779 protein-coding genes, 13 tRNA genes, 2 other RNA genes, 2 pseudogenes and 1 riboswitch (2 of these 797 running past the window's edge) are annotated in these 912,178 nt (G+C 69.1%); of the genes and pseudogenes, 464 read left to right on the top strand and 332 right to left on the bottom strand.

Annotated elements, in window-relative coordinates:
* The 3 genes from Q7W82_RS16220 to Q7W82_RS16210 all read right to left on the bottom strand — a co-directional run.
* Positions 1 to 897 carry the 5' portion of a GGDEF domain-containing protein gene (locus Q7W82_RS16220; protein WP_242159342.1) on the bottom strand. It extends 183 nt beyond the left edge of the window, so only the first 897 of its 1,080 coding nucleotides appear in the window; the start codon lies at positions 895 to 897; the stop codon falls past the left edge of the window.
* A gap of 322 nt (positions 898 to 1,219) precedes the next feature.
* Positions 1,220 to 2,266: a right-handed parallel beta-helix repeat-containing protein gene (locus tag Q7W82_RS16215; protein ID WP_242159341.1), complete on the bottom strand. Its 1,047-nt coding sequence runs from the start codon at positions 2,264 to 2,266 to the stop codon at positions 1,220 to 1,222.
* A gap of 82 nt (positions 2,267 to 2,348) precedes the next feature.
* Positions 2,349 to 4,727, bottom strand: a complete 2,379-nt coding sequence (locus tag Q7W82_RS16210) for a penicillin acylase family protein (RefSeq protein ID WP_242159340.1) — start codon at positions 4,725 to 4,727, stop codon at positions 2,349 to 2,351.
* 191 nt (positions 4,728 to 4,918) lie between these two features.
* Here Q7W82_RS16210 and bfr point away from each other — a divergent pair, with 191 nt between their 5' ends.
* The 11 genes from bfr to Q7W82_RS16155 all read left to right on the top strand — a co-directional run bounded on the left by bfr (position 4,919) and on the right by Q7W82_RS16155 (position 15,475).
* Positions 4,919 to 5,410 (top strand): bacterioferritin, encoded by a 492-nt coding sequence (gene bfr, locus Q7W82_RS16205; protein ID WP_026143459.1) that lies wholly within the window; start codon positions 4,919 to 4,921, stop codon positions 5,408 to 5,410.
* A gap of 219 nt (positions 5,411 to 5,629) precedes the next feature.
* Entirely contained in the window at positions 5,630 to 5,872 is a 243-nt protein-coding gene (locus tag Q7W82_RS16200; RefSeq protein ID WP_242159339.1) for a hypothetical protein, read from the top strand.
* A 143-nt stretch (positions 5,873 to 6,015) separates the two neighbouring features.
* Positions 6,016 to 6,441: a DUF2147 domain-containing protein gene (locus Q7W82_RS16195; protein ID WP_242159338.1), complete on the top strand. Its 426-nt coding sequence runs from the start codon at positions 6,016 to 6,018 to the stop codon at positions 6,439 to 6,441.
* Positions 6,442 to 6,545: 104 nt separating this feature from the next.
* Positions 6,546 to 7,445, top strand: a complete 900-nt coding sequence (locus Q7W82_RS16190; RefSeq protein WP_242159337.1) for a TorF family putative porin — start codon at positions 6,546 to 6,548, stop codon at positions 7,443 to 7,445.
* A 3-nt stretch (positions 7,446 to 7,448) separates the two neighbouring features.
* Positions 7,449 to 9,092, top strand: a complete 1,644-nt coding sequence (locus tag Q7W82_RS16185; protein ID WP_242159336.1) for an FGGY-family carbohydrate kinase — start codon at positions 7,449 to 7,451, stop codon at positions 9,090 to 9,092.
* The gene (locus tag Q7W82_RS16180) at positions 9,079 to 9,720 is read left to right on the top strand and encodes a class II aldolase/adducin family protein (RefSeq protein WP_242159335.1); all 642 of its coding nucleotides are present in this window, start codon (positions 9,079 to 9,081) and stop codon (positions 9,718 to 9,720) included. The genes Q7W82_RS16185 and Q7W82_RS16180 overlap by 14 nt, the downstream gene beginning before the upstream one ends.
* 49 nt (positions 9,721 to 9,769) lie before the next feature.
* Positions 9,770 to 11,218 (top strand): aminotransferase class III-fold pyridoxal phosphate-dependent enzyme, encoded by a 1,449-nt coding sequence (locus tag Q7W82_RS16175; protein WP_242159334.1) that lies wholly within the window; start codon positions 9,770 to 9,772, stop codon positions 11,216 to 11,218.
* 3 nt (positions 11,219 to 11,221) lie between these two features.
* Entirely contained in the window at positions 11,222 to 11,860 is a 639-nt protein-coding gene (locus Q7W82_RS16170) for a hypothetical protein (protein WP_242159333.1), read from the top strand.
* A gap of 84 nt (positions 11,861 to 11,944) precedes the next feature.
* Positions 11,945 to 13,096: an MFS transporter gene (locus Q7W82_RS16165; RefSeq protein WP_242159488.1), complete on the top strand. Its 1,152-nt coding sequence runs from the start codon at positions 11,945 to 11,947 to the stop codon at positions 13,094 to 13,096.
* A 99-nt stretch (positions 13,097 to 13,195) separates the two neighbouring features.
* Complete coding sequence (locus Q7W82_RS16160) at positions 13,196 to 14,638, top strand: aldehyde dehydrogenase family protein (protein WP_242159332.1); 1,443 nt, start codon at positions 13,196 to 13,198, stop codon at positions 14,636 to 14,638.
* A 165-nt stretch (positions 14,639 to 14,803) separates the two neighbouring features.
* Positions 14,804 to 15,475 (top strand): TetR/AcrR family transcriptional regulator, encoded by a 672-nt coding sequence (locus Q7W82_RS16155; RefSeq protein ID WP_242159331.1) that lies wholly within the window; start codon positions 14,804 to 14,806, stop codon positions 15,473 to 15,475.
* A 190-nt stretch (positions 15,476 to 15,665) separates the two neighbouring features.
* Here Q7W82_RS16155 and Q7W82_RS16150 read toward each other — a convergent pair whose 3' ends face one another.
* The gene (locus Q7W82_RS16150; RefSeq protein ID WP_242159330.1) at positions 15,666 to 16,562 is read right to left on the bottom strand and encodes an SDR family oxidoreductase; all 897 of its coding nucleotides are present in this window, start codon (positions 16,560 to 16,562) and stop codon (positions 15,666 to 15,668) included.
* A gap of 97 nt (positions 16,563 to 16,659) precedes the next feature.
* On the opposite strand from Q7W82_RS16150, the gene Q7W82_RS16145 reads away from it, so the two are divergent.
* A complete protein-coding gene (locus tag Q7W82_RS16145) occupies positions 16,660 to 17,532 on the top strand; it encodes a helix-turn-helix transcriptional regulator (protein WP_242159329.1) in 873 nt (290 codons plus the stop codon).
* 396 nt (positions 17,533 to 17,928) lie between these two features.
* Here the strand turns inward: Q7W82_RS16145 and Q7W82_RS16140 are convergent, their stop codons facing one another.
* From Q7W82_RS16140 to Q7W82_RS16130, 3 genes are all read right to left on the bottom strand, one after another.
* Positions 17,929 to 18,822 (bottom strand): hypothetical protein, encoded by an 894-nt coding sequence (locus tag Q7W82_RS16140; RefSeq protein WP_242159328.1) that lies wholly within the window; start codon positions 18,820 to 18,822, stop codon positions 17,929 to 17,931.
* A gap of 64 nt (positions 18,823 to 18,886) precedes the next feature.
* Positions 18,887 to 21,130, bottom strand: coding sequence for a DNA topoisomerase IV subunit A (gene parC / locus Q7W82_RS16135; protein ID WP_160945825.1), 2,244 nt, complete (start codon positions 21,128 to 21,130; stop codon positions 18,887 to 18,889).
* A 57-nt stretch (positions 21,131 to 21,187) separates the two neighbouring features.
* Positions 21,188 to 22,072 (bottom strand): helix-turn-helix transcriptional regulator, encoded by an 885-nt coding sequence (locus tag Q7W82_RS16130; RefSeq protein ID WP_242159327.1) that lies wholly within the window; start codon positions 22,070 to 22,072, stop codon positions 21,188 to 21,190.
* 142 nt (positions 22,073 to 22,214) lie between these two features.
* On the opposite strand from Q7W82_RS16130, the gene Q7W82_RS16125 reads away from it, so the two are divergent.
* The 5 genes from Q7W82_RS16125 (at position 22,215) to Q7W82_RS16105 (ending at position 28,685) form a co-directional block, all read left to right on the top strand.
* A complete protein-coding gene (locus Q7W82_RS16125; protein WP_242159326.1) occupies positions 22,215 to 22,664 on the top strand; it encodes a MarR family transcriptional regulator in 450 nt (149 codons plus the stop codon).
* 10 nt (positions 22,665 to 22,674) lie between these two features.
* Positions 22,675 to 24,159 carry an efflux transporter outer membrane subunit gene (locus tag Q7W82_RS16120; RefSeq protein ID WP_242159325.1) on the top strand — a complete coding sequence of 495 codons (1,485 nt, stop codon included), beginning with the start codon at positions 22,675 to 22,677 and terminating at the stop codon, positions 24,157 to 24,159.
* A 10-nt stretch (positions 24,160 to 24,169) separates the two neighbouring features.
* Positions 24,170 to 25,351 carry an efflux RND transporter periplasmic adaptor subunit gene (locus Q7W82_RS16115; protein ID WP_242159324.1) on the top strand — a complete coding sequence of 394 codons (1,182 nt, stop codon included), beginning with the start codon at positions 24,170 to 24,172 and terminating at the stop codon, positions 25,349 to 25,351.
* An 8-nt stretch (positions 25,352 to 25,359) separates the two neighbouring features.
* Positions 25,360 to 26,937: a DHA2 family efflux MFS transporter permease subunit gene (locus Q7W82_RS16110; RefSeq protein WP_242159323.1), complete on the top strand. Its 1,578-nt coding sequence runs from the start codon at positions 25,360 to 25,362 to the stop codon at positions 26,935 to 26,937.
* A 215-nt stretch (positions 26,938 to 27,152) separates the two neighbouring features.
* Complete coding sequence (locus tag Q7W82_RS16105; protein ID WP_242159322.1) at positions 27,153 to 28,685, top strand: GDSL-type esterase/lipase family protein; 1,533 nt, start codon at positions 27,153 to 27,155, stop codon at positions 28,683 to 28,685.
* A 176-nt stretch (positions 28,686 to 28,861) separates the two neighbouring features.
* Here the strand turns inward: Q7W82_RS16105 and Q7W82_RS16100 are convergent, their stop codons facing one another.
* Complete coding sequence (locus tag Q7W82_RS16100; protein ID WP_019798064.1) at positions 28,862 to 29,209, bottom strand: helix-turn-helix transcriptional regulator; 348 nt, start codon at positions 29,207 to 29,209, stop codon at positions 28,862 to 28,864.
* A 251-nt stretch (positions 29,210 to 29,460) separates the two neighbouring features.
* Between Q7W82_RS16100 and Q7W82_RS16095 the strand changes: the two genes are divergently transcribed.
* The gene (locus Q7W82_RS16095; RefSeq protein ID WP_242159321.1) at positions 29,461 to 29,652 is read left to right on the top strand and encodes a hypothetical protein; all 192 of its coding nucleotides are present in this window, start codon (positions 29,461 to 29,463) and stop codon (positions 29,650 to 29,652) included.
* 80 nt (positions 29,653 to 29,732) lie between these two features.
* On the opposite strand, the gene Q7W82_RS16090 is transcribed toward Q7W82_RS16095, so the two are convergent.
* Both Q7W82_RS16090 and Q7W82_RS16085 read right to left on the bottom strand, forming a co-directional pair.
* Positions 29,733 to 29,817: transfer RNA gene (locus Q7W82_RS16090), tRNA-Leu, on the bottom strand.
* A gap of 96 nt (positions 29,818 to 29,913) precedes the next feature.
* On the bottom strand, positions 29,914 to 30,369 hold the full coding sequence (locus tag Q7W82_RS16085) for a VirK family protein (RefSeq protein WP_242159320.1): 456 nt from the start codon (positions 30,367 to 30,369) through the stop codon (positions 29,914 to 29,916).
* 352 nt (positions 30,370 to 30,721) lie between these two features.
* On the opposite strand from Q7W82_RS16085, the gene Q7W82_RS16080 reads away from it, so the two are divergent.
* The 5 genes from Q7W82_RS16080 to Q7W82_RS16060 all read left to right on the top strand — a co-directional run bounded on the left by Q7W82_RS16080 (position 30,722) and on the right by Q7W82_RS16060 (position 38,758).
* Positions 30,722 to 30,806: transfer RNA gene (locus Q7W82_RS16080), tRNA-Leu, on the top strand.
* A 140-nt stretch (positions 30,807 to 30,946) separates the two neighbouring features.
* A complete protein-coding gene (rnr, locus tag Q7W82_RS16075) occupies positions 30,947 to 33,394 on the top strand; it encodes a ribonuclease R (RefSeq protein WP_242159319.1) in 2,448 nt (815 codons plus the stop codon).
* Positions 33,395 to 33,497: 103 nt separating this feature from the next.
* Positions 33,498 to 33,971, top strand: coding sequence for a GFA family protein (locus Q7W82_RS16070; protein ID WP_242159318.1), 474 nt, complete (start codon positions 33,498 to 33,500; stop codon positions 33,969 to 33,971).
* 337 nt (positions 33,972 to 34,308) lie between these two features.
* Complete coding sequence (gene rlmB, locus Q7W82_RS16065) at positions 34,309 to 35,055, top strand: 23S rRNA (guanosine(2251)-2'-O)-methyltransferase RlmB (RefSeq protein ID WP_160945835.1); 747 nt, start codon at positions 34,309 to 34,311, stop codon at positions 35,053 to 35,055.
* A gap of 784 nt (positions 35,056 to 35,839) precedes the next feature.
* Entirely contained in the window at positions 35,840 to 38,758 is a 2,919-nt protein-coding gene (locus Q7W82_RS16060; RefSeq protein ID WP_242159487.1) for a ligand-binding sensor domain-containing diguanylate cyclase, read from the top strand.
* Positions 38,759 to 38,831: 73 nt separating this feature from the next.
* Here the strand turns inward: Q7W82_RS16060 and Q7W82_RS16055 are convergent, their stop codons facing one another.
* From Q7W82_RS16055 to pstS (Q7W82_RS15995), 13 genes are all read right to left on the bottom strand, one after another.
* The gene (locus Q7W82_RS16055) at positions 38,832 to 39,260 is read right to left on the bottom strand and encodes a hypothetical protein (protein WP_242159317.1); all 429 of its coding nucleotides are present in this window, start codon (positions 39,258 to 39,260) and stop codon (positions 38,832 to 38,834) included.
* 16 nt (positions 39,261 to 39,276) lie between these two features.
* Positions 39,277 to 39,786 carry a hypothetical protein gene (locus tag Q7W82_RS16050; protein WP_242159316.1) on the bottom strand — a complete coding sequence of 170 codons (510 nt, stop codon included), beginning with the start codon at positions 39,784 to 39,786 and terminating at the stop codon, positions 39,277 to 39,279.
* A gap of 128 nt (positions 39,787 to 39,914) precedes the next feature.
* Positions 39,915 to 40,247 carry a low molecular weight protein tyrosine phosphatase family protein gene (locus Q7W82_RS16045; RefSeq protein ID WP_242159315.1) on the bottom strand — a complete coding sequence of 111 codons (333 nt, stop codon included), beginning with the start codon at positions 40,245 to 40,247 and terminating at the stop codon, positions 39,915 to 39,917.
* 107 nt (positions 40,248 to 40,354) lie between these two features.
* A complete protein-coding gene (gene rnt, locus Q7W82_RS16040; protein ID WP_017911007.1) occupies positions 40,355 to 41,008 on the bottom strand; it encodes a ribonuclease T in 654 nt (217 codons plus the stop codon).
* A 41-nt stretch (positions 41,009 to 41,049) separates the two neighbouring features.
* Entirely contained in the window at positions 41,050 to 41,796 is a 747-nt protein-coding gene (locus tag Q7W82_RS16035; protein ID WP_242159314.1) for a putative DNA-binding domain-containing protein, read from the bottom strand.
* The gene (locus Q7W82_RS16030) at positions 41,793 to 42,638 is read right to left on the bottom strand and encodes a DUF692 domain-containing protein (protein ID WP_242159313.1); all 846 of its coding nucleotides are present in this window, start codon (positions 42,636 to 42,638) and stop codon (positions 41,793 to 41,795) included. Before Q7W82_RS16030 ends, Q7W82_RS16035 begins: the two co-directional genes overlap by 4 nt.
* On the bottom strand, positions 42,625 to 43,026 hold the full coding sequence (locus tag Q7W82_RS16025; RefSeq protein WP_242159312.1) for a hypothetical protein: 402 nt from the start codon (positions 43,024 to 43,026) through the stop codon (positions 42,625 to 42,627). Before Q7W82_RS16025 ends, Q7W82_RS16030 begins: the two co-directional genes overlap by 14 nt.
* 177 nt (positions 43,027 to 43,203) lie before the next feature.
* Entirely contained in the window at positions 43,204 to 43,914 is a 711-nt protein-coding gene (gene phoU, locus Q7W82_RS16020) for a phosphate signaling complex protein PhoU (protein ID WP_160945842.1), read from the bottom strand.
* Between the two features lie 130 nt (positions 43,915 to 44,044).
* Positions 44,045 to 44,872 (bottom strand): phosphate ABC transporter ATP-binding protein PstB, encoded by an 828-nt coding sequence (gene pstB, locus Q7W82_RS16015; protein ID WP_242159311.1) that lies wholly within the window; start codon positions 44,870 to 44,872, stop codon positions 44,045 to 44,047.
* 19 nt (positions 44,873 to 44,891) lie between these two features.
* Positions 44,892 to 45,758, bottom strand: a complete 867-nt coding sequence (pstA, locus tag Q7W82_RS16010; protein WP_160945844.1) for a phosphate ABC transporter permease PstA — start codon at positions 45,756 to 45,758, stop codon at positions 44,892 to 44,894.
* 1 nt (position 45,759) lies between these two features.
* Positions 45,760 to 46,734: a phosphate ABC transporter permease subunit PstC gene (gene pstC / locus Q7W82_RS16005; RefSeq protein WP_160945845.1), complete on the bottom strand. Its 975-nt coding sequence runs from the start codon at positions 46,732 to 46,734 to the stop codon at positions 45,760 to 45,762.
* A 213-nt stretch (positions 46,735 to 46,947) separates the two neighbouring features.
* Positions 46,948 to 48,045, bottom strand: coding sequence for a phosphate ABC transporter substrate-binding protein PstS (gene pstS, locus Q7W82_RS16000; protein WP_242080877.1), 1,098 nt, complete (start codon positions 48,043 to 48,045; stop codon positions 46,948 to 46,950).
* Between the two features lie 279 nt (positions 48,046 to 48,324).
* Positions 48,325 to 49,338 carry a phosphate ABC transporter substrate-binding protein PstS gene (pstS, locus tag Q7W82_RS15995; protein WP_019796907.1) on the bottom strand — a complete coding sequence of 338 codons (1,014 nt, stop codon included), beginning with the start codon at positions 49,336 to 49,338 and terminating at the stop codon, positions 48,325 to 48,327.
* A 257-nt stretch (positions 49,339 to 49,595) separates the two neighbouring features.
* Here pstS (Q7W82_RS15995) and Q7W82_RS15990 point away from each other — a divergent pair, with 257 nt between their 5' ends.
* The 4 genes from Q7W82_RS15990 to Q7W82_RS15975 all read left to right on the top strand — a co-directional run bounded on the left by Q7W82_RS15990 (position 49,596) and on the right by Q7W82_RS15975 (position 53,735).
* Positions 49,596 to 50,846 carry a porin gene (locus tag Q7W82_RS15990; protein ID WP_242159310.1) on the top strand — a complete coding sequence of 417 codons (1,251 nt, stop codon included), beginning with the start codon at positions 49,596 to 49,598 and terminating at the stop codon, positions 50,844 to 50,846.
* A gap of 194 nt (positions 50,847 to 51,040) precedes the next feature.
* Positions 51,041 to 51,358: a hypothetical protein gene (locus Q7W82_RS15985; protein ID WP_242159309.1), complete on the top strand. Its 318-nt coding sequence runs from the start codon at positions 51,041 to 51,043 to the stop codon at positions 51,356 to 51,358.
* A gap of 102 nt (positions 51,359 to 51,460) precedes the next feature.
* A complete protein-coding gene (locus Q7W82_RS15980; RefSeq protein WP_160945850.1) occupies positions 51,461 to 52,150 on the top strand; it encodes a carbonic anhydrase in 690 nt (229 codons plus the stop codon).
* A 19-nt stretch (positions 52,151 to 52,169) separates the two neighbouring features.
* Positions 52,170 to 53,735 (top strand): SulP family inorganic anion transporter, encoded by a 1,566-nt coding sequence (locus Q7W82_RS15975; protein ID WP_242159486.1) that lies wholly within the window; start codon positions 52,170 to 52,172, stop codon positions 53,733 to 53,735.
* Between the two features lie 413 nt (positions 53,736 to 54,148).
* Here Q7W82_RS15975 and nth read toward each other — a convergent pair whose 3' ends face one another.
* Genes nth through Q7W82_RS15960 form a run of 3 tightly spaced genes read right to left on the bottom strand, consistent with a single transcriptional unit; the run spans position 54,149 to position 56,009 of the window.
* A complete protein-coding gene (gene nth / locus Q7W82_RS15970) occupies positions 54,149 to 54,826 on the bottom strand; it encodes an endonuclease III (protein WP_242159308.1) in 678 nt (225 codons plus the stop codon).
* Positions 54,823 to 55,215, bottom strand: a complete 393-nt coding sequence (locus tag Q7W82_RS15965; RefSeq protein ID WP_242159307.1) for a hypothetical protein — start codon at positions 55,213 to 55,215, stop codon at positions 54,823 to 54,825. Before Q7W82_RS15965 ends, nth begins: the two co-directional genes overlap by 4 nt.
* 11 nt (positions 55,216 to 55,226) lie before the next feature.
* Positions 55,227 to 56,009: an enoyl-CoA hydratase-related protein gene (locus tag Q7W82_RS15960; protein ID WP_242159306.1), complete on the bottom strand. Its 783-nt coding sequence runs from the start codon at positions 56,007 to 56,009 to the stop codon at positions 55,227 to 55,229.
* A gap of 160 nt (positions 56,010 to 56,169) precedes the next feature.
* Between Q7W82_RS15960 and Q7W82_RS15955 the strand changes: the two genes are divergently transcribed.
* The 4 genes from Q7W82_RS15955 to Q7W82_RS15940 all read left to right on the top strand — a co-directional run bounded on the left by Q7W82_RS15955 (position 56,170) and on the right by Q7W82_RS15940 (position 59,657).
* Positions 56,170 to 56,871: an FKBP-type peptidyl-prolyl cis-trans isomerase gene (locus Q7W82_RS15955; RefSeq protein ID WP_242159305.1), complete on the top strand. Its 702-nt coding sequence runs from the start codon at positions 56,170 to 56,172 to the stop codon at positions 56,869 to 56,871.
* Positions 56,872 to 56,984: 113 nt separating this feature from the next.
* On the top strand, positions 56,985 to 57,785 hold the full coding sequence (locus Q7W82_RS15950; RefSeq protein WP_242159304.1) for a DUF1289 domain-containing protein: 801 nt from the start codon (positions 56,985 to 56,987) through the stop codon (positions 57,783 to 57,785).
* Positions 57,782 to 58,663, top strand: a complete 882-nt coding sequence (locus Q7W82_RS15945) for a sulfurtransferase (protein WP_242159303.1) — start codon at positions 57,782 to 57,784, stop codon at positions 58,661 to 58,663. Before Q7W82_RS15950 ends, Q7W82_RS15945 begins: the two co-directional genes overlap by 4 nt.
* Positions 58,664 to 58,721: 58 nt before the next feature.
* Positions 58,722 to 59,657 (top strand): DUF1684 domain-containing protein, encoded by a 936-nt coding sequence (locus tag Q7W82_RS15940; RefSeq protein WP_242159302.1) that lies wholly within the window; start codon positions 58,722 to 58,724, stop codon positions 59,655 to 59,657.
* A gap of 161 nt (positions 59,658 to 59,818) precedes the next feature.
* Here the strand turns inward: Q7W82_RS15940 and Q7W82_RS15935 are convergent, their stop codons facing one another.
* Entirely contained in the window at positions 59,819 to 60,394 is a 576-nt protein-coding gene (locus tag Q7W82_RS15935) for an N-acetylmuramoyl-L-alanine amidase (RefSeq protein ID WP_242159301.1), read from the bottom strand.
* A 22-nt stretch (positions 60,395 to 60,416) separates the two neighbouring features.
* On the opposite strand from Q7W82_RS15935, the gene Q7W82_RS15930 reads away from it, so the two are divergent.
* The 4 genes from Q7W82_RS15930 (at position 60,417) to Q7W82_RS15915 (ending at position 63,731) form a co-directional block, all read left to right on the top strand.
* Positions 60,417 to 60,908 (top strand): MOSC domain-containing protein, encoded by a 492-nt coding sequence (locus tag Q7W82_RS15930; RefSeq protein WP_242159300.1) that lies wholly within the window; start codon positions 60,417 to 60,419, stop codon positions 60,906 to 60,908.
* Positions 60,905 to 61,432: an alpha/beta fold hydrolase gene (locus Q7W82_RS15925; RefSeq protein ID WP_152181774.1), complete on the top strand. Its 528-nt coding sequence runs from the start codon at positions 60,905 to 60,907 to the stop codon at positions 61,430 to 61,432. Before Q7W82_RS15930 ends, Q7W82_RS15925 begins: the two co-directional genes overlap by 4 nt.
* Positions 61,433 to 61,446: 14 nt before the next feature.
* Entirely contained in the window at positions 61,447 to 61,950 is a 504-nt protein-coding gene (locus Q7W82_RS15920) for an N-acetyltransferase (protein ID WP_242159299.1), read from the top strand.
* Between the two features lie 167 nt (positions 61,951 to 62,117).
* Positions 62,118 to 63,731 (top strand): ABC-F family ATP-binding cassette domain-containing protein, encoded by a 1,614-nt coding sequence (locus tag Q7W82_RS15915; protein ID WP_242159298.1) that lies wholly within the window; start codon positions 62,118 to 62,120, stop codon positions 63,729 to 63,731.
* A 165-nt stretch (positions 63,732 to 63,896) separates the two neighbouring features.
* Here the strand turns inward: Q7W82_RS15915 and Q7W82_RS15910 are convergent, their stop codons facing one another.
* The gene (locus tag Q7W82_RS15910; protein ID WP_242159297.1) at positions 63,897 to 64,727 is read right to left on the bottom strand and encodes an oxidoreductase; all 831 of its coding nucleotides are present in this window, start codon (positions 64,725 to 64,727) and stop codon (positions 63,897 to 63,899) included.
* A gap of 89 nt (positions 64,728 to 64,816) precedes the next feature.
* Between Q7W82_RS15910 and Q7W82_RS15905 the strand changes: the two genes are divergently transcribed.
* Together Q7W82_RS15905 and rlmKL are read left to right on the top strand one after the other, a co-directional pair.
* Positions 64,817 to 65,746, top strand: a complete 930-nt coding sequence (locus Q7W82_RS15905; protein WP_242159296.1) for an AraC family transcriptional regulator — start codon at positions 64,817 to 64,819, stop codon at positions 65,744 to 65,746.
* A 338-nt stretch (positions 65,747 to 66,084) separates the two neighbouring features.
* Complete coding sequence (gene rlmKL, locus Q7W82_RS15900; RefSeq protein ID WP_242159295.1) at positions 66,085 to 68,259, top strand: bifunctional 23S rRNA (guanine(2069)-N(7))-methyltransferase RlmK/23S rRNA (guanine(2445)-N(2))-methyltransferase RlmL; 2,175 nt, start codon at positions 66,085 to 66,087, stop codon at positions 68,257 to 68,259.
* Positions 68,260 to 68,487: 228 nt separating this feature from the next.
* On the opposite strand, the gene Q7W82_RS15895 is transcribed toward rlmKL, so the two are convergent.
* The 7 genes from Q7W82_RS15895 to Q7W82_RS15865 all read right to left on the bottom strand — a co-directional run bounded on the left by Q7W82_RS15895 (position 68,488) and on the right by Q7W82_RS15865 (position 79,490).
* On the bottom strand, positions 68,488 to 69,531 hold the full coding sequence (locus Q7W82_RS15895) for an HD domain-containing phosphohydrolase (protein WP_242159294.1): 1,044 nt from the start codon (positions 69,529 to 69,531) through the stop codon (positions 68,488 to 68,490).
* Positions 69,532 to 69,553: 22 nt separating this feature from the next.
* Entirely contained in the window at positions 69,554 to 73,630 is a 4,077-nt protein-coding gene (locus tag Q7W82_RS15890) for a CHASE domain-containing protein (protein ID WP_242159293.1), read from the bottom strand.
* Between the two features lie 299 nt (positions 73,631 to 73,929).
* Positions 73,930 to 75,171 carry a DUF445 family protein gene (locus Q7W82_RS15885; RefSeq protein ID WP_242159485.1) on the bottom strand — a complete coding sequence of 414 codons (1,242 nt, stop codon included), beginning with the start codon at positions 75,169 to 75,171 and terminating at the stop codon, positions 73,930 to 73,932.
* Positions 75,172 to 75,321: 150 nt separating this feature from the next.
* On the bottom strand, positions 75,322 to 76,164 hold the full coding sequence (locus Q7W82_RS15880) for a plasmid replication/partition related protein (protein WP_242159292.1): 843 nt from the start codon (positions 76,162 to 76,164) through the stop codon (positions 75,322 to 75,324).
* A 161-nt stretch (positions 76,165 to 76,325) separates the two neighbouring features.
* Positions 76,326 to 76,640, bottom strand: a complete 315-nt coding sequence (locus Q7W82_RS15875; RefSeq protein ID WP_242159291.1) for an EthD family reductase — start codon at positions 76,638 to 76,640, stop codon at positions 76,326 to 76,328.
* Between the two features lie 296 nt (positions 76,641 to 76,936).
* Positions 76,937 to 78,049 (bottom strand): alanine dehydrogenase, encoded by a 1,113-nt coding sequence (ald, locus tag Q7W82_RS15870; RefSeq protein WP_242159290.1) that lies wholly within the window; start codon positions 78,047 to 78,049, stop codon positions 76,937 to 76,939.
* Between the two features lie 64 nt (positions 78,050 to 78,113).
* Positions 78,114 to 79,490, bottom strand: a complete 1,377-nt coding sequence (locus tag Q7W82_RS15865; RefSeq protein WP_242159289.1) for an aspartate aminotransferase family protein — start codon at positions 79,488 to 79,490, stop codon at positions 78,114 to 78,116.
* 196 nt (positions 79,491 to 79,686) lie between these two features.
* On the opposite strand from Q7W82_RS15865, the gene Q7W82_RS15860 reads away from it, so the two are divergent.
* Positions 79,687 to 80,235 carry a cupin domain-containing protein gene (locus tag Q7W82_RS15860; RefSeq protein WP_242159288.1) on the top strand — a complete coding sequence of 183 codons (549 nt, stop codon included), beginning with the start codon at positions 79,687 to 79,689 and terminating at the stop codon, positions 80,233 to 80,235.
* A 79-nt stretch (positions 80,236 to 80,314) separates the two neighbouring features.
* The gene (locus Q7W82_RS15855) at positions 80,315 to 81,817 is read left to right on the top strand and encodes an aldehyde dehydrogenase (RefSeq protein WP_160945870.1); all 1,503 of its coding nucleotides are present in this window, start codon (positions 80,315 to 80,317) and stop codon (positions 81,815 to 81,817) included.
* Positions 81,818 to 81,889: 72 nt separating this feature from the next.
* Here the strand turns inward: Q7W82_RS15855 and Q7W82_RS15850 are convergent, their stop codons facing one another.
* Both Q7W82_RS15850 and Q7W82_RS15845 read right to left on the bottom strand, forming a co-directional pair.
* Positions 81,890 to 82,462, bottom strand: a complete 573-nt coding sequence (locus tag Q7W82_RS15850) for a DUF1203 domain-containing protein (RefSeq protein WP_242159287.1) — start codon at positions 82,460 to 82,462, stop codon at positions 81,890 to 81,892.
* Between the two features lie 152 nt (positions 82,463 to 82,614).
* Entirely contained in the window at positions 82,615 to 83,205 is a 591-nt protein-coding gene (locus Q7W82_RS15845; RefSeq protein ID WP_242159286.1) for a hypothetical protein, read from the bottom strand.
* Positions 83,206 to 83,503: 298 nt separating this feature from the next.
* Here Q7W82_RS15845 and Q7W82_RS15840 point away from each other — a divergent pair, with 298 nt between their 5' ends.
* From Q7W82_RS15840 to Q7W82_RS15810, 7 genes are all read left to right on the top strand, one after another.
* A complete protein-coding gene (locus tag Q7W82_RS15840) occupies positions 83,504 to 85,186 on the top strand; it encodes an OFA family MFS transporter (RefSeq protein ID WP_242159285.1) in 1,683 nt (560 codons plus the stop codon).
* A 15-nt stretch (positions 85,187 to 85,201) separates the two neighbouring features.
* Positions 85,202 to 86,041, top strand: a complete 840-nt coding sequence (fdhD, locus tag Q7W82_RS15835) for a formate dehydrogenase accessory sulfurtransferase FdhD (protein WP_242159284.1) — start codon at positions 85,202 to 85,204, stop codon at positions 86,039 to 86,041.
* Entirely contained in the window at positions 86,038 to 88,386 is a 2,349-nt protein-coding gene (locus Q7W82_RS15830) for an FdhF/YdeP family oxidoreductase (RefSeq protein ID WP_242159283.1), read from the top strand. The genes fdhD and Q7W82_RS15830 overlap by 4 nt, the downstream gene beginning before the upstream one ends.
* The gene (locus tag Q7W82_RS15825; RefSeq protein WP_242159282.1) at positions 88,376 to 88,624 is read left to right on the top strand and encodes a hypothetical protein; all 249 of its coding nucleotides are present in this window, start codon (positions 88,376 to 88,378) and stop codon (positions 88,622 to 88,624) included. The genes Q7W82_RS15830 and Q7W82_RS15825 overlap by 11 nt, the downstream gene beginning before the upstream one ends.
* 35 nt (positions 88,625 to 88,659) lie before the next feature.
* Positions 88,660 to 88,956 (top strand): hypothetical protein, encoded by a 297-nt coding sequence (locus tag Q7W82_RS15820; RefSeq protein WP_242159281.1) that lies wholly within the window; start codon positions 88,660 to 88,662, stop codon positions 88,954 to 88,956.
* A gap of 388 nt (positions 88,957 to 89,344) precedes the next feature.
* Positions 89,345 to 93,544: an Ice nucleation protein gene (locus Q7W82_RS15815; protein WP_353949492.1), complete on the top strand. Its 4,200-nt coding sequence runs from the start codon at positions 89,345 to 89,347 to the stop codon at positions 93,542 to 93,544.
* A gap of 368 nt (positions 93,545 to 93,912) precedes the next feature.
* Positions 93,913 to 95,193: an MFS transporter gene (locus Q7W82_RS15810; protein ID WP_242160850.1), complete on the top strand. Its 1,281-nt coding sequence runs from the start codon at positions 93,913 to 93,915 to the stop codon at positions 95,191 to 95,193.
* On the opposite strand, the gene Q7W82_RS15805 is transcribed toward Q7W82_RS15810, so the two are convergent.
* The 3 genes from Q7W82_RS15805 to Q7W82_RS15795 all read right to left on the bottom strand — a co-directional run bounded on the left by Q7W82_RS15805 (position 95,132) and on the right by Q7W82_RS15795 (position 99,384).
* Entirely contained in the window at positions 95,132 to 96,511 is a 1,380-nt protein-coding gene (locus tag Q7W82_RS15805; protein WP_242160849.1) for a diguanylate cyclase, read from the bottom strand. The two genes, Q7W82_RS15810 and Q7W82_RS15805, sit on opposite strands and share 62 nt — an antisense overlap.
* Before the next feature lie 89 nt (positions 96,512 to 96,600).
* Positions 96,601 to 97,908 carry an FAD-binding oxidoreductase gene (locus tag Q7W82_RS15800; RefSeq protein WP_242160848.1) on the bottom strand — a complete coding sequence of 436 codons (1,308 nt, stop codon included), beginning with the start codon at positions 97,906 to 97,908 and terminating at the stop codon, positions 96,601 to 96,603.
* A gap of 105 nt (positions 97,909 to 98,013) precedes the next feature.
* Complete coding sequence (locus Q7W82_RS15795; protein WP_242160847.1) at positions 98,014 to 99,384, bottom strand: glutamine synthetase family protein; 1,371 nt, start codon at positions 99,382 to 99,384, stop codon at positions 98,014 to 98,016.
* A gap of 276 nt (positions 99,385 to 99,660) precedes the next feature.
* Here Q7W82_RS15795 and Q7W82_RS15790 point away from each other — a divergent pair, with 276 nt between their 5' ends.
* From Q7W82_RS15790 to Q7W82_RS15740, 11 genes are all read left to right on the top strand, one after another.
* Positions 99,661 to 100,416, top strand: coding sequence for a gamma-glutamyl-gamma-aminobutyrate hydrolase family protein (locus tag Q7W82_RS15790; RefSeq protein ID WP_160945882.1), 756 nt, complete (start codon positions 99,661 to 99,663; stop codon positions 100,414 to 100,416).
* Positions 100,417 to 100,421: 5 nt separating this feature from the next.
* Positions 100,422 to 101,804, top strand: coding sequence for a glutamine synthetase family protein (locus tag Q7W82_RS15785; protein ID WP_160945883.1), 1,383 nt, complete (start codon positions 100,422 to 100,424; stop codon positions 101,802 to 101,804).
* Positions 101,805 to 102,719: 915 nt separating this feature from the next.
* A complete protein-coding gene (locus Q7W82_RS15780; protein WP_242160846.1) occupies positions 102,720 to 104,099 on the top strand; it encodes an aspartate aminotransferase family protein in 1,380 nt (459 codons plus the stop codon).
* A gap of 77 nt (positions 104,100 to 104,176) precedes the next feature.
* Positions 104,177 to 105,298, top strand: coding sequence for a polyamine ABC transporter substrate-binding protein (locus Q7W82_RS15775; RefSeq protein ID WP_242160845.1), 1,122 nt, complete (start codon positions 104,177 to 104,179; stop codon positions 105,296 to 105,298).
* Between the two features lie 555 nt (positions 105,299 to 105,853).
* On the top strand, positions 105,854 to 107,122 hold the full coding sequence (locus Q7W82_RS15770) for an HlyD family secretion protein (protein ID WP_242160844.1): 1,269 nt from the start codon (positions 105,854 to 105,856) through the stop codon (positions 107,120 to 107,122).
* Positions 107,123 to 107,214: 92 nt separating this feature from the next.
* A complete protein-coding gene (locus Q7W82_RS15765) occupies positions 107,215 to 108,696 on the top strand; it encodes a DHA2 family efflux MFS transporter permease subunit (RefSeq protein WP_242160856.1) in 1,482 nt (493 codons plus the stop codon).
* A 7-nt stretch (positions 108,697 to 108,703) separates the two neighbouring features.
* Positions 108,704 to 110,200 (top strand): efflux transporter outer membrane subunit, encoded by a 1,497-nt coding sequence (locus tag Q7W82_RS15760; RefSeq protein ID WP_242160843.1) that lies wholly within the window; start codon positions 108,704 to 108,706, stop codon positions 110,198 to 110,200.
* A gap of 135 nt (positions 110,201 to 110,335) precedes the next feature.
* Positions 110,336 to 111,478 carry a polyamine ABC transporter ATP-binding protein gene (gene potA / locus Q7W82_RS15755; protein WP_242160842.1) on the top strand — a complete coding sequence of 381 codons (1,143 nt, stop codon included), beginning with the start codon at positions 110,336 to 110,338 and terminating at the stop codon, positions 111,476 to 111,478.
* Complete coding sequence (locus Q7W82_RS15750) at positions 111,475 to 112,437, top strand: ABC transporter permease subunit (protein WP_242160841.1); 963 nt, start codon at positions 111,475 to 111,477, stop codon at positions 112,435 to 112,437. The genes potA and Q7W82_RS15750 overlap by 4 nt, the downstream gene beginning before the upstream one ends.
* A complete protein-coding gene (locus Q7W82_RS15745) occupies positions 112,434 to 113,285 on the top strand; it encodes an ABC transporter permease subunit (protein ID WP_242160840.1) in 852 nt (283 codons plus the stop codon). The genes Q7W82_RS15750 and Q7W82_RS15745 overlap by 4 nt, the downstream gene beginning before the upstream one ends.
* A gap of 123 nt (positions 113,286 to 113,408) precedes the next feature.
* Entirely contained in the window at positions 113,409 to 114,773 is a 1,365-nt protein-coding gene (locus Q7W82_RS15740) for an NAD-dependent succinate-semialdehyde dehydrogenase (protein ID WP_242160839.1), read from the top strand.
* A gap of 170 nt (positions 114,774 to 114,943) precedes the next feature.
* Here Q7W82_RS15740 and Q7W82_RS15735 read toward each other — a convergent pair whose 3' ends face one another.
* From Q7W82_RS15735 to Q7W82_RS15695, 9 genes are all read right to left on the bottom strand, one after another.
* Entirely contained in the window at positions 114,944 to 115,939 is a 996-nt protein-coding gene (locus tag Q7W82_RS15735) for a magnesium and cobalt transport protein CorA (RefSeq protein WP_242160838.1), read from the bottom strand.
* Positions 115,940 to 115,989: 50 nt separating this feature from the next.
* Complete coding sequence (locus tag Q7W82_RS15730) at positions 115,990 to 117,288, bottom strand: DUF4105 domain-containing protein (protein ID WP_242160837.1); 1,299 nt, start codon at positions 117,286 to 117,288, stop codon at positions 115,990 to 115,992.
* Positions 117,285 to 118,166 carry a transporter associated domain-containing protein gene (locus tag Q7W82_RS15725; RefSeq protein WP_242160836.1) on the bottom strand — a complete coding sequence of 294 codons (882 nt, stop codon included), beginning with the start codon at positions 118,164 to 118,166 and terminating at the stop codon, positions 117,285 to 117,287. The genes Q7W82_RS15730 and Q7W82_RS15725 overlap by 4 nt, the downstream gene beginning before the upstream one ends.
* A 111-nt stretch (positions 118,167 to 118,277) precedes the next feature.
* Positions 118,278 to 118,898 (bottom strand): hypothetical protein, encoded by a 621-nt coding sequence (locus Q7W82_RS15720; protein WP_242160835.1) that lies wholly within the window; start codon positions 118,896 to 118,898, stop codon positions 118,278 to 118,280.
* A 172-nt stretch (positions 118,899 to 119,070) separates the two neighbouring features.
* Positions 119,071 to 119,556: an rRNA maturation RNase YbeY gene (gene ybeY / locus Q7W82_RS15715; protein ID WP_010342139.1), complete on the bottom strand. Its 486-nt coding sequence runs from the start codon at positions 119,554 to 119,556 to the stop codon at positions 119,071 to 119,073.
* Between the two features lie 159 nt (positions 119,557 to 119,715).
* Complete coding sequence (locus tag Q7W82_RS15710) at positions 119,716 to 120,282, bottom strand: hypothetical protein (protein ID WP_242160834.1); 567 nt, start codon at positions 120,280 to 120,282, stop codon at positions 119,716 to 119,718.
* The gene (locus Q7W82_RS15705; protein WP_242084398.1) at positions 120,279 to 121,265 is read right to left on the bottom strand and encodes a PhoH family protein; all 987 of its coding nucleotides are present in this window, start codon (positions 121,263 to 121,265) and stop codon (positions 120,279 to 120,281) included. The genes Q7W82_RS15710 and Q7W82_RS15705 overlap by 4 nt, the downstream gene beginning before the upstream one ends.
* 350 nt (positions 121,266 to 121,615) lie before the next feature.
* Positions 121,616 to 122,032, bottom strand: coding sequence for an ACT domain-containing protein (locus Q7W82_RS15700; RefSeq protein WP_242160833.1), 417 nt, complete (start codon positions 122,030 to 122,032; stop codon positions 121,616 to 121,618).
* Positions 122,029 to 122,526 carry an OsmC family protein gene (locus Q7W82_RS15695; RefSeq protein WP_242160832.1) on the bottom strand — a complete coding sequence of 166 codons (498 nt, stop codon included), beginning with the start codon at positions 122,524 to 122,526 and terminating at the stop codon, positions 122,029 to 122,031. The genes Q7W82_RS15700 and Q7W82_RS15695 overlap by 4 nt, the downstream gene beginning before the upstream one ends.
* 71 nt (positions 122,527 to 122,597) lie before the next feature.
* On the opposite strand from Q7W82_RS15695, the gene Q7W82_RS15690 reads away from it, so the two are divergent.
* Positions 122,598 to 123,260, top strand: coding sequence for a winged helix-turn-helix domain-containing protein (locus tag Q7W82_RS15690; protein ID WP_242160831.1), 663 nt, complete (start codon positions 122,598 to 122,600; stop codon positions 123,258 to 123,260).
* Positions 123,261 to 123,277: 17 nt separating this feature from the next.
* On the opposite strand, the gene miaB is transcribed toward Q7W82_RS15690, so the two are convergent.
* Positions 123,278 to 124,702: a tRNA (N6-isopentenyl adenosine(37)-C2)-methylthiotransferase MiaB gene (miaB, locus tag Q7W82_RS15685; RefSeq protein ID WP_242160830.1), complete on the bottom strand. Its 1,425-nt coding sequence runs from the start codon at positions 124,700 to 124,702 to the stop codon at positions 123,278 to 123,280.
* A 133-nt stretch (positions 124,703 to 124,835) separates the two neighbouring features.
* Here miaB and Q7W82_RS15680 point away from each other — a divergent pair.
* Positions 124,836 to 124,911, top strand: a non-coding RNA gene (locus Q7W82_RS15680) — sX9 sRNA.
* Positions 124,912 to 124,915: 4 nt separating this feature from the next.
* Here the strand turns inward: Q7W82_RS15680 and Q7W82_RS15675 are convergent.
* The gene (locus tag Q7W82_RS15675) at positions 124,916 to 125,533 is read right to left on the bottom strand and encodes a glutathione S-transferase family protein (protein WP_242160829.1); all 618 of its coding nucleotides are present in this window, start codon (positions 125,531 to 125,533) and stop codon (positions 124,916 to 124,918) included.
* A 76-nt stretch (positions 125,534 to 125,609) separates the two neighbouring features.
* Between Q7W82_RS15675 and Q7W82_RS15670 the strand changes: the two genes are divergently transcribed.
* The 7 genes from Q7W82_RS15670 to Q7W82_RS15640 all read left to right on the top strand — a co-directional run bounded on the left by Q7W82_RS15670 (position 125,610) and on the right by Q7W82_RS15640 (position 131,723).
* The gene (locus Q7W82_RS15670; RefSeq protein ID WP_242160828.1) at positions 125,610 to 126,608 is read left to right on the top strand and encodes a WYL domain-containing protein; all 999 of its coding nucleotides are present in this window, start codon (positions 125,610 to 125,612) and stop codon (positions 126,606 to 126,608) included.
* A 66-nt stretch (positions 126,609 to 126,674) separates the two neighbouring features.
* On the top strand, positions 126,675 to 127,631 hold the full coding sequence (locus Q7W82_RS15665) for a lytic transglycosylase domain-containing protein (RefSeq protein WP_242160827.1): 957 nt from the start codon (positions 126,675 to 126,677) through the stop codon (positions 127,629 to 127,631).
* Between the two features lie 146 nt (positions 127,632 to 127,777).
* On the top strand, positions 127,778 to 128,407 hold the full coding sequence (petA, locus tag Q7W82_RS15660; RefSeq protein ID WP_160945904.1) for a ubiquinol-cytochrome c reductase iron-sulfur subunit: 630 nt from the start codon (positions 127,778 to 127,780) through the stop codon (positions 128,405 to 128,407).
* Positions 128,408 to 128,410: 3 nt separating this feature from the next.
* Complete coding sequence (locus Q7W82_RS15655; RefSeq protein ID WP_019796224.1) at positions 128,411 to 129,673, top strand: cytochrome bc complex cytochrome b subunit; 1,263 nt, start codon at positions 128,411 to 128,413, stop codon at positions 129,671 to 129,673.
* A complete protein-coding gene (locus Q7W82_RS15650; protein WP_160945905.1) occupies positions 129,666 to 130,412 on the top strand; it encodes a cytochrome c1 in 747 nt (248 codons plus the stop codon). The genes Q7W82_RS15655 and Q7W82_RS15650 overlap by 8 nt, the downstream gene beginning before the upstream one ends.
* Before the next feature lie 170 nt (positions 130,413 to 130,582).
* A complete protein-coding gene (locus Q7W82_RS15645; protein WP_010342124.1) occupies positions 130,583 to 131,218 on the top strand; it encodes a glutathione S-transferase N-terminal domain-containing protein in 636 nt (211 codons plus the stop codon).
* Between the two features lie 73 nt (positions 131,219 to 131,291).
* Positions 131,292 to 131,723 (top strand): ClpXP protease specificity-enhancing factor, encoded by a 432-nt coding sequence (locus tag Q7W82_RS15640; RefSeq protein ID WP_160945906.1) that lies wholly within the window; start codon positions 131,292 to 131,294, stop codon positions 131,721 to 131,723.
* A 285-nt stretch (positions 131,724 to 132,008) separates the two neighbouring features.
* Here Q7W82_RS15640 and Q7W82_RS15635 read toward each other — a convergent pair whose 3' ends face one another.
* The 4 genes from Q7W82_RS15635 to Q7W82_RS15620 all read right to left on the bottom strand — a co-directional run bounded on the left by Q7W82_RS15635 (position 132,009) and on the right by Q7W82_RS15620 (position 135,208).
* Positions 132,009 to 132,353 carry a DUF3301 domain-containing protein gene (locus Q7W82_RS15635; protein ID WP_019797482.1) on the bottom strand — a complete coding sequence of 115 codons (345 nt, stop codon included), beginning with the start codon at positions 132,351 to 132,353 and terminating at the stop codon, positions 132,009 to 132,011.
* Positions 132,354 to 132,636: 283 nt separating this feature from the next.
* Positions 132,637 to 133,740: a DUF2272 domain-containing protein gene (locus Q7W82_RS15630; RefSeq protein WP_242160826.1), complete on the bottom strand. Its 1,104-nt coding sequence runs from the start codon at positions 133,738 to 133,740 to the stop codon at positions 132,637 to 132,639.
* A gap of 320 nt (positions 133,741 to 134,060) precedes the next feature.
* The gene (gene nadC, locus Q7W82_RS15625; protein WP_242160825.1) at positions 134,061 to 134,942 is read right to left on the bottom strand and encodes a carboxylating nicotinate-nucleotide diphosphorylase; all 882 of its coding nucleotides are present in this window, start codon (positions 134,940 to 134,942) and stop codon (positions 134,061 to 134,063) included.
* Positions 134,939 to 135,208 (bottom strand): Trm112 family protein, encoded by a 270-nt coding sequence (locus Q7W82_RS15620; RefSeq protein ID WP_010342118.1) that lies wholly within the window; start codon positions 135,206 to 135,208, stop codon positions 134,939 to 134,941. The genes nadC and Q7W82_RS15620 overlap by 4 nt, the downstream gene beginning before the upstream one ends.
* A gap of 58 nt (positions 135,209 to 135,266) precedes the next feature.
* Between Q7W82_RS15620 and purE the strand changes: the two genes are divergently transcribed.
* Together purE and Q7W82_RS15610 are read left to right on the top strand one after the other, a co-directional pair.
* Complete coding sequence (purE, locus tag Q7W82_RS15615) at positions 135,267 to 135,770, top strand: 5-(carboxyamino)imidazole ribonucleotide mutase (RefSeq protein ID WP_242160824.1); 504 nt, start codon at positions 135,267 to 135,269, stop codon at positions 135,768 to 135,770.
* On the top strand, positions 135,767 to 136,915 hold the full coding sequence (locus Q7W82_RS15610; RefSeq protein WP_242160823.1) for a 5-(carboxyamino)imidazole ribonucleotide synthase: 1,149 nt from the start codon (positions 135,767 to 135,769) through the stop codon (positions 136,913 to 136,915). The genes purE and Q7W82_RS15610 overlap by 4 nt, the downstream gene beginning before the upstream one ends.
* Before the next feature lie 95 nt (positions 136,916 to 137,010).
* On the opposite strand, the gene Q7W82_RS15605 is transcribed toward Q7W82_RS15610, so the two are convergent.
* Positions 137,011 to 137,586: a Fe-Mn family superoxide dismutase gene (locus tag Q7W82_RS15605; protein WP_242160822.1), complete on the bottom strand. Its 576-nt coding sequence runs from the start codon at positions 137,584 to 137,586 to the stop codon at positions 137,011 to 137,013.
* Between the two features lie 125 nt (positions 137,587 to 137,711).
* On the opposite strand from Q7W82_RS15605, the gene grxD reads away from it, so the two are divergent.
* From grxD to ppnN, 5 genes are all read left to right on the top strand, one after another.
* A complete protein-coding gene (gene grxD / locus Q7W82_RS15600; RefSeq protein WP_010342114.1) occupies positions 137,712 to 138,032 on the top strand; it encodes a Grx4 family monothiol glutaredoxin in 321 nt (106 codons plus the stop codon).
* Positions 138,029 to 138,769: an SDR family NAD(P)-dependent oxidoreductase gene (locus Q7W82_RS15595; protein ID WP_242160821.1), complete on the top strand. Its 741-nt coding sequence runs from the start codon at positions 138,029 to 138,031 to the stop codon at positions 138,767 to 138,769. The genes grxD and Q7W82_RS15595 overlap by 4 nt, the downstream gene beginning before the upstream one ends.
* Positions 138,766 to 139,365: a MarC family protein gene (locus Q7W82_RS15590; protein ID WP_048489899.1), complete on the top strand. Its 600-nt coding sequence runs from the start codon at positions 138,766 to 138,768 to the stop codon at positions 139,363 to 139,365. Before Q7W82_RS15595 ends, Q7W82_RS15590 begins: the two co-directional genes overlap by 4 nt.
* A gap of 403 nt (positions 139,366 to 139,768) precedes the next feature.
* Positions 139,769 to 142,990 carry a TonB-dependent receptor gene (locus Q7W82_RS15585; protein ID WP_242160855.1) on the top strand — a complete coding sequence of 1,074 codons (3,222 nt, stop codon included), beginning with the start codon at positions 139,769 to 139,771 and terminating at the stop codon, positions 142,988 to 142,990.
* 114 nt (positions 142,991 to 143,104) lie between these two features.
* Positions 143,105 to 144,493: a nucleotide 5'-monophosphate nucleosidase PpnN gene (gene ppnN, locus Q7W82_RS15580; RefSeq protein ID WP_242160820.1), complete on the top strand. Its 1,389-nt coding sequence runs from the start codon at positions 143,105 to 143,107 to the stop codon at positions 144,491 to 144,493.
* On the opposite strand, the gene Q7W82_RS15575 is transcribed toward ppnN, so the two are convergent.
* Positions 144,483 to 145,520, bottom strand: coding sequence for a histidine kinase (locus Q7W82_RS15575; protein WP_242160819.1), 1,038 nt, complete (start codon positions 145,518 to 145,520; stop codon positions 144,483 to 144,485). The genes ppnN and Q7W82_RS15575 overlap by 11 nt on opposite strands.
* A 228-nt stretch (positions 145,521 to 145,748) precedes the next feature.
* Between Q7W82_RS15575 and Q7W82_RS15570 the strand changes: the two genes are divergently transcribed.
* From Q7W82_RS15570 to Q7W82_RS15540, 7 genes are all read left to right on the top strand, one after another.
* Positions 145,749 to 146,243 (top strand): GspH/FimT family pseudopilin, encoded by a 495-nt coding sequence (locus tag Q7W82_RS15570; RefSeq protein WP_242160854.1) that lies wholly within the window; start codon positions 145,749 to 145,751, stop codon positions 146,241 to 146,243.
* A gap of 25 nt (positions 146,244 to 146,268) precedes the next feature.
* Complete coding sequence (gene pilV, locus Q7W82_RS15565) at positions 146,269 to 146,745, top strand: type IV pilus modification protein PilV (protein ID WP_242160818.1); 477 nt, start codon at positions 146,269 to 146,271, stop codon at positions 146,743 to 146,745.
* Positions 146,746 to 146,804: 59 nt separating this feature from the next.
* A complete protein-coding gene (locus Q7W82_RS15560; RefSeq protein WP_242160853.1) occupies positions 146,805 to 147,710 on the top strand; it encodes a PilW family protein in 906 nt (301 codons plus the stop codon).
* A complete protein-coding gene (locus Q7W82_RS15555) occupies positions 147,707 to 148,282 on the top strand; it encodes a PilX N-terminal domain-containing pilus assembly protein (RefSeq protein ID WP_242160817.1) in 576 nt (191 codons plus the stop codon). The genes Q7W82_RS15560 and Q7W82_RS15555 overlap by 4 nt, the downstream gene beginning before the upstream one ends.
* A gap of 10 nt (positions 148,283 to 148,292) precedes the next feature.
* Positions 148,293 to 152,051, top strand: a complete 3,759-nt coding sequence (locus Q7W82_RS15550) for a pilus assembly protein (RefSeq protein WP_242160816.1) — start codon at positions 148,293 to 148,295, stop codon at positions 152,049 to 152,051.
* Positions 152,051 to 152,470 (top strand): type IV pilin protein, encoded by a 420-nt coding sequence (locus Q7W82_RS15545; protein WP_242160815.1) that lies wholly within the window; start codon positions 152,051 to 152,053, stop codon positions 152,468 to 152,470. Before Q7W82_RS15550 ends, Q7W82_RS15545 begins: the two co-directional genes overlap by 1 nt.
* A gap of 90 nt (positions 152,471 to 152,560) precedes the next feature.
* A tRNA-Asn gene (locus Q7W82_RS15540) sits at positions 152,561 to 152,637 on the top strand.
* Positions 152,638 to 152,681: 44 nt separating this feature from the next.
* On the opposite strand, the gene Q7W82_RS15535 is transcribed toward Q7W82_RS15540, so the two are convergent.
* Positions 152,682 to 153,218 (bottom strand): Tfp pilus assembly protein FimT/FimU, encoded by a 537-nt coding sequence (locus Q7W82_RS15535; RefSeq protein ID WP_242160814.1) that lies wholly within the window; start codon positions 153,216 to 153,218, stop codon positions 152,682 to 152,684.
* 147 nt (positions 153,219 to 153,365) lie between these two features.
* Here Q7W82_RS15535 and uvrB point away from each other — a divergent pair, with 147 nt between their 5' ends.
* From uvrB to Q7W82_RS15445, 18 genes are all read left to right on the top strand, one after another.
* Positions 153,366 to 155,396: an excinuclease ABC subunit UvrB gene (uvrB, locus tag Q7W82_RS15530; RefSeq protein ID WP_242160813.1), complete on the top strand. Its 2,031-nt coding sequence runs from the start codon at positions 153,366 to 153,368 to the stop codon at positions 155,394 to 155,396.
* 98 nt (positions 155,397 to 155,494) lie between these two features.
* Positions 155,495 to 155,569, top strand: a tRNA-Val gene (locus tag Q7W82_RS15525).
* 159 nt (positions 155,570 to 155,728) lie between these two features.
* Entirely contained in the window at positions 155,729 to 155,986 is a 258-nt protein-coding gene (locus tag Q7W82_RS15520; RefSeq protein WP_260115048.1) for a hypothetical protein, read from the top strand.
* Between the two features lie 242 nt (positions 155,987 to 156,228).
* Complete coding sequence (locus Q7W82_RS15515; protein ID WP_242160811.1) at positions 156,229 to 157,902, top strand: type IV secretory system conjugative DNA transfer family protein; 1,674 nt, start codon at positions 156,229 to 156,231, stop codon at positions 157,900 to 157,902.
* A 170-nt stretch (positions 157,903 to 158,072) separates the two neighbouring features.
* On the top strand, positions 158,073 to 158,291 hold the full coding sequence (locus Q7W82_RS15510) for a hypothetical protein (protein ID WP_242160810.1): 219 nt from the start codon (positions 158,073 to 158,075) through the stop codon (positions 158,289 to 158,291).
* 11 nt (positions 158,292 to 158,302) lie between these two features.
* The gene (locus Q7W82_RS15505; RefSeq protein WP_242160809.1) at positions 158,303 to 158,725 is read left to right on the top strand and encodes a toxin co-regulated pilus biosynthesis Q family protein; all 423 of its coding nucleotides are present in this window, start codon (positions 158,303 to 158,305) and stop codon (positions 158,723 to 158,725) included.
* 61 nt (positions 158,726 to 158,786) lie between these two features.
* Entirely contained in the window at positions 158,787 to 159,797 is a 1,011-nt protein-coding gene (locus Q7W82_RS15500) for a type IV secretion system protein (protein WP_242160808.1), read from the top strand.
* Positions 159,794 to 160,555 carry a TrbG/VirB9 family P-type conjugative transfer protein gene (locus Q7W82_RS15495; RefSeq protein ID WP_242160807.1) on the top strand — a complete coding sequence of 254 codons (762 nt, stop codon included), beginning with the start codon at positions 159,794 to 159,796 and terminating at the stop codon, positions 160,553 to 160,555. Before Q7W82_RS15500 ends, Q7W82_RS15495 begins: the two co-directional genes overlap by 4 nt.
* Positions 160,552 to 161,733, top strand: a complete 1,182-nt coding sequence (locus Q7W82_RS15490; RefSeq protein WP_242160806.1) for a TrbI/VirB10 family protein — start codon at positions 160,552 to 160,554, stop codon at positions 161,731 to 161,733. Before Q7W82_RS15495 ends, Q7W82_RS15490 begins: the two co-directional genes overlap by 4 nt.
* A 19-nt stretch (positions 161,734 to 161,752) precedes the next feature.
* Positions 161,753 to 162,796: a P-type DNA transfer ATPase VirB11 gene (virB11, locus tag Q7W82_RS15485; protein WP_160945925.1), complete on the top strand. Its 1,044-nt coding sequence runs from the start codon at positions 161,753 to 161,755 to the stop codon at positions 162,794 to 162,796.
* Positions 162,797 to 162,942: 146 nt separating this feature from the next.
* Complete coding sequence (locus Q7W82_RS15480; RefSeq protein WP_311195512.1) at positions 162,943 to 163,815, top strand: lytic transglycosylase domain-containing protein; 873 nt, start codon at positions 162,943 to 162,945, stop codon at positions 163,813 to 163,815.
* A gap of 73 nt (positions 163,816 to 163,888) precedes the next feature.
* Entirely contained in the window at positions 163,889 to 164,284 is a 396-nt protein-coding gene (locus tag Q7W82_RS15475; RefSeq protein ID WP_242160805.1) for a TrbC/VirB2 family protein, read from the top strand.
* The gene (locus Q7W82_RS15470; protein WP_242160804.1) at positions 164,277 to 164,588 is read left to right on the top strand and encodes a VirB3 family type IV secretion system protein; all 312 of its coding nucleotides are present in this window, start codon (positions 164,277 to 164,279) and stop codon (positions 164,586 to 164,588) included. Before Q7W82_RS15475 ends, Q7W82_RS15470 begins: the two co-directional genes overlap by 8 nt.
* 166 nt (positions 164,589 to 164,754) lie before the next feature.
* Positions 164,755 to 167,226, top strand: coding sequence for a VirB4 family type IV secretion/conjugal transfer ATPase (locus tag Q7W82_RS15465; protein WP_242160803.1), 2,472 nt, complete (start codon positions 164,755 to 164,757; stop codon positions 167,224 to 167,226).
* A 56-nt stretch (positions 167,227 to 167,282) separates the two neighbouring features.
* Positions 167,283 to 168,074, top strand: coding sequence for a hypothetical protein (locus Q7W82_RS15460; RefSeq protein ID WP_242160802.1), 792 nt, complete (start codon positions 167,283 to 167,285; stop codon positions 168,072 to 168,074).
* A 78-nt stretch (positions 168,075 to 168,152) separates the two neighbouring features.
* Positions 168,153 to 169,244: a type IV secretion system protein gene (locus Q7W82_RS15455; RefSeq protein WP_242160801.1), complete on the top strand. Its 1,092-nt coding sequence runs from the start codon at positions 168,153 to 168,155 to the stop codon at positions 169,242 to 169,244.
* Positions 169,245 to 169,252: 8 nt separating this feature from the next.
* Entirely contained in the window at positions 169,253 to 169,729 is a 477-nt protein-coding gene (locus Q7W82_RS15450) for a DUF4189 domain-containing protein (protein ID WP_353949491.1), read from the top strand.
* A gap of 422 nt (positions 169,730 to 170,151) precedes the next feature.
* Positions 170,152 to 171,762, top strand: coding sequence for an alpha-glucosidase family protein (locus Q7W82_RS15445; RefSeq protein ID WP_242160800.1), 1,611 nt, complete (start codon positions 170,152 to 170,154; stop codon positions 171,760 to 171,762).
* An 836-nt stretch (positions 171,763 to 172,598) separates the two neighbouring features.
* On the opposite strand, the gene Q7W82_RS15440 is transcribed toward Q7W82_RS15445, so the two are convergent.
* Both Q7W82_RS15440 and Q7W82_RS15435 read right to left on the bottom strand, forming a co-directional pair.
* Complete coding sequence (locus Q7W82_RS15440) at positions 172,599 to 175,349, bottom strand: TonB-dependent receptor (RefSeq protein WP_242160799.1); 2,751 nt, start codon at positions 175,347 to 175,349, stop codon at positions 172,599 to 172,601.
* Positions 175,350 to 175,840: 491 nt separating this feature from the next.
* Positions 175,841 to 177,861 (bottom strand): annotated as a pseudogene (locus Q7W82_RS15435) (glycoside hydrolase family 97 protein); the annotation flags it as partial.
* 327 nt (positions 177,862 to 178,188) lie between these two features.
* Between Q7W82_RS15435 and Q7W82_RS15430 the strand changes: the two are divergent.
* From Q7W82_RS15430 to Q7W82_RS15420, 3 genes are read left to right on the top strand one after another with little or no spacing between them, the layout of a single operon-like run.
* Positions 178,189 to 180,390 (top strand): Six-hairpin glycosidase-like protein, encoded by a 2,202-nt coding sequence (locus Q7W82_RS15430; RefSeq protein ID WP_242160798.1) that lies wholly within the window; start codon positions 178,189 to 178,191, stop codon positions 180,388 to 180,390.
* On the top strand, positions 180,387 to 181,859 hold the full coding sequence (locus Q7W82_RS15425) for an MFS transporter (protein ID WP_242160797.1): 1,473 nt from the start codon (positions 180,387 to 180,389) through the stop codon (positions 181,857 to 181,859). The genes Q7W82_RS15430 and Q7W82_RS15425 overlap by 4 nt, the downstream gene beginning before the upstream one ends.
* A gap of 8 nt (positions 181,860 to 181,867) precedes the next feature.
* Complete coding sequence (locus Q7W82_RS15420) at positions 181,868 to 183,541, top strand: alpha-amylase family glycosyl hydrolase (RefSeq protein WP_242160852.1); 1,674 nt, start codon at positions 181,868 to 181,870, stop codon at positions 183,539 to 183,541.
* Between the two features lie 101 nt (positions 183,542 to 183,642).
* Here Q7W82_RS15420 and Q7W82_RS15415 read toward each other — a convergent pair whose 3' ends face one another.
* Positions 183,643 to 184,707 (bottom strand): LacI family DNA-binding transcriptional regulator, encoded by a 1,065-nt coding sequence (locus Q7W82_RS15415; protein ID WP_242160796.1) that lies wholly within the window; start codon positions 184,705 to 184,707, stop codon positions 183,643 to 183,645.
* 349 nt (positions 184,708 to 185,056) lie between these two features.
* Between Q7W82_RS15415 and thrS the strand changes: the two genes are divergently transcribed.
* The 22 genes from thrS to Q7W82_RS15305 all read left to right on the top strand — a co-directional run bounded on the left by thrS (position 185,057) and on the right by Q7W82_RS15305 (position 208,247).
* Positions 185,057 to 186,961, top strand: coding sequence for a threonine--tRNA ligase (thrS, locus tag Q7W82_RS15410; RefSeq protein ID WP_242160795.1), 1,905 nt, complete (start codon positions 185,057 to 185,059; stop codon positions 186,959 to 186,961).
* A gap of 63 nt (positions 186,962 to 187,024) precedes the next feature.
* Positions 187,025 to 187,549 carry a translation initiation factor IF-3 gene (gene infC, locus Q7W82_RS15405; RefSeq protein WP_230596011.1) on the top strand — a complete coding sequence of 175 codons (525 nt, stop codon included), beginning with the start codon at positions 187,025 to 187,027 and terminating at the stop codon, positions 187,547 to 187,549.
* Positions 187,550 to 187,924: 375 nt separating this feature from the next.
* Positions 187,925 to 188,122, top strand: a complete 198-nt coding sequence (gene rpmI, locus Q7W82_RS15400) for a 50S ribosomal protein L35 (protein WP_010342861.1) — start codon at positions 187,925 to 187,927, stop codon at positions 188,120 to 188,122.
* Between the two features lie 10 nt (positions 188,123 to 188,132).
* On the top strand, positions 188,133 to 188,492 hold the full coding sequence (gene rplT / locus Q7W82_RS15395) for a 50S ribosomal protein L20 (RefSeq protein WP_010342859.1): 360 nt from the start codon (positions 188,133 to 188,135) through the stop codon (positions 188,490 to 188,492).
* Between the two features lie 204 nt (positions 188,493 to 188,696).
* Positions 188,697 to 189,692 (top strand): phenylalanine--tRNA ligase subunit alpha, encoded by a 996-nt coding sequence (pheS, locus tag Q7W82_RS15390; protein ID WP_242160794.1) that lies wholly within the window; start codon positions 188,697 to 188,699, stop codon positions 189,690 to 189,692.
* A gap of 119 nt (positions 189,693 to 189,811) precedes the next feature.
* Positions 189,812 to 192,190, top strand: a complete 2,379-nt coding sequence (gene pheT / locus Q7W82_RS15385; RefSeq protein WP_242160793.1) for a phenylalanine--tRNA ligase subunit beta — start codon at positions 189,812 to 189,814, stop codon at positions 192,188 to 192,190.
* A gap of 23 nt (positions 192,191 to 192,213) precedes the next feature.
* Complete coding sequence (locus tag Q7W82_RS15380) at positions 192,214 to 192,513, top strand: integration host factor subunit alpha (RefSeq protein WP_003466661.1); 300 nt, start codon at positions 192,214 to 192,216, stop codon at positions 192,511 to 192,513.
* Positions 192,494 to 192,850, top strand: coding sequence for a MerR family transcriptional regulator (locus Q7W82_RS15375; protein ID WP_009597860.1), 357 nt, complete (start codon positions 192,494 to 192,496; stop codon positions 192,848 to 192,850). The genes Q7W82_RS15380 and Q7W82_RS15375 overlap by 20 nt, the downstream gene beginning before the upstream one ends.
* A gap of 100 nt (positions 192,851 to 192,950) precedes the next feature.
* Positions 192,951 to 193,027: transfer RNA gene (locus tag Q7W82_RS15370), tRNA-Pro, on the top strand.
* Positions 193,028 to 193,605: 578 nt separating this feature from the next.
* Entirely contained in the window at positions 193,606 to 194,298 is a 693-nt protein-coding gene (locus Q7W82_RS15365) for a polysaccharide biosynthesis/export family protein (protein WP_160945938.1), read from the top strand.
* Entirely contained in the window at positions 194,295 to 195,731 is a 1,437-nt protein-coding gene (locus Q7W82_RS15360; protein WP_242160792.1) for a GumC family protein, read from the top strand. The genes Q7W82_RS15365 and Q7W82_RS15360 overlap by 4 nt, the downstream gene beginning before the upstream one ends.
* A gap of 311 nt (positions 195,732 to 196,042) precedes the next feature.
* On the top strand, positions 196,043 to 197,503 hold the full coding sequence (locus Q7W82_RS15355; RefSeq protein ID WP_242160791.1) for an undecaprenyl-phosphate glucose phosphotransferase: 1,461 nt from the start codon (positions 196,043 to 196,045) through the stop codon (positions 197,501 to 197,503).
* Between the two features lie 178 nt (positions 197,504 to 197,681).
* Positions 197,682 to 198,962 (top strand): polysaccharide biosynthesis protein GumE, encoded by a 1,281-nt coding sequence (locus tag Q7W82_RS15350; RefSeq protein ID WP_242160790.1) that lies wholly within the window; start codon positions 197,682 to 197,684, stop codon positions 198,960 to 198,962.
* A complete protein-coding gene (locus Q7W82_RS15345; RefSeq protein ID WP_242160789.1) occupies positions 198,959 to 200,056 on the top strand; it encodes an acyltransferase family protein in 1,098 nt (365 codons plus the stop codon). Before Q7W82_RS15350 ends, Q7W82_RS15345 begins: the two co-directional genes overlap by 4 nt.
* A complete protein-coding gene (locus Q7W82_RS15340) occupies positions 200,053 to 201,186 on the top strand; it encodes a glycosyltransferase family 4 protein (protein ID WP_242160788.1) in 1,134 nt (377 codons plus the stop codon). Before Q7W82_RS15345 ends, Q7W82_RS15340 begins: the two co-directional genes overlap by 4 nt.
* Positions 201,183 to 202,232 carry a GDP-mannose--glycolipid 4-beta-D-mannosyltransferase gene (locus tag Q7W82_RS15335; protein ID WP_242160787.1) on the top strand — a complete coding sequence of 350 codons (1,050 nt, stop codon included), beginning with the start codon at positions 201,183 to 201,185 and terminating at the stop codon, positions 202,230 to 202,232. Before Q7W82_RS15340 ends, Q7W82_RS15335 begins: the two co-directional genes overlap by 4 nt.
* Positions 202,229 to 203,731 (top strand): lipopolysaccharide biosynthesis protein, encoded by a 1,503-nt coding sequence (locus Q7W82_RS15330; protein WP_242160786.1) that lies wholly within the window; start codon positions 202,229 to 202,231, stop codon positions 203,729 to 203,731. Before Q7W82_RS15335 ends, Q7W82_RS15330 begins: the two co-directional genes overlap by 4 nt.
* A 52-nt stretch (positions 203,732 to 203,783) precedes the next feature.
* A complete protein-coding gene (locus tag Q7W82_RS15325) occupies positions 203,784 to 204,971 on the top strand; it encodes a glycosyltransferase family 1 protein (RefSeq protein ID WP_242160785.1) in 1,188 nt (395 codons plus the stop codon).
* A gap of 51 nt (positions 204,972 to 205,022) precedes the next feature.
* Entirely contained in the window at positions 205,023 to 205,814 is a 792-nt protein-coding gene (locus Q7W82_RS15320) for a polysaccharide pyruvyl transferase family protein (RefSeq protein WP_242160784.1), read from the top strand.
* Entirely contained in the window at positions 205,801 to 206,592 is a 792-nt protein-coding gene (locus tag Q7W82_RS15315; RefSeq protein WP_242160783.1) for a WecB/TagA/CpsF family glycosyltransferase, read from the top strand. The genes Q7W82_RS15320 and Q7W82_RS15315 overlap by 14 nt, the downstream gene beginning before the upstream one ends.
* 75 nt (positions 206,593 to 206,667) lie before the next feature.
* The gene (locus Q7W82_RS15310) at positions 206,668 to 207,138 is read left to right on the top strand and encodes a cupin domain-containing protein (RefSeq protein ID WP_242160782.1); all 471 of its coding nucleotides are present in this window, start codon (positions 206,668 to 206,670) and stop codon (positions 207,136 to 207,138) included.
* A gap of 74 nt (positions 207,139 to 207,212) precedes the next feature.
* Entirely contained in the window at positions 207,213 to 208,247 is a 1,035-nt protein-coding gene (locus Q7W82_RS15305) for a TraB/GumN family protein (protein ID WP_242160781.1), read from the top strand.
* 125 nt (positions 208,248 to 208,372) lie between these two features.
* Here Q7W82_RS15305 and dxs read toward each other — a convergent pair whose 3' ends face one another.
* The 8 genes from dxs to Q7W82_RS15265 form a co-directional block, all read right to left on the bottom strand.
* The gene (gene dxs / locus Q7W82_RS15300; RefSeq protein WP_242160780.1) at positions 208,373 to 210,286 is read right to left on the bottom strand and encodes a 1-deoxy-D-xylulose-5-phosphate synthase; all 1,914 of its coding nucleotides are present in this window, start codon (positions 210,284 to 210,286) and stop codon (positions 208,373 to 208,375) included.
* A gap of 149 nt (positions 210,287 to 210,435) precedes the next feature.
* On the bottom strand, positions 210,436 to 211,095 hold the full coding sequence (locus tag Q7W82_RS15295) for an HNH endonuclease (protein WP_026143548.1): 660 nt from the start codon (positions 211,093 to 211,095) through the stop codon (positions 210,436 to 210,438).
* A gap of 115 nt (positions 211,096 to 211,210) precedes the next feature.
* Positions 211,211 to 212,995, bottom strand: a complete 1,785-nt coding sequence (locus Q7W82_RS15290) for an acyl-CoA dehydrogenase C-terminal domain-containing protein (RefSeq protein WP_242160779.1) — start codon at positions 212,993 to 212,995, stop codon at positions 211,211 to 211,213.
* A 103-nt stretch (positions 212,996 to 213,098) separates the two neighbouring features.
* Positions 213,099 to 213,746 carry a response regulator transcription factor gene (locus tag Q7W82_RS15285; RefSeq protein WP_242160778.1) on the bottom strand — a complete coding sequence of 216 codons (648 nt, stop codon included), beginning with the start codon at positions 213,744 to 213,746 and terminating at the stop codon, positions 213,099 to 213,101.
* A gap of 109 nt (positions 213,747 to 213,855) precedes the next feature.
* The gene (locus tag Q7W82_RS15280; protein WP_242160777.1) at positions 213,856 to 214,569 is read right to left on the bottom strand and encodes a sensor histidine kinase; all 714 of its coding nucleotides are present in this window, start codon (positions 214,567 to 214,569) and stop codon (positions 213,856 to 213,858) included.
* On the bottom strand, positions 214,566 to 217,802 hold the full coding sequence (locus Q7W82_RS15275) for a serine/threonine-protein kinase (RefSeq protein WP_242160776.1): 3,237 nt from the start codon (positions 217,800 to 217,802) through the stop codon (positions 214,566 to 214,568). The genes Q7W82_RS15280 and Q7W82_RS15275 overlap by 4 nt, the downstream gene beginning before the upstream one ends.
* Complete coding sequence (locus Q7W82_RS15270) at positions 217,799 to 218,644, bottom strand: FHA domain-containing protein (RefSeq protein WP_242160775.1); 846 nt, start codon at positions 218,642 to 218,644, stop codon at positions 217,799 to 217,801. The genes Q7W82_RS15275 and Q7W82_RS15270 overlap by 4 nt, the downstream gene beginning before the upstream one ends.
* Positions 218,645 to 218,690: 46 nt before the next feature.
* Positions 218,691 to 219,533: a DUF6689 family protein gene (locus tag Q7W82_RS15265; RefSeq protein ID WP_353949490.1), complete on the bottom strand. Its 843-nt coding sequence runs from the start codon at positions 219,531 to 219,533 to the stop codon at positions 218,691 to 218,693.
* Between the two features lie 231 nt (positions 219,534 to 219,764).
* On the opposite strand from Q7W82_RS15265, the gene Q7W82_RS15260 reads away from it, so the two are divergent.
* Entirely contained in the window at positions 219,765 to 221,168 is a 1,404-nt protein-coding gene (locus Q7W82_RS15260) for a S8 family serine peptidase (protein WP_242160773.1), read from the top strand.
* A gap of 632 nt (positions 221,169 to 221,800) precedes the next feature.
* Complete coding sequence (locus tag Q7W82_RS15255) at positions 221,801 to 224,281, top strand: S8 family serine peptidase (RefSeq protein ID WP_242160772.1); 2,481 nt, start codon at positions 221,801 to 221,803, stop codon at positions 224,279 to 224,281.
* Between the two features lie 214 nt (positions 224,282 to 224,495).
* Here Q7W82_RS15255 and Q7W82_RS15250 read toward each other — a convergent pair whose 3' ends face one another.
* The 5 genes from Q7W82_RS15250 to Q7W82_RS15230 form a co-directional block, all read right to left on the bottom strand.
* Entirely contained in the window at positions 224,496 to 225,494 is a 999-nt protein-coding gene (locus tag Q7W82_RS15250) for an HlyD family secretion protein (RefSeq protein WP_242160771.1), read from the bottom strand.
* Positions 225,495 to 225,502: 8 nt separating this feature from the next.
* Positions 225,503 to 225,709, bottom strand: a complete 207-nt coding sequence (locus Q7W82_RS15245; protein WP_017916033.1) for a DUF1656 domain-containing protein — start codon at positions 225,707 to 225,709, stop codon at positions 225,503 to 225,505.
* Positions 225,693 to 227,867 (bottom strand): FUSC family protein, encoded by a 2,175-nt coding sequence (locus Q7W82_RS15240; RefSeq protein ID WP_242160770.1) that lies wholly within the window; start codon positions 227,865 to 227,867, stop codon positions 225,693 to 225,695. Before Q7W82_RS15240 ends, Q7W82_RS15245 begins: the two co-directional genes overlap by 17 nt.
* Positions 227,864 to 228,361, bottom strand: coding sequence for a MarR family transcriptional regulator (locus Q7W82_RS15235; protein ID WP_242160769.1), 498 nt, complete (start codon positions 228,359 to 228,361; stop codon positions 227,864 to 227,866). The genes Q7W82_RS15240 and Q7W82_RS15235 overlap by 4 nt, the downstream gene beginning before the upstream one ends.
* A 272-nt stretch (positions 228,362 to 228,633) precedes the next feature.
* The gene (locus tag Q7W82_RS15230) at positions 228,634 to 229,110 is read right to left on the bottom strand and encodes an LEA type 2 family protein (RefSeq protein WP_242160768.1); all 477 of its coding nucleotides are present in this window, start codon (positions 229,108 to 229,110) and stop codon (positions 228,634 to 228,636) included.
* An 847-nt stretch (positions 229,111 to 229,957) separates the two neighbouring features.
* Between Q7W82_RS15230 and Q7W82_RS15225 the strand changes: the two genes are divergently transcribed.
* The 3 genes from Q7W82_RS15225 to Q7W82_RS15215 all read left to right on the top strand — a co-directional run bounded on the left by Q7W82_RS15225 (position 229,958) and on the right by Q7W82_RS15215 (position 231,266).
* Positions 229,958 to 230,033: transfer RNA gene (locus Q7W82_RS15225), tRNA-Phe, on the top strand.
* Positions 230,034 to 230,380: 347 nt separating this feature from the next.
* Positions 230,381 to 230,626 (top strand): hypothetical protein, encoded by a 246-nt coding sequence (locus tag Q7W82_RS15220; RefSeq protein ID WP_242160767.1) that lies wholly within the window; start codon positions 230,381 to 230,383, stop codon positions 230,624 to 230,626.
* A gap of 94 nt (positions 230,627 to 230,720) precedes the next feature.
* Positions 230,721 to 231,266, top strand: a complete 546-nt coding sequence (locus tag Q7W82_RS15215) for a lipocalin family protein (RefSeq protein WP_242160766.1) — start codon at positions 230,721 to 230,723, stop codon at positions 231,264 to 231,266.
* A 254-nt stretch (positions 231,267 to 231,520) separates the two neighbouring features.
* Here Q7W82_RS15215 and Q7W82_RS15210 read toward each other — a convergent pair whose 3' ends face one another.
* Genes Q7W82_RS15210 through queG form a run of 3 tightly spaced genes read right to left on the bottom strand, consistent with a single transcriptional unit; the run spans position 231,521 to position 234,430 of the window.
* Positions 231,521 to 231,907: a hypothetical protein gene (locus tag Q7W82_RS15210; protein WP_242160765.1), complete on the bottom strand. Its 387-nt coding sequence runs from the start codon at positions 231,905 to 231,907 to the stop codon at positions 231,521 to 231,523.
* Between the two features lie 28 nt (positions 231,908 to 231,935).
* Positions 231,936 to 233,276, bottom strand: coding sequence for an exodeoxyribonuclease VII large subunit (xseA, locus tag Q7W82_RS15205; RefSeq protein WP_242160764.1), 1,341 nt, complete (start codon positions 233,274 to 233,276; stop codon positions 231,936 to 231,938).
* A gap of 26 nt (positions 233,277 to 233,302) precedes the next feature.
* Entirely contained in the window at positions 233,303 to 234,430 is a 1,128-nt protein-coding gene (gene queG, locus Q7W82_RS15200) for a tRNA epoxyqueuosine(34) reductase QueG (protein WP_242160763.1), read from the bottom strand.
* 23 nt (positions 234,431 to 234,453) lie between these two features.
* Between queG and Q7W82_RS15195 the strand changes: the two genes are divergently transcribed.
* The 6 genes from Q7W82_RS15195 (at position 234,454) to Q7W82_RS15170 (ending at position 242,019) form a co-directional block, all read left to right on the top strand.
* Positions 234,454 to 235,941 (top strand): NAD(P)H-hydrate dehydratase, encoded by a 1,488-nt coding sequence (locus tag Q7W82_RS15195; protein ID WP_242160762.1) that lies wholly within the window; start codon positions 234,454 to 234,456, stop codon positions 235,939 to 235,941.
* Complete coding sequence (gene tsaE / locus Q7W82_RS15190; RefSeq protein ID WP_242160761.1) at positions 235,938 to 236,420, top strand: tRNA (adenosine(37)-N6)-threonylcarbamoyltransferase complex ATPase subunit type 1 TsaE; 483 nt, start codon at positions 235,938 to 235,940, stop codon at positions 236,418 to 236,420. Before Q7W82_RS15195 ends, tsaE begins: the two co-directional genes overlap by 4 nt.
* 80 nt (positions 236,421 to 236,500) lie before the next feature.
* Positions 236,501 to 238,081, top strand: coding sequence for an N-acetylmuramoyl-L-alanine amidase (locus Q7W82_RS15185; RefSeq protein ID WP_242160760.1), 1,581 nt, complete (start codon positions 236,501 to 236,503; stop codon positions 238,079 to 238,081).
* Positions 238,082 to 238,215: 134 nt separating this feature from the next.
* A complete protein-coding gene (gene mutL / locus Q7W82_RS15180; RefSeq protein WP_160945971.1) occupies positions 238,216 to 240,096 on the top strand; it encodes a DNA mismatch repair endonuclease MutL in 1,881 nt (626 codons plus the stop codon).
* Complete coding sequence (locus Q7W82_RS15175) at positions 240,096 to 241,025, top strand: DUF1684 domain-containing protein (RefSeq protein ID WP_242160851.1); 930 nt, start codon at positions 240,096 to 240,098, stop codon at positions 241,023 to 241,025. Before mutL ends, Q7W82_RS15175 begins: the two co-directional genes overlap by 1 nt.
* Positions 241,026 to 241,038: 13 nt before the next feature.
* Positions 241,039 to 242,019: a TraB/GumN family protein gene (locus tag Q7W82_RS15170; RefSeq protein ID WP_242084584.1), complete on the top strand. Its 981-nt coding sequence runs from the start codon at positions 241,039 to 241,041 to the stop codon at positions 242,017 to 242,019.
* 580 nt (positions 242,020 to 242,599) lie between these two features.
* On the opposite strand, the gene phaR is transcribed toward Q7W82_RS15170, so the two are convergent.
* The 3 genes from phaR to gluQRS form a co-directional block, all read right to left on the bottom strand.
* Entirely contained in the window at positions 242,600 to 243,112 is a 513-nt protein-coding gene (gene phaR / locus Q7W82_RS15165; RefSeq protein WP_019797456.1) for a polyhydroxyalkanoate synthesis repressor PhaR, read from the bottom strand.
* Between the two features lie 207 nt (positions 243,113 to 243,319).
* Complete coding sequence (locus Q7W82_RS15160; RefSeq protein ID WP_160945973.1) at positions 243,320 to 244,060, bottom strand: beta-ketoacyl-ACP reductase; 741 nt, start codon at positions 244,058 to 244,060, stop codon at positions 243,320 to 243,322.
* Positions 244,061 to 244,121: 61 nt separating this feature from the next.
* The gene (gene gluQRS / locus Q7W82_RS15155; RefSeq protein ID WP_242160759.1) at positions 244,122 to 245,048 is read right to left on the bottom strand and encodes a tRNA glutamyl-Q(34) synthetase GluQRS; all 927 of its coding nucleotides are present in this window, start codon (positions 245,046 to 245,048) and stop codon (positions 244,122 to 244,124) included.
* Positions 245,049 to 245,152: 104 nt separating this feature from the next.
* Here gluQRS and htpX point away from each other — a divergent pair, with 104 nt between their 5' ends.
* A complete protein-coding gene (gene htpX / locus Q7W82_RS15150) occupies positions 245,153 to 246,037 on the top strand; it encodes a protease HtpX (RefSeq protein WP_242160758.1) in 885 nt (294 codons plus the stop codon).
* 82 nt (positions 246,038 to 246,119) lie between these two features.
* Here htpX and Q7W82_RS15145 read toward each other — a convergent pair whose 3' ends face one another.
* The 3 genes from Q7W82_RS15145 to Q7W82_RS15135 form a co-directional block, all read right to left on the bottom strand.
* Entirely contained in the window at positions 246,120 to 248,192 is a 2,073-nt protein-coding gene (locus tag Q7W82_RS15145) for an EAL domain-containing protein (protein WP_242160757.1), read from the bottom strand.
* Positions 248,193 to 248,395: 203 nt separating this feature from the next.
* Positions 248,396 to 249,592, bottom strand: a complete 1,197-nt coding sequence (locus tag Q7W82_RS15140) for an NAD(P)/FAD-dependent oxidoreductase (RefSeq protein ID WP_242160756.1) — start codon at positions 249,590 to 249,592, stop codon at positions 248,396 to 248,398.
* On the bottom strand, positions 249,589 to 250,134 hold the full coding sequence (locus Q7W82_RS15135) for a YaeQ family protein (RefSeq protein ID WP_242160755.1): 546 nt from the start codon (positions 250,132 to 250,134) through the stop codon (positions 249,589 to 249,591). Before Q7W82_RS15135 ends, Q7W82_RS15140 begins: the two co-directional genes overlap by 4 nt.
* 502 nt (positions 250,135 to 250,636) lie before the next feature.
* Here Q7W82_RS15135 and Q7W82_RS15130 point away from each other — a divergent pair.
* Entirely contained in the window at positions 250,637 to 250,846 is a 210-nt protein-coding gene (locus tag Q7W82_RS15130) for a cold-shock protein (RefSeq protein ID WP_242160754.1), read from the top strand.
* 207 nt (positions 250,847 to 251,053) lie between these two features.
* Positions 251,054 to 251,743: a glutathione S-transferase gene (locus tag Q7W82_RS15125; protein WP_160945979.1), complete on the top strand. Its 690-nt coding sequence runs from the start codon at positions 251,054 to 251,056 to the stop codon at positions 251,741 to 251,743.
* Between the two features lie 38 nt (positions 251,744 to 251,781).
* Here Q7W82_RS15125 and Q7W82_RS15120 read toward each other — a convergent pair whose 3' ends face one another.
* Positions 251,782 to 252,675 carry an alpha/beta hydrolase gene (locus tag Q7W82_RS15120; protein WP_242160753.1) on the bottom strand — a complete coding sequence of 298 codons (894 nt, stop codon included), beginning with the start codon at positions 252,673 to 252,675 and terminating at the stop codon, positions 251,782 to 251,784.
* 289 nt (positions 252,676 to 252,964) lie between these two features.
* Between Q7W82_RS15120 and Q7W82_RS15115 the strand changes: the two genes are divergently transcribed.
* Complete coding sequence (locus Q7W82_RS15115; RefSeq protein ID WP_242160752.1) at positions 252,965 to 254,536, top strand: protein adenylyltransferase SelO; 1,572 nt, start codon at positions 252,965 to 252,967, stop codon at positions 254,534 to 254,536.
* A 19-nt stretch (positions 254,537 to 254,555) separates the two neighbouring features.
* Here Q7W82_RS15115 and Q7W82_RS15110 read toward each other — a convergent pair whose 3' ends face one another.
* Complete coding sequence (locus Q7W82_RS15110) at positions 254,556 to 255,260, bottom strand: TetR/AcrR family transcriptional regulator (RefSeq protein ID WP_242160751.1); 705 nt, start codon at positions 255,258 to 255,260, stop codon at positions 254,556 to 254,558.
* A 62-nt stretch (positions 255,261 to 255,322) separates the two neighbouring features.
* On the opposite strand from Q7W82_RS15110, the gene Q7W82_RS15105 reads away from it, so the two are divergent.
* The 3 genes from Q7W82_RS15105 (at position 255,323) to Q7W82_RS15095 (ending at position 260,253) form a co-directional block, all read left to right on the top strand.
* On the top strand, positions 255,323 to 256,483 hold the full coding sequence (locus Q7W82_RS15105; protein WP_242160750.1) for an efflux RND transporter periplasmic adaptor subunit: 1,161 nt from the start codon (positions 255,323 to 255,325) through the stop codon (positions 256,481 to 256,483).
* Positions 256,484 to 256,489: 6 nt separating this feature from the next.
* On the top strand, positions 256,490 to 259,612 hold the full coding sequence (locus Q7W82_RS15100; protein ID WP_242160749.1) for an efflux RND transporter permease subunit: 3,123 nt from the start codon (positions 256,490 to 256,492) through the stop codon (positions 259,610 to 259,612).
* Positions 259,613 to 259,695: 83 nt separating this feature from the next.
* Positions 259,696 to 260,253 (top strand): adenine phosphoribosyltransferase, encoded by a 558-nt coding sequence (locus Q7W82_RS15095; protein WP_010340234.1) that lies wholly within the window; start codon positions 259,696 to 259,698, stop codon positions 260,251 to 260,253.
* A gap of 64 nt (positions 260,254 to 260,317) precedes the next feature.
* On the opposite strand, the gene Q7W82_RS15090 is transcribed toward Q7W82_RS15095, so the two are convergent.
* Together Q7W82_RS15090 and dbpA are read right to left on the bottom strand one after the other, a co-directional pair.
* Positions 260,318 to 260,836 carry a hypothetical protein gene (locus tag Q7W82_RS15090; RefSeq protein ID WP_242160748.1) on the bottom strand — a complete coding sequence of 173 codons (519 nt, stop codon included), beginning with the start codon at positions 260,834 to 260,836 and terminating at the stop codon, positions 260,318 to 260,320.
* Positions 260,833 to 262,209 (bottom strand): ATP-dependent RNA helicase DbpA, encoded by a 1,377-nt coding sequence (gene dbpA / locus Q7W82_RS15085; RefSeq protein WP_242160747.1) that lies wholly within the window; start codon positions 262,207 to 262,209, stop codon positions 260,833 to 260,835. Before dbpA ends, Q7W82_RS15090 begins: the two co-directional genes overlap by 4 nt.
* 327 nt (positions 262,210 to 262,536) lie before the next feature.
* Here dbpA and Q7W82_RS15080 point away from each other — a divergent pair, with 327 nt between their 5' ends.
* Positions 262,537 to 264,426, top strand: a complete 1,890-nt coding sequence (locus tag Q7W82_RS15080; RefSeq protein WP_242160746.1) for an ATP-binding cassette domain-containing protein — start codon at positions 262,537 to 262,539, stop codon at positions 264,424 to 264,426.
* 185 nt (positions 264,427 to 264,611) lie between these two features.
* Here the strand turns inward: Q7W82_RS15080 and Q7W82_RS15075 are convergent, their stop codons facing one another.
* Both Q7W82_RS15075 and Q7W82_RS15070 read right to left on the bottom strand, forming a co-directional pair.
* Positions 264,612 to 265,055, bottom strand: a complete 444-nt coding sequence (locus Q7W82_RS15075) for a barstar family protein (RefSeq protein WP_242160745.1) — start codon at positions 265,053 to 265,055, stop codon at positions 264,612 to 264,614.
* Positions 265,052 to 265,522 (bottom strand): ribonuclease domain-containing protein, encoded by a 471-nt coding sequence (locus Q7W82_RS15070; protein WP_242160744.1) that lies wholly within the window; start codon positions 265,520 to 265,522, stop codon positions 265,052 to 265,054. Before Q7W82_RS15070 ends, Q7W82_RS15075 begins: the two co-directional genes overlap by 4 nt.
* Before the next feature lie 295 nt (positions 265,523 to 265,817).
* On the opposite strand from Q7W82_RS15070, the gene Q7W82_RS15065 reads away from it, so the two are divergent.
* Positions 265,818 to 266,429: a superoxide dismutase gene (locus Q7W82_RS15065; RefSeq protein WP_242160743.1), complete on the top strand. Its 612-nt coding sequence runs from the start codon at positions 265,818 to 265,820 to the stop codon at positions 266,427 to 266,429.
* A 454-nt stretch (positions 266,430 to 266,883) separates the two neighbouring features.
* On the opposite strand, the gene Q7W82_RS15060 is transcribed toward Q7W82_RS15065, so the two are convergent.
* The 3 genes from Q7W82_RS15060 to Q7W82_RS15050 all read right to left on the bottom strand — a co-directional run bounded on the left by Q7W82_RS15060 (position 266,884) and on the right by Q7W82_RS15050 (position 272,049).
* A complete protein-coding gene (locus tag Q7W82_RS15060; RefSeq protein WP_242160500.1) occupies positions 266,884 to 267,771 on the bottom strand; it encodes an endonuclease/exonuclease/phosphatase family protein in 888 nt (295 codons plus the stop codon).
* Between the two features lie 176 nt (positions 267,772 to 267,947).
* On the bottom strand, positions 267,948 to 270,200 hold the full coding sequence (locus Q7W82_RS15055) for a glycoside hydrolase family 3 C-terminal domain-containing protein (protein ID WP_242160499.1): 2,253 nt from the start codon (positions 270,198 to 270,200) through the stop codon (positions 267,948 to 267,950).
* 76 nt (positions 270,201 to 270,276) lie between these two features.
* Positions 270,277 to 272,049 carry a M14 family metallopeptidase gene (locus Q7W82_RS15050; RefSeq protein WP_242160498.1) on the bottom strand — a complete coding sequence of 591 codons (1,773 nt, stop codon included), beginning with the start codon at positions 272,047 to 272,049 and terminating at the stop codon, positions 270,277 to 270,279.
* A gap of 422 nt (positions 272,050 to 272,471) precedes the next feature.
* On the opposite strand from Q7W82_RS15050, the gene Q7W82_RS15045 reads away from it, so the two are divergent.
* Complete coding sequence (locus Q7W82_RS15045) at positions 272,472 to 274,028, top strand: oligopeptide:H+ symporter (RefSeq protein ID WP_160945994.1); 1,557 nt, start codon at positions 272,472 to 272,474, stop codon at positions 274,026 to 274,028.
* 8 nt (positions 274,029 to 274,036) lie between these two features.
* Complete coding sequence (locus tag Q7W82_RS15040; RefSeq protein WP_017909504.1) at positions 274,037 to 274,672, top strand: rhomboid family intramembrane serine protease; 636 nt, start codon at positions 274,037 to 274,039, stop codon at positions 274,670 to 274,672.
* A gap of 144 nt (positions 274,673 to 274,816) precedes the next feature.
* Here Q7W82_RS15040 and Q7W82_RS15035 read toward each other — a convergent pair whose 3' ends face one another.
* Positions 274,817 to 275,023 carry a hypothetical protein gene (locus tag Q7W82_RS15035; RefSeq protein ID WP_242160497.1) on the bottom strand — a complete coding sequence of 69 codons (207 nt, stop codon included), beginning with the start codon at positions 275,021 to 275,023 and terminating at the stop codon, positions 274,817 to 274,819.
* A 218-nt stretch (positions 275,024 to 275,241) separates the two neighbouring features.
* Between Q7W82_RS15035 and Q7W82_RS15030 the strand changes: the two genes are divergently transcribed.
* The 3 genes from Q7W82_RS15030 to Q7W82_RS15020 all read left to right on the top strand — a co-directional run bounded on the left by Q7W82_RS15030 (position 275,242) and on the right by Q7W82_RS15020 (position 277,139).
* A complete protein-coding gene (locus tag Q7W82_RS15030) occupies positions 275,242 to 275,526 on the top strand; it encodes a GNAT family N-acetyltransferase (RefSeq protein ID WP_242160496.1) in 285 nt (94 codons plus the stop codon).
* A 103-nt stretch (positions 275,527 to 275,629) separates the two neighbouring features.
* The gene (locus tag Q7W82_RS15025; protein ID WP_242160495.1) at positions 275,630 to 276,463 is read left to right on the top strand and encodes a DUF3298 and DUF4163 domain-containing protein; all 834 of its coding nucleotides are present in this window, start codon (positions 275,630 to 275,632) and stop codon (positions 276,461 to 276,463) included.
* A gap of 142 nt (positions 276,464 to 276,605) precedes the next feature.
* On the top strand, positions 276,606 to 277,139 hold the full coding sequence (locus Q7W82_RS15020; RefSeq protein WP_242160494.1) for a MarR family transcriptional regulator: 534 nt from the start codon (positions 276,606 to 276,608) through the stop codon (positions 277,137 to 277,139).
* Between the two features lie 193 nt (positions 277,140 to 277,332).
* Here Q7W82_RS15020 and Q7W82_RS15015 read toward each other — a convergent pair whose 3' ends face one another.
* Both Q7W82_RS15015 and Q7W82_RS15010 read right to left on the bottom strand, forming a co-directional pair.
* The gene (locus Q7W82_RS15015; protein ID WP_242160493.1) at positions 277,333 to 278,115 is read right to left on the bottom strand and encodes a hypothetical protein; all 783 of its coding nucleotides are present in this window, start codon (positions 278,113 to 278,115) and stop codon (positions 277,333 to 277,335) included.
* Complete coding sequence (locus Q7W82_RS15010; RefSeq protein ID WP_242160492.1) at positions 278,112 to 278,645, bottom strand: RNA polymerase sigma factor; 534 nt, start codon at positions 278,643 to 278,645, stop codon at positions 278,112 to 278,114. Before Q7W82_RS15010 ends, Q7W82_RS15015 begins: the two co-directional genes overlap by 4 nt.
* Positions 278,646 to 278,753: 108 nt before the next feature.
* On the opposite strand from Q7W82_RS15010, the gene Q7W82_RS15005 reads away from it, so the two are divergent.
* Complete coding sequence (locus Q7W82_RS15005) at positions 278,754 to 280,028, top strand: S8 family serine peptidase (protein WP_242160491.1); 1,275 nt, start codon at positions 278,754 to 278,756, stop codon at positions 280,026 to 280,028.
* Between the two features lie 104 nt (positions 280,029 to 280,132).
* Complete coding sequence (locus Q7W82_RS15000) at positions 280,133 to 280,918, top strand: hypothetical protein (protein WP_242160504.1); 786 nt, start codon at positions 280,133 to 280,135, stop codon at positions 280,916 to 280,918.
* A gap of 180 nt (positions 280,919 to 281,098) precedes the next feature.
* On the opposite strand, the gene Q7W82_RS14995 is transcribed toward Q7W82_RS15000, so the two are convergent.
* Positions 281,099 to 283,285: a M3 family metallopeptidase gene (locus Q7W82_RS14995; RefSeq protein ID WP_242160490.1), complete on the bottom strand. Its 2,187-nt coding sequence runs from the start codon at positions 283,283 to 283,285 to the stop codon at positions 281,099 to 281,101.
* Positions 283,286 to 283,611: 326 nt separating this feature from the next.
* Here Q7W82_RS14995 and Q7W82_RS14990 point away from each other — a divergent pair, with 326 nt between their 5' ends.
* Positions 283,612 to 284,103 carry a glutathione peroxidase gene (locus Q7W82_RS14990; RefSeq protein ID WP_242160489.1) on the top strand — a complete coding sequence of 164 codons (492 nt, stop codon included), beginning with the start codon at positions 283,612 to 283,614 and terminating at the stop codon, positions 284,101 to 284,103.
* Between the two features lie 192 nt (positions 284,104 to 284,295).
* Here the strand turns inward: Q7W82_RS14990 and Q7W82_RS14985 are convergent, their stop codons facing one another.
* The 3 genes from Q7W82_RS14985 to Q7W82_RS14975 all read right to left on the bottom strand — a co-directional run bounded on the left by Q7W82_RS14985 (position 284,296) and on the right by Q7W82_RS14975 (position 287,490).
* Positions 284,296 to 285,075 (bottom strand): ferredoxin--NADP reductase, encoded by a 780-nt coding sequence (locus Q7W82_RS14985; protein ID WP_026143480.1) that lies wholly within the window; start codon positions 285,073 to 285,075, stop codon positions 284,296 to 284,298.
* Between the two features lie 104 nt (positions 285,076 to 285,179).
* Positions 285,180 to 285,578, bottom strand: a complete 399-nt coding sequence (locus tag Q7W82_RS14980) for a hypothetical protein (protein ID WP_242160488.1) — start codon at positions 285,576 to 285,578, stop codon at positions 285,180 to 285,182.
* Positions 285,579 to 285,606: 28 nt separating this feature from the next.
* Complete coding sequence (locus Q7W82_RS14975; protein WP_242160487.1) at positions 285,607 to 287,490, bottom strand: ABC transporter ATP-binding protein; 1,884 nt, start codon at positions 287,488 to 287,490, stop codon at positions 285,607 to 285,609.
* Between the two features lie 149 nt (positions 287,491 to 287,639).
* Here Q7W82_RS14975 and Q7W82_RS14970 point away from each other — a divergent pair, with 149 nt between their 5' ends.
* Positions 287,640 to 287,900, top strand: a complete 261-nt coding sequence (locus Q7W82_RS14970; RefSeq protein WP_242160486.1) for a hypothetical protein — start codon at positions 287,640 to 287,642, stop codon at positions 287,898 to 287,900.
* A 114-nt stretch (positions 287,901 to 288,014) separates the two neighbouring features.
* On the opposite strand, the gene Q7W82_RS14965 is transcribed toward Q7W82_RS14970, so the two are convergent.
* The 3 genes from Q7W82_RS14965 to Q7W82_RS14955 all read right to left on the bottom strand — a co-directional run bounded on the left by Q7W82_RS14965 (position 288,015) and on the right by Q7W82_RS14955 (position 290,673).
* The gene (locus tag Q7W82_RS14965) at positions 288,015 to 288,917 is read right to left on the bottom strand and encodes an arginine deiminase-related protein (RefSeq protein WP_242160485.1); all 903 of its coding nucleotides are present in this window, start codon (positions 288,915 to 288,917) and stop codon (positions 288,015 to 288,017) included.
* A 351-nt stretch (positions 288,918 to 289,268) separates the two neighbouring features.
* The gene (locus tag Q7W82_RS14960; RefSeq protein ID WP_242160484.1) at positions 289,269 to 289,709 is read right to left on the bottom strand and encodes a carboxymuconolactone decarboxylase family protein; all 441 of its coding nucleotides are present in this window, start codon (positions 289,707 to 289,709) and stop codon (positions 289,269 to 289,271) included.
* Between the two features lie 85 nt (positions 289,710 to 289,794).
* Positions 289,795 to 290,673, bottom strand: a complete 879-nt coding sequence (locus Q7W82_RS14955; RefSeq protein ID WP_242160483.1) for an RNA polymerase sigma-70 factor — start codon at positions 290,671 to 290,673, stop codon at positions 289,795 to 289,797.
* Positions 290,674 to 290,774: 101 nt separating this feature from the next.
* Here Q7W82_RS14955 and Q7W82_RS14950 point away from each other — a divergent pair, with 101 nt between their 5' ends.
* The 4 genes from Q7W82_RS14950 to Q7W82_RS14935 all read left to right on the top strand — a co-directional run bounded on the left by Q7W82_RS14950 (position 290,775) and on the right by Q7W82_RS14935 (position 295,903).
* Positions 290,775 to 292,295 (top strand): fumarate hydratase, encoded by a 1,521-nt coding sequence (locus tag Q7W82_RS14950; RefSeq protein WP_017912810.1) that lies wholly within the window; start codon positions 290,775 to 290,777, stop codon positions 292,293 to 292,295.
* A gap of 109 nt (positions 292,296 to 292,404) precedes the next feature.
* Entirely contained in the window at positions 292,405 to 293,040 is a 636-nt protein-coding gene (locus Q7W82_RS14945) for a glutathione S-transferase family protein (RefSeq protein ID WP_242160482.1), read from the top strand.
* Between the two features lie 368 nt (positions 293,041 to 293,408).
* Entirely contained in the window at positions 293,409 to 293,813 is a 405-nt protein-coding gene (locus tag Q7W82_RS14940) for a DUF2946 family protein (protein ID WP_242160481.1), read from the top strand.
* 35 nt (positions 293,814 to 293,848) lie between these two features.
* A complete protein-coding gene (locus tag Q7W82_RS14935) occupies positions 293,849 to 295,903 on the top strand; it encodes a TonB-dependent copper receptor (protein ID WP_242160480.1) in 2,055 nt (684 codons plus the stop codon).
* Positions 295,904 to 296,151: 248 nt separating this feature from the next.
* On the opposite strand, the gene Q7W82_RS14930 is transcribed toward Q7W82_RS14935, so the two are convergent.
* Together Q7W82_RS14930 and Q7W82_RS14925 are read right to left on the bottom strand one after the other, a co-directional pair.
* Positions 296,152 to 297,303: a phospholipase A gene (locus Q7W82_RS14930; protein WP_242160479.1), complete on the bottom strand. Its 1,152-nt coding sequence runs from the start codon at positions 297,301 to 297,303 to the stop codon at positions 296,152 to 296,154.
* A gap of 142 nt (positions 297,304 to 297,445) precedes the next feature.
* A complete protein-coding gene (locus tag Q7W82_RS14925; RefSeq protein WP_242160478.1) occupies positions 297,446 to 297,931 on the bottom strand; it encodes a DUF456 domain-containing protein in 486 nt (161 codons plus the stop codon).
* 238 nt (positions 297,932 to 298,169) lie between these two features.
* Between Q7W82_RS14925 and Q7W82_RS14920 the strand changes: the two genes are divergently transcribed.
* Positions 298,170 to 298,388 (top strand): cold-shock protein, encoded by a 219-nt coding sequence (locus Q7W82_RS14920; RefSeq protein ID WP_242160477.1) that lies wholly within the window; start codon positions 298,170 to 298,172, stop codon positions 298,386 to 298,388.
* Positions 298,389 to 298,478: 90 nt separating this feature from the next.
* Here the strand turns inward: Q7W82_RS14920 and Q7W82_RS14915 are convergent, their stop codons facing one another.
* On the bottom strand, positions 298,479 to 298,961 hold the full coding sequence (locus Q7W82_RS14915) for a glycine zipper 2TM domain-containing protein (protein ID WP_242160476.1): 483 nt from the start codon (positions 298,959 to 298,961) through the stop codon (positions 298,479 to 298,481).
* Between the two features lie 300 nt (positions 298,962 to 299,261).
* The gene (locus Q7W82_RS14910; protein WP_242160475.1) at positions 299,262 to 299,690 is read right to left on the bottom strand and encodes a hypothetical protein; all 429 of its coding nucleotides are present in this window, start codon (positions 299,688 to 299,690) and stop codon (positions 299,262 to 299,264) included.
* Between the two features lie 145 nt (positions 299,691 to 299,835).
* Between Q7W82_RS14910 and Q7W82_RS14905 the strand changes: the two genes are divergently transcribed.
* On the top strand, positions 299,836 to 300,648 hold the full coding sequence (locus tag Q7W82_RS14905) for a tRNA threonylcarbamoyladenosine dehydratase (protein WP_242160474.1): 813 nt from the start codon (positions 299,836 to 299,838) through the stop codon (positions 300,646 to 300,648).
* Here Q7W82_RS14905 and Q7W82_RS14900 read toward each other — a convergent pair.
* The 3 genes from Q7W82_RS14900 to Q7W82_RS14890 form a co-directional block, all read right to left on the bottom strand.
* A complete protein-coding gene (locus Q7W82_RS14900) occupies positions 300,645 to 302,060 on the bottom strand; it encodes an EAL domain-containing protein (protein WP_242160473.1) in 1,416 nt (471 codons plus the stop codon). The two genes, Q7W82_RS14905 and Q7W82_RS14900, sit on opposite strands and share 4 nt — an antisense overlap.
* 473 nt (positions 302,061 to 302,533) lie before the next feature.
* A complete protein-coding gene (locus Q7W82_RS14895; RefSeq protein WP_242160472.1) occupies positions 302,534 to 303,328 on the bottom strand; it encodes a TatD family hydrolase in 795 nt (264 codons plus the stop codon).
* A 6-nt stretch (positions 303,329 to 303,334) separates the two neighbouring features.
* Positions 303,335 to 303,571, bottom strand: coding sequence for a DUF6116 family protein (locus tag Q7W82_RS14890; RefSeq protein ID WP_242083017.1), 237 nt, complete (start codon positions 303,569 to 303,571; stop codon positions 303,335 to 303,337).
* Between the two features lie 173 nt (positions 303,572 to 303,744).
* Here Q7W82_RS14890 and Q7W82_RS14885 point away from each other — a divergent pair, with 173 nt between their 5' ends.
* The 6 genes from Q7W82_RS14885 (at position 303,745) to Q7W82_RS14860 (ending at position 309,480) form a co-directional block, all read left to right on the top strand.
* Positions 303,745 to 304,560: a glycine zipper 2TM domain-containing protein gene (locus tag Q7W82_RS14885; RefSeq protein WP_311195508.1), complete on the top strand. Its 816-nt coding sequence runs from the start codon at positions 303,745 to 303,747 to the stop codon at positions 304,558 to 304,560.
* A gap of 100 nt (positions 304,561 to 304,660) precedes the next feature.
* The gene (locus tag Q7W82_RS14880; protein WP_242160471.1) at positions 304,661 to 305,836 is read left to right on the top strand and encodes an acyl-CoA dehydrogenase family protein; all 1,176 of its coding nucleotides are present in this window, start codon (positions 304,661 to 304,663) and stop codon (positions 305,834 to 305,836) included.
* Between the two features lie 48 nt (positions 305,837 to 305,884).
* Positions 305,885 to 306,424, top strand: coding sequence for a GNAT family N-acetyltransferase (locus Q7W82_RS14875; RefSeq protein ID WP_242160470.1), 540 nt, complete (start codon positions 305,885 to 305,887; stop codon positions 306,422 to 306,424).
* Positions 306,425 to 306,534: 110 nt separating this feature from the next.
* Positions 306,535 to 307,212, top strand: a complete 678-nt coding sequence (locus tag Q7W82_RS14870) for a glutathione S-transferase family protein (RefSeq protein ID WP_242160469.1) — start codon at positions 306,535 to 306,537, stop codon at positions 307,210 to 307,212.
* Between the two features lie 52 nt (positions 307,213 to 307,264).
* The gene (locus tag Q7W82_RS14865; RefSeq protein WP_242160468.1) at positions 307,265 to 307,819 is read left to right on the top strand and encodes an NADPH-dependent FMN reductase; all 555 of its coding nucleotides are present in this window, start codon (positions 307,265 to 307,267) and stop codon (positions 307,817 to 307,819) included.
* A gap of 242 nt (positions 307,820 to 308,061) precedes the next feature.
* Complete coding sequence (locus Q7W82_RS14860) at positions 308,062 to 309,480, top strand: replicative DNA helicase (RefSeq protein WP_019798147.1); 1,419 nt, start codon at positions 308,062 to 308,064, stop codon at positions 309,478 to 309,480.
* A gap of 82 nt (positions 309,481 to 309,562) precedes the next feature.
* Here Q7W82_RS14860 and Q7W82_RS14855 read toward each other — a convergent pair whose 3' ends face one another.
* A complete protein-coding gene (locus tag Q7W82_RS14855; RefSeq protein ID WP_242160467.1) occupies positions 309,563 to 310,075 on the bottom strand; it encodes a hypothetical protein in 513 nt (170 codons plus the stop codon).
* A 497-nt stretch (positions 310,076 to 310,572) separates the two neighbouring features.
* Between Q7W82_RS14855 and Q7W82_RS14850 the strand changes: the two genes are divergently transcribed.
* The 3 genes from Q7W82_RS14850 (at position 310,573) to Q7W82_RS14840 (ending at position 314,346) form a co-directional block, all read left to right on the top strand.
* On the top strand, positions 310,573 to 311,994 hold the full coding sequence (locus Q7W82_RS14850) for a deoxyribodipyrimidine photo-lyase (RefSeq protein ID WP_242160466.1): 1,422 nt from the start codon (positions 310,573 to 310,575) through the stop codon (positions 311,992 to 311,994).
* A 98-nt stretch (positions 311,995 to 312,092) separates the two neighbouring features.
* Entirely contained in the window at positions 312,093 to 313,547 is a 1,455-nt protein-coding gene (locus tag Q7W82_RS14845) for a wax ester/triacylglycerol synthase family O-acyltransferase (protein ID WP_242160465.1), read from the top strand.
* Positions 313,548 to 313,638: 91 nt separating this feature from the next.
* Complete coding sequence (locus tag Q7W82_RS14840) at positions 313,639 to 314,346, top strand: OmpA family protein (protein WP_242160464.1); 708 nt, start codon at positions 313,639 to 313,641, stop codon at positions 314,344 to 314,346.
* A 90-nt stretch (positions 314,347 to 314,436) separates the two neighbouring features.
* Here Q7W82_RS14840 and Q7W82_RS14835 read toward each other — a convergent pair whose 3' ends face one another.
* Positions 314,437 to 315,540 carry a LysR family transcriptional regulator gene (locus Q7W82_RS14835; RefSeq protein ID WP_160946023.1) on the bottom strand — a complete coding sequence of 368 codons (1,104 nt, stop codon included), beginning with the start codon at positions 315,538 to 315,540 and terminating at the stop codon, positions 314,437 to 314,439.
* Between the two features lie 126 nt (positions 315,541 to 315,666).
* Between Q7W82_RS14835 and Q7W82_RS14830 the strand changes: the two genes are divergently transcribed.
* From Q7W82_RS14830 to Q7W82_RS14805, 6 genes are all read left to right on the top strand, one after another.
* Entirely contained in the window at positions 315,667 to 315,891 is a 225-nt protein-coding gene (locus Q7W82_RS14830) for a hypothetical protein (protein WP_242160463.1), read from the top strand.
* Positions 315,888 to 316,661, top strand: a complete 774-nt coding sequence (locus Q7W82_RS14825; protein ID WP_242083033.1) for an SDR family oxidoreductase — start codon at positions 315,888 to 315,890, stop codon at positions 316,659 to 316,661. Before Q7W82_RS14830 ends, Q7W82_RS14825 begins: the two co-directional genes overlap by 4 nt.
* Positions 316,658 to 317,863, top strand: coding sequence for an efflux RND transporter periplasmic adaptor subunit (locus Q7W82_RS14820; RefSeq protein WP_242160462.1), 1,206 nt, complete (start codon positions 316,658 to 316,660; stop codon positions 317,861 to 317,863). The genes Q7W82_RS14825 and Q7W82_RS14820 overlap by 4 nt, the downstream gene beginning before the upstream one ends.
* Before the next feature lie 135 nt (positions 317,864 to 317,998).
* Positions 317,999 to 321,169 (top strand): multidrug efflux RND transporter permease subunit, encoded by a 3,171-nt coding sequence (locus Q7W82_RS14815; RefSeq protein WP_242160461.1) that lies wholly within the window; start codon positions 317,999 to 318,001, stop codon positions 321,167 to 321,169.
* A gap of 31 nt (positions 321,170 to 321,200) precedes the next feature.
* The gene (locus Q7W82_RS14810) at positions 321,201 to 321,935 is read left to right on the top strand and encodes an SDR family oxidoreductase (protein ID WP_242160460.1); all 735 of its coding nucleotides are present in this window, start codon (positions 321,201 to 321,203) and stop codon (positions 321,933 to 321,935) included.
* A complete protein-coding gene (locus tag Q7W82_RS14805; RefSeq protein ID WP_242160459.1) occupies positions 321,929 to 323,386 on the top strand; it encodes an efflux transporter outer membrane subunit in 1,458 nt (485 codons plus the stop codon). The genes Q7W82_RS14810 and Q7W82_RS14805 overlap by 7 nt, the downstream gene beginning before the upstream one ends.
* Positions 323,387 to 323,620: 234 nt before the next feature.
* Here the strand turns inward: Q7W82_RS14805 and Q7W82_RS14800 are convergent, their stop codons facing one another.
* The 5 genes from Q7W82_RS14800 to Q7W82_RS14780 all read right to left on the bottom strand — a co-directional run bounded on the left by Q7W82_RS14800 (position 323,621) and on the right by Q7W82_RS14780 (position 329,379).
* Positions 323,621 to 324,613 carry a GGDEF domain-containing protein gene (locus tag Q7W82_RS14800; protein WP_242160458.1) on the bottom strand — a complete coding sequence of 331 codons (993 nt, stop codon included), beginning with the start codon at positions 324,611 to 324,613 and terminating at the stop codon, positions 323,621 to 323,623.
* A gap of 506 nt (positions 324,614 to 325,119) precedes the next feature.
* A complete protein-coding gene (locus Q7W82_RS14795) occupies positions 325,120 to 325,293 on the bottom strand; it encodes a hypothetical protein (RefSeq protein WP_242160457.1) in 174 nt (57 codons plus the stop codon).
* A 523-nt stretch (positions 325,294 to 325,816) separates the two neighbouring features.
* On the bottom strand, positions 325,817 to 326,200 hold the full coding sequence (locus tag Q7W82_RS14790) for a VOC family protein (protein WP_242160502.1): 384 nt from the start codon (positions 326,198 to 326,200) through the stop codon (positions 325,817 to 325,819).
* A 435-nt stretch (positions 326,201 to 326,635) separates the two neighbouring features.
* Positions 326,636 to 327,529: an SDR family oxidoreductase gene (locus Q7W82_RS14785; RefSeq protein ID WP_242160456.1), complete on the bottom strand. Its 894-nt coding sequence runs from the start codon at positions 327,527 to 327,529 to the stop codon at positions 326,636 to 326,638.
* Positions 327,526 to 329,379 (bottom strand): glycoside hydrolase family 15 protein, encoded by a 1,854-nt coding sequence (locus tag Q7W82_RS14780; protein WP_242160455.1) that lies wholly within the window; start codon positions 329,377 to 329,379, stop codon positions 327,526 to 327,528. The genes Q7W82_RS14785 and Q7W82_RS14780 overlap by 4 nt, the downstream gene beginning before the upstream one ends.
* Before the next feature lie 221 nt (positions 329,380 to 329,600).
* Between Q7W82_RS14780 and Q7W82_RS14775 the strand changes: the two genes are divergently transcribed.
* Genes Q7W82_RS14775 through Q7W82_RS14765 form a run of 3 tightly spaced genes read left to right on the top strand, consistent with a single transcriptional unit; the run spans position 329,601 to position 333,319 of the window.
* A complete protein-coding gene (locus tag Q7W82_RS14775; RefSeq protein WP_242160454.1) occupies positions 329,601 to 330,959 on the top strand; it encodes an alpha/beta hydrolase in 1,359 nt (452 codons plus the stop codon).
* Positions 330,956 to 332,479, top strand: a complete 1,524-nt coding sequence (locus Q7W82_RS14770; protein WP_242160453.1) for a GMC family oxidoreductase — start codon at positions 330,956 to 330,958, stop codon at positions 332,477 to 332,479. Before Q7W82_RS14775 ends, Q7W82_RS14770 begins: the two co-directional genes overlap by 4 nt.
* Before the next feature lie 36 nt (positions 332,480 to 332,515).
* Positions 332,516 to 333,319, top strand: a complete 804-nt coding sequence (locus Q7W82_RS14765; RefSeq protein WP_242160452.1) for an SDR family oxidoreductase — start codon at positions 332,516 to 332,518, stop codon at positions 333,317 to 333,319.
* A gap of 207 nt (positions 333,320 to 333,526) precedes the next feature.
* Here the strand turns inward: Q7W82_RS14765 and Q7W82_RS14760 are convergent, their stop codons facing one another.
* Together Q7W82_RS14760 and ssrA are read right to left on the bottom strand one after the other, a co-directional pair.
* Positions 333,527 to 334,036: an SHOCT domain-containing protein gene (locus tag Q7W82_RS14760; RefSeq protein WP_242160451.1), complete on the bottom strand. Its 510-nt coding sequence runs from the start codon at positions 334,034 to 334,036 to the stop codon at positions 333,527 to 333,529.
* A gap of 226 nt (positions 334,037 to 334,262) precedes the next feature.
* Positions 334,263 to 334,614: a transfer-messenger RNA gene (gene ssrA / locus Q7W82_RS14755) on the bottom strand.
* 579 nt (positions 334,615 to 335,193) lie between these two features.
* On the opposite strand from ssrA, the gene Q7W82_RS14750 reads away from it, so the two are divergent.
* Complete coding sequence (locus tag Q7W82_RS14750) at positions 335,194 to 337,443, top strand: S8 family peptidase (RefSeq protein ID WP_242160501.1); 2,250 nt, start codon at positions 335,194 to 335,196, stop codon at positions 337,441 to 337,443.
* Between the two features lie 606 nt (positions 337,444 to 338,049).
* On the opposite strand, the gene smpB is transcribed toward Q7W82_RS14750, so the two are convergent.
* Positions 338,050 to 338,553 (bottom strand): SsrA-binding protein SmpB, encoded by a 504-nt coding sequence (smpB, locus tag Q7W82_RS14745; protein ID WP_017908548.1) that lies wholly within the window; start codon positions 338,551 to 338,553, stop codon positions 338,050 to 338,052.
* Positions 338,554 to 338,611: 58 nt separating this feature from the next.
* Here smpB and Q7W82_RS14740 point away from each other — a divergent pair, with 58 nt between their 5' ends.
* Positions 338,612 to 339,043, top strand: coding sequence for a ubiquinone-binding protein (locus tag Q7W82_RS14740; protein WP_026144297.1), 432 nt, complete (start codon positions 338,612 to 338,614; stop codon positions 339,041 to 339,043).
* Positions 339,044 to 339,048: 5 nt separating this feature from the next.
* Positions 339,049 to 339,303 (top strand): RnfH family protein, encoded by a 255-nt coding sequence (locus Q7W82_RS14735; protein ID WP_242160450.1) that lies wholly within the window; start codon positions 339,049 to 339,051, stop codon positions 339,301 to 339,303.
* Between the two features lie 33 nt (positions 339,304 to 339,336).
* On the opposite strand, the gene bamE is transcribed toward Q7W82_RS14735, so the two are convergent.
* Positions 339,337 to 339,735 (bottom strand): outer membrane protein assembly factor BamE, encoded by a 399-nt coding sequence (gene bamE, locus Q7W82_RS14730; RefSeq protein WP_019796584.1) that lies wholly within the window; start codon positions 339,733 to 339,735, stop codon positions 339,337 to 339,339.
* 103 nt (positions 339,736 to 339,838) lie between these two features.
* On the opposite strand from bamE, the gene fur reads away from it, so the two are divergent.
* Positions 339,839 to 340,261 (top strand): ferric iron uptake transcriptional regulator, encoded by a 423-nt coding sequence (fur, locus tag Q7W82_RS14725; RefSeq protein WP_026143876.1) that lies wholly within the window; start codon positions 339,839 to 339,841, stop codon positions 340,259 to 340,261.
* 514 nt (positions 340,262 to 340,775) lie between these two features.
* Here fur and recN read toward each other — a convergent pair.
* Positions 340,776 to 342,437 carry a DNA repair protein RecN gene (gene recN, locus Q7W82_RS14720; RefSeq protein ID WP_242160449.1) on the bottom strand — a complete coding sequence of 554 codons (1,662 nt, stop codon included), beginning with the start codon at positions 342,435 to 342,437 and terminating at the stop codon, positions 340,776 to 340,778.
* 111 nt (positions 342,438 to 342,548) lie between these two features.
* Between recN and hrcA the strand changes: the two genes are divergently transcribed.
* The 6 genes from hrcA (at position 342,549) to Q7W82_RS14690 (ending at position 350,086) form a co-directional block, all read left to right on the top strand.
* Positions 342,549 to 343,607, top strand: a complete 1,059-nt coding sequence (hrcA, locus tag Q7W82_RS14715; RefSeq protein ID WP_160946031.1) for a heat-inducible transcriptional repressor HrcA — start codon at positions 342,549 to 342,551, stop codon at positions 343,605 to 343,607.
* 165 nt (positions 343,608 to 343,772) lie between these two features.
* Positions 343,773 to 344,294, top strand: coding sequence for a nucleotide exchange factor GrpE (gene grpE, locus Q7W82_RS14710; protein WP_242160448.1), 522 nt, complete (start codon positions 343,773 to 343,775; stop codon positions 344,292 to 344,294).
* 146 nt (positions 344,295 to 344,440) lie between these two features.
* Positions 344,441 to 346,366 carry a molecular chaperone DnaK gene (dnaK, locus tag Q7W82_RS14705; RefSeq protein ID WP_242160447.1) on the top strand — a complete coding sequence of 642 codons (1,926 nt, stop codon included), beginning with the start codon at positions 344,441 to 344,443 and terminating at the stop codon, positions 346,364 to 346,366.
* Between the two features lie 157 nt (positions 346,367 to 346,523).
* Positions 346,524 to 347,654 (top strand): molecular chaperone DnaJ, encoded by a 1,131-nt coding sequence (gene dnaJ / locus Q7W82_RS14700; RefSeq protein WP_242160446.1) that lies wholly within the window; start codon positions 346,524 to 346,526, stop codon positions 347,652 to 347,654.
* Positions 347,655 to 348,050: 396 nt separating this feature from the next.
* The gene (pdxY, locus tag Q7W82_RS14695; protein ID WP_242160445.1) at positions 348,051 to 348,977 is read left to right on the top strand and encodes a pyridoxal kinase; all 927 of its coding nucleotides are present in this window, start codon (positions 348,051 to 348,053) and stop codon (positions 348,975 to 348,977) included.
* Positions 348,974 to 350,086: a prephenate dehydrogenase gene (locus tag Q7W82_RS14690; RefSeq protein WP_242160444.1), complete on the top strand. Its 1,113-nt coding sequence runs from the start codon at positions 348,974 to 348,976 to the stop codon at positions 350,084 to 350,086. Before pdxY ends, Q7W82_RS14690 begins: the two co-directional genes overlap by 4 nt.
* A gap of 322 nt (positions 350,087 to 350,408) precedes the next feature.
* Here the strand turns inward: Q7W82_RS14690 and Q7W82_RS14685 are convergent, their stop codons facing one another.
* From Q7W82_RS14685 to Q7W82_RS14665, 5 genes are all read right to left on the bottom strand, one after another.
* Positions 350,409 to 350,621, bottom strand: coding sequence for a hypothetical protein (locus Q7W82_RS14685; RefSeq protein ID WP_010344257.1), 213 nt, complete (start codon positions 350,619 to 350,621; stop codon positions 350,409 to 350,411).
* A 118-nt stretch (positions 350,622 to 350,739) separates the two neighbouring features.
* On the bottom strand, positions 350,740 to 352,506 hold the full coding sequence (locus Q7W82_RS14680) for an ABC transporter transmembrane domain-containing protein (RefSeq protein WP_242160443.1): 1,767 nt from the start codon (positions 352,504 to 352,506) through the stop codon (positions 350,740 to 350,742).
* Complete coding sequence (locus Q7W82_RS14675; RefSeq protein WP_242160442.1) at positions 352,503 to 353,096, bottom strand: YigZ family protein; 594 nt, start codon at positions 353,094 to 353,096, stop codon at positions 352,503 to 352,505. Before Q7W82_RS14675 ends, Q7W82_RS14680 begins: the two co-directional genes overlap by 4 nt.
* A gap of 63 nt (positions 353,097 to 353,159) precedes the next feature.
* Complete coding sequence (locus Q7W82_RS14670; RefSeq protein ID WP_242160441.1) at positions 353,160 to 354,200, bottom strand: hypothetical protein; 1,041 nt, start codon at positions 354,198 to 354,200, stop codon at positions 353,160 to 353,162.
* Positions 354,197 to 354,751, bottom strand: a complete 555-nt coding sequence (locus Q7W82_RS14665; RefSeq protein ID WP_160946038.1) for an RNA polymerase sigma factor — start codon at positions 354,749 to 354,751, stop codon at positions 354,197 to 354,199. The genes Q7W82_RS14670 and Q7W82_RS14665 overlap by 4 nt, the downstream gene beginning before the upstream one ends.
* A 216-nt stretch (positions 354,752 to 354,967) precedes the next feature.
* Here Q7W82_RS14665 and Q7W82_RS14660 point away from each other — a divergent pair, with 216 nt between their 5' ends.
* Positions 354,968 to 357,853: an EAL domain-containing protein gene (locus Q7W82_RS14660; protein WP_242160440.1), complete on the top strand. Its 2,886-nt coding sequence runs from the start codon at positions 354,968 to 354,970 to the stop codon at positions 357,851 to 357,853.
* A 433-nt stretch (positions 357,854 to 358,286) separates the two neighbouring features.
* On the opposite strand, the gene Q7W82_RS14655 is transcribed toward Q7W82_RS14660, so the two are convergent.
* From Q7W82_RS14655 to Q7W82_RS14615, 9 genes are all read right to left on the bottom strand, one after another.
* On the bottom strand, positions 358,287 to 358,880 hold the full coding sequence (locus tag Q7W82_RS14655) for a TIGR00730 family Rossman fold protein (RefSeq protein WP_160946040.1): 594 nt from the start codon (positions 358,878 to 358,880) through the stop codon (positions 358,287 to 358,289).
* A 141-nt stretch (positions 358,881 to 359,021) separates the two neighbouring features.
* The gene (gene lpdA, locus Q7W82_RS14650; protein ID WP_242160439.1) at positions 359,022 to 360,458 is read right to left on the bottom strand and encodes a dihydrolipoyl dehydrogenase; all 1,437 of its coding nucleotides are present in this window, start codon (positions 360,456 to 360,458) and stop codon (positions 359,022 to 359,024) included.
* Between the two features lie 148 nt (positions 360,459 to 360,606).
* Positions 360,607 to 361,821, bottom strand: coding sequence for a dihydrolipoyllysine-residue succinyltransferase (sucB, locus tag Q7W82_RS14645; RefSeq protein ID WP_242160438.1), 1,215 nt, complete (start codon positions 361,819 to 361,821; stop codon positions 360,607 to 360,609).
* Between the two features lie 47 nt (positions 361,822 to 361,868).
* Positions 361,869 to 364,694 carry a 2-oxoglutarate dehydrogenase E1 component gene (locus Q7W82_RS14640; RefSeq protein WP_242160437.1) on the bottom strand — a complete coding sequence of 942 codons (2,826 nt, stop codon included), beginning with the start codon at positions 364,692 to 364,694 and terminating at the stop codon, positions 361,869 to 361,871.
* Between the two features lie 185 nt (positions 364,695 to 364,879).
* Positions 364,880 to 365,779, bottom strand: coding sequence for a GNAT family N-acetyltransferase (locus Q7W82_RS14635; RefSeq protein WP_242160436.1), 900 nt, complete (start codon positions 365,777 to 365,779; stop codon positions 364,880 to 364,882).
* 7 nt (positions 365,780 to 365,786) lie between these two features.
* A complete protein-coding gene (locus Q7W82_RS14630) occupies positions 365,787 to 367,028 on the bottom strand; it encodes a cupin domain-containing protein (protein WP_242160435.1) in 1,242 nt (413 codons plus the stop codon).
* A gap of 261 nt (positions 367,029 to 367,289) precedes the next feature.
* Entirely contained in the window at positions 367,290 to 367,889 is a 600-nt protein-coding gene (locus tag Q7W82_RS14625; RefSeq protein ID WP_242160434.1) for a DUF3060 domain-containing protein, read from the bottom strand.
* A 67-nt stretch (positions 367,890 to 367,956) separates the two neighbouring features.
* The gene (gene purB / locus Q7W82_RS14620) at positions 367,957 to 369,324 is read right to left on the bottom strand and encodes an adenylosuccinate lyase (protein WP_242160433.1); all 1,368 of its coding nucleotides are present in this window, start codon (positions 369,322 to 369,324) and stop codon (positions 367,957 to 367,959) included.
* A 152-nt stretch (positions 369,325 to 369,476) separates the two neighbouring features.
* A complete protein-coding gene (locus Q7W82_RS14615; protein WP_242160432.1) occupies positions 369,477 to 370,790 on the bottom strand; it encodes a hemolysin family protein in 1,314 nt (437 codons plus the stop codon).
* Between the two features lie 371 nt (positions 370,791 to 371,161).
* On the opposite strand from Q7W82_RS14615, the gene Q7W82_RS14610 reads away from it, so the two are divergent.
* Positions 371,162 to 372,166 carry a YiiG family protein gene (locus Q7W82_RS14610; RefSeq protein WP_242160431.1) on the top strand — a complete coding sequence of 335 codons (1,005 nt, stop codon included), beginning with the start codon at positions 371,162 to 371,164 and terminating at the stop codon, positions 372,164 to 372,166.
* Between the two features lie 370 nt (positions 372,167 to 372,536).
* Positions 372,537 to 373,970 carry a class II fumarate hydratase gene (locus Q7W82_RS14605; RefSeq protein ID WP_242160430.1) on the top strand — a complete coding sequence of 478 codons (1,434 nt, stop codon included), beginning with the start codon at positions 372,537 to 372,539 and terminating at the stop codon, positions 373,968 to 373,970.
* Positions 373,971 to 374,381: 411 nt separating this feature from the next.
* Here Q7W82_RS14605 and Q7W82_RS14600 read toward each other — a convergent pair whose 3' ends face one another.
* The 7 genes from Q7W82_RS14600 to Q7W82_RS14570 form a co-directional block, all read right to left on the bottom strand.
* Complete coding sequence (locus Q7W82_RS14600) at positions 374,382 to 374,822, bottom strand: hypothetical protein (protein WP_242160429.1); 441 nt, start codon at positions 374,820 to 374,822, stop codon at positions 374,382 to 374,384.
* 154 nt (positions 374,823 to 374,976) lie between these two features.
* Entirely contained in the window at positions 374,977 to 375,531 is a 555-nt protein-coding gene (locus tag Q7W82_RS14595) for a DUF2884 family protein (RefSeq protein WP_242160428.1), read from the bottom strand.
* 41 nt (positions 375,532 to 375,572) lie between these two features.
* Positions 375,573 to 376,397, bottom strand: coding sequence for a DUF4097 domain-containing protein (locus Q7W82_RS14590; protein WP_242160427.1), 825 nt, complete (start codon positions 376,395 to 376,397; stop codon positions 375,573 to 375,575).
* Positions 376,398 to 376,443: 46 nt separating this feature from the next.
* The gene (locus tag Q7W82_RS14585) at positions 376,444 to 377,436 is read right to left on the bottom strand and encodes an ABC transporter permease (protein ID WP_242160426.1); all 993 of its coding nucleotides are present in this window, start codon (positions 377,434 to 377,436) and stop codon (positions 376,444 to 376,446) included.
* On the bottom strand, positions 377,433 to 378,311 hold the full coding sequence (locus tag Q7W82_RS14580; RefSeq protein WP_242160425.1) for an ABC transporter ATP-binding protein: 879 nt from the start codon (positions 378,309 to 378,311) through the stop codon (positions 377,433 to 377,435). The genes Q7W82_RS14585 and Q7W82_RS14580 overlap by 4 nt, the downstream gene beginning before the upstream one ends.
* A complete protein-coding gene (locus Q7W82_RS14575) occupies positions 378,308 to 378,670 on the bottom strand; it encodes a GntR family transcriptional regulator (protein ID WP_017908106.1) in 363 nt (120 codons plus the stop codon). Before Q7W82_RS14575 ends, Q7W82_RS14580 begins: the two co-directional genes overlap by 4 nt.
* Before the next feature lie 2 nt (positions 378,671 to 378,672).
* Positions 378,673 to 378,915: a hypothetical protein gene (locus tag Q7W82_RS14570; RefSeq protein ID WP_242160424.1), complete on the bottom strand. Its 243-nt coding sequence runs from the start codon at positions 378,913 to 378,915 to the stop codon at positions 378,673 to 378,675.
* Between the two features lie 128 nt (positions 378,916 to 379,043).
* Here Q7W82_RS14570 and Q7W82_RS14565 point away from each other — a divergent pair, with 128 nt between their 5' ends.
* The 7 genes from Q7W82_RS14565 to Q7W82_RS14535 all read left to right on the top strand — a co-directional run bounded on the left by Q7W82_RS14565 (position 379,044) and on the right by Q7W82_RS14535 (position 386,012).
* Positions 379,044 to 379,610, top strand: coding sequence for a glutathione peroxidase (locus tag Q7W82_RS14565; RefSeq protein WP_242160423.1), 567 nt, complete (start codon positions 379,044 to 379,046; stop codon positions 379,608 to 379,610).
* Between the two features lie 100 nt (positions 379,611 to 379,710).
* Positions 379,711 to 380,661, top strand: a complete 951-nt coding sequence (locus Q7W82_RS14560; RefSeq protein WP_242160422.1) for an FKBP-type peptidyl-prolyl cis-trans isomerase — start codon at positions 379,711 to 379,713, stop codon at positions 380,659 to 380,661.
* Between the two features lie 15 nt (positions 380,662 to 380,676).
* Positions 380,677 to 382,023, top strand: coding sequence for a UDP-glucose/GDP-mannose dehydrogenase family protein (locus Q7W82_RS14555; protein WP_242160421.1), 1,347 nt, complete (start codon positions 380,677 to 380,679; stop codon positions 382,021 to 382,023).
* Positions 382,013 to 382,249: a SlyX family protein gene (locus tag Q7W82_RS14550; protein WP_010344225.1), complete on the top strand. Its 237-nt coding sequence runs from the start codon at positions 382,013 to 382,015 to the stop codon at positions 382,247 to 382,249. The genes Q7W82_RS14555 and Q7W82_RS14550 overlap by 11 nt, the downstream gene beginning before the upstream one ends.
* A gap of 27 nt (positions 382,250 to 382,276) precedes the next feature.
* Positions 382,277 to 382,969 carry a DUF2058 family protein gene (locus Q7W82_RS14545; protein ID WP_242160420.1) on the top strand — a complete coding sequence of 231 codons (693 nt, stop codon included), beginning with the start codon at positions 382,277 to 382,279 and terminating at the stop codon, positions 382,967 to 382,969.
* A gap of 2 nt (positions 382,970 to 382,971) precedes the next feature.
* On the top strand, positions 382,972 to 385,116 hold the full coding sequence (locus Q7W82_RS14540) for an acyltransferase family protein (RefSeq protein ID WP_242160419.1): 2,145 nt from the start codon (positions 382,972 to 382,974) through the stop codon (positions 385,114 to 385,116).
* Between the two features lie 41 nt (positions 385,117 to 385,157).
* On the top strand, positions 385,158 to 386,012 hold the full coding sequence (locus Q7W82_RS14535) for a transporter (protein WP_242160418.1): 855 nt from the start codon (positions 385,158 to 385,160) through the stop codon (positions 386,010 to 386,012).
* A 249-nt stretch (positions 386,013 to 386,261) separates the two neighbouring features.
* Here the strand turns inward: Q7W82_RS14535 and Q7W82_RS14530 are convergent, their stop codons facing one another.
* The 4 genes from Q7W82_RS14530 to Q7W82_RS14515 all read right to left on the bottom strand — a co-directional run bounded on the left by Q7W82_RS14530 (position 386,262) and on the right by Q7W82_RS14515 (position 392,261).
* Positions 386,262 to 387,173 (bottom strand): NAD(P)-dependent oxidoreductase, encoded by a 912-nt coding sequence (locus Q7W82_RS14530; protein WP_242160417.1) that lies wholly within the window; start codon positions 387,171 to 387,173, stop codon positions 386,262 to 386,264.
* Positions 387,174 to 387,251: 78 nt separating this feature from the next.
* Positions 387,252 to 390,014: a methionine synthase gene (gene metH / locus Q7W82_RS14525; protein ID WP_242160416.1), complete on the bottom strand. Its 2,763-nt coding sequence runs from the start codon at positions 390,012 to 390,014 to the stop codon at positions 387,252 to 387,254.
* Between the two features lie 103 nt (positions 390,015 to 390,117).
* Positions 390,118 to 391,263, bottom strand: coding sequence for a homocysteine S-methyltransferase family protein (locus Q7W82_RS14520; protein ID WP_242160415.1), 1,146 nt, complete (start codon positions 391,261 to 391,263; stop codon positions 390,118 to 390,120).
* The gene (locus Q7W82_RS14515) at positions 391,260 to 392,261 is read right to left on the bottom strand and encodes a metalloregulator ArsR/SmtB family transcription factor (protein ID WP_242160414.1); all 1,002 of its coding nucleotides are present in this window, start codon (positions 392,259 to 392,261) and stop codon (positions 391,260 to 391,262) included. Before Q7W82_RS14515 ends, Q7W82_RS14520 begins: the two co-directional genes overlap by 4 nt.
* A 126-nt stretch (positions 392,262 to 392,387) precedes the next feature.
* On the opposite strand from Q7W82_RS14515, the gene Q7W82_RS14510 reads away from it, so the two are divergent.
* Positions 392,388 to 393,536, top strand: a complete 1,149-nt coding sequence (locus Q7W82_RS14510) for an acyl-CoA dehydrogenase family protein (RefSeq protein WP_242160413.1) — start codon at positions 392,388 to 392,390, stop codon at positions 393,534 to 393,536.
* Between the two features lie 336 nt (positions 393,537 to 393,872).
* Here Q7W82_RS14510 and Q7W82_RS14505 read toward each other — a convergent pair whose 3' ends face one another.
* From Q7W82_RS14505 to Q7W82_RS14495, 3 genes are read right to left on the bottom strand one after another with little or no spacing between them, the layout of a single operon-like run.
* Positions 393,873 to 397,046 (bottom strand): multidrug efflux RND transporter permease subunit, encoded by a 3,174-nt coding sequence (locus Q7W82_RS14505; RefSeq protein ID WP_242160412.1) that lies wholly within the window; start codon positions 397,044 to 397,046, stop codon positions 393,873 to 393,875.
* Positions 397,047 to 397,058: 12 nt separating this feature from the next.
* Positions 397,059 to 398,342 carry an efflux RND transporter periplasmic adaptor subunit gene (locus Q7W82_RS14500; protein ID WP_242160411.1) on the bottom strand — a complete coding sequence of 428 codons (1,284 nt, stop codon included), beginning with the start codon at positions 398,340 to 398,342 and terminating at the stop codon, positions 397,059 to 397,061.
* Positions 398,339 to 398,992, bottom strand: a complete 654-nt coding sequence (locus Q7W82_RS14495) for a TetR/AcrR family transcriptional regulator (RefSeq protein WP_242160410.1) — start codon at positions 398,990 to 398,992, stop codon at positions 398,339 to 398,341. The genes Q7W82_RS14500 and Q7W82_RS14495 overlap by 4 nt, the downstream gene beginning before the upstream one ends.
* Before the next feature lie 242 nt (positions 398,993 to 399,234).
* Here Q7W82_RS14495 and Q7W82_RS14490 point away from each other — a divergent pair, with 242 nt between their 5' ends.
* From Q7W82_RS14490 to Q7W82_RS14470, 5 genes are all read left to right on the top strand, one after another.
* Positions 399,235 to 404,352, top strand: coding sequence for an NAD-glutamate dehydrogenase domain-containing protein (locus Q7W82_RS14490; RefSeq protein ID WP_242160409.1), 5,118 nt, complete (start codon positions 399,235 to 399,237; stop codon positions 404,350 to 404,352).
* Positions 404,353 to 404,779: 427 nt separating this feature from the next.
* Positions 404,780 to 405,550 (top strand): NAD kinase, encoded by a 771-nt coding sequence (locus Q7W82_RS14485; RefSeq protein WP_184502413.1) that lies wholly within the window; start codon positions 404,780 to 404,782, stop codon positions 405,548 to 405,550.
* Between the two features lie 135 nt (positions 405,551 to 405,685).
* Positions 405,686 to 406,651 carry a 5'-nucleotidase gene (locus Q7W82_RS14480; RefSeq protein WP_017907609.1) on the top strand — a complete coding sequence of 322 codons (966 nt, stop codon included), beginning with the start codon at positions 405,686 to 405,688 and terminating at the stop codon, positions 406,649 to 406,651.
* Entirely contained in the window at positions 406,648 to 407,457 is an 810-nt protein-coding gene (locus Q7W82_RS14475) for a fused MFS/spermidine synthase (protein WP_242160408.1), read from the top strand. The genes Q7W82_RS14480 and Q7W82_RS14475 overlap by 4 nt, the downstream gene beginning before the upstream one ends.
* Positions 407,458 to 407,827: 370 nt before the next feature.
* Positions 407,828 to 408,856 (top strand): hypothetical protein, encoded by a 1,029-nt coding sequence (locus Q7W82_RS14470; RefSeq protein ID WP_242160407.1) that lies wholly within the window; start codon positions 407,828 to 407,830, stop codon positions 408,854 to 408,856.
* A gap of 371 nt (positions 408,857 to 409,227) precedes the next feature.
* Here Q7W82_RS14470 and Q7W82_RS14465 read toward each other — a convergent pair whose 3' ends face one another.
* From Q7W82_RS14465 to can, 8 genes are all read right to left on the bottom strand, one after another.
* Complete coding sequence (locus Q7W82_RS14465; RefSeq protein WP_160948258.1) at positions 409,228 to 409,764, bottom strand: DUF2939 domain-containing protein; 537 nt, start codon at positions 409,762 to 409,764, stop codon at positions 409,228 to 409,230.
* Positions 409,765 to 409,865: 101 nt separating this feature from the next.
* Positions 409,866 to 410,552, bottom strand: coding sequence for a DUF2461 domain-containing protein (locus tag Q7W82_RS14460; protein ID WP_242160406.1), 687 nt, complete (start codon positions 410,550 to 410,552; stop codon positions 409,866 to 409,868).
* Entirely contained in the window at positions 410,549 to 411,988 is a 1,440-nt protein-coding gene (sbcB, locus tag Q7W82_RS14455; RefSeq protein WP_242160405.1) for an exodeoxyribonuclease I, read from the bottom strand. Before sbcB ends, Q7W82_RS14460 begins: the two co-directional genes overlap by 4 nt.
* A 166-nt stretch (positions 411,989 to 412,154) precedes the next feature.
* A complete protein-coding gene (locus Q7W82_RS14450) occupies positions 412,155 to 413,519 on the bottom strand; it encodes an NAD(P)/FAD-dependent oxidoreductase (RefSeq protein WP_242160404.1) in 1,365 nt (454 codons plus the stop codon).
* 46 nt (positions 413,520 to 413,565) lie between these two features.
* Positions 413,566 to 414,837 carry a kynureninase gene (gene kynU / locus Q7W82_RS14445; protein ID WP_242160403.1) on the bottom strand — a complete coding sequence of 424 codons (1,272 nt, stop codon included), beginning with the start codon at positions 414,835 to 414,837 and terminating at the stop codon, positions 413,566 to 413,568.
* Positions 414,838 to 414,966: 129 nt separating this feature from the next.
* Positions 414,967 to 417,111: an FUSC family protein gene (locus Q7W82_RS14440; RefSeq protein ID WP_242160402.1), complete on the bottom strand. Its 2,145-nt coding sequence runs from the start codon at positions 417,109 to 417,111 to the stop codon at positions 414,967 to 414,969.
* A gap of 31 nt (positions 417,112 to 417,142) precedes the next feature.
* Positions 417,143 to 417,667, bottom strand: coding sequence for a 3-hydroxyanthranilate 3,4-dioxygenase (locus Q7W82_RS14435; protein ID WP_242160401.1), 525 nt, complete (start codon positions 417,665 to 417,667; stop codon positions 417,143 to 417,145).
* A gap of 39 nt (positions 417,668 to 417,706) precedes the next feature.
* Entirely contained in the window at positions 417,707 to 418,369 is a 663-nt protein-coding gene (gene can / locus Q7W82_RS14430) for a carbonate dehydratase (RefSeq protein WP_160948265.1), read from the bottom strand.
* Positions 418,370 to 418,564: 195 nt separating this feature from the next.
* Here can and Q7W82_RS14425 point away from each other — a divergent pair, with 195 nt between their 5' ends.
* The 9 genes from Q7W82_RS14425 to Q7W82_RS14385 all read left to right on the top strand — a co-directional run bounded on the left by Q7W82_RS14425 (position 418,565) and on the right by Q7W82_RS14385 (position 424,284).
* On the top strand, positions 418,565 to 419,104 hold the full coding sequence (locus Q7W82_RS14425) for a glycosyl hydrolase 108 family protein (protein ID WP_242160400.1): 540 nt from the start codon (positions 418,565 to 418,567) through the stop codon (positions 419,102 to 419,104).
* A gap of 70 nt (positions 419,105 to 419,174) precedes the next feature.
* Positions 419,175 to 419,753 carry a DUF2589 domain-containing protein gene (locus tag Q7W82_RS14420; RefSeq protein WP_184502415.1) on the top strand — a complete coding sequence of 193 codons (579 nt, stop codon included), beginning with the start codon at positions 419,175 to 419,177 and terminating at the stop codon, positions 419,751 to 419,753.
* Positions 419,754 to 419,765: 12 nt separating this feature from the next.
* The gene (locus tag Q7W82_RS14415; protein ID WP_242160399.1) at positions 419,766 to 420,392 is read left to right on the top strand and encodes a DUF2589 domain-containing protein; all 627 of its coding nucleotides are present in this window, start codon (positions 419,766 to 419,768) and stop codon (positions 420,390 to 420,392) included.
* A gap of 46 nt (positions 420,393 to 420,438) precedes the next feature.
* Positions 420,439 to 420,699, top strand: a complete 261-nt coding sequence (locus Q7W82_RS14410) for a hypothetical protein (RefSeq protein ID WP_242160398.1) — start codon at positions 420,439 to 420,441, stop codon at positions 420,697 to 420,699.
* On the top strand, positions 420,699 to 421,157 hold the full coding sequence (locus Q7W82_RS14405; protein WP_242160397.1) for a hypothetical protein: 459 nt from the start codon (positions 420,699 to 420,701) through the stop codon (positions 421,155 to 421,157). Before Q7W82_RS14410 ends, Q7W82_RS14405 begins: the two co-directional genes overlap by 1 nt.
* A complete protein-coding gene (locus Q7W82_RS14400) occupies positions 421,150 to 421,338 on the top strand; it encodes a hypothetical protein (protein ID WP_242160396.1) in 189 nt (62 codons plus the stop codon). Before Q7W82_RS14405 ends, Q7W82_RS14400 begins: the two co-directional genes overlap by 8 nt.
* A gap of 41 nt (positions 421,339 to 421,379) precedes the next feature.
* Positions 421,380 to 422,153 (top strand): hypothetical protein, encoded by a 774-nt coding sequence (locus Q7W82_RS14395; protein ID WP_242160395.1) that lies wholly within the window; start codon positions 421,380 to 421,382, stop codon positions 422,151 to 422,153.
* 48 nt (positions 422,154 to 422,201) lie between these two features.
* The gene (locus Q7W82_RS14390) at positions 422,202 to 423,242 is read left to right on the top strand and encodes a hypothetical protein (RefSeq protein ID WP_242160394.1); all 1,041 of its coding nucleotides are present in this window, start codon (positions 422,202 to 422,204) and stop codon (positions 423,240 to 423,242) included.
* Between the two features lie 331 nt (positions 423,243 to 423,573).
* Positions 423,574 to 424,284 carry a response regulator transcription factor gene (locus Q7W82_RS14385; RefSeq protein WP_160948272.1) on the top strand — a complete coding sequence of 237 codons (711 nt, stop codon included), beginning with the start codon at positions 423,574 to 423,576 and terminating at the stop codon, positions 424,282 to 424,284.
* A 77-nt stretch (positions 424,285 to 424,361) separates the two neighbouring features.
* Here Q7W82_RS14385 and Q7W82_RS14380 read toward each other — a convergent pair whose 3' ends face one another.
* From Q7W82_RS14380 to asnS, 4 genes are read right to left on the bottom strand one after another with little or no spacing between them, the layout of a single operon-like run.
* Positions 424,362 to 424,982: an FMN-binding negative transcriptional regulator gene (locus Q7W82_RS14380; RefSeq protein WP_242160393.1), complete on the bottom strand. Its 621-nt coding sequence runs from the start codon at positions 424,980 to 424,982 to the stop codon at positions 424,362 to 424,364.
* Between the two features lie 7 nt (positions 424,983 to 424,989).
* Positions 424,990 to 425,304 carry a hypothetical protein gene (locus tag Q7W82_RS14375; RefSeq protein ID WP_242160392.1) on the bottom strand — a complete coding sequence of 105 codons (315 nt, stop codon included), beginning with the start codon at positions 425,302 to 425,304 and terminating at the stop codon, positions 424,990 to 424,992.
* Entirely contained in the window at positions 425,301 to 425,606 is a 306-nt protein-coding gene (locus Q7W82_RS14370; RefSeq protein ID WP_160948275.1) for a hypothetical protein, read from the bottom strand. Before Q7W82_RS14370 ends, Q7W82_RS14375 begins: the two co-directional genes overlap by 4 nt.
* 22 nt (positions 425,607 to 425,628) lie before the next feature.
* A complete protein-coding gene (gene asnS, locus Q7W82_RS14365) occupies positions 425,629 to 427,023 on the bottom strand; it encodes an asparagine--tRNA ligase (RefSeq protein ID WP_242160391.1) in 1,395 nt (464 codons plus the stop codon).
* A 136-nt stretch (positions 427,024 to 427,159) separates the two neighbouring features.
* Here asnS and Q7W82_RS14360 point away from each other — a divergent pair, with 136 nt between their 5' ends.
* From Q7W82_RS14360 to zipA, 6 genes are all read left to right on the top strand, one after another.
* A complete protein-coding gene (locus Q7W82_RS14360; protein ID WP_242160390.1) occupies positions 427,160 to 427,507 on the top strand; it encodes an iron-sulfur cluster assembly accessory protein in 348 nt (115 codons plus the stop codon).
* Positions 427,508 to 427,686: 179 nt separating this feature from the next.
* Positions 427,687 to 428,121 (top strand): 30S ribosomal protein S6, encoded by a 435-nt coding sequence (gene rpsF / locus Q7W82_RS14355; protein WP_010342529.1) that lies wholly within the window; start codon positions 427,687 to 427,689, stop codon positions 428,119 to 428,121.
* 11 nt (positions 428,122 to 428,132) lie between these two features.
* The gene (gene rpsR, locus Q7W82_RS14350) at positions 428,133 to 428,363 is read left to right on the top strand and encodes a 30S ribosomal protein S18 (RefSeq protein WP_002804494.1); all 231 of its coding nucleotides are present in this window, start codon (positions 428,133 to 428,135) and stop codon (positions 428,361 to 428,363) included.
* Between the two features lie 191 nt (positions 428,364 to 428,554).
* Positions 428,555 to 429,004: a 50S ribosomal protein L9 gene (rplI, locus tag Q7W82_RS14345; protein ID WP_010342531.1), complete on the top strand. Its 450-nt coding sequence runs from the start codon at positions 428,555 to 428,557 to the stop codon at positions 429,002 to 429,004.
* Between the two features lie 328 nt (positions 429,005 to 429,332).
* The gene (gene smc / locus Q7W82_RS14340; RefSeq protein ID WP_242160389.1) at positions 429,333 to 432,836 is read left to right on the top strand and encodes a chromosome segregation protein SMC; all 3,504 of its coding nucleotides are present in this window, start codon (positions 429,333 to 429,335) and stop codon (positions 432,834 to 432,836) included.
* 114 nt (positions 432,837 to 432,950) lie between these two features.
* Entirely contained in the window at positions 432,951 to 433,685 is a 735-nt protein-coding gene (zipA, locus tag Q7W82_RS14335) for a cell division protein ZipA (protein WP_242160388.1), read from the top strand.
* Positions 433,686 to 434,038: 353 nt separating this feature from the next.
* Here zipA and Q7W82_RS14330 read toward each other — a convergent pair whose 3' ends face one another.
* Positions 434,039 to 435,169, bottom strand: coding sequence for a pyridoxal phosphate-dependent aminotransferase (locus Q7W82_RS14330; protein WP_242160387.1), 1,131 nt, complete (start codon positions 435,167 to 435,169; stop codon positions 434,039 to 434,041).
* An 890-nt stretch (positions 435,170 to 436,059) separates the two neighbouring features.
* On the opposite strand from Q7W82_RS14330, the gene ligA reads away from it, so the two are divergent.
* From ligA to Q7W82_RS14295, 7 genes are all read left to right on the top strand, one after another.
* Positions 436,060 to 438,576: an NAD-dependent DNA ligase LigA gene (gene ligA, locus Q7W82_RS14325; protein WP_242160386.1), complete on the top strand. Its 2,517-nt coding sequence runs from the start codon at positions 436,060 to 436,062 to the stop codon at positions 438,574 to 438,576.
* Positions 438,573 to 439,058: a GNAT family N-acetyltransferase gene (locus Q7W82_RS14320; protein WP_242160385.1), complete on the top strand. Its 486-nt coding sequence runs from the start codon at positions 438,573 to 438,575 to the stop codon at positions 439,056 to 439,058. Before ligA ends, Q7W82_RS14320 begins: the two co-directional genes overlap by 4 nt.
* Positions 439,058 to 440,008, top strand: a complete 951-nt coding sequence (epmA, locus tag Q7W82_RS14315; protein WP_242160384.1) for an EF-P lysine aminoacylase EpmA — start codon at positions 439,058 to 439,060, stop codon at positions 440,006 to 440,008. The genes Q7W82_RS14320 and epmA overlap by 1 nt, the downstream gene beginning before the upstream one ends.
* A gap of 199 nt (positions 440,009 to 440,207) precedes the next feature.
* Positions 440,208 to 440,852, top strand: a complete 645-nt coding sequence (locus Q7W82_RS14310) for a DUF3011 domain-containing protein (protein WP_160947880.1) — start codon at positions 440,208 to 440,210, stop codon at positions 440,850 to 440,852.
* A 61-nt stretch (positions 440,853 to 440,913) separates the two neighbouring features.
* Complete coding sequence (gene mtnA, locus Q7W82_RS14305; protein WP_242160383.1) at positions 440,914 to 441,978, top strand: S-methyl-5-thioribose-1-phosphate isomerase; 1,065 nt, start codon at positions 440,914 to 440,916, stop codon at positions 441,976 to 441,978.
* Between the two features lie 211 nt (positions 441,979 to 442,189).
* Positions 442,190 to 445,006 carry a DNA gyrase subunit A gene (gene gyrA, locus Q7W82_RS14300; protein ID WP_242160382.1) on the top strand — a complete coding sequence of 939 codons (2,817 nt, stop codon included), beginning with the start codon at positions 442,190 to 442,192 and terminating at the stop codon, positions 445,004 to 445,006.
* A gap of 339 nt (positions 445,007 to 445,345) precedes the next feature.
* On the top strand, positions 445,346 to 447,775 hold the full coding sequence (locus tag Q7W82_RS14295; protein WP_242160381.1) for a membrane-bound PQQ-dependent dehydrogenase, glucose/quinate/shikimate family: 2,430 nt from the start codon (positions 445,346 to 445,348) through the stop codon (positions 447,773 to 447,775).
* 320 nt (positions 447,776 to 448,095) lie between these two features.
* Here Q7W82_RS14295 and Q7W82_RS14290 read toward each other — a convergent pair whose 3' ends face one another.
* Positions 448,096 to 448,950 carry a hypothetical protein gene (locus Q7W82_RS14290; RefSeq protein ID WP_242160380.1) on the bottom strand — a complete coding sequence of 285 codons (855 nt, stop codon included), beginning with the start codon at positions 448,948 to 448,950 and terminating at the stop codon, positions 448,096 to 448,098.
* A 159-nt stretch (positions 448,951 to 449,109) separates the two neighbouring features.
* Between Q7W82_RS14290 and Q7W82_RS14285 the strand changes: the two genes are divergently transcribed.
* Positions 449,110 to 449,523, top strand: a complete 414-nt coding sequence (locus tag Q7W82_RS14285) for a hypothetical protein (RefSeq protein WP_242160379.1) — start codon at positions 449,110 to 449,112, stop codon at positions 449,521 to 449,523.
* Between the two features lie 86 nt (positions 449,524 to 449,609).
* Positions 449,610 to 450,089: a GNAT family N-acetyltransferase gene (locus Q7W82_RS14280; protein ID WP_242160378.1), complete on the top strand. Its 480-nt coding sequence runs from the start codon at positions 449,610 to 449,612 to the stop codon at positions 450,087 to 450,089.
* 44 nt (positions 450,090 to 450,133) lie between these two features.
* Here the strand turns inward: Q7W82_RS14280 and Q7W82_RS14275 are convergent, their stop codons facing one another.
* The 7 genes from Q7W82_RS14275 to hutI all read right to left on the bottom strand — a co-directional run bounded on the left by Q7W82_RS14275 (position 450,134) and on the right by hutI (position 457,508).
* On the bottom strand, positions 450,134 to 450,760 hold the full coding sequence (locus tag Q7W82_RS14275) for a TetR/AcrR family transcriptional regulator (protein ID WP_242160377.1): 627 nt from the start codon (positions 450,758 to 450,760) through the stop codon (positions 450,134 to 450,136).
* Positions 450,760 to 451,017, bottom strand: a complete 258-nt coding sequence (locus tag Q7W82_RS14270; protein WP_010342548.1) for an acyl-CoA-binding protein — start codon at positions 451,015 to 451,017, stop codon at positions 450,760 to 450,762. The genes Q7W82_RS14275 and Q7W82_RS14270 overlap by 1 nt, the downstream gene beginning before the upstream one ends.
* 105 nt (positions 451,018 to 451,122) lie before the next feature.
* Positions 451,123 to 451,941 (bottom strand): hypothetical protein, encoded by an 819-nt coding sequence (locus Q7W82_RS14265; protein ID WP_242160376.1) that lies wholly within the window; start codon positions 451,939 to 451,941, stop codon positions 451,123 to 451,125.
* 140 nt (positions 451,942 to 452,081) lie between these two features.
* Positions 452,082 to 453,749, bottom strand: coding sequence for a urocanate hydratase (hutU, locus tag Q7W82_RS14260; protein ID WP_242160375.1), 1,668 nt, complete (start codon positions 453,747 to 453,749; stop codon positions 452,082 to 452,084).
* A 50-nt stretch (positions 453,750 to 453,799) separates the two neighbouring features.
* A complete protein-coding gene (gene hutG, locus Q7W82_RS14255; protein WP_242160374.1) occupies positions 453,800 to 454,663 on the bottom strand; it encodes an N-formylglutamate deformylase in 864 nt (287 codons plus the stop codon).
* 107 nt (positions 454,664 to 454,770) lie between these two features.
* Complete coding sequence (gene hutH, locus Q7W82_RS14250; protein ID WP_242159053.1) at positions 454,771 to 456,309, bottom strand: histidine ammonia-lyase; 1,539 nt, start codon at positions 456,307 to 456,309, stop codon at positions 454,771 to 454,773.
* On the bottom strand, positions 456,306 to 457,508 hold the full coding sequence (gene hutI / locus Q7W82_RS14245) for an imidazolonepropionase (RefSeq protein ID WP_242159065.1): 1,203 nt from the start codon (positions 457,506 to 457,508) through the stop codon (positions 456,306 to 456,308). Before hutI ends, hutH begins: the two co-directional genes overlap by 4 nt.
* 63 nt (positions 457,509 to 457,571) lie before the next feature.
* Here hutI and Q7W82_RS14240 point away from each other — a divergent pair, with 63 nt between their 5' ends.
* The 3 genes from Q7W82_RS14240 (at position 457,572) to Q7W82_RS14230 (ending at position 462,046) form a co-directional block, all read left to right on the top strand.
* Positions 457,572 to 458,969: a formimidoylglutamate deiminase gene (locus tag Q7W82_RS14240; RefSeq protein ID WP_242159052.1), complete on the top strand. Its 1,398-nt coding sequence runs from the start codon at positions 457,572 to 457,574 to the stop codon at positions 458,967 to 458,969.
* A 52-nt stretch (positions 458,970 to 459,021) separates the two neighbouring features.
* On the top strand, positions 459,022 to 459,753 hold the full coding sequence (gene hutC, locus Q7W82_RS14235) for a histidine utilization repressor (RefSeq protein ID WP_242159051.1): 732 nt from the start codon (positions 459,022 to 459,024) through the stop codon (positions 459,751 to 459,753).
* Between the two features lie 304 nt (positions 459,754 to 460,057).
* Positions 460,058 to 462,046: an SDR family oxidoreductase gene (locus Q7W82_RS14230; RefSeq protein ID WP_242159050.1), complete on the top strand. Its 1,989-nt coding sequence runs from the start codon at positions 460,058 to 460,060 to the stop codon at positions 462,044 to 462,046.
* A gap of 157 nt (positions 462,047 to 462,203) precedes the next feature.
* Here the strand turns inward: Q7W82_RS14230 and Q7W82_RS14225 are convergent, their stop codons facing one another.
* The 3 genes from Q7W82_RS14225 to Q7W82_RS14215 all read right to left on the bottom strand — a co-directional run bounded on the left by Q7W82_RS14225 (position 462,204) and on the right by Q7W82_RS14215 (position 465,443).
* On the bottom strand, positions 462,204 to 463,211 hold the full coding sequence (locus Q7W82_RS14225) for a restriction endonuclease (RefSeq protein WP_242159049.1): 1,008 nt from the start codon (positions 463,209 to 463,211) through the stop codon (positions 462,204 to 462,206).
* Positions 463,212 to 463,411: 200 nt separating this feature from the next.
* Positions 463,412 to 464,056 (bottom strand): phasin family protein, encoded by a 645-nt coding sequence (locus tag Q7W82_RS14220; protein WP_242159048.1) that lies wholly within the window; start codon positions 464,054 to 464,056, stop codon positions 463,412 to 463,414.
* 121 nt (positions 464,057 to 464,177) lie between these two features.
* Complete coding sequence (locus Q7W82_RS14215) at positions 464,178 to 465,443, bottom strand: patatin-like phospholipase family protein (protein WP_242159047.1); 1,266 nt, start codon at positions 465,441 to 465,443, stop codon at positions 464,178 to 464,180.
* A gap of 87 nt (positions 465,444 to 465,530) precedes the next feature.
* On the opposite strand from Q7W82_RS14215, the gene Q7W82_RS14210 reads away from it, so the two are divergent.
* Positions 465,531 to 466,250, top strand: coding sequence for an exocyst complex component Sec6 family protein (locus Q7W82_RS14210; RefSeq protein ID WP_242159046.1), 720 nt, complete (start codon positions 465,531 to 465,533; stop codon positions 466,248 to 466,250).
* 331 nt (positions 466,251 to 466,581) lie between these two features.
* Here Q7W82_RS14210 and Q7W82_RS14205 read toward each other — a convergent pair whose 3' ends face one another.
* Complete coding sequence (locus tag Q7W82_RS14205) at positions 466,582 to 466,857, bottom strand: polyhydroxyalkanoic acid system family protein (RefSeq protein WP_242159045.1); 276 nt, start codon at positions 466,855 to 466,857, stop codon at positions 466,582 to 466,584.
* 116 nt (positions 466,858 to 466,973) lie between these two features.
* Here Q7W82_RS14205 and Q7W82_RS14200 point away from each other — a divergent pair, with 116 nt between their 5' ends.
* A complete protein-coding gene (locus tag Q7W82_RS14200; protein WP_242159044.1) occupies positions 466,974 to 467,774 on the top strand; it encodes an FHA domain-containing protein in 801 nt (266 codons plus the stop codon).
* Here the strand turns inward: Q7W82_RS14200 and msrQ are convergent.
* Together msrQ and msrP are read right to left on the bottom strand one after the other, a co-directional pair.
* Complete coding sequence (gene msrQ, locus Q7W82_RS14195; RefSeq protein WP_242159043.1) at positions 467,743 to 468,372, bottom strand: protein-methionine-sulfoxide reductase heme-binding subunit MsrQ; 630 nt, start codon at positions 468,370 to 468,372, stop codon at positions 467,743 to 467,745. The genes Q7W82_RS14200 and msrQ overlap by 32 nt on opposite strands.
* A gap of 133 nt (positions 468,373 to 468,505) precedes the next feature.
* Entirely contained in the window at positions 468,506 to 469,474 is a 969-nt protein-coding gene (msrP, locus tag Q7W82_RS14190; RefSeq protein WP_242159042.1) for a protein-methionine-sulfoxide reductase catalytic subunit MsrP, read from the bottom strand.
* A 154-nt stretch (positions 469,475 to 469,628) separates the two neighbouring features.
* On the opposite strand from msrP, the gene serC reads away from it, so the two are divergent.
* The 3 genes from serC to aroA all read left to right on the top strand — a co-directional run bounded on the left by serC (position 469,629) and on the right by aroA (position 473,841).
* The gene (gene serC / locus Q7W82_RS14185; RefSeq protein ID WP_242159041.1) at positions 469,629 to 470,714 is read left to right on the top strand and encodes a 3-phosphoserine/phosphohydroxythreonine transaminase; all 1,086 of its coding nucleotides are present in this window, start codon (positions 469,629 to 469,631) and stop codon (positions 470,712 to 470,714) included.
* Between the two features lie 79 nt (positions 470,715 to 470,793).
* Positions 470,794 to 471,939, top strand: a complete 1,146-nt coding sequence (gene pheA, locus Q7W82_RS14180; protein ID WP_242159040.1) for a prephenate dehydratase — start codon at positions 470,794 to 470,796, stop codon at positions 471,937 to 471,939.
* Between the two features lie 585 nt (positions 471,940 to 472,524).
* Entirely contained in the window at positions 472,525 to 473,841 is a 1,317-nt protein-coding gene (gene aroA, locus Q7W82_RS14175; RefSeq protein ID WP_242159039.1) for a 3-phosphoshikimate 1-carboxyvinyltransferase, read from the top strand.
* A 342-nt stretch (positions 473,842 to 474,183) separates the two neighbouring features.
* On the opposite strand, the gene Q7W82_RS14170 is transcribed toward aroA, so the two are convergent.
* The 4 genes from Q7W82_RS14170 to Q7W82_RS14155 form a co-directional block, all read right to left on the bottom strand.
* Complete coding sequence (locus Q7W82_RS14170) at positions 474,184 to 476,706, bottom strand: S9 family peptidase (protein WP_242159038.1); 2,523 nt, start codon at positions 476,704 to 476,706, stop codon at positions 474,184 to 474,186.
* Between the two features lie 286 nt (positions 476,707 to 476,992).
* Positions 476,993 to 477,325, bottom strand: a complete 333-nt coding sequence (trxA, locus tag Q7W82_RS14165; protein WP_242159037.1) for a thioredoxin — start codon at positions 477,323 to 477,325, stop codon at positions 476,993 to 476,995.
* A 53-nt stretch (positions 477,326 to 477,378) separates the two neighbouring features.
* Positions 477,379 to 479,127 (bottom strand): ABC transporter ATP-binding protein/permease, encoded by a 1,749-nt coding sequence (locus Q7W82_RS14160; protein ID WP_242159036.1) that lies wholly within the window; start codon positions 479,125 to 479,127, stop codon positions 477,379 to 477,381.
* Between the two features lie 2 nt (positions 479,128 to 479,129).
* The gene (locus Q7W82_RS14155) at positions 479,130 to 481,511 is read right to left on the bottom strand and encodes a TonB-dependent receptor (protein WP_242159035.1); all 2,382 of its coding nucleotides are present in this window, start codon (positions 481,509 to 481,511) and stop codon (positions 479,130 to 479,132) included.
* Positions 481,512 to 481,984: 473 nt separating this feature from the next.
* Here Q7W82_RS14155 and Q7W82_RS14150 point away from each other — a divergent pair, with 473 nt between their 5' ends.
* On the top strand, positions 481,985 to 483,460 hold the full coding sequence (locus Q7W82_RS14150) for a PLP-dependent aminotransferase family protein (RefSeq protein WP_242159034.1): 1,476 nt from the start codon (positions 481,985 to 481,987) through the stop codon (positions 483,458 to 483,460).
* A gap of 197 nt (positions 483,461 to 483,657) precedes the next feature.
* Here the strand turns inward: Q7W82_RS14150 and Q7W82_RS14145 are convergent, their stop codons facing one another.
* Together Q7W82_RS14145 and Q7W82_RS14140 are read right to left on the bottom strand one after the other, a co-directional pair.
* Positions 483,658 to 483,912: a hypothetical protein gene (locus tag Q7W82_RS14145; RefSeq protein WP_242159033.1), complete on the bottom strand. Its 255-nt coding sequence runs from the start codon at positions 483,910 to 483,912 to the stop codon at positions 483,658 to 483,660.
* Between the two features lie 106 nt (positions 483,913 to 484,018).
* Positions 484,019 to 484,672, bottom strand: a complete 654-nt coding sequence (locus Q7W82_RS14140; RefSeq protein ID WP_242159032.1) for an energy transducer TonB — start codon at positions 484,670 to 484,672, stop codon at positions 484,019 to 484,021.
* Between the two features lie 131 nt (positions 484,673 to 484,803).
* Between Q7W82_RS14140 and serS the strand changes: the two genes are divergently transcribed.
* The 4 genes from serS to Q7W82_RS14120 all read left to right on the top strand — a co-directional run bounded on the left by serS (position 484,804) and on the right by Q7W82_RS14120 (position 488,852).
* Positions 484,804 to 486,084 carry a serine--tRNA ligase gene (gene serS / locus Q7W82_RS14135; protein ID WP_242159031.1) on the top strand — a complete coding sequence of 427 codons (1,281 nt, stop codon included), beginning with the start codon at positions 484,804 to 484,806 and terminating at the stop codon, positions 486,082 to 486,084.
* Positions 486,085 to 486,468: 384 nt separating this feature from the next.
* Entirely contained in the window at positions 486,469 to 487,458 is a 990-nt protein-coding gene (locus Q7W82_RS14130; RefSeq protein WP_160947841.1) for a LysR family transcriptional regulator, read from the top strand.
* A 213-nt stretch (positions 487,459 to 487,671) separates the two neighbouring features.
* Positions 487,672 to 487,761: transfer RNA gene (locus Q7W82_RS14125), tRNA-Ser, on the top strand.
* A gap of 557 nt (positions 487,762 to 488,318) precedes the next feature.
* Positions 488,319 to 488,852, top strand: coding sequence for a hypothetical protein (locus tag Q7W82_RS14120; protein WP_242159030.1), 534 nt, complete (start codon positions 488,319 to 488,321; stop codon positions 488,850 to 488,852).
* A 391-nt stretch (positions 488,853 to 489,243) separates the two neighbouring features.
* Here Q7W82_RS14120 and Q7W82_RS14115 read toward each other — a convergent pair whose 3' ends face one another.
* The 5 genes from Q7W82_RS14115 to Q7W82_RS14095 form a co-directional block, all read right to left on the bottom strand.
* Positions 489,244 to 489,867: a nucleotidyltransferase domain-containing protein gene (locus Q7W82_RS14115; RefSeq protein ID WP_242159029.1), complete on the bottom strand. Its 624-nt coding sequence runs from the start codon at positions 489,865 to 489,867 to the stop codon at positions 489,244 to 489,246.
* Between the two features lie 2 nt (positions 489,868 to 489,869).
* Positions 489,870 to 490,688 carry a pentapeptide repeat-containing protein gene (locus Q7W82_RS14110; RefSeq protein ID WP_242159028.1) on the bottom strand — a complete coding sequence of 273 codons (819 nt, stop codon included), beginning with the start codon at positions 490,686 to 490,688 and terminating at the stop codon, positions 489,870 to 489,872.
* Positions 490,689 to 490,711: 23 nt separating this feature from the next.
* A complete protein-coding gene (locus Q7W82_RS14105) occupies positions 490,712 to 491,401 on the bottom strand; it encodes a hypothetical protein (RefSeq protein WP_242159027.1) in 690 nt (229 codons plus the stop codon).
* Positions 491,398 to 492,378: a hypothetical protein gene (locus tag Q7W82_RS14100; protein WP_353949489.1), complete on the bottom strand. Its 981-nt coding sequence runs from the start codon at positions 492,376 to 492,378 to the stop codon at positions 491,398 to 491,400. Before Q7W82_RS14100 ends, Q7W82_RS14105 begins: the two co-directional genes overlap by 4 nt.
* Positions 492,379 to 492,511: 133 nt before the next feature.
* On the bottom strand, positions 492,512 to 493,513 hold the full coding sequence (locus Q7W82_RS14095; protein ID WP_242159025.1) for a hypothetical protein: 1,002 nt from the start codon (positions 493,511 to 493,513) through the stop codon (positions 492,512 to 492,514).
* A gap of 172 nt (positions 493,514 to 493,685) precedes the next feature.
* Here Q7W82_RS14095 and Q7W82_RS14090 point away from each other — a divergent pair, with 172 nt between their 5' ends.
* On the top strand, positions 493,686 to 494,255 hold the full coding sequence (locus Q7W82_RS14090) for a recombinase family protein (protein WP_242159024.1): 570 nt from the start codon (positions 493,686 to 493,688) through the stop codon (positions 494,253 to 494,255).
* Here Q7W82_RS14090 and Q7W82_RS14085 read toward each other — a convergent pair.
* On the bottom strand, positions 494,245 to 494,556 hold the full coding sequence (locus Q7W82_RS14085; protein WP_242159023.1) for a helix-turn-helix transcriptional regulator: 312 nt from the start codon (positions 494,554 to 494,556) through the stop codon (positions 494,245 to 494,247). The genes Q7W82_RS14090 and Q7W82_RS14085 overlap by 11 nt on opposite strands.
* A gap of 272 nt (positions 494,557 to 494,828) precedes the next feature.
* Between Q7W82_RS14085 and Q7W82_RS14080 the strand changes: the two genes are divergently transcribed.
* The 3 genes from Q7W82_RS14080 (at position 494,829) to Q7W82_RS14070 (ending at position 496,706) form a co-directional block, all read left to right on the top strand.
* Positions 494,829 to 495,176 (top strand): hypothetical protein, encoded by a 348-nt coding sequence (locus tag Q7W82_RS14080; RefSeq protein ID WP_242159022.1) that lies wholly within the window; start codon positions 494,829 to 494,831, stop codon positions 495,174 to 495,176.
* Positions 495,173 to 495,661 carry a hypothetical protein gene (locus Q7W82_RS14075; protein WP_242159021.1) on the top strand — a complete coding sequence of 163 codons (489 nt, stop codon included), beginning with the start codon at positions 495,173 to 495,175 and terminating at the stop codon, positions 495,659 to 495,661. Before Q7W82_RS14080 ends, Q7W82_RS14075 begins: the two co-directional genes overlap by 4 nt.
* Before the next feature lie 211 nt (positions 495,662 to 495,872).
* Positions 495,873 to 496,706 carry a hypothetical protein gene (locus Q7W82_RS14070; RefSeq protein WP_242159020.1) on the top strand — a complete coding sequence of 278 codons (834 nt, stop codon included), beginning with the start codon at positions 495,873 to 495,875 and terminating at the stop codon, positions 496,704 to 496,706.
* A 74-nt stretch (positions 496,707 to 496,780) separates the two neighbouring features.
* On the opposite strand, the gene Q7W82_RS14065 is transcribed toward Q7W82_RS14070, so the two are convergent.
* Both Q7W82_RS14065 and Q7W82_RS14060 read right to left on the bottom strand, forming a co-directional pair.
* On the bottom strand, positions 496,781 to 497,968 hold the full coding sequence (locus Q7W82_RS14065; RefSeq protein WP_242159019.1) for a site-specific integrase: 1,188 nt from the start codon (positions 497,966 to 497,968) through the stop codon (positions 496,781 to 496,783).
* Positions 497,969 to 498,244: 276 nt separating this feature from the next.
* The gene (locus tag Q7W82_RS14060; RefSeq protein ID WP_242159018.1) at positions 498,245 to 499,261 is read right to left on the bottom strand and encodes an AraC family transcriptional regulator; all 1,017 of its coding nucleotides are present in this window, start codon (positions 499,259 to 499,261) and stop codon (positions 498,245 to 498,247) included.
* Between the two features lie 50 nt (positions 499,262 to 499,311).
* Here Q7W82_RS14060 and Q7W82_RS14055 point away from each other — a divergent pair, with 50 nt between their 5' ends.
* The 5 genes from Q7W82_RS14055 (at position 499,312) to Q7W82_RS14035 (ending at position 503,394) form a co-directional block, all read left to right on the top strand.
* Positions 499,312 to 499,992, top strand: a complete 681-nt coding sequence (locus Q7W82_RS14055; protein ID WP_242159017.1) for a DUF2306 domain-containing protein — start codon at positions 499,312 to 499,314, stop codon at positions 499,990 to 499,992.
* A gap of 346 nt (positions 499,993 to 500,338) precedes the next feature.
* Entirely contained in the window at positions 500,339 to 500,941 is a 603-nt protein-coding gene (locus Q7W82_RS14050) for a hypothetical protein (protein WP_353949488.1), read from the top strand.
* Complete coding sequence (locus tag Q7W82_RS14045; RefSeq protein ID WP_242159015.1) at positions 500,938 to 501,516, top strand: hypothetical protein; 579 nt, start codon at positions 500,938 to 500,940, stop codon at positions 501,514 to 501,516. Before Q7W82_RS14050 ends, Q7W82_RS14045 begins: the two co-directional genes overlap by 4 nt.
* Entirely contained in the window at positions 501,503 to 502,093 is a 591-nt protein-coding gene (locus tag Q7W82_RS14040; RefSeq protein WP_242159014.1) for a hypothetical protein, read from the top strand. The genes Q7W82_RS14045 and Q7W82_RS14040 overlap by 14 nt, the downstream gene beginning before the upstream one ends.
* The gene (locus tag Q7W82_RS14035; protein ID WP_242159013.1) at positions 502,090 to 503,394 is read left to right on the top strand and encodes a hypothetical protein; all 1,305 of its coding nucleotides are present in this window, start codon (positions 502,090 to 502,092) and stop codon (positions 503,392 to 503,394) included. Before Q7W82_RS14040 ends, Q7W82_RS14035 begins: the two co-directional genes overlap by 4 nt.
* 66 nt (positions 503,395 to 503,460) lie before the next feature.
* On the opposite strand, the gene Q7W82_RS14030 is transcribed toward Q7W82_RS14035, so the two are convergent.
* From Q7W82_RS14030 to Q7W82_RS14020, 3 genes are all read right to left on the bottom strand, one after another.
* Positions 503,461 to 504,210, bottom strand: a complete 750-nt coding sequence (locus tag Q7W82_RS14030; RefSeq protein ID WP_242159012.1) for a BPL-N domain-containing protein — start codon at positions 504,208 to 504,210, stop codon at positions 503,461 to 503,463.
* A gap of 29 nt (positions 504,211 to 504,239) precedes the next feature.
* Positions 504,240 to 504,569 (bottom strand): hypothetical protein, encoded by a 330-nt coding sequence (locus tag Q7W82_RS14025; RefSeq protein ID WP_242159011.1) that lies wholly within the window; start codon positions 504,567 to 504,569, stop codon positions 504,240 to 504,242.
* A 287-nt stretch (positions 504,570 to 504,856) separates the two neighbouring features.
* Positions 504,857 to 505,435 (bottom strand): DUF3617 domain-containing protein, encoded by a 579-nt coding sequence (locus tag Q7W82_RS14020; protein WP_242159010.1) that lies wholly within the window; start codon positions 505,433 to 505,435, stop codon positions 504,857 to 504,859.
* A 317-nt stretch (positions 505,436 to 505,752) separates the two neighbouring features.
* Between Q7W82_RS14020 and Q7W82_RS14015 the strand changes: the two genes are divergently transcribed.
* Positions 505,753 to 506,940, top strand: a complete 1,188-nt coding sequence (locus Q7W82_RS14015) for a DUF2252 family protein (protein WP_242159009.1) — start codon at positions 505,753 to 505,755, stop codon at positions 506,938 to 506,940.
* Between the two features lie 25 nt (positions 506,941 to 506,965).
* Here Q7W82_RS14015 and Q7W82_RS14010 read toward each other — a convergent pair whose 3' ends face one another.
* From Q7W82_RS14010 to Q7W82_RS14000, 3 genes are all read right to left on the bottom strand, one after another.
* Positions 506,966 to 507,604 (bottom strand): LysE family translocator, encoded by a 639-nt coding sequence (locus tag Q7W82_RS14010; protein ID WP_242159008.1) that lies wholly within the window; start codon positions 507,602 to 507,604, stop codon positions 506,966 to 506,968.
* A gap of 76 nt (positions 507,605 to 507,680) precedes the next feature.
* Positions 507,681 to 508,766, bottom strand: a complete 1,086-nt coding sequence (locus Q7W82_RS14005) for an AraC family transcriptional regulator (RefSeq protein WP_242159007.1) — start codon at positions 508,764 to 508,766, stop codon at positions 507,681 to 507,683.
* 4 nt (positions 508,767 to 508,770) lie between these two features.
* On the bottom strand, positions 508,771 to 509,238 hold the full coding sequence (locus tag Q7W82_RS14000) for a GNAT family N-acetyltransferase (RefSeq protein ID WP_242159064.1): 468 nt from the start codon (positions 509,236 to 509,238) through the stop codon (positions 508,771 to 508,773).
* 459 nt (positions 509,239 to 509,697) lie between these two features.
* On the opposite strand from Q7W82_RS14000, the gene Q7W82_RS13995 reads away from it, so the two are divergent.
* Entirely contained in the window at positions 509,698 to 510,345 is a 648-nt protein-coding gene (locus Q7W82_RS13995) for a response regulator (RefSeq protein WP_160947835.1), read from the top strand.
* A gap of 694 nt (positions 510,346 to 511,039) precedes the next feature.
* Here the strand turns inward: Q7W82_RS13995 and Q7W82_RS13990 are convergent.
* Positions 511,040 to 514,597, bottom strand: a complete 3,558-nt coding sequence (locus tag Q7W82_RS13990; protein WP_242159063.1) for an Rne/Rng family ribonuclease — start codon at positions 514,595 to 514,597, stop codon at positions 511,040 to 511,042.
* Positions 514,598 to 515,000: 403 nt separating this feature from the next.
* Between Q7W82_RS13990 and Q7W82_RS13985 the strand changes: the two genes are divergently transcribed.
* Positions 515,001 to 515,990 (top strand): RluA family pseudouridine synthase, encoded by a 990-nt coding sequence (locus Q7W82_RS13985; RefSeq protein WP_242083189.1) that lies wholly within the window; start codon positions 515,001 to 515,003, stop codon positions 515,988 to 515,990.
* Positions 515,991 to 516,034: 44 nt separating this feature from the next.
* On the opposite strand, the gene Q7W82_RS13980 is transcribed toward Q7W82_RS13985, so the two are convergent.
* The 4 genes from Q7W82_RS13980 to Q7W82_RS13965 all read right to left on the bottom strand — a co-directional run bounded on the left by Q7W82_RS13980 (position 516,035) and on the right by Q7W82_RS13965 (position 519,670).
* Positions 516,035 to 517,852 carry a DUF3300 domain-containing protein gene (locus Q7W82_RS13980; protein WP_242159006.1) on the bottom strand — a complete coding sequence of 606 codons (1,818 nt, stop codon included), beginning with the start codon at positions 517,850 to 517,852 and terminating at the stop codon, positions 516,035 to 516,037.
* A gap of 126 nt (positions 517,853 to 517,978) precedes the next feature.
* Positions 517,979 to 518,800 (bottom strand): zinc transporter ZupT, encoded by an 822-nt coding sequence (zupT, locus tag Q7W82_RS13975; protein WP_242159005.1) that lies wholly within the window; start codon positions 518,798 to 518,800, stop codon positions 517,979 to 517,981.
* 85 nt (positions 518,801 to 518,885) lie between these two features.
* Positions 518,886 to 519,323 (bottom strand): energy transducer TonB, encoded by a 438-nt coding sequence (locus tag Q7W82_RS13970; RefSeq protein WP_242159004.1) that lies wholly within the window; start codon positions 519,321 to 519,323, stop codon positions 518,886 to 518,888.
* Between the two features lie 5 nt (positions 519,324 to 519,328).
* Positions 519,329 to 519,670 (bottom strand): 4a-hydroxytetrahydrobiopterin dehydratase, encoded by a 342-nt coding sequence (locus Q7W82_RS13965; protein ID WP_242159003.1) that lies wholly within the window; start codon positions 519,668 to 519,670, stop codon positions 519,329 to 519,331.
* An 86-nt stretch (positions 519,671 to 519,756) separates the two neighbouring features.
* Between Q7W82_RS13965 and Q7W82_RS13960 the strand changes: the two genes are divergently transcribed.
* Both Q7W82_RS13960 and Q7W82_RS13955 read left to right on the top strand, forming a co-directional pair.
* Complete coding sequence (locus Q7W82_RS13960; RefSeq protein ID WP_242159002.1) at positions 519,757 to 520,353, top strand: NfuA family Fe-S biogenesis protein; 597 nt, start codon at positions 519,757 to 519,759, stop codon at positions 520,351 to 520,353.
* Positions 520,354 to 520,366: 13 nt separating this feature from the next.
* The gene (locus Q7W82_RS13955; RefSeq protein ID WP_242159001.1) at positions 520,367 to 522,076 is read left to right on the top strand and encodes a transmembrane repetitive protein; all 1,710 of its coding nucleotides are present in this window, start codon (positions 520,367 to 520,369) and stop codon (positions 522,074 to 522,076) included.
* A 411-nt stretch (positions 522,077 to 522,487) separates the two neighbouring features.
* On the opposite strand, the gene Q7W82_RS13950 is transcribed toward Q7W82_RS13955, so the two are convergent.
* Both Q7W82_RS13950 and Q7W82_RS13945 read right to left on the bottom strand, forming a co-directional pair.
* Complete coding sequence (locus Q7W82_RS13950) at positions 522,488 to 522,949, bottom strand: cytochrome c (RefSeq protein WP_019800789.1); 462 nt, start codon at positions 522,947 to 522,949, stop codon at positions 522,488 to 522,490.
* 7 nt (positions 522,950 to 522,956) lie between these two features.
* Positions 522,957 to 523,340 carry a cytochrome c gene (locus tag Q7W82_RS13945; protein ID WP_242159000.1) on the bottom strand — a complete coding sequence of 128 codons (384 nt, stop codon included), beginning with the start codon at positions 523,338 to 523,340 and terminating at the stop codon, positions 522,957 to 522,959.
* A 194-nt stretch (positions 523,341 to 523,534) separates the two neighbouring features.
* Here Q7W82_RS13945 and Q7W82_RS13940 point away from each other — a divergent pair, with 194 nt between their 5' ends.
* From Q7W82_RS13940 to Q7W82_RS13930, 3 genes are read left to right on the top strand one after another with little or no spacing between them, the layout of a single operon-like run.
* Positions 523,535 to 524,653 carry an efflux RND transporter periplasmic adaptor subunit gene (locus Q7W82_RS13940; protein ID WP_242158999.1) on the top strand — a complete coding sequence of 373 codons (1,119 nt, stop codon included), beginning with the start codon at positions 523,535 to 523,537 and terminating at the stop codon, positions 524,651 to 524,653.
* Positions 524,653 to 528,159 carry an efflux RND transporter permease subunit gene (locus Q7W82_RS13935; protein ID WP_242158998.1) on the top strand — a complete coding sequence of 1,169 codons (3,507 nt, stop codon included), beginning with the start codon at positions 524,653 to 524,655 and terminating at the stop codon, positions 528,157 to 528,159. Before Q7W82_RS13940 ends, Q7W82_RS13935 begins: the two co-directional genes overlap by 1 nt.
* Positions 528,156 to 531,242, top strand: coding sequence for an efflux RND transporter permease subunit (locus Q7W82_RS13930; RefSeq protein ID WP_242158997.1), 3,087 nt, complete (start codon positions 528,156 to 528,158; stop codon positions 531,240 to 531,242). The genes Q7W82_RS13935 and Q7W82_RS13930 overlap by 4 nt, the downstream gene beginning before the upstream one ends.
* Positions 531,243 to 531,381: 139 nt before the next feature.
* Here the strand turns inward: Q7W82_RS13930 and Q7W82_RS13925 are convergent, their stop codons facing one another.
* From Q7W82_RS13925 to ykgO, 6 genes are all read right to left on the bottom strand, one after another.
* A complete protein-coding gene (locus Q7W82_RS13925) occupies positions 531,382 to 532,662 on the bottom strand; it encodes a TraB/GumN family protein (protein WP_242158996.1) in 1,281 nt (426 codons plus the stop codon).
* Positions 532,663 to 532,666: 4 nt separating this feature from the next.
* Positions 532,667 to 533,203: a GNAT family N-acetyltransferase gene (locus Q7W82_RS13920; RefSeq protein ID WP_242158995.1), complete on the bottom strand. Its 537-nt coding sequence runs from the start codon at positions 533,201 to 533,203 to the stop codon at positions 532,667 to 532,669.
* Between the two features lie 11 nt (positions 533,204 to 533,214).
* Positions 533,215 to 534,099 (bottom strand): carbon-nitrogen hydrolase, encoded by an 885-nt coding sequence (locus tag Q7W82_RS13915; RefSeq protein WP_242158994.1) that lies wholly within the window; start codon positions 534,097 to 534,099, stop codon positions 533,215 to 533,217.
* 143 nt (positions 534,100 to 534,242) lie between these two features.
* On the bottom strand, positions 534,243 to 535,280 hold the full coding sequence (locus Q7W82_RS13910; protein ID WP_242158993.1) for an agmatine deiminase family protein: 1,038 nt from the start codon (positions 535,278 to 535,280) through the stop codon (positions 534,243 to 534,245).
* Positions 535,281 to 535,398: 118 nt separating this feature from the next.
* Positions 535,399 to 535,728, bottom strand: a complete 330-nt coding sequence (locus Q7W82_RS13905; RefSeq protein ID WP_017913727.1) for a hypothetical protein — start codon at positions 535,726 to 535,728, stop codon at positions 535,399 to 535,401.
* A 127-nt stretch (positions 535,729 to 535,855) separates the two neighbouring features.
* Entirely contained in the window at positions 535,856 to 535,981 is a 126-nt protein-coding gene (gene ykgO, locus Q7W82_RS13900; RefSeq protein WP_010342887.1) for a type B 50S ribosomal protein L36, read from the bottom strand.
* Positions 535,982 to 536,153: 172 nt separating this feature from the next.
* Between ykgO and cmk the strand changes: the two genes are divergently transcribed.
* The 8 genes from cmk to galU all read left to right on the top strand — a co-directional run bounded on the left by cmk (position 536,154) and on the right by galU (position 544,459).
* Entirely contained in the window at positions 536,154 to 536,825 is a 672-nt protein-coding gene (gene cmk, locus Q7W82_RS13895) for a (d)CMP kinase (RefSeq protein ID WP_160947821.1), read from the top strand.
* 230 nt (positions 536,826 to 537,055) lie between these two features.
* On the top strand, positions 537,056 to 538,735 hold the full coding sequence (gene rpsA, locus Q7W82_RS13890) for a 30S ribosomal protein S1 (protein WP_010342889.1): 1,680 nt from the start codon (positions 537,056 to 537,058) through the stop codon (positions 538,733 to 538,735).
* An 80-nt stretch (positions 538,736 to 538,815) separates the two neighbouring features.
* The gene (locus Q7W82_RS13885; protein WP_010342890.1) at positions 538,816 to 539,121 is read left to right on the top strand and encodes an integration host factor subunit beta; all 306 of its coding nucleotides are present in this window, start codon (positions 538,816 to 538,818) and stop codon (positions 539,119 to 539,121) included.
* A 73-nt stretch (positions 539,122 to 539,194) separates the two neighbouring features.
* Entirely contained in the window at positions 539,195 to 539,494 is a 300-nt protein-coding gene (locus Q7W82_RS13880) for a LapA family protein (RefSeq protein ID WP_010342891.1), read from the top strand.
* A 6-nt stretch (positions 539,495 to 539,500) separates the two neighbouring features.
* Positions 539,501 to 540,679, top strand: a complete 1,179-nt coding sequence (gene lapB / locus Q7W82_RS13875; protein ID WP_160947820.1) for a lipopolysaccharide assembly protein LapB — start codon at positions 539,501 to 539,503, stop codon at positions 540,677 to 540,679.
* Positions 540,679 to 541,668, top strand: coding sequence for a glycosyltransferase family 4 protein (locus Q7W82_RS13870; RefSeq protein ID WP_242158992.1), 990 nt, complete (start codon positions 540,679 to 540,681; stop codon positions 541,666 to 541,668). The genes lapB and Q7W82_RS13870 overlap by 1 nt, the downstream gene beginning before the upstream one ends.
* Positions 541,668 to 543,578, top strand: coding sequence for a nucleoside-diphosphate sugar epimerase/dehydratase (locus tag Q7W82_RS13865; RefSeq protein WP_242158991.1), 1,911 nt, complete (start codon positions 541,668 to 541,670; stop codon positions 543,576 to 543,578). The genes Q7W82_RS13870 and Q7W82_RS13865 overlap by 1 nt, the downstream gene beginning before the upstream one ends.
* Complete coding sequence (gene galU, locus Q7W82_RS13860; RefSeq protein ID WP_242158990.1) at positions 543,578 to 544,459, top strand: UTP--glucose-1-phosphate uridylyltransferase GalU; 882 nt, start codon at positions 543,578 to 543,580, stop codon at positions 544,457 to 544,459. The genes Q7W82_RS13865 and galU overlap by 1 nt, the downstream gene beginning before the upstream one ends.
* Before the next feature lie 274 nt (positions 544,460 to 544,733).
* On the opposite strand, the gene Q7W82_RS13855 is transcribed toward galU, so the two are convergent.
* From Q7W82_RS13855 to Q7W82_RS13845, 3 genes are all read right to left on the bottom strand, one after another.
* Positions 544,734 to 545,939, bottom strand: a complete 1,206-nt coding sequence (locus Q7W82_RS13855) for an acetyl-CoA C-acyltransferase (protein ID WP_010342896.1) — start codon at positions 545,937 to 545,939, stop codon at positions 544,734 to 544,736.
* A 152-nt stretch (positions 545,940 to 546,091) separates the two neighbouring features.
* Positions 546,092 to 548,464, bottom strand: coding sequence for a 3-hydroxyacyl-CoA dehydrogenase/enoyl-CoA hydratase family protein (locus Q7W82_RS13850; protein WP_242158989.1), 2,373 nt, complete (start codon positions 548,462 to 548,464; stop codon positions 546,092 to 546,094).
* A gap of 34 nt (positions 548,465 to 548,498) precedes the next feature.
* A complete protein-coding gene (locus Q7W82_RS13845) occupies positions 548,499 to 549,131 on the bottom strand; it encodes a TetR family transcriptional regulator (protein WP_242158988.1) in 633 nt (210 codons plus the stop codon).
* Between the two features lie 214 nt (positions 549,132 to 549,345).
* Between Q7W82_RS13845 and ndk the strand changes: the two genes are divergently transcribed.
* From ndk to Q7W82_RS13790, 11 genes are all read left to right on the top strand, one after another.
* Positions 549,346 to 549,771, top strand: coding sequence for a nucleoside-diphosphate kinase (gene ndk, locus Q7W82_RS13840; protein ID WP_002812972.1), 426 nt, complete (start codon positions 549,346 to 549,348; stop codon positions 549,769 to 549,771).
* 35 nt (positions 549,772 to 549,806) lie between these two features.
* A complete protein-coding gene (gene rlmN / locus Q7W82_RS13835) occupies positions 549,807 to 550,988 on the top strand; it encodes a 23S rRNA (adenine(2503)-C(2))-methyltransferase RlmN (protein WP_160947870.1) in 1,182 nt (393 codons plus the stop codon).
* Complete coding sequence (gene pilW, locus Q7W82_RS13830; protein WP_242158987.1) at positions 550,975 to 551,793, top strand: type IV pilus biogenesis/stability protein PilW; 819 nt, start codon at positions 550,975 to 550,977, stop codon at positions 551,791 to 551,793. Before rlmN ends, pilW begins: the two co-directional genes overlap by 14 nt.
* Positions 551,790 to 552,662 (top strand): RodZ domain-containing protein, encoded by an 873-nt coding sequence (locus tag Q7W82_RS13825; protein ID WP_242158986.1) that lies wholly within the window; start codon positions 551,790 to 551,792, stop codon positions 552,660 to 552,662. The genes pilW and Q7W82_RS13825 overlap by 4 nt, the downstream gene beginning before the upstream one ends.
* A gap of 64 nt (positions 552,663 to 552,726) precedes the next feature.
* Positions 552,727 to 553,365, top strand: a complete 639-nt coding sequence (locus tag Q7W82_RS13820; RefSeq protein ID WP_242158985.1) for a tetratricopeptide repeat protein — start codon at positions 552,727 to 552,729, stop codon at positions 553,363 to 553,365.
* Positions 553,365 to 554,720, top strand: coding sequence for an outer membrane protein assembly factor BamB (bamB, locus tag Q7W82_RS13815; RefSeq protein WP_242158984.1), 1,356 nt, complete (start codon positions 553,365 to 553,367; stop codon positions 554,718 to 554,720). The genes Q7W82_RS13820 and bamB overlap by 1 nt, the downstream gene beginning before the upstream one ends.
* An 18-nt stretch (positions 554,721 to 554,738) precedes the next feature.
* Complete coding sequence (der, locus tag Q7W82_RS13810; RefSeq protein ID WP_242158983.1) at positions 554,739 to 556,136, top strand: ribosome biogenesis GTPase Der; 1,398 nt, start codon at positions 554,739 to 554,741, stop codon at positions 556,134 to 556,136.
* Positions 556,137 to 556,143: 7 nt separating this feature from the next.
* Positions 556,144 to 556,749 carry an NTP transferase domain-containing protein gene (locus tag Q7W82_RS13805; protein ID WP_242158982.1) on the top strand — a complete coding sequence of 202 codons (606 nt, stop codon included), beginning with the start codon at positions 556,144 to 556,146 and terminating at the stop codon, positions 556,747 to 556,749.
* The gene (gene glp, locus Q7W82_RS13800; protein ID WP_242158981.1) at positions 556,746 to 557,963 is read left to right on the top strand and encodes a gephyrin-like molybdotransferase Glp; all 1,218 of its coding nucleotides are present in this window, start codon (positions 556,746 to 556,748) and stop codon (positions 557,961 to 557,963) included. The genes Q7W82_RS13805 and glp overlap by 4 nt, the downstream gene beginning before the upstream one ends.
* A 51-nt stretch (positions 557,964 to 558,014) precedes the next feature.
* Positions 558,015 to 559,151, top strand: a complete 1,137-nt coding sequence (gene moeB / locus Q7W82_RS13795; protein ID WP_242158980.1) for a molybdopterin-synthase adenylyltransferase MoeB — start codon at positions 558,015 to 558,017, stop codon at positions 559,149 to 559,151.
* A gap of 240 nt (positions 559,152 to 559,391) precedes the next feature.
* On the top strand, positions 559,392 to 561,242 hold the full coding sequence (locus tag Q7W82_RS13790) for a monovalent cation:proton antiporter-2 (CPA2) family protein (RefSeq protein ID WP_242158979.1): 1,851 nt from the start codon (positions 559,392 to 559,394) through the stop codon (positions 561,240 to 561,242).
* Positions 561,243 to 561,346: 104 nt separating this feature from the next.
* Here the strand turns inward: Q7W82_RS13790 and Q7W82_RS13785 are convergent, their stop codons facing one another.
* Together Q7W82_RS13785 and Q7W82_RS13780 are read right to left on the bottom strand one after the other, a co-directional pair.
* On the bottom strand, positions 561,347 to 562,120 hold the full coding sequence (locus tag Q7W82_RS13785; RefSeq protein ID WP_242158978.1) for an alpha/beta fold hydrolase: 774 nt from the start codon (positions 562,118 to 562,120) through the stop codon (positions 561,347 to 561,349).
* 2 nt (positions 562,121 to 562,122) lie between these two features.
* A complete protein-coding gene (locus Q7W82_RS13780) occupies positions 562,123 to 562,419 on the bottom strand; it encodes a DUF1244 domain-containing protein (RefSeq protein WP_242158977.1) in 297 nt (98 codons plus the stop codon).
* Positions 562,420 to 562,470: 51 nt separating this feature from the next.
* Here Q7W82_RS13780 and folD point away from each other — a divergent pair, with 51 nt between their 5' ends.
* The 3 genes from folD to guaA all read left to right on the top strand — a co-directional run bounded on the left by folD (position 562,471) and on the right by guaA (position 566,780).
* On the top strand, positions 562,471 to 563,355 hold the full coding sequence (gene folD / locus Q7W82_RS13775) for a bifunctional methylenetetrahydrofolate dehydrogenase/methenyltetrahydrofolate cyclohydrolase FolD (RefSeq protein ID WP_242158976.1): 885 nt from the start codon (positions 562,471 to 562,473) through the stop codon (positions 563,353 to 563,355).
* Positions 563,356 to 563,629: 274 nt separating this feature from the next.
* Positions 563,630 to 565,087: an IMP dehydrogenase gene (gene guaB, locus Q7W82_RS13770; RefSeq protein WP_160963519.1), complete on the top strand. Its 1,458-nt coding sequence runs from the start codon at positions 563,630 to 563,632 to the stop codon at positions 565,085 to 565,087.
* Between the two features lie 127 nt (positions 565,088 to 565,214).
* Complete coding sequence (gene guaA / locus Q7W82_RS13765; RefSeq protein WP_148828990.1) at positions 565,215 to 566,780, top strand: glutamine-hydrolyzing GMP synthase; 1,566 nt, start codon at positions 565,215 to 565,217, stop codon at positions 566,778 to 566,780.
* Positions 566,781 to 567,069: 289 nt separating this feature from the next.
* On the opposite strand, the gene Q7W82_RS13760 is transcribed toward guaA, so the two are convergent.
* Positions 567,070 to 567,996 (bottom strand): LysR family transcriptional regulator, encoded by a 927-nt coding sequence (locus Q7W82_RS13760; protein ID WP_242158975.1) that lies wholly within the window; start codon positions 567,994 to 567,996, stop codon positions 567,070 to 567,072.
* 98 nt (positions 567,997 to 568,094) lie between these two features.
* Here Q7W82_RS13760 and Q7W82_RS13755 point away from each other — a divergent pair, with 98 nt between their 5' ends.
* Together Q7W82_RS13755 and Q7W82_RS13750 are read left to right on the top strand one after the other, a co-directional pair.
* Complete coding sequence (locus Q7W82_RS13755; RefSeq protein ID WP_242158974.1) at positions 568,095 to 568,421, top strand: nuclear transport factor 2 family protein; 327 nt, start codon at positions 568,095 to 568,097, stop codon at positions 568,419 to 568,421.
* Positions 568,418 to 569,200, top strand: a complete 783-nt coding sequence (locus tag Q7W82_RS13750) for an SDR family oxidoreductase (protein ID WP_242158973.1) — start codon at positions 568,418 to 568,420, stop codon at positions 569,198 to 569,200. The genes Q7W82_RS13755 and Q7W82_RS13750 overlap by 4 nt, the downstream gene beginning before the upstream one ends.
* A gap of 131 nt (positions 569,201 to 569,331) precedes the next feature.
* On the opposite strand, the gene Q7W82_RS13745 is transcribed toward Q7W82_RS13750, so the two are convergent.
* Both Q7W82_RS13745 and Q7W82_RS13740 read right to left on the bottom strand, forming a co-directional pair.
* Entirely contained in the window at positions 569,332 to 571,767 is a 2,436-nt protein-coding gene (locus tag Q7W82_RS13745) for a DUF2309 domain-containing protein (protein ID WP_242158972.1), read from the bottom strand.
* A gap of 23 nt (positions 571,768 to 571,790) precedes the next feature.
* A complete protein-coding gene (locus tag Q7W82_RS13740; protein ID WP_242158971.1) occupies positions 571,791 to 573,362 on the bottom strand; it encodes a proton-conducting transporter membrane subunit in 1,572 nt (523 codons plus the stop codon).
* A 104-nt stretch (positions 573,363 to 573,466) separates the two neighbouring features.
* On the opposite strand from Q7W82_RS13740, the gene Q7W82_RS13735 reads away from it, so the two are divergent.
* The 3 genes from Q7W82_RS13735 (at position 573,467) to Q7W82_RS13725 (ending at position 576,740) form a co-directional block, all read left to right on the top strand.
* A complete protein-coding gene (locus tag Q7W82_RS13735; protein WP_242158970.1) occupies positions 573,467 to 574,357 on the top strand; it encodes a LysR family transcriptional regulator in 891 nt (296 codons plus the stop codon).
* A 198-nt stretch (positions 574,358 to 574,555) separates the two neighbouring features.
* Positions 574,556 to 575,011, top strand: coding sequence for a helix-turn-helix domain-containing protein (locus Q7W82_RS13730; RefSeq protein WP_242158969.1), 456 nt, complete (start codon positions 574,556 to 574,558; stop codon positions 575,009 to 575,011).
* Positions 575,012 to 575,054: 43 nt separating this feature from the next.
* Positions 575,055 to 576,740 carry an FAD-dependent monooxygenase gene (locus tag Q7W82_RS13725; RefSeq protein ID WP_242158968.1) on the top strand — a complete coding sequence of 562 codons (1,686 nt, stop codon included), beginning with the start codon at positions 575,055 to 575,057 and terminating at the stop codon, positions 576,738 to 576,740.
* 69 nt (positions 576,741 to 576,809) lie between these two features.
* On the opposite strand, the gene Q7W82_RS13720 is transcribed toward Q7W82_RS13725, so the two are convergent.
* The 5 genes from Q7W82_RS13720 to Q7W82_RS13700 all read right to left on the bottom strand — a co-directional run bounded on the left by Q7W82_RS13720 (position 576,810) and on the right by Q7W82_RS13700 (position 580,684).
* Entirely contained in the window at positions 576,810 to 577,265 is a 456-nt protein-coding gene (locus tag Q7W82_RS13720; RefSeq protein WP_242158967.1) for an acetyltransferase, read from the bottom strand.
* Positions 577,266 to 577,469: 204 nt separating this feature from the next.
* Positions 577,470 to 577,865: a hypothetical protein gene (locus Q7W82_RS13715; protein WP_242158958.1), complete on the bottom strand. Its 396-nt coding sequence runs from the start codon at positions 577,863 to 577,865 to the stop codon at positions 577,470 to 577,472.
* A complete protein-coding gene (locus Q7W82_RS13710) occupies positions 577,858 to 578,238 on the bottom strand; it encodes a hypothetical protein (protein WP_353949487.1) in 381 nt (126 codons plus the stop codon). Before Q7W82_RS13710 ends, Q7W82_RS13715 begins: the two co-directional genes overlap by 8 nt.
* A gap of 155 nt (positions 578,239 to 578,393) precedes the next feature.
* Positions 578,394 to 580,004 carry a TonB-dependent siderophore receptor gene (locus tag Q7W82_RS13705; RefSeq protein WP_242159062.1) on the bottom strand — a complete coding sequence of 537 codons (1,611 nt, stop codon included), beginning with the start codon at positions 580,002 to 580,004 and terminating at the stop codon, positions 578,394 to 578,396.
* Positions 579,947 to 580,684, bottom strand: coding sequence for a TonB-dependent receptor plug domain-containing protein (locus Q7W82_RS13700; protein ID WP_242158947.1), 738 nt, complete (start codon positions 580,682 to 580,684; stop codon positions 579,947 to 579,949). Before Q7W82_RS13700 ends, Q7W82_RS13705 begins: the two co-directional genes overlap by 58 nt.
* 230 nt (positions 580,685 to 580,914) lie before the next feature.
* Here Q7W82_RS13700 and Q7W82_RS13695 point away from each other — a divergent pair, with 230 nt between their 5' ends.
* Positions 580,915 to 581,613: a transcriptional repressor gene (locus Q7W82_RS13695; RefSeq protein ID WP_242158945.1), complete on the top strand. Its 699-nt coding sequence runs from the start codon at positions 580,915 to 580,917 to the stop codon at positions 581,611 to 581,613.
* A gap of 5 nt (positions 581,614 to 581,618) precedes the next feature.
* On the opposite strand, the gene Q7W82_RS13690 is transcribed toward Q7W82_RS13695, so the two are convergent.
* The 4 genes from Q7W82_RS13690 to Q7W82_RS13675 all read right to left on the bottom strand — a co-directional run bounded on the left by Q7W82_RS13690 (position 581,619) and on the right by Q7W82_RS13675 (position 585,933).
* Positions 581,619 to 582,470 (bottom strand): helix-turn-helix transcriptional regulator, encoded by an 852-nt coding sequence (locus tag Q7W82_RS13690; protein WP_242158944.1) that lies wholly within the window; start codon positions 582,468 to 582,470, stop codon positions 581,619 to 581,621.
* Between the two features lie 490 nt (positions 582,471 to 582,960).
* Positions 582,961 to 583,758 (bottom strand): DJ-1/PfpI family protein, encoded by a 798-nt coding sequence (locus Q7W82_RS13685; protein ID WP_242158943.1) that lies wholly within the window; start codon positions 583,756 to 583,758, stop codon positions 582,961 to 582,963.
* 107 nt (positions 583,759 to 583,865) lie between these two features.
* On the bottom strand, positions 583,866 to 584,879 hold the full coding sequence (locus Q7W82_RS13680) for a zinc-binding alcohol dehydrogenase family protein (protein WP_242158940.1): 1,014 nt from the start codon (positions 584,877 to 584,879) through the stop codon (positions 583,866 to 583,868).
* Positions 584,880 to 585,063: 184 nt separating this feature from the next.
* On the bottom strand, positions 585,064 to 585,933 hold the full coding sequence (locus Q7W82_RS13675; protein WP_353949486.1) for a LysR substrate-binding domain-containing protein: 870 nt from the start codon (positions 585,931 to 585,933) through the stop codon (positions 585,064 to 585,066).
* A gap of 200 nt (positions 585,934 to 586,133) precedes the next feature.
* Between Q7W82_RS13675 and Q7W82_RS13670 the strand changes: the two genes are divergently transcribed.
* The 3 genes from Q7W82_RS13670 to Q7W82_RS13660 all read left to right on the top strand — a co-directional run bounded on the left by Q7W82_RS13670 (position 586,134) and on the right by Q7W82_RS13660 (position 590,840).
* Positions 586,134 to 587,267, top strand: a complete 1,134-nt coding sequence (locus Q7W82_RS13670; protein ID WP_242158936.1) for a major royal jelly family protein — start codon at positions 586,134 to 586,136, stop codon at positions 587,265 to 587,267.
* A gap of 106 nt (positions 587,268 to 587,373) precedes the next feature.
* Positions 587,374 to 588,153 carry a glycine betaine ABC transporter substrate-binding protein gene (locus tag Q7W82_RS13665; RefSeq protein ID WP_242158924.1) on the top strand — a complete coding sequence of 260 codons (780 nt, stop codon included), beginning with the start codon at positions 587,374 to 587,376 and terminating at the stop codon, positions 588,151 to 588,153.
* 521 nt (positions 588,154 to 588,674) lie between these two features.
* The gene (locus Q7W82_RS13660; RefSeq protein WP_242158922.1) at positions 588,675 to 590,840 is read left to right on the top strand and encodes an ATP-binding protein; all 2,166 of its coding nucleotides are present in this window, start codon (positions 588,675 to 588,677) and stop codon (positions 590,838 to 590,840) included.
* Between the two features lie 167 nt (positions 590,841 to 591,007).
* Here Q7W82_RS13660 and Q7W82_RS13655 read toward each other — a convergent pair whose 3' ends face one another.
* Both Q7W82_RS13655 and Q7W82_RS13650 read right to left on the bottom strand, forming a co-directional pair.
* A complete protein-coding gene (locus Q7W82_RS13655) occupies positions 591,008 to 591,916 on the bottom strand; it encodes an NAD(P)/FAD-dependent oxidoreductase (RefSeq protein ID WP_242158919.1) in 909 nt (302 codons plus the stop codon).
* A gap of 2 nt (positions 591,917 to 591,918) precedes the next feature.
* Positions 591,919 to 592,362: an Rrf2 family transcriptional regulator gene (locus Q7W82_RS13650; RefSeq protein WP_242158918.1), complete on the bottom strand. Its 444-nt coding sequence runs from the start codon at positions 592,360 to 592,362 to the stop codon at positions 591,919 to 591,921.
* A gap of 238 nt (positions 592,363 to 592,600) precedes the next feature.
* Here Q7W82_RS13650 and Q7W82_RS13645 point away from each other — a divergent pair, with 238 nt between their 5' ends.
* The gene (locus Q7W82_RS13645) at positions 592,601 to 593,020 is read left to right on the top strand and encodes a hypothetical protein (RefSeq protein WP_242159061.1); all 420 of its coding nucleotides are present in this window, start codon (positions 592,601 to 592,603) and stop codon (positions 593,018 to 593,020) included.
* Here the strand turns inward: Q7W82_RS13645 and Q7W82_RS13640 are convergent.
* A complete protein-coding gene (locus Q7W82_RS13640; RefSeq protein ID WP_242158916.1) occupies positions 593,004 to 594,518 on the bottom strand; it encodes an MASE1 domain-containing protein in 1,515 nt (504 codons plus the stop codon). The two genes, Q7W82_RS13645 and Q7W82_RS13640, sit on opposite strands and share 17 nt — an antisense overlap.
* A gap of 419 nt (positions 594,519 to 594,937) precedes the next feature.
* Here Q7W82_RS13640 and Q7W82_RS13635 point away from each other — a divergent pair, with 419 nt between their 5' ends.
* Positions 594,938 to 595,303 carry a nuclear transport factor 2 family protein gene (locus Q7W82_RS13635; protein WP_242158914.1) on the top strand — a complete coding sequence of 122 codons (366 nt, stop codon included), beginning with the start codon at positions 594,938 to 594,940 and terminating at the stop codon, positions 595,301 to 595,303.
* A 92-nt stretch (positions 595,304 to 595,395) separates the two neighbouring features.
* Here Q7W82_RS13635 and Q7W82_RS13630 read toward each other — a convergent pair whose 3' ends face one another.
* The gene (locus tag Q7W82_RS13630) at positions 595,396 to 596,667 is read right to left on the bottom strand and encodes an Nramp family divalent metal transporter (protein ID WP_242159060.1); all 1,272 of its coding nucleotides are present in this window, start codon (positions 596,665 to 596,667) and stop codon (positions 595,396 to 595,398) included.
* A 230-nt stretch (positions 596,668 to 596,897) separates the two neighbouring features.
* On the opposite strand from Q7W82_RS13630, the gene mntR reads away from it, so the two are divergent.
* The 3 genes from mntR (at position 596,898) to orn (ending at position 598,532) form a co-directional block, all read left to right on the top strand.
* The gene (mntR, locus tag Q7W82_RS13625) at positions 596,898 to 597,362 is read left to right on the top strand and encodes a manganese-binding transcriptional regulator MntR (protein ID WP_242158913.1); all 465 of its coding nucleotides are present in this window, start codon (positions 596,898 to 596,900) and stop codon (positions 597,360 to 597,362) included.
* Positions 597,359 to 597,859 (top strand): tRNA adenosine(34) deaminase TadA, encoded by a 501-nt coding sequence (tadA, locus tag Q7W82_RS13620; RefSeq protein WP_242158903.1) that lies wholly within the window; start codon positions 597,359 to 597,361, stop codon positions 597,857 to 597,859. Before mntR ends, tadA begins: the two co-directional genes overlap by 4 nt.
* A gap of 100 nt (positions 597,860 to 597,959) precedes the next feature.
* Positions 597,960 to 598,532: an oligoribonuclease gene (gene orn, locus Q7W82_RS13615; RefSeq protein ID WP_043092079.1), complete on the top strand. Its 573-nt coding sequence runs from the start codon at positions 597,960 to 597,962 to the stop codon at positions 598,530 to 598,532.
* 80 nt (positions 598,533 to 598,612) lie between these two features.
* Here orn and Q7W82_RS13610 read toward each other — a convergent pair whose 3' ends face one another.
* Positions 598,613 to 599,575 carry a mechanosensitive ion channel family protein gene (locus tag Q7W82_RS13610; RefSeq protein WP_242158901.1) on the bottom strand — a complete coding sequence of 321 codons (963 nt, stop codon included), beginning with the start codon at positions 599,573 to 599,575 and terminating at the stop codon, positions 598,613 to 598,615.
* Positions 599,575 to 601,950, bottom strand: coding sequence for a phosphoenolpyruvate synthase (gene ppsA / locus Q7W82_RS13605; protein ID WP_242158900.1), 2,376 nt, complete (start codon positions 601,948 to 601,950; stop codon positions 599,575 to 599,577). Before ppsA ends, Q7W82_RS13610 begins: the two co-directional genes overlap by 1 nt.
* A 145-nt stretch (positions 601,951 to 602,095) precedes the next feature.
* On the opposite strand from ppsA, the gene Q7W82_RS13600 reads away from it, so the two are divergent.
* The 3 genes from Q7W82_RS13600 (at position 602,096) to Q7W82_RS13590 (ending at position 604,118) form a co-directional block, all read left to right on the top strand.
* Positions 602,096 to 602,917 carry a pyruvate, water dikinase regulatory protein gene (locus Q7W82_RS13600; RefSeq protein WP_160947275.1) on the top strand — a complete coding sequence of 274 codons (822 nt, stop codon included), beginning with the start codon at positions 602,096 to 602,098 and terminating at the stop codon, positions 602,915 to 602,917.
* A 136-nt stretch (positions 602,918 to 603,053) separates the two neighbouring features.
* Entirely contained in the window at positions 603,054 to 603,560 is a 507-nt protein-coding gene (locus tag Q7W82_RS13595) for a DUF1249 domain-containing protein (protein WP_160947274.1), read from the top strand.
* 69 nt (positions 603,561 to 603,629) lie between these two features.
* Positions 603,630 to 604,118 carry an 8-oxo-dGTP diphosphatase gene (locus Q7W82_RS13590; RefSeq protein ID WP_242158898.1) on the top strand — a complete coding sequence of 163 codons (489 nt, stop codon included), beginning with the start codon at positions 603,630 to 603,632 and terminating at the stop codon, positions 604,116 to 604,118.
* A gap of 511 nt (positions 604,119 to 604,629) precedes the next feature.
* On the opposite strand, the gene Q7W82_RS13585 is transcribed toward Q7W82_RS13590, so the two are convergent.
* Entirely contained in the window at positions 604,630 to 605,388 is a 759-nt protein-coding gene (locus tag Q7W82_RS13585) for a 3-hydroxybutyrate dehydrogenase (protein WP_242158889.1), read from the bottom strand.
* Positions 605,389 to 605,532: 144 nt separating this feature from the next.
* Between Q7W82_RS13585 and Q7W82_RS13580 the strand changes: the two genes are divergently transcribed.
* The 5 genes from Q7W82_RS13580 (at position 605,533) to Q7W82_RS13560 (ending at position 609,112) form a co-directional block, all read left to right on the top strand.
* Positions 605,533 to 606,147, top strand: a complete 615-nt coding sequence (locus Q7W82_RS13580; protein WP_017909499.1) for a CDP-alcohol phosphatidyltransferase family protein — start codon at positions 605,533 to 605,535, stop codon at positions 606,145 to 606,147.
* Between the two features lie 45 nt (positions 606,148 to 606,192).
* Positions 606,193 to 607,305: a class III poly(R)-hydroxyalkanoic acid synthase subunit PhaE gene (phaE, locus tag Q7W82_RS13575; protein ID WP_242158887.1), complete on the top strand. Its 1,113-nt coding sequence runs from the start codon at positions 606,193 to 606,195 to the stop codon at positions 607,303 to 607,305.
* Positions 607,302 to 608,378, top strand: coding sequence for a class III poly(R)-hydroxyalkanoic acid synthase subunit PhaC (locus Q7W82_RS13570; protein WP_242158884.1), 1,077 nt, complete (start codon positions 607,302 to 607,304; stop codon positions 608,376 to 608,378). The genes phaE and Q7W82_RS13570 overlap by 4 nt, the downstream gene beginning before the upstream one ends.
* An 81-nt stretch (positions 608,379 to 608,459) precedes the next feature.
* Entirely contained in the window at positions 608,460 to 608,660 is a 201-nt protein-coding gene (locus Q7W82_RS13565; RefSeq protein WP_242158876.1) for a PspC domain-containing protein, read from the top strand.
* A complete protein-coding gene (locus tag Q7W82_RS13560) occupies positions 608,657 to 609,112 on the top strand; it encodes a hypothetical protein (RefSeq protein ID WP_242159059.1) in 456 nt (151 codons plus the stop codon). Before Q7W82_RS13565 ends, Q7W82_RS13560 begins: the two co-directional genes overlap by 4 nt.
* 140 nt (positions 609,113 to 609,252) lie before the next feature.
* Here the strand turns inward: Q7W82_RS13560 and Q7W82_RS13555 are convergent, their stop codons facing one another.
* Positions 609,253 to 610,464 (bottom strand): FAD-dependent oxidoreductase, encoded by a 1,212-nt coding sequence (locus tag Q7W82_RS13555; protein WP_242158874.1) that lies wholly within the window; start codon positions 610,462 to 610,464, stop codon positions 609,253 to 609,255.
* Between the two features lie 177 nt (positions 610,465 to 610,641).
* On the opposite strand from Q7W82_RS13555, the gene Q7W82_RS13550 reads away from it, so the two are divergent.
* The 3 genes from Q7W82_RS13550 (at position 610,642) to Q7W82_RS13540 (ending at position 615,029) form a co-directional block, all read left to right on the top strand.
* Positions 610,642 to 610,857, top strand: coding sequence for a hypothetical protein (locus Q7W82_RS13550; RefSeq protein WP_160947268.1), 216 nt, complete (start codon positions 610,642 to 610,644; stop codon positions 610,855 to 610,857).
* A gap of 144 nt (positions 610,858 to 611,001) precedes the next feature.
* Entirely contained in the window at positions 611,002 to 612,567 is a 1,566-nt protein-coding gene (locus Q7W82_RS13545; protein ID WP_242159058.1) for a hybrid sensor histidine kinase/response regulator, read from the top strand.
* 95 nt (positions 612,568 to 612,662) lie between these two features.
* Positions 612,663 to 615,029: a Tex family protein gene (locus tag Q7W82_RS13540; RefSeq protein ID WP_242158872.1), complete on the top strand. Its 2,367-nt coding sequence runs from the start codon at positions 612,663 to 612,665 to the stop codon at positions 615,027 to 615,029.
* A 79-nt stretch (positions 615,030 to 615,108) separates the two neighbouring features.
* On the opposite strand, the gene Q7W82_RS13535 is transcribed toward Q7W82_RS13540, so the two are convergent.
* From Q7W82_RS13535 to Q7W82_RS13525, 3 genes are all read right to left on the bottom strand, one after another.
* The gene (locus Q7W82_RS13535) at positions 615,109 to 618,912 is read right to left on the bottom strand and encodes a PAS domain-containing protein (protein WP_242158870.1); all 3,804 of its coding nucleotides are present in this window, start codon (positions 618,910 to 618,912) and stop codon (positions 615,109 to 615,111) included.
* Positions 618,913 to 619,072: 160 nt separating this feature from the next.
* Entirely contained in the window at positions 619,073 to 619,453 is a 381-nt protein-coding gene (locus Q7W82_RS13530) for a response regulator (protein ID WP_242158868.1), read from the bottom strand.
* A 160-nt stretch (positions 619,454 to 619,613) separates the two neighbouring features.
* Positions 619,614 to 619,700: transfer RNA gene (locus Q7W82_RS13525), tRNA-Leu, on the bottom strand.
* A gap of 422 nt (positions 619,701 to 620,122) precedes the next feature.
* On the opposite strand from Q7W82_RS13525, the gene Q7W82_RS13520 reads away from it, so the two are divergent.
* The 4 genes from Q7W82_RS13520 (at position 620,123) to Q7W82_RS13505 (ending at position 620,628) form a co-directional block, all read left to right on the top strand.
* Positions 620,123 to 620,198 (top strand) — tRNA-Ala (locus tag Q7W82_RS13520).
* 45 nt (positions 620,199 to 620,243) lie between these two features.
* A tRNA-Glu gene (locus Q7W82_RS13515) sits at positions 620,244 to 620,319 on the top strand.
* Positions 620,320 to 620,431: 112 nt separating this feature from the next.
* A tRNA-Ala gene (locus Q7W82_RS13510) sits at positions 620,432 to 620,507 on the top strand.
* A 45-nt stretch (positions 620,508 to 620,552) separates the two neighbouring features.
* A tRNA-Glu gene (locus tag Q7W82_RS13505) sits at positions 620,553 to 620,628 on the top strand.
* 326 nt (positions 620,629 to 620,954) lie between these two features.
* Here the strand turns inward: Q7W82_RS13505 and Q7W82_RS13500 are convergent.
* Genes Q7W82_RS13500 through Q7W82_RS13480 form a run of 5 tightly spaced genes read right to left on the bottom strand, consistent with a single transcriptional unit; the run spans position 620,955 to position 629,341 of the window.
* Complete coding sequence (locus Q7W82_RS13500) at positions 620,955 to 622,859, bottom strand: alpha/beta hydrolase (protein WP_242158867.1); 1,905 nt, start codon at positions 622,857 to 622,859, stop codon at positions 620,955 to 620,957.
* A complete protein-coding gene (locus Q7W82_RS13495; protein WP_242158865.1) occupies positions 622,823 to 625,897 on the bottom strand; it encodes an efflux RND transporter permease subunit in 3,075 nt (1,024 codons plus the stop codon). Before Q7W82_RS13495 ends, Q7W82_RS13500 begins: the two co-directional genes overlap by 37 nt.
* Positions 625,894 to 627,012: an efflux RND transporter periplasmic adaptor subunit gene (locus tag Q7W82_RS13490; RefSeq protein ID WP_242158856.1), complete on the bottom strand. Its 1,119-nt coding sequence runs from the start codon at positions 627,010 to 627,012 to the stop codon at positions 625,894 to 625,896. Before Q7W82_RS13490 ends, Q7W82_RS13495 begins: the two co-directional genes overlap by 4 nt.
* Positions 627,013 to 627,035: 23 nt before the next feature.
* A complete protein-coding gene (locus Q7W82_RS13485; RefSeq protein ID WP_242158853.1) occupies positions 627,036 to 627,854 on the bottom strand; it encodes a MipA/OmpV family protein in 819 nt (272 codons plus the stop codon).
* Between the two features lie 26 nt (positions 627,855 to 627,880).
* Positions 627,881 to 629,341 carry an efflux transporter outer membrane subunit gene (locus Q7W82_RS13480; RefSeq protein ID WP_242158851.1) on the bottom strand — a complete coding sequence of 487 codons (1,461 nt, stop codon included), beginning with the start codon at positions 629,339 to 629,341 and terminating at the stop codon, positions 627,881 to 627,883.
* Between the two features lie 109 nt (positions 629,342 to 629,450).
* Here Q7W82_RS13480 and Q7W82_RS13475 point away from each other — a divergent pair, with 109 nt between their 5' ends.
* The 3 genes from Q7W82_RS13475 (at position 629,451) to Q7W82_RS13465 (ending at position 631,659) form a co-directional block, all read left to right on the top strand.
* Entirely contained in the window at positions 629,451 to 630,140 is a 690-nt protein-coding gene (locus Q7W82_RS13475) for a response regulator (RefSeq protein WP_242158849.1), read from the top strand.
* Positions 630,137 to 631,387: an ATP-binding protein gene (locus tag Q7W82_RS13470; RefSeq protein ID WP_242158847.1), complete on the top strand. Its 1,251-nt coding sequence runs from the start codon at positions 630,137 to 630,139 to the stop codon at positions 631,385 to 631,387. The genes Q7W82_RS13475 and Q7W82_RS13470 overlap by 4 nt, the downstream gene beginning before the upstream one ends.
* A 68-nt stretch (positions 631,388 to 631,455) precedes the next feature.
* On the top strand, positions 631,456 to 631,659 hold the full coding sequence (locus Q7W82_RS13465) for a hypothetical protein (protein WP_019795979.1): 204 nt from the start codon (positions 631,456 to 631,458) through the stop codon (positions 631,657 to 631,659).
* A gap of 248 nt (positions 631,660 to 631,907) precedes the next feature.
* On the opposite strand, the gene Q7W82_RS13460 is transcribed toward Q7W82_RS13465, so the two are convergent.
* Both Q7W82_RS13460 and Q7W82_RS13455 read right to left on the bottom strand, forming a co-directional pair.
* The gene (locus Q7W82_RS13460; RefSeq protein WP_242158846.1) at positions 631,908 to 632,624 is read right to left on the bottom strand and encodes a hypothetical protein; all 717 of its coding nucleotides are present in this window, start codon (positions 632,622 to 632,624) and stop codon (positions 631,908 to 631,910) included.
* A gap of 89 nt (positions 632,625 to 632,713) precedes the next feature.
* Positions 632,714 to 634,240, bottom strand: coding sequence for an LA2681 family HEPN domain-containing protein (locus Q7W82_RS13455; protein WP_242158844.1), 1,527 nt, complete (start codon positions 634,238 to 634,240; stop codon positions 632,714 to 632,716).
* Between the two features lie 461 nt (positions 634,241 to 634,701).
* Here Q7W82_RS13455 and Q7W82_RS13450 point away from each other — a divergent pair, with 461 nt between their 5' ends.
* From Q7W82_RS13450 to Q7W82_RS13440, 3 genes and pseudogenes are all read left to right on the top strand, one after another.
* Positions 634,702 to 636,282 (top strand): AAA family ATPase, encoded by a 1,581-nt coding sequence (locus Q7W82_RS13450; protein WP_242158842.1) that lies wholly within the window; start codon positions 634,702 to 634,704, stop codon positions 636,280 to 636,282.
* Positions 636,260 to 637,357, top strand: coding sequence for a UvrD-helicase domain-containing protein (locus Q7W82_RS13445; RefSeq protein WP_242158839.1), 1,098 nt, complete (start codon positions 636,260 to 636,262; stop codon positions 637,355 to 637,357). The genes Q7W82_RS13450 and Q7W82_RS13445 overlap by 23 nt, the downstream gene beginning before the upstream one ends.
* A gap of 4 nt (positions 637,358 to 637,361) precedes the next feature.
* Positions 637,362 to 637,600, top strand: a pseudogene (locus tag Q7W82_RS13440) (DUF4158 domain-containing protein); the annotation flags it as partial.
* A gap of 296 nt (positions 637,601 to 637,896) precedes the next feature.
* Here Q7W82_RS13440 and Q7W82_RS13435 read toward each other — a convergent pair.
* Positions 637,897 to 639,114, bottom strand: a complete 1,218-nt coding sequence (locus tag Q7W82_RS13435) for an FAD-dependent oxidoreductase (protein ID WP_242158837.1) — start codon at positions 639,112 to 639,114, stop codon at positions 637,897 to 637,899.
* A gap of 137 nt (positions 639,115 to 639,251) precedes the next feature.
* On the opposite strand from Q7W82_RS13435, the gene Q7W82_RS13430 reads away from it, so the two are divergent.
* On the top strand, positions 639,252 to 640,163 hold the full coding sequence (locus Q7W82_RS13430) for a LysR family transcriptional regulator (protein WP_242158829.1): 912 nt from the start codon (positions 639,252 to 639,254) through the stop codon (positions 640,161 to 640,163).
* Between the two features lie 215 nt (positions 640,164 to 640,378).
* On the opposite strand, the gene Q7W82_RS13425 is transcribed toward Q7W82_RS13430, so the two are convergent.
* The 7 genes from Q7W82_RS13425 to Q7W82_RS13395 all read right to left on the bottom strand — a co-directional run bounded on the left by Q7W82_RS13425 (position 640,379) and on the right by Q7W82_RS13395 (position 645,470).
* Positions 640,379 to 640,765, bottom strand: coding sequence for a hypothetical protein (locus Q7W82_RS13425; protein WP_242158822.1), 387 nt, complete (start codon positions 640,763 to 640,765; stop codon positions 640,379 to 640,381).
* Positions 640,766 to 640,906: 141 nt separating this feature from the next.
* Positions 640,907 to 641,695 (bottom strand): hypothetical protein, encoded by a 789-nt coding sequence (locus tag Q7W82_RS13420; RefSeq protein ID WP_353949485.1) that lies wholly within the window; start codon positions 641,693 to 641,695, stop codon positions 640,907 to 640,909.
* A 30-nt stretch (positions 641,696 to 641,725) separates the two neighbouring features.
* On the bottom strand, positions 641,726 to 642,385 hold the full coding sequence (locus Q7W82_RS13415) for a DUF3299 domain-containing protein (RefSeq protein ID WP_242158818.1): 660 nt from the start codon (positions 642,383 to 642,385) through the stop codon (positions 641,726 to 641,728).
* Entirely contained in the window at positions 642,372 to 642,965 is a 594-nt protein-coding gene (locus tag Q7W82_RS13410) for a DUF3299 domain-containing protein (RefSeq protein WP_242158816.1), read from the bottom strand. Before Q7W82_RS13410 ends, Q7W82_RS13415 begins: the two co-directional genes overlap by 14 nt.
* Before the next feature lie 2 nt (positions 642,966 to 642,967).
* Positions 642,968 to 644,221 (bottom strand): ABC transporter permease, encoded by a 1,254-nt coding sequence (locus tag Q7W82_RS13405; RefSeq protein ID WP_311195491.1) that lies wholly within the window; start codon positions 644,219 to 644,221, stop codon positions 642,968 to 642,970.
* 2 nt (positions 644,222 to 644,223) lie between these two features.
* Entirely contained in the window at positions 644,224 to 644,937 is a 714-nt protein-coding gene (locus Q7W82_RS13400; protein ID WP_242158811.1) for an ABC transporter ATP-binding protein, read from the bottom strand.
* Complete coding sequence (locus Q7W82_RS13395) at positions 644,934 to 645,470, bottom strand: DUF2796 domain-containing protein (protein WP_242158809.1); 537 nt, start codon at positions 645,468 to 645,470, stop codon at positions 644,934 to 644,936. The genes Q7W82_RS13400 and Q7W82_RS13395 overlap by 4 nt, the downstream gene beginning before the upstream one ends.
* Positions 645,471 to 645,632: 162 nt before the next feature.
* Here Q7W82_RS13395 and Q7W82_RS13390 point away from each other — a divergent pair, with 162 nt between their 5' ends.
* The 3 genes from Q7W82_RS13390 (at position 645,633) to Q7W82_RS13380 (ending at position 648,084) form a co-directional block, all read left to right on the top strand.
* Positions 645,633 to 645,863 (top strand): hypothetical protein, encoded by a 231-nt coding sequence (locus Q7W82_RS13390; RefSeq protein WP_242158807.1) that lies wholly within the window; start codon positions 645,633 to 645,635, stop codon positions 645,861 to 645,863.
* 379 nt (positions 645,864 to 646,242) lie between these two features.
* On the top strand, positions 646,243 to 647,523 hold the full coding sequence (locus Q7W82_RS13385; RefSeq protein WP_242158805.1) for a phospholipase D-like domain-containing protein: 1,281 nt from the start codon (positions 646,243 to 646,245) through the stop codon (positions 647,521 to 647,523).
* A gap of 279 nt (positions 647,524 to 647,802) precedes the next feature.
* On the top strand, positions 647,803 to 648,084 hold the full coding sequence (locus Q7W82_RS13380) for a hypothetical protein (RefSeq protein WP_242158803.1): 282 nt from the start codon (positions 647,803 to 647,805) through the stop codon (positions 648,082 to 648,084).
* 101 nt (positions 648,085 to 648,185) lie between these two features.
* Here Q7W82_RS13380 and Q7W82_RS13375 read toward each other — a convergent pair whose 3' ends face one another.
* From Q7W82_RS13375 to Q7W82_RS13365, 3 genes are all read right to left on the bottom strand, one after another.
* Complete coding sequence (locus tag Q7W82_RS13375; RefSeq protein ID WP_242158800.1) at positions 648,186 to 648,626, bottom strand: hypothetical protein; 441 nt, start codon at positions 648,624 to 648,626, stop codon at positions 648,186 to 648,188.
* 134 nt (positions 648,627 to 648,760) lie between these two features.
* On the bottom strand, positions 648,761 to 650,482 hold the full coding sequence (locus Q7W82_RS13370) for an ABC transporter ATP-binding protein (RefSeq protein WP_242158797.1): 1,722 nt from the start codon (positions 650,480 to 650,482) through the stop codon (positions 648,761 to 648,763).
* A 99-nt stretch (positions 650,483 to 650,581) separates the two neighbouring features.
* Positions 650,582 to 651,643: a serine kinase gene (locus tag Q7W82_RS13365; RefSeq protein WP_242158790.1), complete on the bottom strand. Its 1,062-nt coding sequence runs from the start codon at positions 651,641 to 651,643 to the stop codon at positions 650,582 to 650,584.
* Positions 651,644 to 651,827: 184 nt separating this feature from the next.
* On the opposite strand from Q7W82_RS13365, the gene Q7W82_RS13360 reads away from it, so the two are divergent.
* Positions 651,828 to 653,330 (top strand): radical SAM protein, encoded by a 1,503-nt coding sequence (locus Q7W82_RS13360; protein ID WP_242158788.1) that lies wholly within the window; start codon positions 651,828 to 651,830, stop codon positions 653,328 to 653,330.
* Complete coding sequence (locus Q7W82_RS13355) at positions 653,327 to 654,610, top strand: nucleotidyltransferase family protein (RefSeq protein WP_242158786.1); 1,284 nt, start codon at positions 653,327 to 653,329, stop codon at positions 654,608 to 654,610. The genes Q7W82_RS13360 and Q7W82_RS13355 overlap by 4 nt, the downstream gene beginning before the upstream one ends.
* A gap of 165 nt (positions 654,611 to 654,775) precedes the next feature.
* Here the strand turns inward: Q7W82_RS13355 and Q7W82_RS13350 are convergent, their stop codons facing one another.
* The 15 genes from Q7W82_RS13350 to Q7W82_RS13280 all read right to left on the bottom strand — a co-directional run bounded on the left by Q7W82_RS13350 (position 654,776) and on the right by Q7W82_RS13280 (position 669,787).
* Complete coding sequence (locus tag Q7W82_RS13350) at positions 654,776 to 655,912, bottom strand: glycosyltransferase family 4 protein (protein ID WP_242158784.1); 1,137 nt, start codon at positions 655,910 to 655,912, stop codon at positions 654,776 to 654,778.
* On the bottom strand, positions 655,909 to 657,057 hold the full coding sequence (locus tag Q7W82_RS13345; RefSeq protein WP_242158782.1) for a glycosyltransferase family 4 protein: 1,149 nt from the start codon (positions 657,055 to 657,057) through the stop codon (positions 655,909 to 655,911). The genes Q7W82_RS13350 and Q7W82_RS13345 overlap by 4 nt, the downstream gene beginning before the upstream one ends.
* A 2-nt stretch (positions 657,058 to 657,059) precedes the next feature.
* On the bottom strand, positions 657,060 to 658,571 hold the full coding sequence (locus Q7W82_RS13340) for a radical SAM protein (RefSeq protein ID WP_242158772.1): 1,512 nt from the start codon (positions 658,569 to 658,571) through the stop codon (positions 657,060 to 657,062).
* A gap of 21 nt (positions 658,572 to 658,592) precedes the next feature.
* The gene (locus Q7W82_RS13335) at positions 658,593 to 659,288 is read right to left on the bottom strand and encodes a class I SAM-dependent methyltransferase (RefSeq protein WP_242158770.1); all 696 of its coding nucleotides are present in this window, start codon (positions 659,286 to 659,288) and stop codon (positions 658,593 to 658,595) included.
* Positions 659,285 to 660,517, bottom strand: coding sequence for an amidohydrolase family protein (locus Q7W82_RS13330; RefSeq protein WP_242158768.1), 1,233 nt, complete (start codon positions 660,515 to 660,517; stop codon positions 659,285 to 659,287). Before Q7W82_RS13330 ends, Q7W82_RS13335 begins: the two co-directional genes overlap by 4 nt.
* Before the next feature lie 2 nt (positions 660,518 to 660,519).
* Positions 660,520 to 661,368 carry a class I SAM-dependent methyltransferase gene (locus Q7W82_RS13325; RefSeq protein ID WP_242158766.1) on the bottom strand — a complete coding sequence of 283 codons (849 nt, stop codon included), beginning with the start codon at positions 661,366 to 661,368 and terminating at the stop codon, positions 660,520 to 660,522.
* Between the two features lie 108 nt (positions 661,369 to 661,476).
* Complete coding sequence (locus tag Q7W82_RS13320; RefSeq protein WP_242158764.1) at positions 661,477 to 662,322, bottom strand: Wzz/FepE/Etk N-terminal domain-containing protein; 846 nt, start codon at positions 662,320 to 662,322, stop codon at positions 661,477 to 661,479.
* 11 nt (positions 662,323 to 662,333) lie between these two features.
* On the bottom strand, positions 662,334 to 663,500 hold the full coding sequence (locus Q7W82_RS13315) for a hypothetical protein (RefSeq protein ID WP_242158761.1): 1,167 nt from the start codon (positions 663,498 to 663,500) through the stop codon (positions 662,334 to 662,336).
* Complete coding sequence (locus Q7W82_RS13310) at positions 663,497 to 664,438, bottom strand: glycosyltransferase (RefSeq protein ID WP_242158759.1); 942 nt, start codon at positions 664,436 to 664,438, stop codon at positions 663,497 to 663,499. Before Q7W82_RS13310 ends, Q7W82_RS13315 begins: the two co-directional genes overlap by 4 nt.
* Entirely contained in the window at positions 664,438 to 665,691 is a 1,254-nt protein-coding gene (locus Q7W82_RS13305) for an O-antigen translocase (protein ID WP_242158749.1), read from the bottom strand. Before Q7W82_RS13305 ends, Q7W82_RS13310 begins: the two co-directional genes overlap by 1 nt.
* Positions 665,688 to 666,818, bottom strand: a complete 1,131-nt coding sequence (locus tag Q7W82_RS13300) for a DegT/DnrJ/EryC1/StrS family aminotransferase (RefSeq protein WP_242158747.1) — start codon at positions 666,816 to 666,818, stop codon at positions 665,688 to 665,690. Before Q7W82_RS13300 ends, Q7W82_RS13305 begins: the two co-directional genes overlap by 4 nt.
* Positions 666,815 to 667,750 (bottom strand): GNAT family N-acetyltransferase, encoded by a 936-nt coding sequence (locus Q7W82_RS13295; protein WP_242158744.1) that lies wholly within the window; start codon positions 667,748 to 667,750, stop codon positions 666,815 to 666,817. Before Q7W82_RS13295 ends, Q7W82_RS13300 begins: the two co-directional genes overlap by 4 nt.
* Positions 667,737 to 668,696 (bottom strand): hypothetical protein, encoded by a 960-nt coding sequence (locus Q7W82_RS13290; protein ID WP_242158742.1) that lies wholly within the window; start codon positions 668,694 to 668,696, stop codon positions 667,737 to 667,739. Before Q7W82_RS13290 ends, Q7W82_RS13295 begins: the two co-directional genes overlap by 14 nt.
* A 5-nt stretch (positions 668,697 to 668,701) precedes the next feature.
* Positions 668,702 to 669,367, bottom strand: a complete 666-nt coding sequence (locus Q7W82_RS13285; protein WP_242158739.1) for an acetyltransferase — start codon at positions 669,365 to 669,367, stop codon at positions 668,702 to 668,704.
* A 3-nt stretch (positions 669,368 to 669,370) separates the two neighbouring features.
* Positions 669,371 to 669,787, bottom strand: a complete 417-nt coding sequence (locus Q7W82_RS13280; protein ID WP_242158737.1) for an FdtA/QdtA family cupin domain-containing protein — start codon at positions 669,785 to 669,787, stop codon at positions 669,371 to 669,373.
* A 277-nt stretch (positions 669,788 to 670,064) separates the two neighbouring features.
* Here Q7W82_RS13280 and Q7W82_RS13275 point away from each other — a divergent pair, with 277 nt between their 5' ends.
* From Q7W82_RS13275 to Q7W82_RS13195, 17 genes are all read left to right on the top strand, one after another.
* On the top strand, positions 670,065 to 670,577 hold the full coding sequence (locus Q7W82_RS13275; RefSeq protein WP_311195490.1) for a cytochrome b/b6 domain-containing protein: 513 nt from the start codon (positions 670,065 to 670,067) through the stop codon (positions 670,575 to 670,577).
* 61 nt (positions 670,578 to 670,638) lie between these two features.
* Entirely contained in the window at positions 670,639 to 672,003 is a 1,365-nt protein-coding gene (locus Q7W82_RS13270) for a cytochrome C (protein WP_242158733.1), read from the top strand.
* A 23-nt stretch (positions 672,004 to 672,026) separates the two neighbouring features.
* Positions 672,027 to 672,419, top strand: a complete 393-nt coding sequence (locus Q7W82_RS13265) for a c-type cytochrome (RefSeq protein ID WP_242158731.1) — start codon at positions 672,027 to 672,029, stop codon at positions 672,417 to 672,419.
* A 171-nt stretch (positions 672,420 to 672,590) separates the two neighbouring features.
* Complete coding sequence (locus tag Q7W82_RS13260; RefSeq protein ID WP_242158721.1) at positions 672,591 to 673,346, top strand: hypothetical protein; 756 nt, start codon at positions 672,591 to 672,593, stop codon at positions 673,344 to 673,346.
* A 63-nt stretch (positions 673,347 to 673,409) separates the two neighbouring features.
* On the top strand, positions 673,410 to 673,991 hold the full coding sequence (locus Q7W82_RS13255) for a sigma-70 family RNA polymerase sigma factor (protein WP_242083424.1): 582 nt from the start codon (positions 673,410 to 673,412) through the stop codon (positions 673,989 to 673,991).
* Positions 673,991 to 674,632, top strand: coding sequence for a zf-HC2 domain-containing protein (locus tag Q7W82_RS13250; RefSeq protein ID WP_242158719.1), 642 nt, complete (start codon positions 673,991 to 673,993; stop codon positions 674,630 to 674,632). The genes Q7W82_RS13255 and Q7W82_RS13250 overlap by 1 nt, the downstream gene beginning before the upstream one ends.
* Positions 674,629 to 675,948, top strand: a complete 1,320-nt coding sequence (locus tag Q7W82_RS13245; protein ID WP_242158717.1) for a S8 family serine peptidase — start codon at positions 674,629 to 674,631, stop codon at positions 675,946 to 675,948. Before Q7W82_RS13250 ends, Q7W82_RS13245 begins: the two co-directional genes overlap by 4 nt.
* Before the next feature lie 9 nt (positions 675,949 to 675,957).
* Positions 675,958 to 676,761, top strand: a complete 804-nt coding sequence (locus Q7W82_RS13240; RefSeq protein ID WP_242158715.1) for a heme ABC transporter permease — start codon at positions 675,958 to 675,960, stop codon at positions 676,759 to 676,761.
* Entirely contained in the window at positions 676,758 to 676,970 is a 213-nt protein-coding gene (gene ccmD / locus Q7W82_RS13235; RefSeq protein ID WP_242158713.1) for a heme exporter protein CcmD, read from the top strand. The genes Q7W82_RS13240 and ccmD overlap by 4 nt, the downstream gene beginning before the upstream one ends.
* On the top strand, positions 676,954 to 677,436 hold the full coding sequence (gene ccmE, locus Q7W82_RS13230) for a cytochrome c maturation protein CcmE (protein ID WP_242158696.1): 483 nt from the start codon (positions 676,954 to 676,956) through the stop codon (positions 677,434 to 677,436). Before ccmD ends, ccmE begins: the two co-directional genes overlap by 17 nt.
* Before the next feature lie 37 nt (positions 677,437 to 677,473).
* Positions 677,474 to 679,444, top strand: coding sequence for a heme lyase CcmF/NrfE family subunit (locus tag Q7W82_RS13225; protein WP_242158695.1), 1,971 nt, complete (start codon positions 677,474 to 677,476; stop codon positions 679,442 to 679,444).
* Entirely contained in the window at positions 679,441 to 679,983 is a 543-nt protein-coding gene (locus Q7W82_RS13220; RefSeq protein ID WP_242158686.1) for a DsbE family thiol:disulfide interchange protein, read from the top strand. Before Q7W82_RS13225 ends, Q7W82_RS13220 begins: the two co-directional genes overlap by 4 nt.
* A gap of 29 nt (positions 679,984 to 680,012) precedes the next feature.
* Entirely contained in the window at positions 680,013 to 680,456 is a 444-nt protein-coding gene (locus tag Q7W82_RS13215; RefSeq protein WP_242159057.1) for a cytochrome c-type biogenesis protein, read from the top strand.
* Complete coding sequence (locus Q7W82_RS13210) at positions 680,453 to 681,103, top strand: tetratricopeptide repeat protein (protein WP_242158684.1); 651 nt, start codon at positions 680,453 to 680,455, stop codon at positions 681,101 to 681,103. The genes Q7W82_RS13215 and Q7W82_RS13210 overlap by 4 nt, the downstream gene beginning before the upstream one ends.
* A gap of 274 nt (positions 681,104 to 681,377) precedes the next feature.
* Positions 681,378 to 681,716: a DUF3649 domain-containing protein gene (locus tag Q7W82_RS13205; RefSeq protein WP_242158682.1), complete on the top strand. Its 339-nt coding sequence runs from the start codon at positions 681,378 to 681,380 to the stop codon at positions 681,714 to 681,716.
* Positions 681,713 to 683,329, top strand: coding sequence for a PepSY-associated TM helix domain-containing protein (locus Q7W82_RS13200; RefSeq protein ID WP_242158680.1), 1,617 nt, complete (start codon positions 681,713 to 681,715; stop codon positions 683,327 to 683,329). Before Q7W82_RS13205 ends, Q7W82_RS13200 begins: the two co-directional genes overlap by 4 nt.
* Entirely contained in the window at positions 683,326 to 683,658 is a 333-nt protein-coding gene (locus tag Q7W82_RS13195) for a DUF3325 domain-containing protein (protein WP_148828700.1), read from the top strand. Before Q7W82_RS13200 ends, Q7W82_RS13195 begins: the two co-directional genes overlap by 4 nt.
* Before the next feature lie 16 nt (positions 683,659 to 683,674).
* Here the strand turns inward: Q7W82_RS13195 and crcB are convergent, their stop codons facing one another.
* A complete protein-coding gene (gene crcB, locus Q7W82_RS13190) occupies positions 683,675 to 684,094 on the bottom strand; it encodes a fluoride efflux transporter CrcB (protein ID WP_017909551.1) in 420 nt (139 codons plus the stop codon).
* Positions 684,095 to 684,204: 110 nt separating this feature from the next.
* A riboswitch (Fluoride riboswitch) is annotated at positions 684,205 to 684,274 on the bottom strand.
* Between the two features lies 1 nt (position 684,275).
* Positions 684,276 to 685,649, bottom strand: coding sequence for a replication-associated recombination protein A (locus Q7W82_RS13185; RefSeq protein ID WP_242158678.1), 1,374 nt, complete (start codon positions 685,647 to 685,649; stop codon positions 684,276 to 684,278).
* 145 nt (positions 685,650 to 685,794) lie between these two features.
* Here Q7W82_RS13185 and Q7W82_RS13180 point away from each other — a divergent pair, with 145 nt between their 5' ends.
* Positions 685,795 to 686,922, top strand: a complete 1,128-nt coding sequence (locus Q7W82_RS13180) for a cation diffusion facilitator family transporter (protein ID WP_242158676.1) — start codon at positions 685,795 to 685,797, stop codon at positions 686,920 to 686,922.
* Between the two features lie 46 nt (positions 686,923 to 686,968).
* On the opposite strand, the gene lolA is transcribed toward Q7W82_RS13180, so the two are convergent.
* The 3 genes from lolA to Q7W82_RS13165 form a co-directional block, all read right to left on the bottom strand.
* The gene (gene lolA, locus Q7W82_RS13175; protein ID WP_010341718.1) at positions 686,969 to 687,595 is read right to left on the bottom strand and encodes an outer membrane lipoprotein chaperone LolA; all 627 of its coding nucleotides are present in this window, start codon (positions 687,593 to 687,595) and stop codon (positions 686,969 to 686,971) included.
* Between the two features lie 86 nt (positions 687,596 to 687,681).
* Positions 687,682 to 689,625, bottom strand: coding sequence for a DUF3857 domain-containing protein (locus Q7W82_RS13170; RefSeq protein WP_242159056.1), 1,944 nt, complete (start codon positions 689,623 to 689,625; stop codon positions 687,682 to 687,684).
* A 53-nt stretch (positions 689,626 to 689,678) separates the two neighbouring features.
* Positions 689,679 to 692,036 (bottom strand): DNA translocase FtsK, encoded by a 2,358-nt coding sequence (locus Q7W82_RS13165; protein WP_017909556.1) that lies wholly within the window; start codon positions 692,034 to 692,036, stop codon positions 689,679 to 689,681.
* A 287-nt stretch (positions 692,037 to 692,323) separates the two neighbouring features.
* Between Q7W82_RS13165 and trxB the strand changes: the two genes are divergently transcribed.
* The 4 genes from trxB to infA all read left to right on the top strand — a co-directional run bounded on the left by trxB (position 692,324) and on the right by infA (position 695,601).
* Positions 692,324 to 693,292, top strand: coding sequence for a thioredoxin-disulfide reductase (gene trxB, locus Q7W82_RS13160; protein WP_010341722.1), 969 nt, complete (start codon positions 692,324 to 692,326; stop codon positions 693,290 to 693,292).
* A gap of 114 nt (positions 693,293 to 693,406) precedes the next feature.
* Entirely contained in the window at positions 693,407 to 694,531 is a 1,125-nt protein-coding gene (locus Q7W82_RS13155) for a GNAT family N-acetyltransferase (RefSeq protein WP_242158674.1), read from the top strand.
* Positions 694,532 to 694,552: 21 nt separating this feature from the next.
* Positions 694,553 to 695,290, top strand: a complete 738-nt coding sequence (aat, locus tag Q7W82_RS13150) for a leucyl/phenylalanyl-tRNA--protein transferase (protein ID WP_242158664.1) — start codon at positions 694,553 to 694,555, stop codon at positions 695,288 to 695,290.
* Between the two features lie 92 nt (positions 695,291 to 695,382).
* The gene (gene infA, locus Q7W82_RS13145; protein ID WP_004425677.1) at positions 695,383 to 695,601 is read left to right on the top strand and encodes a translation initiation factor IF-1; all 219 of its coding nucleotides are present in this window, start codon (positions 695,383 to 695,385) and stop codon (positions 695,599 to 695,601) included.
* 126 nt (positions 695,602 to 695,727) lie between these two features.
* On the opposite strand, the gene clpA is transcribed toward infA, so the two are convergent.
* Entirely contained in the window at positions 695,728 to 698,010 is a 2,283-nt protein-coding gene (gene clpA / locus Q7W82_RS13140; RefSeq protein WP_242158662.1) for an ATP-dependent Clp protease ATP-binding subunit ClpA, read from the bottom strand.
* Positions 698,011 to 698,134: 124 nt separating this feature from the next.
* On the bottom strand, positions 698,135 to 698,455 hold the full coding sequence (gene clpS / locus Q7W82_RS13135; protein WP_242158654.1) for an ATP-dependent Clp protease adapter ClpS: 321 nt from the start codon (positions 698,453 to 698,455) through the stop codon (positions 698,135 to 698,137).
* Positions 698,456 to 698,531: 76 nt separating this feature from the next.
* Between clpS and Q7W82_RS13130 the strand changes: the two genes are divergently transcribed.
* The 6 genes from Q7W82_RS13130 to Q7W82_RS13105 all read left to right on the top strand — a co-directional run bounded on the left by Q7W82_RS13130 (position 698,532) and on the right by Q7W82_RS13105 (position 703,026).
* Entirely contained in the window at positions 698,532 to 699,035 is a 504-nt protein-coding gene (locus tag Q7W82_RS13130) for a hypothetical protein (protein WP_242083468.1), read from the top strand.
* Complete coding sequence (locus tag Q7W82_RS13125) at positions 699,035 to 699,493, top strand: NUDIX hydrolase (protein ID WP_242158652.1); 459 nt, start codon at positions 699,035 to 699,037, stop codon at positions 699,491 to 699,493. Before Q7W82_RS13130 ends, Q7W82_RS13125 begins: the two co-directional genes overlap by 1 nt.
* Positions 699,490 to 700,632: a tRNA 2-thiouridine(34) synthase MnmA gene (gene mnmA, locus Q7W82_RS13120; RefSeq protein WP_242158650.1), complete on the top strand. Its 1,143-nt coding sequence runs from the start codon at positions 699,490 to 699,492 to the stop codon at positions 700,630 to 700,632. The genes Q7W82_RS13125 and mnmA overlap by 4 nt, the downstream gene beginning before the upstream one ends.
* Positions 700,629 to 701,243, top strand: coding sequence for a high frequency lysogenization protein HflD (gene hflD, locus Q7W82_RS13115; RefSeq protein WP_242158647.1), 615 nt, complete (start codon positions 700,629 to 700,631; stop codon positions 701,241 to 701,243). Before mnmA ends, hflD begins: the two co-directional genes overlap by 4 nt.
* 162 nt (positions 701,244 to 701,405) lie before the next feature.
* Positions 701,406 to 702,596 (top strand): methyl-accepting chemotaxis protein, encoded by a 1,191-nt coding sequence (locus tag Q7W82_RS13110; protein ID WP_160947203.1) that lies wholly within the window; start codon positions 701,406 to 701,408, stop codon positions 702,594 to 702,596.
* Between the two features lie 130 nt (positions 702,597 to 702,726).
* Positions 702,727 to 703,026 carry a hypothetical protein gene (locus Q7W82_RS13105; protein ID WP_242158646.1) on the top strand — a complete coding sequence of 100 codons (300 nt, stop codon included), beginning with the start codon at positions 702,727 to 702,729 and terminating at the stop codon, positions 703,024 to 703,026.
* A 723-nt stretch (positions 703,027 to 703,749) separates the two neighbouring features.
* Here Q7W82_RS13105 and Q7W82_RS13100 read toward each other — a convergent pair.
* The 3 genes from Q7W82_RS13100 to Q7W82_RS13090 all read right to left on the bottom strand — a co-directional run bounded on the left by Q7W82_RS13100 (position 703,750) and on the right by Q7W82_RS13090 (position 710,150).
* The gene (locus tag Q7W82_RS13100) at positions 703,750 to 705,069 is read right to left on the bottom strand and encodes a nitrate/sulfonate/bicarbonate ABC transporter ATP-binding protein (protein WP_242158645.1); all 1,320 of its coding nucleotides are present in this window, start codon (positions 705,067 to 705,069) and stop codon (positions 703,750 to 703,752) included.
* Between the two features lie 16 nt (positions 705,070 to 705,085).
* Positions 705,086 to 706,843 carry an ABC transporter permease subunit gene (locus Q7W82_RS13095; protein ID WP_242158644.1) on the bottom strand — a complete coding sequence of 586 codons (1,758 nt, stop codon included), beginning with the start codon at positions 706,841 to 706,843 and terminating at the stop codon, positions 705,086 to 705,088.
* 517 nt (positions 706,844 to 707,360) lie between these two features.
* A complete protein-coding gene (locus tag Q7W82_RS13090) occupies positions 707,361 to 710,150 on the bottom strand; it encodes a bifunctional diguanylate cyclase/phosphodiesterase (RefSeq protein ID WP_242158643.1) in 2,790 nt (929 codons plus the stop codon).
* 163 nt (positions 710,151 to 710,313) lie between these two features.
* Here Q7W82_RS13090 and Q7W82_RS13085 point away from each other — a divergent pair, with 163 nt between their 5' ends.
* Both Q7W82_RS13085 and Q7W82_RS13080 read left to right on the top strand, forming a co-directional pair.
* Positions 710,314 to 712,416 (top strand): PAS domain S-box protein, encoded by a 2,103-nt coding sequence (locus Q7W82_RS13085; protein WP_242158642.1) that lies wholly within the window; start codon positions 710,314 to 710,316, stop codon positions 712,414 to 712,416.
* Positions 712,417 to 712,420: 4 nt separating this feature from the next.
* Positions 712,421 to 714,145 carry an EAL domain-containing protein gene (locus tag Q7W82_RS13080; protein WP_160947198.1) on the top strand — a complete coding sequence of 575 codons (1,725 nt, stop codon included), beginning with the start codon at positions 712,421 to 712,423 and terminating at the stop codon, positions 714,143 to 714,145.
* A 162-nt stretch (positions 714,146 to 714,307) separates the two neighbouring features.
* Here the strand turns inward: Q7W82_RS13080 and Q7W82_RS13075 are convergent, their stop codons facing one another.
* From Q7W82_RS13075 to flgA, 4 genes are all read right to left on the bottom strand, one after another.
* Positions 714,308 to 715,528 (bottom strand): ATP-binding protein, encoded by a 1,221-nt coding sequence (locus Q7W82_RS13075; RefSeq protein ID WP_242158641.1) that lies wholly within the window; start codon positions 715,526 to 715,528, stop codon positions 714,308 to 714,310.
* An 84-nt stretch (positions 715,529 to 715,612) separates the two neighbouring features.
* On the bottom strand, positions 715,613 to 715,957 hold the full coding sequence (locus Q7W82_RS13070; RefSeq protein WP_242158640.1) for a flagellar protein FlgN: 345 nt from the start codon (positions 715,955 to 715,957) through the stop codon (positions 715,613 to 715,615).
* Positions 715,954 to 716,271 carry a flagellar biosynthesis anti-sigma factor FlgM gene (gene flgM, locus Q7W82_RS13065; RefSeq protein WP_242158638.1) on the bottom strand — a complete coding sequence of 106 codons (318 nt, stop codon included), beginning with the start codon at positions 716,269 to 716,271 and terminating at the stop codon, positions 715,954 to 715,956. The genes Q7W82_RS13070 and flgM overlap by 4 nt, the downstream gene beginning before the upstream one ends.
* 66 nt (positions 716,272 to 716,337) lie before the next feature.
* Complete coding sequence (gene flgA, locus Q7W82_RS13060; RefSeq protein ID WP_160947195.1) at positions 716,338 to 716,982, bottom strand: flagellar basal body P-ring formation chaperone FlgA; 645 nt, start codon at positions 716,980 to 716,982, stop codon at positions 716,338 to 716,340.
* Positions 716,983 to 717,095: 113 nt separating this feature from the next.
* On the opposite strand from flgA, the gene Q7W82_RS13055 reads away from it, so the two are divergent.
* The 64 genes from Q7W82_RS13055 to Q7W82_RS12740 all read left to right on the top strand — a co-directional run bounded on the left by Q7W82_RS13055 (position 717,096) and on the right by Q7W82_RS12740 (position 788,612).
* Positions 717,096 to 718,046, top strand: coding sequence for a chemotaxis protein (locus Q7W82_RS13055; RefSeq protein ID WP_242158635.1), 951 nt, complete (start codon positions 717,096 to 717,098; stop codon positions 718,044 to 718,046).
* Positions 718,047 to 718,201: 155 nt separating this feature from the next.
* Positions 718,202 to 718,600, top strand: coding sequence for a flagellar basal body rod protein FlgB (gene flgB / locus Q7W82_RS13050; protein WP_242083481.1), 399 nt, complete (start codon positions 718,202 to 718,204; stop codon positions 718,598 to 718,600).
* A gap of 3 nt (positions 718,601 to 718,603) precedes the next feature.
* Positions 718,604 to 719,011: a flagellar basal body rod protein FlgC gene (gene flgC, locus Q7W82_RS13045; protein ID WP_160947193.1), complete on the top strand. Its 408-nt coding sequence runs from the start codon at positions 718,604 to 718,606 to the stop codon at positions 719,009 to 719,011.
* A gap of 41 nt (positions 719,012 to 719,052) precedes the next feature.
* Positions 719,053 to 719,730 (top strand): flagellar hook capping FlgD N-terminal domain-containing protein, encoded by a 678-nt coding sequence (locus Q7W82_RS13040; protein ID WP_242158632.1) that lies wholly within the window; start codon positions 719,053 to 719,055, stop codon positions 719,728 to 719,730.
* A gap of 30 nt (positions 719,731 to 719,760) precedes the next feature.
* Entirely contained in the window at positions 719,761 to 720,984 is a 1,224-nt protein-coding gene (gene flgE, locus Q7W82_RS13035; RefSeq protein WP_242158630.1) for a flagellar hook protein FlgE, read from the top strand.
* Positions 720,985 to 721,090: 106 nt separating this feature from the next.
* On the top strand, positions 721,091 to 721,846 hold the full coding sequence (locus Q7W82_RS13030; protein ID WP_242158628.1) for a flagellar basal body rod protein FlgF: 756 nt from the start codon (positions 721,091 to 721,093) through the stop codon (positions 721,844 to 721,846).
* Between the two features lie 102 nt (positions 721,847 to 721,948).
* Positions 721,949 to 722,734, top strand: a complete 786-nt coding sequence (gene flgG / locus Q7W82_RS13025) for a flagellar basal-body rod protein FlgG (RefSeq protein ID WP_242158619.1) — start codon at positions 721,949 to 721,951, stop codon at positions 722,732 to 722,734.
* Positions 722,735 to 722,757: 23 nt separating this feature from the next.
* Positions 722,758 to 723,459, top strand: a complete 702-nt coding sequence (gene flgH / locus Q7W82_RS13020) for a flagellar basal body L-ring protein FlgH (RefSeq protein WP_010341760.1) — start codon at positions 722,758 to 722,760, stop codon at positions 723,457 to 723,459.
* Between the two features lie 8 nt (positions 723,460 to 723,467).
* Positions 723,468 to 724,586, top strand: coding sequence for a flagellar basal body P-ring protein FlgI (locus Q7W82_RS13015; protein ID WP_242158610.1), 1,119 nt, complete (start codon positions 723,468 to 723,470; stop codon positions 724,584 to 724,586).
* Between the two features lies 1 nt (position 724,587).
* The gene (gene flgJ / locus Q7W82_RS13010; RefSeq protein ID WP_242158608.1) at positions 724,588 to 725,796 is read left to right on the top strand and encodes a flagellar assembly peptidoglycan hydrolase FlgJ; all 1,209 of its coding nucleotides are present in this window, start codon (positions 724,588 to 724,590) and stop codon (positions 725,794 to 725,796) included.
* 11 nt (positions 725,797 to 725,807) lie between these two features.
* A complete protein-coding gene (gene flgK / locus Q7W82_RS13005) occupies positions 725,808 to 727,682 on the top strand; it encodes a flagellar hook-associated protein FlgK (RefSeq protein WP_242158598.1) in 1,875 nt (624 codons plus the stop codon).
* The gene (gene flgL, locus Q7W82_RS13000) at positions 727,679 to 728,881 is read left to right on the top strand and encodes a flagellar hook-associated protein FlgL (RefSeq protein ID WP_242158596.1); all 1,203 of its coding nucleotides are present in this window, start codon (positions 727,679 to 727,681) and stop codon (positions 728,879 to 728,881) included. The genes flgK and flgL overlap by 4 nt, the downstream gene beginning before the upstream one ends.
* 335 nt (positions 728,882 to 729,216) lie before the next feature.
* Entirely contained in the window at positions 729,217 to 730,404 is a 1,188-nt protein-coding gene (locus tag Q7W82_RS12995; protein ID WP_242158595.1) for a flagellin, read from the top strand.
* A 691-nt stretch (positions 730,405 to 731,095) separates the two neighbouring features.
* Entirely contained in the window at positions 731,096 to 732,283 is a 1,188-nt protein-coding gene (locus Q7W82_RS12990; protein WP_242158592.1) for a flagellin, read from the top strand.
* A 201-nt stretch (positions 732,284 to 732,484) separates the two neighbouring features.
* Positions 732,485 to 733,807, top strand: a complete 1,323-nt coding sequence (gene fliD / locus Q7W82_RS12985; RefSeq protein ID WP_242158577.1) for a flagellar filament capping protein FliD — start codon at positions 732,485 to 732,487, stop codon at positions 733,805 to 733,807.
* 149 nt (positions 733,808 to 733,956) lie between these two features.
* Positions 733,957 to 734,376 (top strand): flagellar export chaperone FliS, encoded by a 420-nt coding sequence (gene fliS / locus Q7W82_RS12980; RefSeq protein ID WP_010341674.1) that lies wholly within the window; start codon positions 733,957 to 733,959, stop codon positions 734,374 to 734,376.
* Positions 734,373 to 734,672, top strand: a complete 300-nt coding sequence (locus tag Q7W82_RS12975) for a hypothetical protein (RefSeq protein ID WP_160947182.1) — start codon at positions 734,373 to 734,375, stop codon at positions 734,670 to 734,672. The genes fliS and Q7W82_RS12975 overlap by 4 nt, the downstream gene beginning before the upstream one ends.
* Complete coding sequence (locus tag Q7W82_RS12970) at positions 734,669 to 735,247, top strand: PilZ domain-containing protein (RefSeq protein ID WP_242158574.1); 579 nt, start codon at positions 734,669 to 734,671, stop codon at positions 735,245 to 735,247. Before Q7W82_RS12975 ends, Q7W82_RS12970 begins: the two co-directional genes overlap by 4 nt.
* Before the next feature lie 90 nt (positions 735,248 to 735,337).
* Positions 735,338 to 735,970 (top strand): response regulator transcription factor, encoded by a 633-nt coding sequence (locus Q7W82_RS12965; protein WP_017908534.1) that lies wholly within the window; start codon positions 735,338 to 735,340, stop codon positions 735,968 to 735,970.
* A gap of 267 nt (positions 735,971 to 736,237) precedes the next feature.
* Entirely contained in the window at positions 736,238 to 737,641 is a 1,404-nt protein-coding gene (rpoN, locus tag Q7W82_RS12960; RefSeq protein WP_242158573.1) for an RNA polymerase factor sigma-54, read from the top strand.
* A gap of 15 nt (positions 737,642 to 737,656) precedes the next feature.
* Positions 737,657 to 738,040, top strand: a complete 384-nt coding sequence (locus Q7W82_RS12955; protein WP_010341669.1) for a response regulator transcription factor — start codon at positions 737,657 to 737,659, stop codon at positions 738,038 to 738,040.
* Positions 738,037 to 739,524 (top strand): sigma-54 dependent transcriptional regulator, encoded by a 1,488-nt coding sequence (locus tag Q7W82_RS12950; protein ID WP_242158551.1) that lies wholly within the window; start codon positions 738,037 to 738,039, stop codon positions 739,522 to 739,524. The genes Q7W82_RS12955 and Q7W82_RS12950 overlap by 4 nt, the downstream gene beginning before the upstream one ends.
* 273 nt (positions 739,525 to 739,797) lie before the next feature.
* Positions 739,798 to 740,976 (top strand): DegT/DnrJ/EryC1/StrS family aminotransferase, encoded by a 1,179-nt coding sequence (locus tag Q7W82_RS12945; RefSeq protein ID WP_242158549.1) that lies wholly within the window; start codon positions 739,798 to 739,800, stop codon positions 740,974 to 740,976.
* Positions 740,973 to 741,197: an acyl carrier protein gene (locus Q7W82_RS12940; RefSeq protein WP_242158539.1), complete on the top strand. Its 225-nt coding sequence runs from the start codon at positions 740,973 to 740,975 to the stop codon at positions 741,195 to 741,197. Before Q7W82_RS12945 ends, Q7W82_RS12940 begins: the two co-directional genes overlap by 4 nt.
* A 1-nt stretch (position 741,198) precedes the next feature.
* Positions 741,199 to 742,239, top strand: coding sequence for a ketoacyl-ACP synthase III (locus Q7W82_RS12935; RefSeq protein WP_242158537.1), 1,041 nt, complete (start codon positions 741,199 to 741,201; stop codon positions 742,237 to 742,239).
* Between the two features lie 2 nt (positions 742,240 to 742,241).
* Positions 742,242 to 743,003 carry an SDR family oxidoreductase gene (locus Q7W82_RS12930; RefSeq protein ID WP_242158535.1) on the top strand — a complete coding sequence of 254 codons (762 nt, stop codon included), beginning with the start codon at positions 742,242 to 742,244 and terminating at the stop codon, positions 743,001 to 743,003.
* A 14-nt stretch (positions 743,004 to 743,017) separates the two neighbouring features.
* Positions 743,018 to 743,779, top strand: coding sequence for an SDR family oxidoreductase (locus tag Q7W82_RS12925; RefSeq protein ID WP_242158533.1), 762 nt, complete (start codon positions 743,018 to 743,020; stop codon positions 743,777 to 743,779).
* Positions 743,776 to 744,417 carry a NeuD/PglB/VioB family sugar acetyltransferase gene (locus Q7W82_RS12920; RefSeq protein ID WP_242158525.1) on the top strand — a complete coding sequence of 214 codons (642 nt, stop codon included), beginning with the start codon at positions 743,776 to 743,778 and terminating at the stop codon, positions 744,415 to 744,417. Before Q7W82_RS12925 ends, Q7W82_RS12920 begins: the two co-directional genes overlap by 4 nt.
* A gap of 26 nt (positions 744,418 to 744,443) precedes the next feature.
* A complete protein-coding gene (locus Q7W82_RS12915; protein WP_242158507.1) occupies positions 744,444 to 745,583 on the top strand; it encodes an aromatic ring-hydroxylating dioxygenase subunit alpha in 1,140 nt (379 codons plus the stop codon).
* A complete protein-coding gene (locus Q7W82_RS12910) occupies positions 745,580 to 746,197 on the top strand; it encodes an acetyltransferase (RefSeq protein WP_242158497.1) in 618 nt (205 codons plus the stop codon). The genes Q7W82_RS12915 and Q7W82_RS12910 overlap by 4 nt, the downstream gene beginning before the upstream one ends.
* 181 nt (positions 746,198 to 746,378) lie before the next feature.
* Positions 746,379 to 747,623 carry an FkbM family methyltransferase gene (locus Q7W82_RS12905; RefSeq protein ID WP_242158495.1) on the top strand — a complete coding sequence of 415 codons (1,245 nt, stop codon included), beginning with the start codon at positions 746,379 to 746,381 and terminating at the stop codon, positions 747,621 to 747,623.
* A gap of 303 nt (positions 747,624 to 747,926) precedes the next feature.
* Positions 747,927 to 751,421: a glycosyltransferase gene (locus Q7W82_RS12900; RefSeq protein WP_242159055.1), complete on the top strand. Its 3,495-nt coding sequence runs from the start codon at positions 747,927 to 747,929 to the stop codon at positions 751,419 to 751,421.
* 254 nt (positions 751,422 to 751,675) lie between these two features.
* Positions 751,676 to 752,038 (top strand): flagellar hook-basal body complex protein FliE, encoded by a 363-nt coding sequence (gene fliE, locus Q7W82_RS12895; RefSeq protein WP_242158493.1) that lies wholly within the window; start codon positions 751,676 to 751,678, stop codon positions 752,036 to 752,038.
* A gap of 12 nt (positions 752,039 to 752,050) precedes the next feature.
* Positions 752,051 to 753,772, top strand: coding sequence for a flagellar basal-body MS-ring/collar protein FliF (gene fliF / locus Q7W82_RS12890; RefSeq protein ID WP_242158485.1), 1,722 nt, complete (start codon positions 752,051 to 752,053; stop codon positions 753,770 to 753,772).
* A gap of 10 nt (positions 753,773 to 753,782) precedes the next feature.
* Positions 753,783 to 754,772 (top strand): flagellar motor switch protein FliG, encoded by a 990-nt coding sequence (gene fliG / locus Q7W82_RS12885; RefSeq protein ID WP_242158483.1) that lies wholly within the window; start codon positions 753,783 to 753,785, stop codon positions 754,770 to 754,772.
* A complete protein-coding gene (locus Q7W82_RS12880; RefSeq protein ID WP_242158473.1) occupies positions 754,769 to 755,392 on the top strand; it encodes a FliH/SctL family protein in 624 nt (207 codons plus the stop codon). The genes fliG and Q7W82_RS12880 overlap by 4 nt, the downstream gene beginning before the upstream one ends.
* The gene (locus tag Q7W82_RS12875) at positions 755,389 to 756,765 is read left to right on the top strand and encodes a FliI/YscN family ATPase (RefSeq protein WP_184502432.1); all 1,377 of its coding nucleotides are present in this window, start codon (positions 755,389 to 755,391) and stop codon (positions 756,763 to 756,765) included. The genes Q7W82_RS12880 and Q7W82_RS12875 overlap by 4 nt, the downstream gene beginning before the upstream one ends.
* A 3-nt stretch (positions 756,766 to 756,768) precedes the next feature.
* Complete coding sequence (gene fliJ, locus Q7W82_RS12870; RefSeq protein ID WP_160947166.1) at positions 756,769 to 757,230, top strand: flagellar export protein FliJ; 462 nt, start codon at positions 756,769 to 756,771, stop codon at positions 757,228 to 757,230.
* A complete protein-coding gene (locus Q7W82_RS12865; RefSeq protein ID WP_242158471.1) occupies positions 757,227 to 758,531 on the top strand; it encodes a flagellar hook-length control protein FliK in 1,305 nt (434 codons plus the stop codon). Before fliJ ends, Q7W82_RS12865 begins: the two co-directional genes overlap by 4 nt.
* 249 nt (positions 758,532 to 758,780) lie before the next feature.
* Positions 758,781 to 759,299, top strand: coding sequence for a flagellar basal body-associated FliL family protein (locus Q7W82_RS12860; RefSeq protein ID WP_242158469.1), 519 nt, complete (start codon positions 758,781 to 758,783; stop codon positions 759,297 to 759,299).
* Between the two features lie 12 nt (positions 759,300 to 759,311).
* Entirely contained in the window at positions 759,312 to 760,319 is a 1,008-nt protein-coding gene (gene fliM / locus Q7W82_RS12855) for a flagellar motor switch protein FliM (protein ID WP_019796142.1), read from the top strand.
* Between the two features lie 59 nt (positions 760,320 to 760,378).
* The gene (fliN, locus tag Q7W82_RS12850; protein WP_223875781.1) at positions 760,379 to 760,654 is read left to right on the top strand and encodes a flagellar motor switch protein FliN; all 276 of its coding nucleotides are present in this window, start codon (positions 760,379 to 760,381) and stop codon (positions 760,652 to 760,654) included.
* Positions 760,655 to 760,662: 8 nt separating this feature from the next.
* Positions 760,663 to 761,079 (top strand): flagellar biosynthetic protein FliO, encoded by a 417-nt coding sequence (gene fliO, locus Q7W82_RS12845; RefSeq protein ID WP_184502590.1) that lies wholly within the window; start codon positions 760,663 to 760,665, stop codon positions 761,077 to 761,079.
* Between the two features lie 2 nt (positions 761,080 to 761,081).
* Entirely contained in the window at positions 761,082 to 761,912 is an 831-nt protein-coding gene (gene fliP / locus Q7W82_RS12840; protein ID WP_160947163.1) for a flagellar type III secretion system pore protein FliP, read from the top strand.
* 4 nt (positions 761,913 to 761,916) lie between these two features.
* Positions 761,917 to 762,186: a flagellar biosynthetic protein FliQ gene (locus tag Q7W82_RS12835; RefSeq protein WP_010343869.1), complete on the top strand. Its 270-nt coding sequence runs from the start codon at positions 761,917 to 761,919 to the stop codon at positions 762,184 to 762,186.
* 646 nt (positions 762,187 to 762,832) lie between these two features.
* A complete protein-coding gene (fliR, locus tag Q7W82_RS12830; RefSeq protein WP_242158467.1) occupies positions 762,833 to 763,624 on the top strand; it encodes a flagellar biosynthetic protein FliR in 792 nt (263 codons plus the stop codon).
* Between the two features lie 269 nt (positions 763,625 to 763,893).
* Positions 763,894 to 766,800: a diguanylate cyclase gene (locus tag Q7W82_RS12825; protein ID WP_242158459.1), complete on the top strand. Its 2,907-nt coding sequence runs from the start codon at positions 763,894 to 763,896 to the stop codon at positions 766,798 to 766,800.
* 100 nt (positions 766,801 to 766,900) lie between these two features.
* Positions 766,901 to 768,031 carry a flagellar biosynthesis protein FlhB gene (flhB, locus tag Q7W82_RS12820; protein WP_242158446.1) on the top strand — a complete coding sequence of 377 codons (1,131 nt, stop codon included), beginning with the start codon at positions 766,901 to 766,903 and terminating at the stop codon, positions 768,029 to 768,031.
* A 17-nt stretch (positions 768,032 to 768,048) separates the two neighbouring features.
* On the top strand, positions 768,049 to 770,109 hold the full coding sequence (gene flhA / locus Q7W82_RS12815; protein WP_242159054.1) for a flagellar biosynthesis protein FlhA: 2,061 nt from the start codon (positions 768,049 to 768,051) through the stop codon (positions 770,107 to 770,109).
* A gap of 170 nt (positions 770,110 to 770,279) precedes the next feature.
* A complete protein-coding gene (gene flhF / locus Q7W82_RS12810) occupies positions 770,280 to 771,896 on the top strand; it encodes a flagellar biosynthesis protein FlhF (RefSeq protein WP_242158443.1) in 1,617 nt (538 codons plus the stop codon).
* Entirely contained in the window at positions 771,883 to 772,767 is an 885-nt protein-coding gene (locus Q7W82_RS12805) for a P-loop NTPase (RefSeq protein WP_010341540.1), read from the top strand. Before flhF ends, Q7W82_RS12805 begins: the two co-directional genes overlap by 14 nt.
* Entirely contained in the window at positions 772,764 to 773,513 is a 750-nt protein-coding gene (locus Q7W82_RS12800) for an RNA polymerase sigma factor FliA (protein ID WP_242158434.1), read from the top strand. The genes Q7W82_RS12805 and Q7W82_RS12800 overlap by 4 nt, the downstream gene beginning before the upstream one ends.
* Before the next feature lie 19 nt (positions 773,514 to 773,532).
* Positions 773,533 to 773,925 (top strand): chemotaxis response regulator CheY, encoded by a 393-nt coding sequence (gene cheY / locus Q7W82_RS12795; protein ID WP_010341542.1) that lies wholly within the window; start codon positions 773,533 to 773,535, stop codon positions 773,923 to 773,925.
* Positions 773,926 to 774,534: a protein phosphatase CheZ gene (locus tag Q7W82_RS12790; protein ID WP_242083539.1), complete on the top strand. Its 609-nt coding sequence runs from the start codon at positions 773,926 to 773,928 to the stop codon at positions 774,532 to 774,534.
* A gap of 4 nt (positions 774,535 to 774,538) precedes the next feature.
* Positions 774,539 to 776,287: a chemotaxis protein CheA gene (locus tag Q7W82_RS12785; RefSeq protein ID WP_242158432.1), complete on the top strand. Its 1,749-nt coding sequence runs from the start codon at positions 774,539 to 774,541 to the stop codon at positions 776,285 to 776,287.
* Positions 776,288 to 776,789: 502 nt separating this feature from the next.
* Positions 776,790 to 777,530, top strand: coding sequence for a flagellar motor protein (locus Q7W82_RS12780; RefSeq protein ID WP_010341770.1), 741 nt, complete (start codon positions 776,790 to 776,792; stop codon positions 777,528 to 777,530).
* A 7-nt stretch (positions 777,531 to 777,537) separates the two neighbouring features.
* Positions 777,538 to 778,485: a flagellar motor protein MotD gene (gene motD, locus Q7W82_RS12775; RefSeq protein ID WP_242158395.1), complete on the top strand. Its 948-nt coding sequence runs from the start codon at positions 777,538 to 777,540 to the stop codon at positions 778,483 to 778,485.
* Positions 778,485 to 779,267, top strand: coding sequence for a ParA family protein (locus Q7W82_RS12770; RefSeq protein WP_160946684.1), 783 nt, complete (start codon positions 778,485 to 778,487; stop codon positions 779,265 to 779,267). The genes motD and Q7W82_RS12770 overlap by 1 nt, the downstream gene beginning before the upstream one ends.
* Positions 779,268 to 779,371: 104 nt before the next feature.
* The gene (locus tag Q7W82_RS12765; protein WP_353949521.1) at positions 779,372 to 780,643 is read left to right on the top strand and encodes a chemotaxis protein CheW; all 1,272 of its coding nucleotides are present in this window, start codon (positions 779,372 to 779,374) and stop codon (positions 780,641 to 780,643) included.
* A gap of 108 nt (positions 780,644 to 780,751) precedes the next feature.
* On the top strand, positions 780,752 to 781,060 hold the full coding sequence (locus Q7W82_RS12760; protein WP_010341777.1) for an STAS domain-containing protein: 309 nt from the start codon (positions 780,752 to 780,754) through the stop codon (positions 781,058 to 781,060).
* Positions 781,057 to 781,422: a response regulator gene (locus Q7W82_RS12755; protein WP_010341778.1), complete on the top strand. Its 366-nt coding sequence runs from the start codon at positions 781,057 to 781,059 to the stop codon at positions 781,420 to 781,422. The genes Q7W82_RS12760 and Q7W82_RS12755 overlap by 4 nt, the downstream gene beginning before the upstream one ends.
* A 31-nt stretch (positions 781,423 to 781,453) precedes the next feature.
* On the top strand, positions 781,454 to 783,454 hold the full coding sequence (locus Q7W82_RS12750) for a chemotaxis protein CheA (protein WP_242161308.1): 2,001 nt from the start codon (positions 781,454 to 781,456) through the stop codon (positions 783,452 to 783,454).
* Positions 783,455 to 783,948: 494 nt separating this feature from the next.
* Positions 783,949 to 786,207, top strand: a complete 2,259-nt coding sequence (locus Q7W82_RS12745) for a methyl-accepting chemotaxis protein (RefSeq protein WP_242161307.1) — start codon at positions 783,949 to 783,951, stop codon at positions 786,205 to 786,207.
* Between the two features lie 143 nt (positions 786,208 to 786,350).
* A complete protein-coding gene (locus Q7W82_RS12740; RefSeq protein WP_311195523.1) occupies positions 786,351 to 788,612 on the top strand; it encodes a methyl-accepting chemotaxis protein in 2,262 nt (753 codons plus the stop codon).
* 306 nt (positions 788,613 to 788,918) lie between these two features.
* On the opposite strand, the gene Q7W82_RS12735 is transcribed toward Q7W82_RS12740, so the two are convergent.
* Positions 788,919 to 789,149: a hypothetical protein gene (locus Q7W82_RS12735; protein ID WP_242161311.1), complete on the bottom strand. Its 231-nt coding sequence runs from the start codon at positions 789,147 to 789,149 to the stop codon at positions 788,919 to 788,921.
* Between Q7W82_RS12735 and Q7W82_RS12730 the strand changes: the two genes are divergently transcribed.
* The 19 genes from Q7W82_RS12730 (at position 789,073) to Q7W82_RS12640 (ending at position 823,716) form a co-directional block, all read left to right on the top strand.
* On the top strand, positions 789,073 to 791,316 hold the full coding sequence (locus Q7W82_RS12730; protein WP_242161306.1) for a methyl-accepting chemotaxis protein: 2,244 nt from the start codon (positions 789,073 to 789,075) through the stop codon (positions 791,314 to 791,316). The genes Q7W82_RS12735 and Q7W82_RS12730 overlap by 77 nt on opposite strands.
* Before the next feature lie 354 nt (positions 791,317 to 791,670).
* Positions 791,671 to 794,319: a methyl-accepting chemotaxis protein gene (locus Q7W82_RS12725; protein ID WP_242161305.1), complete on the top strand. Its 2,649-nt coding sequence runs from the start codon at positions 791,671 to 791,673 to the stop codon at positions 794,317 to 794,319.
* A 229-nt stretch (positions 794,320 to 794,548) separates the two neighbouring features.
* On the top strand, positions 794,549 to 795,310 hold the full coding sequence (locus Q7W82_RS12720; protein ID WP_242161304.1) for a transporter: 762 nt from the start codon (positions 794,549 to 794,551) through the stop codon (positions 795,308 to 795,310).
* Positions 795,311 to 795,323: 13 nt separating this feature from the next.
* Positions 795,324 to 797,693, top strand: a complete 2,370-nt coding sequence (locus Q7W82_RS12715) for a methyl-accepting chemotaxis protein (RefSeq protein ID WP_242161303.1) — start codon at positions 795,324 to 795,326, stop codon at positions 797,691 to 797,693.
* Between the two features lie 245 nt (positions 797,694 to 797,938).
* Positions 797,939 to 800,188, top strand: coding sequence for a methyl-accepting chemotaxis protein (locus Q7W82_RS12710; protein ID WP_242161302.1), 2,250 nt, complete (start codon positions 797,939 to 797,941; stop codon positions 800,186 to 800,188).
* A gap of 346 nt (positions 800,189 to 800,534) precedes the next feature.
* A complete protein-coding gene (locus tag Q7W82_RS12705) occupies positions 800,535 to 802,778 on the top strand; it encodes a methyl-accepting chemotaxis protein (RefSeq protein ID WP_242161301.1) in 2,244 nt (747 codons plus the stop codon).
* A 681-nt stretch (positions 802,779 to 803,459) separates the two neighbouring features.
* Complete coding sequence (locus tag Q7W82_RS12700) at positions 803,460 to 805,961, top strand: methyl-accepting chemotaxis protein (protein WP_242161300.1); 2,502 nt, start codon at positions 803,460 to 803,462, stop codon at positions 805,959 to 805,961.
* A gap of 347 nt (positions 805,962 to 806,308) precedes the next feature.
* Positions 806,309 to 806,740, top strand: a complete 432-nt coding sequence (locus Q7W82_RS12695) for a hypothetical protein (protein WP_353949520.1) — start codon at positions 806,309 to 806,311, stop codon at positions 806,738 to 806,740.
* Complete coding sequence (locus tag Q7W82_RS12690; protein ID WP_242161298.1) at positions 806,737 to 808,944, top strand: methyl-accepting chemotaxis protein; 2,208 nt, start codon at positions 806,737 to 806,739, stop codon at positions 808,942 to 808,944. Before Q7W82_RS12695 ends, Q7W82_RS12690 begins: the two co-directional genes overlap by 4 nt.
* Positions 808,945 to 809,004: 60 nt before the next feature.
* Positions 809,005 to 809,787, top strand: coding sequence for a flagellar brake protein (locus Q7W82_RS12685; protein ID WP_242161297.1), 783 nt, complete (start codon positions 809,005 to 809,007; stop codon positions 809,785 to 809,787).
* A gap of 122 nt (positions 809,788 to 809,909) precedes the next feature.
* A complete protein-coding gene (locus Q7W82_RS12680; RefSeq protein WP_019796102.1) occupies positions 809,910 to 810,404 on the top strand; it encodes a chemotaxis protein CheW in 495 nt (164 codons plus the stop codon).
* Between the two features lie 194 nt (positions 810,405 to 810,598).
* Positions 810,599 to 810,961 (top strand): hypothetical protein, encoded by a 363-nt coding sequence (locus Q7W82_RS12675; protein ID WP_010343305.1) that lies wholly within the window; start codon positions 810,599 to 810,601, stop codon positions 810,959 to 810,961.
* Between the two features lie 101 nt (positions 810,962 to 811,062).
* A complete protein-coding gene (locus tag Q7W82_RS12670; RefSeq protein ID WP_242161296.1) occupies positions 811,063 to 813,453 on the top strand; it encodes a methyl-accepting chemotaxis protein in 2,391 nt (796 codons plus the stop codon).
* A 166-nt stretch (positions 813,454 to 813,619) separates the two neighbouring features.
* The gene (locus tag Q7W82_RS12665) at positions 813,620 to 815,845 is read left to right on the top strand and encodes a methyl-accepting chemotaxis protein (RefSeq protein ID WP_242161295.1); all 2,226 of its coding nucleotides are present in this window, start codon (positions 813,620 to 813,622) and stop codon (positions 815,843 to 815,845) included.
* Between the two features lie 402 nt (positions 815,846 to 816,247).
* Positions 816,248 to 818,482, top strand: a complete 2,235-nt coding sequence (locus Q7W82_RS12660) for a methyl-accepting chemotaxis protein (RefSeq protein ID WP_242161294.1) — start codon at positions 816,248 to 816,250, stop codon at positions 818,480 to 818,482.
* 97 nt (positions 818,483 to 818,579) lie between these two features.
* A complete protein-coding gene (locus Q7W82_RS12655; RefSeq protein ID WP_017917563.1) occupies positions 818,580 to 819,446 on the top strand; it encodes a CheR family methyltransferase in 867 nt (288 codons plus the stop codon).
* The gene (gene cheD / locus Q7W82_RS12650) at positions 819,443 to 820,045 is read left to right on the top strand and encodes a chemoreceptor glutamine deamidase CheD (protein WP_048489105.1); all 603 of its coding nucleotides are present in this window, start codon (positions 819,443 to 819,445) and stop codon (positions 820,043 to 820,045) included. The genes Q7W82_RS12655 and cheD overlap by 4 nt, the downstream gene beginning before the upstream one ends.
* Positions 820,042 to 821,115, top strand: a complete 1,074-nt coding sequence (locus tag Q7W82_RS12645) for a chemotaxis response regulator protein-glutamate methylesterase (RefSeq protein ID WP_242161293.1) — start codon at positions 820,042 to 820,044, stop codon at positions 821,113 to 821,115. The genes cheD and Q7W82_RS12645 overlap by 4 nt, the downstream gene beginning before the upstream one ends.
* A 3-nt stretch (positions 821,116 to 821,118) precedes the next feature.
* Positions 821,119 to 823,716: an EAL domain-containing protein gene (locus tag Q7W82_RS12640; protein ID WP_242161292.1), complete on the top strand. Its 2,598-nt coding sequence runs from the start codon at positions 821,119 to 821,121 to the stop codon at positions 823,714 to 823,716.
* A gap of 135 nt (positions 823,717 to 823,851) precedes the next feature.
* Here the strand turns inward: Q7W82_RS12640 and acnB are convergent, their stop codons facing one another.
* The 8 genes from acnB to Q7W82_RS12600 form a co-directional block, all read right to left on the bottom strand.
* Entirely contained in the window at positions 823,852 to 826,443 is a 2,592-nt protein-coding gene (gene acnB, locus Q7W82_RS12635; RefSeq protein ID WP_242161291.1) for a bifunctional aconitate hydratase 2/2-methylisocitrate dehydratase, read from the bottom strand.
* Positions 826,444 to 826,495: 52 nt separating this feature from the next.
* Positions 826,496 to 826,903 (bottom strand): type II toxin-antitoxin system VapC family toxin, encoded by a 408-nt coding sequence (locus Q7W82_RS12630; protein WP_019798091.1) that lies wholly within the window; start codon positions 826,901 to 826,903, stop codon positions 826,496 to 826,498.
* Positions 826,900 to 827,163 carry an AbrB/MazE/SpoVT family DNA-binding domain-containing protein gene (locus Q7W82_RS12625; protein WP_010343322.1) on the bottom strand — a complete coding sequence of 88 codons (264 nt, stop codon included), beginning with the start codon at positions 827,161 to 827,163 and terminating at the stop codon, positions 826,900 to 826,902. The genes Q7W82_RS12630 and Q7W82_RS12625 overlap by 4 nt, the downstream gene beginning before the upstream one ends.
* Positions 827,164 to 827,384: 221 nt before the next feature.
* A complete protein-coding gene (locus Q7W82_RS12620) occupies positions 827,385 to 828,833 on the bottom strand; it encodes a porin (RefSeq protein ID WP_242161290.1) in 1,449 nt (482 codons plus the stop codon).
* A 120-nt stretch (positions 828,834 to 828,953) separates the two neighbouring features.
* Entirely contained in the window at positions 828,954 to 829,730 is a 777-nt protein-coding gene (locus Q7W82_RS12615) for an ABC transporter permease (protein WP_160946665.1), read from the bottom strand.
* Complete coding sequence (locus Q7W82_RS12610; RefSeq protein ID WP_160946664.1) at positions 829,714 to 830,547, bottom strand: ABC transporter ATP-binding protein; 834 nt, start codon at positions 830,545 to 830,547, stop codon at positions 829,714 to 829,716. The genes Q7W82_RS12615 and Q7W82_RS12610 overlap by 17 nt, the downstream gene beginning before the upstream one ends.
* A gap of 11 nt (positions 830,548 to 830,558) precedes the next feature.
* On the bottom strand, positions 830,559 to 831,611 hold the full coding sequence (locus Q7W82_RS12605; protein WP_242161289.1) for an ABC transporter substrate-binding protein: 1,053 nt from the start codon (positions 831,609 to 831,611) through the stop codon (positions 830,559 to 830,561).
* An 81-nt stretch (positions 831,612 to 831,692) separates the two neighbouring features.
* Positions 831,693 to 832,799 (bottom strand): 4-oxalomesaconate tautomerase, encoded by a 1,107-nt coding sequence (locus tag Q7W82_RS12600; RefSeq protein ID WP_242161288.1) that lies wholly within the window; start codon positions 832,797 to 832,799, stop codon positions 831,693 to 831,695.
* Between the two features lie 104 nt (positions 832,800 to 832,903).
* Between Q7W82_RS12600 and Q7W82_RS12595 the strand changes: the two genes are divergently transcribed.
* The 5 genes from Q7W82_RS12595 (at position 832,904) to Q7W82_RS12575 (ending at position 840,416) form a co-directional block, all read left to right on the top strand.
* On the top strand, positions 832,904 to 833,806 hold the full coding sequence (locus Q7W82_RS12595) for a LysR family transcriptional regulator (RefSeq protein WP_010343328.1): 903 nt from the start codon (positions 832,904 to 832,906) through the stop codon (positions 833,804 to 833,806).
* A 169-nt stretch (positions 833,807 to 833,975) separates the two neighbouring features.
* On the top strand, positions 833,976 to 836,735 hold the full coding sequence (gene acnA, locus Q7W82_RS12590) for an aconitate hydratase AcnA (RefSeq protein WP_242161287.1): 2,760 nt from the start codon (positions 833,976 to 833,978) through the stop codon (positions 836,733 to 836,735).
* Between the two features lie 421 nt (positions 836,736 to 837,156).
* Positions 837,157 to 837,678: a hypothetical protein gene (locus tag Q7W82_RS12585; protein WP_242161286.1), complete on the top strand. Its 522-nt coding sequence runs from the start codon at positions 837,157 to 837,159 to the stop codon at positions 837,676 to 837,678.
* 30 nt (positions 837,679 to 837,708) lie between these two features.
* Positions 837,709 to 839,394 (top strand): long-chain fatty acid--CoA ligase, encoded by a 1,686-nt coding sequence (locus Q7W82_RS12580; RefSeq protein WP_160946660.1) that lies wholly within the window; start codon positions 837,709 to 837,711, stop codon positions 839,392 to 839,394.
* Positions 839,395 to 839,543: 149 nt separating this feature from the next.
* The gene (locus Q7W82_RS12575) at positions 839,544 to 840,416 is read left to right on the top strand and encodes a crotonase/enoyl-CoA hydratase family protein (RefSeq protein WP_242161285.1); all 873 of its coding nucleotides are present in this window, start codon (positions 839,544 to 839,546) and stop codon (positions 840,414 to 840,416) included.
* 56 nt (positions 840,417 to 840,472) lie between these two features.
* Here the strand turns inward: Q7W82_RS12575 and Q7W82_RS12570 are convergent, their stop codons facing one another.
* The 17 genes from Q7W82_RS12570 to Q7W82_RS12490 form a co-directional block, all read right to left on the bottom strand.
* On the bottom strand, positions 840,473 to 842,653 hold the full coding sequence (locus Q7W82_RS12570; RefSeq protein ID WP_242161284.1) for an ATP-binding protein: 2,181 nt from the start codon (positions 842,651 to 842,653) through the stop codon (positions 840,473 to 840,475).
* Between the two features lies 1 nt (position 842,654).
* Positions 842,655 to 843,791: a two-component system response regulator gene (locus tag Q7W82_RS12565; protein WP_242161283.1), complete on the bottom strand. Its 1,137-nt coding sequence runs from the start codon at positions 843,789 to 843,791 to the stop codon at positions 842,655 to 842,657.
* A gap of 145 nt (positions 843,792 to 843,936) precedes the next feature.
* On the bottom strand, positions 843,937 to 845,454 hold the full coding sequence (lysS, locus tag Q7W82_RS12560; protein ID WP_242161282.1) for a lysine--tRNA ligase: 1,518 nt from the start codon (positions 845,452 to 845,454) through the stop codon (positions 843,937 to 843,939).
* Positions 845,455 to 845,549: 95 nt separating this feature from the next.
* A protein-coding gene (gene prfB, locus Q7W82_RS12555) for a peptide chain release factor 2 (RefSeq protein WP_100224025.1) occupies positions 845,550 to 846,675 on the bottom strand; the annotation gives its coding sequence in 2 pieces (ribosomal slippage) (positions 845,550 to 846,599 and positions 846,601 to 846,675; 1,125 coding nt in all).
* Between the two features lie 61 nt (positions 846,676 to 846,736).
* Positions 846,737 to 847,633 (bottom strand): LytTR family DNA-binding domain-containing protein, encoded by an 897-nt coding sequence (locus tag Q7W82_RS12550; RefSeq protein ID WP_242161281.1) that lies wholly within the window; start codon positions 847,631 to 847,633, stop codon positions 846,737 to 846,739.
* Between the two features lie 283 nt (positions 847,634 to 847,916).
* Positions 847,917 to 849,650, bottom strand: coding sequence for a single-stranded-DNA-specific exonuclease RecJ (recJ, locus tag Q7W82_RS12545; protein WP_242161280.1), 1,734 nt, complete (start codon positions 849,648 to 849,650; stop codon positions 847,917 to 847,919).
* Positions 849,647 to 850,573 carry a phosphoglycerate mutase gene (locus Q7W82_RS12540; protein ID WP_242161279.1) on the bottom strand — a complete coding sequence of 309 codons (927 nt, stop codon included), beginning with the start codon at positions 850,571 to 850,573 and terminating at the stop codon, positions 849,647 to 849,649. Before Q7W82_RS12540 ends, recJ begins: the two co-directional genes overlap by 4 nt.
* 4 nt (positions 850,574 to 850,577) lie before the next feature.
* Positions 850,578 to 851,042: a transcription elongation factor GreA gene (gene greA / locus Q7W82_RS12535; protein WP_184502593.1), complete on the bottom strand. Its 465-nt coding sequence runs from the start codon at positions 851,040 to 851,042 to the stop codon at positions 850,578 to 850,580.
* Positions 851,043 to 851,050: 8 nt separating this feature from the next.
* Positions 851,051 to 854,293, bottom strand: a complete 3,243-nt coding sequence (gene carB, locus Q7W82_RS12530; protein WP_017909455.1) for a carbamoyl-phosphate synthase large subunit — start codon at positions 854,291 to 854,293, stop codon at positions 851,051 to 851,053.
* Between the two features lie 62 nt (positions 854,294 to 854,355).
* Complete coding sequence (locus Q7W82_RS12525; protein ID WP_242161278.1) at positions 854,356 to 854,925, bottom strand: hypothetical protein; 570 nt, start codon at positions 854,923 to 854,925, stop codon at positions 854,356 to 854,358.
* Positions 854,922 to 856,049 carry a glutamine-hydrolyzing carbamoyl-phosphate synthase small subunit gene (gene carA / locus Q7W82_RS12520; protein WP_242161277.1) on the bottom strand — a complete coding sequence of 376 codons (1,128 nt, stop codon included), beginning with the start codon at positions 856,047 to 856,049 and terminating at the stop codon, positions 854,922 to 854,924. Before carA ends, Q7W82_RS12525 begins: the two co-directional genes overlap by 4 nt.
* Before the next feature lie 162 nt (positions 856,050 to 856,211).
* On the bottom strand, positions 856,212 to 856,928 hold the full coding sequence (gene dapB / locus Q7W82_RS12515) for a 4-hydroxy-tetrahydrodipicolinate reductase (RefSeq protein WP_242161276.1): 717 nt from the start codon (positions 856,926 to 856,928) through the stop codon (positions 856,212 to 856,214).
* 297 nt (positions 856,929 to 857,225) lie between these two features.
* On the bottom strand, positions 857,226 to 857,939 hold the full coding sequence (locus Q7W82_RS12510; protein WP_242161275.1) for an MOSC domain-containing protein: 714 nt from the start codon (positions 857,937 to 857,939) through the stop codon (positions 857,226 to 857,228).
* A 19-nt stretch (positions 857,940 to 857,958) separates the two neighbouring features.
* A complete protein-coding gene (locus Q7W82_RS12505) occupies positions 857,959 to 859,167 on the bottom strand; it encodes a PLP-dependent aminotransferase family protein (protein WP_242161274.1) in 1,209 nt (402 codons plus the stop codon).
* 73 nt (positions 859,168 to 859,240) lie between these two features.
* Positions 859,241 to 859,495, bottom strand: coding sequence for a DUF6587 family protein (locus Q7W82_RS12500; RefSeq protein ID WP_242161273.1), 255 nt, complete (start codon positions 859,493 to 859,495; stop codon positions 859,241 to 859,243).
* A gap of 1 nt (position 859,496) precedes the next feature.
* Positions 859,497 to 861,356, bottom strand: coding sequence for a ferrous iron transporter B (locus Q7W82_RS12495; protein ID WP_242161272.1), 1,860 nt, complete (start codon positions 861,354 to 861,356; stop codon positions 859,497 to 859,499).
* Positions 861,353 to 861,604: a FeoA family protein gene (locus tag Q7W82_RS12490; RefSeq protein WP_010343348.1), complete on the bottom strand. Its 252-nt coding sequence runs from the start codon at positions 861,602 to 861,604 to the stop codon at positions 861,353 to 861,355. Before Q7W82_RS12490 ends, Q7W82_RS12495 begins: the two co-directional genes overlap by 4 nt.
* A gap of 123 nt (positions 861,605 to 861,727) precedes the next feature.
* Between Q7W82_RS12490 and Q7W82_RS12485 the strand changes: the two genes are divergently transcribed.
* The 6 genes from Q7W82_RS12485 (at position 861,728) to Q7W82_RS12460 (ending at position 865,961) form a co-directional block, all read left to right on the top strand.
* Positions 861,728 to 862,516: an enoyl-CoA hydratase-related protein gene (locus Q7W82_RS12485; RefSeq protein WP_242161271.1), complete on the top strand. Its 789-nt coding sequence runs from the start codon at positions 861,728 to 861,730 to the stop codon at positions 862,514 to 862,516.
* Positions 862,513 to 862,917, top strand: coding sequence for a VOC family protein (locus Q7W82_RS12480; protein WP_242161270.1), 405 nt, complete (start codon positions 862,513 to 862,515; stop codon positions 862,915 to 862,917). The genes Q7W82_RS12485 and Q7W82_RS12480 overlap by 4 nt, the downstream gene beginning before the upstream one ends.
* Positions 862,918 to 863,062: 145 nt before the next feature.
* A complete protein-coding gene (locus Q7W82_RS12475) occupies positions 863,063 to 863,959 on the top strand; it encodes a hydroxymethylglutaryl-CoA lyase (protein WP_242161269.1) in 897 nt (298 codons plus the stop codon).
* Positions 863,960 to 864,072: 113 nt separating this feature from the next.
* Entirely contained in the window at positions 864,073 to 864,843 is a 771-nt protein-coding gene (locus tag Q7W82_RS12470; protein ID WP_242161268.1) for an SDR family oxidoreductase, read from the top strand.
* A 115-nt stretch (positions 864,844 to 864,958) separates the two neighbouring features.
* Positions 864,959 to 865,525: an elongation factor P-like protein YeiP gene (gene yeiP, locus Q7W82_RS12465; protein WP_010343353.1), complete on the top strand. Its 567-nt coding sequence runs from the start codon at positions 864,959 to 864,961 to the stop codon at positions 865,523 to 865,525.
* Positions 865,526 to 865,529: 4 nt separating this feature from the next.
* Positions 865,530 to 865,961, top strand: coding sequence for a hypothetical protein (locus tag Q7W82_RS12460; RefSeq protein ID WP_242161267.1), 432 nt, complete (start codon positions 865,530 to 865,532; stop codon positions 865,959 to 865,961).
* Between the two features lie 449 nt (positions 865,962 to 866,410).
* Here Q7W82_RS12460 and Q7W82_RS12455 read toward each other — a convergent pair whose 3' ends face one another.
* The 3 genes from Q7W82_RS12455 to Q7W82_RS12445 all read right to left on the bottom strand — a co-directional run bounded on the left by Q7W82_RS12455 (position 866,411) and on the right by Q7W82_RS12445 (position 870,150).
* Positions 866,411 to 868,330 carry a DUF4105 domain-containing protein gene (locus Q7W82_RS12455; RefSeq protein ID WP_242161266.1) on the bottom strand — a complete coding sequence of 640 codons (1,920 nt, stop codon included), beginning with the start codon at positions 868,328 to 868,330 and terminating at the stop codon, positions 866,411 to 866,413.
* Entirely contained in the window at positions 868,327 to 868,644 is a 318-nt protein-coding gene (locus tag Q7W82_RS12450; protein WP_242161265.1) for a DUF2388 domain-containing protein, read from the bottom strand. Before Q7W82_RS12450 ends, Q7W82_RS12455 begins: the two co-directional genes overlap by 4 nt.
* Positions 868,645 to 868,761: 117 nt before the next feature.
* The gene (locus tag Q7W82_RS12445; RefSeq protein ID WP_242161264.1) at positions 868,762 to 870,150 is read right to left on the bottom strand and encodes an FAD-binding oxidoreductase; all 1,389 of its coding nucleotides are present in this window, start codon (positions 870,148 to 870,150) and stop codon (positions 868,762 to 868,764) included.
* Positions 870,151 to 870,410: 260 nt separating this feature from the next.
* Between Q7W82_RS12445 and serA the strand changes: the two genes are divergently transcribed.
* On the top strand, positions 870,411 to 871,652 hold the full coding sequence (gene serA / locus Q7W82_RS12440) for a phosphoglycerate dehydrogenase (protein WP_184502437.1): 1,242 nt from the start codon (positions 870,411 to 870,413) through the stop codon (positions 871,650 to 871,652).
* Between the two features lie 397 nt (positions 871,653 to 872,049).
* On the opposite strand, the gene Q7W82_RS12435 is transcribed toward serA, so the two are convergent.
* Entirely contained in the window at positions 872,050 to 872,592 is a 543-nt protein-coding gene (locus Q7W82_RS12435) for an NUDIX hydrolase (protein ID WP_242161263.1), read from the bottom strand.
* A 169-nt stretch (positions 872,593 to 872,761) separates the two neighbouring features.
* On the opposite strand from Q7W82_RS12435, the gene Q7W82_RS12430 reads away from it, so the two are divergent.
* The 6 genes from Q7W82_RS12430 to Q7W82_RS12405 all read left to right on the top strand — a co-directional run bounded on the left by Q7W82_RS12430 (position 872,762) and on the right by Q7W82_RS12405 (position 879,031).
* Positions 872,762 to 874,234: an amino acid permease gene (locus tag Q7W82_RS12430; RefSeq protein ID WP_242161262.1), complete on the top strand. Its 1,473-nt coding sequence runs from the start codon at positions 872,762 to 872,764 to the stop codon at positions 874,232 to 874,234.
* Positions 874,235 to 874,319: 85 nt separating this feature from the next.
* Positions 874,320 to 875,753, top strand: coding sequence for an amino acid permease (locus tag Q7W82_RS12425; protein WP_242161261.1), 1,434 nt, complete (start codon positions 874,320 to 874,322; stop codon positions 875,751 to 875,753).
* Positions 875,754 to 875,915: 162 nt separating this feature from the next.
* On the top strand, positions 875,916 to 876,557 hold the full coding sequence (locus Q7W82_RS12420; protein ID WP_242161260.1) for a methylthioribulose 1-phosphate dehydratase: 642 nt from the start codon (positions 875,916 to 875,918) through the stop codon (positions 876,555 to 876,557).
* A 93-nt stretch (positions 876,558 to 876,650) separates the two neighbouring features.
* Positions 876,651 to 877,217 (top strand): acireductone dioxygenase, encoded by a 567-nt coding sequence (locus tag Q7W82_RS12415; protein WP_160946631.1) that lies wholly within the window; start codon positions 876,651 to 876,653, stop codon positions 877,215 to 877,217.
* A gap of 3 nt (positions 877,218 to 877,220) precedes the next feature.
* On the top strand, positions 877,221 to 877,919 hold the full coding sequence (gene mtnC / locus Q7W82_RS12410; protein ID WP_242161259.1) for an acireductone synthase: 699 nt from the start codon (positions 877,221 to 877,223) through the stop codon (positions 877,917 to 877,919).
* An 8-nt stretch (positions 877,920 to 877,927) separates the two neighbouring features.
* Complete coding sequence (locus tag Q7W82_RS12405; protein WP_242161258.1) at positions 877,928 to 879,031, top strand: C13 family peptidase; 1,104 nt, start codon at positions 877,928 to 877,930, stop codon at positions 879,029 to 879,031.
* Positions 879,032 to 879,718: 687 nt separating this feature from the next.
* On the opposite strand, the gene Q7W82_RS12400 is transcribed toward Q7W82_RS12405, so the two are convergent.
* The 10 genes from Q7W82_RS12400 to Q7W82_RS12355 all read right to left on the bottom strand — a co-directional run bounded on the left by Q7W82_RS12400 (position 879,719) and on the right by Q7W82_RS12355 (position 888,834).
* Positions 879,719 to 881,311 (bottom strand): calcineurin-like phosphoesterase family protein, encoded by a 1,593-nt coding sequence (locus Q7W82_RS12400; protein WP_242161257.1) that lies wholly within the window; start codon positions 881,309 to 881,311, stop codon positions 879,719 to 879,721.
* Between the two features lie 68 nt (positions 881,312 to 881,379).
* The gene (gene hisIE / locus Q7W82_RS12395) at positions 881,380 to 882,003 is read right to left on the bottom strand and encodes a bifunctional phosphoribosyl-AMP cyclohydrolase/phosphoribosyl-ATP diphosphatase HisIE (RefSeq protein ID WP_242161256.1); all 624 of its coding nucleotides are present in this window, start codon (positions 882,001 to 882,003) and stop codon (positions 881,380 to 881,382) included.
* A complete protein-coding gene (hisF, locus tag Q7W82_RS12390; protein ID WP_209029142.1) occupies positions 881,993 to 882,769 on the bottom strand; it encodes an imidazole glycerol phosphate synthase subunit HisF in 777 nt (258 codons plus the stop codon). Before hisF ends, hisIE begins: the two co-directional genes overlap by 11 nt.
* Positions 882,763 to 883,497 (bottom strand): 1-(5-phosphoribosyl)-5-[(5-phosphoribosylamino)methylideneamino]imidazole-4-carboxamide isomerase, encoded by a 735-nt coding sequence (gene hisA, locus Q7W82_RS12385; RefSeq protein WP_242161255.1) that lies wholly within the window; start codon positions 883,495 to 883,497, stop codon positions 882,763 to 882,765. The genes hisF and hisA overlap by 7 nt, the downstream gene beginning before the upstream one ends.
* Complete coding sequence (gene hisH, locus Q7W82_RS12380) at positions 883,494 to 884,096, bottom strand: imidazole glycerol phosphate synthase subunit HisH (protein WP_209029140.1); 603 nt, start codon at positions 884,094 to 884,096, stop codon at positions 883,494 to 883,496. Before hisH ends, hisA begins: the two co-directional genes overlap by 4 nt.
* Positions 884,097 to 884,124: 28 nt before the next feature.
* Positions 884,125 to 885,198 carry a bifunctional histidinol-phosphatase/imidazoleglycerol-phosphate dehydratase HisB gene (hisB, locus tag Q7W82_RS12375; RefSeq protein WP_242161254.1) on the bottom strand — a complete coding sequence of 358 codons (1,074 nt, stop codon included), beginning with the start codon at positions 885,196 to 885,198 and terminating at the stop codon, positions 884,125 to 884,127.
* Complete coding sequence (gene hisC / locus Q7W82_RS12370) at positions 885,195 to 886,295, bottom strand: histidinol-phosphate transaminase (protein WP_242161253.1); 1,101 nt, start codon at positions 886,293 to 886,295, stop codon at positions 885,195 to 885,197. Before hisC ends, hisB begins: the two co-directional genes overlap by 4 nt.
* Complete coding sequence (gene hisD, locus Q7W82_RS12365; protein ID WP_242161252.1) at positions 886,292 to 887,587, bottom strand: histidinol dehydrogenase; 1,296 nt, start codon at positions 887,585 to 887,587, stop codon at positions 886,292 to 886,294. The genes hisC and hisD overlap by 4 nt, the downstream gene beginning before the upstream one ends.
* Positions 887,584 to 888,498, bottom strand: a complete 915-nt coding sequence (gene hisG, locus Q7W82_RS12360) for an ATP phosphoribosyltransferase (protein ID WP_242161251.1) — start codon at positions 888,496 to 888,498, stop codon at positions 887,584 to 887,586. The genes hisD and hisG overlap by 4 nt, the downstream gene beginning before the upstream one ends.
* A gap of 9 nt (positions 888,499 to 888,507) precedes the next feature.
* Entirely contained in the window at positions 888,508 to 888,834 is a 327-nt protein-coding gene (locus Q7W82_RS12355; protein WP_048489062.1) for a YerC/YecD family TrpR-related protein, read from the bottom strand.
* A 195-nt stretch (positions 888,835 to 889,029) separates the two neighbouring features.
* Here Q7W82_RS12355 and Q7W82_RS12350 point away from each other — a divergent pair, with 195 nt between their 5' ends.
* Entirely contained in the window at positions 889,030 to 890,310 is a 1,281-nt protein-coding gene (locus tag Q7W82_RS12350) for a hypothetical protein (protein WP_242161250.1), read from the top strand.
* Between the two features lie 60 nt (positions 890,311 to 890,370).
* On the opposite strand, the gene hisS is transcribed toward Q7W82_RS12350, so the two are convergent.
* Positions 890,371 to 891,771, bottom strand: a complete 1,401-nt coding sequence (gene hisS / locus Q7W82_RS12345; RefSeq protein WP_242161249.1) for a histidine--tRNA ligase — start codon at positions 891,769 to 891,771, stop codon at positions 890,371 to 890,373.
* 111 nt (positions 891,772 to 891,882) lie between these two features.
* Here hisS and Q7W82_RS12340 point away from each other — a divergent pair, with 111 nt between their 5' ends.
* Positions 891,883 to 892,638 carry a helix-turn-helix domain-containing protein gene (locus tag Q7W82_RS12340; protein ID WP_242161248.1) on the top strand — a complete coding sequence of 252 codons (756 nt, stop codon included), beginning with the start codon at positions 891,883 to 891,885 and terminating at the stop codon, positions 892,636 to 892,638.
* Positions 892,639 to 892,927: 289 nt separating this feature from the next.
* A complete protein-coding gene (locus Q7W82_RS12335) occupies positions 892,928 to 893,242 on the top strand; it encodes a hypothetical protein (RefSeq protein WP_160946619.1) in 315 nt (104 codons plus the stop codon).
* Between the two features lie 37 nt (positions 893,243 to 893,279).
* On the opposite strand, the gene thrC is transcribed toward Q7W82_RS12335, so the two are convergent.
* The 4 genes from thrC to Q7W82_RS12315 all read right to left on the bottom strand — a co-directional run bounded on the left by thrC (position 893,280) and on the right by Q7W82_RS12315 (position 899,658).
* The gene (gene thrC, locus Q7W82_RS12330) at positions 893,280 to 894,581 is read right to left on the bottom strand and encodes a threonine synthase (RefSeq protein ID WP_242161247.1); all 1,302 of its coding nucleotides are present in this window, start codon (positions 894,579 to 894,581) and stop codon (positions 893,280 to 893,282) included.
* A gap of 775 nt (positions 894,582 to 895,356) precedes the next feature.
* Complete coding sequence (locus Q7W82_RS12325) at positions 895,357 to 896,316, bottom strand: homoserine kinase (RefSeq protein ID WP_242161362.1); 960 nt, start codon at positions 896,314 to 896,316, stop codon at positions 895,357 to 895,359.
* A 5-nt stretch (positions 896,317 to 896,321) separates the two neighbouring features.
* The gene (thrA, locus tag Q7W82_RS12320; protein WP_242161361.1) at positions 896,322 to 898,847 is read right to left on the bottom strand and encodes a bifunctional aspartate kinase/homoserine dehydrogenase I; all 2,526 of its coding nucleotides are present in this window, start codon (positions 898,845 to 898,847) and stop codon (positions 896,322 to 896,324) included.
* 463 nt (positions 898,848 to 899,310) lie between these two features.
* A complete protein-coding gene (locus Q7W82_RS12315) occupies positions 899,311 to 899,658 on the bottom strand; it encodes a hypothetical protein (RefSeq protein WP_242161360.1) in 348 nt (115 codons plus the stop codon).
* Between the two features lie 346 nt (positions 899,659 to 900,004).
* Between Q7W82_RS12315 and Q7W82_RS12310 the strand changes: the two genes are divergently transcribed.
* The 10 genes from Q7W82_RS12310 to Q7W82_RS12265 all read left to right on the top strand — a co-directional run bounded on the left by Q7W82_RS12310 (position 900,005) and on the right by Q7W82_RS12265 (position 908,720).
* Positions 900,005 to 900,081, top strand: a tRNA-Arg gene (locus Q7W82_RS12310).
* A gap of 226 nt (positions 900,082 to 900,307) precedes the next feature.
* Positions 900,308 to 901,840: an aldehyde dehydrogenase family protein gene (locus tag Q7W82_RS12305; protein ID WP_160946616.1), complete on the top strand. Its 1,533-nt coding sequence runs from the start codon at positions 900,308 to 900,310 to the stop codon at positions 901,838 to 901,840.
* A gap of 1 nt (position 901,841) precedes the next feature.
* Positions 901,842 to 902,582: a metallophosphoesterase family protein gene (locus tag Q7W82_RS12300; RefSeq protein WP_242161359.1), complete on the top strand. Its 741-nt coding sequence runs from the start codon at positions 901,842 to 901,844 to the stop codon at positions 902,580 to 902,582.
* Between the two features lie 97 nt (positions 902,583 to 902,679).
* Positions 902,680 to 902,961, top strand: coding sequence for a DUF4190 domain-containing protein (locus tag Q7W82_RS12295; protein ID WP_242161358.1), 282 nt, complete (start codon positions 902,680 to 902,682; stop codon positions 902,959 to 902,961).
* Positions 902,958 to 903,731 (top strand): class I SAM-dependent methyltransferase, encoded by a 774-nt coding sequence (locus Q7W82_RS12290; RefSeq protein WP_242161357.1) that lies wholly within the window; start codon positions 902,958 to 902,960, stop codon positions 903,729 to 903,731. Before Q7W82_RS12295 ends, Q7W82_RS12290 begins: the two co-directional genes overlap by 4 nt.
* A gap of 10 nt (positions 903,732 to 903,741) precedes the next feature.
* Positions 903,742 to 904,797: a quinone-dependent dihydroorotate dehydrogenase gene (locus tag Q7W82_RS12285; RefSeq protein WP_242161356.1), complete on the top strand. Its 1,056-nt coding sequence runs from the start codon at positions 903,742 to 903,744 to the stop codon at positions 904,795 to 904,797.
* Positions 904,794 to 905,837 carry a UDP-N-acetylmuramate dehydrogenase gene (gene murB / locus Q7W82_RS12280; protein ID WP_242161355.1) on the top strand — a complete coding sequence of 348 codons (1,044 nt, stop codon included), beginning with the start codon at positions 904,794 to 904,796 and terminating at the stop codon, positions 905,835 to 905,837. The genes Q7W82_RS12285 and murB overlap by 4 nt, the downstream gene beginning before the upstream one ends.
* A 32-nt stretch (positions 905,838 to 905,869) precedes the next feature.
* Positions 905,870 to 906,739 carry a DMT family transporter gene (locus tag Q7W82_RS12275; protein WP_242161369.1) on the top strand — a complete coding sequence of 290 codons (870 nt, stop codon included), beginning with the start codon at positions 905,870 to 905,872 and terminating at the stop codon, positions 906,737 to 906,739.
* Between the two features lie 119 nt (positions 906,740 to 906,858).
* Entirely contained in the window at positions 906,859 to 907,548 is a 690-nt protein-coding gene (locus Q7W82_RS12270; RefSeq protein ID WP_242161354.1) for an aspartate/glutamate racemase family protein, read from the top strand.
* A gap of 2 nt (positions 907,549 to 907,550) precedes the next feature.
* Positions 907,551 to 908,720, top strand: a complete 1,170-nt coding sequence (locus tag Q7W82_RS12265) for a TPM domain-containing protein (protein WP_242161353.1) — start codon at positions 907,551 to 907,553, stop codon at positions 908,718 to 908,720.
* Between the two features lie 65 nt (positions 908,721 to 908,785).
* Here the strand turns inward: Q7W82_RS12265 and Q7W82_RS12260 are convergent, their stop codons facing one another.
* A complete protein-coding gene (locus tag Q7W82_RS12260; RefSeq protein ID WP_242161352.1) occupies positions 908,786 to 909,235 on the bottom strand; it encodes a MarR family transcriptional regulator in 450 nt (149 codons plus the stop codon).
* Between the two features lie 35 nt (positions 909,236 to 909,270).
* Between Q7W82_RS12260 and Q7W82_RS12255 the strand changes: the two genes are divergently transcribed.
* On the top strand, positions 909,271 to 910,401 hold the full coding sequence (locus tag Q7W82_RS12255; RefSeq protein ID WP_242161351.1) for an NAD(P)/FAD-dependent oxidoreductase: 1,131 nt from the start codon (positions 909,271 to 909,273) through the stop codon (positions 910,399 to 910,401).
* 107 nt (positions 910,402 to 910,508) lie between these two features.
* Here the strand turns inward: Q7W82_RS12255 and Q7W82_RS12250 are convergent, their stop codons facing one another.
* Positions 910,509 to 911,219 (bottom strand): phosphatase PAP2 family protein, encoded by a 711-nt coding sequence (locus Q7W82_RS12250; protein ID WP_242161350.1) that lies wholly within the window; start codon positions 911,217 to 911,219, stop codon positions 910,509 to 910,511.
* Positions 911,200 to 912,178, bottom strand: partial view of a flavodoxin-dependent (E)-4-hydroxy-3-methylbut-2-enyl-diphosphate synthase gene (gene ispG, locus Q7W82_RS12245; RefSeq protein WP_017913396.1) — the 3' portion only. The gene runs 287 nt beyond the window's last position; 979 of the gene's 1,266 nt are visible here — the last part of the coding sequence; its start codon lies off the right edge, out of view; the stop codon is at positions 911,200 to 911,202. Before ispG ends, Q7W82_RS12250 begins: the two co-directional genes overlap by 20 nt.

The following is a 912,178-nucleotide window of genomic DNA, read 5'->3' as shown; positions in this document are numbered from 1 at the left end:
CAGGCCGGCACTGAACGCGAAGCGCACGCCGTCCACCTGCAGGCCGCGGACGCGTTGCAGCAGCCGCTGCAGCAGGTCGTTGGCCTTCGCCTGCGACAGACCTTCGAACAGCAGGCCGAACTCCTCGCCGCCGAGGCGGCCGACACGGCAGCGCGGGTCCAGCCGCAGCAGTTCCGTCGCCAGCGCCTGCAGCACCGCATCGCCGACATGATGGCCATGCTGGTCGTTGATCTGCTTGAAGTCGTCGATGTCCAGCATGGCGAACTGCAGCAGCTGCGGCGCGCTCGCCGCGGTCTGCAGGTCGGCCATCAGCGCACGCCGGTTGGGAATGCCGGTCAACGCGTCGGTCTCGGCAAGGCGCCGGTAGCCTTCCTTGAGCGCATGCGTGGTGCGCATCGCGGTGACGAAGGTGCGGTTGAGGGTGACGCCGATCAGGGTCACCGCCGCCACCAGGATGATCAACAGCGGCAGGTCGGCGGACGAGGTCACCAGCGTGTCCTGCCAGCCGAGCAGGATTGCCCAGGTGGCGACCATCGCCAGCAGATAGTCGCGGGAGTAAGAGAACAGGATGCTCTGTCCAAGGCACAGGGTCACCGCGACCGGCAGCATCCAGTCCACGCTGGCGGCGCCCATGTCGTGCAACTCGAGCCGGAGCGCGGCGCCGGCCGCGAGCACGGACAGGAAGCCGAACAGCCGCCACTGCCAGAATCGCTTGGTCAGGCACATGATCGCGCTGGTGCCGAGCAGCGCGGCGAAGGCCAGCGCGTAGCGCAGGTCCAAGGGCTGCTGCAGATACGGATTGCACAGCAGCGACACCGGCCAGGCAAGCAGGATCAGGCATTGCAGGGCCAGGATCGGCCGGCCAAGCACGCGGCGGATGTGGTTGGGGTAGGTCATCTGCGTTCCCTGAGGGGCGCTGCAGTGCTCCAGCGTCTGCGCGGCACGGCCGGTGCGGTGGTCCAGCGCGGTCCATCGGTCGCTGGGGCGTCGTCACCGGTTAGCGGCCGCTGCAGGCGGAGCTTTAGCATCTTCGCCGACTGCTTGCGCCGCCGGGGTCATGGCGGGCCGTCATGCGGTACCAGGGGGAGGGCCGCGGGCTGCCCGCGCCGGACGCGTGCCGCGCGTCAGCGCCGCGTCCGGCGCGACGACCGCGCCACGCGCCACGCCGCCCTGCCCGAGACAGGCGAGGCGGCAGGGGCGGCGAGGCGGCAGCGCGCGCTTACTCGAAGCGCACGCAGTGGCCGAAGCGTTCGGGCTGGATGTCGATGCCCGAGGCATCGGCCTGGTTGTTCTTGCGCCACAGGTTGGGGCGGAAGTCCTTGCCGGTGCAGTTGGCCGCGCTGTCCACGCCGATGGTGTAGGTGTAGGGATTGCCGCGAAAGGTGTTGTTCTCGAAGGTGTTGTCCTGGCTCATGCTGTTGTCCCAGCACAGGATCTGCGGCGTGCGCTGGCGGATCGAGCAGGTCAGGTAGAGCCCGGCGCCCTTGTTGTCGATGAACTGGTTGCCCGCGAACAGGTTGCGGCGTGCGTCGGCCAGGTACACGCCCTGGCTGCCGTTGCGCTCCAGGCGGTTGTCGCGGATCTCGCTGTCTTCCAGGTGCTCGGTGGTGATGCCGGCGGCGACGTTGTCGTGGATCACGTTGTCGATCAGCTTGACCTTGGCGGTGCGGTTGAACGACACCCCGTCCCAGATCGCCCCGGACACGTCGTTGTGCGCGATCAGCAGGTCGCGGCTGTCGAACTCGCTGAGCAGGCAGGCGCTGCGGCACTTGCTCACCCGCAGGTGGGTCAGCTGGATGTTCTGGCCGTTGCGCACCACCACCAGGCTGTTGCTCAGGTACGGGCGCTCGGGCATGAACTCCTTGTCGATGGTGCCGCCGATGATCTGCAACTGCTCCACGCGCACGTCGCGGATCGGCCGGATCGGGCGCTCGTTCTGATAGTCGCCGATGACGATGGTGGGTTGCTGCACGTGATCGCGCATGCGCAGCACGGTGCTGTCGCCCTGGCCGCGCAGGCGCAGGCCGTCGCGCTGGATCGACAGCAGCTTGCCGACCGGGAACTCGCCGGCGCTCAGGCACACCGTGGCGGGTTTGCCGTCGTTGGGGACGCGGTCGATGGCGGCCTGCAGATCGTCGCCGGGTTCGGCGTGCACGCTGCAGTCGGACGCGGCAGCCGGCGCGTCGGCGGCCGGCGTGGCACAGGCGGAGAACGACACGGCCGCGGCAAGTGGCAGCAACAGGGCGAGCAGGGGAGGGCGCTTCATCGGTAGGCAGACTCGGCAGTGGGGGGAGGGAAGACGGTAGGCCGGCGCATGAGACAGACGCGTGCGCGGAACCGAGATCGGGTCATTGTGGAGCGGGCGGCCTTAATGTCAGCGTGTGCCGGGTCGGGCCGGGCAGGAACTTTGTGGCGCGACCCTGCACCCAGTCGGCATGGCCGGCACCCCAGAACGGCGACAGCGGATGGCCGCTCTGGCCGCCCGGCATGTGCACGATGCCGTCGGCCTCGTGGCCCGGCGCCACCACCATGCGCTCGGAAGCGCCGAAGGCCGGGCGCTGCACGCGCGGCATGTCGTCGTCGCCGGGCAGCGGCGTGTCCGGCATGCACAGCCAGCGACGCAGCGGCGCCGGCAGGCCCTGCGCCAGCGGATGGCAGATCGCCGCGCGGTTCTCCAGGCCCCAGCGGCGCGTGTCCAGCGGGCCATCGGCCTGCAGCGTCGTGCGTACCTCGGCGGCGGCGTCTTCCAGCAGCGCCTGCCAACTGCCGTAGCGGCGCGGCAACAGGTGCAGCGGCTGTTGCTGCAGCAGTGGCCAGGCCACGCCTTCCAGCTGCGGCAGCGGCGGTGGCGCGGCAGCGCCGCCGGAGCCGGCACGGGCCGGCGCGATGAGGCCGTCGCGGATCCGCGTCAACACCGCCAGGCGCCACGCGCGGACCACGGTGTAGCTCACCGAGCCGGTGCTGGCGCGGCCCTCCCAGTGCTTGGCCGCCTGCGACACGGCATGCAGCGCCGGTGTGGCCGCGTCGGCGTCGCGTTGCTGCAGCAGCGCCCACCAGCGCTGCAGGAACAGCGCGCGGTCGTCGAGCTGGATCGCCAGCAACTGCTGTTCGTTGAGGTGCGGGTGCAGGCGCAGGTCGTCGCGGATCTGCTGCGCGCGCGCGCCCAGCGCGTAGCCGCCATCGCCGATCGGTGCCAGGTCGGCACCGCCGACCACGCGGGCATTGGCGGTCCACAGTTGCCCGTCGGCGGGGTCGATGCGCTGCGGCGACTGCGTGGTGGACAGCGGCCACGGCGCGCAGCGGGCGTCCGCGGGCACCGTCGCGCGCACGTCGTGCATCACCGCGTCGGCCACGCAGTGCGGGCCGCGCAGCGGCAGCGGGCCGAGCACGCGCCAGCCGATGTGGCCGTCGCGGTCGGCCAGCACCAGGTTCTGCGCCGGCGTGGCGATGCCTTGCGCGCGCGCGAAGGCGCTGCCCAGCGTATCGGTGCGGGCGAAGTCGGCCAGCCCCAGGTTCAGCGCGCCCGGCAATTGCGCCGCCCAGCGCAGCGCCAGTGCGCTGCCATCGGGCTCGTGCTGCAGGATCGGGCCGTAGGCGGTGTCCTCCACCTGCAGCGTGGTGGCGGGCGCGCCGGAGACGCGGATCTGCTCGCGGTGCACGGTGACCGGTGTGCAGCCGGGCTGCGCGACCGCCGCGCATGGGGTGAGCCGGTACCAGTCGGCGGTATCGGCATAGCTGTTGGTGAAGCCCCAGGCGATGTGGCCGTTGCTGCCGACGATCACCGCCGGCAGCCCCGGCAGCGAGAACCCCGACACGTCCACGCGGCCTCCCGGCGCCTGCGCATCGGCATAGCGCAGGCGTACCCGGAACCACAGGCTGGGCGCGCGCAGGCCCAGGTGCATGTCGTTGGCGACGATGGCGCGGCCGTCGGCGGTGCGGCTGCCGGCGATGGCCCAGTTGTTGCTGCCGGGCGCGCTGCTGGCCACGGCGCCGGTGGCGGCGGGCGCGTCCGCGAGGCGCCGCAGATCGACCTGATCGGCGGCGGGCAGCAGCGCATCGCCGCGTACGCTGCCATCCAGGGCGGCGTCCCAACTGCTGCCCTCGTGGCGCAGCAGGGCGTACAGCGGCGCCGGCAAGCGCTGCTGCAGGCGGTACAGGTCCAGCTTGCGCTCGAGCTGCTTGCCCTGCAGATCGAAGTACATCGCCTGGCCGGCCAGCGCCGAATCCACCGGCTGCCAGTCACGCGGCGCAGCGAATAGCACCAGGTACGGCCACGGCCGCACCCGCAGCGCGTGCAGGCCCTGGTTGACGCCGGCGCTGTAGGCCTGCAGCGCCGCTGCATGCGTGCCGGCGAACGCGGCCAGCTGCGCGCTGCTGCGGGCACGCAGGCGATGCGCGCGCCGCGCCTTGTCCACGTCCAGTGCGTGCGGGCCGACCAGCTCGGACAGTTCGCCGGCGGCGGCGCGGCGCAGCAGGTCCATCTCGAAGAAGCGTTCCTGGGCGTGCACGTAGCCGAGCGCGCGCATCGCATCGGCTTCGTCGGCGGCCTCGATGGTGACCACGCCCAGCGCGTCGCGTTGGATGCTCACCGGCGCCTGCAGGCCTTGCAGCGGGGCATCGCCGTCGAGCGTGGCCAGGCTGCCGCGCAGCAGCAGCCAGACGCACAGCACCAGGGCTGCCGCCAGCAGCAGCATGCCCAGCAGCAGGCGTTTCCATCGACCGCGCATCGTCTCTCTCCGGTGGCAAGTCTCCGATTCTAGACACGAGTGCGTGTCGTTCCCGCGTAGGCGCGGCACGCTGTGCGCGGGGTCACGCATCGTGGGTGGTGCGACTCGGGATGTGAATGATTCCGATTGGAACGCGGCGCGGCGGCATCGGGCACTATGGCGCCCTCAGTCGACCCCACGGAGCCCGCCCCATGAAGGGACACCCCGACGTTGTGCAATGCCTCAAGGAGCTGCTGCGCGGCGAGCTGGCCGCGCGCGACCAGTATTTCATCCACTCGCGGCGTTACGAGGACCAGGGCCTGCTGGCGCTGTACGAACGCATCAACCACGAGATGGAAGAGGAGACCGAGCACGCCGATGCGCTGCTGCGGCGCATCCTGTTCCTGGAGGGCGACCCGGACATGCGCCCGCATGCCTTCGAACCCGGACGCACGGTCGAGGAGATGCTGGAGAAGGACCTCAAGGTCGAGTACGAAGTGCGCGCCAATCTGGCCGCGGGCATGAAGCTGTGCGAGCAGCACGGCGACTACGTCAGCCGCGACGTGCTGCTGGCGCAGTTGCGCGACACCGAGGAAGACCATGCCTGGTGGCTGGAGCAGCAGCTCGGCCTGATCAAGCGCATCGGCATGGCGCTGTACCAGACCTCGAAGATCGACGGGCACGTGTCCGGCAAGGACGCCTGATCCGTCCGCGCGCCTCCCGCGTGCGGGAGGCGCCGATGCACTGAGCGCGGGGTTTTCCCGCCACTGCGGCCGCGCCATCACCGGCCGCTTGCGGCCGGTCGCGCGTACCGGTCGCCCTCTCTCTCTCTTGCTGGCCCGCAGCGGCACTGCCGCTCTTCACGGGTGACAGAGTGCATTGTCGATGTAGTGAAGGTTGCCGCTGCAGCCAGGTGGCAGCCCATGCCGACCGATCTCGCTGCATTGGCCGTTGTCTTTAGCCGTTGCGTGACGTTGCCGACCGCGTTCGGCGGCGCGCAGGTGCCTGCGTTCGTGGAGTGCACGCGACCGACGCATGCGTTCGGCGCGCGGCGGCTGACATGGCGCGAAATCGGGCCGATCCGCGTCGCCATCTTCGCCGGTGGCTGTTGCGGCGCCGCAAAAGTGGCCGGTGCATGCCTGGCGCTACGCAAAAAAACCCTTTGAATCCAATGGCCTGTGCACTTTGCTGCGTCCGCGGCCAGCAGGGTGCGTGCAACGCTTGCAAAACGGTAGTGATCGCTATACGGTAGTTTTCACTACTGAATTGCGCGATGGCGAGGGGGCGTTCGATGCAGGCGAGTCCGGGAATGAAGTGGTGCGGCGCGGTCGGTACGGCCGTCGCCGGATGGTTGCTGGCGAGCGCCACCGCGTGCGCCGCCCCGGCCACGGCGCAGGGGCTGTGGTTGACCGCGGCCAAGGACGCGGTGGTGGAGTTCGCGCCCTGCGCGGATGCGGCCGCCGCCTTGTGCGGGCGCATCGTCTGGGACAAGGACGCCGGCACCGCCACCGATACCTGCGGCGTGCAGATCGCGCGCCTCGGGCGCGAGGACGGCGATACCTGGCGCGATGGCTGGGCCTTCGACCCGCGCAGCGGCAAGCGCTACAAGGCCACGCTGCGCGCCAGCGGCAAGGCGCTGGACCTGCGGGCCTTTGTCGGCGTGGAAGTGCTTGGCGAGACCGAGCGCTTCACCCGCGTGCAGGCGCTGCCCAGCACGCCGGTCTGCGCCAAGTAGCCCACCCGCCGCGCGCAACGCGCCGGCGCCATCGACGTGCGGGCCGCCGCGCGTCCCACTTCCTCAGCGAACCAGGGGAGATTGAGATGACTGCAGTCCGCTTCATGGCGACCCTCGCGGGCGCACTGGCCCTGCACGGCGCGTGCTGCGTCCAGGCCCAGGCCCAGGCCCAGCAGGCCGACCCCGATGGCATGGTCAACTACGAGTTCCAGAACCAGATCAAGCTGATGAGCGAGCAGCGTACGCGCGGCGTGTCCGACTCGCTGATGCGCCCGTCGCTGAAGTGGACCACCCAGTTCGTGCACGCCAGCGGCTTCGTCGCGCTGCTGGAGGTAGCCAAGGTCAGCAAGAAGCAGTTCCTCGACGGCGACGGCCTGGGTATGACTGCGGCGGCCGGCTACCGCTTCGGCAACCCCGATGCCTGGCATGCCGGCGTCGGCCTGGCGACCGAGCGCTTCCCCGGTGCCAGCTTCCTGGCCCCGCACCGGATCGACTTGGAGACCGGAACGCCCGAGGACATCCGCCGCACCGACTACGACAGCAATTTCGGCGTGCTCGAACTCGGCTACGGCGCGGTCGAGGGCCGCCTGCTGTACGTGTTCTCCAAAACCTACCGCGGCGCCGACACCGGCGGCGTGTGCGCGCAGATCCTGCAGTTCGCCGCCGACCCGACCGTGGCGCTGCGCTGCTTCGCCCGCGGCGACCACGATTCGCGCGGCACCTTGCTGGGCGATCTCAATTACCAGACCCCCCTGTTGCCGTCGCTGTTGCCGTCCACCACGCTGCGCCTGCACGCCGGCTACCAGAAGCTGCGCAACTTCAGCGAGGGCAGCTTCGCCGACTACCAGATCGGCGTCACCCACAAGCGCTGGGGCCTGGACTGGAACCTGGATTGGGTCAGCACCCGGGTCAATGCGCACGAACTGTACTGGGTGCAGGACGGCGCGCGCATCCGCAAGACCGACGGCGACACCCTGGTGGCCTCGATCGGCTACACGTTCTGACCCATGCGCAGCGAACTGCTCGATGCCGACCGTGGCGGCGACCAGCCGCTGGTGCTGGCGGTGGACCTGGGGACCTCCGGCTGCAAGTGCGCGCTGGTCACCCTGGACGGCCAGGTGATCGCCTGGGCGTTCGAACCGGTGCCGCTGCACGTGCACGGGGTGTGCGCCGAGCAGGATCCGCGCGACTGGTGGAACGCGCTGCTGGTCACCGCCGCAGCGGTGCTGCAAGGGGGCGAGGCGCTGCGCCGGCGGGTGACCGCGGTATGTTGCTCCACCCAGGGCGAGTGCACCGTGTGCGTGGACCGCGACGGCCGTGCGCTGGGCAATGCCATGCTGTGGCTGGACATGCGCGGGCAGGCGGCGATCGCGCGGCGCCTGCGCGGGCGCTGGCTCAACGTGCGCGGCTACGCGCCGCTGAAGCTGCTGCGCTGGCTGCGCCTAAGCGGCGGGGCGCCGGCCGGCAGCGGCAAGGATTGCGCCGGCCACATCGCCTACCTGCGCGACCACGAACCGCAGCGCTACCAGCGCACGCACAAGTTCCTCAACGCGCTGGACTATCTCAACCTGCGCCTGACCGGGCGCTTCTGCGCCACCGCCGATTCGGTGCTCACCACCTGGGTCACCGACAACCGCGACCCGATGCGGATCCGCTACGACGACGGCCTGCTGCGCCTGCTCGGCATCGAGCGCGACAAGCTGCCGGACCTGGTGGCCTCCACCGAGGTGCTGGGACCGCTGCTGCCGGGCGTGGCCGCGCAGCTGGGCCTGTCGCCGCAGACCCGGGTGATCGCCGGCGCCATCGACAACTCGGCGGTGGCGGTGGCCGCGGCCGTCGAGGACTACGCCTCGCATCTGTACCTCGGCACCTCGTCGTGGCTGGGCGCGCACGTGCCGCGGATGAAGACCGACGTGTTCAGCAATATCGCCGCCGTGCCGTGTGCGGTGAGCGGGCGCTACCTGGCCACCGCGCTGCAGTCCACCGCCGGCGCCAACCTGTCGTTCCTGCGCGACCGCATCCTGTTCCATCCGGACGAACTGCTCCGCGACGAGGAGCGCCCGGACGTGTACGAAGTGCTCAACGTGATCGCCGCGCGGGTGCCGGCGGGCGCCAACGGCCTGGTGTACATGCCGTGGCTGTTCGGCGAGCGCACCCCGGTGGAGGACCACAGCCTGCGCGCCGGCCTGGTCAACCTGTCGCTGATGCACACCCGCGAGGACATCATCCGCGCCTTCATGGAAGGCGTGGCGTTGAACACGCGCTGGATGATGGAGCCGTTCGCGCGCCTGCTCGGCCGCGATCCCGGGGTGGTCGCCGCGGTCGGCGGCGGCGCGCAGTCGGACCTGTGGTGCCAGATCATCGCCGACGTCAGCGGCCAGCCGATCCGGCAACTGCACAACCCGATCCAGGCCAATGCGATCGGCGCCACCTTCATCGCCGGCGTGGGCCTGGGCCGGCTGCGCTTCGCCGACCTGCCGGCGCTGCAACGTGCGCGCCGGGTGTACGAACCGTCTGCGGCCACGCGCGCGCTGTACGACGACCGCTATGCGACGTTCCGCGAGTTGCAGCGCACCCTGGCGCCGATCTACCGGCGCATGAATCCCCTTCCCGAGTGCGTGCCGGAGGTGCCCCAGCATGTTTGCCCATGAACAACGCGCGCGCGTGGTCGCGCTGTGCGTGGAACTGTCGCGGCGCGGCTACCTGGCCGGGACCGGCGGCAACGTCGCCTTGCGCCTGGACGCCGAGCGCTTCGCGGTGACGCCGTCGGCCATCGATTACCTGGCGATGCGCGCCGAAGACATCTGCGTGGTGCGCCTGGCCGACCTGCGGCAACTGGATGGCGCCGCCACGCCGTCGGTGGAGACCGGGCTGCATGCGCAGGTGCTGCGCCGCCGGCCTGACGTGGCCTGCAGCATCCACACCCATCAGCCGGTGGCCAGCGCCTGCGCGCTGCTCGGTGCGGCGCTGCCGGTGGAGGACCCGGCGTTGCAGGTGGCGATCGGCCACAGCGTGCCGATGGTCGGTTACTTCCCGTCCGGCACCGGGCTGTTGGCCTGGCTGCTGGCGCGGCAACTGCGCCCATCGCGCAACGCCTATCTGATGCGCAACCACGGCGTGCTGTGCTGCGGCCGCAGCCTGGAGCAGGCGGTGGCGGCGGTCGATGCGCTGGAGCAGGTGGCGCGCGAACACCTGACACGCCGCATCCGACGCCGTGCCCTGCACGACACCGGACTGGCCGCGCCGTTGCGCGCCGTCCTCAACGCACTGGAGTCCTGACCCCATGCACGCTCTTTCCGTTTCCGCTCCCCCGAACCCGGCACCGACCATGAGCCAGACCCCCGCCATTTCGCAATGGCCCGATGTGGACCAGTTGTACGCGCGCTTCCATGCGCTGGTGAACCAGCCGATGCGGCCGATCGGCGCCGCCGGCATGGCCAAGGTGATGCGCTACTTCGACGAGCGTTGCCAGGGCTCCAGGCGCCTGGGCGAGGCGGCCAAGCAGGTGATCCCCGGCGGCGTGCAGCACAACCTGGCGTTCAACCATCCGTTCCCGCTGGCCATGCACAGCGCCGAGGGCGCGTACCTGACCGACGTCGACGGCAACCGCTACATCGACTTCCTGCAGGCCGGCGGCCCGACCCTGCTCGGGTCCAATCCGCCGGAACTGCGCGAACACGTGCAGGCGGTGCTGGACCAGTGCGGCCCGGTGACCGGCCTGCTGCACGAATACGAGGTCAAGCTGGCCGAACTGGTCTGCGCCAGCATGCCGGCGGTGGAGATGCTGCGCTTGCTCGGTTCCGGCACCGAGGCGGTGATGGGTGCGGTGCGCCTGGCCCGCACCCACACCCGCAAGAAATGGATCATCAAGATCGGCGGCGCCTACCACGGCTGGAGCGACCAGTTGGTGTACGGCATGCGCCTGCCGGGCACCGGGCGCATGGAAGCGATCGGCATCCCGCGTGGCGCCACCGCCTACACCCAGGAATGCCATCCCAACGATCTGGAGGCATTGCGCCGCAAGCTGCAGCTCAACCGCCTGCGCGGCGGCACCGCGGCGGTGCTGCTGGAACCGCTGGGGCCGGAGAGCGGCACGCGGCCAGTGCATCACGACTACAACCGGCAGGTGCGCACGCTCTGCGACGAGTTCGGCGCGCTGCTGATCTTCGACGAGGTGGTCACCGGCTTTCGGCTCGGCCCGGGCGGCGCGCAGGGCTACTTCGGGGTCCTGCCGGACATCACCGTGCTCGGCAAATGCCTGGCCGGCGGCTATCCGATGGCCGGGGCGATCGGTGGGCGCCGCGAGGTGATGATGAGCCTGGTCGGCGGCATCGGCACCACGGCGCGGCGGGCCTTCGTCGGCGGCACGCTGTCGGCCAATCCGCTGTCCTGCGTGGCCGGCTACCACGCCTTGCTGGAGGCGCAGCGCAGCGATGCCGCCGGCCAGGCCGGCCGCGCCGGCGATCGCCTGCGGCAGGGTCTGGAGGCGATCATCCGCCGTCTCGGCCTGCCGTACGTGGTCTACAACATGGGCTCGATCGTGCACCTGCAGACCTCCGGCGTGCTGCTGCTGGACACCGGCAACCTGTACAAGCTGTGGCGCGTGCGCAACGAAGCCAAGCAGCGCAAGCACATGATGGAGGAGATGGGCGCGGCGTACTCCGCGCACGGGCTGATCACCCTGGCCGGCAGCCGCATCTACACCAGCCGCGCCGATACCGATGCGGTGGTGGACGAAGCGCTGAACCGCTTCGACGACGTGTTCAAGCTGGTGTAGCGCATGCCCACCCTCTCGCACATCGAATCGCTGTGGCTGCACACCCGCGAGCGGCTCGTGGCCAAGCGCCTGCTCGGCGACGATGCGGCAGCGCTGGCGCTGCGCTGTCCGGGCAGCACGGCGATGTGCTGCGGCGCGCTCGATGCGGAGCGGCCGCAGTGGCTGGACTGGCGCGACCCGGCGCTGCCGGCGTCGGCGCAGGTGCACGCGCAGGTGTACCTGCGGCGTCCCGACGTCGGTGCCAGCGCCTGGTCGGCGGGCGCGTTCGGCCATCGCCTGGCCGATGTCGGCGGCGTGCTGCCGCAGGTGTTCGACGAGCAGGCCCGGCACATCGGGCCGATGCCGGCACCGCTGGCGGCTGCGGACCGGTTGACCAGCGGTCCGCCGCAGATCGGCAACGCCCTGCTGCTGGGCGGGCGCCCGCTGTGCCTGGGGACCAGTGCGCAGCGGCTGGCGCTGAACGTGGAACTGTTCGAAAAATGCGCCAAGGCCTATGTGCTTGCCGCGGCCACCGGCGGGCAGGTGCGGGAACTGCCATGGTGGGTGCGGCGCATCGCCAACGGGCGCTTGCGCAAGGACCAGAGGCGGGCCGCCGCGGCGTTTGCCGCGGGCGAACTGCCGGCCGAAAGTACCGGGTATTGAGGAATCGCTGCGATGACCGACAAGCCCTCCGCATCGTCCATCCCGCCATCGGCTGCGCAGGCGGCGCGTCCGCTCGCCGCGGCCTTGTCGATCGGCGCCATCGCCCTGCTGATCCTCGGCGTGCAGCCGATCGTGCTCGGCGCGCTGGTCGAGCAGCGCCTGATCACGCTGCCCGGGGTGGGCGTGGTGGCGATGGGCGAGATCATCGCGCTGGGCATCGGCGTGGCGCTGGGCGATGCGCTGCTGCCGGTGTCCTGGCAGCGCGCCACCGCGATCGTGGCGGCGCTATTGGCGGCGCTGCTGAATCTGGCCACGGTGCAGGCGCAGGGTGACGCGGCCTTCGTCGCGCTGCGCGCGGCCGCCGGCCTGGCCGAGGGCCTGCTGGTCTGGGTCGCCACGGTCAGCATCGTGCGTGCGGCGACGCCGGACCGGACCACCGCGGTGTTCATGGTGCTGCAGGCCTTGGCGCAGATCGCGCTGGCGGCGGCGCTGGCGCTGTGGGTGTTGCCGGCGGCCGGCTGGAAGGGCGGCTTCGTCGCCATGGCCGCGACCTGCCTGCTGGTGCTGCCGCTGGCGGCGGCACTGACCGCGCCAGCGTCCCTGGCGTCCGCAGCCATTGCGCCGTGCGCGACGACCGCCACCGCCAGGCTGCGCTGGTCGCCGGCGACGCTGGCGCCGCTGCTGGTGGCGTTCCTGCAGATGTCGGCGATCGGCGCGCTGTGGGCCTACCTGGAACCGCTGGCGCTGCGTGCGGGGCTGGACGCGCATGCGGCGCAACTGCAGACCTCGTGGGTGCTGGGCATGCAGATCGCCGGCGGACTGGCGGCGATCTACTGGGTGCGGCGGCTGTCGGTGACGGCGACCCTGACCCTGGGCAGCCTGGTGCTGTGCCTGGTGGCCGCGTCCATGTATCGGGTTCCCGGCAATCCGGCACTCGGGTTCGCGGCGGTGTGCGTGGCCTTCGGCTTCGCCTGGATGTTCCTGATGCCGTTCCATGTCGGCCTGGCGCTGCGCGCCGATGCGCAGGGGCGGGTGGCGGTGCTGGTACCGGCCGCGCAATTGATCGGCTCGGCCTGCGGGCCGTTGCTGGCCTCGCTGTTGCTGCACGCCGACGATCCGGCGCCGGTGCCGCTGGTCGGCCTGGGCTTCGCGCTGGCGGCGGCGCTGCTGGCGCTGTGGATCGGCCGGCGGCAACGCGGTCCGGTCGCCGTGCAGGCCGGTTCGCATGCGCGGTGATCGCGGCCGCGACGCATGCCCGTCGGGCACGCGTGGCGCGGGGCAGGGCGCTGCCCTGCGCAATGTGGCTGTCGACGTCCGGCAGGCAGGAGAACGGTGATGTCGCCTGAGCCCGTGCAGGACACCGCGCCGGAGACGATCGCGGCGCTGTTCGCCGCGCAGCAGGCCACCGCGCTGGCTTGGCGCGGCTCGTCGGCGAACGCGCGGCGCGCGCATCTGCGGGCGCTGCGCGATGCGTTGCTGGCGCGGCGGCAGGCCTTGATCGCCGCCTTCGCCGCCGATTTCGCCAAGCCTGCGCTGGAAGTGGAATTGACCGAGCTGCTGCCGGTGGTCGACGAGATCGCCACCGCCATCGCGCAGCTGCCGCGCTGGATGCGGCCGCGCAAGGTCGCGCCGACCCTGCTGGCCCTGGGCACGCGCGCGCGCATCGCCTACCAGCCCAAGGGCCGCTGCCTGATCATCGGGCCCTGGAACTATCCGGTGGCCACCGTGCTGGGGCCGCTGGTGTCGGCGCTGGCCGCCGGCAACACCGCGCTGATCAAGCCGTCCGAATTCACGCCGCAGGTCAACGCGGTGCTGCAGGCAGTGCTGGAGGAGGCGTTCGCGCCGGAGGAAGTGGCGCTGGTGCAGGGCGGTGCGGCGACCGCGCAGGCCTTGCTGGCGTGTCCGTTCGACCATGTGTTCTTCACCGGCTCGGCGTCGGTGGGCCGGCAGGTGATGGCCGCGGCGGCGCGGCAGTTGACCCCGGTGACGCTGGAGCTGGGCGGCAAGTCGCCGGTGATCGTCGACCGTAGCGCCGACCTGCGCCGCGCCGCCGAGGTGATCGTCTGGGCCAAGCTGGTCAACGCCGGACAGACCTGCATCGCACCGGATACCTTGTTCGTGCATCGCGATGTCGGCGCGCGCCTGCTCGACCACTGCCGCGCGCTGCTGGCGCAGCGCTACGGTACCGATGCGCAGGCGGTCGCCGCCAGCCCGCACCTGGCGCGCATGATCCACCCGGCGCATGCCGCGCGCGTGGCCGACCTGATCGACGAGGCGCGCGCCGGCGGCGCGCAGCTGCTGGCCGGTGGCGAGCACGACGCGGCACGGCGCTACGTGGCGCCGACGCTGCTGGCGCAGGTGCCGGCGCAGGCGCGGATCGCGCAGGAAGAGATCTTCGGTCCGGTGCTGCCGGTGGTGGAGTTCGCGCACCTCGACGAGGTGCTCGACCGGCTCGACGCTGCGCCCAAGCCGCTGGCGCTGTATCTGTGGAGCCGCGACCGCGCCGGCATCGCGCGGGTGCTGGCGCGCACCAGTTCCGGCAGCGCGGTGGTCAACCACTGCCTGCAGCAGTTCGTGCACAGCGGCCTGCCGTTCGGCGGGGTGGGCGCCTCGGGCTTCGGCAGCGGCCACGGCGTGCACGGCTTCCGCGCCTTCTCGCACGAGCGCGCGCTGCTGCAGGGCGGCCGCCTGCCGATCGTCAAAGCGTTCTTTCCTCCCTACACGTCCTTGCAGCAGCGCCTGGCGGCCGGCCTCAGCGCTTGGCTGGCGCGGCGCTGAGCAGCGCAGCCGGTGTGCCAGGGGCGGGCGCGGTAAGATGCGATGCCGGCGCGTGCAGCGATGCTGCGGCGCCGTCCGCGCATGCATTGCCGTGGCGATGCATGCCGCCAGATCGACGCAGCGCCGCCAGCGTGGCGTCTGCCGCTTCACCACCATCGAGATCCCATGCCCGCCGACACACCGCGTTCCCCCGCACCGCACCGCCCGCGCCTGACCGGGAACAAGGTGCCGGCCCAGCATCGCGCCACCGAGACCTACGAACAGATCCTCTCGGTCACCGCGCAACTGCTCGGCGATGTCGGCGTGGAGCGGCTGTCCACCAACCTGGTGTGCGCGCGTGCGGGGCTGACGCCGCCGGCGCTGTACCGCTATTTCCCCAACAAGTACGCGCTGCTGTCGGAACTGGGCCGGCGGCTGATGGAGCGGCAGAACCAGCTCATTCCCAAGTGGATCACCCAACAGGCGATGAGCGGCACACGCGAGGAACTGCAGCGTGCGCTGGCCGGGCTGGTGCTGGATACCTACCGCGTCACCAAGGCGACCGAGGGCGGGGTGTGGGTGCTGCGCGCGCTGCGCGCGGTGCCCGCGCTGCAGCAGGTGCGCCTGGATTCGCACGCGCAGGTGACCAAGGGCCAGGTGCGCTTCCTCAGCGAGGCCTTCCCCGATGCCGATCCGCGCCAGTTGCGGCTGGTCAGCCGCATCGTGGTCGATCTGATCTACGCGACCGTGGAACTGCTGTTCGACACCCGCCTGAGCGCCCGCGCGGTGGCCGATACCGTGGCGGCGATGATCGCCAGCCATATCGAGCAACTGCGCGACGGGGCCGCGGCTGGGTGAGGCGGGGCTGCGGCGTCGGTTCCGGATGTGCGGCACCTGCGTGGCCCACGCAACGCAATCGCAAGGCGCAGCGGCCGATGCCAGCGCGAACCGCGCGTCACCAAACGGCGGCTTGAGGCCAACTGCAAGCGAGGCGTCCGCAGACACGGCGCGACGCCCGCAAGGCGCTGCAGGTGCCGCCCCGGCGGGATCAGGGCGCGGCGGCGAACCTGCCTTCGTCCAGGTCCGCGATCAGCGTCGGGCCGGTCGGCGTCCAGCCGAGCCTGGCCTGGGTCAGTGCGCTCGAGGCCGGCATGTCGAGTTGCACGAACATCGCCATCCAGCCGAAATGCGCGGCCGCCTCGCCTGGCGCAATCGATACCACCGGCAGCGTCAGGCCGCGTCCGAGCGCCTCGGCGATCTCGCGGGTGCGCACGCCTTCCTCGCCGACTGCGTGATAGCGCGCGCCGGGCTGCGCCTTCTCGATCGCAAGACGATACAGCCTCACCGTGTCGGACAGATGCCCGGCCGGCCAGCGGTTGCTGCCGTCGCCGACATAGGCGACCACGCCCTTGTCGCGCGCGATCGCCACCAGCGGGGTGACCAGTCCTTGCCGCAACGGGGTGTGCACCTGTGGCAGCCGCATCACCGAGACATTGACGCCGGCCTCGCGCAACGCATTGCCGGCCTGCTCGGAGGCGATGCGCGGATTCGGATGCGCGGCGTTGAAGACGTCCTCGCTGGCCGGCTCGCCGTGTTCGCCGCTGCCCACGCCCGTGCCCGAGGTGATCAGCAGCGGGCGATCGGAGCCCTGCAGCGCCGCGCCCAGGGCCGCGATCGCGCGCCTGTCCTTCTCGCAATTGGCGGCGAAGTTGCTGAAATCATGGTCGAACGCCGCATGGATCACCGCATCGGCCTGCGCGGCACCACGACCCAGGCTGTCCGGATCCTCGATCGTGCCGTGGTGGACCTCGGCGCCGGCCGCGCGCAGCGCCTGCGCGCCAGCCTCCGATCGGGTCATGCCGAGTACGCGATGGCCGGCCTGGAGCAGTTCGGGAACCAGGGCCGAGCCGATGAAACCGGTCGCGCCCGTCAGAAAGATACGCATCGTGAACTCCCTTGGGTGAGTGCGAGCGACTCTCCGGCATCCGCTTATCCCGTTAAAGTAGTGACCTCATCGTAGTAAAGCGACTAACAGGCTCGCCATGACGTCCGATCCGGCCCGTTCCCTGGGCGAGTTTCTGCGCAGCCGGCGGACCCGGCTCGACCCCAGCAGCTTCGGCTTCTCCGGCCGTCGGCGCACGCCGGGACTGCGCCGCGAGGAAGTCGCGCAGCGCGCCAACATCAGCCCGACCTGGTACACCTGGCTGGAACAGGGGCGCGGCGGCGCGCCCTCGGCGCAGGTGCTGGAGCGGATCGCCGGCGCGCTGCTGCTGACCGACGCCGAACGCGAACATCTGTTCATGGTCGCACTGGGGCGACGGCCGGAAGTGCGCTATCGCGCGGTGGCGGGCGTCAACCCGCGGCTGCAGCGCGTGCTCGATGCGCTGGAAACGAGTCCGGCCATCGTCAAGACGCCGACCTGGGACGTGGTGGCCTGGAATCGCGCGGCCGCCGTGGTGCTGACCGATTACGGCCAACTGCCCGTCGGCGAGCGCAACATCCTGCGTTTCCTGTTCTGTCATCCCGCCACGCGTGCCAAGCAGCACGATTGGGACAGGGTGGCACGCTTCGTGGTGGGCGCGTTTCGTGCCGACGTGGTGCGTGCAGGACTCGCCTCGGAAGCGGGAGACCTGGTGACCGAGTTGTGCGCGCTCAGCGCCGAGTTCGAGGCCTTGTGGCACGACCACGAGGTGCTGAGCCACGGCGAGGGCGACGGCGAGAAGCGTCTCAAGCATCCGGTGCTCGGCGAGATCGCGCTCGAGTACTCGGCCTTCGCCGTCGACGGCAGGCCGGATCTGGGCATGATCGTCTACACCCCCGTCGACGCCGCCGTGGCCGCAGGCATTCGCGCACTGGCGACCACGCAGGGTGCGGTGCAGGCGGCGCGGACGGACGCGCCGCCGACATCGGTGTGAATCAGTGAAACGAAGCGGGAGAAGCGGCGCGCATCCGGTCGTCCCGTCTTCTCGGGCCGTCACGGCTTGCGCGGGCGCCGGGGATTGGCATGCAGATCATCAGCGGCAGGAGCGCTTGCTCAGCGAGGTCGTCCCCGACGCCGATCCACGTCAACTGCAACCGGTTCGCGGCCTCGTGGCCGACCTGATCTACGCCTCCGATCGCGAGGCAGCGAGCAAATGCGGGTAGGGCGTCGCGTACCCGTCGAGCGCTCGAGCACAACGGCGACGATTCGGGGGCTGCTTGACGTAGGAGCGGCTTCAGCCGCGACACGCTGCGCCGTCTCGGCTGAAGCCGCTCCTACGATAAAACGGGCCTACTGGCCGAAGCGGACAGTTGGCGATCCGCTCAAGGCCTCACCAGGAAGCGACGACGCTGCCCTTCTTGACCACTTCCACCTTGTCGCTCGTACTGTTGTAGCGCAGATACACGCTGCCGTACTTCTCGAGAATGATGCGTTGATTGGCATTCATTCTGAGGCTGTTGTCGCCGAGGTCGATGCCCATGTTGTAGTTGGACTGGTCGAAGTTGATGCCGATGTTGCCGAGCGCGCCGCTGTCGAAGTGGATGCCGTTCTGCCAGCCGCGCGTGCCCGGCTGGATCTGGATGGCGTGCGTGCCGGCGGTGCTGGAACCCGGGGTGTTGAGCAGGTTGAGGCCGATGGTCGAACCGCCGTTGGTGTAGGAGGTCAGTTCGCCGTTGAACAGGATGCTGGTGCCGTGCGTTGCGACGTTTTGCCCCGCGATCCCGTCGTAGCCGTGGAACAGTTCGCTGTGGAAACCCGCCAGCCACGGCGAACCGGTGCTGCGCTGGAACGCGCGGACCGTGGCGCCTACGCTCTGCGAACTGTCCTGGGTCGCGTTGGGATGTTTGGTCGCGTTGAGCTGGATGTACAGCGGCCAACTGAAGGAGTTCTGCTGGTCGGACTCGGAGATCAGCGACAGGATCTCGTTGGTGTAGCCCGGGCCGACATTGGACGCATCGCGCCGGCCCCAGCGCACCGAGGTGTCCAGCGCCGGCGAGGACACCGGCGTGCTGGAGAACTCCATGAACTGGCTCAGTTGTTCGCCGACGCTGGTGATGGCGCCGGCGCTGGCGACCACCAGGGCGGCGACGCCGAACAGCAGCACCCGGTTGACCGTCACGGCACGGCGCAGGCGTTGGTCCTTGGCCTGGAGTTGTTGCTCCAGCCTCTCCACCCTGGCCGTCAAGGAAGCGTCGTTGCCGGCGTTGATCACGTTCTCGTGCATGGTTGCGGTCCTTCGTTGGGATGACTGCGATGCCGGCGCTGGACGCTCGTCCAGCGAAGCTGGCTTATTCCACCGCCAGATCGTCGACCTTCTGCCAGCCGCGCGGCAGCAGCCCGCCGCGGCTGGCGCGGGCGCCGAGGTAGGCGTCCAGGTCCTTGAACGACAGCGACATGGTGCGCTGGCCGCTCTTCACCAGCAGCGTGTTGCCCGGTGCCACCGCGGCGATCGCCACCACCCGTTCGGTGCTGAGCTTGGCCTTGGGGATGTCGATGATCTTGTTGCCCTTGCCCTTGTCCAGCTCGGGCAGGTCGGCGACCGGGAAGGCCAGCAGGTGGCCGGCGCTGGTGACCGCGACGATGCGGTCGGTGCCGGCGCCGCTCACCGGGGCCGGCGGCAGCACCTTGGCGTTCGGGGTCAGGTTGAGCATGGCCTTGCCGGCCTTGTTGCGGCTGGTCAGGTTCTCGAAACGGGTGACGAAGCCGTAGCCGTGCGAGGACGCCAGCACCAGGCGCGCGTCGTTGTCGCCGCTGGCCAGGGCCTGGAAGGCGGCGCCGGCGGCGGGCGAGAAGCGCCCGGTCAGCGGCTCGCCGTTGCCACGTGCCGAGGGCAGGGTATGCACCAGGGTCGAGTAGGCGCGGCCTTCCGAATCCAGGAACGCCACCTGCTGCGTGCTGCGCGCGCGCACCGCCGCCAGCAGGCTGTCGCCGTCGCGGTAGGACAGTGCCGCCGGATCCACGTCGTGGCCCTTGGCCGCGCGGATCCAGCCCTTCTCCGACATCACCACGGTCATCGGCTCGCTCGGCACCAGTTCGGTCTCGTCGATGGCCTGGGCCGCGTCGCGCTGGACCAGCGGCGACCGCCGCGCATCGCCGAACTTCTTGGCATCGGCCATCAGCTCGTCCTTGATCAGCTTCTTCAGCTTGGTCTTGCTGGCCAGCACCGCCTGCAGCTGCTCGCGTTCCTTGGCCAGCGCATCCTGCTCGCCGCGGATCTTCATCTCCTCCAGCCGCGCCAGTTGGCGCAGGCGCGTTTCCAGGATGTAGTCGGCCTGTTCCTCGCTGAGCGCGAAGCGCGCGATCAGCGCCGGCTTCGGCTCGTCCTCGGTGCGGATGATGCGGATCACTTCATCCAGGTTGAGGAACGCGGTCAGCAGGCCTTCCAACAGGTGCAGGCGGCGCTCGACCTTGTCCAGGCGATGGTTGAGGCGGCGCACCACGGTGTCGCTGCGGAAGCGCAGCCATTCCTCCAGCAGGGTCTTGAGGTTCTTGACCTGCGGGCGGCCGTCCAGGCCGATCACGTTGAGGTTGACCCGGTAGCTGCGCTCCAGGTCGGTGGTGGCGAACAGGTGGCCCATCAGCTGCTCGGCATCGACCCGGTTGGAGCGCGGCACCAGCACCACCCGCACCGGGTTGGCGTGGTCGGACTCGTCGCGGATGTCTTCCAGCCACGGCAGCTTCTTGGCGCGCATCTGCTGCGCGATCTGCTCGATCACCTTGGACGGCGACACCTGGTAAGGCAGCGCCGTGACCACGATGTTGGCGTTTTCCTTCTGGTAGGTGGCGCGGGCGCGCACGCTACCGTGTCCGGTTTCGTAGAGGGTGCGCAGGTCGGCGGCCGGGGTGATGATCTCGGCGGTGCTCGGGTAGTCCGGGCCGCGCACGTGCTCGCACAGGTCGGCGACGCTGGCATCGGGGTCGTCGAGCAGGCGGATCAGCGCGCTGACGATCTCGTTGAGGTTGTGCGGCGGCACGTCGGTGGCCATGCCCACGGCGATGCCGGTAGTGCCGTTGAGCAGCAGGTGCGGCAGCCGCGCCGGCATCCAGGTCGGCTCGTCCAGGGTGCCGTCGAAGTTCGGCGACCAGTCCACCGTGCCCTGGCCCAGTTCGCCCAGCAGCACTTCGGCGATCGGGGTCAGCTTGGACTCGGTGTAGCGCATCGCCGCGAACGACTTCGGGTCGTCGGTGGAGCCGAAGTTGCCCTGGCCCTCGATCAGCGGGTAGCGGTAGGAGAACGGCTGCGCCATCAGCACCAGCGCTTCGTAGCAGGCGCTGTCGCCGTGCGGGTGGTACTTGCCGATCACGTCGCCGACGGTGCGCGCGGACTTCTTCGGCTTGGCCGCCGCGTTCAGGCCCAGCTCGCTCATCGCATAGATGATGCGCCGCTGCACCGGCTTGAGCCCGTCGCCGAGGAACGGCAGGGCGCGGTCCAGCACCACGTACATGGAGTAGTCGAGGTAGGCGCGTTCGGCGTATTCGCGCAGCGGCAGCTGTTCGAAGCCATGGAAGGCGGGGCGGGCGAGATCGGTCATGCGCAGGGAATACCTATAGGGGAACGCGGCGCCAGGCGCCGCAGGTCAGCCGGTCGATTATCCGGATGCGGCCGGCGATGCCAAGCCGCGCGTGCCGCCGGCGCTGGCCAGGTAGCGGGCCGGAGGATGGCCGAAGCGGCCGCGGAAGGCGGTGACGAAGGCGCTGGGGCTGCTGTAGCCCAGGCGAAAGGCGGTGTCGGCGACGCTGGCGCCGTCGCTGAGCCGGCGCAGCGCCTCGGCCAGCCGCGCCTGCTGGCGCCAGCCGGCGAAGCCGAAGCCGGTCTCGTCGCGGAAGTGCCGGCTCAGGCTGCGCGGCGATAGCCCGGCCCAGTGCGCCCACTGCGCCAGTGAGCGGTCGTCGGCAGGGGTTTCCAGCAACTGGGCGGCGATGCGCAGCAGGCGCCGGTCGCGCGGCATCGGCAGGTGCAGGTGCTCGATCGGCGCGTTGCGCACCTCGTCCAGCAGCACCGCGCACAGGCGCTGTTGATCGGCGTCCAGCGCCGTAGGCACGCCCCATTGGGTCATCCGCCGCAGCACCTCCCGGAACAGGCCGTTCATGCCGATCACGCAGGTCCGCGGCGGCAGGTCGGCGCAGACGTCGGGGCGGAGCAGCGCCAGGTAGCTGCGCACCCGCCCGGACACCTGCACGGTGTGCAGTTCCTGCGGCGGCATCCAGCCGGCGCAGCCCGGCGGCAGCGACCACTGGCCATGCGCGGTGGAGGTGCTCAGCACGCCCTCCTCGACATAGATCAGCTGGCCGCGCACGTGGCGGTGCCAGTCCACCTCGCGCCGCAGCGACACCGGCGAGTGCGCCATGAAGGCCAGCGCGGGCGGGCCGTCGGCGCGCTCGAACCAGTCGAGGGCGCGCGGGTCCAGGGCGCTGCCGGATGCGACGGCGGGGGAGGGAGGGGCGGACCCGATTGGCGCGATTTCGATATCCATTGTCCAGATTGTAATACCGGGCCACGCCTCGCCGCCGCTAGAGTGCGCACCGCTGCCAGTGTTCTTTCGCTGCAACGCAGCATCTACTTTCCGCGGGGATATTTTCTTGACATATATTTCTAAATGAAAATAATTGGCGCCCATGAACTGCGCTCCCTCCCTGTCCGGTCCGCCCTCGTTCGGCCTGCTGCTGCGCCAGGTGCGTGACGGCCTGATGCGGCGCCTGGACGAGGCCATGGCCGGGCTGGAACTCGACCTGTGCTTCAGCCACTACCTCGGCATGAAGGCCTTGGCCTACATGTCGCCGTGCACCGCCAACGAACTGGCCCAGGCGCTTGACCAGAACCCCAGCGCGGTGACCCGCCTGCTGGACAAGCTGGAAGACCTGGGGTGGGTACGCCGCGAAGCGCATGCGCAGGACCGCCGCGCGCTGCAGATCGTGCTCACCGACGACGGCCGCGCGCTGTGGCAGCAACTCAAGCAGCGCGGCGAAGACGCCATCGCCGATGCGTTGCGCGATCTGTCCGCCGAGGAGCGCGAGCACCTGTTTTCGCTGTTGGCCCGCGTCCGCGACTCCCTCAATTCGCCCTGAATCCGCTCACATGACCCTGTCTCCTTCGCTTTCCCGCCTGCGTCCGTTCGCGATCGCGGCCCTCACCCTGGCGCTGGCGGCCTGTGCCAGCAGCCGTGGCCTGGAACCGCAGGGGCGCCGGCTCGATGCCGACCGCCAGCTGCACATCGGCAAGACCCTGGCCGCCGACGCCCTGGCGCCGGCGCCCTGGCCGCAGCAGGACTGGTGGAAGGCGCTGGGCGACCCGCAGCTCGACGCGCTGATCGCCGAGGCCCTGCAGGGCACGCCCAGCCTGGAGGCCGCCGATGCGCGGCTGCGCCTGGCGCAGGCCCAGGCCGGTGCCGCCGATGCCGACCGCGACCCCAAGCTGTCGCTGTCGGCCGGCTACACCGGCCTGCAGCTGCCCAAGGGCTTGGCCGGCGACGAGATCGGCGGCAAGTACATCCACAACGAACAGGCGCTGCTGAACTTCAGCTACGGCTTCGACCTGTGGGGCGGCAAGCGCGCGTCCTGGGAAGCGGCGGTGGACCAGGCGCATGCGGCCGAGGTCGACGCGCAGGCCGCGCGCCTGGACCTGTCGGCCGGCGTCGCCCGCGCCTACGCGCAACTGGGCTATGCGTGGCATCTGTACGACCTGGCCGGCGCCGAACTGGCGCGTTCGGAGAATAGCCTGAAGCTGGTGCGGCAGCGCCGCGATGCCGGCATCGACAGCAACCTGCAACTGCGCCAGGCCGAGGCGCGGGTGCCGGCGGCACGCCAGCAGCAAGCCGCCGCGCAACAGCAGATCGACGAGGCGCGCACCGCGCTGGCGGCGCTGCTCGGCCGCGGCCCGGACCGCGGGCTGCAGATCGCGCGGCCGCGCCTGCTCGATCCGCAGGCTGCGCGGGTGCCGTCGGTGCTGCCCAGCGACCTGCTCGGCCGCCGGCCCGACGTGGTCGCCGCGCGCTGGCGGGTGGAAGCCGCCTCGCAGGGCATCCATGCGGCCAAGGCGCAGTTCTACCCCAGCATCAACCTGACCCTGCTGGGCGGCGTCGCCGCGACCAACCCGGGCGACCTGTTCAAGAGCTCGTCGGTGCTGGGCCTGCTCAGCCCGGGCGTGAGCCTGCCGCTGTTCGACAGCGGGCGGCTGCGCAGCCAGCTGGCCGAGCGCGACGCGCAGTACGACCTGGCGGTGGCCAACTACAACCAGACCCTGGTGGCGGCGCTGCGCGAAGTGGCCGACCAGGTCAACGCGGCGCGTTCGCTGGCCGAGCAGGCGCAGCAACAGGCGCAGGCGCTGGAGACCGCGCAGGCGGCCTTCGACCTGTCGCAGCAGCGCTACCGCGCCGGCATCGGCAACTACCTGGACGTGCTCAGCGCGCAGCAGCAGTTGCTGGACGCGCAGCAGCGCCTGGCGGCCCTGCAATCCAATCAGATCCTGGTCTCGGTGCGCCTGAATCAGGCGCTGGGCGGCGGCTACGACGCCACCTCCGCCGCCGACGCGCCGAGCTCTTCTTCCGCACCTTCGCATTCCTGAGATCGCTGCAATGAATCAGACAACGACCCCCGCTTCCCCCGCTCCCGCCGCCAGCCGGCGCGGCAAGCTGCTGCGCGGCCTGGCCGTGGTAGTGGTGCTGGTGCTGATCGCGCTGGCGATCTGGTACTTCCTGGTCGGCCGCTGGCACGAGGACACCGACGACGCCTACGTGCAGGGCAACCTGGTGCAGATCACCCCGATGGTGGCCGGCACCGTGGTGCGCATCGACGCCGACGACGGCATGCGCGTGGAGCGCGGCCAGCCGCTGGTCAAGCTCGACCCGGCCGACACCGAGGTCGCGCTGCAGCAGGCCGAGGCCAATCTGGCGCGCACCGTGCGCCAGGTGCGCGGTCTGTACCGCTCGGTCGAGGGGGCCCAGGCCGAACTGTCCGCGCAGCAGGTGACCCTGCAGCGCGCCCGCGCCGACGTCGCCCGCCGCGCCAGCCTGGTCGCCACCGGTGCGATCTCCGCCGAAGAGCTGGCGCATGCCCGCGACCAGCTGGCCGCCGCCGAGGCCGCGGTCAGTGGCTCGCGCGAGACCCTGGCGCGCAACCGCGCCTTGATCGACGAGAACGGCGTGGCCGACCAGCCCGACGTGCAGGCGGCCGCCGCGCAGGTGCGCCAGGCCTTCCTCAACAACGCCCGCAGCGCCATCGTCGCGCCGGTGGCCGGCTACGTGGCGCGGCGCTCGGTGCAGGTCGGCCAGCGCGTGCAGCCCGGCACCGCGCTGATGGCGGTGGTGCCGCTGAATCAGGTGTGGGTGGACGCCAACTTCAAGGAAACCCAGCTCAAGCACATGCGCCTGGGCCAGCCGGTGGAACTGGAGTCGGATCTGTACGGCGGCGCGGTGACCTACCGCGGCACCGTGCAGAGCCTGGGCATCGGCACCGGCAGCGCGTTCTCGCTGCTGCCGGCGCAGAACGCCAGCGGCAACTGGATCAAGATCGTGCAGCGCGTGCCGGTGCGCATCGCCATCGACGCCAAGCAGCTGGAGCAGCACCCGCTGCGCATCGGCCTGTCGATGAAGGTCGACGTCAACCTGCATGACCAGAACGGCTCGGTGCTGCCGAGCAAGCCGGCCAGCGGCACGCTGCTGGATACCGATGTCTATGCGCAGCAACTGCAGCAGGCCGATGCGGCAGTGAAGCAGATCATCCACGCCAACCTGCCCGACGCCGCCAAGGCGAACTGAGCCCGGTCATGTCCAACCAAGCTGCCGCTCCCGCCGCGCCCGGGGTTCCGGGCGCACCGGCCGCCGGGTTCCGCCCGGCCAGTGTGGCGTTGTGCACGGTGGGCCTGGCGCTGGCCTCGTTCATGCAGGTGCTCGACACCACCATCGCCAACGTCTCGCTGCCCACCATCGCCGGCAACCTCGGCGCCAGTTCGCAGCAGGCCACCTGGGTCATCACCTCGTTCGCGGTCAGCAACGCCATCGCGCTGCCGCTGACCGGCTTCCTCAGCCGCCGCTTCGGCGAGACCAAGCTGTTCGTGTGGGCCACGCTGGCCTTCACCGCGGCCTCGCTGCTGTGCGGCCTGGCCCAGAGCATGGGCATGCTGGTGGTGTCGCGCGCGCTGCAGGGCTTCGTCTGCGGCCCGATGTACCCGATCACCCAGAGTCTGCTGGTGTCGATCTATCCGCGCGAGAAACGCGGCCAGGCGCTGGCCTTGCTGGCGATGATCACCGTGGTCGCGCCCATCGCCGGGCCGATCCTCGGCGGCTGGATCACCGACAACTACAGTTGGGAATGGATCTTCCTGATCAACGTGCCGCTGGGCATCATCGCCGCGACCGTGGTCGGCTCGCAGCTGCGGGACCGTCCCGAGCCGACCGAGCGCCCGCGCATGGACTACGTCGGCCTGATTACCCTGATCATCGGCGTCGGCTGCCTGCAGGTGGTGCTGGATCTGGGCAACGACGAGGACTGGTTCAATTCGACCAAGATCATCGTGCTGGCCGCGATCTCGGCGGTGGCGCTGGCGGTGTTCCTGATCTGGGAACTGACCGACAAGGATCCGATCGTCGACCTGCGCCTGTTCCGCCATCGCAACTTCCGCGCCGGCACCATGGCGCTGATCGTCGCGTATGCCGCGTTCTTCAGCGTGTCGCTGCTGATCCCGCAGTGGCTGCAGCGCGACATGGGCTACACCGCGATCTGGGCCGGCCTGGCTACCGCGCCGATCGGCATCCTGCCGGTGATCATGACCCCGTTCGTCGGCAAGTACGCCTCGCGCTTCGACCTGCGGCTGCTGGCCAGCATCGCCTTCATCTTCATGGCCGCCACCAGCTTCATGCGCTCGGACTTCAACCTGCAGGTGGATTTCCCGCACGTGGCCGGGGTGCAGTTGCTGATGGGCGTGGGCGTGGCGCTGTTCTTCATGCCGGTGCTGCAGATCCTGCTCTCTGACCTGGACGGGCGCGAGATCGCCGCCGGTTCCGGCCTGGCCACGTTCCTGCGCACGCTGGGCGGCAGCTTCGCCGCCTCGCTGACCACCTACCTGTGGGCCAAGCGCACGCAGCTGCACCATGCGCACCTGACCGAGCACATCTCCACCTACACGCCGGGCATGCAGGAACAGGTGCAGATGATGGGCAACGGTAGCCTGCAGAACGGCGCGGCCTTCCTCAACAACACCATCAACCACCAGGCCTCGCAGATGGGCTTCAACGACATCTTCTACCTGCTGGGCTGGACCTTCCTCGGGATCATCTTCTTCCTGTGGCTGGCCAAGCCGCCGTTCGGCGGCGGCGGTGGCGCGGCGGCTGCCGGCGGTCACTGAGGCCGGTGTTCGCACGGCGCGGACTGTAGACAGTCCGCGCCGGTGATGGGATAGCGTCGCGTGCGTTCCATTGCACGATGGCGTGCTGTCCGGCATGCCGTGCATCGCTGCCGGCACGGCACGCGTGCCCGGCGCCGCGCTCCGGCACGGCACTTGCCGCTGCCGCGGCCCGCGCACCAGAATGCGGCTCTTCGCAGGCTTCGGCAGCCCCGCACATGCAGCGCTTTCTCCGCGCCCTCGGCGCCCGCTTCGCCGCATCGCTCCCGCGTGCGACCGTCCTCGCACTGCTGTGCCTCGGTGCGCATCCAGGCGACGTCCAGGCCGCGCCGCCGCCTGCGTCCTCATCTGTTCCGGTGACCCCGGCCGATCGCCTGTACGAAGCCTGGTGGGCCGAGCGCCATCAGCAGGTGCTGGCGCAGGTGCGCGCGCAGCCGGAGGCGCCGCTGCTGTTGATCGGCGATTCGATCACCCAGAACTACGAGAAGGCGCAGGCGCCGGACCAGGACTTCCAGTCGACCTGGCAGACCTTCTACGGCAGCCGCGGCGCACTCAATCTCGGTTTCAGCGGCGACGCCACCGAACACGTGCTGTGGCGGCTGCAGCATGGCGAAGTCGACGGCCTGCGGCCCAAGGTCGCGATCCTGTTGATCGGCACCAACAACACCGGCCACGAAGGGCAGAGCGCGGCGGATACGGTGCGCGGCATCGATGCGGTGGTGGCCACGCTGGAGCAGCGCCTGCCGCGCACGCGCATCCTGTTGCTGGGCCTGCTGCCCAGCGCGCTGTCGGCGCAGAAGCGCGCGCGCGACGCCGAGGTCAACCGTGCGCTGGCGGTGCGCTACGGCGACAATCCGCGCGTGGCCTACCTGGACATCGGTACGGTGTTTCAGCGCCCCGACGGCACGCTGGAGCAAAGCCTGTTCTACGATCCGCGGGAGAAACCCGGCAGCGGCGCGCTGCACCCGGACACGCGTGGGCAGCGGCGCATGGCCGAGGCGATCGAGCCGACCCTGGCGCGGCTGCTCGAGGAAGCGCCGCGGGTGCCGCTGGACGCGATGACCGAGGTCGATACCGCGCGCATCGCGGTGCCCTGGCTGGAGCAGGATTCCTACGACTGGTACGGTCGCCACCATGCCGCGCTGGACGCCGCGCGGCAATTGCAGCCGCAGGTGGTGCTGCTCGGCGATTCGATCACCCACTTCTGGGCGGGGTCGCCGCAGGCGATCCGGGTGAACGGCGCGCAGGCCTGGCAGCGCACCTTCGGCGCCACGCGCGTGCTGAACCTGGGCTTCGGCTGGGACCGCACGCAGAACGTGCTGTGGCGGCTGCGCCAGGGCGAGGTCGATGGCCTGGCGCCACGCTGGGTGGTGATCAACCTCGGCACCAACAATCTTGCCGGCACCGAGCATGCGCGCACCAACACGCCGCAGGAGACCGCCGATGGCGTGGCGGCGGTGGTCGCCGAGATCCGGCGGCGCCTGCCGCGCAGCCGGATCGTGCTGATGGGCATCTTCCCGCGCGGCTTCGCCGCCGATGCGCCGCAGCGCGCGCCGATCCTGGAAACCAACCGCCTGCTGGCCGCGCGCTTCGGCCACGACCCGCAGGTCCGCTGGCTCGACATCGGCGCGCGCTTCCTGCAGCCGGACGGCACGCTGCCGGCGGCGCTGATGCCCGACGGCACCCATCCCAGCGAAGCTGGCTACGCGATCTGGGGCGAGGCCTTGCGCGAGATCGGCGTCGGCGGCTGAACCGCGGCGTCCAGCGATGCGCTTTGCCGCGGCTCCGGGCTCGGCAGCACACGCCATGGTCCTTTCATGGTCCTCGTAGGAGCGGCTTCAGCCGCGACCGAGCGCTACCGACAATCCCTCGTCGCGGCTGAAGCCGCTCCTACGATGGACGTTCGTCGTTCGCTACCGGCGCGGCCTCAGCCGTTGCTGGGCTTGAGCAGTTCCAGCACGGCGTCGCGGTGGCCCGGCGGCGCGTTGCGATAGCGCGCCAACAGCGCGCGCTCCTGGGCGTCCTGTGCCAGCAGCGGATAGTCGGAAGGCAGGTCCTGCACGCGCTTGCCCGGACCCACGCCGCACACCAGTTCGTCGAGCGAGCGGTTCAGCACATTGCGCAGGGTTGGCAGCAGGCGGAAGCTCGGCGTTTCGCGGTCGTTCTCCCAGGCCGACACCGACGACTTGGTCACGTCCAGCGCGAAGCCCAGCTGTTCCTGGGTCAGCCCGGCGGCTTTTCTGGCTTCGCGCAACCGGTCGCCGAAGCTATTCATCGCGGTGGGCCTTGGGGGACGGCGGGCCTACCAAGATATGGAGCATCCGCCGGCTTGTCGTACAGCCACGCTTGACTCCAATTGTTCGGAAATTCAATACTCGGGCGGTGCGGAATGCACGGACGCGCGAGGGTGCGCATGCAGGACATGGAGGTTGTTGACACGAGGGTGTCGGCGCCGCGGTGCGCCGCCGCCAGGCGCTGGCCGACAGCGGCACGACGCGGCGCCTGCCGGTGCGTGGGGGAGGGCGCATGGCCACCTACGAAGTGAGACTCCGGCGCGTCGCGCAACTGGAGCCGTCCTTGCAGGTGCTGGTGCATGCCGCCAATGCCTACCTGGCCGCGCGTGCGGCCGAGCGCCACAACCCAGGCTACCGTGCCTACAAGGTGGCGGTGTGGGTGAAGGGCGTGCGCGTGGACATCGGTCCGTTGCGTCCGCCGTAGCGCTGAGCGCCGCGGCCTGCACGCAGCCAACAAAAAACCCGCCGAAGCGGGTTTTGAGATTTTTCTCGACCTGTCGGTCGTGGTGCCCAGGAGAGGACTCGAACCTCCACGGTTTTACCCGCTAGTACCTGAAACTAGTGCGTCTACCAATTCCGCCACCTGGGCAACTCAGAACGAGAATTCTGCGCGCCGCGGTGTGTGCTGTCAAGCGTTTTACGACAGCGGCGTTGCACCGCTGTCGCGTGCGCATCGGTCGTGCCCTCAGTAGCCGACGTTGAAGCGCAGACCCTGGTTGATCGCACAGCGATAGCCGAGGGTGCTGCCGGTCTGCTGGTAGCTGGGCAGGGCGAACACGAACATGGTGAAGTCCACCGTGTTGTCCGGATGCACCTGGTAGCGCAGGAACTGCTGGATCGGCTTGCCGTCGCGGCCGACGGTCACGTGCTCGTCGGCGAAGGACAGGGTGCCGTCGGCGGTGACGCGGTAGGCGCCGATGCGCAGGCCGCCGCGGGTCTGGCTGGGCGTGGCGCCGCCGGAGGTGGGCGTGCACTGGCTCAGGTCGATCGCCACGGCGACCGAGGCGCCGCTGTCCAGGGCGCGTTGGATCTCGGTGAGCGAGCCGAGGGTGGCGTCGTCGGCGCCAGCCGTGGCGGCGGAGGCGCTGGTGGCGCTGGCGAACAGGGCAGCGGCGAGCAGGGAAGCGGACAGGCTGTGCATGGTGGATGCTCCGGAGCGTGGGGGAGGGCGACGGTTGCCGGATGCAAACTAACGGGGCGCCGAGTTGGGTCAACCGACAAAATCGCGAACTTCCGCGGCCGTCACGGCGCATCTTCGAAGCAGGTCCGCTTGTGACAGCGCGGTGTCGGAATCGGCATCGCGCCTGCGGTTTTCCAACGACTCCGCGCGCCGTCGAAGCGTGCGCGCGTGCGCAGCTGCGCGGCGGCCGGTGCACGTGGGGCACCGCTGGGTGCCGTGGTCGCAACCTGTCATCGACGCAGGCGATCGCGGCCGCACGCAAAATAGGCGTTGACAAGGTCGCGCGGGCACCGCAGAATTCGCGGCCTTCAGCGCCCAGGTGGCGGAATTGGTAGACGCACTAGTTTCAGGTACTAGCGGGTAAAACCGTGGAGGTTCGAGTCCTCTCCTGGGCACCACAGGCAACATCGCGAGAGCGCTGAACTCTCGCACCGACCGGCCCGCTGACGCGGGCTTCGTCGTTTCTGGGGCGCGCGTTCGCAGCGCTGGCACGGCCCGGTTCCGGTGGCGGCCACCTGCATGGGAGTACCATGCCCGGATGACAACTCGCAAAAGCAAGCCCGGCAAGCCCGGCAAGTCCGCGTCCAGCGACGCGCCCACCAGCAAGCGCCCCCCCGCCGCCGAGACGCCGAAGAAATCGCGTCTGCCCGCCTGGATGCCCAGTTTCCTGCGCCGCGGCCCCAAGCCGCCGCTGCAGCCCCTGCACCCGCCGTCGCCGCCTCCTTCCACGGCGCCCGCCGACGCGCCGGCGCCGATCCAAGACCCGTATGCCGCGCGCGAGGCCGAGCGCTATGCGCAGCCGATCGCCAGCCGTGAGGCGATCCTGCAGTTGCTCGAGCGTTGCGATGGCCCGCAGACCCTGGACGAACTGGCCGAACAGCTCGGCCTGACCGAGCCGACCCGCAAGGAAGCGTTGAGCAAGCGCCTGGGTGCGATGCTGCGCGAGGCGCAACTGGTGCAGAACCGCCGCGGCGGCTACGCGCCGCTGCAGCAGACCAACCTGATCCCCGGCGTGGTGATCGCCAATCCGGACGGCTTCGGCTTCCTGCGCCCGGACGAGGGCGGCGACGACCTGTTCCTGCCGCCGTACGAGATGCGCAAGGTGCTGCACGGCGACCGCGCGCTGGCCAACGTCACCGGCATCGACCGCCGCGGCCGCCGCGAAGGCAGCATCGCGCGCGTGCTCGAGCGCGGCCTGACCCGGATGATCGGCCGCTTCAGCATGGAAGCCGGCATCGCCTTCGTGGTGCCCGACGACAAGCGCATCCAGCGCAACGTGCAGATCCCCGCCGACGCCGTCGGCGAGGCCCGCGACGGGCAACTGGTGGTGTGCGAGCTCACCTCCGCGCCGGACGCGCGGCGCCCGCCGATCGGCAAGATCATCGCCGTGCTCGGCGACAAGCTGACCCCGTCGCTGCTGGTGGAAGCGGCGATCCACGGCCACGAACTGCCCTACGAATTCCCGCAGGCGGTGCTGGACGAAGCCGCGGCGGTGCCGCTGACGGTGGAGCCGGCGGCGATCAAGGGCCGCGTGGACCTGCGGCAGACGCCGCTGGTGACCATCGACGGCGCCGACGCCAAGGACTTCGACGACGCGGTGTTCTGCGAGTCCAATGCCGAGGGGTTCCGCCTGGTGGTGGCGATCGCCGACGTGTCGCACTACGTGCGTCCGGGCACGCCGCTGGATACCGAGGCGGTCAAGCGCGCGACCTCGGTGTACTTCCCCGGTTTCGTGGTGCCGATGCTGCCGGAAACGCTGTCCAACGGCATCTGCTCGCTCAACCCCAAGGTCGACCGCATGTGCTTCGTCTGCGACATGCAGATCGACCGCCAGGGCGAGGTGGCCGGCGCGCGCTTCTACGAGGCGGTGATGAACTCGCATGCGCGGCTCACCTATGAGCAGGTGTGGCAGGCGGTGGGCGAGAAGGACGAGCAGGTGCGCAAGGACGTGGCCGCGGTGCTGCCGCAGTTGGAGCGCCTGCACCAGCTCTACCACGTGCTGGCCAAGGCGCGCGCGCGCCGCGGCGCGATCGAGTTCGAGTCCTCGGAAGTGCGCTTCGTGCTGGACAACACCGGCGAGGTGACCCAGGCCGGCATGCTGGTGCGCAACGACGCGCACAAGCTGATCGAGGAGTGCATGATCGCCGCCAACGTGGCCGCGGCGCGCTACCTGCTGGAGACGCACATTCCGGCGCCGTTCCGCGTGCACGAGCGGCCGCCGGAATCCAAGTACGCCGACCTGCTGGAGTTCCTCAAGGAGTTCAAGCTGAGCCTGCCGGCGTGGAGCAAGGTGGTGCCGGGCGACTACACCAAGCTGCTGAAGAAGGTGCGCGAGCGCCCCGATGCGGCGTTGCTGGAATCGGTGCTGCTGCGCAGCCAGAGCATGGCGGTGTACTCGCCCGACAACGCCGGCCACTTCGGCCTGGCACTGGAGGCCTACGCGCACTTCACCTCGCCGATCCGCCGCTATCCGGATCTGCTGGTGCACCGCGCGATCAAGTACGCCCTGACCCGCGGCGCGCCCGACAAGTACCTGTATGCGCCGCGCGAGATGGCGGCGCTGGCGCTGCAGTGCTCCGAGCGCGAGCGCCGCGCCGACGAGGCCGAGCGCGAAGTCGACGAGCGCTACCGCGCCGCGTGGATGGAGAAGCACGTCGGCGGGCAGTTCGACGGCGTGGTCAGTGGCGTGACCAGCTTCGGCCTGTTCGTCGAGCTGGACCAGTCCAAGGTCAACGGCCTGATCCACGTGACCCAGTTGCCGCAGGACTATTACCAGTTCGACGCCACCCGCAAGACCCTGACCGGCGAGCGCCGCGGGCGCGAGTTCCGCCTGGGCGACCGTGTGCGCATCCTGGTGCTGAAGGCGAGCATGGAGGAGCGCAAGATCGACTTCCGGCTGGTCGAGGAAGGCGCACCGGCGCACGACGAGTTGCCGCCGCCGCCACCGCGCGGGCAGCCGGCCAAGCGCAAGAAAAAGAAGTACTGACGGCGCAGCGTCGCGGCGGACCGCCTGGCCGCCGCGATCGCGTCTCCCTTGCATCGTGCGGAAGGCGTCACCTGCGCGATGCGGTTCGCAGCGGAGAGCAGACATGGAGCAGGAACAGGAGTACAGCGGCGGTTGCCAATGCGGCGCGGTGCGCTTCCGGGTGCGCGGGCGGCTGCACGATGCCTCGATCTGCCATTGCCGGATGTGCCAGAAGGCGTTCGGCGCGTACTACGCGCCACTGGTCTCCACCCGCGGCGCAGAGCTGACCTGGACCCGCGGCACGCCCAGGCGCTTCGCCTCGTCCAACCTGGTGCAGCGCGGTTTCTGCGCCGATTGCGGCACGCCGCTGACCTACGAAGCGCCGGACGGCATCGCCATCGCGGCCGGCGCCTTCGATCATCCGGAGGCCTTGCCGCCGACCATCCAGTACGGCATCGAAGCGAAGCTGCCGTTCGTGGACGCGCTGCATCGCCTGCCGGCGACCCGCACCGAAGGCGACCTGGCCGCCGCGTCGTTCCTAGCCGATCTCGTCTCGCGCCAGCATCCGGACCACGACACCGCGCGCTGGCCGGCCTGAGCCGCTACGGCAGTGCCGACCTCGCGCGGCGCGTGGTTGGGACCAGTGACAACCTGGGGCAATCGGTCGCGCTAGGCAGGAGGCAGGGATTCTCCAGGTCACTGCAGTCGGGACTGAAGTCCCTCCCACAAAACCGCGTTGCGATCTGTCCGCCGTCCCTGCGCCGCTGGTCTTGCCGCCGCCGCACGCATGCCTCCGACATCGCGGGAAGCACGATGTCGCGGGCAAGCGGCTTTTGCCAATCCCGAATCCCCAATCCCCAATCCCGGCCCCCAGGCATGACGCCAGCGGCCACAACCCCTACCATGCCCGCTTTCCTTTCGCGTAGTCCCGTCTCATGAGCAAGCAGAACCAGTGGATCGTCGGCGTCAACGCCGTGGCCTCGTCGATCGAGAACGACGCGGACAACGTGCGCGAGGTGCTGGTGGAGGCGGGCAGCAAGAATCCGCGCCTGCAGGAGATCGAGGAGAACGCGCGGCGCAAGGGCATCGAGGTGCGGCGGGTGAACACCCAGGCGCTGGACGGCGTCGGCGGCTCGGTCCGGCACCAGGGCGTGGCCGCGCGCTACGCCGCGGCACGGACCTGGGCCGAGAGCGAACTGGAAGGCCTGGTCAGCGCCGCCGAGGGCCGCGCCCTGCTGCTGGTGCTCGATGGCGTGCAGGATCCGCACAACCTCGGCGCCTGCCTGCGCAGCGCCGCCGCGGCCGGGGTAACCGCGGTGGTGATTCCCAAGGACAAGTCGGCGCCGGTCAACGCCACCGTACGCAAGACCTCGGCCGGCGCCGCCGACCGCCTGCCGATCGTGGCGGTGACCAACCTGGCGCGCTGCCTGCGCGACCTGCAGAAGCAGGGCGTGTGGATCTATGGCCTGGCCGGCGAGGCCGAGACCTCGCTGTACGCGCAGGACCTGCGCGGCAACGTGGCGCTGGTGCTGGGCGGCGAGTCCGACGGCCTGCGCCGGCTGACCCGCGAACACTGCGACGGCCTGGTCCGCATCCCGATGCCGGGCGAGATCGAGAGCCTCAATGTTTCGGTCGCCGCCGGCGTGACCCTGTTCGAGGCGGTGCGGCAGCGCATGGGCTGAGCACGGCGGCGCATTGCTGCCGGCCTGCGAAGCCTGCAGCGCCTCCTCATGCCCGCAGCAAGCAAAGCCCCTCTCCCCCGGAGAGGGGTTGGGGTGAGGGTACGGGGGCGAAGGCCCTCGCAGCATCGACGGCAACCATGCCTGGCCGGTACCTTCCCAGCTCCTGCAATCGACTTTTCCCCAGGCTTCGCCCGTACCCTCATCCGCCCCTTCGGGGCACCTTCTCCCGGTGGGAGAAGGGGAGCGAGTGGCGCCTGGAAAGCCCCTCTCCCCCCGGGAGAGGGGTTGGGGTGAGGGTACGGGGGGCGAAGCCCCTCGCGTGATGGACGGCAACACCAGGCCTGGCCGGTACCATCCCAGCTCCTGCAATCGACTTTTCCCCACCAGGCTTCGCCCGGACCCTCATCCGCCCCTCGGGGCACCTTCTCCCGGTGGGAGAAGGGGGCGCGCGATCGAGCCTTGTCGGCGCTATCCCCGCGCAAGTCCCTTACCGGCTTAACCGCCTCGCAATCTTCACACGTCTTTTTCCGGTGACCTGCTAGGGCCTGCGCCCGCTGCGGCGCTTTTTTGCCCTACCATGGGCGCTCGTCCCGTGTTCCGCTCCGGTAATGAGTCTGCGTCGCCCCCGTCCCTTCGACTCTGGCCCCCCACGCCAGGGTCCTGTCGCGCCCCGCCTGCGTCGGATCGGGTCGGGACAGTGAACGTTGCCAGGGGGAGGGGGGGCGCGGTGCTCGCATGCGGCCGCGGGCGCGCGTGTCTGGTGCTGCTGGTCCTGCTGCTGGCGCTGGGCGCGGCCTGGCGCGCCGTTGCCGCCGACGCCGCTGCGAACGGGGTGCCGCCGCTGCGCGACTACGCGATCGATTCCTGGACCTCGCGCAACGGCCTGCCGCACAACTCCTTGCGCGATCTGGCGCAGACCCCGGACGGCCGCCTGTGGTTCGCCACCTGGGAAGGACTGGTGCGCTACAACGGCCTGGACTTCACCGTCATCGACCGCAGCACCCGCCCGGGCCTGCCCGACAATGGCGTCGGTTCGCTGTACGTGGATCGCGCCGGCGCGCTGTGGCTCAGCGATTCGCGTGGCAATCTCGGCCGCCACGATGCGGCCGGCCACTGGCGCTTCTGGCGGCAGCCGCCGGGCTGGCCGCATGCGCTGATCCACGCCATGACCCAGGACCGCGACGGCCGCATGTGGCTGCTGTTCGAGGGCAACGGCCTGGGTTGCCTGTGGCCCGACGGCCGTTTCGATTACCAGCCGGCACCGCGCGACCTGCCGTTGGCGGCGAGCTTCCCGCACCTGGCCGCCGACGACCAGGGGCGGATCTGGATCGGCAGTCTCGACGGCCTGCTGTATCGCGACGCGCAGGGGGTGCTGCGGCGCGCGCCGGCGGCGTTCGGCCTGCCGCCGGGGCTGGCCTGGCCGTACCGGGCGCCGGACGGCTCGCTGTGGCTGGTGGCCGGCGAAAACCTGTACCGGGTGCAGGGCGAGCGCGCGGTGCTGGTGCAGCACCTGCCGGGCTATGGCCATTTCACGTCGATGCTGCGCGACCGCGACGGCGCGATCTGGCTGGGGACCGAGAACCAGGGGCTGCTGCGGATCAGTGCGCACGGCATCGAGCGCATGCTGCCGGGCGACGTGCTGCCCAACGGGCGCATCGTCAGCCTGCTGCAGGATGCCGAAGGCAGCATCTGGATCGGCGCCAACGGCGGTCTGTTCCGCCTGCGCGAGACGCTGTTCGCCGGCTACACCCGCCGCGACGGGCTCAGCGGCGACTACGTGCGCGCGCTGCTGGAGACGCCCGACGGGGCGCTGTGGATCGGCAGCGCCGCCGGCCTGGACCGGATGGCGCCGGACGGACGGATCGCCCCGGTCGCGATGCGCGACGCGCCCTCGGTGCTGAGCCTGGCGCGGGGCCGCGACGGCGACCTGTGGATGGGCACCTATGCCGACGGCGTGTTCCGCCTGCGCAATGGCCGCGTCGTGCGCCACTACGGAACGCGCGAGGGATTGCCGAGTGGGCAGGTGCGTGCGCTCAGCGTCGATGCCGCCGGCACGGTCTGGATCGGCACGCGCAGCGGGGTGATGCGCATCGATGGCGAGCGGCTGTCGGTGCCGGACGTGCCCGGCCTGCCGCATGGCCTGATCACCGCCCTGGCCAGCGTCGACGGGGCGCTGTGGATCGGCTCGGTCGAAGGCGCGGCGGTGCTGCGCGATGGCCGGGTGCGGAAGCTGGCGCTGGAGCCGCTGGGCGGCGCACGCACCGTGTTCGGGTTCCAGGCACTGGGCCGCGACATGTGGATCTCCACCGACCGCGGCCTGCACCGCGACCGCGACGGCCACCTGGCGCGGGTCGGACTGGAGCAGGGCCTGCCGGTGGATGCGGTGTTCCAACTGGTCCGCGACCGCCTCGGCAATGTCTGGATCAGCAGCAACCGCGGCGTGCTGCGGACCACTGCGGCGGCACTGGACGCGGTCGCCGACGGCCGCCAGGCCCGGCTGCAGGTGAGCCGCTACGACGAGATCGACGGCATGTCGAATGCGCAGGGCAACGGCAGCTCCGGGCCGTCGATGATCCTGCGCCACGACGGCACGGTGTGGCTGGTCACCGCTGGCGGTGTCAGCACGGTCGATCCGCGCCGCCTGGCCCGTTTCCGCGATCGCCTGCCGCCGCCGGCAGCGATCGAGAGCGTGCTGCTGGACGGTCAGCCGTTCCCCTGGCGGAGCCAATCGCAGTTGCCCGGCGCCAAGCGCATCAGCGTGTCCTATGTCGGCCTGAGCTATTTGCTGCCCGAGCGCATCCGTTACCGCACCAAGCTCGACGGCCTGGACAGCGGATGGGTCGACCGCGGCAACCAGCGCAGCGTGGAGTTCATCGGCCTGCCGCCGGGCGACTACACCCTGCACGTGGCCGCAGCGCATCCGGATGGCGCCTGGAGCACCCGTGAGGCCGTGTGGCGCTTCAGCGTGGCGCCGCTGTGGTGGCAGCGGCACAGCGTGCATGCCGCGGCCGTGGCGCTGCTGGTGCTGGGACTGGTGCTGCTGTATCGCTACCTGATCGCGCGCTACAAGCGTCGCGCCCTGCGCCTGGAACGGCTGGTGGAGCGGCGCACCAGCGCGCTGCGCCTGCAGACCGAGCGCCTGTTGCAGGCCGATGCCGAAAAGAGCCAGTTGCTGGCGGAACTGCAGCGCCAGGCCACCGCCTTCGAACGCCTGGCGCACGAGGATGCGCTGACCGCGTTGCCGAACCGGCGCCACTTCGACGAGGTGCTGGTGCACAGCATGCAGCGCGCCCAGCGCAGCGGCGCGCCGCTGTGCCTGCTGGTGATGGACATCGACCGCTTCAAGCAGATCAACGACGGCTATTCGCATGCCACCGGCGATGCGGTGCTGCGCGAAGTCGGGCAGTTGTTGCTGGGTGCCTGCCGCGCCGCCGACCTGCCGGCGCGCCTGGGCGGCGAAGAGTTCGCGGTGCTGCTCGGCGACACGCCGCTGGCCGATGCCGAGCGCTTCGCCACGCGCCTGCGCGACCTGTTCCACGCGCGCCTGCAGTGGGCGCCGGATGCACCGGCGCTGCGCGTCACCTTCAGCGGCGGCCTGGTCGCGCTGCGCGCGGACGAAACCGCGAGCCAGTGGCTGGAGCGCGCCGACGGGGCGCTGTACCGCGCCAAGGGGCTGGGGCGCGATCGGGTGTGCGTGGGCTGAGTGCCCGCGTCAGGGCATGCGGATCGGGCGCTGCTGTTCTTGCCCGGTAGCGTGAAGCGCAAACGCTAGCGTTTCAGCGTGCGGTGCCGCCGTCCAGCATTTCCAATGCCATCTGTGCCGCCGCGCGGGTGTCCGGATGTTCCGACCGCAACGACAGGGCCAGGCCTTCGCGCAAGGTCGGGTCCGCAAAGGCGGCCGACACCTGCGTGACCCAGTAGCGGCTACCCTCGGGCAGCGTGGGATCTTCCAGGGCCTCCCGGATCGCGGCGACGGTGTCGCTGCGGTCGCAGGCATGGAACACGTCCTCGACCAACGGATAGACGCCCCAGCCGTCGCCGGTGCCGAAGGAGCGCAGGAACAGCGGGAGCGCGGCGCGATCGGGATCGGCGACAAACAGCCGTCTCGCCGCGTCATAGGCGTCGATCAGGCCCTGAGTGAGCTTGTCGTCGTTGGGCAGCGGTTGATGCGCGCGCAGCAAGGCCAGGGCGTTGGTTTTGTTCACCGGTGCGCGGTCGGTGTCATGGCGCGCCGTGATGCGCGTTCTCGTGCGCTGGCGCAGCGCCTGCTTCAGTCGTTAGGTCGGCGCCGCGGCGCAGCTGTTGCGCAAGGGCGAAGACGACCGCCAGTGCGAACAGATTCAGGCCGAAGAACGTCGCTGTCTCCGACGGAAACAGGAGGAACGTGTAGCGGCTGCCGAGCAGGAAGTTTGCGCCGAACTTGAACGGCGCGAACTGCACGCCAGCGGTGAGGTGAAAGCCGCAATTGAACACGTAGCTGACCAGGGGAGTGCCGAAGGTCGGCACCTGCGCCAGCCAGAACGCCAGATTGGCACGCACTGCGTTGTGGCGACCTTCCAGCAATCGCGTGCCGCAGTAGATACCCCAGCTATAGAGCGCGGCGAACGTGGCGCAGACGATCCAGTCGGCTGGCTGCCGCAGATTCGGCACCTGGCTGAGGATGGCGAGAATGCCGATGCCGGATCCGCCGATGTCGAGAATGCCGATGCTGCGGCGCCTCCATGCTTGCATGAGACGGTCGTCCTGGGACAGGCGCCTTAGTCGGCGCGGCGGCGAGCGTAGCACGCGTGTCGGCGGTCTCGGGATGGCGGTCGTGCGTGTGCGAATGCACGCCTCGGCGCGGCGGTCGAGGGCCGGTGTCAGCGCGCAGGCAGGTGCCGCGCTACCTTCGTGGTCAGCATCTGCACCAACGCCGGATCCATGTAGCCGTAGTCGTCGGGGATGTCCAGGCAGACGATGCGTGCGCGGCCGAGGTGGCGCTTGAACCGGCGCGACAGCTTGGCGCGATGCGCCGGTTCCATGACGAAGACGATGTCCGCCCACTCCAGCAATTCCGGGGTGACCGGGGTGTCCGCGTCGTGGTCGACGCCGGCCGAGGCGGTTTCCACGCCGGGCCAGGTGGCGAACACCTGTTCCGCGGTGGGGCTGCGCAGCCGGTTGCGGCTGCAGACGAATAGCAGGTGGCGGGTCACGCGAGCCGCTGCCGGCGAGTGCGCGGCGTTACCACGGGGCGTTCGGCCGCGATGCCGCCGGGCCAACCCGACGGCGGCGCGCGCGTGTCGTGCAATACATGCCGCGGCTATGGCGCCGCGCCGACCGGCGGCGCCGGCCAGGCGTTGGCGATCTTGCAGAACAGGCGCGCGGTCTGCTCGGTGTCGTACACAGCGCTGTGCGCGTCGGCGGCGTTCCAGTCGAAGCCCGCGGCCTGCACCGCGCGCGCCAGCACGGTCTGGCCGTAGGCGATGCCGGCCAGGGTGACGGTGTCGAACACGCTGAAGGGGTGGAACGGGTTGCGCTTGTGGCCGCAGCGGGCGACCGTGGCATTGAGGAAGTTGAGGTCGAAATGGGCGTTGTGGCCCACCAGGATAGCGCGCTGGCACCCGTACTTCTTCACTGCCGCGCGCACCGGCGCGAACACGTGGTCCAGCGCCTCGCGCTCGGGCTTGGCGAAGCGGAACGGGTGATCCAGGACGATGCCGGTGACCTCCAGCGACTTCGGATCGATCAGGGTGCCGGGCGCCGGCACCACGTGCGCGCTGGCCGTGACGCCCGGATACAGCTGACCGAAATCGTCCATCTCGATCGGCACCACCGCGATCTCCAGCAGCGCATGCTTGTTCCAGTCGAAACCGCCGGTCTCCACGTCCACCACCACCGGCAGGTAGCCGCGGAAACGCCGCGACATCGGGGTGATGACCAGGGGCTGCGAGGGGCTGTCGACCGAATCGTTCATTCGCCAAGGTTAGCAGAGCGCGGCCGTCGGCCACCGCGGCGTCACGCCGGCAGACGCGTGCCGAGCACGCTGCCCTGCGCGCGCAGCCGCTGCAGCAGGGCCGCACCCTCGTGCAGCAGGGCGTCCGGCGCAAGGCCGTGCGCGGCGGCCAGGTCCAGCAGCAGCTCTCGTCCGCTGCGCGCGCCGGGCTGCAGCGCCGCCAGCACGGCATAGGCCAGCGGCGCCAGTTCGGCGAAGCGCACCTGGCCGTCGGCCTCGCGTCGCGCCAACAGGCAGGTTGGCTGCGCCGGTGCCGTGTCCGGCTGCCAGGCCGGGCCGATGCGCTGCACCGGCCAGCGGTAGCGCAGCAGGCGCAGCCAGGGCGACAGCAGCGGGATGCCGTCGAGCAGGTCGCCGTGCGGATCGTGCGGCGGCAGCGCGGCGTCGTCGATCTGCACCTGCAGTTCCACGGTTTCGTAGTGCGCCAGGTCGGCCAGCCAGGGACGCTGCGGATCGGGCGCGCGCTGCTGCAGGAATGCCACCAGTTCCTCGCCCAGGCGCGGGAACAGCGGCGTGCGGGCGCGGTGCTCGGCGCAGAACGCGCGCAGCAGCGCCGCCCAGTCCGCGTCGCCGAGGGTGGCGCGCAGCACCGGGAACTGGCCGCCCAGCAACTGCGCCAGGTTGTCGAAGAACAGGGCGCGGTACACCGCCAGGCGCTGCGGCGGGATGCCGGCCGGCGGCGGGTACCGCCGCGGATCGCGCAGGTGCTGGGTGAGCGCGAACTGCTGCGCGCGCAGGGTTTCGTTCATGCGCCGCGCGACTGCGCCTGCGCGGCGCGGATGCGCTGCACTTCGTCCAGCAGCTCGCCCAGCGGCGGGAACTGGCCGTCGCGCTCGAGCACGGTGGGGCGCACGCCGTGCAGGCGGTAGGCGGCGCCGAGCAGCTCCCAGACCGGGTCGGCCACCGGCGCGGCGTGAGTGTCGATCTTCAGCCCGCTGGCGGCGTCGTCGCGGTGACCGGCGACGTGGTACGAGGCGATGCGCGCGCTGGGCATGGCGGCCAGGAAGGCCAGCGCGTCGTCGCCGTGGTTGCTGGCGTTGACGTGCACGTTGTTGACGTCCAGCAGCAGGTCGCAATCGGCCTCGTCCAGCACCGCGGCCACGAACGCGGCTTCGCTCATGGCCTGGCCGGGCACGGCATAGTAGGAGACGTTCTCCACCGCGATGCGTCGGCCCAGCACGTCCTGCACCCGGGCGATGCGTGCGCCGACATGGCGCACCGCCTCGTCGGTGAACGGCAGCGGCAGCAGTTCGTAGAGTTGGCCGTCGTCGGCGCTGTAGCTGAGGTGCTCGCTGTACAGCGCGACCCGGTGCCGGTCGAGGAAGTGCCGGGTCTGCTGCAGCAAGGTGGTGTCCAGCGCGGCCACGCCGCCGAGCGACAGCGACAGGCCGTGGCAGCTGAGCGGATGGCGCGCGCTCAGCGTCTGCAGCTGCTCCCCGGGACGGCCGCCGACGCCGATCCAGTTGTCCGGCGCGCATTCGAGGAAATCGAACGCATCCGCTGGCGCCTGCAGCAAGTCCTGGAGCAAGCCGCGACGCAGCCCGAGGCCGGCACTGGCCGCGGCCAGCGGCCTCGGTTCAGAGGCTGCCACCGCACTTGCCCTCGCCGCACTTGCCTTCGGCCATGGCCTTGTCGTCGTGCTTGGCCTGCGGCGTGGCGGTGGCGCCGGCTGCCTCTGGCTTGGCCGGGGCCGCCGCCGGGGCGTGCGCGCCGCAACTGCCGTCGCCGGCCTTGCCGCCGCAGCCGCCTTCGCTGGCCTTGGCCGGGTCGGCGGCCTGCCCGGTGTGCGCCGGCGGCGTGGGCGTCGGCGTTGCCGGCGTGGTCGTCTCGGTGCGTTGCGGCGGAGTGACGGCGGCCTGTGCGCCCAGCGCATAGCCCTGGGCGAGGTCGGTCATGGCCAGGGCGGAGGCGGACAGGCCGATGCCGCCGAGCAGGACCGCGCCGGCGAGGGCAGGGGACGGACGGGACGAAGTGGACATGCGCAGGCTCCTGGCGATGGATGGGCGCCGGCCGTGGTGGCCGGAGTGCGCCAAGCCTACTCGTTGCCGCGCGGCGCTGCATGCGGCGGTGCGTGGCGACAAAAAAGGCTCCGTTGCGCACGGAGCCCAGGGAGACCACGAGGGCGGAACGGCGTATCGCCGTCCGCTCGGCAGGGGTCAGATGCCGCTGGTGGAACTGGTCTCGTCGCGCTTGTCGCGCGGCGGCAGCGGCTGGTCGCCGTGCACCAGGAACCACACGTTCTCGGCGATGTTGGTGGCGTGGTCGCCGATCCGCTCCAGGTTCTTGGCCATGAACAGCAGATGCGTGCACGGGGTGATGTTGCGCGGGTCTTCCATCATGTAGGTCAGCAGCTCGCGGAACAGCGCGGTGTACTGCGCATCCAGCTGCGCGTCGCCCTGGCGCACCAGCAGGGCGGCGTCGGCGTCGTTGTGCTGGTAGGCGGCCAGCGCCGCGCGCACCTGTTCGGCGGCGAGCTTGCCGAGCTGACGCAGGCCCAGGGTCTGCGGCATCGGCGGCGACATGTTCAGCGCGATCGAGCGCTTGGCCACGTTGGCGGCGTAATCGCCGATGCGTTCGACGTCGGCGGGGATGCGCAGGCCGGCGAGGATCTCGCGCAGGTCGCGCGCCATCGGCCCGCGCAGCGCCAGGCGCATCACGTCATGGCTGATGGAGTGCTCGAGCGCGTCGATCGCTTCGTCGTTGACGACGATGCGCAGCGCGGCGTTGTCGTCGCGGCGTTCGACCACGTCCAGCGCCGCTTCCAACTGCGCCACCGCGGTTTCGCCCATGCGCACGATCTCGGCGGCGAGGCGATGCTGTTCTTCGTCGTAGCTCTTCACGATGTGCTCGTTGGGCTGAGTGTTCATGTCGTAGGTCCAATAAGTGCGTTGGTGTCGCCGCGGCCATGCCTGGCGTTGCGGTGCTGGCGTCGCCGGGCGCCCGCCCGGAGGGCGGCGGGCGCGGCCGCTGCGACCAGGCAGCGGCGGCCGCAACGGCTCAGCCGAAACGGCCGGTGATGTAGTCTTCGGTCTGCTGCTTGTTCGGCTGCGAGAAGATGATTTCGGTGCGGTCGTGCTCGATCAGGTCGCCCAGGTACATGAAGGCGGTGTAGTCGGACACGCGCGCGGCCTGCTGCATATTGTGGGTGACGATGACGATGGTGTAGTCGGTCTTCAGCTCTTCCACCAGTTGCTCGATGCGGCTGGTGGAGATCGGGTCCAGCGCCGAGGTCGGCTCGTCGAGCAGCAGCACGTCCGGGCGCAGCGCCACGGCGCGGGCGATGCACAGGCGCTGCTGCTGGCCGCCGGACAGGCCCAGCGCGCTCTGCCCGAGCTTGTCCTTGACCTCGTCCCACAGCGCGCCCTGGCGCAGCGCGTGCTCGACGCGGTCGGCCATGTCGGCCTTGGACAGCTTCTCGTGGTGGCGGATGCCGTAGGCGACGTTCTCGAAGATGGTCATCGGGAACGGCACCGGCTTCTGGAACACCATGCCGACCTTGCTGCGCAGGCGGTTCATCGGGTACTTCGGCGAGAGGATGTTCTCGCCGTCCAGCAGCACCTCGCCGCGCGCTTCCAGCTTCGGATACAGCGCGTAGATGCGGTTGAAGATGCGCAGCAGGGTGGACTTGCCGCAGCCGGAGGGGCCGATCAGCGCGGTGACGCGCTTCTCCGGCACTTCCAGGTTGATGCCCTTCAGCGCGTGGTACTTGTCGTAGTAGAAGTCCAGGCCGCGCGCGGCGATCTTGACCGGCGACGGCGCCAGCGCGGTGTGCCCGATGGGCATGGCGATGCGGTGCATCGGGGCGGCGTTGTGGTGATCGTTCATGGCCGGGTCCATAGGGGTATCAATCGTTGGAGATCTTGTTGCGCACCAGCAGGGCGCGCGCGCCGAGGCTGACCAGCAGGACGAACACGGTGAGCACCAGGGCGCCGGACCAGGCCAGCAGCTGCCAGCTCGGGTAGGGGCTGCCGGCGAAGGAGTTCATCACCACCGGCACGCTGGCCATCGGCTGGAAGATGTTGTTGTTCCAGTACTGGTTGCCGAAGGCGGTGAACAGCAGCGGCGCGGTCTCGCCACTGATGCGCGCCAGCGCCAGCATCACGCCGGTGACGATGCCGGCCGAGGCGCTGCGGTACAGCACCTGCATGGTCACCTTCCACTGCGGGATGCCCAGCGACAGCGCCGCCTCGCGCATTTGCGCCGGTACCAGCCGCAGCATTTCGTCGGTGGTGCGCACCACCACCGGCAGCACGATGAAGGCCAGCGACAGCGCGCCGGCCAACGCCGAGAAGCGGCCGCCGGTCTGCATCACGTACAGGGTGTAGACGAACAGGCCGAGCACGATCGACGGCGCCGACAGCAGGATGTCGTTGACGAAGCGCACCACCTGGCCGGTCTTGCGCGCGTTGCCGTATTCGGCCAGCCAGGTGCCGGCGGCCACGCCCAGCGGGGTGCCGATCAACAGCGCCAGGCCGCACATCACCGCGCTGCCGAAGAACGCGTTGGCCAGGCCGCCTTCCTCGCCGGGCGGCGGGGTCATGCGGGTGAACAGGTCCACGTTGATGCCGGAGATGCCCTTGGCCACCAGGGTCCACAGGATCCAGGCCAGGAACACCAGCCCGAACAGCGCGGTCAGGCAGGACAGGGTGAGCGCCACGGCGTTGACCACGCGGCGGCGGTTGTACAGGCGGTGGGCGACGTCGGCGGCCATCTCAGTTGCCCTCCTTGCGCGACAGTTGCGCCAGCATCAGGCGGGCGATCGCCAGCACGATGAAGGTCACGATGAACAGCACGAAGCCCAGCAGCAGCAGCGCCGAGCGGTAGGTCTCGGTGGCTTCGCCGAAGTCGTTGGCGATCAGCGCGGCGATGGTGGTGCCCGGTTCCAGCAGCGAGGGCGACAGCCGCACCGTGTTGCCGACCACGAAGGCCACCGCCATGGTTTCGCCGAGCGCGCGGCCCAGGCCCAGGAAGATGCCGCCGATCACCGCCGAGCGGGTGTAGGGCAGCACGATGTCCCAGCTCACTTCCCAGCGCGTGGAGCCCAGCGCGTAGGCCGACTCCTTGAGCCGGGTCGGCACGGTCAGGAACACCTCGCGCATCACCGAAGAGATGAACGGGATCACCATGATCGCCAGCACGAAGCCGGCGGTGAGCAGGCCGATGCCCAGCGGCGGGCCCTGGAATATCGGGCCGATCAGCGGCAGCGTGCCGAGGTGGTCGTTGAGCCAGGGGGTGACGTACTCGGTCATCATCGGCACCAGCACGAACAGGCCCCACATGCCGTAGATGATCGAGGGGATGCCGGCCAGCAGTTCGATCGCGGTGCCGACCGGGCCGCGCAGCCAGCGCGGCGCCACCTCGGTCAGGAAGAAGGCGATGCCGAAGCTCACCGGCACCGCGATCAGCATCGCGATCAGCGCGGTCACCAGGGTGCCGTAGATCGGCGCCAGCGCGCCGTACTTGTTCTCGACCGGGTTCCACTCGCTGGAGTAGAAGAAGCTCAGTCCCTGCAGCTGCAGGGCATGGCGGCCGCCCCACAGCATCGACAGCGCCGCGCTGCCCAGGGCGACGAGCACGAACACGACGGTGGCGGTGAGGATCCAGCGGAACACGCGGTCGGCGCGGGCGTCACGCAGGTCGCGTCCGCGGGGCGCCGACATCGCTTCGGGAAGGACAGTGCTGTTCATGGGCTCGGTCGTCGCCGGAGCGCGCGCCTGCGCGCTCCGATCGTGGCCGCGGCGGCAGTGACCGCGCGCGGTGGGTGGTTGCATCGCTCCCGCACAGGCGGGAACCCGAAAGTCCGGATCACAAGATGCCGAGACGGCGACCGGCGGCGCCTGGAGCGCACCACCGGTCGCCGCTTGCCGCAGCGGCGCGCGTAGCGCGCGCCGGCGCGGCGCTTACTTGAACTCCTTGCTCCAGTAGGCCTCGATCTGCTGCACCAGCTCCGGCGGCAGCGGCACGTAGTGCAGCGCGTCGGCCTGCGGCTGGCCCTTCTCGAAGGCCCACTTGAAGAAGTCCAGGGTCGCCTTGCTGCGCGCCGGGTCCTTGGCCTGCTTGTGCATCAGCATGAAGTTGGTGGCGGTGATCGGCCACGCCTGCGCGCCCGCGGCGTTGGTGATGACCAGGTTGAAGTCCTTGGCGTTGGCCCAGTCGGCCGACGCGGCCGCGGCGGCGAAGCTCTCGGCGTTGGGCTGCACCCAGTTGCCGGCGGCGTTCTGCATCGACGCGTACGGCATCTTGTTCTGCAGCGCGTAGGCCAGTTCCACGTAGCCGATCGAGCCCTTGATCTGCTGCACGTACGAGGCCACGCCTTCGTTGCCCTTGCCGCCGACGCCGCCCGGCCACTGCACCGAGGTGCCTTCGCCGACCTTGCCCTTCCACTCCGGGCTGACCTTGGACAGGTAGTTGGTGAAATTGAAGCTGGTGCCCGAGCCGTCGGAGCGGTGCACCAGGTTGATCTTGGTGTCGGGCAGGGTCACGCCCGGGTTCAGCGCGGTCAGCGCCGGGTCGTTCCACTTGCTGATCTTGCCCAGGAAGATGTCGGCCAGCACCGGGCCGGTCAGCTTCAGCTTGCCCGCTTCCATGCCGTCCAGGTTGACCACCGGCACCACCCCCCCAATCGCCGAGGGGAACTGGCCGAGGCCGGCCGCGGCCAGTTCGGCGCTGTCCAGCGGCTTGTCGGAGGAACCGAAATCGACCGTGCCGGCCTTGATCTGGGCGATGCCGCCGCCGGAACCGATCGACTGGTAGTTGATCTTGTTGCCCGTGGCCGCGTTGTAGTCGGCCGACCACTTGGAGATCAGCGGATAGATGAAGGAGGCACCGGCGCCGGAAATCTCCGCGGCGGTCTTGGCGCCGGCGGCCGGCGCGGCAGCGGGCGTCCCGCCTGCCGCATCGGCGGCGCCCTGCTTGTCGCCGTTGCCGGGCTGGCAGGCGGTGACGGCGAAGGCCAGGGCGAGGGACAGGACGGCAATGCGCGCCGGCTGCAGTTTCATGGGGGTCACTCCGTAGCGAAGAGCGCCGGGACATCCGGCGGATGCTCGCTATGAAATGATATTTTTGTTACAGCCAGATGACTTGCGGATGGGTTGGCGGACGCCATCACGGGATGCGGCGGTCGCGCCGTCCCGCAGGAGCCTGTCCTGCGGCGGGCAGGTGCCGATCGCAGGCAGGCGGCGCCCGCCATCGGGCGACAAAAAAAGCGCGGACCCTGCGGTCCGCGCCCTCGGGTGTCGCCGTGCCGACGCGCGCGCCGGCACGGGCGAGACGCCGGCTCACTTCATGTTCTGCGCCCAGTAGGCTTCGATCTGCTTGACCAGCGGCTCCGGCAGCGGCACGTAGTCCAGCGCCTTGGCCTGCGGCTGACCCTGCTCGAACGACCACTTGAAGAAGTCCAGCGCGGCCTTGGACGACGCCGGCTTCTTGGCCTTCTTGTACATGATGGCCCAGGTGGTGGCGGTGATCGGCCACGCGTCCTGGCCCGGCGCGTTGGTCATGATCAGGTTGAAGTCCTTGGCCGACTTCCAGTCCGCGGTGGCGGCGGCAGCGGAGAAGGTCTTGTCGTCCGGCATCACGAAACGGCCGGCGGCGTTCTTCATGCCGGCGTAGCTGAGCTTGTTCTGCAGCGCGTAGGCGTACTCGACATAGCCGATGCCGCCGCGGATCTGCTTGACGTAGGCGGCCACGCCTTCGTTGCCCTTGCCGCCGATGCCGGCCGGCCACTGCACGGCGGTGCCTTCACCGACCTTGCTCTTCCACTCCGGGCTGACCTTGGACAGGTAGTTGGTGAAGTTGAAGCTGGTGCCCGAACCGTCGGAGCGGTGCACGATGGTGATCTTCAGGTCGGGCAGGGCCAGGCCCGGGTTCAGCGCGGCGATCGCCGGGTCGTTCCACTTGCTGATCTTGCCCAGGAAGATGTTGGCCAGCGTGGTGCCGTCGAGCTTCATCGCGCCCGGGGCCACGCCCGCCACGTTGAACACCGGCACGATGCCGCCGATCACGACCGGGAACTGGCCCAGGCCGAACTTGTCCAGCTCCGCGCCGCTGAGCGGCTTGTCGGAAGCGCCGAAATCGACCGTGGCCGCCTGGATCTGCGCGATGCCGCCGCCGGAACCGATCGACTGGTAGTTGACGCGGTTGCCGCTTTTCTCGGCATAGGCAGCCGACCACTTCGACAGCACCGGATAGACGAAGCTGGAGCCTGCGCCGGTGACATCGGTGGCTTGCGCCGCGAGCGAAAACGTAGCGACCGCGGCGGCTGCCAGCAGTCGAAGCTTGAGGGAACGCATCGGGAGAACTCCTGGAATAGGTGGGAAGCCGGCACCCCTGCCGGCATCGGCTGCATTCCAAGACTTTTTCATGAACGTCTGAAGAAAATCAGATGTCAGTCCGGTGACAGCCTTCCCGGCCGGGATGCCTTCGTTCCGACACGAAGCTGACTCAAAACCGTCATGTCTTTGACGGAATCTTTACAAATGGTCGGGCCGTCGCACTGGGGCCGCACCGCACCCATCCCACCCTGCCACCACCCATCGGAGACATCCTAATGCGTTCTCATGTTCTCGCCACGGCGATCCTCGCCAGCCTCGGCCTCGCGTCGGCGCCGCAGGCGTTCGCGGCGAAGGCCAAGGCCAGCAGCAATCCGCCCGCCGTCAGCGCTGCCCAGCTGCAGCAACTGCAGGCCCAGATCGAAGCGCTGCAGACCCAGGTCCAGCAGCTGCAGGCGCAGTCGGAAGCCCTGCAGGCGCAGTCCGACGCGCAGTCGGAAGTGAATGTCGTGCAGGCCCAGGCGACCGAATCGGCGCAGGCCAGCGCCGCCAAGGTCGACAAGCTCGCCAAGCTGGTCAACGACAACAAGATCGGCGGCCGCATGTTCTTCGACCTGACCAACATCGACCGCACCAGCGGCGGTGCCAAGACCGCCGCCAGCGGCACCGGTCTGGACGTCAAGCGCTTCTATCTGACCGTCGACCACAGCTTCAACGAGATCTGGTCGGCCAACCTGACCACCGACTTCCAGTACAGCTCGGCGCTGTCCAACACCCAGCTGTTCGTCAAGAAGGCCTACGTGCAGGGCAAGTTCGACGACGCCTTCGCGCTGCGCATCGGTGCCGCCGACATGCCGTGGGTGCCGTTCGTCGAGAAGTTCTACGGCTACCGCTACGTCGAGAACACCCTGACCGACCGCCTGAAGTACGCCAACTCCTCCGACTGGGGCCTGCACGCCTTCGGCGACCTGGGCTCGCAGGTCAACTACGCGATGTCGGTGGTCAACGGTGCCGGCTACAAGAACCCGACCCGCGGCAAGGGCATGGACGTGGAAGGCCGCGTCGCCTACATGCCGATGCAGAACCTGGCCATCGCCGTCGGCGCCTACTCGGGCAAGCTCGGCAAGGAAACCGACATCCTCGACGCGCAGCACGACTACACCCGCGCCGATGCGATGGTCGCCTATGCCGATTCCAACTTCCGTCTGGGCGGCGAGTACTTCCAGGCCAAGAACCTCAACAACGTGCTGACCGCGGCGAGCGACAAGTCCAGCGGCTGGTCGGTATGGGGCAGCGTGGCGCTGACCGACGGCGGCATCAACGCCTTCGCCCGCTACGACAAGACCGACCTGAGCAAGACCCTCGACCCGACCCTGGCCGACAAGTACTGGAACGTCGGCGTCGAGTTCCCGGTGCTGAAGAACCTGAAGCTGGCCACGGTGTACAAGTACACGCACCAGGACAACGCCAGCAAGAAGACCGACGTGGAAACCAAGGAATTCGGCGTCTGGGGCGACCTGTCGTTCTGATGCGCGGAGATTCCCGCATGCTGTACGAAAGGCGGCGCACTGCGCCGCCTTTCTTTTTTGCGGCGTGACCCCGGCCCGCGTCATTGGCGCGGGCCGGGGTGTCTTTCACGGTTCGCGTCGACGGCCGTGGACGATGCAGTGAATTGTGCGGCGCAGCACTTGTCAGCGACGACGCGCCTTCCTACTGTCGAAGCATGCTCGCCCGTCTGTCCATGTTGATGTTGACCGCGTTGCTGGCGCTGTCCGCGATCCGTGCAGGATCGGCCGCAGCGGCGGCACCGGCGGCGCTGTGCGCGAGTGCCTGCGCCAGCGATGTCGACGCTGACCTCGATGGGGTGCCGCCCGAGCTGGACGCGCCAGCCGCCGACACCGATCCGCACGACGCACCGCTCGCGGTCGCGCCCGCGTTGTTTCCGCCGACCCTCCTGATCCGGCCGGTCCTGCCGGTGCCACCGGCAGCGCCTTGCCGCAGCTATCGCCGCCCCGCGCTGCGTCCTCCATCCCGGGCCTGACGCCTGCGTCGCCGCACTGGCGATGCCGATCCCTCTGTTGTTTGCGTCTGCGTCGTGCCGCGTGCGGTACGGCCTCGCTCCCCCCATGCCTGGAGATATCCCATGCAACGCTTGCTCGACGGTTTCCGCCACTTCCGCAACGAGGTCTATCCCCGCCAGCGCGGGCTGTTCCGGCAACTCGCCGCCGGCCAGACCCCGCACACGCTGTTCATCACCTGTGCCGATTCGCGGGTGATGCCGGAACTGATGTTCGCCGCGCAGCCCGGCGAGCTGTTCGTCTACCGCAACATCGGCAACGTGGTGCCGCCGTACTCGCAGCACGTCAGCGGCGTGGTCGCGGCGATCGAGTACGCGGTGGCGGTGCTGCAGGTCGAGCACATCGTGATCTGCGGCCATACCGATTGCGGCGCGATGAAGGCGGTGCTCAATCCCGCGTCGCTGCAGGAGGTGCCGACCGTGGCGGCCTGGCTCAAGCACACCGACAGCGCGCGCCAGGTCGCCGCGCAGCACGGGCATGCCGCGCATGCCGAGGACGCGCTCCACTGCCTGACCGAGGAAAACGTGGTGGCGCAGCTGGATCACCTGCGCACGCAACCGGTGGTGGCGGCGCGGCTGGCGCGCGGCGCACTGCGCATCCACGGCTGGATCTACGACATCGGCCATGGCGAGATCCGCGCCTTCGACGCCGAGCAGGGGCGGTTCCTGCCACTGCTGCCGGAAGCCGGTCGACGCCCGCCCGATGCCACGCCGCCGCCGCGCCTGGCGCCGGTCCTGCGCAACGTCGCCGTCTGAGGAGCCGCCCATGCACACCATGACAGAGCACGCTCCGACCGGCGCCTCGGCGCTGGCCCGTTACCTGCGCGGCGGCGCCTTCGGCCGCGACCTGCTGGCTTCGGTGGTGGTCTTCCTGGTCGCCTTGCCGTTGTGCATGGGCATCGCGATCGCGTCGGGCATGCCGCCGGCCGCCGGCCTGATCACCGGCATCGTCGGCGGCCTGGTGGTCGGGCTGATCGCCGGCTCGCCGCTGCAGGTCAGCGGGCCGGCGGCGGGATTGGCGGTGCTGGTGTTCGAACTGGTCCGCGCGCACGGCGTGGCGGCGCTGGGGCCGGTGATCCTGCTGGCCGGCGCGATCCAGTTGCTGGCCGGGTTGTGCCGCGCCGGCGTGTGGTTCCGCATGACCTCGCCGGCGGTGGTGGCCGGCATGCTGTCGGGCATCGGCATCCTGATCGTCGCCTCGCAATCGCACGTGCTGCTGGACGCGGCGCCGAAGGCGCGTGGACTGGAGAACTTCGCCGCCTTGCCGGCGGTGCTGTGGCGCGCGCTGGACGCCGGCGTGGGCCGCGCCGCCTTGCTGGTCGGCCTGGGCACCATCGCGATCATGCTGGCGTGGGAGCGGCTGCGCCCGCAGCGCTTGCGCTTCGTGCCCGGCGCCTTGCTGGCGGTGGTGGCGATGACCGCGCTGGTGCAGCTGCAGGCGCTGGACGTGCGCAAGGTCGACGTGCCGGCCAACCTGCTCTCGGCGATCCGGGTGCCGAGCCTGGACGACATGCTCGGCGTGCTCGATGCCACGCTGCTGCTGTCGGCGCTCACCTTCGCCTTCATCGCCAGCGCCGAGACCCTGCTGTCGGCGGCGGCGGTGGACCGCATGCACCAGGGGCCGCGCACCCAGTACGATCGCGAACTGGCCGCGCAGGGCGTGGGCAACATGCTGTGCGGGTTGCTCGGCGCCTTGCCGATGACCGGGGTGATCGTGCGCAGCGCCGCCAACGTGCAGGCCGGTGCGGCCACGCGCGTGTCGACCATGCTGCACGCGGCCTGGCTGCTGGTGTTCGCGCTGTTGCTGCCGTGGCTGCTGCGGATGACCCCGGTCGCGTGCCTGGCCGGCATCCTGGTCTACACCGGGCTGAAGATGGTCAAGCTGGGGCAGGTGCGCGAACTGGCCGCCTACGGACGCGGCACCGCCGCCATCTACCTGGCGACGACCTTCGCCATCGTCGCCACCGACCTGCTGACCGGCGTGCTGATCGGCTTTGCGCTGTCGCTGCTGCGGCTGGCGTTGCAGCAGTCGCGGCTGACGGTCGGCGTGCATGCGCATGAAGACGCCGCCAGCGCGGGCGCAGGCGAGGGGAGCGGCAAGCTGCGCCTGTCGCTGGAGGGCTCGGCCACCTTCCTGCGCGTGCCGACGATGGCGCGGACCCTGGAGCGGCTGCCGCCGAATACCGAACTGCACCTGGACGTGGCGCGGCTACGCCACGTCGACCACGCCTGCCTGGAACTGCTGCGCGACTGGAGCCGCAACGCGTCGGCCCGCGGTTGCGCCCTGGTAGTGGACTGGAAGGAACTGGACCGACGCGTGGAAGGGCAGCGTGCGGCGTAGTCGGTGGTGTGGCAGGCAGTGCTTCGCCTGGCCAGTCGACATCCTGTAGGAGCGGTTTCAACCGCGATGCGGGCAGGCGAGGCCGTGTCGCGACGGAAACCGTCGCGGCTGAAGCCGCTCCTGCAGTGCAACCAGGCGGCGGCTTGGGGAGAACTGTAGGAGCGGTTTCAACCGCGACGAGCGCAGCCATCGGCTCCGGGTGTTAGCTGCTGTCGGGGCTGAAGCCCCTCCCATACCACCAGGTGCCCGCTTGCGGAACGCCATTGTGGGAGCGACTTCAGTCGCGACGAGCGGGGCGGCGGACCTTGCGTGCCGCGCTGGTGGCCGGAGCCGATGTTCCCAGTTCCGCATCAACCGGCGCCCAAGGCTGTGGCGCAGGCGATGACGCGAGCGCCTGCCTGCGACTGCGCCGCTCAACCCGGCGTCTTGTCCTTGTACCGGCACAGGTCGCGGATCGCGCACTGCGGGCAGTCGGGCTTGCGCGCCTTGCACACGTAGCGGCCGTGCAGGATCAGCCAGTGGTGGGCGTCGTGCAGGAACTGCGCCGGCACCCGCTTGAGCAGCGCATCCTCGACGGCGCGCACGTCCTTGCCCGGAGCCAGCCCGGTGCGGTTGGCGACGCGGAAGATGTGCGTGTCCACCGCCATGGTGGGCTCGCCGAAGGCGGTGTTGAGCACCACGTTGGCGGTCTTGCGGCCGACGCCGGGCAGGGCTTCCAGCGCGTCGCGCGCACGCGGCACGTCGCCACCGTGCTGCTCGACCAGGATGCGGCAGGTGGCGATGACGTTCTTGGCCTTGGCGTTGAACAGGCCGATGGTGGAGATGTAGCGCTTCAGCCCATCCTCGCCCAGCGCCAGGATCGCCGCCGGCGTGTTCGCCACCGGATACAGGCGGCGGGTGGCCTTGTTGACGCCGACGTCGGTGGCCTGCGCCGAGAGGATCACCGCGATCAGCAGTTCGAACGGGGTGCTGTACTCCAGCTCGGTGGTCGGGCTGGGATTGAGTTCGGACAGGCGCGAGAACAGCTCGTGGATCTCGTCCTTGCTCAGCAGGCGTCCGCGCCGCACGGGCGCGCTGGCGGTCGCGCTCATCGGCCGCCTCGCTGCGCGGCCTTGGCCTTGGCGCGGGCCAGGATCGCCGCAGCCGCCGCGGGCAGGGCCGGCGCGCTGGGGGCGGCGGGAGTCGTGCCCGTGGCGGTCGGTACAACGGCCTCACGCCGCGCCTGGCGCGCCGCGGCACGGCGTTCCAGCCGCGCGCTGCGCGCCCGATAGCGCGCGCGTGCCGCCCAGGCATCGCGCAGGCGCTGCTGCGCGGCGAGCACCTGCGCGCGCAGCCGCGGATGCGCCGGGTCCAGCGCGTCGTCGCCGGGATCGGTACCGCGGTAGTCCATCAGGCCGCCGTCGATCGCGGCATCCAGATCGTCGTCCAGGACCCAGCGCAGCAACTGCAGCGGCGTGGCGGAAACGGGGGCGTGCGACATCGTGCGTGGGCTCAGCGGTTGCGGAACTGCGGCGGGCGCCGCTCCAGGAAGGCGCGGGTGCCTTCGCGCATGTCCTCGCTGGAAAACAGCAGGCCGAACTGCGCGGTCTCGTACTCCAGTCCCTGTTCGATCGCGCCTTCGCCGCCGATCTGGATCGCGTCGAGGACGCCGCGCAACGCCAGCGGTGCGGCCTCGGCCAGTTGCTGCGCCAGCTGCAGCGTGGTCGCCTGCAGTTCGCCGGCGGCGACCACGCGGTTGACCAGGCCCAGCTGCAACGCGCGCGCCGCGTCGATCGGCGCGCCGAGCAGGCACAGTTCCAGCGCTGCGGCGCGGCCGACCAGCCGCAGCAGGCGCTGGGTGCCGCCGAAACCGGGGATCAGGCCGAGATTGATCTCCGGTTGGCCCAGGCGGGCGCCCTCGGCGGCCACGCGCAGGTGGCAGGCCATCGCCAGTTCCAGCCCGCCGCCGAGGGCGAAACCGTTGACCATCGCCAGCACCGGCTTGGGCATGCGCTCAATCCGGCGCATCAGGCGCTGGCCCAACTGCGAGAAATCGCGGCCCTGCACCGGTGTCAGTTCGTTCATTTCGGCGATGTCGGCACCGGCCACGAAGGCCTTCTCGCCGGCGCCGGTCAGCACCACCACGCGGATCTGCGGGTCGTCCGCGGCCGCGGCGAAGGCCGCATCCAGCGCCTGCAAAACCTGGCGATTCAAGGCGTTGAGCTTGTCGGCTCGATTCACGGTGAGGATGCGGATCGCACCCTGGGTATCGGCGAGGACCGGCGTGCCGGACATGTGCATTCCTGGTTGTTAAAAAAAAGTAATGGGAACTCTCGGCGGGCCGCACCAGTCAGAGCAGCGTCGTCGGTAGCGGTTATGCGCCGCGGCGGCTATCCTAACGCGTCATCTCAGGCGGCACGGGCCGCCCTGTGCCACCACCCTGGAGAATTGTTTGATGAAGTTGCGTTCTATTGCGGTCGCTGTCGCGGCCCTCGCCCTGAGCGGCAATGCGTTCGCCCAGGACACCTCGTCCGAGAAGGGCAAGCTGAGCTATTACTTCGGCTACGACTACGGCAACAACCTTGCCGAACTCACCGGCCGCGGCGAGCAGCTCGATATCAATGCGGTGGTGAAGGGCTTGCAGGACGCCTACGCCAAGAAGCAGCCGGCGGTCAGCGCCGACCAGCTTAAGCCGGCGGTGGAAGCGTTCCAGAAGCGCGAGCAGGCCCGCGCCCAGCAGGCCAAGGCCGACTACGAGAAGGCCGCTGCCGAGAACAAGACCAAGAGCGACCAGTTCATGGCCCAGAACAAGGCCAAGGCTGGCGTGCAGACCCTGCCCAGCGGCGTGCAGTACCGCGTGATCGAGGCCGGCAAGGGCGCCAAGCCGACCCAGGCCAGCACGGTGCAGCTGGAAGTGGCCGGTCCGTACCCGTTCGGCCAGCGCCCGGCGCAGGCGCGCCCGGCGCAGCAGATCCCGGCGATCAAGGTCAGCGAAGTCGAGATGCAGGCCATGCGCGACACGCTGCTGCAGATGCCGGCCGGCTCCAAGTGGGAAGTGACCCTGCCGCCGGACAAGGCCTACGGTGCCGACCCGCGTACGCCGTTCCCGCCGAACGTGGCGGTGCAGTTCGAGATCAAGCTGGTCAGCGTCAAGTAAGCACGCCGCTCCAGTGCACGACGATTGCGCCGGCAGCGATGCCGGCGCAATTTTTTTTGGCAGGCGACGACGGCGCCGACGAATCGCGCTAGGCTGGCAAGGTGTCGAATCCGATGGATCCCGTTCCGCATGCCCCGCTTACGCCTTGCATCGGTATTTGCCGTCTCGATGCGCAGGGCTATTGCGCAGGCTGCCTGCGCAGCGGCGACGAGATCGCACGCTGGCGCGGCATGAGCGACGCCGAACGCCGCCGCTACATGGACGAGGTGCTGCCGGGCCGCGGCTGGTCGCCGTCGCCGGGACAGCGCCTGGCCGAACGCGCACATCTGCTGCGCGCGCTGCATCCGTTGCAGCAGCCGCCGACGGGGCCGGGCTGGAACCACCACGAATTGCAGGATCTGCTGCCGGACGGTGCGCCGGTGGAAGCCGCGGTGCTGGCCGGCCTGGTGCCGCGCGCCGACGGCACCTACGTGCTGCTGACCCGGCGCACCGACAGCCTGCGCCACCACGGCGGCCAGGTCAGCTTTCCCGGCGGCCGCATCGAGGCCAGCGATGCCGATGCGGTGGCCGCGGCGCTGCGCGAGAGCGAGGAAGAGATCGCGCTGGCGGCGAGCCAGGCCGAGCCGCTGGGCTACCTGGATCCGTTCGTCACCATCAGCGGCTTCCGGGTGATGCCGGTGGTCGCGGCGATCGATCCGCGCTTCGTGCCGCAGCCGCATCCGGGCGAGGTGGCGGAGGTATTCGAGGTGCCGTTGGCCTACCTGATGGCGCCGGACAACCTGCGCAGCATCGAGACCGATTACCGCGGACGCCCGCGCGTCGTGCTGGAGTACGGCTGGCCCGGCCAGCGCATCTGGGGCGCGACCGCGGCGATCCTGCTCAACCTGCGCCGCCGACTGGAGCAAACCGCATGAGCGCAACGTCCCCCGAATGGCACACCCTGGTCGAGGCGCCGGCCTTGGCCGCCGCGCTCGGCGATCCCGCGCTGCGCCTGGTCGATGCGCGGTTCGTGCCGGCGGCGCTGCTCGATCCTGCCGCCGCAGCGGCGGCGCGCGAGGCCTATGTGCAGTCGCACCTGCCCGGCGCGGTCTACGCCGATCTGAACGCCGATCTGTCCGATCTCGGCCGTCCCGGCCTGGGCCGGCACCCGTTGCCGGACGACGCGGCCTTCGCGCGCACCCTGGGGCAATGGGGCATCGGCCCGCAGCACCAGGTGGTGGTCTACGACGCCGGCGACGGCAGCATGGCCGCCGCCCGCTTGTGGTGGATGCTGGGCCTGCTCGGCCATCGCCGCGTCGCCGTGCTCGACGGCGGCCTGGCCGAATGGCGCCGGCTGGGCCTGCCGGAAACCGACGCGGTCGCGGTACCGTCGCCGCTGCCGCCGTATCCGCAGGCGTTCGACACGGCGCGCATCGTCTCCGCCGAGGAGGTTGCCGCGCGCCTGCACGAGGCGCCGGGCTGGTTGTTCGATGCGCGCCCCGGCGAACGCTTCCGTGGCGAGGTGGAGCCGATCGACCCGCTGCCCGGGCATGTGCCCGGCGCGCTCAACCGGCCGCTGGCGCAGAACCTGCGCGATGGCCGCCTGCGCCCGGCGCAGGAACTGCGCGCCGAGCTGCAGCCGTTGCTGCAGGGGCGCGATCCGCGCGAGGTGGTGCTGATGTGCGGCTCCGGCGTCACCGCCTGCCATCTGCTGCTGGCGCTGGAACATGCCGGCCTGCACGGTGCGCGCGTGTATGCCGGCTCCTGGAGCGGCTGGATCGCCGACCCGTCGCGGCCGCGCGCCGTCGGCTAGGGCCGGCGTCGGCGCATACGGAACGCACGCACGATGGCACGCGACAGGGGGCGGCACCATGCGGTGGCGTGAGGCCTGCGGGCTGGCGATGCTGCTGGGCCTGGCCGCCTGCGGCGACCGGGGCGCGGCGGCCGATGGCGCCGATGCCTCGCCGCGCGCGCAATCGGCCACGCATTACCGCGAGTCTGTGCAGCACAGCCGCGCGCAGCGGCTGGCGACGTTGCGCGCGCCATCGGGCTGGTTGAGTTTCACCGGCTCCGGCCGCCTGCACAGCGGCCTGCACCGGGTCGGCAGCGCGCCCGACAACGACGTGCAGTTGCCGGCCGGTCCGGCGCATCTGGGCGTGCTGCAGGTGGATCTGCAGGAGGGCGTGCAGTTCCAGCCCGCCGCGGACGCGGCGGTGCAGGTGAATGGCCAGCCGTTCGCGGGAGGCCGCCTGGAGACCGACGCGGCGCACGACACCCAGACGCGGTTGACGCTGGGTGCGCAGGAGTTCTACGTGGTGCGCACCGGCAACCTGTTCGGCTGGCGTTTCCGCGATCCGCAGGCGCCGGCGCGCGCGCGCTTCCGCGGCATCGACTACTTCCCGATCGATCCGCAGTGGCGGGTGTTGGCCGACTGGCATCCGGTGCCGGCGCCGCAGGCGATGGTGCTGCTGACCTCGATCGGCACGCCGCAGCCGCTGGCCCTGGTCGGCAGCGCCGACTTCGTCCTGCAGGGGCGGCACTACCGCCTGCAGGTGCTGCGCGACGGCGCCAGCCAGCGTCTGTTCCTGCCGTTTTCCGACCGCACCAGCGGCCGCGAGAGCTACGGCGGCGCGCGCTATCTGTTCGTGCCGGCGCCGCAGGGCGACCGCATCGTGCTGGACTTCAACCTGGCGCAGAACCCGCCATGCGCGTTCACCCCGCACGTGGTGTGTCCGCTGGCGCCGGTCGGCAATCGCCTGGACGTGGCGGTGACCGCCGGCGAGAAGAACTACGTCGGCGCGCGCTGAGCGCGCAGGAATCTTGTAGGAGCGGCTTCAGCCGCCACGGGGCCTTTCCCGCTGCATCCCGTCGCGGCTGAAGTCGCTCCTACACAACGTGCCAATGCGACGTTGTCTGGTGCTCCGTCGCGGCCCGAATCAGCCGTTCCAATCCACCGCCTGCAGCGCGGTCACGGCGACGGCGCATACGGCGCCAGCGCCACTGCCTCCAATACCTGTGGCCAGGGGAAGCGCGGTCCCGGATCGAGCTTGCGCTGCACCTGCCGCGCCGGATCGTCGCTGGCCGCTTCCAGGCTGCGGTCCAGCGCCTCGTGTCCGGCGATGTGGCGCAACTGCGGCAGTTCCGCGCGCAACTGCTGCAGCAGCCGGATCAGCGCCTGGATTTGCGTCGGCGGGTAGGGCTCCGTCATCGCTTGGTGGCGCGAATCCAGCCACAGCGGATAGCGCCCACGGTTGACCAGCTCGATGCCCAGCGACTGCCGGTTGTAGCCGCGCACGTGGTGCGCGATCCGCTGCAGCGGCACGTAGCGGTGCACGCTGCCGTCGCGGTCGATGTAGAAATGACCGCTGTTGCCGGTGCCGGACGGATACAGCACGCGCTCGCCGTACAGGCGCGCGCTGGCCAGGTCCGGCAGCTCGGTGCAGTGGATCACCGCCAGCGTGATGCTGTCCGGCGCGCGCTCCTCCAGCAGGCCGACGTAGGGCAGGGGCGCATCGTGGATCGGCAGCGGCGAGGTGGGCGACATGCGCGGATGCTAGCATTCGCCGATGACCCTGAATTCCGAAAGCCCGCTGGCGACCCTGCTGGCCACACTGCCGCGCGCCGGACGCGTGGAATGGATCGGCCTGCGCCCGGCGCGCGATGTGCCGATGCACGAAGTCGACGCCGCCGCGGCGCAGACCGATGGCGGCCTGCACGGCGACCGCTACGCCGGGCGCAACGGCAAGCGCGGCGTCACCCTGATCCAGGCCGAACACCTGCCGGCGATCGCCGCGCTGGCCGGCCATGCGGCGGTGGCGCCGGCGACCCTGCGGCGCAACCTGGTGGTCTCCGGCATTCCGCTGATCGCACTGAAGGGGCGCCGCTTTCGCATCGGCGAGGTCGAGCTGGAAGGCATCGCGCCGTGCGATCCGTGCTCGCGCATGGAGCAGGCGCTGGGGCCGGGCGGCTACAACGCCATGCGCGGCCACGGCGGCCTGTGCGCGCGCATCGTGCAGGGCGGCACGCTGCGCCTGGGCGATGCGGTGGTGGCGCTGTGAGCCGCGGTCACTGCATCCTGTCGCACGGTTTCGAGAGCGGGCCGGACGCGATCAAGGTGACGGCGCTGGCCGAGGTCGCGGAGCGCCTGGGCTGGAGCCATTCGCGCCCGGACTACACCGACCTGGACGCGCGCCGCGACATCAGCCCGCTCGGCGACGTGCCGACGCGCCTGCAGCGCCTGCTGGAACTGGCGCAGGCCGCGGCGCAGCGCGGGCCCCTGGTGCTGGCCGGGTCCAGCCTCGGCGCCTACATCGCCGCGCAGGTGTCGCTGCATGTGCCGGTGCGCGGCCTGTTCCTGATGGTGCCGCCGACGCGGATGGGGCATCTGCCGGCGCTGGACGCGGCGCCGGTGCCGACCTCGGTGGTGCATGCCTGGCGCGACGAACTGATTCCCGCCGCCGAGGTGATCGCCTGGGCGCAGGCGCGCGCGGCGCGGCTGCTGCTGGTCGACGATACGCATCGCCTGGGCGAGCACGTCGCGACCTCGGCGCAGGCCTTCGCCGAATTGCTGGAGCGTCTGTGAGCGCATCCGGCGACATGCTCCTGCGTGCGGAGCGGCCGGCCGACGCGGCGGCGATCGAGGCGCTGACCCTGGTCGCGTTCTTCCGCGTCGCACACAGCCGCCACGACGAGCAGGACATCATCGAGCGGTTGCGCGCGGACGGCGCGCTGACCCTGTCGCTGGTGATCGAGCACGAGGGCTACGTCGTCGGCCACGTGGCGGTGTCGCCGGTGAGCCTGTCCGACGGCAGCCGCGGCTGGTACGGCCTGGGGCCGCTGTCGGTGGGACCGGGACATCAACGCCAGGGCCTGGGCGCGCGGCTGGTGCGCGAGGCGCTGGCGCAGTTGCAGGCGCTGGGTGCGGCCGGCTGCGTGGTGCTGGGCGACCCGGCGTACTACGCACGCTTCGGCTTTCGCCCGGAACCGGGGCTGACCCTGCCGGGCGCGCCGGTGGAGGCCTTCCACGCGCTGGCCTTCGGCGAACGCCTGCCGCCGATGGCCGAGGTGGCCTACCACCCGGCGTTCCTGTCCGCGCCCTGAGCCCGCGCCGCGCGATCTCGCCCGACACGGGTCGGGTGCGCTAGCATCGTCCCGCACCTTCATCGAGGATCCACGCCGATGCGCCATTGATGCCGCCGTCTTCGCGACGGCCTTCGTCCCACCTGCCGAGCGATCGGCGGGCACGACCGGCATCCATGGAGGTTCCCATGACGCATCCGCTGCTTGCGCTGGACAGCGCGACTTATGTCCTGCCCGATGGCAGGATCCTGTTTTCCGATCTGCACGTCGCGCTCGATGCGCGGCCTACCGGCCTGGTCGGCCGCAACGGCGTCGGCAAGAGCGTGTTCGCGCGCCTGCTCGCCGGCGAACTGACGCCCAGCGCCGGGCGCTGCGTGCGCCACGGCCGCCTGCATTACGTGCCGCAGCAGATCGCGCCGGCGCCGCACGCCACCGTCGCCGACCTGGCCGGCGTGGGCGCGGCGTTGCGGGCGTTGGCCCGGATCGAGGCCGGCAGCGCCGACGCGGCGGATTTCGACGCGCTCGGCGAGCGCTGGGATATCGCCCAGCGCCTGCAGGCGCAGTTGCACGCGCACGACCTGGGCGCGCTGGAGCCGCACCGCCCGGCGGCCACGCTCAGCGGCGGCGAGGCGATGCGGGTGGCGCTGATCGGCGCCTGGCTGGCCGAGGCCGATGCGCTGATCCTGGACGAGCCGACCCTGCACCTGGACGCGGCACAGCGGCAGCGCCTGCGCGAAGCGCTGCAGCGCTGGCCGGGCGGCCTGCTGGTGATCAGCCACGATGCGCTGTTGCTGCAGGACATGCAGCGCACGCTGGAGCTGTCGCCCGGCGGGCTGCGCGACTACGGTGGCGACTACGCGTTCTACCTGCAGTGCCGGGCGCGCGAGCGCGAGGCCGCGCAGGCCGAACTGGCGCAGCACAAGCTGCAGCATGCGCGCGACAGCGCCGCCTGGCAGGCGCAGCACGATCGACAGCAGCGGCGCAGTGCGCGCGGGCGGCAGCAGGCCGGCACGGCCAACCAGGCGCCGATCCTGCTCGGCCGGCAGAAGCAGCGCAGCCAGGACAGCGCCGGCAAGCGCGTGCGCGACCACCAGGCCACCCAGGCGCGCAGCCTGGCGCGGATCGCCGAGGCGGCGCGCCAGGTGCAGCCCGATGCGCCGGTGGCGCTGTTCGCGCCGTCGCCGGCCGATGCGGCGACCCGGCGCCTGGTGGAGCTGCAGGCGCTGCAACTGCCGTTCGCGCCGGCGACGCGGCAACCGCTGGACCTGGTGGTGCAGGGCGGCGCGCGGATCGGCGTGGTCGGGGCCAATGGCAGCGGCAAGTCGACCCTGTTGCGCGCGCTGGCCGGGCAGGTGCCGGCGCGGTCGGGCAGTTGCCGGGTATGCGCCGCCAGCGCCCACCTGGACCAGTCGCTGGCGCTGCTGGACCCGGCCGCCACCGCGCTGGCGCAACTGCAGGCCGCCGCGCCCGGCATGGCGCCCGCCGACCTGCGCACGCGGCTGGCCTTGCTCGGCCTGGACGCGCAGCGCATCGGCGTGCCCTGCGGCCAGCTCAGCGGCGGCGAACGGCTGAAGACCGCGCTGGCCTGCGCGTTCTATCGCACGCCGCCAGCGGAGCTGCTGTTGCTGGACGAGCCCGACAACCACCTGGACCGCGAGTCCCGCGACGCGCTGCGTGCGGTGTTGCTGCAGTATCCCGGCGCGCTGCTGGTGGTCTCGCACGATGCGGCGTTCCTCGACACGCTGTGCCTGCAGCAGCGCTTGCAGGCCGATGCCGAGGCGTGGCGGCTGACGCCGTGGTGAGTGGCGTGCGCTGTCGTCGACGTGGTCGTGCCGTCGGGTGTTGCGTAGCGAGCGGGGGAGGGCAGCAACAGCGCCAGCATCCTTGTCGCGGTGATCTACGCAGTCGGCAGCCTTCATCGATGCCGGGTGGTCGGCGCGCGTCGCAGCCGGCGTGGCGGCCGCCGCTCAGGCATCGGTGGAACGGCTCACCGCCTCCCATGCGGCGATGTCCGCCTTCAGGCGGTCGAGCTTGTCACGCACCAGGGCCAGCGCGTCGCTGCCCAGCAGCAGGTGCGCAGGTGGTGCAGGCGCCTCGATCAACGCCAGCATGGCCTGGGCGGCCTTGGCCGGGTCGCCGCGCTGGCGGCCGCTCTTGGCCTGGCGGGCGTCGCGGATCGGATCGAACAGCGCGTCGTAGTCGGCGATGCTGCGCGGCGTCCTGACCATCGAACGGCCCGCCCAGTCGGTGCGGAACGACCCTGGCGCCACCGCCGTCACGTGGATGCCCAGCGCGGCGACCTCCTGTCCCAGCGCCTCGGAAATGCCCTCCAGTGCGAACTTGCTGCCGCAGTAGTAGGCGATGCCGGGCATGGTGATGAAGCCACCCATCGAGGTGATGTTGACGATGTGCCCGCGGCGACGCTGCCGCATGGAGGGCAGGACCGCCTGCATCATCGCCACGGCGCCGACCACGTTGACGTCGAGTTGGCGCCGCAGTGCATCCAGAGGCGATTCCTCCAGGATCCCTTCGTGGCCGTAACCGGCATTGTTGACCAGCACGTCCAGCGGCCCGACCGTGGCTTCGAGTTCGGCGACGAGGCCGGGAATGGCCTCGACGTCGGTGACGTCCAGCACACGGCCGATCGCCCCGGCGCCGAGCGCCTCGAACTCCTGCCGCGCCTGCGCGCTGCGCACGGTGCCGACGACCCGATGTCCGGCCGCCAGCGCCGCTTGAGCCAACGCGCGGCCGAAGCCGCTGCTGGCGCCGGTGATGAGCAAGGTTTTCTGCAGTGCCATGGCACGCTCCCGAGAGGATGAGGGGCGAATGATGCGATGATCGACGCGCCGCTCCGATGCCGCGCTCTCTGCGATCCTTGCCTGTTTCTATGACGTCTTCCGCCAGTTCCGTGGACTTGCTGCGTGCCCTGGCACCGCAGGAGGGCTACACCCTGACCGCATTGCCAGATGTCCGCGTGCTGCGTTCGGACCGGCCGTTGACCGACACGCCGGTGCTGTACGACCCGGGCATCGTCATCGTCTGCCAGGGCGCCAAGCGTGGGCATTTCGGCGATGCGGTGTACGTCTACGACGAGCAGCACTACCTGTCCGTCGCCGTCCCGGTGCCCTTCACCATGCAGTCCGATGGCAGCGCGGAGCGGCCGCTGCTGGCGCTGTACCTGCATCTGGATTTCCAGCTTGCGGCGGGGCTGCTGGTCGAGTTGGACCAGGCCGGTCCGGTGCCGCTCGCGCAGGCGCCGGCGAGCATGGTGTCCAGTCCGATGGACGCAGCGTTGCGGCAGACCGTGCAGCGCCTGCTGCAGGCGCTGAGCCACCCGCTGGACGCGGCCATCCTCGGCCGCGCCCTCGTGCGGGAGGTGTACTTCCGCGTGCTGACCGGACCGCAAGGCCATGGGCTGCGCGCTGCCCTGGCGCAACAAGGCCACTTCGGCCGCGTCGGTCGCGCCCTGCAACGCATCCACCGCGACCACGCGCGGCGTCTCGACGTGGCGGAGCTGGCGCGCGAGGCCGGGATGAGCACGCCGTCGTTCCATGCGCATTTCAAGGCGGTGACCCGGGTCGCGCCGATGCAGTACCTGAAATCGATCCGCCTGCACCAGGCGCGCCTGCTGATGGCGCGCGAGGGCATGACCGCAGCGGGCGCCTGCCACGCGGTCGGCTACGAGAGCGCCTCGCAGTTCAGCCGCGAGTTCAAACGTCTGTTCGGCCGGCCGCCGATGGCCGAGGCGCGGCGCATGCGCGCCGAGTTCGCGGTGCCGCCGGCCGCGCCAGGGGCCGGATTCGTGGCCTCGCATTGAGCGATGCGTTGTGTGCCACGGCCATGGGCGGGCGCGTCTGCAGCGCCGCCTGCAGCTGTCACGGCGCTGGGTCGGTGGCCAGGCAAGCGCCGGTGGGCGGCCTCTCCATGCCAGGCGGACGAGGCCAGTGGCGGCGCGGCGTGCACTGCGCCAGGACCTGCGCAGCAGGCAGGCGCGCGCAGGCCCTGTGGTATTCTGCGCGCCGTTCCGGTGCGGTGCGTTCGCGTGCTCACCCCGATCCGCGGCCGCGGCCGCGGCAACGCCGGATCCGGCGCTGCGATGCGCCACGCGCGCGGCGTCCGCCGTGCCTCCCTCCCGTCCGTCCTGGTCCGCCTTCCGTGAAATTCTTCGTCTCCTGCGCCAAGGGCCTGGAATACCTGCTCGTCGATGAGCTGCTCGCGCTCGGCGTGGCCCAGGCCACCGCCACCGTCGCCGGCGTCAATGCCGAAGGCAGCCTGCAGGACGCGCAACGCGCGGTGCTGTGGTCGCGCCTGGCCAGCCGCGTGCTGTGGCCGTTGCAGTCCTTCGACTGCCCCGACGAGGCGGCGCTGTACGCCGGCGTGGCCGCGCTGCAGTGGCGCAGCCATCTGGCGCCGCAGCACACCCTGGCGGTGGACGCGCATGTGTCCGGCACCGGCATCACCCATGCGCGCTTCGCCGCGCAGCGGGTCAAGGATGCGGTGGTGGACACGCTGCGCGGCGAGGGCCTGGAGCGGCCGTCGGTGGATGTGGAACACCCGGACCTGCGCCTGAACCTGTCGCTGCGCAAGGGCCGCGCCACGCTGTCGGTGGACCTGGGCGGCGGTTCGCTGCACCGGCGCGGCTGGCGCCAGGCGCAGAACGAGGCGCCGCTGAAGGAGAACCTGGCCGCGGCGGTGTTGCTGCGCGGGCAATGGCCGGCGCTGTATGCGCAAGGCGGCGGGTTGCTGGATCCGATGTGCGGCAGCGGCACGCTGCTGATCGAAGGCGCGCTGATGGCCGCCGAGGTGGCGCCGGGCCTGCTGCGCGGCGAACTGGCGGCGCAGCAGCGCGGCGACACCGATGCCGATGCCGCGCCGAGCCGCTGGCTGGGGTTCGACCTGGCGGCCTGGCGTGCGCTGCTGGCCGAGGCGCGGCAGCGTGCCGAAACCGGTCGCGCCGCATTGCGCCCGGTGCTGTACGGCAGCGACATCGACCCGCATGCGCTGCGCGCGGCGCGCGAGAACGCGCAGGCGGCCGGCGTGGCCGAGGCGATCGCCTTCGCCGTGCACGATGTCGCCGCATTGCCTGCGCCGGCGCAGGCGCTGGGCACGGTGGTGTGCAATCCGCCCTACGACGAGCGCCTGGCCGCCGACGCGGCGCTGTACCGGCGCCTGGGCGATGCGCTCAAGCGGGCGGTGCCGCAATGGCGCGCCAGCCTGCTGTGCGGCAGCGACGAACTGGCCTATGCCACCGGCCTGCGCGCGGCCAAGAAGTACCAGATGTTCAACGGCGCGCTGGAGTGCCCGTTGATCGTCTGCGACCCGATCGCGGTCGCGCCGCGGGCCGCTGCCAGCGAGGAACCGCGCGCGCTCAGCGACGGCGCGCAGATGGTCGCCAACCGCCTGCGCAAGAACCTGCGCAAGTTCAAGAGTTGGCGCGCGCGCGAGCGGGTCAGCTGCTACCGCGCCTACGACGCCGACCTGCCCGAGTACGCGGCGGCGATCGACGTGTACCATGAAGACGGCGGCCAGGCGCGCACCTTCCTGCACGTGCAGGAATACGCGGCGCCGGACAGCATTCCCGATGCGGACGTGCGCCGCCGCCGCAACGAACTGCTGGCGGCCGCGCGCGAGGTGTTCGCGGTGCCGGCCGAACAGGTGGCGCTCAAGACCCGCGAGCGCGGCAAGGGCGGCAGCAAGTACGGCCGTTTCGAGCAGCGCGGCGAGTTCCTGGTGGTGCGCGAGCACGAGGCGCTGCTGCGGGTGAACCTGTTCGACTACCTGGATACCGGGCTGTTCCTCGACCATCGCCCACTGCGCGGGACGATGGCGCAGCAGGCGCGCGGCAAGCGCTTCCTCAATCTGTTCTGCTACACCGGCGTGGCCAGCGTGCAGGCGGCGGTGGCCGGCGCCGATTCCACCACCAGCGTGGACCTGTCCGGCACCTACCTGCAGTGGTGCGCCGACAACCTGGCGTTCAACGGCAAGGGCGGCGCCCAGCACCGGCTGGTGCAGGCCGACGCGCTGAGCTGGCTGGAGGCGGAGAAGAACCGCTACGACGTGATCTTCTGCGACCCGCCGACCTTCTCCAATTCCGCGCGTGCCGAGGATTTCGACATCCAGCGCGAGCACGTGCGGCTGTTGCGTGCGGCGGTGGCACGGCTGATGCCCGAGGGCGTGCTGTACTTCTCCAACAACTTCCGCCGCTTCAAGCTGGACGAGAACGCGCTGGCCGAGTTCGCGGTGTGCGAGGAGATCAGCGCGCAGACCATCGATCCGGATTTCGAGCGCAACCCGCGCATCCACCGCGCCTGGCGCTTGCGGCGGCGTTGATGGAGGCGCTGCGCGCGCGGGTACCTCGTAGGAGCCGCTTCAGCCGCGATGGGCGTTACCGGTAACGCCTGTCGCGGAGCGTAGTGCGCTGTTCCTTCTCCATCCGGGAGATGGTGCCCCGAAGGGGCGGGTGAGGGTGCGGGCGAAGCCTCGTGTCCTCAATCTCTGCCAGTCGCTTCGCGCCGTACCCTCATCCCAACCCCTCTCCCGGGGGGAGAGGGGCGTGTATCAGCTGCCGTGATGCCGCAAGGGGATCTGCGCCTTGCCGCGTTGCGGCGGGTCTTCCCCGGCTTCGCGTTCGTTCCAGTACGCCTGGATCTGCAGGATCTGCGGCAGGATCGCCTCGAACAACTGCACCAGGCGCGGCTCGAACTGGCTGCCGGACTTGTCGCGGAACAGCGCCAAGGCCTGTTCCAGCGGCCATGCGTCCTTGTACGGGCGCGGCGAGGTGAGGGCGTCGAACACGTCGGCCAGCGCCACGATCCGTGCCGATTCGGGAATCTGCGTGCCGGACAGGCCGGCCGGGTAACCGCCGCCGTCCCAGTGCTCGTGGTGGTACAGGGACACCTCGGCGGCGAGACGGAACAGCGGCGCGCTGCTGCGGCTGAGGATGTCGTAGCCGATCCGCGGGTGCCGCTTCATCACCTGCCACTCGTCCGCGTCCAGCGGCCCGGGCTTCTTCAGCACCGCATCGGGGATGCCGATCTTGCCGGTGTCGTGCATCGGCGCGGCCTGTTCCAGCAGGTCGGCGTCCTCGCGCGACCAGCCGGCGGCCAGCGCCAGCGCACGGGCGTAGGCGGCCATGCGCCAGATGTGGGTGCCGGTATCCGAGTCGCTGTAGTGGCCGGCCATGCCCAGCATCTCGATCGCGGCGCGGTGGCTGTCGGCGAGGCTGGCGGCGCTGACCAGCGACAGGTGCGTGCGCACCCGCGCGCGCAGGATGCTCGGCGAGTACGGCTTGGTGATGTAGTCCACGCCGCCGGCGTCGAAGCCGATGCTCTCGTCGGTGTCCTTGTCCTTGCCGGTGACGAAGATGATCGGGATCGCCGCACTGCGCGCATCTTCCTTGAGCGTGCGGGCGAGGGTGTAGCCGTCGACGTCGGGCAGGTCGACGTCCAGCAGGATCAGCGCCGGACGGTGCTTGGCCACCCCGCGCAGCGCTTCGGCGCCGTTCTTGGCGAACACCAGCGCGTAGTCCTCGCGCAGCAGCTGCCGGATCAGCGCCAGGTTGCTGGGTTCGTCGTCGACACAGAGAATGCACGGCTGGGTCATGGTGGTGTCTCGTTACGCGCGCTCAATCGTGTGCATCGGCCAGCCATTGCCTGACCTTGGCCTCGGCCTCGCGGAAGGAAAAATTCTCCAGCAACTGCTGCAGTTCGGCGGTTTGCGCCGACGGCAGGACCGCGGCCAGTTGCCGCAGCGTGTGGTCGATGCGGTCCGGATCGTCGCTGTCCAGCACCTGCAGCACCTGGTACCAGGACGCCTGCAGCGTCGCCGGGTCCACCTCGGTGTCGGCTGCGGCCGCGGGTCCCGTCGCGCCCGGGGTGGCGTCGGCGAAGCGCAGCACTTCGGCGGCGGTGTCGGCCATCGCTGCGGCCAGTGCGGCGATGGCGGCTTCGGCCTGCGTCGGCGCGGTGCTCAAGCGTTCTTCGAGCGCGGCGCTGGCGACGCTCAACGCCGGCAATGCCAGCGATCCGGCCGAACCGCGCAACTTGTGCGCCAGGGAGATGGCCTCGGCCGGGCGCTGCGCGTCCAGCAGGGTGCGGACGCTCGCTGCCGGGTCGGGATACTCCTGCAGCAGCCTCAGCAGATAGCGTCGATACGGATCGCGCTCGCCCCACAGCCGCCGCGCCTGGATGGTATCGAGCAACGCCGGGTCGCTGACCGGCCAGTCGTCCGTCGGCAGCCCCGACGCTGGCGATGCGAGCGGCAGCAGCGGCAGCGCGGCCAGGTTCGGCGGCAGGAACCGGCGGATGATCGCGATCAGGTCCTCGACCTGGAAGGGTTTGGCGATGAAGTCGTTCATGCCGCTGGACAGCGCCATCTCTTGTTGCTGGCGATAGGCGCCGGCGGTGAGGGCGATCACCGGCACGGCGGCCAGGTCCGGATCGGCGCGCAGTTGCCGGGTGGCTTCGTAGCCGTCCATGGTCGGCATCTGCACGTCCATCAGCACCACGTGGAAGCGGCCGGGATCGCGGCGTAGCCGCTGCAGCGCCTGGGCGCCGTCCTGTGCCAGGTCGACCAGCGCGCCTTCGCCTTCGAGGATGCGCTGCGCGACCTCGCGGTTGATGTCGCTGTCGTCGACCACCAGCAAGCGCGCCCCGGCCAGGCGCGCCACGCCGTCGCCGGGCGGCGGCGCGGGCAGGTCGCCGTTGCGACGTGCCAGCAGCATGCCGATGGTGCGCTGCAGGGCCGAGGCGGTGACCGGCTTGGTCATCACCGCATCCACGTCGGCCACGCCGGGCTGTTGCTCCTGGATCATGCGCCGCTCGTAGGCGGTGACCATGACGATGATCGGCTGCCGGTCCGGCGCCGATTGCGCGCGGATGCGCTGGGCCACGCTCAGCCCGTCCAGGTCGGGCATGCGCCAGTCCAGCAGGATCACGTCGAACTCGGCACGTTCCGGCGCGGCCGCGGCCAGTGCGGCGCTGCCGCTGGACACCGCTTCCACCTGCCAGCCGAAGCCGTTGGCGATGTCGGTCAGGCTGCGTCGCACCAGGTCGTGGTCGTCGGCGATCAGCACCCGCCGCGCCTGCGCCGGTTCGGCGTCGGCGGCCGGTGCCGGCGCCACCGCGAACGGAATGACGAAGTAGAAATCGCTGCCCTGGCCGGGGGCGCTCTGGACTTCCAGTTGCCCGCCCATCAGTTCCACCAGCCGCCGGCTGATGGTCAGGCCCAGGCCGCTGCCGCCGTAGCGGCGGCTGGTGGAGGTATCGGCCTGCAGGAACGGCGAGAAGATCAGGCTCTGCTTCTCGCGCGGGATGCCGATGCCGGTATCGCGCACCGAGAACAGCAGCTTGAGCTTGCCGGGTTCCCCGCCGGGGAAGGCGCGGACCGACAGCGCCACCTCGCCCTGTTCGGTGAACTTGATGGCGTTGCCGACCAGGTTGATCAGCACCTGGTTCAGGCGCAGCGCATCGCCACGCAGCCAGCGGCAGCCCGGCGGCAGCGGCTCGACGATCATCTCCACCGGCTTGGCGCTGGTCGCCGAGGTCATCAGGGCCGCGATGTTCTCCAGCAACTCGTTGAGATCGAACGGGGCCGATTCCAGGTCGATGCGCCCGGACTCGATCTTGGAGAAGTCGAGGATGTCGTTGATGATCTCCAGCAGGTTGCGCGCGGACAACTCGATCTTCTGGATCATGTCCTGCGCCGCCTGCGACAGCGCGCTGTGCCGCAGCAGGTACAGCATGCCCAGGATCGCGTTCATCGGCGTGCGGATCTCGTGGCTCATGTTGGCCAGGAAATCGCTCTTGGACTGGTTGGCGGTTTCGGCCGCGTCGATCGCCAGGCGCAGTTCGCGCTCGTGGCGCTTCTGCTCGGTCAGATCGACGGCGATGCCGAGGTAGCCGATCACCCGCTCGTCGTCGTCGCGCAGCGTGCTCAGCGTGAGCAGCACCGGGAAGGCATGGCCGTCCTTGCTCAGGTAGGTCCACTCGCGGGTATCGCTGCGCCCCAGCGTGGACAGCGCCGCCACCGACTCGAACGAGGGCTGCACCGGCATCCCCGACTGCGCGGCCATGCGTTCGGCGCGCGCGCTCAGTTGCTCCGGGTCCAGGAACAGGCCGGTGGCCTTGCGCCCGATCAGTTCGTGCGCGGCGTAGCCGAGCAGGGTCTCGGCGGCGGGATTGAACAGGGTGATGACGCCATCGGGATCGGTGGCGACGATCGCGTAGCCGGCATTGGCCAGGATCGCGCGCTGCAGCGCCGAATAGGTGACCAGTTCGCTGGTGCGCTCGGCCACCTGTTGCTCCAGCGTGGCGTTGAGCTCCAGCACGCGCGCCTGCGCGCGCACCTGCTCGGAGACGTCGTGCAGCAGGTGCGAATGGCCGATGGTGCCGCCGCCGGTGCCGGCGATCGGCGAGACGCTGGCCAGCACGCTGACGATGTGGCCATCGCGGTGGCGCAGTTCGCGCACGCCGTCGCCGCCGCCGGCCGGATCGCGGATCTGCGCGCCCAGCAGCTGCTGCAGAGGTTGGCCGATGGCCTGCTCCGGCGTATAGCCGAAGATGCGCATGGCCGCGGGGTTCCAGTGGGTCACCCGGCCGTGCAGGTCTTCGGCGACGATCGCCTCGCTGGTGCCGGCGACCAGTGCGGCCAGCTGGCTCTGCTCGCTGAGGATCAGGTCGCGGCGGCGCAGGCTGGTCAGGAACACGTACAGCAGTGCGGCGAGCAGCAGCGCGATGCCGCCGGCCAGGGCGCCGGCCAGCAGCGGGGAGAATTGATCCAGCGAGCGCACGAAGCCCGGCGTGGCCTGCGCCCCGATCCGCCATTGGCGCCCATACACGGTGAGGGTGCGTTCGGCGGCCGGCCCGCCGGCCAGGATCGGTGTGGCGTCGTCGCGGTAGAACGGCTGGGCCGGGTTTCGGCTGTCGGCCAGGCTCAGGCGCAGCTCGTTGCTGTGGTCGTCGGAGGAGGCCAGCACCTCGGCGATGTTCAGCGGTGCGTAGGCCCAGCCGCTGGTGGCCTGCCAGCGTTGTTCCGGGGTCTGCAGCGGCAGGCCTTCGCGGTACACCGGCAACAGCAGCAGGAAGCCGCCGTTGCCCAGCCCCGGGGTCTGCACCAGGCGGATCGGCGCCGTGATGGTGGGCGCGCCCGAGCGCGCCGCCGCGATCGCCGCCGTGCGCCGTGCCGGCTCGGAGGCGATGTCGAAACCTTCGGCGGCGTTGTTGGACCGTGCCGGCTGGATGTAGACGATGACGAACCGGTCGCCGTCGTGCGGGGCCAGTTCGCCGATCTGCAACGATGGCGCACCGTCGGCGCGGGCCTGCTGCAGGAATGCGGCCTCGTCGGCGCGCGGCACCCGCTGGATGTAGCCGAAGCCGCGCACGCCGGGAAATTCGTGCGGATAGTCGCGCGAGGCGCTGTAGCGGGCGAAGCGCGCGCGAGAGATGCGGTCGCCGCCGGCCGCGATCACCGCCCCACGCGCGCCGCGCAGGCCGTGCTCGTACATGTCCAGGCGTTGCCGCAGGTCGCTGGCCACGTGCGAGACCAGTTGCTGGAAGCGCGCTTGCGCCTGTGCGCGGTTGCGCTGTTGTACGCCGTGCGCGATCAGCAGCGCGGCGAGGAGTCCGACGACCAGCACGGCCAGCGCGGCGAGCCGCGCCGGACGCGCAGGGCCGGAAACGGATGTCCGGCGTTTCTTCGACATGCTCCCCCTTCCTTTGGCGAACGCGCGTTCGGCACGCGCATCGGCTTCCCCCGGGCTGGTTGCGGAATGGCGTTCACAGTGACGGCGAACGTTCCGCAGGCCATCCCGCAACGCTAGCGCGGGCGGCGCCGCCGCGCCAGCCCTGCCGGCGAGAGAGCCGAGGCGTGTCTACACCTTGCTGCGTGGATGGCACGCTGTATCGCGGACAGGCGATCCGCGACACGGTGTGTCTGCATCGCGTCGCGGGTCGGCGCCTGGCCAACCGCGCGAGCGGGGCATTGCATCCTCGTCATCCACGCTCAGCCAAGCAGCGTGACGGCAGCGTGCAGCGCCAGCCCGATCAGCCCGCCGACCAGGGTGCCGTTGAAGCGGATGTACTGCAGGTCGCGGCCGACGCTCAACTCCAGTTGCTCGACCAGATGGCGTTCGTCCCAGCCCTTCACGGTCTGCGCGATGTGCTCGGTGACGCCGCTGCGCAGGCGCTGGGTGAGCCGCTCGGCGCCGCCGAGCAGGTGCTGGTTGAGCGCCTCGCGCAGCGCGGGATCCTGCGCCAGCGATTGGCCGAGCGCGCCGAGGGCGCGCTGCAGGTGCTGCACCAGCGCGCCGTCCTGGCGCGACAGGTCCTCGCGAAGCGCCGCATGGATCTGGTCCCACAGGCCCTGCACGTACTCCTGCACGCCTGGGTGCTCGATCAGGCGCTGCTTCAGCGCCTGCACCTTGTCGGCGGTGGCCGGATCGGCGCGCAGCCGCTGCACGTAGCCGCCGAGCCAGCGCTCGTAGTCCTGGCGCAGCGGGTGCTGCGGCTGCGACAGCACCTCCTGCAGTTCCTCCAGCAGCGCATGCGCCAGGCGTTCGGCGAGGGTGTCGGCGATGCCCTCGACCGGCTTCACCCATTCCACGGTGCCCACCAGCTTGGGCCACTCGCGGCGCGCGTACTTGACGATCATCGCCGAGACCCGCTGCTTGACCGCGGCATCGTCCAGGTGCCGGCCGAGCCGGGTCAGCGCTTCGTCGAGCAGCGTCTGGTGGCGTCCATCGGCGGTGAGCAGGCCGAGGATGTCGCCGGCGGTGGCCGCGGCGTCCCAGTCGCGCAGCCGCGCCACCACGAAGCCGTGGATGCGGCGCCGCACTGCGGCCTCGTCCAGCAGGTCCAGCGCCTGCAGCGCCCAGCCGCGGGCGAGGTCGGCCAGCCGCGCCGACTGCGCCGGTTCGGCCAGCCACTGGCCCAGCCGCGCCGCGGGATCGAAGGCGTTGAGCTTGGCAAGCAACGCGCCCGGTTCCAGGAACTGGTCGCGCACGAACACCGCCAGGCTGTCGGCGATGCGCGCCTTGCCGTGCGGGATGATCGCGGTGTGCGGAATCGGCAGGCCCAGCGGATGCCGGAACAGCGCCACCACCGCGAACCAGTCGGCCAGCGCGCCGACCGTGGCCGCTTCGCAGAACGCACCGACCCAGGCCCACACGCCGTGCAGGCCCATGGCATGGCTGAGCAGGAAGCCGCACAGCATCGCCAGCAGCAACAGCGCCGCCAGCAGCTTCATGCGCTGCAACTGCGCGCGGCGCGGATCGGGGGGCAGGGTGGGGCCGGAAGACACGCTCATGCGGACGAGTCTACGCAGTGCGCGGTGAGCGCGGCTGCATGGACGGTGGCCGCCGTCTCCGGCGGGGCGCCGGAGACGCGTGCGCGTGGATCAGCCCGGCAACTGCGCGCGCAGCGCCGCCACTTCCTCGCGCAGCGCCTGGTTCTCGGCTTCGAGCTCGGCCACGCGCTGGCGCAATGCCAGCGTCGCCTCGCCGTCGGCGTCCGCTGCTGGAGCCGCGTCTTCGGACGCGGCCGGCGGCGCCGGTTTGGGCTTGCGCTTGGACTCGCGGGCGCGCTTGGCGGCCTGCTTCAGTTCGTCCTTGCCGGCCATCGCCGCGGCACGCTGTTCCTCCTCGGGCAGGCTGGCCACCGCGGCGGCGGCATTGATCGAGATCGCACCGGACTTGACCGCTTCCACCACTTCGGCGGCGGCCTGCTTCTGGATCTTCTCGATCTGCACCACCTGGCTGTTGCTGAGCCGCGCCACGCGCGCCAGGTCGGCACGGCTCAACGGCGCCGGCGCGTCGGCCCAGGGCGGCGTATCGGCGTCGCTCGTCGCCTCGGCGGCAGCAGCGTCCAGCTCGGCGGCGTCGGCCGCCGGTGCGTCCGCGGCGGCCGCACTGGCGCGCCGCTCGGCGAGGATCTCGCGCTTGCGCAGCGCCAGCACGCCGCGCTGGAAATCGGAGACGCTGCGCCGGCCCAGGTGCTGATCGATCATCCACAGGTGCACGTCCTGCAGCGACTGGAAGCGGGTGTTCTGCACGGTCTGGAACGGCAGGCCGTGCTTCTGGCAGATGCCGTAGCGGTTGTGCCCATCGACCAGGATGTCGCCCCACAGCACCAGCGCGTCGCGGCAGCCCTCGGCCAGCAGGCTGCGTTCCAGCGCGGCGTACTCGTCGGGGGTCAGCGGATCGATATAGGCCTTGAGGTCTTCTTTGACAACGATGTTCATCAATGGGCGACACGGTGTGGCTCGGGGGGCGGCATTGTAGAGGCCGGGAATCGGGAGTGGGGAATCGGGAATGGCAACAGCGCGTGTCGCGGCCGCATCGCGCGGTCCTTGGGGGCATGTGGCGCTTTCGATTCCCTATTGCCGTTTCTCCATTCCCGGCTTCAGCCCACCACCACCTCGCTGATCTGCATCACCGGCGTCAGCTCGGTGTAGTTCTTGATGTCGCCGAGGATCTCCTCCGCGTGCGGGCCGAAGCCGGCCTGGAAGGCCTCTACCGATTCGCTGTAGATGTGGCACATGCCGATGTAGGTCGGATCGCTGCCGGGGGTGCCGCCGGACAGGCCCTTGTCCACCGTGTAGCGGAGGCAGGCGGCGCCCATGCGTGCCTGCACCAGCGGCATGTGCGTGTCGCGGTAGTAGGCATGGTCGAAACGGGCGCCTGGCGTGTACGGATACATCACGCTGACCTTGATCATGGAGCGGCTCCTGTGGCGGCAATGGACCCCGGCCGGGCGCCGGGGTGGCGCAAGGCTACACCCGGCCTCCGCTGGCGCGTGCTGCGTTGCGGCGGGGCGTGGGGTGTGTGCCGGGAATCGGGAATCGGGAATGGGGAGTCGGGAATGGCAACAGCAAAAGCAACAGCAAGAGCAAGAGCAAGAGCAAGCGATGCGGCTGACGGATTGCCCAATGCGCGCGCTGCGGTGCTTTTTCGATTCCCTATTCCCGATTCTCCATTCCCGGCTTACCGGCTTATCGGCCTCACAGACAACTGTCAGCCCAGCGCGTCCAGCGGCCGCACGAAATCCTGGCCCAGCGCCTGCGCCACCGCGCGGTGGGTGAGCTTGCCGGCGTGCACGTTGAGGCCGTTGCGCAGGTCCTGGTCGTCGCGCAGCGCCTGCAGGCCGTGTTCGGCCAGCAGCAGCACGAACGGCAGGGTGGCGTTGGTCAGGGCGAAGGTGGAGGTGCGGGCCACGCCGCCTGGCATGTTGGCCACGCAGTAATGGACGATGCCGTCGACCTCGTAGGTGGGTTGCTGGTGGGTGGTCGGGTGGCTGGTCTCGAAGCAGCCGCCCTGGTCGATCGCCACGTCCACCAGCACCGAGCCGGGCCGCAGCAGCGTCAGTTGTTCGCGCGACACCAGCTTGGGCGCGGCGGCGCCGGGGATCAGCACCGCGCCGATCACCAGGTCGGTGTGCGGCAGGCACTGCTCGATCGCAGCGCGGGTGGAGTACAGCGTGGTCAGCTGCTGGCCGTAGAGTTCGTCCAGGTACTTGAGCCGCTCCAGCGAGCGGTCCAGCACGGTCACGCGCGCGTGCAGGCCCATCGCCATGCGTGCGGCGTTGATGCCGACCACGCCGCCGCCGATCACCAGCACCTGTGCCGGGGTGACCCCGGGCACGCCGCCGAGCAGCACGCCGGAGCCGCCCTGCGCCTTCTCCAGCGCATGCGCGCCGGCCTGGATCGCCATGCGCCCGGCGACTTCGCTCATCGGCGCCAGCAGCGGCAGGCCGCCGTGGCCGTCGGTGACGGTTTCGTAGGCGATGGCGGTGCAGCCGGAGCGCTGCAGCGCCGCGGCCTGCTGCGGATCCGGCGCCAGGTGCAGATAGGTGAACAGCAGTTGCCCGGGGCGCAGCATCGCGCATTCCTCCGGCTGCGGTTCCTTGACCTTGACGATCATCTCGGCCTGCGCGAACACGCTCGCCGCATCCTCGGCGATGCGCGCGCCGGCGCGTTCGTACTCGGCATCGGTGAGGCCGATGGCCTGGCCGCCGCCGCGCTGCACCAGCACCTGGTGGCCGTGCAGCACCAGTTCGCGGACCCCGGACGGGGTCAGCCCGATCCGGTACTCGTGGTTCTTGATCTCTTTCGGAACGCCGACCAGCATGAGCGGTTCTCCAGGCAGACGCGGCGCGTGGGGAGCGCGTGCGGTGGGTTGGGTGAGGGAGGGGTCAGGGCGTGCTGCGGATCATGTCCGCCAGCACAGCGAAGATGCGTTCGATGTGCTCGGGCTCGACGATCAGCGGCGGCGACAGCGCGATGGTGTCGCCGGTGACGCGGATCAGCAGGTTGCCCTCGTGGAAGCAGCGCTCGAAGATCTCGTAGGCGCGCGCGCCGGGCGCGCCCTTGCGCGGGGCCAGTTCGATCGCGCCGATCAGGCCGAAGTTGCGGATGTCGATGACGTGCGGCAGATCGCGCAGCCGATGGATCGCCTCCTCCCACACCGGGCCCAGTTCGATCGCCTTGTCGAACAACTGCTCCTCGGCGTAGGTGTCCAGCGTCGCCAACGCGGCGGCGCAGGCCAGCGGATGGCCGGAATAGGTATAGCCGTGGAACAGGTCGATGACGTTGGCCGGGCCATGCGCGAACGCCTCGTGGATGGCGTGGGACACGAACACCGCGCCCATCGGCACGCAGCCGTTGGTCAGGCCCTTGGCGGTGGTGATCATGTCCGGGGTCACCCCGAAGCGCTGCGCGGCGAAGGCGTGGCCGACGCGGCCGTAGCCGGTGATGACCTCGTCGAAGATCAGCAGGATGCCGTGCTTGTCGCACAGTTCGCGGATGCGCTGCAGGTAGCCGTGCGGCGGCAGCACCACGCCGGCCGAGCCGGAGATCGGTTCGATGATCACCGCGGCGATGGTGGAGGCATCGTGCAGCGTCACCAGCCGCTCCAGATCCTCGGCCAGTTCCGCGCCATGCGTCGGCAGGCCGCGCGAGAACGCATTGCGCTCCAGGTCGAGGGTGTGCCGCAGATGGTCCACGCCGGGCAGCAGCGGGCCGAACGCCTTGCGGTTGTTCGGCAGTCCGCCCACCGAGATGCCGCCGAAGCCGACGCCGTGGTAGCCCTTCTCGCGGCCGATGAAGCGGGTGCGCTGGCCCTCGCCGCGGGCACGGTGGTAGGCCAGCGCGATCTTCAGCGCGGTGTCCACCGACTCGGAGCCGGAGTTGGTGTAGAACACGTGGTCCAGGCCCGGCGGCGCCAGTTCCACCAGCCGCTCGGCGAGCACGAACGGCAGCGGCGAGCCCATCTGGAAGGTGGGCGCGAAATCCAGCGTGGTGATCTGACGCGCCACCGCCTCGACGATGCGCGGCCGCGCGTGGCCGGCGTTGCAGCACCACAGGCCGGCGGTGCCGTCGAGGATCTGGCGCCCGTCCACGCTGCGGTAATGCATGCCCTCGGCCGAGGCCAGCAGCCGCGGCCGCGCCTTGAACTGGCGGTTGGCGGTGAACGGCATCCAGAACGCATCCAGCGTGTCCGGTTCGCGTATGGCCTGCGCGGCGTAGTGGTCGGACAGCGCCTGGGACGAGAGGGGCGGCTGGGGGCGCATCGCAGGCTCCACGCGAGGGATGTTGAAAAAACTTTACACCATGCCGCGGCGCCGGGTGTGACCCGGCGTGGCGCCGTCCGCATGCATTGGACGGGCTTTTCCTGGTTGCGTCGCAGCACCGGCGTGGCGCACGAAATTGACCGCCTGGGGCGGGTGTGTAAAGTATCCGGCAACACCGCCACCGGCGTTCCCTGCGATGGATATCGGCGCCCGCCTGCACCGGGTTCGCACCGCCCACGGCCTGAGCCAGCGCGAGTTGGCCAAGCGGGTGGGCGTGACCAACAGCACCATCTCGCTGATCGAGCAGAACAAGGTCAGCCCCTCGGTGAGTTCGCTGAAGAAGGTGCTGGATGGCATCCCGATCTCGCTGGCCGAATTCTTCACCCAGGACCTGGACGCCGGCGCGGCCGATGCGCCGTTCTATCGCGCCGACGAACTGCCCGACGTCGGCAGCGACGGCATCCACTACTACCTGGTCGGCCAGCATCGCCCGCAGCGGCAGATGTGCATCCTGCGCGAGGTGATGCCGCCCGGCAGCGACACCGGCAGCGCGATGCTGGTGCACGACGGCGAAGAGGGCGGGGTGGTGGTGGCCGGCGAGGTGGAGATCACCGTCGGCAGCCAGGTGCGGGTGCTGCGCGCCGGCGAGGGCTACTATTTCGAGAGCCGGGTGCCGCACCGGTTCCGCAACGTCGGCCGCGAGACCGCAGTGCTGGTCAGCGCCAATACGCCGGCCACGTTCTGAGAGCGCCCGGCGCCCCTCCGCGCCGCAGCCGCCAGGCCGCCGTGCCGTTCCGATCCTTCCGCCGCAGCAGGAGTTCCCGATGACCGCACCCCGCACCCGCGACGCCTGGCAGGCGCTGGCCGACACGCTGCGTCCGCGGACCCAGGCCTTCATCGACGGCCGCTACGTCGATGCCGCCAGCGGCAAGACCTTCGACTGCCTCAGCCCGATCGACGGCCGCCTGCTCGGCCACGTGGCCGAAGGCGGGGCCGAGGACATCGACCGTGCGGTCGCCGCGGCACGGCGCAGCTTCGAGGCCGGGCACTGGTCGCAGGCCAAGCCGGCGCAGCGCAAGAAGACCCTGCTGGCGCTGGCCCAGCTGGTCGAACGCCACGCCGACGAACTGGCGCTGCTGGAATCGCTGGACATGGGCAAGCCGGTGCGCGATGCGCGCCGGGTCGATCTGGCGGCGACGGTGCGTTGCCTGTCCTGGACCGCCGAAGCGGTGGACAAACTGTACGGCGAAGTGGCGCCGACCGGACAGGACGAACTGGGCCTGATCACCCGCGAGCCGCTGGGCGTGGTCGGCGCGATCGTGCCGTGGAATTTCCCGCTGCTGATGGCGGCGTGGAAGATCGCCCCGGCGTTGGCCGCGGGCAACTCGGTGGTGCTCAAGCCCTCGGAAAAATCGCCGCTGAGCGCGCTGCGCCTGGCCGAGCTGGTGGCCGAGGCGGGCATTCCCGACGGCGTGTTCAACGTGGTGCCGGGCGACGGCAAGGGCGCCGGCGAGCCGCTGGCGCTGCACATGGACGTGGATGGGCTGGTGTTCACCGGCTCCACCGCGGTCGGCCGGCGCCTGCTGCAATGCGCGGGGCTGTCGAACATGAAGCGCGCGTACATGGAGTGCGGCGGCAAGAGCCCGAACCTGGTGTTCGCCGATGCACCGGACCTGGAGCAGGCAGCGCAGGCGGCGGCCGCGGCGATCTTCTACAACCAGGGCGAAGTCTGCACCGCGGCCTCGCGCCTGTTGGTGGAGCGCTCGATCAAGGATCGCTTCGTCGAACGCGTGGTCGCGGCCGGGCGTGCGCTGCAGCCGCGGCATCCCTTCGACGACGACGCGGCCATGGGCGCGCTGGTCGACGAGACCCAGACCCACCGCGTGCTCGACTACATCGCCCGCGGCAACGCCGAAGGCGCGCGTCTGTTGCTCGGCGGCAAGCGCGTGGAGGTGGTGCCCGGCGGCTGCTACGTGGAGCCGACCATCTTCGACGAGGTCGGCCATGAACACACCATCGCCCGCGAGGAGATCTTCGGCCCGGTGCTGTCGGTGATCGCCTTCGACGACGAGGCGCACGCCCTGCGCATGGCCAACGACAGCGAGTATGGCCTGGCCGCCGGCGTGTGGACCCGCGACATCGGCCGCGCGCACCGCGTGGCGCGCAAGCTGCGCGCCGGCAGCGTGTGGGTGAACTATTGGGACGGCGGCGACATGACCGCCCCGTTCGGCGGCTACAAGCAATCGGGCAACGGCCGCGACAAGTCGCTGCATGCCTTCGACAAGTACACGGAGATGAAGGCGACGTGGATCAAGCTGGGGGAGTAGCCCGGAGCGGGGATTGGGGATTCGGGATTGGTGAAAAGCGGGGCTGCGGCTGCGGATGTCGTAGGAGCGGCTTCAGCCGCGACGGGCTCTCCCGGGAATGCCTGTCGCGGCTGAAGCCGCTCCTACAGCGCCGGGAGTGTTCCAGGTCGCGGTGCCGCCACTCATCCCCAATCCCGGCTCCCGATCCACCCGGCACGCAAAACAGCCTTGCCGCGCATGATGCAGATGCAGGTAGCGCACCCGCGGGTCGGCGAAGGCGCAGGCGATCGCGGTGGCGATGCGCTCGCCCGGCTGCACGTCGGCGGCGATCAGCATGTCGCCGGCGTCGTAGCCGCGCAGCGAGATCAGGCGGCGGACGATCGCATCGGGCACGTCGCCCGGCGCCGGTGCGGCGGTGGCGACGTGGCGGCGCACGTAGATCGGTCCGGCGGCGCGGTACGGGGTCTGCGCGGGCTGGTGCAGGTAGTGCAGCAACAGCAGTTCCTCGCCGGGCCGCGCGTCCTCCAGGCTGATCCGGCAGGGATAGCCGAGCGCGCTGTCGGCGCGGACGCGTTGCGCATGGCGCGCCTGCAGTTGCGCATCGTCGAGGTCGAACAGGGCGGCAAACGGTGCGGCCGGCAGGCCGACGCAACGGAAGCTGGACATGGGCGCTCCAGGAACGGATGGAGCGCGCAGCGTGCCGCTCGCCGCGGCAACACGCTGGCCGCATTCGGACGCGGCACTGCACGGGTGCGGCGTGCGCGTGTCAGCGAGCGCGCATCAGTGCCAGGCACGCGCTACCCAGCGCGACGCGCCGCTCAGCGCGGAACGTAATCGGCGAAATCGACCGGATGCCGCGGGTCGGCCGCCTGCACCTGATCGCCGTCCTTGACCAGGGCGTCTGCGTCGGGCGAGGGATTCGGGTTCAGTTCCCAGCGCTGCTGGATGCGCTTGTGGAACAGCCACTGCTTGCGCTGCGGGTCGTAGCGGAAGGTGATGAAATCGGTCCAGTGCTGGCCGCAGGACACCCCGTTCTGCACGGTGAAGTAGCGGCCCTTGGCGGCGAACGGATCGTCGCCATCGGTGAACGGGTCGCACTGGCCGCCCTCGTCGCGCTTGAGGATCACCCGGTCGTTGCGCGCCGCCAACCGATAGTGGCCGTCGGCCTGCTGCACGAAGATCAGCAGCGGCCGTGCCGGTGCCGGATCGCGTTGCGCCTCGCCGCGCTGCTGCAGCGCGAGCAGGTAGTCGGCACGGCCGTCGCCATCGAGATCGGCCTGCAGCTGCGCCAGTGGCTGGTAGCCGGCCGGCAACTGGTGCAGCACGTCGGCGGGCAACGCGGCGGCCTGGGCGAGGTGGCTGCCGAGCAGGAGGCAGGCGGCGAGGCCAACGCGGTAGGGGACGGGCATGGGGCGATTCCGCAGGCGGGGGGCGCAAGCCTAACCGACCGGCGCGCACTGGCGGAATCGCACAGTGCCGTGCGTTGCCTGCGCGAGCGGCGTCGCTGGGGCTGCCTGTCCATCGTGCGCCGCACAAGCACAGGCGCGCGGCGCGCTTGCGATGGACGGCGCGGCGCCACCGCGTGTTTTGTACTACGCTCGGCGCATGCGGTCGCGCGTCGGCAGACCGTTCGGCAGGCGGCATCGTGGAGACGCCGCAGGCGCGTCATCCGCACCCAGGGCGCCGACGCCTCCGAGGGGACACCGCATGAACGACTCGCACCGCGTTGCCGCTTCCGCGCCGACCGATCGCCCCGGCCTGCTTTCGAAGGAACGCATCGTCGCCGGGCCCGGCTTCAACCGCTGGCTGGTGCCGCCTGCGGCCTTGGCAATCCATCTGTGCATCGGCATGGCCTACGGTTTCAGCGTGTTCTGGCTGCCGTTGTCCAAGGCGCTGGGCATCACCGAGGCGGTGGCCTGTCCACCCGACATGGGCTTCCTGGCGCGCATCGTCTCGTCCAGTTGCGACTGGAAGATCAGCGAACTGCAGTGGATGTACACGCTGTTCTTCGTGTTGCTGGGTTGCTCGGCGGCGCTGTGGGGCGGCTGGCTGGAGCGCGCCGGCCCGCGCAAGGCCGGCGTGGTCGCGGCGCTGTGCTGGTGCGGCGGGCTGGTGATCTCGGCGCTGGGCATCCACCTGCACCAGATCTGGCTGCTGTGGTTGGGCTCGGGCGTGATCGGCGGCATCGGCCTGGGGCTGGGCTACATCTCGCCGGTGTCGACGCTGATCAAGTGGTTCCCGGACCGCCGCGGCATGGCCACCGGCATGGCGATCATGGGCTTCGGCGGCGGCGCGATGATCGGCAGCCCGTTGGCCGATGCGCTGATGCGGCATTTCGCCGGCCCCGACTCGGTGGGCGTGAAGGAAACCTTCCTGGTGATGGCCGGGCTGTACTTCGTGTTCATGATGGCCGGCGCGTTCGGCTACCGGGTGCCGCCCAGCGGCTGGACCCCGGCCGGTTGGACCGCGCCGGCGGCCAGCGCCAATGCGATGATCACCGCCCACCACGTGCACGTGCGCAAGGTCTGGGGCATCCCGCAGTTCTGGCTGCTGTGGGGCGTGCTGTGCCTGAACGTGTCGGCCGGCATCGGCGTGATCGGCATGGCCTCGCCGATGCTGCAGGAAGTGTTCGGCGGCCGCCTGATCGGCGTGGATGCCGGCTTCGCCAGCCTTGATCCCACGCAACTGGCCGCCATTGCCGCCATCGCCGCCGGCTTCACCGGCCTGCTCAGCCTGTTCAACATCGGCGGGCGCTTCTTCTGGGCCAGCATGTCCGACAAGCTTGGGCGCAAGCACACCTACTCGCTGTTCTTCGTGCTCGGCATCGTCCTGTACGCGGCCGCGCCGTGGGCCGGCAAGGTCGGCGGCAGCGCGCTGTTCGTCGGCATCTTCTGCGTGATCGTATCGATGTACGGCGGCGGCTTTGCCACCATCCCGGCCTACCTGGCCGACCTGTTCGGCACGCAGATGGTCGGCGCCATCCACGGCCGCCTGCTGACCGCCTGGGCCACCGCCGGCATCCTTGGCCCGGTGGTGGTCGGCTACATGCGCGAGTACCAGTTGGGCATGGGGGTGCCGCCCTCACAGGTGTACAACACGACCATGTACATCCTGGCCGGGATGCTGGTGCTGGGCCTGATCTGCAACCTGCTGGTTCGGCCGGTGGCGGCTAGGCACTTCATGACCCCGCAGGAGCTGGCCGCGGAGAAGCAACTGGCCCACGAGCGGGTCGGCAGCAACGCCCAGGCGGCGCCGGATGCGGCGCAGCTGGCGCTGGTGGGCTGCGGCGGCAACCCGGTGCTGCTGGTGCTGGCCTGGCTGGCGGTCGGGCTGCCGATGCTGTGGGGCATCTGGGTCACCCTGCAGAAAGCGTTCGTGCTGTTCCACTGAGTCGGGAGGGTTGCGATGTCTTCGGGTGCGTCATCCAGGCCAGGTGCGGTCGCGCGCGGCGTGCGCCGCCACCGCGACGGGCGCACGGCCGTCGCCCAGGACCTGGTGGCGGCCGAGGTGCCGGTGGCGTTTGCCTACAACGACACGCCGTTCGTGGTGATGATGGCCACGCCGGAAGACCTGGAGGATTTCGCACTGGGCTTCTCGCTCAGCGAAGGCATCGTGGCAACACCGGACCAGCTACGCATCGAGGCCGTGGAGACCTACCTGGAAGGTGTGTCGCTGCGCCTGCGCATCCCGCCGGAACAGGCCACCGCGTTGCAGGCCCGGCGCCGCAACCTCGATGGGCGCAGCGGCTGCGGGGTGTGCGGCAGCGCGTCGCTGGAGGCGGTGCTGCGCGCGCCCCGGCCGGTGCCGGCCGGCGCACCGATCGCCGCTGCGGCGCTGGCCCGTGCCTTGCGCGCCTTGCGCGCGCAGCAGACGCTCAACGCGTTGACCGGCGCCACCCACGCCGCGGCCTGGGCCGATGCGCAGGGGGCACTGCAGCTGATCCGCGAAGACGTCGGCCGCCACAACGCATTGGACAAGTTGATCGGCGCGCTGGTCGGCGCCGGCCTCGATCCTGGCGCCGGCTTCGCCGTGGTCACCAGCCGCGCCAGCTACGAGATGGTCATGAAGGCCACGCAGGCCGGCATCCCGCTGCTGGCCGCGATTTCCGCGCCCACCGCGCTGGCCGTCGCGCTCGCCGACAGCGCCGGCCTCACCCTGATCGGCTTCGCCCGCGATCACGATTACGTCGTCTACAGCCATCCGCAGCGCCTAGCGCAGACCGAACCCGCCGGAGAGCCCGCATGAGCAAGAAGACCATCCAGCCGTACACGCAACCGGCCGGCGGTTGGGGCGCGCTGCGTGCCGTGGCCAAGCACCTGATGGAGCAGGACGTGGCGGTGCAGGGCGCCAAGACCCTGCTGCACGCCAACCAGCCCGACGGCTTCGACTGTCCCGGCTGCGCCTGGCCCGACCGCGACCACACCTCGACCTTCGAGTTCTGCGAAAACGGCGCCAAGGCGGTGGCCGCCGAATCCACCGCGCGCCGCGCCACGCCGGAACTGTTTGCCCAGCACAGCGTCGCGCAACTGGCCCGCTACAGCGACTACTGGCTGGAAGGGCAGGGCCGACTGACCCAGCCGCTGCGCTACGACGCCGACACCGACCATTACGTGCCGATCGACTGGGACGCGGCGTTCGCGCTGATCGCCCGGCATCTCAATGGCCTGGCCTCGCCGGACGAGGCGATCTTCTACACCTCCGGCCGCACCAGCAACGAGGCGGCGTTTTTGTATCAGTTGTTCGTGCGCGAGTTCGGCACCAACAACTTCCCGGACTGCTCCAACATGTGCCACGAGCCGTCCGGCACTGCGCTCAAGGCGCAGATCGGGGTCGGCAAGGGCACGGTCTCGCTGCAGGATTTCGAACTGGCCGATGCGATCTTCATCTTCGGCCAGAATCCCGGCACCAACCATCCGCGCATGCTCGGCGAACTGCGCCAGGCGGCCAAGCGGGGCGCGGCGATCGTCTCGTTCAACCCGCTGCGCGAACGCGGCCTGGAGAAGTTCGCCGATCCGCAGGACAAGCTGGAGATGCTGCACAACGGCTCCACCCGCATCTCCTCGGATTACTTCCAGTTGAAGATCGGCGGCGACCTGGCCGCGGTCAAGGGCATCATCAAGCACGTGCTGGAGCGCGACGCCGAGGCGGCGCGCAGCGGGCAGCCGCGGTTGCTGGACCTGCAGTTCATCGACCGCCACACCGCCGGCTTCGAGGCCTTCGCCGCCGAGGTCGCGGCCGAGCCGTGGGACACCATCGTCGAGGAATCCGGGCTCAGCGAGGCCGCATTGCGCCAGGCTGGGGAGATCTACCTCAAGGCCGAGCGGCTGATCGCCTGCTGGGGCATGGGCATCACCCAGCACAAGCATTCGGTGGCGACCATCCAGATGATCGCCAACCTGCTGTTGCTGCGCGGCCACCTCGGCCGGCCCGGCGCCGGGCTGTGTCCGGTGCGTGGGCACAGCAACGTGCAGGGCGACCGCACCATGATGATCTACGAGCAGCCGCCCCAGGCGTTCCTGGACCGGCTGCAGAAGGTGTTCGGCTTCGCCCCGCCGCGCGCGCCCGGCTACGACACGGTCGGCGCGATCGAGGCGATGGCCGACGGCCGCGCCAAGGTGTTCTTCGCCATGGGCGGCAATTTCGCCACCGCCACCCCCGATACCGAGGCCACCCATCGCGCATTGCGCCGCTGCGACCTCACCGTGCACGTCACCACCAAGCTCAACCGCAGCCATCTGGTGCATGGCCGCGACGCGCTGATCCTGCCGTGCCTGGGCCGCACCGAGATCGACATCCAGGAAGGCGGGCCGCAGCACGTCAGCGTCGAGGATTCGATGAGCATGGTGCACCTGTCCGGCGGCATCAATCCGCCGGCCTCGCCGCAGCTGCTGTCCGAGCCGGCGATCGTGGCGGGCCTGGCCGAGGCCACGCTCGGCGCGCGCAGCACGGTGCGCTGGCGCTGGCTGGTGGCCGACTACGACCGCATCCGCGACCTGATCGCACAGATGTTCGACGACTTCGCCGACTTCAACACGCGGGTGCGGGTGCCGGGCGGCTTCCGCCTGTCCAATGGCGCACGCGACCGCGTGTGGGACACGCCGGAGGGCCGTGCGGTGTTCAAGCCGCATGCGGTGCCGACCGACAACCCCATCCACCGCGCGCGCCGCCAGCATCCGGGGCAACTGGTGTTCACGCTGGCCACCACGCGCTCGCACGACCAGTACAACACCACCATCTACGGCCTGGACGACCGCTACCGCGGTGTGTTCGGCGAGCGCCGGGTGCTGTTCATCAACGTCGCCGACATCGCCGACCTGGGCATGCAGGCAGGCGACTGGGTGGATCTGCACAGCCTGTGCGAGGACGGTGTGCCGCGCCAGGCCAAGCGTTTCATGCTGGTCGCCTACAACATCCCGCGCGGCTGCCTGGCGGCCTACTACCCCGAGACCAATGCGCTGGTGCCCTTGTCCAGCTTCGCCGACGAGGCGCGCACGCCCACCTCCAAGTCGATTCCGGTGGTGGTCACCGCGCACCTGGCCGAGGCCGCCGCGGCCGCCCCGCGCGACATCGGAGTCGCGCTTGTCCGCTGATCCGGCGTTGACCGCACGCCTGCTGCCCTTGCTGGCCGAGGCGCCGGAGGGCATGGCGCTGGCGCGCGTGTGCAAGCGCCTGGATGTGCGCATGAGCGTACTGCTGCGTACCTTGGCGTGGCTGGGCGACGCCGAGCTCGCCGGGCAGGCGGGGCCGGGCTGGGTGCGGGTGCAGCGCGCCGGCGAGCGCGAGGTGGCGGTACTGACGGCTGCCGGTCGCGCGCAGTTGCGGCAGTAGGCGCTACGCCCCCGCCATGCGAGGCGGCTATCGACGTGTGCACGCTGCGCCGTGGGCAGCCTCGCAAGCGGGTGCCGCCCGCGCCCGGCTGCACAATCTCTTTCGACATCGACATCGACATCGACATCGACATCGACATCGACATCGACAGCAATGCGCGTGCGCTATCGGTGCGCATGCGCTGCCGGCGTGCGTGCGGCGGTGTCGTTGCGCCATCCAAACAAGCGCAGTGTGCGCTTGCGCACGCGGGCGCGTTGTACCGGAACTGCACAGGTCCGGTTTTTGCTTTAACGGGCGCACGCGAAAATAGATCATCAATTCTCGTTGCGTAGGCATGGACGTTTCATGCTTTCCCGCGGTAAGTGACCCAGTCGCGCTTTGGCGCATTTGGAGCGAAAACGTCTTCCCCAGTCTCAATCCGTGAGAATGCCGGATTCGACGCTGCGGTCGTTTTCATGAAATGGACCGACGCGTCCGCTCGGAGAATCGGGCCTTGCGGCCCAACGATGCTTCGTGGCAATGGCTTCGCATTGCGGCCGCGGCCGGCCTCCGTTTCGTGGAGATAGGGCAGGGCTCTCGCCAGGCGCCTTTGGCGATGGCCGTGTCCACTGGCCGTCGCAGCCAGAACGGATGCGATGCAGCAGTGTTTTCCCGTTTGCAGGTCGCGGATTCGTCCTGGGAACTCATCCGATTTTCCATATCCATCATGAGGGCGATGCGATGATCACTGAAAAGATTCTGGCGCTGCGCACATGCGCCAACAACATGGCCGATCACTGTGGCTTGATCTGGCCGATGTCCGGTCACGTGGAATGCAAGTACTGGAAGCCGTCCGCACTGCACGAGAACGGCCTCACCGGTCTGTCGTGGGGACGCGGCGGCGGGGCCCATCTGAGTGCGCATGCCGATGCCCGCTGGGTTGTCTGCGAAGTCGCCGTCGGCGACGTGCTGCCGTTGCCGGAAGAGGGGATGATCAAGTTCCCGCGTGCGCAGGTGCTGTTGGTCGGGAGCCGGAGCGAGGCGCTGGACTATCTCGCGGCCAACTACCGGTTCTACGCGCTGGCAGATCAGGCCGCGTTGCCGACGGTGCCGACGAACGTGGCCAGCCCCGCGGCGGCCTTGCCTGCGCCGGCGACCCTGGGCACCTCGCCGACCCTGCCCACCCCGCCGACCGTGGCGACACCGGCAACACCGGTGGCCACGGTCGTTGCAGCCACTCCTGTCGAGTCGCGCCCCGACCTCCTTGCCAGGAAGACCGAGACAGGTGTCTATGGCAGCACGCTCACCGGCTCCGACCAAAGCCGGCTGATCGCCGGCTACGGCAGCACCGAGACCGCCGGCGATCACAGCGATCTGATCGCCGGTTATGGCAGCACCGGCACCGCGGGCTCGGACAGTTCCATCCTTGCCGGCTACGGCAGCACCCAGACCGCGGCCGACCGGAGCACGCTCATCGCCGGCTACGGCAGTACCCAGACGGCACAGGAAGGCAGCCGCGTGACCTCCGGCTATGGCAGTACCGCGACCACGGGTGCCGACAGCGCCGTGATCTCCGGCTATGGCAGCACGCAGACCGCCGGCAGCGACAGTTCGCTGACGGCGGGGTACGGCAGCACGCAGACGGCGCGGCAAGGCAGCGACGTCACCGCCGGCTACGGCAGCACCGGCACCGCGGGCGCGGACAGTTCGCTGATCGCCGGCTATGGCAGCACGCAGACGGCGGGCAGCGACAGTTCGCTGACGGCCGGCTATGGCAGCACGCAGACGGCACGCCAGGGCAGCGACGTCACCGCGGGCTATGGCAGCACCGGCACCGCGGGCGCGGACAGTACGCTGATCGCCGGCTACGGCAGCACGCAGACCGCGGGCAGCGACAGCTCGCTGACGGCGGGGTACGGCAGTACGCAAACGGCACGGCAAGGCAGCGACGTCACCGCCGGCTATGGCAGCACCGGCACCGCGGGTGCGGACAGCACGCTGATCGCGGGCTATGGCAGCACGCAGACGGCAGGCAGCGACAGTTCGCTGACGGCGGGGTACGGCAGTACGCAAACGGCACGGCAAGGCAGCGACGTCACCGCCGGCTACGGCAGCACCGGCACCTCGGGTGCGGACAGTTCGTTGATCGCCGGCTATGGCAGCACGCAGACGGCAGGCAGCGACAGCTCGTTGACCGCCGGCTACGGCAGTACGCAGACGGCACGCCAGGGAAGCGACGTCACCGCCGGCTATGGCAGCACCGGCACCGCGGGTGCGGACAGCACGCTGATCGCGGGCTATGGCAGCACGCAGACCGCAGGCAGCGACAGCTCGCTGACGGCGGGGTACGGCAGTACGCAAACGGCACGGCAAGGCAGCGACGTCACCGCCGGCTACGGCAGTACTGGCACCGCGGGTGCGGACAGTTCGCTGATCGCCGGCTACGGCAGCACGCAGACGGCAGGCAGCGACAGCTCGCTGACCGCCGGCTACGGTAGTACGCAGACGGCGCAGCAGGACAGTTCGCTCACGACCGGCTATGGCAGCACTTCGACTGCAGGTCACGACAGCTCGCTGATTGCCGGCTACGGCAGCACGCAGACTGCGGGCAGCGACAGTTCGTTGACAGCGGGTTATGGCAGTACGCAAACGGCGCGGCAAGGCAGCGATGTCACCGCCGGCTACGGCAGCACCGGCACTGCGGGTGCGGACAGTTCGTTGATCGCGGGCTATGGCAGCACGCAAACCGCAGGGAGCGACAGTTCGCTGACCGCGGGTTATGGCAGCACGCAGACGGCGCGGCAGGGCAGTGACGTCACTGCCGGTTATGGCAGCACCGGTACCGCGGGTGCGGACAGCTCGTTGATCGCGGGCTATGGCAGCACGCAGACCGCCGGCAGCGACAGTTCGCTGACCGCGGGTTATGGCAGCACGCAGACGGCGCGGCAAGGCAGCGATGTCACCGCCGGCTATGGCAGCACCGGCACTGCCGGTGCGGACAGCACGCTGATCGCCGGCTATGGCAGTACGCAGACCGCGGGCAGCGACAGTTCGCTGACAGCCGGTTACGGCAGCACCCAGACCGCGCGGCAAGGCAGCGATGTCACCGCCGGCTATGGCAGCACCGGCACTGCCGGTGCGGACAGCACGCTGATCGCCGGCTATGGCAGTACGCAGACCGCGGGCAGCGACAGTTCGCTGACAGCCGGTTACGGCAGCACCCAGACCGCGCGGCAAGGCAGCGATGTCACCTCCGGCTATGGCAGTACCGGCACCGCCGGCGCGGATAGCACGCTGATCGCGGGCTATGGCAGCACACAGACCGCCGGCAGCGACAGTTCGCTGACGGCGGGGTACGGCAGTACGCAAACGGCGCGGCAAGGCAGCGACGTCACCGCCGGCTATGGCAGCACCGGCACTGCCGGTGCGGACAGCACGCTGATCGCCGGCTATGGCAGCACGCAGACCGCGGGCAGCGACAGTTCGCTGACCGCGGGGTACGGCAGCACGCAGACGGCGCGGCAGGGCAGCGATATCACGGCCGGTTATGGGAGCACCGGCACTGCCGGCGCCGACAGTTCGCTGATCGCCGGCTATGGCAGCACCCAGACCGCCGGCTACGACAGCACCCTCACCGCCGGCTACGGCAGTACCCAGACCGCGCGGGAGGACAGTACGCTCACCGCCGGCTATGGCAGTACCTCCACCGCCGGTCACGACAGCTCGCTGATCGCCGGCTACGGCAGCACCCAGACCGCGGGCTACAACAGCACCCTGACCACAGGCTACGGCAGCACGCAGACCGCACAGGAGAGCAGCTCCCTCACCGCCGGCTACGGCAGCACCTCGACGGCCGGCTACGACAGCTCGTTGACCGCCGGCTATGGCAGCACGCAAACCGCCGGCTACAAGAGTACGCTGACGGCGGGCTATGGCAGCAATTCGACCGCCGGCCACGACAGCTCGCTGATCGCCGGCTACGGCAGTACCCAGACCGCCGGCTATGAGAGCACCTTGACTGCGGGCTACGGCAGTTCGCTGACCGCGCAGCAGAACAGTTCGCTGACCGCCGGCTACGGGAGTACCGAGATCGCCGGTTACGCCAGCACGCTGATCGCCGGCTACGGCAGTTCCCAGACCGCCGGCTACGAGAGCACGTTGACCGCCGGCTATGGCAGTACCCAGATGGCCGAACACAGCAGTTCGCTGACGGCGGGCTACGGCAGCACCGGCGTCGCCGGGCAGGACAGCTCGCTGATTGCCGGCTATGGCAGCAATCTGACCAGCGGCGTGCGCAGCTTCCTGACGGCGGGCTACGGCAGCAACCTGATCGCCAGCTACGGAAGCTCGCTGATCGCCGGCCACGACTGCATCCAGATCGCCGGCCACAAAAGCATGTTGATTGCCGGCAAGGGCAGTTCCCAGACCGCAGGGTCGCGCAGCACCCTGATCGCCGGTGCAGACAGCGTGCAGACCGCCGGCGACCGCAGCAAGCTGATCGCCGGCGCCGACAGCACCCAGACCGCCGGCGATCGCAGCAAGCTGTTGGCCGGACGCAACAGCCATCTCACCGCGGGCGACCGGAGCAGGCTCACCGCCGGGGACGACAGCACGCTGATGGCCGGCGACCGCAGCAAGCTGACCGCCGGCAAGAACAGCGTCCTGACCGCCGGCGCCCGCAGCAGGCTGATCGGCAGCCTGGGGTCGACGCTCACCGGCGGAGAGAACTCGACGCTTATTTTTCGCTGCTGGGATGGCGAGCGCTACACCAACCTCGTGGTCACCACCGGCGAGCAAGGGGTGGAAGCCGACATGCCGTACCAGGTCGATGCGCAGGGCAACCTTGTCGGCAAGGGCGACGACGTGGAGGTGCTGGAGCAGGCGCCGTGCCTGCCGTTGGAGTGCGATCCAGGCGTTGTCGAGGATGTGCACGATGCCTGAGGCGCGAGGCGACCGCGTCGCCGGCGGTCGCCACGGGACCGGGAAGGCGGCGGTGGCCGCACGGTCGCGCGGATAGTCCGCTTGCCGGGTTTTCCCGGTCGTGCCCGGAGGTGCTCGTGCGCGGTGCGCGCGGGCACATCCCTTCTCGGTGGCGGCGCCGGCGATGGCGCCGCTGTCGGGCGGCGCGTGGTGTCCTGGAGCGGCCACGGCCGTCGTGGTGGTCGCCGATCGCCGGCAAGCGGGAGTGCGCGGGCGGTCCACTGTGCGAGGGGAGGAGGCGCGCAGCGCGGCATGGGACGGCCGCACGACGCTGCGAAAGGCGAGGCGATCTGCCAGAATCGCAGGCGTTGTCCGCCAATGCCGAGTCCATGAGCGCCGTCGCGTCTGCCGTTCCGCCCGTCAACTCGCCGCGCCGCGTGCTGCTGGCCAGCCTGGTCGGCACCACCATCGAGTTCTTCGATTTCTACATCTACGCCACCGCTGCGGTGCTGGTGTTCCCGAAGCTGTTCTTCCCCGCGGGCGATCCCGCTGCGGCGCAGTTGCAGTCGCTGGCGACCTTCGCCGTGGCCTTCGTCGCGCGGCCGCTGGGGTCAGGGCTGTTCGGCCACTTCGGCGACCGCGTCGGGCGCAAGGCCACGCTGGTGGCGGCGCTGCTGACCATGGGCCTGTCCACCGTGCTGATCGGCCTGCTGCCCAGCTACGACCGGATCGGCGTGTGGGCACCGGCGCTGCTGGTGCTGTGCCGCTTCGGCCAGGGCCTGGGCCTGGGCGGCGAGTGGGGCGGGGCGGTGTTGCTGGCCACCGAGAACGCGCCGCCGGGCAAGCGCGCCTGGTACGGGATGTTCCCGCAGCTGGGGGCGCCACTGGGCTTCCTGCTGTGCTCGGGGATCTTCCTGTTGCTGGACGCGGCGCTGGACGACGCGCAGTTCCTGCGCTGGGGCTGGCGCATTCCGTTCGTCGCCAGCGCCCTGTTGGTGATCACTGGGCTGTGGGTGCGTCTGCGCATCCACGAGACGCCGGACTTCCAGCGCGCATTGGACCGCAACGAGCGGGTGCGCATGCCGATGCAGACGGTGCTGTCGCAGCACGTCGGCGCGACGGTGCTGGGCACGCTCGCGGTGCTGGCGACCTTCGTGCTGTTCTACCTGATGACGGTGTTCGCGCTGGGCTATGGCACCAACGCCCTGCACTACAGCCGCGAGCAGTTCCTGCTGCTGCAGATGGTCGGCATCCTGTTCTTCGCCGCCGGCATTCCGCTGTCTGCCTGGTACGGCGACCGCCGTGGCACGCGCCCGGCGATGCTGCTGGCGAGCGTGGCCATCATCGCGTTCGGGCTGCTGTTCGCGCCGCTGTTCCAGGCCGGGCAGCCGTGGCAGGTGCTGGGCTTCCTGGCGCTGGGCTTCTTCTTCATGGGCCTGACCTACGGCCCCTGCGGCACGCTGCTGGCCGAGTTGTATCCGGTGCCCGTGCGCTACACCGGCGCCTCGCTGGCGTTCAACCTGGCCGGCATCGTTGGCGCGGCGCCGGCGCCCTATGTGGCGGTGTGGCTGGCCGAGCAGTACGGCCTGCCGTGGGTAGGTTACTACCTCAGTGCGGCTGCGCTGCTGACCTTGCTGGCGCTGCTGGCGATTCGGCGGGAGCGTCGCTGAACGCCGGTTCCGCGGCCGGGGCGCATTCGACCCGGTTGCGGCCGCCGGCCTTGGCCAGGTACAGGTATTTGTCGGCCTCGGTCAGCAGGGCATGCAGGGTCTGCCGCTGCGGCCCGCTGTTGCTGACGCCGATGCTGATGGTGAGGTGCAGGGTCTGCGTGCCCACGGCGACCCGCAGGTCGGCGATGCGCGTGCGCAGGGTCTCGAAGTAGTCGGCGGCCGCAGCGGCGTCCAGGCCCGGCGCCAGCATGCAGAACTCTTCGCCGCCGAAGCGCGCCACCATGTCCTGGGGGCGCGCATGCGCGGCCAGGGTCGCGGCGACCACGCGCAGCGCCTCGTCGCCGGCTTCGTGGCCGAAGGTGTCGTTGATGTGCTTGAAATGGTCGATGTCGAGCATCGCCACGCTGACCGGCTGCTGCCGTGCCAGCCATCGCGGCAGCGCCCGCTGGCTCTGCTCGAGGAAGTGCCGGCGGTTGGGCAGGCTGGTGAGGAAGTCGCGCGTGGCCAGGTCCTGCAGGGTGCCGATCAGTTCCAGCTGGTCCACGTTCTGCGAGACCCGACAGAAGAATTCCTCGCGCGAAAAGGGTTTGCGCAGGAAGTCGTTGGCGCCGTTCTTCAGGAAGCGCGGCACCAGCGATGGGTCGTTGTTGCCGGACAGGCCGATCACCGCCAGCATGTCGCGTGCGCGCAGGGTGCGCAGCCGGCGGGTGAACTCCACGCCCTCCATGCCCGGCATTTCCTGGTCCACCACCGCCAGGCGGATGGACGGGTTGGCCTCGATCGCGCGCAGCCCGGCGGCGCCGTCGGCGGCCTCCACCACCTTGTAGCCGTACATCGCCAGCAGCGAGGCGGCGTAGGCGCGCGCCGACGGAGAGTCGTCCACCACCAGCGCGGTGATGGCGCGGTTGCGCGCCAGCCGCTGCACCAGCCAGGCCAGGTAGTCGATGCTGTCCGGGGCGTTCTTCAGGACGAAATCGATGATCTGCTGGGTCAGGATGCGCTTGCGCAGGCTTTCGTCGTAGACCCCGCTGACCACCACCGTGGGCAGCCCGCGCGCGACGAAGAAGTCCACCACCGTGTCGCGGTCGCCGTCGGCCAGCACCAGCCCGGTCAGCGCCAGGAACCAGGAGCCGCCGTCGTCCAGCGCGGCGGCGGCCTCGGCCAGGGTGGAGACCACGACGACCGGCAGTTCGACCCGTTGCTCGATCGCTGCGCGCAGCAGGTCGGTGAAGGTGCGCGAGTTTTCCACCAGCAGGATGCGCTGCTGTGCAGGGCTGCCGTCGGGGGCGATCGGGGAGATCGACAACGGGTGCGACATGCATGCCTCGCGGGCGGCAATCCAGGGGTGGAACCCCGGTTAGCGGCCGTGCGTGCGCAAACTTGAGGGTGGCGCGGGCGCGGCGGCGGCTACCACAGCGCGTCGCGCAGCTTGTACCAGGACATCGCCGCCACCAGCAGCGGCGTGCGCAGCAGGCGGCCGCCGGGGAAGGGCGCGTGCGGAACCCGCGCGAACACGTCCAGCCGCTGCGCCTGTCCGCCGATCGCCGCGGCGATGACCGCGCCGGCCAGGCCGGTGGCGGCCACGCCGTGGCCGGAGAAGCCCTGCGCGAAGTACACGTTCGGGGTCAGCCTGCCCCAGTGCGGGGCGCGGTTGCGGGTGATGTCGACGTAGCCGCCCCACACCGACTCCATCTGCACCTGGCGCAATTGCGGGAACACCCGACGCATGCGCCGGGTCATCATGCCGCGCAGGCCGGGCGGCGGCAGCGACGAATAGCTGGCACGGCCGCCGAACAGCAGCCGGTGGTCGCGGCTGAGGCGGAAGTAGTCCAGCGCCCAGTTGACGTCGGCCACCGCCATGTCGTTGCCGATCAGCTCGCGCGCCAGCGCCTCGCCCAGCGGCGCGCTGGCGCCGATGTAGGTGCCGACCGGCATGATCCGCGATTCCAGTTCCGGGGCGATGCCGCGCAGCCAGGCGTTGCCGGCGAGGATGGCGAACTCGCCTTCGACCTCGCCGTGCGCGCTGCGCAGGATCGGCCGCGCGCCGCGCAGCAGCTGCGTGACCGGGGTCTGTTCGTAGATGCGCACGCCGGCGGCCAGCGCCGCCCGCGCCAGGCCGCGCGCGTACTCCAGCGGATGCAGGTGGCCGCTGGCCGCGTCGTACATCGCCCCCAGGTAGCGCGGACTGCGCAGCTGCGACTGCAACTGCGTGCGGTCCCACCATTGCAGCGGATAGTCGTAGCGCTGCGCCATCTCGATGATGCCGGCGCGCAGCGCACGTTCCTGGCGCGGCTTGATCGCCACGTGCGCATGGCCGTCGCGCCAGTCGCAGGCGATGCCGTGGCGGGCGATGCGGCTACGCAGCAACTGCATGCCGTCGCGGGAGAAGTCGAACAACAGCCGCGCATCGTCCTGGCCAAGCAAGGTTTCCAGGGTGTGCTGCTCGCAGCCGTAGCCGACGATGGCCTGCCCACCGTTGCGCCCGGACGCGCCCCAGCCGACCCGCTGCGCCTCCAGCACCACCACCCGATACCCGGCCTCGGCCAGCGCCAGCGCCGCACTCAACCCGGTATAGCCGGCGCCAAGGATGCACACGTCGGCGCGCACGCGTCCGCGCAGCGGTTCCTGCGCGGGGAACGGCGCGGCGCTGTCGAGGTACCAGGAAGCGCCGGGAATGGGGACTTGGGAATGGGCAATGGGAGAAGCGCCGGTCATGGCGGCGAACTGCTGTGGTGGCCCGGGCGCACCATGTCCTGGGCTCCAGTCGCTTTCGCTCTCGCTGCTTTCGATTCCCGTTTCTCCATTCCCGAGTCCCGGCCTTCAAACTGTGCGCAAATACCAGCGATAGTCCACATCGCTGACCTGCGCCTGGAAATCCAGCAGCTCGCGGCGCTTCTGCTGGCCGTAGATATGGCGGAAGCGCGTGCCGAAGGCGGTGGCGGCGAAGTCGCTGTCCAGGAAACGGGCGATCGCGCCGCGCCAGTCCGGTTCGCGTGCGGCGTATTGCGCATAGGCGTTGCCCTGGGTTGGCGGGCCCGGATCGATGTTTTGCGCCAGGCCGTGTTCGATGCCGGCCAGCACCGCCGCGGCGACCAGGTAGGGATTGGCGTCAGCGCCGGCGATGCGGTGTTCGATGCGGGTGTTGGCCGGGTCGCTGTGCGGTACCCGCATCGCCACGGTACGGTTGTTGAAACCCCAGCTGTCGTTGAGCGGGACGAAGGCATTGGCGACGAAGCGCCGGTAGCTGTTGGCGTGCGGTGCGAACAGCAGCAGGCAGTCCTCGGCGCTGCGCTGCAGCCCGCCGATGGCGTGGCGCAAGGGCGCCGCCGGTGCCTGCGGGGTGCAGGCGAACACGTTGTCGCCGGCGCCGTCGAGCAGGCTCACGTGCAGGTGCAGGCCGCTGCCGGACTGCGCCGCGAAGGGCTTGGCCATGAAGCTGGCGAGCAGGCCTTGCTGCTGCGCGATCGCCTTGATCGCGCGCTTGAGCAGCACCGCATCGTCGCAGGCGGCCAGCGCATCGGCGCGGTGCTTGAGGTTGATCTCGAACTGGCCGGGCGCGTACTCGGCGACCGCGGTGTCGGCCGGAATGCCCTGCGCGCGGCAGGCCTGGGCGACCGTATCGGTGAAGCCGCGCTGGTCGTCCAGTTCCTGCATGTAATAGACCTGGGTGCTGTCGTTGCGCAGCCCGCTGTGGGCATGCAGCGGCGGCTGCGGGCGGCCTTGCGCATCGGCGTGCGGGTCGAACAGGTAGAACTCCAGTTCCACCGCGATCACCGGCGTCAGCCCGCGTGCCTGCAGGCGCGCCAGTACCTGCGCCAAGACCTGGCGCGGGGCGAAGTCGAGCGCACCGCCGGCACCGTCCTGCATCGTGAGCAGCAGTTGCGCCGACGGCACCGGCGCCCACGGCACCGGCCGCAGGCTGCCCGGCACCGGGAAGCACAGCCGGTCCTCGTCGCCGATGTCGTAGCCCAGCCCGGTTTCCTCGACGGTGTTGCCGGTGATGTCGGTGGCGATCAGCGACATCGGCAGGCACACCCCGTCGCGGTACACCTTGTCCAGCGCGTCGCGGGCGATGCGCTTGCCGCGCAGCAGGCCGTTGCAGTCCGGCAGCAGCAGGTCGATCTGCTCGCAGCCGGCGATGCGCTGCAGGGTCTGGGCGTCGTCCGGGGGCAGCAGCGGGGCATCGTGCATGCGGGATCATCGCGGCGGACGGCGGGAGTGTTTCGAGCTTAGCAGAGCCCAATGGCGTCAAGAATACTCAACAGGGGCAGGGGCCCCACGCGCTGGCGCTCCATCGCGCGGAACCGTGGTCGTGTTGCGCTTTTGCGGCATTGCAAGGACATTGCGGCGTCGCGCAGGTCCGTCATCGCGTCTGTCGGTACGTTGTGCGCCGTGTCCCACTGCGTGTCGTGTTGTAAAAATAAAACGCCCGCGGTAACTTGCGATGACGCCACACGAGTTCTTCGCATGGCCGTATCGCCCCTGGTCGGCGTGCCGACCGACCGCAAGCTCATCGGCCATCATCCGTTCCTGGCTGCGGGCGAAAAGTATCTGCGCGCCGCTGTCGATGGTGCGGGGGTGACCCCGGTGCTGCTGCCGTCGCTGCAGCCGCCGGTCGATGCCCGCGCCTGGCTGACGCGGCTCGACGGCCTGCTGTTGACCGGTGCGGTCAGCAACATCGAGCCGCACCATTACAGTGACGAGCCGAGCTGGCTCGGCAACCTGCACGACCCGGCGCGCGACGCCAACACGCTGGACCTGATTCCGCAGGCGATCTCGCTGGGCCTGCCGATCCTGGCGATCTGCCGCGGCTTCCAGGAAGTCAACGTTGCCCTCGGCGGCACCCTGCATCAGAAGGTGCATGCGCAGCCGGGGCTGTCCGATCACCGCGAGGATCCGCAGGCGCCGCTGGAAGCGCAGTACGCGCCGGCGCACGAAGTGACGCTGAGTGAAGGCGGCTGGCTGGAGGAGATCGCCGGCCGCGGGCGGGTGCGGGTCAACTCGCTGCACGGCCAGGGCGTGGCCCGGCTCGGCGGCGACCTGATCGTCGAGGCGCTGGCGCCGGATGGATTGATCGAGGCCTTCCGCGGCATCGGCCCCGGTTTCCTGCTGGGCGTGCAATGGCATCCGGAGTGGCGGGTGCTGGACGACCCGTTCTATCTCGGCATCTTCCAATCCTTCGGCGACGCCTGTCGCCACTATGCGGCCACCCGCAGGCACTGAGTCCCATGGCCAGTCGACCCCGATCGCGCAAGCACACGCCGGAACAGCAGGAAAGTTCGCTGCGGCGTTGGCTCAAGGAACGCCACATCACCGAGGTCGAATGCCTGGTGCCGGACATCACCGGCAACGCCCGCGGCAAGATCATTCCCGCCGCCAAGTTCTCGCACGACTACGGCACGCGGCTGCCCGAGGGCATCTTCGCCACCACCGTCACCGGCGATTACCCGGACGACTATTACGACCTGACCTCGCCGTCGGATTCGGACATGCAACTGCGTCCGGACCCGGACACGGTGCGCATGGTGCCCTGGGCCGCCGATCCTACCGCGCAGGTGATCCACGATTGCTATACCAAGGAAGGCCAGCCGCACGACCTGGCGCCGCGCAACGTGCTGCGCGGCGTGCTCGCGGCCTACGCGGCGATCGGCTGCAAGCCGGTGGTGGCGCCGGAGCTGGAGTTCTTCCTGGTGCAGAAGAACACCGACCCGGACTTCCCGCTGCTGCCGCCGGCCGGCCGTTCCGGGCGCCCGGAGACGGCACGGCAGTCGTACTCGATCGACGCGGTCAACGAGTTCGACCCGATCCTGGACCTGATGTACGACTACTGCGACGCGATGGAACTGGACGTGGACACGCTGATCCACGAATCCGGCGCGGCGCAGCTGGAAGTCAACTTCACCCACGACGATGCGCTGTCGCGCGCCGACCAGGTGTTCCTGTTCAAGCGCACCATGCGCGAGGCGGCCTTGCGCCACGGCGTCTATGCGACGTTCCTGGCCAAGCCGATGGAGAACGAGCCGGGCAGTGCGATGCACATCCACCAGAGCCTGGTGGACAAGCACGGCAAGAACGTCTTCAGCGGCCGCCGTGCCGGCGAGTACAGCCGCACCTTCGCCCATTACCTGGCGGGCCTGCAGAAGTACGTGCCGATGGCGATGGCGTTCTTCGCGCCCAACGTCAATTCCTATCGCCGGCTGATGTTCGGCGAGGTGTCGCCGAGCAATGTGCTGTGGGGCTTCGACAACCGCACCTGCGGCCTGCGGGTGCCGATCGACACGATCGAGAACATGCGCGTGGAGAGTCGCTTCGCCGGTTCCGACGCCAACCCCTACCTGGCGATGGCGGCGACGCTGGCCTGCGGCCTGCTCGGGATCCGCGAGAAGCTTGAGCCGACCGAGCCGACCACGGGCAGCGGCAAGGAGATGGGCTATCAGTTGCCGCGTTCGCTGGGCGAGGCGCTGGACGAACTGGAGCGGTGCGCGCCGTTGCAGGAGTTGCTGGGGCCGCGCTTCGTGCGTGCTTACATTTCGGTCAAGCGCAAGGAGTACGAGACGTTCTTCCGTGTGATCAGTTCGTGGGAGCGGGAGTTCTTGTTGTTGAACGTGTAGGCGGCGGTTCGCGCCAGCCAGGACATCGTCGTAGCGTTGCCGTTGCCGTTGCCGTTGCCGTTGCCGTTGTTGCTGTTGCCGCTTCTGTTGCTCCTGCTCTTGCTCCTGCTGTTGCCGTTGTTTTGGCTTTTGACTTACCGGGTTCCCTTCCGTAGCGGCGGCCATCGCGGGGAAAAACCCGAAGGGCGGCGTACATGGATGTACGCCGTCCGCGGCAGGGGCAGGATGCCCCTTCCGCGGATCCCCGTGATGGACGCGGACCCGGAGCGCGCAGCGCGGAGGGCGCGAAGGCAGGGCGCGCTTTCTTTTGGTTACTTTTCTTTGCGCGAGCAAAGAAAAGTAACTCGCCCGTAAGGGCGAAAGCCTTTAAAGCCTTTGCTGTTGCTACTGCTGTTGATTCAAGTTTTTCTGTCGGACGAGAAGCTCTGTAGGAGCGGCTTCAGCCGCGACAGGCACAATAGATTCTCGCTGTCGCGGCTAAAGCCGCTCCTACGATGCAGCGGTCGCCGCCGCATCAGCTAGAGCAAGAGCAAAGCTTTCGCCTGGCGGCGAGTCACTTTTCTTTGCTTGTGCAAAGAAAAGTAACCAAAAGAAAGTACACCCTGCCTCGCGCCCTCCGCGCTAACGCGCTCCGGGTCCGCGTCCGTGCCGGGGATTCGCGGAAGGGGCATCCTGCCCCTGCCGCGAACGGCGCACATCCATGTGCGCCGCCCCTTCGGGGTTTTTCCCCGGCACGGCCGCCGCTTCGGAAGGGAACCCGGTAAGGCAAGGGCAAAAGCAACAACAAGGACAGAAGCAACAACAAGGACAGAAGCAACAGCAAGGACAAGAACAACAGCAACAGCAACAGCAACAGCAACAGCAACAGCAGAGCTTGGTCGCGGCGGCGGCCTTGGTATCGACTTTGGAGTGGACATGGACCGGATCGACACGCGCGCCCTGCAGGACCTGGATGCCGCGCACCACCTGCACCCGTTCAACGACAACGGCGCCCTGGCGCAGAAAGGCACCCGCATCCTCACCCGCGGCGACGGCGCCTACGTCTGGGACGCCGACGGCAACCAACTGCTCGATGCCTTCGCCGGCCTGTGGTGCGTCAACGTCGGCTACGGGCGCAAGGAACTCGGCCAGGCCGCCGCGCGGCAGATGGAGCAACTGGCGTACTACAACAGCTTCTTCCAGTGCACCACCGAACCCACCATCCGCCTGGCCGCCAAGCTCGCCGAACTGGCGCCGGGCGACCTCGACCATGCCTTCTTCACCAACTCCGGCTCCGAGGCCAACGACACCATCCTGCGCCTGGTGCGGCACTTCTGGGCCGTGCAGGACCGGCCGCAGAAGAGCATCTTCATCGGCCGCCACGACGGCTACCACGGCACCACCATGGCCGGTGCCAGCCTCGGCGGGATGAAGGGCATGCACCGCCAGGGCGGATTGCCGATCCCCGACATCCACCACATCGATCCGCCTTACTGGTTTGGCGACGGCGGCGACCTGGACCCCGAGGAGTACGGCCTGCTGGCCGCGCGCAGGCTGGAGGACAAGATCCTGGAACTGGGGCCGGAGCGGGTGGCCGCGTTCATCGGCGAACCGATCATGGGCGCGATCGGCGTGTACATCCCGCCGCGTAGCTACTGGCCGGAGATCGAGCGCATCTGTCGCCGCTACGACGTGCTGCTGGTCGCCGACGAGGTGATCTGCGGCTTCGGCCGCACCGGCGAATGGTTCGGGTCGCAGTACTTCGGCGTCCAGCCGGACGTGATGACCATCGCCAAGGGCATCACCTCCGGCTACATCCCGCTCGGGGCGGCGATGTTCGGCACGCGCGTGGCCACGGTGCTGAAGGAGCAGGGCGGCGAGCTGGCGCACGGCTGCACTTATTCCGGCCACCCGGTGTGCGCGGCGGTGGCGCTGGAGAATCTGCGTTTGCTGCAGGACGAGGGCATCGTCGAACGCGCGCGCAGCGAGATCGCGCCGTACCTGGCGCAGCGCTGGGCCGAGCTGGGCGAGCATCGGCTGGTCGGCGAGGCACGCATCGTCGGCATGATCGGCGCGCTCGAACTGGTGCCGGACAAGCCGCGTCGGCACTCCTTCCCTGAGCGCGGCAAGGTCGGCGCGCTGTGCCGCGACAACGCGTTGCGCCGTGGCCTGATCCTGCGCGCCACCAACGATGCGATGCTGCTGTCGCCGCCGCTGATCCTCAGCCGCGCCCAGGTCGACGAATTGTTCGACAAGGCCTGGGGGGCGCTGGAGGACACCGCGCAGGCCCTGGGCAAATCGCCCGGCGCTGGGTAGTCTGGAGCGTCTACCCCGGATCCGGCACGCGGCGCGGATCCTTCCCCCTCTTGCCCATGGACCTGCGGAGACCTGCCATGACCTTGCGACTGCTCACTCTATCCCTGGCCACGGCGCTGCTCGCCGGCTGCGGCGGTTCCGGCAGCGACGCGGACAAGGCGGGGCAGGGCGAGGCGAAGGTGCTCAACGTCTACAACTACTCGGACTACATCGCCGAGAACACGATTCCCGAGTTCGAGAAGCAGACCGGCATCAAGGTCACCTATGACGTCTTCGACAGCGACGAGATGGTGGAGACCAAGCTGCTGGCCGGCGGCAGCGGCTACGACGTGGTGGTGCCGACGCTGAACTTCTTCGGCCGGCAGATCCAGGCGGGCGTGTTCCTGCCGCTGGACAAGAGCAAGATTCCGAACCTGGCCAATCTCGATCCGCAGATCATGCAGCGCATCGCGCAGCAGGATCCGGGCAACAAGTACGGCGTGCCGTACATGGTCGGCACCACCGGCATCGGCTACAACGTGGACAAGGTCAAGGCCGCGTTCGGCAGCACCGACATCGCCAACAGCTGGGACCTGGTGTTCAAGCCGGAGAACCTGGCCAAGCTCAAGGACTGCGGCGTGACCCTGCTGGACACGCCCTCGGACCTGATCCCGATCGCGCTGCACTACCTGGGCGAGGATCCGCACAGCACCGACCCGGCCAAGATCGAGCAGGCCGCAGCGCTGATCAAGCGCATCCGCCCGTACGTGCAGAACTTCCACTCCTCGCAGTACGTGACCTCGCTGGCCAACGGCAGCACCTGCCTGGCGGTGGGCTGGTCCGGCGACATCATCCAGGCGCGCGACCGCGCCGAGGAAGCCAAGAACGGCGTGCACGTGGCCTATTCGATTCCCAAGGAAGGCGCGCCGCAGTGGTTCGACATGCTGGCCATCCCCAAGGACGCCAAGCATCCGGAAAACGCCTACGCGTTCATCAACTATCTGCTGACGCCGAAGGTGGCTGCGGCCAATACCGACTTCATCCACTACGCCAACCCGGTGCCGCAGGCGACCCCGCTGGTGGACGCGGCCATCCGCAACGACCCGACCATCTATCCGCCGCCGGAAGTGGCCGCGAAGATGTTCACCTATTCGATCAACCCACCCGAGGTGGACAAGCTGTATACCCGCCTGTGGACTGAGATCAAGACCGGTCGTTGAGCGGCTGGACTCAGGGGGCCGGTAACGTCGCGTTGTTGATGTGGGCAGGCAGCGCGTCGCGCTTGCCCAAACCGGCCATGCCAAGCACCAGCACGTAGTGGGAGGGACTTCAGTCCCGACGCGATGCTGCCTAGGACGTATCGCGTCGTCTCTCGTCGCGGCTGAAGCCGCTCCTACAGCTTTTGTTGGTGGACGCAGGTGCCGCCCCGGCAAGCGCTCCCGACTGGTATCGGGCAGCGCAAGACCGCTCTCGTAGGAGCGGCTTCAGCCGCGACCGGCCTTCCCGATAGCGCCTCGTCGCGCGGCTGAAGGCCCCCCGCACATGGGGTCCCAGCGGGATGACAGGCCTGGACACCATTGGCTCGAAGCAAGCGGCCGGGTGGCGTCCTGCACACCGTCCGCAATCGCGCAGACGCCCAGAGCCGGCCTGCCACCCGATGCTCACACACCCTGTACCCACCGGTACAAATAATGCGCCGATGCGGCGTACGCTACCGTCTGGTGGCCCGCCGTCCCGACCCGGCGACGTTCTTCCTCTCCCCAGGAATCAGCGACTTGAGCAACCACGACCCAGACTCCTCGCAGGCGCCGCGGCAGGCCGCCGCGCACGACGCCCATGACGACCAGGGCCAGGCCGGCAAGCGCCGGGATGACGCGCGCCGGGACGGCGCGGGCAGCGACGACGCCGGCAAGTCCGATACCCCATCGCCGCTGAAGAACCCCAAGGTCAAATGGACCTTGTTGCTGATCGGCCTGCTGGTGGTGATCGGCCTGCTGGTGTGGCTGATCTACTACCTCACCACCGGCCGCTACCTGCAGGAGACCAACAACGCCTATCTGCAGGCCGACACCGTGGCGGTGGCGCCGCGGGTCAACGGCTACGTGACCGCGGTGTACGTGCGCGACAACCAGACCGTCGCCGCCGGGCAGCCGCTGCTGGAGATCGACCCGCGCACCTACCGCGCCACCCTGGAACAGGCGCAGGCCGCCATCGCGGTGCGCCAAGCCGACATCGCCGCCGCCGAGGCCGGGTTGCAGGCGCAGCGCGCCAGCCTGCTGCAGGCGCGCACCCAGGTGACCGCGGCCGCCGCCACCCTGCGCTTCGCCCAGGGCGAGGCCAAGCGCTTCGGGCCGCTGGCCGCGTCCGGCGCCGACACCCACGAACACTACGAAAGCATCCTCCACGACCGCGACCGCGCGCAGGCGCAGTTCGACGTGGCCAAGGCCCAGGTGGTCGCCGCCGAGAGCCAGGTGCAGGGCACCAGCGCCCAGCTCGACCAAGCGCGGGCCGCGCTGGTGCAGGCGCAGGCCGATGCCGCGCAGGCGGAGGTGGCGGTGGAGGACACCCGCCTGACCGCGCGCATCGCCGGCCGCATCGGCGACAAGACCGTACAGGTCGGCCAGTTCGTCGCGGCCGGCACCCGGCTGATGAGCGTGGTGCCGGTGGAGGCGCTGTACCTGAGCGCCAACTTCAAGGAAACACAGGTCGGGCTGATGCGGCCGGGGCAGCCGGCGCGGATCGAGGTCGATGCGCTGTCCGGCGTGGAACTGGACGGCGTGGTCGAGAGCATCGCGCCCGGCACCGGGTCGCAGTTCGCGCTGCTGCCGCCGGAGAATGCCACCGGCAACTTCACCAAGGTGGTGCAGCGGGTGCCGGTGCGGATCCGCCTCAAGGCCGGCGCCGAGGCGCGCAAGGTGCTGGTGCCGGGCATGTCGGTCACGGTGACGGTGGATACGCGCAGTGCCAAGGACGCCAAGGAGCGCGTGGAGGAGGAGGACGCGCAGGGCCAGGATGCGGTCGCCCCGCGTGGGCGCAACCCGTGAGCGAAGCGGCCGCGGCGGCCGGCGCGCAGGCGCCGCAAAAGGCCGACACCGGCGCCTGGCTGGCGGTGGCCGCCGGCACCATCGGCTCGTTCATGGCGACGCTGGACATCTCCATCGTCAACGCCGCGCTGCCGACCATCCAGGGCGAGGTCGGCGCCAGCGGCACCGAGGGCACCTGGATCTCGACCTCCTACCTGGTCGCCGAGATCGTGATGATCCCGCTGACCGGCTGGTTCGTGCGCACCCTCGGGCTGCGCAACTTCCTGCTGATCTGCGCGCTGCTGTTCACCTTTTTCTCGGTGGTGTGCGGGCTGTCCAACAGCCTGACCATGATGATCCTGGGCCGCGTCGGCCAGGGCTTTGCCGGCGGCGCGCTGATCCCCACCGCGCTGACCATCGTCGCCACGCGCCTGCCGCCGGCGCAGCAGACCCTGGGCACGGCGCTGTTCGGCATGACCGTGATCCTGGGCCCGGTGATCGGGCCGCTGCTGGGCGGCTGGCTCACCGAGAACGTGAGTTGGCATTACGCCTTCTTCCTCAACGTGCCGGTCTGCGCCGGCCTGGTGGCGCTGCTGCTGCTCGGGCTGCCGCACGAGCGCATGTATCTGCGCGGCCTGCTCGACGCCGACTGGCTCGGCATCTTCGGCCTCACCGCCGGGCTGGGCGCCTTGACCGTGGTGCTGGAGGAGGGCCAGCGCGAGCGCTGGTTCGAGTCCACCGAGATCGTGCTGCTGAGTGTGGTCTCGCTGGTCGGCTTCATCGCCCTGGTGGCCTCGCAATTCCTCAGCCGGCAGCCGGTGATCCGCCTGTCGATCCTGCTGCAGCGCAGTTTCGGCGCGGTGTTCGTGATGGTGATGGCGGTGGGCATGATCCTGTTCGGGGTCATGTACATGATCCCGCAGTTCCTGGCGGTGATCTCCGGCTACAACACCGAACAGTCCGGCTACGTGGTGCTGCTGTCGGGCATTCCCACGGTGCTGCTGATGCCGATGATGCCCAAGCTGCTGACCACGGTGGACGTGCGCGTGCTGGTGCTGGGCGGGTTGAGCTGCTTCGCCGCGGCCTGCTTCGTCAACATGCATTTGACCGCCGAATCGGTCGGCATGCATTTCGTCGCCGGGCAGCTGCTGCAGGGCTGCGGGCTGGCGCTGGCGATGATGTCGCTCAACCAGGCGGCGATCTCCTCGGTGCCGGCGGACCTGGCCGGCGATGCGTCCGGCCTGTTCAACGCCGCGCGCAACATGGGCGGCTCGATCGGGCTGGCGCTGATCTCCACCTTCCAGGAGCGGCGCATGGTGTTCCACACCCAGATGCTCGGCAGCGGCACCACCGCCAATTCGCCGATGGCGCAGGACTACCTGCACGGCATCGCCGCGCAGCTGCAGTCGGCCTCCGGCGCCGGCGCGGCGATGCAGTCGCTGGCGCAACTGGCGCGGCTGGTGCAGCAGCAGGCGCTGGTGATGACCTACAACGACCTGTTCTGGATCTTCGGGGTGATCGTGGTCTGCACGATCCCGCTGGCGTTCCTGCTCAAGCCGCTGCCCAAGGGCGGCGCTCCGCTCGCGATGCATTGAGGATTCCATGGCCCAGCGTTTCTCCCGCGTTCTCGTCGCCGCCGCGCTGCCGTCGCTGCTGTCGGCCTGCATGCTCGGCCCGGACTACGTGAAGCCGCCGCCGGTGGCCGAGGCGGCGCTGGCGCAGCCGCGGCTGCATCGCGCCGATGCCACGGCGGCTGCCGCCGGGGTGGTACCGGCACCGCCGCCGCAGCGCTGGTGGGAGACCCTGCACGACCCGCAGTTGAGCAGGCTGGTCGAGCAGGCGCTGCAGCACAGCCCGAACCTGCGCGTAGCGCAGGCGCGCCTGCGCGCCTCGCGCGCCCTGGTCGACCAGCGCCACGCCGAGCAACTGCCCAGCGTCGGCGCCAACGCGGCCTATCTCAACGCACGTGCGCCGGATGCGCTGACCGACCGCCTGGGCAGCATCGCCGCCGGCACCGGCCAGCCGGTGGAGATCGATCCGCGCATGCAGCTCTACAGCGTCGGCATCGATGCCAGCTGGGAACTGGATTTCTTCGGCCGCCGCCGCCGCGCCAGCGAAGGCGCGCTGGCCGATGCGCAGGCCGACGAGGCCGACCTGGCCGACACCCAGGTGCAGATCGCCGCCGAAGTGGGGCAGGCCTATCTGGGCTACCGCAGCACCCGTGCGCGCATGGTCGTGGCCCAGCGCAACCTGGAGGCCGCCCGGCAGACTCTGCAACTGACCCGCCAGCGCCGCGAGCGCGGCGCCGACGCCGATCTGCAGGTGGAACGTGCGCAGGCGCAGTTGCAGCAGCAGGAAGCGGTGCTGCCGGACCTGCAGGCGCAGGCGCAGGTGGCGCTGGACCAACTGGCGCTGATGATCGGCCGCGAGCCGGGTGCGCTCGATGCCGAACTGGCCGCCGACCGGCCGTTGCCGACGCTGCCGGCGACGGTGCCGGTGGACGATGCCGGCGCGCTGATCCGCCGGCGCCCGGACGTGCGCCGCGCCGAGCGTCAGCTGGCTTCGTCCTCGGCGAAGATCGGCGAAGCGCTGAGCGCGTATTTCCCGCAAGTGCGGCTGCTCGGCAACATCGGCATGGCTGCGACCTCGCCGGGCGATCTCGGCCGCGATGCGGTCAACAGCGTGGTGGCGCCGTTCCTGCAATGGTCGCTCTTCGACTTCGGCGCCACCCGCGCCAAGGTCGAGCAGGCCCGTGCCGGCAACGACGCGCGCCTGGCCGCCTACGAGGGCACGGTGCTGGCCGCGCTGCAGGACGCCAACGGCGCGCTGGCGCGGTTCGGCGCCGCGCGTCAGCAGGCGCTGGCGGCAGACAAGGCCGCGGCGTCGGCGGATCGTTCCGCCGCCTTGCTGCAGCAGCGCTATGCCGCCGGCGCGTCGTCGCTGATCGATGCGCTGGACGTGCAGCGCCAGCAGGCCTCGGCCCAGGACAGCGCGCTGCAGGCGCACACCCAGGTGCTGCTGCGCTACGTCGCCTTGCAGAAGAGCCTGGGCCTGGGCTGGGCGGCACCGGAGGCACCGGCGCCGACCACGACGCAGTAGGCGCGCGCCGCTTTTGCGAATCCCCAATCCCGACTCCCGAATTCCACGCGCCCACGGCTACACTGAGATCCACCACGCCGCGGTCGCCGCTGCATCGGCGCTCCGCACGACGGCGTGCTTCACGGGGAATCACCGATGGCGTTGAGCGAAGCGAGAACCGACCATCTGCCGGCGCAGCCGCCGGCCAAGGGGGCCGGCTATGTGTCCATCGCTGGGCTACGCAAGGAGTTCGACGGGTTCGTCGCGCTGGACGACATCGACCTGGACATCGGCCAGGGCGAGATCTTCGCGCTGCTCGGCGGCTCCGGCAGCGGCAAGTCGACGCTGCTGCGCTGCCTGGGCGGGTTCGAGCAGCCCAGCCGCGGTCGCATCGTGCTCGACGGCCAGCCGCTGGATGGGTTGCCGCCGTACCGGCGCCCGCTCAACATGATGTTCCAGTCCTATGCGCTGTTCCCGCACATGAGCGTGGAGCAGAACATCGCCTTCGGCTTGAAGCAAGACGGGCTGTCGCGCAGCGCCATCGCCAGCCGTGTCGGCGAGATGCTGGAGCTGGTGCGGCTGGGCACGCTCGGCAAGCGCAAGCCGCACCAGCTCTCCGGCGGCCAGCAGCAGCGCGTGGCGCTGGCGCGCTCGCTGGCCAAGCGGCCCAAGCTGCTGTTGCTGGACGAGCCGATGGGCGCGCTGGACAAGAAGCTGCGCTCGCAGATGCAGCTGGAACTGGTGTCCATCATCGAGACCTCGGGGGTGACCTGCGTGATGGTCACCCACGACCAGGAGGAAGCGATGACCATGGCCACGCGCATCGCGCTGATGGAGCAGGGCCGCATCCGCCAGGTCGGCACGCCGGACGACATCTACGAGTCGCCGAACAGCCGCTTCGCCGCCGAGTTCATCGGCTCGGTGAACATGTTCGAGGGCCGGATCGGCGAGGACCACCCCGACCACGTGACCGTGCTGTGCCCGCAGTTCCCGGTGCCGATCTACATCAGTCACGGCATCACCGGCGTGGAGGGGCAGGAGGTGGCATTCGCGGTGCGTCCGGAAAAGGTCTGGATCACCAAGGGCGAACCCGAGCAGACCTACAACAAGGCGCGCGGCACCATCGAGGACATCGCCTATTTCGGCAGCCACTCGATCTTCCATGTGCGCCTGCCCAGCGGCATCCGCGTGCAATCCAACTTCGCCAACCAGAAGCGCTGGGACAGCGAAGGCATGACCTGGGGCGACGCGGTGTGGGTGTCGTGGGACGACAACGACGGCGTGGTGCTGACCGCATGAGCGCGCCCGTCGTCCCGGTGCCGCCGGAACCGACGCAGCGGCTGCGCCTGCAGCAGCGCTTGCGCCTGGGTTCGCTGCCGGCGCTGCGCTGGCTGGTGATCGCCGCGCCGTACCTGTGGCTGCTGCTGTTCTTCGCGATCCCGTTCCTGATCGTGCTGCGCATCTCCTTCGCCGAGCAGGCGATCCGCAGCCCGCCGTACAGCGACCTGCTGGAGATGCGTGACGGCGTGCTGACGCTGAAACTGACCCTGCAGAACTACCTGGCCCTGCTGCGCGACCACCAGTACATCGAGGCCTACTGGGGCTCGATCAAGATCGCCGGCATCTCCACCGCGCTGACCCTGCTGATTGGCTATTCGATGGCCTACGCGATCGCGCGGCTGTCGCCGTCGGCGCGCAACATCGCGATGATGCTGGTGGTGCTGCCGTCGTGGACCTCGTTCCTGATCCGCGTCTACGCCTGGATCGGCATCCTCGACAGCAACGGCGTGCTCAACCGGGCGCTGCTGGCGCTGGGCCTGATCGATGCGCCGCTGCACATCCTCTACACCCCGGTCGCCGCCTACATCGGCATCGTCTACTGCTACCTGCCGTTCATGGTGCTGCCGCTGTACGCGACCCTGGTCAAGCTCGACCAGCGCCTGCTCGAGGCCGCCTACGATCTCGGTGCGCCGCCGTGGAAGGCGTTCCTGACCGTGACCCTGCCGCTGTCGCGGCCGGGCATCGTCGCCGGCTGCATGCTGGTGATGATCCCGGCGGTGGGAGAGTTCGTGATCCCGGAAATGCTCGGCGGCCCGGACACGCTGATGATCGGCCGGGTGCTGTGGGGCGAATTCTTCAACAACCGCGACTGGCCGACCGCTTCGGCGGTGGCGATCGCCATGCTGGCGCTGCTGATGGTGCCGATCCTGATCTTCAACCGCTACCAGCAGCGTCAGCTCGAAGGCGGGCAGGCATGAGCGGCGTGCGCGGCGGCATGGGCACGGTGCTGCGCTGGACGGTGCTGGGCGCCGGCTTCGCCTTCCTGTACCTGCCGATCCTGCTGTTGATGGTGTATTCGTTCAACGCCTCCAAGCTGGCGACGGTGTGGGCCGGCTTCTCCACCAAGTGGTACGGCGAACTGCTGCGCGACCGGCAGATCCTGCAGGCGGCGTGGATCAGCCTGAAGGTGGCGTTCTGGACCGCGACCGCGTCGATGGTGATCGGCACGCTGGCGGCGATGGCGATGACGCGCTTTCGCCGCTTCCGCAGCAAGAGCCTGTTCGGCGCGCTGGTGACCGCGCCGCTGGTGATGCCGGAGGTGATCATCGGCCTGTCGATCATGATGATGCTGGTGTCGATGGGCGGCGTGCTCGGCATCCCGCCCAAGGGCGTGGTGGCGATCTGGGCCGCGCATGTCACCTTCACCCTGTCCTTCGTCACCGTGGTGGTGTCCTCGCGCCTGCAGGAACTGGATCGCTCGCTGGAAGAGGCGGCGATGGACCTGGGCGCCAACCGGCTCAAGGTGTTCTTCCTGATCACCGTGCCGATCATCGCGCCGGCGCTGGTGTCGGGCTGGTTGCTGGCGTTCACCCTGTCGCTGGACGACGTGGTGATCGCCAACTTCGTCGCCGGCCCGGATTCGACCACGCTGCCGATGACCGTGTTCTCGTCGGTGCGCATGGGCCTGAAGCCCAAGATCAACGCACTGGCCACGCTGATGGTGCTGGCGGTGTCGATCGCCGCCGTCATCGGCTGGTGGCTGATGGCGCGCAGCGAGAAGCGGCGCCAGCGCGATCTCCAATTGGCGCAGCAGCAGGTGGGTTAGGGCATTGCCTTGCTCCTACGGACATGGCGGAACACTGTGAGCCATCGCGCTCGACGGCATCGCCACGCTGCCGCAACCTCCACCGCGCTAGGCTGGCCGGACATTTTTCCAGGAGTCCGCGCGATGCCTTACGACACCGTCAATCCGGCCACCGGCCAGGTCGAATACAGTCTCGAACTGATGGATGCCGCTGCCGTGGAACAGCGCCTGGCCGCCGCCGCGCAGGCATTCCCGGGCTGGGCGGCGACGCCGCTGGAGCAACGTGGCGCGCTGGTGCGCAAGGTCGGCGCGCAGTTGCGCGAACAGCGCGACGCGATCCAGCGGGTGATGACCGCGGAAATGGGCAAGCTGCGCAAGGAAGCCCTGGCCGAACTCGACAAGTGCGCCGCGGCCTGCGACTACTACGCCGAGCATGCGGCCGAGTACCTGCGCGAGCAGCCGGTGGCCACCGACGCGCAGCGCAGCTACGTGCGCTACGAACCGCTGGGCTGCGTGCTGGCGGTGATGCCGTGGAACTTCCCGATCTGGCAGGTATTCCGCTTCCTGGCGCCGGCGCTGATGGCCGGCAACGTCGCCCTGCTCAAGCACGCCAGCAACGTGCCGCGCTGCGCCGACGCGATTCGCAAGGTGCTGGCCGACGCCGGCCTGCCGGCCGGCGTGTTCGACGTGCTGCACATCGACAACGACCAGGCCGCAGAGGTACTGCGCGATGCGCGCGTGGCCGCGGTGACCCTGACCGGCAGCGAGCGTGCCGGCCGTTCCATCGCCGCCAACGCCGGTGGGCAGTTGAAGAAGTGCGTGATGGAACTGGGCGGCAGCGATGCCTTCGTGGTGCTGGACGACGCCGACCTGGACGCCACCGTGACCGCGGCGGTGAAGTCGCGCTTCGACAACGCCGGGCAGACCTGCATCGCGGCCAAGCGCTTCGTGGTGGTGGAGGCGATCGCCGATGAGTTCGTGCGCCGCTTCGTTGCCGCCGCCGCCGAGCGGCGCCTCGGCGATCCGCAAGACGAGGCGACCACGCTGGCACCGATGGCGCGCCAGGACCTGCGCGACGAACTGCACAAGCAGGTGCAGGCCAGCATCGCCAAGGGCGCCAAGCCGCTGCTGGGGTGCGAACCCGAGCGCGGCAGCCACGCCGGCTATCCGGCGTCGATCCTCGACAATGTGGCCCCGGGCATGCCGGCCTACGACGAGGAACTGTTCGGCCCGGTCGCGGCGATCCTGCGCGTAGCCGACGAGGCGGAGGCCGTGCGCGTGGCCAACGACACCACCTTCGGCCTGGGCGGCAGCGTGTGGACCGCCGACCGCGCCCGCGGCGAACGCGTGGCTTGCCGACTGCAGTGCGGCGCCGCCTTCGTCAACGCCATCGTCAAGAGCGACGTGCGCCTCCCGTTCGGCGGCATCAAGCGCTCCGGCTTCGGCCGCGAACTGGCCGAGCACGGCATCCATGAGTTCATGAACATCAAGTCGGTGTATGTGGGGTGAGCTGGGAATCGGGAATGGAGAATTGGGAATGGGAAAAGCGGCGGGGTCTGGGAGCGCCGTCTGCCAAGAACGACTGCTGCAGTTCAATGATTCAATGCGGCCTCACGTGAGCGGCGCGCTGCCCATTCCCGATTCCCGTCTCCCCATTCCCGCCGCCGCTGCGCGGCGGCTCAAAGCCACCTTGCCCGCTTGAACGCCACATACAGCGCCACACACACCGCGGCGACACCGCCCACCATCAGCGGGTAGGCCCAGGGCCAGTCCAGTTCCGGCATCTGCTTGAAGTTCATGCCGTACCAACTGGTGATCAGGGTCGGGGCGGCGAGCAGGGCGGCCCAGGCGCCGAGGCGCTTGACCGTCTCGCCCTGCGCCAGTGTGACCAGCGACAGGTTCACGCTCAGCGCGGTGCCCAGCATCTCGCGCAGGGTGTCGATGGCGTCGTTGGTGCGCACCGCATGGTCGAGCACGTCGCGCACGTAGAGCCGCACTTCCTCGGCGATCAGCGGGCCGGGGTGGCGCTTGAGGTGCGCCAGCACGTCCTGCAGCGGCGCCACGCCCAGGCGCATCTGGTTGAGTTCGCGCTTGAGTTCGTATAGCCGGATCGCGGTGTCGCGGCGGTACGCCTCGGCGAAGATGTCGGCCTCCAGCCGCTCCAGGCTCTGCCGGAAGGCGTCCAGGATCGGCTGGTAGTTGTCCACCACGTAGTCCAGCACCGCGTACAGCGCGTACGACGGGCCCAATTTCATCAGCGAGGCCTCGCGTTCCAGCCGCTCGCGCACCGGCGCGTAGGGCAGGGAGGCGCCGTGGCGCACGGTCAGCAGGAAGCGCTCGCCGAGGAAGGCATGGGTTTCGCCGTAGACGATGCGCTCGTCGATCACCTGCGCGGTGTGCACTGCCAGGAACAGTGAGTTGCCGAAGGCCTCGACCTTGGGTCGCTGGTGCGCCTTGCGGGTGTCCTCGATCGCCAATTCGTGCAGTTGGAACTCTTCCTTGAGCTGCTGCAGCACGGCATCGCCGGGCTCGTACATGCCGACCCAGACGAAGCCGTCCTCCTGGCCGGCCAGCACGTCGCTGATCTGCTCCAGGGCGATGTCGTGGCGACGGCCGTGGCCGTCGTAGTGCACGCAGTTGATGACGCAGGCGGGGTTGGCGGTCGCGGAGGCCATGGCGGGATCGGGTTCGGCGCAGGCGCGCGTGCTGAGGTGGCTGGACGGTATCAGGGCTGCGGGCGAGGGCGGGTGAGCGCCCAGGCCAGCGCCGCGTGCACCGGCAGCAACAGCGCGATCCATTGCAGGTTGAACTGCGGCTGCAGCATCGACAGCCAGTGGATCAGCAGCGCGGCGCCGGCCAGCGCCACCACCAGCCACAGCAGCACGTCGAACCAGCGCCCGGGGCGGCGTCCCCGCAGTACCGCAAAACCGCCGAACAGCAGCGGCAGGCACAGCGGATCCAGCAACAGCAGGTTGCGGTTGCCCCAGGCGGCGCGATGCTCGCTGAAGCCCCACAGGTACAGCAGGACCGCACCGCCGAGCGCGCACAGCAGCCAGAACGGCAGCGCCAGCGCCGCCAGCCAGCGCGGGCGGCGGCCCAGCGCGAGCACGGCCGCCGCCGCGGCCAGCCCGACCAGCAGCCACGGCCACCAGTGCCGCAGCTGTTCCGCCGGTTCCGGTGGCAGCCGCTGCGGCAGCAATTGCTGGCGCGCCTGCACCAGCGGGCGACCGGCGCTGTTGCGCACCTCGTTCAGGCTCTCGGCCAGGCGCATCGGCACGAAGGCCTCTTCCCAGCGCGACAGCGGCTTGTCGGCGTACGGGCCCAGGCCCAGGTCGAAGCCCAGCCACATCCACGGTGCCGGCGAGGCCAGGCGCACCGACTCGCTGCGGTATGTGTTGCCGCGCGAGCGGCCGGACAGTTGCGCGTGCAGCGCCCCGCCCATGGCCCGGTCCAGCGCGTCGCGGACCATCGTCGCGCAGTTGGCGGTGTAGTAGTCGTAGCGGTAGCGCGCGTTTTCCGGACGCGCACGCCAGGCCAGCGCCTGCTGCAGCGCGCGCGCCTGCGCCGGGGCCAGGTCCAGCCACTGGATATCCACGCCGCGGCCGGCTTCGCGGTACTGCTCCAGGTCCTCCTGCAGCGGCAGCGCGACCAGGTAGTAGCGCATGTCGCCGGCGGCGAAGCGGCCGACGAAGCCCGGTTCGCTGGGGTCGAAGAAGCCGAAGTTGTACGAGGTGGCCTGGCCCGTGCGCGGGTCGAGCACCACGATGGCGTCATGGCCGAAGCGCTCGAAGAACACTTCGCCGGGCTGCATCGTGGCCACGCCGATGCGCGGCGCCGGGTCGCTGGCGTCGGCTGCGGCGGTCGCAGCCCCTGCGGGCGGCGTGGGCGCCGGCGCGGCGGCCAGCGGCGGCGGGGCCGCCGGATCCGCGGGCGGCGTCTGCGCGAAGGCCAGCCCGGCCCACAGCGCCAGCAACATCCCCAGCCAGCACGCCGCGCTGGCGCGCGGCACGGCGCGCGCGCTCAAGCGCCGTCCTGCGCGGCGGGCGGCAGGATGGTGACGTGGAAAGCCTGCACCCGACGCGCGTCGGCCCGCGCCACGCGGAAGGCGAACCGCCCCAGGGTGAGTTCCTCGCCGGTCTCGGGCAGGTGGCCGATCGCCTCGGTGACCAGGCCGCCCACGGTGTCGTAGTCGTCGTCCGGGAAGTCGGCGCCGAAGCGCTCGTTGAAATCCTCGATCGGGGTCAGCGCGTCCACCACGTACTGGCCGTCGGCCTGCGCGGCGATCAGCGAGGCCTCGTCCTCGGCGTCGTCGTGCTCGTCGTCGATGTCGCCGACGATCTGCTCCAGCACGTCTTCGATGGTGACCAGGCCGGCCACGCCGCCGTACTCGTCGACCACGATCGCCATGTGGTTGCGCGAGAGCCGGAACTCCTTGAGCAGGACGTTGAGCTTCTTCGATTCGGGAATCAGCACCGCCGGGCGCAGCAGTTCGCGCACCGTGCCCGGACCGTGGTCGGCGACCACCCCGCGGAGCAGGTCCTTGGCCAGCAGGATGCCGAGGATGTCGTCCTTGTTCTCGCCGTGCACCGGGAAGCGCGAATGGCCGGATTCGACCACCTGCTTCATCAGGTCGAGGAAGCGCGCCTCCACCGACAGCGACACCATCTGCGCGCGCGACACCATCACGTCGCCGACGGTGAGTTCGGAGACCGACAGCGCGCCCTCCATCATGCGCAGCGTGTCGGCGGCGATCAGGCCATCTTGCTGCGCGTCGCGCAACACCTCGACCAGATCGTCGCGGGTGTGCGGGTCGCCGGAGAACACCGAGGTCAGGCGTTCCAGCCAGCCGCGGCGTTTTTCGTGGGATTCCGGGGAGGAGCTACTCGGTCCGTCTTCTGACATGTTCTGTGGGTAGGCGCCCGGTCGAACGGGCGGTAACGGCAAGTCTAACAGGGCGGTCGCGACAGCATCGCGACGCCAGCCGCAGGCCGTCGACGGCCTGCCGGCCCGGGTTCAGCCGCCCTTGGGCGGCGTGTGCAGCACGTCCGGCGCCGGCGGCGCGCCCGGCTCCTCGGGCAGGTCCAGGCTGTAGCTGCAGCCGGCCAGGGTCTTGCCGGGATGCGATTTGACCGTGGACACGCTGAGGATGATCGACTCGATCATCGGCTCGCCGGTCTTGGGGTCGCGCACGTCGCGGCTGAGCACTTCGCGGCCGAACATGGCCTTCTCCGGGGTGTCCACCGCCGCTTCCAGGTTCAGGCGCTTGGCCAGCGGCCGCGGATCGGGCAGGTCCAGGATCGCCATCACGCTGGCGCCGGAGAAGGCGATGCGCTCGCTGCTGTAGCCGAACACCTGGATCGGTCGGGTCAGCGCGTACTCGGTCATGAACAGGTTGGTCTGCGGCAGCGGCCGCCAGCCGTGCGCCACCGCCTTCAGCGGATCGGCCAGCAGCGGCGCCAGCGCGGTGAAGTCGGTCACGTGCTGGCGGCATTCCAGCAGCGCCGGCAGATCGATGGGCGGATCGCCGGCCGCAGTGGCGGCAGGTGCCGCAGCGGGCGGCGCGGGTGGCGTCGCGATGGCCGCCGCCGGAGCGGCGCAGGCCAGCGCGAGCAGGACGAGCGAGGGACGGATCAACGCACGGAACCTCGAAGGAAAGCGGGCTGCGGCGATCGCCGCGCGGCCACGTTACCGCCGGGGCTCGCGCTTGACCAGCGCGGGGTGGGTAGGGGGACACACCGAGCCCCTCTCCCCTCGGGAGAGGGGTTGGGGTGAGGGTCGGTCGCGGCAGAGGGCGTGGGATATCGGATCAACGCTCGCCGGCGTAGGGGTCGGAGACGCCGAGGTCGGCGAGGATCTCGCGTTCCAGTTGCTCCATCGCCTCGGCCTCCTTGTCGTCCTCGTGGTCCCAGCCGAGCAGGTGCAGCACCCCGTGCACGGTCAGGTGCGCGTAGTGCGCGTTGAGCGGCTTGTCCTGTTCGGCGGCTTCGCGCGCCACCACCGGCGCGCAGATCACCAGGTCGCCGAGCAGCGGCAGTTTCACGCCCTTCGGCAGCCCCTCTGGCAGTTCGGCCGGAAAGCTGAGCACGTTGGTCGCGTAGTCCTTGCCCCGGTAGTGCTGGTTGAGGGCGCGGCCTTCACGGTCGTCAACCAGGCGGATCGCCAAGTCGGCCTCGCGGATGCGGCCCTTCAGTGCCGCGGCGACCCACTTGCGGAAGCTCGTCGCCGCCGGCAGCCCGGCACGGGGCAGGGCGTAGCTGACGCCGACATCGAGGCGGACGGGACCTTTGGTCATGGCAGACGGCCGAGTACAGCGGTGGGGGCACAGTATCGCGCGTGCGGCGGCTCAGGGCGACCTTGCGTCGTCGGCGCTGAGGCGGGCTTGCCTCGCACCAGCGTTCCCGCATGCGCGGCGCGACCGAACTGCACAGGTCGTCGGTGTGCGGTGTGCGGCTCAGGTCACGCAGGCGACCAGGAACAGCAACGGGGTCTTTTCGTCGTCGATGCGGTAGGCCGCGCTGCCCATCGGGCCTCGCTTGCACTGCGGGTTGTCGCGCCGGATCTCCACCGTGGCGGCGAAGCGCGCCGAGGCCGGGAGCCATACCGCGGCCTGGCCGTGTGCGAGCAGGTCGCCGACCAGGTAAAGGCTGTCAGCCGGCACCTGCTTGTAGGCCAGCGCATTGCAGCCGAAGCGGTCGCGCGTCGCGCCGGGGGCCTCGGCCGCATCGAGCAGGGCTTGGGCCCGGGTGCCGGCGATCCAGGCCAGGCGCTGCGCTTCGTTGCCGCGCGGCGCGGTCGGCGAAGTGCGGGCGATCGCCGCGGCGCGCTCGAGCACATCGCGCGGCAGGCCGATGACGGCGCTGTCCTGCACGATCGACACGCACGGCGCGGTCAGCGATTGCGCCAGGGCGACGCGTTGCGGCGCCGGATCCTGCGCTGGCGTCCGCTCGGGCGTGTGGCCGCCGGCACTGCCGGCCACGCCGAGCAACGTTCCCAGCAGCGCCGGCCAGGTGCGGATCACGCCGACGGGCCGCTGGCGCGGTCGACGACGTCGCGCTTCTCGTAGGCGTTGACGATGCGCGCCACCAGCGGATGCCGGACCACGTCGCGCGCCTCGAAGAAGGTGAAGCTGACCCCATCCACCTCGTGCAGCACCTCGATGGCATCGCGCAGGCCGGACTTGACGTGCTTGGGCAGGTCGATCTGGGTCAGGTCGCCGGTGACCACGGCGGTGCTGCCGAAGCCGAGGCGGGTCAGGAACATCTTCATCTGTTCGATGGTGGTGTTCTGCGCTTCGTCCAGGATCACGTAGGCGTCGTTGAGGGTGCGTCCGCGCATGTACGCCAGCGGCGCGATCTCGATGACGTTCTTCTCCAGCAGCTTGACCACCTTCTCCACGCCCAGCATCTCGTACAGCGCGTCGTACAGCGGGCGCAGGTAGGGGTCGACCTTCTGGCTGAGGTCGCCGGGCAGAAAGCCGAGCTTCTCGCCGGCCTCCACCGCCGGGCGCACCAGGATCAGCCGCTGCACCCGCGATTCGTTCAGTGCTTCCACCGCGCTGGCCACGGCCAGGAAGGTCTTGCCGGTGCCGGCCGGGCCGATGCCGAAGTTGATGTCGTGGGTGGCGATCTGGTGCAGGTACTTGGCCTGGTTGGCGCCGCGGCCGCGCACCGTGCCACGCTTGACCTTGATCGCCACCTCCTGCGGTTGGTAGGCGCGCTGCGCCACCTGGTCGACATTGGACTGGTTGAGCCGCAGGTGGATTTCCTGGTCGTCGAAGACGACGTGGTCGGCCTCGGCGTACAGCGCCTGCAGCAGCCGCTCCGCCGCGGCCACCGCCTGCTCCGGCCCGGTCACCCGGTACACGTTGCCACGGTTGGAGATCTCCACGCCCAGGCGCAGTTCGATCTGCCGCAGGTGCGCATCGAACGGACCGGCCAGGTTGGCCAGGCGCTCGGTGTCGGCGGGATCCAGGGTGAAGTCGCGTTGCGCAGGGGTGGTCATGGCGGGCGCACGCCGCCAGCGGCAGCGTCGAAAACGAGGGGCGCAAAGGGTAGCGCGCAGCGCGTAGCCGGGCCAGTGAAGGGCGCGCGGCGACGGCGTCGGCGCGTGCACGCCGACGCGATCGACTGCGCCCTGCGGGCCTGTGAGCGCCGCCGCGACCCGCACGACGCGGCGATGGCAACGTTGTCCACAACGGATGTGGATCGATTGTCCAAAAGCCTGTGGACAACCGTGCGAACGCCTTGCCACGCAAGGCGCTGCCCTGTGGTGGCGAAAAAAACCGCAGCGATCCGGCCGGCGCCTCGCGCGTGGCCGCGGCGCGCGTGCGGTTCGGAAGGTCGCGGCGGGCCTTATCGCTGCGCACCGTCGCGGCGTGCGGCGCGTTCCTGCATCCACGCGTCCGCGATCGCCCGTGCGCCGGCAAGATCGTCCACCACCAGCACCAGCTGACCGTGGTGATCGCTGTACTGCACGGCGATGTCGATGCCGGCGGCGCCCAGCAGGCCAGTCAGCAGGCCGAGTTGTCCCGGCGTTTGCTGGTCCAGGCGCAGCAGCACCGCGGGGCGCTCGGCGGCGACGCGAATGCCGTGCGCCTGCAGCGCGTCGCGCACCGGCGCGGCAGCATCGAACAGGAAGTGCGCGACCGCGTGGCCCTCCACGCGCCATGCGCCGCCGCCTTCGATGCTGATGCCGGCCGCGCCCAGTGCCTGGGCCATCGCCGCCAGTGCGCCGGGGCGATCGTCGAGATGGATCTCCACGTCCTTCATCGCAGCGCCTCCGCCGCCGCCTCGCCGTGCACGACCGTCGCCTCGCAGCGCACCGCCACCGCGCAGCTGTTGGCGATGAAGCACTGCGCGTGCGCCTGTGCGTGCAGCGCGTGCGCGCGGGTCGCATCGCTGTCCGCGGCAATGGTCACCCGCGGCGCCAGCGCCACCTCGCGGAAGCGTCCGCCCCGGCCGGGATGCAGCTCCAGCCAGCCCTGCGCCTGGTCGTCGTAGGCCAACACCCGGATGCCGGCATGTGCGCACAGCGCCAGGTAGGTGAGCATGTGGCAGGCGGCGAGGGCGCCGACGAACAGGTCTTCTGGATTGTGCAGCGCCGGGTCGCCACGGAACGCGGGATCGGCGCTGCCGGGCAGTCGCGGCTTGCCGGGAACCTGCAGGGTGTAGTCGCGGCCGTAGCCGGCGTAGTCGGCGGTGCCGCCGCCGCGGTTGCCGGTCCAGTGCAGCTGCGAAGCGTAGTGGTGGAGCGTGTCGGTCATGGTGCCTGCCTCGTGTGGGAGCAGGCACGGTAGGCGCCAGCGTGGCGCCATGCTTCGTCTAGAATCGAAGCATGAGCGAAGCCACGCCGCTGTCCCGTGTCGCCTTCCTGCTGGGCGACGCCGCGCGCAGCCGCATGCTGGCGGCGTTGATGGGCGGGCAGGCGCGCACCGCCACGGAACTGGCCCTGGATGGTGGGGTGGCGCCGTCCACCGCCAGCCGGCATCTGACGCAACTGGTCGAGGCCGGCCTGCTCGCCGTGGTGCGCCAAGGCCGGCACCGCTATTTCCGCGTGGCCGATGCGCAGGTTGCCGCGGCAGTCGAGGCGATGATGGGACTGGCGCCGCCGCAGACCCGGCGGGTCGGCCCGGCGGATGCCGGCCTGCGCCGTGCGCGGGTGTGCTACGACCACCTTGCCGGCGAGCTGGCGATCCGCTGGCGCCAGCAGATGGAGACGCGCGGGTACCTGCTGTGCAGCGACGGCATGGCCCTGAGCGCGTCCGGCGCGGCCTGGTGCGCGGCGATCGGCATCGACGTGGCGGCCTTGCGCGGCTCCCGGCGGCCGCTGTGCCGGCCGTGCCTGGACTGGAGCGAGCGCCGCGACCACGTCGCCGGCGCGCTGGGCAGTGCCTTGCTCGCGCATCTGCTCGGCACCGGCCTGGCGCGGCGGGTGCCGGATTCGCGGGCCGTGCAGATTGGTCCGCGCGGTGAGCGGTTCCTGAGCGCGCTCGAATAGAACGCACCCGACGCCGCTCAGGCCGCGGCGTCGTCCTCGGCCAGGTGCAGGCGGCCGCGCAGCGAGTTGCTCAGCGCCTCGGTGATGGTCACATCGACGAACTGGCCGATCAGGCGCGGGTGGCCGGGGAAGTTGACCGAGCGCATGTTCTCGGTCTTGCCGGTCAGCTCGGCCGGGTTCTTCTTCGACGGTCCTTCCACCAGCACGGTCTGCACGCTGCCGATCATGCCCTGCGAGATCTGCTGCGCATGCGCGTTGATGTGCGCCTGCAGCCGCGCCAGCCGCGCGTGCTTGACCGCCTCGGGGGTGTCGTCTTCCAGATCGGCGGCGGGCGTGCCCGGGCGCCGCGAATAGATGAAGGAGAAGCTCTGGTCGAAGCCCACGTCCTCGATCAGCTTCATGGTCTTGTCGAAGTCGGCATCGGTCTCGCCGGGGAAGCCGACGATGAAGTCCGAGCTGATCGAGATGTCCGGCCGCACCGCGCGCAGCTTGCGGATCTTCTGCTTGAACTCCAGCGCGGTGTAGCCGCGCTTCATCGCGCTGAGGATGCGGTCGCTGCCGGCCTGCACCGGCAGGTGCAGGTAGTTGGCCAGCTGCGGCACGTCGCGGTAGGCCTCCACCAGCGAGTCGCTGAATTCCAGCGGATGCGAGGTGGTGAAGCGGATGCGGCCGATGCCCTCGATCTGCGCGATGCTGCGGATCAGCAGGCCCAGGTCGGCATGCTGCGCTTCCTCGCCGGCCTCGGCGTCGGCGTAGGGGCCGCGGTAGGCGTTGACGTTCTGGCCGAGCAGGTTGATCTCGCGCACGCCCTGCGCGGCCAGTTGCGCCACTTCCACCAGCACGTCCTCGAACGGCCGGCTGATCTCCTCGCCGCGGGTGTAGGGCACCACGCAGAACGAGCAGTACTTGGAGCAGCCTTCCATGATCGACACGAAGGCCGACGGGCCTTCGGCGCGCGGCTCCGGCAGGCGGTCGAACTTCTCGACCTCGGGGAAGCTGATGTCCACCTGCGACTTGCCCGATTCGCGCCGCGCGCGGATCAGCTCCGGCAGCCGGTGCAGGGTCTGTGGGCCGAACACCAGGTCCACGTAGGGCGCGCGCTTGACGATGGCCTCGCCTTCCTGCGACGCCACGCAGCCGCCGACGCCGATGATCACCGGCTTGCCGCCGGCCTTCAGCGCCTTCCAGCGGCCGAGCTGACTGAACACCTTCTCCTGCGCCTTCTCGCGGATCGAGCAGGTGTTGACCAGGACCACGTCCGCTTCTTCGGGGTTGTCGGTCAGCTCCAGGCCCTCGGATGCGGCGAGCACGTCGGCCATCTTGGCCGAGTCGTACTCGTTCATCTGGCAACCGTGAGTCTTGATGTACAGCTTGCCGCGCACCGGCGCGGCGGCGGCGGCGGGGCCGGCGGAGGGCAGGGGATGCAGGACGGTCCCGGGCATGGCGCTTAATCCAGGCGGGTGGAAAGGAAGCCGGTTAGTTTACTCGTGCCGGCGCGCGGGCGCAGGTCTTAAGCGTGGCCGACAAAACCACTGGGCAGCCGCCAGGCGGGCGCGGACGGTGCCCGGAATCCTCATGTGCCACGCGTTCACTGCGGTTCCTCCGCGCCGTCCGCACCCACCTGGCGACTGCGCGCGACGTTGTGTCAGCCACTCTTAGCTCGCTGCGGCATCCACCGCCAGCGCGCGCTGCACCGCTGGCCGCTCGGCCATCCGCGCGGCGTAGGCACGGGTCGGCGCCGGCGAATCGAGCAGGCCGAACTGCAGCATCCAGCCCAGCGCGCTGCCCCACAGCACGTCGGCGGCGCTGCAGCGCGCGCCGAGCAGGTAGTCGCCGCGCGCCAGTTGCGCGTCCACCACCGCCAGCACGGTGTCGCAGTCGGCATAGGGCGACATCGCCCGCGGCGGCGGTTCGCGCTTGAGCGCGCGGTCGACCAGCGCCGGTTCGAAGCAGGCGCCGTAGAACGCCAGCCAGCGCAGATAGGGGCCGCGCAGCGGGTCGCCGATCGGTGGCGCCAGCCCGGCTTCGGGATACAGGTCGGCCAGGTAGGAGTAGATCGCGCCCTGCTCGGTGACCACCGCGCCGGCGTGCACGATCGCCGGCACCTTGCCCATCGGGTTGATCGCCAGGTACGCCGGCGCCAGTTGCGCCTGCCGATCGAAGTCGATGCGCTCGATGGCGTAGTCGGCGCCCAGTTCCTCGAGCAGGATCAGCACGCCGCGCGAGCGCGATTGCGGATTGTGGAACAGGGTGATGTGGCGGTTGGCGGTCATGGGCGGCTCCTGGCGGATCGGTACGGACAGCCTAGGCCCCATTGCGGACAGATCCTGTCCGCAATAGCGTGTCCCGATGTCCTCGCCCGCCGCCCGCCTGTTGCGCCTGATCGCCCTGCTGCAGACCCGCCGGCTGTGGTCCGGCGCCGAGCTGGCCGCGCGGCTGGGCGTGGACCGGCGCAGCCTGCGCCGCGACGTGGAGCGGCTGCGTGCGCTGGGCTATGCGGTGGAGGCGGCGGCTGGGGTGGGCGGCGGTTACCGGCTGGCCGCCGGCGCGCAGATGCTGCCGCTGCTGTTCGAGGAGGACGAGGCGGTGGCGGTCGCGGTGGCGCTGCGCGCCGCCTGCGCCAGCATGGCCGGCCTGGAGGACACCGCGGTGCGGGTACTGGCCAAGCTCGAGCCGCTGCTGCCGGCGCGGGTGCGCCAGCGCGCCGAGGCCTTGCAGGGCGCGACCATGGCGCTGGGCCAGGACCCGCTGCGGCCGGACACGCGGGTGCTGATCGGCGTCGCCAGCGCCTGCCGGGACCGGCGCCTGCTCGGTTTCGCCTACCGCGACCACGGCGGCCGCGCCAGCCAACGCCTGGTCGAACCCTTGCGCCTGGTCAACGCCGGCCGCCGCTGGTACCTGCTGGCCTGGGACCGCGACCGTGCCGACTGGCGCACCTTCCGCGCCGAGCGCATCGCGGCGCCCTTGCAGCTTGGGGCGGCGGTGGCGTTGCGCCTGCCGCCGCAGGACGCGGCGGCCATGGTCGACGCGGCGATCCGCTACAGCCCGCAGGCGCTGGGCTACGCCCTGAGCGTGCGGCTGCGCGGCAGTGCCGCCGAGCTGGGGGCGCGTATTCCGCTATGGTGCGGCACCCTGCAGGACGAGGCCGACGGCCATTGCCGGCTGTCGCTGCTGGCCGATGCGGTGCCGTGGCTGGCGGCGCAGTTGCTGACCATCGGCGTGCCGTTCGCCGACCTGGAGGCCACGCCCGAGGTGCGGACGGCGTTGCGCGCGGTGCTGAACGCGTTGCTGGAACAGGTGCCGGCGCCCGTGCCTGCGGAACAGGTGCCTGGACCTGCCTCCGCCTAGGTCGCCATGCCGTCCTGGGGTGGCGCGCACTTGGCAAGCGTCGGGGAAGTTGGGACACTCGCCGCCATGAAGGGGATGCTGTGGCTCCTGGGGCTGGGACTCGCCACGTTGACGGCTGCGCCGGCCAGCGCCGGCACCCTGTACAAGTGCACCGGCAACGACGGCGTGCCCAGCTACGGCAGCAAGCGCGTGTCTGGCGCCAGCTGCAGCGTGATCGGCCGTTACACCCCCGACCGCCGCGCCGCGCGGACCGCCCCGGCGCCTGCGCCGGCCAAGGCCGGCACCGACCGGCCGCCCAGCCGCGGCGTCATCGCCACCGCCGGCACCGTGGCACCGGCTACGCTGATCAGCGCGCCGGTCGCCGCCCCGGCCCAGGTCACCGCCAACGCCGTGCCCAACCGGGTCGCACCGGTACCGCCCAGCAACGACGGGGCGCCACGCCGCCTGGTCAGCGGCCAGCTGTATTCGTACATGAAGGACGGCGTGCGCCACTACACCAGTGCGCGCCCGACCCAGGTCGCCAATCTCGGCGCGGTGCGCACCATCCGTTACAGCTTCATGGAGACTTGCTACGCCTGCGCCAATCCCGGGGTCAACTTCGGTGCGGTGCGCCTGAACACCACCGCCTACCAGAGCGAGATCGCCGCGGCCGCGCGCGAGTACGGCGTCGACGAGGCGGTGGTGCGCGCGATCATCCACGCCGAATCCGCCTACAACCCGATGGCGCTCAGTCGCGCCGGCGCGCAGGGGCTGATGCAACTGATGCCGCCGACCGCGCGCCGCTTCGGCGTCAGCGATTCGTATGATGCAGCGCAAAACATTCGCGGCGGCGTGCAGTACCTGGCGTGGCTGCTGAAGCGCTTCAACGGCAACCTCAGCCTGGCCGCGGCCGGCTACAACGCCGGCGAAGGCGCGGTAGACAAACACGGCGGGGTGCCGCCGTACAGCGAGACCCAACGCTACGTGCAACGGGTGGGCGTGCTCGCCGAGCGCTACCGCGGCGTGCTGGCGACCGCGCATTGAGCCCGTCCGCGGCCTTGGCGCGGGCGTTCCGGACTCCATTGTCGACGCGTTAAGGGTTCCGCTACACTGCAGTGGATTCAGTGCGGCTCGACCCCCACCGAGCTGCTGGCAGCCTCACGCTACCCAATCACAGATCGGAGTGCCGGATGGCCAACGATGGGGTCAACGATTCTGTAAATGCAGGACGCCGCCGCTTTCTCACCGCCACCACGTCCGTCGTGGGCGCGGTCGGCGCGGGGTTCGTCGCGGTTCCTTTCATCAAGTCCTGGAATCCGAGCGCAAAGGCCAAGCTGGCTGGCGCGCCGGTCACCGCCGACATCAGTGCGCTGCAGGAAGGCCAGCGCCTGATCCTGGAGTGGCGCGGCCAGCCGATCTGGATCGTCAAGCGCTCCAAGGCGATGCTCGACGCGTTGCCGTCGCTGGACAGCCGGCTCAAGGATCCGGAGTCCACCAACAAGGACCAGCAGCCGGACTATGTGCTGAAGAACCCGGAGTACCGCTCGATCAAGCCCGACGTCTCGGTGCTGGTCGGCCTGTGCACGCACCTGGGCTGCTCGCCGGAAATGGTCGCCGAGATCCGCCCCGAACCTTACGACCCCGACTGGAAGGGCGGCTATTTCTGCCCTTGCCACAAGTCGCGCTTCGACATGTCCGGCCGCGTGTTCCAGGGCGTGCCGGCGCCGATCAACCTGTTGGTGCCGCCGCACCACTACCAGGACGACAACACACTGGTGATCGGCGTGGACCCGGGCGCATCCGCGAAGGGAGGGGCGTAAGTCATGGCCGACAACATCCTCACCCGCACCGCGGGCAACGTGTTCGACTGGGTCAACGAGCGCGCCCCCGGGCTGATGCCGTTCTACCGCAAGCACGTCAGCGAGTACTACGCGCCCAAGAACTTCAACCTCTGGTACTACTTCGGTTCGCTGGCGCTGGTGGTGCTGGTCAATCAGATCGTCACCGGCATCTTCCTGACGATGCACTACAAGACCAGCGCGGCCGAGGCGTTCAACTCGGTCGAGTACATCATGCGCGACGTCGAGTGGGGCTGGCTGATCCGCTACATGCACTCCACCGGCGCCTCGTTGTTCTTCATCGTGGTGTACCTGCACATGTTCCGCGGGCTGATGTACGGCAGCTACAAGAAACCGCGCGAGCTGGTGTGGATCCTGGGCATGCTGATCTACCTGGTGCTGATGGCCGAAGCCTTCATGGGCTACGTGCTGCCCTGGGGGCAGATGTCGTTCTGGGGCGCGAAGGTGATCATCTCGCTGTTCGGCGCGATCCCGGTGATCGGCAACGGCCTGACCGAGTGGATCATGGGCGACTACCTGCCGTCCGACGCCACCCTCAACCGCTTCTTCGCCCTGCACGTGATCGCGCTGCCGCTGGTGCTGCTGTTGCTGGTGGTGTTGCACCTGGGGGCGCTGCACGAGGTTGGCTCCAACAATCCCGACGGCGTGGAGATCAAGAAGGGGCCCAAGGGCAATCGCTGGAATGCCAATAAGCCGGCCGACGGCATCCCGTTCCATCCGTACTACACGGTCAAGGACATGGTCGGCGTCGGCTTCCTGCTGATGATCGGCGCCTTCATCATCTTCTTCGCGCCCGGCTTCGGCGGCCTGTTCCTGGAGCACGACAACTTCACCGAGGCCAACCGCCTGGTGACGCCGGAGCACATCAAGCCGGTCTGGTACTACACCCCGTACTACGCGATGTTGCGGGTGGTGCCGAACAAGCTCGGCGGCGTGCTGGTGATGTTCTCGGCGATCGCGATCCTGTTCCTGGTGCCGTGGCTGGACCGTGCCAAGGTCAAGTCGATCCGCTACCGCGGCTGGATCTCGCGGGTGATGCTGGGGGTGCTGGCGGTGTGCTTCGTCTGGCTCGGCGTGATCGGCTCCGGTCCCGGCACCGAGATCATCGAGACCTACATCGGCCGCGTGCTGACCGTGCTGTATTTCGCCTTCTTCCTGACGATGCCGATATGGACCTCGCTGGATCGAACCAAACCGGTGCCGGAGCGGGTGAGCAGCCATGACTAAGCGCCTGATCGCTGTGCTCGCCGGCTTCGCCTCGGCGCTGCTGCTGTCCGCCTCGGCCATGGCGGCCGAGGGCGGCGCCACCCTGCAGGCCGGCAACGACCTGGGCGACCGCGCCTCGCTGCAACGCGGCGCCAAGCTGTTCATGAACTACTGTTCCGGCTGCCATTCGCTCAAGTACCTGCGCTACCAGCGCATGGCCGAGGATCTGGGCCTGAGCGAGGACGAGGTGATGCACAACCTCAACTTCACCGGCGCCAAGATCGGCGAACACATCGAGACGGCGATGCCGCACGATGCGGCGGCCAAGTGGTTCGGCAAGGCGCCGCCGGACCTGAGCCTGATCGCCCGCGTGCGCGGCACCGACTGGGTCTACACCTACCTCAAGTCGTTCTATCTCGACCAGTCGCGGCCGCTGGGCTGGAACAACAAGCTGTTCGCCAACGCCTCCATGCCCAATCCGCTGTGGGACCTGCAGGGCCTGCAGCAGCCGGTCTACGGCAAGGCCGAGCAGCCGGGCGTGGACAAGCCGGTGGAGCGGCTGCAACTGGCCACACCGGGCAAGCAGAGCCCGGTCGAGTTCGACCAGACGGTGCGCGACATCAGCAATTTCCTCGAGTACGCCAGCGAGCCGGCGGCGCTCAAGCGGCAGAGCCTGGGCGTGTGGGTGGTGCTGTTCCTGGCGCTGCTGACCTTCCTGGCCTATCTGCTGAAGAAGGAATACTGGAAGGACGTGCATTGAGCGGCGGCCGTTTCGGCCGCGCCCCGGCTGCACCGTTGCTGAGCCGATCCCCTGTTCATCCTATTGGCTTTTGTGAGCGAGGGTTGCACACTCAGGGGCCGTGACGACCGTCCGCAATGTGCGGGCGGCGTCGATGCGGCCGGCGGATTCCGGCCGTCGGAGAGCCTTGAATGGCGGCGAGTTTGCGCATGCGAAATACCTTGACGTTGTTTTCCTCCACGGATGATGTCCTGTGCCACCGCGTCCGCCTGGTGCTCGCGGCCAAGGGCGTGACCTACGATTTCGTGGCGGTGGATCCGCAGAATCCGCCGGAAGACCTGATCGACCTGAATCCCTATCATTCGGTGCCGACGCTGGTGGAGCGCGAGCTGGTGCTGTACGCCGCCTCGGTGGTCAGCGAGTACCTGGACGAGCGCTACCCGCATCCGCCGCTGATGCCGGTGGACCCGCTCTCGCGCGCGCGCCTGCGCCTGGCGATGCTGCGCATCGAGCACGACTGGGTGCCGCAGGTGCAGGCGATCCAGCTCGGCAACAAGGCCCAGGCCGAAGCCGGGCGCAAGCGCCTGAAGGAACTGCTGACCGCCTCGGTGCCGCTGTTCAAGGCCAGCAAGTTCTTCCTCAATCCGGAGATGAGCCTGGCCGATTGCGCGATGGCGCCGATCATCTGGCGCCTGCAGGCGCTGGACATCCCGCTGCCGAAGGACGGCAAGGCGATCGAGGATTACGGCAACCGCATCTTCCGCAATCCGGGGTTCATCCGCAGCCTGACCGACCAGGAAAAGAAACTGCGCGACCTGCCGGCATGATGCTGTCCGCCGCGCGGTCCCCGCTGTCTTTGGAACTGTACCGGCGTTGCGCGCCGGCACGTAGAATGGGCGCATGAGCGACGACACTTCCCGCATGACCAGCCATCGCCCGTACCTGCTGCGGGCGCTGGTGGAATGGATCAACGACAACGGCATGACCCCGCACATCCTGGTGGATGCGGGCCTGCCCGGCGTGCAGGTGCCGCCGAGCGCGGTCAAGGACGGGCGGGTGGTGCTGAACATCGCCGAGCGCGCGGTGGTGCGTCTGCAGATCGACAACGACGGGGTCAGCTTCACCGCCCGCTTCGGTGGCGTCAGCTACCCGGTGCAGGTGCCGATGGCCGCGGTGCTGGCGGTCTATGCACGCGAGACCGGGCAGGGCATGGCGCTGCCGGACGACATCCACGGCGCCAGCGAGCCGCCGGGCGACGACACCCCGCCACCGCCGCGGCCGGGCGGTTCCGACGACGCCGGCAAGCGTCCGCGCCTGCGCGTGGTCAAGTAAGCAGGCAATGCGCGGCCTCGGTGGCCGCGCGCGGTACCCGCGTGTTGGTGTTTCCACTGTGCGCGCATCGCGCACGGCGTTGTGGCGTTCTGGCGTAGGAGCGGCTTCAGCCGCGACAGCCGTGGCCGGTAACGCCCGCCGCGGCTGAAGCCGCTGCTACGAAAGGCGGATAGATCCCAGCAGTCGCCGTCCATTTCGAGGTGGCATGGCGAAACGGTCGCGCGCCGCCTTTGCCGCTGCATGAGAGGCCGCACGTCATCGCTGCGCAGCCGTGGTGCATGGCTCTCAGTCGCGCTGCGCGCGGACGTCCTGCAGGCTGCTCACGCTGGCCACCGACGGCCCGGTGAACGCGATCAGCTGATCGCCGAGCAGCACCAGGCGCCCGCTGTGGCGGTCGGTGCCGTCGTAGGAATAGTCGAAGCGGAAGCTGCGCTCGAAGCCGAGCCAGCCGCTGGGCAGGCGCCGCAGGCGCAGGCCGGTGCCATGCACGCTCTGGTCCAGCCATTGCACGTCGGCGGCCTTGCAGGCATTGCGGCCAAGGATTTCGGCGCGTTCGGCGGCGGCACGCGAGGCGTTCCAGAACGCGAACACCGCCGCGCCGGCGATCATCAACAGGATCAGGCTGGGCATGGCGCCACTGTAGCGAGGCGCCGGTAGGCGGGCAATCTGGTGTGGGGCTGGGATTGGGGATTGGGGATTGGCAGGTGGGTCGGCGGCTGCCGGGGCGATGCACTGGCGGACGGTGCCGCGTGGTTGCGCACCTGCAGGGGCTTCGGGGCACCGAGCCGAAGGGCTTTGGCAACCACCATCCTGCCGAGCAACGCTTGCACAGCGCGTCGAGCGCGCAGGTGCGCATCCGCGCGAATCCTGTTCTGGAGGCGGCGACGTCGTGGTTGGACGCTGCGTCGCAGCTCTAGGACAGCGGCTCGGTCTTGGGCGCGTCTTTGCTGGCGGGCGCGGCGGGTTGTGGCGGAGCAGGCACTGCGGCGGGCGCCGGTGGCGGGGGCGGCGCGCTCGGGGCGCTGGGCGGTGCTGCAGGCGTGCCGGGTGCCGCGCTTGCTGGAGTCGCGGTCGGCACTGCAGCAGGAGTGGTGGGCAGGGTCGGCGGCAGCAGCTGCGCCTGCGGTTGCAGCTTCAGCAGGGCCGACCAGTCCTGGCGGTTGAAGTCGCACAGTTCCTCGTGGCCAGGCGTGCATTCGAGCGCGGCGCCTTCGTCGTTCTGGTCCTGCGCCAGCGGCGCATCCAGTTGCAGGCGTCCGCTGCGGTCCAGCTTGAGCTTGCGCATGGTCACCGCGTTGAACACGTTGCCGCCGATCAGGTACAGGGTCTGGTCGCCGCCGACGTTGGCCGCGACCACGATGTCGCAATGCGACTCCCAGGGCAGCGGGCGGCCGCGCGCCAGCGCCTCGCGCAGGCCGGCAGTGCCGACCGGCTGCCGGCGTCCGCGCAGGAAGCACAGCAGGTCGCCGGGGGCGGGTTTTTCCTGCTGCGGGTCGGCGAAGCGATAGGGCAGGCCGTCGGCGCCGGCCTGGTAGGCGGCGCGGATGTAGTCGATATGGCGGATCGAGGTGTGGAAGCCGGCCACGCCGGCGCGCACCATCACGTAGGACACGAAGGCCGCCGACCACGGGTTGTCGACGAGGAAGGCGCGGCAGTCGTTCTCGCGGTAGCGCGAACCGTCCAGCTGCTGGCAGCTTTCGGCGCCGTCGAACCGTCCCATCGCGCCCAACGTGCCGCTGTCGCGCCAGTACGCGGCCACGCGCTGCCAGGCTTCGATGCCGTCGTCGGCGAGGTCGGCACGTTCGGCCTCGGTGACGCGCAGGCCGGCAAGGCGGCCGTCGCGATCGATGAACGGGCGCCACCACAGCCGGTGTTCGTTGCAGGCGGTGCGCACGATCGCCACCGCCGCCGGGGTCAGGCCGAAGCGCGGCGGCAGATCGCAGACTTCCGCGGCCGCGGCGCGGCCGGCAGGAAACAGGGCGGCGACACACAGCAGCGCGAACCAGGGGCGGAACATCGGCGAACTCGGCGGGCAGGAGGAGCGCGCAGCGTCGCAGAGCGGCGTTGGCGAGGCCGTGAAGTGTAGGGCGCGGGGTGCGGCGGAGGCGGGTGTGTCCCGGTGGTTGTCGGCGTAGGGCGCTAAGCGTCCAGCACCTGTGTCTTGGCCTGCGCTCAGCGATGGGCCCATCCAGGCAGGCCGGAAGCATCGATCAGCGACGTGCCTCATCCAGCCAGGCTGGAAGCATCGGCGTCGGCGCCGTGGGTACGCCTGGATGCGTCCACTGCCGCTACCAGCATGGGATGCGCCACAGCGGCCGCTGCGGCGCGGCGCTGTCGCTATTGCGGTGGCGGCGGGCCGAGTTTCAGCGACAGATCCACGGCCTGCACGTGCTTGGTCAGCGCGCCGATGGAGATGCAGTCGACGCCATCGGCAGCGATCGCGCGCACCGCGTCCAGGTCGACGCCGCCGGAGACTTCCAGCGGGATCGCGCGGTGGAACGGGGCGCTCGCGGCGATCGCCACCGCGGCGCGGCGCTGTTCTGCGGTGAAGTCGTCGATCAGGATGCGGTCGCAGCCGGCCTGCAGCGCCTCGCGCAGTTGCTCAAGGGTTTCCACCTCGACCACCAGCGGCAGCGCCGGCCACTGCGCGCGCGCGGCGCCCACCGCCGCGGACAGCGAGCCGGCGGCGTGGATGTGGTTTTCCTTCAGCATCACCGTGTCGTACAGGCCGATGCGGTGGTTGCTGCCGCCGCCGCAGCGCACTGCGTACTTCTGCGCCAGGCGCAGGCCGGGCAGGGTCTTGCGCGTATCCAGGATGCGCGCGCCGGTGCCGGCGACCGCGGCCACGTAGGCGGCGGTGGCGGTGGCGGTGGCCGACAGGGTCTGCAGGAAGTTCAGCGAGGCGCGCTCGGCGCTGACCAGGGCGCGGCTGCGCCCGTGCAGCAGGGCCAGCACCGTGCCGGCGGCCACGCGCTGGCCTTCGGCCACCTGCCAGTCGATCCGCACCTGCGGGTCCAGCGCGCGGTGGCAGGCATCGAACCAGGGCCGGCCGGCGATCACCGCGTCCTGCTTGCACAGCAGGTAGGCGCTGTCGGCGCGGTCGGGCAACAGCGCGGCGGTGACGTCGCCGCTGCCGAGGTCCTCGGCCAGCGCGCGCGCGACGTCGGCGGCGATCAGGTCCGCGGCGGGCGCCTGCGGCGGCGCCGTGTCGCGGCTCATTTGGCCGGGAAGTCGGCGAGCTGGGCGGTGCCGATGGCTTCTTCGGCCAGCAGCACCGGAATGCCGTCGTCGACGCGGAACACCTGCTTGCGGTCGCGGGTGATCAGGGCTTCGCGCAGCGGTTGCGCCTGCGCGCTGCCATCGGCGCGCTGCACGCCGCCGGCGGCGATGGCGCGGTTCAGCGCCTCCAGGCCGCGCGCCTCCAGCAGCGCCAGCGGTTGGCGGGTGTCGGGCGAGCACAGCAGGTCGAGCAGTTTGCGGTCCATCCGGTCTTCGTCTTGCGTGGAAGACGGCTAGAATACGTCTTTAAGGCAGGGGACGGCCATGACCTCCAAGCAAACCGCGCCGCTCGTCGGCATCGTGATGGGTTCCCGCTCCGACTGGGAGACCATGCAGCATGCGGCGCAGAAACTCGATGCGCTGGGCGTGCCCTATGAAGTGAAGGTGGTGTCGGCGCACCGCACCCCCGACGTGTTGTTCTCCTATGCCGAGCAAGCGGCCGGGCGCGGCCTGCGCGCGATCGTGGCCGGTGCCGGCGGCGCCGCGCACCTGCCGGGCATGCTGGCGGCCAAGACCGCGGTGCCGGTGCTGGGCGTGCCGGTGCAATCCAAGGCGCTCAACGGCATGGATTCGCTGCTGTCGATCGTGCAGATGCCGGCCGGCATTCCGGTGGCCACCTTCGCGATCGGCAATGCCGGCGCGGCCAACGCCGCGCTGTTCGCCGCGGCCATGCTGGCGCACGACCATGCCGAGATCGGCACCGCGCTGGGCGACTTCCGCCGGCGCCAGACCGACGACGTGATGGCCAAGGACGATCCGCGCCAATGACCACCGTCGGCATTCTGGGCGCGGGGCAGTTGGCGCGCATGATGGCGGTGGCCGGTGTGCCGCTGGGCCTGCGCTTCGCGCTGCTGGATCCGGCGGCCGATGCCTGTGCCGGGCAGGTCGCGCCGCTGCGGGTCGGCGACTATGCCGACCAGGCGGCGCTGGCCGCGTTCGCCGACGCGGTCGATGTGGCGACCTTCGATTTCGAGAACGTGCCGGCGGACAGCGCCGCCGCCCTGGCCGGGCAGGTGCCGGTGTTCCCGAGCCCGGACGCGCTGGCCGTGGCGCAGGACCGCCTGGCCGAGAAGACCCTGTTCCGTGAGCTCGGCATTCCGGTGCCGGCGTTCGCCGCGATCGATACCCGCGCCGACCTGGACGCGGCGCTGGCGCAGGTCGGCACGCCGTGCATCCTCAAGACCCGCCGGCTCGGCTACGACGGCAAGGGCCAGTTCCGCATCGCCTCCGCCGCCGATGCCGATGCGGCCTGGGAGGCGCTGGGCGCGCAGGCGGCCAGCGTGGGCCTGATCGCCGAGGCGTTCGTGCCGTTCCAGCGCGAGGTCAGCGTGGTGGCGGTGCGTGGCCGCGACGGCGAATTCCGCACCTGGCCGCTGACCGAGAACTGGCACGTGCATGGCGTGCTCTCGGCCAGCCTGGCGCCGGCGCAGGCCGATGCCGCGCTGGAGCGGGCGGCGGTGGCGCATGCGCGTGCCCTGGCCGAGCGCCTGCAGTACGTCGGCGTGTTCGCGCTGGAACTGTTTTGCCGCGACGGCGAACTGCTGGCCAACGAGATGGCCCCGCGCGTGCACAACTCCGGCCACTGGACCATCGAAGGCGCGGAGACCTCGCAGTTCGAGAACCACCTGCGCGCGGTGCTGGGGCTGCCGCTCGGGTCCACCCGGATGCGCGGCCATGCCTGCATGCTCAACTGGATCGGCGCGATGCCCGATGCCGCGCCGGTGCTGACGCAGCCTGGCGGGCATTGGCACGACTACGGCAAGGAGCCGCGCGAAGGCCGCAAGGTCGGCCACGCCACCCTGCGCGAGGACACGCCCGAGGCGCTGGCCCAGGCCCTGCAGGCGGTGGGCGCGCAACTCCAGCGTGACCCTCAGGTGGCCCCGGTGATCGCCGCCCTACGCGGCCAGCGCTGAACCAGCAGCAGGTGGCCCAGCTCACGCTGGGCCAGGAACCGGCGGCCACGGCCGCCGCTCCTGCGACTCCCCAATCCCAAATCCCCAATCCCCGCTCACCGCAGATTGGACGCCGCGAACTCCCAGTTCACCAGCTTCCAGAACGCCTGCAGATAGCGCGTGCGGTCGCCGGGATAGTCGGTGTAGTAGGCATGTTCCCAGACGTCGCAGGCCAGCAGCGGCGTGTCGTCGCCGGTCAGCGGCGTGCCGGCGTTGGCGGTGCTGACCACCGCAAGGCTGCCGTCCGGACGCTGCACCAGCCACACCCAGCCGGAGCCGAACACCGCCAGCGCCATGCGCTCGAACTCGGCCTTGAACCGGGCCACGTCGCCGAAGCTCTTGGCCAGGCGCTCGCCGAGCGCGCCGCCGGGTTCGCCGCCGCCGCGCGGGCGCAGGCCGCGCCAGTAGAACGCGTGGTTCCAGACCTCGGCCGCCTCCTGGAACAGCCGGCCCTGGGCGCGCCGCAGCAGGTCGGGCAGCGCCAGCTCTGCCAGGTCGCTGCCGGCCAGCCGCGCATTGAGCCGTTCCACCAGGGCGCGCTCATGGGCGTGGTGCTGTTCCACCGCGGCGGCGGACAGGTGCGGGGCCAGCGACGCGGCGGCGTAGGGCAGGGGAGCGAGTTCGATGGGCATGGATCCTCGGGCGGTTTCGGGTGCGTGTCGCGGTACTGCCGCGCGCAGGGCTTACACTATGCGGCTACGCGAGAGTCTAGCCGACCGCCAAGGTCGTTCTTTCGCCCCAGCAGGAGAGAACCCGCATGCAGGTGATGGAGCGCATCCAGGCCGACGTCGAACGCCATCCCATCGTGTTGTTCATGAAGGGCACGCCGCAGTACCCGATGTGCGGCTTTTCCAGCCGCGCGTTGCAGGCGCTGCTGGCCGCCGGCGCCGACCGCCTGCACACCGTCAACGTGCTCGACGAGCCGGAGATCCGTGCCAACCTGCCGCGCTACTCGAACTGGCCGACGTTTCCGCAGTTGTTCATCCATGGCGAGCTGATCGGCGGCTGCGACATCACCATGGAGCTGTTCGAGTCCGGCGAGCTGCAGCGCATCGTGACCGAGGCCTACCAGTCGTGAGCGCGCCTGCGTCGCCGCAGGCCGGCGCGCTGGCGCAGCGGGTGATCCTGGTCAGCGGCGCCGCCGGCGGGCTCGGCAGCGCCGCGGCGCTGGCCTGCGCGCAGGCCGGGGCCACGGTGGTCCTGCTCGGGCACAAGCCGGCGCGCCTGAACCGGGTCTACGACGCGATCGCCGCGGTCGGTGCCGCGCCGCTGCTGTACCCGCTGGACCTGCTCGGCGCCACCCCGCCGGACTATGCGACCCTGGCCGAGCGCCTGCAGGGCGAGCTCGGCCGCCTGGACGGGCTGCTGCACTGTGCCGCCGACTTCGCCGGGCTGACCCCGTTCGAGCATGCCGATCCGGCCCAGTTCGCGCGCGCCCTCCACGTCAACCTGACCGCCGCGGCCTGGCTGACCCAGGCCTGCCTGCCGTTGCTGCGGCAGGCCGAGGATGCCGCGATCGTGTTCGCCGTGGACGATCCGGCGCGGGTCGGCCAGGCCTACTGGGGCGGCTACGGCGCGGCCCAGCATGGCCGCCGCGGCCTGCTCGCGAGCCTGCACGGCGAACTGGCCGCCTCGCACGTGCGCGTGGCCGGGCTGCAGCCGGGGCCGATGCGCACCGCCTTGCGCGCCCGCGCCTACACCCATCAAGAAGACCTCGACGCGGTCGACCCGGCGCGTTATGCCGGCGCCTGCGTCGAACTGTTGTCGCCCGCCGGCGCCGCGCACCGCGGCGCGATCTGGAATCCCCTGGCATGACCATCCTCTCGGCAGCGCTGCTGCTGTTCCTGATCCTCGACCCGCTGGGCAACATCCCGGTCTTCCTCAGCGTGCTCAAGCCGCTGCCGGCGCGGCGCCAGCGCATCGTGCTGGCGCGCGAACTGCTGATCGCGCTGGGCGTGCTGATGGGCTTCCTGTGGGGCGGCAAGTACGCGCTGGAAGTGATGCACCTGCGCCAGGAGTCGGTGGCGATCGCCGGCGGCATCGTGCTGTTCCTGATCGGCATCCGCATGATCTTCCCGCGCCCGGAAGGGTTGATGGGCGAGATTCCCGACGGCGAGCCCTTCATCGTGCCGCTGGCCATCCCGCTGGTGGCCGGCCCCTCCGGCATGGCCGCGGTGATGCTGATGGGCAGCAACGAGCCGACGCGGCTGGGCGAATGGAGCCTGGCGCTGATCCTGGCCTGGCTGGCGACCTCGGCCCTGCTGTTCTCCGGCACCCTGCTGTACAAGCTGCTCGGCATGCGCGTGCTGACCGCGGTCGAGCGGCTGATGGGCATGCTGCTGGTGGCGATCTCGGTGCAGATGTTCCTGGACGGCCTCAGCGCCTACCTGAAGCTGCCGGTCGCCGGCTGAGCCAGCGCCTGACCGCCCGGGTCCGTGCCGCCGGGGAGGGCGGTATCGAGCGCAGGGAAGTGGATTTTGCAGGGGAGGCCTCTGCCGCCCGTTGCCTGCGCGGGCAGCCGCCTGTCGACCCGGTCTCGCGCCGTCCCCGGCCCACGTCACGACGTCGTCGCGGATGGCTGCCGATGCCCGCCAAAACTGGGATTCGGGTCTTGTGATGTCCGGTGGTGTCTGGTTGTCACGGTTTGGCAACAAATGCGCTCTATGGTGTTAAACTCACGTTAACCCTTGCGGGGAATCGGCAAGGGTGACCAGCCCACTATTTCGCGGTCGTGCGTCCGTACCCGCACGGCTTGCCACGCGCATTTTGTCAAACTCCATCGAGGCTATTGCAATGATTCAACCCCGTCTGCGGATGTCCAAGCTCACCCTGGGCCTCGTCGCGGCGCTGGCCGCTGCGCCGGTGTTCGCCCAGAGCACCTCCGCCGGTGTCGGCGGTGTGGTGACCCATGGCGGCCAGCCGGTCGCTGGCGCCGAGGTGACCATCACCCACGTCGAGTCGGGCACGGTCAGCCGCGCCACCACCGATGCCGCCGGTCGCTACAACGCGCGCGGCCTGCGCGTCGGCGGTCCGTACAGCATCACCATCACCAAGCCGGGCGACGGCACCAAGACCGAAGACGGCGTGTACCTGAGCGTCAACCAGAACGCCACCATCAACGCCGACCTGACCGGCGACATGGCCGCGCCGACCACGCTGGAAACGGTCAACGCCGTCGCCATCGCCACCGGCTCGGAAGTGTTCAGCGCCACCAAGATGGGCTCGGGCACCAACGTCGGCCGCGAGCAGATCGAAGCGCTGCCGTCGATGAACGGCAACATCCAGGACTACATGCGCCTGGATCCGCGCGTGGCCTTCGTCGATCGCGCCTCGGGCACCATCAGCGCCGGCGGCCTGAACCCGCGCTACAACTCGATCAACATCGACGGCGTCTCGGCCAGCGACACCTTCGGCCTGGAAGGCAACAACATGACCACCCGGCGCCAGCCGGTGTCGATGGAGGCCATCGAAGCCATCGACGTCAACCTGTCCAACTACGACGTCAGCATCGCCAGCGCCGCCGGCGCCACCGTCAACGCGGTGACCAAGTCCGGTACCAACGAGTTCCACGGCTCGGTGTACGGCAGCTATCGCGATGGCGACTGGTTCGGCGACAACCCGGACGGCAGCAAGTTCAACGGCTTCACCAAGGAGAAGACCTACGGCGCGACCTTCGGCGGCCCGATCGTCAAGGACAAGCTGTTCTTCTTCGCCAACTACGAGAAGTTCCAGCAGGACGCGCCGGGCCTGGACCTGGGCAGCACCGCGCTGGGCAAGGCCAACGCCAAGTACGGCATGGCCGACGTGACCCGCGCCCAGCAGATCGCCAAGAACTACGGCTTTGACGCCGGCACCCTGGACAGCGACGGCAACACCGACCTGAAGGAATACGCGCTCAAGCTCGACTGGAACATCAGCGACAACCACCGCGCCAGCTTCCGCTACAGCAAGCTCGACCAGAGCAAGCTGCGCATCAACGGCGCCGGCAGCTCCAGCCAGGCTTCGCTGAGCTCGTACTGGTACCAGCACGAGAAGTCGGTCGAGAGCTACGTCGGCCAGCTGTTCAGCGACTGGTCCGAGAACTTCTCCACCGAGTTCAAGGTGTCCTACCGCGACTACTCCGCGATCCGCGTGGTGCCGACCAACGCGCCGAGCATCGCCGTGTACTTCGACGGCACGGTCGCCAACCCGACCGGCGACGTGCTGTACCTGGGCACCGAGACCAACTCGCAGGGCAACATCCTCACCACCAAGACCTGGAACTACTACGGTGCGGGCACCCTGACCCTGGACAACCACAACCTGAAGTTCGGCGTCGACTACAGCACCAACGACATCTACAACCTGTACGGCCGCAACACCTGGGGCGTGTACACCTTCTTCGGCCTGGACAACTTCGCCAGCGGCCGCTGGAGCTCGTACCAGCTCAACCAGGAGCGTAGCCCGGGTTCGATCGCGGCCGACTACAAGAACAGCAACCTCGGCCTGTTCGTGCAGGACACCTGGTACGTCAACAACAACCTGACCCTGACCCTGGGTCTGCGTGGCGATCGTGCGAGCGTGAGCCCGGATCCGACCTACAACGCGGCGGCGCAGGCCTACTTCGGCTACGACAACAGCAAGGTCTTCAACGGCGATTTCCTGATCCAGCCGCGCTTCGGCTTCAACTACACCTTCGACACCGACCGTCCGACCCAGCTGCGCGGTGGCGTGGGCCTGTTCCAGGGCGATGCGCCGCAGGTGTGGATCGGCAACAGCTACTCCAACACCGGCTTCAACTACAACGCCTACAGCTACACCGCCTACAACCCGGCCCTGCCGTTCAGCCCCAACAAGGACACCCAGCCGGTGCCCAACACCCCGGGGTCGGCGACCCAGGGCGTGAGCTTCGTCGGCAACGACTTCAAGCTGCCGTCGCTGTACAAGGCCAACCTGGCGCTGGATCACGAACTGCCGTGGTACGGCATCGTGGCCTCGGCCGAGCTGCTGGTGACCAAGGTCAAGGACGGCCTGTACTACAAGAGCCTGAACATCGGTCGCGTCAACGGCCCGGGCCAGGATCCGAGCCCGGCCTACTACGGTCCGGACGGCCGCGCGCTGTACTGGAACCCGTCGCAGACCGGTCGTCCGTGGGCCTCCAGCAACAACCGCTACAACCGCAATCAGGCGTATAGCGACGTCTACCTGATCGACAACACCGACAAGGGCAAGACCCAGCAGTTCACCGTGTCGCTGTCCAAGCCGTTCAGCGAAGGCGGCGACTGGTCCTGGAGCCTGGGCTACACCTATACCCACGCCACCGAAGTCGGTTCGCTGACCAGCTCCACCGCCAGCTCGGGCTGGGGCTACCAGTACGCCTTCAACGCCAACTCGGAAACCGAGAACACCTCGCGCTACGAGATCAAGGACCGCATCTCCGGCTCGCTGGACTGGAAGCACATGTTCTTCGGCGACTACGAGACCCGCGTGGGCCTGGTCTACGAAGGCCGTAGCGGCCGTCCGTACAGCTACGTGTTCAACGGCGACGCCAACGGCGACGGCCGTTCGACCAACGACCTGTTCTACGTGCCGAAGGGCCCGGGCGACGTGCTGTTCGGCACGCTGAGCAGCACCGGTGCGTTCACCGCCAACCCGGCGCTGCAGCAGCAGTTCTTCGACTGGCTGGCCAAGAACCCGCAGCTGGCCAAGTACGCCGGCAGCTACGCCCCGGCCAACGGCTTCCGTTCCGGCTGGATCAACACCTTCGACGTGCGCATCACCCAGCAGCTGCCCGGCTTCTTCAAGGGCCACAAGTCCGAGGTCTGGCTGGACATCCAGAACGTGGGCAACCTGCTGAACAAGAAGTGGGGCCGGATCTACGACTACGGCTTCTACGCCGACGCCCGCGTCGCCAACCTGCAGGGCATCTACCAGGGCAAGTACGTGTACAACACCCTGTATACCGACCAGCCGACGGCCGCCAATGCCGACGCCGACGGGTTCAATACCGGCGTGTCGCAGTGGTCGCTGCAGTTGGGCTTCCGCTATCAGTTCTGATCGCGGCGCAAGCTAGCTGAAGCGTGGGAAACGGCCGGGGCGACCCGGCCGTTTTCCTTTTGTGGGGGCTGACGTTAAAGTCAGCCGGCTGACCACAACGACAAGAACTCCGATATGACGACCAGCAATACGGCGGCGCGCGCGCTGCCGGTAGTGGATGCGCGGATCTACCCGCGCGGCGGCCTGGACATCCTCTCCCGCGTGGAAGTGGCGCGGCTGCGCGATGCCTCCAGCGGCGGTCTGCACGAACTGCTGCGGCGCTGCGCGCTGGCGGTGCTGACCAGCGGCAGCGCGTCCGACGACCCGCGCGCTGCGCGCGATCTGTATCCGGATTTCGACATCCAGGTGGTGCAGCGCGATCGCGGCGTGCGCATCGACCTGCTCAACGCGCCGGCGATGGCCTTCGTCGACGGCGAGATCATCAACGGCGTGGCCGAGCTGCTGTTCGCCGTGGTCCGCGACCTGGCCTACATGGCCATCGAACTCGGCCCCGAGTCGACCACCGACCTGCAGTCCAGCGAAGGCATCACCAACGCGGTGTTCGGGCAGTTGCGCAACGCGCGCATCCTGCAGCCGACCGATCCCAAGCTGGTGGTGTGCTGGGGCGGCCATTCGATCTCGCGCGACGAGTACCTGTACACCAAGCAGGTGGGCTACGAGCTGGGCCTGCGCGGCCTGGACATCTGCACCGGCTGCGGCCCCGGCGCGATGAAGGGGCCGATGAAGGGCGCCACCATTGCCCACGCCAAGCAGCGCAAGCACGACAACCGCTACATCGGCGTGACCGAGCCGGGCATCATCGCGGCCGAGTCGCCGAACCCGATCGTCAACCACCTGGTGATCATGCCGGACATCGAGAAGCGCCTGGAGGCCTTCGTCCGCATCGGCCACGGCATCATCGTGTTCCCCGGCGGCGTCGGCACCGCCGAAGAGATCCTGTACCTGCTCGGCATCCTGCTGCGCGAGGAGAACCGCGACCTGCCGTTCCCGCTGATCCTCACCGGCCCGACCATCGCCGCGCCGTACTTCGAGCAGATCGACCGCTTCCTGCGCCTGACCCTGGGCGAAGCGGCGACCTCGCGCTACGAGATCGTGGTCGGCGATCCGGTGGCGGTGGCGCGCAAGATGGCCGCCGGCATCCAGCAGGTGCGCGCGCATCGTAAGGAGCAGAAGGACGCGTTCTACTTCAACTGGTCGGTGGATATCCCGCTGGAGTACCAGCGTCCGTTCGAGCCGACCCACGAGGCGATGGCCGCGCTGGATCTGCACCATGGGCGACCGCCGCATGCGCTGGCGGCCGACCTGCGCCGTGCCTTCTCCGGCATCGTCGCCGGCAACGTCAAGGAAGACGGCATGCGCCGCATCGAGCAGCATGGCCCGTTCGAGATCCATGGCGATGCGGACATGATGCAGGCCCTGGACGAACTGCTGCGCGCCTTCGTCGAGCAGCGCCGCATGAAGATCTCCGGCGAGTACCGGCCCTGCTACCGGGTCATGGCCTGAGCCCGATCCGGATCGTCGCGACGAACCAGGTGCCGTCGCTGCCGGTGTGCAGCGAGGCGCCCTCCAGGCTGTCCAGGCGCGTGCGCAGGGCCGACAGGCCCACACGGTGGCCGCGGCCGATGTGCGGCGCCAGGCCGCCCACCGGCACCGCGTTGCGCACGCGGATTTCCAGGGCGCCGTCGCGTGCGTCGATGGCGACGCCGATCTCGCCGCCCTCGGCGCTGCATTCGATGCCGTGGTGCACGGCGTTTTCCAGCAACGGTTGCAGCGACAGCCGCGGAATCCGCACCGGTGCCGGTGCCTCGGGCACGTCCCAGTGCACGCGCAGGCGCGGGCCGAAGCGGATCGCCTCGATGTCCAGGTAGCGCTTGGCCAGGTCGATCTCGTCCTGCAGGTCGACCAGGTCGGGCGCGGCCAGCGCGGCGCGGAACAGGTCGGACAGGTCCATCAGCAACTGTTCCACCTGCTGCGGCTGCCGGTGCACCAGCATCACCGCGGTGTTGAGCGTGTTGAACAGGAAGTGCGGCTGCACGCGCGCGGTCAGCGCGTCGATCTCGGCCTGCTTGGCGCGCTCGACCAGTTGCTTGATGCGCACATGGTTGTGCAGTGCGGCCATGCCGAGCAGGCCGATCAGCAGGGCGATCCCGGACAATTGCAGTGACAGTGCCAGCCATGCGCCGCTGGAGAGCTGCCAGTAGTCGCCGAAGGCATACAGGATCACCCCGCTGATCAGCCAGGTCAGCGCCTGCATCAGGCCAAGCGTGGCCACGGTGATGGACAGGAAGCCGCATCCGACCAGCGCCCGGCGCAACAGCAGCAGGCTGGCCAGGGTCAGCAGCGCGACCCACTGGATGCCCAGCGACGCCAGCCCGAAGTAGACCCAACGGCTCCCGGCCATGCCCGCGCCTGGGACCGGGGTCAGGGCCAGGATGGCGGCGATGCATTCGCCGGCCATCACGATCCAGATCAGGGTCGAGGGTTGCTTGAGGACCTGCAACTGGTCGTTGGAGTAGGCGGAGGCGGGCATCGGGGGCGGAAGGCGGTGGGGCAGGGCCGAGGTGCATCATGCCGGCTGGCGCGGTGCCGCGCACGGCCCGTCCACTCCCCCATATCCGCCATCCGTCGGCAACGGCTGGCGCGGGGGCGCTCCGGCCGCTAGCGTGGCCGACGGGAGAATCTGGGGAAGGAGATGGCGGTGCCTTGCGAGCGTGGTCTTGCCGAGCGGACGCAGCGTGGCTTCACGCTGGTGGAGCTGATGGTCACCGTGGCGGTGCTGGCCATCATCATGGCGCTGGCGGTGCCCAGCTTCACCGGCCTGATCCGCAGCAACCGGCTGACCGGCGCTGCCAACGAACTGATTGCCGCAGTGCAGTTGACGCGCTCGGAGGCAGTACGCCTGAACGGCGGCGTCAGCCTGTGCCGCAGCGACGACGGCGCCACCTGCGCCAGCGGCGGCAACTGGACCCGCTACCTGACCGTCGCCCGCGACGGCACCGTGCTGCGCAGCACGACCCTGCGCACCGGTCTGGTCGTCACCAGCGCCACACTGGACGCACTGGGCGACAAGCTGACCTTCGGCGCCGACGGCATCGCGCGCAACAGCAGCGGCACGCCGCTCTCGGGGGGCATCGTGGTCTGCATGGCGGTCACCAACCCCTCCAACAACGTCCGGACCGTCAACCTGATGGGCGGCAGCCGCGCCCAGGTCACCTCGACATCCGACGGCGGCAGATGCACCACCCCCGGCTAAGCCGGTTCCGGCAAGCGGAGACACCATGAAGCGGTTCCAGAGCGGCAGACACATGGCGGGCGTCACCCTCATCGAGGTGATGATCTCGGTGTTGATCCTGGGAGTGGGGATGCTCGGCGTGGCGGCGATGCAGACCACGGCGCTGCGCAACAACCAGAGCGCGCTGCAGCGCAGCCAGATCGTCATGCAGACCTACACGATCCTTGATGCGATGCGGGCCAACCGCAGCGCGGCGATGCTGGGGGCCTACAACACCGGCAGCATGCTGTGCACGGCACCGGCGGCGGGCGATCTGGTGGCGAGCGACAAGGCCGTCTGGCTCAGTGGGTTGAAGACGGCGATCGGTGGCGACCCGACGACGACCTGCGGCTCCATCGCCTGCAACGACGGCAATTGCACGATCACCGTGCAATGGGACGACAGCCGCGGAGTGAACTCCAGTGCTAACGGCAACACGAGTGGCAGCGCGACCCAGACCCTGATCACGACGGCCCAACTGTGAAACTACGTATCGCGCTTACGCCGCCACGGCGCCAATCCGGCTTCAACCTGATCGAACTGATGATCTCGATGCTGCTCGGCCTGTTGGTAGTGGGTGCCGCGATCGGCATCTTCCTCTCCAACCGCCAGACCTATGCGGCCACCGAGGGCTTGAGCCGGCTTCAGGAATCGGCCCGGACCGGTTTCGAGATGATGGCGCAGGACATCCGCGAGGCGGGCGGCAATCCTTGCGATTCGGGATTGCCGGTCGCGAACGTGCTGAACAATCCCACGGCGAGCTGGTGGATGAACTGGGCGCTGCCGCTGACCGGCTACGAGAACAGCAACCCGTCCGGCCTCACCGTCACGGCAGGCACCGACGCGATCCAGATCCTCTCCGCGGGTACCGGCGGCGCCACCGTGACTGCGCACAACCCCGCCAACCAGACGCTGACGCTCAACGCGGCAGCGCCGGACCTGCACAGCAATGCGGTCATGCTGCTGTGCGATCGCCAGCAACTGGCGGTGCTGCAGGTGAACAGCGTTTCCGGTACCACGGCCAGCTACGCGAGCGGCGGCCTCAATACCTGCACGCGGCTTGGACGCCTGCCGGGCGTGTGCGTCGCCGGCTCGAACAATTACACCTACGAGATCAACTCCATCCTGACCGAAGTGCGCGCGGTGCGGTGGTATGTCGCGGCCAGCAGCGGAGGAGCGGGTGGCACCTCGCTGTATCAGGAAGTGATCGCGCCCGGCGGCACGAGCCAGAAGAACGAAATCGCCGATGGCGTCACCGGCCTGCAGTTCAAGTACCTGTCCACCGGCGGCACCGCCTATGTCGATGCGAATGCCGTGGCCAACTGGGCCAACGTGATCGCGGTGCAGATCAACATGACCGTCAGCGCCAATACGTCCGCCGGCGCAAACAAGCAGCCGGTGACGCGGACTTTCAGCACGATCGTGAGCATCAGGAACCGGAACCCGTGAACACGTCGCCATCGCCCCGCCGGCAGGCCGGCATCTCGCTCATCGTCGTCCTGCTGCTGTTGCTGGTGATGACCCTGCTGGGACTCGCTGTCTTGCGCGGGACGCTGCTGCAGGAGCGCATGTCCTCCAACATGTACGACCGCAGCCTGGGATTCCAGGCCGCCGAAGGCGCCTTGCGCGATGCGGAGAAGGCCATTCAGGTCGCCGCCGCGGCCGGCAACACCATCGGTTTCAACTGTTCGTCGGGAACGACGGTGTGCCCGGCCGTTCCGAGCAACACGTATACGGGCAATGCCAGCGGCTGCGCGTTGGGCGCCCAGGAGTGCTGGGTGGACGGCACGGTGAAGCCCACCGGCCAGGCGGTCCCGGCGCAGTACTACATCCAGTATCTGGGCCAGCGCACCAGCGAGGATCAGTTGGGTCTGGGGTCGAGCATCAATCAGAACCAGTACGGCGGCACCGGCGGCACCTCGCTGGAGCACTACTACCGCGTCATCGCGCGCAGCGGCAACCCGGCCGCTTCCAACGGTCGGGCCATCGTCGTGCTGCAGACCAACGTCACCGTCAAGTAAGGATCCCTCTATGACCAGTCGAGCGAAGAAGACGACGTACCGGGACTGGCTCCTTGCCGTGGTGGCCGGTGTATTCATCGGTACCGTTGGTGGTGCTGGCGCCGATGTGGACGTTTCGCAGTCGCCGCTGTATGTGGGCAGTGACGTACCGGGCAACCTGACCTTCGTGCCGTCGGTGGAATTCCCCACGGTGATCAGCAAGGCAAACCTCTCTGATACCTATTCGGTGACGAGCAGGTTCGTCGGCTACTTCGATTCCGAGAAGTGCTACAGATACCACTACAGTGACACGGAGAGCGATCGTTATTTCTATCCGGTCAGCATGCTGGGCAACAATCCGAGCAGCTATGCCTGCACCGGCGCGGGCGTGTGGGCGGGCAACTTCCTCAACTGGGCCGCAACCCAGACCATCGATCCGTTCCGCTCGGCGCTGACCGGCGGCTATCGTTCGCGCGACACGGCGAGCGAGACGCTGCTGGAAAAGGCGGTTGCCGATCGCGTCGCGACCAGCAACTTCCCGCGTCGTTCGATCAGCAACAACGCGACGTTGATCGCGGGAGGGACCGGTGCGCAGTGGCAGAATTTCAACATGCGCATCGACGGGCTGGGCAACCAGATGTTCTTTGCCAACGGCAACCTGGTCGACCCTTCCTCCAATCAGCAGATTGCCTACGATCCAAGCAAGCATGCCTTGAACGGTAGCTTTCTCAGGTCGGATGGTTCTCCGTGCAACACCCCTTTGAATCTGGGGTGCGTGCGCGATACGACGTTGACGTTCCAGGTCTCGGTGCGAGTCAAGGTGTGCGATGCCAGCCTCGGAACCGCCTACCTGGAAGATAACTGTGTCGCTTATCCCAGCGGGTACTACAAGCCGGAAGGCCTGATCCAGCAGTACTCCAAGCGAATCCGCTACAGCATTTTCGGCTACAAGAACGTCGACATCCAGCAGGGTGCCGGTGCCGACAGCGGCATTCTGCGTGCCAAGCAGAAGTTCGTCGGCCCGTTTACCTACAATCCCGACGAGGGGCGGCTGGCCAATGCGGCGAGCGAATGGGATCCGCAGACCGGCGTCATCTATCAGAATCCGGATACTGCCGATGCGGCCGCGACGTCGGCGTTGATCGGAACCGATCCGAACTATCAGATCGTCAACAGCGGCGTCATCAATTACCTCAACAAGTTCGGTCAGCTCAAGACCGGCAAGAACGTCAAGTCGTACGACGACGTCAGCGAGCTGTACTACGCCGCAATCCGCTACTTCAAGCACCAGGGCAATATCGCCGCCTACTCGGCGCTGAGCGGAAGCGCGCAGACCAGGTACCAGCAGGCCGACGGTTTCCCGGTCATCACCAACTGGAACGATCCGATCTCCTATCGGTGCCAGGTCAACGTGATCCTCGGGATCGGCGATACCAACACGCATTACGACAAGAATCTGCCGGGCAACAGCAGCAATCTCAGTGGCGAGCCGAGCAAGCCGCAGGAAGTGACGAACGACACCTCGGTCGACGTACTTGCGCGCATGCGCCAGATCTGGCGCAAGGAAGGCTTCAACGCGACCGATGCGGCGAATCGGGCGACCGCCAGTTCGTTCAACGGCAACGGCAATTCCGCGTACATCGCGGCGCTCGCCTACGACGCACATACCAAGGATCTGCGCCCCGACAATGCCAGCGACGGCTTGCCTGGTAAGCAGACGTTGTCCACGCATTGGGTCGACGTGGTGGAGTATGGCGATTACAAGTCGCCGAACACCAATCAGTACTGGTTGACCACGAAGTACGGCGGTTTCCGGGTGCCGGAAGGCTACGATCCGGAGACCAACATCAACGCCCTGGCGGACTCCACCTGGTGGGACGGCAGTTCGTACGTCAACGGCAATACCGGCTACAAGAAGCCGGACAATTACTACCTCGCCGCCGACGCGGAAAAGATGGTGGCCAGCCTGCGCCAGGCGTTCGAGCGCATTCTGGAGGAGATGAAGGGGTCCGCAGCGTCTCTGGCGAGCAACACCACCAAGCTCGAGGCTGGCGCGCGGACGTACCAGTCGGTGTTCTATAGCGGTACCTGGCGTGGCGATGTGGTGGCGTACGACGTCAACCAGACCACCGGCGCGCTGACGCAGGCGTGGAGCGCCAGCGCGCAGTTCCCGGCCTGGGATACCCGGACGATCAAGTTCGTCAACTCGAGTGGGAATCTGGACAATTTTGCCTACGGCAGACTCTCCGGAACGCCGTTGTCGTCCGCGACGCAGAACCAGATCAACTATCTGCGTGGCGATCGCTCGCAGGAGAAGGCCAACGGTGGCGTCCTGCGTACCCGTACCGGCATCCTGGGCGACATCGTCAACTCGCAGCCGGTCTATGTCGGAGCACCCAACCCGCGGCTGTACACGACGGCGACGTTCAACGGCGCCAGCACTTACGCCTCCTTCGCCGCAGCCAAGTCCACGCGTACGCCGATGATCTATGTCGGCGCCAATGACGGCATGCTGCATGGGTTCGATGCCGGCACCGGTGTGGAGAAGTTCGCCTTCGTGCCGAGAGCGGCGATGACCGGACTGCTCAACTACACCGATCCGAATTACGAGCACCGCTATTACGTGGACGGCGAACTCACCGTGTCGGACGTCTACTCCGGGGGCAGCTGGCGCTCGGTACTGATCGGCACCATGGGGCGGGGCGGCAAGGGCATGTTCGCGCTAGATGTCACCGACCCCAACAACATCACGTTGCTGTGGGACAAGACCTCCACGACCACCGACCTCGTCGGACTGGGCAACAATCTCGGCAAGCCGATCATCGGGCAACTCGCCAACGGCCAGTGGTACGCCATGCTCGGCAACGGCCCCAACAGCAGCGGCGATTCGGCCGATCTCATCCTGGTGAACGCCATCACCGGTGCGTCCAGCCGTATCCAGACGGGGTCTAGCGGCAACAATGGCCTGTCCGGTGTGCTGGCCTGGTCGTCCAACAACGATTTCATCGTCGATCGCCTGTATGCCGGCGATCTCAACGGGAATGTCTGGCGATTCAACATGACCGGCGCGAGCGGTACCGCGAGCAGGCTGTTCTCCGCCAGCTATGGAGCCAAGGCGCAGCCGATCACCGCCGCGCCCACGGCGGCGAAGGACCCGGCGACGGGCCTGACCTGGGTGTTCTTCGGGACCGGCAAGTACCTGTCCAGCGGCGATCTGGGCAACAAGGACGTGCAGAGCTGGTACGGTCTGATCGACCGCGGCAGCACCATTCCCTCCAGTCGCGCCACCCTGAACAAGGTCAACATCCTGCAGGAAGGCACCGTCAACGGCTTTGCCGTGCGGGTGATCGAGGACAAGCCCAGCGCCGGGCAGGATGGCTGGTACATGGACCTGCTATCGCCTCCCGGCACGCCGCAGGGCGAGCGCATGGTGGTATCCAACTTCTTCCAGGGCACGGCGCTGATCGGCACCACGCGTATTCCGGATTCTGGGGACGTGTGCAGCCCCAGTGGCAAGGGCTTCGTGATGGCGATCAACCCGTTCACCGGTGGCCGGCTGTCCCAATCCTTCTTCGACCTGGACGGCAGCGGCGGATCCAGCACCGGCGATACCCTCAATGGCACCCCTGTCTCCGGCATCGGCCTGGACAGCAGCCCCAACAGCCCGATCTTCATTGGCAACCAGATGCAGATCGCATTGGACAATGCGAGTACGACCACGCTCGGCACCAACAGCAGCGCGCTCAGCATGAAGCGCGTGTCCTGGCGCGAACTTCTGAGGAACAACTGATGCGACTTTCGTCCTTTTCGTCCGGCCGGCAGCGCGGCTTCACCCTGATCGAACTGATGATCGTGGTCGCGATCGTGGGTGTTCTGGCGGCGATCGCGTTCGCCAGCTACCAATCGCACATCGTGAAGTCACGCCGCTCCGCGGCGTCTGTCTGCCTGCAGCAAGGTGCGCAGCTGATCGAGCGCTACTACACGACCAACATGACCTACGTGGGTGTCCCCAAGCCGCAATGCGGAACCGATGCCGTGCAGTTCTACAGCGTCGATTTCACCGGCACGCCGACCGCCAACACGTTCAAGCTGACCGCCACGCCGACCGGTCCGCAGTTGGCCAAGGACACGCAGTGCGGTTCGCTGAGCATCGACCAGAAGGGCGCGCGCACCACGTCCACCGGCGCGGGCGAGGGCACCTGCTGGTGAGACTCGGCGGATAGGGCGCAGCTGCGGTCGCAACGTGCGCGCTCCCACCCCTTGCGATTGTCATGGGGCCTCTATACAATGCGCCTCCCCGCCCGAATAGCTCAGCCGGTTAGAGCACTTGACTGTTAATCAGGGGGTCGTTGGTTCGAGTCCAACTTCGGGCGCCAAATCCGCAAAGGCCGCGAGCAATCGCGGCCTTTGCTTTTGCGCGTCAGTCAGGGATCCGGCAGGGCATGGGGTCGGTCGCCTTTCGTGCGCGGATGCGTCCGGTGTTGTTCACCACCACCGCCGCGCGCAGCTGGCCCCGCTCGCAGATGCTGACGGTCAGATTGCTGCCGGCGCTGCGTCCATCGGGCAGGAAGCGGATCGAGGGTCGGCCGCGATTGGAGCGCAGCACCAGGGTGCCGGCTCCCGGTGCGCTGCCTTCGCTGAGGATGCTGTCCGGCGTGGTGGGCTGGCCTAGCCGCTCCGGGTCGCGGAACACCAGCCAGCCGTGGCTCCAGTCGCTGTCGCTGCGGCAACTGCCGTCGCCGTTGGACGGACAGGCGCTGACGGGGATGCCGGAACTGATGGCGCTGCTGCGCGCCAGCGCGAAGTGCGCGCTGAGCTGGTGGGTCGCCGCCGTCAGGCGCTGGTTCGCCAGCAGCTCCCGGAATGCCGGCAGGCCCAAGCCGGCGAGCAGGCAGATCACCACCATCACGATCATTGCCTCGAGCAGTGTGTAGCCTTTCAGCGCAGCGTTCCGCATGTCCGTCGTCTCCCGGTGCGAGGTCGCCAGTCTCGCGGCGGGGCGGCAGGGCTTGAATGAGGGGGTTGTGCGTTCCCATGTAGGAAATCTCCCCGGCGCGGGGTCGGCCGACACGGTCGGTCTCGCTCTTCACCTTGAGGCTTGTGCATGTCCGACCGTTTCCAACTCGTATCGCCGTATTCGCCGGCCGGCGACCAGCCGCAGGCGATCGAGAAGCTGGTGGCCGGTTTCGAGGCCGGACTGGCCAAGCAGACCCTGCTCGGCGTGACCGGGTCGGGCAAGACCTACACCATCGCCAACGTGGTCCAGGCGATCCAGAAGCCCACCCTGGTGATGGCGCCGAACAAGACCCTGGCGGCGCAGCTGTACGGCGAGTTCAAGGCGTTCTTCCCCAACAACGCGGTGGAGTACTTCGTCAGCTACTACGACTACTACCAGCCCGAGGCCTATGTGCCGTCCTCGGACACCTTCATCGAGAAGGACAGTTCGATCAACGAGCACATCGAACAGATGCGCCTGGCCGCAACCAAGACCCTGCTGTCGCGGCGCGACGCGCTGGTGGTGGCCACGGTCTCGGCCATCTATGGCCTCGGTGCCCCGGAGGACTACCTGTCGCTGCGGCTGATCCTGTCGATCGGCGAGCACGTGGAGCAGCGCCAGCTGATCCGCCACCTGACCGATCTGCAGTACACCCGCAACGAGTATGAGCTGCACCGCGGCAGCTTCCGCGTGCGCGGCGAGGTCATCGATGTGTTCCCGGCCGAATCCGACAGCGAAGCCCTGCGCATCGAACTGTTCGACGGCGATGTGGAGCAGCTGACCCTGTTCGATCCGCTGACCGGCGAGACCCTGCGCAAGCTGCAGCGCTACACCATCTACCCCAAGACCCACTACGCCACCACCCGCGAGCGCACCCTCAGCGCAGTGGACACGATCAAGCTGGAACTGAAGGACCGGCTCGAGCAGCTGTACGCGCAGAACAAGCTGGTCGAGGCGCAGCGGCTGGCGCAGCGCACCCAGTTCGACCTGGAAATGATGGCCGAGGTCGGCTTCTGCAACGGCATCGAGAACTACTCGCGGCATCTCACCGGCAAGGCGCCGGGCGAGCCGCCGCCGACCCTGTTCGACTACCTGCCGCCGGACGCCTTGCTGGTGGTGGACGAGTCGCACGTCACCGTGCCGCAGATCGGCGCGATGTACAAAGGCGACCGTTCGCGCAAGGAGACCCTGGTGGAGTTCGGCTTCCGCCTGCCGTCGGCGCTGGACAACCGGCCGCTGCGCTTCGAGGAATGGGAGGCGCGCTCGCCGCGCAGCATCTACGTGTCGGCCACGCCGGGTCCCTACGAGTTGCGCGAGTCGGCCGGAGAGATCACCGAACTGGTGGTGCGCCCGACCGGCCTGATCGACCCGGAGGTGGAGATCCGCCCGGTGGCCACCCAGGTCGACGACCTGCTGTCGGAGATCAACCTGCGCGTGGCCGATGGCGACCGCGTCCTGGTCACCACGCTGACCAAGCGCATGGCCGAGAACCTCACCGAGTACCTGGGCGAGCACGGGGTGAAGGTGCGCTACCTGCACTCGGACATCGACACGGTTGAGCGCGTGGAGATCATCCGCGACCTGCGCCTGGGCAAGTTCGACGTGCTGGTCGGCATCAACCTGCTGCGCGAGGGCCTGGACATGCCCGAGGTCTCGCTGGTCGCGATCCTGGACGCCGACAAGGAGGGCTTCCTGCGCTCCACCGGCTCGCTGATCCAGACCATCGGCCGCGCCGCACGCAACCTGCGCGGCAAGGCCATTCTGTATGCGGACAAGATGACGCGTTCGATGCAGGCCGCGATCGACGAGACCGGGCGCCGCCGCGAGAAGCAGGTGGAATACAACCTGGCGCACGGAATCACCCCGAAGTCGGTGGCGCGCCCGATCGTGGATATCCTGGAAGGCGCACGCGACGACGTGACCGAGGCCAAGTCCGGCAAGGGCAAAGGCAAGGGCAAGGCGCGCCGGGTGGCGGAGGAGCCGGCCGATTACCGGACGCTGGCGCCGGCGGAGATCGCCGCGCGGCTCAAGGCCCTGGAGCAGGAGATGTACCAGCACGCGCGCGACCTGGAGTTCGAGGACGCGGCACGGGTGCGCGACCAGATCAAGAGGCTGCGCGATGCCAGCCTGGTCGGCTAGGCAGGCCGCCGCGGTGGCCGACAACGCGGTGGGTATTGTTCTTGTCCGTCAGGTGGGCTAAGATTCGCGCCCCTGCAGCGGTGTGCCGCGGCAGAGAGGGGCGGTTAGCTCAGCGGTAGAGCACTACCTTGACATGGTAGGGGTCACAGGTTCGAACCCTGTACCGCCCACCACGACGCGAAAAGGCGTGCGTGGAAACGACGAAGCCGGCGGAAGCCGGCTTTTTTGTGTCCGCGCTGCGGCTGCCGACGACGCCCCGCAGGACGTCGCTGGCCGCGCAGCCACGCTTGCTTTAGCATCCGAGCGGACGATCAGGCGAGGAGGCCAGGCGCATGGTGGAATACCATCATACGGTGCAAGTCAAAGGACGCTACCAGCTCGTGGCGTTGACCCGGGAGCCGGAATACAGCCCGGCCAACGTGGTGGGCTATACGGTCACCACCGACGGCGGTGCGCGCGTGGATCCGCACGACATGTCCTGGGACGAGGCACGGGTCTTCCTGGATACCCTGGTCGAGCGCGATCGGGATGCGGTCAGCGCGGAAAGGAAACCGTCGCGGCACAAGCCGAGCACGCGGCAGCGTCGCTAGAACGCGCCATACGGGTCAAGGGAGGTGCGGGCCCGCCTGGACGACCGGGCGAGGCGGGCCGGTGCCATGGGCTTGGCCATCGGGTCATCGTGCTGGGGGTGGGTCGCGTGCCTGCCTTGCGCCGTCTTCGGCCGCCGCGCTTGCAGGCGCTCCATCTCGTCGCACGGGCCGCCGACGTGGCCCGTCGCAAAGCGCGGAACTCGCTCTAGAATATTCGCCAGATGGATCAGGGAGGATAGGGCTTGTCGAATCGTAAACTCGTTGCGGCGGCGTTCGTCGTCGTGCTCACGGCCGTCTGCGGCTACTTCCTGTCCGGCTACCTGGTCCTGCTGCTGCTGAAGCTGGACACGCGGATGTTCGGGCTTGGCACCTACTACCAGTACGTGCACGCCATCGGCTTGCCGGAGGTGGCCCCCTACGTCGGCAAGATCAAGTGGGCCGGCTACCTCGGCTTCGGCTTGCCCGGCCTCGTGGCGCTGCTGATCCTGGTGCTGATGTTCAAGCCGGCCAAGCGCAGCCTGCACGGCGACGCGCGTTTCGCCGGCGCGGCCGACCTGTCCAGGCACGGGCTGTTCAAGACCAGCGGCGACGGCATCGTGGTCGGCAAGTTCCGCGGCAAGCTGGTGCGCCTCAGCGGCCAGCAGTTCGTGATCCTGGCGGCCCCGACCCGGTCGGGCAAGGGCGTCGGCGTGGTCATTCCGAACCTGCTCGAGTACCAGGAATCGGTGGTGGTCCTGGACATCAAGCAGGAGAACTTCGATCTGACCAGCGGCTGGCGCGCCAGCCAGGGCCAGGAGGTGTTCCTGTTCAATCCCTTCGCCGAGGACCGCCGCACGCATCGCTGGAATCCGCTCAGCTACGTCTCCGACGACCCGGCGTTCCGCGTCTCGGACCTGATGAGCATCGCCGCCATGCTGTATCCGGACGGCTCCGACGACCAGAAGTTCTGGGTCAGCCAGGCGCGCAACGCGTTCATGGCGTTCTCGCTGTACCTGTTCGAGAACTGGGACGACGAGCGCAACATCGGCTTCCCCGGCGGTCTCGGCACGCCGACGCTGGGCGCGATCTACCGCCTGTCTTCCGGCGACGGCACCGACCTGAAGAAGTACCTGAAGTCGCTGTCGGAGCGGCGCTTCCTCAGCGGCAACGCCAAGTCGGCGTTCTCCAACCTGCTGTCGCAGGCGGACGAGACCTTCGCCTCGATCATGGGCACGCTCAAGGAGCCGCTCAACGCCTGGATCAACCCGGTGCTGGACGCGGCCACCAGCGACAACGATTTCCTGCTGACCGACCTGCGCAAGAAGAAGATGACGATCTACATCGGCATCCAGCCCAACAAGCTGGCCGAGAGCCGCCTGATCATCAACCTGTTCTTCAGCCAGATCATCAACCTCAACACCAAGGAGCTGCCCAAGAGCAATCCGGCCTTGAAGTACCAGTGCCTGCTGCTGATGGACGAGTTCACCGCGATCGGCAAGGTCGACATCATCGCCTCGGCAGTGTCATATATGGCTGGCTACAATGTCCGCCTTCTGCCGATCATCCAGAGCATGGCACAGCTCGATGCCACCTATGGCAAGGACATCTCGCGGACCATCATCACGAATCATGCACTGCAGATTCTCTACGCTCCGCGCGAGCAGCAGGATGCCAATGACTACTCCGAGATGCTCGGCTACACCACTTTCCGCAAGAAGAACGTCACGCGCGGCAAGGATGTGACCCGGAGCGTGTCGGAGGAGAAGCGGGCGCTGATGCTGCCGCAAGAGTTGAAGGCGATGGGGAACGACCAGGAAGTGTTCTTGTACGAGGGCATTCCGCATCCGGTGAAGTGCGACAAGATCAAGTACTACAAGGATCGCCACTTCACTGCGCGGCTGCGTCCGAAAGTCGACATTCCGACGCTGTCGGTCTAAAAATGTGACGAAAAACACCTATTTTTTGGGCTTAGTCATCAATTGAACGTTTTTTTGCCAAATGCTTGACGTGGACTGGCCCCTGCGGCACATTCTCGCGAGCATGGCGGTGCGTTGGTAACAAAACAGGAACAGGGGCGTGGGTCGAACAGGCGCACGTAAGGGGTGACATGGAAGGTTTGCTGTCAAATTCCGTTTTCATCGGCGCTGATCGCGCGGCTTCGGACGTCTTCCGTCGCCTGCCGTGGATCTGCGCCTGCGCCGTTTCCGGTGCCTTCCTCCTCGCGACGCGCGTGTCGCGTCGTCGCGTCGAACTTCGCCATCCAGCAGTGGGCCGCTTGCGCGCCGCCCGCTCTCAATACGTTTCCGCAATTCAGAGGCTCGCGTGAAAAGAACGCATATGTTTCGGCTGATCGCTACGTTGAGTGCCGTCGCGCTGTTGAGCGCCTGTGCAACCAGGCCCGCGCCCGACTTCCGTGGCAAGTGGAAGCCGGTCAATCGTTTCTCCGAGTCGACCATGGAGATCCCGCTGTACTCGTCTTACGTGTACCAGGCGATCCCGATGGACGGCACGCTGAAGACGATGCTCGAGCGCTGGGCCAAGGACTCGAACATGCAGCTGTCCTACGGCATCCAGTCCGACTACACGCTGTATGCGCCGGTCGCCAAGATCAACACCACCAGCATCCAGCAGGCGGTCGCCGAACTGAGCGTGGTCTATGCGCAGGAAGGGCTGAGCGTGACTGCCGCGGGAAATCGCATCCTGGTGCAGCCGTCGTCGTCGGTGAGCGGTGCGCCGGCGGCAAGCGGCAGCACGAAGTGACGTCACCGTCGGCGTGCATGCTGCACGCCGGCAGCCACATTACGAAACCTGGTGAAGTCTGATGTTCGGTAAAAAGCCGGTCGAAAGCGAAAACGTCAACAAAGCGGTAGCGAAGGCGGTCAATTACGAAATCAGCATCGCTGATCTGGCGCGCCGCAGCGAGCGCCGTGCGTGGTGGATCGCGTTCGCCGCCATCATCATGTGCCTGCTGCTCGGCGGCGGGTATTACTACATGCTGCCGTTGAAGGAGAAAGTGCCGTATCTGGTGATGGCGGATGCGTACACCGGCACGTCCACGATCTCGGTGCTGCGCAACAGCGGCGATGTGCAGAGTGTCACCAACAGCGAAGCCTTGGCCAGGAGCAACGTGGCGCGCTTCATCACTGCGCGTGAGTCCTACGACTCGGAGATGATGGGGCTCAACGACTGGAATACGGTGTTCTCGATGGCGCCGCGCAATACCTCGGTAGGGGCCGAGTATTTCAATCTGCACGCGCCGAACAATCCGTCGGCGCCGTACTACACCTACGGCAAGGCACGCTCGATTCGGGTCAAGATCCTGAGCATCTCGCTGCTCGGTGGCGGCGGCAAGCCCTACAACGGTGCGAACGTGCGCTTCCAGCGCAGCATCTACGACAAGAAGACCGGGCAGTCCACGCTGCTCGACAACAAGTTCGCCATCATGGGCTTCCGTTACAACAGCAACCTGGCCATGGAAGACGAACTGCGGGTGCAGAATCCGCTCGGGTTCCAGGTGACCGATTACCGGGTCGACAACGACTACTCGGCCATGCCGGTTCCGCCATCGTCCGCCGTACAGACGCCTGCCGCTGGCGCGGTTCAGCAGCCGGCGGCCGCGCAGATGCCGGGAGCTGCAGGACAAGTGCCGATGCAGCAGATGCCGGCCCAGCCGATGGCGCCGGGCGCTGGCGGCACGATGCCGGTCCCGCAGCAGGCGCCGATGGCCAGCCCGGGCGGCGCGCCGGTCTATCCAGGGACGCAGCCCGCTACTGCGCCCCCTGCACCCAACGTTGCACCTCAGCACAATGGTAATGGAGCGAACGTTCGATGAGTTTCCTGACGAAAACCGGTGCGGCGCATAGTGCGTTGCTGGCTCTGGGCCTGTTCGCGCCGATCGCGTCGGCCCAGGTGGTCCAGCAGTACGAGTACGAGCCTGACAAGATCTATCAGGTGCGTACCGGCCTGGGCATCACCACCCAGATCGAACTGAGCCCGAACGAGAAGATCCTCGATTACAGCACCGGTTTCACCAGTGGCTGGGAACTCAGCCGTCGCGAGAACGTCTTCTATCTGAAGCCGAAGAACGTCGACGTCGACACCAACATGATGATCCGCACCGCCACCCATTCCTACATCCTGGAACTGAAGGTGGTGGCCACGGATTGGCAGCGGCTGGAGCAGGCCAAGCAGGCCGGCGTGCAGTACAAGGTGACCTTCACCTATCCGAAGGACACCAGCTTCGCCGCCGCGAGCGATGAGGTGAAGGATCAGTCGCAGCTCGACACGCGCCTGACCAAGGATCGTCATTACTACTTCGACTACGACTATTCCACGCGCTCCAAGCAAATGTGGATCGTGCCGAGCAGCGTCTACGACGATGGCAAGTTCACCTATATCAAAATGGATCTGACGCGTTTCCCGACAGGCAATTTCCCGGCCGTGTTCGGCCGCGAGAAGGAAAGCGATGAGGATTTCCTGGTCAACACCACAGTCGAGGGCAATACCCTGATTGTCCACGGGACCTATCCCTTCCTGGTCATCCGCCACGGCAAGAATGTTGTCGGCTTGCGTAGGAACAAGCAAAAGTGAACTCGAATCTACCTCCGTCTGACGAAAACTACGGCCGCGATCACGGTCAGCCGCGCAATCCGAATGCGGACGATGCGCCGCGCGAGAATCCCTATTTCGCGCGCCAGCAGCAGACTGCCGATCCGGATCTGGACGCCAATGAGCCGGTGCTGCGCTCCAGCGACCTGAAGAAGCTCAATCGCAAGGCGCTGGTGTTCCTGGCCGGTATCGCGGCGCTGCTGATCCTGGCGATCTTCTGGCTGGTGAGCGGCAGCAGCACACCCGAGCCAGCGCCGAAGCCGCGTCAGGAAGCGGTGGTCGCGCCTGCGTTGCCGCAGACCGCGGCGCCGCCGCCGGTGCAGCCGGCCGAGCCGGTGCCGCTGGCCGAGCAGCCGAGTCTGCCGCCGTTGCCGCCGATGCCGACCGATACCGATGCGCAGATGCAGTCCGCGCCGCGGCAGGAGCGTGGGCCGTCCTTGCTGGAGCGGCGCATGGCCGGCCTGCAGCAGGATGCCGGTGGCCAGGGACTTGGTGGCATGCTGCCAGGGCAGGAGCAGGGCGGCGGTGCGCCGCAGCAGCAGGATCAGGAGACCTCCGCCAAGCCGATCGCCAACCCGGACGGTCTGCTGGTGCGCGGTACTTACATCCGCTGCGTGCTGGAGACCCGGATCATCACCGATTTCCCGGGCTTCACCTCCTGCATCATCACCGAGCCGGTCTACTCCATCAACGGCCGCCGCCTGTTGCTGCCGAAGGGATCGAAGATCCTCGGCCAGTACGGTTCCGCGGAGCCGACCGGCCCGCGCATGCAGGTCGTCTGGGATCGCATCACCACCCCGACCGGCATCGATGTCACCCTGATCGGTCCTGGTGTCGACAATCTCGGCAGCGCCGGCCATCCGGGCCAGTACAACGCGCACTGGGCGAGCCGCATTTCGTCCGCGCTGATGATCAGCATGCTCAGCGACGCCTTCAAGTGGGCGGCGGCCGAGCACGGTCCGAAGACCACCACCACCGGCCTCAATTCCGGCATCGTCACCGAGCAGCCGTTCGAGAGCAACACGGCGCAGTCCATCCAGCGTCTGGCCGACCAGGCACTGGATCGTCGCCGTCCCGCCACCGTGACCATCAACCAGGGCACCATCGTGAACGTCTACGTGGCCAAGGACGTCGACTTCACGGCCGTGTTGCCGCGTTGACCGAGAACGAGACAGCGACGTGACGTTCGACGACTCCCCGACCGCGCAGATCTCCACGGATTTCCTGGATTACCAGTACTCGGTGCTGGGCATCCTGGAATACCTGAACTCGCCGGAAGTGACGGAAATCTGCATCAACCGTCCCGGCGAGTTGTACCTGGAGACCCTGCGTGGCTGGCAGCGGATGGACATTCCGTCGCTGACCTTCGACCGCGCGCGGCAGTTCTGCACGGCGGTGGTCAACGAGAGCAATACCGGCCAGCGCATCACCGATGCCGATCCGGTGGTGTCGCTGACCTTTCCCACCGGGCAGCGCGCGCAGTTCGTGATCCCGCCGGCGTGCGACGCCGGCAAGGTGTCCATCACCATCCGACTGCCGTCCAAGCACACCAAGACGCTGGAGCAGTACAAGGAAGACGGTTTCTTCCAGGAGATCCTGGAAGTGCAGTCGGGACTCAGCGAGCAGGACCGCGAACTGCTCGAGTTGCGGCGGCAGCGCGATTACGCTGAATTCTTCAAGAAGGCGGTGCTGTTCAAGAAGAACATCGTCGTCGCCGGTGCCACCGGTAGCGGCAAGACCACCTTCATGAAATCGTTGGTGAATCACATCCCGCACGAAGAGCGGCTGGTGACGATCGAGGATGCACGCGAACTCTTCATCAGTCAGCCCAATTCCGTGCATTTGCTCTATTCGAAAGGTGGACAAAGCACGAGCAATGTCACCGCGAAGAGCTGCATGGAAGCCTGCCTGCGCATGAAGCCTGACCGCATCATCCTGGCCGAGCTGCGCGGCGACGAGTCGTTCTACTTCATTCGCAACTGCGCCTCCGGTCATCCGGGTTCCATCACCAGTTGCCATGCTGGCAGCATCGGGCAGACCTGGGACCAGTTGGCGCTGATGGTCAAGGCTTCGGCCGAAGGGTCGGGTCTGGAGTTCGCCGTCATCAAGCGCTTGCTGATGATGACCATCGACATCGTTGTCCATATCAAATCGCACGCGGGCCGGCGCTATATCACCGGTATCGATTTCGATCCGGAGCGCACGCATTCGGGTGGAGGGTGAATATGTTCATTGAAGTGACAAGGCGGAAATCCGCCAATTGACTTTGAATTTTTCTTCCAACACGATTGATTTGCGACATCTGCGGCGTTCTGGGCGATTGACCACGACGCCGATGCATAAGGAGTAACCACGGCATGTTGCCAGGCATGGAACTACTGAGCTGTCCCGAAATGGCGGTTCCGGCTGAAGTCATGCAGCACGTTGTGCGCGTCGAGTCGTCGCACAATCCGTTCGCGATCGGGGTGGTTGGTGGGCGCCTGGTGCGCCAGCCGCAGAACCTGTCCGAGGCCGTCGCCACGGCGCGGATGCTGGAGGAGAAGGGCTACAATTTTTCCCTTGGCCTGGGCCAGGTCAACCGCTACAACCTGATCAAGTACGGTCTGGATACCTACGAAAAGGCGTTCAAGACCTGTCCGAATCTGCAGGCCGCGTCCAGGATCCTGGCCGAGTGCTACAGCCGTTCCGGTGGCAACTGGGGCAAGTCGTTCAGTTGCTACTACTCCGGCAACTTCGAGACCGGGTATCGGCACGGCTACGTGCAGAAGGTCTATGCGTCAATCAATCAGGGCAGGGCGCTTGCCGTGTCCACCGCGGGCGCGATCCCGGTGATCCCGGCGGGCGGCGTGCGGCGCATGGTCACCGATTCGGCGAAGGCCGCAGCGGTGCGCGAAGTCGATTCGATCGTGTCGCGGCGCATCGACTCGGCGGCCGATCGACTTGCCAACGGGCTCGCTGCGCAAGGCCAGCCATCGATGCGTCCCCAAGCTGCCGTTGCGGCGCCGGCGCCGCAGACCGCTGGCGCAGTGGCGGCCGCGACGGCACAGCCGACAGCGACAGATGCTGATCTCTATGTGATACGACCTACAGGCGCCGGCAAAGGAGTGGCGGTTCCTGCAGGTGGCGGGGCGCCCCCAGCTCCGCACGTTGCCGCACACGCGCCCCAGGCCGTGGCGGGAGCGGCCGTTCCTGGCTCAAGTACGCCGCCGCCGACGTCTGGCGACGGGGCCTTCGTATTCTAGCCAGATGCAGTAGCGCGGCCATGCAAGTGGCTTTTTGATCACCCCCTGTTTTCCAGTCAAGGAGATACTCACGATGTTCAAGAACAATCAGTTGAAGTCGAACGCCAAGGTCGTCGGTAAGGCGGCGCTGCAGGCGGCGTTGTTCACCGTGGCTCTGCTCGCGTCGAGCTTTGCGATGGCGCAGGACTATGCCGGCGCCGACCAGAAGGTGTGCGGCTTCCTCGGCAAGACCAACAACATCCTGAACATGGCCTCGGTCGTCGTGGTAACCATCGCGGTCGTCTTCGCCGGCTACCAGATCGCGTTCGCGCACAAGCGCGTTGCCGAAGTGGCGCCGGTGCTGCTGGGTGGCGTGCTGATCGGCGCGGCGGGTCAGCTGGCCAAGATGCTGATCGGCGATACCGGCCAGACGGAGTGCAAGGCCACCGCCGCGATTCAGATGATCCAGCACGTCCTGCACTATGCATAAGAACGTACTTTTCCGGGGCTGCACCCGGCCGGCGATGTTCTTCGGGGTGCCGTACATCCCGTTCTTCATCGGTGCGGGCGGCGGCTTCCTGATGGGTATCTATTTTGATATGTGGCTGCTGCTGCTCATTCCCGTCATCGTCTTCGTCATGCAGCAGATGACCAAGCGGGACGAGATGATCTTCCGCATGTTGGGGTTGCGCTGGATGATGAGGATGCGCGTGCGCAACCTGCAGCGTTATTCCGGCATGTGGGTGTTCTCGCCGAATGAGTACAGGAAAGACGTGCCGGGTGCCAAGCGCTAGCTTGGAACCGGGCACCGGGTCTCGGCCCCATGCACGACGCTGAAGTCGTGCATGGGGTTGTTCGGTTTTTCGTGTCGGCGCGTTGCAGCTACGAGCGCGGTCGGCGGTTCCCGGTGCATGCGCACCGGGCCTTGGCAAGACGAAACGGATTCTGAGTTATTCCCCTATGTTCATCCCGGATACTTCGATCAGCGAGTTCATCTCCATCTCCACGCATGTGGCGCCGTCCGTGCTGAAGACGACGGGAGGAGATTTCATGCTGGTCTGGCACCTGGGCGGGCTTCCGTTCGTGGGCCGCGAAGAGTGGGAGATCGAACACCGGCACAACACCTTCAATCGCATGCTGCAGACGCTGCGCGCCCCCGATTTCGCCAATGTGGCGTTCTGGGTGCACGACGTGCGCCGCCGCCGCCGCATCAAGACCTCCGGCAAGTTCAAGCAGGCGTTCAACCAGGACCTGTCGGACCAGTACTACGGCACCTTGTCCTCGCAGAAGATCATGCAGAACGAGCTGTACATGACCATGATCTATCGCCCCGTGGTGACGGGTAAGCGTCTCATGGACAAGTCGTCGAGCATTCCGCAGTTGCAGTCCGAGCAGGACCAGGCGATCGCCAAGGTGCTCGAGCTCGCCGGCAACGTCGAAGCCGTGCTGAAGGACTATTCGCCCTACCGGTTGAGCATGTACGAGGCCAGCAATGGCGTGGTGTTCTCCGAGGCGCTGGAGTTCTTCGGCTATCTGATCAACCGCATCGACGAGCCGGTGCCCGTGTTGCAGGCCCCGGTGCCCGCCTATCTGCCGGTCAGCAAGCACATGTTCGCCAACAAGACCGGCGACTTCGTGATCAAGACGCCCGAGGGCATCAATCACTTCGGTGCCATTCTGAACATCAAGGAATACACCGACGGAACCTATCCCGGCATTCTCAATGGCTTGAAGTATCTCGACTTCGAGTACGTGGTGACCCACTCCTTCAGCCCGATGGGCCGGCACGATGCGCTGAAGGTGCTCGACCGCACCAAGGGCATGATGGTGTCCTCCGGCGACAAGGCGGTGAGCCAGATCCACGAGCTGGACCTGGCGATGGACCAGCTGTCGTCGGGCAATTTCGTGCTGGGCGAGTACCACTTCACCATCGCGGTCTACGCCGATACCCAGGAAAAGCTTGCGCAGCAGGTGGCCACCACGCGCGCGGAGTTGTCCAACGCCGGTTTCGTCTCGACCAAGGAGGATCTGGCGGTCGCGTCCTCCTTCTATGCCCAGTTGCCAGGCAACTGGCGCTACCGCACGCGGATCGCCAGTGTCAGCTCGCTGAACTTCCTTGGCCTGTCGCCGCTGCACAACTTCGCTCAGGGCAAGCGCGAAAACAATCCGTGGGGCGAGTGCGTCACCACCCTGCAGACCACCAACGGCCAGCCGTACTACTTCAATTTCCACGCCACGCATCCGGCGGAGAACTCGCTGGGCGAAAAGGCGATTGCCAACACCATGGTGATCGGCAAGTCGGGTACCGGTAAGACCGCGTTGATCAACTTCCTGCTCAGCCAGGTGCAGAAGTTCGATCCGATCCCGACCATCTTCTTCTTCGACAAGGATCGCGGTGCCGAGATCTTCGTGCGCGCCTGCGGTGGCAACTACCTGGCGCTGGAAAACGGCAAGCCCACCGGCTTCAACCCGTTTCAATGCGAGCGCACCGAGGCGAACGTGCAGTTCCTGGCCGACCTCATCAAGGTCCTGGCCGGCAAAGTCGAGTACACCTCGCGCGAGGAGGAGGATATCTTCCGCGGCGTGGAAGGCATGCTGGATACGCCGATGCACCTGCGCAGCATGACCAATTTCCGCAAGAGCCTGCCCAACATGGGTGACGACGGCCTGTACGCACGCATGCGCAAGTGGACCGCCGGCAACTCGCATGGCTGGGTGTTCGACAATCCGGTCGATACGATCGACCTGGAAAAGGCCAGCATCATCGGCTTCGACTACACCGACGTCATCGACAACCCGGAAGTGCGCGTTCCGGTCATCAACTACCTGCTGCATAGGCTGGAGGCCCTGATCGACGGCCGGCCGCTGATCTACGTGATGGACGAGTTCTGGAAGATCCTTGACGGCAAGGGTGGCCTGAAGGAGTTCGCCAAGAACAAGCAGAAGACCATCCGAAAGCAGAACGGCCTGGGCATCTTCGCCACCCAGAGCCCGGAAGATGCGCTCGCCAGCGACATCTCCGCGGCGCTGGTCGAACAGACCGCGACCATGATCCTGCTGCCCAATCCCAACGCCAGCAAGGAAGACTACATGGACGGCCTCAAGCTCACCGAGGCCGAGTACCAGGTGGTGGTCAGCCTGGACGAGCGCTCGCGTTGCTTCCTGGTCAAGCAGGGCCACGGGTCGTCGGTGTGCCAGCTCAATCTGCGCGGCATGGACGATGCGCTGTCGGTCATCTCGGCGTCGACCGACAATATCGAGATCATGCACCAGGTGTTGGAGCGCAAGGCCAAGGAGTACGGCGTCGCGCCGGACGATCTGACGCCCGAACAGTGGTTGAGCGAGTTCTATGCACGGCGCAAGGGTTCCGGAAAAGCGGGCCCGGCGAGGTCGGTGTCTTCGGATAATCGGGGGGCGGCGGCGGTCAGCTGACTGCGTTGCCCGGGTCATCCATGGCAGTGTTCTCAAAGCTCTTAGTTGAGGTGTTTATGAAAAAGATCGTGAAAAACTCTGGTGTTCGACTTGCTGTCGCTGCTGCCGTTGCCACGTGCGCGTTCCTGCCAGTTACTGCACTTGCGCAGTGGAAAGTGGTGGATGATAAGCAAATCAGAGCCAACGAACAGAACACCAATAAGCTGAACGATAAGCTGGAAGAGATTCGCAAGGCGAATCTCATCACCAAAACGACGGGTGAAAAGCCGAGTGGCGAAGAGGTGGAGAAGCCCAAGGAGAAACTCCAGAAAGTCGACGACAACTATGGAGTGTCCGATTGCGCCAGTACCACAGCAGGAACGTCCGTATCGACTGAGCAGCAGCAGACCTGCGAGCTGATTCAGCGTACGCGCAATTCCCAATACAACTACATGGTGGCGATGTACGACATCACCGAGAAGCGGTTGCAGCGGTTGCGTGATATCGAAAAGGAACGCCAAAGCATCAAGCCCGAGCAAATCGGCATGTTGGAGGACAACACCAATAAGCTGATCGCGCTCAAGGCGCTGATGGACATCGACCGGCAGCAGACGGAGGCGGCGATGTTCGCCTACGAGAAGCGGCTGTCGTATCTGAATCAGGTGCAGTCGGCCGGTGCCTGGGCGGCGATGAACGGCAAGAAGGCACCGTCCGCCACGACGACGGGCGGTGGCGGTTTGTTCGAAGGGTTTTCGGGATTGAGCGATTTCGCAAGCAAGCTGGTCGGTGGCGCTGTGATGGGCGGAGCCCTGCAACTGGCCAAGTCAAATCGGCCTGATGGCTTCAAGCAATTGAGCATCGAAGATTAACCACGCTGCCCGATTCATTGAAAGGAATCGATCAGCAAAAAGCAGCTCAGCGATGAGCGTCTGCGTTACGGAGCGGTCATGGGATTTCTCGATAGTTTCAGCAACTACGCGTTTTTTACGCTCATCAACAACTTTCTGCGCGATGAGATCGACTATTTCCAATGGTCGCTGCTCATCCGCATGTCGTGGTGGGTCACCGTGACCGCGATGAGTGCGTTGACGCTGTGGATCCTGTTGAAGGGCTATCGAGTCGCAACCGGGCAGTCGCGCGAATCGGCCATGGAACTGGTGGTGACCTCGCTACGCGCCGCGTTGATCATCGGCGTGGCCATGAGCATGGTGTCCGCTGCCAGGCCTGGAGCGACAACCGGTGATGCGGCGATGGACGGGCTCTACTGGAGGCTGACCGACGGGCTCAGCAGTGCGATCGTGAAGACCGTGACCGGCAGCTCCGAGAGCCCCTACGCCGCGATCGATAAGAATCTCGCGCTGATGCAGGTGGCCATGACCAGCATCGATCAGATCAACACTGCGGGCAATGCCGAGCGGGAAAAAGAGAAGGATCGCGCGCGGCTTTTCACCGGCCTTGGCATGGCCGGGCCTGGCGTTGTCGGTGGTTCGCTGTTGCTGCTGAACAAGCTGGCAATGGCGCTATTCATCGGCTTTGGGCCCTTGTTCATCCTGTGCCTGCTATTTGATGTCACCAAGTCTCTGTTCCAGAAGTGGCTGATGTACGGAATCGGGACGGTCTTCTCGCTGGCGGTCCTGAGCTTCACTGTTGGTCTTGCAACGAAAGTCATCGCGGCAGTGGGAGCGGGTTTTCTCGCCACATGGGCTGCGTCCAACGGGACAGGCGAAGGCGTCAGCAGCATGGCGCTGCAACAAGGAGGAATCGGCTTGGTGTTGAGCACGCTGATCATCACGGCACCGCCGATGGCGGCTGCGTTCTTCCAGGGCACGCTCGGCCAGTTCTCGCCGTATTCGGGCTTGGGACAGGTTGGTAGGGATCCGGCTTCCGGTCGGCCTTATACGCCCCAAGCGCCTGCAACCAATAGTAACGTAAGCACTAACGCGACAACTTCTACAGTGAATACAATGAATAGGGGCGCTGAGCCTTCAACTCAAGTGGCACAGCCCGGTAGTCGCGGTGCTTACGATAATAGAGTGTGAGGACTTTTATGAGGCTCTTTTCTGCTGTTTTCTTATTTCTCCTGACGTTATCTGGGAGCTGCTTTGCCCAGACTCGATGTCCAGGTGGGGTTCAAGCAGGTAGTGCCCAATGTCTTCCTGATGAGGATTCTGCTCCCGCTCGTCCCACTGGTGAATGGATTAAAACCTGGGGTGCGATAGTGATGTCTGACGCAGGTCAGGAAGGGTGGAGTTCTGTTGGGAAGTTTAGTAAAGATGATGCAGTCCAAGACGCTTTGGATAAATGTCATGCGGTGGGAGTGAGTGATTGCTCTGTCAAAATGACATATTTTAACCAATGTGTCGCTATAGCGAATCCAGCTAAGGGCGTTGGGAGCAGTATTATTGCGGCGAAAGATGAAAGGGAAGCTGGTGAGCTGGCATCCGAGGCGTGTAGTAAGAGAACTGGATCTCAATGTTTTGTTAAATTCACTGAGTGCACGAGGCCTTTCTTTAAGAAGTATTGAATTTGTATCTTGCACCGCAGAGTGGCCATGTCTGGCAGTAGCAGCGCCTACTGAACGTTTTACGGGCCAAAGATCGGCTGCCGTAGGTAGTCAAGGGTTACGATTGATGCTCTCAAGCGGTGCATAATTTTCAGTGCCGAATTTTCACTAATTAGATTCGATTTACTCAGAATCTATTTCAATGTTGAGTGTATATTGAATTTTCTGGTAAGTGATGGGTGGTTTTATAGTTTCAAACGCTGTCGGATTTCTTGGTTGGATTTTTGTATAAGAGTCGGTGCAAGGTTTTAGCGTCATTTCTGGTGCTGTCCTTGTGCTGAATACGTATGCAGGCGTGACTCATATTCCTGCATCAACGCTACTCTAACGCAGCGTTTCGCGTGCCTGCCGCACGCGTGATCTCTGCCCGAAGGGGGCGTTGCATGTCTCAGGCTCCATGGTGGCGCGGTGCCGTCATCTATCAGATCTATCCGCGTAGCTTCCTCGACGCCAACGGCGACGGTATCGGCGACCTGCCGGGCATCGTGCGCAAGCTGGACTACATCGCGGCATTGGGCGTCGATGCAATCTGGATCTCGCCGTTCTTCAAGTCGCCGATGGCCGATTTCGGCTACGACATCGCCGATTACCGCGAGGTCGATCCGCTGTTCGGCACCATGGCCGACTTCGATGCCTTGCTGGCCAAGGCGCATGCGCTGGGCCTGAAGGTGATGATCGACCAGGTGCTCAGCCATACCTCGGTGGAGCACGACTGGTTCAAGGAGAGCCGGCAGAGCCGCGACAATCCCAAGGCCGATTGGTACGTGTGGGCCGATGCGCGCGAGGATGGGACGCCGCCGAACAACTGGCTGTCGATCTTCGGCGGTGTGGCGTGGCAGTGGGAGCCGCGCCGCGGGCAGTATTACCTGCATAACTTCCTGGCCTCGCAGCCGGATCTGAACTTCCACAATCCGCAGGTGCAGCAGGCGACGCTGGACAACGTGGAGTTCTGGCTGGCGCGCGGCGTGGACGGCTTCCGGCTGGATGCGATCAATTTCTGCTTCCACGATCCGCAACTGCGCGACAACCCGCCCAAGCCGCCGGAAAAGCGCGTCGGCCGCGGCTTCAGCCCGGATAACCCGTACGCGTTCCAGTATCACTACTACAACAATACGCAGGCGGAGAATCTGCCGTTCCTGCAGAAGCTGCGCAGCTTGCTCGACCGCTATCCGGGGACGGTGAGCCTGGGCGAGATCTCGTCGGAGGATTCGCTGGCGACCACGGCCGAGTACACGCGCGCCGGTCACCTGCACATGGGCTACAGCTTCGAACTGCTGACCGACGATTTCAGCGCCGCCTACATCCGCGAGACGGTCTCGCGCCTGGAAGCGGCGATGACCGAAGGCTGGCCGTGCTGGGCGATTTCCAACCACGACGTGCAACGCGCGGTGACGCGCTGGGGGCAGGGTGCCGAGACACCGGCCTTCGCGCGCCTGCTGATCGCGATGCTGTGCTCGCTCCGTGGCTCGGTCTGCCTCTACCAGGGCGAAGAGCTGGGCCTGGGCGAGGCCGAGGTGCCGTTCGAGGCGTTGCAGGATCCCTATGGCATCGCGTTCTGGCCGAACTTCAAGGGCCGCGATGGATGCCGGACACCGCTGCCGTGGGACGCCGGCGAGCAGGCCGGCTTCAGCAGCGGTACGCCCTGGCTGCCGGTTGCACCGGCGCACCGCGCGCAATCGGTGGCGGCTCAGGAGGCCGACCCGCAGTCGGTCCTGCATGCGATCCGTCGGTTCCTGGCTTGGCGCAAGCACCATCCGGCGCTGCGCGAGGGCGACATCGTATTCCACGAGACCGCCGAGCCCGTGCTGATGTTCGAACGTCGCCACGCCGCGCAAACCTTGCTGCTGGCGTTCAACTTATCTGCCGAGGCCGTTGACGTGGCGGTGCCGGATGGCGCTTGGCAAGCGCTGGAGGTACCGGGTGTGGAGCCTGGGGCCATCGGCGAGCGCTTGCGTCTGCCTGGCTACGCAATGGTGTGCCTGCAGGGCGCGTGAGCGCAGGCCGAGCGCTGTCGAGGGACATGCCGCATCGCGGACGATGCGGTTGCGACATCGCAAAGAGTGCCGGGCGATCAACCGATGGCCCGGCGTGCCTCGCGCCGGATGAGGCCGTATGTGCGCGGCGACGATGCTGGCGTCCGAGCAAGCAGCGCTGGTCGATCAGCAGAGCCAGCACCTGGGAGTGGCACATCGCGCTGGCCGCGATCCTGGCAATTGCAGCGCCGGGGCACTAGTGCACGCGTCGTCGCCGATAGCAGCGATTTCCGGGAAACTGAAAACCGGTCGGGAGACTGGCCTTGCTGGTCTCCACGACAGGCAGTTCCACTCCGCCGCGTTGCCAGGCGCCGGTCATTCAACGCGAATCCGTCATGATCGCTACGCCGGCGAGCCGCGCAGCGCCGTCACGACGTTCGCGCACCGCTCCGATCCGAGATGCCACCTTTCCTCACCGCGCGAACGGTTGCGCGCTCCCGTGGCCTTCTGGCTGCAAGCCTGCGTTGACAGTGGCGTGGTCGACTTCGATCCGCCGCCCTGCACCGCCTCGTCACGGTCCCGCTCCTCGGAGTGAGATCAGGCTGGTCGGTCCGGAGTGCCGACTCGGATGTGCTGGCATGGTGCTTCCCGGCACACGAGAGGGTCGATAGGTGCCCTACAGGCCGCTCAGCTTTATCTCATTCGGCAAAAAAGACCCCACGCGGCTGCGCGATCCTCCTTTCAACCGTGCGCATCTTTGCGTCGCGCCAGTCGACACCACCGCATCCGGCACCCGTCCAACGAAAAACGCCCGCCGGGTGCGCCGGCGGGCGTCGGTTGCAGCCGCTACGCGGGCCTCAGAACTTGTAGTTCACGCCCAGCATGTAGGTGCGCCCCCATTCGACGTATTCCAGCGGGCGGTCCTTGGTGCCGGCGTACGTGCGGTAGGGCGAGTTGCTCAGGTTGCTCGCCTGCAGCAGCAGGCTCAGCCCGGCCAGGGTGCTGCCGTCGGCGAAGGTGTAGCTGACCTGTGCGTCGGTGACGTTTTCGCCGACCACGTAGCGCAGCGTGCGGTTGCCGTTGAAGTTGCCGATCTCGCCGATGAAGTCCGAACGCCGCCGCTGGCTGACCCGGGCCTCGAAGCCGTTGCGCTCGTAGTAGGCCGTGAAGTTGTACACGTGCTTGGACAGGCCGGGCAGGCTGATCGGATCCGAGCCGACGCTGGAGGCGCTTTCGGGATCGAGGATCTTGATGTCGCTGTCGTTGAAGGTCGCGCTGGCCTGCACGCCGAAGCCGCGCAGGCTGTCGGTGAACATGTCCAGCGGCAGCGAGGCGGTCAGCTCCAGGCCGCGCAGGGTGCCGCCCTTGCCGTTCTGTGGCGAGGAGAAGGTGCCGGTGGTCTGCACCGGTACGGTCATGCCCGGCGGGCGCACATAGCTGGCGAGCAGGGCGGAAAAGTCGTAGTCGTCGCGCGACTGCGTATAGATGTAGCTCTTCAGGTCCTTGTAGAACACCGCGGCCGCCACGTAGGCCTTCTCGCCGAAGTATTTTTCGTACGACAGGTCCAGCGCGTTGGCGCGCCACGGGTCGAGCAGGGGATTGCCGCCGCTGCCACCGGGCTTGCCGGTGGAGGTGTCGACGCCGAAGTCCAGGCCGGCGCGCATCTGGTCCACGCGCGGCCGCGCCACCTGCTTGGCCGCGGCGAAGCGCAGGGTCTGCTGGTGCGGGAACAGGAAGGCCAGATTGAGGCTCGGCAGCCAGTCGTTGTAGGTCTTGCCGGCATCGATCGGCAGCACGTTCTGGCCTGCCGGGCGGGACTGGTCGAAGTAGCTGGACTGCGAGCTCTGGTCGGCATGCTGCAACTGCACGCCGATGTTGCCGCGCACTCCTACCTCGCCGATGTCGGTGTTGATGTTGGCGCGGAGCCAGGCCGTGGTGATCTTCTCCTGCACGGTCCACGACTTCGGGATCAGATAGTCCAGGTTGGTGACCGGGTTGAAGCTCATGTAGCGCGCGACCGCCGCCGGCACGTTCCAGGCGGGGATCGTGCCGATGCCGGCGAAGCCCAGGTTGACCGGGTCGTACTGCAGGTCGCTGGCGATGCTGGTGTCGCCCTGCGCGCCGAGCAGGATGTTGCCCTCGGCCTGGGTCTTCTGCTTGCGCCGGTCGGCGTAGTTCACACCCACGTCGATGTCCGAGAACCAGGTCAGCGCCTGCGGCGCCGGCAGAGTCGCCGCCAGGCGGCCGCCCTTCAGGCGGTCCTCGACCTCCGGCACCTTGCCGTAGCCGGAACCGTAGATGGTGTTGGTCAGGAACAGGTCGTTCGGATTGGAGTAGTCGCGGCCCGGCGTGATCTGCGAGAAGCCGTTGGGCTTGACCACGAGACCGACCGTGTCCAGCTGCGGCATCGGCACCAGCTGCAGGTTGTTCTCCAGGTTCAGTTCCTTGCGGGTCGCCTTGGAGTAGTTCAGGTCGGCCATCAGGCGCACGCTGCCGAGGTTGAACGCGTTGTTCCAGCCGAACGCGTCGATCTTGTCCTTGCGCTTGTTGTACATGCCGCGCACCAGCGGATACACGCCGCTGGCGGTACCGCCGGTGAAGCTGCCGCTGGCGTCGACCTGCGGATTGGTGATCAGCAGGCCGGGCGTGTAGCCGCCGTTGAAGTTGCTGAGATTGACCTCGAACTGGTTGGCGGTATCGATCTGCTCGGCTTCGGTGTGGAACGCGTCCAAGGTGCTGGTCCAGCTGCTGGACGGACGGAACTGCACGGTCGCCATCAGGCCGTCGCGCTTGTTGTTGCCGGTGCGGCGCAGCGCCTTGATGCCATCGGAGAAGTAGGTGCCCGGGGCGACGCCGGGACGGCTGCCGTTGTCGGTGTTCTGCGTGGTCCACGGCTCGTACAGGCCGACCTGGTTTTCCTGGATCGGCATGTCGCTGTGGGCATAGCCGATCGAGAAGCCCAGGGTGTTGTCCAGGAACTGGTCGATGTAGCTGGCGCTGAAGCGGTTGCCGAAGGCGTCGACATCGGCGGCCTTGCCGAGCGAGCTCTTCTGCAGGCGGCCACTGATCGCGATCACCCGGTCCGGGAAGCTCAGCGGGCGCACGGTCTGCATGTCGATGGTGCCGGACAGGCCCTGGCCGACCAGGCCGGCATCGGGCGTCTTGTACACGGTCACGCCGTTGACCAGCTCCGAGGGGTACTGGTCGAACTCGACGCTGCGGTTGTCGCCGGTGCTGACCACTTCGCGGCCATTGAGCAGGGTGGTGGCGAAGTCGGGCGACAGGCCGCGCACGCTGATCACCTGGGCGCGGCCGGCGACACGCTGCGCGGCCAGGCCGGGCAGGCGGCCGAGCGATTCGGCGATGCTCACGTCCGGCAGCTTGCCGATGTCCTCGGCCGAGATCGCCTCGACGATGGACGTGGCGTCCTGCTTGACCGCGATGGCGTTCTCGATGCCGCGGCGAATGCCGGTCACCTGGACCTTGTCCAGTTCGGTGACCGGATTGGCGGACGTGGCGGCGGTGGTATCGGATTGTGCGGCGGCCAGCATCGGCGTCATCGCGACGGCCAGCGCCAGCGTCAGCGCGTTGCGCTTGTGGTTCAACATTTTCCCCTCCCAGGCAATGTTGTCTTGCGAATGTCTGAACCGGCGAGGCGGCCGGATGTGCGTGTCGCGCAGCCGCAGGGCGGTGTCGCGATTGCGCTGTATGGTAGACACGCGGCCTGGTTGCGAACGCCCGCTGCATACGTATTCACTGGCGTGCATCGCATTGGAAGCGCTTTCAGGATCGCACTGTCGTGCGCCCGGCGCTATGCCGGTGCCGACCGGAACGTGCAGGCGTCGTGCAGCCGATGTCGCCATCGCGCACGCGCGAATGCCGTGCGGCAGGCGATGCCGCGATGCATGCAGGCGTAAGTCTGGCCCGGCGTGACCGAGCGGGGCGATAACGCCTGCCGACGCCAATGCCGATGTCGCGCGCGCCGACGCTTTCTGTTCGTGCGCGGCAGTGCGGCGCCGGGTGCAGCAGGAGGTGACCAGGCACCGAGCGCCGCCGCCGCCGGTGTGTCGCCGGCGGCGGCCTGCGCACAGGGAGTGCGCTAGCGCGATGCGGCCGTGCCGGCGGAGTTCGGAGCGGGATCCAGCGGGACGAAACGGATCGCCTGGCCGCCGCCGGGCGCCAGTTTCACCTGCAGTTGATCGGCGCTGGTGACGACGCGCTGCTCGCGCACGAAGTCGAACGGGTTGTGCTGGTAGTCGGCGGCATCGCCGTCGCGGTAGATCTCGGCACGGTAGCGCACGCCCGGCTCGAGGAAGCCCAGCGCGATCGGCAGCACGCGGCCATGCGCGTCGGTGATGCTGCCGAGGAACCAGTCGCGGCTGTGGCGATCCTTGCGCACGATGGTGACGTAATCGCCGATCTCGCCGTCGAGCACGCGGCTGTCGTCCCAGTCCACCGCCACGTCCTCGATGAAGCGGAAGGCGTCGCGGTGCTGTAGATAGTGCTCGGGCAGGTCGGCCGCCATCTGGATCGGGCTGTACAGGGTCACGTACAGCGCCAGTTGCCGCGCCAGCGTGCTCGGAATCGCGCGCCCGCCGCGGCCCTTCAGGCTGAGGATGCCGGGCGTGTAGTCCATCGGACCGGCCAGCATCCGCGTGAACACCAGATCGACTTCGTGCTCCGGCGGATTCGGCGGTTCGCCCCAGGCGTTGTACTCCATCCCGCGCGCGCCTTCACGCGAAAGCCAGTTTGGATAGGTGCGGCGCAGGCCGGTGTCCTTGATCGGCTCGTGGGCATTGACCGAGAGGTGGCGCTTGGCCGCCTCCTGCACCACCTTCAGATGATGCCGGGCCATGAACTGGCCGTCGTGCCATTCGCGCCACAACGGGCCGCCAGCCGGATTGCGCCGGTCCACCTGGCCGTCCTCGCAGACGTAGCCGGTCTTGAAGGTGTCCACGCCTAGCCGCGCGTACAGGTCCAGTGCCGCATCGAGCTGGTCTTCATAGTGCTCCACCGCGCAGCCGGTCTCGTGGTGGCCGATCAGGTGCACGCCCTTCTTCGCCGCATAGGCGCTGAGCGCGGCGATGTCGAAGTCCGCGGTGGGGCGGGTGAAGTCGAAGTCGTATCCGTTGCCGCCCCAGTTGCCGTCCCAGCCTGGGTTCCAGCCTTCCACCAGCACGCCACGGAAGCCGTGCGCCGCGGCAAAATCGATGTAGCGGCGGGTATTGGCGGTGGTGGCGGCATGCTTGGGGCCGCGCGCCCAGGTTTCCTGGTTCAGATGCATCGACCACCACACGCCCACGTACTTGGCCGGGTGCACCCAGCTCACGTCGCCCAGCGCGTTGGGTTCGTTGAGGTTGAGGATCAGGTTGGAGTCGACCAGGCCGCCGGCGGTGTCGCTGATCTGCAACGTCCGCCACGGCGAGTCGAAGGGCAGGGCGCGGCGGACCTTCCAGCCTTCTGCCGACGGCGACAATTGCGCGTGCAGGCGCTGTCCTTCGCCGCGGCGCAGCCACATGCCGGCGTAGTCGACCAGGGCGGCTTCGTGGATGGCCAGGTGCAGGCCGTCCTGGCTGCGCAGGTGAACGGCGTGTGCGCCAGCGGCACCTCGCGCAGCGGCGTGTGCCGATACAGATACTCGTAGTGGATGGTGCCGCCGGCGGGAATCCACCAGGCGGTCGCCTCGGGGACGATGTCGAACTCGGTCAGTTCCTCGTCGACGATGGCTTCCTGCATGCCGGCCTGTCGCGGGAAGCTGTAGCGGAAGCCGAGCCCGTCGTCGTAGACGCGGAACACCACCGCGAAGCGGCGCTGGCGGCCGCCGCGCTCGCCCAGCTCCACGCGCAACTCGTTGTAGTGATTGCGCACGTAGCGACGCTCGCCCCAGGGTTGTTCCCAGGTCTCGTCGACGCTGCGGCTGCGTTGATCCAGCACGGCCAGGCCGCGGTCCAGGCTGCCGTCGCGCAACTGGAAGCCGAGCCGCGAGTCGCCGACCACGGGTTCGCCCAGGCGCAGCACGCGGTAGCTGGGGCGGCCGTCGTCCAGTTGCAGCGAGACCTGCAGGACTTTGCCCGGCGAATCGACGCTGGCCACGGTCTGCGGCGCGGCGTGCAGCTGTGCTGCGGCGCACAACAATGCGCCCGCCAGCAGCGACGCTAGGCGCAGCGTCGGACGCAGTTGCGACAAAACGTGAAGCGGCAGCGGCATCTCCCCTCCCAAGGCGACCGTGGCACCACAACGACTATAGCCAGGCGTTTCCTTGCGGCCCGCGGCCTGCGCGATGAATACGTATGCAACTGCACGCGCCGCGGTGCCGCCCGTCTACCATGTCCGCAGCGCCCCGCGATGCGGAGGCGGCGACCGTAGCGCCGGCATGCCGGCCTGCGCTTCCACCATGCAGGCAAAGAGGGAGGGAGGTCGATCGGTGCGAGCCGGTCTGCCGCTTCGATGCTGAAGATGATCTGCTTGGCCGCCACCTTGGGTGCTGCGGCGTCGGCGTCTGCTGGACAGACGTCATTGCAATGGCGTGGCCAGACCGCGCAGGCCGAGGCCACGGCCGACGGCGGCTTCGTGCTGCACGCCGCGCAGGGCATGCGCACGGTGCCGGCACAGCCACTGCGCAGCGAGACCGACAGTCCGCTGTTCGATGCGCTGTTCGCGCTGGCGCAGCAGGAGTTGCGCGACGACCAAGTGCAGGCGATCCGCGACCCGGCGTTCGATCACGGCAAGCCGTTGCCGTGCGATTGCTACCAGACCGGCGAGCGCTGGCCCTATGTGTGGACCCGCGACGTCAGCTATGCCGCGGACCTGGCCCTGGCGCGGCTGGATCCGGAGCGCACGCGGCGCTCGCTGCGCTTCAAGCTGTCGCCGATGCGTGGCGCCGACGCGCTGCCGGGGCTGTTCGTGGCGCAGGACACCGGCTCCGGCGGCAGTTGGCCGGTGAGCAGCGATCGCGTGGTGTGGTTCCTGGCCGCACGACACCTGCTGGACGAACCGGGCTTCGCCGCCGACACCCGCGCCGCGCTTGCCGCCACGCTGGCGCAGGACCGCGCGTTTGCGTTCGACCCGCGCATCGGCCTGTACCGTGGCGAGACCTCGTTCCTGGACTGGCGCGAGCAGACCTATCCGGCCTGGACCCGCGAGGACGTCGGCTTCATCGCCAGTTCCTTCGCGCTGTCGACCAACGTGCTGCACTACCAGGCGCTGCGCCTGGGCGAGCGCCTGGCGCGGGAGCAGGGCGACACGCAGGCGGCCATGCGCTACGCCGGCTGGGCCGATGCGCTGCGCCAGGCGATCGCGCAGCGCTTCTGGCGCGAGGACCGCGGCAGCTACGTCAGCTACATCGGCACGGCCGAGCACCCGGTGCGCTACGAACGCTACGATCTGCTGGGCCTGTCGCTGGCGGTGCTGGCCGACGTGCTGCCGCCCGAGCGCGCGCGCCAGGCGCTGGCGCGCTATCCCGCGGTGGAGGCGGGCAGCCCGGTGGTGTGGCCGCAGCAGCGCGAGGTGCCGATCTACCACAACCGGGCGATCTGGCCGTTCGTCAGCGCCTATGCGCTACGCGCGGCGCGGCACACCGACGACAGTGCGCGCATCGACCTGGAAGTGCGCTCGCTGCTGCGCGGTGCCGCGCTGGCCGGCTCGAACATGGAGAACTACGAGTTCCTGAGCCAGGCCGCGCATGTCGACGACGGTCCGCTCAGCGGCCCGGTGGTCAATTCGCCCCGGCAACTCTGGTCGGTGGCCGGCTACCTGGCGATGGTGATCGAGGGCGTGTTCGGCGTGGAGGACGACGGCCGCGTGCTGCCCAAGTTGCCGACCAGCCTGGTGCCGCTGCTGTTCGGCGAGCGCCAGGAAATCGCGTTGCAGCTGCAGGACCGGCGCATCGTGCTGCGGCGGCCGGCGCAGTTGCAGGGCGATCTGCTGATTGCCGGCAAGACCCGGCGTCAGGACGGCGTGACCACCGTCGACCTGGTGCCGCACCAAAGCGGCAGCGCACCCCTGCAGATGCTGACGGCCGAAGACGCCTTCGCGCCGCTGGCACCGTCGGCACCGCAGGTGCGGCGCGAAGCGCAAGGCTGGCGCGTGCAGGCGGCCGCGGACACAGTGCTGTATGTCGATGGGCAGGCGCACACCGGGAATGCCGACGGCGCGCTGCTGCCGCTGTCCGAGCGCGTGCAGTGCCTGAGCCTGACCCGGCGCGGGACGCGTTGGGAAGCGCTGCACAGTCCCACCGTCTGCGTCGGCGACGTTGCGCGCGTGGACGGTGCCGACGCCTGGACGTGGACGGCGCCGCGCGATGGCGCGTACCGGCTGAGCCTGCGCTACGTCAATGCACATGGCCCGATCAACACTGGTGTCACCGCGGCGGTCAAGCGCCTGCAGGTGCAGTGCGGCGCGGCGCCACCGCAGACGCAGCCGCTGGTGATGCCGCACAGCGTGGGCGAGCAGACCTCCACTGCTGCGGTGTTCACGCTGCAGGCCGGGCAGCGCTGTCGCGCACGGCTGGTGCCGGCGGCGAACATGAGTGCGCTGCAGCACTTCGCGCGCTACACAGGAGGGCAGGGCGGCGCCGATGGCGTGGTCAATGCCGCCGACGTCGCCGCACTGTTGATCGCGCCGATCGGCGCTGCTGGAGGTCGCCCATGAGGGACGTGGCCCGCGCCAAGCCGGCGCTGTCGTTCTGGCAGATCTGGAACATGTGTTTCGGTTTCCTGGGCATCCAGTTCGGCTTCGCCCTGCAGAACGCCAATGCCAGCCGCATCTTCCAGACCCTGGGCGCGGACATGGAGCAGGTGCCGGGACTGTGGATCGCCGCACCGCTGACCGGCCTGATCGTGCAGCCCATCGTCGGTTACCTGTCCGACCGCACCTGGAACCGCTTCGGCCGGCGTCGGCCGTACTTCATGGTCGGCGCGCTGTTCACCACGCTCGCCTTGCTGGTGATGCCGAACTCGCCGGCGCTGTGGGTAGCGGCCGGGATGCTGTGGGTGCTCGACGCCTCGATCAACATCTCGATGGAGCCGTTCCGTGCGTTCGTCGGCGACCAGCTGCCGCCGCGCCAGCGCGCCAGCGGCTATGCGATGCAGAGCTTCTTCATCGGCGTCGGCGCGGTGGTGGCGAGCATGCTGCCGTGGCTGTTGGCGCATTGGGGCGTGAGCAACACCGCCGCTCCCGGCGAGGTGCCGGCAACGGTGCGCTACGCGTTCTATCTCGGCGGCGCGGTGTTGTTCCTGTCCATCGGCTGGACCGTGCTGCGCACCCGCGAGTATCCACCCGAGGACCTGCACGGCTGCGACGTCGCCACGGCGGCGCAACCGCGCCGTGTCGATGGCGCCGCTGCGCTGTGGTGCGCGGTGGGCATCGCCGGGGCGGTGGCCATCGCCTTCAGCGATGGCGATCGCATGCTCTACGTGCTGGCCGGGCTGTGCCTCGGCTACGGCGTGCTGCAGGGCATGGCGCCGCGCCTGCGCCGTGGGCACATGCTGGCGTCCATCGTCTGCGATCTGCAGACCATGCCGCAGGCGATGCGGCGCCTGGCCTGGGTGCAGTTTTTCTCCTGGTTCGCCCTGTTCGCGATGTGGATCTATACCACCGCCGCGGTCACCCAGACCCACTACGGCACCCACGATGCGACCTCGGCCGCCTACAACGACGGGGCAAACTGGGTCGGCGTGCTGTTCGCCGCCTACAACGGCTTCGCCGCACTGGCCGCGATCGCCATTCCGCTGCTAGTGCGCGCCTGTGGGCTGCGCATGAGCCATCTGCTCAACCTGTGCCTGGGCGCGGCCGGCCTGCTGTCGTTCCTGTGGATCCGCGATCCGCAGTGGCTGCTGCTGTCGATGGTCGGCGTGGGCTTCGCCTGGGCCTCGATCCTGTCGCTGCCCTACGCCTTGCTGTCGGACAGTGTGCCGGCGGCGAAGATGGGCGTGTACATGGGCATTTTCAATTTCTTCATCGTGATCCCGCAGTTGGTCGCGGTCAGCGTGCTGGGCTTCGTGCTCACGCACTGGCTCGGCGGCCGGCCGCTGTACGCGCTGGCGATCGGCGGCGGCAGCCTGCTGGTGGCGGCGCTGTGCGTGCTGTGGGTGCCGTCGGATTCGGGAGCGAATGCATGATCGATCGGATGTCGCTGTTGGCGCTGGCCCTGCTGGGTGCCTGCGCTGCATCGGCGCAGGCCCAGGCGCCGGCGCAGGAGGAGTTCTACGGCACGCTGGAGCCGTTTGCCAGCGAGGCGGTGTATTTCGTGGTCACCGATCGCTTCGTCAACGGCGACCCGGGCAACGATCATCGTGACCAGGGCGGCGCGCATCGCACCTTCGACATCCCGATCCCGGCGCCGCCGGGCGAGAGCGACAACATCGGCTACCTCGGCGGCGACTTCAAGGGCGTGGTCGACAACGCCGGCTACATCCGCGACCTGGGGTTCGGCGCGGTGTGGATCACCCCGATCGTCGACAACCCGGACGAGGCCTTCACCGGCGGCAAGCCGATCACCTGGGGCAGCTCGCTGAGCGACCGCGGCAAGACCGGCTACCACGGCTACTGGGGCGTCAACTTCTACAAGCTCGACGAGCATCTGCCGAGCCCGGGCCTGGATTTCGCCGGCTTCACCCAGGCGATGCACGCGCAGCAGCTGAAGGTGGTGCTGGACATCGTCGGCAACCACGGCTCGCCGGCCTGGACCATGCCCAAGCGCCAGCCGATGTTCGGCCAGGTGTTCGACCGCGACGGCAAGCTCATCGCCGATCACCAGAACCTGCCGCCGTCCAGGCTCGACCCGGCGCACAACCCGCTGCACGCGTTCTACAACACCAGCGGCAACCTGGCGCAATTGTCCGATTTCAATGAGCGCAACCCGGCGGTGATGGAGTATCTGGTCGGCGCCTACTCGCAATGGCTGGGGCAGGGCGCCGACGCGTTCCGCATCGACACCATCGGCTGGATGCCGGACAGCTTCTGGCACGAGTTCGTGCGCCGCATCCGCGCGCAGCGCCCGGGCATGTTCATGTTCGGCGAGGACTTCGACTACAACGCGCACAAGATCGCCGGCCACACCTGGGCCGGCAACGCCGGCGTCAGCGTGCTGGATTTCCCGCTCAAGCAGGCGCTGGCGGCGACGTTCGGCCACGCCCGGCGCGGCTACGAGACGCTGCAGCCGGCGCTGTACCTGGAGCGCGGCCCGTACGCCAATCCGTACGAGCTGATGACCTTCTACGACAACCACGACATGGCGCGACTGGACGCCAGCGACGCCGGTTTCATCGACGCGCACAACTGGCTGTTCACCGCGCGCGGCATCCCGGTGATCTACTACGGCTCGGAGACCGGCTTCATGCGTGGCCGCGCGGAGCATGCCGGCAACCGCAACTACTTCGGCCAGGAGCGGGTGGATGCCGCCCCGTCCAGCCCGATCTTCGCGCCGCTGCGGCGCATCGCCACGCTGCGCCAGCGCAGCCCGGCGCTGCAGCGCGGCCTGCAGCTCGACCTGCAGTTGTCCGGCGACGAGGCGGTGTTCTACCGGGTGTTCCAGCACGCGGGCAGCACCCAGACCGCGCTGGTGCTGCTGAACAAGAGCGACGCGCCACGCACGCTGGAGGTGCGCCGCTACCTGCAGCCCGGCACCTGGCACGACGGCTTCGACGGCAGCGCCACCGAGGTGTCCCATGCGTTGCGCGCCGAGGTGCCGGCACACGGCGTGCGCGTGTTCCTGTCCGATGCGCCGATCGTGCGCCCGGACCTGCGCGCGCGGCTGCGCTGGCTGATGGCGGCCAAGGACGGCGTCGCGCCGGCGCCCTGAGCGCGGCGGGGGCTGGCGCTGCGTCCCCGCGCCTGCGTCACGGTCTTGATGCCCCGGCCCGCTGAGCGCCGGGGGCGCTGCCGTGACCCAAATCGACCGCGTCAGCTGCGCAGCGAGGAGCCGCGCAGCGCCAGCGTGACCGGCAGGGTGCGGCTGCTCACCGGCTGCCCGGCGATCTGCGCCAGCAAGGTGTCCACCAGCACCGCACCGGCCAGCTTGGTGTCCTGCTGCACCGTCGACAGCGCCGGATCGACGCTGGCGGCGACCGGGATATCGTCGAAGCCGGCCAGGGCCACGTCCTCGGGCACGCGCAGGCCGTGCTCGCGCAAGGCCTTCAACGCGCCGATCGCGATCAGGTCGCTGGCGGCGAACAGCGCATCGAAACGCTCGCCGCCGCCGAGCAGGGCCAGGGCCGCCTCGTAGCCGGACTGTTCGGTGGTGATCGCATCGACCTGCAGTGCCGGCGTGGCGTCGGCGCCGGCCGCGCGCAGCGCCTGCAGATGGCCGCGGTAGCGTTCCAGGAATTCGGGGTAATGGTTGGAGGCGTCGCCGAGGAAGGCGATGCGACGGCGGCCCTGCGCCAGCAGGTGCGCGGTGATGTCGTGGCCGCCCTGGAAGTTGTCGCTGCCGATCGACACTCCCGGCTGCCCGGGCAGCACCGCGCCCCAGCGCACGAAATGGGTGCCCTGGTCGACCAGGTGCTGCAGCCGCTGCTGCGCCTGCAGGTAGTCGCCGTAGCCGAGCAGGATCAGCCCATCGGCCTTCTGGCTGTCGCCGTAGTCGGCGCGCCAGTTGTCCGACAGTTGCTGGAACGACACCAGCAAGTCGTAGCCATGACGGGCGCAGGCGCGGGTGATCGACCCCAGCATCGAGTGGAAGAACGGGTTGATCAGCGAGTCGTCGGTGGTCGGGTCTTCGAAGAACAGCAGCGCCAGGGTGCCGGCATTGCGCAGGCGCAGGCTGGAGGCGTGCTTGTCGACCTTGTAGTTCAGCTCGCGCGCGATCGCCAGGATCTTGCGCCGGGTCTGCTCGTTGACGGCCGGGCTGCCGCGCAGGGCGCGCGAGACGGTGGGTTGCGACACGCCTGCCAGGTAGGCGATGTCCAGCGATGTGGCCTTGCCTTTGATGACGGCGCGTCCGATGCGGAGAAAGCGAATGCCCAGCATGCCACGGCGGCCGCTGCAGCTCTTGCTGCGGCGCAGCGAGATTGGAGGCGCGCCAACGACGCCAGCGGTGTCCGGTAACGGCACGTCCCGGGCCGCGCCAGCCTTGCCCGTGACCAATCGGTCGCTTTTGGTTTACTATCTGCCCACTATCTGATCCGGACATGGGTGGCCCGCGGCGACGCCGGCCGAGCGTGCGACATGAGCACTACCACTGCCCTCGCGTGAGTTCCCGCCCAAGGCTGTCCGAGCAGGCGCCCTTGTGGCGCCTTCTTTCTGTCCCGCGCCCAGTCGCGACTGCCACCACGGTGGCGTGGACGCCGTCCCACCGTTTCCCTTTCCTCCGACACCCATGATCACGATCACGCTCCCCGACGGCAGCCGCCGCGAATTCGAACATCCCGTCAGCCCCATGGACGTGGCCCAGTCCATCGGTCCCGGCCTGGCCAAGGCCACCATTGCCGGCCAGGTCGACGGCCGCCTGGTCGACGCCTGCGACGTCATCGACCACGACGCCAGCCTGCGCCTGATCACCGCCAAGGACGCCGAGGGCGTGGAGATCATCCGCCACTCCTGCGCGCACCTGGTCGGCCACGCGGTCAAGCAGCTGTATCCCGAGGTCAAGATGGTGATCGGCCCGGTCATCGCCGAGGGCTTCTACTACGACATCTACAGCGAGCGCCCGTTCACCCCCGAGGACCTGGCAGCGATCGAGAAGCGCATGCAGGAACTGATCGCGCAGGACTACGACGTGATCAAGAAGGTCACTCCGCGCGCCGAGGTGATCGACCTGTTCAAGCAGCGCGGCGAGGACTACAAGCTGCGCTTGATCGAGGACATGCCCGACGACGTCACCGCGATGGGCCTGTACTACCACCAGGAATACGTGGACATGTGCCGCGGCCCGCACGTGCCAAACACGCGCTTCCTCAAGGCGTTCAAGCTGACCCGCATCTCCGGCGCCTACTGGCGCGGCGACGCCAAGAACGAGCAGCTGCAGCGCATCTACGGCACCGCTTGGGCCGACAAGAAGCAGCTCGAGGCCTACATCCTGCGCATGGAAGAGGCCGACAAGCGCGACCACCGCAAGATCGGCAAGCAGCAGGACCTGTTCCACCTGCAGGAAGAGGGTCCGGGCCTGGTGTTCTGGCACCCCAAGGGCTGGTCGATCTGGCAGGTGGTCGAGCAGTACATGCGCAAGGTCTACCGCGACAGCGGCTACGGCGAGGTGCGCTGCCCGCAGATTCTGGACGTGTCGCTGTGGCAGAAGTCCGGCCACTGGGACAACTACCAGGACAACATGTTCTTCACCGAGTCGGAGAAGCGCACCTACGCGGTCAAGCCGATGAACTGCCCGGGTCACGTGCAGGTGTTCAACCAGGGCCTGCACAGCTACCGCGACCTGCCGATCCGCTACGGCGAGTTCGGCGCCTGCCACCGCAACGAGCCGTCCGGCGCGCTGCACGGCATCCTGCGTGTGCGCGGCTTCACCCAGGACGACGGCCACATCTTCTGCACCGAGCAGCAGATCGAGGCCGAGGTCACCGCCTTCCACCAGCAGGCGCTGAAGGTGTACGGCGACTTCGGCTTCGACGACATCCAGATCAAGATCGCCTTGCGCCCGGAAAAGCGCCTCGGCGACGACGCGACCTGGGACAAGGCCGAGGCTGCGCTGCGCGCCGCGCTCGGCGCCTGCGGGGTGGAGTGGAAGGAGCTGCCGGGCGAGGGCGCCTTCTACGGCCCGAAGATCGAGTACCACCTGAAGGACGCGATCGGCCGCACCTGGCAGCTCGGCACCATGCAGGTGGATTTCATGATGCCCGGCCGCCTCGGCGCCGAGTACGTGGACGAGCACAGCCAGAAGAAGCATCCGGTGATGCTGCACCGGGCCATCGTCGGCTCGATGGAGCGGTTCATCGGCATCCTGATCGAGCACCATGCCGGCATGTTCCCGGCCTGGCTGGCGCCGGTGCAGGCCGTGGTCATGAACATCACCGATGCTCAGGCAGACTATGTAGACAACGTGCGGAAACTCCTTGCAAATCAAGGCTTCCGCATCGAGGCCGATTTGCGGAACGAAAAAATCGGCTATAAGATTCGCGAACACACGCTGCAGCGGGTGCCGTACCTGTTGGTGGCGGGCGACCGCGAGACGGAAAACGGCGCGATTGCGGTCCGCACGCGATCGGGGGAGGATCTGGGCACCATGTCGGTCGCCGCCTTCGCCGACCGGCTGCGCGCCGAGCAGTTGGCGTGACACCACCCTGGCGCGGACGGAGCCTCCGTTCGCGCCAGTCCGATTCCCCTGGGAGATTGCAACATCAGTACCCCTGACAACAAACAGAACCGCAAGAACCAAGAGATCCGCGTGCCGCGCGTGCGCGTGATCGGCGCAGACGGCGAGATGGTTGGCGTGTTGAGCCGCGACGAAGCGCTGGCGATGGCCGAGGAAGACGGTCTGGATCTGGTCGAGATCCAGCCGCAGGCCGACCCGCCGGTCTGCAAGATCATGGACTTCGGCAAGTTCAAGTTCGAGCAGCAGAAGAAGGCCAACGAAGCCAAGAAAAAGACCAAGCAGGTCGAGATCAAGGAAATCAAGTTCCGTCCGGTCACGGACGAGGGCGATTACCAGATCAAGCTGCGCAACATGCGCCGCTTCCTCGAAGAGGGCGACAAGGTCAAGGTCAACATCCGCTTCCGCGGTCGCGAGATGAGCCATCAGGAGCTCGGTCGCGAAATGGCCGCGCGGATCGAGGCCGACCTGGGCGAGGACATCGTCATCGAATCGCGCCCGCGCCTGGAAGGCCGGCAGATGGTGATGATGATCGCGCCGAAGAAGCGCTGATCCGCGGAGCGCAGCCCAGGATCGCGCCCCGCCGCAGGTGAGGGCGCGGTTTCCCGGTCCCTGTGCCCAGTCCCTTCTGACCTCCTAGCGCAGCGCTGCTGCGAGGGTGCGGCGTGGCCACTCGTCGCGCAGTCTTCCCGAATCCCGAATCCCGAATCCCGGCGCGCAAGCGCCAGTCGAACTGCATGATTTGCAAGGCATTCCAAGCCCTGGCATAATGCGCGGCCCAGTTCATCGGGTTTGCCGCTCGCGCGGCAACAGGACCCGCCCGGATCCTCATTGGATCAAGGGCTTACAAGCCGGTAAGGGCACGGACGGAAAGTGTGGCGCAGCCACCGCCCTGACCAGTGACAAAACACCATCAAGGACATTGCAATGCCCAAGATCAAGACCAACCGGGCGGCGGCCAAGCGTTTCCGCAAGACCGCCTCCGGCAAGTACAAGGCCGGCCACGCCAACCGTAGCCACATCCTCACCAAGAAAGCGACCAAGCGGAAGCGCAACCTGCGGCAGACGAACCACGTCCGTGCCGAGGACGCAGGCCGTCTGGATCGTATGCTTCCCTACCTCTGAGGACTGAACCATGGCTCGAGTCAAGCGTGGCGTCCAGGCGCGCCGTCGTCACAAGAAAGTTCTGAACCTCGCCAAGGGCTACTACAACGCCCGTCGCAAGGTCTTCCGCGTCGCCAAGCAGGCGGTGATCAAGGCGCAGCAGTACGCCTACATCGGCCGCAAGCAGAAGAAGCGCAATTTCCGTTCGCTGTGGATCACCCGCATCAATGCGGCGGCCCGCATCAACGGCATGAGCTACAGCCGCTTCATGAACGGCCTACTCAAGGCCGGCATCACCCTCGACCGCAAGGTGCTGGCGGACATCGCCGTGCACGACGCGCAGGGCTTTGCCGCCCTGGCGGAGAAGGCGAAGGGCGCGCTGGCGGCATAAGTGCGAGTCCCCGCAGAAACCCGCACGTCCATGTGCGGGGTTTCGGCGGGAGCAATCGCAGGCATGCAGGGGGAAGGGCGCAAGTCCTTCCCCTTTTGCGTTTTTGGGCGTCCCGATGCGGGATGCCCGCCGGGTAGGTGTGAGGTCCCGCATCGGCGGGACACGGTGGCCGCGGTTCGGCCGGAGCAGTGAGGCGCGAGTGCAATGAGTGAGATCGATTCCCTGAGCGGGCAGGCGCTAGCGGACATCGCCGCGGCGCAGAGCCCGGAGGCGCTGGAGCAACTGCGGGTCGCGCTGCTCGGCAAGAGCGGCAGCATCACCGCCCAGCTCAAGCAGCTCGGCGCGCTGGCGCCGGAGCAGCGCAAGCTGGCCGGCGAGGCGATCAACCGCGCGCGCGACACGGTGTCCGCCGCGCTAGCCGAGCGCCGTACGCTGCTGGAGACTGTGGCGCTGGACGCACGCCTGGCCGAGGAGCGCATCGACGTGACCCTGCCAGGGCGGCGCGGCGAACGCGGTGGGCTGCACCCGGTCACCCGCACGCTGGAGCGCATCACCGAGATCTTCGCGCGGCTGGGCTACGAACTGTCCGACGGCCCCGAGATCGAGGACGACTGGCACAACTTCGAGGCGTTGAATTTCCCGCCGCATCACCCGGCGCGGGCGATGCACGACACCTTCTATTTCGGCGACGGCCGCCTGCTGCGCACCCATACCTCGGGCGTGCAGGTGCGCTACATGGGGGAGCATGCGCCGCCGCTGCGCATGATCGCCGCCGGCAAGGTCTACCGCAGCGACAGCGACCAGACCCATTCGCCGATGTTCCACCAGGTCGAAGGCCTGCTGGTCGACGAGCACGCAACCTTCGCCGACCTCAAGGGCACCTTGGCCGAGTTCGTGCGCGCGTTCTTCGAGCGCGATTTCCAGATGCGCTTCCGCCCCAGCTACTTCCCCTTCGTCGAGCCTGGTGCCGAGGTCGACATCGCCTGGCAGCAGCCCGACGGCAGCACCCGCTGGCTGGAAGTGCTCGGCTGCGGCATGGTCCACCCGAACGTGCTGCGCAACGTCGGCATCGACCCGGAGCGCTACACCGGCTTCGCCTTCGGCATGGGCGTGGAGCGCTTCGCGATGCTGCGCTACGGCGTCAACGACCTGCGCGCCTTCTTCGAGAACGACGTGCGGTTCCTGCGGCAGTTTGCTTGAGGGCGGGGATTCGGGATTCGGGATTGGGGATTCGCGAAAGCGGGTCCACGCTGCTTCCGGATCTCGCTTGACCCGCTCTTACGAATCCCCAATCCCGAATTCCCAATCCCGGCTCCCCAATGAAATTCAGCGAAAACTGGCTGCGCAGCCACGTTCCGACCCAGGCCTCGCGTGAGCAGCTCACCGCGACCCTGACCGCCATCGGCCTTGAGGTCGAGGAGGTCGTGCCGCTCGGCGACGGCCTGCAGCAGGTGGTGGTGGCGCGGATCGTCGAGGCGGCGCCGCATCCCGAGGCCGACCGGCTGCAGGTGTGCCGGGTCGATGCCGGGCAGGGCGAGCTGCTGCAGATCGTCTGCGGCGCGCCGAATGCGCGCGCAGGACTGGTCGCGCCGCTGGCGCTGGTCGGCGCCCAGGTCGGCGGCATCGCGATCAAGCCTGCCAAGCTGCGTGGGGTCGCGTCCAACGGCATGCTCTGCTCGGCCAAGGAACTGGGCCTGGACAGCGACGCGTCCGGCCTGTTCGAACTGCCCGACGATGCGCCGATCGGCCAGGCGCTGACCGAGTATCTGGGCCTGCCCGACGCCAGCATCGAGATCAAGCTCACCCCCAACCGCGCCGATTGCTTCGGCGTGCGCGGCATCGCCTACGACGTGGCCGCGGCCTGCGGCAGCGACGTGCTGCCGCTGGTGGTAACGCCGGCCGCGGTGAGCAGCGAGCGCACGCTGCCGGTGACGCTGGAGGCGGGCGCCGATGCGCCGCGTTACTGCGGCCGCGTGGTCGAGGACCTGGATCCGGCGGCGAAGACGCCGCTGTGGATGGCCGAGCGCCTGCGCCGCAGCGGCGTGCGTCCGGTGTCGCTGCTGGTGGACATCACCCAGTACGTGATGCTGGAACTGGGGCAGCCGATGCATGCCTTCGACCTGGAGACGTTGCAGGGTCCGATCGGCGTGCGTCACGCACGCGCCGGCGAGACCCTGACCCTGCTCGATGGCCGCGAGGCCGCGCTGGATCCGGGCTTCCTGCTGGTCACCGACGCCGATCGGCCGGTGGCACTGGCCGGGCTGATGGGCGGCCACGCCACCCGCGTCACCGAGACCACCCGGCACGTGTTCCTGGAAGCCGCGCATTTCGCCCCGGCGGCGATCATGGGCCGCGGCCGCAAGCTCGGCCTGCACACCGATGCCGGCCACCGCTTCGAGCGCGGCGTGGACCCGGCGCTGCCGCGGCACGCGCTGGAACTGGCCACGCGATTGGTGCTAGAGCTGGCCGGCGGGCGTGCCGGTCCGGTGGTCGAGGCCGAGTTGCCGGCGTTCCTGCCGACGCCGGCGCCGATCGCGTTGCGCCGCGCGCGCATCCTGCGCGTGCTCGGCATCGAGATCGCCGATGCCGACGTGGAGCGCATCCTGCGCGCGCTGGGCATGGACGTGGCCGCCGCGGCCGATGGCTGGCAGGTCACCGCGCCGAGCCGTCGCTTCGACATCGCCATCGAAGAGGACCTGATCGAGGAACTGGCGCGCATTCACGGCTACGACCGCCTGCCGACCACCTTGCCCGGCGGCGCCACCCGCATCGCCATGGACAGCGAGACCCAGCTGGACGAGCGCAGCGTGCGCCGGCAGCTGCTGGCCCGCGACCTGCTGGACACCATCAACTACGCCTTCGTCGATGCCGCGCTGCTGGACCAATGGGGCCTGCACGACGGGCGCGTGGCGCTGGCCAATCCGCTCAGCGCCGAGCTGGCAGTGATGCGTCCGTCGCTGTTGCCGGGGCTGGTGGCCGCGCTGGGTCGCAACGCCGCGCGCCAGGCCGGGCGCGTGCGCCTGTTCGAGCTGGGCAAGGCGTTCGCCGCGGCAGCGCAGGCCGGCGCCGCGCCGATCGAGACCCAGCGGGTGGCGGCCGCGGTGTGTGGTGATGCCGATGCCCTGCAGTGGGGCCTGCCGGCGCGCAAGGTCGACTTCCACGACCTCAAGGGCGACCTGGAGGCCTTGGCTGCGGCATCCGGCGCTCGTCTGGACTACCGCCCGTCGACGCATCCGTTCGCGCATCCGACCCGCTCGGCCGACGTCTATCGCGACGACGTGAGGATCGGCTGGATCGGCCAGCTGCACCCGCGGCTGCTGCAGGCGATGCAGATCGACGTCGATGTGCTGGCATTCGAGCTGGACCTGGCGCCGCTGGCCGCGCGCGCCCTGCCGCGTGCCGCCGAGCTGTCGCGGTACCCGTCGGTGCGCCGCGACCTGGCCTTCGTGGTGCCGGACGCGGTGAGCTGGGCGGCGCTGGCGCGCAGCGTGCGCGCGGCGGTGGGACCCTTGCTGCGCGAGGTGGTGCTGTTCGACCGCTACGTTGGCGCGGGGGTCGAGGCTGGTTGCAAGAGTCTCGCTATGGGCTTGATTTTGCAGGACAACACGCGCACTCTGACAGACCGCGACGTGGAGGCGGTGGTCGCCGATGCGGTGGCCGCGCTGGCGCGGGAACACGACGCGCGGATGCGTGGTTGAGAAGGACAGGGGATAGCAGGGCAATGGCGTTGACCAAAGCGGAAATGGCCGAGCGGTTGTTCGACGAAGTCGGGCTGAACAAGCGCGAGGCCAAGGAATTCGTCGATGCGTTCTTCGACGTGCTGCGCGATGCGCTGGAGCAGGGGCGGCAGGTGAAGCTGTCCGGTTTCGGCAACTTCGACCTGCGCCGCAAGAACCAACGGCCCGGCCGCAATCCCAAGACCGGCGAAGAGATCCCGATTTCGGCGCGGACGGTGGTGACCTTCCGCCCCGGACAGAAGCTCAAGGAGCGAGTGGAGGCATATGCTGGACCCGGGCAGTAACCGCGAACTTCCGCCGATTCCGGCCAAGCGCTACTTCACCATCGGTGAGGTCAGCGAGCTGTGCGACGTCAAGCCGCACGTGCTGCGCTATTGGGAAACCGAATTCCCCAGCCTGGAACCGGTCAAGCGCCGCGGCAACCGACGCTACTACCAACGCCACGACGTGCTGATGGTGCGGCAGATCCGCAGCCTGCTGTACGAACAGGGCTATACGATCGGCGGCGCGCGGTTGCGCCTGGAAGGCGAGGGCGCCCGCCAGGAATCGGCGCTGAGCAACCAGATCATCAAGCAGGTGCGGCAGGAGCTGGAAGAAGTCCTGCAATTGCTGCGGCGCTGAGTGGCGCCGCCGCTGCCGCTAGGAATGGCCGCCGCAAACCCGCTATAATCGCCAGCTCGCCGCAAGGCGGGTCCGCCACGACGGCGGAGACGCAACACACCGGGGTATAGCGCAGCCTGGTAGCGCACTAGTCTGGGGGACTAGTGGTCGTCGGTTCGAATCCGGCTACCCCGACCATCTTTCGAAGGCCCATGTCCGCGACATGGGCCTTTTTCTTTATTCGGGCCGCGCTGGATGGCCGGCGGACGCGCGGCCGGTGAACGGGCATGCGGATCAGATGCGGCTGCCCGATTCGTGCCGGCGGCGCCACACAGGGCGATCTGTAACATCCGGTCGGGGGCCGAGCGCGTCGCCGTAGACAAAATCCGCGGGAGTGCGCCATTCCGGCGCACCGGGACCGCCTCGCGGGAGCGCAAAGCCGCGCCAGAACTGGGAGCGATGCAGCGTCAATGCATTGACATTGGTCACGTTAACATCACGTGGATGGAACGTTCACGGATGCTTGCTAGGCTGAATCGCTGGACATGTAGTTGAACCCTCCTGTTACTGCGTCAAAAAAATGTCGGGTAACGCCTTGGTGACGGCAGATGGCTGTGCCATAGTGCGTTGCAACACGAAGCTTCGCTGTTGGCCAGGGCCATTCGTCCCGGGCAGGAATTGACACCGTGATCATCCTCCGGCCGGGACGGAACCCTGGCCGGCTGGGCGAGTGCGGCGCTTCGAAAACCAATCGACAGAGGGCATCAGCATCGCGCATGGGTAAACTCTCCGTGACCTTCCATTGGGCGCTGGCCCTTTTCTGCCTGGCGCTGCTGTCGGCATGCAACAGCGGGCCGGCAATGCGGTCGGATCTGCCGCCGGGCGATCCGCTTGCCGCGTCCATGGGCAAGCCGGAATACCTGCTTGGCCCGGGCGACCTGCTCACGGTCAAGGTGTTCCAGGTCGACGACCTGGAGCGCCAGGTGCGGGTGGACAATGAGGGCCGCATCTCGCTGCCGCTGATCGGCGACGTCAAGGCCGCCGGCTCCAGCGTCAACGCCCTGCAGAAGGAGATCGCCGATCGCTACCGCAACGGCTATCTGCAGAACCCGCAGGTGTCGGTGCTGGTCGACGAGTTCACCGGCAACCGGGTCACGGTCACTGGCGCGGTCAGCGAGCCGGGCATCTATCCCATCCAGGGCTCGGCGCTGACCCTGCAGCAGGCACTGGCGCTGGGCAAGGGCGTCAGCGATGTGGCCAGCCGCGGCAACGTGGTGGTGTTCCGCACCGTCGGCGGACAGAAGATGCTGGCGCGTTTCGACCTGCGCGATATCCAGAAGGGTGCCGCGCCCGACCCGGCGATCTACGGCGGCGACATCGTGGTGGTGTACCGCTCCGATGCGCTGGTGCTGCTGCGCACCGTGGTGCAACTGACCCCGTTCGTGATGGTCTGGAGGGCCTACCGATGAGCGCCTCCACCTTGCCTCCCGCCTCCGCGTCGCATGCGCGTCCCGTGGGCGCCCCGCTGAGCCCGGCCGACATCGGCCTGCTGGATTACTGGAATGCGCTGTACCGGCAGCGTTGGCTGATCGTCGGCATCACCGGAGCCGTAGTGCTGCTGGCGCTGCTGGTGATCCTGCTGATGACGCCGAAGTACCGCGCCACCAGCGTGCTGCAGATCGAGCGCGAATCGCTCAACGTCGCCAACGTCGCCAACCTGATGCCGGTGGAATCGCCGCAGGATCGCGACTTCTACCAGACCCAGTACGAACTGCTCGGCAGCCGTTCGCTGGCGCGGCAGGTGATCCGCGAGGCCAAGCTGACCGAGGCCCCGGCGTTCAAGCCGCTGGTCGACGAAGCCCTGGAGAAGCTGCAGGACAACGGCGACGGGCGTGCGCCGACGCCGCAGGCACGTGCCGCGGCGGCCGAGAATGCGCTGGTCGGCCCGGTGCTGGATGCCTTGACCATCGAGCCGGTCCGCGATTCGCGCCTGGTGCGGATCAACTTCGATTCCCCCGATCGCGTGCTGGCCACGCGCGTGGCCAACACCTACGCCAAGATGTTCATCGCCTCGACCCAGGAACGCCGCCTGCAGGCGTCTTCCTTCGCTGCGCGCTACCTGTCCGAACGCCTGGCGCAGCTGCGCGACAAGGTCGAGGAGTCGGAGAAGAACGCGGTCGACTATTCCAGCCAGGAACAGATCGTGTCGATGGGCGAGGACAAGCCGTCGCTGCCGACGCAGAACATGAGCGAGCTGAATGTGCGCCTGGCCGCGGCACAGGATGCGCGGATCAAGGCCGAGGCGGCCTGGCGCCAGGCCGGCATCGGCGACGGCATGGGCCTGCCGCAGGTGGTCAGCAGTCCGCTGATCCAGAGCCTGCGCACCGAACAGGCCAAGCTGACCGCCGACTACCAGCAGAAGCTGGCCACGTTCCAGCCCGGTTACCCGGAAATGCAGCGCCTGCAGAACCAGATCGCCGAGACCAAGCGGCAGATCGCCAACGAGATCGCCAATATCCGCAGCGCGCTGAAGAACGACTATGAGGCGGCGCGGCAGCAGGAGACGCTGCTCAGCGACCGCATCGCGGCCCTGAAGAACGACGAACTGGACCTGCAGACCCGCAGCATCCGCTACACCATGCTGCGCCGCGAGGCCGATACCAACCGCCAGCTCTACGACGCGCTGCTGCAGCGCTACAAGGAGATCGGCGTGGTCGGCAACGTGGGCACCAACAACATTTCGATCGTCGACCGCGCCGATGTGCCGGGCAAGCCGAGCTCGCCGAAGAAGCTGCTCGGCCTGGCGCTGGCCTTCGTGTTCGGCCTGTTCCTGGCGGTAGCGGTGGCGCTGGTGCGCTACTTCATCCGCGAAGCCGAAGCCGCGGCGGCGGCCTCGGCATGAGATGTCGCAGCGCCATGGCGCGCCGCACCGCGCAGTGCGCGAGCGCGTGCCACAACGCACACATCGGCATCGGTTCGACGCACAGTCTTCAGTGAGGTGATTCGTGGTTCAGCTAGGCAATGAGGTGCTCCATTATTTTCCAGCGCGGTTGTACGAAGACGTTCTTCTGTTGAAGTAGTCACGGGCTGCCGTGGACCTGGGGTCGGCGAGGGAGGCGCCGCAGCGGTCCACAGGCAGGCGAAATCGAGGCCCGGCGGCGTCGCATGTTCCCCCGCATGCCGATCGACCGGGTTTGGATAGGAATCCCGATCATGCTTTTGGCAGACCTGAGTAGCGCCACCTATACGACCTCCTCGCCGCGCATGCTGTCCAAGTACGCGGCCGCGGCAGACATCCTGTTGCGCGTGTCCGACCTGACCGTCATGGTCGGCGGCGCCTTGCTGACCCACCGGTTGCTGTTCGGCACCTGGATGCCGGAACCGGCGTATCGGGTGGCGATCGGCACCACCCTGCTGTACGCGGTGATCTGCTTCGCGCTGTTCCCGCTGTACCGCAGCTGGCGCGGGCGTGGCCTGCTGCGCGAGATGCTAGTGCTGAGCCTGGCCTGCGGCGGCGTGTTCGCGCTGTTCGCGGTGCACGCCTTCGTGGTGCAGTTCGGCCAGCAGGTCTCGCGGCTGTGGATCGGCACCTGGTTCGTCACCAGCCTGGCGACGCTGCTGCTCTCGCGCACGGTGGTGCGCGGCGTGCTCAACCGCCTGCGCTCCGAAGGCGTGGACGTGCAGCGGGTGGTGGTGGTCGGCCTGCGCCATCCGGTGGTGAAGATCCACAACTACCTGAGCCGCAACCCCTGGGTGGGCATGCAGGTGGTGGGCTATTTCAGCAGCGACTACGACCTGTCGGTGGCCGACCATCCGCAGAGGCTGCAGTGCCTCGGAGAGGGCACCGCGGACGCGCTGATCGACTACCTTGACGACCACCAGGTCGAGCAGGTGTGGATCTCGCTGCCGCTGGGCGAGCGCGACCACATCAAGCAGCTGCTGCAGCGCATGGACCGTTATCCGATCCAGGTCCGGCTGATCCCGGACCTGTTCGACTTCGGCATGCTCAACCAGTCCGGCGACCAGATCGGCAACGTGCCGGTGATCAACCTGCGCCAGGGCGGGGTGGATCGCAACACCTACTTCGTGGTCGCCAAGGCGCTGCAGGACAAGCTGGTGGCCCTGGCCGCGCTGGCCATGCTGTGGCCGCTGATGCTGGCGATCGCGGTGGGCGTGAAGCTGAGCTCGCCGGGCCCGGTGTTCTTCCGCCAGCGCCGCCACGGCCTGGGCGGGCGCGAGTTCTACATGTACAAGTTCCGCTCCATGCGCGTGCAGCAGGAGCCCAGCGAGGTGGTGGTGCAGGCCACGCGCGGCGACAGCCGGGTGACCCGCTTCGGCGCGTTCCTGCGCCGCACCAGCCTGGACGAGTTGCCGCAGCTGTTCAACGTGCTCGGCGGCAGCATGTCGGTGGTGGGGCCGCGTCCGCACGCGGCGCAGCACAACACCCACTACGAGAAGCTGATCAACCACTACATGCAGCGGCATTACGTCAAGCCTGGCATCACCGGCTGGGCGCAGGTCAACGGCTTCCGCGGCGAGACCCCGGAGCTGCGCACGATGAAGAAGCGCATCCAGTACGACCTGGACTACATCCGCCGCTGGTCGTTGTGGCTGGACACGCGGATCATCGTGCTGACCGCGTTCAAGGTGCTCGGGCAGAAGACCGCCTACTGATGCGCCCGATGCGTTTTCTTCCCGCCGACCGTGAGCAGCGCCGGCGTCGCCCCCGCGTCGCCGTCGTTCCAGCCCTGCGTACGCCGAACGGCATCGCGCGCCGCACGCCGGCGCCGTGCCTGGCGCCGGTCCACCGCAGGGGCGGCGCGCGCTGCGCCGCCATCGCAGCGAGGTACGCATGCTGAGTGCGCCGGCCATGCCGCTGCGCGAGCAGCGCCGCAACCTGCTGATCGAGCTCGTGCTGCTGTTCGCCATCGGCTACAACTTCGTGCTGGCGGTGATCAACGCCAAGGTGTTCCGGGTCAGCCCGGCGATGACCTATGTGGTGGAACTGGCGGTCTATGCCGCCTGCTTCCTGCTCGGCCTGCGCGCGCTGGACCGCAAGCGCATGGCGATGGTGTTCACCGGGATCGCCTTGCTGGCGCTGCTGATGCTGGTGCGCCTGTTCATGGCCTGGTCGCTGGATCCGAAGTTCTTCCGCGATGCCTTGATTCCGTTTGCCTTCCTGCTGCTCGGTGCCGCCTATACCGGCTCGTTGCCGCGCATGTTCGTGCGCATGGCGCTGCTGGTGTCGCTGGTGGCGGTGTTCGAACTGGCGCTGCCCAAGGTCTACGGCGACGTGGTCAACCCCAAGAGCTATTTCGTCAATGCGCGCGGCGCCAGCGCGTCGAGCTTCTGGAACCAGGACAGCAATCTGTTCGTCAGCGCGACACGCCCGGGCGCACGCAACTTCCTGCCGTCGTCGAACCTGCCACGCGCCTCCTCGGTGTTCATCGAGCCGGTGACGATGGGCAACTTCATCATCTTCTTCACCGCCATCCTGCTGACCTTCTGGCGCTGGATGCGGCCGTGGGCGATCGTCGCGTCGGTGGCGATGATCGGCTTCCTGATCGTGGCCTCGGACGGGCGCCTGGCCGCCGGTACCTGCGTGATGATGGCGCTGCTGAGCCCGTTGCTGCTGCGCATGGACCAGCGCCTGGGCTTTTTGATCTTCTTCGCGGTGATGGGCGGTGCGTGGCTGCTGGTGTGGGCCTCGGGCATCCAGAGCTACGAGGACACCACGCTGGGGCGGGTGTTCTTCACCGTCGATTCGATCCGCAGGATGAGCGCCGATGCGTGGATGGGGCTGGACATGGACCAGCCGTACCGCTACTTCGACAGCGGCATCGCCTACTTCATCTCCTCGCAGTCGGTGCTGCTGGTGCTGGCGTTCCTGCTGGCCTATTCGTTCGCGATGCTGATGCGCACCATCGAAGGGCAGTTGTTCAAGAACCTGCTGATCTTTGCGTTCTCGCTGAGCCTGCTGGTCTCCAACGGCTACTTCTCGATCAAGACCGCGGCGCTGTGGTGGTTCGTGTGCGGTTGCCTGTGGCAGATGACACCGCGCCTGCGCGATGCACCGGCGCTGCCCGCGGCACCGACGGCGCCGGCCGCGCGCATTCCGGCGGTGCCGGCATGAGCGCCCCCGCCACGGCCGTTTCCGCGTCCGTGCCGGCGCAGGCGCGCAGCGCACGCACGGGGGCGCCGCGCGATGCACGCATCGATGCGGCCAAGGCGCTGGCGATCCTGCTGGTGGTGTTCGGCCATGCCAAGGGCATTCCGCATGCCTACGTGATCCTGGCCTACAGCTTCCACGTGCCGATGTTCTTCCTGTTGTCGGGCTGGGTCGGCGAAGCCTTCGGCAATCGCCCGCTGACCCTGGCCACGGTCGGCAAGCTGGCGCGCAGCCTGCTGCTGCCGTACGTGGCATTCTTCTTCGTCGCCTACGCGTACTGGATGCTGACCCGGCATATCGGCAGCAAGGCGCAACTGTGGGGCGACCGGCCGTGGTGGGAGCCGCTGCTGGGCCTGGTCAGCGGCATCGGCCCCAAGCTCTACGTGATGCCGGCGCTGTGGTTCCTGCCGGCGCTGTTCGTGACCACGCTGGCGTACCTGGCCCTGCGCCGGACGCTGTCGGTGCCGGCCCTGGCCGGGTTGTCGCTGCCGCTGGCCTGGGGCTGGGCCTGCTGGTTTCCGGGGCAGGACATGCGCCTGCCGTTCTCGCTGGATGTGTTGCCGGTGGCGCTGTGCTTCTTCGCGATCGGCGCGCTGGCGGCGACGCGGGCGCACTGGTGGCCGGCGCGGCCGGGCGGCAATGCGCTGGCGGCGGTGCTGCTGGGTGCGGCCTGGTTCGCGATCGCCTGGCACAACGGCCGCGTCGACGTGAACATGCTCAAGTTCGGCGATTCCCCGCTGGGCTTCCTCGCCGCCAGCCTGCTCGGCAGCGCCATGGCACTGTGCGTCGCCGGGCTTGTGCAGCACTGGGCCTGGCTGCAGTGGATCGGACGCAACACCTTGCTGATCCTGTGCACGCACACCTTGCTGTTCTCGGTGATGGCCGGCGTCGCCGCCCGTACCGGCCTGGTTCGCGGCGATGCCTGGGGACCGGCCTGGGCGGTGTCGGTGAGCGTGCTGGCGGTGCTGGCCAGCGTGCCGATGCGCGCGGTGCTGGTGCGGGTCGCGCCGTGGATGATCGGCGTGCGCCGCAGCGCGGCCGCAGGAGCGACGGCATGAAGGTGGTGCATGTGGTGCGCCAGTTCCATCCGTCGGTGGGCGGCATGGAGGAGGTGGTGCTGAACATCGCGCGCCGCCATCTGCAGCAGGGCCAGGACCAGGTCGAGGTGGTGAGCCTGGAGCGGGTGTTCACCGATCCGCAGCAGCGCCTGACCCCGCGCGACACGCACCAGGGCGTGCCGATCGTGCGCTTGCCGTACCGCGGCTCCTCGCGCTATCCGCTGGCGCCGTCGGTGCTGGCGGCGGTGCGCGGCGCCGATCTGCTGCACGTGCACGGCATCGATTTCTTCTACGACTTCCTGGCCCTGACCCGGCCGCTGCACCGTGTGCCGATGATCGTGTCCACCCATGGCGGTTTCTTCCATACCACCTACGCCTCGCGCCTGAAGATGCTCTGGTTCAAGACCCTCACCCGCGCCTCGGCGCTCGCGTACGCGCGGGTGGTGGCGACCAGCGAGAACGATGGCCGGCTGTTCTCGCAGGTGGTCGCGCCGCAGCGGCTGCGGGTGATCGAGAACGGGGTGGACGTGGACAAGTTCGCCGGGCAGGGCAGCGCCACGCCCGGACGCACGCTGATCTACTTCGGGCGCTGGTCGGTCAACAAGGGCCTGCTGGAGACCCTGGACCTGGTGCGCGCGCTGGCTGCTCAGGATCCGGCCTGGCAGCTGATCGTGGCCGGGCGCGAATACGACTTCAGCGTGGCCGACCTGCAGCAGGCGATCGCCGAGCGCGGCCTGCAGCAGCGGGTACGCCTGCAGGTGGCGCCGACCCAGGCGCAACTGGCGCAGTTGCTCGGCAGTGCGCAGTACTTCGTGTGCCTGTCGCGGCACGAGGGCTTCGGCCTGGCCGCGGTGGAAGCGATGAGTGCCGGGCTGCTGCCGATCCTCAGCGACATCCCGCCGTTTGCGCGCCTGCACCGCGAGTCGGGGCAGGGCGTACTGGTCGATCCGGCCGACCCGCAGGCGGCCGCGGCCACGGTGCGCGCCTTCGCCGCCGGCACCGACGCGGATTTCGCCGCACAGCGCGACGCGGCGATGGCCTATGCGCATCGCTACGACTGGGACCGCGTGGTCGGCGCCTATCTGGACGAGTACCGCCTGGCGCTGGGCGGCGCGGAGGGCGGCCGATGAGCGGCGAGAGTCAGCGCCACGGCGCGGTGCAGCAGGCCGCGCCGGCAGTCACCGTGCTGCTGTCCACCGAGCGCCCGACCGCGACCACCAATCCCTACCTCACCCAGCTCTACGCGGCGCTGCCGCCGCAGGTGCAACTGCGCTTCTTTTCGATGCGTGCGGCGCTGCTGTCGCGCTACGACGTGCTGCACCTGCATTGGCCGGAGTACCTGCTGCGGCATCGCACCGCGCTCGGCACGCTGGCCAAGCAGGTCTGCGTCGCGCTGTTGCTGCTGCGCCTGCGCCTGGCCGGCGTGCCGTTGGTGCGCACCTTGCACAACGTGGCGCCGCACGAGGACAAGGGCTGGCGCGAACGCCTGCTGCTGCGCTGGATCGACCGCCAGACCGCGCGCTGGATCCGCATCAACGCGACCACGCCCGCGCGCGCGCCGGCCACCGACACCATCCTGCACGGCCACTACCGCGACTGGTACGCGCCGCTGCCGCAACCGCCGCGCGTGCCCGGGCGCCTGCTGCATTTCGGGCTGTTGCGCCCGTACAAGGGCGTGGAGACGCTGATCGCGACCCTGCAGGCGCTACCCGATCCGCAGCTCAGCCTGCGCATCGCCGGCAATCCGATCGACGCGCAGATCCGCGGTGTGGTCGAGCGCGCCTGTGCCGAGGATCCGCGGATCAGCGCACGGCTGCAGTATGTGGAGGACGCGGTGCTGGCGCAGGAGGTCGGCGAGGCCGAACTGGTGGTGCTGCCGTACCGGCAGATGCACAACTCCGGCACCCTGCTGCTGGCGCTGTCGCTGGCGCGTCCGGTGCTGGCGCCATGGAGCGAGGCCAATGCCGCCATCGCCGACGAGGTCGGCGCGCAGTGGGTGCAGCTGTACCGCGGCGAGCTGGATGCAGCGCAACTCGCGCAGGCCCTGGCGCAGGCGCAGCAGTTGCCGGCCGATGCCGTGCCGGACCTGTCGCGGCGTGACTGGAACGGGATCGGCCTGCAGCATTACCGCAGTTATCTGCAGGCGCTGACCGCAGGCCGCGGGGAGGGCGCATGAGCAGCGCCGAGACCCCGCGGCCGGCGGCGCCGCAACCCGGGCTGGGCGCGCGCGCGGCCGGCGGTGCGGCGGTGACCATGGCCGGGCAGCTGGCCAAGATGGTGGTGCAGTTCGGCGGCATCGTGCTGCTGGCGCGGCTGCTGACGCCCTACGACTATGGCCTGATGGCGATGGTGACGGCGATCGTTGGCATGGCCGAGATCCTGCGCGACTTCGGCCTGTCCTCGGCGGCGATCCAGGCCAAACACGTCAGCCGCGAGCAGCGCGACAACCTGTTCTGGATCAACAGCGGCATCGGCCTGCTGTTGGCGATCGTGGTGTTCCTGTCTTCGTCGTGGATCGCGCACTTCTACCGCGAGCCGGCCTTGCTCGGCATTTCCCAGGCGCTGGCGGTGACCTTCCTGCTCAACGGCATGACCACGCAGTACCGCGCGCACCTGAGCCGCGCGCTGCGTTTCGGCCAGGTCTCGCTGAGCGACGTCGGCGCACAGGTGCTGGGCCTGCTGGCCGGCGTCGGCGTGGCCCTGGCTGGTTACGGTTACTGGGCGCTGGTCTGGCAGCAGGTGGTGCAGGCGCTGGTCAACCTGCTGATCGCCGGCGCCTGCGCGCGCTGGCTGCCGCGCGGCTACCGGCGCGACGCGCCGATGCGCACCTTCCTGAGCTTCGGCTGGAACCTGATGGCGGCGCAGCTGCTCGGCTACGCCAGCCGCAATGTCGGCCAGGTGATCATCGGCCATCGCATCGGCGCCGAAGCGCTGGGCCTGTACAACCGTGCGTTCCAGCTGCTGATGATGCCGCTGAACCAGATCAACGCACCGGCCACCTCGGTGGCGCTGCCCGTGCTGTCGCAGTTGCAGGACGACCCGCCGCGCTTCGGCAACTTCCTGCTGCGCGGGCAGACGGTGATGGTGCACCTGATCGTGGCGCTGTTTTCCTTCGCCTGCGCGCTGGCGATGCCGCTGATCGTGCTGGTGCTGGGCGAACAGTGGCGGCCGGCCGTGCCGCTGTTCCAGGTGCTGACCCTCGGCGGCATCTTCCAGACCGCGTCCTACGCCACCTACTGGGTGTTCCTGGCGCTGGGCCTGATGCGCCAGCAGCTGGTGTATTCGGTGGTGGGGCGGGTGATGCTGATCGCCTGCATCTTCGCCGGCTCGCTGTGGGGCGTGATGGGCGTGACCGTGGGCTATACGCTGGGCCTGCTGGTGATGTGGCCGCTGTCGGTGATCTGGATCGCGCGCATCGCGCCGCAGATCCCGGCGTGGGAGCTCTTCAACAACGCCTTGCGCGCGGTGCTCGGCTACGGCGTCTGTGGCGTCGTCGCCTATTTCGCCGCGCAGTACTGGGGCGGTGCGTCGTTGTGGTTGCAGCTGGTCGTCGGCGCGGCGGCGATGGCGCTGTCCGGCCTGCTGGTGTTCGCGCTGTGGCCGGCGTTCCGCCGCGACGTGCTGGCGATCCTGCAGATGCGCACGTTGCTGCGCCAGGCGCGGAGCAAGCGATGAGCGAGATGCGCCAGCGTGTTCTTCTTCTTCCATTCCGCATAGGAGCGACGGCATGAGCGACTCTTCCGCAGCGACGCTGTCCGCGTCTGCGCCGGCCGCGGCCGCTAGCGGCCGTGCACCCTGCTACCTGGTGCTGTCGGCGCACGATTACCGAACGCCGCGCCGCGCCAACATCCACTTCATCGCCGACGAGCTGGCCAAGCGCGGTCCCACGCGCTTCTTCTCGTTACGTTACAGCCTGCTATCGCGACTCAAGGGCGATCTGCGCCTGCCGCTGGACGCCAGCGCCAACCAGGTGGTCCGCCACAACGGCGTGGACTGCTATCTGTGGCGCGCGCCGCTGCATCCGTTCAACACCCGGCGGCGCTGGTTGCGGCCGCTGGAAGACCTGATGTTCAAGCTGTATGCGGCCTGGGCGCCAGCGACGCTGATCCGCTGGATCCGCGAGGCCGACGTGATCGTGTTCGAGAGCGGCATCGCGGTGGCGTTCATCGCGCTGGCGGCGCGGATCAACCCGACCGCGCGCAAGGTGTATCGCGCCTCCGACGGCTTGAGCACGATCAACGTCGCCGACTACATCGAGCGCGAGTTCGACCGCGTGGCGCCGAGCCTGGACGTGATCGCGCTGGTGTCGCCGGCGATGGCCGAGGAGGTCGCCAGTCGCGACAACGTGTACCACGTCGGCCACGGCGTGGACCACGACCTGCACACGCTCGGCGACCCCTCGCCGTACGGCGAGGGCATCCATGCGGTGGCGGTGGGCTCGATGCTGTTCGATCCCGCGTTCTTCGTCGCCGCCAGCCGCGCCTTCCCGCAGGTCACCTTCCACGTGATCGGCTCGGGCATGGGCCGCGCGCCGGGCTATGGCGACAACGTGGTGGTGTACGGCGAGATGAAGCACGCCGAGACCATCCGCTACATCAAGCACGCCCGCTTCGGCATCGCGCCGTACGCGTCCGAGCAGGTGCCGGCCTACCTGGCCGACAGCTCGATGAAGCTGCTGCAGTATGACTTCTTCGGCCTGCCGGCGGTCTGCCCGAATGCCGTGGTCGGCCGCTATCCGTCGCGCTTCGGCTACACCCCCGGCGACGAGGCGTCCATCGTCGCCGCCATCGGGCAGGCGCTGCAGGCGCCGCACGTGCGCCATCGCCAGTGCCTGAGCTGGTCCGACACCACCGACCGGGTGCTGGATCCGGCCGCCTATCCGGAGACACGTCTGTTCGCCGACGGCGCGGTCTGAGCACACGCCGTCGGCGTGTTCGCCGTACCCCCGCGCAACCAAGGAGGACCGATGTCCACTCTGCAAAAATGGATCGATTACGAAGAGCGCCGGGCGCTGTTCTGGTGGAAGCCGAAGAATGGCGAGATCAACGTCGGCGATCATCTGTCCAAGATCATCGTCTCCAACGTGCTCGGCCAGCGCGACCGCACCCTGCTGGACAAGCGCGACAAGCGCACGCGGCTGATCGCGATCGGCTCGGTGCTGCATTTCGCCCGCGATGGCGACACCGTGTGGGGCAGCGGCGTCAACGGCAAGATCCCTGCCGACCGCCACACTTTCCGCCAGCTCGACGTGCGCGCCGTGCGCGGACCCAAGACCCGCGCCTTCCTGCGCGAGCGCGGCCTGCAGGTGCCGGAGGTCTATGGCGATCCGGGCCTGCTGATGCCGCTGTTCTTCCCGCGCGAGGCATTGGCGCCGGCGCCGGCACGGCGACCGTTCCTGGTGGTGCCGCATTTCAACGAACCGCTGGACAAGTACGCCGGCTACAAGGATCACCTGGTGTTGCCGAACCGCCAGCCGGCCACGTTCGTGCGACAACTGCTCGGCGCCGACCTGATCGTGTCCAGTTCCCTGCACGGGCTGATCCTGGCCGAAGCCTACGGCGTGCCCTCGGTGTACCTGGACTGGGGCAACGGCGAGGACCGCTTCAAGTACGACGACTACTATCACGGCACCGGCCGCAGCCGCTGGCATGCCGGGCACACGGTGGAGGAATGCGTGGCGCTGGGCGGCAATACCGTGTTCGACCTGGCCGCGGTGCAGCGCGGCTTGCTGGAGAGCTTTCCGCATGACCTCTGGTGAGCGCGCGACGGGCGAGGTGCTGGCGCTGGGCGGCTATCCGATCCTGCGCAGTACCGAAGCCGATTTCGTCGCCAGCTTGTTGCGGGCGCTGGCGCGCGGCGAGCGCCGCCAGGTGTTCTTCGCCAACACCAACTTCGTGGTGCAGTGCCAGGCTCTGCGCGCGCGCCTGGCGGCGCCGGGCGTGTGCATCGTCAACGACGGCATCGGCATGGACCTGGGCGCGCTGCTGGTGCACGGCCGCCGCTTCGCCGGCAACCTCAACGGCACCGACCTGATTCCGGCGCTCTGCCGGCAGAGTCCGCGTCCGTTGCGCTTCTTCCTGCTCGGCGGCCGCCCCGGCGTGGCCGAGGCCGCGGCACAGACCTTGCGGCAGACGCTGGGGCAGCAGGTGGTCGGCACCTGCGACGGCTATGCCGAGTTCGCCGCGGCCGGCACGGGCCTGGCCGCACGCGTCAACGCCAGCGGCGCCGACGTGTTGCTGGTGGCGTTCGGCAATCCGCTGCAGGAGCGCTGGCTGCTGCAGCAGGCGGGGCAGCTGCAGGTGCCGCTGGCATTCGGTGTGGGCGCGCTGCTGGATTTCCTGTCCGGCACCGCCAAGCGCGCGCCGGCCTGGGTGCGTCGGCTGCGCCTGGAATGGATCTACCGCCTGCTGCGCGAGCCGCGGCGCCTGCTCAAGCGCTACAGCTGGGACCTGCTGGTGTTCTTTGCGCTGTGCCTGCGCCACGGCCGGCGCCTGGCTCCTGCGGCGACCGCACGCGACTCGCTGCCGTTGGCCTGACCGCGGCCGACGCCGCCCGCGCGGATTGCGGCGCCTGACATGCGCGCGGCCACGCCGCGGGATTAGACTGGACCCATGTCCAGCGCCGCCGCCTTCCGAATCGCCGCCCTGGTGCGCGACCTGTCGCTGTTGCCGCACCCGGAAGGGGGACGCTATGCGCGTGTGCACACCTCGGCCTTGATGGTGCAGCACGCGCAGACGCTGCGTCCGGCCTGCACCGCGATCCGCTTCCTGCTGGAGCGCGGCGAGGTCAGCCGCTGGCACCGCATCGATGCCGACGAGACCTGGCAGTGGGAAGAAGGCGGTGCGCTGGAACTGCTCGGCTTCGACCCGCACCACGGCCTGCAGCGCTACCGGCTCGATGCCAGCGAGCGCGGCGGCATGCCCTCGGTGGTGATCGCGGCCGGCACCTGGCAGGCGGCGCGGCCGCTGGCCGACTATTGCCTGGTGCGCTGCGTGGTGGCGCCGGGCTTTCTGTGGGAGCGCTTCGAATTGCTGGCCGACAGCGATCCGCTGGCCGCGCATCTGCCCAGACTGGACGGCTGATGCCGCCGCGATCGGCGTGGGGCAGAGCAGACACGCTGCCCGCGAAAACCGGACGGCGACGCGTCGCGCACCGGTTGCGGACGCTGCTGTGCCTGGCGGCCGCGTTGCTGGCGGTCGCGGTGCCGGCGGCACGGGCGCAGACCGCGTTGCCGACCGCGTCGCCATCACCGCGCGCCACGGCCCCGACCAGTCCAGCGGTGGTCGACCTGGAGGCGGTGCTGGTGAGCGGGCGCCAGCCCGGCCCGAGGCTGTGGCAGGTCCGCCGCGGCGACCATGTGCTGTGGATCCTCGGCACGGTGTCGCCGCTGCCCAGGCGCATGCAGTGGGAATCGGCCGAGGTGGAGCGGGTGATCGCCCAATCGCAGCAGGTGATCGCGGCGCCGACCGTCACCCTGGACTCCGGCCTGGGCATGTTCCGCAGCCTGCTGCTGCTGCCGTCCCTGCTGAAGGCGCGGCGCAATCCGGATGACCGCACGCTGCAGCAGGTGCTGCCGCCGGACCTTTATGCGCGCTGGTTGCCGCTGAAGGCGCGCTACCTGGGCCGCGACGGCAGCGTGGAGCGCTGGCGGCCGGTGTTCGCCGCGCAGGCACTGTACGAAGCGGCGATGCGCAGATCTGGCCTGAGCCTGGGCAGCGTCGTGCAGCCGGTGATCGAGCGTGCGGCCAAGCGCGCCAAGGTGCCGATCGTGCCGGTGGTGGTGGAGGTCCGGGTGCCCGACGCCAAGCGCGCGCTGCAGGAATTCCGGGCGACCTCGTTGAACGACAGCGCGTGCTTCGCGCGCACTTTGCAGGTCATCGATCGCGACCTGGAGACGATGCGCCAGCGCGCCAACGCCTGGTCCGAAGGTGATCTGGACACGCTGGCCACGTTGCCCGCCAACGATCAGTACCGGGTCTGTCTGGACGCGGTCGGCGAAGCGGCGATCGCGCGCAAGCTGGGGCTGGGCGATGTGCGCGAGCGGGCAATGGCGGCCTGGTTGCAGGCGGCCGAGCGGGCGTTGGTGCAGAACCGCTCCAGTTTCGCGGCATTGCCGATGCAGACCCTGCAGGCGCCTGGCGGCCCCTTGGATCGGTTGCGTGCCCGCGGTGACGAGGTGATTGTGCCCTAGCCGGTGCGCGGGCTGTCGTGACCGGACCATGCGGCCGCTGGCGCGTCCGGATCCGCGCAGCGGCGCAAGCAGGCAGGCAGGCAGGTACGGCACGCAGCGGCGTGCCGTCACGGTGACCGCGGCGGTCAGCCCGCCGCGGTGCGCGGTGTGCTGGCGTTCGTGCCCAGCTGCGGCCAGCGCTTGAGCACCGCGGCGCGGATGCCGGCGGCGTCGATGCCGGCTTCGGCCAGCAGCTGCTCGCGGCTGGCGTGATGCTGGAACGCGTCGGGCAGGCCCAGGTGCAGTACCGGGCGCAGCACGCCTTCGGCGTTGAGCAGTTCGGCCACGCCGGAGCCGGCACCGCCGGCCACCACGTTGTCCTCGATGGTCACGAAACCCTCGTGGCTCTGCGCAAGCTCCAGCAGCAAGGCGCGGTCCAGCGGCTTGACGAAGCGCATGTTGACCACGCTCAGGCCGAGTTCGCGGCCGACCTGCTCGGCCGCCGCCAGGGTCGCGCCGAACGCCAGCAGCGCCACCGTGTGGCCCTGCGCGCGCAGCTGGGCCTTGCCGATCGGCAAGGGCTCCAGGGTGGTGCCCGGGGCGACCCCGGGGCCGGTGCCGCGCGGGTAGCGCACCGCGGCCGGACCGGGATGGCGCAGGCCGGTGCTGAGCAGTTGCCGGCACTCGGCTTCGTCGGCCGGTGCCATCACCACCAGGTGCGGCACGCAGCGCAGGAAGCTCAGGTCCAGGTTGCCGGCGTGGGTGGCGCCGTCCGGGCCGACTACGCCGCCGCGGTCGATCGCGAACAGCACGTCGAGCTGCTGCACCGCCACGTCGTGGACCAACTGGTCGTAGCCGCGCTGCAGGAATGTCGAATAGATCGCCACCACCGGCTTGGCGCCGTGCACGGCCATGCCCGCGGCCAGGGTCACCGCATGCTGCTCGGCGATGGCCACGTCGAAGTAGCGCTGCGGGTACTCCTTGCTGAAGCGCACCAGGCCGGAACCTTCGCGCATCGCCGGGGTGATCGCCAGCAGCGCCGGCTCGGCCGCGGCCATGTCGCAGATCCAGTCGCCGAACACGTCGGTGTAGGTCGGCGCCTTGGCGCCCGGCTTGGCCACCAGGCCCTTGCTCGGGTCGAACGGGCCCACCGCGTGGTAGCCGATCTGGTCGCCTTCGGCCAGTTCGTAGCCCTTGCCCTTGGTGGTGATGACGTGCAGCAACTGCGGACCCTTCAGGGTCTTGAGCGTCTTCAGCGCGCCCAGCAGCGCCGGCAGGTCGTGGCCATCGATCGGGCCGGTGTAGTGGAAGCCCATTTCCTCGAACAGCGTGGACGGCACGAACATGCCCTTCCAGTGTTCTTCCCAGCGCCGCACGAAGCGCGCGGTGGGATTGCTCTTCTTGTCGCCGAGGATCTTCTTGCCGCCCTCGCGGATGGCGTTGAGGGTCTTGCTGCCGCTCATCCGCCCCAGCATCTTGGTGACCCCGCCGACCGCCTCGGAGATCGACATGCGGTTGTCGTTGAGGATCACCAGCAGGTTCGGTTCCGGGTCCATGCCGCCGGCGTGGTTCAGCGCCTCGTAGGCCATGCCGGCGGTCATCGCGCCGTCGCCGATCACCGCCACCACCTTGCGCTCGTCGCCCATGCGCTGCAGCGCCACCGCCATGCCCAGCGCCGCCGAGATGGAGGTGGAGGAGTGGCCGACGCCGAAGGTGTCGTACGCGCTTTCCTCGCGCTTGGGGAACGGCGCCACGCCGTCGGCCTGCTTGACCGTGTGGATGCGGTCGCGGCGCCCGGTGAGGATCTTGTGCGGATAGGTCTGGTGGCCCACGTCCCACACCAGCTGGTCGACCGGCGTGTCGTACAGGTAGTGCAGGGCCACGGTGAGCTCGATCACGCCCAGCCCGGCGCCGAAATGGCCGCCGCTCTTGCCGACGCACTCGATCAGAAAGGCGCGCAGTTCCTCGGCGATGGCCGGCAGCTCCGATTCATCGAAGCGACGCAGTTCTTCGGGGACCTGGATGCGCGAGAGGCGCGGATAGCGGGTGGGGTCGATCATCGGAATGGAGGTTCAGCGGACCTGTCATTTTCCTCTCCATTCCGGGCACGCGCAATCAACCCGTTCAGTCGCGGGCGCAGGCATGGCCTGTTTCGGCCGGGGTGCGGCAATCCGTCGCAGCGGGCGTGACGGCGGCGTGAGGCCGCGCGCTACAACGACAGCTTCGAGCGCTTGGGCAACTGCGCCTTCAGGAACGACATCTGGTCGGCCAGGATGTTGCGGTTGGACAGGATCAGGTGCTCGATCCAGCTCGGCCGGTACGGCACCGCCAGCAGCGGCATCGACGCCTGCTGCGGGGTGCGGTTGCCCTTGCGCGAATTGCAGTGGAAGCACGCGGTGACCACGTTCTCCCAGATGTCGCGGCCGCCCTTGGACACCGGCAGCACGTGGTCGCGGGTCAGTTGCGGGCGGCTGAACTGCTGGCCGCAGTACAGGCACAGCTGGGCATCGCGGGCGAACAGCGCGGTATTGGTCAGGGTCGGGGTGGGATCGAGCGCACGCGCATGCGCGTGGCCGCGCGCGGCGATGATCGGATGCAGTTCCAGCACGCTGCGCTCGCCGCTGGCGCGGCAGATGCCGCCATGGATGTGCAGGCACGGCTCGCCGAGGGTCCAGGCGACCGCGCCGCGCGCGTACAGGCAGGCGGCGTCCTGCCAGTTGATCCAGTCCAGCACGCGGCCGTGCGCGTCCAGCGACAGCAGCCGGACCGAAGGCAGGTGGGAAGGGGACGCCGCAGGCGACGGGACCGCGGCCGAGGCGCCGCAGGCCCCGGTATCGATCAGACCAAGCGTTGTTGTGTCTGTCTCCATCGGGAAAACAGCTTATACCCGATTGGTGACGGTTTGTGTATCGGCCGCTACCGGCGGTGCCGCCCCGGCACGGCGCGCGTGCCGGGGCGGCCTGCGTGGACGCAGGCGTGCGGACTCAGAACTGCGCGTCGGCCAGCGCCATCAGCGGCTCGGCGCCGCTGTCGATGGCCGCAGCGTGGGTCAGCGTGCGCGGCAGCAGACGCGCGTAGTAGAAGCGCGCGGTCTCGCGCTTGGACTGCTTGAACGCCTCGCCGTGCGCCGAGGCCTCGGCCGCGGCGACGCTGCGCGCCCACCAGTAGGCCAGCACCACGTAGCCGGAATAGAACACGTAGTCGTAGCTGGCCGCGCCCAGTTCCTCGGGATTGCCGGCGGCCCGCTGCAGGATGCGCTTGGTCAGCGTGGCCCACTCGGCGGCCTTCTCGCGCAGCGGGGCGATGAACTCGGCCACGGCCGGGTTGTCGGCATGCTCGGTCAGGAAGGCCTCGATCTGCGCCAGGAACAGCTTCAGCCCGGCGCCCTGGCTGGACGCGGTCTTGCGCCCGATCAGGTCCAGCGCCTGGATGCCGGTGGTGCCTTCGTAGAGGGTGGTGATGCGCGCGTCGCGGGCCAACTGCTCCATGCCGTGTTCGTGGATGTAGCCGTGGCCGCCGAAGCACTGCAGCGCGTGGTAGGTGTTCTCCACCGCCCACTCGGTCTGGCAGGCCTTGGAGATCGGGGTGAGGAAGCTGACCAGCACGTCGGCCTGCTCGCGCTCGGCCGGGTCCTGCGCGCTGTGCGCGATGTCGATCAGGGTCGCGGCGTGCAGCGCCAGCAGGCGGCTGCCTTCGGTCAGCGCCTTCACCGTCAGCAGCATGCGGCGCACGTCCGGATGCACCAGGATCGGATCGGCCGGCTTCTCCGGCAGCTTGGCTCCGCTGAGCGAACGCGACTGCAGGCGTTCGCGGGCGTAGCGCAGCGCGTTCTGATACGCGCGCTCGGACAGGCCGATGCCCTGCAGACCGACGCCCAGGCGCGCAGTGTTCATCATGGTGAACATGGCCTGCAGGCCCTTGTGCGGCTGCCCGACCAGGTAGCCCTGCGCGCCGTCGAAGTTCATCACGCAGGTGGACGAGCCGTGGATGCCCATCTTGTGCTCCAGCGAGCCGCAGCGCAGCGCGTTGCGCTCGCCGACGCTGCCGTCGCGGGCGACCTTGAACTTCGGCACCACCAGCAGCGAGATGCCCTTGGCGCCGGCCGGCGCGTCCGGCAGCCGCGCCAGCACCAGGTGCACGATGTTGTCGGTGAAGTCGTGCTCGCCGGCGGTGATGAAGATCTTGGTGCCGCTGACCGACCAGCTGCCGTCGGCGTTGGGTTCGGCGCGGGTCTTGAGCAGGCCCAGGTCAGTACCGCAATGCGGCTCGGTCAGGCACATGGTGCCGGTCCAGCGGCCGTCCACCAGCGGCTTCAGGAACACCTCCTGCTGCCACGCCTCGCCGTGCTGCTTGAGCGCCTCCACGGCGCCGTGCGACAGCAGCGGGAAGTTGCCCCAGGCCAGGTTGGCGGCGTTGACCATCTCGTTGAGCGGCACGCCCAGCGTGTGCGGCAGGCCCTGGCCGCCGAACTCGGCCGCGGCGGTCAGCCCGGTCCAGCCGCCCTCGGCGAACTGCTGGTAGGCCTCGCGGAAGCCGGGGGCGGTGGTGACCGCGCCGGTGGCCTTGTCCAGGGTGCAACCGTGCTCGTCGCCGACCCGGTTCAGCGGCGCCAGCACGGTGCCGGTGAAGCGCGCCGCTTCCTCCAGCACCGCGTCGATCAGTTCGGCGTTGGCGTCGGCATGGCCCAGGCGGGCGAACAGTGCCTCCACCTGCAGCACGTCGTGCAGCGCGAAGCGGAGATCGGTCAACGGGGCTTGATAGGTGCTCATGCGATCGCTCGTGACGAGGGCCGCGGCGCGGCCGAGGCTCCCAGGATACTATGGCGTATGGAGTGTGCGCAGCCGCGGCGAAGGCGCGGCTATGCGGCGCCGTTCAGTCGAGCAGGCCGTGGCGGACCGCGTAGCGCACCAGTTCGGCGGTATTGCGCATGCCCAGCTTGTTGAGCACGCGGAAGCGGTGGTTCTCGGCGGTCTTGACGCTGATCTGCAGCACCCGCGCGATTTCCTTGGTGGTGCGGCCCTCCACGATCAGGTGGAACACCTCGCGCTCGCGTGCGGTCAGGCTGCGATAGGGGTCGGGCGGCAGCGCCTGCGGCTGCTGCATTTGCGCCACCAGCGCCTGTGCCGCCTGCGGCGAGAAGTGGCCGCGGCCGGCGTGCAGGTTGCGCACCGCGGCGATCAGGTCGGCGCTGGCGCTGTCCTTGAGCAGGTAGCCGGAGGCGCCGGCGCGCACCGCGTGCAGCACGTATTCGTGTTCCTCGTGCATGGTCAGCACCAGGATCCGCGCCAGCGGCACGGTCTCGCACAGCCGCCGCACCACGTCGATGCCGTTGAGCCGCGGCATGGAGATGTCCACGATCGCCACGTCCGGATTGGTCGCCTCGGCCTTGGCCAGCGCCTCGATGCCGTCGGCGGCCTGCGCCACCACCTGGATGCCGTCGATCGCGTCGAGCACGGCGACCAGGCTTTCGCGCACCAGGGTATGGTCGTCGGCGATGAGCACGCGGATCGGTGCACTCATGCCGGTACGCGTCCGTCGCGCGCATCGGCGCAGGCGGACGCCGGCCGCGACGATGCCGATCGCGTCTGAAGGGCCGCGCGGGTGCGAGGATGGGGCAGGGCGATGACGTTCAATCGGCCTCCAGCGGGACCCGGATCTGCACGCAGCAGCCCTCGCCCGGCGACGATTGCAGGCGGATGCTGCCGCCGCTCAGGCGCAGGCGTTCGCGCAGGCCGCTCAGGCCGCTGCCGCCGGCTGTCAGCGCCTGCTGCGGATCGCAGCCGCGGCCGTCGTCGAGCACCTGCAGCTGCGCCCAGCCGTCGCGGGCGACCAGCCGCAGCAGCACCGACTGCGCACCCGAGTGCTTCAGCGCATTGGTCAGCGCCTCCTGCGCGCTGCGGAACAGCAGGGTCTGCAGCGCTTCGTCCAGCGCCGGCAGCGGGCCGATCTCGACCGTCACCGGGGTGGCGCCGGCAGCGGACTGGCTGCGGCCCAGCCAGCCCAGGGCCGCTTCCAGTCCGAGGTCGTCGAGGATCGGCGGGCGCAGCAGCCGCGACATCTGCCGGGTGTCTTCCAGCGCCTGCGTGCACAGGTGGATGGCGTCCTCCAGCGGCGCACGCAGCGCCGCGTCGGCCGCGCCGAGCGCCGCGCCCAGTTGCGCCAGACGGTGCTTGAGCACGGTGAGGTTCTGGCCGACGCCGTCGTGCAGCTCGCGCGCCAGGCGCCGGCGCTCGTCTTCCTGGACCTTGACCACGGCGCGGCCGAGGCGGCGGAACTCGCGCTCGTTGGCCTCCAGGCGCTGCAGCAGCAGGCGGTAGCGTTCGGCGGCCGCAACGTCGTTCATGGCGTGGCGCCCGCGTGTGCGACAGATGACCCCTCGGCGGCCTGCGCCGCCGCGCGGCGCGCGCGTTGCGCGGCGGCGTGATCGCCAATCGCCTCCAGGCGCTGCGCGGCCTGCGTGTGCAGGGCGGCGGCGAACAGCGGGCTGCCGCGCAGCAGCAGGGCCTGCGCCTGCGCGTAGCGCGCCGCCACCTGGTCGGCCGCGCCGTAGCGCAGCGCCTGCTGCAGATAGCGCAGGCGCAGCCCGGCATTGCCGAGGCGGGCGACGTCGCCCTCCAGCGCGGCCAGGGCGGGTTCGTCGTGCGCCGCATGCACCTGCACCTGCAGTTGCAGCAGACGGGCGCCGCTGGCGCGCGCCAGCGCCTCGGCCTGGCGCAGCGACGCGGCGGCCGCGGCGGCGTTGCCGTCGCGCTCGTCCAGTTGCGCCTGCAGCAGCGCGGCACTGGCGCGCTGTTCGCTTGACACCGAGGCGGGCGCTTGCCGCTGCACCTGCTGCAGCGCCAGCCGCGCCTGCGCCGGGTCGTCCAGCGCCAGCCACACCTGCGCGCGCAACAGGGCGATGTCGGTCTGGCCGCGCTGGTCGCGGCTCTGCTGGAACAGCCGCTGCGCCTGGTCCAGTTCGGTCAGCGCCACCTCGCGCTGGCCTTGCCAGAACGCCAGTTCGGCCAGGTTGCGTCGGCTCACCGCCACTTCCTCGAGCATCTGGTGGCGCTCGGCCTCGCGCAGCGCCTGGGTCAGCAAGGTCTGCGCCTGCGCCCAATGGCCGCGCGCGGTGGCCAGCAGGCCCAGGTTCTGCGCGGTGCGCACGCGGCCGGTGGCGTCGTTGAGGTCGGCATAGGCGCGCGCGGCCTGTTCCCAGAACGCCTGCGCGCTGTCCAGGTCGCCCAGTTGGAAGTGCGCGAAGCCGATGTTGTTGAGCGTCTCGGCCACCCCATGCGCATCGCCGAGCGCGCGCCAGGCCGTCAGCGCGCCGCGGAACGCCTGCAACGCCTGCGGATAGTCGCCGCGCTCTTCGGCCAGCAGGCCGAGTTCGTTGGCGGCGGCGGCCTGGCCGTCGCGATCGCCCAGTTCGGAGTACAGCGCCTGCGCCTGGCGCAGCTTCTGTTCGGCGTCGGCGAAGGCGCCGCCGACGCTCAGCGTGCCGGCCAGGTTGCGCAGGCTGGTGGCGACGCCACGGCGATTGCCGACCTGCCGGCGCAGCTCCACGGCGCGCAGGTACTGGGCCTGCGCCTGCTGCGCCAGGCCGAGGCGGCCATAGCCCACGCCCAGCGCGTTCACGGTTTCCGCCTCGCCATAGAGGTCGCGGCCGCGGCGGAACAGCAGTTGCGCGCGCAGCAGGTCGTCGTCCACCGCGGTGGCGGCGTTGCCGCTGAGGATCGCCAGCTTGCCCAGCGCCAGCCATAGCCGCGGGTCGTCGGGATCGCGCTGCGCCAACGCGCGCAGGCGATCGCGTGCCACGTCCAGGTGGCCGGCCTGCGCCTGGACGCGCGCGAACTGCAGTTGCACCACGCTGTCGTCGGGCCGCGCCGTGGCCAAGGCCTGCCAGGCGCGGTCGGCGGCGGCGAGATCGTCCTCGGCTTCCAGCCGCAGCGCCGCCAGCAGCGCCTGGGTGCGCGGCCGCGCCGGCGCCGAGGCGACGCGCGCGCTCAACGCCTCGCGTGCCTTCTGGTCCTCGCCGATGGCCTGCGCCGCGACCACCTCGGCCAGGCGCAACGGCGCAGACTGCGGTGCCTGCGCACTGGCCGCGGCGAACTGCTGCAGCGCCTGCGCGCTGTCGTCGCGCTGCTGCGCCGCCAGGCCGCGCGCATACGCCTGCAACGCGGCGGGCGCGGGCAGGTCGTCGGGCAGGGTGGCGCCGTCGGCGAGCAGCGCCCTGGACGCGATCGGCAACCAGGCGACGTAGGCCGCGGCCGGATCGTCGGCGGTCGGTCCGTCGAGGTGTTGCGACGCGCCGCTGGCCGGATGCAGCAGCGCCTGCAGGCGCCAGCCGCTGCCCTGGCGTTGCAGGCTCGGCTGCAGCACGCGCTGTGCCGAGGCGAGCCGGCGCAGCGCCGCCACGTCCAGCGGCGCCTGGCCGGTGGGGTCGTATTGGCGCAAGGCCTGGCGCGTGCGGTCGGTGTCGACCACGGTCAGCGTTTCGCCAAGGCTGCCGCGCAGCCAGGTCCCCAGCGCCAGGCGTTGTTCGGCGCTCTCCGGGTCGCCGGCCAGCGGCAGCACCAGCAGGCGCGGCAGCGGTTGCACGGCCGCCACCGGCGCCGGCGCGCTGGCGCGTTGCGCCTGCCATTGCCAGACGCCGGCACCGAGCAGGGCGGCGCCCGCCAGGGTCGCGCCCAGGCCCAGGCCGAGCCGGCGCCAGCGCCGGCGGTCGCGCGGCAGTTGCCGGCGCTCGATCGCCGCGATCACCTCGCCGGCGTGCTGCAGTCGGTCGCGCGGTTGCGGGCGCAGCAGCCGCTGCAGCAGCCGCACCAGCCAGGCCGGCACGTCCGCGCGCAGCCGGTCCACCGGCGGCGGCTCGCGCAGCATGCGCTGGGCCAGGGTCTCGGACAGGGTGCCGCCGGCGAAGGGCACTTGTCCGGCGAGCAGTTCGTACAGGATCAGGCCGAGGGCGTAGAGGTCGCTGCGCGGATCGAGCGCATCGCCGCGCGCCTGTTCGGGCGACAGGTAGGCGGGCGTACCGATGACGTTGCCCAGGGTCGCACCGAGGCCGCTGCTGGCCATCGAACAGGCCACGCCGAAGTCGCTGATCAGCGCATCGCCGTCCCGCCGCAGCAGGATGTTGGCCGGCTTGAGATCGCGATGCACGACGCCGCGCGCATGCGCCGCCTGCAGGCCGCGGGCGATGTCGCCGGCGATGCGCAAGGCGGTGTCGACGTCCAGCCGCTCTTCGCGCTGCAGCCGCGCTTCCAGCGACTCGCCGTCCACGTAGTCCATGCTGATCAGCCAGCGCCCGGCGTGTTCGGCCAGGTCGTGGATGCGCACCACGTGTGGGCTGGATACCTGCCGCGCCAGCAGCAGTTCCTGGCGGAAGCGGGCGAAGGCCTGCGGCCGCTGCGCCAGTTCCGGGCGCAGCAGCTTGACCGCCACGTCGATGCCCAGCGCCTGGTCGTGGGCCAGGTACACCAGGCCCATGCCGCCGATGCCGAGCAGCCGTTCGATCCGGAAGCGGCCGGCCAATACCTCGCCAGGAGGCAGGCTTTCCTGCGCGTACAGGCCGGTGGCGGTGGCCGCGTCGCTCATGCCGGCCCCGGCGCCGCGCCGGTCTCGCGCAGCGCCTGGCGGGCGGCGATCCACAGCGCGGCGCGTTCGCAGAACGCCTCGAGCAACTCCATGTCCAGGGCGCCGATGGCGCTGCCGGCGCGGCGGCTGTCGGCATAGATCGCGCCGAGCACGCGCGTGCCGTCGCGCAGCGGCAGGCACAGCATCGTGCGCAGGCCGGCGGCGCAGACCGAGGCACGTTCGGCCAGCCAGGGCACGCCGCCGATGTCGTGGGCCACGGTGGTCTGACCGTGCTGCAGGGCGCGTTGCAGGGCACCCTCGCTGCCGGCGAGCCCGCGCTGCAGCGGGAGCGGCCCGGTGCCGTGGCTGGCCGCGATACGCTGGCCGCGGGCGTCGGCCAGGACCAGCACGCCGCGCTCGGCCTGGGCCAGTTCGACCACCGCGTCCAGGCTGGCGCCAAGCAGGTCGTCGAGTCCGCCGACCTGGGCCAGCCCCTGCGTGAGCGCGGTGGCGCGGTCGCAGCGGGCGCGCTGGCGGCGTTCGGTCAGTTCCGCATCGGCTGCGCTGAGCGGGGCGAACTCGGCGTAGACGTCGCCGAAGCGCAGCCAGGTCGCCGTGTCCAGGGCGATCGGTGCGGCCACGCGCACCCCGTCGCGGAAGCTGCCGTTCTTGCTGCCCAGGTCGTGCAACTGCCAGTGACCGTCGGCCTGCGGCTGCAGCCGTGCGTGCCAGCGCGACACCGAGGGGTGTTCCAGCGCCAGCGTGTTGTCGGCCGCGCGGCCGATCGCCAGCGTCTGCCCGGCGGCGAGCAGCAGCGTCGGCGCCGGGGCGTCGGGCAGGTAGGCGGTCAGGCGCGCAGGCATCGCGGGATGTCCTCCGTCGCGGTGCGCGTGACCGGTCCTGCAACGCTCAAGGCGCGTAGAGACGTTGGTAGTCGATGGAGAAGCGCAGCGTAGCCGCGCCGGCCAGCAGTTCGCCGGCGGGGTTGCCCTCGCTCATGCCGGCGGTCCAGGTCTGCGCGATGCCATGGCCGGCACGTGCCGACACCTGCTCGCGGAACCCGTCCAGCGCCACCGTGGCGGCGCTGTAGTCGGCGTTGGCCAGCGCGCCCTGCACGCTGTTCAACAGCGTCGCCAGCGGCGCCGCCTCGCTGGCGGGCAACTGCGCCACCAGCGTCTGCAGGCGGCTCAGCTTGGCGGCCACCACGGTGGCGGTCGGGCGCAGGTCGTGGATCACGATGAACTGCGAGAAGCCCCCGGTGGTGCCGCGGGCGCGGACGCTGCCAGGTGCGATCTCGTCGGTGATGTCGCGGAAATCCCCCCCCAACGGCGCCTTGACCAGCCGCAGGGTGCTGTCGGCGGTGTAGGCCAGCGCATGCGTGTGCAGTTCCACATGCACCACCCGCCGGAACGACAGGCCAGCGCTCGGCGGCGGCGTCACCGTGATCAGCAGCGGCAACTGCGATGGCACCTGGCCGGCTTGCGTGCTGGGCAGTCGCGGCAGCAAGGCAGTGACCTGGGCCGGGGTCAGCAGCTCCGCGCTCAGACCCAGGCTGCCCGGGTTGAGGTCGCTGGCGCTGTCGAATTCCAGCGTGACCTCGGCCAGCGGATGCGGACCGGCGCCGATCGCCGCCGTCGCCACATTGCCGCTCACCTCCACCTGCACCGGTAGCGGTTGCGCGGCGAGCCCGCCGGACGCCGCGACGGCGCAGACCAGCAGGCAAACCCTTGCGAACATCGTATGCATCTGCATCTGAAACCCCCTGTTGCATGTGCCGGTACCGCGCACCGCACCCGCGTTCCGCCCAGCGACGCGGCGAGGCAGCGGCCTACGTCCCGATCATACCGCTCCGTACGGGCGATGCACGCGGCCCTGAGTGTTTCCACCCACGTCCGCTAGGGGCGATCCCGGATAGGCGCCGCCGTGCCGCCACGGCAGGCTGCAGTCACCCGCCCGTCCCGGGCCACCAACCGGAGATTCCAGATGCCCATCCGTCGTCCCGCACTCGCCATCGGCATTTGCGCCGTTCTTGCCAGCGGCGTCTTCGCCGGCGGCAAGGCCGAAGCCGCCGCGCATCTGGACAGCCTGCTCGAGTCCAAGCTGGCCAGCACGCCGCTGACCGACGAACTGCAGATCGTCATCACCTACAAGCAATCCAGGCCGGTCTCGGCGGCGCAGCTGACCGTGTTGCACGACCTGGGCATCACCCGCGGCGTCAGCATGCAGACCCTGCCGATCGCCGGCGCGCTGGCCACGCCCGAAGAGATCCTGGCGCTGGCCGAGCGCGACGACGTCGCCTCGATCTACTACAACGCGCCGCTGCGCTACTTCAACCAGGACGCGCGCCAGGCGACCGGGGTCGACCGTGCGCAGAGCAATCCGGGCGATTTCGGCCGCACCGTGCCGTACACCGGTCGCGGCGTCGGCGTGCTGATCAACGACTCGGGCATCGACGCGACCCATCGCGACCTGGCCTATGGCGACCGGGTGGTGCAGAACGTGCTGGCCAACACCAACCTGCACAATCTGGATTCGATGCTGCCGGTCACCTATCTGGAAGGCGTGCCGAACACCGACGCCGGCTCCGGCCACGGCACCCACTGCGCCGGCACGGTCGGCGGCAGCGGCGCGCAGTCCGGCGGCAAGTACCGCGGCGTGGCCACCGGTGCCAGCCTGGTCGGCTACGGTTCCAGCGGCGTGCTGCTGATCCTGGACGCGGTCGGCGGCCTGGACTATGCGGCCTCGCACCAGAACAGCTTCAAGGATCCGATCCGCGTCGTCAGCAACTCCTGGGGCACGTCCGGCAAGTTCGACCCGGCCGATCCGGTAAACGTGGCCACCTACGAGCTGTACAAGCGCGGCATCGTCAGCGTGTTCGCCGCCGGCAACGATGGTCCCAAGGAGGACACCCACAATCCGTACGCGCAGGCGCCGTGGGTGATCTCGGTCGCCGCCGGCAACGTCGACGGCACGCTGGCCGACTTCTCCTCGCGCGGCAAAGCCGGCGAGCGCGATACCTTCACCACGGCCGACGGCAAGAGCTGGACCCACATCAACGAGCCCAGCATCACCGCGCCCGGCGTGGACATCATCTCCACCCGCGCCTCCACCGGCCTGTTGCCGCCGCTGGCCGCGCAGAAGGACGAGAAGCTGATCGCGCCGGCGCAGTTGCCGTTCTACACCACCATGAGCGGCACCTCGATGGCCACGCCGCATGTGGCCGGCGTGGTGGCGCTGGTGCTGGAGGCCAATCCGAACCTGACCCCGGACCAGGTCAAGGACCTGATCGAGCGCACCGCCACCAAGATGCCCGGGCGCGCCTCCTGGGAAGTCGGTGCCGGTTATCTCAACGCTTACTCCGCGCTGCGCGAGGCCAGCAAGAAGTAACCGACTGGGGCGGACGCCCAGCGTCCGCCCGACACGCCGCAGGCGTAGTCGACCGCCGTGTCGCTGCTTGCGATGCAGTCAGGACGCCGCCGTTTCCCGACGGTGTGAAGCGCCATCGGGCTGACGGACGTCGTTGACGTTTTCGCGGTTGCCTTCGATCACGCCGTCGCCGTTCGACAGCGTGGTCGGCAGCCTCCGCGACTCCCCGTGCTGGGACGTGCGGGGCTCCACCGCTCCCCGGAATGGCGTCCGGGAATCGGAACGGGCCCCGCACGTCCCGCATTCCTTTCGGCCGCACCGCGCGCCGAATACGCCGGATCCGGCACGCCGCTGCGGCATCCTGTCTTTGCCGCATGTCGGCACCCTCTGCCTGCAATGCACTCTGTTGCCGTTCCAGCCGCGGTGTTCGCTGGATCGGGTGGCATGCCCCGGCGTGTGGGTCGCCATGCGATGCCGACTGCCGCGAGCGGCGACAGGGAGCGCACCCTCCATCCCGTGGTGGTTGCATGCGCCGCGGCTGAGTGTTTCCACCTGGCCGGCCTGGGTGCGATACCGGATTGGCCGCGCATCGGCGCGCCCCGCACGCTGCGGCGACCGCCCGTTCCGGGCTTCGACGATCCGGAGACTCTGCAATGTCCATTCGCCGTCCCGTCCTTGCCATCGGCATCTGCGCCGTCCTTGCCGGCGGTACGTTCGCCGTCGGCGACGCGCTGGCCGCCGCGCATCTCGATCAACTGCTGGAGGCCAAGCTCGCCGCGGCGCCTGCGGCAGACGAGCTGCAGATCGTAATCACCTACGATCAGTCCGGGCCGGTGTCGGCCTCGCAACTCACCGCGCTGCATGCGCTGGGCATCACCCGCGGGATCACCATGCGCACGCTGCCGATCGCCGGCGCGCTGGCCACGCCGGCGGAGATCCGCGCGCTGGCGCAGCGCGACGACGTCGCCTCGATCTACTACAACGCCCCGCTGCGCTACTTCAACAAGGAAGCGCGCGAACTGACCGGCGTGGATCGCGCGCAGGGCAATCCCGGCGATTTCGGCCGTGCGCTGCCGTACAGCGGCCGCGGCGTCGGGGTGATGATCAACGACTCCGGCATCGACGCGACCCATCGCGATCTCGCCTACGGCACCCGCGTCGTGCAGAACGTGCTGGGCACCACCAACCTGGCCAACGTCGATGCGATGCTGCCGATCACCTATGCGGAGGGCGTGCCCAACACCGACCTCGGCTCCGGCCATGGCACGCATTGCGCCGGTACGGTCGGTGGCACCGGTGCGCAGTCCAACGGCGCCTACCGCGGCGTGGCGACCGGCGCCAGCCTGGTCGGCTACGGTTCCGGCGCGGTGCTGCTGATCCTGGATGCGGTCGGCGGCCTGGACTATGCCGCCACGCACCAGTTCAGCTTCAAGGATCCGATCCGCGTCACCAGCAATTCCTGGGGTTCGTCGGGCAAGTTCGATCCGCAGAACCCGGTCAACGTCGCCACCTACGAGCTGTACAAGCGTGGCATCGTCAGCGTGTTCGCCGCCGGCAACGACGGCCCCAACGAGGACACGCACAATCCGTACGCGCAGGCGCCGTGGGTGATTTCGGTGGCCGCTGGCGAGAAGGACGGCACGCTGGCCGACTTCTCCTCGCGCGGCAAACGCGGCGAGAGCGGCAGCTTCACCATGGGCGACGGCAAGACCTGGACCTATCTGAACGAGCCGACGATCACCGCGCCTGGCGTGGACATCGTCTCCACCCGCGATTCCACCGGCGCGCTGCCGCCACTGGCCGCGGACAAGGACAGCAAGCTGATCGCGCCGGCACAATTGCCGTTCTACACCACCATGAGCGGCACCTCGATGGCCACCCCGCACGTGGCCGGCATCGTCGCGCTGCTGCTGGAGGCCAACCCGGACCTGACCCCGGACCAGGTCAAGGATCTGCTCGAACGCACCGCCACCAACATCCCCGGGCGCACCTACTGGGAGGCGGGCGCCGGTTACGTGAATGCCTATGCCGCGCTGCTGGAAGCAAGCAAGCAGCGCAGCGGCTTCGGCAAGACGGTCAATTCCCTGCATCCGTTCTACAGCAATGCGCTGGTGCTGCCCGGCGGCAGCCAGCCGTTCGAGGTGGCGTTCTCGCCGGTGGGCACGCCGCAGACCCAGGCGTTCACCGTCGGCAAGGACGTCGCCTGGGTCAGCGCCAAGGCCACCATCGACGCCAACACCCAGGCATTGGTGCTGACCGATCCGGACGGCGTCAGCCATGGCTCGCCGGTGGCGCTGCCGTTGCTGGGCAGCACGGTCAGCGTCGGCGCGCCGGGCAAGCCGGGCACCTGGACCATCAGCGTGCGCGGCATCGGCTCGATCAGTGGTGTCCCGGTTGCGCCGAAGGGCAGCAATGGCCTGGCGGCTCCGGGCACGGTGCGCGGCACCCTGGATTTCCTGCTCAGCGGCGGCTACACCGGCCTCAACGACGTCGCCAGCGGCGATCGCGATCGCGGCGCGGTGGAGTACGCGGTCGCCAACCGCCTGATCGACGGCTACGCCGATGGGCTGTTCCGCCCGCAGAATCCGCTCAAGCGCGCGGAACTGGCGCGCTATCTGGTGATGGGCGCCGGCGTGCGCCAGGCACTGCCGGCCAGGCCCAGCTTCAGCGGGCTCGGCCGCAACGACCCGGCCTATCCGTTCGCCGAGGCGGCGGTGGGCAAGGGCGGGGCGCTGCGCGACCTGCAGCAGAACCAGGCGGCGGTGCTGGGGCTGGTCGCCGGCGATTTCCGTCCGAACGATGCCGTCAGCAAGCTGCAGTTGGCGTATTCGCTGGTGCAGGCACTGGGACTGCAGACGCAGGCGCTGGCCTTCGACGGCACGCTGTCGGTGAGCTACAACAACCAGCGGCTGCCGATCGAGGACGTGGCGGCGATCCCCAGCAACCTGCGCGGCTACGTGCAGTTGGCGCTGGATGCCGGCATCCTCAATGCGCGCTTCGCGGTGACCCAGGGGCCGCAGGATCTGCAGCCGACCCTGCATGCCTACTTCGATCCCGGCAGCACGGTCTCGCGCAGCGGCTATGCGGTGATCGCCGGGCGCTTCCTCGGCGTCAATCGGCAGGCCAAGGACTGAGGGCCGGTCACCGTCACGACGGCACGCGCGCAGGGGCAAGACCTGCGCCGTGCATTGATGCCGCTGCTGCGAATCCTCGGTGTCTGCATCCTGGCAACGCGTTGTCGCCACCGCTTCGCGGGATCCATCGTGGCAGCGGTAGGAGCGGCTTCAGCCGCGATGGGCTTCACCGAAAAAGCCCGTCGCGGCTGGAGCCGCTCCTATGGACGCCGCATCACTCCTGCCGCGGATGCACGCTGACCGTGGCGGTCATGCCGGCGGCGAGCAGGGTGCCCTGCGGCACGCTGGCCGGATCGATACGGATGCGCACCGGCACGCGCTGCGCCAGGCGGATCCAGTTGAAGGTGGGGCTGACGTCGGCCAGCAGCGAGGTGCCGGTGGGGTTGTCGCTGTCGGCGATGCCGCGCGCGATGCCCTCGACCTGGCCGTGCAGCATCAGCCCGCCGCTCATCAGGCGGATGTCGGCGCGGTCGCCGACGTGCACCCGCGGCAGCTTGGTTTCCTCGAAGTAGCCGTAGACCCACATGGCGTCGTCGCGCACCAGCGCCAGGCGGGCGCCGCCGGCCTGGGCGTAGTCGCCCACGCGCACCTCCAGGTTGGTGATGTAGCCGTCGGCGGTGGCGCGCACCTGGGTGCGCTGCAGATCCAGTTCGGCCAGATCGAGCGCGGCCTGTGCCTGTTCCACCGATGCCACCGCCTGCGCCTGCGCCGCGGTGGCCTGGCCGCGCAGCGCCGCGCTGCGGTGCACGTCGGCCTGCGCCGAACGCGCGGTGGCTTCGGCGTCCGAGCGCGCCTCGGCGGAGATCACCGCGGCGGCGCGTGCACGCCGTTCGGCCTGGGCGCGGCGCATCTGGAATTCGGCCTCGCTGGCGGCCTGGGTGGCCGCCGCCGCCGACAGGCTGGCGCCGGCCGCGTGCGCCTGCGCCTGCGCCACCGCGAGGTTGGCGCGGGCCTTTTCCAGGGCCAGCTCATAGCGCTTGCGGTCCACGCTGAACAACAGGTCGCCGCGCTTGACGTGCTGGTTGTCGCGTACCGCCACCGCATCGACCAGGCCGGAAACGTCCGGCGCGATGCGCACCACTTCGGCGCGGACGCGACCGTCGCGGGTCCAGGGCGAGAGCATGTAATGGCGCCACAGCGCATGCGCCAGCAGGGCGGCGACCAGCACCACGACGGCGGTCAGGGCGAAACGGATCAGGGCAGGGGTCTTCATGGCGGGACTCAAGGAAGAAGGAGCAGGCCGAGTGCGGCGAACGCGCCCACGTAGATGGCCAGACGGAACAGAGAGGGGTGCCAGGCGTAGCGGTACAGGCCGGCGCGACCGGCGACCGCGTCCAGCGCCCAGGCGACCAGCAGCAGAGCCAGCCCCAGCACCAGCAGGCCAGGCACGTACACCCCGGCGATCGAGAGTTCAGCGGGCAGCAGCATCGTCGGCTCCTGGCGTAGTGGTGGTCGGCGCCGGCGTGTCGGCCAGCGCGGCGAGAACGGAATCGGCGTCGAGCAGTGCGCCGCGCAGCAACAACAGGTGCTCGCGGGTGGGCTTCCAGCGCAGCGGCACCGCGCCCTCCACCTGGCTGGCGGCCAAGGCTGCCTCCACCCGCTGCAGGGCCTGGCGGTGGCGCTGTGGGCCGGGATCCAGATACAGGTCGGCCAGCGCCTGCACGGCGTCATTCACTGCGGTGGCCAGTGCCGGCGACAGCGTGCCTTCGGCGGCGTCGCGGCGCAGCTCGACCAGGGTGCGCCCGGTTTCGTGCACCGACAGCGCCCAGCCAAGCAGGTCGCGCAGTTCGTCGCTGCCGGGCGGGGTGTGCGCGACGATCTGCTGGAACAGGTCGCGGTTGACGCTCTCCAGGCGCAGCGCCAGCCCCGGCAGCGGTGCACGCGCGGCCAGCGTGGTCTGCCGCCGCAGCCGCTCGAGCAGGCGCCGGCGCTGCCAGCGCGTGCCGATCACCGGCGGCACGAACACGAACGTCGCGCTCACCGCCAGCGTGCCCAGCAGCAACGGCACCACGCTGTTGAAGGTGGCCGCGGCGTTGAAGCTGGGGGTCGGCTGAACCGCCAGGATCGAGACGAAGGCCAGGTTGGCGCCGGTGGCGAAGCCGTACAGCGCGGGTTTCGAGGCCAGGTACAGGGTCACGAGCAGGAACGGCAGGGTGCCCGCGACGAACAGGCCATAGCCGTCCATCTGCGGCAGCACCAGCAACTGGCAGATCACGCCCAGCACGATGCCGAACACGAACCCATTGAACAGCGAGCGCGCGGCAGCCGGCGCATTGGCGCTGGACGACAGGATGGCGCTCAGTGCCACCGCCTGGAACACCGCGGTGGCGCCGCTGATCCAGCCGGCCTGGATCCACAGCCAGCACATCGTCGCCACCAGCAGCGCGCTACGCAGTGCGGTCAGTGCGGCAGCGGCGTAGTCGTTGCCGCGCACGAACACCGCGGTGTCGCCGCTGCCGTCCTGCGGCGTGCGCCACTGCTGCGGTGCGACCAGCGTCGCCTCGGTGGCCACGTAGTCATGCAGGTCGGTGAAGAAGCGTCGCAGCAGGGAGACGCCGGTGTCGAACGCCTCGTGTTGCCGGACGGCCAGCGGTGCGCGTGCCTCGGCGGCACGCGTCGCCAGCGCATCGCGGCATGCGGCCAGCTTGCGTGCCGTCGCGGCAGCACCCTCGCGCCCGCCACGGTCGCTGAGCGCGGCCTTCAGCGGCCGGTACAGGCCGATCAGCGCCTCGGCCACGTTGGCATCGCCGCTGCGCAGCAGCCGGTTGATGTAGTGGTGCAACGCCTGGAAACTGGTCGATACCGCCATGAAGCGCTGGTTGAGCAGGCGCAGGCGGCCGCTGCGTGCCCGCGCCTCTGGATCCTCGAACACCACCGAGCTGCGCAGGTCCTCGATGGTCACCGCGTCGCGCACGAAGCGCAGGTGCGCCTGTTCCATCGCCTCGCGCGGCAACTTGCCGCCGGTGGCGTCGCGGACGAAGTCCAGGAAGCCGTCGGAGGCGCGGCGCACGGTGTCGCGCAGGGTCTGGCGCAGCCGGCTGGGAAACACCACGTCGCTGACGATGCCGGTCACCAGCAGGCCCAGCACCACTTCGGTCACCCGCGCCACCACCAGGTTGAACACGTTCTGCGGCTGGTTCACCGCCGGTAGCGCGATCAGCGCCACCGTATAGCCGGACAGCACGAAGGCATAGGCCTTGAAGTTGCGGTACAGCAGGGCGCCGCCGGTGCACGCGCCGATCCACAGCGACAGCACCAGCACGAACAGCACCGGCTCCTGCGGGAACAGCGCCACCATCGTCAGTGCAGCGACGCTGCCGATCAGCGTGCCCAGTATCCGGTAGAAGCCCTTCGCGAAGACCATGCCGGTCTGCCGGTGCATCACCACCACCACGGTGATCATCGCGGTCATCGGCGAGGCCAGGTCCAGGCGCAGCGCGATCCAGCCGGCCAGATAGATCGACAGCAAGGTACGCAGCACGAACAGCCAGGCGTCGCCTTCGCCGCGCAGGGCGTCGGCCAGCAGGGTGCGCAGGCCCGGCGCGGCTTCGGCAGCGACGGCAGCGTTGGGCTGCGGCGCGCTCATGCCGCGTCCTCGACGCCGCGCAACAAGGCCTTCAGCAGCGTCTGCAACTGCGCCATTGCCGCCAGATCCAGATGCTGGACATAGGCGTCGAGCTGGGCGCACAGGGCCGGGATCAGCGCTTCGATCAGGCGCTCGCCCGCGTCGGTCAGGCGCAGCAGCAGCATGCGCCGGTCCGCGGCGCTGGGCATGCGCTGGATCAGCCCCTTGTCGACCAACTGCGTGGTGAGCCGGGTGATGTTGGCCGACTTCTCACCGGCGGCGTCGCTGAGCTGGGACGGGTTCAAGGTTCCGTCCGGGCTGGCGTCGATCATCATCAAGACGTTGTATTCGGCGTAGCTCAGGCCGTAGGGCCGCAGCAGGTCATTGCTCTGGTCCAGGCTCACCTTGTGCAGCAGCTTGATCAGCCGCAGCAGCAGCGCCGCTTCGCGCGGAAAGGGCGGATGCTTGCGCGCGGTCACGTCCAGGCGCTGCTCGGTGGAGGCGAAACGGCTCATGACCGACTCGGGTTCTTGTACATATTTAGATAATACATTTATGTACTAATTTTGCGGTAATGCCGGCTGAACGTGGCTGGGGTAGGGCAGGTGGGAAAACGCGTGCACGGGCTTGCGGCGCAAGGGCATGCCTAGCGTGCCGAGCGGCAGGTCGAGGAGGTGCCTGTGTCCGGTGAAGCACAGGTCGACGCGCAGGCGTGGCCTGCGCCCGGATACCAGGCGGCGCGTTCAGGAAGTCAGGCGTGAGGTGGCGCTACAGCGCCACCGCAGCGTCAGCGCAGCACGCCGTCCAGGCCCGGCGCGGGCGAGAGCATGTTGCGGGTGTCGATGTCGAAGCTGCGCTGCTTCCTGTCTTCCGGCGTCGCGGCGATGCTGCCCTTGAGGGTGTACTCCAGGCTGCGGCGGCCGGCCAGGGCATCGGCCACGGCCATGCGCGCGCTCGAACTGGGCCGCAGCGCGACGCTCACCACATCCGCCGTTTCCGGCCCGATCGAGATCCCGGGAGCGGCCTGCAGGCTGCCGGCGGCTTCGCCGCCGACCCCCAGATCCAGGTGCAGGGTGTCGTAGCGCATCGGGATGCTGCTGTAGTTCTGCAGGCGCAGTTCCACCTTCCAACTGCCGTCCATGTTGACCGTCAACTGCTGCACGCTGGCGGCCGGGTCGGACACGCGCCGCACCATCCCGTCGCTGCAGGCGGCGAGCAGCGCAGTGCACAACACGAGCAAGCCGAGGCGGAGCGGGTGACGCATGAGCGGAATCCACGGAAGGAAGACCGGCGAAGACTACACCACACCCCTGTCTGCCGTGGTGGCGCGGTGTTGGCGGCCCCCGTAGCGCTGGCGCCGGCGCCTGGCGCTGCGGGATGGTGCCTGGCGGCGCCAGGGCTGGCGAGACCAACGGGAGACGTTGCGACCGATGGATTGGAAGAGCCCCCACATCGCCCGTTCTCGTGTTGCGCGCTCCCTCCGTCGGTATGAGGCCCGCCGGGAGTGCAGGCGGGCGCTTGCTGCCGACTGCCCTGTCTGGCGCAGTCGGCAAGCGCGCTGGTTCGTCATTCGCCGCCCCTCACCTCCAGCGCAGGCACGACGGTTGTCAGCGCAGCAGCGGCTGACGGGGCGGCACGGCTGCCAGCTGCAGGGCGTGGAGCCGCGCCTGCATGCAGTGCTGGATCCGCTGCGCCTGGCGCCTCACCGGCGCTGTCCGTTCGCCTGGCAGCGTGGCCGGCGCCGCCGATCTTTGCTCGGGCGGCCAGCGTTAGCGCTAGTTGTGTCAGTCACCCGGGCGTTCCAGCCCGCGAATTGACCGAGTTAGCCGGCGCGGGCCTGAAAATGTTCAGGGTGCGCTGCCGTCACTCCCGTGATGACCCCGTGTCCGGTCGGTGTCCACGGCGATCCGGCCGGCGGCCATCATCGAGGCGTCCCTGCCGTACGCAGGCCGGATGCCGCGGACGCATCCAGCATCGCGCTGCCGCGGGTCGGGCGCCGTCGGTGCAGGCCGCGGCGGTCGGTAGGAAAATTCTGCAACATTGCGCTTGCCCAATCCCGATCACCTCGCTATGATGCGCGTCCTCGCACCGGTCCTGCCGCGTTGCGCAGTGGCCGAGTAGCTCAGTTGGTAGAGCAGGGGATTGAAAATCCCCGTGTCGGCGGTTCGATTCCGTCCTCGGCCACCATATCTATCAAGGCTCTACAGCAATGTAGGGCCTTTCTTTTTTCCGGCTTGCGCCGATGTCGAACCACGACGTATGGCGGGTCGGCGTGCCGGGTTCGTACACATGTGCCTGGGGACGTGCCGACCTCGCGCGCTATGCAGACTTCCGCATGCGGGCGCACGGTTCGGGGTCCATGCCCACCGTTCGCGCGTGAAGAACGCGTGTCCAATCTTGTAGACAAATGCGTCCGCGTCACGGCTTTTCGGGGTCTTGCGCTCAATCGAAGGCGTTGCCTGTCGTAATCATAGGCACGGGCAATCGGGGGGCACCTGCCAATGACCAGCGGATTCGGACGGAAATGCGGCGGCATGGCGCTGCTGTGGGCCATGGCTGGCGCTGCGATGGCGGCCCCCGCCGGTCAGGCGGAGCACGCGGGCGAACAGGGCGGTTCCGGCGCCGAGGCGCCCTATATCGAGCAGGTCGGCTCCGAGTGCGTGATGGTCAACACCTACCTGCAGCGACGCGACGGCGTGGTCGAGCGCGTGGTGCTGCGCGAGCCGGTGCAATGCGCCGGCCAGCCGGACCAGCGCTCCATGGTCGACCTGCGCAACTGACCGGCCTCGCCATCGCCGCCGGCGTTCGGTGCCGCGCTTTATCGCTGCGCAGCTCCTGCATAAGCTGCTGCTTCCCGTCCATCGGAACCTGCGCATGCGCCTTTCGCCGATCGCGCTGCTGTTGCTGGCGTGCCTGTTGTGCCTCGCATCGCCGCTGCGCGCCGCGCAGCCGGTGAGCTCGGTTGCCGAGTTCGATCTGGGCCGCTATGCCGGGCAGTGGCATGAGGTCGCGCACCTGCCGGTGTCCTTCCAGAAGAAATGCGTCGGCGACGTCACTGCGGCCTACGTGCTGCGCGACGACGGCCAGATCGGGGTGCGCAATGCCTGCCGCACTGCCAGCGGCGACCTGCTGGCGGCCGAGGGCGTGGCGCGACGCGTGGAGGGCCATCCCGGGCGGCTGCAGGTGCGCTTCGCGCCGGACTGGCTGGGCTGGGTGCCGTTTGTATGGGCCGATTACTGGGTGATCGCGCTGGATCCGGACTACCAATGGGCGCTGATCGGCGAACCGGGGCGCAAATACCTGTGGGTGCTGTCGCGCTCGCCGCGCATGCAGCGCAGCGTGTTCGAAGCGATCAAGGCCAAGGCGGTGGCGATGGGCTACGACCTCGACCCGCTGCTGGTGGTCGCGCCGCTGGATTGAGTGCAGCGCCGCCGCGTGGTGCCTGACGTGCAGGCGGTGCCGCTTGGGCGGTAGCAGGTGCTGACGAACACATGTTCGCAGGACGATCCCGCACGCGGCACGGCAACTCGGGAGCGAATAGGGCTGCATCTCTCCCCCGGCGACACGCGGTGTCCTGGAGCCACGCGTTGGGGCCTGTTTGGCAACAGCAGTGCGCATGCCACCGCAGCGCCGGACGGGCCATTGCCTGCGCCCCGCGCTACGGCCGCCGCTTGTCAGCCGGGAAACGCCGCCAGCGCCGCCGCCAGCAATGCCGCGCTGTCGCCGTCGCGCAGGGTCTGCAGCGCGCTGCGACCATCGGCGAGGCGCACCTCCCGCAGCCACTGCGACAGCGTCGCCAGGTCGCTGCCGCAGCCGTTCCAGGCCACGCAGATGGTTTCGCCGACATTGTGCAGGTCGGTATTGCTCAAGTACGCCAGGGTGCCGTCGTGCGCCAGCCAGGCGAGCGCGCGCTGCGCGTCCTCCGGGGCGCCGTAGGCGGCGCCGTCGATCAGCGACAGCAGATCGCTGCTGTCGGCGCGGCGCTCGGCCCGGCGCCGTTCGGCGCGGCGCATGCCCTGCAGGATCGCCTTGATCCTGTCTTCGTGGAGGCTGTCGGTCATGGGGGCGAGGACGGTGGGCGTGGAGGGATCAGTCTGCGCGCTCGGCACGCAGTTGCAGTTCGCCGTCGGCCAGGCGTGCGCGCAGGCGATCGCCGGGCGCGACCTGCGCCGCCGAGCGCACCACGCTGCCGTCGTCGGCGCGGGTCAGGATGCTGTAGCCGCGCGCCACGGTGGCCAACGGGCTGACCGTCTCCAGGGCGCGCGCCAATGCGCGCAGGCGCTGCGCATCGGCCTGCAGCTGCCGCGCCATCGCCGCCTGCGGGCGGCGGCCCAGCGCCAGCAGGCGCACACGCAGCATCGCCAGCCGACGCTGCGGTTGCGAGGCGCGCAGCACTGCGGCGGCATGGCGCAACTGGGCGTGGCGGCGTTCCTGCTGCTGCCGCCACACCGTCGCCAGCCGGCGCCCGATGTCGTGCTGGCGGCGTTGCAGCAGGTGCAGGCGCGCTTGCGGACTCTGCGCCTGCAGGCGCAGCAGGGCGCGGTCGACGCGCTGCTGCGCTTGTCGCAGCCGGTGCTGCTGCCAGCGCAGCAGCGCGGCGTGCTGGGCACGCAGGCGCGCGCCGAGATCGCGCTGGTCGGGCACCAGCAATTCGGCAGCGACCGATGGGGTGGGCGCACGCAGATCGGCGGCGAAATCGGCCAGGGTCACGTCGGTTTCGTGGCCGACCGCCGACACCACCGGGGTGATCGCCGCGGCGACGGTGCGTGCCAGATGTTCGTCGTTGAACGCCCACAGATCCTCCAGCGAGCCGCCGCCGCGGGTCAGCAGGATCGCGTCGTAGCGACCGCTGGCATCGGCCTGGCGCAGCAGGGCGGCGATCTGCGCCGCGGCGCTGTCGCCCTGGACCAGGCTCGGCAGGATGTCCACCTGCAGCAGCGGCATGCGCCGGCCGAGCACGCTCAGCACGTCGCGCACGGCGGCGCCGCTGGGCGAGGTGATGACCGCCAGGCGGCGCACGAAGCCGGGCAGGGCACGCTTGCGCTCGCTGGCGAACAGGCCCTCGGCGGCGAGCCGGGCCTTGAGATCCTCGAACGCGCGGCGCAGCGCGCCTTCGCCGGCTTCCTCCAGATGGTCCAGCACCAGTTGGTAGTCGCCACGCGCCTCGTACAGGGTCAGGCGCCCGCGCGCCAGCACCCGCAGGCCTTCGCGCGGCACGAACCGCAACCACTGGCTCTTGGGCTTGAACATCGCGCAGCGCACCTGCGCGCGCGCGTCCTTCAAGGTGAAGTACAGGTGGCCGGACGAGGGCCGGGTGACGTTGCCCAGTTCGCCCTCCACCCAGGCCAGCGGGAACGTGCTCTCCAGCAGGTCGCGGGCCAGCGTGTTGAGCTGGCTGGGGCTGAGGATCTGGTCGGCGCGATCGGGCATGCGGGCAGTGCAGGGCGTACGGGCGCCTATCCTCGCACGTCCGCTTTCGGTGTCGGTGATGCCGGCGCCGCCGCCCCACGGGTCGGCGCCTGCGCATGTTGCGCCAGCGCCCACTGCACGTGCTCGCGCACCAGCGGCGAGGAGTGCTGGGCGCGCGCGTCGAGTGCGGCCAGCACCTGCGGCGTGGTCGGCGCATTGCCCAGCGCCACCGCCAGGTTGCGCAGCCAGCGTTCGTGGCCGCTGCGGCGGATCGCGCTGCCTTCGGTGCGGCGCAGGAACTCGTCTTCCTCCCAGGCGAACAACTGCGCCAGCGTGGCCTTGTCCAGATCGTTGCGCGCGCGGAAGTCGGGCTCGTCGTTGCGCTTGGCGAACTTGTTCCAGGGACAGATCAGCTGGCAGTCGTCGCAGCCGAAGATGCGGTTGCCGATTGCCGGGCGCAGGTCTTCCGGAATCGCGCCGTCGTGCTCGATAGTCAGGTAGGCGATGCAGCGGCGCGCATCGAGCCGGTACGGCGCGACGATCGCCTGGGTCGGGCAGACGTCGATGCAGCGCGTGCAGGTGCCGCAGTGCGCGCTGGCCGGCGGGTCGATCGGCAGCGGCAGATCGACGTAGATTTCGCCGAGGAAGAACCAGGAGCCGCCGTTGCGGTCGATCAGGCAGGTGTGCTTGCCGATCCAGCCCAGGCCGGCGTCGCGCGCCAGGGCGCGTTCGAGCACCGGCGCGGAGTCGACGAACACGCGGTGGCCGAACGGGCCGATCTCGTCCTGGATGCGCTCGGCCAGTTTCTGCAGGCGATTGCGCATCAGCTTGTGGTAGTCGCGGCCCAGCGCGTAGCGCGCGACGTAGGCGCGCTCGCCGTCGCCCAGCGTGTCCCAGGCCGCGTCGTCGTCGTTGCGGCCATAGTCCAGCCCCACCGAGATCACCCGCAGCGTGCCCGGAATCAGCTCCGCCGGGCGCGAACGCTTGTCGCCGTGCTGGGCCATCCAGTGCATCGTGCCGTACAGGCCCTGTTGCAGCCAGTCGCGCAGATGCGCCTCGTCCTGCTGCAGCTCGATCCCGGCGATGCCGCAGCGCTGGAAGCCGAACGTCCGCGCCAGCGCGCGGATGCGCGCGGCGGCGGCGTGGGGGTCGGCGATGTCGAGACGGGCGGACATCGCGCAAGTATAGAATCCCGGGCATGTACGACTGCTTCGATCTCTACACCACCGCGGCCGCGCGCCGCATCGATGCGCAGGCCACTGCGCTGCTCGGCGGCGACGGCTACGCGCTGATGCAGCGCGCCGGCCAGGCCGCATGGCAGACGCTGTTGCAGCGCTGGCCGCAGGCGCAGCGCCTCCTGGTGGCCTGCGGCAGCGGCAACAATGGTGGCGATGGCTACGTGCTGGCGCGGCTGGCGCATCGCGCCGGGCGCCAGGTGCGGGTGCTGCAGTTGCCCGGGCGCGGCCCGCAATCGCCGCTGGCGCAGCGCGCCTGCACCGACTACATCGGTGTCGGCGGGCGTATTGAGGAGTTCGACGCGGCATTGGCGCCGGCCGACGTGGTGGTGGATGCGCTGCTCGGCATCGGACTCAATCGCGCGCCGGATGCCGAATTGGCGGCGTTGCTCGGTGCGCTCGGCGGACTCGGCGCGCCGGTGCTGGCGCTGGATGTGCCCAGCGGCGTGGACGCCGAGACCGGCAACGTGCCCGGCGCGGTGCTGCCGGCGACATTGACGTTGCAGTTCATCGTCGCCCATGCCGGCTTGCATACCGGTGCGGCCTTGAATCACGTCGGCGAGCGGGCACTGGCGACGCTGGAGGTGCCTGCCGCCGCGTTCGCCGATTGCGCGCCGCGTGCGCAGGCCTGGACTGTCGGTGCCCTGCGCCGCCGTCTGGCGCCGCGTCGGCAGGACAGCCACAAGGGCGATTCCGGCCACGTGCTGTGCGTCGGCGGCAACCTCGGCAGCGGTGGTGCAGTGATGCTCAGCGCCGAGTCGGCCCTGCGCAGCGGCGCCGGCCTGGTCAGCGTGGCGACCCGCAGCCCGCACGTGGCGCCGCTGCTGGCGCGCTGTCCGGAGGCGATGGCGCATGCGGTCGACGAGGCGACGGCGCTGGCGCCGTTGCTGCGCAAGGCCAGCGTCGTCGCGCTCGGTCCCGGGCTGGGCCAGGACGCCTGGGCGCAGGCGCTATGGCAGGCAGTGCTGGCCGACGAAGACCGTGCGCTGGTGCTGGACGCCGATGCATTGAACCTGCTCGCGCAGGCGCCGCGGCCCGTCCCGCAGGCGGTGCTGACCCCGCATCCGGGCGAGGCCGGGCGCCTGCTCGGCCTCGCGACCGCCGAGGTGCAGCGCGATCGCTTCGCGGCCGCCGCGGCATTGGCCGAGCGCTACCAGGCCGCGGTGGTGCTGAAGGGCGCCGGCAGCCTGGTCGCCGCGCCTGGGCAAACGCCGCGGGTGATCGCCGCCGGCAATCCCGGCATGGCGGTCGGCGGCATGGGCGATCTGTTGACCGGGGTGGTCGCCGCGCTGCGCGCACAAGGCCTGCCGGCGTTCGAGGCGGCCAGCGTCGGTGCCCTGCTGCATGCCGGTGCCGGCGACCACGCCGCTGCCGCGGGCCAGCGCGGGCTGCTGCCCACCGATCTGTTGCCGGCGCTGCGGCGCCTGTCCAATCCGGAATCCGCCCCATGAGTGTCGCCTTGTTCCTGCCCGACAGCGAGGCCACCGAACGCCTCGGCCGCGCGTTGGCCGCCACCCGCCCGGCGCAGGCCTCGGTGCATCTGCACGGGGATCTGGGTGCCGGCAAATCGACCCTGGCGCGGGCGCTGCTGCGCGCGCTCGGCGTGCAGGGCGCGATCCGCAGCCCCACCTACACCCTGGTCGAGCGCTACCCGCTGGCCGATGGCGAGGCCTGGCACCTGGATCTGTACCGCATCGGCGCGGCCGGCGAACTGGATTTCCTTGGGCTGGACGAGGGCGGGGCCACGCTGTGGCTGGTGGAATGGCCCGAGCGCGGCGGCGACGTGCTGGCCCCTGCCGATCTGGACGTGCGGCTGGCGGTGCGTGGCGATGGGCGCAACGTGGCCCTGCAGGCGCGTACCGACGCGGGTGCCGCCTGGCTGGCACGGGTGGCCGAACAGGCCGACTTGCAGGGACTTTTTGCCGGCTGACGCTAGAAAGTGAAGGCAGGTTATGGATTATTAAGGGAAAACCGCTTGCCTTTGGCTTCTGGCGATGTTTGAATCGCGTTATGCGCCCGGGGACCCGTTTTTTCGCCAGTTTCGCCGCTGCCGCAGGCTGGTGCCTGGCGGCGCAGACGGCGTTCGCTGGGCAGGTGCAGTCGGTCTCGCTCGATAACGGCGCCACCGGCACCCGTGCCGAGATCCGCCTGCAGGGCAGTGGCGGCTTCAGCACGCTGTCGCTGGCCAATCCCAACCGTCTGGTTGTGGATCTTCCCGATTCCTCCGCCGCCAAGGGCCTGAAGCTGCCGGCCGGCGGCGGCGTGGTCAGCGCGGTGCGTACCGGGCATCCGGTGCCGGGTACCTTGCGCATCGTGTTCGACCTGAGCAGCTCGGTGGTGGCGTTCAAGCCGCAGATGCAGACCGTCGGCGGCAGTTCGGTGCTGGTGATCGAGTGGCCGGGCGAGGCGCCGGCGGGCAGGGCGGTGGCTGGCGAGGCGCCGGCAGCCGCGACCCCGATGCCTCAGGCCGCGCCTGTCCCCGCGCCCAAGCCGGCAGTGGATGCGCGGGCCGAAGCGGCGCGCGCGACCGCGGCGCTGACCTCGTCGGTGGTACAGCGTGCCAGCCAGCCAGCGCCGGCCCCGGTGCCGCCGCCCGTGACGAGCACGCCCGCGCAGACCGTGGTTGCTCCCACGCCGAGCGCTGTCGCGGTGGTGCCCGGCCGTCCCGCGCCTGGCGTGGTACCGCCCCCGGCCCCCACGGCAGTCGCGCCGCCGGCGAATGCGCCCTCCGAGCGGGACGATGCGGACGACGACGCCGCGGTGGCCGCGGCCGCCGAGGCGCGCCCGGTGATGCCGAGCGCGGCGTCGCGGGTGAAGATGGCGCCGGGCATGCGTCCGCTGATCGTGGCCATCGATCCCGGCCACGGCGGCCAGGATCCGGGCGCCAGCGGCCCGACCGGCAAGCACGAGAAGGACGTGACCCTGGCGATCGGCCGTGAACTGGCACGCCAGATCAATGCCACGCCGGGCATGAAGGCCTACATGACCCGTACCACGGACGTGTTCATTCCCTTGCCGATGCGCGCACAGAAGGCGCGTGCGGCCAAGGCCGACATCTTCATCTCGATCCACGCCGACGCGGCCGAGAACCGCAGCGCGACCGGTTCCTCGGTGTACGTGCTGTCGACCAAGGGCGCCTCGTCGCAACGCGCGCGCTGGCTGGCGGACAAGGAAAACGCCGCCGACCTGATCGGTGGCGTGCGCCTGCAGAAGACCGACAGCACCCTGGCCAACGTCCTGCTGGACCTGGCCCAGAGCGGCCACATGAAGGCCTCCGAAGACGCGGCCGGGCATGTGCTCGGCGGGCTGAAGCGGATCGGCAACAACCACAAGCCCGAGATCGAGCGCGCCAACTTCGCGGTGCTGCGCACCTCGGACATGCCGGCGATGCTGGTCGAGACCGCCTTCATCTCCAACCCGGACGAAGAGCGCCGGCTGACCGATCCGGCCTACCAGCGCCGCATCGCCAGCGCCGTACTCGACGGCGTCAGCACCTTCTTCACCCGGCAGCCGCCGCCGGGCACGCTGTTCGCCGCGCGCGCGCAGGCCGAGGCGGAAGCGGCCAGCACCGTGGCCGGCGGGAGCCGCTGAGGCGCTATCATTCACGGCTGATCCTCGATGACGGCGTCCGCGCCGCGAGCCGTGCCGATGTCCTTTCCCTGCTGTCGTTTTCGTCCCGTCGCCAAGACCGCTGCGCGCCCGCGCGTGCTGAGCGCGACGACAGCATGAGCATCCGTCAGCTGCCCGAGATCCTGATCAATCAGATCGCCGCCGGCGAAGTCGTCGAGCGTCCGGCCTCGGTGGTCAAGGAACTGGTGGAGAACGCGCTGGACGCGGGCGCGCACCGCGTCGACATCGACCTGGAAGAGGGCGGCGTGCGCCTGATCCGCATCCGCGACGACGGCGGCGGCATTGCGCCGGAGGAACTGCCACTGGCGGTGTCGCGGCATGCGACCAGCAAGATCGCCTCGCTGGACGACCTGGAATCGGTGGGGACGCTGGGTTTTCGCGGCGAGGCGCTGCCGTCGATCGCTTCGGTCAGCCGCTTCACCCTGGCCTCGCGCCGTGCCGGCGACGAACACGGCGCCGCCCTGCAGGTCGACGGCGGCAAGGTCGGCGAGGTGCAGCCGCGGGCGTTGCCGCAGGGCACGCTGGTCGAGGTACGCGAGCTGTTCTACAACGTGCCGGCGCGGCGCAAGTTCCTGCGCGCCGAGCGCACCGAACTGGGCCACATCGAGGAGTGGCTGCGTTCGCTGGCGCTGGCGCGGCCGGACGTGGAGCTGCGCGTCTCGCACAACGGCAAGCCGTCGCGGCGCTACAAGCCCGGCGATCTGTATTCGGATGCGCGCCTGGGCGAGACCCTGGGCGAGGACTTCGCAAAGCAGGCGTTGCGGGTGGACCACAGTGGCGCCGGCCTGCGCTTGCATGGCTGGATCGCACAGCCGCATTACTCGCGTGCCAGTGCCGACCAGCAGTACCTCTACGTCAATGGCCGCTCGGTACGCGATCGCAGCGTCGCCCATGCGGTGAAGATGGCCTACGGCGACGTGCTGTTCCATGGCCGCCAGCCGGCCTATGTGCTGTTCCTGGAGCTGGAACCCGCGCGGGTCGATGTCAACGTGCATCCGGCCAAGCACGAGGTGCGCTTCCGCGACGCACGGCTGATCCACGATTTCGTCTACCGCACGCTGCAGGATGCGCTGGCGCAGACCCGCGCCGGCAGCCTGCCCGGCACGCTCGGCGCTGACGCGGCGGCAGCCGTGCCGGCCGCGGGCACCGCTGGCTGGGCGCCCACAGGCATGCCGAGTGGCGGCGGTGGCGCGAGCGGCGGCGCGCCGGGCTATGGCTACGGCGCGCAGTGGCGTCCGGCGCAATCGCCGCTGGGCTTGCGCGTGGAAGAAGCGCCGGCCGCGTATGCGGCGCTGTACGCGCCTGCCGCGGAGGCGGGAAGCGCCGCCGGCCTGCCGCGGCAGACCCAGGACCCGGCCGGCGGCCTGCCGCCGACCGCCGCCGACAGCGGCGTGCCGCCGCTCGGCTACGCCATCGCGCAGTTGCACGGCATCTACATCCTGGCCGAGAACGCCGACGGCCTGATCGTGGTCGACATGCACGCCGCGCACGAACGCATCGGCTACGAGCGCTTGAAGACCGCACACGACGGCATCGGCCTGCACGCGCAGCCGCTGCTGGTGCCGATCACCCTGGCGGTCGGCGAGCGCGATGCCGATACCGCCGAACGCGAGGCGGAGACGCTTGCCGCGCTCGGCTTCGAGGTCACCCGCAGTGGGCCGCAATCGCTGCACGTGCGCAGCATTCCGGCCTTGCTGGCACAGGCCGAGCCCGAGGCCTTGCTGCGCGACGTGCTCACCGACCTGCGCGAACATGGCCACAGCGGCCGCGTCGCCGGCGCGCGCGACGCGCTGCTGTCGACCATGGCCTGCCACGGCGCGGTACGCGCCAACCGCCGCCTCACCGTGCCGGAAATGAACGCCTTGCTGCGCGACATGGAAGCCACCGAGCGCTCCGGACAGTGCAATCATGGGCGTCCGACCTGGGCGCGGTTCACCCTGGGCGAGATCGATCGTTGGTTCTTGCGGGGGCGATGATGGACAAGCGGGTGTGGACGACGGCGCTGCTGGCAGCGCTGGTCGCCTTGAGTGGGTGCGGCAAGCAGGCGCCGGCGCCGGCCGCGCCGAAGGCGATGGACGCGCAGTTCGTGTCTGAAGAACAGGCCTGGCGCGCGCAGCGCCAGCGCGAGCTGCAAGCGCCGGACGGCTGGACCAGCCTGGTCGGCCTGCACTGGCTGGAATTGAAAGACCACTACATCGGCAGCGGCCCGGACAGTGGTATCCGCCTGGCGGTGGGGCCGGCGCGGATGGCGCTGGTGTCGCAAGTGCAACGCGCGGTGTACCTGACCCCGGAGCGTGGCGCCGGCCTCAGCGTCGCCGGTGCGCCGGTGCAGGGGCGGATTCGTCTGTACAGCGACCACGATCCGCAGCCGACGGTGGTCGACTTCGACGACGGCAAGGGCAAACTCAGCCTGATCGAGCGCGGCGGCCGCTACGCGCTGCGGGTCAAGCACGCCGATGCGCCGACCCGGCTCAGTTTCACTGGCGTGCCGTACTGGCCGCTGGCCGAATCCTGGCGGGTGTATGGGCGCTTCGTACCCAATCCGCCGGGCACGACCCTGCCCATCGTCGACATCATCGGCGTCACCACGCCGTCGCCCAATCCCGGCGCGCTGGAATTCGAGCGCGGCGGCAAGCGCTACCGCCTGCAGGCGATCGGCGAACCCGGCCAGCCGCTGTTCGTGGTGTTCGCCGACCGCACCAGCGGCCACGGTAGCTACCCGGCCGGGCGCTTCCTGGACGTGGACCCGCCCGCGGCCGATGGCAGCGTGGTGCTGGATTTCAACCGCGCCTACGACCCGCCATGCGCGTTCACCCCATTCGCCACCTGTCCGCTGCCGCCGCCGGAGAACCGCCTCGACCTGGCGGTGGACGCCGGCGAGAAGGCCTACGACGCCGCCCATTGAACCGAGGATGCCGATGACCCCATTCCCGCGCCCGTTGCGCCGCCTGCTGCTGGGGCTGTCGTTGTGCCTGGCCCTGCCGGCACTGGCCCGCACGCCGCCGCCGGTGGCCGCGACGCCTGTCGCACCCGCCGCCGCTGCGCCCGCCGTGGCGCCGCCCACGCCGTTGTTGTGGAAGGTCAGCGGCCCGCGCGGCACGCTGTACCTGCTGGGCTCGTTCCACATGCTCAAGGCGGAGGACTATCCGCTGGCGCGCGAGGTCGATGCGGCCTATGCGGCGTCGCCGCGGTTGTTGTTCGAACTGGCGCCGAAGGACGTGGACGCGCCGCAACTGGGCGCGCAGATGCTGCAGGCCGCGCAGCGCCACGACGGCAAGCGGCTGCAGGACGACCTGGACCCGGCGACGTGGGAGCGGCTGCGCCGCTACGCCGCCGGCCACGGCCTGCCGCTGGCGCAGATGAGCGGCTTCGAACCGTGGTTCGTCGGCCTCAGCATCAGCATCGCCGACATGAAGGCGCAGGGCCTGCAGGCCGATGCCGGGCTGGACCGCCACTTCATGACCCTGGCCCTGCAGGACGGCAAGACCGCCGAGGGCCTGGAGACCGCACAGGCGCAGATCGACCTGCTCGACGGCATGGACCCGGTGGAGCAGAAGCAGATGCTGATCGAGGCGCTGGGCGACGCCGAGCAGGGCGCGGCGCAGACCCTGCGCCTGCACGATGCCTGGCGCCGCGGCGACGAGCGCCAGCTGTGGCAGGAGATCGGCGCGCAGATGAAGCGCGACTACCCGCGGCTGTACCAGCGCATCGACGTGGAGCGCAACCAGGCCTGGCTGCCGCGCCTGGAGCAGCGCCTGAAGGACGGCGGCGGCGACACCCTGGTGGTGGTCGGGGCGCTGCACCTGCTGGGGCCGGACGGCGTGGTCGACGGCCTGCGCGCGCGTGGCTACAAGGTCGAGCGGATCTGCGCGAGCTGCAAGCCGGCGAGGTCGCGCTGAGTCAAACGCGCGTCCCACGCCTATCAGCGTGCGGCCGTACCTTCGTCCGCCCCTGCGGGGCACCTTCTCCCGATGGGAGAAGGGAGAGCACGCCCCTCTCCCACCGGGAGAGGGGTTGGGGTGAGGGTAGGGCGCGAAGCGTCCCGCCGAATCGAATCCGCTAGGCTTCGCCCGACCCTCATCCGCCCCTTCGGGGCACCTTCTCCCGACGGGAGAAGGGAGAGCAAGCCCCTCTCCCACCGGGAGAGGGGTTGGGGTGAGGGTCCGGCGCGAAGCGCTCCGCCGAATCGAATCCGCTAGGCTTCGCCCGACCCTCATCCGCCCCTTCGGGGCACCTTCTCCCGATGGGAGAAGGGAAGAGCCAAGCCCCTCTCCCACCGGGAGAGGGGTTGGGGTGAGGGTAGGGCGCGAAGCGTCCCGCCGAATCGAATCCGCTAGGCTCCGCCCGACCCTCATCCGCCCCTGCGGGGCACCTTCTCCCGATGGGAGAAGGGAGAGCACGCCCCTCTCCCGCCGGGAGAGGGGTTGGGGTGAGGGTAAGGCGCGAAGCGCTCCGCCGAACCCGCCCCGCTCGCAGACCTCAGCGCGGACGCGACTTCGGGGCCGCGCCGGCCGGCGGTTCGCCGGGCTTGCTGGTGCCGGCGGTCGGGCGGCCGAAGCCGGCGCCGAGGTTGCGCTGGAACTCCTGCCACAACTCCAGATTCCGCTCGGTGAGCTGGTTCATCATGGTCCACGGGGTCTGCCCCAGCAGATTGCCCATCTGCTGGCGGAACTGCTGCTGCTGGTCGAGGAACACCTGCATGCTGCGCTCCAGGTAGTTGCCCATGAAGCCCTGCAGCGAGTCGCCGTAGAAGCGGATGATCTGGCTCAGCAACTGCGTGGACAGCATCGGTTCGCCGTCCTGTTCCTGGTCGGCGATGATCTGCAGCAGCACCGCGCGGCTGAGGTCTTCGCCAGTCTTGGCGTCGCGGACTTCGAATTCTTCGCCGTCGATGATCAGCTGGCGGACGTCTTCGATGGTGATGTAACTGGAGATCTCGGTGTCGTAGAGGCGGCGATTGGGATACTTCTTGATGATGCGAATCTCAGCCATGAAGCGGTCGCTCTGTGACGGTAGACGCGCAGCATGGCGCAGCGCAGCAGGGCTTGCAACCGCCGTTCCTGCCTGAACACGCGGGTGCAGCATAAAAATCATGCTGCGCAGCATTTGCAGCCAGCGAGGGCCGCGCCGCTGCGCTGGCTGCAGCTGGACGGTAGCGTTACCTCGCGCCCAAGACCGCCGGCTGACCGGTTCAGCCGCTCACCACCCCATGTGGTGGCCGCCGTTGATGTCCAGGTTCGAGCCGGTGATCCATGCCGCTTCCTCGGCGACCAGGAAGGCCACCGCGTAGGCGATCTCCTCCGGCTTGCCGAGGCGCCCGGTGGGAATGTCGGCGGCGATCTTGGCGCGGACTTCCTCCGGTACCGCCATCACCATGTCGGTGGCGACGTAGCCCGGCGAGACCGTGTTGACGGTGATGCCGTAGCTGGCGTTCTCGCGCGCCAGCGAAATGGTGAAGCCGTGCATGCCGGCCTTGGCCGCGGCGTAGTTGGCCTGGCCGTACTGGCCCTTGAGGCCGTTGATCGAACTGATCTGGATGACCCGGCCCCAGCGCTGCTGGCGCATGCCCTCGATCACCGGGCGGGTGACGTTGAACACCGAGTTGAGGTTGGTGTTGATGACCTCGTGCCATTGCTCGGCGGTCATCTTGTGGAAGGTGGTGTCGCGGGTGATGCCGGCGTTGTTGACCAGGATCTCGACCGGGCCGAGTTGGCGTTCGACCTCGCGGACCAGGGCCTGCGCATGTTCGGGCGAGGCGACGTCGCCGGGAACGATGGCCACGTCATGGCCGCGCTCGCGCATGCGTTGCTGCCAGGCCAGGGCCTTGGCCTGGTCGCGGTAGTTGCTGGCCACACGGTGGCCCTGCGCGGCCAGCCGCTCGCAGATCGCGGTTCCGATGCCGCCGGTGCCGCCGGTGACCAGCGCAACGCGTGATGTCATGGATGTCGCTCCGGATGAAGAAAAGGAAAGTGGGGGCCGCACCGCGGCCGAGGGTCCGATTCTAGTCAGCCTCAGTGTCGCTGGGGATAGCAGCCGCCACCTGCGCCGCATCGTCCACCCCTCGGTCCTGCACGGACAGGCGCGCCGGGTCGAAGGCGCGCAGCGCCGCGGCCAACAGCGCCGGCACCGAACCCGCGCCCGCCAACGCCGCCGGCGGCTGGCCCAGCGTCGCCCAGGCCAGGCGCAGCGCCGGCAGCGGGTCGGCATCGTCCAGCGGCAGCGCCGCGTGCGATTTCGACAGCTTGCGGCCGTCGGCGCCGAGCAGCAGCGGCAGGTGCAGGTAGCGCGGCGTCGGCAGGCCCAGTGCGCGCTGCAGCAGGATCTGCCGCGGTGTGGAGTCGAGCAGGTCGGCGCCGCGCACCACGTCGGTGATGCCTTGCGCGGCATCGTCGACCACCACCGCCAACTGGTAGGCCCAGCAGCCGTCGGCGCGCAGCAGCACCACGTCGCCGACCTCGGCATGGACGTCCTGGGTCAGCCGGCCGCGCAGGGCGTCGTCGAAGGCGACCACGCTGGCCGCGCCGGGCGGCACGCGCAGGCGGATGGCCGGCTGCGGGCGCGGCGCGCTGGCGACGCAGGCATGGTGCACGCCGCCTTGCGCCGCCAGGTCGCTGCGGCTGCAACTGCAGGGGAAGGCGAGGCCGGCCTGCAGCAGTCGCTGCGCCGCGTCGCGGTACACCGGGTCGCGCTCGCTCTGCCGCAGCGCCGGCCCGTCGGCCTCCAGGCCGCAGGCGCGCAGGCTGGCCAGTTGCCGCGCGGCGGCGCCGGGCACGCTGCGCGGGCGGTCCACGTCCTCGATGCGCAGCAACCATTGGCCACCGGCGTGACGCGCGAGCAGCCAGCTGCCGAAGGCGGCGAGCAGGGATCCCAGGTGCAGCGGGCCGGTGGGCGAGGGCGCAAAGCGGCCGCGGTAGGGGGGTGGAGACATGGACAAGCTGAATCCTCGGTCAGGTACGTGCTTGAATTCAAGCGGCCGACACCGCAGATTCGAGCCAATCCCGACCATTTAATCAGTGCGGAGCCCACGCTCACATGTTCAATCGCATCGTCCTGTTCCTCATCACCAACCTGGCGGTGCTGGTCCTGGCCGGCATTGTCATGTCCGTGTTCGGGGTCAACCCGAACCAGATGGGCGGCCTGCTGGTGATGGCCGCGATCTTCGGCTTCGGCGGCTCGCTGGTCTCGCTGCTGCTGTCCAAGTTCATGGCCAAGCGCGCCACCGGCGCGCAGGTCATCACCGAGCCGCGCAACCACACCGAGCGCTGGTTGCTGCAGACCGTCCAGCGCCAGGCGCAGGCCGCCGGCATCGGCATGCCCGAGGTCGCCGTGTATGACGGCCCGGAGATCAACGCTTTCGCCACGGGCGCCAACCGCAACAACGCCCTGGTCGCGGTCTCCACGGGTTTGCTGCAGAACATGACCGAGGACGAGGCCGAGGCGGTGCTGGGCCACGAGATCAGCCATATCGCCAACGGCGACATGGTGACCATGGCGTTGCTGCAGGGTGTGCTCAACACCTTCGTGATCGTGCTGGCGCGTGTGGTCGGCGGCGTGGTCGACAGCTATCTGTCGGGCAGCCGCGACGGCCGCCGCGGCCTGGCCTACTACGCGATCGTGATGGTGCTGGAACTGGTGTTCGGCCTGTTCGCGACCATGATCGCGATGTGGTTCTCGCGCTACCGCGAGTTCCGCGCCGACGCCGGCGGCGCCAGCCTGGCCGGCCGCGGCAAGATGATCGCCGCGCTGCAGCGGCTGGAACTCAACCATGGCCAGAGCACGCTGCCGTCGCAGGTGCAGGCGTTCGGCATCGCCGGCGGCCTGGGGCAGGGCCTGCGCAAGTTGTTCATGAGTCACCCGCCGTTGGCCGAGCGCATCGCCACCCTGCGCGCCGCGCAGGTCAACGCAACTGTGAGCTGATCCACCGTGGGATCGAGACGCCGACCGGCGAAGCCGGTCGGCGCTTTGCGAATCCCCAATCCCCAATCCCCAATCGCGGCCCTCAGGCAAAGTCGAAGGTCATCCCCGGCCCGGCCAGGCCGACGAACTCGCCCTGCACGTAATCGACGCCGGCACTGAACAGCAGGCTCATCGAGGTTGCGTCGGAGACGAACTCGGCGATGGTGCGGATGCTTGCCGACTGCGCGCGTGCGGTGATCTCGCGGATCTTGTCCTGGTGTTCGCGGGTCTGGGTCAGGTCCTGCGTGAAGCCGCGGTCCAGTTTCAGGAACGAGGGCTGGAAGTGCGCCAGCAGCTGGAACGAGTCCAGGCCGGAGCCGAACTGTTCCAGCCCGACCTTGCAGCCCAATGCGGTCGCGTCGGCCAGGAACTGCTGTGCGTTGCGCAGGTGGGTGAACACCTTGGCTTCCGGCGTCTGTAGCCAAAGGCGGTCGCCGGGCACGCCGTGCGTCGCCAGTTCGCGCCGGATCAGGTCGACCATCTGCGTGTCGGCGAAGGCCTCCGGGCTGACCTTGACCAGCAGGCTGGTGGCGTGGCCGGCGCGTTGGCGTTCGCCGATCACGGCGATCGCGCGGGCCACCACCCAGCGGTCGATCTCGGCGGTCAGGCCATGCTCGGCGGCGATGCCGAGGAAGGTCGACGGGCCGATCAACTCGTCGTTGCGCTCCAGGCGCAGGTAGGCCTCGTACAACTCGTGCTGGTCGCCCTGCAGGTTCAGCACCGGCTGGTAGTGCAGCAGGAAGCCATCGCCGGCCAGCGCCTCGCGCAGGTGCTGCACCCAGCGCTGCACGCGCTCTTCCTCGAGCCGGTCGGCCGCGCCGGGATCGAAGATCTTGCAGGCATTGCCGCCGAGTTCGACGGTGGCCTGCACGTTCTCGCTGGCGCGGGCCAGGACCTGGCCGACGCTGGCGATCTTCTCGCCGATCTGCACGCCGCCGATGCTGACGGTGACCGTGGCCGAGCGCTCGCCGACGCTGAACACGTGGCTGGCGTAGGCCTGCAGCAGGCGCTCGGCCAGCGCCGCAGTCCGCGCGTAATCGCCTTCCAGCAGCAGCGCGAAGTTGTGCTCGCCGAAGCGCGCCGCCTGCACGTCGCCGTCGATGGCCGCGGCCAGGTGCTGGGCCAGTGCCGCGACCAGCGTGTCGGCCGAATCCAGGCCGATGTCGGCCAGCAGCCGCGCGTAATGATCCGGCTCGACCAGCAGGAAGCCGTACTGCCCCTCGCCGCGGCCGACCTGGGCCACCGCGGTTTCCAGCGCCAGCATGAAGGTCGGGCGGTTGAGCAGGCCGGTGACCTGGTCGCGCTGGCGCAGGTCCTCGACCTCGCGCGCCAGTTCCGGGTCGAACTCCTCGCGGCGGCGGAACACCACCTGCACGCAGGCCTCGCCCTCGTAGCTGGCGGTGGCGAATTCCATCGTCGCCGGAAAGCTGTCGCCTTCCAGGGTGCGTGCATCCACCTGGTACTGCGCCGGCGGCGGCTCGCCCTTGCCCAGCGACTTCAGCAGTTGCTTGAAGCCTTCCACGTGTTGCGGGGCGACCATGTCCAGCAGCGACACGCCTTCCACGTCGTCGAACGTGTCGAACCCGAACATCTCCAGGTAGGCGTCGTTGGCGCGGATGTGCATGCCTTCGTGGATGTAGGCGATCGGATCGCGCGAGGAAGCGATCAGCGCGTCGCAGCGGCGCTCGGTCTCGCGCATCTGCGCCTCGATCCGGCGCAGCCCGCGCCGCGCCTGCAGGTCGGACCAGGTGGTGCGGACCACCGCCAGCAGGTGCTCGGGGCGCTGCCGCAGCGCGATCGCGCGCGCGCCGCCGGCCACGGCCTCCAGCCATTCTTCCTCGTCGATGCGTTCGGCCAGCACGATGACCGGGATGTCCTTGCCGCTGGCCGCGACCCGCTGCAGCACCTGCGGCAGGGGGATCGACTGGGCCTGCGCGCTGAGCACCAGGTCGATCGGCTGGGCAGCCAGCATCGCCCCCAACTCCTCGGCGTGCTGCGGCCGCGACGGGCGCACGGCGATGCCGCTGTTGCGCAGGCTGCTGACGATCGCCTCGGCGTCTTCGCCGCTGTCGTCGACGATCATCAGGCGGAGCGTGATGTCTTTGCCTGTGTGCATGAAGCCTCCCGGGGACGGGGTTTAATACACGATGCCCGCTGTCGCGTCCATGGATGAGGGGCCGGGATTGGGGATTCGGGATTGGGGATTGGCAAAGGCGGGTTCGCGATGTCTGAAGGTGCGCGTGTTATCTAAGGCCGACCAAGATGAGGGGAGTAGGCCTTGGCGAATCCCCAATCCCGAATCCCCAATCCCGGCGGCGGTCACGCCGCCATGCCAGCCGCATGGCCCGAGGCCCAGGCCCACTGGAAGTTGTAGCCGCCCAGCCAGCCGGTGACGTCGAGCACTTCGCCGACGAAGTACAGGCCGGGCACGCGCCGCGATTCCATGGTCGAGGACGACACCTGGTCGGTGTCCACGCCGCCCAGGGTGACTTCGGCGGTGCGGTAGCCCTCGGTGCCGCTGGCCACCAGCGGCCAGGCGGCGAGCAGTTCGGCGGCGGCGCGCAGTTGCGGCTCGTCCAGTTGGCGTACCGGCTTGTCCGGCAGCCACACCTCGCACAGCCGCTGCGCGAAGCGGCGCGGCAGCGCCTCGCCCAGCACCGTGCGCAGTTCGGCGGCGCCGCGCAGGCGTTTCTGTTCGCGCAGCCAGGCCGCCGCGTCCTGCCCCGGCAGCAGGTCCAGGCGCAGGTCGTCGCCAGGTTGCCAGTACGAGGAGATCTGCAGGATCGCCGGGCCGCTGACCCCGCGGTGGGTGATCAGCATGAAGTTGCGGAAATGCGCGCCGTTGCACCTGGCCTCCACCGGCACCGCCAGGCCCGACAGGTCGTGCAGGCGTTCCTGGTGCTTGCCGCTCAGGGTCAGCGGCACCAGGCCGGCGCGGGTCGGCAGCACCGCGTGGCCGAACTGCCGCGCCAGCCCGTAGCCGAAGCCGCTGGCGCCGAGGCTGGGGATCGACAGGCCACCGGTCGCCACCACCAGCGACTCTGTATGCACCGGGCCATCGTCGGTGTCCAGGCGGAAGCCGTCGCTGCCGCGTTCCACCGCGCGCACGCCGCAGCCGGTACGCACCGTGACTCCGGCCGCGGTGCATTCGTCCACCAGCATGCGCACGATCTGCTTGGAGGAGATGTCGCAGAACAACTGCCCCAGTTCCTTCTCGTGATAGGCGATGCCGTGGCGCTCGACCAGGTCGATGAAGTCGGTGGGGCGGTAGCGGGCCAGCGCCGACTTGCAGAAGTGCGGATTGGCCGACAGGAAGTTGCCCGGCCCGGTGCCGGTGTTGGTGAAGTTGCAGCGGCCGCCGCCGGACATCAGGATCTTCTTGCCGACCTTGTTGGCATGGTCGATCACCCGCACCCGGCGGCCGCGCTGGCCGGCGGCGATCGCGCACATCAGCCCGGCGGCGCCGGCACCGATCACCACGACGTCGGTGCGGAGGGGGGCGGTCCCGGCGTTCATGTCGCGGCTTTGCGCACCGTGGGCACGAACACGACGCTGCCGTTGTCGCCCAGCCATTGCACTTCGCCGTCCTGGATCATCACGTCGAAGCGCATGCTGCGCTGGATCAGCTCGGCCGCGGCGGCGACAGCCTCGCCCGGCAGGTCGATCACCTGCACCTGCTTGAGCTTGCCCAGCGCGGAGGCATTCTTGTCCCACCAGATGTCGGCGGCGCGACCGCCGTAGTTGGCGACCACCACCGAGCGCGCCCGGCCGCAGGCCTTGCGCACCCGCGATTCGTCGGGCTGGCCGACCTCGATCCATTGCTCGATCGCGCCGGTGTAGTCCATCCGCCACAAGTCGGGTTCATCGTCGCTGCTCAGGCCCTTGCCGAACAGCAGGCGCTCCTCGGCATACAGGGCGAAGGTCAGCAGGCGGGCCATCAGCCGCTGGTCGGTTTCGGACGGGTGTTGCGCCAGGGTCAGGGAATGGGCGGCGTAGTAGCCGCGGTCCATATCGGAAATCTGCAGCTCCGCCTTGCGGAGGGTGGCGGTGAGGGCCATGCGGCTACCGGGATCGAAGGGCGCATAGGATACGGCGTGCGGCGGCGCTGACGGCCCGGATCCCGGATGGATGCGTGCATGGAGGTCAGCGGCAGACATGGCGGCGGCGAGCAAGCGGCCCCCGCGGGCGAGGGGCGGAGCGCGATGCGAGGCATCGGCGGTGCCCAACGGGTCAGTCGTCGTTGCCCGGCACAGTGCCGTCTTTGCGCAGTTTTCGCGGATCGGCACGGGGATCGGCCGCGCTAGCGCTAACTTTAGGGTGGGGTTCAGCTTCCTTGTGGTGGATCCCGGTTTGTCTACACAAACATGTCGCTTTTTGATCGCGACCCGCGTATGGTGGCCCCACTGTGTTTGCTAGAGTCACTGTGAATCGTGGCTTGGTGCAGTAGATCTCGCGATCCACTTCATCGTTCCGCTCGCTTTACTAACGCCTGCAACTCAGTCTCGGCCTCGATTTCCGATGGCTGCGATTTCTTCAATTTAATGTTTCAGGAGTTAGCAAATGGCTGAGCGTCAGAACGGTACCGTGAAGTGGTTCAACGATGCCAAGGGTTTTGGCTTCATCACCCCGGAAAGCGGCCCGGACCTGTTCGTGCACTTCCGTGCCATCCAGGGCACCGGCTTCAAGTCGCTGCAGGAAGGCCAGAAGGTGACCTTCGTCGCCGTGCAGGGCCAGAAGGGTATGCAGGCTGACCAGGTGCAGGCCGTCTAAGGACGTCCGCCACCGCAAGGTTGCCAGACGCCGGAAGCGCAAGCTTCCGGCGTTTTTGTTTGGGCGATCGGTTGTCTCGGACGTCTGTCGCGTCGCCTGCGGCGGCACCGTGGCCATGTCGCGGGCGCAGCGGCGATGCGCCTGCATGCGCGGGTTCACACCTGCATCCGGCTACCATGGCCGCCCCCGAGTTCCGGAGCCGTCGCCATGATCACCGTGCATCACCTCAACCAGTCCAGGTCGCAGCGCGTGCTGTGGTTGCTGGAGGAACTGGCGCTGCCGTACCAGGTGGTCAAGTACCAGCGCGATCCCAAGACCATGCTGGCGCCGCCGGAACTGCGCGCCATCCATCCGCTCGGCAAGTCGCCGGTGCTGGTGGACGACGGCCATGTGCTGGCCGAGTCCGGCGCCATCCTCGACTATCTGGTGGATCGCTACGACACCGGCTGCACGCTGTCGCCGGCGCCGCAACCGCTGGATTCACCCGAGCGCCTGCGCTACCGCTACTGGATGCACTATGCCGAGGGCTCGGCGATGCCGCCGCTGCTGATGAGCCTGGTGTTCGGGCGGATCCGCTCGGCGAAGATGCCGTTCTTCGCCCGGCCGATCGCCAAGGCCATCGTCGACAAGGCGATGCGTGGCTTCGTCGGGCCGCAGGTGCGGCTGCACCTGGACTGGATGGAGCGCGAGCTGGCCGAGACCGGCTGGTTCGCCGGCGACCGCTTCACCGCCGCGGACGTGCAGATGAGCTTCCCGGTGCAGGCCGCGGCGGCGCGGATCGGCCTGCAGACGCACCCGAACCTGGCCGGGTTCGTGCAGCGGATCGAGCAGCGTCCCGCCTACCAGCGCGCGCTGCAGCAGGGCGGCCCGTTCGAGTTGCTCGGCAGCGCGGACTGAACTGAGCCTGGCGTGCGTCGGTCGCGGCGCTGGCCGGGTCAGGGCGTGGCGGGACGCGCCGGGCAGGCGCGCACGAAGGCGATGCTGTCGGCCATGACCGGCAGCGCCGTGTCGTCCTTGCGCAGCGCCAGCACCAGGCGCATGTGGCCGACGCCGGGATAGGTCTTCAGCTGCGCCGGCACCCCGACGCGTTGCAGCGCCGCCTGCAGCGATTGGCTGTTGTGCGGCTCCACCACCGTGTCCGCGTCGCCGTGCAGCAGCAGCGCCGGCGGCTCGTCGCCGTCGACGAAGTTCACCGGCTGCGAGCGCCGCTGCTGCGCCGGGTCCTGGCCGAACATGCCGATCAGGTCCGGGTCGGTCAGCGGCAGGAAGTCGTAGGGGCCTGCCAGCCCGACCAGGCCGCACAGCTGCCGCGGCGACAGGCCTTGCGCTTGCAGCCAGTGGCCATCGGTGGCCAGCAGCGCCGCGATGTGCGCGCCAGCGGAGTGGCCCATCAGCACCAGCCGTTGCGGGTCGCCGCCATAGTCGGCGGCATGCCGCTGGCTCCAGGCCACCGCAGTGGCGGCGTCGCGCATGAAGCCGTCTAGGGTCACCTGCGGATACTTGCGGTAGTCCGGCACGATCGCGATCACGCCGTGCCGCGCCAGCGCTTCGCCGGCCCAGCGGTAGCTCTGGCGGTTGCCGGTCTTCCAGGTGCCGCCGTGAAAGAACACCACCACCGGTGCGTGCTGCACCCCCGTGGGGCGGTATACGTCCAGCGCCAGGCCGTGCGCGGCGTCGTAGACGATCCCGCGCTGCTCGCTGAGGCCATGGCGGGAGGAACTGGCGTTGAGGCCACCGAAGAACAGGCTGCTGCAGGCCGACACCAGCAGCGAGGACAGAGCGATCAGGGCGTTGCGGGGCCAGCGGGGCGGAGACGGACGGTCGGACATGGGCGATCCCGGAGAGGAGCGCGGAGCATGCCCGATGGGGATGTCGGCGGCGAGTGGAGGTGGGCGGGGAGTGGGGATTCGGGAGTGGGGATTGGCAGAAGAGTGGCTTCCCGCGCGTGCGCTGTGCCTTGGTGGCCGACCGACCCTCACCCCAACCCCTCTCCCGGGGGGAGAGGGGCTCGGCATACCAGGGAAGATGGGCTCTTGAGGCCGGTGCGCCGCAGGGCGTGCACCGTATGCTCACCTTGTGGTCTTTCCAATGAAGCCTGCGACTTCTAGGCTGTACCCCATGTCCGCCTTGCGTTTCGACAATCGCTTCGTCGCCGAACTGCCTGGCGACCCGGAAGCCGGTCCGCGGCGCCGCGAGGTGCTGGGGGCGCTGTGGTCGCCGGTCGAGCCGACGCCGGTGGCGGCGCCGCGGTTGCTGGCGTATTCGCCGGAGGTAGCGGCCTCGCTCGGGCTGTCCGAGCAGGAGGTGCGGTCGCCGCAGTTCGCCGGGGTGTTCGCCGGCAATGCGCGCTATCCGGGGATGCAGCCCTATGCGGCCAACTACGGCGGCCACCAGTTCGGGCACTGGGCGGGGCAGCTTGGCGACGGCCGCGCGATCTCGCTGGGCGAGGTCCTGGGCGTGGACGGGCGGCGTTGGGAACTGCAGCTCAAGGGCGCCGGGTCCACGCCGTATTCGCGCGGTGCCGATGGCCGTGCGGTGTTGCGTTCCTCGATCCGCGAGTTCCTGTGCAGCGAGGCCATGCACCACTTGGGTGTGCCGACCACGCGTGCGCTGAGCCTGGTCGGCACCGGCGAGACGGTGGTGCGCGACATGTTCTACGACGGCCACCCGCGCGCCGAGCCCGGCGCGGTGGTGTGCCGGGTGGCGCCGTCGTTCGTGCGCTTCGGCAGTTTCGAACTGCCGGCCGCGCGCGGCGACATCGCCTTGCTGCGGCGCCTGGCCGACCTGGTGATCGCACGCGATTTCCCGGAGTTGCAGGGCGGCGGCAGTGCGCGCGACGCGGCCTGGTTCGCCGAGATCTGCGCGCGCACCGCACGCATGGTCGCGCACTGGATGCGGGTCGGCTTCGTGCACGGGGTGATGAACACCGACAACATGTCGATCCTGGGGCTGACCATCGACTACGGCCCCTACGGCTGGATCGACGACTACGATCCGGAGTGGACCCCCAACACCACCGATGCGCAGGGGCGCCGCTACCGCTTCGGCACCCAGCCGCAGGTCGCCTACTGGAACCTGGGCCGGCTGGCGCAGGCGCTGGCGCCGCTGTTCGACGACGTCGCGCCGCTGCACGACGGGCTGGAGCGGTTCCGCGCCGATTACGCGCAGGCCGAGCGCGACAACAGCGCGGCCAAGCTCGGCCTGCAGGACTGCGGCGACGCCGACCTGGCGCTGATGCGCGACCTGCTGGACCTGCTGCAGCAGGGCGAGGTCGACATGACCCTGTGGTTCCGCGGGCTGAGCGCGTTGCCGCTGCAGCCGTGGACGCCGGCGCAGGCGCTGGCGGCGCTGGGCGAGGCGTTCTACGACCCCGCCAAGCGGGCGGCGCAGGCGCCGGCGTTCGAGGCGTGGCTGGCGCGCTATGCGCAGCGGCTGCAGCAGGATCCGTTGCCTGCCGCCGTGCGCGTGGAGAAGATGCGCGCGGCCAATCCGCGCTACGTGCTGCGCAACTACCTGGCGCAGCAGGCGATCGATCGGGCCGAGCAGGGCGACACCGGCGGCATCGACGACCTGCTCGAGGTGATGCGGCATCCCTACGACGAGCAGCCAGGGCGCGAGGCCTTCGCTGCGAAGCGTCCGGACTGGGCGCGCACCCGGGCCGGCTGTTCGATGCTGTCGTGCAGCTCCTGAGCGGGACCGGCGCGTGCGCTCAGGGCGGCGTCGCGCCGCGGTAGCGCCAGGCGGCCAGGAAGGTCGCCACCACTTCCTCCGCCAATGCCTGCTGGGTGGCCGCGTCCGGCGCCTGCCCATTGAGCATCGCGCCGGGGTACGCGTAGCCGAAGGTGGCGCCGATGAAGGCGGTGGCGGCGAGGAAGGGTGTGTCGACCTGCACGTCGCCGCGCGCGTGCAGGGCTTGCAGCAGGGCGCTCAGGCGCTCGCGCAGGCGGCCGGCGCGGCGTTGGTGCAGCGACTGCAACAGGTCCGGCATCTGCGCGCTGGCCTGCACCAGCAGGCGATGCAGGCGCAGGGCGTCGGGCGCGTACAGGTGCGCCGGCACGGTCACCGCGATCTGCCGCAGGGTCGCCGGCAGATCCTGCGCGGTGGCGCTGCCGATGTTCTCGAAGCGCGCCTGCAGTTCCTCGTTCAAGGCCTCGAACACCTGCATCAACAGCTCGGCCTTGCTGGAAAAATGGTTGTACAGGCTCTGCCGAGTCAGCCCGGCCTGGCCGGCGATCTGTTCCAGCGACACCTCCAGCCCATGCTCCAGCAGCAGGGCGCGCGCCGCCGCCAGCAGGCGCGGTCGCGCCAGCGCCGGCCTGCCGCGCGGTCGCGCGGGCGTGGCCGATGCCGACGACGCGGGCGTCGCGGTCGCTGCCTGCTTATTCTTGCCGCGAAGGGTTGTGCCTCCCTTCATGTTTGTTTTTTTGTCTTTGAGTAAATTAAATGATCCTCCTCGTCGTCCCCAGGATCAAGCGCATGCCCGCGCCTCTCGTCCAGCGCCGCTGCGCGTTGCCGTTGCTGCTGTCCGTCGTCGTGCTCGCCTTCGCCGGCTGCAAGGGCGGAGGCAAGGCCCCGACGCCGGCCACGAAGACGGTGGAGGTGGTGACCCTGCAGCCGCAGCGCGTGCCGTTGAGCGTGGAGCTGGCCGGGCGCACCGTCGCGTCGGAAGAATCGGAGGTGCGGCCGCAGGTCAGCGGCATCCTGCGCCAGCGGCTGTTCGAAGAAGGCGCCACGGTGCGCGCCGGGCAGCCGCTCTTCCAGATCGAGCCGACCCTGTACCAGGCCGCGGTCAACCAGGCGCAGGCCAATCTGGCCACCGCCGAGGCCACGCTTGCCGCCGCCACGTTGCGTGCCGAGCGCTACCGCACCCTCGGCAAGACCCAACTGGCCGCGCAGCAGGATGTGGACGATGCGCAGGCTGCCTACAAGCAGGCGCTGGCCAGCCGCGACGCGCAACGCGCGGCGCTGGACACCGCCCGCACGCAGCTGCGCTTCGCCACGGTGCTGGCGCCGATCGGCGGGCGCATCGGCCGCGCGCGGGTGACGCCGGGCGCGCTGGTCACCGCCAACCAGACCGACGCCATCGCCAAGATCCAGCAACTGGATCCGATGAACGTGGACATCACCCAGTCCGGCAACCAGTTCCTGGCGCTGCGCCGGGCGATCGCCGCCGGCGGCGTGCAGCCGGCCAGCACGCAGGTGCGGCTGACCCTGTCCGACGGCACCGAGTACCCGCTGCCGGGCACGCTAGAATTCGCCGACCTCGACGTGGAGGAGACCACCGGCGCGGTGACCCTGCGCGCGCGTTTCCCCAATCCCGATGCGCAACTGCTGCCGGGCATGTACGTGCGCGCGCTGGTCGGGCAGGGCGTGCGCCAGCAGGCCTTGCTGGTGCCGCAGGCCGCAGTGGACCGCACCCCGCGCGGCGAGGCGGTGGCCTGGGTGGTGGGCGCCGACAACGTGGTGCGCCAGCGCGAATTCACCACGTTGCGCGCGGTCGGCGACCGCTGGCTGGTCGGCACTGGCCTGAAGCCCGGCGAGCGGGTGGTGGTCGCGGGCCGGCAAGGCCTCAGCGACGGCGCCAAGGTGACGGTGAAGACCGCCGCCGCGGCCGCGCCTGCCGACAGCCAGGGCTGAGCCGGCATGCTGCCGCGTTTCTTCATCCACCGCCCGATCTTCGCCTGGGTCCTGGCGATCTGCATCATGGCCGCCGGCGCCATCGCCGTGTTCACCTTGCCGATCGAGCAGTACCCGGACATCGCGCCGCCCTCGGTCAACGTCACCGCGACCTACAACGGCGCCTCGGCGCAGACCGTGGAGGACAGCGTCACCCAGGTGATCGAACAGCAGATCAAGGGCATCGACCACCTGCTGTACTTCTCCTCGACCAGTTCCTCGTCCGGCCAGGCGCGGATCAGCATCACCTTCGACCAGGCGGCCAATCCCGACATCGCCCAGGTGCAGGTGCAGAACGCGGTCAACCAGGCGCTCAACCGCCTGCCGCAGGAAGTGCAGCAGCAGGGCGTGACCGTGGCCAAGTCGCAGGGCGACAGCCTGATGGCGGTGGCGATCTACGACCGCACCGACCGCATGGACAACGTCGACATCTCCGACTACCTGGTCAGCACCCTGCAGGACCCGATCAGCCGCATCAACGGCGTCGGCGAGATCAACGTGTTCGGCGCGCAGTACGCGATGCGGGTGTGGCTGGACCCGCACAAGCTCACTGCCTACCAGCTCATGCCGGGCGACGTGCGCAGCGCGATCCTGGCGCAGAACACCCAGGTCACCGCCGGCGAACTCGGCGCGCTGCCCACCGGCGCCGAGCAGGAACTCAATGCCACGGTCACTGCGCAGTCGCGGCTGCAGACCCCCGAGCAGTTCCGGCAGATCATCCTGGCCACGCGCGCCGACGGCTCCAGCGTGCGCCTGGGCGATGTGGCGCGGGTGGAGATCGGCGCGGAGAACTACCAGAACAACGCCACGCTCAACGGCCACCCGGCGTCCGGCTTCTCGGTGACGCTGTCTGCCGGCGCCAATGCGATCGCCACCTCCGACGCGATCCACGCCACCATCGAACGGCTCAAGCCGACCTTCCCGCCGGGCCTGGACGTGGCCTATCCGCGCGACAGCACGCCGTTCGTGCGGATCTCGATCGAGAACGTGGTGCACACCCTGGCCGAGGCGATCGTGCTGGTGGTGGTGGTGATGTTCCTGTTCCTGCAGAACGCCCGCGCCACGCTGATCCCGGCGATCACCGTGCCGGTGGTGCTGCTGGGCACCTTCGGCATCCTCGCCGCGGCCGGTTTCACCATCAACACGCTGACCCTGTTCGCGATGGTGCTGGCGATCGGCCTGCTGGTCGACGACGCCATCGTGGTGGTGGAGAACGTCGAGCGGATCATGCACGAGGAGCATCTGCCGCCGCGCGAGGCCACCGAGCGCTCGATGGGCGAGATCACCGGCGCGCTGATCGGCATCACCGTGGTGCTGGGCGCGGTGTTCCTGCCGATGGCGTTCTTCGGCGGCTCCACCGGCATCATCTACCGGCAGTTCTCCATCACCATCGCCTCGGCCATGGCGCTGTCGGCGCTGGTCGCGCTGACGCTGACCCCGGCGCTGTGCGCGACCCTGCTCAAGCCGGTGGAGCAGGAGCGCAAGCTCGGCCGGTTCTTCCAATGGTTCAACCGCAGCGTCGAGCGTGGCCAGCAGGCCTACCAGCGTCGCCTCGGCACCGTGCTGCAGCGGCCGCGGCGCTGGCTGGCGCTGTACGCGCTGGTGGTGCTGGCGATGGTCGTGCTGTACATGCGCATGCCCACCGGCTTCCTGCCGGTGGAGGACCAGGGCCAGGTGCAGATCCAGTTCACCACCCCGGAAGGCACGCCGTTGGCCAAGACCCAGGCCCTGGGCAAGCGCATCAGCGACTATTTCATGACCCACGAGAAGGCGAACCTGACCGCGATCTTCATGGTGGTGGGCCGCAACAACGCCGGCACCGGGCAGAACGCCGGCCAGGCGTTCGTGGCGCTCACGCCGTGGGGCGAGCGCAACCGCGACAACACCGCGCAGGCCATCATCGACCGCGCCAACGCGCATTTCCGCGATGTCGGCGACGCCAAGATCAGCGTGCTGTCGCCGCCGGCAGTGCGCGGCCTGGGCCAGTCCAGCGGCTTCGAGCTGTGGATCCGCGACAGCGACGGCGCCGGCCGCGCCGCGCTGCTGAAGGCGCAGCAGCAGGTGCTCAAGGCCGCCGGCGACGATCCGCAGCTGACCGCGGTGCGGCTCAACGGCCTGGGCGACAAGGCGCAGCTGCAGGTGGACATCGACCATGCGCAGGCCAGCGCGCTGGGGCTGGCGCAGAGCGACATCAACGCGACCCTGGCCACCGCCTGGGGCGGCAGCTACGTCAACGACTTCATCGACCGCGGCCGGGTCAAGCGCGTGTACGTGCAGGGCGATGCGCCGTACCGCGCGCTGCCGGAGGACATCGCGCAGTGGTACGTGCGCGGCAGCAGCGGGCAGATGGCGCCGTTCGCCAGTTTCGCCAGCACCCACTGGACCCGCGGCCCGCAGCTGCAGCAGCGCTTCAATGGGCTGCCGGCGGCGCAGATCCAGGGCGGCGCGGCGGCCGGCAGCAGTTCCGGCGAGGCGATGCAGCGGATGCAGGCGCTGGTGGCCAAGCAGGAGGGCTTCGACCTGCAGTGGAGCGGGCTGTCCTACCAGGAGCAGTTGTCCAGCAACCAGACGCTGTGGCTGTACACGGCCTCGATCCTGTTCATTTTCCTGTGCCTGGCGGCGTTGTACGAGAGTTGGTCGATCCCGGTGGCGGTGCTGCTGGTGATCCCGCTGGGCGTGGTCGGCACGGTGCTGGCGACCACGCTGGCCGGCTTCGTCAACGACATCTATTTCCAGGTCGGCCTGCTGACCACGATCGGCCTGTCGGCGAAGAACGCGATCCTGATCGTCGAGTTCGCCGAAGCGCGGCAGCGCGCCGGCATGCCGTTGCTCGAGGCGACCCTGGAAGGTGCGCGGCTGCGCCTGCGGCCGATCGTGATGACCTCGCTGGCATTCGTGGCCGGCGTGCTGCCGCTGGCGCTGTCCACCGGCGCCGGCGCCTCCAGCCGCCGCGAGATCGGCGTGTGCGTGATCGGCGGCATGATCACCGGCACCGCGCTGGCGGTGCTGCTGGTGCCGCTGTTCTTCGTATTGGTGCGCCGTCTGTTCCACGGTCCGGCGCGGCAGGACGCGAGCGCTGCGGCGGTGTAGGCCGTAGACCCGCGAGGCGGCCCCGCGACGCGGTGCCGCCTTGCGACTAGACTTTGCGGTTCCCCACGCCATACGACCGCGCGATGAACGATTCCTCCTGTTGCGGCGCGCCCAGCGACGCACCGGCCCACTGGTCCGACCGCATCCGCGATATCGCCGATTTCCCGAAACCGGGCATCGTGTTCAAGGACATCACCCCGCTGCTGGCCGACGGGCCGGATTTCGCCTCTGCCGTGGATGCGCTGGCCCAGCCCTGGCGCGGCACCCCGCTGGACGCGGTGCTGGGCATCGAGGCGCGCGGCTTCATCCTCGGCGCGCCGCTGGCGCACGAACTGCGCACCGGGTTCGTGCCGGTGCGCAAGCCCGGCAAGCTGCCGGCGCAGACCCTGGCCCAGGACTATGGCCTGGAGTACGGCCGCGACCGCATCGAGATCCATGCCGATGCACTGCAGCCGGGCATGCGCGTGCTGCTGGTCGACGACGTCCTCGCCACCGGCGGCACCCTGCTGGCCGCGCTGGCGCTGGCGCAGCGGATGGGCGCCGAGGTGGTCGCGGCGACGGTGCTGGTGGAACTGGCCGGGCTCGGCGCGCGGGCGCGCTGGCCCGCGGACATCCCGCTCACCGCGCCGCTGCGCTACTGACGCCGACGCTGGCGCCGCGCTTGGGGCGAGGCCGCAATCGGTCGCGCCCGCGCCGGCAGCCGGTTCAATGCGGGTAGATCACGTCCTCCAGCGCCGGGTCGGCATGCGCGGCGGCATGGCTCAACTGGCCATCGAACGGACCGACCTTGCAGATCCGCCCGTCGTCGGCGAACACCAGCTGCAGGCCGTGTTCCTGTTCCCAGTCGCAGTTGCATTCCAGGCTGATGCGCAGGCGGCCGTCGCGATGGCGGTCGACATACGCCTCGTTGCCGAACTGCACGTGCGCCCACACCTCGGCGGGGCCGGCGATCTCCGGCGAAGGCCATCCGTACTTGGCGCACAGCGCCTGCGTGTGCCGGTAGTAGGCGAACACGTGCGGCGCGGCCGCGGCGAACACCGCGGCGTCGAGCTGCAGGAAGGTCTCGATGGCGGGCGCCGCGTCGGCCGGGACGTGGCCGGCGTCGCAGCCCACCAGCACGAAGCAGCAGGTGGCGCGCGTCCACGGCACCGGCACCGCCTCGCTCCACAGGTTGCCGTCCTCGTCCGGCTGCAGCGACGCCAGGATCCGCTGCGTCGTGTTCACAGCTTGGCGACCCGGAACCGGCGGCCCTTGATCTTGCCGGCCTGCAGCTGCGCCAGCGCCTTGCCGGCGTGGGCGCGGGCGATGGCGACGTAGGAGCGGGTGGGGTAGATGGCGATCTTGCCGATCGCCGCGCCTGACAGCCCGGCATCGCCGGTCAGCGCGCCGAGGATGTCGCCGGGACGCAGCTTGTCGGTCTTGCCGCCGTCGATGCGCAGGGTCACCATCGCCGCCTGCGGCAACTGCGCCGGCCGCGCGGTCGCCAGCGGCGCGCGCGACCAGCGCAGCGGCTGGCCCTGTTCGGTTTCCAGCGCCTGCGCGCGCGCGGTCTCGCGCGGCGCCACCAGGCTCAGCGCCAGGCCGTGCTTGCCGGCGCGGGCGGTGCGGCCGATGCGATGGCGGTAGGTCTCGCTGTCGGTCGGCAGTTCGTAGTTGATCACCGCCGCCAGGTCTTCCACGTCCAGCCCGCGCGCGGCCACGTCGCTGGCGACCAGCACGTTGCAGCTGCGGTTGACGAAGCGCACCAGTACCTCGTCGCGGTCGCGCTGCTCCATGTCGCCATGCAGCGCCAGCGCGGAGAACCCGAACTGCTGCAGCGAGCCGGCGACCTCGTCGACCTCCTTGCGGGTATTGCAGAACACCACGCTGGATTCGGGGGTGAAGCGCAGCAGCAGGCCGGCCACCGCCTTCTGCCGGTAGGTGGGGTCGACCTCGAAGAACTGCTGGTCGATCTCCGGCGCGCTGTCGGCGCCTTCGACGGTGATCTCCGCCGGATCCTTGAGCAGGTCGCGCGCCAGTGCGCGGATCGCCTCGGGGAAGGTGGCCGAGAACAGCAGGCTTTGCCGGTGCTTGTCGCAGCGGCTGGCGATCTCGCGGATCGGCTCCTCGAAGCCCATGTCGAGCATGCGGTCGGCCTCGTCCAGCACCAGCGTGCGCACCCCGCCCAGGTGGAGCGCGCGCTTGCGTGCCAGCTCCTGGATGCGGCCGGGCGTGCCGACCACCACCTGCGGGTCGTGCGCCTCCAGCGAGGCCAGCTGCGGCGCCAGCGGCATGCCGCCGGTCAGCACCACCAGTTTCATGTTGGGAATGCCGGTGGCGAGCTTGCGCAACTGCTTGCCGACCTGGTCTGCCAGTTCGCGGGTCGGACACAGCACCAGCGCCTGCGCGCGGCTCAGCGCCGGATCCAGCTTGTGCAGCAGGCCCAGGCCGAACGCGGCGGTCTTGCCGCTGCCGGTGGGCGCCTGCACGATCGCATCGCGTCCGGCCAGGATCGGCGGCAGGCTCTGCGCCTGCACCGGGGTCATGCTGGTGTAGCCGAGCGCATCGATGCCGGGCGCAAGCGCCGGGGAGAGGGAGAGGGTGGCGAAATCGGTCATGCGGCATTTTAGCCGGTGAGAGGCCGGGATTCGGGAGTGGGGATTCGGGATTGGGTGGTCCGGCGAGCGCTGAGCATCGCGTCATGCCCGTTGCGCGTCGTAGGAGCGGCTTCAGCCGCGACGGGCGTGCCCGGCAAAGCTTGTCGCAATTGTGGCGCGATGCGCGCTTTTACCAGGGTTGCGATCGGCGCGTCGCAGGCGTCGGCGCCGAACCGTACCCCACGCCGCTCCACTGCGATGCGCGCAATTCGGCGGCGATGGCCGCTGCGCAGGGAGGCGAGGCGACGCTCGGCTTCGGCGAAGGGCGCATCCACGTACAATGGTGCGATGGCTCTTATCACTCTGCAGAACCTCGACTACAGCGTCGGCGGCCCCTTGTTGCTGGAAAAGACTGACCTGACGATCGAGCCGGGCGAACGCATCGCCCTGATCGGCCGCAACGGCGCCGGCAAATCCACGTTGATGAAACTGATCGCCGGCGAGCTCAAGCCCGATGACGGCGAGGTCCGGGTCCAGCAGGGCGTGCGCATCGCGCGGCTGGAACAGGAGGTGCCGCATGGCGCCGCCGGCAGCGTGTTCGACGTGGTCGCCGACGGCCTGGGCGCGCTTGGCCATTGGCTGGCCGAGTTCCACCGGCTCAGCCATGCGGCCGAGTTCGACGGCGATGCGCTGGGCGCGGTGCAGTCGAAGATCGATGCGGCCGACGGCTGGGCCCTGGATCAGCGGGTCAACGAGACCCTGACCCGCCTGGAGCTGGACGGCGATGCCGAGTTCGCGCGGCTGTCCGGCGGCATGAAGCGCCGCGTGCTGCTGGCGCGGGCGCTGGTGTCGTCGCCGGACCTGCTGTTGCTGGACGAACCGACCAACCACCTCGACATCGAGGCCATCGACTGGCTGGAAGGCTTCCTCAAGGGCTGGAACGGCAGCGTGGTGTTCGTCACCCACGACCGGCGTTTCCTGCGCGCCCTGGCCACGCGCATCGTCGAGATCGACCGCGGCCAGGTCAGCAGTTGGCCGGGCGACTGGGCCAACTACGAGCGCCGCCGCGAGGAGCGGCTCAATGCGCAGGCGCAGGAAAACGCGCGCTTCGACAAGCTGCTGGCGCAGGAAGAAGTGTGGATCCGCCAGGGCATCAAGGCGCGGCGCACCCGCGACGAGGGCCGGGTGCGACGCCTGGAAGCGATGCGCCGCGAGCGCACCCAGCGCCGCGAACTCGGCGGCAACGTACGCATGGAGGCCGCGCAGGGCGAGTCCTCCGGCAAGAAGGTGATCGAGGCCAAGGACCTGAGTTTCGCCTTCGGCGCGCGCAGCATGGTGCGGGATTTTTCCACCACCATCCTGCGCGGCGACCGTATCGGCCTGATCGGCCCCAACGGCAGCGGCAAGACCACGCTGCTGAAGCTGCTGCTGGGCGAATTGACCCCGGACCAGGGCGAAGTGCGCGCCGGCACCAATCTGCAGGTGGCGTACTTCGACCAGTACCGCGCCACCCTGCGCGAGGACTGGAGCGCGATCGAGAACGTGGCCGAGGGCCGCGACTTCATCGAGGTCAACGGCAAGCGCAAGCACGTGCATGCCTACCTGCAGGATTTCCTGTTCACCCCGGAACGCGCGCGCGCGCCGATCACCCGCCTGTCGGGTGGCGAGCGCAATCGCCTGCTGCTGGCGCGGCTGTTTGCGCAGCCGTCCAACCTGCTGGTGATGGACGAGCCGACCAACGACCTGGACGTGGAAACCCTGGAGCTGCTGGAAGAACTGCTCGGCGACTACAGCGGCACCTTGTTGCTGGTCAGCCATGACCGCGACTTCATCGACAACGTGGTGACCTCGACCATGGTCATGGAAGGCGACGGCCGCATCGGCGAATACGTCGGCGGCTACAGCGACTGGGTGCGCCAGCGCCCGGCGGCGCCGGCCAGCGCGATGGCGGTGGCCAAGGCCTCGGCCACCGCCGCGGCGACCACGCCGGTGACGGCGGCACCCGCGCCCGCGCCGGCCAAGCGCAAGCTCAGCTACAAGGACGCGCGGGAACTGGAGCAGTTGCCGGCGCGGATCGAAACGCTGGAACAGCAGGTCGCGGCGCTGACCGAGGCGATGACCGACCCGGCGTTCTACCAGCGCGACGCGGCGGCGGTGAACGCGCACACGCAGGCGCTGAGCCAGGCGCAGGCGGACCTGGATGCGGCGTATGCGCGGTGGAGCGAACTGGACGGTTGAAGCGCCGGGGCTCGGGACAAACACCCTGGGCCTGTGGCGGTAACGACCACGGCGGCCGCTTTGCCGAGATCAAAGACCGGATGCGCGGGCGTTGGGGTGTATCGCGTCGGGGCTGAAGCCCCTCCCACAAGGGGGTACGTGCGGCGGCCCTGTTTGTGCGAGCGGTTCGACGCAGCGCGGTCAGGTCAATCCTGCTCGGCGGGCGCTTCCGCTTCCTCACCACCACCCACGAACGCGACGAAGCTGACGCCGTCCTGCGCCCACTCGCGGGCCACGTCGTCGAGGATCTCCAGCAGCACGTCGAATGCCGGCTGCGCCACGCTCTGCAACTGTCCGGCGTCCTCCAGCAGCAAGGCATAGCCGCGCGGCGAGGGCAGCCAGGACAGGTCGCGCAAGCCGTCGGTGAGCGCGTCCCAGTTGCGGCCGAAGCCGGGCGGAAAGTCCAGTTGCGCGGCCAGCCGCATCAGCAGCATGGCCTTGCCGGTGCAGCCGTGCAGGTCGATCCGGCACAGCCGCAGGCCGGCATCGCGGGCCAGCGCGGCGACGCTGTCCAGGTCGCGGTTGGCCACGCGGTAGACGCCCGAAGCGGCGGGCTCGGCCAAATTCAGTGCGAACGGGAAGCCGCTCATGGCGCCGGCCTCGCACCGTCCACCTGGAAGCTGCGGAAGCTGTCGTAGTGATCGTCGCTGTAGTACCAGACCTGCGGTGGCGTGCCGCCGGTGACGATGCGGCGCGCGCCGCGATGCGACAGGCCCGGGGTATCGACGGTGTATTCGCGGTAGTAGCCGCGCGGTTGCGCCGGCAGCCGGTTCTCGCGGTTGCCGAACACGCTGCCGTCCTGGCGATGCGGGAACGGCCCGCCGCGCAGGATCAGCGCCACCGTGGCGCGCGCCTCGGGCGGCAGGAACGCCGGCAGGTCCGGCGATGCCGCGTCGGCTGCGGGCGCGGATCTGCCGGGCGCGGTGTAGGGCGCCTGTGCGGCCGCGTCGAGCGAGGGCGCGAACTGCTGGTGCGGCGGATGCTGCAGCCCGCGGATGCCCCACAGCCCGCCCACCAGCAACACGATGGCGGCGATCAACAGCACGGGCTTGCGCATGGACTCTCCTGCAGGAACGGCAGCGGCGCGCGGCATGGCGCCATCGCGCACAGTATGGGCCGGCCTGCCTGTTCCAGCTCTAAACGCCGCCGGTCACGACCGTGGCGCAGGCGATTCACATCCGACTAACCGGGGCGTGGGGCATGGTAGGCGCCGATTCGCACGGCCGGCCGGCGCCGCCGCCGCGGGATGGGACGATGTTTCCCCGGCCGCGCCCTTGGTAAGGCCGCCGACCGTCCCTACCATTGCTCACGCAACGCTCGTCCTTTCGACGGCGAAAGTCCAGGAGAACCGCATGGCCTACACCCTCCCCAAGTTGCCCTACGCCTACGACGCGCTGGAACCGCACATCGATGCGCAGACGATGGAGATCCATCACACCAAGCATCACCAGACCTACATCAACAACGTCAATGCCGCGCTGGAAGGCACCGAGTACGCCGATCTGCCGATCGAGGCGCTGGTGTCCAAGCTGAAGTCGCTGCCGGAGAACCTGCAGGGTCCGGTGCGCAACAACGGCGGCGGCCATGCCAACCATTCGCTGTTCTGGACGGTGATGGCGCCCAACGCCGGCGGCACCCCCAGCGGCGACGTCGCCAAGGCCATCGACAGCGAACTGGGTGGCTTCGACAAGTTCAAGGACGCCTTCACCAAGGCCGCGCTGACCCGCTTCGGCAGCGGCTGGGCCTGGCTCAGTGTCACCCCCGACAAGAAGCTGGTGGTCGAGAGCACCGCCAACCAGGACAGCCCGCTGTTCGAGGGCAACACCCCGATCCTGGGCCTGGACGTGTGGGAACACGCCTACTACCTGAAGTACCAGAACCGCCGTCCGGACTACATCGGTGCATTCTTCAACGTGGTCGACTGGAAGGAAGTGGAGCGCCGCTATCACGCCGCGATCGGCTGATCGCGCGCCAGCATCGCACTAGGAAAAGGCCGGGTTCGCCCGGCCTTTTTTTTTGTTGGTGCCAGACAGCTGCGCTGGAGGTGCGGACGGGGTGTGCTGCGAGGTAAAGAGAGGCAGCTTGGTGCGTTGCCTTCGAGCGCGTGCGCGGTGTGCTTCGCAGCGATGGCGGTCTGCGCCGCATCGGTGACCGCTTGTGTTGCTGCGTCGCCAGGGCAGCGCAAACAACGACAAAAGGTCATTTGTAGGAGCGGCTTCAGCCGCGACGGGCGTTACCGGGAATGCCCGTCGCGGCTGAAGCCGCTCCTACAACAGAGGCCGCGATGCGTGACGAAAGCATGGCATTAGTGGTGCCCGATCGCTCCGGGCCGATGGCATGTCGATGCAGGTCCATCCCATCCGCCGCATCGCACCGCCGTGATCGCACGGCGCATGAACGCGCCCAGCCTGCCGTCCGCTACGGCACCGGCGGCAGCGAGACCGGCAGCGGGTCGAGCGGCTGCAGCGCCATCAGCAGGCCGCGCGTACCGGCTGCGGGCAGCTCCGGCGCCGACGCGAACAGGCGTGCGCCGTGCACTGGGCGGAAGTGGCCGCGTTCGAAGAACACATGGTCGGCGGCCGCCGCCGTGCCGGGCGCACGCACGTCGATGCGGTTGCGCGCCGCCTCGCCGCGCACGCTGGCGTCCTCGAAGCGGGCCGCCAGCGGCGCCAGGTCGGGCGCGCGTGCGGCGGCAAAGAAGCCGCCGGCCAGCACCGATGGCACGTCCTCGGCGGTGGCATCGATCCATGCCATCAGATCCTCGGCCTGCTCGCGACGGCTGGCGCCACCGTCGCGCGCGGCGTGCAGGCGGGTGAAGTACAGGTTCACCGGCTGCCCATGCAGATCCACCCGCACCAGGCCGGCCACGCTGTAGTCCTCCAGCGGATGCAGCAGGGTTTCGGCTTCCTCCAGCACCGGCAGGCGGGTCAGCAGCGCATTGCCGCGGCGTTGCGGCCGGCTCGGCGGATCGGGGCTGATGAAATGGCAGTGGTAGCCCAGGCGCGCAGCCAGCCATTGCGCCTGGTTCGGCAACTCCGGCGTCTGCAGTACCTCCTGCAGCGCGACGGCGTCGGGATGCAGGCGCTGCAGGGCCTCGACGATCCGCTCGCGGCGCGCGCTCCAGTCGTCGCCGTCCTGAGCCTGGCGTGGATCGCCGGCGAGGGTGAGGGTGACCACGGTGAGGGGAGGGCCCGGCGTTGCGGAGACCGCGGGCGCCGCATCCGCCGCCACGTGCGCCTGTGCCAATGCGGCCACGGCCAGCAACAGCCAGCCGGTGCGATGCCATCGGAAGACGCGGGGAGTCATGCGGGCGATGCTACGGCGCAGGGTCTCAGGGTTGCGTATACAGCCAGCGGTGCTGCGGCAGCCGCCACACAATCGCTGCGGCGCAGGTGGCACTCGCGCATATCGCCCCGCCTCCGGCGCGCAGGCACGGAGGCGGGGCGGGAGGCGGGACGCGGCGTCGGCGCCGCGGCCCTTGCTCAGTGCTGCAGCACGCCGTCCTGCAGATGCAGCGGCGCGCGCGCCTCCACCTGCGTCGCCGAACGGCCCAGCAGCAACTCGTAGTTGCCGGCGGCGATATGCCAGTGGCGCTTCTTCGGGTCGTAGTCGGCCAGGGTCTTGGGCTCGGCGACGATGCTGACGTGGCGGCTCTCGCCCGGCTTGAGCATCACCTTGTCCCAGCCGACCAGGCGGATCGGGGTGTGGTGGCCCTGCGGCAGGCGCAGGTACAGCTGCGGCACGTCGGCACCTTCGCGATCGCCGGTGTTGCGCACGTCGAAGCTGGCGACGACATGGTGACCGTCGGCCTGCACCTTGAAGTTGGCGTAGGCGAACGTGGTGTAGGACAGGCCGTAGCCGAACGGATACACCGGCTCCAGGCCGCGCGCAGCGAACCAGCGGTAGCCGACGTTGGCGCCTTCGATGCTGTAGTCGACGTTGCTGCCGGCCGGTTGCGCCGGCTTGAAGCCCAGGCCGGGAATCGACGGCCGCGGCAGTTGCGACACGTCGCGCAGCCAGGTCACCGGCAGGCGCCCGGACGGGTTGACCTCGCCCAGCAGCAGCCGCGCCAGGCCTTCGCCGCCGCGGATGCCCGGGTACCAGGCTTCCAGCACCGCCGGCACCTGCTGCAGCCACGGCATCGCCACCGGGCCGTTGGTCTCCAGCACCACCACCGTCTTCGGGTTGGCCTTGGCCACGCCGGCGATCAGCGCGTCCTGCTTGTCGGGCAGCGCGATATCCGGCAGGTCCACCGACTCGGCAGACCACTGCGTAGCGAACACGATGGCCACGTCGGCCGCGCGCGCGAGCTTGGCCGCCGCCGCGGGATCGTCGCCACTGGCGTAGTCGATCTGGGCGTCGGGCAGGGCCTTGCGCAAGGCCTGCAGCGGCGAGGACGGATGGAACATCACCGGGCCCGGCCAGGTGGTCGGGGCGATGCCCGGCACCGCGTTGCCGCCGTTGACGGTGACGCCGACCATCGACGAGCCGCCGCCGCCGATCACGCCCTTGTCGGCATGGCCGCCGATCACCGCGATGCGGCGCAGGTTGCGCGACAGCGGCAGCAGCTTGCCCTCGTTGCGCAACAGCACCGTGCCTTCCTCGACCACGCGCTGCGCGGCCAGTCCACCGGCAGCATCGTCGATCGGCTGGTGCTGCGGCGGGTTGTCGAAACTGCCGGTGGCGATGAATGCGCGCAGGATGCGCTTGACCATGTCGTCCAGGCGCGCCTGCGGCACGGTGCCGGCGGCCACCGCCATGCGAAGCGGCTGGTCGAAGTACACCGCCTTGTCGAACACTTCGCCGGCCGACTGCTGGTCCAGGCCGGCCAGCGCCGCCTTGGAACCGCTGTGCACGCCGCCCCAGTCGGACATCACGTAGCCGGGAAACTTCCATTCCTGCTTCAGCACCTGGTTGAGCAGGTAGTCGTTTTCGCAGCCGTACACGCCGTTGATGCGGTTGTAGGAGCACATCACCGAGCCGGGCTGGCCGATCTTCAGCGCCAGCTCGAAGGCCAGCAGGTCCGACTCGTGCATGGCCTGCTCGCCGATATCGGCGCTGTGGGTGTTGCGCCCGGTCTCCAGGTCGTTCATCGCGAAGTGCTTCATGGTCGAGACCACGTGCTGGCTCTGCACGCCGCGGATCGATTCGCCGACCATGGTGCCGGCCAGCAGCGGATCCTCGCCGGCGTACTCGAAGTTGCGGCCGTTGCGCGGGTCGCGCTGCAGGTTGACGCTGCCGGCCAGCAGCACGTTGAAGCCCTGCTGCCAGGACTCGCGGCCCATGGTCGCGCCGCCGGCGTAGGCCAGCTCGCGGTTCCAGGTGGCGGCGGTGGCGGGGCCGGACGGCATCGCGGTGGCGTGGTCGCCGGGGCGGATGTTGCCGGGATTGGTCACGCCGAGGCCGGCATCGGCCAGTTGCTGCGACGGGATGCCCAGGCGTTCGATCGCCGGCACGTAGCCGGCCGAGCCGAGCGCGCCGGCCGGCTTCGGGCCGCCGTCCTTGCCCAGGCCGAAGTAGCTGTGCAGCATCTGGAACTTCTCGTCCTGGGTCATCGCCTGCACCAGCAACGTGGCGCGACGGTCCGGCGACAGGCTGCGATCGTTCCACGGGCGCTGCGCAGCGGCGCTGGCGTTCGGCGCGGAGGCTGCGCGGGCGGCCGTCGCCGGCGGCGCGGCGGAGGCGGGCGCGGCCAGCGCGAGGGTCAGGCAAAGGGATCCTGTAAACGTTTTCATATCGGGGCGAACAGCCTCTCTAAGCAGATGAAGGGAAGGCGCATCGGGGGGAGTCGGGGGAGGGCGGAACCGCGTGTCAGGACGGGGCTTCGTCGCTGCGCATGACCGGGTACAGGCGGTAACGCTCGTCCCAGGAACTGTGGCGGCGGTAGAAGAACTCCAACCGCGCCTGCGGATCCTTGGCAAAGGCCGCGTCGTGTTCGAGCTTGTCCTCGAACTCCGCTTTGAGCGCCGGGTCGCTGGCCAGCATCTGCCGGGCCACGTCCTCGGCGACGTAGTCTTCCATGTATTCGGCACGCTCGAACGCGCTGTTGAACTCGCCCCATTGCAGCAGCGAGTCCGGCGCCTGCGGTTCCAGCAGCGCCATCAGCAGCCGCGCCTTGGGCTGGGCGATCGGCACGAACAGCGCACCGGCGCCGACCGCGCGGGTCTCCGCTTTCCAGGCGCCGGTGACGCTGAGTCGCTGGTGGCCTTCGGAGGAGCGTGCGGCGAAGCTGGCGGTGTCGGCGCGGAAGGTCTGCACCGGCAGGTTGGCGTCATGCTCCAGGGTGCGGAAGGCGATGCCGTGCTGGCGCAGCTTGGCGCCGACCAGGGCGGCCTGCGCCGCCGGCACCACGTAACCGGCGCGCGGCGCGGCGACTTCGACGCTGGGTACGATCTGGTCGCGCAGCGGCACCCGCCAGACTTGCGGGGTGCGTTCGTCGTAGCGGGTCATCAGCGCGCCGGAGACCGGCGAGGGCGTGCGCGTGTAGGCGTAGCCGCGGAAGTCCACCAGGTGCGAGGCGTCGGTGGTGCGGTAGTCCAGCGCCACGGTCTGCCCGCCCAGCGCTTGCGCGCGCGCGTCGGCGGCCAGTGCGTCGGCGCGCCACTGCGCGCCGTGCCGCGCCACCTGCTGCAACACCGAGACGATGGTGTTGCGGGTGATGCGCACGCGCTCGGGGTAGCGCTTCCACGAGTGCGTTTCCACCAGCATGCCGAAGCGGTTGCGCAGCTGGAAATAGCCGTGCGAGAAGCGCGGCGTCGGCACGCCGTCCTCGAAGCCGGAGGCCGGGTCGTCGTTGACCACGAACGAGGGGTAGTAGGGCAATGGCAGCGAGCCCTGCCGCTTCAGGTCGGCGAGCACGCCGTCGCGCAGGCGCAGGCCGTCGCCGCGCAGCGCGGTGTCGCCGGCGTGCAGCGGTTCCACCTGGATCGACACGTCGTGCTCGAACTGCGCGCCATCGGTGACGTGCAGGTCCACGTACAGCAGCGGATCCCACTGCTCGACCAGGCGCAGCATCGCCTGCATCTCCGGCGCGTCGGCCTTGACGTAGTCGCGGTTGAGGTTGAGGTTCTGCGCGGTGGTGCGCCAGCCCATCTGCTCGGGGCCGCGCTGGTTGGGCCGGTTCCAGGCGCCGAAGCGCTCGTGCCCGTCGACGTTGAACACCGGCACGAACAGCCACACCTGCTTGTCCAGCGCGCCACGTGCGGCCTGGCCGTCGAGCAACTGGCGCAGTGCCAGGAAGCCGGCGTCCTTGCCATCGATCTCGCCGGCGTGGATGCCGCCCTGGATCAGCACCACCGGCAGCGTGCGCGCCTGTGCGGCCGCCGGATCCAGCGCGCCCGAGGTGGACACCGCCAGCGCCTTCATCGGCCGGCCTTCCGGCGTGGTGCCGAAGTCGAAGCAGCGCACCGCGTGCGGATAGCGCTGCGCGAACGCATCGCACAGGGCGATGGTCTCGGCATAGCGGCCGGTGCGCACGAACCCGCTGCGCTCGGCTTCGGTGGACAGGCCCGCCTCGCTGGCCAGCGATGGCATGCTGCACAGCAGCATCGGCAACAGCAGGGTGGCCAGCCTGGCTCGGATCATTTCGGCACCGTCTCGGGACAGACCCCCATGATGCGGGCAGCGCGCCGATTGCGAAAGCACCCTGGGGCGTGTCACCCATTCCCGAGCATGCCGCGCCGCAATTGCGCGTGCCTGTGGCAAGGAAGCGCGAGGACGTGGACGCGCGTCCACGCCCGCGCGATGACGCGGCCACGGGCGCGCAACCGCGGCCCTTCGGGTTGGGCCTGGCAGGCGCGCGGCCGGCGCCGCGCGGCTTGACCTGACGGCCAGTCGGGCGCTGCGCCACGCAACGCCGGCCGCGCGCCTGCCAGACCCAACGCGGCATCCTCGGGAATGGGTGACACGCCCTGGCGGTTCGATTCGCCGGAACGATCGGGTAACCTTCTGAAAATTTTGCCTGGACGAGGGCCCGTGAGCAGCCAAGCCACCACGAGACACGCCGCATGAGCGCGGCGCAAGAGCGCGCCACTGCGCGCATGCCGCGGCAGATTCCCTACATCATCGGCAACGAGGCCTGCGAGCGCTTCAGCTTCTACGGGATGCGCAACATCCTGGTGCAGTTCCTGATCACCTCGCTGCTGCTGCAGGAAGTGACCGCGCCCGGCCGCGAGGCCGAGGCCAAGCACATCATGCACAGCTTCATGATCGGCGTGTACTTCTTCCCGCTGCTCGGCGGCTGGTTGGCCGACCGCTTCTTCGGCAAGTACAGCACCATCCTCTGGTTCAGCCTCATCTACTGCGCGGGACACCTGTGCCTGGCGTTGTTCGAAGGCCATCGCACCGGCTTCTTTCTCGGCCTGGGCCTGATCGCGCTGGGGGCCGGCGGGATCAAGCCGCTGGTGGCCTCGTTCATGGGCGACCAGTTCGACCAGGGCAACAAGCACCTGGCCAAGGTGGTGTTCGACGCCTTCTACTGGATCATCAACTTCGGCTCGCTGTTCGCCTCGCTGCTGATCCCGCTGGCGCTGAAGAACCTGGGGCCGGCGTGGGCGTTCGGCATTCCCGGCATCCTGATGCTGGTGGCGACCCTGGTGTTCTGGGCCGGCCGCCACCGCTACGTGCGCGTGCCGCTGCCGCCCAAGGATCCGCACGGCTTCGCCCAGGTGGTACGCACCGCGTTGCTGCGGCAGGCGCCGGGGCAGGGCCGCCCCGGGCTGGCCCTGGCCGGCGTGGCGGTGCTGCTGGCGCTGGGCACGTTCGCGCTGGTGCCGACGCTGGGCCTGGTGATCTGCCTGTGTCTGGCGCTGGTGCTGCTGCTGGCCGGCATCGGCGGCGGCACCTGGTGGCAACTGGAACGCGCCCGCGCGGTGCACCCGGATGCGGCGGTGGACGGCGTGCGCGCGGTGCTGCGGGTGCTGGTGGTGTTCGCCCTGGTCACCCCGTTCTTCTCGCTGTTCGACCAGAAGGCCTCGACCTGGGTGCTGCAGGGCCAGCAGATGCAGATGCCCGACTGGTTCAGCGCCTCGCAGATGCAGGCGCTGAATCCGGCGCTGGTGATGCTGCTGATCCCGTTCAACAACCTGGTGCTGTACCCGCTGCTGCGCCGGCGCGGCTACGAGCCGACCGCGCTGCGGCGGATGACCGCCGGCATCGCCTTCAGCGGCCTGGCCTGGATCGTGGTCGGCAGCCTGCAGGTGATGATGGACGGCGGCGACGCCTTGTCCATCGCCTGGCAGATCCTGCCGTATGCGCTGCTGACCTTCGGCGAAGTGCTGGTCTCGGCGACCGGCCTTGAGTTCGCCTACAGCCAGGCGCCGCAGTCGATGAAGGGCGTGGTGATGAGTTTCTGGAACCTCACCACCACCGTCGGCAACCTGTGGGTGCTGCTGTCCAACGCGGCGGTGCGCAATGACCGCGTCACCGCCCACATCGGCAGCACCGGGCTCAGCGAGACCGCGTTCCTGATGTTCTTCTTCGCCGCCTTCGCGTTCGTCGCCGCACTGCTGTTCGGGCTGTACGCGCGCCGCTATCGCATGGTCGACCACTACCGCCCCGCCTGAGACCCCGCATGCCCTCCGTCACCCCCGTCAACCTGATCCTGATCGTCCTCACCGTGCTGGTGTCGTGGGCGGCGTTCAACAACCGCCGGCTGCTCGACCGGCTGATCCTGTGGCCGCCGGCGATCGACCGCCACAAGCAGTACGACCGGCTGGTGACCTACGGCTTCATCCACGCCGATTTCCCGCACCTGCTGTTCAACATGGTCACGCTGTACTTCTTCGGCGGCCCGATCGAGGTGCTGATGGAGCGGATGACCGGCAACATGCTGGTGTACCCGCTGTTCTACCTGTCGGCGCTGGTGGTCTCGATCCTGCCCAGTTACCTGAAGAACCAGAAGAACCCCAACTACATGAGCCTGGGTGCGTCCGGCGCGGTCTCGGCGGTGCTGTTCGCCTTCATCCTGATGGCGCCGTGGACCGGGATCTTCTTCTTCTTCATCCCGATCCCCATCCCGGCGATCCTGTATGCCGTGTTCTACGTCGGCTACAGCATCTGGATGGACCGCCGCGGCGGCGACAACGTCAACCACAGCGCGCACCTGGCCGGCGCGGCGTTCGGCGTGATGTTCCTGCTGATCATGGAGCCGTCGGTGCTGCAGCACTTCCTGGGCGAGCTGGCCAACCCGCGCTTCGGCCGCGGGTGATGCGCGGCGCGGCGGCAGCTACGTGGGAGCGTGGCGCCGCGCGATTTTGAGACGTTGAGGGAGACGCCGGGCGCGTGGGTGCGGCCGTGCACGACCGCCATTGCGCATGGGTGGCTGCGGCGGCCGTGTGGCCGCCGGCGGCGCTCAGCGGGTCTGCTGCCCGCGCAGCTGCACCTTGGCGCTGCCGATGCTGGCGTTCTCGTAGGTGCGCTTGAGGCGCTGGTAGACCTCGTCGTCGAGCTGCTGGAACTCGCCGCCCTGGTGATCGCCGCTGACCGACAGTTGGAACAGCCCTTCCAGCAGGGAGGCGTTGTGGTCGCCCTGGTCGTATTTGCTCTCGTTCTCGCTCATGCGCGTGGCTCCCTGTTGGATCGCTGCGTGATGGGAGGTGCAACTCCCATGCCAGGTTTTCGGACTGTCCTGGCGGTATCGGCCGCGCGCGGCACGACTTGAGCGGCGGGCGGCTGACGCGCCGCGTCGGCGGCATGACGCGTTGGGGCACAGGTGCTTCACATGGCCGCGGCAAGCGGCAGCGGACACTGCGTGCTCCGCGCCCCGTCCATTTCCGCATGTCCGCAGCCAACGTCCCGATCGCGCACGATCCGCAACAGCGCCGCTTCACCCTGGAGGTCGACGGCCATCGCGCCGAACTCGACTACGTGCTGGAGCAGGGGCGCATGGTCATCACCCACACCGGGGTGCCGACGCCGATCGGCGGGCGCGGCCTGGCGGCGCAGCTGGTCACCGCCGCGCTGGACCACGCGCAGGCACAAGGCTGGAAGGTGGTGCCGGCGTGTTCGTACGCGGCGGTGTTCATCCAGCGGCATCCGCACTACGCCGCGCTGCTCGGTTGAGCGTGCGGCATCGCAACGGCGCGATAATGCGCGCACTTCCACAAACATCGCAGGAACAGGGGCAGTCGACGTGAGCAGGGCAAAGACGATGGGTAATGGGCGGATGGCATGGACGGCACTGGCGGTCGCGGCGGCGCTGGCAATGGCCGGCTGCAAGCGCGAGGAACCGGCCGCCGCACCGGCGCCCGCCGCGGCACCGGCGCAGAGCGAGGCCACCGCGCCGGCGGCATCGGAGCAGGCGCAGGCCGCGCCGCCGGAACTCAAGGACATCGTCGAACACAGCCCCAGCTATGTGGTCGGCATCACTTTCCCACCATCGATCAACCGTTATCCGGGACTGGCCGACGCGGCCAACCGCTATGCCCAGAGCGCGCGCAGCGAACTGATGGAAGCGGTCGATGGACTCGGCAACGATCGCCCGCGCGCGCCCTACGAACTCTCGCTGCAGTTCGAGATGCTGCTGGAGCGTCCGGACCTGGTGGCGTTGAGCGCCGATGGCAGCCGCTACACCGGCGGTGCGCACGGCGAGCCGCTGGTGGCGCGCTGGGTGTGGCTGCCCCAGCAGCAGCGCATGCTCACCGCCGAGACGCTGATCCCGGATGCGTCGCACTGGAAGCAGGTGGCCGGCTATGTCGCCGCGCAACTGCGCCAGGCCGTGCAGACACGGGTCGATGCCGAGCAGGTACCGCCGGAGGATCAGGAGGAGCAGGTGCGCAGCGCCAGCAAGATGATCGCCGAAGGCACCGAGCCGCAGGCCAGCAACTTCAGCCAGTTCCAGCCGCTGGTCGATGCGGCGGGCAAGATCACCGCGCTGCGCTTCGTGTTCCCGCCGTACCAGGTCGGACCGTACGCCGATGGCACGCAGACCGTGGACGTGCCGGCCAGCGTGCTGCGCGAACTGGTGGCGCCGGAGTACGCACCGCTGTTCGCCGCCTGAGCGTTCGCCGGCGCGCCGCTGCGCGTCGGCGTGTGCCTCCGGTGCATGGCGTCGACAGCGCGCGGGAACGCAACCCATGCCCTCGTCGTGGCGAGGCGCAATGGGTAGGATTGACGGCTACCCCACTTGCAATCGATGTCTCATGGGCAGTTTCGATCAGACCGAGCGACGTGTGGCGCACACCTGCGCGCGCTATCCGGCCTTCCCGCGCGAGCCCGCCGTCCTGGTCCGGCTGGTCAAGCATCTGTACAAGCGCGTGCATGCCAACGCCAGCGGCGTGCTCAAGGACTACGGCATCAGCCCGCCGGAGTACGAGATCCTGATGATGCTGTACGGCACGCCCGAGCAGCGCATCACCCCCACCGAGGTGGCCGAGGCCGCGGGCGAGAAGCCGGCCAACATCACCCGTCTGACCGACAGCCTGTGCAGCAAGGGGCTGCTGTCGCGCACCGCCAGTCCGGACGACCGGCGCAAGGTCGCGCTGACCCTGCAGCCGGCCGGCATCGCCCTGATCGAGCGGCTGCTGCCGGATGTGTGCGCGTTCCTCGATACGGAAACCGCCGCACTGGATGCGGGCGAGCAGCAGCAGTTGGAGGCGCTGCTGAAGAAGATGCTGGCCGGCATCGATGGCCTCGACGCTGCCGACGGCGCAAAGACGCCGGCGGCGCTGCCCTGAGGGCACCTCGAAGACATTGCGTCCGCGGCAATCGAGCGGGATGCGATCTGCGCCGTAGGAGCGGCTTCAGCCGCGACAGGCGCATCGGAAACGCGCGTCGCGGCTGAAGCCGCTCCTACGGGACGCGTTCCGGCATGATCCAGAGATACGAAGGCGCGTTGTCCGGCCGAGCAGTCAGGGCGTCGGGCTGTTGCTAGCGCCAGCCGTGCGCACGTGCGCGCTGCTCGCCGTCTGCATCCAGCGCCTCGCCGGCGATGCGCGCATCCACCGCCTGCAGCACCGCGGCCGGCATCGGGCTGGCCGCCATGCGCATGCCGCCGCCACCGCCGCCCTCGTCGGCGGGCACCAGCAGTTCCACCCGCCATGCGCTGTTGCGCTGGCAGGCCAGGCCGGCGCTGGCGCGCGGCACGGTGAAGGTGCGGCAGTAATGGCCGTCGCGATCGCGGAAGCTCAGGCCGATGCGCACGCTGCCCTGGGGCTGGCCGGACAGTTGCTGCGTGAGCGCCTGCGCCAGCGCGCCCTCGGCAACACCGCCCTGGGTTGCCGCGACCGTCGGGCCGGGCGCGGCACCCTGCGGCAATTGTCGCTGCGTGATCCACAGCCCCAGCAGCAGTGCCGCCGCCAACGCCGCCGGCAGCGCCCAGCGGCGGCGCGCCCGCGGCCGCAGCGGCGTCGGCCGGCTCGCCTGCGCCGTCGCATGGATGGGTGAGGGCGGCAGTGCCGCGACAGCGGCGTCCTGGCTGGGCGTGTCGGTCGGCCGTGCGCGCGCAGCGGCGAGCAGGCGCGCGGGCACGGCTTCGTCCAGCACCGGGGCGAAGCCGGCGCGCAGCCGTGCCTGCAGGCTGCGCAACCGCTCCAGCGCCTGCGCTAGCTGCGGGTCGGTGCGCAGCGCCGCTTCCACTTGCGCGGCCTGCGCCGGCTCCAGTTCGCCGTCGGCGTAGGCCTGCAGGGTGAGTGTGTCGATGCTGGTGTTCATGCGGTCGCCTCCAGTGACGCCTGCAGGGCCTCGCGCCCGCGCGCGAGCCGGCTGGTGAGTGTGCCCAGCGGAATCTCCAGCACCGCTGCGGCATCCTTGTAGGACAGGCCTTCGATCAGCACCAGCGCGATCGCCAGGCGCTGTTCCTCGGGCAGGGCGGCCATCGCGGTCTGCACCGCCATCCAGTCCTGCTGCCGCTCCAGCGGCGTGTCGCCGACGTGTTCGCCCTCGGCGGCATCGACGAACACGTGTCGCCGTCGCCGCTGCGCCCGCACTTCGTCGATCCAGGCGTGGCGGATGATGCCGTACAGCCAGTACTGCAGCGGCGTCTCCGGCCGCCATTGCGCGGCACGGCGCAGCGCGCGTTCGATCGCGATCTGCAGCAGGTCGTCGGCATCCTCGCGCTGGCCGGCAACGGCACGCGCAAAGCGCCGCAGTTGCGGCAGCAGCGTGCAGATGCCGTCGCCGACGGCGGCCGTGGGATCGCCTTGCATGTGGGGGATACGTTCGGCGGAGGCGTTTTCTTCCATGGGCGCGGCGCGGCGTTCACGGCGGGTCGGGATGGCAGGATTAGTGTGGCACGCCAACAGGGGCGGACGACGGAGCGGGGCATGGCGACGGGCAGGCGAATGCGCTGGATGGCCGTGGCATGGCTGGCGGTGGCGACACCGGCGCTGGCGCAGCTGGCGCTGCCGTCGGCCGGCGGGCTGGTGCGGGACGTCACCCAGGGCATGCAGGGCGGCATGAATCGCTTGGGAGAATCGCTGCAGGACGCGCGTGGCGATCTCGAGCGGCTGCGGCTGAAACGCCTGCAGGCGCTGCTGCGCAGCGATCCGCGCGGGCTGGAGCGCGACGAAGGCGGCGCGGTGGTGATGCGCGGGCAGGTGGTGGCGCTGGAACCGGACCCGGCCGCGCTGCAGGCGGCGCAGACGGCCGGCTTCGTGGTGCTGGAGCAACGCAGCTTCGGCGAAGTCGGCCTGCGCCTGGTGGTGCTGCAGGTGCCGTCGGGCCTGTCCACGCGCCGTGCGCTGCAGCAATTGCGCGAGCGCGATCCGCAGGGCGATTACGACTACAACCACGTCTACAGCGGATCGGCGGCGACGTCGCCTGCGCCGGCAGCGGCCAGCGCATCCGCTGTTCCAACGGCCACGGGGGCCGCGCCGGGCGGCTTCGTGGTCGGCTTGATCGACAGCGGCGTGGACGCGGCGCATCCGGCGCTGGCCGGCGTGCAGGTGCACGCCTGGGGCTGCGACGGGCAGGTCCGCGCGCAGCCGCACGGCACGGCGGTCGCTTCGCTGCTGGCCGGACGCGCGGTGGCGCACGGGCCGTTCGCGCGCACGCTGTACGCGGCCGACATCTACTGCGGGCAGGCCGATGGCGGCACCGTGGTCGAGTTGGTCGGGGCGTTGGCCTGGATGGCGCAGCACCAGGTCCCGGTCATCAACATCAGCCTGATCGGCGGCGCCAACCGCGCCCTGCAACTCGCCGTGCAGCGCATGCTCGCGCGCGGGCACGTGCTGGTCGCGGCGGTCGGCAACGACGGCCCGGCGGCACCGCCGCTGTATCCCGCGGCCTATCCTGGCGTCATTGGCGTCACTGCGGTGGATGCACGGGCACGCGTGTTGCCCGAGGCCGGGCGCGGGCCGCAGGTGGCCTTCGCCGCGGTCGGCGAATTGATCGCGGCGGCGCCGCAAGGCCGCTGGCAGAAGCAGCGCGGCACGTCTTTCGCCGCGCCGCTGGTGGCGCGGCTGGCGGCGCAGGCATTGACTCAGCCGAATCCGCAGGCGGCCGCGCAGGTACGCGCGCAGTTGCTGGCGCAGGCGCGCGATCTCGGTGCGCCCGGCACCGATCCGGTGTATGGCGCCGGCCTGCTCGGCGCGGACCTGGCGCTGCAGCGCGCGCCGGGCGGCTGAACGCATTCTGTCTGCGCCCGTGGCGGCGGGGATGTTCTGCGCCGTTCGATGCGTAGGACCAGATGAGAGCCGCAGATGGCCTGCGGCGACACGAGGAGAACGCGATGAACGGCAAGACTCTGTTGGCGAGCGCGGTGCTGGTTGCGTCGGTGGCGTTGACCCCGGGTGTGGCCGGCGCGCAGGTGCTGGGCGGTGCGGGCAGCGTGGGCGGTGCGGTCAACGGCACCCTGGGCGGCTTGGGCGGCGGCAGCCTCGGGGGCAACGGCATGGGCGCCGGCCGCCTGGACGCCGGAGTCCCGCTGGACCGCGCGCGCAGCGGGATCGAGCAACAGTCGCAGCGTGCGCGCATGGCGGCGCAGCGGGCGGCGGCACGTGGCGCCGCCACTGCGGATGGCGCGGCGCAAACTGCCGGCGCCGCGGTGAACGAGGGCCGCACGCTGGCCGGGAATACGGCCGCCAGCGGCAGTGCGGCGGCACGCAGCGCGGCCGCCGGCGCGATGGGCCAGGCCGACGGCGCGCTCGGCGCGGCGACCAGCGCGGCCAACCCCGCGACGGCGGTGTCGACCGCCGGCAGTGTCGCCGGTGCAGTCGATGGCGTGACCGGTAACGCTGCGGGTGCGGCGAGCGCGGCCGGCAGCGGCAGCGGCAACGGCGCCGCCAGCGGCGGCAGCCTGCCGACGGTGCCGGCCCTGTCCGGCAGCGGCAGTGCCAACGGTGCGGCCAGTGGCAGCGCGTCGCACAGCGCGGGCACGCACGGCGGGTCGGTGTCGGGTCAGGCGGGTGCGGGCGGCCAGGGCGGCGCGCAGGCCGGCCATGGTCAGGCGCAGGGGCAGGCCAGCGGCAATGCGTCGGTGGGTGCCAGCATCAACGCCTCCAGCGACAGCCAGTAAGCCGCCGACGGCCGCGCGCGACGCAACACGCGTCGCCATCGCGACGGCAGGCTGAAAAACACGACGCCCGGCTGAGCCGGGCGTCGTGCGTATCGGGTGATGCGGTTGGTCGCGGGTGGAGGTGCTGCGCTGTTGCCGCGAGCGGGCGGCACGGCCGCATGGGCCGTGCCGCGGCGCGCCTCAGCGGGCGCTGGGCGTGGTGGCCGGCGCGGCGTTGAGGCCGCGCTTCTCCAGCAAGGGCTCGATCTGCGGGGCGTGCCCGGCGAAGTCCTGGAACAGCTGCATCGCATCGACGCTGCCGCCGCGCGAAAGCAGCGTCTTGCGGAAGCGGTCGCCGTTGGCGCGGCTCAGCCCGCCGTGCTGCTTGAACCACTGCTGGGTGTTGGCGTCCAGCACCTCGGACCAGATGTAGGCGTAGTAGCCGGCCGCGTAGCCGCCCATGATGTGGCTGAAGTAAGGCGTGCGGTAGCGCGGCGGCACCGGCGCGTAGGCGATGCCGTCGGCGGCCAGCGCCTTGGCCTCGAAGTCCATCACGCCCGACGCCGGCGGCACCTGACCGGGGCTGAGCTGGTGCCAGCGCTGATCCAGCATGGCCGCGCCCAGGTACTCGGTGGTGGCGAAGCCCTGGTTGAACTTGGCGGTGGCCACCACCTTGTCCAGCAGCGCCTGCGGCATCGGCGCGCCGCTCTGGTAGTGCTTGGCGTAGTGCTTGAGGATGGCCGGATCGTCGGCCCACATCTCGTTGACCTGCGAGGGGAACTCGACGAAGTCGCGCGGCACGCTGGTGCCGGAGAAGTAGGGGTACTTCACGTTCGAGAACATGCCGTGCAGCGCATGGCCGAACTCGTGGAACGCGGTGGTGACCTCGTCCCAGGTCAGCAGGGTCGGTTGCCCGGCCGGCGGCTTGGGGATGTTGAGGTGGTTGGCGACCACCGGCTTGTCGCCGGTCAGCGCCGACTGCGACACGTAGGAGCTCATCCAGGCACCGCCGCGCTTGGATTCACGCGCGTACATGTCGGCGATGAAGATCGCCAACTGGCTGCCGTCGGCGTCGAACACGTCGTAGACCAGCACGTCGTCGCGGTAGGTCGGCAGGTCGGTACGCTGCTTGAAGGTCAGCCCGTACTCCTGGTTGGCGGCGTAGAACACGCCGTTTTCCAGCACGTTCTTCAGTTCGAAGTAGGGCTTGAGCTGGGACTCGTCGAAGTCGTACTTGGCCTGGCGCACCTTCTCGGTGTAGTAGGCCCAGTCCCAGGCTTCGAGCTTGAAGCTCGGCTTGCCGGCGGCCTTCTGCTCCTGGTCGATCATCGCCTGCAGGTCGGCGGCCTCGCGCTTGGCGTTGGCCACCGCGGCCGGCGCCAGCTTGCCGAGCATGGCGTTGACCGCTTCGGGGGTCTTGGCGGTCTGGGTTTCCAGCGAGTAGGTGGCGTGGTTCGGGTAGCCGAGCAGCTTGGCGCGGTCGGCCCGCAGGGTCATGATCCGCGATACCAGCGCGGTGTTGTCGTACGGGCCGCCGTGGCTGCCGCGCGACACCGAGGCCTCGTAGATCTTCTGCCGCAGGGCGCGATCCTTGAGCTGGGCCAGCGGCGGCTGGCCAGTGGTGTTGAGCAGGGCGATCACGTACTTGCCGTCGAGCTTGCGCGCCTTGGCCGCTTCGGCGGCCGCGGCGATCTGCGCGTCGGACAAGCCGTCGAGCTGCTTGACGTCGTCCACCACCACCGCCGCGGCGTTCACTTCGGCCAGCACGTTCTGGCTGAACTTGGTGCCCAGCTCGGCCAGTTCGGCGTTCATCGCCTTGAGCTTGGCCTTGTCGGCGTCGCCGAGCTTGGCGCCGTCGCGGACGAAGTCGCTGTGGTACTTCTCGATCAGGCGCACGCCTTCCGCGTCCAGGCCGAGCTGGTTGCGGGTGTCGTACAGCGTCTGGATGCGCGCGAACAGCTTGGGATTGAGCGCGATCGCATCGCGGTGCGCGGCCAGCTTGCCGGCGTACTCGGCCTGCAGTGTCTTGCGCGTGTCGTTGGTGTCGGCACCGACCAGGTTGAAGAACACGGTGGTGGCGCGATCCAGCACCTGCCCGCTCTTCTCCATCGCCACGATGGTGTTGTCGAAGGTCGGCTTGGCGGTCTGATCGGCGATGGCCTGCATTTCCTTCAGCTGCTGCGCCATGCCGGCGTCGAACGCAGGCGCGAAATCGCTGTCCTTGATCTTGTCGAACTGCGGGTAGTGCAGCGGCAGCGGGCTTTCGGCGAAGAACGGGTTGGCCTGCGTGGCCGCGGTGGTGGCGGTGGGCGTGGTGGCCGGAGCGGCGTAGGCGGGCATGGCGAGTCCGAGCGTGGCGGCGAGGGCAAGGGCGAGGCGAGAGGTCATCAAGCGGTATCCGCAATCGTGGTGATCCGGCAGGCTACCCCAGGCCGGCAGGCGTGACCCGTGACGAAAGCCATGGGAGCGTTGCAGCATCTGCGCGTGTTGCTCGAGGCTTTGCGGCATCTGGCGTGAACGTTGATGCAGTGCGCTCTCCGGCACCGCTATGAGTCGGTGCAGGCGCATATGGGGGGCGCTGGCAGCGTGTTGTATTCATCCGTGCGGGCGACGCGGACGCGCGCGTAGGGCCGGCAGTTGGCGATGCCTGCGGCCACCGCGTAGCATCGCGCCGAACCCGCGCCGCAGCGGCGCGCCGCGCCTCAAGGATCCACATGGATACGCCGACCACCGCCTACGCCTTCACCGCGACCACGCTGGATGGACAGGCGCAGCCGCTCGCCGAGTACGCCGGCAAGGTGCTGCTGATCGTCAACGTCGCCTCCAAGTGTGGCTTCACGCCGCAGTACGCCGGGTTGCAGGCGCTGTGGCAGCGCTATCGCGATCGCGGCTTGGTGGTGCTGGGCTTTCCCTGCGATCAGTTCGGCCATCAGGAACCGGGCGATGCCGCGGAAATCCGCCAGTTCTGTTCGCTCAGTTACGACATCGATTTCCCGATGTTCGCCAAGGTGCAGGTCAACGGCGACGGCGCGCATCCGCTGTGGCGCTGGCTCAAGCAGCAGAAATCCGGGCTGCTCGGCATCGCCGCGATCAAGTGGAATTTCAGCAAGTTCCTGGTCGGTCGCGATGGCCAGGTGCTGGCGCGTTATGCGCCGACCGACAAGCCGGAAGCGCTGGCCGACGCTATCGAGCGGGCGCTGGGGTAAGTGGGTAACTGGGGTAGCTGCGGGTACCGGTCGCTGCTCTTGTGGGAAGTCCCTCCCACAATATTTCGCCACTATTCGCTTTGACCTGCCGCCGTGTCGCTTATGCCGGTAGGAGCGGCTTCAGCCGCGACCTTTACCGGTAACGCCCGTCGCGGCTGAAGCCGCTCCTACGACGGGAGAAATGCAGCCCCGTCACTTCTCGACGAACGCGCGCTCGAACACGTAATGCCCCGGCGAACCGATGCGCGGCGAGGCGACGAAGCCGCGGGCGTCCAGGGTGTGGCGCAGGTCGGCCAGCATCTGCGGACTGCCGCAGATCATCGCGCGGTCATGTTCCGGATTCAGCGGCGGCAGGCCCAGGGTGCGCTGCATCTCGCCGCTCTCGAGCAATTCGGTGAGGCGGCCGCGGTTGCGGAAGTCCTCGCGGGTCACCGCCGGGTAGTACAGCAGCTTCTCGCGGATGGTCTCGCCCAGGAACTCGTGCTGCGGCAGTTCCTTCTCGAAATAGTCGCGGTAGGCCAGGTCCTTCTCGAAGCGCACGCCATGGGTGAGGATCACCTTGTCGAAGCGCTCGTAGGTTTCCGGATCCTTGATCACCGACAGCCACGGCGCCAGGCCGGTGCCGGTGCCCAGCAGGTACAGGTGGCGGCCCGGGTGCAGGTCGCTGATCAGCAGGGTGCCGGTGGGCTTCTTGCCGACCAGCACCGAGTCGCCGGGCTTGATGTGCTGCAGGCGCGAGGTCAGCGGGCCGTCCGGCACCTTGATGCTGAAGAACTCCAGTTGCTCTTCCCAGTTGGCGCTGGCGATGGAATAGGCGCGCAGCAGCGGCCGCGTCTCCGTCTCCAGGCCGATCATCACGAACTGGCCGTTGTCGAAACGGAAGCCGTCGTTGCGGGTGGTGGTGAAGCTGAAGTAGTCCTCGGTCCAGTGGCGGACATCGAGCACCGTTTCGGGGCCAAAAGCGGAAGACATGCCGTTGATCGTGATGGGGAAGGAACGGCGGCCATTCTACCCCATGCGGGTTCAAATGAGATCAACTCTCATTTGTGGTGCCGTGCCGATCCTGGCGAAGCGGCTCACTTCTCGAACGAGACCTCGTAGGACAGGTACAGCGGCGCCTGCGGCGGCGCCAGCAGCGGGCGTTGGCGCAGGAAGCGCTCCAGGCACAGCGCGAGCGGGGTGGTGCCGTTGCGCCAACTGGCGCCGACGCTGCCGTCGGCCTGCACCTGCACCACCACGGTGAACGGCGAGGTGTCCGGGCGCGGCGTGGCGCAACTGGCCACGCCCTCGTCCAGCGCCGCGCGCTGCAGGGTCTGCAGGCGTTCCTCCATCGCCGCCGGCAGGCCGGCCTCGTCGCGGTCGGCCAGGGCCTTGGCCGCGGCGTAGTCGGAGGGCGCCGGCGTGTCCGCGGCGGGAGCGGCAACGGCCGGGACGGCGAGGGCGGCGGCGAACAGACAGAGCAGGGTGCGGAGCATGGCGGCGTCGGGAGGGGGCGGACCAGGCTCAACGATACCCAGCGGCCTGCAATTCGAACAGTTCCGCGTAGCGGCCGCCCTGCGCCATCAGTTCGTCGTGGGTGCCGCTGGCCTCGATCCGGCCGTCGGCCAGGACCAGGATGCGGTCGGCCATGCGCACGCTGGAGAAGCGGTGCGAGATCAGCACCGCGGTACGGTTGTCGGACAGCTCTTTGAAGCGCTGGAACACCTCGAACTCGCTGCGCGCGTCCAGCGCGGCGGTCGGCTCGTCGAGGATCATCACCTGTGCGTCGCGCATGTAGGCGCGGGCGATGGCGATCTTCTGCCACTGCCCGCCGGACAGGTCCACGCCGGTCTTGAAGCGGCGCCCGATCACCTGCGCGTAGCCCTGCGGCAGGCCGTCGATCAACTCGGCGGCCATCGCCCGCTGCGCGGCGGCGCGGATCCGCGGGGCATCGTCCAGCGCGTCGACCTGGCCGACGCCGATGTTCTCGCCGGCGCTGAAGTGATAGCGCACGAAATCCTGGAAGATCACCCCGAGGTTGGCGCGCAGGTCGTCCAGGTCGTAGTCGCGCAGGTCGCGCCCGTCGAGCAGGATGCGGCCCTCGTCCGGGTCGTACAGCCGCGCCAGCAGCTTGACCAGGGTGGTCTTGCCGGCGCCGTTCTCGCCGACCAGGGCCAGCACTTCGCCGGCGCGCAGGGCGAAGTCCAGGTGCCGCACCGCCCATTGCTCGGCGTCCGGGTAGCGGAAGCCGACGTTATCGAACACGAAACCCTGCACGATCGGTCGCGGCACCGGCACCGCGCCGGGGCGGGTGCGGATCTCCGGGACGATGCGGAAGAACGAGTACAGGTCGTCCAGGTACAGCGCCTGCCCGGCGACCTGCGAGAAGCCGATCAGCAGCCCCTCCAGCAACTGCCGCAGGCGCAGGAAGCTGCCGGCCAGGAAGGTCAGGTCGCCGATGCTGAAGTCGCCGCGCACGGTGCGCCAGGCGATGTAGCCGTAGGCCCCGTAGTAGCCCAGCGTGCCCAGCGCCGCCAGCAGCGTGCCCCACAGCATGCGCTTGCGTGCCAGCGCGCGGTTGGCCTGGAAGTAGCGGTCGGCCAGGGCGCGGTAGCGCGCGATCAGGAAGTTGTGCAGGTTGAAGATCTTCACTTCCTTGGCGGTCTCGACGCTGGCGCCGAGCTGGCGCAGGTAGTCGAGCTGGCGGCGCTCGGCCGTCCACTGGAAGTTGAGCGAGTAGCCCAGCGCGTTGAAGTGCGCCTCGCCGATGAAGGCCGGCACCAGCGCCACCGCCAGCAGGGCGATGAGCCACGGCGCGTAGACCAGCAGGCCGACCGCGAAGCTGACCACGGTGATCGCGTCCTGCACCTGGCCGAACAACTGGCTCATCAGGTTCATGCGGCCCATGGTCTGGCGCCGCGCGCGGTCCAGCCGGTCCTGTTGTTCCGGATCCTCGAAATCCTCCAGGTCCAGTTGCGCGGCGTGCTCCATCAACTGCACGCTGGTGGTGTTGTTGAACAGCTCCGACAGCAGCGTGTCGGCATAGCTGACCAGCCGCCCGAGCAGGTCCGAGGCGATCGCCAGCGCCAGTTCCAGGGCCAGCAGTTCCAGCAGCCGGTTCAGGCGGCCGCTGGCCAGGGCCTGGCCCAGCGCGTCGAAGCCGGGCGATTGCCCGACCAGGTGGATCGCCTCGTCGATGATCAGCTTGCCGACGTACAGCGAGGCCACCGGCAGCAGCGCGCGGACCACGCGCAAGCCGATGCTGCTGAGCGTCAGCCAGCGGCTGGTCTGCCAGATCTGGCGCAGGAACGGCGGCAGGTTGCGCATCGCGTCGAAGCGCTCGCGCAGGCTCGGGCCGGTGCGGGGCGCGGTGCGGGCGCCGCCATGAGAAGGGGAAGAAGATGCCATCAGCGCATTGTGCCGGGGGCGGGTGTGGGCGGGGAGTGTGGGCCGCGCCGGGGCGCCGGCTGCACCGGCGCTGACCCGGGTGGTTGGCGCGCGACCTCCGAAGGCGAGGCGTCGGTTAGTCTCGTCGATGTCCCGCCGAGGCTGTTGCCATGTCCGATCCCGTCGCGCCTATCGTCGCCCCCGTGGGTGCGCACCTGCCATCGCGGCGCGAGCTGCTCGGTTGCGCGGTCTTCGTTCTGTTCGCCGCCGCGCTGCTGTGGTGGGGCAACGCCGTCATGGTGGTGCTGACGCTGTCGTATGTCGGCTTCGCGATCGGCTACAGCGTGTTTCGCTTGTTCGGTGGCCGCGGCGGCATCGACCTCGATCAGGTGTGGCGCGAGGTGCTCAATGCGGTTCTCGGTCTAGGCTGATGGGGGCGGCGCGGGCTGTCCGGTGCGCCGGCCGTGTCATGCGCGTCCCGCACCCTCACCCCAACCCCTCTCCCGGTGGGAGAGGGGCTGATCGCGGCGGGGGCCTCTTTCGGCTTATTCGTCCAGCCGCAGTGTCAGGCACTTGGCGGCGCCGCCGGCCTTGAGGAATTCGTCCAGCGGGGTCTGCACCACGCGGTAGCCGATCGCGGCCAGGGCGGCGCACAGGTCGGGCGAGGCGCGGTTGAGCAGCAGGGTGTCGTCCAGGTCCACCGCATTGCAGGCGAAGGCGAGGGCGTCGGCCTCGCCGATGACGATGCGCCGCGATGCGGGGATGTGCTGGGCGATCGCCTGCTGCGCGTCGGCATCGAACGCGGCCGGGTAGTACAGCAGGTAGCCGTCGCGCAGCGGGCAGAAGCAGGTGTCCAGGTGATAGAAGCGTGCGTCGACCAGGCGCAGCGGCACCACCTCGATGTCCAGCAGGTCGGTCAGTTCGTGCGCGGCGGCCAGGTCGCTGCGGTGGCCGTGGCCCATCCACAGCCGGCGCGCGCCGCGGTCCAGCAGCGCATCGCCGGCGCCTTCGAAATACACCTGTTCCGGCAGTTCGCGGATGCGCAGGTCGGCCTGGCGGCACCAGGCGGTGAACAAGGCTTCCTCGCCGCGGCGCTCGGCGTGGCGGAAGCGGCTGGGCACGAAGCGATCGCCGAGCACCAGGCCGGCGTTGGCGCTGAATACCATGTCCGGCAGGCCCGGCGCCGCGGCGATGCAGTCGACGCGGGCACCTGCCGCCTCGGCGGCGGCCACCAGTGCGTTCCACTGCGCCTGCGCGCGCTCGCGGCTGGCGGCGTGGACGTTGCCTTCCATCCAGGGGTTGATCACGTAGTCCACCGCGAAGTGCTGCGGCGCGCACATCAGCAGGCGGTGGCGATGGCCGGCGCCAGTGTGGAACTGCGGCTCGGGGGACGCGAGGGCCAGGTCGGTCTCCTCGGCCAGGCCGCCAGCAAGGACGTTCTCGATCATGCGCGCGCTCCGCGTTGAGATGCGCGCCACGCTAGCGGCGCCGTGTTGCGAGGACATGTCGGTGGACGTGTTGCGGGATGATCAGCCATTCGGCTGCTGAAAAGCCGGGGATTCGGGACTGGGGTGGGGTCCGTGCAAGCAGAACCGCGCACGCTGTGGGCCTGCCTGGCGTTGGCGTGCGTGGTCGTGCGTCCAGCGGCGAGCATCCGGGAGTTTTGATGCGCCAGGCATCTTTGCCGACTACGCGATCCTGCCTCCGAATCCGAATCCGAATCCGAATCCGAATCCGAATCCCCAATCCCCAATCCCCAATCCCCAATCCCCAATCCCCAATCCCAGCGCGCAGCGCCTTTACGGCAGTGCCGGCTGCAGTCCCACGCCCAGCCGGTTCCAGGCGTTGATCACCGCCACCGCCATGGTCAGCGCGCTGATCCCGGCCGGATCGAACTGCGCTGCCAGCGCGTCATAGACGGCCTGCGGCGGCGCGCCGGCGGGCAGCGTGGTCAGCGCCTCGGCCCAGTCCAGCGCGGCGCGCTCGCGGGCGTCGAAGAAGCGGCTGTCGCGCCAGGCGGCGAGGGTGTCGAGCTTGCGCGGCTCGGTCCCGGCGCGGCGCAGGGCGGTGGCGTGCATGTCGATGCAGTAGGCGCAGCCGTTGAGCTGGGAGACGCGCAGGAACACCAGTTCGGTGAGGGCGCTGCCGAGCGTGCCGTCGTGGACCTGCTGGCTGGCGCCGAGCAGGGCGCGGTACGCCTCGGGTTCGTGGCGGGTGTAGTCGATGCGGTGGAAAGGCATGGTGGGTCCGAGCATGGCGGCCACCATGGCCGCCTTCCCCTCCAGGACGCGGCGGCGCGTCCCGGCGTGACAGCGCCGGCGCAGGTCAGTCGTCGGCGGCAGGCGGCGCCACCGGCACCGGCAGCTTGTCCGGGTTCATCAGGGTCAGCACCTCGGCGATGCGCTCGCCGTCGATCACCAGCACCGTCGCCGAGTGCAGCCGTGGCCCCAGGAAGCGCAGGATCGCCGGTTCGCCGTTGACCGTGCCGATCCGCGCCTGCAGGCCCAGGCTGCGCCGCGCCACGGCCCAGTACAGCCGGCCGATGCGCTCGGCGCCGTGCAAGGGGCGCAGGCTGGCGGTGACCTTGCCGCCGCCGTCGGAGCGCAACTGCGCGTCGGCATGCAGCAGGGCGGCGATGGCGGCGCGGTCGCCGCGCTGCGAGGCGTGCAGGAAGCGCTCCAGCAACTGGCGGTGGCGCTCGGGCGTGACCGCGAAGCGCGCCTGGCCCTGGCCGAGCCGCTCGCGCGCCCGGTGCACCAGTTGCCGGCAGCCGGCCTCGCTGCGCTCCAGGGTGCGGCCGATCTGCGCGTAGTCGTAGTCGAACGCCTCCTTCAGCAGGAACGCGGCGCGCTCGTGCGGGCCGAGCCGCTCCAGCAGCGCCAGGAACGCCAGCGACACCTGTTCGGTGCGGTCATGGCGCTCGGCCGGGTCGGCGGCGTCGGCGATCTCCAGCGGTTCGGGCAGCCACGGGCCGACGTAGTGGACGCGGGCGCTGCGCGCCGCGCGCAGGCGGTCCAGGCCGAGCCGGGTGGTGGCGGTCACCAGCCAGGCTTCGGGGTCGCGGATCGCGCCGCGGTCGCTGGCCTGCCAGCGCAGCCAGGCGTCCTGCACGGTGTCCTCGGCGTCGGCGCGGCTGCCGAGCAGGCGGTAGGCCAGGCCGAACAGCCGTGGGCGGTGGGATTCGAAGGTCGGATCGTGGGTCATGACGACCAGGACGGAACAGGGCGTACCGGCGTGACAGCGGGCGGGGCCGCCACTTTGCCCTAAAATGGGCGGGTTTCCCCCCGCCAGCCGCAGAGCCAGCCGTGACCTCGATCAAGCAGGAAGACCTCATCCAGTCCGTCGCCGACGCGCTGCAGTACATCAGCTACTACCACCCGGTCGACTACATCAAGAACCTGTCCGCGGCCTACGAGCGCGAGCAGTCGCCGGCGGCCAAGGACGCCATCGCGCAGATCCTGATCAATTCGCGCATGTGCGCCGAGGGCCACCGGCCGATCTGCCAGGACACCGGCATCGTCACCGTGTTCCTCGAGATCGGCATGAACGTGCGCTGGGACGACGCCACCATGGGCGTGGAGGACATGGTCAACGAGGGCGTGCGCCGCGCCTACAACCATCCGGACAACAAGCTGCGCGCTTCGGTGCTGGCCGACCCGGCCGGCAAGCGCCAGAACACCAAGGACAACACTCCGGCGGTGGTCAACGTGAAGGTCGTCCCCGGCGACACCGTCGACGTCATCGTCGCGGCCAAGGGCGGCGGCTCCGAGGCCAAGAGCAAGTTCGCCATGCTCAACCCGTCCGATTCCATCGTCGACTGGGTGCTCAAGACCGTGCCGACCATGGGTGCCGGCTGGTGCCCGCCGGGCATGCTCGGCATCGGCATCGGCGGCACCGCCGAGAAGGCGATGCTGCTGGCCAAGGAAGCATTGATGGAGCCGATCGACATCGTCGACCTGCAGGCCCGCGGTGCGTCCAACCGTGCCGAGGAACTGCGCCTGGAGCTGTACGAGAAGGTCAACGCGCTGGGCATCGGTGCGCAGGGCCTGGGTGGCCTGACCACGGTGCTGGACATCAAGGTCAAGGACTACCCGACCCACGCCGCCAACCTGCCGGTGGCGCTGATCCCCAACTGCGCGGCCACCCGCCATGCGCACTTCACCCTGGACGGCAGCGGCGCGGTGATGCTGGATCCGCCCTCGCTGGAAGACTGGCCCAAGCTCACCTACAACCCGACCAATGCGCGCCGGGTGAATCTGGACACCATCACCCGCGAGGAAGTTGCCAGCTTCAAGCCGGGCGAGACCATCCTGCTCAACGGCAAGCTGCTGACCGGCCGCGACGCCGCGCACAAGCGCATGATCGACATGCTCAACCGCGGCGAGACGCTGCCGGTGGACTTCACCAACCGCTTCATCTACTACGTCGGCCCGGTCGATCCGGTGCGCGACGAAGTGGTCGGCCCGGCCGGCCCCACCACCGCCACGCGCATGGACAAGTTCACCCGGCAGATGCTGGAGCAGACCGGCCTGCTGGGCATGGTCGGCAAGTCCGAGCGCGGCGATGCGGCGATCGCCGCGATCCGCGACAACAAGGCGGTGTACCTGATGGCGGTCGGCGGCTCGGCCTACCTGGTGTCCAAGGCGATCAAGGCCAGCAAGGTGCTGGCGTTCGAAGACCTGGGCATGGAGGCGATCTACGAGTTCGAGGTCAAGGACATGCCGGTGACCGTGGCGGTCGATGCCAGCGGCGAGTCGGTGCACAAGACCGGCCCGCGCGAGTGGCAGGCCCGCATCGGCAAGATCCCGGTGGTGGTCGAGGCCTGATCGGCGGCGGCGCGAACGCCGGCGAGGATGCCGGCGTTCCGCGCGGCGCTGGCGGCGCGCCGGCGTCGCGGCAATAATCGGCGCTGGTTCCACCTCCGGGGAAAGCGTCGTGTCCATCGTGCTTTATGGTTCGCCCAGTACCGCCTCGTTCGTCGTGCACTGGTTGCTGATCGAACTGCAGGTCGATTTCGAACTGCGCATGCTCGATTTCGAGCGCCAGGAGCAAAAAAGTCCCGAGTATCTGGCGATCAACCCGCAGGGGCGGGTGCCGACCCTGGTGCTGGACGGGCAGGTGCTGACCGAATCGGTCGCCATCGCCATGCATCTGGCTGACCTCTATCCGCATGCCGGCCTGGCGCCGCCGCCGGGCACGCCCGAGCGTGCGGCCTACTACCGCTGGATGCTGTTCGGCGCCTACACCCTGATGCCGGCCTACCGCGCCTGGTTTTACGCCGACGAACCGGCCGGCGCCGACAACGCCGAGCACGTGCGCGCCAACGCCCGCGCGTTCCTGGAAAAGGCCTGGGATGAGGTGGCGACCCAGCTGGAGCAGGGCGGCCCCTATCTGCTCGGCGAACACTGCAGCGCCGCCGACTTCGTGCTGGTCATGCTGATGCGGTGGTCGCGCAACATGCCGCGGCCCACCGACACCTGGCCGGCGCTGAAGGCGCTGGCCGACAGGATGAAGGCGCGCCCGGCGTTCCACGAAGCCTATCGGCGGGAAGGCATTACCGACTGGATGTGAGTGGCGGCGCACAGGCGCCGCGTCGGACGTCAGCGGCCGCAGCGTTGTCTAGCGTCGGTGACCGTGTTTTCCCTGTCCTCGTCCCAGGACAACGCGCAGGCGCTCGCGGACGCTGCACTAACGCGTGCTTTTTCCTGGCCTGCGCCCTGGGAATCGAAACCAAGGACCCATGGATCGAAGGCAGGCGCGCTGACCGTTCGCGTGGTGTGCCTCGCGCATGGAAGCGCCGGGTAGCGCTGAGCGACGCAGGGCGTCGCCGTCCTGCGTCACGTTGTCGCACCCGCCACCACAGTCGGCCCGCCGCCGGCTCTGCCGCCTAGAATCGCCTGGTGTCTTTCCTCCGTGCTCCCGCCCGACTGCGCCGCCTGATGCGTTGGCCCGCCTTGCTGGCCGCGCTGTTGCTGGTGGTCGCGCCGGTGGCCAGCCGCCTGCTCGAGGCGGCGACGCTGCCGGTGCCGTTGTGCACCGCGGCCGGATTGCAGGCCGACGCCGACCTGCAGCCGCAGCACGGCGCCGTCCACGCCGGCCACGAAGACGCGTCGGGCGTGCAGCGCGACCATGGCTCGGCGCACGCCGCCTGCGACTACTGCCTGCTCGCCGCACGGCTGTTGCCGTGGCTGGCGATCGTCCTGCTGCTAGCCGCTGCGCTGCCCGCGCCTGCAACCGCGACGCCATTGCGTCATCGCATCCACGCCGCCGTGCGCTGGCGCGCGCACGCCGCGCGCGGACCGCCACTCAATCTCCAGAACGCCCTCCTGCTTCCGGTGCGCTAGGCGCGCCGGCGCCGTTCTTTTCTGGAGTCCAATCCATGTCCCAGTTCCTGCCGTCGCCCGCGCGGGCGGCGTTGTCGTGCTGCATTTTCGCCAGTCTGTTTCCCGCGTCCGGCCATGCCGAGGCGCCCGACGCCACCACCCTCGACCGGATGCAGGTGACCGCCACCGCCCCGGTCGCACCGCTGACCTGGACGGTCGATCCGAAGCTGCCGCGGCAGCCGGTGCCGGCCAGCGATGGCGCCGACTACCTGAAGACCGTGCCCGGCTTCGCCGCGATCCGCAACGGCGGCACCAATGGCGATCCGGTGCTGCGTGGGATGTTCGGCTCGCGCCTCAACGTGCTCAGCAACGACGGCACCCTGATCGGGGCGTGCCCGGCGCGCATGGACAACGCCTTGTCCTACATCGCCCCGGAAACCTTCGACCGGCTCACCATCGTCAAGGGCCCGCAGACCGTGCGCTGGGGGCCCGGCGCCTCCGCCGGCACCGTGCGCTTCGAGCGCGACACCCCGCATTACGCCGTGCCGACGTTGCAAGGCGAGGCCAGTGCGCTGGTCGGCTCCTGGAACCGCAACGACCAGAACCTCGATCTGCGCGGCGGCAACCGCAGCGGCTACGCGCGCGTGGACGCCAACCGCTCCGAGTCCGGCGACTACCGCGACGGCGATGGCGCGGTGGTGCCCTCGCGCTGGCGCAAATGGAATGCCGATGCCGCGGTCGGCTGGACCCCGGACCCGGACACCGTGCTGGAGTTCTCCGCCGGCAGCGGCGATGGCCTGGCGCGCTATGCCGGGCGCAGCATGGACGGCAGCCAGTTCCGCCGCACCAGCTATGCCGCGCGCTTCGAGCGCACCGATCTGCCCGGCGCCTGGGAGGCGTTGCGCGCCAATGCCTATGTCAACGATGCCGACCACGTCATGGACAACTACACGTTGCGCCGGCCCAATCCGCAGTCGGCGATGCCGATGCCGATGGCCTCCAACGTGGACCGGCGTACCCGCGGCGGGCGCGTGGAATCGGAGTGGCGCTGGAACCAGGTGGTGGTCCAGGCCGGCCTCGACACCCAGCAAAGCCGCCACCGCGACCGCAGCGCCAGCGGCGAGGGCATGTACCGGAGCGTGCCGTGGCGGACCGATGCGCGGTTCGACACCCTGGGCGCCTTCACTGAAGCCACCTTCGGCGCCGGCACGGCACAACGCTGGATCGCCGGCCTGCGCCTGGACCGCGCGCAGGTCGAGGACACCCGCCGCAGCGTCGGCATGATGGGCATGCCCAATCCCACCGCCGGACAGACGCGCCGCGAAGACCTGGGCAGCGTCTTCCTGCGCGTGGAGCGCACCCTCTCGGCCGACACGGTTTGGTATGCCGGCCTCGGCCGCAGCGCACGCATGCCCGACTACTGGGAATTGTTTTCCGCCGACATGGGCCCGAGCGGCGCGGCCAACGCCTTCGCCGGGCTGCGCCCGGAGCGCACCACCCAGCTCGATCTCGGCCTGCAGTACCGCGGCGCGACCGTGCAAGGCTGGGTCTCCGCCTACGCCGGGCGGGTGCAGGACTTCATCCTGTTCACCTATGCCGAGGGCGGGATGATGGGCACCACCACTCGCGTCGACAACGTCGATGCGCGCATCGCCGGCGCCGAGGCGGGACTGGACTGGCAGCCGCTGCCGGGCCTGACCCTCGGCGGCACGCTGGCCTATGCCTGGGGCGAGAACCGCAGCGACGGCACGCCATTGCCGCAGATGCCGCCGCTGGAATCGCGGCTGCAGGTGCAGTGGGAAGGGCAGCGCTGGTCGGCTGGGGCACTGCTGCGCGCGGTTGCGCGGCAGGGTCGGGTGGCGTTGGACCAGGGCAACGTGGTCGGCCGCGACCTCGGCCGCAGCGCCGGTTTCGCCACGCTGGGGCTGAGCGGCGGCTACCGGGTCAGCGAGGGGCTGCGGCTGAGCGCCGGCATCGACAACGTGTTCGACCGGCGCTACAGCGAACATCTCAACCTGGCCGGCAGCGCCGATTTCGGCTTCCCGGCCGACCCGGTGCGCATCGCCGAACCGGGCCGCAACCTGTGGCTGAAGGGCAACTACCGGTTCTGAGCGATCGGCGAGCGCGGCGCGGTCGCGTGGCGGCTGCGCCGCCGTCGGAGTGGGGCGGCGACGCGCCCTCGAAGAGGCCCCATGTGCAGCGCGCATCGCGACCGCGCGTGCGCGAAAAACTATGAAGTCAGCTTGCGCATGCCGTGGCCGCAGCAACGCGGCACTCCGCGCTGTCGTGCGCGACGGACGCATGGCCAGCGCGCGCGACGCCCAGCTGGGCGGCGCGCGCGTCGCTCAGCCGTGGCGGCTCAGAACCACTCCAGCAGCGAGATGCCGACGCCGACGTAGGTGGCGCGGTGGTTGTAGTCGATCATGCTTTCGCCGTAGCCGTCGAACACCTGCACATGGCCGCGCAGCAGGTTGCTGATCGGGAAGCCCCAGTCCAGTTGCACCGCGCCGTGCGAGCGGTCGCCGCCGCGCAGCGAGTGCCGCGCCATCAGCGCCACCTCGTGGCCGTTGCGGTTGTAGATCAGGGTCGCGTCGCCGCGGCCCATGTAGTCCTCGATGTCCGGGTTGTTGTCCTGCTTGCGGCTCTCCGGGATGCGGTACCAGGGGCGCAGCACCAGCGCCCAGTTGTCGCGGTCCAGGCCGATGTTGAGCATCGCCCGGTTCCAGCTGCGCGACAGCGGATCGCTGCGGCCGTTGGACTGGTGGGTCAGCTGGATGCCGGTCATCCGCCCCTTCCAGCCGAACAGGCTGTAGTTGTTGCGGAACACCAGCATCAGTTCCGGCTCGTAGTTGGTCTCGCGGAACGGCCGCGATTGCTCCGCGTTGTAGACCTGCCAGCGCGAGCTCTGGGTGTAGCCGCCCCACAGGTCGCCGTTGTCGCCGAAGATGTTCTCCACGATCTTGGTCTTGAAGCTCAGCTGGAACTTCGCCTCCACGCTGTCCAGCGGCTCGGCGGTGGTCACCGTGTTGGCCGGGTTCGGCGAGGACGGCAGTTCGTTCTTCTTGCTGGTCCAGAACGCCGGCAGCAGGTACACCGGCTTGTAGGCGCGCAACTGGAAGGTGCCCAGCTTGGAGTCCTTGGCCAGTTCCCAGCGGCTGTCCAGCAGCGAGCCCTTGCCGGCATTGGCGATGGTGCTGTCGTAGCGATCCTCCTTGAAGATCGCCGCGGCCCGCTGGCGGGCGCGTTCGGCGACGCCGGCGTCCTCCGGCAGGGTCGCGTCCAGTTTCTGCTTCTGGCGTTCGCTGGCGGCCTGCGCCGCGGCGTCGGCGGCCTGCGGGTCGGCGGTCCGGCGCGACAGTGCCTGGTCGTAGCAGGCCAGGCGGGCGGCATCGCTGGAGATGGCCACGCAGGCTTCCGGCGAGGCGGGGGTGGGCAGGACTTCCTGCGCGTGCGCAAGCGGCACGGCCGCGATCGACAGCAGTAACAGGGGACGGACCTGGCGGTGGGACATGCGGTTCTCGCTGCAACGGGCGGCGCGGGCGGGTGGTGCGCTGCCGGGGTAAATGGCCGGCAGCGAAAATACAGGAAGTGACGACAACAGGGTCATCACACGTTCATGCTGTCGCCGCGACGCCGTCTTCAGGCGTGCTGCTTCAGAGCACCCAGGCCACCGCGAACAGCGCAAGCATCGCCAGCGCCAGGCCGAGCTTGGCGGCGGTGCCCAGCACGATCCCCAGCCAGGTGCCGACCCCGACCCGGGTCGCCTGCCGCAGTTCGCGGCCGTGCCAGTATTCCCCGACCAGGGCGCCGACGAAGGGGCCGACGAACAGCCCGATCGGCATGAAGAACATGCCGGCGATCCCGCCCAGCACCGACCCCCACAGCGCCTTGCGGCTGGCGCCGACGCGCTGCGCGCCGAAGGCGGTGGCCAGCAGGTCGACCAGCAGCGACAGCGCGGTCAGCACGCCCAGCACCGTCAGCGTCGGCCAGCCCACGCGCTGGAAGCCGTCGGCCCAGGCCGCCAGCAGCAACCCGGCGAACATCAGCGGCGTCCCCGGCAGGGCCGGCAGCACGACCCCCGCCAGCCCGACCAACACCAGCAGCCCGGCACACAGGTAATAGATGAACGCAGGGTCCATGTGGCTCACCGCGGGGGCAGTTTGGGGGTTGACAGATGGGGTCTTTTTGATGATTGCATTTTCATTTTGGCCGGGGTAAGTTGCAGCCGCTGCGTTTGCAAAGGTCACCGTGAATCGTGGCCTGATGCGGTAGATCCATCGATCCGCTACATCGTTATACCTCGCTTCCTCCTTGCAACCAGCCGCCGCACCCCCGGCGTACCCACCCCTGAGACGTGTTCCAAGGAGTAAGTCGATCATGAACGGTACTGGCAATCGCGAAAACGGCATCGTGAAGTGGTTCAACGATGCCAAGGGTTTCGGTTTCATCAGCCGCGAGAACGGCGAAGACGTGTTCGTGCACTTCCGCGCCATCCAGACCCAGGGCTTCAAGAGCCTGAAGGAAGGCCAGAAGGTCAGCTTCACCGTGGTGCAGGGCCAGAAGGGCCTGCAGGCCGACGCGGTGCAGCCGCTCTGAGTCGCCGTCGCGCGCCGCGTCGCGCCACGCGCAGCAAAAAGGCCCGCAGTGCGGGCCTTTTTGCGTTTCAGGCAATGCCGCCGGCGCGAATCAGCGCGGCACCACGCGCCCGTTGACCACGCGCACGTAGGTGTTCTCGCGCACGCCGGCCAGGTCGCGCTGGTTGACCACGATCACCCGACCGTCGTCCATCTGCACGTGCACGTCGTAGGTGTCGCTGGTGACGTTCTTCTGGATCTGGTTGCCGGCCAGCGCGCCGGCCGCCGCGCCGGCTACCGCCGACACGTTCTGGTTGCCCTTGCTGCCGCCGGTGTGGTCCGAAATCTCGTGGCCGGCGACCGCGCCGACGATGCCGCCCAGGATCGCGCCGGTGGCCGACGGCGCGGTGCGGCCCGAGGACACGGTGTCGATGCGGGTGACGATGCCGCAGTCGGCGCAGCGGGTCTGGGTGTAACCGCCGCGCGCCGGCTGGCTGTAGCCGCCGCCGTAACCGCCGCCATAGCCGGGGGACGTGGCGCAGCCTGCCAGCGCCAGGGTCGCCACGGCAGCGGTGGCCATCAGTTGAATCTTCATGGGTGCTCTCCTCGACAGACAGTGTGTGGAGCGCGGCGGCAGCGCCGCGTTCGCACGCATCCTGTCCACCCCTGCGTGAATGCAACGCCAACCCTGGCAGGTGCCGTTCAGCCTCGCCGCGGCCGGCGTCAGCGGCAATTCATGCAAGCGTGCGAGGGGGCAGTCGGCACACAGCGCGTCGGCGGCTCCGCGATCTGCGCAATGGCACGGCGGCGGAAACGCGGACCGTGTCGACATCGATCTGCGCGGATCGCATGCCGCCAGACGGGCGCAGGACGTTCGTCCGAGCTCGTCGGATGCTCAGCGGAAATCGCGGTGGCAGGCGTCGCAGCGTTCGTCGATCCGCTGGCGTGCCTGCACCAGCGCGGCGCAGTCGGCCGGCGGCTGTGCCAGCGCCGCATCCACGCCGGCGCGCAGCGCCTCGGCGTGCTCGCGAAAGCGACTGTCGTCGGCCAGGTCGGGGAACGCCGTGTCCAGCGTGTCGCCGAGCAGGCGCAACGTGCGCAGGCGCGCCTGCGGACCGGCGCCGCTGCATTGCCGGTGCGCCGTGTCGCGTTCGAGCAACGCCAGTTGCTTGCCCATGACCTGCATCAGGCTGCGCGGGAACGGATCCTGCCGCGCCTGTACCGCGCGCAGCGCCATCACCGTCAGCACCAGGCCGAGCAGCAGTCCGGCCAGCAACACGAACAGATAGCGGGAGACGGAGGCGGGTGGCGTCGGCTTGGCCATGGCGGCAGGCGCGGCGGGAAGGAACGCCGATGGTACGCCTGCCGCCGCCGACGGCGTCGCCCGCGCAGACCAGCGGCGCAATCCCCAATCCCCAATCCCCAATCCCGAATCCCGACTCCACCCAGCGATCCTCTAAAATGTGCGGATGAACGAACAATGGCGCGAGCGTTTCGCCGGCATCGACCGGCTCTACGGGCAAGGCACGATCGGGCGGCTGGCGCAGTGCCGGGTGGCGGTGGTGGGCATGGGCGGGGTCGGCTCGTGGGTGGTGGAGGCGCTGGCGCGTTCGGCGGTCGGCCATGTGACCCTGATCGACGCCGACGACATCTGCGTCTCCAACACCAACCGGCAGTTGCCGGCGCTGGCCGGGCAGTACGGGCGCAACAAGGCGGTGGCGATGGCCGAGCGCTGCGTGGCGATCAACCCGCAGATCGAGGCGGTCGCGGTCGAGGCCTTCCTGACCCCGACCAACATCGCCGACCTGCTCGATGCCGGCTTCGACCTGGTGATCGATGCCTGCGACAGCTTCCGGGTCAAGGTCGAGACCATCGCCTGGTGCCGGCGGCGCAAGCTGCCGCTGCTGACGGTGGGCTCGGCCGGCGGACGCACCGATCCGACCCTGGTGCGGATCCGCGACGTGTCGCGCACCGAGCACGACGCGATGCTGGCGTTGATCCGCAAGAAACTGCGCAGCGAGTTCAACTTTCCCAAGAACCCGCAGCGCTATTTCGGCGTGCCGGCGGTGTACTCGCTGGAGAACGTGCGCTACCCGCAGGCCGACGGCAGCGTCTGTGGACTGCGCCCGGCGCTGGGGCCGGATGCGGCCTTGAACCTGGACTGCGGCGCCGGCCTGGGCGCGGCCACCCACATCACCGGTGCGTTCGCCTTCGCCGCAGTCGGCAAGGCCCTGGAGATGCTGTTGAAGCGCGCCGCGGCGCGCGAGGCCGCGGCCGCCTAGCGCGTGGCGGCTGGCGGCGGCGCAGCGTTCGCCAGGTTGCGCTCGGTGCCGGCCTGCAGCGTGGCCAGCCGTTCCAGGTCCTGCGCCGGCTGCGGCCGGCCGAACAGGAACCCCTGGAAGTGCCGGCAGCCCATCGCCGAGAGCATCTCGCACTGCTGCGCATCCTCGATGCCTTCGGCGAGCGCGACCATGCCCATCACCTCGGAGATCTCCACGATCTTGGCCAGCAGGCGCCGCGAGGATTCGTCGGCCTTGGCGTCGTTGACGAACTGCCGGTCGATCTTGAGCTTGGTGACGGGGAGCGTCCTGAGCATCGCCAGCGACGAGAAGCCGGTGCCGAAGTCGTCCAGTGCCCAGCCGATGCCGAAGGTCTTGAGTTCGTGCATCTTGGCGCGCACCCCGGCGGTGTCCACGTACAGCGCCGACTCGGTCAGCTCGAATTCCAGCGATGCCGGCGCCACGCCCTCGCTGGTGATCACCTGCTTCACCGAGGCCACGAAGTTGGGATCGAGCAACTGCACCGGGCTGACGTTCACCGCCACCACTAGGGCACGCAGGTCCGGTTCCAGCGACCAGCGCCGCAGCGTGCGGCAGACCTGACGCAGCACTTCCAGTCCCACTTCGCGAATCAATTGGCTCTCTTCGGCCAGCGGGATGAACTTGTCCGGGGTCAGCAGCTTGCCGCTGGGGTGCCGCCAGCGCACCAGCGCCTCGGCCCCGAGCATGTGGCCGTTCGCGTTGACCTGCGGCTGGTACAACACCTCGATCTCGTTGTTGCCGACCGCACGCGCCAATTCCCGCTCCAGCGAAATGCGCGCGTTCACGTCGTTGCGGTAGATGTGCAGGATCGCCGCCAGCAAGCCGGCCGCGCACGCCATGTTGGAGATCGCGCCGAGCCGGCGCATCCCCAGCGGTGGCGAGGACGCCGGCGCCAGCCAGTCCAGTTCGCCCGAGCCGAACGCGACGAAGGCACCCAGGCAGGCCAGCGGGAACACCAGCGCGCGGTAGCGGCGGCTGCGGTCGAACACGAACAGCGCGCCGGCCGCCAGCGGCAGGAAGAAGGTATGCACCGAGCGCGGCACCGTGCCGATCGGCGCGTCGATGATCGAGATCACCAGCACCACGACGAAGATGCCGTGCGCCACCAGCGACAGCGAGGCCTCGTCGCAATGGCGGCGGCGGCCCAGCGCCAGCAGGCCCACGGCGGTCAGTCCGACGAAGGCGAACGCCAACTCCGGCCGGCCGTAATACAGGTAGCACACCGTCCACAGGGCGCCGAGCGTGGTGCACGAGACCCCGGCCAGGGTCAGGGTGCTGCGCATCTTGCGGCTGCGATTGCTGTCGCGGAATTTCAGGGAGACCCAGCTTTCGCCGTTGGAGGCGGGTTTTTCCGAACTCGTGCCGCTCTTCATCGTCGCAGCGCCCGGGTGCGCGCCATCGTCGTTCGCGCCGGAGCGGCAGCGCAGGACGACACGATCGCGTGCGTGCGCCGCGCGCCGTGGAGAAGCGGGTAGGGGATGCGGCTTGCCGGTTGTTTCACGCCAGGAGGATCCGATCTGCCAGAACGCGTGCCATCGAGCCGGCCGCCAAGCCTTTGCTGAAAGCGAACGGATTCACACTCCGGTGCCTGGCGGACAAAGGAGCCGCTCGCCGTTTCAGCGCGGTGCACAGTAGCAGAAGCGAGCATGCCGAAACCTCGCGAAAGCACGGCGATCAGGCTGCTCAGTTCACAGTTTCGGACGAAAGCTGCCTCGCCAGGCGAGGCGCCACACCAGGCGCTTGCAGCCATGCCATACGCGGCCGACGGCTGGCGTCGCTTCCTGTGCCAACGCGTCAGTAAGCGACGCGCAGTGTCGAAGTGTGCTGTTCGCAGCGACGTGCCGCGTCAGGGGGCGACGGGCGTGCGGGCGCTCGCGTCGGGCAGGCCGAACAGCCGCCGCGCATTGGCCGTGGTCTGCGCGGCGATGGCCGCAGCAGGCACATCGCGCAGCGCGGCGATTGTGTCCAGCACCGTGCGCAGCCGCGCCGGTTCGTTGCGCTGCCCGCGGATCGCTGCATCGGGCTGGTCGGGCGCATCGGTTTCCAGCAGCAATTGCTCCAGGGGCACCGTGGCGGCGAGCCGGCGCAGGCGCTGCGCCCGTTCGTAGGTGACCGGCCCGCCGAGGCCGATCAGGAACTCCAGCGAGCGCAACTGCGCGGCCTGCTCGGCGCTACCGGCGAAACTGTGCACCACGCCACGCACGCCGCCGACCTTGCGGATCGCCAGGATCACCGCGTCCACCGCACGCCGCGCATGCACGATCACCGGCAGGTCGAACGTGCGTGCCAGTTGCAGTTGCCCGACGAAATACCGCTGCTGCTCGGCTTCGTCCAACCCTTCGACGAAGAAGTCCAGGCCGCACTCGCCGATGGCGCAGGGGCGCTCACGTTCGATCCATTCGCCGAGCAAGGGCAGGTGCTCGGGGCGGTGCTGGTCCAGGAACAGCGGATGCAGGCCGTACGCCGGATACAGGCCGGGCGCGGCTGCGCACACCGCGCGCAGTTTGGGCCAGGAGGCCGCAGTGACCGCTGGCACCACCTGCGCCTGCACACCGGCCGCCTGCGCGCGCGCCACCACCGCGGCGCGGTCCGGATCGAACTCCTCCGCATCCAGGTGGCAGTGGCTGTCGATCAACGGCATCGGCGCTCAGCGGCGCACGCGCCGCGCGGTGGAGGTCAGCGGCTCGGTGGCCGGCGCCGGCGTGCGGCTCTTCCAGTTGGCCAGCAGCAAGGTGCCCAGGCCGAACACGATCTCGTCGATGAAGGGCACCGGGTCGGGCAGCAGCACGCTCAGCACGAACAGCCCGGCGGTGATCTTGAACAGCGTCGGGTAGCGCAATTTGCCCGCCCAGCGCAGCAGCGGATACACGATCGGATTGGGCACGGCACGTCCTCCGGAGGAGCGGTGGAAACGCTAACAGCCTCGATATGGCGACGTTCTGGCGGCGTTACCAGTCGCGGCGCCGACGCATTGCTGAATAGGGAGCGGATTGGTTCAGCTTCCGCATGGTAATCACAGCACCGTAGACAACGCGGTCAGCCCGCAGGAGAGCACACATGAAAAGCACTACGACAACCGTTCTGGTCGCGGCTGGCGCCTTGCTGGTCGGCGGCGTCGCCACCGCGGCCTTCATGAACAATCGCGACAAACCGGTGGACGTCGCCAACAGCGACGTGCGTCCGGCCCTGGACAATACGCGTGGCGACAGCGCGCTGGACAACAGCGTCGGCGGCAAGCTGGACTACGCCGACGTGGTGCGGGTCGACCCGATCACCCAGAAACAGCAGCGCTATGCCGAGGTGATCGGTACCGAGCCACTGCGCGAGACCTCCACCACCACCACCCCGCGTCAGGTCTGCAACGACGTGGTGGTGCAGGAGCGCCTGCCCGAGCGCGACGGCAACGTCGGCGGCACCGTGGTCGGTGCGCTGGTCGGCGGCCTGCTCGGCAACCAGGTGGGTCATGGCAATGGCCGCAAGGCCGCGACCGCGGCCGGCGCGGTGGCCGGTGGCTTCATCGGCAACCGCATCGACCAGAACCACGTCGGCGGCCGCGTGGTCGACCGCACCGAGCGTCAGTGCCACACCGAGAACAGCACTGCGCAGTCCTCGACCATCACCGGCTACAACGTCACCTACCGCAACGACGACGGCAGCACCGGCACCATGCGCATGGACAGCAAGCCGGGCAGCCGCATCGCCATGGGCACGCAGGACGTTGTCAAGGGCTACGACGTGACCTATCGCTACGACGGCCAGGAAAAGACCGTGCGCATGGACGACCGCCCGAACAGCGACCGCCTGCCGGTGCTGGACGGCCGCCTGGTCACCCAGACCGCCTCGGCCGGCGACAGCGCCGTCAGCCAGCGCTGAGGCGCACCCAGGTTGCATCTCCGAAGGCCGGCGCTTGCGCCGGCCTTCGTCTGTCTGCGGGTGGCGGCGCGGGCAGGGCCGATACAATGCGGCTTTCGCCGTGGACACCGCCATGCCCCTGCCTTGCGACGACCTGTTCAACGTAGCCGCGCTGCTGAGCGAGGAGGAACGCGCGATCCAGCAGGCGGTGGCGTGCTTCGTCGATGCCAGGGTGCTGCCGGTGATCGGCGACGCCTTCGACCAGGCGCGGTTCCCGCGCGAACTGGTGCCGGAACTGGCGCAGTTGGGATTGCTTGGCGCCAGCCTGCCGGCCGGGCAGGGCGGTGGCGGCCTCAACGCGGTCTGCTACGGCCTGATCTGCCAGGAACTGGAGCGCGGCGACAGCGGCCTGCGCAGCTTCGTCAGCGTGCAGTCCTCGCTGTGCATGTACCCGATCCACGCCTACGGCAGCGACGCGCAACGCCAGCGCTGGCTGCCGGCGATGGCCGCCGGCACCGCGATCGGCTGCTTCGGCCTGACCGAGTCGCAGGGCGGCTCCGATCCGGCGGCGATGCAGACCCGCGCGGTGCGCGACGGCGATGGCTGGCGCTTGAGCGGCAGCAAGATGTGGATCACCAACGGCAGCATCGCCGACGTGGCGATCGTGTGGGCGCAGACCGAGGACGGCATCCAGGGCTTCCTGGTCGAGTCCGGCACCCCGGGCTTCGGCACCCAGGACATCGCCCACAAGATGAGCCTGCGCGCCTCGGTGACCTCGGCGCTGTTCTTCGACGACGTACGCCTGCCCGACAGCCAGCGCCTGCCCGGCGTGCGCGGGCTGAAGGGTCCGCTGGGCTGCCTGACCCAGGCCCGCTACGGCATCAGTTGGGGCGCGATCGGCGCGGCCATCGCCTGCCTGCGCGAGGCGCTGGCCTATGCCGGCGAACGCATGCTGTTCGGACGCCCGCTGGCGGCGACCCAGAGCGCGCAGATCAAGCTGGCCGACATGGCGCGGCGCATCGCCGCCGCGCAGTTGCTCGCGCTGCAACTGGGCCGGCTCAAGGACGCCGGCACGCTGCAGCCGGCGCAGGTGTCGCTGGCCAAGTGGAACAACGTGCGCATGGCCCTGGACATCGCCCGCGAATGTCGCGACCTGCTCGGCGGCGCCGGCATCACCACCGACTACGGCGCGATCCGCCATGCGCTGAACCTGGAATCGGTGATCACCTACGAGGGCACCGAGACCGTGCACCAACTGGTGGTCGGTCGCGAGCTGACCGGTATCAATGCGTTTTGAATCCATGTCCCGCGCGTGGCGCGGGCCCGTTTTGCAGGAGAACCGACGATGAGCGTCTTCGATGTGCGCGTGGAAACCGAGCGCCTGTTGCTGCGCCCGCCGACCGCCGAGGATTTCGCGGCGTTCTGCGCATTTTCCGCCGATGTCGAGACCATGCATCACCTCGGCGGGGTGCAGGCGCCGTCTGCCGTCTGGCGCGGCCTGGCGACGATGGTCGGCAGTTGGCAGTTGCAGGGATTTGCGATGTTCTCGGTGATCGAGAAGCGCAGCGGGCAGTGGATCGGCCGGGTCGGCCCCTGGCAGCCGCACGGCTGGCCGGGCACGGAGGTCGGTTGGGGTATCGCGCGTGCGTACTGGGGCCATGGCTATGCGCCGGAGGCGGCCGCGGCGTCGATCGACTGGGCGTTCGCGCAGTTGGGCTGGAGCGAGGTGATCCACGTGATCGCGCCGGACAACGCCAACTCCAAGGCGGTGGCGGGCAAGCTCGGGTCGCGCTATCTGCGTCCCGGACAATTGCCGGAGCCGCTGCCGCAGGAGCCGATCGAGGTCTGGGGACAGTCGCGCGCGCAATGGCAGGCGCGGCGCTGACCCGCGGCCGCGGCGGAGCGTCGTCGGGGGGGGGGGGGCGAGGCACCGCTCTTGCGCATCCCCATTTCCGACTCCCCAATCCCGACCCTTCAGCAAGCAAGGAGCGATGCATGGCAGCCGAACGTGTCCCCCTGACCGTGTACGGCATGGCGCTGTCCGGCAATTGCTACAAGGTGCGGCTGTTGCTGGAGCAACTGGGCTGCGCCTACCGCTGGGTCGAGATTGACAGCGCCAACGGCCAGACCCGCACCCCGGCGTTCCTGGCCAAGAATCCCAACGGCAAGGTGCCGCTGCTGGAGCGCGAGGACGGGCGCGTGCTCGCCGAATCCAACGCCATCCTGTGCTGGCTGGCCGAGGGCACCGGCCATCTGCCCGCCGATCCCTGGCAGCGGGCGCAGGCGCTGAGCTGGCTGTTCTTCGAGCAGTACAGCCACGAACCCTACGTTGCGGTGGCGCGCTTCGTCTGCGGTTGGACGCCGCCCGACTCGCCGCGCCGCGCCGAACTGCCGCGCCTGCGCGAGGGGGCGACGCGGGCGCTGGCGGTGATGGAACAGCACCTGCAGACGCAGGCCTGGTTCACCGGCCCGGCCTACGGCATTGCCGACATCGCGCTGTTCGCCTACACCCACTGCGCCGGCGACGCCGGCATCGTGCTGGCGCACTATCCGGCGCTGTGCGACTGGCTGCAGCGGGTCCGCGCCACGCCGGGCTTCGTGGCGCTGCCGCCGCTGCCGGACGAGGTACGCGCGCGCCTGGCGCTGGCGGGGACGGCCACGGCGTTCACCTGACTGCCGCGCGCCGGCGGCTAGCCTGAAGATTCATTCAGTCAGGAGCTACGCCATGAGCCAGTACCGCATCGCCGTGTTCGTCGGCAGCCTGCGCAAGGAATCGTTCAACCGGCGCCTGGCGCACGCGCTGGAGCGCCTCGCTGGCGACCGCGCCCGTTTCGAGTACGTGGAGATCGGCGACCTGCCGCTGTACAAACAGGACCACGACCACGACTATCCGGCGCAGGGCCGACGCCTGAAGACGCAGGTCAGCGGCGCCGACGCGGTGCTGTTCGTCACCCCCGAGTACAACCGCTCCATCCCCGGCGTGCTCAAGAACGCCATCGACCTGGGTTCGCGGCCGTACGGCGAGAGCGCCTTCGCCGGCAAGCCGGCGGCGGTGTGCGGGACCTCGCCCGGGGCGATCGGCAGCGCCCTGGCGCAGCAGCACTTGCGCAACGTGCTGGCCTACCTGGACATGCCGGTGCTGGGCCAGCCGGAGATCTTTTTGCAGTTCAAGGAGGGCCTGATCGCCGAGGACGGCGCCATCGACGACGAGCGCACCCGCAAGTTCCTCGCCGGTTTCATGGACAAGTTCATCGCCTGGATCGACGAATTGCAGGCCTGAGCAGTGCCGGGGCGCGCTGGCGGTGGCGCGTAGGGAGCAGCGGCTTTGCTTGGCTGGGCGTCGGCGAGGTTCTCAACCGCTTGTCCCCAGACTTGTCCCCAGGGTGGGCGACTACGCTGATGTGCGCGGCGCTCCCGGCCGGCGCCTCGCCCTAGCCGCAGCCGGGCGCGGCGACTAAAATCGGTGCCCGGGCCGCGGTGAGGCCGCGCCCGGCGTCCGCGCCCACAGAGAAGACCCAGCCTATGTCCGCCCGTCCCGGCTACCGCGGCGATCGCAAGAGCGAGCGCAGCGAACGCAGCGAGCCGCGTCTCGACCAGTTGCGCGTGCCACCGCACTCGATCGAGGCCGAACAGGCCGTGCTCGGCGGCCTGATGCTGGCGCCGGAGGCCTACGACCGGGTCAACGACCAGCTCACCGACAAGGATTTCTACCGGCGCGATCACCAGTTGATCTACCGCGCGATCCGCGAGCTGGCCGAGAAAGGGCGCCCGTTCGACGCGGTGACCCTGGGCGAGTGGTTCGAGTCGCAGGGGAAGCTGGAGATGGTCGGCGACGGCGCCTACCTGATCGAACTGGCCAGCACCACGCCCTCGGCCGCCAACATCGCCGCCTACGCGGAAATCGTCCGCGACAAGGCGGTGCTGCGGCAGCTGATCGAGGTCGGCACCACCATCGTCAACGACGGCTTCCAGCCGGAAGGGCGCGAGAGCGCCGAGTTGCTGGCGTCGGCGGAAAAGGCGGTGTTCCAGATCGCCGAGGCCGGCGCGCGCGGGCGCAGCGACTTCGTGGCGATGCCCGGCGCGTTGAAGGACGCGTTCGAGGAGCTGCGCAACCGCTTCGAGAACGGCGGCAACATCACCGGCCTGCCGACCGGCTACAACGACTTCGACGCGATGACCGCCGGCCTGCAGCCGACCGACCTGATCATCCTCGCCGCGCGTCCGGCGATGGGCAAGACCACCTTCGCGCTGAATATCGCCGAGTACGCGGCGATCAAGTCGAAGAAGGCGGTGGCGGTGTTCTCGATGGAAATGTCGGCTTCGCAGCTGGCGATGCGCCTGATCTCCTCCAACGGCCGCATCAACGCGCAACGCCTGCGTACCGGCCAGCTCGAGGACGAGGACTGGGCGCGGGTCACCGGCGCGATCAAGATGCTCAAGGAGACCAAGATCTTCATCGACGACACGCCGGGCGTGTCGCCGGAAGTGCTGCGCTCCAAGGCGCGCCGGCTCAAGCGCGAGCACGACCTGGGCCTGATCGTGATCGACTACCTGCAGCTGATGTCGGTGCCCGGCAACAGCGAGAACCGCGCCACCGAGATCTCGGAGATCTCGCGTTCGCTCAAGGGCCTGGCCAAGGAACTGGGAGTGCCGGTGATCGCGCTGTCGCAGCTCAACCGCTCGCTGGAAACGCGGACCGACAAGCGCCCGGTGATGGCCGACCTGCGCGAATCCGGCGCGATCGAGCAGGACGCGGACATGATCGTGTTCATCTACCGCGACGACTACTACAACAAGGAAAATTCGCCGGACAAGGGCCTGGCCGAAATCATCATCGGCAAGCACCGCGGCGGCCCGACCGGGTCGTGCAAGCTCAAGTTCTTCGGCGAATACACCCGCTTCGACAATCTCGCCCACGATTCGGTGGGGGCGTTCGAGTAAGCCGCCGCCCGCATGCGCGGGCAACGGCGGTGACCGGCGGGGCGTCCGCAACGCTGCGGACCCCGGCCGCGCGGCGCGACGATCAGTACGGAATCTCGATCTCGGCGTTGCTGGTGGCGTCGTAGGTGTTGGCGCCGTACTCGGCGTGGTGGGTGCAGACCACGGTGATCTTGCGGTAGATCCCATAGACGAAGTTCGACGTGAAGTGCACGTCGACCAGGGCACCATTGCCTTCCTCGTCGTAGTCGGTGGTGTAGCCGTTGCCGTACGGGTCGTAGGCGTTGCAGCGCACGTTGATGTAGCGGGCGTCGACGCGGTCGTTGTTGGCGTTGGCGAAACGCGAGTAGGCGCGGATCTTCAGGCGCTTGCCGCCGGCCGGGCGATTGTCGGACTCGTAGCCCTGGTTCTGGATCACGCCCTGCAGCGTGTAGACCGGCGTGCTGCCGCCACCACCGCCGCCGCCGCCACATTCGACGCCATTGTCGACGCCGACTTCGTTCTGGAATTCGCCCGGCTCGGTGGTGCAGGCCATCGCCAGCGGGGCGGCGAGGCTCAGTGCGAGGGTGAGGGCGGCTTTTGCGATGCGCTTGTCCATGGGTCTTGCTCTCCTGAAGGTCTTGCGGATGTCGGCGATGGGCGTGAGCGCGCTGCGCCATTCGCTGCCCGCAGCGCGTCGCGGCCCTGCAGATGCAGATCCGGGCGCGGGCGGTTCGGGCCGCACGCAGCCGCACTCGCCGGCCGTGGTGGCCGTGAGGTCGCAGAGGCGATGGCGGATGTCCCCATGCGCGCGAGACGGCCGTGGCCGTGTCGTACGCGGTGCAGCGAAAGCACGGATGACGCCCTTCCCCGGAACGTCATCCAACAGCAGCGGTCGCGGCGCCGCTTCGACATGACGGCGCCCGCCTCGGCGTTATAGCAGGGCGCGCGAGGCGCACGCGCGTGGCGCGCGGCGATGTCTACGAAATCAGTCCGGGGCATGCGCGGCATACGCACCGGCATCGCCAGGCGTGTGCGGCGCGCGTCGCCGCATGCTCACCTGGCCACTGCACCCGATCCGTATCATGGCGCGTCCTTGGCTGCGTCCCTTCGCGCATGAGCTACGCCATCGTCTGGTTCCGGCGCGACCTGCGCCTGCACGATCAACCTGCGTTGCAAGCTGCCCTGGACGCCGGGCATACGCCGGTGCCGGTCTACCTGCACAGCCCGGAGGACGAGGGCGCGTGGGCCGCGGGTGCGGCCTCGCGCAGCTGGCTGCAGCGCTCGCTGGCGGCGCTGGACGCGCAACTGCGCGAACGCGGTTCGCGCCTGATCCTGCGCCAGGGCCCGGCCGAGACCGCGTTGCGCCAGGTGATCGCCGACTGCGGCGCGGTGGCGGTGTACTGGAATCGCCGCTACGAGCCGGCCACGCAACCGCGCGATGCGCGGCTCAAGCGCGCGTTGCGCGAACAGGGCCTGGAGGTGCACAGCCACAACAGCGCGCTGCTGTTCGAACCCTGGCAACTGGCGACACAGCAGGGCGGTCCGTACAAGGTGTTCACCCCGTTCTGGCGCAGCGCGCTGAGCCACTGGCAGGTGCCGGCGCTGCAGCCTGCGCCGAAGACGCTGCCGCCGCCGCCCGCGGGCCTGCAAAGCCTGCCGCTGGAGCGGCTCGGCCTGGCGCCGGCGCTGGATTGGGACCGCGGCTTCTGGGAGGTCTGGCAGCCGGGCGAGGCGGGCGCGCACGAGGCGCTGGACGTGTTCGTCGACGGCGCGCTGCGCGACTACCTCGATGGCCGCGACCGCCCGGACCAGGTCGGCACCTCGCGGCTGTCGCCGCACCTGCATTTCGGCGAGATCGCACCGTGGCACATCGTCGCCACGCTCGAACGCCATCGCCGCGCCGCCACCGCTGCGGCCATCGACGGCTACATCCGCCAGCTCGGCTGGCGCGATTTCGCCCACCACCTGCTGCACCATTTCCCCGACACGCCCGAACGCAACCTCAATCCGCGCTTCGCGCGCTTTCGCTGGGCCAAACCCGACCCCGCGCAGTTGCACGCCTGGCAGCGCGGACGCACCGGCGTGCCGATCGTCGATGCCGGCCTGCGCGAGCTGTGGCACACCGGCTGGATGCACAACCGCGTGCGCATGATCGTCGCCAGCTACCTGTGCAAGCACCTGCGCGTGCACTGGTCCGAAGGCGCGCGCTGGTTCTGGGACACCCTGGTCGACGCCGACCTGGCCAACAACACGCTGGGCTGGCAGTGGGTGGCCGGCACCGGCGCCGATGCCGCGCCGTATTTCCGCGTGTTCAATCCGGTGACCCAGGCGCAGAAGTTCGACCCGAAGAGCGACTACATCGCGCGCTGGGTGCCGGAACTGGCGGCGCTGCCGGTGGCCGACCGCTTCGCCCCGTGGCAGGCGCCGCAGCGGCTGGCGCGCGCTGCACCTCAGTATCCGCGGCAGCCGATCGTGGACCTGGCGGCGGGCCGCGATGCGGCGCTGGCCGCCTACCGCGAGACCGCCGCCGGCTGAACGCCGCGCCGCCACGGCGGCGTGCGCAGGTGGCCTGGGCGCGCGATTGACGCCCTTCGCCGACGCATGATTCACTCCGGGCTCGGACAGGAGCCCGCATGGCCACCAGCTCAGCTCGCCGCAAGCCGCAGCGCGAACCGATGTCGCGCGTGGACACCGCCTGGTTGCGGATGGACCGGCCGACCAATCCGATGATGATCACCGGCGTGCTGATGTTCGACGAGCCGCTGACCCTGCCCGCGCTCAAGCAACTGGTGCGCAAGCGCTTCCTGGCCTTCCCGCGGTTCCTGCAGAAGCCGGTGGAGACCGCCACCGGCGCGTACTGGCAGCGCGACGACGATTTCGATCTGGACTGGCACGTGCGCCTGTCGGCCTTGCCGGGGCGTGGGCAGAAGAAGGCGCTGGAGCGCTTCGCCGGGCAGATGGCGTCCACGCCCTTGGACAAGACCAAGCCGTTGTGGCAGTTCCACCTGATCGAACGCTACGAAGGCGGCTCGGCGCTGGTGGCGCGGATCCACCACAGTTACGCCGACGGCATTGCCCTGGTGCAGGTGCTGCTGTCGCTGACCGATACCCAGCGCACCCCGGAGCCGTCGGCGCAGCTCGGCCGCGCCTGGCTCAAGGACGACGGCAAGGAGGTGGTGCGCCGGGTCGGCGCGGTGGACCGCTACCTCAAGCTCGGCGGGCGCATGCTCGACAAGGGCCGGGCGATGGCGCAGGACCCGAACCTGCCGCAGATGCTGGCGCGCGAAGGCGGGCTGATCGGCCGCGAGCTGGTCAATGCCTTGCTGCTGGCCGACGATCCGCCGACGCTGCTGCGCGGCCGCCTCGGCGTCAGCAAGCGCGTGGCCTGGGCCGAGCCGCTGGACCTGGACGAGGTCAAGGCGGTCGGCCGCGCCTGCGATTGCACGGTCAACGACGTGCTGATGGCAACCATGGCCGGCGCCTTGCGCGACTACATGCTCGAGCGCGGCGAACGCCTGGACGGGGTGACCCTGCGTGCCACCGTGCCGGTCAACCTGCGCCCGCTGGAGCATGCGCGCAAGCTCGGCAACCACTTCGGCCTGGTGTTCCTGGACCTGCCGGTGGGCGAGGCCAATCCGGTGCGGCGCCTGCAGTGCGTGGCCCGATCGATGCAGCAGCTCAAGCAGTCGCGCCAGGCGATGGTGGTGTTCGGCCTGCTGGCGGCCGTGGGCATGGCCCCGGCGGCGCTGCAGTCGGCGGCGCTGGACCTGTTCAGCCGCAAGGCCACCACCGTGGCGACCAACGTGCCGGGGCCGCAGCAACCGCTGTATCTGGCCGGCAGCCGCGTGCGCGAGATGATGTTCTGGGTGCCGCAGACCGGGTCGATCGGCGTCGGCGTGTCGATCATGAGCTACAACCATCGCGTGCATTTCGGCCTGATCGGCGATGCGCGGCTGATTCCCGATCCGGACGCGGTGATGCGGCGGGTCGGCGCCGAATTCGAGAAGCTGCTGTACCTGGCGCTGATGAGCGACTGGGAGCAGCCGCTGCGCGCCGCCGACGCCGAGACCCTGCTGCCGTCTTCCTGAACCGGGCGCATCGCACGCCGGGCTGCGTTCATCCGCGCCTCGCGTGGCGCTGTTTATGCTGCGGCCACGTCAAACCAGGTTCGGAGAGAACATGATGAAAACGACCACCCTTCGCGGCGGGTCCGTGGCCCTGGCCAGTGCGCTGGTGTTGTCCGCCTGCGCCACCGGCGGCTCCTACGTGCAGCGCGACCAGTACGGCAACCCCACCGAGCAGCAGAACCGCACCGGCCGCGGCGCGCTGATCGGCACCGCGGTCGGCGTGGCCGCCGGCCTGCTCAGCGGCAGCAGCGCCACCGAGCGCCGCCAGCACGCGATGATCGGCGCCGGCATCGGCGCGCTCAGCGGCGCGGCGATCGGGAATTATCAGGATCGGCAGGAACGCGCGCTGCGCGAGCGCACCGCCAACACCGGCATCGACGTGCGCCGCGACGGCGACAACATCACCCTCAACCTGCCCGACGGCATCACCTTCGACTTCAACCAGTCCACGCTCAAGCCGCAGTTCTATTCGGCGCTCAACGGCGTGGCCCAGACCCTGGGCGAATACAACCAGACCATGATCGAAGTGGTCGGCCACACCGACAGCATCGGCAGCGATGCGGTCAACCAGCGCCTGTCCGAACAGCGCGCGTCCTCGGTGGCCGCATACCTGACCGCACAGGGCGTGCAGCCCGAGCGCATCCAGACCCTGGGCGCCGGCAAGAAGTATCCGATTGCCGACAACAGCACCGAGGCCGGCCGCGCGCAGAACCGTCGCGTCGAGATCCGCGTGGTGCCGCTGCGCGCCTCGGCCGGCTGACCGAGCCGCCGAGCGCAACGACGAACGGGCCGCATTGCGGCCCGTTCGCGTTTCTGGCGTGCCGATGCGACGCGCCGCGCGCGGCGCGGCTCAGACCAGCGCCGCGTCCTCTTCGTCCTCGGCTTCCGCGTCCAGCGCCGCATCCGCAGGAACTGGTGCGGGAGAGGTGGCGATGCGCGGCACGTTGCCCAACGACTGCGTGTTCATCGCCACGCCGCTGCACAGGGTGAACTCGGCGCCGTCCTCGGCCTGCTGCGTGGCCAGCTTGGCCGGGCACTGCGCCATCATGTAGCTGACGTCGAAGTTGAGCTTGTCGACCAGGAAGTCGACGAAGGCGCGCACCTTCGGCGAGAGCATGCGCCCGCCCGGGAACACCGCGTTGAAGTCCAGGTCCGGCCCGACCCAGCCGCCGAGCACGCGCCGCGCCTTGCCGGCTTCGATCAGCGGCTTGATCGTCGCATCGCTGGCCAGCACCAGGCCTTCGCCGCAGACCAGGCCGCCGATCAGCGCCGCCGAGTCGTTGGCCAGCAGGATTGGCTGGACCAGGAACTCGCCGCTCTGCTTGCCATTGCGCAGCGGCCAGCACAGCCGGTTGCCGCCGTTGCGGCCGGTACTCAGCGCCAGCGTGCGGTGGTGCTGCAGGTCGTCCGGATGCAGCGGCTCGCCATGGCGTTCGATATAGTAGGGGCTGGCGAAGACCTGGGTGCGGAAGGTGGCGAGCTTGCGCGCGACCATGGTCGAATCCGGCAGCGTGCCCATGTGCAGGGCCACGTCCACGCCTTCGGCGATCGGATCGACCTTGTCGCTGGTCATGATCATCTCCAGGCGCACTTCCGGGTGCTGGCGGTGGAACTCGCCCAGGATCGGCGCCACCCAGGAGATGCCGGCCGAGTAGGGCACGCTGAAGCGCAGCCAGCCGCGCGGGCCGGCCTGCAACTGGCCCACCGCGCTCTCGGCTTCCTCCAGTTCGCGGGCGATGCGCTGGCAATGCTCGTGGTAGACCGCGCCGGCCTCGGTCAGCCCGAGCCGGCGCGTGGTCCGGTGCAGCAGGCGCGCGCCCAGCCGCGCCTCCAGGTCCTGCACCTTGCGGCTGACGGTGGTCTTGGGCAGGCCGAGGGCATTGGCCGCGGCGATGAAGCTGCCTTGCTCGACCACCTTGACGAAGATCAGGGTGTCGTTCAGATCGTGGCTCATGGCGGTTCCTTGAGGTGGAGACGATTGGACCGGTAGCGGGACGATTATTCCCCTTAATTCGGACTAATCAAGTGCGGCTTTGGCGCCTAATTTGTCCGCATTCGCCATCACCGACGGTCTTTGCCCATGTCGATGCGCACCCTGTTCCAGTTTTTCGCCTGCCCCGATCGCCAGCTGCGGCGCCGTTCCGCGCCCTCGGCATCGGCGCAATCCCCTTATCCGAAAGCGTTTCGCGAGTTCACGCCGCCGCCGCGGCGCCAGGGCGGCAGCAGTTTGCGCCTGGGCGCGTCCGGCAACGACCGGCTGGGCCGCATCGCGATTGTCCCGTCGGCGGGAGGAAAAGTCCCGTGAGCGGGATGTTGGCCCCCGAGGTCCTGGTCCTCGGCGGCAGCGGCACGGTCGGGCAGGGCGTGGTGCAGGCGCTGCTGGAGGCGGGCAGCCCGGTGCTGGCGGTGGCCCGCGACCGCGCCCGGCTCGCGGCGCTGCGCGATCGCCACCGCGACGAGCCCGGCCTGGACGTGCTGTGCGGTTCGGTCGCCACCGACGCGGCCGCCGCCGCGTTGGTGGCCGAGGTCGCGCAGCGGCCGCGGCCGTTGGCCGCGGTGGTCGCCGCTTTGGGCAGTCCGCTGCGCCCCGGGCGCCTGCTGGAGCGGCCGCTGAGCGCGCTGCGCAAGCGCCTGGATGCCGACCTGCTGCCGCACCTGGCCGCGGCCCGGCATCTGCTGCCGCTGCTGGCCGAGCATCCGCGCGGCGGCCGCTACGTCCTGTTGGGTAGTCCCTGCGCGCTGCGCGCCTGGTCCGGGCACGGCGACAGTTCGGTGGCGGCAGCGGCGATCCGCATGCTCGCCCAGGTGCTGCACGAGGAAGCCAAGCCGCTGGGCGTGCACGTGCACCTGCTGTCGCTGTCCGAGCCGGTGTGTCGCAGCGACGACGCCATCGGCGATTGCCCGGACTGGTTCACCACCCTCGGCGTTGGCCGCGCCGTGGTCCACCTGCTGGCCGATCCGCAGCGGCCGGACCGCGCGCTGGTCGAAATCGATCGCCGCCATGTCGCGCGTCCGCGCAGCGCGCTGCTCAACGCCTTGCCGTTTTCCTTCTCCACCCACGAGGTCTCTCCATGAATCCGATTCCGATGCCGTCGCGCCTGCTGCCGGGCGCCCTGCGCCCGCTGGCGGTGGCGCTGCTGGTCGCCACGCTCGCCGCCTGCGGCAGCCAGGCCAACGAACAGGGCGCGCCGCCGCCGCCGAGCGTGGGCGTGGCGCCCGCGCTGCAGAAGCAGATCAGTCAGTGGGACGAGTTCAGCGGCCGTGTCGAGGCGGTCGAACACGTGGACCTGCGCCCGCGCGTGTCCGGCTACATCGACAAGGTCAACTACGTCGAAGGCCAGGAAGTGAAGAAGGGCGATGTGCTGTTCACCATCGACGCGCGCAGCTATCGCGCCGAACTGGCCCGCGCCGAGGCCGACCTGGCGCGCGCACGCACCCAGGCCAAGCTCAGCGCCAGCGAGGCCGCGCGTGCCAAGACCCTGTCCGAACAGCAGGCCATCTCCACCGAGAGCTGGGAACAGCGGCGCGCCGCCGCCGAGCAGGCACAGGCCGACGTGCTGGCCGCGCAGGCGGCAGTGGACAGCGCACGCCTGAACCTGGAATGGACCCAGGTGCGCGCGCCGATCGACGGCCGCGCCGGCCGCGCGATGGTCACTGCCGGCAACCTGGTCAGCGCCGGCGACAGCGCCAGCGTGCTGACCACGCTGGTGTCGCTGGACAAGGTGCACGTGTACTTCGACGCCGACGAAGGCACCTTCCTGCGCTATGCGCAGATGGCGCGCGACGGCCAGCGCCCGAGCGAGCGCGACGGCAGCCTGCCGGTGCAGGTCGGCCTGGTCGGCGAGGACGGCTATCCGCATGCCGGCAAGGTCGATTTCCTCGACAACCAGCTGGTGCGCAGCACCGGCACCATCCACGTGCGCGCGCTGCTGGACAACGCCGACCGCCGCTTCACCCCGGGCCTGTTCGCGCGGGTGCGGCTGCTCGGCAGCGGCCGCTTCGACGCGGTGCTGATCGACGACCGCGCGGTGCTCACCGACCAGGACCGCAAGTACGTCTACGTGGTCGACAAGGACGGCAAGGCGCAGCGGCGCGACGTGCAGCTCGGCCGCAGCGCCGAGGGCCTGCGCATCGTGCGCAGCGGCCTGTCCGCCGGCGACAAGGTCATCGTCGACGGCGTGCAGAAGGTGTTCATGCCCGGCATGCCGGTGCAGGCCAAGCCCATCGCGCAGACCACGTCCCCGACCGCACCGCGCCAGGCCGTCGCCCTCGACTGAGTCGCGGGCGTCGACGCACCACCGGCCGAGTCGTGTCGGCCGTACCCGCCGGGCCCGCAACGGCCCGGCGTCGCCACCGGCATGCCTGCGTCCGCGCCCGGCCCCCCGTTTCATCCGTTTCCAGGACCACCACCCATGGACTTTTCCAGATTCTTCATCGACCGGCCGATCTTCGCCGCCGTGCTGTCGATCGTCATTTTCGCCGCGGGCCTGATCGCCATCCCGCTGCTGCCCATCGGCGAGTACCCGGACGTGGTGCCGCCCTCGGTGGTGGTGCGCACGGTGTATCCGGGCGCCAACCCCAAGGTCATCGCCGAGACCGTCGCCACGCCGCTGGAGGAAGCGATCAACGGCGTGGAGAACATGATGTACATCAAGTCGGTCGCCGGCTCCGACGGCGTGCTGCAGATGACCGTGACCTTCCGCCCGGGCACCGATCCGGACGATGCCGCGGTCAAGGTGCAGAACCGCGTGGCGCAGGCGCAGGCGCGCCTGCCCGAGGACGTGCGCCGGCAGGGCGTGACCACGCAGAAGCAGTCGCCCACCTTCCTGATGGTGGTGCACCTGACCTCGCCCAAGGGCAAGTACGACAGCCTGTACCTGCGCAACTACGCGCGCCTGCACGTCAAGGACGCGCTGGCGCGGATCCAGGGCGTGGGCGATGCGCAGGTGTTCGGCGGCGGCGACTACGCGATGCGCGCCTGGCTGGACCCGGAACGGGTGGCTGCACGCGGCCTCACCGCCAGCGACGTGGTCGCGGCGATGCGCGAGCAGAACGTGCAGGTCTCCGCCGGCCAGCTCGGCGCCGAGCCCATGCCCGAGAGCAAGTTCCTGACCCTGATCAACGCGCAGGGCCGCCTGCGCACCGAACAGGAGTTCGGCGACATCGTGCTCAAGGTCGGCGCCGACGGCCAGACCGTGCGCCTGTCCGACGTCGCCCGCCTGCAGCTGGGCGCCGGCGACTACACCCTGCGCGCGCAGCTGGACGGCAAGAACGCGGTCGGCATCGGCATCTTCCAGGCGCCGGGCGCCAATGCGCTGCGGATCCGCGACCAGGTCATCGCCAAGATGGACGAGCTGACCAAGCAGTTCCCCGACGACGTGAAGTACGAGGCGGTGTACGACACCACCATCTTCGTGCGCGACTCGATCAGCGCGGTGGTCCACACCCTGCTGGAGGCGGTGCTGCTGGTGGTGCTGGTGGTGATCCTGTTCCTGCAGACCTGGCGCGCCTCGATCATTCCGCTGATCGCGGTCCCGGTGTCGGTGGTCGGCACCTTCGCCGCGCTGTACCTGCTGGGCTTCTCGATCAACACGCTGACCCTGTTCGGGTTGGTGCTGGCGATCGGCATCGTGGTCGACGATGCGATCGTGGTGGTGGAGAACGTGGAGCGCAACATCGAGGAGGGGCTGACCCCGCTGGCGGCCGCGCACCAGGCGATGCGCGAGGTGTCCGGCCCGATCATCGCGATCGCGCTGGTGCTGTGCGCGGTGTTCGTGCCGATGGCGTTCCTGTCCGGGGTGACCGGGCAGTTCTACAAGCAGTTCGCGGTGACCATCGCCATCTCCACGGTGATCTCGGCGATCAACTCGCTGACCCTGTCGCCGGCGCTGGCCGCGCGCCTGCTGCAAGGCCACGACGCGCCCAAGGACCGCCTGTCGCGCGGCATGGAGCGGCTGTTCGGCGGCTGGCTGTTCCGTCCGTTCAACCGCTTCTTCCACCGCAGTTCCGACCGCTACCAGGGCGCGGTGTCGCGCATCCTGGGTCGCCGCGGCGCGGTGTTCGCGGTGTACGTGGCGCTGCTGCTGGTCACCGGGCTGATGTTCAAGGCGGTGCCGGGCGGCTTCATCCCGACCCAGGACAAGATGTACCTGATCGCCGGTGTGAAGCTGCCGGAAGGCGCCTCGATCGAGCGCACCGACGCGATGCTGCGCAAGGTGGCCACCATCGCCATGCAGACCGACGGCGTGGCCCATGCGATCTCGTTCCCGGGCCTCAACGCGCTGCAGTTCACCAACACGCCCAATACCGGCGTGGTGTTCCTGCCGCTGAAGCCGTTCGCGCAGCGCCACCGCAGCGCGCTGGAAATCAATGCCGAGATCAACCAGCGCATCGCGCAACTGGGCGAGGGCATGTCGTTCGCCTTCATGCCGCCGCCGATCCTCGGCCTGGGCAACGGCAACGGCTATCAGTTGTTCATCGAGGACCGCGCCAACCTCGGTTACGGTGCGCTGCAGAACGCGGTCAGCGCCATGCAGGGCGCGGTGGCGCAGACCCCGGGCATGAGCTTCCCGATCGGTACTTACCAGGCCAACGTGCCGCAGCTCGATGCCGAGGTCGACCGGGTCAAGGCCAAGGCCCAGGGCGTGGCCCTGACCGATCTGTTCGATACCCTGCAGACCTACCTGGGCTCGACCTACGTCAACGACTTCAACCAGTTCGGCCGCACCTGGCAGGTGATCGCCCAGGCCGATGCGCCGTTCCGCGAGAGCGTGGAGGACATCGCCCGGCTGCGCACCCGCAACGCTCAGGGCGAGATGGTGCCGATCGGCTCGATGGTCACCATCAAGCAGACTTACGGCCCGGACCCGGTGCTGCGCTACAACGGCTATCCGGCCGCCGACCTGGCCGGCGAGGCGGATGCGCGATCGCTGTCCTCGGCCGAGGCGATGGCCAAGATCACCCAGATCGCCAAGCAGGTGCTGCCCAACGGCATGGAGATCGAGTGGACCGACCTGAGCTACCAGCAGGCGACCCAGGGCAATGCGGCGCTGGTGGTGTTCCCGCTGGCGGTGCTGCTGGCGTTCCTGGTGCTGGCCGCGCTGTACGAAAGCTGGACGCTGCCGCTGGCGGTGATCCTGATCGTGCCGATGACCCTGCTGTCGGCGTTGTTCGGGGTGTGGCTGAGCGGTGGCGACAACAACGTGTTCGTGCAGGTCGGCCTGGTGGTATTGATGGGCCTGGCGTGCAAGAACGCGATCCTGATCGTCGAGTTCGCCCGCGAACTGGAACTGCAGGGCAAGGGCATTGTCGAATCGGCGCTGCAGGCCTGCCGCCTGCGCCTGCGCCCGATCGTGATGACCTCCATCGCCTTCATCGCCGGCACGGTGCCGCTGGTGTTCTCGCATGGCGCGGGCGCGGAAGTGCGCTCGGCCACCGGCATCACCGTGTTCGCCGGCATGCTGGGCGTGACCCTGTTCGGTCTGTTCCTCACCCCCGTGTTCTATGTCGCCCTGCGCAAGCTGGCCGGGCGGCCGCTGGTCTCGCATGCGCCGGCCCACGCCGACGCGCCGGCACACGGCTGATCCTTTTCCCATTTTTCTCAGGAGTTTCGCAATGAACGCAGCACACAAGATCGCCCTGGTCACCGGCGCCACCCGCGGCATCGGCCTGCATACCGTGCGGCAACTGGCCGAGGCCGGCGTGCGCACCCTGCTGGCCGGGCGCGATGCCACCCGCGCCAGCGCCGCGGCGCTGGAACTGCAGGGCGAGGGCCTGCCGGTGGAGCCGCTGACCCTGGACGTCACCGACGCCGCCAGCATCGCCGCGGCGGTGGACACGGTGCGCGCACGCCACGGGCGGCTGGACATCCTGGTCAACAACGCCGGCATCCTGCGCGACGACCTGCGCCTGAGCGTCTCGCAGCAGACCCTGGAGACCTGGCGCGAGACCTTCGACACCAACCTGTTCGGCCTGATCGCGGTCACCCAGGCGTTCCTGCCGCTGCTGCGGGAAGCGCCGGCCGCGCGCATCGTCAACGTCTCCAGCCTGCTCGGCTCGCTGACGCTGCACAGCCAGCCGGGCTCGCCGATCTACGACTTCAAGGTGCCGGCCTACAACGTGTCCAAGAGCGCGGTGAATGCCTGGACCATCCAGTTGGCCTACGAACTGCGCGACACCCCGATCAAGGTCAACACCATCCACCCCGGCTACGTGAAGACCGACATGAACTCCGGCGAGGGCGAGCTGGAAGTGGCCGACGGCGCGCGCAGCAGCGTGATGATGGCGCTGCTCGACGCGGACGGCCCCACCGGCAGCTACACCCATGTCGGACAGGTGCTGCCATGGTGATCCGTCCCGCACTCGGCGCGCTGGCGCTGGCGCTGCTCAGCGCCTGCGCCAGCGTCGGCCCCGACTACCGCGCACCGGTGCAGCCGACGGTGACGCTGCAGGGCGCGGCGTCGCCGGTGTTCGCAACCGATTCGCCGGTCGCGTCCTGGTGGGCGCAGTTCGACGATCCGGTGCTGGAGCAACTGGTGCACGACGGCCTGGTCGCCAACCTGGACCTGCGCATCGCCCTGGCGCGCGTGCACGAGGCACGCGCGGTCTTCGCCGAGCAGCGCCTGGACCAGGCGCCGCACGTGACCGCCGGCGGCGACTACACCCGCGGCAAGGCGCCGGACGCCGATGCCGGCGGCGCGCGCGTGCTGACCGAGAGCTACCGGCTCGGCTTCGATGCCGGCTGGGAGCTGGACCTGTTCGGGCGCCAGCGCCGTGCCAGCGAGGCTGCGCGTGCGGATCTGGAGGCCGAACAGGCCGGCCTGGCCGACGCCCAGGTCACCGTGGCCGCGGAGGTGGCGCGCAACTACTTCGCCCTGCGTGGCACGCAGAAGCGCATCGCGCTGGCGCGCACCACGCTGGACAACCTGCGCGATACCCAGCGCCTGACCGAGACCCGCTGGCGGCTGGGCGCCGGCAGCGAACTGGACGTGCAGAGCAGCCGCGCGCGGCTGAAGGCGATCGAGGCCGACATCCCGTTGCTGGAAGTGGACGCCGCGCAGGCGCGGCACCGGTTGGCGGTGCTGCTGGGCAAGCCGCCAGGCGCGCTCGATGCGCTGCTGGCGCCCCAGCCGACCCCGGCCTATGCGCGGGCCTTGCCGCTGGGCGACACCACGCAGTTGCTGCGCCGGCGTCCCGACGTGCGCAGCGCCGAACGCCGCCTGGCGGCGGCGACCGCACGGGTCGGCGTGGCCACCGCCGACCTGTTCCCGCGGATCAGCCTGTCCGGCTTCGTCGGTTTCCTGTCCGGCGATGCCGGCGCCCTGTTGCACGGACGCAGCAAGGCCTGGTCGCTGACTCCGTCGATCCAGTGGGCGGCGTTCGACATGGGCAGCGTGCGGGCGCGCCTGCGCGCGAGCGAGGCGCAGGCCGACGGCGCCGCCGCCGACTACGAGAAGGCCGTGCTCGGCGCGCTGGAGGACACCGAGAACGCCCTGACTGCCTATGCCCACGAGCAGGCGCGGCTGGCGATCGTGGCCGAACAGACGCAGGCCGCGCAGCGCGCCGAGGCGCTGGCGCAGATCCGGTATCGCGAAGGCTCGGAGGATTTTCTGACCCTGCTCGATGCGCAGCGCACGCAACTCACCGCCGAGGCCGACCTGGCCGACGCCGAAGCGGCGGTGAACATCGGCGTGGTGCGGGTGTACAAGGCGCTCGGCGGCTGGGGCCAGGATGCAGGCACGGAGGCCGGCAGGGACGTTGCGACCACCGCGGTGGCGGCGTCCGCGCTGCAGGCGCGCTGATTGGGGGTGCTGCGAAGGCCGCGGTGCAGGCCGACGGCACGCACCGTGGCCTTCTCGGCACCTCACTTCATCTGCTTTTTGTCAGCACCAGGCCGGTGCGGGTTTCCTGTAGGAGCGGCTTCAGCCGCGACGGGCGTTCCCGGTGAAGCCCGTCGCGGCTGAAAGCCGCTCCCACGGAGGCTGGTGACGGCTGCCGGACCGGATGGCGCCGCGTCTGCCGCCGGTGCCGGCCGCTCAGTCCTGCGCCACGTCCTCGGCGATCACGTAGCGGTCGCGTCCGTTGTTCTTGGCCTGGTACAGCGCGGTGTCGGCACGCGAGAACCAGTCGTGCCACTGCACCTCGTCGCACAGCATCGCCGCGCCCAGCGACACGGTGATGGTGCCGTTGGGGCCGCGCAGCGCCGTGCGCGCGGCGTCGTGCAGCCGCCTGGCGAAGGCGGACAGTTCGGTCGCGGACTGCAGCCGCGCCACCACCACGAACTCCTCGCCACCGAACCGGAACACCTCGTCCGGCGCGCGCACCTGCGCGCGCAGCAACGTGGCCAGCTCGACCAGCACCCGATCGCCCTCGGCATGGCCGTAGAGGTCGTTGACCTCCTTGAAGTGATCGATGTCGAGCACGATCAAGCCATGCCGGCGGGTCGCCCGGCGTGGATCGGCCACCCGTTGCGACAGGCTGCGCTCGAGCATGCGGCGGTTCGGCAGCCCGGTCAGCGAGTCGTGCGAGGCCAGTTGCTCCAGTTGCAGGCGATCGCCTTCCACCCGCAACGCCAGCATGTAGCCCAGTCCGGTGATCAGCAGCGACACCGCCAGCATGGAGAAGAAATGCTCGGCACCCAGCGTGCTCGGGGTGACCACCAGCAGCACCGCGATCAGGGTCGCGTTGCAGGCCAGGGCGACATTGCGCGTGACCGCGAAGAAGTTGCTCATCATCACCAGGTACAGCCACGGCACCGCGGCATGGCGCAGCGCATGGCAGGCCAGGGCGCTGCCCAGCAGCCAACTCAGCGACAGCAACGGATCCATGCGGCCGTCGCCGCGATGCAGGGCCAGCCAGGTCGCCAACGCAGCCAAGCCGGCCAGGGCGGCGCCGGCCAGCGCGGTCAACGGCGCGCCGATCGCGATCTGGTAGAGGGCGAACAGCAGCAGTACCCCGGCCGTGGAGGGACCGAGGACCTTGATGATGCCAAGCCGGAAGTGCCGGCGCAGGGTCAAGCCCGCGCTCACGGAGAGGCGCTCCGGCACGGCGCATGGTCATGGCGGGCTGTTGAACGGGGGCGGGCGACGAACATGGCGACGTCAGGATGGCGGAAGAGTGTTGCGGTGGAAGAAGCAAGTTCCATGCCCAAGATGCTTTTGTGGTGCGTATCCCGATGCTGAACGCGGCGTAGTGGAATTGCCGACACCTTGCGCGCCGCGACAGCGTCGCGTTGACGCAGCGACCGGCGTCGCACCGATCGCCTGTGCCACGCGGCAGGCCGTGTCTGGTTGCGGCCGGTAGGGGAGGGCTACGGAAGGACGCGCGCAGCTGATTCCTCCTCCCTCCGGGAAGGTGGCGCGCAGCGCCGGCTCGGGCGAGGTCAGGCGCGTTGCGCCTGGCGTCTCCGCGGTGGCGTCAAACCGGCGTTGCGCGTATCGCGGTCAGCGAAGCCGCCGCTCCGACGCGTCATACTGGCCCGGCAGCGTGACCGGCGCGGGCAGGATCCGCGCGCGGCGCGCCCGCCACGGATGGGCTAGGCGTCGTTACCGTCGATGGCCTTCAGCCCTTTCTGGCTCAGCGCGAGATCGCCATCCTCGCCTTGCGCCGCATAGTTCTCGCGCACCGCCCAGGCCGCCTCTGCCTCGCTGACCGGCGTGGTGGCGTGGATGTCCTGCAGGATGCGCAGCTGTTCCTGGGTCAAGGGCATGGCGGGCAGTCTCGATCGGAAAGAGCATTCCACCCTACAGGCCGCTGGTGACGGAGATGTCGGCGCGTTGCCAGGCTTTTCGATTGCCGACGCCGGTACACGTGATCGTCGCGGGGGAAGAGCGGCGCCACGCCCTCTCGTCGCACGGCCACGACACGGCCGACATCATTTCGCAACGCCTCGAGGACGCTGGCGTAACGGGTGCCCACGCATGATGCGCGTACCAGCTGTGCGGCCGGGGCGATGCCTGGGGCTGCTTCAAGGATGCAGGCATCCGCGGCTGGACCACTTTTTTCACGCACCGGCAGGCATCCACCTGCCGGTGCGTTTTGCGTTTCCGGGCAGCGCTTTGGCGATGCGCGGCTCGCCGCCGACTCAGACAGCGTACGGGCAGCATCGCTGATCTGATGCGCGTCCCGTACTGGCGAGGTCCATTGCCGCCGACTTTGCCGCAACGGGTTTGGATGCTGCCGTCTACGAACCCGTGGCTCCCCGACAATGGACCCGGACCGGTGTTGCAGACCTAGCTGCCCAGTGGATTGAAGACGGCCTCGATGCGATGCCCATCCGGGTCGATGACGAACGCGGCGTAGTAGGCGTCCCCATAGTCGGGACGCAGGCCGGGCGCGCCATTGTCGCGACCGCCGGCTTGCAGTGCGGCACGGTGGAACGCGTCCACCTGCAACTGCGTTGTCGCGGCGAACGCCAGGTGGAAACCGGGTCCCGGCGCCGTGGCGCGGTCATGCAGTTTCAGGCAGAACAGATCGTCGCTGCCCTCGGCGATGCCGTACCCGATCGCAGTCTCGTCCTCGAACACGCGCAGGTAACCCAATGGTCGCAGTGCGGCATCGTAGAACGCGCCTGCGACGGCAAGATCGCGAACGCCGAACGAAACATGGTGGAGCATCAGGCTACCTGCATGAAGAATGGCGAATGTCGGAACGCTGGCGCAGCGCGATGGAAGGTCGCACACGCCGGCGCTCGACGGGTTCGCTGTCGGCCGGTTCACCCGGCGCCGTTCGCAGGCAACGATTGGACGGGGGGCAGTTGTCCAGATGCGTGGACGATGTTCCCTGAGCGTCCGGACGGCGAGTGTGGGCTTCGTCGGCAGTATCGCCGATTGCGCCGCATGCCCAAAGCAGTGCTTGCTGCGCGCTCTCCGGGAGCACGCTGGGTCAGCCACGGCGGCCGCGCGTCGGGAGGCCGCGCAGCAGCACTGTGCGGCGTCATGCAGATGGACATGGACCGCTGGCGTCGCCCGCGCATGGCGACACATGGGAAACATGACGCGATGGCTATGCAGGCAGGTGCACGCCTGGGCGTGCACCTGTCCCACGACGCGTCAGGCGACGCCGGCACCACCGGTCGCGCCGAACACTTCGCCGGTCAGGTAGCTGCCTTCCTGGCTGGCGAGGAGCACATACAGCGGTGCGATTTCGACCGGCTGGCCAGGGCGCTTGAAGTGCGTCTTTGAGCCGAACTGGGTGACCGCCTCCATCGGCTGGCCGCCAGACGACTGCAGCGCGGTCCAGAACGGACCGGGTGCCACCACGTTTGCCCGGATGCCCTTTTCGCTCAACTGTGCCGCCAATGCCTTGGTGTAGGCGACGATGCCGGCCTTGGTGGTCGCGTAGTCGAGCAGGATCGCCGACGGGTCGTACGCCTGGATCGACGCGGTGGTGATCACCGCGGCGCCCGGCGGAAGGTGCGGGACCGCGGCGCGGCAGATCCAGTGCATGGCGTAGAGATTGGTCTTCAGCGTCTTGTCGAAATCCTCGTCGCTCACCTCGCCGATCTCTTCCCGATACTGCTGCCGGCCCGCGTTGATCACCAGGATGTCCAGGCCGCCCAGGCCGGCGACGGCCTTCTCGACCAGTTCCGCACACCATTGACGATCGGTGATGTCGCCCGGGAGGCTGATCGCCTTGCGTCCTTCGGCCTCGATGAGGGCGATGACCTCCTGCGCGTCCGACGCTTCCTCGGCAAGGAAGGAGATGGCCACATCGGCACCCTCGCGTGCAAAGGCGATCGCCGCGGCGCGGCCGATGCCGCTGTCGCCACCGGTCACCAGCGCCCGGCGGCCCGCCAGCTTGCCCGCGCCGCGATAGCTGGTCTCGCCATGGTCGGGCACCGGATCCATGTCCGAGGCCTTGCCTGGAACTGGTTGCGGCTGAGGCGGGAAGGGCGGCTTGGGGTACTGTTCGCGCGGGTCCTGCATCTTCAGTCGGTCGGTCATCGTGTCTTCCTCTTGTTGGCGTGTGGACGGAGTTTTACCGGATTGGTTGTGGTGTTCTCGATGGTCGACATCGCCATGATCTGGGCGAGATGGCTCAGTCCTTGCGGGAAATTCCCCAGGAACGCGCCAGTGTGCGGATCGACCATCTCGCTCAACAGGCCGTTGCAGCGATCGAGCGCGGCATTGAGTCGGGCCAGCCGTTTCCTGGCCTTGGCTTTCTGTCCCAGGCGGGCATAGGCTTCGGCGATCCAGTAGGAGCACGCGACGAAGCAGCCTTCTTCCTGCGCCATGCCGGAGTAGCGGTAATGGAACGCGCCGGCGCCCAACACGCGGTCGATCGCGTCCAGCGTCGCCAACAGCCGATCCTTGCCGTCGAAGCGGAACCGTGCGGCCAGCGCCACCGACGCATCCAGCTTGTCGCTGCCCGGATACATCACGAAGGCCTGCTGCGCGTCCGACCAGCAGTGGACTTCGATCCAGTCCTTGATCCTGTCGCGCTCCCGTTCCCAGCGATCGCGACACGTCGTCGGCAGTTGGCCCTGGTCGGCCAGTTCGACGGCCCTGGCCAGCGCCTGCCAGCAGCTGACCTTGGACATGGTGTAGTGCTGCAGTTCGGGCAACTCCCAGATCCCCGAGTCGGCCTTGCGCCAGTGATCGGCGCACTGGTCGGCAAGCCGGGACAGCAATTCGGCGCTGGATGCGTCCAGGATGTTGCCGCGGCTCACGAAGCAATAGGCGGTCTCGAAGATGTCGCCGTAGATGCCGTGCTGGTGTTGCCCACCGGCGAGATTGCCGCGCACGACCGGCAACGTGTTGCGGTAGCCGGCGGCCTCCAGTTCGACGACGTCGGGCACCAGTCCGCCGTCCAGGGTGAACACGACTTTCGGCCCGTGCTGGCGCAGTTGCCGGATCAGCCAGGTGAAGGCAGCCTTCGATTCCGCTTCCAGGCCGGCGGCGAGAAACGCCTGGATGGTGTAGCCGGCATCGCGGATCCAGGCATAGCGATAATCGAAGTTCTTGTCGCCGCCGATGCGTTCGGGCAGCGACGTCGTCGCGGCAGCGGCGATGGCGCCGGAGGGCGAATAGAGCAGCAATTTGAGCGCGAGCGCGCTGCGGACGAAAAAATCCCGACCCTCGTGCGGGAAGGTCACGTTCTTCGACCATGCCCGCCATTCCTTGTCGGTCAGATCGATGCGGCTGTCGATCTCCCCGATGGTGGGCGCGACCAGCGGCTCGTCCTCGCCGACGACCAGGGCGATCGTCGCGCGTTGTCCCTTGGCCACGGTGATCTCGCCGCGAACGCCGTGGTCCGACCACGCGCAGCTCAGCCTGTCGTCGTGGATCATGACGCCAAGCAGGCGGTCGACATGAAATACGGTGTGCGGGCCGATCGCCGCGCAGTACGGGCTGGCGTTCTGCGCCCGCAAGCTGAATTTCAGCTCCAGCCGGAAGCGCATGGTTCCGCGCTGGCACTCGATGCGTCGTGCGAGTTCGCACCAGGGCAGCCGTCCCGCATGCCCGCTGTTGAGCGACTCGGTCAGCGTCGCCTGGCCGGATGCGGTGGTGAACGTGGTGACCAGGACATTGCTGTCTTTCCGATAGCGCCGCTCGGTGCGGAAGGGCGCGTCCGGGGCCAGCACGAAGTAGCCGCCTTGCTCGGCGTCCAGGAGCCGGTCGAACAGCGGCGGGCTGTCCATGTTGGGCGCGCACCACCAATCGATCGATCCGTCCGATCCGGTCAGGGCGACCGAGCGTCCTTCGCCGAGTGCGCCGTACTGTTCGATCGGTAGCGCACCCTCGGTGCGGCCGGCGCTTGAGGTCGAGCGGCGTGGCCGGGCTGTCGTGGGCACGTGCTCAGGCTCCACGCCAGGGCGCGTCAGGGCCGCGCTGGGGCGTCTTCGATTCCAGCGTGACGTGTCGATGAAGCATGGAGATGCTGCGAAGGGGAGGGCAGCCCGACGGTAGTGGCCTCTCTGCCGAGGCCCGGTGAAGACGGCATCTGCCTGTGTGGGCCTCCACGTGGCGTGGACGAAGGCTGGTCCATCGTGCGTCACCGTCATCGAGGTGCACCATGGGAAAACCGGTCCTGTATTTCCTGCACGCCCTCGGCTCGAGCGGGCGCGAGTGGTCTTCGGTGATCGATGTTTTGCAACCGCGCTTCGACTGCATCGCACTGGATGTTCCAGGCTTCGGCACTGCGCCGGCGTTGGATCGCCCGGATGTGACCGCGCTGGTGGACTGGTTCGCAGGCGCAGTTGCGCGCGACAGGCCGAATTGCTGGTATGTGGTGGGCCACAGCATGGGTGGGAAGATCGCCACCCTGGCCGCCGCGCGCGCGCGCGATGGCATGGCCGGGCTCGCTGGCCTGGCCGGGGTCGTCCTAGTGGCCGCATCGCCGCCCGCGCCTGAGCCGATGGACGAATCCCGGCGGCAGACCATGTTGTCCTGGTTCGACGGTGCCGGCCCCACGCGGCAGCAGGCCGAACAGTTCATCGACGACAACTGCGCGGCGCCGTTGCCGACATCGCCGCGTGGCGGCGCTGTCGACGATGTCCTGCGCAGCAGCGCGCGCGCATGGAACGCCTGGCTCACCCATGGCAGCCGCGAGGACTGCGCGGCGCAGGCCGGCTGCATCGACGTGCCCGCGCTCGTGGTCGCGGGCAGCGAGGACGGCGATCTCGACGAGACGGCGCAGCGGCGCTGGAACCTGCCGCATTACCGCGATGCGCACCTCACCGTGGTGGCGCAGGCAGCACACCTGATTCCCTACGAACGACCGCAGGCGCTCGCGGCGTTGATCGCCGCGCACGTCGACGGTACCGCGGCACGCCGGCTGCCCGACGACTTCGTGGCGTTGCTCAATGCCGAGCGCGTCGCCCCGACGATGCGCAAGGCGCTGCTGCATCGCCATGCCGGGCCGTCGCGTGCGGCAAAAGGCATATTGAGCGAGCGCCAGTCAGGCACGCTGGCCGCCGTGGTCGAGCGCGTTCTGGATGGTGCGGGCGACGCCCGCGATATCGCGCGCCGCATCGACGTCGATCTCGCCAAGGAGGTAGGGGACGGGTGGCGGTTTGCCGACCTGCCGCCCGACCGTCTCGCCTGGCCGATGGGGCTGGATGCGCTGGACGCGTTGTCCGGCGGCTTCGCCGCCTTGCCTGCACAGGAACAGGACGGCTGGCTGCGCGCCATCTTCCTGAGCGAGGCAGGCGACTGTCCCGCGTGCGGATGGAGCGCGGCGCAACTCGCCGCCTGGTTCGAAGACGTGCGTGCCGAGACGGTGCGTATCTGGACAAGCCTTCCGGTCACCATGGCCGCCTTGGGCTACGACGGGTTCGCCGTGGGCGGCTTGGGCGCGGGCAGCCCCGGTTACCAGGAAACCGTCGCCGATCGCCGCGAGGCCTGGCAGCTGCTGCCCAAGGCGCATCCATGAGCGTCGTATCGACTGCGGCGGTGGATGCGGTCGTGGTCGGCAGCGGCGCCGGCGGCGGTCCGCTGGCCGCGCGACTGGCGCAGGCCGGCGTCTCGGTGGTGGTGCTGGAAGCCGGCGCCGCGTTCGGCCCGGATGCGCACCGCGCGGACGAACTGGCGACGGACATCTACTGGATGGAAGAGCGCCTCAGCGGAGGGCGGACGCCGACGGCGTTCGGCCCGAACAATTCCGGTGCGGGGCTCGGCGGATCGACGCTGCACTGGGGCGCGTTCTGCCCGCGCCCGGACCCGCGCGATCTGCAACTACGCACGCAGACCAGCCAGGGCGAAGACTGGCCGATCGCGCACCAAGAACTGCTGTCCTACCTCCAGCGCGTCGAACGCTTCATCGGCGTGTCCGGGCCGGCGGTCTACCCATGGGACGGAGAGCGCTGCTATGCCTTCCCGCCTGCCCAGCGCAACGCACCCGCCGAGGCGATGGAGCGCGGCTGCCGTGCGCTCGGCATCACGGCCGCCGATGCACCGGCGGCGCTAGTCACCCGGCCGCACGAACAGCCGCACTGGGGCACGCGCGTGGCCTGCAACAACTGCGGTGCGTGTCATCAGGGCTGCAGCAATGGCGCCAAGGTCAGCGTGGACACGACCTGGCTGCCGCTGGCACGGGCGCACGGTGCGGACCTGCGCACCGATTGCCGGGTCGTCGGCATCGAGCGCAACAGCCTGGGCGCGGTCACCGGCGTCGTCTACCGGCAGGGCGAGCGCGAACTGCGCCAGCGTTGCACGGCCTTGTTTCTATGCGCCGGCGGCGTGGAAACGCCGCGCTTGCTGCTGAACCTGGGACTGGCCAACTCCAGTGGACAGGTCGGGCGCAATTTCATGGCACATGTCGCGACCCAGGTCTGGGGCACGTTCGACATGGACATGCGCATGAACCGCGGCTACCCCTCCTCGCTGATGAGCGAGGACATGCTGCGCCCCGCGCAGGCCGAGTTTGCCGGCGGCTATCTGATCCAGAGCCTGGGCGTGCAGCCGGTGACGCTCGCCAACACGCTGGCGCGTGGTGCCGGCCGCTGGGGCGCGGCGCTGGTGCGGACCATGACGCGCTACAACCGTCTGGCCGGCATCGGCATCAATGGCGAATGCCTGCCGCAGGACACCAATCGCCTGACGCTCGCCGACGAGTGCGATGCCTTCGGCCTGCGCAAGGCGCGGGTCGACTTCAGCTACGGACCCAACGAACAGGCGATCGATGCCCACGCCAGACGCACGCTGCAGGCGATCTGGGAGGCGGCCGGCGCCCAGGACATCTTCGCCGCCGCGCGCTCGGCACACACGCTCGGCACCTGTCGCATGGGCCGCGATCCCGCGCAGGCCGTGGTCGATCCGGATGGCCGTTCGTTCGACATCGGCAATCTCTACGTCTGCGACAACTCGGTCTTCCCCAGCGCATTGGCGGCCAATCCGGCCCTGACACAGATGGCACTCGGCTTGCGCACCGCCGAGCGGTTTCTCGCGCACTAGGCGATTGCTTCCCCTTCACCCAACGAGGAAAACGACATGGACCTTGGAATCAACCATCGGACTGCCCTGATCAGTGGCGCCGACTCGGGCATGGGCAAGGAAACCGCCCGCCAACTGCTGCAGGCCGGCGTGCGTGTGGCGATCACCGACCGTGCGGACGGCACGCTCGATCAGGCGCTGTCCGAGCTGTCGGGCCTGGGCGAGGTGATCGCCGTGGCGGGCGATGTGACGCGTGCGAACGATGTCGCGGAGATCTGGGCGCAGGTCCGGGCACAGCTGGGCGATCCGGATATCTACGTCAATGCGGCCGGCGTCACCGGGGCGACCGGCGACTTCCTCGACGTGAGCGATGCGGGGTGGCTCGAAACGCTGGACATCAACCTGATGGGCGCGGTGCGGATGTGCCGCGAAGCGATTCCCGCGATGCGCCGAAACGGCTGGGGGCGGATCGTCCTGTTCGCGTCCGAGGACGCCGTGCAGCCCTATGTGGACGAACTGGCCTACTGCGCGTCGAAGGCCGGAATCCTGAGTCTGGCCAAGGGCCTGTCCAAGGCCTACGGTGGCGACAACGTACTGGTCAACACGGTGTCGCCCGCGTTCATCCATACCCCGATGACCGACGCAATGATGCACAAGCGCGCGAAGGAAAAGGGCATGACCTTCGATGAAGCGGTGTCGTCGTTCCTGGACGAGGAGCGTCCCGGCATGGTCCTCAAGCGGCGTGGCCGGCCGGAAGAGGTGGCGGCGGCGGTTGTGTTTCTGTGCTCCGAGCGCGCCAGCTTCATCAATGGTGCCGGTATCCGGGTCGATTCGGGGTCGGTGCAGACCATTGCGGGGTGAGTCGAAACTGACCTCGGGACGAAGGAGATGCTCCTGCATGTTTCGCAGGAGCCGATGGTGGAAGCTGGAGTTGTTTTCGGCTGCTGTTCCGTCGGCTGTCATTTTGACGCCAGCGAGCGTGATGGGGCGGGGCGCGTTTCGTTCTCTGGCAACGTGGCGTTCGTCCGGAACGTGGAGTAGAACACTGCGTGAGCGCTTTCGACGTGGCTAGCGCGACAGCAGCTTGGCCTTCTGCACCTGGAACTCGGCATCGGTGAGCAGGCCTTTCTTCCGTAGGTCGTCGAGCTTCAACAGTTCGGTGTATAGATCAGGCTGCGCGCCGAGTGCGCGCGGCGCATCGCCGGTTGCGGCCGGCGATGCCGCGCTCGCGTTCACCTCGATTTGCAGGTCGGCTCGTGGCTGCAACCCGACGGTCTCATCGGAACCTTGCGGAACTAGACGGAACTGATACTCGACGTATGGCCACTGGCCCGGTCCACCTGCGTCCACCGCTTCCATTGCCACCGGTACCGCCTGCATGTTCTTGGCGGCGGCGAACGCGTTGGCAGCGAGAAGCGCTTTGCGCTTGGTCGTTGCAGCGCTGGCGAAGATGCCGGCGTGATTCTTGACCGTCACCATCCACACGCCGGGTGACACCTGCGCAAACTCTGGCTCAACGGCCTGCGCGGTGCCGGCCAGCGCCATCCATAGCATGGGCACGAAAAGAATGCGTTTCATGGTTCTTCCTCAGCGAGTGATCGCGGGGCCTACCTGTGATGACGCGGGGTCATTGGTAGCCTCACTATGGCATGCGACCGCACGATGGTTGATCCCAGTGGCGAGCGTGGCGCTACTGTGGCGATGCCGTCCCGCGTGCTGCCGGCCGGCATCAGGCACAAAAAAAGCCGGAAACCTCGATGCGATCGGGATTCCAGCCTTGTTTGCACGTCCATGGACGTTTGGATGGTGGAGGTGGGCGGAATCGAACCGCCGTCCGAAGGCACTCCATCCCCGGCACTACATGCTTAGCTCATCGTTGGATCTCATCCCGGAACAGCACGATGTGCGAAGCGCATCCCAGGACCAGCCTGCTTGATTTAGCCAATGGCTGACAGGCAGCCACCACCGGCGATTCCGTGATAATGACCCTACGTCGCGAGCACGGACACAAGCGATTTCGGGGCTAGGCCTTAAGCGGCCAGAGCGTAGTTGTCGTCGTTGGCAACTATAAGTTTGCTGCTGGATTTACGAGGAAAGCTGCCCCCTCGGCATGCGCCAAGCGATTTTGCAACCCCCGTCGAAACCAGTGCACCCCCGGGGACAACGTCAAACGCTGACCTGCACAGTGTAGGGATCGGGGAGGGCAGTCACAAGCCTTGAGACAGACCACGCTTAAGCTGGCTTCACTGCGACGCCGGCCCTGTCACGCCGCCGTCCCCCAGGCATTCCCCCAGGCATGGAGCAGCGCAATGGCAAGCAGACAGCCGCGTGGCCGCAGCAACGGGTCCGCGCCGAAGGCATCCGTCACCTCCTCTAGGCCCACACCCGGCAAGGCGCCGGTCAAGGCGCAGGCGACATCCGCCGCCAAGCCGAGAGCGGCAGCGCGCAAGACGACGGCGGGTGGCACGCGTGCCGCCAAGGCGCCGAAGACGGCGACGCCGGCACCGACAGCGACAGCGACGAGGGCACCCGCATCGGCACGGGCCGCTGCACCGCCCAAGTCCAATATCGCGGCTCCAAGCGCCAGCAGACCTGCCTCGGCGATGGCCGCCGCCACGCCGCCGGCCGGCAGCGCGTTGCGGCCCAAGGCCACCGGCGAAGGCTCGCTGGCGCAGGGGCAGGCACGCACGGTCGTCTACATCCATGGCATCGGCAACAAGCCGCCGGCCGAGGTATTGCGCTGCCAGTGGGACCGCGCCCTGTTCGGGCGCGCGATGGGCGAGCGCACGCGCATGGCCTATTGGGTCAATCGCGAGCGCTATCCGTCGCCGGAACCGGGCGATTGCCAGGATCAGGATCGCGGCCCGGTGTTGAACCAGGCCGAGCAGCGTGTCCTCAGCGCGCTCGGCGTGGCCCCGCAGCTGGCCGATCTGCGCCAGCTCGCCGACACCCTGGCCGCCAGCGAGGTCGAGCGCGCACGGCTGCAGCAGCTGCTGGACGAGGTGGAGGCAGCGGCGCCAGCGACGGCAACCGCAACCACTGGCGTGCATGCGCAAGGCGTGGTCGACGTGCTCAACCGCGCGTTGCTCAAGCTGATCTCCGCGGCGCTGCTGCAGGACGTGCACGACTTCTTCTTCGTGCCGGCGCGACGCACGCAGATGCGCGAGAGCCTGCTGCAGCGCATCCGCGCCGGCGGCGGCCCGTTCGTGGTGATCGCGCACAGCCAGGGCTCGCTGATCGCCTACGACGTGCTGCGCGAGCTGCAGCTGCAGGATTGCGAGGTCTCGCTGCTGCTCACGCTCGGCTCGCCGCTGGGCCTGCCGGTGGTGCGCAGCATGTTCAAGGCGTGGACCGGAACGCCGAAGCTGCCGTTTCCGCCTTGCGTGGCGCGCTGGGTCAACGTCGCCGAGCGGCGCGACCCGGTGGCCCTGGACGACGATCTCAGCGACGACATTGCCGATGCCGACGGGCGCTTCCAGAACATCGCCGGTTCGAAGATCAACCCGGATTGGCAGCGCAACCCGCATTCGGCCGCCGGCTACCTGTCCATCCCCGACGTGCGGGCCGAGGTGCGGCGCGCGGTGGGGGTGGGCTTCGACCAGCCGATCGCGCATCCGGTGCTGATCAAGGACCTGTCCGACCAGTTGGAGGCGCGCGCGCCGGACTATCGGCACGAGGTGCTGATCGAACTCGAACGATTGTCCGATGCCGGCGATGCGGCGCAGCGCAAGCATGCGCTGATCGCGGCGCTGCGCGCGCTGACCCAGGCCTCCACCGGGCTGCAGGGCGAGGCGCTGGATGCGCAGATCGAACTGGAGGACACCCTGCAGCGCTACGTGTCGGCGCGGCTGACCCGGTTCGAGATCGAAAGCCTGCGCGAGCGCTATCGCGACCTCAACCTCAAGCGTTTGTGGCGCGATGCGGGCAAGCGCGCGCTGATCTACCAGTCGCGCAGCACGATCCAGGTGGATGCGGCGCAGGTGGCCTATCGCGCGCTCGGCGCCGGCATCGGCTGGGCGGTGCTGGACAGCGGCATCGCCGCGGCGCATCCGCATTTCCACGTCGCCGGGCAGCCGCCGACCGTGCTTGCCCAATGGGACTGCACCCAGCGCGGGCGCCCACGCGCGCTGCGCCCGGGCGAGGCCGGTTTCGACGCGCTCGACGGCAACGGCCACGGCACCCACGTGGCCGGCATCATCGCCGGGCAATGCGAGGCGCCGCTGCCGGGCGCGCCGGCCACCGCGCCGTTGCAGTTCGCCGGCATGGCACCGTTGGCGCGGCTCTACGGGTTGAAGGTGCTGGACGACGACGGCAACGGCCGCGACTCGTGGATCATCAAGGGCGTGCAGCAGGTGGCCGAACTCAACGAGCGTGCCGGCGAACTGGTGGTGCACGGGGTCAACCTGAGCCTGGGCGGCTACTTCGACGCGGAGAGCTACGGCTGCGGCTTCACTCCGCTGTGCAACGAACTGCGCCGGCTGTGGCGGCAGGGCGTGGTGGTGGTGATCGCGGCCGGCAACGACGGCCTGGCCTGGCTGATGCAGGGCGACGGCGAGGCCTATCCGCTGAACCTGGATCTGAGCATCGGCGACCCGGCGAACCTGGAGGAATCGCTGGCGGTGGGCTCGGTGCACAAGAGCAGCCCGCACAGCTACGGCATTTCGTATTTCTCCTCGCGCGGCCCGACGGCCGACGGCCGCTACAAGCCCGACCTGGTCGCGCCGGGCGAAAAGATCCTGTCGGCCCACCACGGCTATGCGGTCGCGGATCCGGGCACCTGGATGGTGGAGATGAGCGGCACCAGCATGGCCGCGGCGCATGTGTCCGGGCTGATCGCCGCCTTCCTGTCGGTGCGCCGCGAGTTCATCGGCGCACCGGACCGGGTCAAGCAGCTGGTGCTGGCGCAGTGCCTGGACCTGCAGCGCGATCGCTACATGCAGGGCAGTGGACTGCCGAGCTTGATGCGGATGCTTGGGGGGACGTGAGCGGGGCCGGGATGATCAGCCATTCGGCTGCTGAAAAGCCGGGGAGTCGGGAGCGGGGATTCGCAATGGCGGCTCCCCTTGCTGGCGCGGCTCCCGTGTGGGAGCGGCTGCAGCCGGGGAGGCCGGGATTGGGGATTGGGGATTTGCAACGGCGGTTCCCAGGTGTCATCGTTTTTCGTGTGGGAATCTGCTTCGCTGCGGCGGATGAAGGCCAACTTTTCTGGGATCAGGGCATGGAAAAGCCTGGCGCGCGTTGCGCCCCGAATCGCACGGCTTCGTGTCGAGATTCCGACTTCGTCGCGTCGCGGCTGAAGCTGCTCCTACAAGGCATTCATGCGCTCAAGGGGCGCTTGCGGCTGCCGAGCTTCGGCGAGCTGCGCTGCGCGCGGCCGAATTGTTGCGCCGGGGAGCTGCCTTCGACTCTCGACTCCCCAATCCCCAATCCCCAATCCCCAATCCCGGCCTCAGCGCCTCGCGGCTGAAGCCGTTCCTACGGGAGAGGCGAGGCGGTAGGAACGCGGGAGGCGCGCGGGGAAGCCGCCCCTGCGAATCCCAAATCCCGAATCCCCGGCTTTTCAGCAGCCGGATGGCTGATCATCTCAGCCCTCAGGCATTCTTGTTGTGCCGGCGCATGATCCGTTGCTTGTCGCGGGCCCAGTCGCGGTCCTTGGCCGCGTTGCGCTTGTCGTGGTCCTGCTTGCCCTTGGCCAGCGCGATCTCGAGCTTGATCTTGTTCTTGCTCCAGTACATCGCGGTGGGCACGAGGGTGTAGCCGTCGCGCTCGACGCGGCCGATCAGCTTGTCGATCTCGTTCCGGTGCAGCAGCAGCTTGCGCGTGCGCCGGTCGTCGGCAACCACATGGGTGGACGCCTGGATCAACGGGGTGATCTGCGCGCCGAACAGGAACAGTTCGCCCTGGCGCACGAAGGCGTAGCTCTCGCCGATGTTGGCGCGGCCGGCGCGGATCGACTTCACCTCCCAGCCCTGCAGGGCCAGGCCGGCCTCGTAGCGGTCCTCCAGGTGGTATTCGTGGCGCGCGCGCTTGTTCAGGGCGATGGTCTTGTTGGCCGTCGCGCCGTTTGCTTTATCCTTGACGGGTTTCTTGCTCATCTTGCTATTGTCTCCGATTCGGGGCCTCCCGAACGTCTTGGTCCCACTTCCCGTCCGAATGCCTATCATCCGCCGCAGCGCTCTGGTCGAACACGCCGCAACGCGCATGTTCGATCTGGTCAACGACGTCGCCGCCTATCCGCGCCGGTTCGCCTGGTGCGATGCGGCCCATATCCTCGAGCAGAACGACCGCGTCCTGGTGGCACGGCTGGACCTGGGGCTGGGCTCGTTCCGCACCTGGTTCACCACCGAGAACAGCCTGCAGCGCCCGGATCGCATCGATATGCAGCTGCGCGACGGCCCGTTCAAGCGCCTGCAGGGGCAGTGGACCTTCCAGGGCTTCAACGAACACGCCAGCAAGGTCAGCCTGATGCTCGACTTCGAACCGGCCTCGCGCCTGCTGGGGCCGGCGCTGGCGCTGGGCTTCCAGAGCCTGGCCGACCGCATGGTCAACGACTTCGTGCGCGTGGCCGACCGGGAACAGGCCTAGCCGCCGTGCGGATCGAGGTGGTGCTGGCCTGGCCGGAGCGTTTCGTGTCGCAGCGGCTGGACCTGCCGGAGGGCGCGACGGTGGCCGATGCGCTGGCCGCTGCTGCGTTGCCCGAGGCGACGCCCGGCATGCCGTGCGCGGTCTATGGCGAGGTCGCCGCACCGACGCGGCTGCTGCAGGAGGGCGATCGGGTGGAACTGCTCAGGCCGCTGCTGATCGATCCCAAGGACGCCAGGCGCCGCCGCGCCAAGCCGCGCTGAGCGGCCGGGCGTGACGGTGACGCGGCCGCTGGCTCATTCGCCGCGGCGCTGCTTCTTCTTGTCCTTGGCCAGGTTGCGGCCGAACTGGCGCACGCTGTTCTTGGCCAGCTCTTCGTCCTGATCCGGGAAATAGTCGCCTTCCCAGCGGGTGACCATGTCGTTGTCGAAGAACACCACGAAGTTCTTGATCTCGGTATGGCCCAGGCGATCGACACGCTCGGTGGAGGTGTAGTCCCAGCGCTGCGCGTGGAACGGATCCGGAATCGAGGGACTGCCGAGCAGCGCGCTGACCTGCTGCTTGCTCTGTCCGACCTTGAGCTGCTCCACGGCCGACGGCTTGATCAGATTGCCCTGGTAGATGGGCTGCTTGTAAATGATGCCGCAGCCAGCGGTGGACAGGGCAACAGCGGCGACCAGCAGGAGATTGCGCATCGGGGACATGGCTGAATGAAATCGCGTCGATGATACACTCCCGGCGACCGCCGCGACCCATTCCCAGGCAGCTGGCGATAAACCAGCTATGAACGGAGACGCCATGGAATCCCACGATCTGCGCAAAGTCGGCCTGAAGGTCACGCACCCCCGGATGCGCATCCTCGAGCTGCTGGAGCAGAAATCGGCGCGGCACCACATGACCGCCGAGGAGATCTATCGGCAGTTGCTGGACCACGGCGACGAGATCGGCCTGGCCACGGTGTACCGGGTGCTGACCCAGTTCGAGGCGGCCGGGCTGGTGCTCAAGCACAACTTCGAGGGCGGCCAGGCGGTGTACGAACTGGACCGCGGCGGCCACCACGATCACATGGTGGACGTGGATACCGGCAAGATCATCGAGTTCGAAAGCGCGGAGATCGAGGAATTGCAGCGCAAGATCGCTGCCGATCACGGCTACGAGCTGGAAGAACACTCCCTGGTGCTGTACGTGCGCAGCAAGCGGCCCAGCGGCAAGAAGGGTTGAGTTCCGCCGCCGGGTGAACTCGGTCCGCGTGTGGCCCCTCCTTGTGCGCCAGATGCGCGAGGGCTTCGCCACGGACCCTCACCCCAACCCCTCTCCCGGCGGGAGAGGGGCTAAGGCTTACCCCTTCTCCCATCGGGAGAAGGTGCCCCGCAGGGGCGGATGAGGGTCCGGGTGTCGCCGCGTGGATCACGTCGGCGGGTCGCTCCGCGCCGTACCCTCACCCCAACCCCTCTCCCGGTGGGAGAGGGGCTAAGGTTTCCCCGTTCTCCCATCGGGAGAAGGTGCCCCGCAAGGGGCGGATGAGGGTCCGGGTGGCGGCCGCGTGGATCACGTCAGCGGGTCGCTTCGCGCCGAACCCTCACCCCAACCCCTCTCCCGGCGGGAGAGGGGCTTGTTGATGCTCGCGGTTTAGCTGCATTGGCGGCTGGGGCTGTGCCGCTTTGTGATCCGATCCAGATTGCCCATGTGGGTCGGGGCAGTTTGGCCCAGCGGTGCCGCGTGCGATGGCCGCGGCTCAGCCCGCGCTGAGCAGCAGCCGCTTGGCTGCGGCGCGGGCTTCCTTGCTGACCTCGACGCCGCCCAGCATCCGGGCTAGTTCTTCCTCGCGCTGGCGCGGGGCCAGCAGTTCCACCGAACTCTGGGTCATGCCCTCGACCGGTGCCTTGCTGACCCGGTAATGGGCGTGGCCCTGGGCGGCGACCTGCGGCAGGTGGGTCACGCACAGCACCTGGCGCTGCTCGCCGAGGGCGCGCAGCTTCTTGCCGACGATGTCGGCGACGGCGCCGCCGATGCCCGAGTCCACTTCGTCGAAGACCATGGTCGGCACCGCGTCCAGGCCCAGCGCGGCGACCTCGATCGCCAGCGAGATGCGCGACAGTTCGCCGCCGGAGGCGACCTTGCGCAGGGCGCGCGGCGGCTGCCCGGCGTTGGCGGCGACCAGGAACTCGACCCGCTCGGCGCCAGCCGGGTCCGGCCGTTCGGTGTCGTGCGGCTCGAGCTGGATCAGGAAGCGGCCGCCGCCCATGCCCAGTTCGCCGATCAGGGCGGTGGTATCGCGCGACAGCGCCTGCGCGCCGCGGTCGCGGGTGGCGGTCAGGGCGGCCGCGGCGTCGCGCCAGGCCCGGGTGGCCTGGGCGATCTCGGCGTCGAGCACGTCCAGCCGCTCGCCGGCACCGCGCAGGCTCTCCACCTCGGCCAACAGGGCGTCGCGGTGCCCGGCCAGCGCGTCCACCCCGATCCGGTGCTTGCGGGCCAGGTCGTGCAGGCGGCCGAGCTTGCGTTCCATCTCCTCGAACTGCGCCGGGTCGGCGTCCAGGTCGTCGCGGACCCGGTCGATCAGCGCCAGGGCTTCTTCCAACTGGATGCCGGCGCTGTCGATCAGCGCCTGCACCTCGGCCAGGCGCGGGTCGTACTCGCCGACCTTGCCAAGTTCGTGGCGGGTCTGCTGCAACAGGTCCAGCACCGCCGGCGCGTCGTCGCCGTTGAGCCGCTGCGCCGCGCCCTCGCAGGCGCCGATCAGCGCGGCGGCGTGGGCCTGGCGGCGGTGGTTGGCATCCAGGGCAGCGATCGCCGCCGGGTCCAGGTCCTCGCGCTGCAGTTCGGCCAACTGGTGCTGCAGGAAACCGATGCGGTCGCTGACGTCGCCCTGCGCCAGCAGGGTCTCGCGCTCGCTGAGCAGGCCCTGCCAGCGGGCCGCGGCGGCGCGCACCGCTGCGCGTTCGGCCTCGTTGCGGGCGTAGGCGTCGAGCAGGCCGAGCTGGCTGCCGCGCGAGAGCAGGGCCTGGTGTTCGTGCTGGCCGTGGATCTCGACCAGGTGGCTGGCCAGTTCGGCCAGTTGCGACAGGGTCACCGGGCGCCCGTTGATCCAGGCGCGGGAGCCGCCGTCGGCACGGATCACCCGGCGCAGCTGGCACTGTTCCTCGTCGTCGAGTTCGTTCTCGCGCAGCCAGGCGCGGGCCTGGGCGGGGGCGACGAACTCGGCCGACAGCTCGGCGCGGTCGGCGCCGTGGCGGACCACGCCGCTGTCGGCGCGCAGCCCGGACAGGAAGCCGAGCGCGTCCACCATCAGCGACTTGCCGGCGCCGGTTTCGCCGGACACCACGGTCATGCCGGGGCCGAATTCCAGTTCGGTGCCGCGTACGACGGCGAAATCCTTGATCGAGAGATGTCTGAGCATGGGGTCTGCATCCGGAGCCGCGCAACGCTAGCATGCGCGGGTAGGTGGGCCAATGACTTGCCAAGCCGGCGTGCAGACATTATCTAAGGACCAGTCTCACGGGTTGATTCCATGCGCGCTTCCCCGGTCCATTCCAGCCTCGATCCGCGTGCCCGGCAGCTGCTGCGCACGCTGATCTCGCGCTACATCCGCGACGGCGAGCCGGTCGGCTCGCAGACCCTGGCCCGGCACGCCGGGCTGGACGTGAGCCCGGCGACGATCCGCAACATCCTGGCCGACCTGGAGGACGCCGGGCTGCTCAGCTCGCCGCACACCTCGGCCGGGCGCGTGCCCACCGCCACCGGCTACCGGGTGTTCGTCGACAGCCTGGTGCAGATGCGCCCGCCGGCCGAGGGCGAGGTGGCGCGGCTGCGCGCGGAGATGGCCAATGCCGCCGGCACCCAGGCGCTGCTGGGCAGCGCCTCGGAACTGCTGTCGGCCATGACCCACTTCGTCGGCGTGGTCAGCGCGCCCAAGCGCGAGCAGTTCGCGTTCCGGCACATCGACTTCGTGCCGCTGGACGCGCGGCGGGTGCTGGCGATCCTGGTGTTCGCCGACAACGAGGTGCAGAACCGCGTGATCGAGCCGCGCAAGGCCTACGAGCCGGCCGAACTGGAGCGGGTGGCCAACTACCTGAACCGGCATTTCGCCGGGCGTGCGCTGGCCGACATCCGCGCCAGCCTGCTGCGCGACCTGCGCCATGCGCGCGACGAGATGGAGCAGCTGCTGGCGCACAGCGTCGAGCTGGCCGAGCAGGCGCTGGCCCCGGCCGGCGACGACATGGTGCTGGCCGGGCAGACCAAGCTGATGGGCGTACAGGACCTCTCCGACCTGGAGCGGTTGCGCGAACTGTTCGAGGTCTTCGCCAGCAAGCGCGAGATCCTGCAACTGCTCGAGCGCACCATCCGCGCGCCCGGCGTGCGCATCTTCATCGGCGAGGAGACCGGCATGGTGCCGCTGGAGAGCGTGTCGCTGGTCACCGCCCCGTACATGGCCGGCGGCCAGGTGCTGGGCGTGCTGGGCGTGATCGGCCCCAAGCGCATGGACTACGACCGGGTCATTCCCCTGGTGCAGACCGCCGCCGACGTCCTCGGCGCCCGCCTGGACCCGTCCCCGCCCGGCGACCGCTGAGCCACGCGCACGGGGCGCCGCCGCGCCATTCGTCAGCCGGCGGTCCCGCCGCGCCACGCCAATCCCCAGTCCCGACGCCCCAATCCCCGGATTCACTTGAATCCGCGCGCACCGCCCACATAGGTGGTCCGGTAAGGCGGGACGCACCCCGCCAGGGACACGGACATGACGCAAGAGCACCCTGAATTCGATTCCGAACACCTGACCGAGGCGCAGCAGCCCTCGACCGATCCGCTGCAGGCGGAAGTGGAGACGCTGCGCAGCGAGCTGGCCCTGGTCAAGGCCGACGCCCTGCGCGAGCGGGCCGACCTGGAGAACCAGCGCAAGCGCATCGCCCGCGACGTGGAGCAGGCGCGCAAGTTCGCCAACGAGCGCCTGCTCGGCGACCTGTTGCCGGTGTTCGACAGTCTGGACGCGGGGCTGACCGCCGCCGGCAGCGAGCCCAGCCCGCTGCGTGACGGCCTGGAACTGACCTACAAGCAGTTGCTCAAGGTCGCCGCCGACAACGGCCTGACCCTGCTCGACCCGACCGGCGAGCCGTTCAACCCGGAGCATCACCAGGCGATCAGCCAGGCCGAGGCCGAGGGCGTCGCCCCGGGCCACGTGATCCAGGTGTTCCAGAAGGGCTACCTGCTCAACGAGCGCCTGCTGCGGCCGGCGCTGGTGGTGGTGGCCAAGCACGATTGAGCGGGCCGGCCGCCCGCGCCTGAACCCGGCGCGGCGGCAGTGGAACGCTAATTTGCGGCGATGGCTTGAATGACCTGCAGCCATCCCTATATCCGAATCAGAATCCCGGCACTGGCCGGCTACACGACCTTTCAGGAGTCATTGCAATGGGCAAGATCATCGGCATCGACCTGGGCACGACCAACTCGTGCGTGGCGATCATGGACGGCGGCAAGGCCCGCGTCATCGAGAATTCAGAGGGTGACCGCACCACGCCTTCGATCGTCGCCTACACCAAGGACGGCGAAGTGCTGGTGGGCGCCTCGGCCAAGCGCCAGGCCGTCACCAACCCCAAGAATACCTTCTACGCGGTCAAGCGCCTGATCGGCCGCAAGTTCACCGACGCCGAAGTCCAGAAGGACATCGGCCTGGTCCCGTACGGCATCGTCCAGCACGACAACGGCGACGCCTGGGTGGCCACCGCCGACGGCCGCAAGCTGGCCCCGCAGGAAATCTCCGCGCAGGTGCTGGAGAAGATGAAGAAGACCGCCGAGGCGTTCCTGGGCGAGACCGTCACCGAGGCGGTCATCACCGTGCCGGCGTACTTCAACGACAGCCAGCGCCAGGCGACCAAGGACGCCGGCCGTATCGCCGGCCTGGACGTCAAGCGCATCATCAACGAGCCGACCGCCGCGGCGCTGGCCTACGGCCTGGACAAGGGCCAGGGCGGCGATCGCAAGATCGCGGTGTACGACCTGGGCGGCGGCACCTTCGACGTGTCGATCATCGAGATCGCCAACGTCGACGGCGAGAAGCAGTTCGAAGTGCTCGCCACCAACGGCGACACCTTCCTGGGCGGCGAAGACTTCGACAAGCGCGTCATCGACTACCTCGTCGAAGAATTCAACAAGGACCAGGGCATCGACCTGCGCAAGGATCCGCTGGCGCTGCAGCGCCTGAAGGACGCCGCCGAGCGTGCCAAGATCGAGCTGTCGTCCTCGCAGCAGACCGAAGTCAACCTGCCGTACGTCACCGCCGACGCGTCGGGCCCGAAGCACCTCAACATCAAGCTGACCCGGGCCAAGCTCGAGGCGCTGGTGGAGGAACTGGTCAAGCGCACCATCGATCCGTGCCGCACCGCGCTGAACGATGCCGGCCTGCGCGCCAGCGACATCACCGAGGTGATCCTGGTCGGTGGCCAGACCCGCATGCCGAAGGTGCAGCAGGCCGTGGCCGAGTTCTTCGGCAAGGAGCCGCGCAAGGACGTCAACCCCGACGAGGCCGTGGCGCTGGGCGCCGCGATCCAGGGCGGCGTGCTGGCCGGCGACGTCAAGGACGTGCTGCTGCTCGACGTGACCCCGCTGAGCCTGGGCATCGAGACCCTGGGCGGCGTGTTCACCAAGATCATCGAGAAGAACACCACCATCCCGACCAAGGCCTCGCAGGTGTTCTCCACCGCCGAGGACAACCAGTCGGCGGTGACCGTGCACGTGCTGCAGGGCGAGCGCGAACAGGCCCGCTACAACAAGTCGCTGGCCAAGTTCGACCTGTCCGGCATCGAGCCGGCGCCGCGCGGCCTGCCGCAGGTGGAGGTGTCCTTCGACATCGACGCCAACGGCATCCTGCACGTGTCGGCCAAGGACAAGAAGACCAACAAGGAACAGAAGGTCGAGATCAAGGCCGGTTCCGGCCTGTCGGACGACGAGATCCAGCGGATGGTCGCCGACGCGGAAGCCAACCGCGAGGAAGACAAGAAGTTCCACGAGCTGGTGCAGGCGCGCAACCAGGCCGACGGCCTGATCCACGCGACCCGCAGCGCGATCACCGAGCACGGCAGCAAGGTCGGCGGCGACGTGATCGGCAAGGTCGAGTCTGCGCTGGCGGATCTGGAAACCGCGATGAAGGGCGACGACAAGGGCCAGATCGAGGCCAAGACCAAGGCGCTGGAAGAGGCCGGTCAGTCGCTGTACGCGGCCGCGGCGGCGGGCGAGCAGCAGCCGGGCGGCAACGCCGGCGGCGCGCATGCGTCCTCGGCCCCGTCCGACGACGTGGTGGACGCCGAGTTCACCGAAGTCAAGGACGACAAGAAGTAAGCCGGGATTGGGGATTGGGGATTGGGGATGCGCAAGGCGTTGCCGTGCGGTCTCCGCTCTCCATCTCTGTCCATCTAGTTTGCAAGAGCGGAAGAGCCAACGCTCTCCGCTTTTGCATTGAACGAATCCCGACTCCCGACTCCCCAATCCCCGCCCTATGAGCAAACGCGACTATTACGAAGTGCTGGGTGTGGCCCGCACCGCCAGCGACGACGAGCTGAAGAAGGCCTATCGCCGTTGCGCGATGAAGTACCACCCGGACCGCAATCCCGGCGACCAAGCCGCCGAGGCCGCGTTCAAGGAATGCAAGGAGGCCTATGAAGTGCTCTCCGACGGCAACCGCCGGCGCATGTACGACGCGCACGGCCACGCCGCGTTCGAGCACGGCATGGGCGGGATGGGCGGCGGCCCTGGCGGCCCGGACATGGGCGACATCTTCGGCGACCTCTTCGGCAACATCTTCGGTGGTGCCGGCGGTGGCGGGCGTGCGCCGCGGCGTGGTGCCGACATCGGCTACGTGCTGGAACTGGACCTGGAAGAAGCGGTGGCCGGTATCGAGCGCCGCATCGAGATCCCGACCCTGAGCGAATGCGAGCATTGCCACGGCAGCGGCTCGGAGGACGGCAAGGTCGAGACCTGCGTCACCTGCCACGGGCGCGGCCAGGTGCGTATCCAGCGCGGCATCTTCGCCATGCAGCAGACCTGTCCGCATTGCGCCGGCCGCGGCCAGATCGTGCAGAACCCGTGCGGCGTCTGCCACGGCGCCGGGCGTGTGGAAGAGACCAAGGTGCTGTCGGTGAAGATTCCCGCCGGCGTCGACAACGGCGACCGCATCCGCCTGTCGGGCGAGGGCGAGGCCGGTCCGGCCGGTACGCCGCCGGGCGATCTGTACGTGGAAGTGCGGGTGCGCGAGCATGCGATCTTCCAGCGCGACGGCGACGACCTGCACTGCGAGGTGCCGATCCGCATCTCGCAGGCGGCGCTGGGCGACACCGTACGCGTGGCCACCCTGGGCGGCGAGGCGGAGATCCGCATCCCGGCCGAAACCCAGACCGGCAAGCTGTTCCGCCTGCGCGGCAAGGGCGTGCGCTCGGTGCGCAGCCGCAGCGAAGGCGATCTGTACTGCCGGGTGGTGGTGGAGACGCCGATCAACCTCACCGCCGACCAGCGCAAGCTGCTGGAGCAGTTCGAGTCCACCTTCACCGGCGAGGACGCGCGCAAGCATTCGCCGAAGTCGGCGACCTTCATCGATGGAGTGAAGGGGTTCTGGGACCGGATGACGTCGTGAGGCGGGGATTGGGGATTCGGGATTCGGGATGACAGCCTGCGGCTGTTGAAAGCCGGGATTCGGGATTTTCCACGCGTTCCTGGTCGCTGCCAGGCTTTTTGTGGGAGGGGCTTCAGCCCCGACGCGTTATCGTCGAACGCGTCGCGGCTGAAGTCGCTCCTGCGTCGGAATGGTGTGCTGGACTGGTTCGCCCGCTGAGTGCGGCGGCGCATCAGGATTTTCAATGCTGGATGCGTGGCGATCCACCCGCATCTCGCGTCTTCGTTGTAGGAGCGGCTTCAGCCGCGACGCTTTCTCGTCGGAGCGCCGCAGCTGAGGCCGTTGTTGCTTAAAGCCTTGCAACACGCCGGCATGCGCGCATCCCGAGCGCCCGTGTGCCGGCGCTACACTACGGCGATGAACGACGCTTCCGCAAAGAGTTCCGCCGCCGCCAGTCATCTGATCCATGGCCGTCGCCAACGGCCCGACGGGCCGGTGCCGGTCGATGTCATCTCCGTGCAGTCGCAGCTCGTCTACGGCCACGCCGGCAACAGCGCGGCGGTGCCGCCGATGCGCGCGTTGGGCCTGCGCGTGGCCGAGATCCCGACCACGCTGCTGAGCAATGCGCCGTTCTACGCCACGCTGCGCGGCAAGGTGCTGCCCTCGGACTGGTTCGCCGACCTGCTGCTCGGCGCCAGCGAACGCGGCCTGCCGCAACGCGCGCGCATGCTGGTGTCCGGCTACTTCGGCAGCGTCGGCAACGGCGCCGCCTTCGCCGACTGGCTCGATGCCACGCTGCCGCAGTGCCCTACGCTGCGCTACTGCCTGGACCCGGTGATCGGCGATACGCATACCGGTCCTTACGTGGAACCGGGCCTGGAAGCGATCTTCGCCGAGCGCCTGTTGCCGCATGCGTGGCTGGTGACGCCGAACGCCTTCGAACTCGGCCGCCTGACCGGCATGCCGGCGCTGGCCCAGGACGAGGCGATCGCCGCCGCGCGCGTGTTGCTGGCGCGCGGCCCGGAGTGGGTGCTCGCGCATAGTGTCAGTGGTGATGCCGGGCAACTGGTGACGCTGGCGGTGAGCCACGAGGCGGTCTACCGCTGGTGCTCGCCCTTGCTGCCGGTGGACGTGGCCGGCACCGGCGATGTGCTGATGGCGCTGCTGGTGGCCTTCCTGCTGCGCGGCGACAGCTTCGAGGCGGCGATCGGCCGCGCTATCGCTGGCGTGCATGCGGCGCTGGAGGCGACCCTGGCCGCGGACGTGGAAGAACTGGACGTGCTGGCGGCGGCGCCGGCCGCGCTGGCCACGCCGCTGCGCTTCGTCGCCGAGCGCCTGGCGTGAGCCTGCGCCCGGTCGTCGGCATCGTCGGCAGCGCCGGCGCCTACGGCCGCTGGCTGAGCCGCTTCTTCCGCGAGCGCATGCAACTGGAGGTGGTCGGCCACGATCCGGCCGACCCGCAGTCGCTGGCGCCGGAGGCGCTGCTGCAGCGGGCGCAGGTGCTGATCTTCTCCGCCCCGATCCGGCACACGCCGGCGTTGATCGGCGACTACGCGCGGCGTGCCGGTGGCCGCGAGCGCGGCCAGTTGTGGCTGGACGTCACCTCGGTCAAGGCCGCGCCGGTGGCGGCGATGCTGGCCTCGCAGGCGGAGGTGGCCGGCCTGCACCCGATGACCGCGCCGCCGAAGTCGCCGACGCTCAAAGGCCGCGTGCTGGTGGTGTGCGAAGCGCGGGTGGCGCAGTGGCAGCCCTGGCTGCAGCAGCTGTACGCGGCGCTGGAAGGCGAGTGCGTGCGCACCACGCCCGAGCACCACGACCGGGTGATGGCCCTGGTGCAGGCCATGGTCCACGCCACCCATCTGGCCCAGGCCGGGGTGCTGCGCGAGCATGCGCCGGCGCTGGGGCCGCTGCAGGCCCTGCTGCCGTACCGCTCGGCCTCGTTCGAGCTGGACACCGCGATCATCGCGCGCATCCTGGCCTTGAATCCGGCCATCTACGAAGACATCCAGTTCGGCAATCCGCATGTCGGCGATGTCCTGGAAGGACTGATCGCGCAATTGTCGCGGCTGCGTGCGCAGGTCGGCCGTGGCGACGATGCGGCGCGCGCGCAGTTCCGCGCCGAGTTCCTCGACGCCAACCGGCAGGCGCTGGGCGAGGCGGCGATCGCGCAGGGCAACTACAGCTACGAGCGGGTGGGGTACCTGCTGGCCGATCTGACCGAGCAGTCCACGCTCAGCGTGTATCTGCCGGAAGACCGCGCCGGCTCGCTGCGCGCGCTGTTGCACGTGTTCGAGCGCCACGGCGTCAACCTGGCCTCGATCCATTCCTCGCGCACGCAGGCGGGCGAACTGCATTTCCGGCTCGGCTTCGATCCGGCCAGCGATGTTGCAGCGGTGCGTGCAGCGGCGGCGGAGATCGATGCCAGTGGGATCGGGCGGGTGCTGGCGGGTTGAGTAGCGCGGCGCTTACCGATTGCGCGGTTTCTCGGGTTCGTGGTCGCGGCTGAAGCCGCTCCTACAAAGGCATAGAGACCCGTGTAGGGCCGGCTTCAGCCGCGACCGCACAGCCTTAACTCACGGGATCATCCGACGGACAACCACCGCAATTCATCCACAGCGCATGTGGATGGCCGCTGCACAAACATGTGGATAACCGTTGGCGCGCCTTGCGTGGCAAGCCTGTCAAGAGGTGTGGCGAAAAATTCACCAGCCCGCCGCCAGTGCCCCGAACGCCAGTGGCGATGACAGGGCACAGGGACGATCCAGGGCCGTGGCGCTAGACCGCGGTCAAGGTCAACTCGCCGCCGGTGGTGACGAACTGCTGGCCGCGGCGGATCAGCTTGCGGCCGTCGGCCAGTTCGTAGCGCAATCCGCTGTCCGCGTGCGGATCGTGCTGCGCCTGCTGCTGGCGCGGCGCATCGTCCTGGAACTCGGTGATCAGATAGGCCTCGCCGTCGGGACCGAGGGCAGGCAATTGGCGAAAGGACATCGGGAGCCTCCTGTCGAACGCTGCATCGAATGCGGGACGCCGGCACGGCGGCCGCGACATGCGCGGACCGCGGCAGACGCGGATCGACCGTAGTCCCGCGGTCGTTAGCGCGGCGTGCTCAGTCGATGAACTGCAGGCGAGCGAGTTCGGCGTACAGCCCGCCCTGCGCCAGCAACTCGGCGTGGGTGCCCTGGGCGACGATGCGACCGTGGTCCATCACCACGATGCGGTCGGCCTTGAGTACGGTGGCCAGGCGGTGCGCGATCACCAGGGTGGTGCGCCCGGCCATCAGCCGCTCCAGCGCCTGCTGCACGGCGTTTTCGCTCTGCGCGTCCAGGGCGCTGGTGGCCTCGTCCAGCAGCAGGATCGGCGCGTCCTTGAGCACGGCGCGGGCGATGGCGATGCGCTGCTGCTGGCCGCCGGACAGGCGCGCGCCACGCTCGCCCAGTTCGCTGGCGTAGCCGTCGGGCAACTGGCGCAGGAACGCGTCGGCTTCGGCGGCGCGCGCCGCGGCCTCGACCTCGGCCTCGCTGGCCTCGAGCCGGCCGTAGCGGATGTTGTCGGCGGCGCTGGCGGCGAACAGGGTGGGGTGCTGCGGCACCAGTCCGATCGCTGAGCGCAGCTGCGACGGGTCGAGCGTGCGCAGGTCCAGGCCGTCCACCTGCACGCTGCCGGACTGCGGATCGTGGAAGCGCATCAGCAGCGCCAGCACCGTGCTCTTGCCGGCGCCGGAGGGACCGACCAGGGCCACGCTCTCGCCGGGCCGCACATGCAGGTCGAAGCCGTCCAGCGCCGGGTGATCGGGGCGCTGCGGGTAGCGGAAGCTGACGTTGTCGAAACGCACCTCGCCGCGCAACGGCTGCGGCAATGCACGCGGCTGCGCCGGCGCGACCACCTCGGGACGTTCCTGGAACAGTTCGGCGATGCGGCCCATGCCGCCGGCCGCGCGCTGCAGATCGTTCCAGACCTCGGCCAGCGAGGCGACCGAGCCGCCGCCGAACATCGCGTACAGCACGAACTGGCCGAGCGCGCCGGCGCTGAGTTCGCCGGCGGCGACCTCGTGCGCGCCGGACCACAGCACCAGCACGATGGCGCCGAAGATCAGCACGATGGCCGCGGCGGTGATCAGCGCCTGCGCGCCGACCCGGCGCCGCGCCACCGCCACGGTCTGCGCCAGCGCCTCGCCGAAGCGGCCGCGTTCGTAGCCTTCGCGCGCATATGCCTGCACCGTGCGCACCGCGCCCAGGGTCTCGGCGGCCAGGGTATTGGCGTCGGCGACGCGGTCCTGGCTGGCGCGGGAGATCTTCTGCAGGCGGCGCGCGCCGAGCACGATCGGCAGCACTGCCAGCGGGATGCCGAGCAGGGTGTAGGCGGCCAGGTGCGGGCTGGTCACGCACAGCATCACCACGCTGCCGATCGCGGTGACCGTGCTGCGCAGCGCCACCGACATGGTGCTGCCGATGACCCCGCGCAGCAGTTCGCTGTCGGCGGACAGGCGCGAGACCAGTTCGCCGCTGCGGTTGCGGTCGTGGAAGCCGGCATGCAGGCCGATCAGGTGCGTGTACAGGCGTTCGCGCAGGTCGGCGACGACTTTCTCGCCGAGCAGGGACACGAAGTAGAAGCGTGTGGCGGTGGCCACCGCCAGCACCAGCGCGACCGCGAACAGCAGGGCGAAGGACTGGTTGATGCGGCTGCTGTCGCTGAAACCGTGGTCGATCATCTGCCGCACCGCCACCGGCAGGCTCAACGTGGCGCTGGAGGAGATCGCCAGCGCCACCAGCCAGGCGATCAGCAGGCCGCGCCGGCGACGCACGAACGGCCACAGGGTGCGCAGGCTGCCGAGTCTGCGCAGCGACTTGGCCTGGTCGGCCGGCGGGGTGTTCATGCGGGGGCGGGTTCCGAACAGCGGACCCGATTGCGAGTGGCGTCGCGCAGGCGGGTTTTCAAGGCGTCGACGCGATCGCGGGGCAGGCGCAGCTGCAGTTCGGCGCCGCCGGCATCGAAGCGTTCATCGAGTTTCTCCGCGGCACAGGCGCTCAGCGCGGCATGCACCGCGCCCAGGTCGTCGAAGCCACAGTGCAGGGTCAGCAGGCTCAAGGCCAGCAGCGGTTGCCGTGGCGCCAGGCGCAGGCATTCGGCGGCGCTGCCGCCGTAGGCGCGGACCAGGCCGCCGGCGCCGAGCTTGATGCCGCCGTACCAGCGTGTGACCACCACCACCACGCGATCGAAGCCCTGGCCGTCGATCGCCGCCAGGATCGGGCGGCCGGCGGTGCCGGCGGGTTCGCCGTCGTCGCTGGAGCGGTACTCGTCGCCGTGGCGATACGCCCAGCAATTATGGGTGGCGTCGGCCACCGCGACCTGCTGCAGGAACGCCAGTGCCGCGCCGGCGTCGGCGATCGGCGCAGCGTGGGCCACGAAGCGGCTGTGCTTGATCTCCACGCTGTGGCTGACGGGGTGCGGGAGCGTATCGGGCATCGGCGGCATTGTAGACGAGGCGCGCCCCCGGCCCGCTGCGCGCAGGCGCCGGGATCGCGCGGCTCAGTCGTGCAGCAGCGTGCGCAGGTCTGCGGGCACCGCGCGGTGCGGGTGTGTGCGCTGGAAGCGCAGCAGGCTGGCGCGGGCGGCGTCCAGGTCGCCGCTGTCGCGGCGCTCGCGGATCCGCTGCAGCCAGCGCCGCGGAGGCAATTGCGTGTCGGCCTCCGCGGCGGCCTCCGCCGCGGCAGCCAAGGCGCCGGCCTGCGGCGACGCGGTGGCCGGATCGGCGGTCGCCGTCGAAGGACGTAGCGAGAGCGCCTCCGACGACTCGGTCGCGGCGGCCTGCGCGTGGGTGGAGGCCGCCAACGTGGCCTGGCGGGCGTGGTCGGTGGGGGCGCTGCGTGGCAAGGCGTCCTGCGTCGTCGCCGCGCGCGCCGGCGCGCGCAAGGCCATCGCGGCCGGTGCGGCCTGCTGCTCGGCGGCGGGCGCGTTGCTGTCGGCCACGATGGGCGGCGGTGGCGGGGCCGGCGGCGCGGCGGGCGCCATCAGCGTCGGTGACGTGGGAGGGGGCTGGCGCTTTGCGGGCGCCGGCTTGTGCGCCTGTGCCTCCGGCGTACGCTCCGTCAGCGGCGCGGCAGGCGCCTGCGCCGGCTCCGCGGAGGAGGGGGCCGGCGATGCGTCGGGAGCGGGAGCGACTGCCGGGGCAGGCACCACCGCCGGTGCGGATGCCGGTGCGGAGGGCACCGGTGGGCGTGCGCGCCAGGCGATGCCGGCCACCAGCACCAGCGAGGCGGCCAGGCCGAGCCAGGTCGGCCAGCGCGATCGCGACGCGGCTGGAGCGGGGCGCGCTGCGGGGGCGTGGGCCGTCGCCTTTCCGGCAGGCGCGGGTGGCGGCACCGGCAGTGACGTGGCGGCTTGCGCCCGCGCCCGCTCCGCGGCGCTGCTGGGGTAGTCCGCGATCTCGGTGGCACCCGGCGCGACCGCTGCGCGCGCGGCGGCCAGGATCGCCGCATCCAGCGCCGGCGGCGGCAGCGCCTGCCGGCCCTGGCGCAGGCGTTCGGCGAGCGCGCGCTCTTCCGGGGTCAGCGGTTCGTCGGCGCTCATCCGCCCAGCCTCGCGCGCAGTTTGTCCATCGCATAGCGCAGCCGCGACTTGACCGTTTCGCGGCCGACGCCGGTGATCTGCCCGATCTCGTCCAGGCTCAATTCCTGCTCCAGGCGCAGCAGCAGCACGTCGCGTTGCTCCTCGGGAAGCGCATCCAGGGCCAGTTGCAGCTGGCGCCGTTGTTCGAAGGCGGACAACTGCCGCTCCGGGGTGTCGGGGTCCTGCACGCGGGCGGTGCGCAGGTCGGCGTCGGCCGGTGCCGGCGGACGATGCTTGGCCGCGCGCCAATGGTCGCCGAGCCGATTGTGGGCAATGCGCAGCAGCCAGGTGGTGAATGCGGCCTGCGGCTGCCAGTCCAGGCGCGCGGCGATGACCCGCTGCCACACGTCCTGGAACAGTTCTTCGGCCAGTGCCCGGTCGCGCAGCTGTCGCAGCAGGTACTGGTACAGGCGGCCGCGGTGGCGCAGGTACAAGGTCTCGAACGCGCGCGCGTCGCCGGCCGCGTAGGCCAGCATCAGGGCTTCGTCGCTCGCTTCGACCGGGGCGTCCACGGCGGCAAGCCTAAGCGTTCCCCGGGCCTGCGCATAGTCGGGAGGCGGGGGGCGGGACGCGGGCGGCGATGGCGGAAGTTCGGACAACATGTGTAGACAAACGCGTATCTCGCCACTTCGGGGTCGAGCGGGCGTCGATCGACGCATGCAACGGGTATGCTGATGTGAAGGGCGAGCGTGGAGCAGTTCCGGGGGGCCCTGCAGGAGTTGTCGTCGATGCTGTTCAATACGTCCACCACGGTCCGCGAAGACCCATCCGGCGGCCATGCCCCCGCGCGCACGGCGCAGGCCCTGTGCGGCCTGCTGCCGCCCGGCAGCGCCGTGGCGATCGGCTGCGGCGACGGCGTGGTCGGGCGCCTGCAGGGCGCCAGCGCACAGGCGCCGGCGTGGCTGCAGGCGCTGGTCGCCGAGGCGCTGGCCGGCACCGCGCCGCTGCCGTCGACGGTGCCGGCGCTGCTGCACGTGCACCGCACCGCCGAAGGCGCCTGCGTGGCGATCGGCGCGGAAGTGGCGCAGCCCCTGGACGCCGCGCAGCGCGCGGCCTGGTGCGACGCCGCGGTCGCGTTCGGCCTGAACCTGCTCGACACCGAGCGCATGCGCGCACGCATCGAGGGCCTGGAAAAATCCAAGCAGCTGCAGCAAGCGCTGTACGAGATCGCCGACCTGGCCGGCGCCGATCTGGAAATGAGCCAGATGCTGCAGCGCGTGCACGCCGTGCTGGAATCGCTGATGTACGCGGAGAACTGCTACATCGTCGAGTACGACGAAGACCAGCAGAGCATGCGCTTCCTGTACTTCTCCGACCGCCACGACGACTTCGTCGCCGATCCGGAGCGGACCTACTTCCTGCACGACATGCCGCATAGCCTCACCTTCGCCCTGCTGCGCCACGGCCGTGCGGTGCGCGGGCCGTCGGAGCAGGTGCGCGAGCGCCTGAAGGTGGGCGACAACGTCGGCCACGGCCCGGAAAGCCGCGACTGGCTGGGCGTGCCAATGCTGCGCGAGGGCCGCGTGTGCGGCGCCATCGTGGTGCAGAACTACGACTACGCGCTGCGCTACACCGATGCCGACCGCGCGCTGCTGGCCTACGTGGCGCAGCACGTGCAGACCGCGATGGACCGGCGTCATGCGCAGGTGCAGTTGGAGCGGCGGGTGGACCTGCGCACTCAGGAGCTGCAGCGCGCCAACTGCGACCTGCAGGACGAGATCCAGGAGCGCAAGCGCGCCGAGATGCTGCAACTGGCGCTGTTCCGCATCGCCGAGCTGGCGATCCGCTCGGAGAGCCTGCAACAGTTCTACACCGAGGTGCATGCCATCGTCGGCGGGCTGATCGACGCACGCAATCTGTACATCGCCCTGCTGTCCGACGACGACACGATGCTGGAATTCGTGTATTCGGTGGACGAGTTCACCCCGTACCGGCCGCAACGGCGCCGTGGCCGCGGACTGACCGAATACGTGATGCGGGTGCGGCGCCCGCAGCTGCTCGAACTGTCCGACATCGACGCCTTGCTGGCGCAGGGCGAGGTGCAGGAGTACGGCCAGCGCCCCTACAGCTGGCTGGGCGCGCCGCTGTTCGACGAGGGCGAGGTGATCGGCGCGATCGTGGTGCAGAGCTACGTCGCCAAGGTACGTTTCACCGAGCACGACCAGCGCCTGCTCACCTTCGTCGCGCACAACGTCGGCAGCGGCCTGGCGCGGCAGCGCGCGCAGGAACGGCTGCGGCTGGCGCACGCGGAGCTGGAGCAGCGCGTGGACGAGCGCACCCGCGAGCTGGCCGAGGTCAACGAGCAGCTGCTGGCGCAGATCGCCGAGCGCTGGCGCGCCGAGCAGCGCCTGACCCATCAGGCGCTGCACGATGCACTGACCGGGTTGCCGAACCGCTCGCATCTGCTGGACCGGCTCAGCGAGGCGATCTCGCGCGCGCGCGGCGGCGGCAGGACCTTCGCCGTGCTGTTCCTGGACCTGGACCGGTTCAAGCTGGTCAACGACAGCATCGGCCATGCCGCCGGCGACGAGATGCTGGTGCAGGTGGCCAAGCGCATCGTCTCCACGATCCGCGGCCAGGACGTGGTGGCGCGCCTGGGCGGCGACGAGTTCGCGGTGCTGACGCCATCCGAGCATGGCCTGGACGGCGCGCGCGAGCTGGCACGGCGCCTGCTGCACGTGCTCGGCCAGCCGATGTGGGTGGCCGGCCGCGAACTGTTCCCGTCCGGCAGCCTGGGCATCGCCGCCTGGCATCCGCGCTATCACAACGGCGAGGAGATGCTGCGCGACGCCGATGCGGCCATGTACCGGGCCAAGGCGCAGACCCAGGACCGCTGCGTGGTGTTCGACGAGGCCATGCGCGAGGCGGCGCTGCGCAGCCTGGATCTGGAGGCGGATCTGCGCCGTGCGATCAACAACCGCGATTTCGAGCCGTTCTACCAGCCGATCGTGCGCCTGCGCGACGGCGAAGTGATCGGCCACGAGGCGCTGTTGCGCTGGCGCCACGAGAGCCGTGGGCTGCTGGTGCCGAGCCAGTTCATCGACCTGGGCGAAGAGAGCGGCCTGATCGAGCAGGTGGACTGGCTGCTGTACGCACAGGTGATCCGGCGCCTGGCGCAGAGCGAGGGTGGCTACGTCTCGGTCAACGTCTCGCCGCGGCACTTCCGCTCGCCGGATTTCACCGAGCGGCTGTTCGGGCTGATCGACACCGCCGGGGCCGATCCGCGCCGGCTGCGGGTGGAGATCACCGAAGTGGCGCTGCTCGACGACGCGCCGCGCACCCTGGCCATCCTGCAGGCGCTGCGCGAGCGCGGCGTGCTGGCGCAACTGGACGACTTCGGCACCGGGTTCTCGGCGCTGTCCTACCTGCACCGCTTCCCGATCTCGGTGCTGAAGATCGACCAGAGCTTCGTCGCCGGCCTGCAGGACGAGGGCGGCACCGGCAGCCACGCGCTGGTGCGCGGCATCCTCGCCCTGGCCAGTACGTTGGGCATCGAGACGGTGGGCGAAGGCATCGAGACCGAGCAGCAACTGGCGACCCTGCGCGAACTGGGCTGCGATTACGGGCAGGGCTATCTGCTGGGGCGCCCGGCCGCCGCGCCGCAACAGCTCTGAGGCGATCGCATGCGGAGCGCGTCGCCGTGCGGGTGGCGCTTGCTGCCAAGGCGATGTGTTTCGTCTCGGCGCGACGCGTTGCGGCGATCCCGGTCGGTCGGTACCTCAGTCATTCCCACATGCTGGAGCGACTGGAGGGCACCTGCTCCCGCCACACGCAATCCAGATGCGCTTGTCCCGTAGGAGCGGCTTCAGCCGCGACAGGGCGTTCCCGGTAACGCCCGTCGCGGCTGAAGCCGCTCCTACAAGACACTCCTGTCGTGGTGTGCGGTGACCGAGGCGGTCGCCACGCGCCATGAACTCACCGCGCGTTTGCCGTCTCTCAACGCAATGCATTGCGCCGCTTTTCATCAATCCGCGCTGCAGTGGCAGTGAGGCGCCGAATGCTGTAACGCGTCGCCACGCGCCATGAACTCACCGCGCGTTTGCCGTCTCAACGCAATGCATTGCGCCGCTTTTCATCAATCCACTTCGACGCCTGCGCCGGCGTATAGTCCCGCATCCAGCCCAGCATCGTCTCGATGTCGCTGCCGTACCACAGGTCGGCGCGCTGGTCCGGGTGCAGGAAGCGCTCCTCGACCATGCGATCGATCATGCCGATCAGCGGCGCGTAGAAGCCTTCCACGTCGAGGAAGGCGCACGGCTTGTTGCCGATGCCGAGCTGGCGCCAGGTCAGCATCTCGAAGATCTCTTCCATGGTGCCGAAGCCGCCGGGCAGGGCGACGAAGGCGTCGGAGAGGTCGAACATGCGCGACTTGCGCTCATGCATCGAGCCGACGATCTCCAGTTCGGTGAGGCCGCGGTGCGCCACTTCCCAGTCGGCCAATTGCTTGGGAATCACGCCGGTGACCTCGCCGCCGGCGGCGAGCACCGCATTGGCCACGGTGCCCATCAGGCCGACATTGCCGCCGCCATAGACCAGGCGCAGCCCCTGCTCGGCGATGCGCGTGCCCAGCGCGGTGGCGCGTTCGACGTAGGCGGGCTTGTTGCCGGCGTTGGAACCGCAGTAGACGCAGATGCTTTTCATCGGGAATGGGGAACCGGGATTAGGGAATGAGAAAATCAAAAGCCGAAACGCATAACGCCGGACCTGAGTCCGGCGTTATGCGTGGGAGTGAAGTGCAGGGAATGCTTGCTATTCCCGATTCTCCATTCCCGTTTCCCGGCCTCAGTTAGCCTTGTGGATCGCCCGCTTGCTCACCGCCATGGCCGCGTCGTGGATCGCTTCGGACAGGGTGGGGTGGGCGTGGCAGATGCGCGCCAGGTCGTCGGCCGAGCCGTTGAACTCCATGGTCAGCACGCCTTCGTGGACCAGTTCGGAGACGCCGACGCCGACCAGGTGCATGCCCAGCACGCGGTCGGTCTCGGCGTGGGCGATGACCTTGACGAAGCCCGCCGGCTCGCCCATCGCCACCGCACGGCCGATCGCCGCGAACGGGAAGCTGCCGGCCTTGTACGGCACGCCCTCGGCCTTGAGCTGCTGCTCGGTCTTGCCGACCCAGGCGATTTCCGGCTCGGTGTAGATCACCCACGGGATGGTGTCGAAGTTGACGTGGCCGGGCAGGCCGGCGATCAGTTCGGCGACCGCGATGCCTTCCTCGAAGCCCTTGTGCGCCAGCATCGGCCCGCGCACGCAGTCGCCGATCGCCCACACGCCGTCCACGCCGGTGTGGCAGTGCGCATCGACCTCGATCTGGCCGCGTTCGTTGACCTTGACCCCGGTCCCTTCGGCCAGCAGGCCCTTGGTGGCGGCGCGGCGGCCGACGGCCACCAGCAGCTTGTCCACGTTAAGGGTCTTCTCGCCTTCGCCATCGCTATAGGTGACGACGACTTCCTGCTTCTTGCCCTTGCCGGTGACCTCGGTCTTGGAGACCTTGGCGCCGAGCTTGATGTCCAGGCCCTGCTTCTTGAATTCCTTCAAGGCGGTCTTGGCCACTTCGGCGTCGGCCAGGGCCAGGAAGTCCGGCAGCGCTTCGAGGATGGTGACCTCGGCGCCCAGGCGCTTCCACACGCTGCCCAGTTCCAGGCCGATCACGCCGGCGCCGATCACTGCAAGACGCTTCGGCACTTCGGTGAAGTCCAGCGCGCCGACGTTGTCGACGATGGTCTCGCCGTCGAACTTGGCGAACGGCAGTTCGATCGAATCCGAGCCGGCGGCCAGGATCACGTTGGTGCCCTTCAGCTCGACTTCGCTGCCGTCGTGCTGCTTGACCTTGACCACGTTGCCCGGCTGCAGTTCGCCGAAGCCATAGTACGGGGTGATCTTGTTCGCCTTGAACAGCATCGCGATGCCGCCGGTGAACTGCTTGACGATCTTGTCCTTGCGCCCGACCATCGCGGCGACGTCGATCTTGGCATCCTTGAAGCTGATGCCGTGCTCGCCGAACAGGTGGCCCATGTTCCAGAACTGGCGCGAGGAATCCAGCAGCGCCTTGGACGGGATGCAGCCCACGCGCAGGCAGGTGCCGCCGAGCGCCGGCTTGCCGTCCTTGCCCAGCGCCGCGTCGATGCACGCGGTCTTCAGGCCCAGCTGGGCGGCGCGGATAGCCGCGTGATAGCCGGCAGGACCGGCACCGATGACGACGACGTCGAACTGTTCGCTCATTTCATTTGCTCACACGGGAATAGGGAATGGGGAATGGGGACTGGCAAAAGCGCATGCGCCTGCCGTTTCCCATCCAGGTCCAGGCGGGAATGGAGCGGCGGATGGGCGCTGGTCCCATTCCCGTTTCTCCATTCCCGATTCCCGGCTCTTACAGACCGAACAGCATCCGGCCCGGGTTTTCCAGCTGGTTCTTGATGTCGACCAGGAACTGCACCGAGTCCTTGCCGTCGATGATGCGGTGGTCGTAGGACAGCGCCAGGTACATCATCGGGGCGATCACGACCTGGCCGTTCTCGGCGATCGGACGCTCCTTGATCGCGTGCATGCCCAGGATCGCGCTCTGCGGCGGGTTGATGATCGGGGTCGACAGCAGCGAGCCGAAGGTGCCGCCGTTGGTCACGGTGAAGGTGCCGCCCTGCAGTTCTTCCAGGCTCAGCTTGCCGTCGCGCGCCTTCTTGGCGTAGTCGGCGATGCCCTGCTCGATGTCGGCGAAGGACTGCCGCTCGACGTTGCGCAGCACCGGCGTGACCAGGCCCTTGTCGGTGGACACGGCGATGGAGATGTCGCTGTAGCCGTGATAGATGATGTCGTCGCCGTCGATCGAGGCGTTGACCAGCGGGAAGCGCTGCAGCGCGTTGGCGGCGGCCTTGACGAAGAAGCTCATGAAGCCGAGCTTGATGCCGTGGGCCTTCTGGAACTCGTCCTGCAGTTCCTTGCGCGCGGCCGAGACCTTGGCCAGGTTGACCTCGTTGAAGGTGGTCAGCATCGCGGTCGAGTTCTTCGACTGCATCAGGCGCTCGGCGATGCGCTTGCGCACGCGGGTCATCGGCACGCGCTCTTCCGGACGCGCACCGCTGGCCTTGCCGGCGCCGCCGTTCTTGGCGTAGTTGAGGATGTCTTCCTTGGTCACCGCGCCGCGACGGCCGGTGCCTTCGACCTGCGACGGATCCACGCCCTCGGTGATGGCGCTGAAGCGCGCGCCCGGCGGCAGGCTGGAGACGTCACCGGCGGCCTTCGGCGTCTCGGCCTTGGCGGCCTTCGGCGCTTCCGCGGCGGCGGCCTTGGGCGCTTCGGCCTTCGGTGCCTCGGCGACCTTGGCCTCGGCCGGCGCCGCAGCGGCGGCCGCGCCTTCCTCGATGATCGCCAGGATCTGCGAGCTGGTCACGGTGGCACCGGTCTCGAACTTGATCTCCTTCAGTACGCCGTCGACGGGCGAGGGCACTTCCAGCACGACCTTGTCGGTCTCCAGGTCCACCAGGTTCTCGTCGCGCTTGACCGCCTCGCCGGCCTTCTTGTGCCAACTGGCGATGGTGGCATCGGATACGGATTCGGGCAGTACCGGAACTTTGACTTCGGTGGCCATTGCAGGGGGCGTCCTAGTGGTGTCTTTTTTCGAAAGGGTGATGTGGTTTATTCAGCGACTTGGTCGTTGAACGGATTCAACAGCGCGTCGGCGACCAGCTTCAGCTGCTCTTCCACGTGCTCGGCGAAATGGCCGGCGGCGGGAGACGGCGAACGGGCGCGGCCGGCGTAGTGCAGGCTCTGTCCGTCGGCCAGGCAGGCCTGCAGGTGATGCTTGATCTGATACCAGGCGCCCTGGTTCTGCGGCTCTTCCTGGCACCAGACCAGGTCGGTGGCATTGCCGTAGCGCTTCAGCTCGGCGGCCAGCAACTCGCGCGGGAACGGATACAGCTGCTCCACGCGCAGGATGGCGACGTCGTCCTGGCCGCGCTTGGTCTGGTCCTCGAGCAGGTCGTAGTAGACCTTGCCGGAGCAGGCGACCACGCGCTTGACCTTCTTCGGGTCGGCCTTGGCGTCCGGGATCAGGTGCTGGAACTCGCCGTCGGCCAGTTCTTCCAGCGTCGACACCGCCAGCTTGTGGCGCAGCAGCGACTTGGGCGTCATCACCACCAGCGGCTTGCGCGTGGACATGCGCATCTGCCGGCGGATCATGTGGAACGCCTGCGCCGGGGTGGTCGGCACGCAGACCAGCATGTTCTCCAGTGCGCACAGCTGCAGGAAGCGCTCCAGGCGCGCGGAGCTGTGCTCCGGGCCCTGGCCTTCGTAGCCGTGCGGCAGGAACAGCGCCAGGCCGGAGATGCGGCCCCACTTGGCCTCGCCGGCGGCGATGAACTGGTCGATCACCACCTGCGCGCCGTTGGCGAAGTCGCCGAACTGCGCTTCCCAGATGCACAGCGCATTGGGGTCGGTGGTTGAGTAGCCGTACTCGAAGCCCATCACCGCCTCCTCGCTGAGCAGCGAGTCGATCACGGTGGCGTCTTCCGGGTTCTCCACCAGCTGCCGCAGCGGCAGGTAGTAGCTGTCGGTCTTCTGGTCGTGCAGGATCGCGTGGCGGTGGAAGAACGTGCCGCGGCCCGCGTCCTGGCCGACCAGGCGCAGCTTGTGGCCCTCGCCCAGCAGCGTGGCATAGGCCAGGTTTTCGGCGAAGCCCCAGTCGCCCGGCAGTTCGCCGGCGGCCATCTTCACCCGGTCCTCGTAGATCTTGGCCACGCGCGGGTGCAGCTCGACACCGCCCGGGATGGTGGTGATGATCTTGGCCAGCTGGTCCAGGGTCTTGCGCTTGACCGTGGTGTCGACCTTGTCCGAGAGCTTGCCCGACAGGTACTTGGACCAGTCGATGGCGAATTCGTCGGGCTTGCGGGTCGCCAGCTCGGTGGTGTACTCGCCCGAATCGAGCTTGTTGCGGTAGCCGTCGACCAGCGCCTGCGCCTCGCCGGCCTGCAGCACGCCTTCGCTTTCCAGCTGGGCGGCGTACAGCTCGCGGGTGGTCTTGTGCTTGCGGATGGTCTGGTACATCACCGGCTGGGTGGCCGCCGGCTCGTCGGCCTCGTTGTGGCCCCAGCGGCGGTAGCAGACCAGGTCGATGACCACGTCCTTGTTGAACTGCTGGCGGAAGTCGTAGGCCAGGTTGGCCACGAACGCCACCGCGTCCGGATCGTCGCCGTTCACATGGAACACCGGCGCGCCGATCATCTTGGCCACGTCGGTGCAGTACAGTGTGGAACGGGCGTCGTCACGGGCGCTGGTGGTGAAGCCGATCTGGTTGTTGACCACGATGTGCACGGTGCCGCCGACCGCGAAGCCGCGCGCCTGCGACATCTGGAACAGCTCCATGACCACGCCCTGGCCGGCGAACGCGGCGTCGCCGTGGATGATCACCGGCAGCACCGACTTGCGCGCGGCGTCGCCGTAGCGCTCCTGGCGCGAACGCACGCTGCCGACCACCACGGGGTCGACGATTTCCAGGTGCGAGGGGTTGAACGCCAGCGCCAGGTGCACCGACTTGCCGTCGGCCACCGCCACGTCGGCGGAGAAGCCCATGTGGTACTTCACGTCGCCGGTGTGGGCGCGGTCGTCGTGGGCGTGCTCGAACTTGCCTTCGAACTCGTCGAACAGCTTGCGCGGGTTCTTGCCCAGGGTGTTGACCAGCACGTTGAGGCGGCCGCGGTGGGCCATGCCGACCACGATGTCCTTGACCGCGTCGTTGCCGGCGCGCTGCACCAGCACGTCCATCATCGGGATCAGCGAGTCGCCGCCTTCCAGCGAGAAGCGCTTCTGGCCGACGTACTTGGTGTGCAGGTAGCGCTCCAGGCCCTCGGCGGCGGTGATCCGCTCCAGGGTGCGGCGGCGGCTGGCGGCGTCGCCGGCGATGTTGCCGCCCGCGTTCTCCAGGCGCTGGTAGATCCACTGGCGCTGTTCGAACTCGGAGATGTGCATGAACTCGCTGCCGATCGACCCGGTGTAGGTCGCCTTCAGCCGCGCGAGCAGGTCGCGCAGTTTCATCCGCGGCTGGCCGCCGAGGCCGCCGGTGCTGAACTCGCTGCCCAGATCGCTTTCCGACAGGCTGTGGAACGGCAGGCCCAGGTCCGGCGGGTTCACCGGCGGGGTCAGGCCCAGCGGATCCAGGCGCGCGCCGAGGTGGCCGCGCGAACGGTAGGCGGTGATCAGGCGGCCGACATGGCGCTCGCGCTCGTCGCCGCTCGGACCGGTGCCGCTGTTGGCGGCCTGGCGCGCGGCGCTGGCGATGTGGGCGATGACCGCAGAGTGGGGAACGTCACCGGCATCGCGGCCCTGGAAGCCGTCGAAGTAGGTTTTCCACTTGGGATCGATGCTGTCGGGAGAGACCAGATACTGTTCGTACAGGTCTTCGATATAGGCGGCATTGCCGCCGGCGAGTTGCGATGACTGCGCAAACTGCTTGAGTAGATTGTCCACGATGGTGGGGTGCGGTCGCTTTGTTTGGGGTGGCTTGCGGTAGGAACCGGCGGACGCGTGGGCCGCGCGGGCGTAATCAAGCGCAAAAATTATACCCCCATGAACCAGCCGGGGTGTGCATTCGGCGTGGTCAAGGCCGATCCCGGTTCATCCGTGGCAGTTGCGGCGGCGTGGTCGCGGCCGCCTCACCAGCCCAGTGCGCGCAGTTCGCTGCAGGGCCGGGCGCGCTCCCAGACCCGGTCGAAGGTGGCGCGCAACTGGCGCGCGCGGGCACTGCCGAGCAGGTCGGTGTCGCCGTCGTAACGGTGACCGAGACCACGGAAGTAGTAGCCGCCGCCCTCGTTGACCAGGTAGGCGGTGGCGTCGCTGCGATCCACCGGATCGCTGACTTCGCGGAACTGGAACACGCTGGGCAAGCGCTGCGCCAGGGCCAGCAAGGGCGCGCCGGCGCGTTGCGGCGCTGCCGCGTCGTGCAGCAGGACCCACACCTGCTTGGCATGCGCGGCGACGGCGAAGCGGCGCAGCTGTTCCAGCACGCGGGCATCGTCGAGCAGGCCCGGATCCAGCGCGCGGCTGTGGATCAGCACCTGGCGGCGGGCCTGCGCCAGCACCGCGATGCTGGCGGCGATCGCCGTCGCCGCGTCCTCCACCGCCACGGCACCGTCGAAGCGGCGCCGCAGCGGCACGGCCTCCGCGGCGGCGGCCATGCCGCCCGCGGGCGGCAGAAAGCCGTGGCGGGCATAGAACGCCAGCGTGGCGGCCGGGGCCTGCAGCTCCAGGTGCGGCCAGCGCCGGCGTTGCGCCGTCTCGACCAGGCCACGCAGCAGGGCGCTGCCGACCCCGCGTCGGCGCCAGCCGGGCAGCACGGTCAGTGCGGCGATCCGCCGGTCCGCGCCGAGCCGTACCGCGCCCACTACCTGGCCGTCGTCGCTGCGCGCAACCAGATGCTCGCCCAGCGCGTCCAGCGCCGCCGCCGCGGTGTCGGCCGGCTCCGCCGCGGCACCGGTCGCGGCACGCAGCGCGCGCAGTTCGGCGCCGTCGCGGACGGGGTCGAGCGCAGCGATGCGGAAATCGGGGCCGGGCATGGTCGGATCAGCTCGCCTCGGTGTCCTCGTCCCCGGCATCCTGCGCGTCCAGCGGCTGGTAGAAGCCGCCTTCGATCAGTTCCAGCAGGGTCTGCCTGCCGGCCGCCGACAGCGCCGCATAGTCCGTGCCGTCGAGGTGCTCGGCCGCGGCCAGGCGCTTGGCGTCCTTCACCGGCAGCGCGAACTGCAGGCCACTGCAGAACAGCATGGCGCCGCGGCTGGCGCGCCGCCACGCCGGCCGCGCCCAGGGATGCCGCTGCAGGACCAGGCCCTGTTCCAGCGCCGCGGCGATCTCCGCCGCCGGCGGCAGCCCGGCCGGCGGCAGGATCTCGCCGGCGGCACGGTAGGTGGTGATGAAGCGGCCGAACCAGGCGCCGAGCTTGTCCGGGTCGTTCATGCGCAGCGCATTCAGCGCCTCGACCACGCGGCCCATCGCCGCCGCATCGATCTCGTACGGATCGGCCGGGGCCTGCAGGTCTTCGTCGTGGTAGCGCAGCGCCTCGTCGGCGCCGTCGATCAGGGTGTCCAGGTAATCGGCGATCAGCTCGGCCGAGGACGGCGCACGCATGCCCACCGAGAAGGTCAGGCAGGCGTCCTCGGCCACGCCGTGGTGCGGCACCAGCGGCGGCAGGTACAGCATGTCGCCCGGTCCCAGCACCCAGTCGTGGGTCGGATCGAACTGGCGCAGCAGCTTCAGCTCCACGTCGTCGCGGAAGTCGGTCGGCGGCGCCGGGCGGCCCAGCGCGACGCTGGCGTCGATCTGCCAGCGGCGGTGGCCGTGGGCCTGCAGCAGGAACACGTCGTAATGGTCCACGTGCGCGCCGACCGAGCCGCCGCGCGCGGCGAAGCTGACCATCACATCGTCCACCCGCCAGCGCGGCAGGAAGCGGAACTGCTCGAGCAGGGCGCGGATGTCCGGGTCCCACTTGTCCACGTCCTGCACCAGCAGGGTCCAGTCGTGGTCGGGCATGCTGGGGAACTCGTGCTCCTGGAACGGGCCGCTGCGCACGCGCCAGCGGTCGTTGGCGCGGTCGTGCTCGATCAGCCGCGACAGCGCCGCCTCCTCGCAGGCCAGCCCGGCCAGGTCGCCCGGCTCGATCGGCGAGACGAAGCCGGGGAAGGCGTTGCGGATCAGCAGCGGGCGCTTGTGCCAGTAGTCGCGCAGGAAGGTCGCGGCGGGCATGCCCAGCGGTTGCCCGGGACGGGCGTGGAGTTCGAAGGCGGGAGCGGCGGTCTTGCGGGCAGCCATGTGCAGTGGGGTCCTTGCAACGCGGAAGGGGGAGGGCGGGCGCGCAGCGGCACCGGCCGGACCCGGCCATTGTCCGCCGGTTTGCCGCGCGGGGCCATCGCGGGGTGCGGCCGGCACGGCCGTCCGTCGCGGTTGCGGCGATCCCGGCCGCATGGCGTCGGCGCAGGTGCGCCTGGGTGGCGTGGGTCAGGCGCGCGGCCGGCCGGCGCGCGGGAGGCGGGAGCGCCGACCAGCGGTGCAGGCCGGCCCTGCGCTGCCGCGCTACTGGACGAGGATGCGGTTGTCGCGGCCGCCGTCGTCGACCTGGGCCGGGCCGCTGCGCTGGACGATGGCGTTGTCGTTGCCTTGCAGGGCGATGGTGGCGATCTCGCTGGCCTGCAGCTGGTTCTGGTCGCCGGACACGTCCAGCCTGTCGATGCGCGCCATCTGCAAGCGGCCATGGCGCCCGAACAGCGCGACCTTGCCCGCGTCGCCACGCATCGTCACCTGGGCGTAGTCGCCGAGCACGCGCAGGGTGTCGGCCCGCTCGATCTGCAGGTTGCCGTTGCGGCCGAACAGGCTGACGGTGGTGCAGTGTCCGTGCAGCACCAGGGTGGCGTCGCGGCCGACGATGTTCAGGTCGCGGCCGTCGCAGTCGATGTCGCCGCTGGCCGAGGCGGCCATGCGGATCGGCGTCTCGGCGTCGCGTTCGTCGTCCTGTAGGTCGCCGGCCGAGGGCGCCGCCGCGATCGGCGGCGCTGGCTGCATGACCACGGTCCGGGCGGCGGCGGCATGCGCGCCGTCGCCGGCCGGTGGGCGGGGGGCCTGCGCGCAGCCGGTCAGGACCAGCAGCGGCAGCACAAGCAACGGGGTGCGGTTCATTGCGGGGCTCTGCTGTGAGCCACCAGCATGCCCCTGGCCGATTAACCCAGGATGGACGGACCGTGGCTCAGACGCCGCGCGCCAGTCGCTCGGCCAGGCCGACGTAGCCGCCCGGGGTCAGGTCACGCAGGCGCTGCTTGGCGTCCTCGGGCAGCTCCAGGGTCTCGACGAAGGCGCGCATCGAATCGGCGGTGATGCCCTGGCCGCGGGTCAGCGCCTTGAGCTGCTCGTAGGGGTTGGGCAGGCCGTGGCGGCGCATCACCGTCTGCACGGCTTCGGCCAGCACTTCCCAGGCGGCATCCAGGTCGGCATCCAGGCGCTCGGGATTCACGGTGAGCTTGCCCAGGCCCTTGGCCAGCGAGTCCAGTGCCACCTGGGTGTGGCCGAAGGCGGTGCCGAGCGCGCGCAGCACCGTGGAGTCGGTGAGGTCGCGCTGCCAGCGGCTGATCGGCAGCTTGGCCGAGAAGTGCTCGAACAGGGCGTTGGCGATGCCGAAGTTGCCTTCGGCGTTCTCGAAATCGATCGGATTGACCTTGTGCGGCATGGTCGAGGAGCCGACTTCGCCTTCCTTGAGCTTCTGCTTGAAATAGCCCAGCGAGATGTAGCCCCAGATGTCGCGGGCCAAGTCGATCAGCACGGTGTTGGCGCGCCGGGTGGCGTCGCCCAGTTCGGCGACGTTGTCGTGCGGCTCGATCTGGGTGGTGTAGGGGTTGAACACCAGGCCCAGGCTTTCCACGAAGCGTTGCGCGAAGCCCGGCCAGTCGACGTCGGGGTAGCTGGCGACGTGGGCGTTGTAGTTGCCGACCGCGCCGTTGATCTTGCCGGTCAACTCGACCGCGGCGATCTGCTGGCGTTGCCGCTGCAGGCGCGCGACCACATTGGCCACCTCCTTGCCCAAGGTGGTCGGCGAGGCGGTCTGGCCGTGGGTGCGCGAGAGCATCGGCTGCGCGGCCTGTGCGTGGGCCAGGGCGCGCAGTGTGGCGATCACCGCGTCCAGGGTCGGCAGCAGCACCTCGCGCCGGGCCTGCTCCAGCATCAGTCCGTAGCTGAGGTTGTTGATGTCCTCGCTGGTGCAGGCGAAATGCACGAACTCCAGGGCCGGGCCGAGTTCGGCGTCGTCCTTGAGCTGCTCCTTGATGAAGTACTCCACCGCCTTGACGTCGTGGTTGGTGGTGCGCTCGATCTGCTTGACCCGCGCCGCGTGCTCCACGCCGAAGCCGTCGGCCAGCCCGCGCAGGCGCTGCGCCGCCGCCGGCGAGAACGCGGCCAGCTCGCCGACGCCCGGCTCGGCGCCCAGCGCCAGCAGCCATTCGATCTCCACTTTCACCCGCGCCTTGATCAGGCCGTATTCGGAGAAGATCGGCCGCAGGGCGTCGACCTTGCCGGCATAGCGGCCATCGAGCGGGGACAGGGCGAGCAGGGCGGAATCGGACATGGCGGGGCGTGGGGTGGTGTCGGCGGGGGCGCCATTCTACGTCGGCGCGGCCTCGGCCGGCCTGCCAGGATGTGCCATCCCTCCCTGAGCCTGCCGCGCCACCGCCCTTCGGTTGGTCCTGGCAGGCGCGCTGGCGGCGCCGCGCGGCACCCTCAGGACGGGATGACGGACCCTAGCCGCACGGTCACTGCCTGGATGCGGTGGCCGGCCATGCGCTTGACCGTGAACAGGTGGCCGTCGATGTGCAACTGCTCGCCTTCCTCGGGCAGGCGCTGCAACTGATGCACGATCAGCCCGCCGACCGAGTTGAGGTGCTCCGGCGCGCGCAGGTCGCGGCCGAGCAGGCGTTCGAGGCGGAAGATCGAGGTCGAGCCGGCCACCAGCACGCTGCCGTCGGCGCCGCGGGTCGGCGCATCCTTGACCACGTGCGGGTGCTCGTCCTCGATGTCGCCGACCACCACTTCCAGCAGGTCTTCCAGGGTGAAGTAGCCGAGGATGCGGCCGTGCTCGTCCACGCACAGCGCCATGTGCGTGGCGCCGGTGCGGAAGCGCTCCAGCACCAGCGGCACCGGCGTCTCCAGCGCGATCAGGTTGGCCGGGCGCAGCAGCGCGCGCAGGTCGTCGCTGCGGCGGCCGCGGGCGATCTCCACCAGCAGGTCCTTCATGTGCAGGATGCCGAGCACCTGCTCGCCGTCGCGGTCGAACCACGGGTAGCGGCTGTAGCGGCTCTCGGCGAACTCGGCCATCACCGCCTCCAGCGCCATGCCCTCGCGGAACGCGCGCAGATGGTCGCGCGCGCGCATCAGGTCGCCGGCGACCAGTTCCGGCAGCTCCAGCGCATGGCTCATCAGGGTCAGTTCGTGGTCGGGCGCGCCGCCGGCGGGGTGCTGGCGGCCCACGATCAGCTTCAGTTCCTCGCGCGAGTAGCGGTGCGAGGCATGCTCGATCTCGCCCCAGCCCACGGCCTTCAGCAAGCCGTTGGCGCTGGTGTTGAGCAGCCAGATGGCCGGATACATCGCCCAGTAGAACAGGTACAGCGGCGCCGCGGTCCACAGCGACATGCGCTCCGGGCGGCGGATCGCCATCGACTTGGGGGCGAGTTCGCCGAGCACGATGTGCAGGAACGAGATGACGCTGAAGGCGATGACGAAGGCGCTCAGGCGCGCCGCTTCCTCGCTCAGCCCCAGCAGGTCGAACACCGGCTGCAGCAGGTGCGCGAAGGCCGGTTCGCCGACCCAGCCCAGGCCCAGCGAGGACAGGGTGATGCCGAGCTGACAGGCCGACAGATAGGCGTCGAGGTGGCCATGCACGTTGAGCAGCAGGCGGCCGCGCCAGCCGTGATGCTCGGCCAGGCCCACGGCCTGGGTGTGGCGCAGCTTGACCAGGGCGAACTCGGCGGCGACGAAGAAGCCGTTGAGCAGCACCAGCAGCATCGCCAGTGCCAACAGCAGGAGGTTGCCGATCATCTGCGGTCCCCGGCACGCGCCGCTGGCGCGTCATCGCGCCGGGCGGGAGAGGTGGAAACGGCGGAGTGCGTGGTCCGGCGCAGCGTGCGCCGGCATCTACAGTCTGAATCGTCGCCCATGGCGGCGTGGAAGTTCCATCGGTGATACGTCGCCGCAGTCTAGCCGATGCGCCATGGCGGCGGCGCCCGCGGGCACCGTCTCGCGCATTCGGTCACAGGCAAAGCGTCGCCAGCGAATACCGCACAAGCGCGCCACCGCTGTTGCGACTCCCCAATCCCGACTCCCAATTCCGGCCCTCCAGCCATCACGCCGGGACAATCTTTTCGTTTGCTAGACTTTCTGTAACCGTTTTCAACATCTACGTTCCCCCAATGAAATCTTCTTTGCGTCTGGCGGCGCTGACCGTCGCTGTGTCCGTTTTCCTGACCGCCTGCGGTGGCAAGCCTTCGGCCGCGCCGACCGATTCCGATGCCAGTGCCGATGCCCGCCATGCCTCCGCCGATACCGCCGCCAGCGAAGCGGATCAGGCCCTGACCAGCAAGCTCAACGCCTACATCGAATGCTTCAACAAGGTCGATGGGCGCATCCACGAAGGCGCGCAGCAGTACATCCGCTGGATGGCCGATCCCAACGCCGGCCCGACCGGCAAGGAAACCAGCGTGTACGGGCCGGCCCCGATCGACGAGTACGCGATGAAGCTGTGCGATGCGCCGATGACCCAGGCGATCGCGGCCAAGCCCGCGCTGCCGGCGCTGGATGCAGCGGCAAAGCGCTATCTGGCCGCGTTGAAGACGCTGCAACCGCTGGCCAACCAGGCGCGCGACTACTATGACCGCGAGGACTACCAGGACGACCAGTTCGCCAAGGGCAAGCAACTGCATGCGCCGCTGATGGCCGCGCTGTCCGAATTCCACGCGGCCAGCGAGGCCTTCAGCCACGAGCTGGAGGCGCAGAACGATGCCGCGCAGCGCGAGCAGTTGAAGGCAATGGAGAAGGCCGAAGGCCGCACCCGCGAGTTCTATCGGCTGTCGATGATGCTCGAGGCCAAGGAGATCGCCGGCCTGATGCAGGACGACGACTTCGACACCGCCAAGGCCACGGCGCTGGTGGCCGGCTTCAACAGCCTGTCCGACGAGGCGCACGCCAAGGTCGCCAACCAGGAGCCGGGCAAGTCCGACTGGGCCGGCTTCGAAAGCGCGGCAGAGACTTTCCGCAAGGAATCCAAGGCGCGGATCAAGCGCGTGGCGGACAAGATTCCGTACAGCGCGTTCGAGCAGCGCTCGCTGGACAATCCGATCGTCGCACCGGAAGGCTCGCCGGCACGCCTGCTCAAGAGCTACAACGACCTGGTGTTCCAGAGCAACCGGCAGCAATGAGCGTCGGGGCCGGCGGCGCATGCCGCTGGCCCCCACCCGTGCCGTCGTCCCGTCGTTTGCCGACAACGGCGCATGGCTCACGCCGTTCGCACCGCGCTGCTGGCGCGCGCGCGGTGCGCGCCAGCATGTGCCATGCCCGCTGCCTGGCTCCGTGGATCCGATTCTCGCTCGGATGCGCCTGCCGATCGCGGCAGTCTGCGCCGGGCGGACAAGCCTCCAGACATTCCTAACATCCGCGGGCGCACACTGCTGACGCCGGGCGCTGCGCCGCGGATAATGCGCGCGCCAGCCGCAATCCCGCCAGCTTGCCTCCCCGGACGTCCGACGACGGCGCCGATGGATTCCTTTTTGCAGATGCGGAGATTGCGCAATGAGTGACAAATTCAGGGTCGAACACGACAGCATGGGCGAACTGCAGGTGCCCGCCGATGCCTTGTGGGGAGCGCAGACCCAGCGTGCGGTACAGAACTTTCCGGTGTCCGGGCAGCCGATGCCGCGCGGCTTCATCCGCGCGCTGGGCCTGATCAAGGCCGCCGCGGCGGGCGTCAATGCCGACCTGGAGCTGTTGCCCAAGGCCGTCGCCAAGGCGATCCAGGCCGCGGCGCTGGAGGTGGCCGACGGCCGCCACGACGCGCACTTCCCGATCGACATCTACCAGACCGGATCGGGCACCTCGTCGAACATGAACGCCAACGAGGTCATCGCCACGCTGGCCAACCGCACCGCCAAGGGCGAGGGCAAGAACGGCAGCAAGGCGCTGCCGACGGTGCATCCCAACGACCACGTCAACCTCGGCCAGAGCTCCAACGACGTGGTGCCGACGGCGATCCGGGTCGCGGCGTTGCTGGCAACGCGCGAGCATCTGTTGCCCTCGCTCAAGCACTTGCGCAAGGTGATCGACAAGCGCGCCAAGCAACTGCAGGGCGTGGTCAAGACCGGGCGCACCCACCTGATGGATGCGATGCCGCTGACCTTCGGCCAGGAGTTCGGCGCCTGGTCGGCGCAACTGGTATCGGCGCAGGCGCGCATCGACGACAGCCTCAAGCGCCTGCGCCGGCTGCCGCTGGGCGGCACCGCCATCGGCACCGGCATCAACGCCGATCCGCGTTTCGGCGGCAAGGTCGCCAAGGCGCTGTCGACGCTGACCGACTGCACCTTCGAGAGCGCCGAGAACAAGTTCGAGGGCCTCGCCGCGCAGGACGATGCGGTGGAACTGTCCGGGCAGCTCAACGCGCTGGCGGTGGCGCTGATCAAGATCGCCAACGACCTGCGCTGGATGAACGCCGGGCCGCTGGCCGGCCTCGGCGAGATCGAGTTGCCGGCGCTGCAGCCGGGCAGTTCGATCATGCCGGGCAAGGTCAACCCGGTGATTCCCGAGGCCACGGTGATGGCCTGCGCGCAGGTGATCGGCCACCACACCGCGATCACCGTGGCCGGGCAGACCGGCAACTTCCAGTTGAACGTGACCCTGCCGCTCATCGCGGCCAACCTGCTGGAGTCGATCCAGTTGCTGGGCAACGTGTCGGTGCTGCTGGCCGATTCGGCGATCGCCGGGCTCAAGGTGCGCGAGGAGCGGGTACGCGAGGCGCTGGACCGCAACCCGATCCTGGTCACCGCGCTGAACCCGATCATCGGCTACGAAAAGGCCGCGGCGATCGCCAAGCGTGCCTACAAGGAGAACCGGCCGGTGCTGGAGGTGGCCAAGGAGGACAGCGGCCTCGGCGAGGACGAACTGCGCCGGCTGCTGGACCCCGCCGCGCTGACCGAAGGCGGCATCCACGCCGGCGCGGGCGGCGGCGGCTGAGCCTGACCGGCGCTGCAGAGGCCTGGCACGGCGGTGTGGTCGTGCCAGGCGCATCGCAGTGCGGGCATCTCGAGCAGCGCGTTTCTTGTTGCCGGCGCAGCGCGGCAGGTCGTGACGATCCTCGTAGGGGCGGCTTCAGCCGCGACGAGCGGGGCATGTCGGCGATCGGACACTGGCAGCAGTCGGGACTGAAGTCCCTCCCACATTTCCCCAGATACCTTGCCGCGAGTTCTCGTGGGAGCGTCCTTCCCACATTGCGCTCAGATACCTCGGCGTATGCCCCTGTAGGAGCGGCTTCAGCCGCGACCGGCCTTCCCGGGAAAGCCCTTCTCGGCTGAAGCCGCTCCTACAGCAATGCTTCACTCCTTGCGGAGGCGCTCTAGGGCCGCCGCCTGCGTGTGCCAGCAGGTCTCAGCGGCGCTCGGCCTGCAGGTTGCCGAAGCTGTCGCGGTACGGCTGCAGCGAGGGAATGTCGCGCAATACCGCTTCCTGCGCGGCGGTGATTTCCTGAGTCGGCGCGAAGCCGACCGAGCGCATGTTCGGATCCGGCGCCGCGGTCTCCAGAGTGCGCTGGCGCTGCATCTGCAGGTGCATGAACAACTGCTGCAACTCGGTGCGCTGTGCGGCCGGCAGCGGCAGTTCGATGTCGTCGATGCGCAGGCTGCCGTCAGGGCCGATGGTGGCGTTGGCGGCCGGGGCGCGGCGCAGCATCACGTTCATGCTGTCCACCGCCACCCGCGGCTTGCTGCGCTCGGCGCGCGAGGAGGTGGTCTCGCCACCGCGTCCGCCGCAGGCGGCGAGCAGCAGGCACAACGACAGCAGCGAGAACCAGGCGAACAGCGTCTTCTTCATGGCGGAAATGGAGCGGGGGAGAGTACCGCCCATTCTAGAGTGTGTGACCGTGGCGCGGCGTGCGGCCGCATGTCGCAGGGCGCGCCGGTCGCTCCCCGCACGCGATGCCAGGCCGGCCCGGCGCAGGGGTGGGCGCCGGGACGGTGGGGACGTGTTACGCCGCCGAATGCTTGCAGTCGCGCACGTCGCTGTCGTCGAGCGTGGAGTAGGGGCGGAACGCCGGCACCTTCTGCATCAGCGCATCCTGTGCGGCGCGCAGCGCGGCGACCTGGTCGCAGATCTTCAGCGCCGCCTGCTTGATCTTGTCGGCCTGGGCCTCGACCTGCGCGCCGATGTGCTCGGTGTCGCCGCTGAGCACCCCGCTGATGGCATCGCCGGCCGCCTTGACGCCGAGCGCCGCGCCGGCCTTGCCGACCTCCACGCCCTGCTTGCCCACCGCTTCGATCTGGCTGCGGTAGGCCAGCAGCAGGCGCTGCTGCTCGGCGTCCAGCGCGACTGGCTTGCCGTCGATCAGCAGCTTGCCGTCGCGGGTGATGGTGGCCGGCGGCTGTCCGTCGGCCTTCAGGGTGAGGTCGCCGTTGAGGAAGGTCAGGCTTTGCGCGCCGCCGTGATCGACCACGACGCGGTCGTTCGACGAGCGCTGGCAGGCGCTGAGCGGGAGCAGGGCGGCCAGGGCGAGGCCGGCCAGTGGCAGGGAACGGTACTGCATGGGCATGTCCTCATGCGGAAGGGAGAAGGCGAAGCGCGGGATCAGCGCGGCTTGGGCAGGTTGACGCTGCCGCGCACGCCACGGTGGGTGACATCGCCGCTGCCGACCTTCTGCACGCTCAGGTTGCCGCCGACGTTGCCCACGTCCAGGTCGCCCGAGCCGACGGTCTGCACCGCGACGCTGCCGCTGACGTCGCGCAGTTGCACATCGCCCGAGCCGACGCTGTCGACCTGCACGCCGCCGCGCACACCGTGCACGGTGAGGTCGCCGGAGCCGACCGTGCCGACCTTGACGTCGCCGCCGACCTGGTCGGCCTTGACGTCGCCCGAGCCCAGCGTCGGCAGGGCCACGCTGCCGACATTGCGCAGTTCGATATCGCCGGAGCCGACCGTGGCGCTGACCGCGCCGCGGATGGTCTGCGCGTGCAGGTCGCCGGAGCCGATCTTGGCGTCGAGCGAGGCCACGCCGCTGATCTCGGCATCGCCCGAGCCCAGTTGCAGTTGCACCGGCAGGTTGGCGGGAATGCTGCCGGCCACGTTGAGGTAGGCGTAGCGGTTGCCGACGCTGATGCCGTGGATCTTGCCCTCGTGCTTGAGCGTCACCACCAGGGTGTCGCCGTCGTGGCGCTGGCGCAGGGTCAGTTCCTTGAGCATGTCCTCGTCGGAGGCGCAGGCGCGGCCGCGCAGGGTGGAGTCGCCGCCACTGGCGCCGCTGAGCTTGAGGTCGTTCTGCTGCACGTCAAACAGCACCGACTTGACGCCGGCCAGGTCCAGCTTGAGTTCGCGCGGTTCGGAATACTTGCAGTCGTCGGCCATGGCGATGGCCGGCAGCGACAGCAGCGCACACAGGGCGAGGATCTTGCGCATCGGGATACTCCTTGCAGGAAAGGGAAAGGGGACTACTACGGTGCGATCAGGCTTCGTCGCGCCAGCGGCGCACGTAGATCGCGGCGACGATGAAGGCCACGCCAACGGCGGCGCCGATCCACATGTCGGGGTCGCGGAACAGCACCCAGCTGTCGCCCAGGTGGATCGCATTGATCAGGTCCTGCGGACCGCTGATGTGGGTCTCGGCCACCTGCTCGTTCAGCACCGGACCCCAGCTGCCGGGCAGCACGCTGAGCAGGCCGCGGTAGACGACCGTGTACCAGATCAGGTTGTGGTTGACATTGAGCATCGGCAGGATGCCCATCATGCTGGCGGTCACGCAGCCCAGGATCGGGATCAGCACCGCCCACAGGAACGGCTTGCTGCGCGCCCAGGCCGAGCACAGCATCAGCCAGCCGATCGCCGGCAGCGACCACATCACCTGCACCGGCAGTGCGGCCAGGACCATGCCGATGATGCGCAGCGGGTGCGATTCGGTGAAGACCGCGGTGCTCTGCGGGATGCCGTTGACCGACAGGGTCAGGGCGGTGACCACCCACAGCACCAGGCCGATCAGCAGGCCGACGCCGATCGCCAGCAGCGGCGCCAGCAGCAGTGCCCAGGCGGCCTTGGACAGCACGGTGCTGGTGTCCGACAGCGGCAGCGACTTCCAGAACAGCACGCTGCGGTCGCGGCGGTCGTCGTACAGCGCGCCCAGCGCGTAGAAGAACACCACGAAGCCGACCACGATGCTGGCCAGCAGGACGCCGGCGAACATGGTGCCGTCGCCGACCGCGCCGATGATCTGGTGGGCATTGTTGGCCTGGCCTTCCCATTGCACATCGTTCAGGCGCACACCGTCGCCATGGTTGCGGCCGGCGATGCTGCCGATGATCGACAGCACTGTGTACAGGGTGGCGACGATGCCGCCGGTGATGACCGGGGCCCACAGGAAACCGCCACGGTGTTCCCAGAACTCGCGCTTGAGCAGCCACGTGAACGTGGACACGGGAGAGATCGATTTGGCGGGAGCGTTCATGCGTAGGTGCCCTTCATGATGGCGACGAACAAGTCGGCCAGGCCGGGGGTGCGGGTTTCGCCGAGCGCGGCCAGTTGCGCCTGCGGCACGCCGTCGTACAGGAATACCGACTTGCCGAACGGCAGGCCGCGTTCGTCGATCGGCTGCAGCGCGCGCGCCGCCTCGATGCGCTCGGCCGGCACCAGCAGCTCGGTGTAGCGGGTGGCCATGTGCTCCATGTCGGCGCTGAGCACGATGCGGCCGTCGCGGATGAACAGCACGTCGGTGAGGATGTGCTCGATCTCCTCCACCTGGTGGGTGGTGATGACGATGGTCTTCTGCTCGTCGAAATAGTCTTCCAGCAGGCGCTGGTAGAACTCCTTGCGGTACAGGATGTCCAGGCCCAGGGTCGGCTCGTCCAGCACCAGCAGGCGCGCGTCGATCGCCATCACCAGCGCCAGGTGCAGCTGCACGATCATGCCCTTGGACATCTCGCGCACCCGCAGCTTGGGCGAGAGCTTGGTGTTGGCCAGGAAGCGCTCGCACTTGGCGCGGTCGAAGCGCGGATGCACGCCGGCGACGAAGTCGATCGCCTCGCGCACCCGCATCCAGCGCGGCAGCACCGCCACGTCGGCGATGAAGCACACCTCGTTCATCAGCGCGTCACGCTGCTTGCGCGGGTCCATGCCCAGCACGCGCAGCTCGCCTTCCACCGCGGTCAGGCCCAGCACCGCCTTCAATGCGGTGGTCTTGCCGGCGCCGTTGGGGCCGATCAGGCCGACGATGCGGCCGGGCGCGATCGTGAACGACGCATCGGCCAGTGCCGGCTTGTGGTTGTAGGTCTTGCGCAACCCCTGCGCGTAGACGACGGATTCGGATGCGACAGCGGCAGTCATGGCGTTTTCCCCGGTGGCAACAAGTCTTGCAGTGTCAGGCCCAGGCGCTGGATGCGTTCCAGCACCAGGGGCCACTCTTCGTTGAGGAAGCGCTCGCGCTCGCTGCCGCGCAGCTTCTGCGCCGCTTCCTCGGTCATGAACATGCCCAGCCCGCGGCGCTTCTCGACCAGGGCCTCGTCGGCCAGTTCCTGGTAGGCGCGCGAGACGGTGATCGGGTTGAGCTGGTATTCGGCGGCCACCTGGCGCACCGAGGGCAGGGCGTCGCCGGGCTTGAGGATGCCGTCGAGCATCATCGCGATGACACGCTCCTTCAGCTGGCGGTAGATCGGAGCGCCATCGCTCCATTGGATATCGCTCATGGTCAGCTCCGTGGGCGCAGGGTGCGCGCGAAGGAGAAATAAGGCACGGACAGCGAGGCCCGCAGACGCCGTACCGCCGGGACGGTGGCGGGTGCGGCGCCGGTGGCGCTGTCGTCGTGCGGCGTGCTGGCGCCATAATCCAGCGGCCGTCCCTGGTGGCGTTGGGCGCCGATCCAGCTCGCGCAGAGCAGGGTGCCGACGATGACCAGGGCCGGAAGACTGCGCTGGAGGCGTTTGAGATTCATCGTGGGACCTGCTCTGGGTGAGTGGTGTTGTATTTAACTATAACACCGTTACACGGCATGTCAACACGCTGCAGACCCAACTTCCGACCTGGTCGTGCGCAACTTCCCTTTCTCTCCGACGGTGCCCCATGAAATTTCCCAAGCGTCTGTTTTTCCTCGCGATCCTGGCCGCTGCCGGCACCGTCGGCAGTGCCTGGGCGGACTCCTTGCTGGACCAGGACTACCGTCCGCTGGCCGGCAAGGACAAGGTGAACCTGAACAAGACCTACGGCGGCAAGGTGCTGCTGGTGGTCAACACCGCCAGCAAGTGCGGCTACACCCCGCAGTACGACGGCCTGGAGAAGCTGCAGCAGCAGTACGCGGCGCAGGGCTTCAGCGTGCTCGGCTTCCCGTCCAACGACTTCAAGGGCCAGGAGCCGGGATCGGAGAAGCAGATCCAGGAATTCTGCACGCTCACCTACGGGGTGAAGTTCCCGATGTTCGAGAAGGTGCACGTGATCGGCGACGATGCGACGCCGCTGTACAAGCAACTGACCCAGGCCACCGGCGTGGCGCCGGGCTGGAATTTCCACAAGTATCTGATCGCGCGGGACGGTCGCGTGGTCGCGCAATTCCCGAGCAAGGTCACGCCGGACGATCCGGCCTTGCGCAGTGCCATCGAACGCGAACTGAAAGCGCGGCCGGCGTCGCACTGAAAGCGGGTCAACATCTCGGCCGCGCATGCGACAATGCCGGCCTCTGTCTGCGCCATCGCGGCGCGTCCAGTTCACGGTTCACTTCCAGGGAAAGTAGCGAATGAAGATGGGAATGCGCGGCGCCGTGGCGTCGCTGGTGGTGGGGATGATGCTGGCCGCCGGCCAAGCGTCCGCGCAGGCGCCGGCTGCCGACAGTGCGGCGACGACGCTGGGCAGCGAGAAGCAGAAGGTCAGCTACGCGATCGGCATGGATGTGGCGCGGTCGTTCGAGCCCATCGCCCAGGACATCGACGTCAATGCGCTGCAGCGCGCGATCGAGAACGCCTTCAAGGGCGGCAAGCCGCTGCTGTCCGACGAGCAGACCCAGGCCACCGATACCGCGCTGCGCACGCAGTTGGCCGCGCGTAACGGCCAGCCGGTGCCGGGCATGGCGCCGGGCGCGCAGCCGCCGCCGGTGTCCAAGGAGAATGTCGGCCTGATGCTGGGCGACCGTGCGGTCGGCCCGTCGCTGGCGCGGATCCAGAACGACATCGACCTGCCGACGCTGCTGGGCGCGGTGCGCACCGTGTTCGCCAAGGGCCAGACCGCGATGACCCAGGAGCAGGCGATGGCCACGCTGCAGGCGTTCGGCGCCTCCAAGCAGGCCGCCGTGGCGACCAAGAACAAGCAGGAGGGCAACGCCTTCCTGGCCCAGAACAAGAACCAGAAGGGCGTGATCACCACGCCGTCGGGCCTGCAGTACATGGTGCTGCGCGAAGGCAGCGGCCCGCGGCCCACGCCCACCAGCAAGGTGCGGGTGAACTACGAAGGCAAGCTGCTCGACGGCACCGTCTTCGACAGCTCCTACAAGAACGGTCAGCCGGCCGAGTTCTCGCTGAACCAGGTCGTGCCGGGCTGGAGCGAGGGCGTGGCGCTGATGCCGGTCGGGTCCAAGTACCGCTTCTGGATTCCGTCCAATCTGGGCTACGGCCCGCAGGGAACGCCGGGCGGCCCGATCGGCCCGGATGCGATGCTGACCTTCGACGTGGAACTTTTGAACATCCTTCAATAACCGAAAGGAGATTACATGCGCGTAGCGATATTCGGCACCGGCTATGTCGGGCTCGTCACCGGAACCTGTCTGGCCGAAGTCGGCCACCATGTGGTGTGCGTAGACATCGACCAGGCCAAGGTGGATGGGCTCAACAAGGGCGTGGTCCCGATCTACGAGCCTGGCCTCTCGCCGATGGTCAAGGCCAATCACGCCGCACGGAGGCTGTTCTTCACCACCGATGCGGCCAGCGCCATCGCGCATGGGGATATCGTGTTCATCGCCGTCGGTACGCCGCCGGACGAGGACGGTAGCGCAGATCTGCAGTACGTCCTGGCGGTGGCCCGCACCATCGGCCAGCACATCCAGGGGCCGACCATCGTGGTCAACAAGTCGACGGTCCCGGTGGGCACCGCCGACAAAGTGCGCGCGGCGATCGCCGCCGAGCTGGAAGCGCGCGGCGAAGCGATCGACTTCGATGTGGTCTCCAACCCGGAGTTCCTGAAGGAAGGCGATGCGGTCGCCGACTGCATGCGGCCGGACCGCATCGTCATCGGCAGCAGCAAGCCCGGCTCGGCCGCGCGCCTGCGCCGCCTGTATGCGCCGTTCAACCGCAACCACGACCGCATCGTGGAGATGGACGTGCGGTCGGCCGAACTGACCAAGTACGCGGCCAACGCGATGCTGGCGACCAAGATCAGTTTCATGAACGAGATCGCCAACATCGCCGAGCGCGTCGGTGCCGACGTGGAGAAGGTGCGCCAGGGCATCGGCTCGGATCCGCGCATCGGCTGGCACTTCATCTACCCGGGTGCCGGCTACGGCGGCTCGTGCTTCCCCAAGGATGTGCAGGCGCTGGCGCGCACCGCGCAGCAGTACGGCCACGCACCCAGGCTGCTGGATGCGGTGGAAGCGGTCAACGAGGCGCAGAAGGGCCACTTGTACGAGCTGATCCAGCGCCACTACGGCGCGGCGCAGCCACTGAAGGGCAAGACCTTCGCGGTGTGGGGCCTGGCGTTCAAGCCCAACACCGACGACATGCGCGCCGCCTCCAGCCGCCGCCTGCTGGCGCAACTGTGGGAAGCGGGCGCCACGGTCCGTGCCTACGATCCTGAAGCGACCGACGAGGCCAAGCGCATCTTCGGCGAGCGCGCCGACCTGCACTTCTGCAGCGATGCCTTCGATGCGCTGGAAGGCGCCGACGCGCTGGTGGTGGTCACGGAGTGGAAGCAGTTCCGCAGCCCGGACTTCACCCGCATGAAGGAGCTGATCGGCGATGCGGTGGTGTTCGACGGCCGCAATCTCTACGATCCGCAGGAAATCGAGAGCTTCGGCCTGGCGTACTACGGCATCGGCCGCGGACGTTCGATCCATGCAGCATGATTTTTCCACCCAGGATCGGTTGCTGGAGAACCGCCTGATCGAGCTGGAAACGCGCCTCTCCTTCCAGGAGCAGGCGCTGGCGGAAATGAGCGATGCCCTGGCCGAAGCGCGGATCGAAAGCCAGCGCAACGCCGAGTTGCTGCGTCACCTGCTCGAGGATCTGGGCAAGGTGCGCAGCACGCTCTACGCCGACCCGGCCGACGAACCGCCGCCGCCGCATTACTGATCCCCCGAACCGATCGATTCCGTCCCGATGAGCGATACCCTCCGCGAGCAGTTGCTGGGCCTGGGCTTCAAGCCCGCGCCGAAACCCGAACGCAAAGCCCCGCCTGCCGCGCCGCGGCCGCAGGGACGGCCGGGCCAGCGCCCGGCACCGGCCGGGGCGCGCGGCGAGCGCGCTCCCGGCGGCGCGCCCAATGCCGGCAAGCCCGGCGGCGGGCGCGGCCGTCCGCACGGCCACGGCCAGCAGGGCAAGCCGCAGGGCGCGGGCGGCCCGCCGGCACGGCCGCCGCGCAGCCGTGAGGACATCGACCTGGCCAAGGCCTACGCGATCCGCGCGCAGCGCGAGAAGGACGAGCGGATCGAGGCGGAGCGGCAGAAGCAGGAAGAAGCGCGCCTGCGCCGCGAGGCGCGGGCCAAGCTCGACGAACTGCTCAAGGGCCAGGCGCTGAACCAGGCCGAGGCCGACATCGCCCGCCACTTTCCCTATGGCGGCAAGATCAAGCGCATCTACGTCACCGCCGACCAGCTCAAGGCGCTCAACGCCGGCGAGCTGGGCGTGCTGCAGCAGAACGGCCGCTACCTGCTGGTGACCGCGGCGCTGCTGGACCAGGCCGAAGCGATCTTCCCGGCGGCGGTGGCGCTGCGGGTGGATCCGAACGCGCCGGCCGAGGAAGATCCCTACGCCGATCCCAAGTACCAGATCCCCGACGATCTGGTCTGGTAGGCGTGACGCTCCCAGGGACGGGCACGCTGGACGCAGGGCGCGGCCACACGTTGCCGCACGCGCAGCCCGGTGGCGGCTATCTGCCGTACGTGGATGGGCTGCGCGCGATCGCGGTGCTGGCGGTGATCGCCTACCACCTCGATCCGGCGTGGCTGCCGGGCGGGTTCACCGGCGTGGACATGTTCTTCGTGATCTCCGGCTTCGTGGTCAGCGCCTCGCTGCAGCGCTTGCCGGCGGCCGGACAGCTGGGTGTGTTCGCGCAGTTCTACGCGCGGCGCATGCGCCGCATCGCGCCGGCCCTGGTGGTGTGTCTGCTGGTCACGGGGCTGGCCAGCGGGCTGTTCATTCCCGAGTCCTGGCTCAGCGAGACCAGCGCCAAGACCGGGCGCATGGCCTTCGTCGGCCTCAGCAACTGGGTGCTGGCCGCGACCGGCAACGATTACTTCTCGCCCAAGGCCGAATTCAATCCCTACACCCACACCTGGTCGCTGGGCGTGGAGGAGCAGTTCTACCTGCTGTTCCCGCTGTTGTTCCTGGCCTGGAACCGCGGTGGCCGCGGCCGGCTGTGGTCGACGCTGCTGGTGGCGCTGGCCTCGGCCGCCTCGCTGGCGTTCGCCTGGCGGCATAGCCGCGACGCCGGCGATGCCGCGGCCGCGTTCTATCTGACCACCGCACGCTTCTGGCAACTCGGCAGCGGCGTGCTGCTGTACCAGGTGCTGGCGCTGCGCGGACGGTACGACGCCGGCACGCAGGCGCCGCCACCGGGCGCGTGGAGCTGGCGTTCGCCGCTGTTGGCGGCGGCGCTGGCGGCGGTCGCGGTCGGCCTGTGGCGCGCGCGCCCGGGTCACTCGCCGTGGCCGGATGGCCTGTGGCCGGTGCTGGGTACGCTCGGCCTGCTGGCGCTGCTGCATGGCGCCCCGGCCGGCTGGACCCGTCGCGCGCTGGCCCACCGCGTGCCGGTGGCGATCGGCCGCGTATCGTACTCGCTGTACCTGTGGCACTGGCCGGTGTTCGTGCTGTTCCGTTGGACCGTCGGCCTGGAATCGGCGCCGGCCAGGGCTGCGGCGCTGCTGCTGGTGGCGTTGCTGGCGCTAGCCTCGTACCGCTGGGTGGAGCTGCCGTGGCGGCATGGCCGGATCGGGCGCGCGCGCACCACGGCGCGGACCGTCGTCGCCGGGCTGGGCGTGGTGCTGCTCGCCGCCGGCACCCATGCGCTGCTGCAGGACACCCAGCGCTACTACGGGCTGAGCACGGTCAGCCGACATCCGCTGGACTGGTACGCCTATGCCAAGGGCCTGCGCCGCGAGTTCCCGCACTGCACGCTGCAGACCCGCCAGGTACCGGTACAGGTGGGCAGCGCCAAGCTGTTCGAACGCGGCGCCTGCACGCTGCACAACCGCGCGGGCGGCCAGTTGTTCGTCGCCGGCGACTCGCATGCGTTGGCCTACAACGAACTGCTGCGGCGCTTCGCCCTGCAGAGCGGGATGCCGGTGCGGCTGTACGGCGTCGGCGGTTGCCCGATCGTCGGCCTGCAGGCCTGGCAGGCCAGCAATCCGGGCTGCCAGGCCTACGAACGCAGCACCCTGGCCGACGTCGCCGCGCACGCGCGCGATGGCGATGTGCTGTTCCTGCCCGCGTTGCGGGTGCTGCGCCTGGCCGACCAGGACCGCCTGTTCGACGAGACGGCGGTGATGGCCGAGCAGGAGGGTGCCGAAGCGCAGGCCGCGCGCGGTGCTGGCGAAGCGGCCGCGCTGGCGCTGCTGCAGCCCCTGGCGCAGCGCGGCGTGCGCATCGTCTTCGAGGCGCCCAAGCCGGTGCTGCGCGCGCCGCCGTATCGCTGTTCGGACTGGTTCAACCGCGGCAATCCGATCTGCGCGCACGGTATCCCGGTCCCGCGCGCGACCATGGCGCGTTACCGCGCGCCGGTGCTGCAGAGCCTGCAGCGCATTGCCGCGCAGCTGCCGCATGCCTCGGTGTGGGATCCCTTGCCGCTGCTGTGCGACGCGCGGCAATGCACTGGCAGCCGCGACGGGCGCCCGCTGTTCTTCGATGCCGATCACCTCAGCGGCTACGGCAACCGCGTGCTGTTGCCGGACTTCACGTCGCACATCGCGGCGATCCAGGCACACTCGCCGCCGGCGCCTTGAGGCGCAGCCCCTTCGCCTCCCGCATCGCAAGGAGTTCGCGCATGCCTGTTCCACGTTTTCTCGCGCCGCCGTCGCTGGCGGTGTCGGCGTCCGTCGCCGCCCGCCATGGCCGCCGGCCGCCGTTGCGCCGCCGCGGCGATGTGCTGTTGCGCGGAGCCCTGCTGCTGGCCGCCACTGCCGGCAGCGCCGGCGTGGCCTGCGCCGACGACGCCCCGGCGTTCGACCGTCCTGGCATCGGCTTCGCCTCGAGCACCCTGCAGCGCGGCCAGGTGGCCTGGGAGCAGGCGTTCTTCGATGGCAGCTACGACCGCGACGGCGAAGTGCGCAGCACCGAGTACGTCGCCAACAGCCGGCTGCGGATCGGCCTGAGTGCGCGCACCGAACTGCAGTTGGCGATCGACAGCCAGGTGTGGCAACGCGTGCGCGGCGGCGGCCAGGACCGGCGCGGGCACAGCGGCGGCGACGCCAGCATCGGCCTGAAGCAGGCGCTGCCCAGCGCCAGCGACGGCTTCACCTGGGCGCTGCTCGGCAGCGCCAGCCTGCCGGTCGGCCGCGCGCCGTACGGCGATGCCGGCCACCGCTACGACCTGGGCCTGAGTGCCGGATGGGACCTTCCCGAAGGCCGCAGCCTGGCGCTGTACGGCAATGTCAGCGACAGCGAGGACGGCTCCGGCTGGAGCGTGTCGCCGAGCTACACCTTCTATGCCGGCGACACCCTGAGTGCCTACGTCGAGGCCGGCATCGGCGGTGGCGAGGACGACATGCGCGCGCTCGGCAGCGGCGTCACCTGGCTGTTCGCCGAGCGCGTGCAACTGGACGTGTCGGTCCTGCGCGGCCTGTCGTCGCAGACGCCGGACTGGCAGGGCGGCCTCGGCATTTCCGTGCTGCTGCGCTGAGCCCGAAGCCCCTCTCCCGTCGGGAGAGGGGGGGTGAGGGTGGGCGCGAAGCATCTCGTGGTGCTTGGGTTGACGGGGCTGCGCCCGTACCCTCATCCGCCCCTTCGGGGCAGCTTCGCCCGAGGGGAGAAGGGAACAGCGGTAAGACGCGTGCCCCTCTCCCGTCGGGAGAGGGAGTGTGGCGAGGGGCGGCGCGAAGCGTCTCGTGGAACTGGAGTGCGCGAGACTCTTGCCCCTACCGGCGCATGCTTACTCGCGCGCGGCCGCGCCATCGCCAGGCGGTAGGACCTCCGGGACGTGCTGGTCGTACTGCACCAGCACCTCCTCGAAACCGTAGCGCGGTCGCCAATCCAGCGCCTGCATCGCGTGCTGTGCCGAGTAGACGCGGTCGATCCGCTCCGGGAGCGTCCAGCCGCGTTGCTTGAATGCATCCACCAACTCGGGTGCGCGACGTCGCAGGACCGCCGGCGCCGCGCGGTGCAGCTCGGCGCAATCCTCGCGCAGGAACGGCGTGGCTCCGGAAATCACGAACGTTGCCGCCGCCGGCCCGGCATGCCGCAATGCCGCGGCATGGGCCTCGGCGACGTCGCGCGCGTCGATGCCGCGATGCAGGCGGAATGCCGCCATCACGTTGACCGCTTCCGGGAAGCAGCGCGACATGCGCAGGATGCGCACGCTCGGCCCGCCCTGTTCGGCGGCGGCGCGCAGCAGCGCCTCGGCCTCCAGCTTGGTGTGGTGGTAGATGGTCTGCGGCTGCGGCGTCAGCGCCTCGTCGACCCAGGCGGCGGTGCCGTCGGGGCTGGCGGCACCGCCGTACAACGCGGTGGTGCTGGTGAACACGATGCGGCGCACGCCGGCCGCCGCGGCGGCATCCAGGACGCGGCGCGTGCCGTCGACGTTGACCTGGCGGAAGCGCGCCGCCGGCACATGTGCGACGTGCGGGGCATGCAGCGCGGCGGTGTGGATCACCGCGTCCGCGCCGTGCAGCGCCCGCGCCAGCAGCGCGGCATCGTCGAGGTCGCCGACCCAGTCGGCGGTGGAGCAGGGCGTGCGGTCGAAGCCGCTGACGCGGTGCTCGCGCGCGAGCCGGATGTGGATGGCGCGGCCGATTCGGCCGGCACTGCCGGTGACCACGATCTTCAGCGGTGACGAAGTGGACATCGGCATGGCGGTTGGTGGGAAGGGGCGTGGGTGGTACCGATGTGGGCGATGCAGGTCGCACCTGCGACCGGCCCCGGCTCACTCCGGGTCGTAGTCCAGGTTGGAGGCCAGCCAGCGCTCGGCCTGTTGCAGCGAGACACCCTTGCGCCGCGCGTAGTCGGCGAGTTGCTCCTTGCCCAGCCGGCCGACCACGAAGTACTGGCTCTGCGGGTGACTGAAGTAGTAGCCGGACACCGCGGCGGTCGGCAGCATCGCGAAACTCTCGGTCAGCGACATGCCGGCGTTGCGTCCGGCGTCGAGCAGCGCGAACAGGGTCTGCTTCTCGCTGTGGTCGGGGCAGGCCGGGTAGCCGGGGGCGGGACGGATGCCGCGATAGCGCTCGGCGATCAGCGCCTCGTTGTCCAGCGCCTCGTCGTCGACATAGCCCCAGAACTCGGTGCGCACGCGCTGGTGCAGGCGCTCGGCCAGCGCCTCGGCCAGGCGGTCGGCCAGGGCCTTGAGCAGGATCGCGTTGTAGTCGTCGTGCGCCGCCTCGAAGCGCGCCACGTGCGGCTCGATGCCGATGCCGGCGGTGACCGCGAACGCACCGATCCAGTCCTGCTTGCCGCTGTCGCGCGGGGCGATGAAGTCGGCCAGGCAGAAGTCCGGGCGCTCGGCGGGTTTGTCGACCTGTTGCCGCAGGAAATGCAGGGAATGGGGAATGGAGAATCGGGAATGGTCGAGCGGCGCAGTCCCGCTCGACGATTCCCCATTCCCGTCTCCCGATTCCCGGTCCGTCAGGACCACAACGTCATCCCCGACCGACTGCGCCGGCCACAGCCCGAACACCGCCTTGGCGGTCAGCCATTTCTCCTCGACGATCCGCTGCAGCATCGCCCGCGCGTCCTGGTACAGCTCGCTGGCCTGCTGGCCGACGATCTCGTCGGTGAGGATCGCCGGGAACTTGCCGGCCAGTTCCCAGGCCTGGAAGAACGGCGTCCAGTCGATCAGCGGGACCAGGTCGTCCAGCGGGTAGTCGTCGAACACGTGCAGGCCGGGCTGGCGCGGGGTCGGCGGGGTGTAGGCGTCCCAGCCGCCGTCGAAGCGCTGCCCGCGGGCGTGCGCGAGCGAGACCAGGCGCTTGGCGTCGCCGCGGTTCTTGTGGCGCTGGCGGATCTCGGCGTAGTCGGCGTCGTTGGAAGCGACGAAGGCGGCGCGCAGTTCGCGCGAGATCAGCGATTGCGCCACGCCCACCGCGCGCGAGGCGTCCTTGACCCACACCGTCGGCGCCGCATAGTGCGGGTCGATCTTCAGCGCAGTGTGCGCGCGCGAGGTGGTGGCGCCGCCGATCAGCAGCGGCATCGAAAAGCCCTGGCGCTGCATCTCGCGGGCGACGTGGGTCATCTCTTCCAGCGACGGGGTGATCAGCCCGGACAGGCCGATGATGTCGGCGTTCTCGGCGCGGGCGCGGTCGAGGATGGTCTGGGTCGGCACCATCACCCCCAGGTCGATCACGTCGAAGTTGTTGCAGGCCAGGACCACGCCGACGATGTTCTTGCCGATGTCGTGTACGTCGCCCTTGACCGTGGCCATGATGATCTTGCCGTTGGATTTGCCGGTGTCGCCGCTGCGCAGTTTTTCCGCCTCGATGTAGGGCAGCAGGTAGGCGACCGCCTTCTTCATCACCCGCGCCGACTTCACCACCTGCGGCAGGAACATCTTGCCGGCGCCGAACAGGTCGCCGACCACGTTCATGCCGTCCATCAGCGGGCCTTCGATCACGTCCAGCGGGCGCGCGGCCTGCTGCCGCGCCTCTTCGGTATCGGTCTCGACGAACTCGTCGATGCCGTGCACCAGTGCATGGCTCAACCGCTCGCGCACGGTCTTTTCGCGCCAGGCCAGCTTTTCCCGATTCCCGACTCCCGCCTCCCGATTCCCCGCCTTTTTGTAACGCTCGGCGATTTCCAGCAGGCGTTCGGTGGCGTCGCGGCGACGGTTGAGGATCACGTCCTCCACGCGCTCGCGCAGCTCCGCATCCAACTCGTCGTAGATCGGCATGCCGCCGGCGTTGACGATGCCCATGTCCATGCCGGCGGCGATGGCGTGGTACAGGAACACCGAATGGATCGCCTGGCGCACGGTCTCGTTGCCGCGGAACGAGAACGACACGTTGGAGACGCCGCCGGAGACGTGGCAGTGCGGCAGGGTGCGCTTGATCTCGCGGGTCGCCTCGATGAAGTCGACCGCGTAGTTGTCGTGCTCCTCGATGCCGGTGGCCACGGCGAAGATGTTCGGGTCGAAGATGATGTCTTCCGGCGGGAACCCGACCTGCTCGGTGAGGATGCGGTAGGCGCGGGTGCAGATCTCCACCTTGCGCGCGCAGGTGTCGGCCTGGCCGACCTCGTCGAAGGCCATCACCACCGCCGCGGCGCCATAGCGCAGCACCTTGCGCGCCTGTTCGACGAACGGCGCCTCGCCTTCCTTGAGCGAGATCGAGTTGACCACGCTCTTGCCCTGCAGGCACTTCAGCCCGGCCTCGATCACGCTCCACTTGGAGGAGTCGACCATGATCGGGATGCGCGCGATGTCCGGCTCGGACATGATCAGGTTGAGAAAGCGCACCATCGCCTTCTCCGAATCGATCAGGCCCTCGTCCATGTTGACGTCGAGGATCTGCGCGCCATTGGCGACCTGCTGGCGCGCCACCTCCACCGCTTCCTCGTAGCGCTCTTCCTTGATCAGCTTGCGGAACTGCGCGCTGCCGGTGACGTTGGTGCGCTCGCCGACGTTGACGAACAGCAGGTCCGGGGTCAGCAGCAACGGCTCCAGGCCGGACAGGCGGGTGTGGCGGGCGGAGGACATGGTCAGCGTTCCGGAAACGGGGAGGTGCCGGCGCGCACGCAGGCGGTACCGCACTGGCGCCAGGGCGCGCGGGCGGCGACGGCGGGCATGCGCGCGGCGGACATCAGGCGGCCTGCGCCTGCGCCGCCAGCGGCACGCGCGGCGGCAGCCCGCGCACCGCTTCGGCGATGGCGCGGATGTGGGCGGGGGTGGTGCCGCAGCAGCCGCCGACCAGGTTCAGCAGCCCGGACTCGGCGAACTCGCGCAGCGTCGCCGCCATTTCCTCGGGCGTCTCGTCGTACTCGCCGAAGGCGTTGGGCAGGCCGGCGTTGGGGTGCGCGCTGACGTAGCCGTCGGCGATCCGCGCCAGGGTTTCCACGTGCGGGCGCAGGTCCTTGGCGCCGAGCGCGCAGTTCAGCCCCACCGACAGCGGCCGCCCATGCGCGACCGAGGCGTAGAACGCTTCGGCGGTCTGCCCGGACAGGGTGCGGCCGGAGGCGTCGGTGATGGTGCCGGAGATCATCACCGGCAGGCGCCCGCCGCGCGCGTCGAACACCTCTTCGATCGCGTACAGCGCGGCCTTGGCGTTGAGCGTGTCGAAGATGGTCTCCACCATCAGCGTGTCGGCGCCGCCGTCGATCAGGCCGTCAATGGCCTCGCGGTAGGTGGTGCGCAGTTCGTCGAAGCTGGTATTGCGGAAGCCGGGATCGTTGACGTCCGGGCTGATCGAGGCGGTGCGGCTGGTCGGGCCGAGCACGCCGATCACGAACCGCGGCTTGTCCGGCGTCAGTGCCTCGACCGCATCGCAACAGGCGCGGGCGACCTGCGCGCCGGCCTTGTTGAGTTCGTAGACCAGGTGTTCCAGGTGGTAGTCGGCCTGGCTGATGGCGGTGGCGTTGAAGGTGTTGGTCTCGAGCAGGTCGGCGCCGGCGTCGAGGTAGGCCCGGTGGATCTCGGCGATCACCTCGGGGCGGGTCAGCAGCAACAGGTCGTTGTTGCCCTTCAGGTCGTGACCCTGCGGCGCGTGGTCGCAGCCGGGGCCATGCACGTGCGCGGCCTGCGCGTCGTAGCCCTCGGCGAAGCGCTCGCCGCGGTAGTCGGCCTCCTGCAGCCCATGGCGCTGGATCATCGTGCCCATCGCCCCGTCGATGATCAGGATGCGCTCGGACAAGGCCTGCAGCAGCGCCTCAGCGCGCTGGGGGTGGAGCCATTGGGAGGCCGGGAGTGGGGAATGGGGAGTGGGGAATGGGGGAGGAGCGATGGTGCTCATGCGACATCTCCTGCGGCCGCCTTGGCCTTGGCGGTTGCTTTTTCGATTCCCGATTCCCCAATCCCGATTCCCGGCTTCCCCGCAATCAACGAAATCACTTCGAAGTGCGGCGGGCGCTTCTCGCGGGTCACGGTTTCCAGGCTGGAGACCTCGAGCCCGGCCTTGCCGACGAACTTGCGCAGTTCCTTGGCGGCGAAGCCGAGGTTGACGTGGCCGTAGGCCTGCACCGCGGCCTTGTGTTCGTGGCGCGCCAGGCTGCACAGCAGCAGGCGGCCGCCCGGGCGCAGCACCCGCGCCGATTCGCACACCGCCTGCGCGGGCTTGGTGGCGTAGGTCAGGGCGTGCATCATCACCACCAGGTCGAAGCTGGCGTCCGGGAAGGGCAGGGCGTGCATGTCGCCCTCGCGCACTTCCACGTTGCCGAGCCGGCGCAGGCGCTCGCTGGCCGCAGCCACCACCCGCGCGCTGGTGTCGATGCAGACGTAGCGGCGCGCGTGCGGCGCCACCAGTTCGGCCAGCACGCCGTCGCCGGAGGCGATGTCGAGCACGTCGCCGGTCTCCAGCAGCGGCAGGGCGGTGCGCGCCAGCGCCTCCCAGGTGCGGCCGGGCGAATAGTGGCGTTCCATGTCGCCGGCCACCGAGTCGGCCCAGTTCTGGTCGGCGGCGCGGTTGGCCAGCACCGCGGCCACGCGTTCGGCGTCCTGGCGCAGCAGCGGATCGTCGCTACCGGTGCTCAGCGCCAGCCACAGCGCGCGCTGGGCCGGGTCCAGCAGGGTCTCGTCGAAGCGATAATAGGCCGACACGCCGGCGCGGCGGTCGCGCACCAGCCCGGCCTCCTTGAGCTTGGCCAGGTGGGTCGAGACGCGCGGCTGCGCCAGGCGGGTGATGGCCGACAGTTCGGCCACGGTCAGCTCCTCCTGCTCCAGCAGCGCCAGCAGGCGCACGCGGGTGGCGTCGGCGAAGACCTTCAGCCGGGACGACCAGTCCTCCAGATCCATAAATATCTTCCTATCGCGATATAGAGATATTTTGGTCCGCGCGGCGGTTCCGGTCAAGTTGCACACGCCGGCGTATGGTCGGCCCGGCTACAATGGCCGCACCAACAAGCCCGGGAGGGGTTCGACGTGGATTTCAGCTTTACCGAAGAGCAATTGATGATCCAGGACGTGGCGCGGCGCATCGCCCAGGAGCGAATCGCCCCCAGCGCCGAGCACCACGACCGTACCGGCGAATTCCCGCTGGAGAACATCCGCCTGCTGGGCGAGAACGGGCTGATGGGCATCGAGGTGCCGGAGGAATACGGCGGCGCCGGCATGGACCCGATCGCCTACGTGCTGGCGATGGTCGAGATCGCCGCGGGCGATGCGGCACATTCGACCATCGTGTCGGTCAACAACTCGCTGTTCTGCGCCGGCATCCTCAAGAACGGCAACGAGGAACAGAAGCAGACCTACGTGCGCGCCATCGCCGAGGGCCGCGAGATCGGCGCCTTCGCCCTGACCGAGCCGCAGTCCGGCTCCGACGCCACCGCGATGCGGTGCCGCGCGGTGCGCCAGGACGACGGCAGCTTCGTCATCAACGGCAAGAAGAGCTGGATCACCTCCGGCCCGGTCGCCAAGTACATCGTGCTGTTCGCGATGAGCGAGCCGGACAAGGGCGCACGCGGCATCACCGCGTTCGTGGTCGATACCGACAAGCCGGGCTTCCATCGTGGCAAGACCGAACCCAAGCTGGGCATCCGCGCCTCGGCCACCTGCGAAATCGAGTTCCAGGACTACGTGGCCAGCGCCGACGAGGTGCTGGGCACCCCGGGCGAGGGCTTCAAGATCGCCATGAGCGTGCTCGACGCCGGCCGCATCGGCATCGCCTCGCAGGCGATCGGCCTGGCCCGCGCCGCCTACGAGGCGACGCTGGAGTACGTGAAGGAGCGCAAGGCGTTCGGTTCGCCGATCGGCGCGTTCCAGATGACCCAGGCCAAGATCGCCGACATGAAGTGCAAGCTGGACGCGGCGCTGCTGCTGACCTTGCGCGCGGCGTGGCTGAAGGGGCAGGGCCAGCGCTTCACCACCGAGGCCTCGGTGGCCAAGCTGACCGCCTCCGAGGCGGCGATGTGGATCACCCACCAGGCGGTGCAGATCCACGGCGGCATGGGCTACTCCAAGGAGATGCCGCTGGAGCGCTACTTCCGCGATGCCAAGATCACCGAGATCTATGAGGGCACCAGCGAGATCCAGCGCCTGGTGATCGCGCGCAACGAGACGGGGCTGCGGTGAGGCCGGGAGTCGGGATGGGGGATTAGCCGGTTCCTGCATCGGCTGATGATTCAAGGAGAAGCGGCCGCAGGGCCGCTTTTTCTTTGGGGGCAAAAGGAATGAGCGGGCTCTGGCTGCAATGCGTCGGGACTGAAGTCCCTCCCACAAGGAGCGCTCGGCCTTGAAGGAGCTCTCAGCCTTGGGCCGGGTTTTGGACCGCACTTCCCGACTAGGTTCCCGGACAACAAAAAGCGGCCTTGCGGCCGCTTCTTGTTTTGCCTCTGCAGGGCGGAAGGATCAGGACCGGGAGCGGGTCGATTCACGAATCCCTACTCCCGAATCCCCAATCCCCGCCCCTCAGCGATCCGGCTGATGCCGCGCCAAACCGGCTTCCTGCATCTGCGTGAACTCCTTCGACGGCTCGTCCAGCTTGTCGCCGAGCATGCGCCGCACCATCACGAAGAACAGCGGGATGAACAGCACGCCCAGCACGGTGGCGAACAGCATGCCGCCGATCACGCCGGTACCGATGGCGTGGCGGGCGTTGGCGCCGGCACCGGTGGAGATCGCCATCGGCAGCACGCCGAGGATGAACGCGAACGAGGTCATCAGAATCGGGCGGAAGCGCAGGTGCGCCGCCTCGGCCGCGGCCTCGCGCAGGGTCTTGCCCATCGCCCGCTGCTCCACCGCGAACTCGACGATCAGGATCGCGTTCTTGGCGGCCAGGCCGATCACCGTGATCAGGCCGATCTTGAAGTAGATGTCGTTGGGCAGGCCGCGCAGCAGCGAGAACGCCACCGCACCGAGCACGCCGATCGGTACCACCAGCAGCACCGACACCGGGATCGACCAGCTCTCGTACAGCGCCGCCAGGCACAGGAACACCACCACGATCGACAGCACCAGCAGCAGCGTGGCGGTGTTGCCGGCGATGATTTCCTGGTACGACATGCCGCTCCAGTCGAAGCCGAAGCCCGGCGGCAGGTCGTTGTTGACGATGTCCTCCATCGCACCCATCGCCTGGCCCGAGCTGCCGCCCGGGGCCGGGTTACCGACGATGTTGACCGCCGAGTAGCCGTTGTAGCGGCTCAGCGAGGGCGAGCTGTAGATCCAGTCCGAGCTCACCACCGTGCTCAACGGGATCATCTGCGGCAGGCCGCTGCTGTCGGTGGCGGTGCTGCTGGGCACGTAGAAGTTGCGCAGCGACTCCGGACCGGTGCGGAACGGCGCGTCGGCCTGCATGTTGACGCGCTTGATGCGGCCTTCGTAGAAGAAGTCGTTGACGTACACCGGCGCCAGCATCAGCTGGATCGACTGGTAGATGTCGTTGACCGACAGGCCCATCGACTGCGCCTGCACGCGGTCCACCTTCAACTGCAGCTGCGGCGAGTTCTCCAGGCCGTTCGGGCGCACGCCGGCCAGGGTGTCCTGGCGCTGCGCGGCCTTGCCGAGCACGATGTTGCGCGCCTGCAGCAGGGCTTCTTCGCCGGCACCGGTCCGGTCCTGCAGCCACATGTCGAAGCCGCCGAACTGGCCCAGGCCCTGCACGGTCGGCAGGTTGACCACGAAGATCTGCGCGTCCTTGATCCCGTAGAACATCCCGTTCAACTGCTGGATCAGGTCGCCTGCGGCGATGTCGCGGTCCTCCCAGGGCTTGAGCCGGATGAAGCCCATGCCCACGTTCTCGCCGCGGCCCAGGAAGCTGAAGCCGGCCACCTGCAGCATGCCTTCGACCGCCTTCTGCTGCTGCAGCACGCCGCGCATCTGCGCGAACACCTCGTTGGTGCGGGTCTTGGTCGCACCCGGCGGCAACTGCACGATCGCCAGCGCGAAGCCCTGGTCCTCTTCCGGCAGGAAGCTGCCCGGCATGCGCGTGAACAGGAAGCCGCACAGCACCAACAGCAGGGCGAACACCGCCATCCAGCGCGGCGCGCGGCGGATGGTGCTGCCGACCGCGCCGACATAGCGGTGCGCCAGCTTGTCGTAGTACTTGTTGAAGGTGCGGTAGACCCAGTTCGGGTTGTCGTTGTGGGTGGGCTTGAGGAAGGCCGCGCACAGCGCCGGGGTGAAGCTCAGCGCCAGGAACGCCGAGAACGCCATCGACATGGCGATGGTGATCGCGAACTGCTTGTAGATCGCGCCGGCCGCGCCGGGCTGCATTGCCGAGGGGATGAACACCGCCGCCAGCACCACGGTGATCGCCACCACCGCGCCGGTGATCTGGGTCATCGCCTTGTGCGTGGCCGCCTTCGGTGCCAGGTGCTCCTCGGACATGATGCGTTCGACGTTCTCGATCACCACGATCGCGTCGTCGACCACGATGCCGATCGCCAGCACCATTGCGAACAGGGTCAACTGGTTGATGGTGAAGCCAATCACCCACATGCCCAGGAAGGTGCCCAGCAACGCCACCGGGATGACCAGGGTGGGGATGATGGTGGCGCGGAAGTTCTGCAGGAACACCAGCATCACCAGGAACACCAGCACGATCGCTTCGGCCAGGGTCTTGACCACTTCCTCGATCGAGATCTTGACGAAGGTGGTGCTCTCGTACGGCGTGAACCAAGTGACGCCCTGCGGGAAGCTGGGCTGCAGCTCGTCCATCTTGGACTTGACCGCCTCGGACACGCTCAGCGCATTGGCGCCGGGCAGCAGCTGGATCGCGAAGGCGCCGGTCGGCTTGCCGTTGTACTGGGTATCGAAGCCGAAGTTGGTCGGGCCGAACGCGACCCGGGCCACGTCCTTCAGCCGCACCACGGTGCCGTTGCCGTCGGCGCGCAGGATGATGTTCTCGAACTGCTCGGGCGAGGTGAAGCGGCCTTCGGCGCTGACCGTGGCGGTGAACGACTGGCCCTGCGGTGCCGGGTCGGAACCCAGTGAGCCGGCCGCGAACTGCACGTTCTGGGCGCGGATCGCGGTGTACACGTCGTTGGCGGACATGTGGTAACCCTGCAGCTTCTCCGGGTTCAGCCAGATGTCCATGGCGTACTCGGCACCGAACTGCTGGGTGCTGCCGACGCCGGGCACGCGCGAGATCTGCTCCAGCACGCGCGAACCGACGATGTCGTTGAGCGCGTCGCGGTCGATCGACGGGTTGTCCGAACGCAGCGCGATCACGCTGAGGAAGCCGGCGTTGGCCTTGGCCACCACCACGCCCTGCGCGGTCACTTCCGAGGGCAGGCGCGGGGTGGCCAGCGACACCTTGTTCTGCACCTGCACCTGGGCGATGTCCGGATCGGTGCCGGTCTCGAAGGTCAGGGTGATGGTGGCGGTGCCGCTGGAGGACGACGACGAGCTGAAGTACAGCAGATGGTCGATGCCGGTCAACTGCTGCTCGATCACCTGGGTGACCGAGCGTTCGGTGGTGCTGGCGCTGGCGCCGGGATAGGTGGCGGTGACGGTGACCTGGGGCGGGGCGATCGAGGGATACGACTCGACGCCGAGATTGAGGATGGCGATCACGCCGCTGAGCGAGATCAGGATCGCCACCACCCAGGCGAAGACCGGGTGTTCGATGAAGAACTTAGGCATGGGGGGAGTCCGTTACTGCTTCGGCTGGTCGGAATGCGAGGCGGCGTCCGGCGAATCGCCGTGCGCTGCGCCCTGCGCCGGGGCGGCGCCCTTGGCCTGCGCGGCAGCACCCTGGGCGCCCTGGCCGGGGGCCGCGCCAGCGCCCGGGCCCTGGCCCTGCGCAGCGGCGTTCGGGTCCCACGGCTTGGCCACGGCCGGTGCGCCTTCCTTGACCTTGGGCAGGCCACTGACGACCACCTGGTCGCCGCTCTGCAGGCCGCCGCTGACGATCCACTTGTCGCCCTGCTGGCCGACCGTGGTCAGGTCCTTGCGCACCACCTTGCTGTCCTTGCCGACGACCATGGCGTAGGCGCCCTTGGCATCGCGCAGCACCGCCGCCTGCGGGATCAGGTAGACGTCCTTGCGCTGGCCCAGGTTGGCCGCGAAGCTGACAAAGGCGCCGGGCAGCAGCACCCGGTCCGGGTTCGGCAGCAATGCGCGCAGCGTCACCGAGCCGGTGCTCGGATCCACCGCGGCGCCGGAGAAGTCCAGGGTGCCGGCATGCGCATAGGTGCTGCCGTCGCCGAGCTTGATCTGCACGGTGGACTTGTCCTCGGCGTTGAGGGCGACGTTGCCCTCGGTCTGCGCCTGGCGCAGCTGCGCCAGTTCGTCGGCGCTCATCGAGAAGTTGACGTACAGCGGGTCGAGCTGGTCGATCGTGGTCAGCAGGGTGCTGTCGCCCTGGCCGACCAGCGCGCCCTCGGTGACCTGCTGCTTGCCGGCGCGGCCGGCGATCGGCGCGGTGACGGTGGCGTAGCCGAGGTTGATGCGCGCGGTTTCGACCGCGGCACGGGCCTGCTGCACCGACGCGGCGGAACTGCGCTCGGTGGCCTCGGCGTTGTCCAGGTCGGACTTGGACACATAGGCCTGCGGTGCCAGGCTGCGCGCGCGGGCCGCGGCGGCCTTGGCGTTGGCGTAGGTGGCTTCGGCGGCGGCCAGCTGGCCCTGCGCCGAGGCCAGCGTCGCCCGCAGCGGCGCCGGGTCGATCTGGAACAGCGGCTGGCCTTCCTTGACGTCGGTGCCTTCGGTGTACAGGCGCTTTTCCAGCACGCCGGCCACGCGGGCGCGCACATCGGCGCTACGGAACGCGGACAGGCGGCCGACCAGGTCGCGCTGCAGCGGCACGGTCTGCGGCTGCGCCTGCAGCACGCCCACCTCCGGCGGCGGCATGGCCTGCTGCTGATCCTGTTTCTTGCAGGACGCCAACACCACCACGACGGCGCAGGCCAGGGCGAGAGAACGCAACGGGGAGGTCATCGGGTGGTACTCCGGTCTGGTTTTGTAGAAGGAAGGGAAGGGGCGGGGGTGAAGGCGCGCAGGAAACCGTCCACGGCGAACTCGGCCCAAGCACGCTGCGCGGCGGGCGCGTCGCGATGCGCGCTGTGGAAGCGCCGACGCTCGAAATCCATGCCGACGATCATGCTCAACAGCAGTTCGGCCATGAAGTGCGGATCGTCATGCCGGAGCTGGCCGCGGGCCATGGCATCGCGCAGATGCTCGCTCAGGCGCTGCATCAGTGCACCGGCGCTGTCGTGGAACAAGGCGCGGGCTTCTTCGGGGAAGTGCCGGGACTCGGCGGCGATCAGCTGGGAACTCTGCAGAACGCTCGGCTCGAACAACTGTTCCAGGTATTCGCAGGCGAAGCGCAGCAGGCTGCCGCGCAGGTCGCCCTGCGCCGGCTCCAGGTGCGCGGTGGCCAGGTCCAGGTGGTCCTGCAGGGCCCGCCGCAGCAAGGCCTGCTTGCTGCGGTAGCGGCTGTACAGGGTCTGCTTGGAGCAGCCAGCGCGTGCCGCCACCGTGTCCATGCTCAGGCCCATGCCTTCCTCGGCCAGCAGCTCGCGCACGACCGCGTACACGCGTTGGTCGCGCGCCTGGCGCTGTGCGGCAGAGGCGAGGGGGGTGCTCATCGATTGTGGACTATACCGTCCAGTTTAGAATTAGAACAGCCTTGACACCGCGGCGTTCTTGCTGACAACAACACGGCCCGCAAAGCATGGTGATCGCGGCGTGACGATGGTGTTGCGAGCCGCTTTGCCCGATTTGGCGCCTCGTCTCCGCCACGCCCTCGGTTTGCGATGCAGCAAGGTAGTTGAACGGAGCACCGGTACAATTCTCGCTTTCCCATCGAGCATCGTTGCTGCTCTCCGTCATGAAACCCAAACACGCCGCTTCCCGTTCCAAATCTCCGGCCGCCACCCGCACCACCGCGACCCCGTCCGCCACCAAGCCGGCCAAGGCACCTGCCAAGACTAAGGCGGCCGCCAAGCCTGCGGCCAAGCCCGCCGCCCCGCGCAAGGCCGCGACGCCGCCCAAGCTGGCCGCGACCGTGCCGGCCACGGCCAAGGTGATCGACGCGGCGCCCGCCGCCAGCGGTTTCAGCCTGACCCCGGTGTTCGCGGCGCTGCGCAAGCGCTATCCGGCCGCCCGCCAGGAGGAAGCGCAGACGTTCGCCGAGGAGTTCTACAAGCGCATGGAGGAGGACGAGTTCCCCCACCACAGCGCGCAGGAGTGGGCGGCGCTGGCCGCGTCGATGCTGGAATTCGCGCGCAAGCGCAAGCCGGGCACGGTCAACGTGCGGGTGTTCAATCCGAATCTGAAGGACGACGGTTGGGAGTCGTCGCACACGGTGCTGCAGATCGTCAACGACGACATGCCGTTCCTGGTCGATTCGGTGAGCATGGCGCTGGCGGAACTGGGCATCGGCGTGCACGTGCTGGGCCATCCGGTGCTGCGCATGCAGCGCGACAAGAGCGGCACGCTGGAGAACGTGGGCGAGGGCAAGGCGGAATCGCTGATGGCGCTGGAGATCGACCGGCAGCCGCCGGAAGACATGGCGCAGGTGGAAGCGGCGATCCGGCGCATCCTCGGCGAGGTGCGCAACATCGTGCGCGACTGGGGCAGCATGCGCGAGAAGATGCTGGCGCTGGCCGACGACCTGACCACCCGGCGCCTGCCGGTGGACGACAAGGGCCGGCGCGAGGCGCAGGAATTCCTGCGCTGGGCCGCGGCCGACCACTTCACCTTCTTCGGCTACCGCGAGTACCGCGTGGAGAAGCAGGGCGGCGAAGACGTGCTGGCGCCGCTGGAAGACAGCGGCCTGGGCCTGCTGCGCGGGCAGGACAAGTCGCCGGCGCGGCCGGTGCGCACGCTGGCCGCGCACGGCCTCAGCGAGTCCGGCACCAAGGAAGCGCTGATCCTGACCAAGACCAATGCGCGCTCGCGGGTGCACCGCAGCGGCTACATGGACTACATCGGCGTGCTGGAGTTCGACGCCAAGGGCCGCATCATCGCCGAGCAGCGCTTCCTCGGCCTGTTCACCTCCAGCGCCTACAACCGCCGCCCGTGGGAGATTCCGCTGGTGCGCGAGCGCTTCGACTCGGTCATGCGCAAGTCCGAGCTGACCCCGAGCAGCCACAGCGGCAAGGCGCTGCGCCACATCCTGGAGACGTTGCCGCGCGAGGAACTGTTCCAGTCCAACGAGGAAGAGCTGTACCGCACCGCGATGGGCATCCTCGGTCTGCAGGAGCGGGTGCGCAGCCGCCTGTTCCTGCGCCGCGACAAGTACGGCCGTTTCATTTCCGCACTGGTGTACATCCCGCGCGAGCGCTTCAACACCGACGTGCGCCTGCGCATCGAGGCATTGCTGAAGGACGCGCTGCACGGCGAATACATCGATTCCAACGTGGTGCTGGGCGAGTCGCCGCTGGCGCAGTTGCACATGATCGTGCGGCCGAAGCCGGGCGAGGCGCTGGAGTTCGACACCACCGAACTGGAATCGCGCCTGGCGCACCTGCTGCGCAACTGGCACGACGACCTGCGCGAGGCGCTGGTGGCCAGCCGCGGCGAGCGCGATGGCCTGCGCCTGGCCGCCGGCTACGGCCGCGCGCTGCCGGCCGGCTACATCGAGGAGTCGACCGCGCAGATCGCCGCGCGCGACGTCGAGCGCCTGGCCGCGCTGCGCGGCCCGGAAGACCTGCACCTGAGCCTGCAGGCGCTGCGCCGCGACGGCGCCGACAGCCTGCGCCTGAAGCTGTACCGCCAGCACGACGACCTGCCGTTGTCGGACGTGCTGCCGATGATGGAGAACCTGGGCCTGCGGGTCATCTCCGAGCGTCCGTACCGGCTGGTAGTGGACGGCACGCCGCTGTCGATCCAGGACTTCGAGGTCGAGCCGCTGGCCGGCAGCATCGACGTGGAAGCCGCCGACGCGCCGCTGTGCGAGGCGTTCGTGCGGATCTGGCGCGGCGACGCCGAGAACGACGGCTTCAACCGCCTGATCGTCGGCGCCAGCCTGAGCTGGCGCCAGGTCGCGGTGCTGCGCGGCTACTGCAAGTACCTGCTGCAGACCGGCGTGCCGTTCTCGCAGGCCTACGTGGAAGAGACCTGCAACCGCTATCCGCTGCTGGCACGGCTGCTGGTGGAACTGTTCGAGGCGCGCTTCGATCCGGCCACCGGCAGCGAGAGCAAGGCGCAGATCGCCGAGGGCCAGGCCGCGCTGGCGGCGCAGCTGCGCCTGCTCGCCCACGGCGACGAGGCCGCGCTGAAGGCGCTGCAGCCGGTGATCGACGCGCGCAGCGGCAACCGAGAGGCGCAACTGGAGGCGGTCTCGGCCGCGCTGCTGAAGCTGTTCGACCAGGTGGCGAGCCTGGACGAGGACCGCATCCTGCGCAGCTTCAAGGGCGTGATCGAGGCGACCCTGCGCACCAGCCACTACCAGCGCAACGCCGATGGCGGGCTGGGCCACTGCATCAGCTTCAAGCTGGATTCGGCCAAGGTGCCGGACCTGCCCAAGCCGCGTCCGTACCGCGAGATCTTCGTGTACGGCCCGCGCGTGGAAGGCGTGCACCTGCGCTTCGGCGCGGTGGCGCGCGGCGGCCTGCGCTGGTCCGACCGGCGCGAGGACTTCCGCACCGAGGTGCTGGGCCTGGTCAAGGCGCAGATGGTCAAGAACACGGTGATCGTGCCGGTCGGCGCCAAGGGCGGTTTCTTCTGCAAGCGCCCGCCGGTCGGCGGTGACCGCGATGCGGTGCTGGCCGAAGGCATCGCCTGCTACAAGCTGTTCATCCAGGGCCTGCTGGACATCACCGACAACATCGTCGGCGGCAAGATCGTGCCGCCGCCGCAGGTGGTGCGCCACGACCGGGACGACCCGTACCTGGTGGTCGCCGCCGACAAGGGCACGGCCACCTTCTCCGACATCGCCAATGGCCTGGCGCTGGACCACGGCTTCTGGCTGGGCGACGCGTTCGCCTCCGGCGGCTCGGTCGGCTACGACCACAAGGGCATGGGCATCACCGCGCGCGGCGCCTGGGAGTCGGTGAAGCGCCACTTCCGCGCGCTGGGCCGCGACTGCCAGAACGAGGACTTCACCTGCGTGGGCATCGGCGACATGTCCGGCGACGTGTTCGGCAACGGCATGCTGCTGTCGCGCCACATCCGCCTGCTGGCCGCGTTCGACCACCGCCACATCTTCCTCGACCCGAACCCGGACGCGGCAGCGTCCTTCGCCGAGCGCGAGCGCCTGTTCAAGCTGCCGCGCTCCAGTTGGGCCGATTACGACGCCAAGCTGATCAGCGCCGGCGGCGGCATCTATCCGCGCACGCTCAAGTCCATCGAGATCAGCGCGCCGGTACGCGAGGCGCTGGGCCTGGAGCCGGGGGTCAAGCAGCTCTCGCCGAACGACCTGATGCACGCCATCCTCAAGGCGCCGGTGGACCTGTTCTGGAACGGCGGCATCGGCACCTACGTCAAGGCCGCCAGCGAGACCCACGGCGACGTCGGCGACCGCGCCAACAACGGCCTGCGCGTCAACGGCGGCGAGCTGCGCTGCAAGATCGTCGGCGAGGGCGGCAACCTCGGCCTGACCCAGCTCGGTCGCATCGAGGCCGCGCAAGTCGGCGTGCTGCTCAACACCGACTTCATCGACAACTCGGCCGGCGTGGACACCTCCGACCACGAGGTCAACATCAAGATCCTGCTCAACGACGTGGTGCAGGCCAAGAAGCTGACCCTGGACGCGCGCAACAAGCTGCTGGCGTCGATGACCGACGAGGTCGCCGAGCTGGTGCTGTGGGACAACATCCGCCAGAACCAGGCGCTGAGCCTGATGGAGCGGATGAGCGTCAAGCGCCTGGGCTCCAAGCAGCACTTCATCCGCACCCTGGAAGCGCAGGGCCTGCTCGACCGGCAGATCGAGTACCTGCCCTCGGACGCGGAGATCTCCGCACGCAAGGCCCGCGGCCAGGGCCTGACCCGGCCGGAACTGGCGGTGCTGCTGTCCTACTCCAAGCTGGTGGCGTTCCAGCAGTTGCTGGAATCGGACATCCCCGAGGACCCGTACCTGTCCAAGGAACTGCAGCGCTACTTCCCGCAGCCGCTGCAGAAGAAGTACGCCGACGCGATGGAGCGGCACCGCCTCAAGCGCGAGATCATCGCCACGGCGGTGACCAACACCACCATCAACCGCATGGGCGCCACCTTCCTGATGCGCATGCAGGAAGACACCGGCCGCAGCATCGCCGAGGTCGCCAAGGCCTACACCATCAGCCGCGAGACGCTGGATGCGCGCGCGCTGTGGACGCAGATCGATGCGCTGGACGGCAAGGTGCCCGAGTCGGTGCAGATCGACGCGCTGGAGGTGATCTGGACGCTGCAGCGCGCCTTCGTGCGCTGGCTGCTGTTCCGTCCGGGCCCGATGCCGGGCATCACCGCGGCGGTGGAGCGCTACTACGAGCCGTTCAACGACATCCGCGTCGCCTCCGGCGTGCTGCCCGATTCGCAGCGTCCGCGCTACGAAGCCCTGGTGCAGGAGTGGCAGGACAAGGGCCTGCCGCCGGCGCTGGCCCAGCAGCTGTCGGAACTGCGCTTCCTGGAGCCGGCGTTCGACATCATCGAGATGGCGCGCACCCGCAAGCTCAAGCCGGTGGAGGTGTCGAAGGTGCACTTCCGCCTCGGCGAGGCGCTGCAGTTGCCGTGGCTGTTCGAACAGATCGACGCGCTGGAGGTCAACGGCCGCTGGCACGCAGTGGCCCGCGGCGTGCTGCGCGACGAACTGGCCAAGCACCACAGCGCGCTGGCCGGCCAGGCGCTGAGCCTGCCGGGCGGCACCGCCGAGGCCAAGGTGCAGCATTGGCTGCAGCGCGACGACAGCAGCCTGCGCTTCACCCTGAGCATGCTGCAGGAACTGGCTGCGCAGAAGACGCTGGACTATCCCACCGTGTCGGTGGCGGTGCAGCGGCTGGGCCAGCTGGCGGCGCACGGGGTGTAGCCCCGTGGTCAGGCCCGTGCGGGCCTGACCCAACCGTTTGCGGCGCAAACGGTTGGCGCCGCAAGGCCACCTTGCCTATCCCCCGCGGCTTCGCCGCGCCCCCCTTAACAGAAGGGGGGCTTTCCTCCAGGGAGGAATGTGGGGGTGGGCGAGGGGGCTGTCGTGGTGGGGGGATTGGGGCGTCGAGAGTGGGGATTCGCGACGGTGCATCGCTTTCTCGATTCCTCTTTGCACCTTCCGATCCCGTTGCCCGCTTTTGCCAATCCCGAAGCGCCACTCCCGAATCGCATCCTTTCGGGCTGCGCAATTTCGCGCTCTTGGCTGTCCCGTTTCCGACGCGATAGCCCGCTTCTGCCAATCCCGAATCCCGACTCCCGAATCCCGGCTTTACACCCGGACAGGTATGATCGGCGCCATGAATGCGTCCATGCCGTCCTCGCCCCGCATCTGTTTTCTTGCCAGTGTCCCCACCGAGTCGCAGCGGGCGCGCGAACAACTGGTCGCGCGCTATGGCGATTGCGAGCCGGCCGAGGCCGATGTGCTGTGCGCGCTCGGCGGCGACGGGTTCATGCTGCAGACCCTGCATCGCCACGGCAGCCTGGGCAAGCCGGTGTTCGGCATGAAGCTGGGCACGGTCGGGTTCCTGATGAACCAGTTCCGCGACGACGACCTGGTCGCGCGCCTGGCCCAGGCCGAGCCGGCCAAGCTGCGGCCGCTGGAGATGCTGGCGCAGACCGAATCCGGCGCCACCACCGGCTCGCTGGCCTACAACGAGGTCTCGCTGCTGCGGCAGACGCGCCAGGCCGCGCACGTGAGCATCGATCTCAATGGCCAGACCCGGGTCGACGAGTTGATCTGCGACGGCGTGCTGGTCTCCACCCCGGCCGGCAGCACCGCCTACAACTCCTCCGCGCACGGCCCGATCCTGCCGCTGGGTTCGCACACCCTGGCGCTGACCCCGATCGCCCCATACCGGCCGCGGCGCTGGCGCGGCGCGATCCTCAAGGCCGACATCGAAGTGCGCTTCCGCGTGCTGGACCCGTACAAGCGCCCGGTCAGCGTCACCGCCGACTCGCACGAGACCCGCGACGTGGTCGAAGTCACCATCCGCGAATCCCGCGACCGCCTGGTCACCCTGCTGTTCGATCCGGAGCACAACCTGGAGGAGCGGATCCTGAGCGAGCAATTCATGGTGTAGCGGCTGGCAGTGGGGAATCGGGAATGGGGAATCGCAAGAGCGGTTTCCTGGCAATTTCCTTTCCCTGGATAACTTCCACGCCTGCAAGCCGCTTTTACCTATTCCCCATTCCCGATTCCCCACTGCCAGCCCAAAATGTCCGACAACTCCCCCCGTCTGCTCACCGTCGCGGTCACCTCGCGCGCCCTGTTCGATCTGGAAGAGGGCCATGCCCTGTTCGAGCGGGAGGGGGTGGAGGCGTACAGCGCGTACCAGCGCGAGCGCGAGGACGATGTGCTCGCGCCTGGGGTGGCGTTTCCGGTGGTGCGCAAGCTGTTGGCGCTGAACCAGGGCACGCCGCCGGAGACGCCGCCGGTGGAGGTGATCCTGCTGTCGCGCAATTCCGCCGACACCGGGCTGCGCATCTTCAATTCGATCCAGCACTACGGCCTGGGCATCGTCCGCGCCACCTTCACCTCCGGCGAGGCCACGTGGCCCTACGTCAAGCCGTTCGGCACCGACCTGTTCCTGTCGGCCAACCCGGAGTCGGTGCGGCGCGCACTCAGCCACGGCATCGCCGCGGCGACCATCCTGCCCAAGCCGCCTGGCGAGCATGCGCAGGAAGCGGCCGCGGCGGCCGGCGCGATCGACGCCGACCGCCTGTCCACCCAGTTGCGCATCGCCTTCGACGGCGATGCGGTGATCTTCGGCGACGAGGGCGAGCGCTTCTCGCGCGAGCAGGGCGTGGAGGCGTTCGGTCGCTACGAACGCGAGAACGCGCGCGAGCCGCTGACGGGCGGGCCGTTCCGCAATTTCCTGTCGGCACTGCATGCGCTGCAGTCCGCGTTCCCGGCTGGCGAAGCGTCGCCGATCCGCACCGCGCTGGTCACCGCGCGCTCGGCGCCGGCGCACGAGCGGGTGATCCGTACGTTGCGCGAATGGGGCGTGCGCCTGGACGAGGCGCTGTTCCTCGGCGGCCGCCACAAGGGCCCGTTCCTGCAGGCCTTCGGGGCGGACATCTTCTTCGACGATTCGCAGCACAACATCGACAGCGCCGCCCGCGAGCGCGTCGCCGCCGGACATGTGCCGCACGGGGTCGCCAACGACATCGCCAAGCCGTGAGCGCGGCGCCCGGCGGCCGCTGGGCCGCGCTGCGCCGCCTGCTGCGACAAGGAGCGGACGCACCCACCGACCTGCGTCCCGGACGACCCTATGTCCGCCACGGCTGGCGCTACACCAGCCTGCAGTTCAAGGGTGAGGTGACCCAGAGCCGCATGTACACCTGGTGGCCGGACGTGCTGCAGGTGGGCTACACCCGCAGCATGCTCGGCGCGCTGCTGCTGCGCCCGGATCCGCGGCGGATCGGCATCGTCGGTCTCGGCGGTGGCTCGCAGGCCAAGTTCTGCTACCGGCACCTGCCGCAGGCGCGGATCGAGGCGATCGAAGCCGATGCCGACGTGCTGGCCCTGCGCACGGCCTTCCGCATCCCGGACGACGACGCGCGTTTCGAGGCCGTGCACGGCGACGGCGTGCGGCTACTGCCGCAGCGGCGCGACCGCTACGACCTGCTGCTGCTCGACGCCTACGACGCCGACGGCATCCCGGCCGCGCTGCTCAGCCGCAGCTTCTACGAGGACTGCCACGCGGCGCTGGCGCCGGGCGGGGTGCTGGCGGTGAACCTGTACGACACGGATACCCGCCGCCATCTGGCGCATCTGCGCGCGCTGTTCGGCGGCCGCGTGCTGCGCCTGGACGAGCCGCAGATGGACAACCACGTGGTGTTCGCCTGGACCGGCGCGCTGCCGGCGCTGGACGCGCACGCGGCCCTGGCGCGCCTGCCGTGGTCGGCACGCTGGCAACTGCGCATGCCGTTCCTGCGCGTGCAGCAGGCGATGGTGGGCGGGACGAAGGCGGGCGCTCAGCGCTAGGCGGCGCCTGGCTGTATCGGGTCATTGGGCTGCGCGTGCCGAGGGTGCGCTGCGTGTCTGTCTCCTTCAGACGGTTGCGGTTGCGACCGGCTGCTCATCAGACGCGTCGCCTGGCGCGTACCGGCGCTGGTTGGGGCGTGCACTGGCGCGATGCGCGGGATGGCGCGCAGTCGCTGCGGGGCAAGTGCGTCATTGCGAAGCGCGGGTCCGGTACGCGATGCCGCGTGCGTTCGTCCGTCCTCGCGCAGCGCCTGCAATCGCTCGCACACGGCGCCTGTCTGACGTTGCACGCCAACGCTGGCAAAACACGTTGCGCTCAGGTGCGATTTGCAAGAGTTCCCGCTTCGTTGATGGAAGAGTCCGCGCATCGATGCGTCCGCAACACGATTCATCCGCGTCCCCGCCTGCGCACGCGAGCGCAGATCCCGAAGCTGCCACGATTCTGTGGCGGACCACCGTGCCCGGCGTGGCCGCCCATCGACTCTGGCTGGAAGAGCGGACCGGGCAGGTGCTGGTCGCGGATGGATGGGGCGTCAGCGTCGGCGCGCTGCGGGTGCGCGCGCTGTCCATGGCGACAGGCGACGAAGTGGCGTCGGTCGCCCTCGGCAACCAGGCGCGGGCCTTCGCCAGCGACGGCGAGGGCAGCGTGCTGGCGGCCACCGAGACCAAGCTGTTCCGGCTCGAGGCCGGCACGCTGCGCGTCGCGGAAAAATGGACGTCGCGCATTCCGCGTTACATCGACCGCCTGCTGCCGCTGCACGGCCATGTGCATGCGGCCAATGCCCGCTCCGCACAGCTCAGCGCCATCAGTCTGGCGGATGGCAGCGTGCGGCGCAGGGCGTTGGCGGAGGAACTGCAGCTGCACGCGACGCCCGATGGCAAGATCCTGGCGGTGGCGGCCGAGGGCAGCCTGTGGCTCGCGGAGCCGGGCCTGCCACGGCCGCCCAAGCGCATCGCGCGGACGCCGCCGATCTGCCAATCGGCGATGGACGAACAGGGCCGCCTGTGGCTCTCGCTCGGACCCGGCCGCATCGCCGACGGCAACCGCGTGTCGTGGGCGGCACCGACCGCGAGCGCCGGCGTCATGGACCCGCCGTACACGTCGGTGACGGAGATCGACCTCGGCACCGACTTCTGGAACACCGCGGTCACCCGCGATGGCCGCATGCTGACGGTGGCCGCCACCACGGCGACGACGGGCGAGCAAGCGCGGCATGTCCAGACGGGTGTCGCGTCCTTCCGCACCGACGAGTGCGCGCCACACCGCTGGGTGCAGGCGCCGCCGGAGTTCGAGATCGCGTTGATGTGCCCGGACGCCGGGCGCGCATTCGCCACCCGCAACCTATGGCGCAGCGCCGGCGATCCGGAAGTGTCCGAGTTGATCTGCCTGCAGTTGTAGCGACTCTGCCTTGCCGAGGCCGGGCAGGCGACGGTGGAGGAACTGCATGTGTGAGTCCAGTCGAACAGTTGATCCACACCCAACAGAAGGCGGATGGCGGGAGATAGCCGGATGTGCCTCCTGTGGGAGGGACTTCAGTCCCGACTGCATGCTGCCTGGGGAGACATCCGCGCTTCGTTCGTCGCGACTGAAGGAGCCTCCGATCATGACAGGGCGCCCGCGTAGGAGCGGCTTCAGCCGCGACAGCCATGCAGGGAACGTCTCGTCGCGGCTGAAGCCGCTCCTACGAGACAGGACGATCCCAGACAAAACGGGGTGTTGGAGATGCTCCGAAAGGCGATCACAGCCCAGTCGCACGCCGCCGCCATTGCCTACAGCGGCAGCAGGATGTTGCTGAGCTTCCAGCGCAGGCCGTCGCGGGTGAACACGAAGGGCACCGCGGTGCCGTCGGCCGTGTGCACAGTGGCGACGAAGCGCGTGGTCGATTCGAAGCGGTGTTCGGCCTGTCGCAGCGGTTGCGGCGGACGCGGCGCGGCGTAGGTGTCGCCGCCGACGGTGTCGCCGCTGGCGCGTTTCCACAGCGCGTCGCCCTGCATCAGCGCGCCGATGCCGGCCGGGGTGACCAGCGCGTCCACGCTCATCCCACCGAGGCCGCCGGCCAGCGACAGCAGCGCGCCGCCGAACAGGCTGGACTGCAGGTCGGGTCCGGCGCGGCGTACCAGCGCATCGTCCACCTGGGCCTTGAGGTTCACCCGCAGGGTGGGGAAGTCGACGTAGCGCTCCAGCGCCGCGGCATCGCGCTCGCGCAGCGCCTGGTCGATGCCGCGGATGGCCAGGTACGGCCCCGCGACGACGTAGCCGCCGAGGGCGAACAGGGCGAGGAACAGCAATGCCAGCCATTTCTTCATGGGATGTCCTCCGGTCGCGTAGGAGCGGCTTCAGCCGCGACGGGCGTCGATGGGAATGCCTGTCGCGGCTCAAGCCGCTCCTACGGGAAAACGCTGCCGTTCTAGAATTCCAGGTCCAGCGCCGCGCACAGATAGTCCACGAACGGGCCCAGCGTCTGCAGGTCGGCGGCGATCTGCGTGCGCAGCCGCGGGCCGGTCATCGCCGCATCGTCGAGCTGGCGCCAGAACACCCAGTTCTTGTGCTTGAGGTCGTCGATGCACTCGAAGTCGGCCGGGAAGCCGCGCGGCGGCCGCACCAGCATCTCGCTTTCCTCGAAGTCGAAGCGGCGGCGCAGCGCCGGCGCGTGCGCGGCGGCCTTCCAACTGCCGGGATTGTCGAAGATGAACTGGCGCACCTTGCGCTGCGTGTCCGGTTCCGGATGCCACAACCCGGCACCGACGAAGCTCTCGCCCGGCTGCAGGTGGATGTAGAACGATGGCGCCGGCACCTGCTTGCGCCGCTCGTGGAACAGGCGCGCGCCCTGCCAGGTCTTGTACGGCGACTTGTCGTGGGAGAAGCGCGCGTCGCGATGGATGCGGAACAGCGAGCCGCCGACGCCGCGCGGATCGGCACGGAAATGTTCGCTGACCTGGGCCAGGTCCGGCTGCAGGTCGGTGATCAGGCGCAGGAACGGCTGGCGCACGTGTTCTTCGTACTTGTGCCGGTTGTCGTTGAACCAGGCCTTGTCGTTGTGCCGGGCCAGGGCCCGCAGGAACTTGAAGCTGGCGTCGCTGAAATAGCTGGTCATAGGCTGCGTTGCAGGTCGTGGCCCCAGGCGGCCAACTGGTCGAGCAGGGCTTGCTTGGTAGCATCCTGCGAGTGAGCCAGGCGTAAATCGGCCAGCTCCGCATAGAAGGTGTCGAAGTTCAGTTCGGACAGGCCGCTGTCCTGTTGCAGGCGCTGCCGCCGGTAGTCGTCCCAGCGTGCCTGCTCGGCGATGGACAGGCTCTGCGGCCAGTTGCGCGCGCGGTAGCGGAACAGCAGTTCGGGCAGGCGCGGATCGCGGAACTGGCCTTCCAGCGCGGCCAGTTGCGCCGGTGGGCTGGCGCGCACCTGGGCCATGGCCCGCTTGTCGCCGTCGGCCAGGAAGCCGTCGTACAACGAGGCGTCGACATCGGTCGGCACCGCGGCACGCTCGCTGGCGAACACCCGCCGTACCTTCTCCGCCAGCGCCGGGCCGGCCTCGCGCAGGCGCGCGGCCTTGGCCAACAGCTGCGCCGGGTCCAGCCGCAGCCGGGCGAAGTCCGCCTCGCGCAGGTGCGCCCAGGCGACCAGCGCCGGCGCCTTGTTCAGGTGCACTTCCTTGAGCGGGATGCGCTGTTCGCCCTCGGGCAGGTCGGCCTGCGGGGTGTACAGGCGGTCGGCGATCTGGTCCGGCGTATAGCGCAGCAGCGGCTCGATGTCGCCTTCCAGGTCGAACACCAGCACCCGGCTGTCGATGCGTGGATGCCGTGCCAGCGGCAGCACCGGCGCCGCGCACAGGCGCGCGGCCGGATAGCGCATCGACACGTGCAGCACCGGCTGCATCGCCACTGCGTCGAGCAGGGTCCCGCAGAAGCGCTTGTCGCGCAGCTTCAGCGCGTACTCCCACAGCCGCGGCTGGCTGCGGCGGAAATGCCGGGCCATGCCGATGGTGGCGTACACGTCGGACAGCGCCTCGTGCGCATCGCCGTCGCGCACGCCGTTGGCCAATGCCAGTTGCTCCAGCTTGAACGAGGTGGCGCCGTCCTCGCGCTGCGGCCAGACGATGCCCTCCGGGCGCAGTGCGTGCATCAGCCGCAGCATGTCCAGCAGGTCCCAGCGCGAGTTGCCGTTGCGCCACTCGCGTTCGTAAGGATCGTAAAAATTGCGGAACAGGCCGTGGCGCACGAACTCGTCGTCGAAGCGCAGCGAGTTGTAGCCCAGGGTGCAGGTCTGCGGCCGCGCCATCTGCTCGGCGATGCGCGCGAACGCCTCGGCTTCGCTGACGCCCTCGCGCAGCGCCTGCTGCGGGGCGATGCCGGTGATCAGGGTGGCGACCGGCGAGGGCAGCAGGTCGTCGGCCGGCTTGACGAAGAAACTGATCGGCTCCTCGATCACGTTGAGATCGGCGTCGGTGCGCACCGCGGCGAACTGCGCGATGCGCGTGCGCCGCGGATCGGCGCCGAAGGTCTCCAGGTCGTAGAAGAGGAAGCTGTCGGGCATGACGAGTCGAATGGTGCGGGGCAGGCGAGGCGCGGAGCGCGGATGCTTGTGTAGGAGCGGCTTCAGCCGCGATGGGCGTTACCGGGAATGCTGTCGCAACAGATCGCCCCAGACCAGGGAGAGCCGCTCCTGCGGAAGACCGGGTGCCCGCACAGGGTACGCCGGTTCAATGCGCCCCCTCCAGCGGCGCCAGCCGCGCGTGCACGATGCGCTCCAGCCACTGCCAGTCGATCCGCGACAGATCGCTGTGGCCCTGCGTGGCCTGGACCAGGATGTCGCGCTGCACCTCGCTGCGTTCCAGCGCCTGCGCGTACGGCGTGCGCAGGAAGGTGACCATGGTGTAGTGCGGCACGAAGCGGGTCGGGTGCCGCGCCTGCAGGGCCTGGCCGAGTTCGCGCTGCAGCAGGAAGCCGGCGTCGCCGACGCGGTCGCGCATTTCCACGTAGTTCTCCAGGGCCATCTGCTGGATCGCGCCGGCATTGGGCTTGCGTTCGGCCTCGAAGGCGGCATAGGCACGGGCCAGGTCCGGCTCGCGCTGCAGGTGCGCGGCCAGCGCCGCGCAATCCTCGAACGCGCAGTTCATGCCTTGCCCGTGGAACGGCACCATCGCGTGCGCGGCGTCGCCCAGCAGCACCGCGCGGCCGTCCAGGTGCCAGCGCTCCAGGCGCAGCGTGCCGAGCAGGCCCGGCGGGTGCTGTTCCCAGTGCTCGGCCAGTTGCGGCATCAGTGGCAGCGCATCGGCGAAATCGCGCGCGAACAGCGCCAGCGCCTCCTCGCCGTTGCGCACGGTGGCGAAGCTGGGCTCGCCCTTGTTGGGCAGGAACAGGGTGACGGTGAAGGTGCCCTCATCGTTGGGCAGGGCGATGCACATGTAGTGCCCGCGCGGCCAGATGTGCAGCGCGTTGGGTTCGATGCGGAAGCCGCCGCTGGCGCTGGGCGGGATCTCCAGTTCCTTGTAGGAATGATCGAGGAACTCGATGTGTTCGGCCATCGGCGCCTTGCGCTGCATCGCCGCGCGCAGCGCCGAGCCGGCGCCGTCGGCGCCGATCATGCTCTCGAAGCGGATGTCGTGCGGCTGGTCGTCGCGGTCGTCGATGAAGCGCGCGTAGCCGGCGTCGAAATCCACCGTGTGCAGGCGCCGGTAGAAGTGGATGCGCGCGCCGGCCTGCTCGGCCAGTTGCAGCAGGGTGATGTTGAGATCGTTGCGGTGCACCGACCAGATCACTTCGCTGTCGTCGCGGCCGTAGCGTTGCAGCTGCTGGTGGCCGTCGGCGAAATGCACCATGCGCCCGCGCATCATCACCGCCTTGGCCATCACCGCGGCATCGGCGCCGGCCTGGCGCAGCACGTGCAGGCCGCGTTCGGCCAGGGCCAGGTTGATCGAGCGGCCGCGCTCGTAGTCGTGCACGCGCGGGTCGCCACGACGCTCGTAGACGGTGACCTGCCAGCCCTGGCGCGAGAGCAGGATGGCGAGCAGGGAGCCGGCCAGGCCGGCGCCGATCAGGGTGATGCTGCGGGGGGATGCGTTCAATGCGGTGTCCGGAAAGCGCGGCTGCGGGCCGCGCGAAGAAGGCGGGTCAGACCCCGGCCCAGGTTTCCACTTCCTCGACGAAGCGGTAGACGTCGCGGTAGCGGTTGTACAGCGGCACCGGGCTGATCCGGATCACGTCCGGTTCGCGCCAGTCGCCGAGCACGCCCACCGACTGCAGATACTCGAACAGGGCGCGGCCGCGCTCGCGGCCGCCGGCCACGCGCAGCGACAGCTGGCAGCCGCGTTGCGCCGGGTCGGACGGGGTGATGATCTGCAGGGTGTCGGCCAGGCGGGCGCGGATCAGCGTCTCCAGGTAGCCGGTGAGCTGCTGCGACTTCTGCCGCAGCGCGTCCAGCCCGGCGCGTTCGAACAGGTCCAGCGAGGCGCGCAGCGGCGCCATGCTCAGGATCGGCGGGTTGCTCAGCTGCCAGCCGTCGGCGCCGGGTGCGGCGACGAACTCGGGTGCCATGCGGAAGCGGGTGCGCTTGTCGTGGCCCCACCAGCCGGCGAAGCGCGGCGTGTCGCCGTGGCCGTGGCGCTCGTGCACGAAGGCGCCGGCGACCGCGCCGGGGCCGGCGTTGAGGTACTTGTAGTGGCACCACACCGCGAAATCCGGCGCGGCATCGTGCAGGTGCAGCGGCACGTTGCCGATCGCGTGGGCCAGGTCGAAGCCGACCGCCGCGCCGGCCGCGCGCGCCAGCCGCGCCACCGCGGCCAGGTCGAAGGCCTGGCCGGTGCGGTACTGCACCCCGGGCCACAGCACCAGTGCCAGGCGCGGGCCGTGCTCGGCGATGGCGTGCTCGATCGCCGCCAGCGACACGGTGCCGTCGGCGCCGTCGGGCTGCACTTCGATCAGGTCGGTGGCCGGGTCGAAGCCGTGGAAGCGGATCTGCGAGGCTACTGCGTGCTGGTCGGAGGGGAACGCGCCGGCCTCGATCAGGATCGCCGGGCGCTCGCGGGTGGGCCGGTAGAAGCTGACCATGAGCAGGTGCAGGTTCACCGTCAGCGTGTTCATCGCCACCACTTCGTGCGGATGCGCGCCGACCAGCCGCGCCAGCGGCGCAGCCAGCAGTTCGTGGTAGGTCATCCACTGGGTGTCGCCGTTGAAATGGCCTTCCACCGCCAGCGAGGACCACTTGTCCAGCACGTCCTGCACCGCGGCGCGCGCCCCGCGCGGCTGCAGGCCCAGCGAGTTGCCGACGAAGTAGGCCTGGTCGGCGCCCTGGTGCTGCGGGAACAGGAACTCCTGGCGCAAGGCGCGCAGCGGATCGGCGGCGTCGAGGGCGATGGCGTGCTGGCGGGACAGGATCTCGTTCATCGGCATTGGGTTCCGGGAAGCAGGGCGAGAGTCTAGAACGTGGGTGATGACCTGAGGTGACTGTCCGGCGGCGTGGCGCTGCGGCGGGCTGCGCGCTTTCCGCGCCGCCGGCACGACAGGCCTGCGCCTTCACCCGCTGCGCTGCGCGCCCACCGGCGGCGGTTCCTTTGCGGCCGCCGCGGCCGGCAGCAGCGCACTGCGGACCAGGTGGGTGAGGGTGCCGATGCTGTCGGCGACACGGTCGCCGGTATCGGCCAATGCCGCCAGGGCGCCGCCGTCGCTGCCGTCCTGCAGGTGCGCGGCCAGCGCCTCGGCCAGGCGCCGCTCGTCCGTGCGCAGGCTGGCCTGCGGCGGTGGGGTGCCGGTGCGCAGGCCCTCGGCCAGCTCGGTGAGCGCGGCATGCGCCTGTTGCCGGAACTGCTGCAGTTCCGGCAGCGGCGGCAGCGGCGGCGCATCGCGCAGCACCGCTTCCAGCGACAGCGAGGCGCGGATCAGCCGGTTGCCGTTGGCCAGCACCGATTCGGCCAGGGTCAGCTCGCGCAGGTTGCGCTTGCGCCGCGGCTCGCCGCGCAGGCGTTCGATCGAGGCCTGCGCGTTGGTGCGCGCGGTGCGCGAGGCCGCGCGGGTGTCCGGCAGCGCCTGCAGGCGCCCCTCCAGCACCGCGCTCAAATGGTCGCGATAGGCGAGCAGCAACTGCGCGAGGATGGCGCGGATGTGCTTGCGTTCCCAGGTCGGCCACAGCGCATAGGCCGCCAGTGCCAGCGCGCTGCCGAGCACCGTGGCCTGGATGCGCTCGCCGATCGCCTCGCCCGGGGCCATGCCCTCGAACGACAGCAGCAGCACCAGCATGCCGGTCAGGCAGGCCACGCCGAGCCCGTAGTTGACCTGGGTCAGCAGGCGGAAGCCCAGGCAGAACACGGTCAGCAACAGCAGCCGCACCACCGCCCCGTCCATCACGAAGTGCGCCAGCACGGTGGCCAGCAGCAGCCCGGCGAAGGTGCCGGCCACGCGCAGCGCGCCGAAACTGAGGGTGCCGCCGAAATCCGGTTTGAGCACGATCGCGGTGGTCATCGGGATCCAGTAGCCGTGCGGGATGGCCTGCCAGCGCGCGAACAGCACCGCCAGCGCCAGGCACACGCCGCAGCGCAGCGCATGCCGGAACGCGACCGAGGACAGGTTCAGGTTCGCCCGCAAGGTCTGCAGCGGCGCCAGCGGGCGCAGCGCCGCCGGCAGCCGCGCCTCGGCCAGTTCGGCCTGGATCTCGCCGCGGCTGCTGGCCCAGCGGCCGTTGCGGACCAGTGCGCGCAACTGCCCGCCCAGGCCCTGCGCACGCGCCACGGCGATGCGCAGCAGGCGCCGTTCGCGGGTGTCCTCGGTCTGCGCCTGCACCTGCGCCAGCGCGTCGATGAGATCGTCGAACCCGGTCATCGAGGCATTGGCCGCGTCGGGATCCTCGGCGCCGTCCAGCGCGTGCGCAAGCTGGTCCAGCACCACCGCGCTGCGTTCGAGCACGCGTTCGATCGGCAGCCGCGCCGGCGACGTCGCCTCCAGGCGCCCATGCAGGTCGGCCAGGGTCAGCAGCTCCAGCCGCGCGCGTTCGCACAGTTCGGCGATGACCCGGAACGCCTGCACCGCACGCCCGCGCGAGCGGTGTTCGCCATGCAGCATCACCATCGCCTCGAGCACCGCCTCGGTGGCCGGCGGCGCTGCGGTCGCGCTCGGCCGCTGGCGGGCGAGGCCGGCCAGTTGCCGCATCAGGTCGGCCAGGGCGAAGCGCTCCGGCCGGTAGCGCTGCAGCGGCCAGGCCGCCAGCGCCATCAGCATCTGCAACACGCCGCCGGCGAAGATCAGCGCCGCCACGCCCACGCTCTGCGGTGGGGGCAGGCGTACGTCGGCGCTGACCACCAGCAGGATCATGCTGGTCAGCCCGACCCGCGCCGCGACCGGGCCCAGCGCCACCAGCAGGCCGCCGCCCAGGCCGAGCACCAGGGCGCTCAGCGCCAGTGCGACCGTATGCGCGCCGATCAGCATGCCCAGCAGCGCGGCCACGCCCGCTGCCAGGGCCGCCATCAGCATGCGCTGCATCCGCGCCCGGTACGGGCCGGGTTGGTCGGAGAACATGGTGTTGAGCGCGCCGGTGGACACTGCCAGGCCGAGTTCGGCATGGCCGGCGGCCACGCCCAGCGCCAGCGGCGCGACCACCGCGGCGGTGTTGCGCAGGGCCACGCGCACCGGCACGTCGCGCGGCTTGAGCGCGATCAGGCTGCGCAGCATCGCGATCCGGAACGGTGCAGGCGCAGGGCGGTCACGGCGCGGCGGCCGCCGGCGGCCGCGGATGCACGTGACCGCAGCGGGCGCAGGTGCGCAGCGCGTCGGAGGCGTAGAAACGCGCGAACACCGGCGGGAAGTCGGTCTCGATGTCCTGCAGCGGGAAGTAGGCTTCGTACAGCAGGTGGTTGCAGTGCGCGCAGTACCACAGCAGGCCGTCCTGTTCGTGCGGCAGGCGTCGCCGTTCGATCACCAGGCCCACCGAGTCGGGCCCACGCTGCGGCGAGTGCGGCACCTTCGGCGGCAGCAGGAAGGTCTCGCCGGCGCGGATCGGGATCTCGCGCACCGCGCCGTCCTCCTGGATCTTCAGCACCATCTCGCCTTCGAGCTGGTAGAACCACTCCGGGCCTTCGTCGTAGTGATAGTCGCTGCGCGCGTTCGGCCCGCCGACCACCATCACGATGAAGTCGCCGGCGTGGATGCACTTGTTGCCGACCGGCGGCTTCAGCAGGTGCCGATGGGCGTCGATCCAGGCGTGCAGGTTGAGGGGGCCGGGGAGCATGCGGATCCTAGCGGGGAATGACGGGGCCGTGCGCGCCGCTCAGCGGTCCTCGCGGTCCTGGCTGATGCGCGCCAGGGCGGCATCGTAGCGCGGCGCCAGGTCGTCGATGCGGTCCAGTTCCATGCCCAGGTCGTGCACGCGGCCGTCGCGCAGGCTGTAGACCCAGCCGTGCACGGTCAGTTCCTGGCCGCGCGCCCAGGCGTCGAGCACGATCGAGGTGCGGCTGACGTTGACCACCTGCTCGAGCACGTTGAGTTCGCACAGGCGCGCGTGCTGCACGTTGAGGTCGCCGGCCTGCTGCAGGCAGTGCTCGTGCTTCTCGGCCACGTCGGTGACGTGGCGGATCCAGTTGTCGACCAGGCCCAGCCGCGCACGGGTCAGACCCGCGTGCACGCCGCCGCAGCCGTAGTGGCCGACCACCAGGATGTGCCGCACCTTCAGCACCTCGACCGCGAACTGGATCACCGACAGGCAGTTCAGATCGGTGTGCACGACCACGTTGGCGATGTTGCGGTGGACGAACACTTCGCCCGGCGCCATGTCGATGATCTGGTTCGCCGGCACCCGCGAATCGGAACAGCCGATCCACAGGTACTCCGGCGTCTGCTGCTTGGACAGGCGACTGAAGAACTCGGGATCCTCGCGATTGATGCGTTCGGACCAGGAGCGGTTGTTGTCCAGGAGTTGCGCGATTTTGCTCATAGCCCGGCATTATCCCAGAAGCCCGCGGCCGGTGCGCAGCCCGGCGCGGCGCACCGGCATGCACGCCGGCGCGCCGGATCGCCGCGGCGCCTCAGTGCGCAGGCGCCGCCGGATCGGGCTTTTGCCGATCCCGCCGCCGCGCACCGCTGCGCAGACTTCCTCCACGCCCACCAGCGGGCACCAGCGGAGGAACCCATGGCCGACTTCAACGCATTCTTTCCGACCCTGCTCAAGCACGAGGGCGGTTTCGTCAACGACCCGGTGGACCCGGGCGGCGCCACCAACAAGGGCATCACCCTGGCGACGTTCCGCGTCTACGCCAAGAGCCTGCTGCAACTGGAGCCGACCCTGGACAACCTGCGCGCGCTCACCGACGCGCAGGCCGGGGTGATCTACAAGACCTGCTACTGGAATGCGGTGCACGGCGACGAGATCGCGCTGCAGCCGCTGGCCAACATCCTGTTCGACTTCCAGGTCAACGCCGGCAGCAACGCGATCAAGCTGCTGCAGCGCGTGCTCAACGCACAGACCCCGACGCTGAAGCTGCCGGAGGACGGCAAGATCGGCCCGGCCACCCTGGCCGCGCTGAAGGCGGCGGACCAGCGCGATCTGTACGCGCGCTACAAGCAGGGCCGACGCGACTACTACCAGCGCCTGGTCGCGGCCCGGCCGCCGCTGGCCAAGTTCCTCAAGGGCTGGCTGGCGCGCACCGATTCCTTTCCCGACCTGAGTTGAGCGCGCGCGCGGCGCATGCTGCCGATCCGCCGCCGTCGCCGACGGCGGCCTTCTTTCCCCAGGAGCGACCATGGCTGGACCGACCGCATTGAACGACCTGATCGAAGCGCTGGCCGGCGCGGTGATCGAGGCGCAGGACCGCATCGAGCAGCACCAGATGGCCAACCTCGGCGACTACTTCGACGAGTTCCACCGGCCCAAGAGCGTGATCATCCGCCTGCCGTCGCAGCACCCGCAGGCCGCCGAGGGCGACGAGGACTACTACCGCGCGCCGCTGCTGCCGCTGGTCTCGACCAATGTGCTGCGGATCAAGGACGTGGAGATCAGCTTCGATGCGCAACTCGGCGACCTCGGCGGCCTGCAGTCGGCCGACGGTTTCTTCGCGCCGGAGCCGCCCGGCCCGAAAGCGGCCTGGCAGGCCAAGCGCACGGCCACCCGTTCCAGCGTGCGCGTGGATACCAGCGCCAGCGCGCGGAGCCAGCGCCAGAGTGCCGTCCACGTCGTGCTGCGCGTGGAGGGCACCGAACCGACTGACGGAGCGGCCAGATTGCTCAACCATCTGGCGCAGACGCAGGGCGTGTTCAAGACGGTCATGGCCGACAAGCCGGACGTCGCGGGCACGGACGATGTAACCAATCCCACCAACTAAGGAGTCACTGCAATGGCTGACGAACTCGTCAACATGTCAAGTCAATTCAAGGGTCTGCCGATGGGCGACCTGATCGGCGGACCGCTGGATGCGGCCTGCGACGCACAGGTCAAGCTGGCCCGCGCCACCGCCGATTTCATCCGCGTCATCGGCTTCCTGCCGCCGACCGATCCCAAAGATCCGCAGGGCACCGGCGCGACCCGCACCGCCAGCTTCCGCTTCAAGCGGCCGGTCGACGACCCGGACAAGGCCGGCGGCATCGCCGAGGAAGAGGTCGAACTGGAAGTGCCGCTGCTGGCCATCGTCAACGTGCCCAGCCTGAGCATCCAGACCGTGGACGTCACCTTCGACATGGAAGTGAAGTCGTCCTTCTCCTCCAAGGAAAAGACCGATGCGGCGGCATCGATGTCGGCGGACGTGGAATACGGCTTCGGCCTGTTCAAGGCCAAGGTGCACATCCAGGGCTCGGTCTCCACCAGCAAGGAGAACACGCGCAGCTCGGACAACTCGGCCAAGTACCACGTCTCGGTGCACGCCGCGGACAAGGGTCCGCCGGAAGGCCTGGCGCGGGTGCTGGACATCCTGCAGACCGCGGTGGCGCCGCGCAAGATCGGCAAGCCGGTTGCGGTCACCCCGTAATCCCAGAGCGGTCCGTTGAACCATCTCGTCGGGGAACTCGTCAACGATGTTCGACCTTACTGAAGTCAAGTTCGTCAAGCGGGTCGTGGTCGGTAGCGACAACCCGACGCAGATGCAATCGCCCGAGCAGATCGAAGCGGCGCGGGCCTTGCTCAACCGGTGCCTGAGCGATTCGCCCAAGGGTGCGATCATCGGTACCGAGAAGAATTTCGCCGTGCTGCAGATCGGCGAGCACCAGGTGGTGATGCAGTGGCTGTGCTACCACGTGGGGTTTCCGCGCAAGCCCGGCTGGCTGAAGGACGAGTGATGGCCAGGTTGCGCTGCGAATTCGACCTGCTGCTGCAGGGGCTGTCGGCGGCGCTGCTGGACGCGCAGCGCCGGTGCCGGGCCCGCCATGAGCAGGCCTTGCGCGCGTGCTTCGGCGCCGCCGAGACCGTGCAGGTGGTGACGGAGGAGGCCGAGCCGCCAGCGTGGCGGATCCCGTTGTGGGAACTGCGCGCCTGGCAACTGCCGCAGATCGGCGAGCTGGCCCTGTCCTTCGACGTGGAACTGGACGTGGTGGAGATGCCGGACGAGGCGCCGCGCCTGCTGCTGCAGGTCTTGCCGCGACGACCACGGCGGCCGGGCCACCGCCTGCAGGTGCTGTTCCGCGGCACCCACACCCCGGTCGGCGAAGTGCTGTTCGATGGTCAGCTGCTGAAGCTGTGGCACCTGTCCGAACCGGCCGCGCCGCACGATCCCGCCCAGGAGACCGCACATGCGTAGACACGGCTTTCTGCTGTCCCGGCACGACACCGACCTGTGGTGCCGAGAACTGCACATCGACCTGCGCTCGCTGGCCCGCGCGCAGCGCTTGCGCCGACGCCGACGCCGGGCACTGTGGCTGCTTGCCGTACTGTGCTTCGTGGCGGCCGTCTTGGCGCTGCTCTGGCGCGGTCTGTCCTGACCGTGCCGTCGTTTTTCCTTCGTATCCAACAGGAGAGTCGCATGCGTATCCGTTCGCGTGGTGTTGCGCGTTTCCCGCTCTGGCTGGCGCTGTGCCTGGCCATGCCGTTCGCCCTCGGCGCCGTGCCGCAGGCGCCCACGCCGGCCGCCGCGGCCAGCGTCGAGGCGCTGCCGGCCGGCGAATGGAGTGGCACCCTGGCGCTGGACGCGCAGCGCCTGGCGACGGTGCGCCTGGTGCAGCGCGACGGCAAGACCAGGCTGATGTTCGGCTCGCCGCTGAACTGCACGCTGCTGGTCAAGCCGCAACCGGGTGGCGCCTTCGTGCTGGACTCGATCAATGGCGGTGCCTACTGCGACAAGCTGATGGGCAAGCCGCTGCGCGTGCAGCGCAGCGGCGACGACCTGCGGCTCACCGTCGACGGCAAGGACCTGCCGGTGGTGCTGCATAGCGATCCGGGCCAGCCCAGCCTGCTGCAGGGCAAGTGGCGCGGGATGGTCCGCCCCGAGCGCGGCGATCGGGACGTTGCGGTGGAACTGAGCGTTGCTGCGACGCCGCAGGCGCCGGGCAACCCCACGGTGCAACTGCGCTACGGCGCGCCACGCGAGTGCAGGGTGCAAGGCCGTTACCTGGGCATGCGCGAAGCAGGCGCGCTGTATGCGCTGGACATGAACGATCAGGGGATCTGTGCGCGATTGAGCGACGGCCAACTGACCTTGCGCGCAACGCCGGATGGACACGTCGAACTGCAGATCATCGACCGCACCGGGGCGCGTCGGGAACGCGCACTGCTGGAGCGCGCGCCCACCAACCCGTAATCCGCCGCGCGCAGGCGCCGGCCACCGTGTCCGTCCAGGAGTGATGCGATGAACGTCTGGATCAAGGCGCTGGCCGGCGCGCTGCGGCGCCGGCTGACCGCTGCCCGCAGTGCCGGGCCGCGCCTGCCGCCGCCGGGCATCCTGCCGCAATTGCGTGCGGAGTGCGAAGCGATGGCGCGTTACGCGCTGGAGCACGGCATGGCGGTGCCGCCGGAACTGATCGCGCGTCTGTCGGTGCTGGTCGGCACCGGTTCCGCGGAGGGCGCGGCCGACGATGGCGAGATCGAGCCGCGCGCGCACGAACTGGCGGTGACCCATCGGCGCCTGGCGCAACTGATCCGCCCGGCGACGCCGCAGGCGGTGTTCCTGCTCGATGCCGAGCGCCGCCGCCCGCACTGGGCCACGTTGCTCGGCCCGCTGCCACTGGTGCGCGCGCTGACCGTCACGTCGCTGCTGTTCCTGTTCCTGGTGGTGGCGTCGGCGCTGTCCAGCAAGGTCAGCGCGGACAACGTGCGCCTGGGGTTCCTCGATTCGTCCGGCAGCGTGCTGTTGTGGAATGCGCTGTTCCTGCTGTTCTGCGCCGGCCTGGGTGCCTCGTTCTCTTCGCTGTTCCAGGTGCATCGCTACGTCGCCGACGCCACCTACGACCCCAAGTACGACGCCTCCTATGGCGCACGCATGATCCTGGGCCTGATCGCCGGCCTGATCCTGGTCGAGGTGCTGCCGCCGGATCTGTTCGAGAGCGGCAGCATGCGCAGCTTCGGCAAGCCGACCCTGGCGATGCTGGGCGGCTTTTCCGCCACCGCGGTGTACCGCCTGCTGCAACGCCTGGTCGATTCCATGGAAACGCTGGTGCGCGGCGACACCTCGGCGCAGGCGCAGGCCTCGCTGGAAGTGCAGCGCGCCAGCAACGACACCGAGCGCATGCGCTGGCAGGGCGAACTGGCCGCGCAGTTGATGGCGCTGCAGCAGTCGATCGCCGCCGGCACGCCGCCGGCGGCGATCCAGCAACGGCTGGCCGAGTTCGCCCGCGCGATGCTGCAGGTGGAGGCCGCCCGGCTGCCGCCACCCTCGGCGCCGGCCGACTGACGACGTCGTCGAGACGCGCGCAGCGCGCCCGGCCTCAACACCGATTGCGTCGCAGGACTTCGTTCTGCGTCACAGCGCGAGCGTGCTAGCACACGATTCTGTCTACGAGGCTAGACGAATGCGGCAATTCGCACAATTTCAGCCCTCCTGCTCGCCCATATCAGCCTGAAGCCGATGGCTGCCATAGCGCAGCGTGACAAGCTGAGGACGTAACGCAAGCGCAGGTTCAGCGCTGTCGCATCGGTTGAAAAAAGGGGCGCGTCGCACTGCAGGGGACGCGGGTTGCCGCGCGGTCGCGCGTTGGGAGTTCCATTGCCAACACAGGTAGAGAATGAACACACGTATCGTGATTGCCGCCGAACGCAGCATCGTGCTGGAGGGCATGGTGGCCCTGCTCAACAACACGCCGGACATCGACGTGGTCGGCCATGCGGTCGACGGACTGGAGTGCGTGCAACTGGTGACCCGACGGCAGCCGGACGTCGTGCTGATGGACGTGATGCTGCCGGGTCTCAACGGCATCGAGGCCACCCGCCGGCTGCTGCAGCGCAGCCCGCGCAGCAAGGCGATCTGCATCGCCGCCTCCGATGCCGCGGCCAACGTGCGCGCGGCCATCGACGCCGGCGCCAAGGGCTACCTGGCGCGCAACAGCACCTTCCACGAACTGTTGCGCGCGATCCAGCAGGTCGGCAACGACCAGTTGTACATCAGCCCGCAGCTGTCGCAGTCGCTGGTCAGCGAGTACCGCTGTCCGCCCGGCGACACGGTCTCCGCGTACACCCTGCTGACCTCGCGCGAACGCGAGATCGTGCAGTTGCTGTCCGAGGGCCTTTCGACCAAGGAGATCGCCGCGCGCCTGCACATCAGCGTCAAGACCATCGGCACCCATCGCGAGCACATCATGCTCAAGCTGGGCATGCAGAGCATCGCGCAGTTGACGCGCTATGCGATCCGCGAAGGCCTGTCGCCGCTGGAAGGCGGGCGCGCTAGTGCGCGCCGTGCCGAGCACGACCGGCAGGGGCCGGCCAGCCGCTGCGGATGAGACGGCGAACGCCACGGCGGCGCGGCCGTGCGGCGACGGCGCAAGGTGCAGTCAGTCCTGCTGCAGGGCAGTGAGGTTCAGTCCGGGCGGCGCGCGTGCATCAGCGCCGCGATGGCCTGCGCACCGGCGCCGGCCTGGGCCTGCAACGCCTCGCGCACCGCGGCCTGGTTCGCCGGCGGATGGTTCTGGCTGAGCTTGAACTTCAGGTCGACCCGCTCGATCTCGAGCCGGAAGCCGACAATCCCGCGCAACTGGCGCCGGTGCGCGTCGTTGTCCGGCTCGTAGCGCCAGTCGCTGCCCAGCGCACGCTCATGGTGTTCGCTCAGCCGCGCCACCACGTCGGCCAGCAGTGCTTCGTCGTCGCTGGGCTGCAGCTGCCCGTGCAGGTGCGCGGTGGCGTAGTTCCACGTCGGCACCCGCGCCATCGCCTGCTTGTCCGGATACCAGCCCGGCGAAACGTAGGCATGCGGACCGTGCACGATCAGCAAGGCCGGCCCGACGTGCCGCGCCTGCGGGTTGGCCCGTGACCAATGGCCTTCGACCAGGATGCGCGCGCCGTCGCGCCGGTACAGCACCGGCAACGGCGTGGCGCAGGGCAGGCCGTCGGCGACGGTGACCAGGGTGGCGAACGGGTTGTCCGCGATCAACGCGTCGAGCGCACCCAGGTCGTGTTCGGCGAAGGCGGGCGGAACATGCATCGCCGGCTCAGGCGCGTGCGCCCAGGCTCTGGGTCATCCGCCCGCGCAGATCGGCGTCGTGATCGGCCTGTGGCGGCGACACTTCGCCCAAGGAGAAACCGCGCGCCCGCGCATCGTCCTCGTCGAGACCGTCGAAGGCGACGAACTCGGCGTCGAACAGCGCCGCGCGGGCGGTGTCCTCGCTGTCGTAGCTGAGGGTGTTGCCGTCGCTGTCCAGCACCTCGGCGGTGCCGGCCGCGCGCACGCGCAGGCGTGCCCACACCAGCAGGCGGCCGAGACTGGCCAGGTACCACTGATCGTGGGCGGGGGAATCTGAGGTCATGGGATCACCAGGGAAAGCAGCCAGAGCAGGGCGGCCATGCCCAGGCCGAAGAAGATGGTCAGCAGCGACAGCCAGGCCGGCGTCGCCAGCCCGGACAGGCCGCGGTCGCCGAGCGGACGGTAGCGCCGCGCCAGCAGCCAGCCCAGCGCTGCCGGCTTGAGGAAGGCGCCCGGCCCGAACGCCGCCACCAGCGGCGGATGGCGGTCGCGGATGTGCACCAGGGTCAGCGGCCAGAAGATCAGGAACGCGCTGGCCCCGGCGATCGCCACGCCGACGAAGCACAGCGCGAAGAACAGGATCATGGCGCGCGCTCCCCGGCTCGCCTCAGAACTCGGCGCTGCCCGGCGCGCGCGGGTAGGGGATGGCGTCGCGGATGTTGCTCAGTCCGCACACGTACACCACCAGGCGCTCGAAGCCCAGGCCGAAGCCGGCGTGCGGCACCGTGCCGTAGCGGCGGAAGTCGCGGTACCAGCCGTAGTGCTGCGGATCCAGGCCGAACTGCAGCATGCGCGCATCGAGCACGTCCAGACGCTCCTCGCGCTGGCTGCCGCCGATGATCTCGCCGATGCCGGGCGCCAGCACGTCTATCGCCGCGACGGTCTTGCCGTCGTCGTTCAGGCGCATGTAGAAGGCCTTGATGTGCTCGGGGTAGTTGGTCACCACCACCGGACGGCCGACGTGCTGCTCGGTCAGCCAGCGCTCGTGCTCGGTCTGCAGGTCCAGGCCCCATTCCACCGGGAACTCGAACTTCTGCCCGGACTTCTGCAGCAGGCCGATCGCGTCGCCGTACTCGATGCGCTCGAACGGCGAGTTGATGAAGGTCTCCAGCTTGCTGATCGCGGTCTTGTCCACGCGCTCGGCGATGAACGCCAGGTCGTCGGCGCGCTCGTCCAGCACCGCGCGGAACAGGTACTTGAGGAAATCCTCGGCCACGCGCGCGTCCTCGGCCAGGTCGGCGAAGGCGATCTCCGGCTCGATCATCCAGAACTCGGCCAGGTGGCGGGTGGTGTGGCTGTTCTCGGCGCGGAAGGTCGGGCCGAAGGTATAGACCTTGCTCAGCGCCAGGCAGTAGGCCTCGACGTTGAGCTGGCCGGATACGGTCAGGAAGGTTTCCTTGCCGAAGAAGTCGCGGCCGAAGTCGACCTGGCCGTGCGCGTCGCGCGGCAGGTTGGCCATGTCCAGGGTGGAGACGCGGAACATCTGCCCGGCGCCTTCGGCGTCGGAGGTGGTGATGATCGGCGTGCTGATCCAGGAATAGCCGTTGCTGTGAAAATAGCGGTGCACCGCCTGCGCCAGGCAGTTGCGGATGCGCGTCACCGCGCCGAACAGGTTGGTGCGCGGGCGCAGGTGCGCGACCTCGCGCAGGAACTCCGGCGACATCGGCTTGGGCTGGATCGGGTAGGTCAGCGGGTCCTCGACCCAGCCCACCACCTCGACCGCGCTGGCCTGGATCTCGTACGACTGGCCCTTGCCCTGCGACTTCACCAGCACGCCCTTGGCGATCAGCGAGCAGCTGCCGGTGAGCCGCTTGACCTCGTCGAAGTTGGGCAGCGCGTCGGTCGCCACCACCTGGATCGGGGCGAAGCAAGAGCCGTCGGTCACGTTGATGAAAGCCAGTCCGGCAGATCCGCGCAGCGTGCGCACCCATCCCCGCACCGTGACTTCGCCGCCTTCCGGGATCTTCCCGGCCAGCGCATGTGCAACGCTCACCACCGTCATGACTTGAATCCTCGCCGCAGCGACTCGATATGGAAGGGGCAAGTGTACTGGCTGGAGCGCAGCGCTTGCGAGGCGTGGCGGCGATCGGCCGCCGTCCTCCCTATAATGATCGTTCGCAGTCGCCGGAGTCGTTGCCATGGCCATCCGTCTCACCCCCGTCGCCCATGCCCGCGTGCAGCGCTTCGTCGCGCAGACGCCCGGTGCGTTGGGGTTGCGTTTCGGCGTGGAGCGCACCGGCTGTTCCGGCTGGGGCCACGTCACCGACCTGGCGCGCGAGGCGCGTCCGGACGACGCGGTGTTCGAGCAGGACGGCGTGCGCATCTACGTCGATGCGACCAGCCTGCCGCTGGTGGACGGCACCGAGATCGACTTCGCCAAGCAGGGCCTGGGCGAGACCTTCGTGTTCCGCAACCCGAATGCCACCGCCGAGTGCGGCTGCGGCGAGAGCTTCACCACCGACGCCACGCACGCCACCGCGCCGTGAGCGTCGCCGCGCCGGCCAGGCCGCCTCCATCCCGCCTCCCGCCCCGGCACCTTGTCCGCAGCGGCACTTCTGCGCCATAATGTGCGGCTTCCTGCCTTCCCGGCGGGAGTCCTTGCCCCACCGCCGTCGCACCGCGGGGGGCTGTCCGGCCGCAAGGCCACATCCGAAAGGTACACACCATGAGTCGTCATTACGAAATCGTGTTCCTGGTCCACCCGGACCAGAGCGAGCAGGTCCCGGCCATGATCGAGCGCTACAAGTCGCTGGTCGAGAACGGCAAGGGCACCATCCACCGTCTGGAAGACTGGGGCCGCCGCCAGCTGGCGTACCCGATCCAGAACCTGGTGAAGGCCCACTACGTCATGCTGAACATCGAAGTGGACCAGGCCGTGCTGAGCGAGCTGGTCGAGAGCTTCCGCTTCAACGACGCCGTGCTGCGCCACCTGGTGATCAAGCGCGACGGCGCCGACACCGAGCAGTCGCTGATCATGAAGAGCAAGGACGAGAAGGCCGACAAGCCCGAGCGCGGTGAGCGCCGTCGTCGCGACGACGAAGAGGGTGATGCGCCCGCCGCCGCCACCGAAACCGACGGCGACGCCGCCGAAGCCGCCTAAGGAGCACGCTCATGTCCAAGTTCTTCCGTCGTCGCAAGTTCTGCAAGTTCACCGCCGAGGGCGTCAAGGAGATCGACTACAAGGATCTCAACACCCTGCGCCAGTACCTCACCGAGAACGGCAAGATCGTGCCGAGCCGCGTGACCGGCACCAAGTCCAAGTACCAGCGTCAGCTGGCCACGGCGGTCAAGCGCGCGCGTTTCCTGGCGCTGATCCCGTACACGGACAACCACGACGTTTGATTCCGGGGTTTCCCGGAACGCCTGGCCCGCACCCTCCGGTGCGGGCATTCCACTGAAGTCTGGCGATTGAAGAGTGCGGTGCCGATCGGGCGCAATCCCGATTCCCGAATCCCGAATCCCGGCTTCTCCTATTCGGACAGCACCCGTTGCGGCGGCCGCGTGCCGACGCTAACGAATAACGGAGCAAGACCATGCAACTGATTCTTCTGCAGAAAGTGACCAACCTGGGCGGCCTCGGCGACAAGGTCGACGTCAAGCCGGGCTACGGCCGCAACTACCTGGTGCCGCAGGGCAAGGCCGTGCCGGCCACCGCCGCCAACATCGCCGAGTTCGAAGCCAAGCGCGCCGAGTACGAAGCCAAGGCCAAGTCGATCCACGACGACGCCGAAGCCCGCGCCGCCAAGCTGGAAGGCGCCAGCGTGACCGTCAAGGCCAACGCCTCCACCGAAGGCAAGCTGTACGGCTCGGTCGGCCCGCGCGACATCGCCGAGGCCTTCACCGCCGCCGGCATGCCGCTGGAGAAGGGCGAAGTGGTGCTGGGCGAAGGCGCGTTCCGCAACATCGGCGAGTACGAGGTGCTGGTGCGCCTGCACGCCGACGTGGAAACCACGGTCAAGGTCGTGGTCGAAGCCGACGCCTGATCGTTGCGTCATCGCTGGACCGACACGGGCACCGCAAGGTGCCCGTGTCGTTTTTGCGGACCTGCGCCGCCACCGGCGGGTCGTGCGGCCTGGCCGGCACGGCCGGCAGGCACGATCTCCTGCGTGTGCGACCGCCGTCGCATCGCTGCCGCCCGGGCGCGGGCCGCCCCAGCCTCGCGCAGGGGCCGCTATACTCAGCGACTCGTGTCCGATGTCGGCCCGGCGGTGTAGCCGCATCAATGGGTTGGACGCAGGACCTCACCTGGATCTTCATTAGCGGCAGCGCAGCTCGGAATGCCGGCGGCGCCTGCCATGGATTGCCCGCACCATGCGCCTGTCGACCATCAAGCTGTCCGGCTTCAAGTCCTTCGTCGATCCGACCACGCTGCACCTGCCGACCAACATGACCGGCATCGTCGGTCCGAACGGCTGCGGCAAGTCGAACATCATCGACGCGGTGCGCTGGGTGATGGGCGAAAGTTCGGCCAGCCGGTTGCGCGGCGATTCGCTGACGGACGTGATCTTCTCCGGGTCCTCGGCGCGCAAGCCGGTGTCGCAGGCCACGGTGGAGCTGATCTTCGACAACACCGACCACACCATCGCCGGCGAGTACGCCTCCTTCAACGAGATCTCGGTCAAGCGCCAGGTCAGCCGCGACGGCAGCAGCAGCTACTACCTCAACGGCACCAAGTGCCGGCGCCGCGACATCACCGACCTGTTCCTGGGCACCGGCCTGGGCCCGCGCAGCTACTCGATCATCGAGCAGGGCATGATCAGCCAGATCATCGAGGCGCGCCCGGAAGACCTGCGCGTGTACCTGGAGGAAGCCGCCGGCATCTCCAAGTACAAGGAGCGGCGCAAGGAGACCGAGACCCGCATCCGCCACACCCGCGAGAACCTGGAACGCCTGGGCGACCTGCGCGAGGAGATCGGCAAGCAGCTCGAGCACCTCAAGCGCCAGGCGCGCCAGGCCGAGCAGTACCAGGCGCTGCAGGAAGAACGGCGGATCAAGGACGCGCAGTGGAAGGCGCTGGAATACCGCGGCCTGGACGGACGCCTGCAGGGCCTGCGCGAAGCGCTGGGCCAGGAAGAGACCCGCCTGCAGCAGCTGATCGCCGAGCAGCGCGATGCCGAGGCGCGCATCGAGACCGGCCGCGTGCGCCGCGAGGAGGCCGCCGAGGCGTTGAGCACCGCGCAGGCCGAGGTCTACAAGGTCGGCAGCACCCTGGCCCGGATCGAACAGCAGATCCAGCACCAGCGCGATCTGTCGCAGCGCCTGCACAAGGCGCGCGACGAGGCGCAATTGGCGCTGGCCGAGCTCGGCCAGCATATCGGCACCGACGAGGCCAAGCTGGCGCTGTTGCGCGAATCGGTGGACGTGGCAGGCCCGCAGCTGGAGCAGTTGCAGGAAGACAACGAGTACAAGCAGGAAGCGCTGCGCGAGGCCGAGGCACGCCTGGCCGACTGGCAGCAGCGCTGGGAATCGCATCAGCGCAACACCGCCGAAGCCTCGCGCGCCGGCGAAGTGGAGCGCACCCGCGTCGATTACCTGGACCGGCAGTCGCTGGAAGCCGAGCGCCGCCGCGAGGCACTGCAGGCCGAGCGCGCCGGGCTGGACCTGGACGCGCTGTCCGAGGCGTTCGCGCAACTGGAACTGCAGCACGAGACCCAGCGCGCCGCGCTGGACGGGCTGACCGAGCAGGTCGAGGCGCGCAAGCAGGCGGTGGCGGCGCTGCAGGACCAGCAGCGCTCGGCGCAGGCCGAGCTGGCCGACGTGCGCAAGCAGGCGCAGGCTGCACGCGGCCGGCTGTCGTCGCTGGAAACCCTGCAGCAGGCCGCGCTCGGCCAGGAGCAGGGCGCGGCGGTGGCCTGGCTGCAGGCGCGCGGGCTGGATTCGGCGGCGCGCGTCGGCGAGCGGCTCAGCGTCGAGAGCGGCTGGGAGAACGCGGTCGAAGGCGCGCTCGGGCAATTGATCGAAGGCGTGCTGGTGGAGGCGCCGGAGACCCTGGTCGACGCCCTTGGCGAACTCGGCGAAGGCCGCATCGCCCTGGTCAGCGGCGAGGACGCGGCCGAGACCTTCGCGCCGACCTCGCTCGCGGCCAAGGTGCAAGGCCCGATCGCGATCCGCCGGCTGCTGGCGCGGCTGCACGCGGCCGAGGACCTGGCTGCCGCGCGCGCGCTGCTGCCGCAGCTGGGCGAGGGCGATTCCATCGTCACCCGCGACGGCGCGCGCCTGGGCCAGGGCTGGTTGCGGGTATCGCGCTCCGGCGCGGCCAAGCAGGGCGCGCTGCTGCGCGAGCGCGAGATCCAGAGCCTGCGCGGCCAGATCGAGACGCTGCAGGAGCGCGAGGCCGACCTCGAGCAGCGCCTGGGCGAACTGCGCGCGCAGTTGCTGGCCGGCGAGCAGCAGCGCGAGGACGCGCAGCGCCAGCTGTACCAGGCGCACCGCAGCGTGTCCGAACTGGCCGGGCAGTTGCAGAGCCAGCAGGGCAAGGTCGACGCCGCGCGCACCCGTATCGAGCGCATCGAACTGGAAGTCGCGCAACTGCTGGAAACCCTCGACAGCAGCCGCGAGCAGGCGCGCGAGGCGCGCTCCAAGCTGGAGGACGCGGTCACCAGCATGGGCGACCTGGAATCGGTGCGGCATGCGCTGGAAAGCGAGCGCCGCCAGCTCACCGAAGCACGCGACCTGGCCCGCGATGCCGCGCGGCGGGTGCGCGAGGCCTCGCACGCACTGGCCCTGACCCTGGAATCGCAGCGCACCCAGATCGCCTCGCTGAGCCAGGCGCTGGAGCGCATGGGCAACCAGCGTGGGCAACTGGACGCGCGCCTGGGCGAGCTCAGCGCGCAGTTGAACGAGGGCGACTCGCCGGTGCTGGCGCTGGAGGCCGAGCACCAGGCCGCGCTGAGCGAGCGCGTGCGCACCGACCGCGCGCTCGGCGAGGCGCGCGCGCTGCTGGACGGCATCGACAACGAACTGCGCGCGCTGGAGCAGACCCGCCAGCAGCGCGACGAACAGGCGCTGGCGCAGCGCGAGCGCATCGCCCAGCGCCGGCTCGACCAGCAGGCGCTGGTGCTCAGCGCCGAGCAGCTGTCGGCCGCCGTGGTCAAGGCCGGCTTCGTGCTCGAGGACGTGATCAACGGCCTGCCCGAGCACGCCGACCCGGCCGAGTGGGAGCAGGCGGTGCAGCAGATCGATGCGCGCATGCGCCGACTGGAGCCGGTCAACCTGGCGGCGATCAGCGAGTACGGCGAGGCCGCGCAGCGCGCCGAGTACCTGGAAGCGCAGGACGTCGACCTGAACACCGCGCTGGAGACCCTGGAAGACGCCATCCGCAAGATCGACCGCGAGACCCGTGGCCGCTTCAAGGACACCTTCGACCGGGTCAATTCCGGCGTGCAGGCGCTGTATCCGCGCCTGTTCGGCGGCGGCCACGCCTACCTGGAGCTGACCGGCGAGGACCTGCTGGACACCGGCGTGGCGATCATGGCGCGGCCCCCGGGCAAGCGCGTGTCGAGCATCTCGCTGCTGTCCGGCGGCGAGAAGGCGATGACCGCGGTGGCGCTGGTGTTCGCGATCTTCCAGCTCAACCCGGCGCCGTTCTGTCTGCTCGACGAGGTCGACGCGCCGCTGGACGAAGCCAACGTCGGCCGCCTGGCGGCGATGGTCAAGGAAATGAGCGAGAAAGTGCAGTTCCTGTTCGTCAGCCACAACAAGGCGACGATGGAGGCGGCGCATCAGCTCAGCGGTGTCACCATGCGCGAACCCGGCGTCAGCCGCCTGGTCAGCGTGGACCTCGAGGAGGCCGCGCGTTTGGCGGGCGCGGCCTGACGTGACATGCTAAAGGACGCGATACGCGTGGAGGCGTTGGTCCCGGACCGGCAGGCCTCGTGCGCACCTAGCAGTTGTTTTCCCCCTGTGTACCCTTGCCGGAGTAACCCCTGAATGTCCGACATGGCAATGCTACGCATCGGCATCCTCGCCGCCGGCTTGCTGTTGATTGCGGCGATCTTCCTGTTCGGCCGCCCGAAGAAACCGAGCCAGGGCCGGCGCGTGGAGCCGGCCGATCCGGCCGCGCCGCGCCGCGAGCCCTCGCTGGGCGATGCCCCGGCCACCGGCGATGACGCGCTGGCCGCACCGGGTGCGGACGGCGAGGCGCGCGAACCCGAACTGGGCCTGCCCGCGGCGGAAGCGCCGGGCACCGAACTCGGCAAGCGGCCGAGCCAGGATTTCGACAAGATCGTCTCGCTGTACGTCGCCGCCCGCGCGGGCCAGGTGCTGCGCGGCGAGGACATCGTGGTGGCCGCGGAGAAGACCGGCCTGACCTTCGGCCACATGAACGTGTTCCACCGCCTGGTGGAAGGCCATCCGGAGCGCGGTCCGATCTTCAGCATGGCCAGCATCATGAAGCCGGGCAGCTTCGACATGGCCCACATCCGCGAGATGGAGACCCCGGCGATCGCCTTCTTCCTGACCCTTCCGGCGCCGCTGACCGCGCTCGACGCCTGGGAGAAGATGCTGCCGACCGTGCAGCGCATGGGCGAGCTGCTCGACGGCGTGGTCCTGGACGACAGCCGCAACGCCCTGGGCCGCCAGCGCATCGCCCACATCCGCGACGACCTGCGCGCCTACGACCGCCAGCACCAGGCGCCGCCGTTGACGAAGGCGCCGCGCTGGTGAGCGCCGCGCCGGTGGCGCGACGCCGGGATTGGGGAGTCGGGATTGGGGATTTGTAAAAGCGAGTCCCTGTCGCGCTGATCCTCGAGCGCGCTTTTCCCTTCTCCCTTCGGGAGAAGGTGCCCCGAAGGGGCGGATGAGGGTACGACCGCCGCCGACGCCAGAAGCCCTGGCTTTTGGCTCTCGCGAACTCCAATCACGATTCCCGAACTCGGGCCCCGGTCTGGCGCGCCGTGCCGGAGCTAGCGAATCGTACATCGTGAATGCGACGCACCGAGGCAACACCAGCCACGCCTCAGCCCCACGGCAACCCGCTTTTACGAATCCTCAATCCCAACTCCCCAATCCCAGGCGCGCTACTTGCGCGCCTTCACAAACGCCTCCCGGAACCGCAGCATCTCCGCTTCGCTGCCGACGGTGACGCGGACCAGCTTCGGCCAGATCGGCCAGCTGCGGCCGACGATCACGCCTTGCTTGGCCATCGCCGCGGCGAAGGCGGCGCCGTCGCGTTTGACGTCGACCATGAAGCAGTTGGCCTGCGACGGCAGGCACTTGTAGCCCTTGCTCTGCAGCCAGGCGATGGTGGCGTCGCGGATGCGCGCGTTCTCGGCGCGGCGGGTCGGCACCAGTTGCAGGTCCTGCAGGCTGGCGATGCCGGCGGCGAGGGCGGGCACCGAGACCGGATTCTGGCCGAACGCGGCCAGCTTGGTCTGCAGCCCCGGCGCCGCCACCGCCAGGCCCAGGCGCAGACCAGCCATGCCGTACAGCTTGGAGAAGGTGCGCAGCACCAGCAGGTCCTGGCGTTGGCCGATCAGGTCGATCACCGACGGCTCTTCGCTGTAGTGCAGATAGGCCTCGTCGACCAGCAGCACGCTGGAGGCGGGCTTGTTGGCCAGCAGCCACTCGATGTCGGCGCGCTTGGTGATCGAGCCGGTCGGGTTGTTCGGATTGCACAGGTAGATCAGGCCGGCGTTCGGGTCGGCGCTGGCCATGGCCTTGACGTCGTGCGCCCCGTCGGCGCGCAGCGGGACGCGCCGCACGGGCGCGCCATGCGCGGCGGCGACATCGGCGACGGCCTCGAAGGTCGGGTCGGCCACCACCACGCCGGCGCGCGGCGAGGTGAAGGCGCGCGCGGCGCGCGCCAGCGGCTCGCTGGACCCGGGATAGACCGCGACGTGGTCGGCCGGTAGGCGCTGTTGGCCGACGAAGGCGGCGATCAGTTCGTCGGAGAGTTCGAACAGATAGCGGCCGCTGCGCGGCAGGATCGCCTGCGCCGCCGCCAGCGCTGCGGGCGCAGGACCCAGCGGGCACTCGTTGAAGTTCAGGTACACCGTGCCGGCCGCCGGCGCCACGCCGGGAGTCGTGACCGCGGCGGCGGCCGCCTTGCGCCGCGCCGCCTCCGCGACAGGCGCCAGGCCGACGGCGCCGAGCGCCAGACCGGAGGTGGCCAGGGACAGGAAGGAACGGCGCGAGACCGGTAGCGACACGGGGCTCTCCAGAGCGGGCGGGGGGAGGTCACGTTAACGGGGTGTTAATGGTGGGGCAAGGGTGGTGTGGGGCGGGGATTGGGGATTTGGGATTGGCTTAAAAGCCGGGAATCGGGAATCGGGAATGGGGAATGGGGAATGGGGATTGGGGATTGGGGATTGGGGATTGGCAAAAGCCGGGGCGCTGACGTCGATGGCGCCGCGCGCTCCGCACCCTCACCCCAACCCCTTTCCCGGTGGGAGAGGGGCCTCGACGTTTCCCGTCTCCCTCGGGAGAAGGTGCCCTGCAGGGGCGGATGAGGGTCCGGGCGAAGCCTCGCATTGCCAGCTCGGCGAGAGCATTGCGCGCCCATACCCTCACCCCAACCCCTCTCCCGGCGGGAGAGGGGCTTCGGCGTTTCCCTTCTCCCCCCGGGAGAAGGTGCCCCGCAGGGGCGGATGAGGGTCCGGGCGAAGCCTCGCATTGCCAGATCCGCGAGAGCATTGCGCGCCCATACCCTCAACCCAACCCCTCTCGGCGGCAGAGGAATCAGCTTTTCCCTTCTCCCCTCGGGAGAAGGTGCCCCGCAGGGGCGGATGAGGGTCCGGGCGAAGCCTCGCATTGCCAGATCCACGAGAGCATTGCGCACCCATACCCTCACCCCAACCCCCCTCCCGGCGGGAGAGGGCTCAGCTTTTCCCTTCTCCACCGGGAGAAGGTGCCCCGCAGGGGCGGATGAGGGTACGACCGCCGCCGCCGCAAGACGTCCGAGCGTTGGCATTTGCGAATCCCCAATCTCCAATCCCCAATCTCGGCCTTCAAGCCAATCCCGAATCCCAAACCCCGACTCCCCCATCCCTGCCTTCCAGCTACTATCGCCCCCCTCTCCGTTACCGCACTACCGCTGCGCATGACCGCGAATTCCGATCCCCAGCAGCGTGCCGCCGACTTGCGCCAGCGCATCGACGACGCCAACCACCGCTACTACGTGCTCGACGACGCGTCGATTCCCGATGCCGAGTACGACGCGCTGATGCGCGAGCTGGAGGCGCTGGAGGCCGCGCACCCGGAACTGGCCGGCGCGGATTCGCCGACGCGCAAGGTTGGCGCGCGGCCGGACGGCGGCTTCCCGGAAGTGCGCCACGCGATCCCGATGCTGTCGCTGGCCAACGCCTTCGAAACCCCGGGCGTGGACGAGGACGCAGACGATCGCACGCGCTTCGCCGAAGTCGCCGATTTCGAGCGCCGCATCGAGCGCGAACTGGATCTGGCCGCGCCCGTGTTCTCGGTCGAGCCGAAGCTCGACGGCCTGGCGATCAGCCTGCGCTACGAGGACGGCGTGTTCGTGCAGGGCGCCACCCGCGGCGACGGCAGCACCGGCGAGGACGTCACCGCCAACCTGCGCCAGGTGCGCTCGTTGCCGCTGAAGCTGCGCGACCTCGGCACGCCGCCGCCGGCGGTGCTGGAGGTGCGTGGCGAGATCTACATGCCGCGTGCCGCCTTCGCCGCGTGGAACGCGCAGGCGCTGGAGCGCAACGAAAAGCTGCTGGCCAACCCGCGCAACGGCGCCGCCGGCTCGCTGCGCCAGCTCGATCCGGCGGTCACCCGGCGCCGGCCGCTGGCGTTCTTCGCCTATTCGGTGGGCGAGGTGCGTGGCCTGGAACTGCCGGAAACCCATTCGCAGACGCTGCAGCTGTTGCGTGACTACGGCTTCCCGGTCGCGCCGGAGGCGGACACCGCCACCGGCTTCGACGGCCTGATCGCGTATTTTCGCCGCATCGGCGCCGCCCGCGACACCTTGCCGTACGACATCGACGGCGTGGTCTACAAGCTCGACGACTACGACCAGCAACAGGCGATGGGCTTCGTCTCGCGTGCGCCGCGCTGGGCGCTGGCGCACAAGTTCCCGGCGCAGGAACAGTCCACCGTGTTGCGCGCGATCGAGGTGCAGATCGGCCGCACCGGCGCGGTTACCCCGGTGGCGCGGCTGGAGCCGGTGCAAGTCGCTGGCGTCACCGTCACCAACGCGACGTTGCACAACGCCGACCAGATCGCGCGGCTGGACGCGCGCGAGGGCGACACGGTGATCGTGCGCCGCGCCGGCGACGTGATCCCGGAGGTGGTACGGGTGATCGAGGAACGGCGTCCGCCCGGCACCGTGCCGTGGACGATGCCGGCGACGTGCCCGGTGTGCGGCTCGGAGCTGGTCAAGGAAGAGGACGCGGTGGCCTGGCGCTGCAGCGGCGGCCTGGCCTGCGCCGCGCAGCGCAAGGAGGCCTTGCGCCACTTCGCCTCGCGCCGCGCGCTGGACATCGAAGGCCTGGGCGAGCGCCAGGCCGACGCCCTGGTCGAGTTCGGCTTCGTGCAGTCGCTGGCCGACCTGTACGCGTTGAGCGTGGAGGACCTGGTGATGATGAAGGCGGCGCTCGACGCTGCCACGGCTGCCGACCTGCTGCAGGCGGTGGAGGACAGCAAGGGCGCACTGGCGCTGGACGCGGCCGGCCGCGCCGCGTTGGACGACGAGGCCACTCAGTGGCGGCGCGCCGATTTCCTACGCACGCACATGGCGGTGGACCTGGGCGGCAGGCTGGCGACCAAGTGGGCCGAGAACCTGGTCGCCGGCATCGACGCCAGCCGCGCCACCACGCTGCCGCGCTTCCTGTTCGCGCTGGGCATCCCGCACCTGGGCGAAACCACGGCCAAGGCGCTGGCCTACTGGCTGGGCTCGCTGGCGTTCGTGCGCAGCACCCCGGCAGTGCTGTTGCAGGCCTTGCCGGACATCGGCGGCGAGGTGGCGCGCTCGATTGCGACGTTCTTCGAGCAGCCCGGCAATGCGGAAGTGGTCGATGCGCTGATCGCCGCCGGCATTCGCTTCTCCGACGAGGGCGCGCCGCCGGCGGAATTGCGCGAGCGGCTGGACCTGGCGCATCTGCTCGGCACGCTGCCGGTGGACAAGCTCGGCGGCAAGAGCGCGCAGCGCCTGGCCGCCACCTACGGCACCCTGGACGCGCTGCTGCGCGCCAACGAAAGCGGCTGGACCGGGGCCGGCCTGTCCACCGCCGGTGCCGCCAACCTGGCCGCGTACCTGGCCGATCCGGCGCAGACGCAGGCCTTGCTGGAGGCCGAGGCGGCGATGCGACGCCTGCTCGATGCCGCGCCGGCGCAGACGCAGCGCCGCGCCGGTCCGCTGGACGGGCAGACCGTGGTCCTGACCGGCACGCTGACCGCGCTGACCCGCGACGAGGCCAAGGCGCAACTGGAGGCGCTGGGCGCCAAGGTGGCCGGCAGCGTGTCGAAGAAGACGGCGTTCGTGGTTGCCGGCGAAGCCGCCGGCTCCAAGCTCGACAAGGCGCAGGAACTGGGCGTGGCGGTGTGGGACGAGGCGCAGTTGCTGGCGTTCCTGCAGTCGCAGGGGCAGGGCGCATGAGCGCGCCTGGCATGGTGCAGGAAGAACTGCGCTGGCGCACCGCCGGCACGGCCGACCAGCCGGCCCTGCTGGCGATGCTGCAGGCATTCTACGCCGAAGACGGCATCGCCTTCGATGCCGAGCGGGTGACGCGCGGCCTGCAGGCGTTGCTGGCGCAGCCGGCACTGGGCGAGGCGCTGTTGTGGCTGGCGCCGGACGGTGCGGTGGTCGGCTATGCGCTGATCACCGCCTGCTTCAGTGTCGAACTGGGCGGGCGCTATCTGCTGCTCGACGAGCTGTACTTGGGCCCGGCCGCGCGCGGCCGCGGCTGGGGCCGGCGCGCAGTGGCGCTGGTCGAGGCGCGCGCCCGCGCGCTGGGCGTGGATGTGCTGCGGATGGAGGTCAACCATCACAACGCCGATGCCAAGCGCCTGTACCTGGGCCTGGGCTACCGTGACGACGCGCGCGACCAACTGAGCCGCCGGCTCGACATGGCGCCCTGATGGACCTGCTGTCCACCCTGCAGTTGCGCGCCCGGCTCAATGCCGCCATCCGCGCCTTCTTCGCTGCGCGCGGCGTGCTGGAAGTGGAGACGCCGATGCTGTCGGCGGCCGGCAACACCGAGCCGAACATCGACAGCTTCCAGACCCGCTTCAGCGGCCACGTCGATGCCGGCCCGGCATTGCGCTGGCTGCGCACCTCGCCCGAGTACCCGCTGAAGCGGCTGCTCGCTGCCGGCATCGGCGACTGCTACGAACTCGGACGGGTGTTCCGCAACGGCGAGGCCGGCGGCCGCCACAATCCCGAGTTCACCATGCTCGAGTGGTACCGGGTCGGCTGGGATCACCGGCAGTTGATCGAGGAGACCGTGGAGCTGGTGCGCACGGCGCTGGCCCTGGTCGGGCGCAGCGCGACGTTGCAGGTGCTCAGTTACCGCGCGCTGTTCCTGCAGGGGCTGGAGCTGGATCCGTTCGCCGCGCCGCTGGAGGCGCTGCAGCAGCCGTTGCGCGATATCCGCATCGACGCCGAGGGCCTGGGCCGCGACGACTGGCTGGACCTGCTGATGACCCATCGCCTGCAGCCCGCGTTCCCCGCCGACCGCCTTACCGTGGTCCATGACTGGCCGGCCAGCCAGTGCGCGCTGGCGCGGGTCCGCGCTGGCGATCCGCCGGTGGCCGAGCGCTTCGAGCTGTACCTGGGCGGTTACGAACTGGCCAATGGCTATCACGAGCTCAACGATGCCGCCGAGCAGCGCCGGCGTTTCCTGCGCGACCATGCGCTGCGCCAGGCGCGCGGCGCGGTGCTGCCGCCGCTGGACGAACGCCTGCTACAGGCGCTGCCCTCGCTGCCCGATTGCGCCGGTGTGGCGGTGGGCGTGGACCGGCTGCTGATGGCGATGCGCGGCACCGCGCAGATCGGCGATGTGCTCGCCTACGATTTCGCGCATGCCTGAACCGGCCGTCACGCGCTGTCGCGGCGCGTTGTTGCGTTGTCCACACCGATGATGGTTTGATCGGGCACGGCATGCGCACGCCGCGCGCCAGCAGGTCTTCGTTGTTCAGGTTCTAGGCATAGGGGCAGAGCCAAGCATGAAGTGGGCGTACGGGCTCGGTGGCTGGTGTTGGCTGGGATTGGCGGCAAGCGTGTGGCCGATGCCGTCGCCGGCGCAGACCGCCGATGCGTACGACGCGGCGGTGGTGCGCTGCGAATCGCGCGACATGACCTGGGTGCACTGCCCGATGCCGACCGCGCAGGGCGTGCAACTGGTGCGGCAACTGTCCGACAACGACTGCATCCGCGGCAGCGAGTGGGGTTCGGACGCCACCGGCGTGTGGGTGACCCTGGGCTGTCGCGCCGAATTCCGCCCCAATCCGGGGGAGGCGCCGCGCAGCGCCATGCGCCGCGTGCTGCGCTGCGAGTCCGATGGTCGCCTGGAGAGTTGCCCGGTGATGCTGCGCGGCGCGCCGGTGCGGCTGATGCGCCAGCTGTCGTCGGTGCCGTGCCGCGAGGAGCGCAGCTGGGGCGTGCGCCGCAACGAGATCTGGGTCGCGCGCGGCTGCCGCGGCGAGTTCGAGATCGGTGCCGCCGACGGATCCGGATTCCCCGCCGGTCCGCGGCCGGTGCTGTGCGAATCCAAGGGCAAGGCCCGGCGCCGCTGCGGGGTCAGTGTGCAGGACCATGTCGAGCTGCGCCGGCAGCTGTCCGGCGCCGCCTGCGTGCAGGACGACAGCTGGGGCTGGGACCGCGACGGCATCTGGGTCGACAAGGGCTGCCGCGCCGAGTTCAGCGTCAACTGAGCGCAGTGCCGCGGCGCCGCGCCGTCCTCAATCCGCAATCGCCGGCGTTTACAATGGGGCGATGAACGCCGCCCTCGATATCGATTACGCCCGCTACGACCATATCCGCCCGATCCTGTGGACCGGCGACGCACTGGAACTGCTGGACCAGCGCAAGCTGCCGTTCGCGGTGGAGCATGTGCGCTGCAGCGACAGCGACCAGGTCGCCGCGGCGATCCATGCCCTGGCCGTGCGCGGCGCGCCGGCGATCGGCATCGCCGCCGGCTGGGGCACGGTGCTGGCCGCGCGCGAGGTGCAGGCCGACAACGGTGCCGAGGCGCTGCTGAAGCTGGAGCCGGCCCTGCAGCGGCTCAATGCCGCGCGGCCGACCGCGGTCAACCTGGCCTGGGCGCTGGCGCGCATGCGCACCGCGCTGGGCGCGGCCGGCAGCGACTGGCGCTCGGTGCTGGAGCGCGAGGCGCAGGCGATCGCCGAGGAGGATCTGGCCGCCAACCGGCATATGGGCGCGCTCGGCGCCGGCCTGATCGCCGCCGGCAGCGGCGTGCTCACCCACTGCAACACCGGCTCGCTGGCCACCGCCGGTTTCGGCACCGCGCTGGGCGTGATCCGCGCCGGCGTCGCCCAGCAGCGCATCGCCAAGGTGTTCGCCGGCGAGACCCGGCCCTGGCTGCAGGGCGCGCGGCTGACCGTGTGGGAACTGCAGCAGGACGGCATCGACGCGACGCTGATCGCCGACTCGGCGGCCTCGCACCTGATGAAGACCGGGGCGGTGCAGTGGGTGATCGTCGGCGCCGACCGCATCTGCGCCAACGGCGACACCGCCAACAAGATCGGCACCTACCAGCTGGCGATCGCCGCGCGCCACCATGGGGTCAGGTTCATGGTGGTGGCGCCGTCATCCACCGTGGACATGGACACCGCCGACGGCGCGCAGATCGAGATCGAGCAGCGCGATCCGGGCGAGCTGTTCGGCGTCGGCGGCACGCGCACCGTGGCCGACGGCATCGCCGCCTGGAACCCGGTGTTCGACGTGACCCCGGCGACGCTGATCGATGCCATCGTCACCGAGCGCGGGGTGATCGAGCAGCCGGACCCGGCGCGCATGCGCGCCGCCTTCGGCGGCTGAGCGCCGGGGCAGCGCCACAGCGCCCGGCAAACCCGGCCGATGGCGCGCAAGTGCTTGTTCGCGCCGGCAAAAACCGGGCAATCGGGCGCCCGTCATGATAGAATCCGGCGGTTCGATCGACCGCCGTGCGCCCTAGGCCTGCGGCCGCGGCGGGCCCGCCTGTCGTGGGCCGGCGTCGTGGTCGATCCGCCACCAGACTTACGGAACCCGAATGGCAGAATCCGCCAAGGAAATCATCCAGGTCAACCTGGAAGACGAGATGCGCAAGAGCTACCTCGATTACGCCATGAGCGTGATCGTGGGGCGTGCCCTCCCGGATGCGCGCGACGGCCTCAAGCCGGTGCATCGCCGCGTGTTGTTCGCGATGAACGAGTTGGGCGCGCACAGCAACAAGCCCTACTACAAGTCGGCGCGTATCGTCGGCGACGTCATCGGTAAGTACCACCCGCACGGCGACCAGTCGGTGTACGACACCCTGGTGCGCATGGCGCAGCCGTTCTCGCTGCGCTACATGATGGTGGACGGGCAGGGTAACTTCGGCTCGGTCGACGGCGATTCCGCGGCGGCGATGCGTTACACCGAGGCGCGCATGTCGCGGCTCGCGCACGAGATGATGGCCGACATCGACAAGGAAACCGTCGATTTCCAGCCCAACTACGACGAGAAGGAACAGGAACCGTCGGTGATGCCGACGCGCTTCCCGAGCCTGCTGGTCAACGGCTCGGCCGGCATCGCGGTGGGCATGGCCACCAACATCCCGCCGCACAACCTGACCGAGTCGATCAATGCCTGCCTGGCGCTGATCGACAACCCGCAGATCGACGTCGACGGGCTGATGGAACACATCCCGGGCCCGGATTTCCCGACCGCGGGCATCGTCAACGGCACCACCGGCATCGTCGCCGGCTACCGCACCGGCCGCGGCCGCGTGCGCATGCGCGCCAAGGCCGAGATCGAGATCCAGGACAACGGCCGCGAAGCGATCGTGGTCACCGAGATCCCGTACCAGGTCAACAAGGCGCGGCTGATCGAGAAGATCGCCGAGCTGGTCAAGGAAAAGAAGCTCGAGGGCATCAGCGAGCTGCGCGACGAGTCCGACAAGGACGGCATGCGCATCTACATTGAGGTCAAGCGCGGCGAAGCCGCCGACGTGGTGCTGAACAACCTGTACCAGCAGACCCAGATGGAGTCGGTGTTCGGCATCAACATGGTGGCGCTGGTCGACGGCCGCCCGCAGCTGCTGAACCTCAAGCAGATGCTGGAGGCGTTCGTTCGCCACCGCCGCGAAGTGGTGACCCGCCGCACCATCTTCGAACTGCGCAAGGCGCGCGCGCGTGCGCACATCCTGGAAGGCCTGACCGTCGCGCTCGCCAACATCGACGAGATGATCGAGCTGATCAAGACCTCGGCGAACCCGAACGAGGCGCGCGAGCGCATGCTGGCCAAGACCTGGCAGCCGGGCCTGGTCGGCGCGCTGCTCAGTGCAGCCGGCGCCGAGGCCTCGCGCCCGGAAGACCTGCCAAGCGGCGTCGGCCTGGTCGGCGGCGGCTACCAGCTGACCGAAGTGCAGGCCACGCAGATCCTGGAAATGCGCCTGCACCGCCTGACCGGCCTGGAGCAGGAGCGCCTGACCGAGGAATACAAGCAGCTGCTGGAAGCGATCGCCGGGCTGATCCGCATCCTGGAAAACCCGGACGTGCTGCTGCAGGTGATCCGCGAAGAGCTGGTCAACATCCGCGAGGAATACGGCGATGCGCGCCGCACCGAAATCCGCCACAGCGAAGAGGATCTGGACATCCTCGACCTGATCGCGCCGGAAGACGTGGTGGTGACCCTGTCGCATGCCGGCTACGCCAAGCGCCAGCCGGTCAGCGCCTACCGCGCGCAGCGCCGCGGCGGCCGCGGCCGCAGCGCGGCGGCGACCAAGGAAGAGGATTTCATCGACCAGCTGTGGCTGGTCAACACCCACGACACGCTGCTGACCTTCACCAGCAGCGGCAAGGTGTTCTGGTTGCCGGTACATCAGTTGCCCGAGGCCGGACCGAATGCGCGCGGCCGCCCGATCGTCAACTGGATTCCGCTGGAGAACGGCGAGCGCGTGCAGGCGGTGCTGCCGGTACGCGAGTACGCCGAAGGCCGCTACGTGTTCTTCGCCACCCGCAACGGCATGGTCAAGAAGACCCCGCTGAGCGAGTTCGCGTTCCAGCGCAAGATCGGCAAGATCGCGATCAACCTGGACGAGGGCGACGCGCTGGTCGGCGTGGCGCTCACCGACGGCGAGCGCGACGTGCTGCTGTTCGCCTCCAACGGCAAGACCGTGCGCTTCTCCGAGCGGCCCAAGGACGACGAGGCCGATGATGCGGTCATCGACGACACCGGTGCCGACGAAAGCGCCGCGGCCGACGACGAGGTGGCGGGCGAGGAGGGCGACGAGGCCCGCGGCGCGCGGCGCAAGAGCCGCGGCGGAGTCAAGCCGACCGGGCGCAGCAGCCGCGGCGTGCGCGGCATCCGCCTGGCCAAGAGCGAGTACGTGGTCAGCCTGATCGTGGCCGAGCCGGCCGAGGGCCAGGACGAGGACGCCGACGATGTCGACGCCGCGGCCGACACCGAGGTCGAGGCCGAGGCGCGCAACGGCGACGAGGCCGATGCCTACATCCTCACCGCGACCGAGAACGGCTACGGCAAGCGCACCCCGCTGGGCGAGTATCCGCGCAAGGGGCGCGGTACCCAGGGCGTGATCGGCATCCAGACCAGCGAGCGCAACGGCAAGCTGGTCGGTGCGGTGCTGCTGAGCACGCGCGACGAAGTGCTGCTGATCTCCGACGGCGGCACCCTGGTGCGCACCCGCGCCTCGGAAATCTCCCGCGTCGGCCGCAACACCCAGGGCGTGACCCTGATCCGCCTGTCCAAGGGCGAGAAGCTGCAGGCGGTGGAACGCCTGGACGGCTCGCTGGTCGAGGAAGACGCGCTGCCGGGCGAGGACGGCGTCGCCGAATCCGCTGGCGAGGCGGCACCGCTGCAGGAGTGATCCGCGCCTGAGCGAACGACGACGCCGGCCTCGTGCCGGCGTCGTCGTTTTCGGGGACGGCGCGTGACGCGGCGGGCGTGTCCGCGTGCGGCGCACGCGTGCCGTGCCAAGGCGGTTCCATGCGTCCGGATGACGATGTCGGATCGCCGCTGGGGGCGATACACAAGCGGCGTGACGCCCAGGTCGGCGCCGGGTCACGAGGACCGCAACGTTGCGTGTCAGCGTGTGTCACCGAGAAACGCATCACGTTCACTTGCTGCTTGGGATAAGGATGCGCGGCGCGTGTGCGCCGCTGCCACGTCGGATGTTCCGCGTGGCCGTGTCCTGCAAGGAGTGGCAATGAATGCATTCGAACAAACGCAGCGTCGCGGCGGCTGGCCGCTGCGCCTGCTCGGCGGCGCCTGCGCGCTGATCGGCGTGGTGCTGGCGGCCGGCGGCGCCTGGCTGCTGGCGCTGGGCGGGTCCTGGTACTACCTGGTCGCCGGCCTCGGTCTGGCGATTTCCGGCGTGCAGCTGTGGCGCGCGCGGCGCAGCGGCGCGTTGTGGTTCGCCGCGACCTTCCTGCTGTCCCTGCTGTGGGCGGCATGGGAGTCGGGCACCGATTATTGGCGCTGGGTGCCGCGCATGGGCCTGATGGTGTTCCTGGCGTTGTTGCTGGCGCTGCTGCTGCCGCGGCTGGACCGGCCGTTCTCGCGCACGCTGTCGCGCGCGCTCGCCGCGGTGCTGGCCCTGGTGTTCGTCGGCGCGTTCGCGCTGGCGTTCCTGCCGTACGGCGTGACCGAGGCCGACGGCACGCTGGCGCATGCGGCCGGGATGGCCGCGGCGCTGGCGACCCCGCGCGCCGGCGCGCAGCCGGCCGATGCGCCCGCCGATGCCGACTGGGCCGCCTACGGCCGCGACAACGCCGGCAGCCGCTACACGCCGTTGCGCCAGATCGCCCCGGGCAACGTGGCGCAACTGCGCACCGCCTGGACCTTCCGCACCGGCGACCTGCCGGACAAGCGCTGGGGCGCGGAGACCACGCCGCTGAAGATCGGCGACAGCCTGTATCTGTGCAGCGCACGCAACCAACTGATCGCCCTGGATGCGCGCAGCGGCCGGGAACGCTGGCGCTACGACCCCAAGGTGGCGGACAAGGCGATCCCGTACACCGCCGCCTGCCGCGGCGTCAGCTACTACGCGGTGCCCGATGGCCAGCCGACGGCGTCGGCCGCGTGCCGCCATCGCATCATCGAAGGCACCCTGGACGGGCGCCTGATCGCGGTCGATGCGGCCGACGGCAAGCCCTGCGAGGACTTCGGCCAACACGGCCAGGTCGACATCACCGTCGGCATGGGCTCCACGCCGCCCGGCTATGTCTCGATCAATTCACCGCCGACCATCGTGCGCGGGGTGGTCGTCACCGGGCACCAGGTGCTGGATGGACAGAAGCGCTACGAGCCGTCCGGCGTGATCCAGGGCTTCGACGCGGTGACCGGTGCGCTGCGCTGGGCCTGGGACATGACCCATCCGGACTGGGCCGGCGCGCCGCCGCCGGGGCAGACCTGGACCCGCGGTACGCCCAACATGTGGACCAGCGCGGCCGGCGACGAACAACTCGGCTACGTGTACCTGCCGATGGGCAATTCCTCGGCCGATTACTGGAGCAGTTCGCGCACCCCGCAGGAAGACCGCTATGCGACCTCGCTGGTCGCGCTGGACGTCACCACCGGCAAGCCGGTGTGGAATTTCCAGACCACCCATATCGACGTGTGGGACTACGACCTGGGGTCGCAACCGACCCTGCTGGATTTCCCGCATGACGGCAAGACTGTGCCGGCGGTGCTGCTGCCGAGCAAGCAGGGCGAGCTGTACGTGCTCGACCGGCGCACCGGTAAACCCCTGGTCGGGGTCGAGGAACGCGCGGTGCCGGGCGGCGGCGTGGAACCGCAGCGCCGCGCCAAGACCCAGCCGTTCTCGCTGTACCACTCGCTGCGCAAGCGCGACCTGACCGAACGCGACATGTGGGGCATGACCCCGATCGACCAATTGGTGTGCCGCATCCAGTTCCGCAGCGCCAGCTACAAGGGCATCTACACGCCGCCGGAAGCCGACCGCCACTCGATCGAGTATCCCGGCTACAACGGCGGCTCGGACTGGGGCAGCGTGGCGGTGGACCCGCAGCGCGGGGTGGTCGTCGCCAACTACAACGACATGCCCAACTACAACCTGCTGGTGCCGCGCGCCAAGGCCGACAAGATGGGCTGGGCGCCGCGCGATCAGGTGCGCGGCGACAGCGGCGGCGCCGAGGGCGCGGGCGATCCGCAGGCGGGCACGCCGTACGCGATCAACGTCAACGCCGGCTGGCGGCTGCCGTTCACCGGGCTGCTGTGCAAGCAGCCGCCCTACGGCGGCATTCGCGCGATCGACCTGGCCAGCGGCAAGACCCTGTGGGACCGTCCGTTCGGCAGCGCGCGCGGCAACGGCCCGTTCGGCATCCACTCCGGCTTGCCGATCGAGATCGGCACGCCCAACAACGGCGGCGCCGTGGTCAGCGCCAGCGGCCTGATCTTCATCGCCGCGGCGACCGACGACATGATCCGCGCGATCGACCTGGCCAGCGGCAAGACCCTGTGGCAGGCCAAGCTGCCCGCCGGCGGCCAGGCCACGCCGATGGTGTACGCGGTCGACGGCCGCGAGTACCTGGTCATCGTCGCCGCCGGCCATCACTTCATGGAGACTAAGCGCGGTGACTACGTGATCGCCTACGCGCTGCCGCCGGCAAAGTGAGGCGGACCGTCGCTGCGAGGTCGCGATGCGGCTTCGCGGCGGCGGGACGGGTGGGCGCGGGAGGGGCGTCTTCGGTCGCTCTGCCTGCCGCCCAGCGAGCAGCGTTGCGTCGCGATGCGTCCGCGCGAGGCATGGGCGATTCGCGCCTTGTAGGTAGGAGTGGCTTCAGCCGCGACAGGTTTTCCCCGGGAACGCCTGTCGCGGCCGAAGCCGCTCCTGCGAGACACGCTAGTGCCGGCGGCGCACCGCTACCGCGGAGGGGCAGGCATGGCAATTGACGCCTGCCCCCGCCATGTCACGCCTGCCAAACAGGGCGGCGCTTACTCCAACTGGTCACGCGCGAACGCCGCGTCCAACGCCTCCATCGCATCGCGTGGCTTGAGCTTGGCGGCCTTCTCGAACGCCGCGGCGGCGTCGTCCTCGCGCTTGTCGCCATGCAGCAACAGCAATACGTTGGCGTGTTCGATGTGGGCGATCGGCGCGTCCGGCACCAACTTCAGCGCCTGCTGGATGTGCTGTTCGGCGGTGGCGGCCTTGGCCCCGTAGGTCAGGCCGCCGATCATCGCGCCGACCTTGCCGATGATCTCGGCGTGGTACAGGGCCAGCGCCATGTGCGCCTCGGCATGCTTGGGCTCCAGCTCCAGCGCCGCTTCCAGCGATGCCCGTACCTTGCCGGCGATGCCTTGCTTGAGCGCCTTGACGATGCTCAGGCCCTGGCTGTAGCGGCCCAGCGCGAAGGCGTGGCGGTAGTGGCTGTTGGCCTCGTCCGGCAGTGCGGCGATCGCCGCCTCGGCCAGTGCCGCGGCCTGCTGCAGCCGCTGCAATTGCGTTTTTTCGTCGTCGACCAGATAGCCAGCGTGGATGCCGATCGCCTTGACCGCGACCGAGGCGCCGAACACGCCCAGTGCCTTGCCGCCCTCGTAGGCCTGCTGGAACTGCCCGTGGTGGAAGGCCCGCCAGGCCTCGATCAGCGCCGCCGACAGGGTCTGCGCATCGTTGCCCTTGCCGGCCTTGCCGGCGGCGTCCAGCAGCGCCTGCGCATGGGCCGGATCCGGGTAGGGCTCGCGGTCGCCGGCGTGCAACTTGGGCCAGGCCTTCTTCAGCGCATCGCCAGCGTAGGCGTAGCCCTTGGCGTCGTACGGAAACGGCGCCCACGCGCCCGATGTTGCAGCCATGCGGATCTCCCTGTGCGGCGCCGGGCCACGGCGTCCGCGCCGAGCATGGCGCGGGCGCCGGCGCGTGGCAAGGGTGGCGGCGGATAGTGTGTTTGCTCAAGCCGCCGGCGCCAGCATGGCGCGCATCGGGGCCACGTCGGCCCAGTTGGAGATCGTGCGATGGCGACCAAGAAACGTTCCACCTCCGCGCTGCGGCCGGATCGGCTGAACCCGCGGCACCTGTGGCTGGCCGGGCTGGGCGTGGTCGCGCTGACCCGCAAGCGCGCGCTGGCCGCAGCGGCCGATGCCGCGCAGGGCGCGGCGACATTGAAGGCGCTGGCCACGCAACTGGCCGACGAGGCCGAGAGCAGCGTGCGCGAGGGCGCCGCGGCGCTGCGCGGGCAGGTGCAGCCGCTGAGCGCCGAGGTCGAGGCGCGCCTGCAACCGGTGCTGGTCAAGCTGGGGCTGCAGCCGCGCCCGCACCCGCGCAAGCGCGCGGCCACCGGCAAGCACGCCGCCAAGAAGCGCGTCGTCAAGAAGCCGGCCGGCAAACGCACGGCGAGCGCGGGCAGGGCACGCCGCACCGGCGCCTGACCTGGCGTATGCCACGGCGCACAGCGGCACGCGCGCTCGGGCATACTCGGCCGCGTCGACCCGACCCGACCCGAGGCAACAGCGTCATGCAGATCCGGCCCGCCACGCGCGACGATGCTGCCGCCATGGTGGCGGTGCAGAACGCCATCTTCGCCGCCGGCCTGCGCAAGGCGCCGACCGACCTGGCGACGGTCTGCGCGACCTACCTGACGCATCCCGACCGCATCCAGTGCGTGCTGGCCGAGGACGCCGACGGTGCGGTCCTCGGCTTTCAGTCGCTGCGGATCGCCCGTCCCGGCAATGCCTACGACGTTGCCGACGGCTGGGGCATCATCGGCACCCACGTCGACCCGCGCGCCGCGCGCCGTGGCGTCGGCAGTGCACTGTTCCGGGCTACCTGTGCGGCGGCGCGCAGCGCCGGGCTGACCCGGATCGACGCCAGCATCGCCGCCGACAATGCGCTCGGGCAGGCGTACTACGACGCCGTCGGCTTTCGTACCTATCGCGAGCCGCCAGGCCTGGTGTGCAAGGTCTACGTGCTCGACGGCGCCACGACCGACGGCTGAGCGCGGTTGCGCCACGTGCGTTTGCGCGCGGGGGGCGGGGTGTCTCAATCCAGATAGGCGTCCATCAGCGCGGCCAGGTGCGCGCGTTCGATCTCGCGCAGGAACGGCGCGATCAGGCGCATCACCTGCACGATGCCTTGGCGGATCGCCACCTGCTCGTCCTTCTCGCCGCGTGCGGCCGCGTAGTTGAGCCAGAACGTGGCCACCACCAGCGCATTGGTGGCCACGCCCTCCAGCTCCTGAGGACTGGCGCGCATCGCCCCGGTCTGCGCCAGCCCCTGGAACACCGCCTGCACGCTGGCGTCGGCGCGGCGCAGGATGCGCGCGAAGCGCAGGCGCAGGCGCCGGCTGCGGCTGAGGATCTCGACCAGGTCGCGGTACAGGAAGCGGTAGTCCCAGATGCACTCGAACACCAGGTGCAACTGCAGCCAGATGTCTTCCAGCCCGGGCAGGCGCGCGCTCGGCAACGCCAGCGCCGCGTCCATGCGCTCCTCGTAGCGCGCGAACAGGTGCTCGATGATGTCGTCCTTGTTGCGGAAGTGGTAGTACAGATTGCCGGGGCTGATCTCCAGCTCGTCGGCGATGTGGTTGGTGGTGACGTGCGGCTCGCCCTGTGCGTTGAACATCGCCAGGGCGGTCTCGAGGATGCGCCGCCGGGTGTCGCGGGCCATCAGGCCAGCAGCTTCTTCACCAGGTCCACGTACTTCTTCTGCGCGTCGGCCTGCGGCATGCCCTTGAGCTTGGCCCAGGCCTCGTACTTGGCGGTGCCGACGAAGTCGAAGAAGCCCGGCTTGGCGCCGCTCACGTCGCCCTCCGAGCCTTGCTTGTACAGCGCATACAGCCGCAACAGGGTGTCGTTGTCGGGACGCTCCGCGCGCTGCTTGATGTCCTGGACCGCTTTCTCGAAGGCCGCCTTGCTGTCCGCCATGATCCCGCTCCGCCCTGACCGGCAGGCATCACAGCACGGGCGACCGGCCGGGTCAACGCGGGCCGCGGACGGCCATGCCGGCGGCCGTCCGCGCGGACACCGCCGTCACAGCATCGACAGTGCGTCGATCTGGTGGCTCTCGGCGATGCGTTCGTGCGCGTGCGCGGCCTGTTCCTGCGCGGCCTGCGCCTGCCGTGCCAGCGAGGCCTTGGCCGCGATCGAACGGATCGCATCGGTGACTTCGGCCAGCGGCACTTGCGTGCTGAGCCGTTGGAAGGTGTCGCGGCTGTTGTAGCCGGAGCCATCGCGCAGGTACTGCTCGTACATGGTCAGCAGTTCGGTGCAGGCCGCGGTCAGGGTTTCCATGTTGTTGCGGGCCAGCGCATGGCCGACCTGGTCGAGATTGTGCAGGCAGTCCGAGAGCCAGTGCAGGTCGTAGCGTGCGCTGGCCGGTTCCTGTCCGTTGTGGCCGCGGCTGTAGGCGCTGTAGCGGCGGATGCTGCGCGCCACCCGCGCGACGTGCGCGAGCAGGGTGCCGACCTCGTCGGCGATGTCGATCTGCGCCAGGGCGATGGTCGACGGCGGCGCGACCGGGGCCGGGGCGGGCGCCACCTTCGAGGTTGCGGTCGCAGGCGCATTGGCAGGCGCGGCGGTGGCGGACGCGGCCGCCGCGGGTGCCGCCTCGTATTCGTAGGTCGCGCGCAGGCGCTCGTGGTCCTGACGCAGCGTCTCCAGCTCCTGCGCGCTGGCGGCGGCCTGCGCCTTCAGCTGGCTCAGCGCCGCCTGATACCGCGCGATGGCCTCCTTCGCAGTCGCGTCGCGTCGATAGGCATGCCCCAGACGCTGGAACAAGCCATGCGCGAACGCGGTGGCAACGGCAGCCCACAGCGCCACGGCAGGAGTGAGGTAGATCAGGATGCCCATGCAGGCTCCTTGAAACGATGCATCCCTTGTCGGCGTGGCGCGGCCGATCTTGAGGGTGCATCGTCGGAGCGGTGACGCAGTTCCGGTTTGGCGCCTGGTGCACCCGGTCGCCGCCTCGGGGCGGCGGCCGGGTGCGGGGCTCAGCGCAGGATGCCCGGCAGGTCCAGGTGCTTCTCGCGGGCGCACTCCAAGGCGATGGGGTAGCCGGCGTCGGCGTGCCGCATCACGCCGGTGGCCGGGTCGTTCCACAGCACGCGGGCGATGCGCTTGGCCGCCGCCTCGGTGCCGTCGCAGACGATGACCATGCCGGCATGCTGCGAGAACCCCATCCCGACGCCGCCGCCGTGGTGCAGCGACACCCAGGTGGCGCCGCTGGCGGTGTTGAGCAGGGCGTTGAGCAGCGGCCAGTCGGAGACCGCGTCCGAGCCATCGGCCATCGCTTCGGTCTCGCGGTTGGGAGAGGCGACGCTGCCGCTGTCCAGGTGGTCGCGGCCGATCACCACCGGCGCCTTCAGTTCGCCCTTGGCGACCATTTCGTTGAACGCCAGGCCCAGGCGATCGCGGTCGCCCAGGCCGACCCAGCAGATCCGCGCCGGCAGGCCCTGGAACTGGATCTTCTCGGCGGCCATGTCTAGCCAGCGGTGCAGGTGCGGGTTGTCCGGAATCAGTTCCTTGACCTTGGCATCGGTCCTGGCGATGTCTTCCGGGTCGCCGCTCAGCGCCGCCCAACGGAACGGGCCGACGCCGCGGCAGAACAGCGGGCGGATGTAGGCGGGGACGAAGCCCGGGAAGTCGAAGGCATTGGCCACGCCCTCTTCCAGCGCCATCTGCCGCAGGTTGTTGCCGTAGTCCACGGTCGGCACGCCCAGGGAGTGGAAGCCGAGCATGGCGCGGATGTGGTTGGCCATCGAAGCGCGCGCGGCCTGTTCCACCTCCTTGGGGGCGGAGACGCGCTTGGCGTCCCACTGCTCGACCGTCCAGCCCTGCGGCAGGTAGCCGTTGACCGGGTCGTGCGCGGAGGTCTGGTCGGTCAGCAGGTCCGGCTTGACCCCGCGCGCCAGCAGTTCGGCGAGCACGTCGGCGACGTTGCCGAGCAGGCCGACCGAGCGCGGCGTCTTCGCCGCGCAGGCGTCGGCGATCAGGCGCAGCGCCTCGTCCAGCGAATCGGTCCAGGTGTCCAGGTAGCCGGTGCGCAGGCGCATGTCGATGCTGCTCTTGCGGCATTCCACCGCCAGGCACGAGGCGCCGGCCATCACCGCGGCCAACGGCTGCGCGCCGCCCATGCCGCCGAGGCCGCCGGTGAACAGCCATTTGCCGCTCAGGTCGCCGCCGTAGTGCTGCCGGCCCATTTCCACGAAGGTCTCGTAGGTGCCCTGGACGATGCCCTGCGCGCCGATGTAGATCCAGCTGCCGGCGGTCATCTGGCCGTACATGGCCAGGCCTTTCTTGTCCAGTTCGTTGAAGTGGTCCCAGTTGGCCCAGCGCGGCACCAGGTTGGAGTTCGCGATCAGCACGCGCGGCGCGTCGGCGTGGGTGCGGAACACGCCCACCGGCTTGCCCGACTGCACCAGCAGGGTCTGGTCGTCGTCCAGGCGCTTGAGCGTCTCGACGATGGCGTCGAAGCTCGCCCAGTCGCGTGCGGCGCGGCCGATGCCGCCGTACACCACCAGTTCCTGCGGGCGCTCGGCCACGTCCGGGTGCAGGTTGTTCATCAGCATGCGCAACGGCGCTTCGGTCAGCCAGCTCTTGGCGGTGAGGGCGCTGCCGGTGGGCGCTTGGATGGTGCGGGTGGCGTCGAGGCGGGTCATGCGGGAATCCTCAGGTGGATGCGCGGAAGGCGGAACGCGATGCGCGCGCGTCAGTCGGCGGCGCGGGCGGATGCGGCGGGGCTGCGGGCGAAGTCGAGGCAGGCCTGCAGCACCTGCTGCAGCACCGCGCGCAGCGGCGCGGCGTGGTCGGGTTGCCAGGGTGACGGCCAGTTGCTGGGGTCGACCGTGTCGGGCTCGTGCATGTAGCCGCGGCAGGCCAGTTCCATCTGGATCGCGTGCACGCCGTCGGCCGGCGCGCCGTGGTGGCGGGTGCTCCAGCCGCCCTTGAAGCGGCCGTTGCGCACGTGGCTGAAGCCGCTGCCGGCGCAGACGCGTTCGATCGCATCGGTCAACGCCGCCGCGCAACTGCCATCCACCGCCCCGGAGGCGCCGGCGCTGCCGATGTTGAACTGCGGCAGCTCGCCGTCGAACAGGTGCGGGATGCGCGAGCGGATCGAGTGCGCGTCGTACACCACGATCGCCGGGTGCAGGGCGCGCAGGCGGGCGATCTCCGTTTCCAGCGCGGCGTGGTACGGCGCGAACCAGCGCGTGCGACGCGCGTCGATCTCGGCCGCATCCGGCTCGGCGCCGGGCCGGTACAGTGGCTGCGCGTCGAAGGTGGTCAGCGGGCACAGCCCGGTGGTGTTCTGCCCGGGATACAGCGACACCCCGGCCGGATCGCGGTTGACGTCGATCACCGAGCGCGAGATCGCGGTGCGCACGGTGGTCGCGCCGAGTGTCCTGGCGAAGTCGTACAGCAGGTGCACCCACCAGTCGGCATCGCGCTGCGCCAGCCACGGCGAGACGAAGCGGTCGGCCAGCGCCTCCGGCAGCTCGGTGCCGGTATGCGGGAAGCTGAGGATCAGCGGCGCATCGCCGCGGTGCACAGTGAGCCAGTCGGGCAGGGATGTCATACGGCCTCGCGGGTTGTGCTTGTCGTAGGAGCGGCTTCAGCCGCGACCGGGCATTCCCGGGAACGCCCGGTCGCGGCTGAAGCCGCTCCTACAGGGGTATCGTCGGATCAGCCGCTCGCCTCGGGCAGCAGCATCCCCACCGCCGCGGCCAGCGCGCCGTCGCGTACCAGGGCGGTGGCGGTCAGCATGTCCGGGTGGAAGTAGCGGTCGTCCTGCAGTGCCGGCACGCGGGTGCGCAGTAGCGCGCGCGCCGCTTCCAGCGCGGCGCTGGAGCGCAGCGGTGCGTGGAAATCGCAGCCCTGCGCGGCCGCCAGCAGTTCGATGCCGACCACGTTGGCCGCGTTCTCGGCCATCGGCAGCAGGCGGCGCGCGCCGTGCGCGGCCATCGACACGTGGTCTTCCTGGTTGGCCGAGGTCGGGATCGAGTCGACGCTGGCCGGATAGGCGCGTTGCTTGTTCTCCGACACCAGCGCCGCCGCGGTGACCTGGGGAATCATGAAGCCGGAGTTGAGGCCGGGCTTGGGCGTCAGGAACGCCGGCAACCCGGACAGCGCCGGATCCACCAGCATGGCGACGCGGCGCTCGCTGATCGAGCCGATCTCGCACACCGCCAGCGCCAGCATGTCGGCGGCGAAGGCCACCGGCTCGGCGTGGAAGTTGCCGCCGGACAGTGCTTCGCCGGTGTCGCTGAACACCAGTGGGTTGTCGGAGACACCGTTGGCCTCGGTAGCCAGGGTGGTGGCCGCCTGGCGCATCACGTCCAGCGCCGCGCCCATCACCTGCGGCTGGCAGCGCAGGCAGTACGGGTCCTGCACGCGCACGTCGTTGTCGCGGTGTGAATCGCGGATCGCCGAGTCCTGCATCAAAGTGCGCAGCGCGGCGGCGGTGGCGATCTGCCCGGGCTGGCCGCGCAGCGCGTGGATGCGCGGATCGAACGGGGTATCCGAGCCTTTCGCGGCCTCGGTGGACAGCGCGCCGGTGACCAGCGCGGCATGGAACACGCGCTCGATCTCGAACAGCCCGGCCAGCGCATAGGCGGTGGAGTACTGGGTGCCGTTGAGCAGCGCCAGGCCCTCCTTGGCGCCCAGCGTCAGCGGCTGCAGCCCGGCCTGGGCCAGCGCCTGGGCGGCCGGCAGGCGCGCGTCGCCGACGAAGGCCTCGCCGACGCCGAGCATCACCGTGGCCAGGTGCGCCAGCGGCGCCAGGTCGCCGGAAGCGCCGACCGAGCCCTGGCACGGCACCACCGGGATCACCTCGTGCTGCAGCAGGGCCTCCAGCAGCGCCAGCGTCTGCGGCCGCACGCCGGAAGCGCCCTGGGCCAGGCTGGCCAGCTTCAGCGCCATCATCAGCCGCACCACCGGCACCGGCATCGGCGCCCCGACCCCGGCCGCATGCGACAGCACGATGTTGCGCTGCAGGGCTTCCAGGTCCTCGCGCTCGATGCGCACGCTGGCCAGCTTGCCGAAGCCGGTGTTGATGCCGTACACCGGCGCGCCGCTGGCCACGATCGCCTCCACGGTCTGCGCGCTGCGCAGCACCGCGTCGGCGCAGGCCGGGTCCAGGCGCACGCCGGCGCCGCGATACACGGCGCGCCACTGCGCCAGGCTCACCGCGCCCGGGCGCAGCAGGATCTCGTTGTCGCTCATTGTCCTCTCCAGATACGCGCATGCAGCGGGTTGAAGCCCATGCGATAGACCAATTCGGCCGGTTCGGCGATGTCCCAGATCGCCAGGTCGCAGGCCAGCCCGGCGCGCAGCCGGCCGACCCGGTCCTGGCGCCCGAGCGCGCGTGCCGCCTCGCGGGTGAAGCCGGCGATGCATTCGGCCACGGTCAGCCGGAACAGCGTCGCCGCCAGGTTCATCGCCAGCAGCGGGCTGGTCAGCGGCGAGGTGCCGGGATTGCAGTCGGTGGCCAATGCGCGCGGCACGCCGGCGGCACGCAGCGCGGCGATCGGCGGCAGCTGGGTATCGCGGGTGAAATAGAACGCACCCGGCAACAGCACCGCGACGGTGCCGGCGGCGGCCATCGCGGCGACGCCGGCGTCGTCCAGGTATTCGACATGGTCGGCCGAGCGCGCGCCGTAGCGCGCCGCCAGCGCCGCGCCGCCCTGGTTGGACAACTGCTCGGCGTGGATCTTCAGCGCCAGGCCGTGGCGCTGCGCGGCCTGGAACACCTGCTCGGTCTGTGCCGGGCTGAACGCCAGGTGCTCGCAGAACACGTCCACCGCCTCGGCCAGGCCCTGCGCGGCGACCGCCGGGATCATGCGCGCGCAGACGTCGTCGATGTAGGCCTGCGCCTCGCCGCCGGGCGGCACCGCGTGCGCGCCGAGAAAGGTCGGCGACACCTCCACCGTGCGCAGTTCGCCCAGGCGGCGGGCCACGCGCAGCAGGCGCAGTTCGTCCTCCAGCGTGAGGCCGTAGCCGGACTTGATCTCCACCGTGGTCACGCCTTCGGCCAGCAGTGCATCCAGCCGCGGCAGGCTGGCGGCGAGCAGGGCGTCCTCGTCGGCGGCGCGGGTGGCGCGCACCGTGGAGACGATGCCGCCGCCGGCGCGGGCGATGTCGGCGTAGCTGGCGCCGAGCAGGCGCTGCTCGAACTCGCCGGCGCGGTTGCCGGCATAGACCAGGTGGGTGTGGCAATCGATCAGGCCAGGACCGATCCAGCGTCCGCCGCAGTCGATGCTGCGTTGCGCCGATAGCGGGCCGGGCAACTGCGCGGCGGCGCCGGCATAGACGATGCGGCCATCGCGGCACGCGACCACGCCGTCGTGGACCACGCCCAAGCCGCCGTCCTCGGCGTCCAGCGTCATCAGGTGCGCGTTGTGCCAGAGCGTGTCGCAGGGCATGGTCACGGGCAGGCTCGTCGGTTATTTTGTATATACAATATTGTGGTCGATGGAGGGTGTCCAGTGCAGACCCAGGTGAAGCAGCAGGCCAGTGGCCACGCGGGATCGGGCGAATTCTGGTGCGCGCACGCGCTGCTGCCGCAGGGCTGGGCGCGCGAGGTGCGCATCGGCGTGCGCGGCGGCCGCATCGCCACGGTGGACAGCGGCGTGGCCGCGGCACCGGGCGATCAGCGCCTGGACATCGTGGTGCCGGGGCTGGGCAATCTGCACAGCCACGCCTTCCAGCGCGGCATGGCCGGGCTCACCGAGATCGGCGGACGCAGCGGCGACAGCTTCTGGAGCTGGCGCGAGCTGATGTACCGCTTCCTGCAGCGGCTGAGCCCGGACGATCTGCAGGCCATCGCCGAGCAGGCCTACGTCGAGATGCTCGAGGCTGGCTTCACCCGGGTCGGCGAGTTCCATTACGTGCATCACGCCGCCGACGGCCGGCCGTATGCCGACCGCGCCGAGATGGCGCAGCGCTTGGCCGCCGCGGCGCAGACCAGCGGCATCGGCCTGACCCTGCTGCCGGTGTTCTACGCGCACGCCGACTTCGGTGGCGCCGCGCCGAACCCGGCGCAGCAGCGCCTGCTGCACGACGTGGACGGCTTCGCCGCGCTGCTGGACGGCAGCCGCCGCGCCCTGCAGGGGCTGGACGATGCGGTGCTGGGGCTGGCCCCGCACAGCCTGCGGGCGGTCACCCCGGACGAATTGGCGGCGCTGCTGCCGCTGTGCGACGGCCCGGTGCACATCCACATCGCCGAGCAGACCCGCGAGGTCGATGCCTGCCTGGCCTGGAGCGGACAGCGGCCGGTGCAGTGGCTGCTGGCGCACGCCCCGGTGGATGCGCGCTGGTGCCTGGTGCACGCCACCCATGTCGATGCCGCCGAAGTGCAGGGCATCGCCGCCAGCGGTGCGGTGGTCGGGCTGTGCCCGATCACCGAGGCCAACCTCGGCGACGGCCTGTTCCCGATGCCGGCGTTCGTGCGCGCCGGCGGCCGCTTCGGCGTGGGATCGGACTCCAATGTGCTGATCGATGCGGCCGAGGAACTGCGCCTGCTCGAATATGGCCAGCGCCTGAGCCTGCGCGGGCGCAACGTGCTGACCGGCGACACCGTGCTGTCCAGCGGCCGCTTCCTGTTCCAGTCCGCCGCGCAGGGCGCGGCGCAGGCGCTCGGCGTGGCCCAGGGCCTGTGCGTGGGCGCCCCGGCCGATCTGGTCGAACTGGACGCCGCGCATCCGGCACTGCAGGCGCGCCACGGCGACGCCTGGCTGGACAGCTGGCTGTTCGCTGCACGCGTCGGCGCGGTGCGTTCGGTCTGGCGCCACGGCCGCGAACTGGTGCGCGAGGGCCGCCACCTGCAGCGCGACGCCGTCGCCGCGCGCTATGCGCGTGCGTTGACCCGGCTGCTGGACGCATGAGGCGCGCGGATCACGTGGTGGCGTGCACCGATCGCCGCAGCGCGGAGCGCCCGTGAGTCCCGCCGCACCGACGCTGCCGCTCAACCAGCGCATCCGCCGCGACATCGAGGCGCGCATCCGCAGCGGCGAGTGGCCGCCGGGCCATCGCATTCCGTTCGAGCACGAACTGATGGCGCAGTACGGCTGCTCGCGCATGACCGTCAACAAGGTGCTGGCGCTGCTCGCCGACGCCGGCATGATCGAGCGCCGGCGCCGCGCCGGCTCGTTCGTGGCGCGGCCGCATCCGCACATGGAACAGGTCGCGCTGGAGATCCCGGACATCCCGGTCGAGGTCGCCGCGCGCGGCCATGCCTACCGCTTCGAACTGCTGGAACGGCAGCAGCGCGCGCCGCGCGCGGCGTTGCCGCAGGAGGCCGAGGTCGCCGCGGGCGGCAGCCTGCTGGCGCTGCAGTGCCTGCACTATGCCGACGGCCGCCCGTTCGCGCTGGAGGAGCGGGTGATCAATCCGCTGGCGGTGCCGGAGGCCTTGCAGATGGACTTCGCGGTGACCGTGCCCGGCAGTTGGCTGCTTCAGCATGTGCCCTGGACCCGCGCCGAACACCGCATCAGTGCGGTCGGCGCCAGCGCCGCGCAGGCGGCGCGCCTGCAGGTGCCGGCCGGCACGGCCTGCCTGCTGATCGACCGTCGCACCTGGCGCGGCGAGCAGGCGGTGACCTTCGTGCGCCAGGTGTTCCTCGGCGACACCTACGACCTGGTCGCACGGTTCTCGCCCGGCGCGCGCTGAGCCTGGCGCGCACGGCGACTGCAGGCAACTCACGTACGTCGGGAAGCATCGCGGAGGAGCGGCTTCAGCCGCGACGAAAGTGTCCATGGAAGGCCGTTGTGGCCGACGCCGCTCTTCAGGCCGCGTCACGACGCGCGACGAGCACAGGTGATGAGGCGCCCGCAGCGGCCTCTGCGCTACGCGATGCTGCGATGCCGCACATTCGCCATACGCCAGCGTGCGTTTGTCCTGCCTGCCGCACTCTGGCAAGTTAGCGCCGGGGCCGGGCGAGGGGCCGTGGCCGCGGAACGAGGGATGGTTCGGCATGACGTATTTCGTGACAGGCGCCACCGGTTTCATCGGCCGCTACCTGATGGCCAAGCTGATGCGGCGCAAGGGCGTCGTGCATGTGCTGCTGCGCAAGGAGTCGCAGCGCAAGTTCGATGCGCTGGTCCGCGAGCAGGGCTGGGATCCCAAGCGCCTGGTGGTGCTGCATGGCGACGTCGGCGCTGCGTACTGCGGGCTGTCGGCGGCGCAGCGCAAGGCGCTGCAGGGCAAGGTCAAGCACTTCTTCCACCTGGCCGCGCTGTACGACCTCACCGCCAAGGCCGAGGAACAGCGCGTCGCCAACCTCGACGGCACCCGCAACGCGCTGGAACTGGCCGCGCAACTCGGCGCCGGCATTTTCCACCACACCAGTTCGATCGCAGTGGCCGGGCTGTACCCGGGCATCTTCCGCGAGGACATGTTCGAGGAAGCCGAGGCGCTGGACGATCCCTACCTGCGCACCAAGCACGACGCCGAGGCGCTGGTGCGTGCCGAGACCCGGATCAAGTGGCGCATCTACCGCCCGGCGATGGTGGTGGGCGATTCGCGCACCGGCGCCATCGACAAGATCGACGGCCCGTACTATTTCTTCCCGCTGATCAAGAAGCTGCGCCAGCTGCTGCCGCCGTGGGCGCCGATGCTCGGCATCGAGGGCGGACGGATCAATCTGGTGCCGGTGGACTTCGTCGCCGACGCGATGGACCACATCGCGCACAAGCCCAAGCTCGACGGCCACACCTTCCACCTCACCGACCCCGAGCCGCTGCGCGTGGGCGAGGTGCTCAACGTGTTCTGCCGCGCCGGCCACGCGCCGGAAATGACCTTGCGGGTGGACGCGCGCATGTTCGCGTTCGTGCCCTCGAGCATCCGCGCCGCGGTCGGCAGCCTGCCGCCGATCCGCCGCTTCACCGGCATGCTGTTGCGCGATTTCCGCATCCCGCGCGAGGTGCTGAAGTTCATCACCTATCCCACGCGCTTCGACAGCCGCGAGACCGAGCGCGCGCTCAAGGGCAGCGGCATCGCCGTGCCGCGGCTGGAGGACTACGCCTGGCGCCTGTGGGACCACTGGGAACGGCACCTGGACCCGGACCTGTTCGTCGACCGCTCGCTCAAGGGCAAGGTCCGCGGCAAGGTGGTGCTGATCACCGGCGGTTCCTCCGGCATCGGCCTGGCCACCGCGCAGCGCGTCGCCGAGGCCGGCGCCATCACCGTCATCGTGGCGCGCGGCGAGCAGGAACTGCACGCCGCGCGCGACGCGATGAACGCCAAGGGCGGCAAGGTCTTCGCCTATACCGCCGACCTCTCGGACCTGGCCGACTGCGACCGCCTGCTGAAGACCGTGCTGGAGGCGCACGGCCACGTCGACGTGCTGGTCAACAACGCCGGCCGCTCGATCCGCCGCTCGATCGAACTCAGCTACGACCGCTTCCACGATTTCGAGCGGACCATGCAGTTGAACTACTTCGGCAGCCTGCGCCTGATCATGGGTGTGCTGCCGGGCATGACCGCGCGGCGCAAGGGCCACATCATCAACGTCAGCTCGATCGGCGTGCTGGCCAACTCGCCGCGCTTCTCCGCCTACGTCGCCTCCAAGGCGGCGCTGGACGCCTGGAGCCGCTGTGCGCAGGGCGAACTGTCGGGCAAGGGCATCAGCTTCACCACGGTCAACATGCCGCTGGTGAAGACGCCGATGATCGCCCCGACCAAGATGTACGACAGCGTGCCGACGCTGAGCGTGGACGAGGCCGCCGACCTGATGGTCAAGGCGATCATCGAACGCCCCAGCCGCGTGGCCACGCGCCTGGGCATCTTCGCCGCCCTGGTCAACGCCGTGGCGCCGAAGGCCTACGAAGTGGTGATGAACACCGCCTTCGAACTGTTCCCGGACTCGGCCGCGGCCAAGGGCGACCGCAAGGCGCTACGCGAGACCAAGCCGAGCCAGGAGCAGATCGCGTTTGCTGCGCTGATGCGGGGGGTGCATTGGTAGGAGCCGGGAATCGGGAATTGGGAGTGGGGAATCGGAAAGGCGCTGGCTGCACGCGGCGCTGCTCCTTTCTCGTCAGACAGGTCCGCCTGCGTGCATGTTCATTGCGCGCCGATAGCCGCCTTTACCGATTCCCCATTCTCCACTCACTATTCCCAGCCTAAAACGTCCTACATTGCCGCCAGCGCACCGGCTCCTCGCGGCCGGGCCGGGGGTTGAGCTGGATGCGCACGGTACGCAGGGACGGGTAGCGCTCCACTTCCTTGCAGATGCGCGGCCACACCTGGGCGTCGTCGCCGCTGCGGTCGACCACCAGGGTCATCTGCGTCTGCCAGATGCCGCGGATCACGCCCGGGGTGCCGGCCAGGGCCTTGGAGAGGGCCTGGCGGTTGCGCTGTTCGGTGGCGGGGTCGGGGTCGGCGAGATTGCCGGCGTCGTCGAGCGTCGGCTGGGGCGGCGCGGCGGGCGTGGCCGTCGGTGTGGCCGCGGCCTGCGTGGGGGCGGCAGCAACGGCCGGCGTAGGCGGAGCCGCCGACACCGGGGTGGCCACCGCGGCCGGCGGCTCGGCGGGCTGCTGCAGTGCCAGCGCGCCGACGCCGACCACTACGCCCAGGGCCAGCGATGCCAGGCCGGCGATGGCGATGTGGCGCTGCGCCCGGCGCCGGCTGGCGCCGACCACGCCGTCTTCCAGTTCGCTGGGCAGGTAGGGCTTGAGCATCGGCCAGATGCGGCGGCCGTCGAGGATTTCCACCGCCTGCTTCTCGGCCGCGGCGATGCCGTCGCGTTGCACCTTGCCCTCGGTGATCAGGATGCCGCCCTGCGCGCCCATCAGCCGCGCCGCTGCGCCCAGTTCGTTGACCGCGGCCGAGCCGATCCGATAGGCCCGGCCGTGCTTGCACGACAGCAGCCAGCGCGCGTCGCCGCGGGTCATCACGAAGTCGCTTTGCGGTTCCTGGCTGGCGTGCTCGTCGACGGTCACGTCCTGCAGGTCGCGCTGCTCGCGCATCGCCCGCCGCACCATGTAGGAGAAATCGCGCCAGTGCAGGCCGGCCAGCGCATGCAGCCCGGCCGTGGTCTCGTTTTCGCGGCGCCGCACCAGCCACAGGTAGAGGCTGGCCGCCAGCCATGCCGCGACCGCCAAGAGCGCTGCCGCTATCCAGGAAAACATGCTCGCACCCGCACACGCGCCGTAAAGAAGTCAGTGTATCGCCAGCGTGTCACGGCGCCGGCAAGGCGACAGCGGTGGAAGGCGGACAAAAAAGACCCGCCAGTCCGAAGCCGAGAGGGGAGGGGAGCAAACGGTCTTCTGATGGACTGGCGGGTCCGTTTCGATTGTCTGGAAAAACGTGCTGCTTTGCAACAATCCGGTTACTCGGCCGGGGTCGGCACCGCGTTGCGCTTGCGGCTGGCGCGCTTGGGCGCGCTCTTGGCAGGTGCGACCTTGGCGACCACCGGGCCGGCGCGGCGCCGCGCCGGTGCCGCGCGCTTGGCGGCGCCGGGTTGCGCTGCGGCAGTCTTCTTGGCCGTCTTCTTCGCTGCCGGCGCCTTGCCCGAGGCCTGCGGCGCACGGCCGCCACGCAGATGGCGCAGTTCGCCATTGAGCGCGTCCACCCGTTCGATCAGCGCGCCCAGGTCTTCGCGGCTGGGCACTTCCAGGCGGCGCAGGGCGCGCTGCACGCGGTCCTCGAATACTTTCTCCAGGCGGTCCCAGGTATCGGCGGCGCGCTCGCGGGCCTGGCCGACCCGGTTCTCCACCGCATCGCGCACCGCGTCGACGCCGCCGCCGGCCAGCTTGCGCGTGCTCTGCTCCAGGTTCAGCCCTTCCTTCACCAGGGTCTCGAACAGCTTGCCGCCTTCGGCCTGGGCGCGGCCGAAGGCGCCGACGCCGGCCAGCCAGACCTGCTGCGCCGATTCGCCCAGGCGCTTGGACAGCTTCTCCGCCTGCGCCTGCAGGGTCTCGTCGGCAGGGGCGGTGCTGCGCTTCTTGCGCGCGGATTTCTTCAGAGTGGCCATGACGGTGCGGTTCCTTCGGCGGGTGAGTGGCGGAGATCGAGACTCGGGAGGTTGACTAGAGTAATCACACCAGCATGCGCGTGGCGTACGCGGACGACACCGTTGGTCGGCGCGGGCTTCGCTACGCCGGCGGCGAACGGCGGGTGCGGCGCTTGGCACGGCGGCCGGCGATGACCTGGTCGACGTCGTCCAGTGCACGCCGCAGGCGCGCGGTGGTCTCGGTCATGCGCCGTGGCTGCACGTCCACGCCATCGAGGAAGGTGCGCTTGCGGTCGTTGAGGATGTCGTGGCGCAGCGCGATGCCGTGCGCGGCCAGCAGCGGCTCCAGCGTCTGCGCGTTGCGGCGCAGGTCCGACAGGGTGTTGCGGTAGGCGAGCTGGCAGACGCGGTGGCGCGCGGCGTAGCTGAAGAGATTGGTGAAGAACAGCTCGCCGTTGTCGGCGTTGGGCTCGAACACCAACTGGTCCACCTGCGGGTACTGCCGCGCGTACTTCTCCAGCCCCACCTGCATGCGCGACTGCAGCAGGGTGCGGAAGGTCTGCGACAGCACCGCCGGCAGGCCACCGGCGAGCAAGCGCGCACGGTCGACGTGGCCGTTGCGGCGCGGCGCGTGGGTGGCGTCGTAGGGCACCAGCGGGTTGATCCCGATCATCAGGTCGATGCCGCGCTCCAGCAGGGTGGAGGCGTGCATGGTGCGGCGCAGCGCGCCGTCCACGTAATGGCGGCCGTCGATCTGCACCGGCGGGTACAGCCCCGGCAGTGCCGCGCTGGCCTGGATCGCCAACGAGATCGGCACGTGGTCCATGCCCGGCTCGCCGAAGCGCACCGTGCCGCCGCTGTCCAGATCCACCGCGACCACGAACAGGTTCGTGCCCAGTTCGCGGAAATCGTTGCTGCGGCCGCGGCGGCTGAACACGTCCTGCAGGAAGCGCTCGACCCCGGCGTTGTCGAACAGGCCGCTGGGCACCAGTCCGCCGAAGCGGGTGATCAGGTCGGACCAGCGGGTCTTGCGCGGTTCGGTGAGCAGGTCGTGCCACCAGCCGTAGGCCAGCCGCGGCAAGGTCGCCGCGCGGCGCAGGTATTCGTAGACATTGGGCCGCAGGAAGTCTTCCGGGCGGAAGTGCGCATCGTCGCTGTTGCCGGTGACGAAGATCCGGCAGATCTCGGCGCTGCTGACCCGGTTGGCCAGGCCGGCGGTGAGGAAGGCGCCGGAACTGACCCCGACGTAGCAATCCAGGCGGGTCAGGTCCAGGCCGTCGAGTGCCTCGTCCAGCGCACGCAGCGCACCCAGGCCGTACATGCCGCCGATCGGGCCGCCGCCGGCGATGGCCAGTCCGATGCGGCCGTTGGAATGGGGACGGGGCGAGGCGCTGTGGAGGGAAAGCATGCGCGGTCCGCTGGAGGCAGTGGCGCGAGTGTAGCCGAGCGGCGTGACGCTTGCGGTCGTGCCGGGCTGCGACCATCATCGGCGGCCATGGCGCGCAGCACTCCCGTCCTGGAACGACTCGGCCGCCGCTTGGCGTGGCACCAGGCGCTGCACGATCCCGCGCGCGAACCGCGCAATGCGCTGCGCTGGCTGCAGGAGCTGCGGCGCTGGCAATCGGAACGGCTGGAGCGCAGCTTCGAGCATTTCCTGGAGGATCCGCAGCGGCGCCCGGCGGCGATGTTCTTCCTCGCCGATGTCTATGGCGACCGCGACTTCAGCCGCCGCGACGCCGATATCGTCAAGGTGCTGCCGATGATGCAGCGGCTGATGCCGGCCTCGCTGCTGGAGACCGTGGCCGACGGCATCGGCCTGGGCGCACTGACCCACGCCCTGGACCTGCGCATGGCCGAGGCGCTGCAGGCCCTGGCGCCGCGGCGCAAACGCCTGGACGAGGCGCTGTACGCCGAGGCCTATCGGCAGACCGGGCTGCCGCGCCTGCGCCAGCGCCAGATCGATCTGATCGCCCGCGTCGGCCTGGGCCTGGCCAGCGCGGTGCACACGCCCGGCGTGCGCATGCTGCTGCGCTTCGCCCGCGGCCCGGCCAAGGCGGCGGGGCTGTCGGAGTTGCAGGGGTTTTTGGAGCGCGGTTTCGACGCGTTCTCCAAGCTGGGCGATGCCGAGGGGTTCATCGGCGATATCGAGACCACCGAGCGCGCCGTGTCGCGGCGATTGTTTGCCGGCGATCCGGATCCGTTTGCGTTGGAGTGAGTGGGCGCTCCCGGACCCTCACCCCAACCCCTCTCCCGGCGGGAGAGGGGCTAGCGCTGTTCCTTCTCCCCTCCGGAGAAGGTGCTCCGCAGGGGCGGATGAGGGTGCGGGCGCAGCCTCGCATAGCTGATTCCACCAGCGCGTGGCGCCGCACCCTCACCCCAACCCCTCTCCCGGGGGGAGAGGGGCTAGCGCTGTTCCTTCTCCCCTCGGGAGAAGATGCCTCGCAGGGCGGATGAGGGTGCGAGCGCAGCCTCGCATAGTTGATTCCACCAGCGCGTGGCGCCGCACCCCAGCCCGTCTCCCGAGGGGAGAGGGGCTCGATGACGCCTCAGCCCAGCTTTTCCGACAGCACCCGGCGAATCTCGCTTTCCACCGTGCCCTTCATCGCCGACAGCAGGAAACCCAGTTCGGCAGTGACATGCACCTGCTTGGGCAGCAGTTCGATGCGTCCGTCCACGCCCGAGCGCGTGAACAGCAAGGAATCGCCATCCCAGTGCGATTCCAGGTCGAAGCGCTCGGCCAGTTTCTTGGCAGCGGTTTCGATGGCCTTGCGGGCCTGCGCGGGGGTCTTGGTGTGGTCGTGGCGGATGTCGATGCTGGACATGCTGGCTCCTGTGCGGGCGGGTCCCCGCGTGAACGATCAGGCATTGTGCGTATGCGCGGTGCATTGTCCAGCACGCGCGCTTCTGCGCGCGCAGGCAACCTGCTAGGCTGCCCGCCGTGCACGATCTGCAAGTCCATTTCAGCAACCGCCAACATCCCGACCGGCCCCTGCGCGCGGGCGTGCATCGCATCGTGCGGCTGGCCTCCGGCCAGGTCAGCGTGGTCGACGACACCCAGGGCGCGTTGCTGCTGGCGCAGTTCTGCCTGGACCGGCGCGGCCTGTGGCTGCAGGTCGCCAGCGGCAGCCGTGGGATCCACGTCAATGGCCGCCCGGTACGGCGCATGGCCCTGCTGCGCGCCGGCGACGCGGTCTACGCCGACGGCGTGGAGATGGTGGTGCAGGGCAAGTGCGAGCCGCTGCACCGGCTGCCCGAGGTCAGCGAGGCCGAGCACGACGATCCGCGGCTGGTGCTGCGCGGCGTCGGCGGTCCGCACCATGGCCGCAGTTTCACCGTGGACCGGGTGCGCAGCATCGGCCGCCTGCGCGAGTGCGACATCCGCATCGACGATCCGGCCTGCGCCGAGCAGCACGCGCGCCTGGAACGGCATGGCGAGCGGGTGCTGCTGCGCGGCTTCGGCGATGCGCAGACCCAGGTCAACGGCGTCGCCGTCCGCAGCTGCTGGCTGCAGCCCGGCGACCAGGTGGTGTTCGATGCCCAGCACCGGTTCGTGCTGGAAGTGCCGCAGGTCGTCGGCGGCGAGCCGCTGCGCGACGATCCGGCCCTGGCCGCACTGGCGCTGACGCCGGCGGCGGTGGCGCCGCGCCCGGCCACCGTGCGGCGCTGGCCGTGGCTGTTGCTCAGCGCGCTGTTGCTGGCCGCCGCGCTCAGCGGCCTGCTGTGGTTCGGCGCGCGCTGAGCGCCCGCCAGCCGCGCCAGCCCAGCAGCACCGCCAGGATCGCCGCGTACAGCAGCGGCTCGCGGATGTCCGACTTCACCAGCCACCAGAAGTGCAGCACGGCGAGCACGCCGATCGCGTAGATCGCCTTGTGCAGCTTGCCCCATTTGCGCTTGAGCCGGCGCATCCAGCCCTGGGTGGAGGTGATCGCCAGCGGCACCAGCAGCAGCCAGGCGAGGAAGCCGACGGTGATGTAGGGGCGTTTGACGATCTCCTCGAAGATCTGCGTCCAGTAGCCGCGCAGGTCCAGCCCCAGGTAGGCCGCCAGATGCACGGTCGCGTAGAAGAACGCATACAGCCCGAGCATGCGCCGGAAGCGCAGCAGCACCGGTTGCCCGGTCAACTGCCGCAGCGGCGTGATCGCCAGGGTCAGCAGCAACAGCCGCAGCGCCCACAGCCCGGTGCGGTGCTCGACCTCGGCCACCGGATCGGCGCCGAGCGCGTCGCTGCCGGTCTGCCACACCTGCCAGAACTGCCAGCCCAGATACGCCATCGGCGCCAGCGCCAGCGCATGCACCACCGCCTTGGCGGCGATCAGCGAAGCGGAAGTCTTAGCCATGTCCGGTCATCGCGCCGTGTTGGCACAGGTGCCACGCGGCACGCCGACTGCGATTCCAGCCGTCGCGCGATGCAACCACCAGCGCCGCGCTTTTCCCATTCCCGATTCCCAGTTCCCCATTCCCAGCTTCTCCTCAATACCATTTCTTCAGATCCATCCCCGCATACAGCGACGCCACCTGGTCGGCATAGCCGTTGAACGGGCGGGTGGGGATGCGTTCGGCGAACAGCTTGCTGGCCTTGCCGGCGATGCGGCGCTCGGTCTTCTGGCTCCAGCGCGGGTGGTCCACCGCCGGATTAACGTTGGAGAAGAAGCCGTACTCGGACGGCTGCAGCTCGTGCCAGGCGGTCTCCGGCATGCGCTCGACGAAGCGGATCTCGACGATCGACTTGATGCTCTTGAAGCCGTACTTCCACGGCACCACCAGCCGCAGGGGCGCACCGTTCTGCTGCGGCAGCGGCTTGCCGTACAGGCCGGTGGCGAGCAGGGTCAGCGGGTGCATGGCCTCGTCGATGCGCAGGCCTTCCTTGTACGGCCAGTCGATCGAGCTGTAGCGGATGCCGGGCATCTGTTGCGGATCGGCCAGGGTGGTGAAGGCGACATACTTGGCCTTGGAGGTCGGCGCGAAGCGCTTGAGCACGTCGCCCAGCGGCACGCCCAACCACGGGATCACCATCGACCAGCCTTCCACGCAGCGCAGGCGGTAGATCCGCTCCTCGGGCGTGTGGCCCTTGAGCAGGTCGTCCAGGCTCAGCGTGCCGGGCTTCTCGCACTCGCCGGACACCTTCACCGACCACGGCGAGGTGCGCAGGGTCTTGGCCGCCTTGGACGGATCGGTCTTGTCGGTGCCGAACTCGTAGAAGTTGTTGTAGCTGGTCACGTCCTCGTAGCGGGTCAGTTCTTCGTTGGTGCGGAACCCGCTGCGCGCCTGCTCCGGCGTCATCACGGTCTTGGGCGGGGCCGGCGGCTCGGCATCGGCGCAGCCGACCAGGCCGGCCACCGGGGTCAGCGCCAGGGCCTGCAGCAGGCGCCGCCGGTCGCGGTAGACCGCCTCGTCGGTGATCTCGCGGCTGGGGACGGTGAGGGCATCGCGCAACGACATGGCGGACTCCTGGAGCGAAGGGGGCGAGCAGTGGCGGGGACTTCACCACAGACTACGCATGCGCAGGGCGAATGGATGCAAATGCAACCTAAATTGCCCGGGCCGCAAGCTGTTGCGCTGCGGCATACTAGGGGTCCTGTCCGATAGGTGCCCCATGACGCGCGCGTTCAATTTCAGTGCCGGCCCCGCTGCCTTGCCGGAATCGGTCCTGCGCCAGGCGCAGGCGGAGATGTTGGAGTGGAACGGCGTGGGCGCCTCGATCGTGGAGCTGAGCCACCGCGGGGCCGAGTTCATGGAGGTGGCGGCGCAGGCCGACGCCGACCTGCGCCGGCTGATCGGCATTCCCGACGACTACGCCGTGCTGTTCCTGGCCGGTGGCGCCACCACCCAGCAGGCGCTGCTGGCGCTGAACTTCGCCGCGCCCGGGCAGACCGTGGACTACGTGGTGACCGGGCACTGGAGCAAGACCGCGATCAAGCAGGTCGGGCCCTACGTCGACGTGCACGTGGCCGCCAGCAGCGAGGCCGGCGGCTTCCGCGACATCCCGCCGCGCGCCGACTGGCAGCTGCGCGAGGATGCCGCCTACGTGCACATCACCGCCAACGAGACCATCCACGGCGTGGAGTTCCGCGACACGCCCGACGTCGGCGTGGTGCCGCTGTTCGCCGATTTCAGCTCCAGCATCGCCTCCGAACCGATCGACGTGTCCAAGTACGCGTTGATCTACGCCGGCGCGCAGAAGAACCTCGGCCCGGTCGGCGTCACGGTGGTGATCATCCGCCGCGACCTGCTCGAACGCGCCGGCCAGCCGCGCGCGGACATCTTCGACTACCGCTCGCACGTGGCGCGCGACTCCATGCTCAACACCCCGCCGACCTGGAACTGGTACCTGGCCGGGCTGGTGTTCAAGTGGATGCTGGCCGAGGGCGGCGTGGAGGCGTTCGCCGCGCGCAACCAGGCCAAGTCGGCGCTGGTGTATTCGGCGATCGACGCCTCCGGTGGCTTCTACCGCAACGAGGTCGCGGCGGCGGTGCGCTCGCGGATGAACATCCCGTTCTTCCTGCCGGACGAGACCCTCACCACGCGCTTCGTCGCCGAGTCCAAGGCGGCCGGCCTGCTGGCGCTGAAGGGCCACAAGGCGGTCGGCGGCATCCGCGCCTCGCTGTACAACGCCATGCCGCTGGCCGGTGCGCAGGCACTGGTTGCGTTCATGCGCGACTTCCAGCAGCGCCACGGCTGAGTCGCCGATTTTTGTAGGAGCGGCGTCAGCCGCGACCGGATCGCTCCGGCGATCCGGACCACCGAGGAACCCCCGATCCATGGCCGCAAAGCCGAAGAAATCTCCCGCCGCCGCCAAGCCGGCCAAGCCCGCGAAACCCGCCGCCACGCCGGCCCTGGCCGACGTGCGCGCCAAGATCGACGAGATCGATCGCACTATTCAGGCCTTGATCGCCGAGCGCGCGCAGTTCGCGCATCAGGTGGGCAAGGCCAAGGGCAAGCTCGCCGCGGCGGTGGACTATTACCGCCCCGAGCGCGAGGCGCAGGTGCTGCGCATGGTGGTGGACCGCAACCAGGGCCCGCTCAGCGACGAAGTGCTGGTGCACGTGTTCCGCGAGATCATGTCCGCGTGCCTGGCGCAGCAGGAGCCGCTGAAGATCGGCTACCTGGGGCCGGAAGGCACCTTCAGCCAGCAGGCGGTGCTCAAGCACTTCGGTCGCTCGGCGGTGGGCCTGCCGATGGCCACCATCGAGGAAGTGTTCCAGGAAGTGGAAAGCGGCAACGCCGACTTCGGGGTGGTGCCGGTGGAGAACTCGGGGCAGGGCACGATCCAGGTCACCCTGGACATGTTCCTCACCTCCAACCTGAAGATCTGCGGCGAGACCGAGCTGCGCGTGCACCAGTTCCTGCTCTCGCGCAGCGGGCGGCTGGATGCGATCGAGCGGATCTACGCGCATCCGCAGTCGTTCGCGCAGACCGCCGGCTGGCTGCGTGCGAACCTGCCGAAGGTGGAGAAGATCCCGGTCTCCAGCAACGCCGAGGGCGCGCGCCGTGCGCGCAATGCCGACGATGCGGCGGCGATCGGCGGGGAGAGCGCGGCGCATGTGTATGCGCTGAAGAAGGTGATCATGAAGTCGATCGAGGACGACGCGGACAACACCACGCGCTTCCTGATGATCGGGCGGCAGATCTTCCCGCCGTCGGGGCACGATCGTACGTCGGTGCTGGTGTTCATCCACGACAAGCCGGGTGCGCTGTTCGATGTGCTCAGTCCGTTCGCGCGGCATGGGATCAGCATGAATCGGATCGAGTCGCGGCCGTCGCATCAGGCGAAGTGGGAGTACGGCTTCTTCATCGATCTGGCGGGGCATGTGGAGGATGAGGCGATGAAGGCGGCGTTGGCGGAGTTGAAGGCGCATTCGGCGCAGATCAAGGTGTTGGGGTCCTATCCGGTGGCGGTGCCTTGAGGTGGTTGCGCGGTTGCTTTGGTCTGACCGCGGCGGGGCGCTTTGGTGACGAAAAGAGGTGCACCTGTAGGAGCGGCTTCAGCCGCGACAGAACGTTCCTCGGTAAATGAATCCCTTCTTCAACAGCGACAGCTTTAACGGCAACAGCAACGGCAAAAGCAACGGCAAAAGCTTTCGCGCTGACGCGCGAGTCACTTTTCTTTGCTTGTGCAAAGAAGGGCTTTACAGCAGCCGGAGGCTGATCAAAGTAACCAAAAGAAACACACCCCCGGGCGGGCTGCCCCGCGCTCCGCGCGGGGTCCGCGGACACGACGGGAATTTTCGGAAGGCACATCCATGTGCCTGCCGAAAACGACGCGCATCCTGCGCGTCGCCCCTGGCGGGGTTTTACCCGCCGTGTCCGCCAGCCCTTACGGGGGGGATTGAGAGCAACAGCAAGAGCAACAGCAACAGCAAGAGCAACAGCAACAGCAACAGCGGTGGCGGACTAGGCGTAGGCGTGGTCGCGGTAGCGCAAATACGCGGTAACGGCGCCGGTGTCGCTGAGTGGTGGTGGATCTTCGGGTGGTTGGACTTTCAGGAACGATGATGAGCAACGAGCAAGACTGGATCGCAACGCGCGGCACTGCGCTGCAGGGTGCGCTGACGGTGCCGGGGGACAAGTCGGTGTCGCACCGGGCGGTGATGTTCGCGGCGCTGGCCGATGGCACGTCGCGGATCGAGGGGTTTCTCGAGGGCGAGGACACGCGTTCGACCGCGGCGATCTTCGCGCGGCTCGGGGTGCGGATCGAGACGCCGTCGCCGTCGCAGCGCATCGTGCATGGCGTGGGCGTGGATGGGCTGCAGGCGCCGCAGGGCGAGCTGGACTGCGGCAATGCCGGCACCGGCATGCGCCTGCTTGCCGGGCTGCTCGCGGCGCAGCCGTTCGACAGCGTGCTGGTCGGCGATGCGTCGCTGTCCAAGCGGCCGATGCGCCGGGTGACCGAGCCGCTAGCGCTGATGGGGGCGCGCATCGACACCGAGGCCAATGGCGTGCCGCCGCTGCGCATCCATGGCGGGCAACCGCTGCGCGGCATCGACTTCGTCTCGCCGGTGGCCAGTGCCCAGGTCAAGTCGGCGGTGCTGCTGGCCGGCCTGTATGCCGAGGGCGTGACCTCGGTGCAGGAACCGCATCCCACCCGCGACTACACCGAGCGCATGCTGTCCGCGTTCGGCGTGGAGATCGACTTCGCGCCCGGCCAGGCGCGGCTGCGCGGCGGCCAGCGCCTGCGCGCCACCGACATCGCCGTACCGGCGGACTTCTCCTCGGCGGCGTTCTTCATCGTCGCGGCCAGCATCATTCCCGGCTCCGACATTACCCTGAAGGCGGTCGGACTCAATCCGCGCCGCACCGGCCTGCTCGCCGCATTGCGGCTGATGGGCGCGGACATCGTCGAGCACAACCACAGCGAGCATGGCGGCGAGCCGGTGGCCGACCTGCGGGTGCGCTACACGCCGCTGCGCGGTGCGCGAATTCCGGAGACCGTGGTGCCGGACATGATCGACGAGTTCCCGGCGTTGTTCGTGGCCGCGGCCGCGGCCGAAGGTCGGACCGTAGTCAGCGGCGCGGCGGAACTGCGGGTCAAGGAATCGGACCGCCTGGCGGCGATGGCCACCGGGTTGCGCAGCCTTGGCATCGTCGTGGACGAAACGCCCGATGGCGCCACCATCCACGGCGGCACGCTGGGCGCCGGCACCATCGAAAGCCACGGCGACCATCGCATCGCCATGGCCTTCGCCATCGCCGGGCAACTGGCGCAGGGCGACGTGCGGATCGAGGACGTGGCGAACGTGGCGACGTCGTTCCCGGGCTTCGACACGTTGGCGCGCGGGGCCGGATTCGGGTTGCGCGCAGCCGATTGAGGGCGCTTCCGGCCTGCGTAACCGCAGGCCGGGGTGCATGACTCGAGCGCTGCGCACGCGGAGCGATTCGCGTGCGTGTCGCGAACGCGTGCGCGGTGGAACGCGGGCACACGGTGCCGGCGCAGTCGCGCATCTCGCCTCCGCGATCGCCGCTCGGCCACCGGCGACCTACCGCCTGCCCCCACTCCCGGTGCGGCGACAAACCTGCGGCGGCGCTTCAGGCCGCCGCGCGATTGGCTCGATGCGTCCACGCAATGCCCGTCGGTCAGTCGACCAGACGCGCTGTCGGTTGCGCGCTACGTGCAGAACGCGGTAGCGCGCAACTGGGGGAGACAGTGCCCCTCATGCGACATGGCGTGCGGTATGTTGCGCCAGCAGCAGCGAATGGCCCGGGTAGTCCGTTGCCGACCACGCTTCGGCGCGGCCACCCAGGTGGCGGGCTAGGAAGTCTTCGCACAGCGCATTGAACGACATGCGGTTGGCTTCCCGCACGAAGCCATGGCCTTCGTCCGTGTAGAGCGCATAGGTCACCGCGATACCGCTCTGCCGCAGGGCGGCGACCATCTGCTCGGACTCCGCCTGCTTCACCCGCGGGTCGTTCGCGCCCTGGGCAATGAGCAGCGGCGCGCGGATGTGCGCGGCGCGATGCAGGGGCGAGCGGTCGCGCAGTTGAGCCAGTCCCTCCGCAGTGGCTGGGTCGCCCATCGCACGGTGCTGGCGGATGCGGTCCGCCTCCCAGTAGGTCGGAATAGAGGCCAAAAGCGTTTCCAGGTTGGACGGCCCGACCACGTCGATGCCGCAGGCGTAGCGCGACGGATAACGGGTGAGCGCCGACAGCACCGCGTAGCCGCCGTAGCTGCCGCCGAAGATGGCCAGACGCTTGGGATCGGCGATGCCGCGCTCGATGGCCCAGGTCACGGCGTCTTCCAGGTCTTCGTCCATCTTGCGGCCCCATTCGCCGTCCGCGGCGTTGACGAAGCGCTTGCCGAAGCCGGTCGAGCCGCGGAAGTTGACGCTCAGCACCGCGTAGCCGCGGTTGGCCAGCCATTGGTGCATGGGATTGAAGCCGAAGCCATCGCGCGACCAGGGGCCGCCGTGCACCAGCATCACCAGCGGTAACGGCGAGGTGGTGCGCAGGTCGCCTTCCTCGGCGCCTGCGGGCACCGTCAGGTAGGACACCAGCGAAAGGCCGTCGCGCGCCGGAATGACCACCGGCTGCATCCGCGCAAGCGGAACCCAGGTGAGTTCGGGACGCAGATCCAGCAGGTGCCGCATGACTTGCTTCTTGCGGTCGTATAGCCACGTGGAGGACGGCCGCGTATCGGACGACAGGGCGACGACCCATTGCTGGTCGTCTTCGGTGCGCGAGGTCAGGCGCCATTCGCCATCGCCGGCATAGCCGTCGAGGGTTTCGATGTCGCGCTCGATCGCATCGTCCAGCATGTGCAGCTTGAAGCGCTCGTAGGTCACGCCGTAGGCCAGGGGACGGTAGCTGGCCACATCGGTGATCATGCCGCCGATGTCGGCGCGCGGGTCTTCGGCCAGCACGGTGATGGCGCCGCTGTTCCAATCGATCGCCACCAGTGCGGCGGTGTCGCGCCCGCGGCTGTCGTAGGCGTACAGCGTGCGGCCCTCGACGTCGAAATGGGAGGGGGCCGAACTGCGCCCGTCTTCCGCCGAGAACACCTGCCAGGGCTGCCACACCCCGGTGGCATCGCGCCGCAGCCATTCGCTGCCGCCATCGCGTGTGTTGCGCACGGCCAGCTTCGCCTGGTAGTGCGCATCCACCACGAAGCCGGAAAAGCCGGTGTTCTCTTCCATGCACTGCATCTCTCCGGTGCGCAGATTCAGCACCTGCACATCGAAGAAGCGTGCGTCGCGCGCGTTCGAGACGATCGCGATTTCTTCGCGCCGCTCCCGGCTGATGCTTTGCACGCCCGTGCGGACGCCGGCCACCGAAGGCGTCAAGGCGCGCAGGCTCCCGTCCGAGAGGTCGGCGCCGAACACCTGAAAGTTCTCGTCGCCATCGCGGTCCTGCGAGAACAGCAGCATGCCGGGAACGTAGGTCCAATTGAAGCTCTGGATGCCGCGACGCTTGTCCCGGGTGATCTGTCGGGACACGCGCGGGTTGCTGCTGGGCGCGGCCCAGATGTTCATCACGCCATCGCCGTCTGCCAGCCATGCCAGCCATTGCCCGTCCGGGCTGATGCTCATGGAGGCCCGCGCCGGGTTGGCGAACAGGTGCTTGCGCGGGATGAGCGCCGCGGGCGCGTCGCCGTCGGCCGCATGCAGGATGTTCTGCATCACCAGCGCCGCCTGGCGCCATTGCTTGCCGTACTGGCTCTTCTGTTGCCGGTAGTAGGCTCTCAGCCGCTTCGCTTTCTCGGGATGCTTTTGCTCCAGCAGAGTGAAGACATTGGTGTAGTTGGTGTCCCCGGGCTCGCGGCTGGCCATGTCTTCCGCATGCAGGGTTTCCAGCACCTGCTTCATGTCGTCGTCTTCTGCCTGGCCCCACGGATAGACGGCCATGTTCGCGGCGATACGTGCGTTCATCCAGCCGCGCAGCGTGTCCGACACGGCGCTGCGGGACTGCATCGGGTCCCAGGCCGCGGCTTCGATGCACGTTCCCACGGATGCGGCCACCGACCCGGGCGTCTGGGCGTCGGTTTGCGCGACCGCCGCGCGGCGTGCCTTGCGCCAACTGGCGCTGTCGATGTCCTGGCCCGCCAGGCGTGCCGCATGCAGCGCGGCCACGCCTTCCAGCGCTTCGGCCAGGCCCGCGGCAGCGTCCAGGTGGTTCAGTCCGTGGGTTTGGCCGTTGAGCAGCTCCAGTAGGCTGCGGCTACCCACGGTGTCCATCGCCATGCCAGGCGCAATGCCCTGCATCAGGTGGATGCCCCAGGACACACCGAGCGTCGAATTGGCTGCGACCATCGAATCGATCGTGAGGGCGAGCCACTTCGGCAGGCCGTAATCGGCTTCCCAGCGGTCCAGGTCGTCGCCTTGCAGCAGGCTGCCGATGAAGCTGCCGACCTCGCCGTTCCAGTACAGCGGGCGATGCTCCCATCGCCCGGCCTTTTCCAGGGATTGCAGCGTGTCGATCGCCTGCCGGCGCAGGTCCGGGTCGCCATGGTATGCGCGCAGGGTCATGTCAGCCTTCCAGGCAGTCGTCGATGAGCTGGGCGATCCGGGTCTTGGAGACCAGGCCCACCAGGCGGGCTTTTTCCTGGCCGTCCATGAACAGGATCATGGTGGGCAGGCCGCGCACGTGGAACTGCTGCATGGTTGCCTTGTTTTCGTCCGCATTGATCTTGCACACGCGCGCATCGCTGGCGTAGTCCTCTGCGATGTCGTCCAGGATGGGCAGCAACTGCTTGCAGGGAGCGCACCATTCGGCCCAGAAGTCCACCAGCACGGGGCCGGAGGATTGGAGGACGTGTTCTGCAAAGCTCGCTTCGGTGATGGCGGTGACGTGGGAAGACATGGTTCGGTCCTGTGGTGACGGAGAAAAGAAACCAGATATGTGCGAAGGCCGATTCAGACCGTCGTCGGAGAGGGTTCTGCACCGTCGCCGGCCTGGCTGCCGCTTTCGCAGCGGCGCGGCGTGAGGTCCAGCACGTGGTCGTGGTAGGAGGCCAGCGATTCGCGGTGCGCGACGCTGATCAACGTGCCGTTCGGCAACGCGTGCAGCAGCGCCTGGTACAGCGCTTGTTCGGTATCCGGATCCAACGCACTGGTGGCCTCGTCCAGGAACAGATAGTCGGGCCGGTGCAGCAGCGCACGGCAGATCGCCAGTCGCTGCTGCTCGCCGCCGGAGAGCTTCTGCTGCCAGCGGTCGCTGTCGTAAAGCCGATCCGCCAGCGCTGACAGGCGCACTTCATGCAGCGCCTGGCGCACGCGCGCGTCGTCGAAATCCTCGGGCTGCCCCGGATAGCACAGCGCGGCCTTGAGCGTGCCCTGCGGGATGTAGCTGCGCTGGGGCAGGAACATCAGCTGTCCGCCCTGCGGGTGGCCGATCTCGCCTTCACCGTAAGGCCAGATGCCGGCGATGGCGCGCAGCAAGGTGCTCTTGCCGACCCCCGAGGTGCCGCGCACCAGCCAGCGTTCGCCCCGGCGCATGCGCAGTTCGGGGATGGCGGCCAACTGTTCTCCGTCTGGCTTGTGCAGGGCGAGGTTCTGCGCTGCGATGGCATCGCCGGTGGTACGCCCGATGTGGATGCCGGGGGGGAGCGCGTTGACCTCCTGGATGACGCCCAGCAGATCGCGCAGCCGGTTGCCCAGGGCCCACCATTCGGTGAAGGTGACGTAGGCCTGGCTGAAGAAAGCCAGGCTGCTGCTGACGGCGGTGAAGGCGCCGCCCGCGCGCGTCACGTCGCCCATCGTGATGGCGCCCGAGAGATAGCGCGGCAGCGCTGACGCGGTCGGCAGGAGGTGGGAGGAGAAGATCGTCGAATAGGTTTCGCGCGCCAGGATCAGTTTGACGTTGCGCGCGATGATGTCCCGCCAGTTGGCCCTTACGTCCTCGAAGGATGCATCCAGCCGCTGCTTTTCCTGCGCGCCGCCGTCGTAGAAGGCGATCTGCTCGGCGTTCTCGCGCAGTTGCATGCCGCGGTAGCGAAAATTGGCTTCCACGGTCTGGCGGCGATTGAACAGATAGATCAACGGGCGGCCGGTGAGATGCGAGATCAGCAACGAACCTGCCGAGTACGCATAGACCAGATAGACCATGTAGCCGGGAATGGCGAAGTCGATGCCCCAGAGCGTGAAGCGCAGCGTGCCGGACAGGTTCCACAGAACGACGGTGAAGGACGCGGCTCCGACAACCACCTGGATGGGGTTGAGGAACAGCTGCAGCGTCAGCTCGATGAAACGCGGAATGTCCTGCGAGATGCGTTGGTCCGCGTTGTCCAGGCCGCCATCCCGTTCGATGGCGTAGTACGTGCGCTGGCGGGTCCAGGCGTTGACGAACCAGCGTGTCATGGCGGTGCGCCACTCGTACTGCTGCAGTTCCGTGATCGCGAACAGCAGCACCATGGAGACCAGCATCGCCAGAATGCCGGCGATCCATGACAGGCCCAGGCTGCGCCAGATGTCGTTCCACTCACGCTTCACCAGCGCATCCACCACCTGGCCCGACAACTGGTTGGCCCAGACGGCGACGTAGACGCTGGTGAACATGAGCAACAGCCGTGTCGCGAGAAGCACCCAGCCGCGCCAGCTTTCGCGCGACGTCCAGTAGGGCAGGATCAGGTCGCGCAGGCGGGGACGGTGGCGTTGCACGTGCATGGTCAGAGCTTGAACTGATAGGTGAGCGTGAACGTACGCTTGTCGTAGACGGGAACAAACAGGGTCGAGTTGGAAAAGCCGTACAGCATTCGGTTCGCAAGGTTCTTCACGCCCAGACGCAGCGACCATCTCGGCTGGGTATAGGCGATGCCGGTATCGATGCGGGCACCACCGGGCGCGCTAGGCTGTCCTTTCCTGATGCCCAGGACGGAGTCGTCCCATGCGCTGATGCCGAAGGCGACGCTCAGGTCGCGCAACCGCTCCGACTGGAAATCGTAGGTGCTCCACAGGCTGACCTGGGTGCGCGGTCCTGCGCCGGGCAGCAGGTCCGGATCGAACAGGCTCTCGCGCTTGTTGTAAGAGTAGTTGAAGATGAGGTTGAGCCCGGGCATGGGGTTGCCCGCTGCCTCCAGTTCCACGCCCCTGGATCGCTGCCCGTCGATCAGGGTGTTGCAGTTGAGCGCGCGATTGCGCTGCAGCAGGTTGAACTGATCGATCTGGAACACGGCGGCCGACCAGGAAAAACGGTCGTCCACGTTGCTCTTGATGCCCAGTTCCCTGCTCTTGGACTGGGTGGGCGGGGTGGACGACGACGACGTGCCGCAGATGGTCAGGTCGGAGAACAGCGGCATGAAGCCTTCGGCGTAGCTGCCGTAGATCGAGGTGTTCGCGTCCAGGTTGTAGATCAGTCCGGCATTGACGGTGTTCTTGCTGAAAGATCGCTTGGGTGTCGTCATGTCGGGCGTGGGGGGATTGGTGTACACGGTGATGAAGCCGGGTCCGGTGTCCATGCGGGTGTGGCGCAAGCCCGCCACCAGCGTCCATTGCTCCCATTTCAGGGTGTCCTGGAGGTACAGGCCCAGTTGTTCCTGAGGCGAGTAGGAGCGGTAGGAGCGGCTGCCATCGCTACGCACCAGGGCAGGGAAGGGGGACTGGGTCGGCTGGTCGAAGCGGACCACCGCTCTCGGGCCGTTGTACTGGGTCTGGTCGAAGCTGTAATCGGTGTGGTTGACGCCGGCCACCAGGCGTTGCTCCACCGGCCCGGTCGCGAACCGGTAGCTCAGGTAGTGATCGCCGCTGGTGGTGGTCTGGTTCGAGCGGGTGATGGTGCCGCTATAGCTCAGCAGCAGGTTGGAAACGCTGATCGGAAATTGGGGTGTCCACAGCGCCAGATCCAGGTCGGTGCTCACGCGTTGCATGCGGCTGTTGAATTCCAGTGCGTCCGAGAAGGAATGCTGCAACGTGTAGAACACCGAGCGCGTGTCGGCATCGACGCCATTGCTCCTGTTGCCGGGCAGGGTGGAGGGAGGCGGCTCGATGAAGCCGCGGATCGCCACCGTGTACCGGTCGATTGGCGTGTGCGAGTCGTCGGCCGACACGCCGAAGATGAAATCCGTATCCGCCGTCTTCCAGCGCACCTCGCCCAATCCATAGTGCTGCGAACGTCCGTCGTACCCTGCGAAGCTGCGACTGGCGCGCGTGGCCGAGGTGATCAGGCGATAGCTGAATTCCTTGCTGCCGTTGATGGCGCCGGCCAGGTCGAGGGTGCCGGTGCGTTCGGCATGGCTGCCGTAGCTGACCGATGCATTGCGGATCGGCTCGGTCGTCGGCTTCTTGGTCACGATGTTCAGCGTGCCACCGATGGCGTTCGCACCGGCGAGCAGGGCTTGCGGTCCTTTGAGCACCTCGACGCGCTCCACGCCGGCGACGTTGGTCTTGACCGAATTGGGATTGGTCAGCCCATTGGACAGCGTGGCGGCGTTCGCGCCGAAGCCGCGGATGTTGAAACCGCTGGACCCCTGCGTCGCGGGTTGCACCACCACGCCGGCGACATTGCGCAACGCGTCTTCGACGGTCGCGGACTGCTGGGTCTCCAGCACCTTGGCCGTCAGCACGGTGATCGACTGCGGCACGTCGCGCAGATCGGAGTCGCCGCGCGTACCGGTAGAGGATCTGGAGGCGTGGAACCCGGTTTCGGCCTCGTCGCGCTTGGCGGTGACGGTGACCGAATCGAGTTGCTGCACGAACACGCGGATCGAGCCATCGGAGGCCGACGCCATGGTCAAACCGCTGCCCGAGACGGCCGCTTGCACCGCGCCCTGTGCGGTCGTCTGGCCGGAGATGGCGGGGGCGCCGATGCCCTGGACGTCTTTTTCCTGGAACTGGATGGACTTACCGCTGATCCGAGCGATCGCCTCGAGGGTGGCAGACAGAGGGCCGGCCGGAATCGAGAAGTTCAAGGGCTCCGGGGCGACTTGCGTCGTTGCGGCGGGGCCGTCCTGCTGCTGGGCATGCACGCCGGCTGGCAGGGCGAGGGTGAGGGCGGCGTACAGCGCGGTGGAACGAAACGGAGTCGGCTTGTGCGGGGACTTGATGGGAGACACGGTGGAATCCTCTGGAGTGGCGTGGTTGGCAAATCGCTGTCAACGGACGCGATCTGGTGTTCCGTAGCTGCAAGTCATGTGTTTAGTACGCTTTTCAGGCGACTTATCCCGACGCGACCCTCCCGGTGCGCCAGCCTCGTCAGGCGAGGCATTGGCCGAGCATGCCACGCAAAAAGTGTTTGGTACAGATGAATTTGGCGTGCTGTCACACGCAGGTAGGCAGTCGCGTATATATGGGCGTGTTGTCCGTCGCGTATGGCACAATTTTGGTGCGGTGCTACACGAAAGGTGCGCTCTGCGGCGAGGCTGCGCGCCATGATGGTGCGTCGGGCGTTTTTGCTGAATGGGCATGCCGGCCAACTGTCTGGCAACTGCAGTCATCCATGTGGCTCAGGCGGTCGGTCCGGGGTGTCGCCGGTCTATGATCCTGTGGCCTACACCTCTCCTCTTTCTCTTCGGCACACGCTCCGCCCATGCCAACGCCCCCTTCCACGAAGAACGGCTCCAAACGACAGCGCAAGGCGGCGCCGGCCGCACGCACCAACGGGCCGCTGATCGATCGGATCTTCGATGACGTCAGAAAACGGATCGAACAGCAGTCGCTGGAGATCGGCGAGCGCCTGCCGTCGGTCAGGGCGATGGCCGCCAGCATGGCCATCAGCAATGAGACGGTGTTGCGTGCCTACGACAAGCTGGCGGCGGCTGGCTATCTGCAGGCCCGTCGTGGCTCGGGCTTCTATGTGGCGCCGCAGGCCCGTCAGTTGGGCAAGTCGGCCCCGGCCGGAGGGTGGGCCGGACCTGCGGCCCCTGGTTCCTGGAGCCACTTGTTGCGCTCGGACCAGGCGCATGGCGGTTCGGCGCTCGGCACGCTCCCTGTCGAATGGATCGGGACCGAGGCGCTGGCCCAGGCCCTGCAGGCGCTGGCCGCACGCCCTCGCAGGAGCCTGTTCGAATACGCCGACGTCAGCGGCTGGCTGCCCTTGCGCGAGGCACTGAGTGCCCGGCTGCGCACGATCGGCATCGGCGCAAGCGCCGAGCAGATCGTCACCACGGCAGGCGCCACCGATGCCCTGGACCTGGTGATCTGGTCCTTTCTCTATCAGGGGCAGTATGTGCTGGTGGAGGAGCCGGCGCCGTTCCTCCACACCCAGCGGCTCATGGCCAGCGGCCTCTGGGTGCTGCGCGTGCGCCGCCTGCAGGATGGGCCCGACCTGGAGCAGTTGGCGGAACTGTGCGAGAAGTACCAGCCGAAGGCATTCTTCTGCAGCGCGGTGCTCCACAACCCCACCTCCACCAGCATGTCGCCGCGCAAGGCCCACCAGCTGCTCAAGCTCGCCGAGCAGCATGCGATGTGGATCGTCGACGACGATACCTATGGCGACCTGTTGCCGCGCAGCAAGCTGGGGGCGGTCACGCGGCTGGCCGCGCTCGATCATCTGGAGCGGGTGATCCATATCGGCAGCTTTTCGAAGACCATGGCCCCCGGGCTGCGCGCTGGCTTTCTGGCCGCCGGCAGCCAGCGCATGGAACGCCTGCTGCTGATGCGCTCGGTGGGGTCCATCCACTCCTCGCTGCTCACCGACCAGCTCGTGCACCACCTGCTCACCGAAGGTGGCTACGAGCAGCACTGCGAAAGGCTGCAGAAAAAGCTGGCCGTCAGCGGCGATGCGCTGCTGGCGAAGATCCGCGCCCGCGGCTGGCAGGCGATGGAGGCCGGGGCGGGCATGTACCTGTGGGTGTCGTTTGGCGAAGGCGTCGATGCGCTAGCGGTGACGGACATCCTGCGCGCGGACGGCATGATGCTTGCGCACGAAAGCACGTTTTCGAGTCATGGCGTCCACCGGCACGTACGCCTCAACGTCGCCCGCACCGACGATGCCATGCTCGACCGGATCGCGGCGGCCGTCACCGCGGTCGTGGGACGCCAAGGGGTGCAGGTGGAGTCCTGAGCCGCGGCTGCGCGTGGACGTGTGCGCGGGAGATGTGGAGCTCAGCGCAGTGCTTTTCTTGGCGACGGTGGGCTGGTCGAGACATCGCCAGCTCCGCGCATCTCGACACACCTTGCACGCCGGCTGGAAAAAAGCGGGGAGTGCGCCAGCGTGGCCGCGTCTATGAAGAGGGCGTGAGGCGTGCGGTCGATCCGCGATCAGTGTGCCGGCTGCGGGCGCGGCGGGTCGACCTTCGGCGTTGAGGTCGTGGTGCGGTCGCTGCTGCTGCCCTCGTCGTTCTGTACCAGGGCCAGCCACCAGCCAGTCACCGCCAGGGCCAGTGCGACCACGATCACCCAGGCCCAAGGCGAGCCGCGGTCGGCGCGGGCATGCGGCTCCCTGCGAACGGACGGTCGCGCGGAAGGGCGTTTCCACGCATCCAGCGGCTGTGTCGACTTGTAAGGGGTGGGCATGGCGGCAACTCCGGTGCCGTGGGAGCGGGGCCAGTTTCGCCCAAGACCCGGCCCGGCGGTGTCACCCGTATGTGAACGCCGCCCGCGCGTCCCGGCGGCGATTCAGTTACGGCCCCGGCTTGAAGTCGAACGGGATCTCGATGCTGGCGGGGACTGCGCGGCCGTTCTGCTGTGCGGGGCGGAACTTCCAGCGGCGCACGGTTTCCATCGCCGCGCGGTCCAGGTCGCGCGAGCCGCTGCGCCGCACCAGGGCCACGCCGGCGGGCGCGCCGCTGGCGTCGACCTCGACCCGCACCACCACGGTGCCGGCATCGCCGCGGCGCAGCGCCGCCGGCGGATAGCGCGGCGGCGGGGTCTGTCCTTCCAGCGGCACCGGGCGGTCGCCCGGGGCCAGCGCGGTGGCCGTGCTGCCGGCGCCATCGCTGCCTGCGGCAGGCGCTGGTGCTTCCGTAGTCGGCGGCGGTGCCGGTGCGGTCTCCACCAGCTTCGGCGCGTCGCCGGCGGGCGCTGGCTTGGCCTGCGGCATGCTGCTGGCGGCGCTGCCGGCCGGCAGCGGCTCGGGCAGCGGCTTCACCTGTTCGGTCTCCTGCTGCACCTGGGCCGGCTGCGGCTTGTAGAAATCGTTGTCCTTGCGTCCGACCAGCCATACCACCAGGAACAGCAGCAGGCCGACAGCGAAGGCGATGCCGACGATCGCGAGCAGGCGCCGCGGCAGATGCAGCACGATGCCGGACTTGGAGGACGAGGGCGACGTGGACATGGGGCTCACCGTGGGGAACCGCCCGATTCTGGCATAGCCGCGGTGAATCGCGCGCCGCGACGGGTGCGGGTCGGCAAAACCGCGACGGACAGGCGATAATCCCGGGTTCGTTCCCCTGGCACCCCGCGCCCATGCTCGATCCCGCTCTGCTTCGCCAACAGCCCGCCGACCTCGCCGAGCGCCTGCGCACCAGCCGCGGCTATGCGCTGGACGTGGCCGTCCTGGAGGCCCTGGAGGCCGACCGCAAGCGCATCCAGGTGCGGACCCAGGAACTGCAGAGCCTGCGCAACAGCCGCTCCAAGGCGATCGGCCAGGCCAAGGCCAAGGGCGGGGACGTGACCGCGCTGATGGCCGAAGTGGCCGGTTTCGGCGACGAGCTGAAGGCCTCCGAGCAGCGCCTGGACGAGATCCGCGCGCAGTTGGAGACGCTGGCGCTGGAGATTCCCAACCTGCCGCAGGCCGACGTGCCCACGGGCAAGGACGAGGCCGACAACGTCGAACTGCAGCGCTGGGGCAGCCCGTGCAGCTTCGATTTCGAGGTCAAGGACCATGTCGAACTCGGCGCACGCCACGGCTGGCTGGACGGCGAGTCGGCGGCCAAGCTGTCGGGCGCGCGCTTCACCGTGCTGCGCGGGCCGATCGCGCGCCTGCACCGCGCCCTGGCCCAGTTCATGCTGGACCTGCACACCGGCCCGCACGCCTACCAGGAAACCAACGTGCCGGTGATCGTCAACGCCGACAGCCTGTACGGCACCGGCCAGTTGCCGAAGTTCGAGGAAGACATGTTCGCCACCGCGCTGGGCGAACAGAAGCGCTACCTGATCTCCACCTCGGAGATCTCGCTGACCAACCTGGTGCGCGACGAAATCGTCGAGGCCGAGCGCCTGCCGCTGCGCATGACCGCGCACTCGCTGTGCTTCCGCTCCGAGGCCGGCAGCGGCGGCCGCGACACCCGCGGCATGATCCGCCAGCACCAGTTCGAGAAGGTGGAACTGGTCAGCGTGTGCCGCCCGGAGGACAGTGCTGCCGAACACGAACGCATGACCCGCTGCGCCGAGGTGGTGCTGGAGACGCTCGGCCTGCCGTACCGCAAGATGCTGCTGTGCACCGGCGACATGGGCTTCTCCGCCAGCAAGACCTACGACCTGGAAGTCTGGTTGCCGTCGCAGCAGACGTATCGTGAGATCTCCTCCTGCTCCAACTGCGGCGATTTCCAGGCGCGGCGCATGCAGGCGCGCTGGCGCAACCCCGCCACCGGCAAGCCCGAGCTGCTGCATACGCTCAACGGCTCCGGCACCGCGGTCGGCCGCGCCATGATCGCGGTGATGGAGAACTACCAGAACGCCGACGGCTCGATCACCGTGCCCGACGCGCTGCGCCCGTACATGGGCGGGGCCGAGCGGATCGGCTGATGGCTCGGGCCCGGGGCGTCGGCTCCGGGCGATCCTCTGGCGTCGCCGCTAGTTGTTGCGGCGACGCGCTGTGTGCGACTGCGCGTGCGGGCTTGATTGCCCATGTTTCACGCGCCGCGCTGTGCACCCGCATGTTTTCGACTTGGCAGGGCAGGGCATTCGCCTGCATGTCCCATTACGCCATGCAGCACGCGCCGCGAACGGCGTTCCGCGTGCACCAAACCCCGCACCCGTCACCTCGCGCTAGCCCGGCCAGGGTTACCCTGCGTTGTCCGTGCGTGCCTGAGTCCTGCGAGCGCGACCGGCGTCCCTGCAGCGCGAATCGTTGTAGGAGTAGAATGAACCGGATCCGATTGTCCCCATCGTTCTAAATATCGAAAGAACATGCACGACCTCAACGATCTCTACTACTTCGCCATGGTGGTCGACCACGGCGGGTTCGCCGCCGCCGAACGCGCCCTGGGCATCCCCAAGTCGCGCCTGAGCCGCCGCATCAGCCAGCTGGAGAGCGATCTGGGCGTGCGCCTGCTGCAGCGCTCCACGCGCCGCTTCGCCGTCACCGACCTGGGCATGAGCGTGCATCGCCACGCCCAGACCATGCTGGCCGAGGCGCAGGCCGCGCGCGAAGTGGTCGACCGGCTCAGCGCCGAGCCGCGCGGGCTGGTGCGGGTCAGCGTGCCGGTGTCGCTGGCGCAGATGCAGTTGCCCAAGCTGCTGCCGATGTTCCTCGACCAGTACCCCAAGGTGCGGTTGCAGTTGAACATCAGCAACCGCCGTGTCGACATCATCAACGAAGGCTACGACGTCGCCCTGCGCGTGCGTTCGCGCCTGGACGACGACGGCAGCCTGGTGATGCGCAGCTTCGGCCAGGTCCAGGAACTGCTGGTCGCCAGCCCCAAGTACCTGGACCGCGCCGGCCGCCCCAAGGATCCCGAGGAACTGACCTCGCACGTCACCCTCAGCATCAGCGAGGACGAGGCGCGGCAGCGCTGGGAACTGCACGGCCCGGCCGGCGAAGTGCGCCGCGTCGACCTGCAACCGCGCGTGGCCGGCTTCGACTTCCCGCTGCTGCAGTCGATGGTCAAGGACGGCTTCGGCATCACCCTGCTGCCCGAGACCGTCTGCGCCGAAGCCGTGCGCAACGGCGAACTGGAAGTGGTGCTGCCGGAATGGTCGCTGCCCCAGGGCATCTGCCACGCCGTGTTCGCCTCGCGCCGCGGCCTGCTGCCGGCGGTGCGCGTGTTCATCGACTTCCTCGCCGAACATCTGCCGCGCCAGATCGAGGCTTCGCGCCTGGACTGCGGCGGCAACTGCCCCGAACGCACCAAGGCCAAGCATTCGACCCTGGGCGCGATGGCGGTCGAGGCGGGTTGACCGAGACGCCGGCCGGGTACGTCGGTCGCGCAAAACCGACGCGGGCGTGCGAAAATGCGCGCCCGTGCCGGTCGTTTTGGGTGCGGGGTGCATGCGGTGCTGTCAGCGGCACCGACCGCGCCGAGCGGGACAGGCACTGCAGCGTCGCGCTTCCGCGGCGTTGTGCTTCAAGCGGCTGCGACGCTCTTCCGCAGTACCGCCGCGTTCGCAAACGGAGAGATGGCCGAGCGGTTTAAGGCACCGGTCTTGAAAACCGGCGAAGGGTCAAACCTTCCGTGGGTTCGAATCCCACTCTCTCCGCCAACAAGCTATGCAGCTGTATGAAGCTTAAGGACTTTCCGGCTGAACGGTTGACTGTTCCCCGCTTTGTTCCCTACGTAATGGAATGCAGCCCGTTTCATCCTTGCTGGCGTCGATTCGACAGCTGCAAGCTGAGCCATTGCTCCATGCTCAGGCTGGATTGGCTATTGTTGCGGGCGTCGCCGCTCCCCTCTGGTTCGCCCTGCTGGCTCCGGTAATCCAAGCCTCTTGAACACTCGACCGACCTGGGTCGCAGTCCAGCGCCCACCTCGCCGAGTAGGCCAGTCGTTCTCATTCAACCATTCCGCGTACTCGATATGGAGCATGCCTCCATGTTGGCGGGTCGCCTCCATCAACTTTTCGCCGGTTGCACGCGCGTAGTCGTCTGCGAGCTTCCGCCGCTTGTTGTTCGCTCTCTTGGTGCCGGCGTTGCGCACCTTGAGAAGGTCTGGGTTGCCGCCGGGCCTGGCCAAAGTGGAGTCCGTAATTGCGAAATGTAAATAGTACCAATAAGTATCACATAAGAGCACAAGCGCACAACGCTCTTGAAGGCATAGGCAATGGACGACACGGATTCAAAGTATTCGAGAACTGACTTTCAACAACAGGCCACAGACTGGCTCCTGCGCGGAGAGCATAATGTCATGGTGACATTGACCTTCAGTGGCGAAGATGGGGTTAGCTACAAGTTTGCGGAGAAGACATTCGGCACCTTCGCCCACAAGCTGAAGTGCCACCTATTCGGCCGGAAATCGAAGAAGCGGATTCCCATGTGTCCGATAGTGGAAGACTTCGGTAAGGAGATGACGTGGAGCACATCGCCGCCGAGTGTTCGACAGGGAACACACATCCATTGCCTCATGCGTCTGCCAGATAGCCCCGTGGCTTACAAGGAAGTAGTCCGGAAGCTTTGGCGGTCTTCAGGAAAGTTGTGCGGTGACCCAAAAGTGAACTGTCCGAATAGAGACGATTGGTTCATCGAGTTGGATAACGAGTACGACAGGAGCGAGCTAGCCCACTACGCCCTGAAGAAATGCTACGACAACTTTGATGGAGTGCTTGTTCTGTTTATACCCATCAGACCGACGACTTAAGAACTCGATTCACTTCGTATGGAGGCATGTCGCCTCGGGTATATCGCTGGCTACGGCAAAGGGGAGTAAAGCTCTCCCCTGATTTATTATTGGGGAATTTTGACACGAACAAGTTCCTCACGAAGCATCGAGGTTATCTCAGATATACGAACTGACCTCAGCTTGTATTCCTCGGTAACTTGCTCTTGGCTCTTATTCGCTAGAAAGAACAGCCCTTCCCCCGCAGCTACGACTAACTTAACAAGACGACTTTCCTGGTCAAGTACGTTGACCGCGACCCATCGGTCAATCGCTCGTTTAGACAGGCCAAACAGTTCCTCACGGGCACAAGGAGTCTGGTTGACCAAGCTCAGAATGGTTCGTTGGGCGTCAATCCTATTGCTGAATTCGCTCATTGTTCGACTGCTCGCGTTAATCTTTCCATCCATGCGGCGATGTAATCAAGCTGCGAAATAACGACACACTCGTCTGTCTTGTTAATACTTTTTCCCACGCCACGCGTGCTGAGTATCCGTGCTCGCTCGATAGTGTCAAAAGCATCTTGGTCGATTCGAAGACTATGGGGCCCAAGACGCAGGGCCGAGTACCGTGAAAAGTCTGGGCTGTCGCCAGCGCCAAGAGAGAAGCATGTGGCAAAGTTCCGCACTGCGAGAAAAATAGTGGAAAGTTCAAATACCCGGCTATTTGTTCCTTGGCTCAGCGAGGCGGATGCTCTCTTGAAGAGTGCCGCAAACTTGGCGCAATCAGTTAGGGCTGAGTTGTACCGTGCCGGCCTGCCCAGCATCTTCAAATAGTCGTCCCCATCACTAGAATAGATGAGCTTCGACTCCAAAGAAAGGTGCCACGCAAATGGAGCGCCCTCCACCCACATATCACGTAGCCTGCCATAAGAATAAACCGAATATATGTTAACGTCAAACCTCGAATCGAAACCGTCAGTCACTGCCAGCAAATCAATGTCCGAGCCGAGAGTTACCTCACCTCGACAGACCGAGCCGAAAGCATACAGGTGCATAATTATCGCCTGTTGAACCTCTTAACGATGATTGCCATGAAGAGGGCAAATAGAATCAAACGAGCCAACGCAATGGTGCTCAAATACCAGCCTGAATAGCTTGAGGGGGCCTCAATCCCCAAAAATATTTGTGGAGCAGTAGCCAATCCTTCTAAATAGCTGGTGACTACCGCTGGGTTACGGCGGACAATTGCGTCAACCACTGCTATTCCGACGAAGAGCGCAAGCACAGTGCGTAAGAGCTTCAACGGGCGCTCACCGTTTCCCCAAATTATGTCGAGAACTTTGAAGCTTGCCCAGTTAGCCCATTGCCTCAGCCGATTGATGCCTGAATATTTTTTTCGATAGTAGGACTCGTTCGATCTCCATGACTTGTATAAGTGCGCCTCTGTGGCTGCGAGTTCCACTCCGATAGCTTTGTTAACCGAAGTCGCATCTCCTAGCTGCTGATAATTCATTCTAAGTGAGCGAGCAAATCTCAACTTTAGGTTCTCGCTTCCAGGACATTCTGTGGATAGAATGTCACTACTTATGTCTGTTCGCTCGAATATTGCATACTCAAATTTACAGCCAGTAAAAGATGAGCCATGAAAATTGCACGCAATGAATCGGCAGCCAGTGAAATCACATGAATCAAAAATGCAACTGCGGAGATAGGCTGCTTCAAAAGTTGAGTAGCGAAAATCAACACGAACAAATTTTTGCTGTTTTGCTACCAATCTCACGAACAGCTGGTTTGCGAAAGCTGCGCCTGCCACGTCCGCGGTGAACTTGCAATCCTCTTGCTTAATCTTTCCGCTGCCGGATAGCGCCTTCAGCATCTTCCTTCCCCTTCGAGTTGTGGTCACTCGATAGCTCGGCGCAATGTTTCCCTGAGCACTTCAAGCAAAACGGACTCCTCATGGATTGAGAAGCCCGTAACCGTTGCGGCACAGTTCGACGACAGCAAAATTGTGCCTTTCGTGCCTGGCTTCGGCCGTAGGCGAACCTTTTCCACGACATATGGCTTCCCTGCGACAATTTCCTTAGCTGCGGCGCTCGCGTCGCCACGGCCAGACTTGACGATTGCTCTCGCGGTGGCGCCATCATGAAAAGCAATACCCCCAACTTGGACCGCATCAGGCGTTAGCTTGCTTGGGGATTTCTTCATAAAAGCAGCCATCCAGGCGTCCACGTCGACGCTTATCGACTTCACCGCGAACTTGAAATCTGTAACCTGACTCAGGAGCGAAAAGAAGGGCTGCAGACTTCTCGAGCCATTTTTTAATTCCAAGCCGGGATTCATATTAGAAACAATGAACGCCTGCTCATTAAACGACAGTCTTTGATATGATGACTCCTTACCAAAAGGGTCCATAACCACCTCGGTTAGCTCGATGCGCTGGATGTATCGTGCCTCAATTGAATCCCGTCTGATCCGGTCTATAACGAATCCCTCCGAAGAGTCGTTAGCAAACCGCTCGGTTTTAAGGGCGTTCGCCAGCTGGCGTAGCGTCACCCCCCATTCGGCCTCTAGCCATCGCACACGACTCATGGCCGATTGACCTTTCCGCTAGCAGTCCCTTCGTCTGTATCATTCAACTCCTGAAGATCGTCCAGCGTTTGCCGCGCAAACACTTCTAGTGCCTGCAAATGCTGCTCTCGCTCAATGGAATCGAAAGACCGAAAGGTGGTCGCATAGCTCCCATCTTTTGTTCTTGGAGCATAGCGTACGCTGTATCGGAATCCAGTTCCTGTAGCGCCATTTTCAAATCCCGCCTCAAATCTCACCAAGTGATATGGGGACGCCCGATGTTCAGCCCGCCACGTTATGGCAGTAACGAAATAGCCACTTTCTAAGAGTTGCTTGTATTCTGGGGAAACGGCGAGATTTTCTCCGGACATCGCGACGCTTCGGACATACGAAAGAATCTCTTCCTTAATTTCCTCTGGGGCCTCATCCTCTAGAGAAAGCTCGTCGTCCTCATCGAGCCTTTCGCTGGGCGAGACGCGGACATTCGTCACTGTTCGGTAGGTGTAACCAGGAAGCTTAGACATCAATGTTGTAAAGAACTTCGTTCGAAGTTCGGGCGTCAGTGTTCCCACCTCGATTTGGATGGTGTCAATCTCTTGCTTCTTAAGTCGACTCAGTTTGTCCTGAAGATTGGCTACAACTTCGCGGGCCTTATCGCTAGCCGGCATGCGCACCGAGATAGCGCCGCCTGCCGCCTTGAATTCGATCCTAGCCTCTTTGGGCTGCCGTTGCGCGAGGCGAGTTTTGGAAAAATCAAACTCATCATAGTCAATCTCCAAGACGGCTGATTCCGTCCCTGTGAGATTGAACTTCACCGATTCTGCGTCTTTCTTCTCTTCCTTGTAGGAGCCAAGCACTGCTTTGAGTTCGTCTTGAGTAACCGATGCATCAATCGTAAGCGTGGTTGTTTTCTCGCCTCTGCTTGACGGCTGTCTGCGGTCAATAATGTCCACGATGTCGAAGTAGTCATGAGCAAGAATGGATAGCTTGTCTGCCAACTCTTCTCTCGTTTCCTGAGCGGAAAAGAATATCCCCCGCGCCCTAGCCAATTCACGGAGCACGCCTTCAGTTATGCGCTGCTTACTGGAAACCAGGAGATCATGAATTTCGCGATCCGTGGCGCTTAGATGCTCACTTGTTCTTCTCATAGTCCATTCCAATTTCGACAGTAGAGAAAGTTGACCTGACTTGCGGTATATTGGAGAAATCAACCGCGGCTATCCGCTTGCCCAAGTCATTCGCGCCATCGCCATCGCTCATTTCCTCGACATACCTCTGCGCGGCCTTCTGAAAATTTGCGGGACATGTCTTATCCGCATCGAAAGACTTTATGCGAATGGTACGCTCCTCATCGAACACTCCATGCTGCCTGAGGTAATCCAATAAGTACATGAACTCGTCTGTTGTCTTCCCCTCCCTTTTGTAGAAAATGACCATGCCCGGCTTCTCGCCGGGCGCTCTGTGTTCAAGAATGACCCATGGAGAGGTAAGCATCTCCAAAGTCGCAGCAATTGCACTCTCCGTTTGGAGGTTTGCTCGACTCGCGAGTTGGGGGAAGAAAAAGCGGCAATGCTCTGCGACGGGTATCTTGTCACTCCCGGAAGAGCCGCGCATTTGCCTTATTTCGTATCTTATGTTGTCGAGCCAATAAACTTCCTTAGGCCCCAGAACTACTAGTTTCGAGTCCTTCGGGATTTGTATATCTTCGGTCTTGACGTGTGCGAGGTTGTCGGAGAAGTTTGCGTCATACCCTCCGTCATGGTTATAAATTACCAGGAGGCCGGTAACTGCATAGGTGACATGGTCATGAGCATAAAAAGAGCGCCACTCGTCGCTCATTTCCGCACACGCCACTTGCATCGCCAGGCTCTCAAGTGCTCCTCGGACGGCGGTCGATGTGATGCTGCCCTTCGCATAACTCTTGAGGTCGCACTGAAGGTAGGTGCGCCTCAGTGAGTAGGGTTCATCGTAGAAATAGACCACATCCGTGGGATGGGTCGTAACTTCATGAACATCGGGAGTGGCGCATTTCCAATTGGCATTGGTGGGACCAACCTTCGTCCAGAGAAACTCTCCGAACAGTTCGTCGCACAGCTTTTCCGCCATCCTCGCCGTATTGCCTGTCTCGGCCATTCCTTTGTCTCGCTTGTGTGGGCGCGGATGTCCCAGTCTTCATCTAAAGCTAACAGGCCAGAGCATAGGAGTCACCTCAAAATGTATACGAATTGGGATGTCCTTGTTGGAGTTCCAAAAGTCGTTTCAAAATGATAATCTCGAAATCTCTAAGAAGATCTGAGACGAGCGAATGGCTAAAGTCGGCTACGGAAGGGTTTCGTCGCAGGGGCAGTCGCTGGATGTGCAGCTTGAGAAGTTGGCAAAGGCCGGCTGCACCAAGGTGTACCGGGAGAAGCGCTCGGGCAGACAGGCAGACAACCGGCCGGAGCTTCAGGCGGCCCTTGAATACGTCCGGGAGGGGGATGTGTTGGTCGTGAGTCGCCTCGACCGCATTGCCAGAAGCGTCATTGATTTGGCGAAGATTGCCGACCTGCTGAAGCGTAAGGGCGTCAGCTTGCAGGTACTGGACCAAGGGTTGGACACATCGACATCCGAAGGGAAGTTGATGTTCAACTTGCTGGGTGCGTTCGCTGAGTTTGAGGCGGACATTCGTGCCGAACGCCAAGCTGACGGCATCGCGCTGGCAAAGCGGAAAGGTGTGAAGTTTGGCCGTAAGAAGGCGCTCACAGAAGCTCAGGAAGAGCGCATCCGCAAGATGCGAGCCGAAGAAGGCTTCAGCATCGAACAACTAGCCGAGCGATTTGGAATCAGTCGCAGTAGCGTGTATCGGGCATTGCAGCTACAAGCGGCTACTGTTTAGCTGCGCCTTTCTTCTTTGCCCTCAATTCGGCGGCCAGCTTCCGTTGTTCGGCGGGAGGCATGCTTGCTGCCGCAAGAATGATATCTGCAAGTGCGTCGTTGTCGGCCAGCAGATAGGCCAATGGAACGCCAAGCTCCTTGGCGAGCTTGCTTGCTGTCGCGAAGTCGGGTTCCGAAGTCCCTAACTCGTATCGCGTGACCCTGCTGGACACGACTTCCTCCAAGAGGCCAATCCGTCTGCCAAGCTCACGCTGGGAGATGCCCAAGCCCAAGCGCGCCTCCTTCAGGCGCTTGGCGAACATGCTGCGGAGATTGGAGGACAACATGGGCCGTGGAAGAGCAGTCCTGTAGCGCCCTACAGGATGGCCTTGCCGGCTTAGCTTGTATGCTACATTATTTGTAGCAAGCGACATGGAGGGACTTTCTTGTTCCTATGCGAGCGGGTAGCACCATTTGGCCTGAAAGCCCTGCCCAGCAGGGTTTTCAGGGTGTTCGGCGGTTTTTAGGGTGCAAGTGAGTTAGTCGGCTGTGCCTATGGCGTGTTGCATGGAATTGCCAACTACAGGGGAAATTGATGAGTCAGAACGAGCCTAGCGGAACCCCCGCTCAATCCGGCGTCCTGCCCGAGCACATCAGGCAGAACCTGAAGAAGTACCGTCAGCATGCTGAGCGCATCACTTGCCTCGAATGCGGCTACGTCGGCCCGATGGGCATCAAAGCGCGCATCAAGCCTTGGTACGCCACTTGGTGGGGAAGCATTCTGTTGGCCGCGATTGCGGCAAGTATTTCGTCCGCCCTGTTCGGCGGTATCGGGATGATGGCTGCTGTCATCGTTGGCAGCTTGGCAAGCGCTCTGGCGCTCTCGGGTGGCCGGGATATCCATTCTTGCCCCAACTGCGAAGCTGACCTGCAACGACGTTGAGTTTTGGCTGGTTCGGCAGTTATCCCTATCTCGTACCGATGAGGAACATCATGGGCGCCATCCGCTCGCTTTCTCTTGTTTTTCTTCTTCTTTCGCTGGCCGGATGCGACAAGCTGGCGGCGATCGCTGGACCTAATGAACTAGTCTCATTCGGATACGTGCGTGCAGCTTCATGCGAACGACGCGGACCTGTTAGCTACAACTGCGTCATGAAGAACGCCAGCGACGGACCGCGAGAAGTGAGCATGGAATGCGCATCCTTCGACGGGCAGGGGCGCGTGATTGGCCGGTCCTACAGCGCATCAGGCATGACCGGGGTCACCTTTCATCCGGGCGAGGAACGCATAGCAGCAGTGCGCTACGAAGAAGGTGCCGCGACGTTGGTGTGCGCTGACGTACGAGGCAGCATTCCCGCCTACAGGGTGGTCCGCGAGCTGGTCTCAGAGCCGAGCGCAAAGGACATCGTGTCTACGCTCTCCTTCTAACTACTCAGCAAGAGTGAAGGCGAACCGCAATGGCAACGTACGAAGTGAAGATGGGCCGCTCGGGTGGCGGTAGTGGCACGTTTGTGGTGACGGTCCACGCAAGCACTCCGGACCAAGCCCGACGTACCGCCGAAGCCCAGAACCCCGGTTACAAGGCGCAGTCCGTTTATCGCCTGCCGTACTCGAACTGACCCGATACAAGAACGAACATATGTTGAATCGAATCGTACTGGCAACGGCTCTTGCGCTGTTCCCACTGGCATCGCAAGCTCAGGTTTCCCCGTTAGTGGTCAGTGGGCAATGGGAGTACCGCGACGCATCGCAGAAAGAGACGGACGAGGGGGTAAACCTCTGCTTCCAGCTAGATGCTGCATCGACCTCACGGAGTCCCCAGCTACGGCAGTTCGGCGGTGCCCTGTGCGTATCCAATTCTGCCGAGGGTTCCAAGCTGCTTGGTATTGCCCAAGCGCCGCAACGAACCGGATGCGGCTACAGTGCCAAGGGCGAAGCGACCGTTGTCCTGTCAGGCTTGCGGGTGCTGCCCGAGGACGAAATGTACGATGAGCGACTGGAAGCCCGTCTGGCGGACGTGAAAGCCAAGCGAACTATGTTGCCGCTGACTTCGGATTGCGGCAACAACAGTGGATTGGCGGCCTCTGCGGGCTTCAAGAGCATCTACGACGCCATCGCGGCCCTGAAGGCGCATTCGGATTACGCTAGTCTGTCGGTATCGGACTTCGTGCTTGTGGATGCTGCCAGCGGCCTTGCCGAGTTGGATGCAAGTACTCAGATTTTCTTGCCGCCCGGCTCGACCGATACGCTTGTCGTGTATACCGAGAACAATACCGGTACGCCTTTGCTGACTGTGGAGCGCTTCGACGGCCGGCAATGGCGGGATGTCAGCGCTGCGACTCTGCCCGGATACGTTAACAGGAATGGCAGCAGCTACTACCTTGATGTGAATGGCGGTACTGTCAAGGTCCGAAGTCTTCCGGCAAAGAAGGCTTGGCGCTATAGCGGTAGTCGGTTTGTCCAAGAGGGTTAAGGTTTTGATGCTACAAGTTTGACTTCCTGGGGACTTGAGTGCTTAGGTACTTGCGGTGGTCGTGGGGCATGGTGCTATCGGCTGTCTGTGATTTTGAGGCAATAGTTTCCCCAGTCCTCCATCAGCGCTGCTCGCTTCTCAAGCATCTTGGTCCGTAGATAGGCCGCCTCGACTCTCCCGACTACCTTGTGTGCAAGTGACATCTCAATGATGTCTCGCTCGTGCTTTGTCTTGTCAGCTGCCCAGTCGCGGAACGAGCTACGAAATCCATGGCAAGTAGCGTCTTCGGCGCCTGGAATCGTTCGCAGAACCTTTAAGGGCGATGCGGTGACGATTGGCCTGTTCGCCTTACCCGGGAACAGATGTGGCTTTCCTTCATTGGGTATTTTTTTCAGAAGCGCTATGGCGTGTCCGCTTAGCGGAACTTCGTGCGCTTTCTTGGTCTTTGTTCGGTTCGGCGGCACTGTCCAGAGCTTTTGTTTCCAATCAATTTCTTCCCACTTCGCGCCTGTTGCCTCACCTGGTCGGGTGGCTGTCAGGACTTGAAATTGTAAGGCAAGCGCTGACAACTCCCTACGTTGCTGGAGCTTCTTCATGAACTCGGGCATTTCTGCATATGGGAGGGCGGGGCGATGCTCAACCTTCTTGAGTGGCTCAGGGGGAGGGAGCAAATGTTGCAGATTTCCCTTCCATCTGGCTGGGTTGTCGCCTGAACGAAGCTTGTTGACGCTAGCCCAGTCCAGAACTCGCTCTATGCGTCCACGCAATCTTGTCGCGGTCTCTGTCGTGCTTTCCCATATGGCATAGAGAGCGCTATACACGTGGTTGGTGTCGACTTCAGAGACGGGAAGATTGAGAAACGCGCGGCAGTGGGTGTCGATGGTCGATTGCCACTGGTCAGCGTGCTTTGCGTTTCGCCAAGAAGGCTGGTTGGCGGCAATGAACCGTTTGGCGCATTCACCAAACGTCAGCATCCTGCCTTGCTCGGCCTTGGCACGCTCTAGAGCAACCCTTCTGGACGCAATTGGGTCGATGCCTAGCCTGAGTTGCGAACGGCAGCCAGCAGCAAGCTCACGGGCTTCAGCAAGCTTGATGTCTGGGAAGGGGCCCAAACCCTTGTCACGTTGCCTCCCTGTTGTCCGGTCGCGATATCGGAACACCCATGTCTTGCGTCTGTCCTGCTTTACAAGCAGGTAGAGTCCACCGCCGTCACCATGCCTGCCGGGGGGGGCTTTGCCTATAAACGGGACGGTCAGCTTCATCTTGTTCCCTACTTTGTTCCCATCATTGTAAGGACATCTTGATTTGTTGGCTACATCCTGGAGCTAAATTTATTTGAAATAAGTCATTGAATTTATTTGTTTTATTTTGCAGTTTTGGCGTTCTGGCTTTAAACATAAAATTTTCTTGACTGCCACTCTCTCCGCCACGCTGGCGGTGAAGGCGTGATGGCATGTGGAGCCTGAGGGCGGGCCGCCTGCGGTGATCTAGCGCCGCGTGACTTCCGTAGCGTTTACGTCCTGGAGACATCCACAACGTCAAGGCTTGGCCGGCACCGATTGCGCGCGATACTGGCTGGGCGACGCATCAAAGCTACGCTTGAATGCAACCGCGAACGCGCTTTCGGACGAATAGCCGACGGAAATGCCGATCGCACCGACGGATAGCGTGGACGTCAGCAGACGATGAGACGCCAGGGTCATGCGCCACCGGGTCAGATAATCCATCGGCGTCTCGCCGGTGACGCGCTCGAAATGGGCGGCGAAGCTGGAGCGCGACATCCGTGCGGCAGCAGCCAGTTCTGCGACCGTCCAGCGATGGCTGACGTTCGCGTGCATGGCCGTCAGGGCACGATTGAGTGCGGGCACGCCGAGCGCGGCCAGCCATCCCATCTGCTGCTGGCCTGCCTCCAGATGTGCGCGTAGGGCCTCGATCAAGAGCGCCTGCGCAAAGTGTCCAGCGAGCAGATCGCTGCCTGGCCGAGGTTCGCGCAGTTCGACGATGAGACGCCGGACGCTGGCTTGAAGCGCCGCCTTGTGGTCTTGGGAACGAATGTGGACCACCGGCGGTACGGCTGCCAGGATGGCCGCGGCATGGTGGCCGTGCAACGAAAAGAACCCCCCGATGCCTTGACACACTCCGCCGCCGTTGAGTTCGGCGACGTGGCCAGGCGGCACCTGTGTCAGGAATGCGATGGCGTCTTGCCACGTCAAAGGAGTGCCTGCATACAGCTGCATGGCGGCGCCTCCTTTCACAAGAATCACATCACCCGGTTTTAAGGCAACAGGAGAGCCGGCGTCCTGCAACGCGAGCCTGCATTCCCCCGAATCGATGGCAAAGCATCGGATGCCGTCGGCTGGCGGGAAACGCAGTCCCCAGTCGCTCCCTGCGTCCAATCCGCGAAATCCATACGAGTTGAGCTGAACGAGGGTGAGGATGTCGGAAAGCGGATCGGTCATGTCTGGACGATAGCGACAGATGTTTCGACGATCGAACATGGGGTCGGTTGCGTGGCGACGATATTGTTGCACCTGAAGGACGTGGCGGAACGCCACGGCTTGCAGTCCGGCCGATGGCCGCCTTTTGTCTCCTCGGGAGCAGCATGATGAATTCGGCGTATCGGTCGCAGGCAAGCACGACAGCGAAATCCAGACGGTCGAGCTACGCATGGGGCGTGCTCGCCGTGTTGAGCGGCGCGGTCGCCCTGGTGTCCTATCGCTATCTGTTCGACCGAGGTCCCGTGCCGCCTGGGGTCGCAGCCAACCGGCACGTGCATCCATGGTTGATCGTGCACGCGACCAGCGCCGCGACGGCGCTGCTCTGTGGGCCCTTCCAGTTCGTTCGCCGTCTTCGTCTGCGTCACCCCGGGTGGCATCGGGCGACTGGACGCGTCTATGTCGCGTGCTGCATGGTCGGAGGCGTCTCCGCCCTGTTTCTTGCCGCCGGGATCTCCACCGGGCCTGTCGCTGGCGCGGGGTTTGGTGCGCTTGGGATCGCGTGGATGGCGACAACGGCCATCGCGTTACGCAAGGTCCTGACAGGCCGGCTGGCTGAGCATCGGCACTGGATGATGCGCTCTTTCGCCTTGACCCTGTCTGCGGTGACGCTGCGTCTTTACCTGCCTGTCTCCACGTTTGTCTTGGGCATCGAATTTGTCGCGGCCTATCGGGCGATTGCCTGGTTATGCTGGCTACCGAATCTTCTGGCCGCCGAGTGGCTGATTAAGACGCTACCGTCGGCCCTTCGACGAGACGACGTGAGTTCCGATTTCGAGCGCTCAGCATAGGCATCTGACGCGAGGGATCGGTCAATTGGCGTTGCGCACGCCAATTGCACGTATCCCCTTGGCGAAGGCACGGGCGCGCGTCATGACGGAGTCAGAAGATGGCTCGGCGGAAGCGGCAGGTATCGTAGTTGAGCGCCTCGGCATTGATCGTCAGGCTGACGTGTTTTGCCGACGGATGTTGTTGCGCGATAAGCGCCCCTGTTCTCGCCTGCTGATTTGCAATTAGGCCTGTCAGTAGGAGCTACGGTTCGGCCGGACTGCCAAGTCTTCTTCATTCAGTTGCCGGTTGCATGTTTTCGCAACCCGGTGATACCGTCCGGCCGAGCTTCCAGAAGGGTCACCCGGTTTGGCGAGCAAAGCGTCTCTAGGACAGTGGCGGACACGGATGCTGGCCGGGATCGGTGGCGTTGCCGCGATCGTGGTGGGATGGGGCATCGGGTTGTTTGAAGCCAAGGACGTGCCCGTGCCGCCCGCGCTGCAGGCCGACAAGGACGTTGCCGCCGGCGAGTGGTCGCTGCGCTTCGAGCGTGTGGAGGCGAGTGATCGGCTGCCGAACGGCGAGCCGGTGTCGCGCGACGGTCGCAAGGCGATCGTGCTGTATCTGCAGGCCACCAATCGCACCACGCAGACCAGCGGCTCGCTGGTGCAGGCAGTGGCGTGGAAGACGCCGCCACGCGGGGCCGATGCGCGGCCGACCGCGTATCTGTTGCGCGATCGCGCGGTGACCACCGAATTGCAGCCGGGCCTACCGGAACAGATCGCCTTGGTCTGGACCTATCCGGCAACAGAACAGGTGCCTGGCCGCGCGCGCTTCGACATCACCGCCAGGACCTTCAAGGCCTTCGACAATCTCTACGCGCAGCCGCTGTGGACCGATCCGCATCCGGTCGGCGTCGTGGCGTTGCCGCTTGACGCATCGCGTTCCGGCGCGCCGGCAGGTGCGCCGTGAAGCGGCTGGCCGCCATCGCGATCCTGCTGCTGGGCTTCGTGCTGCTCGCCGGCATGCGCTGGACGATGCCGCGCTACGAGCGCATCACCGGCCCGATCGCAGTGTCCGGTGCGCCGGGGAGCTGGGTGCAGACCGACAATCTGGCGGTGAACGCCGGCACGCCGCAACTCGCGCGCACGATCCGCTTCAAGGCAGCGGGCGCGGTGCAGCAGCGCGACAGCGGCGGTGTGTGGCTGGTAGTGCCGGTGCGTTCGAAGGTCGCGCGCGCGACCGCGCGCGTGTACGGCCGGGTCTGGGCGACGCCCGACGGACGTCGTTATCGCGCCAGCGGCCGCGCGGAGATGGGCGATGCGGTGCTGTCGTCGATCAAGACGCTGCAGCCCGGGTTGGAGCGCAAAGACGTGCTGGTGTTCGAACTGCCATCCGCACTCGCCACCGCAGGCGGCACGCTGGTGCTGTCGGAAGACCGCGATCCGCAGCTGACGGCCGAGGCGCAGGTGCGCTATCCGCCGCTCCCGCCCGCCGCGGCGGTCACCGATGTGCTCGATCTGGATGCGCTGCATGCACACCTCTGACCGCAACGTGGCCCCGGCCGTTTCCGAGCGCCGCATGCGCTGGCTGGCGCTTGCGGCGCTGCTCGTGCTGGTGCCATGCACGATGGCCGCCACCGGCTGGCGCGATGCGCGGGAACTGCTGCATGCGCGCGAATGGCGGCCGGTCGATGTGGCGATGGCGCAGACCGTGGACTATGACGGTGCCGCCGTCCGGCTTGCGTCGGTCGACGTGCTGGCGCTCGAAGCGGGGCTGCCCGCCGATCGCACCTTCGTGCGCACGCGCCTGTCGCTCGTACCGGGCGCATCCGGCGCGCAGTGGAGCGATTGCACGCTCAAGCTGGCCGATGGCACCGGCCGTTCCTGGTCCGCGATCGACACCGTGCCGGACCTGTTGCAGCGTGCCCTGGCCAAGCCAGGCGAGCCGCCCGGTGTCGCCTGCGACGGGCTGGCCGTGTCGGCGGCCAAGCCAGGCGTGCCGTTGGCGATCGACGGCTACTACCTGGTCCCGCGCGCGGTGGCCGCGCAGCTGCAACTCACCGTAAGCACGCGCGGCGGTCGCCCGCATTACCTGCGTTTCGCGCCGGGAGCAACGCCATGACCGAGATCGCGCTGCGCGGCGGGCCGCTGGGGTTGATCGGCGACACGCTGCGGCTGTGGACCCGCTATCTGCCGCAACTGCTCGCGGTGGCGTTGGCCGGCGTGTTGCTCAACGAACTGCTGCTGCAGGCCGCGGTGTGGATCGGCTACCAGAACCGGTTGGCCGGCCTGCTGTCGCTGACGCTGGTGGTGCTGGTCAAGCTGGTGGTCTTCGTCCTGCTGTTCGAGACGCTGCGCCCGGCCTTGCCCGGAATCGCCAGCGCGGCGCTGACCGAGCAGGCCGACGTGTCTTCCCATGAGGACCAGGGCAGGGCGCGCTGGCGCCGCCTGTCGGCGGTCGTCTCGCAGGCGCTGGTGCCGTTCTTCGCCTACTACGCGGCCTGGGGTTTCCTCGGCGAGACGATCCGCGCCTACGGGCGCGAAGGGTTGGGTCAGTTCAACCCGTTCGACCCGACCTACCGCGGGTCGTTGTTCGAGGTGTCGGGCGGCTGGTGGCTGGCGGCATCGGTTGCGTTGCTGTGGCTGATCCGGCGCGCGGCGAAAAAACAGAAGCAGCGCAGCCCGCATCCGGCGTGGAACGTGCTGATCGTGCTGTGCGAGGCCGGCTGGACCTTCGTCGGCATGTACGTGCTCACCGAATGGAAGGGCGGGGTGTTCCGCTGGCTGGCGCATCTGCGCATCGCCGATCTCGGCCAGCAACTGTGGCAGGGCATCAGCCATCCGATCGGCGTCGCGCATGCCGCGCTGCCGGGCGCGGTGGAGCAGGCGCCGCCGGGCGTGGCGGACACGCTGGTGGTGATCTTCTTCTCGGCGTTGTTGCCGGTGGTCTGGCTGGCCTTGGCCGCGCTGATCTACCGCTACGACGTGCACAACGCCGAATTGAACGCGCCGGCCAAGTGGTCGCGCAAGGTCGACGGCACGCTCGGCCTGTGGCGGAAACTGCCGACCTGGTTGCGCGACTTCATCGGCCATTTCTGGGCCGGTACCGTCTCGCGTTATCGCGCCGCGGCCAACAGCGTGCAGTTGGCAGGCGCCACCGGGCTGGCGGCGCTGGTGACGCTCATCGTGCTGTATCGCGCCCTGGACTGGGCCTCGGCCTGGGCCTGGATGGGGTTGACCCGCCTGATCGGCCCGCACCCGCAGGTGGTGTGGCAGGCCATCGCTAATCAGTTGTCGGTGGTGCTTGGCACGCCCAGCGATCCCGGCGACGGCATCCTGCCGCAGACGCTGAAGATCTGCCTGCTTGCGGCGACGCTGGAGCGCGCCTTCCGTGCCGGGCGGAGCTGGCGGGCGTTGAAGTAGTCCGCGCCGCCCGAGCCGTCGGCATCGGGCGGGCGACGCGTCAGCCGGCGGTCGGCGCCGATAGAATCAGGGCTGCGACGACTGCGTGGCGAACTCGTCGAACAGCGCCTGCAGGACCGGCGTCCTGGGCATCCTGTCCAGCGGGATCTCGGCTTGTTCGAACCAGCTCCGGTCCGCTTCGGGATGCGGACCGCTGAGCACGACGGTGCCGCGGCCGAAGCTGTAGCGCGCCGCGGCCACATCGCCATTGGCGTAGGTGGCGAGCGCACGGAAGCCACCCTGTGTGCTCTTCGGGAAGTAGGGGCCGTCCTGGAAGAACACGCTGTCGGGGTGGCCCTTCCAGCGAACCGCGACGGCCTCCTCGTCGATGGTGGTGACGGGGAAGCCGGGTCGGCCGACCTCGCCATCGAGATCGTCGCCGATCAGGCCCATGTTGGTGTCATCGGCAAGATAGGCGCCCATGCACAGACCCAGATAGCCGCCGCCCCGCGCGACGAAGTCGCGGATGGCGGCGATCCGGCGCTCGCCCATCGCCTGCAGCGCGGCCGGAATGTCCTGCCCGCCGCCCGGTTGCACATAGATCGCATAGCCGCGCAGGGTGGCGGGCGTGACGTCTTGCGCCTCCTTCGGGCCGATGATGTCGACCTTGTACTGCGGACTCAGTGCCTCGATCGCGTCTTTCGCGGTTTCGGAGCAATCGTCGCAGCCGGCTGCGCCGCGATAGACCGCGACACGGATCGTGGGTTGCGCGTTCGCCGCGGACACGCAGGCGAACGCGAGGCAGCACAGCGCCGCCAGTCGCAATGGAAGTTTCATGGTCGGCGCTCCTGGCGCAAGTCGGAGATTCAGTGTTTGTGCGAACGCGGCAATGCGACCAGTCGGTAGTCGCCGTCGCCGATCGACGGCCCGATCTTGCAATCGGTGAGGCGAACCGCTTCCTTGCCGGCCACCTTGCGCGGCAGGCAGCTGCCGCCATGCGTGCAGAACGCGCCACCCGACGGCGTGTCGCGCGCGATGTCCACCGGCAAGATCTGGCCCTTGTTCCAGGTGTTCTGCATGTCGTTCGTCACCGTGGCAACCATCACCGCGTGACAGTCGGGCGCCGGCGTGCGTGCGCTCGCCAGGGCGGGTACTGCCGCCAGCGCGATGATCGTGGCCACAAGGGTGTTGCGCATGGGTGTCTCCTGTTCGTTGTGGGTAGGCACGGCACGGACGCAAAGAGCGGCGCGGCTGTCGCTGGAGACTGGCCTGGGCGACGTACATTCAGCCGATCGGCCTGCAACCAGGCATGAACAGGCCAGTGCCTCGCTGCGCAGACAACTGTTCGGAGGGTGGATCGTGCCGCGGCAAGCGCCGACGCGCGCACATGAAAAACGCCGCGACGGGTCTCGTCGCGGCGCTTGGAACAGGACCGGGATGCTCCCAAAAGCGACGCTGGGCGTCGCCATCAGGAAAGGCGCGTTCAGCCGGCAGCCGGCGCCTTGGTATCGCCCGCCTTGACGTCGCCCGGCTGGCACTCGCCCAGGCGCTTGCCGTCCAGCTTCATGTGCGTCTTCATCGACATGCCGCCGGGCAGCCCGCTGACCGTGGAGTGCGATTCCGACGCCATCTCGGTGGCGCTGAAGGTGCCGGTGCTGGTGCCTTCGATCTTGATGTCGCCCATCGCGCAATGCATCTTCGCGTCGATCTTGCCGTCCTTCATGTTGAAGGTGTCGTACACGCAGTTCTTCTGCATCGGCGAGGCGCTGCCGAAAATGCTCGACGGATTGTTGATCTGCTCGGCGGTCAGGCACACCTTGGTGGTGCTCGGCGGCACCTTCGGCATCTGCGGCATGTTGCCGGAGCCGCCGGTGGTCTCGCTGCTCACCTGCTCGATCCGCATCTCCCATTCGCCGGGCTGCAGCTTGGCCGCCTGTACCTTGGCCACGTCGGCGACCGAGGCGTTGGACATCGCGACACTGTCGCCATTCTTGTCGCCGCTCTTGCTGCAGGCGGCGAGCAGCACACACACAGCAAGCGTTGCCGGCATGGTCAGACGCATGAACTTCTCCCTAAGTTATGTGAAGTGCGCGGAGCATAGCCGGGGGCGTGATTAAGATCACGTCGACGCCGTGGATGCCGCCGGGGCACGCATGGTCACGCAGCAGGCGTCCGGGAAGGGGAGGGATCGATGACGGCAGACTCGCTCCGCTGCCCCGAAGACCGCCCCCTGGTCCATTGCACAGGTGCGCGAGCCCGCCGACAGCGGTGCGCAGTGCGAATGCGTGCGTGCCGTGCACGGGCCATTCCGTTCGGCTCTGCTAGCGTCTGCGACGCCGCGCGTGAGCTCCACGCCATTTGCTCCAGGTCCGACCTTCGATGCCCAGTCTCGCCGAACGTCCCGTCATCCTCGAACGCAAGCGCACCCTGAAGATGGCCCGCTCCGCACACGCCTACGTGCGCGGCAACACCGCCCGGTTCTACGAATGGCTGGCGGCGTCGCCGGCGGCGCGCCGCGTGCCGATGGGGCCGGCGATCTGGATCTGCGGCGACTGCCATCTCGGCAACCTCGGCCCGGTTGCCGACGGCGAGGGACGTGTCGACATCCAGATCCGCGATCTCGACCAGGGCGTGATCGGCAATCCCGCGCACGATCTCATCCGTTTGGGCCTGTCGTTGGCCACCGCGGCCCGCGGCTCGGACCTGCCCGGCGTCACCACCGCGCGCATGATGGAGGCGATGGTCGACGGCTACGGCGCCGCCATCGAGGATCCGGCCCGCGACCACCCCGGTGCCGAACCGGAGACCGTGCGCAGCATCCGCCGCGAGGCCTTCGGCCGGCGCTGGCGCCACCTGGCCAAGGAGCGTCTGCAGGCGGTGGAGCCGCGCATCCCGCTGGGCGAGAAGTTCTGGGCGTTGGCGCCGGAAGAGCGCGAGGCGCTGGAGCGGCTGTTCGCCGATCCGGCGGTGGCGCAGATGGTGCTGTCGCTGAAGGGCAAACCCAAGGACCGCGAGGTGCGCCTGGTCGATGCCGCGTACTGGATGAAGGGCTGCAGTTCGTTGGGCCTGCTGCGCTACGCGGCGCTCGTCGCGTTGAAGACCGGCAAGGGCCACTGGTCGTATGCGCTGGTCGATCTGAAGGAGGCGATCGCCCCGATCGCGCCGGCGGCGCCGGATGCGCGGATGCCGGCCGACAATGCCGAACGCGTGACCGCCGCGGCGCGGGCGCTGTCGCCGTACCTGGGAAGCCGGATGCTGCCGGTGCATCTGTTGGGCCGCTCGCTGTTCATCCGCGAACTGTCGCCGCGCGACCTGAAGCTGGAGGTCGACCAGTTCAATCACGTCGAGGCGGTGCGCTCGGCGCGCTATCTCGCCTTCGTCGTCGGCAAGGCGCACGCGCGGCAGATGAAGCCCGGCACGCGCGCGGCGTGGCTGCAACTGCTGGATGCCGACCGGCGCAAGGCCATCGACACCCCGTCGTGGCTCTGGGAGAGTGTGGTCGCGCTCGCCGGTCATCATGAGGCCGGCTATCTGGAGCACTGCCGTCGCTACGCGCTGGCCGCCTGACGGCGAATGCCACGCGGCGCGTCCTTCAGCGCAGCGCCAGTGCCACCGGCACGCCCACGGCGAGCAGGATCAGGACGATGCCGGAACCGCGTTCCAGCCACGGCAACGCCTGCGCGAAGCGGTGCAACACGACCCGGCTGCCGACCAGTACGGCCACCAGCAGGTCCCATAGCAGCACCACGCCGAACATCCAGGCGCCGTAGAACGTCTTCCAGCCGGCGCTGGCATGCGGCCCGGTCAGCATCGCCGCCAGGCTGGCGTAAAACAACGCGTTCTTTGGATTGAGGAGGCCGGACAGCGCGCCCATGCCGGCCGCGCGCCACCACGCGGCGAGCGACGCTGCGGGAGCCGCGTGACCAGGCTGACCGGAGACGTCAAGCGTGCCATGGCCGGCGTGGCGCAGGAACAGCACGCCCAGATACAGCAGGTAGGCGCAACCTGCCAGTTGCAGGACCACGAACACGCGGCTGTCCGCGCGCAGGGCCGCGGTGCCGGCGAAGGCGGCGACGATGAACACGCCGTTGGCCAGGGCGATGCCGATGCAGGCGCCGCTGGCGATGCGCCAACCGGCGGACAGCGAGGTGCGGGCAACCAGGAAGAAGTCGGGGCCAGGCGAGAGCAGCGCCAGGAAATGCGCTGCGGCGATCATCAGGAACTGTTCCATCGGGCCACACGTGAACGCGGTGCGGCGCAGTGTGCCGATCGCAGCCGGGCGCGGATTGAACGAAATTGCGCGGCCGCTACGCAGGCGAGCGCCGGAAGCGGCCCGGCGAGACGCCCGCATGCGCCTTGAACACGCGCTGGAAATGCGCCTGGTCCGCGAAGCCCAGTTCCTGTGCCAGGTCCGCGAACGGCGTGCCCTGGCGGATCCGCGCTCTGGCGAGAGTGATGCGTGCATTGAGCTGCCAGGCATGCGGCGTCATGCCGGTGAGGGTGCGGAATGCACGGATCAGGCGAGAGCGGCTCATTGCCGCCAGATCGGCCAATTCCTGCAGGGCGATGTCGGCGGCAGGGGCGCTGCGCAGGCGTTGCAGCGCCGGGCGCAGCTGCGCGGCGAGATGCGCCGGTGCGCAGGAGGGCTCGATCCGCATCCCTTGCGCGGTGTCGTGATCGCCGATGAACGCGATCAGCGCGGCTTCCTTGGCACCGGGATCGACGTCGGAAAACAGCAGCGCGTTAAGCTGGCAGAAGCGCGTGTAGGTCGCCGGCGCATCGACGATCCGGATCGGCTCGGCCGCGCGTGTGGGGGCACCGGCGTTTTCCTCGCGCAGCGCGTGCAGCCAGTCCGCTTCCAGATGCAGCATCTGGTAGCTCCACGCCGAATCCGGCGCGGGATTGCAGGCGTGCACGCGCTCGGCCGGGACAAACACCAGCGTTCCCGGGTGCAGCGCGATCGGGCCGACGTCGGCACCGCTGAAGAGGCTGTTGCCGCTGTCCACCGCGCCGATGGAGTAGGTCGGATGCAGGTGCGGCCGGTAGCAGGCGCGACTGTCGCAGGCACGGCGACTTTCGACGAACGGCAGCGCCGGGTCGCGCCAGAACAGCGCGGTTGGATCGTCACGAGAGAGCCGTGCGGAAGGAGCGGAACGGGTCATGGCGATGCGTCGCGGGGAGGGGAGGGCGCGCTTGCGCAATGCCGCCATAGTACCGAACGGCCCCAGCAGGGCTTGGGTACCGCCTGGGACGATCGTGCATGCGCATGGGCGGTGCACGAACGAATCTACGTGCGGCGCAGAGTGTCGATCGCGCAACGCCGACTGCGGATGTCGTTGACGGGAAACAGACCCCAACGAGCATGCCGCAGGTTGCCGCATGCGGGTGGACACGGCGTCAGTGATCGCGCGCGCTGTCCAGGTCCAGCGCCATGTCCCAACGCTCCAGCCCCGGACCGTAGCCGTCCGCCACGACGCGTTCGACAGTGAAGCCGAAGCGCGCGTAGAACGCCTGGGTGTGCTGGCTGGTGTCCAGTTCGATCCGCGCCAGACCGGGGCTGCGCCGGCAGGCATCGAGCCGGGCCTCGGTCAGTGCGCGGCCTAGGCCCTGGCGGTGCAGGCGGCAATCGACCATGCCCCAGCCGAAGCTGGCGACGTGGCCGTCTGCGCTCAGCGCGTGGCCGCCGCATGCCACGATCGCGCCCGCGCGGACGATGACCAGATAGTGCCAGGCGCTGGTTTCGTGCTGCAGGAAGTGCTCGAAGGCGGCGCGTTCGCTGCGATCGAAGAACTGCGGGACGTTGCTGTCGAACAGCGCCAGGCAGGCGGCGTAGTCCTGTGCGACATACGGACGGAGGATGTTCACCCGGGCAGTGTGCCGCAGGCGGCCGGCCATGTCGTGGTGCGTCGGGTGCAGGTGCTCGCATCGGCCATTTCCGACGCGGTTGTCGGAAAATTTCGCTAGCCCTGTCCGGGATCCGCTGCGGGGTGGTGTCCGGAAGCGGGAAGGGGGAGGGTCAGATAATTCTGACGTGAGATCAGGATTGTCCTGATAACGCTTTTTCCGCCGTGCCAGCATACTGGCCTCGGCCTGACGCAGGGACCGTCGCGCGCCTTTCGAGGACAGCGCTGGCAGGTCACTCGACCCTGCGTGCCGAGCCTTGAGTAAGCTCGGCAGGGTTTTGATGACGACAGCATGACGTTTCGCGAGGTGCGGATGAGCACATCGTGAAGCGTCGTCGTTTGTCTACGAATTCGTATTGCCCTGAATAATTCACGCAGATAGTCTGATCGTGCGGTATCCGCTGCGTTGGGGTTATACGAGATGGCCATCAGGGTTTTTCTGGTCGACGATCACGCTCTTGTCCGCACGGGCATGAAGCTGATCCTGTCGAATCAAACGGATATCGAGATCGTCGGCGAGGCCGACAGCGGCGAAACGGCCCTCCCGCAGATCCGCCAGCTGAAGCCGGACATCGTTCTGTGCGACCTGCACATGCCCGGCGTCAGCGGGCTGGAAGTCACCGAGCGCATCGTCAAGGGCGACCACGGCACCAAGGTCATCATCGTCTCGGTGCTGGAAGACGGCCCGCTGCCCAAGCGGCTGCTGGAAGCCGGCGCGTCCGGTTACGTCGGCAAGGCCGGCGATGCGCAGGAATTGCTGCGCGCTGTGCGCGACGTGGCGATGGGCAAGCGCTATCTCGGCGCCAACATCGCGCAGAACCTGGCGCTGGCCAATCTGGAGGGCGGCGGTTCGCCGTTCGATGCGCTGTCGCCGCGCGAATTGGAAGTGGCCCTGCTGCTGACCCGCGGCCTGCGCCAGGAAGACATCGCCAAGCGCCTGAGCCTCAGCGCCAAGACCGTCAACACGCACAAGGCACGGTTGTTCGAGAAGGTCGGCATCCAGGACAACATCGCCCTGGCGCGCCTGGCCACGCAGTACGGCTTGCTGGATCCGACGCACCCGCTGTAATCGGCGGCGCCTGTCGATCTGTACAAGGGCGGCCTCCGGGCCGCTCTTGCGTTGTGCTTGCGCGAACGCGCGGACCTGTCCGCAGTGGATCGACTGTGGCCATGTGTCTTCCGGTATCGCCGACGTTCCCTACACTCGCGCGTGCCGCGGCCGGAATGACTGAGTGCCACCGCGGCATTACGTGGTGCAAGCATGGGGAGGAGGTGGGCACACGCGCTGCGCCCAGCATCATTCACGAACGCAGCGAACCTTCAACCACACGGACATGCATGCATTGGTGTGCCTTCAAGACACTTCGGTCGCCTGGCTTCCGTGCAATACCTACTCCACCCACCGTCCGTTTTCGTAGGAGCGGCTTCAGCCGCGACAGCCGTACCGGTGATGGTTGTCGCGGCTGAAGCCGCTCCTACGAGTGGTGGCGTATCTCGTTGAGCCACGGCAAAGCGCGCTTCGGCGAGGCTTCGAGCCACTGCCACTGCCACTGCCACCGTCACTGCCACTGCCACTGCCACTGCCACTGCCACGCCACGCCACGCCACGCCACTGCCACTGCTGCGCCGAACGGGATGCGCGGAGAGCGTGCGCGTGCAGACGAACGTCTTGCGCCGTAGCGACGGACGGGTTTCACGGGCGCCCCCAAGAAAAAAGCGGCCCGAAGGCCGCTTTTCTCATGTCGCGACAGGAGGAGCGAGGATCAGCTGCGATCCTTTTGCTCGTCGCCATCCGCCTTGTCCGCGGCATGCGGCGCATGCGTTGCGGACTGTGCTGTGGCAACAGCGCGTTCGCGTTCCTTCCGCGCCGCCTCGTCCGCAGCCGCGCTCTCCGCCTGCGTCGGCGTCGCCTGAGCCGGAGCAGCGACGGAGGTTGCGGTACCGCCGATTGCCGGCGTGGCCGATGCGGCCTCGGTCGGCGCGGCGGCCGCTGCATCACCACCGTGGGGGACCTTCGCCGGTGCATCGGCGAAGGCGTCGAGCATGGTGGTCTGCACGGGCGCGTAGGCCGGCTTGGCCGGGGCAGCTTCTTCCGCGCGTGGCTCCGCGAAAGCGGCGGGCGTGGCGGTGACGGCCGGTGCTGCGCTCGGCGCGGCTGCGGCTGCCGCCGGCGCGGTCACGCTCGCCGGATCCTCGACCGTGGCCGTGGCATCCGCGGCGTCCGGCTCCGCGACCGGCGCCTTGGCGGCGGTCGCGGTCGGTTGCTCGACGGCGGTGGTGACCGCCTGCGGCTGCGGCGCGGCCGGTGCGGCGGCTGGCGTTGCGCGTTCGGCCGGTGCCGCGGCGCGCTCGGTGCCCACGGTCTGCTGCGCTGCCGGCGTCGTCTCGGCGACCGCTGCCGGTGCCGCAGGTGCGGCAGCCACCACCGTGTCGGCGTGGGCGACGGCGGCATCGCTGGCGCCCTGGGTCGCAGCGGCCGGCGCGGCCGGCGCAGGCGCTGCGATCACGGCGTCGGCCGGCGCGGGCGGCTGCATCGGTGCGGTGGCCGGCGCAGGCACGGGGTCGACGGCGATCGGCGCGGGGGCCTGGGCTGCGTCGTCGGCCGGTGCCGGTGCACTGGCGGCAGCTGCACGCTCGCGGCGCGGTTCGCGCTTTTCCTGCGGCTCGCGCTGCTCCTTCTGCACGGGCGGCTGCGGCTTGGACGCGGGCGCGTCGCTGGCAGCGTCGTCATCGAAGTCGAACTCCGGCTGGCTGCGGCTCGGCGCCTGCGCGCTTTCGCCGTCGCTGTCGCCGGCATCCAGATCGGCATCGTCCAGACCGGCGGCATCGCCGGCGGCGCCGGCTTCGCCATTGCCACGGCGGCGGCGGCGGCCACCACGACGGCCGCGACGGCGGCGGCCGCCGGCATCGCCGGTGCCGTCCTCGCCCTCGGCGCCTTCGCCGGCAGGCACGGCCTGGGCGGTTTCGGCGGCGCTTTCGCGCTCATCGATGCTGGCCGCTGTGGCGGTCGGCGCCGATTGCACCGGCGCGGCTGCAGCCTCGACGGCCACTGCCGGCTCCTGGGACGCGGCGATCGCGCCACCGGCGACCGCCGCGGCGGCCAGGGTGGTGGCGTCCTGCACCGGCGTCACCGGCGTGGTCGCGACAGGCGCGGCCTGCTGCTTGGCGACGGCCTCCTCGGCGCGCGGCTGACGCGGCGGCTTGTCGCCCTGGGCGGCGGCCTGTGCCGGCTCCTGCTGCGGCTTGGGCTGGCGCGGCGGGTTCTGCGGTTGCTGCTGCTTCGGCGGCTTGGGCGTCTGCGGCTGCTGTTGCGGCTTGGCCTGTTGCGTGGCCTGCTCGTTGCGCGGCGCCTTGGGCTGCTGGTTCTGCTGCCCGGCCGGCGCGGCGGCACCATTGCCGTTGCCGGCGCGGCGCTCGTCACGGCGCGCGTTGCCGCCGCCGTTGTGGCCGTTGCCGCGGGCAGCATTGCCGCCCTGGCCGCCATTGCGGTTGCCGTCGCGGCGCGCGTTGCGATCGCCACGGTCGTTGCGGTTGCGGTTGCCGTCCTGCGGGCGCTGGCGCTGCGCAGGCTCGGCGGCGGCCGGGGCGGGGGCCGGGCTGTCGCCGGCGCCGAAGATGCGCTTCAGCCAGCCGACCACGCCGGTGGCCGGCGGTGCGACCGGGGCGGGCGCGACGACCGGGGCCGGTGCCGGCGCGGCGGCCGGTTCCTCGACCACTTCGCGCACCGGGGCCGGCTGCGAGTGCTTCACATTGGTCACCGCAGGCGCCGGAATGTTCAACTGCGCCTTGGTCAGCGCATGCACCGGCAGCTTGCGCGGGGTGCCGCGCTGGTAGCTGGGCTTGGTGCTTTCCTCGCCCAGCTCGTTCTCGCGCAGGCGGGTCACTTCGTAGTGCGGGGTGTGCAGTTGCTCGTCGGCCACGATCACGATCGGCGCGTCGTGGCGCTTCTCGATCTCGCTGAGCGCGCGGCGCTTCTCGTTGAGCAGGTAGTTGGCGATCTCCACCGGGGCCTGCACCAGCACCTGCCCGGTGTTCTCCTTCATCGCGTGCTCTTCGGCGACGCGGATGATCGACAGCGACAGCGACTCGACGCTGCGCATGCGGCCGTGGCCATCGCAGCGCGGGCAGACGATCTGGCTGGATTCGCCCAGCGACGGACGCAGGCGCTGGCGGCTCATCTCCAGCAGGCCAAAGCGCGAGATGCGGCCGATCTGCACGCGCGCGCGGTCGTACTTGAGCGCGTTCTGCAGGCGGTTCTCGACCTCGCGCTGGTGCTTGTTGGAGGCCATGTCGATGAAGTCGATCACCACCAGGCCGCCGAGGTCGCGCAGGCGCAACTGGCGCGCGACCTCTTCGGCCGCCTCCAGGTTGGTCTGGAACGCGGTGTCCTCGATGTCGCTGCCCTTGGTGGCGCGCGAGGAGTTGACGTCCACCGCGGTCAGCGCCTCGGTCTGGTCGACCACGATCGAGCCGCCGGAGGGCAGGCGCACGCTGCGCTCGTAGGCGGCCTCGATCTGCGACTCGATCTGGAAGCGGTTGAACAGCGGGATGTCGTCGGTGTAGTGCTTGAGCTTGCGCAGGCTCTGCGGCATCACCTGCTGCATGAATTCCTTGGCGTCGCCGTACATCTCCTCGGTGTCGACCAGGATCTCGCCGATGTCGGCGCGCAGGTAGTCGCGCAGGGCGCGGATGATCAGCCGCGATTCCTGGTAGATCAGGAACGGCGCCGGCTTGGCCAGGGCGGCCTCGGCGATCGACTTCCACACCTGCAGCAGGTAGTCCAGGTCCCACTGCAGCTCTTCGGCATCGCGGCCGACGCCGGCGGTGCGGATGATCACGCCCATGTCGTCGGGGATGTTCAGCTTGTCCAGCGCTTCCTTCAGCGCGGCGCGGTCCTCGCCCTCGATCCGGCGCGAGACGCCGCCGGCGCTGGGCGAGTTCGGCATCAGCACCATGTAGCGGCCGGCCAGGGAGATGAACGTGGTCAGGGCCGCGCCCTTGTTGCCGCGCTCCTCCTTGTCCACCTGCACCACGACTTCCTGGCCCTCGCGCAGCAGTTCGCGGATCGTCGCCTTGTTGTGGTCGACGCCGGCCTGGAAGTAATCGCGGGAGATTTCCTTCAGCGGCAGAAAGCCGTGGCGCTCGCCGCCGTATTCGACGAAGGCCGCTTCCAGCGAGGGTTCGAGCCGGGTGATGCGGCCCTTGTAGATGTTGGACTTCTTCTGTTCCTTGGACGGCTGCTCGATGTCGATGTCGTACAGGGTCTGGCCGTCCACGATGGCCACACGCAGTTCTTCTGCCTGCGTGGCGTTGATCAGCATTCGCTTCATTGTTGCGTTCCTCGCGCTGCTACCGCGCGGAACGCCATGGGGTTTCGCTTCTGGTCACGCTTCGTCGCCCATCGCGCAGGCGCGGGGTGGGCGTCTTGGGTTTCCAGCGCTACGACACCACGGCGAGCCGCGGGAGCGCTTTTTGCTTTTAGGTGGTTCAGGACCGGCGGCGACTCCAGCCAGGCTGGGCGCCGCACGGGGCATGTTCAGCGCGGACGCTTGCGGCATCCGGCGATGGCCGGGCAGGCCGGTGAGCCGCTAACATGGCCGCCCCGGGGGCGGTGGTCGCGCACTGTGCCGGAATCGTCGTAAGCCGGGCTTCTGGCCCTCAACTAACTTCCAACGAAATCAAACCCTTATCTCGCCCCCCGAGTGTAACAGAATAAACTGCCTGATGACTTCCCCCCCGATCCCTCCGAAGCCGCGCGATGTCGCGACCAGCGCGGTGCGCATTCTCAAGGTCCCGGAAGACAGGGCCGGACAGCGCGTAGACAATTTCCTGCTCGGCCAGCTCAAGGGCGCGCCGCGCAGCCTGATCTACAAGCTGATGCGCAGCGGCCAGGTGCGGGTCAACGGCGGCCGCACCAAGGCCGAGCGCAAGCTCGAGGCCGGCGACGAGGTGCGCATCCCGCCGGTGCGGCTGACCGAGGAGGGCGAGAAGAGCGCGCCACCGGATGCGTTCATGGCCCGGCTGGAGGCGGCGATCGTGTACGAGGACGCGCGCTTGCTGGCGCTGAACAAGCCGTCCGGGGTCGCCAGCCATGGCGGCAGCGGCATCAGTTTCGGTGCCATCGAGACGCTGCGTGCGCTGCGTCCCAATCAGTCGCTGGAACTGGTGCACCGGCTCGATCGCGACACCTCCGGGCTGCTGATCGTGGCCAAGAAGCGTTCGGCGCTGACCGAACTGCAGGCGCTGATGCGCGAGGACGACCGGGTCCAGGGCCGCGGCATCAGCAAGCGCTATCTGACCCTGCTGGTCGGGCGCATGCCCGACGGCACCATGAGCGTGGACGCGCCGCTGCACATCGGCCTGCGCCAGGGCGGCGAGCGCCACGTGCAGGTGAATGCGGCGGGCAAGCCGTCGCTGAGCCATTTCCGGGTACTGGAGCGGCGTGGCGGGCATTCCTACTGCGAGGTGCGGATCGAGACCGGCCGCACCCACCAGATCCGCGTGCATGCGCAGCACCTGGGGCACCCGGTCGCTGGCGACGACAAGTACGGCGATCCGGCAGTCAACAAGCGCCTGCGCGAGCAGATCGGGCTCAAGCGCCTGTTCCTGCATGCCGCCTCGCTGGAGTTCGCCCTGGACGCCGGCAAGACACCTTATCTATTGAATGCGCCGCTGGCCGACGAACTGGCCGAGGCACTGAACCGCCTCGGCTGAGGCCGGCGCGGCGGGAGCGGCATGCGGCCGCCCCCGCGTTGCGCTCAGCTGTCGTGATGGTCGTGGTCGCGGTGCCCGTCATGGTGGGCCGGGGCCGGCCGTTGTGCCGGGTGCGATTCGGCTGGCCGCGGCGCCGGCATGCGCGGCGGCGGGGAGAACCGGGCCACGCGCTGCTCCTGGCGCGGTTCCGGCATCGGCGCACGCATCGCCTCGCGCGGCATCTCCGGCGCGCGCGTCTCGCGCTCGGGCGCCGGCGCGTGCCAGGCCTGGGCGCGCGGCGCTTCGGCCGGCATCGCCGCGCGCGGCGGCTGCGCGCGGGCCATCTCGCGGGCGAAGCCGGACGGCTGCATGCCCGGGTCGCCGTGCCGCGGCGGTTCGGCGAAGCGCGGCGCCGGCATGCCGCCGTGGTTGGCGACCGCTTCGCGCGGCGTCGGGGTGGGCGACAGTGCCTGTGGCACCGGCCGGCCATGGAACTGCGGCACCGGCATCGACGGCGTGGTGCGTGGCGCATTCGGCTGCGCCATCGCCACACTGCGTTGCGGTGCCGCGGCACGCTGGGCGAAACCGGGCAGCAGGCGCTGGTCACGCGCGGCGGCCATGGCCGCTGGCGTGCCCGGAGCCGGCAAGCGCTGCACCGGCGGTGCCATCGCTGCCACCGGGCGACCGGCCTGCAGCATCTGGCTGGTGAAGTGCGGCATGGTCTGCGGCATCGCCGGCGGCTGGGCGCGGGCCGGCCCGAACGCGGCCGCCGGAGTGCGCGCCGCCATCGCCGCAGCGGCCATCGCCGCTCCCGGTGCATGCGCGGCGGCGAAGGCCTGCTGCCCGGCCGGCCCGCCCATCGGCATCGCCGGCGGCGGCGCGCCGCGGTAGTCGTTGTGCACGTAGCTGCGGTTGTCGTAGTGGTTGTTGATGATGGTGGTGCGCGGCGCGTACACGCTGTTGCGGTAGACCACGTAGTTCGGCGCCGATGGCGGCGCGTTCCAGTTCACCCCCCAGTTGTTCCAGCCCCAGCTGTGCCACGGCGGCGCCGGTTCCAGCCAGCCGAACACGCTGTGGTGGTGGTGTTCGAGCGCGTCGCCGACCAGCACGCCGACGCCGAAGGAGATGATGCCGGCGGTGACCAGGTCGCCGGTGTCGTAGTAGGGGCGCGGCGGACGGTAGCGGTATTCGCGGTAGACGTTGACCGGGGCGCCGTAGACCACGTCGGGGTCGTAGCGCGGCACGTAGACCACGTCCGGCTGCGCCGGCTCGATGACGATGGTGCGGGTCGGCGGCGGCACCGCGTCGGCATAGGCCGGCGCCGGTTCCACCACGGTGCGCTGCACCACCTGCACGCGCTGCTGCGGGGTGCTGCGCAGGTGGCCCTGCGCCTGCGCGCGCTGGCGCATCACCTGCACCGCGTCCAGCACCTGATTGGGATCGTGGGCATAGGCATCGCCCAGCGCGCGGGTCCAGTCGCCGTTGCCGGCCAACTGGTCGACCACGTCGGGGAAGGCGGTCAGCGCCTTGACGCTGGGGTCCCAGGGCTGCGCCGCGGCCGCCTGCAGGCGGTCGGTGGCGGACAGGGTGCGGTTGTTGCGCAGCCAGTCCTGCGCGGACACCACCTGGTCCGGATACACGGAGGCGGCGAGGGTCTGCGCCAGCAGCTTGTCCGGGAACAGCGCGATCGGCGCCACCAGCTGATACAGCTGGTCGGCGGTGGGCGGGACGTAGGGCGCAGCCGCGGGCGTCGCGGCGGGCGCGCCGGCATCGGCCTGTGCCGCGGGAGCGGGCGCGTCTTGTCGCTGGCAGGCACCCAACGCCACCACGCTCAGCGCGGTGAACAGGGCCAGCCTGGCCGGGGGCAGGGGGCGGAGATCCATGCGACACCTCATCGAGCGGGGCGAAGGTGGCCGCAGCATGCGCCGCCTTGGGTGTCTGCGACCTTTCTGCGCGGCGCGGTCGCGCAGGCCAGCGAGCGCGCGTTCAGCCGACCTCGGCGCGCCCGCTCAGACCGGTGCGGACAGGCGGAACAGCACCAGGCTGAGCGCCAGCGTGGCCATGCCCGCGACCAGGCCGTACACCGTTTCGTGCCCCTGCGCATAGCGCTTGGCCGCCGGCAGCAATTCGTCCAGGGCCAGGAATACCATCACCCCGGCGATCAGCCCGAACACCGCGCCGAACACCGCATCGGACAGGAAGCGCGCCAGCGCGACATAGCCGATCAGCGCGCCGAGCGGTTCGGCCAGGCCGGACAGCAGGCTGGCGCCGAACGCATAGGACTTGCGTCCGGTGGCGTAATGCACCGGCACCGCGATGGCGATGCCTTCGGGAATGTTGTGCACGGCGATGGCGAAGGCCAGCGGCATGCCCACCGCCGGGCTTTCCAGCGTCGCGAAGAAGGTGGCCAGGCCTTCGGGGAAATTGTGCGCGGTGATCGCCACGGCGGTGAGCAGGCCGACGCGCTTGACGTAGGCGCGGTTGTCGTCGCGGAACAGCGGATCGCGGCTGTTGAGGCTTTCGTGCGGATTGGGCACCAGCCGGTCGATGGTCACGATCATCACCATGCCGGCCAGGAACGCCAGGGTGGCATAGGCCTGGCCCAGGCGCGGATCGAAGGCCTCGCTGAAGGCGGCGATCGACTTGCCCAGGATCTCGGTCAGCGACACGTACACCATCGCGCCGGCGGAGAACGCCAGGCCGAAGGCGAGCAGGCGCGGATTGGGTCCCTTGCTGAACAACACCAGCACGCTGCCCAGGCCGGTGGCCAGGCCGGCGGCGAGGGTCACGCCGAGCGCGACCAGGACATTGTGCAGTGGGATGTCCAGCATGCGCCGGCGGCTCCGAGGAAGGGGCGTCGATCACACCCGGCGCGGTGCGGGTGCCGCGTGAAGGCGCGGCGCGCGCGCCCGTGGGTCAGCCGGCCTTATGCGCCTGCGCGTCCAGCGCAAAGCAGCGGTCCGGGCGCGGCTGCGGCGGATTGAAGTTCACCGGCACCTGGATGGTCCACGGCACCGCCTGGCCGTTGCGGGTGGCGGGCTTGAAGGTCCAGCCGCGCACCGCGTCCTGCGCCGAGGCGTCCAGCTTGGCCTGGCCGCTGCCGGTGACCACGGCCACCTCGGTCGGCTTGCCCTGCACGCCGACCACCACCTTCAGCACCACCGTGCCGCCGAGTCCGGCGCAGGCCACGTCGATCGGGTAGTCCGGCGGCGGCGTCTTCACCGCGGCGACCTCGGTCGGCGGCTGGGCCACGGTCTGTTGCTGCGATTGCTGGGATTGGCCGCAGGCGCTGAGTAGCACGGCGCTCAGGCAGGCCAGGGGGACCAGACGGCGGACGGCATCGGTAGCGGTCATCGGGATCATTCCGGAAGGGCGGACGCCTTGGCGGCGCAGATGAAGTCGTTCTCGCTGAGGCCGCCGACGTCGTGGGTGGAGTAGCGCACCACCACGCGGTCGTAGTGCACGCCCAGGTCGGGGTGGTGGTCCTCGCGGTGCGCGATCCAGGCCAGCGCGTTGACGAAGGCCAGGGTGCGGTAATAGTCGGGGAAGCGGAAGGTGCGGCTGATCGCGTTGCCGTTCTCGATCACCTCCCAGCCGGGCACCTGCGGCAGCAGTTCGGCCAGGCGCGCCTGGGTCAGTTTGTACTCGCTGCCCTTGCAGGGCGAGCAATGGGCCTGGGCGAGCGGGATCAGGTCGTTCATGGAGAGTCTCTGCGGTGGAACGGACAGGGCCGATCAACATACCGCCCGCGATGAGCGCAGGGCGTGGAAGGGTCTAGAATACCCGCATGATCCAGATCTCAGACAACGCACAGGCCCATTTCCGCAAGTTGCTCGAACGCGAGGCCGTGCCCGGCATGGGCGTGCGCCTGAGCGCGGTCGATCCCGGCACCCCGCGTGCCGACGCACGGCTGGAGTTCGCCGAGCCGGCCGACCTGGCCGGCGACGAATGGGCGATCGATTGCGCCGGCTTCACCCTGTACGTGGCGGCCGACAGCGTCGGCTGGCTCGACGGCGCGGAAATCGACTACGTCACCCAGGGCACCGGCCAGCAGCTCACCATCAAGGCGCCGAAGATCAAGGGCGAAGCCCCGGGCGAAGCGGCCTCGCTGGTGGAGCGGGTGCGCTGGGTCGTGGAGAACGAGGTCAATCCGCAGCTGGCCCAGCATGGCGGCCGCGTGGCGGTGCAGGAAGTCTCCGCCGATGGCGTGGTGTTGCTGCGCTTCGGCGGCGGCTGCCACGGCTGCGGCATGGCCGACGTGACCTTGAAGCAGGGCATCGAGAAGACGCTGATGGGCCGGGTGCCGGGGGTGACCGCGGTGCGCGACGCCACCGACCACGACAGCGGCAGCGCTCCCTACATTCCGCGCGATTCGGCCGCCTGACGTCCCGCTGCCGGTGACGCGCGCCACCGACATCCTTGATGTGTTGTTGGCGCGCACGCCGCGCAAGCTGCTGCGCGACCGCCGCAGCGGCCTGCCATACGCATGGGCGCACTGGATCGCGGCGCAACCTGCCGTGCCGCGGCCGTTCGCCGCCCCGGAGCTGATTGCGGCGATGCCGCCGGCGCAGCCGCCGGTGACCACGCGCCTGCCGGCCTTGCCGCTGTGGCAGGCGTTCCGCCGCCTGTGGTGGCAGCACTGGGATCCGGCGCCGTACGACCAGCGCTGGTGGCGGCGCCTCGCCGTGCTGCTGAGCCTGCTGCTGCATCTACTGTTTGCCATCTTCCTGCTGTGGGTGGCGTTCGTACGCTGGCTGCCGCCGCGCACCGACGCGGACGCCGCCGGACGCGTGCAGGTGGAATTCGTCGGCCGCGGCACGCCCGCCGAGAGCGGTGGCGGGGCGCCGGCCGAGGCGGCCGCGTCCACGGAGGCGACGTCGCCGATCCCGCCGCGTGCGCAGCGCGCCGCGTCCGCGCGGCCGCGCCCGACGCCGCCAGCCGCTGCTGCACCTGCACCGGCCGCGGAGCCGACCCCGACAGTGCCGGCGCCCGCGCCGACCACGGCCAGTGCGCCACCACCGCCACCGGCGGAGCAGCCACTGCAGGTGACCGAAACGCCGACGCCCACGCGCGACTTCGTGCTGCCGCCGCCACCGAGCGTGCGTGTCCCGGTGCCCACACCGCGCCCGGTCGTGCCGCCCGACGTGCAGGTGCCGGTGCGCGAGGTCGAGGTGGTCACCGACGTGCCGACCGTGGCGCAGTTGCGTCCGCGCGACATCGCGGTGCCGCGCCCCGCCGCACCGCAGGTGCAGGTGCGCGAACGCGAGGTGCCGGCCCCGCTGCCGCAGGTGCAGGTTCCGGCACCACAGCTGCGCACGCCGGCGCCGACGCCGGTGCTGCGCAGCGCCGACGTGCCGCAGGTGCGCCAGATCGAAGTGCCGACCCCGAGCACCGCCACGGCGACCGCGCCCACGCCGGCGCCGGCGGCCGCCAGCCCGGACACCGCCCCGGCCAGCGCGCCGACCCCGCCGCAGGCACCGGCCGCCTCGCCCGGCGCCGCCGCCAGCGCGTCGGCCAAGCCGGTGGCGCCTGCCGCCGGCACCGCGCCGCCCGGCAGCCAGGCGCCGAGCCCGGGCAGCGGCCCGGCGCCGGTCGCCCGCGATGGCGGCTGGGCCACGCCGCAACGCGGCGACGACTGGGGCGCGGCCGCACGCAACCGCCCGGGCGATGCCGGTGCCGGCGCCAGCAAGGGCGGCGGTCTGTTCAATGCCGACGGCAGCGTGCGCCTGGCCGATGGCCGCGGCAACGAGCAGGCGCCGGCGCGCAGCGCGCCCGGTTCCGAGACCGACACCTGGACGCGCGATCGCATCGAAAAGGCTGGCGAGTGGCTCAAGCGTCCGCCGTACGACTACACGCCGACTTCGTTCGACAAGTACTGGCTGCCGAACGCGACGCTGCTGGAAGAGTGGGTGCGGCGCGGCATCAAGTCAGTGAAGATCCCGATTCCCGGCACCACCAGCAGCATTTCCTGCGTGATCTCGATTCTGCAGGTGGGCGGCGGCTGCGGCATCACCGATCCCAATCTCAACGAGCAGCCGGCCGGCGCGCGGCCGCCGCCGAACGTGCCGTTCAAGCGCGAGCTGCAGGAAGACAACGGCAGTCGCTGAGCGGCGGGTGCGGGCTCGGCGTCAGAAGAGGGCGCTGCACATCACCAGCTTTCAGCGCACGCGAAACGGACGCGTGGGCGGCTTCAGCCGGCACGGCGTTCTCCGAGAGCCTCGTCGCGGCGTGCCGCGCACGACGCGCTGTTTCGTAGGAGCGGCTTCAGCCGCGACGGGCGTTCCCGGGAACGCCCATCGCGGCTGAAGCCGCTCCTACGTGTGTGCCTCACGTCGTCGGATAGGGGCGGAGCGATACCGGTTTGCGCACCACGCGAAAGTGGCGGTGAGCTTGTCACGCCTCGACGGCGGCGCATCCGCAGCGCGCTGAGCGCCATCCCGTCGCCGCTGCTCGGCGCAGCGTGGTGCGCGCCGCCGCGCACGTCATCCGACATGCCTGGTCCGGCGGACGTCGCCCGCTCAGTTCACACCGTGCAAATCGCGCAACTGGCTGCTGCGCGAGCCGAAGTAGGCGGCCAGGTCGGCGATGTCCTGGTCGCTCAGTTGCGCCGCCTGCGGGCTCATCAGCGGATGCGTGCGGGTACCGCCGCGGTAGGCCTGCAGCGCATGCGCGAGATAGTCGCCGTACTGGCCGCCGAGCTTGGGGTAGGTCGGGTCGATCGGCGCGTTGCCGTCGGCGCCGTGGCAGTCGATGCAGCTCTGCCCGGTGGCCTTGCCCTTGGCGTGGGCCAGTTTGTCGCCGGCCTCGATGCGCCCGCCGGGCAGGCCGGCGGAGGAGCCGGACCCGTGCTCGCCGCTGGCGTGGCCCGGGTCGCCGGCGGATTTACTGGTGGATTCCACCTGCGATTGCGAACAGGCCCCCAGGCACAGGGCGGCAAGCAGGACGAGGGCGGGACGCAAGGCGTGCGCGGCGTTCGGCATGGGAGGCCTACTTGAGGGTGGACAGGAAAGCGGCGATGTCGGCGATCTCCTGGTCGGAGAAGCTTTCCGCCTGGGCCTGCATGGTCGGATGCTTGCGCTTGCCGAGCCGGTATTCGGTCAGCGCCTGGGTCAGGTACTGCGCCGATTGCCCACCGATCTTGGGGATGCGGTAGCTGGGATAGGCGTTCTTGTAGCCGGTGACGCCGTGGCAGCCCTGGCAGGTGTAGGTGAGCACCCGGCCGTTGGCGGCATTGCCCTGAATGGGCGCGGGTGCCGCGGCTGCGGCGGCGGGAGCGGCGGGCGCCGGCGCGGTCTGCGCCACGGCCGGGGCGGCCCCAACAGAAACGAGTACGGCCAGAGCAAAACAAGCGGCTAGCGGCTGCGTGCGCATGGTTTCGTGGTCCGGAGGACGGATTGGGGTTCCGGCGTGGGGGAACACGGAACGGCCCGAGTATAGCCTCACCTTTCGCGGCTCCGAAACTGGCCGCCGCGGCGGACCCGTGACCTTTGGGGCATTCGGCACGGCGTTTATTGGTGATCTACTTATCTACAACACCATTTACGCCATCCACCGGGGATACGACGATGACGCGACCGCTTCCGCGCCGCACTGCCACTTGCGCTGCCGCGCTGCTGGTCACCACCACGCTGCTGCTCGGCGGCTGCAAGCCGGCGGCGGAGGCCAAGGCCAAGGCGGCCGACAGCGAGAAGGCGCCGGAAGCGGTGCCGGTGGAGGTGGCCGCGGCCAGCCGTCGCGCGGTGGCGGCCAGCTACAGCGGCACCGCGGCGCTGGAGGCCCGCGCCGAATCGCAGGTGGTCGCCAAGACCTCCGGCGTGGCGCTGGCGGTGCTGGCCGAGGAAGGCCAGCAGGTGCGCGCCGGGCAGCCGCTGGTGCGGCTGGACCCGGACCGCGCGCGGCTGGCGCTGGCGCAGAGCGAGGCGCAATTGCGCAAGCTGGAGAACAACTACCGCCGCTCGCAACAGCTGGTGGGCCAGCAACTGGTCAGCGCGGCCGACGTCGACCAGATCAAGTACGACCTGGCCAACGTGCGCGCGCAGCACCAACTGGCCTCGCTGGAGCTGTCCTACGCGACGGTGGTGGCGCCGATCTCCGGGGTGATCGCCTCGCGCTCGATCAAGACCGGCAACTTCGTGCAGATCAACACGCCGATCTTCCGCATCGTCGACGACTCGCGCCTGGAAGCCACGCTCAACGTGCCCGAGCGCGAACTGGCCACGCTCAAGACCGGGCAACCGGTGACCCTGCTGGCCGACGCGCTGCCGGGCAAGCAGTTCCGTGGCCGGGTCGACCGCATCGCGCCGGTGGTGGATGCCGGCAGCGGCACCTTCCGCGTGGTCTGTGCCTTCGACGAAGGAGCGGAGGCGCTGCAGCCGGGCATGTTCGGCCGCATCCGCATCGATTACGACCAGCGCGCCGATGCGCTGGTGGTGCCGCGCCTGGCGCTGCTCGACGATGGCGAGCCGGCGGTGTTCCGCGTGGTCGCCGGCAAGGTCGCGCGGGTGCCGGTGACGCTGGGCTATGCCGAAGGGCCGTGGGTGGAGATCCGCCAGGGCCTGCAGGCCGGCGACCAGGTGGTCACCGCCGGCAAGGTCGCGCTGCGCGACGGCAGCCGCGTGCAGGTGATCGCGCCGCAGCGCGCGGTCGCCGACGCCGCGCCCGCCACTGCCACCGGAGCGCGCTGATGCACGGCGCCGGCCCCGACCCGCACGCACCGCCTGCGCCCGCTGCTGCGCACGGCGGCGGCCTGGTCGAGTTCGCCACCCGTCGCCGCGTGACCATCGCGATGATCACGCTGACCATGCTGCTGTTCGGCGCGATCGCGCTGCACGGGCTCAAGGTCAACCTGCTGCCGGACCTGAGCTATCCGACCCTGACCGTGCGCACCGAATACGCCGGCGCCGCGCCGTCGGAGATCGAGACGCTGGTGACCGAGCCGGTGGAGGAAGCGGTCGGCGTGGTCAAGAACCTGCGCAAGCTCAAGTCGGTGTCGCGCACCGGGCAGAGCGACGTGGTGCTGGAGTTCGCCTGGGGCGCCAACATGGACCAGGCCAGCCTGGAGGTGCGCGACAAGATGGAGGCGCTGTCGCTGCCGCTGGAGGCCAAGGCGCCGGTACTGCTGCGTTTCAATCCCTCCACCCAGCCGATCATGCGCCTGGTGCTGTCGAGCAAGACCGCCGCGCACAGCGACGCCGAGGCGGTGCGCGCGCTGACCCAGTTGCGTCGCTACGCCGACGAGGACCTGAAGAAGAAGCTGGAGCCGGTGGCGGGCGTGGCGGCGGTCAAGGTCGGCGGCGGCCTGGAGGACGAGATCCAGGTCGACATCGACCAGCAGCGGCTGGCGCAGCTCAACATGCCGATCGACACGGTGATCGCGCGGCTCAAGGACGAGAACGTCAATCTCTCCGGCGGGCGCCTGGAGCAGGGCACGCAGCGCTACCTGGTGCGCACCGTCAACCAGTTCGCTGACCTGGACGAGATCCGCAACCTGTTGCTGACCACCCAGGGCGCCGGCGGCAACGCCGCCGACGCGGCGCTGCAGCAGATGTACGCGATCGCCGCCTCCACCGGCTCGGAAGCCGCGATCGCGGCCGCGTCGGCGGCGCAGAGCGCGACCTCCAGCACGACCACCACGGTCGCTGGCGGTCTGCCGATCCGGCTCAAGGACGTGGCGCAGGTGCGGCAGGGCTACAAGGAGCGCGAGGCGATCATCCGCCTGGGCGGCAAGGAAGCGGTGGAACTGGCTATCTACAAGGAAGGCGACGCCAACACCGTGGCCACCGCGGCGGCGCTGCGCCAGCGCCTGGAGCAATTGCAGGCGCAGATTCCCGCCGACGCCGAATTGACCACGCTGGAAGACCAGTCGCGCTTCATCGAGCACGCCATCGGCGACGTCAAGAAGGATGCGGTGATCGGCGGCCTGCTGGCGATCCTGATCATCTTCCTGTTCCTGCGCGACGGCTGGAGCACCTTCGTGATCGGCCTGTCGCTGCCGGTGTCGATCGTGACCACCTTCTTCTTCATGGGCCAGCTCGGGCTGAGCCTCAACGTGATGTCGCTGGGTGGGCTGGCGTTGGCCACCGGCCTGGTGGTGGACGACTCGATCGTGGTGCTGGAAAGCATCGCCAAGGCGCGCGAGCGCGGCCTGAGCGTGCTCGATGCGGCGATCGTCGGCACCCGCGAGGTCGGCATGGCCGTGGTCGCCTCGACCCTGACCACGATCGCGGTGTTCCTGCCGCTGGTGTTCGTGGAAGGCGTGGCCGGGCAACTGTTCCGCGACCAGGCGCTGACCGTGGCGATCGCCATCGCGATCTCGCTGGTGGTGTCGATGACCCTGATCCCGATGCTCAGCTCGCTCAGAGGCCGTGCGCCGCTGGCGTTCCCGGTGGAGCCGGCGGCACCGCGCTGGCAGCCGCAGCGCGGCTGGCTCAAGCCGCTGGCCTGGAGCCGGCGCGGCGCCGGGGCGGCGGTGCGCGGCATGTGCTTCGGCGTGGCCTGGCTGTGCGTGCGGCTGTGGCGCGGCGCGGTGGCGGTGGTCGCGCCGGTGATGCGCAAGGCCAGCGACCTGGCGATGGCGCCGTACGCGCTGGCCGAGCGTGGCTACCTGCGGCTGCTGCCCGGCGCGCTGGCGCGTCCGGGCTGGGTGCTGGGGCTGGCGGCGCTGGCCTTCGCCGCGACCCTGGCGGTGGCGCCGCTGCTCGGCGCCGACCTGATCCCGCAGCTGGCGCAGGACCGCTTCGAGATGACCGTGAAGCTGCCGGCCGGCACGCCGCTGCGGCAGACCGACGCGCTGGTGCGCGAGCTGCAGGAAGCGCACGGCAAGGACGCGGGCGTGCAGGCGCTGTACGGGGTCAGCGGTAGCGGCACCCGGCTCGACGCCAACCCCACCGAGAGCGGCGAGAACATCGGCAAGCTGACCATCGCCATGGCCGGCGGCGGCAGCGCGCAGTTCGAGGCGCAGCAGAGCGAGCGGATGCGCGCGACGATGCGCAACCACCCGGGCGTGCAGGTCGGTTTCAGTCGGCCCGAACTGTTCAGTTTCTCCACGCCGCTGGAGATCGAACTGCGCGGCCAGGACCTGCAGACCATCCAGCACGCTGGGCAGAAGCTGGCGGCGCTGCTGCGTGGCAATGGCCACTTCGCCGACGTCAAGTCCACGGTGGAGGAGGGCTTCCCCGAGATCCAGATCCGCTTCGACCAGGAGCGCGCCGGTGCGCTGGGCCTGACCACCCGGCAGATCGCCGACGTGGTGGTGAAGAAGGTGCGCGGCGACGTCGCCACCCGCTACAGCTTCCGCGACCGCAAGATCGACGTGCTGGTGCGCGCGCAGCAGAGCGACCGCGCCAGCGTCGACAGCATCCGCCGGCTGATCGTCAATCCGGGCAGCAGCCGGCCGGTGACCCTGGACGCGGTCGCCGACGTGGTCGCCACCACAGGCCCCAGCGAGATCCACCGCGCCGACCAGATCCGCGTGGCGATCGTCTCGGCCAACCTGCGCGACATCGACCTGGGCGGCGCGGTGCGCGAGGTGGGCGCGATGGTGGCGCGCGATCCGCTCGGCGCCGGCGTCGGCATGCACATCGGCGGGCAGGGCGAGGAACTGGCGCAGTCGGCGCGCTCGCTGCTGTTCGCGTTCGGCCTGGCGGTGTTCCTGGTGTACCTGGTGATGGCGTCGCAGTTCGAATCGCTGCTGCACCCGTTCGTCATCCTGTTCACCATCCCGCTGGCGCTGGTTGGCGCGGTGCTGGCGCTGCTGCTGACCGGCAAGCCGGTGTCGGTGGTGGTGTTCATCGGCCTGATCCTGCTGGTGGGCCTGGTGACCAAGAACGCGATCATCCTGATCGACAAGGTCAACCAGTTGCGCGAGGAGGGTGTGGCCAAGCGCGCGGCCTTGATCGAAGGCGCGCGCTCGCGGCTGCGGCCGATCGTGATGACCACGCTGTGCACGCTGTTCGGCTTCCTGCCGCTGGCGATCGCCAGCGGCGAGGGCGCCGAGGTGCGCGCGCCGATGGCGATCACCGTGATCGGCGGGCTGCTGGTGTCCACGCTGCTGACTCTGCTGGTGATTCCGGTGGTCTACGACCGCCTGGATCGCCGCGCCGATGCGTACTACGCCGAACGCGGGCGGCGCGCGCGGCAACGCGAGCACGGCGAGCGGCGCCTGCACGACGGCGAGGGCGCACCGGCATGAGCGTCGCCGAGTTCAGCATCCGTCGTCCGGTCACCACCATCATGTGCTTCGTGTCGCTGGTGGTGGTCGGGCTGATTGCTGCCTTCCGCCTGCCGCTGGAAGCCTTGCCGGACATCTCCGCGCCGTTCCTGTTCGTGCAGTTGCCGTATACCGGCTCGACCCCGGACGAGGTCGAGCGCAACCTGGTGCGGCCGACCGAGGAAGCGCTGGCGACGATGACCGGGATCAAGCGCATGCGCTCGACCGCCACCGCCGATGGCGCCAACATCTTCATCGAGTTCTCCGACTGGGACCGCGACATCGCCATCGCCGCCTCCGACGCGCGCGAGCGCATCGACGCGATCCGCGCCGACCTGCCGGCGGACCTGCGGCGCTACAACGTGTTCAAGTGGTCCAGCAGCGACCAGCCGGTGCTGAAGGTGCGGCTGGCCGGCGCGGCCGACCTGACCGGCGCGTACGACATGCTCGACCGCGAGTTCAAACGCCGCCTGGAGCGCATTCCCGGGGTGGCCAAGGTCGAGGTGTCGGGCGCGCCGCCGAACGAAGTCGAGATCGCCATCGCCCCGGACCGGCTCAGCGCGCACAACCTCAGCCTCAACCAGCTCAGCGAGCGCCTGGGCAAGCTCAACTTCTCGCTCTCGGCCGGACAGATCGACGACAACGGCCAGCGCCTGCGGGTGCAGCCGGTCGGTGAACTGCGCGACCTGCAGGAGCTGCGCGACCTGGTCATCGACGCCAAGGGCCTGCGCCTGGGCGACATCGCGCAGGTGCGGCTGAAACCGACCCGGATGAGCTACGGCCGGCGCCTGGACGGGCGCCCGGCGGTGGGCCTGGACGTGTTCAAGGAGCGCAGCGCCAACTTGGTCGAGGTGTCGCGCGCGGTGCTGGCCGAGGTCGAGCAGATCCGCAAGCAGCCGGCGCTGAGCGACGTGCAGGTCAAGGTCATCGACAACCAGGGCAAGGCGGTGACCTCTTCGCTGGCGGAGCTGGCCGAGGCCGGTGCGGTCGGCCTGCTGCTGTCGGTGACGGTGCTGTTCTTCTTCCTGCGCCATTGGCCGTCGACGCTGATGGTGACCCTGGCGATCCCGATCTGCTTCGCCATCACCCTGGGTTTCATGTACTTCGCCGGGGTCACCCTCAACATCCTGACCATGATGGGCCTGCTGCTGGCGGTGGGCATGCTGGTGGACAACGCCGTGGTGGTGGTGGAGAGCATCTACCAGGAGCGCGAGCGCATGCCCGACCAGCCGCAGCGCGCCTCCATCGTCGGCACCCGCAACGTCGCCATCGCGCTGTCGGCCGGCACCCTGTGCCATTGCATCGTGTTCGTGCCCAACCTGTTCGGCGAGACCAACAACATCAGCATCTTCATGTCGCAGATCGCCATCACCATCTCGGTGTCGCTGCTGGCGTCGTGGCTGGTGGCGGTGAGCCTGATCCCGATGCTGTCGGCGCGCATGCGCACCCCGGCGCTGGTGCATTCCCCGCATGGGCTGATCCCGCGCCTGCAGCGCCGCTACGCGCGGGTGCTGGCGTGGTCGCTGGCGCACCGCGGCTGGAGCGTCTGCGCGATCGTGCTGATCAGCGCGCTGAGCGTCATCCCGATGATGCAGACCAAGAAGGACATGTTCGGCGGCGACGGCGGCGAGCAGGTCTTCATCGGCTACCAGTGGAAGGGCGCCTACACCCGCGAGCAGATGGCAGAGGAAGTGACCCGGCTGGAACGCTTCATCGATGCGCGGCGTGCGCAGTACCACGTGACCCAGGTGTATTCCTGGTTCAGCGAGGAGGAAGGCAGCAGCACCACGCTGACGGTGGACCTGAAGCAGGTCCGCGATCTGCCGGCCCTGATGGAACGCATCCGCAAGGAACTGCCGCGCTCGGCGCGGGTGGATTTCCACGTCGGCAACAGCAACGGCGGCGATGGCGGCAACGGCGGCGGGCAGACCGTGCAGGTGCAACTGGTCGGCGATTCCACCGAGGCGCTGCGCGCGCTCGCCGACGACGTGGTGCCGGTGCTGGCGCGGCGCAAGGAACTGCGCGACGTGCGCGTGGACAGCGGCGACCGCAGCACCGAGTTGGCGGTGCGGGTGGACCGCGAGCGCGCCGCCGCGTTCGGCTTCAGTGCCGAACAGGTCGCCAGTTTCGTCGGCCTGGCGCTGCGTGGCGCGTCGCTGCGCGAGTTCCGCCACGGCGACAATGAAGTACCGGTGTGGGTGCGCTTCGCCGGTGCCGAGCAGACCACGCCGGAGGATCTGGACAGCTTCAACGTGCGCACCCAGGACGGGCGCAGCGTGCCGCTGCTGAGCCTGGTCGATGCGCAGCCGCGCGCGGCCGCCACCCAGATCGCCCGGACCAACCGGCAGACCACACTGACCATCACCGCCAACCTCGGCGCCAAGGTGACCGCGCCGGAAGCCAAGCAGGCGATCGAGAACACGCTCAAGGCGGTCAGCTTCCCGGTCGGCTACCGCTACAGCTTCGACGGTGTGGAAGGCCAGGACGACGACCAGGCCAGCCAGCAGATGCTGTTCAACCTGTTGATCGCGCTGCTGATGATCTACGTGGTGATGGCCGCGGTGTTCGAATCGCTGCTGTTCCCGGCGGCGATCATGAGCGGCGTGCTGTTCTCGGTGTTCGGCGTGTTCTGGCTGTTCTGGATCACCGGCACCAGCTTCGGGATCATGGCCTTCATCGGCATCCTGGTGCTGATGGGCGTGGTGGTGAACAACGGCATCGTGATGATCGAGCACATCAACAATCTGCGCCGGCGCGGCCTGGGCCGCACCGAAGCGTTGATCGAAGGCTCGCGCGAGCGCCTGCGGCCGATCATGATGACCATGGGCACGGCGATCCTGGCGATGGTGCCGATCTCGCTGACCACCACGCAGATGTTCGGCGACGGCCCGGCCTACTACCCGATGGCGCGTGCGATTGCGGGCGGCCTGGCGTTCTCGACCGTGGTCAGCCTGCTGTTCCTGCCGACCATCTACGCGATCCTGGACGATCTCAGCAATGGCGCGGCGAGCCTGGTGCGGCGCGCGCGTGGGCAGCGCGCCGCGGCAGCGCATCCGGCGTCCTGATGCGTGGGCGGCGTGCCCGCTCGAAAACCGACCGTGGGAGGGGCGTCAGCCCCACGCCGTACCGTTGAAGCGTCGGGGCTGAAGCCCCTCCCACAAGGGCGAAACGTGCGCGGCGACGTCGGCCGCCGCGCGGGATTCCTCAACCCGCCAGCTTGCCGAAGATGCGGAAGCCGGCCAGCCACACGCCGAGCATGCTGCCCAGGTTGGTCAGCAGGAAGGTCAGCACCACCCGCGAGACGCGGTTGCGGTACCAGCCGCGCAGGTTCTGCGCGTCGTCGCGCAGCGCCAGGAAGTCGCCGTAGGCCGGCTTGCGCATGTGCACTTCGACCAGGGCGCTGAACGCACCGGCCGGCACGCCGGGGCGGAACGGCTTCAGCGGCGCGGCGATGGCGCCGGCGATCACGCTCAGCGGATGGCCGCCGGCGAGGATGCAGCCCAGCCCGGCCAGGCCGCCGGTGAACAGCACCCATTGCAGCAACAGGTCGGTGCCCAGCGCGAAGCCGCCGTGCCAGTAGCCCCAGGCCACGCCGCCCAGCACCAGTGCGGTCAGGGTCAGGGTGATCCACGGCACCTTCTTCTTGGTCGGCACGTCTTCCAGTGCCTTGCGCAGCGTCGCCGGGTCGTCCTGGTCGCCCTGCAGGTGCCGCGCCAGGCCGGCCAGGTGGCCGGCGCCGACCACCGCCAGCACCTCGCGCACGCCGGCGCCGGTGGCACCGTCCAGCGGCTCGGCGTTGTCGGGCAGCGGCAGCGCGCGCTGCTGCGCCTGTTCCTCGCGCAGGCGTGTGGCCATGTAGCGGTCGCGTTCGGCGATGATGGTTTCGTACAGCGCCGGGCTCTCGCTGGCGAAGTCGCCGAAGCTGGCTTCGAGCATGTCGCCCTGCTTGAGCTTCTCGATCTCCGCCTCGCCGACCTCGTCGGAGGCGAACAGGCCGCCGAGCAGGCCGCTGGCCAGCTTCAGCTTGCCGAAGAAGCCGAGCCGGCTGGAGGCGCGCTTGAAGGTCAGGCCCACTTCGCGGTCGATCAGGTACACCGGCAACTGCCGTTCGCGCGCCAGCAGCACCGCACGCTTGAGCTCGGCGCCGGGCTCGATGCCCAACTGCTCGGCCAGGCGCCGCTGGTAGGCGGCCAGCGCCAGGTTGGCGGCGAACAGGGCCACGCGGCCCTTGCGGATCACCTGCACCAGGTCCAGCTTGGTCAGCGCGTCCGGATCGGTCAGCGCCTGCAGGCGTTGCGGGTCCAGTTCCACCGCCACCGCATCGAAGCGGCCGCTGCCGATCGCCCGTTCCACGGCGGCAACGCTGGCCAGGGACACGTGCGCGGTGCCGAGCAGGGTGTAGCGGATGCCGTCGCGTTCGACGATGCGGTACGGCTGGCCGTCGAACAGCGCGTCGTCGCCATCGGCCTGGGAAAGTGCGTTCATTGCGTTACTCATCGGAGGGTGCCTCGTCGGCACCGGGGCCCAGCGGGCGTTGCATCTGCAGGGTGTCCAGCCAGCGCCCGTGCTTGCGGCCGAGTCCGCGGAATACGCCGACCGGTACGAAGCCGAAACGCTGGTGCAGGCGAATCGAGGCGTGATTGTCTGGATCGCCGATCACCGCGACCATCTGTCGAAAGCCGCGCGCCTCGCAGGCGGCAATCAGTGCTTGCAGCAGGACCGAACCGACGCCGCGGCCGTGCAGCGCCGGATCCACATAGACCGTGTTCTCCACGGTCCAGCGATACGCCGCGCGCGGCCGGTAGCTGCTGGCGTAGGCATAGCCGGCCAGACGACCATCGGTGGTGTGCGCGACCAGATAGGGATAGCCCTGCGCAGTCACGCCCTGCATTCGCCGCAGCATCTCGGCCTGGTCGGGTGCCTGTTCCTCGTACGTGTTGACGTGGTGGCGCACCTGGTCGGCATAGAGCGCGGCGATCGCGGGCACATCCGCGGCCTCGGCCGCACGTAGCTGCAGGTCGTCCAAAGCGGCGTGACTCAGTCGATGTAGCGCTTCAGCAGGTCGCCGTAGGCATCGATGCGGCGGTCGCGCAGGAACGGCCAGATCCGCCGCACGTGCTCGCTGCGCTGCAGGTCCACGTCGCACACCAGCACGGTGGGCTCGGCGCCGGCCTCGGCGATGAACTCGCCCTGCGGGCCGAGCACATGGCTGTTGCCCCAGAACTGGATGCCCGACGCGCCCAGCGGCGAGGGCTCGTGGCCGACCCGGTTGCAGCTCAGCACCGGCACGCCGTTGGCTACCGCGTGGCCGCGATGGCTGAGGATCCAGGCGTCGCGCTGACGTTCCTGCTCGGCCTGTTCGTCGTTGGGATCCCAGCCGATCGCGGTGGGATACAGCAGCAGCTCGGCGCCGGCCAGCGCCATCAGTCGCGCCGCTTCCGGGTACCACTGGTCCCAGCACACCAGCACGCCGAGGCGGCCGACCGAGGTCTGGATCGGGGTGAAGCCCAGGTCGCCCGGGGTGAAGTAGAACTTCTCGTAGAAGCCCGGATCGTCGGGGATGTGCATCTTGCGGTACTTGCCCAGCAGGCTGCCGTCCTTTTCGAACACCACCGCGGTGTTGTGGTACAGGCCGGCGGCGCGGCGCTCGAACAGCGAGCCGACCAGGACCACGCCATGGCGCTTGGCCAGGGCGCCCAGGCGCTCGGTGCTGGGGCCGGGAATCGGCTCGGCCAAGTCGAACTCGTCCACCGACTCGTGCTGGCAGAAGTACGCGCCGTTGTGCAGTTCCTGCAGCAGCACCAGCTGCGCGCCCTGCGCGGCGGCCTCGGCCACACGCGATTCGATCGCTGCCAGGTTCGCCGCGGCGTCGCCGTGGTTGCGCTCCTGGATCAGCGCGACGGAAAGAGTGGTTCGGGTCATTGCGGAATCAAGGTTCGCGGTAAACCGGCATGGTAGCGCGGATGGCCGCGCGGCAGGTTCCGGGGAGATGAATCCCGCGCCGCACGCGGCGGCGGCACGGGTGGGGTCTGCGCCGCGCCGGCGTGCGGCGCAGGCGCGGCGGCTCAGTCCGCCAGCAGGCCGGCCGGCAACTGCATGGTGATGCAGTGCAGGCTGCCGTTCTGCCAGATCAGCGCGCGGCAGGGGATCGGCACGATCTCGTGCTGCGGGAAGGCCTGCGCCATCACCGCCTGTGCCTGCGCATCGGCCGCGTCGCCGTAGGCCGGCATCAGCACCGCGCCGTTGACGATCAGGAAGTTGGCGTAGGACGCGGCCAGGCGTCGGCCGTTGTCGATCACCGGCTGCGCCCACGGCAGCGGGAACAGCCGATAGGGTGCGCCGTCGGCGGTACGCAACGCAGCCAGTTCGGCACCCATCGCCTGCAGCTCGGCGTAGTGCGAATCGCCGGCGTCGTCGCAGGCCTGGTAGACGATCGCGTCGGTGCTGGCGAAGCGGGCCAGGGTGTCGATGTGCGCGTCGGTGTCGTCGCCTTCCAGGTAGCCGTGGTCCAGCCACAGCACGCGCTGCTGCGCCAGCCAGTCGGCCAGGTCGTGGCTGAGCGATTCGCGGCTGCGCTGCGGATGCCGCTCGTGCAGGCACTGCCAGGTGGTCAGCAGGGTGCCGGCGCCGTCGCAGTCGATGGCACCGCCTTCCAGGGCGAAATCGATGCGGCGCACGTCGCTGTCGGCGAACAGCCCTTGGTCGGCCAGCACGCTCACCAACTGGTCGTCGCGGCCGGCCTGGAACTTGCCGCCCCAGCCGGTGAAGCGGAAATCCAGCAACTGGAAGCCGCCGCCGGCGCGCGCCAGGGTGATCGGGCCGGAGTCGCGCAGCCAGGTGTCGTCGTACTCGGCCTCGACGAAGCGCACCCGCTGCATGTCCACCCGCGCCGAGCGCAGCCGCGCCTCGGCATAGATCTGCAGGTCGGCATCGGCCACGCAGATCAACACCCGCTGGAAGCGCACGATCGCCGCGACCAGGGCGATGTAGGTCTCCTCGACCTCGGCCAGGCGCTCGGCCCAGTCGGTGCCGGCATGCGGCCAGGCGATCAGGATGGCGGACTGGGGCTCCCATTCCGCGGGAAGGCGAAGACGATCAGACATTGCGACCACTGCTCACGTGCTGCCAGGCCGAAGCCGGCTGTTATTTACGTCCCCGCACAGGGATGTGCGGGCTCTTGCGACGGATTCGCCTATATCGGGCGCTTGCGTGCGACCCGTCTCAACGGATCGCCGGCTTCGGGCCGATCTCGTTGGCGTCGGCCTTGTTGGCGACCACGTCCACCACCTTCTGCTTCTCGAAGTACACGGTGAAGGCCGGATAGACCCAGCGGTTGATGGTCGGCCACTGCCGCTTCTGGCCGCCGCGCGGCTCCAGCTTCTGCTGCGGGGCGCCGTAGCGCGCCTGCACCTGGGCCATGCTCAGGCCACGCGTGGGCAGCGCCGCCGCGGGTTCCTCCTTGACCCGATCGACCAGCAGGGTCTCGGCGTGGGCGCCGCCGGCCAGGCCCAACACGGCCAGCAGCGGCAGGACGGACAGACGATGCTTCATCACGTGTACTCCCCAGAGGACGAACGCCGATTACAGCAAACTTCGGCAACAAAAAACCGCCCGAAGGCGGCTTTCGTCGACGACCGGCCACCGCTGCGCGCGGCGCGGCAGGGCGGGCCGGGTCGGATCAGCGCTGACGCGCCTTGAAACGGGGGTTGGACTTGCAGATCACGAAGACCTTGCCGCGGCGGCGGACCACCTTGCAGTCGCGGTGACGGGCCTTCGCCGACTTCAGGGAGGACAGGACTTTCATGGCACACCTCGGCGTAAACTTGTGGATTCGAAGGAGGGCGGCACGGCCGAAACCATGGCGCGGGATCAGTAAGCCGGCGATTATAGCCTGGTTTTCTTCATGGTTTCAACTGCTTGCGCCAGCAGGGTCGGCGTCGGCGCTACAATGCGCCGCCCCCCGTCCGAGGAACCGCATGAACGAGCCCGCTCCCGTCCTGACCATCGATGGCCCTTCCGGGGCCGGCAAGGGGACCGTCAGCCGCATCGTCGCCGCCCGCCTGGGCTGGCATTACCTGGATTCGGGGGCGCTGTACCGGGCGGTCGGGGTCGCGGCCAGCTGGGCCAATCTGGACATTTCCGATGCCGCCGCCCTGGTGCGCTGCACCTTCGACACCCGGGTGGACTTCGACGAGGTCGCCGGCGGCGGCCTGCGGGTCCGCATCAACGGTGCCGACGCCACCGACGAATTGCGCCTGGAGACCACCGGCGCGGTCGCCTCGGCGATCGCCGCCATTCCCGAGGTGCGCGCGGCGCTGAAGCAGCGCCAGCGGGCCTTCCGCACCCCGCCGGGGCTGGTCGCCGACGGCCGCGACATGGGCACGGTGATTTTCCCGGACGCCCCCTACAAGGTGTTCCTGACCGCCAGCGCCGAGGAGCGTGCCCAGCGCCGGCATAAGCAGTTGAAGGAAAAAGGGGTTTCGGTTATATTCGACGACCTGCTGCGCGAGATCATGGCCCGCGACGCACGCGATGCCCAACGCGCGGTGGCCCCGCTGAGGCCGGCAGACGATGCCGTCCTCCTCGATACCACCGGGATGGACATCGACCAGGTGGTGGGCCGCGTCCTGCAGTTGCTGCCGCTCTGAGCGGCGCGCAGGGCAGGGCAGCAGGGTGGCGTCGTCATGGAGCCGCCGGTTCCTCGCAACACCCGCAACATGCATGTTCCATCGATCGTTCCAAAGGCTCCGCTGCGCAATTCCGCGCTGCGGTTTTTCCATTCCACACCCGGCCGCTGTTCGGGCCGACTAACCAGGTGGGCAGTCGCTGTTTTCCAGAAGAAAACGCCCTGTCCGTGTGTCCACTAGAGTAATTTCAAATGACCGAATCTTTTGCCGAACTGTTCGAAGCCAGCCAAGCCAACCTGGCCAAGCTGAAGCCCGGCGCCATCGTCACCGGTACCGTCGTGGAAGTCCGCGGCGACGTGGTGGTGATCAACGCCGGCCTGAAGTCCGAAGGCATCGTGCCGATCGAGCAGTTCCGTAACGACGCTGGCGAAATCGACGTCGCCGAAGGCGACCTGGTCAAGGTCGCGCTCGACTCGCTCGAGAACGGCTTCGGCGAGACCGTGCTGTCGCGCGAGAAGGCCAAGCGCGCCATGGTGTGGGACGAGCTGGAAGAAGCGTTGGAAAAGAACGAGACCATCACCGGCCGCATCAGCGGCAAGGTCAAGGGTGGTTTCACCGTGGACATCAAGGATGTCCGCGCGTTCCTGCCCGGTTCGCTGGTGGATGTGCGCCCGGTGCGCGACCCGGCCTACCTGGAAGGCAAGGAACTGGAGTTCAAGCTGATCAAGCTGGACCGCAAGCGCAACAACGTGGTGGTCTCGCGTCGCGCGGTGGTCGAGAGCGAGCACTCGGAAGAGCGCGAGCAGCTGATGGACAAGCTGCAGGAAGGCGCGATCCTGAAGGGCGTGGTCAAGAACCTGACCGACTACGGCGCGTTCGTGGACCTGGGCGGCATCGACGGCCTGCTGCACATCACCGACATGGCCTGGAAGCGCGTGCGCCATCCGTCCGAAGTGGTCAACGTCGGCGACGAGCTGGACGTGCGCGTGCTGAAGTTCGATCGCGAGCGTAACCGCGTCAGCCTCGGCCTGAAGCAGCTGGGCGAGGATCCGTGGGACAACATCGCGCGTCGTTACCCGGCCAACAGCCGCGTGTTCGGCAAGGTCTCCAACGTGACCGATTACGGCGCGTTCGTCGAGATCGAGCCGGGCGTGGAAGGCCTGGTGCACGTGTCCGAGATGGACTGGACCAACAAGAACGTCAACCCGTCCAAGGTCGTGCAGGTCGGCGACGAAGTCGAAGTGATGGTGCTGGACGTGGACGAAGAGCGTCGCCGCATCTCGCTGGGCATGAAGCAGGTCGCCGCCAATCCGTGGGAGACCTTCGCCGCCACCCACAAGAAGAACGACAAGGTGTCCGGCCAGATCAAGTCGATCACCGACTTCGGCATCTTCATCGGCCTGGACGGCGGCATCGACGGCCTGGTGCACCTGTCCGACATCAGCTGGAACACCACCGGCGAAGACATCGTGCGCAACTTCAAGAAGGGCGACACGCTGGAAGCCGTGGTGCTGGCAGTGGACCCGGAGCGCGAGCGCATCAGCCTGGGCGTCAAGCAGTTGGAGCAGGATCCGTTCGGCCAGTACATGGCCGCCAACCCGAAGGGCTCGAAGGTCGAGGGCGTGGTGCGTGAAGTGGACGCCAAGGGCGCCACCATCGACCTGGCCGACGGCATCGAAGGCTACGTCGCCGCGCGCGACATCGCCAACGAGCGCGTCGACGACGCCAGCCAGCACCTGAAGGTCGGCGACAAGATCGAAGCCAAGTTCGTGGGCATGGACCGCAAGGGCCGCACCCTGCAGCTGTCGATCAAGGCCAAGGACGATGCCGAAATGCGCGAAGTGCTGGAGGAATACCAGTCCGCGTCGGGCGGCACCACCCAGCTGGGTGCGCTGCTGCGCGCGCAGCTGAACGGCAACAAGTCCGAGTAATCCGCCACACGCAGCGTTACTGGCACGGCCCGGTGTTCCCGGGCCGTGCCAGGTTGCGACCCCACTGCACGCATCCGTAAATGACCAAATCCGAGCTGATCGAAATCCTGGCGCGCAAGCAGGCGCATCTGAAGTCGGACGACGTCGATCTGGCGGTGAAGTCGTTGTTGGAAATGATGGGCGGCGCCCTGTCCGGCGGCGATCGCATCGAGATCCGCGGCTTCGGCAGCTTTTCCCTGCATTACCGGCCGCCGCGCCTGGGACGCAATCCCAAGACCGGCGAGTCCGTCGCGCTTCCCGGCAAGCACGTGCCGCATTTCAAGCCCGGCAAGGAGCTGCGCGAGCGCGTGAGCGGCGTCGTCCCGGTCGAATCCGACACGCCCTGAGCCCGGCGTCCGGCGTTTGCCGGAATCCACGCCTGTTCGGCTAATCTAGTGTCTCCCGACGCTGGAGTTGCTCATGAAGATTGCACGACTGCTGATCCTGCTGGTATTGCTGTTGGCCGGCCTGGTCATCGGGTCGCTCAATTCGCAGCCGATCCAGATCAACTTCGTGTTCTCCAGCATCGCCACCACCTCCGGCATCGCCATCATCGTCTCGCTGTTCGCGGGCGTGCTGATCGGCGCCTCGCTGGTGCTGGCGGCCCTGGTGATCCCCCTGTATGCCAAGCTGCGTCGCGCCAACAAGGCCGCGAACGCCGCTGCGCCGGCCGTCGCGCCGGTCTCTCCCCATGCCCACCAGCCCTTGGACGGACGCTGATCTTCGATGGACTTTCTGACCGAGTGGTTCTGGTTCTTCCTGTTCCTGCCGCTGGCGGCGCTGAGCGGCTGGGTGATCGGCCGCCGTGGCGGCCAGCGCCATGGCGATACTCAGGTCAGCCGGCTCTCCAGCACCTATTTCCGCGGCCTCAACTATCTGCTCAACGAGCAGCCGGACAAGGCGATCGAGCTGTTCCTGCACATCGCCGAACTGGACAAGGAAACCTTCGAGACCCAGGTCGCGCTGGGCCACCTGTTCCGCCGGCGCGGTGAAGTCGACCGCGCCATCCGCCTGCACCAGGGCCTGGTCCAGCGCGGCGACCTGAGCGATGCGCAGCGCGTGCAGGCCTTGCTGGCGCTGGGCGAGGACTACATGAAGTCGGGGCTGCTGGATCGCGCCGAAACCGTGTTCACCGAGCTGGCGCAGATCGACCAGCGCGCCCCGCAGGCGCTCAAGCACCTGATCGGCATCTACCAGGCCGAGCGCGACTGGGAAAAGGCCATCGACAACGCCACCCGCTACGAAGAGGTGACCGGCGAGCCGATGGGCAAGCTGATCGCCCAGTTCGAATGCGAACTGGCCGACCGTTATCGCGCCTCGGGCAAGAACGACCTGGCACGGGCGGCGATCGCGCGCGCCTACCAGGCCGACGCCAAGTCGGTGCGCGCCGGCATCCTGGAAGGGCGCATCGACGTCGACGACGGCAACGACGAAGCCGCCATCCGCGCCTTCGAGCGCGCCGCGCGTCATGATCCGGACTACCTGCCGGAGATCATGCCGGCGCTGATGGACTGCTACCGCCGCGGCAACGATCTCAGCGGCGCGCGCGCGTTTCTCTCGGAAATGACCGAGCACTACCGCGGCATCGCTCCGGTGCTGGCGCTGACCCGCCTGATGGAGTCGCAGGAAGGCATTTCCGCCGCGCGCTCCTACCTGGGCCGGCAGCTCAAGGACCGCCCGTCGGTGCGCGGCGAGTCGGCGCTGATCGACCTGACCCTGGCCGAGGGCGCCGATTCCACCGCGACCCTGCAGGATCTCAAGCACATCACCGACCAGTTGCTGGTGCGCAATCCCAGCTACCGCTGCACCCGCTGCGGCTTCGGCGCGCGGACCCACCACTGGCAATGCCCTAGCTGCAAGGAGTGGGGCACGGTCAAGCCGCTGCTCAACTACGCGGTGGTGTAGTGCCCATCGCAGGAGCCGCGCTGCTCTTGGCGCTCGGGGTGTTCAGCGCGGCCGGCACCTGGCTGTCGCGCCAGTACGCACTCAAACGCGAGTTGATGGATGCGCCCGGCGAGCGGCGCAGCCACACCGTGGCGACACCGCGCGGCGGTGGCGTGGCCATCGTGGCGGCGGTGCTGCTGGCCTGCGGCTGGGCGGCGCTGCAATGGCCGCAGCAGGGTGCCGGGATCGCCACCTTCGCCGCGGGCCTGCTGCTGGTCGCCGGCGTCGGCTGGTGGGACGACCACCGCTCGCTGTCGGCGGGGCTCCGATTGCTGGTGCACGCGGTGGCGGCGACCCTGCTGGCTGCACTTGTCTACAAAGCGAACCAACCGCTGTGGATGGTCGCGCTGGTGTGGTTGGCGACGGTCTCGCTGATCAATATCTGGAATTTCATGGACGGCATCAATGGCTTGGCCAGCAGCCAGGCGATGCTGGCCGCCGTCGGATTTGCCTGCCTGCTGCCGGCGCCGCTGCGTTGGCCATGCTGGGTCCTGCTGGTGGCCTGCGCGGGATTTCTGCCGTTCAACTATCCCCGCGCACGCATTTTCCTCGGCGATGTCGGTAGCGGCGCGCTCGGCTACCTGATCGCTGCGCTGTTCGCCTGGTGCATCGTCGCCGGCGAGCAGGCGCCTTGGCTGCCGGCATTGCCGCTGTCGACCTTCGCCATCGACGCCGGCTTCACGCTGGCCTCGCGCATGCTCGCCGGCGAACGCTGGTGGCAACCGCACGCGCAACATTTCTATCAGCGTTGGGTACACACCGGCAGTAGCCATACCGTCGTCACGCTCGCCTACGGTCTGTTCAGCATTGTCGCGATTACAATTGCGCGGTTGGGCAGACCGCTGGATGCGGGTACGCAGGCCGGTCTGACGATCGCCTGGTTCTGTTCGGCAGGTGTGCTTTGGCTGGCTTTGCGCAACCGGATGCGCCGAACTCTTACGGATTACTGATGCTTTCCACGCGCGACCGAGTCACCGAATTGTTTCCCAAGGCCTCCGTGGTCATCCACGATCTGGCCATCGTCTGGGTCTGCTGGCAACTGCTGCACGCTGCGCGTTACACCATGCTCCCCGGCGAGCACCCGCTCCCGTTGTGGAACCTCAACACCGCGATCGTGTTGGCGGCGCAGGGCCTGGTGTTCTGGAAGGTCGGCCTGTACCGGGGCCTGTGGCGCTTCGCCAGCGTTCCCGACCTGCTCAATATCTTCAAGGCCAGTTTCTATGGCCTGGTGGCGATCGTCCTGGGGCTGGCCTACAGCCGCTTCGATGCGATCCCGCTGTCGGTGCTGATGGTGTACCCGTTCGCGCTGTCGGCGCTGCTGGGCGCGCCGCGCCTGCTGTACCGCGCCTGGAAGGATTATCAGATCGCGCACTCGGACGATAGCGCGCGGCGCGTGCTGATCGTTGGCGCCGGCCGTGCGGCCGAGGCGCTGGTGCGCGACCTGCGCCGGTCCGGTGCCTATCAGCCCGTGGGCTTCGTCGACGATGCCGGCCATCTGCATGGCGCCAAGCTGCAGGGCCTGCCGATCCTGGGCCGCATCGACGAAGCCGGCGCGATCGCCAAGGAGACCGCGGCCAAGCTGCTGGTCATCGCGATCCCGTCGCTGGACGCGGCCGGCATGCAGCGCGTGGTGGCGATCTGCGAAAGCACCGGCCTGCCGTTCCGCACCGTGCCGCGCCTGCTCGACGTGCTCGAAGGCCACTACCTGCCGGGCGAGCTCAAGGAGGTCGCGATCGAGGACCTGCTCGGGCGCAAGCCGGTGACGCCGGACTGGAAGCTGATCAAGGGCTGGCTGTCCGGGCGGACCGTGCTGGTCACCGGCGCCGGCGGCTCGATCGGCTCGGAACTGTGCCGGCAGTGCGCGCGTCACGGTGCACGCAAGATCGTGCTGCTGGAGATCAACGAACTGGCGCTGATCACCATCCATGCCGACTTGCGCCGTACCTTCCCCGATCTGGAGATCGACTGCGTGCTCGGCGACTGCGGCGATCCGGCGGTGATCCGCCATGCCATGCGCGTGGCCGAGCCCGACGCCGTGTTCCATGCGGCCGCCTACAAGCAGGTGCCTTTGCTGGAGCAGCAGTGCCGCGAGGCGGTGCGCAACAACGTCCTGGCCACCGAGAACGTGGCGCGCGCCTGCGTCGCTGCCAAGGTCTCGACCTTCGTGTTCATTTCCACCGACAAGGCGGTCAATCCGGTCAACCTGCTCGGTGCGTCCAAGCGCTACGCCGAGATGGTGTGCCAGTCGCTGGACGACCAGGCGGTGAGCACGCGCTTCGTGACGGTGCGCTTCGGCAACGTGCTGGATTCGGCCGGCAGCGTGGTGCCGCTGTTCCGCGAGCAGATTCGCCAGGGCGGCCCGGTGACCGTCACCGATCCGCAGGTGACGCGCTACTTCATGACCATTCCCGAAGCCAGCCAGCTGATCGTGCAGGCCGCGGCGTCCGCGTCGCATGGCGCCATCTACACCCTGGACATGGGCGAGCCGGTGCCGATCCGCCTGCTGGCCGAGCAGATGATTCGCCTGGCGGGCAAGCAGCCCGGACGCGATATCGCCATCGTCTACACCGGCCTGCGGCCGGGCGAGAAGCTGCACGAGACGCTGTTCTACGCCGACGAGAACTACCGGCCGACCTCGCATCCGAAGATTCTGGAAGCGGGCGTGCGCAGTTTCTCGCGCGAGGACGTGCTGCGTGGCGTGCAGCAGTTGCGCGCCGCGGTGGCCGACTACGACAGCGAGACCATCGAGAAGGTGCTGCGCATGACCATGCCGGAGTTCGCGCCCTTGCGTCAGCAAGACGATCACGACGGCTCCGCTACCATCGTTCCATTCCCCGCACGCGAGGCCAGAAGGCTCTGATGAGCAAGAGAATCCGCAAGGCAGTATTCCCGGTGGCAGGTTTGGGCACCCGCTTCCTTCCCGCCACCAAGACCGTTCCCAAGGAGATGCTGCCGATCATCGATCGGCCGTTGATCCAGTACGCCGTGGACGAGGCGATCGAGGCCGGTTGCGACACCCTGATCTTCGTCACCAACCGCTACAAGCACGCGGTCGCGGATTACTTCGACAAGGCCTACGAACTGGAGCAGAAGCTGGAGCGTGCAGGCAAGCACGAGCAGCTGGAAATGATCCGCCACGTGCTGCCCGACGGCGTGCGCGCGATCTTCGTGACCCAGGCCGAAGCGCTGGGCCTGGGCCATGCGGTGCTGTGCGCCAAGTCGGTGATCGGCGACGAGCCGTTCGCGGTGCTGTTGCCGGACGACCTGATCTGGAACCGCGGCGACGGCGCGCTGAAGCAGATGGCCGATCTCAACGAGCGCAGCGGCGCCAGCGTGATCGCGGTGGAAGACGTGCCGCACGAGAACACTGCCAGCTACGGCATCGTCGCCACCGAGGCCTTCGATGGCCGCAAGGGCCGCATCGCCCAGATCGTCGAGAAGCCCAAGCCGGAAGACGCGCCGAGCGACCTGGCGGTGGTGGGGCGCTACGTGCTCAGCTCGAAGATCTTCGAGCTGCTGGAAAGCACCGGCACCGGTGCCGGCGGCGAGATCCAGCTGACCGACGCCATCGCCGCGCTGCTGAAGACCGACGAAGTCGACGCCTACCGCTTCGAGGGCACCCGTTTCGACTGCGGCACCCATCTGGGCCTGGTCGAGGCGACCATCCGCTTCGCGCTGGAGAACAAGAAGCTGGCCAAGCCGGCGCGCGAGAAGCTGACCCAGATGCTCGCCGAGGAGTGAGCCTGGCGCCGCGCGCCGCTGCAGGGCGGTGCGCGGGTCGCGTGCTGATGCAGTAGCTTCAAGCAACTGATTCGACCGGATAGGTTGAATCGAATGACCCACAGAAAAGGCAGCCGTGAGGCTGCCTTTTCTGTGTGTGCGCGGGTCTGTACAGCAATGCTTGATGCCTGACCCTTACCCCAACCCCTCTCCCGGTGGGAGAGGGGCTATGTGCTGCTCCCTTCTCCCATCGGTTGGCCCGCAGGAGGGCCGGATGAGGGGAGGGTGCCGCCGCTTACAGCGCCTCGATGATGCCCGCGGCGCCCATGCCCGTGCCGATGCACATGGTGACCATGCCGTACTTCTGCTTGTGCCGGCGCAGGCCGTGCACCAGGGTGGCGGTGCGGATCGCGCCGGTGGCGCCCAGCGGATGGCCCAGGGCGATGGCGCCGCCCAGCGGGTTGACCTTGGACGGATCCAGGCCGCTGTCGCGGATCACCGCCAGCGACTGCGCGGCGAAGGCTTCGTTGAGCTCGATCCAGTCCAACTGGTCCTTGCTCAGGCCGGCCTGCTTGAGCGCCTTCGGAATCGCCTCGATCGGACCGATGCCCATCACTTCCGGACGCACGCCGGCGACCGAGAAGCTGACGAAGCGGGCCAGCGGGGTCAGCCCGTAGTCCTTGATCGCCTGCTCGGAGGCCAGCAGCACCGCACCGGCGCCGTCGCTCATCTGCGAGGAGTTGCCGGCGGTGACGCTGCCGCCGAACTGGCCGTTGCGGAACACCGGGCGCAGCTTGGCCAGGCCTTCGATCGAGCTGTCCGGGCGCGGGCCTTCGTCGGTATCGACCAGCTTCTTGCGCAGCGCGATGACGTTGCCGGCCAGGTCGGGCTGGTGCGAGACGATCTCGTAGGGACTGATCTCGTCGCGGAACTCGCCGGCGGCGATCGCGGCGATGGCCTTCTGGTGCGAGGCGAGGGCAAAGGCGTCCTGGTCCTCGCGCGACACCTTCCATTCCTCGGCCACCTTCTCGGCGGTGATGCCCATGCCGTAGGCGATGGCGACATGGTCGTCGGCGAACACGCTCGGCGACAACGCGACCTTGTTGCCCATCATCGGCACCATCGACATCGATTCGGTGCCACCGGCCAGCATCAGGTCGGCGTTGCCCAGGCGGATCTGGTCGGCGGCCAGCGCCACCGCCTGGATGCCGGAGGAGCAGAAGCGGTTGATGGTCTGCCCGGCCACCGAGTTCGGCAGGCCGGCCAGCAGCACGCCGATGCGCGCCACGTTCATGCCTTGCTCGCCCTCGGGCATCGCACAGCCGATGATCGCGTCGTCGATGCGCGAGGTATCGATGCCCGGCGCCTGCGCGACTACCGCGCGCAGCACGTGCGCGAGCATGTCGTCGGGACGGGTGTTGCGGAACATGCCCTTGGGCGCCTTGCCGACCGGGGTACGGGTGGCGGCGACGATGTAGGCTTCCTGGATCTGTTTGCTCATGGCTTTCTCCGAAAGCCGGGAATAGGGAATGGAGAGTCGGGAATCGTGAAGCGATTCGCGCGATCTGCGGCAGTCCTACTTCCGGCAGAAAATTAGGGGGAGAAGGAGGAGCCGGGAATGCGTTTCCATTCCCGATTCCCCATTCCCGATTCTCAGTTCCTCAGCGGCTTACCCGTCTTGAGCATGTGCCCGATGCGTGCCTGGGTCTTTTCCTGTTGGGCCAGTTCGACGAAGTGCTTGCGCTCGAGCTTGAGCAGCCACTCCTCGTCCACCAGGGCGCCGCGATCGACCTCGCCGCCGCAGACCACGGTGGCGATGCGGGTGGCGATCTCGTAGTCGTACTCGCTGATGAAGCGGCCTTCCAGCATGTTGACCAGCAGCATCTTGAAGGTGGCGATGCCGACGTCGCCGGCGACCTGGATGCGGCGCGCCGGCAGCGGCGGACGGTAGCCGCCCTCGGCCAGGGCGCGCGCCTCGGCCTTGGCGATGTACAGCGATTCGTAGCTGTTGAACACCACCTTGTCGGTGCCGCGCAGCAGGCCCAGTTCCTTGGCGTTGACCGCCGAGGTGGAGACCTTGGCCATCGCCACGGTCTCGAAGGTCTTCTTCAGTTCGGCGAACACGTCGCCGCCCGGACCCGCGGCCTGGGCCGCGCGCACCGCGATCTCCTTGAGACCACCGCCGGCCGGCAGCAGGCCCACGCCGGCCTCGACCAGGCCGATGTAGCTCTCCAGCGCAGCCACGGTCTTGGCGCTGTGCATCTGGAACTCGCAGCCGCCGCCCAGCGCCAGCCCGCGCACTGCCGCGACCACCGGTACCAGCGAATACTTGATGCGCTGGCTGGTGGCCTGGAAGTTGGCGACCATCGCCTCGAACGCATCGACCTTGCCGGCCTGCAGCAGGCCCAGCGCGCCGGCCAGGTCGGCGCCGGCGGAGAAGGGCTCCTTGTGCTGCCACAGCACCAGGCCCTTGAAGTCCTTCTCGGCGCGGCCGACCGCCTCCTGCAGGCCGTCCAGCACCTGGTCGGAGACGGTGTTCATCTTGGTCTTGAAGCTGACCACGGCGATGTCGTCGCCGTCGTGCCACATGCGCAGGCCGTCGTTCTCGAACACGGTCTCGCCCTGCGCGAACGTCTCGCCCAGCAGCGGGTCGGGGAAGCGCTGGCGCTTGTACACCGGCAGCGCGGAGCGCGGCAGCTTGGCGTCGCGCGCCGGGCTGTACGAGCCTTCGGCGGCGTGCACGCCGTCGCGGCCGTCGAACACCCAGTTCGGCAGCGGTGCGCTGCTCATGCTCTTGCCGGCGGCGATGTCGTCGGCGATCCACTGCGCGACCTGCTTCCAGCCCGCGGCCTGCCAGGTCTCGAACGGACCCAACGCCCAGCCGTAGCCCCAGCGGATCGCCAGGTCGACGTCGCGCGCGGTCTCGGCGATGTCGGCCAGGTGGTAGGCGCTGTAGTGGAACAGGTCGCGGAAGGTCGCCCACAGGAACTGCGCCTGCGGATGCTGGCTCTCGCGCAGCTTGGCGAACTTCTCCGCCGGGTTCTTGATCTTCAGGATCTCGACCACCTCCGGCGCCGCGGCGCGGTCGGCCGGGCGGTAGTCCTGCTTCTGCAGGTCCAGCACCACGATGTCCTTGCCGACCTTGCGGAAGATGCCGGCGCCGGTCTTCTGGCCCAGGGCGCCCTTGCCGATCAGCGCCTCCAGCCACTTCGGCGCCTTGAAGAAGGCATGCCAGGGATCGTTCGGCAGGGTGTCGCCCATGGTCTTGATGACGTGGGCCATGGTGTCCAGGCCGACCACGTCGGAGGTGCGGTAGGTGGCCGACTTCGGACGGCCGACCAGCGGGCCGGTGAGGCCGTCGACCTCGTCGAAGCCCAGGCCGAACTGCTCGGTGTGGTGGATGGTGGACAGGATCGAGAACACGCCGATGCGGTTGCCGATGAAGTTCGGCGTGTCCTTGGCGTAGACCACGCCCTTGCCCAGGGTGGTGACCAGGAAGCTCTCCAGGCCTTCCAGCACCGACGGCTCGGTGTGCTTGGCCGGGATCAGCTCGGCCAGGTGCATGTAGCGCGGCGGGTTGAAGAAGTGCACGCCGCAGAAGCGGTGGCGCAGCTGCTCCGGCAACACGTCGGACAGGGCGTTGATGCCCAGGCCGGAGGTGTTGGACGCCAGCACCGCGTGGTCGGCCACGAACGGCGCGATCTTCTTGTACAGGTCCTGTTTCCAGTCCATGCGCTCGGCGATGGCTTCGATGATCAGGTCGCAGCCGCGCAGCTGCTCCAGGCCGGAGTCGTAGTTGGCCGGGGTGATGGCCTCGGCCAGCGCGCTGCTGGCCAGCGGCGCCGGGCTGAGCTTGGTCAGGTTGGCGATCGCCTTGAGCACCACGCCATCGGCGGGGCCTTCCTTGGCGGGGAGGTCGAACAGCACGGTGTCGACGCCGGCGTTGGTCAGGTGCGCAGCGATCTGCGCACCCATCACGCCCGCGCCCAGGACGGCGGCACGGCGGACGAGCAGGGGATTGGACATAGCGATCAGCCTCTGTGGGTCAACGTTTGCGGGATCAGGGAGCCGAGTGGGCGAGGAAGCCGGCTTCGGCGAAACGGATGAGTTCGCGGGCGGCGTGGGCACGGTGCGCGCCCTCGCTGACGCCGGCGGGGCGCTTGATCAGGCCGAAGTCGGCCATGGCGTAGGTCAGGGCGCCGGCCAGGAAATCCAGGCGCCAGTACAGTTCCTGCTTGCTCAGCCCGGGCACGCAGGCGGCGATGGCCTTGCCGAACTCGCGCAGCACGTGGCCGTAGTGGTCGGACAGGAACTGGCGCAGGCTGTCGTTGTTCTCGGCGTAGGCGCGGGCGATCACCCGCACGAAGGCGCCGCCGCTCTGCCGCTCCTGGGCCATGGCCAGGGCCGGCTCGACGAAGGCGGCCAGCACCGGGCCGAGCTGGCCGGGATGCTGCCGCTGCGCGGCCTCCAGCTGCGCCATGCGCGCGGCGGTCATTTCGTCCATGCGCCGCCGGAACACCTCGTTGACCAGGTTTTCCTTGGACCCGAAGTGGTAGTTGACCGCGGCGATGTTGACGTCGGCCTGGCTGGTGACCTGGCGCAGCGAGGTGCCGGAAAAGCCGTGCTGCGCGAACAGGTCCTCGGCCGCGCTGAGGATGCGGTCCTTGGTCGAGAAGTGCGCTTGCTTTGCCATGCGGCCGCCAGAATCAATCAAACGATTGTTTGAGTCTAGGCCCGGCCGGCAGTGGCGTCATGCTGCTGTGCAGCACGATTCAGCCTGGCCGTGCAAAGCCGGCGCCGATTGGATAGAATTGTCCATCGCAATTCTGGCTAAGCCCGCGTTTTGACGCGGGTTTTTTTCATGTTAACCTCGGGCCTTCAGTGGCCCGCCCAACGGAGAACTTCCCATGGCGCTGGAGCGCACCCTGTCCATCATCAAGCCCGATGCCGTCGCCAAGAACGTCATCGGCGAAATCTACTCGCGCTTCGAGAAGGCCGGCCTGAAGGTCGTGGCCGCCAAGTACAAGCAGCTGTCGCGCCGCGAGGCCGAGGGCTTCTACGCCGTGCACCGCGAGCGCCCGTTCTTCAATGCGCTGGTCGAGTTCATGATCTCCGGCCCGGTGATGATCCAGGCGCTGGAAGGCGAGAACGCCGTGGCCGCGCACCGCGACCTGCTGGGCGCCACCAACCCGAAGGACGCTGCGCCGGGCACCATCCGCGCCGACTTCGCTGATTCGATCGACGCCAACGCCGCGCACGGCTCGGATTCGGTCGAGAACGCCGCCAACGAAGTGGCGTATTTCTTCGCCGCCACCGAAGTGGTTTCGCGCTAAGCGAGGTCGTCGTGAACGAGGTTGTCCATCCTCCCTTGGCCATCGCCGATCCCGTGCGGACCGGCGCGGCGGCCAAGCAGAATCTGCTCGACCTCGATCGCGAGGGGCTGGAGCGTTTCTTCGCCGAGACCCTCGGCGAAGCGCGCTACCGTGCCCACCAGGTGATGAAGTGGATCCATCACCGCTACGTCACCGACTTCGACCAGATGACCGACCTCGGCAAGGCGCTGCGCGCCAAGCTGCAGCAGCATGCCGAGGTCGTCGTCCCCAACATCGTGTTCGACAAGCCCTCCGCCGACGGCACCCACAAGTGGCTGCTGGCGATGGGCGTGGACGGCAAGAACGCGATCGAGACCGTGTACATTCCCGACAAGACCCGCGGCACGCTGTGCGTGTCCTCGCAGGTCGGCTGCGGTCTCAACTGCACCTTCTGCTCCACCGCCACCCAGGGTTTCAACCGCAACCTGTCCACCGCCGAGATCATCGGCCAGGTGTGGGTGGCGGCGCGGCACCTGGGCAACGTGCCGCACCAGATGCGCCGTCTCACCAACGTGGTGATGATGGGCATGGGCGAGCCGCTGATGAATTTCGACAACGTCGTGCGCGCGATGAGCGTGATGCGCGACGACCTGGGCTATGGCCTGGCCAACAAGCGCGTGACCCTGTCCACCTCGGGCCTGGTGCCGCAGATCGACCGCCTGTCCAGCGAGAGCGACGTGTCGCTGGCGGTGTCGCTGCATGCGCCCAACGATGCGCTGCGCGAGACCCTGGTCCCGCTCAACAAGAAGTACCCGATCGCCGAACTGATGGCCGCCTGCGCGCGCTACCTGCGCGCCAACAAGCGCCGCGAGTCGGTGACCTTCGAATACACCCTGATGAAGGGGATCAACGACCAGCCCGAGCATGCGCGGCAACTGGCGCGGCTGATGCGCCAGTTCGACAACGCGGTGCAGTCGGCCAACGCCGGCAAGGTCAACCTGATCCCGTTCAATCCGTTCCCCGGCACGCGCTACGAGCGCTCCGGCGAGACCGAGATCCGCGCGTTCCAGAAGATCCTGCTGGACGCACAGGTGTTGACCATGGTGCGGCGCACGCGTGGCGACGACATCGATGCGGCCTGCGGGCAGCTCAAGGGGCAGGTCATGGACCGCACCCGCCGCCAGGCCGAGTTCAAGCGCGAATTGCAGACGCGGGCGGATCGGGATGCGGCGGCGTAGCCAACGGCGTTCCCTCGCGGTGGTGGCGATCGCAGTGCTGGCCTTGCCGGGCTGCAACTGGATCGCCGCCAAGACCGGCACCGTGCGCACCGCCGAACAGGTGCAGCCGCATTATTCCTTCCGCGACAACCGCGCGGTGAAGGCGCGCGTGGCCTTGCAGGAGCAACTGGGCCTCGCGGCCAATGGGCTCGCCTCCAACGACCTTGACGCGGCGCAGACGCACGCGCGCAAGGCGCTCTCGTTGGACGCCGATTCGGTGGACGCCTTGACCGTGCTGGCGGTGGTCGCCGATCGCCGAGGCGATGCCGCGACCGCCGGCGGCTACTACCGCAAGGCCGCGGAGCTGGCGCCGAGCAACGGCGCGACCTTGAACAACTACGGCGCCTGGCTGTGCGCGAACGGTTCGCCGGCCGAGTCGCTGACCTGGTTCGACCGCGCGCTCGCGCTCCAGGACTACGCCACGCCGGCCTCGGCCCTGGCCAACGCCGGCGGCTGCGCGCTGCAGGTCGGCCAGCGCGAGCGCGGCGAGCGCGACCTGCGCAAGGCGCTGGACCTGGACCCGGACAACGCGTACGCGCTCGAGGCGATGGCCCGCAACGAGGTCGCGCAAGGGCGCTTTTTCGAGGCGCGGGCCTTCTCCGAACGGCGCCTGGCGGCTGCGCCTGCCACCGCTTCCGTGTTACAACTTGCTATTCAGATTGAGCAAAGGCTGGGCGACAAGGCTGCCGCCGGCCGTTACCAACAGCGGTTGCGCAAGGAGTTTCCCGACGCCGCGACCACGACACCCGGGGCTAGTGCATTGTGATCAGTGATTCCAATCCGAACGCTTTCGATGGCGCCAAAGGCTGCGGGCAACAGCTCCGCGAAGCGCGCGAAGCGGCGGGCCTGAGCATCGACGACGTCGGCAGCCGACTGCGCATGCCGGTGCATGTGGTGCAGGCACTCGAGTCGGAGCAGTGGCAGCGCCTCGGCGCGCCGGTGTTCGTCCGCGGGCAGCTGCGCAGCTATGCGCGCCTGCTCGGCGTCGATCTGGAGCCGTTGCTGCAGACCGCGCAGATCGCGCCGGTGCAGCCGGTCGAATTGATCAGCCACACGCATACCCCGCCGCTGCGGCGCATGCTCGAGAGCGCCACCCGGCGCATGGTCTACGTGGTGATCACCGCCGGACTGGCGGTGCCGGTGTGGTACGCCACCCGCAGCCATTTCGCCGACGACAATGGTCCCAGCACCGCATCGCTGGACGTGGTCCCGGGCGCGCCCGGCAGCACCGCCGCCGCGACCGCAACGCCTGCCGCCGGTAACCCCGCGCCGGCACCGGCCGCGCCGGCGGCCGCACGCCCGGCGCCGAGCGCCGCGCCGTACATCGCCTCGCTGACGCCGATGCCGCGTCCGGCGGCGGAGCCGGAGAAGAACAGTCTGAGTCTGTCGTTCCAGGGCGATAGCTGGGTGCAGATCCTCGCGCCCGACGGCACGCCGGTGGAAAAGGCGCTGCTGAAGGCCGGCGAGAGCCGCACCTATGCGCCGGGCCAGGTCGGGCGCGTGGTGCTGGGCAATGCCTCCGCGGTCCAGGTTCAGCATGCCGGGAGTACCGTGGACCTGACCCCGTTCAGGCGCGCGAACGTGGCGCGCTTTGCGGTATCCTCTGACGGTTCCGTGGTGCCCGCCTCCGAGTGACGGCGGCGCGGTTCCTCACTTTCCACATTTCATGTCCCGTCGCAGCGGCGGGGCGAGAGTACGCATGGCGATTGACGACCTGCTCGACGAGCACGAACAAAGCGAACGCGTCCGCACTTGGCTCAGGAAGAACGGCGCCGGCCTGATCGGCGGCATCGTGCTGGGCCTCGGCGCGATCATCGGCTGGCAGTGGTGGACCAAGCAGCGGTCCAACGACCTGGCCCAGGCCAATGCCCGCTACGAAGCGGTGCTCAAGAGCATCCAGGCCAATCAGCTGGACAAGGCCGCCAAGGACATGGCGGAACTGCAGAAGGGCTCGGCCAACATCTATGCCGAACTGGCGGCGCTGCGCCTGGCCAAGGCGCAGGTCGATGCCGGCAAGTCCGATGCCGCGCTGAGCACGCTGCGCGCGCTCAAGGCCGACGGCGAAATGAAGGTGCTGGTCGATCACCGCGTGGCCCGGCTGCTGATTTCCAGCGGCAAGCCGCAGGACGCGCTGCCCCTGGTGGCCTCGGCCACCGACGCGCAAGGCCTGGAAATTCGCGGCGATGCGCTGATCGCGCAGGGCAAGCGCGACGCGGCGCGCGATGCGTACAGCAAGGCGCTGACCAGCCTGGACGTGGCCTCGCCGCAGCGGCGCGTGGTCGAAACGAAATTGATGGATGCGGGCGGCAGCGTGCCGAATGCCGCGGAGCCGATCTGATGAAGGTAGTCATGTTCAAGCGTGTCGCCACCGTGGCCCTGCTGGGTCTGGCGCTGTCCGGCTGCACCACCGTCAAGGGCTGGTTCGCCGGCAAGGATGCGGCCGCCAAGAAGGCCGCCGAGCCGGCCGAACTGGTGAAGTTCACCCCGTCGGTGAAGGTGGTGAAGCTGTGGTCCACCGACGCCGGCAAGGGCGAGCGCCGCATCGGCGTGCGCCAGCATCCGGTGGTGGCCGACGGCAAGGTGTATGCGGCCGCGACCTCCGGCACGGTCTACGCGCTGGATCTGCAGACCGGCAAGACCCTCTGGGAATACGACGCCAAGCAGGCGCGCAAGCAGCAGCTGTCGCAGGTCGAGGACCAGCCGAAGAGCCAGGTCGAGAGCGAGTCCGGCAAGAACCTGTCCAAGGACGAGCGCGCCGCCTACAAGCAGCGCCTGCGCAACGAGAAGCAACAGGCCAAGGAGCGCAAGCGGCTAGAGAAGAAGCGCCCGCTGCCGCGCTTTGCCGGCGGCCCGGGCGTGGGCGACGGCCTGGTGGTGGTCGGTGCGCTGGACGGCGAGGTGATCGCGCTCGATGCTGCCAACGGTACCGAGAAGTGGCGCGCCAAGGTGCCCAACGAAGTCATCGCCGCGCCGGTGATCGCGCAGAACATGGTGTTCGTGCGCAGCAATGACGGCCGCACCACCGCCTTCGATGCGGCCACCGGCCAGCAGCGCTGGTTCAATGCGCAGGAACTGCCGAGCCTGACCGTGCGCGGCAACGCGCCGGTGGTGGCGGGTCCGGGCGTGCTGTTCATCGGCAACGACGACGGCACCCTGGCCGCGCTGGCGATGCAGGATGGCCGCGTGCTGTGGGAGCAGACCATCGGCGTGCCGGAAGGTCGTACCGAGCTGGAGCGCATGTCCGACGTCGACGGCGCGCCGGTGCTCGACGGCACCACGCTGTACGCCACCAGCTTCAAGAACGAGACCGTGGCGCTGGAAGGCCCGAGCGGCCGCCCGCTGTGGAACCGCGATCATGGCGGCGCCGGCGGCGTCGGCGTCAGCTCCGGCAACGTGGTGGTGGCCGACAACGCCGGCACCGTGTGGGCACTGGACAAGGCCTCCGGATCGGCGATGTGGTCGCAGCCGGGGCTGGCGCGTCGCTCGCTGACCGGCGTGGCGATCCAGGGCGATTACGCCGTGGTCGGCGACTACAAGGGCTATCTGCACTGGCTGCGGCTCGACAACGGCGAGTTCGCCGCGCGCGAGCGGGTCGGACGCCAGCCGCTGGTGGCGCAGCCGGTGGTCGCGGACGGGATCCTGCTGATGCAGAACACGAAAGGCGACCTGGCCGCGTTCCGGTTGGGTCAATAACAAGAGAAGGATGTCGCGATGCTGCCGCTGGTCGCCCTGGTTGGACGGCCGAATGTCGGCAAGTCCACGCTGTTCAACGCGCTGACGCGCAGCCGTGACGCGCTGGTCCACGACCAGCCCGGCGTCACCCGCGATCGCCACTACGGGGTGTGCCGGCTGGCGCCGGACACCCCGTTCGTGATCGTCGATACCGGCGGCATCTCCGGCGAAGAGGAAGGCCTGGCCGGCGCCACCGCCGAGCAGGCGCGCGCCGCCGCCGGCGAGGCCGACCTGATCCTGTTCGTGGTCGACGGCCGCGAGGGGTCGTCCGCACTCGACGACGAGATCCTGGCCTGGCTGCGCAAACTGGCGCGGCCGACCCTGCTGCTGATCAACAAGATCGACGGCACCGACGAGGACCAGGTGCGTGCCGAGTTCGCGCGCTACGGCCTCGGCGACGCCATTGCGGTCTCCGCCGCGCACCGCCACGGCATCGACGACCTGCTCGAGGAAGTCCTGGAGCGGTTGCCGGAAGAGGGCGCCGGCGAGACCCTGGACACCGATCCGGCGCGCATGCGCATCGCCTTCGTCGGCCGCCCGAACGTCGGCAAGTCGACCCTGGTCAATCGCCTGCTGGGCGAGGAGCGCATGATCGCCTCCGAGGTGCCCGGCACCACCCGCGACTCGATCGCGGTGGACCTGGAGCGCGACGGCCGCCTGTACCGGCTGATCGACACCGCCGGCCTGCGCCGCCGCGGCCGCGTCGAGGAAGCGGTTGAGAAGTTCAGCGCGTTCAAGACGTTGCAGGCGATCGAGCAGTGCCAGGTGGCAGTGCTGATGCTCGATGCCGGCGAAGGCGTGACCGACCAGGACGCGACCGTGCTCGGTGCGATCCTCGACGCCGGTCGCGCCCTGGTGGTGGCGATCAACAAGTGGGACGGGCAGAGCGACTACCAGCGCGCCCAGGCCGAAGACCTGTTGTCGCGCAAGCTCGGGTTCGTCAGCTGGGCCGAGGCGGTGCGCATCTCCGCCAAGCATGGCTCGGGCATGCGCGAGCTGTTCCAGGCGATCCATCGCGCGCACGCCTCGGCGGTGCGCGAGTTCAGTACCAGCGAAGTCAACCAGGCGCTGGAAATCGCCTACGAGAGCAATCCGCCGCCGAGCATCCGCGGCCACGTCTCCAAGCTGCGCTACGTGCATCCGGGCGGCAGCAATCCGCCCACTTTCATCGTCCACGGCACGCGCCTGAAGGTGCTGCCGGAATCGTACAAGCGCTACCTGGAGAACTTCTTCCGCAAGCGCTTCAAGCTGGTCGGCACGCCGGTGCGCTTCATGTTCCGCGAAGGCGCCAATCCGTACGAAGGCAAGAAGAACGTGCTGACCGAGCGCCAGATCGCCAAGAAGCGGCGCCTGATGAAGCACGTCCGCGGCAAGTAGCCGCACGATGGACCCGCAGCGCGCGATCACCCTCGGCATTCTCGCCGGCGGCCGCGCGCAACGCCTGGGCGGATGTGACAAGGCCTGGCTGCGACGCGACGGGCAGGCGCAGGTGCAATGGCTGGTGCAGGCGTTGGCGCCGCAGGTGGCCGCAGTGCTGGTCAGCGCCAACCGCAACCTGTCGCGCTATGCCGCCATCGGCCTGCAGGCGCTGCCGGACCGCGTCGCAGCGCCGGCCGGGGGCGAACGTTCGCTGGGGCCGATCGCCGGGCTGGACGCACTCGCCGCCACCTGCGCCACGCCGTGGCTGCTGACCGTGCCGGTCGACCTGTGCCGGTTGCCGCCGGACCTGGCCGCCACGCTGGCCGCGGCCGCTGTGGGCCGCGATGGCGCCTGGGTCGAGGATGCCGCCGGCGCGCAGCCGCTGGTGGCGCTGTATCGGGTAGCCGCGCTGCGCCCGGCGCTGGACGAGGCGCTGGCAGCCGCCCGCTATGCGCCACGCGCGGTGCAGCAGCGCCTGCGGATGGCGGCGGTGGCGTTGCCGGAACTCGTGCTGGGCAATCTGAACACGCCGCAGGACTTGGCCGCAGCGGGTATCCTGCCGCCACCATGACCGACTATCCCTCCCGGATCGCCTACACCGACGCGCTGGCGATCGTCGCTGCCGCCGCGCGTGCCCGCCCCGTCAACAGCGAGCGCCTGGCGGCGTCGCGCGCCGATGGCCGCATCCTGCTGGAACCGCTGGAGGCGCCGATCGACCTGCCGCCGTTCGCCAACAGCGCGATGGACGGCTTCGCGCTGCGCCATGCCGACCTGACCCCGGGGGCGCCGACCGACGTGCGCCTGGCCGGCGAACAGTTCGCCGGCGCCGATCGGCAGCAGGCGCTCGCGCCCGGCGAATGCCTGCGGGTGACCACCGGCGCGCCGCTGCCGGCCGGTGCGGATACGGTGGTGATCAAGGAGAACGTGCACGAGCACGATGGTCTCGTGCAGGTCCCGGACGGACTCCTTGCCGGCGCACACGTGCGTGCGCGCGGCGAGGACGTGCGTGCCGGCGAGCGCGTGCTCGAGGCCGGCATGCTGCTGACGCCCTCGCGCATCGGCCTGGCCGCGGCCCTGGGCATGGACCAACTGACGGTGGCGGCACGGCCGACCGTGGCGGTGTTCGCCACCGGCGACGAACTGGTCGAGCCGGGCATGCCGTTGCAGCCGGGCCAGATCTACAACAGCAACCGCGACATGCTGATGGCGCAGCTGCGCCTGCTCGGCCTGGCGCCGACCGCCTGGCCGACGCTGCCGGACGATCCGCAGCGCATCCAGGCCATGCTCGCCGATGCGGCCTCGGCGTTCGACGTGGTGCTGACCTGCGGCGGCGTCTCCGCCGGCGAGAAGGACTACCTGCCGCGGCTGCTGGCCGAGCACGGCCGCATCCTGTTCTGGAAGGTGCGCATGCGCCCGGGCATGCCGCTGCTGTTCGGCGAGTGGGAACGTGCCTTGTTCCTCGGCCTGCCGGGCAATCCGGTGTCGGTGCTGGCGACCTTCCTGGCGATCGGGCGGCCCTTGCTGGATGCGCTGCAGCGGCGCAGCGAGCCGCACCGGGCCTGGCGCGCACGGCTGGCGTCCGGCTGGGACAAGCGCCACGACCGGCTGGAGTTCCTGCGCGGGCGCATGCGCTGCGATGCGCACGGCCAACTGTGGGCGGAACCGAATCCTGCGGACGGCTCGCATCGCCTGCGCGGAGCCGCCGACAGCGACGTGCTGCTGCGATTGGAGGAGGGCGCGCGCCAGTTCCAGGCCGGCGACGTGGTCGAGGTGGTGCCGTACTGAGCGGCGCGGCGGACGGCGGACGCGGGCCCGGTTTGCGCCGATAATGCGCGCATGGGCATTCGAGAACTGACCCCGGCACAGGCGCAGGCGCGGCAGGCGCAGGGTGCGCGCTTGCTCGACATCCGCGAGGAGCACGAGCGCGCCACCGGCATGGCCGCCGGCGCGCAGGGCGTGGCCCGCGCGCAGTTGCAGGCCGACCCGGCCGCCTATCTCGGCACCGACACCGAGGTGCTGCTGATCTGCCAGAGCGGCAAGCGCTCGCACGACACCGCGGTGTTCCTAGCGCAGGCCGGCTACCCGCAGGTCGCCTCGGTGCTGGGCGGCACCACACGCTGGCAACGCGAGGGCTTGCCGCTGCAGCGGCCGGCGCTGGCGCCGGAGCAGGAGGACTTCTTCGACCGCTATTCGCGGCATCTGCGCCTGCCCGAAGTCGGGGTGGAGGGCCAGCGCCGGCTGCAGGCCGCGCGCGTGCTGCTGGTCGGCGCCGGCGGCCTGGGCTCGCCGGCCGGTTTCTACCTGGCCGCCGCCGGGGTGGGGCAGTTGCGCATCGCCGACGACGACGTGGTCGAGCGCAGCAACCTGCAGCGGCAGATCCTGCACGGCGACGCGCGGATCGGCCAGGCCAAGGTGGACTCGGCCGCGGCAAGCCTGGGTGCCCTGAATCCGGGCGTGCGGGTGGAAGCGGTGCGCGAGCGGGTCACCGCCGACAACGTCGAGCGGCTGCTGCAGGACGTGGACGTGGTGCTGGACGGCTCTGACAATTTCCCCGCGCGCTACCTGCTCAACGACGCCTGCGTGAAGCTGGGCAAGCCGCTGGTGTACGGCGCGGTGCAGCGCTTCGAGGGCCAGGTCAGCGTGTTCGACGCCGGCCGCCGGCGCGGGCAGGCACCGTGCTACCGCTGCCTGTTCCCGGAGCCGCCGCCGCCGGAGTTCGCACCGAACTGCGCCGATGCCGGCGTCCTCGGCGTGCTGCCCGGCATCGTCGGCCTGCTGCAGGCCAACGAAGTCTTGAAGTTGCTACTGGACATCGGCGAACCGCTGCGCGGCCGCCTGCTGCATTTCGACGCGCTGGCGATGCGCTTCCGCGAAACCCGCCTGTCCGCCGATCCGCAGTGCCCGCTGTGCGCGCCGGAGCGGCCGTTTCCAGGCTATATCGACTATGCACAGTTCTGTGGCACTGAGCCTTAGCTGTCATTAGGTGTCGCTGTTCGCGGCGGCGTCCGTACCCTCATCCGTCCCTTCGGGGCACCTTCTCCCGATGGGAGAAGGGAGGCGTGGTCTGCACGTTGATCGCATGATCGCGATCGTCCGGTGCATGATCACGTGCACGCATCACGAAGGCGCGTTGGGCGCAGCACGCAGTGCGCCGCGTCTCACCTCGCATCCCGATCCATGGGGATGCTCCGGCCTTGTGCGTAGAATCGGGGCATGACGAGTGCAGCCGACAGCAGCGAATTGATCAAGGTGGTGGCGCTGCTCGGCGCCGCCGTGGTGGCGGTGCCGGTGTTCCGGCGGCTCGGCCTGGGCTCGGTGCTCGGCTATCTCGCTGCCGGCCTAGCGATCGGTCCATTCGGCCTGGGTTGGTTCTCCGATCCGCAGGCCATCCTGCACGTCGCCGAACTGGGCGTGGTCATGTTCCTGTTCGTGATCGGCCTGGAAATGCGGCCGTCGCACCTGTGGAGCCTGCGCAAGCAGATCTTCGGTCTGGGCACCGCGCAGATCATCGTCTGCGCCAGCGTGCTGACCGGCGTCGGCCTGGCCTTCGGGTTTCCGCTGCCGGTGGCCTTCATCGCCGCCTCGGGCTTCGTGCTGACCTCCACCGCGGTGGTCATGCAGTTGCTCGGCGAGCGCGGCGACATCGCCCTGCCGGCGGGGCAGAAGATCGTGGCGATCCTGCTGTTCGAAGACCTGTTGATCGTGCCGCTGCTGGCGGTGGTGGCGTGGATGGCGCCGGTGCCGGCGGATGCCTCGGCGCCGTCGCGCTGGATCGGCATCGGCGTCGGTGCCGCGGCGATCGTCGGTCTGCTGGCGGCCGGACGCTGGCTGCTCAATCCGCTGTTCCGGCTGTTGGCCGCGGCCAAGGCGCGCGAGGTGATGACCGCGGCCGCCCTGCTGGTGGTGCTGGGCGCGGCGCTGCTGATGCAGCTCGGCGGGCTGTCGATGGCGATGGGCGCGTTCCTGGCCGGCGTGCTGCTGTCCGAATCGACCTTCCGTCACCAGATCGAAGCCGACATCGAGCCGTTCCGCGGCATCCTGCTGGGGTTGTTCTTCCTCGGTGTCGGCATGGCGCTGAACCTGGCGGTGGTGGCGGCCAACTGGACCCTGATCCTCAGCGGCGTGCTCGCCTTCATGGCGGCCAAGGCCGCGTGCATCTACCTGGTCGCGCGGCTCACCGGCAGCGGCCATGCGCAGGCGCTGGATCGCGGCGTGCTGATGGCGCAGGGCGGCGAGTTCGCCTTCGTGCTGTTCGCCGCCGCCAGCGGTGCCGGCGTCATCGACGCGCAGATCAACGCCAACCTGACCGCCATCGTGGTGCTGTCGATGGCGCTGACGCCGCTGTTCGTACTGCTGTACCGGCGCTGGGCACCGGTGGAGGCGCCGTCGATGGAAGGCGTGGATGCGGCCGACGGCCTCACCGGCAGCGTGCTGATCATCGGCTTCGGTCGCTTCGGCCAGGTCGCCAGCCAGTCGCTGCTGGCGCGCGACGTGGACGTGACCATCATCGACAACGACATCGAGATGATCCAGAGCGCGGCCAAGTTCGGCTTCAAGATCTACTACGGCGACGGCACCCGCCTGGACGTGCTGCACGCCTCCGGCGCGCACAGCGCCCGCGCCATCGCGGTGTGCGTCGACAACCGCGAGGCGGCCAACCGCATCGTCGAACTGGCCACCACCGAGTTTCCGCAGGCCAAGCTGCTGGTGCGCTCCTACGACCGCGAGCACGCGCTGGAGCTGATCGCCGCCGGCGTCGACTACCACATCCGCGAAACGTTCGAATCCGCGGTGGAGTTCGGCCAGGCCGCGCTGATCGAGTTGGGCATGGACGAGAGCGAAGCCCGCTCCATCGCCCGCGAGATCCGCCGTCGCGATGCCGAGCGGCTGGAACTGGAGATCGCTGCCGGCACGGTGCGCGCCGGCACCGGCCTGATGTACGGCAACATCACCCCGGCGGTGCCCACGCCGACCCCGTTCACGCCGCCGCGGCGCGAAAGCCGCACGCTGAATCCGGAAGGCGTGCCGGTGACGGAGCCAGCGCAGGAGCGTGACGGCACATAGCCGCAATCGTTGGCGGGGAGTTGTACGAGCGGCTTCAGCCGCGACAGTGTCTTCCGGGAACGCCTGGTCGCGGCTAACGCCGCGTCTACGACAGGCGCCCAGCCTCAGCGAAGGAACGCCTGCAGCGCCCGCATGTAGCCTGGATCGTCGCTGATGTCGTTGTGGTCGGCCTGCGAGAAAGCGACCACGGTCGGGCGCTGCGGGAGGGCCTTGAGCAGGGCATCGGTGCTGGCCGGAGGCACCACCTGATCGTGGCCGGCACGCAGGATCAGCAGCGGGCCGCGGTAAGCGCGCAAGGCCTGCGCCGAGTCGTAGCGGTCGCGCAGCAGCCAGCGCACCGGGACCCACGGATAGTGCGCCTGCGCCGCCGAGACCAGGCTGTCGAACGGCGTCACCAGCACCAGCCGCGCCACCGCGCGGCGCGCCGCCAGTTGGCTGGCCACGCCGCTGCCCAGGCTGCGCCCCAGCACCGCGATCTGCGCCTGCGGCTGCGCGGCACGCACGTGGTCGTACAGCGCCACGGCATCGCCGACCAGTGCGGTCTCGCTGGGCGTGCCATCGCTGGCGCCATAGCCGCGGTAGGCGAGCAGGTAGAGGCTGTGGTCGGGCAGGGCGGCCTGCAACTGCGCGCGTGCCTGACGCAGGTCCTCGGCATTGCCGCCGAAGTACAGCAGCACCTTGTCGCGGCCAGGATTGACCTGCCAGCCGCGGACCTGCACGCCCGCACTGCGCCGCAGCGCGAAGTCGGTCTGCGCCGGTGCAACCCGCGTGCCCTGCGGGACATACAGCAGGTCGCGCTGGCCCAGGTAGAGCAGGGCACAGACCACCACATAGGCTGCGGCGAGAATGGCGGCCGCGATCGCGGTGTAGCGCAGCATCGCTAGCCGTGCTTGCGCTGCGCCTCGGCGAAGGCGGCCAGTTGCGCCGGGGTGGCCTCGGCCTGGTGCTGTGCCTTCCAGTCGGCGAACGGCATGCCGTAGACGCGTTCGCGCGCCTGTTCCTTGCTGAGCTCTTCGCCCTCGGCCGCCGCCGCCTCGCGGTACCAGTCGGCCAGGCAGTTGCGGCAGAACCCGGCCAGGATCATCAGGTCGATGTTCTGCACGTCGGGGCGGTCCTGGTTGAGGTGCTGCAATAGGCGGCGGAAGGCGGCGGCCTCGATGCGGGTGGTGTCGGTCATGGCGGAATCGGGGACAATGGACATCCCCCGACTCTACACCCGCCCGCCCCGATGACCGATTCCGTGTCCGCTTCCTCCGTCCCGGCCCGCATCCTCGACGGGCGGCGCATCGCCGACGACCTGCTCGACCAGCTCAAGGCGCGGGTCGACGCGCGGCTGGCGGCCGGGCAGTCGCGCCCCGGGCTGGCGGTGGTGCTGGTGGGCGGCGATCCGGCCTCCACGGTGTATGTGCGCAACAAGCGCCGCGCGGCCGAGAAGGTCGGCATCGAGGCATTCGACTACGACCTGCCGGCCGGCACCAGCGAGGCCGACCTGCTGGCACTGATCGATCGGCTCAATGCCGATCCCAAGATCCACGGCATCCTGGTGCAGTTGCCGCTGCCGGGCATCCCCGATGCCAGCCGGCTGATCCACCGCATCGATCCGCGCAAGGACGTGGACGGTTTCCATCCGGAAAACGTCGGCCACCTGGCGCTGCGCGAATTCGGCCTGCGCCCGTGCACGCCGCGCGGCATTGTCACCCTGCTGGCACACACCGACCAGCCGGTGCGCGGGCGCAACGCCACCATCGTCGGCGTCAGCAACCACGTTGGCCGGCCGATGGCGCTGGAACTGCTGATCGCCGGCTGCACGGTCAGCTGCTGCCACAAGTTCACCCCGCCGGAGGTGCTGCAGGCGCGGGTGCGCGACGCCGACATCCTGGTGGTGGCGGTGGGCCGGCCGGGGCTGATCCCGGGCGAGTGGGTCAAGCCGGGCGCGGTGGTGATCGACGTCGGCATCAACCGCCTGGACGATGGCCGCCTGGTCGGCGACGTCGGCTTCGACGCGGCGGCGCAGCGCGCCAGCTGGATCACCCCGGTGCCGGGCGGGGTGGGGCCGATGACGGTGGCGACGCTGATGCAGAACACGATTGAGGCCGCTGAGGCGGCGGGATGACCAGCCATTCGGCTATGGAAAGCGGGGATTCGGGATTGGGGATTCGTTGAAGGCTGCACGGGAGTCGGGATTCGGGATTCGTTAAAGTAACAGCAACAGCAAAAGCGCATGCGCGGCCCATTCGGGATCGGTAGGTCGTCGAAATCGGCCATCTGATAGGCAGGCAAACGGCCGGCCGCGCAGGGCGCCCCCTTTGCGAATCCCCACTCCCGAATCCCCAATCCCCGCCCCAAATGCGTTAAAATGCCGCGCTTCCCCACACTCGGGTCCGCCGATGCTGCGCATCCAGGCTGAAGCTCTCACCTACGACGACGTCTCGCTCGTCCCCGCCCATTCGACCGTCCTGCCCAAGGACGTCAGCCTGGAAACCCGGCTGACCCGCGACCTGCGCCTGAAACTGCCGATCCTGTCGGCCGCGATGGACACGGTCACCGAGCACCGCCTGGCGGTGGCCATGGCCCAGCTCGGCGGCATCGGCATCATCCACAAGAACCTGACTCCGGCGCAGCAGGCCGCCGAAGTGGCCAAGGTCAAGAAGTTCGAGGCCGGCGTCATCACCGAGCCGTTCACGGTCGGTCCGGAGACCACCATCGGCGAGGTGCTGAAACTCACCCGCGCCCGCAACATCTCCGGCGTGCCGGTGGTGGACGGCAGCGAACTGGTCGGCATCGTCACCAGCCGCGACATGCGCTTCGAGAAGAAGCTCGACGATCCGGTCCGCCACATCATGACCAAGAAGGATCGCCTGGTCACCGTGCGCGAAGGCGCCAGCGACGAGGAAGTGCTGCAGTTGCTGCACCGCCACCGCATCGAGAAGATCCTGGTGGTCAACGACGGCTTCGAGCTGCGCGGCCTGATCACGGTCAAGGACATCCAGAAGAAGACCGACAACCCCAACGCCGCCAAGGACGCCGCCACGCGGCTGCTGGTCGGTGCCGCGGTGGGCGTCGGCGGCGACACCGAACAGCGCATCGAGCTGCTGGCCGCGGCCGGCGTGGACGTGGTCATCGTCGACACCGCGCACGGCCATTCGCAGGGCGTGATCGAGCGCGTGGCCTGGGTCAAGAAGACCTACCCGCAGCTGCAGGTGATCGGCGGCAACATCGTCACCGGCGACGCCGCGCTGGCGCTGATGGACGCCGGTGCCGACGCGGTCAAGGTCGGCGTGGGCCCCGGCTCGATCTGCACCACGCGCGTGGTCGCCGGTGTCGGCGTGCCGCAGATCACCGCGATCGACATGGTCGCCGAGGCGCTGCAGGACCGCATCCCGCTGATCGCCGATGGCGGCATCCGCTATTCCGGCGACATCGGCAAGGCGCTGGTCGCCGGCGCCTCCACGGTGATGGTCGGCGGCCTGTTCGCCGGCACCGAGGAAGCCCCGGGCGAGGTCGAACTGTTCCAGGGCCGCAGCTACAAGAGCTACCGCGGCATGGGCAGCCTGGGCGCGATGGAGAAGGGCAGCAAGGACCGCTACTTCCAGGACGCTTCCGACGCCGACAAGCTGGTGCCAGAAGGCATCGAAGGCCGCGTGCCGTACCGCGGCCCGCTCAGCGGCATCATCCACCAGTTGATCGGCGGCCTGCGCGCGACCATGGGCTACGTGGGCTGCGCCACCATCGAGGACATGCGCACCAAGCCGAAGTTCGTCACCATCACCGGTGCCGGCCAGCGCGAGAGCCACGTCCACGACGTGCAGATCACCAAGGAACCGCCGAACTACCGCATGGGCTGATGCCCATGCGCGGGAGTGGGGATTCGGGATTGGGGATTCGTCGCCCGCCGCGTCTCCACCGGCCGTGCGCAGCGCGGCCACCCGCTGTTGCGAATCCCCACTCCCGAATCCCCAATCCCGGCTCCAGATGACCAACATCCACAGCGACAAGATCCTCATCCTCGATTTCGGTGCGCAGTACACGCAGTTGATTGCGCGGCGCATTCGCGAACTGGGCGTGTACTGCGAGATCTGGGCGTGGGACCACGATCCGGCCGAGATCGCCGGCTTCGGCGCCAAGGGCATCATCCTCTCCGGTGGCCCGGAATCGACCACGCTGCCGGGTGCGCCGGCCGCGCCGCAGGCAGTGTTCGACAGCGGCCTGCCGATCTTCGGCATCTGCTACGGCATGCAGACCCTGGCCGCGCAGCTCGGTGGCGCCACCGAAGCGGCGGATCAGCGCGAGTTCGGCCATGCCGAGGTCGAGGTGGTGGCCGCCGATGCGTTGTTCTCCGGGCTGACCGATCACGCAGGCGCGTCGCGCTTGAACGTGTGGATGAGCCACGGCGACCACGTGTCGCAGGTGCCGCCGGGCTTCACCATCACCGCCGTCACCGACCGCATCCCGGTCGCGGCCATGGCCAACGAGGCCAAGCGCTGGTACGGCGTGCAGTTCCATCCGGAAGTGACCCACACCCTGCAGGGCCAGACCCTGCTGCGCCGCTTCGTGGTCGACGTGTGCGGCTGCGCCACGCTGTGGACCGCGGCCAACATCATCGACGACCAGATCGCCCGCGTGCGCGCCCAGGTCGGCGACGACGAAGTGATCCTCGGCCTGTCCGGCGGCGTCGATTCGTCGGTGGTCGCCGCGTTGCTGCACAAGGCGATCGGCGACAAGCTGACCTGCGTGTTCGTCGACACCGGCCTGCTGCGCTGGCAGGAAGGCGACCAGGTGATGGCGATGTTCGCCGAGCACATGGGTGTCAAGGTGATCCGGGTCAACGCCGCCGACCGCTACTTCCAGGCGCTGGCCGGCGTCAGCGACCCGGAAGCCAAGCGCAAGATCATTGGCAACCTGTTCGTGGAGATCTTCGACGAAGAGTCGAACAAGCTCCGCAACGCCAAGTGGCTGGCGCAGGGCACTATCTACCCGGACGTGATCGAGTCGGCCGGCAGCAAGACCGGCAAGGCCCACGTCATCAAGAGCCACCACAACGTCGGCGGCCTGCCTGAGCACATGAAGCTGGGCCTGGTCGAGCCGCTGCGCGAACTGTTCAAGGACGAAGTGCGGCGCCTGGGCGTCGAACTCGGCCTGCCGCGCAGCATGGTCTACCGCCATCCGTTCCCCGGCCCCGGGCTGGGCGTGCGGATCCTCGGCGAGGTGAAGCGCGAGTACGCCGAACTGCTGGCCAAGGCCGATGCGATCTTCATCGACGAACTGCGCAAGGCCGATTTGTACGACAAGACCAGCCAGGCCTTCGCCGTGTTCCTGCCGGTGAAGTCGGTCGGCGTGGTCGGCGACGCCCGCGCCTACGAGTGGGTGATCGCGCTGCGCGCGGTCGAGACCATCGACTTCATGACCGCGCACTGGGCGCACCTGCCGTACGACTTCCTTGGCACGGTAAGCAACCGCATCATCAACGAACTGCGTGGCGTGTCGCGGGTGGTGTACGACATCTCCGGGAAGCCGCCGGCGACGATCGAGTGGGAGTGAGGATTCTCGCAGGAGTCGGAATCGACTCCTGCGTGCACCGGAGGGTGGCCCTGCAGGGACCTGTCCGCTAGCTCGGCCGAAGCGGGATCCGAGAATCGAGGCTGTCGCCGTAGGCCGAGTTGCCGCTGTGTGCGGTCTGCTGCTCCGTTACACATCTCGGCGTCTGTCTCACCTGCCCAGGTTCATGTCCAGAAGGGCCGCAGGGCGCGAGGACATGCTGCGTCAGGGACACCCGTTTGCATCGTCGTCGCCGCAATCCGCGACGTGATTCGAATGAAAGACGTGTCAGTCAACCGGCCCGACCTGCTGGCCGATCGAACGGTGCACGATCCAGCAGACAGTCGATGAATGCACCGAGCAGCGCCGGTCGATGCTGCCGGTTCGGGTAGTAGAGGAACAGGCCAGGGCGCGAGATCGTCCAGTCAGGCAGGATCTGGACCAGCCGTCCCTGGGCCAGAAGCTCGCCCACGCCATCGCGCTCGAAGTGATAGGCGATGCCTAGTCCATTCAGTGCCGCGGCAATGCCGATGTCGGCATGATTGGTGACGATGGGGCCGTCCACCGCCACTTCGCGTCGCTGCCCGCGTTTCTTGAACTCCCACCGATACTGCCGGCCGTCCACCTGGAGCCGCCAGTTGATGCACGCATGCGCGTGCAATTCGGCCGGTGATTGGGGCGTCCCGCGACGCGCGAGATAGTCCGGTGACGCCACCGCGACCATGTTCAAGTCCGGGGTGAGGCGGACCGCGATCATGTCTTTTTCGAGCTGCCCGCCCACGCGGATGCCAGCGTCAAAGCGGCCAACGACGATATCCGCCAACGCGTCGTCGATCACGATGTCGAGCACCACGTCAGGGTGTATCTGATGAAAGCGGGAAAGCCTGGGCGCAATGATGGTTCTCGCGGCGATGCCCAGCGTGTTGATGCGAAGCGTGCCTTTCATCTGCCCTGTCGCCTCGCCGGCTTCGGCGACCGCAGTGGCCATCTCGCGGAACAACGGCGCGATGCGCCTGTAGAGCAGTTCGCCACTGGCCGATGGTGCGACGCTGCGCGTCGTGCGATTCAGCAGGCGCGCGCCGATGCGGCCCTCGAGCTGCCGGATGGTCTGGCTGAGCGCCGACGGCGACAGGCCGAGCTGTTCTGCCGCGCGGGCAAAGCTGCGGCGCTCCACGACCGCCACGAAGGCCTTCAGTTCGGCGAAGTCGGATCCACGCATTATGTGGAATTTCCTAAATAACCCATCCTGATTCTAAGGCATTCACTGAATGCATGGCGGCGCGCATCCTGAGGCCTCACCGCCCCTGGAACCGACACATGCAGACCTTGCCCCTTCCTGAGCCGATTGCGGCGTACTTCGCGGCCGAACACAGCCCCGACGCCTTGACGCATTGCTTTACCGCGCATGCGGTCTTCAACGACAACGGTCATACCTACACCGGAATCGATGCCATCAAGACCTTCATGGCCGAGGCGTCGGCCAAGTTCAGCGCGACGAGCGAGCCGTTCGCCATCGAGCAGGAAAACGACATCCAATGCGTCCGTGCCAACGTCGCCGGCAACTTCCCTGGCAGCCCGGTCGTGCTGGCCTACCGTTTTCGCCTGGAAGGCGGCCTGATCGCAGCGCTGGAGGTCACGGCATGAACTTCGACCTTCAGCTCAGTGGCCTGCGGGCCCTGGTTACCGGTGGCACGTTGGGTCTCGGCGCTGCAGTCGTGAACGCCCTTGCGCAGGCCGGCGCGCGGGTGATGACTTCCGCGCGCAGCCTGCCAGCGCACCGGGTAACTGGCGTCGACTACATCGCTGCCGATCTGGCGACCGCGGAAGGGACGAGTCACCTCGCTCAACGCGTCCTGCAGGACTGGGGCGGCGTGGACATCCTGATCAACGTGCTCGGTGGTTCGAACACGCCTGGTGGCGGTTTCGCTGCGATCAGCGATGCGCACTGGCTCGCCGAGTTGAACCTGAACCTGATGCCGGCCGTACGCCTGGATCGTGCGCTGCTGCCGGCAATGTTGGCGCAGGGCTCTGGCGTCATCATCCACGTCAGCTCCATCCAGCGCGTGCTGCCGCTGCCCGAATCCACGACCGCATACGCCGCTGCCAAGGGAGCACTCACGACCTACAGCAAGTCGCTAGCGAGAGAGGTCACGCCGAAGGGAGTGCGCGTGCTGAGCGTTGCGCCGGGCTGGATCGAGACCGAGGCCTCCGTGGCGTTTGCGCAGCGGATGGCGGAAGGGGCCGGAACGGATTACGAAGGCGGCAAGCGCCTGGTGATGGATTGGCTCGGCGGGATTCCCGTGGGCCGACCCGCCAAGCCACACGAGGTGGCCGACTTGATCGCTTTTCTGGCGTCCCCGCGGTCCGCTTCGATCGCAGGGGCCGAGTATCGGATCGATGGCGGTACCGTTCCCACGCTGTAGCCGACAGCCCGCCACCGGTCGAATCTTCGCGGAGTGGTGGATCCGATCGTCGCACGATGGCTGCGGCAATGGCGGCGCCGCTCGATGCGGGCGCGTTTCGTTCGGGTGTGCAGGATGGGCGGCATCCTGCGTCACGCAAACGCGGGCGCGGTCGTGCGCGGTGACAGCGCATCGTCCAGGCACGCCTCCCAGTGCAGATCGCCGCCATAGCGCCACGCCATCCGCCCCGCATCGTCCAGCGCGAACAGATGCAGCCACCGATTGTCGAACAGCGCGCGGACCTGCGGGTGGCGTTCGAGGATGTCGGTGATCGCGTCGGCCGGTGCCTCGATCAGCACGGAAAGCCGCAGCGGTTCGTGGATCAGCCGTTCGCCGTCGTGCACCGACTGCCACGGCAACCCACCGCGCAGCAGGCCGGCATTGCCCTCGACCACACCGATGCCGCCGGTGACGTTGTGCAGCAGCTTGTTGCCCGCGCCGAAGATGTCGGGCGCCACCGTCGAGCCGTAGTACTGCAGGCTGATCCAGCTGGCGACCACGACCGGGGCGGTCAGGATCAGTTCCAGTACGCCGAAGCCTTCGTCGCGGCGCCAGTGGTAGTCGTGGAGGAAGGCCCGTCCGGCCAGGTCGCGGCCGGCCGTGCGTGAGCGCGGCGCGGCGATGAAGGCCTGGCAGCCGGCCAACGCCCATTCCGGGCGCAGTTCGGCCCAGTCGCGGGCGCGATGGGCGATGTCCTGACTGCGCTGTGCGCGCGGCAGGCGCAGGGCGCGCTCACCCCGTGCCAGCGCGCCGGCGGCATGCAGCCAACGCGCCGCCTGCTCGAGATCGGCGGCATGCCCGGGCGAGGGATGATCGGCGCTGTAGAGCGTGACTGCGTCGGTCGTGGTGTCGTGCAGTGCCGCCACGAACAAGGTATCCGCGGGAATCGCGATGCCGCGTTCGACAAGGCCGGCGCGCACCTCGGGGGCGTTGAGCAGCCCGGCGAGCAGCCGCGCGTTCACTTCGCCCGAGTAGCCGCCGCAGGCGCCGCAATGCAGGGCGCTGGCATGCGGATTGTTGACCACGTTGGCCCCATGGCCGGCGATCACGACCAACCGAGCGAAATCGGTGGTGAGCGACATCGCCTTGAGGATGCGGGTGGCCATGGTCAACCGCGCGTCGAGATCGAGCGCGTCGGCTGGACGTGGCGTGGGGTCGTTCGGCGCGGGATGACGGGTCAGTCCCAATCCATCGCGCAGCAGCTTGGCGACGTAGATCGGGCCGGTGGCCTCGACGAAGGCGAACGAGGAAATGGCGGCCAGCTTGAAGCGCCCCCAGGCCCGCTTCGCTCGCGCCGTGATCCGCGCGGCGAGGTCGGACTTGGCCTGCGACGACGTCGCCTCTCCTGCGCAGGTATGCAAACCCGGCGTCAGCAGCACCGGAAGGCGCGCCTCGACCACATCCGAGGCGAACCGCCGATGGCCGATGCCCAGCCCGAAGAATCCGGCGAATCCGAGGGTCTGGATGCCGGAATCGAGACTTTCCAGGGCGCGGCGAAACACTTCCGAGCGCACATCGATGCAGAAAGCCATCTGCAACGTCATCCGGTCGGGAACGACCGGGGTTGAAGCCGGCGCTGCGAGCAGGGCGTCGAGTCGCCGTTGTGCCGCGCGTTCGGCTGCTTCCTGCAGGATGCCGTCGACGATATCGTCCGTCGTCGCCGCCACCGGCATGGCGTAGTCGGCGATGGCGCCCCGCCACTGCGGCGCGATCGCCGCGCCAAACTTGCCCAGCAGCGCGGCGTCCCAGCTGATGCGGATGGCCAGCAGGTCGGTGACGCAGGGATCGGTTCCGCCGCTCAATTCCGCTTGCCAGAGCCGATAGCGGGCAACCTGGCTCCAGCCGCCGAGCGTGGTCAGCAGTCGGTGGAAATAGCCGTCCAGCGCGTCCGGCGGGAGGCCGAGGCGGGCAACCCCCTCGACGATCGCGTCCTCGGCAGTCGCTGGCGCATCTGCCACCTGCTGCGCGAATCGGGTGAGTCCGGCGATTTCTGGCGTCAGATCGTGCATCGCGACCTGACGCCAGGCGCTATAGGCGCCACTGGACTGTCCGGCGACCCACAGCGCCTGGCCCTGGTCGAAATAGGCGGCGGCCCAGTGCCCGATGCGCTCGTCAACGATGCCCGGCCAGTCGATCGCCGAGGCAGCGCGCGCCAGATCGGCGACCGTGGGGATCGCGCGCGGGGCAGGGCGCGTGGATTCGGTGGCGCGCTTGAGTGCGGACAAGCTCGGCGGGCGCAGCGCGGCCGGCGCGTGGAGCCAGGCCGCCTGCAAATCCTCCTCGGCGATGTCGCCGGACTGCAGCCGCTGCGCATACCAGGGGCGCGGCATGGTCACCGCGATGCCGGCCGCGCGCCGCAGCCGTGCCGCGGCGATCGGCAGCGGTTCGCCGGCCTGGCCGAGGAAGGGATTGACCGCCACGCTGGAGGCGAGCGGCCACAGCGGGGGAATGGCGCGTGCCGCACGTGCGGCGGCGGCGATGATCGCAGCGTGGGACAGGGGCGCTGCGTCGGTCGTGGTCATCGGCATGGGGGGCTCCTGGCGGTTGAGGGTCACGGGGTCTTGCGGACGGACCAGCCGCCGAGCAGGCGGTCGAGCGTGGCATTGGCATACAGGCCGTTGGCGAGATGCACGCGCAATCCGGCGGCGGCCGGGTGCGTCGCCCAGAGCGGGAACAGCGCCTGCGCCACCGCCACCAGGCCGAAGCTCAGCACCGCCAGCGCCATCAGCGTCCACTCCAGCCGGCCCGGTGCCGGCGTCGCCGGCAGCACGCCGGCGGTCAGCCATTCGGCGGCGGTCTGCAGGGCGAAGTAGCCGATCGCGGCGGCGCTGGCGTAGAGCGCGGTCTTGCGGGTGAGCGGGCGCGGCGCGGCATCGGCCAGGCCCTGGGCCAGCAGATAGGCCACACCGAAGATCAGGATGGCGCCCAGGGCCAGCGCCTGCGGCGACTTGTGCCCGAAGCCGAAGGCGAACCCGAAGGCGGCGCCGATGCCGATATAGATCGCCAGCGCGATCAGGAAGGCGCGGCCCACCGCCGCCCCATTGGGCACGGCAACCGGCCCGGGCCGGCGAATGGATGCCACTTGCTCGACGGCGCCGCCGGAGGCCAGGAAGGCATGCGCCTTGTACAGCGAGTGCGCGACGATGTGCAGCAGCGCCAGCGGAAACAGCGCCAGCCCGCACTGCAGGATCATGAAGCCCATCTGCGCGACCGTCGACCAGGCCAGCGAGGTCTTGACCGCGGGCTGGGTCAACATCACCAGCGCCCCGAACAGCGCGGTGAACCCGCCCAGCATCGCCAGCACGGCCAGCACGCCGGGGGCGGCCAGCATCAGGTCGGCGAAGCGGATCAGCAGGAAGCCGCCGCCGTTGACCACGCCGGCGTGCAGCAGCGCCGACACCGGCGTAGGCGCCTCCATCATCTCGGTGAGCCAGCCATGGGTGGGGAACTGCGCCGATTTCAGCACCGCGGCCAGCGCGAGCAGGGCGGCGGCGGCCGTCAGCAACCAATCGTGCTGGCCGCTGCGCGCCAGCGTGTTGATCGTGGCGATGTCGGTGGTGCCCAGGCTCTTCCAGACAAGCAGCGCCGCTGAGAGCAGGGCGATGGCGCCGATGCTGGAGAACAGGCGCTTCTTGCGCGCGGCGCGCCGTGCCGCCACGCGGTCGGGATAGAACAGCAGCAGGCGATTGAGCGCGATGCTGGTTGCGATCCAGGCCACCACGACCTGGACCAGGTTGCCGGCCTGCACCAGCAGCAGCACCGCCGCAAGCGCGACGCACAGCCAGCCGGTGAAGTAGCCCTGTCGCGCCTCGCCGTCGAGATAGGTGCGGGTGTAGCGCACCACGATCCAGCCGACGAAGGCAACCAGCAGCAGCATCGTGGCGCTCACCGCATCGAGCCGGACCGAGAGGCCGATGCCGCTCCAGCCGATCAAGCCGCTGTCGCCGGCGCCGCGCGCGATCAGCAGCGCCAGCGAGGCGATGGCGACGAGCAGCGCGCCGAGCGCGGTGCCTTCGGCGAAGACCGGCAGCAGGCGGGGACGTCGGCCGCTGCGAACGAAGCCGAACACGGCGGCGACCAGCAGCAGGAACGGTGCAGAGAGCGGCAGCAGATAGAGCGACAAGGCAATCCCCTCGGATCGGGCACGGTGGCGGGCGCCACGATAGCGATCGGTGGGATCCAACAAAAATTCATTGTTTTCACGATATCGTTCGCTATTATCGAACGATGGCTGCACTGAACTACAACCACCTGCGCTACTTCTGGGCCGTGGCCCACGACGGCAATCTGACCCGCACCGCCGAACGGCTCCACCTCACCCAATCGGCCCTGTCGGTGCAGATCCGCAAGCTCGAGGAGCGCCTCGGCCATGCGCTATTCGAGCGGCGCGGGCGGCAACTGCACCTCACCGAGGCCGGGCAGATCGTGCTCGACCATGCCGACGCGATCTTCGCCACCGGCGAGGAGCTGCTGGGCACGCTGCGGCAGACCGGTGCCGCGCGGCAGGCACTGCGGGTCGGCTCGCTGGCCACGCTGTCGCGCAACTTCCAGTTGGAGTTCCTGCGGCCGCTGCTCGGCCGTCCCGACATCGACCTGATCCTGCGCTCGGGCAGTGCCGGCGAACTGCTGCGGGCGCTGGAGGCGCTCAACCTCGACGTCGTCCTGCTGAATCAGGCGCCCCCTGGCGACGCGCTGACGCCGTTCGTCACCCACCGGCTCGCCGAGCGACCGGTCAGCCTGGTGGGCACGCCGGACCGGCTGGGCCATGCCGCCAGCGTCGCCGATCGCCTTCGAACCCATCCCATCATCCTGCCGACGGTGGACAACAGCGTACGCGCGGGATTCGACGCCCTGGCCGATCGCCTGGGCGTGCGCCCGCAGATCGTGGCGGAAGTGGAGGACATGGCGATGATGCGCCTGCTGGCGCGCGAGGACATCGGCCTGGCCGTGCTCCCGCCGATCGTGGTCAAGGACGAGATCGCCGCGGGCGTGCTGGTGGAAGGCGACCAATTGCCGGACATCGTGGAGACCTTCCACGCGGTCACCATGTCGCGGCGCTTCCCCAATCCCTTGGTGCGGCTGCTGCTGCAGCCCACGGCTGCGCCAGCAGATTCGTAGCGCCAGCGACGGACGTGGCAATGCCGCCGCCGATCCGTCGCCGGCGGTCGCTGGGTGGCGGTCGACCCGCCTAAGGCACCGCGACAGTACATGCCGAAGTTCAGCAGTCACGTCGTGCGGAGCCTCGGGGGGCGCTTCGAGGGACACGACGTGGCGAGAGCTATTTGACAATATGCTGTCAAATCGACAGGATGGTGCATGGCTGCGGAAAACCTTCCCTTGCTGGTTCGCGAGCTGGTGCTGGCGGTCTTCGCCACCAACGGCCGCCTGGTCGACATGGGCAACCGGTTGGTGCGCCCGATCGGGCTGACCACCGCCTGGTGGCAGGTGCTCGGTGCGTTGGGCTACTCGCCGGTGCCGCTGCCGGTGGCGCATATCGCCCGCAACATGGGGCTGACCCGGCAGGCGGTGCAGCGCGTCGTGGAGCTGCTGGCCGAACACGGGTTCGTCGTGTTCGAAGCCAATCCGCACCATGCGCGCGCCAAGCTGGTGGTGTTGACGCCGGCAGGGCGCGCGGCCCTGGGCGCCGCCGAGGCCGCGGTCGCGGCGCTCGACCAGCAACTGATCGAACGCTTGGGAGCGGAGCGCGTCAGCACGGCCATCGCAGTGCTCGTGGAAATGCGCGATGCGCTCGACCAGTCCTTGGCGGGATAAGGCAGAGCCCGACACCGCAACGCGTCCATCACCAGGAGAGACCATGGAGCCTGCTTCGCACATCGATGGGTCCGAGACGGATGTCATCATCATCGGCGGCGGACCGGTCGGGCTGACCACCGCGTGTGCATTGGCCCACCACGGAGTGCGATTCCGCATCTTCGAGCAGCGCACGCAGCCCAGGCCGCATTCTCGCGCCAACAATCTGTGGGCGCGCCCGCAGGAATTGCTGGCGAGCATCGGTATCCGTGATGCCCTGGCGGAGCAGGCGTATCGGATCACCCACATCCACACGCTGTTGAACGGCAAGACGGTGGATCCGATCGACATCGCGCAGGTCGACAGTCCCTATCCGGAGGTGCTCTACAGCGGACAGGATGTCATCGAGAACACGCTGGCGCAGCGGATCGCAGCCGGCGGTGCCGCGCTGGAACGCGGGCGCAAGGTGGTCGAGGTCGAGCAGGATGCCGATGGCGTCACCGTGGCGATCGCGACGGTGGACGACGCTGGCGCGGAAATCGCGGACATCCCCCTCGAGCGACTGCGCTGCCGCTATCTGGTCGGTGCGGACGGGGCCGAAGGCTTCGTGCGCACGCGGATTGGCGCGGACTTCGCGACGGAAAAGCTGCCGCACTGCATCAATCGACAACTTGATGCCAGGCTGCGCTGGCGACGTTCCACCGATTTCGATCACCTCTGGTTCTTCTATTACCCCAAGGGCTTCTGCGGCGTGCTGCCGGTGTGGGAGGGCTACCACCGGCTGTTCTTCCTGTCCGACGACGCGGGCATTCCCGATCGCGACCCGACGCTGGAGGAACTGCAGGCCATCGCGCGCGAGGTCACCGAGGACGAGACGCTGGAGCTCAGCGATCCGATCTGGATCACCCACAGCCGCTTCCAGCACGGCGTGACCCCGCGCTACGCCGACGGACGCGTGTTCCTGGTCGGCGATGCCGGCCATCTCACGCTGCCCGCGGGCGGCCAGGGCATGAACGCCGGGCTGCAGGACGCCGTCGGTCTTTCGTGGCGATTGGCGATGGCCTTGCACGGCAAGGCAGCGCCGGTGCTGCTGGAATCCTACGGCGCGGAGCGCGGCGGCGAGCACAGCCGTCTGGACGCCCAGCAGGAAAAGGGCTTCAAGAACAGCGTGTACCGGGGCGCGATCAAGGACGCGGCCATGGGTGTCGCAGCCAGTTTCCTGCCCAACATCGGCGCGCTGATTCAGGGCACCGACGATCTCCAGCAACTTTCCGTCGCCTATCCCGACAGTCCGTTGAACGAAGACCACCTCAACGGATTGCGGGAGATCGTGCACCGACGCGTTCCGCATCCCGGCGACCGCGCACCGGATGCGGCCGTCATCGCCCAGGACGGTGCGTCCACGACGCTGTTCGCGCATCTCTACAACCCCGACGGCGTGACCTGGGGCTGGACCTTGTTGCTGTTCGATGCCCGTCAACAGGACGCCCTGGTTGCGATGCGTGATGCGTTGGCGCAGCTGCATGCGTGGGAGTGGATCCGGCCCCGCTTGATCCTCGGCAAGGCGGTGCCGCAGCCCGGCGACGCCACGGCGCTGTTCGATCTGGATGGGCTGGCGCACGGCGCCTATGGGATCGAGCGTCAGCCTGCGATGGTGCTGGTCCGGCCCGACGGCCATATCGCCTTCCGTGGCCCACTCGACGCGCCGGAACGGCTACGCGCGTACTGCGCCAGGATCTTTGGCGGTTAGGGCGCGCGTGCAGGTCTGCCGCAGTTGGTGTCCCCGCGGCATGCCGCGGGGGCGATGCCAGAGGGTGTTTTAAGGCGCATATTCCAGGTGGATGAGCGGATAGGGCCTGCCCTGGTGGTCGTGCGGGGACCGCCCTGTGCGCCTGAAGCCCATCCTTTCGTAGAAGCCGACAGCCTGATGGTTCTGTTCGTTGACGTCGGTGGTCATGCGCGGATGCAGCGCGAGGCCGTGCCGCACCAGCGCGGCGCCGACGCCGGTGCCGCGATATGCGGGGTCGACGAACAACGCCTGCATATGTTCGTCTTCGATGAGCATCAGCGCCAATGGCCGGTCGTGCCCATCCACGGCAAACCACAGCGGCGCTGTGGGCAGGAATTCGCGCACCAGCGTCTGGATGGCAAGGCGATCCTGCGCCGACAGAAAGTGGTGTGTCGCATCGACCGCCTCCTGCCAGATCTGGACTGCGCGTGCTCCCTCATCGGGACGAGCACGCCGGATCGCGATGGTGGTGTTGTCGGTTTTCATGTCTCGTTGCGTTTCAGGAGTGACCGTCGAAGCGTTGCAGCGCTTCGATGGCGCATTTCAGGGGATCGGTCCGGGCACGTGGGTCGACACGTCGAAGCCCGGCGGGGGGCGCGCCTATCTTAGCGGCCAGTGGCGAAACCGGGGTTGGCAGCGCCTCGCCGCAACAGCGCTCGGCGTTGCGGCGAGTTCCTCCGGCATGGACAGTCAGCGAGACCGTGTCGCGTTCGTCGCCAGCAGTTCTTTTGCCATCTCCAGCGCCTGCTCACGCGAGGCGGTAAGCAGCATGGGGTAACCCCAGAACTTGGCGAACAGCACCGCGAACGCCTTGTAGCCGACGCGTTTGGCCGAGTTGGGTTCGATCTGGATCATCGCCAGCACCAACCTTCGCAGTTCCGCCTTGTGCTTTTTCATCCACAGCGCCGTGCGTTTCTTTTCTTCCGGCGTGTGGTCGTGGTCTTCGCTTGGCGTGCTGTCGCTCAGGATCACGAACGGCTCCCCGCGCCGCAGGTTCGCCTCGAACTCATCGAAGTCCTTCTGGTGGTCATGCCCGGGTTCCTGGGACAGGTTCATCCAGACCAAGGGGAAGTTCGAACTATTCATGGGCATGGCCAACTCCTTGACGCTTGATGTGCCGCCAGGTGATCGCAATGGCGAACGCACCGGGCAGGGTGATGAAGAGCACGGCAGAGAGCGCGACATGCCAGCCGTCGCGCAGCCCGTCCGCGATTCCTCCGAGGGTGTTCAGGACGACGAGCATGCCGCCGAGGACCAGGGCGATTCCTTGCGTCCGGCGGGTCCCGATCAGTGCGAGCAGCACCGTGACGATCCAGCAGCCGTAGAAGGCGGAAAACATCCACAGGATGCCGGGGTCGAACGTGATGGCCGCTGTCGCTCCGTGCGCTCTCACGAAGGTATTGACGTAGAAGAACAACTGGAAGGTCACGAAAAGCACGACACCCGTCGCGGTCGTCAACCAGAACAATGCGACCCTGTTCGGTGCGTACAGGGTCGCGTCTTGGGTAGGGCGTCGTGGGGCGGAGGGCTGAAGTGGCATGGGCGGGTTCTCTGAAATCGATGGCGGGATGAGGGCGGGTGCTCGACCGAATGACGCATTGGCCTGCGAGGACATCAATACGTGTAGTCCAGCGTCACCATCACGTTGCTGGGTGCGCCATAACTCACGGTGTCGAAGTCGCCTTTCTGCAGCGCGTATTTCTTGTCGAAAACGTTGTTGACGTTCACGGCCAGATGGGTCTTCTGCGTGATGGCGTAGCGTGCCAGCAGGGAGGCTAGGGCATAGGAACGCTGTTCCCCGCCCAGCGAACTGGTGCCGGTATTGGGCGCCTCGTAGATGCGGCTTTGCCATTTGACGCCGCCGCCCAGCGTCAACTTGCTCCACGCACCCGGCAATCGGTAGGTGGTGAAGAGCTGGGCCGTGGTGCGCGGGAGTTGCGAATTCAGGCGGACGCCATCGCCGTCTTCCGCGGTGAAGTGCGCGATGCCTGCAGCGATGTTCCAGCCCTGCGCCAACTCGCCTTGCAGGTCCAGCTCGATGCCGCGCGACTTTGTCCCGTCGACGCCTTTGTAGGCTTGCGCGCCGCCTGGCGTATAGGTCCCGGCAACGCTCTGCGCCGCGTTGTCCAGCGTGGTTTCGAACACGGCGATCGACGCATTCAGGCGTCCGTCGAGGTAGTGGCCCTTCAGGCCAAGTTCCTTGGTTTTTCCCTTGGACGGCGTGAGCACGTTGCCCTTGCTGTCCCGGTAATCCGTTTGCGGGTTGAAGATGCCGGTGTAGCTGAGATAGGCCGAGTAGGTCGTGTCGAGGTCGTAGATCACGCCCGCATACGGGGTGAACTCGCCGGTTTTCTTGTAGTGCAACCTGTTGTTGCCGGCGGTGTCGTCGATGTCGTAGTTGCTGACGCGGCCGCCGACGATGAGTTTCAGTGGATCGGCCAGGGAAAAGCGCGCTGCGCCATAGACACCGCTCTGCTTGACCCGGGTGCCGGTGGGTATCCACGTCATGGCCGCGAAGTCGGGCCGGGGGTAGGGTGGGCTCAGGTCATCGACATCGACCGGCATGAAGCCCGCATAGAAGGGCGCGATGTCCCGCTGCCTGGCCGTGCGACGCGAGCTCATCGCCCCCAGCACCAGCGCGTGCTGGCGGCCCAGCAGCTCGAACGGGCCGCTGGCCATCACATCGGCGGTGTTTTGCCGGCTCCGCCCGTCGGACGCCAGCGCGACCGGATACGCCCCATTGGGGGAGACGCCCAGTCCCGTGGCGCGATCGGGGCGGCCGACCAGGCCGAGCAGTTCGGCATCGTCGTCCGTGCGGTACTGGTTGGCGACGGCGCGGAGCGTCCAGCCGTTGCCGAAACGATGCTCGAGCTCGGCAAACCCGGTTTTGAGCGTGTTGTCCCAACGGCTCCAGTCCTGCGCATAGCTGCTGGAGCGCGGGTAGTGCGCCTGAGTGCCGTCGCTGAACCACAGCGGCATGCCGCCCCAGGTGGCGCCTTTCGGCGTGATGTCCTGAGAGTCGACGCCCAGACTCAGCGTCGTGTCCGCGGTCAGATCCGCCTCGATGATCCCGTAGAACGATTTCCTCTGCGGTGTGTAGCGGTCGAGGTACGAATGGCCGTCCTGGTACGCGCCCACCACGCGCGCGCGGATGCGACCGTCCTGGGTCAACGGCGTGGAGACGTCGGCCATTCCCCGGTAGGTGTCCCAGCTCCCCGCGCCCAGCGAGGCGGACGCGGAGAATTCCGGGGTCGGACGTTGCGCACGAGATTGATGGCGGCCGAGGGATTGCCGGTGCCGGTCAGCAGGCCGGAGGCGCCGCGCACGACCTCGACACGGTCGTAGAACGCGGTATCGAGCGAACCGATGCCGCTGCCGTTGACGATGTTGCCGACCACCGTGGGAATGCCGTCGTACTGCAGGTTGTTGATCAGAAATCCGCGCGAGTAGAAACTCGTCCGTTCGCTGTCGGACTGATACGACGCGATCCCGGTGGTGTTCTCCAGCACGCCCTGCACCGACGTCAGTTGCTGGTCGTCCATGCGTTGGCGCGTGATCACCGTGACCGACTGCGGCGTGTCCCGCAGCGACAGCGGCAGGCGCGTGGCCGCCGCCGTCTCGCCCGTGGTGTAGGAGCCGGTCCCTTCGGTCGCCGCCGCATCCGCGCGGTGCGTGACGTTGACCGCCGGCAAGCTCTGCGCTGCGTTGGACGCGTTTTCCCCAGCCTCGTTCGGTCGCTGCGCTGGCTCGGCGGCGCATGCGCCGTGCGTGCTGACGGCGATTGCCGCTGCGAGTGCCGAGCCCAGCAGGCTGCGGGGTGAGGGCGTGTGCTCATGCGCCGGCGGACGGGGGGCGCGCTGACCGATTTGCCGCTGGAGCCCGCCGACATCTGTGAGGCTGCACATCAAACAATACTCATTTGCGTTTGGATGCGCTATTTAACATCGGGGTTGCGCTGGCTTGATGGCGAATTCAGGCCAGAGTGTTTTTCAATTCGGTCAGCTAGTCGCCAAGCACACAGGGTGGCCGGACTGCGACAAGTTCTGGCCTGATGGCGCAATGCACGCTGCGCATCCACGACTAGTCTGTGCAGGCGGCGCTGGCGTCGCACTGGTGCGCAGCAGCGCGACGGCACTTGGCGCGCGTCGTCCGTGACAGCCGGGAGGCCACGCCGTTCCGCGGTTCCATCTGGCATAGCGAAGGGGGAGGAATGGAATCATGCGATGACGCGCTTGCGATCGTGGGCCTGGCCGCATCCTCCGAGCGGCGCGCGAATCGGCTGTCAGACAAACACAGACACAGGACGATGCGCAACGCTGCAGCCAGCCTCGAAAGCGGATGCGTGGTGTCGGCTCAGGATCGGCGCCTGATCGCGCACAGGCTGCGACCGACGGCCGCGCGTGCCGATGTCTTGCGCACCTTGGAGCAGGCGGCGCCGAGTTGTCTCGATGCCAGCCGGGTGTACCGCCTCCTGAGCGGTCGGCGCGATCGCCTTACGCCGGGATCGGTGTATCGGGCACTGCACGATCTGTGGGTCGCCGGCTTGCTGGTTCGCACGGAAGGCACGCGTGGGCGTGCGTTCTACGCGATCAAGCCCGACCTGCTGACCGCCCGCCACGACACGCTGCGCTGTCGCTGCGGCGCGCGACTGGTGTTCATCGAAGACCCGGTGTTGCGTGCGCACCTGCGATCGCTGGCCTGCGAGGAGGGCTTCGTGCTCGACGCGGAGACCGTCTTCACCATCACCACGACGTGTGCGCGATGCGGGCAACCCCGCACTGCGGCACATGGGGTGGCAGAGGACGATCGAAGGTCACGAACCAGGAGGGCCTGATCCGATCAAGGCGAGATGTCATTGGGGAGCACGATGCCGGGCACGGGAGCAAGCTCGGCGCCGTTCCTGCGGTCGGACAGATAGCGTGCCGGCGGCTTGCCGACGGCCTTGCGGAACATGGTGACGAACCCGCTGGCGTTTTCGTAGCCCAGTTCCAATGCCACGGTCTGCACGCTATCGCCCTTGGTCAAGCGCTGAAGCGCCAGGATGACGTGCAGTTGCCGGCGCCAGCGCCCGAAACTCATGCCGATTTCGTGCAGCAGCAGGCGGCTCATGCTGCGCTCGCTCATGCCGATGCGGGTCGCCCAAACGGCCTTCGACGTTTTGTCGGTGGGGTCGGCCAGCAGCAGTTCCGCGAGGCGGCGCAATCGCGCGTCGCGCGGCATGGGCAGATGCAGGTCCTCGACCGGCGCCTCCACCAACTCGTCGAGCAAGGCGGCAATCAGCCGATCTTCCCGGCCTCCCTGCGGGTACAGCGCGGGAAAACCAGCCACCTTCAGCAGCAGCTCGCGCAGCAGGGGCGATACCGCAATGGTGCAGCAGATCGTCGGAAGATCGGCGGCGGCATCGGGATCGACGAACAGGCAATGACATTCGGTTTCGCCCGACCCGCGCGCCGCGTGGGGCAGGTCACCGGGGATCCAGATGGCGCACTGCGGCGGCACGATCCAGACGCCGTCTTCGATTTCGCAATTCAGGACGCCGCGAACGGAGTAGATCAGCTGCGCCTTGTGGTGCCGATGTCGCGCATTCTCCCAGTCCTTCGTCACCGAGGTGGCACGCAGGGCGACGACAGGGCGAGGCACGTTGTCGACGTCCAGGGGTTCAGTGTGTGCGGTGATGGCAACGCTCGACATGGTGCGCTGGAACTCGTGTTGCCGTGGACTGCTGTCTGTTTTGAATAATACTCTTAAAGAACTTTCTGATTGCGTGTGGGCGCTGGGTGCGCACGGTAGGATCGCGGTTTGCCGGGATGTCATGCGGGTCGCACGGGTTCCTGGCCTCGATGGCGTGGGCGCCGCCCGCTTTCGTGTCGACCGCGTGGTGGAAACGGGCAGGGCGGGCGGTACTGTTCTTGCGCGGGATGTGTACTGAATCCGTGGCAGGCATCCGATGGCTGTGCCCTTGGTGATTCATGGATCCGTGGCCACCGCATCCGACGGGGTGACGCGGATCAGCGCGCGCTGATCCGCGGTGATATCGGGTGCATTGCGCCCCGGCTCGAACGCCTCGGTCGCATGGCGCGGCCAGGCAAGCCGCGGGATGTCCACTGTGGTTTCTGCGTGGCGCGTGGGGTGCTCGGCAGCGTATCGCCCGGCGGGGCGGTCGCGAGCGCCTTCGACTGCATCAGCCGTGGCTGGGCATCGGCGCGCCCACTGCCTCGCGAATGGCAGCCGGCGCCGTCGACCAGGCGCCTGCATGGAACGGCGGCTTCGGGTCGTACTGGATCTTCAGCTGTGCCTTCATCGCTTCCGCATCCCCGCGCAGGTGGCCGATGAGCGCCAGCGTCATGTCCAGGCCGGCCGAGACGCCCGCGGAGGTCCAGTACTTGTCGCTGACCACCCAGCGCTCGTCCACATAGGTCGCGCCCTGGTCGTTCAGCATGTTCTGCAAGGCCCAGTGCGTGGTGGCGCGGCGGCCGCGCAGCAGCCCGGCGCGGCCCAGGATGAGGGCGCCGGTGCAGACGCTTGCGGTGATCCGCGATGTCCTGTCGATCCGCCGGATCCAGCCCATGACCTCGGCATCGTTGGAAACGTCGCGCACTCCCATGCCGCCGCCCGGGATGAGCAGGACGTCGGCCGTGTCGATGTCCTGGATCAGCGCATTCGCCTGATAGGTGACCATGCCACTGTCGCTGCGGTAGGGATCGCGGGTCTTGGCCGCGAGCACCAGGTCGATGCCCGGCACCCGATGGAGCAGTTCGTAGGGGCCGACCCAGTCGAGCATGGTGGTGCCCGGGAACAGCAGGATCACCACCTTCGTCGGCGCCGCGGAGCCCGGCGGCGTCGTGCTGTCCGGATGCGTCTTCGATGGCGAGCTCGCCGGCGTGGACGCCGCGGCCATCACGCGGGGGCTGGCCAACAAGGCGCCCAGGCCGAACAGCCCCAACTGGCTGACATACCGGCGCATCGCGTTGTGGTCCATGGGGTCTCCAGATCTGGGCATGCTGCTCTCCTCTTGATGGCGGTAGGTGGTCGCTGGGCCGGCGGTTGCCGACGGGGACTGGCAGGGGGCGGTGCCGTGCAGGCCGCTCAGAAGCCCTCGAGCACGATCTTGCCGCGCGCGCGATGCGTCTCGATCCATTCGTGCGCGCGCCGCAGATTGGCGGCATTCACCGTGCCGAAGTGGCCGGCGAGCGTGGTGCGCAGCACGCCGGCATCGATCAGCGATCCGACGCGGGTCAGCAGTTCGTGCTGGCGGATCTGGTCGGGCGTCGCGTGCAGCGAACGCGTGAACATGAATTCCCAATGCAGCGACACGCTCTTGGTTTTCAGCTTGCGGACATCGATGTGATCGGGATCGTCGATGAGCGCGACGTGCCCCTGCGGGTTGATCGCGGCGACGATCTCGTCGAAATGGCGGTCGGTCTGGTTCAGGCTCGCGACGTAGTCGACGCCGGCGAAGCCGATGCGCCGCAGTTCTTCGGACAGCGGCCTGGTGTGGTCGATCACGTGGTGCGCGCCGAGGTCGCCGACCCATTTGGCGGTTTCCGGACGCGACGCGGTGCCGATCACGGTGAGGCCGGTGAGCCGTCGCGCCAGTTGCACGAGGATCGAGCCAACGCCACCGGCCGCGCCGACCACCAGCAGCGTGGCGCCTTGCGATGGGTCGCCTTCCGGGATGTTCAGGCGATCGAACAGCAATTCCCAGGCCGTGATGGTCGTCAGCGGCAGGGCCGCCGCCGCCGCGAAATCGATGCGTTGCGGCATCCGCCCGGCGATGCGCTCATCGACCAGATGCAATTCGCTGTTGGTGCCGGGGCGCTGCAAGGCGCCGGCGTACCACACCGTGTCGCCGGGCTTGAAGCGCGTGACGGCGGTGCCCACGGCGCGCACCACGCCGGCGGCATCCCAACCGAGCACCTTGGCTTGGCCGGCGTCCGGCGCGACGTTTGCGCGGATCTTCACATCGACCGGATTGACCGAAACCGCGCGGACCTCGACCAGCAGGTCATGCGCGCCGGGAACAGGGTCGGGCAGTGTCAGCTCGACCAGTGCGTCGGCATCGCTGATCGGCAAGTTGCGGTAGTAGCCAATGGCTTTCATGGTGCGCTCCGGACTCAGGACAGGATCGAGCCGGCGCACGGCAGCAATGCGTCGTTGCGCTGCGGGGCCGGTTCGGCTCACGCCATGATCGTCTTGCGCGACCTGCGGTCACAGGCGCCATGCGCGATATCAGTTTCAAAATTATTTTGAAATATACCGGTCGGGCGCGAGGTGCCCGCCTGTTTCATTCCAGATAGCCGTTGATCCTGTGCAGCAGGAAGTCGCGCAGTGCGTTGACCGTGGGCGACAGCATCGCCCGGTGCGCGCAGACCAGATGCAGCGGCGCGCGCTCCCCTTCGAATTCCGTCAGTGCCGCCTCGAGGCGGCCGGCGCGCAGGTCGTCCAGCACATCCAGCCTGGACTTGTAGGCGATGCCGAGCCCTGCGACGGCCCAGCGCCGGACCAGTTCCCCGTCGTCGCTGCTGCGGTCGCCGTGCACGGCCACCACCTCCGGCGTGCCGCCGCCGAAGAAGGTCCAGCGGTCGTGCAGGGCATCGCTCAGGGCAAAGCGCAGGCAGTTGTGCCTGGCCAGATCGGCTGGTGTCGTCGGCCGTCCGTGGCGCAGGAAGTAACCGGGCGATGCGCACAGCACGCGCCGGTTCTCGGGCGCCAGCGGTAGCGCGACCAGCGAGGAGTCTTCGGACACGCTGTAGCGGATGGCCACGCTGACCGGGGCACGGATCATGTCGGTGATCTGGTCGCCGATGCGAATCTGCAGGGAGACGCTCGGGTACTGCGCCTGGAACGCGTCCAGCCATCGCAGCAACACGGTGCGCCCCAGGTCGGACGGCATCGACAGCGACACCGCACCGCCGATCATTTTCCGGCCTTGGGCCACCGCGTTGCGTCCGGCCTCGACCTGCTCCAGCACGTTGCGCGCGTACTGCAAGTAGCGTTCGCCATCCGGCGTCAGCCGCAGGCTGCGTGTCGATCGCGCGAGCAGCCGGGTGCCGAGTTCGGTCTCCAGCCGCTTCAGCGCCACGCTGGCGACCGCCGGCGTGAGGTCCAGTTGGCGGGCGGCCGCCGACAGGCTGCCATGGTCGGCCGCGGCCACGAAGATCCGCACGTCTTCCAGTCTGATCATCCAGGTCGTTCCAGCAGATGCGCCGCACCACGCATGGCACGGGGCGGCGGCGATGGTGTGATTTTCAAAATTATCACAAGACTGCTTGCCCCGCCGGGGGCTGTTTCCGGGAGGATCGGTTCACCACAATCCGGCAGCCCTGTCATCCACACGTCCTGCTGGAGAACACCATGCCACACCACTTCGCCCCATCCCGGTGGGTCTTGCTTGCCGCCGCCTGCTTCGCAGGTTGCGGTGCGTTCGCAGCGTCCGTCGCCGCATCGGTTGCGGCAGCACACCCTGCAAAACCGGTCGTCGTGCGCGAGAGCCAGCAGATGCCGTGGAATGCGGTGGTGCTCGATGGGCGAGGGCGCTTCATCGTCAGCACCCCGCGCTGGACGGGCAACACCGGGCCTGCCGTGGCCATCGCGGGCAAGGACGGCGCGCTCGCCCCTTATCCGGATGCCGGCTGGAACCGGTGGACGCCGGGCAGCGCCGCGGCGCGCGCGTTCGTCAGCGTCAACGCGATCCACCAGGACGCGCGCGGCGACCTCTGGATCGTCGACACGGGCACGCCGGCGTTCGGCGGCACGCCGGTGGCCGATGGCGCCAAGGTCGTTCACATCGATCCCCGCACCGATCGCGTGGTGCGCGTCTACGTTTTCCCGAAAGAGGTGATCCGCAACCACTCCTATGTCGACGACATCCGCATCCACGATGGACATGCCTACCTGACCGATGCCGGCGAAGGCGCGGTGATCGTGCTGGACCTGGACAGCGGCCGTGCGAGGCGCCGCTTCGATGGCGCAGCGTTCGCCCGCGCACGCGCCAACGACAGGATCGTCGTGAACGGCAAGGTCCTCACCGGCACCGATGGCAAGCCGCTGCAGGTCAATGCCGATCCGTTGGAGCTGAGCCCGGATGGCCGCACCCTGTACTTCGGTCCACTGACCGGCCCCCTGGCGCAGATCGAGACGCGCTATCTGGACGATGACGGCATCGACGACGCGGCCCTCGCGCAGCATGTGCGCCCGTGGTTCGACAATCCGCCGATCGGTGGCACCGCGATGGGCGCCGATGGCAGCCTGTACTACACGCCGCTGGCCGACAATACCCTGATGCGGCGTGCGCCGGACGGGACGGTATCGACGATCGCGCACGATCGCGATCTGCGTTGGGCCGATGCGCCGTTCCTCGATGGCCAGGGCCACGTCTACCTGCCGGTTGCGCAGATCGACGGTGCGCCGGCCTTCAATCAAGGCACATCGACCATTCGCTTCCCGGTGAAGCTGTACCGGGTCGATCTGCCGGCAGGCCAGCGCTAGCTGCGTGTCAGGTGCGGCATGTTCGTCGCCGGGCGTGCCGCGCAGTCCTTCCGCCCATCAAAGAGCGCCGGGTGAGTCGGCGCCTCTCTCCTCGGAGTCGAATCCCATGGCCCAACCCCTGCAGGTTCGTCTGCTGACGATCGATCTCTCGTTTCATCGTGCGGCATCCGGTGTGATCCGGTCCGTTCTTGCCCGCCATGGCGTGGACGTGACGGAAACGCTGGCACCGCATGCGCAGGCCTTCGAGCAACTGCGTGCGGGCGAAGCCGACATGTTGTGCAGTGCATGGCTACCCGACAGCCACGGCGTCTATTTCGCTCCGATGGCGAGCAGGTTCGAGAAGGTCGCCGTTCTCTACCGCCCCTATGCGTACTGGGGCGTGCCGGACGACGTGCCGCAGGCCCTGGTGTCCTCGATCGAGGATCTGCGCAAGCCGAAGGTGGCTGCACGCATGCACAAGCGCATCCAGGGCATCGGCGCGGGCGCGGGCATCAGCCGGTTCTCGCGCACGGCGATGACGCAGTATGGCCTCGCAGAGGCCGGTTACCACTTCGAGAACGGTACGCTGGACGACTGCGTGGCGGCGTACGAACATGCGGTGCAGCACGGCCATTGGGTCGTGGTGCCGTTGTGGAAGCCGCAGTTCCTGCATGAGCAATACGCGATTCGACCACTGCAGGATCCGCTGGGGGTGATGGGCGGCGCCGACGAGGCGACACTGGTGGCGCGCCACGAGGTGATGCGCCGGTTGCCTGTGGAGGCAGCGTCGGCATTGCGCAGCACATCCCTCGGCAATGACGCCGTTTCGCGGCTGGATTATCTCGTCTCGCGCGATCGGCTGGATCCGTTGGAGGCCGCTCGTCGCTGGTTGCACACCACGGGCTAGCCAGGTCCCTTCGTCCCGCCAGGAAGGCGTCTCCACGCAGGCGCGCTGCATTGCGTCTCGCTCGTGCAGCAGGGCGAAGGCGCGCGCAATCCTCGAGCACCAAGTGGAGGCCGATGGAGCTCCACTGCACGCCTCGTCACGATCCTCTTCTGCATGACCTTGCTGCGTGGGTGCCGTCCAAGGCGGCGGCTGGCGCTGACATGGAGCACGTGCGCCGCGTGTCCTGCGGTATGCAGATCGCACGGCGCCGGACAGTGCAGGGGCTGGACCTCGCATGAGGAGGGGCGGGACCGGTGCTGGCGCGGAGGTCGGGCGGCAAGTGTCTGCGTTTCGAGACGTTTCGACGCAGCTTCGGCTGCAGACCTTGATGCATGTCGCACGCGCTTCACGGAGCACCTATGCCACCATGACTTTTCGCCGGACCGTGGCAGCCGTGCTTTCAGCGGATCTCGGTTTCATTCAAGACGAACCGTCTCCAGTGTTATTCATTAACACCGCTGCGGCCATGTAAATAGGTGCACGTGTACCGAGAACTGGCCCAGGCCCAGCGCGATGCGCAATTGGATGCGGAGCAGCGCACCGCGCTGCTGATGATCGCGTCCGGCGCGCCGATCGCCGCGTGCCTGGATGCGCTCACCGATGCCGTCGGCCGCCTTGTGCCCGATGCCCGTGCCTGCGTGCTGTTGGCGAGCCAGGACCGCCGCACGATGGGCGACGGTTACTCTTCGCACTTTCCTCCTGCGTTCGCCGCGGCCATCCGCGGCTTGCCGATCGGGGAGGCGCTCATCGGCACCTGCGGGACCGCTATCCACCAGGGGCATCCCGTCGAGTGCGAGGACGTGGAGCACGCGCCGCAGTGGTCCGCGCCATGGCGCTCGCTTTGCCTGGAAAACGGCATCCTGGCGTGCTACTCGCATCCTGCCATCGGGCAGGGCGGCAAGGCGGTCGGATCCTTCTTCCTGTGTCTTTCCGAGGCGCGGCAGGCCAGTCCGTGGGAACGCAAGGTCGCCGAATTCGGTGCGCTGGCGACCAGCATCGTCGTGGAGCGTGAGCGGGCGGCCGCGCATCTGCGCAAGGAGATGGCCGCGCTTGCCCGGCTGCAGGAATTGAGTGCCGAACTGGTCGGGCCAGGGGAGTTCGAGCCGCTGCTGCAGAAGATCCTCGCCGCGGCGGCCGACATCTCGGGCACCGACAAGGGCAACATCCAGATCTTCGACCCGATCAAGAAAACGTTACGGATTGTCGTGCACCAGGGCCTGGGGGCGCGACTGGTCGAGCATTTCCGCGAAGACGGATGGGATGCCAGTTGCGGAGCGGCGGCAAAGCAGGTGCAGCGTCTGGTGGTGGCCGACGTGGAGAAGCTGGAGGGCCTGCAGGGGACACTGGGCCTGGAGGTCGTGATGGAGGACCAGATCCGCTCCATCCAGTGCACGCCGTTGCTCAGCCGCGATGGGCGGCTGCTGGGCATGCTCAACAACCACTACCGCTGGCCGGGCGGACCCGACCCGGACGCGCTGCGCTACATCGACCTGCTCGCACGGCAGGCCGCCGAACTGGTCGAGCGCCATCAGATCGAGGCCGAGCTGGCGCAGGAGCGTCGACGCAAGGACGAGTTCCTGGCCTTGCTCGCGCACGAACTGCGCAACCCGCTGGCGCCGTTGCGCAACATGCTGGAAGTGCTCAAGCGCTCGCACGGCAACGAAGCGCTGTCGCGCAAGGCGCAGGAGGTCATGGAGCGACAGGTGCGGCACCTGGTGCGGCTGGTGGACGACCTGCTCGACGTCAACCGCATCAAACAGGGCAAGCTGGAGCTGCGGCGCGAGCCGCTGCTGCTGGCCGAGGTGATCCAGCAGGCGGTCGAGGTCTGCCGCCCTGCGCTGGACCAGCAGCGGCATCGGTTGCGCGTGGTGTTGCCGGAGGCGCCGCTGCCGCTGCAGGGAGACCCGGTGCGTCTGACCCAGGTGTTCGGAAACCTGCTCACCAATGCGTGCAAGTACACGCCTCCCGGGGGAGACATCGAAGTGCGGGTCGACGCGATCGAGGGCAGCGCCGAGGTCGTGGTGCAGGACAACGGCTCCGGTATCCCGCCGGACAAGATCGACGCCATCTTCGAATTGTTCACCCAGGTGGACCGCACCCTGGAGCGTGCGCAAGGCGGACTCGGCATCGGCCTGATGCTGGTCAGGCAACTGGTCGAGATGCATGGCGGCACTGTCGAGGCACGCAGCGAGGGGCCGGGCAAGGGCAGCGCCTTCGTCGTGCGGCTTCCCGCCGACACCGCGCCGGCCGCGGCGTCGGGCACCGGGGATGCCAGGTCGTCACACACCGCGCGCCGGATCCTGGTGGTCGACGACAACGCGGATATCGCGCTGGCGCTGGCCGCGCTGCTGGAACTGGACGGGCATGACGTGCGCACCGCCGGAGGCGGCGAGGAAGCGCTGGCGATGGGCGCACGCATGCGCCCGGAGGTGATCCTGATGGACATCGGCATGCCCGGCATGGACGGCCATGAAGCGTGCCGCCGCATCCGCGACTGCGACTGGGGCAGGGACATCACCATCGTCGCGTTGACCGGCTGGGGACAGGACGGCGATCGCCAGGATTCGGCGCGGGCCGGGTTCGACGCGCATCTGGTCAAGCCGGTGGGATTTGCCGAGTTGCATGGCCTGTTTGCCGGGCTCGGCTGACCTGGCCAGGTTCGGCACACGCGCACGTCGCGCCTGGTGCTCTGTAACCCGTGCGGTGATGCGCAGCCCGGCCAAGCGGCCACACGTGGCATGACCGCGTCCGCGCTGTTTGCTCGGCGTAGCCCGCTACGGCCGCGGAATCCGAGAGAGCGTCATCCTGTGCGCGCTTATGCTGGCGGCGCGGCGAAGGTCTCCGGCCATACCAGCGAGCGGTGAACCTGGGAGCCTGCCATGGCGCCGCTGGCGACGGCCAGTGACAGCGAATGCGGCGCTTTCGCCAGGTCGCCGCAGGCGAAGACGCCGGACACCGAGGTCCTGTGCTCGGCGTCGATGCGGACCTGGAGGCCCATCGGCGTCTCTTCCAACTGGCAGCCCATGGCGTCGGCGAGTGAGCCGGACGGCACGGTGCGCGGGGCCGTGAACAGGCCGGCGAAGGTCAGCCGCCGACCGTCGGCCAGGACCACGTCGGCATGCCCCTCGATCCTGTCGATGGGCGCGTCCTCGATCACCACGCCGCGGCCGGTCAGGCGGGCCCTGGCCGCGTCGTCCAGTTGCAGCGCATCGTTGACGAGCAAGGTCGCGTTGCCCCATTCGGTGAGCAGTTCGGCCTGGTGCGCGGACAGCGGGCCGGCGCCGACGATGCCGATGCGGCCCTGGTCCAGCTCGTAGCCGTGGCAGTACGGGCAGTGGAAGACCGCCGTGCCCCAGCGTTCGGCAAGACCGTCGACGGCCGGAAGCCGATCGGCCACGCCGGTGGCCAGCAGGATGCGGCGGCCTTGGTGCGCGCCGCCATCGGAGGTGGTCACCGTGAAGGCGTCCAGGGAGCCGGTGACCGCCCGGGCGTGTGCGTCCAGCCAGGCCAGCGTCGGATAGGCGTCGAGTTGCTGGCGCGCGGTCGCCGCGATGGCGTCCGGCGGCACGCCGTCCTGGCCGAGGAAGCCATGTGCATGGCGGGCCGTGCGATTGCGGCGCTGGCCCGCGTCGATCACCAGCACGGAGCGGCGTGCCCGCAGCAATTGCAGGGCGGCGGCCATGCCCGCATAGCTGCCGCCGATGACGATGGTGTCGTAATGCATGCTCAACTCCTGGTGCGTCGTGCTGCCGCATGCCGGCGCGCGAAGTCGGCGGCCAGGTCGGCAAGGGTGATCTCCGAAAACCGCTTCAACAGCAACGCCTCGGCTTCTGCGAACGTGCCTTCCAGTGCGGCATTCACCGCTTGCTCCACCAGGCACTCCGGGGATTCGTGGCGATTGCCGATGGCGAACAGGGCGGGTTCGCCCAGCGCTTCGTGCAACTGGCGCAAGGTGACCGCGGCCAGGTCGGCATGGATGCGCCATCCGCCGGCATGCCCACGGTCCGAGGTCACGATGCCGGCTTCGCGCAGGTACCCCATGGTGCGCCGGACCACGACGGGGTTGGTGCCCAGGCACTGGGCCAGGGCGTCGGAGGTCATGGGGCCCTCGTGCTCGGCCATGTGCAGCAGGGCATGCAGGACGGAAGACAGGCGGCTATCGCGTTTCATGTAACTAATGATGTTTCGAAATGTGTGGCAGGTCAAGCGCGACCCGCGCACTGGCGCTGGCGACCGCTCTCCAAGGGCGCGCCGCGAACAGTCGCGCTTGGTCGTCGTGGATGCGCAACGACCTGGTCCCGCGCCATCGCCGCGATGCTGTTTGTCGACCGCTTCCCGGCCCGGACCACGTACCTTGATCCAGCCTGAGATGCAGGCGGAATTCCCCGGGTGGGAAAGGATCGATGGAATGGAAACGAAGGCGAAGGGCTTGGCAATCGTGGTCGCGGCGGGACTGGCGCTGTCCTTTCAGGCGCAGGCGCAGTCGTGCTGCCCCTCCGGCGGGCACGGGGTCGTGGGCAAGGGCTTGGGGGAAAGCGTGCCCAAGGCGCTGAATCTCGCGACGGATTCGGCCTGGCGCGTCTATGAGTTCTCGCGCGATGGCGTGAACTACCTGCAGATCAACGACGCCAGCGGCGTGGTGCGCGCCGCGGTCGGCCGCATCGGCACGACCTTGTGGGTGCTGCCGATGGGCAGCGACGTGGCGCGGGTCTCGCTGACCGCCTCGCCTGCGGCGCCGGCGCGCGTGGTCTACCGGACGGCGGACGTGGTGGTGCGCCTGCGCACGGATGCCCGTGGCGATGCGTGGGAGATCACGGCGGTGGAGTGAGGCCGGCGGCGCGGCTCTCCGACACCAGGAAGCTGAAGCTCAACGCATGGCGGCGCCTGCAGGTGCCGCCATGCGCCTGCAGGCGGACCGCCAGTTCGCGGTCCGGCGCCTCCGGGCGGCGGCGCAGCGCGCTCAGCATCGCCGCATCGGCGGTGATGCGGATGGCGATGCCTTGCCGCCCCCTGGCACGCCATACCCGCGCCTGCAGCAGGTGGGTGTGGGCCACGGGCAGCGTCTCGATGGCGTCGAGGATGCAGCGATAGGCCACCAGTTGCAGGCCCAGCGACAGGCGCCGCGGATCGCCATGCAGGCGACAGCGGAACTCCGTCGTGCACAGGTTGGCGAAGGTCGGCGAGCGCAGGGTGGGATACAGCCCATGCGTCTCGATCCCGAGCGGATACAGCGCGGTGACGTATTCGTCCAGCAGTTGCGCCTGGATCACGCCGGTGCGGGTCATCTGCATGGCGGCGGCGTGATGTCCGCGCGCGCGCAGATCCTCCACCACGTCGCGGCGCAGCTTGTTGATCTGGGTGCTGAGGTCGCTGTAGTCGACCACCCGCCGGCGCAGCGTGCGTTCGGCCGACAGGTACCCCGCCTGCGCGAAGGCCAGCGCCTGCTCGCGCATGCGCCCGTCGTCGCGCATGTGCCGATAGGCGGCGGAGATGCGCGATCCGAACGCGAACATCACCGTGGCGGTGGCCGCGAGCAGGATCTGCACCACGAATGCGTCGGCGTCGTGCATGCCGGGTACGACGGCCTTGGGCATGGACAAGGCCACGGCCACGTTCGCCAGGACCACGCCGAGCGCCGCACCCCGCCAGCCATGGCGCAACGTCAGCACGATCGCCGGGACCACCAGCAGCACCAGCAGCACCTGCCGCAGCACGGCATCGTCGACGGCGGCGATCGACGCCGACAGCACGACGGCCACGGCGATCGACGCCAGGCCCTCGCGCAGCAGCGAGGCCTGCATCTGCGCAGGCTCGTCGCGGCGCAGCCACAGCAAGGCGGGGAGCACGAACATCAAGGTGCCCAGGTAATCGCCCAGCCAGTAGCGCAGCAGCACATCCAGTGGCGCCGGTCCCACCGGACCGCCCAGTGCGGTGTTGATCGCGATGTTGCACAGCGTGCTCCACAACGCAGTCGCCAGTGTCAGCGGCAGCAGCCAGTGATCGTTGCGCGCCAGATCCGGAACGCGCCGACGCACCAGGACGGGCAGCAGCGACACGATCGGCATCAGCAGGAACGGACTCAGATACGCCCAGGCGGCACTCGCGCCCCACGTCTCGCTCATGGGAATGCGCAGCGTCAGCAGCGCGGCGGCATCGCCGGCCAGCAACCATGGCCAGCGCCGCGCGGGCAGGAACAGCAGGCTGGCGACGCGCACGCCTGCCGGCAGATACCACTGGTCCACGGAGCAGCGCCAGGCCAGCAGGAACGCGGCGCAGTAGGCCGCGCTCAGTAGAACGCCTCTGGCGATATCTCGTCCTGCGGCCATCCCCGCCATCCGTGGTGTGTCGCCGCTACTGTATAAGCCGGATCGGCGTCGAGGGTAGACAGTTGGTCGTGGGACGACAGTGTGAGATGCATCGCACGTGGTCGACGGAGGCAGGTGCATGCGTGTTGGTCTTTCCTCGTTTGCATCCGCGCGTTCGCGATCACGACAGCCTGTTCGCTCGTTACGGTAGTGTGCCGGTGCCTCGTTCGCAGGACTCCGCACTGCCGGCTCGTACAGGCAGGAATGCAGCGTGCGCCGTCGCTGCCGATGCACACGGTTTCTGCATCGTATCGTCGCAACGCTTGCGTGCGTCTCGGTCGCTCGCGCGGCGATGCAGTCGCCCGCGTGGACGCAGGCGCGACACCGGCGACGCTAGGCTCGCGCCATCTCGACAGTCGCTGACAGAGGAGACCATCCCGATGACCGAGGCGAACCAGCACGTCCTGCAGGCCGCGAATGCCGCCCTCGCCGCAGGCGATCACGAAGGCTTTCTCGCCCATTGCACCGAGGATACGACCTGGCACTTCATCGGCGAGCGGACACTCCGAGGCAAGCAGGCGGTGAGGGCGTGGATGGCCGAGGCCTACCGGCAGCCACCGCAGTTCGACGTCCGCAAATTCATCGTCGGCGATGACCACGTCGTGGCCATCGGCCAGATCGCGCTCGCTACCGGCGACGCCGGGACGTCGCTGTTCTCCTACTGCGACGTCTGGCGGTTTCGCGATGGGCGGATGGCGGAACTGGAGGCGTACGTGGTGCCGCTGTCTGCAGCGCAGGACGGTTAGCCGCGAGCGCGCACGGCCTCGGGCATCCATTCGTATCGTGGCCGTCGCGCCATCGCGTGCGCGTCTGCGCACGGCGCCGGCGCCAGGATCGCTCAGTGCAACAAGGTGTCCGCCAGCAGTTTCAGATTCAGTACCACGATCAGCGCGGCGATCGCCCAGGCCAGCCAGGCCAGCCCACGACGCACCACCAGCGGGCCCATGCGTTGCTTGTCGGTGACGAAACGCACCAGCGGGATCACCGCGAACGGCAACTGCATCGACAGCACCACCTGGCTCAGCACCAGCAGCTTGGCGGTGCCCTGTTCGCCATACAGCGAGGTCACCGCGACCACCGGCACGATCGCCAGGCCGCGGGTCAGCAGGCGCCGCGCCCATGGCGGCAGGCGCAGGTGCAGGAAGCCTTCCATCACGATCTGTCCGGCCAGCGTGGCGGTGACGGTGGAATTGATGCCGGAGGCCAGCAGCGCCACCGCGAACAGGGTGGAGGCCAGGCCGACGCCGAGCATCGGCGCCAACAGTTCGTGGGCCTGTTCGATTTCCTCCACGTCGGTGCGGCCATGCGCATGGAACACCGCGGCGGCGAGGATCAGGATCGCGGCGTTGACGAACAGCGCCAGGCTCAGCGCGATGGTGCTGTCGGCCAGTGCCCAGCGCAGCGCCGAGCGGCGGCCCTGGTCGGTGCGTTCGTAGGCGCGGGTCTGCACGATCGAGGAATGCAGGTACAGGTTGTGCGGCATCACCGTCGCGCCGATGATGCCGATCGCCAGGTACAGCGCGGCCGGGTCGGTCACCACCTGCGCGCGTGGGATGAAGCCGGCCAGCACCTCGCGCAGCGGCGGCGCGGCCAGCACGATCTGCACCAGGAAGCAGGCGAAGATCACCATCAGCAGGGCGATCACGAACGCTTCCAGGGCGCGGAAGCCGCGGCGCATCAGGAACAGCACCAGCAGCGCGTCGATCGAGGTGATGATCGCGCCAGCGGTGAGTGGGATGCCGAACAGCAGCTTCAGCGCGATCGCGGTGCCGATCACCTCTGCCAGGTCGCAGGCGACGATCGCCGCCTCGCAGGCCAGCCACAGCAGGAAGTTCACTGGCTTGGAGTAGTGCGCGCGGCAGGCCTGGGCCAGATCCAGGCCGGTGGCGATGCCCAGGCGCGCGGCCAGGCCTTGCAGCACGATCGCCATCAGGTTGGACAGCAGGATCACCGACAGCAGCAGGTAGCCGAAGTGCGAGCCGCCGGCGATGTCGGTCGCCCAGTTGCCCGGATCCATGTAGCCGACCGAGACCATGTAGCCCGGCCCGAGGAAGGCCAGGAAGCGGCGCCAGCCCAGGCCGCTGCGCGGCACGGCGACGCTGGCATTCATGGCCCCCAGGCTGGGGCGCGCCTCGCCACGGCTGGCGTGTTCGGCAGCGGAACGGGGCAGGGGCAGGGGGGCGGCCATGGCAACGACATCGGGGTGAGGCGGGGTGCGAACGAGTATATAGCAGGTGCTATATGGATTAGCATTGGCAATTCAAATCGCTGCGATAGCCCAGATTTCGGCCAGAATAGGCAGGTGGCCGGCGGGCGCCGGCACCGGACAAGGGCGTTGCAATGCAGAAAAGCGGGAAGTCGATGGCGCCGACGGCGGTGCTGCTCGACGCCGAAGTGCAGGTCGAAAGCTTCCGCCAGGTGCGTGAAGCGCACCGCCTGGAGCTGATCGAGGACTACGTGGAGTTGATTTCCGACCTGCTCGCCGACGGCGGCGAAGCGCGGCAGGTGGATATCGCCGCGCGCCTGGGCGTGGCCCAGCCGACCGTGGCCAAGATGCTCAAGCGCCTGGTCAAGGGCGGCTGGGTGGTGCAGCGTCCGTATCGTGGCGTGTTCCTGACCTCCGAGGGCGAGGCGCTGGCCGCGGCCAGCCGGCAGCGCCACCAGACCGTGGAGCAGTTCCTGCTGGCCCTGGGGATCGACCCCGACACCGCGCGCCGCGATGCCGAGGGCATCGAGCACCACGTCAGCGAAGCGACGCTGGCGGTGTTCGCCGAGTTCGTGCGCAAGCACAGCGCGTCGCGATGAGCGTCGGCGACGACGCGCAACGGGCGCGCGACGAGCACTGGATGCGCCACGCGCTGGCCCTGGCCGAACGCGCCGAGCGCGACTTCGACGAGATCCCGGTCGGCGCAGTGCTGGTCTCGGCCGACGACACGGTGTTGGGCGAGGGCTGGAACCTCAACATCGCCGAGCACGACCCCAGCGCGCATGCCGAGATCGTCGCGCTGCGCCAGGCCGGCCGCCGGCTCGGCAACCATCGCCTGGTCGGCAGCCGCCTGTACGTGACCCTGGAGCCGTGCGCGATGTGCGCGATGGCGGTGGTGCACGCGCGGGTGGCGGAACTGATCTATGCCGCCACCGACCCCAAGACCGGCGCCTGCGGCAGCGTGTTCGACCTGCTCGGCGATCCGCGGCACAACCATCGCGTGCAGGTCCGCAGCGGGGTGCTGGCGACGGCAGCCAGCACGCGACTGACCAACTACTTCCGCGCCAAGCGCGGCAAGCCGCCACTCGGCGCGTGAGCGCCACGCCCCTGCCGGTCGCGCAGCCCGCGCGGTATCATTGACGCTTGATACGACACTCCCGCGCCGGCATCGCCGCCGCGAACGACAGGACGGTGATATGGCGCAAGCGCACGTGGCGAACGATCGGCTGATCTGGATCGATCTGGAAATGACCGGCTTGGATACCGATCGCGATTCGATCATCGAAATCGCCACGGTGGTGACCGACGCCCAACTCAACGTGCTGGCCGAAGGACCGGAGTTCGCCATTGCCCATCCGCTGCAGACGCTGGAGGCGATGGACGAGTGGAACCGCAACCAGCACCGCCACTCCGGCCTGTGGCAGCGCGTGCTCGACAGCCGGGTCACGCTGGCCCAGGCCGAGGCCGAGACCATGGCGTTCCTGACCCAGTGGTGCAAGCCCGGCACCTCGCCGATGTGCGGCAACTCGATCTGCCAGGACCGGCGTTTCCTGCACCGGCAGATGCCGCGGCTGGAGCGTTTCTTCCACTACCGCAACCTGGACGTGTCGACGCTGAAGGAACTGGCGCGGCGCTGGGCGCCGACGGTGTCGGCCGGACTGACCAAGACCTCCTCGCATACCGCGCTCAGCGACGTGCACGACTCCATCGACGAACTGCGCTACTACCGTCCGTTCATGGGCAGGCTGGGCGGGCAGGGCGAGGGCTGATCCGCCCTCCGGCCGCCTGCGACACGTCGCCCGATGCGTGTCGGGCGGAGGAGCGAATACGGAAAGGGTGACGCCGCCGCTCAGCGCGCCAGCGGCGGTCCCGGCTTGGTCTCGCCGTCGTCGGTGACGCCCTTGGTCAACAGTTCCGCGATCGGGCGGCCGTCGGCATCGTGGTGGTACACGTGCAGGTCGCGCTGCGGATACGGAATGCTGAGCCCGTTCTCCAGCAACTCGTTGCGGATCTGTTCCAGCGTGGTGCTCTTGGCCGCGCCGAAATCGCCATTCTTGGCGTAGCCGAACAGCATCAGGTCCACCGTGCTTTCGCCCAGGTTGGTGACCTGCACGAACGGAGCGGGGGTCTTCAGGATGTTCGGATTGTCCTGGGCGATCTTCAGCAACAGTTCCTGCGCCTTCTTCAGGTCGTCGCCGTAGCCGACGCCGACGGTGATCTCCAGGCGTCGGTTGGGCAGGGTGCTGTAGTTGACGATCGGCGCGGTGGTGATGGTGCTGTTGGGCAGGGTCACCATGCGCTCGTCGAAGGTGCGGATGCGGGTCTGGAAGATGCGGATCTCGTCGACCACGCCTTCCTGGCCGGCCACCACCACATGGTCGCCATCGCGCATCGGCCGCAGCACGATCAGCATCACCCCGGAGGCGATGTTGGACAGCGAGTCCTTCAGCGCCAGGCCCACGGCCAGGCCGGCGGCGCCGAGCACGGCGAACAGCGAGGTCGGCGGCACGCCGATCTTCTGCAGCGCGGTGACCAGCACCAGCACCAGCATCAGCGCATAGGCGACGTTGCGCAGGAAGTTGCTGAGCGTGGTCTCCACCCGCGCGCGCAGCAGGGCGCGCTGCAGCCACAGGCTCAGGCGCTTGGCGATCCACATCCCGACCACGATGATCAGGATCGCCACGCCCCAGTTGAGCGCGTACTGCGCCCAGTCCAGCGTGCGCCAGTCGAACGGGCGCGTAGCCGACGCCGCCGGAGCGGCGACCGTGGTGGCCGCGGTCAGTGCCGTCAGCCACGACTGCGCCATCGCCATCATCCCTTGCTCTTCAGCTTGGCCAGGCGCAGCCAGGTGTCGACCACGGTGTCGGGGTTCAGCGAGACCGACTCGATGCCTTCCTGCATCAGCCACTCGGCCAGGTCCGGGTGATCCGAGGGACCCTGGCCGCAGATGCCCACGTACTTGCCCTTGGCGCGCGCGGCCTTGATCGCCATCGACAGCATCTTCTTGACCGCCGGATTGCGCTCGTCGAACAGGTGCGCCACGATCGAGGAATCGCGGTCCAGGCCGAGCGTCAGCTGGGTCAGGTCGTTGGAGCCGATCGAGAAACCGTCGAAGATCTCAAGGAATTCCTCGGCCAGCAGCGCGTTCGACGGCACCTCGCACATCATGATGATCTTCAGCCCGTTCTCGCCCTGGCGCAGGCCGTTGCTGGCCAGCACCTCGACGACCTTGCGGCCTTCCTCGAGGGTGCGCACGAACGGAATCATGACCCACATGTTCTCCAGGCCCATCTCGTTGCGGACCTTGAGCACGGCCTTGCATTCCAGCGCGAACGCGGCGGCGAAGCTCGGATCGACGTAGCGGCTGGCGCCGCGGAAGCCGATCATCGGGTTCTCTTCGTGCGGCTCGTAGTTGCTGCCGCCGATCAGGTTGGCGTACTCGTTGGACTTGAAGTCCGACAGGCGCACGATCACCGGGTGCGGCGCCACCGACGCGGTCAGCGTGGCGATGCCTTCGGCCAGGCGGTTGACGTAGAAGCTCACCGGATCGGCGTAGCCGGCGATCTTCTCGTCGATCTTCTTCTTGGTCGCCGCGTCCTGCTTGGCATATTCCAGCAGCGCATTGGGATGGATGCCGATGTGCGCGGCGATGATCATCTCCAGGCGCGCCAGGCCGATGCCGGCGTTGGGCAGCTGGCCGAAGTCGAACGCGCGCTCCGGGTTGGCCACGTTCATCATGATCTTCAGCGGCGCCGGCGGCATGTTGCCGAGATCGGTGGTGGTGCGCTCGAACGGCAGGCGCCCGCCGTAGATGTAGCCGGTATCGCCCTCGGCGCAACTGACGGTGACTTCCTTGCCGTCCTCGACCAGTTCCATCGCGTTGCCGGTGCCGACCACTGCCGGCACGCCCAGTTCGCGGGCGATGATCGCCGCATGGCAGGTACGGCCGCCGCGGTTGGTGACGATCGCCGAGGCGCGCTTCATCACCGGCTCCCAGTCGGGATCGGTCATGTCGGCGACCAGCACGTCGCCGGGCTGCACCCGGTTCATGTCCTCCAGGCTGCGCACCACGCGGGCGACGCCGGCGCCGATCTTCTGGCCGATGGCACGGCCTTCGGCGATCACCTCGCCGCGCTGCTGCAGCGCGAAGCGTTCGATCTGGGTGGCGTGGCCGCGCGACTTCACCGTCTCCGGGCGCGCCTGCACGATGAACAGCTTGCCGCTGACGCCGTCCTTCGCCCACTCGATGTCCATCGGCCGCTGGTAGTGCTGCTCGATCACCAGTGCCTGCTTGGCCAGTTCCTGCACGTCCTCGTCGCTGATCGAGAAGGTGTTGCGCAGCTGCGCCGGGGTGTCCTCGATGCGTACGCGCTCGCCGGGCACGTCCGAATACACCATGCGGATCAGCTTGCTGCCCAGCGAGCGGCGCAGGATCGCCGGCTTGCCGGCCTTGAGGGTGGGCTTGTAGACGTAGAACTCGTCGGGATTGACCGCGCCCTGCACGACCATTTCGCCGAGGCCGAAGCTGGAGGTAACGAACACCACGTCGCGGAAACCGGACTCGGTGTCCAGGGTGAACAGCACGCCGGAGGCGCCGACGCCCGAGCGCACCATCAACTGCACGCCGGCCGACAGGAACACGTCCTCGTGCTTGAAGCCGTGGTGCACGCGATAGGCGATGGCGCGATCGTTGTAGAGGCTGGCGAAGACTTCCTTGACCTTGTGCACCACGTCGTCGGCGCCGGTCACGTTGAGGAAGGTCTCCTGCTGGCCGGCGAAGCTGGCGTCGGGCAGGTCTTCGGCGGTGGCCGAGGAGCGCACCGCCACGGCGATGTCACCGCCGCCGTTCTCGTTGCACAGCTGCGCGTAGGCGTCGCGGATCGCCTGGTCCAGTTCCGGCTGCAGCGGCGCGTCGATCACCCAGCCGCGGATTTCCTTGCCGGCTGCAGTGAGCGCGCCCACGTCTTCCACGTCCAGCGTGGCCAGCTTGTCGAAGATGCGCTGGTAGAGATCGTTGTGGGCGACGAAGGCCTTGAACGCTTCGGCGGTGGTGGCGAAGCCCCCCGGCACCGAGACGCCGAGGCCCGCCAGGTTGCCGATCATTTCGCCGAGGGAGGAATTCTTGCCACCGACGCGGGCCAGGTCGGCCAGGCGCAGCTCATGCAACCACAGGATGTTCTCGTTCAAGCGCGATGCTCCGTTAGGCCATCGCCCGAGGCGGGCTGAATGGCCGCGTCCGTGAGGGAAGAAGCCGATATGATGCAGTGCGCACCCGAGCCGGCACAAGCGAAGCGGGCGCATCCGTTGGGTTTCATCCAGGAGAATGCAGGCAATGTCGACGATCAGACCGGTGTTCTACGTGTCCGATGGAACCGGTATCACCGCTGAAACCATTGGGCATAGCCTGCTCACCCAGTTCAGCGGTTTCAGCTTCGTCACCGACCGCATGTCGTTCGTAGACGATCCGGAAAAAGCCCGCGATGCCGCGCAGCGCATCCATGCCGCGGGCGAGCGCTACCAGGTCCGGCCGATCGTGGTCAACTCCTGCGTCGATCCGCAGCTGAGCATGCTGCTGGCCGAAAGCGGGGCGCTGATGCTCGACGTGTTCGCGCCCTTCATCGAGCCGCTGGAGCGCGAATTGAACGCGCCGCGGCACTCGCGGGTGGGGCAGGCGCACGGCCTGGTCGATTTCGAGACCTACCACCGCCGCATCAACGCGATGAACTTCGCGCTGGCGCACGACGACGGCATCGCGCTCACCTACGACGAGGCCGACGTGATCCTGGTGGCGGTCTCGCGCGCGGGCAAGACGCCGACCTGCATCTATCTGGCGCTGCACTACGGCGTGCGTGCGGCCAACTATCCGTTGACCGACGAGGACCTGGAGAGCGATCGGCTGCCGCCGCGGCTGCGGCCCTACCGCAACAAGCTGTTCGGGCTGACCATCGATCCGGAACGGCTGCAGCAGATCCGCCAGGAGCGGCGGCCGAATTCGCGTTACTCCAATGCGGAGACCTGTCGGCGCGAAGTGGCGGCGGCCGAAACCATGTTCCGCATGGAACGGATTCCGACGCTGAGCACCACGCATACCTCGATCGAGGAGATTTCCAGCAAGGTGCTGGCGACGCTGGGACTGCAGCGCGAGATGTTCTGAGCGGGCAGGCGACGGGCCGGACCGTTCCTGGCGGCAATGGCATTTCCGCACGTCGCCGCATGGATCTCCACGGTAGGCCGCCGGCACCGATCCGTCAATGCTGCCGCCGGCGCGATCCAGCGTGTAGGATCGGTCCATGCAGCACGCCCTGACCCGCAGCGAACGCATCCCCCGGCTCAGCCGTTTCGGCTGGCTGATGGGGCTGTACGCCGAGAACTACCTGCACCTGAACCGCCTGTTCGTGCCGGCCGATCTGGCCGCCGGCAGCTACGTCTCCAGCATCGGCGATGGCCTGGACCTGCGCCTGGACGTGATCGAGCGCCATCGCTACACCGTCGAACTGCGCCTGACCTACGACCTGTGCGATCCGCTGACCGGCGAGCCGGACCCCTCGGCCTATGTGCGCCTGTACCTGGACGCGCGCCAGGCCGAGACCACCCACTGCTATGTCGGCCGCCGCTGGCAGGACGTGATGGGGCTGTACCCGCCGCCGGCGGAACTGATCAGCCACCGCATGCGCATGAACACCTTCCTCGGCAAATGGCTGGAATACCTGGCCGAGCGCGGCCATGGCGTGGCCACGCTGCGGCCGGCGCCGCCGCTGCCGCGCGCCTCGCAGGACGCGGCGACGCCCGCCGTCTAGCCTCCGCCCAGACCAGGCGGCTGCGCGGATACGGCATACTGCGCGCCCATTGCCACCTGCCGTCGCCGCATGCCTTACACCCCCATCGTCGCCACCTTGGGCTACGTGCTCTCGCCCGACCGCAGCCAGGTCCTGCTGGTCCACCGCAACGCCCGGCCCGGCGACCATCACCTGGGCAAGTACAACGGCTTGGGCGGCAAGGTGGAGGCGGACGAGGACGTGCTGGCCGGCATGCGCCGCGAGATCCTGGAGGAAGCCGGCATCACCTGCGAGGCGCTGCAGTTGCGCGGCACCATCAGTTGGCCGGGGTTCGGCAAGCACGGCGAGGACTGGCTGGGCTTCGTGTTCCTGATCGAGGCCTACAGCGGCGAGCCGTTCGCCGAGAACGCCGAGGGCGCGCTGGCCTGGGTGCCGATCGCGCAGATGGACACGCTGCCGATGTGGGAGGGCGACCGCCACTTCCTGCCGCTTGTGTTCGATGGCGACCCGCGCCCGTTCCACGGGGTCATGCCGTACCGCGACGGACGCATGCAGTCCTGGCGCTATTCGCGGGTCTGACACGTAAAGCCCCTCTCCCGCCGGGAGAGGGGTTGGGGTGAGAGTACGGCGCGAAGCGACCCGCGAAGTTTGGGTGGGTAGGACAAGAGTGCGGCGCGAAAGCGACTCTCGGAGTTCGGTTGCGTCAGGCTCCGCCCGCCCCCTCATCCGGCCCTTCGGGCCACCTTCTCCCGACGGGAGAAGGAACGCCGGAGATGGGCGAGGGCGGGCGCGCCGCTCCGTCGAACGCCCGCCCGGCGCCGTCCGGCTTGTCCACAACGGCTGTGGATCGTTCCTGCACAAGCCTGTGGGCAAGCGTGGCAAGTCGCTGAAATGCCTGCCCGATCTTGCCGGGTGGTGAAAATTTCAGCAGTCCGGTGCGCACTTCTCCACAGCCGGTGTGGATGAAATCGCACGAACGCTGTGGATAAGGGGCGGGTGGCGTTGTGCCGCAACGGCCGCCGCGCTGGCGAAAATTTCGCCAGCGTCGATCGCGCGCCCCCATCGCCGCCCGTGCGTGCGCGTCGCAGCGCTACTGCGCGGTCCAGCCGCCGTCGATGGCGATGGTCTGCGCGGTGATGTTGCGCGCCGCCGGCGAGGCCAGGAACGCCACGCAGCCGGCCAGTTCGTCGTAGGCGATGAACACGCCCTTCGGCATCGGCTTGAGCATCACCTGGGCGATGACGTCGGCTTCGGAGATGCCGCGGGTGCGGGCCTGGTCGGCGATCTGCTTGTCCACCAGCGGCGTCTTCACGTAGCTGGGGCAGAGCGTGTTGACGGTGATGTCGGTGTCGGCGGTCTCCAGCGCAATGACCTTGGAGAAGCCGACCAGGCCGTGCTTGGCAGCGACATAGGCACTCTTGTACGGGCTGGCAACCAGCGAATGGATGCTGCCGATATTGACGATGCGGCCGAAGCCGCGTTCGCGCATGCCCGGCAGCACCGCCTGGGTCAGCCGCGCCACGCCGGTCAGCATCACCTCCACCAGCAACCCCCACTTCTCCATCGGGAACTCCTGCAGCGGCGCCACGTGTTGCAGCCCGGCGTTGTTGACCAGCACGTCCACCGGCCGGCTCAGCGCGGCCAGTGCGGCCTGGATGCTGTCGGCGCTGGCCACGTCCAGCGCCACCGCCTCGGCCGAGCCGCCCGCTTGGCGCAGCTGCGCGGCGACCGCCTCGGCGGCAGCCAGGTCGAGGTCGCTGACGACGATGTGGCGGCCGCCGGCCGCCAACTCGTGGGCGATGCCGGCGCCGATGCCGCTGGCGGCGCCGGTGATCAGGACGGTCTGCATGGGGCAATACCTGCGCGGAAGTAGGGGAGCGACCAGCGTAGCAGCGCGCCGCGACGCCGGGCAGCGGCCGCTCGCCAGTGCGGCGGCGCCACGCTACCCTGTGCCGTCGCTCGCCGCTCACGCCGGATCCGCCACGTTATGCCGATGAAACGCCACTTCTCCATGCTGCGCGAATTCCAGCTGGCCGACTGGTTCACCCTGGCCAATGCCTTCTGCGGCACCGGAGCGGTGTTCGCGGCGATGCGCTTCCTGCAGGACGGCCGCCGCAGCGACCTGCTGTTCGGCATGGCGTTGATCCCGCTGGCGTTCGTGTTCGACGCGCTGGACGGCCGGGTGGCGCGCTGGCGCAAGTCGTCCTCGACGCTGGGCCGCGAGCTGGATTCGCTGGCCGACGTGATCTCCTTCGGCGTGGCCCCGGCCGCGCTGGCCTACGCCTGCGGCATGCAGGGTGGCTGGGACTGGCTGGTGCTGAGTTTCTTCGTCTGCTGCGGGGTCAGCCGCCTGGCCCGCTACAACGTCACCGCCGAGCAGATCGCTGGCGACGGCGACAAGGTGCCGTACTTCGAGGGCACGCCGATCCCGAGCAGCCTGGGGCTGGTCATCGTGCTGGCGATCGCCGCGCACCTGGGCCACATCGGCGACGCCTTGTGGTGGGGCGAATGGCGGCTGGGACCGTGGCTGTTGCATCCGCTGGCGCTGCTGTTCGCGCTGTCCGGCTCGCTGATGATCAGCAAGACGCTGCGCATTCCCAAGCCCTGATCGCAGCGGGTTGCTATCATCGCGGGCCAGTTCGGGAGAGTGGCGATGAAGGCTAGCGGCGGCGGTGGCGCCGGCGATTTCGAGGCGATGACGCGGCAGTACTGGGAGGCCTGGAGCGCCGCGTTGCGCCAGGGCGCCCCGGCCTCCGCGTCCGCCGCGGCTGGCGACGGTGCCGGCTCCTGGCGCGAGGCGGTCGCGGCCTGGAGCCAGTGGCTGCCGCGCGGCAGCGCGCCGCAGGCCGAGGACGCGGTGGCGCAGTTCCAGCAGCATGCCGGCGACTGGCTCGGCGCGATGCAACAGGTGGCCGCGCAGTTCGCCGGCCGCGACGCCAGCAGCGCCGACGTCGCCGAGGCCTGGAAACGCCAGGTGCAGGGCCAGCGCGAGCAGTTGCTGCAGTGGCTGCTGGGCGCGGTGCGCGGCACCGGCCAGGCCGGGATCGACCCGTGGTTGCAGCAGGCGGCGCAGTGGCTGCAGGGCCTGCAGCGCGACAGCGGGCCGTGGCTGCAGATGCCCGGGTTCGGCCCGGCGCGCAACCACCAGGCGCGCTGGCGCGCACTGGCCAAGGCGCAGCAGGACTACCAGGCGCAGTTGCAGGCCTACCTGGGGCTGCTGCAGGGCGCCATCGACCGCGCCTTCGGCCTGTTCGAGGAAAAGCTGCGCGAACATGAGGACCCGGGTCGGCAACTGACCAACGCGCGGGCGATGTTCGATCTGTGGATCGATGCGGCCGAGGAGGCCTATGCGGCGGCCGCGCTGTCGCCGGAGTTCCGCCAGGTCTACGCCGACGTCGCCAATGCGCAGATGCGCCTGCGCGCCTTGCTGCAGCGCGAGACCGAGCAGGTCTGCGAGCAGGTGGGCCTGCCGACGCGCACGGAACTGGATGCCGCGCATCGGCGCATCGCCGAGCTGGAGCGGCGGCTGCGGCGCTTGGAACGTGGCGACGGGCAGGGCGCTACCGCCGGTCCGGCGGTGACGCCCGCAGCGGCCGCGGCCACGCCGACCTCGCCAAGGAAGAAGACCAGGAACACGGCCGCCGGCGTGCCCGCTGCCAAGACCGCGGCGACCGCATCCACCGCCAGATCCAAAGCCAAGGCTGCGCCGGCTGTCACGCCGCGCCGCGCCGGGGCCGCGCCTGCCGCGCGTCGGAGTCGTTCATGAAAGGGCCGTTGAGTTTCAGCAGCGACGACCTGGTCCAGGAAACCCTGGAGCTGCAGCGCAAGCTGTTGGAAGGCCTGCGCGTGCTGCCGGGCCTGGACGCGGTGGACTACGGCGCCACCGCGCGCCAGGAAGTGTGGCGCGACGGCAAGGTGGTGCTGTATCGCTTCGTCGGCGGCCGCCCGCCCACCGCCAAGGTGCCGCTGCTGATCGTCTATGCCCTAGTCAATCGCCCGTACATGGTCGACCTGCAGGCGGACCGCTCGCTGGTGCAGGGCCTGCTGGCGCTGGGCGAGGACGTCTATGTGCTGGACTGGGGCTACCCGGACCGCTCCGAGCGTTACCTGACGCTGGAGGACTACCTGCTGCGCTACATCGATGGCGCGGTGGACCACCTGCGCGCCGCCGACGGTGGTGCGCCGGTCAACATGCTCGGCATCTGCCAGGGCGGCACGTTCTCGCTGTGTTACTCCGCGCTGCAGCCGGAGAAGGTGCGCAACCTGGTCACCATGGTCACGCCGGTGGATTTCCACACCCCGGACAACATGCTGTCCAACTGGGCGCGCCAGGTCGACGTCGACCTGTTCGTGGACACGCTGGGCAACGTGCCGGCGGACCTGATGAACGTCAGTTACCTGATGCTCAAGCCGTTTCGGCTGAACCTGCAGAAATACGTGGGCCTGCTCGACATCCTCGACGATCCGCGGGCGCTGGAGGATTTCCTGCGCATGGAGAAATGGATCTTCGATTCGCCGGACCTGGCGGGCGAGACCTTCCGCGAGTTCGTCAAGCAGTTCTACCAGGACAACGCGCTGATGCACGGGCGCGCGCGCATCGGCCCCCACACCGTGGACCTGGGCCGGGTCACCATGCCGGTGCTCAATGTCTATGCCGAGCAGGATCACCTGGTGCCGCCGGACGCGTCGCGGGCGCTGCGCGGTGTGGTCGGCAGCCGCGACTACGCCGAGCTGAGTTTCCGCGGCGGCCACATCGGCATCTATGTCTCCGGCCGCGCCCAGCGCGAAGTGCCGGCGGCGCTGCACCGCTGGCTGGCCGAGCGCGATGGCGGGCACTGAGCGCTGACCGCATCGCGCCGTCACGCGGTACCCGCGGCGGCGCGGGTAGAGTGGGGCGCCGCCGTCGCTGGAGCCGCTGCCATGTCGCACCCCCGTTCGCTGTCGCGCTCGTTGAACGACCGCATGATCGCGGGCGTGATGGGCGGCATCGCCCACCGCTTCGGCTGGAATGCGACCCTGCTGCGGGTGCTGTACGTGGTCGGGTCGATCGTCTCGGCCGCGTTCCCCGGCATCCTGGTCTACCTGATCCTGTGGCTGCTGATTCCAAACGAAGCCGACTGAAGCGACCACTGCCGCTGGCCTGGCGCCGTGCCGGCATCGCCGCCGGCGTCCTGTGGACCTCGCCCAACACTGCGCTGGGGGTGCTCGTCGGCACCCTCGCGCTGGCCTTCGGCGCGCGCCTGCGCTTCAGCCGCCGCGAACTGGCGCTGGTGTTCGAACGCGTGCCGTTGCGGCCGCGCGGGGCGATGACGCTGGGCAACGTGATCCTGCTCAGCGCCGACGATCTGGACGTGGCCTGCGCCACCTACGAGCACGCCGCCGGTCGCTGCCGGCATCCGGCGGTGCGGCTCGGCGACCACGAACGTGCGCACGTGCTGCAGTACATGCTGCTCGGGCCGCTGTTCCTGCCGGTGTACCTGGTTTGCGGCGGGGTCAGCGTGCGCAATCCGCTGGAGCGGGCCGCCGATCGCTACGCGCTGCACGGTCGCGGTTGGTGGCCGGGCACTGGCTGACTGTGCACACCGCTGCTTTCGACCCGCACGACGTTATCGCGTAGGAGCGGCTTCAGCCGCGACGGGGGCGTTCCCGGGAATGCCTGGTCGCGGCTGAGGCCGCTCCTACGAGTGACCCACGTCCTTGCGAGCGGCTGCCGTCAATCCAGTCGTGAGAAGCCGAACAGGCGCTTGAGCGGGTGCGCATGCCGCTCGATCTGCGCGCGCAGCAGGCCGGCACCGATCATGCTGTAGGTGATGCCGTTGCCGCCATACGCCATCGCGAACTGCACGCGCGGGCCGTGCTGCGGATGCGGGCCGAAGAACGGCAGGCCGTCCTCGGTCTCGGCGAAGGTGCCGGCCCAGGCGAAGGTCGGCTGCAGCTTCAGCCCGGGAATCGCCTTGGCGATCTTGCGCGAGAGCGTGCGCGCCTTGCTGTCCACGCGCGCATCGCGGCGCGCCGGCACGTCGACGCTGTCGTCCTCGCCGCCGGCGACGATGCGGCCGTTGCCGGTGCTGCGCAGGTACAGATACGGCCGCGCACTCTCCCAGACCATGGTGTCGTGCAGCGGGCCGAGCGCGGACGGATCCAGCGGGTCGCTGACGAAGGCATAGCTGCTGCGGTTGCGCGCCACGCGCTGGTCCAGCCAGTGCTGGTTGGCGTAGCCGGCGGCCATGACCACGTGGCCGGCGCGCACCTGCGCGCCCTGGTCGGTGTGCAGGGTCACGCTGCGACCACTGACCACGATCCGTGCGATGCGGGTGCGGTCATAGACGCCGACGCCCCGGCGGAAGGCGCGGCCGAGCAGACGGTAAGTGAGGCGGTACGGGTCCACGCGCGCCGCCTGGTGGCTGAGGATCGCGCCGTGTGCCTGGATGCCGTAGGTGGTGTCCAGCGCCTGCGCGTCCAGCCATTCCACGTTCAGGCCGTGCCGCGCGCGCACCTCCAGCTCTTCCTGCAGCACCCGCACGTGGCGGCGCTTGCTGGCGTAGTACAGGCTGTCGTTGCGGGAGAAGTCGACGTCGCGCAGCGGCCGCACCAGGTCGCGCAGTTGCTCCAGCGCCTGCGCGCAGGCGCCGTAGGCCAGCGCGGCGGCGGGTTCGCCATAGCGCTTGGCCAGGTCGATCAGGTGGGTGTCGATCTCGTACTGCAACAGGGCGGTGCTGGCCGCGGTGCTGCCCCAGCCGATGTCGCGCTGCTCCAGGACGGTGACGGCATGCCCGTGGGCGCTCAACTCCTCGGCGATCAATGCGCCGGTAATGCCGCCGCCAACCACGGCGACATCGCAGCGCACATCGTCGCGCAACTGCGGAAAACTCTGCATCAGGCCGTTGCGGACCGACCAGAAGGGATAGCCGCTTTTAAGGTCCATGGCGCCCCGGCGCAGAAAGGATGTGCGACTTACGCGCAGGCCCGGTTAAGCCCGCGTGAGGCCGCGCAGGCGTCACGTTGGGGCAAACAGCCGCGATTAACCTCGGTGCAGAAGTCCCTCACATGGCGCTGTGTATGGTGCGCGCCAGTTCCACGAATTCCCTGTAGAGGAAGCGTCATGTCGGTCGTTCTGTACATCGGTGGCAGCAAGGACGGAGAGAAGGGCGTGGTGCCCTACGGTTTCCGCAAGTCCATGAAGGAAACCGAGGCAGGCCCGGAGATCTATGTCGAGCGCGTGCTGGCGGTAAGCGACCGGCAGGTGCGGATCATGGCGCTGGAATCGCTGCAGGACGAGATCGTCGTGGAACGGTTGCACAGGTATTATTCGCGTTGACGCCGGCGTGCGAACCCCGGTGTGGCCGCCCGCCTAGGCGGGCCAGCGACGGTTCGCATCGACCTGCCATCGACCATGCCCGCACCAGAAACCAGCAACAGCCCGGCGCCGCCGACGACCGTCGACCCGAACGCCCCCACCGACATGTCCAACCAGCGCAGCGATATCTTCTTCGCTGCGGTGCAGACCACGCGCATGCCGATGATCGTGACCGATCCGCGGCAGCCGGACAACCCGATCATCTTCGTCAACCGCGCGTTCCTGGAGATGACCGGCTACGGCCGCGATGAGCTGATCGGCAACAACTGCCGCTTCCTGCAGGGGCCGGACACCGATCGCGAGACGGTGCGCAGCGTCCGCGATGCCATCACCTCGCACGACGAAGTGGCGGTGGAGATCCTCAACTACCGCAAGGACGGTTCCAGCTTCTGGAACGCCCTGTACATCTCCCCGGTCTACGACGATCGCGGCGAACTGGTCTATTTCTTCGGGTCGCAGCTGGATGTCAGCCGCCGCCGCGACGCCGAGGACGCACTGCGCCAGGCGCAGAAGATGGAAGCGCTGGGCCAGCTCACCGGCGGCATCGCGCACGACTTCAACAATCTCCTGCAGGTCATGTCCGGGTACCTGGAACTGATCGAGCATGCGGTCGAGAGCGATCCGCTGAACCCGCTGCTGCTGCGCAAGAGCGTGGAGCGCGCGCGCGACGCCGCGGGCCAGGCCGCGCGCCTGACCCAGCAGTTGCTGGCGTTCGCGCGCAAGCAGAAGCTGGAAGGGCGGGTGCTCAACCTCAACGCCCTGGTGGCCGGCATGAGCGATGTGGCCGAGCGCACCCTGGGCGACGGCATCGCGTTCTCGCTGGAACTGGCGCCGGACCTGCGCAACTGCCGGATCGACCCGACCCAGGCCGAAGTGGCGCTGCTGAACATCCTGATCAACGCCCGCGACGCCATGGCCGACCAGTCGTCGCCGCGCCTGGTGATCCAGACCCGCAACGTCTCGGTGCGCGCCGACGAGCCCACCACCTACGACAACCTGCTGCCGGGTCACTACGTGTGCGTGTCGATCACCGACAACGGCAGCGGCATGCCGCCGGAGGTGCTGGCGCGGGTGCTGGATCCGTTCTTCACCACCAAGGAAGAGGGCAAGGGCACCGGCCTGGGCCTGTCGATGGTGTACGGCTTCGCCAAGCAGTCCGGCGGCGCGGTGCGCCTCTATTCCGAAGAGGGCCACGGCACCACCGTGCGCCTGTACTTCCCGATCGACGACAACGTCGAGAACATGGCGCCGCGCGATTCGCGCACGCGCCGTCCGTTCGACCGCCAGGGCGACGAGACCATCCTGATCGTCGAGGACCGGCCGGACATTGCCGAGTTGGCGCGGCTGTTCCTGGAGGACCAGGGCTATGCCACGCACGTGGTCTACAATGCCCGCGAGGCCCTGGAACTGCTCGATACCGGCGTGCACGTGGACCTGCTGTATTCGGATCTGATCATGCCGGGCGGCCTCAACGGCGTGATGCTGGCGCGCGAGGCGCGGCGGCGCCGGCCCAAGATCAAGGTGCTGCTGACTACCGGCTATGCCGAATCCTCGATCGAGCGCACCGATGCCGGCGGCAACGAGTTCGAGGTGCTGGCCAAGCCCTACAACCGCCAGGAGCTGATCCGCAAGGTGCGCATGGTGCTGGACGGTCCCACCGGGGTTACCTGACGCGACAGGTCGGCGCGCGCCTGTCAACGGGTTCCCCGGCGGCGCGCGCACTGCGAAAATGCGGGTTTTCCGCAAGGCGGCTTCGGCCGGACGCAATGCACGACACTCAGCTCGCCCAGCAGATCGCCCACACCATCGCCGCCGAGATCGGCGCGCAGCCGGCGCAGGCGCGCGCCGCCATCGCCCTGCTCGACGAGGGCGCCAGCGTCCCGTTCATCGCGCGCTACCGCAAGGAAGTCACCGGCGGGTTGGACGACACCCAGTTGCGCAACCTGGAAGTGCGCCTGACCTATCTGCGTGAGTTGGAAGAGCGCCGCGCCGCGGTGCTGGCCAGCATCGCCGAGCAGGGCAAGCTCAGCGACGAACTGCGCGCGGAGATCGTCGCCGCCGACACCAAGTCGCGGCTGGAAGATCTCTATCTGCCGTACAAGCCCAAGCGCCGCACGCGTGCGCAGATCGCCCGCGAAGCGGGGCTGGAGCCACTGGCCGACGGCCTGCTGGCCGATCCGGCGCTGGTCCCGGAAACCTTTGCCGCCGGCTTCGTCGATGCGGAAAAGGGCGTGGCCGACGTCAAGGCCGCGCTGGAAGGCGCACGCGCGATCCTGATGGAGCGCTGGGGCGAAGACGCCGCGCTGGTCGGCGAATTGCGCAGTTGGCTGGGCGAGGTCGGGGTGATCCGCGCCCGTGTGGCCGAGGGCAAGGAGCAGGAAGGCGCCAAGTACCGCGACTACTTCGATCATGCCGAAGCGCTGGCCAAGATTCCCTCGCACCGGTTGCTGGCGCTGTTCCGTGCGCGCCGCGAGGAGATCGTGTACCTGGAACTGGATCCGGGCAGCGAGGCCGAGGCCGGCCACCAGTACGCCGAGGGCCGCGTCGCGCTGCGCGCCGGCATCGCCAACCAGGGCCGCCCCGGCGACCGCTGGCTGCTGGATGCCTGCCGCATGACCTGGCGCGCCAAGCTGCACATGCACCTGCTGCTGGACCTGTTCAACCAGGCCCGCGAAAAGGCCGAGGCCGAGGCGATCGCGGTATTCGGCGACAATCTGCAGGACCTGATGCTGGCGGCGCCGGCCGGGCCGCGCGTGACCCTGGGCCTGGACCCGGGCATCCGCACCGGCTGCAAGGTCGCGGTGGTCGACGCCACCGGCAAGCTGCTGGCGACCGACACCATCTACCCGCACGAGCCGCGCCGGCAGTGGGACCAGTCGCTGCACACGCTGCGGCAGCTGTGCACGCAGCACGGCGTGGAACTGATCGCGATCGGCAACGGCACCGCCAGCCGCGAGACCGACAAGCTGGCCGCGGACCTGATCAAGCAGAACCCGCAGCTGAAGCTGGAGAAGATCGTGGTCAGCGAGGCCGGCGCCTCGGTGTATTCGGCTTCCGAATTCGCCGCCAAGGAGTTCCCGCAGCTCGACGTGTCGCTGCGCGGTGCAGTGTCGATCGCGCGGCGCCTGCAGGATCCGCTGGCGGAGCTGGTCAAGATCGAGCCCAAGGCCATCGGCGTGGGCCAGTACCAGCACGACGTCGACCAGTACCGTCTGGCGCGGGCGCTGGACGCGCGCGTGGAGGACTGCGTGAACGCGGTCGGTGTGTATGTCAACACCGCCTCGGCGGCGCTGCTGTCGCGCGTGTCCGGGCTGTCGTCGAGCGTGGCCGAGAACATCGTGCGCCACCGCGACGACAACGGCCCGTTCAAGCGCCGCAAGGATCTGCTCAAGGTGCCGCGGCTGGGCGAGAAGACCTTCGAGCAATGCGCCGGCTTCCTGCGCATCGCCGATGGCGAGGAACCGCTGGATGCCTCGGCGGTGCACCCGGAAGCCTATCCGGTGGTGGAGCGCATCGTCGGCGCCACCGGTAAACCGATCAAGGCGCTGATCGGCGACGGCGGCTTCCTGCGCGGGCTCAAGCCGGACCAGTTCACCGACGAGAAGTTCGGCCTGCCGACCGTGCGCGACATCCTCAAGGAACTGGAAAAGCCCGGCCGCGACCCGCGTCCGGAGTTCAAGGCCGCGCGTTTCGCCGAGGGCGTGGAAGACATCAAGGACCTCAAGCCGGGCATGGTGCTGGAGGGCGTGGTCAGCAACGTCGCCGCGTTCGGCGCGTTCGTCGACATCGGCGTGCACCAGGACGGCCTGGTGCACATCTCCGCGCTCTCGGACAGCTACGTCAAGGATCCGCGCGACGTGGTCAAGGCCGGCGACATCGTCAAGGTCAAGGTGCTGGAGGTCGACGTGGCGCGCAAGCGCATCGCGCTGACCCGGCGCCTGGACGACACGCCGGCACCGGCGCGTCCGGCCGAACGCGACAGCGGCGCGCGGGGCGCCGGTGGCCCGCCGCGGCGCGAGCGCGACGGGCGCGGCACCCCGGGCGGCGGCAACGCCAGGCCGCGTCCGGCCACGGCGGCGGCACCGGTGAACAGTGCGCTGGCCGACGCGTTCGCCCGCGCCAAGCGCGGCTGAGGTTACAGGAGGAAGGCCGGCGCGCCTGCGCCGGTCGCTGCCGTCGCGACTGCAAGCTGCGGTCGTGCACTGCGCCGGATCAGGCCGGTTCGGCGCGCGAGCTCTGGTCGGTGGCGAGCGTGGCCGGCGGCGGTGCCACCAGCGATGCGGCCAGTCCAAGCAACTTGACCGGATCCACCGGCTTGCCCAGATGTGCATCGAAGCCGGCTTCCAGGGCCAGCGCGCGATCCTCGCTGCGCACGTAGGCAGTCAGCGCGATGGCCGGGATGCGGCTGGCCGCGCCAGCGCCGCGGGTACGGACGCTGCGGATCAGGCTATGGCCGTCGCGGCGCGGCATGCCGACGTCGCTGACCAGCAGCGCATACGGCCGTTCGCGCAGCAACGCCTCGGCGTCGTCGGCGCAGACCGCGGTCTCGACCACGGCGCCGGCTTCCTGCAGGAAGCGCTGGGTGACGCCGCGCGAATCCATGTCGTCGTCCACCACCAGCACGCGCACGCCGTCCAGGCGGATGCCGCCGCGGCGCAGCGTGCCGCCGGGCATCGCCGCGTCGTCGCCGCGGCGGATCGCGTCCAGGCCGTGCAGGTCGTTGCGCGGCAGCAGCAGGGTGAAGGTCGCGCCGAGGCCGACGCCGTCGCTGCTCACCGACAACTGCCCCTGGTGCAGTTCGGCCAGTTGCTTGGCGATCGCCAGGCCCAGGCCGAGGCCGCCGGCGCTGCGCGTGCTGCTCGCATCGGCCTGGCGGAAGCGGTCGAACACGTGCGGCAGGAACGCCGGGTCGATGCCGATGCCGGTATCGCCGATGGCGATGCGCACGTGGGTGCTGGTGCTGTCCAGGGTCACCGTGACGGTGCCGGCGCTGGGGGTGAACTTGATCGCATTGCCGATCAGGTTGGTCAGCACCTGCTGCAGCCGCACCGGATCGCCCAGATGGGGCAGGGCGGTGGCGTCGTCGGCGACCAGCACGATGTCGATGCCCTTGTTCTGCGCACCGGGACGGGCCGCATCGATGGTCTCGGCGAGCAGCGCACGCAGGTCCAGCTCGTCAGGCTCCAGGTGCACCTTGCCGGACAGGATCGCGCTCATGTCCAGCAGGTCGTCGATGATCTGCGCCTGCGAGTGGGCGCTGCGTTCGATCACTTCCAGGCCCCTGACCAGGTCCTTCTCGCGCACCGTCTCGTCCTGCATCAGCCGCGACCAGCCCAGGATCGCGTTCAGCGGCGTGCGCAGCTCGTGGCTGAGCGTGGCCAGGAATTCGTCCTTCATGCGGCTGGCGCGCTCGGCCTCGCTGCGCGCGCTCTGCTCGGCGGCGAGCAACTGTTGCAGGCGCAGGTCGGTGCCGCGGCGCTCGATGATGATGCCGGCCAGGTGCGAGGCCGAGCGCGCCAGGTCCTGCTCGTGCGGATTGGGGTAGTGCACGAACGGGTAGTACAGCGCGACCACGCCCAGGACCTCGCCGTCGCTGGCCAGGATCGGCGTCGAGCAGCAGGCGATGATGTCCGCCTCCAGGGCGGTGGCGAGGTAGGCCTGCCAATGCGGATTCACCCGCACATCGCTGCACAGCACCTGCCGGCGCAGGTAGGCGGCGCGTCCGCAGCAACCGGTTTCGGGACCGATCGGCAAGCGTTGCACCGCCTTGCGGAAGGCGGGCGGCATGCTGGGCGCCGCCCCTTCCAGCAGGCACTGGCGATGCTCGTCGACCAGCATGATGGTGCAGCGCAAGCCGACATCGCTCTGCGACTCGATGCCGCGCGCGATCGCCTCCAGCACCGCGTTGAGCGGCTTGCCGGTGGTGATCATCTCCAGCGCGGCGCGCTCGGCGGTGGTCGCATTCTCGATGCGCTTGCGTTCGGCGATGTCCAGCAGCGAGCCGATGAAACCGAGGAATTGGCCGGACGAGCTGAAGCGCGGCGTGGCGCTCGCCAGGCACCAGCGATACTCGCCATCGTGGCGGCGCAGGCGGTACTCCAGCGTGTAGGCGCGGCGGTCGGCGCAGGCGCGCGCCAGGGTGCGGCCGACCGCCGCCAGGTCGTCGGCATGGACCTGTTCCTGCCAACCGCTGCCCAGCGCTTCCTGCTCGCTCTGCCCGGTGAACAGATACCACTGGCGGCTGATGTACTCGCAATCGCCGTCGGCATTGGACATCCAGATCATGACCGGGGCGTTGTCGCACAGCTGGCGGAAGCGCAGCTCGCTTTCCTGCAGGCGCTGCTCGACCAGGCGGCGGTCGTGGATGTCGGTATTGGTGCCGATCCAGCGCATGATGCGGCCGCTGTCGTCGCGGATCGGCAGGGCACGGCCGAGATGCCAGCGGTACTCGCCGTCGTGACGGCGCAGCGGGTACTCGATCTCGTACGGCTTGCCGCTGCGCAGCGCCTCCGGCCACACCTCCATCACCCGTGCCAGGCCTTCCTCGGTGTGCACATGGCGCCAGCTGTCATAACCAGCCTCGCCAACCGGCAACCCGGTGTACTCGTACCAACGGCGGTTGAAGTAGTCGACGTGACCGTCCTGCGTGGCGGTGAACACGATCTGCGGCATCGCATCGGCCAGTTCGCTCAGCCGCGCGGCACTGCTGGCCAGTTCGCGTTGCGCGCCCGCGCGTTCCATCGATTCCCAGCAGCGTGCGGCCACCAACCGTACCAGCTCGATCTCCGCCGACATCCACACCCGCGGCTGGGTCTGGTGCACGCCGATCGCCGCAACCAGCCGGCCGGCCTTGTGCAGCGGCGCGGTAAGCACCGCGCGCATGCCCAGGCGTCGGTAGTTGGGATCGTCCGTCCGCATCGGCGGCCGGTGGGTCTCGGTGTCCTGCACCACCCATGGCCGGTTCTCGCGCATGCAGTCCAGCAGGTCGCTGCCGAAGTCGCTGAAGCGCGAACGCCCGGTCAGGTGGGTGGCGCCATCGACGTAATCGGCGCGCACGTCGAAGGCATCCTCGTCGGCCTCGACGATCGCGTAGGCGCAGCGGCTGGCGCCCAGGTGCTGGCCGAGCATGGCGGCCCCGGTCTCGCAGATCGCTTCGGCGCTGTGCAGGTTCTGCAGCGCGTCTTCGAGCATCAGCAGGAAGCTGTCGTGCGCTTGCGCGCGCGCCTGCTCGGTGCGGTCGATGCCGTGCACCAGGATCCCACTGACCTTGCCCTCGGCATCGTGCATCGGCTGATACACGCATTCCAGCGTGGTTTCCGAGGTCGCTTCGTGCGTCGTGCGGCAGAGCTGGAAGGTCATCGACTCGTCGATGAACGGCTGGCCGCTGCTGCGGACGTTGTCGAGCAGGCCGATGATGCCCTGCTCCTGGATTTCGGGAATGGCTTCGGTCAGCGGACGACCGACCACCTCGCGTGGTCCGACCAACTGCTGGTAGCGCCGGTTGACGGTCTCGATCACGTAGTCCGGGCCGCGCAGGATCGCCAGCGCCGCCGGCGACTGCTCGAAGGCATCGGCCATCTGCGCGCGTTGCGCGTCCAGCGCCTTGAGCAGGGCATCGCGTTCGCGGGCCAGCGTGATCCGCGCGGTGTCTTCGGTGCACACGCACAGCACGCCGGCGATGTGGCCGTCGTCGTCGAACAGCGGGCTGTAGGAGAAGGTGAAGTACACCTGCTCGCTGTAGCCGTTGCGCATCATCGTCAACGGGATATGTTCGTTCCAGGTCGATTCGCCGCTGGCCATGACCTGGTCGGCCTGTGTCCGCACCTCCGGCCATACGTCCGGCCACACCTCTTCCATCGGCCGCGCGAAACCCTGCGGGTGGCGCAGGCCCAGGATCGGCACGTAGGCGTCGTTGTAGAGGTTGAACTGGCGCTCGCCCCAGCGCACCGCCATCGGGAACCGCGAGTTCAGGCAGATCGACAGCGCGGTGAGCAGGCTCTTCGGCCACTGCTCCATCGGTCCCAGTTCGTGCTCATGCCAATCGATGGCGCGCAGCAAGGCTCCCGTGGCGCTGCCGGCGGGAAACCGGACAGGGGGCGGCGAACAGTCCTGGGCGTTGATGGTGGAGTCCCTCGAAATCGTCCCCGCCAGGCGGCGGGCTTACGACCAGGGATTCTCAGGGGCGTGCGGTCGTCTTGGCGTGAGCGTCCTGCAAGGCCTTGATCAGCTGTTCGGACAGATAGGGCTTGGTCAGCACCACGCCGGCGGCGAAGCCGGTGGGCAGGGCGTCGGCGGCGACGCCGGTGGCGAGCACGAAGGGGGTGCCGCGTTCGCTCAGCGCCCGCGCCACCGGCTCGCTGGTCTCGCCAGCGGAAAGGCGGAAGTCGAGCACGGCCCGGTCCGGGCGTTCGCTGTCGATCAACTCAAGGGCCTGCTGCACGGAGGCGGCGACACCGACCACCTCGGCACCCGCCTGGGCAAGCTGCAGCTCCAGCAGCGTGGCGTTCATTTCGTCGTTCTCGACCACCAGGATACGCAGGCCCCGCAATGCCGACATCGCTTGCTCGTTAAGGTTTGGGAACGGAAAGTATAGCGGGACCGTCACTGCCGCCGCCTAGACAAACGGCCACAGGAAGATGAAGCGTTTACCTGTGATCGCCATCGACGCACTCAGCGGTGCGCAAAAAACAAACGGCAGCCGAAGCTGCCGTCAGTCCTGGTGCCGAAGGTGGGACTCGAACCCACACGCTTTTAAGGGCGGCGGATTTTGAGTCCGCTGCGTCTACCGATTCCGCCACTTCGGCGCGGCCGCGGAGTATAGCCGACTGTGCGGCCGTGCCGCTAGCGGCGCCATGCCGGTGCTGTCTCAGTGTGGGGCAGGGGAGAGGGATGGCAGTGGGCGGGGCGTTCCCGGGCCTCTCTCTTATCGGCGGTACGCCGTCGCGACATCCGTGTCGCGCTTCCCGGGGGCGCTCCGTGTTGTGCCGATATCGTCAACTGCGCGCGCGGCATGGTCGCAGGCGCTCGGCAGCGATTCCGCGCCGCGCACGATCATGGAAGCGTGCCGTCACGATGGTCAACGCCAGGCGCGCGCGTCGTGGAATGCAGGCGTCCACGACGATTCGATGAGGTGCGGCGGGTGCCTTGGCGATGCCGCAAACGTTCTGCAAAAAAACGCTTGCGTGTGCCGATCACGATCGTTAATATTCCGCTCCTCGCAGCACGTGGGGCCATAGCTCAGCTGGGAGAGCGCTTGCATGGCATGCAAGAGGTCGCCGGTTCGATCCCGGCTGGCTCCACCAACTTTTCGGACGTAGGCCTGTCCGCAAAGCGACATCGTTAACAGCGTCCCCATCGTCTAGAGGCCTAGGACATCACCCTTTCACGGTGGCGACCGGGGTTCGAATCCCCGTGGGGACGCCAATTTGCAGGAATTCCTCGCACGCATCCGGGTTCGGCTCTGCCGAACACATTGAGTGCGGGGTTTGTACATCGGAAGAAAGTCGGGTAAGATTCCGCTTCTGCCAGTACACGTGGGGCCATAGCTCAGCTGGGAGAGCGCTTGCATGGCATGCAAGAGGTCGCCGGTTCGATCCCGGCTGGCTCCACCATCTTTTCGGACATAGGCCGTCCGCAAAAGCAACATCGTTATCTGCGTCCCCATCGTCTAGAGGCCTAGGACATCACCCTTTCACGGTGGCGACCGGGGTTCGAATCCCCGTGGGGACGCCACTCTTCGAAAACACCCGGCATCGCCGGGTGTTTTTTTATGCGTGCTGTGGTCGGGCGGCGGCCTGGAGATGGCAGAGGGCGTGCGCCCGTACCCTCACCCTAATCCCTCTCCCGGAGGGAGAGGGGCTTTGGCTTCTCCCTTCTCCCTGCGGGAGAAGGTGCCCCGCAGGGGCGGATGAGGGTCCGGGTGCTCACCACATTCCAACTGTCGTGACATGCGCCTTGGCAGTTCGACTGCACCTGGCTGCGCCGTACCCTCACCCCAACCCCTCTCCCGGAGGGAGAGGGGCGATTGCGCTGCGGGTGGAGGGCTAGCACTGTCCTACTTAATGCAGCAGCCGGCGGATCTGCAGGATCGCTTGCGGCGTTTGTTGCACGCTGTGCCCGGACACGACTACCGTTTCCGAGGCGGCGCCGGGCAGGTGGGCGCTCCAGTACGGCACGATGCCGTCGCTGGACTGCGTCAGCGGCACGCGCGGATCCTCCTGCCCGATGATCGAGTGGTAGGTCACTTGCGGTGAGATCGGCAACTGCGCCGCGGCAAGGATGAAGGGATCGCGGTCGCTGAGGCTGTCGATGCTGTTGGGCAGTGGGCCGAGCATGTCCTTGCCGGCAATGTCCTTGAACTGATCCAGGACGCGACGGGGCAGGCCGATCACGGCGCGCGCCAGTTCGCCGAGGGTACCGGCGGCCTCGGGCGTGCCGCGCTGCGGGGTGGCCAGGAAGATCGCTTCGGATACTTCCGGCATCGGCGCGAAATGCAGCATCGGTCCGAGCCTGGCTTGCAGCGCCTGGCGCGCCTGCGGATCCAGCGCGGCCCCATCGAACAAGGTGCGCCACAGCCGCTCGCCGTCGCTGGAGGACACCATCAAGCGCGCCAGCACACCGCCCATGCTGTGCCCGATCAACACCATGTCGTGTGCGGACACGCTGCGGCGCTGCGGATCGAACTGGTCCAGCGTCTGTTGCAGCGCCGTGCGCACCTGCAGGTGGGTGTAGGGAATCGGCAGGTTGGTCGGGTAGTACACCAGCCAGATCTGGTAGCGCGCGCGGACCTGCGGATCGCCGAGCAGGTCGTTGGCCAGGTTCACCCACGCTTCCGGGCTGCTGGCCAGCCCATGCAGCAGCACCAGCACGCGCCGGTTCGGATCGTAGGGCTGGGTCAGGAACACGTGCGGCCGGTCGATGCCGTGCCCCAGGCCAAGCAGGGTGCGCAGCGATTGCGCGGCGAAGCCGGCGCGGGCCATCCACACGCCATAGCCGGCGCTGAAGTTGGCGGCCAGCGGCACGTCGGCACCGCCCGTCGCCACCCGCTCGCTGAGCGAGGGATCGTGGACCTCCACGTGGGCGCTGTGGCCGGCCAATACCTCTTTGAGGGTGCGGCCGTCGAAGCGCAGCAAGACCGTGAGGTTGGGCGTGGGCATGTCGCTGTAGGCGGGAGCGGCGTCGGCAGCGCCGATCGCGTCCGGCGCCGGCCGCGGCAAGACCGCGACCATTTCCGCACCGAACCCGTCGCGCCGATAGACGCTGCGCAGCCCGTCGAAGCGCAGGCCGCTGGCCGCCAGCATCGCTTCGGGCATCGGCATGTCCTTTGGGCTGCCGATGCCGCTGGCATCCAGCGTCACCGTCCACTCGGGCAGGGCGGCGATCTGCGCACCGGCGTCGTGCGTGGCGGGTGGATGTCGCCGGTAGCGCGCGAACAAGGCCGTGACCGCTTGCTGCACGGCGTAGTTGTAGTAGTCGCGCACCTGGGTCTGGCGTTCCTCGAAGGCGCGTTCGCTGGGCGTGCGTCCGCTGAAAAACAGGTAGGAGTAGGCGTAGCGCGCGGCCTGCAGCCAAGCGGCCAGAGTGGCATCGCCGTCCGGCTGCTGCTTGGCGGCACGCTGCGCGGCCAGAAGCGACAGTTCCGACGCCGTCGCCAGGGCGCGTTCCTGGTCCAGGTCGGTGTTGCCGAGCAACTGCTCGACGCATGGCGCAACCGTCGCCGTGCAGCGTGCCGCGTCGAGGCCGGCGACGTTCAGCGTCTGCAGGGCGGCATCGCTGGGGCGCGCGGCGCTCAGGGCGTCGCCACGCTTGGCCTGGATGTAGCGCGCGGCATCCACGCGCTGCAGGGTGACGCTGGCGCAGCCGCCGGCGCACAGCGCCAGCCCCAGCACGACGCAGGCCAATGCCACGTGGTGCCAGCGCTGGCGCCTCACGCCGCGGCCTTCGCCGGCATGCCCGCACGGCACGCGAACAGCAGGTCGTACAGCACCGGGATCACGCCCAGGGTCACCAGCGTGCCCAGGGCCAGGCCGCCGATCATGGTGATGGCCATGCCGGTCCACAGCGGGCCGGCGAACAGCATCAGCGGAATCAGGCCGACGATGCAGGTCAGCTTGGTCATCACGATCGGGCGCAGGCGCTTGACCGCCGCGGCGATCACCGCCTCGTGCCGGCCCAGGCCATCGGCCAGTTCGGCCTCGATCCGCTCGAGCAGCAGCACCGCGTTGTTGACGATGATGCCGGCCAGCGCGAGCAGGCCGAAGGTGGCCATGAAGCCGAACGGATAGCCGGTGACCAGCAGGGCGAGGGTGGCGCCGATCAGCACGAACGGAATGCTGGCGACCACGATGAACAGCTTGCGGAACGAATTGAACTGCCACACGAACAGCAGCAGGATCGCGCCCAGCGCATGCGGCATGTACTGCAGCAGCGCCTGGTTGGCTTCGGCCGCGTCCTCCAACTCGCCGCCCATCTCGATGCGGTAACCCGGCGGCAGGCGCAACGCCGCCACCTTGTCGGCAAGCGCATCCACCACCTGGTCGGTGGTCAGGTCCGGGTTGCGGCCGGTGATGGTGATGGCGCGGCTCAGGTTGCGGCGCTGGATCGTCGAGGGTTCCGAACTCAGCCGGATGTCGGCGATCGCCGACAGCGGCAGCGGCGCAGCGCCGGAGGACGGATAGATCGGCGTGTCGCCCGGGTTGCCGCCGCGTGCACGCTGGTCGCTGTCGCCGCGCAGCACGATCGGCACGTTGCTGCCGTCGTCGCGGATCACCGAAGCTTCCACGCCGCCGTAGCGCAGCTGCAGCGCCTGGGCGATGTCCTCGCTGGCGACGCCGGCGCGGCGCGCCTTGGCCTGGTCCACCTGCACCACGTAGCGCGGAATGCGGCTGTCCCAATCGTCGCTGACGTCCAGCGTGCCGGGCAGGGCGCGCAAGGCGTCGGCGATGCCGGCGGCGAGGCGGCGCAGTTGCGCCTCGTCCGGGCCGATCACCCGGTAGATGGCCACGCCGGATTCGGTGGAGCCCAGCGAAAAGCGCTTGGGCTCGGCGCGCACCGCCGGATACGCCTGGCGCAGGTGGGTGCGCACCTTGGCGATCAACGCGTCGATGTCGGTGCCCGGCCGCACGCTGACGGTGAAGTAGGCGATGTTGGCCGCAGGCAGCGGCGGGTTCAGCCCGAGCACGATGCGCGGGCCGCCATCGGCGACATAGCCGATGCTGTCGACGATCTGCGGGTTCTGCCGGCGGTCGGCCAGCCACCGGCTGATCGACTGCACGGTGCGCAGGGTCTCGCGCGCATCGCTGCCGGGCTGCAGGGTCACCGGCATCTGGAACTGCAGGCGGTCGGACTTGGGCAGGAAGCTGTACGGCACCGAGACCAGCACCGTCACCGCCAGTGCCAGCAGCGCAAGCATGCTGCCCAGGAACAGTGCCTTGTGCGCCAGCAACGCTTCGATCGCGCGCCGGTACAGGCGGTACGGCCTGGACGTATAGGTGTCGCCGTGGCCGTCGGCCGGCGCGGCATGCGCGCGGGCGAAGTACATGCACAGCAGCGGGGTGATGGTGATGCTGAGCAGCCACGAGCCGAGCAGGGTCACTGCCAGCACGATCGCCAGCGAGCGCATGTATTCGTTGGTGCTGGTCTGGCCGAAGAAGAACGGCGAGAACGCCAGCACGATCACCAGCGAGGAGGTCAGCAGCGGGATCGCCAGGCTGCGGCCGGCGGCCTCGCAGGCGGCGCGGCGTTCCTCGCCGGCGGCCAGGCGCCGTTCGATGTCCTCGGCGATGACGATGCCGTTGTCCACCAGCAGGCCCAGCGCCAGGATGATCGCGGCGATGGACACCGTCTGCAGTTCCACGTTCAGCGCCCGCATCGCGATCAGCGCGCCGAGGATGGTCAGCGGCACGATCGCGCCGACGATCAGGCCGGTGCGCCAGCCGAGGAACAGCATCACCACCGCCATCACGATGACGATGGTCTCGCCCATCACGTGGTGCATCTTGCCCATCTCGCGCTCGACCACGTCGGCCTGGAAGGTGACCACGTGCTGCGCGAAGCCCACCGGCAGCGCCTTGGCGGTCTCGCCCAGGGTGCGCCGCAGCGCCTTGCCGACCTCGGCGACGTTGTTGCCCGGCGCCATCGACACCGCCACCACCACGGCCGGCTGGCCCTGGTAGATCGCGCCGGCCTCCGGCGGATCCACCGGCATCAGCTCGATGCGCGCCAGTTGCGCCAGCGGGATCTGCCGCGGGCCGTCGGTGCCCTGCGTCGCGATGGGCGTATTGCGCAGGTCGTCCAGGTCGCGCACTTCGCCGGAGGTGGTCACGGTCATCGCCATGCCCGATGCGGCGACCAGGCCGCCACCGGCGACCACGTTCTGCGCGCGCAGTTGCTGCGCGACCGCGGCGGGGGTGAGGCCGGCTTCGCCCAGCCTGGTCCGGTCGAAGGCGACGTAGACGCGTTCGTCCTGCAGGCCGTGGAAGGTGACCCGTTCGACGCCGGGCACGGCATACAGCTGCGCGCGCATCTGCCGCAGCGGTCCGAGCATCTCGGCGGTGTTGAAGCCGGGCGCGGTGACCGCGATCGAGGCGATGGCGACGCGGCCGAAGTCGTCGTCCACCAGCGGCCCCTGGGTGCCCGCGGGCAGCTCGGCGCCGGCCTCGGCCGCCTTGCTGCGCACCCGCTGCCACAGCGCCGGCAGATCCTTGACGCTGTCCTGCGCGGTGACCTGCACGATGGCGCTGCCGGGATGGATGGTGGTGACGATCTTCTTCAGGCCGCTGACCTCGCGCAGCCGTTCCTCCAGCGGGCGCGCGAGCAGGTTCTCCACGCGTTCGCTGGGCATGCCGGGGAAGCCGACCTGCACGATCGCATCGCGCACGGTCACGCTGGGCTCTTCCTGCGAGGGGAAGCCGAGGAAGGTGACGATGCCGCCGATCAGGATCAGGGCGGCGCTGAACAGTGCCAGGCGGCTGGACTGCAGGGTGGCGCGGGTCAGGTTCATGGCGAGACGGTGCCGAGGCGGGTGGTGGGACGGAACGGCACCACGTGCTGGCCGTCGTGGAGGAAGGCGGCGCCGGCGGCGACGATGCGCTCGCCCGCGGCCAGGCCGTGCAGGATCTGCACGCGGCCGCCATCGCTGTGCCCGATCACGACCCGGCGGCGACGCACGCTGCCGCTGTCCTGGCGGTACACGAACACCATGGTCTGGCCATCGGCCATGCTCGGGAGCAGCGCGCTCAGCGGCACGCTCGGTGCTTGGTCGGCAACGCTGTCCGGCAGGGCCAGCAGCAGCGATTCGCCGCTGCGCGGCTGCGTTGCATCGGCGCTGGCGCTGTCGAACAGCGCCTGCACGGTGGCGCCGCCGTCCACGCGTTCGGACACGCTGCGCAGGCGCAGCGGCAAGCCTTGCTGCGGCGCACTGCTGCGGTAGGCGAGCACACGCTGGCCGGGTTGCAGCGCCGCTGCGCGCTCGGCCGGCAGCGTCGCCAGCACCTGCGCGCGATCGGCACCGTCCAATTGCAGCACCGGCTGGCCGGCGCCGATCAGAGTGTCGGGTTGCTGCAGCCGCGCCACCACGCTGCCGTCGAACGGCGCACGCAGTTCCGACTGGCGCACCGCGCGGCGCGCCAGCGCCAGGTCCGATTGCGCGCTGCGCACCCGCGCCTGCGCCGCGGCGAAGGCGCTCTTGGCCGCGGTCAGGGTCGCCGCGGAGGCGGCGCCGTCGTCGAACATGGCCTGCTGCTGGGCGAGCTGGGTCTGTTGCTGCTGCAGGTCGGCCGCGGCGATGCCGACGCCGGCCTCGGCCTGCTGCAGGCGCAGGGCGTTTGGTTCCGGATCCAGGCGCGCGAGCACCTGGCCGGCGCGCACGCGGTCGCCCACGTCCACGGCGATGGCGGCGATGCGGCCACCGCCCTCGAAGCCGAGATCGGCGCGTTGTTGCTGGCGCACTTGCGCGAGGTAGCGGGTGCTGTCGTGCGCGGCGTCGCCGCCGACGGTTTCCAGCTTGACCGCGCGCGGCGCATCGGCCGGCGGCGCCGCCTCGCGGTCGCAGCCGGACAACGCCAGCGCGGCCAGCGCCAGGCACAGCGGGAGAAGCAGGGTGGGGCGCAGGATCATGGTCGGCGGTGTCCCGGAAGCGATCAGAAGGTGTAGGTGAGGGTGGCGCCGCCGCCGGCACCCGCGCGGCGGCGCACCACCGGGCTGCCGTCGGCGGGGCCGACGTAGCGGGTGGCGTTGAGCAGCAGCGAGGCGGTCCAGTGCGGCGACAGGGTGTGGTCCCATTCGGCACCGACCGTGTAGGCGTACACGCCGGCATCGGCGCGATGCGGCTGAAAGCCGCTGGCCAGGCTCTGCGCATCGGTGACGCCGAAGTACGCCTGGTTGAAGCGGCGGTCGCCGAAGTGCGCGTCCAGGTCCAGGGTCACGTTGTCGGCCGCGGCCTGCAGCAGGGTGAAGCGCGCCCCGGCGCGGTAGCGGTTGCGGCGCGCGCCGTCCTTCAGCGCGAACTCGGCCTCGGCGTCCAGCGCCAGGTACGGGGTGAGTTGCTGCATGACCAGGCTTCGCGCGGTGATCGCGCCGGGCACGTCGCCCATGCCGGCCAGGTTCTTGGAGCCGGGGCGCCAGCTGCTGTTGCGCTGCAGGCGGCCGAGGTCGTAGCCGAACGACTGGCTGGCGGAGAAGCCGTGCGCGTTCTGGAATTGCACGCCGGCACCACGCACCGTGTCGGCGAACAGGATGCCGCGCTGCACCGAGAACACCGGCACCGCCTGCACGCGATCGTCGGCGGAACCGGCATAGCGCGGGGTCAGCATGGCGCCAGCGCCCACGCTCAGTTGGGTGCGGTCGCCGAACAGGCCGGCGCTGGGCGCCGGGCCGGGGTCTGCGGCATGCGCGGCCGGCGGCAGTGCCAGCAACGCCACGGTCAGCGTGGGCGACAGAACGGACAGGACATGTTTCATCGGGGCAACCTCGGGTGGGGGAAAGGTCAGGGCGCGTGCGGCAGCGGCACGCCGTAGAACGCGCGGAACAGTGCGATGCGATCGAGCAACAGGTCCTGGCGGGCCTGCAGGTGCGCCAGTTCGGCCTGGGCGGCCTGGATGTCGCCGGCGAGCACGTCGGGGCGGTCCTGCAGGCCTTGCGCGACGCGCTGCTGCAGGCGCGCCACGCGCTGGCGTTCACGCTCCAGGTTGGTGCGTTCGCCGCGTGCGCGCTGCTGCAGTGCCGGCAGCGCATCCAGCGCATCGGCAACCTCGCGGAACGCCGCTTCCACGGTCTTCTCGTAGTCCGCCACTGCGCCGTCCTTGCGCAGCTGGGCGATCTCCAGGTTGGCGCGGTTGCGGCCGCCGTCGAACAGCGGCAGCACCAGTTGCGGCATGAAGCTCCAGGTGCGGCTGCCGGGCATGAACAGGCCGTTCAAGGCCTCGCTGGCGGTGCCCAGCGAGGTGCTCAGCCGGATCGACGGGAAGAAGGCGGCGCGTGCGGCACCGATGTCGGCATTGCGCGCGCGCAGCTCGGCTTCGGCCTGGCGGACGTCCGGGCGCTGCAGCAGCAGCTGCGAATCGAGGTCGCGCCAGGCGCGGCCGTCGTCCTGTTCGGCGCCGGGCAACAGCTCCTCCAAGGTGCCAGCGCCGTCGGGCGCGGCGTAGCCGGCGAGCAATTGCAGGGCGCGGCGGGCGGCGGCGTGGTCGCTGGCGGCCTGCTGCGCGCGCGCCTGCGCCTGGTCGTCGTCGTGGCGCTGGCGGTCCAGCGCATCTCCGGAAATCAGCCCGACCGCCTGCTGGCGTGTGGCGATCGCCAGCAGCGCGGCACTGCGCTCGGCGATGGTCTGCGCCTGCTGCTGGCTCTGCAGGGCGGCGCGTTCCAGCGTGTAGGCCCGCAGGACCTCGGCGATCAGCGCACCGCGCGCCGCCTGGCGACCTTCTTCGGTGGCCAGGTAGCGCTGCTGTGCCGCCGCCGACAGCGACGCCAGCTTGCCAAACAGATCCAGTTCGAAGCCGTCCACGCCGACCGCGACGGTGCTCAGCTTCTGGCCATAGCGCGCCTGCGTGGCCGCGTCGTCGTAGCTGCGGCGCGTGCCCTGGGCATCGAGGCCGAGCTGCGGCAGTTGCTGCGCGCGTTCGATTCGGTACTGGGCGCGCGCCTGCTGCACGGTCTGCACGGCATTGCGGAAGTCAGGGGCGTGGGTCAGCGCCTGGGTCACGAGGGGGGCCAGGTCGTGCTGCGGCGAGAACGCCCGCAGGAACTCCTGCTCCTGCGCGGTGAGCGCGCTGTCGCTGCGCTCCGGGGCAGTGGCCGCGGTTGCGGCGGTCGCGCCCAGCGTAGGGGGCAGGGCAGGTTGCGGGCGCTGGTAGACCGGCGCCAAGGAGCAGCCACCCAGGGCGAGCGCGAGCAGGCCGAGCAGGGCGTGGGCGCGACGCGGGCGGAGCAACGGGGACGGTAGAATCATGGCGGCGGTCGGGTGATCGAACTCGACTGCCAGCATCGGCGGGCATGTTCAAGCCGCCTTCTAGGAATCTTCAAGATTCCATCAAGACGCGAAATACGGGCACCAGGCAATGCACGCGAAGAAGATCCTGCTGGTCGAAGACGATGCCGACAGCGCCAGCATCCTCGAGGCCTACCTGCGCCGCGACGGCTTCGACGTCACCATCGCCGAGGACGGGCAGAAGGCGGTGGCGGTGCACGCGCAGTGGAAGCCGGACCTGGTGCTGCTGGACGTGATGCTGCCGCGGCTCAGCGGCACCGAGGTGCTGTCCACGATCCGCCGCAGCAGCGACACGCCGGTGATCATGGTCACCGCGATGGGCGACGAACCGGAAAAGCTCGGCGCGCTGCGCTACGGCGCCGACGATTACGTGGTCAAGCCGTACAGCCCCAAGGAAGTGGTGGCGCGGGTGTATGCAGTGCTGCGCCGCGCCGGGCCGGCGCGTGCCAGCGAGGAGCCGCTGCGCCACGAGCGGCTCACCGTGGACACCGCGGCGGTGCGCGCCACGGTGCGCACTGCCGACGGCCAGGAGGTGGCGCTGGAGCTGACCCCGACCGAATTCAACATCCTGGCCACGTTGATGAAGACGCCGTTCAAGGCCTTCACCCGCAGCGAACTGCTGGAGATCTGCCTGCCCGACAGCGATGCGCTGGAGCGGGTGGTGGATGCGCACGTGCACAACCTGCGCAAGAAGCTGGAGCATGAGCAGGTCACCGGCCTGTTGGTGACGGTGCGCGCCATCGGCTACCGCTTCCGATGAACTGGGCCTGGTTCCGCCGCAAGCGCCACGCGCCGCTGTGGCAGTGGGTGGGCTTGCGCATGAGCGCACTGGCGGTACTGACCATCATCGCCATCGCGCTGGGCATGGTGCTGCGCTTCGCGATCTGGGACGTCTCCACCCTGAGCCGCCTGCCGCCGCAGGCGCGGCAGGAGATGCTGCAGCTGCGCGAGGATCCGCACAGCAATGCGCGGCGCCTGTGGGAACTGTTCGAAACCTATTACGACGTGGCCGACTTCCTGCCCGGCCTGGCCAGCCGCGACTGGTGGCTGCTGGCCGGCATGGTGCTGGCGTCGATCCCGGTGATCGTGGTCTGCGGCCTTCTCGCCTCACGGCCGCTGTCGCGGCAGTTCTCCAACGTGGCCGAGGCGGCGCGGCGCATCAGCGACGGCGATTTCGCCGCGCGCGCCCGGGTGGTGCCCGGTGCACCCGACGAACTGGCCGGGCTGGCGATCGACTTCAACGGCATGAGCGCGCAGCTGCAGCAGTACGAGCGCGAAGTCCGCGAGTCCAGCGCGATGCTGGCGCACGAACTGCGCACCCCGCTCAACGCGGCGATGGGGCGAGTGCAGGGCATGCTCGACCAAGTGTTCCCGAGCAGCGAGGAGCAACTGCGCATGGTCCAGCGCCAGCTGGAGCAGATCAATCGCCTGGTCGGCGACCTGCACCTGCTGTCGATGGCCCGCGCCAACCAGTTGATGCTGGAACCGCAGCGGTTCGCGCTCGGTGCGCTGGTCCGCGAACGCCTGACCTGGGCCGCGCAGCCGCTGCAGGAGGCCGGCATGCACGTGCAGGTCCGCATCCCCGAGCAACTTCACATCAGTGCCGACCGCGACCGCCTGGGCCAGGTGTTGTCGGTGCTGATCGACAACGCACTGCGCTACGCCGCGGCCGGCGGCGAACTGGCGCTGGAGGCGCAGGCCGATGCCGATGGCGTGCTGATCCGCGTCGCCGATCGCGGCCCCGGCGTCGACGAAGAAGCCCTGGCACGCATGGGCGACCGCTTCTGGCGCGCCGACGACTCGCGTGCGCGCCATTCCGGCGGCAGCGGCCTGGGCCTGTCGATCGCCGCGGCCATCTGCCAGGCGCACGGCGGTGCGCTGGAGTTCGCCAACCGCGAGGGCGGCGGACTATGCGCCCAGGTGCGGTTGCCGTCCGGGTTGGCAGGTGATGCGGGCGCGGGTCGCAGCAGTGCGCCTGCGCCGCATCAGCGCAAACGGCAAGCGTGAGATCGGTGCGGTAAAGTCCGCTGCACGAACGGAGACGTTCAGTCCCAGGCTTCCAGGTGAGTACCGCATTGGATACCAACCGCCAGCGCCAGGCCGTTCCAACGGGCAAGACCGCCGAGGAGTGGCAAGCCATCGAGCACGCGGCCATCCAGGAGTTGCAGCGCCGGGCTGACGAGGCGCACGCGACCGTGGTTGCGTTGCTGGATCGCCACGGCGGCAACTTCAGCGCCAGGCAGATGTCGCAGATACGGCGGCGGCTGGAGAAGCGTTGAACGGGTGACGCGGACGCTAGCGGCGCTGCGGTATTCGAATTTTACATAAGATACATTATGCGAAATTGTGCGCATGGCGATGCAGCGACTGCGCTGGGTCTGGCTGTGGCTTACCTCTTGCTCGCCGCCTCGATCCCATAGCGACAAGGAAATCGCAGCGTGAACGACACCTACGACATCGATCGCCGGCCACCGTGCTGGCAGCCCGGCGAGCCATGCCCGAACCACTGTGCACAGGCACATGCCTGCTACGTGCTACCTGCTGGCTCGAGCCAAAACCGGCAGCTGAAGTTGTTTAGCCGACGGTCGAAGGCGTCGGTGCGAGCCTGGAAAGTTTTCGGGATCGCTGCACCGTCACCACCCTGCCGAAAGTACTCGGCAAGCGAATGGAGTCCGTTTTTCATTAGTTGCTCCCACTCGCGCCAAAGTTCGTCCTGCAAATCCTGCGCACGCCGACTGGCGCTCGGCTTTCGCTTCGGGGCCGGCACTGAGTAGTCAGGGCGTGGATCATACGAGTGATTGAACGTGATAGTACCGTGCGTCCATTCGGACTCGGTCGACGGTCGCCAGCGGTAGTCCACCCGTACCGACAGCGCCCTCGTGAAATTGCTCGGTGGAATGATTTGGTCGTCGACGAAAAAGCGCTGACCTTCCTGTTCCTGCGTCTCAATCCGCTGCTGCATCTGCCGAACCGCGTTGCCCAAGTTGCTGCCGGCACGGCGGGCTCGCTCACCGGTGTCAGCTAGCTTCCTCGTCGTCTTGGCTCCCGCGTAGGCCTGTAGCGCTACATCGAACTCGCGAAGTTTGGTGGCGATAAAAGGCCCGCAACTGTCTAACCGTAAGTCGCGCAATGTAGATCCTAGTCGCCGCGCGTCCAGGGAAGCTGAAATCTCCCGATTCAACGCCTGCATATTGACCTCTCGCAGCGCCTTTTGTTCATCGCGAGGAATATTGATGACGCTCAACTCGGACTCCGTATATTAGCGGTTCGGCATGCCACGATTCTAGTTCGCGGCATGTTCTAGGAACTTGCGCGCGCGCACGAGAGAAGGAACTAGAACTTGTTCTCGTCCTCGAATGTGGCCATTTCAAATGAAAGCACAGACTCGTTTCTCTCGCGCAACGTCTCACTGCGGTGTAGTGCCAAAGACAGATAGATAAGCGCGGAGCGTGCAGTCCTCAGCATCCGCAACGCCTTGGAATCTAGTTCCTGTGAATCTAGTTCGTACGCCAAGTGATCCTTGAGGATGTCGGGCGTGTGGGGGCCGGCCTTAGCATCGACCACCTTGACGAACTTGTGCTCCAGGTGATTGCGAAGAATCCTGATGTCACGGGCGTCGGGTGCCGCTACCGCCTGATCGTCGCTGTTGTGAATGTCCAGCGACAGGCGATACAGCGCCTGAAGCCAGAGATTCTGCGACGCCTCCAGCTGAGGCCAGATTTGGCCCTTCTGTGGACCCTTTCCTTGTGTCCAGATCGTAGCGTAGTCCACACGCGTCTCCGGAACTCCCAGCGCCCAGCGATGATTGATGAAATAGGCCACCTTGTCCAGCACTGAGTAGGCGGCGCGGAAGCTGGTCTTCACCTGCTCCAGTGCTATGGAGTAGCGTGCCGAGTCACCATTCATCGTCAACATGACCTCTCGGTCAGCGCAGTGGACATCCTCAGAGGTCGATCCGGCGTAGAGACACCATCGCGCGTATGCGTACTCCTGTTTCATCTGGTTGAAGAATGCCAGGTACGTAATCCCAACACCGGTCGCCATGTGATCGGGCAGGCCCAACGGGTCGTGGGCGGCTATCGGGGTGGTGAAAGCGTCATTCATCGGATTGAGAAACAGTCGATGATCGAGGCACCATCGCCGGTAGCCTCGTTCTCTTTCGGAGTCACCTAGGGAGAAGTCATGCATGATCGACTGGTCAAGCACATCAGGATAGCCGCAGCCTGTCAGGAAGGCTTGAAGTTGTGCGAGTTCGCTTGCGAAGTGTGAAATCGCCTCCGGATAGGTTGCTTCGTCCCGCCCCACGCCGATCATCACGGCGGCTGTTAGATTCCTTCTCGCCTCGTCCAATAACCAGAGCGCATGTCCGTGGTCATAAAGATGACGACCGTAGTACAGCAGTCCTTTGCCCCTAGAGCCGAACGCCATCGCAATGCCCGGCCGGTCCTGCAGCGCAGATCTCCACTCGTCCAGCGCATCGATGATGCGACCCGCCGAGTTGTATGCGTTAGCCAAGTTGATCCTTATTTGTGCACGCCGCGCCTTCGGAAGCTCCGCCGCCGCCTCATGCTGAAGTGCGGAACGCAGGTAGAAGAGCTGATTAGCTAATTCAGGCTGTTGCCAGGACAGCACATGGTCGGGGTAGCGATGAATGCTGTAGAGCGCGCTCCAAGCGTTAGCAATGCAGTACAGAACCCAACAAATCGCCCAGCCTGTGGATGCTGCCGCTACCTGTGCGCCCAATGTTATGAGCCGAGTGAGCTCATCTTCGTTGCACGCATCGCTTGCCAAATCCACAAGCTCTGCGTAAAGCTCCCAGGATTCCGCATCGAGGTGCCCTTGAGTGCAATCCTCCTCCAACTGTCTAAGTCCTGCAGCAAGCCCCATTCTCTCCCCCTTGTCGTGGTTGCTACCCGTAGTGGTCGATTAGGCCGGGCGCTGCCGCTATCGATTGCGAGTTCCAGCACGGGAATTCGGTCAGTGGCGCGTCGTGCGGGATTGGAGGCCCCCGCCACGTCATAACGACCACGATTTCGTTGATCAACATCAGCCCCGTCCACCGACCAATCGACATGCCATGCACGTTCCTTAATGATCAATGCCGACACAGGCTGGCGGGCGCCCCTAAAATTCAGGCGGGATAGGTGTGGAATTATCGCGCATAATTGGCCCTCTGATCCTTTCTGGCTCCAAAAACAGTACGAAGCCGGTCCTGGGGGGCGATCGCTGAATATTGAGTAGTAGACTCGGGGCGAAAAAGAGGCCAGTCATAGTGCCGGCAAGCTTCGCCACCGGGCTCGTTGGCAATCAGAGGACTGCGCATGCCGATCGAACGTATCGTTATCGAAAACTACAAGTCGTTTCGCCATCTGGACCTGCCCCTCAATGCGCACATGAACCTGGTGGTGGGGGACAACGAGGTTGGCAAGTCCACCCTGCTGGAGGCCATCCACGCGGTGGTCACCGGCCAGCTCCATGGGCGCAATCTCGCCTACGAGCTCACGCCTTACCTGTTCCACCAGCCGACGGTGCAAGAGTACTTGGCGGCGCTTGCAGCAGGTACGCCGGGCTCGCCGCCACGAATCTCCATTGAAGCGTATCTAGGGGGAGACGCCGCGCTGGCGTCGTTGCGCGGCACCAACAACTCATTGCGCCTAGATACGGCCGGCATCCGGCTGCTGGTCGAGCTCAATGACGACTACCTCGAGGAGTTCAACGCCTACCTGCAGCAGCACCAAGGTGCGGTCAGCCTGCCGGTGGAGTACTACACGGTGCGCTGGTACTCCTTCGCCAACAATGGCGTCACCGCCCGCAGTATTCCGTTCGACTCGACCATCATCGACACACACGGCATCAAGACCCTGTCCGGTGCCGATCGTTATATCGTCGGCATCATCGAACAGGCATTGACGCCTGCGCAACGCGTTTCGCTGTCATTGAGCTTCCGCCGTATGCGGCAAAGTTTTTCCGAAGAAGCGGACGTGGCGGCGATCAATGCCTACCTCACCGAGCACACCGGGGACATTAGCCAGCGAGCGCTGACGGTGGGTGTGGATACATCGCCGCGCTCAACCTGGGAAACCAGCTTGTCACCGTACTTGGATGAGCTCCCTTTCACTCAAGCCGGCAAGGGCGAACAAAGCGCGGTGAAGATGAAGCTGGCAATGCATGCGGCGGGCGCGGCCCACGTGCTACTGATTGAGGAGCCGGAGAACCATCTGTCCTTCTCCAGCATGACCCAACTGATAGACAAAATTGCGGCCCTCTCCATCGCCCAACAGGTGATCATCGCTACCCACAGCAGCTTCGTGTTGAACAAGCTGGGCGTGGATAACGTGATCCTGTTCAGCGCGCAGGGGCAGATGAAGCTGGACCAGCTGCCGGGCGATACCCACGACTATTTCATGAAGCTGCCTGGCCACGATACGCTGCGGCTGATCTTGGCCAAGCAAGCAATCCTGGTGGAGGGCCCTTCCGACGAGCTGATCGTGCAGCGTGCCTATAGCGACCACCACGGAGTGACGCCGATGGCCCGCGGCGTAGACATCATTTCGGTCAAGTCGTTGGCATTCAAACGCTTCTTGCAAATTGCAGATCGACTGAAGATTCAGGCCAAGGTGATCACCGACAACGATGGCGACGTCGCAGTTGTTCAGGAGCGCTATGCCGAGCACATCAACGCGATCTACTACGATTCCGACGAGAGCGCCCCGTCGCTGGAAGAGCAGCTGATCAAAGCCAATTCGCTGGCCGAGCTCAATACTGTGCTGGGCAAGGCATTTGCCGATGAGGTGGCGCTGCTCAAATACATGAAAAGGCACAAGACCGATACGGCCCTGGCAATCTTCAACAGCTCGCAGTCGATCAGGTTCCCAGACTATGTCCAGCGTGCTATCACCTAACCTGGTACTGCTCTCAGCGGCCGGCTCGGGCAAGACCACGTTGCTGGTCCGGCTGGCCTTGGAGCGGCCCGGGCGCCGTATCGCGATTGTCACCTACACTCTGGAAAACCTTGAGGAGATCCGGCGCTCGTTTGAGGTTCACGCCGGCGCGGTCCCCGCGCACGTTACCTTGTACAGCTGGTATGGCTTTCTGCTACGCGAGTGCATCCGCCCGTACCAGGGTGCGCTTTGCCACGAGCCTCGGATCGAGACCATCCTGTTCATGGAAGGTCGCACTGACAACCGCGCCCCACGCACCCAAGTGGCACGCCACTATCTGGCAGGCAACCGAATGTATTCCGACCGGGCGGCCGACTTTGCCGTGCGCTGCGATGAGCTGACCCATGGTCAGGTCATGGCACGCCTAGGGGCCATGTACGACGAGCTTTATATCGACGAGGTCCAGGACCTGGCCGGCTATGACTTGGATCTGGTCGAGCGACTGTTGAAGAGCGACATCGCCATCACGTTGGTAGGCGATACGCGCCAAGCCACGTACGCGACCAACTACGCACCGCGGCACAGTCAGTATCGTGGGTCGAACATGGCAGCATTGTTTCGGATTTGGGAAGCGGATGGCTTATGCCAGCTCGACCACCGCCGCATCAGCTTGCGCTGTGTCCAGACGCTGTGCGACTTGGCAGATGCGCTCTATCCTCAGATGCCACGGACCGAGTCAGGCAATGGCGAGGTCACCGGACACGATGGCATCTACCTCGTCGCTCCGGAGCATGTTGCTGCGTATATGCAGGAATTTTCTCCCACCGTGCTTCGGTACGACCGGCGGCAAGCTTGTGACGGATTGCCGGCCGTGAACTTCGGCCAGTGCAAAGGCCGGACCTATGGGCGTGTACTGATCTTCCCTAATGGGCCATTGACGCTGTACGTGCGCACGGCTGATGCATCTCGTATCAGCGCACCACCGAAATATTACGTGGCCTTGACCCGGGCGCGGCAAAGCGTGGCCTTTGTGTATGCCGGCGCATGTGCGTTGCCGGGTCATCAGCTCTACGCGCCTGCCAGCGCAGACGCGTAGAGTCACTGACCAGCTCGAACGCTACGACGCCTCCGGCAGCAAGCGCCGACACATGCCTCAGCTTCGGCGGTTCATTGGGGTACGTCCCTTGGACAAAGCCGGGTCGTCTTGGCTAGGCACCATGGCCACCGTTGCAGCCCAGGACCAGGCACGCCATCCCACATCGTGAACGTCCTGCTCGAAGGGCTGGTGCACCATCACTATGAACTTCCCGGCTTCCCGAGCGTCGATTCCGCGGCTATACGGAAATGGCACGGTTGTCAGCACGGGCTGGGAGCTACTCAACCCTACCCCCGATAAATCTTCCTAATCGCTTCCCGGATACGCTTGCTCTTGACCATAGAAAACCTTTCACGATGCCGGCGTAAGCCGAGCCTAGAAGCAGGGTTAGCTAGCTCTCACTTTACGTCAGCAGAGGTAGCGCAGTGGAAGATCTTTGATCAGCATGAAGTAGCAACCTAATGAAATGGATCCCCGGATCCGGTGGAAATGCTTCCTGCAGCGGAGATGCCACGCGGCGCTCAGATCAGGACTGTCTGTCAGAGGCGATACAGACTGCCAGCGCCGCTCGCCGGCGTCCCGTCAGTGCCTTCGTCCATCGGCAAGCCCTGCGACCAGCCTGCCGCCATGGCCTGGGCATCGCGCAATGGATCGGACGCCTTGGCGCGCTCATTGCGAAGACGGCAGGTTTCGGGGTCTTGTGCGAACAGGCCGCGCGCGAACAGTCTGCCCTGCTCCGCCAGCTTCGTGGTCTTGGGTCCGCGGCTTGCAGCAAAGCGCGGCAGTGCTTGATCCAGGGCGCCGTCGGCCGCTTCGAGGCACCGCGCCAGGTGCCAGGCGTCTTCCAACGCCTGACAGGCACCCTGGCCCGAGGTCGGCAGTGGCGCGTGCGCCGCATCGCCGACGAGCAGCACATTTGCTCGGCTCCACGTGTGCAACGGCTCGACGTCGTGCACGGCGATCCGTTGGATGGAGTGCGCCGGCGTGGCCTCGATAAGGCGGGTGACCGGCTCGGGCCATCCTGCAAACAGATCCATCACCTCCTTGCGCATCTCCGCTGCGGGCGTCGCCTCGGGCAATGGCCGCGCCTGCGCGGCGGCCCAGTACACCAGATCCGTCCGGATCGGCACGCAACCGAAACGATCGCCGGCCCCCCAGTAGTCGTGAATCGCCATGTCGCTCAGCAACGGGCCATTCCCCTGTGCAACGCCGATCCAGTTCACGAACCCTTGGTAGATGGGGGTGTTGTCTCCTGCGACGAACTTGCGCGCGACCGAGTCCATGCGGCCATCGGCACCAATGAGCAGATCTGGACGGATGCTCTTCCCGTTGTCGAACCGCGCCACGGCCTTGTCGCCGGTATCCAGATCAATCGCTATCGCCCGATGCCCGAACTCCACCTGGATGCCAGCGCGTGCCACGTGGTCCAGCAATACCCCCTGCAAATCCCGACGCAGGATGGTGTGGGTCGGGTAGCCCATGAGTTGGTCCAGCAACGTGATGTCCAGGCCTCCCAGCGAATTACCCGCTGCGTCTTTGCGGTGGACCGACAATGGCCGACCGCCCACCGCCCCGACATCCTCCAACAACCCGAGTTCCTGCAGCACAAAGCCCGCGTTGGGCCAAAGCGTCACGCCAGCGCCCATGGTGGCCGGCCCGTTCCGACGTTCATAGACGCGCACGGTGTGCCCCTGCTTGTGCAACGCGAGGGCCACGCTCAAGCCTGCGATGCCGCCACCCAGTATTCCGATCTCCATGCCGATGCATCCCGATTCAATTGGTCCAGGCGTGCCGTTACAGGGCAGCCGTTGGACGGGAGTGCATCTTGGCCCCCACCAATTGCGCACACTAGCATGCGAAAATGGCGGGCTTTCATACCTCAGGTGGGATAACGGTGCGCAACAAGCTCGACCTGAATGCAGTCCGCGTCTATGTGGCCGTCGTCGACGAGCAGAGCTTTTCCGGCGCGGGGCGCCTGCTGGCCCTGCCGTCGTCGAACGTCAGCCGTCACGTCGCGGCGCTGGAGCGCAGGCTGGGCGTGCGCTTGCTGGAACGCAGCACGCGCCATCTACGAATGACGGAAGCCGGCAGGCTCGTTTACGAACGCGCCAAACCGGTCCTCGACGCCTTGTTGTCCACGGAGGAGGAACTCGGCGCAGTACAAGGCGAATTGAAGGGGTCTCTCAGGATGTGCATGCCCAACGAAGCGCCCAGGCTGCTCGCGCCTATCCTCGCCGAATTCTGCAGCCTGCATCCAGGCATCGAGTTGGAATGCGACACGCGCCTGACCGGCCTGGAAGTGTTGCGCGAGGACATGGACCTCTCCATCGTCTTCCACCGCGGGCGTCAGGATGACAGTGCATTCATTACCCGCGAACTGGCGACGTTGCCCAGCATCGTGGTCGCGTCCCCCGCGCTATTGGCCCAAACCGGGACACCGCGCCACGTGCGCGACCTCAAGTCCTTGCCGTGCATCACCACCGTGAGCGCCCTGAAGGGGCAACCTTGGCAGTTTCTCGATCCTGCGGGCGAGATCGTGAAGGTGCCTGTGCGCAGCCGCTACCGCGTCAACAGTGGGGAGCTCGCGGTGGCGGGCGCGCGCCAGGGCCTTGGCTTCGCGATCGTTGCAGCCCACCCATGCCAGGACGATCTTGCCGCGGGCCGGTTGCAAGAAGTGCGATTGGATCTAAACCCTGCACCACTGCAATTGCTCGGCGCCTACAGTCACCGTCATTCGGTCACTGCGCGGGTTCGGGCGTTGCTGGAGTTCATCCAGATGCGGTTGCAGGGGTTCGGGGGCAAGTGAGCGTAAGACCCACTTAACAACGTCGCCTGGGAAAACATCACTAATTTCCGTTACGGATGCAACCCGCGTCCGGAAAGGAATAGCAGCTCCCTAATGCGGCACTAAGTCACGTCGCGAAACAGCGTCGACTGAGATGAGTGATGCCTATCCACCACTAGCCTTGTACGAATAAGTTGACGGTTCAAGCTTAAACAAAACCCCAGCAAGATCCGTTCTCATTGAAAGACGCTCCTTGCCGAGGCTTTCGCGCATGTCATCACAGAGGGTACGGAAGGCAAGGATCTCTTGCTCTTTCTCCAAAGTTCCACCTTGCAACCAGAATTTTGTAAGCTTTGGGCTACAGGAAGATCGGCCGTCAACAAGATGCGCGCCTTGGCGTCGTTGAGGTGAGCCAATTCTTCGACTTCATCCTTGGTGCGTCCTGCGCGACGCGCGGTGAATAGAAGTGAAGTCGACTTTAGGAAGTCCACGTAGGCGGTCATCCTGATCGCTGCTAGTTCATCTTGGCGTGCGCGCTTTGCGGCAAATATGTGACCTAATGCGACGCCCAAAAGCGCCGAGACGCCGGAAAGCGCTGCCACTAGAAACGCTGAACCTTGCATAGGCGAGTCATCCTGAATTTAGCCGCGTAGCGAAGCGGTACCAGTTGAGTGGTCGTTAGCCATAGCACACGCTACCGCAGTTCGTGCATTCGCTGCAGCGCTGGCGCGATTCCACCAGGCGCTGCAACTGAGCAACAGCCTTCAGCGACAGGACTCCGGCAACTTCTCCAGCAAGCCCGCCACCACCGGCGTCAGCCGGTTCGCGACCTCCGGCGGAATCGCGTCACCCGCCCCCTGCCCGCCCTCACTGCGTGCCTGCTCGCAGGCCTTGACGATCCGCAGGCGCATGCCGGACCAGAGCGCCCTGCACTGCCAACCGTCCCGGCCCAGCGGCAACACTGCGTAGGCGATGGACTGGCATTCCTGCGCGGCGCGGGTGCGCAGCGGTTGGCCGGCGTACTCGTGCGGCACGGTGTCCAGCGCCGGTTGGTAGTAGCTGTCGGGGAACGCGGCCGCGTAGCGTTCCGGGTCCAGTTGCAGCAGCAGGCCGGTCGCCGTGAGGTCGAGCGTGCGGCCGCAAGGTGCCGCGGCGGCGATGCGCTGGATCGCCTGGTAGATCGGATGATCCAGGTTGGGTTCGCGTGCCGTCACCTCGGACGTTGCGACCAGCACCGGCAGGCGTGCGCGGTTGGCCATCTTCGCCAGTTCGCCGGCATGGGCCGGTGCGCAGCGTTCGCGCACGCTGGCGGCAATCAGGAACGTGGCGTCGCGCGCGAATGCCGGATCGCTGTGCAGCAGTGTGGTGATGCGCTTGTCGGCTGTATCGTCGGACAATGGCGCGACATGAAATGCGGGCACAGTTGGCGTGTGGGCCGCCCTGGCCGCAGCAGCACGCGGTGTCGGTGCCGCGTGCCCGTGCGTGCGCAACGCCAACAGTACGCCGCCGGCAACGACGACCGCACAGGCGGAGATCGCGATCGCCAAACGCATCGGCGACTTCAGACGCATCGCCCCGCGCCCTCAGCCCTGCACCGGGGTGATCGTGGCGTCCTCTGCCTCGTAGGTGGCATTGGCGATAACGGCCTTGAAGTCGGCCAGATGCAGCCGCCCCTGCAGGTGGAAAGGGTCCCACAACTCGGGCAAGTCGATCGGGGTGCGCAGCACCACGTGCAGGATCTGGTTCGGTGGCGGCGGCGGCACGTGGATGCAGGCGCCATAGAACGGCACGAACAGCAGTTCGCTGACCTTGCCCTGGTCGTCGCTTTCCAGTGGCACCACGTAGCCGTCCAGAGCGAAGCGTTTGCCTTCCAGGCCCTTCACCACTTGCGACGAGCCGAACTGTGCGGCGCGCTGGGTGCCGGAATGGTCGATCGGCATGCCGTTGACCACGGATGGGCCATCGTCGACGGGCGCCGGCTGGTCCATCACCGCGGCGTCGCCGCGCCAGGCCGTGCTGATGCGCGGCGGCGGGCGTTGGTAGATATCGTTGGCCGGCGCCAGTTGTTCCCAGCGTTCGACCGTGTCCGGAACAGCGTCGGCGTCTGCGGTCGCGTGGGCGGGCGCATGCGCCGCAGCACGTGCTGGTGCCGACGTGGTGCCAGCCTGCCCGCCGTCGCCGTGGCAAGCCGCCAGCAGGCACAGCACCATTGCTAGTGGGATATGGCGCTCAGCCTTTTTCATAGGGATGCAGGCGCGCCTGCTCCATCGTGTAGGCGGTGCCGGCGAGTTCGCCGTGGAGGGTTTCGGCGCGCAGTTGGCCAGTCAGGTAGAACGGGCTGTACATGTCGGGCGGATCGATGGGCGTGTCCAGGCGCACATGCACGATCTGGTTCGGCGGCGGTGGCGGTACGTGGATGCAGGCGCCGTAGTACGGCACGAACAGGAACTCGCGCACGCGGCCGGCGTCGTCGTTGTCCAGCGGCACCACGTAGCCCGGCAGGCGTACCTTGCGCGCCAGTACTGCCGGCACGGTGTTGTAGGTACCGGTCTGCGGCATCGCCTGCTTGCCAGTGTGGTTGACTGGCGCTTCGTCGCTGTTTTCCAGCGCCTTCAATTCGGCCGGCGGCAGCATCGCGCTCCAGTCCAGTTCGCGATAGCCGTCGGCATCGGGCTCGCCCAGCGGTGGGTTGATCGCCGCGTCGTTGGCCGGCGCCGGTTGCGCGGCCGACGTCTGTAGCGCTTTTTTTGGGGCGGCGGGTTGCTGTCGGCCGCAACCGCACAGCACGGCGAGCGCCAGCAAGGAAAGGATCCAGCGCGTCATGCTCACAGCTCCGGCGACAGGCCATCGGCCAGGGTGCGGCGATAGGCCAGCAGCGCCGGCACGATGCCGGCGAGCACACCGGCCAGCAGCACGCAGCCGAGCCAGCCCCACTCCACCGCACTGGGCGCGACGCGGTTGATCGCCAGGCCGAAATGATCGAGCACCCAACCGCGCGCCAGCCAGCTGGCCGCCGTCACCACCGACAACGCCAGCGCGCACGACACCACGGTGACCAGGCCGGCTTCGAACAGCAGCAGCCAGGCGATGTCGCGTGGCCGTGCGCCGACCGCGCGCAGGATCGCCATCTCGCGCCGGCGCTCCTGCAGCGTGGCCACCAACAGCGCGACCATCGACACCAGGCCGAGCAGCACCACCAGCGAGGCAATCATGCGCAGCGCGCCTTCGGCGGTGCCCAACGTGCCCCAGAGCTGCTGCAGGGTGACGCCCGGCATGATCGCCAGCATCGCTTCCTTCGGGTACTCGTTGATCCGCCGCTGCACCGAGAAGGTGGCGATTCGGGTCTTCAGGCCGAGCATGAAGGCAGTGATGGTGTCGGGAGTCAGGTCCATCGCCCGCGCCTGCGCGGCGCTGACGTGCTGGCCCCGCAGACGCACGCCGGAGTGCCAGTCGATATGGATCGCCTCGATCGCCTGCAGCGACACCAGCACGCTGGAATCCACCGGCGTGCCGGTGCGATGCAGGATCCCGACGATCCGGAATGGCTTGTCGGCATGGGTGGCCAGGCTGATCCGGCCGGTGCCATGGGTCAGCACGATCTCGTCGCCGAGGTGGCATTCGAGCGCGGCGGCGACGTCGGCGCCGATCACCGCATCGTAGAGGTCGTCGAACGCCCTGCCTTGCGCGAACGCCAGCGGGTGCTTGGCGCCGTAGTGATAGTGTTCGAAGAATCCGGTGCTGGTGCCGACCACCCGGTAGCCGCGGTAGGAATCGCCCAGCGACAGCGGCACTGCCCACTTCACCTCGGGCATCGCGCTCAGGTCCTGGTAGCTCTTCCAGGAGACGTTGTTGGTGGCGTCGCCGATGTGGAACACCGAATACAGCAGCAGGTTCACCGGGCCCGAGCGCGCGCCGACGATCAGGTCGGTTCCCGAGACGGTGCTGGCGAAGCCTTCATGCGCCTGGGTGCGGATCCGCTCCACGCCCAGCAGCAGGGTCACGCTCAACGTGATCACCAACACCGTCAATGCCACGCCCAGGCGCCGGCTGCGCAGGCTGGCCAGCGCCAACTTCAACAGCGTCATCGCGCACCTCCTGCGCTGGCGCGGTTGAGCGTGGCCAGGTCGGCCTGGGCGTCGAACAGCGGTGCGATCGACGGATCGTGGCTGACCACGATCGAGCTGGTACCGCCCTGCCGGCACTCGGCGAACAGCAGGTGCAGGAAGGCTTGCGCCGCGACCGGATCGAGCGCGGAGGTGGGTTCGTCGGCGAGCAGCAGCGGCGGCCGCGCGATCAAGGCGCGCGCCGCGGCCACGCGTTGTTGCTGGCCGACGCTGAGGCGGGCGGCCGGGCGCGACCAAAGCGCCGCCACGTTCAGGCCCAGCGCGACCATCAGCCGCTCGATCTCCGCGTCCAGCGCGCGCGTGCCCGCGGCCAATCGGCCGCGGCGCGCCGAGAACTGCAGGCCCAGTGCGATGTTGTCGCGGGTGCTGAGGAACGGCAGCAGATTGAACTGCTGGAACACCACGCCGCAGTGGTCGGCGCGGAAGCGGTCGCGTGCGGCCTTGCGCAAGGTCGCCAGGTCCTGGCCGGCCACGCGAACGCGGCCGGCCGTGGGCTGCAGTACGCCGGCGATCAACGCCAGCAAGGTGCTCTTGCCCGAGCCGCTGGCGCCGCGCAGCAACACCTGTTGCCCACGCGGCAGTTCAAACGATGCGATGTCCAGCACCGGCGCGGTGGCGCCGGGATAGCCGAAGCGCACCTCGTTCAGTTCGACGACATGCGGCTGGTTCATTCCGGCAACTTCACCCGGGTCTGCCCGGCCACCACCTCGGTGCGGCCCTGGCCGGCCGCGGTGGCAACGTCCACCAGCACCGTGTGCAGCCCCGGGAAACGCTGCGGCAGCAACACCTGCAGGTGGTCGAGTCGCGCCGGCTGCGCGCAGTCGAACGCGTAGTGGGCGTGAAACTCGGCGTGGGTGTGGCCGGGTTCGTCCGGATCGGCCATCGCCACGTCGTAGCCCTCGGTGGTGACCTGCGCGCTGCGCAGCGAACAGGTCGCGGCGACCGGGAACTGCAACCAGCCGGCACTGCGCAGGGTGGCGACCGCGGCCGCCAGGCGCTGGCGTTCGCCCGCATCGCGTGCCGGATGTTCGAAGTCGAGGATGCCGATGCCGGGCGCACTGAGTTGCACGTCCACGGCAGTGCCATCGACCGCGACCTCCAGGTTGGCCTGGCCGTGCACGTGCGGGCCATGGTGGCGAACCGCTGCGGCGGCCGGCGAACTGGCGAAGAGACACAACAGGATCAGGGGAATGCCAGGTCGCATATGCAGCGCATCGGTTGAGTTACACTATAACATTAGTGAACAATCGAACGTGGGCGCAAGCCTGGCGCTGCAGTCAGTCAGCCGCGGTTCGCATCCGGCCATCGCCGCCTCGCTTCGCAGGCCGGGCCTGCGATGCGCGGCGCCGAACTTCAAGGAACCTCCATGTCGTCTTCCATCGTTCCCGACAGCTACACCGCCTGGCGCCACTGCATCGAGGTCGACTGCGGCCTGCGCCTGGAGCCTGCCTACATCGCGCAACGCATTGCCGCGCTGAACGATCTCACCGAACATCACACCCAGCAGTTCGTACGCTGCTGGGGCGAGCCGCATCGCCAGCAGGTGCTGCAGTGGTTCGCGCAGGCGCAGGCGGCATTCGCCGACGGTCGCGGCTGAGCCGTCGTCCTCGGCTGCCGCGGTGGTGGGATGTGGGGTGCAACGTCGGCGGCTGTCTGCTGCCGAAGGCCGCATCGCAAGTTCCGCTGGCCGCGGCGTGCTCGTACGGATGGGAGGCGATGTCCTGATCCCCTGCTCGCCCAAGGTCATCAGGCCAGTGGCGGCCGCTGCGACTGACGCGCACCGGCGGCATACCGAACCCTGGCGCGCTGTCGGCGCGCACAGCGCTGGCCTCCCCATCCGGATCTCGTTCGCTACACGCGCCTCTCTATGACAGGTACGCGACCGCCGCGGGCTGCCCAGCCACGGCTGCTGCCGGTAGCATGCACGCGCTCAGCCCTCCGGCATCCACTTTCCCAGCTTCCGCAAGGACCTCAACGTGCGTCTTTCTTCCCTCGCCAGTGCGCATCGCGCGCGTCGCCTCCTGTCCGCCACGCTGGCTTGCCTGCTGCTTTCGGCAGCGACCGGGCTTGAGGCCCGGCCGCAGGCGTCGCAGTTCCAGATCGTCGAAAGCGTGCCCGAGGCCAGCGTCTACGGCGAGCCTGGGGTGCCGCGCACCCAGCAGACCTGGCTGGCCATGATCAACGGCGCCAAGCAGCGCATCGACATCGCCGCGTTCTACATTTCCGAGAAGCCCGGCACCGGCCTGACCCCGGTGCTGGACGCGCTGGCCGCCCGCGCCCGCGCCGGCGTGGCGGTGCATCTGCTGGTCGACCACACCTTCCTGGCCAAGAACCCCGACAGCGTCGCCTGGTTGCGCAAGGTACCGGGCATCACCGTGCGGGTGCTGCCGGTCGATACGCTGACCGGCGGCGTGCTGCACGCCAAGTACATGATCGTCGACGACGCCAGCGTGTTCGTCGGCAGCCAGAACTGGGACTGGCGGGCGCTGGAGCAGATCCACGAGATCGGCGCGCGCATCGACGATGCGCGGTTCGCCAAGACCTTCGCGGCCAGTTTCGATTACAGCTGGCGCCTGGCCGACGAAGGCGATCTGGCCAAGGCGCAGGTGCGCGGCGTGCAGCCGCCGGACTTCGCGCCGGTCACCGCCACCGATCCGGTGCTGCTCGATGCCGGCAGCGACGCGCCACTGATCGCCTTCCCCGCCTTCAGCCCGCCAGCGCTGCAGCCGGCCTGGGTCACCGCCGAGGAGCCGGCGCTGGTCGACATGATCCGCTCCAGCCAGCATGCGCTGCGCATCCAAGTGATGACGCTCTCGGCGATTCGTAGCTTCGGACCCAAGGGCTGGTGGGCGCCGGTCGACAGCGCCATCCGCGATGCTGCCGCGCGCGGCGTGCAGGTGCACATCATCGTCGCCGACTGGGCGCTGCGCGAACCGATGCAGGCGTATCTGAAAAGCCTGGCCGCGCTGCCGAACATCACGGTGAAGTTCAGCCGCCTGCCGCCGGCGCCGCAGGGTTTCATTCCGTATGCGCGGGTCGAGCATGCCAAGTATGCGGTGGCCGACGACCGCAGCAGCGTCATCGGCACCGGCAACTGGGAATGGAGCTACTTCAACACCGCGGTGGACGCCTCGGTGTTCGTCAAGGGCAAGGGGCCGGCCGAGACGCTGACGCGCATCTTCGACCGAGACTGGAACGGGTCCTATGTGACGACGCTGCAGCCTGGCCAGAACTACGAAGCGCCGCGTACCGAATAGGCTCCGCGTCCGTGCTGGCGGCATGCAGCCTTCAGGTTGGGTACTCCTGGGCCGATGCGCGCTTCATCGCGTATCGGACAGAGAACGTCGCTGAGATGGAATGCACCGTCGATACAAGGATGACTCTGCGACGATGCGCCGCAGCCATCCCCACGAGGCCTTAACCCGCGCTCCCTATCCTGGCGCCGCGCTGGAAGGCGACCGCTGCGCCAGGCCCTGCCGCTCGCGCCACGACGCATGCTCCAGCCCGCGTACGGACATCCAAAACAAGGAGACGCCATGAAGAAGCTGCACGCACTCGTGCTCGCAGGGAGCTTGCTGGGACTCGCCTCGCCGGCCTTCGCCGAGGTCGCCAATCTGACCAACAGCGCCGACGGCGCCAATCGCGACGCCGGCATCGCCGCGGTCAAGAAGAAGCTGCAGGAGGCCTGCACGTCGCGCAAGGGCACGCCGGACCCCGATTCGTTCGAGGTGGTGTTCGAGAAGACCAGCCAGAATCCGGACGTCCCCAAGCCGTACTACGTGGACGGAAAGATGAAGTGCGACATCCCGCAGGGCTGAACTGGATGTCAGGTGGACTCACACCGCACATGCGCCTGAATGCGCACAAGGCCCCGCTTGCGGGGCCTTGTTCTTCGGATGCGCCACGTACATCCGCTCCGTCACCTGCCGATGAATCCCGACGGCAGCTCCACCGACGGTCTGCACCGCAGGTAATTGCGATCGCGGTCCAGCGCCTGCTCCCAGCCGTTGCCCACTTTGCGGATCACGCGCCCCTCCGAACAGGAAACATCGGCGGCCCGCGCTTCGGCAGTGCCCAGCGCGGGAATGTCGAGTTGGATCTGCGACGGCCGTGGCCGGCCGAAGGTATGGGCCAGGCTGTCCTGCATGGAGAAGTCCACGTGTTCGCAATAGGCATGGGTCCAGGGACGCGGATCGTTTGCCAGCAGCTTGCGGCAATCCAGGCGTGGAATCGGGGCGACGTTACGCTGCGGATTCACACGCTCGACGCCCCGCCCGACCGCCGAGCGTGTTTGTGCGAATACGGTCGCCGAAACGGCGATGAGCAGCAGCCCTGCGGCTGCCCGTTGCATGACGTCCATGATCTCCCCCTGTGCGGAGAGCTTAGCGACGCTCAGTCCATGCCGCTTAGACAAAACCGCGCCTAGCACCCGTGGGCGCCTGCCGCAGTTGCAGGCCATAGCGGCAGGCCCCGCCAGGGCACCGCCGCGCTCGCTCAGGACGCGCGATCGGCCAACAGCAGTGGCGCCACGGTCGCGCGTTGCACCATCACGCACTGGTCGGCGATGGCGGACAGGCCGAGGCGGTGCGAGACCGCCACCAGGGCGGTGTGCGGCAAGCGGCGCCGCAGCGTGCCCAAGACTTGCTGCTCGGCGACGGCGTCGAGGGCGCTGGTGGCTTCGTCGAGCAAGGCCACGCGCGGTTGCCGCAGCAGCACCTGGGCCAGCAGCAGCCGCTGCAGTTCACCGCCGGACAGGCGTGCACCGACGCCATGCGCGGCGGTGTCCAGACCGGCACCGCCCTGCAGGCGCGCGGCCAGGCCGACATCCCGCAGCGCGTCCCACATCGCCGCCTCGCTCGCGGCGGGCGCCGCCCACGCCAGGCAGTGCCGCACGGTGTGCTGCCAGGGGCGCACGCCCTGGGCGACATAGGCCAAAGGCTGCAGCGCGGCGCGATAGCCGGCGAAGTCGAGCGTGCAGCCGTCGCAGTGGGCGGCGAACTGCGGGGGCGCGACCATGCCGGCCAAGGCGTCCATCAGGCTGCTTTTGCCGACTCCGGACGGGCCGCTGATCAACGTCAGGGTGCCCGGCGCCAGGAGCAGGTCGTTCAAGGCGACCGCGGCCAGTGGCGGTGCCAGCCCGATGCGTTCGATCTGGATCGGTGGCGGCGGTGCCAGCGCGGCCGCTGCAGCGGGCTGTGCCGCCGCCGGGGCCTGCAATGCGGGCGATGGCGTGCCAAGTGCGACGTAGCGCTGCCACAGGTCCAATGCCGGCGCGGCCGAGCGCAGTTGCTGCACGCTCTGCCGGGTCGAGACCAGGTATGGCAACAGCCGCCCCAGCAGCAGGCCGACGGTGATCAGCGCGCCGCGGTCGATGCCGTGCCAGACCCCGGCCAGCAGCATGATCGCGGCGATGGCCGCTACCGCCGCCAGTTCCAGCAGCAGGCGGCCGGAGGCGACCAGCGCCTGCTGCCGCGCATAGCCGTCGGCGAGCCGACCGGCGATCGCGTCGTAGGCTTCCTGCTCGCGCGCCTCGCGGGCGAACGAGCGCACGTGGCGCAGGCGCCGCGGGAAATCCTCGCTGAGCCAGAACAGCCGGGTCATGTCGGCGACGTACTGGCGGCTGACCCGGGCCTGCTCGTGGCCAGCGATGCGGAAGGCGAGCAGGCCCAGCGCCAGCAGCGGCGGCAGCGCCAGCACCAGGATGGGCGAGACCAGGAACGCGGCGGCCAGGCTCACCGCCGCGGTGATCGCCGCCACCAGCAGCTGCAGCAGCGCGCTGAAGCCCTGTACCACGATCTCGACGTTGTAGGTGAGCAGGTTGGCGATTTCCGCCGAACTGGCATCGGCCAGTGCCGGCAATGGCACCTGCAGCAAGCGCGCGTGCACGTGCCTGCGCAGACCCAGCGCGTGGCGGCTGGCCAGGTCCGCGGCCAGTCGCGTCCCCCACCAGCGCAGCAGCGCGAAGCCACTGCTGGCGGCGACGAACAGCAGGGTCTGCGCGAAGAAACTGGCCGGCAACGGCAATGCGCGGCCGGCCAGGGCCAGCACATGGCCGGGTTGCACCAGCGGCACCAATGCGACCGCGGCGAGCGCGCCGGCCAGCGCGCCGAGCAGCGACAGCAGCACGTACCCGGCGATGCGCAGGCGCTCGCCACGGCCGAGCACGGCGACGAAGGCGCGCAGCAAGTGCGATGCGGGGTCCGGACGCGCGCTCATCCGCTGGCGTCTGCGTGATGGGCGATCGATGCCGCGCCCAGCCGCCGCGCATGCGCGCCGGCATCATGCGTCGCCGGTTTCCTGGTGGCGCGCGGGGCCTCAAGCCAACAGCGTCTGCAGTGCATCGACCGAAGCCTCCGGATGCGCGCCGCGCTGCAGCTCGTACACGCCCAGCCGCTGCAACTGGCGCGCGAACAATGGCCAATGCGGCTGGCCAGCGGCATAGGGCTGGTCCGCGGCCAGGCGCGCGGCCACGTCCGCGTCGGCGACCGGCTGCAGCATCCGCTGTGGATCGGCCGCCAGGGTGGCCGAGACGAACACCGCCGCGACCAGGCGCAACGGTGCCTGGGCCAGGCGTCCGTCGCCGTGGCGGATGTCCACCTCGTGCTTGAGCGCACCGCTACGGCGGCGGATCAGCGGCGCCGCGGCGATCCAGGCGCGGGTCTGCGGATCGAGCAGACGCAACAGCTCCGGCCGCAGGTGCAGGAAGTTGCCGATGCCGGTGGCGAGCAGGTACTGCGGTGCGACGAACAGGGCGTCCTCGGCGAGGAACTCCAGCCCGCGCAGCAGACTGTGCAGGGCCAGCGTCGACTTGCCGGCGCCGCTGCCGCCGAGCAGCAGCACGCCGCGGCCATCGCGGCCGACGCAGGCGCCGTGCAGCGGCACCAGATGCATGCCGCGCGCGGCCAGGACGAACACCGCGAATTCGATCAGTTCGTAACGCACATGGTAGGCGTGAGCGAGCATGTCCTCGGACACCACCACCAGCGCCCTGCCCTGCTCGGGCACCAGCACCACGTAGTTGTGCGCATCGATCACCCCGCTCAGCACGCCGGCGCCGGAATGGGTCTGCACCGGCGGCGGCTCCACCGCCAGCGCGTAGGGTGCGTCGCCGCGGTCCACCAGGGTCAGCTCGATGCGGAACGAAGCGCTCTCCGGCAGGCGATGCGCCGGTACCGCGCCGAAGGCCGCTTCGACCAAGGCCAGCAGCGCCGGACTGTTGCTTTCGAAGTGGAAGCGGCCGCCGAGCAGTTGCTTGCTGAGCGTGTGCGGGCGCCGCAATCGGGTGTGGAACGGATCGCAGGCGCCGCCAGCAGCGACGACGGGCGTGGCGTGGTCGCTGGCCGCCGCGTCCAGGACACGCAGGGTCGATCGCGGCATCTGAGAAGAGTCGCTTGAGGGGATGCAGCGTGGGTGCGCCTGCCGCAGCCAAAGGTTGCGCCGGCGGCAACCACGCGGCGCGCAACCAAACGGCGCAGCCCCGGCACCTACCGCCACGGCCACCTGCGCGCGGCCATCGCTGCATGCGCCCTTCCCCCGCGGCGCCGAACGAGACCTTCCGCCGATGCTCAAGATCCAGGTCAGCCACTCCTACTTCCTGCGCTACGACTCCAAGCAATGGGAACGCGGAAAACCGTACCCGCCGCTGGCCACGCTGCAGGTGGCGGCGCTGCTGCGCCAGCACGGGCACCACGTGACGCTGTTCGACGCGATGCTGGCCGAGGGCGTGGAGGACTACAACGACGCCGTGCGCACACAGCAGCCGGACCTGGTGGTGGTCTACGAGGACAACTTCAACTTTCTCACCAAGATGTGCCTGAGCCGGATGCGCGAGGCCGCGTGCCGGATGATCGCCGAGGCGCGCGCCGGCGGTAGCCGCGTGATCGTCGCCGGCTCCGACGCATCGGACCATCCGGAGGCATTCCTTGCCGCCGGTGCCGACGCGGTGCTGATCGGCGAAGGCATCGCGGCCTTGCTGGAACTGGTGGCGCGCCTGCAGGCGGAGCCGGACATCGACCCGGCGCGCTGGGTGGCTGGCCTGGCCGAGGTGGCCAGCGCGGTGCTGCCGCAGCTCAAGCGCGCGCAGATCGGCGCGCGGCCGCCGGATCCGCGGCTGTCGGTGACGGCGGCCTGGGACTTGCTGGACATCGCACGTTACCGTGCGTTCTGGCAGCAGCGGCACGGCCATTTCAGCCTGAACATGGCCGCCTCGCGCGGCTGCCCGTTCCGCTGCAACTGGTGCGCCAAGCCGATCTGGGGCAATCACTACAAGCGCCGCGAGGCGCAGGACGTGGCCGCGGAGATGACCCAACTCAAGCGCAACGTCGCGCCCGATCATGTGTGGATGGCCGACGACATCTTCGGCTTCCACGTCGACTGGGTGGAGGAGTTCGCCGACGCGCTGGCCGCCGCCGATGGCGCGGTGCCCTTCACCATCCAGACCCGCGCCGACCTGTGCAGCGAGCGCATGACAGCGGCCCTGGCGCGGGCCGGTTGCCGCGAGGCCTGGATCGGCGCCGAGAGCGGCAGCCAGCGCATCCTCGACAAGATGACCAAGGGCACCGACGTGGAGGGTGTGATCGCCGCACGCCAGCGCTTGGGGGCGCAAGGGATTCGCGTCGGCTTCTTCCTGCAGCTGGGCTACCTGGACGAACAGCTGGAGGACATCCTCGCCACGCGCCGGCTGGTGGCGCAGGCGCGCCCGGACGACATCGGCGTCAGCGTGTCCTATCCGCTGCCCGGCACCGTGTTCTACCAGCAGGTCAAGGATCAGCTCGGGCGCAAGACGCATTGGCAGGACAGCGACGACCTGGCGATGATGTTTCGCGGCGCCTACGACTCGGCGTTCTACCGCCAGGTGCGCGACCTGCTGCACCGGCAGGTGGACCTGCAATGCCGCGAAGACGCGGCCCCGGCGCACGCGCAGGACTGGACAGTGCTGGACGCCGACTGGGCGGCGCTGATCGCGCGGGAGGCGCAGCATCGGACCGAGGCGCCGCCCGCGCAGGCGGAAAAAGTGCTCGGCGCTGGCGGCCGCCGCCGGATTCCGCTGGTGCAACGCGCATGACCGACGTGGCGACGCCATCGCATCCGGCCGTGGCGGCCGACCTGCCGACAGCCGCACCGGCGGCGGCGCCCGCGTCACTGCCGTTGCGGCGCATCGGCCGCGGCCTGCGCCTGGCCACCGAGACCCTGGCGCGCGAACTGGCGCGGCCCGGCGCGCCGATGCCGGCCTGGAACGGCCTGCACTGGCAACTGGCCGCGGCGGCGGCGGTGGCGCATGGCGTGGCGCCGTTGCTGAGCCGGCGCTCGCAGTGGCCGGACCGGCGGTGGCGCGCCTTCCTCGACGCACAGCGCGAGCACGTGGCGCAGCGCTACCAGCGCATCGCCGCACTGCTGCAGCGGATCGACGCCCTGGCGCAGACCGCCGGCCTGGCGATCGTGCCGCTGAAGGGTGCGGCGCTGCATGCGCAAGGCCTGTATCGGCCGGGCGACCGGCCAATGGCCGACATCGACCTGCTGGTGCGTCCGGAGGACGCCGAGCGCGCAGCGACGCTGCTCGGCGCACTGGGCTACGTGGCCGAGTTCGCGCAGTGGAAGCACCAGACCTTCCGCCCGGCAGATGCGAAGGCCGTGCCGGCGCTGGGCGAGCACCGCGATACGCCGATCAACATCGAACTGCATGTGCGCATCCAGGAGCGCCTGCCGCTGCGCACCGTCGACCTCGGCACGCAACTCCTGCCGCGCGACGGCAAGCCCGGCTTGCGTCCCTACCCGAGCAACGGCGCGCTGATGCGCCATCTGCTGCTGCACGCGGCCGGCGGGCTGTGCAGCCGCAGCCTGCGGCTGATGCACCTGCACGACCTGGCCCTGCTCGCCCCGCACATGCGTGCCAGCGACTGGCAGCTCGTGGCCGGAGCCGATGCCTGGTGGGCGTGGCCGCCGCTGCGGCTGATGTTGCGCTATTACCGCGCGGCGATTCCGCCGGCGGTCCTGAAGCAACTGCGTGCGCAATGTCCGCCGCTGCTGCGGCTGCGCGCACGCGGGCTGGACCTGACCGCGGCGTCGTGTTCGCAACTGTGGCTGCCGTCACTGCCGGGCATCGAATGGGCACGCTCTGGCCGCGAAGTGCTGGACTATCTGCGTCAGCGCCTGCAGCCCTCGGCGGAAAGCCGGCAGGAACGTGCCGAGATGATCCGCACCCAACTGTGGTTGCAGGGCCAGGACTGGGTGCGCCTGCCGCAGCGCCGCCGCGTGCTGCAGCGGCTGCTGCACCCGGTGCCGCGGATGGACACGCTGTACGCGGTGCGGACCGCGCTGCAAGGCTATGCGCCGTCGTCGGACTGACGCTCGCTGTCACCAGGGAGCGCGGTGAACCGCCGTTGTAGGCGCGGCTGCAGCCGCGCCACGCGTCACCGCTGATGGCTGTCGCGGCTGAAGCCGCTCCTACAAGACAAGTCGATACGACCGGATTCGTCGCGAACGCGCGTTGTCCTGACGCCGCGCTGCGCGTCAACCATTCCGCACTGCGCGTCGGCCATCGGCGTTGCGCGGTACGCACACACGCTGGTACAGCGCGGTGAAGCCGCGCACGCTGCAGTCGGCATCCTCGCGCACGGCCCGGCATTGCGCCGCCCAGGCCAGGCGCAGGCGCAGTTCGTCGTCGCTGAGCACCTGGCGCAGCGCATCGGCCAGCCCGGCCCAGTCGCCGACCGGTACCGCCAGCGCCGCCGATGGCGACCACTCCTGCAGATGACCGACCGAGGTCCCCACCGTCGGCACCCCGGCCACCGCCGCTTCCAGCAGCACCAGCGGCCCGGCTTCGTGCTGCGACGACAGCACCAGCAGATCCGCCGCCTCCACCAGCGGCCGCAGGTCGCGCTGGGTCTTGAAGCCGAGGAAGCGCACTCGCTCGCTCAGGCCCAGCGTGGCGGCCAGGCGCTGCATCGCACCGTCGAGCGTGTCCACGCCGACCAGATCGATGCGGAAGTCGACTCCGGCGCGGGCCAGCGCAGCGAGGGCGCGCAGCAGGGTCGGCTGGTCCTTGACCGGGTTGAGGCTTGCCACGTGCAGCAGCCGCGCCGGCCCGTCGCCGCGCGGACGCGGCGCGCGTGGCGGCCAGGCGCGCAGGTCCACGCCCAGCGGCACGCGTTCGGCGGCGATGCCCAGCGCCTGCAGGCTGTCGAGGATGGGCGCGCTGGCCGCGGTGACCGCGTCCGCCAGCCGCAACACCAGCGCCTCGCGCAGCCGTCCCGGCCATTTGCGCCGGCCGCCGTAACCGATCGCGGGCAGTGCGACCAGTTCGCCGCCGGCGATGTGCACCAGGCTCGGGCGCCGCAGCCAGCGCGCCGCCGCCACCGCGATCAGGCTGCAGTGGCCGGAGAACAGCGACTGCACCGCGTCGAACGGCGCGCGGCGGTGTTCGGCGCGGATCGCCGCGATCGCGCGCCAGCGCGTGCGCGCCGCGCCGATGTTGTGGATGCGCGCGCCCAGTAGCTCCCACTGCGCCGGCAGCGGTTCCTGGTGCAGCACGAACACGTGCAGGTCGTGCACGCGCGCCAGGCGCTCGATGAGGCTCAGGAAGGCCGGAATCACCCGGTACTCGCCGCTGCGGTCGACGCCGCCCGGCACCACAAGGGCCAGCTTCATGGCGCGCTCCGCGGCGCGGCGCCGAGCAGCTGCGCATAGGCCCGTGCCCAGCGCCGCCCCACCGCCGCGAACGACAACTGCGCATCGAAATGCGCGCGCACCAGCGCCCGCGATGGCCCGTCGCGTGATGACCGCAGTAGTGCAGCTGCCAGGCGTTCGGTGTCGCCGCAGGGCCACAGCGCCCCGACCCGGCCGCCATCGCTGAGCGCACGGAACGCCGGAATGTCGGTCAGCACCGGCACCGCGCCGCAGGCATAGGCTTCAAGCGCGGCGTAGCCGCAGCTCTCGGCCAGGCTGGCGGATACGAACAGGTCGGCCGCACGCATCATGGTCTGGATCTGCGCGTGCTCCACCCTGCCCAGCAGGTGCACGCGGCCGGCCAGGCGCGGATCGGCCCGGATGCGCTGCTGCACCATCGGCAGCAGTGGCGCAGTGCCGAACGCGCAGAACAGCTGCAGTCCGGGCAATTGCTCGCTGGCCCGGGCCACCCCTTCGAGCACGGTGAGCGGATCCTTGCCCTCGCTCAGATGGCCGACCCACAGCACGCAGGGCGCGCCGTGCAGTCCGCTGTCGCGGCGTGCCTGGTCGCGCTCGCCGGGAGTGAAACGACAACTGGATTCGGGAATGGCGAACAGGCGCGTGGACCCGGCGAACAACCCGGCACCGACGAAGCCGCGCGCCAGGTCCAGCGAAGTGAAGGCGATGCCGGCCGCCGCCGCGTACCAGCGCCGCCACTGCGGTCGCCGCCACCAGCGTGGCGGGCGATTGGCGTGGTCCTGCAGCAGGATCGGCCGCGACGGCTGCCAGCGCGCCAGCGTCGCCGCCTCGCGCGCGAACTGCAGGCCGTGCACGTGCACCACGTCGGCGTCGAGTTCGGCCAGCAACGCGGCGATGCGCCGCTGGTGGCGCCGGCGCCCGGCATCGGCACGGCGCAGGAAGTGATAGTCGACGCCGTTGCGCCGCAACTGCGCATCGACCGCGGCGCTCTGGATCACCGACACGCGGGTGCCGGCGCTGGCCACCGCCTCGGCGATATCGGCCAACGACGGCCACCGTGCGAATGCTTGGTCCGGCGTCACCCCGTCCGGCAGCGGCACGAAGTTGAGCTGCACGGCATGCACGGTACGGGCGACGGTGCCGGCCATGCTCAGATTCCGGACACCTGCGGCCGGTGCAGGCGCACCAGCCGGTTGGCCAGGTTCAGCTCCCACGGCCGGTCGTAGCGCCGGTAGCGGTAGCGCCAGGCGGCCAGCGCGCTGAGCCCGCGCTTGGCCCAGCCCGGCGAGCGCTGATCCTGCGCGGTGGGATAGCGGCAGCCGAGCACGGTGACGAAATCGCGGATGCGCTGGCGCAGCGCATCGGTGAGCCAGGGCGCATCGGCGTGGCAGGCGTAGTCCACCCACTGCGGCTGCGCCCATTCCTCCGGCGTACGCGGGAACTGCACCGGTACGCCGTCGCGATCGAGCAAGGGCATGCCCGCGCGGCGGCCGCGGTCCTTCTCGTGGCGGCTGCTCTCGGGCAGCGGGGTGTACACGTAGACGATGATTTCCGACTGCGGGTTGATCCGCTTCAGCTCGCGGATGAACTCGAAGGTCTGTTCGGTCTCGCGCTCGCTGTCCTGTGGTGGCGCGACCATGAACGACAGTTCGGGGATCACCCCGTTGCGCCGGCACAGCTCGGCCACTGCCAGGGTCTGGTCCGGCCGCGTGCCCTTGCGGATCTCCTTGAGCATCGCCCCGCTCGGCGACTCGGCGCCGATGTAGGCCATGCGCAGGCGGCTCTTGCGCACCAGCTTCCAGGTGCTCTCGGACAGGTTGAGCAGCGCGTCCGCGCGGGCATAGCACCACCACGGCAGTTCCAGCTTCGCCATCACCTCCAGCAGCGGGATCATGTCGGCTTCGCGGTCGAAGAAGTTGTGGTCGAAGAACTGGATCGAATCGGCGCCCAGGCCGTACTTCAGATACCCAAGCTCGCGTTCCAGGCGTGCCGCGGTCGGCAAGGCGGTGGCGCCGCCGAACATCGCCGCCACCCCGCAGAAGGTGCAGCGGAAGCGACAGCCCAGCGCGGCCTGGTGCGAGGCGGTGCGGCGGCCGAGGAAGGTGCGGCCGAGATAGCGGCGCGGCTCGCCGAGCTTCTCGTACGGCAGCGACGGCAGCGCGTCGCCGCGCTGGAAGGCGCGGTTGCGGTTGTGCACCACGGCGCCGTCCTGCTTCCAGGACAGCCCATCGACCTGCGCCAGCGTGGGTCCCTCGCCGCGCAAGGCGGCCAGCAGTTCCGGCAAGGTGGCCTCGCCCTGCGCGCGGATCGCGTAATCCACGTACGGCGCGGCCAGCGCGGTGTCCGGGTACAGCGTGGGGAAGTAGCCGCCCCAGACGATCGGCAGCGCCGGGAAGCGTGCGCGGATGGCCTGCGACAATGCGATCGACGGCGCCAGCTGCGGCCCGCCCATCACGCTGATGCCGACAGCGTCATAGTGCTGCTCCTGCAGCGCCTGCAGGCTGCGGTCGATGAAATCGCGCTCGACGTTGCCGTCGATGATGCGGCTGTCGCCGTGGTGATCCAGCGCCGCCGCCAGGTTCAGCAGCGACAGCGGGAAGCGGGCGCTGGACGGCTTGGTGATGGTGGGATTGACCAGCAGCGTGTTGGGTGTGGAGGACATGGCGGGCGAACGCAGGAGGGGTCACGGCAGGCGCCGCAGGCGCAGCACCAGGGCCACCGGCACCTGCAATGCAGCGGGATCGAAATGGGCGCCGGCGGGAATGTCCGCCGGGTCGAGCATCGGTTCGCTGACGGCGTCGATGGCCAGCCCGAGCGCGGCGCAGGCGGCATGCCAGTGGCTGTACAGATGCTGGGTATGGCGCACGGCGTAGCGCTGGCCGCCGGCCTTGAAGTCGCGGCGCCATCCCAGCGCCGGGCCGATCGGGTGCACGTCGCTGCACAGCACCCAGCCACCGGGCCGGGTGACGCGGCGCAGTTCCGCCAGGGCCGGCGGCAGCTGCGGCAGGTGTCCGAGCGCCAGCGCGCAGAGACTCAGGTCGACGCTGGCGTCGGCCAGCGGCAAGGCCTCCAGGCTGCCCTCGCGCAAGCTGCAGCGGCCGCCATCGACGTCGGCCAGCTCCTGCGCGGCGCGCGCCAGCATCTGCGGCGACAGGTCCACGCCGGTGACGTGGTCGGCGCCCCGCTGCAGCGCATGCAGCAGATAGCGGCCGCTGCCGCAGCCGGCATCGAGCACGTGCTGCCCGCGCACCGACGGCGGCAGCAAGGCCAGCATGGCGCGCTGTTCGGCCTGCATCACTGGGTTGTGCGCCTGCGCCGGGTAGCTGTCCGCCCACAGGGCGTAGGCGGCCAGCGGATCGAGGGTCGGGACCGCGCTCATGCCTGGCGCGCCTGCAGCAGGTCCGCCATGCGTGAACGCGGCGGCGCAGCTTGAAGTTCCAGGCCCGGCTCCAGCGCCAGCAGCGCCGGGTCGGCGAGCTCCGCGGCCAGCAGCTTGGGGAGCCCGTCCAGCGTCACCCGCACGGTGTCCACGCCGGCGGCGTCGAACCACGCGGCGAAATCGGGATCGGCGATCCGCGGCCGCCCGTCGCGCACCACCGCACGCAGTGCGCTGCGCGGCAGCCCGACCAGGCTCTTGGCTGGCGCGCCGCCACGATCAGCGACGATCAACAGATCGGCATGCGCGCCAGGCCCCAGATGGCCGCGATCCGGCAAGCGCAGGATGTCGGCCGCCGCGGTGGTGGCCAGGCGCAGGGCCTGGGTGGCGCCCAGGCCGTGGGCGGCGGCCAGGCGCAGGTCGTCGAGCAGGTCGCGGCCACCGCTGACGCGCGCATCGCTGCCCAGTGCCAGGCGCCTGGCGGCGTTCAGGCGCTGCGGGTCCAGGGTACGTCCGAGCAGGGTCAGGTTGCTGCTCGGGCACCACACCACGGCTGCGCCGCGGGCGAGCACGCGCGTGACGTCGTCCGCGCTCAGGCCGACGCCGTGGATCAGCACCGTGTTGCCGGCCAGGTAGCCGCGCCGCTCCAGCTCGGCAAGTTCGCCGGCGGCCACCGCGTCGGTGCCTTCGGCCAGGTGGATCATCCACGGCCAGCCGCATTCGGACGCCGCGGCGAAACTCTGCGCCAGCGGCGGGCCGTAATCGGGGCCCTGCAAGGTATAACTCCAGCCGAACTCGCGCAGCAGCGCCACCGGGAAGTCGGCCGCGTCCAGCGCCGCATGCCAGGGATCGTGGTGGGCGACGCAGGTCACCCCGCCCAGCAGGTTCTTCAGCCCCCCGTGACGCAGCCGCAGCGGCTTGGGCAGCGCCAGTGCGGCGGCGACCGCCGGGGTGCGGAAATGCGCGGCGAAGGCGTCGATCCAGGCGTAGCTGTTGGCGAATGGCGCGGTCTGAGGCAGCGGCGGCACCGCATTGACGTGCAGATGGTCGTGCGCGTTGATCAGGCCGGGCAGCACCACGTGCCCAGGCAAGGCGATGCGCAGCGCGGTCGGCGTGGCCGCCGCGGCGATGCGGCCGTCGCGCAGCGCCAGCGGCGCGTGCACCGCGCCGGCGGCATGCGCGACGCGCACACCGTCCAGGCAGACGTCGACGGGGGCGGCAGGCACGGCCATGCTCAGCGTTTACGCATCACGATCAGGAAGTGATCGCCCATATCGCGCAGCAATGGCCAGCCGCCGATGCGGTCGTCCAGGCGGCCCAGCGCCTCGCCCAGGCGCGGGTGACGCTGGTAGTGGTCGACCAGGTACGGCGGCGGCAGGCACAGGCTGAGCGCGCGGTACGACTCCAGCGCGAAATGCGGTGCGAACGCGCGGTAGAACTCGCGTGGCAGGTAGTACCAGGTCCAGATCGTGTGCCCGTTCATGCCCACCGCGGTGGCGCCACGCGCGGCGCGGACGGCGGCACGGCGCAGCCGCCCGCGCAGCAGATAGTGGCCCAGCTCCCACGGACACAGCCGGCCGATCACCGAAAACACCAGGCGGCCGTCGCGGCGCAGCAGCCGAGCGCAGTGGCCGGCGACCTCGGGCAGATCCGGCGCGCAGTTGAGCGGGCCGAAGTTGGAGTACATGCCGTCGAACTCGCCGTCGAGCAGATCCAGCTGCTGGATGCCGACATGGGCCACGCTGAGCCGCCCATGCAGGCTCGGATCCTGGGCGCGGCCACGGGTGCGTTCCACCATCTGCGGCGACCAGTCGGTGGCCAGCACGCGGTAGCCGCGCTGGGCGAAGGCATGCGCGTCCAGACCGGTGCCGCAACCCAGGTCGACCAGCCGCGAGCCGACCGGCAACTGCGTGCCCACCGTGTCCCACAGGGTCTTGCGCATGCGCTGGATCAGCGCGTTGTTGCCGCGCGGGCCATCGTAGTCGGCAGCCACGCTGTCGAAGGCGCGCTGCGTGTCCAGCAACCGCACCGGGTCCAGAGTGGTCGTGTGCGCCGTCGCGCCCGCCTTGCCGTTCGCTGTCACCTGCACCTCTCCACTGCCCTGCCCTTGTCGGACTCCGCGCGAACCCATCGCGTGGTAGTGCAGGTAGGTGCGTCGATCGCGCCGTTTGGTTGAATCGGCGGGTTGCCGTCAGGCGATGGCGCGCGCCCGTACCGGCCGCGCCTGGCGCCGGCGCAGTGCGTTGCGCGCCACCGCAGCCAGCACACCGCCGCCGAGACCGGCCAACAGGGCCGCCGCCAGCACCAGCACCGGGTTTGGGAACGCCGCGCGCGGCGGCACGTAGGTCTGCCAGGGCGCCGAGGTGTCGTAGGTGTAGCGGGCGCCGAGCCGGCCGAGCAGATCCTCGCGCTCGGCCTTGAGGCCGCGCAGCGTGGTGGTCTTCTCCGACAGCAGCATGTTGCCGAGCAATTGCTGCTCGACGCTGCCGCGGCCGTCGCGTTGCTGCTGCAACAGGCGGTCGCGCTCGGCCTGGGTGGCGGCGATGTCCGCGGCCAGTTCCTGCAACCGCGCAGTGGCCTGCTGCAGCGGCCCGGCCTGGATGCGCCGGTGCAACGCCTGCAGCTGTGCGATGGTGGCCGCGGCGAGTTGCCGCGCCTGCTGCGGCGATTCGGCGCGCAGGGTCAACTGGATCAGGTTGGCGTACGGGTCCGGGTCCAGCTTGAGGCTGTCGCGGTACAGCGCGGCCTGGCGGCTGTCCGGCGCGACGCCGGCGCTGTGCAGCACCTGTTCCTGGAACAGCCGCGTCTTGATCCGGTCGATCACCCGCTGGAACGGCTCCAGCTTGGGGTCGCGCCCGGACGGGGTCGGGCCGAACTCGCCGACCTGCACCCAGGCGGTGGCCTGCCACTGGCGGGTCGCGCCGTGCAGGAACAGCGCCGCCAGCGCCAACGCCAGCAGCAACGGCAGCAGGCACCAGCGCCATTCCCGTCGCAGGATCCGCCACAGGTCGATCAGGTAGATTTCGTCTTGGGGCATGGCGGTATCGGTCATGGCAGCGGGGATCTCGGGGAAACGGAAGGCAGGCCCGCGGCCGGTACCGCGCAGCGGCGGTTCGGCAGCAAGGCGCTGCAGGCATGCAGCAGCAGGCACAGCGCGACGAAGCCGGCATTGGTCCAGGTGAAGGCCTGCGGCGCGAACGGCGACATCACGCAGGCGTAGGCGATGCGCAGGAACACCAGCAGGTTGAACAGCGCCAAGCCGCGGCCGAGCAGGCGCACGCTCCACAGCAGCGCCGCGTACAGCGCCAGCATCGCCGCCAGCGCGGCGCCCGGACCGCCGGCCAGCAGGAACGGCAGGAACTCGGTGCCGACATTGATGTTCGGCGCATCCAGCGGGATGCCGGTGCCGGCGGTGGCGATGGAACCGCTCAGCGGCACCAGCTGATTGACCAGGAAACTGGCGTTGGCGTAGCCCTTGCCGAGCAGCGCGCCGAAGTTGTACGGGCCGGCGCCGATGTACAGCAGCAACCACTTGATGCCCTGCGGCGCGGACCGGTACAGCGCACCGAACGGCAGCGCCACCGAATCCAGCGAGCCGGAGCGCAGCGTGCCCAGCAGCGAGAACGCCGCAGCGCCGGCACACAGCAGCGCCAGCACCCGCTTCCACGGCAGCGGCCGCGTCGGGTCGCGGCGCAGCAACAGCAACAGGCCGACACTGAACACCGCCGCGAACAGCCGGTTGCGGTCGATCACCAGCACCGGGAAGGCGAAGCCGGCCAGCAGCAGCGCGTTGCGCACGCTGCGCGCGCGCACGCACAGCATGCCGATCGGCGGCAGGATCCAGCACATGTTCGACACATGCCGCACGTGGGCCTGCAGCGGGCTCAGGTCGGCGTACGCCGAGGGGTCGTGCAGCAACGGGATCGGGAACAGCAACAGGTCCATCAGGCAGAACAGCCCGACTGCGGCAGCCAGGCCGAGCGCGACGAAGGCCTCGCGGGTGCCGGCGTAATCGCGCGCCCGGAACTTCGCCAGCGGCGGCAGGCGGATGCCGAACACTGCATCCAGGCCCAGCGTCGCCAGCGCCAGGGCGGCCAGCAGCGCGATGCCGGCGAGATAGCCCGGCGGCAGGTCGAAGGTGAGCAGGGTCAGCGCGCAACTCAGCAGCAGCGGCAGGCCGAAATAGGCCGACGGCAGGCGCAGCAGCCGCTTCATGCGCGTTCGGCCAGCGCCGGCTGGCCGCCCTGGCGCAGCCGCGCCAACAGCGACAGCCACGCATGCGCCAGCAAGTGCCCGCCCAGCGCCAGCGGGCTGCGCCGCAGGAACGCGATCTTGGCGGCGATGTAGTGCGCCTGCGCGTGCAGCAATGTGCGGCAGGCCGGATCGAACAAGCGCGCGCGGCGCAGCGCGACCTGCCGCGACTCGGCCAGGTTGGCCAGGCGGCTGGGCAGGTGCCGGGTGCGGCTGGCGTTGTGGTCGTGCACGCGGTAGGCGCACACCGCCACGTCCAGGAAGCCCAAGGCGTCGCGCGCGACCAGGCGCAGGAAGAAATCCCAGTCCTCGATGCGCAGGCCTTCGTCCCAGGCCGCGCCCGGCTGCAGCGCGCTGCGCCGGACCAGCGCCACGGCCCCGCTCACCGCCCAGTGGCGGATCACCGCGCGGCGGATGCCGGCCTCGCTCAGGTACAGGCGTTTGTCCACGCCATGCAGGTCGCGCATGCTGCTCTGGTGCACGGTGCGATCCTGCGCGTCGACCACGATGGCATCGCCGATCACCGCGGCCTTGTGCGGATGCGCGCCCAGGTACGCCACCTGCACACCCAATCCGCCCGGCAGCAGATAGTCGTCGCTGGCGCCCAGGCGCAGGAACTCACCGCGGGCCATCGCCACCAGGTGGTTGAGGGTGGCGGCGATGCCGAGGTTCTCGCGCGGCCAGAAGCGCACGTGCAGCGCGTCGCCATGCTGCGCGATCCACGCGGCGATGCGGTCGGCGGTGCCGTCGCGGGAGCCGTCGTCGACAATCACCAACTCCTTGTTCGGGTATGGATCCTCCAGCACGCTGTCCAGGCAGCGCTGTACGAACGGCGCATGGTTGTAGGCCGGGATCAGGATCGACACCAGCGGGAGCGCCGGCGGCGTGTGCGGTGGGTCCATCAGCCCAGTCCTCGCAGGTAGCGGCGCACCACCAGCACGTTGAACGCCAGGTACAGCGCGTAGTTGCAGGCGAACGCGTAGGCCGCGCCGATCAGGCCCATGTGCGCGGTGAACAGCACCACCAGGCCCAGGTAACTGGCCGCGAACAGGCATTCGGAGAGCACGAACAGCCGGGTCATCGCCTTGGCCAGCATCAGGTAGGACAGCACGAAGGAGGCGATCTTGAGCACGTCGCCGAGCAGTTGCGGCGCGTACAGCGGCAGCGCGGCGGCGAAATCCGCCGAGAACAGCAGCTGGGTGATCCAGGCACGGCACAGGTACACCGCCGCCGCAGCCACGATCACCGCCGGCAGCACGTAGCGGTAGGCGCCGCGCAGTTCTTGCAGCAGGGCGCCACGTGTCTGCAGCGCCGCCAGCTTGGGCAGGTAGTAGACGTTGATGGCGGTGGTGAAAAACAACAGATAGGCATCGGAGACGCGGCTCACCGCCTGCCAATAGCCGACCTGCTGCCAGCCGAACTGGCCGGCCAGGTGGTCACGCACGCCGATGTTGACCAGCAGCGGCAGCAGTGCCGAGGCCAGGGTCATCGTCGAGAAAGCGGCCAGCCGCCGCACCATGGCCGGGTCGAAGCGGATGCGCAGCATCTCGCGGCGGAAGTACGGGCTGCGCCGCAGTGCGGGCAACCCGGTGCACAGCCAGGCCACCTGCCCCAGCACCAGGCCGAGCAACGCCCCGTACAGGCCCATGCCGTACGCCAGCGCGGCCACCAGCAGCACGCTCAGCAGCGCGCCCGCGACCTGGATGAAGGCCAGCCGGCGCACGTCCATGAAGCCGTTGACCACCGCCAGGATGTAGTTGGCCAGCGCAATGCCGAGCTGCGCCACCGCCAGCACGCAGATCAGCGGCTGGTACTGCGCGTCGCCGAGCAGGCGCTCGGCGATCAGGCGGCTGCACAGCAGTGCGGCCACGCCCATCGCGCAGGCGGCCACGCAGGCATAGCCCAGCGCGCTGCCGAGCAGCCGGGCCAGCACCGGCGCATCGTCGCGGTACTCGGCCACGTACTTGACCACGCCGGCGCCGATGCCGCCGCCGGCCACGACCGCCAGCAACGACATCAGGCTGGTGAACTGGCCGAGCCGGGCGACCCCGGCCGGGCCGGCGTACACCGCCACCAGCTTGAGCACCAGCAAGGCGGCCAGGAGCTTGGCCGCGGTGGCCATGCCGCTGTACGCGCCGCTGCGCAGCACGTTCATGCCGCCACGCCGCCGAAACGCTGGCAGGCGTCGATCACCTGCGCCACCGCCGCATCGTCCAGGGTGGGACCGATCGGCAGGCTGAGCACTTCGGCCGCCAACTGCTCGCACAGCGGCAGCTGCAGCGCGGCCAGTTCCGGATAGGCCGACTGCCGGTGCGGCGGTGTCGGGTAATGCACCAGGCACTGCACGCCGTGAGCCTGCAAATGCTGCTGCAGCGCATCGCGCTGCGCACAGCGCACCACGAACAGGTGCCAGGCATGCGCGGGCGGGTCGGCCACCTGCGGCAACGCGATCTGCGGATGCGCGATGCCGTCGAGGTAGCGCTGGGCGATCGCACGGCGCGCGGCGATGTCGGCATCCAGATGCCGCAGCTTGACCCGCAACAACGCCGCCTGCAGCTCGTCCAGGCGCGAGTTCACGCCCTGCAGCAGATGCCGGTACTTGATGTCCGATCCATAGTTGCGCAGCACCCGGATCTGCGCCGCGAGCGCGTCGTCGTCGGTGGTCACTGCACCGCCGTCGCCGAGCGCGCCCAGGTTCTTGCCGGGAAAGAAGCTGAAGCCGGCGGCATCGCCGAAGCTGCCGGCATGGCGGCCATCGCGGCGCGCACCATGCGCCTGCGCCGCGTCCTCGAGCAGCAGCAGGCCATGCTGCTCGGCGATAGCGCGCAGCGCGGCCATGTTGGCCAGCTGCCCGTACAGGTGCACCGCCAGGATCGCCCTGGTGCGCGGGCCGATCGCCCGCTCCACCTGCGCCGGATCCAGATTGAAGCTGGCCGCCTCCGGTTCCAGCGGCACCGGCCGCAGCCGGCTCTCGCTGATCGCCAGGAAGCTGGCGATGAAGGTATTGCCCGGCACCAGCACCTCGTCGCCCTCGTGCAACCGGCCAAGCGCACGGTAGCCGCGCAGGATCAGGGTCAGCGCGTCCATGCCGTTGCCGACGCCGATGGCGTGGGTGGTGCCGCAGTAGGCGGCGAACTCGCGCTCGAAGGCGTCCAGTTCCTCGCCCAGCACGTACCAGCCGGAATCGATCACCCGCGCCGCCGCGGCCTTCAGCTCGTCGGCGTAGCGCGCATTGCTGGCGCGCAGGTCGAGGAACGGCACGCTGGCCGACGGCAGGCTCATTGCAACTCCCAACGGTAGAAATCGTGGACCACGGCGCGCGCGCCGAAGCGCTCCTTCTGCTCGACCAGGCCGGCATTGAGCACCTGGCCCTGCTGCTCGGTGGAAATGCCCAGGCTGAGGAACTCGCGCTGCGCGTAGACCTGCTCGATCAGCTCGGCCAGCAGCAGGCTCAGCGCATCGGCACGGCGGCCCTGTTCCGAACAGGCCAGGTACTGGGTGTGGACGACGTTGCCGAAGTCGTACACCAGCGTGCCGGCCAGCAGCTCCGCGCCGTCGCGGACTTCGTAGGGCACGATCTGCGCCGGGAAGCGCGCGCACAGCAGGCGCAGTTCCTCCAGGCTGTGGGTCGGACGCGCGTCGTGGCGTTGCAGGACCTCGCGCAGCAGCGCGTGCAGCGGCGCCGGGTCGTCCACGCGCTGCACGCACAGCCCGGCGCGGCGCGCCTTGGCCACCGACCGCTTGCGCGCGGCGGCGAAGCGTGGCGGCGCGCGCAGCGGCACCGCCGAGGACAGGTCGCGGCGGTGCAGGCGCGCACCCAGCCGGTGCAGCGCGTACAGGTCTTCTTCCGCCGGACTGCGGTGGAACAGATGCGGCACCGCCTTGTACAGCAGCGTGCGCACGCCGGCGCCGCGATAATGCGCCGCGATGCGCTCGAACGCCTCCAGCGTCGCCGTCGCGCGCAGCACGTGGGTCGAGACCAAGCCGGCATAGCTGAGGCCGGCGTGGCTGGTCACCGCGTCGCCCTCGCGGTTGGCCGGGAACACCGCGACCGGCGTGCCGGCGTCCTCGACCAGCAAGGAGGCGTCGACGAAGCGCGGCGCGTGATACTCCATGTAGCCGCGCCGGTGCAGCAGATTGCCGTTGCGCGAGGCCTCCACCACGGCATCCCACGTCGGCGCATCGGCCGCGGTGTAGGGCCTAACCGACAGCATCGGCGTCCTCCCAGACCATGCCGGCGGGCAGCACCGCTTCGGCCACGCCGAAGCCATCGCGGCCCATGTCGTTGCCGTTGTAGAACAGCAGCAGGCGCCCGCCATGGCGGATCAGCGCCGGGTAGCACAGCGTGCGCGCGTCCCAACCCTCGGCCGAGAGTGGCAGGCCCAGTGCGGCGTCGCAGCGCTGCCAGTGGCAGCCGTCGTCGCTGACCGCCATGCCCGGCAGATAGGCGCCGGCGTGGCTGCCGTGGGTGAAGAGCATCAGGTGGCGGCCATCGTGCCGGTACACCCGCGGGCGGCCGATGCGGTACTCCTGGCCCTGCGGCTGCAGGCAGACCGTGTCCTGCCGTGGAATCGCCTGCAGGTCGTCGGTCTCAACGCAGCGGATGTGGTAGCGCGGATACGGCGTGCCGCCGATCCATTCCCAGTCGTCGCCCACCGCGTACCACAGCTGCCAACGGCCATCGCGATAACGCGCCGAATGTACCGCGGCGATGGTGCTGCGGCCGGGCGCGCGGTCCAGCAGCGGCGTGTCCTGGCGACGCTGGAAGGTGTCGCCGCCGTCGGTGGACACCGCCAGGCCGGTAAAGGCCAGGAACTTGGCCCGCGCCACCTGCTGGAAGCCGACATAGAACATGGACAGGCCGTCCGGCCCGTGCACCACATCGCCGAGGATCATGCCGTTGTCGTCGAAACAGCCGGCGCGGCCGATGTCGAGCACCGGTGCGGCGCTGACGCCGAGCACCCGGGTTGGATCGTCGGCGCACACGTCGACATAGCCGATGCGGCTGATCCCGGCATCGTCGCGGAAGCCGGCGTAGATTCGCAGGCGCTGCGCATCCAGCCGCAGCGGCGTCGGTGTCAGCGCCGAATGCCGCATCCAGCCGCCGACGCCGTCGCGTGCGGTGTCGAACACCAGGCCGCGTTTGTGCCAGGCGAACATGCGTCTCACAGGTTCACGTCGAAGCTGGACTTGCCGGCCACTGCCCGCGCCGGCGCACCGACGTAGAGGCGTCCGGGCTCGGTGTCGCGAGTCAGCAGCGCACCGGCACCGATCACGTTGTCGGCGGCGACCTTGACCCGGTCGCTGAGCGTGGCATTGACCCCGATGAAGCTGCTCGCGCCGATCTCGCAATAGCCCGAAATCACCGCATGCGAGGCCAGGAACACGTGATCGTGGAGGACCGTGCGGTGGCCGACGTGGTTGCCGCTCCACAGGATGCAGTTGGCGCCGATGCGGGTGAACGGCTGCAGCACGTTATGCTCGAACACGAAGCAGTGCTCGCCCAGTTCCACGTTGCGCCACACGAACGCCTGCGAGCTGACGTAGCTGGCCATGCGGTAGCCGCGACGCTTGGCATCCAGGTAGAAGCGCGTGCGCAGCCGGTTGAGGCCGCTGGCCGGGATCGCCACGAACACGTCCACCTGCGACGGCGGATAGCGCTGCTCGAGCTCTTCATAGGCCACCACCGGGAGACCGGCCATCGTCGGCGTGGACAGGTAGTCGCGCTCCACGCTGAAGGCCAGCACCTCGTAGTCGCTGTCGTGGGTGAAGTATTCGCAGGCGATCTGCGCCAGTTCGCCGGCGCCGACGATGACCAGGGGACGCGCCATGGCCTAGGCCTCCTGCCGGCGCACGCCCGCGGCTTCGCGCAGGAACTCGTCGTAGTCGAAGATGTAGTCGGTCGGGTCGTAGGCCTGGTCGGCGAGCACCATCAGCACGCAGTCCTCGCTGAAGTCGTACAGATCGCGCCAGACCATGCTGCCCAGCAGCAGGCCTTGCCGCGGGTCGTCCAGCACCACCTGCAGCGGGCCGCTGCCGTCGTCGAGCAGGAACGACACCGACCCATGCAACGCCACCGCCAGTTGGTTGAGATGGCGGTGCGCATGCTGGCCGCGGTGCACGCCGTTGCGGGTGGCGAACAGGTAGTACACGCGGCGGATGTCGAAAGGCACGTCGCGCTGTTGTTCCAGCGCCACGAGCTGGCCGCGCGCGTCGCCGTGCGTCCGCAACTGGATTCGTTCGATTGCCATCAGAGTGCCCGACCCGGGCTCCGCATCGGAGCGTCCAGGCTGAGTGCCGCGCGTCCGCGGAAAGGTTGCGCAATGGCGACGCGCAGCGCGACGCAACCTTTCGGCGCATCACGAGCACCCATCGACGACCACCGCTGCCGCGATGCCGCGCCGCATCGCGCCGCGGGCCCCCTCGTCGCCTCCAAGGACACCGCGTACCGCCATGACCTCGCCCACGCCGGCCGCGCCGACACCGCCCGTTCCCCCCGCTGCCGCGTCGGCGGCGTTGCCGCGGCCGATGGTCTGGCTGCACTGGCTCACCGTGCTGTGCCTGGTGCTGGCGGCGGGATTGATCCTGCTGCGCGAGGAAGTCGAAGGCCGCATGTGGCGGCAATGGCTGCTGGAAGGCCACCGCCACTTCGGTCTGTTCGTGCTCGGCCTGTTCTGCCTGCGCGTCGCGCTGCGGATGCGCCTGGGCAAGCGCCACGACCCGGATGCCGGCTCGGCGCTGCTGCGCTTGCTGGCCGGCGCCACCCACGTGGTGATGTACGCACTGCTGCTGACCCTGCCAGTGCTGGGCTGGGCGCTGAGCCAGTCGATGGGCAAGCCGGTGCATCTGTTCGGCGCGACCCTGCCGGAACTGGTCGCGCCCGATCCCGATCTCGCCGACACCTTGGGCGCCTGGCACGTGGACGCGGCCTGGTTGCTGCTGGCCCTGATCCTGCTGCACATCGGCGCGGCGCTGTGGCACCACCTCGTGCGCCGCGACGCCGTGCTGCAACGGATGTTGCCGTTCCTGCGCCGCCGCTGAGTCGATTCGCCCTTCCCCGCTTCCGTCCGTCGCCGCACCCACCCGCCAAAGGACTCTCCGCATGCACAGCGCCCCGTCGTCCCCCTCCACCTACTCCCGCAGCGACAGGACGCGCGGCGCCGAGCAGGCGCTGCTGTGGTCGGCGCTGGGCTCGCTGCTGCTGGTGCTGAGCCCGCGCGCCGCGGCGGTGCCGGCGTTCGCACGGCAGACCGGCTCGTCCTGCGCCGACTGCCACATCGGCGCCTACGGCCCGGCGCTGACCCCGTACGGCATGCGCTTCAAGCTCGGCGGCTATACCGACAGCGACGGCAACGGCACCAAGATCCCGGCCTCCGCCCAGCTCACCGCCAACCGCAGCGTGCCGGCGCGCGGCGAGAGCCGCACCCGCTTCAGCGAGGCCGACCTGTACCTGGCCGGGCGCCTCACCGACAACGTCGGCGGCTACGTCAAGGTCGCCACCAGCAACAACGGCAAGAACGACTACACCACGCGCCTGGACAACGTGGACCTGCGCGCGGTGCTCAAGAGCTTCCAGCTCGGCGGCAAGGACACCCTGCTCGGCGTCAGCGTCAACAACAATCCCGGCAGCCAGGATCCGATCGGCATGCTGCCCAACGCCTCCGGCCTGGGCCCGGCCTCGGCCTATGCCAGTTCGACCACGCTGCTCAACCAGTCGGCGCTGTCCAACCGGGTGATCGGCACCAGCGTCTACGGCCTGTACGACCGCAACTGGTACGGCGAACTCGGCACCTACACCGCCCTGCCGGTCTCGGCCCAGGACGATCTGGGCTACGCCGTCGGCGGCGATCCGGGCAAGCTCAGCGACACCGGCTACCTGCGCCTGAGCTACATGAAGGACCTCAAGCGGCAGTTCTTCTCCGCCGGTGTGGTCGCGCTGACCACGCGCCGGCAGCTGCCGCGCAGCACCGGCCCGCGCGACGACTTCACCGATCTCGGCTACGACCTCAACTATCAGTTCCTGGGTACCCGCGAGCACATCCTCAAGCTCGGCTACCTCAACATCTACGAGCGCCGCCGCTACGGCAGCACGCTGATCGACCCCACCGACCCGGCCCTGGCCGGCCCGCGCCGGGCCAGCGTGCGCGACCAGTCGATCAGCCTCAACTACACCTACAGGCAGAGCTACAGCCTGCTGTTGGCGCACTTCATCAACACCGGTTCGGACGATCCGTTCCGCTACCGCCCGTACGGCGCGCCGGACACCACCAGCAACCTGATCAGCGCCTCGTGGGCGCCGTTCGGCAAGGACGACAGCGTTTCGTCGATCTCCAACCTGCGCCTGTCCGCGACCTGGTTCCGTTTCAGCAAGTTCAACGGCAGCACCGGCAACGTGTTCGGCGCCTCCCCGGTCACCCGCCCGCGCGATCTCAATCAGTTCGCGCTGAGCCTGAGCCTCGCTTTCTGATGTCCCCACACGGAGCTTCCCCCATGAAACCCGCCACTGCCTTCCCCCTGTGCACCCTGCTCGCCGGCCTGCTGCTGGCCGCCGCGGTGGCGCCGTCCGCGCATGCCGCCGGCGGCGCGCCCGGCGCCGGCGTGTTCGCCAGCGAATGCGCCGAATGCCACAGCGCCGCGCCGGCCAAGAACAAGAAAGGCCCGACCCTGTTCGGCGTGGTCGGACGCCGCGCCGGCAGCGTGCCCGACTACGCCTATTCCGACGCGATGAAGCAGAGCCAGTGGACCTGGAGCGACGACAAGTTGCGCAGCTACCTGTCGCAGCCGGCGTCCAAGGCCCTGCCCGGCGGCAAGATGAAGTACGACGGTCTGGACGATGCCAAGCAGTTGCAGGACCTGATCGCCTACCTGCACAGCCTGCATTGAACTGGCTGCCCGATCCGGTCATATTCGGCGCCCGACGGGCCGGCCATCGCGCCGCGCCCGTCCCCGATTCCTGACCTGCGAGCCTCGAGCCACCGTGCGTTTGCCCCCTGCCGCCCTCGGCGCGTCGCCCCTGCCTCCCGCCGCCTTCCTGCGCCGCGGAGCGGGCCGCGCATGCTGAGCGCCCGCATCGGCGGGGCTGCCGGCGCGGGCCGGCGGTCATGGCGCGCAAGCGCCGGCGCGGCACTGGCGGTGGCCCTGGCGCTCGCTGCGCTGCACGCGCCGGTCGCCACGGCCGGCGATGTCGGCGGCGCCGCCGGGATCAGCTCGCAACTGGTCGACCGCGGCATCGCCGTGACCCGCAGCACCCCGACCCTGCAGGGCGCACTGTTCTGGCTGCCGGCGCCGGGCTGGTCGCTGAGCGGCGCGGCCAGCGTGGCGCTGGATGCGCCGGGCAAGGTGCTGATGGGCAGCGTCGGCCTGTCGCGCAGCTGGACCCTGTCCGACAGCTGGCAACTGCAGGCCGAGGCGCTGCTGTACCGCTACCCTGGGTCGCGCGCCAACCGCCTGTTCAACCGCGACGAGGTCAGCCTGGGCTGGAGCTACCGCGACCGCCTGAGCCTGTCGCTGGCCGCCTTCCGCATGCCCGACAGCGGCCTGCAGCAGCGCTGGTACGGCGCGCTCGACCTGACCGCGCACCAGCCGCTGGCCGGCCCGCTGTCGTTGTCGGTGGGGGCCGGCGTCAGCCAGGCGCCGCCGGCCCTGTACGGACTGGAGTACACCGCGCACTATCATTACGGCCACGCCGGGCTGATCTGGAACGCCGGGCGCTGGAGCCTGGAGGTGGACCGCGTGTTCAGCAACGCCCGCACCGGCTATGCCGACCGCGGCCTGTGGCCTTGGGTGGCCAGCCTCTCCCGCAGCTTCTGAGTCGAGCGCAACCTTTCCGTGCCGCCCCGGCACATACCGGTGCCCGTTGCCATACCTGCCCCCATGAACGACACCGACCTGCTCGGCGATGCCACCGACCGCATGCTGCTCCGGCGCATGGCGGCCAGCGACCGCGAGGCCCTGGCCCGCCTGTACCGCGCCTACCACGGCCGCCTGTGCCGGTTCCTGTCGCGGCTGACTCGTCGCCCGGACATCATCGAGGAGGCGATCAACGACTGCTTCTGGATCGTCTGGCAGAAGGCGGGCGACTTCCGCGGCGACTCGCAGGTCTCGACCTGGATCATGGGCATCGCCTACCGCTGCGGGCTCAAGGCGATCCGCCACCACAGCGACGATGCGATCGACGACGGGGCGATGGCCGAGGACCACGCGGCGGCCGCCGACCCGGACGAGGATCGCGAGCTGCGCGACTGGCTGGGCAAGGGCCTGGAACGCCTGTCGGCCGACCAGCGCCTGGTGGTGGAACTGGTCTACGGCCTCGGCCACAAGCTGGAAGAGGTCGCCGCGATCATGCAGTGCCCGGTGGGCACCATCAAGGCCCGGCTGTTCCATGCCCGGGTCAAGCTTCGCAACGTGCTGCCGGGATTGGCCGGTGGCGCGTCCACGCTGACGGAGAGCGCGTGATGAAATCGGGCTTCAACGAGCCAGGCAACGAGTGCGCGCACGCCTGGGAACTGATGCCGTGGGTGCTGCAGGACAGCGCCACGGAACAAGAAAACGCGTGGCTGGTGGCGCACCTGGCCAAGTGCCGGCACTGCAGCGCCGAGTTCGCCCAGCAGAGCCGCCTGCGCATGGCCATGACCCTGCCCAGCGACGTGCCGGTGGACGCCGAGGCCGGGCTGCAGCGCCTGCTGCAGCGCCTGGACGCGCCGGTCCCGCAGGCGCCGCCGCAGCGCAGCCGCGCCAGCTGGACCACGCGGGCGCTGGTCGCTGCCGCGCTGCTGCAGGCGGTGGGCCTGGGCGTGCTGGGCCTGCGCCTGTCGGCCGAGCACGAGCGCAGTACCGCCTACCGCACCCTCAGCGACGCCGCGCAGCCGCTGGCGGCCGACGCGATCCGGGTGGTGCCGGATGCGCGCATGACCCTGGCCGACTGGGACGCGCTGCTGCGCAAGCTGCAGCTGCGGGTGATCGGCGGCCCCAATGCGGCCGGCGCCTACACCGTGGTGCCGATCCAGGCCGGCGCGGCGGCGCAGCCGCAGCGCAGCGTGCAGCAGCTGCGCGCCACCGCCGGCATCCGCCTGGCGGAGCCGATCGCCGCACCATGAAGCTGCATCTTGCCAGCCTGCTCGTCGCCTGCCTGGGCCTGGGCGCCTGCGCCCACGCCGCGCCGACGGCGGTCGCCGATCCTGCGGCCGCGGCCAAGCTGCCCGGCCTGGATCCGTCGCCGGCGCTGGACAGCCAGCGCCAGATCGTCCTCGCCGTGGCCAACCCGATGGCCGCGCCCAGCCGCCATGCCGGCTCCAACCTGCTCGGCTACGCCTCGGCGCGCTACTACGGCGCCGGCACCCAGGCGGTGGCCACCCTGGACGCGCTGAACAAGCGCTACGGCCTGCGCCAGGTGGCCGGCTGGCCGATCAAGGCATTAGGGCTGTACTGCGTGGTGCTGGAGCCGGCGCCGGGCAGCGACCGTGCCGCGCTGCTGGCGCAACTGGCCAAGGACGACCGCGTGGCGCTGTCGCAGCCGCTGCAGGATTTCGGCACGTATTCGGCCGACAGCCAAGCCGCCGCGCCGGCGCAGCCGCTGCGCTACAACGACCCCTACGTGGACATGCAGCGCGGCTTCGCCGCCACCAATGCGGCCACCGCGCAGGCGCTGAGCCAGGGCCAGGGCGTGGACGTGGCCATCGTCGACACCGGCGTGGACACCGCCCATCCGGACCTGCGCGGGCGCCTGCGCAACACCCGCGACCTGGTCGCCGCCGATCCGGGCGCGTTCAACCGCGACCACCACGGCACCGAGGTCGCCGGCATCATCGCCGCCGGCAGCAACAACCACCTGGGCATCGTCGGCATCGCGCCGAAGGCGATGCTCGACGTGTACAAGGCCTGCTGGTATCCGCAGCGGCCCGGCGCCGGCGCCGGCTGCAATTCCTTCACCCTGGCCAAGGCGCTGGCGGCGATCGGCGACACCCGCACTCGCATCATCAATCTCAGCCTCGGCGGCCCGGCCGACCCGCTGCTGCGCAAGTTGCTGGAACACCTGTTGCGCGATGGCCGCATCGTGGTCGCGGCGATGCCGCCCAACGGCCGCCTGGACGGGTTTCCCGACGGCATTCCCGGGGTGATCGTGGTGCGCAGCAGCGCCGCCACGCCGGCGCCGCCCGGCGTGCTCAGCGCGCCGGGCGAGGACATCCTCACCACCCAGCCCAACGGCGGCTACGACTTCACCTCCGGCTCGTCGATGGCCACGGCCCACGTCAGCGGCGTGGTCGCGCTGCTGCTGGCGCTGGCGCCGCAGCTGGACGCGCGCAGCGTGCACGACCTGCTGCTGCGCACCAGCCGCCAGCGCGACGGCCTGCTGCAGGTGGACGCCGCCGCTGCGGTGCAGGCGCTGCCGCGCAGCGCTCCCCTCGCCCGCTAGAGGCACTCCATGCGTTCCTGGATCCCGCTCTGGTTGCACCGGCTCGGTGCGCCCCCGACCTTCTACCGCGTGGCCGGCGCGGTGCGCCCGTGGAGCCTGGCGGCGGCCGTGCTGCTCGGCGCCGTGGCCGGCTACGGCGGGCTGGTGCTGGCGCCGCCGGATTACCAGCAGCACGACGCCTACCGCATCATGTTCGTGCACGTGCCCTGCGCGTGGATGAGCCTGTTCGTCTACGCGGCGATGGGCGTGGCCGGCCTGGTCGCGCTGGTGTGGCGGGTGAAACTGGCGGAAATCGCCTGCACGGCGTCGGCGCCGATCGGCGCGGCCTTCACCTTCGCCACCCTGTGCACCGGCTCGCTGTGGGGCCGGCCGATGTGGGGCACCTGGTGGACCTGGGACGCGCGGCTGACCTCGGAACTGGTGCTGCTGTTCCTGTACCTGGGCGTGATCGGCCTGCACCGCGCCATCGACGATCCGCGCCAGGGCGCGCGCGCCGCCGCGCTGCTGGCGCTGGTCGGGCTGATCAACCTGCCGATCGTGCATTACTCGGTGGTCTGGTGGAACACGCTGCACCAGGGCTCCACCGTGCGCGTGCTCGGCCCGTCGAAGATGCCGCTGTCGATGCTGTGGCCGCTGCTGTTCGGCGTGGTCGCCAGCAAGTGCTACTACGTCGCCAGCCTGTGCGGACGCATGCGCACCGACCTGCTGGCGCTGGAGCGCGGCAAGGCCTGGGTGCGTGCGCTCGCGCTGCAGGCAGCGCCGGCGGCGACGCACGCGGACACCGTGCCGCTGCCCGCGGAGCACGCGGCATGAGCGGGTTCTGGGCGATGGGCGGCTACGCCGTCTACGTGTGGAGCGCGTACGCGCTGGTCTTCGTAGTGCTGCTCCTGGACAGCCTGCTGCCACGCCGCCGCCAGCGCCGCCTGCTCGCTGGTATCCGCGCGCAAGCGGCCCGCGAACAGGCCCGCCGCGCCCGCGGCAATGCCGTCGTCCCTGGAGTTGGCGATGCATCCCACCCGTAGGCGCCGCCTGCTGCTGGTACTGCTGTTGCTCGGCGCCGCGGCGCTGGCCACCGGCCTGCTCGTGCTGGCCCTGCAGCACAACATCAGCTACCTGTTCACGCCGAGCCAGGTGCAGGCCGGCGCGGCCAAGGACTACCGGGTATTCCGGCTCGGCGGCATGGTCAAGGCCGGCTCGATCACGCGCAGCGCCGATGCGCTGCAGGTGCAGTTCACCGTGATCGACAAGGCCGGCGCCACGGCGGTCGCCTACACCGGCATCCTGCCCGACCTGTTCCGCGACAACCAGGCGGTGATCGCCACCGGCTCGATGCAGGGTGCGCGCTTCGTCGCCACCGAAGTGCTGGCCAAGCACGACGAGACCTACATGCCGCAGGAACTGAAGGACGCGATGGCGCAGGCGCATGCCGATCGGGTGCATGTCGCTCGCACAGCAGCGGCCGCCGCTGCAGCGACGGCGCGGCCATGAGGCCGATCGCGCGCCACCGCACCGGGAGAGCCACGCGATGAGCGCCGAACTCGGCCAATGCGCCCTGATCCTGGCCTTGCTGTTGGCGCTGGTGCAGGCGGTGCTGCCGCTGCTCGGCGCCTGGCGCGGCCAGCGCGCCTGGATGGCGGTGGCGCGGCCGGCCGCCTATGCCCAGGCCGGTTTCGCCTGGCTGGCCTTCGGTCTGCTCGCCTACGTGTTGCTGCAGTTGGATTTCTCGGTGCGCTACGTCGCCGCCAACGCCAACCTGGCGCAGCCCTGGTACTACCGGCTGGCCGCGGTGTGGGGCGCGCATGAAGGCTCGCTGCTGCTGTGGATCGCCATCCTCAACCTGTGGACGGTGGCGCTGGCGCGCAGCGGCCGGCACCTGCCGGAAGCGTTCGCCGCGCGCGTACTCGGCGTGCTCGGGCTGATCGCCAGCGGCTTCCTCGCCTTCGTCCTGTTCACCTCCAATCCGTTCGCGCGCCTGTCGCCGATGCCGCGCGACGGCAGCGAGCTCAACCCGGTGCTGCAGGACCCGGGCATGGTGCTGCATCCGCCGGTGCTGTACACCGGCTATGTCGGTTTCTCGGTGGCCTTCGCCTTCGCCATCGCCGCGTTGCTCGGCGGCGAGCAGCAACAGGCCTGGGTACGCTGGGCGCGGCCGTGGACCAACGTCGCCTGGGGCTTCCTCAGCGCCGGCATCGTCGCCGGCAGCTGGTGGGCCTACGCCGAGCTGGGCTGGGGCGGTTGGTGGTTCTGGGATCCGGTGGAGAACGCCAGCTTCATGCCGTGGCTGGTCGGCGCCGCGCTGATCCACACCCAGGCGGTCACCGAGAAGCGCGGCGCGCTCGGCGCCTGGACCCTGCTGCTGTCGATCCTGGCGTTCTCGCTGTCGTTGCTGGGCACCTTCCTGGTGCGCTCGGGCGTGCTGACCTCGGTGCACGCCTTCGCCGCCGATCCGCGCCGCGGCCTGTACATCCTCGGCTTCCTGGTGCTGGTGGTGGGCGGCTCGTTGCTGCTGTACGCGCTGCGCGCGCCGCGCCTGGCCGCGGGCAAGCCGTTCGCCGCGTTGTCGCGGGAGACTGCGATCCTGGTCGGCAACCTGATGCTCAGCGTGGCCGCGGCGATGGTGCTGCTGGGCACGCTGTTCCCGCTGCTCGGCGATGCGCTGCGGCTGGGCAAGCTCTCGGTCGGGCCGCCCTACTTCGGCCTGCTGTTCCCGCTGCTGATGCTGCCGGTGGTGCTGCTGTTGCCGTTCGGTCCCTACCTGCGCTGGGGTCGCACCGAGCCGGGCGCACTGCGCGCGGTGGCCGCGCGCGCCGGGCTGGCCGCACTGGCCTGTGCGCTCCTGGCATGGCTGCTGAGCGCGGGCACGCTGCGCGCGGTGGCCGGCGTCGCGGCGGCGGCCTGGGTCGGCGTCGGCACCGCCCTGTATGCGCTGACCCGCTGGCGCAGCGCGCCGCGTGGCCGCCGCTTCCCCGCCGAACTGGCCGGCATGCTGCTCGCGCATGCCGGGGTGGCGGTGTTCGTGGCCGGCGTGCTGCTGTCGGAAAGCCTGTCGGTGGAACGCGACGTGCGCCTGGATCCCGGCCAGAGTGCGCAGATCGGCGCCCATGCGTTTCGCTTCGATGGCGTGCGCCTGGTCGACGGCCCCAACTGGAAGGCGGAGCAAGGCACCGTGACCGTGTTGCGCGACGGCGGCGTCGTGGCGGTGCTGCACCCGCAGAAGCGTCTGTACAGCAGCGAACGCATCCAGACCGAGGCGGCGATCGACGCCGGCGTGCTGCGCGACCTGTATGTCGCGCTGGGCGAGCCGGTAGAAGACCAGCACATCGAATACGGCTGGACCCTGCGCCTGTACGACAAGCCCTTCATCCGCTGGATCTGGGCCGGCGGCCTGCTGATGATGCTCGGCGGCTTCGTCAGCGCTGGCGCGCGCCGCTTGCGTGCGCAGCCGGCTGCGGACAGCGCGACCGCGCCGGCCGCGCTCGCCGGAGCCGCGCCATGAGCCGGCTGCTGCCGCTGGCCGCGTTCGTGCTGCTGGCCGCGCTGTTCGGGTTCGGGCTGTGGTGGAGCCGCAGCCACGACCCGCGCGCCGTGCCCTCGCCGCTGCTGGGCAAGCCGGTGCCGCCGTTCGCGCTGCCGCGCCTGGACCGCCCGGACCTGCGCAGCGGCAGCCAGGCGCTGCGCGGCCGCCCGTATCTGCTCAACGTGTTCGGCAGCTGGTGCATGGCCTGCAGCGAGGAGCATCCGCTGCTGATGGCGCAGGCCCGGCAGTTGGGCGTGCCCCTGGTTGGCTACGCCTACCGCGACGATCCGCACGACACCGCCGCCTGGCTGGCGCAGCGCGGCAATCCGTATGCGTTGGTGCTGGTCGACAGCGATGGTCAGCGGGCGATCGACCTGGGCGTGTACGGCGCGCCGGAGACCTTCCTGATCGATGCCGACGGCGTGGTCCGCTACAAGCACGTCGGCGTGCTGACGCCGCAGGTGCTGGCCGACGAAGTGCGCCCTGCGATTGCGGCGCTTGGCGGAGCGCGGCGATGAGCGTCCTCGTCGCACGGACGCCCCGGCGCATGCCGTGGTGGCGGTTGCTGGTGCTCCTGTGGGTGATAGGCGGCGCACTGCCGGCCTCCGCCCAGGCGGTCGATCCGTTGCCCTTCAAGGACCGCGTGCAGGAGCAGCGTTTCCAGCACCTGACCGCGCAATTGCGCTGCCTGGTCTGCCAGAACGAGAACCTGGCCGATTCCGACGCCACCCTGGCGCGCGACCTGCGCCACCAGGTGTTCGCACAACTGAAGGCCGGGCGCAGCGATGCCCAGATCAAGCAGTACATGGTCGATCGCTACTCGGCTTTCGTGCTGTACGACCCACCACTGGCGCCGGGCACCTGGCTGCTGTGGTTCGGGCCGGCGCTGTTGCTGCTGGGCGGCGCCGGCATGGTCGTGGCGACGCTGCGGCACCGTCGTCGTGCCATCGGTGCCGCAACGGCAGACGCCGACGCGGAGGACGCCTGGTGACGCCCGGCTTCGCCCTCACCGCCGCGACGATGCTCGGCATCGCCCTGGTCGCCGTGCTGCGTCCCCTGCTCGCCCAGCGTCCCGGCATACGTCCGCAACGTGGCATCGCCCTGCTGCTGGCGCTGCTGCTGCCGTTGCTCGGCGCCGGCCTGTATTGGCGCATCGGCACGCCGACGGCCCTGGCCGGCGTCCCCCTGCAACCGCAGCCGCCGGCTGCGCCGGAGCAGACCGCGCAACGGCTGCAAGGCTGGCTGCAGCAGGCCTGGGACGCGCAACAGGCGCAGCGCCCGCACGACGCGCAGCAGGCCTATGCGCAGGCCCTGCGGATCGCCCCGGACAATGTCGAGGCGCTGCTCGGCTGGGCCGAGACCGACATGGCGCAACGCGCCGATCTCGCCGTCGGCAACGCCGCACGCGCCATGCTCGACCGGGTGCTGGCGCAGCAACCGGACAACCAGCGGGCGCTGTGGATTCGCGGCATCGCCGCGTTCCAGCAGCAACGCTATGCCGATGCGGCAGGCGACTGGCACCACTTGTTCACCCTGCTGCCCGCCGCATCGCCGCTGCGCGAGACGGTGACGCAGAAGATCACCACGGCTGAGGCAATGGCGGCCAATGGCTCGCCGGGGAACGCAACGCTGCGCTGACGCGGTCGCAGCGATCGCGGCGGCGACGCGGGTTGTTCAGAGAGCCTGCTCGCGCATGCGTTTCAGTGTGTCCGCGGCGACGGCTTGGCATGCCGGGATCGCGGAACATGCCATGACGCAGCCCAGCGCGGCGGCAGCGCCAACTACACCAGCGCACGGTTCATCTCCCCGCATTTGCACCGAAGATAGGAATGCGTATCATTAACCGACATCTCACCCACCGCCGCCACGCGCTGTCCGCTGCCCAGCCGGTGCTTCCTCCCCACGGGCCTGCATGTCTTCTTCTTCCACCTCGCTCCACGTCCCTGACGCCCCGGCGACGCCGCGGCGCCGCTCCCTGCCGCCCTGGCTGGGCGTGCTGGCGCGCACCCTGGCGGCGATCGTCGGCGGTTATGCGCTGGCCGCGGCCACTGCGGTGCTGCTGCCGCTGCTGTGGCCTTCGGTGCGCGCGCAGGCGGTGTTGAGCGGGATGATGCTGGGCATCCTGGTCTGCGCCTGCACCGCGCTGTGGGCGTTCGCCGCGCGCAGCGCCGGGCGCGCCTGGCTGGGCATCGCCGCGCTGCTGGCGCCGATGGCCCTGGCCATCGCCTGGCTGCAGCAGCACGCGCCATGAAGCAGGGATTGCGCCAATCGATGGCCTGGCTGCACACCTGGAGCGGCCTGCTGGTGTCCTGGGTGCTGCTGCTGATCTTCATGGCCGGCACCGCCAGCTATTTCCGCAACGAGATCAGCCGCTGGATGCGTCCGGAACTGCCGCAGGCGCAACCGAGCACCGACGTGGTGGCCGCCCGTGCGGTGGCGCTGCTGCAGCGCGAGGCACCGCAGTCGCCGCAGTGGTTCGTGTCGCTGGCCAATCCGCGCGCGCCGTTCACCGACCTGTTCTGGCGCAATCCGCCGCCGGCCGACGGCGCCCGCCAGAGCCGCAAGGAGATGTTCGGCAACGCCTTGCTCGACCCGGTCAGCGGCGAGGCCAGCCAGACCCGCGACACCCGCGGCGGCGACTTCTTCTACCGCCTGCACTTCGACCTGCACTACATCCCGGCGCTCTGGGCGCGCTACATCGTCGGCTTCTGCGCGATGTTCATGCTGGTGGCGATCATCAGCGGCGTGATCACCCACAAGAAGATCTTCAAGGACTTCTTCACCTTCCGCCCGGCCAAGGGCCAGCGCTCGTGGCTGGACTTCCACAATGCCAGCGCGGTGCTCGCCCTGCCCTACCACGCGATGATCACCTACACCGGGCTGGTCACACTGATGCTGATGTACCTGCCCTGGGGCATCAAGACCGCCTACCCCGACGCCGAGCAGGCGTTCTACGCCGAGGCGTTCCAGGAACCGGAGAACCTGCGCGAGGCCAGCGGTACGCCCGGGCGCATGCTGCCGATCGCGCAACTGCTGGACGTGGCGCGCCGCGAATGGGGCCCGCAGGCGCCGATCGCCGGATTCACCGTGTACAACGCCGGCGACGCGGCCGCGGCCATCCAGATCCGCCAGGGCGACGGCCAGCGCCTGGGTTACACCACGCCGTCATTGCTGCTGGACGCCGGCAGCGGCCAGATCCTCGGCCGCAGCGGCACGCTGGGCGCCGCCGCGGAAACCCGCAGCACCCTGTACGGCCTGCACCTGGCGCACTTCGCCGGTCCCTGGCTGCGCTGGCTGTTCTTCGGCTGCGGCCTGCTCGGCTGCCTGATGGTGGCCAGCGGCGCGATCCTGTGGGCGGTCAAGGAGCGGCCCAAGCACGCCAAGGCCGGCCGCATCGGCCTGGGCCTGCGCCTGGTCGACGCGCTCAACATCGGCACCGTGGCCGGGCTGCCGATCGCCTTCGCCGCCTATTTCTGGGGCAACCGGCTGCTGCCGCTGCACCTGGAGTCGCGCCCGGAAAATGAAGCGGCGGTGTTCTTCCTGGCCTGGGCCGCGGCCCTGGTCGCCGCGCAGGTGTGGCCGAAGCGCGCGATGTGGGCCTGGCAACTGTACGCGGGCGCGGCACTGTTCGGCTTGCTGCCGCTGCTCAACGCCGTCACCACCGATGCGCACCTGGGCGTGAGCCTGCTGGCCGGAGACTGGGCGCTGGCCGGATTCGACCTGGTCTGCCTGTTCCTCGGTATCGCCCTGGCGCTGGCCGCGCGGCGCATGCAGCGCTGGCAACCGCCGCTGTCGGCGGCCGAACGCCGCGCCCACGACCGCGGCGGATCCGGCAAGCCGGTCCTGGCCACGGAGGGCGCATGACCGTCCTCGGCCTGTGCCTGGCCTTCTCCGGCTTCGTCGCGCTGTGCCTGGGCATGGAGAAGCACCAGCTCGACCTGTACGGCGCACGCCGCGCCGCCGCGCCGCGCCTGCGGCAACTGCAGGCCGCCGGCTGGCTGCTGTTGAGCGCGGCGTTCGCCTGCTGCGTGGCCGCGCGCGGCTGGGGCATCGGCCCGGTGCTGTGGGTGGGTTCGCTCAGCGCCAGCGCGGCGCTGCTGACCCTGGGCCTGCTGCCGTACCGGCCGCGGCTGATCGTGCCGCTGGCGTTGCTGGCGCCGCCGCTGGGCGTCGGCGCCGCGTTGTTGGGATAAGCGCGCGCCCGGCCGTTCAGCGGTCGGCGGTCACCGTCGGTGCCCGCAGTTCGGCCGCGGTGCGCGCGCCGGCGAACACCAGCACCAGCCCCGCCGCCAGGGTGATCGCCAGGTACAGCGGCACCATGCCGAGGCGGCCGTTACGCACGAACACCATGCTTTCCATCATCAACGAGGAGAACGTGGTCAGCCCGCCGACCAGGCCCACGATCAGCAGCGCCCGCCAGTACGGAGCGCTGGCGCCGCGCCCCTCGATCCACACCAGCAGGAAGCCGCCGACGAAGGCGCCGGCCAGGTTCACCGCCAGCGTGCCCCACGGGAAGCCGGCGCCATAGCGCTGCAGCAGCGCGCTGCCGACCGCGAAACGCAGGCCGGAGCCGACTGCGCCGCCGGCCATCGCCAGCAGCAATTGCTGCCACCACAGGGTCAGGTTCATGCGCGCCTCCGCGAAACGAACGCGGGAGCGGCAGCAGAAAAACGAGAGGAAACGGGCATCGGATTCTCCACAAGGACGATGCCGGGGCGCACGCCTGCCACCCCGGCGGGGGTTGGGCAGGCATCATCAGCACGCAGTGCTGCGGGCGGTTCGAGGAGGAATGCCATCTCCTGTACGCCGATTATGAAGCCGACTGCCCGGCCTTGTCAGCCCGCGCCTGCTCGCGCGCGGCGCGCAGGCGGTCGAGCTTGTCCTTGAGCTTGATCTCCAGGCCGCGTTCCACCGGCCGGTAGTAGACCCGCTCGCCCATCGCATCGGGAAAGCCGGTCTGGTCCAGGGCGATGCCGCCTTCGGCGTCGTGGTCGTACTGGTAGTCGGCGCCGTAGCCCAGGGTCTTCATCAGCTTGGTCGGCGCGTTGCGCAGATGCAGCGGTACCTCCTGGGTGCCGGTTTCGCGCACTTCGGCCTTGGCCTGGTTGAAGGCGGCATAGCCGGCGTTCGACTTGGCGGTGCTGGCCAGGTACAGCACCAGCTGCGCGAAGGCCAGTTCGCCTTCCGGGCTGCCCAGGCGCTCGTAGATATCCCAGGCTTCCAGCGCCATCGACTGCGCGCGCGGATCGGCCAGGCCGATGTCCTCGATCGCCATGCGGGTCAGCCGCCGCGCCAGGTAGGACGGGTCGCAGCCGCCGTCGAGCATGCGTGTGAGCCAGTACAGCGCCGCGTCCGGGTTGGAGCTGCGCACCGACTTGTGCAGCGCCGAGATCTGGTCGTAGAACTGCTCGCCGCCCTTGTCGAAGCGGCGGGTGCGGTCGGCCAGGACCTGCTGCAGGGTCTGCGCGGTGATCTCGCCGCCCTCGTCCTGGGCCAGCTCGGCGGCGATTTCCAGCAACGTCAGCGCGCGCCGCACGTCGCCATCGGCGGCGCCGGCGATCTCCAGCAAGGCCGCATCGGAGACCTGCAGTTGCTCGGCGCCGAGTCCGCGTTCGGGATCGTGCAGCGCCCGCTGCAGCGCCTCGGCGATGTCCTGCGGCGACACCGCCTCCAGCACGTGCACGCGGCAGCGCGACAGCAGCGCCGAATTCAGCTCGAACGACGGATTCTCGGTGGTGGCGCCGACGAACAGGATGGTGCCGCGCTCGATGTGCGGCAGGAACGCGTCCTGCTGCGCCTTGTTGAAACGGTGCACCTCGTCGACGAACAGCACCGTGCGGCGCCCGTCGGCGAAACGCTGCGCAGCCTCGGCCAGCACCAGCCGCACCTCGGGCAGGCCGGACAGCACCGCCGAGATCGCCTTGAACTCGGCCTCGGCATATTGCGCCAACAGCAGCGCCAGCGTGGTCTTGCCGCAGCCCGGCGGCCCCCACAGGATCATCGAGTGCACCCGGCCGGACGCGACCGCACGGCGCAGCGCACTGGTCGGCGCCAGCAGGCGCTTCTGCCCGACCATCTCGTCGAGCGTGCGCGGGCGCATGCGCTCGGCCAGCGGGCGCATGGCCTCGCGGTCGACGCTCAGCAGGTCGGGGGCATCGGAAGCGAAGGGTCTGCGTTTGGCCATGCGCCCATTCTATCGCCGCGGCCCGTGTACGCCTTGCCGCCGGCATGTATCCCGGCTGCCGGCGTGCCCGGCGCCGCAGGCCCGCGTGGCGCCAATGCGAGCGCTAGAATCGCGACGCCTCCACCGCACGGCCGCCCCCCCCGCCATGAGCCACCACGACACCCTGGACGCGTTCACCCATCAGCACGACTTCCTCGGCACGCGCCACGAGCGCAACGCGCGCCGCACCTGGTCGGTGGTGGCGCTGACCGCCGCGATGATGGGCGTGGAGATCGTCGCCGGCTGGTGGACCGGCTCGATGGCGCTGCTGGCCGACGGTCTGCACATGGCCACCCACGCCGGCGCGCTGTCGCTGGCCGGCTTCGCCTACTGGTTCGCGCGGCGGCACCGGCACAATCCGCGCTTCACCTTCGGCACCGGCAAGGTCGGCGACCTGGCCGGCTTCTCCAGCGCGTTGATCCTGGCGCTGATCGCCCTCGGCATCGGCGTGGAGTCGGCATTGCGCCTGGCGCAGCCGGTGCACATCGCCTACGACGAGGCCCTGTGGATCGCGGCACTGGGCCTGCTGGTGAACCTGCTGAGCGCCTGGATGCTGGGCGCCGACCATCATCATGATCATGGGCATGGGCATGGGCACGGGCACGGGCACGGCCATAGTCACGGCCATCATCACGAACACGGCCATGCCCATGCCACGCATCGGCATGACGACCATGCGCACGCGCACCACGATGGGCATGACCACGATCACGCGCACGGTCACGACCATCACCACCCCCGCGATCGCCACGGGCACGCACACGCCCACGTCGCGCCCGCGCAGGCCGCCAGCCACGACCGGCACGCGCACGCCGACCACAACCTGCGCTCGGCCTACATGCACGTGCTGGCCGACGCGCTGACCTCGGTGATGGCGATCGTCGCCCTGCTGCTGGCCAAGTACCTGGGCTGGACCTGGACCGATGCGTTGATGGGCATCGTCGGCGCCATCGTCATCGCACGCTGGTCGCTGGCGCTGTTGCGCGACACCGGCGCGGTGCTGCTCGACGCCTCGGCGCCGGCGGCGCTGCAGGCGCAGATCCGCGACCGCCTGCAGCAGGACGACGAACGCATCGCCGACCTGCACGTGTGGCGGGTCGGCCCCGGCCAGCACGCGGCGATCGTGTCGCTGGTGACCCACCGGCCGCGGCCGGCGGCGTTCTACCACGCGCGCCTGCAGGGCGTGGCCACCCTGGGCCACGTCAGCATCGAAGTGCAGACCTGCCCGGAGTGACCGGGAAGACCGCCGCGCACCGAGACCGCGCGCGGCGGCAGCCGGCTCAGCGGTCGCCGACCACGTCCACGTCCTTATCCGGGACGTAGCGGAAGGTGCCGGTGGCGAAGGCCGGATTGCGCTTCCAGTCGCTGAAGCTGATCTCGGTGCGCTGGCCGACCGGATCCACCACTTCCATGCGTGCCAGGCCGTTGCGGTCGAAGCCGAGCTTGGCCATCTGGAAGCTGGCCTCGGTGTCCACCTTCGGCGTCATGGTCAGCCACTGCAGCCCGTCGCGGGCCACCGCCTCCTCGCTGACGTCGTACTGGCGGTCGAGCTTGCCCGGGTCGATCAGCGCGGTCAGCGGGCTGTTCTGTTCCTCGCTGCCCTGCGCGCGCACCGTGGCCTGCTTCAGGTCCGGGTCGTACACCCAGACCTTGCTGCCGTCGGCGACGATCAGCTGGGTATAGGGCTTGCGGTACTCCCAGCGGAACAGGCGCGGCGCCGACAGGGCGACGCGGCCGCTGGAGCTTTCCTTCAGCGTGCCCTTGCCGTCGTAGACCTTCTGCGCGAACTGGCCGTCCAGGCCCTTCAGCCCGCGGGTGAAGGCAGTGAGGTCCTCACGGGCGCCGGCGAAGGCGGAGCCGGCCAGCAGCGCGGTGGCGAGGACGGTGTAGCGGAGTGTGCGAAGCATGCGGATGGATTTCCGGATGGGGTGTGGGAAGTGTGACCCGGCGCGGCTGAATAGGCGATCAGAGGGCGTCGCCGGCCAAGATACGGCTACGGCCCGGTCTGCATCCGGCGCAGGTCGCCGTACAGGATCTGCCCGCGGAAGCCGCGCCGCACCTGCTGGTACAGCTCGCGGAAGGCGGCGTAGTCCTGCGGCTGGCACAGCGCCGCCGGGCCGTGGATCGCGCGCCGGTGCAGCGTGTGCGTGGCGGTCACGGTCTGTCCGTCGCGCACCCAGGTCGCGGCGTATTCGCCGGCGGCGTTGCGGAAATGGGTGTCGGCCGGGATCGCGATGATCGGCACGCTGTCCGGGAAGGTCAGCCGATAGGTCTCGCTGCGCGCGTTGTCGTTGCAGTAGAACGGGGTCAGATTGCGCTCGGCCGAGGCGGTGCTGTAGACCCCGCGCACCGAGTCGGCGCCGGGCATCAGCGGCAGGCTCATGCCGCCGACCACGCCGAAGTCCACGTAGTCGTGCGCGTGGAAGCGGTAGGCGTAGCCGAACGGCCGGCGCAGGTCCTGCGGCGCGCCCTGCAGCAGCAACTCGCCGCTGCCGTCGAAGCCGGAGGCGGCAAGGATCGATTCCTCGATGCGGGTGCGGTTCTGCGCGTTGAGCTGCACGAACATCGTGCGCAGGCCGACCTCACCGACATCGCCGCTGTCCAGTCGGGTGATGCCGCTCAGGCTGCCGTCGGCGGCGAAGCGATAGTCGGTCTCGACCAGGTAGCGGTTGCGCTTGGCATCGTCCGGCGGCGTGCGCGCCAGGGTGCCGTCGGCGGTGTGCAGCACCGGCGCGCCGAGGTCGCCGGCCGGCAACTGGCCGAAGCGCGCGTACGGGCTGGTGGAGTCCACGTACAGCTTGAACTCGGGCAGATAGGTGATGGCGTGGTTGAACCGGCCCAGCACCGGCACCTCGGGCAGGGTCGGCCCGCCCTGCGCGCCGATCAGCACCGGCGTGCTGGCGATGCCCTTGGCCGCCAGCAGCGCTTCCAGCACCACGGTGTGGTCCTTGCAGTCGCCGTAGTGGTTGTCGAGGATGCTGTCGGCGCTGTTCGGCTGCAGCCCGCCGTTGCCCAGGTACACCGCCACGTAGCGGATGTTGCGCGCCACCCATTCGTACAGCGCCGCGGCCTGTGCGCGGCGATCGCTGATGCCGGCGGTGATCTGCTCGGCGCGGGCGCGCACCTTGGGCGTGACCTGCGCGGCGGCGGCGCTGCTGTGCTGGTAGGCCTGGGCCATCTGCGCCCAGCGGCGGAAGCTGCTGGCCATGATGGTCGGGCTGAACTCCCAGGTCGCCGCCGACCAGTTCTGGCTCTTCATCGGCTCGCGGCGGCTGTAGTGCCACTCCCAGCGCGCCTGCTCGCCGTCGATCCGCGGCGTGTCGCTGCCCTGCACGCCGCGCGTGTACAGGTGCATCATCTGCAGGCGCCGCGGCGCCACCAGGGTCACCGTGGCGTCGTCGTACTGGGAGAACACGCTGAAGGTCTCCCACAGGCTGAAGTAGCCGGGGAAGTACGGCACGTTCTGGGTGCGCCGCACCCGGTACACCAGGCGCGCGCCGGGCATCAGGTTGGGAAACACCACCACCTTGACCTTGCGGTCGGCGTACATCGCCGCTGCCGCGCTGGAATAGCTTTCCTGGGTGTAGATCTTGTCGGCCGGCACGTCGTGGCGCAGCCCGTCCGGGGTCAGCGTGTAGGCGGCCAGCACCTCCAGCGTCTCCAGCTTCTCGCTGTAGCTCAGGCGCACCTGGCTGAACTGGTCGACGCCGGCCTTGGTCTTGAGCAGCAGCTCGACCTCGTCGGTCTCCACGCTGGTGGCGTCCTCGCGCACCTCGTAGTCGGCGCGGTAGCGCACGTAGCTGTAGTTGTTGCTGACCACCGGTGCAGCCGCGGCCGGCTGGTCGGTGTCGCGCTCCGCGGTCGGCGCCGGTTGCGCCGCGGCGAGGCCGGCCAGCGCCAGCAGCGCCGAGCCGAGCAACCATCGCACCGCGCGCAGTGGCGCCGGTCCACGCAGGCGCCGGCCATGGCCGGCGGAGGGCGCGGTGCGGCTCACTTCGGTGGCGGCGGCGCCAGCACGCTGCGGTCGCCGTTGTGTTCGGGCGGGCTGACCACCCCGGCGGCTTCCATCGCCTCGATCAGCCGCGCGGCGCGGTTGTAGCCGATCTTCAACCGCCGCTGTACGCCGGAAATCGAGGCGCGGCGGGTCTCGGTGACGATGCGCAGGGCCTCGTCGTACAGCGGGTCGGATTCGTCGCCGCCACCGCCGCCGGCTTCGGGCAGGCCGGTGGCGCCGATCACGGTGCCGTCGCCCATGGTCTGCACCTCGTCGAGCACGCCCTCGATGTAGTCGGCCGGGCCGCTGGCCTTCAGGTGCTCCACCACGCGGTGCACTTCCTCGTCGCTGACGAAGGCGCCGTGCACGCGGTCCGGCATCGCCGTGCCCGGCGGCAGGTACAGCATGTCGCCATGGCCCAGCAGGGTCTCGGCGCCGGACTGGTCGAGGATGGTGCGCGAGTCGATCTTGGAACTGACCTGGAAGGCGATGCGGGTCGGGATGTTGGCCTTGATCAGGCCGGTGATCACGTCCACCGACGGACGCTGGGTGGCCAGGATCAGGTGGATGCCGGCCGCGCGGGCCTTCTGCGCCAGGCGCGCGATCAGTTCTTCGACCTTCTTGCCGACGATCATCATCATGTCGGCGAATTCGTCGATGAAGATGACGATGAACGGCAGCGTGTCCAGCGGCCGCGGCGCCTCGGCCAGGTCCGGGTTGGGCTTGAACAGCGGGTCCATCAGCGGCTGCCCGGCGTCCTGCGCGTCCTTGACCTTCTTGTTGAAGCCGGCCAGGTTGCGCACGCCGACCGCGCTCATCAGCTTGTAGCGGCGCTCCATTTCCGCCACGCACCAGCGCAGGCCGTTGGCGGCCTCCTTCATGTCGGTGACCACCGGCGCCAGCAGATGCGGGATGCCCTGGTAGACGCTCAGTTCGAGCATCTTCGGGTCGATCATCAGCATCCGCAGGTCCTTGGCCGAGGCCTTGTACAGCAGGCTCAGCACCATCGCGTTGACCGCCACCGACTTGCCCGAGCCGGTGGTACCGGCGACCAGCAAATGCGGCATGCGCGCCAGGTCGGCCACGGTCGGACGCCCGGCGATGTCCTTGCCCAGGGCCAGGGTCAGCGGGCTGGCCGACTTGTCGTATTCCTTGGAGCGCAGCAGTTCGCTGAGATAGATCATCTCGCGGCTGACGTTGGGGATTTCCAGGCCGATCACCGACTTGCCCGGGATCACGTCGACCACGCGCACCGACTTCACCGACAGGCCGCGGGCGATGTCCTTGTCCAGCGAGCTGATCTGGCTGACCTTGATGCCCGGCGCCGGCTCGATCTCGAAGCGGGTGATGACCGGACCGGGATAGGCGCCGACCACCTGCGCCTCGATGCGGAAGTCCTTGAGCTTGAACTCGATCTGCCGCGACAGGGTTTCCAGGGTCTCCTCGGAATAGCCCTTGGCCTGCGGCTTGGGGTCGTCCAGCAGCGCCAGCGGCGGCACCCCGGAGGGGTCGCTGCCGGTACCGTGGAACAGCGGGATCTGCTGCTCGCGCTTGGCGCGCTCGCTCTTCTCCACCACCGGCGCCGGCGGCGGCTCGATCTTGACCGGCTCGCGCTTGGCGCGCTGCACCGCGTCGACCTTGCGCACTTCCTCGCGTTCCTCGCGCATGGCGCGGGTCTGCTGCCATTCGTTGGCCTGCTGGGTGCCGCGTCGGGCCAGCGCCGGCAGGGTCATCACCGCCTTGCCGATGCGCTCCATCACCGCGAACCAGGACAGCCCGGTGGCCAGGGTCACCGACACCAGCAGCAGCACCAGCACGAACAGGTTGGCACCGAGCGCGCCGAAGCCGGCGCCCAGCGAATTGCCGACCAGCTTGCCGAGGATGCCGCCGGCGCCGGCCACGTCGCCGGCGAACAGGCGCAGGTGCAGCAGCCCGGTGGCGGCGATCAGGAAGCCGACGATGCCGACCAGGCGCAGCGCCGGGCCGAGGTCGGCCTCGCCGTCGCCGTCCTGGTCCATGCCGAACAGCGCGATCCAGGAGATCGCGCCGATCACCACCGGCAGCAGGAAGGCCACGTAGCCGAACAGTTGCAGCAGCACGTCGGCGATCCAGGCGCCGAACTTGCCGCCCATGTTGTGCACCGGCGCGACCACGCTGCCGGTATGCGACCAGCCCGGATCGGTAGCCGAATAGGTCGCCAGGCTGGCCAGCAGGTACAGCAGCAGCGGTGCGATCGCGATCAGCGCCAGATCGCGCCACAGCTTCTGCCGGCGTGGGTTGGGCGCGGCGCCCTGCTTGCGTGCCGCCGCATTGGCGCCCTGGGATTTGCCGCGTTCCGGAACCTGCTTCGCCACGCTATGACCAGACCTTAGAAATGCATCGTTAGTGATTGATAATAAACGAATCGCCCTTGCATTTCAGCAGGCGCTACCTGAATCGTGCGGTCTCGCGCCGCTGTGCCGCGGCGGCGCCTGCTGGCAGCATGCACTGGCGCGCCGCGGAGGCCGTCGGTCGCGACGGGCCGCAGCGTTTCCGCCACGCGGCTTGATTCGTTCCAGGCCGGCCGCCACTCTATGCGCCTTCGCCGGAACCCGCGCAATGCCGCGTTTCCGCCGCCATTTCACCCTGTTCGCGAGTATACATGAGCCCCTCTGCCGCCAATTCCGCCAAGCATTCCCGCCTGCTGATCCTGGGCTCCGGCCCGGCCGGCTGGACCGCCGCGGTCTACGCCGCGCGCGCCAATCTCAAGCCCGTGGTGATCACCGGCCTGCAGCAGGGCGGCCAGCTGATGACCACCACCGAGGTCGACAACTGGCCCGGCGACCCCCACGGCCTGATGGGCCCGGACCTGATGGCGCGCATGCAGGCGCATGCCGAGCGCTTCGAGACCGAGGTGATCTTCGACCACATCCACACCGCCGACCTGTCGCAGCGCCCGTTCCGGCTCAGCGGCGACAGCGGCGACTACACCTGCGACGCGCTGATCATCGCCACCGGCGCCACCGCCAAGTACCTGGGCATTCCCTCGGAAGAGGCGTTCAAGGGCCGCGGCGTGTCCGCCTGCGCCACCTGCGACGGCTTCTTCTACAAGGACCAGGACGTGGTCGTGGTCGGCGGCGGCAACACCGCCGTGGAAGAGGCGCTGTACCTGTCCAACATCGCCCGCAAGGTCTACCTGGTGCATCGCCGCGACACCCTGCGCGCGGAGAAGATCATGCAGGACAAGCTGTTCGCCAAGGTGGCCGCCGGCAAGATCGAGACCGTCTGGCACCACCAGGTGGACGAGGTGCTGGGCAACGAGGCCGGCGTCACCGGCGTGCGGGTCAAGTCGGTGCAGGACGGCAGCACCCGCGACCTGGAGGCGCACGGCTTCTTCGTCGCCATCGGCCATCACCCGAACACCCAGCTGTTCGACGGCCAGTTGGCGATGCACAACGGCTACCTGGAGATCCGCTCCGGCCTGGGCGGCGCCGCCACCGAGACCTCGGTGCCGGGCGTGTTCGCCGCCGGCGACGTCGCCGACCAGCACTACCGCCAGGCGATCACCTCGGCCGGCTTCGGCTGCATGGCTGCGCTGGACGCCGAGCGCTACCTGGACAAGGGTGCCTGAGTCCGCGCTCGCCCTGAGTCGCCGACCCCGGGTCGACAGTCGCCGCGCGCCGGCAAGCGCGCGCTGCGACGCAACCGGCGGTCGGCGCGCCCTTCTGCTGCGGTGGCCGGGGCGATGAGCCGGATCCGCTGGCTGCGCCGGCTCGACACCGTCGCCGCCGCCGACTGGGACGCGCTGCACGACGGCCGCAATCCGTTCGTCGCCCACGCCTTCCTGGCCGGGCTGGAGCAGCATGGCTGCCTGCGCCCGGACTGGGGCTGGAGCCCGCTGCATCTCAGCGTCTGGGACGGGGAGACGCTGGTCGCGGCCGCGCCCGGGTACCTGAAAAGCAACTCGCACGGCGAATTCGTGTTCGACCACGCCTGGGCGCATGCCTACGCGCGCTACGGCCAGGACTACTTCCCCAAGTGGCTTTGCGCGGTGCCCTACTCGCCGGTGACCGGGCCGCGGCTGCTGGCGCGCGACCTGGCCGCCTGGCAGGAGTTGTTGGCGGCCATGCAGGCGCTCGCCGAAAGCACCGGCCTGTCCTCGGCCCACGTCAACTTCCACCGCGCCGAGGAAGACGCCGCGTTCGGCGCCGACTGGCTGGAGCGCAACGACGTGCAGTACCAGTGGCACAACGAGGCCGGCTGGGCCGAGTTCGACGACTACCTGGGCGCGATGGACCACAAGCACCGCAAGAACATCCGCCAGGAGCGGGCCAAGGTGCAGCGTGCCGGCATCGACTTCCGCGTACTGCACGGCGACGAGGCCAGCGCTGCCGACCTGGAGGCGATGTACGGGTTCTACCTGCGCACCTTCGACGACTACGGCAATTCGCCAGCGCTGACCCTGGACTTCTTCGCGCATCTTGCGCGAACAATGCCGCGCAACCTGCTGATCTTCCTGGCCATGCACAAGGGTGTGCCGGTAGCCGGCGCATTCTGCCTGCGCGGCGGCGACACGCTGTACGGCCGCTACTGGGGCGGCGAGTCCCTGCCCGGCCTGCACTTCGAGACCTGCTACTACCAGGGCATCGACTATTGCCTGCGCGAGGGCCTGACCCGCTTCGAGCCGGGCGCGCAGGGCCAGCACAAGATCGCTCGCGGCTTCCTGCCGCGGCTGGTGCGCAGCCGCCACTGGATCGCCGACCCCGGCTTCCGCGTGCCGCTGGCCGAGTGGTGCGCGCAGGAGCGCGCCGAAGTCCGCCAGCACGCGGCGGCGCTGCAGCGCCATTCGCCGTTCCGCCACGACGCCTGAGCATCGGCTAGGCTGCCGGCGATGCGTCGTCTTCCTGCCCTGCTCGCGGCCGATCCCGCCGCGCCGTTCCCTCCGCCGTCCAGCGCCCTGCGCGAGCCTGACGGCCTGCTCGCGGTCGGCGGCGACCTGTCGCCGACCCGGCTGCTCGCGGCCTATGCGCAGGGCATCTTCCCCTGGTATTCCGATGGCGAGCCGATCCTGTGGTGGAGCCCGGACCCGCGCACCGTGTTCCGCAGCGACGGGGTGCGCCTGTCCTCGCGCTTCCGCCGCAGCCTGCGACGCTCGCCGTGGACGGTGCGCGCCGATACCGCCTTCGCCCAGGTCATCGACGCCTGCGCGCAACTCCCGCGCCGCGGCCAGGACGGCACCTGGATCACCGCACCGATGCGCGCGGCCTACCTGGCCCTGCACCAGGCCGGCCACGCGCATTCGGTGGAGGTCTTCGACGGCAGCGACCTGGTCGGCGGCATCTACGGGGTGGCGCGCGGGCACATGTTCTTCGGCGAGAGCATGTTCAGCGCCCGCAGCGGCGGCTCCAAGGTGGCGCTGGCGGCGCTGGCGCGGCGCCTGCACGGCTGGGGCTGGCCGCTGATCGACGCGCAGGTGGAGAACGACCACCTGCTGCGCCTGGGCGCCGAGCGCTGGCCGCGTGCACGCTTCCTGGAGGCCATCGCCCCGTTGGTGGCGACGCCTGCCGAGACCGGGCCGTGGACGTCGCGATTCGGGGCGCTGGCGGCGCTGGAACTGGCCCAGGGCTGAGCGGGATTAACGCAAACTTTGCATGGCGCGGCCCAGGCGAGTAAAATCCTCGCTCTTCAGGCCTTTGGCCGTTCCGAATCGCACAGGATTACATGTCGAAAGACGACTCCATCGAATTCGAAGGCACCGTCAGCGAGACGTTGCCCAATACCACGTTCCGGGTCAAGCTGGAAAACGGGCACGAAATCATCGCCCACATCTCCGGCCGCATGCGCAAGAACTACATCCGCATCCTGACCGGCGACCGGGTGAAGGTCGAAATGACCCCGTACGACCTGACCAAGGGTCGCATCACCTACCGCATGAAGTAATCCGCCACGGGCGGACATGAAGAAGGCGGCCAATGGCCGCCTTTCGCGTCTGCAACGATGGAACGACGGTGACCTCGCCAGGCGGCTGCAGCCTCTGCAGCCGCCTTTCGTCGTGCCTGTCCGGCCTCAGTCCACCGTCGCCGGCAGCAGGCGCTCGGGCTCGGCCTGGGTCTCCACCACCAGCTCGCCGTCGCGCACGTCGATGGTGACGCGGCCGCCGTTGACCAGCTTGCCGAACAGCAACTCGTCGGCCAGCGGGCGCTTGACCTTGTCCTGGATCACCCGTGCCATCGGCCGCGCGCCCATCAGCGGGTCGAAGCCGTGCTGGGCCAGCCAGTCGCGCGCGGTCGGGGTCGCCGACAGCGACACATGCTTCTCCTGCAGCAGCATCTCCAGCTCGATCACGAACTTGTCGACCACCCGCAGAATGTGGCTGAAAGCCAGCGGCTGGAACTGCACCACCGCGTCCAGGCGGTTGCGGAACTCCGGGGTGAAGCTGCGGCGGATGATCTCCATCGCATCGGTGGAGTGGTCCTGCTGGGTGAAGCCGATCGAGCGCCGCGAGGCCTGGGTTGCACCGGCATTGGTGGTCATCACCAGGATCACGTTCTTGAAGTTCGCCTCGCGCCCGTTCGTGTCGGTGAGCACGCCGCGATCCATGACCTGCAACAGGATGTTGAAGATATCCGGATGCGCCTTCTCCACCTCGTCCAGCAGCAGCACGCAGTGTGGGGTCTTGACGATCTTCTCGGTCAGCAGGCCGCCCTGGTCGAAGCCGACGTAGCCCGGGGGCGCACCGATCAGGCGGCTGATCGAATGCGGCTCCATGTACTCGGACATGTCGAAGCGCACCAGCTCGATGCCCAGCTGCAGCGCCAACTGCTTGGTGACCTCGGTCTTGCCCACGCCGGTGGGGCCGGCGAACAGGAAGTTGCCGATCGGCTTCTCCGGATTGCCCAGGCCCGAGCGCGCCAGCTTGATCGACGAGGACAGCGTCTCGATCGCCGGATCCTGGCCGAAGATCACCATCTTCAGGTTGCGCTCCAGGTGCTGCAGCACGTCCTTGTCGGTGGCGCTGACCTGCTTGGCCGGGATCCGCGCCATCTTGGCGACGATGGTCTCGATCTCCTCGATGTCGATCAGTTCCTTGCGCTGGCCTTCCGGCAGCAGCCGCTGGCGCGCGCCGGCCTCGTCGATCACGTCGATCGCCTTGTCCGGCAGCAAGCGGTCGCCGATGTGCTTGACCGACAGGTCCACCGCGGCCTGCAGCGCGTCGTCGGCGTAGGTCACGCCGTGGTGCGCCTCGTACTTGGGCTTGAGGCCCTGCAGGATCTCGAAGGTCTCGCCCACGGTCGGCTCGACGATGTCGATCTTCTGGAAGCGCCGCGCCAGGGCGCGGTCCTTCTCGAAGATGCCGCGGTATTCCTGGAACGTGGTCGAACCGATGCAGCGCAGCTCGCCCGAGGACAGCGCCGGCTTGATCAGGTTGGACGCGTCCATGGTGCCGCCGGAGGCGGAACCGGCCCCGATGATGGTGTGGATCTCGTCGATGAACAGCACCGCATTGGGCACCTTCTTCAGCGAGGTCAGCACGCCCTTCAGCCGCTTCTCGAAGTCGCCGCGGTACTTGGTGCCGGCGACCAGCGCGCCCAGGTCGAGCGAGAAGATCACCGCGTCGGCCAGCACCTGGGGCACGCTGCCCTCGACGATGCGCTTGGCCAGGCCCTCGGCGATGGCGGTCTTGCCGACGCCGGCCTCGCCCACGTACAGCGGATTGTTCTTGCGGCGGCGGCACAGCACCTGGATGGTGCGCTCGATCTCGTCGCCACGGCCCACCAGCGGGTCGATGCGGCCGTTGCGGGCCTGCTCGTTCAGATTGGTGGCGTACTCGGCCAGGGCGTCGCCCTTCGGCTCGCCCTCGCCCGCCTCGCCCTTGGGCTCGCCGTCGGCCGGGGCGGCGTGCTCGCCGTCCTCGCCCATCTTGGCGATGCCGTGAGACAGGTAGTTGACGATGTCCAGGCGGGTGATGTCCTGCTGGTTCAGGAAGTACACCGCGTGCGAGTCCTTCTCGCCGAAGATCGCCACCAGCACGTTGGCGCCGCTGACCTCCTTCTTGCCCGAGGACTGCACGTGGTAGACCGCCCGCTGCAGCACCCGCTGGAAGCCGAGGGTGGGCTGGGTGTCGCGGCCGTCGTCGTCGGCCAGGCGCGCCACCGAGGCTTCGATGGCCTGTTCCAGGTCGCTGCGCAGGCGGTCGACATCGGCGCCGCAGGCCTTGAGCACGGCCTGAGCGGAGGGATTGTCGAGCAGCGCCAACAGCAGGTGTTCCACCGTCATGAACTCATGACGGGCTTCCCGGGCGCGCTTGTAGCACTGGCCGATGGTCTGCTCGAGATCTTTGCTGAACATGGTGCACTCCGACGTCTGTTGCCGACGATATGTGGCTTGAGCTGCGAAATTTCCACAACCCTATCGGATCAGTGTGTTCAGACCGCGTTAGTCCGGGCAGACCGGGAGCCGACGCCTCCCACTATCAGGCTTTTTCCATCGTGCACAACAGGGGGTGCTGGTTCATCCGCGAGAACTCGTTCACCTGAGCCACCTTGGATTCAGCCACCTCGCGGGTATACACCCCGCAGACGCCGCGGCCGCGGGTATGCACGTGCAGCATCACCTGGGTGGCGCGTTCCAGGTCCAGGGAGAAGAACTGCTGCAGCACGGTCACCACGAAGTCCATCGGGGTGTAGTCATCGTTCAGCAGCAGCACCTGATACATCGGCGGTCGGGCGATTTCCGGCTTTCCGGACTCCACCATGACGCCATGATCGTGCTCGGGGGAATTCTTGCGGGGCATCTCCCCATTATATACGGGGGCCGCCGGCCCGGATTGGACGATCGCCGGCCCTGCCCGCACAATTCCCCTCCTTTCGATGGCGCTTCGCATGCATTCGACGATGTTCCCCAAGCTTCCGCTGTTCGCCGCGCTGCTCGCCGCCGCCCTGCCGGCGGCCGCCACGCCGCCGGATGCGGCGCTGGGCAAGCGCCTGCAGGCGCTGGGCTACGACGCGCAGGCCGACGAGGACGGCGACTACCAGGTGCTGTTCGGCCTGCGCGAGAACGGCGGCGAGCGCAAGCAGCTCACCTACGTGCGCTCGCCGGTGGAGACCTTCGGCAGCTACCGCATCCGCGAGGTGTGGTCGCCGGCCTACCAGGCCCAGGGCGACAGCTTGCCGGCCAAGGTCGCCAACCGGCTGCTGGAGGACGCGCAGTCGGACATCCTCGGCGGCTGGGTGCGCCAGGGCGGCACCGCGGTGTTCGTGGTCAAGATCCCCGCCGATGCCGACGATGCGGCGCTGCGCGAGGCGCTGGAGGCGGCCGCACGCGGCGCCGACGCGATGGACGCCGAACTCAACGGCGGCAAGGACCTGTTCTGATGACGGCGACCGCGGAACCCTGGCAGCCGGATGTGACCGTGGCCACGGTGGTGGTGCGCGACGGGCGCCTGCTGCAGGTCGAGGAAGCGATCGCCGGTGCGCTGGTGCTGAACCAGCCGGCCGGCCACCTGGAGCCGGACGAGCGCCTGATCGAGGCCGCGGTGCGCGAGACGCTGGAGGAAACCGGCTGGCAGGTGCAGCCGACCGCCTTCATCGGCGCCTACCAGTGGAAGGCCGACAACGGCCGCCATTATCTGCGCTTCGCCTTTGCCGCCGACCCGGTCGCGCACGATCCGCAGCGGCCGCTGGACACCGGCATCGTGCGGGCGCTGTGGATGACCCCGGCCGAGCTGGAGGCCGCCGCGCCGCGCTGGCGCAGCCCGCTGGTGTGGCAGGTGGTGGCCGACTACCTGGCCGGCCGCCGCTACCCGCTGGACCTGTTGCGGCAGGTGGCATGAGCGGCGCAGCGGTCATGGTCGGGGTCTCCGGCGGCGTGGATTCGTCGGTGGCGGCCTGGCAACTGGTCCAGCAGGGCGCGGCGGTGTCCGGCCTGTTCATGCAGAACTGGGCCGACGACGGCAGCGGCGACTGCCGCGCCGACGACGACCGCCGCGATGCGGTGGCGGTGTGCGGCCGGCTCGGCATCCCGTTCCATTTCCGCGATTTTTCGCAGGAGTACTGGCAAGGGGTGTTCGCGCACTTCCTGGCCGAGTACGCCGCCGGGCGTACGCCCAACCCGGACGTGCTGTGCAACCGCGAGGTCAAGTTCAAGCATTTCCTGGACGCGGCGCGGGAGCTCGGCGCCGAGCGCATCGCCACCGGCCACTATGCGCGGGTGGACAGCGTCGGCGGCCGCTGGCGGCTGCTGCGCGGGCTGGACCGCAACAAGGACCAGAGCTACTTCCTGCACCAGTTGGGCCAGGCGCAACTGGCCGCGACCCTGTTCCCGGTCGGCGAGCTGCCCAAGGAGCAGGTGCGCCGCATCGCCCGCGAGGCCGGCCTGCCGACCCACGCCAAGAAGGACTCCACCGGCATCTGCTTCATCGGCGAACGGGATTTCCGCGAATTCCTGGGCCGGTACCTGCCGGCGCGGCGCGGCGAGATCCGCGACCCGCACGAGCAGGTCGTGGCCGAGCATCCGGGCGTGTTCTACTTCACTCTGGGCCAGCGCGAGGGCCTGAACATCGGCGGGGTGCGCGGCCGCGCCGCAGCGCCGTGGTACGTGGTCGGCAAGGACGTCGCCCGCAACGTGCTGTACGTCGACCAGGACCGCGACAGCCCCTACCTGATGGCCAACCGGCTGCAGTCCGAGATCGCCCACTGGATCGCCGGCGCGCCGCCGGCACGGCGCTTCGACTGCACCGCACAGACCCGCTACCGCCAGGCCGACGAACCGTGCACGGTTGAGGTCGGCGACGACGGCCGCCTGGCGGTGCGCTTCGCGCGCCCGCAGCGCGCCGTCACCCCCGGCCAATCGCTGGTGCTGTACCAGGGCGAGGAATGCCTGGGCGGCGCCGTGATCGCCACCACCGATGCCCCGCTGGAGCGCCGCCTGGCGCAGCAGGCCCCCGCCGTACACGAGGACACCATTCGATGACCGATTCCATGGACGCGCGCATGCTGGCGCTGGCGGGCGTGGCCCAGGCCCTGCAGCAGGTGCGGCGCATCGCCGAGACCGGCCAGTCGGAGGCGTCGCTGGTGCGTACCCTGCTCGACAGCGTGTTCCGCATCGATGCGCCCAGCCCCGAAGCGGTCTACGGCCGCCGCGCCGACCTGGCGCCGGGCCTGCGCCTGCTGCACAACTACTTCCGCAACCAGGGCCAGGACGAGGTGCTGCCGCGGCTGGCGCTGGCGGTGATCCAACTGGAACGGCGCTTTGCCGGCGATGCCGAGACCGACGCCAAGGTCGACGCCGGCCTGGCCCGGATCGCGCCGCTGCTGGAGCGCCATGGCGACAGCACCCACCCGGAGGTGATCGCGGCGCTGGGCCAGCTCTATGCCGACACCATCAGCCACCTGCGCCCGCGGGTGATGGTGCAGGGCAACCCGCATTACCTGGGCCAGGCCGGGGTGGTGGCCGAGATCCGTGCGCTGCTGCTGGCGGCGGTGCGCTCGGCGGTGCTGTGGCGGCAGATGGGCGGCAGCCTGTGGGACTTCCTGCTGGCCAAGCGGCGCATGCGCGAGACCGTGGACCGCGCGCTGCGCTGAGCCTCTCGGGCGCTGGCGCGGGGGCGACAGCGCGCCGCCCGCGCGCCGTTCTGCGACGTCGATCGTACGAATGTCGGCAGGTTTCGATGATCCGCTCACCGCGTTGCTAAAGACCCGGGGGGGACGGCCGATACAGCAATCGTGAATCTGCCGAGAACTTCCATGTACTCACGCCTCCTGATCCGTCTGGCCGCCCCGCTCGCCCTGACGCTGCTGTTCCCCATCGCCGCCGGTTTCGATTGGCCGGCCCCGGTCCGTTGGGCCATCCTCACCACGATGACGCTGAGCTGGCTCGGTTTCGCCGGCTGGACCGCGTACAGCCAGACCCGGCGCTCGCCGGAGCAGGCCAAGGTCATGCGCGAGCAGGACCACCTGCTGACCGAGCTGCGCAGCTTCGTCGGCAACGAGATCGAGGGCTCCCGCTCCGAGATCGAACGTGCCCGCGAGCTGATCCGCCAGGCGGTCAGCGGCCTGGGCGGCAGCTTCGAGGCGATGAACCGCAAGTCGCGGCAGCAAAGCGTGGCGCTGGCCCGCATCGTCGACCGCGCCGGCGAAGACGGTGGCGCCGGCGTGGACGTGGCCCGCTTCGCCCAGCATGCCAGCCAGCGCATGGAGCAGCTGGTGGAGGCGCTGGAGCAGGTCAGCGGCCAGAGCAGCACCACGGTGCACTACATCGACGACATGTCCCAGCACCTGGACGGCATCTTCGCCCTGCTGGAGGACGTCAAGTCGATCGCCGACCAGACCAACCTGCTGGCGCTGAACGCGGCGATCGAAGCGGCGCGCGCCGGCGAGGCAGGCCGCGGCTTCGCGGTGGTGGCCGACGAGGTGCGCAACCTCTCCGAGCGCTCGACTACCTTCAACGAGCAGATCCGCAAGCTGGCGCACAGCTCCAAGGACGCCATCGCCAAGGTCCGCGAGACGGTCTCGAACATGGCCTCGCGCGACATGGACCGCTCCCGCGAGGCGCGGGCCGAGGCCGCGGCGATGCTGGACAACGTGGCCGCGATCAACCACTCGCTGGGCGACGGCATGCGCGAGATCTCCGAGTGCGGCCGCGCCATCGACAGCAGCGTCGCCGAAGCGGTGCGCGCCCTGCAGTTCGAGGACATCGCGACCCAGGCCCTGGGCGGCGTGCACACCCACCTGGACCGCCTGACCGCGATCAACCGCGAGGCCGTAGCACTGCAGGAACTGCTGCACCGCAATGGCGGCGTGTTCGATCACGAACTGATCGACGCCCTGCAGCGGGTCGGCAACCGCCTGCGCGACATGCGCACCGAGTGGGAGCGTCCGCCGCACAAGCCGGTGGCGCAGCAGAGCATGGGCGCCGGCACCGTCGAGCTGTTCTAAGCCCGCCTTGCCCTCCTCCGTGCCATGAACCGACGAGTCCCCGGCCCCTGCCGGGGCTTGTCGTCTCTGCCCTTCCCGCCCGGCCCCGTCGATGTCGATGCCTCTCCAGTCCCTGTCCCGAGTTGCGGCCATGTCCTGCGATGAAAGCAGCAGCGCACACGCGCCCTCGTCCGAGCCGGTGGCGGACCCCGCGCCGCGCCCGGTGAGCGCGCCGCGCCAGCCGGGTCACACCCTGCGGCGGCTGGAGACCCTGGCCCAGGCCGAACTGCGGCAGTTGCTGATCGCGCGCGCCCCGGCACCCGAGGACGCGCGCATCGCCGACCCGGTCTGGGCCGGCCTGGCCTGGGACATGGGCCTGAACGGCAGCGCGGTGGCGGCCGCCGGCACACCGGCGCCGCTGGTGCACTTTCCGCTCTACGACGGCGACTGAGTCGATCGCGGCGGCCGCACTGGTCGCGAGCGACGCTTGCTGTGGCAGTGGGTTCAGGGCACCGCTACAAGTTCCCCCCACCTCATTACCCTCCATTTCGCCTGGCGCATGAGGCCGGGCGCCCATTCGCACTGCGCGGCTGCAGGGGTGGAGGCGGTAGCGGGAACGCCCCGGCGCGGCCGAAGCCGCTCCTACGCGGGGACGGCGGATCTTGCAGACCGCGGCAACGGCCGCGATGCGCGGTGCAGGCGCGATAAGCGAGCGACACGTGCCCGGCCGGCCGCATGCAGTCGGGACTGAAGTCCCTCCCACAAGTGTCGCGCCCAGACCCCGACATCGGTGATGCAAGGATGCATTCGGTGGCGAGATGCGACACATCGACCAGCACGCCATTACGCAGCGCAAAAACCAGCAAGCACGGCATCCAGTCGCGCAACTGGAGCCATTCCGCGACCTGGAGCGTCCGGTCGCTGCAACGCATCACGGTGGGAGCGACTTCAGTCGCGACGCATGACGCCGTCCGGCGTAGTGATGTTCCTGCCGTCGGGACTGAAATCCCTCCCCCAATCTGCCTTGCGTGTGGGGACAGCACGCTGCAACGCCGCGCCATTCGCCGCCGCCCGGCTGCCGGGAAATCCCGGTCGCGGCAGCCACAACTCCTGCAATGTTCGGCCTCGGGTCGCGGCTGAAGCCGCTCCTACGCGGCGCCTACACCGCCTCCGGTCAGCTCGGATTTTCCAGCGAGAACAGATCCGCCTGCTTGTCGTAGGCGAAGTACTCGGCGTAGCGCGCCCAGCTGGTGACCGCCTGCACCGTCTCAGCCGCATAGCTCTCGGACATGTGGTCTTCCAACTCGTCGCGGAAACGGCGTGCCGGCGCGTGATGCGCCGGACGTTCGTCGAGCACGCGGCGGATGTGCGCCGCCAGCGGCACGTAGGTGGCCAGGTGCTGGGCGAACAGTTGCTTGCGCGCGTCCGTGCCCAGTTCGGCGAAGCGCTGCCCGGCCGGCGTCAGTTGCAGGTCGCCCTGCTCGAACACGGCGAAGCGCAGCAGTTGCAGGGTTTCGGCGATCGGGAACAGTTCGTCCACTTCCAGCTGCAGCCCGGCCGCCAGCGGCGGCAGGTCGGCACGGCCGTGGTAGGGCTCGGCCGCCACCGCTTCGATCAGGCCGGCCAGCAGGTTGCTCGACACGCGCGGCAACACCATGGCGATGCCGCTGCCCGGGAACACGCCTTCGCGGGTCTGCGGTCGCTGCGGGCTGGCGGTCATGCGTGCATAGATGTCGTCGACCAACGCACGGAACGCCGGCGCCAGGCGATTGCGCGGCTGCGGCAGGGTCACCTCGATCTCGCCGATCACCCGCCCGGGATTGGCGCCGAAGATGACGATGCGGTCGCACATCAGCACCGCTTCTTCGATGTTGTGGGTGACCATCAGGATCGATTCGATCGGCATGCGCCCTTCCGACCACAGGTCCAGCAGGTCGGTGCGCAGGGTCTCGGCGGTCAGCACGTCCAGCGCGGAGAACGGCTCGTCCATCAGCAGCAGCTTCGGCCGCACCACCAGCGCCCGCGCCAGGCCCACGCGCTGGCGCATGCCGCCGGACAGTTCCTTCGGGTAGGCGCCTTCGTAGCCGTCCAGGCCGATCAGGTCGATCGCCGCTAGGGCGCGCCGGCGGCGCTCGTCGGCAGCCACCCCGCGCGCCTCCAGGCCCACTTCCACGTTCTGCAGCACGGTCAGCCACGGAAACAGGGCGAAGCTCTGGAACACCATGGCGATGTCGTCGGCCACCTGGCCCGGCGCGGCGTCGCGGAAGGCGATGCTGCCGGCGCTGGGCTGCAGCAGCCCGGCGATGGCGCGCAGCAGGGTCGACTTGCCCGAGCCGGAGCGCCCGAGCAGGCCCACGATCTGCCCCGAGTTCAGGGTCAGGTCGACATCCTCCAGCACCACCAGCGGCGTCGCCCCACCCTTGTCGTAGCTCTTGCGCACGCCCTGCACGCGGACCAGCGGGGCGCGCTCGGGCACGCTTGCGGAATAGCTCATGGTCGGTCTCCAGGAATCAGTCGAAACGCAGGCGGCGTTCGGCGAAGACGTACAGGCGTCGCCAGACCGCGCGGTTGAAGAGGGTCACGAACAGCGACATCACCGCCACGCCGAGCAACACCCGCGGGCCATCGCCGGCGGCGGTGGCGCGGGCGATGTAGGCGCCGAGGCCGTAGGCCTGTACCTGGGTGTGGCCCCAGCTGGCCAGCTCGGCGACGATGCTGGCGTTCCAGGAACCGCCGGAGGCGGTCAGCGCGCCGGTGATGTAGTACGGGAAGATGCCGGGCAGGATCACCCGCCGCCACCAGGTCCACGAACGCAGGTGGTAGATGGTGGCCGCCTCGCGCAGATCGGTGGGGAACGCGCTGGCGCCGGCGATCACGTTGAACAGGATGTACCACTGGGTGCCGAGAATCATCAGCGGCGACAGCCAGATGTTGGGATTGGCGCCGGTGCTGACGATGGCCAGCACCGCGAACGGGAACAGCACGTTGGCCGGGAACGCGGCCAGGAACTGCGCCAGCGGCTGCACCCGCTGCGCCACCTTCGGGCGCAGCCCGATCCACACGCCGATCGGCACCCACACCACACTGGCCAGGGCGATCAGCACCACCACGCGCAGCAGCGTGGCCAGACCGCCACCGAAGGCCTCGGCCAGGTCGTGCAGGCCCAGGTGGCGACGGCCATAGTCGTAGGCGAACCAGGCCGCGGCCGCACCGGCCAGCGCCAGCGCCGCGCTCCACAACCGATCGCCCCACACGCCACTGCGGCCGGGTTCGCGCGTCGTCGCCACGGGCTGCGGCTTGTGCCGCGGCGCCCAGCGCACCAGCATGGCGCGCTGCCAGACCCAGGCCAGCGGCGCGACCAGCCGCTTGGCCAGGCGCGTGCGCCGCAGCAGGTCGTACAGCCACGACTGCGGCTTGTCCTGCGAGGCGGTGAGCTCGGCGCGGAACTTGTCCGACCAGGCCACGATCGGGCGGAACAGCAACTGGTCGTACAGCGCGATCAGCACCGCCATCGCCACCACCGCCCAGCCGACCGCGGCGAAATTGCGCTGGGCGATCGCCAGCGCCAGGTACGAGCCGATACCGGGCAGTTCCAGGGTGTGGTCGCCGACGCTGATCGCCTCGGAGGCGACCACGAAGAACCAGCCGCCGGACATGGACATCATCATGTTCCAGATCAGCGAGGGCGTGGCGTACGGCGCCTCCAGCCGCCAGAAGCGCTGCCACGCGCTGAGCCCGAAGCCGCGCGCCACCTCGTCCAGGTCGCGCGGCACGTTGCGCAGCGACTGGTAGAACGAGAACGCCATGTTCCAGGCCTGGCTGGTGAAGATGGCGAAGATCGAGGCCAGTTCGGCGCCGATCTGGCGGCCGGGGAACAGGCCCAGGAAGAAGGTCACGGTGAAGGTGAGGAAGCCTAGCACCGGCACCGACTGCAGGATGTCCAGCGCCGGCACGATCACCCGTTCGGCGCGCCGGCTCTTGGCGGCCAGGGTCGCCACCACGAAGGTGAAGAGCAAGGAGGCGGCCATCGCCGCGAACATCCGCAAGGTGGTGCGCAGGCCGTACTCGGGCAACTGCCACAGATCCAGCGACACCGCGGCGGTGCCTGCCGGCGGCAGCGGTGCGCGCATGTCCGATGCGCCGTGCAGCAGCAGCGCGCCCAGACCCAGCAGCAGCGCGAACACCGCCAGATCGTGCAGGTTGGGCAGCACGCCGGGACGTGCGGCGAGCTGTCCGGGCGCGGAGCGGTCGCGGGCGAATGGCAGCATGGGAAGTTCCGGCAGGAGCGGCAGGCGGCGCCGCAGGTAAAAGGACGCTGGCGCGGGTCGCGACGCGGACCGCCCAGTGTGACCGGGGAAGATGTACGCCGTGCGTCAGCCGCTGGCCGCGCGGGCATGCACCGACTGAGCGGCGCACGCACGCCGTCGCCGCGCCACGCAATCGCGCAGCGGCGAACGAATCAGGGACGATGGCGATGGCAGGCGCATGGGCGGCTCCGACGATGGGAAACGCCAGGGGCTACGCTCGGAGTCCTCGCGGATCGGGCTTGCGCATTCTCGGAATCAAGGCCAGCGGCGAGAGGCTGGCGAACGATCCCGTCCTGAGCGGACGGGACCCATCTGGGACGACCCAGACCGTGGCGGTCCTGTCAGCTCTGTCGCTGCAGCGTCGGTCTAGGATGACTGTCCAAGGAAGGTGGCCTCTGGCCGGGAAACGATGGGCGCGCGCAGTATAGCCAGCTGCTGCTGCGCCGCAAGTCCGCGCGGCGCCCGCGGCGCCACGCATTCACTGCGCAGCCAGCACCAGCCGCGGATGGGTCGCCGGCGCCACTTGCTGGCGCGCGCGCAACCAGGCCGCCAGCTCGCGCGGCGGCAGCGGCCGCGAGTGCAGATAGCCCTGGATCTCGTCGCAGCCCTGCTCGCGCAGCAACGCCTCTTCCTGAACCGTCTCCACGCCCTCGGCCACCACCTGCATGCCCAGCGCGTGGCCGAGTTGCACGATCGCCTGGGTGACCTTGGCGGTGCCGCTGTCGTGCAGCATGTCCTGCACGAAGCTGCGGTCGATCTTCAGCCGCTGCACCGGGAAGCGGTTGAGGTAATGCAGGTTGGAGAAGCCGGTACCGAAATCGTCCACCGCCAGCAGCACGCCTTCCTGCTCGAACAGTTCGAAGCAGCGGCGCAGCGACTCGCTGTCGCGGATCAGCGCCGACTCGGTCAGCTCCAGTTCCAGCCGCTTCGGCGACCAGCCGTTGCGCTGGCACAGTTCGATCACCCGCTCGGCGAAGCCGCGGTCGCGCAACTGCATCGCCGAGACGTTCACCGAGACGCGGTCGAAGCTCAGCCCCGCCGCATCCCAGGCCGCGGCCTGGCGGCAGGCCTCGCCGATCACCCAGTCGCCCAGCCGCACGATCTCGCCGCATTCCTCGGCGATCGGGATGAACTCGGCCGGATTGCAGTGGCCGTGGCCGGGGCGATGCCAGCGCAGCAGCGCTTCCACCGCCGGTGCGCGCTCGCCCGCCGCATGCACCAGCGGCTGGTACACCAGCGAGAACTCCTCGCGGTCCAGCGCGCCATGCAGGGCGTGCTCGATCTCCAGGCGCCGCTGCGCGCGCAGCAGCACATCCTGGCTGTAGTAATGGCAGGTGTTGCGCCCGGATTCCTTGGCCGCGTACATGGCCGCATCGGCTGCGCGCAGCAGGCCATCGAAGTCCTGGCGGCCCTCCTCCATCAGCGCGATGCCGATGCTGGCGCCGATCTTGATCACGTTCTCGCCGCTGTGCAGCGGCTCGGCCAGCGCCGCGATCAGCTTACGCGCCACGTGCCCGGCGTCGCCGGGCTCGGCCAGGTCGCGCAGCACCACCACGAATTCGTCGCCGCTGAAGCGGCCGAACAGGTCGCTGGTGCGCAGTTGCTGGTGCATGCGGGTGGCCGCGAGCTTCAGCAAGGCGTCGCCGGTGGCGTGGCCGAAGGAATCGTTGATGCTCTTGAAGCCGTCCAGGTCGACGAACAGCATCGCCAGCGTGGTGCCGCGCTCCACCGCATCGTGCATCGCCTTCTCGGCCTGCTCGCGCAGCAGCTGCCGGTTCGGCAGGCCGGTCAGCAGGTCGTAGTGGGCCAGCAGTTCGATGCGCTCGCTGGCCTCGCGCTCGCGGGTGATGTCGCGGAACAGCACCACGAAGCGCGGCGGCAGGCCGTCGCGCTCGTCCAGTTCGATCAGCACCTGCACCCAGATGCGCTGCCCGGACGGGCGGTGGAAGCACAGGTCCAACTGCTCCGGCAGGCCGCCCTCGGCGATGCGCACCAGCGCCGACTCGAACGCATCGCGCGAGTCCTGGGTGTACAGCGCCAGCGCGTGGTCCAGATCGATGGCCTCCTTGCGCAGGCCATGGATGCGGTAGCACTCCTCGGTCCACTGCATGCGCCGGGTGCCGACCTCGATCTCGCAACCGCCGATCTTGCCCAGCGCCGAAACGCGGTTGAGCAGTTCGGTGCGCCAGCGGATCAGCGCGTCGGTCTGGCGTTGCTCGGTGATGTTCTGCACCTGGCCGAGCACGCGCTGGATGTGGCCGTCGGCCTCCACCTGCGGCTGCGCCCATACCCGCAGGTGCAGCGGCGACTCGCTGCCGCGCACCAGCTCGACCTCGAAATTGGCCGGCTTGGCCTCGCGCGCCATGCGCCGCCAGATCGAGATCAGCTGCGCCCGCGAATCGCGGCTGAGCAGACGCAGCCAGCCACGGCTGCTCGGCGCGCGTTGTTCGTCCAGGCCGGTCACGCGCAGGAACTCGCGCGAGCACCACACCCGGTCGCCCAGCGGGTCCCAGGACCAGCTGCCCATGCGGGTCATGCGCTGCGCCTCGCGCAGCAGGGTCTGCTGGTCGCGCAGGCGCTGCTCGAGCAGCTTCTGCTCGTGGATGTCGGTGTGCGTGCCGATCATGCGCAGCGGGCTGCCGTCGGCGGTGCGCGCGACGATGCGGCCGCGGTCCAGGATCCAGTGCCACTGCCCGTCCTGCCGGCGCAGGCGGAACTCGCACATGTAGGTTTCGGTACGGCCCTCGAAATGCGAGCGGATCGCCTGGCGCAGGCGCTCCTGGTCGTCGCCGTGGACCAGCGGCAGCAGCGCGTTCAGGCCGTCGGCCGGGGCGTCGCCGGCATAGCCGAGCATGCGTTTCCAGCGCTCGGAGCGGAAAATGGTGTCGCTGGGGATGTCCCAGTCCCACAGGCCGTGCTCGGCGCTGTCCAGGGCGATCTCCCAGCGGGTGGCGCCGTCGCTGCCGACCGGTTCGGGCACGCTGAGGGTGTAGGCCAGCAGCCCGCCGCTGTCGTCGCGGACCGCGCGCAGCCAGCCGTCCAGGCGTCGCCCGGCGGTGCCCGGCAGGGCGCAGGCCAGCATGGTCTCGCCGCCAAGCAGGCGCTCGCGGGCCGCACGCAACAGCTCGGCGTACGCCTCCACGGTGCGCGGCAACTCCAGTGCCTGCGCTGCCCGGTTCGCCGCCAGCGGCCTGCCATCGGCGTCCAGCAGGACGAGCGCCGAGGTGAGCGGGTGCTGCAGCAAGCTTGCGATGACGCCTTGATCCACGCCGAGATACTCCGTTTCGCCGCCCTGAAGGCCAGCGGTCGAAGGTGATAACGGCACCCGGTGGCATTAATTGAGCGCCGGCGCCGCCCGGCGATGGGCCGCGGCGGCCATCAGCGGCTAAGATGTCTACCGGACACGGACCACCGCAGCAGGCTGCCGGGGCATGCAACCACAACGCGACAGTTCCCTGCCCCCTCAGGCGACCTCCGGCATGCGCCTGGCGCAACGCCTGGACCGCGGCATCTGGCGCGTGGTGCTCCTGTACGTCCTGCTGGGACTGGCGCTGTCGATCGGCAGCGATCTGGTTCTGGTGCATTTCGTAGACGATCCCGGCACGTTGATCGTCTTGCAGCTGGTCAACGACGCCCTGTTCCTGGCGCTGACCGCGGTCGCCCTGTACTACCTGCTGCGCCCGCTGGTGCGCGCCGCGGTGCAGGCGCACACCCGGCTGGCGCTGTCGGAGGCCGGCTACCGGCAGATGTTCCACGCCAATCCCAGCCCGATGCTGGTCTACGACCTGGAAAGCCTGCGCATCCTCGACGTGAACCCCGCCGCGGTCGCCTTCTTCGGCTGGTCGCACGACGAGTTCGTCGGCCTGGAACTGTCCCGGCTGTGGCCGCCCAGCGCCAGCGCCCGCCTGGCCGAGGTGATCGAGACGATCCGGCAGACCCCGTCCAAGACCTGCGTGGTGGCCGAGCCCCTGCGCCTGCGCGACGGCAGCCAGTGCATGGCCGAGGCGCGCAGCACCAGCCTGGACTACCACGGCCGGCAGGCGCGGCTGGTGGTGATCAGCGACCGCAGCGCCGAGTACGACGCGCAGCGCCGCCGCGACCTGGCCCTGCGACATCTGCAGGAGGCGCAGTCGATCGCGCGGCTGGGCTCCTGGCAGCTCGACCGGGCCAGCGGCCTGGGCAGCTATTCCGAGCAGGTCTACCGGATGCTCGGCCGGCGCGTGCCGGACCAGCCGCGCCAGCACCGCCTGGAAGAGCTGCTGGTGCCGCCCGACGTGCCGTCGCAGGCGCGCATCCAGCGGGTGATCGAGGATCTGTGCGGCAGCGCGCCGCTGCAACTGGACATGCTGCTGCCGGTGCTGGCCGCCGACGGCCAGGCGCGCATGCTGCATCTGCGCGCCGAATCGGCCGACGACGACGCGGGCGGCGCCTGCGTGCACGGCACCCTGCAGGACGTGACCGAGCACGAGCGCTCGCGGCGCCTGCTGCACGAGCGCGAGGAGCAGTTCCGCGAGCTGGTGCGGGTGCTGCCGGACGGTGTGGCGATCCTGCACCAGGAACACGTGCTGTACGCCAACGCCGCCTGCGCCGGGCAGTTCGGCTTCGAGGGGGAGAACCTGCTCGGCGAGCCGCTGCAGGGCTTGGTCGACAGCGCCGACCTGGCGCTGGTGCGGCAGCGGATGGGCGCGGCCGGCGCCAAGGGCGAGCGCGGCGCCACCGCGCGCATGTGCCGCCGCGACGGTTCGCTGTTCCACGCCGGGCTGTCGTTCGGCAACGTCCGCTACAGCGGGCGCGACTGCAAGCTGCTGATCGTGCGCGACCTCAGCGAACCGGAACGCATGCGCGATGCGCTGGCGCAGAGCAACCGCGAGTTGCAGGCGATGGCGCGGCGCCTGTTCTCGCTGCAGGAAGACGAGCGCCGCGCGATCTCGCGCGACCTGCACGACGACATCGGCCAGGCGATCACCGCGATGAAGCTGTCCGCGCACGCGGCGCTGGACGAGACCGACGCCGAGCGCCGCCGCGAGGACCTGAGCGAGATCGTGCAGCTGGCCGACAGCAGCATCACCAAGCTGCGCAACCTCTCCACCCTGCTGCGGCCGCCGCAACTGGACGCGCTCGGCCTGGAGGCGGCGCTGCGCTGGCAGGCCGGCATGCTGTTCCGCGCCTCGCCGGTGCGCCTGCAACTGGACATCGCGCCCCTGCCCGAGCGGCCCAGCGGCGAGGTCGAACAGGCCTGTTTCCGCATCGCCCAGGAGAGCCTGACCAACGTGCTGCGCCATGCCAGCGCCGGCGAGGTGCGGATGACCCTGGGCGACGAGGAACGCCAGCGCCTACGCCTGGAAGTGGTCGACGATGGCGACGGCTTCGATCCGGCCGGGCCGCGCGGCCTGGGCCTGATCGTGATGCGCGAGCGCGCACAGAGCGCCGGCGGTACCCTGCAGATCGACACCGCGCCCGGCGCCGGCACCCGGGTGACGCTGTGCCTGCCCTACACCACCGCGGCACCGCCGTCGCCCCCTCCTGGAACCTGAGCCGATGTGGAATCCCGCCAGCGCCGTACCCGTGGACGACGAACTGCCGTCGCGCCTGGGTGCGGGTCACCCCGCCCTGACCGGCATGATCGCCGAGGCCTTGGCCGGCGGGCCGGGAGTGATGCTGCTGCACATCGACATCGACCACTTCGCCTCGATCAACGAGAACATGAGTCCGGAGGTCGGCGACCAGGCGCTGGCGCTGCTCGCGCACCGGCTGCAGGCGCACCTGCGCGGCCGCGGCCTGCTGTGGCGCCACGGCAGCGACGAACTGGTGATGGCGGTGCCGCGCACCGCCGACGTGCCGCCACCGGAAGCCTTCGCCGAGGAGATCCGGCAACAGATCGAGCTGCCGCTGTCGGTGCTGCCGTACACCCTGTTCATGACCGGCAAGATCGGCGTGAGCCTGTGCCCGGAGCATTCCACGCGGCTGTCGACCCTGCTCGACTTCGCCGAGGACGCGGTCTACCAGGCCGCGCGCGAAGGCGGCAACCTGGTGCGCCTGTACGCCGCCGACGGCCCGCCGAGCGCGCACAGCGAGAGCATCATCTCGCGGCAGATCGTCGACGCCATTCCCAACGGCGAACTGCGCCTGCGCTACCAGCCGATGGTCAGCGCCCGCGACGGCCGCGTGGTCGGCATGGAATCGCTGCTGCGCTGGCAGTCGCCGACCCTGGGCATCCTGGTGCCGGAGCGCTTCATGCGCACCGCCGAGCGGCTGGGCGTGATCGTGCAGATCGGCACCTGGGTGATGGAAGGCGCGCTGCGCCAGGCGCGGCTATGGCGCGACCAGGGCTTCGACGACTTCACCATCGCGGTCAACGTCTCCACCCTGCAGCTGCTGCGCCCGACCTTCTTCAACGAAGTGATGTCGGCGCTGCAGGTGGCCGGGGTGCCGCCGCAGATGGTGGTGCTGGAGATCAACGAGAGCGCGCTGACCAACAACGTCAACTTCGTCCACGAGACCCTGGCCAACCTGTGCCGCGAAGGCATCAGCCTGAGCCTGGACAACTTCGGCACCGGCGATTCCAGCCTCAGCGCGCTGGTGCGCTACCCGGTGGACAAGCTCAAGATCGACCGCAGCTTCATCAAGAGCGCGCCGGCCGGCAACCGCGAGGCGGCGATCGCCCGCGCGATCATCGCCATGGGCCACCAGCTGGGCATGGTGGTGATCGCCAACGGCGTCGAATCGCAGGCGCAACTGGGCTTCCTGCGCCGCAACGACTGCGACATCTTCCAGGGCTACCTGTTCGGCGAACCGATGTCGGCCGAAGCCGCCGGCATGGCCCTGCGCCGGCGTTACCTGCGCCCGGAATCGTTCACCGAGACGCGCCCGGACCGCACCCTGCTGCTGCTCGACGACGAGGAGAACGTGCTGCGCTCGCTGGTGCGCCTGTTCCGCCGCGACGGCTACCGCATCCTCGCCGCCGGCAACGTCCGCGACGCCTTCGACCTGCTCGCCACCAACGACGTGCAGGTGATCCTGTCCGACCAGCGCATGTCCGACATGAGCGGCACCGAGTTCCTGGGCCGTGTGAAGATGCTCTACCCCGACACCATCCGCCTGGTCCTGTCCGGCTACACCGACCTGGCCACCGTCACCGACGCGATCAACCGCGGCGCGATCTACCGCTTCCTGACCAAGCCCTGGAACGACGACGAACTCCGCGAACACATCCGCCAGGCATTCCGCACGCACGACGAACAGCGCAGGGATGCGGGGCCCTGAGAAGCCGGGATCGGGGAATGGGGAATCGGGAATGGGAAAAGCCGCATCGCGGCTTTTCGTTTTTCATATCAAATCATTGAGGCGACATCGGGTACGCGGAAATCGAACAGCGGCCGTGCTGCCCGCTTTTCCGATTCCCCATTCCCGATTCCCCATTCCCGGCTACTTCGGCTGCCTCACCGGAATCACGATCCGGAACGTGGAGCCTTCGCCGACGGTGCTGCTGACGTCGATGCGGCCGTGGTGCTTGTTGATGATGCCGTAGGAAATCGACAGGCCCAGGCCGGTGCCGCTGCCGACCGGCTTGGTGGTGAAAAACGGGTCGAAGATGCGCTGCAGCAGGTCCGCCGGAATGCCGGCGCCGGAGTCCTTGAACTCGATCCACACCTCTTCGCCGTCCTGGCCGGTGCTGACCACGATGGTGCCGCGCTCGCCGATCGCCTGGCCGGCGTTGAGCAGCAGGTTCATGTACACCTGGTTGAGCTCGGACGGCAGGCACTCCACCAGCGGCAGGTTGCCGTAGTGGCGCTCCAGGGTGACCTTGTACTTGAGCTCGTTCCAGATGATGTTGATCGTGGATTCCAGGCCCGAGTGCAGGTCCACCAGCTTCCACGACTCTTCGCGGCCGGAATACGAGAAGTCCTTGAGGTCGCGGACGATGCGGGTGACCCGCTCGATGCCTTCGCGCGACTCGGCCATCAGTTGCGGCAGGTCGCGGCTGATGAAGTCGATATCGAAGCGGTTGCGGATGTCGTCGATCTCCGGGATCAGCGCCTTCGGGTCGGGCGCGCGCAGGGCGCGCTCGTAGGCCTCGATCAGGGTGAACAGGCTGCGCAGGTATTCCTGCAGGCTGCCCAGGTTGGAGTGGACGTAGCCGATCGGGTTGTTGATCTCGTGGGCGACGCCGGCGGCGAGCTGGCCGATCGAGGCCATCTTCTCCGACTGCAGCAGTTTTTCCTGGGCGCCGTTGAGGCGCAGGTAGGCCTGGCGCAGTTCGGCGTGGCGCTGCTGCAGCTCCTGTTCGTAGTCCTGCTGGCCTTCGATGCCCTGGATCAGCATCAGGTAATGGCCGCCGCCCGCGTCGGCATGGAAGTACAGATGCGCCAGCACCACGTGCTGCTCGGTCGGGAGGCTGCCGCTCCAGCGGCCGCTGCTGCGTGCCTGCGACAACGCATCGCTGGGCAGCCACTGCGCCAGGTGCGCGGCCAGGCCGCCGGCGTCGGCGCCGGAAAGATGGCGGCGCGCCGCGCTGTTGGCCAGCAGCAGCTGGCCGTCGGCGCGGAACAGCACCACGCCTTCGTACAACAGTTCGCTCAGGGCGCGCAGTTGCTCGCGCGCAGGCAGGACAAGCGGTTCGGTGGGATTGATTTCGGCGAAATTCACGACAGGCCGCGGGCGATCGATGGATGCCCAATATACGCCGTTGTCGCCGGCGGATGCGCGCCCCGCCGTGGGACGCGCTGCGGCTTACGCGACCGCCAGCGGACGCTGGGAGAGCGGCGTGCTTGACTCGCCGTTGGCGTCGTAGGACGACGCGCTCTCGCTGCGGCCGAGGTGGCGCAGCGCCCAGTTGACCTCGCGCCGGCGCCGCGACAGCAGCGCGCCGTTGGCGCGGTTGGCGTCGGCGAGTTCGCGCAGGCGCAGTTCGGCCTCGGCGCCGGCGGGCACGTCGGCCTCCAGTGCGCGCAGGGCCGCCAGCTTGGCGCTGGTCGCCTGCATGAGGCCTTCCACGTTGTGATCCAACAACGCCTGGCGCTCGCCGGCGAGCGCGTCGCTGAGCTGCTGCAGGGGGTTGGTCACGGACGTGTTCATGCGCCGAGTTGCCGATCCATGTCGATCATGCGGCTGGCGATCGCGTCGGGGTTGATCTTGTAGCTGCCGTTCTGCAGCGCCGAGCGCACCGCATCGACGCGGCTGCTGTCCACCGCCGGAGCGGCCGACAGTTGGCGTTGCAGGGTCTGCAGACCGGAGGCCTCGCCGGTCAGGCGCAGGCTGTCGGTTGCAGCGGCCGCACCGACCGCACGGTCCTTGCCTTCCTCGGACGCGCCGGAGGCGGCCTTGGTCGAGACGGACGACGTGCGAAGGGTGGCCGGGCTCGGCAAGCTCCCTTCAATTTTCTGGCTCATGACGGACATCCTGTTACGGGTTCGGTGTAAATAACGGCACAGCGTCGGAGAACTTTAGCCGGGATCTCATCGCGTCACTAAAACGTCGCCGTTTTGTGACACAGTTCCCTGAACGATGCGTTTGGACGACAGGTTTTCGACGGTTACCCGCTCGTTTTCGCCCGCATCGCCCAGTGCGCGCCCGGACATGCGCACTTCCAGGCCGCCGCTGCGGGCCACCAGCGCCACATTGTCGCCGCGCCGGACCAGCCGCGGCGCGACCAGGTCGGTGGCGGACAACAAGGTGCCGGCCGGCAGGGTCCGCCGTACCACCTTGCCGATCGCCGCCTCCGGCTCGGTCATCGCGGCGCCGACGATGCGCGCCGCGTCGCGCTTCTCGGGGACGATATCGGCCGCGCCGATGGTTTCTCCAGCGGACAGGCCGCGCGCCAGCACCAGGACATGCTGCATGCGCCGCACCTTGACCGGCACGAACAGCCGCCAGCCGGTATCGCGCGGGCAACTCACTTCCACGGTCGTGGTACCGGTCGGCTGGGCCTGCAGCGGCACCGGGCACAGCGGCACCCGTACCGAGGGGTCCAGGGTCGCCTCGGCATCGGCGTCGGCGCCGGCCAGGGACAGCGCCGCGGCACGGATCGAGTCCACCGACTGGAAGTCCGTGGCCCAGGCCGGCGTGGCCGCCAGCAGGACCAGCAATAGGATCGGGCGCATCGCCGTCTCTCTCGGAAAGGTCGCCGACACGATGCAAAGACCGTGCCGGAAACCGCACGGTCGATCTGCGCCCTGCCCTCAAGTTCCGCCACGACAGCGCCGATATGAACGCCATGAGTCACGACCTTCTCAACCGAATCGACCAGCGCACCCGCTTGGCGGGGCACAACCGGCTTGCCCTGCTGCTGTTCCGGCTGGGTGGTCGCCAGCTTTTTGGCGTGAACGTCTTCAAGGTGCAGGAAGTGCTGCGCCGGCCGGAGCTGTTCCAGGTGCCGGGGCTGCCGCTGCAATTCTCCGGCGTCGCCGACGTGCGCGGGCGCTCGGTGCCGGTGCTCGACCTGGGCCTGGCCATCGGCCACCCGGAGCGCGAGCCGAACGCGGACACCGCGCCAGGCTATCTGGTGGTGACCGAGTTCAACCGCTCGGTGCAGGGCTTCCTGGTCAGCGGCGTGGAGCGCATCGTCAACATCGCGGTGGAGGACATCCATCCGCCGCCGGAACTGGGTGCCGAATCCAGCTACCTGACCGCGGTGACTCGCTTCCAGGGCGAGCTGATCCAGGTGATCGACGTGGAAAGCGTGCTGGCCGACATCGCCCAGACCCGGGTCGAGGCCAACCTGGACCCGTCGCTGGCGCTCACCGGCCCGCAGTTGCAGGTGCTGGTGGTCGACGACTCGCGCGTGGCGCGGCAGCAGATCCGCAGCGTGCTGGACCAGCTCGGGGTCGCCGCGACCCTGCTCTCGGACGGCCGCCAGGCCTTGGACCATCTCTTGCAGATCCACGCCGCGGGCGAGAATCCGGCCGAGCGCTACGCCATGGTGATCTCGGACATCGAGATGCCGGCGATGGACGGCTACACGCTGACGACGGAAATCCGCCGCCATGCCGGCCTGTCCGGCCTGTACGTGCTGTTGCACACCTCGCTGTCGGGCGTGTTCAACAATGCGATGGTCGAGCGCGTGGGCGCCAACGCCTTCGTGGCCAAGTACAGCCCCAACGAGCTGGCCGAGTACGTGCTGACCCGGCTGCGGGTCGTGGCCGCGGCCGCGCAGGCAGCCGCCTGACCCGGGCGCCGCGCCCGCCGCGCGGCCTGCCCGACCTTTTATAACGCGCGGGCGCTCCCCGCCTGCCGCGGCAACCCCCTGATCTCACGGGCCTTGCGCCCGACTTTGGCACGCGCCTTGCCTGTGGTTTCGGCAACGAACCGCGGGATCGTGCCATGTCCAATCCGATCACAGCCTACTTCGGCGTCCACGGCGACGCCCTGCCGCTGCGCGAGCAGCGCATGAAGCTGATCGCCAGCAACCTCAGCAACGTCGACACGCCCGGGTACAAGGCCCAGGACCTGGATTTCGACGCGGCGATGCGTGCCGCGCAGGGACAGCGCGAGGGGACCCAGCTCGCGGTCGACGACAGCCGCCACATCGCGGTCGGCGGCGATGGCCTGAACCCGTTCCAGGTCACCCGCGTCGCCAGCCAGCCCAGCCTGGACGGCAACACCGTCGATCCGGACGCCGAACGCGCCGCCTACGGCCGCGCCGCGCTGGAGTACCGCGCCTCGCTGAGCTTCCTCGAATCCAAGGTGCGCAGCATGCTCACCGCGATCACGGGCCAATAAGCCATGAGCAACCTGCCGATCTTCGACGTCGCCGGCTCCGCGCTGCAGGCGCAGTCGGTGCGCATGAGCACCATCGCCAGCAACCTGTCCAACGCCGATTCGGTGGCCGGCTCGGCCGAGGCGGCCTACAAGCCGATCGAGCCGATCTTCCAGGCGGTGCGCAATCCGCACGACAGCAGCCTGACCTCGGTCAACGTCAAGCAAATTGCCACGACCAACGCACCGCCGATCAAGCGCTACGAACCCGGCCATCCGCTCGCCGACGCCGACGGCTACATCTATTCGCCCGATGTGGACCCGGTCTCGCAGATGGTCAACCTGATCTCCGCCTCGCGCAATTACCAGGCCGGCGTGGAGGTCCTCAACACCGCCAAGGAACTGGCGCTGGCCACCTTGACCATGGGCCGCTGATCCGCCCTCCCTCCGCCGCGTCACGTCCCAGGACCGCTTCCATGACCAGCGTCACCAGCTCCACCGACACCACCTATTCCAGCCTGGGCCTGAGCGCCTCGAGCAACACCAGCACCACCAGTGGCAAGGCGCTGCAGCAGGCCGACTTCCTGAAGCTGATGACCGAGCAGCTGCAGCACCAGGATCCGCTCAAGCCGATGGACAACAGCCAGATGGTCGCGCAGATGGCGCAGCTGTCCACCGTGCAGGGCATCGGCGACCTCAACAAGACCGTGACCGCGCTGTCCGCGTCGATGAGCACCGACCAGGTGCTGCGCGGCGCCAACCTGATCGGCCACAAGGTGCTGGTGCCGTCGGCGACGCTGCCGCTGGGCGCCGAGGGCAGCACCGGCGGCCTGGTCGCGGCCAAGGCCGCGGGCGTGGTCGACGTCACCGTCAGTGACGCCAACGGCCAGCCGATCAAGAAGATCAGCCTGACCGCCGACAAGGCCGGCCAGCTCGATTTCGCCTGGGACGGCACCGATGCCAGCGGCAAGCGCATGCCGGCCGGCAGCTACAGCATCACCGCTGGGCAGACCGACGCCCAGGGCAACCAGTTGTCCCTGTCCACGTACGTCCAGGCGCCGGTCGAGAGCGCCATCATCGGATCGGACGGCATCTATCTCGACCTGACCGGGCTCGGCACCACGCCGCTGACCAACGTTCTCCGCGTCAGCTAACGCCACGCCGACCATCCACAGGAGTCCACCATGGGTTTCAATACATCGCTGTCCGGCCTCAGGGCGGCCAATACCGACCTCAACGTCACCGCCAACAACATCGCCAACGCCAACACCACCGGCTTCAAGGGCTCGCGCGCCGAGTTCGCCGACCAGTTCACGCTCAACGGCTACGGCCTGGCGCGCAACGCGGTGGGTTCGGGCGTGCGCGTCAGCAACGTCGCCCAGCAGTTCTCGCAGGGCACCATCGATCCGACCGGGCGCAGCCTGGACCTGGCCATTTCCGGTTCCGGCTTCTTCACCCTCTCCAACAACGGCGCCCGCGTGTACTCGCGCGCCGGCAACTTCCAGACCGACGCCAACGGCTATGTGGTCAATCCGCAGGGCGCGCGGCTGCAGGTGTTCCCGCCGGCGAGCAACGGCAACGGCTTCGCGGCCGGCACCCTGACCGACCTGCAGCTGCTGACCACCGACAGCCCGCCCAAGCAGTCCAGCACGGTCAACCTGACCTTCACCCTGCCCGGCAACACCCAGCCGCCGACAGTGACCACGTTCGATCCGAACGATGCCAACAGCTACAACAACTCCAGCGGCGGCACCACGGTCTACGATTCGCTGGGCGTGGCCCACGTGCAGACCTCGTACTTCGTCAAGACCTCCACGCCCAACCAGTGGACCGTCTACAACTACGTGGACGGCGTGGCCGCCGGCGGCGCCAGCACGCTGCAGTTCTCCAGCAGCGGCGCGCTGGTCAGCCCGGCCGACGGCAAGATCGCGCTGGGCTCCTTCACCCCCGCCACCGGCGCCGGCACCCTGTCGCTGACCCTGAACATGTTCGGGTCGACCCAGTACGGCGAGGCCTTCGCCCTGCGCGGTGCGACCCAGGACGGCTACGCCAGCGGCAAGCTCAACTCGATCAGCATCGACGAGAAAGGCATCGTCTACGCGCGTTACTCCAACAACGCCGACAAGGCGCTGGGCCAGATCGCGGTGACCAACTTCGTCAACCCGCAGGGCCTGAGTTCGCTCGGCGACAACGCCTGGGCGGAAAGCTCGGCCTCGGGCATCGCCCGCACCGGCTCGCCGGCGACCTCGGACTTCGGCAGCGTGCAGTCCGGCGCACTGGAATCCTCCACCGTCGACCTGACCGAGCAGTTGGTCAACATGATCGTGGCCCAGCGCAACTTCCAGGCCAACTCGCAGGTGATCTCGACCCAGGATCAGGTCACGCAGACGATCATCAATATGCGTTGACGACCACCGGGAATCGGGAATGGGGAAACGGGAGTCGTGAACGCGGTTCCCGCCACCGACCTCCCGCTTCCCTCCATTCCCGATTCCCCATTCCCGGTTCCCTCCAATGGACAAAGCCCTCTACGTCGCCATGACCGGCGCCCGCGCCTCGCTGCAGGCGCAGGCCACCGTGTCGCACAATCTGGCCAATGTCGAGACCTCCGGGTTCAAGGCGGCGCTGGCCAACACCGAGGCGTATCGGATTCCTGGCGCCGGTTATCCGTCGCGCATCGATGCGCTGCACATCGACCAGGGCTTCAATCGCGATGTCGGCGCCCAGCACATGACCGGCAATCCGCTGAATCTGTCGCTGGATGCCGATCGCTGGCTGGCGGTGCAGTCCTCCGACGGCAAGGAGGCGTACACGCGCGGCGGCGAATTGGCGCTGACGCCCAACGGCCAACTGGTCACCGCCAGCGGCCATGCGGTGCTCGACGACCAGGGCAACCCGGTGGCGATCCCGCCGCACCAGTCGCTGGAAATCGGCAACGACGGCACCGTGTCGATCGTGCCGCTGGGCGAAGCCCCCACCGCGATGAGCACCATCGCCACCCTGAAGGTGGTGCAGGCGCCGGCGGACCAACTCACCCGCCGTCGCGACGGCCTGATGCGCAACGTCAGCGACGATCCGGCCAAGGCCTTCGCGCCGGCCACCGGCAACTCGTTGCGCACCGGCATGCTCGAAGGCAGCAACGTCGATGCCGCCGGCGCGCTGGTGCAGATGATCCAGTTGCAGCGCCAGTTCGAAATGCAGGTCAAGGTCATCAAGAACGGCGACGAGAACGCGCAGTCGGCCAACACCCTGCTGCGTCTGAACGGCTAAGGCGAGCCTCGGCGCCAGCGGCGCCGGTTTGGCACGGCACATGCATCACTCCCTGCGCCCCCGGCGCGTCGTGCCGGGGCCACCATCAGAGGAACTCGGGTCATGAATCAGGCTTTGTGGGTCGCCAAGACCGGACTGGATGCGCAGCAGACGCGCATGTCGGTCGTCTCCAACAACCTGGCCAACACCAACACCACCGGTTTCAAGCGCGACCGCGCCAACTTCGAGGACCTGCTGTACCAGCAGGTGCGACAGCCCGGCGGCGCCAGCTCCTCGCAGACGCAGTTGCCCTCGGGCCTGCAGATCGGCACCGGCGTGCGCGTGGTCGCCACCGCCAAGGATTTCGAGCAGGGCAGCCAGCAGCAGACCGGCCGCGCCCTGGACGTGATGGTCAACGGCCGCGGCTTCTTCGAAGTGCAGATGCCGGACGGCACCACGGCCTACACCCGCGACGGCAGCTTCCAGATCGATGCGCAGGGCCAACTGGTCACCAACAGCGGCTACGCGATCCAGCCGGGCATCCAGATCCCCGAAGGCGCGCAATCGGTGACCATCGGCAACGACGGCACGGTCAGCGTACAGATCACCGGCACCGCCGCCGCGCTGCAGGTCGGCTCGCTGACCCTCACCGACTTCATCAATCCCTCCGGCCTGCAGGCCAAGGGCCAGAACCTGTACGTGGAAACCGCCGCCTCCGGCCCGGCGACGAACGGCACGCCCGGCCTCAACGGCCTCGGCAACATCGCGCAGGGTGCGCTGGAAGGCAGCAACGTCAACGTGGTGGAAGAGCTGGTGAGCATGATCGAGACCCAGCGCGCCTACGAGATGAACGCCAAGGCCATTTCCACCACCGACTCCATGCTCGGCTATCTGAACAACAACGTCTGATCCCCTCGACTCCGGAATCCGCCATGTCGCGCCTGTCCTCTCTCTCCTTCTCCGCCGCGCTGCTGCTGCCGGTCCTGCTCGGCGGTTGCGCCGGTCTGGGCGTGGCCGCTGGCGACGTGCGTCCGTACGCGCCGATGGCGCCGATCACGCCGGTGATGGCACCGCAGGCACAGCCCACGGCCGGCGCGATCTACGCCGCCGGCCCCGGCCTGCAGCTGTATTCGGACCGTCGCGCCCGCGACGTCGGCGACCTGCTGACCATCACCCTGGTCGAAAGCACCAACGCCAGCAGCACCGCCAACACCAGCATCAGCAAGAAGGATGCAGTGACCATGGCCACGCCGACCCTGCTCGGCGCGCCGCTGACCGTCAACGGTACCAACATCCTCAACAACGCCACCAGCGGCGACCGCAGCTTCGCCGGCAAGGGCAACACCGCGCAGAGCAACACCATGCAGGGCAGCATCACCGTGACCGTGATGCAGCGCCTGCCCAACGGCAACCTGGTGATCCAGGGCCAGAAGAACCTGCGGCTGAACCAGGGCGACGAACTGGTGCAGGTGCAGGGCGTGGTCCGCGCCGCCGACATCGCCCCGGACAACACCATTCCCTCGAGCAAGGTGGCCGAAGCGCGCATCGCCTACGGCGGCCGCGGCGCGGTCGCGCAGTCCAACGCGATGGGCTGGCTGAGCCGTTTCTTCAACTCGCGCATCTCGCCGTACTGAGGCCCGCCATGAATCTCCTGTCCCTGCCCTGCCGCCTGCTCGCCGCCGTCGCCCTGTGCGCGGGCCTGGCCGCGCCGGCCGCGGCCGAACGCATCAAGGACCTGGCCCAGGTCGGCGGCGTGCGCAACAACGCGCTGGTCGGCTATGGCCTGGTGGTCGGCCTGGACGGCAGCGGCGACCGCACCAGCCAGGCGCCCTTCACCGTGCAGAGCCTGAAGAACATGCTCGGCGAGCTGGGCGTCAACGTGCCGTCCAATGTCAATCCGCAGCTGAAGAACGTCGCGGCGGTGGCGATCAGCGCGCAGTTGCCGGCGTTCGCCAAGCCGGGCCAGACCATCGACATCACCGTGTCCTCGATCGGCAACGCCATCTCGCTGCGCGGCGGCACCCTGCTGATGGCGCCGCTGAAGGGCGCCGACGGCCAGGTCTATGCGGTCGCCCAGGGCAACCTGGTGGTCGGCGGCTTCGGTGCGCAGGGCAAGGACGGTTCGCGGATCTCGGTGAACGTGCCCAGCGTCGGCCTGATCCCCAACGGTGCGACGGTGGAACGTGCGCTGCCGGACGTGTTCGGCAATACCGGCGAGATCACCCTGAACCTGCACCAGCCCGATTTCACCACCGTCTCGCGCATGGTCTCGGCGCTGGAAAGCACCTTCGGCCCGGGCAGCGCGCACGCGGTGGACGGTTCCACCGTGGCGGTGCGTTCGCCCACCGACCAGAGCGCACGCATCGGTCTGCTGGCACGCATCGAGAACGTCGAGCTGTCGCCGGGCGCGGCGCCGGCCAAGGTGGTGGTCAATGCCCGCACCGGCACGGTGGTGATCGGCTCGCAGGTCCGGGTCAGCCCGGCGGCGATCTCGCACGGCTCGCTGACGGTGACCATCAGCGAAGGCACCCAGGTCAGCCAGCCGAATGCCCTGAGCGGCGGCCAGACCGTGGCCACGCCCAAGTCCACCATCACCGCCACCAACGAAGGCAGCCGCATGTTCAAGTTCGAGGGCGGCACCTCGCTGGATCAGATCGTTCGGGCGGTCAACGAGGTCGGCGCCGCGCCTGGCGACCTGATCGCGATTCTGGAAGCGCTCAAGCAGGCGGGTGCCCTGAGCGCGGAGCTGGAGGTGATCTGACATGCGTATCTCGGCCGCTCCCTTCGACCTGCACGCCTCTACCCAGAACGATCCGGCCAAGATCGACAAGGTCTCGCGCCAGCTCGAAGGGCAGTTCGCCAACATGCTGGTCAAGAGCATGCGCCAGGCCAGCTTCGGCAATTCGCTGTTCCCGGGCGAGAACCAGACCTTCCGCGACATGTACGACCAGCAGTTGGCCAAAGGCCTGACCGACGGCAAGGGGCTGGGCCTGGCGGCGATGATCGCCAAGCAGTTGGGCGGCGGGCAGCCGGCGGCGACTGGCACCCCGAACACCGCGCTGGATGCGGCCAAGGCAGCCAAGGCCTATTCGCTGGTGTCCGGCCAGACCAGCAATGGGCCGATGCCGCTGCAGGGCGAGGCCGCGCTGGCCTCCGGTGCCGCAGCCGGCGCCGGCGTCGGCCCGTGGAGCGGCGCCGATGCGGCCGCCTCGCCGCAGCAGCAGGTGCTGGACATGATCGCCGGCCGCGAGAGCAGCGCCATGCATCAGGCCATCGGCAGCAGCCCGGCCGACGGCAGCGCCGGCCTGTCCTGGGCCGGCGCCGACGACCGCTGGTCGAACGTGCAGGCGGCCGCCGACAGCAGCAACGCCATCGATCCCAGCGCCGCCGCGGCCGCCAACGCCGCGGCGGCCAGTCTCGGCGAGCGCACCCCGGAAGGCTTCGTCGCCAAGATCTGGAACCATGCGCAGAAGGCCGCGCAGGAACTGGGCGTGGACGCCCGCGCCCTGGTCGCGCAGGCCGCGCTGGAAACCGGCTGGGGCCGCCGCGGCATTTCCCGCGGCGACGGCGCCAGTTCCAACAACCTGTTCGGGATCAAGGCCACCGGCTGGGACGGCGATCGCGTGACCACCGGCACCCACGAATACGTGGACGGCGTCAAGCAGTCGCAGACCGCCGATTTCCGCGCCTATTCCTCGCCGGCGGAAAGCTTCGCCGACTACGTGCGCCTGCTGAAGACCAATCCGCGCTACCAGCAGGCGCTGAAGGCCGGCACCGACATCCGCGGCTTCGCCCAGGGCCTGCAGCGCGCCGGCTACGCCACCGACCCGGCCTATGCGGCCAAGATCGCCGCCATCGCTGGCGGCCCGACCATCGGTCGCGCGGTCGCCGCGATCGGCAGCGCCGCCGCCGGCGGCATCGAGCGCGTGCTGGCCAGCACCGTCGATTCGTCCGGCCTCGTGCGCCGCTGAGGTAGCCGCCCATGTCCATTCTCTCTACCGGTACCGGCGCCCTGCTCGCCTTCCAGCGGGCCCTGTCCACGGTCAGCCACAACGTCGCCAACATCAACACCGACGGCTACAGCCGGCAGCGGACGACGTTCGCGACCACGGTCCCCAGCCAGTACGGCAGCGAGTTCGTCGGCAACGGCACCCAGATCACCGACGTCTCCCGTGTCGCCGACCAGTTGGCGATCTCGCGCCTGTTCGACAGCACCGGCGAAGTCGCGCGACTGAAGCAGTTGTCCAGCCTGTCCAGCCGCGTCGACGGCCTGTTCTCGGACAAGGCCACCAGCATCGCCGGGCAGTGGTCGAACTTCTTCGACGCCACCAGCGGCCTGTCCTCCAATGCCTCGGCCAGCGCCAACCGGCAGAACCTGCTGGACGCCGGCAATTCGCTGGTGACCCGCTTCAAGCAGCTCAACGGCCAGCTCGACTCGCTCGGCAGCGAGGTCAACAACGGCCTGCTGGCCGGCACCGCCGAAGCCAACCGCCTGGCCACCGAGATCGCCAAGCTCAACGGCCAGATCGGCTCCAACGCCAATGCCGCCGCGCCGGACCTGCTCGACCGCCGCGACCAGATGATCAGCCAGCTCATCGGCTACACCGGCGGCAGCGTCATCCAGCAGGATGGCGGGATGATGAACGTCTACACCTCCGGCGGCCAGGCAATGGTGGTCGGGACCAACGCCTCGACGCTGGTCGCCAGTCCCGATCCCTACCAGCCGGAGCGGCTGCAGATCGCGGTGAAGACCCAGGGCGGCACCACCCCGCTGAGCGAAAAGGCGCTGGGCGGGCAGATCGGCGGCTTCCTGGAGTTCCGCAGCACCGTCCTGGATCCGACCAAGGCCGAGCTCGGCCGCATCGCCACCGGCCTGGCCAGCAGCTACAACCAGCAGCACCATGCCGGCATGGACCTGTACGGGCAGATGGGCGGCGATTTCTTCAATCTGCCGCCGCCGAGCGTGGACGGCAACAGCGCCAACACCGGCACGGCCGCGTTCACCGCCAGCGTCAGCGACCTGAGCAAGCTCGACGGGCAGAACCTGCTGCTGACCTACAACGGCACGAGCTGGAACGCCAGCCGCGCCGACACCGGCGCCAGCATTCCGATGACCGGTTCCGGCACCAGCGCCGATCCGTTCGTGGTCAACGGCGTGACCCTGCAGGTGTCCGGCACCGCCGCCAGCGGCGACAAGTTCCTGCTGCAGCCCACCGCCAACGCCATCAGCAAGCTGTCCGTGGCCATCACCGACCCCTCGCGCATCGCCGCGGCGACGCCGATCCAGGCCAGCGCCACGCTGAGCAACCTGGGGACCGGCAAAGTCAGCAATGTCACCGCAACCGACGCCAGCAACGCCAACCTGCTGACGCCGGCGAACATCGCCTTCATCGATTCCACCCATTACTCGATCAACGGCGGCGCCCCGCAGACCTACACCGCCGGGCAGACCATCAGCGCCAACGGCTGGAGCCTGACCATGGACGGCGTGCCGTCCGCCGGCGACAGCTTCGCGGTGGGCCCGACCGGGGTCGGCTCGAGCAACAACGGCAACGCGCTGCTGCTGTCCAACCTGGACGATTCCAAGGCCTTCAACGGCGGCACCATCACCCTCAACGGCGCGGTGGCCGGCCTGACCACCACGGTCGGCTCGTCGGCGCGCCAGGCCAAGTACGCGGCCGACGCGCAGGACGTGATCCAGAGCAGCGCCCAGGACGCGCGCGACTCGCTGTCCGGCGTCAACCTCGACGAGGAAGCGGCGGACATGCTGCGGCTGCAGCAGGCCTACCAGGCGGCCTCGCGCCTGATCTCCACCGCCGACACCCTGTTCCAGTCCATCCTGAGCGCGGTCCGATGAGCAATCGCATCTCCAGCGGCATGATCTTCAATCAGTCGCTCAACACCATGCTCGGCAAGCAGGCGACGATCTCGCACCTGCAGCAGCAGCTCTCCACCGGCCAGCGCATTGTCAGCGCGGCCGACGACCCGGTCGCCGCCGGCACCGCGGTCAGCCTGGATCGCACGGTGGCCGCCCTGGCGCGCTTCGGCGACAACGCCACCAACGTGCAGAACCGGCTCAACCTGCAGGAGAACTCGCTGTCGCAGGCCGGCGACCTGATGGCCCGGGTCAAGGATCTGACGGTCGAAGCCAATAGTTCGGCGCTGACCACCCCCGACCGCAAGGCCATTGCCGCGGAACTGAAGACCCTGCACGACAGCCTGCTGAGCCTGTCCAACAGCACCGACGGCTCCGGCCGCTACCTGTTCGGCGGCACCGCCGACGACGCCGCGCCGTTCGCCGTGGTCTCCGGCAATGTGGTCTACAGCGGCAACCAGACCCAGCGCAGCGTGGAGATCGCGCCGGACACCAAGGTCTCCGATACCCTTCCCGGCAGCGAGATCTTCATGCGCGTGCCCACCGGCGACGGTACCGTGGACGCGCATGCGGCCGCCGGCAACACCGGCACCGGCCTGCTGCTCGACTTCAGCCGGGATGGCTCCGGCAGCGCCTGGAACGGCGGCAGCTACAGCGTGGTGTTCACCGCCGCCACCACCTACGAGGTCCGCGACAGCAGCGGCACCGTGGTCAACACCGGCACCTATGCCGCCGGCGAGAGCATCGGCCTGCCCGGCCTGAAGATGCGCGTGGACGGCGCCCCCGCCGCCGGCGACAGCTTCCAGATCGGACCGTCGACCACCAAGGACGTGTTCTCCACGATCAGCAACCTGGTCGACCTGCTCAACACCGATCCCATCACGCCCACCGCCAAGGCCGCGCTGCAGAACAGCCTGCAATCGTCGATGCGCGACATCACCCAGGCCTCGTCGAAGATGATCGACGCCCGCGCTGCCGGCGGCGCCCAGCTGGCGGCCATCGACAACGCCACCGATCTGCGCGAAGCCAACAACGTGACCCTGAAGACCACCCTGTCCTCGCTGCGCGACCTGGATTACGCGCAGGCGATTTCCCAGTACCAGTTGGAACAGTCGGCGCTGAAAGCGGCACAAACCATCTTTACCCAGATGCAGAAGATGTCGCTGTTCGACCGGCTCTGATCATCACGCAATAAACCCGATATACCAAAAGGCCCGGAGCGCGGCGACGCCTCCGGGCCTTTCGCGTTATACAAAGATCGCCCTCGCCGCTGGATCAGTAGACAACGCGCATGCGGCCCTAAAGTTTGCCGGAATCCGGCCGAGAAAGGCTCTCCGCGGTGTTCCAGGTGTTTTGCGCATCGCCGGAACAGCAAATTTTCTGCAGTGAATCGCTAAAGGTTGCGAGCCTGTCGCCGTTACTTGTATCACCAGCCGCACTGGCCAATTGATGGCCCCCTGCGGAGACTCCAGGCACCGACCGGTTGCCGGACAAATCGCTAAGAGGAGATATCAAAATGGCACAGGTCATCAATACCAACGTAATGTCGCTGAACGCTCAGCGGAACCTCAACACCACCAGCACCAGCCTGGCGACGACGATCCAGCGCCTGTCCTCGGGCCTGCGCATCAACAGCGCCAAGGACGACGCCGCCGGCCTGGCGATCTCCGAGCGCTTCACCACCCAGATCCGCGGCCTGGACGTGGCCTCGCGCAACGCCAACGACGGCATTTCGCTGGCGCAGACCGCCGAAGGCGCAATGGTCGAAATCGGCAACAACCTGCAGCGTATCCGCGAACTGGCGGTGCAGTCGGCCAACGCCACCAACTCCACCACCGACCGCGGTGCGCTGAACTCGGAAGTCAAGCAGCTGGCCGCGGAAATCGACCGCGTCTCCAGCCAGACCAACTTCAACGGCACCAAGCTGCTGGACGGTTCGTTCTCCGGCGCGCTGTTCCAGGTCGGCGCCGACGCCGGCCAGACCATCGGCATCAACAGCATCGTCAATGCCAGCGCCGCCTCGCTGGGCAAGGCCGGCTTCGCCGCCACCCAGACCGGCTCGGCCGCCCTGGCCTCCGGCACCGCGACCGCCAGCGGCAGCTTCTCCGGCATGGTCGTCAACGGCGTCAACATCGCCTCGGTCTCGGTGGCCAACGGCGACGCCGGTGCCGACGTGGCCAAGAAGATCGTCTCGGCGATCAACGACAAGCTGGCCCAGACCGGCGTGTACGCCTCGATCGATTCCTCCACCAATGCGCTGAAGCTGGAATCGGTCAAGGGCGGCCAGGACTTCTCGTTCACCGCAGGCTCGGCCACCGGTGCCTCCGGCATCACCTTCAGCAACGCCGGCATCGCCGCCAGCGCCGCTGCCACCGCCGGCACCACCAACTACCTGGCGGACGTGGACATCTCCACCTTCCAGGGCGCGCAGAAGGCGATGAGCATCATCGACAACGCGCTGACCTCGGTGAACTCCTCGCGTGCCGACATGGGTGCGATCCAGAACCGCTTCACCTCCACCATCGCCAACCTGAGCTCCACCTCGGAGAACCTGTCGGCCTCGCGCAGCCGCATCCGCGATACCGACTACGCCAAGGAAACCGCCGAGCTGACCCGTACGCAGATCCTGCAGCAGGCCGGCACCGCGATGCTGGCCCAGGCCAAGCAGGCGCCGCAGAGCGTGCTGAGCCTGCTCCAGGGCTAAGCCCAGCCAGCCACACCGCGCCACCGGGCCCCTCCGCAAGGAGGGGCCTTTTTTATTCCGTTTTCCAGCACGGGGCGCGCGTCTCGAACAACGCGGCGTCTTCACCAGGCACCGGCATTCAACGCGCCGGCAGAACCACACATGCCGCCTCCGGGTCGCGTGTCCGCACTGCGGCGCCGGATGCGCGGCAGAACCTTCTCGACCGCATGTGTGGCAGCGCGGCACGTGCAACAGCGCGATGATCTGCACCCCGTCCGTGGTCGCCAAGGACAGCAGGGGGACGGTCGACCAGGTGCGGGGAAGACGGCCAAGCAACTGCATCACCACACCCGCGCGGCCGGGATGTCCTGCATTCGTGCAGATGTGGCGACGCCACGATCGAACTGATCGAGCGCACCGCCCCGGCGACGGCGATCACACCGACGTGTTTCTCACGCTACGTGCCGACTTCCACAGCACGTGCACGATGGAACCTAAAGTTTGTCAAAGCGCGGCCGAAACAAGCTTTTCGCCGCATGCCGGACGCGTTGCAACTCAGCGAATTGCTTTGTTTTTTCCCAGCGAATCGCTAAAGGTTGCGCACCGACTGCCGTTACTTATACCAGCAGCGGCACTGGCCAATTGATGGCCCCCTGCGGAGGCTCCAGGCACCCAAGGGTTGCCGGATAAATCGCTTAGAGGAGATATCGAAATGGCACAGGTCATCAATACCAACGTAATGTCGCTGAACGCTCAGCGGAACCTCAACACCACCAGCACCAGCCTGGCGACGACGATCCAGCGCCTGTCCTCGGGCCTGCGCATCAACAGCGCCAAGGACGATGCGGCCGGTCTGGCGATCTCCGAGCGCTTCACCACCCAGATCCGTGGCCTGGACGTGGCCTCGCGCAACGCCAACGACGGCATCTCGCTGGCGCAGACCGCCGAAGGCGCGATGGTCGAAATCGGCAACAACCTGCAGCGTATCCGCGAACTGGCGGTGCAGTCGGCCAACGCCACCAACTCCACCACCGACCGCGGTGCGCTGAACTCGGAAGTCAAGCAGCTGGCCGCGGAAATCGACCGCGTCTCCAGCCAGACCAACTTCAACGGCACCAAGCTGCTGGACGGTTCGTTCTCCGGCGCGCTGTTCCAGGTCGGCGCCGACGCGGGCCAGACCATCGGCATCAACAGCATCGTCAATGCCAGCGCCGCCGCGCTGGGCAAGGCCGGCTTCGCCGCTACCCAGACCGGCTCGGCCGCCCTGGCCTCCGGTACCGCGACCGCCAGCGGCAGCTTCTCCGGCATGGTCGTCAACGGCGTCAACATCGCCTCGGTCTCGGTGGCCAACGGCGACGCCGGTGCCGACGTGGCCAAGAAGATCGTCTCGGCGATCAACGACAAGCTGGCCCAGACCGGCGTGTACGCCTCGATCGATTCGTCCACCAATGCGCTGAAGCTGGAATCGGTCAAGGGCGGCCAGGACTTCTCGTTCACCGCAGGCTCGGCCACCGGTGCCTCCGGCATCACCTTCAGCAACGCCGGCATCGCCGCCAGCGCCGCTGCCACCGCCGGCACCACCAACTACCTGGCGGACGTGGATATCTCCACCTTCCAGGGCGCGCAGAAGGCGATGAGCATCATCGACAACGCGCTGACCTCGGTGAACTCCTCGCGTGCCGACATGGGTGCGATCCAGAACCGCTTCACCTCCACCATCGCCAACCTGAGCTCCACCTCGGAGAACCTGTCGGCCTCGCGCAGCCGCATCCGCGATACCGATTACGCCAAGGAAACCGCCGAGCTGACCCGTACGCAGATCCTGCAGCAGGCCGGCACCGCGATGCTGGCCCAGGCCAAGCAGGCGCCGCAGAGCGTGCTGAGTCTGCTCCAGGGCTAAGCCCAGCCAGAGCCGCACCGCACGACCGGACCCCTCCGCAAGGAGGGGTCTTTTTTTTGACGCTGCCGACGCGGCACAGGATTTGCATCGCAACCGGGAGCCGCGACGACGCGCGGGCGGCGCTCAAGAAGCGGCCTCGCGCGCCGATACTCCCCTCAGCCGCTGGCGCACCGCGTGCCGGCCATCTCAAGGACCGCCAACATGTCCACCACTGGAATCGGCTCAGGCCTGGACATTCCGACCTTCGTCGCCAAACTGGTGTCGAAGGAACGCCAGCCGCAGGAAGACCGGATCAACCGTGACGGCACCGCCTCCAGTGCGCAGCTGTCGTCCTTGAGCACGATCAAGAGCGCGCTGTCCAACCTGCAGACGGCGATGAACACGGTGTCCGACAGCGCCGACAAGGGCGCCTACAAGGCCACCATCGACGACGGCGCGGGCTATACCGCCTCGGTCACCTCCAGCGCCAACGCCGGCAGGTACGGCATCGAGGTGGTGAAGCTGGCGCAGTCGCAGAAACTGACCTCCTCGGCCTACGCCAGCGGCGCCGTGGTCGGTGGCGGCACCCTGACCATCGCCTATGGCGACACCACGCTCAATATCAACGTCGATGCCGGCAGCAAGCTCAGCGACGTCGCCGCCTTCATCAACAAGGCCGCCAACGGTGCCGGCGTGACCGCCAGCGTGGTCACCGCCGACGACGGCGACCACCTGGTGCTCAACGCGGTCGACACCGGCACCAAGGGCGCCCTGACCATCACCACCTCCGGTGGCGACGGCGGCCTGGCCAACCTCACCTACCCGCCCGGCAGCAGCGGCGGCCTGACCCAGACGATCGCCGCCGCCGACGCGGTGGTGAAGGTGGATGGCTTCCAGCGCACCTCCAGCAGCAACACCATCGCCGACCTGGTGCCCGGCGTGGCCATCAATCTCACCAAGGCCGTTGCCGGCACCACCTTCAATCTCAACATCACCGCCGACAACAGCCCGCTGAAGGCCAACCTGACCGCCCTGGTCAGCGCCTACAACTCCGCCAACAGCGTGCTCAAGTCGTCCAGCGCCTACGACGCCACCAACAAGAAGGCCTCGCCGATGACCGGCGATGCCATGGTGCGCGGCCTGCAGCAGTCGCTGCGCCGGCTGGTCAGCGACAACGTGAGCGGGCTGATGGCGCTGGGCGTCACCATCGACAAGGATGGCGTGATGAGCCTGGACAGCAGCAAGTTCGACACGGCCGTGGCCACCGATCCGTCGGCGGCCAAGACCATGCTCGGCAGCGCCGGCAGCTTTGGCGCCGGGATGAGCACGCTGCTCAAGAGCAACCTGGACACCACCAGCGGCACGCTGACCCAGCGGACCGACGCGCTCAACAAGCACATCTCCGACCTGACCGATCAGCTCAGCGATCTGGACGCGCGCATGCAGACACTGACCGATCAGTACACCGCGCGCTTCACGGCGATGGAGACGCTGGTGACCCAGATGCAGACCACCAGCGACAACCTGACCAAGCAATTCAGCTGACGCGCGTGTGGCCGCGGCTCAAGTCGAAGCGCGTCGCGGCCGATATGAAGAGTATCGACAGTCATTGTGGATCTGCGGCAACAACCGCCCGGCGTCGCCGCCAACCGGCATAGCGCCAGGCCCCGCCAGTCCACCCGAGGGAGTTTTCCATGTACGGTTCCAGCCGCCAGTACGCTGAGCAATATCGCAAGATGGGCATTTCCACCAGCGTCACGGATGCCGATCCGCACAAGCTGGTCGCCATGCTGTTCGCCGGTGCCTGCCAGCGCATCCGCCAGGCGCAGGCCTGCCTCGCGCAGGGTGACCAGGCACGCAAGGGCAAGGCGATCGGCGAGGCCTGCGCCATCGTCGGCCATCTCAACGGCTCGCTCGACCACGAGGCCGGCGGCGAGATCGCCGGCAATCTGTCCGCGCTCTACGACTACGTGATGCACCGGCTCACCGAAGCCAACCTGCACAACGACGACGCCGCGCTGACCGAAGCGCTGGAACTGCTCAGCGAGATCGACGCGGCCTGGGCCGCCATTCCGGCGCAGCAGCGCGAACTAGCCACGGCGAACGCATCGTGAGCATCCAGCTCGCCGACCTGCACAACGACCTGCACGAACTGCGCGAGATCCTGCGCGGCGACGACTATGCCCTGGCCCAGGCGATGGTCACCGACCATGCGCGACGCCTGCAGGCGTATCTGCAGCAGGACGATGCCGACCGCTCGCGCGAGGCGCTCAAGCCACTGCTCGCCCTGCAGCAGGCGGTGACCGCGCAGATGCGCATGGAGCGCGACCATGCCGCGGCCTGGCTGCGCAGCAGCCGCCAGTCCAGCCACGCCGCGCGGCTCTATTCGCAGGCCGGACTGCTGGGATGAACGCCGGCCCGGACGGCGTCGCGCAACATCCGGCCGACGCCGAACTGTTCCACGACACGCTCAGTTGCGAACTGGCGCTGCCGGCGGATTTCCGCCTGGGCAACGGCGCCGGCCGCCTTGCCGCCGGCGAGGCGCTGCTGCGCAGCCTGGCGCAGATCGAGGATCTGCGCGGCGAGGACGGCAGCGACGAGCGCAGCGACGCCAGCGCGCAGACGCAGCGGATGGAGGCCAAGCTCGACCTGATGCTGGTCCTGCTGGGCCGGCTGGCCCGCCAGCACGAGGATGCCCTGCCGTTGCGGCCGCTGTGCTGGTCGCGCCGGGGCGTCCGGCTGGACCTGGGCGCGCGCTCGGGCGCAGCGCCCGGGGCCGCCGGTCTGCTACGCCTGCAACCCTCGGACTGGCTGCCGGACCACCTGGAACTGCCGGTACGGGTGCTGGCCGAGGCCACCACTGCCGGGGTCGTCCAACTTTGGCTACGGTTCGAGACACAGCCGCCGGGCCTGGAAGAGGCCCTGGAACGCCACCTGTTCCGGCTGCACCGCCGGCAGATCGCCGACAGCCGGCGGGCGCGCTGAGCCGGCTCCCGCCGCGCCCGGCCGCCCGCCGAGGTTGGCGGCGGCGAGCGGCTCGGCTAAGGTGCGGATCTGAATAGAAGGACCTGCACCGTGCGAGTCATCATCGTCGACGATCACACCCTGGTACGCGCCGGCTTGAGCCGGCTGCTGCAGACGTTTGCGGACGTCGACGTGGTCGCCGAGGCCAGCAACGCGCAGCAGGCAGTGGACCTGGCCACCCTGCACCGCCCCGACCTGGTCCTGATGGACCTGTCCCTGCCGGGACGCAGCGGCCTGGACGCGCTCACGGACGTACTGCACAGCTCGCCCAAGACCCGGGTGGTGATGATGTCGATGCACGACGATCCGGTGCACGTGCGCGATGCGCTGGACCGCGGCGCCACCGGCTTCGTGGTCAAGGACGCCGCTCCGCTGGAACTGGAACTGGCGCTGCGCGCGGCCAGCGCCAACCAGGTGTTCCTGAGCCCGCAGATCTCCTCCAAGATGATCGCGCCGATGCTCGGCCGCGAGCGCCCGGTGGGCATTGCCGCGCTGTCGCCGCGACAGCGCGAGATCCTGCGCCAGATCGGCCGCGGCCAGAGCAACAAGGAAATCGCCTCGGACCTGGGCATCAGCGTCAAGACCGTGGAGACCCACCGCGCGCGGATGATGGAATCGCTGGGCTGCCGCCGCGCCAACGATCTGGTCCTGCTGGCCGCGCGCCATCAGGGCGAGTTGAGCTGAACTGGGGACGGCATCCCGACACGCACCTTTGGCATGGGGTTTGCCTTAACCGGTCAGCAGGCGTGACATTCCCGCCGAAGCCCGCCACATCAGGCATTGCGCCGTCGACTGTCCGGCGTCCACGACCCGCATGTCGGGAAATTCCTGACAGTCTGTCAGGAATTTGACTACCCTACTCAGGAACACCCCGATTCTGTTACCGTCGGGCGACAAGCAGTATGCGTTCCACGGGCGCCAGCGTATTGGCGCCGAACCGAGGGAGTCCGCATGAAGCCGACCGTTTCCGCCCAACTGGGCCAGCAACTGCATCTGACCCCGCAACTGCTGCAGTCGATCCGGCTGCTGCAACTCGACGGCATGCAACTGGAACTGGAAATCCGCCGCGCGCTGGAAACCAATCCGCTGCTCGAACTGGAAGAGCCCGAGGGCGTGATCGAGCCGGTGGTCAAGCACGAGGATGCGGCGCTGGAAACCGCGGCGTTCGACGAACTGCCCGAATCCTCGATGTGGGACATCCCGGCCGCCGGCTGGAACGACGGCGAAGACGATCGCATGCAGCGCATCGCCGCCGGCGAATCCACCGACCCGCACCTGCGCGTGCTGCAGCGGCTGGCCCTGGAACTGCCGGCGCTGGAACTGGAAGCGGCTGCGTTCTGGCTGGAACACTGCGACGATGCCGGCTACCTGGACGGCCCGCTCGACACCTTGCAGCAGTTGGCCAGCGCACGCCTGGGCCTGCCGCTGGCGCAGGCCGAAGCGGTGCGCCAGCGCCTGCTGCACGGCGACCCGGCCGGCCTGGCCGCCTGCGACCTGCGCGAATGCCTGCAGGCGCAGTTGAGCGACCTGCCCGGCCGCGTGCCGGGCCGCCACCTGGCCGCGCGCATCCTCGCCGGCGATCTCAATCTGCTCGCCAGCCACGATTACGCGCTGCTCGGGCGCCAGCTCGATGCCGAGACCGACGACGTGCGCGAGGCGGTGCGGCTGATCCTGTCGCTGCAGCCGCGGCCCGGCGACAGCCTGCAGCCGCAGGACGCCGGCCATGTGCTGCCGGACGTGGTCGCCTGGCATGCCGACGGCACCTGGCGGGTGGCGCTGAACCCGGCCACCACCCACCGCGTCACCGTCAACCCGATGCACGAGCGCGCCCTGGCCGAGGCCGGCGACGCCGCGCAGCCGCTGCGCGAGATGCTGCAGGAAGCGCGCTGGCTGACCCGCGGCCTGTCAATGCGCTACGAGACCCTGTTGCGCACCACCCGCGCCATCGTCGAGCGCCAGTCGGCGTTCCTGGTCAAGGGCGAGGAAGCGATGGCGCCGCTGACCCTGAAAGAGGTGGCCGAGGCGATCGGCATGCACGAGTCGACCATCTCGCGCATCACCACCGGCAAGTACCTGCAGACCCCGCGCGGCACGTTCGAGCTGAAGCACTTCTTCGCCGTGCGCCTGGAAGGCGCCGCGGTGTCCGGGCAGGCGGTGCGGGCCATGGTCCGGCGCCTGATCGAATCCGAGCCGGCCGGGCGGCCGCTGGCCGACGAGGCCATCGCCGGACTGCTGTCGCGACAGGGCGTGAACGTGGCAAGGCGCACAGTCGCCAAGTATCGTGAACAATTGGACATCGCTCCCGCACGCGAACGCCGCCGCGGCAGCAAACCGCTGCTGGCCCGTGTGGGCTAAGGAAAAACGACGCATATGAACAAATTGTCCGTGCTTCTGGTCGACGACCACGAAGGTTTCATCAACGCCGCCATGCGCCACTTCCGCAAGCTCGACTGGATGGAAGTGATCGGTAGCGCCGCCAATGGCCTGGAAGCCATCGAGCGGTCCGAGTCGTTGCGTCCGCAGGTGGTGCTGATGGACCTGGCCATGCCCGAAATGGGCGGCCTGCAGGCCACGCGCCTGATCAAGACCCAGGACCAGGCGCCGTACATCGTGATCGCCAGCCATTTCGACGACGCCGAGCACCGCGAGCATGCCATGCGCGCCGGCGCCGACAACTTCGTCAGCAAGCTGTCCTACATCCAGGAAGTGATGCCGATCCTGGAGGGGCTTCGGACCGAAGGAGTACCGGCATGAGCGAATCGCGGATCCTGGTGATCGATGACGACGCGGTGCGCGCCGAGCGGACCGTGAGCCTGCTCGAATTCATGGACCTCAACCCGCGCTGGGTCACCGACGTCGCCGACGTCCAGCCCGGCCGGCACCGGCAGACCGAATGGATGGCGATCCTGGTCGGCGGGCTGGACGACCAGGAGCAGGCCGACGCCTTCTTCGGTTGGGTGGCGCGCAGCTCGCTGCCGCCGCCGGTGCTGCTGCTCAATGACGACGCGCAGGCGTTCGCCCAGCGCCACGGGTTGCACGAAGCCAACGTGTGGCAGTTGGAAGCGCCGCTGCGCCACGCGCAACTGGAAACCCTGCTGCGCCGCGCCAGCCTCAAGCGGCTGGACGCCGAGCACCAGGCCGGCGCCGCGCAGGACAACGGCCCGACCGGTACCAGCGCGGCGGTGACCCGCCTGCGTCGGCTGATCGACCAGGTCGCCGCGTTCGATACCACCGTGCTGGTGCTGGGCGAGTCCGGCACCGGCAAGGAAGTGGTGGCGCGGGCGATCCACCAGCAGTCGCCGCGCCGCGATGGCCCGTTCGTGGCGATCAACTGCGGCGCGATCCCGCCGGATCTGCTGGAAAGCGAGCTGTTCGGCCACGAGAAGGGCTCGTTCACCGGCGCGCTGAGCGCGCGCAAGGGCCGTTTCGAGATGGCCGAGGGCGGCACCCTGCTGCTCGACGAGATCGGCGACATGAGCCTGCCGATGCAGGTCAAGCTGCTGCGCGTGCTGCAGGAGCGCAGCTTCGAGCGGGTCGGCGGCAACGTCACCATCCGCTGCAACGTGCGGGTGATCGCCGCCACCCACCGCAATCTGGAAGAGCGCATCGCCGGCAACCAGTTCCGCGAGGACCTGTTCTACCGGCTCAACGTGTTCCCGATCGAGATGCCGGCGCTGCGCGAACGCAGCGACGACCTGCCGGCGCTGGTGCACACCATCGCCGCGCAGCTGGCGCGGACCGGGCGCGGCGAAGTGCGCTTCTCCGAAGAGGCCCTGCAGGCGCTGCGCAGCTACGAGTGGCCGGGCAACGTGCGCGAGCTGACCAACCTGGTCGAACGCCTGGCCGTGCTGCATCCGGGCGGCCTGGTGCGGGTGCAGGACCTGCCGGCGCGCTATCGCGGCGACTTCGCCTCGTCCATCGACGTATCGGCGCCGCCGGCGCCGATCGCCGCCGATCCGCGACGGCTGCCCAACGTGGTCGACCTGCACGCCGGCGGCAAGCCGGGCAGCGCGGACGCCGATGCGCCGACGGCGGCTGCGGCGACGCTGCCGGAGAGCGGCCTGGACCTGCGCGGGCACATGGCCAACATCGAGCTGGCGCTGATCAACGAGGCGCTGGAGCGCACCCAGGGCGTGGTCGCGCATGCAGCGCAATTGCTCGGCCTGCGGCGCACCACCCTGGTCGAGAAGCTGCGCAAGTACGGCATCGACCGCGACCAGACCGAACTGGCCAGCTGAGTCGGCGCACGGCGCCGGGTGCGGCCGCACCCGGCGCGCCCGCCTGGCAGCGGGCTCCTTTCCCTTACCTTCCCTCCCTTCCCCCTCCACACGCGCGGGCGCGCGCAGGCGGCGTGCGTGCGCGACGGCCACGCGGCGTTTCGCCGGCAGCGCATCCCGGTCGGCCACGCCGACAGTGGACAGCGCCTTTGGCATGTGGCTTGCTTCACGTTTCCACAGCACCGGGCGGCGTGTTCCGCACCGGGGACTTCCACCCGTCGCCAGGCAGGTCCCATGTCCATCCCCGTCACCAGTCCGCTGCTGCCGCCCCTGGAGGCGTTCGTTCCGTACCTGGAGCAGATCTGGCGCAGCCGCATCCTGACCAACGGCGGCGACATGCACCGGGCGCTGGAGAAGGCCCTGGCCGAGTACCTGGGGGTGAACCACCTGGCGCTGCTGACCAACGGCACCCTGGCACTGCTGACTGCGCTGCAGGCGCTGCGCATCACCGGCGAGGTCATCACCACGCCGTATTCCTTCGTCGCCACCGCGCATTCGCTGCTGTGGCGCGGCATCAAGCCGGTGTTCGTGGACATCGATCCGCAGACCATGAACCTGGATCCGCTCAAGATCGAGGCGGCGATCACCCCGCACACCACTGCGATCATGCCGGTGCACTGCTACGGCACGCCCTGCGACACCGCCGCGATCGAGCGCATCGCCGACACCTACAACCTCAAGGTCATCTACGATGCCGCCCATGCGTTCGGGGTCAAGGACGAGGGCGGCTCGATCCTGCGCCACGGCGACCTCAGCGTGCTCAGCTTCCACGCCACCAAGGTGTTCAACACCTTCGAAGGCGGCGCCATCGTCTGCCCGGACGCCAAGACCTACCAGCGTATCAGCCGGCTGAAGAACTTCGGCTTCGTCGACGAGACCACCGTGGTGGCGACCGGCATCAACGGCAAGATGAGCGAGATCAACGCCGCCTTCGGGCTGCTGCAACTGCAGCACATCGACGACGCGCTGGCGCAGCGCGGGGCGATCGATGCGCAGTACCGGCGGCGCCTGGCGCAGGTGCCGGGGATCCGCTGCCTGGCACCGCGGGAACCGGCACTGTCCAATTACGCCTCGTTCCCGATCCTGGTCGAGGATGCCTTCCCGCTGGCGCGCGACGAACTGCACCGGCTGCTGCGCAGCCACGACATCCTGGTACGCCGCTATTTCTACCCGCTGATCAGCGATTTCCCGATGTATCGCGGCCTGCCCTCCTCCGCGCCGGCCGGCCTGCCGGTGGCGCGGCAGATGGCCGAACGCGTGCTGTGCCTGCCGATCTTTCCCGGACTGGCGGCCCAGCAGGTGGACGCCATCGTCGACCTGATCGCCGCGGCGGGCGGCGTCCTGCCCGCGTCCGATTCCGCTAGCATCACCGCCCCTTCCTCCTTCGCCCAACCCGTGGAACCCGCAGCATGAGCCAAGAAACGTTTATCGAGAATTTCCTGTCCGCGACCGACTTCCAGAATCCGGTCGAGGTGACCATGGACACGGTGTTGCGCGACCTGCCCGAGTGGGATTCGCTGGCCGCGCTGGGCGTGATCGTGATGTTCGACTCGGAGTACGGCAAGACCATCACCGGCGAGCATCTGGCCGCCGTGGTCACCCTCGGCGACCTCTACAAGCTGACCGAGGCCTAGCATGCCGACCTCCACGCTGCACAACGTACGCTTCGCCGGCATGGCGACCTGCGTACCCAGGCGCGTTGTCTCCAACCTGACCGATTGCCGGCCGCAGATCCGCTCCGAGCGCGAGCGGCTGGTGCGCAACATCGGCATCGAGACCCGGCGCATGGCCGCGGAATGGCAGTGCTTTTCCGACCTGGCCTTCGACGCGGCGCAGGTGCTGCTGGAGCGCCTGCAATGGCAGCGCGAGGAGGTCGATGCGCTGATCGTGGTCACGCAGTCGCCGGATTATCCGATCCCGGCCACGGCGATCATCCTGCAGGATCGCCTGGGTCTGTCGCATGCCACCGTGGCCTTCGACGTCAACCTGGGCTGTTCGGCCTACCCGTTCGGCATCAACCTGCTCGGCTCGATGATCGCCGCCGGCGGGGTCAAGAAGGGTTTGCTGCTGGTCGGCGACCGCAGCGCCAACCTGGAGGATCCGATCTTTTCCGACTCCGGCACCGCCACCGCGCTGGAATTCAGCGCCGATGCCGCGCCGATGCATTTCGACCTCAACAGCGACGGCAGCGGTTACCGCGCGATCATCCTGCCCGTCGGCGGCCATCGCGAACCGGTTGGGGTGCAACACCTGATCCCGTACCGCGCCGACGAGCACGACCGTTGGCACCGCGGCGTGGACCTGCAACTGGACGGCGTGGCAGTGCTGAGCTTCTCCACCCAGCGGGTACCGCCGGCGGTGCAGAAGCTGCTCGACTACAGCGGCGTGTCCAAGGACGAGATCGATTACTTCGTGTTCCACCAGGCCAACCGGATGATCAACGAGACCATCCGCAAGAAGCTCGGCCTGCCCCCGGAAAAGGTGCCCTCCACCCTGCACGATTTTGGCAACACCAGCGGCGCCTCGCTGCCGGTGACCATGACCGCGCGGATCAACAAGGAGCTGGAAGAAGGTCGCAAGCGGGTGCTGTTGTGCGGCTTCGGCATCGGCCTGTCCTGGGGCACCTGCCTGGTCGATATCGACGGCGCGGTGTTCCCCGACCTGATCGAGTCCTGACGATGGCGCCTGCCGCACCCACCGATGCCTTCGGGCTGCAGGGCAAGACCATCCTGGTGACCGGTGCTTCCTCGGGCATCGGCGCCGCTGTCGCGACGCTGTGCGCGCGCTTCGGCGCCACCCTGGTGCTCAACGGACGCGATCGCGTGCGGCTGCAGGCGGTCGCCGACGCGCTGCACGGCGCCGGGCATCGGACCATCGATGGCGACCTGACCGAACCAGCCACCCGCACGCGCCTGCTGGAAGCCGCGGAGCACTACCACGGGCTGGCGTCGTGCGCCGGGATCGCGACCCTGGTGCCGTTCCACATGGCCGCCGAACAGCACTTGCAACAGATGCTGGCGGTGAACTATCTGGCGCCGGTCGCACTTACCCAACAGTTGCTGGCCAAACGTCGCCTGGCCTCGGGTGCCTCGCTGGTCTACGTATCCGCCCTGACCGCACGGGCAGCACCGCAGGCCAGCGCCGGTTACGCCGGATCCAAGGCCGCCCTGGAGGCCGCGGTACGCACGCTGGCGCTGGAACAGGCCAAGCGTGGCATCCGCGCCAACTGCATCGCGCCTGGCTATGTGCATACGCCAATGCTCGACGCCCTCGGCGCCACGGCGAAAATGGAAAACAAGATCAGCCTGACGCCGCTCGGGCGCATCGATGCCGACGATGTCGCCAAGGGCGCGGTCTATCTGTTGTCCGCCGCCAGCCGCTGGATCACCCGCAGCACCCTCACCATCGATGGCGGCCTCTCCCTGCCGATGCGCCTATGAACATGGAAACCCCGATGTCCCTGTTGGACGAGCCTTCCGCGCTGTTGCGCGGGTTGTATGGACTGGACGGCAAGGCCGTGCTGGTGACCGGCGCCTCGAAGGGGATCGGCGAGGCGGTCGCGAAGACCTGCGCCGGCGCGGGTGCGCAACTGATCGTGGCTGGACGCGATCAGGCACGTCTGCAGGCCGTGCTGGACGCCTTGCCTGGCGACGGCCATCGCCTGTTCGCCGGCGACCTGAGCGAGGCAGCCACCGTGCAACGGCTCGCCGCCGAGTGCGGTCCGCTCGATGGCGTCGTGCACAGCGCCGGCATCCGTGGCCTGTCGCCGATGAAGCTGGTCAGCGAACCGTTTCTCAACGAAGTGATGGCGATCAACTACATCGCGCCGACGATGCTCACCCGGCATCTGCTGGCGCGGCAGTCGCTGCGCCCCGGCAGTTCGATCGTGTTCCTGTCGTCCATCGCCGCGCTCACCGGCACCGTCGGCGTGGGCCCCTATGCTGGCTCCAAGGCCGCCTTGATCGGCACCTTGCGCCCGCTGGCACTGGAATTGGTGCGGCGTAACATCCGCGCCAACGCACTGTGCCCGAGTCTGGTCGAAACGCCGCTGACCAGCGAGGACAAGGCCTGGCTCGAGGAGAACCGCGCGCGTTATCCGCTGGGCATCGGCACGCCCCAGGACGTCGCCCTGGCATGCCTGTATTTCCTGTCGCAGGCGAGCAGCAAGGTGACCGGCCAGGCCTTCAGCATGGATGGCGGCGTGGAGTACGTATGACCGTGCCGCAACATGTCCTGATCGTCGGCGCTGGCGGCTTCGGCCGCGGCGTGGCGGCGATGGCATGCGCCGACGATCCCGGCTACGGCCAGGCCTGGGACATCAAGGGCTTCCTGGACAGCCGCAGCGCATTGGCGCCCGGCTTGCGCTGGCCGCTGCTCGGCGACCCGGACACCTACCAGCCGCTGCCCGGCGACCTGTTCGTCTGTGCGCTCGGCGATCCGGCCGCGCGCCGCCGCTACAGCCAGCCGCTGCTGGAACGCGGCGCCGACTTCATGGTGCTGCGCCCGCGCCTGCGTGAAGCCTCGGAGACGCCGATCGGGCGCGGCAGCCTGTTCGAGGTCGGCGTATCGATCGGCGCCGACAGCCGCATCGGCGAGTTCGTCACCATCCTCGCCACCACCATCGTCGGCCACGATGTGGTGGTCGGCGACTACGTGCAGATCGGCAACTTCGTGTTCGTCGGCGGCGGCGCGCGCATCGGCAACGACGTGGTCATCCACCCCCACGCCACCGTGCTGCCCGGCATCGCGATCGGCGACGGCGCAGTGATCGGCGCCGGCAGCGTGGTGGTCAAGGACGTCCCGCCCAACGTCACCGTCGCCGGGAATCCGGCGCGGACCATCTTCAGCCGTTGACCCCGCACGCAGGAACGCCCTTCCGCATGACCCGCCACGCCCTCGACGCCGAGCACTACATCAGCCCGCAGAGCCTGCGCCTGGAACAGCAGCGGCTGTTCGGCAAGCTGTGGATCTTCGCCGGCTTCGCCTCCATGGTGCGCGAGCGCAACCAGTTCTTCGCGCGCCAGGTGGCCGGGGTGCCGGTGCTGGTGCAGCGCACCGAGGCCGGCATCCGCGCCTTCCTCAACCAGTGCCCGCACCGGCAGTCGGCGATCCAGATCGAGTCGCACGGCAAGCGTCCGCTGGTGTGCCCGTACCACGCCTGGTCCTTCGGCGCCGAGGGCGAACTGCGCGGGCTGCCCAATTCCGGCCTGTACCAGTTCACCGCCGAAGAGAAGGCCGGGATCTGCCTGACCAAACTGCATGTGCAGCAGGTCGGCGAACTGTTGTTCGTGAACATGGCCGCGCAGCCGCTGCCGCTGGAGGCACAGTTCGCGCCGGCGTTCCTGGAGACGTTGCGCGCGGCGGCATCGCACGTGGACTCCCAACTGATCTACAGCTGCCACCGAGTGCGCTACAACTGGAAACTCAACATGGAGAACGTGAAGGATTACAACCATGTCCCGTTCATCCATCCCAAGACCTTCAATCCGCTGATGACCGCGGCGCCCAAGCCCTCGGCGCATGTCGAGCGGCCGGCGGACGTCCCCTCGGTAGTGGAGCAACTGCTGCAGGAGGCCGAGTGCCCTCCGCTGCATGCGCTGAGCTTTCCGGCCAAGGCCGAGATCGCGGCACAGGACCAGTGGTACCGGCCGCTATGCGAGCGCTACGGCGAGGACTCGGCGTTCTACAACTGGTTCCTGTATCCGAACGTGAACTTCTACAGCGTGCGCGGCGACTCCTTCGTGCTGCAGCAGTACGATCCGGTCTCGCCGCACGAGACCGACTACCACCTGTGGGTGGCGACTGCGCAACGCAAGAGCGAACGCACCGATTTCACTGCGCTGCTGAGCACGCTGATGCGCATCGAGCACCAGGTGATCGCCGAGGACACGGCGGTGCTGGAACGCCTCCAGGCGGGCCTAGGCGCGCATTCGCGCCCCTTCATGCATGGCGACTACGAGACCGAACTGGTGCGCCAGCACCTGTGGTACCGCGCCAATGTGCTGGAGCAACCGGCATGAACGCGCTGGTGTTGATCGGCCAGGGCCATGCGCTGGAACAGGCGCAGCGCACCGTGCAGGCATGTGGCCTGGCGCACGTGGACATCGTCCTGGACGCGCAGGACCGCTACAACTTCGACCTGGGCGCCCTGCATGCCAGCCATGTGCCTGCCACGACCGACGTGTTCGTCGCCATGGACGAACGCGCGGTCAACCAGTCGCGGCACAAGCTGCTCGCCGACGTGCGCCTGGCCGGCTACGGCAGTATCGACCTGATCTGGCCGCAGGCGCATGTCGACGCCGGCGTGCGCCTGCTCGGCAACGTGCATGTCGGCCCGGGCTGCAACTTGGCGGCCGGCAGCAGCATCGGCGCCGGCAGTTGGCTGGAACGGCAGGTAATCGTCGAACAGGATGTGCGCGTAGGCGCCTGCGTCACCCTGCATGCCGGCGTGCACCTCGGCCGCGGCACCCAGATTGGCCAGGGCAGCACCTTGGGCGGCGGCAGCATGACCCGCAGCGGCGCCAAGATCGGCAGGCACTGCGAATGGTTGCTGCCCGGCACCGTGCCGGACGTGTTGCCGGACCGGTGTTTCTACGATGCGCTGATGCCTGGCGGCGCCCGCATCCTGCGTTGACGTAGGCGCGCGCGAACGCCCGAGTCGCGGTGCCGTTTCACTATACGTTCCGCCAGTGATGGCGTCGCTGTGCCGACGTCCCCCGTTCACTTTGCCAAAACAGGCGTCACGTGCGACATCGCGCCGGGCTGGGATGCATGCACGATCCCAGCGCGACAGGCTTCGCTAGGATCGCTCGCGGGTGACGATCCCCTGCGGCCTGATCGCGCTACCACGCGACATGCCCCTCGTATCCGTCTTTCCAGCATCCGCACGCCTCCTATGGCGCGCCCTTTCGAGTGGACCCATGACCGACCCTCTGGCCGCGCTTCAGCGCGAAGCGGACCTGATCGATGCTTGCATGCGCGCTGGCGGCGCGATGTTCCTCGCCCCCAGTTCCTACCTGGGGAACGTCTTCGCCGCCGCTGCGGCCGCTGCACTACGTGCCAGGGCTCCCGGCATCCAGATCGTCGCAGTGGACGACGTGCTGGATGCGCAAGGCACGCCGGTCGCCGGTTTCGATACCGTACTGCCGACGGCGGCGCTGCGGCGGGATTCGCAACTGGCGAAGCTCCCTGCAATCAATTGCGGCTATTCGATCCCGACGTGGCTGCACTTTGCGCAACTGGTGCAACAGGTCGGCGGCCGCCACGTCGATCTGCCGGAGTTGATGTACGCGCTGGACATGACCCTGATCTACCAGACCGGACCGACGACCCGCGCGCAGACACTGGCACATGCCCAACGCTTCGACGCCGTGCGCGCTCGCCTCGCCGATGCCCTGAGCGTAGGCACGCTCGATGCGGTCCTGCAGATGGCGCTGAACGGCGATCGGCAGCCCTTGCTGGAGGTGCTGTGCCCGGGCGAACAGGAATATTTCTCCATGTTCGCAGGCAATCCGCATCCGATCCGGATCGGCGCGGACGAGCACTATGTGGACATCGGCGCCTACGACGGCGATACCGTGCGCAAGTTCCGCATCGCCGCCCGCAACCGCTATGCGGCCATCCATGCATTCGAACCGGACCCGACCAACTATGCCGTCCTGCAGCAGGGATTGGCGGAGGATGGTGGCCGCACCACGCTGTACAACGCGGCGGTCGCCGACAGCGCCGGCACTTTGGCATTCGACGCACAGGGCACCATGGGCAGCCGTCTCGACGGCAACGGCGCGGCGCATGTGGACTGCCTGCGCCTGGACGATGTCGTCGAGCGCGCCACCTTGCTGAAGATGGACGTGGAAGGCGCCGAGCCGCTGGTATTGCGCGGGGCCACCGAACTGATCCGGCGCTGCCGCCCGCGCTTGGCCATCACCTGCTATCACCACGCGCTCGACCTGCTGGACATCGTCGCCGAGCTGGACCGGATCCTGCCGGGCGCCAGGCTGCGCCTGCGCAAGTACTCGCTGTACTTCTACGACACCGTGCTTTACGTGGAATGGGATTGATGGCGGAACGTTCCGCTGTGTCGCGCTTTTTGGGGCCAGCACTTACGCCGCGATAGGCATGCCAGGCCGGCACGTCCCGCCGCACGCGGCATGACACGGCATGGTGACCGGCCCGGTGGATCTGTCCCCGCTGCACGGCGATCTGCTGACCGCTCTGCTGCCGAGCCCACGACATCGCCGCGGCAGGTCCGCGACGCGCGGCATGGTTGTTGCATAAGCGATGGATCAGGCGCAGTGTGCGCCCCGCTCCTTTTCCGACACGGTCCATCGTTCATGCCCCACCCGCCCCTGGTCAGCGTGGTCATGCCGGCCTACAAGCTGCGCTACTTCGAGCAGGCGCTCGACAGCGTGCTGGCCCAGACCTATCCGGCACTGGAACTGGTCATCTGCGACGACAACCCCACCGAGGCGATCGCCGAGGTGGTGGAACGCCGCGCCGCCGGCGCCCCGTTCCCGATCCGCTACCACCGCAATCCCAGCCAGCTGGGCGAACTCGGCAGCACTGCGCGCGGCATCGCCCTGGCCCAGGGCGAGTACGTGAAATTCCTGCACGACGACGATGTGCTGGCGCCGGACTGCGTGGCCGCGCTGGTCGCAGCGATGCAGTCGGCGCCGGACGTGCTGCTGGCCTCCTCGCGGCGGCAGCGCATCGACAGCCACGGCGCGCCGCTGGAGGACATCCCGGCCACCGCCTTCCCGTTCGCCGGCGACGTGCTGCTGGACGGGCCGGAACTGCTGTCGTTCCTGGCCGACCACACCATCAATTTCGTCGGCGAGCCCAGTTGCGTGCTGTGCCGGCGCAGCGACCTGCTGGAGATCGGCGACGAGCTGATGACGCTGGCCGGCAAGGTGATCAACTGGGTCGGCGACCTGGCGCTGTACGCCAAGCTGCTGCACCGCGGCCATCTGGCCCTGCTGGCGCGACCGCTGACCCGCTTCCGGGTGTCGGAGGAGCAATACAGCCAGGTCGGCCGCGACCAGCCCGGCATCGGCGACCAGGGCCACGCCAACTTCCGCCAGGGCGTGCGCGCGATGGGCTGGTACCGCGGCGATGGCGACGTGCGCCAGGTCACGGCGACGCCGCTGGGCGGCGGCGCTGGCGCGCCGGTCGACCTGCTGCAGGCGATCCAGGACGCCTACGCGCGCGTCTGCGTGCAAGCCGCCCTGCGCGACTGGCAGGCGCGGCGGACGCTGACGCCGGCGCAACGCGCCCTGCTCGATGCGCGCCTGGCCACACTCGGTGGCGCACCGCGGCTGGCCGTGCTGATCGACGCGCGTGGCGCCGACCGCACCGCGCTGGCGGCGACCCTGGACAGCCTGCTGCTGGAGGGCGCGCCGTTCGCGCAGGTGCAGGCGCTGGTGCTGGGCGATGCGCCCCTCGCCGCGTGGCCGGACCCGCGAGTCCGGATCCTGCCGCCGCTGGCGCTCGAGGCCGATGCGGCGGCCCTGCATGCCGCCCTGGACACCGCGCGGGCCAGCGACTGGTGCCTGCGCGTGGCGGCCGGCAACCGGTTCTACGCCGGCGGCCTGCTGCGGCTGCTGCTGGAACTGGCGCAGCAGCCGCAATGCAACGCGCTGTATGCGGACGAATGGCTGGCCGTGGACGCAGACACCCTGGCGCCGCTGCTACGGCCCGATCCGGACCTGGACCTGCTGCTGGGCAATCCGCTGGCCACGGCCGGCCATTGGGTGTTCCGCCGCACCGCGGTGCAGGCGCTCGGCGGCTTCGATCCGGCCTACGACGGTGCCAGCGAACTCGAGCTGATCCTGCGTCTGTTCCTGCGCGACGGCGGCGACGGCATCGTGCACCTGCCCGAGCCGCTGCTGCTCGCCGCGCCGGCCAGCGCCGAGGCCGGCGGACAGGCGCGTCAGCGCGCGATCGCCGCGCACCTGCAGGCCCGCGGCTATCCGCAGGCCATGGTCGAGCCGCTGGCGGGCGGCCTGTTCCGCATCGACTACGGCCATCCCGGGCAGCCGCCGGTCTCGATCGTGCTGCTGGCGCAGGACAACCTGCCGGCGCTGCAGCGCGCGGTGGTCAGCCTGCTCGAACAGACCGCCTACCCGGCCTACGAACTGCTGCTGGTGGACAACGCTAGCCAGGCGCCGGAGATCACCGCGTGGATGCAGGCGGTGGCCGAGCTGGGCAATGGCCGCATCCGCGTGTTCGCCCTGGAACAGCGGGTCTCGCAAGCCGAGGCGCACAACCTCGCCGCCACCCAGGCGCAGGGCGAGTACCTGCTGTTCCTGGATGCCGACAGCGCCGCGGTGCAGGACGGCTGGCTGCACGCGCTGATGAACCACGCGCAGCGGCCGGAGGTCGGCATCGTCGGCGCCAAGGGTGTGTCCGCCGATGGCCGCATCACCCATGCCGGCCTGCTGCCGGGGCTGCTGGCTGGCGCCGGCCACGCCTTCGCCGGGGAAGCGATGGCCCAGCCCGGCTACATGGGCCGGCTGCAGGTGGCGCACCGCTACAGCGCGGTGTCGGCGCAGTGCCTGCTGGTGCGGCGAGCGCTGTTCGAGCACCTGTCCGGCTTCGACGCGGCCGGCTTCGCCGCCGGCGGCGCCGACGTGGATCTGTGCCTGCGCGCCGCGGCGGCCGGCGCCTGGACCGTATGGACGCCGCAGGCGCTGCTGCTGCAGCCGGCCCCGGCCACGCGCAGCGAGGCGGCCGACGAGGCCCTGCTGCAGCGCTGGCTGCCGGCGCTGGCGCACGACCCGGCCTACTCGCCCAGCCTGGGCCTGGACCAGCCCGGCGGCTTCCAGCTGACCGAGTCCGAGTTCTCCTGGCAGCCGCTGGCGTGGAAGCCGCTGCCCAGGGTCCTGGCGCATCCGGGCGACACCTTCGGCAGCGGCCAGTACCGGGTGATCCAGCCGTTCCAGGCGCTGGCCGCGGCCGCGCAGATCGACGGCCTGTATTACGCGCGCCTGCTCGACCCGGTGGAACTGCAGCGCATCGGCGCCGACGTGGTGGTACTGCAGCGCCGGGTCGGCGATGCGGAACTGGCGCGGATGGAGCGCATGCGCCGGTTCGGCAATGCCTTCATGGTCTACGAACTGGACGATTACCTGCCCAATCTGCCGCTCAAGAGCGCGCACCGCGAGCAGATGCCCAAGGACGTGCTGCGCTCGCTGAGGCGCGCCGCCACGCTGGTGGACCGGGTCACCGTCTCCACCCCGGACCTGGCCGAGGCGCTGGCCGGCCTGCACGGCGACATCCGCGTGGTGCGCAACCGGCTGGAGCCGCAGCTGTGGGGCGCACTGCCGGCACCGGCGGCGTCCGCCGCGACCAAGCCGCGGGTCGGCTGGGCCGGCGGGCTCAGCCACACCGGCGATCTCGAGCTGATCGCCGACGTGGTGCAGGCGCTGGCCGGCGAGGTGCACTGGGTGTTCATGGGCCTGTGCCCGGCGCGGCTGCGCCGGCATGTGCATGAGGTGCACGACGGCGTGGATTTCGCCCGCTATCCGCAGGCGCTGGCCGCGCTGAGGCTGGACCTGGCGCTGGCGCCGCTGGAAGACAACCTGTTCAACCGCTGCAAGAGCAACCTGCGCCTGCTCGAGTACGGCGCCTGCGGCTATCCGGTGGTGGCCAGCGACCTGCCGCCCTACCGCGACGGCGGACTGCCCGTCACCCTGGTCAAGAACCGCTTCCGCGACTGGGTGAACGCGATCCGCGCGCACCTGGCCGACGCCGACGCGCGGATGGCGGCCGGCACCGCCCTGCGCACAGCGGTGCAGCGCGACTGGCTACTGCAGGGCGACAACCTGGAGGAGTGGCGCGCGGCCTGGCTGCCGGACTGAGACAGCCGCCCGCGCCGACCCAGGATCGCCGCACCGCTGGCACCCGACCGTGACGCGGCGCACAGCGTCAACCCGCCGACACCTCGCCGACCCCCACGTTGCGCCGGCCACGCTGCCGGCGCCGGGAACCCGTCACCGCCGCCCAGCCTCCCCGCCCGCACCGCGCTGGTGAGCGCCGCCACAGGTGAATGCAGTTTCGGCACACCGCTTGCATTGCATACGGGCAAGCCGTCTCCCGGCAGGGACTTCACCGTATGAGCGACTCCATCAGCTCCATTCTTTCGCAGATCCGCAGCTACCAAGGCCAGGTCGGCCAGGCGGCGCAGACGCGGGTGGGCGATGTCGGCCGCAGCCATGCGATCGAAGGCCTGACCGGCAACCAGGGCGTGCAGGGTCCGAGCTTCACCGAGACCCTGCGCAACGCGATCGGCGGCGTGAACGAAGCCCAGCAGAAGTCCGGCAACCTCGCCAAGGCCTTCGAACTGGGCGACCCCAGCGCGGATCTGGCCAAGGTGATGCTGGCCGCGCAACAGTCCCAGGTGGCGTTTCGCGCTACCGTGGAAGTCCGCAACCGACTCGTCCAGGCGTACCAGGACGTGATGAACATGCCGCTGTAAGGGTAGAAGACGATGGCGCTTGCGATCAGTAAAGAGACGTTCAGCAGCGAAAAGGCAGGCGCCTGGTTCGACCGCCTGCAGAGCCTGCAGATCACCCGTCGCATCGGCCTGATGGCGATGATTGCGGTGGCCGTGGCGGCCGGCCTGTTCGTGTTCTTCTGGTCGCAGAAGCCGGCCTACACCCCGCTCTACACAGGCCTGGACGAGAAAGGCACGGCCGAGGCCACCGACCTGCTGCGCACCGCGCAGATCCCGTTCAAGCTCGACCCGGCCACCGGCGCGATCACCGTGCCGGAGGACAAGCTGTACGACGCGCGGCTGAAGCTGGCCGGTTCCGGCCTGACCGACAACGGCAACATGGGCTTCGAGGTGATGGAGAAGGATCCCGGCTTCGGGGTCAGCCAGTTCGTGGAGAACGCGCGCTACCAGCACGCCCTGGAAACCGAACTGGCGCGCACCATCGCCAGCCTGCGCCCGGTGCGCGAGGCGCGGGTGCACCTGGCCATCCCCAAGCCGAGCGCGTTCACCCGCCAGCGCGAGGCCGCCAGCGCCTCGGTGGTGCTGGAACTGCGCGGCGGCACCACCCTGGAACGCAACCAGGTCGATGCGATCGTCAACATGGTCGCCTCCAGCATCCCCGACCTGTCGCCGGACCGCGTCACCGTGGTCGACCAGAGCGGGCGCATGCTGACCATCGCCGACCCCAACAGCGACGCGGCGCTCAATGCCGCCCAGTTCGACCAGGTGCGGCGCCAGGAAAGCGCCTACAACCAGCGCATCCGCGAGCTGCTGGAGCCGATGACCGGCCCGGGCCGGGTCAATCCGGAAGTGAACGTGGACATGGACTTCTCGGTGGTCGAGGAAGCGCGCGAGCTGTACAACGGCGACCCGCCGAAGCTGCGCAGCGAGCAGGTCAGCGACAGCAGCACCAGCACCGGCGGCCCGCAGGGCGCGCCCGGCGCGACCAGCAACTCGCCGGGCAGCGCGCCGGGCCAGCCGGGCGCGACCGGCGCCCCGCCCGCCCCGGGCACGGCCGGCACCCAGCAGGCCGCCGCCGCGACGCCGACCGAGAGCTCCAAGAGCGCCACCCGCAACTACGAGCTGGACCGCACCCTGCAGCACACCCGGCAGCCGGCCGGCCGCATCAAGCGCGTGTCGGTGGCGGTGCTGGTGGACCACGTGATGCGTCCGGGCGCCAAGGGCAAGATGACCGAACAGGCGCTCAGCGCCGCCGAGCTGACCCGCATCGAAGGCCTGGTCAAGCAGGCGGTGGGCTTCAACGCTGAACGCGGCGACACCGTCTCGGTGATGAACGCCCCGTTCGTCCGCCAGGCCCCGGAAGCGGCCGACAAGCCCGGTTGGTGGGAAGATCCGCGGGTGATGAACGGCGCGCGCCTGCTGCTGGGTGCGGCGGTGGTGCTGGCGCTGCTGTTCGGCGTGCTGCGCCCGGCGCTGCGCCAGATCGCCGGTCCGGCGCCGGCCGCGGCCGTGGGCCACGACCGCGAAGGCGGCGAGCCGCGCGATGCCAAGCTGTCCATGCTCGACGACGACAACCCGCTGCTGCCTTCGCTGGGCGAGGACACCGCCAGCCTCAGCGGCGGCACTGGCGGCAACCCCGCCATCGCCCTGCCCGACGCGTACGAGGAACGGTTGCGCCAGGCCCGCGAAGCGGTCAAACAGGATTCCAAGCGCGTGGCGCAGGTCGTGAAGGGATGGGTCGCCAGTGAAGCCTGATGCGAACGCAATGAATGGCACCCAGCGCGCCGCCGTGCTGCTGCTGTCGCTCGGCGAAGCCGACGCGGCCGAGGTGCTCAAGCACATGGACCCCAAGGAGGTGCAGAAGATCGGCATCGCCATGGCGACGCTGAGCGGCATCTCGCGCGACCAAGTCGAGAAGGTCATGGAAGAGTTCAACGCCGAGCTGGGCAGCAAGACCTCGCTGGGCGTGGGCGCCGACGACTACATCCGCAACGTGCTGGTGCAGGCGCTGGGCGCCGACAAGGCCGGCAGCCTGATCGACCGCATCCTGCTGGGCCGCAACACCACCGGCCTGGACACCCTGAAGTGGATGGACCCGCGCTCCATCGCCGACCTGGTGCGCAACGAGCATCCGCAGATCATCGCCATCGTGATGGCGCACCTGGACAGCGACCAGGCCGCCGAGGCGCTGAAGCTGCTGCCCGAACGCACCCGCGCCGACGTGCTGATGCGCATCGCCACCCTCGACGGCATCCCGCCGCACGCGCTCAACGAGCTCAACGAGATCATGGAGCGGCAGTTCTCCGGCAACCAGAACCTGAAGTCGTCCAACGTCGGCGGGGTCAAGGTCGCGGCCAACATCCTCAACTTCCTCGACAGCGGCTCGGACCAGGGCGTGCTGTCGGCGATCAGCAAGATCGACGCCGACCTGGGCAGCCGCATCCAGGACCTGATGTTCGTGTTCGACAACCTGGTGGAACTGGACGACCGCGCCCTGCAGACCATGCTGCGCGAAGTCAGCGGCGACCGCCTCGGCCTGGCCCTGCGCGGCGCCGACATCAAGGTGCGCGACAAGATCACCAAGAACATGTCCCAGCGCGCCGCCGAGATCCTGCTCGAAGACATGGAAGCGCGCGGTCCGGTGCGCCTGTCCGACGTGGAAGCGGCGCAGAAGGAGATCCTGGCGATCGTGCGGCGCCTGGCCGATGAAGGCGTGATCACCCTGGGCGGCAGCGGTGCGGAGGCCATGGTATGAACGGCAACGTGGTGCGCTGGCTGGCGCCGGAACTCGATGCCCCGCTCCCGCAGGCGGCGCAGTCGTACGAGGACGCCCTGCCGGACGAGCCGGTGCTGCGTCCGCCGAGCCTGGAGGAGATCCAGGCGATCGAGGCCGCGGCCCAGCACGAAGGCTTCGAGCGCGGCCATGCCGAGGGCCTGGCCCAGGGCCAGGCCGAGATCCGCCGCCTGACCGCGCAGATCGAAGGCATCCTGGACAACTTCTCGCGGCCGCTGGCGCGGCTGGAGAACGAAGTGGTCGGCGCGCTCGGCGAACTGGCCGTGCGCATCGCCGGCAGCCTGGTCGGCCGCGCCTACCAGGCCGACCCCGTGCTGCTGTCGGAACTGGTCGCCGAGGCGCTGGACGCGGTCGGCGGCGCGCGCCGCGACGTCGAGGTGCGCCTGCACCCGGACGACATCGCCGCGCTGACCCCGCTGCTGACGATGATGGACCAGGGCATCCGGCTGGTGCCGGACCTGAGCCTGAGCCGCGGCGACCTGCGCGTGCACGCCGAATCGGTGCGCATCGACGGCACCCTCGAGGCGCGCCTGCGCGCGGCCCTGGAAACGGTGATGCGCAAGTCCGGAGCAGGCCTGTGAGCGCCCTGTCCGGCACCCATCCCGGCGACTGGCTGGATGCGCGCAACCTGCGCCTGGCCGGCCGCCTGGGCCGGCTCGACCTGGACGCGGCCGCCGGCCGCGGGCTGATCCGCGAAGGCATCCTGCGCCGCGCGGTCGGCCTGACCCTGGAAGCGGTCGGCTGCGAGGCGCCGATGGGCGCCACCTGCAAGGTCGAGGTCGACGGCGGCTGGGTCGATGCCGAAGTGGTCGGCTTCTCCGGCGACCGCACCTCGCTGATGCCCAGCGCCGAAACCCACGGCCTGCTGCCCAACGCGCGGGTGGTGCCGCTGCACCGCCGCGGCGGCGTGGAAGTGGGCGAAGGCCTGCTCGGCCGGGTCATCGATTCGGACGGCGTGCCGCTGGACGGCAAGGGCCCGATCCGCGCCGAAGGCTCGGTGGGCATGGCCGGCGTGTCGATCAACCCGCTGGCGCGCGAACCGATCACCACCCCGCTGGACGTGGGCGTGCGCGCGATCAACGCGCTGCTGCCGATCGGCCGCGGCCAGCGCGTGGGCCTGTTCGCCGGCTCCGGCGTCGGCAAGTCCACCCTGCTGGGCATGATGACCCGCTACACCGCCGCCGACGTGATCGTGGTCGGGCTGATCGGGGAACGCGGCCGCGAAGTGCGCGACTTCGTCGAGACCACCCTGGGCGAGGAAGGCCTGCGCCGCGCCGTGGTGGTCGCCGCCCCGGCCGACCGTCCGCCGCTGGCGCGCCTGCACGGCGCCTACCGCGCCACCGCCATCGCCGAGTGGTTCCGCGACCAGGGCCTGAACGTGCTGCTGCTGATGGACTCGCTGACCCGCTTCGCCCAGGCCCAGCGCGAGATCGGCCTGTCGGTGGGCGAGCCGCCGACCACCCGCGGCTATCCTCCGTCGGTGTTCGCCAAGCTGCCGGCGCTGGTCGAACGCGCCGGCAACGGCGCCAAGGGCCGCGGCTCGATCACCGCCTTCTACACCGTGCTCACCGAAGGCGACGACCCGCAGGACCCGATCGCCGACGCCGCCCGCGCCATCCTCGACGGCCACATCCTGCTGTCGCGGCGCGTCGCCGACAGCGGGCTGTACCCGGCCATCGACGTCGAGTCCTCGGTCAGCCGCGTGGTCCAGGACATCGCCGACGAGCCGTGGCGCCTGCGCATCCGTTCGCTGAAGCGGCTGGTGGCGGCGTACTCGGCCAACCGCGACTTGATCACCATCGGCGCCTACCAGCGCGGCAACGATCCGGCCGTGGACGAAGCGCTGGAGCGCTGGCCGGAGATCATGGAATTCCTCGGACAGGACGTCGCCAAAGCCGCAGATCTGCCCCACAGCCAGGCCGCCCTGAAGCGGCTGGTCGACCGCGAGAACTAAGCCATGATGCAATCGCAACGTCTCGATCCCCTGCTCCGCCGCGCCCAGCAGCACGAAGACGAGGTCGCCCGCGATCTCGCCGAGCGCCAACGCGCCCTGGCCACCCACGAGTCGCGGCTGGAGGAACTGCGCCGCTACGCCGAGGAGTACGCCAACAGCCAGATGGCCGCGACCAGCCTGGCGCAGCTGGCCAACCGCCGCGCCTTCCTGGACCGGCTGGAGAGCGCGGTGCAGCAGCAGTGCCAGACCGTGGACCGCAACCGCGAGAAGGTGGAGATGGAGCGCAGCCGGCTGCTGCTGGCCAGCCGCGACAAGCAGGTGCTGGAACAGCTCGCGGCCAGCTACCGCGCGCAGGAACGCAAGGTCGACGACCGCCGCAGCCAGCGCGAGATGGACGACCTCGGCGCGCGCCGCGCGCGCCTGGCCGCCACCGCCGACGAACACGAGAACGGAGACGGACGATGAACAACGCGCTTTCCGCGCTGGGCGGCAGCGGCCGCGCCAGCCAGATCGGCGGCGGTCACGACACCCAGGGCCTTGACCGCAGCGGCGGCAAGGACAAGGACTTCGCCAAGCTGCTCGGCGGCGGCGGCTCGGCGCGCACCACCGCGCCCAAGCCGGCGGCCCGCGAGACGGCCAAGCCGGCGCAGCCCGCCGACAAGGACCAGGCGGACAAACGCCCGGCCGCGGCCGATGACGCCGCCAGCGATCCCGCGCGCACCGCGCAGGCCAGCGACAAGGTCGCCCAGGACACCGAGAAGAGCAGCACCGAGACCAAGGCCTCGGGCAAGGACAAGGGCAAGACCGAGGACAAGCGCGACGACGCCAAGCCGGACGAGAGCGCCTGGCCGCCGGCCGGGCTGGCCGGGATCGGCCTGGGCCTGCTGCCGGCGATCGGCGCGGCGGTGCTGCCGGCGGCCACGGCGACCCCGCTGGGCGCGGCGGCCGGGCTGGCCGTCGGCATTGCCGGTGCCGTGGCCAGCGGCGCGGCCGCCCTGCTCGGCGGCGGCGATGCCCTGCCGCAGACCGCGGCCGGCGCCACCGATCCGAACGCGGCCACGGCCGGCACCGCCGGGACCGCCCCGGCGTCCACCGCCGGCGGCTTCGGCGCGATGCTGCTGGCGCAGGCCGGCGCGGGCGACAAGGCCGGCGGCGCCGAGACCGCGGCTCCGCTGGCGGCACTGGCCGCCATCGCCGCGGCGGCCGGCGGCAAGAGCGGCGACGGGGGCGACGCCGCGCCCGCCGCCGATCCCAGCGCGATCGCGCCGACCGCGGCGGCGACCCCGCTGCACGCCGCGACGCGGCTGGCCGATCCGCAGCCGTTCAGCGGCTCGCCGACGCCGACCCCGAACCTGTACGGCAACCAGTTCGACGAGGAACTGGGCGCGCGCATCAGCTGGCTGGCCGACCAGAAGATCGGCCACGCCCACATCAAGCTCAATCCGGCCGAGCTCGGCCCGGTCGAGGTGCGCCTGCACATGACCGGCGACCAGGTCAACGCCAGCTTCAGCAGCAACCAGGCCGACGTGCGCCAGGCCCTGGAGAACAGCTTGCCGCGCCTGCGCGACATGCTCGGCCAGCACGGCTTCCAGCTCGGCCAGGCCGACGTCGGCCAGCAGCAGCCGCAGCAACAGCAGGCCAATGCGCAGGGCACGCCGCAGGGCGGCAGCCGCAGCGGCGGCGAGCTCGCCGACGACCTCTCCGGCAGCGTCGGGATTCCGGCGATGGTGCTGCGCCAGCGCGGCCTGCTCGACGCCTACGCCTGATCCTGGCGGCACTGCCGCCTTCCCGGGCGGCGTGATGTCCGCTTCGGGACCCGCTTCCAGCCCCGACGCGCTGCTTGCAAAACGCGTCGGGGCTGCAGCCCTCCCTGCCCCGATCCCTTCTCCCGCAACGGTCTCGGCCATCGCCCGCAGCGCGCGCGGCGACACCGTCAAACACCCGGCGCGCCAGGCGCCCGGTTTCGGCACGGCGATTGCATCCTCAGGGGCAGACCCCCTTCAGGAGCCCGTACTGTGTCAGCCGCCGACAAATCCAAGAAAGACGCCAAGGACGCCCCGGAAGGCGGCAAGTCGAAAAAGATGCTGATCATCGTCGTCGCGGCCGTGCTGGTCCTGGGCGGCGGCGGCGCCGGCGCGTTCTTCTTCCTGAAGAAGCCCGAAGGCGGCGGCCACGCCAAGGCCGAGGAGAAGACCGCCGAGATCCCCAAGCCGGCGCAGTACTTCGCGATGGACCCGGCGTTCGTGGTCAACCTCAATGGCGGCGCCGAAGACGGCCCGCACTACCTGCAGCTGGAAGTGCAGCTGATGACCCGCGACCCGGAAGAGCTGAAGCTGATCACCGAGAACGCCCCAGCGATCCGCGCGCACCTGCTGATGCTGTTCTCGCAGGTGCAGGCGGCCGACATCGCCAACATCGACGGGCGCAAGAAGCTGCAGGCCGCGGCGCTGGCCGACGCGCAGAAGCTGATGACCGCCGAGACCGGCAAGAAGTGCGTGGAAGAACTGCTGTTCACCAGCTTCGTTACCCAGTAAGGCGCTGCCGCGATGACCGACCTGCTCTCCCAAGACGAGATCGATGCGCTATTACATGGCGTCGACGCCGGCGTGGTGGACACCGAGCCGGCGCCCGCCGAGCCGGGTGAAGCGCGCAACTACGACTTCTCCAGCCAGGACCGGATCATCCGCGGGCGCATGCCGACCCTGGAGATGGTCAACGAGCGCTTCGCGCGCCTGTGGCGGATCGGCCTGTTCAACCTGATCCGGCGCTCGGCCGACCTGTCGGTGCGCGGCATCGACCTGATCAAGTTCAACGACTACATGCACTCGCTGTACGTGCCGAGCAACCTGAACCTGATCAAGTTCAAGCCGCTGCGCGGCACCGGCCTGATCGTGTTCGAGCCGACCCTGGTGTTCACCGTGGTCGACAACTTCTTCGGCGGCGACGGCCGCTACCCCACCCGCATCGAGGGCCGCGAGTTCACCCCGACCGAGATGCGGGTCATCCAGCTGATGCTCAAGCAGACCTTCGCCGACCTGGCCGAAGCCTGGGCGCCGGTGATGGAAGTGGAGTTCGAATACCTCAACTCCGAGGTCAACCCGCACTTCGCCAACATCGTCACCCCGCGTGAGTACGTGGTGGTCAGCCGCTTCCACGTGGAGCTGGAAGGCGGCGGCGGCGAGATCCACGTGACCCTGCCGTATTCGATGCTGGAGCCGATCCGCGAACTGCTCGACGCCGGCATCCAGAGCGACCGTGTGGACCGCGACGAGAGCTGGAACATCATGCTGCGCGAGCAGCTGTTCGGCTCGGAGGTCACCATTTCCAGCGTGCTGGCGCAGAAGCAGATGAGCCTGCGCGAGTTGACCCGGCTGAAGATCGGCGACGTGCTGCCGATCGACCTGCCCAAGCAGGTGCCGCTGTGCGTGGAGAACATCCCGGTGTTCACCGGCGAGTTCGGCATTTCGCACGGCCAGAACGCGGTGAAGATCACCGCCACCCATCCCCCCGGCGCGCTGCGCCGCCGCCCCGCTCTCCAGGAAGACCTGCCATGACCCAGACCGATCCCACCCAGCCGGCGCCGGCCCAGTTCGACAGCCTGCAGCCGGACGCCATGGCCGAGTCCAACGACCTGAACCTGGACGTGATCCTGGACGTGCCGGTGACGCTGTCGCTGGAAGTGGGCCGCAGCCGCATCCCGATCCGCAACCTGCTGCAGCTCAACCAGGGCTCGGTGGTGGAACTGGAGCGCGGCGCCGGCGAGCCGCTGGACGTGTACGTCAACGGCACCCTGATCGCGCATGGCGAGGTGGTGACCATCAACGACCGCTTCGGCGTGCGCCTGACCGACGTGGTCAGCCCCAGCGAGCGCATCCGGAGACTGCGGTGAACCTGCTGCTGGCCGTCGCCGCGCAGACCGCAACGCAGACCGCCAAGCACGGCGCGAGCGTCGGCAACGCGGCGCCGTCGGCGCCCAGCCTGCTCGGCGCGGTGTTCGCGCTGCTGCTGGTGCTGGGGCTGATCCTGGCCATGGCCTGGGTGCTCAAGCGCCTGCCCGGCAGCGGCTTCCGCCCGGCCCAGGGCCTGCGCGTGGTCGCCAGCCTGGCGGTCGGCGCCAAGGAGCGGGTGGTGGTGGTCGAGGTCAACGGCGAACAGCTGCTGCTGGGCGTGTCGCCCGGCGGGGTACGCACCTTGCATCAGTTGCCCGAGCCGCTGCCGCAGGCGCCCGCGCCGACCCTGCCCTCGATCAAGCAGTTCAAGCAGCTTCCCGATTTCGCCCAGCTTCTGGCGCAGAAGCTGCGCAAGGACAAATGACCATGCCGTTTTTCTGGAACCGCAACGCCCGCCGCCTGCGCCTGCTGCTGATCCTGCTGACGCTGAGCCTGCTGCCCGCGTTCGCCTGGGCGCAGGCCAACACGGCGCCGGCCGCCACCCCGACCGCGCAGAACCCGCAGAACGCCGCGCCCACCCTGCCCTCGCTGCCCGAGGTCAACGTCGGCAAGATCGGCGCGCAGCCGGTGAGCCTGCCGCTGCAGACCCTGCTGCTGATGACGGCCATCACCCTGCTGCCGTCGATGCTGCTGGTGCTGACCGCCTTCACCCGCATCACCATCGTGCTGGGCCTGCTGCGGCAGGCGCTGGGGACCGGCCAGACCCCGTCCAACCAGGTGCTGATGGGCCTGGCGCTGTTCCTGACCGCGCTGGTGATGATGCCGGTGTGGGAAAAGGCCTGGGGCCAGGGCATGAGCCCGTATCTCAACGGCCAGATCGATTTCCAGACGGCGTGGACGCTGACCACGCAGCCGCTGCGCGCCTTCATGCTGGCGCAGGTGCGCGAGACCGACCTGATGACCTTCGCCGGCATGGCCGGCAACGGCACCTACAGCAGCCCGGACGCGGTGCCGTTCCAGGTGCTGGTGGCCTCGTTCGTCACCAGCGAGCTGAAGACGGCGTTCGAGATCGGCTTTTTGATCTTCATTCCGTTCGTGATCATCGATCTGGTGGTGGCCAGCGTGCTGATGTCGATGGGCATGATGATGATGTCGCCGATGCTGATCTCGGCGCCGTTCAAGATCCTGCTGTTCGTGCTGGTCGATGGCTGGGTGCTGACGGTCGGCACGTTGGCCGCCAGTTTCAACGGGGTCTGAGGCGATGAGTCCGGAACTAGCGTTGACGGAGTTGCGCGGTGGGCTGATCACGGTGTTGTGGGTGGCCGGGCCGTTGTTGCTGGCGATGTTGGCGGTGGGTGTGGTGATCGGTGTGTTCCAGGCGGCCACGCAGCTCAATGAGCCGACGATCGCGTTCATCGCGAAGGTGGTGGCGTTGACGGCGATGTTGTTCGCGACGGGGAGTATGTTGCTGGCGCATCTGGTGGAGTACACGACGATGCTGTTTCAGCGTATTCCGCATTTGATTGGGTAGCTGGGATGGCTGCGTTTGCCTCCCTGACTGCTCCATCTCCCTTTGTGGTGGATGCCTCTGCGTGCTTTTCTTTATGTGGAGAGCAACAGCAAGAGCTTTCGCCTTCCGGCGAGTCACTTTTCTTTGCTTGTGCAAAGAAAAGTAACCAAAAGAAGCCGCTTTACAGCAGCCGAGTGGCTGATCAAGCACACCCCGCCGCAGCGCCCGCTGCGCGGGTTCGCTCCGCTGACGGGATTTTCGGACGGGGCTTGTCTGCTTCGCAGCCAAGTCCGGGGCAGTCGCCTCGCGGCGCCTGCCCGCCCGCCGGGGCGAAGCAGTGCTTCGCCTTTTCCCGGCGAGCCCTGCCCCGGCCGAAAACGGCGCACATCCCTGTGCGCCGCCCCCCTGCGGGGGGGTTGACCCGCCAGCTCCGCCGCTGCGGAGGGGACCCGGTGGATCAAGAGCGAAACAACAGCAAAAGCGACGGCAACCGCAGCCGCAAAAGCGGCAGCTGCAGCTATTGCGGCTTTGGCTTTGGCGTCGTTGTCGGTCGTGCGGTGTCCGTGGTTGGTAGGGGGTTGGCCGGAGTGACGTTGGTAACCAAGTGTTGGCTTCGAGGTGCCGCCGCCGGGCGTTCTTTTGTTGTGGTTGCCGGGGTCTCGGGCTGATGGATGCCGCCACGCAAATGGTGGTCGATGGGTCGCGGGCGTTCGCGATGATCGGGGCGGTGCTGTGGACGATGCTGCGGATCGGGGCGATGTTCACGGTGATGCCGCTGGTCGGGACCAAGGCGGTGCCGGGACGGGTGCGGGTGATCCTGTCGGGGACGCTGGCCATCGCGCTGGCGCCGATCCTGCCGCCGGTGCCGGACTGGGATGGGTTCAATGCGGCGGTGGTGCTGAGCGTGGCCCGGGAGCTGGCGGTGGGGGCCAGCATGGGCTTCATGCTGCGCTTGATCTTCGAGGCCGGGGCGATGGCCGGGGAACTGGTCTCGCAGAGTACCGGCCTGGGCTTCGCGCAGATGGCCGATCCGCTGCGCGGGGTCAATTCCGGGGTGCTCGGCCAGTGGTTCTACCTGGCCTTCGGGCTGATGTTCTTCACCGCCAACGGGCATCTGGCGGTGGTCTCGCTGCTGGTGGACAGCTACAAGGCGCTGCCGATCGGCACCGCGCTGCCGGATGCGCAGGCGATGGCCTCGGTGGCGCCGAACTTCTTCATGAGCATGATGCGCGGTGCGGTGACGCTGGCACTGCCGGTGATGGTGGCGATGATGGCGGTGAACCTGGCCTTCGGTGCGCTGGCCAAGGCGGCGCCGTCGCTGAACCCGATCCAGCTCGGCCTGCCGGTGGCGGTGGTGCTGGGCCTGGCGCTGCTGGCGTTGCTGGTCGGCGAGATGGGGCCGCCGGTGCAGCGCCTGTTCGACAGCGCCTTCGACGCGGCGCGCGCGCTCACCGCCTAGGGCGTGTGGTCCATCCCCGGGCATGCCGCGCCGGGGAAAGGATGGCACGCCCTGGTACTCAAGCTGCGCCGCGACCCGGCCGATACCGGCAGAAGGCGAGCAGTGTGACGCCAGGATGAGCGGCGGCAAGGCCGGCTGTCCTTACACTGCCGATCGCCGCTCCGCCCCTCCTCCGCCGCCCGCGCACGCCATGCTCCACCACCCGCCAGCGCTCGCTCGTGCCAGCCATCGCCGTGTCCCACGGCGGCACAGCGGCGGCTGAGCGTCATATGGGGACGTTCCTGGGCCGATGGCTGCGCTGGCCGCTGTGGCCGCTGTGGCTGCTGGCGGCGCTGACCTGCAGCGGGGCCACGCAGGCGCAGGTGATCCCGTTGCGGCACTACGCGCAGGACCAGGGCCTGCTCGGCCTGGCCGGTACCTGCCTGTTGCAGCGTCGCGACGGCAGCCTGCTGGTCTGCAGCGAAAGCGGCCTGTACGCGTTCAACGGCGACCAGTTCCAGCAGCTGCCGCTGGAGGGCCGCGGCGGCCACTACATTTCCGATGCCGCCGAGGATGCCGCGCAACGCCTGTGGCTGGCGACCTTCGATGCGATCTACGTCGGCGACGGCACCCCGTCGCACTGGATCCCGCTGGAGCACAACAGCCCGCCCTCGCACCGCCAGCTGAACCGCCCGCGCCTGGCCACGCCCGCCTGGGGCACGGTGGTGCTCGACGACCACCGGATGCTGCGCGCGGTGCGCAAGGCCGATGGCGCGGGATGGGAGTTGCGGCCCCTGTTCGATACGGCGACGCTGGCGCGGCAACCGGAACTGGCCGATATCCACGATCTGTTCGTGGCCGACGACACGCTGTGGCTGGGATGCGCCAAGGCCTTGTGTCGGGTCGAGGCCGATGGCCGCGCGACCCGCTACGACCAGGCCCAGGGCCTGCCGCCGGAGTTCTGGCGCAATGCGGTGCGCGACCGCAACGGCACCCTGTGGGTCGTCGGCAGCAGCAAGGTGATGCGGCTGCCGGCCGGCGCGGCGCGCTTCCACGACCAGACGCCCCCCGGCATGGACGGCCCGACCGTGGTGACGTGGCGCACGCCGATCCTGCTCGACCCGCAGGGCCGCGTGCTGATGCGCACCAACCAGGGCCTGGCGCGCTGGGAGCAGGACCACTGGCGCAGCTTCGACCGCCGCCACGGCCTGCCCGAGGGCAACATCGTGGCCATGCGCTTCGACCAGGCCGGCGACCTGTGGCTGAGCATGGACGGCGAAGGCGTGCTGCGCTGGAACGGCTATGGCTGGATCGAGAACTGGGACGTGTCGCAGGGCATCAGCCGGGCGCCGACCTGGAGCATCCAGCGCACCGGACAAGGCGAACTGCTGGCCGGCAACGAGGGCGGCGTCGACCGCCTGCGCGCGGACGGCCGCTTCCAGCGCTGGCCCAGCGACGACGGCACGCAGATGATCGGGCTGCAACGCGGCGCGGATGGGACGCTGTGGAGCATCGGGTCGGTCGGCGTGCTGCGCCATTACGACGCCCAGGGCCGGCTGGTGCGCGCCTACCCGCCGCTGGACGCCATCGCCAAACAGCTATTCGTGGACGTACGCGGTCGGGTGTGGATCCTCACCAATCGCGGCATCTACCTGCTGGCGCACGCCGACGCCGATGCGCGGCCGCAAAAGGTGCAGGCGCTGCCGGGCGGCGAGTATTCGGACATCCAGCAGCGCCGCGACGGCAGCGTGCTGGTGGTGGGTCTGGCCGGCGTCTTCCGCCTGCGCGGCGAGACCTGGACCCCGCTGCGGCTGGCGCTGGAGGGGGCGCCGGCGCCGGCGGTACTCAGCAAGCTGCTGGTGCTGGACGACGGCCAGGCCTGGGCCAGTCTGTACGGTCCGGGTGCCTGGCAGGGCCGGCTCGACGGCGACACCCTGCACCTGCAGCCGGGCGATGCGCAATTGCGCGACCTGCAGATCTACAGCCTGCGCCGTACCCGCAACGGCTGGATCTGGATCTGCCACAACCAGGGCGTGGACGTGTACGACGGACGCGCCTGGTCGCGGCTGACCCAGGCGCAGGGCCTGCTCTGGAACGACATGTCCGAATCGGCCTTCCTGGAGGACCACGACGGCTCGGTGTGGCTCGGCAGCAGCCGCGGCGTCACCCACCTGCAGGATCCGTCCCGGCTGTTCCCGGCGCGGGCGCCGCGGCTGGCGCTGCAGAATTTCAGCCGCGGCGGCGTCGCCATCGGCGCGGGCGCGCGCCTGCCCTGGAGCGACGATCCGTTGCACATCGCGGTCGGTTCGCCGGATCTGTACGACGAACGCAGCCGCATCAGCTTCCGCTATCGCTTCGAGGGCGCCCACACCCGCTGGCTGCACACGCCCAACTTCGAGTTCGAGCAACCGCCGTTGGCGCCGGGCCACTACGTGCTGGAGATCCAGTTGCTCGACGCCTACCGGCGCAGCGCCTCGGCGCCGCTGCGGGTGGCGTTCTCGGTGGCGCCGGTGTGGTGGCGCAGCCAGCCGATGCTGGCGCTGTACCTGCTGCTCGGCGGCGGCCTGGTGACGGCGCTGCTGCACTGGCGCGAACGCCGCCTGCACCAGCGCCAGCGCGAGCTGGCCGACCTGGTGGCACGGCGTACCGAGGAACTGGAGCACGACAAGCGCGAACTGGAGATCGCCCGTGCCGCGTTGGCGGTAAAGGCCTCGCACGACGCCCTCACCGGCCTGCTCAACCGCGCCGGCATCCTCGATGCGCTGGCCGCGCAGATGCGCCGCAGCGAGGCCGAACACACGTCGCTGGCGGTGGCGATGATCGACCTGGACCATTTCAAGCGGATCAACGACGAGCATGGCCACCTGGTCGGCGATGCGGTGCTGATCGAGGTGGCGCGTCGCCTGGGCGCCAACCTGCGCGACGCCGACCTGGTCGGTCGCTACGGCGGCGAGGAACTGCTGGCGGTGCTCCCCGGCTTGCCGCCGAGTTGCGGCGAACGGCTGCAGGCCCTGCGCGCCACCATCGCCGGGCAGCCGCTGCGCATCGGCGAGCGCCAGCTGGCCATCACCGCCTCGATTGGCGTGGCCTGGTACCGCCCGGGCGAATCCCTGCAGCAGTTGCTGGCGCGCGCCGATGCGGCGCTGTACCAGGCCAAGCGCCTGGGCCGCGACCGGGTGGAACTGCAGCCGGCCTAGCCGGGCCTGAAGGCGCGTCGCGGCGGCGGTAGGTGCCCGACCAAGGACCGGCACGGTCCTTGCAGTGCGCAGGGTCGATCCTGGCCGAGCGCATCCCCCGATGTCCGAGAGCGAAGAAGGCGCAGAGCGCACAGAACAGCCAACAGACAAACGTCTGCGCGAAGCCCGCGAACAGGGCAACATCCCGCATTCGCGCGAACTGGCGACGGCCGCGGTGTTCAGCGCCGGCGTCTTCGCCCTGATGGGGCTGTCCACCTCCATGACCGCCGGCGCGGTGGCCTGGCTGAAACAGGCGCTGCGCCCGGACCTGTCGCTGCGCCAGCATCCGGAGGCCATGTTCGGCCATTTCGGCGAGCTGCTGCTGAACCTGCTCTGGGTGGTGCTGCCGCTGGTCGGCATCTGCTTTGCCGCCAGCTTCGCCGCGCCGGTGCTGATGGGCACCCTGCGCTTCTCCGGCCAGGCGCTGATCCCCAAGTTCGACCGGCTCAACCCGATGGCCGGGCTGAGCCGCATGTACGGCGCCGAGACCATCGCCGAACTGCTGAAATCGATCCTGCGCATGGGCTTCGTCGGCGGTGCCGCGCTGCTGTGCCTGTGGGGCAGCGTCGACTTCCTGCGCGGGCTGCTGCTGCAGCCGCTGGAGCAGGCCATCGGCCACGGCCTGGGGTTCACCCTGCGGCTGCTGCTGTACACCGCCGGCGCGCTGGCGCTGCTGGCCGCGATCGACGCGCCCTATCAGAAGTGGAATTACATCCGCAAATTGAAGATGACCCGGGAGGAAGTGCGCCGGGAAATGAAGGAAAGCGACGGCAGCCCCGAGGTCAAGGGCCGCATCCGCCAGATGCAGATGCAGATGTCGCAGCGGCGGATGATGGAAGCGGTCCCCAAGGCCGACGTGGTGGTGGTCAACCCCACCCACTACGCGGTGGCGCTGAAGTACGAGAGCGGGCGCATGCGCGCCCCCACCGTGGTGGCCAAGGGCGTGGACGAGATCGCCTTCCGCATCCGCGAGGTGGGCGAGCAGCACCGGGTGGCGGTGATCTCGGCCCCGCCTTTGGCACGCGCCTTGTATAGGGAAGGCCAACTCGGCAAGGAAATTCCCGTGAGACTGTATTCCGCGGTGGCGCAGGTCCTCTCGTACGTCTACCAGCTGCGCGCCTGGCGCAGCGGGCCGATGCCGCCGTTGCCGCCGCTGGAAGTCGATGAATTCGCCCCGGGGAGCCAGCCATGAGTCAGCCCGCCGCGCAGATGAATACGCGCAAAGTCATGGACATGATCAAGCACGGGCTCGGCGCCCCGGTGATCGTGTTGCTGATGCTGGCGATGGTGGTGGTGCCGCTGGCCGCCCCGGTGCTGGACGCCCTGTTCACCTTCAACATCGCCATCTCGCTGATGGTGCTGCTGGCGGTGGTGTACGTGAAGCGGCCGCTGGAGTTCAGCATCTTCCCGATCGTGCTGCTGATGACCACGATGCTGCGCCTGGCGCTGAACGTGGCCTCCACCCGCGTGATCCTGATCAACGGCCAGAACGGCCACGGCGCCGCCGGCAAGGTGATCGAGGCCTTCGGCGAATTCGTGATCGGCGGCAACTATGCGGTCGGCATCGTGGTGTTCGCGATCCTGACCATCATCAACTTCGTGGTCATCACCAAGGGCGCCGGGCGCGTGTCGGAAGTGACCGCGCGCTTCATCCTCGACGCCATGCCCGGCAAGCAGATGGCGATCGACGCCGACCTCAACGCCGGCCTGCTGACCCGCGAGGAAGCCAAGGCCCGCCGCGAGGAAGTGCGCGAGGAAGCCGACTTCTACGGCTCGATGGACGGCGCCAGCAAGTTCATCCGCGGCGACGCCATCGCCGGCATCCTGATCCTGTTCATCAACCTGATCGGCGGCATGGCGGTCGGCGTGCTGCAGCATGGCATGCCGTTCGCGCAGGCGGCCTCCACCTATACCCTGCTGTCGATCGGCGACGGCCTGGTCGCGCAGTTGCCGGCGCTGCTGGTGTCCTCGGCGGTGGCGATGCTGGTCACCCGCGCCTCGCGTTCGCAGGACATGGGCGCCTCGATGATGGGCCAGGTGTTCGGCCAGCATAAGGCGCTGGCGGTGGCCGCCGCGATCCTGGGCCTGGTCGGCCTGATCCCGGGCATGCCCAATGTCGCTTTCTTGACGCTGGCGCTGATCCTGGGCCTGCTGGCCTGGAAGATGTGGAAGCGCAGCCTGCTGCCGCCGCCGGCCGCCGCCGAGGCGGCGCCGCAGGCCGCGGCTGCGGCCCAGGCCAATGCCGAACTGGGCTGGGACGAACTGCGCCCGATCGACCCGCTGGGCCTGGAGGTCGGCTACCGGCTGATCCCGCTGGTGGACAAGGCCCAGGGCGGCGAACTGATGGCCCGCATCAAGGGCGTGCGCCGCAAGCTGACCCAGGACATCGGCTTCCTGGTGCCGCCGGTGCATATCCGCGACAACCTGGAATTGCCGGCCAATGCCTACCGCCTGCTGGTGCACGGCGTGCCGGTGGCCACCGCTGACATCCACCCGGACCGCGAACTGGCGCTGGACCCGGGCGGCGCGCTCGGCAAGATCGACGGCATTCCCGGCAAGGACCCGGCGTTCGGCCTGGATGCGATCTGGATCCAGCCGCACCTGCGCGCCCAGGCCGAGACCATGGGCTACACCGTGGTCGACCCGGCCACGGTGATCGCCACCCACCTCTCGCACCTGATCCGTGAGCACGCCCCGGAACTGCTCGGCCACGAGGAAGTGCAGCAGCTGCTGGCGACCCTGGCCAAGAGCGCGCCCAAGCTGGTCGAGGATCTCACCCCCAAGGCGCTGCCGCTGTCGGTGGTGGTGCGGGTGCTGCAGAACCTGCTGATCGAGAAGATCCCGGTGCGGCAGCTGCGCAAGATCGTCGAGGCCCTGGTCGAGCATGCCCCGCAGAGTCAGGAACCCGGCGCGCTGACCGCCGCCGTGCGCAACGCCCTGGGCCGTTTCATCGTCCAGGAGATCGCCGGCATGGCCCCGGAACTGCCGGTGTTCACCCTGGCCCCGCAATTGGAACGTGTCTTGCAGGACTCTACCCAGGGCAACGGCGCGGCGCTGGAACCCGGACTGGCCGAACGCTTGCACCAAAGTCTGGCGGACTGCGTGAGCAAGCAGGAGGCGCGCAACGAACCGGCAGTGGTGCTGGTCCCGGCGCAGGTCCGCGCCGCCCTCGCCCGCCTGGTCCGCCACAGCGTCCCCGCGCTGTCGGTCCTGTCCTACAGCGAAGTGCCGGAGGACAAGCGGCTGAAGCTGGTGGGCACGATCAGTTGAGATGACGGGAATCGGGAATAGGGAATGGGGAATCGCACCCTTGCCCCGGCAGCGGAGAGAGCAATGAACACGATCACGAAAAACCAGACACGACACCGCGGCCCGCCACGTACCGGCACCGATCCCGCATCCATTCCCAATTCCCCATTCACCATTTCCGGCTCCCACCCATGAAGATCAAACGCTTTGTCGCCCCCGACATGCGCACCGCCTTCCGGATGGTGCGCGACGAGCACGGCCCGGATGCGGTGATCCTGTCCAACCGGCGTACCGACGAGGGCATCGAGATCGTCGCCGCCAGCAATTACGACGAAGCCCTGGTGCAGCGGGCGCTGGATGCGGTGCGCCCGGACGAGGCGCCGCGCGCCGCCGCGGCGCAGGCACCGGCCGCTCCCGCCCCGCGCGCCGCGCGTGGTGAGAGCGCCGCGGCCAACCCGGCGATGGCGATGATGGCCGCGATCAGCGAACGCCGCGGCGGTGCCGCGCCGGCCGCCCCGGCCGCGCCCGCGGCCCGGCCGCTGACCCAGCCGGCGGCGCTGGCCGCCTCGGCCATGCCCGCCGCGGCGGCGCCGGCCGCCGCAGCGCGTCCGGCCGCAGCGGCCAAGGCCCCGGCCCGCGCCGACTTCAGCATCCCCGAGGACGTGTTCCGCAACGCCCCGATCAGCGTGCCGATGCCCAGCCCGTTCGCCGCCGCCACCGCGGCGCCGGCCGTCGACGCCGCGCCGGCCTGGCGCGACGACGTCGCCGCGGTGGCGCTGACCCCGGTGGCGAGCCCGGCCCCGGCCGCGCCCAGCGTGGCCAAGGCCGACGCGCCGGCCACTGCCGGAATCCCGGCGGCGGCGGCGCTGGCGGCGGTGCCGACCTTCCCCGCCCCGCAGAACGACGAACAATTGACGCAGCTGCGCGACGAACTGGCGCTGATGCGGCAGATGATCGAGCGCGAGATGAACCGCCTCACCGACGAGCGTCTGCGCGGCTCGCCGGTCCGCGCCCAGGCGCTGGAGCTGATGGACGACTACGGCTTCGACAGCGGCATCACTCGCGACGTGGTCATGCAGATCCCCGCCGACCTGGAGCTGCACCGCGGCCGCGGGCTGATGCTGGGCCTGCTGTCCAAGCGCCTGCCGATCGCCGCGCTGGATCCCCTCGAGGAAGGCGGCGTGATCGCCCTGATCGGCCCCACCGGCGCCGGCAAGACCACCACCATCGCCAAGCTGGCCTCGCGCTTCCTGGAGCGCCATGCCGCCCGCGACGTGGCCCTGGTCACCACCGACACCGTCCGCGTCGGCGGCCGCGAACAGCTGCACAGCTACGGCCGCCAGCTCGGCATCGCCGTGCACGAGGCCGACAGCGATGCCGCGCTGCAGCAGCTGCTGGAACGCCTGGCCGACTACAAGCTGGTGCTGATCGACACCGCCGGCATGGGCCAGCGCGACCGCGCCCTGGCCGCCCAGTTGCACTGGCTGCGCGCCTCGCGCGTGGTCCGATCCTTGCTGGTCCTCCCTGCCAACGCCCATTTCTCCGACCTGGACGAGGTGGTGCGCCGGTTCGCCGGCGCCGACCCACAGGGGGTCATCATGACCAAGTTGGACGAGACCGGGCGGTTCGGCAGTGCCTTGTCGGTGGTCGTGGACCACCGCCTCCCCATCACCTGGGTGACCGATGGACAGCGTGTGCCGGACGACCTGCACCGCGCCAACGCCGCCAGCCTGGTATTGCGCCTTGAAGATTTGCGGCGCGCTGCCGATAAGCCCTGTACTCCGGAGCAGACCCATGCCGTCGCGTGACTACGTCAATCTGACCAATGCCTTCCCCCTGTCGGCGACGCGCAGCGAACCGCTGGGTCCGGTGCGCACCATCGCCGTGACCGGCGGCAAGGGCGGCGTGGGCAAGACCAACATCTCGGTCAACCTGTCCATGGCGCTGGCCGACATGGGCAAGCGCACCCTGCTGCTGGACGCCGACCTCGGCCTGGCCAACGTCGACGTGCTGCTGGGGCTGACCCCCAAGTTCACCGTGGCCGACCTGGTCGCCGGGCGCTGCACCCTGGAAGAGGTGCTGATCGACATGCCCAACGGGCTGATGGTGGTGCCCGCCGCCTCCGGCCGCCGCTACATGGCCGAGCTGCCGCCGGCCCAGCACGTGGGCCTGGTCAACGTGTTCTCCGAACTGCAGCGCGAGCTGGACGTGATGATCGTCGACACCGCCGCCGGCATCACCGACAGCGTGCTGACCTTCTGCCAGGCCGCGCAGGACGCGGTGGTGGTGGTCTGCGACGAGCCGGCCTCCATCACCGACGCCTACGCCCTGATCAAGGTCCTCTCGCGCGAGCGCGGCGTGGACCGGGTGCAGATCGTCGCCAACATGGTCCGCGACCTCAACGAGGGCCGCCTGCTGTACGACAAGCTCAGCCGGGTCTGCGAGAAGTTCCTCGGCGACGTGTCGCTGAACTACCTGGGCTGCGTGCCGCAGGACGACTGGCTGCGCCTGTCGGTGCAGCGCCAGCAGCCGGTGGTCAAGGCCTACCCGTCCAGCCCGTCGGCGCAGGCGATCTCGGAGATCGCCCGGCGCACCGCGCGCTGGCAGGCGCCGACCGCCCCGCGCGGCAACGTCGAGTTCTTCGTCGAACGCATCATCCAGCGCGGGGTGGCCGCATGAACGCCGCCGCCCACTACCGCGCCGTCCAGCGCAACAGCGCCAACGACTACATCGCCCAGCACTCGGACCTGGTCCGGCGCATCGCCCACCACCTGGCGGCGCGGCTGCCGGCCAGCGTGGAGATCGACGACCTGATCCAGGCCGGCATGATCGGCCTGATCGAGGCCTCGCGCAGCTACGACGCCGAACAGGGCGCCTCGTTCGAGACCTACGCCTCGATCCGCATCCGCGGCGCGATGATCGACGAGATCCGCCGCGGCGACTGGGTGCCGCGCTCGGTGCACCGCCGCGCCCGCGATGCCGCCTCGGCGATCCGCAAGATCGAGCAGAGCACCGGCCGCGCCGCCGCCGCCAACGAAGTGGCCGCGGCGATGGAGATGCCGCTTCCCGAATACCTGCGTTTGATGGAAGATGCCGCCCGCGGCCAGGTGCTGAGCCTGGAGTCGCGCATCGAGGACCATGGCGAGCTGGATACCATCGCCAAGGGCGGACCCAATCCGCAGCAGATGCTCGAGCGCAGCGAATTCGGCCGCGAGCTGGGCAAGGCCATCGCGCAATTGCCCGAACGCGAGCAGTTGGTGCTGTCGCTGTACTACGAGCAGGAATTGAACCTCAAGGAAATCGGCGCGGTGCTCGGGGTCAGCGAGTCGCGCGTGTGTCAGATCCATGGCCAGGCCACGGTACGGTTGCGCGGACGCCTGAAGGCGTTCGAGGTCGCCGATGCCGGTCTGGAAGACGAAGAATAGGAACCCTTAGGAGTCAGTGGTGAACAAGAACATGCGGATTTTGATCGTGGACGATTTCTCGACGATGCGACGCATCGTCAAGAATCTGCTCGGCGATCTGGGCTTCACCAATACCGCCGAGGCCGAAGACGGCAACAGCGCCCTGGCCGCGCTGCGCTCGGCGCCGTTCGAGTTCGTGGTCACCGACTGGAACATGCCGGGCATGACCGGCATCGATCTGCTGCGCAACATCCGCGCCGACGACAAGCTCAAGCACCTGCCGGTGCTGATGGTCACCGCCGAGGCCAAGCGCGAGCAGATCATCGAGGCCGCGCAGTGCGGCGTGAACGGCTACATCATCAAGCCGTTCACCGCGCAGACGCTGCAGGAGAAGCTGGGCAAGATCTTCGAGCGCCTGGGGGCGACTGCCTAAATGGAAGCCACCGCCGAACGTACTGCCCTGATCGAACGCCTGCAAGGCGCGCTGGACGCGCTGGAAAACGGCGACGAGGCCGGCTGGCGCAGGGAGATCGACACCCTCGCCGCCTGGCGCACGCGGCCGATGATGCAGGGCCTGAGCCGGCTCGCGCGCGATCTGGGCCAGGCGCTCGGCGAACTGCCGATGGTGCCCAGCGAGGCCGGCGAGCTGGACGATGCCTGCTCGCGCCTGGACCACGTGGTGGAGATGACCGAACAGGCCAGCCACCGCACCCTGGACCTGGCCGAGGAATGCCGTGCGCTGGCCAACCAGCTGGCGGCCGGCGGCCTCAGCGGCGACCAGAGCGAGATCCTCGACAAGATCCGCCACAACCTCACCGAAATGGCCCTGGCGCAGAGCTTCCAGGACCTGACCGGGCAGATCATCCGCCGCGTCGCCGGCATCGTGCGCCGCGTACACGAAGGCTTCGGCGCGCTGGGTCTGCCGCCGAAGGAAGAACGCAAGGCCGACGGCAGCCTGGCCGGCCCGGCCCTGCCCGGCCTGGACCGCCACGGCGTGTCGCAGAACGACGCCGACGACCTGCTCTCGGGCCTGGGACTGTAAATCTATGAGCGCCGTACCCGACGACATCGCTGCCGATTTCATCATCGAGGCCCAGGAGATCCTGGACCGGCTCGGCGAGCAGTTGGTGTCGCTGGAGCAGGCGCCAGAGGACAGCGGCCAGCTCAACGCCGTGTTCCGCGGCTTCCATACGCTCAAGGGCGGCGCCGGCTTTCTGGCGATCAACGCCATGGTCGAGCTGTGCCACGCCGCGGAGGAAACCCTGGGCATGGCCCGTGCCGGCCAGGCCACCTTGCAGGCGCGGCACTTCGACGCCGCGCAGCAGTCGCTGGACTATCTGCAGTCGATGCTCGACGCCTTCGGCAGCGGCCAGGAGCCGCCGCGCGCGCCGCCTGAGCTGATCGCGCAGTTCGATGCGCACGGCGACGCCGCCCCGGCGCCGGCACCGGCCAAGAGCGCCGCGCCGGCGCCCGCGCCCAAGGCCGCCGCAGCCGGCGATGCGGACCTGATCAGCGACGACGAATTCGAGGCGCTGCTGGACCAGTTGCACGGCGATGCGCCGCCGGCGGCCACGCCGCAGGCGCTGCAGCCGGCGCCGCGCGCACCCAGCCCCGCGCCCAAGGCCGCGGCCGCCCCGGCCAAGGCCGCCGAGCCCGAACACACCGTGCGCGTGGACACCAAGCGCCTGGACGCGATCGTCAACCTGATCGGCGAACTGGTGCTCTCGCGCAACCGGCTCAAGACCCTGCGCGTGCGCCTGCGCGACGAGGAACTGGATCGCGCGGTCAGCAGCCTGGACATCGCCACCGCGCGCCTGCAGTCGGCGGTGATGCGCACGCGCATGCAGCCGGTCGGCAAGGTGTTCTCGCGCTTCCCCAAGGTGGCGCGCGACGTCGCCCGCTCCCTCAACAAGGAAGTGGAACTGGAACTGATCGGCGCCGACACCGAACTGGACCGCAACCTGGTCGAGGCGCTGGCCGATCCGCTGGTGCACCTGGTGCGCAATGCCATCGACCACGGCATCGAGGCGCCGGCGCTGCGCGAGGCCACCGGCAAGCCGCGCGGCGGCCACGTGCGCCTGTCGGCGCAGCAGGAAGGCGACTACGTCAGCATCGAGGTGCAGGACGACGGCGCCGGCATCGACCCGGAACGGCTGCGCGCCAAGGCACGCGAGAAGGGCCTGATCGACCCCGAGGCCGCGGCCCGCCTGAGCACCGAGGAATGCCTGCACCTGGTGTTCCTGCCCGGCTTCTCGACCAAGTCCGAAGTCACCGACATCTCCGGCCGCGGCGTCGGCATGGACGTGGTGCAGTCGCGCATCCGCGAACTCAGCGGGCAGATCCAGATCCAGTCGGAGCTGGGCCGCGGCAGCCGCTTCCTGATCCGCGTGCCGTTGACCCTGGCGATCCTGCCGACCCTGCTGGTGCAGGCCGGCGACACCGTCTACGCGCTGCCGCTGGCGCGCGTGGTCGAAGTGCTGCATGCGCCGCGCCGCTCGCTGGGCTGGTTCGACGGCCGCGCCGTGCTCGACCGGCAGTCGCACACCCTGCCGCTGGTGGACCTGCGCCAGTGGCTCAACATCGACGCCCCGCAACTGCCGCTGCTCACCGTGGTGGTGCTGCAGGCCGGCGAATCGCGCATGGGCCTGGTGGTGGACCAGGTCCGCGGCCGCGAGGAAGTGGTGATCAAGCCGCTGCCGCGCTCCCTGCGTGGCCTGCCCGGCTACGCCGGCGCCACCCTGATCGGCGACGGCCGCCTGGCGCTGATCCTGGATGTGGATGGCTTGAAGGCTTGAGAGCTGGGATTGGGGAATCGGGAATGGGGAATCGTCAAAGCGGCTTCCCTGGCGCCTCGTTTTTCCTGATCTCCTCGTAGGAGCGGCTTCAGCCGCGACGCGGTGAGGCTGGGAATCGGGATTGGGGATTCGCAACAGCGGTTCACCACTGGCATGCCTTCATTGTGGGAGCGGCTTCAGCCGCGACGCCATGAAGCTGGGATCCGGGAATGGGGATTGGGGAATCGCGACAGCGGCTCCCGTGTGCCTCACCTCCCGCTGTAGGAGCGGCTTCAGCCGCGACGCGATAAGGCCGGGATGAGCGGTTCGCGATTGTTGATTCGCGAAACCGGGTGCCCGTAGCGCCCTGGTCACTGGCTCGCCGCCTGGCTGGCGTCCGCACGTCGCGGCTGAAGCCGCTCCTACGAGACTCCGACCAACCCTAAGCACGCGCGCTCTTGCCAATCCCCAATCCCGCCCCCCAACCCATCAAGTCCCAAGCCCCCTGGCCGATACCTCCTGCATGGACAAGCTCAGTCTCATCGGCCTGCTGTTGGCGATTCTGTCGCTCATCGGCGGCAGCATCCTCAAGGGCGCCGGCATTTCGGCGCTGTGGTCGCCGGCTGCGTTCGTGATCGTGATCGTCGGCACCGTCGCCGCGATCCTGGTGCACACCCCGCCGTCCGTGTTCCGCCGTGCGTTCCAGATCGCCAAGTGGATCCTGTGGCCGCCGCCGAGCGATCGCCAGGCGCTGCTCAAGCAGATCGTGGAATGGAGCAACATCGCCCGCCGCCAGGGCCTGCTCGGCCTGGAGAACCAGGTGCCGCAGCAGCAGGATCCGTTCGTGCGCAAGGGCCTGCAGATGCTGGTGGACGGCGTGGAGCCGGAAGCCATCCGGCACATGCTGGAGATCGACCTGGAAGGCCAGGAACATTGCGACCTGGCCGCGGCCAAGGTGTTCGAGGGCATGGGCATCTATGCGCCGACGCTGGGCATCATCGGCGCGGTGCTGGGCCTGATCGCGGTGATGAAGAACCTGGCCGACCCGAGCAAGCTCGGCCACGGCATCGCCGCCGCCTTCACCGCCACCATCTACGGCATCGCCTCGGCCAACCTGCTGTTCCTGCCGATGGCCGCCAAGCTCAAGAGCGTGATCAAGCACAGCTGCGGCGAGCGCGAAATGATCATCGAAGGGTTGATCGCCATCGCCCAGGGCGAGAACCCGCGCAACATCGAATCGAAACTGGCCGGATTCTTGCATTGAGTTCCGAATGGCCCGCAAGCATTCCCACGACGAGCACGCCAACCACGAGGCATGGGCCATCCCCTATGCCGACCTGATGACGTTGCTGCTCGCCTTCTTCGTGGTGATGTACGCGCTGTCCACGATCAACGAAGCCAAGTACCGGGTGATGGCCGACGCGATGAGCGCGGCGTTCGGCGGCACCCCGAAGACGCTGCGCCCGGTGCAGGTCGGCGACCAGGCGCTGCAGGGCCAGGGCGGCGAGCGGCCGACCCCGATCAAGTCCAGCCCGGCACTGACCCTGCCCGATCCCAACCGGCTGCCCTCGGGCAATGCGCAGCGCGGCGACGACCTGCGCGACGCGCAGCAGCTGCGCCGCGCGCAGCGCCAGCTCGACGGCATCGCCGACCGCCTCGGCGCCGCACTGGCGCCGCTGATCCAGAAGAAGCTGATCACCGTGCGCCGCGCCGGGCTGTGGATCGAAGTGGAGATCAACAGCGACATCCTGTTCGGCTCCGGCTCGGCCGCGCTCGACCAGAGCGCACGCGCCACCCTGTCGGAACTGGCGCAGGTGCTGGCCGGCGTGCCCAACGGCGTGCGCGTGGAGGGCTACACCGACAACACCCCGATCGCCACCGCGCAGTTCCCGTCCAACTGGGAACTGTCGGCGGCACGCGCGGCCAGCGTGGTCCACCTGTTCGCCGACCAGGGCCTGCAGCCCTCGCGGCTGTCGATGATCGGCTACGGCCAGTTCCGCCCGCGTGCCAGCAACGACACGCCGGCCGGCCGCAACGCCAACCGCCGCGTGGTGCTGGTGATCCTGGCCGATTCCGGCGACAGCACCGATGCGACGCCGTCGGCCTCGGACCGCTTGAGCGCCGGCGCCGCGCCGGCCACCCCGACACCCCCCGCCGCGGCGGCCGCCGGCAGCGCCGGCAGTCCCCGCGCTGTACCTGCCATTGAAGGAGTCAACTGATGCGCATCTGGGCGATCGCCAACCAGAAAGGTGGCGTGGGCAAGACCACCACCACGCTGGCCATGGGCCGTGGGCTGGCCATGCTCGGGCACCGCGTGCTGATGCTCGATCTCGATCCGCACGCCTCGCTGACCCGGGCCTTCGACGTGCCGCAGGAACCGCAGCCGCCGGGCGTGCTCGACCTGTTCGCGTCCCCGCCGGGCGAGCTCGCCGCACTGGCCCGCGACACCGCGGTCGAGCGCCTGAGCTTCGTCTGCGGGCAGACCGCGCTGGCCACGCTGGAACGGCGCAGCGCCAACCAGCCCGGCCTGGGCCTGGCGCTGCAGCAGGCCATGGCCCGCCACGCCGGCCAGCACGACTACATCCTGCTCGACTGCCCGCCGACCCTGGGCCTGCTGATGATCAACGCGCTGGCCGCGGCCGACCGCGTGATCATCCCGACCCAGGCCGAACCGCTGGCCCTGCACGGCCTGGCCAGCATGGTCCGCACCGTGGACATGGTCGAGCGCTCGCGGCGCCGCCCCCTGCCCGCCTCGATCCTGCCGACCCTGTTCGACAAGCGCACCCGTGCCGGCAACGAGACCCTGCGGCAGATGCAGGACAGCTACGGCGAGCGGGTGTGGGAAGACGCCATCCCGGTCGATACCAAGATCTGCAACGTCAAGGCGCTGACCGTGGCCGGCGTGCCCGGCGACTACCCCGGCCGCGGCCTGGCCGCCTACCGCCGCGCGCTGGAATGGCTGCTGGCCAGCGATGCGACACCGATGGAGCAAGCCGCATGAGCACCCCTGGCATCATCGACGATTATCTGGAAGGCCTGCTCCACGACGTGATCGCCGAAGAGCAGAAGACGCCGCCGAGCCCCGCGCCGGTCGCGGTCGCCGACATGCAGGCGGACGCCGAGGAGACGGTGCCGGCTGCGGCTGCTGCAGCCGCGGCCGGTCCCACGCCCGAGCAAATCGCTGCCGCGGTCCTGGCCGAGGCCGATGCCGATCCGGCCCTGGCCGGCATCATGTCGCAGCAAGCGCTGGCGCCTGCCCCGACCGGTCCCACGCCCGAACAGATCGCCGCCGCGGTCCTGGCCGAGGCCGACTCCGATCCGGCCCTGGCCGGCATCATGTCGCAGCAAGCGCTGGCGCCCGCCCCGGCCGGCCCGACGCCCGAACAGATCGCTGCCGCAGTCCTGGCCGAGGCCGATTCCGATCCGGCCCTGGCCGGCATCATGTCGCAGCAAGCGCTGGCGCCCGCCCCGGCCGGTCCCACGCCCGAGCAGATCGCTGCCGCGGTCCTGGCCGAGGCCGATTCCGATCCGGCCCTGGCCGGCATCATGTCGCAGCAAGCGCTGGCGCCCGCCCCGGCCGGCCCGACGCCCGAACAGATCGCTGCCGCGGTCCTGGCCGAGGCCGATTCGGATCCAGCCCTGGCCGGCATCATGTCGCAGGACGCACCCGCGCCTGCCGCGCTGACCCCGGCCCAGCAGGCCGAGCGCCAGGCCGACCTGGATGCGGTCGCGGCGATGGAACGGCAGCGCGCCACCGTGCCGCGCGACCTGGCTGCCGAAGACGATGCCGCCGCCGCGCGTGCGGTCAAGCGCCCGCCGATGGCGGTGCCGCCGGAGCGCCGCGCCGAAGCCAGCCGCGCACAGGCGGCCGGCGCCAAGCTGCCGCCGAACCTGCAGTCGTTCATGGCCCCGAGCGTGCCGCACGGCTCGGCCATCGCCCCCGACCGCCTGGCCGAGCGCCGCACCCGCTGGCTGCGCCTGCGCTGCGGCGAGCAGGCCTACGCGCTGGAACTGCTGAAGGTGCAGGAGGTGGTGCTGCCGGTGCCGCTGCTGGCGCTGCGCGGCACGCCGCCGGCGATGCTCGGCATCATGAACCTGCGCGGACAGGTGGTGCCGGTGCTCGATCTGGGCGTGCACCTGGGCGCCGCGCCGATCGAGATGGACATGCAGACCCGGGTGGTGGTGCTGGAAGAGAACGGCGAGACCCTGGGCCTGCGCGTGTCCGCGGTGGAAGACGTGGCCAGCCTCAGCGACCAGCAGATCGAGCCGCCGGACAATGCCCGCATCTGCCGCATTTCCAACCATCTGTTCCGCGGCGTGGCGCGGCTGGCGCAACAGCCGATGATCCTGCTCGACGCCGAGCAACTGCTGCACTGACCCGCGCGGCGGGCGGCAACTGGGAACGGTGCCGCACTTTCCAACCGCCGCTAAAGCTTTTCAGGCCACGGCCGTTATCTGCCATAGAACCATTGGTGCGGAGCAATGATGAGCACAGTCCCCCTTGGCGAAGATCTCGGCATCGAGACCAGCGCCGACCTGAAACAACGCCTGACCGCGTTCCTTGCGTCGGACGACGTGCTGCGGCTGGACGCCGGCGAAGTGCGCCGCATCCATACCGCATCCGTACAGGTGCTGTGCGCATTCGTCGATGCCCGTCGCAAGGACGGCAAGCGCACCGAATTCGAGGCCTGCAACGCGACCTTTCGCGATGCGGCCCGCCTGCTAGGGGTCAGCGAATCGCTGGGCCTTCCTGCAACCCCTGACAATCTGAAATCTGTGGAGAACGCGGCATGAGCGCACGTATCTTGGTAGTGGACGATTCGGCGTCGATGCGCCAGATGGTCTCCTTCGCCCTCACCTCGGCCGGCTTTGCCGTCGAAGAAGCAGAAGACGGCGCGGTCGCGCTGGGCCGCGCCAAGGGCCAGCGCTTCAACGCGGTGGTCACCGACGTCAACATGCCGAACATGGACGGCATCACCCTGATCCGGGAGCTGCGGCAGCTGCCGGACTACAAGTTCACCCCGATGCTGATGCTGACCACCGAGTCGGCGGCGGAGAAGAAGTCCGAAGGCAAGGCGGCCGGCGCCACCGGCTGGCTGGTCAAGCCGTTCAATCCCGAACAGCTGATCGCCACCGTCCAGAAAGTCCTGGGCTGATCCCTCCCCTCCTTTTCCGGATTCCCGCCCCATGAGCATGGACCTGCAGCGTTTCCACGCCACCTTCTTCGAGGAAAGCCGCGAAGGACTGGATGCGATGGAAGCCGGATTGCTGTCGCTGGAAGAAGGCAATCGCGATCCCGAGACCATCAACTCGGTGTTCCGCGCCGCGCACTCGATCAAGGGCGGCGCCGCCACCTTCGGCTTCGAAGCGATGGCCGGCCTTACCCACGTGCTGGAGACGCTGCTCGACGAGCTGCGCGCCGGCAAGCGCGAAGTCGAAGCGCACGCCATCGACGCCATCCTCGGCTCGGTGGACGTGCTGCGCGCCCTGCTGCGCGAAGCCGAACACGGCGTCCCGGCCGATCCGGCCGCGGTCAAGGCCGTGCACGAACGCCTGCAGCACGCGTTGAACGGCGGCCCCGCCGCGCCGGCCGCCGCCACCCCGGCAGCGAACCAGCCGGCCGAGCCGGAAGCCTGGCAGATCGGCTTCACCCCGGCGCCGTCGCTGTTCATGAGCGGCAACGACCCGCTGCGCATCATCCGCGAACTCGAACACCTCGGCCCGCTGCAGGTCGCCTGCCGCAGCACGCGCCTGCCCGGCTTCGCCGAACTCGACCCGCTCGAGGCCTACCTGGCCTGGGACCTGGGCCTGGTCGGCAAGATCCCGCGCAGCGCGATCGAAGACACCTTCGCCTGGGTCATCGACGACTGCGAACTGGAGATCCGCCCGGTGCCGCCGCCGAGCCTGGCCACCGCGCCGGCCCCGGTGCTGACCGCGCCGCCGACCGCCGCCACCGCCGCGCCGGCCGCGGCCGTGGCCGCCAACGCCCCGGCCGGCAATGCCGCCGCCGCGCACGAAGCGGAAAGCTCGATCCGCGTCAGCGTCGACAAGGTCGATGCGCTGATCAATCTGGTCGGCGAACTGGTCATCACCCAGGCCATGCTCAAGCAGGTCTCCACCGGCCTGGACCAGGCCGTGGCCGAGCGCCTGTTCGCCGGTCTGGACCTGCTGGAACGCAACACCCGCGACCTGCAGGAAGCGGTGATCGGCGTGCGCATGCTGCCGGTGGACGCGGTGTTCCGCCGCTTCCCGCGCCTGGTCCGCGACCTGTCCACCCGCCTCGGCAAGCAGGTGCGCCTGCGCACGATTGGTGAGGGCACCGAGCTGGACAAGGGCCTGATCGAAAAGATCGCCGATCCGCTGGTGCACCTGGTGCGCAACTCGATCGACCACGGCCTGGAACTGCCGGAGGCGCGCCGCGCCGCCGGCAAGGACGAGACCGGTACCATCACCCTGGCCGCGTCGCACCAGGGCGGCCACATCGTCATCGAAGTCAGCGACGACGGCGCCGGCCTCAACCGCAACCGCATCCTGGCCAAGGCCGCCGAACGCGGCATCGCGGTGCCGGACAACCCGAGCGATGCGCAGGTCTGGGACCTGATCTTCGCCCCGGGCTTCTCCACCGCCGACGCGGTCACCGACCTGTCCGGCCGCGGCGTCGGCATGGACGTGGTCCGCCGCAACATCCAGGGCCTGGGCGGCGAAGTGCAGCTGGAAAGCGAATCCGGCCGCGGCACCCGCGTGCTGATCCGCCTGCCGCTGACCCTGGCGATCCTCGACGGCATGACAGTGGCGGTCGCCGGCGAGACCCTGATCCTGCCGCTGGCCTACGTCATCGAGGCGCTGCAGCCCAAGGCCGACGACATCCGCACCATGGCCGGCGAAGGCCGCGTGCTGCGCGTCCGCGGCGAGTACCTGCCGATCCTCTCGCTCAGCGACTCCTACGGTTTCGGTCGCACCGAGCAGGCCGAGCCGTTGGTGGTGGTGGTCGAGGCCGACGGGCAGAAGCTGGCGCTGGAAGTGGACGAGTTGATCGGCCAGCAGCAGGTTGTGGTCAAGAACATCGAGAACAACTACCGGCGCATCAGCGGCATCTCCGGTGCCACCATCCTCGGCGACGGCCGCGTCGCCCTTATCGTGGACATCGGCGGCCTGGTCCGCTCGCTGCGGGTGCAGCAGGCGGCCTGACCGCAGGATCTTCCCGCGTCACGTCCCACACGAGCCCCGGCAGCGATGCCGGGGCTTTTGCGTTGTGCGCCATGCGATGCCATGGCCGCAACGCGTGTCCTGCCGGTACCGCTGCGGCTGCCGCCACCGTCATAAGCGCGCCATTGCCGGACAGGCAACGGCCACGCAAGGACAGCACAGGACCCTAAAGAATCCGCCGGTACTGTCGATAGCAATAGAGCGCACAGTTTTTGTCTACGTGCGCGAACCGGCCGCCTGGGGAGGCGTGCCGGCGCTTCAGGGGGAACGCACGGCCGTCACACGCCGGGCGCTGAAGCGAATGTTGCAGGGGAAAGGGAAACACCGTTCGATGTCGGCGCTCTCGCGGCGCGCGCGTTCGTGTGCTCACGGATTTCCGTTGCGCATTTCGCCACATCCGCCAGGCGCCACGGCGGGGTCTCCCTTTCGCGTTGGAGCGCGCAACCGCTCCTCACTCGATAAAAGGGGTTCCACACATGACTTCGTTCTTGCAACGCTACAACGTCGGCCGCCGTCTCGGCGGCGCATTCGGCCTGTTGATCGTGCTGTCCTGCCTGCTGATCGCCGCTGGACTGCTGTCCATGTCGCAGGCGCGCAGCGAGCTAGACCGCATCGTCAAGGTCAACGTCGAGAAGGTCCGCATCAGCAACGGCATGCTCGACGACAACGCCAACATCCTGATCGCGCTCGGCACCTTGACGATGGTCTCCAACAGCGAGCTCAACCAGCAGGCGCTGGCGGACATCCAGGAGCATCGCCGGCACTATGCGGAAATGCGCAGGCAACTCGAGGCGTTTCCGGCCACCGAAGAGAAGATCAGGAAGCTGCGCGCGGAGATCGACGCCGATCGCGTCGTCGCCGGCAAGCTCAACGATCAGGTCATCGCACTGGGGGCCGCAAATCGCAATGCCGAGGCGCAGGCGGTGCTGAGCGAGCAGGCACGGCCGGCCACCGCCGCCTGGCAGGCCAAGATCCGTGAGAACGCCGATATCCAGGATGTGCAGATGAAGCACGCCTATGCCAAGGCGACCCAGGCGATGGCAGCTGGCCGCAACATGCTGATCGCCGGCGGCCTGGCGGTGCTGCTCGTCAGCGGCCTGCTGGCCTGGACGATCACCCGCAGCCTGACCGGGCCACTGTCGCGCGCCACCCGCGCCGCCGAGGCCATCGCCGCCGGGCGTCTGGACAACGACGTCGCCACCGACGCCCGCGACGAGCCTGGCCGCCTGCTGCTGGCGATGGACGCGATGCAGCAACAGTTGCAGCGCTTCTCCAGCGAAACCGCGTTGATGATCGAGCTGCATGCCGACAAGGACATGAGCCACCGCATGCCGCAGGACTTCCCGGGCGTGTACGGCGAGCTCAGCAAGGGCATCAACACCATGATGTTCGAGCACCTGGACGCCATCGTCGACGCCATCGGCGTGCTCAACGAATACGCCAACGGCGACCTGCGCCGCGACGCGCGCCGCCTGCCCGGCAGCCGTGCGGTGCTGCACGAATCGATGGACGCGGCCAAGGCCAGCCTGCTGGCGATCAACACCGAGATCAAGCGCCTGGCCGCGGCGGCCGCGGCCGGCGACTTCAGCGCACGCGGCGATGCCGCGCACTTCCAGCACGACTTCCGCCTGATGGTGCAGGACCTCAATGCGATGATGGAGGTCAGCGACCGCAACCTGGGCAAGCTCTCGGCCCTGCTGCAGTCCATCGCCATCGGCGACCTCACCGCGCGCATGCATGGCGACTTCCAGGGCGTGTTCGCGACCATGCGCGACGACGCCAATGCCACCGCCGATCAGTTGACCGGCATCGTCGGCCGCATCCAGACCGCGGCGGTCAGCATCAATGCCGCGGCCAGCGAGATCGCCACCGGCAACGACGACCTGTCGCGGCGCACCGAGCAGCAGGCCGCCAGCCTGGAGGAAACCGCCGCCTCGATGGAAGAGCTGACCTCCACGGTCAAGCAGAACGCCGAGCATGCACGCCAGGCCAATCAACTCGCCAGCGGTGCGGCCAGCGTCGCCTCGCATGGCGGCAGCGTGGTCGGCCAGGTCGTGCAGACCATGAGCGGCATCGAGGCGTCCTCGCGCAAGATTGCCGACATCATCTCGGTGATCGACGGCATCGCCTTCCAGACCAACATCCTGGCACTCAACGCGGCGGTGGAGGCCGCGCGTGCCGGCGAACAGGGCCGCGGCTTCGCCGTGGTCGCCAGCGAAGTGCGCACGCTGGCGCAGCGCTCGGCCAACGCCGCCAAGGAGATCAAGGACCTGATCGACGACTCGGTCGAACGCGTCGCCGAAGGCTCGGTCCTGGTCGACCAGGCCGGCAAGACCATGCAGGAGATCGTGAGTTCGGTGCAGCGCGTCACCGACATCATGGGCGAGATCGCCGCCGCCTCGCAGGAGCAGTCGGCCGGCATCGAGCAGGTCAACCAGACCGTGATGCAGATGGACGAAACCACGCAGCAGAACGCGGCCCTGGTGGAAGAGGCCACCGCCGCAGCGCGTTCCATGGAAGAACAGGCCGGGCACCTGACCGAGTCGGTGGCGGTGTTCAAGTTGGACACGGCAAGCGCCGCGCCAGCCACCTCCACCGTGGTACGGATCGCGCGTCCGGCCGCATCGCGCAGCGCGGTGCCGACGCCGCCCCCGCGCACGCCGCGGCCGGCGCCGGCGCCAGTGCGGGCCGCCGCACTGGCCGAGGCCAGCACCGGCGACTGGCAGGAGTTCTGAGGACACCAAGCCGTCTTTCGCTACAGGCGGCCGCCCCAGCATGGCGGCCGCTCCACCACAACCGCAGCACTGGCTACATCCGGAAACCCGCCCCGTGCCGATTCCGACCGGCGCGGCGGCATTCCCTTTTCAAGGAGATCGATATGATCCGCTTTCTGCAACGCTACAACGTCGGGATGCGCCTGTCGGCCGCATTCGGCCTGCTGATTCTTCTTTCGGTGGTCCTGGTGATCATCGGGCTGTCCGGCATGGCCGACGCGCGCAAGCAACTGGACATGATCGTGCTGGACCGCATGGCGAAGATCGAATTCAGCAACCAGATGCTCGATGCCAATTCTTCCGTGCTGGTCGCGCTCAGCACCTACACCACCTCCACCGACCCGGCAATCCGCAAGCAGGCACTGGAGACGTTCAGCAAACAGCGCGAGCGCTACGCAGCGGCACGCGCCAAGATCGACACGCTCTCCAGCACCCCGACCGGCCGCGCGATGCGAGCGGACATGGATGCCAAGCGTGCCGCCGCGAAGAAGATCAACGACGCCATCGTGGCAACGCGCGAAGCGGGCGACACCGCCAAGGCCGTGGAGATGCTCAATCGCGACGCGTTGCCGGCGACCCTGGCATGGCAGAGCAAGATCCGCGAATTCGCCGATCGGCAAAAATCCCAGGCCGCCGAGGCCTACCAGTCGGCGCTGGATTCGATGGAACGTGGCCGCATGCTGTTGATCGGCGGCACCGTGTTCGCGCTCGCGCTCAGCGCACTGCTGGCGCTGACCATCACTCAGAGCCTGACCGCACCGCTGCGCCTGGCGACCCGCGCGGCCGAGGCGATCGCCAACGGCGACATGCACAATGCCGTGCGCACCCAGGCCAGCGACGAAACCGGCCGCCTGTTGAATGCCATGGGACGCATGCAGCAGCAATTGCAGGCGGTGCTCGCCGCGCAGGCGGAGATGGCCCAGCGCCACGACGCCGGCCAGACCAGCTACCGCATGGACGAAAGCGTGTTTCCCGGCGACTACGGCCGCATGGTCCGCGACAGCAATGCGCTGGCCGCCGCACATATCGCGGTGACCGAGCGTTTGGCGCAGATCATGGGCCGCTATGCGATCGGCGACCTGTCCGAGGACATGGACCGCCTGCCCGGCGAGAAGGCCCGCCTCACCGCGACGATGGACACGGTCAAGCACAACCTGACCGCGATGAACACCGAGATCAAGCACCTGGCCGGGGCCGCCGCGGCCGGCGACTTCAGCGTGCGCGGCGATGCCGAACGCTTCCAGTACGATTTCCGCCTGATGGTCGACAGCCTCAATCAGCTGATGGCGACTGCAGACGGCAACCTGCAGGCGCTGTCGTCCCTGCTGCAGTCGATCGCGGCCGGAGATCTCACCGTCCGCATGCACGGCGACTTCCAGGGCGTGTTCGCCACCATGCGCGACGACGCCAACGCCACCACCGAACAGTTGGCGTCGATCGTGGCGCGTATCCAGACCGCGGCGGTCAGCATCAATGCCGCGGCCAGCGAGATCGCCACCGGCAACGACGACCTGTCGCGGCGCACCGAGCAGCAGGCCGCCAGCCTGGAGGAAACCGCCGCCTCGATGGAGGAACTGACCTCCACCGTGAAGCAGAACGCCGAGCACGCGCGCCAGGCCAATCAGCTCGCCAGCGGCGCAGCGGCCGTCGCCTCGCAGGGCGGCGACGTGGTCGGCCAGGTCGTGCAGACCATGAGCGGCATCGAGGCCTCCTCGAAGAAGATCGCCGACATCATCTCGGTGATCGATGGCATCGCCTTCCAGACCAACATCCTGGCCTTGAACGCCGCCGTCGAAGCGGCGCGCGCCGGCGAACAGGGCCGCGGCTTCGCCGTCGTGGCCAGCGAAGTACGCACCCTCGCCCAGCGTTCGTCGAATGCGGCCAAGGAGATCAAGACCCTGATCGACGACTCGGTGAGCCGCGTCGCGCAGGGTTCGGCCCTGGTCGACCAGGCCGGCAGGACCATGACCGAGATCGTGAGCTCGGTGCAGCGCGTCACCGACATCATGGGCGACATCTCCGCGGCCTCGCAGGAGCAGTCCGCCGGCATCGAGCAGGTCAACCAGACCGTGATGCAGATGGACGAAACCACCCAGCAGAATGCCGCGCTGGTGGAGGAAGCCACCGCCGCGGCCCGTTCGATGGAGGATCAGGCTGGCCAGCTGAGCCAGGCCGTGGCCCTGTTCAAGATCGACCAGCAGGCGCCGGCGGCAGCCCACCGCGCGTCCGTTCCGCCATCGGCACTGGCCAGCGCCAGCGCACGGCGGCCGGTCAAGACGCCGGCCCCGCGCACGGCCGTGCACCGGCCGATGACCAAGAGCGCCGCCGCCGTTGCAGCCGGCGGCACCGACTGGCAGGAGTTCTGATCGCGCTGACCGAGCTGCCGACGACTGCGTGACATCGTGCCCGGGAGCGTCAACTCCCGGGCTTTTTTTTCGACCGGCCTCACCGGCCATGACGGGATCGCGTGACACCTCCGTGGCCGCAGAGCGTGAAGCGCATCCAGGCATGCGTGAAGTAAACGTGAAACCCAGCTAAACACACGCAATGGACGCGTAAAGAACGCCGACATCATGCCGATACGTCACTTGCGCACACAAATTGTCTACAAATTTGAACAAATTTTGCCATCAACGCGCTAAAGCAAGAAAAACGCAATCGAAATAAACGCTTCAATCTGAAAAATCTATTGAAGTTAAAAAGCTATCAATTTGATGATTTTGATTTACAGAAGAAATAGTTAAGGCAGCGCCCGACGCCTCCGCGGACATCGACTCAGGCAAGGGGTACGCCATCCCCAATGCTTCACCCATCAGGACCACGACGATGACGCTCAAGAATCTCAGTCTTTCCGCCAGGCTCGCACTCAGTTTTGCGATCATCGTGTTGATCACGGTGATCATCGGCTCGATCAGCCTGAGCAGCCTGTTCTCGCTCAACAATGCCGCCGACATGAACGACCACACCTACAAGGTGCTGGCCACCGGCGACATGATGGAAATCGACGCCCTCAACGTGGAAACCGGCTCGCGCGGCTACCTGCTGGCGGGCCAGCAGCAGCATCTGCAACCGTTCACTGCCGGCCTGGCCGCGTTCGACAAGAATTTCGCCGAAGCCAAGCGCCTGACCGCGGACAATCCGCGCCAGCAGGCACGCTTGGAGAAGGTGCATGCGGCGTTCGACGATCTGGTCGGCGTCGAGAAGCAGATCATCGCGCTGCGCACCCAATCCAACGATCCGGCGCAGATCGCCGCCGAGTTCGGCCAGGCCCGCGACCGCAAGGCCATGCAAACGATCCGCAGCCTGCTCGGTGAGTTCACCGACGAGGAACGCGGCCTGCTGACCAAGCGCAGCGCGACCCTGGACACCGTGCGCGCGCAGAACAAGTGGGCCATCCTGCTGGGCAACCTGCTGGTGATCGTGGCCGCGATCGGCCTGGCGGTCCTGATCCGCCGGCAGCTGCTCAAGCGTCTCGGCACCGCGATCGGCGTGGCCGACGCCATCGCCCGCGGCAAGCTCGACAATACGATCGACCTGCGCAGCAAGGACGAGGCCGGCGTGCTGCTGCTGAGCATGGACAAGATGCAGAGCCAGTTGCAGTCGGTGCTCGCCGCGCAGGCCGAGATGGCCCAGCGCCACGATGCGGGCCAGATCAGTTTCCGCATGGACGAAACCGTGTTCCCCGGCGACTACGGCCGCATGGTCCGCGACAGCAACGCCCTGGCGGCCTCGCACATCGCGGTGAAGCTGCGCCTAGCGCAGATCATGGGCCGCTACGCCATCGGCGACCTGTCCGACGACATGGACCGGCTGCCCGGCGAAAAGGCCGTGCTCACCGAGACCATGGACAAGGTGAAGCAGAACCTCACCGCGATGAACCACGAGATCAAGCACCTGGCCGGCGCGGCGGCGGCCGGCGATTTCAGCGTGCGCGGCGATGCCGAGCGCTTCCAGTACGACTTCCGCCTGATGGTCGAGAGCCTCAACCAGCTGATGGCCACCGCCGACGGCAACCTGCAGGCGTTGTCGTCGCTGCTGCAGTCGATCGCCGCCGGCGACCTGACCGCGCGCATGCACGGCCAGTTCCAGGGCGTGTTCGCCACCATGCGCGACGACGCCAACGCCACCGCCGAACAACTCGCGGCGATCGTCGCGCGGATCCAGACCGCGGCGGTCAGCATCAACGGCGCCGCCAGCGAGATCGCCGCCGGCAACGACGATCTGTCGCGCCGCACCGAGCAGCAGGCCGCCAGCCTGGAAGAAACCGCTGCGTCGATGGAGGAACTGACCTCCACCGTCAAGCAGAACGCCGAACACGCGCGTCAGGCCAACCAGCTCGCCACCGGTGCGGCTGCGGTCGCCTCGCAGGGCGGCGCGGTGGTCGGCCAGGTGGTCGAGACCATGAGCGGGATCGAGGCCTCGTCGAAGAAGATCGCCGACATCATCAGCGTCATCGACGGCATTGCGTTCCAGACCAACATCCTGGCGCTCAACGCGGCGGTCGAAGCCGCGCGTGCCGGCGAACAGGGCCGCGGCTTCGCCGTGGTCGCCAGCGAGGTGCGTACCCTGGCGCAGCGCTCGGCCAACGCCGCCAAGGAGATCAAGGGTCTGATCGACGACTCCGTCGGCCGTGTCGCCCAGGGCTCGGCGCTGGTCGACCAGGCAGGCAAGACCATGCAGGAGATCGTGACCTCGGTGCAGCGCGTCACCGACATCATGGGCGAGATCGCCGCTGCCTCGCAGGAGCAGTCGGCCGGTATCGAGCAGGTCAACCAGACCGTCACCCAGATGGACGAGACCACCCAGCAGAACGCGGCACTGGTGGAAGAAGCCACCGCGGCGGCGCGGTCGATGGAGGAACAGGCCAGCCAGCTGAGCCAGGCCGTGGCCGTGTTCAAGATCGAGGCCAACGGCAGTCACGCCGTCCAGCCGGCCGCGGCCAGCACGCCGGTCCGCGCGGTCGCGCGGTCGGCCGCCAAGCCGGCGGCCAAGCCGGCCGCGCGTTCGGTACGGCCGGCGGCCCGGCCGGTCGCCGTCGCCGCTGGCGACGACAGCTGGCAGGAGTTCTGAGCGCGTCTCCCAGCCGCCCGTCTCGCACCAACGGCCCCGAGAGCGAACCGCTCCCGGGGCCTTTTTATTGCCACCCTGCCCGCCCAGCGGCCGCGCCGCCCCGCAGTGCGCCGTTCCGGAGCCGCCCCGCCTCCGCCCGACATGCGCCGCCGTCGACCGCGCGCCTGGCCCCGGCCAAGCGGTCCGCACCGGTGCGGCCACCCGGCGGTGAACCACGACCGCCACTACATTTCTGGGATGCCATGCCGATAAGGCCACTATCGCGCATGTGCTCTGCCTGACGTGTCTCAAAAGCAGACGCTTTCCGGGACCACGCCGCGCGACCGCTCCATTCCTCCCATCGAGACGACCGCGATGCCCACGACGTCCTCCACACGCCCGAGCAGTGTCGCCACCCGCCTGATGCTGGGTGTGGCCGCGATCGCCCTGCTGTGCTTCGGCATTACCGCCGCCATCATCTACGCCCGCAGCAGTTCCGCCCTGCTCGCCTCCGCCAAGGTCGGCATGACCGACACCGCGCGCCTGGAATCCGAGCGCATCGGCAGCACCATCGGCGCATCCGCCGTCTCCAACCAGGCGCTGGCCAATGCCCTGCTCGCCCAGCGCGGCCAGGACAAGGCACGCGAGCTGTTCAGCGAGAGCCTGCGCCGCGAACTGCAGCAGCATCCCGACTGGACCGGCATCGGCACGCTGTGGGAACCGCAGGCGCTGGACGGCAAGGATGCGGACTACGCCAACAGCGACGGCCACGACGCCAGCGGCCGCTACATGGTGTATTGGTCCTGGCAGAACGGAAAGCTGGTGCGCGATCCGTTGCGCGACTACGACGTGGCCGGCGCCGGCGACTGGTATCTGAATCCGCGCAAGCTGCTGCGGCCGACCGTCGCCGAACCCTACGATTACGAGATCGCCGGACAGAAGGTGCTGATGACCACGGTCAGCACGCCGATCCTGGAAGACGGCAAGTTCCTCGGCGTGGTCACCACCGATTTCGGCCTGGCCGCGCTGCAGCAGCGCGTGGCCAAGCTGCGCCCGCTCGGCGAGGGCCGCGTGCGCCTGCTCTCGCCCGGTGGCGTCATCGTCGCCGACCGCGATCCTGCGCTGGTCGGCAAGAAGCTGCAGGATCCGGCCACCCGCGCCCTGCTCGCCGACATCGCCCAGGGCAAGACCGTCAGCCGCGACACCGTCGATCCGCAGACCGGCACCACCGACGTGGACGTGTATGTGCCGCTGCAGATCGGCCAGGCCCAGGAGCGCTTCGCGCTGGGCGTGGCGGTGCCGAAGACAGTGCTGATGGCGCAGGCGCGCAACCTGCTGTGGACCATCGTGGCGGTCGGCCTGTGCGCCGCGCTGCTGCTCAGCGGCGGCCTGTACCTGCTGCTGCGGCGGCTGGTGGTCAAGCCGTTGGCCAGCGCGGTGCAGGTGTCCAGCGCGGTCGCCGCCGGCCGCCTGGACAGCCGCATCCAGTATCCGCGCAACGACGAGCTGGGGCAGTTGCTGGGATCGCTGCAGCGCATGCAGCAGCAGTTGCGCGCCGTGCTCGACGCGCAGAAGGAGATGGCCGAGCGCCACGATGCCGGGCAGATCAGCTTCCGCATGGACGAAAGCGCCTTCCCGGGCGACTACGGGCGCATGGTCCGCGACAGCAATGCGCTCGCGGCCTCGCATATCGCGGTCAAGCTGCGCCTGGCGCAGATCATGGGCCGCTACGCCATCGGCGACCTGTCCGAGGACATGGATCGCCTGCCCGGCGAGAAGGCCGTGCTCACCGAGACCATGGACACGGTCAAGCGCAACCTCACTGCGATGAACAGCGAGATCAAGCACCTCGCCAGCGCTGCGGCGGCCGGGGACTTCAGCGTGCGTGGCGACGCCGAGCGCTTCCAGTACGACTTCCGCCTGATGGTCGACAGCCTCAACCAGCTGATGGCCACCGCCGACGGCAACCTGCAGGCGCTGTCCACGCTGTTGAAGGCCATCGCCGCCGGCGACCTGACCGCGCGCATGCATGGCGACTTCCAGGGGGTGTTCGCCACCATGCGCGACGACGCCAATGCCACCACCGAACAGCTGGCGGCCATCGTCGCGCGCATCCAGACCGCGGCGATCAGCATCAACGGCGCCGCGGCCGAGATCGCCGCCGGCAACGACGACCTCTCGCGCCGCACCGAACAACAGGCCGCCAGCCTGGAAGAGACCGCTGCGTCGATGGAAGAGCTGACCTCCACCGTCAAGCAGAACGCCGAGCATGCGCGCCAGGCCAACCAGTTGGCCGCGGGCGCGGCATCGGTGGCCTCGCAGGGCGGCACGGTGGTCGGCCAGGTGGTCACCACCATGGACGGCATCGAGGCAGCCTCCAAGAAGATCGCCGACATCATCGGCGTCATCGACGGGATCGCCTTCCAGACCAACATCCTGGCCTTGAACGCGGCGGTGGAAGCGGCGCGCGCCGGCGAACAGGGCCGCGGTTTCGCCGTGGTCGCCAGCGAGGTACGCACCCTCGCCCAGCGTTCGTCGAATGCGGCCAAGGAGATCAAGACCCTGATCGACGATTCGGTCGAGCGCGTCGCCGAGGGCTCGGCCCTGGTCGAGCAGGCCGGCACCACGATGCAGGACATCGTCGCCTCGGTGCAGCGCGTGACCGACATCATGGGCGAGATTTCCGCCGCCTCGCAGGAGCAGTCGGCCGGCATCGAGCAGGTCAACCAGACCATCGCCCAGATGGACGAGGCCACCCAGCAGAACGCGGCACTGGTCGAGGAAGCCACCGCCGCCGCGCGGTCGATGGAGGACCAGGCCGGCCAGCTCAACCAGGCGGTGGCGCTGTTCAAGCTCGAGACCGCCGCCGCCGTGGCGATCGCCGCCCCGGCGCCGGCGCGCCGTCCCGTGCCGCCCGCTCCCGCGGCAAAGGCGACACCGCCTCGGCGACCGACTGCGGCCCCGTTGAAGACGGTCCCGCGCGTCACCACGGCGACGGACGACGGGCAGTGGCAGGAGTTCTGACCCGCGCCTGATCCCCACCACCGCGAGCGCCCTGCGCGCTTCGCGGTCGGCCGCCTCGCGCCGTGGCGAGCGCGGAGCGCTTAGGGCGTCACGTTCGTAAAGAAAGTGCATTCAGGGTCGATATAGAAAGCGGAACTGCCATGCCGGGGCGCCGCACTCCGCGTACCCCGGCGCCGGCCGCACTGCGCCCGGCCCCCCGGTTCCGACCGAACCGCCAACGGGAGCCGCCATGAAGCTACGCATTATCGCCAGTTGTCTGACCTTGTGCGGCTTCGCCGGCCTGGCGCAGGCCGAGGTCGAACCGATCGCCACCGATCGCCCCGACTTCGTCGAATCCAGCCTCACCGTCGGCGACCGGCGCCTGCAGGTGGAAACCAGCGTGGCCTGGGAACGCGACGGCGACGTCGATGGCTACGCCACCCCGACCCTGTTCCGCTACGGCATCGGCCCGACCTGGGAACTGCGTGTGGAGACCGACGGCTGGCAGACGGTGGACGTCCCGGTCGGCGGCGACATCTCCGGCTTCTCCGACATTTCGCTGGGCCTCAAGCATCACTTGGCCAGCGAACTCGGCGGCGCCTCGCTGGCCTGGCTGCTGCACGTGGACCTGCCCAGCGGCGCGCGCGATGTGCGCGGCAGCGGGGCACGCCCCTCGTTCCGCCTGGTGGCCGAATGGGAACTCAGCGACAGCGTCTCGCTGGGCATGATGCCCGGCGTGATCCGCGACGAAGGCGACGGCGGGCATCGCTACACCGCCGGTATCTTCGGCGTGGTGCTGGGCAAGGCCTGGAACGACCGCGCCCGCTCGTTCGTGGAACTGGCGCTGCCGCAGATCGCGCATGCCGACGACGGCGGCACCGTCGCCCTGCTCGACGTCGGTTCGGCCTGGCTGCTGACCCAGGACGTGCAACTGGACGTGGTGTACAGCCGCGGCCTCAACAACCGTTCGCCGGACCACGCGCTCGGCGCGGGCCTGTCCTTCCGTTTCTGATCGGGCCACACCGATGAAAATCATGCATATGCTCGGGATCCTGGTGCTGGTGGCGGTGCTCGCCCTGCTCGCGCTGGGCGGCGTCGGCTACAGCGCGCAACAAGGCCTGCTGCGCTCGGTCGCCGCGCAGGTCACGTCCTCGGACGCGCTGCGCAACCACATGCAGGCCGACATGATGCACGACGCCCTGCGCGGCGACGTCACCGCCGCGTTGCTGGCGGCGGCGCGGCAGGATGCGGACGGGGTCAAGGCCGCGCGCGCCTCCCTGGGCGAACACGCCGGCGAGTTCCGCAAGGCGCTGGACGACAACCAAAAGCTGCCGCTGGACGCGACCCTGCGCGCGCAACTGGATGCCGCGGGGCCGGCACTGCAGCGCTACATCGCCGCCGCCGACAAGGTGGTGACGCTGGCCGAGACCCAGGGCGACAGCAGCGCCGCCTATGCGGACTTCACCGCGCAGTTCGCTCGGCTGGAAACCGAGATGGATACGATCAGCGACAGCATCCTGGCGCTGAACGAACAGAGCCGCAAGGCCGCCGAGCAGCAGAGCCGGCGCGCCACCTGGCAGCAGGCCGGCGCGGTGCTGCTCGCCGTACTGTGCCTGGGCGCTGCCGCGGCCTGGATCCTGCGCTCGGTCGCACAGCTGCTCGGCGGCGAACCGCGGGTGGCGATGGACGCGGCCCAGCACATCGCCGAAGGCCGCCTGGACCAGCCCATCCCGGTCGCCGCCAGGCACGGGCGCAGCCTGATGGCGGCGCTGGCGCGGATGCAGCGCGAACTGCGCGAGCGCATCGAACGCGAGCGCAGCGTCGCCGCCGAGAACCTGCGCATCCGTACCGCCCTGGACAACGCCTCCACCGGCATGTACATCGCCGATCCCGACCTGACCATCATCTACGCCAACACGGCGCTGCAGACCTTGCTGCAGACCCACGCCGAGGACATCCGCGCCTGCGCGCCGGCATTCGACCGCGCCGCATCGCTGCTGGGCCAGTCGGTGGCGCTGCTGGAGGTGGGCAATTCGCAGGACGCGGAGATCTATCAACGGCTGGACCGACAGGGCGCGGCGCAGCGCGAGGTGCGCTATCGCGAGGTCTGCATCGCCCAGGAGATTTCCGCCATCCGCAACGCCGAGGGCGCGCACCTGGGCTTCGTCTGCGAATGGCGCGACCGCACCGCCGAGACGCGGGTGGAGGCGGAAGTGGCCGCAGTGGTGCGCAGCGCCGCCGCCGGCGACCTGTCGCAGCGCATCGACCGCACCGGCAAGCAGGGCTTCTTCCTGATGCTGGCGCAGCAACTCAACGGCCTGCTCGACGCCAACGCGATCAGCATAGCCGAAGTCTCGCGGCTGCTCAGCGCACTGGCCGACGGCGACCTCGGCGCGCGCATGCACGGCGACTTCCAGGGCATCTTCGCCACCATGCGCGACGACGCCAACGGCACCGCCGAGCGCCTGGCCGACATCGTCGGCCGCATCCAGCGTGCCGCAGGCGACATCCACAGCGCCGCCACCGAAATCGCTCAGGGCAACAGCGACCTGTCGCAGCGCACCGAGCAACAGGCCGCCAGCCTGGAAGAGACCGCCGCCTCGATGGAGGAGCTCACCGCCACGGTCAAGCAGAACGCCGAGCATGCGCGCCAGGCCAACCAGCTCGCCGCCGGCGCCGCCGCGGTCGCCTCGCAGGGCGGCGCCGTGGTCGGCCAGGTGGTCGACACCATGAGCGGCATCGAAACCGCATCGAAGAAGATCGCCGACATCATCTCGGTGATCGACGGCATCGCCTTCCAGACCAATATCCTGGCCTTGAACGCGGCGGTGGAGGCCGCGCGCGCCGGCGAACAGGGTCGCGGCTTCGCCGTGGTCGCCAGCGAGGTGCGCGTGCTGGCACAACGCTCGGCCAACGCCGCCAAGGAGATCAAGGGCCTGATCGACGACTCGGTCGAGCGGGTCACCACAGGCGCGGAGCTGGTGCAGCGTGCCGGCCAGACCATGCAGGAGATCGTCGCCTCGGTGGGCCGGGTCACCGACATCATGGGCGAGATTTCCGCGGCCTCGCAGGAGCAGTCCGCCGGCATCGAGCAGGTCAATCGCACCGTCACCCAGATGGACGAGAGCACCCAGCAGAACGCCGCGCTGGTCGAGGAAGCCACCGCCGCGGCGCGGTCGATGGAGGACCAAGCGGCGCAGTTGAGCGATGCGGTGGCGGTGTTCCGGGTGGAACAACAGCAGGCCGCGCGCAGCGCCGCCCCTGCATCCGGCGCCGTCGCCGCGACCGCATCCAGCCATGCCACCGCAACGACCGCCGCTGCGCACGCGCCGCAGGCCAATGCCCAGGCCATCGCCGACGCGATCGGCAGCCAGTGGCAGCCACTCACTGCGTAAGGAAATGAATTAGACAGCGTCGGGAATCGCCTTACGACCAACGACGCATCGAGGAATCCGCCGTCACGCCGATATCACATTCGAGCGACGGCGTTGCAGAGTCAAACAAAAAAGGCACTTGGTTTTCTTGCTTCTTTTCTGACCGCCACGCCCCGCCGCTCCACGCGCACACGCGCTGCTGGAGCCCGTCTGGACGCAGTAGGCCCTGGATGCTCCAGGAACATCGTCAACGAAGAGGTCGACCAATGAACTCCTTCCTGCAACGCTACAACGTCGGCCGCCGGCTCGGCGGCGCCTTCGGCCTGCTGATCCTGCTGTCCTGCGCCCTGGTCGCCATCGGCTTGCTGTCGATGGCGCGCACGCGCACCGAGTTGGACAGCATCGTCAAGGTGAATGTCGAAAAGAGCCGGATCAGCAACGGCATGCTCGACGCCAACTCCAGCATCCTGATCGCGCTCGGCACGCTGGCGATGGAGACGCGCGAGGAACTCAACGATCAGGCACTGGCGGAAATCAAGGCCAAGCGCCAGCGCTACACCGAACTGCGCAACGAACTGGAGGCGTTCCCGCCCGCCAACGCGGATGCGGTGAAACTGCGCGCCGACATCGACGCCGCACGCACCACCGCGCGCGCCATGAACGATGAAGTGATTGCGCTCGCCACCGCGCACCGCAACGCCGAGGCGCAGACGGTCCTGAGCGAACGCTCGCGCCCAGCCACGCTGGCCTGGCAGGCCAAGATCCGCGAGAACGTCGCCTTGCAGGAAGCGCAGATGAAGGTCGCTCATGCCAAGGCGACGCAGGCGATGGTCACCGGCCGCAACCTGCTGATCGCCGGTGGCGTCGCGACCCTGCTGCTCAGCGCCCTGCTGTCGTGGACGATCACCCGCAGCCTGACCGGGCCGCTGGGTCGGGCCACCCGCGCCGCCGAAGCGATCGCCAGCGGGCGCCTGGACAACGACGTGGCCACCAACGCACACGACGAACCCGGCCGCCTGCTGCTGGCCATGGATGCGATGCAGCGTCAGTTGCAGCGTTTCTCCGGCGAAACTACGTTGATGATCGAACTGCATGCGGACAAGGACATCAGTCACCGCATGCCGCAGGATTTCCCGGGCGTGTACGGCGAGCTCAGCAAGGGCATCAACACCATGATGTTCGAGCACCTGGACGCCATCGTCGACGCCATCGGCGTGCTCAACGAATACGCCAACGGCGACCTGCGCCGCGACGCGCGCCGCCTGCCCGGCAGCCGCGCTGTACTGCACGAATCGATGGACGCGGCCAAGGCCAGCCTGCTGGCGATCAACACCGAGATCAAGCGCCTGGCCGCGGCCGCCGCCGCCGGCGACTTCAGTGCCCGCGGCGATGCCGCGCACTTCCAGCACGACTTCCGGCTGATGGTGCAGGACCTCAACGCGATGATGGAAGTGAGCGACCACAACCTCGGCAAGCTGTCGGCGCTGTTGCAGTCGATCGCCGCCGGCGACCTGACCGCACGCATGGAAGGCGAGTTCCAGGGCGTGTTCGCCACCATGCGCGACGACGCCAACGCCACCGCCGATCAGTTGACCGGCATTGTCGGTCGCATCCAGACCGCGGCGGTCAGCATCAGTGCCGCCGCCACCGAGATCGCCGCCGGCAACGACGACCTGTCGCGCCGCACCGAGCAGCAGGCCGCCAGCCTGGAAGAGACCGCCGCGTCGATGGAGGAACTGACCTCGACGGTCAAGCAGAACGCCGAGCACGCGCGCCAGGCCAACCAGTTGGCGGTGGGCGCGGCCTCGGTCGCCTCGCAAGGCGGCAGCGTGGTCGGCCAGGTCGTCGCGACCATGAGCGGCATCGAGGCGGCATCGAAGAAGATCGCCGACATCATCAGTGTCATCGACGGCATCGCCTTCCAGACCAATATCCTGGCGCTCAACGCCGCGGTGGAAGCGGCCCGCGCCGGCGACCAGGGCCGCGGCTTCGCCGTCGTCGCCAGCGAAGTGCGCACGCTGGCGCAGCGCTCGGCCAGTGCCGCCAAGGAGATCAAGGGCCTGATCGACGATTCGGTCACGCGCGTGGCCGAAGGCTCGGTCCTGGTCGACCAGGCCGGCCGCACCATGAGCGAGATCGTGGCCTCGGTGCAGCGCGTGACCGACATCATGGGCGAGATCTCGGCCGCGTCGCAGGAACAGTCCGCCGGCATCGAGCAGGTCAACCAGACCGTGGTGCAGATGGACGAGACCACCCAGCAGAACGCCGCGCTGGTGGAAGAAGCCACCGCGGCCGCACGTTCGATGGAGGAGCAGGCCGGTCAGCTCACCAGCACGGTGGCCTTGTTCAAGATCGACAGCATCGGCGGCACCGCCGCTGGCGTGCACCCAGCGCCGGCGCGGGCGCCGTCCGTTGCGGCCAGCGCGCCGCGAGTCGCCAAGGTGGCGGCACGTCCACAGCGGCAAACCGCCAAGCGCGCCGCGGTCGCGGTCGGCGGCGACTGGCAGGAGTTCTGAGTCGCACGGTCGCCATGCCGCCGGCATGGCGACCGGATGCGGCGGCCTGCCCCATGTCCGTCGTGCAGGCAGTGCACCACATGCACATGCCCGCATACGCAAGGTATAGGCCGGCGCATTACGCGCCAGCACATGTCGGAACCACGTCGGATTCCGCCCTCGCCGACTGAAACCAGTCGGAACGCAGACAGCTTCCTAACCGGCTGCCAACAATTCGGTGAGGAATGCTCAACTTCTCACCGACACGTCGATATTGAGGGTGCGACAAGGCACCACCAGGTCGCGTCGCAGCCGCTGATTGCCAGCGCTTGCGACCGGGCTTCCCTCTGTCCCCCAAAGGTCGGCTATGAACGCACTTCTGCAACGCTACAACGTCGGTCGGCGCCTGAGCATGGCGTTCGGCATCCTCATCCTGCTGTCCGGCGTGCTGGTCGCCATGGGCCTGCTGACCATGGCCAGGGCGCATCGCGAGCTGAACAGCATCGTCAACGGCAACATGGAAAAAGTGCGGCTTTCCAACGAAATGCTGGACGCCAACACCAACGTGCAGGTGGGCCTGCTCTCCATCAGCATCGTCGACGGCGACGCGGCCAACCAGAAGATGCTGAACATCGTGCGAGGCAATCGGGCCCGCTTCAAGGCCGCCCACGACGCGTTGGCGGCCATGCCGGCAAGCCCGGCCGAACGCCAGGCCATGGACACGATCGAGGCCTCGCGCGTGCGCTCGATGCAGCTGAACGATCAGGTGCTCGCGCTGGGCGAAAAGGACCAGAATGCACAGGCGCAGGCGCTGCTGCTCGGCGATGCCGCGGTGGCGATGGACAAGCAGCAGGCGGCGATCCGCGCCAATGCCGACCTGCAGCGGCGCCTGAGCAAGGAGGCCTATGCGGCGTCCTCGGCGGCGATGACGCGTGGCCGCATCGTCCTGATCTCCGGCGGCCTCGCCGTCCTGTTGGTCAGCGGCCTGCTGGGCTGGACCATCACCCGCAGCCTGACCGGGCCACTGTCGCGCGCCACCCGCGCCGCCGAAGCGATCGCCGACGGCCGCCTGGACAACGACGTGAGCACTACCGCGCGCGACGAGCCCGGCCGCCTGCTGATCGCGATGGGCCGCATGCAGACCCAGTTGCAGCGTTTCTCCAGCGAAACCGCATTGATGATCGAACTGCATGCGGACAAGGACATCAGCCACCGCATGCCGCAGGACTTCCCCGGCGTGTACGGCGAGCTCAGCAAGGGCATCAACACCATGATGTTCGAGCACCTGGACGCCATCGTCGACGCCATCGGCGTGCTCAACGAATACGCCAACGGCGACCTGCGCCGCGACGCGCGCCGCCTGCCCGGCAGCCGTGCGGTGCTGCACGAATCGATGGACGCGGCCAAGGCCAGCCTGCTGGCGATCAACACCGAGATCAAGCGCCTGGCCGCGGCGGCCGCGGCCGGCGACTTCAGTGCCCGCGGCGATGCCGCACACTTCCAGCACGACTTCCGCCTGATGGTGCAGGACCTCAACGCGATGATGGAGGTGAGCGATCGCAATCTCGGCAAGCTGTCGGCGCTGTTGCAGTCCATCGCCGCCGGCGACCTGACCGCACGCATGGACGGCGAGTTCCACGGGGTGTTCGCGACCATGCGCGACGACGCCAACGCCACCGCCGACCAGCTGACCGGCATCGTCGGCCGCATCCAGACCGCGGCGGTCAGCATCAATGCCGCCGCCACCGAGATCGCCGCTGGCAACGACGACCTGTCGCGCCGTACCGAGCAGCAGGCCGCCAGCCTGGAAGAAACGGCGGCGTCGATGGAGGAACTGACCTCCACCGTGAAGCAGAACGCCGAACACGCACGCCAGGCCAATCAGCTGGCGGTGGGTGCCGCCTCGGTCGCCTCGCAAGGCGGCAGCGTGGTCGGCCAGGTGGTCGAGACCATGAGCGGCATCGAGGCGTCCTCGAAGAGGATCGCCGACATCATCTCGGTCATCGACGGCATCGCCTTCCAGACCAATATCCTGGCGCTCAATGCCGCGGTGGAAGCGGCGCGCGCCGGCGAGCAGGGGCGCGGCTTCGCGGTGGTCGCCAGCGAGGTGCGCACCCTCGCCCAGCGCTCGGCCAACGCCGCCAAGGAGATCAAGACGCTGATCGACGACTCGGTCGGCCGCGTCGCCACCGGCTCGGCGCTGGTCGACCAGGCCGGCCGCACCATGCAGGAGATCGTGGCCTCGGTGCAGCGCGTCACCGACATCATGGGCGAGATCTCGGCGGCCTCGCAGGAGCAATCCGCCGGCATCGAACAGGTCAACCAGACCGTCACCCAAATGGACGAGACCACCCAGCAAAACGCCGCGCTGGTGGAAGAAGCCACCGCCGCCGCCCGCTCGATGGAGGAACAGGCGGTGCAACTGAGCGATGCGGTGGCGCTGTTCAAGATCGACCGTGTCGCCACGATCACGCGGCCGGCAACGGTTCGCGCGGTGCCGGCCACGCCGGCGCCCCGAGTCGCGAGCAAGGCCGGCCCTGCTCCGCAACCGGCCGCGCACCGTCCGCTCGTGGCCGCCGCCAGCAACGGCGACGCCTGGCAGACGTTCTGAGGCCACACTGGCCAGGCCGCTGCGGCCTGGCCAGCACGCGCGCCCCTACACGCGACACCTGCGGCCATCCTCGGCCCCATCGAACGCCGGCGACGTCGATACCCACCGCCAGCGACTGCCTGTCCGGCCCTTCGAGCGCCGCATCGCGTGCCGTTCCGGAACCTCCCCGCGTTTCCCACCCCGACGCCGTGCCCGGTGCATGGCGTCACGCTGCCTGCGAGCAACGCGTGCTCCGGCATCGCTCGCGGCGGCAGCATGCCGTGTCCGCAGCCGGCGAGCCTGAGCAGACGCAAGCGGGCCGCCACCGGTCGGTCACCGCCGTCCCGCAGCGCTTCGCGTCGACCCAGGAGCGGCAGGAGCGTGTCGCCGTGCGCGGATTGCGTCAAACCTGCCGCGCGGCTGCATCCGCGCGGGCGCGCACCGCGTATGTGCTGCCCAATTGGCTTCGCGGTGGTATTGCAACACGGAGGGCGGCGTAATTCGGCCGCCATCACAGATTCAAAGTTTCGCCCGTGGCGGCCGCTAAAGATCTGCCCGAGCCGGTCGAGCGCTGCCGATCCATCGCATGCGCACGTGCTGGTCAGGCGACCTCGACGGCCACTTGTTCCACCCTGCCTTTCCTTGGCATGCGCTCCCTGCGGGGCACCTGCCTTCTTTCGCTTTCCCTCAGAGACCCGCGCAATGACGTCGCATCCTGCGAACCACGCCGCTCCGCCCGCCTCCGAACGCCACTCCCGTCTGCGGGTCTGGCACGACCTTCCCATTGCGCGCAAGCTCAGCCTGATCGGTGTCCTGGCCTTGATCGGGCTGGTCATTCCCCTGCTGCTGTACACCCGCACGCTCAACGAGGGCGTGGAGGTCAGCCGCGCCGAACTGCGCAGCTACGCGCCGCTGCGCGAGATGCTCACCTTGCTGGCGGCACTGCAGGAAGAACAGGTCGGCAGCGCCGCCGACGCGGCACAGGCACGCGCGACGGCCGACCGGGCGCTGCGCGAACTGCAGCGGACCGTCCCGGCCCTGCCCGGCTTCGAGCGCAGCACGGCGGCACTGGCGCAGTTGCAGCAGACCTTGCAGACCAGGCGCAACGACTTCGTGGCGGTTGCAGACCAGGCCGACGACGCGCTGGACGCGCTGCGCGACGACAGCCAACTGGTCTATACGCCCTACGTGGAGAGCTACCACCTGGTGGTCAGCAGCCTGATCTACGCCCCGGTCACCAGCGAAACGCTGACCCGCCTGGATGCGATGCGTGACCCGTCCCAGGCCGGCGCCGACACGCCGGTGCTGCGCGCGCAGATCGCCGAACTGGCGCGCGATCAGGCCCGCCTGCAGCATGAGCTGAAGAAGGCCCTGGGCCTGCTCGAGCAGCCGGATCCGGCGCTATCGCGCGCCGTCGCCACCGAAACGGACGTCGCCGCCCGCGCCCTGCCGCAGTTGGCGCAGGCCCTGGACAGCGGCAGTGCCGATGCCGGCCAGCACTGGAACGCGGCCCTGCATGGCTGGGACGAGGCGCTGCACGGCCTCAGCGCCACCGCATTGCAGGCGCTGCAGCGCCAGTCGCAACGGCACCTGGACGCCTCGCTGCAGGCGATGTGGACCGCCGTTGCCGGGCTCGGCCTGCTGACCCTGCTGATCGCGGCGGTGTGCGTGCATACCCTGATCACCCTGACCCGCAACGTGCGCCGTGCCGCGGGTGTCGCCGCCGACATCGCCGAGGGCCGCCTGGATGCCCGCATCGTGGTTCCCAGCCGCGACGAAAGCGGACGGCTGCTGGCCGACATGCACCGCATGCAGCAACAACTGCGCGAGGTGCTGGCCGCACAGACCGAGATGGCACGCCGCCACGACCTGGGTCAGACCAGCTACCGCATGGACGAAAGCGCCTTCCCCGGCGACTACGGCCGCATGGTCCGCGACAGCAATACGCTGGCCGCCGCGCACATCGCGGTCACCGAGCGTTTGGCGCAGATCATGGGCCGCTATGCGATCGGCGACCTGTCCGAGGACATGGACCGCCTGCCCGGCGAGAAGGCCCGCCTCACCGCGACGATGGACACGGTCAAGCACAACCTGACCGCGATGAACACCGAGATCAAGCACCTGGCCGGGGCCGCCGCGGCCGGCGACTTCAGCGTGCGCGGCGATGCCGAACGCTTCCAGTACGATTTCCGCCTGATGGTCGACAGCCTCAACCAGTTGATGGCCACGTCCGACGACAATCTGCAGGCGCTGTCGTCGTTGTTGCGCGCCATCGCCGCCGGCGACCTGACCGCGCGCATGCAGGGCCAGTTCCAGGGCGTGTTCGCCACCATGCGCGACGACGCCAACGCCACCACCGGGCAGCTGGCCGCCATCGTGTCGCGGATCCAGACCGCCGCCGGCAGCATCAATGGTGCCGCGGCGGAGATCGCCACCGGCAACGACGACCTGTCACGGCGTACGGAGCAACAGGCGGCCAGCCTGGAAGAGACGGCAGCCTCGATGGAGGAACTGACCTCCACCGTGAAGCAGAACGCCGAACGCGCGCGCCAGGCCAACCAGTTGGCCGCGGGCGCCGCCTCGGTCGCCGCGCAGGGCGGCGTGCTGGCCAGCCAGGTCTCGGACAAGATGAGCGGCATCGAGGCCGCGTCGCGCAAGATCGCCGACATCATCTCGGTGATCGACGGCATCGCCTTCCAGACCAACATCCTGGCCTTGAACGCGGCGGTGGAAGCGGCGCGTGCCGGCGAACAGGGCCGCGGCTTCGCCGTGGTCGCCACCGAAGTGCGGACCCTGGCGCAGCGCTCGGCCAACGCGGCCAAGGAGATCAAGACCCTGATCGACGACTCGGTCGAGCAGGTCGCCGAGGGCGCGGCCCTGGTCGGACAGGCCGGCAGCACCATGCGGGAGATCGTGACCTCGGTGCAGCACGTCACCGACATCATGGGCGAGATCGCCGTCGCCTCGCAGGAACAATCGTCCGGCATCGAACAGGTCAACCGCACCGTCACCCAGATGGACGAGAGCACCCAGCAGAACGCCGCGCTGGTGGAGGAAGCCACCGCCGCCGCACGCGCGATGGAGGAACAGGCCAGACAGTTGCGCCAGGCCGTGGCGGTGTTCAAGGTGGAGGCATCGGCATCGGCATCGGTGCGCGCGCCGGCAGCGTTGTCCTCGCACAGGTCGTCGCACGCGCTCGCCTGAGCCGGCACGCGCAGGCCGGGCGAGCGCCGGCCTGCCCGCTGTGCAACCCGCTCGACGGCACCGCGGCTCACGCGGCGACACCCCGGACGACCGATCGGCCGCGGCACCTTCCGCGGCCATGGCGTTTCCATGTCTGTCGGTCGTGTTTTGCCTCGAATCGAGAACTGGCAACGTGACCGGAGCGTGAAATGTGATGAATGCCACCTTAAGGAACGATAGCCATTGTCGATAACGTGAACAGCCGGTAAGTGCCGGCGCCGTCCTGGCCGCCTTCCATGCAGACACCCTCCCCGGATGCCGACCGACCGCGGCGTTTCCTGCGATTGCCGCTGGGTTTGTTGCTGCTGGTGGTGTGGAGCGTCTGGGCCATTGCGCACCTGGTCGCGTTCGCCACACCGCCACCGGCCGACAGCGCCGAGGGCATTCGGGCGCGCCTGCTGGCCTTCGCGCCGGCCGCCGCCAACGCCGGCCAGCCCGTCGCGTTCCGCCTGCGCGTGGCCGGTTGCGCGTGCGCCACACCGGCAACGGCGTCCCTGCCAGGCATTCGCAGCGTCGACCTGCGCGACCGCGCGGCACCGCCGACCCTGCCCTACGCGCTCATCGTCTTCGATGCGCAGGCCCGCCTGATCTATGCCGGCCCGGCCCAACTGGGCGGATGCGGCACGTCCATCGCCGCGGCTGCGCTGATCCCCCGATTGCTCGCCAGCGGCAGTGCATCGCCGCTGATCTCCCCCGCCGCGTGCGGATGCCCCACCGACTCCAAGGAATCCCTCGCATGAGCGCGTCGCCTCACCCAGGCAGTCTTCTCATCGGCCACGAGCGCTACGTCTATCTGCAGAGGCTGGCGGCACAGGCCGACCGGCTGTTCGTCGCGGTCTCTGTGCTGGCCACCCTGGCCAGCCTCGTCGCCGCCTGGCATCAGGGCGCGTGGACGTTGTGGCTGACGGTCAGCCTGCCGACCCTGGTGGTCGTCGCCCTGCAGGTGAAGCTGTATCCGGGCAGCCTGCTGAGCCGCTGCACCGTGGCGCTGGGCCTGATGGTGCTGGCGGCCGCGCTGATCCAGCAGGCCGGCGGCATGATCGAGGTGCACTTCGGGGTCATCCTGCTGATCGCCCTGCTGCTGTACTACCGCGACTGGCGTCCGATCGTGGTCGCCGCCGCGGCGATCGCCGTGCACCACGTGCTGTTCTTCTGGCTGCAGCACCGCGGCCTGCCGGTGCGCGTGTTCACCGCCGACGCCGGGCTCGGCATCCTGGCCATCCATGCGCTGTACGTGGCGGTGGAAGCGGCGATCCTGGTGCCGATGGCGGTGCAGATGCGCCGGCAACTGCTGGACGTGGGCCACGATCCGCACGACCTGGCGCAGGCCGCGCGCGCCATCGCCCAGCAGCAACCGCTGCCGGAGGCGATCCGTGCGCTGACCCTGCCGGAAGGTTCCATCGCCCACACCCTGGTCGCGGCCAATGCGCAACTGCTGCACAGCCGCGAACAGGACAGCGAGGCCCAGCGCGAAAACCAGCGCATCCGCAGCGCGCTGGACGACGTCACCACCAACGTGATGATCGCCGACGCCGAGCGCCGCATCGTCTACGTCAACCGGCCGCTGCTGCAGATGCTCAGCGACGTGCAGGACGACCTGCGCCGCGACCTGCCGCAGTTCGACGCCAGCGCGCTGCTGGGCAAGACCATCGACGTGTTCCACCGCCATCCCGAACACCAGGCGCGCATGCTCGCCGAGTTGAAGGGCACCCACCGCGCGCAGATCCGCGTCGGCGGCCACACCATGCGCCTGATCGTCAATCCGGTGACCGACGCGGCCGGCCAACGCCTGGGCTTCGTGGTGGAGTGGGCCGACCGCACCGAGGAAGTGGCGGTGGAAGAAGAGATCGCCGGCATCGTGCGCGGCGCGGTGGCCGGCGACCTCGGCGGACGCATCCGCCTGGACGGCAAGCACGGCTTCCTGCTGCAGCTGGGCGAACAGATCAACGCCATGCTCGCCGCCAGCGCCTCCGGCCTGGGCCACATCCAGCAGATGCTGCGCGCGCTCGCCGAGGGCGACCTGTCGCGGCGCATCGACGCCGACCTGCAGGGCGTGTACGCGAACATGAAGGACGACGCCAACGCCACCGCCGAGCAGTTGTCGGCGATCGTGCGGCAGATCCAGGGTGCTTCCGATGCGATCAACACCGCGGCCGGCGAAATCGCCGCCGGCAACGACGACCTGTCGCGACGCACCGAGCAGCAGGCCGCCAGCCTGGAGGAAACCGCCGCGTCGATGGAAGAGCTGACCTCCACGGTCAAGCAAAATGCCGAGCATGCGCACCAGGCCAACCAGTTGGCGGTCGGCGCGGCGGCAGTCGCCTCGCAGGGCGGCAGCGTGGTCGGCCAGGTGGTCACCACCATGAGCGGCATCGAGGCGTCCTCGAAGAGGATCGCCGACATCATCTCGGTGATCGACGGCATCGCCTTCCAGACCAACATCCTGGCGCTCAACGCGGCGGTCGAAGCCGCGCGTGCCGGCGAACAAGGCCGCGGTTTCGCCGTGGTCGCGAGCGAGGTGCGCACCCTCGCCCAGCGTTCGTCGAACGCGGCCAAGGAGATCAAGACCCTGATCGACGATTCGGTCGGCCGCGTCGCCCAAGGCTCGGCCCTGGTCGATCAGGCCGGCGGCACCATGCGCGAGATCGTGGCGTCGGTGCAGCGCGTCACCGACATCATGCGCGACATCGCCGCGGCCTCGCAGGAGCAGTCGGCCGGCATCGAGCAGGTCAACCAGACCATCGCGCAGATGGACGAGGCCACCCAGCAGAATGCCGCCCTGGTCGAGGAAGCCAGCGCCAGTGCCCGCTCGATGGAACAGGAGGCAGGCGCACTGGCACGCGCCGTGGCATCCTTCACTCTGGAGCAGCGTCCGCGGCTGAGCGCCGTCGCCACTGGCGGCAACGCGCAGCCGGGCTACAAAAACGCCCTGCTCAGCCGATAGCATGCGTGGGGCGATCCGACGCGGTGCCGCCCCACCCACCTCCCGTACGCACTGTCCACCATGGCCGAAGGCACTCCCAGCGACTCCCCCGTCCCGTCTTCGCCGGAAGAAGCGGTGGAGGACGACCGCTTCCTGCTGACCAAGCCACGACAGATCCGCCAGTTGCTGCAGTCGCTGATCCAGCAGCGCTCGCAGGTCAGTGCGCACGTGGGCGGCCGCGACCAGGCCTTCTCCACCGCGCTGCTGGAGTTGGACGAGGACAGCGTGCTGCTGGACCTGAGCGTCAACGAAGCCTCCAATCGCGCCGCCGAGCAGGCCGAGTACCTGCTGTGCTTCGCGCAGCTGGACAAGGTGCGGGTGCGTTTCCGCATCGAACGCCCCGAGCGCACCGAACACAACGGCCAGTCCGGCTTCCGCGCGGCGCTGCCGGAGTCGCTGTACTACCTGCAGCGGCGCGAGCATTTCCGCCTGGAGACCCCGGTCACCGAATCGCCGCTGTGCGTGCTGCGTTTCGAGGACGACGCCGGCCAGGTGGAACTGAAGCTGCGCGTGGTGGACATCAGCGGCGGCGGCCTGGCGGTGGCGCTGGTGCAGGGCCAGCCCATGCCGCAGCTGCAGCAGAGTTGCCCGAACTGCATCCTGCAGCTGCCCGACGCCGATGCCATCCGGCTGACCCTGCAGGTCTGCAACATGTATGTTTCCAAGCTCGCCAACGGCCAGGACACCCTGCGGGTGGGCATGCGCTTCCTGGACCTGCCGCGCGGCGCCGATGCGGCGATCCAGCGCTACGTGTTCCGCATCGAGCGCCAGCGCAGCGCCCGCAAGAGCGGCGTGCTTTCCTGAACGCCGGCAGCGGCGAGCCGTTCGCGGCCTAAAGTTTGGCGGCGCCGCGCCGATCTAGCATCAGAGTCGCGCTTCCCCACCCACGCCACCACCCGCAATCCCGTGCGCACCAGGAGCACACGATGAACGACAAGACCACCTCCACCTCCGGCGCCACCGGCGGCGAATTCCTCAGCTTCACCCTCGGCGAAGAACATTACGGCGTGGATATCCTCAAGGTGCAGGAAATCCGCGGCTACGACTCGGTGACCCGGGTCCCGGACGCCCCCGAGTACATCAAGGGCGTGATCAACCTGCGCGGCACCATCGTGCCGGTGATCGACCTGCGCCTGAAGCTGCGCCTGAAGGAGGCGCGCTACGACGCCTTCACCGTGATGATCGTGCTCAACGTCGAGAACCGCGTGGTCGGCATCGTCGTGGACAGCGTCTCCGACGTGATCCCGCTGAACGAAGAGCAGATCCGCCCGACCCCCGAGTTCGGCGCCGCGGTCGACACCCGCTTCATCTCCGGCATCGGCACTCAGGACGACAAGATGTTGATTCTGCTGGATATCGAGACCCTGCTCGACAGCGCCGAGTTCGGCCAGCAGCACGCCCACGTCGACGAGGCCGCCTGACGGACGGCGGTTCGCCCGGCTGTAGACGAAACCCGCCTCCCGGCGGGTTTTTTATTTGAAATGCGAACTGTTTATCACTTGTGAGAATCAAGTTAACCGGTTTCAGGCCGATAGCTGAAGAGTGGCTGGCATCACACGGCCCTCACTTCATCCCCCCGCCCTTAAGGAGTCGTTCCATGAAACCGAGCTTTCCCATGCTGCTGGTCCTGCTGTTCGCCGCCAGCCCCAGCACCTTCGCCCAGTCCCAGCAGATGATCCCGCCGGAGATGGCCACCCGTTTCGTCGGCAAGGACGGCATGGTCTGCGGCAAGGTCGAGAAAGCCAAGTACGCGCAGAATTCCGAAGGCGAGCCGACCTTCCTGTACATGGGCGGCATGTTCCCGCGTCACACCTTCTCCGCCCGCATCGCCGGCGCCGACCGCAGCAAGTTCGGCTTCCCGCCGGAGACGCTGGAAGGCAAGGATGTGTGCGTGATCGGCAAGATCGAGCGCGACAGCTCGCGCGCCGAAATCCAGGTCAGCGCGCCGTCCAGCCTGAAGCTGGCCACCATCAAGTAAGCCCTGACGCCGCCGTGCTGGACCCGTGCAGGCGGTCCGGCGCGGCGGCGTTTGCCGTTCTTGCCCCTTGTCGCCCCCTCCGAATTACGGGAAACGCGCTCATGCAGTGGATAAAAGATCTCAAGGTGATGCCCAAGCTGATGCTGGCATTCGGCGTCGTGTTGGTGCTGATGCTGATCCAGGGCGTGGCCGCCTATCGCGGCCTGAATTCGCTCGACGGCGTGACCAAGAACGTGTCGTCGCAGGTGGTGCCGAGCGTGCGCACCGGCGGCGAAATGCGCGGCATCCTGGGCGAGTACCGCAATGCGGCCTACCAGGGCCTGATCCGCAGCAGCGATGCGCTGAAGAAGGAATCGGCGGCACGCGCGATCGCGCTGAAGAAGCAGATGGACCAGATCCTGGCCAAGTATCCGCCGAGGATCGCCAGCCCGCAGGAAAAGGCGCTCTATGACCGACTGGTCGCCGACTGGAAGAAGGCCAGCGCCTCCTATCAGTCCGTCAACGAAATGCTGCAGCTGGACCTGCATGACGACGCCATCGACACCTTCACCGGCGAGACCCGCACCCTGCACAACAAGGTGGTGGACGATGTCGTCGCCCTGATCGCCGAGAACGATCGCCAGGCCAAGGCCGCGGCCGACGCCGCCAGCGGCACCTACGGCAAGGCCTCGGCGACCCTGCTGGCCTGCCTGCTGATCGGCCTGGTCGCGGCGATCGGCATGGCCTTCCTGTTCGGGCGGATGCTGGCCAACAGCGTGCGCGACGCGGTCAAGGTGGCCAGCGACGTCGCTGGCGGCAAGCTCGACGGGCATATCGACGCCAACGGCAAGGACGAAATCGGCGAGCTGATGCAGGCGCTCAAGCGCATGCAGCAGGACCTGCGCGGGCGCATCGAGCGCGACGCCGCGGTCGCGTCCGAGAACCTGCGCATCCGCACCGCGCTGGACAACTCCTCGATCGGCATGTTCATCGTCGACCTGGACTACAACATCGTCTACGCCAACCCCTCGATGCAGGGCCTCACCGACAAGTACGCCGAGCAGATCCACTCGGTCGCGCCGGCCTTCGATTCGAGCCTGCCGCTGGTCGGCTCGCCGGTGACGGTGCTGGAGTACGGCAACCAGCACGATCCCAAGACCCTGGCGGAGCTGGAGAAGAAGGGCGTGATGGAACGCGAGATGGCCTATGCCGACGCGCGCATCGCCCAGACCATCACCGCCATCCGCGACCAGCACGGCGCCCATATCGGCTTCGTCTGCGAATCGCGCGACCGCACCCTGGAAGCCCAGGTCGAGCAGGAAGTGGCCAAGATCGTGCGCGAGGCCGCCGCCGGCGACCTCAGCGGGCGCGTCGGCCTCGACGGCAAGCACGGCTTCTTCCTGCAGCTGGCGCAGCAGCTCAACGGCCTGCTGCAGGCCAACGGCGACAGCATCGGCGAAGTGTCCAAGCTGCTGACCGCGCTGTCGCAGGGCGACCTCACCGCGCGCATGCATGGCGACTTCCAGGGCGTGTTCGCGACCATGCGCGACGACGCCAACGCCACCGCCGAGCAGCTGGCGGCCATCGTCGGCCGTATCCAGCAGGCGGCGAACGCGATCAATGCCGCGGCCGGCGAGATCGCCGCCGGCAACGACGACCTGTCGCGCCGCACCGAGCAGCAGGCCGCCAACCTGGAAGAGACCGCCGCCTCGATGGAGGAACTGACCTCCACCGTCAAGCAGAACGCCGAACACGCGCGCCAGGCCAACCAGCTCGCTGCCGGCGCCGCTTCGGTCGCCTCGCAGGGCGGCGACGTGGTCGGCCGCGTGGTCGAGACCATGACCGGCATCGAGGCCTCCTCGAAGAAGATCGGCGACATCATCAGCGTCATCGACGGCATCGCCTTCCAGACCAACATCCTGGCGCTCAATGCCGCGGTCGAAGCGGCGCGCGCCGGCGAACAGGGCCGCGGCTTCGCGGTCGTGGCCAGCGAAGTGCGCACCCTCGCCCAGCGCTCGGCCAACGCCGCCAAGGAGATCAAGGGCCTGATCGACGCCTCCGTGGGCCAGGTGGCCAACGGCTCGACCCTGGTCCGCCAGGCCGGCCAGACCATGACCGAGATCGTGGCCTCGGTGCAGCGCGTCACCGACATCATGGGCGAGATCGCCGCGGCCTCGCAGGAGCAGTCGGCGGGCATCGAGCAGGTCAACCAGACCGTCACCCAGATGGACGAGACCACCCAGCAGAACGCCGCGCTGGTGGAAGAAGCCACCGCCGCCGCCCGCTCGATGGAAGAGCAGGCCGGCCAGCTGATCGAGTCCGTGTCGATCTTCCGCGTCGACCAATCGGCGCAGGCCGCGGTGGTGCATGCACCGCAGGCCGTGGCCGTGGCCGCGCCGAAGCCGGCACCGGTGGCGAAGAAGCCGACGGCCGTCGCCTCCGCCAAGCCGGCGGCGGTGCGCGCCCGCAAGGTCGAACCCGCGCTGGCCGATTCCGACTGGCAGGAGTTCTGAGACCGGCCCGGCCTGTCGCTGCATCCCCCTCCCCGGCCTCCGCGCCGGGGATTTTTTTGATGGCGACGCCGGCGCGCGGATTGTCTACGAATCGGTCGCGCCACACGCTCAATTTCATCGTTGCCGGGGCCGCTAAATCCCTGGGTACCTTCCAAGGAACTGGTCGATGTCGTCTCGCTCGCTGCTCACCCGCCTCTCGGATCTGCCACTGCGCCGCAAGTTCCTGTGGCAGACCATCCTGCTGGGCGCCGGTATCGTCCTGCTGGCGGTGATCGCCGCGCGGATGCAGTACCTGGACATCCGCAACACGCGCGAGCAGGCGCTGAAGAGCCAGATCGAGCTGGCGCTGGGCGTGGTCCGTGCCTATGCGGCCGAAGTGGACAAGGGCAGCATGCCGCTGGACGAGGCGCAGCACACCGCCCTGCGCACCCTGGAATCGATGCGCGCCCGCGACGGCGTGGATTACTTCTACGTGCACGACATGCACCCGACCATGCTGATGCACCCCACCCGCAAGGACCTGATCGGCAAGGACATCGGCCAGGTGCTCAGTGCCGACGGCAAGCCGATCTTCCGGGATTTCGTGAAGGCGGCCGAGGCCGGCGGCGGCTATGTCGACTACCTGTGGCCCAAGCCCGGCAACACCACGCCGGTGGAGAAGGTTTCCTACAACGCGCCGTTCGCGCCCTGGCACTGGGTCATCGGCACCGGCGTCTACATGGACGACGTGCAGGCGCAGGCGCTGGTCTTCACCGGGGTCATGACCCTGGCCGGCGGCATCCTGGTGCTGCTCACCTTCGGCATCAACTGGCTGATCGGCAGTTCGGTGCTGCGGCCGGTGTCGCGCAGCCTGGACGCGATCCGCGCGGTATCGCGCGGCGATCTCAGCGTGCGCATCGACAATCCCGGCCGCGACGAGGCCGGCGAGATGCTGCGCGCCACCGGCGAGATGATCCGGATGCTGGAACGCTTCTCCAGCGAGACCGCGCGGATGGCCGTGCTGCACGCCGACAAGGACATGTCCCACCGCATGCCGGAGGATTTCCCCGGCGTATACGGCGAACTGGCCGCCAGCATCAACCGCATGATGTTCGAGCACCTGGATGCCATCGTCGATGCCATCGCCGTGCTCAACGAGTACGCCAACGGCGACCTGCATCGCGACGCGCGCCGCCTGCCCGGCAGCCGTGCGGTGCTGCACGAATCGATGGACGCGGCCAAGGCCAGCCTGCTGGCGATCAACACCGAGATCAAGCGCCTGGCCGCGGCCGCCGCGGCCGGCGACTTCAGCGTGCGCGGCGACGCCGAGCGCTTCCAGCACGACTTCCGGCTGATGGTGCAGGACCTCAACGCGATGATGGAGGTCAGCGACCGCAACCTGGGCAAGCTCTCGGCCCTGCTGCAGTCCATCGCCGCCGGCGACCTGAGCGCGCGCATGCACGGCGACTTCCACGGCGTGTTCGCGCAGATGCGCGAGGACGCCAACATCACCGCCGACCAGCTCGCCGACATCGTCGGCCGCATCCAGACCGCGGCACGCAGCATCCACGGCGCCACCACCGAACTGGCCGCCGGCAACGAAGACCTGTCGCGCCGCACCGAACAGCAGGCGGCCAACCTGGAAGAGACCGCCGCCTCGATGGAGGAACTGACCTCCACCGTCAAGCAGAACGCCGAGCACGCGCGCCAGGCCAACCAGTTGGCCGCCGGCGCCGCCTCGGTGGCCTCGCAGGGCGGCGACGTGGTCGGCCGCGTGGTCGAGACCATGAGCGGTATCGAGGCCTCGTCGAAGAAGATCGCCGACATCATCTCGGTGATCGACGGTATCGCCTTCCAGACCAACATCCTGGCCTTGAACGCGGCGGTGGAAGCCGCGCGCGCCGGCGAACAGGGCCGTGGCTTCGCCGTGGTCGCCACCGAAGTGCGGACCCTGGCGCAGCGCTCGGCCAACGCCGCCAAGGAGATCAAGACGCTGATCGACGATTCGGTCGGCCGCGTCAGCGAAGGCTCGGTCCTGGTCGACCAGGCCGGGCGCACCATGCAGGAGATCGTGGCCTCGGTGCAGCGGGTGACCGACATCATGGGCGAGATCTCGGCGGCCTCGCAGGAGCAGTCGATGGGCATCGAGCAGGTCAGCCGCACCGTGGCGCAGATGGACCAGGCGATCCAGCAGAACGTCGCCGTGGTCGAGGAAGCCAGCGCCTCGGCGCGGGCGCTGGAAGACCAGGGCCGCCGGCTCGGCGAGGCCGCGGCGGTGTTCCGGCTGGACGCGATCCCGGCCAGCCCGGGCGCTGCGGCGGCGTATGCGACTGGCACGCCGGTGCGCGGCGCGGCGCGGCCGGCAGCGCTGCGGCTGGTCCGCACCGCCGCCTCGACCACCGAGACCGATTGAGCGGGCATACCGTTGCAATAGACACAATCAGGCACGGCATGGCGATTGGCACCCTGGCACGGTTCAAGCAATCGCCGCACTAGTCGATATCAGATCACGCTCCGTGCCCGGTATGACACCGCCGGGTCACGGCCGCGACCGTTCAGGGAGCACGTGATGCCTTGCCGTCCACATCCACCATCGTCCAGTCTCCTGCCACCGCGCCGCGTCGACGCGTGCCCGCAGGTCCTGTCCGTGGTTTCGCGCCAGCCATCCAGGCACTGGAGCCGCGCGCGCATGGCACGCGCCGGCCTCGACCGGTGGCGCGCCTGCGCGCCGCCCTCGCCTCGCCCCCTCGCCGCCAGCTGACGCCGCGGCCCCCTTCTCCCCGGTTTCCACCCCGTTACCGCACATGGAACGCCCATGAACGTGCTCCCGCATCTGAAAATCCGCGACAAGCTGATCTGCGCCTTCGCCCTGACCACCCTGCTGACGCTGGTGCTGGGCGCGTTCACCTATTCCCGCACCAACCTGTCGATCTCCGAACTCCAGCACATCGAGCGGGACTGGGTGCCGGCGACCCAGGCCCTGTCCGAGGTGCGCGCGCAACTGGGCGAGTTCCGCACCTACGAACTGGCGCAACTGGCGCGCGCCAACGATCCGCAAGCCCAGGCCGACTATTTCAAGCGCATGCAGAAGGTGCGCAACGAGGTGGCCAAGCACCAGCAGGTCATCGCCGCGATGATGCGCGACCCCAAGCAGGTGCAGATGTACGCCGGCGTCCAGGAAACGCTGAAGGCCTATCTGCAGGCCAATACCGAGATGGGCGCCGCCTTGCGCGCCGGCGACGTGGCGGCGGCGCAGAGCATCTCCGATAACCGCTCGCGGGCGCTGCGCCGCACCTTGTTCGAGCGCATCGTGGCGTTGACCGAGTACAACGTCGCCGAACTGAACCGGGAGATGGAGCTCGCCCATCGCCAGATGGCCAATACCAAGACGCTGATCCTGGCGCTGCTGGCGCTGGCCGTGCTGTTCGCCGGCGTCACCGCCTGGCTGATCGCGCGCGGCATGGCCCGCCAGCTGCACGCGGCCAAGCGCCTGTCGCAGGCGGTGGCCCGCGGCGAACTGGAGGGCGCCACCTACCCGCACGGCCAGGACGAGATCGGCGAATTGATGGACGACATGCTGGTCATGCGCTCGCGCATCCACGCGGTGATCCGCGCTCAGGACGAGATGGCGCAGCAGCACGCGCGCGGCACCATCAGCTATCGCATGGACGAGACCGCCTTCCCCGGCGAGTACGGGCAGATGGTCAAGGGCACCAACGAGCTGGTCGCCTCGCACATCGCGGTGAAGATGCGCCTGCTGCAGATCATCCAGCGCTATGCCATCGGCGACCTGTCCGAGGACATGGACCGCCTGCCCGGCGAAAAGGCCGTGCTCACCGAAACCATGGACATGGCCAAGCAGAACCTGACCGCGATGAGCGACCAGATCAAGCAGCTGGCGGAGGCGGCCGCGGCCGGCGCGTTCGGCACGCGCGGCGATCCGGACCGCTTCCAGTTCGGCTTCCGTGCGATGGTGCAGGACCTCAACGCGATGATGGCGGTCAGCGACCGCAACCTGGGCGAGCTGTCGACGCTGCTGCAGTCCATCGCCGCCGGCGACCTCACCGCGCGCATGCACGGCGAGTACCACGGCGTGTTCGGGCGCATGCGCGACGACGCCAATGCCACCGCCGCGCAACTGGCGGCGATCGTCGGCCGCATCCAGGCCGCCGCCGCCAACATCAATGTCGCCTCGACCGAGATCGCCGCTGGCAACCACGACCTGTCGCGTCGCACCGAGCAGCAGGCAGCCAGCCTGGAGCGCACCGCCGCGTCGATGGAGGAACTGACCTCCACCGTGAAGCAGAACGCCGAGCATGCGCGTCAGGCCAACCAGCTCGCCGCCGGCGCCGCCGCGGTCGCTTCGCAGGGCGGCGAGGTGGTCGGCCAGGTGGTGACCACCATGAACGGCATCGAGGCCTCGTCGAAGAAGATCGCCGACATCATCGGCGTGATCGACGGCATTGCCTTCCAGACCAACATCCTGGCGCTGAACGCGGCGGTGGAAGCCGCCCGCGCCGGCGACCAGGGCCGCGGCTTCGCCGTGGTCGCCAGCGAAGTGCGCACCCTCGCCCAGCGCTCGGCCAGTGCCGCCAAGGAGATCAAGACCCTGATCGACGAGTCGGTCGGCCGCGTCGCCGAAGGCTCGGCACTGGTGGACCAGGCCGGCCGCACCATGAGCGAGATCGTGACCTCGGTGCGCCGCGTCACCGACATCATGGGCGAGATCGCCGCGGCGTCGCAGGAGCAGTCCGCCGGCATCGAACAGGTCAACCAGACCGTGGTGCAGATGGACGAGAGCACCCAGCAGAACGCCGCGCTGGTCGAGGAAGCCACCGCCGCGGCGCGCTCGATGGAGGACCAGGCCGGGCAGCTCGGCGCGGCCATCGCCGCGTTCAAGCTGGACACCTACCACGGCGCAGCCGCCAACGCGCCGCTCGCGCACGCCGCGCCTGCCCCGGCCCGGGCCAGGACCCGGCCGGCGCCACGCCCGCGCTCCGTCGCCGCAGTCGCCGCCAGCGCCAGCGAGGCGCAGTGGCAGGAGTTCTGAGCAGCGACACCACCGCCGGCGGCCGTTCCTGACCGCCGGCTGTCAATTTCGTCCATTCCCGGCCGATAACCCGGTTGACCGACCATCGCTGCGCACCATGGCCATCCAGACTCCCGCTTCGCCCTCCTCCGGTTCCGACAATCGCGACTTCGACTTCAGCGACCGCGATTTCAAGCGGGTCTGCGACCTCATCTACCAGAAGGCCGGCATCGCCCTGGCCCCGGCCAAGCGCGACATGGTCTACGGCCGGCTGTCGCGGCGCCTGCGCGTGCTCGGGCTGCGCTCCTTCCGCGACTACCTGGACTGGCTGGAGCGCGACGGCGGCGACGAATGGGAGGCGTTCACCAACGCGCTGACCACCAACCTGACCTCGTTCTTCCGCGAACCGCACCATTTCGAGCGGCTGCGCGAGGAGCTGCAGAAGCATTCCGGCGCGGCGCCGCTGAAGATCTGGTCCTGCGCCTCGTCCACCGGCGAGGAACCCTACTCGCTGGCGATCACCGCCTGCGAGGCGTTCGGCACGCTGACCCCGCCGGTGCGGATCCTGGCCACCGACGTCGACACCCAGGTGCTGGCCACCGCCTCGCGCGGCGTGTACGCGCTGGAGCGCGTCGCCAGCCTGGACCCGGCGCTGAAGCGCAAGTACTTCCAGCGCGGCAGCGGCGCCAACGAGGGCCAGTGCCGGGTGCTGCCGGCGCTGCGCGACCTGCTCGAGTTCCGCCAGCTCAACCTGCTGGAGCCGCGCTACGACGTCGCCGGGCCCTACCTGGCGCTGTTCTGCCGCAACGTGATGATCTATTTCGACAAGCCCACCCAGCGCGGCATCCTGTCGCGGCTGATCCCGCACCTGGACGACGACGGCATGCTCTACACCGGCCATTCGGAAAACTATCTGCATGCCGCCGACCTGATCCAGCCCTGCGGCCGCACGCTGTACCGCCGGGCGCAAAAGGACCGCGCATGAGCCCCGCCGCCATGGCTGTAGACCAGGTGATGCGCTATCACGATACGCGCTTCCAGACGACGGCCGCCAAGCTGCTGCCCACCCAGTACCTGGTGGTGGACGACGACACCGCGCTGACCACCATCCTGGGGTCGTGCGTGGCCGCCTGCATCCGCGACCCGCTGCTGAAGATCGGCGGCATGAACCACTTCATGCTGCCCGACGGCCAGAGCGGCGACGGCGCGCCGGCGCGCTACGGCAGCTATGCGATGGAAGTGCTGATCAACGACCTGCTCAAGCGCGGCGCCGCCCGCAACCGCCTGGAAGCCAAGGTGTTCGGCGGCGGCAACGTGCTCAAGGGCTTCACCAACAACCCGGTCGGCACGCGCAACGCCGACTTCGTCCTGAACTACCTCAAGGCCGAGCAGATCCCGGTGGTGGCCGAGGATCTGCGCGGCATCCATCCGCGCAAGATCTGGTTCTTCCCCGGCACCGGCCGCGTGGTCGTGCAGCGCCTGCCGCACGCGCACGAAGAGGCCGAGATCGCCGCGGCCGAGTCGGCGGTGCGCGCCCGTCTGGCCAAAGCCCCTGTCACCGGCGCCGTGGAGTTGTTCGAATGAGCCTGGAAGCCCCTTGCCGTGTCCTGATCGTCGACGACTCCGCGGTCGTGCGGCAGATCCTCACCGAGATCCTGTCCGGCGCGCCCGGCGTGGAGGTGGTCGGCTCGGCCGCCGACCCGCTGCTGGCGCGCGAGAAGATCAAGCGCCTGAATCCGGACGTCATCACCCTGGACGTGGAAATGCCGCGCATGGACGGCCTGGCGTTCCTGGAAAACCTGATGCGGCTGCGGCCCACGCCGGTGGTGATGATCTCCTCGCTCACCGAGCGCGGCGCCGACACCACCCTGCAGGCGCTGTCGCTGGGCGCAGTCGACTTCGTCTCCAAGCCCAAGCTCGACGTGGCCCGCGGTCTGGAGGAATACGCCGAAGAGATCATCGCCAAGGTCAAGAACGCGGCCAAGGCCAAGGTCCGCGCTTTGGACCGGCCGGCCACGCCGAAGCCGGCCGGTGCCACCGCCACGCCCGCCGCGGTGTCCTCGCTGAAGTTCCGCACCACCGACCGGCTGATCGCGATCGGCGCCTCCGCCGGCGGCACCGAGGCGCTGCGCGTGGTCCTGGAAGGCATGCCGGCCGACGCCCCGGCGGTGGTGATGACCCAGCACCTGCCGGCCGGCTTCAGCACCGCCTTCGCCGACCGCCTCAACCGGCACTCGGCGATGGCCGTGCGCGAGGCCACCGAAGGCGAAGCGATCCTGCCCGGCCATGCCTACCTGCCGCCCGGCGGCAAGCACCTGCAGGTGATCCGCGACGGCGCCCGCTGGCGCTGCAAGATCGACGACGGCCCGCCGGTCAACCGGCACAAGCCGGCGGTCGACGTGCTGTTCCAGTCGGTGGCGCGCAACGCCGGTGCCAACGCCATCGGCGCGATCCTCACCGGCATGGGCGACGACGGCGCACGCGGCCTGCTGGAAATGCTGCAGGCCGGCGCCAGCACCCTGGTCCAGGACGAGGCCACCAGCGTGGTCTGGGGCATGCCCGGCACCGCCTTCCGCCTGGGCGCAGCGCAGGAGGTGCTGCCGCTGGACAAGATCGCCGAGCGCCTGATCGCGCTGTCCGCGCAGGCCCGCTGACGCATGCCGGGCCGCCGCGCCACCACATCGAGCGTCCCCAGCGACCCCAGTGTGGAAACGGCGCGCGCGGCCGCGGCCTGTTCCGAACTCGATCTGCTGCACTGCCTGCACTACGCCCCGCAAGGGGTGCTGGTGATCGATGCGAAGGCGCGCGTGGTCGCCTTCAACCACACCGCCGAAGCGTTGTGGAACCGCCCGCGCGCGCAGGTGCTGGGCTATCCGCTCGGCGAGCTGGTCGACGCCGAGGTGCGCGACGACTTCCTCGCCAGTTGCCTGCACGAGGACGGCAGCGGCAGCTACGAACTGCTGTTGCGCGACGCCGACGGCGCCGCGCGCTGGCTGGCGGTGAGCGCGGCCCGGGTGCCGCAGAACACCAGCCAGTTGCAGGTGCTGTTCGTGCGCGACGTCAGCGCCGAGCGCGCCCGCGATGCCAGGATGCGGCTGCTGTCGCTCGCGCTGGACTCCAGCGACAACGCGATCGTCGTCTGCGATCCGGAATTGAACATTCTCTACGTCAACGCCGGCTTCAGCCAGGTGTTCGGCTACGCCGAGCGCGACGTGCTGGGACACCTGCCCAGCAACGTGCTGACCGGCCCCGGCACCGACCTGCAGACGGTGCAGCACACCCGCGAACGCGTGCGTGCCGGCTTCGGCCACCAGACCGACATCCTGGTGTACCGCAAGGACGGCACCCCGCTGTGGGCCACCCTGGTGGCCACTCCCATCGCCGAAGAGGACGGCAGCCAACAGCACTACATCCTCTCGTTCACCGACATCACCCAGAGCAAGATGCACGAGGTGCTGCACAAGAACGTGCTGGATGCGCTGGTCCGCGAACAGCCGCTGGTCGAGGTCGCCACGCTGATCTGCAAGGAGGTCGAGCGCATCGCGCCGGAACTGATGGCCGCGATCGTCAGCGTCGACGGCAGCGGCTGCCTGCAGCCCCTGGCGGCACCGAGCATGCCGGCGCAGTTCGGCGAGACCATGACCAGCATGCGCGCGGGACCGCGCTCCGGCGCCCTCGCCACCTCGATCTGGCGCAGCAAGCAGGTGCTGGTGCTCGACCCGCGCACCGACCCGCTGTTCGCCGACTACATGGGGCTGGTGCAGCATGTGCAGTTGGGCACCTGCGTGGCCACCCCGATCAAGTCCAGCAGCGGCCGCGTCCTCGGCAGCTTCGCGCTGTGCTACCGGCAGGTGCGCGAGCCGCTGCCCTGGCACCTGCGCCTGATCGAACTGTGCGTGCATCTGTGCGCGCTGGCGCTGGAACGCGAGCAGACCAGGGCACGCGTGCACCAACTCGCCTTCTACGATTCGCTCACCGGCTTGCCCAACCGGGTGATGTTCAGCGCCCGCGCCGAGCAGGCGCTGGCCGCGGCCGAGCACCAGGGTGCGCCGGTGGCGATCCTGTTCGTGGACATCGATCGCTTCAAGCGTGTCAACGAAACCCAGGGCCATGCCGCCGGCGACGGCCTGCTGCGCGACATCGCCCATCGCATCGGCGACACCCTGGGCATGACCGACCTGGTCGGCCGCCAGGCCGGCGACGAATTCGTGCTGATGCTGCCGAACTGCAGCGTCGCGCAGGCCGCCGGTGTCGCCGAGCGCCTGTTGCTGGCATTGGCCGAGCCCCTGGTGGTCGGCCAGGTGACCTTGCACCCCAGCGCCAGCATCGGCGTGGCGATGTTCCCCGACGACGGCCGCGACATCGAGACCCTGCTGCGCCATGCCGACCTGGCCATGTTCCGGGCCAAGCGCGAGGGCGGCGACAGCGTGTGCTACTTCAGTTCCGACATGAACCGCATGGCGCAGGAACGCGTGGCGATGGAGACCGCGCTGCGCGACGCCCTGCATCGCGACAAGCTGCAACTGCACTACCAGCCGCAACTGGACAGCCAGGCGCCGCATGCGCTGTACGGCGTGGAAGCGCTGCTGCGCTGGGAGCATCCCAACCTCGGCGCGATCTCGCCGTCGCGGTTCGTGCCAATGGCCGAGGAATGCGGCCTGATCGACGAGCTCGGACACTGGGTCCTGCGCGAGGCCTGCCGGCAGATGGCCGACTGGCGCCTGCGTAGCATCCCGGTGCCGCGCGTGGCGGTGAACCTGTCGGCCAACAATTTCGCCGATCCGCAGCTGCCGGCGCGGGTCGAGGGCCTGCTCGCCGCCTCCGGTCTGCAGCCGGCCGACCTGGCCCTGGAGATGACCGAGAGCGTCATGCTTTCCAATCCCAATGCGGTGCTGGCCAACCTGCGTCAACTGCAGACCAGCGGTGTGCTGCTGTCGCTGGACGATTTCGGCACCGGCTATTCCAGCCTCAGCCATCTGCACCAGTTGCCGGTCAACGAGCTGAAGCTGGACATGAGCTTCGTCAGCGACCTGGAGCACTGCCAGACCTCGCGCGCCCTGACCACCTCGGTGCTGCGCATCGGCGAAACCCTGGGCCTGCACACCGTCGCCGAGGGCGTGGAGACCGAAGCGCAACGTGCATTTCTGGCGCGGCTGGGCTGCCGCGTGCTGCAGGGCTTCCTGTTCGCACCGGCGCTGCCGGCCGCGGCGCTGGAGCACTGGCTGCAGGGACGCGCGCCCGCGCCGCAGACGTAAGCCCACGCGAGCGCGGCAGATCGACCGCGCCCCGAAACGCAGCAACACCCACAAAAAAGCCCGGCACTGCCGGGCTTCTTCGTGGCGACGGTGCCGGATGCACGGCACCGTCGCGTCAGCGCATCGCCGGGGCGATCAGGCCGCGACCGTGGCGGCCACGTCCTGGTAGTCCTGGATCTGATCGAAGTTCATGTAGCGATAGATCTGCTCGCCACTGGTCTTGATCACGCCCACGTCGGCCATGTACTCGTCCTTGGTCGGGATCCGGCCCAGGCGCGAGCAGATCGCCGCCAGTTCCGCCGAGCCCAGGTACACGTTGGTGTTGCGGCCCAGGCGGTTGGGGAAGTTGCGGGTGGAGGTCGAGAACACGGTGGCGCCCTCGCGCGCCTGCGCCTGGTTGCCCATGCACAGCGAGCAGCCCGGCATTTCCATGCGCGCACCGGCGGCGCCGAAGGTGCCGTAGTGGCCTTCCTTGGTCAGCTCCGAGGCGTCCATCTTGGTCGGCGGCGCGACCCACAGGCGGGTCGGGATGTCGCGCTTGCCTTCCAGCAGCTTGGCCGCGGCACGGAAGTGGCCGATGTTGGTCATGCACGAGCCGATGAACACTTCGTCGATCGCCGCGCCGGCCACGTCGGACAGGGTCTTCACGTCGTCCGGGTCGTTCGGGCAGGCCACGATCGGCTCGTGGATGTCGGCCAGGTCGATCTCGATCACCGCCGCGTATTCGGCATCGGCATCGGGCTCGAGCAGTTGCGGGTCGGCCAGCCACTCCTCCATCTTCTTGATCCGCCGCGCCAGCGAACGCGCGTCGGCATAGCCTTCGGCGATCATCCACTTCAGCAGGGTGATGTTGCTGGTCAGGTACTCGACGATCGGCTCCTTGTTCAGGCGCACCGTGCAACCGGCGGCCGACCGCTCGGCCGAGGCGTCGGACAGTTCGAACGCCTGCTCCACCTTCAGCTCCGGCAGGCCTTCGATTTCCAGGATGCGGCCGGAGAAGATGTTCTTCTTGCCCTGCTTGGCCACGGTCAGCAGGCCCTGCTTGATCGCGTACAGCGGGATCGCGTTGACCAGATCGCGCAGGGTCACGCCCGGCTGCATCTGTCCCTTGAAGCGCACCAGCACGCTCTCGGGCATGTCCAGCGGCATGACGCCGGTGGCGGCGGCGAAGGCCACCAGGCCGGAGCCGGCCGGGAACGAGATGCCGATCGGGAAGCGGGTGTGCGAGTCGCCGCCGGTGCCGACGGTGTCGGGCAGCAGCATGCGGTTGAGCCAGCTGTGGATCACGCCGTCGCCCGGACGCAGCGACACGCCGCCGCGGGTGGAGATGAACTCCGGCAGGGTGTGGTGAGTCTTGACGTCCACCGGCTTCGGGTACGCCGCGGTGTGGCAGAACGACTGCATCACCAGGTCGGCGGAGAAGCCCAGGCAGGCCAGGTCCTTCAGCTCGTCGCGGGTCATCGGGCCGGTGGTGTCCTGCGAGCCCACCGAGGTCATCTTCGGTTCGCAGTAGGTGCCCGGGCGCATGCCCTGGCCTTCCGGCAGGCCGCAGGCGCGGCCGACCATCTTCTGCGCCAGCGAGAAGCCCTTGCCGGTGTCCGGCGGGTCCATCGGCAGACGGAACAGGTTCGAGGCCGGCAGGCCCAGGAACTCGCGCGCCTTGGCGGTGAGGCCGCGGCCGACGATCAGCGGGATACGGCCGCCGGCGCGCACTTCGTCGAACAGCACGTCGGACTTCATCGCGAACTCGGCGATCACCTGCCCGTTCTTCAACGCCTTGCCCTCGTACGGACGCAGCTCGACCACGTCGCCGTGCTCCATCTGCGACACGTCCAGCTCGATCGGCAGCGCGCCGGCGTCTTCCATGGTGTTGTAGAAGATCGGCGCGATCTTCGAGCCCAGGCACACGCCGCCGAAGCGCTTGTTGGGGATGTAGGGGATGTCCTCGCCGGTCCACCACAGCACCGAGTTGGTCGCCGACTTGCGCGAGGAACCGGTGCCGACCACGTCGCCGACGTAGGCGACCAGGTGGCCCTTGGCCTTGAGGTCGGCAATGGCCTGGATCGGGCCGCGCTTGCCGTCCTCTTCCGGCTCGAACGGCGCGCCGTCGCGCTTGTTCTTCAGCATCGCCAGCGCGTGCAGCGGGATGTCCGGGCGGGTGGTGGCGTCCGGCGCCGGCGACAGGTCGTCGGTGTTGGTCTCGCCCGGCACCTTGAACACGGTGATGGTCAGGCTCTGCGGCACTTCCGGCTTGCTGGTGAACCACTCGGCCTCGGCCCAGCTCTGCAGCACGGCCTTGGCGTGCGCGTTGCCGGCCTCGGCCTTCTCCTGCACGTCGTGGAAGGCATCGAAGATCAGCAGCGTGTGCTTGAGGCCTTCGGCGGCGACCGCACCCAGCTCCGGGTTGTCCAGCAGTTCGATCAGCGGATGGATGTTGTAGCCGCCGAGCATGCTGCCCAGCAGTTCGGTGGCGCGGGTGGGCGAGATCAGCGGGGTCTTCTCGCTGCCGAAGGCGACCGCGGCCAGGTACGAGGCCTTGACCTTGGCGGCGTCGTCGACGCCGGCCGGCACGCGGTGGCTCAGCAGTTCGACCAGGAACTGCTCTTCGCCGGCCGGCGGATTCTTCAGCAGTTCGATGACCTGCGCGGTCTGCTGCGCGCTCAGCGGCAGCGGCGGGATTCCGAGCGCGGCGCGCTCTGCAACGTGGTGGCGGTAGGCTTCCAACATGCGGGTTCTCCGGGAAAAAACGGTGGGAATGAGCGGTAGCGGTTGCGCGGCGTCAGCCGGCAGGCTTGGGGACGATGATCTTCAAGCCCTTGAAGTAATCGCGGAAAAAACGGTCGTCGCGGGTGATCAGGCCATCGCATTGCAGCAGCGCATGCGCACCGATCAGGAAATCGGCCACGACCCGCTCGCGCTTGCCGCCGCGGGCGCGGAAGCGGCGCTGCATCTCGCCGGCGCGCAAGGCCGACTTGGCCTCCAGCGCGCTGAAGCGGATGCTCATGTCCTCCAGCACCGACAACGCCTCGGCGCCGTCGCGCAGCGCGCTGCACACTTCGGCCAGGACGATGTCGCAGACCACCACCGGGCCGGTGCTCAGGCACTGGCGCAGGCAGGCTTCGGCGGCGTCGGCCTGCGGGCCGTCGGCCAGCAGATCCACCAGCACGGACGAGTCGATGGCGATCATGCGCCGGCGTCGGGTTCGGGTTCGAACGGATCGCCCGGGGCGCGGCCGCGGATCGCACGCATCGCTTCGTCGGTGCTGGCGAAGCCGTCGAGCTTGAAGCGGCCACGGGCGCGCGAGATGGCATCGTCCACGCTCTTGCGCAGGATGATCCGGCCGCCGTCCAGCTCCACTTTCAGGATGGTGCCCTTGCTCAGGCCGAGCGCATCGCGCACGGCCTTGGGAAGGGTGATCTGACCGCGTTCGGCGACAGTGGCTTCCATCGGTGTAGGCCCGGTTCGGTATGCACGGATTATACATACTCGGGCAGCCATACCGCCAGCGACGGACGCGCCGCGGCACAGCGCCCGGTCAGGTACCCGGGCGCTGTGCCCGCCACACGCAACGACCTCGCGGCCTCCTCGGCAGCCGCCGCACGCCCGCGCGGGAACGCCGTGCCGGTGACCCGCGCGAATGCAGGGCCGCCCCTCCCTCTTTCAGCGGCTCAGAACGCCACCTGCAGGCGGGTGTTGAAGGTCGTGCCCTGGTCCCTGCCCTGCACCGTGCCGCTGCGGTTGTCGGTCTGCCAGCGGATCACGTCGAGCATCAGTCGGCTGACATCGTTGAGGTACCAATTGGTCCCCAGCGTCCAGGCATGGCCGCGGCCGCCGCTCGGCAGCTCGGCGTAGTCCACGTCTTCGTAGCGCAGCTTCAGTTCCCAGGCCCCGGCGCCGCCGGCGGTGGCCGGATCGGCGACCTTGACCCGGCCCCAGGTGCCGGTCTTGCCGGCATACGCGGGCAGCGCGCCGGACAGGAACCAGCCGGCCGACACCGCCCAGGCCTGGTGATCCAGATCGTAGCCGCCGGCCGCGTCGCGCCCGCGCAGATTGCGCGTGCCCCACTCGCCGCTGGCCCAGGCCGGGCCGACGACCCCGGCCAGCTCCGCGCCGTAGCCGTCGCTGCGCTGCGCACCCAGCAGCGTTCCCGGCGCGATCCGGACCTGGTCGTTGAAATGCCCGGCGATCGCCGAACTGCGCAGCACGCCGCTGGCGCCGGCGGCGATCTCCTCGTGGAAGGCCCAGGCGCCCAGGTGCACGGTCGCGTCCTTGCCGGCCAGCGGATTCCAGTGCGCGCGCGCCGCCCAGGTCAGGCTGTCGTTGTCGTCGCCGGCATTGTTGAGGTCGTTGCCCGCCACCGACAGGCTGGCGTGCCAGTCGCGCCCGTAGACGCGCTCGGTCAGGCCGACGCCGAACAGGCCGCGCTGCGGCAGGATCAGCGTGCCGACCACGTTGCGGTCCTGGAACGGGGTGTTGGACGTGCTGCTGGCGCCATCGATGCCGCGATCGTTCAGGCGATTGCCCACGCTCAGCTCGGCCGGCAGGCCGAACAGGCGATGGTCGACGCTGGCGTACACCGATTTCCAGGCCACCGCGTTGTCGGCAAAGTCGCCCTCCACCACCCAGCCGAGCTGGCCATAGCGGCCTTCGGCGCCGAGTCGCACCGAGCGGATCTCGGTGCCGGACAGGTTGCGCTGGCTGGCAGCGGAACCGTCGGTGCTGGAGGCATCGACGAACAGGCGGCCGCGCGGCCGGAACACCACGTTGCCGTCGGCGCTGGCGAACTCCGGGGCGCCCTTCGACCACGACACCTTCGGCGCCTTGGCCTGCGCCGATTCGAGCGCGGCGACGCGGCCTTCCAGCGCCGGCGCGGTGGTGGCGGACGCCGTGGTGGCGGGCACCGGACTCGGCGCGGCGGGGGCCTGCAGCGCGTCGAGCCGCGCTTGCAGTTGCTGGATCTGCAGCGCCTGCTGCCGCACCAGCGCGGTCAGTTCGGCCTGGCTCAACGTGGCCGGCGCGGCCGGCACGGTTTGCGCAGCGGCCTCGTTGGCGCCGCCGAGCAACAGGCCGAGCGCCAGCGTCAGCGCTGCGCGGGGCAGCACGGGATGGGGATGCATGGATGGGTCTCTCCGGCCAGCCGGGCGCCTGGCCTGGCGCTGGCCCGTTGCGATGGTGCGGGGGGATGTGATGCGCGCGACAGGCGCGCCACCGGCCTGGCCGGTGGCGCGCGGCCGTGGTCAGCTGGTGGCCTGGTTCTGCGCGTTGGGACGCCAGGTGATCAGGCGGTTCTCGATCACGTCAAGCAGCGCATCGATGAGCAGCACGAAGGCGGCCAGGATGATGATGCCGGCGAACACGCCCACGGCATTGAAGTTGCCCTCGGCCTGCGCGATCAGGTAGCCCAGGCCGGCGGAGGCGCCGAGGTATTCGCCGATGATCGCGCCGACCACGGCAAAGCCCACCGAGGTGCGCAACGACGACAGGATCCAGCTCGCCGCCGCGGGGAAGTACACGTGACGCAGCAGGTCGCGGCGGTTGGCGCCGAGGATGCGCGCATTGGCCAGCACCACCGGATTGACCTCGCGCACGCCCTGCATGGCGTTGAAGAACGTGGTGAAGAACACCAGGGTCACCGCCAGCGCCACTTTCGACCACAGGCCCAGGCCCAGCCACAGCACGAAGATCGGCGCCAGCACCACGCGCGGGATCGCATTGAAGCCCTTGATGAAGGGATCCAGGATCCGCGCCGAGCGCCGGCTCAGGCCCAGCCAGACGCCGCCGGCCACGCCCAGCGCGGTACCGATGACATAGCCGAGCGCCGTTTCGGTCAAGGTGATGTAGACGTGCTGGTAGAAGCCGGTATCGGACAGCCAGGTCCAGGCCTGCTGCACGATCGCGGTCGGCGCGGGGAAGAAGAACGGGTCGATCAGGCCCAGGGCGATGCCGCCCTCCCAGCCGCCGAACACGGCCACGACCAGCGCGAGCTGGATGAGTTTGTCAGTCTTGGCGTGCATAGCTCTTCTCCACTTCGCCGCGCAGGCAGGCCCAGATGTCGCGGTACAGGTCGGTAAAACGCGCGTCGAGCTTGATCTCGGCGACGTTGCGCGGACGCGGCAGGTCCACGTCGAAACTGCGCACCACGCGGCTGGCGGGGCCGGAGGACAGCACCACCACGCGGTCGCCCAGCGCGATCGCCTCTTCCAGGTCGTGGGTGATCAGGATCACCGAGCGGCGCTGCTCCTGCCATAGCCGCAGCAGTTCGTTCTGCATGAGGTGGCGGGTGTGGATGTCCAGCGCCGAGAACGGCTCGTCCATCAGGATCACCTTCGGCTCGACGATCAGCGCCTGCGCCATCTGCACGCGCTTGCGCTGGCCGCCGGAGAGCTGGTGCGGGTAGCGGTGCTCGAACCCCGCCAGGCCGACCTTGGCCAGCCAGGCATTGGCGCGCTGCCTGCGCTCGGCCTCGGCCACGCCACGGAAGCGCAGGCCCAGCTCCACGTTCTGGAAGGCGGTCTTCCACGGCAGCAGCGCATCCTGCTGGAACAGGTAGCCGACCGCTTCCTGTACGCCGGCGACCGGGCGGCCATCGATGACGACCTGGCCGGCGGAGGGCGACAGCAGCCCCGCCACCGAGTTGAGGATGGTGCTCTTGCCGCAACCGGTGGGGCCGACGATGGCCAGGAACTCGCCATCGGCGACCTGGATGTCCACGTCGCGCACGGCGGTGAAATCGCCGAAGGACATGGTGACGTTGTTGATCGCGACCATCGTCTGTGCCGGATCGAGGTGCGGCGCGCCGTTGAGGCGCTGCACAGTCGCGTTGCGTGCCATGGTTCCTCCGCTCACGGTTGGGCCGCCTTGCCCGCACCGCTGGCGCGGTCGACGAAGGCGTTGGTGTAGGTCTTGGACAGATCGATGTCCGCGCGCGCCACGTCCTTGTTGAACGCGCGCAGCACGGTCAACGGCGTTTCCAGGTCGGCGGCGACGAAGCGCCCGTCGCGGGTGAAGATGGCGCGGGCGTTCTCCACCGCCCGCGTATAGGTGGCGCGGTCGCCGGAGACGTAGGCATCTGGCAAGGCCGCGACGATCTCCTCGGCGGAGTGGTCGGCGATGAAGCGCAGCGCCATCTGCTCGGCACGCACGATCTTCTCCGCATCCTGCGGCCGCTTTTCCAGGAAGCTGCGGTTGGCGTACATCACCGAGGTCGGGTACAGCCCGCCGTAGACCTGGCGCGCACCGGCATCGCTGCGCGCGTCGATCAGGATCCTGCCGATCCTGCGCTCGCTGATCAGGGTCGCCGCCGGATCGTAGTTGACCAGCAGGTCGATCTTGCCCTGCTCCAGCGCCGCCACCGCGGCCGCGCCGGAACCGACGCCGATCAACGACACCGCGCTCTCGGGGATGCCGTTGCGCGAGAGGTAATGGCGCACGAAGAAGTCGGACGAGGACCCCGGCGCGGTGATGCCGACCTTCAGGCCCTTGATGGTCTGCGGCCTGGCCGGATCGAAGGCGGTGTCGTTGCGCCCGGCCAGCACCAGCCCGGAATTGCGCGAGAGCAGCACGAAGGCGACCACGTCCTTGCGCTTGGACTGCATCTGGATGGTGTGGTCGTAGAAGCCCACCGCCACGTCGGTGGAGTTGGCCACCAAGGCCTGCAGCACCTTGGAGCCGCCTTGGGCGAAGTTCTCGGTCTTGACCTTGACCCCGACCTGGTCGAAGTAGCCGTTGGCGTCGGCGATGAAGAACGGCAGGTTGTTGAGATTGTAGGACCCGACGCTGATGCGCACCGGGGTGGCGTCGGCGCTCGCCGCATCGCCGCCGCCCTTGCCGCAGGCGGTGAGGAGCAGCAGGCCGGCCGCGGCGAGCGCCGCGGTGAAGAACGTTCTGGACAACATCGATCCCTCCCAGGATTGAAGCGTGTGCGTTGTCGGTCGCGGACGTGCGTGCATGCAGGCGCCCGGCCGGTTCGGGTCATGTCATGCCGCGGAGATCCATTGGCGGGCCTCGGTGGACACGGGCGAGGTCGCGAAGACCCGCCCTTCGAACAGCCGGCGGGCGGTGCGCACCACGCTGGCGACGATCGGCGCATCGGCCGCGGTGCGGCTCAATCCCACCTCCAGGGCGCCGCTCGGATGTTCCAGGACGACGTGGCGCGGCAGCGCCGCATCGCCGACGAAGGCGTTGGCCAGGGTGCCCGGCGTGGCCGCCGCGGTGGCGATGCCGACCGCGCCGGTGATGGCCAGCGCGGTGTGGCACTGCTGCGGCATGAAATAGCGCACCTGCAGGTCCCCGCCATGCTGCGGTGCCGACAGCAGCACCGGCTTGGGAATCACCTTGCTGCCGGCATCGGCGATACCCATGCGCGCGCCGGCCTCGATCCGCAGCGCCTCCAGCCGCGCCAGCAGCGCGGCATCGGCATTCAGCTCGGCAGGCGAGGCATCGCCGCACACGCCAAGATCGGAGGCGCGCAGCAACATCATCGGCATGGCGCAATCCACCAGACTCGTCGCGACACCGTCGATGGTGTCCTGCGCCTGCCCGCTCGGCAACAGCTTGCCGGTGCGCGCGCCGGCCGCGTCCAGGAACGACAGCCAGATCGGCGACGCCGCGCCGGGCGCCCCGGCGATGCGCGTCTCGCCGCGGTACACCACCCGGCCGTGCGGCGTTTCCACCGTGGCCACGATCAGCTTGCCGGTGTTGACGTTGTGGATGCGCACCTGGGTGCGCGGATGCTGCGCCTGCACCAGGCCGCGCTCGATCGCGTACGGCGCCACCGCCGCCAGCATGTTGCCGCAGTTGGGCGAGGTGTCCACCACCTGCTGGTCGACCCGCACCTGCGCGAACAGATAGTCCACGTCCGCGTCGGCGCGGCTGGAACGGTCGACGATGGCGACCTTGCTGGTCAGCGCGTTGCCGCCGCCGATGCCGTCGATCTGCAGCGGATGCCCGGCGCCCATCACCTCCAGCAGCAGGCGGTCGCGCCGGGCCGGATCGGCCGGCAGGTCTGGCGCGAAGAAGAACGGCCCCTTGGAGGTGCCGCCGCGCATGAGCACGCAGGGAATGCCGAGCAGATCGTTGGACATGGTGTAGATTGATGCGCCATGAAGATGAATGTCTTCGTCTGATTCGATACTGGCATGACCCCGATTGATCTGTGAATTGCTAATTTTTTTATGATTGATTACCTATGAGCATCAATTGCGAAATCCTGGACCTGCGCGCGTTCCTGCTGGTGGCCGAGACGCGCAGCTTCCATCGCGCCGCCGAGGCGCTGCACATGTCGCAGCCGGCGCTGAGCCGGCGCATCCAGAAGCTGGAACAGGCGGTCGGGTCGCCGCTGCTGGAACGCACCACCCGCAGCGTGGCCACCACTGCCATCGGCGAGAACCTGCTGCCGCTGGTGCGGCGCATGATCGAGGAGTTCGACGGCTCGCTGTTCTCGGTGCGCGGCCACGACGACGCGCGCGGCGCCACCGTCACCATCGCCTGCCTGCCGACCGCCGCGTTCTACTTCCTGCCCAGCGTGATGGCGCGCTTCCGCGAGGCGCATCCGCACGTGCGCTTCCGCATTCTCGACATCCCCGCCACCGAGGGCCTGCAGGCGGTGGAGCGCGGCGAGGTCGAGTTCGGCATCAACTTCATGGGCGCCAACGATCCCAACCTGGATTTCGACGTGCTCGCCGAAGATCCGTTCGTGCTGGCCTGCCGCCGCGACCATCCATTGGCGAAAAAACGCCGGATCGAATGGGCCGACCTCGCCCAGCACCAGTTGATCACCGTGCACCGTACCAGCGGCAACCGCACCCTGCTCGACGGCGCGCTGGCGCGCGAGAACCTGAAGCTGAGCTGGCACTACGAAGTGACCCACCTGTCCACCTCGCTTGGCATGGTCGAGGCGGGCATCGGCGTGTCGGTGCTGCCGAAAATGGCCACGCCCGACGGCGAGCATCCGATCCTGGTGACCCGGCCGATCGGCAACCCGGTGGTCTCGCGCACCATCGGCATCGTGCGCCGGCGCAGCGCGCTGCTCTCGCCCAGCGCCGAACGTTTCCTGCAGATGCTGATGAGCCGCTGGCGCGGCAAGCCGTGACACGAGCGCTACATCTGAACGTGTAAGCTTCCGCCCGACGCCTTGGGCCGCCGCGCCTTCCGGCCGCGCCGCAACGCGACGCAATGCCGGCAACGCAACGTCCCGGCACTCGCAAGCAGGCTCGCGAAAGCGCGCCAATGCAAGCCATCCGCAATCAGGAGTTCCCCGCATGAACGACTCGTTCTCCACCCGCAGCCAGCTGCACGTCGGCGGCAAGACCTACGGTTACTTCAGCCTGCCCAAGCTCGGCGAGCGCTTCGACATCTCGCGCCTGCCCTACTCGCTGAAGATCCTGCTGGAGAATCTGCTGCGCCACGAGGACGGCGGCGCGACCGTCGGCAAGGAGCACATCGAAGCGGTGGCGCAATGGCAGCCGACCGCCGAGCCGGACACCGAGATCGCGTTCATGCCGGCGCGCGTGGTGCTGCAGGACTTCACCGGCGTCCCGTGCGTGGTCGACCTGGCGGCGATGCGCGACGCGGTGGTCAAGCTCGGCGGACGCCCGGAGCAGATCAATCCGCTGATCCCCTCGGAACTGGTGATCGACCACTCGGTGCAGGTGGACGTGTTCGGCAAGCCCGACGCGCTGGATCTCAACGGCAAGATCGAATTCCAGCGCAACAAGGAACGCTACGGCTTCCTGCGCTGGGGCCAGAAGGCCTTCGACAACTTCAAGGTGGTGCCCCCGAACACCGGCATCGTGCACCAGGTCAACCTGGAGCACCTGGCGCGGGTGGTGATGACCGGCGAACGCGACGGCGAGGCGCTGGCCTACCCGGACACCGTGTTCGGCACCGACAGCCACACCACCATGATCAACGGCATCGGCGTGCTCGGCTGGGGCGTGGGCGGCATCGAGGCGGAAGCGGCGATGCTCGGCCAGCCCTCGTCGATGCTGATCCCGCAGGTGGTGGGCTTCAAGCTCACCGGCAAGCTGCCCGAAGGCGCCACCGCCACCGACCTGGTGCTGACGGTGACGCAGATGCTGCGCAAGCACGGCGTGGTCGGCAAGTTCGTCGAGTTCTTCGGCGACGGTCTGCAGCACCTGCCGCTGGCCGACCGCGCCACCATCGGCAACATGGCGCCGGAGTACGGCGCCACCTGCGGCATCTTCCCGATCGACGCCGAATCGCTGACCTACCTGCGCCTGTCCGGCCGCAGCGAAGAGCAGATCGCGCTGGTCGAGGCCTACGCCAAGGCGCAGGGCCTGTGGCACGACGCCGACAGCGCGCATGCCAGCTACAGCGCGACGCTGGAACTGGACATGGGTGACGTCAAGCCGTCGCTGGCCGGCCCCAAGCGCCCGCAGGACCGCGTGCTGCTGGAAGACATGCAGCGCAACTTCCGCGACAGCCTGGTGCCGTTTGCCGACGCGCGCGCCAAGCGCCGCAGCGACGCCGCGCAGGAAGACCGGCTCAAGAACGAAGGCGGCGGCGGCACCGCGGTCGGCGCCCAGGCGGCGCACGCGCAGGACGCCGAGGCCAGCGGCGCCGGCTGGCGCCTGCGCGACGGCGCGGTGGTGATCGCGGCGATCACCTCCTGCACCAACACCTCCAACCCGGCGGTCATGCTCGGCGCCGGCCTGCTCGCGCGCAACGCCGTGGCCAAGGGCCTGAAGGCGCAGCCCTGGGTCAAGACCTCGCTCGGGCCGGGCTCGCTGGTGGTCACCGACTACCTGAAGAAGGCCGGGGTGATGAGCGACCTGGAACAGCTCGGCTTCTACGTGGTCGGCTACGGCTGCACCACCTGCATCGGCAACTCCGGCCCGCTGCCGGAGGACGTGTCCGCGGCGATCGCGCAGGACGACCTGGTGGTGGCCTCGGTGCTGTCGGGCAACCGCAACTTCGAAGGCCGCGTGCATCCGGAAGTGAAGATGAACTACCTGGCGTCGCCGCCGCTGGTGGTCGCCTACGCCATCGCCGGCACCACCGACATCGACCTGACCCGCGAGCCGCTGGGGACCGGCAGCGACGGCCAGCCGGTGTACCTGCGCGACATCTGGCCGAGCAACAAGGAGATCGGCGACACCATCGCCGCCACGGTCGGCCCGGAAATGTTCAAGCAGAACTACGCCGACGTGTTCAAGGGCGACAGCCGCTGGAACACCATCGCCTCGCCCGACGGCGAGCTGTACGCCTGGGACGGCGCCTCCACCTACATCAAGAACCCGCCCTACTTCGACGGCATGACCATGCAGGTCGGCCGCATCGAGGACGTGCATGGCGCGCGCGTGCTCGGCCTGTTCGGCGATTCGATCACCACCGACCACATCTCCCCGGCCGGCAACATCAAGAAGGACTCGCCGGCGGGCCGCTTCCTGCAGGAACGCGGCGTGCAGCCGGCCGACTTCAACAGCTACGGCAGCCGCCGCGGCAACGACGACGTCATGGTCCGCGGCACCTTCGCCAATATCCGCATCAAGAACCTGATGTTCGGCGGCGAGGAAGGCGGCAACACCCTGTACTACCCGGCCGGCGGCGGCCAGCCGGAAAAGCTGGCGATCTACGACGCGGCGATGAAGTACAAGGCCGACGGCGTGCCGCTGGTGGTGATCGGCGGCAAGGAATACGGCACCGGCTCTTCGCGCGACTGGGCGGCCAAGGGCACCAACCTGCTCGGGGTCAAGGCGGTGATCGCCGAGAGCTTCGAGCGCATCCACCGCTCCAACCTGGTCGGCATGGGCGTGCTGCCGCTGCAGTTCCTCGACGGCCAGAACGCGCAGAGCCTGGGCCTGGACGGCTCGGAGGTGTTCGAGATCACCGGCCTGCAGGACGGCGCCAGCAAGCGCGCCAAGGTCGTCGCGACAAAGGCCGACGGCGGTACGCAGTCCTTCGAGGTGGCGGTGATGCTGCTGACGCCGAAGGAAGTGGAGTACTTCCGCCACGGCGGCCTGCTGCAGTACGTGCTGCGGCAGTTGGCTGCGCGCTGACCGACCCTGCGGTTTCCGGCAGCAGAAGCCCGGCCCCCGCGCCAGCGCGGGGGCGCTGCGCCGGCGCGCGAACCATGGTTCGCAAGCGCGCCGGCTCGCCCACCACGGCGGCCTGCTGCAGTACGTGCTCCGGCAGTTGGCTGCGCGCTGACCGACCCTGCGGTTTCCGGCAGCGGAAGCCCGGCCCCCGCGCCTGCGCGGGGGCGCTGCGCCGGCGCGCGAACCAATGGTTCGCAGGCGTGCCGGCTCGCCCACCGGCGGCCTGCTACGGTAAGTGCTCCGGACGTTTGGCAGCACAGCCCAGTTCGCTTGTCGGTTTCCGGCGGCGAAAGCGCGACCCAAGTGGCGGCTATTGCACTGCGCAGCACGGCCGGCAGCGAAATGGCCATGTCCAGTTACTCATCCGTAGCCACGACCTCCGTTGCTGTTGCTGTTGCTGTTGCTGTTGCTGTTGCTGTTGCTGTTGCTGTTACTGTTGCTGCTGTTGCTGCTGTTGCTGTTGCGTTTGCTCCTGCTCTTCCGGGTTCCCTTCCGAAGCGGCGGCCAGCCCGGGGAAAAACCCGAAGGGCGGCGCACATGGATGTGCGCCGTCCGCGGCAGGGGCAGGATGCCCCTTCCGCGGATCCCCGGGATGGACGCGAACCCGGAGCGCGCAGCGCGGAGGGCGCGAAGGCAGGGCGCGCTTTCTTTTGGTTACTTTTCTTTGCGCGAGCAAAGAAAAGTAACTCGCCCGCAAGGGCGAAAGCCGTTGCTTGGCAATGCTTGGCGATCAGCATCCCACACAGACATGCGCCTCGACCAAGCATTTCAAGCGCTCAGCGTCCAGCGCAACACCCCAAGAAAATCAACGACTCCCCGCCACCACCACCCCGCCCCTGTTCGCCTTTTCCCTACGGAACGGTATGCTGCCGTTGCCGGTTCTGACGGATACTGTCCGTCGTGAGCCAATCAACACGTTTCCTGGAGGGGGAATATGAGTCTGGATCGTCCGTGGTTGCAGAGTTATCCGGCCGGCGTTGGCGCCGACATCAACGTCGACGAGTACCGCTCCGTCGCCGCGGTCTTCGAAAGCTCCGTGGCCAAGTTCGGAGACCGCCCCGCCTACTGCAACTTCGGCAAGACCCTGACCTACCGCGAGGCCGGAGAACTGGCCCGGCAATTCGCCGGCTACCTGCTGGGCGAACTGCAACTCAAGAAGGGCGACCGCGTCGCCCTGATGATGCCCAACTGCCTGCAATACCCCATCGCCACCTTCGGCGTGCTGCTGGCCGGCATGACCGTGGTCAACGTCAATCCGCTCTACACCCCGCGCGAACTGCGCCACCAACTGATCGACTCCGGCGCCAGCGCGCTGGTGGTGATCGACAACTTCGGCACCACCGTGCAGGAAGTGCTGGCCGACACGCCCGTCAAGCAGGTCATCACCACCGGCCTGGGCGACATGCTCGGCTTCCCCAAGGGCCCCTTGGTCAACTTCGTCCTGAAGTACGTCAAGAAGCTGGTGCCGGATTACGACATCCCCAATGCGATCCGCTTCCGTGACGCGCTGACCCTCGGCCGCCTGCACACGCTGCCGCCGATCGACATCGCACCGGACGACATCGCCTTCCTGCAATACACCGGCGGCACCACCGGCGTGGCCAAGGGCGCCATGCTGACCCACCGCAACCTGGTCGCCAACATGCTGCAGGCCGGCGCCTGGATCGCGGCGACCGGCAAGCTGGAGGAAGGCAAGGAAGTCATCATCACCGCGCTGCCGCTGTACCACATCTTCGCGCTGACCGCGAACGGGCTGGTCTTCATGAAGCTCGGCGGGCTCAACCACCTGATCAGCAATCCGCGCGACATGCCGGGCTTCGTCAAGGAACTGCAGAAGACCCGCTTCACCGCCTTCACCGGCGTCAATACCCTGTTCAACGGCCTGCTCAACACGCCGGGCTTCGACAAGGTGGACTTCTCCTCGCTGAAGTTCACCCTCGGCGGCGGCATGGCGGTGCAACGCGCGGTGGCCGAGCGCTGGAAGCAGGTCACCGGCGTCACCCTGGTCGAAGCCTACGGCCTCACCGAAACCTCGCCGGCGGCCTGCATTAACCCGCTGACCCTGACCGAGTACAACGGCGCGATCGGCCTGCCGATTCCGTCCACCGACGCCTGCGTCAAGGACGACCAGGGCCAGATCCTGGCCCATGGCGAGGTCGGCGAGCTGTGCATCCGCGGGCCGCAGGTGATGAAGGGCTACTGGCGCCGGCCGGAAGAAACCGCCAGCGCCATCGATGCCGACGGCTGGCTGCACACCGGCGACATGGCGCGGATGGATCCGCAGGGCTTCTTCTATATCGTCGACCGCAAGAAGGACATGATCCTGGTGTCCGGCTTCAACGTGTATCCGAACGAAGTCGAGGACGTCATCGCGATGATGCCGGGCGTGCTCGAAGTGGCCGCGGTCGGCGTGCCCGACGAGAAATCCGGCGAAGTGGTCAAGGTGGTCATCGTCAAGAAGGACCCCAACCTCACCGCCGAGGACGTCAAGGCCCACGCCCGCGCCAACCTCACCGGCTACAAGCATCCGCGCATCGTCGAGTTCCGCAAGGAACTGCCCAAGACCAACGTCGGCAAGATCCTGCGGCGCGAGCTGCGCGACGCGCCGCCGCCGCAATAAGCAGGTCCGACGGGCGCCCACGCGGCGCCCGCGCCGGCGCTGGCGGGCCGAATTCCGGCCGCGGCACCCGGGTGTAGCATCCGCCGGGTGGAAACGCATTCGCCCGCTGCGCCACGCCATCTCCGCGGGCGTCTTTCCGAGAGCCCGCCATGAGCATGACCGACACGCTGCCCTGTACCCGCGCCTATTCCAGCATCCGTATCGACGCGGACGACGACGACGATAGCCACTGGTTGTACATGCATGCAGGCAACGCCGCGACGCAACGGCCCTGCTTCCATCCCACGTTGATGCGCGAGATGCACAGCTATCTCGCGTCCCTCAGCCAGCCCCGCAACCTGGCGTCGGCGCGGCTGGGCACCCTGGTGCTGGCGTCCGATGGCAGCGCGTTCAACCTGGGCGGCGATCTGGAACTGTTCGGCCACTACATCCGCCGCCGCGACCGCGCCGGGCTGATGGCCTACGCGACAAGCTGCATCGATGGCGTGCACCGTTTCCACGAGGGACTTGGCGGCAGTTTCCGCACCATCGCTCTGCTGCAAGGCGATGCGCTCGGCGGCGGTCTGGAGATGGCGCTGTCGTGCCACCTGATCGTGGCCGAAGAGGACGTCGGCATGGGCCTGCCGGAAATCATGTTCGGCCTGTTCCCGGGCATGGGCGCGTATTCGTTCCTCAGCCGCCGCATCGCACCGCAGGCCGCGGAAAAGCTCATCCTGGGAGGTCACGTTTTCAGCAGCCAGGAGATGCACGCCATGGGCATCGTCGACGTGCTGGTGCCCAAGGGCCAGGGCAAGGACGCGGTGCGCGACCTGATCCAGCAACAGCGGCGCGCGCCGCTGGCGCATCTGGCGATGAATGCGATGCGCAAGGTGGTGCAGCCGGTGCGCCGCGAAGAGTTGCTTGCGGTGACGGAAATCTGGGTGGACGCCGCGCTGGCCCTGGGCGAAAAGTCGCTGCGGACGATGGATCGGCTGGTGCGTGCCCAGCTCCGGCGCGCCCAGGCGGGCGTCTTTGCCGCCTGAGCCCGGGGCGCTGCTTTCGGCAATGGGGGATGACCCGGCTCCGCGTCGGGCATTCCTCAGCGCAGTTCGCCGTCCTGCACGGCGCTGTGCCGTGCACGCAGATCCAGGGCCTCGCGGCCTTCGGTCAGGCTGGCGTTGAGCGCCATCAGCCGTGCCCGCCACTCGCTGCGCACCTGCCATTCCGGCATCTGCATCAATTCGCCGCCGAGGCTGGCGAGCCGTACCAGGCCGAGATTGCTGGCGACGCCCTTGATCGCATGCGCGTGCTCGCGCAGGCGTTCCCAGTGCTCGGCTTCACCGGCGATCTGCATGCCACCGAGGCAGCCTTCGGCATCGTTGAGGCACTGCGAGATGAATTCGCGTTCGAACCCGTCGCCCATGCCGAGCCCGGCGAGTTCGTCCAAAACCGACGCATCCAGCACCCCTTCGCTCGACACCGCAATCTGCCGCACGCCGGCCTCGCTGCCCGCACGCAGGCGTCCCTCCATCGCGATGTCGGAAAGCGTGTCCAGCAACCGGTTGGCCACCACCGGCTTGGCCAGGAAGGTGCGGGCGCCGGCCTGCTCGCAGCGCTGGATCGACTCGGGGGTGACATCGGCGCTGAGCACCACGACGGGCGTGCGCGGCCCGCCGGCCTGCATCACCCGCAACTGCCGCAGCATGTCCAGGCCGCTCATGCCGGGCATATGCAGGTCGACGATCACCGCATCGAACTCGCTCTCGGCCAGCGCATCCAGCACCGCCTCCGCACCGTCGACGCAGATGGCGCGATGGCCGGCCTTCTGCAGCATGCGCTGCAGCACCATGCGGTTGGCGGCGTGGTCGTCGGCGACCAGGATGCGCATGCCACGCACCCGCGCACGGTGGCGCAGGAACGGGTCGGAGAACGCGATGACGTTGCCGTTGGTGTCGAACTCCTCGGCCGCCGTCGGCACGCTCGCCGCCGGCGCGCCGATCTCCGGCGATGCCGGTACCGCCGCGGCCACGAACGGCAGTTCGAACCAGAAGTGGCTGCCGCGCGGGGCATTTTCCTGATAACCGATGCTGCCCCCCATTGCCTCGACCAGGCCCTTGGCAATCGTGGTGCCCAGGCCGCTGCCTTCGTAGCGGCGCGCCAGGCCGACGTCGGCCTGTTCGAACGCCTCGAACAGGCGCGGCCGCATGTCCGGCGTCACCCCGATCCCGGTATCGACGATGTCGAAACTCAGGCGCTTCGGCTGCCCGTGCTCGTTCTTGTGCAGGCGCACCCGGATATCGACCCGGCCGGTCTCGGTGAACTTGATGGCGTTACCGGCCAGGTTCAGCAGCACCTGGCGCAGATGACCCGGATCGCCGGACAGATAGTCCGGCACGTCGGGAGCGACATCCACCTGGTAGGCCAGGCGCTTGGCCCGCGCCTGCGGCTGCAGGATCAGGCTGATTCCTTCCAGGGTTTCGCGCAGCGAGAAATCGCGCTTGTCGAGCCGCAGCTTGCCGGCCTCGATCGCGGAAATGTCCAGCACCTCCTCCACCAGCGACAGCAGGCTGCGCGCGGAGGCCTGGATGGTGTTGACGCACTCGCGCTGCTCGGCGTCCAGGCGCGTCGTCGCCAGCACCTCGGTCATGCCCGACAGGCCGTTCAACGGGGTGCGGAACTCGTGGCTCATGTTGGCCAGGAAGCGGCTCTTGGCCTCGCTGGCGCGGCGCGCCTCGGCGGTCGTCGAGGTCAATTGCCGCAACAGCCCGGACAGATACAGCGGGATGGCGGCCAGGCCGACCAGCAGGCCGATGCCCAGCCCGCGATTGGCGATCCAGTAGTCGCTGGCCATCAGCGTGATGCTGAAACTGGCCACCGCCATGGCCACGGCCAGGTACAGGTAGCGGTTGCCGTAGCGCAGGCCGTTGCCGATGGTGACCCACATGATGACGACGTAGATGCACGCCATCGGTTCGCCGATCGCGCTCATCGCCATCGACATGAGCCCGTAGTCGGCGACCATGCCGATGATCCGGCGCATGTCCGAGCGCTGCGGCCGGGCCACGATCCAGGTCATCAAGGCCAGAGCCACCGCCTGCGAGATCAGGGTCAGGCCGATGACGTAGGCGCGTTGCCGCGGGGCGATGTCCCAGGTGTGCGAGAACGACAGTTCGTACACCAGGATCAGCGCGACCATGCAGATGCGGACGAACGCCTGGCCGTGCTCGGTATCCTTGCGCTCCGCGAACCGTTGCCGCACCCACCTGATCGCCGAGGTCATGTCAGACTCCTGGTCGCGCCGAGGCGGTGGAGAATTTCTCGCAGATCACCTGCAGTTGCTCGCGGCCGCGGAACAGCGCGTCCACGCAGCGCGGGTCGAACAGGCGGCCGCGCTGGGCGTACAGGTAGGCCAGCGTCGCGTCCATGGTCCAGGCCTCCTTGTAGGGACGCGGCGAGATCAGCGCGTCGAACACGTCGGCGACCGCCACGATGCGCGCTTCCAGCGGAATCGCCTCGCCGATCAGGCCGTCCGGGTAGCCGCTGCCGTCGTAGCGCTCATGGTGGCGCAGGGCGATCAGCGCGCCGACCTGGATGAAACGGTTCTGGCTGCCGCTGAGCAGTTCGTAGCCGATGCGCGGGTGCATGCGCATCACCGCCATCTCGTCTTCGTTGAGCTTGCCCGGCTTGAGCAGCACCGCGTCGGGGATGGCGATCTTGCCCATGTCGTGCAGGCTCGCGGCCATCTCGATGACCCGCACCTCGTCCTCGGACAGGCCCAGCTGCTCGGCGATCAGGCCGGCCACGTGCGCCATCCGTTCCAGGTAGGCGCTGGTGCCGACATCGCGGTACTCGATGGCCCGCGCCAGCCGCGACAGGGTCTCGCGCTCGCGCTCCTCGACTTCGCGCATGCTGGCCAGCAGGCGCTGCTCCAGCGACATCGCGCGCTGCTTGATGTTCTCGCTCTGCAGCCGCAGCTGCAGCAGGTTGTGGCAGCGCGCCCGCAGTTCGCGCGGGCGGATCGGCTTGACCAGGAAGTCGATCACCCCCGCCTCCAGGGCGGCCTGGCGGATCGGCTCGTCGCCGACCACGGTGATCAGGATGATCGGGATGTCACGGTGCTTGGGCAGCCGGCGCAGGCGCCGCGCGAACTCCAGCCCGTCCATGCCCGGCATGCGGTAGTCGAGCAGCAGTAGATCGACCTTGCCGGCTTCGCACCAGGCCAGCGCGGCCTGCGAATCGCCGAAATCGCGCACGGTCAGTTCCGGGGCGATGTCCTCGATGACATGCCGCAGCATCGTGCGCGCGGAGGTCTGATCGTCGACGATGACGATGTTCAAACGATTGTCGTTTCCGTCCGCCCATTGGAGACGGTCCCCGTTCGAGGACGCGCCGGAGAGGCTCACGCTGGCATCATGCATCTGCAATCCTCCGCCCGTCGCATGCGCGGGCTGCTGAGACGACAACGGGAACGCGCCGGCGCCCATTCACGCCGACCCGTCCACCTCACTTCCTTTTGCGTGCAACGCCTGCTGCAAGAACCGCGCCACCTCGTCCGGGGCTAGGTTAAGCCTCCGGACGCATGTACGGAAACAGCAGCACGTCACGGATCGAACTGCTGCCGGTAAGCAACATTACCAGCCGGTCGATGCCGATGCCCAGGCCGCCGGTCGGCGGCAGCCCCACCTCCAGCGCCCGGATGTAGTCGGCGTCGAAGTGCATGGCCTCGTCGTCTCCCCCGTCCTTGGCGGCCACCTGTGCCTGGAACCGCGCCGCCTGGTCTTCCGGGTCGTTGAGCTCGGAGAAGCCGTTGGCAATTTCCTTGCCGTTGATGAACAGTTCGAAGCGGTCGGTGTAGCCCGGCTCGGTGTCGCTGGAGCGGGCCAGCGGCGACACCTCGACCGGGTGGTCGGTGATGAAGGTGGGCTGGATCAGGGTGTGCTCGACCGTGGCCTCGAAGATCTCCAGCAGCAGCTTGCCCCAGCCGTAGGACGGCTTGATGCGGATCTTCAGCCGCTCGCAGTGGCGCAGCAGCGCCTCGCGGTCGGTGCAGTCGGCAGCGCTGATCTCCGGGTTGTGGTGGCGCACCGCCTCGTCCATGCGCCAGCGGCGGAACGCCGGCGCCAGGTCGATGTCGGCGCCGTCCCAGTGCACCTGGGTGGTGCCCAGCACCTCGCGGGCGACGTCGCGGATGACGTTTTCGGTCAGGCCCATCACCTCGTGGTACGTGGCGTAGGCCTCGTACAGCTCCATCATGGTGAATTCCGGATTGTGCCGGGTGCTGACGCCTTCGTTGCGGAAATTGCGGTTGATTTCGTAGACCCGTTCCAGGCCGCCGACCACCAGGCGCTTCAGGTACAGCTCCGGGGCCACCCGCAGGTACAGGTCCAGGTCCAGGGCATTGTGGTGGGTGGTGAACGGCTTGGCCGTGGCGCCGCCGGGGATGTAGTGCATCATCGGCGTCTCCACTTCCAGGAAGCGGCGCGCGTCCAGCCAGGCGCGCATGGCGCGGATGATCTTGGAGCGCTTGACGAACACCTCGCGCGCCTCCGGCGACACGATCAGGTCCACGTAGCGCTGGCGATAGCGCTGCTCCACGTCCGACAGGCCGTGCCACTTGTCCGGCAGCGGCCGCAGCGCCTTGGTCAGCAGCCGCAGGCCGGTGGCCTTGATCGACAATTCGCCGGTCTTGGTGCGGGTCAGCCCGCCTTCCACGCCGATGATGTCGCCGATGTCCCAGCCCTTGAAGGCGTCGTAGGCCTCGCCCAGCGCGTTGGCCTGCAGGAACAACTGGATGCGCCCGGACTCGTCCTGCAGTTGCACGAAGCTGGCCTTGCCCATCACCCGCTTGGCCAACAGGCGCCCGGCCAGGCGCAGGCTGCGGCCCTGCGCCTCCAGCGCCTCGGCAGTCCAGCGCTCGGTGTCGGCGAACTCGGCCTGCAGATCGCCGGCGAAGTCGCTGCGGCGGAAATCGTTCGGATAGGCCACGCCCTGCGCGCGCAGTGCGGCGAGTTTGGCGCGCCGTTCGGCGATGAGGCTGTTCTCGTCGACGGGAAGGGACGGCGCGGGGGTCTGCTCGGTCATGGGATGGGGGATGCGTGAGGAAGGGAAAGAATGCACCAGCCGACGGGGCCGTGTGCCGTCGCACGGCCTCCGTCGCCAGGACGGAGGCCGCCGGTTCAGGCGTCGCTGCGTTTCGCGCCGGCTTCCAGGCCGGACTTGAGGCTGGCCTCGACGAACTCGTCCAGGTCGCCGTCGAGCACCTTCTGGGTGTCCGAGCGCTCCACGCCAGTGCGCAGGTCCTTGATCCGGCTCTGGTCGAGCACGTAGTTGCGGATCTGGCTGCCCCAGCCGATGTCGGACTTGGTCGCCTCGACCGCGTCGCGTTCGGCATTGCGTTTCTGGATCTCCAGCTCATAGAGCTTGGCGGCCAGCATCTTCATCGCGTTGTCGCGGTTCTGGTGCTGGCTGCGCCCGGTCTGGCAGGCCACCACGATGCCGGTGGGCACGTGGGTGATGCGCACCGCCGACTCGGTCTTGTTGACGTGCTGGCCGCCGGCGCCGGAGGAGCGGTACACGTCGGTCTTCAGGTCGGCCGGATTGATGTCGATGTCGATGTTGTCGTCCACTTCCGGCGACACGAACACCGAGGTGAAGCTGGTATGGCGGCGGTTGTCCGAGTCGAACGGCGACTTGCGCACCAGCCGGTGCACGCCGGTCTCGGTCTTCAGCCAGCCATAGGCGAAATCGCCTTCCACGCGCAGTGTGGCGGACTTGATCCCGGCCACTTCGCCGCCGGAGACTTCCATCAGCTCGGTCTTCCAGCCGCGCGACTCGCACCAGCGCAGGTACATGCGCAGCAGGATCTCGGCCCAGTCCTGGGCCTCGGTGCCGCCGGCGCCGGCCTGGATGTCGACGAAGGCGTTGCTGGCGTCCATCTGCCCGGAGAACATGCGCTGGAATTCCAGCTTCTCCACCTGCGCCTGGAAGCGGTCGACGTCGGCCAGCACCGCCTGCGCGGTGGCCTCGTCGTTCTCGCTCTCGGCCAGTTCCAGGAATTCCAGCGATTCGTTCAGGCCATCGAGCACGCTGGCGATGCCGCCGACGGTCTTCTCCAGGCTGGCGCGTTCGCGGCCCAGGCCCTGGGCGCGCTCGGGGTCGTTCCAGACGTCGGGGCTTTCCAGCTCCCGGGTGACTTCCTCTAGACGCTCTTTCTTGGCGTCGTAGTCAAAGAAACCCCCGTAGCGACAGCACCCGATCGGACAGATCGGCGATGCGGTGGCGAATCGGATTGAGTTCGATCATTGCGGCTTTTTCCGGCAGACAAGAGCGCGATTCTAGCAATTCCGGCCGCTGCGCCACAGCGCTACTCGACCGGGGCGACCTCGCCCTCCCCGGCCGCCACGCGCAGCGCGGCGCGGTAGCGGCGGCTGCACGGCACCTGGCTGCCGTCGCGCAGGTGCACCCGCGCCTCGCCCGCCTCCAGCGGCTCGATCGAGACCACGCTGGCCAGGTTGACGATGTAGCTGCGGTGGATGCGCACGAACCGCGCCGGGTCCAGCCGCGCCTCGATCGCAGCCATGGTGCTGCGCAGCGGGTAGTCGTGGCCGCGCACGCGCAGATTGACGTAGTTGCCGGCCGCCTGCAGCCATTCGATGTCGGCGGCGGCGACCAGGAAGTCGCGGCCCAGCTTGCGCACCAGGAAGCGCTCCGGCCGCTCCAGCGAGCCCACCGGCGGGCCGGCGTCGGGCGCACCCAGCAGTGCCGCCTCGCCCTGCCAGCGCCGCAGCAGGAACCGGTACATCTCCACGCACAGCGCAATCGAGGCCAGGCTGCGCACGTCCTTGAGGTATTCGTAGGCCAGCCCTTGCGGCCACGGCCCGAAGTTGTACTGCTGCCCCTGCAGGCGGTAGACCAGGCTGCGCAGGGCGACCATCCCCACCACGTGCAGCACCGACAGCGCCACGCTGCCCAGCAGGTAGCCCGGCAGCCGGCGTCGCCAGGTGTCCCAGTGCAGCGGATAGCGTCGGGTCAGCAGCACCACCAGCGGCACGATCAGCAGGAACATCAGTTGGCTGGACCACTCCCAGACCACCGGCTCCCATGCGGCGAAATGCAGCCCGGTGTTGCGGATGTCGATCAACACCGTGACGCTGTTGGCAATGGCGTTGATCAGGGTGAGCGCGACCCAGAAGCCGATTTCGAAGCTGCGGCGCCAGGGCTGGAAACGGGAATAGGCGCTGGCGCCGGAGGGATCGGACATCGCGGCAGTGTAGCGCGCCGACGATTCCTCGCCGGCGCGGCATGGGCGACCACGACCTCGAACCCGCAGCCCAGCAGCCCCTCTCCCATCGGGAGAGGGGTTGGGGTGAGGGTGCGGCGCGAAGCACTCGTGGATTGGCTATGCGAGGCTGCGCCCGTACCCTCATCCGCCCCTGCGGGGCACCTTCTCCCGAAGGGAGAAGGGAACGCTAAGCCCCTCTCCCATCGGGAGAGGGGTTGGGGTGAGGGTGCGGCGCCACGTGCGCCGGCGGACACCCAGCGACTCAGCCCCCCAGCGGCTGGCAGTGCTCCACCACCAACTGCACCGCACTGCCGCCGCGGTAGTCATCCGCGACAAGGCGATAGGCGATATGCACGCGACGGCCCGGTTCGCGACCGTGCCAGCCGTTGAAGTGGATGGCGTTCAGGGGCTCGGCGCGGCCGGGGCAGCGCAGGCTCAGCTTGAGGTGGCGCTCCTTCAGCACGCGCCACTGCAGCACCTCGAATTCGCCGTCGAACAGCGGCTCGGGAAAGCCCTGCCCCCATGGCCCACCCTGACGCAACGCCTCGGCATGGCGATGGTCGAGTTCGTGCGGGTCCAGCGCACCGTCGCTGAGCAGTTCGGCCTGCAGCAGTTCCGCGTCCAGACTCGCCAGCGCGTGCGCGCGGAACACCTGTTCGAACTCGGCCAGTGCGTCCTGCGGCAGGCTCAGGCCCGCGGCCATGGCATGGCCGCCGAACTTCTCCATCAGCCCCGGCCGCTGCGCCTCCACCGCCGCCATCGCATCGCGGATGTGAAACCCGGGAATCGAACGCGCCGAGCCGCGCAACTGGGTGCTGCCCGGCTCGGCCGGGGCGAAGGCGATCACCGGCCGGTGCAGGCGATCCTTCATCTTCGACGCGACCAGGCCGATCACGCCGGGATGCCACTGCGCATCGAACAGGCACACCGCCACCGGCGGCTGCTCGGGCGCGGCCAGCAGCGCCTTGGCCACCACCGCTTCGGCCTCGTCGGTCATCTGCTGCTGCACGGCGCGGCGCTCGGCGTTGATCTCTTCCAGCGTCGCGGCGATCGCACGCGCCTGCTGCGGGTCCTCGCACAGCAACAACTCGATGCCCAGGGCCATGTCCTCAAGGCGGCCGGCGGCGTTGAGCCGCGGCGCCAGCGCGAAGCCGATGTCGCTGGCGCTGAGCCGTGCCGGATCGCGACCACTGGCTTCGATCAAGGCGCGCAGGCCGATGCAGCCCTCGCCACGCTGTAGCCGGCGCAGACCGGCCGACACCAGCGCCCGATTGTTCGGATCCAGCGGCACCAGGTCGGCGACGGTGCCGACCGCGACCAGGTCCAGCAGCACGCCTAGGTCCGGCGGCGCCGCCGCGAACGCACCGTGTGCGCGCAGGTGCCGGCGCAACGCCAGCAGCACGTAGAAGATCACGCCGACGCCGGCCAGCATCTTGCTCGGGAACGCGTCGCCGGCCAGGTTCGGATCGACGATGGCATCGGCCGGCGGCAAGGCCGGCCCCGGCAGATGGTGGTCGGTGACCAGCACCTGCCAGCCCAGCGCCTTGGCCGCGGCGACGCCGGCATGGCAGGCGATGCCGTGGTCCACCGTGACCAGCAGGTCCGGCTGCAACGGCGCCAGTTCCGCCACCAGCGCCGGCGACAGGCCGTAGCCATGGACCATGCGGTTGGGCACCGCGTGCAGCACCTGCGCAGCGCCGAGCAGGCGCAGCCCGCGCACCGCCACCGCGCAGGCCGTGGCGCCGTCGCAATCGAAATCGCCGACCACCAGGATGCGCTTGCGCGCCGCGATCGCCTCGGCCAGCAACGCGACCGCGGCGTCGATGCCGCTCAGCGCATCGGGCGGCAGCAGTTGCGCCAGCTTGGGCTGCGCCAGGCCGCTGTCGTGGGCGCCGCGCGCGGCATAGATGCGCCGCAACAGCGGCAAGGTGGCCTCGTGCCACGGGCCGGCCGCGGCCGCCGCGGGCCGCCGCACGATGCGCGCGATGGCATTCATGCGTCCAGGCGCGACAGCGGCCGCCGCCACAGGCGCCAGCGTTGCGCGTGGGCGATGCGGAAACAGGTGCCGTCCTCGAAATCCAGCTGCAGTTGCTGCAGTTCGCCATCGCGCAGCGCCTGCAGCAGCGGCTGCACCACCTCGCCGACGAACTGCTCGGGCGCGCGCAGCTGGCGCAGGTCGACCAGCGCATCGACCCGCGGCGCCTGGCCCTCGGCGACCCCGATGCCGGCGGCCTGGGCCAGCGCACGCAACAGCGGATCGCGGCTGCGCACCTGCGCATGCGCGGTGCCGACCGACGCCGGCAGCCGGCCACCGCCCCAGAACCACAGCGAATTGATCGCCGGCTGGCCGCGGGCGACGCGCTCGCGGTTCCATGGATGCTGGTGCAGCACGATCTGCGCCTCGGTCAGCAACGCACGCCAGCGGCGCGCGTCCTCGCCCTGCGGCAGGTGATCGAACAGGTCCGCGCCGAGTACCTGCGCTGGCGCCGTGAACACCGGCAGCACGCTGTCGGCCGGCAGGCGCAGGTACCAACGGGTCGGATCGGGCGCATCCAGGGTCAACCCGCTCTCGGCGAACAAGGCCTGCACCGCCGGCAGCAGCGCGTCCAGGTCGACCGCGTCGAGCGGCAGCATGTCGCCATGCGCCATCAGCCGCGCGCCCTGCATGTCCGGCACAACGTAGGCCGGATCGGCGCGCAGCCACAGGCCGTCGCCGGCATCGCCGGCGTCCAGTTGCCGGGTCAGCGCCGCGGCCGGCAGCGGTTGCTCCGCCAGCGCGAAATGGCGGCGCAACTGCGCCTCGCCACCTGGCGCGGCCTGCGTGCGGTCGGCACGGCCGAACGCGCGCGCCACCTCGCCGGCCAGCACGGCGCCGGCCAGGCGGACCCGCTCCGGCAACAGCAAGGTGGCGACCGCCATCGGATCAGCCGACGTAGGCGACGCTGACGATCTCGTACTCGCGGCGTCCGGCCGGGGCGTCGATGCTGACGCTGTCGCCTTCCATCTTGCCGATCAGCGCACGCGCCAACGGCGAGGAAATCGCGATCAGGCCCTGCTTGATGTCCGCCTCCAGGTCGCCGACCAGCTGGTAACGCTTCTCCTCGTCGGTCTCCACGTCGGCCAGGGTCACGGTGGCGCCGAACACCACCTTGCTGCCGACCGCCAGCTTGCTGACGTCGATGACCTCGGCGTGCGAGAGCTCGCTCTCCAGCTGCTTGATGCGGCCTTCGATGAAGCCCTGCTGCTCGCGCGCGGCGTGGTACTCGGCGTTCTCCTTGAGATCGCCGTGCGCACGCGCCTCGGCGATCGCGGTGATGACCTCGGGACGCTTGACCGACTTCAGGTGATCCAGTTCCTCGCGCAACCGCTGCGCGCCTTGCATGGTGATCGGGGCTCTCACGCTTCCAGCTCCTTGTGCAGTTCCTGCAGCGCCCAGACCGGACCGGTGCCGCGGAATTCCAGTGAATGCACCAGCGCACGCGCGCCGGCGACCGTGGTCGAATAGGTGACGCGATGCTGCAGGGCTTCGCGACGGATCGAGAACGAGTCGGAGATCGCCGCCCGGCCCTCGGTGGTGTTGACGATATACACGATTTCGCCGTTCTTGATCAGATCGACGATGTGCGGGCGGCCCTCGGCGACCTTGTTGACCTGCTCGCACTGCAGGCCGTGTTGCTGCAGCCAGGCGCAGGTGCCGCGGGTGGCGACCAGGGTGTAGCCGCGCTCGACCAGCGCCTGCGCCACCGGCAGCACGCGCTGCTTGTCCGGATCGCGCACCGACACGAAGGCCTTGCCCAGCGGCGGCGCCTTGATGCCGCCGGCTTCCTGCGCACGCGCGAACGCCGCGCCGAAGCTGCGGCCCACGCCCATCACCTCACCGGTGGAACGCATCTCCGGGCCGAGGATCGGATCGACGCCCTGGAACTTGGCGAACGGGAAGATCGCCTCCTTCACCGAGTAGTAGTCGGGCACGATTTCCTTCAGCGCGCCCTGCTCGGCCAGGGTCTTGCCGGCCATGCAGCGCGCAGCGATCTTGGCCAGCGGCACGCCGATCGCCTTGGACACGAACGGCACGGTGCGCGAGGCGCGCGGGTTCACTTCCAGCAGGTAGACGATGTCGTCGCCGGCATCGTTGACCTGCACCGCGAACTGGGTGTTCATCAGCCCGACCACGTTCAGCGCCTTGGCCAGTTCGACCACCTGGCGACGCAGCTCGGTCTGGGTGGCCGGCGACAGCGAGTACGGCGGCAGCGAACAGGACGAATCGCCCGAGTGCACGCCGGCTTCCTCGATGTGCTCCATCACGCCGCCGATCAGCACCTGGCCACTGTGGTCGGCGATGATGTCCACGTCCACTTCCACCGCATTGTCGAGGAAGCGGTCCAGCAGCACCGGCGAATCATTGGAGACCTTGACCGCGTCGCGCACGTAGCGCGCCAGGTCGGATTCGCCGTAGACGATCTCCATGGCGCGGCCGCCGAGCACGTAGCTCGGGCGCACCACCAGCGGATAGCCGATCTCGCGCGCCAGCACCAACGCCTCATCGGCGTTGCGGGCGATGCGGTTCGGCGGCTGCTTCAGGCCCAGCTTGTCGACCAGCTGCTGGAAGCGCTCGCGGTCCTCGGCCAGGTCGATCGAGTCCGGCGAGGTGCCGATCACCGGCACGCCGTTGGCTTCCAGCGCGCGCGCCAGCTTCAGCGGGGTCTGCCCGCCGTACTGCACGATCACGCCCTTGGGCTGCTCCAGCTCGACGATCTCCAGCACGTCTTCCAGGGTCAGCGGTTCGAAGTACAGGCGATCGGAGGTGTCGTAGTCGGTGGACACGGTCTCCGGATTGCAGTTGACCATGATGGTCTCGTAGCCGTCCTCGCGCAGCGCCAGCGCCGCGTGCACGCAGCAGTAGTCGAACTCGATGCCCTGGCCGATGCGGTTGGGACCGCCGCCGAGGATCATGATCTTGTCGCGGTCGCTCGGCGCGGCCTCGCACTCGTCCTCGTAGGTCGAGTACAGGTAGGCGGTGCTGGTGGCGAATTCGGCCGCGCACGAGTCCACCCGCTTGTACACCGGGCGCACCTTGTGCGCGCGGCGCAGCGCGCGCACCGCCGCTTCGTTGGTGCCGCACAGCTCGGCCAGGCGCGCATCGGAGAAACCGGCACGCTTGAGCGTGCGCAGGCGCTTGGCGTCCAGCGCACCGAGGCCGTCGGCAGCCAACTGCGCTTCCTGCGCGATCAGGTCTTCCATCTGGTCGAGGAACCAGGGATCGATGAACGACAGCGCGTGGACCTGCTCCACGCTCATGCCGGCGCGGAACGCATCGGCGACATAGAACAGCCGCTCCGGACCGGGCGCCTTCAGCTCGCGCTTGAGCGTGGCCAGGTCGTCTTCGCTGCTCAGGTCCAGGCCGGTCGGGTCCAGGCCGATCTTGCCGGTCTCCAGGCCGCGCAGCGCCTTCTGCAGCGATTCGGAGAAGGTACGGCCCATCGCCATCACCTCGCCCACCGACTTCATCTGCGTGGTCAGGCGCGCGTCGGCCTGCGGGAACTTCTCGAAGGCGAAGCGCGGGATCTTGGTGACCACGTAGTCGATCGACGGCTCGAACGAGGCCGGAGTCAGCCCGCCGGTGATCTCGTTCTTCAGCTCGTCCAGGGTGTAGCCGACCGCCAGCTTGGCCGCGACCTTGGCGATCGGGAAGCCGGTGGCCTTGGAGGCCAGCGCCGAGGAGCGCGACACGCGCGGGTTCATCTCGATCACCACCACGCGGCCGGTCTGCGCGTTGATGCCGAACTGCACGTTGGAGCCGCCGGTATCCACGCCGATCTTGCGCAGCACCGCGATCGAGGCATCGCGCAGGCGCTGGTATTCCTTGTCGGTGAGGGTCTGCGCCGGGGCCACGGTGATCGAGTCGCCGGTGTGCACGCCCATCGGGTCCAGGTTCTCGATCGAGCAGACGATGATGCAGTTGTCCGCGGTGTCGCGGACCACTTCCATCTCGAACTCCTTCCAGCCCAGCACCGACTCCTCGACCAGCACTTCGCTGGTCGGCGACAGTTCCAGGCCGCGGCCGACGATCTCGATCAGTTCTTCGCGGTTGTAGGCGATGCCGCCGCCGCTGCCGCCGAGGGTGAAGCTGGGGCGGATGATGGTCGGGTAGCCCACCGTGGCCTGGATCTCCAGCGCCTCTTCCAGGGTATGCGCCACCGCCGCCTTGGGGCACTCCAGGCCGATCTCGCCCATCGCCACGCGGAACAGCTCGCGGTCTTCGGCCATGCGGATGGCCTCGCGCTTGGCGCCGATCAGCTCGACGCCGTACTTCTCCAGCACGCCGTGGTCGGCCAGGTCCAGCGCGCAGTTCAGCGCGGTCTGCCCGCCCATGGTCGGCAGCAGCGCATCGGGCTTTTCCTTGGCGATGATCTTCTCGACCGTCTGCCAGTTGATCGGCTCGATGTACACGGCGTCGGCCATGTTCGGGTCGGTCATGATCGTGGCCGGGTTGCTGTTGACCAGCACCACGCGGTAGCCCTCGTCGCGCAGCGCCTTGCACGCCTGCGCGCCGGAGTAGTCGAACTCGCAGGCCTGGCCGATGACGATCGGGCCGGCGCCGATGATGAGGATGGTTTGGAGGTCGGTGCGCTTGGGCATTTCTTTCTCGAAGTCTGGACTTTCGACGTATGTGAGGCTGAGCGTCTAACGTTTAGAGTCGTTCAGGAAAAATCGGATTCGGACAATCGACAACGATTGACCAGCTCATCCCCGAGCGCTGCCTGCTGCGCTTCCGTCATGGCAGGGGGAGTCAGCGGCGGTGCCGCGCGGAACACCATGCCTGCAGGCGAAGCGATGAACTCCTGCGTCTGCGCCGCTTGAGCAGGGCTCATTCCAAGCAGCAATTCGGCGCGATCAGGCACGGGTCGGCTCAGAAAAACGGCCTTTGCAGCCGCGGCCACATACTGCATGTAGCGCTGACCAGCAGCTGTCTTGGAAAACTGGATCCAGCGCTCTGCCTTGTCGTCATCCTGGAAGAGGGTCTTCAACTGCGCCACGGTATTCCGCGCGATCGTCTCTCCCACGAGCCCAGCAATGCAGCCTTTTTGATCTGAACCGAGTTTTTGGAACAACGGCGCTGATGCCACCGAGTCCTTGGCGTAGATGGACACCGCCTCTTTCAATCCGAGGATCTGGAAAAGTTGCGACGCTTGCGCATCCGATACGTCGGAGGCCGTTGCAGCTCCACTGCACGCGAGGAGAATCGCCAACGTCAGCTGGCGAAGGTTCATGCGCCAGCCGCCGCCATCAGCGCGGTGAAGCGATCGAACAGCGGCGCCACGTCGCGCGGACCCGGCGAGGCTTCAGGATGGCCCTGGAAGCTGAAGGCCGGCGCGTCGGTGAGCGCGATGCCCTGGTTGCTGCCATCGAACAGCGAGCGATGGGTGACGCGCACGTTGGCCGGCAAGGTCGCCTCGTCCACCGCGAAGCCGTGGTTCTGCGAGGTGATCATCACCCGGCCGCTGTCCAGGTCCTGCACCGGATGGTTGGCGCCGTGGTGGCCGTGGCCCATCTTCAGGGTCTGCGCACCGGCGGCCAGCGCCAGCAACTGGTGGCCCAGGCAGATGCCGAAGGTCGGGATCTTGCGCGCCAGCAGTTCCTGGATCGCGGCGATCGCGTAGTCGCAGGGCGCCGGATCGCCGGGACCGTTGGACAGGAACACGCCGTGCGGGTTCATCGCCAGTACTTCGGCGACCGGCGTCTGCGCCGGCACCACGGTCACCTCGCAGCCGCGCTCGGCGAGCATGCGCAGGATGTTGAGCTTGACCCCGTAGTCGTAGGCGACGACCTTGAACCTGGGCTCGGCCTGCACGAACGCGTTGCTGTCCAGGTCGAGCTGGCCGTCGCGCCAGGGATAGGCCTTGTCGGTGGACACCACCTTGGCCAGGTCCATGCCCTTCAGCCCCGGGAACGCGCGCGCCGCTTCCAGCGCGGTGTCCACGTTGACCTCGCCGGCCATCAGCGCGCCGTTCTGCGAGCCCTTCTCGCGCAGGATGCGGGTCAGCTTGCGGGTGTCGATGCCGGCGATGGCGACCACGCCGCGCTGGATCAGCCAGTCCGGCAGCGCCACCTGGTTGCGCCAGTTGCTGGGGCGGCGCGGCACGTCGCGCACGATCAGGCCGGCCGACCAGACCTGGGCGGCCTCGTCGTCCTGGTCGGTGCAGCCGGTGTTGCCGATGTGCGGGTAGGTCAGCGTGACCAGTTGGCGGGCGTAGGAGGGATCGGTGAGGATCTCCTGGTAGCCGGTCATGGCGGTGTTGAACACCACTTCGCCGACGGACAGGCCGGCAGCGCCTACGGATTCGCCCTCGAACACGGTGCCGTCTTCAAGGACAAGGATTGCGGGTTGAGTCACGGGGTTCGCCTTGGGGAGAGAGGAACCCTGCCCCACCAACTTGCAGGCTGCAAGAAACCGCGAACTCGGCGCTTCTCCGGGTCCGTGGCGATGGGTAACAGGCGAGCGAGAATTGTACCGGCGCGGGGCGGTCCGCGCCAGCCGTTTGGGTGAAGTGCCTGTTCAGCCGAGCAGGTCGCGCAGCCGGTAGGCCCCGGGCGCACGCCCCGGCAGGCGCGCGGCGGCGTGCAGCGCGCCGCGGGCGAAGATGTCGCGGTTGCTGGCGCGGTGCACCAGCTCGACCCGCTCGCCGAGCCCGGCGAACTGCACCAGATGCTCGCCGACGATGTCGCCGGCGCGCAGGCTGGCGTAGCGCGGGGTGGCGCCGCCCTGGGCGGCCGCGTCGCCAAGTGTCAGCGCGGTGCCGGAGGGGGCGTCCTGCTTGTGCACGTGGTGGGATTCGACGATGTCGCAATCCCAGCCCGGCAGCGCCGCGGCGGCGCGCTCGACCAGATCGTGCAGCACCGCCACGCCCAGGCTGAAGTTCGATGCCCAGATCAACGGAATGCGCTCGGCGGCGGCGGCCAGCGCCTGCCGCTGCGCGTCCTCCAGCCCGGTGGTGCCGGACACCAGCGCCGCACCGCGCGCCGTGCACAAGGCCAGCACCGGGTCGAAGCCCTGCGGCAGGCTGAAGTCGATCGCCACGTCGAAGGCCGGCACGCCGCCCAGTTCGGCCGCGGCGAAGTACGGCACACCATCGATCACCCGCTGCGCCGGCGCGCGGCGGACCACCGCGGCCACCACCTGCAGCGCCGGGTCCTGCGCGGCCAGCCGCAACAACGCCTGGCCCATGCGGCCGGACGCACCATGGATCAACACACGCAACGGAGAAGTCGTCATCGGCACAAGGCTAGCGGTTTGCGCGCGGGTGCGACAGAGGGCGTGTGCCGTGGATGGCAGGCGGCGGGCGCCGAAGCGTCCCCGGGTCGTCGATGAAAGAGGTGAAGCGTGCCCGCGTGGACAGTGCTCGGTGCCGGCGAGCGCCGCGCTTCGTTCGTCGCGGCTGAAGCCGCTCCTACAGACCATCAACGGCGTCGCTTGCCGGAAAGTGGGTGGGAGGGGCTTCAGCCCCGACGCGGTGCCATCCAATCACGCCACACACGACGACAGACATAGGAATGGCGGCGCCTTGCTGCCCTACTCCGGCGCCTGCCCCAGCAAGCGCTTGTCCCAATCCTCCACCGCGCGCTGCGCCAGGCGCCGCTCGAACAAGGTGCGCCAGTTCGGCACCAGTGGCAGCGCCAGCACCTCCTGCAGTTGCGCCGGGTCGATCTCGCGCCGGTACAGCAGGCCGACCAGGCGTGCCAACGACCACTGCGGATACGGACGCTCCAGCAGCGCCAACCTGTCGCCGGCGGCGACCTCGCCGGGCTGCAGCACCCGGTAGTACCAGCCGGTACGGCCGCTGTCCTGCACGCGCCGCGCCAGCGCGGCCACGCCGAAACGGTCGGACAGCTTCCAGCACGGCTGCCGCGACTGCGACACCTCGACCACGGCCGTGCCCAGGCGCAGCCGGTCGCCCAGGCACAGGTCAGCTTCGGTCACGCCGCAACTGCTGAGGTTTTCGCCGAACGCGCCCGGCGCGTCCAGCAAGGCATGCACGCCCAGTTCCTCGCGCCAGGCCGGGTAATGGTCGCGCGGATAATGGTGCAAGGCCTTGTCGGGGCCGCCATGCACACGGCGGTCGCCCTGCTCGTCCAGTTCCAGCCCCTCCAGCCCGATGCGCAGGCGCCCGGCCTGCGGTCGCTTGTCGATCGCGCTGCGGCTGCCCGGGCGGGTGAACGCCTGGGCGCGGCCGACCAGGACCGCATCGATGGTCCACGCTGCCACGGCGGAACCGGAGGGTGTCATGGACGGCACGACGCCGGACTCAGGCCGTCGCGCGCAGGTGCGCGGCGACCTCGTCCTGCAACAGCGCGCCGAGGATGCGCACACCCATCTCGATGCGTTCGGCCGGCACCGTCACGAACGAGAGCCGCAGGGTATTGCGCTGCGGCGCGACCGCGAAGAACGGCGCACCCGGCACGAAGGCCACATTGCGCTCGATCGCCTTGCTCAGCAGCGCGCCGCCGTCCATGCCCACCGGCAGCTCGACCCAGATGAACATGCCGCCGGCCGGGCGATTCCAGCGCACCTGCGCGGGGAAATACTTGCCCAGGGCGGCGAGCATCTGCTCGCAGCGGCTGGCGTACAGCGCACGGATGCCAGGGATGTGTGCATCCAAAAAGCCGTCCTGCACCGCCTCGTAGACGATGCGCTGGCTGAACGACGGGGTGTGCAGGTCGGCGGCCTGCTTGGCCTGCACCAGCTTGGCGTGCACCGCTTCCGGCGCGACCACGTAGCCCAGGCGCAGGCCGGGCGCGAAAACCTTGGAGAACGAGCCCATGTAGATGGCGCCGTCCGGGTTCATCGACAGCAGGCTCGGCAGCGTGTCGCCGCTGTAGCACAGCTCGCCGTAGGGATCGTCCTCGACGATCGGCACGCCGGCCTCGGCCGCACGCGCCACCAGCGCCTGGCGCCGGTGCAGCGGCAGGCGCCGCCCGGTCGGATTCTGGAAGTTCGGCAGCACGTACATGAAGCGCGCGCCGGCCAGTTGCGCATCGTCCAGCGCGTCCACCACCACGCCGTCGTCGTCCGACTGCATTGCCGCGAACGCCGGCTGGAACAGCGAGAACGCCTGCAGCGCGCCGAGATAGCTGGGCGTTTCCACCAGCACCTTGCTGCCTTCGTCGATGAACACCTTGCCGAGCAGGTCCAGGCCCTGCTGCGACCCGGTGGTGATCAGCACCTGGCTGGGTCGGATGCTGGCGCCGTCGCGGCTCAGCCGTGCCGCCACCCATTCGCGCAGCAACAGATAGCCCTCGGTCGGGCCGTACTGCAGCGCCGCCTGCGGCGCATCGCGCAGCACCTTGTCGCAGGCCTCGCGCATGCGCGCGACCGGGAAGGTATCCGGCGACGGCAGGCCGCCGGCAAAGGAGATCACTTCCGGGCGTTCGGTGACCTTGAGGATTTCGCGGATCGCCGAACTGGTCAGCGCCTGCGCACGGCGGGAGAACGGGAATGGATTGGTCATCGGCATAGGATAGTCGCCGCCCTCGCCACGCGCATGTGCGGCGCACAAGCAGGCGCGGGCCGGGAACGCGTGGCGCGGCTCAGTGCCGCCGCGGCGGCGTCGGCCCGCAGCTGTCGCAGCCGCCGCAGGCGCCAGCGCCGGCGCTGGCCGGCGGTGCGATGCGCCGCCCCAGCGCCTGCAGCCAGGCCGCCCGGCCGGGCTTGAGCAGGCGTAGCGCGAGTGCGCCGCGCAGCTTGCGCGCGGTGCCCGGGAATTGCTTCTTCAGTACCACCCAGGCGCTGACCAGTACCGCCAGCGCGATCACCAGGTACTGCAGCAGCAGCGAGGTGCTCATTTCAGCCGGCTCCCAGCGCCACCGCGACCTGGTAGGTGACCAGCGAGGCCAGGTACGCCAGCGCGAACAGGTAGAACGCAGCGAAGCTCATCTGCTTCCACGAATTGGTCTCGCGCTTGATCGTGGCCAGGGTGGAAATGCACATCGGTGCGTAGATGTACCAGACCAGCAGCGACAGCGCGGTGGCCAGCGACCAGCCGTCGTGGATCAGCGGCGACAGCGCCTGCGCGGCGGCATCGTCGTCGGCCGCCGACAGCGCGTACACCGTCGCCAGCGACGACACCGCCACCTCGCGCGCGGCCAGGCCGGGGATCAGCGCGATGCAGATCTGCCAGTTGAAGCCCAGCGGCGAAAACACCGTGGTCATGGCGTGGCCGATGCGGCCGGCGAAGCTGTAGTCGATCGCCGGCAGGGTGGCGTCGGCCGGCGGCGCCGGGAACGACAACAGGAACCACAGCAGGATGGTCAACGCCAGGATGATGCCGCCGACGCGCTTGAGGAAGATCGCCGCGCGCTCCCACAGGCCCAGCGCCAGGTCGCGCAGGTGCGGCACGCGGTAGGACGGCAGCTCCAGCAGCAGCGGATGCTCGCCCTTGTCGCGGCGCCACTTCTTCATCGTCCACGACACCAGCAGCGCACTGGCGATGGCGGCGAAGTACAGGCCGAACAGCACCAGGCCCTGCTGGTTGAACACGCCCCACACCTGCCGCTGCGGGATGAACGCGCCGATCAGCAGGGCGTACACCGGCAGGCGCGCCGAACAGGTCATCAGCGGCGCCACCAGGATGGTCGCCAGGCGGTCGCGCGGGTCCTGGATGCTGCGGGTGGACATGATCCCGGGCACGGCGCAGGCGAAGCTGGACAGCAGCGGGATGAACGAGCGCCCGGACAGGCCGGCGGCGGCCATCATGCGGTCGAGCAGGAACGCCGCGCGCGGCAGGTAGCCGGACTCCTCCAGCGCCAGGATGAAGGCGAACAGGATCAGGATCTGCGGCAGGAAGATCACCACGCCGCCGAGACCGGCGATGATGCCGTCCACCAGCAGGCTGCTCAGCGGCCCCTGCGGCAGGGTCGCGCCGACCCAGGCACCCAGTGCCTTGGTGCCGCCGTCGATCAGGTCCATCAGCGGCGCGGCCCAGGCATAGACCGCCTGGAAGATCAGGAACATCACCACCGCCAGGGTCAGCAGGCCGGCCACCGGATGCAGCAGCCAGCGGTCCAGCGCATCGTCTACCCGCGAGGTCCGCGTCGGCATCGACACCGCCGCCGCCAGGATCGCGCGCACCTGCTGGTGGTAGTCGCCCTGCCCCTCGGCCGGCGCCACCGCCGGCGGCAGTGCCGGCGCCAGCGTGTCCAGCCGCTCGACCAGGGCACGCGCGCCGTTGCGGCGCACCGCCACGGTCTCGATCACCGGCACGCCCAGCGCCTGCTCCAGCGCCTGGCGGTCGATCTGGATGCCGCGGCGCTGCGCCGCGTCGACCATGTTCAGGGCCACCAGCATCGGCTTGCCCAGTTCGCGCAGCTCCAGCGCGAAGCGCAGGTGCAAGCGCAGGTTGGTGGCGTCGACCACGCAGACCAGCACGTCCGGCGCCGGCTCGCCCGGGTAAAAGCCGCGGCACAGGTCGCGGGTGATCGCCTCGTCCAGGCTGGCCGGCTGCAGGCTGTAGGCGCCCGGCAGGTCCAGCACCGCGAACTCGCGCCCGGACGGCGCGCGGAAACGGCCCTCCTTGCGCTCGACAGTGACGCCGGCGTAATTGGCGACCTTCTGCTTGCTGCCTGTCAACTGGTTGAACAGTGCGGTCTTGCCGCAGTTCGGGTTGCCGACCAGGGCCAGGCGCAGCGGCGCGGCCACCGCGCTCACGGGCGCACCTCGTCCAGCGCGCTGACCTGCACCCGCGCCGCCTCGCTGCGGCGCAGCGCGAAGCGCGTATAGCCCACCTGCACCAGCAGCGGTTCGCCGCCGATCGGCCCACTGGTCAGCACCTGCACCTGCTCGCCGGCGACGAAACCCAGCTCGCGCAGACGCCGCGCAATGGCGTCGTTGGGCTGGCGGTCGTGCACGGATTCCACCAGGGCGCTGCTGCGCAACGGCATGTCGGACAACGTCACAGCACGATCCGTCGATAAGAATGGTTATCAATTGTAGCATCGCCGCGGCGCGTCATGGCGGCGCCGGCACGGGCGGCTATCATTCCGTATGGCTGCCGTTTTCCCTGCGTACGAGCGTGTTCGATGAGCGATGTCCTGTTGTTGCAACGATCCGGCAAGGTCCTGACGCTGCAGTTGAACCGACCCGAGGTCCGCAACGCCTTCGACGCCGCGCTGATCGCGCAGCTCAGCGACGCCCTGCTGCAGATCGGCGCCGATCCGCAGGTGCAGGTCGTGGTCCTGGCCGGCGCCGGCGCGGCGTTCTCGGCCGGCGCCGACCTGCAGTGGATGCGCTCGATGGCCGGCGCCGGCGAACAGGCGAACCTGGACGACGCACTGGCCCTGGCGCGGCTGATGCGCCTGCTCGACGAACTGCCCAAGCCCACGGTGGCACGGGTGCAGGGCGCCGCGTTCGGCGGCGCGGTCGGCCTGGTCGCCTGCTGCGACATCGCCGTGGCCGCCACCGATGCGCGCTTCGCGCTCAGCGAAAGCCGGCTGGGCCTGCTGCCGGCGGTGATCTCGCCGTACGTGATCGCCGCGATCGGCGCGCGCCAGGCGCGGCGCTGGTTCGCCAGCGCGGAAACCTTCGACGCCGCCACCGCGGCGCAGATCGGCCTGGTCCACCAGGCGGTGGCGCCGGAGGCGCTGGACGCGGCGGTGCAGCGCCAGGTCGCCCTGCTCGGCCAGGCCGGGCCGCTGGCCGCTGCCGGCGCCAAGGCGCTGGTGCGGCGGGTTGCCGCCGGCGGCGAGCGCGATGCGCTGGACCAGGCCAACGCGGCCCTGATCGCGCAGCTGCGGGTCTCGGCCGAGGGCCAGGAAGGACTGAATGCGTTCCTCGAGAAACGCGAACCGGCCTGGAGGGCCAGCCCATGAACCCGATCGACCATCTCGGCCTGCGCTGCAGCGACCTCGACCGCAGCCTGGCCTTCTACCGCGCCGCCCTGGCCGCGCTGGACCTGGACGTGGTGATGCAGGTGAGCGCCGAACAGAGCGGCGGCCAGCGCCACGTCGGCTTCGGCCGCGACGGCAAGCCCAGCTTCTGGATCGCCGACGGCGGCCGCGACGCTGGCGACCACGGCGTGCACGTGGCCTTCGTCGCCGCCAGCCGCGCGCAGGTGGATGCCTTCCATCGGGCCGGCCTGGCCGCCGGCGGCCGCGACCACGGCGCACCGGGCCTGCGCCCGCACTATCACCCCGACTACTACGGCGCGTTCCTGCTGGATCCGGACGGCCACAACATCGAAGCGGTCTGCCACCACCCCGCGACGGCCTGATCCGCGCGGCCATGTCGCGCCGGTGTAGATGACGACGGCCGTGCGTGCCGTTGCTTCGCGATCTCTTCCTATCAGGAATTCCCATGACCCTCGTCGCTTCCCGTTTCGTGTGCATTGCCCGGCCAACGGCACAGGAATCTCGGCGATGAGCGACCGCGTGCGCATCGTCGAGGTCGGCCCGCGCGACGGCTTGCAGAACGAGAAGGCCTGGGTCGCCACCGCCGACAAGATCGAACTGATCGCACGGCTGGGGCGCACCGGCCTGCGCAGCATCGAGGCGACCAGCTTCGTCAGCCCGAAATGGGTGCCGCAGCTGGCCGATGCGGCCGAGGTCTACGCCGGCATCGCGCAGGTGCCGGGGGTGGACTACCCGGTGCTGGTGCCGAACCTGCAGGGCTACGAACGCGCCGCCGCGGTCGGCGTACGCGAGGTAGCCGTGTTCACCGCCGCCTCGGAGGCCTTCAACCGCACCAATACCAATGCCGGCATCGACGAATCGCTGGCGCGCTTCGCCCCGGTGCTGGAGCGCGCGGCCGCGGACGGGGTCAAGGTGCGCGGCTACGTCTCCACCGTGCTCGGCTGCCCCTACCAGGGCGAGGTCCCCCTGGCCGACGTGGTGCGGGTGGCGCAGCGGCTGCACGCGATGGGCTGCTACGAGATCTCGCTGGGCGACACCATCGGCGTGGGCACGCCCGGCAAGGCGCGGGCGATGCTGCGCGCGGTCGCCGCGGCGGTGCCGATGGCGGCGCTGGCGGTGCATTTCCACGATACCTACGGCCAGGCCCTGGCCAACATCGCCGCCTGCCTGGAAGAAGGCGTGCGCGTGGTCGATGCCGCGGTGTCCGGCGCCGGCGGCTGCCCGTATGCCAAGGGCGCCAGCGGCAACGTGGCCAGCGAGGACGTGGTCTACCTGCTGCACGGCAATGGCGTGGAGACTGGCATCGACCTGCCGGCGCTGGCCGCGACCGGTCGCTGGCTGGCGCAGAAACTCGGCCGCCCGACCGGCAGCAAGGTCGGCCAGGCGCTAGCCGCCGAGGCCTGAGCCGCGACAGCTCCGCGCCCGACCACAGGCCTGCACACCGCGCCCGGTCGGCGCGTCTCGCCGCAACGGGGCGGCACCCTCTAAACTGGGCGTTTTCCTGGGAGGGAACATCCATGCAGCTTGCCGATCTGAAAGCGGTGGTCACCGGCGGCGTGTCCGGCCTCGGCCTGGCGGTGGCGCAACGCATCGTCGCCGAAGGCGGCAAGGTGGCGCTGTTCGATCTGAACGACGACAAGGGCGCGGCCGCGGTCGCCGCGCTGGGCGCGGAGCGGGCCCGCTACCTGCGCACCGACGTCAGCGACGAAGCCCAGGTGGCCGCGCAACTCGGCGCGGCGCGTGATTTTCTCGGCGGTCTCAACGCTGCGGTCAATTGCGCCGGCATCCTCGGCGCCGGTCGCGTACTCGGCAAGGAAGCGCCGATGCCGCTGGCCACCTTCCAGGGCACGGTGATGGTCAACCTGGTCGGCAGCTTCAACGTCGCCAAGGCCGCCGCCGACCTGATGCAGCACAACGCCCCAGGCGAGGACGGCGAGCGCGGCGCCATCGTCAACACCGCCAGCGTCGCCGCCTACGAAGGCCAGATCGGCCAGGCCGCCTATGCCGCGTCCAAGGGCGGCGTGGTGGCGATGACCCTGCCGATGGCGCGCGAACTGGCGCGCTTCGGCATCCGCGTCAACACCATCGCCCCGGGCATCTTCTGGACCCCGATGGTCGACGGCATGCCCGAGGCCGTGCAGCAATCGCTGGCCGCGGCGATCCCGTATCCTTCGCGTCTCGGCCGCCCGGACGAATTCGCCGACACGGTGATGTTCCTGCTGCGCAACCGCTACCTCAACGGCGAGACCATCCGCCTGGACGGCGCGGTGCGGTTGGCGCCCAAGTAGCCGGGAATGGAGAATCGGGAATGGGGAATCGCAAAAGCGCCTCCCTCCCGCCGATCCTTTCCGGCCGCTTGACGCCGTTCCGATTCCCTATTCCCCATTCCGATCCCCAGCTCCCATGAAAGCCAACGAAATCAAGAAAGGCAACGTCGTCGAGTACAACAACGGCGTGTACCAGATCCGCGACATCGAGCGCAGCTCGCCGCAGGGCCGCGGCGGCAACGTGCGCTTCCGCTTCGTGATGTACAGCGTGCCGGGCGGCAACAAGCTCGATGCCAGCTTCGACGGCGACGACGACCTGCGCGAGGTCGAGCTGATGCGTCGCCAGGCCACCTTCTCCTACAAGGACGGCGAGGCCTTCGTGTTCCTCGACGATGAGGACTACACCCCCTACACCCTGGACGCCGATGCGATCGGCACCGACGCCGGCTACATCACCGACGGCCTCAGCGGCATCTACGTGCAGGTCATCGACGACCAGCCGGTGGCGATCCAGCTGCCGCAGAGCGTGACCCTGGAAGTGATCGAGACCCCGCCCGAGCTCAAGGGCGGCACCGCCACCAAGCGCCCGAAGCCGGCCAAGCTCAACACCGGCATCGAGATCATGGTGCCGGAGTACATCGGCAACGGCGAGCGCGTGCTGGTCAACACCACCACCGGCGAATTCGCCGGCCGCGCCGACTGACTCCATGCGCGGGCGCCGTGCCGGTCACGCCTCCCGCACCGGCAGCGCCGGGCATGCGCCGCAGCGCGCCTGCCTTGGCCTGCTGCTGGCCCTGCCGGCGCTGGCGCTCGCCGCGCCGGCGAGGCCGGCCGCCGCGGCCGCGGCCAAGCCCGCATGCACGATTCCGGACGCGGTCGATCCCGAGCACCACGCCGGCTTCTGCTCGATGCCCGAGCCGATCAGCGCCTTCGTCGCCCGCCAGGACACCTGCAGCCACTTCGCCGGGGAGGAACCCTACGACGCCGCGCGGCGTCGCGACCTGGAAAAGGCGATGGACACGTACTGCGACGGCAATGAACAGACCTGGGCGAAGCTGCGCGCGCAGTACCGCCAGGATCCGCCACGCGACGCCTGGTTGCGCCGCTACGGCAAGGATGTCGATCTCGAGCTGCCGTGACGGCGGCCTGCGGGCCGGCAAGGTCGTGCCCTAGCGGGAACGGATCTCGGCCCTGAGGGTGGTCGATATCGCGTAGCTTCCCGGCTTGCGCGTCGCCGCTGAAGCCGCTCCTGCAAAATGGACGGAGGCTGCGCCGCGTTTGTTGTGGAAGCGACTTCAGTCGCGACGACTGCCCCAGCCGATTCGCCTTCGCGCTTCGCTCTCGCGGCCGAAGCCGCTCCCTCAAAGATGGGCGAAAAAAATGGGCCGCTCGCTGTGGGAGGGACTTCAGTCCCGACGACTGGAACTATCGGCCTCCTTTGATGACGAAAAGGCTGCACCTGCAACCAGCCGATGCCGCGGACTCACCGCCGGCCGCGTCGCGGTCCCAGCTTCAGCCGCGACCGCGACGTCGTCGACCAAATGCGAGATGCTCCCTTCGGCCTCCCTGACCAACCGCGCCTGCCGCACTACGGCTGCCCGCCACCCTCCTGCAACACCGAAGGCGACCGCAACTGCAGCCCGCCACCTTCGCGATTGAGCGTGCGCAAGCGTTCGCCCAGCGTCGCCAGGTTGGCATCGACCTGCGCCAGGTCCGCCTGCAGCGGCGCCGGCAGCAACCCGCGCAGGCGCGTCTGCAGCGCGGCGCCCTCGTCGTGCAGCGCCGCGATCCGCGCCTGTCCCTGCACCTGCAGCCAGGCGCGCTCCTGCGCCTGCGGCAGGCCATAGCCCGGCTGCCCCTGCAGCAGGCTCGCCGGTTGGCTCAGCAAACCTTGCTCGGCCAGCACCGCACGCACCGCGCTGGCGGCGTCGCGGGTGTCGCCACTCGCATCGCCCCCGCCCGCACCGGCCGCCGCGGACGGCAGCGGCTTGCCCAGATAACGCCGCTTCAGCGCATCGCGACCGCGCTGTTCGGCACGACGGCGGGCGGCATTTTCCAACACAAGCAGGGCGGCACTGGCGCGCAAGTCGCCACGCTGCAGCCACGGCGCGCGTTGCGCGGCGGGCAGGTCCAGCCATGCGTCGGCATTGCGGGCCGGCAGCGCCAAGGAACCGCGCGCCACCGCGAACATCTCCGCAAAATGCGCGCTCGCCGCCGGGAAGAAGTAGCCATTGCGCACCGCCGCGTCGGCATCCTCGAACACCGAGGCATCGGCGATGCCGGCGCGCAGCAGGCGCCGGCGCAGCCCGGTCGGGCTGATCCCGGACAGGTGCGCAGCCGCCAGCCGCGGCACGCCGTCGTGCAGCAAGGCGTAGGTCTCCACCGCGCAGTTGTTGCTGAGGAAGTAGTAGCGGCCGTCGTAACTCCAGTGCAGGTGCGCGGCACGCTCGAGCAGCGCGGCGATCTCCTCGCGCGAGAGCCGCAGCGGCAGCGACTGCAGGCCGCGCAGTTGCACCTGGGTGTAGTCGTCCACCACCTGGCGCAGCGGCAGCACGAACAGCCGCGACGGGTAGGAGCCGGTAAGCCCACGCAGGCTGGAGATCTGCACGTCGTCGACGAAGGCCCGGAACGACAGCACCCGGTGCTCGGCCAGGTCCAGCCGACACTGCGGCCCCAGCGGATGGCCTGGCGCACAGATCACCAGGCGCAGCATGCTGTGGCCCCAGTGACTCATCGGCTGCGCATTGCCTTCGGCCAGCAGGTAGTCCACCGCGTAGACCCGCGCCGGGTCCACCTGCAACAACGCGGCCGCGTCGGCCAGCGGATCCTGCACGAAGACCTGGTCCGGCGCGCACACAGGCGCCGGGGGCGTCCACGCCAGGCGCGCGGCGAAGTAGCGGGCCAATGCCGGTCGCCGGCAGGCGTACTCCGGGTCGAGCAGGAAGTGTTCGAGATTCACCGCCACGAACTCGGCCGGCGACTGCAATTCGTAGCGGTCCGGGCTGCGCTCGGTGAAGCGGTTCTGGCCGCGGCGCAGGCCCAGGCGCATCGGACTGACCTGCCAGCCGGCCAGATCCAGCAGGCGCGGATCGGACGACAACCGCCCCGCCGCGGCGCGGTCGTAGAAATGCGCCAGCTCGTGCAGCACCGCCGCCAGCGCCGGCCGCCGCGCCGGATCGGCGGCCGGATCGGTGTCGCCCGCCGCCGCCATCCAGTCGCGCAGCAGGCGCTTGTTCAACAGCAGGCGACGCGCCTGCGCGCGCCCGTGCACCTGCGCGGGGAGATCGTCGCGCCATTGCAGCGGCAGCCCTGCCGGCAGCGCCGCGGCCCAGGCCGGCGGCAGCCGCGCCTGCGCCGCGGCCAGCACGGCCTGGCTGGCGGTGCGTTCGGCTGGGCTCAGCCCGCGCTCGTCGACGACCAGCGGCGCGGCCGCGGCGTGCACCGCACCGGCCAGCACCAGCACCGCCAGCCACCGCGCGACTAGGCGCCGTGGCCGGCGCGCGCTCACAGCGCCAGGATCGCCTGCGCCAGTTCCAGGTCGCTGGCCTGCTGCGCCTGCGGGTTGCGCTCGCGCAGCACGCGCAGCGCCGCTTCCAGTTGCGCGCCGCGGATGCGCCCGGCGCTGGCGACGAAGCCGGCCGCGTCGTCGCGCGCCTGCAGCACCACCTTGTCGTTGTTGGAACTGCTGTCCGAGGACGCCGAGCTGCCGGCCGAACCGGCCGAGGCCGACCCGGCGGAGGTGCCGGCGAAGCTGGACGCCTGCGCGAACGCGGGCACGGTCAGGGCGAACAGCAGGGCGCAGCGCGCGGTCACTCGGGTCATCGCAATCGTTCCAAACAGGATCGTGAAAAGGGGGACGGCCGGCGCCGCGCCGCATAGCCTAGCGGTCCGCTGCGCGCAGCGCCTGAACGGGTCGCGCCGGCAGCGGCGCGGCTGGGCTCAGGGATCGAACAGCTTGCCCGGATTGAGCAACCCGGCCGGATCGAACACGCGCTTGACCGCGCGCATCAGCGCGATCTCCTCGGCGCTGCGGGTACTCTCCAGGTACGGCTTCTTGACCAGGCCGATGCCGTGCTCGGCGGAAATGCTGCCGCCGTGCTCGGCCAGCACCTGCGCCAGCAGCTTGGTGACCTGCTCGCAGGCGGCGATGAACTCGGCCGGCGCGGTGGCATCGGGCTTGAGCACGTTGATGTGCAGGTTGCCGTCGCCGATATGGCCGAACCACACCACCTCGAACTGCGGATAGGCCTCGCCGAGCAGCGCCTGGGTGCGCGCCAGGAACACCGGCATCGCCGAGATCCGCACCGACACGTCGTTCTTGTAGGGCGTGTAGCGCGCTACCGCCTCGGTGATGCCTTCGCGCAGGCGCCACAACTGCGCGGCCTGCGCCTCGCTCTGGCTGATCACCCCGTCCAGCACCCAGCCCTGCTCCATGCAGGCCTCGAACGCGGCCAGTGCCGCCGCCTCCTGCACCTCGTTGCCGCTGGCGTACTCGGTGACCACGTAGTACGGATAGACGGTATCGAACGGCGCCTGCGCACCATGCGCGAGCACATGCTGCAGTGCGCGGTCGGTGAAGAACTCGAACGCCTCCAACTGCAGGCGGCTGCGGAACGCGGCGAACACCTGCATCAGCACCTCGAACGACGGCAGCGCCAGCAGCATCACGTTGCTCGGCGGCGGCGGATCGGTGAGCCGCAGGGTGGCCTCGACCACGATGCCCAGGGTGCCTTCGGAGCCGATCAGCAACTGGCGGAAATCGTAGCCGCTGGAATTCTTGATCAAACCACGGTTGAGCTCGAGCAACTCGCCGCTGCCGGTGACCACCTTCAGCCCGGCGATCCACTCGCGGGTGTTGCCGTAGCGGATCACGCGGATGCCGCCGGCGTTGGTGGCGATGTTGCCGCCGATCGAGCACGACCCGCGCGCGGCGAAGTCCACCGGGTACAGCAGGCCGTGCTCGCGCGCGGCGTTGTGCACCGCTTCCAGCGGCATGCCGGCCTGCACGGTGAGGGTGCGATCGACCGGGTCGAACGCCAGCGCCTTGTTCATCCGCTCCAGGCTCAGCACCAGTTCGCCGTGCGCGGCCACGGCGCCACCGGACAGGCCGGTGCGGCCGCCGGACGGCACCACCGCCACCGCGTGTTCGTTGGCCCAGCGCAGCACCGCCTGCACCTCCTCCACCGTCGCCGGCAGCGCGATGGCCAGCGGCGCCGGGGTCCAGCGCCGTGTCCAGTCGCGGCCGTAGTGCTCCAGGTCGGCGGGATCGGTCTTCAGGCGCAGGCCGGGAACGGCGAGGGCCAGGGCATCCAGGCGCGAATCGGTCATGGGCGGAGAGGTCGAGGCGTAGACAATCGTTCAAGCGTGCCAGCGTTGCGCAACAACGTCCAGTTGCGGCGTCGACGCCGCCGTTCTTGCGAATCCCCAATCCCCACTCCCGAATCCCACGCCGGCCCAGCTCAATCGATGCACCTGAAACCGTCCCCCGGCGTTGCATCCACGGTTTCCCGGCATCCTATTGCGGCGCACCAAAGCGCGGAGCCATCTGGCATAGTGACCGGCCCGTTGGCCATCGCTCCCTCGCCGCAATGTCGCCCAAGAAGACCTCGTTTCCGAAGCAGGATATCCGCGTGCTGCTGCTCGAAGGCATCAGCCAGACCGCCGTCGACGTGTTCCGCGCGGCCGGCTACTCGCAGATCGAGCTGCACGCCAAGTCGTTGCCGGAAGACGAGCTCAAGCAGCGCATCGCCGAGGCGCACATCGTCGGCATCCGCTCGCGCACGCAGCTCAGCGCCGAAGTGCTGGCCCACGCCAAGCGGCTGATCGCGGTCGGCTGCTTCTGCATCGGCACCAACCAGGTCGACCTGGACGCGGCCGAACTGGCCGGTATCCCGGTGTTCAATGCGCCCTACTCCAATACCCGCAGCGTCGCCGAGCTGGTGATCGCCGAGGCCATCCTGCTGTTGCGCGGCATTCCGCAGAAGAACGCCGAGTGCCACCGCGGCGGCTGGTCGAAGTCGGCCGCCGGCAGCCACGAGACCCGCGGCAAGGTGCTGGGCATCGTCGGCTACGGCCACATCGGCACCCAGGTCGGCGTGCTGGCCGAGTCGCTGGGCATGCAGGTGATCTTCCACGACATCGAGACCAAGCTGTCGCTGGGCAACGCCCGCACCGCCACCGACCTGGACGACCTGCTGGCGCGCTCGGATGTGGTCACCCTGCACGTGCCGGAAACCGCGGCCACCCGCGACATGATCGGCGCGGCGCAACTGGCGCAGATGAAGCCGGGCGCGCACCTGATCAACGCCTCGCGCGGCACCGTGATCGACATCGACGCGCTGGACGCCGCGCTGCGCAGCGGCCACATCGGCGGCGCCGCGGTGGACGTGTTCCCGATCGAGCCCAAGGGCAACGGCGACCTGTTCGAATCGCCGCTGGCCGCGCACGACAACGTGATCCTGACCCCGCACGTCGGCGGCAGCACGCTGGAGGCGCAGGACAACATCGGTGTGGAAGTGGCGGCCAAGCTGGTGCGCTACAGCGACAACGGCAGCACCCTGTCGGCGGTGAACTTCCCCGAAGTGACCCTGCCCGAGCACGCCGAGAGCCTGCGCCTGCTGCACATCCACCGCAACGTGCCGGGTGTGCTGTCGCAGATCAACGAACTGTTCTCGCGCCACAACGTCAACATCGACGGCCAGTTCCTACGCACCGACCCCAAGGTCGGCTACGTGGTGATCGACGTCGACGCCAGCGAGGAACTGGCGGCGGTGCTGAAGGACGAACTGGCGCAGGTGGCCGGGACGTTGCGGACGCGCATTCTTTACTAGCGGGGATTGGGGATTGGGGATTCGTGGTTGCGCTGCGCGCCCGTACCCTCACCCCAACCCCTCTCCCGGGGGGAGAGGGGCTCAGCCATCCGACCGGAGCCGGCTTCTCCCTTCTCCCGCCGGGAGAAGATGCCCCGCAGGGGCGGATGAGGGTCCGGGCGCAGCCTCGTGCAGCCCAAACACCGCCCGCGCTGCGCGCCCCACCCTCACCCCAATCCCTCTCCCGAGGGGAGAGGGGCTCAGCCATCCGACCAAAGCCGGCTTTTCCCTTCTCCCGCCGGGAGAAGGTGCCCCGAAGGGGCGGATGAGGGTCCGGGCGCAGCCTCGTGCAGTCGAAACACCGCGTGCGCTGCGCGCCCCACCCTCACCCCAACCCCTCTCCCGGGGGGAGAGGGGCTTATCGTTGCAGCCACTTGCGCGCCATGCGCTGTAGCGACGGATCCAGGTCTGCTTCGTCCATCAGGTCCGCGATCCGGCGCCAGGCCAGGGCCAGCGATTCTTCGCTGACCGCGAAGGCTTCGTCGGCGCCCGCACGGACCACGTAGCGTGCGTCGTAATGCCAGTGCCCCGGCACGTCGCCGCGGGCGGGAATCCAGTGCCGGTCCAGGTCGAAGATCGCGCCATCCTCCAGCGCCAGGCCAGGCAGCCCCGACTCTTCCTCGGCCTCTTTCAACGCCACCCGCGCCAGATCGCGGTCGCCGTCGGCGTGCCCGCCCAGTTGCAGCCAGCGCTGCAGCTTGCGGTGATGGGTCAGCAAGGTGCGCATACCGTCGGCGCTGACCAGCCAGGCCGAGCCGGTGAAATGGCCGTCCAGGCGTGCGCGCACAAACGGATCGGCGGCATCGTCCAGCAAGGCCAGGAACTGCGCGGCGACCTCGGCCTGATCCGGGCAGTGCCGGGCATGGGCCTGCAACTGCTGGCGTAGGGACGACTCCGGCATCGGCGTTCTCGCGTTCGGGGGCGGCCATTATCGCCGTCCACGGTGCGGCGCGGCTTGTGGCGGCCGGCCGGCTTTGGCATGGTACGACGCTTGCGTCGCCCGCTGTGGGCCCGGCGCTTCGCCATTGCCGGGGCCGCTTGCCCCGTACCGCCACCTGGGGATGCACCGAATGCTCAAGTCTCTGCTGAGGGTCAAGCCGATCGAACCCGCCGGTCACGTCGATGCCGGCGAACCGTTCGAAGGCAGTCTGGAGGGCGAAGCCACCCTCAAACGCACCCTCACCGCCAGACACCTGATCCTGCTTGGCATCGGCGCGGTGATCGGCGCCGGCATCTTCGTGCTCACCGGCCAGGCCGCGGCCAATCATGCCGGCCCCGCGGTGATGCTGTCGTTCGTGTTCGCCGGCCTGGCCTGCGCCTTCGCCGGCCTGTGCTACGCCGAGTTCGCGGCGATGCTGCCGGTCTCCGGCAGCGCCTACTCGTATTCCTACGCCACGCTCGGCGAAGGCGTGGCCTGGTTCATCGGCTGGTGCCTGGTGCTGGAGTACCTGTTCGCCGGCTCCAGCGTCGCGGTCGGCTGGTCGGCCTACCTGATCAGCTTCGTCACCGGCACCCTCGGCCTGCCCTTCCCCGCGGAACTGGCCAGCGCGCCGCTGACCTGGACCGGCCATGCGTTCGTGGCCTCGGGCAACATCGTCAACCTGCCGGCGGTGCTGATCGTGGCCGCGGTCAGCACGCTGTGCTACATCGGCGTCACCCAGTCGGCCTTCGTCAACGCCATCGTGGTGGCGATCAAGGTGCTGGTGATCTGCCTGTTCGTCGGCGTCGGCATCTTCTACATCAACCCGGACAACTGGCATCCGTTCATCCCGGAAAACACCGGCCCAGGCGAGTTCGGCTGGAGCGGCATCTTCCGCGCCGCCTCCATCGTGTTCTTCTCCTACATCGGCTTCGATGCGGTCTCCACCTCGGCCGGCGAGACCAAGGACCCGCAGAAGAACATGCCGATCGGCATCCTGGTGTCGCTGGCCATCTGCACCATCATCTACATCATCGTCTGCGCAGTGCTGACCGGCCTGCTGCCCTACACCCAACTCGGTACCGCCAAGCCGGTGGCCACCGCGCTGGAGCACTACCCGCACCTGGCCTGGCTGAAGACCTTCGTCGAGATCGGCGCCATCGCCGGCCTGTCCTCGGTGGTGCTGGTGATGCTGATGGCGCAGCCGCGCATCTTCTACACCATGGCGCGCGACGGCCTGCTGCCGAAGCTGTTCGGCAAGGTGCACCGCCGCTTCCACACCCCCTACGTCGGCACCGTGGTGGTCGGCGTGCTGGCCGCGCTGCTGGCCGGGCTGATCCCGCTGGACGTGCTCGGCGAACTGGTGTCGATGGGCACCCTGCTCGCCTTCGCCACGGTCTGCGTCGGCGTGATGGTGCTGCGCTTCACCCGTCCCGATCTGCCGCGTCCGTTCCGGGTGCCGCTGTTCTGGGCGGTGTGTCCGCTGGGCGCGCTGTTCTGCGTGGGCCTGTTCTTCCAGGCGTTCCAGGAGCATTGGAAGGTGTTCGTCGGCTGGACCCTGATCGGCCTGTGCATCTACTTCTTCTACGGCATCCGCAACAGCCGCCTGGCCGCCAAGGCCTGATCCACTCCCCCGAAGACCGGCGCCCGCGCCGGTCTTCGCGTTCATCCCCTCTTCCTCGCGCGCCGCGCCCGGCTGGAACCGCTCCATGCTCAAACAACTCTTGGCCACCAAACACCCCCACGCCAGCCACGAGGACGCCGGCGGGCTGGGCCTGCAACGCGCGCTCGGCCCCTGGGGCCTGACCGCGCTGGGCATCGGCGCGGTGATCGGCGGCGGCATCTTCGTCATCACCGGCCAGGCCGCGGCCAACCACGCCGGGCCGGCGATCATGCTCTCGTTCGTGCTGGCCGCGGTGTGCTGCGCGTTCTGCGCACTGGCCTACGCCGAGTTCGCGGCGATGGTGCCGGTCTCCGGCAGCGCCTACACCTACACCTACGCCACCTTCGGCGAGCTGGCGGCCTGGTTCATCGGCTGGATGCTGGTGCTCGAGTACGGCGTGTCGGCCTCGGCAGTGGCGGTCAGCTGGACCGGCTACTTCCTCAGCCTGCTCGACCACTTCAACATCCACCTGCCCGCGGCCCTGGTCAATGCACCGCTGGACGGCAAGCTGCAGCCCACTGGCGCGATCGCCAACCTGCCCGCGGCCGGCATCGTGCTGCTGCTGACCTGGCTGTGTTATGTCGGCATCCGCAAGTCCTCGGCGATGAACATGGCGATGGTGGTGCTGAAGAGCGGCCTGATCGTGCTGGTCATCGCCGCCGGCTGGAAGTACGTGGATCCGGCCAACTGGCACCCGTTCATCCCCGCCAACGAAGGCCCGGGCAAGTACGGCCTGGACGGCGTGCTGCGCGGCGCGGCGATGGTGTTCTTCGCCTACATCGGCTTCGAGGCGGTGTCGGTGGCGGCACAGGAATCGCACCGGCCGCAGCGCGACCTGCCGATCGGCATGATCCTGTCGCTGGTGATCTGCACCGTGCTGTACATCGCCATGGCCGCGGTGATGACCGGGCTGGTGCCGTTCGCGCAACTGGGCACCGACGAGCCGGTGGTGACCGCGGTCGCGGCGCATCCGCAACTGGGCTGGCTGCGTGTGGTGGTGGAGGTCGGCGCGCTGATCGGCCTGTCCTCGGTGGTGCTGGTGATGATCATCGGCCAGCCGCGCATCTTCATGATCATCGCCCGCGACGGCCTGCTGCCGCCGGTGTTCACCAAGATCCACCCGACCTACCGCACCCCGCACATCAACACCGTGATCACCGGCATCGGCATCGCCCTGCTGGCGGCGCTGTTCCCGCTGGACGTGCTCGGCGAACTGACCTCGATGGGCACCCTGATCGCCTTCGCCGCGGTCTGCGCCGGCGTGCTGATCCTGCGCCGCACCCAGCCGGACCTGCCGCGCCCGTTCCGCATCCCGTTCGCCTGGCCGATCTGCATCGCCGGCGTGCTCAGCTGCCTGGCGCTGCTGTCGGCGATGACCGCGCACAACTGGATGCTGATGGCCGGCTGGACGGCGATCGGCCTGGCGATCTACTTCGGCTACGGCTACCGCCACAGCCGCCTGCGCGGCAGCCAAGGCTGAGCGCCATAAGCCCCTCTCCCTCCGGGAGAGGGGTTGGGGTGAGGGTCCGACCGCTCGTGACCCGTCTGGAGACGGGTTGGCGGGAGGGTACGGCATGAGCAGATGCGCTTGGATCCAGCCACCTGTCATCCCAATCCAACCCCCAAGCCCTACACTACGCGCATGAACGCACTGCCCTACGATTCCGAGCGCCTGCGCACGCTGGCGCACCTGCTGATCGACAACATCCGCGAACTCTCGCAGGCCGGCTGGACGCCCGCCACCAGCAGCAACTTCTCGCACCGCCTGGACGATCGGCATGCCGCGATCACCGTCTCCGGTCGCGACAAGGGCCGGCTGGTCGAAGACGACATCATGGTGGTGGACTTCGACGGCCAGGCCGTCGGCCGGCCGCTGCGCCCCTCCGCCGAGACCCTGCTGCACACCCAGCTGTACCGGCGCTTCCCCGAGGTCGGCTGCATTCTGCACACGCATTCCCCGGTGCAGACCATCGCTTCGCGCCTGTACGCGCCGCAGGGCCATATCCGCCTGGAAGGCTATGAGTTGCTGAAGGCGCTGCACGGCAACCAGACCCACGAGACCGCGGTGGACCTGCCGGTGTTCGCCAACACCCAGGACATGACCGTGCTGGCGGCGCAGGTCGACGCCCTGCTCGACCGCGCGCCGCTGTGGGGCTACCTGATCGACGGCCACGGCCTGTACGCCTGGGGCCGCGACATGGCCGAGGCGCGCCGCCATCTGGAGGCCTTCGAGTTCCTGCTGCACTGCGAGCTGGAGCTGCGCAAGCTGCGCGCCGCCGGCTGATCCGCCGCGGCGCGACAGCGTTCCAGCGCCGCAACGGTCGCCGGCTGCGCACCTGCTACCCTTTTCGTCCCCCTGCCGCTTTCGCCCACCGCCATGAGCCGACTCCGCATCTTCGCCGACACCACTCCCGACGCGCCGCTGTTCGACAGCCGCGATGGCGACGCGATCGCCGCCGAACTGCGCAAGATCGGCGTCACCTTCGAGCGCTGGCAGGCCAACCAGCCGATCGAGGCCGGCGCGTCGCCGGAGGCGGTCATGGCCGCCTACAAGACCGACATCGATCGTCTGGTCGCCGCCAACGGCTTCAAGACCGTGGACGTGGTCAGCATCGCGCCGGACAACCCGCAGCGCGAGGAAATGCGCAAGAAGTTCCTCGACGAGCACTTCCACAAGGAAGACGAGGTCCGCTTCTTCGTCGCCGGTTCCGGCCTGTTCACCCTGCACGTGGACGGCAAGGTCTACGAGATCGAGTGCGTGCAGAACGACCTGATCGCCGTGCCCGACGGCACCCACCACTGGTTCGACATGGGGCCGGAGCCGCGCTTCGTCGCGATCCGCTTCTTCACCGAGCCGGATGGCTGGGTCGGCCACTTCACCGGCACCGACATCGCCCAGCGCTTCCCGCGCTACGAGGCGAAGCTGCGCGGCGAGGCGCACTGAGCGATGGCCGATCCGCGCGTCGTGCTCACCGACATCGAAGGCACCACCAGCAGCATCTCCTTCGTCAAGGACGTGCTGTTCCCCTACGCGCGCCGCGCCCTGCCCGGCTTCGTGCGCGAGCACGGCCAGCAGCCGCAGGTACGGCAGTGGCTGGACGCGGTCGCCAGCGAGTGCGGCGGCATCTGCACCGATGCGGTGATCGTGGAGACCCTGCAGGGCTGGATCGACCAGGACCGCAAGCACACCGCGCTGAAGGCGCTGCAGGGCATGATCTGGGAAGCCGGCTACCGCGATGCCGACTTCACCGCGCACATCTATCCCGATGCCGCGCCGGCGCTGCGCCGCTGGCACGCCGACGGCCGTGCGCTGTACGTGTACTCGTCCGGCTCGGTGCCGGCGCAGAAGCTGTTCTTCGGCCACAGCGACGCCGGCGACCTGCGCGGGCTGTTCTCCGGCTGGTTCGATACCGAGATCGGCGGCAAGCGCGAGCAGCCCAGCTATGCCCGCATCGCCAAGGCGATCGGGGTGGCGCCGGCGCAGATCGTGTTCCTGTCCGACGTGGTCGCCGAACTGGATGCGGCCCGCGCCGCCGGCCTGGACACGGTGCTGATCGACCGCCGCGAGGATTATCCGCAACCGCGCCAGGGCGAGGCCTGCAACGGCCACCGCCGCGCGGAGAGCTTCGCCGACCTGGGCTTCTGAGCCCGCGCATGCGCAGGCCCGTCGCTGCCTCGATCGCCGCGCTGGCGGCGTTGCGGCACCCGCTCGCCGTGTTGCGCGGCCGGCTGCTGCCGGCCGCGCTGCTGGCACTGGCGCTGCCGGCCTGCCATTCCGATGCCGGCGCCATGCCGGCCGGCGCGGCCGACACCGCGCAGGACGAGGCGGCGCAGGATCCGGTCGACCAGGCGCAGTTGCGCCAGGCGCTGGACGCGCTGCAGCCGCAGCGTCCGGGCATCCCCGACCTGTACGTGGTCGGCTTCGCCGGCGACGCCAGCGAGGACGTGTTCCGCAACGAAGTGCTGTACCTGCGGCAGTTGTTCGCGCAGCGCTTCGGCGCCGCCGGGCGCATCGCCACCCTGATCAACCACGGCGACAATCTCGGCACGCACGCCTACGCGCCGCAGGCCTCCTACGACAATCTGGCCGATACCCTGGACCGCATCGGCAAGCGGATGGACCCGCGCGAGGACGCGCTGCTGCTGTTCCTGACCAGCCACGGCACCGACCAGCACGAGCTGTATCTGCAGTTCGGCCCCGGCGAGGATGCCGAGTACGACACCATCACCCCGCAGGAGCTGCGCCGCCTGCTCGACGACGCCGGCATCCGCAACCGCATCATCGTGATTTCGGCCTGCTACTCCGGTGGCTTCGTGCCGGCGCTGAAGACCGCCGACACGCTGGTCATCACCGCCGCGCGCCGCGATCGCCCTTCGTTCGGCTGCGGCAACACCGCCAGCGCCACCTATTTCGGTCGCGCCTGGTTGATCGACGCGCTGGCGCGCACCACCGACATGGTCGAAAGCTATCGCCTGGCCAGCGCCGAGATCAGCGCACGCGAACAGGCCGAGGGCGAAGCGCCGTCGTATCCGCAACTGTACGTCGGTGCACGCATCGGCACATGGCTGCAGCACTGGCGCGCGCAGTTGCCGAACGCCGCCGCGCCGCCCTATCCGTATCCCGAACCCGATGCGGACGACGCGACGGACGCGGCCGATGGCGAGCAGACCGACGAACACGGTGCAACAGCCGCCCCCGCCGCGCCGATGCCAGCGCACGCCTCGGCACCGCCGGCGGCGGCCACGCCCGCACGCTGACGCCACCGCGCGGGACGCGGGGGCGCCTGCAGGCGACGGTGCGTGCGGATACCTCGCGTTTGCCGGCCGGTGCGGGTCTCGGCCGCGCCAGCCCTCACAGGTCCAGCGCGCCGAAAAGATGAGAGTGATTCGCGTTCGATCGCGACGCGCTCGGGATCGCTAGAATCCCTCCCGCAGCAAGCCAGCCCGTGTTCGCCAGCCAGCTGCGCCCCGATCCAACCGCCCGCCAGCCTCCGCTCGCCAGCCAGGATCACCTCGCTTCGTCGGCCTCCTTCGTGGAGGTTTTTTTGTTTCTGGGATTGGGCGTGGCACGAGCGCGCTGGCCGCGGCTTGGCCGGGCGCGTCCCGCTCATCACGCTTGTCGCGGCTGAAGCCGCTCCTACAGGTGCGTCGCGATGGCGGCAGGCGGGCTGCGACACCCCCACAGAATGCACCGCCGGCGAGAGATTCCCGTTGTGCCCAGCGCGGACGACACCGGCTGGCATCTCGCTTCGCTCGTCGCGGCTGAAGCCGCTCCTACAGCAGGCAAACGTTGCGAAATGTTGATCGGCGCACTGTGGGAGGGACTTCAGTCCCGACGCCTGGAACACATGACCGCCTAACACCCTGTCGCGGCAATCACGGTGATCGAGCACGCAGCACCGCTGCGCGCTTGTCTGCCGATCACGGCCTACAGCCGCCGTCCCATCACGGGCTGGCGTCCTGCAAGCGGTAGCTGCCGCTGGCGCGCTGCTCGCCGCGCCAGCGGTCGAACGCGCGGACCTCGATGCGGTGCGCACCAACCTGCAGGTCGGTCGGCAAGGCGCCACGCCACAGGTGCTGCGAAGGAATCGCTTCCGGCGAACGGTCGTAGCCGCGCAACGCATCGGCGGCATCGTCGCGCACATTCTCGGCCAGCAGCGCCGGGTCGGGCTGTTCGACCCGCTGCATCGGCTTCCAGGCGCCGTCGTCCACGCGGTACTCGACGCGGCTGTCGTTCTCGCCCATGTACACGTTCGCGTATACGCCCCAGGCCGGATAGGCACCGCGGCGCAACACCTTCGGCGCATGCAGGCCGATCTGGGTGTCATCGGCGGCACGCGCGGCGTGGTAGGCCAACGCATAGCCGCCATCGCGGCGCACGGTCAGCAGCGCATAGCCGTTCGGGGTGCCGTCGGCCATGGTCGCGGCGGGGATGCCGTCGGCATCCTTGACCCCGGACCAGAACGCGCCGCAGGCCGCGCCGACGTTGTATTCGTGCAGCGGCTGCGCGCCGTGCCAGCCCTCGTCGGCGCCATGATCGTAGTGACGCTGGGTGTGGCTGTGGCCGCTGAGCACCAGCACGTGCGGGAACGCCTGCAGCAGCGCGAACAGCCGCGCCCGATCGGCATGCCGGAAGGTCTCCTTGCCGGGCGCCGCGTCGAACAGCGGGATGTGCATGCCCAGCACCACCAAACGGTCCTTGGGCACGCTGGCCAGGTAGGCCTGCAGGAAGGCGAACTGATCCGCGCGCAGGCCACCGATGTACTTGGGCTGTTGCGTCGGCTGGTAGACCACGTCGTCCAGGAATACGAAGCTGGCACCACCCTCTTCCACCGCGTAGGTGTCGGGGCCGTAGACCGCACGCCAGCTCGACAGCGAGTCGACATCGTCGGCCGCGTCGAAGTTGAGGTCGTGGTTGCCCGGCACGTGGAACCACGGTACGCCGAGCTTGGCGGTTTCCGCATTCAGCGCCGGATACAGCGACAGGTCGTCGCTGACCACGTCGCCCAGGGTGGTGCCGATGCGCGCATGGGTCTTGCCGCGCAAGGGCGCGACGATGTCGCGGGCGTAGTAGCCCACGTCGGTCATCGACGCGGTCTGGGTATCGGCGAACACCAGCACCTCGGTGCTGTCGGCCTTGGATTGCGCGCGCAACGCGAAGTCCCAGTGATCGGTGGCGCCGCTGGTCGGGGCGATGCCCGGGTACTTGAGCGTGGGCGAGCCGGCCGGCGCGTAGTGCCGCCAGTAGTCCGGCAAGCCGTTGCCGGCGCTGGCGAAACTGTAACCGTCCGGCTTGATCACGAACACGGTGCGGCCGGGCTCCACCTGCAGGCGGTAGCGGCCCTGCGCGTCGGTGCGGACGATGTGCACGCCGTCGGACACCTGCACGCCGGCGATGCCGGCATCGCCCGGGCCGCGGCCCGGGGCATTGTCGCGTTCCTGGTAAACGCTGCCGCTGATCGTGGCGGTCTGCGCCACGGCGGGGGCGGCGGCAGCCAACAGGCAGGCGAGGACGACGGGACGCAGCATGCGGAACATCCGGGGAAGCCGAGGGCCCCCGATTGTAGCCAGGGACGCCGACGCGGCGATGACCGCACCGGACCGGCTCAGCGGTGCCGCGCCTCCAGCACCGCCACCGCGTCGGCCAGGCCCAGGCCGCGCGCGCGCAGCAGCACGGTCAGGTGATAGAGTAGATCGGCGGATTCGCCGAGCAGTTCGTCGTCGCCCTGGGCGACGCCGGCCAGCGCGGTCTCCACGCCCTCCTCGCCCACCTTCTGCGCGATGCGCCGCGTGCCTTTCTCGAACAGCTGCGTGGTGTAGCTGCCGGCCGGCCGCTCGCGTTCGCGCTGCGCGACCAGGCGATCCAGCGCGCCCAGGAACTGGCCCGGTGCCTGCGGGAAGCAGCTGTCCCGGCCGAGGTGGCAGGTGGGCCCGCGCGGATGCGCCAGCACCAGCAGGGTGTCGCGATCGCAATCGGTGTCGATCGCGACCACGTCCAGGACATGGCCGGAACTCTCGCCCTTGGTCCACAGCCGCTGCTTGCTGCGGCTGTAGAAGGTGACCTGGCCGCTGCGGCGCGTGGCCGCCAGCGCCTCCTGGTTCATGTAGCCCAGCATCAGCACGCGCAGGGTGGCGGCGTCCTGCACCACCACCGGCAACAGGCCGTCGCCCTTGCCCCAGTCCAGCGCCGCGTCGGCGACGTCCGCCTCGTGGGAGTGTTCATGCGCCATCGCGCACCTCGATCTGTCGTTGGCGCAGGAAGCGCTTGAGTTCCGGAATGGGAATGGCGCCGCTGTGGAAGACGCTGGCGGCCAATGCGCCGTCCACGTCGGCACGCTCGAACACGTCGGCGAAGTGCTGCATCTCGCCCGCGCCGCCGGAGGCCACCAGCGGCACCTTGCACAGGGCGCGCACCTCGTGCAGTTGGGCGATGTCGTAGCCGCGGCGCACGCCGTCGCTGTCCATGCAGTTGAGCACGATCTCGCCGGCGCCCAGGCGCTGCGCCTCCACCACCCAGTCCAGGGTGCGCACGCGCAGCGCCTGGGTCTTGCTGGGATCGCCGGTGAAGCGGCGTACGCGCCACTGGCCGTCGTCCTCGCGGATCGAATCGATGCCGACCACCACGCACTGCACGCCGAAGGCCTCGGCCAGCTCGGCGATCAGCGCCGGCCGCTCCAGCGCCGGCGAATTGATCGAGATCTTGTCGGCGCCGGCGTGCAGCACCGCGCGCGCGGTGGCGACGTCGCGGATGCCGCCGGCCACGCAGAACGGGATGTCCAGCAACCGCGCCACTTTCTCGACCCAGGCGTAGTCCACCGAGCGCCCTTCCGGGCTGGCGCCGATGTCGTAGAACACCAGTTCGTCGGCGCCCTGGTCGCGGTAGCGCAGCGCCAGCTCGGCGATGTCGCCCATGTCCACGTGGTCGCGGAACTTGACGCCCTTGACCACGCGCCCCTCGCGCACGTCCAGGCACGGGATGATGCGTCGGCTCAGCATGCCAGCGCCTCGTCCAGCCGCAGCCGCCCTTCCAGCAGCGCCTTGCCGAGCACCGCGCCGGCACAGCCGGCCTCGCGCGCACCGCGCACGTCGGCGGCGTCGCGGATGCCGCCGGAGGCCTGCACCGCCACCGTTGGCGCGAGCTGGCGCAGGTGCGCATACAGCGCCAGGTTCGGCCCCGACAGCATGCCGTCGCGGGCGATGTCGGTGCACAGCAGATGGACCAGCCCGGCCGCGGCGTATTCGCCGGCCAGCGCATCCAGGCTCAGCGACGAGGTCTCGGTCCAGCCGTGCACCGGCAGACGCCAGACGCCGTGCGTATCCTGGCGGCTGTCCAGCGCCACGGTGATGCGTTCGGGGCCGAACTCGCGCAGCCACTCCAGGACCGACTCGCGGTCGCGCACCGCCAGCGAACCGATCACCACGCGGCTGGCGCCGGCATCGAGCAGGCGCTGCACGTCCGCGTGCGAGCGCACGCCGCCGCCCGTCTGCACCTGCAGGCCGGTCTCGCTGCGGATCCGCTGCAGCAGCGGTGCCAGGGTGTAGCCGCCGGCGCGGGCCGCATCCAGGTCGACCAGGTGCATCCACTGCGCGCCGGCCTCGGCGAAGGCCTGGGCGCGGCGCAGCGGATCGTCGCCGTAGTGGGTCTCGCGGGCGTAGTCGCCCTGCGCCAGCCGCACCACGCGGCCGTCGCGGATGTCCAGCGCGGGATAGACGACGAAGCTCATGGGAAATCGGTCTCGAGGAAGTTGCGCAGGATGCGCGCGCCGGTGTCGGCCGAGCGCTCGGGATGGAACTGCGCGCCGCAGCGGCGGCCGTGCTGCACCACCGCGGTGAACAGGCCGCCATGGTCGCAGGCGGCGACGGTGTCGGCGGTGACCGGCGCGGCATAGCCATGCACGAAGTAGGCGCTGGCGCCGTCGGGGACGCCTGCCAGCAGCGACGACGGCCGCAACGGCAGCAGCCGATTCCAGCCCATGTGCGGCACGCGGATGCCCAGCGCCGGCGGCATGCGCCGGACCACCCCGGTCAGCAGGCCCAGGCAGTCGACATCGCCTTCTTCCGAGCGCTCGAACAGCAACTGCATGCCCAGGCAGATGCCGATCAGCGGCACCTGTAGCGCGCGCAATGGCTCGATCAGACCTTGCTCGCGTAGCCGCGCCATCGCGTGCGGCGCGGCGCCGACGCCCGGCAAGATCACCCGGTCCGCACCTTGCAGTCCGGCGGCGTCGCGCACCAGCCGGGCTTCCACGCCGAGGCGTTCGAGCGCGTAGCGCACCGAACCGAGGTTGGCGCCGCCGGCATCGATCAGGGCGACATCGCTCATCGCACGCTCCCTGCGACACCCGCGCGCATCACAGCACCCCCTTGGTCGAGGGCAGCGCCGCACCCTCGCGGCGCAGCGCCTGGCGCAGGGAGCGCGCCAGCGCCTTGAAGCAGGCCTCGACCTTGTGGTGGTCGTTGTCGCCGCGCACGCTCAGGTGCAGGTTCAGCCCGGCGGCGTCGCACAGCGAGCGGAAGAAGTGCGGCACCAGCTCGGTGGGCATGTCGCCGACCCGCTCGCGCTTGAACTCGCCTTCGAACACGAAGTACGGGCGCCCGCTGAAGTCCAGCGCGGCACTGGCCAGGGTCTCGTCCATCGGCAGGGTGAAGCCGTAGCGGCCGATGCCGCGCTTGTCGCCCAGTGCCTGGCGCAGCGCCTGCCCCAAGGCCAGGCCGGTGTCCTCGATGGTGTGGTGTTCGTCGATGTGCAGGTCGCCCTCGGCACGCACGTCCAGCGCGAAACCACCGTGCTTGCCGATCTGCTCGAGCATGTGGTCGAAGAACGGCAGGCCGGTGGCGCAGTGCGGGTCGCGCGCCAGGTCCAGGTCGAGTTCCACCGCGATGCGGGTTTCCTTGGTGTCGCGCTGCACCCGCGCACGCCGCGGTGCATCGGCCAGCTCGTGAGCGATGCCGGCCCAGTCCCATTCGCCACCAAACTGCGCGGTGCGCAATTGGAAGCCGCGGATGCGCAGGTTCTCGGCGAACTGGATGTCGGTGGCACGGTCGCCGACCATGGCCGAACGCGCCCAGTCGATGCTGCGGTCCTGGAGGTACGGCAGCATCAGGCCGATGCCGGGCTTGCGCGTGGGCGCATTGTCGGCCGGCCAGCTGCGGTCGACCAGCACCTCGCGGAACACGATGCCCTGGCTGGCGAAGATCTGCAGCATCAGGTCGTTGGGGCCGTCGAAGGCGGCCTGCGGATAGGCCTCGCTGCCCAGGCCGTCCTGGTTGGTGACGATGACGAACTGGTAGCCGGCGTCGCGCAGCTTGAGCATGGCCGGGATCACGCCCTGCACGAAGCGCAGCTTCTCGTAGGCGTCGATCTGGAAATCGGCCGGCTCCTCGATCAGGGTGCCGTCGCGGTCCACGAACAGGATCGGGGTCATGCCGCCGCCCTCCACGCCTGCAAGGCACCGAGCACGCGCTGGTTCTGCGCCGGCGTCCCCAGGGTAATGCGCAGCGCATCGCCCAGGCCCGGCGCGGCGCGCTGGTCGCGCACCACCACCCCGGCGGCCAGCAGCGCCTGGAACGCGCCCTCGGCGTCGTCGAAGCGCAGCAGCAGGAAATTGCCCTGCGACGGATACACCTGGCGCACGCCCGGCAACGCCGCCAACGCCGCCTGCATGCGCGTGCGCTCCGCGCGCACCTCCTGCACCCGCGCCGCGGTCTGCCGCAACGGTTCGGGCTGTAGCGCGGCCAGCGCCAGTTGCGTGCACGGCGCCGGGATCGGATACGGCGCCTGGCAGCGGCGCAACACCGCGATCAGCGCCGGATCGGCGATCACGCAACCGATCCGCGCCGCGGCCAGCGCGTGCGCCTTGGACAGCGTGCGCAGCACCGCCAGATTGGCGTGACGCGCCAGCAAGGTCGTGGCCGAGGCTTCGTCGGAAAACTCGCCATAGGCCTCGTCGACCACCAGCACCGCACGGCCCTGCAGGCGCTCGGCGGCGCGGGCGATGTCGGCCAGCGCGATCGCCGCGCCGCCGGGGTTGCCCGGCGAACACAGGAACACCAGCTTGGCCATCTGGCTCAGCGCGGCGTCCACCACCGCGTCCACGTCGGTGAGCAGGCCGTCGGTCGTATCGCGCAGCGGCACCTCGACCACGCGTGCATTCTGCAGCCGCGCGCACACCGCGTACATGCCGAACACCGGCGGGGTGATGACGATGGCGTCGCGGCCCGGCTCGCACAGGGCACGCAGCAGCAGATCGATGGCCTCGTCGCTGCCGCGGCCGAGCAGCAGTTGCTCCGGAGCACAGGCGTACAGCGCGGCCAGGGCGGCGCGCAGCGCCGGCGGTTGCGGATCCGGGTAGCGGCGATTGCCGGCCTCGCCGTCGGCGGCGTTGGCCCAGGCCGATTCGTTGGCGTTGAGCCAGACCTCGCCCTGCAGCGCGCTGCAGCGCGCCGACGAGTAGCCGGCGAACTCGCGTAGGTCCGGGCGGACCAGCGCCAGCACCGCGCGTGCGTCGGAGGCCGCGCTCATGCCGCCTTCTCCATGCGCAGCGCCACCGCGTTGGCGTGCGCGTCCAGGCCCTCGGCGCGCGCCATCAGCACCGCACAGCCGCCGATCGCAGCGATGCCGTCCGCGCTGGCGCTCTGCACGCTGACGAAATTCTGGAAGCTGGCCACGCTCACGCCGCTGTAGGCACGCGCGGCACCGCTGGTGGGCAGCACATGATTGGTGCCGCTGCAGTAGTCGCCCAGCGCCTCGGGGGTGTAGTCGCCGAGGAACACCGAGCCGGCGGCCTCGACGCGCGGCAGCCAGTCGCGCGGGGCACGCAATGCCAGGATCAGGTGTTCCGGCGCATAGCGGTTGCTGATCGCAAAGGCATCGTCCAGCGTGTCGACGCGGATCAGCCGCGACGCGGCCAGCGCCTGCCGGGCGATCGCCGCACGCGGCAGCGTCGCCAACTGCCGCTCCAGTTCGTTCTCCACCGCCTCGATCAATGCGGCGCTGTCGGACAGCAGCAGCACCTGCGAATCCGGGCCGTGCTCGGCCTGCGACAGCAGATCGGCGGCGACGAAGGCGGCATCGGCGCCGGCATCGGCGATCACCAGCACCTCGGACGGACCGGCCGGCATGTCGATCGCCGCCGCGCCGGCCTGCGCCACCTGCTGCTTGGCCTCGGTGACGTAGCTGTTGCCGGGACCGAACAGCTTGTCGCAGGACGGCACGCTCTCGGTGCCGTAGCCCATCGCCGCGATCGCCTGGGCGCCGCCGAGCTTGAACACCCGGTCCACCCCGCACAGGGCCGCCGCGACCAGCACCGCCGGATCGGCCGAGCCGTCGGCACGCGGCGGCGTGCACAGCACCACTTCGCGACAGCCGGCCAGCGCCGCCGGCACGCACAGCATCAGCGCGGTGGACGGCAGCGGCGCGCTGCCGGCCGGCACGTACAGGCCGACCCGGCCGATCGGCCGTACCACGCGCTCGCAGACCACGCCCGGCGCGGTCTCGACCGCGTACGGCTGCGCCATGCCGGCGCGGTGGAACGTGTCGATCCGTGCCGCCGCCTCGGCCATCGCCGCGCGCAGCGGCGCCGGCACCGCGGCCTCGGCGGCGGCGAACTCCTCGGCGCTCACTTCGAAGGTCTCCAGCACCACGCCGTCGAAGCGCGCGGTGAGTTCGCGCAGCGCGCTGTCGCCGCGGCTGCGCACCGCATCCAGCACCTGCGCCACGGCGCTGCGGGTCTGGTCGGCGACGCGCTGCACCGGCCGGGTCAGCGCCTGGGTGCGCTCCTGCGCGTCGAGCGCGCTCCACTCCAATCGATTCATGCCAGCGACCGCTCCACCGTCAAGACCATCAACCCCTGCGCGCCCGCGCGCTCCAGTTCCTCCATGCGCTGCCAGGTGATCGCCCCGTGGCACATGGTCTGCAACTGCAGTGGGCCATCGGCGTCGCCGGGCAGTTGCACCAGCGGTTCGGCATCGGGCAGCAGCCGCGCCAGGTCGGCGACCCGCTCGCGCGCGGCGCGGAACATCAGCAGCTTGCTGTCGCGCAGCTTGAGCACGCCATCGAGCCGGCGCAGCAGCATCGCCGCCAGGCCGGCACGGGCGTCGGCCGGTTCGCGCACCGGGCCGGCCAGCACCGCCTCGCTCTCCAGCAGCGTCTCCACCGGCTTGAGCTGGTTGGCGGCCAGGGTGGCGCCGCTGGAGACCAGATCGCAGATCAGGTCGGCGGTGCCCAGCCGCGGCGCGATTTCCACCGAGCCGGACAGTTCCACCACCTGCGCGGCGATGCCACGCGCATCGAGCCAGTCGGCCAGCACGGCGGGATAGCTGGTGGCGATGCGCAGCCCCTGCACCTGCTGCGGCCCGCTCCACTCCCAGCTCTCGGGCACCGCCAGCATCAGCCGGCATTGCCCGAAGTTCAGCCCACGCAGGGCGCGATAGGCCTCGGGCAGAGCGTTGCGGCGGCGCTCGCCGGCCTGCTCTTCCAGCTCGTTGCGGCCGACGATGCCGAAGTCGCACACGCCATCGGCGATCAGGCCGGGGATATCGTCGTCGCGCACCAGCAGCAGGTCCACCGGCAACGATTCGCCGTAGCAGAACAGCTTGTCGCGGCTCTCGCGCCAGCTCAGCCCGCAGGCGGCCAGCACCGCACGGGCCGGCTCGGCCAGGCGGCCACTCTTCTGGATCGCGATACGCAGCCGGTCGCGGGCCGGTGCTGCCAGGGAAGCACTCATCAGGACATCTCAGTGGGAATCGGAGGGGCGCGCCGTCTGCCGGCGCAGCGCCGCGGCATAGCCGCCGGCGCCGTATTCCAGGGTCCGTGCGACACGGCCGATGGTGGTGACGCTGACCTGGGTCAGGTCGTGGATCTCGCGATACGGCACGCCCTTGAGCAGCAGCGGCACCACCCGCCAGCGGTCCGCCATCGCCTCCAGTTCGGCCGGCGTGCACAGGTCCTGCAGGAACGCCGCCACTTCCTGCGGCTTGCCGAGCTGGGCCAGGGTGCGCGCCAACGCCTTGAACGAGGCGTCGCTGGCACGGTCTTCTGCAGGGGCGGGGCGTTGTTTCATTGCGCTAATGTAATAGCACGCTATTACAAGGTCAAGTTCGCGTGGATGGCGCGGTTCAGCCGTTCGGCGCTGCTGCCTGCCGCCCCGCCCCAGGCCCCGCTCTTTCGCAGGCGTTGCGGAGGTTGGCGCCTGCAGCCTGTGGAAGCCCGGCGCGGCGACCATTAGGATCGGCACGATCACCCGTTGGAGCACCGCATGCGCCACGCCTGGCTTGCCGGTCTTGCCCTGTGCCTGGCGACGCATGCACTGGCGAAGCCGCCGCCTCCGACAGCCCCCGCCCACGTGATGGCCAGCGACACCGAGGTCGCCGCGCGAGGGCTGCCGATCCGCTCCAGCGACCAGCTCGAGGCCTACCTGCGCGCCCACGCCGGCCAGCGCACGCCGCTGGACGCACTTACCCCCGGCGCCCGCGAACGCTTCCTCGATGGCCTGGTCTACGGGCGCAACGGCCTGGGCGGATTCGACACGCAAGACCTGCCGCAACTCACCCGCGCGCAGGGCCGCTCCCTGCTGGCCCTGTTCGGAGTGGAACGCTACGCCGAGACCTTGCCGCACTGGGCGACGCAGCCGCGCGCCAGCGCTCCAGCCGCCCGGATCGGCGACCTGGAGCGCCGCTACAACCGCTACAACCGGGCGCTGCACGGCCTGGGCCACACTGGGCGCGATCCATGGCCCGCGTTGCACAGCGCCCTCCCCGAAGCCTTCGACCGCAGCGCCACCGCGCCGTTGGACGATGCCGCACTGGAACTGCTGTACCGGGCGCTGGTCGCCACCTACGCGCTACGTCCCAACCCCACGGGACTCGACGCCCAGTTGCAGGTGCTGGCGCAGTTGCGGCGCCGCGGCCAGGCCAGTGCGGCGCAGGTGGATGCCGCCGGTCATGCGCTGCTGCTGGCGCATCGCGTGGAGGACGCACGGCGCGTGCTGGCCGATGGCGGCAGCGCCGAGTGGCCACACTGGCTGCGCTTCGACGACCGCCTGGGCTCCGGCACGCACGGACCAACGGTGTGGTCGCTGGACGCCGACGGCCGCACCCTGCACCGGCAGCGGATCGATCTGCGGCCAACCCAGATCCTGGTCACCGCCGGCTGCCATTTCGCAGCCGACGCCGCACGCGCCATCGCCGCCGATCCCGAACTGGGGCCGGCATTCCGCCGCCATGCGCGGTGGCTGGCGCTGCCGCCCGGCAGCGAGGACATGGATGCGCTGCGCGCCTGGAACCGCGCGCAACCGCAGACACCGCTGCACCCGCTCTACGACGTGGCGGAATGGCCGCTGCTGCCACGCGAATGGCGCATGCCGACGTTCTTCCTGGTGCGCGACGGTCAGGTCGTTGCGCAACTGCAGGGCTGGCCGGCAGACGATGCCGCACAGCGGCGGGCGCTGAAGGCGATGCTGCAGGGTGCGGGCCTGCTGTCGCCCGCGCCTGGGGGATCAGCCACGGCCGGGTTTACCGGCCATGCTGGTCGCGGCTGAAGCCGCTCCTACGAGAATCTTGCAGAGCGCGACGGCCATCGCCGGCCGTCGCCACCAGACTCAGGCCATCACCTTGGCCTGCTCCAGTTCCACCTGCAGCGTGCTGGCCAGCTCGTCGCGGGCCACCTCGAACTGCTGCTCGCGCAGCAGGTCCTTGACCGCGACCACGCCACGCGCCAGTTCGTCGTCGCCGGCCAGCACCACGAAGCGGATGCCGGCACGGGCCGCGTACTGGAACTGCTTGCCGATCTTCTTCGGCTCCATCTGCACTTCGGTGTTGATGCCGCCGGCGCGCAGCCGCCGCGCGATGTCCAGCGCGTCGTCGAGCTTGGCCTCGTCCATCAGCGCCACCATCGCCTGCACGCTGCTGGAGGCGATGCCGTCGATCAGCCCGGCCTCGCGCAACTGCCAGAACAGCCGGGTCAGGCCGATGGAGATGCCCACGCCGGGCAGCTTGGACTTGCTGTAGTGGCTGGCCAGGTCCTCGTAGCGGCCACCCGAGCAGATCGAGCCGATCTGCGGGTAGTCGGTCAGCAGGGTCTCGTAGACGGTGCCGGTGTAGTAGTCCAGGCCGCGAGCGATGGAGAAATTCAGGCAATACGCGGTTTCCGGCACGCCCAGTGCCTTGACCAGGGCCAGCACCTCGCGCAGTTCGGCCACGCCCTCGCGCAGGATCGCGCTGGACGCCGCATCGGCCTCCAGCGCCTGCAGCCGCGCCAGCGCATCGGCGTGACCGCTGGAGCGCACCGCGACGAAGTCGAGAATGCGCTGCACCTGCTCGGCGGGAATGCCGAAGCCCTCGCCGGTGAGCGTCTCGCGCACGTAATCGGCGCCGCGCTTGTCCAGCTTGTCGACCTCGCGCAGCACGGCGAGCTGGCGCTCGCCCTCGGCCACGCCCAGGCTTTCGAAGAAGCCGCGCATCAGCTTGCGGTTGTTCAACTGCACGGCGAAATCGCCGATGCCCAGCTCGGCGAACACCGCGTGGATCACCGCCAGCACCTCGGCGTCGTAGCGGATGCTCAGCACGTCCTTGCCGATCACGTCGATATCGCACTGGTAGAACTCGCGGAAGCGGCCGCGCTGGGCGCGCTCGCCGCGGTACACCCGCTGCATCTGGTAGCGGCGGAACGGGAAGCTCAGCTCGTGCTCGTGCTCGGCCACGTAGCGGGCCAGCGGCACGGTCAGGTCGAAGCGCAGCGCCAGTTCCGGCAGCCCGCCCTCGCCGCCCTCGGCGGCGGCGTTGGCCAGCGCGCCGGTGGACTGCACGAAATACACCTGGCGCTCGGTCTCGCCGCCGGACTTGGTCAACAGCACGTCGGACAACTCGAACACCGGCGTCTCCACCGGCAGGAACCCGAACCGCTCGTAATTGCGGCGGATGACGTCCAGCATGCGCTGGAACGCGATCTGCTCGCGCGGCAGCAATTCCATGATGCCGGGCGGCGTACGGGGCTTGATCACGTGCGGAACTCCTGCGATTCGGGGGCGAGCGGGACGCCAATTCTAGCCGCACCGGCCACGCCCGGCCGCATCGGCGTATCATTCGCGGGTGCCGAAGCCGCTGCCACGCCCATGAACAGGCCTCCTTCCGGATTCGCCCTGCCCTATGCCGAACCGGCGGCCCCGCGCGCCGCGCGCGGCAACGAATGCCTGCATTGCGCGGTCCGCCACCTGGCGATCTGCTCGGCGCTGGCCTGCGACGAGGTGCAGGCGCTGGAACGGGTCACCACCTCGCTGACCTATCCCGCCGGCGCCACCCTCGCGCGCACCGGCGAGGCGCGGCAGGCGGTCTATACCGTCACCGCCGGCGCGCTGCGCCTGGTCCGCACCCTCGCCGACGGGCGCCGCCAGGTGGCCGGTTTCGTCCTGCCCGGTGACTACGTCGGCCTGAGCGAATCGGCCCGGCACCGCCACGACATCGAAGCCATCGCCGACAGCCGGGTGTGCCGGGTGTCGGTGGCGCAGATGCAGAAGTTGCGCGCCCAGTTCCCGCAGCTGGAGCGCAAGCTGCTGCAGCGCGCCTGCCTGGAACTGGACGCGGCGCAGGACGCGGCGCTGGCGCTGGCGCGGCTGCAGCCGGCCGAGAAGCTGGCCGACTTCCTGCTCAAGCTGGCCGCCCGTGCGGCGCGCCAGGGCGATGCCGGCAACAAGGTGGTGCTGCCGATGGGCCGCGGCGACATCGCCGACCATCTCGGCCTGACCATGGAGACGGTCAGCCGCACCTTCACCAAGCTGCGCCAGCAGGGCCTGATCGCGCTGCCGCAACTGCACGTGGTCGAGATCCGCGACTTTGCCGCGCTGCACCGGCTGGCCTCGGACGAAGACTGAGCGGGTCGCCGCGGCGATTTTTTCGCCATGCTGCCACAAGCGCCGACGCCACGCGGCGCCCAGCCACTTATCCACAGGATTCCAGAACAACGCTCCACACCAGGTGTGGACAACCTCGTCGCGCCGGCCGAGGCGGCGGACGGCGGGTGCCGGCGCGGCAACCGCCTTGCCACCTCTGAACGCTTCAGCCAGTCATCGCGGCGGCGACGCCCAGCCGGCATAGACTGCGTGCGCAACACACCTGCGGCGCCGCCGCGGTGCCGGTGGGGGGACCACTCGGAGGGCCAACATGGCCGTCGCCATCGAGATGCAACACGCCTCGCGCGCCTGCGTGATGCTGGACCGCGAACGCGAACTGGAGTTCTGGAAGGCGCAGTTCGCGCACAGCAGCTTCCATCAGCCCGGGTACGTCTTCCACGACTACGAGCCGGCGCTGAAGCTGGCCTACGACGCCTACCTCAAGTACCACGGCCAGCGCGTGGAGGACGTGGTCGCGCAGCTGCGCGACGTGTTCCTGCGCGACCACCCGCGCTCGCGCCTGGACTGGCTGCAGGTGCGCGGCATCGTCCTGGCCGCCTGGCAGCGGCTGCAGCCGTCCGACTGAGCCACCACGTGCGCAGGCGCCGCCGTCTGCGCACCGCTCAGCCGGCGAGCAGCCGCGCGCGCAAGGCCGCGTAGTCCGGCGCGATCGGCTCGGCCTGTGCCGGCCGCTGCAGCAACGCCGCCAAGGCCGGCGGCACCGGCACCGGCTGCCCGATCAGCGGCTCCACCACCCCTTCGAACTTGGCCGGATGCGCGGTGGCCGCCACCGCCCAGTCGCCGGCGTCGGCCTCCGCGCCCTCGGCGCGCAGTTGCTGCAGCACGTGCAGCGCGGTGGCGGTATGCGGGCAATGCACCTCACCGTAGCGGCGGAAGCGTTCGTCAATGGTCTGGCGGATCTGCGCATCGTCCACCGAGTACGCCTGGAACTGGGTGCGCAGCGTGGCATCGTCGCCCTGGTACAGCCAGCGCAGACGCTCCACGTTGCTCGGCGCGCCGACGTCCATCGCATTGGCCAGCGTCGCCACGCTGGGCTGCGGCGCATAGTCGGCGCCGGCGAAGAAATCGGGCAGCACGCGGTTGGCATTGGTCGCCAGCACGATCCGGCCCAGCGGCACGCCCAAGGCGCGCGCCAGGATCGCGGCCAGCGCATTGCCCAGATTGCCGGTGGGCACCACTAGGTTCAGCGGCTGCGCATGCGCGGCATGGTGCTGCAGCGCTGCGTGCGCGTAGTAGCTCATCTGCGGCAGCAAGCGCCCCAGGCTGATGCTGTTGGCCGAACTCAACGGGGCCTGCGCCTGTACATCCGCGTCGTTCAGCGCCTGCTTGACCAGCGCCTGGCAGTCGTCGAAGGAGCCGGCCACGCGCAAGGCGTGGATGTTGTCGCCGAAGCAGCCGAGTTGGTGCGCCTGCCGCGGCGACACGCGCCCGTCCGGATACAGCACCACCACGCGCAGCCCGGGCTGGCGATGGAAGGCGGCCGCGACCGCGGCGCCGGTGTCCCCGGAAGTGGCGACGAGGATGGTCAGCGGCGTCGCCGCGCCACGCCGCAGCCGGGTCAGGCAGGCGGCCAGGAAGCGCGCGCCGAAGTCCTTGAACGCGGCGGTCGGCCCATGGAACAGCTCCAGCGCATGGTCGCCGGGAGTGGCCAGCGGCTGCAGCGGCGCGGCGAAGTCGAAGGCTTCGGCGCAGATGGCCGGCAGTTCCGGGGCCAGGGCGTCGCCCTCGAAGAACGGCGCCAGCAGCTCCGCGGCGGTCTCGGCGAGGCTGGCACCGGCGCGCAGGTCGCGCGCGGCGGGCATGCGCTCGGGCACGTACAGGCCGCCATCGGGGGCGAGCCCGGCGGCGATGGCCTGGCTGAGCGAGACGGCGGGTGCGGCGTTACGGGTGGAAATGAAGTTCATGGGGGTTCCATTAACAGGGGAATTCGATCGCACTATCGTCCTGGGCTGTTGCTGTTGCTGCTTCGGCTTTGGCTGTTGCTTTGGCTGTTGCTGTTCTGCTCTACCCGGGCCCCCTCGGCGCGGCAGCCGCGGCGGGCGAATACCCGAAGGGCGACGCGCAGGATGCGCGTCGTTTTTCGCCGGCACATGGATGTGCCGTCGAAAAATGCCCGTCGTGGCTGCGGACCCGGAGCGCGTCAGCGCGGAGGGCGCGCTGCGGGGTGTGCTTTCTTTTGGTTACTTTTCTTTGCACAAGCAAAGAAAAGTGACCCGCGTTAGCGGAAGCTGTTGCTCTTGCTTCAAGCTTTAGAGCTTTAACAGCAAAAGCATCAGCAACGGCAAAGGCTTTCGCCCTTGCGGGCGAGTTACTTTTCTTTGCTCGCGCAAAGAAAAGTAACCAAAAGAAAGCGCGCCCTGCCTCGCGCCCTCCGCGCTGCGCGCTCCGGGTCCGCGTCCATCGCGGGGATCCGCGGAAGGGGCATCCTGCCCCTGCCGCGGACGGCGCACATCCCTGTGCGCCGCCCTTCGGGTGTTTCCCCATGATGGCCGCCGCTTCGGAAGGGAACCCGGTACGGCAACAGCAACAACAAGAGCAAGAGCAAGAGCAACAACCAGAGCAACAGTAACGACAAGAGCTACTGCGACAGCAAAAACAAAAGCAAATTCGAAATCAGCAACAGCAGCAGTGGCACTAGCGGGAGCAACAAAGTCGTCGTCGTGCCGCGCCAACACGCCGCTACAACAACGTCGCTCCCGGACACTGCAGCGGCGAGACCCAGTGCTGGCTACCGAAGCCGGCATCGGCAAAGGCCGCCTGCACCGCCGGTGCCGCGGCCTCGGCCTCGGCGCGGCTGGCGAACCAGGCAAACACGCTCGGGCCAGCGCCGGAAATGCCCGCGCCCATCGCCCCCGCCGCCAGCGCCGCCGCCTTGGCCGCGTCGAAGCCGACGATCAAGGGCGCGCGCCGCGGCTCGATCAGCACGTCGCGCAAGCCGGCGCGCACCAGGGACTCGTCGCCCGCATGGCAACCCGCCAGCACCAATGCCAGGTTCGCGCTCTGCGCCACGAACTCGCCCAGCCGGTAATCGCCGGCCAGCGCCGCGCGTGCGTGACGGGTCTCCAGCGTCGCGTCCGGGTGCACCAGCAGGCTGTGCCAGCCGCTCGGCACCGGCACCGGCACCAACCGCTCCAGCGTCGACAGCACCAGCCCGCCCAGCAGCATCGGGCCGAGGTTGTCGCCATGGCGGCTGCCACTGGCCACCGCCTCGCCGTCCAGCGCATGGCGATACAGCTGATCGCGCGACAGCGGCGCGGCGAGCAAGGCGTTGGCCGCCACCAGCGCGGCCACGCACGAGGCGGCCGAGCCGCCCATGCCGGAGCTGAGCGGGATGCCCTTGTCGATCTCCAGTTCGAAGCCGAACGGCAGCGCCAACGCCTCGCGCAGGGACATCAGGGCGGCGCCGGCGGTGTTGCGAGCCGCCTCCAAGGGCAACGCCACGGTGGTGCCGCGGATCGCGGCGATGCGGACCTCGGGGGCGTCGATACGGCGCACCGTCACCGTGTCGCCCACGCCCTCCACCGCATAGCCCAGCAGATCGAAGCCCACCGCCACGTTGGCCACCGAGGCCGGCGCGAACGCGCGGGCCTGCGTCGGCAGCGCGGCCGTGCCAACGGTGTGAGCCGGCAGCGTCTGCATCCGGCTCACAGGCGCGCGCCCTCGCCCGCCGCCACCCGCAGCAGGTCGGCGAACACGCCGGCGGCGGTCACTTCCGGGCCGGCGCCCGGGCCCTGCACCACCAGCGGATTGGCGCAGTAGCGGCGGGTGGTGAACTGCACCACGTTGTCGGTCAGGCGCAGGTTGGCGAAGGCATGGTCGGCCGGCAGTTCCACCAGGCCGACGCTGGGCGCATGGCCCGGCGCCAACCGCGCCACGTAGCGCAGCACGCAGCCGCGCGCCTTGGCCGCCTGCAGGCGCTGCGCGAACGCGGCATCGACTTCGTGCAGGCGCGCCATGAAATCGTCCACGCTGGCCTGGCGCAGCGCTTCCGGCACCAGGCTCTCCACCGCCACGTCTTCCAGGCTCAGCTCGTGCCCGGCCTCGCGCGCCAGGATCACCAGCTTGCGCGCCACGTCGGTGCCGGACAGGTCGTCGCGCGGGTCCGGTTCGGTATAGCCCATGCCGCGCGCCTCGGCCACCAGCTGCGCGAACGGCACGCTGCCGTCGTACTTGTTGAACAGCCAGGCCAGGGTGCCGGAGAAGATGCCTTCGATCGCGGTGACGGCATCGCCGGTATCGACCAGGTCGCGCAAGGTGGTGATCACCGGCAGGCCGGCGCCGACCGTGGCCTCGTAGCGGAAGCGTGCGCCGCTGGCGGCGGCCGCGGCGCGGATGGCATGGAAGCGCGGCAGCGGCCCGGCGCCGGCCTGTTTGTTCGGGGTCACCACGTGGATGCCGGCGGCCAGCCAGCCGGCATAGCGGTCGGCGACGTCGGCGCTGCCGCTGCAGTCGATGATCACCGCATGCGGCAGGTGCGCCGACAACAGGTGCGCGGTGAACGCGTCCAGATCGGTCGGCTGCGGGCCGGCGGCCAATGCCTGCCGCCAGTCGCCGGCGAAGGCGCGCGGCTCCAGGCGCATCGTGCTGCGCGAGGCGACCGCGCGCAGGCGCAGGTCGAGGTTGGCCTTGGCCAGCAGTTGCGGCTGCGCCGCGCGCAACTGGTCCAGCAGCGCGGCACCGACGTTGCCTGGGCCGATCACGCCGACCGAGAAGGTCTGCGGCGACAGCCAGAAGCCGGCATGCGCGGCGCGCAACGCCTTGGTCGCATGGGCGCTGTCGATGGCCACGGAGATGTTGCGCTCGGACGAGCCCTGCGCGATCGCCAGGATGTTGACCTGGGCGCGGCCCAGCGACTCGAACAGGCGCGCGGCCACGCCGGGCTGCCCGGCCATGCCGTCGCCGACCGCGGCCAGCACGCTGATGCCGGTGGTCAGTTGCACGCGCTGCACCTGGCCCACCACCAGTTCGTGGGCGAAGGCCGAGAGCACCGCGTCGCGCGCGCGCTCGGCCTCGTTCTGCCGCACCACGCAACAGATGGAATGTTCGGACGAGCCCTGCGAGATCATCACCACCGACACCCGCGCGTTGCGCAATGCGGCGAACACGCGCTCGGCGGTGCCGGGCACGCCGATCAGGCCGGTGCCTTCGAGGTTGAGCACGGCCAGGTCCGGGCTCAGCGTCAGCCCCTTGATCGGGCCGCTGGTGGCGCTGCTGGCAGTGATGCGGGTGCCCGGATGCTCGGGCTGGAAGGTGTTGCGGATGATGATCGGCAGGCCGCGCTCGATCGCCGGCGACATGGTCTGCGGGTGCACCACCTTGGCGCCGAAATACGCCAGTTCGCAGGCTTCGTCGTAGCTGAGCGTCTCCAGTTGCACCGCTTCGGGGACCACCCGCGGATCGGCCGACAGCACGCCGTCGACGTCGGTCCAGATGTGCAGTTCGGCGGCCTCGAACAGCGCGGCGAAGATCGCGCCGGAGTAGTCGCTGCCGTTGCGGCCGAGCGTGGTGATGCGGCCGGCGCGGTCGCGGGCGACGAAGCCGGTGACCACGATGCGCTGCTGCGGGTGCTGCGCGCGCCACTGCGCCAGGCGCTGCGCGCTGGCCTCCCAGTCCACGTCCACGCCCAGTTCGCCGCGATCGACCACCAGCACCTCGCGCGCATCCAGCACCGCGCAGTCCTCGCCCAGCGTCCGCAGGTGATCGCCCAGCAGTTGCGCCGAGTACACCTCGCCCAGGCCCTGCACGCGATCCAGCACTTCCCGCGGCAACTCGCCGATCACCGCCAGTGCGGCGAGGATCTCGGCCAGGTGTTCGAAGCGCGCGTCCAGCCATTCCACCGTGGCGCCGGCGTGCTCGCCCAGCAACGCGACCGCGGCGGCGCGATGACGCGCGCGGGTCTCGTGCCAGCGTTCGCGCCAGTCGCCATGGCCGCGCGCGGCCAGTTCGGCCAGACCGATCAAGGCGTCGGTGACGCCCTTCATCGCCGAGACGACGGTGACCTGGAGACGCTCCGGGCGCGCCAGCAGCAGCTGCGCGACATGGCGATAGCGTTCGGCATCGGCCACCGAAGTGCCGCCGAACTTGTGCACGACGGTGGCGGCGGCGAGCGCGGGATCGGCGGCGGAATCAGGCGAAGCGGCGACAGCGGGAGCGACGGCGGGGGACGACATGGGAGACCTCGGAGTGGAGGCCCCGCTCGCATCAGGCCGAGGGATTCCCCCGCATCCTGATCCGGGTGCGGGGCCGTGGTGTTCGACGATCAGACGAAGACGACGGGCCGCACCGGGCGAATGGTGAGGGTGGTAATACCGGTGGTAATGCCCGCAGCGACCGCGGCCGCGTGCCGAAGCGAGCGCGGAAGCGAAGTGGCGATGAGGGCAAGGACCAGGGGCATGGACGCAAGAGGACATCATGCGCCGGGGCGCTGTCAAGCGCCGCGTGTGCAAGCGCAGCATCGGCCGACTGGCCAAGCAAGACGGTTGCAAAAGTGACTATCGCGAAAGGCCGCAAAACCCGGCGTTGCACCGGATCGCGCTGCTTCCGCCGCACCCGGAGAACACCAGGCACGGCCAATGTCGAAGCATGCCGCAACAAGCGCGCGGCGCCCATGGCGCCGCGCGCTTGCGCATGTCCTTACTGCTGCTTCTGATCTGCCGGCGGCGTCTGCGTCGGCTGCTGCGGATCCGGGTTGGCCGGGTCCTGCGGCGTGGTCGGCGACGTGCCGTCCTGCCCCTGCATCGTGCCCTGGCCGGCATCGGTGCCGGTGGTGCCGGTCGCGGTGCCGCTGGCGTCGCCGCTGGTGCTGCCCGCCGGGGCCGTGCTGCCGGCCGGGGCGGTGCTGCCGCCTGCCGGGCTGCCATCGGCCGCAGCCGGCGGGTTGGCCGCGTTCGGGTCGTTGGCCGGGTGATCGCCATCGCGCTTGCATGCGGCCAGCGCGGCCAGCATCGAACCCACCAGGACCATCTTCATCGCTGTTTTCATCTGTGACTCCTGCTCGCATAGGGGTGGAAATCGCCGCGTGCATGCCGGCAAGCCGGCAATGGCGCCAAGGCGACCAGGACCGCCGATGCGCGGCGGCGATCGCCCCGCCGCAGGCAGTGCGGACGGGACGCTTGTCGCGGACGCGGCGGATGCGACTCCGTCGTCGTCCGTCGCCGCTGCGGCGACCCGGGATCGCAAGGCGAGCCGTCGGGATGCCACAGTGGCGGACGTACGCAGCCTACGCAGGGCGATGCTCAGGCCGCGTCGGCACAAGGTGTAGAGGGTGTTATTGCAGGCCGGCGCGACAACGCGCGATTCAGCGTCGTAGAATCTCCGCCAGGCCAATGGCCCCGTAGCTCAGCTGGATAGAGCGGTCCCCTCCTAAGGGACAGGTCGTGCGTTCGAATCGCGCCGGGGTCACCATTCCGTTTATGCCGGCGGCCGCGACGTCGTGCCCTCAGCCCCCTTACTCGCCTATGCACGCCGTGCAGCCCCGCGCGACGGCATGCCTGCGCGTTTTTTGCGCTCGCCAGGCGCCCAGGCCGGCGGCGGCGGCCGGGCGCGTGCGGTCTGCTAAAATTGCCGGCTGCGCGTCCCGCGTCCCCCGCCTGCGGTCGCCTTCCCTGTCGCAACGAACCCAGGAGATTCCATGTCCGCTGACCTGCTCAAGGCGCTCGGCCTCGCCGCCACCAACTCCGGCACCTACCTCGGCAACGGCGAGTGGTCCAGCGCCACCGGCGCCGGCGTGCTGCAGCCGCTCAACCCGTCGAGCAACGCCATCATCGCCGAGGTCCAGGCCACCACCGAGCAGGACTACGAGACGGTGATCGCCCGCGCCCAGGCCGCGTTCAAGGTCTGGCGCACCACCCCGGCACCGCGCCGCGGCGAGGCGGTGCGGCTGTGCGGCGAGGCGCTGCGCAAGCACAAGGACGCGCTGGGCTCGCTGGTCGCGCTGGAAATGGGCAAGAGCAAGCCGGAAGGCGACGGCGAAGTGCAGGAGATGATCGACATCGCCGATTTCGCGGTCGGCCAGAGCCGCATGCTGTACGGCTACACCCTGCACTCGGAGCGTCCGGGCCACCGCATGTACGAGCAGTACCAGCCGCTGGGCCTGGTCGGCATCATCAGCGCGTTCAACTTCCCGGTCGCGGTGTGGAGCTGGAACGCGTTCCTGGCGGCGATCTGCGGCGACATCTGCATCTGGAAGCCGTCCAACAAGACCCCGCTGACCGCGATCGCGTCGATGAAGATCTGCAACGAGGCGCTGCGCGACGCCGGCTTCCCGGACATCTTCTTCCTGATCAACGATGCCGGCGTGGCCCTGTCCGAGCGCCTGGTCGAGGACACCCGCATCCCGCTGATCAGCTTCACCGGCTCCACCCAGGTCGGCCGCGTCGTCGCCGAGAAGTGCGCGCGCCGCCTGGGCCGCTGCCTGCTGGAGCTGGGCGGCAACAACGCCATCATCCTCGACGAGAGCGCCGACCTGAAGCTGGCCGTGCCCGGCATCGTGTTCGGCGCGGTCGGCACCGCCGGCCAGCGCTGCACCACCACGCGCCGGCTGATCGTGCACGAATCGATCTACGACACCGTGCTGGCGACCCTGGTCAAGGCCTACAAGCAGGTCGAAGGCAAGATCGGCGACCCGACCGACCCGGCCAACCTGATGGGCCCGCTGAACAGCCGCGGTGCGGTCGAGCAGTTCCTGGATTCCATCGCCAAGGCCAAGGCCGCCGGCGGCACCGTCGAGACCGGCGGCACCGCGCTGGACCGTCCGGGCAACTTCGTGTTGCCGGCCATCGTCACCGGCCTGAAGAACAGCGATGAGGTGGTGCAGCACGAGACCTTCGCGCCGATCCTGTACGTGATGAAGTACAGCACCCTGGACGAGGCCATCGACATGCAGAACGGCGTGCCGCAGGGCCTGTCCTCGTCGATCTTCACCCAGAACCTGAAGGCGGCGGAAAAGTTCCTGTCCGCGGCCGGCAGCGACTGCGGCATCGCCAACGTCAACATCGGCACCTCCGGCGCCGAGATCGGCGGCGCCTTCGGCGGCGAGAAGGACACCGGCGGTGGCCGCGAATCCGGCTCGGACGCGTGGAAGGTGTACATGCGCCGGCAGACAAACACGATCAACTACTCCGATTCGCTGCCGCTGGCGCAGGGCATCAAGTTCGATCTGTAAGATGCGCCTGGCCGCGCTCTCCGATATCCACGGCAACCTGCCCGCGCTGGAGGCCGTGCTTGCGGATATCGGACGGCGCGGCGTGGACCGGATCGTCAACCTGGGCGACATCGTCTCCGGCCCGCTGTGGCCGCGGGAAACCGCCGCGCGGCTGATGCCGCTGGCGCTGCCCACGGTGCGCGGCAACCACGAGCGCCAGTTGAGCGAACTGGAACCGGCGGCCATGGGCGCCAGCGACGCCTATGCCCATGCGCAGCTGACGCCTGCACAGCGGCACTGGCTGGCCGCACTGCCGCCGACCCTGTCGTTGCCGCATGCGCTGCTGTGCCACGGCACGCCGCACGACGACCTGTGCTGGCTGCTCGACGAACTGGAACCGCCGCGGCTGCGCGCCGCCGATGCGCAGCGCGTGCGCGAGCGACTGGGCGACGCGCCGCCGGCGGCGCTGGTGCTGTGCGGACACAGCCACCTGCCGCGCACGCTGCGCCTGGACGACGGACGCCTGCTGTGCAATCCCGGCAGCGTTGGTCTGCCCGCCTATGCCGAGACCCATCCGCAACCGCACCGGGTCGAGACCGGCACGCCGCAGGCGCGCTACGCCGTGCTCGACTACCGCGACGGCCAGTGGCACGCGCAGTTGCACGCGATCGACTACGACCACGCCAGCGCCGCCGCGCAGGCCGAGCGCAACGGCCGGCCGCAATGGGCGCATGCGTTGCGGCACGGGCGCATCCCCGCATGAGCGGCGCACGCCAGGCGCGCTTCTGGGATAATTCGCTCATCCCGCGCACGCGCGCGTCCGCATGGCGCATGCCGCCTTGCTCGCACGAGGAATCCAGATGAGCACCGTTCGCGAAACCAATTCCCTCGCCGTGGTCAGCCTGATCGCCGGCATCCTCGGCTGGACCCTGATGCCGGTGCTGGGCAGCCTCGGCGCGATCATCACCGGGCATCTGGCGCGCGCGGAGATCCGCCGCCAGCCGCAGCGCTTCCAGGGCGACGGCCTGGCGGTGGGCGGGTTGATCCTGGGTTGGGCCGCGGTGGTGCTGGCCGTGCTGGCGGTGCTGGCCTTCGTGCTGTTCTTCGGCGGGCTGGCGTGGTTCGCCAGCACCCAGTCGTGAGCCGGGACGCCGCCGCGCCGCGCGAGCGCTTCAGCGACCGCGTCGCCGATTACGTGCGCTATCGCCCCAGCTATCCGCCGGCCCTGCTCGACTGGGTGCACGGCGAGCTGGGCGTGGCCGGCGACGCGCTGGTCGCCGACATCGGTGCCGGCACCGGGATCTCCACCCGCCTGTTCCTGCAGGCCGGGCACCCGACCCTGGCGGTGGAGCCGAACGCGGCGATGCGCGAGGCCGCCGTCGCGTTGCTGCAGGATCTGCCTGGCTTCCGCGCCATCGACGGCAGCGCCGAAGCCACCACCCTGGCCGACGCCAGCGTCGACCTGATCAGCGCCGCGCAGGCCTTCCACTGGTTCGACCTGGAGGCGGTGCGCCGCGAATGGGCGCGGGTGTTGCGCCCCGGCGGCCTGGCGCTGGTCTACTGGAACTCGCGCCTGCTCGACGCCACCCCGTTCCTGGAAGGCTACGAGCAGCTGCTGCTGGAGTACGGCACCGACTACAGTGCGGTGGCCGAGCGCTACCACGACGATGCCACCATGCAGCGCTGGTTCGGCACCGGCCTGCGCGGCACCGCACAGTTTCCCAACGAACAGCGCATGGACTTCGAGGCGCTGCGCGGACGCCTGCTGTCGTCCTCCTACGCGCCGCTGCCCGGCCACCCGCGCCACGCGCCGATGCTGGAGGCGCTGCGCGCGTTGTTCGACCGGCACCAGCGCGACGGCGTCGTCGCCTTCCATTACCGCACCCGCGCCTTCGCCGGGACGCTGAACTGAGCCACACGCCATGTATTCCCTCGCCCGACCGTTCCTGTTCGCCTTCGATGCCGAGCGCGCCCACGCCCTGGGCCTGCGCGCGATCGAGCTGGCCTACCGCACCGGCACCAACCCGCTGCTGGCACGCACGATCGCGCCGATGCCCACGCGCGCCTTCGGCCTGGACTTCCCCAATCCGGTCGGGCTGGCCGCGGGCCTGGACAAGAACGGCGAACACATCGATGCGCTGCTGGCGCTGGGCTTCGGTTTCGTCGAGATCGGCACCGTCACCCCGCGCGCGCAGGCCGGCAATCCGCTGCCGCGCATGTTCCGCCTGCCGCGGCAGCAGGCGGTCATCAACCGCATGGGCTTCAACAACCTGGGCGTGGACGCGCTGGTGCGCAACGTCGAACGCGCGCGGCGCCGGCGCGGCCTGCTCGGCATCAACATCGGCAAGAACAAGGACACGCCGAACGAAGACGCCGCGTCCGATTACCTGCACTGCCTGGAGAAGGTCTACGCGCTGGCCGACTACATCACCGTCAACATCTCCTCGCCCAACACCGCCGGCCTGCGCGAACTGCAGGAAGAACAGGCGCTGCGGCAGTTGATCGCGCGCCTGCGCGAGGCGCAGGAAGCGCTCGCCGCACGTCACGGCAAGCGCGTGCCGATGCTGGTCAAGGTGGCGCCGGACCTGAGCGACAGCGACATCGACGCGGCGGCGCGGGTGCTGTCGGACCTGCAGGTGGACGGCGTGATCGCCACCAATACCACGGTTGCCCGCCCCGGCCTGGAGCATGAGCCGCTGGGCGCGGAAAGCGGCGGCCTCTCCGGCGCACCGTTGCTGGGCCAGTCCACCCTGGTGCTGCGCCGGCTGCGCGCACGCCTGCCAGAACACATCCCGCTGATCGGCGTCGGCGGCATCCTGTCCGGGGCCGACGCGGTGGCGAAGATGGCCGCCGGCGCGGCGCTGGTGCAGTGCTACAGCGGCCTGGTGTTCCGCGGGCCGGAACTGATCGGCGAGTGCGTGGAGGCGATGCGCCGGCGCCGCGAAGCGCCCAGCCGCGGGGACGTGGTCGTCTCATGAGCACGACGGCCTGGTCGCTCACCGCGCAGGCGCCGCTGCAGGCGCTCAACACCTTCCACGTCGCGGCGCAGGCGCCGTGGCTGCTGCAGATCTTCGCGCCCGAGGCGCTGCCCGAGGCGCTGCTGGCGCCGGAACTGGCCGGCGCCGCGCTGCTGCCGCTGGGCAGCGGCAGCAACATGCTGTTCGCCGGCGATGCGCCCGGGGTGGTGCTGTGCTTCGCCAACCGCAGCATCGACACCCTGGAGCACCGCGCCGACTACGCCATCGTCCGTGCCGGCGCCGGCGTGGGCTGGCACGAACTGGTGATGTGGTCGCTGGCGCAGGGCCTGTCCGGCCTGGAGAACCTGGCGCTGATCCCGGGCACGGTCGGCGCCGCACCGATCCAGAACATCGGCGCCTATGGCGCGCAGATGGGCGAGTTCGTGCACGCGGTCGAAGCCTACGACCGTGCCGATGCGCGCTTCGTGCGGCTGGACGCGGCCGCCTGCGAGTTCGGCTACCGCGACAGCCTGTTCAAGCGCCAGCCCGACCGCTACCTGATCGCCGCGGTGGAGTTCAACCTGCCGCGGTTGCACGCGCTGCGCCTGGACTACGCCGGCATCGGCGAGGAACTGCAGGCGATGGGCATCACCACGCCCGGCGCGCCCGACGTGGCCCAGGCGGTGATCAACATCCGCCGGCGCAAGCTGCCCGACCCGGACGTGCTCGGCAACGCCGGCAGCTTCTTCAAGAACCCGTTGCTGCCGCTGGAACAGGCGCTGGCGTTGCAGCACGAGTTCCCGGCCTTGCCGGTATTCCCGGGCGAGGACGACAGCCAGCGCAAGCTGTCGGCAGCCTGGCTGATCGAGGCCTGCGGCTGGAAGGGCTACCGCGACGGCGACGCCGGCGTGTCCGCCGCGCATGCGCTGGTGCTGGTCAACCATGGCCAGGCCAGCGGCGCCGAGCTGCTGGACCTGGCGCGGCGCATCACCGCCTCGGTGCGCGAGCGCTTCGGCGTGGTGCTGGAACCGGAACCGCGCATCGTCGGCGCGCAGTGGTAGCCGCGCCCACGCCGCTGCGCGCGGCGCTGCTGATGCTGGCCAGCACCATGGCCTTCGGGCTGATGGTGGTGGCGATCCGGCTGGCGTCGGCGCAGCTGTCGACGCTGCAGATCGCCTTCTTCCGCAACCTGTTCGGCCTGCTGTTCCTGCTGCCGATGCTGCTGCGCCCGGGCCGGCCGCTGCCGCGCACCGCACAACTGCCGCGCTACCTGCTGCGCACCGCGATCGGCCTGGTGTCGATGCTGGCCGGGTTCTGGGCGATCGGCCACCTGCCGCTGTCGCAGGCGATCGCGCTGTCCTACTCCACCCCGCTGTTCGCGACACTGGCCGCCGCGCTATGGCTGGGCGAGACGGTGCGCCTGCGGCGCTGGCTGGCGGTGCTGTGCGGCTTCGCCGGGGTGCTGCTGATCGTGCGCCCCGGCGCCGCCGCGTTCAGTCCCGGCACCCTGGTGGCGGTGCTGGCGGCGGTGATGAGCGCGCTGGTCGCGATCCAGATCAAGCAACTGGCACGGGTGGACGACGCCAACACGGTGGTGTTCTACACCTACGCGTTCTGGGTGCCGATGTCGCTGCTGCCGGCGCTGTTCGTGTGGCGCTGGCCGCAGGGCATCGACTGGCTGTGGCTGCTGGCCACCGGCCTGTTCGGCACGCTCGGGCAGTTGCTGTGGACGCACGCGCTGCGGCTCGGCGAGGTCTCTGCGCTGACCCCGATCAGCTTCACCCAACTGCCGCTGGTGGCACTGTTCGGCTGGTGGCTGTTCGACGAGACCCTGGACGGCGGTACCGTGCTGGGCGCGCTGGTGATCCTCGGCGCCAACGCCTATATCGCCCACCGCGAGGCGGTGCTGGCACGGCGTGCAGCGCGTGCCGGCGCCGGCACCCCGCCGACGCTGGACGCCTGAGTGCCGCGCATGACGCCGCGCCGCGCTCCGGCGTCGTGGCAGTCGCCGCGCGCGGTCGCTGCACGCAGCCGATGCCGCTACCATCCTCGCGCACGCGCAACCACGGCAGGCGACGCACGATGAAGACCATCGGCATGATCGGCGGCATGAGCTGGGAATCCACCCTGCCCTACTACCGGCACATCAACGAGACGGTCCGCGCGCACCTGGGCGGGCTGCACTCGGCCAGGATCCTGCTGCACAGCGTGGATTTCCACGAGATCGCGCAGTACCAGCGCGACGGCGACTGGGATGCGGCCGGCGCCGCCCTGGCGGCGTCGGCGCGCGCGCTGCAGGCCGGCGGCGCCGATTTCCTGGTGCTGTGCACCAACACCATGCACTGCGTCGCCGACGCGATCGCCGCCGCGGTCCCGCTGCCGCTGCTGCATATCGCCGACGCCACCGCCGATGCGCTGCAGGCCGCCGGCATCGCCCGCGTCGGCCTGCTCGGCACCCGCTTCACCATGGAACAGGCGTTCTACCGCGACCGGCTGCAGCGGCGCGGCTTCGAGGTGCTGATCCCGGATGTGCCGGCGCGCGAGGACGTGCATCGCATCATCTACGAAGAGCTGTGCCAGGGCCTGGTGCTTGCGCCGTCGCGGCTGCGCTACCAGGAGGTGATCGCGGCGCTGCAGGCGCAGGGCGCGGAGGCGGTGATCCTGGGCTGTACCGAGATTTCCCTGCTGATCGGCCCCACCGACGCGGCGATGCCGCTGTTCGATACGACCGCACTGCATGCGCGCGCCGCCGCGCTGCACAGCCTGGCCTAGCGATGCGCAATCAGGCTTCTGCCCTTGTCCCGCGCCGCGATGTTGACGCTGCGCGCGCGTGGGCGCCGTTCCGGCTTGGCGCCCTGCTGGTCCTGGCCCTGCTGCTGTGGCCGGCGCTCGGCCGCTGCGCCGTCGCCATTCCGCCGTACACGCCGAACGTGGTCGATCCCGCCGGCGCGCTCAGCGCGGACGACACCCAGCGGATCAACGCGGCGCTGCAGCGCCTGCGCGAGCGCCAGCACATCTGGGGCGCGGTCTACCTCGTGCCGTCGCTGCAGGACGAGCCGATCGAACGCCTGGCCGAACGCGCCTTCCGCACCTGGCAGCTCGGCCAGAAAGGGACGGACAACGGCCTGTTGCTGGTGCTGGCGATGCAGGACCGGCGTTCGCGCTTCGAAGTGGGCTACGGGCTGGAAGGCCTGCTGCCCGACGTGGTCGCCCGGCACGCGCTGGACGACTACCTGGCGCCGCGCCTGCGCCAGGGCGACACCGCCGACGCGATCGTGGCCGCGTTCGACTTCATGGGCCGCGCCGCCGCGCAGGATCCCGCAGCCGTCGCCGAACTGGCGCAACCGGCCGACGACGGCATGCACTGGCGGCGCGGCGCCATCGCCTGGGCGGGCCTGCTGGTGCTGATCTGGCTGCTGCTGCCGCTGCGCAGTGCCTGGACCGGCGTCCTGCGCAGGCGCCTGCTGCGACGGCACCCGCGCCTGTCGGCCCAGCCCGAGGAACTGGTCCAGGACACCGCACCTGGGGGTTTCTGGGCATGGTTCATCCGCCTGTTCCTGAGCGCCAATCCCGGCATCTTCGTGGTGCTGCTGTCGGCCAGGTCGATGACGATGACGGTGATCTTCCTGGCGCTGGAACTGCTGATCCTGGTACTGACCCTGGCCATCGCTGCGCAGCGCTACCGCTCGCCGCGGCGCTACAGCCGCTTCCTGCAGGCGCTCACGCGGCGGCGCAATGCGCTGATCCGCAAAGGGCATATCGCCGAGACCGCGCCCGGGGTGTTCGCCTACACCGCCAGCTACTACGCCGATCAGGCCGCCAGGGAACGCGCCGCGGCCGAGTCCGCGGGATCGTCCTCGTCCTCCTCGTCTTCGTCCTCCAGCAGCAGCTCGTCTTCCGGCGGGGGCAGCTCCGGTGGCGGTGGCGCCAGTTCGAGCTGGTAGGGGCGCGCGCAGCGCGCAGCGCTACGCGATCATCCAGCGACCGGCACTGCGGCCACCGCCGCGCATCACGCGGCGGATCCGGCGTTGGCGATCATGCGGTCGAGCAAGCCGAGCAGCAGTTGCTGCTCCTCCGGCTGCAGGCCGGCGCAGACCTGCTGGTCGACGCCGCGCAAGGCCTCGCGGCCAGGTTCCAGCAGCGCAAGTGCCTGGTCGGTTAGGGAGATCGCCGCGCTGCGCTTGTCCGCGGCCGCGCGTTCGCGCTTGATCAGTCCGTCGCGCTCCATGCGCGCGAGCAACTGCGCCATGCTCGGCTGTTCGACGCCGGCCATTCGGGCCAGTTCGCCCTGCGTGCGCTGCTCGCCGTGCTTCAACGCCACCAGCACCGGGAGCTGGGCCGCAGTGATGCCGGCCAGGCGCAGCCGCTCGTCGCTCAGCTTGAGCAGCAGGCGCGCCAGGCGACCGACCACCAACGTCGGCATGGCATGCGGCGTCCACTCGGCAGGCGCGTCGGGCATTGCATAGGATCCTATGTATCTATAAGGTGGCGTCCATGCGCAGCCCCACCCCAACCCGCTCAACCCATCCCAGCGTCGCGATCGTCGGTGGCGGCCCCGCCGGACTCACGGCCGCGGTCATCTTAAACCGCCATGGTTGGCCGGTCTCGGTGTTCGAAGGCGACGCCTCGCTGGAGGCGCGCGACCAAGGCGGCACGCTCGACCTGCACCCGGAAGATGGCCAGTTGGCCCTGCACAAGGCCGGGCTGCTGGAACGGTTCAAGGCGATTGCGCGCTACGAGGACCAGGAGCAGCGATCGCTGGACTACGCCACCGGTGCCGTCCTGCGCGAGGAGGTGCCGCTTCCGGGGACCGGCGATCGCCCGGAGATCGACCGTCTCGTGCTGCGCCGACTCCTGCTGGAAGCGACCGATGGCACCACCATCCGCTGGGACAGCAAGGTGACCGGCGTGATCGGCAACCGCAGCGGGGGATACCGCCTGCAGTTGCAAGATGGGCTCACGCCCGCCTTCGATATCGTGATCGGCGCAGACGGCGCCTGGTCGCGCGTGCGCAGCGCAGTGACCCCGGTGGTCCCGGCGTACACCGGCGTGACCTTCGTCGAACTGTGGCTGTCCGAGGTGGATACCCGGCATCCGCACAGCGCGGCGCTGGTCGGGCACGGCACGATGTTCGCGCTGCACGGCCCCACCGGCATCATCGCGCAACGCAACGGCGGCGGGACGATTCGCGTCTATGCCGCCTTCCGCACCGGCCCCGAACACGGCGATTGGCCGGACAGCGCCTTGCACGGCATCGACAAGCCCGCCCTGCTGGCGCGCTTCGATGGCTGGTCGGCGACCTTGCGGCGCCTGATCGCCGATGCGGACCGCATCGCCGCCATACGCCCGATCGTGGCCTTGCCGCCGGGACTACGCTGGCCGCACCGCAGCGGGTTGGCGCTGGTCGGCGATGCGGCGCACGTCATGCCGCCGCTGGGCGTCGGCGTCAACCTGGCCATGCTCGACGCCGCCGAACTCGCCGAAGCCCTGGTCGGCGCCGCGGACTGGCGCGGCGCGATGCAACGCTGGGAAGTGGCGATGCTCAACCGTGCCGCCGGGTTCGCCTCGCTGTGCCGCGACGGGTTTGCCGAGATGTTCCCCGACGCAGCGCTCCCGGGCGCGTGAGCGCCACGCCTTGCGGCTGCGCGGCGCGCGCGCCAAGCGACGTGCAGCCCGCGGTGTCCGGCCTTGCGACGCCATGGGTCACAGCGCCGCGATCGCGCTGCCGCGCGTCAGCTCGCCAGCCGCCGTGCGCGCCAGCGCGGCCGGCGCTCGCCGCGGAACAGCAGCAGGTACAGCCCCACCACCCACACCAGCGCCGCGCTCCAGCCGCCGAGGATGTCCGAGGGGTAATGCACGCCCAGGTACACCCGCGACACGCCGACCAGCAGGGTGAAGCAGCCGGCCAGCCACAGCACCGGCCAGCGCCAGCGGGTGCGCCAGCTCAGCGCGATCAGCACCGCCGCCAGGGTCATCGAGCCCATCGCGTGGCCGCTGGGGAAACTGAAGGTGTGGTGCTCCGGCGCGATCGACTCCCACAGGCTGGGCCGGTCGCGCTGGAAGAACTGCTTGGCGCCCATGTTCAGCAGCGCCGAACCGATGAAGGACAGCGCCGCGAACAGCGCCTCGCGCCAGCGGCGCAGGCCCAGCAGTACCAGCACGATCAAGGTGTCCAGCGGGATCACACCGTACTGGTAGCCGGCCTCGGTGACCACGGTGAAGAACCGATCCCAGCCGGGGCTGGTCAGGCCGCGCATGCTCCACAACAGCGGCTCGTCGAAGTAGAGGTCTTCCAGCGCATGCACTTCGTCGGCCAGGGCCACGAACACGCCCAACGGCAGCAGCACCCCGGCGAACAGCAGGATCACGCGCCAGGCATTGCGCCGCAGCCAGCGGCGCAGGCCGGCCGCCTCGGCGGCGGACTCATCCGGTGCGGCGGACATAGGTCCGTTCGACGTAGTCGTCGATCAGCGCGACGAACTCGTGGGCGATGTTCTCGCCACGCAGGGTCACCTTCTTCTCGCCGTCGATGAACACCGGCGCGGCCGGCGCCTCGCCGGTGCCGGGCAGCGAGATGCCGATGTTGGCGTGGCGCGACTCGCCCGGCCCGTTGACCACGCAGCCCATCACCGCCAGGGTCATGCTCTCGGCGCCGGGATGGGTCACCTTCCACTCCGGCATCTTCGCGCGGACGTGGTTCTGCACCACCTTGGCCAGCTCCTGGAAGAACTCGGAGGTGGTGCGGCCGCAGCCCGGGCAGGCGGTGACCAGCGGGGTGAAGGCGCGCTGGCCGGTGGTCTGCAGCAGTTCCTGGGCGACGATCACTTCCTGCGTACGCGACTGCCCCGGCTCCGGGGTCAGCGAGATGCGGATGGTGTCGCCGATGCCTTCCTGCAGCAGCACCGCCAGCGCCGCGCTGGAGGCGACGATGCCCTTGCTGCCGATGCCGGCCTCGGTCAGGCCCAGGTGCAGGGCGAAGTCCGAGCGCTGCGCCAGGTCGCGGTACACCGCGATCAGCTCCTGCACGCCGCTGACCTTGCAGCTGAGCACGATGCGGTCGCGGCCCAGGCCCAGTTCCACCGCGCGCTCGGCCGAATCCAGCGCCGAGCGGATCAGCGCCTCGCGCAGCACCCGGCCGGCATCCCACGGCACTTCGCGCCGCGAGTTCTCGTCCATCAGCTGCGCGGCCAGCGCCTGGTCCAGCGAGCCCCAGTTGGCGCCGATGCGCACCGGCTTGTCGTACTTGAGCGCGAATTCGATCAGCTGCGCGAACTGGGTGTCCTTCTTCTTGCCGAAGCCGACGTTGCCGGGATTGATCCGGTACTTGGCCAGCGCCTCGGCGCATGCGGGCTCGGCGGCCAGCAGCTGGTGGCCGTTGTAGTGGAAGTCGCCGATCAGCGGC

The organism is Xanthomonas indica (genome assembly GCF_040529045.1).
Taxonomy (GTDB): domain Bacteria; phylum Pseudomonadota; class Gammaproteobacteria; order Xanthomonadales; family Xanthomonadaceae; genus Xanthomonas_A; species Xanthomonas_A indica.
This window is presented reverse-complemented; position numbering and strand designations above follow the sequence as displayed.

Bases quoted from the DNA above. Each gene is read 5' to 3' on its own strand.
- Q7W82_RS13685 (WP_242158943.1), bottom strand. From the start codon at position 583,758: ATGGACCACAACGCGATGCGCCGGTATGTCAGCCAGTTGGGGCTGTTC.
- Q7W82_RS16050 (WP_242159316.1), bottom strand. From the start codon at position 39,786: ATGCAAGCATGGAGGCGCCGCAGCATCGGCATTCTCGACATCGGCGGA.
- Q7W82_RS15125 (WP_160945979.1), top strand. From the start codon at position 251,054: ATGATCACCGTGCATCACCTCAACCAGTCCAGGTCGCAGCGCGTGCTG.
- Q7W82_RS14870 (WP_242160469.1), top strand. From the start codon at position 306,535: ATGGCAGCCGAACGTGTCCCCCTGACCGTGTACGGCATGGCGCTGTCC.
- Q7W82_RS12750 (WP_242161308.1), top strand. From the start codon at position 781,454: ATGAGCATGGACCTGCAGCGTTTCCACGCCACCTTCTTCGAGGAAAGC.
- Q7W82_RS14280 (WP_242160378.1), top strand. From the start codon at position 449,610: ATGCAGATCCGGCCCGCCACGCGCGACGATGCTGCCGCCATGGTGGCG.
- Q7W82_RS14055 (WP_242159017.1), top strand. From the start codon at position 499,312: ATGAATTCGGCGTATCGGTCGCAGGCAAGCACGACAGCGAAATCCAGA.
- Q7W82_RS15245 (WP_017916033.1), bottom strand. From the start codon at position 225,709: ATGCTGCTGCCCGCTGAACTCTCGATCGCCGGGGTGTACGTGCCTGGC.
- Q7W82_RS13850 (WP_242158989.1), bottom strand. From the start codon at position 548,464: ATGTCCAATCCCCTGCTCGTCCGCCGTGCCGCCGTCCTGGGCGCGGGC.
- Q7W82_RS12995 (WP_242158595.1), top strand. From the start codon at position 729,217: ATGGCACAGGTCATCAATACCAACGTAATGTCGCTGAACGCTCAGCGG.
- Q7W82_RS12315 (WP_242161360.1), bottom strand. From the start codon at position 899,658: ATGAAAACAGCGATGAAGATGGTCCTGGTGGGTTCGATGCTGGCCGCG.
- Q7W82_RS15100 (WP_242160749.1), top strand. From the start codon at position 256,490: ATGCTGCCGCGTTTCTTCATCCACCGCCCGATCTTCGCCTGGGTCCTG.
- Q7W82_RS13245 (WP_242158717.1), top strand. From the start codon at position 674,629: ATGAAGCTGCATCTTGCCAGCCTGCTCGTCGCCTGCCTGGGCCTGGGC.
- grpE (WP_242160448.1), top strand. From the start codon at position 343,773: ATGACGCAAGAGCACCCTGAATTCGATTCCGAACACCTGACCGAGGCG.
- Q7W82_RS13250 (WP_242158719.1), top strand. From the start codon at position 673,991: ATGAAATCGGGCTTCAACGAGCCAGGCAACGAGTGCGCGCACGCCTGG.
- Q7W82_RS15195 (WP_242160762.1), top strand. From the start codon at position 234,454: ATGTACGACTGCTTCGATCTCTACACCACCGCGGCCGCGCGCCGCATC.
- Q7W82_RS12275 (WP_242161369.1), top strand. From the start codon at position 905,870: ATGCTGGCCAGCACCATGGCCTTCGGGCTGATGGTGGTGGCGATCCGG.
- Q7W82_RS13785 (WP_242158978.1), bottom strand. From the start codon at position 562,120: ATGCTGCGCTACACCGCGATCGCGGCCGCCATTCTCGCCGCAGCCTAT.
- ppnN (WP_242160820.1), top strand. From the start codon at position 143,105: ATGACGACCAGCAATACGGCGGCGCGCGCGCTGCCGGTAGTGGATGCG.
- Q7W82_RS15000 (WP_242160504.1), top strand. From the start codon at position 280,133: ATGAACGGCAAGACTCTGTTGGCGAGCGCGGTGCTGGTTGCGTCGGTG.
- fliJ (WP_160947166.1), top strand. From the start codon at position 756,769: ATGATGCAATCGCAACGTCTCGATCCCCTGCTCCGCCGCGCCCAGCAG.
- Q7W82_RS13600 (WP_160947275.1), top strand. From the start codon at position 602,096: ATGTCGACGATCAGACCGGTGTTCTACGTGTCCGATGGAACCGGTATC.
- Q7W82_RS13595 (WP_160947274.1), top strand. From the start codon at position 603,054: ATGCAGCACGCCCTGACCCGCAGCGAACGCATCCCCCGGCTCAGCCGT.
- Q7W82_RS14790 (WP_242160502.1), bottom strand. From the start codon at position 326,200: ATGCTCCACCATGTTTCGTTCGGCGTTCGCGATCTTGCCGTCGCAGGC.
- Q7W82_RS14580 (WP_242160425.1), bottom strand. From the start codon at position 378,311: ATGACTGCCGCTGTCGCATCCGAATCCGTCGTCTACGCGCAGGGGTTG.
- Q7W82_RS16110 (WP_242159323.1), top strand. From the start codon at position 25,360: ATGTCCAACCAAGCTGCCGCTCCCGCCGCGCCCGGGGTTCCGGGCGCA.
- Q7W82_RS16160 (WP_242159332.1), top strand. From the start codon at position 13,196: ATGTCGCCTGAGCCCGTGCAGGACACCGCGCCGGAGACGATCGCGGCG.
- Q7W82_RS13550 (WP_160947268.1), top strand. From the start codon at position 610,642: ATGTCGGTCGTTCTGTACATCGGTGGCAGCAAGGACGGAGAGAAGGGC.
- Q7W82_RS12715 (WP_242161303.1), top strand. From the start codon at position 795,324: ATGAAAATCATGCATATGCTCGGGATCCTGGTGCTGGTGGCGGTGCTC.
- Q7W82_RS14955 (WP_242160483.1), bottom strand. From the start codon at position 290,673: ATGACCCACGATCCGACCTTCGAATCCCACCGCCCACGGCTGTTCGGC.
- Q7W82_RS15030 (WP_242160496.1), top strand. From the start codon at position 275,242: ATGTCCGCAGCCAACGTCCCGATCGCGCACGATCCGCAACAGCGCCGC.
- Q7W82_RS14915 (WP_242160476.1), bottom strand. From the start codon at position 298,961: ATGAAGATTCAACTGATGGCCACCGCTGCCGTGGCGACCCTGGCGCTG.
- rpsR (WP_002804494.1), top strand. From the start codon at position 428,133: ATGTCCAAGTTCTTCCGTCGTCGCAAGTTCTGCAAGTTCACCGCCGAG.
- Q7W82_RS14770 (WP_242160453.1), top strand. From the start codon at position 330,956: ATGAGCGTCGTATCGACTGCGGCGGTGGATGCGGTCGTGGTCGGCAGC.
- Q7W82_RS15620 (WP_010342118.1), bottom strand. From the start codon at position 135,208: ATGGACCGCAAACTGCTCGACCTGCTGTGCTCGCCCGACACCCGCCAA.
- flhF (WP_242158443.1), top strand. From the start codon at position 770,280: ATGAAGATCAAACGCTTTGTCGCCCCCGACATGCGCACCGCCTTCCGG.
- Q7W82_RS15690 (WP_242160831.1), top strand. From the start codon at position 122,598: ATGAGCGAAGCCACGCCGCTGTCCCGTGTCGCCTTCCTGCTGGGCGAC.
- Q7W82_RS15365 (WP_160945938.1), top strand. From the start codon at position 193,606: ATGGGTAAACTCTCCGTGACCTTCCATTGGGCGCTGGCCCTTTTCTGC.
- parC (WP_160945825.1), bottom strand. From the start codon at position 21,130: ATGACCGATCTCGCCCGCCCCGCCTTCCATGGCTTCGAACAGCTGCCG.
- Q7W82_RS13085 (WP_242158642.1), top strand. From the start codon at position 710,314: ATGCAACCACAACGCGACAGTTCCCTGCCCCCTCAGGCGACCTCCGGC.
- bamE (WP_019796584.1), bottom strand. From the start codon at position 339,735: ATGCGCAATCTCCTGCTGGTCGCCGCTGTTGCCCTGTCCACCGCTGGC.
- Q7W82_RS14980 (WP_242160488.1), bottom strand. From the start codon at position 285,578: ATGCTCCGCACCCTGCTCTGTCTGTTCGCCGCCGCCCTCGCCGTCCCG.
- Q7W82_RS14550 (WP_010344225.1), top strand. From the start codon at position 382,013: ATGCAGCATGATTTTTCCACCCAGGATCGGTTGCTGGAGAACCGCCTG.
- Q7W82_RS15960 (WP_242159306.1), bottom strand. From the start codon at position 56,009: ATGTCCGGCACGCCGGTCCTCGCCGATACCCAGGGTGCGATCCGCATC.
- Q7W82_RS12340 (WP_242161248.1), top strand. From the start codon at position 891,883: ATGAACAGGCCTCCTTCCGGATTCGCCCTGCCCTATGCCGAACCGGCG.
- Q7W82_RS12260 (WP_242161352.1), bottom strand. From the start codon at position 909,235: ATGCCCGACGCGCCTGCCGAGTGGACGCCGCATGCCATGCCGACGTTG.
- Q7W82_RS16100 (WP_019798064.1), bottom strand. From the start codon at position 29,209: ATGAATAGCTTCGGCGACCGGTTGCGCGAAGCCAGAAAAGCCGCCGGG.
- Q7W82_RS16115 (WP_242159324.1), top strand. From the start codon at position 24,170: ATGAATCAGACAACGACCCCCGCTTCCCCCGCTCCCGCCGCCAGCCGG.
- Q7W82_RS14110 (WP_242159028.1), bottom strand. From the start codon at position 490,688: ATGCTGAAGGCGCTATCCGGCAGCGGAAAGATTAAGCAAGAGGATTGC.
- ndk (WP_002812972.1), top strand. From the start codon at position 549,346: ATGGCGCTGGAGCGCACCCTGTCCATCATCAAGCCCGATGCCGTCGCC.
- Q7W82_RS15790 (WP_160945882.1), top strand. From the start codon at position 99,661: ATGGCCGTATCGCCCCTGGTCGGCGTGCCGACCGACCGCAAGCTCATC.
- htpX (WP_242160758.1), top strand. From the start codon at position 245,153: ATGTTCAATCGCATCGTCCTGTTCCTCATCACCAACCTGGCGGTGCTG.
- Q7W82_RS15850 (WP_242159287.1), bottom strand. From the start codon at position 82,462: ATGTCCAGCTTCCGTTGCGTCGGCCTGCCGGCCGCACCGTTTGCCGCC.
- Q7W82_RS14675 (WP_242160442.1), bottom strand. From the start codon at position 353,096: ATGCCCGATACGCTCCCGCACCCCGTCAGCCACAGCGTGGAGATCAAG.
- flgE (WP_242158630.1), top strand. From the start codon at position 719,761: ATGGGTTTCAATACATCGCTGTCCGGCCTCAGGGCGGCCAATACCGAC.
- Q7W82_RS13200 (WP_242158680.1), top strand. From the start codon at position 681,713: ATGAAGCAGGGATTGCGCCAATCGATGGCCTGGCTGCACACCTGGAGC.
- Q7W82_RS14425 (WP_242160400.1), top strand. From the start codon at position 418,565: ATGGCCGACTTCAACGCATTCTTTCCGACCCTGCTCAAGCACGAGGGC.
- Q7W82_RS12445 (WP_242161264.1), bottom strand. From the start codon at position 870,150: ATGACCGATTCGCGCCTGGATGCCCTGGCCCTCGCCGTTCCCGGCCTG.
- Q7W82_RS13760 (WP_242158975.1), bottom strand. From the start codon at position 567,996: ATGCGTGGATCCGACTTCGCCGAACTGAAGGCCTTCGTGGCGGTCGTG.
- Q7W82_RS15785 (WP_160945883.1), top strand. From the start codon at position 100,422: ATGGCCAGTCGACCCCGATCGCGCAAGCACACGCCGGAACAGCAGGAA.
- Q7W82_RS12990 (WP_242158592.1), top strand. From the start codon at position 731,096: ATGGCACAGGTCATCAATACCAACGTAATGTCGCTGAACGCTCAGCGG.
- ykgO (WP_010342887.1), bottom strand. From the start codon at position 535,981: ATGAAAGTCCTGTCCTCCCTGAAGTCGGCGAAGGCCCGTCACCGCGAC.
- Q7W82_RS12725 (WP_242161305.1), top strand. From the start codon at position 791,671: ATGCCCACGACGTCCTCCACACGCCCGAGCAGTGTCGCCACCCGCCTG.
- cheD (WP_048489105.1), top strand. From the start codon at position 819,443: ATGAGCCCCGCCGCCATGGCTGTAGACCAGGTGATGCGCTATCACGAT.
- Q7W82_RS15005 (WP_242160491.1), top strand. From the start codon at position 278,754: ATGGCCGTGGCATGGCTGGCGGTGGCGACACCGGCGCTGGCGCAGCTG.
- Q7W82_RS14480 (WP_017907609.1), top strand. From the start codon at position 405,686: ATGTCCGACAACTCCCCCCGTCTGCTCACCGTCGCGGTCACCTCGCGC.
- Q7W82_RS15500 (WP_242160808.1), top strand. From the start codon at position 158,787: ATGTTCGGTAAAAAGCCGGTCGAAAGCGAAAACGTCAACAAAGCGGTA.
- Q7W82_RS13790 (WP_242158979.1), top strand. From the start codon at position 559,392: ATGACGAGTGCAGCCGACAGCAGCGAATTGATCAAGGTGGTGGCGCTG.
- Q7W82_RS14520 (WP_242160415.1), bottom strand. From the start codon at position 391,263: ATGAGCACCATCGCTCCTCCCCCATTCCCCACTCCCCATTCCCCACTC.
- fliS (WP_010341674.1), top strand. From the start codon at position 733,957: ATGTACGGTTCCAGCCGCCAGTACGCTGAGCAATATCGCAAGATGGGC.
- Q7W82_RS16175 (WP_242159334.1), top strand. From the start codon at position 9,770: ATGAGCCAGACCCCCGCCATTTCGCAATGGCCCGATGTGGACCAGTTG.
- Q7W82_RS12570 (WP_242161284.1), bottom strand. From the start codon at position 842,653: ATGACCTCGGCGATCAGGTGGGTGCGGCAACGGTTCGCGGAGCGCAAG.
- Q7W82_RS15015 (WP_242160493.1), bottom strand. From the start codon at position 278,115: ATGAACACCAGCATCGACACACTCACCCTGCAGGCCTACGCCGACGGC.
- Q7W82_RS16125 (WP_242159326.1), top strand. From the start codon at position 22,215: ATGAACTGCGCTCCCTCCCTGTCCGGTCCGCCCTCGTTCGGCCTGCTG.
- Q7W82_RS13345 (WP_242158782.1), bottom strand. From the start codon at position 657,057: ATGGCCGGCACCGTCGCCCGTACCGTGCATGCCGTGCAGCTCAACTTC.
- Q7W82_RS12790 (WP_242083539.1), top strand. From the start codon at position 773,926: ATGGAAGCCACCGCCGAACGTACTGCCCTGATCGAACGCCTGCAAGGC.
- Q7W82_RS12610 (WP_160946664.1), bottom strand. From the start codon at position 830,547: ATGGCACGCAACGCGACTGTGCAGCGCCTCAACGGCGCGCCGCACCTC.
- Q7W82_RS14380 (WP_242160393.1), bottom strand. From the start codon at position 424,982: ATGCATGTTCCGCCCGCCTTCGCCGAACACGACCTGGGTGCGCTCGAC.
- Q7W82_RS14835 (WP_160946023.1), bottom strand. From the start codon at position 315,540: ATGAGCCACGATCTGAACGACACCCTGATCTTCGTCAAGGTGGTCGAG.
- Q7W82_RS14900 (WP_242160473.1), bottom strand. From the start codon at position 302,060: ATGAAGAGCGGCACGAGTTCGGAAAAACCCGCCTCCAACGGCGAAAGC.
- petA (WP_160945904.1), top strand. From the start codon at position 127,778: ATGGCCAACGATGGGGTCAACGATTCTGTAAATGCAGGACGCCGCCGC.
- Q7W82_RS14545 (WP_242160420.1), top strand. From the start codon at position 382,277: ATGAGCGATACCCTCCGCGAGCAGTTGCTGGGCCTGGGCTTCAAGCCC.
- Q7W82_RS14960 (WP_242160484.1), bottom strand. From the start codon at position 289,709: ATGCCTTTCCACCGCATCGACTACACCCGCCACGAACCCGAGGCGTAC.
- Q7W82_RS13370 (WP_242158797.1), bottom strand. From the start codon at position 650,482: ATGAGCGCGCGTCCGGACCCCGCATCGCACTTGCTGCGCGCCTTCGTC.
- Q7W82_RS14495 (WP_242160410.1), bottom strand. From the start codon at position 398,992: ATGAGCACCCCCCTCGCCTCTGCCGCACAGCGCCAGGCGCGCGACCAA.
- Q7W82_RS14855 (WP_242160467.1), bottom strand. From the start codon at position 310,075: ATGGACAAGCGCATCGCAAAAGCCGCCCTCACCCTCGCACTGAGCCTC.
- Q7W82_RS15545 (WP_242160815.1), top strand. From the start codon at position 152,051: ATGCGACTTTCGTCCTTTTCGTCCGGCCGGCAGCGCGGCTTCACCCTG.
- Q7W82_RS12690 (WP_242161298.1), top strand. From the start codon at position 806,737: ATGAGCGCGTCGCCTCACCCAGGCAGTCTTCTCATCGGCCACGAGCGC.
- Q7W82_RS13070 (WP_242158640.1), bottom strand. From the start codon at position 715,957: ATGAACACGTCCGTGACCAACCCCCTGCAGCAGCTCAGCGACGCGCTC.
- Q7W82_RS14930 (WP_242160479.1), bottom strand. From the start codon at position 297,303: ATGTCCCACCGCCAGGTCCGTCCCCTGTTACTGCTGTCGATCGCGGCC.
- Q7W82_RS15830 (WP_242159283.1), top strand. From the start codon at position 86,038: ATGAGCAAGAAGACCATCCAGCCGTACACGCAACCGGCCGGCGGTTGG.
- Q7W82_RS13125 (WP_242158652.1), top strand. From the start codon at position 699,035: ATGACGGCGACCGCGGAACCCTGGCAGCCGGATGTGACCGTGGCCACG.
- Q7W82_RS16105 (WP_242159322.1), top strand. From the start codon at position 27,153: ATGCAGCGCTTTCTCCGCGCCCTCGGCGCCCGCTTCGCCGCATCGCTC.
- flhB (WP_242158446.1), top strand. From the start codon at position 766,901: ATGTCCGAGAGCGAAGAAGGCGCAGAGCGCACAGAACAGCCAACAGAC.
- Q7W82_RS15645 (WP_010342124.1), top strand. From the start codon at position 130,583: ATGGCGGCGAGTTTGCGCATGCGAAATACCTTGACGTTGTTTTCCTCC.
- serS (WP_242159031.1), top strand. From the start codon at position 484,804: ATGCTCGATCCCGCTCTGCTTCGCCAACAGCCCGCCGACCTCGCCGAG.
- folD (WP_242158976.1), top strand. From the start codon at position 562,471: ATGACCGATTCCGTGTCCGCTTCCTCCGTCCCGGCCCGCATCCTCGAC.
- Q7W82_RS12400 (WP_242161257.1), bottom strand. From the start codon at position 881,311: ATGTTCCGCATGCTGCGTCCCGTCGTCCTCGCCTGCCTGTTGGCTGCC.
- smpB (WP_017908548.1), bottom strand. From the start codon at position 338,553: ATGAGCAAGAAACCCGTCAAGGATAAAGCAAACGGCGCGACGGCCAAC.
- Q7W82_RS13425 (WP_242158822.1), bottom strand. From the start codon at position 640,765: ATGCAAGGTTCAGCGTTTCTAGTGGCAGCGCTTTCCGGCGTCTCGGCG.
- Q7W82_RS12770 (WP_160946684.1), top strand. From the start codon at position 778,485: ATGCGCATCTGGGCGATCGCCAACCAGAAAGGTGGCGTGGGCAAGACC.
- Q7W82_RS12785 (WP_242158432.1), top strand. From the start codon at position 774,539: ATGAGCGCCGTACCCGACGACATCGCTGCCGATTTCATCATCGAGGCC.
- Q7W82_RS13650 (WP_242158918.1), bottom strand. From the start codon at position 592,362: ATGAAACGCGATAGCCGCCTGTCTTCCGTCCTGCATGCCCTGCTGCAC.
- rpmI (WP_010342861.1), top strand. From the start codon at position 187,925: ATGCCCAAGATCAAGACCAACCGGGCGGCGGCCAAGCGTTTCCGCAAG.
- Q7W82_RS13095 (WP_242158644.1), bottom strand. From the start codon at position 706,843: ATGCTGCCATTCGCCCGCGACCGCTCCGCGCCCGGACAGCTCGCCGCA.
- Q7W82_RS15425 (WP_242160797.1), top strand. From the start codon at position 180,387: ATGAGGGACGTGGCCCGCGCCAAGCCGGCGCTGTCGTTCTGGCAGATC.
- Q7W82_RS14265 (WP_242160376.1), bottom strand. From the start codon at position 451,941: ATGGGCATCCTGATCTACCTCACTCCTGCCGTGGCGCTGTGGGCTGCC.
- Q7W82_RS15330 (WP_242160786.1), top strand. From the start codon at position 202,229: ATGAGCAGCGCCGAGACCCCGCGGCCGGCGGCGCCGCAACCCGGGCTG.
- Q7W82_RS14500 (WP_242160411.1), bottom strand. From the start codon at position 398,342: ATGACCTCCCCGTTGCGTTCTCTCGCCCTGGCCTGCGCCGTCGTGGTG.
- Q7W82_RS14290 (WP_242160380.1), bottom strand. From the start codon at position 448,950: ATGGCTGCAACATCGGGCGCGTGGGCGCCGTTTCCGTACGACGCCAAG.
- Q7W82_RS13255 (WP_242083424.1), top strand. From the start codon at position 673,410: ATGAACGACACCGACCTGCTCGGCGATGCCACCGACCGCATGCTGCTC.
- Q7W82_RS14030 (WP_242159012.1), bottom strand. From the start codon at position 504,210: ATGAAACTTCCATTGCGACTGGCGGCGCTGTGCTGCCTCGCGTTCGCC.
- Q7W82_RS14310 (WP_160947880.1), top strand. From the start codon at position 440,208: ATGCCGTCGCCGGCGCAGACCGCCGATGCGTACGACGCGGCGGTGGTG.
- aroA (WP_242159039.1), top strand. From the start codon at position 472,525: ATGATGAGCAACGAGCAAGACTGGATCGCAACGCGCGGCACTGCGCTG.
- Q7W82_RS15115 (WP_242160752.1), top strand. From the start codon at position 252,965: ATGTCCGCCTTGCGTTTCGACAATCGCTTCGTCGCCGAACTGCCTGGC.
- Q7W82_RS13670 (WP_242158936.1), top strand. From the start codon at position 586,134: ATGCCACACCACTTCGCCCCATCCCGGTGGGTCTTGCTTGCCGCCGCC.
- rpoN (WP_242158573.1), top strand. From the start codon at position 736,238: ATGAAGCCGACCGTTTCCGCCCAACTGGGCCAGCAACTGCATCTGACC.
- Q7W82_RS14895 (WP_242160472.1), bottom strand. From the start codon at position 303,328: ATGCCGTTGATCGACAGCCACTGCCACCTGGATGCGGAGGAGTTCGAT.
- pdxY (WP_242160445.1), top strand. From the start codon at position 348,051: ATGAACGACGCTTCCGCAAAGAGTTCCGCCGCCGCCAGTCATCTGATC.
- Q7W82_RS13100 (WP_242158645.1), bottom strand. From the start codon at position 705,069: ATGAGCTATTCCGCAAGCGTGCCCGAGCGCGCCCCGCTGGTCCGCGTG.
- Q7W82_RS12880 (WP_242158473.1), top strand. From the start codon at position 754,769: ATGAACGGCAACGTGGTGCGCTGGCTGGCGCCGGAACTCGATGCCCCG.
- Q7W82_RS14410 (WP_242160398.1), top strand. From the start codon at position 420,439: ATGTTCGACCTTACTGAAGTCAAGTTCGTCAAGCGGGTCGTGGTCGGT.
- Q7W82_RS14215 (WP_242159047.1), bottom strand. From the start codon at position 465,443: ATGCTTTCCCTCCACAGCGCCTCGCCCCGTCCCCATTCCAACGGCCGC.
- Q7W82_RS14925 (WP_242160478.1), bottom strand. From the start codon at position 297,931: ATGGACCCTGCGTTCATCTATTACCTGTGTGCCGGGCTGCTGGTGTTG.
- Q7W82_RS14490 (WP_242160409.1), top strand. From the start codon at position 399,235: ATGAAACCCAAACACGCCGCTTCCCGTTCCAAATCTCCGGCCGCCACC.
- Q7W82_RS14965 (WP_242160485.1), bottom strand. From the start codon at position 288,917: ATGATCGAGAACGTCCTTGCTGGCGGCCTGGCCGAGGAGACCGACCTG.
- Q7W82_RS14470 (WP_242160407.1), top strand. From the start codon at position 407,828: ATGCGTCCGCAACACGATTCATCCGCGTCCCCGCCTGCGCACGCGAGC.
- serA (WP_184502437.1), top strand. From the start codon at position 870,411: ATGTCGCCCAAGAAGACCTCGTTTCCGAAGCAGGATATCCGCGTGCTG.
- Q7W82_RS14025 (WP_242159011.1), bottom strand. From the start codon at position 504,569: ATGCGCAACACCCTTGTGGCCACGATCATCGCGCTGGCGGCAGTACCC.
- Q7W82_RS12415 (WP_160946631.1), top strand. From the start codon at position 876,651: ATGAGCCGACTCCGCATCTTCGCCGACACCACTCCCGACGCGCCGCTG.
- Q7W82_RS12685 (WP_242161297.1), top strand. From the start codon at position 809,005: ATGGCCGAAGGCACTCCCAGCGACTCCCCCGTCCCGTCTTCGCCGGAA.
- thrA (WP_242161361.1), bottom strand. From the start codon at position 898,847: ATGTCGTCCCCCGCCGTCGCTCCCGCTGTCGCCGCTTCGCCTGATTCC.
- dbpA (WP_242160747.1), bottom strand. From the start codon at position 262,209: ATGACCGATTTCGCCACCCTCTCCCTCTCCCCGGCGCTTGCGCCCGGC.
- Q7W82_RS15265 (WP_353949490.1), bottom strand. From the start codon at position 219,533: ATGCAGATGCATACGATGTTCGCAAGGGTTTGCCTGCTGGTCTGCGCC.
- Q7W82_RS15170 (WP_242084584.1), top strand. From the start codon at position 241,039: ATGACCCCATTCCCGCGCCCGTTGCGCCGCCTGCTGCTGGGGCTGTCG.
- Q7W82_RS12405 (WP_242161258.1), top strand. From the start codon at position 877,928: ATGCGCAGGCCCGTCGCTGCCTCGATCGCCGCGCTGGCGGCGTTGCGG.
- Q7W82_RS15285 (WP_242160778.1), bottom strand. From the start codon at position 213,746: ATGAGTGCACCGATCCGCGTGCTCATCGCCGACGACCATACCCTGGTG.
- Q7W82_RS12285 (WP_242161356.1), top strand. From the start codon at position 903,742: ATGTATTCCCTCGCCCGACCGTTCCTGTTCGCCTTCGATGCCGAGCGC.
- Q7W82_RS13845 (WP_242158988.1), bottom strand. From the start codon at position 549,131: ATGGCAAAGCAAGCGCACTTCTCGACCAAGGACCGCATCCTCAGCGCG.
- mutL (WP_160945971.1), top strand. From the start codon at position 238,216: ATGAGCATCCGTCAGCTGCCCGAGATCCTGATCAATCAGATCGCCGCC.
- rplT (WP_010342859.1), top strand. From the start codon at position 188,133: ATGGCTCGAGTCAAGCGTGGCGTCCAGGCGCGCCGTCGTCACAAGAAA.
- kynU (WP_242160403.1), bottom strand. From the start codon at position 414,837: ATGAACGAGATCCTGTCCCGCCAGCACGCCATCGCCCTCGACGCCGCC.
- Q7W82_RS14070 (WP_242159020.1), top strand. From the start codon at position 495,873: ATGTTGAATCGAATCGTACTGGCAACGGCTCTTGCGCTGTTCCCACTG.
- Q7W82_RS14740 (WP_026144297.1), top strand. From the start codon at position 338,612: ATGCCTATCATCCGCCGCAGCGCTCTGGTCGAACACGCCGCAACGCGC.
- Q7W82_RS13545 (WP_242159058.1), top strand. From the start codon at position 611,002: ATGTCCAACCAGCGCAGCGATATCTTCTTCGCTGCGGTGCAGACCACG.
- Q7W82_RS15120 (WP_242160753.1), bottom strand. From the start codon at position 252,675: ATGTCCGACCGTCCGTCTCCGCCCCGCTGGCCCCGCAACGCCCTGATC.
- Q7W82_RS13555 (WP_242158874.1), bottom strand. From the start codon at position 610,464: ATGGACCTTAAAAGCGGCTATCCCTTCTGGTCGGTCCGCAACGGCCTG.
- Q7W82_RS13300 (WP_242158747.1), bottom strand. From the start codon at position 666,818: ATGAGCCTGCCGTCGGCCAGCGTGCCGTTCCTCGACCTGCGCGCCAGC.
- pilV (WP_242160818.1), top strand. From the start codon at position 146,269: ATGAAGCGGTTCCAGAGCGGCAGACACATGGCGGGCGTCACCCTCATC.
- Q7W82_RS13130 (WP_242083468.1), top strand. From the start codon at position 698,532: ATGGCGCTTCGCATGCATTCGACGATGTTCCCCAAGCTTCCGCTGTTC.
- zipA (WP_242160388.1), top strand. From the start codon at position 432,951: ATGTCCGACATGGCAATGCTACGCATCGGCATCCTCGCCGCCGGCTTG.
- Q7W82_RS13865 (WP_242158991.1), top strand. From the start codon at position 541,668: ATGCTTTCCACGCGCGACCGAGTCACCGAATTGTTTCCCAAGGCCTCC.
- Q7W82_RS13665 (WP_242158924.1), top strand. From the start codon at position 587,374: ATGGCCCAACCCCTGCAGGTTCGTCTGCTGACGATCGATCTCTCGTTT.
- Q7W82_RS13055 (WP_242158635.1), top strand. From the start codon at position 717,096: ATGAGTCACGACCTTCTCAACCGAATCGACCAGCGCACCCGCTTGGCG.
- fliP (WP_160947163.1), top strand. From the start codon at position 761,082: ATGCCGTTTTTCTGGAACCGCAACGCCCGCCGCCTGCGCCTGCTGCTG.
- Q7W82_RS13925 (WP_242158996.1), bottom strand. From the start codon at position 532,662: ATGAACGCACTTTCCCAGGCCGATGGCGACGACGCGCTGTTCGACGGC.
- Q7W82_RS12475 (WP_242161269.1), top strand. From the start codon at position 863,063: ATGAGCGACCGCGTGCGCATCGTCGAGGTCGGCCCGCGCGACGGCTTG.
- Q7W82_RS14015 (WP_242159009.1), top strand. From the start codon at position 505,753: ATGCCCAGTCTCGCCGAACGTCCCGTCATCCTCGAACGCAAGCGCACC.
- Q7W82_RS14285 (WP_242160379.1), top strand. From the start codon at position 449,110: ATGGCGACCAAGAAACGTTCCACCTCCGCGCTGCGGCCGGATCGGCTG.
- Q7W82_RS15260 (WP_242160773.1), top strand. From the start codon at position 219,765: ATGCCCATCCGTCGTCCCGCACTCGCCATCGGCATTTGCGCCGTTCTT.
- Q7W82_RS13350 (WP_242158784.1), bottom strand. From the start codon at position 655,912: ATGAAGCTGGCCCTTGTGGTGCCGGGCGGCGTCGACCGCAGCGGCGAG.
- lapB (WP_160947820.1), top strand. From the start codon at position 539,501: ATGGACTTTCTGACCGAGTGGTTCTGGTTCTTCCTGTTCCTGCCGCTG.
- Q7W82_RS12835 (WP_010343869.1), top strand. From the start codon at position 761,917: ATGAGTCCGGAACTAGCGTTGACGGAGTTGCGCGGTGGGCTGATCACG.
- Q7W82_RS14860 (WP_019798147.1), top strand. From the start codon at position 308,062: ATGTCCGCCCGTCCCGGCTACCGCGGCGATCGCAAGAGCGAGCGCAGC.
- lpdA (WP_242160439.1), bottom strand. From the start codon at position 360,458: ATGAGCGAACAGTTCGACGTCGTCGTCATCGGTGCCGGTCCTGCCGGC.
- Q7W82_RS15985 (WP_242159309.1), top strand. From the start codon at position 51,041: ATGCTCGCCCGTCTGTCCATGTTGATGTTGACCGCGTTGCTGGCGCTG.
- Q7W82_RS14435 (WP_242160401.1), bottom strand. From the start codon at position 417,667: ATGCTCCCCGGCCCCCTCAACCTGCACGCCTGGATCGACGCCCATCGG.
- Q7W82_RS14415 (WP_242160399.1), top strand. From the start codon at position 419,766: ATGGCTGACGAACTCGTCAACATGTCAAGTCAATTCAAGGGTCTGCCG.
- Q7W82_RS14515 (WP_242160414.1), bottom strand. From the start codon at position 392,261: ATGGATCTGGAGGACTGGTCGTCCCGGCTGAAGGTCTTCGCCGACGCC.
- bamB (WP_242158984.1), top strand. From the start codon at position 553,365: ATGAAGGTAGTCATGTTCAAGCGTGTCGCCACCGTGGCCCTGCTGGGT.
- Q7W82_RS14090 (WP_242159024.1), top strand. From the start codon at position 493,686: ATGGCTAAAGTCGGCTACGGAAGGGTTTCGTCGCAGGGGCAGTCGCTG.
- pilW (WP_242158987.1), top strand. From the start codon at position 550,975: ATGCGGCGGCGTAGCCAACGGCGTTCCCTCGCGGTGGTGGCGATCGCA.
- lysS (WP_242161282.1), bottom strand. From the start codon at position 845,454: ATGACCGAGCAGACCCCCGCGCCGTCCCTTCCCGTCGACGAGAACAGC.
- Q7W82_RS13950 (WP_019800789.1), bottom strand. From the start codon at position 522,949: ATGCCGAACGCCGCGCACGCCTTGCGTCCCGCCCTCGTCCTGCTTGCC.
- Q7W82_RS14630 (WP_242160435.1), bottom strand. From the start codon at position 367,028: ATGGCTGCCCGCAAGACCGCCGCTCCCGCCTTCGAACTCCACGCCCGT.
- Q7W82_RS12550 (WP_242161281.1), bottom strand. From the start codon at position 847,633: ATGTCCGATCCCTCCGGCGCCAGCGCCTATTCCCGTTTCCAGCCCTGG.
- ligA (WP_242160386.1), top strand. From the start codon at position 436,060: ATGACCGCGAATTCCGATCCCCAGCAGCGTGCCGCCGACTTGCGCCAG.
- Q7W82_RS15655 (WP_019796224.1), top strand. From the start codon at position 128,411: ATGGCCGACAACATCCTCACCCGCACCGCGGGCAACGTGTTCGACTGG.
- Q7W82_RS14625 (WP_242160434.1), bottom strand. From the start codon at position 367,889: ATGAACCGCACCCCGTTGCTTGTGCTGCCGCTGCTGGTCCTGACCGGC.
- Q7W82_RS12630 (WP_019798091.1), bottom strand. From the start codon at position 826,903: ATGATCGCCATCGACTCGTCCGTGCTGGTGGATCTGCTGGCCGACGGC.
- Q7W82_RS13335 (WP_242158770.1), bottom strand. From the start codon at position 659,288: ATGAGCGCGGTCCCGACCCTCGATCCGCTGGCCGCCTACGCCCTGTGG.
- Q7W82_RS16140 (WP_242159328.1), bottom strand. From the start codon at position 18,822: ATGCACGAGAACGTGATCAACGCCGGCAACGACGCTTCCTTGACGGCC.
- Q7W82_RS15035 (WP_242160497.1), bottom strand. From the start codon at position 275,023: ATGAGCGAGAACGAGAGCAAATACGACCAGGGCGACCACAACGCCTCC.
- Q7W82_RS15470 (WP_242160804.1), top strand. From the start codon at position 164,277: ATGCATAAGAACGTACTTTTCCGGGGCTGCACCCGGCCGGCGATGTTC.
- Q7W82_RS13360 (WP_242158788.1), top strand. From the start codon at position 651,828: ATGCTCAAGATCCAGGTCAGCCACTCCTACTTCCTGCGCTACGACTCC.
- Q7W82_RS15315 (WP_242160783.1), top strand. From the start codon at position 205,801: ATGACCTCTGGTGAGCGCGCGACGGGCGAGGTGCTGGCGCTGGGCGGC.
- Q7W82_RS14360 (WP_242160390.1), top strand. From the start codon at position 427,160: ATGGCCATCCGTCTCACCCCCGTCGCCCATGCCCGCGTGCAGCGCTTC.
- Q7W82_RS15060 (WP_242160500.1), bottom strand. From the start codon at position 267,771: ATGACTCCCCGCGTCTTCCGATGGCATCGCACCGGCTGGCTGTTGCTG.
- Q7W82_RS15650 (WP_160945905.1), top strand. From the start codon at position 129,666: ATGACTAAGCGCCTGATCGCTGTGCTCGCCGGCTTCGCCTCGGCGCTG.
- Q7W82_RS15480 (WP_311195512.1), top strand. From the start codon at position 162,943: ATGGAACTACTGAGCTGTCCCGAAATGGCGGTTCCGGCTGAAGTCATG.
- serC (WP_242159041.1), top strand. From the start codon at position 469,629: ATGACGCGCGCGTTCAATTTCAGTGCCGGCCCCGCTGCCTTGCCGGAA.
- purB (WP_242160433.1), bottom strand. From the start codon at position 369,324: ATGTCCGATTCCGCCCTGCTCGCCCTGTCCCCGCTCGATGGCCGCTAT.
- Q7W82_RS15135 (WP_242160755.1), bottom strand. From the start codon at position 250,134: ATGGCCCTCACCGCCACCCTCCGCAAGGCGGAGCTGCAGATTTCCGAT.
- Q7W82_RS14845 (WP_242160465.1), top strand. From the start codon at position 312,093: ATGGCCACCAGCTCAGCTCGCCGCAAGCCGCAGCGCGAACCGATGTCG.
- Q7W82_RS14385 (WP_160948272.1), top strand. From the start codon at position 423,574: ATGAACACACGTATCGTGATTGCCGCCGAACGCAGCATCGTGCTGGAG.
- trxB (WP_010341722.1), top strand. From the start codon at position 692,324: ATGAGCCCCTCTGCCGCCAATTCCGCCAAGCATTCCCGCCTGCTGATC.
- Q7W82_RS14610 (WP_242160431.1), top strand. From the start codon at position 371,162: ATGAAATCTTCTTTGCGTCTGGCGGCGCTGACCGTCGCTGTGTCCGTT.
- Q7W82_RS13080 (WP_160947198.1), top strand. From the start codon at position 712,421: ATGTGGAATCCCGCCAGCGCCGTACCCGTGGACGACGAACTGCCGTCG.
- Q7W82_RS14685 (WP_010344257.1), bottom strand. From the start codon at position 350,621: ATGTCCTTTCGCCAATTGCCTGCCCTCGGTCCCGACGGCGAGGCCTAT.
- Q7W82_RS14670 (WP_242160441.1), bottom strand. From the start codon at position 354,200: ATGAGCGCCGACGAACCGCTGACCCCGGAAGAGCGCGCGCTCGCCGAA.
- Q7W82_RS15415 (WP_242160796.1), bottom strand. From the start codon at position 184,707: ATGCTGGGCATTCGCTTTCTCCGCATCGGACGCGCCGTCATCAAAGGC.
- Q7W82_RS16035 (WP_242159314.1), bottom strand. From the start codon at position 41,796: ATGAACGAAACCCTGCGCGCGCAGCAGTTCGCGCTCACCCAGCACCTG.
- Q7W82_RS16085 (WP_242159320.1), bottom strand. From the start codon at position 30,369: ATGCACAGCCTGTCCGCTTCCCTGCTCGCCGCTGCCCTGTTCGCCAGC.
- Q7W82_RS15505 (WP_242160809.1), top strand. From the start codon at position 158,303: ATGTTTCGGCTGATCGCTACGTTGAGTGCCGTCGCGCTGTTGAGCGCC.
- Q7W82_RS15930 (WP_242159300.1), top strand. From the start codon at position 60,417: ATGACCCTGAATTCCGAAAGCCCGCTGGCGACCCTGCTGGCCACACTG.
- Q7W82_RS13365 (WP_242158790.1), bottom strand. From the start codon at position 651,643: ATGCCGCGATCGACCCTGCGTGTCCTGGACGCGGCGGCCAGCGACCAC.
- Q7W82_RS14560 (WP_242160422.1), top strand. From the start codon at position 379,711: ATGAAGATGGGAATGCGCGGCGCCGTGGCGTCGCTGGTGGTGGGGATG.
- Q7W82_RS12480 (WP_242161270.1), top strand. From the start codon at position 862,513: ATGAACCCGATCGACCATCTCGGCCTGCGCTGCAGCGACCTCGACCGC.
- Q7W82_RS13730 (WP_242158969.1), top strand. From the start codon at position 574,556: ATGGCTGCGGAAAACCTTCCCTTGCTGGTTCGCGAGCTGGTGCTGGCG.
- Q7W82_RS14505 (WP_242160412.1), bottom strand. From the start codon at position 397,046: ATGCCTAAGTTCTTCATCGAACACCCGGTCTTCGCCTGGGTGGTGGCG.
- grxD (WP_010342114.1), top strand. From the start codon at position 137,712: ATGCAGGTGATGGAGCGCATCCAGGCCGACGTCGAACGCCATCCCATC.
- hisD (WP_242161252.1), bottom strand. From the start codon at position 887,587: ATGAATCGATTGGAGTGGAGCGCGCTCGACGCGCAGGAGCGCACCCAG.
- moeB (WP_242158980.1), top strand. From the start codon at position 558,015: ATGGGCATTCGAGAACTGACCCCGGCACAGGCGCAGGCGCGGCAGGCG.
- Q7W82_RS15965 (WP_242159307.1), bottom strand. From the start codon at position 55,215: ATGTCGCACGCCCCCGTTTCCGCCACGCCGCTGCAGTTGCTGCGCTGG.
- gyrA (WP_242160382.1), top strand. From the start codon at position 442,190: ATGGCAGAATCCGCCAAGGAAATCATCCAGGTCAACCTGGAAGACGAG.
- fliF (WP_242158485.1), top strand. From the start codon at position 752,051: ATGGCGCTTGCGATCAGTAAAGAGACGTTCAGCAGCGAAAAGGCAGGC.
- Q7W82_RS13475 (WP_242158849.1), top strand. From the start codon at position 629,451: ATGCACGCGAAGAAGATCCTGCTGGTCGAAGACGATGCCGACAGCGCC.
- Q7W82_RS12665 (WP_242161295.1), top strand. From the start codon at position 813,620: ATGTCGTCTCGCTCGCTGCTCACCCGCCTCTCGGATCTGCCACTGCGC.
- Q7W82_RS15110 (WP_242160751.1), bottom strand. From the start codon at position 255,260: ATGAAGGGAGGCACAACCCTTCGCGGCAAGAATAAGCAGGCAGCGACC.
- Q7W82_RS14555 (WP_242160421.1), top strand. From the start codon at position 380,677: ATGCGCGTAGCGATATTCGGCACCGGCTATGTCGGGCTCGTCACCGGA.
- nth (WP_242159308.1), bottom strand. From the start codon at position 54,826: ATGAGCGCGACCGCCAGCGCGCCCGTGCGGCGCGGACGCCTGCTGAGC.
- Q7W82_RS15010 (WP_242160492.1), bottom strand. From the start codon at position 278,645: ATGGAAGAAAACGCCTCCGCCGAACGTATCCCCCACATGCAAGGCGAT.
- Q7W82_RS12765 (WP_353949521.1), top strand. From the start codon at position 779,372: ATGCAGGCGGACGCCGAGGAGACGGTGCCGGCTGCGGCTGCTGCAGCC.
- metH (WP_242160416.1), bottom strand. From the start codon at position 390,014: ATGTCCTCCGCCCGCCACACCCGCCTGTCCGGCCTGGAGCCGTTGCTG.
- acnB (WP_242161291.1), bottom strand. From the start codon at position 826,443: ATGTTGGAAGCCTACCGCCACCACGTTGCAGAGCGCGCCGCGCTCGGA.
- ccmD (WP_242158713.1), top strand. From the start codon at position 676,758: ATGAGCGGGTTCTGGGCGATGGGCGGCTACGCCGTCTACGTGTGGAGC.
- Q7W82_RS12825 (WP_242158459.1), top strand. From the start codon at position 763,894: ATGGGGACGTTCCTGGGCCGATGGCTGCGCTGGCCGCTGTGGCCGCTG.
- Q7W82_RS15130 (WP_242160754.1), top strand. From the start codon at position 250,637: ATGGCTGAGCGTCAGAACGGTACCGTGAAGTGGTTCAACGATGCCAAG.
- Q7W82_RS15700 (WP_242160833.1), bottom strand. From the start codon at position 122,032: ATGAAGGACGTGGAGATCCATCTCGACGATCGCCCCGGCGCACTGGCG.
- Q7W82_RS15735 (WP_242160838.1), bottom strand. From the start codon at position 115,939: ATGGCCTCCGCGACCGCCAACCCCGCCTGCGTCATCAACTGCGTGCAC.
- Q7W82_RS15380 (WP_003466661.1), top strand. From the start codon at position 192,214: ATGGCGTTGACCAAAGCGGAAATGGCCGAGCGGTTGTTCGACGAAGTC.
- Q7W82_RS14765 (WP_242160452.1), top strand. From the start codon at position 332,516: ATGGACCTTGGAATCAACCATCGGACTGCCCTGATCAGTGGCGCCGAC.
- Q7W82_RS13690 (WP_242158944.1), bottom strand. From the start codon at position 582,470: ATGTCGAGCGTTGCCATCACCGCACACACTGAACCCCTGGACGTCGAC.
- Q7W82_RS14170 (WP_242159038.1), bottom strand. From the start codon at position 476,706: ATGGCGATGGACACCGTGGGTAGCCGCAGCCTACTGGAGCTGCTCAAC.
- Q7W82_RS14795 (WP_242160457.1), bottom strand. From the start codon at position 325,293: ATGCCCTTGACCCAGGAACAGCTGCGCATCCTGCAGGACATCCACGCC.
- Q7W82_RS15750 (WP_242160841.1), top strand. From the start codon at position 111,475: ATGAGCGCGCCCGTCGTCCCGGTGCCGCCGGAACCGACGCAGCGGCTG.
- acnA (WP_242161287.1), top strand. From the start codon at position 833,976: ATGAACGACTCGTTCTCCACCCGCAGCCAGCTGCACGTCGGCGGCAAG.
- Q7W82_RS12755 (WP_010341778.1), top strand. From the start codon at position 781,057: ATGAGCGCACGTATCTTGGTAGTGGACGATTCGGCGTCGATGCGCCAG.
- Q7W82_RS13905 (WP_017913727.1), bottom strand. From the start codon at position 535,728: ATGAAGCATCGTCTGTCCGTCCTGCCGCTGCTGGCCGTGTTGGGCCTG.
- Q7W82_RS12615 (WP_160946665.1), bottom strand. From the start codon at position 829,730: ATGCACGCCAAGACTGACAAACTCATCCAGCTCGCGCTGGTCGTGGCC.
- Q7W82_RS16070 (WP_242159318.1), top strand. From the start codon at position 33,498: ATGGAGCAGGAACAGGAGTACAGCGGCGGTTGCCAATGCGGCGCGGTG.
- Q7W82_RS13400 (WP_242158811.1), bottom strand. From the start codon at position 644,937: ATGAACCAGCCGCATGTCGTCGAACTGAACGAGGTGCGCTTCGGCTAT.
- Q7W82_RS15875 (WP_242159291.1), bottom strand. From the start codon at position 76,640: ATGATCAAGGTCAGCGTGATGTATCCGTACACGCCAGGCGCCCGTTTC.
- Q7W82_RS14840 (WP_242160464.1), top strand. From the start codon at position 313,639: ATGATGAAAACGACCACCCTTCGCGGCGGGTCCGTGGCCCTGGCCAGT.
- Q7W82_RS15065 (WP_242160743.1), top strand. From the start codon at position 265,818: ATGGCCTACACCCTCCCCAAGTTGCCCTACGCCTACGACGCGCTGGAA.
- Q7W82_RS16150 (WP_242159330.1), bottom strand. From the start codon at position 16,562: ATGCGTATCTTTCTGACGGGCGCGACCGGTTTCATCGGCTCGGCCCTG.
- Q7W82_RS14830 (WP_242160463.1), top strand. From the start codon at position 315,667: ATGTCGATGCGCACCCTGTTCCAGTTTTTCGCCTGCCCCGATCGCCAG.
- Q7W82_RS13750 (WP_242158973.1), top strand. From the start codon at position 568,418: ATGAACTTCGACCTTCAGCTCAGTGGCCTGCGGGCCCTGGTTACCGGT.
- Q7W82_RS14295 (WP_242160381.1), top strand. From the start codon at position 445,346: ATGAATGCATTCGAACAAACGCAGCGTCGCGGCGGCTGGCCGCTGCGC.
- bfr (WP_026143459.1), top strand. From the start codon at position 4,919: ATGAAGGGACACCCCGACGTTGTGCAATGCCTCAAGGAGCTGCTGCGC.
- Q7W82_RS15920 (WP_242159299.1), top strand. From the start codon at position 61,447: ATGCTCCTGCGTGCGGAGCGGCCGGCCGACGCGGCGGCGATCGAGGCG.
- Q7W82_RS15295 (WP_026143548.1), bottom strand. From the start codon at position 211,095: ATGGAGACAGACACAACAACGCTTGGTCTGATCGATACCGGGGCCTGC.
- Q7W82_RS15445 (WP_242160800.1), top strand. From the start codon at position 170,152: ATGTCTCAGGCTCCATGGTGGCGCGGTGCCGTCATCTATCAGATCTAT.
- Q7W82_RS15335 (WP_242160787.1), top strand. From the start codon at position 201,183: ATGAGCGGCGAGAGTCAGCGCCACGGCGCGGTGCAGCAGGCCGCGCCG.
- flgM (WP_242158638.1), bottom strand. From the start codon at position 716,271: ATGAGCCAGAAAATTGAAGGGAGCTTGCCGAGCCCGGCCACCCTTCGC.
- Q7W82_RS13855 (WP_010342896.1), bottom strand. From the start codon at position 545,939: ATGAGCAAACAGATCCAGGAAGCCTACATCGTCGCCGCCACCCGTACC.
- Q7W82_RS13290 (WP_242158742.1), bottom strand. From the start codon at position 668,696: ATGTTCGCCTGGCACAAACGCGGCCTGGTGTTCGACACCGCACGCGAC.
- Q7W82_RS13755 (WP_242158974.1), top strand. From the start codon at position 568,095: ATGCAGACCTTGCCCCTTCCTGAGCCGATTGCGGCGTACTTCGCGGCC.
- Q7W82_RS12780 (WP_010341770.1), top strand. From the start codon at position 776,790: ATGGACAAGCTCAGTCTCATCGGCCTGCTGTTGGCGATTCTGTCGCTC.
- mntR (WP_242158913.1), top strand. From the start codon at position 596,898: ATGCAGAAAAGCGGGAAGTCGATGGCGCCGACGGCGGTGCTGCTCGAC.
- tadA (WP_242158903.1), top strand. From the start codon at position 597,359: ATGAGCGTCGGCGACGACGCGCAACGGGCGCGCGACGAGCACTGGATG.
- Q7W82_RS15270 (WP_242160775.1), bottom strand. From the start codon at position 218,644: ATGCCTGCGCGCCTGACCGCCTACCTGCCCGACGCCCCGGCGCCGACG.
- clpS (WP_242158654.1), bottom strand. From the start codon at position 698,455: ATGCCCCGCAAGAATTCCCCCGAGCACGATCATGGCGTCATGGTGGAG.
- Q7W82_RS14660 (WP_242160440.1), top strand. From the start codon at position 354,968: ATGCTGTTCAATACGTCCACCACGGTCCGCGAAGACCCATCCGGCGGC.
- Q7W82_RS15175 (WP_242160851.1), top strand. From the start codon at position 240,096: ATGGACAAGCGGGTGTGGACGACGGCGCTGCTGGCAGCGCTGGTCGCC.
- Q7W82_RS14605 (WP_242160430.1), top strand. From the start codon at position 372,537: ATGAGTGACAAATTCAGGGTCGAACACGACAGCATGGGCGAACTGCAG.
- recN (WP_242160449.1), bottom strand. From the start codon at position 342,437: ATGCTCAGACATCTCTCGATCAAGGATTTCGCCGTCGTACGCGGCACC.
- flgB (WP_242083481.1), top strand. From the start codon at position 718,202: ATGTCCAATCCGATCACAGCCTACTTCGGCGTCCACGGCGACGCCCTG.
- infA (WP_004425677.1), top strand. From the start codon at position 695,383: ATGTCGAAAGACGACTCCATCGAATTCGAAGGCACCGTCAGCGAGACG.
- Q7W82_RS15080 (WP_242160746.1), top strand. From the start codon at position 262,537: ATGGCTCTTATCACTCTGCAGAACCTCGACTACAGCGTCGGCGGCCCC.
- Q7W82_RS13215 (WP_242159057.1), top strand. From the start codon at position 680,013: ATGCCGTGGTGGCGGTTGCTGGTGCTCCTGTGGGTGATAGGCGGCGCA.
- Q7W82_RS12900 (WP_242159055.1), top strand. From the start codon at position 747,927: ATGCCGGCCTACAAGCTGCGCTACTTCGAGCAGGCGCTCGACAGCGTG.
- Q7W82_RS14040 (WP_242159014.1), top strand. From the start codon at position 501,503: ATGCACACCTCTGACCGCAACGTGGCCCCGGCCGTTTCCGAGCGCCGC.
- Q7W82_RS13880 (WP_010342891.1), top strand. From the start codon at position 539,195: ATGAAGATTGCACGACTGCTGATCCTGCTGGTATTGCTGTTGGCCGGC.
- Q7W82_RS13680 (WP_242158940.1), bottom strand. From the start codon at position 584,879: ATGAAAGCCATTGGCTACTACCGCAACTTGCCGATCAGCGATGCCGAC.
- sucB (WP_242160438.1), bottom strand. From the start codon at position 361,821: ATGGCCACCGAAGTCAAAGTTCCGGTACTGCCCGAATCCGTATCCGAT.
- Q7W82_RS13745 (WP_242158972.1), bottom strand. From the start codon at position 571,767: ATGCCGATGACCACGACCGACGCAGCGCCCCTGTCCCACGCTGCGATC.
- pstS (WP_242080877.1), bottom strand. From the start codon at position 48,045: ATGAAACTGCAGCCGGCGCGCATTGCCGTCCTGTCCCTCGCCCTGGCC.
- Q7W82_RS12800 (WP_242158434.1), top strand. From the start codon at position 772,764: ATGAACGCCGCCGCCCACTACCGCGCCGTCCAGCGCAACAGCGCCAAC.
- Q7W82_RS12265 (WP_242161353.1), top strand. From the start codon at position 907,551: ATGCGCAATCAGGCTTCTGCCCTTGTCCCGCGCCGCGATGTTGACGCT.
- mtnC (WP_242161259.1), top strand. From the start codon at position 877,221: ATGGCCGATCCGCGCGTCGTGCTCACCGACATCGAAGGCACCACCAGC.
- hutU (WP_242160375.1), bottom strand. From the start codon at position 453,749: ATGACCCGCCTCGACGCCACCCGCACCATCCAAGCGCCCACCGGCAGC.
- Q7W82_RS13700 (WP_242158947.1), bottom strand. From the start codon at position 580,684: ATGTGCAGCCTCACAGATGTCGGCGGGCTCCAGCGGCAAATCGGTCAG.
- Q7W82_RS15635 (WP_019797482.1), bottom strand. From the start codon at position 132,353: ATGCCCAGCCTGATCCTGTTGATGATCGCCGGCGCGGCGGTGTTCGCG.
- Q7W82_RS14875 (WP_242160470.1), top strand. From the start codon at position 305,885: ATGAGCGTCTTCGATGTGCGCGTGGAAACCGAGCGCCTGTTGCTGCGC.
- Q7W82_RS12325 (WP_242161362.1), bottom strand. From the start codon at position 896,316: ATGCAGACGCTGCCGGCTCACACCGTTGGCACGGCCGCGCTGCCGACG.
- Q7W82_RS14140 (WP_242159032.1), bottom strand. From the start codon at position 484,672: ATGTCCACGTCGCCCTCGTCCTCCAAGTCCGGCATCGTGCTGCATCTG.
- Q7W82_RS14210 (WP_242159046.1), top strand. From the start codon at position 465,531: ATGGCGCGCAGCACTCCCGTCCTGGAACGACTCGGCCGCCGCTTGGCG.
- Q7W82_RS13580 (WP_017909499.1), top strand. From the start codon at position 605,533: ATGAAACGCCACTTCTCCATGCTGCGCGAATTCCAGCTGGCCGACTGG.
- Q7W82_RS13390 (WP_242158807.1), top strand. From the start codon at position 645,633: ATGTCGTCTTCCATCGTTCCCGACAGCTACACCGCCTGGCGCCACTGC.
- Q7W82_RS15520 (WP_260115048.1), top strand. From the start codon at position 155,729: ATGGTGGAATACCATCATACGGTGCAAGTCAAAGGACGCTACCAGCTC.
- Q7W82_RS15055 (WP_242160499.1), bottom strand. From the start codon at position 270,200: ATGAAAACGTTTACAGGATCCCTTTGCCTGACCCTCGCGCTGGCCGCG.
- Q7W82_RS15160 (WP_160945973.1), bottom strand. From the start codon at position 244,060: ATGACATCACGCGTTGCGCTGGTCACCGGCGGCACCGGCGGCATCGGA.
- msrQ (WP_242159043.1), bottom strand. From the start codon at position 468,372: ATGGCTAAGACTTCCGCTTCGCTGATCGCCGCCAAGGCGGTGGTGCAT.
- Q7W82_RS12925 (WP_242158533.1), top strand. From the start codon at position 743,018: ATGTCCCTGTTGGACGAGCCTTCCGCGCTGTTGCGCGGGTTGTATGGA.
- Q7W82_RS14485 (WP_184502413.1), top strand. From the start codon at position 404,780: ATGCCGTCCTCGCCCCGCATCTGTTTTCTTGCCAGTGTCCCCACCGAG.
- pheA (WP_242159040.1), top strand. From the start codon at position 470,794: ATGGCCGCAAAGCCGAAGAAATCTCCCGCCGCCGCCAAGCCGGCCAAG.
- Q7W82_RS12655 (WP_017917563.1), top strand. From the start codon at position 818,580: ATGGCCATCCAGACTCCCGCTTCGCCCTCCTCCGGTTCCGACAATCGC.
- Q7W82_RS15840 (WP_242159285.1), top strand. From the start codon at position 83,504: ATGAACGACTCGCACCGCGTTGCCGCTTCCGCGCCGACCGATCGCCCC.
- Q7W82_RS15310 (WP_242160782.1), top strand. From the start codon at position 206,668: ATGTCCAGCGCCGCCGCCTTCCGAATCGCCGCCCTGGTGCGCGACCTG.
- fliM (WP_019796142.1), top strand. From the start codon at position 759,312: ATGACCGACCTGCTCTCCCAAGACGAGATCGATGCGCTATTACATGGC.
- Q7W82_RS12670 (WP_242161296.1), top strand. From the start codon at position 811,063: ATGCAGTGGATAAAAGATCTCAAGGTGATGCCCAAGCTGATGCTGGCA.
- hutI (WP_242159065.1), bottom strand. From the start codon at position 457,508: ATGCCCTGCGACACGCTCTGGCACAACGCGCACCTGATGACGCTGGAC.
- Q7W82_RS14785 (WP_242160456.1), bottom strand. From the start codon at position 327,529: ATGACCGACCGACTGAAGATGCAGGACCCGCGCGAACAGTACCCCAAG.
- Q7W82_RS14020 (WP_242159010.1), bottom strand. From the start codon at position 505,435: ATGCGTCTGACCATGCCGGCAACGCTTGCTGTGTGTGTGCTGCTCGCC.
- fdhD (WP_242159284.1), top strand. From the start codon at position 85,202: ATGTCTTCGGGTGCGTCATCCAGGCCAGGTGCGGTCGCGCGCGGCGTG.
- Q7W82_RS15665 (WP_242160827.1), top strand. From the start codon at position 126,675: ATGAAGGGGATGCTGTGGCTCCTGGGGCTGGGACTCGCCACGTTGACG.
- Q7W82_RS14085 (WP_242159023.1), bottom strand. From the start codon at position 494,556: ATGTTCGCCAAGCGCCTGAAGGAGGCGCGCTTGGGCTTGGGCATCTCC.
- aat (WP_242158664.1), top strand. From the start codon at position 694,553: ATGCGTCGTCTTCCTGCCCTGCTCGCGGCCGATCCCGCCGCGCCGTTC.
- Q7W82_RS14935 (WP_242160480.1), top strand. From the start codon at position 293,849: ATGTCCCAGTTCCTGCCGTCGCCCGCGCGGGCGGCGTTGTCGTGCTGC.
- Q7W82_RS14120 (WP_242159030.1), top strand. From the start codon at position 488,319: ATGGACGACACGGATTCAAAGTATTCGAGAACTGACTTTCAACAACAG.
- Q7W82_RS15320 (WP_242160784.1), top strand. From the start codon at position 205,023: ATGTCCACTCTGCAAAAATGGATCGATTACGAAGAGCGCCGGGCGCTG.
- Q7W82_RS14035 (WP_242159013.1), top strand. From the start codon at position 502,090: ATGACCGAGATCGCGCTGCGCGGCGGGCCGCTGGGGTTGATCGGCGAC.
- Q7W82_RS15575 (WP_242160819.1), bottom strand. From the start codon at position 145,520: ATGCCCGCCTCCGCCTACTCCAACGACCAGTTGCAGGTCCTCAAGCAA.
- rlmB (WP_160945835.1), top strand. From the start codon at position 34,309: ATGAGCAAGCAGAACCAGTGGATCGTCGGCGTCAACGCCGTGGCCTCG.
- Q7W82_RS13715 (WP_242158958.1), bottom strand. From the start codon at position 577,865: ATGAATAGTTCGAACTTCCCCTTGGTCTGGATGAACCTGTCCCAGGAA.
- Q7W82_RS15040 (WP_017909504.1), top strand. From the start codon at position 274,037: ATGCCCTCCGTCACCCCCGTCAACCTGATCCTGATCGTCCTCACCGTG.
- Q7W82_RS14885 (WP_311195508.1), top strand. From the start codon at position 303,745: ATGAAAAGCACTACGACAACCGTTCTGGTCGCGGCTGGCGCCTTGCTG.
- Q7W82_RS14970 (WP_242160486.1), top strand. From the start codon at position 287,640: ATGTCCGATCCCGTCGCGCCTATCGTCGCCCCCGTGGGTGCGCACCTG.
- thrC (WP_242161247.1), bottom strand. From the start codon at position 894,581: ATGAACTTCATTTCCACCCGTAACGCCGCACCCGCCGTCTCGCTCAGC.
- Q7W82_RS12915 (WP_242158507.1), top strand. From the start codon at position 744,444: ATGACCCGCCACGCCCTCGACGCCGAGCACTACATCAGCCCGCAGAGC.
- Q7W82_RS12645 (WP_242161293.1), top strand. From the start codon at position 820,042: ATGAGCCTGGAAGCCCCTTGCCGTGTCCTGATCGTCGACGACTCCGCG.
- Q7W82_RS13610 (WP_242158901.1), bottom strand. From the start codon at position 599,575: ATGGCGATGGCGCAGTCGTGGCTGACGGCACTGACCGCGGCCACCACG.
- pheT (WP_242160793.1), top strand. From the start codon at position 189,812: ATGAAATTCAGCGAAAACTGGCTGCGCAGCCACGTTCCGACCCAGGCC.
- hisF (WP_209029142.1), bottom strand. From the start codon at position 882,769: ATGCTGAGCCGACGCATCATCCCGTGCCTGGACGTGCGCGAGGGGCGC.
- Q7W82_RS15550 (WP_242160816.1), top strand. From the start codon at position 148,293: ATGACCAGTCGAGCGAAGAAGACGACGTACCGGGACTGGCTCCTTGCC.
- motD (WP_242158395.1), top strand. From the start codon at position 777,538: ATGGCCCGCAAGCATTCCCACGACGAGCACGCCAACCACGAGGCATGG.
- Q7W82_RS14160 (WP_242159036.1), bottom strand. From the start codon at position 479,127: ATGCACGTGCAACGCCACCGTCCCCGCCTGCGCGACCTGATCCTGCCC.
- Q7W82_RS12760 (WP_010341777.1), top strand. From the start codon at position 780,752: ATGAGCACAGTCCCCCTTGGCGAAGATCTCGGCATCGAGACCAGCGCC.
- thrS (WP_242160795.1), top strand. From the start codon at position 185,057: ATGATCACGATCACGCTCCCCGACGGCAGCCGCCGCGAATTCGAACAT.
- rplI (WP_010342531.1), top strand. From the start codon at position 428,555: ATGCAACTGATTCTTCTGCAGAAAGTGACCAACCTGGGCGGCCTCGGC.
- Q7W82_RS15705 (WP_242084398.1), bottom strand. From the start codon at position 121,265: ATGACCACCCCTGCGCAACGCGACTTCACCCTGGATCCCGCCGACACC.
- hisC (WP_242161253.1), bottom strand. From the start codon at position 886,295: ATGAGCGCGGCCTCCGACGCACGCGCGGTGCTGGCGCTGGTCCGCCCG.
- Q7W82_RS13220 (WP_242158686.1), top strand. From the start codon at position 679,441: ATGAGCCGGCTGCTGCCGCTGGCCGCGTTCGTGCTGCTGGCCGCGCTG.
- Q7W82_RS14615 (WP_242160432.1), bottom strand. From the start codon at position 370,790: ATGATCGGCAACCTCCTGCTGTTGGCACTGGCGATGCTGCTGGTGCTG.
- fliE (WP_242158493.1), top strand. From the start codon at position 751,676: ATGAGCGACTCCATCAGCTCCATTCTTTCGCAGATCCGCAGCTACCAA.
- Q7W82_RS13995 (WP_160947835.1), top strand. From the start codon at position 509,698: ATGGCCATCAGGGTTTTTCTGGTCGACGATCACGCTCTTGTCCGCACG.
- sbcB (WP_242160405.1), bottom strand. From the start codon at position 411,988: ATGCCCGACAGCTTCCTCTTCTACGACCTGGAGACCTTCGGCGCCGAT.
- Q7W82_RS13270 (WP_242158733.1), top strand. From the start codon at position 670,639: ATGCACAGCGCCCCGTCGTCCCCCTCCACCTACTCCCGCAGCGACAGG.
- mtnA (WP_242160383.1), top strand. From the start codon at position 440,914: ATGAACGCCGCCCTCGATATCGATTACGCCCGCTACGACCATATCCGC.
- Q7W82_RS12735 (WP_242161311.1), bottom strand. From the start codon at position 789,149: ATGATCACCGTGATCAACACGATGATCGCAAAACTGAGTGCGAGCCTG.
- Q7W82_RS15235 (WP_242160769.1), bottom strand. From the start codon at position 228,361: ATGAGCCGTTTCGCCTCCACCGAGCAGCGCCTGGACGTGACCGCGCGC.
- Q7W82_RS15890 (WP_242159293.1), bottom strand. From the start codon at position 73,630: ATGTCGAAGAAACGCCGGACATCCGTTTCCGGCCCTGCGCGTCCGGCG.
- Q7W82_RS15440 (WP_242160799.1), bottom strand. From the start codon at position 175,349: ATGTTGAACCACAAGCGCAACGCGCTGACGCTGGCGCTGGCCGTCGCG.
- Q7W82_RS12720 (WP_242161304.1), top strand. From the start codon at position 794,549: ATGAAGCTACGCATTATCGCCAGTTGTCTGACCTTGTGCGGCTTCGCC.
- Q7W82_RS12745 (WP_242161307.1), top strand. From the start codon at position 783,949: ATGACTTCGTTCTTGCAACGCTACAACGTCGGCCGCCGTCTCGGCGGC.
- Q7W82_RS13155 (WP_242158674.1), top strand. From the start codon at position 693,407: ATGAGCCGGATCCGCTGGCTGCGCCGGCTCGACACCGTCGCCGCCGCC.
- Q7W82_RS13275 (WP_311195490.1), top strand. From the start codon at position 670,065: ATGGTCTGGCTGCACTGGCTCACCGTGCTGTGCCTGGTGCTGGCGGCG.
- Q7W82_RS13485 (WP_242158853.1), bottom strand. From the start codon at position 627,854: ATGAAACATGTCCTGTCCGTTCTGTCGCCCACGCTGACCGTGGCGTTG.
- Q7W82_RS12640 (WP_242161292.1), top strand. From the start codon at position 821,119: ATGCCGGGCCGCCGCGCCACCACATCGAGCGTCCCCAGCGACCCCAGT.
- Q7W82_RS12510 (WP_242161275.1), bottom strand. From the start codon at position 857,939: ATGACACCCTCCGGTTCCGCCGTGGCAGCGTGGACCATCGATGCGGTC.
- Q7W82_RS12575 (WP_242161285.1), top strand. From the start codon at position 839,544: ATGAGCATGACCGACACGCTGCCCTGTACCCGCGCCTATTCCAGCATC.
- Q7W82_RS12525 (WP_242161278.1), bottom strand. From the start codon at position 854,925: ATGAACCTTCGCCAGCTGACGTTGGCGATTCTCCTCGCGTGCAGTGGA.
- Q7W82_RS13395 (WP_242158809.1), bottom strand. From the start codon at position 645,470: ATGCGACCTGGCATTCCCCTGATCCTGTTGTGTCTCTTCGCCAGTTCG.
- Q7W82_RS12620 (WP_242161290.1), bottom strand. From the start codon at position 828,833: ATGCATCCCCATCCCGTGCTGCCCCGCGCAGCGCTGACGCTGGCGCTC.
- Q7W82_RS16155 (WP_242159331.1), top strand. From the start codon at position 14,804: ATGCCCGCCGACACACCGCGTTCCCCCGCACCGCACCGCCCGCGCCTG.
- Q7W82_RS14150 (WP_242159034.1), top strand. From the start codon at position 481,985: ATGCCAACGCCCCCTTCCACGAAGAACGGCTCCAAACGACAGCGCAAG.
- Q7W82_RS15350 (WP_242160790.1), top strand. From the start codon at position 197,682: ATGCTGAGTGCGCCGGCCATGCCGCTGCGCGAGCAGCGCCGCAACCTG.
- Q7W82_RS15980 (WP_160945850.1), top strand. From the start codon at position 51,461: ATGCAACGCTTGCTCGACGGTTTCCGCCACTTCCGCAACGAGGTCTAT.
- Q7W82_RS12970 (WP_242158574.1), top strand. From the start codon at position 734,669: ATGAACGCCGGCCCGGACGGCGTCGCGCAACATCCGGCCGACGCCGAA.
- Q7W82_RS13570 (WP_242158884.1), top strand. From the start codon at position 607,302: ATGAAAGGGCCGTTGAGTTTCAGCAGCGACGACCTGGTCCAGGAAACC.
- guaA (WP_148828990.1), top strand. From the start codon at position 565,215: ATGACCAACATCCACAGCGACAAGATCCTCATCCTCGATTTCGGTGCG.
- Q7W82_RS15725 (WP_242160836.1), bottom strand. From the start codon at position 118,166: ATGTCAGAAGACGGACCGAGTAGCTCCTCCCCGGAATCCCACGAAAAA.
- purE (WP_242160824.1), top strand. From the start codon at position 135,267: ATGACCTCCAAGCAAACCGCGCCGCTCGTCGGCATCGTGATGGGTTCC.
- flgK (WP_242158598.1), top strand. From the start codon at position 725,808: ATGTCCATTCTCTCTACCGGTACCGGCGCCCTGCTCGCCTTCCAGCGG.
- Q7W82_RS15430 (WP_242160798.1), top strand. From the start codon at position 178,189: ATGCTGAAGATGATCTGCTTGGCCGCCACCTTGGGTGCTGCGGCGTCG.
- Q7W82_RS15420 (WP_242160852.1), top strand. From the start codon at position 181,868: ATGTCGCTGTTGGCGCTGGCCCTGCTGGGTGCCTGCGCTGCATCGGCG.
- Q7W82_RS14440 (WP_242160402.1), bottom strand. From the start codon at position 417,111: ATGCTGCGCAGCCTGATCGCGCTCAAGCCGCGCGACGTGCCGGTGCGC.
- Q7W82_RS13780 (WP_242158977.1), bottom strand. From the start codon at position 562,419: ATGACCGACACCACCCGCATCGAGGCCGCCGCCTTCCGCCGCCTATTG.
- Q7W82_RS12430 (WP_242161262.1), top strand. From the start codon at position 872,762: ATGCTCAAGTCTCTGCTGAGGGTCAAGCCGATCGAACCCGCCGGTCAC.
- hisG (WP_242161251.1), bottom strand. From the start codon at position 888,498: ATGAGTGCTTCCCTGGCAGCACCGGCCCGCGACCGGCTGCGTATCGCG.
- Q7W82_RS13310 (WP_242158759.1), bottom strand. From the start codon at position 664,438: ATGGACCCACCGCACACGCCGCCGGCGCTCCCGCTGGTGTCGATCCTG.
- Q7W82_RS13645 (WP_242159061.1), top strand. From the start codon at position 592,601: ATGGAAACGAAGGCGAAGGGCTTGGCAATCGTGGTCGCGGCGGGACTG.
- Q7W82_RS13590 (WP_242158898.1), top strand. From the start codon at position 603,630: ATGCCTTACACCCCCATCGTCGCCACCTTGGGCTACGTGCTCTCGCCC.
- dapB (WP_242161276.1), bottom strand. From the start codon at position 856,928: ATGACGACTTCTCCGTTGCGTGTGTTGATCCATGGTGCGTCCGGCCGC.
- Q7W82_RS12500 (WP_242161273.1), bottom strand. From the start codon at position 859,495: ATGAGCACCTCGCTGCTGCTGCAGTACCTGGTGATCGCGCTGGCGGTA.
- Q7W82_RS15020 (WP_242160494.1), top strand. From the start codon at position 276,606: ATGGGCAGTTTCGATCAGACCGAGCGACGTGTGGCGCACACCTGCGCG.
- Q7W82_RS13185 (WP_242158678.1), bottom strand. From the start codon at position 685,649: ATGGCCAAACGCAGACCCTTCGCTTCCGATGCCCCCGACCTGCTGAGC.
- epmA (WP_242160384.1), top strand. From the start codon at position 439,058: ATGGACCTGCTGTCCACCCTGCAGTTGCGCGCCCGGCTCAATGCCGCC.
- flgG (WP_242158619.1), top strand. From the start codon at position 721,949: ATGAATCAGGCTTTGTGGGTCGCCAAGACCGGACTGGATGCGCAGCAG.
- Q7W82_RS13320 (WP_242158764.1), bottom strand. From the start codon at position 662,322: ATGCCCCAAGACGAAATCTACCTGATCGACCTGTGGCGGATCCTGCGA.
- Q7W82_RS13930 (WP_242158997.1), top strand. From the start codon at position 528,156: ATGAGCGTCGCCGAGTTCAGCATCCGTCGTCCGGTCACCACCATCATG.
- Q7W82_RS14570 (WP_242160424.1), bottom strand. From the start codon at position 378,915: ATGAATCTCAAACGCCTCCAGCGCAGTCTTCCGGCCCTGGTCATCGTC.
- dxs (WP_242160780.1), bottom strand. From the start codon at position 210,286: ATGATCGACCCCACCCGCTATCCGCGCCTCTCGCGCATCCAGGTCCCC.
- Q7W82_RS14595 (WP_242160428.1), bottom strand. From the start codon at position 375,531: ATGCAGTACCGTTCCCTGCCACTGGCCGGCCTCGCCCTGGCCGCCCTG.
- Q7W82_RS13530 (WP_242158868.1), bottom strand. From the start codon at position 619,453: ATGTCGGCATTGCGGGGCCTGCGTATCCTGGTGGTCGAGAACGACGAA.
- Q7W82_RS13945 (WP_242159000.1), bottom strand. From the start codon at position 523,340: ATGCGCACGCAGCCGCTAGCCGCTTGTTTTGCTCTGGCCGTACTCGTT.
- Q7W82_RS15375 (WP_009597860.1), top strand. From the start codon at position 192,494: ATGCTGGACCCGGGCAGTAACCGCGAACTTCCGCCGATTCCGGCCAAG.
- Q7W82_RS15240 (WP_242160770.1), bottom strand. From the start codon at position 227,867: ATGAGCGCGCCGCAGCCCAACGCTGCCGTCGCTGCCGAAGCCGCGCCG.
- hisIE (WP_242161256.1), bottom strand. From the start codon at position 882,003: ATGGCGCATGAACACTCCCACGAGGCGGACGTCGCCGACGCGGCGCTG.
- phoU (WP_160945842.1), bottom strand. From the start codon at position 43,914: ATGAACACTCAGCCCAACGAGCACATCGTGAAGAGCTACGACGAAGAA.
- Q7W82_RS15975 (WP_242159486.1), top strand. From the start codon at position 52,170: ATGACAGAGCACGCTCCGACCGGCGCCTCGGCGCTGGCCCGTTACCTG.
- Q7W82_RS14940 (WP_242160481.1), top strand. From the start codon at position 293,409: ATGCGTTGGCCCGCCTTGCTGGCCGCGCTGTTGCTGGTGGTCGCGCCG.
- Q7W82_RS13445 (WP_242158839.1), top strand. From the start codon at position 636,260: ATGTCCAGCGTGCTATCACCTAACCTGGTACTGCTCTCAGCGGCCGGC.
- Q7W82_RS15865 (WP_242159289.1), bottom strand. From the start codon at position 79,490: ATGCGCCCCCAGCCGCCCCTCTCGTCCCAGGCGCTGTCCGACCACTAC.
- hutH (WP_242159053.1), bottom strand. From the start codon at position 456,309: ATGAGCGACAACGAGATCCTGCTGCGCCCGGGCGCGGTGAGCCTGGCG.
- Q7W82_RS14820 (WP_242160462.1), top strand. From the start codon at position 316,658: ATGAATCCGATTCCGATGCCGTCGCGCCTGCTGCCGGGCGCCCTGCGC.
- Q7W82_RS14535 (WP_242160418.1), top strand. From the start codon at position 385,158: ATGCCTGTTCCACGTTTTCTCGCGCCGCCGTCGCTGGCGGTGTCGGCG.
- Q7W82_RS13910 (WP_242158993.1), bottom strand. From the start codon at position 535,280: ATGTCTGATCGTCTTCGCCTTCCCGCGGAATGGGAGCCCCAGTCCGCC.
- Q7W82_RS15290 (WP_242160779.1), bottom strand. From the start codon at position 212,995: ATGAGCACCTATCAAGCCCCGTTGACCGATCTCCGCTTCGCGCTGCAC.
- Q7W82_RS13030 (WP_242158628.1), top strand. From the start codon at position 721,091: ATGGACAAAGCCCTCTACGTCGCCATGACCGGCGCCCGCGCCTCGCTG.
- Q7W82_RS13180 (WP_242158676.1), top strand. From the start codon at position 685,795: ATGAGCCACCACGACACCCTGGACGCGTTCACCCATCAGCACGACTTC.
- Q7W82_RS14575 (WP_017908106.1), bottom strand. From the start codon at position 378,670: ATGAGCGATATCCAATGGAGCGATGGCGCTCCGATCTACCGCCAGCTG.
- dnaJ (WP_242160446.1), top strand. From the start codon at position 346,524: ATGAGCAAACGCGACTATTACGAAGTGCTGGGTGTGGCCCGCACCGCC.
- Q7W82_RS13885 (WP_010342890.1), top strand. From the start codon at position 538,816: ATGACCAAATCCGAGCTGATCGAAATCCTGGCGCGCAAGCAGGCGCAT.
- Q7W82_RS15075 (WP_242160745.1), bottom strand. From the start codon at position 265,055: ATGAGCGGCTTCCCGTTCGCACTGAATTTGGCCGAGCCCGCCGCTTCG.
- Q7W82_RS14600 (WP_242160429.1), bottom strand. From the start codon at position 374,822: ATGAAGAAGACGCTGTTCGCCTGGTTCTCGCTGCTGTCGTTGTGCCTG.
- Q7W82_RS15795 (WP_242160847.1), bottom strand. From the start codon at position 99,384: ATGCACGATGCCCCGCTGCTGCCCCCGGACGACGCCCAGACCCTGCAG.
- Q7W82_RS13040 (WP_242158632.1), top strand. From the start codon at position 719,053: ATGACCAGCGTCACCAGCTCCACCGACACCACCTATTCCAGCCTGGGC.
- Q7W82_RS15095 (WP_010340234.1), top strand. From the start codon at position 259,696: ATGAACGATTCCTCCTGTTGCGGCGCGCCCAGCGACGCACCGGCCCAC.
- Q7W82_RS16025 (WP_242159312.1), bottom strand. From the start codon at position 43,026: ATGTCCACTTCGTCCCGTCCGTCCCCTGCCCTCGCCGGCGCGGTCCTG.
- Q7W82_RS12540 (WP_242161279.1), bottom strand. From the start codon at position 850,573: ATGGCGGTCGCCACCTTGCTGTTGCCGGAGCGGGTCCGCCTGGCCGGC.
- rpsA (WP_010342889.1), top strand. From the start codon at position 537,056: ATGACCGAATCTTTTGCCGAACTGTTCGAAGCCAGCCAAGCCAACCTG.
- Q7W82_RS14275 (WP_242160377.1), bottom strand. From the start codon at position 450,760: ATGGCCCGCGACACCCGGCGGCGCATCCTCGAGACCGCCCTGGCGATG.
- Q7W82_RS14270 (WP_010342548.1), bottom strand. From the start codon at position 451,017: ATGGCGGACAGCAAGGCGGCCTTCGAGAAAGCGGTCCAGGACATCAAG.
- Q7W82_RS13195 (WP_148828700.1), top strand. From the start codon at position 683,326: ATGACCGTCCTCGGCCTGTGCCTGGCCTTCTCCGGCTTCGTCGCGCTG.
- Q7W82_RS15510 (WP_242160810.1), top strand. From the start codon at position 158,073: ATGGAAGGTTTGCTGTCAAATTCCGTTTTCATCGGCGCTGATCGCGCG.
- zupT (WP_242159005.1), bottom strand. From the start codon at position 518,800: ATGCTGGACATCCCACTGCACAATGTCCTGGTCGCGCTCGGCGTGACC.
- Q7W82_RS12355 (WP_048489062.1), bottom strand. From the start codon at position 888,834: ATGAAACAACGCCCCGCCCCTGCAGAAGACCGTGCCAGCGACGCCTCG.
- Q7W82_RS14905 (WP_242160474.1), top strand. From the start codon at position 299,836: ATGAACGAACAATGGCGCGAGCGTTTCGCCGGCATCGACCGGCTCTAC.
- Q7W82_RS13265 (WP_242158731.1), top strand. From the start codon at position 672,027: ATGAAACCCGCCACTGCCTTCCCCCTGTGCACCCTGCTCGCCGGCCTG.
- Q7W82_RS15105 (WP_242160750.1), top strand. From the start codon at position 255,323: ATGCCCGCGCCTCTCGTCCAGCGCCGCTGCGCGTTGCCGTTGCTGCTG.
- Q7W82_RS13655 (WP_242158919.1), bottom strand. From the start codon at position 591,916: ATGCATTACGACACCATCGTCATCGGCGGCAGCTATGCGGGCATGGCC.
- lolA (WP_010341718.1), bottom strand. From the start codon at position 687,595: ATGCTTCGCACACTCCGCTACACCGTCCTCGCCACCGCGCTGCTGGCC.
- pheS (WP_242160794.1), top strand. From the start codon at position 188,697: ATGAGTGAGATCGATTCCCTGAGCGGGCAGGCGCTAGCGGACATCGCC.
- hisB (WP_242161254.1), bottom strand. From the start codon at position 885,198: ATGACCCCGATCCTGTTCGTGGACCGCGACGGCACCCTGATCGAGGAG.
- Q7W82_RS14115 (WP_242159029.1), bottom strand. From the start codon at position 489,867: ATGCACCTGTATGCTTTCGGCTCGGTCTGTCGAGGTGAGGTAACTCTC.
- Q7W82_RS15675 (WP_242160829.1), bottom strand. From the start codon at position 125,533: ATGACCGCCAACCGCCACATCACCCTGTTCCACAATCCGCAATCGCGC.
- Q7W82_RS13315 (WP_242158761.1), bottom strand. From the start codon at position 663,500: ATGAAGCGGCTGCTGCGCCTGCCGTCGGCCTATTTCGGCCTGCCGCTG.
- Q7W82_RS15885 (WP_242159485.1), bottom strand. From the start codon at position 75,171: ATGAAGCTGCTGGCGGCGCTGTTGCTGCTGGCGATGCTGTGCGGCTTC.
- Q7W82_RS14095 (WP_242159025.1), bottom strand. From the start codon at position 493,513: ATGGCCGAGACAGGCAATACGGCGAGGATGGCGGAAAAGCTGTGCGAC.
- mnmA (WP_242158650.1), top strand. From the start codon at position 699,490: ATGAGCGGCGCAGCGGTCATGGTCGGGGTCTCCGGCGGCGTGGATTCG.
- Q7W82_RS12945 (WP_242158549.1), top strand. From the start codon at position 739,798: ATGTCCATCCCCGTCACCAGTCCGCTGCTGCCGCCCCTGGAGGCGTTC.
- ybeY (WP_010342139.1), bottom strand. From the start codon at position 119,556: ATGACCAAAGGTCCCGTCCGCCTCGATGTCGGCGTCAGCTACGCCCTG.
- Q7W82_RS13305 (WP_242158749.1), bottom strand. From the start codon at position 665,691: ATGAACGTGCTGCGCAGCGGCGCGTACAGCGGCATGGCCACCGCGGCC.
- Q7W82_RS16190 (WP_242159337.1), top strand. From the start codon at position 6,546: ATGGCGACCCTCGCGGGCGCACTGGCCCTGCACGGCGCGTGCTGCGTC.
- Q7W82_RS12300 (WP_242161359.1), top strand. From the start codon at position 901,842: ATGCGCCTGGCCGCGCTCTCCGATATCCACGGCAACCTGCCCGCGCTG.
- Q7W82_RS13735 (WP_242158970.1), top strand. From the start codon at position 573,467: ATGGCTGCACTGAACTACAACCACCTGCGCTACTTCTGGGCCGTGGCC.
- Q7W82_RS12305 (WP_160946616.1), top strand. From the start codon at position 900,308: ATGTCCGCTGACCTGCTCAAGGCGCTCGGCCTCGCCGCCACCAACTCC.
- Q7W82_RS14010 (WP_242159008.1), bottom strand. From the start codon at position 507,604: ATGGAACAGTTCCTGATGATCGCCGCAGCGCATTTCCTGGCGCTGCTC.
- Q7W82_RS14760 (WP_242160451.1), bottom strand. From the start codon at position 334,036: ATGAAACGCATTCTTTTCGTGCCCATGCTATGGATGGCGCTGGCCGGC.
- Q7W82_RS14680 (WP_242160443.1), bottom strand. From the start codon at position 352,506: ATGAACACCCCGCCGGCCGACCAGGCCAAGTCGCTGCGCAGACTCGGC.
- Q7W82_RS13970 (WP_242159004.1), bottom strand. From the start codon at position 519,323: ATGACCGCTACCGATGCCGTCCGCCGTCTGGTCCCCCTGGCCTGCCTG.
- Q7W82_RS14865 (WP_242160468.1), top strand. From the start codon at position 307,265: ATGAGCCAGTACCGCATCGCCGTGTTCGTCGGCAGCCTGCGCAAGGAA.
- Q7W82_RS12935 (WP_242158537.1), top strand. From the start codon at position 741,199: ATGCCGACCTCCACGCTGCACAACGTACGCTTCGCCGGCATGGCGACC.
- Q7W82_RS15910 (WP_242159297.1), bottom strand. From the start codon at position 64,727: ATGGCACTGCAGAAAACCTTGCTCATCACCGGCGCCAGCAGCGGCTTC.
- Q7W82_RS13355 (WP_242158786.1), top strand. From the start codon at position 653,327: ATGACCGACGTGGCGACGCCATCGCATCCGGCCGTGGCGGCCGACCTG.
- Q7W82_RS15630 (WP_242160826.1), bottom strand. From the start codon at position 133,740: ATGTTCCGCCCCTGGTTCGCGCTGCTGTGTGTCGCCGCCCTGTTTCCT.
- flhA (WP_242159054.1), top strand. From the start codon at position 768,049: ATGAATACGCGCAAAGTCATGGACATGATCAAGCACGGGCTCGGCGCC.
- flgJ (WP_242158608.1), top strand. From the start codon at position 724,588: ATGCGTATCTCGGCCGCTCCCTTCGACCTGCACGCCTCTACCCAGAAC.
- Q7W82_RS15955 (WP_242159305.1), top strand. From the start codon at position 56,170: ATGAAGTTGCGTTCTATTGCGGTCGCTGTCGCGGCCCTCGCCCTGAGC.
- Q7W82_RS14225 (WP_242159049.1), bottom strand. From the start codon at position 463,211: ATGTTTTCCTGGATAGCGGCAGCGCTCTTGGCGGTCGCGGCATGGCTG.
- Q7W82_RS13935 (WP_242158998.1), top strand. From the start codon at position 524,653: ATGCACGGCGCCGGCCCCGACCCGCACGCACCGCCTGCGCCCGCTGCT.
- phaR (WP_019797456.1), bottom strand. From the start codon at position 243,112: ATGGCTGAGATTCGCATCATCAAGAAGTATCCCAATCGCCGCCTCTAC.
- Q7W82_RS13375 (WP_242158800.1), bottom strand. From the start codon at position 648,626: ATGGACGTCATGCAACGGGCAGCCGCAGGGCTGCTGCTCATCGCCGTT.
- fliN (WP_223875781.1), top strand. From the start codon at position 760,379: ATGGCCGAGTCCAACGACCTGAACCTGGACGTGATCCTGGACGTGCCG.
- murB (WP_242161355.1), top strand. From the start codon at position 904,794: ATGAGCACGACGGCCTGGTCGCTCACCGCGCAGGCGCCGCTGCAGGCG.
- hutG (WP_242160374.1), bottom strand. From the start codon at position 454,663: ATGACATCCCTGCCCGACTGGCTCACTGTGCACCGCGGCGATGCGCCG.
- Q7W82_RS12625 (WP_010343322.1), bottom strand. From the start codon at position 827,163: ATGGAAGCCACTGTCGCCGAACGCGGTCAGATCACCCTTCCCAAGGCC.
- Q7W82_RS12595 (WP_010343328.1), top strand. From the start codon at position 832,904: ATGAGCATCAATTGCGAAATCCTGGACCTGCGCGCGTTCCTGCTGGTG.
- Q7W82_RS13720 (WP_242158967.1), bottom strand. From the start codon at position 577,265: ATGAAAACCGACAACACCACCATCGCGATCCGGCGTGCTCGTCCCGAT.
- Q7W82_RS15805 (WP_242160849.1), bottom strand. From the start codon at position 96,511: ATGTCGCACCCGTTGTCGATCTCCCCGATCGCCCCCGACGGCAGCCCT.
- Q7W82_RS12250 (WP_242161350.1), bottom strand. From the start codon at position 911,219: ATGTCCGCCGCACCGGATGAGTCCGCCGCCGAGGCGGCCGGCCTGCGC.
- Q7W82_RS14390 (WP_242160394.1), top strand. From the start codon at position 422,202: ATGAACGTCTGGATCAAGGCGCTGGCCGGCGCGCTGCGGCGCCGGCTG.
- dnaK (WP_242160447.1), top strand. From the start codon at position 344,441: ATGGGCAAGATCATCGGCATCGACCTGGGCACGACCAACTCGTGCGTG.
- ccmE (WP_242158696.1), top strand. From the start codon at position 676,954: ATGCATCCCACCCGTAGGCGCCGCCTGCTGCTGGTACTGCTGTTGCTC.
- carB (WP_017909455.1), bottom strand. From the start codon at position 854,293: ATGCCCAAGCGCACCGACCTCCAAACCATCCTCATCATCGGCGCCGGC.
- Q7W82_RS15810 (WP_242160850.1), top strand. From the start codon at position 93,913: ATGAGCGCCGTCGCGTCTGCCGTTCCGCCCGTCAACTCGCCGCGCCGC.
- Q7W82_RS15845 (WP_242159286.1), bottom strand. From the start codon at position 83,205: ATGCCCGTCCCCTACCGCGTTGGCCTCGCCGCCTGCCTCCTGCTCGGC.
- Q7W82_RS15070 (WP_242160744.1), bottom strand. From the start codon at position 265,522: ATGCGCAAGCCCGTGCTGTTGATCGCCGCCATCGTGTTGCTGGTGGGC.
- Q7W82_RS15465 (WP_242160803.1), top strand. From the start codon at position 164,755: ATGTTCATCCCGGATACTTCGATCAGCGAGTTCATCTCCATCTCCACG.
- Q7W82_RS14465 (WP_160948258.1), bottom strand. From the start codon at position 409,764: ATGAAGAAATGGCTGGCATTGCTGTTCCTCGCCCTGTTCGCCCTCGGC.
- Q7W82_RS12335 (WP_160946619.1), top strand. From the start codon at position 892,928: ATGGCCGTCGCCATCGAGATGCAACACGCCTCGCGCGCCTGCGTGATG.
- yeiP (WP_010343353.1), top strand. From the start codon at position 864,959: ATGAAAGCCAACGAAATCAAGAAAGGCAACGTCGTCGAGTACAACAAC.
- Q7W82_RS15935 (WP_242159301.1), bottom strand. From the start codon at position 60,394: ATGTCGCCCACCTCGCCGCTGCCGATCCACGATGCGCCCCTGCCCTAC.
- Q7W82_RS15880 (WP_242159292.1), bottom strand. From the start codon at position 76,164: ATGAACATCGTTGTCAAAGAAGACCTCAAGGCCTATATCGATCCGCTG.
- Q7W82_RS12485 (WP_242161271.1), top strand. From the start codon at position 861,728: ATGAGCGATGTCCTGTTGTTGCAACGATCCGGCAAGGTCCTGACGCTG.
- msrP (WP_242159042.1), bottom strand. From the start codon at position 469,474: ATGTCGTTGCGCGATGCCCTCACCGTCCCCAGCCGCGAGATCACCGAC.
- Q7W82_RS15915 (WP_242159298.1), top strand. From the start codon at position 62,118: ATGACGCATCCGCTGCTTGCGCTGGACAGCGCGACTTATGTCCTGCCC.
- Q7W82_RS14205 (WP_242159045.1), bottom strand. From the start codon at position 466,857: ATGTCCAGCATCGACATCCGCCACGACCACACCAAGACCCCCGCGCAG.
- Q7W82_RS15220 (WP_242160767.1), top strand. From the start codon at position 230,381: ATGGCGCTGCTGTGGGCCATGGCTGGCGCTGCGATGGCGGCCCCCGCC.
- Q7W82_RS13105 (WP_242158646.1), top strand. From the start codon at position 702,727: ATGTCCTGCGATGAAAGCAGCAGCGCACACGCGCCCTCGTCCGAGCCG.
- gluQRS (WP_242160759.1), bottom strand. From the start codon at position 245,048: ATGTCTCCACCCCCCTACCGCGGCCGCTTTGCGCCCTCGCCCACCGGC.
- Q7W82_RS15570 (WP_242160854.1), top strand. From the start codon at position 145,749: ATGGTCACCGTGGCGGTGCTGGCCATCATCATGGCGCTGGCGGTGCCC.
- Q7W82_RS13240 (WP_242158715.1), top strand. From the start codon at position 675,958: ATGCGTTCCTGGATCCCGCTCTGGTTGCACCGGCTCGGTGCGCCCCCG.
- Q7W82_RS12420 (WP_242161260.1), top strand. From the start codon at position 875,916: ATGAACGCACTGCCCTACGATTCCGAGCGCCTGCGCACGCTGGCGCAC.
- Q7W82_RS14220 (WP_242159048.1), bottom strand. From the start codon at position 464,056: ATGGCCACTCTGAAGAAATCCGCGCGCAAGAAGCGCAGCACCGCCCCT.
- Q7W82_RS15990 (WP_242159310.1), top strand. From the start codon at position 49,596: ATGCGTTCTCATGTTCTCGCCACGGCGATCCTCGCCAGCCTCGGCCTC.
- guaB (WP_160963519.1), top strand. From the start codon at position 563,630: ATGCTGCGCATCCAGGCTGAAGCTCTCACCTACGACGACGTCTCGCTC.
- Q7W82_RS13480 (WP_242158851.1), bottom strand. From the start codon at position 629,341: ATGATTCTACCGTCCCCGTTGCTCCGCCCGCGTCGCGCCCACGCCCTG.
- Q7W82_RS16130 (WP_242159327.1), bottom strand. From the start codon at position 22,072: ATGGATATCGAAATCGCGCCAATCGGGTCCGCCCCTCCCTCCCCCGCC.
- Q7W82_RS12700 (WP_242161300.1), top strand. From the start codon at position 803,460: ATGACGTCGCATCCTGCGAACCACGCCGCTCCGCCCGCCTCCGAACGC.
- Q7W82_RS12605 (WP_242161289.1), bottom strand. From the start codon at position 831,611: ATGTTGTCCAGAACGTTCTTCACCGCGGCGCTCGCCGCGGCCGGCCTG.
- Q7W82_RS15250 (WP_242160771.1), bottom strand. From the start codon at position 225,494: ATGAAGACCCCTGCCCTGATCCGTTTCGCCCTGACCGCCGTCGTGGTG.
- Q7W82_RS12660 (WP_242161294.1), top strand. From the start codon at position 816,248: ATGAACGTGCTCCCGCATCTGAAAATCCGCGACAAGCTGATCTGCGCC.
- Q7W82_RS12505 (WP_242161274.1), bottom strand. From the start codon at position 859,167: ATGCCGATGACCAATCCATTCCCGTTCTCCCGCCGTGCGCAGGCGCTG.
- fur (WP_026143876.1), top strand. From the start codon at position 339,839: ATGGAATCCCACGATCTGCGCAAAGTCGGCCTGAAGGTCACGCACCCC.
- Q7W82_RS13630 (WP_242159060.1), bottom strand. From the start codon at position 596,667: ATGAATGCCAGCGTCGCCGTGCCGCGCAGCGGCCTGGGCTGGCGCCGC.
- Q7W82_RS12910 (WP_242158497.1), top strand. From the start codon at position 745,580: ATGAACGCGCTGGTGTTGATCGGCCAGGGCCATGCGCTGGAACAGGCG.
- Q7W82_RS13585 (WP_242158889.1), bottom strand. From the start codon at position 605,388: ATGCAGACCGTCCTGATCACCGGCGCCGCCAGCGGCATCGGCGCCGGC.
- Q7W82_RS14530 (WP_242160417.1), bottom strand. From the start codon at position 387,173: ATGTCCACTTCGTCACCGCTGAAGATCGTGGTCACCGGCAGTGCCGGC.
- Q7W82_RS13380 (WP_242158803.1), top strand. From the start codon at position 647,803: ATGAAGAAGCTGCACGCACTCGTGCTCGCAGGGAGCTTGCTGGGACTC.
- Q7W82_RS13340 (WP_242158772.1), bottom strand. From the start codon at position 658,571: ATGTCCTCCACACCCAACACGCTGCTGGTCAATCCCACCATCACCAAG.
- Q7W82_RS16180 (WP_242159335.1), top strand. From the start codon at position 9,079: ATGTTTGCCCATGAACAACGCGCGCGCGTGGTCGCGCTGTGCGTGGAA.
- Q7W82_RS12730 (WP_242161306.1), top strand. From the start codon at position 789,073: ATGACGCTCAAGAATCTCAGTCTTTCCGCCAGGCTCGCACTCAGTTTT.
- Q7W82_RS15800 (WP_242160848.1), bottom strand. From the start codon at position 97,908: ATGACCGGCGCTTCTCCCATTGCCCATTCCCAAGTCCCCATTCCCGGC.
- Q7W82_RS14080 (WP_242159022.1), top strand. From the start codon at position 494,829: ATGAGTCAGAACGAGCCTAGCGGAACCCCCGCTCAATCCGGCGTCCTG.
- Q7W82_RS14910 (WP_242160475.1), bottom strand. From the start codon at position 299,690: ATGGCCAAGCCGACGCCACCCGCCTCCGTCTCCCGCTATCTGTTCGTG.
- Q7W82_RS15905 (WP_242159296.1), top strand. From the start codon at position 64,817: ATGACGTCTTCCGCCAGTTCCGTGGACTTGCTGCGTGCCCTGGCACCG.
- phaE (WP_242158887.1), top strand. From the start codon at position 606,193: ATGAAGGCTAGCGGCGGCGGTGGCGCCGGCGATTTCGAGGCGATGACG.
- hisH (WP_209029140.1), bottom strand. From the start codon at position 884,096: ATGAGCGATGTCGCCCTGATCGATGCCGGCGGCGCCAACCTCGGTTCG.
- Q7W82_RS15050 (WP_242160498.1), bottom strand. From the start codon at position 272,049: ATGATCCGAGCCAGGCTGGCCACCCTGCTGTTGCCGATGCTGCTGTGC.
- Q7W82_RS13260 (WP_242158721.1), top strand. From the start codon at position 672,591: ATGCTGAGCGCCCGCATCGGCGGGGCTGCCGGCGCGGGCCGGCGGTCA.
- Q7W82_RS15945 (WP_242159303.1), top strand. From the start codon at position 57,782: ATGAGCGCAACGTCCCCCGAATGGCACACCCTGGTCGAGGCGCCGGCC.
- Q7W82_RS14815 (WP_242160461.1), top strand. From the start codon at position 317,999: ATGGACTTTTCCAGATTCTTCATCGACCGGCCGATCTTCGCCGCCGTG.
- Q7W82_RS15775 (WP_242160845.1), top strand. From the start codon at position 104,177: ATGACCTTGCGACTGCTCACTCTATCCCTGGCCACGGCGCTGCTCGCC.
- Q7W82_RS15940 (WP_242159302.1), top strand. From the start codon at position 58,722: ATGCGGTGGCGTGAGGCCTGCGGGCTGGCGATGCTGCTGGGCCTGGCC.
- flgH (WP_010341760.1), top strand. From the start codon at position 722,758: ATGTCGCGCCTGTCCTCTCTCTCCTTCTCCGCCGCGCTGCTGCTGCCG.
- Q7W82_RS15780 (WP_242160846.1), top strand. From the start codon at position 102,720: ATGGACCGGATCGACACGCGCGCCCTGCAGGACCTGGATGCCGCGCAC.
- Q7W82_RS15605 (WP_242160822.1), bottom strand. From the start codon at position 137,586: ATGCCCATCGAACTCGCTCCCCTGCCCTACGCCGCCGCGTCGCTGGCC.
- fliG (WP_242158483.1), top strand. From the start codon at position 753,783: ATGAATGGCACCCAGCGCGCCGCCGTGCTGCTGCTGTCGCTCGGCGAA.
- Q7W82_RS13295 (WP_242158744.1), bottom strand. From the start codon at position 667,750: ATGCTGTCGGTTAGGCCCTACACCGCGGCCGATGCGCCGACGTGGGAT.
- Q7W82_RS13450 (WP_242158842.1), top strand. From the start codon at position 634,702: ATGCCGATCGAACGTATCGTTATCGAAAACTACAAGTCGTTTCGCCAT.
- Q7W82_RS12255 (WP_242161351.1), top strand. From the start codon at position 909,271: ATGCGCAGCCCCACCCCAACCCGCTCAACCCATCCCAGCGTCGCGATC.
- asnS (WP_242160391.1), bottom strand. From the start codon at position 427,023: ATGACGGTGGTGAGCGTTGCACATGCGCTGGCCGGGAAGATCCCGGAA.
- Q7W82_RS14585 (WP_242160426.1), bottom strand. From the start codon at position 377,436: ATGAACGCTCCCGCCAAATCGATCTCTCCCGTGTCCACGTTCACGTGG.
- fliR (WP_242158467.1), top strand. From the start codon at position 762,833: ATGGATGCCGCCACGCAAATGGTGGTCGATGGGTCGCGGGCGTTCGCG.
- Q7W82_RS13415 (WP_242158818.1), bottom strand. From the start codon at position 642,385: ATGAAAAAGGCTGAGCGCCATATCCCACTAGCAATGGTGCTGTGCCTG.
- Q7W82_RS16195 (WP_242159338.1), top strand. From the start codon at position 6,016: ATGAAGTGGTGCGGCGCGGTCGGTACGGCCGTCGCCGGATGGTTGCTG.
- clpA (WP_242158662.1), bottom strand. From the start codon at position 698,010: ATGTTCAGCAAAGATCTCGAGCAGACCATCGGCCAGTGCTACAAGCGC.
- Q7W82_RS12940 (WP_242158539.1), top strand. From the start codon at position 740,973: ATGAGCCAAGAAACGTTTATCGAGAATTTCCTGTCCGCGACCGACTTC.
- Q7W82_RS14320 (WP_242160385.1), top strand. From the start codon at position 438,573: ATGAGCGCGCCTGGCATGGTGCAGGAAGAACTGCGCTGGCGCACCGCC.
- Q7W82_RS15230 (WP_242160768.1), bottom strand. From the start codon at position 229,110: ATGCGTCACCCGCTCCGCCTCGGCTTGCTCGTGTTGTGCACTGCGCTG.
- Q7W82_RS15815 (WP_353949492.1), top strand. From the start codon at position 89,345: ATGATCACTGAAAAGATTCTGGCGCTGCGCACATGCGCCAACAACATG.
- pstS (WP_019796907.1), bottom strand. From the start codon at position 49,338: ATGCGTTCCCTCAAGCTTCGACTGCTGGCAGCCGCCGCGGTCGCTACG.
- Q7W82_RS13285 (WP_242158739.1), bottom strand. From the start codon at position 669,367: ATGGCGCGTCCCCTGGTCATCGTCGGCGCCGGCGAACTGGCGCAGATC.
- Q7W82_RS14810 (WP_242160460.1), top strand. From the start codon at position 321,201: ATGAACGCAGCACACAAGATCGCCCTGGTCACCGGCGCCACCCGCGGC.
- Q7W82_RS14985 (WP_026143480.1), bottom strand. From the start codon at position 285,075: ATGTCTTCCGCTTTTGGCCCCGAAACGGTGCTCGATGTCCGCCACTGG.
- Q7W82_RS16210 (WP_242159340.1), bottom strand. From the start codon at position 4,727: ATGCGCGGTCGATGGAAACGCCTGCTGCTGGGCATGCTGCTGCTGGCG.
- Q7W82_RS15585 (WP_242160855.1), top strand. From the start codon at position 139,769: ATGTCCAAGCTCACCCTGGGCCTCGTCGCGGCGCTGGCCGCTGCGCCG.
- Q7W82_RS14145 (WP_242159033.1), bottom strand. From the start codon at position 483,912: ATGCCCACCCCTTACAAGTCGACACAGCCGCTGGATGCGTGGAAACGC.
- Q7W82_RS15610 (WP_242160823.1), top strand. From the start codon at position 135,767: ATGACCACCGTCGGCATTCTGGGCGCGGGGCAGTTGGCGCGCATGATG.
- xseA (WP_242160764.1), bottom strand. From the start codon at position 233,276: ATGCCCGATCGCGCCGACCAGATCCTCAGCCCCAGCCAGCTCAACACG.
- Q7W82_RS12425 (WP_242161261.1), top strand. From the start codon at position 874,320: ATGCTCAAACAACTCTTGGCCACCAAACACCCCCACGCCAGCCACGAG.
- Q7W82_RS14400 (WP_242160396.1), top strand. From the start codon at position 421,150: ATGCGTAGACACGGCTTTCTGCTGTCCCGGCACGACACCGACCTGTGG.
- Q7W82_RS13915 (WP_242158994.1), bottom strand. From the start codon at position 534,099: ATGACCCGAACCACTCTTTCCGTCGCGCTGATCCAGGAGCGCAACCAC.
- Q7W82_RS15760 (WP_242160843.1), top strand. From the start codon at position 108,704: ATGGCCCAGCGTTTCTCCCGCGTTCTCGTCGCCGCCGCGCTGCCGTCG.
- Q7W82_RS12705 (WP_242161301.1), top strand. From the start codon at position 800,535: ATGAACGCACTTCTGCAACGCTACAACGTCGGTCGGCGCCTGAGCATG.
- Q7W82_RS15740 (WP_242160839.1), top strand. From the start codon at position 113,409: ATGCCTTACGACACCGTCAATCCGGCCACCGGCCAGGTCGAATACAGT.
- Q7W82_RS12580 (WP_160946660.1), top strand. From the start codon at position 837,709: ATGAGTCTGGATCGTCCGTGGTTGCAGAGTTATCCGGCCGGCGTTGGC.
- Q7W82_RS14655 (WP_160946040.1), bottom strand. From the start codon at position 358,880: ATGAAAAGCATCTGCGTCTACTGCGGTTCCAACGCCGGCAACAAGCCC.
- Q7W82_RS14995 (WP_242160490.1), bottom strand. From the start codon at position 283,285: ATGACCTCTCGCCTCGCCCTTGCCCTCGCCGCCACGCTCGGACTCGCC.
- Q7W82_RS12950 (WP_242158551.1), top strand. From the start codon at position 738,037: ATGAGCGAATCGCGGATCCTGGTGATCGATGACGACGCGGTGCGCGCC.
- Q7W82_RS16200 (WP_242159339.1), top strand. From the start codon at position 5,630: ATGCCGACCGATCTCGCTGCATTGGCCGTTGTCTTTAGCCGTTGCGTG.
- uvrB (WP_242160813.1), top strand. From the start codon at position 153,366: ATGTCCGACCGTTTCCAACTCGTATCGCCGTATTCGCCGGCCGGCGAC.
- Q7W82_RS15255 (WP_242160772.1), top strand. From the start codon at position 221,801: ATGTCCATTCGCCGTCCCGTCCTTGCCATCGGCATCTGCGCCGTCCTT.
- Q7W82_RS13980 (WP_242159006.1), bottom strand. From the start codon at position 517,852: ATGGATCTCCGCCCCCTGCCCCCGGCCAGGCTGGCCCTGTTCACCGCG.
- Q7W82_RS14460 (WP_242160406.1), bottom strand. From the start codon at position 410,552: ATGACCAGCTATTTCAGCGACGCCAGCTTCAAGTTCCTGCGGGCCCTG.
- Q7W82_RS15590 (WP_048489899.1), top strand. From the start codon at position 138,766: ATGACCATCCTCTCGGCAGCGCTGCTGCTGTTCCTGATCCTCGACCCG.
- Q7W82_RS15275 (WP_242160776.1), bottom strand. From the start codon at position 217,802: ATGAGCGACGCGGCCACCGCCACCGGCCTGTACGCGCAGGAAAGCCTG.
- Q7W82_RS12675 (WP_010343305.1), top strand. From the start codon at position 810,599: ATGCTGCTGGTCCTGCTGTTCGCCGCCAGCCCCAGCACCTTCGCCCAG.
- Q7W82_RS13495 (WP_242158865.1), bottom strand. From the start codon at position 625,897: ATGAACCTGACCCGCGCCACCCTGCAGTCCAGCCGCCTGGCACTGTTC.
- Q7W82_RS13110 (WP_160947203.1), top strand. From the start codon at position 701,406: ATGTACTCACGCCTCCTGATCCGTCTGGCCGCCCCGCTCGCCCTGACG.
- recJ (WP_242161280.1), bottom strand. From the start codon at position 849,650: ATGAATGCCATCGCGCGCATCGTGCGGCGGCCCGCGGCGGCCGCGGCC.
- Q7W82_RS15045 (WP_160945994.1), top strand. From the start codon at position 272,472: ATGAGCGCGGCGCAAGAGCGCGCCACTGCGCGCATGCCGCGGCAGATT.
- Q7W82_RS14105 (WP_242159027.1), bottom strand. From the start codon at position 491,401: ATGAGTCGTGTGCGATGGCTAGAGGCCGAATGGGGGGTGACGCTACGC.
- Q7W82_RS12565 (WP_242161283.1), bottom strand. From the start codon at position 843,791: ATGCATGATGCCAGCGTGAGCCTCTCCGGCGCGTCCTCGAACGGGGAC.
- pstC (WP_160945845.1), bottom strand. From the start codon at position 46,734: ATGAACAGCACTGTCCTTCCCGAAGCGATGTCGGCGCCCCGCGGACGC.
- Q7W82_RS12865 (WP_242158471.1), top strand. From the start codon at position 757,227: ATGAACAACGCGCTTTCCGCGCTGGGCGGCAGCGGCCGCGCCAGCCAG.
- Q7W82_RS13490 (WP_242158856.1), bottom strand. From the start codon at position 627,012: ATGATCCTGCGCCCCACCCTGCTTCTCCCGCTGTGCCTGGCGCTGGCC.
- Q7W82_RS13820 (WP_242158985.1), top strand. From the start codon at position 552,727: ATGGCGATTGACGACCTGCTCGACGAGCACGAACAAAGCGAACGCGTC.
- Q7W82_RS15860 (WP_242159288.1), top strand. From the start codon at position 79,687: ATGGATATCGGCGCCCGCCTGCACCGGGTTCGCACCGCCCACGGCCTG.
- Q7W82_RS15325 (WP_242160785.1), top strand. From the start codon at position 203,784: ATGAGCGACTCTTCCGCAGCGACGCTGTCCGCGTCTGCGCCGGCCGCG.
- Q7W82_RS12680 (WP_019796102.1), top strand. From the start codon at position 809,910: ATGAACGACAAGACCACCTCCACCTCCGGCGCCACCGGCGGCGAATTC.
- Q7W82_RS15640 (WP_160945906.1), top strand. From the start codon at position 131,292: ATGAGCGACGACACTTCCCGCATGACCAGCCATCGCCCGTACCTGCTG.
- Q7W82_RS14375 (WP_242160392.1), bottom strand. From the start codon at position 425,304: ATGACCTCAGATTCCCCCGCCCACGATCAGTGGTACCTGGCCAGTCTC.
- Q7W82_RS15360 (WP_242160792.1), top strand. From the start codon at position 194,295: ATGAGCGCCTCCACCTTGCCTCCCGCCTCCGCGTCGCATGCGCGTCCC.
- Q7W82_RS13940 (WP_242158999.1), top strand. From the start codon at position 523,535: ATGACGCGACCGCTTCCGCGCCGCACTGCCACTTGCGCTGCCGCGCTG.
- Q7W82_RS15535 (WP_242160814.1), bottom strand. From the start codon at position 153,218: ATGCGGAACGCTGCGCTGAAAGGCTACACACTGCTCGAGGCAATGATC.
- Q7W82_RS15025 (WP_242160495.1), top strand. From the start codon at position 275,630: ATGGCATGGACGGCACTGGCGGTCGCGGCGGCGCTGGCAATGGCCGGC.
- potA (WP_242160842.1), top strand. From the start codon at position 110,336: ATGGCGTTGAGCGAAGCGAGAACCGACCATCTGCCGGCGCAGCCGCCG.
- Q7W82_RS15140 (WP_242160756.1), bottom strand. From the start codon at position 249,592: ATGAACGCCGGGACCGCCCCCCTCCGCACCGACGTCGTGGTGATCGGT.
- Q7W82_RS13410 (WP_242158816.1), bottom strand. From the start codon at position 642,965: ATGACGCGCTGGATCCTTTCCTTGCTGGCGCTCGCCGTGCTGTGCGGT.
- Q7W82_RS16095 (WP_242159321.1), top strand. From the start codon at position 29,461: ATGGCCACCTACGAAGTGAGACTCCGGCGCGTCGCGCAACTGGAGCCG.
- ald (WP_242159290.1), bottom strand. From the start codon at position 78,049: ATGCTGGTCGGCGTTCCGAAAGAGATCAAGAACCACGAGTACCGGATC.
- Q7W82_RS13470 (WP_242158847.1), top strand. From the start codon at position 630,137: ATGAACTGGGCCTGGTTCCGCCGCAAGCGCCACGCGCCGCTGTGGCAG.
- Q7W82_RS12450 (WP_242161265.1), bottom strand. From the start codon at position 868,644: ATGACCCGAGTGACCGCGCGCTGCGCCCTGCTGTTCGCCCTGACCGTG.
- Q7W82_RS15695 (WP_242160832.1), bottom strand. From the start codon at position 122,526: ATGACCGACACGCTCCACCACTACGCTTCGCAGCTGCACTGGACCGGC.
- Q7W82_RS13960 (WP_242159002.1), top strand. From the start codon at position 519,757: ATGATCCAGATCTCAGACAACGCACAGGCCCATTTCCGCAAGTTGCTC.
- Q7W82_RS14850 (WP_242160466.1), top strand. From the start codon at position 310,573: ATGAGCTACGCCATCGTCTGGTTCCGGCGCGACCTGCGCCTGCACGAT.
- Q7W82_RS12295 (WP_242161358.1), top strand. From the start codon at position 902,680: ATGAGCACCGTTCGCGAAACCAATTCCCTCGCCGTGGTCAGCCTGATC.
- Q7W82_RS15280 (WP_242160777.1), bottom strand. From the start codon at position 214,569: ATGAACGACGTTGCGGCCGCCGAACGCTACCGCCTGCTGCTGCAGCGC.
- Q7W82_RS14395 (WP_242160395.1), top strand. From the start codon at position 421,380: ATGCGTATCCGTTCGCGTGGTGTTGCGCGTTTCCCGCTCTGGCTGGCG.
- queG (WP_242160763.1), bottom strand. From the start codon at position 234,430: ATGTCCGCCCGTCTCGACATCGCCGACCCCCACGCCGCCGCCGCGCGC.
- Q7W82_RS15215 (WP_242160766.1), top strand. From the start codon at position 230,721: ATGCGCCTTTCGCCGATCGCGCTGCTGTTGCTGGCGTGCCTGTTGTGC.
- Q7W82_RS15355 (WP_242160791.1), top strand. From the start codon at position 196,043: ATGCTTTTGGCAGACCTGAGTAGCGCCACCTATACGACCTCCTCGCCG.
- nadC (WP_242160825.1), bottom strand. From the start codon at position 134,942: ATGAGCCGCGACACGGCGCCGCCGCAGGCGCCCGCCGCGGACCTGATC.
- Q7W82_RS14635 (WP_242160436.1), bottom strand. From the start codon at position 365,779: ATGCCCGGCCCCGATTTCCGCATCGCTGCGCTCGACCCCGTCCGCGAC.
- Q7W82_RS13725 (WP_242158968.1), top strand. From the start codon at position 575,055: ATGGAGCCTGCTTCGCACATCGATGGGTCCGAGACGGATGTCATCATC.
- rpsF (WP_010342529.1), top strand. From the start codon at position 427,687: ATGAGTCGTCATTACGAAATCGTGTTCCTGGTCCACCCGGACCAGAGC.
- hflD (WP_242158647.1), top strand. From the start codon at position 700,629: ATGACCGATTCCATGGACGCGCGCATGCTGGCGCTGGCGGGCGTGGCC.
- Q7W82_RS15895 (WP_242159294.1), bottom strand. From the start codon at position 69,531: ATGACCCAGCCGTGCATTCTCTGTGTCGACGACGAACCCAGCAACCTG.
- Q7W82_RS14805 (WP_242160459.1), top strand. From the start codon at position 321,929: ATGGTGATCCGTCCCGCACTCGGCGCGCTGGCGCTGGCGCTGCTCAGC.
- Q7W82_RS15950 (WP_242159304.1), top strand. From the start codon at position 56,985: ATGGATCCCGTTCCGCATGCCCCGCTTACGCCTTGCATCGGTATTTGC.
- Q7W82_RS14975 (WP_242160487.1), bottom strand. From the start codon at position 287,490: ATGGCATCTTCTTCCCCTTCTCATGGCGGCGCCCGCACCGCGCCCCGC.
- Q7W82_RS13805 (WP_242158982.1), top strand. From the start codon at position 556,144: ATGGACCCGCAGCGCGCGATCACCCTCGGCATTCTCGCCGGCGGCCGC.
- Q7W82_RS15340 (WP_242160788.1), top strand. From the start codon at position 200,053: ATGAAGGTGGTGCATGTGGTGCGCCAGTTCCATCCGTCGGTGGGCGGC.
- pstB (WP_242159311.1), bottom strand. From the start codon at position 44,872: ATGAACGATCACCACAACGCCGCCCCGATGCACCGCATCGCCATGCCC.
- Q7W82_RS15185 (WP_242160760.1), top strand. From the start codon at position 236,501: ATGCGCCCGGGGACCCGTTTTTTCGCCAGTTTCGCCGCTGCCGCAGGC.
- Q7W82_RS13225 (WP_242158695.1), top strand. From the start codon at position 677,474: ATGAGCGCCGAACTCGGCCAATGCGCCCTGATCCTGGCCTTGCTGTTG.
- Q7W82_RS15450 (WP_353949491.1), top strand. From the start codon at position 169,253: ATGAGGCTCTTTTCTGCTGTTTTCTTATTTCTCCTGACGTTATCTGGG.
- Q7W82_RS15495 (WP_242160807.1), top strand. From the start codon at position 159,794: ATGAGTTTCCTGACGAAAACCGGTGCGGCGCATAGTGCGTTGCTGGCT.
- Q7W82_RS12470 (WP_242161268.1), top strand. From the start codon at position 864,073: ATGCAGCTTGCCGATCTGAAAGCGGTGGTCACCGGCGGCGTGTCCGGC.
- rnr (WP_242159319.1), top strand. From the start codon at position 30,947: ATGACAACTCGCAAAAGCAAGCCCGGCAAGCCCGGCAAGTCCGCGTCC.
- Q7W82_RS14420 (WP_184502415.1), top strand. From the start codon at position 419,175: ATGGCTGGACCGACCGCATTGAACGACCTGATCGAAGCGCTGGCCGGC.
- Q7W82_RS15560 (WP_242160853.1), top strand. From the start codon at position 146,805: ATGATCTCGATGCTGCTCGGCCTGTTGGTAGTGGGTGCCGCGATCGGC.
- flgC (WP_160947193.1), top strand. From the start codon at position 718,604: ATGAGCAACCTGCCGATCTTCGACGTCGCCGGCTCCGCGCTGCAGGCG.
- fliD (WP_242158577.1), top strand. From the start codon at position 732,485: ATGTCCACCACTGGAATCGGCTCAGGCCTGGACATTCCGACCTTCGTC.
- Q7W82_RS12740 (WP_311195523.1), top strand. From the start codon at position 786,351: ATGATCCGCTTTCTGCAACGCTACAACGTCGGGATGCGCCTGTCGGCC.
- flgA (WP_160947195.1), bottom strand. From the start codon at position 716,982: ATGCGCCCGATCCTATTGCTGGTCCTGCTGGCGGCCACGCCGGCCTGG.
- Q7W82_RS14920 (WP_242160477.1), top strand. From the start codon at position 298,170: ATGAACGGTACTGGCAATCGCGAAAACGGCATCGTGAAGTGGTTCAAC.
- Q7W82_RS12710 (WP_242161302.1), top strand. From the start codon at position 797,939: ATGAACTCCTTCCTGCAACGCTACAACGTCGGCCGCCGGCTCGGCGGC.
- Q7W82_RS13535 (WP_242158870.1), bottom strand. From the start codon at position 618,912: ATGGAGCAGTGGCCGAAGAGCCTGCTCACCGCGCTGTCGATCTGCCTG.
- Q7W82_RS16120 (WP_242159325.1), top strand. From the start codon at position 22,675: ATGACCCTGTCTCCTTCGCTTTCCCGCCTGCGTCCGTTCGCGATCGCG.
- Q7W82_RS13280 (WP_242158737.1), bottom strand. From the start codon at position 669,787: ATGGCAATCGAACGAATCCAGTTGCGGACGCACGGCGACGCGCGCGGC.
- Q7W82_RS12350 (WP_242161250.1), top strand. From the start codon at position 889,030: ATGCGCCACGCCTGGCTTGCCGGTCTTGCCCTGTGCCTGGCGACGCAT.
- Q7W82_RS12600 (WP_242161288.1), bottom strand. From the start codon at position 832,799: ATGTCCAACGATCTGCTCGGCATTCCCTGCGTGCTCATGCGCGGCGGC.
- orn (WP_043092079.1), top strand. From the start codon at position 597,960: ATGGCGCAAGCGCACGTGGCGAACGATCGGCTGATCTGGATCGATCTG.
- Q7W82_RS16215 (WP_242159341.1), bottom strand. From the start codon at position 2,266: ATGAAGCGCCCTCCCCTGCTCGCCCTGTTGCTGCCACTTGCCGCGGCC.
- hisA (WP_242161255.1), bottom strand. From the start codon at position 883,497: ATGAGCTTCGTCGTCTATCCCGCGCTGGACATCCGCGACGGCCGCGTG.
- Q7W82_RS12930 (WP_242158535.1), top strand. From the start codon at position 742,242: ATGGCGCCTGCCGCACCCACCGATGCCTTCGGGCTGCAGGGCAAGACC.
- Q7W82_RS13435 (WP_242158837.1), bottom strand. From the start codon at position 639,114: ATGGAGATCGGAATACTGGGTGGCGGCATCGCAGGCTTGAGCGTGGCC.
- Q7W82_RS14590 (WP_242160427.1), bottom strand. From the start codon at position 376,397: ATGCGCAAGATCCTCGCCCTGTGTGCGCTGCTGTCGCTGCCGGCCATC.
- flgL (WP_242158596.1), top strand. From the start codon at position 727,679: ATGAGCAATCGCATCTCCAGCGGCATGATCTTCAATCAGTCGCTCAAC.
- glp (WP_242158981.1), top strand. From the start codon at position 556,746: ATGACCGACTATCCCTCCCGGATCGCCTACACCGACGCGCTGGCGATC.
- Q7W82_RS14990 (WP_242160489.1), top strand. From the start codon at position 283,612: ATGGATACGCCGACCACCGCCTACGCCTTCACCGCGACCACGCTGGAT.
- trxA (WP_242159037.1), bottom strand. From the start codon at position 477,325: ATGTCTTCCCACGTCACCGCCATCACCGAAGCGAGCTTTGCAGAACAC.
- Q7W82_RS13330 (WP_242158768.1), bottom strand. From the start codon at position 660,517: ATGGCCGTGCCTGCCGCCCCCGTCGACGTCTGCCTGGACGGTGTGCGC.
- Q7W82_RS15475 (WP_242160805.1), top strand. From the start codon at position 163,889: ATGTTCAAGAACAATCAGTTGAAGTCGAACGCCAAGGTCGTCGGTAAG.
- Q7W82_RS14405 (WP_242160397.1), top strand. From the start codon at position 420,699: ATGGCCAGGTTGCGCTGCGAATTCGACCTGCTGCTGCAGGGGCTGTCG.
- Q7W82_RS16170 (WP_242159333.1), top strand. From the start codon at position 11,222: ATGCCCACCCTCTCGCACATCGAATCGCTGTGGCTGCACACCCGCGAG.
- crcB (WP_017909551.1), bottom strand. From the start codon at position 684,094: ATGAACCTGACCCTGTGGTGGCAGCAATTGCTGCTGGCGATGGCCGGC.
- Q7W82_RS14370 (WP_160948275.1), bottom strand. From the start codon at position 425,606: ATGATCCTGTTCTTCGCGCTGTGCTTCGTCGGCGTGGCGATCGCCGGG.
- Q7W82_RS13990 (WP_242159063.1), bottom strand. From the start codon at position 514,597: ATGCTGATCAACGCCACGCAGGCAGAAGAACTGCGTGTGGCCATCGTG.
- Q7W82_RS13205 (WP_242158682.1), top strand. From the start codon at position 681,378: ATGTCTTCTTCTTCCACCTCGCTCCACGTCCCTGACGCCCCGGCGACG.
- Q7W82_RS12460 (WP_242161267.1), top strand. From the start codon at position 865,530: ATGCGCGGGCGCCGTGCCGGTCACGCCTCCCGCACCGGCAGCGCCGGG.
- Q7W82_RS13565 (WP_242158876.1), top strand. From the start codon at position 608,460: ATGTCGCACCCCCGTTCGCTGTCGCGCTCGTTGAACGACCGCATGATC.
- Q7W82_RS13635 (WP_242158914.1), top strand. From the start codon at position 594,938: ATGACCGAGGCGAACCAGCACGTCCTGCAGGCCGCGAATGCCGCCCTC.
- Q7W82_RS15210 (WP_242160765.1), bottom strand. From the start codon at position 231,907: ATGACCGACAGCCTCCACGAAGACAGGATCAAGGCGATCCTGCAGGGC.
- can (WP_160948265.1), bottom strand. From the start codon at position 418,369: ATGAGCAAAATCGCGCAACTCCTGGACAACAACCGCTCCTGGTCCGAA.
- Q7W82_RS15145 (WP_242160757.1), bottom strand. From the start codon at position 248,192: ATGCACACAGGCAAAGACATCACGCTCCGCCTGATGATCGTCGACGAC.
- Q7W82_RS13540 (WP_242158872.1), top strand. From the start codon at position 612,663: ATGCACGACACTCAGCTCGCCCAGCAGATCGCCCACACCATCGCCGCC.
- Q7W82_RS14065 (WP_242159019.1), bottom strand. From the start codon at position 497,968: ATGAAGCTGACCGTCCCGTTTATAGGCAAAGCCCCCCCCGGCAGGCAT.
- Q7W82_RS14230 (WP_242159050.1), top strand. From the start codon at position 460,058: ATGACGTATTTCGTGACAGGCGCCACCGGTTTCATCGGCCGCTACCTG.
- miaB (WP_242160830.1), bottom strand. From the start codon at position 124,702: ATGCCCGGGACCGTCCTGCATCCCCTGCCCTCCGCCGGCCCCGCCGCC.
- Q7W82_RS13015 (WP_242158610.1), top strand. From the start codon at position 723,468: ATGAATCTCCTGTCCCTGCCCTGCCGCCTGCTCGCCGCCGTCGCCCTG.
- Q7W82_RS14565 (WP_242160423.1), top strand. From the start codon at position 379,044: ATGAAATTTCCCAAGCGTCTGTTTTTCCTCGCGATCCTGGCCGCTGCC.
- cmk (WP_160947821.1), top strand. From the start codon at position 536,154: ATGAACGAGCCCGCTCCCGTCCTGACCATCGATGGCCCTTCCGGGGCC.
- Q7W82_RS14130 (WP_160947841.1), top strand. From the start codon at position 486,469: ATGCACGACCTCAACGATCTCTACTACTTCGCCATGGTGGTCGACCAC.
- Q7W82_RS12270 (WP_242161354.1), top strand. From the start codon at position 906,859: ATGAAGACCATCGGCATGATCGGCGGCATGAGCTGGGAATCCACCCTG.
- Q7W82_RS15765 (WP_242160856.1), top strand. From the start codon at position 107,215: ATGGCGACGCTGGACATCTCCATCGTCAACGCCGCGCTGCCGACCATC.
- Q7W82_RS16185 (WP_242159336.1), top strand. From the start codon at position 7,449: ATGCGCAGCGAACTGCTCGATGCCGACCGTGGCGGCGACCAGCCGCTG.
- Q7W82_RS14775 (WP_242160454.1), top strand. From the start codon at position 329,601: ATGGGAAAACCGGTCCTGTATTTCCTGCACGCCCTCGGCTCGAGCGGG.
- Q7W82_RS12955 (WP_010341669.1), top strand. From the start codon at position 737,657: ATGAACAAATTGTCCGTGCTTCTGGTCGACGACCACGAAGGTTTCATC.
- Q7W82_RS12435 (WP_242161263.1), bottom strand. From the start codon at position 872,592: ATGCCGGAGTCGTCCCTACGCCAGCAGTTGCAGGCCCATGCCCGGCAC.
- Q7W82_RS12920 (WP_242158525.1), top strand. From the start codon at position 743,776: ATGACCGTGCCGCAACATGTCCTGATCGTCGGCGCTGGCGGCTTCGGC.
- Q7W82_RS13640 (WP_242158916.1), bottom strand. From the start codon at position 594,518: ATGGCCGCAGGACGAGATATCGCCAGAGGCGTTCTACTGAGCGCGGCC.
- Q7W82_RS13420 (WP_353949485.1), bottom strand. From the start codon at position 641,695: ATGCGTTTGGCGATCGCGATCTCCGCCTGTGCGGTCGTCGTTGCCGGC.
- Q7W82_RS15670 (WP_242160828.1), top strand. From the start codon at position 125,610: ATGTCCTCGCCCGCCGCCCGCCTGTTGCGCCTGATCGCCCTGCTGCAG.
- Q7W82_RS12805 (WP_010341540.1), top strand. From the start codon at position 771,883: ATGCCGTCGCGTGACTACGTCAATCTGACCAATGCCTTCCCCCTGTCG.
- tsaE (WP_242160761.1), top strand. From the start codon at position 235,938: ATGAGTGTCGCCTTGTTCCTGCCCGACAGCGAGGCCACCGAACGCCTC.
- Q7W82_RS15460 (WP_242160802.1), top strand. From the start codon at position 167,283: ATGAAAAAGATCGTGAAAAACTCTGGTGTTCGACTTGCTGTCGCTGCT.
- Q7W82_RS13965 (WP_242159003.1), bottom strand. From the start codon at position 519,670: ATGAACGACCTGATCCCGCTCGCCCAGGCCCATTGCTCGCCCTGCAAG.
- hrcA (WP_160946031.1), top strand. From the start codon at position 342,549: ATGCGCGCTTCCCCGGTCCATTCCAGCCTCGATCCGCGTGCCCGGCAG.
- Q7W82_RS15455 (WP_242160801.1), top strand. From the start codon at position 168,153: ATGGGATTTCTCGATAGTTTCAGCAACTACGCGTTTTTTACGCTCATC.
- pstA (WP_160945844.1), bottom strand. From the start codon at position 45,758: ATGGCCGCCGACGTCGCCCACCGCCTGTACAACCGCCGCCGCGTGGTC.
- Q7W82_RS13985 (WP_242083189.1), top strand. From the start codon at position 515,001: ATGACTTCCCCCCCGATCCCTCCGAAGCCGCGCGATGTCGCGACCAGC.
- smc (WP_242160389.1), top strand. From the start codon at position 429,333: ATGCGCCTGTCGACCATCAAGCTGTCCGGCTTCAAGTCCTTCGTCGAT.
- Q7W82_RS15745 (WP_242160840.1), top strand. From the start codon at position 112,434: ATGAGCGGCGTGCGCGGCGGCATGGGCACGGTGCTGCGCTGGACGGTG.
- rnt (WP_017911007.1), bottom strand. From the start codon at position 41,008: ATGAACGATTCGGTCGACAGCCCCTCGCAGCCCCTGGTCATCACCCCG.
- der (WP_242158983.1), top strand. From the start codon at position 554,739: ATGCTGCCGCTGGTCGCCCTGGTTGGACGGCCGAATGTCGGCAAGTCC.
- galU (WP_242158990.1), top strand. From the start codon at position 543,578: ATGAGCAAGAGAATCCGCAAGGCAGTATTCCCGGTGGCAGGTTTGGGC.
- Q7W82_RS16145 (WP_242159329.1), top strand. From the start codon at position 16,660: ATGACGTCCGATCCGGCCCGTTCCCTGGGCGAGTTTCTGCGCAGCCGG.
- Q7W82_RS15855 (WP_160945870.1), top strand. From the start codon at position 80,315: ATGACCGCACCCCGCACCCGCGACGCCTGGCAGGCGCTGGCCGACACG.
- Q7W82_RS15345 (WP_242160789.1), top strand. From the start codon at position 198,959: ATGAGCGCCCCCGCCACGGCCGTTTCCGCGTCCGTGCCGGCGCAGGCG.